We start from the raw sequence: 905,029 nt of genomic DNA, 5'->3' as shown, positions 1-905,029 counted from the left end.
GATTTTCCGCAGCACCAGCAACGCCTGCCGGGTCTCGTGAGCGACGCGCTGCCGGACGGCTGGGGCCTGCTGGTGATGGACCGGCTCTTCCGCAGGAACGGCATCGATATTGCCACGGTCTCGCCGCTCGACCGGCTCGCGTTCATCGGAGAGGATGCAATGGGCGCGCTTGCATTCGAGCCGCCGTCGCCGCGCGAGCTTGAAAAACGCGACGTCGATCTGCTCGAGGTCGCCAACAGCGTGCGCGGCGTCCTGTCCGGCGACAGCGAGGGCATGCTGCGCGATCTCGCGCTGATGGGCGGCTCGCCGCAGGGCGCCCGCCCGAAGGTCCGCGTGAACCTCGACTGGACCAGCGGCGTCGCCTCGCGATCGGAGGACGGGCCCGGCACGCCGTGGCTCGTCAAGTTCCCCGGGCAGAACGAGGACCCGGAGGTCTGCGCGATCGAACACGTCTATGCGGACATGGCCCGGCGGGCCGGCATCCCGATGCCGGCGACGCACTTCTTCGCCCTTGCCAAGGACCTGACCGCGTTCGGCATCGAACGCTTCGACCGCGAAGACGGAATGCGCGTCCCGGTGCATACGGTTTCCGGTCTGGCACATGCCGACTTCCGGCACCCGGCGCTCGACTACCTGTCCGTGCTCAGGCTCACGCGCCTGCTGACGGCCGACGAGCGCGAAGTCCTCGGCATGTACCGGCGCTGCGTGTTCAACGTGGTCTTTCACAACCGGGACGACCACGCGAAAAACCTGTCATTCCTGATGCGCCGCGATGGCAGGTGGCGTGTCGCGCCGGGATACGACCTCACGTTCAACGAGGGGCCGGGCGGCTACCACCAGATGGATGTCTGCGGCGAAGCACTGCGCATCGGGCGATCGCACCTGACCGACCTGGCGTCGAAGGCCGGTCTCAGGAAGAACGAAGCCGTGGCCGTCCTCGACCAGGTGTGCGAGGCCGCGGAACACTTCCCGCACGCCGCGCGGGACATGCCGATCAGGTCCTCGACCTGGAACCACATCGGCGCGAAGGTCGCGCACTCGCGCAAGCTGGTCGGCACGCAGGCATGAGCCTGCAAGCCTCGGCCGAGAGCTTGCCGGTACGCAACGCGAATGAAGCCGGGAAGAAAAACGGGGCGGCCGCGCCGCCCCGCGGCACGCCTCAGCGCGACAGCGCGGGCGTGAGCGCCTTGGGATTGGCGATGCTGTCGTGCTGGCCGGCCAGCACGTCGAGGATGTTCTGGAAGGCGATGCGGAAATACAGCTCGTAGCTCTCGCGCTCCACGTAGCCCAGGTGCGGCGTGCAGATGCAGTTTTCCATGCGCAGCAGCGCGTGGCCCTGCAGGATCGGCTCGGACTCGAACACGTCGACCGCCGCCATGCCGGGACGGCCGCGGTTGAGCGCGGTCAGCAGGGCGTTTTCCTCGACCAGCTCGGCGCGGCTGGTGTTGACGAACAGCGCGGTCGGCTTCATGCGGGTCAGATCGGCCAGCTTGACCAGCCCGCGGGTCTCGTCGTTCAGGCGCAGGTGCAACGACAGCACGTCGCTGTCGGCGAACAGTTGCTCCTGCGACCCGGCGACGGCCAGGCCGTCCTCGCGCGCGCTTTTCTGCGAGTTCTCGCGGCCCCACACCAGCACGTTCATGCCGAACGCGCGGCCGTAGCCGGCCAGCAGCTTGCCGATCTTGCCGTAGCCCCAGATGCCCAGGGTCTGCCCGCGCAGCACCTGGCCCAGGCCGAAGTTGGGCGGCATGGTGGTGGACTTGAGCCCGGACTGCTGCCAGGCGCCGTGCTTGAGGCTGGCCACGTACTGGGGAATGCGGCGCTGGGCCGCCATGATCAGCGCCCAGGTGAGCTCGGCCGGCGCCACCGGCGAGCCGGCGCCTTCGAGCACCGCCACGCCGCGCTCGGTGCACGCCTCGATGTCGATGTGCCCGCCGGCGCGCCCGGTCTGGCTGATGATCTTGAGCTTGGGCAGCTTCTCCAGCAGCTGGCGGGTGATGCGCGAGCGCTCGCGGATCAGCACCACGGCCTCCACGTCCGACAGCCGCGCCGCGAGCTGGCCGACGCCCTTGACGGTGTTGTTGAACACCTTGACGTCATGCCCGTCGAGCAGGCTGAAGCAGGACAGCTTGCGAACCGCATCCTGGTAATCGTCGAGTACGGCAATCTTCATCGGCAACTCTATTTTGGCAATGGCTAAGGTGCGCGCGCCCACAGACCGGCGCGCGCATCCACGGTATGGTTTTAGCACCTGCGGCGCGCCGCCGCAGCCGCCCCGGCGTGCGGCGCAGCCACTTTGGCGAGCGGCAAATGTGCGCTGCCGGACAGTCCGGCGGCGCGCCGCGGCAAGGCGCCGGCATTGCTGCGGAGCAAAAAACAGCAGCGCGGTGCAATGGTATCCTTGCCGGCTCCGATGCAGTGTGCGGATTGCCGGTCGAGCCCTGCTCCCGCCTTCCGGATCGCGCCGGACAAAGCCTGCCGCGGGCAAAGCGCAACTGTAGCGCAGCCGCGGGGCCTGCCGCGACCTTTCGCGGCCTTTTCCGCGGCCCGGACGGCCGTGGAGTTGTAACGGGATGTGACGGGTGCCGGCGCGCCGCCGATGCCGGCAATGCCGCCGCGGCGCGGAACCCGCGCCCGGACGCGGCGGTCTGCCCTGCATGGGCTGCCGCCGGCCATGTGGCATGGAAGGCGCGAGGGACGCGGAAGACACAAAGGGCGCCGCGAGGAGCGCGAGGAGCGCGGAAAGCGCGAGAGACGCGGAAGGCGCGCAGGCGGGGCCCGGGCTTTGCAAAGAATTCTTTTTTGCCTTGGAGCAAGCTGTATGAACCACCCCACCATGCAGGGCACGCCCGCACTCAACGTCCCGGCCTGGATCCGGCACCAGAAGCTGATCGCCTGGGTCGCCGAGATCGCCGCGCTGACCAAACCCGACCACATCCACTGGTGCGACGGCTCGCAGGAGGAATACGACCGCCTGTGCGAGCAGATGGTCGCCGCCGGCACCATGAAGCGCCTGAACCCGGCCAGGCGCAAGAATTCCTTCCTGGCGCTGTCCGACCCGTCGGACGTGGCGCGCGTGGAGGACCGCACCTTCATCTGCTCGCAGAAGCAGGAAGACGCCGGCGCCACCAACAACTGGACCGCCCCGGCCGAGATGCGCCAGACGCTGGGCGGCCTGTTCGACGGCTGCATGCGCGGGCGCACGCTGTACGTGGTGCCGTTCTCGATGGGCCCGCTGGGCTCGCCGATCGCCCACATCGGCGTGGAGCTGTCTGATTCGCCCTACGTGGTCGCCAACATGCGCATCATGACCCGCATGGGCCGCGCCGTGTACGACGTGCTCGGCGCCGACGGCGCGTTCGTGCCGTGCGTGCACAGCGTGGGCAAGCCGCTGGCCGCCGGCGAGAAGGACGTGCCGTGGCCCTGCAACGCCACCAAGTACATCGTCCATTTCCCGGAAACGCGCGAGATCTGGTCCTATGGCTCGGGCTACGGCGGCAACGCGCTGCTGGGCAAGAAGTGCTTCGCGCTGCGGATCGCCTCGACGATGGGCCGCGACGAAGGCTGGCTGGCCGAGCACATGCTGATCCTCGGCGTGACCTCGCCCGAGGGCAAGAAGTACCACGTCGCGGCGGCGTTCCCGTCGGCCTGCGGCAAGACCAACTTCGCCATGCTGATCCCGCCCAAGGGCTTCGAGGGCTGGAAGGTCACCACCATCGGCGACGACATCGCCTGGATCAAGCCGGGCCAGGACGGCCGCCTGTACGCCATCAACCCGGAAGCCGGCTACTTCGGCGTGGCCCCGGGCACGAGCGAGAAGACCAACTACAACGCGATGGCGACGCTCAAGGAAAACGTCATCTTCACCAACGTGGCGCTGACCGACGACGGCGACGTGTGGTGGGAAGGCATGAGCAAGGAAGCGCCGGCCCATCTGATCGACTGGCAGGGCAAGGACTGGACCCCGGAGATCGCCAGGGCCACCGGCGCCAAGGCGGCGCACCCGAACGCGCGCTTCACCGCGCCGGCCGTGCAGTGCCCGTCGATCGACGAGAACTGGGACAACCCCGCCGGCGTGGCCATCGACGCCTTCATCTTCGGCGGCCGCCGCTCGACCACGGTGCCGCTCGTGACCGAGGCGCGCAACTGGACCGAGGGCGTCTACATGGCCGCCACGATGGGCTCGGAAACCACCGCCGCGGCCGCCGGCCAGCAGGGCGTGGTGCGCCGCGACCCGTTCGCCATGCTGCCGTTCTGCGGCTACAACATGAGCGACTACTTCGGCCACTGGCTGGCGCTGGGCAAGAAGCTCGAGGCCGCCGGCGCCCGCCTGCCGAAGATCTACTGCGTGAACTGGTTCCGCAAGGACGCCGACGGCAACTTCGTGTGGCCGGGCTTCGGCGAGAACATGCGCGTGCTGTCGTGGATGATCGACCGCGTGGAAGGGCGCGGCCAGGGCGCCGAGCACGTGTTCGGCACCTCGCCGCGCTACGGCGACCTGAACTGGAACGGCCTCGCCTTCAGCGAGGCGCAGTTCGAGCAGGTCACGTCGATCGACCATGCCGCGTGGCAGCAGGAGCTGGCGCTGCACGACGCGCTGTTCACGCAACTGCGGCACCACCTGCCGCAGGCGCTGATCGAGGCCAAGGAGGCGCTGGCCAGGCGCCTCGCGGCCTGAGCGACGCAAACGGCAACATGAGCCGGCGGCCGGCACCGCGCCGGTCGTCTACGCCGGGTTGCCGCCGCCGGCGTCGAGCTGCTCCACCGCGTACTTGACCAGTTCGGCGCGGCCTTCGATGCCGAGCTTGCGGCGCAGGTTCAGGCGGTGCGTCTCGATGGTGCGCACCGACACGCCGAGCGCGGCGGCGATGTCCTTGTTGGCCTGCCCGCGGCCGATGCAGTTGAGGATGTCGCGCTCGCGCGGCGTGAGCGCGTCGAGCGGCCCGGCGGACGGCGACTCCTCGGCCATGCGGCGGGCGATGCGGGCGCTGTAGAAGACGCGCCCGGCCAGCACCGCGCCGATGGCCGCCATCAGCTCGTCGGCCGGCGCGTCCTTGAGCACGTAGCCGCGCGCGCCGGCGCGGATGGCCTGGCGCACGTATTCGAGGTTGTCGTGCATCGACACCATCAGCACGGCGATTTCCGGGTAGTCGTCGTGCAGCGCGGCGGCCAGCGCGATGCCGCCCATGCCGCGCATGCCGATGTCGGTGATGACCAGCTCGGGCATCTGCTCGGGTCCGGCCTGCGCCAGCCAGGCCAGCGCGGCCTCGCCGTCGTCGGCCTCGCCGACCACGGTCAGCTCGGGCTGCAGGCCGAGCCGCATGCGCATGCCGTCGCGCACCAGCGCGTGATCGTCGATCAGCAGGATGCGGGCGGGGGCTTGGCTCATGATGCGGTCTTTCCTGGTACGTCCCGGGGTGGCGGGGCCGAGCGTACCACCGGCACGGCGGCGCGCAAACGGGTGGCGCCCGCGCGGGACTCGATCTCGAACTCCCCGCCCAGCGCGGCCACGCGCTCGCCGAGGTTGCGCAGGCCGATGCCGCGCTTGGGGTCGTGCTGCATGCGCGCCACGTCGAAGCCGGCGCCGTCGTCCTGCACCGTGAGGCGGGTGGCGTCGGCGTCGAAGTCCAGCGCCAGCGCCACGTGACGCGCGTGCGCATGGCGCTCCACATTGGTCAGCGCCTCCTGGGCGATGCGGAACAGCGCGGTGGCCTGCTCGTCGGGCAGCTCGCGCGGCTTGCCGGTGCGCGTGACGGCGATGCGCAGGCCGCTGCCGTCCTGCATCTCGCGCGCGAGGTGCTCCAGTGCGGCATAGAGGCCGAGGTCGTCGAGCAGGGCCGGGCGCAGGTTGCGCGCCACGCGCCGCACTTCGTTGAACACGGTGTCCAGGCGCCCGAGCGCCGTGCCGAGCACGGGCGCCACGGTGGCGCCGTCGCCGGGCGCCAGGCGCAGGCGGTTGGCGGCGGTCTCCAGCAGCAGCTTGACCGACACCAGCAGCTGGCTGATGCCGTCGTGCAGCTCGCGCGACAGCCGCGCGCGCTCGTCTTCCTGCGACTGCACCACGCGCTGCGCGAGCTGGCGCAGCTTGGCATCGGCCTCGCGGTGCTCGCTCACGTTGAGGGCCAGCCCGCTGGCGGCCACCAGCAGGATGCTGATGCCGGCGATCACGCCGATCCACGCCATCGTCTCGCGGATGTCGGTCTCGGCGCGCGCGTCGAGCTGGCGCAGCGTGCGCTCGACGTCATCCAGGTAGATGCCGGTGCCGAGCATCCAGTTCCACTGCGGCACCCCGACCACGTAGCCGAGCTTGGGCGCCATCTGCTGCGAGGACGGCTTCTTCCACATGTAGCGCACCGAGCCGCCGCCGGCGCGCGCGGCGGCGATCAGCTGCTGGATGGTGGGCTCGCCCTTGGGGTCGCGCAGGCTCCACAGGTCCTGCCCGACCAGCTCGGGCTGGCGCGGGTGCATCAGGTTGCGGCCCTGCATGTCGTAGAGGAAGAAATAGCCGTCGGGGCCGTAGTCCAGGCGCGCCAGCGCCTGCATGGCGGCGTCGCGGGTGGCGGCGTCGTTGCGGCCCGAGCGCACCATCGGCGCGATCGCGCTCTGCGCCAGCTCGACGTAGTGGCGCAGCTCGGTTTCCTTGCTCTGCAGGTAGGCGGCCTCGACCAGCGCGCGCTCGTGGCGGGCCAGCTCGGTGGCCTGGTAGCGCACCGCCAGCGCGATGCCGAACATGGCGACGGCCAGCGGCGCGACGGCCAGCAGGAGGATCTTCTGACGGAGTTTCATCGGTGCCGGGGCAATGCTTGGGAGGTGCCTGGACGGCCTCGCGGCCATGTACCGGGGTAAACACGGATGCCGCGCAAGCGGCATCCGGCCGTGGATCTGCGTAGTACCACGCAGCCCCGCTGCGTAGTTCCGCGCTTGTGCCGCCAGTAACGGGTGTCAATACTACACGCCGGACGCGCGACGGCTGCCCCCAAGCCCCCACGCATGCGTCCTGCGCAGCGGGTGCGGCGGGCGATCGGAGGATCTGCCGGCGGCATCGCCCGCCTGCGACGACCAGATCCGGAGCTTGCGAGACTTGCCGGGCGCCGACGAAAAACCTGGCAGGAGACAACCGCGCCATCCATCGTCAGCCCGCCGTCCCCGGCGTGCCGTCCACCCGGACGCCTCAGCCGCGCCATGCATGCCGGGCCTGCCGCCGCCGGCATTCCTACAAATGGTCTGAGGAGACCCTCATCATGAATCGCATCGGGCAACACCTGGTGTGGCTGGCCGTCGCCGTGCTCGGCGCCTTCGCCTTCGCCACCGTTGCACTGTCTCGCGGCGAAGCCGTCAGTGCCCTGTGGATCGTGGTCGCCGCGATCTGCATCTACCTGATCGCCTACCGCTACTACAGCAAGTTCATCGCCGACAAGGTCATGCAGCTCGACCCGCGGCGCATGACGCCGGCCTGGCGCCACAACGACGGCCTGGACTACGTGCCGACCAACAAGGCGGTGCTGTTCGGCCATCATTTCGCCGCCATCGCCGGCGCCGGCCCGCTGGTCGGCCCGGTGCTGGCCGCGCAGATGGGCTACATGCCCGGCATGCTGTGGATCCTGGCCGGCGTGGTGTTCGCCGGCGCGGTGCAGGACTTCATGGTGCTGTTCATCTCCACGCGCCGCGACGGCCGCTCGCTGGGCGACCTGATCAAGTCCGAGATGGGCACGGTGCCCGGCATGATCGCGCTGTTCGGCTGCTTCATGATCATGATCATCATCCTGGCGGTGCTGGCGCTGATCGTGGTGAAGGCGCTGGCGGGCTCGCCGTGGGGCACCTTCACCGTGGGCGTGACGATTCCCATCGCCGTCTTCATGGGCCTGTACACGCGCTACATCCGCCCGGGCCGCATCGGCGAGGTGTCGGTGATCGGCTTCGTGCTGCTGATGCTGGCCATCATCGGCGGCCAGTACGTGCATGAAAGCGCCGTGCTCGCGCCGCTGTTCACCTACGACGGCAAGGCGCTGACGTGGATGCTGATCGTCTACGGCTTCATCGCCGCGGTGCTGCCGGTGTGGCTGCTGCTGGCGCCGCGCGACTACCTCTCGACCTTCCTCAAGATCGGCACCATCATCGCGCTGGCCATCGGCATCCTGATCGTGGCGCCGGAGCTGAAGATGCCGGCGTTCACGCAGTTCGCGCAGGGCGGCGGGCCGGTGTGGTCGGGCAACCTGTTCCCGTTCCTGTTCATCACCATCGCCTGCGGCTCGGTGTCGGGCTTCCACGCGCTGATCTCCTCGGGCACCACGCCCAAGCTGCTGGAGAACGAGTCGCACATGCGCTTCATCGGCTACGGCGCGATGCTGGCCGAGTCCTTCGTCGCCATCATGGCGCTGGTGGCCGCCTCGGTGATCGAGCCGGGCGTGTACTTCGCCATGAACAGCCCGGCGGCCGTGATCGGCACCTCGCCGGAAGCGGTGGCGTCGGTGGTGTCGAGCTGGGGCTTCGTCATCACGCCGGACGTGCTGATCCAGACCGCCAAGGACGTCGGCGAGAACTCCATCATCTCGCGCGCCGGCGGCGCGCCCACGCTGGCCGTGGGCATCGCCCACATCCTGCACCAGGTGGTGGGCGGCCAGGCCATGATGGCCTTCTGGTATCACTTCGCCATCCTGTTCGAGGCGCTGTTCATCCTGACCGCGGTCGACGCCGGCACGCGCGCCGGGCGCTTCATGCTGCAGGACCTGCTGGGCAGCTTCGTGCCGGCCTTCCGCCGCACCGACTCGCTGCCGGCCAACCTGATCGCCACCGCGCTGTGCGTGGCGGCGTGGGGCTACTTCCTGTACCAGGGCGTGGTCGATCCGCTCGGCGGCATCAACACGCTGTGGCCGCTGTTCGGCATCTCCAACCAGATGCTGGCCGCGGTGGCGCTGGTGCTGGGCACCTGCGTGCTGGTCAAGATGAAGCGCGGCCAGTACGCCTGGGTCACGCTGGTGCCGACCGTGTGGCTGCTGATCTGCACGCTGACCGCCGGCTGGCAGAAGCTGTTCGACGCCGATCCCAAGGTCAGCTTCCTGACCCACGCCGGCAAGTTCAGCGACGCCATCGCCGCGGGCAAGGTGCTGGCGCCGGCCAAGTCGATGGAGCAGATGCACCGCATCGTGTTCAACGACTACCTCGACGCCGGGCTGTGCGCGCTGTTCATGTTCGTGGTGCTGTCGATCGTGTTCTACGGCTTCAAGACCGCGCTGGCCGCGCGCGCCGCGAGCCGCCCGACCGACCGCGAGACGCCGTTCGAGCCGCTGCCGGCTTCCGCCTCGGCGCAGCACTGAGTACGCCGGCACCGCCCGCGCACCGCAAAGGAGAATCGCCATGCTCGAACAACTCGGCACCGTGGGCCGCTACCTGGGCCAGTCGCTGCGCCTGATGGTGGGGCTGCCGGACTACCAGACCTATGTGGCGCACATGGAAAGCATCCACCCGGACCGCGCGCCCATGAGCTACGAGGAATTCTTCCGCGAGCGCCAGGAAGCGCGCTACGGCGGGGGGCAGGGCAAGTGCTGCTGAAGTGCTGCTGAAGCGCCGCATCGTGCCCGCCGGGGCGGGCGGTGCGGGCTAGCCGAAGTGATGCCTGAGGAGGGCCGCCGCGAGGCGGCCCTTCTGCCTTTCTGCAGCGGTTACAGGGCCTTACACGTGGTTACAGCAAGCGCGGGGCGACCTCTCTACACTTGCGGCAAAGCAGACCGGAACCGGTCAAGAAAACGATCAACTCAAGGAAGAAGAACATGTCTCGGCACACCGTTCGTCATTTCACCCTGGCCATCGCCCTGGCGGCATCCGCGCTGCCGGTATTCGCGGGCGATATGAACAATGCCCTCGGCGGCGCGCTCGGCGGCGTGGCCGGCGCGGCCGTGGGCGGCGCGGTCGGCGGCTCGACCGGCGCGGTGATCGGCGGCGCGGTCGGCGGCGGCGCCGGCGGCGCCGTCACCTCCAACCGCCGCGAGCGCACCGGCGCCATCATCGGCGGCGCGCTGGGCGGCGGCGCCGGCACCGCGGCCGGCAACGCGATGGGCGGGCGCACCGGCGGCCTGCTGGGCGCGGCCGTGGGCGGCGGCGCCGGCGCGGCGCTGGGCGGCAACGTGTCGCGCAGCAACTCCTACGACGACGAGCGCGGCCGCGGCGGCTACAAGCGCAAGCACAACAAGCGCCATCACCACGACTGAGCGGCGGCGCGGCGGCGACAGGACGAAAAACGGGCCCCATCGGGGCCCGTTTTTTCATGGTGCGGAAGCGTCCGATGCCGGGCGCGGAAAAAACCGCCGGCAGGCGGCCGCGCGAAGGCTATCATTCATCACTTGGAGGCGGCGCGGCGGCCAGTGCGGAGCCCGAAAGCAAACATGCCCGTACCGGCGCGGTACGGGCATGTTTGCGGGAGAGGCGAGAGAGGCGGGGCCGGCGCGCTGCTGCGCGCCAACCCCGCCGGCCTGTGGAGACCAGCCGGGAACGACAACCGCCGCGGATGCCGCCAGATGCAGCACCGCCGGCGGGCAACCAGCCTCAGATGCCGTCGGTGAAGCTGTCGAACTTGCCGGCCTTGGCACCGTCGGTGAACGGGTCGAACTTGCCGGCCTTGGCACCGTCGGTGAACGGGTCGAACTTGCCGAGCTTGGCGCCATCGGTGAACGGATCGACCTTGCCGACGCGGGCGCCGTCGGTAAAGCTGTCGAATTTACCGGCCTTGGCGCCGTCGGTGAACGTATCGAACTTGCCGCTCTTGGCAAAGGCGGGGGCGGCCGAGAGAGCGGCGGCAAGCGCGGCGGCGGCAGCGAGCAGGGCGTAGCGTTGGGTTTTCATGACGATTCCTTTCCACAGGCAGGACGCCAAAGCCTCTTTCAGCAGCTTCGCTGCAATGCGGCATCCGATGACTCGATATTAGGCATTTCCCTCATATGAATAAATATCGTTGCGGGCAATGATTAGTTCTAGTTTTCACAATAAATATCCCACTATCCGTAAGAGTTCGCGGGCAAGACTGGAGACTATCTCATGGACCGGCTGCAATCGATGCGCGTCTTTTCCAAAGTGGTCGAGCTGGGCAGTTTTGCTCGTGCAGCGCAGCAACTGGAAATGTCCAATGCGGTGGTGACGCGCTACGTGGCCGACCTGGAAAGCCACCTGGGCACGCGGCTGCTCAACCGCACCACGCGCAGCCTGTCGCTGACCGATGCCGGCGAGACCTATCTCCAGCGCTGCCAGCAGATCCTCGAGGACGTGGAAGAAGCCGAGTCGGTGGTGACGGCGCGCAGCCAGTCGCTGTCCGGCACGCTGCGGCTGGTGACGCCGGTGATGTTCGGCCTGCATCTGCTGCCCGCGGCGATGATGCGTTTCCAGACCATGTACCCGGAGGTGGTGTTCGACGTGCAGCTCTCGGACCGCATCGTCGACATCGTGGAAGAGGGCCGCGACGTGGGCGTGGTGCTGTCGGACCTGGGACTGGGCTCGCACCTGGTGGCGCGGCCGATGCTGTCGGCGGAGATCATCCTGTGCGCGTCGCCGGCCTACCTGCGCCAGCACCCGCCGCTGCGCCACGCGCACGAGCTGACCAACCACCGCTGCATCGCGATGCGGATTCCCACGGTGGAGCACGAGTGGACGCTGTCGGGCCCGGAGGGCGAGGTGACGGTGCCGATCCGGCCCGGCCTGCTGTGCAGCAACGCCGAGCTGGCGCACCAGGCGGCGCTGGCCGACATGGGCGTGGCGATGCTGTCGTCGTACCTGGCGCGGCCCAATATCGAATCGGGGCGGCTGACCCACATCCTGCCGCAGTACCAGTTGCCGCGGCGCGACATCAGCGTGGTCTACCCGAGCCGCAAGTTCCTGCCGACCAAGGTGCGCGCGTTCATCGATTTCCTCCTCGAGGAGGGCATCGAGCGCAGCAAGGAACAGGGCTAGGGCTGACGACAAGGACTGAAACAGGACTGACACCGGCGTGAAGGCGGACCCGGGCGGGCGGCGCGCCGCCGCGCCGCCTGGTCCGCCTGTCGCCGGTCAGCCTGCCGCCGGCGCGCTTACTCCTCGGCGTCGGCCGTAGCCTCGTCGCCGGCGCGCGACTTGCCGGTGGCGCGCTTGGCCGCCGGCGCCTTGGCGGCGGCCTTCTTGGCGGCGGCCTTCTTGGCGGCGGGCGCCTTCTTGGCCGGCACCTTGGCGGCCGGCTTGGCGGTCTTCTCCGCGGCCTGCGCCTCGTCGTCGCCGGCGCGCGCGGCCGCGCTCTTCGCGGCGGCGCCCTTGGCGGCCGGCTTAGCCCCGGCCTTGGGCTCGCGCGCCTCGAACTCGAAGCCGATCTTGCCGTCCGGCTGCTTGACCAGGAAGGCCTTGAAGTTGCGCCCGGTGCGCGAGGACTTGAAGCCGGTCAGCAGGTCGGTGCGGCCGGCGCCGAGCAGCTTGCCGATCTGCTCGCGCGAGATCTCCTGCTGCAGGATGATCTTGCCGGTGGTGAAGTCGCAGGTCTTCGGGCTGGCCACGGCGTTCTCGCACACGTACTTCATGCCGTGCTCGTACACCGCGCCGGCGCACTTGGGACAGGCGCCGACCGATTCCTGGCCGCTGAAGTCGATCGGCTCGCCGTCGTTGTCGTCGTCGTTCTGGCCAAAGTCGAACTCCATCTTGTAGTGGCCTTCGTCGTCCTTGGACAGCTTGAGGATGGCGGCGAACGGGCGGCCCATCTTGCTGCGGAAACCCTGCAGCGGACCGATCTCCTTCTTGAGCAGCAGCTCTTCCACCTCGTCGATCTCGAACTGGCGCCCGCCCGGGATCTTGCTGATCGAGAAGTCGCACGCGGTGCAGGCAAAGCGGCGGTAGTTCTCCTTGACCTTGCTGCCGCACTGCGGGCACGGCGTGTGCAGCGTGGCGTAGTCGCCCGGGATGGTGTCGCTGTCGTATTCCTTGGCGCGCTTGACGATCTGCTGGGTCATCTGCGCGATCTCGCGCATGAACTCGTCGCGCTTGAGGCCGCCGCGCTCGATCTGCGACAGCTTGTGCTCCCACTCGCCGGTCAGCTCGGCCTGCGTGAGTTCCTGCACGCCCAGGCCGCGCAGCAGCGTCATGAGCTGGAAGGCCTTGGCGGTCGGGATCAGCTCGCGGCCTTCGCGCACCAGGTATTTTTCGGCCAGCAGGCCTTCGATGATGGCCGCGCGCGTGGCCGGCGTGCCCAGGCCCTTGCCGGCCATCGCCTCGCGCAGCGCGTCGTCGTCCACCAGCTTGCCGGCGCCTTCCATCGCGGACAGCAGCGTGGCTTCGTTGTAGCGCGCGGGCGGCTTGGTGGTCAGGCCGACGCTGTCGACCTTGTCGACCTTGACGCGCTCGTCCTTGGCCACCGCCACCAGGTTGGCCTCGGCGCCCTGGGCTTCGCGCCCGTAGACCACCAGCCAGCCCGGGTTGACCAGCACCTTGCCTTCGGTCTTGAAGTGATGGCCGGCGACCTCGGTCACGCGCGTCGTGACCAGGAACTCGGCCGCCGGGAAGAACACCGCCAGGAAGCGGCGCACCACCAGGTCGTACAGCTTCTGCTCGGGCTCCGACAGGTTCTTCGGCGCCTGCAGCGTGGGGATGATGGCGAAGTGGTCGCTGATCTTGCTGTTGTCGAAGATCTTCTTGTTGGGCTTGATCCAGCCGCTGGCCAGCACCTTCTTGGCGTGCGGCAGGTAGTTCGGCGAGCTCTCGGCGAGCATGTCCATGGTCTGCTTGACCGTGTCCATGTAGTCCTCGGGCAGCGCGCGCGCGTCGGTACGCGGATAGGTCAGCACCTTGTGCTTCTCGTACAGCGCCTGCGCCAGGCCGAGCGTATTCTTGGCCGAGAAGCCGAAGCGCGAGTTGGCCTCGCGCTGCAGCGTGGTCAGGTCGAACAGCGCCGGCGACTGCTGCGTGGAGGGCTTGGATTCCTCGGTGACGGTGCCGGTCTTGTCGCGGCAGGCCGCGACGATGCTCTTGGCCTCGGCCTCGCTCCACAGGCGCGAGTCGCGCGCCTCGGGATCGAACTCGTTCTTCTTGAACTTGGGATCGAACCAGCGGCCTTCGTACAGGCCCGCGGCGGCGATGAACTCGGCGCGCACTTCCCAGTAGTCGCGCGGCACGAACTTCTTGATCTTCTCCTCGCGCTCCACCACGATCGACAGCGTCGGCGTCTGCACGCGGCCCACGGTGGTCAGGAAGAAGCCACCGCCCTTGCTGTTGAAGGCGGTCATGGCGCGCGTGCCGTTGATGCCGACCAGCCAGTCGGCCTCCGAACGGCAGCGCGCGGCGTCGGCCAGCGGCAGCATGTCGGCGTCGTCGCGCAGGCGGGCGAAGCCGTCGCGGATGGCCTGCGGCGTCATCGACTGCAGCCACAGGCGCTGCACCGGCTGGCGGGCCTTGGCCTGCTGCTGGATCAGGCGGAAGATCAGCTCGCCCTCGCGCCCCGCGTCGCAGGCGTTGACCAGCGCGGTGACGTCCTTGCGCTTGATCAGGCGGTTGAGCACCTTGAGCCGAGACTCGGTCTTGGCGATCGGGCGCAGGTCGAAGTGCGGCGGGATCACCGGCAGGTTGGCGAAGCTCCACTTGCCGCGCTTGACCTCGTATTCGTCCGGGGCGGCGATTTCCACCAGGTGGCCGACGGCCGACGAAAGCACGTAATCGTCACTCTCGAAGTATTCGTCATGCTTGGTAAAGCCCCCGAGGGCACGGGCTATATCGGCCGCAACCGATGGCTTTTCCGCGATGATGAGGGCTTTTGACATGGATCGGTCCTTGCTGGCCGCTCGTCGGCGAGCCTGCGAATTGTTGCCACTGAAGGCTCTGCACTATATGTAAACAGCGAGCCGGGGGCTTTGAGGCGCCAATAATAAGCGCGGTTCCGACGGCGGTGCAAGCCGGCCACCGCCGCCGGCGCCTTCAAACGGTGCCGCCCCCGCCCCGCAGCCATGCCAGCACGTCCGGGATTTCGGCGCCCGCCGGCAGCGTCATGGCCGCGCCACGCGCCAGCATACGCTCGAGCACCTCGATGTGCGGCAGCAGCGTGCCGTAGAACTGCGGCGCGCCGCCGGCCGCCGGCTGCACCAGCACGGTCGGGAAATTCTCGATGTCGAGGTCGCCCAGCCGGTCGGCGTGGGTCTCGATGTCGATCCAGACGAAGCAGTCGTCCGGGAAACGCGCCGCCAGCGCCTGCAGCGCCTCCAGGTAGTCCCGGCAGGTGCCGCACCAGGCAGCGCACAGGCAGGCCACCAGGCGGCCCTGCGCACGCGCTGCCAGCGCCTGGGCGAGCTCGCCCGCATTGTGCTCCGGAAAGTAAACGGTCATGGCAGCCTAAACATGAGCCTTTTCAGGCACGGGAATCGCTTGATTGTAGCGGTCGGCGAAAAAAGCGTGCGCCACGCTCAGCCCAGCCGCCGGTAGACATTGCCGGGCAGGCGCTCCGCCGCCCCCTCCAGTTCCAGCGCCAGCAGCGCGGCCGCCACCTGCTCGGGCGGCAGCGCGGCGCGCGCGCACAGGGTGTCGAACGCGACCGGGCCGTGGGTGAGCGCCGCGCCGAGCGGGTCGGCGGGGCGCGGCGCCGGCGTGGAGGCGGCCGGCGCCGCGCCGCGGGCAGCCATGCCGAGCTCCTCCAGCACGTCCTGCGCGGTCTCCACCAGCTTGGCGCCCTGCCGGATCAGCAGGTGGCAGCCCTTGGACAGCGGCGCGTGGATCGAGCCGGGCATGGCGTAGACCTCGCGGCCGAGCTCGGCGGCCAGCCGCGCGGTGATCAGCGAGCCCGAGCGCGCCGCCGCCTCCACCACCAGCACGCCGCGCGCCAGCGCCGCGATGATGCGGTTGCGCTGCGGGAAATGCTGGCTGCGCGGCGCGGTGCCGAGCGGGAATTCGCTGACGATGGCGCCGGCGCCAGCGATGCGGTGCGCCAGCGCGCGGTGGCGCGCGGGGTAGACCACGTCGACGCCGGTGCCGATCACCGCCACGGTGCCGCCCGGGCCGGCCAGCGCGCCGTCATGGGCGGCGCCGTCGATGCCCAGCGCCAGGCCCGACACCACCGCCAGCCCAGCCCGCGACAGCGCGCCGGCGAAGCGCCGCGCGTCCTCCGCGCCCTGCACGGTGGCGTTGCGCGCGCCCACCATCGCCACGGCGGCGCGGGCCAGCAGGTCGAGCCGGCCCTTGACGTACAGCAGCGGGGGCGGGTCGGCCAGATCGAGCAGCGCGCGCGGGTAGGCCGCGTCGGCCAGCGTGAGCACGTGGTTGCCGGGTTCGGCCGCCCATGCCGCGGTGCGCCCGGCCAGCGCCAGCGTGGCGGCGTCCGGCGGCGCCAGCAGCGCGCGGACATGGCGGGCGGGCACGACCCGCGACAGGGTGGCGGCATCGAGCGCGAACAGCTGCTGCGGTAGCCCGAACGCGGCCAGCAACTGCCGCACGGCGGCCTTGCCGAGGCCGGGGACGCGCGTGAGCCGCAGCCAGGCCGCGATCTCGGCGGCGTCCGCCGTGGTGGCCGCCGCCGTCGAGGCCGCGCCCGCTGCCGTGCGTGCCGTCAACGCGGGGACGTGATGCGGTCGCCCACCTCGATCGAGTTCGAGGCATCGGTGACCAGGGCGTAGGCCACGCCCGGAAACACCCGGAACACGAAGGCCAGCCCGTAGCGCTCGTCGGGCAGCTGGACCTTGCGGTTGCCGTCGGTGGCGTCGCGCACCACCTGTCCGGCGCGCGACAGCGCCACCACGTGGCCGGGCTCCAGGCCCGCGGCGCCGCCGAGGTTAAGCACGATCACCTGCTTGGCGCCGCCAAACTGCACGCCGCCGTAGACCGCCGCGATGCGGCCGTCGACCAGCATGTCGGGCGCGTGCGGGATGTAGCGCACCGGCTCGCGCGCGGGCTGGGGCATCAGCAGCGTGCCGGTGCCCATTTCCTGCTGCGCCTGCGTGACCTGCACCGTGGTGACGGCCTCGAAGCCTTCGGGCGGGCGCGACACGCGCACGTTGCCCTGGTATTCGGCCTCGAACGCCAGCACGCGGCCGCTGGCCGGGTCGCGGATCGGCTTGACCGGCTTGAAGGCCTGCCAGTCGCTGCCGACCACGGCCTCGGGCGGGGAGATGCCGCGCACGTAGGCGGTGTCGCCCATGCCGAGGTAGACGCGTGGCTCGGGCAGGGCAATGATGCGCGCGGAGGTGGCCAGCGTGCCTTCGTCCACCACCTGCGGGCGGATCAGGAAGGGCTCGATGTCCTTGGCGGGAATGCTGGCGATGGCACCGTCGGGCCCGCCCTCGCCGCGCACCGCGGGCGTGAGGCGGACCGTGTCGCCGTCGGCGGGCGTGGTGGAGAGCCAGGCGCGGCCGTCGCGCTGAATCAGGTACAGCACCTGGCCCGGGTAGATCAGGTGCGGGTTGCGGATCTGCTGCCGGTTCATGCCCCACAGCTCGGGCCAGCGCCACGGCTGGCGCAGGAAGCGCCCGGAGATGCCCCACAGCGTGTCGCCGCCGCGCACCACGTACTGGGGAGGCGCGTCCGCGGCCAGGTCGGCGGCGGGGATGCCCTGCTGCGCGGTGGCCTGGGCCTGCGCCTGCTGGGCCGGCGTGACCGGAGTGATCGCGCGCCCGGTGGCCTGCGCCGCCGCGCCCGCGGCGGCAGTGATGCCAGCCGCACACAACATCCAACGGGCAAACGCGTACTGCCTGCGGCGGGGCGCCGCCTGGTGTTCTTTGGTAAGATCGCGCATTTTCTCGAACCGGCTGGCAGAACAGCCGGATTGACCCTGGAGAGCGTGCCTGCTGCGGCGCGCCTTGAATTTTTGTACTTGCGCCCCGATTCTGCATGTAAACACCCGTCGCCGCAACGCGGGCCACATGTGTGAGCAGTGGGCGTTGCGCCCCAGCATCATGGCCAAACTCGACATCCTGACCTACCCCGATCCCCGCCTGCATATCGTGGCAAAACCGGTTGCCGCGGTGGACGACCGCATCCGCCAGCTGGTGCAGGACATGGCCGAGACCATGTACGAAGCGCCCGGCATCGGCCTGGCCGCGACCCAGGTCAACGTGCACGAGCAGGTGGTGGTGATCGACATCTCCGAGACCCGCGACGAGCTGCGCGTGTTCATCAACCCGGAAATCGTCTGGGCCAGCGACAACCGCAAGGTGTGGGAAGAGGGCTGCCTGTCGGTGCCCGAGGTCTACGACCGCGTGGAGCGCCCGGACCGCGTGCGCGTGCGCGCGCTCAACGAGAAGGGCGAGACCTTCGAGCTGGACGCGGACGAGCTGCTGGCGGTGTGCATCCAGCACGAGATGGACCACCTCAAGGGCAAGGTGTTCGTGGAATACCTGTCGCCGCTCAAGATCCAGCGCATCAAGTCCAAGCTGCACAAGCGCGAGCGCGCGCGCATGTAGTTCGCATGCAGCGCCGGCACCGCGTGCCGCTCTGCTATCGTATTGCCTTCCCCATGATTCCCCCGCCGGCCGCTGATGCGGCCGGCGCCGCTTTACGCCGGAGCGCTCCATGACAGACGTGTCCCAACCCGCCAGCCCGTGCGCGGCGCTGCGCGTCGCCTTCGCCGGCACGCCCGAGTTCGCCCGCGTGGCGCTGGCCGCCATCCACGAGGCCGGCTTCCCGGTGGTGGCCGTGCTCAGCCAGCCGGACCGCCCGGCCGGGCGCGGCCTGCAACTGCAGGCCGGCCCGGTCAAGCAGTACGCGCTGGAGCAGGGTCTCGCGCCGGTGCTGCAGCCGCGCTCCCTGCGCCGCCACGGCAAGTACCCGGAAGAAGCCGGCGCCGCCGTCGACACGCTCGCGCGGATCGCGCCGGACGTGATGGTGGTGGCCGCCTACGGCCTGATCCTGCCGGCCGAGGTGCTGGCGCTGCCGCGCCTGGGCTGCCTCAACATCCACGGCTCGCTGCTGCCGCGCTGGCGCGGCGCGGCGCCGATCCACCGCGCCATCGAGGCCGGCGACGCCGAGACCGGCATCACGCTGATGCAGATGGACGAAGGCCTGGATACCGGCGCCATGCTGACCCGCGCAGCGGTGCCCATCGGCCCGCGCGACACCACCGCCACGCTGCACGATACGCTGGCCGCGCTGGGCGGGCGCATGGTGGTGGACGCGCTGCGCCGGCTGGCCGCGGGCGAGCGCCTGCCGGCCACGCCGCAACCGGCCGCGGGCGTCACCTACGCCGAGAAAATCGGCAAGGACGAAGCTCCGCTGGACCTGCGCCGCGCGGCCACCGCGCTGGCCGCGCAGGTGCGCGCGTTCAATCCCTTCCCGGGCGCCACGCTGCAGGTCGGCCCGACCGTCATCAAGTGCTGGCAGGCCGAGGCGCTGCCGGGCCACGCCACCGATCATGCCGGCCACGAGCCGGGCACGGTGCTGGCCGCCGATGCCGCCGGCGTGGTGATCGCCTGCGGCGACGGCGCGCTGCGCGTGACCGAGCTGCAGAAGCCGGGCGGGCGCCGCCTGCCGGCCCAGGCGTTCCTGCAGGGCATGCCGCTGCCGCCGGGCACGCGCTGCGCCTTGCCCGAAGCCGGCGCATGATGCCGCCGATGCCGTCCATGCCGCGCCGTCGTTTCGCGCGCTCCGTCGTTTCCGTTCCCGCCAGGAGGCCACGATGCGTCGGCGCGGTGTTCCTGCCCGATGTGACGCCGGACCCGGATACCGCCTGCATCGTCGGGCGCCGCGCAGAGTGGCCGGCGTGGTCTCGGCGCCGCGCCTGAAGTGCTGGCTGGACCGCTTCGCCGGCGTCGCCTTCACCGGGCCGGGCGCGCGCCCGGCGCCGATGCTGCGCTGGCCCCGCTGCCTGAAAAACAGGCAGCGGACGGTTGAATTCCGGCCGCGGGATACTATCTAAAGATCACCATGCCGGGTTTGCCGGACATGGCCGGCCCGGCCTTCCGCACCGTGCCGCGGAACCGCTTGCGGAACTGACTTCTTCGGAGCCAAGGCAATGTTCAACTGGGTCAAGACCTTCATGCTGATGGCCGCCATCACGGCGCTGTTCATCGTCATCGGCGGCATGATCGGTGGCCGCAGCGGCATGATGTTCGCGCTGGTCATGGCGCTGGGCATGAATTTCTTCTCGTACTGGTTCTCGGACAAGATGGTCCTGCGCATGTACAACGCGCAGGAGGTCGACGCCAGCACCGCGCCGCAGTTCTACCGCATGGTGCAGGAGCTGGCGCAGCGCGCCCAGCTGCCGATGCCGCGCGTGTACCTGATCAACGAGGACGCGCCCAACGCGTTCGCCACCGGCCGCAATCCGGAACATGCCGCGGTGGCGGCCACCACCGGCATCCTGCGCGTGCTGTCCGAGCGCGAGCTGCGCGGCGTGATGGCGCACGAGCTGGCCCACGTGCAGCACCGCGACATCCTGATCTCGACCATCGCCGCCACGATGGCCGGCGCCATCGCCGCGCTGGCCAACTTCGCCATGTTCTTCGGCGGGCGCGACGAGAACGGCAACCGCGCCAACCCGATCGCCAGCATCGCCGTGGCGATCCTGGCGCCGCTGGCGGCCTCGCTGATCCAGATGGCGATCTCGCGCGCGCGCGAATTCGAGGCCGACCGCGGCGGCGCCACCATCAGCGGCGACCCGCAGGCGCTGGCGATGGCGCTCGACAAGATCCACCGCTACGCGCAGGGCATCCCGTTCCAGACCGCGGAGGAACATCCCGCCACGGCGCAGATGATGATCATGAACCCGCTCTCGGGCGGCGGCATCGCCAACCTGTTCTCGACCCATCCGGCCACCGAGGAACGCATCGCGCGGCTGATGCAGATGGCGCAGACCGGCACCTATCCGACTTGAAGCGGCCTGATTCGGCTTGAAGCGGCGCGATGCATCGGAGCCATCCGATCCATCCGCTCCGTCCGATGGCGATCTGACCCGGCAGCCGGCAAAAAAGCCGGCCGCGGCCATACAAGGTAAACTGCCCGCCGTGCTTCCCCTGGAAACGGCGGGCAGTTCGTTTCCGGCCCCGCCCGGCCTGGCTGGCCCGCTGCCAGCGCCCGCGGCGCGGCTGCCTGCTTTTTTTCGCGCCACCGCGTCACCGCGCCATCGCCTTACCGCTTCACTGCCCACTGTCATGCGCCTGCCACACGAATCCCTCGCCTTCCAGATGCTCGCCGCCGCGACTGCCGTGCGCGGCGTCAACGAAGGCAGCGCGCTGCCGCTGGCCATCGACAACGCCGCCGCGCAGTTCCGCCTCGACCGCGTGCGCGACGCCGCCACGCGCGGCGCGCTGCAGGACCTGGCCTACCGCACCATGCGCCAGTTCGGCACGGCGCGCGCGCTGGTCACGAAGCTGGTGACGCGCCCGCCCGGCGCGCAGGTGGATTCGCTGCTGGCGGTGGCGCTGGCGCTGCTTGTCGAGGACGAGCAGGGCGAGGGCGGCTATACCGAGTTCACGGTGGTGGACCAGGCCGTCAGCGCCGCCGCGTCCGAGCCGAAGACCGCGCACGCGCGCGGGCTGGTCAATGCGGTGCTGCGCCGTTTCCTGCGCGAGCGCCGCGCGCTGCTCGAAGACGTGCGCCGCGACGACGAGGCGCGCTGGAACCTGCCCGCGTGGTGGCTGAAGATGCTGCGCGACGCCTATCCCGGCGAGTGGGCCGCGCTGGCCGAAAGCGCCAACGTGCGCCCGCCGATGACCCTGCGCGTCAACACCGCGCGCGTCCCGGTGCCCGACTACCTCACGCGCGTGGCCAATGCCGGCATGGCGGGCACGGCCATCGGCACGCAGGCGGTGCGGCTGGTGCGCGCGTTCCCGGTGTCGCAGATTCCCGGGTTTGCCCAGGGCGACGTCTCGGTACAGGACGCCGGCGCGCAGCTGGCCGCGCCGCTGCTGGAGCTGGCTGACGGCCAGCGCGTGCTCGACGCGTGCGCCGCGCCCGGCGGCAAGACCGGCCACATCCTGGAGCTGGCGCGCGTCGACGTGACCGCGCTCGAGAGCGATGCCCAGCGCGCCGCGCGCATCGACGAGAACCTCGCGCGCCTGGGCCAGCAGGCCAAGGTGGTGGTGGGCGACGCGAGCCGCCCGCAGGACTGGTGGGACGGCCAGCCGTTCGACCGCATCCTGGCCGACGTGCCATGCTCGGCCTCGGGCATCGTGCGCCGCCATCCGGACATCCGCTGGCTGCGCCGCGAGGTGGACATCGCGCGCCTGGTGACGGAGCAGCGGCGCATCGTTTCGCAGCTCTGGAACCTGCTCAAGCCGGGCGGCATCCTGGTCTACGTCACCTGTTCTATTTTCCCAACGGAGGGCGAGGAGCAGGCGCGCTGGTTTGGTGCACAGCTACCAGATGCGATACGATTGCAGGCGCCCGGCCAGATGCTGCCGGGCAGTAGAGAGCATGGCGCGCAGGCGGCCGGCGGCGGGAGTGCCGGCCGGGACAATCTGCCCTCCGATCACGATGGCTTCTTCTACGCGCGCTTCCAGAAACGACCCTGACCGCTCCCGACCGCTGCCAATGCCGAATCCGCTTCGCTTGTTCGTCCTTCGCGTCCCTGACGACAATGCGTGCGTATGCCTGGCGGCAGGCGGTCCCCGGCATGGTGCGCGCGGCGCGCGCGCCTGGCTCGCGTCGTGGTGGCTCGCCGCCATGTTCGCGCTGGCCGCGCTGCTGGCGCTGGCCGCGCTGCCGGGCACCGCGCGCGCCGACGTCATCGAGGTGACGGAAGCCCGCATCGAGTACCAGGACGGCGGCTTCGACCTCGCGGCCAGCTTCGACTTCGACCTGCCGCCGCCGCTCGAGGATGCGCTCAACAAAGGCATCTCGCTCTATTTCGTGGTCGACTTCCAGCTCACGCGCCCGCGCTGGTACTGGTTCGACGAAAAGCCCGTCAACGCCAGCCGCAGCGTGCGGCTGTCCTACCATCCGCTCACGCGCCAGTACCGCGTGTCCACCGGCGGGCTGCAACTGCCGTTCACGCGCCTGAAGGGCGCGCTGCAGTTCATCCAGCGCGTGCGCGGCTGGCGCGTGTTCGACCGCGGCATGGTCAAGGCCGGCGAGACCTACCAGGCCGAGGCGCGCATGCGCCTGGACCTGACGCAGTTGCCCAAGCCGTTCCAGATCAACGCGGTCAACACGCGCGAGTGGAACCTCGCCTCCGAGTGGCGCCACTTCAATTTCACGGTGCCGACCGAGTACCCGCCATCGCCGCCACCCGCGCCGCCGGTGGTACCGGTCGTGCCGGTCGTGCCGGTCGTGCCGGTCCCGGTGCCGCCGCCCGCGCCAGCGCCCGCCTCGGCCGCGTCCGCGCCGGTGGCCGGCGAGACCCGCGCGGTGCCGTTCGCGCAGACCGTGTCCACCGTGCTCTCGCCCACCACTCTGGTGCAGCCGGCCGCGAGCCAGCCATGATCGCCAGCACCAGCCTGTGGGACAGCCGCTTCCGGCGCGTGCTCTACCGCGTGGTGGCGGGCATCATCGTGTTCCTCGCGCTGGTGCTGGTGGCGCTGCTGGCCGGCGCCTCGGCCAACACGGAATTCTTCGACCGCTACTTCACGCTGCTGTTCAAGATCAACCTGGTGATCGGCGTGCTGCTGGTGCTGATCATCGGGGCGCTGGCGCTGACCCTGTGGCTGCGCTACCGGCGCGGCAAGTTCGGCACGCGCCTGATGACCAAGCTCGCCGTGTTCTTCGGCGTGGTCGGTGTGCTGCCCGGCGTGCTGATCTACCTGGTGTCGCTGCAGTTCGTCTCGCGCAGCATCGAGTCGTGGTTCGACGTGCGCGTGGAGACCGCGCTCGAGGCCGGCCTCAACCTCGGCCGCTCCACCATCGACAGCGCGCTGTCCGACCTGCAGGGCAAGGCGCGCCTGATGGCCGACCAGCTCACCAGTTCGTCGAGCGTGGCCACCTCGCTGCAGCTCAACCGCCTGCGCGAGCAGTACGGCGTGCAGGAAGCCGCCATCTTCACCGGCAGCGGGCGCGTGATCGCCACCGCCTCGAGCAACTACGCATCGCTGGTGCCGGACCTGCCCTCGGGCGTGCTGGCCGAGCAGGCGCGGCTGGCCGGCGGCTACGCGGCGGTGGAAGGCGGCACCGACCCGGCCGTCGACGGCCGCCAGCCCGAGCGCACCGACGTCAGCCACCTGTACCGCCTGCGCGTGATCGTGCCGCTCGGCCCCGCGCCGGCCGCGCAGGACAGCGCGCAGCATCCCCCCGGCGCCGAGGCCGCCGGCGCCGCCAGCCGGCCCGCGGCGAAGGCGCCGCCGGCCGCGGTGAGCCGCTGGGCGGGCTCGGGCCTGTCCATCGAGCGCCGCCCCGAGGACGCCGCCTCGTCCGGCTTCGGACTGGTCGGGGAAAGCGTGCGCGAGGAGCGCTACCTGCAGGTCGTGCACCCGGTGCCGGCGGCGCTCGCGCGCAATGCCGACGAAGTCCAGCGCGCGTACCAGGAGTACCAGGAAAAGGCGCTCGGCCGCACCGGCCTGCGCAAGATGTACATCGGCACGCTCACGCTCACGCTGTTCCTCGCCGTGTTCATCGCCGTGATGCTGGCGCTGCTGCTCGGCGGCCAGCTCGCGCGGCCGCTGCTGATGCTGCTGCAGGGAACCAAGGAAGTCGCCGAGGGCGACCTCTCGCCCAAGCGCGAGCTCAAGAGCCGCGACGAGCTCGGCATGCTCACGCAGCAGTTCAACATGATGACGCGCCAGCTGTCCGAGGCGCGCATCGCGGTGGAGCAGAACCGCAGCGCGCTGGAGAAATCCACCGCCTACCTGGAAAGCGTGCTGCAGAATCTCACCGCCGGCGTGTTCGTGTTCGACCGCCGCTTCGTGCTCATCACCGCCAACCCCGGCGCCGAGCGCATCTTCCGCCAGCCGTTCGGCGGCGCGCTGGGCCAGCCCATCGAGGCCATCCCGGTGCTGGGCGCCTTCGGCGACATCGTGCGGCAGGCCTTTTCCGAGCAGAGCACCAGCGAGATGCTGGGTGGCTCGCAGCACTGGCAGAAGCAGATCGAGCTGCCGCAGAGCGACGAGGAGCAGGCCCTCACGCTGCTGGTGCGCGGCGCGCGCCTGCCCGGCGGCGGCAGCGGCGAGCGCAGCGAGCGCGACGAGCCCGGCTACGTGGTGGTGTTCGACGACATCTCCGATGTGATTTCGGCTCAACGCTCGGTGGCGTGGGGCGAAGTGGCGCGGCGCCTCGCGCACGAGATCAAGAACCCGCTCACGCCGATCCAGCTCTCGGCCGAGCGCCTGCAGATGAAGCTCTCGCCTAAATTGGAGGGTCCGGACGCGGATGTGCTAAAGCGCGGGGCCACTACGATCGTTAACCAGGTAGCGGCGATGAAGCGCATGGTCGACGACTTCCGCGACTACGCGCGCACGCCGCCGGCGATGTTGCAGTCACTGCAGCTCAACGCGCTGGTGGCCGAGGTGCTGCATCTGTACGGCATCGACGACGCCGGCGTGCACGAGCATGCCGTGATTCATCCGTCGCTGGCGGCGGGCCTGCCCGAGATCAAGGGCGACCCGACGCAGTTGCGCCAGGTGATCCACAACCTGCTGCAGAATGCGCAGGATGCGGTCGCGGACAACGTCGCGGCGGCCCGTCCGGCGCCCCGTATCGCTCTGCACACCGAGACTGTAGAATACAAAGATTCTGCCGGCGAAGACCGGCAGGCCGTCAAGCTCACCATTGCGGATAACGGTCCCGGTTTCGCCCCGCGCATCCTCAGCCGCGCGTTCGAACCCTACGTGACCACCAAGGCCAAGGGGACCGGCCTGGGGCTCGCGATGGTGAAGAAGATCATTGACGAACACGGCGCCCGCATCGAACTGCGCAATCGCATGGAGGGCACCGAGCTCATCGGGGCGCAGATCTCCATCCTGTTCGTTAAACTGGCATAGTCACAATGTAGCGGCCCCGAACCCGGTGAGCCGCGGTGGGGTCAAGAGGGGAAGTATGGCAACCATCCTCGTAGTCGACGACGAAATGGGTATCCGGGAGCTGCTCTCGGAAATCCTCAGCGACGAAGGCCATGTGGTCGAAGTGGCAGAAAACGCGCAGAAGGCGCGCGAGTACCGTGCCGGCAATACGCCCGACCTGGTGCTGCTTGACATCTGGATGCCCGATACCGACGGCGTCACGCTGCTCAAGGAATGGTCGGCGCAAGGTCTGCTCTGCATGCCCGTCATCATGATGTCGGGGCACGCCACCATCGATACCGCGGTGGAAGCGACCAAGATCGGCGCACTCAATTTCCTCGAGAAACCGATCGCCCTGCAAAAACTGCTGTCGGCAGTCGAGCAGGGTCTGGCGCGCGGCATCGAGCGCCCGCGCGCGGGCGCCGCCGCGACCGGCGCCGCGCTGCCGGCCGCGGGCAACGGCGAGGCCGCCGCGCCGGCCGCCGCCGAAGCCGCCGCCGAGACCGCCAACGGCAGCCCGCAGCGCCTGCCCGAAGCCGAGATGCACTTCTCGTTCGACATGCCGCTGCGCGAGGCGCGCGACCTGTTCGAGCGCGCCTACTTCGAATACCACCTGGTGCGCGAACACGGCAGCATGACGCGCGTGGCCGAGAAAACCGGCCTCGAGCGTACCCACCTCTACCGCAAGCTCAAGCAGCTCGGCGTGGAGCTGGGCCGCAACAAACCCGAGCCCGCGGAGCAGTGAGGAATTTTGCCGGCGGCGCTTGACCGGGTCAAAAAGCGCTGCTATTATTTCGCTTCTTTGGCCCGGTAGCTCAGTCGGTAGAGCAGAGGATTGAAAATCCTTGTGTCGGCGGTTCGATTCCGTCCCAGGCCACCAGAACGTCAAGAAAGCCCAAGATCTAATCAGGTCTTGGGCTTTTTTATTTTCTGGTCTCTATCCGTTCTGGACCATTTCTGGACCGGGGCAGCCCAACGCAGGGCATCCGCACGTCAGGAGCATCGGGACTATCCCTTAGCCGCTCCACTGAGCGATATCTACGCGACGAGCCAAGCTGCTCACAAACGTCGCTCAACGGCGGCCGATAGGGGCTCACCACGACGCTGTCGGCACACATGCAATACCCCTTGGCCGACCGACCCCAAATCGCCACACCCTGGGTGTCCTCGCGCAGTTCAGGTCAATTCGCGTCGACGAATTCTGCACCCCACCCCTGTCACGCGGCTTACGCGGAGAGCGCGGCTTTCAGCCTTCTGCGACCTACCTACGTCGAGCAGGCCAGCCCACCATATTACGCACATCCATCAAACTACGAGGCAAGCCAGAGCGATAAAGCCCTCTTCGTCCACCTTGGAAAGCAATTCAAACCTAGTTCGGCTCGAGTTCTGCGGGTTCTTCACTTGTTCCCTTTCGCTCGGTTATGGGTCTGGCACAGCATCTCGCAGTTGTCGAGATCCGTCATTCCGCCGTTCGCCCACGCCGTCACATGGTCGGCGTCCATTTCGTTCAGCTTGTATGTGCGCTTGGAGTTGCTATTCCCACCGACCGCGCATAGCGGACAGTTGGACAGGCCGCTTGTCTCGGCGGCATTTGTTTGCCGTTCGTACGCGGCACGCTTAATCTTGTCGTCGAATAGCCGGATTGTTAGCAGTTGTGGATCTGACTTGCCACCGAGCAGGTATTCATAAATCCCCTTGGCGTTGTGGACGGCCGGGTCGCCGCGAAGCGCATTGACCTCGACGTCGAGGGCCGCTGCATTGTACGCAGTCGAGTGGTATTGCTCGTAGAGTCGCCCCCATTCAAGACCCTTCATCTCCTTGTCGGGCGAGCGAACAAAGACACTGCCGATCCAGTCGATCACCGAGGTGAAGTAGGCCTTTAGCTCAGCGATGTTGCCATCCTGCCGGTGCTGCGCGAGGTAGGCGTCGGTGCTCTTGTCTTGGGCGGACGCAATCCAGTCGAGTGCTACTTCGAGAACCTCTTGACGCTTCGGGTCCCCTTTGATATACGACAGCCACTTCTGCATGTTGGCGTTGTTCGAGTTGCTGTACTCGGTCTTCGCCTTCGTGATGAACGGGCCAGAATAGATAGCGTTCAACAACTCCTGCTTGTTGAGTGGGACGCCCGAGATGTTGATGGTCTGAAACCACTCCTTAATTTCCTTCTCGGTGCCTTGGCACTCGTAAACCAGCAACTCGCTCTTCTTGAGCAGCTCCTGATCCTCTGGCGGCAGAGACGAGAACGTCTGTTCCTTTCCATCAACGCGGATCGCAAATTTGCCGGTCATGAACCGGCCAATGCTTGTAACCCGTTGTTGCCCGTCGAGAATCTCAAGGACATCGCCATCAACGTTGAAGTAGATCAGGCCGAGCGGATATTTCTTCAGCAGAGAATCGATGACAGCTACATCCCTCTTGCCATCGTTGTAGATGTAATTGCGTTGATACTCGGGCTGAATGACGAGCTTGCCTGACAGGCCATAAAGGCCCTTAGCCTCAAGCTCGTTGTAGACAAATCCAGCAACGACGTCTTCGACGGTGTATTGCTTTAGGTCGGTCTTCACAAGGTGTCCTTTCGACGGATAAGGATGCGCTTGAAGGGAACGTAGTAGCGCGGCTTGGTCAATCCGAGTTTCCGGTGACCGGAGCTGACACTCCCGGTACCGCCCATCTTCTTGTAGATCTTCACGAATTCGTCTCCAAGCGGCGTAACGCCCAATTCACCCATTTGCTCCATGTCCTCGGAACTGCCGATGATCTCGAACTGGTCTGGGTTGTACTTGTCTAGAAAGGTGATGGGGACACCCATGATGCCGTTGAAGTCATCGGGGATAGCATCCACATAAGGCACCTCGATGGCATCGTAGTTGTAATAGCGGCGGTAGCCGATTCCCTTCACATCCTTGTGCCTGCTGAACTTGATGTTGTCGGCCTCGGTCATCATCTGTAAAGGCTCGTGACGCCGGCCGTGGTCGATGTTCGTGAACCAGCAGGAGTTGCCAAGACGCGTGTAGTCACGTTCATCGTCCGAAGGGTAGCCAAGCCTCTCGGCCTTGAGACGGTCAGATTCCTTGATCTCAACGCCCTTGGGAACGCCGAATACCATGTCCGTGTGATTCGCGGTCGCGCCCTTCCAAAGGCGGTTCGCTTGGATGAGCGGGAACGTATCCACGTAGGTCACGGCGTTGCTATTACCGATCATCGAGAACTCTTTGCCAGCCTCGACTACCCAGCCGAGAAACTCCCGGAACAAGCTGAATGGTGGGTTCGTGATGATCATGTCGGACTCGTCGCGGAGCGCGGTTACCTCAGGACTGCGGAAGTCTCCATCACCCTCCAAGTAATCCCATTGGAGATCTTCGATGTTGATGGCACCGTCACCGCTGATGTCCTTGGGCTCCAGAACGAATTTCTTACCGTTGGCCCGCGTCTTGGTCTCGTCGAACTTGGGGTCGCCGGTCTCGAACAAGCTCGGCTGGTAGTACTCACCAGCTGGGTTGCTGTTGGGCGCGTAGGAGGTGGAGATGAGCTTCTTCAGGCCGAAGTCGACAAAGTGCAGCGCAAAGAACTTGGCGAAGTTGGACCATTCTGGATCGTCGCACGGGAGCAAGATCGTCTTGCCCCGGAATACGTTCGGATCGTATTCAAGGTAGGCGTTCATCTCACGCTCGATGTCTGCCCACTGCGTGTAGAATTCATCGTTCTTTCTTGCCTTGGCCGCGTCGAGATTGCGTTTTTGTTTAAATCCGATCCCCATCTGGGTGCTCATAGTCTCTCTTTGGCACTGCCCTCGAACCGAGACAATTTTGTCCATGGCCGATTTTGGTATGTTGTCGCTTCAGCGGCTATGCGGAGCCGCCCCTTTGTTGTGCTGGTGAAGGCCGTGGCGCAGCAAATATCCGAAACCCTAGCGATACGCGCTGCTGCGATCGAAGCTGGATCCAGCGGCACGGAAACCACCGGCATTATCGCGCAGTTGGGCCCAACGGAAAATGGCGATGTTGTGCCGCTGCTGTACGGACGTCGCACCGGTCAGACCGACTGCTGGCGCTCGGTGGTCTCAGAAACCGTTCCGCCAAAGTCCGGCGCGTAGATCTGGGACAGGATCTCCGCGACCAGTTCAATGGTTTCCAGCGCTTGATTCGTCAGAATCGACGAGCCATGGGCCAACTCGTTCCGCAAACCGGGAAGGCTCCTTCGAAGGATCTGCACGAGATCCCAACTCTGATCTTCTGGAGTGATCTTGACGGGTTCGTCCTCGTCGATCTCCATGCTTTCGAGTTGCTGATCGATCATGGTTTGGAGGACTTCCATTGATCGACGCCGCCGCGCATGATCTTCTGTGGCCCGATGCCAGCGACGGAAGCCGTCGTTTCGGATGAGCCCCTGATCTATCGCATAGCCTAGCAGACCGGCGAGCATCGGTTGCGGATGCCTTGGATGCTGATATCGCTCAGGCAGTCTATCGGGAAATCGCACTCTGAGCCCAAACTCCAGTGCGAATAACGCCTGGCTCTGAGCCACTGGAAAGAAGCGGTACACGTACCATGCATAGAGGTATAGGTTACGAGCCGTTTCAAACTGAATGGCTACGGCCTCCGGCACGCCGACGGTGAGCTGAATTGCCTCGATATCACGGTGGTGAGGACGGCAGAGCTTCCCCGGCGAGCATCGTCGTGCGCGCGTCTGGTTCTGCCACGGTGTCAGGGCTGCGCAAGCTTTCGGCGGGATTCAAGATGATCGATTTCATGACGGTAATTGTGACGCTGACACTTATGATCTCATGCGCTCGCGATTGCTGGGCGAGCAACGTGGCGCCCTCGGACGTCGCTTGATGCTGGGGACACGAGGCAAGCACGTACACATGCAGACACTCGCGAGCGGCGAGTCATGGCCGTACTCCACGTGCCGCTGCCCGAAGATCCACGATCGCCCCAAACCGACCCATCGCGGAACGTTCATGCTCTAGCCCTTCTGGCTCCGGTATGAAATGACGGCGATGAACTATAAGAGAGCACCGAATCGGCACTCCATTCACGAATATATTATTTTTATGGCAATCCGCCATAAATTCATGGAGTGTACCTTGTGAATACGATCATATTCGCGCTCACGCTTGCACATGAAATTGTGTGTCATAAAGACACCCTCATGAGTGCTGACGTATCTATCCACGACAAGATTCAAACGAGCCTCGGCATCGCTACTAAGCTTCTGTAGTACCAGCTGACGCCCCTCTCAACACTGAGGCCCTGCAATCGCGCAGGGCCTTTTTATTTTGAGCCTCACAAATGAAAGCTAATCAAACCAGCGCCATTCCTGTCGTCGAACTCGTGCTGCTGAAGCAAGCCACCTGCAATAAACTCAGTGTTGGCGCTGCCGGCGATATCACCTATCAGATTGCGAGCACCCCGGACAAGAAGCACATCTATCTTTCTCTGCAGGACAGCGGTAGCAAAGGTTACTTCAGCCGCGAGTGGGTCGATGCGGAGAAGATCGCCACCATTCTTGATGAGGCTGCCGCTACGTTGTCCGGCGTTACCAGCAAAGTCTTTCGACCAGCCTTTTCCGGCCAGTCCAGTAACAACGCACCGTTCCTGGCTGCTGCCCTGCTTAGCGAAGGCTTGCTGAAGAAGGATGGGGTACATGGCCTGAGGCTGCATGCCACCGGTGATATTGACAACTGGCTCAAGAAGCAACTGAGCCAGAAAGGGAAGCCCATCCGTGTTCGCATGGATGGCAAGCCCATCGAAGCCGCTGCAGCGAGCGAAAACGAATCGACCCGTAAGGACACCACTCATGCTAATCGTCAGACAGCCTGAAGCGATAGCGCAAATTCCCCATGCAGCGATCCGGCGACGCATCGAATACCGCTTTCAGGAATTGTTCAAGGAGTACGGGCAAGACTGGAGCGCAGACGAGCTAGGCTGGTTCATTGTGTGGGGCATTGGCGACGATCCCTATGATCCGGTCCCCATTCGAGGCTTTCGACCTCTCCTGGTATCCAGCGATGGCCAGCGGCGTTACGGCGAGCCCGGATACCGTCACGGCTTCGAAGCGGTCGAAGATCACGGCGAGTGTTTCGAGCTTGTCATGGTCCTCACTGATCTCGTCTCGATCTGCATCTTCGTGCCGAAGGTTCAAGGGATTCACCCTGACGTCATTAGGGCGGCAACTGCGCTTAGCAACCAAGAGGAACAGCAATGATGGACTTAGCTTGCCCATTTAATACAGGGAACAGGCTCCACCGGCCCTTCAGTTGCTTCCTGCCATGCTGCCGCTGTGTATTGGGACGAAGGATCGATGATTGATCCGATCGACCCCGCGCTGCGCGAGAAAGTACGCAGATTGACCGGAAGCCAAAGGGAGTTCTTCGAGGAGCGCGCTGCAATTGCCGAGTTCTGCGGTGGCCTCTCCCGAGTCGAAGCCGAACGACAAGCCTGGCAATCAACCTGCCGGTTCTTCCAGCTGACCGGAAATGAACCGGAAGGGGAGGGCTAATCAGCTCGCTTCCTCCTACACCACCAATCTACCAACAATCCACTGCGTTAATGACTATCCCTGGTCGGCCTTACAAGCTGACCCAGGGATAGCTCAAACGCGTGCTGCTTTCGGAGGTCCAATGAGTAAAGCCTTCCGCTTCTCACGTCGCTTGATCGACGCGCTGCCGGCGCATCTGGCAGACACGAAGGCGCGGGAAGACGAGTATTCCGACATTGAAGTTTCTGGCCTGAAGTTGCTGGTGAACCGGCAGGGCCGCAAATTCTTCTATCTGCGTTACACCTTTCAAGGTCGGAAGCGCAGTATGAAGTTGGGTGACTACGGTGTTATCGACGTCGCAGAAGCTCGAACGATGGCACTGCAGCACAAGGCCATGTTGTCCAAAGGCGTCGATCCACAGGAGACGGACACCTCAGCCGGCATGACGTTCCGTCAGTTCGTTCACGGTCACTACCTGCCGCATGCCAAGGCCAGTAAGCGAAGCGCGAAGGATGATGAATCCAAATTTCGCATTCACCTTTTTCCCCGCTTCGGCAACGCGGTCATGACCAGCATCACACGACAGGAGATCCAGCGGTATCACGATGAGTTGCGTACGAGCAAAGCGCCGGCAACCGCCAACCGGCATCTAGCATTGCTTAAGCGTTGTTTCAACCTTGCCATTCTGTGGGGCTACATGGAGGCCAACCCTGCAAAAGGCATTCGCATGCACACGGAGAACAATCAATCCCAACGCTTCCTCAGCGTTGACGAAGCGCGAAGGCTTTGGGCTGCACTGGACTCGGAGCGCAACCAGACGGCAGCACATGCCATCAAGTTGATGCTGCTGACCGGCGTAAGACGCCAAGAAGCACTGGACGCTAAGTGGAGCGACGTAGATCTCGAAGCGAAGCTGTGGCGCCTTCCCATGACCAAGAGCGGGAAGCAGCGTTTTGTGATGCTCAACGACGCTGCTGTGAACCTGCTGTTGGCGCTTCCCCGATCGACTTCCGGATACATCTTTCCTGGCGAGAAGGAGGGTAAGCCGCTCAATAACCCGAGGAAAGCGTTTCGACGCGCGCTAACGGCAGCAGGGGTCGACACCATCCGTATCCACGACCTGCGTCACACGTTCGCGTCATTGGCAATCAACCATGGCGCCAGCCTGTACGAAGTGCAGCACCTCCTAGGCCATGCCAGCAGCCGCACCACGCAGCGTTATGCGCATCTCGCTTCCGACAACCTGCGACGGGCATCAGCACACGTTGCAGAACTTGTCACACGCTGACCAAGCCGCGCCATCCACAATCAACCATAGTTAGACAACCGATCCATGTCATCATCCGACGACCAGTGGCTGTTTCCACTCGGGCAAATCGTGGCTACACCTCGCGCTCTACATATCCTTCGCGTCCAGAAAATGCCGCTGGCCCGGCTTCTAGATCGACACCGCTCCGGCGACTGGGGCATCCTGCCCATCCCCGACGCCGCAGCTAACGAGGCCGCCGTTAGGAATGGGGGGATGATCCTATCCCGGTATCGGGTTTCCCCCATGGAAATGGTGTGGATCATCACGGAAGCGGATCGATCCACCACAGCTGTACTACTTCCTGCCGAATACTAAGGAAGTCTTTGGGCCAGCTTCGGCAGCCCTTTTTTTGGTTCATCGCCGATTTCCGGGGTAGGTCGCCCGGATCGGGAGCATCAGACCGAGATCGGCCAGAAGCCGCCACTCGTCAATACTGGCCTAGATTGCATGCAATCCGGAAACAATGTCCGCGAGCGCCGGGACCGCGCTGGCCAACGTCAGCCTCATGTAAAGAACGCCTCTTCTGGTGTCGATATAATTACGTTAAGTGACGGTCACGTTTAGCCGCCTTTCCAGGCTGATCGTCCGATTGAGATGACAGGCGTCATCCTTTCTTATAAATTATGCGCTGTAAAATCTAACATATATGAACGGGCTTTTTTATCATTACACTAACGTCGCGGGAGCATTCGCGATTCTTCAGTCCCGATCATTCTGGATGACCGACTATCGGTTCCTCAATGACAAGTACGAGCTTTTTCAGGGATATAAACTATTCCTCAACGGATTAGATGACCGCTCGCGAAAAGCCGTTGATTCGGCTTTTTTCTGGCATGGCCGCTTCACTCATCACTGCGTACTGAGTCTCTCGAAGTCTCCTAGGATTTTGAGTCAATGGCGCGCTTACGCTAGCGATGGCACTGGAATCGCCCTGGGGTTCAGCGAAGCGATGTTGAAATTTTCGTCGATCGAACTCAAGCCGTGCCATTATGAGTCACACGAAGACTACGCTGCCACACTGAACGAAAAACATAAAGTTTTAGTCGATAAAATATCGACTGCTCGCGAATTCAATATAGCAGAAAATGATTTTGCAGATTGGGTGAGAGAAAACGGCAATTTAATATGCCCGTTGATTGAAGATCTCATTGCACTGAAGAATCCTGCATTCGCAGAGGAACAGGAGGTCCGTGCAATTCGTTCTGTTAAACTCGGTGAAGCGTCAGTCCGGGTTTCAGGGTCGCTGCTTGTACCATACGTGGAGACAAAGTTTGTGCCTTCACACTCCGATGAAAAACCATCGACTACAGTTGTGGCCCCAGAAATTTGGCTTGGTCCAAAATGCAACCCTTTAAATCGTGACGCGATCTATGCAATGAGTATAGGCTTTCCTCAGGTTGAGAAGTACGATTGCGGCTACGTATAAGTACGGCGAACTTACACATCCTTTCGGTTTGATCATGTAACAACGTCGGTCTCACGGAATCCGCGATAGAGCAAGGTACCGGTGGCTCGCTTCGTATATCGCGATTCCCGAGCACGAGCAAATCGAAAATGCAGTACACGGCGCGCTCTTCCTCACGGCATGGCGGGCCGCGCCGGCGCACTCGCGAATGGACCAGATCAAAGTCGCTACGTCTGATCTCATCGAGCGCGCGCATCTTACCGTCGAGGATGCATCCCGGCTTTAGCGTGGCCACTTCAGCCGCGGCAAACTCCGGTCGCTGCAAGCACGGCGGTGTCCATCAAACTTTCTTAGGCACTTCCTGCAATGTTGCCTTTTTGGGCAGCAGCGGAGGACTCTGAACGGCCAGGAGCGGTCATCCGGCCGCAACGAAATTTGGACGTTCAGGTGCCGTTGTTCCTCGGAGACGGTCATTGAGCAGAGGTTAGCAAGCGGGCGCTGCCCGGCCTCATGCGGAATTTGGTAGGCTCGCAACCAGCTTGCGGACTGCCGCGAAGCGAAGCTACGCGCTGGCAGCGACCTCCTTCTTCGAACTGAACTAAACTAAACTGACCAACCTAATGACAATCGCCAAAAGGCTGATTACACATCCCTTCTCGCCGTCGATGCGGGGATTTCTGGATGATCGCGAGGACAAGTAAATTGCTTAACTTCGATAAATCGTGGCGTTTCAAAAGCCCGGGGCCTATCCCGCAAGGCGTTGTCCGTGATTTTTACGATCTGATCGAAAAAATTGCGGCGCAGGGTGATGTATGGCGCGTGATTGAGCTATGCAAAAGCCGCTTCGGCGGGAATGGTCGAAGCAGCAGTCTGGATTGGGCGTGGAGCGATCTATCTCGGTTCATGAATAACTCGGCTGAGAATGCGCCTGTGTTCATCGAGGCTTTTTGGAATTGCTGCGAAGATCTCGAACAGTCCGGCTTGGGCGTGCCAGACGTTCAAATTATCAACGCTATCCTGGCGGAACATGATGCAGGCTATGAAATTCAACCACCCGCTTTAATCGCGACGCGCGCCTATACGCCGATCACTGTTCCGCGTCAGGCGCCATCGCTGGATGAACAGGCCCGGGCGCTTATTGACGAGTGTTTGGCAGAATCCGAACGGCTGCTCGATGCTGGTCAGGGCCGGCGCGCGGTCCAAGAAATCCTCTTCCTTCTAGAATCGATCACGACAGCATTTCGGGGCTTGGGCGAGGACACAGTGACGATTCAGGGGAAGTATTTCGGGCCTATCATTAACGAGATGAAAAAGCGGGAGCGGGGCAAGGCGCAGGAAAATATTTTGACGTGGATGACGACCTTGCACGACTACCTTTCATCGCCGACGGGAGGCGGGGTCCGTCACGGGACCGATCTCAAAGAGGGCATCGCGATCCAGCCGCACGAGGCGCGTCTTTACTGCAACCTCGCGCGCAGCTATCTCACCTTTTTGCTGGAAGAGCACGACCAACAGACCAAGGGCGCGTTTTCGAAGCCGTGGGGCGTTTACTAGCCCCCAACGATGGCTTCCAAGCGTCGCTGGAGCGTTTGACCTAAGACCTGGCGGCCCTCTGCATTATTCAGGTACGGTACATAGCGAAGGTGGCGGAGATCAAACGGTATGTCGTTGGCGTTCTGGGTGATGAGAATTACTTCGCGGCCCAAGGTATGGGCTATGCCGATTTCATAGAAGACGTTCGGGTTACGGTTTGTGCAATCGCAGATGACAACGCGCGAACGGTCGATCAGAGAGACGATATCTTGAATAATCGCGGGGTTTTCCCAGATATCGTCAGCGCGACGGCAACGAAGCCCGACGTTTTCCGCAGTCTGCCGAAGGGTTTCATAGACAGGCGTGAAGGACGCGTCAAACGGCATCATGGCCGAAAGCAACCTGGGTTCGATCCGTTCATGCTCCGTGATATTGAATACGGTAGGGCGCTGCCGGCGTGACTGCGTATTTCGGATAAGAACCCTGTAAAGGTCTACGTCCTTTACGGCCCAATGGCTCCGAGAGAACTCGAAGTCATGAGGTATATCGAAATCGTTCCTGTTCGCGAAAATCGCGCTGTTCAGGAGGGGCGGGATATCCATATCGAAGGTGTATTCGATGGCAATTTCCCGCCCGGCAAGTCGAGCATGCGTAATCGTCCCGACCCGCGCCAGCTGATCGTCAGTACCTTCTTCCATGAAAACGCACGGCAGGCGGATAAGGCGGTCGAGGGCGATCCGATCACCATCGCGAAAGGATGCAGCGACGTCGTCGTCGGTGTATTCAAACAACCGACCAACCGGAACTGTGTCGCGCCCTGCGCCCCAAGGGTTGAACTGCACCAATAGATTAAACAAACCGATCTCCTTGCCACCGTCGCTTTTCTTGGCTGACGATTTTCTCAGATTTTATACGACGGGGCGGCCGGAAAGTTAATGCTCGTAATAGGGCGCAACTGTTCCTAACAGGAAGGCTTTACACCCGTCAGCAGGCTGACGGGACCAGGAAGGCGCGCCACTAGTCAACGTCCCGTCGCGCCTGCCACTGCGTATGCTCTCGTGAGAAGGCATTCTCAGCATCGCCCACGTACTTCGAGAACTTGTCAGCCGTCGGTGGATTCGGCAAGGCTATCCGCAGCAACCCGATCTCATGCGCCGTAAGCGTGTACGAGGCAGCCAGCTCTTGAAAGCGTTTTGTCTGTATCCACGCCATGACGGAAGCCGCAGCGGCCACGAGAATGTCTGTCGGCCAATAGTTGACGGTCGGGTGAGCGATCTTTGCTGCGGCGAACCCCAATGCCAGCAGGTTCATCAGAATCAAACCGCTAAACCATAGCGTAGATGAGCGTTGATTGAGTCTCGCTTTACGACTGTACCAGCCTTGCTGATCTTCAACCCGCTCCGCCTCGTACAAGTCGATGCGTTGCTGAAGCGGCAGATTCCGAACGCGCGTCATCTCTTGCGTGATTTGCGAGCCGGATGTCATCGTCACTGCGTGAGCCGAGATGTTAGTGTTTGTAGTAAAGATGTCGGTGAGCGAGTCCTTGAAGTGGTTGCGGTCAGAAGCCTCATCCCGGTTGAATGGCTCAGCGCGCATCATGTACCTCCACGAGACTGTCTTCACCGATTCCGCTAAGGCACGCGTGCCATACCAAATGCGCTGCGGTCGCATGACGGCAAGGTACAAGGTCAGCAGTAGCGTTCCAACAAGTGGACCCATTTGGAGAAGCGCAAAACGACTCGTCTGGACGTTCGCCACAGACATTGCGGCGGCGACCACAAGGAGCGTCAGGTTTCCACCCAACGCCCAGAGGAACTTCTTCTGCGCCTTCTTCGATGCATCATCAGCCGCCTGGTACAGCGGGGGAAAATCACCCTCCGTCATAGGCCAAGCGACGCATAGACGTGAGGCTTCAGATACAAGTCAGTGAAGCCCTGCCTCTTGTAGTTGGCGAATCCATCGCAGAAGTCGTCCAGCGCGAACTGGATAGCCTTCGCCTTGAACGGCACGTGAATCGTGCATGTACCGCGCAGGATCGGAGGGCACAAATCCGTGTCCATTGCCTTTAGGCCGTTCAGGTTCACGACCACAATCGGGATGCCCATCTCGATGCACGTCTCGATTTCCCACCGCACGAACTTGTACAGGTATCTGGTGCTATCTCCAACTATGACGATGGCTTGCTTGGTGTTTTGAAGGCGTTGCTTGAGGACGCTTTTAACGTACGCTTCGCTAGCGGTGCCTTCCATCGGCCGCAGGTCGTGTGCGTCATAGAAGCTGAACTCCATGTGCTCGTTCTTGTTCCAGCCGAGCATGAAGCCGTATGCCCACATGTCCTTGTCGCCGTCAAAAATGACGTACGTCTTATTCCGGTATCCCATGATCGTTCACCCGTGGTTTCTTCCCGAAGTAACGAGAAGTTTGCCATATTGCTGGAGTGATATCAGTCTTTAAATGTGCCTTTGATATCACACTGCCTCGGCCGATAACCTCAGCGGTCAATAGGACGTTGGTGCAGCAGGTCAGAATGTCGAGTTTCCGGGAAGGAGCCTCGATGAGTCCCGGAATGTCGAAGGCTGACGGCGACCGGATGTGAGCAGGGTAGCTACTCTGATCGCAGTTCCGCACTAGGGAGTCAATTCCCAGCCGATTCGCATGTGTGGATGGTCGCTTAACATCTCAAAGCGGACCTAGAGGTGAGGCAGGGCTTAAGGTCCGGAGAGGGTCGTTCTGAGACGGTCGCCGATGAATTTCGTCGCGTTCATGCCACGCCGAAACCATGTGATCATGTCCTTCAAGCTGCCGAAGCAGCAGGACATCGACGAACAACTTGAAGAAGCCAGCATCGAGATGCTGGCTTACGATACGCAGTTCCGGCAGTACCGACTTCGCGTGAATCCCATTTGCGACGAAAAGCAATGGCAAACGCTCGCAGAGCTGGCGAAATTGGCAAGAGAAGGCTACGGGAAGGCGTCCTGATTAGAAGGGATGCCGAGCCCATTCGCCTGGCATCCCTTCACGTTCATTTTGTCTTGTTGGGTCGCGGGGAAGAGTTACAGAAGATAGCCCTCCCGGGTGCACTTGAAAAGCTGCCGTGACAGGCGTGGCGCGCCGGTTTTCCCACACGTAGAGGGAACATACTTCATCGCCTGCTGGCAAAGGCTCGGACAACGCGCTGCAATCGCCTCCCCGATGAACCGGCGCTCCGTCTTACTTAACGGGCGGTACTAGTCGATCTCATAGCGGCCTGGATAGACGCGGATACCCACTTTGTACTTATCCTGAAAGGGCGAGGGAAAGCGGAGTTCAGCGAGTATGGAGCTTTTGATCTCGTCTCGGTACTCTTCGAGATCGATCGTCGGGATGAGCTTGGCTTGGACCAGTTTGTATTCATGACGGTATTTTTTTGACATTTTTGTAATTCCTGTGTGGGCGGGCAGCACGTGCGATGGCGCCACGCCCGGATACGGTTTGGAGCCCGGTCGACTTCGACGTTTGCATGCGCCGGGCTCCTCGGATAAGTGCCAGCCATCTCTGGCCAGCACCGGACGGGGCTTAGGCGACAGCGGCGTTTTCGAACGTGTCCAGGACGAAGGCGTCGTCTTGCGCGTCCCAGCGCACGCCAAGATCGCTCAACCAGTGCGTACGCAGGTGGTAGTACGGCGGGTTCTTGCCCACCGTATTGCGCCCGACATCGTTGCGATGCAGCAGCCCTTCGTCACGCAGACGTTTGCTGACGACGGTGGCATCAAGAGGCGCGACGAGTTGCTCGAACACTTCCTTCTCGATCATGACAGTCGGCCAAGCAGCGTGCATATCGCGATGCAGCTTCATCTCGACATCGTTCTCGGCAAATTCACCATGCGCCGGAAGGGCGGAGCGAAGTGCGACGAGATGTGACCACCGAAGACTTGCCCATGCCAACGTGCAGTCGAGGATGCCGTCCGTCAGCGCGTCCTCATCAACGATAGTGGCGTCAAACACCCCATTGCGCAAAGCGATGCGCCCAGCGAGCAGCCCAAGGGCGAAGCGGTCGAACACTCGCAGTGCACCGTCGCTCGGTACATGGAAGGCTTGGCCGGTCAGCGTGTTCCGAATCTCCAGGAGCTCCGCATCCAGCCCCCCTTTTGTTATCTCTTGCATGACAGCCGCCGCAAACGCAGGGGCCACCGACCCGTAGTGCTTGCCCAGACCCGCTGCCAGGGCGGGAATCGAAGACGGATCAAGGAGAGACGCACCGTCGTCCTCCCCGAACTGCAGGCCGTCCGGGAACGCGGTTGTTGCCCCCCCGACATAGATGTCGACCGTCCGATCCATCACGCCTTGCTTGGCATTGCGGCCCACCAGTTCGACCGACGCGCATTCACCTGAACTGAACAGGAAGATCGGCCGAGGTGTCTGGGCGATCAAGCCCCCCGTGTTCGTCGCCCTGGGTCTCGCAGCACCATTGCCGATCATGTAAACGAACTGGTCCAGCGCGCTGAAATTGTTCGAGCCCAACTCGTCGACGATGACCGGCGCGATGGTTGCCCGTTGGCTCATGGACTGGATCGCCATCATCGTTGCATTGAAGGTCGTGATCAGCTTCGGCGACGTATCCGTACTGGCTCGGCTTGGTCCTGCCGGGTTGCCGTACAGGCTGGCGAGAACCGACAGCAGCAACGTCTTGCCGCGTCCCGCGCCGCCAAAGAACGTGAACATGCCCCCCGTGACGTTCGGCATCCTAGGCAGGAGCATCCCCGCCAAGGCGAGCTGTAGTGCGCCGAGCATCAGCGGCGATCGCGACGCATGGCGAAGGACTTCATCGTTCCAGCCCGGCAGATGTCCCTTTACTGAAAGCAGAGGCGACTCGACCGACACGACAAGGTCATCGGTCTTGGCATCGGCGGCGGCAACCAAGGTGCGCCCGAGCACGCAGCCAATTAGTTTCCCATCCGGCCCCGACACGAAACCTTCCCGGCTAATGCCGCGCTTGAGGGGGAGCCGTGGAAATGCATGGGATAGCAGCTCATGCATGAATTTCCCGAACTTGGCCTGGTTCACGGCCGTGGGGATGCGGGTGATGATGTATTTCTTAAGGTCCGCAGGGGTCTGGGCGGTCGCGTTGTCGACCATGAGGATTTCGAGCCGCTCCTCGGTCGCCGTTTCTACGATGACGCCCAGCTTGAGGTAGCACGATTGATCTTCATCGTTCCGCTGCATGGCCAGGACCACGACAGGGGGACCGACACGTTGACGTGGCTTGTCTTCCTGGATGTGGTAGACCCCGTCGATCTCCTGCGCATACTGGTCCAGCCGCTCCACCATGAACAGATGGCTGCGTAACGCGATATCGGCACTGTCCACCAGCTCAAGTGCCTTTCTTAGCGTCAGGATACCGCTGGACTCCCCGCGAGTCTGCGCATGCCATGTGCCGGCACAGATGGTCTCGGAGAACGCATCAGAGTCCTGCAGTTCCCCGCCGACCGCAGCCAGTCCATCCCGATATACCTTCAGGAGTTCGGTGCACTTCACCTTGCCGGGGAGCAGTGGTACGTAGGCATCGCCAGCCGCCCTGAAGATGGGACCGTTGGCATTGAAACGCTGCACGAGCGCATCTTGATGCTTGCAGGTACGGGGGATACGCAGCACCCAGTTGCTGCTAGGCGAATCGATCGTGGTTTGTTCGTAGTCGTCCCCACATTGGACAGAAGCGGTAATGTCCTCCCCAGCATCGGACAGAACGGTGCAGCCGGCATGGGCGAGCTGCTTGGCAACAGCACCCGTGATCGAGGCCTTGGAAAAAAAACGGAAGGGCTGAATCTTCATAGCTGCGCTCCCGCTGCTGCAAACGCGGCAACGCTGCGCCGACTAGCCAGGGCAAGAGCCTCGTGGCTTGCTGCGGCGTATCGCTCGGTCATGCGCAGACTTGAGTGTCCCAAGAGCCCCTTCACCTCGAACGGGGATGCGCCTGCACCCACCGCCATCTTGCCGAAGAGATGTCGTAGTGAGTGGAAGCAGAAATCCGCAGGTAAGCCGGCGGCTTGGTAGGCGGCCTTCACGCGTCGATGTGGAATCGCCATGGGCTTCGTGCCATCTTTGCCGGGAAAAACAAAAGCAGATGCCGCGCCTTGCTGCTGCAGGCGATGCAGTAGCGCCTGTGCGTTCGGGTTCAGCGGCACAAATCGCGGTTTCGCCTTGGTGCGTTCCAGTCGAACCTGCCCTAGTGTGAAATCCACGTGCGGCCACTGCAGGGTACGAGCCTCGTTCAGCCGCATACCCGTCAACGTAAGCAGCTCGACGAGTGCGCCGGCTAAGGGTGCATCCTTCTGCAGAATCCAAATGGCCTTGGCAAAACGGCTAGGTACAGGAGCGGCGTCGCCTCTGGGATGGTGCGGGGCACCTCCCGCAACGGCTTGAAGGCATGTGCGGGATTTTTCGTCGCGTAGCCTCGCTGGACAGCGAAGTTGAAGAGCGCCTTAATTGAGCTGAGGACGCGGTTCCGTGTGGCATCCGCGACGGTCTGTGATGCCGCGACGAGGATGGCCGATACTTGCTCGGGAGTCACCCTGTCGACACCGACTGAGCCGATGTAGGGCTCCACATAACGCGCAAACCGAGTGCGGTCGAGCTTCTGGCTTCGCTTCCGGTTCGCGATGGCGATGTCTTGCCATTCGTTGAACAGCCTATTGACCGAGGGAGTGCGAGCGCCGTGCGGATCGCTCAGGATCCGGAACGCTTCCATGCGGGCTTGATCGAGTGTCAGTGCCCGAGAATCGCCTATAGATAGACGTTTGCGGCGATACCTACGAGGGAGACGCACGCTGTACGATTCAACGCCGCTTGGGTAGGCAATACGAATAAGTTGATCTACTACAGGGTCACGCCGTTCCTGTTGGCATGAGGAAGAGAGATTAGTTTTAGCCATGATGCCTTCCATGAGAAGAGCATCAACCGTGGTAAGTGCCTAATTGCTAGGGGTCGAGCCTTGCATATCGTGCAGGGCTGGCGTGCCGATCCTTAGAGCGTCAGGGGGGCTCCTTGGGTGCTGGCGTTCGTCGCCATCCTTGCGCCGATGGGCGAAGGGTCAATTTCCGGAATTCTGTTCATATGTTTCGTACTACCCTAGAAGACTACATTTTGCCGAGGAACGAGTTCGGCGCCGGATCACTACAACTTGGTTGATGTGGTTACTAGATCACACGACATGTGTGACGGATCAGCGTGTACCAGCCATTCATGCGACTGGCGGTTGCAAATTCCAACCGCCAGTACGCCTTAGACAGGCCTGGGCTCCGCGAAACCCTTCACATGTAGCTGAGAGGCAATCGGCCTTTGCAACTACCTGGCATCCAGCATGCGAGGGTTTCGCCTTTCTGAGATTAAGCAGTTACAGCGTTAGCCCACGATCCCACTTACTGACCGCGTCAAGCAAGCCAATGCATCAGTGCAGACAGGCCATTTGCGTCAGCCGCATGCACTAAATTACCTGCTGTTTTCATTATGGAAAGAAAGTTGGCATACGCAGTTTCATTTTTCTGCGTTCCCAGGTGTGCCTCAATTGCGCCTCTATCCCACAGCCAAATATCGTGATTAAGCAGTTGTGATTTCAGGAGCCCGATTTCGTTTGGCATATGTTGCGCCAGAATTTCATACCCGGTTGCGGCATTATTGACCCCCCCTTTTTGGGGCAAACCAGATGGATCGAGATTACATTGATGCGTGGCTTGGTTTGCTCGAAACCACTGCACACAAGCTGCGATCTCTGGATTATTCTGTGCCAACAGGCCACACAGGGGTGCCGTCTTGAAAGCATAGTCGAGGTCAACTACGGCTCTTGGCTCATACCCAATGCCACGAAGAACCTCCATTAGTGGCTTAATCGTTCCACTTCCCGCGGCCCCAACCATATATCCTCGATTACTCGCGAGCGACGCACCTTTTACGACTTTATACACTTCGGGAAGAACAATCTGCTCCGTCTTTCCCTCAACAAGAATTATTCTTTCCGAAAACAGAATGTAACTTGAATTCTGAAGGGAATAAATAACCGAAGCGGCATTTGCATTTTGCTGCATTGCCTGTGTTGCCGATGCCAGCGTTCTCCTTACAACTGTCCCATTTGGCGCCTCATTGTAGATAATTGACGTCGCCAAGACATCATCCCGATCAATAAGAAGTGGGGAATGAGTTGAGAAAATTACCTGAAATCCGTGACTTGAGAGGGACTTCAGTGAGTCCCTAAGAATTTCAATAGCCTGTGGGTGAAGATAAAGCTCAGGCTCATCAATAAGCAGTACAACGGTTCCATGTCCATTCTGGCCGGCTGCTGCTCTCGAAGCCAGCAGCTTGATCAAAGCCATTTGCACCGTTCTTTGCGCCCCATGCCCAAAAGAGGCGAATGATCGCGATACACCACCGGCGTGCGACAGGGAGACCTCCGCAGACTTCACAAGCTCTTCGAGCTTGGGAGTCTTGATATCGAGATGTAACGCCAATCCAGGAAAGAAACTTCGAATCGCTGCTGAGGCATCTAGCTCGAGTTGCGACAGCTCATTTAAGCGAGCAGGCCCATTCAAATGTTGCTCCACTTGAGCCAGCGCAGCCTGAACCGCATTTATTGCAACCTGATTTTCTACGATCTGGTCTATTACATACTTGAGCAACAACCCAATTGTGTTCTTTGCAGTGGCCTTTCCGACATCACTCTCGGCATCATCCATTGCTTGGACATATATGGGATCAGGGAAAAGTACCCCAATAGCATTATCTAGGCCAGTCGGATTTGCAACCCAGTTCCCTTGATCATCCTTTACTTCAATGCGAACATCACGCGCTGATCCGCCAGGTGTGTCTTGCTTTCTTCTGAAGGAAAGCTTGTCATCAATTACATATGGCGTAACTTGACGTTGCTGAAGTGGGGGCAGAAGATGCATTTTGGCTGCGACCCCGGAAACCACACCTTCAACGATGACAGGTTGATTTTGGTCAAAGAACTTCTCCGGCGACAGCACTGATTTTTTCAGCAACCAGTTAACAGCTCGTACAATATTTGATTTACCAGAGTTATTGTAACCAATAATCGGATTATATGCCCTAAGATCTAAATCCACATCCCGGCATGAGCAGAAATTGGTTATTTTCAATTTTTCTAACAACATCGAACCTTCCCCGAAAATTATCCGCGAGCAAAGATTCTAACGGCAATCGGCGTGACATGAACCCCACTTTGTAGGTAATGACTGAAGCCTATCATTTTCTACTCGTAATGCTCAGTTTTGAATTTTTACTCCGCCTCAATGACTTTTCGGATTTGTTTGTCCGTTTCTCACGGTCGTCACGCGGTATGCGCGGAAGTGGCTCCGGTCCAGGTCCGGTCGCTGACGAGTCGGGAAGGGGCATCTGGCCCGCGGCTGGCCCGGATTTTGACCTCACAGACATTGCAGAATCACAGAATTTGCAAGGAGATATAGGCAGAAGCCAAGTTTGGCGTCCCTTGTCACCTGTTTTGAAAATCCTTGTGTCGGCGGTTCGATTCCGTCCCAGGCCACCAGGTTTGAAAGAAAACGGAGACTTCGGTCTCCGTTTTTCGTCTGGGCCTCGTTTGGGGCACCATCTTCCAGCGCCCTGGCGCGCCGCCCACCGCTTTCCCTCCCCTCCAAAATACCGCCATACGCATCCCGTAGCCGTGGCATTCTCCGTCAGACGCGCGCCATCGCCAGCTAACTGCACTACCATCCGGGGAATCCGGCACATTGCGGGGCGTTGCGGGCGTCAGGGACGTGACAACGGCGCGGCATTTCCAGCGGGGGACAAGATGGCTGACTCGTGCAACACGATCCAGGAATTCGTCGACGGCATCGCTGCCAGCGTGGCGGTCATCGGCCACGACGAGTCGGGGCGGCTGATGGTGCCGGCCTGCAACGACGGCTTCATCCAGATGACGGGCGGCAAGCGCGTGGGCATGCGGGCGTTCCCGGTCCCGTTCGATACCCTGATCCCGAACTACGCCCGGCACGAGTTTCGCCAGAAGCTGCAGGAGTGCTTCACCTCGGGCATCGCGCAGGAGCTGGAGCAGGCCTACGACCTGCGCGACGGAACCCACTGGTGGCGGCTGTCGCTCAAGCCGTTCCGCCATGCCAACGGCGGCGCCACCGTGCTGGAGATCCTCGTCACCGGGCTGGACATCACCTCGCGCATGCAGCTCACGCGCGACCTGGAGGCGACGACGTCGCGCTTCCGCTCGGTCGTCGACGCGGCCTACGACGCGATCATCACGATCGACCAGCAGCACAACATCACGCTGTTCAACCGGGCCGCCGAGAACCTGTTCGGCTATTCGTCGGCCGAGATGGTCGGCCAGCCCATCGAGTGCCTGCTGCCGGACAAATACCGGACGCACCATGCGCAGTACGTGCAGCAGTTCGCGCGCTCCCCGGTGCGCTCGCGGCAGATGGACGAGCGCAACCGCGTCTACGGGCTGCACCGCGACGGCTCGATGCTGCCGGTGGAAATCGCGATCTCGAAGATCAACGTCGAAGGGCTGATCGAATTCACCGCGGTGATCCGCGACATCACCGACCGCGTCCGCCTGATCGACCTGCTGCAGAAGCAGGCCGTGACGGACGAGCTCACGGGCCTGCCCAATCGCCGTGAATTCCTCGATGTCGTCACCAATATCCTGGACACGGAGGAAGACCTCGCGGTGTTCATGCTCGACGTGGATTTCTTCAAGAAGATCAACGACGCCTACGGACACGACGTCGGCGACGAGGTCCTGCGCATCGTGGCCAAGGTGGGCATGGGGTCCAGCCGGAAGGTCGACGTGTTCGCCAGATGGGGCGGCGAGGAGTTCGTGGCCGCGTTGCCGGGGCTGGACGCCGAACAGGCGAGGGCGGCCGCGGAAGCGCTGAAATCGACGTTCGAGCAGCAGGACTTCACGCACAACTGGCGCATCGGCATCCCGATCCCGTTTACCGTCAGCATCGGCGTGGCGTCGCGCAAACCCGGCGAGCGCGATGCCCAGGCCATCCTCAAGCGCGCCGACCTGGCGCTGTACAAGGCCAAGGAAACGGGCAGGAACAGGGTCGAGGTCGGATAGCGGCGTGCGCGGGCCCGGCGACCGGCCCGGCCGCTTCGCCTGCCTTGCGCCGGCCTCGTTCACCGCCTACTCTTCAAGGGATTCGCCCTCGTCTTTCATGCCGTCGCGCCCGCGATTATCGGCATTGCCTGAAATTCCCCCGAAATCCGCATGCCGAATCTGCCCGGGATGCGCCTGCGCGCGTCGCGAGCATCGCCGCAAACTGCCCCGGCGCCTACCAGCGCCGATTCAGCTGCACGCCGAAGATCGAGCCCGAATTCTGCGACGCCCAGGTATCGGCCGGCGCGGTGAAGGCGATGCCGTCCACGTCGGTGGCGCGGCTGTAGGTGTAGAAGGCGCGCAGGTTGGCGTTGCCCGCGGCCTTGCCGAGCGTGAAGGTCGGCGCCACCGTCACCGCGGTGCGCTGGCCGCTGGTGCCGAAGCCGGAGGTGATCTGGTCGCGCGCGACTTCGAAGGTGAGCTTGAACTGGTCGCTGGCGATATAGGCCGGGCGCACGCGCGTGGTGGTCCATTGCAGCGTGCCGACCGGCGAGCGGTCGAACTGCATGCTCGATTCGACCGAGCCGGCCAGGCCCAGGCCGGAGGCCCGCTTCCATTCCATCGATTCGGCCACGCGCACGCGCGACAGCGACGGCCCCATGCCGGTGTAGCCGGTCAGCGCATTGCGGCTGCCTTCGCCGAACTGCATGCCCAGGCGGTTGGTGCCGGCCAGCACGCCTTTTTGCTCGTGCATCGCGGAGACCCACCACGCGCTGCCGGTCTGCTGGATCAGCGGCTCGGCCTCCACGCGCGTGTAGCCCAGTTGCACCGAGCCTTTGTCGTTGGTCGAGATGGGCGCGGTGCGCAGCGAGTGGTAGCTCGGCAGGTTGGCGCCGTTGAGATCGTTGCGCGCGGTGTACTGGTAGTTGAGCGCGATGTCGCCGAAGCGCGCATTGTCCACGCCGACGCGCATGGCCGGCGAGTTCGGCGGCAGCAGGCCGGACGACATCAGGAAGGACGAATCCTCGCGCCGGCCGGCCCACATGGTGGCGCCGTCCAGCACCGGCAGGCCGCTCACGGCGGTGTAGAACTGCGGCAGCAGCGCGTATTGGTCGACGGCGGCGGGGCGGCCGTTGACCGAAGTGGCGTCCGTGCCCTTGGCCTGCGCCACCAGTTGCACCTGCGTGCCGCCGTCGAGCGAGAACAGCGATTCCTTGACCTTGACCTCGCCGCTGCTGCGGCAGGCCACGCCGGAGAGGCCGGCGGACAGCGTGCCGCCGCCGGGGCAGGCCTGCGCGGCGAGGGTGCGGTCGTCGTAGGCGGCACGCCCGCTGTAGCCGAGGCGCAGGATCTGGTCGCCGGCGGGATCGTCGGGCGGCAGTTGCGAAGTGAGCGAGAAACCTTCGGCGGCGGGCGCCTCGGGGGCGTCGCTGGCCGGCAGCGGCGGCGCGTTCGCCACGAACTGGCCCAGGCGCGCGGGAAACAGCACCACCGGCGGCGGCGGGGCGACGTAAGGCTCGAGCGGGTATTCGGGATCGGGCGGGCCGGCCAGCTCGCTGCCGTCGTCGGCCAGCCCGGCGTTGACCCAGGTGGCGGGCGCGGGCGGTGGCGGCATGACGTAGGCTTCGGGCGCGGGCGCGTCGGGCGCCGCCTGGGCCTGCGCCGCCTCGGGCGCGGCCTGGGGTGTGGCCTCGGGCGGCGCTTGGGGTGGCGCCTCGGGTGCCGTGGACGCGGCGGCGCGGCCTGCGTCCTGCGTGCCCGAGATCAGCGCGCCGAGCGGATCGTCTCCAGCCTGCTGCGCAGGCTGCGCCACCGCGTGCGGCGCGGCCTGCACTGCCGGCGGGACCAGCTCCGTGCCGGCGGGCGCCTGCGCGCACGCGTCGAGACCCCAGGCGGCCAGGATGGCCAGGACGAGGCAGTGCGGGCGGCGGGCCGGCGGACGGCCGGAAACGGGCGGGACAGCGGACAACATAGGCTAGGCAGGCAAGGCGTGATTTTTTAACAGTCGAGCGATTGGACAGCAAGCGGGGTTACAAAATCCGCGGCGAAGCGGCCTTTCCACCATACGGAAAACGCGGCGGCGGCAAGCCGAAAAGCGCCGTGCGCGCCGCCTGCGGCATGCCCGCGCCGACCTCGCCGCGGCGTCGCGCCAGGCCTTGCCGCGCGGCCTCTCCTAGCGAAAACCCGGACCTTGCCGGCCCCCCGTGGCGAAAGGGCCACCGCTATAATCATCTGGCCAGCCCGACGGGTACGGGCCGGCCTTTCGAGCCTGTTGCGAAGGCATGCCAGCATACGTCATCACCGTGGCATGCCTTCGCAACAGGCTCATTGCTGCGCCCACGGCCGCATCGCCCGTATCCGGCTCCACGCGCGTCTCGGCACAAGAGCGGCGTTCCGCGCAAGACGCGGCCGCCGCGCCTGCTGCCGCATTACAAGAACCGATAAAAGAGGAGAACAAGTCATGGAACGTCGTTCCTTTCTGTTGAAGGCATCGGCCGTGGCGGCCACCGGCGCGCTGGCCGCTTGCGGCAAGGACGAAAAACCCGCGGCGCCTGCCGCGGCCGCCGCCAGCGCGCCCGCGGTGGTGGGCAGCAACCCGGCGGTGGAATGGCGCCTGGCTTCGAGCTTCCCGAAATCGCTCGACACCATCTACGGCGGCGGCGAGCTGCTGGCCACGCGCGTCAGGGAACTGACCGACGGCAAGTTCAACATCAAGGTCTTCGCCGCCGGCGAAATCGTGCCGGGCCTGCAGGTGCTGGACGCGGTGCAGAACAACACCGTGCAGATCGGCCACACCGCGGGCTACTACTACTTCGGCAAGAACCCGACGCTGTGCTTCGATACCACCGTGCCGTTCGGCCTGACCTCGCGCCAGCAGAACGCCTGGATGATGCAGGGCAACGGCATGAAGCTGATGCGCGAATTCTTCAAGGAATACAACGTCGTCAATTTCCTCGGCGGCAACACCAACGCCCAGATGGGCGGCTGGTTCCGCCGGGAGATCAAGACCGTGGCGGACCTGCAGGGCCTGAAGTACCGCATCGCCGGTTTTGCCGGCGTGGTGCTGTCGCGCCTGGGCGTGGTGCCGCAGCAGATCGCCGGCGGCGACATCTACCCGGCGCTGGAAAAGGGCACCATCGACGCGGCCGAATGGGTCGGCCCCTATGACGACGAGAAGCTCGGCTTCTACAAGGTGGCGCCGTACTACTACTACCCGGGCTGGTGGGAAGGCAGCGCGCAGTTGTCGTTCTACGCCTCGGCCACCGAATACGAGAAGCTGCCGTCGCAGTACAAGCGCGCGCTGGAGACCGCCACCATCGAGGCCCACACCAACATGATGGCCAAGTACGACGCGCTCAACCCGCAGGCGCTGGCCCGCCTGCTCGAGAACGGCGTCAAGCTGCGCCCGTTCTCCAAGGAAATCATGGAAGCCTGCTTCAAGGCCACCCAGGAAGCCTACGCCGACGAAACCGCCAAGAACCCGTCGTTCAAGAAGATCTACGACGACTGGCGCGTGTTCCGCAACAACGAGGCGGCCTGGTTCAACGTGGCCGAGCAGGCCTTCTCGCAATTCAGCTTCGCGCGCAAGCTGTAAGCGCCCCCCAGACCGAGCGCCCCCGCCGGAGCCCGTGCCCTGCACGGGCTTTTTTGCGCCGGTAAAATGCCCGATTCCTCCTGGACTTCTCATGCAAATCGGCATTCTCTACGCGCTGCTGGCCTACGTCATCTGGGGCCTGCTGCCGCTCTACATCAAATCCCTGCACGGCATCGCGCCGACCGAGATCCTGCTGCACCGGATGGTGTGGTCGCTGGTATTCCTCGGCCTGGTGCTGGCATGGCGCCGCCACTGGGGCTGGCTGCGCGCGGTGTGGTCGAACCCGCGCCTGCTGGCCGGCTTCGTGGCCAGCGCGCTGCTGCTGAGCGGCAACTGGTTCCTGTACATCTGGTCGGTCTCCAACGGGCGGGTGGTGGACGCCAGCCTGGGCTACTTCATCAACCCGCTGTTCAACGTGCTGCTGGGCGTGGTGTTCCTGCACGAGCGGCTGCGGCCCGGGCAATGGCTGTCGATCGCCATCGCCGCGGCCGGCGTGCTGTGGCTGACGGTGGCCGCGGGCCAGTTGCCGTGGATCGCGCTGGCGCTGGCCAGCAGCTTCGGCGGCTACGGCCTGCTGCGCAAGACCGCCACGCTGGGCGCGCTGGAGGGACTGTCGCTGGAAACGCTGCTGCTGTTCCCACTGGCAGCCGCCTCGCTGGCCTACCTGTTCGCCAGCGGCCAGGCCGGCTTCAGCCAGGCCGAAGGCGGCGTGCAGTTGCTGGCGCTGCTGGCCGGGCCGGTGACGGCGGTGCCGCTGCTGCTGTTCGCCGCCGGCGCGCGGCGCATCCCGCTGTCGCTGCTCGGGCTGCTGCAATACACCGGGCCGACGCTGCAACTGCTGCTGGGCGTGTGGCTGTGGCACGAGCCGTTCCCGGCCAGCAAGCAGGCCGGTTATGCGCTGATCTGGATCTCGCTGGCGATCTATGCCGCGGAAGGGCTGCTGGCGGGGCGCCGGCGCGCGGGAGCGTCGGCTGGAAGCTGATGGCACAGGCTCGGGATGGGCGCCATTGAATTCATGTCATTTATGAATCAAGTCACAACGATGACGATAGCATCCATCCCATCGATCAAAATCACCAACATGTGGCGGAGCAGGCTGGATGAGCAGGACCGCCCAGCCTGCTTTTCGGGTCAAAAAATTCACCACATCTATTGATACCAGCTCGCGAACCCGACTAAACATTCGTCGCCGGAATTATTCCACCGATATTCTGACCGAAGGCACCGCGGCATCCCGCGTACCCAGTGCTGCGGCACGGCCCGCCGGCCCCGGCCGGCCCGCGGCCTATGGCAGGGTGTTGCGCATGATCAGCAGCCACGGCATATGCGAATTGGTCACGCCGTCGATCATGCCGGAGTCGCCCAGCTCGATCTCCTCCATCGACACCGACTGCTGCACGTTGCCGCCGATGGCCTTGACCAGGCGCGCGGCCGGGTCCACCTCGACCACGATGTCGCAATGCATGGGCGTGGTGCCGAAGCCGATCTCCGCCGCGCTGGCCAGGTATTTGTCGCGCCCGCGGCCGGCGCAGACCATGTCGCCCGGGCGCGGCAGGGCGGGCAGCGGCTCGACGCGGAAGGCCGGCGCCGGCAGGATGCCGTCGCGCGCGTCCACCACGTACATCGAATGCGAGTCGCCGGTGAGGAACTGCCGCTCGTCCAGTCCGGCCTTGCGCATCACCCACGAGATGAAGACCGCCGACCAGGCCCAGTTGCCCTGCGTGATCTGGCGGCAGGTCACGGCCTTGCCGACGATGGCCCAGTAGCGCTGGGCCAGCTTGCAGCCTTCGGCGGTGGCTTCCATGCCGGTGCCGTCGGGGAAATGCAGGCAGTCCGCCGCCGCGCCCTCGTCATCCTCGCGGTCGGCGGTGCGGTCGGTGGCATCGGTCGGCTCGGCGTCGGCGGTGTCGGATGGCGGCGCGCCCGGCAGCAGCGGCGCCGGCAGCGGGCTGTCCGTCACGCAGGCGGTGTCGTCGCGGCCCAGGCGCACGGTCTGGCCACCCCAGCGCTGCCACTCCTGCCAGGCGATCTCGACGATGCGCTGGCGCGGGCTGGCGCCGGGCGTGGTGACGGGCCTTTCGGTGTCGGGCAGCGGCGCGGCTTCCGGACGCGCCGGCTGCGACGGCGTGGTGCAGCCGCACAGCAGCGCGAGCGCCGTCAGCAGGCTCAGCCCGACCAGGCGCGCCTGTGGAAAATTTTGTGGGAAACGCTGTGAATAAGACTGTGGAAATCTGCGACGCGGAGATCTGAGGTCCATGCTGGTCCGACTCGGCAGGACGCCGTAGACCCTTGTATTTATTGAGGGAAGGCGCCGACAAGGCTCAATCTTACCCGGCTGGCGGAGGGTGCCGCGTATACCGCGTGGCGTCAGGATAACCACCGCGCCGGCATTGTGGATAACGCTCCCCGCCTGGCGCTCGCCCGCGCCAGGCGGCTGGCGGCGACACGGCGGGGTTGTTCCTGCAAGGCTGGCGCGAAGGCCGCCCGCGGGACGTTGCTGCTTACTGGTTCACTGCGTCCTTGAACTTCTGGCCGGCCTTGAACTTGACGGTCTTGGCCGCTTCCACCTTGATTTCCTCGCCGGTGCGCGGGTTGCGCGCCATGCGTTCGCCGCGCTCGCCCTGGCTGAACGTGCCAAAGCCGATCAGGCTCAGGGTGTCGCCCTTGGCGACGGCGTCCATGATGGCGCCCAGCGTCACGTTCAACGCTTGTTCAGCCTTGGCCTTGGTCAGGCCGTCCACGCCGGCCGCGATGGCGTCGATCAGTTCGGTTTTCGTCATGCTTCACTCCGTCTCGAGTTGATAAAACAGGGACGCCTGCCCTGGCCGCCGCGCTGGGCACCGGCCTCGGCAAAGGCGCCGCGGGCCACATCATACCGTGTCGGGCAAGACCGACCGGGAACAGATTGTTACAGCGTATGGCGCGCCAGGCCGCGCCGGCTGGGGCTTTGAGGGAAAAAAACGGGCCGGCTCGGGATCGCGAAGCGGCCCCGGACGACCCGCGCGGTCCAGGAAAGCGCTCCAGGCGAAACGGGACCGCAGGTGTCCTCCCGGGCACGAAGCGGCAAAAAAACGCGCCTGGGCCCTCCTGGACGCTTCTGGACGCCTTGCGAGGCGCCTGGCGCCTTCCGGAGCGCGTATACGTGCCGAAGCGCCAGGCAAGCCTTCCCACGGGGTGTCAACCGGCCTCGGGACCGGCTGCCTGCGCAACGCCACAAACCTGCCGGCAGAAGATGCAACCCGCAGCGTACCCATTGCAGCGTTGCCGGGAAGGGCGGACCGGCCTGAAAAGCGGTGCGGCTGCACTATCGTGCAGGGGCGTGCCGGCGCTATTCGCGGCGCGAATGCTCGTCCAGGCAAGGCATTGCGCGGCGGTGCGCGGCGTATACGACAGGAAGTCGACGCGCGTATACCGCCCGTCGCCGCGTATACGCCGACGTCGTATACGCACGATTTCCCCTGCCTAAAAAAGTAGCCCCGCCAAAAAGCCGTTCCACCGCTCTGTTTTTCCTGCCTGCCGCGCTTTTCGACCGATGGCGGGCGTAGTCCTTTCGGTTTACTTCTTTCTTTCATGTATACAGATAGTAGTAGTAGGTAAACGCCGCTCCTTTCTGTGGATAACTGAATTTACTCCATATAAATCAATGGCTTGTGCGACATGAAAGTCCCGGGACCCGGTGTTGGCCGGCGTGGATGACTCGGTCGTTTGGCCGAGGGAGGTAAACCGGAGCCTCCGACTTATGCCCGAGGCATCCCCATGCCAACCCCAGGCGGCCCACATGATTCGCGCGTCCTTATCCACAGATTTTTGCGGGTTTATCCACATGCGCGGCAGTTGGGCCCTGTGCGCCGTACACGCGCCGTATACGTTTACGCAGGGGCCTCCTGCTGCGCTTTTGCGTATACGGCCACCTGCGGTCGTGCGTATACCGGACAAGGGGGATGCCGCCGCGATGGCGCGCGGGTATCATCGCCAGCGCGCAGCCACACTGGGTGGCAGGCCGGCGGATCACGACGGGATGGCAAATGGCGGAACAGGCAGGGCGCAGCGGCGCGGAACAGGAAACCAGCGACATGAAGAACGGCACGGGCGCCGCGGCTGACGCGGCGGCAGGCGAGAAGCAGGGCAAGCAGGAAGGCAGGCAGAAGGCGAAGGACGGCAAGCGCAAGACCGCGTCCGACCGCATCGAGGTGCGCCGCTCGGGCGTGCACGGCAAGGGCGTCTACGCGATCGCGCCGATCGCCGAAGGCGAGCGCATCATCGAGTACAAGGGCGAGCATATTTCCTGGAAGGAAGCGCTCAAGCGCCACCCGCACGATCCCGCCGATCCCAACCACACCTTCTATTTCAGCCTAGAAGACGGCGACGTGATCGACGCCAAGTTCGGCGGCAACCGCGCGCGCTGGATCAACCATGCCTGCGAGCCCAACTGCGAGGCGCGCGAGAAGAAGGGCCGCGTGTTCATCCACGCGCTGCGCGACATCGCCGGCGGCGAGGAGCTGTTCTACGACTATGGCCTCGTGATCGACGCGCGCTACACCAAGAAGCTCAAGAAGGAATTCGAGTGCCGCTGCGGCAACCCGCAGTGCCGCGGCACCATGCTGGCGCCGAAGGAAAAGAAGACGCGCTGAACGTGCCTGAACGCGCCTGAATGCGCGCCCGGCAGGCTCAGGCGGTGCCGGGCGCCTCGCACGGGATGCGGATCACGAAGCGCATGCCGCGCGCCTCGGTGCCGGGCGCGGGCGGCGGCACGTCCTCGATGCGGATGGAGCCCTGGTGCAGGCCGATGATCTCGTGCACGATGGCCAGTCCCAGGCCGGCGCCGCCGGGCGGCTGGGCCGGCGCGTTGCCGCCGGGCCCGCTCGGCGTGTGGTCGCCGCGGAAGAAGCGCTTGAAGACTTCCTCGCGGCGCGCCGGCGCGATGCCGGGGCCGTTGTCTTCCACCATCACCACTGCCATGCCGCGATGGCCGAGCGTCTCGCCGCCGGCGCGCACCGTGATGCGCCCGCCCGAGGGCACGTACTTCACTGCGTTGTCGATCAGGTTGCTGAGCGCCTCGCGCATCAGCAGCCGGTTGCCGCGCACCGTGGAAGGCGCCGCGCCGGTGAAGGTGGGGCCGGGCAGGGTCTCGAAGCCCAGGTCGATGTGGCGCGCCAGCGCCTGCGGCACCCACTCGGCGCCGGTCTCGAAGGCCAGCGTGGCCAGGTCGAAATGCTCGATCGGCCCGAGCCGCTCCAGCGACAGCCCCGGTTCGGCGCGCGCCAGCGACAGCAGCTGGTTGGACAGCCGCACCGCGCGGTCGGCGGCCGACTGCAGCTCGCGCAGCGCGTGGCCGGTCACTTGCGGGTCGTCCGACTGCACCGCGCGGTCGGCGTGCAGCTTGACCGCGGTCAGCGGCGTGCGCAACTGGTGCGCGGCGTCGGCGATGAACTTGCGCTGCGCGTCGAGCGCGTCGCGCAGCCGCGCCAGCAGCGCGTTGAGCGCGCGGATCAGCGGCTCCACCTCGGCCGGCACCTGGGTCTCGTCGAGCGGCGCCAGCGAGCGCGCGGTCTGGCGGTTGAGCTTGTCGGTCAGGATCTGCAGCGGCACCAGCTCTTCCTTGAGCACGTGCGAGAGGATCAGGCTGCCCACCACCAGCAGCAGGATCAGCGGCACCGACACCGACAGCAGGATCTCGTTGGCGGCGGTCTCGCGCCGGTCCAGCAGCTCCGCCACTTCCACCACCACCGGCCCGCGCGGCGCGCGCCCGGCCTCGCTGGTGGCCAGCTCGTCCGATGCCGGGCTGGGCAGGTTGACCGGCAGGCGCACCGCGCGCACCTGGCGCCCGCTGAACCACGCATAGAACAGCCGCGCGTCATGCAGCGAGGTCTGGCCGGTGCCGTAGCCCAGCCACGTGTCCATGCCGCCGATCAGCCCGTCGGGGCCGTGGATGCGCCAGTAGATGCGGTCGGTGCCCTCGGCCTCGACCAGCGTCTGCGCGATCATCGGGATGTCCTGCTCCAGGCGCGGGCCGGCGATGCGGATCTGCTGCGCGATGTTGTTGGCCACGCCGTACAGCGCGCGGTCGAACACCTGGGTGGTGTAGTGGGCCGCGAGCCAGTAGGACAGCGAGCCGCTGGTCAGCACCAGCGCGAACAGCGGCGTGGCCAGCGCGCGCAGCAGGTGCACGCGCAGGCTCTGCGTGGAAGCGGGGCGCACGGCCTGGGCGGCGGGGCGGTCGGGGGCCGCGGCGGGGCTGGCGATGGCCTGCGAAACCTTCGGGGGGCGGGGGCGCGGCCACATGGCGGGCTGGGCTGGACTGGGGCGGGCGGCTGGCTGGCCGGGCGCGCGGCGTCAGGCGCCGGCGCGGATCTGCAGCAGGTAGCCGAAGCCGCGCACGGTGACGATTTCCACGTCGCTTTCCTCGAGCTTCTTGCGCACGCGGTGCACGTAGACCTCGATGGCGGTGTCGCCCACGGTGTCGCCGCCTTCGCCGGCTGGATGCGCGAAGGTGGCGAGGTGGTCCTGCAGCTGCGCCTTGCTGACCACGCGGCCCTGGCGCTGCAGCAGCAGCTCCAGCACGGCGAACTCGCGCGGCGACAGCTCCAGCGGCTTGCCGTCGATGAACATGCGGCGGTCGTTGCCCGACAGCCGCAGCCGGCCCAGGCGCACGTCGCGCTCGGGCGCGGCCTCGCCGTGCTGGCTGCGGCGCAGCAGCACGCGCACGCGCGCTTCCAGCTCGGGCAGCGCGAAGGGCTTGACCAGGTAGTCGTCGGCGCCGGCGTTCAGGCCGGAGAGCTTGTCTTCGAGCTCGTCGCGCGCGGTGAGGATGATGACCGGCGTGGTGCGGTTGCGGGCGCGGTAGCGCGCCAGCAGCGTCATGCCGTCGATGCCGGGCAGGCCCAGGTCGAGTATCACCAGGTCGTGCTGTTCGCGCAGCAGGTGCTCGGTGGCGTAGACGCCATCGTGCACCACGCGCACCTGGTGGCCGGCCTGCGACAGGCCGGCTTCGACGCCACTGGCGATCTGGCGATCGTCCTCGATCAGAAGGATACGCATGGCAGCAGGGGGAATCCGGGAAAGAAACGGGTCAAGGGCGGATCAGGGCAGGAACGCGGAACGCGGCCGCCGCAATGGCGGCGGCGGGCGCTCAGGCGCCAATTGTACAGGCCGGCGCCTTTGCGGACCTTTCGGTTTCCCTACAGCGGGCGCCGGGCCTTACGGCCTGGCCAGCGTTGCGGCCGCGCGCTCGATGAACCCGGCCAGGTCGATGTCGCGCCGGGTCAGGCCGTTGGCGTCGTGCGTGGACAGGGTGATGTCGACGCGGTTGTAGACGTTGAACCACTCGGGATGGTGGTCGGCTTTCTCGGCGGCCAGCGCCACGCGCGTCATGAAGGCGAACGCGGCGTTGAAGTCGGCGAAGGTGAAGCGCTTGCGGATCGCGTCGCGGTCCTCGACGGGTTGCCAGCCGGGCAGGCCGGCCAGCAGCGGCGCGCGTTCTTCCGGCGAAAGTGGCACGAGGGGCGCAGGGGACATGATGGGCTCGATGGTGTGGATGGGAACGGGACGGGCGCAATGCCGGCCGCTGCCGCCACGGCGCCCGGTGGCGAGCGCTGCTGCGGGGCATGCGGGCATTGTTTCACAAAGCGCCCGGGGCGGGCGCGGGCGTGAGTGGCGGCGCGCTCAGATGTCGTCGCTGTCGGCCCAGCCTTCGCGGCTGCCGCGGTTGAGCACGAGGTCGCCGGGCGCCACGTCGCCGGCGCCCAGCGTGGGCAGCCCGCGCAGCGCCGCGTAGAGCGGCGCGAAATCCGGGCGCGTGCCGTCGAACAGCTGCGCGAAGTCGTCGATCACGAAGTAGGTCTTCTGGAAGGTGTCGATGCGGTAGCGCGTGCGCATGATGCGGCGCACGTCGAAGCCGATGCGGTTGGGGCTGGCCGAGTCCAGGCTGTAGACCGACTCGCCCTGGCTCGACAGGATGCCCGCGCCGTAGATGCGCAGCCCGGCCGGCGTGCGGATCAGGCCGAACTCCACCGTGTACCAGTACAGCCGCGCGAGCATGTCCAGCGCGCCCAGCGAGGCGGCCTTGAGCCCGCCCTTGCCGTAGGCTTCCATGTAGTTGGCGAAGACCGGGTTGATCAGCAGCGGCACGTGGCCGAACACGTCGTGGAAGCAGTCGGGCTCCTGCAGGTAGTCGAGCTGCTCGGGCTTGCGCATCCACCAGCTCGCGGGGAAGCGCCGGTTGGCCAGGTGTTCGAAGAAGACTTCGTCGGGCACCAGCCCGGGCACGGCCACCACCTGCCAGCCGGTGGCGCGCATCAGCGTTTCGTTGAGGCGGGCGAAGCTGGGCACGCGGTCGTGCGCCATGCCGAGCGCGGACAGGCCTGCGAGGAATTCGTCGCAGACGCGCCCGCGCAGCATCGAGGACTGGCGCTCGTAGAGCTGGCGCCACACCGCGTGGTCGGTCTCGGTATAGCGCTCCAGCGGCTGCTCGATGGTGAAGTCGTCGCGCAGCGCCTGGCCCGACAGCAGGCCGGCGTCGAACTGTTCCCTGAGCTTGTCGGTCAGCGTGCCGGCAAAGGCGGGCGGCGCGGCGGCATCTTCGGGCTGGCGGATCGCGGTGGCTTCCATGTGCGGTATCTCCTGCAGATTTACCGCACAGTTTAGCGAGCAGACGCTGCAAGCGGCCCGCGAAAACGGCCTCTTTTGGTTTTGTAATGCACATAAACCGCAGGAATTTGTTATTGTCTGCGGAAAACATGCGCGCGTGGCCGGGCCGCCCCCCATGCCCCCCGATACGCTGCCCGCGACACGATTCCCAAGGCGAACCCACCATGCTCAATCTCGATCCATTCGATCTCGCGCTGCTGGCGGCGCTGCAGACCGACGGCCGTTCCACCCACCAGCAACTGGCCGAGCGCATCCACCTGTCGCCCAGCCAGATCGGCCGGCGGCTGGCGCGGCTGGAGGCCGACGGCGTCATCACCGGCTACCGCGTGGTGCTGTCGCCGCCGCTGCTCGGCCTCGGCGTGCTGGTCTTCACCAGCGTCAAGCTGGCCCACCACGGCGACACCATCGTCGAACGCTTCCGCGAGGACATCCTGCTGCTCGAGGAAGTGCAGGAGTGCTACTCGGTGGCCGGCGAGGCCGACTACCTGCTGCGCATCATGGTGCCGGACCTGCCCACGCTGGCCGAGTTCACCATGAAGAAGCTGATGCGCGTGCCCGGCGTGGAGAGCGTGCGCTCCAACATCGTGCTGACCGCGCTCAAGCGCGACGGGCCGCTGCCGCTGTCGCACCTGCGCTAGCGCGCGCGGGCTGCCGCTGTCGCCTCAATGTCGCGCCAATGCCGCGTCGGTGCCGCGCCGACGTGCGCCTACTTGCACTTGCCATCGGCGCATGTCACCCTCGCCCGGTGCCGCAAACGGAAGGGGACAGGATGACGCAGATCGTCGCTCGGATTGGCAGGCGCGCGCAGCGCGGGCCCTGGCAGGCTGCCGCGCTGGCATTGGCGGGTGCCCTGGCGGCGCTGCTGCCCGGCGTGGCGCAGGCCGCGCAGGTGGTCCGCTTCTCGCCCGAGGGCGAGGCCGCGCGCGCGCGGCAGGTGGCGATCCGCTTCGACGAGGCGATGGTGCCGCTCGGCGACGCGCAGGCCGCCGCGCCCGCCGCCGTGTCGTGCAGCGGCGCGGCTGTCGAGGGCCACGCGCGCTGGGTCGATGCGCGCAACTGGGTGTTCGATTTCACGCGCGACCTGCCGCCCGGCGTCAAATGCGCGGTGCGCATGGCGGCCGGCCTCCGGAGCGAGGCCGGCAAGGCCTACGCCGGCAAGCCGGAATACCGTTTCGAGACCGGCGGACCGGCGGTGGTGTCGGCGCGCCCGGCCGGCGGCGAGATCGAGGAAGAGCAGGTCTTCGCGCTGCGCTTCAACGGCGCGGCCACGCCCGATTCGGTGCGCGCGGCCGCGTGGTGCCAGGCGCAGGGCCTGGGCGAGCGCATCCCGGTGCGGCTGCTCGGCGGCCAGGAGCGCGAGGCCGTGCTGGCCGCGTTGCGCTGGAAGCTCAAGGCGGAGCAGGCCGACACCGTGCACCTGCTGGCGTGCCAGCAGCGCCTGCCCGCCGGCGCGCGCATGCAGCTGGTGCTGGGCGGCGGCATCGCCGCGCCGTCCGGCGTGGCCGCGCGCGACGAGCGCCGCTTCGACTACACGGTGCGCGAGCCCTTCACCGCCAGCTTCTCGTGCGAGCGCGAGCGCGCGCAATCGCCGTGCACGCCGTTGCGGCCGGTGTCGCTGTCGTTCTCGGCGCCGATCTCGCGCAAGGACGCCGAGCACATCGTGCTGAACACCCCCAAGGGCCCGCGCGCGCCGCAGTTCGAGTCCGGCGCCGCGCGCGACGCGCCGGTCGGCAGCGTCACCTTCGCGCCGCCGTTTGCCGAGAAGACCGAATTCACGCTGTCGGTGCCCGCGGGCCTGAAGGACGACAGCGGCCGCGCGCTGGCCAACGCGGACCTGTTCCCGCTCAAGTTCGCCACCGCCGCCATGCCGCCGCTGGCGAAGTTTTCGGCCGCGCCGTTCGGCGTGCTGGAGCGCTTCGGCGAACTGCCCAAGGGCCGCGCGCCGGCCGACTATCCAGCGCTGCTGCCGGTCACGCTGCGCAACGTCGAGGCCGACCTGCCCGCGCTCGGCGTGCGCGCCCAGGCCGGCACCGTGCGCCGGCTCAAGGTGGACGACGACGGCGCGGTGCTGCGCTGGTACGCGCTGGTGCGCCGCCTGCACGAAAGCACCTGGACCCGCGGCGAGCTCGACGCCATCCTGGCCGGCCGCGCGCCTGGCGACGTCGTCAACCCGCGCAACGCGCCCGCCATCGAAACGCGCTCGGTGTCGCTGCTCGAGGGCGTGCCCGGCGCGCGCAAGCTCGCCATCCCGCAGTTGTCCGACCCGGGCGGCAAGGCGCCGCGCCCGTTCGAGGTGGTCGGCATTCCGCTGCCCGAGGCCGGCTTCCACGTGGTGGAGATCGCCTCGCCGATGCTGGGCGAGGCGCTGCTCGGCCGGCAGGCGCCGATGTACGTGCGCACCGCCGCGCTGGTGACCAACCTCGGCGTGCATTTCAAGCTCGCGCGCGGCCCCGGCAAGATGACCGCGCTGGCCTGGGTCACGACGCTCGACGACGGCAAGCCGGTGGCCAACGCCGCGGTGGCGCTGCGCGACTGCGGCGGCCGCCTGCTGGCCTCGGCGCGCACCGACGCCGCCGGGCTGGCCAGCTTCGGCGCGGTCGAGGACGCGCGCGAGCGCGACTGCGGCGATACCGGCCTGTCCGGCTATTTCGTCTCCGCGCGCATCGGCGCCGACCACCCGCAGGCGCGCGGCCAGGCCGACATGGCCTTCGTCATGTCCGGCTGGAACCAGGGCATCGAAAGCTGGCGCTTCAACGTGCCCACCGACACCAGCGCCACGCCCGACGTGCGCATCGCCACCGTGTTCGACCGCACGCTGCTGCGCGCCGGCGAGACCGTGTCGATGAAGCACCTGATCCGCACCGAGACCGCGAACGGTTTCGCGCTGCCGTCGGGCGATGAGGCCATGCCCGGCAAGATGGTGATCCGCCACGAGGGCAGCGGGCAGACCTACGAGCAGCCGGTGCGGTGGCGGACCACCGCCACCGGCGGGCGCAGCGCCGAGAGCGCCTTCGCGGTGCCGGCGGCGGCCAAGCTGGGCGCCTACACGGTGTCGTTCAGCGATGCGCGCGAGCGCACGTTCGACAGCGGCAGCTTCCGCGTCGAGGCGTTCCGCCTGCCGGTGCTGGCCGGCACGCTCAAGGCCGGTGGCGGCGGCGCGCTGGTGGCGCCGGCCGAGGTGCCGCTCGACCTGGAAGTGCACTACGTGTCGGGCGGCGGCGCGGCGGGCCTGCCGGTGCAGGTGTCGGCGCTGCTGCGCGGCAAGTCCGTGAGCTTTGCCGACTACGGCGACTACGCCTTCGCGCCGCCGCGCCCGCAGCGCAAGGGCGGCGAGCCGTCCTCCGGCGACGAGGACGAGAGCGAGGACGGCGCCGCGCGCGACGACGGCCAGAAGCTGGTCGCCGACAAGCTGCCGCTCAGGCTCGACAAGAACGGCGGCGGCGCGCTCACGCTCAAGAACCTGCCGCGCGTGGATGCGCCCAGGGACCTCGTGGTGGAAACCGGCTTCGCCGACCCCAACGGCGAGATCCAGACGCTGCGCCAGACCGTGCCGCTGTGGCCGGCGGCGGTGGTGGCGGGCATCCGCACCGAGAACTGGGTGTCGGTCAGGCAGAAGCTCAAGGTCAACGGCCTCGTGCTCGACACCCAGGGCCGCCCGCAGGCCGACGCGCCGGTCGCGGTGCGCGCGCTGCTGCGCACCACCACCTCGGTGCGCAAGCGCGTGGTGGGCGGCTTCTACCGCTACGACAACAGCAGCCAGACGCGCGACCTCGGCAGCGTCTGCGAAGGCCGCACCGACGCGCGGGGCCGCATGCAGTGCGAGGTGGCGCTGCCCGAGGCCGGCGAGGTCGAGCTGGTGGCGCAGGCGCGCGACAACGCCGGGCGCGTGTCGCAGGCCGCCACCAGCGTGTGGGTCACGCGCCAGGGCGAGCTGTGGTTCGGCGGCGAGAACAACGACCGCATCGACCTGCTGCCCGAGAAGAAGGCCTACGCGCCGGGCGAGACCGCCGTGTTCCAGGTGCGCATGCCGTTCCGCCATGCCACCGCGCTGGTGTCGGTGGAGCGCGAAGGCGTGCTGGAAGCCAGCGTGGTCGAGCTCGACGGGCGCGACCCGACCGTGCGCGTCAAGGTCAGGCCGGAGTGGGGGCCGAACGTGTACGTCTCGGTGCTGGCGCTGCGCGGGCGGCTGCGCGAGGTGCCGTGGTATTCGTTCTTCACCTGGGGCTGGCGCCAGCCGCTCGCATGGTGGCAGGCCTTCCGCAGCGAGGGCCGCGAATACGCCGCGCCGAGCGCGCTGGTCGACCTGTCCAAGCCGGCCTTCCGCCTCGGCCTGGCGGAGATCCGCGTCGGCGACGAAGGCTACCGCCTGGACGTCAAGGTGACGCCCGACAAGGCCAGCTATCCGGTGCGCGGCAAGGCCCAGGTGGCGGTGCAGGTCACGCTGCCCGACGGCAAGCCCGCGGCCAACGGCGAAGTCGCGCTGGCCGCGGTGGACGAGGCCCTGCTCGAGCTGATGCCCAACACCAGCTGGGACCTGCTCGGCGCCATGCTGCGGCGGCGCGCCTACGGCGTGGAGACCGCCACCGCGCAGATGGAGATCGTCGGCCGCCGGCACTATGGCCGCAAGGCGGTGCCGGCTGGCGGGGGCGGCGGCAAGAGCCCCACGCGCGAGCTGTTCGACACGCTGCTGCTGTGGAACCCGCGCGTGCCGCTCGACGGCGCCGGGCGCGCCACGCTGACGGTGCCGCTCAACGATTCGCTCACGCGCTTTCGCATCGTCGCCGTGGCCGACCTCGGCGTGAGCCGCTTCGGCAGCGGCAGCGCCACGGTGGCCGCCACGCAGGACCTGCAGCTGATCTCCGGCCTGCCGCCGCTGGTGCGCGAGGAAGACCGCTACCGCGCCATGTTCACGCTGCGCAATACCACGCAGCGGGCGATGACGGTGCAGGCGGTGGCGCGCATGGGCGGGCCTTCGCAGCCTGCGCAACAGGCGGCGCCGGCATTGCCGGCGCAGACGGTGGAGATCCCGGCCGGCGCGTCGCGCGAGATCGGCTGGGACGTGAGCGCGCCGCTGCTGCCCGCGGGCGCGTTCGCGCAGGAAGGCACGGTGCAGTGGGAGGTGGAGGCCGGCGAGCAGGGCAAGGGCGGCGCGGCCGACCGCGTCAGGCTCGCGCAGCAACTGGTGCCGGCGGTGCCGCTCGCGGTGCAGCAGGCCACGCTGGCGCAGCTCGCGCCCGCGCTGGCGGTGCCGGTGCGCGCGCCGCAGGGCGCGCTGGCCGACGCCGCGGGCCGGCCGCGCGGCGGCCTGCAGGTCGACCTGCAGGCGTCGCTCGCGGGCGGCATGCCCGGCGTGCGCGCGTGGTTCCGCGACTATCCGTTCTCGTGCCTGGAGCAGCGCGCCTCGCGCGCGGTGGGCCTCGGCGACGCCGCGCAGTGGAGCGCGCTCACGGCGCAGCTGCCGGGCTATCTCGACGATGACGGGCTGGCGGCGTATTTCCCGCTGCAGAACGACGCCGCCGGCAGCGAGGTGCTCACCGCCTACCTGCTCGCGCTGTCGGACGAGGCGGTGCGCGCGGGCCTGCCGCTGCGCCTGCCCGACGAGACCCGCGCGCGCATGGAGAGCGGCCTCGCGGCCTTCGTCGAGGGCCGCATCAAGCGCGAGCGCTGGGCGCCCACGCAGGACCTGGAAGTGCGCAAGCTGGCCGCGCTCGAGGCGCTCTCGCGCAGCGGCCACGCGCAGGCGCGCATGCTCGGCGCGATCCAGATCCTGCCGCAGCAGTGGCCCACCTCCGCCTTGCTCGACTGGATCGCGCTGCTGAGCCGCGTGCACGACATCCCGCAGCGCGAGGCGCGCCTCGCGCAGGCGCAGCAGATCCTGCGCGCGCGCCTGACCGTGCAGGGCACGCGCCTGGCGTTCTCCACCGAGCGCGAGGACAACTGGTGGTGGCTGATGAGCGGCGCCGATCTCAACGCCGCGCGGCTGCTGGCGCTGTCGCTCGACTTGCCCGGCTGGAAGGACGAGGCCGCGCAGCTTGCCGCCGGCCTGCTGGGCCGGCAGGTGCGCGGCGCGTGGGGCACCACCACCGCCAACGCGTGGGGCGCGCTGGCGGTGGCGCGCTTCGCGCAGGCCTTCGAGAAGACGCCGGTGGCCGGCGCCACGCGCGTGGCGCTGGAAGGCGTGGCGGGCGTGCCGGACGCCACGCGCGCGTTCGAGTGGGCGCGCGCGGCCAGCCGCGACGGCGTGGCCGCGGGCAGCGTGAGCCTGCCGTGGCCGCAGGACGGCACCGCCACCTTGCGCGCCGACCAGCAGGGCGCCGGGCGGCCGTGGGCCACGGTGCGCGCGCTGGCGGCGGTGCCGCTGGCCGCGCCGCTCGCGGCCGGCTACCGCATCACGCGCAGCGTGACGCCGGTGGAGCAGGCGGTGGCGGGCAAGTGGTCGCGCGGCGATACCTACCGCGTGACGCTGCAGGTCGACGCGCAGGCCGACATGACCTGGGTGGTGGTGAGCGACCCCGTTCCCGCCGGCGCCACCATTCTCGGCAGCGGCCTCGGGCGCGACTCGGACATCGCCACGCGCGGCCAGCGGCGCACAGGCGCGTGGCCGGCCTTCACCGAGCGCACGCAGCAGGCCTACCGCGAGTACTACGCCTACCTGCCGCGCGGCAGCGCCACCGTCGAATACACGGTGCGCCTGAACAACGCCGGCGAGTTCGCGCTGCCGCCCACGCGTGTGGAAGCGATGTACGCGCCGGACGTGTTCGGCGCCCAACCCAATGCAAGGCTGACCGTAGGAGCGCGCCCTTGAGCTGGCTTGCGATGATGATGCCCGCGCGCGTGCGCGAATGGTGGCTGGCCGGCACGCTGGCCGGCCTGGTCTACGGCGGCATGCTGGTCACGGTGGCGATGGACGCGCAGCCCGGCGCGCAGCTGAGCGGCCAGATCGCCTTCCAGCCGGTGTGGAAGACGGCGATGGCGCTGATGCTGGCGCGCGCGGCGCGCTACCACCCGGTGCCGCGCGAGCGGCGCTGGCTGATGGCGGCGCTGCTGTGCTCGGCGGTGGGCGACTTCCTGCTGGCGATGCCGTGGCTGTCGGTGTCGTTCATCGGCGGCCTGGGCGCGTTCCTGCTCGCGCACCTGGCCTACCTCGGCCTGTTCGTGCCGATGGCCGGCGACTGGCGGCCGCACCGCCTGGTCGGCTGCGGCGTGGTGATGGGCGCGGCGGGCGCCATGCTCGGGCGCTTCTGGCCCAACCTCGGGGCGCTGGCCGCGCCCGTCACCGTCTACGTGATCGCGCTCGCGGCAATGGCGTGCGCGGCGCTGGCGGCGAGGCTGCCCACGCCGCTGGCGGCCATCGGCGCGCTGTGCTTCGCGGTGTCCGACGCGCTGATCGGCAGCGCGCGCTTCCTGGTGCCGTTCGAGACCTTCGCGCTGGGCATCTGGTGGACCTACGCTGCGGCGCAGGTGCTGCTGGTGGCCGGCGTGGTGGCGGGGCGCGGGGAATGAGCCGCGCGGCGCGCGCCACGTTGGCCGCCGCCTGCATGGCGGCAAGCGCGGCAGCACACGCGCTGCCCTCGTACGACAGCGTGCGCGCCGGCTGGCGCAGCGCCGACGTGATCGTGCTCGACCGCCACGGCGCGCCGCTGTCGCGCGTGCGCGAGGATTTCGGCGCGCGCCGCGGGGACTGGGTCACGCTGGCGGAAATCTCGCCGGCGGTGCGCACCGCCATCGTGCTGTCGGAGGACCGGCGCTTCTATGCGCACAGCGGCGTGGACTGGCAGGGCGTGGCGGCGGCGGCGTGGGCCAACCTGTGGAACACGCGCACGCGCGGCGCCTCCACGCTGACCATGCAGCTTGCCGGCCTGCTCGACGACGACCTGCGCCGCGCGGGCGGGCGCAGCGTGGGGCAGAAGATGGCGCAGGCGCTGCGCGCCGCCGCGCTCGAGCGCGACTGGAGCAAGGACCAGATCCTCGAGGCCTATATCAACCTGGTGCCGTTCCGGGGCGAGCTGGTGGGCCTGTCGGCGCTGTCGCAGGCGCTGTTCGGCAAGTACCCGAGCGGGCTCGACGCGCGCGAGGCGGCGCTGGCGGTGGCGCTGGTGCGCGCGCCCAACGCGCGCGCGGCGCAGGTCGCGCAGCGCGCCTGCGGCATCCTGCGCGAGCAGGGCCTGCCGAAGGCCTGCGAAGGGCTGGACGGCTTCGCGCAACTGACGCTGCCGCGCGGCGGCGCCGCGGCGGGCGCGCCGGTTGCGGCGGCCGCGGTGTCCGGCCCCGACCTCGCGCCGCACCTGGCGCGCCTGCTGGTGGCGCAGGCGCGCGCGGCCGGCGCGGTGCCGGCATCGATCACCTCCACGCTCGACGCCGGCCTGCAGCGCCTCGCCGCCGACAGCCTCGGGCGGCACCTGCGCGAGCTGGCCGGGCGCAACGTCGAGGACGGCGCGGTGGTGGTGCTCGACAACGCCAGCGGCGAGGTGCTGGCCTACGTGGGCTCGTCCGGCGCGCTGTCCGGCGCGGCGCAGGTGGACCACGCCGCGGCGCCGCGCCAGGCCGGCTCCACGCTCAAGCCCTTCCTCTACGCGCAGGCGCTGGAGGCGCGGCGCCTGACGCCGGCCTCGCTGCTCGACGACCGCCCCGTCAACCTGCCCGCCGGCGGCGCGGGCGGGCTCTACGTGCCGCAGAACTACGACCATCGCTATGCCGGCTGGGTCAGCATGCGCGCGGCGCTGGCGTCGTCGCTCAACGTGCCGGCGGTGCGCACGCTGGTGATGGTCACGCCGCACCGCTTCCACCAGCGCCTGGTCGCGCTCGGGCTGCCGCTACCGCAGGCCGGCGACTACTACGGCTACAGCCTCGCGCTGGGCAGCGCCGACGTGCCGCTGCTGGCGCTGGCCAATGCGTACCGCGCGTTCGCCAACGGCGGCGCCTATGCGCCGGTGCGCATGCGCGCGGGGGCCGCCGCGCCGGCGGCGCGCGCGGTGATGTCGCCGGCGGCCAGCTACCTGATCGCCGACGTGCTGTCGGACCGCCACGCGCGGGCGCGCACCTTCGGCCTGGACAGCCCGCTCACCACGCGCTTCTGGACCGCGGTGAAGACCGGTACCTCGAAGGACATGCGCGACAACTGGTGCATCGGCTGGTCGCAGCGCTACACCGTGGGCGTGTGGGTCGGCAACGCCAGCGGCGCGAGCATGCACGAGGTGTCCGGCGTGGCGGGCGCCGCGCCGGTGTGGCACGACGTCATGGAAGCGCTGCACCGCGCGGTGCCGAGCGCGGCGCCGGCCATGCCGGCCGGCGTGGAGCGCGTGGCGCTGCGCTTTGCCGGCGACCTGGAGCCGGCGCGCGAGGAAGTGTTCCTCGCGGGCACGGCCATGCGCGTGGTCGATATGGTCGATGGGGTCGATGGGGTCGACGTGGCCGGCGTGGCGCCGGCGCGGGATGGCGTGCCCGCCATCGGCAGTCCCGCCGACGGCACCGTGTTCGCGCTCGACCCGGACATCCCGCCGGCGGCGCAGCGGGTCTGGTTCCGCGCCGAGGGCGCGGGCGGGCGGGCGGCGCAGGGCGTGCGCTGGCGCGTCGACGGCAAGCCGCTCGGGCGCGGAGCGCAGATGGCGTGGTTTCCGTGGCCGGGGCGGCACCGGGTGGAGCTGCTCGACGCCGGCGGCAAGGTGGTGGACCGCATCGGCATCGAGGTGCGCGGCGCGGTGGCGAAGGGCGCGCCGCGCGGCTGAGGCGCTTGAGCGGCACGGGGGCGGCCCGCCGGCAGGCCGGCACGCGGCGCCGATCCGGCCTATGCTGCCAGGGTTGCGCGCCCCCGCTGCCGTGCGGGCGCGCCATGCGCGGGCGGGCCGCCGCCCGCCGGTGTTCCGCCAACGTCTTTCCAGGAGTGGGCATGACCGCATTACGCAAGCTGGGCCGCCACGGCCCCGAAGTCTTTCCGCTCGGCCTCGGCTGCATGGGCATGAGCGAGTTCTACGGCGCGCACGACGACGCCGAATCGATCCGCACCATCCACCATGCGCTGGCGCGCGGGATCAACCTGATCGACACCGCCGACATCTACGGCCCGCACACCAACGAGCGCCTGGTCGGCCGCGCCATCGCCGACCGCCGCGACGGCGTGGTGCTGGCCACCAAGTTCGGCATCGTGCGCGATCCGGCCAACCCGGTGGCGCGCGGCGTCGACGGCCGCCCCGAGTACGTGCGCGCCGCCTGCGACGCCAGCCTGAAGCGGCTCGGCCTGGACCACATCGACCTGTACTACCAGCACCGCGTGGACCCGCAGGTGCCGATCGAGGAAACCGTGGGCGCGATGGCGGAGCTGGTGCGCGCGGGCAAGGTGCGCTGGCTGGGCCTGTCGGAGGCCGGCGCCGGCACGCTTGAGCGCGCGCACGCGGTGCACCCGATCGCCGCGCTGCAGAGCGAGTATTCGCTGTGGACGCGCGACGTGGAGGCGGGCGGCGCGCAGGGCATCCTGGCCACCTGCCGGCGGCTCGGCGTGGCCTTCGTGCCGTACAGCCCGCTCGGGCGCGGCTTTCTCACCGGCGCGATCCGCAGCCCGGACGATTTCGCCGCCGACGACTACCGCCGCACCAGCCCGCGCTTCGTCGGCGAGAACTTCGCGCGCAACCTGGCGCTGGCCGACAAGGTCAGGGACATCGCGCGCGGCAAGGGCTGCACGCCGGCGCAACTGGCGCTGGCCTGGGTGCTGGCGCGCGGCGAGGACGTGGTGCCGATTCCCGGCACGCGGCGCGTGGCCAACCTCGACGACAACCTCGGCGCGCTGGACGTGACGCTGGACGCGGCCGACCTGGCGGCGATCGACGCCGTGTTCCCGCCCGACGCAGCGGCGGGTACGCGCTATCCGGAACAGGTCATGCCGCTGCTGGCGCGCTGAACGGGCGAGCGGGGAAGGGCGGCAATCGCGGATAATCCCGCATCGCAAACCGCTTCCGGAGCCACCCGCCGTGTCCCTCGCCCCGCTCGACGCCGACCAGACCGCCGCCCGCCTGCCGTACCCGGAACTGGCGCGCGCCATCGCCGACATGCTGGCCGAGCTGCGCGCCGGCACCGCCACGGCGCCGCCGCGCATCGCCCTGCCGGTGGGCGACGCCGGGGGCGGCGCGGGCACGCTGCTGGTGATGCCGGCCTGCAACCGCGAGCTGGTGATGACCAAGAACATCACCGTGCACCCGGACAACCCGCGCCGCGGCCTGCCCAGCATCCTCGGCGAAGTGGTGGTGGCCGACGCCCACACCGGCCGGCGGCTGGCGCTGCTGGACGGGCCCACCGTGACCGGGCGGCGCACCGCGGCGGTCTCGCTGCTGGCCGCGCAGCGGTTCGCGCCGCGCCCGGACGGCGAGCTGCTGATCGTCGGTGCCGGGGTGCAGGCGCTGACCCATCTCGAAGCCTTCATCGCCGGGCTGGCGCCGCGCCGCGTGTGGCTGCACTCGCGCACCGCCGCCAAGGCCGGGGCGCTGGCCGCGCACGCACGCGCGCTCGGCACCGAGGCGCAGGCGGTGGACGACGTGCGCGCGGTGCTGCCGCGGGTGTCGATGGTGGTCACGGTGACTTCCAGCCTGGCGCCGGTGCTGCCCGACCTCGACAGCGGCCTGTGGCGCGACGACCACTTCATCGCCGCGGTGGGCGCCTTCCGCCCCGAGATGTGCGAGCTGCCGCCGGCGCTGTGCCGGGCCGCGTCGGCCAGCGGCCGGCTGCTGGCTGACACCCTGTTCGGCATCGAGGACGAGGCCGGCGACCTGTTGCAGGCCGGCATCGACTGGGCCACCGTGCAGCCGTTCGAGCAGGCCATCCTCGCGGCCGACGCGCTGCACGCGCGCGGCGGCAGCCCGCTGGTGTTCAAGAGCGTGGGCTACGCCTTGTGGGACCTGGCGGCCTGCGTGCTGGCCAGCGCCGCGCTTGCGCCGGGCGCGGCGGGTGCCGCCTGAGGCATCCCGAAGCGGCGCCCGCCGCCGCCGCGCCCGCCTGAATTCCCTTGTCCCCAGTAGGCCTTTACCGCGGAGTAGGTTTTGCGGCGGGCAGGCGTCGCAAATTCGGTACAGTTTTCGCGCGGTTTTCTGGCGTACTCCCCATTTTCTTAGTGGTTAACCCGCTCTTTAGGGGCCTCGCTCTATGAAAGCGTTGCACGTTTGAAACAGGCGGCACACCCCAGACGGGATAATGCACCCCTCAACTCGAGGAAGAGAGAAACGACAAGGAGCAGGCATGACCCATAAAAAGATCCTGGTGGCCAGCGTTGCCATGCTGATCGCAGGCGCCGCGCAGGCGCAGAGCGCCGGCAGCAACGTCGTCAGCCTGGGCTGGTTCCGGCTGATGCCGAACAGCTCGGCGGACCCGCTCACCGTGGACAGCATCAACGGCTTCCCGGTCGGCGTGCCCAAGGCCGGCACGGGTGCCGAGGTCAAGACGGCGGACACGGTGGGCATCTCGCTGGAGCACTATTTCACCGACAACATCGGCGTCGAGTTCGTGGTCGGCCTCCCGCCCAAGCATGACGTCGCGGGCGAGGGCGCCTTCGCCAAGTACGGCATGCTGGGCAACGTGAAGCAGTGGAGCCCGGCGATGCTGGTGAAGTACCACTTCCTGGAAGCCAAGTCCCGGTTCCGCCCGTATGTCGGCATCGGCGTGAACTACACGTGGTTTACCGACGAAACCATCAGCAACCAGACCTTCGTGAAATCCGAGTTCGGCCCGGGCGCGACCATGACGGCCAGCGCCAAGAGCTCGTGGAATCCGGTGTTCAACGTCGGCGCCAACTACGCCGTGACCGACAACTGGTTCGTCGGCCTCTCGGTGTCCTACCTGCCGCTGTCGACCACCGCCAGCTTCACGGCGCGCAACGCCGGCGCGGGCGCCAACCAGACCGTGCAGTCGCATACCAAGATCAAGATCGACCCGGTGGTGACGTTCCTGAGCGTGGGCTACCGCTTCTGAGCGCACGCCGCGCCACGCAAAAGGGCTTCCGTTTCCGGAAGCCCTTTTTTCTTCGCGGGGCGGGCAGAGGCGCGCGGTGCGCGCTTCAGCCCTTGACCGGATAACCGGCTTCCTCGATGGCCGCGCGCAGCGCCTCGGCGCTGGCCGTGGCTTCCACGGTCACGGCCTGCGCGGGGATGTCGGCCGAGACCTTGGCGGCCGGGTCGACGGCCTGCACGGCGCGGGTGATGGCGCCCACGCAGTGGCCGCACGACATGCCTTCAACCTGGAACTGGATCATCTGGGTTCTCCTGTTGGAACGGAAATGGGCGTAAACAAAAGCGCAATCGCCGGAGCGTACCAACCGCTGCGCGCGGCGGCCGGCCCTGCGATACGGTGTGAAGTGTGCACCTTCCCACTGTGGGAAGCGCAAGCGCTTTTCCGGCGAAACGCCGGGTGCGGCAAAGTGACCTGGGCATGGCTTGATTCCGGCCTTGACCTTCCCAAAATGGTAAGGTCCATGATGCGCTTGTCGTCACCGTGGAATCCTCTCCCTTCAAGCCATGTCCGCTTCATCCCAGACTCTTCCCCTGTCCGGCGCGCCGGATGCCGAATGGCGCCTGCCCATCGGCGGCATGACCTGCGCCTCGTGCGTGCGGCGCGTCGAGAACGCGCTGGCCAAGGTGCCCGGCGTGCGCCAGGTCGCCGTGAATCTCGCCACCGAGGAAGCCACGCTGCAGGCCGACAGCGCCGCCGTGCTGCCGGCTGCTGCGGCGGCGGTGAAGGCCGCCGGCTACGAAGTGCCGTACCAGGCCGTCGAGCTGTCGATCAGCGACATGACCTGCGCGTCCTGCGTGGCGCGCGTGGAGCGCGCGCTCAAGGCCGTGCCGGGCGTGGTCGACGCCCAGGTCAACCTGGCGACCGAGCGCGCGGCCGTGACCGTGCCGCGCGGCGCGGTGGACGCCGCCGCGCTGGTCGCCGCGGTGGCGCGCGCCGGTTATGGCGCGGTGCCGGTGAGCGAGGAGCAGCCGGCGGGCGCGGCGCCGCGCGAGAGCTTCTGGTCCGGGCCGTGGCCGGTGGCGCTCGCGGCCGCGTTGTCGCTGCCGCTGGTGGCGCCGATGGTGGCCGGGTGGTTCGGCGTGCACTGGATGCTGCCGGCGTGGGTGCAGTGGCTGCTGGCCACGCCGGTGCAGTTCGTGTTCGGCTGGCGCTTCTACAAGGCGGGCTGGAAGGCCGCGCGCGCCGGCGCCGGCAACATGGACCTGCTGGTCGCGCTCGGCACCTCGGCGGCCTACGGCCTGTCGCTGTGGCTGATGTGGCGCGGCGCGGACGGCATGCCGCACCTGTATTTCGAGAGCGCGGCGGTGGTCATCACGCTGGTGCGCCTGGGCAAGTGGATGGAGACGCGCGCCAAGCGCCAGACCGCGGAGGCGATCCGCGCGCTGGCGGCGCTGCGCCCGGACAGCGCCATCGTGCGCCGCGCCGGCGTGGAGGCCACGGTGCCGCTGGCGTCGGTGCGGGTGGGCGACGAGATCGTGGTGCTGCCGGGCGCGCGCGTGCCGGTGGACGCCGAAGTGACCGAGGGCACCAGCCACGCCGACGAATCGATGCTCACCGGCGAGAGCCTGCCGGTGCCCAAGGCGCCCGGCGACCGCCTCACCGGCGGCGCCATCAACTACGAAGGCCGGCTGGTGGCGCGCACCGTGGCGGTGGGCGCGGAAACGGTGCTGGCGCGCATCATCCGCATGGTGGAGCACGCGCAGGCGGTCAAGGCGCCGATCCAGCGCATGGTCGACAGCGTCAGCGCGGTGTTCGTGCCGGTGGTGCTGGGCATCGCGCTGCTCACGCTGCTGGGCTGGGGCGTGCTCGGCGGCGACTGGGAAGCGGCGCTGCTCAACGCGGTGGCGGTGCTGGTGATCGCCTGCCCGTGCGCGCTGGGGCTGGCCACGCCGACCGCCATCATGGCCGGCACCGGCGCCGGCGCGCGCGCCGGCATCCTGATCAAGGACGCCGAGGCGCTCGAAGTGGCGCACCGCGTCAAGGTGGTGGCCTTCGACAAGACCGGCACGCTCACGGTCGGCAAGCCGGAAGTGGTGGCGCTGGCGGTGCCGGAGGGCGCGGGCGAAGGCGAGGCACTGCGCGTGCTGGCGCTGCTGGCCGCGCTGCAGGCCGGTAGCGAGCATCCGCTCGCGCACGCGGTGCTGGCCGCGGCACGCGCGCGCGGCGTGACGGCGCCCGCCGCCGCCGAGGTGCGCGCGCTGCCGGGCGTGGGCCTGGCCGGCACGGTCGGGGGCATGGCGCTGCAGCTCGGCAGCGAGCGGCTGCGCGCCTCGCTGGGCGCGGCGGCGGGTACGCTGCAGGCGCGCGGGCAGGCGCTGCAGGACGAAGGGCGCACGGTGTCGTGGCTGATCGATGTCGGCGTGGCCGGCGCGCCGCGCGTGCTGGGGCTGGTGGCCTTCGGCGACGCCATCAAGCCCGGCGCGCGCCGCGCCATCGAGCGGCTGCGCGCGGCCGGCGTGCGCACCGTGATGCTGTCGGGCGACAACCGCGGCGCCGCCGCGCGTGTGGCCGAGGCGCTCGGCATCGACGAAGTGCAGGCCGAGGTGCTGCCCGCCGACAAGGCCGAGCGCGTGCTGGCGCTCAAGGCCGGCGGCGCGGTGGTGGCGATGGTCGGCGACGGCATCAACGACGCGCCGGCGCTGGCCGCGGCCGACGTGGGCATCGCCATGTCGACCGGCACCGACGTGGCCATGCATGCCGCCGGCATCACGCTGATGCGCGGCGACCCGGCGCTGGTGGCCGACGCGCTGGGCATCTCGCACCGCACCGTGCGCAAGATCCGCGAGAACCTGTTCTGGGCCTTCTTCTACAATGTGATCGGCATCCCGCTGGCGGCGGCCGGCCTGCTCAACCCGGTGGTGGCGGGCGCGGCGATGGCGTTCTCCAGCGTGAGCGTGGTCGGCAACGCGCTGCTGCTGCGGCGCTGGAAACCGGCGGGAGAACAAGCATGAATATCGGCGATGCGGCACAGGCCTCGGGCGTGTCCGCCAAGATGATCCGGCACTACGAAGCGATCGGCCTGGTGGCGCCGCCGCCGCGCAGCGAGGGCGGCTACCGCCGCTACGACGAGCGCGCGGTGCACACCTTGCGCTTCGTGCGGCGGGCCCGTAATCTCGGGTTTTCGCTGGACGAGATCCGCGGCCTGCTGTCGCTGTGGCACGACCGCGCGCGCGCCAGCGCCGACGTCAAGGCGCTGACCCTGCGCCACGTGGCGGACCTGGAGCAGCGCATCGCCGAGCTGGCCGCCATGCGCGACACGCTGCGCCAACTGGCCGAGGCGTGCAGCGGCGACCACCGGCCGGATTGCCCGATCCTGGCCGACATGGCGCGGCTCGGCGACGGCGAAGTCGACGGAAAAGCGGGCAGAGAAGCAGACAGAGAAGCGGACAGAGACGCGGATGGCGATGGCGGCGGCGATGGCGACATGGCGCTGCCGCCCTGCCACCGCCACGGCGCGGCGGCCTAGCCGCGCCCCGGCACAGGCGCGCCGGCGGGCGCAACGCGAGCGGAACGGACATGGAGACCAACCGGATGGACCAACCGAGTACCGCTGTCCCTGCTGTTCCCGCCGAGCCCGGCGGCGCGCCGCGGCCCGCGCCGGGCGCGGGTGGGTACGCCGGCCCGAATGAGGACCAGGGCGCGCCCGCGCGGCCGCTGGTGCCCGCCGAGAGCCGCCAGCGCATGCGCGACGGCACCGAGCTGCTGCTGCGCACCTGGCAGCCCGATCCCGCCCTGTTCCCCGAAGCCACCGGCTCGCTGCTGCTGGTGCACGGCCTGGCCGAGCACTGCGGGCGCTACCAGCACGTGGCCGAATTGCTGTGCGGCCTGGGCCTGCGCGTGCGCGCCTACGACCAGCGCGGCCACGGCGCCAGCGGCGGCGCGCGCATGGTGGCGCCGCATCCCGACATCTACGTCGAAGACCTTGCCGAGATCCATGACGCCGCCGTGGGCCAATGGCAGGAACTGCCGTTCCTGCTGGGCCACAGCATGGGCGGGCTGGTGGCGGCGCGCTTCGCCACCGCGCGCGTGCGGCCGGTGCGCGCGCTGGTGCTGTCGTCGCCGGCGCTGGCGCTGCGCCTGTCCGGCGCGATGCTGATGCTGCACCGCGCGCTGCTGACGCTGGCGCCGAACCTGCGCGTGCCCAATCCGATCGAGGCGCGCTACCTGTCGCACGACGCGGCGGTGGTGGCGCAGTACCGCGCCGACCCGCTGGTGCAGGGCACCATCAGCGCCGGCGTGCTGGAGACCTTCGTGCGCGGCATGGCGCAGGCGCAGGCCGACGCGCCGCTGCTCGAAGCCCCCGCGCTGCTGCTGGTGGCCGGCGCCGACCGCATCGTCGACGCGGCCGGCAGCCGCCGCTTCTTCGACGCCGCGCCGCCGGACCTGCGCGAGATGCGCTGGTTCGACGGCGGCTACCATGAGATCTTCAACGAAGCGCAGCCGCTGCGCGGCGAGGTGTTCGCCGCGCTGGCCGGCTGGCTGCGCCAGCACCTGCAACCGCAGGCATGACCGCGGGCGCGTGAACCATCGCGCGCCACGACGGCCCAAGACCGGCAGGCCGCGCCCCGGCGCAGGCCCATCTTCAACCATTGCAACCGCGGCGCAAGGCCAGACAAAGACAAAAGCATGGAGACTTACGACTACATCATCGTCGGCGCGGGATCGGCCGGCTGCGTGCTGGCCAACCGCCTGACCCAGGACCCCGACGTGAGCGTGCTGCTGCTCGAGGCGGGCGGGCGCGACGACTATCACTGGATTCACATCCCGGTGGGCTACCTGTACTGCATCGGCAACCCGCGCACCGACTGGATGTACCGCACCACCGCGCAGGCCGGGCTCAACGGCCGCGCGCTCGGTTATCCGCGCGGGCGCGTGCTGGGCGGCTCGTCGTCGATCAACGGCATGATCTACATGCGCGGCCAGCGCGAGGACTACGACGACTGGGCGCGCCTGACCGGCGACGACGGCTGGCGCTGGGACAACGTGCTGCCGCTGTTCACGCGCAGCGAGGACCATCACCGCGGCGCCAGCGCGTTCCACGGCGCCGGCGGCGAATGGCGCGTGGAGGGCCAGCGGCTGCGCTGGGACATCCTGGAGCGCTTCATCGACGCGGCCGGGCAGGCCGGCATCCCGCGCACCGACGACTTCAACTGCGGCGACAACTTCGGCGTGGGCTACTTCGAGGTCAACCAGCGCCGCGGTATCCGCTGGAACACCGCCAAGGCCTTCCTGCGGCGCGCGGCCGAGCGGCCCAACCTGACCATCATCACCGGCGCGCAGGTCAGCGCGCTGAACTTCGACGCCCGCCGCTGCAGCGGCGTGGCCTATCTGGGCGGCGGCGCCGCGCATGCGGCCGCGGCGCGCGAGGAAGTCATCCTCGCGGCCGGCGCGGTCAATTCGCCGCAGTTGCTGGAGCTGTCCGGCATCGGCCAGCCCGAGCGCCTGGGCGCGCTCGGCATCGCGGTGCGCCATGCGCTGCCGGGCGTGGGCGAGAACCTGCAGGACCACCTGCAGCTGCGCACCGTGGTCAAGGTGGAGGGCGTGCGCACGCTCAACACGCGCGCGGCAAGCTGGTGGGGCAAGCTCGGCATCGGCCTGCAGTACGCGATCAACCAGAGCGGGCCGATGAGCATGGCGCCGTCGCAGCTGGGCGCGTTCGCGCGCTCGGACGCCACGCAGGCGCGCGCCAACCTGGAGTACCACGTGCAGCCGCTGTCGCTCGACAAGTTCGGCGATCCGCTGCACCGCTTCAACGCGTTCACCGCGAGCGTGTGCAATCTGCGCCCGACCTCGCGCGGCAGCGTGCACATCGGCGACGCCGATTTCCGCAAGGCGCCGCTGATCGAGCCCAACTACCTCGCCACCGAAGAGGACCGCAAGGTGGCCGCGGACTCGCTGCGGCTGACGCGGCGCATCGTGGCCGCGCCGGCGCTGGCGCCGTACAAGCCGCAGGAATGGCTGCCGGGCCCGGCCTTCGAGACCGACGCGCAGCTGGCGCAGGCCGCCGGCGAGATCGGCACCACCATCTTCCACCCGGTCGGCACCTGCCGCATGGGGCGCGCGGACGATCCGGACGCGGTGGTGGATCAGCGCCTGCGCGTGATCGGCGTCGACGGGCTGCGCGTGGTGGATGCGTCGGTGATGCCGCTGATCACGTCGGGCAACACCAACTCGCCGACCATCATGATCGCCGAGCGCGCCAGCGACATGATCCGCGAGGACCGTCGCCGGCGCATCGGCGGCACGGCGGTGGCGGGCGCGGCGGCGGCCGGCGCCGTTGCCGCGGCCGGCGTGCCCGACGCGCTCCATGCGAAGGGCGGCGCGGCGGCACGGACCTGAGCACCGGACCTGATTGCCGGACCTGACATCTGGTTCATGTTTCATGATCAGTGCAAACCCGGATGTTTTGCGACGCAGCAGACGCACACAATAGACGCCCAGATGCCGTGCAGCAGCGCTCACATTGGCGCGCCCTACCCAGGGCGCGTCGCGCGTTGAAGGCCCGGCGCGTGGCGCGGGTGCATGACCGCATCGGCGGCAACGAAAAAAGACAAGCGGCGCATAAGCGGCAGACAAGCCGCGGCAAGCCGCGACAGCCACGGGGAGCGCGACTGGATTGGCGTGACTCGTGCGGTGGTGGCGCAAACAGCGCCACGGTTCTGACCATTTGGCGGTGCCGACCAGAAGCCGGCGCCGCGACAAGAGGGCGGGCAGGAGACCATGAGCGAGCAAGACACGATCCTCGAGACGCGGAACCTCACGAAGGAATTCAAGGGGTTCACCGCGGTGAGCGACGTCAACCTGAAGGTGCGGCGCGGCTCCATCCATGCCTTGATCGGCCCCAACGGCGCCGGCAAGACGACATGCTTCAACCTGCTGACGAAGTTCCTCGAGCCGACCACGGGGACCATTCTCTTCAACGGCATCGACATCACGCGCGAAGCGCCCGCGCAGATCGCGCGGCGCGGCGTGATCCGCTCGTTCCAGATCTCGGCGGTGTTCCCGCACCTGACGGTGCTGGAGAACGTGCGCATCGGCCTGCAGCGCCAGCTCGGCACGTCCTACCATTTCTGGCGCAGCGAGCGCACGCTCGACGTGCTCAACGAGCGCAGCATGGACCTGCTCGAGCAGGTCGGCCTGGCCGACGCCGCGCAGATCGTCACCGTCAACCTGCCGTACGGCCGCAAGCGCGCGCTCGAGATCGCCACCACGCTGGCGATGGAGCCGGAGCTGATGCTGCTGGACGAGCCCACGCAGGGCATGGGCCACGAGGACGTGGCGCGCGTCACCGAGCTGATCCGCCAGGTGGCGGCCGGGCGCACCATCCTGATGGTCGAGCACAACATGAACGTGGTGTCGTCGATCGCCGACAAGATCACCGTATTGCAGCGCGGCGCGATTCTCGCCGAGGGGCCCTACGCGGAGGTGTCGAAGGACCCGCGCGTGATGGAAGCCTACATGGGCACCGTCGAGGCCGAGCTGCAGGGCGCGCACTGAGGAATCCGCATGAGCACAACATCGGCGACGCCCGCACTCGAAATCAAGGACCTGCACGCCTGGTACGGCGAATCGCACATTCTGCACGGCGTGGACCTGACCGTGAACCGCGGCGAGGTGGTCACGCTGCTGGGCCGCAACGGCGCCGGGCGCACCACCACGCTGCGCGCCATCATGGGCCTGACCGGCCAGCGCAAGGGCTCGATCCGCGTCAACGGCACCGAGACCATCGGCATGCCCACGCACAAGATCGCGCATTGCGGCATCGGCTACTGCCCGGAGGAGCGCGGCATCTTCGCCAGCCTGTCGTGCGAGGAGAACCTGATGCTGCCGCCGCTGCTCAAGGGCAAGGGCGGCGGCAATGGCGGCGCCGGCATGAGCGAGGCCGAGATCTACGAGATGTTCCCCAACCTCAAGGAGCGCCGCCAGAGCCAGGGCACGCGCCTGTCGGGCGGCGAGCAGCAGATGCTGGCGGTGGGGCGCATCCTGCGCACCGGCGCCAACCTGCTGCTGCTCGACGAGATCTCCGAGGGCCTCGCGCCGGTGATCGTGCAGGCGCTGGCGCGCATGATCCTGATGCTCAAAAAGAAGGGCTACACGGTGGTGATGGTGGAGCAGAACTTCCGCTTCGCCGCGCCGCTGGCCGACCGCTTTTACGTGATGGAGCACGGCACCATCGTCGAGCGTTTCGCCGCGGCGGAACTGCAGGCCAAGATGCCGGTGCTCAACGAGCTGCTCGGGGTCTGATGCGGCGCGCGCCGCGCGCGGGCATCGCGGGCATTTGTTTCAGGGCAGGAACGGGTGGCGACAAGTGCCGCCGAAACTAAGGAGACAGGTAATGAAAATGACTCGGCTGGCGGCTGCTCTGGCGGCCATCGTAACGGGCGTGGCAACGGGCTCGGCCTCGGCACAGGTTTCGGGCGATACGGTCAAGATCGGCTACATCACCGACATGTCGGGCCTGTATGCTGACATCGACGGCCCGGCCGGCCTCGAAGCCATCAAGATGGCGATCGAGGACGCGGGCGGCAAGGCGCTGGGCAAGCCGATCGAGCTGGTCTCGGCCGATCACCAGAACAAGGCCGACATCGCCGCCTCGAAGGCGCGCGAATGGATGGACCAGCAGGGCCTGGACATGCTGCTCGGCGGCACCAACTCCGCCACCGGCCTGGCGATGGCCAAGGTGGCGGCGGAGAAGAAGAAGGTCTACTTCAACATCGGCGCCGGCTCGGCGCGCCTGACCAACGAGGAGTGCTCGCCGTACACGGTGCACTACGCATACGACACGGTGGCGCTGGCCAAGGGCACCGGCAGCGCGGTGGTCAAGCAGGGCGGCAAGTCGTGGTTCTTCCTGACCGCCGACTACGCGTTCGGCCACTCGCTCGAGCAGGACACCGCGGCGGTGGTGAAGGCCAACGGCGGCACCGTGGTGGGCCAGGTGCGCCATCCGCTCAACGCATCCGACTTCTCCTCGTTCCTGCTGCAGGCGCAGTCGTCCAAGGCGCAGATCCTGGGCCTGGCCAATGCCGGCGGCGACACCATCAACGCGATCAAGGCGGCCAAGGAATTCGGCATCACCAAGTCGATGAAGATCGCCGGGCTGCTGATGTTCATCAACGACGTGCACAGCCTGGGGCTGAAGAACACCGAAGGCCTGCTGATGACCGACAGCTGGTACTGGGACATGAACGACGAGACGCGCAAGTTCGCCACGCGCTTCTTCGGCAAGACCAAGAAGATGCCGAGCAGCCTGCAGGCCGCCGACTACTCCGCCATCCGCACCTACCTGAGGGCGGTGGAGACGGCCAAGACGGACGATCCGGACAAGGTCATGGCCGAGCTGAAGAAGGCCAAGATCGACGACTTCTACACCAAGGGCTACATCCGCCAGGACGGCCGCGCCATCCACGACATGTACCTGATGCAGGTGAAGTCGCCGGCGGAGTCGAAGAAGCCGTGGGACTACCTGAAGGTGGCCGCCACCATCCCGGGCGACCAGGCCTTCACCACGGTGGCGGAATCGAAGTGCGCGCTGCTGAAGAAGTGAGCGCCTGAGCTGCGAGTGCTGTCCCCGCCGCGGCGGCCCGGGTTGCGGGCGCCGCGGCTTCGCTTCATCTGACTGCGCCCGCGCGGGAGGCCATCGCGCCTCCCGGCCGGCGCGCGAACGGTAACGCCCGCGATGGACATCTTCGGTATTCCCTTGCCCGCCATGCTGTCCCAGTTGCTGCTGGGGCTGGTCAACGGTGCTTTCTACGCGATGCTGAGCCTTGGCCTGGCGGTGATCTTCGGCCTGCTCAACGTCATCAATTTCGCCCACGGGGCGCTGTTCATGCTGGGCGCGGTGCTGGCCTGGATGGGCATGAACTACTTCGAGCTCAACTACTGGGTGATGCTGGTGCTGTCGCCGCTGGTGGTGGCGCTGCTCGGGGTGGTGATCGAGCGCACCATGCTGCGCTGGATCTACAAGCTCGACCACATCTACGGCCTGCTGCTCACGCTGGGCATCACGCTGGTGATCGAAGGCATCTTCCGCTCGATCTACGGCGTGTCCGGCCTGCCGTACTCGACGCCGGAGCTGCTCTCCGGCGCCACCGACCTCGGCTTCATGATCCTGCCCAACTACCGCGCCTGGGTGGTGGTGGCGTCGCTGGCGGTGTGCTTCGCCACGTGGTTCCTGATCGAGAAGACCAAGCTTGGCGCCTACCTGCGCGCCGGCACCGAGAACCCCAAGCTGGTGGAGGCGTTCGGCGTCAACGTGCCGCTGATGGTGACGCTGACCTACGGCTTCGGCGTGGCGCTGGCGGCGTTCGCGGGCGTGCTGGCCGCGCCGGTGATCCAGATCTCGCCGCTGATGGGGCAGAACCTGATCATCATCGTGTTCGCCGTGGTGGTGATCGGCGGCATGGGCTCGATCATGGGCTCGATCCTCACCGGCCTGGGGCTGGGCGTGATCGAGGGGCTGACCAAGGTGTTCTACCCCGAGGCGTCGTCCACGGTGGTGTTCTTCATCATGGTGATCGTGCTGATGCTGCGCCCGGCCGGGCTGTTCGGGAGGGAGAAGTGATGAGCCAGACATCGGGCGCGGCCGCGGCCGCCGGGCAGACAAGACAGGGGCGGGGCGTGCAGAAGAAACTGTGGCTGGGGTACGGATTGCTGCTGGTGGCGCTGCTGGTGGCGCCGATGGCCGGGGCGTATCCGGTGTTCGTGCTCAAGGTGCTGTGCTTCGCGCTGTTCGCGTGCGCGTTCAACCTGCTGATCGGCTACACCGGGCTGCTGTCGTTCGGGCACGCGGCCTTCTTCGGCGGCGCCGCCTACATGGCCGGCCATGCCATGAAGGTGTGGGGCGTGACGCCGGAAGTGGGGCTGGTGCTGGGCACGCTGACCGGCGCGGTGATCGGCTACGTGGTGGGCTGGATCGCGATCCGCCGCCAGGGCATCTATTTCTCCATGATCACGCTGGCGCTGGCGCAGATGCTGTTCTTCTTCTGCCTGCAGGTGCCCTACACCGGCGGCGAGGACGGCCTGCAGGGCATTCCGCGCGGCAAGCTGTTCGGCGTGCTGCCGCTGGACAGCGACCTGACGCTGTACTACGTGGCGCTGCTGATCATCGTGCTGGCCTTCGCGCTGATCGTGCGCACCGTGCATTCGCCGTTCGGGCAGATCCTCAAGGCGATCAAGGAAAACGAGCCGCGCACCATCTCGCTGGGCTACGGCACCGACCGCTTCAAGCTGATGGTGTTCGTGCTGTCGGCGGCGCTGTCCGGGCTGGCCGGCTCGATCAAGGCGCTGGTGCTGGGCTTCGCCACGCTGACCGACGTGCACTGGTCGATGTCGGGTTCGGTGATCCTGATGACGCTGGTGGGCGGCCTGGGCACGCTGTCGGGCCCGCTGGTGGGCGCCTTCGTGGTGGTGGCGCTGGAGAACAAGCTCGGCGACATCGGCAATTTCCTGGCCTCGGCCACCGGCATCGAGTGGTTCGGCTCGCTGGGCGAGTCGGTGACGATGGTCACCGGCGTGATCTTCGTGATCTGCGTGCTGACCTTCCGGCGCGGCATCATGGGCGAGCTGCTGGCCCGCTTGGGCAGGGCCCGCGAGTGATCACGGGGAGACATGCCCGATTTTGGGGCTAGGGTTTCTTCTAGCTTGTCCAAAACGCACCGCTTCGTTACATTGCATATACGGTTTTCGCAGGTTAGATGGAGGCGGAAGCGAGGAGACGACAGGCGCGCGGTCACTAGGCTGCAGTGTCAATATAAGACGAGGGCGTTGCCGGGTGATCCCTGGCAACGCCTTTTTTCATGTCCGCGCGCACCGCTTTCGTGCCCGCTTTTGGTGCGCCGGAGCGCGCCATGCGGAATCTGCATAAGGACGGCCAGGGCCACATGAGACAATCCGTCTCCACCTTCCGTGCCCGCCATGTCTTCCGATTCTTCCCCTTTGCTGCCTCATGCGTCTCATGCATCTCATGAGCGGCAGGATGCGCCTGTTCCGTCGATGCCCGCCGTATCGCCCCGCGTGCGCCTCGCGGTTGCGGCCGATGCCAGGCGGCTGGACGCCTGGCTCCAGGCCGCGCAGCCGCTGCCGGTGGCCGCCGCGCGCGCGCGGCAGGCGCTGGTGGAGAGCCTGCTGGCGCGGCCCGAGCGCGGCGCCTGCGTAGTGGCCGAGGCTGCGGCCGAAGGCGCGGCCGACACGGTGGCCTCCGATGTGGCCGCGGCGGGCGAGGGCGGGGCGGCGCTGCTGGGCTGCCTGCCGGCCACGCTGGTGCCGCATCTCGGCCTTGGCGGCCTGGCGGCGTTCGCCGCGGAATGGTGGATGCCGCCAGTCGCCGGAGACGATGCACAATCCGCCGCGCGGGATGCGGCGCTGCTGCTGGCCTGCTGCGGCCTGCTGGCCGACTGGTGCCGGGCGCACGGCGTGCGCCACCTGCTGCTCGCGCCCGCGCTGCTGACGGCGCCGCAGGCGGCGGCCGCGGGTTTCGGGCCACATGCCGGCGGCTTGTGGCATCGCGGCCTGGCGCCCGCGCACAAGCATCTTGGCTGAGGCGGCGCCATCGGCGCGCCGTTTTCCGCGGCCGTCGCCATCGTCGCCATCACCGCTTCCGCTTCCGCTTTCGCCTTCCTCCTTCATCCCTTCTCCGTTTCCCGAGCGTTCATGGAATTCGCGTTTCTCGCTGTCGCCGCCTTTCTTGCCGGCCTGATCGATGCTGTCGCCGGCGGCGGCGGGCTGGTGCAGATCCCGGCCCTGTTCTCGGCCTATCCCGGCATGCCGCCGGCCACGCTGATCGGCACCAACAAGATCGCCTCGCTCTCGGGCACCGCCAACGCGGCGGTGCGCTACGGGCGCAGCGTGCGCATCTACTGGGGCGCGACCCTGCCGGCGATGCTGTCGGCGTTCGCCTTCTCGATGGCGGGCGCCTATGCGCTGACGCTGATTCCGGCCGGGCCGCTGCGCAAGTCGCTGCCATTCGTGCTGGTGATCCTGCTGGTCTACACGGTGGCCAAGAAGAACCTGGGCACCGAGCACGCGCCCACGCTCTCGGGCGGCCGGGAGCGCGCGGCGGCGCTGCTGGCCGGCGCGGCGATCGGCTTCTACGACGGCGTGTTCGGTCCCGGCACCGGCAGCTTCCTGATGATCGTGTTCGTGCGCGTGTTCGGCTACGACTTCCTGCACGCCTCGGCCTCGACCAAGGTGGTCAACCTCGCCACCAACCTCGCGGCCCTGCTGCTGCTGGCGGCCAAGGGGCACGTGTGGTGGCAGCTCGGCCTGGTGATGGCGGTGGCCAACGTGGCGGGCAGCCAGGTGGGTAGCCGGCTGGCGCTCAAGCATGGCAGCGGCTTCGTGCGGCGCGTGTTCATCGTGGTGGTGGCGGCGCTGATCGTGAAGACCGCGTGGGATGCGTTCGGGCATTGAGCGCGGCATCTGCGCGGCCGCGCGCGGTGTGTCGCGCGGGCGGCGCTCCGGGTTAATCCTGCTTTGCGCGTCATATCGCTGTTGCTAGACTCGCTACGCATTCCCGACCGTACGGTCGGCGAATCAGCGGCATCAGCGGCAACGTGCCGACGGGGTGGACGCGCAGGACGGGAGATAGGCGGTGCGCGGCGGACGGGTTCGGCGCGCGCCGGGCAGCAGGCAGGCGCCGGCGTTGCGCCTGGACACGGGTCCGCGAGGACGCCGGAACAAGACCAAGACAGGCAGGCACAAGGGCAGGCACGAGATCGGGCCCAAGAAGACCAGACCGGGGCATCCGACCGGCCGCAAGCCGGCGCGGATGCCCTTTTCGTTTGCCGCAACGGAGGAGACACGATGACATTCAAGCGCGCCAGCCTGCTGGCTTTCGCCGCCGCCGCCCTGTGCGCGGGCACCGCCAGCGCACAGGTCAAGGTAGGGGTGACGGTTTCGGCCACGGGCCCCGCGGCTTCGCTGGGCATCCCCGAGAAGAACACCATCTCGCTGCTGCCGAAGGAGATCGCCGGCAAGAAGATCGAGTACATCGTGCTCGACGACGCTTCCGACACCACCACCGCGGTCAAGAACACGCGCAAGCTGATCAGCGAGGACAAGGTCGACGTGGTGATCGGCTCCACCGTCACGCCGAACTCGCTGGCGATGGTCGACGTGGCGGCCGAGAACGAGACGCCGATGATCACGCTGGCCGCCTCGGCGCGCATCATCGAACCGATGGACGCCAAGCGCGCATGGGTCTTCAAGACGCCGCAGAACGACTCGCACATGGCGACCGCCATCGCCGAGCACATGACTGACCACAACGTGAAGACGGTGGCGTTCATTGGCTTCGCGGACGCCTACGGCGACAGTTGGGCGCAGGAGTTCGCCAAGGTCGGCGAGATGCGCAAGATCAAGGTGGTGGCCAACGAGCGCTTCGCGCGCACCGACACCTCGGTCACGGGCCAGGTGCTGAAGATGATGGCCGCCAACCCGGACGCGGTGCTGATCGCCGGCTCGGGCACGCCCGCCGCGCTGCCGGCCAAGGCGCTCAAGGAGCGCGGCTGGAAGGGCAGGATCTACCAGACGCACGGCGTGGCCAACGCGGACTTCCTGCGCGTCTGCGCCAAGGATTGCGAAGGCACCTTCCTGCCGGCCGGCCCGCTGCTGGTGGCCGAGCAACTGCCCGACGGCAACCCGGTGAAGAAGCCCGCGCTGGCCTACAAGACGGCCTACGAGAAAGCCTTCGGCGGACAGGTCTCCACGTTCGGCGGCCATGCCTGGGACGCGGGCCTGCTGCTGCAGCGCGCGATCCCGGAAGCGCTGAAGAAGGGCCAGCCCGGCACCAGGGAATTCCGCAAGGGACTGCGCGACGCGATGGAGCAGACCAGGGAGCTGCCGATCTCGCACGGCATCATGAACATGACGGCGAACGACCATCTCGGCCTCGACCAGCGCGCGCGCGTGATGGTGCTGATCGCCGACGGCAAGTGGAAGCTGCAGACCAAGTAGGCCGGCTTCGGGGCTGAAGCCAGGGCAGGGCGCATGGTCAGCCATGCGCCCTTTTTGTTTGTCTCGCCGCGCTGTCGCGGCGGCTCGTGCCGCGCAAGCTAGGGTTGGTCGGGATTTGCGCTATGCGTAACTTGTTTACTATTTCGTAATCCGTAATGCCAGCCCGCCGGCGCCCCCGCCGGCCGGGCATATCAAACAAATACGGGGAGACAATGGACCTCTCGATTGCCGCCATCCTGGCGCAGGACGGGATCACCTCGGGTGCCATCTACGCGCTGCTGGCGCTGGCCCTGGTGCTGGTGTTCTCGGTGACGCGCGTCATCTTCATTCCGCAAGGGGAGTTCGTCGCCTACGGCGCGCTCACGCTGGCGGCGATCCAGGCCGGCCACGCGCCGCAGAGCAGCTGGCTGCTGCTGGGCATGGGCGCGCTGACCTTCGTCTACGACACCGCGACGGTGCTGCGCAACGCCGAACTGCGCCGCACCGCGGGCACGCGGCTGGCGGTGCTGGCGGGCAAGTACCTCGCGTTTCCGCTCGCGGTGCACCTGCTGGCGCAGCAATACGGCGCGCAGCCGATGCCGATGGCCGCGCAGATCGCGCTCACGCTGCTGATCGTGATTCCGCTGGGTCCGATGCTGTACCGCCTGGCCTACCAGCCGCTGGCCGAGGCCAGCACGCTGGTGCTGCTGATCGTCTCGGTCGGCGTGCACTTCGCGCTGGTGGGGCTGGGGCTGGTGATGTTCGGCGCGGAGGGCTCGCGCACCACGGCGTTCTCCGAGGCGCGCTTCGAGGTGGGCAGCCTGACGGTGTCGGGGCAGAGCCTGTGGGTGGTGGGCGTGTCGGGCCTGCTGATCGCCGCGCTGTACTTCTACTTCGAGCGCACCCTCACCGGCAAGGCGCTGCGCGCCACCGCCGTCAACCGGCTCGGCGCGCGCCTGGTGGGCATCGGCACCACGCAGGCCGGGCGCCTGTCGTTCACGCTGGCCGCGGCGATGGGCGCGCTGTGCGGCATCCTGATCGCGCCGCTGACCACGGTCTATTACGAGTCCGGTTTCCTGATCGGCCTCAAGGGCTTCGTCGGCGCCATCGTCGGCGGGCTGGTGAGCTATCCGGTGGCGGCCGCGGGCGCCGTCCTCGTCGGGCTGCTCGAATCGTATTCGTCCTTCTGGGCCAGCGCGTTCAAGGAGGTCATCGTGTTCACCCTGATCCTGCCCGTGCTGCTGTGGCGCTCGCTCAACGGCAAGCACGTGGAAGACGAGGAATAAGGAGCAGGCCATGAGCAATGCAAACGTCAAGAACGCGGACGGCAAGGGCGCCGTGGCCGGCGGCGCGGACAAGGTGGACAGGGCGCACAAGGCGCACAGGCCGGGCAGCGTGGCGGGCCGCAACCGCCTCTGCCTGCTGGCCTTCGCCGTGGTGCTGGCGCTGCTGCCGGTGCTGCCCACGCCGGAGTTCTGGATCACGCTGGGCAACTACATCGGCCTGTACGGCATCGTCGCCATCGGGCTGGTGCTGCTCACCGGCGTGGGCGGCATGACCTCGTTCGGCCAAGCCGCGTTCGTCGGGCTGGGCGCCTACAGCACGGCGTACCTCACCACGCAGTTCGGGCTGTCGCCGTGGTTCGGCCTGCTGGTGGGGCTGGTCATCACGATGGCCTCGGCCTACGTGATCGGGCTCATCACCATGCGCATGTCCGGGCACTACCTGCCGCTGGCTACCATCGCGTGGGGCCTGTCGCTGTTCTTCCTGTTCGGCAACCTGGAGTTCCTCGGCAAGTACGACGGCCTCAACGGCATTCCGGTGCTGCGCGTGCTCGGCATCGAGCTGGCTTCGGGGCGCGCGATGTTCTACCTGATCTGGGCCGTGGTGCTGCTGGCGGCCATCGCCATGCACAACCTGCTCGACTCGCGCCCGGGCCGCGCCATCCGCGCGCTCAAGGGCGGCGGCACGATGGCCGAGGCGATGGGCGTGAACACGGCGTGGATGAAGGTGGTGGTGTTCGTGGTGGCGGCGGTGCTGGCCTGCATCTCGGGCTTTCTCTACGCGCACCTGCAGCGCGCGGTGAACCCGACGCCGTTCGGCCTGAACTACGGCATCGAGTACCTGTTCATGGCGGTGGTGGGCGGCGTCGGGCATGTGTGGGGCGCGGTGCTCGGCGCCGGCATCCTCACCATCCTCAAGGACGTGCTGCAGGGCGTGCTGCCGAAGCTGCTCGGCGCCAACGGCAACTTCGAGACCATCGTGTTCGGCGTGCTGATGGTGCTGCTGCTGCAGCATGCGCGCGACGGCATCTGGCCGTTTGTCCGCAAGCTGTTCCCGGGCGGCCCGCCGGCGCTCGCGCCACGGCACGCCGAGCCGCTGCCGCAGCGCGAGAAGCCGCGGGCCGGCGAGCTGATCCTCGACGTGCGCGCCGCGCGCAAGGAGTTTGGCGGGCTGGTGGCGGTCAACGATGTCAGCTTCCAGGTGCATGCCGGCGAGATCGTCGGGCTGATCGGCCCCAACGGCGCGGGCAAGTCCACCACCTTCAATCTCGTCACCGGCGTGCTGCCGGTGACGCGCGGCGAGGTGCGCTACCGCGGCGAGCCGGTCTCGGGGCTGCCGTCGCGCGAGATCGTCAAGCGCGGCATCGGCCGCACCTTCCAGCACGTGCATCTGCTGCCGGCCATGACGGTGCTCGAGAACGTGGCGATCGGCGCGCACCTGCGCGGCGACTTCGCGGCGCAGGGCGGCGTGGCCGCGGCGATCCTGCGCATGAACCGGGCCGAGGAAGGCAAGCTGCTGTTCGAGGCCGCGCGCCAGCTCGAGCGCGTGGGCCTGGCCGACTGCATGTACATGGAAGCGGGCAGCCTCGCGCTGGGCCAGCAGCGCATCCTGGAGATCGCGCGCGCGTTGTGCTGCGACCCGGCGCTGCTGCTGCTCGACGAACCCGCGGCGGGCCTGCGCTACAAGGAAAAGCAGGCGCTGGCCGAACTGCTCGGGAAGCTCAAGGGCGAAGGCATGAGCGTGCTGCTGGTCGAGCACGACATGGACTTCGTCATGAACCTCACCGACCGCCTGGTGGTGATGGAATTCGGCACGCGCATCGCGGAAGGCGTGCCGGAGGACGTGCAGAAGAACCCGGCGGTGCTGGAAGCCTATCTTGGCGGCGTGGAGTAAGGAGACAGCCATGAGCCTCGTCCTCGAAGTGAAGGACCTCCACGTGCGCTACGGCAAGGTCGAAGCCGTGCATGGCGCCAGCCTCAAGGTGGAGGCCGGCCGGATCGTCACCGTGATCGGTCCCAACGGCGCCGGCAAGTCCACCATGCTCAACGCCATCATGGGCGCGCTGCCGGCCGGCGGCTCGGCGTCGGGCACGGTCAGCTACTTCGGCCACGACATGGCCGGCCTGCCGGTGGAGGGGAGAGTCGCGCGCGGCATGTGCCTGGTGCCCGAGAAGCGCGAACTGTTCGCATCGATGAGCGTGGCCGACAACCTCGTGCTCGGCGCCTACCGCCGCAAGCGCGCCGGCGAGAAACACTTCCTCGACCAGATGGAGGTGGTCTACGGCCTGTTCCCCCGCCTCAAGGAACGCGCCCGCCAGGACGCCGGCACGCTCTCCGGTGGCGAGCGCCAGATGCTGGCGGTCGGCCGCGCGCTGATGGCCAAGCCGCAACTGCTGATGCTGGACGAACCCAGCCTCGGCCTCGCGCCGCTGATCGTCAGGGAGATCTTCCACATCATCAGCGACCTGCGCCGGACTGGCGTGGCCACGCTGCTGATCGAGCAGAACGCGCGCGCCGCACTGCAGGTGGCCGACTACGGCTACGTGATCGAGACCGGCGACATGGCGATGGAAGGGCCGGCGGCGGAACTGGCGGCGAATCCCAAGGTGATCGAGACGTATTTGGGGTTGGTGAGGAAGGCGGCTTGAGGGTGGAGGGCACTTCGATATACCGAACGAATAAGTGCGGTCGCCATCGTTCTCGCTGCATACATCCGCTGAATAATGTCCTCATCGCCGTTCAGCAGACCGCCCCGCCCATGCTCTTGCCCGAGGTCAGATCGAAGCCGAAGTGGCAGAAGTACTGGCCCTCGCGGTTTCGCAGGCAGGCGAACCTGCCATCGTCCAGATAGCGGCTTCTCGTGGCGGCGTCGGTGATGCAGGCGTCGCGCCGGTCGGGACCGATGGCATCGAAGATGTCCCGCGCGGCCTTGCCCGATACCTCGAAGGCGATTTTCCTGTCGCCACGGGCAGGGGCGATGGTGTCGCCGAGATGACCGCCATAGATGGAGTACAGAACCCTGGCCGCGCGATATTCGTTGAGCCATTCCGCGCCTGCCGCCGCGCCGCAGATGAGGAGGCCAGCCAACAACAAGGCTCTCTTTTTCGCATCTCTTTTCCGTGCTGCCTCATTCCCGGAGTCCGGATTCAACATTGCCTGCCTCGGATCGCTGTGGTGAAAACCACGATGATGTGATCGCGGGCGGATCATGCGCAAACATGGCGCTGGCCGCTGTTTATGCATGAGTTGGATGTGGAGGTGATTGCCGGGCCGGCGTCTTGGCTGGTTGGTGGCAGGTTTTATTTTTGTGATGAATATAACTCTGTTTAGTGTGACGATAATATCTATCTCTAGAATGATTGGCGTCATGGTGATTTGCATGTATCCACGGTATGGATAAATTGGATAATTCTTAGGATGGTTCTATTTATCCAGCCGATTTTTCCACGCCAACCAGATCCAGATCCTGCGCCGCCGTTTCCAGCAGCTATGGCCCGACGCAGGGCGCAGCGCAAATGCCGGATGGGTGCGCTGCTCACGCGGTGTGTACGGGAGATCGCCGCGCGGGGGAGATCGGCAGGTCGAGCGGCGCCGCCACCAAGCGGTCGGCTGTGATCTCGTTGCGTACCCGGCAGCGCCGTGGCACGGCTGCGTCCATGTCGGACTCGAAGCGCCTGCATCAAGATCGAGATCTGGCCGAAGCCGGTGGTGATTGCGGGCGCAGCACTGGGTACGCCTGCCGTCCACGGCCAGTGCTGCCCGTTGGTGGCCGCGAAGGTGTGGAACCGCAGCGGTTCGGCCGTTGGTTCTCGCGGTGCGGTTCATGGCGGCGTTCGGCGGGTGCAAGGCGTGGCAGCCGATCGTGATGAATAACAAGGGAGACGCGGGCGGCTCGGCGGGCATGGAGTCCGTTGCGCGAGTAGTGCCGGACAGTCACACCATCGGCATGGATCGACGCTGCTGCGTGGGTCGTACAAGAGTGCCGGGCTGGCACTCAATCAACGATGCGGCGGCAGGGCAGGGGACAACCTTTCGTCTGCGCTGCCTTGCGTGAAATCCGTTCGCCTGCTCGCGCTGGCGGTGCTGGGTACGAGTTGCCCGAGTTGCTTGAGGCATAGGCAACGATTTCGAGACATCCCGGCATCGCCGGTGTTCCCACTTTCCGGGCTGTGGTAGCGGCGTTGCCGCTGGTATGCGAATCGCCGCATGGCGGCACGCGATATCCGGTCGACCTCCGCGCGGCGCTGTCCGGGCCGAGGCTGTGCGGCGGCGAGGATAACCAGGCGAGGCGCTGTGGGATGTCGTGCCTCCGGCCGGCGGCACGCTGGTCGCCGGGTCTATATCGATTCGGATCGCCTGCCCGACGATCTCGATCCGGCGCTGCTCGACGGCATTTGGCCGGAGCCGCTGACATCGGACGAGAAGACTCGCCTCGGCTACGGGCTGATCTGGCGCGACCTCGATGCGGCCACACCACTCCATGATCGCAAGCCCTCGCTGCAAGAGGTACGCAGCCGGATCGACAGTTACTACCGCCCGGTCGGCCACGGTGAAGGTAACGCATGCCCACGCTTAGGCGCGGTTTGGCGCGGGAGCCTGCATTCGATGCCGAACGATGCCTACGAGCGCCTCCAGATTCGAGCGGCAGGCCACTGGCTGACTTCCTGCTCGGCGACAGTGAAGACATCACCTGCGAGTCGACCGTCGTGGCGCTGGTGGCAGACGAACTGCGGGCGATGGGCTACACGGTGGCCCGCAATGATCCATGCAAGGGCGTGCGACTGATCGCGCGAATCGGGCAGCCGGTCGTGCATCGCCACAGCCCGCGGATCGAGATCCGCCGTCCGCTGTACATGGAAGCGGCGACGTGCGAACGCAACGCTGGGTTCGGCCGGCGGCAAGCCGACCTCGGCAAGCGGGTCGAGCGGGATTGCCGCGTATCTGCGGGAGCAGGGGGGCGGTGACATTAGCCGGCAAAGCTGGAAAACGGAAAGCCGCGTCATGCACCCAACGCCGCACCCAACGCTTTTGTTTCACGTGGAACACAGCCAAGTTGTCGAAACAGCATGTTTCACGTGAAACATGCCGCTGCGCAAAAAAGCAGCAGCGATTGCCGCTATAATTCGGCATCCCGAATGATTCCCGCCAGCCTCCCGGAGGAGGTTCGTCCATGCTTTACCCAAAAGAATTCGATGTCATTGTCGTCGGTGGTGGCCACGCCGGCACTGAAGCCGCACTCGCCGCTGCGCGCATGGGCTGTCAGACGCTGCTGCTGAGCCACAACATCGAGACGCTTGGCCAGATGAGCTGCAATCCGTCCATCGGCGGCATCGGCAAGGGCCATCTCGTCAAGGAGGTGGATGCGATGGGTGGCGCGATGGCGGCGGCCACGGACGAGTCTGGTATCCAGTTCCGCATCCTCAATTCGAGCAAGGGGCCGGCCGTGCGCGCCACGCGCGCGCAGGCGGACCGCGTGCTGTACCGCAAGGCCATCCGCACGCGGCTCGAGAACCAGCCGAACCTGATGCTGTTCCAGCAGGCGGTGGACGACCTGATGGTGGAGGGCGACCGCGTGGTCGGTGCCGTTACCCAGGTCGGCATCGCGTTCCGCGCGCGCGCGGTGGTGCTGACCGCCGGTACGTTCCTGGACGGCAAGATCCACGTGGGGCTGGACAACTACACCGGTGGCCGCGCCGGCGATCCGGCTTCGGTCTCGCTGTCGGCGCGCCTGAAGGAACTGAAGCTGCCGCAGGGCCGCCTCAAGACCGGTACGCCGCCGCGCATCGACGGCCGCACCATCGACTTCTCGGTGATGGAGGAACAGCCGGGCGACCTGGACCCGGTGCCGGTGTTCTCGTTCCTCGGCCGCGCCGAGCAGCACCCGCAGCAACTGCCGTGCTGGATCACCCATACCAATACGCGCACGCATGACATCATCCGCGGCGGGCTCGACCGCTCGCCGATGTACACCGGCGTGATCGAGGGAGTGGGGCCGCGCTACTGCCCGAGCATCGAGGACAAGATCCATCGCTTTGCCAGCAAGGACAGCCACCAGATCTTCCTCGAACCCGAAGGGCTGACCACCAACGAGTTCTATCCCAACGGCATCTCGACCAGCCTGCCGTTCGACGTGCAGCTCGCGCTCGTGCATTCGATCCGCGGCATGGAGAACGCGCACATCCTGCGGCCCGGCTACGCCATCGAGTACGACTACTTCGATCCGCGCGCGCTGAAGGCCTCGCTGGAGTCCAAGGCGATCCAGGGTCTGTTCTTCGCCGGCCAGATCAACGGCACCACCGGCTACGAGGAAGCGGCGGCCCAGGGCCTGCTGGCCGGCATCAACGCCGGCTGCTTCGTGCGTGAGCGCGATGCCTGGACACCGCGCCGGGACCAGGCCTATCTTGGGGTTCTGGTCGATGACCTGATCACCCGCGGGGTGTCGGAACCGTACCGGATGTTCACCAGCCGCGCGGAATTCCGTTTGAGCCTGCGCGAAGATAATGCCGATATGCGCTTGACCGAGGTCGGCCGCGAGCTTGGTGTGGTGGACGATGTGCGCTGGGATGCATTCAATCGCAAGCGCGACGCGGTTTCACGTGAAACAGAGCGTCTGAAGAGCACCTGGGTCAATCCGGCGCTGCTGCCGGAGGCCGACGCCGTGCCGCTGCTGGGCAAGGCCATCGAGCGCGAGTACAACCTCGCCGACCTGCTGCGCCGCCCGGCGGTCGCCTACGACGCGCTGATGGCACTCCAGGGCGGCAAGTACGCGCCCGCGCAGCCGCTCGACGCCGATCCGCTGCTGGCCGCACAGATCCGCGAGCAGATCGAGATCGGCATCAAGTACCACGGTTATATCGCGCGCCAGGCCGCCGAGGTCGACAAGCTGGAAGCGAACGAGACCACGCGCCTACCCGAGGGTTTCGACTACACCGAAGTGCGCGGCCTCGGTTTCGAGGTCAGCCAGAAGCTGAACCAGCATCGCCCGGAAACGCTCGGACAGGCTTCGCGCATTTCGGGCGTGACGCCGGCCGCGATCTCGCTGCTGCTGGTGCACCTGAAGAAGAAGGGCATGGGCCGCGCCAAGCCCGGCACCACGCAAGAGGCGGCCTGAGTGCGGGGCCAACGCTACCCCGCGGTGGACGACGCCGACCAGCGCCGCCGGCTGGAAGCCGGCCTGTCCGCCATCGGCCTCGCGCTGACGGCGGCGCAGATCGACCAGCTTTTCGCCTACCTGGCGCTGCTGCGCAAGTGGAACGCCATCTACAACCTGACCGCCATCCGTCATCCCGACGAGATGCTGACGCACCATCTGCTCGATTCGCTGGCCGCCGTCCCGGCGCTGGCCGAGGCGGCGCGCAGCGCGGCGGTGGAAGAGGGTGCGCGCGGCCGGGTGCTCGACGTGGGCTCGGGCGGCGGCATGCCCGGCCTGCCGCTGGCGATCGCGTGCCCGGACCTGTCGGTGCTGATGGTCGACATCGTGCAGAAGAAGACCGCGTTCCTGACGCAGTGCCGCGCGCAACTCGGCCTGTCGAACGCCGCCGCCCACTGGGGTCCGGTGGAGAAGCTCGAAGACGACAAGGGCTACGCGGTCATCACCTCGCGCGCGTTCGCCGAGCTGAGCGATTTCGTCTCGCTCGCCGGCCACCTGCTCGCGCCGCGCGGCAAGCTGATCGCGATGAAGGGCGTGTATCCGCAGCCCGAGCTCGACCGCATGGAAGCGGCCGGCCTGATGGCCGCATGGCAGGTCGAGGCGGTGCCGCGCCTGACCGTGCCCGAACTGGACGCAGAACGTCACCTGGTGGTGCTGTCGCGCCGCTGACCCGGCCGGTGGTTGTCGCCGGTGTCCACCCCGGCAGGTTGAAATCAAGCAGGAGCAGCTAAGAGCTTATGGCCAAGGTATTCGTGATCGCCAACCAGAAGGGCGGCGTCGGCAAGACCACCACCACGGTGAACCTCGCCGCCGGACTGGCGGCGCAGGCGCAGCGCGTGCTGCTGATCGACCTCGATCCGCAGGGCAATGCCTCGATGGGCTCCGGCATCGACAAGCAGTCGCTCGAGCACAGCGTCTACCAGGTGCTGGTCGGCCTGTCGACGATCGCCCAGGCGCGCCAGCATTCCGAGTCGGGCAAGTACGACGTGCTGCCCGCCAACCGCGAACTGGCCGGCGCCGAGGTGGAGCTGGTCGAGCTCGACCAGCGCGAGCGCCGCCTGAAGAACGCCATCGCCGAGGTCGACGGCGAATACGATTTCGTGCTGATCGACTGCCCGCCGTCGCTGTCGCTGCTGACGCTCAACGGCCTGTGCGCCGCCAACGGCGTGATCGTGCCGATGCAGTGCGAGTACTTCGCGCTGGAAGGGTTGTCCGACCTCGTCAACACGATCAAGCAGGTGCACGCCAACCTCAACCGCGACCTGAAGGTGATCGGCCTGCTGCGTGTGATGTTTGATCCACGTGTGACCTTGCAGCAGCAGGTCTCGGCGCAGCTCGAATCGCACTTCGGCGAGAAGGTCTTCAAGACCGTGATCCCGCGCAACGTGCGGCTGGCGGAGGCGCCTTCCTATGGCGTGCCGGGCGTAGCTTTCGATCCGTCCTCCAAGGGGGCGCGCGCCTACCTGGACTTCGGCGCGGAAATGATCGCGCGGGTCAAGCTGCTCGACTGAGCGCCGCCCGCCACGCTACGCCGCGCCGCGTGCGCGGGAAGGATGCCGGGAGCCGGCAGGCAGCAACCGGCGGCGACGAGCCGCCACCAAGTCAGGATAACGAGATGAGCACCGCAAAGAAGAAAGGCCTGGGCCGCGGACTGGAAGCCTTGCTGGGCAGCCCGGCGGAGATCGTCGATGCCGTGAAGCAGGAGGGCGCGCCGTCGGTGCTGCGCCTGGACCAGTTGCAGCCCGGCAAGTACCAGCCGCGCACGCGCATGGACGAGGGCGCGCTGCAGGAGCTGGCCGCGAGCATCCGCGCGCAGGGCCTGATGCAGCCGATCCTGGTGCGCCGCGTGGCGGAACCGGGCCGCTACGAGATCATCGCCGGCGAGCGGCGCTTCCGCGCCTCGCGCATCGCCGGGCTCGAAGAAGTGCCGGTGCTGGTCAAGGACGTGGCGGACGACGCCGCGGCCGCGATGGCGCTGATCGAGAACATCCAGCGCGAGGACCTCAATCCGCTCGAGGAGGCGCAGGGCATCATGCGCCTGGTGCGCGAGTTCGATTTCACGCACGAGCAGGCGGCCGAGTCGGTGGGGCGCTCGCGCAGCGCGGTGTCCAACCTGCTGCGCCTGCTCAACCTGGCCCAGCCTGTGCAGACCATGCTGATGGCCGGCGATCTCGACATGGGGCACGCGCGCGCGCTGCTCGCCGTGGACGGCGCCAACCAGATCACGCTGGCCAACCAGATCGTCAACAAGCGCCTGTCGGTGCGCGAAACCGAGAAACTGGTCGCATCCACGCTCAAGCCCCACGATCTGCGCTCGGTGCGCCAGAACGGCGCCGCGCCGGCGCGCGACGTGGCCCGGCTCGAAGAGGAGCTGTCGGACGCGCTCGGCCTGCCGGTGCAGATCAAGCTCGGCGTGCGCGGCAAGGGCCAGCTCACCATCCACTTCACCAGCAACGACGCGCTCGACGGCGTGCTCACGCGGCTGCGCGAGCAGGGCGAGAGCCAGCCGACGACCTGAGCCGGCCTGAGTTGGCCTGAGCGGCCATCGCCGCGTTTTCCCGAAAATAGTGCGCGATTAGCGCACGCGACCACGGCCGCGGTGCGGCGCGCGCGGCCGCGCGGCGATGCTGCGTAAGGTTTGCGCAAGCGCGATCAACGATGATGATGCGCCGCCCGCGCCGATCGCCTCAATTACCTGCCGCGTCATTGGCTGGCGCTGGCCGCGCGGCCAGTATCGGCATGTGGGCGCGAGGTTGCGCACCGTTGCAAGGAGTCTGTAAGCAGATTGACTCGGATGGTGCATTCCTCGTAAAATCGTGCGGTTTGAAATCTGGCCGGTTCGGAAAAGTTCCGGATGGAGTCAACAACCAGCAGAGGCAATAAGCAGGTGGTTTCAGATCGTCGAGATGCCCGTCAGGAAAAGGACGGGCAGCCGCGCGATGCCTGGGATGACGAGGCGCAGCGCGAAGAAGAGGCGGTCGAACCGCTGTCACGCGCGGACGCGGAAACGCTGTTCGGCGCGCGCGCGCTGCGCCCTTCGCGCATGACGCCGGGCAGGGTCGTGCTGGCGCAGGTGGCGGTGACGATCTTGTCGGCCCTTGCCTGGCGACTGTTTGCCGGCGGCAATGCCGCGGCGGCAGGCTGGTCCGCGCTGTTTGGCGGCGTCGTGTGTTTCGTGCCGAGCGGCTTCTTCGCGCTGCGCCTGTGGATGTCGCGCGAGCGCACCTCGGTCGGCGGGCTGGTCGTCGGCGAGGCCATCAAGGTGTTTGCCACCGTCGCCCTGTTCGTGCTGGTGGTGGTGCTGTATCGCGAGTTGCGCTGGGTGCCGATGCTGGTCACGTTTCTGCTGACGCTCAAGGCCTACTGGGTGGCGCTGGCGATTCGCTGAGGCGCGCAGGCGCCGCGGGCCAGTCCGCGGGAGCGGCGAGGCGGCGTGGCGCGGAGGTTCGCAGGTAGTGCATTCCATCGAGGTGGGGCACGAAAACGGAATATCAAGAGTGTTTTGGCGTGGCGCGTCACAGCGGTGAAGCGCGGCGCAGATAAGGTTAAGGCGTCCTTGCCCGCGGTGACCAGCGACTCACGCTGAAGGCGGTGCAAGAAGCGTACCGGCAGCATGCCGGCAACTGGTTTCGCAATATTACGGTTCGTTTCGACATGTCAGCTGCTCAAGGCGCCGAACAGGCGCTCACTCCCTCCGGCTATATCGCCGAACACTTGCAGAACTTGAATTCCGTCGGCGGCAAGCAAGCCTCGGTGGTCGACTTCAGCGTGCTCAACTACGACACCGTGTTCTGGGCGGTGCTGTGCGGCCTGATCGCCGTGGTGTTCCTGTACGCCGCCGCGCGCCGCGTCACCGCCGGCGTGCCGGGCCGCTTCCAGGCCTTCGTCGAGATGATCGTCGAGATGGTCGACGACCAGGCCAAGGGCATCATCCACGGCGACCGCTCCTTCATCGCGCCGCTGGCGCTGATGGTGTTCTGCTGGATCACCGTGATGAACGCGGTCGACCTGATCCCGGTCGACTGGGTCACCGGCCTGAACCAGTTCCTGGGCATCTTCCACATCCACCTGCCGCACCACCGCGCCGTCGCCACGGCCGACCTGAACGGCACGCTGGGCATGTCGTGCTCGGTGCTGGTGCTGATGATCTACTACAGCTTCAAGATCAAGGGCGTCGGCGGCTTCGCGCACGAACTGCTCTCGGCCCCGTTCGGCGCCAAGTGGTACCTGGCCCCGTTCAACCTGATCCTGAACGTCATCGAATTCCTGGCCAAGGCCGTTTCGCTCGGCATGCGGCTGTTCGGCAACATGTACGCCGGCGAGCTCGTGTTCCTGCTGATCGCGCTGCTGGGCTCCATCTGGACGTTCGGCGCGGACCTGTCCGCGCTGGGCTTCGTCGGTCACGTGCTGGCCGGTGCCGTCTGGGCGATCTTCCACATCCTGATCGTCCTGCTGCAGGCCTTCATTTTCATGATGCTGACGCTGGTGTACATCGGCCAGGCACACGACCACCACTGATTTTCCGGTTTTTTGGTTTTTGGTTTTTTGGTTCTAAGTCTCTTCTCAATTTAAGGAGTCGTCATGCAAGCATATCTCGCCAACATCCAGGGTCTGACCGCCATCGGTATCGGCATCATCATCGGTCTGGGCGCAATCGGCGCCTGCCTGGGTATCGCCCTGATGGGCGGCAAGTACATCGAGGCATGCGCACGTCAGCCCGAGCTGATGAACCCGCTGCAAACCAAGATGTTCCTGCTGGCTGGCCTGATCGACGCGGCATTCCTGATCGGCGTGGGCGTTGCAATGCTGTTCGCATTCGCCAACCCGCTGCTGGCTGTCATCAAGTAATTTCTTTTCGGTCTGCATGATGCTGACGGGCGGCGCGGGCCACTTAGCCTGGCCGCCCTTGCGCATTTATCTGTAGTTTGATTACCGAAAGGAACACACCATGAATCTGAACGCAACGTTTCTTGCGCAGATGGTCGTGTTCTTCATCCTGTGGTGGGTTGTTGCCAAATTCATTTGGCCGCCGCTGGTGAAGGCGCTCGACGAACGCGCAAAGAAGATCGCCGATGGCCTCGCCGCTGCCGAAAAGGGCAAGGCTGAGCTCGAACTGGCCAACAAGCGCGTGGACCAGGCCCTGGCCGAAGCCCGCACCGAAGGCGCGCAGCGCGTCGCCGACGCCGAGAAGCGCGCCCAGCTGACGGCCGACGAGATCAAGCACAACGCCCAGGCGGAAGCCGCACGCATCATCGCCCAGGCCAAGGCCGAAGCCGAACAGCAGGTCACCCGCGCGCGCGAGCAGCTGCGCGACCAGGTTGCCGTGCTGGCCGTCAAGGGTGCCGAGCAGATCCTCAAGCGCGAAGTGAACGCGCAGGTCCACGCCGACCTGCTCAATCAACTCAAGGCTGAGCTCTAATCATGGCTGAAACCGCAACCATTGCCCGTCCCTACGCCGAGGCGCTGTTCCGCGTCGCGACCGAGTCGAGCGGCAATCTGGATGCATGGTCCGAGCTGGTGTCGGAGATGGGGCAGGTTGCCGCCAATCCCGACATGAAGGCGGTGGCTGGCGATCCGAACGTGCCCGGCGACAAGCTGGCCGCACTGTTCCTGTCGGCCCTGAAGTCTCCGGTCAACGACGAGGCCAAGCGCTTCGTCGGCCTGCTGGTGGAAAACCACCGCCTGGCAGTCCTGCCGGAGATCGCCGAGCAGTTCCATGCGCTCAAGAACGCCCGCGAAGGGTCGGCCGATGTCGAGATCACGAGTGCCTTCCCGATCGAAGGCGCGACCCTGACCGACCTCGTCGGCGCGCTCGAACGCAAGTTCGGCCGCAAGCTGCAGCCCACGGTTGCGGTAGACCCGTCGCTGATCGGCGGCGTGCGCGTCAAGGTTGGCGACGAAGTCCTCGACACCTCCGTGCGTGCCCGCCTGGCTGCGATGCAAGTCGCGCTGACCGCCTGAGGCGCGCAAGCGCCCAGCGGCCGACGGATTGAAGAATTAGGAGCATTGTGATGCAACTGAACCCCTCAGAAATCAGCGAGCTGATCAAGTCCCGCATCTCGGGTCTTGGCGCCGACGCTGAAGTGCGCAACACCGGCACGGTGATTTCCGTGACCGATGGTATCTGCCGCGTGCACGGCCTGTCCGGCGTGATGCAGGGCGAGATGCTGGAATTCCCCGGCAACACCTTCGGCCTCGCGCTGAACCTCGAGCGCGACTCCGTCGGCGCCGTGGTGCTGGGCGACTACGAACACATTTCGGAAGGCGACCCGGTCAAGTGCACCGGCCGCATTCTGGAAGTGCCGGTCGGCCGCGAACTGCTCGGCCGCGTGGTCAACACGCTCGGCCAGCCGATCGACGGCAAGGGCCCGATCAACGCCAAGGAAACGGACGTGATCGAGAAGGTCGCCCCTGGCGTGATCGCGCGCCAGTCGGTGAGCCAGCCGGTGCAGACCGGCCTGAAGTCGATCGACGCGATGGTGCCGATCGGCCGCGGCCAGCGCGAGCTGATCATCGGCGACCGCCAGACCGGCAAGACCGCCGTGGCCGTCGACGCCATCATCAACCAGAAGGGCAAGGGCGTCTTCTGCGTGTACGTGGCGATCGGCCAGAAGGCTTCGACGATCAACAACGTGGTGCGCAAGCTCGAGGAACTGGGCGCGATGGAATACACCATCGTGGTCGCCGCCTCGGCTTCGGATTCGGCCGCCATGCAGTACCTGGCCGCCTACGCCGGCTGCACGATGGGCGAATACTTCCGCGACCGCGGCGAAGACGCGCTGATCGTCTATGACGACCTGACCAAGCAGGCCTGGGCCTACCGCCAGGTGTCGCTGCTGCTGCGCCGCCCGCCGGGCCGCGAAGCCTACCCCGGCGACGTGTTCTACCTGCACTCGCGCCTGCTCGAGCGCGCCGCCCGCGTGAACGCCGACTACGTCGAGAAGTTCACCAAGGGCGCAGTGACCGGCAAGACCGGCTCGCTGACCGCGCTGCCCGTGATCGAAACGCAGGCCGGCGACGTGTCCGCGTTCGTGCCGACCAACGTGATCTCGATCACCGACGGCCAGATCTTCCTGGAAACCGACCTGTTCAACGCCGGTATCCGCCCCGCCATCAACGCCGGCATCTCGGTGTCGCGCGTCGGCGGTGCCGCCCAGACCAAGGTCGTCAAGAAGCTGTCCGGCGGTATCCGTACCGACCTGGCCCAGTACCGTGAGCTGGCCGCGTTCGCGCAGTTCGCCTCCGACCTGGACGACGCCACCCGCAAGCAGCTCGAGCGCGGCCGCCGCGTGACCGAACTGCTCAAGCAGCCGCAGTACCTGCCGCTGCAGGTGTGGCAGCTGGCCGCGTCGCTGTACGCAGCCAACAACGGCTTCCTCGACAACGTGGACGTGAAGGACATTCTCCCCTTCGAGAAGGGCCTGCACGACCATCTGAAGACCAAGTACGCCGACCTCGTCAACCGCATCGAAGAGACCAAGGATCTGTCGAAGGAAGACGAAGCCGCGCTGCGTGCCGCGATCGAGGATTTCAAGAAGTCCGCCGCGTTCTAACCGCGTAATTCCACGAATCTGCGCCGGGCCGCCGTTGCCATGACGGCCCCGGCGCGGCACGAATGGAGAGGAAGATATGGCCGGAACGAAAGAAATTCGAACCAAGATCAAGAGCGTGCAGAACACGCGCAAGATCACCAAGGCGATGGAGATGGTCGCCGCGTCCAAGATGCGCAAGGCGCAGGAACGGATGCGCAATGCCCGTCCCTACGCCGAGAAGGTGCGCAACATCGCGGCGCACCTGGCTGCGGCCAATCCCGAGTTCAAGCACCCCTTCATGGTGGCGCGCGAAGTCAAGCGCGCCGGCCTGATCGTGGTGACGACCGACAAGGGCCTGTGCGGCGGCCTGAACACGAACGTGCTGCGCGCGGTGACCAACGAACTGCGCGAGCTGCAGGCGCGCGGCGTGACGGTGCAGAGCACCGCCATCGGTTCCAAGGGCATGCAGTTCCTGGGCCGCATCGGCGGCAAGGTGGTTTCGCACGTGGTGCACCTCGGTGACACCCCGCATCTGGAAAAACTGATCGGCGCGATCAAGGTCCAGCTCGACGCTTTCACCAATGGTGAAGTCGATGCCGTGTACCTGGCTTACACCAAGTTCATCAACACGATGAAACAGGAGCCGATGGTGGAGCAGCTGCTGCCGCTCCCCGCCGACAAGTTTGCCCAGACCGAAGATGAAAAGCGCGCCTACTCGTGGGATTACATCTACGAGCCCGACGCCCAGACCGTGGTGGAAGAATTGCTGGTCCGCTACGTCGAGGCGCTGGTGTACCAGGCCGTGGCCGAGAACATGGCGTCCGAGCAGTCGGCGCGCATGGTGGCCATGAAGGCGGCATCCGACAACGCCAAGAACGTGATCGGCGAACTGCAACTGGTCTACAACAAGACCCGTCAGGCAGCGATCACCAAGGAACTGTCGGAAATCGTCAGCGGTGCCGCTGCCGTCTAAGGCGTCAAGTATTCAAGCTATCGGAGATACGAAATGAGTATCGGAAATATTGTGCAGTGCATTGGCGCCGTGGTGGACATCGAGTTCCCCCGCGACGCGCTGCCGAAGGTGTACGAGGCGCTCGTGCTGGAAGACAGCAACGAAGCCTCGTTCGCCGAGAAGGGCCTGACCTTCGAAGTGCAGCAACAGCTCGGTGACGGCGTGGTCCGTACCATCGCCCTGGGTTCGTCGGACGGCCTGCGCCGCGGCATGTCGGTCAAGAGCACCGGCGCCCCGATCTCGGTGCCGGTCGGCCACGGCACGCTGGGCCGCATCATGGACGTGCTCGGCCGCCCCATCGACGAAGCCGGCCCGATCGCTTCGGACGAGAAGCGCTCGATCCACCAGAAGGCGCCGAAGTTCGACGAGCTGTCGCCTTCCGTGGACCTGCTCGAAACCGGCATCAAGGTGATCGACCTGGTGTGCCCGTTCGCCAAGGGCGGCAAGGTGGGCCTGTTCGGTGGCGCCGGCGTCGGCAAGACCGTGAACATGATGGAGCTCATCAACAACATCGCCAAGCAGCACAGCGGTCTGTCGGTGTTCGCCGGCGTGGGCGAGCGTACCCGTGAAGGGAACGACTTCTACCACGAAATGAAGGACTCGAACGTGCTCGACAAGGTGGCCATGGTGTTCGGCCAGATGAACGAGCCGCCGGGCAACCGTCTGCGCGTGGCGCTCTCCGGCCTGACCATGGCCGAGAAGTTCCGCGACGAAGGCCGCGACATCCTGTTCTTCGTCGACAACATCTACCGCTACACGCTGGCCGGTACCGAAGTGTCGGCACTGCTGGGCCGCATGCCTTCCGCCGTGGGCTACCAGCCGACGCTGGCCGAGGAAATGGGCAAGCTGCAGGAGCGCATCACCTCGACCAAGACCGGCTCGATCACCTCGATCCAGGCCGTGTACGTCCCTGCGGACGACTTGACCGACCCGTCGCCTGCCACCACCTTCCTGCACCTGGACTCGACCGTCGTGCTGTCGCGTGACATCGCCGCGCTGGGTATCTACCCCGCCGTCGACCCGCTCGACTCGACCTCGCGCCAGCTCGACCCGCAGGTCGTCGGCCAGGAACACTACGACGTGGCCCGCCGCGTGCAGCAGACGCTGCAGCGCTACAAGGAACTGCGCGACATCATCGCGATTCTGGGCATGGACGAACTGTCGCCGGAAGACAAGCAGTCGGTGTCGCGCGCGCGGAAGATCCAGCGTTTCCTGTCGCAGCCCTTCCACGTCGCGGAAGTGTTCACGGGTTCGCCGGGCAAGTACGTGCCGCTCAAGGAAACCATCCGTGGTTTCAAGATGCTGGTGGACGGCGAATGCGATCACCTGCCCGAGCAGGCGTTCTACATGGTCGGTTCGATCGACGAAGCCTTCGAGAAGGCCAAGAAGCTCCAGTAAGCGGGGTCTTTCGCCTTCGCGCGGGCCCGCGCGCATGCCGTGGACGGGGATTGTCCGCGGCGCGCGCGCCGGCCGGAAGGTGGGAAACCTGCTTCCTGGCAACGGGAAGCCAACGCTTTCTGGAACAAAGGAATTCACATGGCAACCATTCTTGTAGACGTCGTCAGCGCCGAAGCGTCGATCTTCTCCGGCCAGGCGAAGTTCGTGGCGCTGCCGGGCGAGTCGGGCGAGCTGGGTATCCTGCCGGGCCATACGCCGCTGATCACGCGTATCCAGCCGGGCGCGGTGCGCATCGAGAAGGAAGACGGTAGCGAAGAGTTCGTGTTCGTGGCCGGCGGCATTCTCGAAGTGCAGCCCAAGCACGTGACCGTGCTGGCGGACACCGCCATTCGCGGCAGCGATCTCGACGAAGCCAAGGCGCAGGAAGCCAAGCGCGCGGCCGAGGAGCTGATGCAGAACCAGAGCAGCGACCTCGACCTGGCACGTGCCCAGAGCGAGCTGGCTGTTGCGGCCGCGCAACTGGCGGCCATCGCGCGCCTGCGCCGCAAGCGCTGAGCAACGCGGCACCGGGCGCAGTCCGCGACAGCTGTTGTTTTTTGGCTGTGGCGACAAAAAAAGGCAGCCGCGAGGCTGCCTTTTTCACGATGCTGCGACTATTCTGACGGCTCAGCACAAAAAAAAAGCGCGCGGGCCGGGGAGGCACCGCGCGGACGGGAAAATCCCTTCGAGGGGTCAATTCGAAGGAACGGGTAAGGTCCAGGTCATTCAACAGGCGCCGGCCACTTTCCAGTCGGATCATCGCATCCGGCAAGGTGGTTCAGCATCCGGTCAGGCGGCACCGATCGCAATCAGACGATCCAGCCAGCCGGAACCGAAACGCGCCAACAATCTTCACAACCTGGTACACCGACCGCGGGCATGGCTCGCGATCCGGTCAAACTGGGTGGGAATTGCTTCCAAAGGCTTTCTTCACGACGCCCTCCCTTTCTGTTTGGGGGAGGGAACGCCTTTCACAAAAACTGATTGTGTTAAAGCATTGTGGGGGAAACTTTTGGCAATGGCAGTAACAAAATGTATCGGTTTGCAATAAGTTGAAAGCGCCGTAACCGAAACGTCGTTCAAATAGGCTTCATCGTCCGCATATTTCCGCCTTTGCCGCAAGGCGGCGGGAACACCACCGGGCGCCGCCGGTCCCATAGCTTTCGCTTGCCAGCCATCCGCGCCGCGGTCTGGCCGCCGACCGCCATGCCGCTTCCTTCCGCCATTCCCCCGCTTCGCCGTGAATGCGTACAAGTCCGAAATGGCCTTGTCCAGCTTGGCCTCGCCGCCGTTCTCGGCGCCGCGCCGCCGGCCTGCGCGCTGGCGCTTGCGGACGGGCCGCCGGCCATCGCCGGCACCTTCTGGCAGGGCGAGCCCGGCGAGTCCGGGCAGGTTTCGCTGACGCTATTTCCGCGTCCCGGCACCGAGATGGTCGAAGGAACCCTTCGTTACGATTCAAGGCTCGCGGCCACCCCGCGTCAACTGGATGGCCAATTGACAGCCGACGGCCGCCTGAGCCTGCGCGAGCGCGACGCGCCGCCGACCGCCGCCAGCGATGCGCAGGCATCCGGCAACGTCCGCTTCGAGGGGGCCGTCGCCGCCGACGGGCGCACCGCCACCGGCGTGTGGACCGGCGCGGACGGCAGCGCCAGGCAGTTGATGCTCACGCGCACGGCGGTCTATCGCGAGCGCGTGGCGGAGGTGGGCGGCGCGCGCTTCGCCGAGCGCTACCCGGAAACCGGCAGCGCGGCCGTCGACGCGCTGATCGCCTCGCTGCGCGCCGGCGGCTGCGGCGAGGGCGGGCTCGAATGCCGCAGCGCCGTCGAGCTGGCGACGCTGGACGCCGGTGTGGTCAGCTTGTTGCGCACCACCTGGCGCTACAGCGGCGGCGCCCACGGCAGCCTGGACTACGCCGGCGGCACATGGCGCCGCGACGACGCCGCGGCGGCCTCCGCCGCCGAGGCCGCCTACGTGCCGGTGCGGCTCGCCGACCTGCTGGCGCCCGGCAAGGCCTGCCTGCAGAAGCTCAACGCGGAACTGGAGGCGTCGCTGCGGCAGCAGGGCGCCGCCGACCCGGAGCGCGGCCTGCTCGACGAGGCGGCCCTGCACGACGCGCGCACGCCCTTCACCCTGTACCGCGGCGGCGTGGTGCTGCACTATGCGCCCTATGCCGTGGGCCCGTTCGCCAAGGGCGCCTACCGGGCCGCGGTGCCGTTCGCGCGGCTGGGCGCCTGCGCCCGCCCGTCCGGCGAGAGCCGCGGCAGAATCCCCGAACCCGAACAGAAGGAAGCACGCACGTGAGCGAGATGCAGACCGCCATCCAGGGCATGCTGGCGATGAAGACCGTCGCCGTGGCAGGCCTGTCCGACAATCCCGGCCGCGCCAGCCACGAGGTGGCGGCCTTCATGCAGGCGCGCGGCTACCGCATCGTGCCGGTCAACCCGCGCCACGCCGGCACGCTGATCCTGGGCCAGCCCTGCCACGCCAGCCTGGCCGACGCGGCGCGCGCGCTGGCCGCCGAAGGGCAGCGCATCGACTGGGTCGACATCTTCCGCCGCGCCGAGGACGTGCCGCCGGTGGTCGCGGACGCCATCGCCATCGGCGCGCGCGGCGTCTGGCTGCAGCTCGGCATCGTCAACGACGAAGCGTTCGACCGCGCCCGCGCCGCCGGCCTGCTGGCGGTGCAGGACCGCTGCGTCAAGATCGAGCTGATGCGCGCGCCCGCCTGAACACCCCGGACACCCCGAGCGCCCCGGACACCCGAACCCGCGAACGCCGCTACACTGCGGGATTGCGCAGCGCCGCCGCGGCATGCGCAGTTCCGACCCGACCGAACCCGTCTCATCCCGACATGGCCATCGACCCCCAGATCCTCGACTACTACCGCCGCCTCGCCGAACGCTATGCCGGGCAGCCCGCGCCGGCCGACGCCGCCGCGCGCCGCGCGCGCTTCGCCGAGATCGCGGCGCTCTCGCTCGCGCCGGAGCCCGAGGGCATCGTCGCCACCGACCTCGCCATCCCGCTGGACGGGCGCACGCTGGCGGCCCGCCTGTTCCGGCCCGAGGGCGTGGCCGAGCCGCGCCTGATCGTCTACTTCCACGGCGGCGGCTGGGTGGTCGGCTCGCACGACACCCATCACAGCGTGGCCGCGCTGCTGGCCGCCGACACCGGCTGCGCCGTGGCCAGCGTCGACTACCGCCTCGCGCCCGAGCATCCGTTCCCCGCGCCGTGCGACGACGCGCTGCATTCCGTGCTGTGGTTCGCCGAGCAGCGCGCCCGCCTGCGCCTCGACACCCGCTTCCTGGCCGTGGCCGGCGACAGCGCCGGCGGCCACCTCGCGGCGCAGGCCGCGCGCTGGGCCAACGCGCACGGCCATCCCGGGCTGGTCAACGCGCAACTGCTGATCTACCCCGTCACCGCGCCCGCGCTCACCACCGAAAGCTATCGCGCGTTCGCCGACGGCCCGGGCCTCACGCGCGACGAGATGGCGTGGTTCTGGACCCAGTTCATCGGCGAGCAGCAGCTCGCCGCCGGCGCGGCCATCGAGGACACGCGCATCCACCTGATGGGCGCCGCGCCGCGCCACCTGCCGCCGGCCAGCGTGGTCCTGGTGGCCGCCCACGACGTGCTGCGCGACGACGGCCTGGCCTACGCCGACTACCTGGTGCGCTACGGCGCGCCGGTCATCACGCTCGAAGCCAGCGGCATGACGCACGGCTTCGCGCGGCTGCAGCCCGAGGCGCCGCGCGCGCGCGAATGGATGCGCCGCGCCGCGCAGGCCTTCAGGGAACTGGCCGACGACATTTGACGGCAGCGCGCCGACGGCACCGTGTTGACGCCGCCGCCTTGACGGCAGCGCGCCGGCGCCACCCGGCCATCCCTTAGAATGGCGGTCTTACGAGGATGACCATGACCGCACTGCAGAACGACACCTTCCTGCGCGCACTGCGCCGGCAGCCTACCGAGTACACCCCGCTGTGGCTGATGCGCCAGGCCGGCCGCTACCTGCCCGAGTACAACGCCACGCGCGCGCGCGCCGGCAGCTTCCTGGGCCTGGCCAAGAACCCGGCCTACGCCACCGAGGTCACTCTGCAGCCGCTCGAGCGCTACCCGCTCGACGCGGCCATCCTCTTCTCCGACATCCTCACCGTGCCCGACGCGATGGGCCTGGGCCTGTCGTTCGCGCAGGGCGAGGGCCCGCGCTTCGCCCATCCGCTGCGCACCGAGGGCGACGTGATGAAGCTGGCGGTGCCCGACATGGCCTCGCTGCGCTACGTGTTCGACGCGGTCGGCGAGATCCGCCGCGCGCTGGTGCAGGACGGCCGCCAGCGGGTGCCGCTGATCGGCTTCTCGGGCAGCCCCTGGACGCTGGCCTGCTACATGGTCGAAGGCGCCGGCTCGGCGGATTTCCGCACCGTCAAGAGCATGATGTACGGACGCCCGGACCTGATGCACCGCATCCTCGGCATCAACGCGCAGGCGGTGTCCGCCTACCTGAACGCGCAGATCGAGGCCGGCGCGCAGGCCGTGATGCTGTTCGACACCTGGGGCGGCACGCTCGCCGACGGCATGTACCAGGCCTTCTCGCTGGCCTACATGCGCCAGGTGGTGGCCGGCCTGAAGCGCGAGCACGACGGGCAGCAGGTGCCGGTGATCGTGTTCACCAAGGGCGGCGGCCTGTGGCTGGAAGAGCTGGCCGGCATCGGCGCCGACGCCCTCGGGCTGGACTGGACCGTCAACCTGCAGCAGGCGCGCCGCCGCACCGGCGGGCAGGTCGCCCTGCAGGGCAACATCGATCCCAATGTGCTGTTCGCGCCGGAAGCCGCCATCCGGGCGCAGGTGCGCGGCGTGCTCGACAGCTACGCCGCCGGCGGCGGCAGCGACGGCCACGTGTTCAACCTGGGCCACGGCATTTCGCAGTTCACGCCGCCGGAGAACGTGACGGTGCTGGTGGACGAGGTGCATCGCTACAGCCGCCACCTGCGCAGCGCCGCCAGGTGACGGGCCAGGTGGCACGCGGCGCATGCGCCCGCGCTGGCCGGCGCGCGCGGCCTGTGCGGCGCAGCGAGCGTGGCGGCTGCGCCGCACTGGTGAATCCGGGTGGCGCGGGAGGCTGGCACGAAGCGCTGTCAAGTAAACTATTTTGCAATATTTCGCCCTTTCGGTGCCGCTTCGCGCTTGTCAAGGCTTGACTTATGCACATCAATGGGTTTTCCGCAGTGCAAGAGGGGGTTAGTCCCTAACTCATCTGAGGGAGGTCCGCAAGTCCTTGATTTACAAGGCTTTGCATCTGGTCAAGTGCGCGGCCGAATGCCCGTGGGAGCCTTGATTTACGGGGCTTGGCGGGAACGCCGGACGAGTTTTCAACAAAGTTATCCACAGGCACTGTGCGCAAGCGGGAAAAGCGGCCATCTATCATCGACTTAGGGGCACATTTGAAGCGTTACTTTAAGTTGATGTTGCGCCGCACACTCAATTTGTCCGGCATGCGGCCCGGCCCTGTCCTGCACTTGCATTGGGCCGGCCCGTCCGCGCCGCTGCCCCATTCTGGGCCGTACCCAGTGCTGCGTGCCGGAGCGGCATCGTGAACGCGCCCGCGCATCCCGGCGCCGCCGCGCCGACGCCGACGCCGATGCCGGAGGACGCGGACGCCGCGCCGCTGGCCGTCGTGCGGGTGGCGCTAGATACACCCGCCGACGACGTCTTCGACTATCTCGCTCCGCCCGAGGTGCAGCCGGGCGACCTCGTCACCGTGCCGTTCGGCCGCCGCCTGCTGGTCGGCGTGGCCGTCATGCGCGCCACCCGGTCGGACGTGCCGCCGGAGCGCCTGCGCCCGGTCGCGCAGCGGCTGGACTGGCTGCCGCCGCTGGGCGCGCACTGGATCGCGCTGGCCCGCTTCGCCGCGCTCTACTACCACCGCTGCCTCGGCGAAGTCATGCTGCCGGCGCTGCCGCCAGGCCTGCGCGAGGCCGAGAGCTGGCCGCGCCTGGCGCTGCGCGCGCGCAGCGAGCATTACCGCGTGGTGCCGGGCCAGGCGGCGGCGCTGCTGGCCGCGGTGCCGGCGCGCGCGCGCACGGTGCTGGCGCTGGCCCAGGCGCTGGCGGCGGCCGGTGAGCAGGGCGGGGCGGTCTCCGCCGCCGCGGCGCGTACCCTTTGCAGCGCCGCGCCGGCCCGCCTGGCCGAGTGGCTGGCGGCCGGCTGGATCGGCGCGGAGGCTGCCGACCAGCCGCTGCTGGCGGTCGCGCCGGATGCCGCGCCCTCGGCCGCGCCGCCGCTGCACGAGGAGCAGCGCGCCGCCGTGGAGGCGATCGGCCAGGCGCGGGGTTTTGCCCCGTTCCTGCTGCACGGCGTGACCGGCAGCGGCAAGACCGAGGTCTACCTGCACGCGATGGCCGAGGTGCTGGCGCGCGACCCGCGCGCCCAGGTGCTGATGCTGGTGCCCGAAATCAACCTCACGCCGCAGCTGCAGGGCCGCATCGCCGCGCGCTTCCCGCACCTGCCGCTGGCGGTGCTGCACAGCGGCCTGGCCGACCAGGAGCGCACGCTGCAATGGCTGGCCGCCCACCGCGGCGAGGCGCGCATCGTGCTCGGCACGCGCATGGCGGTGATGGCCTCGCTGCCGCACCTCGCGCTGGTGGTGGTCGACGAGGAGCACGACACCTCCTACAAGCAGCAGGAAGGCCTGCGCTACTCCGCGCGCGACCTGTCGGTGTGGCGCGCCAAGCAGCTCGGCATCCCGGTGGTGCTGGGCTCGGCCACGCCGTCGATGGAATCGTGGTGGCGCGCCGAGCAGGGCGCCTACCGCAAGCTGGTGCTGCGCGAGCGCGCCCAGGCCGACGCGGCGCTGCCCACCGTGCGCCTGGTCGACCTGAACCAGGAGCGCCAGCGCCAGCGCGCGCTCTACGAAGGGCTCTCGGTGCCGCTGCTGAGCGCCATCGAGGCGCGCCTGGCGCGCGGCGAGCAGAGCCTGCTGTTCCTCAACCGGCGCGGCTACGCCCCGGTGCTGGCGTGCGGCAGCTGCGGCTGGCTGTCGGGCTGCCCGCGCTGCTCGGCCTACCTGGTGCTGCACCGGCCCGAGCGCCGGCTGCGCTGCCACCATTGCGGGCTGGAGGCGCCGGTGCCCCATCACTGCCCGGACTGCGGCGACGTGGACATCGCGCCGCTCGGACGCGGCACGCAGCGCATCGAGGAAGCGCTGGCGGCGCGCTTCCCGCAGGCCCGCATCGCCCGCATCGACGCCGACTCCACGCGCCGCAAGGGCAGCGCGCAGGCCATGTTCGACGAGGTCCACGCCGGCGAGGTCGACATCCTGGTCGGCACGCAGATGGTGGCCAAGGGCCACGACTTCCAGCGCGTCACGCTGGTCGGCATCGTCCACCCGGACGCCGCCATGTTCAGCCACGACTTCCGCGCCGCCGAGCACCTGTTCGCCTCGCTGATGCAGGTCGCCGGGCGCGCCGGGCGCGCCGGGCTGGCCGGCGAGGTGCTGATCCAGACCCGCTACCCGGACGCTTCGGCATTGCAGGCGCTGGTGCGCCATGACTATGATGGATTCGCGGCCGCGCAGCTGCGCGAGCGGCGCCAGGCCGGGTTGCCCCCGTTCGCCTACCAGGTGCTGGTCACGGCGGAACACGCCCAGCTGGAGCGCGCGCTGGCCTTCCTGCAGAGCGCGCGCGACCGCGCCGACGCCGGCCGCATGGCGCCCGAGGTGCAACTCCACGACCCGGTGCCGATGTCGATGGTGCGCGTGGCCAACCGCGAGCGCGCGCAGATGCTGGTGGAAAGCACCTCGCGCGCGGCGCTGCAACGGTTTGTCAGCGAGTGGGTACGGACTTTCGGCGACGCGCTGGCCGACGCCAAGGGCGTGAGGTGGCAACTGGAGATCGACCCGCTGCGGATCTGAACGGCACCGCGGCGGCGCTTGCGGCACGGAGTTGGTGCAACCCATGACCCGGTTTATGGCTGGTGGTTGTACTTAGTTGCACCTTTGCTTTCCCCGGGAGTATGATCGCGCCAACCCGCGGGCGTTCCGGGAGTTTCGGCGCCTTGCATCCGCATCCTTCGGAGAATCAAGCGCATGGCCACCACCACCCTCGGCGTCAAGCTCGACGACGCCGCCCGCGAGCGCCTCAAGCGCGTCGCCCAGTCGATCGACCGCACGCCGCACTGGCTCATCAAGCAAGCCATCTTCACCTACCTGGAGCAGGTCGAGCGTGGCCAGCAGCCCGCCGAAGCCGGCGCCGCCGGCAGCCCCGCCGAGGGCGCGGCCGACGGCGCGGACGGCTTCGACGCCGCCGCCACCGAAGGCGCGCCGCAGCCCTTCCTCGAGTTCGCCCAGAGCGTGCAGCCGCAGTCCGTGCTGCGCGCGGCCATCACCGCCGCCTACCGCCGCCCCGAGACCGAGTGCGTGCCGGTGCTGCTGGAGCAGGCCCGGCTGCCGCAGGCGCAGGCCGGGGCCGCGCTGGACATGGCCCGCACGCTGGCCACCCGGCTGCGCGAGCGCAAGGTCGGCACCGGCCGCGAAGGGCTGGTGCAGGGCCTGATCCAGGAGTTCTCGCTGTCGTCGCAGGAAGGCGTGGCGCTGATGTGCCTGGCCGAGGCGCTGCTGCGCATCCCGGACAAGGCCACGCGCGACGCGCTGATCCGTGACAAGATCAGCGGCGCCAACTGGCAGTCGCACCTGGGCCAGAGCCCGTCGCTGTTCGTCAACGCCGCCACCTGGGGCCTGCTGCTGACCGGCCGGCTGGTCGCCACCCACACCGAGGCCGGCCTCTCCAAGGCCCTGACCCGCATCATCGGCAAGGGCGGCGAGCCGCTCATCCGCAAGGGCGTGGACATGGCCATGCGCCTGATGGGCGAGCAGTTCGTCACCGGCGAGACCATCTCCGAGGCGCTCGCCAACGCGCGCAAGTACGAGGCCGAAGGCTTCCGCTACTCCTACGACATGCTCGGCGAAGCCGCCATGACCGAGGAAGATGCCGTGCGTTACCTGGCCTCCTACGAGCAGGCCATCCACGCCATCGGCCAGGCCTCGCGCGGGCGCGGCATCTACGAAGGCCCCGGCATCTCGATCAAGCTCTCGGCGCTGCACCCGCGCTACAGCCGCGCCCAGCACGAGCGCGTGGTCGGCGAGCTGTACGGCCGCCTCAAGTCGCTCACGCTGCTGGCGCGCCGCTACGACATCGGCATCAACATCGACGCCGAGGAAGCCGACCGCCTCGAGATCTCGCTGGACCTGCTCGAGCGCCTGTGCTTCGAGCCCGAGCTGGCCGGCTGGAACGGCGTCGGCTTCGTGGTGCAGGGCTACCAGAAGCGCTGCCCGTTCGTGATCGACTACCTGATCGACCTGGCCCGCCGCAGCCGCCACCGCCTGATGATCCGCCTGGTCAAGGGCGCCTACTGGGACAGCGAGATCAAGCGCGCCCAGGTCGACGGCCTGGAGGGCTACCCGGTCTACACGCGCAAGGTCTACACCGACGTGTCCTACGTGGCCTGCGCGCGCAAGCTGCTGTCGGTGCCGGACGCGATCTACCCGCAGTTCGCCACCCACAACGCGCACACGCTGGCGGCCATCTACCAGATCGCCGGCCACAACTACTATCCCGGCCAGTACGAGTTCCAGTGCCTGCACGGCATGGGCGAGCCGCTCTACGACCAGGTGGTCGGGCCGCTGGCCGACGGCAAGTACAACCGCCCGTGCCGCATCTACGCGCCGGTCGGCACGCACGAGACGCTGCTGGCCTACCTGGTGCGCCGCCTGCTGGAAAACGGCGCCAACACCTCGTTCGTCAACCGCATCGCCGACGACACCATCTCGCTCGACGAACTGGTGGCCGACCCGGTCGCCGTGGTCGAGCGCATGAACGCCGAGGAAGGCGCGCTCGGCCTGCCGCACCCGCGCATCCCGCAGCCGCGCACGCTGTACGGCGAGTCGCGCGCCAATTCCGCCGGCATCGACCTGTCCAACGAGCATCGCCTGGCCTCGCTGTCGTCGGCGCTGCTGGCCGGCACCAGCGAGAGCGTCGCCGCCGTGCCGCTGCTCGGCGCCGAGGTGGCGCCGGGCGCGCCGGCGAACCCGCCCGCGCCGGTGCGCAACCCGGCCGACCTGCGCGACATCGTCGGCTATGTCACCGAGGCCGGCATGGCCGAGGTGGAAGCCGCGCTGCAGGCCGCCGTCAACGCCGCGCCGATCTGGCAGGCCACGCCGGCCGACGTGCGCGCCGCCGCGCTCGAGCGCGCCGCCGAGCTGATGGAAGCGCAGATGCAGTCGCTGATAGGCATCATCGTGCGCGAAGCCGGCAAGACCTTCGCCAACGCCATCGCCGAGGTGCGCGAGGCGGTGGACTTCCTGCGCTACTACGCCGCCCAGGTGCGCGCGACCTTCTCCGGCGACACCCACCGCCCGCTCGGGCCGGTGGTCTGCATCAGCCCGTGGAATTTCCCGCTGGCCATCTTCACCGGCCAGGTCGCGGCCGCGCTGGCCGCCGGCAACACCGTGCTGGCCAAGCCCGCCGAGCAGACCCCGCTGATCGCCGCGCAGGCCGTGCGCCTGCTGCGCGAGGCCGGCGTGCCGGCCGGCGCGCTGCAACTGCTGCCGGGCCGCGGCGAGACCGTGGGCGCGGCGCTGGTCGGCGACGCCCGCGTCAAGGGCGTGATGTTCACCGGCTCCACCGAGGTGGCGCGCCTGCTGCAACGCAGCGTGGCCGGGCGCCTCGACGCCGCCGGCCGGCTGGTGCCGCTGATCGCCGAGACCGGCGGCCAGAACGCCATGATCGTCGACTCCTCGGCGCTGGCCGAGCAGGTGGTCGGCGACGTGGTCGGCTCGGCCTTCGACTCGGCCGGCCAGCGCTGCTCCGCGCTGCGCGTGCTGTGCCTGCAGGAAGACGTGGCCGACCGCGTGCTGGCCATGCTCAAGGGCGCCATGAACGAGCTCGGCATGGGCAACCCGGACCGCCTGTCCACCGACGTCGGCCCGGTCATCGACGAGGAAGCGCGCGGCAACATCGTGCGCCACATCGAAGCCATGCGCGCCAAGGGCCGCCGCATCCACCAGGCCGCGCGCGGCGAGGCCGGGGACGCCGCCACGCGCCACGGCACCTTCGTGCCGCCCACGCTGATCGAGCTCGACAGCATCGAGGAGCTGCAGCGCGAGGTGTTCGGCCCGGTGCTGCACGTGGTGCGCTACCAGCGCACCGCCCTGGGCGCGCTGCTGGACCAGATCAACGCCACCGGCTACGGCCTCACGATGGGCATCCACACGCGCATCGACGAGACCATCGCCGCCATCGTCGAGCGCGCCCACGTGGGCAACCTGTACGTCAACCGCAACATCGTCGGCGCGGTGGTCGGCGTGCAGCCGTTCGGCGGCGAGGGCCTGTCCGGCACCGGCCCCAAGGCCGGCGGCCCGCTCTACCTGCACCGCCTGCTGTCGGTCTGCCCGCAGGACGCGGTCACGCGCGTGGTGCGCGCCGCCGACGTGGCGGGCGGCACGGGCGAGGCCGGCCCGACGCGCGCCGCGGTGAGCGACGCGCTGGCGGCGCTGGGCGAATGGGCCGGGCGCGAAAGCGCCGCGCTGCCCGGCCTGGCCGCCGTGTGCGAGCGCTTCGCCGCGGCGTCGCCGGCGGGCCTGTCGGTGACGCTGCCGGGCCCCACCGGCGAGCGCAACACCTACACGCTGCTGCCGCGCGCCGCGGTGCTGTGCCTGGCCCGGCACGAGGCCGACCTGGCGGTGCAACTGGCGGCCGTGCTGGCCGCCGGCAGCCAGGCGGTGTGGCCGGACGAGCCGCACGCGCGCGCGCTGTCGGCGCGGCTGCCGAAGGCAGTACAATCGCGCGTCCGCCTGGTGCCCGACTGGGCCGCCGGCGACGCCGCGTTCGATGCCGTGCTGCACCACGGCGATTCCGACCAGCTGCGCGCGGTCAGCGAGCAGCTGGCCTCGCGCCCCGGCCCGATCGTCTCGGTCCAGGGCCTGGCGCACGGTGAGCCGAATGTGGCCATCGAGCGTTTGCTGATCGAGCGTTCGCTGTCCGTCAATACGGCGGCGGCGGGCGGCAATGCCAGTTTGATGACGATCGGCTGACCGGCCGGACGTCGTTCGAAGGGACGCGAGGCAGCGGTGATCCCGCAGGTCTCGCGTATGACAATAGGGGAGCGTTTCGCGCCGCACCCGGACGCATCCAGAAACGCTGCAAAAGGCTGAAGCCACCAAGGAGAACTGATGAACTCGACTTTCCACAAGACGGCCCTGACCGTTGCCCTGTCCATCGCCGGCGTCTGCGCCAGCTCGGCCGCCTTCGCCCAGGCCCAGGAAATCAAGCTCGGCTTCGCCGCGCCGATGACCGGCGGGCAGGCGCAATACGGCAAGGACATGCAGAACGGCGTGGTCCTCGCGATCGAGGAAATGAACGCCACCAAGCCGAAGATCGGCGGCAAGGAGGTCAAGTTCGTACTGCTTTCCGAGGACGACCAGGCCGATCCCAAGACCGGCTCGGTGGTGGCGCAGAAGCTGGTCGACGGCGGCATCCAGGGCATGCTCGGCCACTTCAACTCCGGCACCAGCATCCCGGCGTCGACGGTCTACAACCGCGCCGGCATCCCGCAGATCGCGATGGCGACGGCGCCCGAATACACCCGCCAGGGCTTCAAGACCACCTTCCGCATGATGACCTCCGACACCCAGCAGGGTTCGGTGATCGGCGCCTTCGTGGTGAAGAAGCTCGGCGCCAAGAACATCGCGATCGTCGACGACCGCACCGCCTACGGCCAGGGCCTGGCCGACGAGTTCGAGAAGGCCGCGCGCGCCGCCGGCGGCAAGATCGTGCGCCGCGAGTACACCAACGACAAGGCGGTGGACTTCAAGGCCGTGCTGACCAACATCAAGCGCAGCAGCCCGGACGTGATCTTCTACGGCGGCGCCGAGACCCAGTCCGCGCCGATGGCCAAGCAGGTCAAGGAACTCGGCATGAAGTCGCCGCTGGTGTCGGGCGAAATGTCGAAGACCGACAACTTCCTCAAGCTGGCCGGCCCGGCTGCCGAAGGCACCGTGGTGTCGCTGGCCGGCCTGCCGCTGGAGCAGATGCCCGGCGGCACCGCCTACGAGCAGAAGTACGAGAAGCGCTTCGGCGGCAAGGTGCAGACCTACTCGCCCTACGCCTACGACGGCGCCACCGCGATGATGACTGCCATGATCAAGGCCGGCTCGGCCGATCCGGCGCGCTACCTGCCGGTGCTGGCCGCCACCAGCATGCAGGGCGTCACCACCAAGACCCTGGCCTACGACGCGCGCGGCGACCTCAAGGACGGCGGCATCACCGTCTACAAGGTGGTCGGCGGCAAGTGGACCGTGCTGGAGACGGTCGGCGGCAAGTAAGCCAGCCTGCCCCGCCCGGCACGCAAGGCGCCACCTTCGGGTGGCGCTTTTTCTTGCGCGCCCGGCTCTTGCGCGCCCGCCACAATGTCTCGCAGGCACAACATGGCGTGCCGCCACCATTTCCATCCTGCCGGATTGCCGCTTAATGTTGCGTTTGCTGCGCACAGGAGCGCCGCCACCAGCAAGACCGGAACATGGAACCCAAGCACACCATCATCGGCATCGACCTCGGCACCACCAACAGCCTGGCCGCGGTCTGGCGCGACGGACACGCGCAGATCATTCCCAATTCGCTCGGCAAGCGCCTCACGCCGTCCTGCGTGAGCGTGCTCGAGGACGGCGCCATCGTGGTCGGCGAGCCCGCGCGCGACCGCCTGCTGACCCATCCCGCGCACAGCGCCGCGCTGTTCAAGCGCCATATGGGCACCGCGCGCGCCACCGCGCTGGGCGAGCGGCGCTACCGGCCGGAGGAACTGTCGTCGTTCCTGCTGCGTGCGCTCAAGGCCGACGCCGAGGCCTGGCTCGGCACGCCGGTGGACGAGGCGGTGATCACCGTGCCGGCCTATTTCAGCGACGCCCAGCGCCGCGCCACGCGCGTGGCCGGCGAGCTGGCCGGCCTGCGCGTGGAGCGCCTGCTTAACGAGCCGACCGCCGCGGCGCTGGCCTACGGCCTGCAGCAGAAGCAGGAAAGCCGCTTCCTGGTGTTCGACCTGGGCGGCGGCACCTTCGACGTCTCGGTGCTGGAACTGTTCGACAACGTGATGGAGGTGCGCGCCTCGGCCGGCGACAACTTCCTCGGCGGCGAGGACTTCGTCGGCGCGCTGATGCGCGCGTTCAGCCGCGACAGCGGCCTCGACGCCCACCTCGCGGCGCGCGGCGCCTTCGCCGGCGACGAGCAGCCCGAGCGCTGGCCCGCGGCACTGCGCGAGCGCGTGCGCAACGCCGCCGAGAGCGCCAAGCGGGCGCTCGGCGAGGCCGCCAGCGTGGCCATGTCGGTGGAGTGGGACGAGCGCGCGTTCGCCGCCGCCGTGACCCAGGAAGGCTTCGCCGAGCTCAGCGCGCCGCTGCTCGAGCGCCTGCGCAAGCCCATCGAGCAGGCCATGCGCGACGCGCGCATCCGCCCGGCCGAGCTCGACAGCGTGGTGCTGGCCGGCGGCGCCACCCGCATGCCGCTGGTGCGCCGGCTGGTGAGCCGCATGTTCGGCCGCTTTCCCGTCACCGAGCTGCATCCCGACGAAGTGGTGGCGCTCGGCGCGGCCGTGCAGGCCGGCCTGAAGGCGCGCGACGCGGCGCTCGACGAAGTCGTCATGACCGACGTCGCGCCGTACTCGCTGGGCATCGAGACCAGCCGGCGGGTCGGCCCGGAGGGGTTCACGCACGGCCATTACCAGCCCGTGATCGACCGCAACTCGGTGGTGCCGGTGAGCCGCGTCGAGCGCATCCACCCGCTTGCCGACAAGCAGGAAGTGCTGGCCCTGCGCGTGTTCCAGGGCGAGGGGCGGATGGTGGCCGAGAACGTCTTCCTCGGCGAGATCGCCGTGCCGCTGCCGCGCCTGAGCGCCGCCGAGTCCGGCGTGGACGTGCGCTTCACCTACGACGTCAACGGCATCCTCGAAGTGCAGGCCACCGTGGTGGCCACCAACACCGCGCACCGCATCGTGATCCAGGAAAACCCCGGCGTGCTGAGCGACGAGGAAGTGGCCGAGCGCCTGGCCGCGCTCGCCGAGATCAAGATCCACCCGCGCGACCAGGCCGAGAATGCGCAGCTGGTGGCGCGCGCCGACCGCCTCTACCAGCAGTGCCTGGGCCACGAGCGCGAGCAGATCAGCGGCGCGCTGGCGCAGTTCCAGGCCGCGCTGGAAGCGCAGGACGGCGAGCGCATCCGCGCGCTGCGCGCGCCCATCCGGCGCCTGCTCGACTCGCTCGACACCCAGCTCTGGGACTGACCGGCCCGCATATCCGTCCGCACATTCGCCCGCGTACCTTCTCCGCTCTCCGCTCCATGCACTGGCAAGTCCTGCAACTGGCGCCGACCACCGATGCGCGCCGCATCCGCTCCGCCTACGCCGCCCGCCTCAAGGTCACGCGCCCCGACGACGACGCCGAGGCCTTCCAGGCGCTGCGCGCCGCCTACGAGTTCGCGCTGGAATGGGCGCGCCATCACGCGCAGGACGAAGCAGCCGCGGACGCCGCCGGCACGCCCGATACCGCCGGCCCGGCGCCGGACGGCACGCCGGAGTCGCGCCCGCCGCAGGCCGGGGCCGCGCCGCCGTCGTCGCCATCATCGCCACCGTCGCCGCTGGTCAAGGCCGCCTCGCCGGTGCGCGGCAGCCTGCCGGCCATCGCTTTGCCGCCGCTGCCGGCGCCGCAGTCCGCGCTACCCGACCCCGCCGAACTCGCGCAGGCGATGTGGGCGCGCCTGGCCGCCAGTTTCCCGCCGCCGCCGCCGGACGCTCCCGCCGGCAGCCACGCCGGCCCCGACCGCGGCGAGCTGGCCGCGCAGTCGCTGCCGGTGGCCGAGGCGCTGCAACGCTGCCTGCGGGACGACGCCTTCGTCAGCATCGAGGCGCGCGACCGCTTCGAGTGGCTGGCGCTGCGCTACTGCGCGCGCGACGACGCCAGCCCGGCGGCGCGCGCGGCGCTGTTCGAGGGTTTCGGCTGGGAAGCGGAGTCGGCCCATCTGGCGCGGCGCGACGGCGCGCTGACCCGGCACGTCGTCGCCCGCGCGCTGGCCGACCGGCAGTTCAGCTTCTTCCGCACCTACGCCAGGGGCTCGGCGGCGGCGCGGGCGCTGCTGGCGCCGCCGCCGGCCCGCGCCGGCTGGCGCATGCTGATGAGCGGCGCCTTCGTCAGGGACATGCGCGCGCTGCTGGAGCAGTTGCGCTGGAAGACGCCCGAGACGCGCCATTTCCACTTCGACGGCGCGGTGCTGGCGGCGTGGGAGGCGGCGGTGTCGCGCCCGCTGCTGTCGTGGGGCCAGTTGTTCCACGCGCTGTGGATCGGCGCCATCGCGGCCAGCGTGGCGCTGATGATCCTGGTCATGCACGAGGAGCGCGCCGGGCGCGGCGCGGTGTCGCCGTGGCTGGCGCTGGGCACCTGCGGCGCCGTGCTGGCGGCGCCGATGCTGCTGTGGATCTGGTACGTGCGGTGCTGGCAGCAGGCCGTCACGCAGCGGCTGGCGCGCTGGCGCGCGCGGCCCGGCGTGCAGTGGAGCTGGTTCGGCCTCCATGCCGTGATCGGCGCGTTCGCCATGTTCGCGGGCACGCTGCCGCGGCTCTACGGCTGGTTCGTCGGCGCCGAGCTGTATGCGCTGCTGCTGGCCTTCGCGCTGCTCTACCTGCCGGCGCTGCAGCGCATCGGCGTGGGCGGCGCGCTGACCATCGGCGGCATGTACGTGGTGCTGGCGGTGCTGCTGTTCGCGCCGTTCGCGTACGCGCTGGCGTTTCCGCTCGGCCTGCTGCTGGCCTGCGCCAACCTGTCGCTGGTGCTGCCCACGCGCGCGTGGCTGCGCCAGCGCCACCGCGCGCGCCTGCTGCAGGGCCAGTGCGCGGCGCTGGCCGCGGGCGCCGCGCTGCTGGCCGCGCAGATGCGGTGGGACCTGTCGGCCGAGCCGTGGCTGGCGGCGGTCGCCTGGTTGTGGTTCAACGCCGCCGTGTTCGGCGCCGATCCCATTCTCGACGGCCGCCTCAAGGGCTGGTGGCTGGCGCTGCTGCTGGTCCTGTGCAGCGTGGCCGGCGCGCTGCCGGTGCACGCGGAAACCACGCCGCTGTTCCGCGCCGAGGCGGTGGCCTGCGTCTACCTGCTGCTGGCCTGCCTGTTCGAATGGTCGGACCTGCGCGGCGCCGGCCGGCCCATCAAGTCGGTCAAGTCGGCCAAGCCGGCCCGGCGCACCTGAATGGGGCAGGCGGCCGCGCCGGGCTCCCCGCGCCGGCCTGGCCGCCGCGAAAACAGGCCGGGAAGGCCCCCTTCCACTGCGGACCGGGAAACCCGCGCATGGCGCATAATCCCGCACTCGCCCATGCCACCCCAGAAGGAGCTGTCCGTGTCCGTGCAGGAAGTCAGTTACGACCACGCCATCGAGCTAGCCAATGCCGAGCGCTACGACGAGGCGCTGGTCATTCTCGACCAGCTCTCGCAGGCGCAGCCGCAGGTGGTGGATTTCGACTGCCTGCGGGCGCGCCTGCACTTCGACCGCGGCGACGCCCCGCAGGCCTTCGCCGTGCTCGACGCGGCGCTGGCCAGGCTGCCCGGGCTGGACCTGCATCCCGCGCACCGCTGGTCCTCGCGCGGCATGATCGCGCACCGCTACGGCATGCTGCTGATGAGCATGGAGCGCTTCCAGGAAGCGCAGCCGTGGCTGGACGAGGCCGCGCTGCGCAACGGCCTGTCCTCGGGCGAGTGGAGCGCGCGGCTGCATGCGGGGCTGGCGCATTACCGGCTCGGCGACTTCGCCGGCGCCGGCGCCTACTGGTACGACCTGCTGTACCGCGCGCCGGACCTCGGCGCCGAGGAAATCCTGGCGCAGGCCGCGGCCCACGTGAACGCCGCCGGCGAGCGGGCCGAGCCGATGCTGCGCCTGTGCCTGGCGCGCATCGGGCTGGACAACCCCGACCTGCTCGAGCTCGACGAAGCCGCCGGCGACGCGTTCGCCGCCGAGCAGGCCGGCATCGTGCTGGCCGCCCGCCCGGACCACCCGCACGCGCGCCGCATCCGCGCGCCGCTGCGCTACCGCGCCGGCGAGCTCGACGGCGCATGGGATGACCTCGCCACCTACCAGCGCCAGGCGCCGGACCCCAAGGCCCAGGTGCGCGAGCTGGAATGGCGCCACCAGGCCGGCGAGGACCAGCCGTGGACGCGCTTCGCCTTCGCGCAGAACGCCACCGACGCGGCCGGCTATTACCACGCCGGCGTGGCGCTGGCCGAGTTCATCGACGCCGTGCCGGCCGCCGAGGCGGCGCTGGCGCCGCACGTGGTCAATGCCTACCGGCTCGGCCTGGCGCGCTTCGAGCGGTATTTCGCCAGCGGCGAGGGCGGCTACGACGACGCCGACCCGCACCTGTACTCGATGCTGTGCCACAACCTCGCGCAGCGGCTCGACGGCGCCGACCAGCGCGCCGAGCGCATCGCGCTGCACGAGAAAGGCATCGCGGCGAGCGAGTTCATCGAGCACTGGATCGACCTGCTCGACGGCCTGGTGGCCGGCGGCCAGCACGCCAAGGCGGTGGAAGTGGCCGGCGACGTGCTCAACCGCTACCCGCTCGAGCGCGACCCGGCCAACGTGGGCTGGGTGTTCAGCCGCCTGATGGATGCCTGGAAGGGCATCGGCGGCATCGAGGTGACGTCGGCGGCGCGCGACGCGCTGGCCCACATGGATGCCCGCGCCGACGCGCTGCCGGTGGAAGAGCGCAGCCAGGCCGCCCACGCGCTGGCCCACGCGCGCGCGCATTTCGCCGGCCTGCTGCGCAACGGCACCGCCAGCATGGACCAGCACGACCGCACCGACGCGCTGGCCGAGATCGAAGCCCTGCAGCGGCGCGCGTTGCTGATCGAGGACGCCTGGCTGTACAACGCGTTCGGCCTGGTGTGGCGCGACCTCGGCACGCCCGAGCGCGCGCTGCCGCTGTTCGAGCAGGCCATCGTGCTGACCGAGGGCGATCCGTGGGACCAGGCCCTGCCGCGCGTGCAGCGCGCGCTGATCCGCAACGGCGACAAGCTGCACGCCGAGGCGCTGGCGGATTTCGAGGCGGCCTTCGCCGCGCGCGACCGCTGGGACGGCGAGGCCTGGCTCGGCGCGGTCGAGGCCGCGCTCGGGCTGGCGCAGCGCGAGACCGCGCTGGCCTATTTCGACAAGGCCCGCGCGGCCGGCGCGGCGCAGGGCCGCACGCGCGCGCAGTACGCGCGCATGGAAACCGGCCTGCGCGCCACGCGGCCGGCGTGGAAGTTCTGGGGGGTGTAGCGGGCTGCCCGCAGGACGCTCCAAAAAACGCCATCCCGCCAGATGGCGTTTTTTTATGCATGAACGCATCACGTTCCCTGCAACTTACGTGCCCTGTCGGACAAACTCTGACACGGAATGTCATGGCGCTCCGTTACCATGTCACCCATGAATGGACTGAGCCAATTGTTTCCAAGCCTGCCGCTGGCACCGGGCGGACTGTTCTGGGTCGGGCTGGCGCTGGTCGGGGCGGGCCTGGCGGGCGAGGTGTGCCGCGGCTACCTGCGGCTGCCGCGCATCGTCGGTTATGCCGCCACCGGGCTGCTCGCGGGCATGCTCGGGCGCGGCATCGTCACCGACGACATGATCGCCCAGACGCGCATCCTGATCGACATGGCGCTCGCGCTGGCGCTGTTCGAGCTGGGCCACCGCCTGTCGCTGACGTGGCTGCGCGCCAATCGCTGGCTGCTGTTTACCAGCGCCTTCGAGAGCCTGCTGACCTGGGGGCTGGTGGCGGCCGTGCTGCAATGGATGGGCGTGACGCCGGCGGTGGCCATCCTGGCCGGCGGCATCGCGGTCAGCACCTCGCCGACCATCGTGCTGCAGCTGAAGAACGAACTGCGCGCCGACGGGCAAGTGACCGAGCGGCTGCTGGCGATGGCCGCGCTCAACAGCATCTATGCCGCGGCCATCGTGCAGGTCGCCACCGGCTGGCTGCATTCGGAGTACGGCAACCTGGGGGCCGCGCTGCTGCATCCGCTCTACCTGCTGGTGGGTTCGTGCCTGCTGGCCTGGGCGGTGGGCAAGCTCGGCCACGCCATCTACGCGCGCATGGCCTCGGACGACCACTACAGCTTCCTGGTGCTGGTGGGGCTGGTGCTGTTCACGCTGGCGCTCACGCGCGTGCTCAAGCTGTCGATGCCGCTCACGCTGATGCTGGCCGGCGTGGTGTTCAAGCACCAGGACAGCCAGCCGCGCGTGTGGCCGGCGCACTTCGGCAGCGCCGGCAGCCTGCTCATCATCGTCATGGTGGTGTCGCTGGGCCTGCCGCTGACCGCGCACGACTGGGCCATCGGCGGCGGCGCCGCGGTGGCGCTGGTGCTGCTGCGCCACCTCGCCAAGCTGGCCGGCGTGGCCTCGCTGGGGTCGTTCTCGGGCCTGAGCCTGCGCCAGTGCGTGGCGCTGGGCCTGGCGCTGGCGCCGATGTCGGGCCTGGCCTACCTGCTGATGAGCGACGTGGCGCGGCTCTATCCCGCCACCGGCGAGCCGCTGGCCGCCATCATCCTGTGCACGCTGGCGATCGAGCAGTTGCTGGGGCCCGCCGTGGCCGCCTGGGCACTTCGCTATGCGGGCGAGGTCAGAGGCAATGGAGGAGGGCGCTGATGTCACTCGAACCGTTCAAGCACTCCGAGGCGCTGACCTTCGGCGTGGAGCTGGAGTTGCAACTGGTCAACCGCCACGACTATGACCTGGCGCCGTTCGCGCCGGACCTGCTGCGCGCGCTCAAGGGCGCCCAGCACGCCGGCGACATCAAGCCCGAGATCAGCCCGTCGATGATCGAGATCAGCACCGGCATCTGCCACAGCTACGCCCAGGCGCTGGACGAGCTCGGCACCATGCGCGACCTGATGGTGGACGCCTCGCGCTCGCTCAACCTCGGCATCTGCGGCGGCGGCACGCACCCGTTCCAGCAGTGGGCCGACCGCACCATCTCCGACTCGCCGCGCTACCAGTACATCTCCGAGCTGTACGGCTACCTCGCCAAGCAGTTCACCGTGTTCGGCCAGCACGTGCACATCGGCTGCCCGAGCGCCGACGAGTCGCTGTTCCTGCTGCACGCCATCGGCCGCTACGTGCCGCACTTCATCGCGCTGGCCGCGTCGTCGCCGTTCGTGCAGGGCGTGGACACCGGCTTCGCCTCGGCGCGGCTGAACTCGGTCGCGGCCTTCCCCATGAGCGGGCGCGCGCCGCACCTGCTGACCTGGGATGCGTTCACCGCCTACTTCGAGAAGATGCGCAAGACCGGCGTGATCGAAAGCATGAAGGACTTTTACTGGGACATCCGCCCCAAGCCGGAATTCGGCACCATCGAGGTCCGCGTGATGGACACGCCGCTGACCGTGCAGCGCGCCTGCGACGTGGCCGCCTACATCCAGGCGCTGGCGCGCTACCTGCTGCTGTCGCGCCCGTTCATGCCGCAGGAAGACGATTACCTGGTCTACACCTTCAACCGCTTCCAGGCGTGCCGCTTCGGCCTCGAAGGCGAGTACGTGCATCCCAACGAGCTCACGCGCATGCCCATCGCCGATCACATCGTGTCGATCTGCGACGCGCTGGTGCCGCACGCCGAGGCGCTCGGCTCGCTCGACGCGCTGGCCAATATCCGCGCGCTGGCGCGCAGCCGCGACGGCGACGCCGAGCGCGTGCGCCAGATCGACGCCGACACGCGCAGCCTGCGCGAGACCGTGCGCCAGACCTGCGACAGCTGGGCGGGCTGAGCCGCCGCGCGTTCTGCCCTCCGCCTTCCTTCTTCCGCCTTCCGGGCCTGGCCCGCGCCGCCTGCCGCTAGGCCCCGTGCGGCACCTGCTCGCCGTCGCGCAGCCCGAGCCGCTGGTTGGCGGGCACGGCCACGTCCATCAGCCTGGGCCTGGGCAGCATGAGCTGGCCCATGATCTCGATGAACTGGGCGCGCGTGCGGCCGGCCACGCGGCTGTTGTGCGCGCGCTCGTGGCCGATGGTGGATTCGGTGCGGCCCTTGTAGTCGTGGGCGGGATAGACCAGGGTGTCGTCCGGCAGCGTGAAGAGCTTGCGCGTAAGGCTGTCGTACAGCGTGCCGGCGTCGCCGGACTGGAAGTCGGTGCGGCCGCAGCCGTCGATCAGCAGCGCGTCGCCGGTGAAGACGCGGCGCACGGTGCCCGCCGGCGTGGGCTCTTCCCACAGGTAGCTCATGCTGCCGGCGGTGTGCCCGGGCGTGTGGATCGCGCGCAGCACCTGGGTGCCGAACCGCAGCGTGTCGCCGTCGATCAGCTGCATCTGCGCGGGGCGGATGTCGCAGCCCGAGGGCGCCGCGGTGCGCGCGCCGGTCTGCTGCGCGAGGTGGCCGGCCGAGGTGATGTGGTCGGCATGGGCATGGGTTTCCACCACCCATTCCAGCCTGGCGCCGCTGGCCTGCAGGCAGGCCAGGTCGCGCGCGAGCTGGCGGTCGACCGGGTCGATCAGCAGCGCCTCGCGCGTGGCGGCGTCGATCAGCAGGTAGGTGTAGGTCGACGAGGTCTCGTCGAACAACTGGTGGAAAGTCTGCATGGCGGCCCGCCCGGTCGGTGGTTTGCTCGCATGATAGCGCCGCGGCACGCGCGCGCGGCGCCATTCTTGCCGGTCGTCAGCCGATTTCCACCACTTCGCTGACCTGCACCACCGGCACCGCGTCGGTGTAGTTGGGGATGTCCTGCTGCAGTTCCTTGCCCGCCGCCCTGGAGGCCGCCGCGAACTCGGGCAGCGAATCGAACAGGATGTGGCACATCGCCGTGTAGGCCGGGTCGGAGCCCGGCGCGCCGCCACCCAGGCCGCGCTCCACCGCCACGCCGCGGTAGCCGGGCTGGGCGCCGTACAGCTCGGCCACGCGCGGCATGTGGCGCGCGCGGTAGTAGTCGAAATCGAACCTGCCGTCCTTGCGGTACGGATAGAGGATGCTGATCTTGATCATGCCGGGTCTCCGTTGTGGCGCGCGTGGCGCGTCGTGATGGTGTAGCCGGGCTAGCGTAGCAGAAAGCGCCGGTTCGGCTTGCCACGGGCGACGCGCGCGCCTCAGCACTCCACGATGTTCACCGCTAGCCCGCCGCGCGCCGTTTCCTTGTACTTGGTCTTCATGTCGGCGCCGGTCTCGCGCATGGTCTTGATGACCGAGTCGAGCGACACATAGTGCTCGCCGTCGCCGCGCAGCGCCATGCGCGCGGCGTTGACGGCCTTGACCGAGGCCATCGCGTTGCGCTCGATGCACGGGATCTGCACCAGCCCGCCGACCGGGTCGCAGGTCAGCCCGAGGTTGTGCTCCATGCCGATCTCGGCGGCGTTCTCCACCTGCCCGGGCGTGCCGCCCATCACCGCGGCCAGCGCCCCGGCGGCCATCGAGCAGGCCACGCCGACCTCGCCCTGGCAGCCGACCTCGGCGCCGGAAATGGAGGCGTTGAGCTTGTACAGCATGCCGATCGCGCCGGCGGTCAGCAGGAAATCGATCACGCCCTGCGGGCTGGCGCCCGGCACGAAGCGGTCGTAGTAGTGCAGCACCGCCGGGATGATGCCGGCCGCGCCGTTGGTGGGCGCCGTCACCACGCGCCCGCCGGCGGCGTTTTCCTCGTTGACGGCGATCGCGTACAGGTTGACCCAGTCCATCACCGAGAGCGGATCGGCCAGCGCGCGCTCGGCGTGCTCGGTCAGGTTGCGGAACAGCTCGGGCGCGCGCCGCCGGACCCTGAACGGGCCGGGCAGCTCGCCGTCGGTGCGGCAGCCGCGCGCCACGCACGCCTGCATCACCGCCCAGATGCGCAGCAGCCCGGCGTTGACCTCGGCTTCGCTGCGCCACGCGCATTCGTTCTCCATCATCAGGCGCGCGATGCTCTTGCCGCTGGCGGCGGCCATCTCCAGCATGGCGCGCCCGCTGCGAAACGGGTGCGGCAACTGCCGGTCGGCGTCGAGGATGTGCGTGTTGGCGGCGCCGGCCGTGACCACGAAGCCGCCGCCCACCGACAGGTAGCGCCCCTCGCGCAGCGGCTGCCCGGCCGCGTCGAAGGCATGGAACTTCATGCCGTTGGGATGCTCGGCCAGCGCCTCGCGCCGGTAGAAGACGATGTGCTCCTTCTCCACGAACGGCACCGGGTGCGTGCCCAGCAGCGCCAGCGTGCGCGCCGCGCGCAGCGCGGTCAGGCGCTGCTCGATGGTGTCGGGATCGACCCCGTCGGGCGTCTCGCCCAGCAGGCCGAGGATGACGCCGCGGTCGGTGCCGTGGCCGCGCCCGGTGGCGCCGAGCGAGCCGTACAGCTCGACGCGCACGCTGGCCACGCGCGGCAGCAGGCCGTCGCGCGCCAGCCCCTGGGCGAACATCAGCGCCGCGCGCATCGGGCCGACGGTGTGCGAACTGGACGGGCCGATGCCCACCTTGAACAGATCGAAGACGCTGACTGCCACGGCATGGCTCCTGGGGGCGGGACTGCTGGCGCCGGCTTCAGATCGGCGCGTCGCTATCGTTGTTGATGGGGGTGCGCCACAGCGAGGTGGCCGCGTCGCGCGGCGTGGCGGGCGCGTCCTTCCTCACCATCACGCTGATGGTGCCGTCGTTCTCGAGAATGGCGAAATGCACATCCGCCACGCGCTCGCAGCCGGCATGGCGCAGCGCCTTGTGCAGGTCGTCGCGGCTGATGAGGGCGTTCTTCATCACGTCGGGATAGATCTGCCCTTCGTGGATCAGCACCTGCGGGCGGCCCTCCACCACGTTCTCGAAGCGCCGGCTGCGCCAGCTCAGCCAGGCCAGCAGGAGGTTGGCGCCGATCAGCGTCACCGCCAGGATCAGGCCGGCGGTGACGGAGTTGTCGCCGGCGTTCATCGAATTCTGCACCGCGTTGGACAGCACCAGCAGCAGCACCAGGTCGAGCGAGGTCAGCTGCCCGATCTGGCGCTTGCCCGAGAGCCGCAGCAGCACCAGCAGGCTGCCGTAGACGATCAGTCCGCGCAGGACGAATTCCCACCAGGGGGCGCTGAGATTCCACATCGGCCAGACCTCCGCTCAGGCGCGCCGGCACGTGCCGGCGCCTGCCTGCCGCAGCATAGCGCGGCGGCGGCGTCCGCGTCTGCCGGACGCCGCCCGACCAGTTCGCGTTCAGTCCTGCTGCGCGTATTCGCTCATCGGCACGCACGAGCAGAACAGGTTGCGGTCGCCGTACACGTTGTCGGCGCGGCCCACCGGCGGCCAGTACTTCTGCGTGCGCAGCGAGGCCACCGGGTAGGCGGCTTCCTGGCGCGTGTACTTGTGCTCCCAGGCGTCGGCGGTGATGACCGCGGCGGTGTGCGGCGCGTGCTTCAGCGGGTTGTCCTCGCGGTCGAAGCTGCCGTCCTCCACGCGCGCGATCTCGCCGCGGATGGCGATCATGGCGTCGATGAAGCGGTCCAGCTCGTGCAGCGACTCGCTCTCGGTCGGCTCGATCATCAGCGTGCCCGGCACCGGGAAGCTCATGGTCGGCGCGTGGAAGCCGTAGTCCATCAGGCGCTTGGCCACGTCCTCGTTGGAGATGCCCGTGGCCTTCTGCAGCGGGCGCAGGTCGAGGATGCACTCGTGCGCGACCAGGCCGTGCTGGCCCGTGTACAGCACCGGGAAGTGCGGCGACAGGCGGCGCGCGACGTAGTTGGCGGCCAGGATGGCGTTCTCGGTGGCAGCGGTGAGGCCGGCCGAGCCCATCATGGCGATGTACATCCACGAGATCGGCAGGATGCTGGCCGAGCCGAACGGCGCGGCCGCGACGCCGCCGATGCCGTTGTCGTCGCGGCGGTAGCCCACGCTGTCCTGGTTGGGCAGGAAGTCCGCCAGGTGCGCGCCGACCGCCACCGGGCCCACGCCCGGTCCGCCGCCGCCGTGCGGGATGCAGAAGGTCTTGTGCAGGTTCAGGTGCGAGACGTCGCCGCCGAACTGGCCCGGCGCGGCGGTGCCGACCATCGCGTTCATGTTGGCGCCGTCGACGTAGACCTGGCCACCGTGCCTGTGCACGATCTCGCAGATCTGCTGCACGCCCTGCTCGAACACGCCGTGCGTGGACGGGTAGGTGATCATCACGGCGGCGAGGTTCTGGCTGTGCTGCTCGGCCTTCTTCGCCAGGTCGGCGAGGTCGACGTTGCCGTGCTCGTCGCAGGCCACCACCACCACCTTCATGCCGGCCATCTGCGCCGAGGCCGGGTTGGTGCCGTGCGCGGACGATGGGATCAGGCAGATGTCGCGGTGGCTTTCGCCGCGGCTGGCGTGGTAGGCGTGGATGATGAGCAGGCCCGAGTACTCGCCCTGCGAGCCGGCGTTGGGCTGCAGGCTCACGGCGGCGTAGCCGGTGGCCGCGCACAGCATGGCTTCGAGCTGGTCGATCATCTCGCGGTAGCCCACGGTCTGGTCGAGCGGCGCGAACGGGTGGATGTTGCTGAACTCGGGCCACGTCACCGGGATCATCTCGCTGGTGGCGTTGAGCTTCATGGTGCACGAGCCGAGCGGGATCATGGTGCGGTCCAGCGCGAGGTCCTTGTCGGCCAGCGCGCGCAGGTAGCGCAGCATCTCGTGCTCGGCGTGGTGCGTGTTGAACACCGGGTGCGTCAGGTAGGCGCTCTGGCGCGCCAGCGCGGCCGGGAAGGCGTCCTGCGCGGTGGCTTCGAGCGCGTCGAACGCGGGCACCGGCTTGCCCTGGGCGAAGATCTCCCACAGCGCGACCACGTCCGCGCGCGAGGCGGTCTCGTCCAGCGAGATGCCGATGCGGTTGGCGCCGGCATGGCGCAGGTTGATGCCGCGCGCGGTGGCGGCCGCGTGGATGGCCTCGGTGTGGAAGCCGCTCACCAGCGTGAGGGTGTCGAAGAAGGCCGCGTTGGCGCGGGTGTAGCCGAGCGCCTCCAGGCCGGCGGCCAGCGTGGCGGTCAGGCGGTGCACGCGCTGCGCGATGCGCTTGAGGCCGTGCGGGCCGTGGTACACCGCGTACATCGACGCCATCACCGCCAGCAGCACCTGCGCGGTGCAGATGTTGGAGGTGGCCTTCTCGCGGCGGATGTGCTGCTCGCGCGTCTGCAGGGCCAGGCGGTAGGCCTGGTTGCCCTGCGCGTCGATGGTCACGCCGACCAGCCGGCCCGGCATCGAGCGCTTGAACGCATCCTTGACCGCCATGTAGCCGGCGTGCGGGCCGCCGAAGCCCAGCGGCACGCCGAAGCGCTGCGAGTTGCCGATGGCCACGTCGGCGCCCCATTCGCCGGGCGCGGCGATCAGGGTCAGCGCCAGCAGGTCGGCGGCGGCCACCACCAGGCCGCCGGCGGCGTGCACGGCCTCGGCGATGGCGCGGTAGTCGGCCACGTCGCCGTTTACGCCCGGGTATTGCAGCAGCACGCCGAACGCATGCGCGCCGGCGGCGTCGGCCGCGGGCCCGACCTTGACCTCGATGCCCAGCGGCAGCGCGCGCGTGCGCACCACTTCCAGCGTCTGCGGCAGCACGTCGTCGGCGACGTAGAAGGTATTGCTGGCGTGCTTGTTGACCCGCTGCAGCAGCGTCATGGCCTCGGCCGCGGCGGTGCCTTCGTCGAGCATGGAGGCGTTGGCGATGTCCAGGCCGGTCAGGTCGGTCACCATCTGCTGGAAGTTCAGCATGGCTTCCAGGCGGCCCTGCGAGATCTCCGGCTGGTACGGCGTGTAGGCGGTGTACCAGGCCGGGTTCTCGAAGATGTTGCGCAGGATGACGCCCGGCGTGAGCGTGTTGTAGTAGCCCTGGCCGATGAAGCTCCTGAGCACCTGGTTCTTGCCGGCCAGCCCGCGCAGTTTCGCCAGCGCGGCTTCCTCGGTCAGCGGCTCGGTGAACTCGCCCAGCGGCATGCCGTCGCGGCGGCGGATGGCGGCGGGGATGACGGCGTCGATCAGCGCGGCGCGGCTGCCGTAGCCGAGCACCTCGAGCATGTGCTGCTGCTCGGCGGCGTCGGGGCCGATATGACGGGAAGCGAAGGCGTCGCGCGCCTCCAGTTCGGCCAGCGTGGGCCGGGCACCTTGGGCGGCGGTGGTGGGAAGCGGGGCGTTCATGGCAAGAACCTCGTTGGGCGCGCGGCGGCAGGTGGTCGGCCTGGCCGCCGCGCATCGGTATTCAGTCGCCGTTCCCGCGGCATGGCGGCCGCGCGGGAACGGCGGGAGTGTGGCGGGGCGTCAGGCGCCGACGCTGGCCTTGTAGGCGTCGGCCGACATCAGGCCGTTGACGTCGTCGCTGTTGGCCGGCTTGAGCTTGAACAGCCAGGCGTCGAAGGCGTCGGCATTGACGCTTTCCGGCGCGGCCACGGCGGCGTCGTTGATGGCGATCACTTCGCCGGCCACCGGGGCGTAGATGTCGGACGCGGCCTTGACCGATTCCACCACGGCCAGCGCGTCGCCCGCGCCCACCGACTTGCCCACTTCGGGCAGTTCCAGGAACACGATGTCGCCCAGCGCGTCCTGCGCGTGGTCGGTGATGCCGATGGTCAGCGTGCCGTCGGCTTCGACGCGCACCCATTCATGGGACTCGGTGTACTTCAGGTCGGCGGGGAAAGTCATGGAATTCTCCAGATGCGGTTTGTTGTTCAGCGCCAGCCGGGCGGGGGATCGCGTGGAGCGGGGGTGGCCGCCGGCGGGCGCGCTGTGACCGGGTGCGAGCGTTCAGCTCACGAGTGCCTTGCCATTGCGCACAAACGGCAGTTTAACCACAGTCGCGGCGAGTTTGCGGTCGCGGATCTCGACCTGCACCTCGGCGCCGGCGGCAACGCCGAGCGGCAGGCGGGCAAAAGCGATGGACAGGGACAGCGAGGGGCTGAAGGTGCCGCTGGTGATCTCGCCCTCGCCGGCCGCGGTGATCACTTTCTGGTGCGCGCGCAGCACGCCGCCCTTCTCGCGCAGGATCAGGCCGGTGAACTGGCGGGTCTGGCCGGCGGCGGCGAGCGCCGCCTTGCCGGTGAAGTCGCGCTCGCTCTGCAGGTCCACGGTCCAGGCCAGGCCGGCGTCGAGCGGCGAGGTGTGGATGTCCATGTCCTGGCCGTACAGGTTCATGCCGGCTTCCAGGCGCAGCGTGTCGCGCGCGCCCAGGCCGGCCGGGCGCACGCCGGCGGCGTTCAGCTTCTCCCACAGGCCGGCGACGTTCTCGGCCGGCACCACCAGCTCGAAGCCGTCCTCGCCGGTATAGCCGGTGCGCGCCACCATGACCTCGCCCAGCGCGGGGTCCTGCACCACGATGGCGTTGAACGGCTTGAGCGCCTCGCTCGGCTGGGTGGCCGGGAAGGCGCTCCACACCTTGGCGCGCGCGTTCGGGCCCTGCACCGCGACGATGGCCAGCGGCGCGGCGCCGGCCGGCGCGTTGTCGCCGCGGCGCGGGGTGATGGCCACGCCGCTGCCGGTGGCGGCATTGCGCGCGCGGATCCATTCGATGTCGCCGTTGGCGGTGCCGGCGTTGACCACCAGGCGGAAGCGGTCCTCGGCGAAGAAGTAGACGATCAGGTCGTCGATGACGCCGCCGCGCTCGTCGAGCATGCACGAGTAGAGCGCCTTGCCCGGCGTCTGCAGCTTGTCGACATTGTTGGCCAGCAGGCCGCGCAGGAACGCGCGCACGTTGGCGCCGGCCAGGTCGACCACGCACATGTGGGACACGTCGAACATGCCGGCGTCGGTGCGCACGGCGTTGTGTTCTTCGATCTGGGAGCCGTAGTTGACCGGCATGTCCCAGCCGCCGAAGTCGACCATGCGGGCGCCGAGCGCGCGGTGGATGGCATTGAGGGGCGTGGCCTGGAGCGTCATGTAGTCCTCGGGGGAAGCGGAAATCTCGGTTCGGAAACGAAAAAAGGGTCATCCGCCGCATGGCCGGCGCGCATGGCGCTGCCGGATCCGCTGCGGCGGATGACCCCTCTGTCCTCGATACCTGAGAGATTACAAGGCGGTCCCGCGGACCAGTGCCTTGCGCGCCCCTTCGGTGGGCACGCTCGCCATGCCTTGCGCTGCGCGCAGGCGGCGGGTGCCGCTCTCCAGAGTACGGCCTGCATCGTGTGCATGTTGCGGGCCGATCCGACCAGTCCTTGGTGCCTGAGAGTTTTCGGGTGATACCCCTTCGGCGGCGCAGGCTCTGCGCGCTCTCCCGGTCGGATGGCGCGACTCTACAGGCAGCCCCGGTGGCTTGTCAACGCGCGGCGCCGGGCCGGCGGGGGCGGACCCGCCGCCGTGTTAACATCTGCCGCTGCGGCCGCCCGCGGGATCGCCGTCCCGGTGCCGCGGTCTTCACAGGCAGCCCTGGCCGCTTTGTTCTTGCCGGTCCTTGCCGGGCCCGCGCCCGCCATTTCGCCATCCGCTTCCGCCACCACGCCCCGACGCATGACCCACGGACTCAATCCCGCCCAATCCGAAGCCGTCCGTTATCTCGACGGACCCTGCCTGGTGCTGGCCGGCGCCGGCTCCGGCAAGACGCGGGTGATCACGCAGAAGATCGCGCACCTGATCGAGGACAAGGGCTTCGAGCCGAAGCACATCGCCGCCGTGACCTTCACCAACAAGGCCGCCAAGGAGATGCAGGAGCGCATCGCCAAGCTGATGGAAGGCAAGACCACGCGCGAGGGCCGCCGCATCCCGCTCAAGCAGATGACGGTGAGCACCTTCCACTCGCTCGGCGTGCAGATCCTGCGCGCCGAGGCCGAGCACGTGGGACTCAAGCCGCGCTTTTCCATCATGGACTCGGACGACTGCTTCGGCCTGGTGCAGGAGCAGCTCGCCACCACCGACAAGAAGCTGATCCGCAGCGTGCAGAGCACGATCTCGCTGTGGAAGAACGGCATGGTCGATCCCGAGACCGCCATCGCCACCGCCGAGAGCGCCGACGACCACCAGGCCGCGCTGGTCTACCGCAACTACGTGGCCACGCTGCACGCCTACCAGGCGGTGGACTTCGACGACCTGATCCGCCTGCCGGCCGAGCTGTTCGCGCGCGACGAGGCGGTGCGCATGAAATGGCAGAACCGCCTGCGCTACTTCCTGGTGGACGAATACCAGGACACCAACGCCTGCCAGTACGCGCTGCTCAAGCAGCTCGCCGGCGGCTCGCACCTGCGCGCGCCGGCCTTCACCGCGGTCGGCGACGACGACCAGGCCATCTACGGCTGGCGCGGCGCCACGCTCGACAACCTGCGCCTGCTGCAGACCGATTTCCCCGGCCTCAAGGTGGTCAAGCTCGAGCAGAACTATCGCTCCACGGTGCGCATCCTGGAAGCGGCCAACGCGGTCATCGCCAACAATCCCAAGCTGTTCGACAAGAAGCTGTGGAGCGAGCACGGCATGGGCGACCCGATCGCCGTCAATCCGATGAACGACGAGGAGCACGAGGCCGAATCCGTGGTGTTCCGCCTGTCCGCGCACAAGTTCGAGCGGCGCGCGCAGTTCCGCGACTACGCCATCCTCTACCGCGGCAACCACCAGGCGCGCCTGTTCGAGCAGATCCTGCGGCGCGAGCGCATTCCCTACGTGCTGTCCGGCGGCCAGAGCTTCTTCGACCGCGCCGAGATCAAGGACATCTGCGCCTACCTGCGCCTGATCGCCAACGCCGACGACGATCCCGCCTTCATCCGCGCCATCACCACGCCGCGCCGCGGCGTCGGCAACGCCACGCTGGAAGTGCTCGGCACCTTCGCCGGGCAGGCCAAGGTGTCGCTGTTCGAGGCGGCCATGATGGGCGGCATCGAAGGCAAGCTGCAGCCGCGCCAGCTCGAGCCGCTGCGCGTGTTCTGCGAGTCGATGGTGCGCCTGGCCGGCCGCGCGGCCAGCGATCCGGCCAGCCAGGTGCTCGACGACCTGATGGAAGGCATCCACTACGAAGCCTACCTGTACGACACCTTCGACGAGCGCCAGGCCCAGTCGCGCTGGACCAACACGCTGGAGTTCCTCGACTGGCTCAAGCGCAAGGGCACCCGGCCCGAGGGCGCCGAGGGCGAGGCCACCGGCTTCGACACCGCCGACGGCTTCGGCGACGAAGGCAAGAACCTGCTCGAGCTGACCCAGACCGTGGCGCTGATGAGCATGCTCGAAGGCCGCGAGGAAGATCCCGACGCGGTGCGCCTGTCCACGCTGCATGCCTCCAAGGGGCTGGAATACCCGCACGTGTTCCTGGTCGGCGTGGAAGAGGGCATCCTGCCGCATTGCCGCGAGGACGAAGACCTCGGCGACGAGAAGATCGAGGAAGAGCGCCGCCTGATGTACGTGGGCATCACGCGCGCCCAGCGCAGCCTGCAGATCAGCTGGTGCAAGAAGCGCAAGCGCGCGCGCGACACCTACTCGTGCGAGCCCTCGCGCTTCATCGGCGAGATGAAGCTCGAGGAAGCGCCCGCGCCGGCCGACGCCACCCCCGCCATGAGCCCCAAGGACCGCCTCGCCGGGCTCAAGGCGCTGCTCGGCACGCCCGGCAAGACCACCGCGTCCTGACGCCCGCGCCGGCGGCGCGGCGTACAAAGTCAATACATTGGCCTACAAGCGGGACAAGATCGGCGCCCGCCGGCCTCCTAACATCGCGGGTGCCCGGACTGCTGCACAGGTCCGGGCGCCGCGCCGTTCCGTCCCTTCGGAGTCGGCGTGGCCGGGCGACATGCCCGACTTCTTCCCTGTTTCGACGCCCCCGCACCCTGCGTCCGGGGGCGTTTTTTTATGCGCCCGCGCGGCTCACGGGCGCGCCACCCCCACCAGGAATTCGCCCTCCAGCAAGCCGCTTTCGTTGGGGCGGTGGACCATCACGAAGCCCGGATGCGCGCCGGCGAGCGGGTCCTGCCGCACCGTCACCGGCGACGGGCCGCGCGCGCGGTAGGCGGGATGGCTGGTATGCACGAGCTGGCTGAGCCGGTCGTCGAAGAACATCTGGGTGGTCAGCACGCCGTGCTCGCCGAGATGGATCTTCAGGTGGATGTGCACCGCGCGCGGCGCGTACCAGCCCGGGTAGATGGTCAGGAACTGCGCGCTGCCGTCGCGCCGGGTGGCCTGCGCGCCGCGCAGGAAGCGCTGCGCGCCGGCGGGCGCGGCGGCCACCGGCGCGGAAGCCTCGCCCGCGGCCGGCGGCGGCTCGGCCCGCTCGAAGCCGCTGTAGTGCCCACCGGCATCGCAATGCCAGATGCTGGCCACGGCGCCGGCCACGCGCGCGCAGTTGCGCGCCGTATCCAGCACGATCACGCGCAGCCGCAGCGGCTGGCCGGGGCGGCGGTCGCGGATGTCGCTGCGCATCAGGGATTCGTCGATATAGAACGGGCCTTCGGCCCGCTCCGGCGTCAATGCGCACAGCGGCGCCACGGCGCCGGCCTCGCCCGCCAGCCCGAGCAGGCCCGCGCCCAGCGCGCCGCCCACGCCGCCGAGTCCGCCGATGAAGCGGCGCCGGCCCTGGTCCGGCAAGGGGCTATCGCGCATCTCGGCGGTCCTCCCGGCGGCGCGGCGCAGCACTGGGTACGCCTGCCGGCGCGCTGCCCGGCGATTCCGGCAGTTCAGTCGATTCCGGCGAGGCTTGCATGGGATTCATGGTGGTCTCCAGTGGCCGGCGCGGGGCGCCGGCTGCATGCCGATCGCTTCCAGCATAGCCCGGGGGCGGCCGAAACAAAGCGGTGCGGCGTGCACATGTTGATCTTAGGAGATGCGCGCGCCGCCCGGCGCGGGACAAGAGCGGAAAGCCGGGCGCCTGCGTGCGCCGCCGCGCATGCCGCTCGCTGCTCGCTGCTCGCCGCCGGCACGCGCGGTCTTGTGTCGATTCTGATACAAAGAGGCCACACCGCGCCCATCAGCGCGCGCCGCCATGCTGGTAGAGTGATCGCCTGGCGCAGGTCATGCGCCAGCCTGCCTTGGCGCGCCGCGCCGCGCGCGCGCCGATCCCGGGCGCCGCCGCGCCGCCAGCCATGCCGCCTACCGCCGCAACCTGCCACACCGATACCCCGATGGACCTGTCCCCCGCTTCGCCCCTGCACCTGCTGGTCGTCGACGACGATCCGCAGATCCGCGCCATGCTGGCCGAATATCTCGCCACCTTCGGCATCGAGGCCGACGGCGCCGAGGGCGGCGCCGCCATGCGCGCCGCGCTGGCCGCGCGCGACTACGACCTCGTGGTGCTGGACCTTTCGCTGCCCGGCGAGAACGGCCTGGCGCTGTGCCGCGAGATCCGCGAGCGCGGCGACCTGCCGGTCATCATGCTGACCGCGCGCACCGAGCTGGCCGACCGGGTGGTCGGCCTCGAAGTGGGCGCCGACGACTACGTCACCAAGCCGTTCGAGATGCGCGAGCTGGTGGCGCGCATCCACACCGTGCTGCGCCGCGCGCGCGCCGGCGCCGGCGCGGGCCTGAAGCGCCCGGCGACGGTGGCCGGCCACGAACTGCGCTTCGGCAGCTGGCGGCTCAACACCACGCTGCGCCAGCTCGTCGACGGCGAGGAAACCGTGGTGCCGCTGTCCAACGCCGAATTCCGCCTGCTGCTGGCCTTCATCGAGCATCCCAACCGCGTGCTGGACCGCGAGCTGCTGATCAACCAGGCGCGCGGCCGCGATCTGGACGTATTCGACCGCAGCATCGACCTGCTGGTCTCGCGCCTGCGCCAGAAGCTGCGCGACGACCCGCGCGACCCGGCGCTGATCCGCACCGTGCGAGGCGAGGGCTATGTCTTCACCGGCACCGTCGAAGGCTGAGCGCGCGGGCTGGGTGGCCCGCCATGACACGATGTTCGTGCGGCTGTTCCTGGTGATGATGGCCATCATGCTGGCCGTGCACGTGCTGGGCGTCACCGTGATCGAGAGCATCTTCCCGCGTCCGGGCGAGATCGGCATCGCGCTGGTGCCCGGCGACGAACCGCCGCCCGACGACGCGGGCCCGCCCCGCGCCGGTGGCCCCGGCCCCGGTCCTGCTGCTGGTTCCGATACCGGCCTCGCTGTCGGCGCCACCACCGGCCCCGCCGCCGCTGGCGGCGCGCCGCGCGCGGACGCGGGCGGCGCCATGCCCAGGCATCACCACCTGCATCCGCCGCGCGGCCTGGGCCCGCCGCGCCTGGGCCTGCTGTTCCAGTTCGCCGCCATCATCGCCGCCTCGTGGGCCGGCGCGCGGCTGCTGGCGCGCCCGGTGCAGAGCCTGGCCAGCGGCGCCGGCCGGCTGGCGCAGGACGTGCACGCGGCGCCGCTCGACGAGGACAGCGGCCCGGCCGAGGCGCGCGCCGCGGCCCGCGCCTTCAACCACATGCAGCGGCGCATCCGCACGCAACTCGCGCAGCAGTCGCGCTTCCTGGCCGCGGTGTCGCACGACCTGCGCACGCCGCTCACGCGCATGAGCCTGCGCATCGAAGGCGTGGACGACAACCGCGTGCGCTACCGCCTGCGCCAGGACCTGGCCGAGATGAACGGGCTGATCGACGCCACGCTCTACTACCTGCGCGAGCGCGACGGCAACGCCGGGCCGCGCCAGCGCGTGGACGTGCACGCGCTGCTGCAGGCCGTGGTGGACGACGCCACCGAGATCGGCCAGGACGTCACCCTGGCCGGCGCCGCCGCGCCGCTGCTGGCCTACCCGGCCGAGCTGCGCCGCGCGGTGGTCAACCTGGTGGAGAACGCGCACCGCTACGGCGGCAGCGCGCGCATCGAGCTGGCCGACAGCGCGGAGCGCGTGGTGATCGACGTGTGCGACAGCGGGCCCGGCATTCCGCCCGAAGACATGGCGCGCGTGCTGGAGCCGTTCTACCGGCTGGAGACCTCGCGCAGCCGCGCCACCGGCGGCGTCGGCATGGGTCTGTCGATCGCCTCGGACATCGTCGCGCGCCACGGCGGCGAGCTCAACCTCGCCAACCGCCCCGAAGGCGGCCTGCGCGTGCGCATCACGCTGCCGCGCGCCTGAGCGCGCCGGCGATGCGAGGTGACGCCGGCGCCCGCGGGGAAGATGCCGGGAAGCCGCCGGGGTGACGCCAAGGTGGCGTCCGGGTGGTGTCCGACCACGCCCGCCCGGCGCGGCGCGACGCCGCTTGATGTCGATCAACGCCCGCCGGGCCGCCCGCCTCTAGGATGAGCGATCGACATCCGACACGAAGGCCGCCCCATGTCCGCGCCAGCCCCCGCCCCGCACCCCGCCAGCAGTCCGTCCACCCGATCCATCGCGCTGTCCGCCGCCGGCCAGCCGCGCGCCTGCTCCGGCAACTGCGGCGCGGCCTGCACCGGCAAGCAGCCCGGCGGCCACGCGCTGGCGGATTTCCGCGCGCTGGCCGGGCGCATGGACATCAACGGGCCGCGCTACACCTCCTACCCCACCGCGGACCGCTTCCACGGCGGCTTCGGCGAGGCCGACTACCTGCAGGCGCTGGCCGACTGCGCCGCGCAGCCGGCGCCGCTCTCGCTCTACGTGCACATCCCGTTCTGCGAGAACATCTGCTACTACTGCGGCTGCAACAAGATCATCACGCGCGACCACGGCCGCAGCGGCCGCTACGTGCACTATCTCGTGCGCGAGATGGCGCTGGCCGCCGCGCGGCTCGGCGCGCGGCGCGAGGTGGTGCAGTCGCACTGGGGCGGCGGCACGCCGACCTTCCTCGACGCGGCCGAGATGCGCCGCGTGATGGACGCCATGCACGCGCACTTCGACCTGCTGCCCGAAGGCGAGCACTCCATCGAGATCGATCCGCGCCGCGTCGGCGACGCGCAGATGGCGCTGCTGGCCGAGCTCGGCTTCAACCGCGTCAGCCTCGGCGTGCAGGATTTCGACGCCGAGGTCCAGCAGGCCATCCACCGCGTGCAGTCGCAGGCCGAGACCCGCGCCGTGGTCGACGCCGCGCGCCGGCTCGGCTTCCGCTCGGTCAGCATGGACCTGATCTACGGCCTGCCGCACCAGACCGCGGCGCGCTTCGCCGCCACCGTGGAACAGGTGCTGGCAATGCGCCCGGACCGGCTCTCGGTGTACAGCTACGCGCACCTGCCGCACGTGTTCAAGCCGCAGCGCCGCATCGACGAGCGCGCGCTGCCCGCGGCCGCGGAGAAGCTCGACATCCTGGTCGGCACCATCGCGCAGCTGACCGCCGCCGGCTACGTCTACATCGGCATGGACCACTTCGCGCTGCCCGACGACGCGCTCGCCGTGGCCCAGCGCGAAGGCCGGCTGCAACGCAACTTCCAGGGCTACTCGACCCACGCCGGCCACGACCAGCTCGGCTTCGGCGTGTCCTCGATCGGCGCGGTCGCCGGGCGCTACGTGCAGAACGCGCGCACGCTCGACGAATACTACGGCGCGCTCGACCACGGCACGCTGCCGGTGATGCGCGGCTTCGCCACAGACGCGGAAGACCGCCTGCGCCGCGAAGTGATCGGCGCGCTCATGTGCAACGGCGTGCTCGACATCGCCGCGCTCGAGGCCCGCGCGGGCATCGACTTCGCCACGCATTTCGCGGCCGAGCTCGACGAGCTCGCCACGCTGGCCGGCGACGGCCTCGTGCGCATCGAACCCGCGCGCATCGAGGTCACGCCGCTGGGCCGCCTGCTCGTGCGCCGCGTGGCGATGGTGTTCGACAGCTACCTGCGCGCCGATGCCGGCCGGGCTGCCCAGGCGGCCCAGGCCGCCGCGCCGGCGCGCGACGCTGATGTGGGTACGCCGGTGAAGACGCCCGCGGAGGCGCCGCTGCGCTACTCGCGCGTGGTCTGAAACTGGCAAGTTCGCCGCGTCGGCATCGGCGCGGCATCGACGTGGTACCAACGCGGCACCAATGAAAAAGCCCGGCGCACGCGCCGGGCTTTTGCTTGGGACCGCCGGCGCCGCAACGGGCGCCGGGAGCATTACTTCGCGGCGTTCGCCATGTAGTCCACCGCGGCGAGCACGTCGGCATCCGGGCCGGCGTAGCCGCCCTTCGGCGGCATCACGCCCTTGCCCTTGAGCGCGAACGCGTGGACCGCGTCCATGCCTTCCTTCAGGCGCGGCGCCCAGGCCGCCTTGTCGCCGAACTTCGGCGCACCGGCGACACCGGCGGCGTGGCAGGCGGCGCAGACCTGCTCGTAGACCTTCTTGCCCACGTCGGCCGAAGCCGGCGCGGCGGCGGCCGGAGCCGCAGCGGCAGGCGCGGCCGCCGCTGCCGCCGCTACGCCTGCATCGGACGCGGCCGCCGTGGCGCCGCCGGCCGGTGCTGCCGGCTCGGGGAACTTGGCGCCGCCGGCGTCGGCCATGTAGACCACCGCGCGGCCGAGCTCGTAGTCGGAATAATCGTCCGGCGTGGTGCCGGCGCGCGGCTGCATGGCGCCCTTGCCGTGCAGCACGGAATTCAGCAGGCCCTCGAAACCCTGGCCGATGCGCGGCGCCCAGTCGCCCGCGTTGCTGTACTTCGGCGCGCCCGCGGCCCCGGTGGCGTGGCACGCGGCGCACACTTCCTTGTAGACCTGCTCGCCCGTCTTGAAGACGCGCGGCGCGTTGGGATCCTTCAGTTCGAGAGAAGCGACCGGCTTGATGCGGTCATTGACGGCTTCGACGGTGGTGGAAGCGCCCGCGCCTTCCTTGGAGCCATGTCCGACGAAATTGACCAGCAGGATGATCACGATGATCGGCACCAGGAAGGCTGCGATCACCACTGCGATCAACTGCTTGGGGGTCTTGATGGGAGACTCGTGTTCTTCGTGCTCGTTTTGGACGTCGCTCATGCTGAACTCTCGATTTTGCAGGAAACCCGTAGCAGCTCGCGATCGGCTGCCTTGTCAGGCCGCTTGCCCGGTGACCGAACCTCCCGGCCAGTGGCGCGCATCGGACCGTTATCCATTCCCTGTCAGCCCTGAAGCGCGCCGGCAGGCGGAGCCAGCCTGCGCCGTCCCTGACTCCATGTGGACGCCGCGTAGCCCCGTTTTTACACAAATAACTGGCGATTATATCCGCAAAGACCTGCAGAATCGAGGCAAAAGCGGCTTGAGAGAAACGTAGCTGCGCCACCGAAAAGGCGCCGGCAATGGACGCTGCGAGGCAAACGCTGTATGCTATGCGACTTTCCGGCGGCGCCATTCGCGCGCTGCCAGCGTCATACCCTCCGCGCCCGTAGCTCAATGGATAGAGTACTGCCCTCCGAAGGCAGGGGTTGCTGGTTCGATCCCAGCCGGGCGCACCAATTATCACAACGGTTTCCCGCATTTTCCCGTTCTGCCCTGGCGCTCGGCGGCGGCTGAATTTCGACCAGTTTCAGCGCTGCTTATTCACTGCGCCAAGTGACAGCTGCGCATGGCGTTGCGCCATCTCCATCGTTTTCCAGCCTCCTGATTCCCGGGGTACCTGCGGCGACTTGCCGCACCACACATGCGAGTTTGCGCAGATATGCCGCAGGTCATGCCAGCGCAACTTCGGCGATGCGGCGAAGGCGGTGGAGGTCTTCGCGCGCAGCGGGGTGAAACCGCCGCAGGACCGGCCGACATGCCCGGCATCAGCGATATTTTGCATAGGCAGAAAATCCTCGCGTGCTGGATTTAATGCCACTACAATAATTGCATGCGAATTGAATTCGACTCCGCCAAAGACGAGATCAACCGGGCCAAGCACGGCATGTCGCTGGCGGAGGCCGAATCATTCGAGATGGACACGGCCACGGTGCAGGACGATGATCGCTTCCCCTACGGCGAGGCGCGCTTTATCGCCACCGGCCTGATTGGCGAACGTGTTCATGTGCTGGTGTTCACGATGCGGGGCGAGGCGATGCGCGTCATCAGCCTGCGCAAAGCCAACTGCGGCGAGGTACTGAAATATGTCGACGAAGCGTAAGATCCACATCCCCGCCGATGACGAAGACCGCGCCCTGACCCGGGCCGCGGAGTCGGACCGGGACAACCCGCCGCTCACGGATGCGCAACTGGCGCGGATGCGCCCGGCGCGCGAGGCGCTGCCCGAGCTGGTCGGCGAGACGGCGGCCAAGGCGCTGCTCAAGCCACGCGGCCGGCCGGCATTGCCTGCGGACCAGCGCAAGGTGACGCTCAACATGCGGGCCGACCGCGATGTGGTGGAAGCCTTCAAGGCGACCGGCGACGGCTGGCAGACGCGCATCAACGATGCGCTGCGCGCCTACGCGAAGTCCCATCGGATGCTGCCGCGAGGCTGACTGGCCGCGTTCCTGCCGGCCGATTCCCGTAGCGGCGCCCCGGGCCGGCTGCATGCCTTCCCGGGCACCCGGGGGGGCGAACCGTACCGTGCCCGGACTGGGCTTCCCCCGGCGTGAGGTCAAGACTCCGCCTTTCGACGAGGTTCCCGGCGCGTTCCTGTTCCGCCCGCGAAGAACGCACCAACTCCGCCCGGCGCTCCACGCTACAACAACCCAGACAACCCCATCAGCGCCCGCCGCAGCGTTTCCTGATCCGGCGCCGCGTTGTGGCATACCCGCACCAGCGCGCCGCCCGTCATCGGCGTGCCTTCGAAGACGTCATACGGGGTCACGCCGATGCCCGCGCTTTCGGCCGCCCGCGCGAAGGTCTGGCCGGTCCAGTGCGTGCCGACGCGCAGCCCGAAGTAGAACGCGCCCGGCCGGGTCACTACCGCGGAGGCGGGCAGGCATGACGCGACGATGGCTTGCCGGGCGTGGGTTTCGCGCCGTATCTCGTCGACGATGCGGTCCATGTTGTCGGCGGCAAGGACGTTCATCGCCACGGCGGCGTTCAGCGGCGATGCCATGAGCGTCGTGGCGCGCAGCGCGACGCCAAGCGCGCGCACGTGCTCGGCGGGCGCCGCGACGAAGCCGATGCGCAGGCCGGGGCCGACCAGCTTGGACAGGCCGGTGACGTACACCGTGCGCTCGGGCGCGTAGCTGGCCAGCGGCAGCTCGGGGTCGTTGGGCATCCAGCCATAGACGTCGTCCTCGACGATGACGATATCGCGCCGGCGGCAGACCTCGGCGATGTCCCGGCGGCGCGCCGCGCTCATGGTGGCGGTGGTGGGGTTGTGCAGCGTCGGGCAGCAGAACAGGACCCTGGCGCCGGAGCGCTGGATGGCGGTGTCGAGCGCGTCGGGCAGCAGCCCTTCGGCATCCATGCGCACGCCGACGAGCGAGCGTCCCAGCATCGTCGCCGCGGACTTCAGCCCGTAGTAGGTCAGTTCCTCGGTGAGCACGATGTCGCCGGGGCGCGTGAGCGCGCCCAGCGAGAGCAGCAGTCCGTGCTGCGCGCCGCACGTGACGATGACGTTGTCCGCGGTCGCGAAGACGCCGCGCCTGTCGAGCCACGCGGCGGCGGCCGTCCGATGCTGCGCGTAACCCGCGTCGACCTGCGTGGCCAGCATGCGCTGCGCATCGTGCGGCAGCAGCGTCGACAGCACCGCATGCGCGCCGGCCATGCCGGGCGCGTGCTCGGGAAAGTTGTGCGAGAGATCGATGAAGCCGTGCGGCTGCGAATGATCCCACAGCGACGCGGGCGCGTCGGTGGAGGAGGGCAGCGTGAGATAGGTGCCGCGCCCGACTTCGCCCTTGATGAATCCCATGCTGCGCAGCTCGTCGAAGGCGCGCGTCACGGTGCCGAGGTTCAGTCCGAGCAGCCGCGCGAATTCGCGCTGCGGCGGCAGGCGGTCGCCGGCCTTGAGGGCGCCCGTCGTCAGGGCATTGCGCACGCCTTGCGCGATCGCGAGGTAGCGCGGGCCGCGCGCGATGCCGATGGCCACCATCCACGGCGGCCGGTGTCCGGGAGCCGGCTTCGAATTGTACCAATCATTGTTCTGATCCATGCGAATCCTCCCAAAAAATCAGCACAAATCGCACTGATCTTGTGCGCACATTTTTTGTGTCACACACAATTTGTACGACATCAAGCTGCGATTTTAATACAAATTGTACTGATCCCCGGCTGGCACACGCGTTGCGATACAGGCTGTCGTTTCCAATCACGAAGCATGCCGATGTCCGATAGCCGAATTACCTGTCACATGATCGCCGGCGGGCCGACGCCGGTCGCCCCCTTCAGCCACGCCACCGAGAGCGACGGCCTGGTCTTCGTGACCGGCCAGATGCCCGACCGGCCGGGCGCGCCCGGCGTCCTGCCCGAAGGCATCGAGGCGCAGACGCGCAACGTCATGGCCAACCTGCGCGTGGTGCTGGCCGGGCTGGGGCTGACCTTCGCGGACGTGCTCGTGGCGCGCGCCTACCTGACGCGCTTCAAGGAGGACTACGCGGCCTTCAACGAGACCTACCGGACCTTCTTCGAACCGGGGCGCCTGCCCGCGCGCACCTGTGTCGGCGTGACCGGGCTCGCATACGACGCCCTGGTGGAAATCGATTTCGTCTGCCGCCGCCCGGCGGCGGCGCTTTGACCCTGATCCCCGATCCCCGATCCCTGATGGCTGTTCAACTCTGATTGCAAGGAAAGACCATGACGTTCAAACATTGGCTCGCAGCGGCTGCCACGGCGTGCGCCGCACTGACTGTCGGCGCCGGCGCCGCGCACGCGGCCACGCTGGAGCAGATCCAGGCGAAGGGCGTGATGACCGTCGCCACCGAAGACGACTACCGGCCTTTCGAGTACGTGGAGGACGGCAAGCCGCTCGGGCTCGATCACGCGCTGCTCGAACAACTGCGCAAGTCCGCGGGATTCAAGATCGAGCAGAACATCATGCCGTGGTCGGGTCTGCTCCCCGGCGTGACGACCGGCAAGTACGACGTCGCGCTGACCGCGGTCGTCGTCACCCCGGAGCGCGCCAAGAGCCTCGACTTCGCCATGCCGATCGCCGAGGCGACGCAGTACTACGTGGTGCGCGCGCAGGAAACCCGCATCAAGTCCGTGGCCGACCTGGCCGGCAAGACCGTGGGCGTGCAGGCCGGCGGCGGCTCGTTCGCCGCGCTCGACAATCTGCGCAAGCTGCTGGCGGCCAGCGGCGGCAGCCTGGGCAAGGTCGTGCAGTACGCCTCGTTCCCCGAGGCCTACCAGGACCTGGCCAATGGCCGGGTCGACTACGTCATCAACGGCGCGCCGAACCTGGCCAGCCTGATCAAGGAGCATCCGGACCGCTTCAAGCTGGGCTCCGCGGTGGGCACGCCCACCTACGCCGCATGGGCGGTCACCAAGGGCAACACCACGCTGCTGAACTATCTCAACCAGTTCCTCGCCAAGGCGCGCGCGGACGGCTCCCTGTACGCGCTGCAGCGCAAATGGCTCGGCATGACCTTCGAGTCGCTGCCGGTCTCGCCGCTGGCCGGGCAATAACGCGACATGCGGGCGACATGCGGGCGACGTGCGGGCGGCATGCGAATGGCATGCCGGTGACTCGCGCGGCCGCCGGCCGCGCCGCCCGGGCATGCCGAGGACGCCATGACGACGACATCCCTACTCACCTTGCTGCAGGGCGCCGGCACCACGCTGCTGCTGGCGCTCATCGCAATCGCCGCCGGCATCCCGCTGGGACTGATGCTGGCGCTGCTGCGGTGGCGCCGGCTGCCCGTCATCGACGGGCTGATTGCCGGCTACGTCAGCCTGATGCGTCCCACGCCGGTGGTGACGCTCTGCCTGCTGGTGTTCTTCCTGCTTCCCGCGGTCGGGCTGGAGCTGCCGCCGATGGCCGCGGCGGCGCTGACGTTGAGCCTGAACACCACCGCGTTCAACTGCGAGATCTGGCGCGCGGCGCTGGCCACGATTCCCCGTGACCAGCTCGAGGCGGCGGCGGCCTTCGGCTTCTCGCGCGGGCAGAGCTTCAGGCGCATCGTGCTGCCGCAGCTGTGGCGCGTGAGCCTGGGGCCGCTGGTGAGCGAGATGACCTTGCTGCTGAAGATCACGCCGGCCGTGTCCGTCATCGGCATCGTGGACATCACGCGCGCGGCCAGCCGCATCGGCGCCCAGACCTACGATCCGCTGCCGCCGTTCCTGGCGGCCACCGTGCTCTACACCGTGATCATCGCGCTCCTGGTGCAACTGCAGCGCGTGCTGGAGCGCCGCGTGGACCAACGTTACGGATATGCCGGCTCATGAATAGCCTGAACGCCATCTGGGAGACGCGCGACGTCTTCCTGTCGGGAGCCGGCGTATCGCTGCTGCTCGTGGGGCTGTGCCTGGCCATCAGCCTGCCGCTGGCCACGCTGGCGCACGTCGCGCTGCAGGAGAGCGCGGCCGGCTTCGCGCGCGCCGCGCGGCTGCTGCTCGACGTCATGCGGTGCGTGCCGTTCCTGCTGCTTGCCTACGTGGTCTATTACGGGCTGCCCGCGGTCGGAATCCGCCCGGAAGCATTCTGGGCGGGGCTGTCTTCGCTGGTGGTCTACCACACCGCCTACTTCATCGAGATCCTGCGCTCGGCCGCGCTCTGCGTTCCACAAGACACGCTGGTCGCGGCGGACGCGTTCGGCTTCCCGCGCTACAAGCGCTACACGCGCATCGTCTTTCCGCAACTGTTCGCGATCGCCGCGCCGGTCCTGGTCAATCAGTCGGTGATGGTCATCAAGGACAGCGCGCTGCTGATGATCATCACGGTGCAGGAAATCACCTTCGCGGCCAACTTCGTCAGCGCCAACTATTTCTCGCCCTTCGCCCCGTTCCTGTTCGCGATGCTGCTGTACTGGCTGATGTCGCTGCTGACCGACCGGCTGGTGGGCCGGCTGGGCAAACTCCGTATGAGGTGATTCATGGAAGACAGCGTACCCGCGGCCATCGCGGTGCGAGGATTGTGCAAGGACTACGACGGGGTCGAGATCCTGCGCGACATCAGTTTCGATGTGCCCAAGGGCACGACGACCTGCCTGCTGGGCCCGAGCGGCTCGGGCAAGTCCACGCTGCTGCGTTGCGTCAACTGGCTGGAAGTGCCGGGGCGCGGCACGATCCGCGTGGGCGGCGCGCCGATGGGGCGCACCGGCGAGGGGGCGGCGTCGCGGCCGCTGTCCCGCAAGGAACTGGCTGCCGCCCGCGGCCGCATCGGCACCGTGTTCCAGAACTTCGCGCTGTGGCCGCACATGACCGTGCTCGGCAACGTGATGGAGGCCCCGGTCCACGTGCACGGCCGGCCGCGCGCCGAGGTGCGGGCCGAGGCGCTGGCCTTGCTGGAGACGGTCGGCCTGGCCAGCAAGGCGGAGGCCTATCCGCATCAACTGTCGGGCGGGCAGAAGCAGCGCGTCGCGATTGCCCGCGCGCTGGCCATTCGCCCCGAGGTGCTGCTGTTCGACGAGCCCACCAGCGCGCTCGATCCCGAAATGGTCGGCGAGGTGCTCGGCGTCATGCGCGACCTCGCCGCCCGGGGGCTGACCATGCTGGTGGTCACGCACGAAATGGGATTCGCGCGCGACGTGGCCAACGAGGTGATCTTTCTCGACGGCGGCAAGCTGGTGGAGACCGGGCGCCCCGAGGATTTCTTCGGGCATCCGAAAACCGAGCGCGCGCAGAAATTCCTCGCGCGGTTCAATCGTTGAGCCCGCGGCGGGAATGACACCGGCGGCCGGCGCGGCCGGGCGCGCTTTCCGCTTTCCCCGCTTTCAGCGCGGCCACCGCAGCGCCTCGAGCAGCGCCCGCGTTTGCTCGGGCACCGCCACCGGCCGGCCCGTTGCGCGATCCACGTAGACGTGGACGAAATGCCCCGCCGCGCAGACGCGCTCGTCCCCCTCGCGGAAGATGGCGACCTCGTAGCGCACGCTCGACGTGCCGATGCGGCTGACCCGGATCCCCACTTCCAGCGCGTCCGGAAACGCGATCGAGCGGAAGTACGCGCAGCCGGTCTCGGCCACCAGGCCGACGATCTTGTCCGCGTGGATGTCGAGCGCGCCGCCGTCGATCAGGTACTTGTTGACCGCCGTGTCGAAGTAGCTGTAGTAGGTCACGTTGTTGACGTGGCCGTAGGCGTCGTTGTCCATCCAGCGGGTGGTGACGGGGGTGAGGCGCGGGAAATTCTCCCGGACTTCGTCGCGCATGGCGGTCTCTTCAGAAGGCGGCTTCGTACAGGCGCAGCGCGTCGTCGTGCGTGACGTCGCGCGGGTTGTTGACCAGCAGGCGCTGCTGCTTCATCGCGTCGCCGGCGAGTCGGGGCAGGGCGTCCCGGGGGATGCCGGCGGCGCGCAGCGACTGCGCGTAGGGCATCCCGGCAGTGATGTCGGTGATGGCCTGCACGAAGCGTTCGGCGGCTTCGGCGTCGGGCGCGGTGGCCAGCGCCGGCAGGATGGCGCGGCCCAGCGCGGCGTACTCGGCGGTGGCGTGGGAGAGGTTGAAGCGCAGGACCGCGGTGAGCATCAGCGAATTGCTCAGGCCGTGCGGCAGGTGATAGTGGCCGCCGAGCGGATAGGCCAGCGCGTGCACGGCGGCCACCGGCGCGTTGGCGAAGGCCATGCCGGCGAGCATGGAGCCCAGCAGCATGCGTTCGCGCGCGTCCGCGCCGGCGGCCCCTCCCACCACCTCTCCCACCACCTCGCGCAGGTTGCCGTACAGCAGCTGCAGCGCCTTGACCGCGAGCGCGTCGGAGATGGCGTTCTTCTTGTGGCGGCTGGTGAACGCTTCGATCGCGTGCACCATCGCGTCGACGCCGGTCATGGCCGTGACCGCGGGCGGCACGCCGAGCGTGAGCAGGCTGTCGAGCACCGCGGCGTCGGGCAGCAGCAGCGGCGTGACCACGCCTTTCTTTTCCGAGGTGGGCGTGGTGACGATCGAGATCGGCGTGACTTCGGAGCCGGTGCCGGCCGTGGTCGGCACCTGGATCAGCGGCAGGCGCGGCCCGGCGGCGAGGCCGATGCCGTAGATCGCGCCGAGCTGCTGCGGCGTGCGCGCCAGCAGCGCCACCAGCTTGGCGGTGTCCATCGAGCTGCCGCCGCCGAAGCCGATCACCATGTCGGCGCCGGCGGCGCGCGCGGCCTCGGCCGCCTGCAGCACGACGGCCTCGGGCGGGTCGGCCTGCACGTCGGAGAAGACCGTGGCCTGGATGTCGGCGCGCCGCAGCGCGGCGAGCGGCCCGGTTGCGATGCCGGCGTCGAGCACGCCGCGGTCGGTGACGAAGAAGACGTGCTGCGCGCCGAACGATTGCGCGAGCTCGTGCAGGCGCAGGGCCGCGCCCTGCGCGCAGACGATCTGCGGCGCGGTCTGGAAGACAAAACTGCTCATGGGTCGACTCCGGATGCGGGATTGCGTGGCGTGGCGGCTCGGCTGCCCGTTCAGGCGCTCATGTACTGCGCGCCGCCGTCGGCATCGATGACGACGCCGCTCAGGTAGGAGGCGCGGTCCGAGGCCAGGTAGATCACCAGGTCGGCGATCTCCTCGGGCCGCGCGGCGCGCCCGAACGGCAGGTGCCCCAGCATTTCCTCCCAGCGCGATTCGTCGCCGAACTTCTGCAGCGCGCGCGCCTTGTAGAGCTTGACCAGCCGGTCGGTCTCGGTGGGCCCCGGGTTGACGCCGAGCACGCGCACGCCGCGCGTGGTGGCGTGCGCGCCGACCGCGCGCGTGAAGGTGGACAGCGCGGCATTGCCGGCCGCGCCGCACAGGTAGTCGTAGCGCGGCATTTCCGCCGCGATGCCGATCACGTTGACGATGACGCCCGCGCCGCGCGCCATCATTTCCGGCAGCGCCAGGCGCGTGGTGTCGATGTAGCCGTGCACCTTGAGGTCCCACGCGCTGCGCCACTGCTCGTCGCTCAGCGCGGTCAGCCCGCCGCCGGGAATGGCGCCGGCGTTGTTGACGAGGATGTCCAGGCCGCGCAGCCGTTCGGCCAGCGCCTGGCGCTCGTGCGCGCGCGACAGGTCGGCGCACACCGCCTGCACTTCGATGCCCTCGCCGCGCAGCAAGCGCTGCGCCTTGTCGGCGGAGGCCTGCGTGCTGCCCGCGATGGTGACGTGCGCGCCTTCGCCGGCGAAGGCCCTGGCGCAGGCCAGCCCGATGCCGCGCGTGCCGCCGGTGACGAGCACCGATTTTCCGTTGAGATGCAGGTCCATTTCCGTTACTCCTGGCGCTCGCGGTCGACCGCCGCGATGAAGTCGAACACCACCCGGTTGAAGGCCTCGGGCTCCTCGAGATTGACCGCGTGCGTGGTGCGCGGCACGATCCACAGGCGCGCGTCGGGAATCGTGCGCTTCATGAACAGGGACGGCGCGATGCACGGCTCGTCGTCGTCGCCGGTGACGATCAGCGTGGGGACGTCGAGCTGCGCCATGCGCTCGCCGAGCTCGTAGATGGTGGGCCGGCGCATCTGGCAGCCGCGCGTGGTCAGCGACGAGCCCAGCGCCGAATGCTCGGCGAACTGGCGGTTGAAGCTGGCGAAGCCGCGCGGGTCCTTCTCCTTGAAGCGGCGCCGGATGGTGCTGTTGGCGTAGTGCACGATGCCTTCTTCCATGCCCAGGCCGACCAGCCGCTCGGCCAGCTCGCCGCTGTCGCGCAGGAACTGCGCGTGGCGCTCGGGATCGGAGCCGTGGCCGGCGCCGACGATGGTGAGCGAGCGCGCCATGCCGGGATGGGTCAGGCCGAAATTGAGCGTCGCGTAGCCGCCCATCGACACGCCGACGATGTGCGCGTTCTCCACGCCGGCCCAGCGCAGCACGCTGGCGATGTCCTCGACCGCGAGCGCCTGGCTGTATTGCGCCACGTCGCCGGGCACCTCGGACGGCGGATAGCCGCGCGCGTTGAACGTGACGCAGCGGAAGTGCCGGCCGAAGAAGCGGACCTGGTCGTCCCAGTTGCGGTAGTCGCCGGCGAATTCGTGGACGAACACGATCGGCGTGCCGGTGCCGGTGGACTCGACGTAGAGCCTGGCGCCGCTGGATTGTGCAAACTGCATGATGGCCTCGATGTAAGGGCCGGCGTCAGCGCGCCGCGCGCTGCTCGCCCGCCGAATAGATGTTGACACCCTTGCTTTCCCGCACGAACACCGCGCAGATGACGAAGCATGCCACGGCCAGCGCAACCGGGTACCAGAGGCCCGCGTAGATGTCGCCGACCGCGGCGGAAATCGCGAAGGTGGTGGCCGGCAGGAAGCCGCCGAACCAGCCGATGCCGATGTGGTACGGCAGCGACATCGCGGTGTAGCGGATGCGCGACGGGAACAGCTCCACCAGCATCGCCGCGATCGGCCCGTAGGTCATGGTGCCGAACAGCATCAGCGTGATCAGCACCAGCACCGTCATCGGCTTGTTGATCTGGGCCGGGTCGGCCGGGCCGACGTGGTAGCCGTTCGCGCTGAGCGCCGCGCCGACCGCGGCGTTGAGCGCCTTGGTGCGGGCCGCGGCGTCCGGGCCGCCGCCCTCGAAGCTCTCGATGGTGGTGCGGCCCACCACGATGCGCGCGGGCTGCCCGGCCGGCAGCGTCTCGGACATGTAGTTGAGCCCGGCCTTGGCGATGGCGGCGCGGGCGATGTCGCACGAGCTCTTGAACTCCGAGGTGCCGGCCGGGTTGAACTGGAAGCTGCACTGCGCCGGGTCGGCCTGCACCGCGATCGGCGCCGACTGCTGCGAGCGCTCCAGCGCCGGGTTGGCGTAGTGGGTCAGCGCCTTGAACAGCGGGAAGAAGAACAGCGCCGCCAGCAGGCAGCCGGCCAGGAACACCGGCTTGCGCCCGATGTGGTCCGACAGCTTGCCGAAGATCACGTAGAACGGCGTGGTCACAATGGTGGCGACGATGATGAGCAGGTTGGCGGTGCCGCCGTCCACCTTCAGCGTCTGGGTGAGGAAGAACATGGTGTAGAACTGGCTGGCGTACCAGACCACCGCCTGCCCCATGACGATGCCGAACAGCGCCAGCAGCACCAGTCGCAGGTTGCGCCACTGCCCGAACGCCTCGGAGATCGGCGCCTTGGAGGTGGTGCCTTCGCGCTTCATGTGCTCGAACTCTGGCGACTCGTGCAGCTTCATGCGGATGCGCAGCGACACCAGCAACAGCAGCAGCGAGACCAGGAACGGCACGCGCCAGCCCCACGCCGTGAAGCTTTCCTCGCCGAGGAAATAGCGCGTGGGCAGGATGACGGCCAGCGACAGCAGCAGGCCCAGCGCGGCGGTGGCCTGGATCCACGCGGTCTTGCCGCCGCGCTCGTGGTTGCCCGCGTGCTCGGCCACGTACACCACGGCGCCGCCGTACTCGCCGCCGAGCGCCAGGCCCTGCAGCATGCGCATGGCGACGAACAGGATCGGCGCAGCGATGCCGATGCTGCCGTAGCCCGGCAGCAGCCCGATGGCAAAGGTGGCCACGCCCATCAGCGCGATGGTCATCATGAAGGTGTACTTGCGCCCGACGAGGTCGCCGACGCGCCCGAACACCAGCGCGCCGAACGGGCGCACCGCGAAGCCCGCGGCGAAGCTCAGCAGCGTGAAGATGAACGCCGCGGTCGGGTTGACGCCGGAAAAGATGTTGGCCGAGATCTGCACCGCGAGGGAGCCGGCCAGGAAGAAGTCGTACCACTCGAACATGGTCCCGAGGGACGAGGCCAGGATCACGCGCCGCTGCGAGCCTCCCGGGGCGAGCAGGGGCGGCGCCGCGGCGAGGGCGCTATCCAGTCTTGCAGTCATCGTTTGTCTCCGTCGAATATCGGCCGGCCGCGCGCTCGCGCCGGGCGTCGCCTCTTTGGCAAGGCTCCCTTTTTGTGGCATCAAGTATAGGGAGGACTTCAATCGAGTAAAAATATTGAATCGGTATTGCTCCATCGCTTATTCTTATCGAATGCCCCGCCGCCGGCGGGCGCGGCGGCGGATCGGGAGGGCAAGCGCGGGATGGAATTCAAGCAGTTGAAATACTTCGTCAAGATCGCCGAGCTGGGCAACATGACGCGCGCCTCCGAGGTGCTGTGCATCGCCCAGCCCGCGCTGAGCCAGCAGATCGCCAACCTGGAGGCGGAGTTCGGCACGCGGCTGCTCGACCGCGGCGTCTACGGCGCGCGCCTGACCAGCCCCGGCGAAGTGCTGTACGGCTACGCCAAGTCGCTGCTGCGGCAGCAGGAAGACGTGCGCCAGGCGGTGTCGCAGGAGGCGCTGCATCCGACCGGCCGCACCGCCATCGGCATTCCCGGCAGCACCGGCAAGATGCTGGCCGAGCCGCTGCTGCGCGAGATCCTCGCCGACGGCGCGATCCTGCTGGAGATCGTGGAGCGGCCCAGCGCGGAGCTGGTCGACCTCGTCGCCGCCGGCAAGCTGGACATCGCCGTCACCGTGGACGCCCAGCCCCGGCGCGGCGCGCAGATCACGCCGCTGTTCACCGAGGCGCTCTACGCCGTGCTGCCGCAGGCCGCCGCAGGCGAGCGGCAGGCGCTCAAGCTCCGGGAGCTCGCCGACAGCCCGCTGATCCTGCCGAGCGCGCCGAGCACGATCCGCCAGCGCGTGGACGCCGCGCTGCTGCAGAAGCGCCTGAAGTACCGCCTGGTCAGCGAGATCAGCGCCACCGACATGCTGATCCGCCTGGTCGCGGCCGACCTGGGCTGGACCGTGCTGCCGTGGTCGGCGCTCTCGGACGAGGTGTCGCGCCAGACGCGCATCGCCACGCTGCCGATCTCCGGCTACCGGCTGGACCGCGAGATCTCGCTGTGCGTGTCGGACGTGCTGCCGCTGAGCCGCGCGGCCGAGGTGGTGCGCGCCACCGTGATCGCCATCGTGGGCCGGCTGCTGGCCTCGGGCGCGTGGAAGGGCACGCAGGCGCTGCCGGGCTCGCCGCTGACGGTGCGTCCGCCGGCACCGCGCTCATCGGCGGCGGATGCGCCGGCAGCGGATTCGCCGTCGGCGCATCCATCGTAATTTCCTATCGACCCATCCACATTCCATATTTTTTTGCGAGCGACGGCGTTCTTATACTGGTGCGTACCAGAGGCCGCCGGCATCCGTGCCCGAGCCGGCCATCGCAAATGAACGAGGAAGGTGGAGATGAACGAAGCGAACCACGCGCACGCGGCGGACCACGCCGGCGAGGCGTTCGAGCAGCCGCTGCGGGGCGTCAAGGTCCTTGAGCTGTCCCAGATCATGGCGGGGCCGACCTGCGGGCTGATGCTGGCGGACATGGGCGCCGAGGTCTACAAGGTCGAGAAATTCCCGGGCGGCGACGACGCGCGCAACTACCGCCGCGAAGGCGACAGCGGCCTGCCGCCCTCGTTCATGATGCTCAACCGCGGCAAGCGCTCGATCGGCATCAACGTCAAGTCCGAGCAAGGCAAGGCCGCGCTGCTGCGCATGGTGGCGCAGGCCGACGTGCTCACCGAGAACTTCCGGCTGGGCGTGATGGAGCGCCTCGGGCTCGGCTACGAGGTGCTGCGCGAAGTGAATCCGGCGCTGATCTACTGCTCCATCACCGGCTACGGCCGCGAGGGCCCGCTCGCCAAGAAGGGCGGCTTCGACCTGATCCTGCAGGCGTTCAGCGGCCTCATCAGCGTCACCGGCGAGGACGGCGGCGAGCCGGTCAAGCCCGGCGTCTCCATCGCCGACGTCAACGCCGGCGTGCTGGCGGCGGTCGGCATCCTCGCCGCCTACATCCACCGCCTGCGCACCGGCAAGGGCCAGCGCGTGGACACCTCGCTGCTGCAGGCGTCGATGCAGCAGCTCTACTGGTACGCCGCCGGCTATTTCTCGCGCGGCATCGTCCCCAAGCCGTCGGGCACCGCGCATCCGCTGATCGCGCCGTACCAGGTCTACCGCTGCCAGGACGGGCGCGTGGCCATCGGCGGCGCCAACCAGGCCAACTGGGAGCGCATCGCCGACATCCTCGGCCACCCCGAATGGAAGGACGACGCGCGCTTCGACACGCCCGACCTGCGCCTGGCCAACCGCAAGACGCTCGCCACGCTGATCGAGGCCGTGCTCGCCACCGGGACGCTCGCCACCTGGCTCGAGCGCTTCGACGCCGCCGCCATTCCCGCCGGCCCGGTGCAGGACGTCGGGCAGGCGCTCGAGCACGAGCAGTCGCGCGCGGTGCGCATGGTGGTGGACGTGGACGCGCCCGATGGCGGCACCACGCGCGCGCTCGGCCTGCCGATCCTGTTCAACGGCACCACGAACATCGCCGCCGGCGCGCCGCCGCGCGTGGGCCAGGACACCGCGGCGGTGCTGCGCGACTTCCATTTCTCCGACGCGGAGATCGCGCGGCTGGTGGCCAGCGGCGCGGTGTTCCAGGCAGGCGAGCCCGCCCCCGCCGGCGCGCCCTCGCCGGCCGAGGCGGCAGCCCTTTGACGACGACGGAGACCAGCATGCACACCGCAACCGCAACCGCAACTGCCGCCCCGCGCGCCGCCGAACTGCCGCGGCCCCATCCGCACCTCCGGCTGACGATCGAGGACGGCCTCGCCATCGTCGCCATCGACCGCGCCGAGAAGCGCAACTCGCTCACGCTGGCGATGTGGCGCGCGCTCGGCCGCGCCATGACCGGACTCGACGCGCGCGACGACGTGCGCGTGATCGCGCTGACCGGCACCGGCGCCAGCTTCTGCGCCGGCGCCGACATCGCCGAGTTCGCCACCGTGCGCGCCAACGAGCATCAGGTGGCCGACTACGAGCAGGCCGTGGACGGCTGCTGCGACGCCATCGAGGCGGTATCGAAGCCGACCATCGCCGCCATCAACGGCTTCTGCATGGGCGGCGCCGTCAACGTGGCGATGGCGTGCGATTTCCGCCACGCGGTGCCCGCCGCGCAGTTCGCGATTCCCGCGGCGCGCCTGTCCATCGTCTACGGCATCAAGGGCACGCGCCGCCTGTTCCACCTGGTCGGGCTGGCCAACGCCAAGCACATCCTGTTCTCGGGCGGGCGGCTCGACGCCGCCGACGCCTACCGCATCGGCCTCGTCGACGCCATCGCCGGGGATGCTCTCGCCAGCACCCGGCAGGCCGCCGCGGTGCTGGCCGACAACGCGCCGCTGTCGATCAGCGGCGCCAAGGCGATCCTCAACAGCCTGGCCTCGGGCGACGGCCCGATGACGGATGCCGCTGTGCAGGCGCTGGTCGACGGCGCCGCGGCGAGCGAGGACTACGCGCAAGGGCGGCAGGCCTTTGCCGAGAAGCGGCGGCCCGCGTTCCGCGGGCGCTAGACGTGCCGCCTGCGTGGCGGCGCGCGGCGACATGCGGTGACGCGCGCGGGCATGAGCCGCCCGCGCGTTCGCGGTACGCGCTGCCCGAGGCGGCGCATCGCAAGACATAAAAAACCAAGAGGAGACATCATGCTTTGCCACACAAGCCGGCTGCTTGCCGCCGCCGCATTCAGCATCGCCGGCGTCGCCGGCACCGCGGCGGCCCAGGACGCCTATCCGTCCCGGCCGCTGCGCATCGTCATCGGCTTTCCGCCCGGCGGCGCGGCCGACACCATCGCGCGCATCTACGGCGACGCGCTCGCCAAGGAGCTGAAGCAGCCCGTGCTGATCGACAACCGCCCGGGCGCCGGCACCACCATCGCCGCCGACTTCGCCGCCAAGTCGCCACCCGACGGCTACACGCTGTACATCGGCGGCGCCAGCCTGATGGGCGGCGACAACGCGCTGTACAAGAAGCTGCGCTACACGCCGGCGGACTTCATCCCGGTCACGCAGCTGACCACCGCGCCGCTGCTGCTGGTGGCGGGCAAGACCGCGGGCATCCGCAACGTCGCCGAGCTCGTGCAGAAGGCGAAGCAGCAGCCGGGCTCGCTGAACTACTCGTCGTCCGGCAACGGCGTCATCACGCACCTCGCCGGCGTGCACTTCACCCGGCTCGCCGGCGTCACCATGACCCACGTCCCGTACAAGGGCGGCGCGCAGTCCGCGCAGGCGGTGGCCGCCGGCGACGCGCAGGTCAGCTTCGCCACGCCGGCCTCGGTGCAGCCGATGATCGATGCCGGCAAGGTGGTGCCGCTCGCCGTCACCTCGGCGAAGCGCTCGGCGGTGATGCCGAGCTACCCGACCATCGCCGAAGCCGGCGTGCCCGGCTACAGCCTCTCCAACTGGTACGGCCTGTTCGCGCCGGCCGGCACGCCGCAGGCCGTCGTCGACCGCCTGTTCGCCGCCTCGGCCAGGGTGCTGATCGAGCCCGCGCTGCAAAAGCAGCTGGCCGGCCGCGGCGAGGAAGCCGCGCCCTCGCGCTCCCCGGCCGAGTTCAAGGCGTTCGCCGCGCACGAAGGCAAGCTCGACGTCGAGCTGATCGCGCAGAGCGGGGCGAAGATCGACTGAGACCGGGTGCGGGCCGGGGCTGCGCCGTCAGCCCCGCTCGCCCTCCAGCCGCGCCACCGCGCGCCGCACCGCGGTGGCGAAGAACCGCACCGGCGTGGCGCGCTGCGCGCCGCGCTTCCACAGCAGGCCCGGCGTGCGGTGCGGCGTGGGGCTTTCCAGCGGGATGAAGCGCAGGCGCTCGTTGCCGGAGTCGGCGCTTTCGCCGATCACGGCGGCGAGGTCGGTCTGCCGCACCAGTTCCAGCATCGGCGCGATCGAGTTGAGCTCGGCGATGACCAGCGGCTCGGCCCCGGCCGCGCGAAAGCACTCGTCGAGCAGCTGCCGCGTGGCGAAATACGCCGGCAGCAGCACCATGCGCATGCCGTGCAGCTCCACCATGCGCGCGCGCCGGCGGCCCGCCAGCGGGTGGCGCTCGCCGACCACCAGCTTCAGTTCCTCGTTGTACAGCGGCTCGAACCATAGCGCCTCGCTCTGCTCGGGCCGGTACGACACGCCCAGGTCCAGCTCGCCGGCGACGATGCGCCGCGTGATGTCGGCGGCGCTGAGCTCCTCCACGATGACGCGCACGGCCGGATAGCGGTTCAGGAACGACGCCACGCACTGCGGGATGAGCTGGATGTTGAAGCTGTGCGTGGCGCCGATGCGGACCTCGCCCACCAGCGGCTCCTCGCCGCCGCGCACGGCGTGGATGGCATGGTCCACCTGCCGCAGCGCCGGGCCGATGTGGAGCAGCAGCGTCTCGCCGGCCTCGGTGATCGACACGCGCTTGCCGGCGCGGTCGAACAGCGGCTGGCCCACTTCCTCTTCCAGCTGCCGGATCTGGTGCGACAGCGTCGACTGCGTGACGTGCATGCGCTCGGCCGCGCGCGTGAAATTGAGCGTCTCGGCGAGCGCCTCGAAGTAGCGCAGGTGTCGGAGTTCCACGGCATTCCACCATCAGTGCGGGACATGCGCCGCATTTTACATAGATGCCATCGATCATTTGGATCGATATTCATCATTTCCATCTGTGACGCGCCGCCCATAGACTGCCCATACACGACACGAGGCCCGGCCACGCGCCCGGCCCATTCCAGCTACGGAGACAGCGCAACCATGAAGATCGGCAAGGAAACCATCCCGCAGACCGGCATCAGCACGTCCAACACCGAGACCATCGTGGTGCGCGGCGCGGACCTGTGCCAGGACCTGATCGGCAAGCTCAGCTTCACCGAATACTTCTACTTCCTCGTCACCGGCCGCCGGCCCGGCGCGGCCGCGCTCAAGGTGGTCGACGCCACGCTGGTGGCCATCGCCGAGCATGGCCTGGTGCCGAGCGTGCAGGCCAGCCGCATGACGCTGGCGGCCGCGCCCGACGCGCTGCAGGGCGCGGTGGCGGCGGGCATCCTCGGCTGCGGCTCGGTCATCCTCGGCGCGTCCGAGAGCGCCGGCCACCTGCTCGAGGAAGTGCGCGCGCGCATCGCCGGCGGGGAGGCGAAGGCGCAGGCCGCCGCCGCGGTGGTGTCGGCCTGGCGCGAGGCGCGCCGCGCGATTCCCGGCTACGGCCATCCGCTGCACAAGGCGCGCGATCCGCGCGTGGCGGCGCTGTTCGCGGTGGCGCGCGAGGCCGGCGCGGACCTGACCTACATCGACATCGCCGAGGCGGTCGAGGCGGCGATCCCGGGCATCGTCGGCAAGGACCTGAGCCTCAACGTCTCGGCGGCGATTCCCGCCGTGCTGCTTGGCGTGGGCTTTCCGCTCAACGCGCTCAAGGGCGTGCCGATCCTGGCGCGCACCGGCGGGCTGATCGCCCATCTCAGCGAGGAGCTGCGCCAGTCGATCGGCTTCGCGCTGTCGTACCAGGCCACGCGCGAGGTGGTCTACACGGGCGCCGCGCCGGCGGGTTTCGATCCGCGCGCGTGAACGCGCACATGCAGCGGCACATCAGCGTGAGCAAGGAGCATCCATGATCAAGGTTCTGCAGGGCGTGAAAGTCCTGGAGCAAGGCACGTTCATCACCGGGCCCGCCGCCGGCATGCTGCTGGGCGACCTCGGCGCCGACGTCATCAAGCTGGAGCAGCCGGACACGGGCGACCCGTTCCGCGCGTTCAAGGGCGGCCTGTACAGCCCGCATTTCCAGACCTACAACCGCAACAAGCGCAGCATCACGCTCAACACCAAGAACGCCGAGGACCTGGAGATCTTCGACGACCTCGTGCGCGAGGCCGACGTCTACATCCAGAACTTCCGCCCCGGCGCGGCCGAGCGCCTGGGCGCCGGCGAGGAACGGCTGCGCGCGCTCAACCCGCGCCTGATCTACTGCGCCATCAGCGGCTTCGGCGCGACCGGCCCGGCCGCCGCGCGCCCGAGCTACGACACCGTGGCGCAGGCGGCCAGCGGCTTCCTCAACCTGCTCATCAACCCGGAGAACCCGCGCGTGGTCGGCCCCGCCATCGCCGACGCGATGACCGGCTTCTACGCCGCCTACGGCATCCTCGGCGCGCTGCACGAGCGCAACCGCACCGGCGTTGGCCGCAAGGTCGAGGTGTCGATGCTGGAGGCGATGAGCCACTTCAACCTCGACGCCTTCACGCACTACTATGCGGCGGGCGAGGTGATGGGGCCGTACAGCCGGCCCAGCGTGTCGCAGTCCTACGTGCTGGCATGCGCGGACGGCAAATGGATCGCGCTGCATATGTCCTCGCCCGAGAAATTCTGGCAGGGGCTGGCCAACGCGATCGAGCGGCCCGCGCTGTTTACCGACGCGCGCTTCGCCACGCGCGAGCAGCGCATCGCCAACCAGCAGGCGCTGATCGACCTGCTCGGCGAGCTGTTCCGCCAGCGCACGCGCGCGCAATGGTGCGAGCGGCTGCAGGCCGAGGACGTGCCGCACGCGCCGATGTACGACACCAGCGAGGCGCTGGAAGACCCGCAGGCCAGGCACCTGCAATTGCTGATCACGGGCACCCATCCCACGCTGGGCGAGTTCAGGACCGTGCGCAGCCCGGTGTCGTTCGACGGCGAGCGCGCGCTCGACGTCATGGCGCCGCCGCTGCTGGGCGAGCACAACGAGGAAGTGCGCGCCGCGCTGGCGCGAACGCGCGGCGCGGCGCAGACCGGTTCCAGGTAAGCCGAAAAAAAACAGGAGGAGACATGAAAAAGACCATGATGGCCGCGATGCTGGCCATGAGCTGCGCAGCCGGCTTCATGCTGGTGCAAGCGCCGGCGCAAGCACAGGCGCAGGACTATCCGTCGCGGCCGGTGCGGCTGGTGGTGCCGTTCGGCGGCGGCACCTCGACCGACATCACCGCGCGCATCCTCGGCGAGGCGATGGCGAAGAAGCTCGGCCAGCCCTTCGTGGTGGAGAACAAGGCCGGCGCCGGCGGCGCCATCGGCACCGACTACGTGGCCAAGTCCAGAGGCGACGGCTACACGCTGACCTTCGGCACGGTCGGCACGCTGGCCATCAACAAGGCGCTCTACCGCAACCTGCCGTACGACCCGGGCAAGGACTTCGCGTACCTGGCCATGCCCGGCTACACGCCCACGCTGCTGGTGGTGCGCGCCGACGCGCCGTACAAGACGCTGGCCGAGCTGGTGGCCTACGCGCGCGCCAATCCGGACAAGCTGTCGTTCGGCTCGGCCGGCAGCGGCACCTCGGGCCATCTCGCCGGCGAGCTGCTCAAGTCGATGGCCGGCATCAGCATGACGCACGTGCCGTTCAAGGAAGGCGGGCAGGCGCTGACCGCGGTGCTGGGCGGGCAGGTCGACTTCATGTTCTACCACCCGGTCGCGGTGCTGCCTTACCTCAAGGCCCACAAGCTGCGCGCGCTGGCCGTCAGCAGCCAGCAGCGCTCGGTGAGCGCGCCCGAGGTGCCGACCGTGGCGGAATCGGGCTATCCCGGCTTCGACCTGACCGCGTGGTTCATGCTCGCCGGCCCGGCCGGGCTGGACGACGAGGTGCGCAGGCGGCTGGCCGGCGCGATGCAGGCGGTGATGCAGGAACCGGGCGTGCAGAAGAAGCTGGCGGAGCAGGGGCTGGAGATCGCCAGGCTCGACACCGCGCAGCTGCCGCGCTTCGTCAACGGCGAGATCCAGAAATGGACCGCGGTGGTGAAGCGCTCCAACGCGCAGGTCGACTAGCCGGCCGGGCAATCGGTGGCGGCGCCATTTGCGCCGGATTAGGGAAACTCTTTTGCGCGCCGGCGCATTCCCGGCCGGCGCGGATTGGGGGATGATCGGGGTTTTGCCTAACCGACAGGAGCCATCATGACCGAATCCCGCAAGCCGCCCGTGGCGGTGGTCGCCACCATCGTGCCGGAGCCGGCCCACCTGCAGCTGGTCGAAGCGGCGCTGCGCGAAGCCGTCGCGCAGGTGCGGCTGGAGCCCGGCTGCGAATACTACGAGCTGCACCGCGACCTCGACGACGCCGGCCGCTTCGTGATGCTGGAGCGCTGGCGCGACGAGGACGCGCTCGCGCAGCACGGCCGCGGCGCGGCCCTCGCCGCGCTGGGCAAGGTGCTTCAGGGCCGCGCCAGCCTGCACATCGTCAAGCTCGCGGCCATCGCCTGACCGGCCCCGGCAGCGCCGCCCGCCACGGCGGGCCGGCGCGCTTGCTATCATTGCCCGATGTCCAGCGAAACCGTCATCCCCCACACCGAGTACGAGATCACCGCGATCCGCGCGCAGGGCGCGGGCGGGCAGAACATCAACAAGGTCTCCAACGCGGTCCACCTGCGCTTCGACGTGCGCGCGTCGGCGTCGCTGGACGAGGACCACAAGGCGCGCCTGCTGCAATTGCACGACCACCGCATCACGCGCGACGGCGTGGTGGTGATCAAGGCGCAGCAGCACCGCAGCCTGGAGATGAACCGCGAGGAAGCCGTGCGGCGCCTGCACGAACTGGTGCGCAGCGTGGCCACGCCGCCGCGCGCGCGGCGCCCCACGCGGCCCACCTTCGGCTCGCGCATGCGGCGGCTCGAAGGCAAGAGCCAGCGCAGCCAGGTCAAGGCCATGCGCGGCAAGGTGCTCGACTGAGCCCGTGGCGCGCCCTCCGTGCGCCACCTGCGCCGCATGCGCAGGCCGCTTGCGGGCATGCATATCCATATCGGCTTTCCTTCGTTCCGTTTTGCGCCACGGCGCGTAAGCTGGACTGACGTTTCGTGCCGGCGCCGCCGGCCGCGACGCCCTGGGTGTCCGCATCGCCTCGATTGCCGTACAGCCCGCCACCGTTCCACGATGACGCAATGGCAATCTACCTGGACGACCTCCAGCGCGCGGACATCGCGCGCGCCAGCCGCGCCTGGCTCTGGCGCACCGAACTGCCCACCTGGCTGCTGATCGCGGCGGTCTACGCGCTGTGGTTCGGCGCGGCGCTCAACGCGGCCCGCCTGGGCCTGCCGCTCGCGCTGGCGCTGCTGGTACTCGCCTCCACCTGGTACATGTCGCTGCAGCACGAACTGCTGCACGGCCATCCCACGCGCCTGCCGTGGCTCAACGCGCTGTTCGGCATGGCGCCGCTGGCGGTGTGGTTTCCTTACGGGCTCTACCGCCGCGAGCACCTGCGGCATCACGCGCACGACGACCTGACCCATCCCGGCGCCGATCCGGAGAGCTACTTCCTGCTGCCGGGCGACTGGCAGGCCGCCGGTCCCCTGCGGCGCACGCTGCTGCGCTGGCGCAACACGATGGCGGGGCGCGTGCTGCTGGGCCCGGCCTTCGCCATCGCGCGCAGCGCGGCCGACGCCGCGCGCCGGTTGCGCGCCGGCGACCTGCGCGATCTGCCGATGTGGGCCGCGCACCTGCTCGCGCTGGCCGCGCTGCTGCTGTGGCTCGACCGCGCGTGCGGCATCGCGCCGTGGCTGATGCTGGCGGGCGTGGCCTATCCCGCGCTGGCGCTGTCGTCGGTGCGCTCGTTCCAGGAGCACCGCCCGCACGCGCTGCCGGCGCGGCGCAGCGTGCTCAACGAGGCGGCGTGGCCGTGGCGGCTGCTGTTCCTCAACAACAACTTCCACCTGGTCCACCACGACTTGCCGGCGCTGCCGTGGTTTGCCCTCGGGCGCGTCTATCGCGCGCGCGCGGCGGGCTACCGGCGGCGCAGCGGCGGCTTCGTGGTGAACGGGTACGGCGAATGGCTGGCGCGCTTCGCGCTGCGGCCCGCCGCGCCGGTGGTGCATCCGCTGTTCCGCGGCGCCGCCGTGGCCACGCCGGCCATGCCTGCCACACCCGCCACGGCAGACCGGCGGGCCGGCAACGACGCGCGCGCGCGCCTGACCGGGTGAGCGCGCATGGATGACCGCCGGCACTGGGTGGCCGCGCTGCCCATGTACAACGTATCGCCCGCGCTGCGCGAAGACTGGCTGGCCCTGATCGCGCGCGTGGCGGCGGTGCTCGCGCGCGGGCGCGATCCGCTGTTCCTGCGCGCCGTCGAGCCCGGCGCCACGCATGCGCAACTGCACGAATTCTGGCGCCGCCCCGACCTGCTGCTGTCGCAGACCTGCGGCTACCCGCTGGTGCAGGGCCTGCAGCGCCACGTGCGCGTGATCGGCACGCCGCTGTTCGACGCGCCGGGCTGCGACGGCGAGCGCTATCGCAGCGCGATCGTGGCGCGCGCCGACGGCCCCGACAGCCTGGCCGATTGCCGCGGGCTGCGCGTGGCGTACAACGACGAGGCCTCGCACAGCGGCATGAACGCGCTGCGCCACGCGGTGGCGCCGCTGGCGCGCGGCGGGCGCTTCTTCGCCGCGGCGCTGTGCACCGGCTCGCACCTGGCCTCGCTCGACGCCGTGGCGCGCGGCGACGCCGACGTGGCGGCCATCGACTGCGTCACGCTGGCCTTCGCGCGCGACCACCTGCCCGGACGGCTGGCGGCGCTGCGCCAGATCGCCGGCACCGCGTCGGCGCCCGGCCTGCCGCTGGTGTGCTCGCGCCATGCCAGCCCGGCGCAGAGCGCGCGCGTGGGCGACGTGCTGGCGCGCGTGATCGAGGCCGAGCCCGCGCTGGCGCGGCGGCTGCGGCTGCGCGGCATCGCCCGCACCGGCCTCGCGCACTACGCGCCGGTGACGCACATGGCGCGCGCCGCGGTGGCCGCCGGCTACGCGCGGCTGGCCTGAGCGCCGGCGCCCGCCGCGTTCAGTGCGGCTGCGCCTGCCGCGGCTTGCGTTTGCGCGCCGCGGCTGCCGATGGTGCTGGTGCTGCCGCTTGCGCGCGCCCGCCTTGCTGCGCGGCGGCGCCGCGCAGCAGCCAGCACACCAGTTGCCGCGACTGCTCGATGCGCCGGCGGCGGCCCGCCGCGTCGGCTTCGAGATAGTCGGTCGACAGGTGGAACAGGTAGGACACCACGTAGCCCGAGAGATCGTCGAGCGCCGCGCGCGGCAGGCCCGGGCACAGCCCCAGCCGCTCGATGTCCTCCGCCATCTCGGCGGCGATGTCCGCCAGCAGCTGGCGCACCGCGTCGCGCAGCGCCGGCTGCGGCCCGGTGCTGCCGCACACGCCGACGAAAAAGGCATCCCGGTGCGCCTCGGCGTAGGCGAAGAACGCCGCGCACGCGCGTGTGGCCACCTCGTCCGGGTTGTCGCGCGCGGCCGCCCAGCGCACCGCGCGCAGCATCGGGCGCAGCTCGGCGCCGACCTCGGCCACGGCGGTCAGCGCGAGGTCCTCCATGTCGCGGAAATGGCGGTAGAAGGTGTTGGGGTTGAGCCCCGCCTCGCGCGCGAGCTCGCGCAGGCCCAGGCCGGCGAAGCTGCGCCGCGCGGCGGCCAGGCGCAGCGCGGCGTCGATCAGTTTGCGTTTGCCGGCGGCAACGTCGTCCATTGGTTTCCGTCTGTCTGAATTGTCTGGCCGGATAAGCCGCTTCGTGCGCACCCGCCGTGAAATGCCGGTTTGGAATTGACACTCGGTCTACGTTCGTCTACTTTGCTGCAAAAGTAGACATTTGTCTACGCCTACAAGAACAACCAACGCGAGACAACCCCGGCGCCTTGCACGCCGATTTCGAACGGTGACCCGAACATGCAGCCAGTCTCCAACCCGGCATCCACCGCCGACGCCGCCTCCGCCGCGCCGGCCGCGCGCCAGCCCGAACCCATCCCGCAGGCGCCCGGCTGGCCCGTGGTCGGCAACCTGCTGCAGGTCACGCCCGGCATGGTCGCGCAGCACCTGCTGGCGCGCAGCCGCGAGTTCGACGGCATCTTCGAGCTGAACTTCGCCGGCCGGCGCGTGGCCTTCGTCAGCGATGCCGGGCTGGTGGCCGAGCTGGCCGACGGGCGCCGTTTCCGCAAGCTGATCGGCCCGCCGCTGTCCTACCTGCGCGACGTCGGCGGCGACGGCCTGTTTACCGCCGACCACGGCGAGGAGAACTGGGGCCGCGCGCACCGCATCCTGATGCCCGCGTTCAGCCAGCGCGCCATGAAGGGCTATTTCGACGTGATGCTGCGCGTGGCCAACCGGCTGGTCGGCAAGTGGGAGCGCCAGGGGCCCGACGCCGACATCGCGGTGGCCGACGACATGACGCGCCTCACGCTCGACACCATCGCGCTGTCGGGCTTCGGCTACGACTTCGACTCGTTCGCCAGCGCGCAGCTGCATCCGTTCATCGGCGCGATGGTCGGCGCGCTCGAGGAAGCGATGGGCAAGCTCACGCGCCTGGCCATCAAGGACAAGTTCATGCACGCGGCGCACCGCAAGTTCGCCGCCGACGTCGGCTTCATGCGCGAGCTGGTCGACGACGTGGTCAGGCAGCGCCGCGCGGCGGCCGCGCGCGGCCAGGCCCCCGAGCCCGACCTGCTCAACCTGATGCTCGACGCGCGCGACCCCGACAGCGGCGAGCGCCTGGACGACGTGAACATCCGCAACCAGGTCATCACCTTCCTGATCGCCGGGCACGAGACCACCAGCGGCATGCTGACCTTCGCGCTGTACGAGCTGATGCGCCATCCGGGCGTGCTGGCGCAGGCCTACACCGAGGTGGACGCCGTGCTGCCCGGCGACGCGCCGCCGGCCTACGCCGACCTCGCGCGCCTGCAGGTGATCGACCGCGTGCTCAAGGAAACGCTGCGGCTGTGGCCGACCGCGCCGGGCTTCTCGGTGGCGCCGTTCGAGGACACGCTGCTGGGCGGGCGCTACCTTATCCGGAAGGACCGCCGCCTGTCGGTGGTGCTCACCGGGCTGCACCGCGACCCCAAGGCGTGGGCCGACCCCGAGCGCTTCGACATCGACCGCTTCCTGCCCGAGAACGAGGCGCGCATCCATCCGCATGCCTACAAGCCGTTCGGCAACGGCGAGCGCGCCTGCATCGGCCGGCAGTTCGCGCTGACCGAGGCCAAGCTGGCGCTGGCGCTGATGCTGCGCAATTTCCAGTTCAGCGATCCGCACGACTACCAGTTCCGCATCAAGGAAACGCTCACGCTCAAGCCCGACGGCTTCACGCTGCGCGCGCGCCGGCGCCGCCCGCACGAGCGCATCGCCGCGGCGCAGGCCGGCGCGGCCGCGGCGCAGCCCGCGCGCCCGGCGGTGCACGGCGGCGGCCTGCCGCTGGCGGTGCTGTGCGGCTCCAGCCTGGGCACCGCGCGCGAGCTCGCCGAGCAGATCCACGCGGGCGCGCTGCAGGCCGGCTTCGCCGCCACGCTGCGCGATCTCGACGCCGCCGTGGACACGCTGCCGACCGATGGGCTGGCGGTGATCGTGGCGGCCACCTACAACGGCCGCGCGCCCGATTCGGCGCGCCGCTTCGAGGCCATGCTCGACGCGCAGGCGCAGGCGCCTGCCGGCTACCGCGCGCCCGGCCTGCGCTTCGCCGTGCTCGGCTGCGGCAACTCGCAATGGGCCACCTACCAGGCGTTTCCCAAGCGCGTGCAGGCGTTCTTCGACGCGGCCGGCGCCACCCCGCTGCTGGCGCGCGGCGAGGCCGACGGCAACGGCGACTTCGACCACGCCGCCGGGCAATGGCTGGCCGCGCTGTGGCAGGCGCTGCAAGCGCTGCGCGAGGCGCAGGGCGCCGGGCCGGACGCGCCCGCCGCCGCGGCCGGCGCGATCGCGGTGCGGCTGCGCGGCATCGCCGCCATCCGCGCCGGCACGCTGCCGCCGTCCACGCAGGCGTTCACGGTGCTGGCCAATACCGAGCTGGTCAGCGATCCCGCCGGCCTGTGGGACTTCGCGCGCGAGGCGCCGCGCACTTCCACGCGCGACATCCGCCTGCGCCTGCCCGAAGGCGTGCGCTACGCCACCGGCGACCACCTCGCGGTGTACCCGCAGAACCAGCCGGCCGTGGTGGACGACCTGTGCGCGCGGCTCGACCTCGATCCCGACGCGATGGCGACGCTGTCGGCCGCGCACGCCGGCGCCGCGCGCGGCCTGCCGCTGGAAGAGGCGCTGCCGGTACGCGAGCTGCTCACGCACTTCATCGAGCTGCAGGACGTGGTGTCGCGCCAGACCCTGCGCACGCTGCTGCAATACACGCGCTGCCCGCGCACGCGCGCCGCGCTGGAGCAGCTCGGCTCGGACGATCCCGCCGCCGGCTACGCCGCGCGGGTGGCGGCGCCGCGCCTCGCGCTGGCCGACGTGCTGGCGCGCCATCCCGCCATCGAGCTGACGCTGGCCGGCCTGCTGGCCTGCACCGTGGCGATGCGCCCGCGCCTCTATTCGATCGCCTCGTCGCCGGCGGTGTCGCCGGACGTGGCCGCGATCACGGTCGGCACGGTGTGGGCGCCCGCGCTGTCCGGGCGCGGCATGTTCCGCGGCGTGGCCTCGACCTGGCTGCAGGGACTGGCGCCCGGCGCGGTGGTGGCCGCCGGCATCCGCACGCCGAACCCGCCGTTCGCGCCCGACGCCGATCCCGCCCGGCCGATGATCCTGGTCGGCCCCGGCACCGGCATCGCGCCGTTCCGCGGCTTCCTGGAGGAGCGCGCGGCGCAGCGGGCCGCCGGCATGCGCGTCGCCGCCAGCCAGCTCTATTACGGCTGCCGCCATCCCGCGCACGACTGGCTGTACCGCGACGACATCGCGTGCTGGCAGGACGCGGGCGTGGTGCAGGCGCACGCCGCGTACTCGGCCACCGGCGCGCCGGACCAGCGCTTCGTGCAGCACCTGCTGTGGCGCGACCGCGCCGCGGTGTGGGCGCTGCTGCGCGACGGCGCCACCCTCTACGTGTGCGGCGACGGGCGGCAGATGGCGCCCGCGGTGCGCCGCACGCTGATCGAGATCGCCGCGCAGCAGGGCGGCATGCCCGAGGCGGCGGCGTCCGACTGGCTGGCCGGCATGGTCGCGCAGGGCCGCTACCGGCAGGACGTGTTCAACTGACTGACTGATTGTTCGCGGCCCGCCGCCGCCCGCCGCCCGCCGCATCCACATGGCAGGATTCCACGGATCATTGTCAGCCGGCGCGGCGGCGCTTTCCTTACGCTCGGTGTCATCCCCAACGCCCGTCCTTACCGGAGCGCCCCCGATGGCACGTCCCGCGATCCCGCAAGCCCGCCTGCTGGCGGTCTGCCAGGCTCTCTTCACCTCGGCCCTGTCGGTCGACCTCACGCTGACCGGGCTGGTCGGCTACACGCTGGCGCCGGACAAGGCGCTGGCCACGCTGCCGTTCGCGCTGATCACGGTGGCGTCCGCCGTCACCGCCATCGCGGCGGCGTTCCTGATCGAGCGCCTCGGCCGCCGCGCCGCGTTCTGCCTGGGCGGGCTGGCCTGCTGCGCGGGCGGGCTGGTGTCGGTGTGGGCCATCGCGCACCATGATTTCGCCGCGTTCTGCGTGGGCACCGCGCTGGTCGGCGTGTTCCAGGCCTTCGCGCGCTTCTACCGGCTGGCCGCCGCCGATGCCGCGCCGGCCGCCGACAAGCCGCGCGCGATTTCCACGGTGCTGACCGGCGGCGTGGTGGCCGCGGTGTGCGGCCCGGCCATCGCCGCGTGGAGCAGCGACCTGCTGGTGGCGCAGCCGTTCGCCGGCTCCTACGCGGTGGTGGCGGTGTTCGGGCTGGCCACCGTCCTGCTGCTGGCGTTCGGCTACCGCGACGCGCCCGCCCACGCCGCGGCGCGGGAGCATGGCGCCGCGCTGCCCGCGCGCCCGCTCGCGCAGATCGCGCGCCAGCCGGTGTTCCTGGCCGCGTTCGCCAACAACGGCATCGGCAACGCGGTGATGATGTTCGTCATGACCGCCACGCCGATCGCCGCGGTGGCGTGCGGCCACACCATCGGCCAGGGCGCGCAGATCATCGAGTGGCACCTGGTCGGCATGTACGCGCCGTCGTTCTTCTCGGGCTGGCTGTTGCAGCGCTTTGGCCGCGGGCCGATGCTGATGTGCGGCATCGCGCTCGCCGCAGTGGGTTCGCTGGTGGCGCTGGCGTCCACCGCGGTGCCGGCGTTCTACGTGGCGCTGCTGTGCCTGGGCGTGGGCTGGAATTTCATGTTCGTCGGCGGCACCACCTTGCTGGCGGAAAGCTACCGCCCGGCCGAGCGCACGCGCACCCAGGCGCTGGCCGAGTTCGCCGCCGCGGCGCTGACCGCGCTGGCCACGCTGGCGGCCGGGCAGGTGCTGTACCGCTACGGCTGGCAGGCGGTCAACCTCGCCGTGCTGCCGGCGCTGGCGGTGGCGCTGCTGGTCACGCTCGGATGGCAGCGCGGCGTGGCGCGCCGCGCGGTGCTGGCCGGATGACGGCGCGCGCCGGTATGATCGGCGGGCCGTCCCTCTCCACAGGTTTCCCACACACGCCATGCCAGCCAGCCTTCCCCTGCCGGACGATCCGCCGCGCATCGTCGTGATCGTCGCGCCGGACCCGGCGCAGGAACTCGACGTGACCGGGCCGAGCGCGGTGTTCGGCCACGCCAACCGCCTCGAAGGCCGCACCGCGCCGGCCTACGACATCCGCGTCGCCAGCGCGCGCGACGACGCCGTGGTGCGCACCGAGAGCGGCCTCCGGCTGCTGGCCGACGCGCCGTACCACCGCATCGGCGAGATGCTGCCCGGCCCGATCGACACCCTGCTGATCGCCGGCGGCGCGGGCCACCGCGCGGCGGCCGAGGACGCCCGCCTGGTCGACTGGATCCGCGCGCAGGCGCCGCGCGTGCGCCGGCTGGGCGCGGTGTGCACCGGCGCCTTCGTGCTGGCGCGCACGGGCCTGCTCGACGCGCGCCGCGCCACCACGCACTGGCGCCACGCCGCGCGGCTGGCCGCGCAGCATCCGCAGGTGGAGGTCGACCCCGACCCGATCTGGATCCGCGCCGGCGAGCTCTACACCTCGGCCGGCGTCACCGCCGGCATGGACCTGGCGCTGTCGCTGGTGCAGGAAGACCTCGGCCACGCCGCCTCGCTGGCGGTGGCGCGCGAGCTGGTGCTGTTCCTGCAGCGCCCCGGCAACCAGGCGCAGTTCTCCACGCTGCTGCAGGCGCAGAGCGCGCAGAACCCGGAGCTGCGGGAATTGCAGGGATGGATGGCGCAGCACCTGGCGCGCGACCTGTCGGTGCCGGTGCTGGCCGAGCGCGTGGCCATGAGCCCGCGCAACTTCGCGCGCGTGTTCGCGCGCCAGGTCGGCGAGACGCCCGCGCGCTACGTGGAGCGCCTGCGCGTGGAAGCGGCGCGGCGCCTGCTGGAGAAGGATGGCCGCCGCCTGGAAGGCATCGCCCGCGCCACCGGCTTCACCAATGCCGACGTGATGCGGCAAGCGTTCCAGCGGCACATGCAGACCACGCCCGAGCGCTACCGGGCGGCATTCCGCGCCTGAACGGGCAAGCCCACGGGAGCGGAAACCCGCTCAGCGCTGCCCCTGCAGCGCGGCGATGCGCTGCTCGATCGGCGGGTGGCTGGAGAACAGCGACAGCCACGACCTGCCGCCGGCGATGCCCATCGCCTGCATGTTCTGCGGCAGGCCGTCGGGCTCCAGGCCGCCGAGGCGGCGCAGCGCGGCGACCATCGGCGAGGGCGTGCCCATCAGCCTGGCCGCGCCGGCGTCGGCGCGGAACTCGCGGTGGCGCGAGAAGGCGGCCACGATGATGCTGGCCAGGATGCCGAACACGATCTCGCACACCACCACGGTGATCATGTAGCCGATGCCGGGGCCGCTCGACTCTTCGTCGTTCTTGCGCAGCATCGAGTCCACGAAGTAGCCGACCACGCGCGCGAGGAAGATCACGAAGGTGTTGACCACGCCCTGGATCAGCGTGAGCGTGACCATGTCGCCGTTGGCGATGTGGGCCACCTCGTGCGCCAGCACGGCTTCCACCTCGTCGTGCGACATGCTTTGCAGCAGGCCGGTGGAGACCGCCACCAGCGAGCTGTTCTTGCTGGCGCCGGTGGCGAAGGCGTTGGGCTCGCCTTCGTAGATGGCGACCTCGGGCATCGGCAGGCCGGCGCGCTGGGTCAGTTTCTGCACGGTCTGCACCAGCCACAGTTCGGTGCTGTTGCCCGGGTGCGTGATGACCTGGGCGCCGGTGGACCACTTGGCGATCATCCTGGACATCAGCAGCGAGATGAAGGAGCCGCCGAAACCCATCAGCGCGGCGAACGCCAGCAGCATGCCGAGGTTGAGCCCGTTGGCGGTGAGGAAGCGGTTCACGCCGAGCAGGCTGGCGGTGAAGCTGAGCACGAGCATGACGGCGAGGTTGGTCGCCAGGAAGAGCAGGACGCGTTTCATTTCTTGTCTGTGAGGAAGGTCAGTCTGGTCAAGGGAACAACGGCAAAGCGGCGCTGGCACCTTGCGCGCGCGTGCGCGCCGCGCGGACTGCGCGCACGCGGCGCCGCGGACGGCGCACGGGTGCCGGCGGCAAGGTGCGGGAAACGAGGTGCGCGCCGGGCCGGCGCGCGGGGAATCAGGCGCTGGGCGGGCGCTGCTGGAGGGGGAGGTCGGGATCGGGCAGCAGGCCCGCGCGGTGCGCGGGCGCGCTGCCGCGCGCGAGGCTGGCGGCGAAACGCGGCGGCGCGGCGGGCAGCAGGGATTCGGCGAGGTCGGCGCCGCCCTGGGCCGGGTCCTTCGCGTCGCCGGTGTCCTGGCCGGCGGGATCGGCGGCGGCGTCGGCATCGGCATCGAATGCCGAAAGCATCGCGGCAGCCTGGGCGGCACTTTCGCCGCCGCGTTCATCGGCCGCGGCGGCGAACGCCTGTTCGTGCGGCGCGCCGATGTTGCCGCCCGCGCACGTGGCCGCGCCTGCCCAGCTCTGGAAGGGCATGACGGCGAGCATCAGGAGCAGCAGCAACAGGCGGATGGGGCGCACGAAGGATGACGTCGGGTTCAGGTTCGCGGGATCGAAGGGTTCGACACGAAACCGTGCCGGGAATTCTACAGGATGCCGCAATACGCATGCGGCCGCGCGCCGGGGTGGGGCGGGCGTCACCCGGCCGGGCTCATCCGGTGATGCGCCGCGCCGCGCGCGTGCCCCACCACGCGGCTTCCTCGAACACGGACAGACCGGACAGGTCGGCATGCGCGAACAGGATGCGCCCGTCGGCGTCGCGCAGCGCGGCGGCGCCGGCATTGGCGAGGAAGCCGGGGCGCGGCGAGGCCATCGCGTGGCCGCGCACGGTGATCTCCGCCGCGTCGGCATGGCGCCAGAACGCGCGCCCGTAGGCGGCGCGCAGGTCGGTGGTGGCGTAGTCCATCAGTTCGGCCGGGGCGGCGGCGGCGAGCCAGCGGCGCGTGTCGGCCGGCGCGCGCGGCGCGGTGCCCGCCGCCATGTCCGGCGCCGCGGCGGCATCGAGCGGGCAGTAGGCGGTAAACACCGTGTCGGCCGGCATGGCCTGCCGGATCAGCTGGTGCGTGCTGACCACGTAGCCGAGGCCGCGCCCGCCGTGCACCACGTTGTCCCACGCCAGCGGCACGCCGGGCCGCTCGTCCGGGAAGCCGCGCAGGCGGAAGCTGGACACCAGCCACGGCGCGCTCGGCGGCAGGTGCCGCGCCGGGTCGAAGCCGAACGCGGCGAGCGGCGCCACGTGGGCGGCCACGTGCAGCGGCATGGCGCAGATCACGCGGCGCGCGCGGATGCGGAACAGGTGCGGCGCGCCGGCGGCCGTGCCGCCGGGCCATTGCGCGCACAGCACGCGGACCTCGCGGCCGTGCTCGCGCACCTGCACGGCCATGCCGGGCTGGCGCCACGGCCGCGTGCCGGTCTTGCCGGTCGGTGTGCCGCCGGCGCGGCGCGCGTCGATGCGCGCGGCCAGCCGCGCGACCAGCGTGTGCAGGCCGTCGGGCCACGTCAGCACGGCGCCGTCGGCGGCGTTGGCCGCGTGGCCGGCGCGGCTGGCGAAGTAATACACGCCGGCCCAGGCCGAGATCGCGTCGTGGCTGGCGCCGTAGTCGTCGCGGCAGCAGTAGTCGACATAGGCGTGCAGCGTGGGCGAGGTGAAGCCCTCGGCGGCCATCCACTGGCGCATGCTCTGCCGGTCCAGCGCGGTCCAGGCCGGGTCCTGCGACGCCAGCGCCAGTGGAATCGCGAACGCCTTGCGGCCGTCGCCGCCGCGCGCGTCCTTGAGCTGCGCCATGCGCGCGAGGAAACGCGCGTGCTGGGCCGCTTCCGCGCCGGCCACCGCCTCGCTGGGCAGCAGGCCGTCGTGCCACCTGCCGTCGAACAGCAGGCGCTCGTCGGGCGCGTGCACCAGCGCGCGCTCGTCGAACTCGGGCCGCGCGCCGAACGGGTCGCGCGCGATCACGCCGGTGTCGGCCAGCATCTCGCGGATGTGGGCGGATTCGAGCGAGGGCAGCGGCAGGTAGTGCGCGCCGCGCGGAAAGCCGAGCTCGCCGAAGCGGCCCGCCGCCGCGTTGCCGCCGAACTCGGGGCCTTCGACCAGCAGGAAGTCGCGCAGGCCGGCGCGCGCCAGTTGCCAGGCCGCGCTGAGGCCGGCCACGCCGCCGCCGAGGATGGCGACCTCGGTCACGATTTCGTCCTGCGGCGCCGGCCACGACGCGGCGTCGCGCAGCGCGTGGCCTTCGGCCATGCCCGGGCGCAGCACCGCGGGCCACGGCTCGCGCAGGCCGACGCCGGCCAGGAAGCGGCGCGCCTCGTCGCCGAGCCGGTCGCAGCCGGCCAGCAGGCCGGTGCCCGCCGTACCCGCCGCCGCGATCAGGAAGCGGCGGCGGTCCATGCCGGCTCCGTGCCCGTGTTCCTGCCGGTCGATGCCGCGGCGCTAGCGAATGACATTGCGCCAGTCCTGCTCGAAGTCATGCACCAGCGTCTGCTCGTTGAGCCGGTTCGCGCGCGCCTCGCGCGGCGCCATGTCGGCCGGGAAGCGGAACATCAGCGCGGTGCTGTCGGCGTCGAGGAATTTCATCGGCACGTCATAGTGCGTGGGCGGCGTGTAGTCGGCGCGCTTGCCGGCCAGGATGAAGCCCCATTCGCCGAACGACGGCACGTAGGCGTGATAGGGCCAGGTATGCAGGCCGGCCTCGCGCAGCGTGGCGTCGATGTCCCAGAACGAGCGCGGCGCGAAGTACGGCGAGGTGGACTGCACCACCGCGTAGCCCTTCTCGGCCAGATGGTGCGCGAGCAGCCTGTACATCGGCACCGAGTACAGCTTGCCGAGGCCGAAGTTGGACGGGTCGGGCAGGTCGACCACGATGGCGTCGAACATGTCGTCGTGCTGCTCCAGCCATTGCGCGGCGTCGGCGTTGACCACGCGCACGCGCGCGTCGGTGAGCGAGCCCCGGTTCAGCGCCACCAGCGGCGCGCTGCGCGAGAACAGCGTGGTCATGGCGGGGTCGAGGTCCACCAGCGTGACGTGCTCGATGTTGCGGTGCTTGAGGATCTCGCGCGCGGCCAGGCCGTCGCCGCCGCCGATCACCAGCACGCGGCGCGCCCACGGCAGCGCCTGCAGCAGCGGGTGCACCAGCGCCTCGTGGTAGCGGTGCTCGTCGCGCGAGGAGAACTGCAGGTTGCCGTTGATGTACAGGCGCAGGTCGTCCTTCCAGCGCGTGATCACCAGCCGCTGGTACGGCGTGCTTTGGCTGTGGATGATCTCGTCGCCGAACATGCCGCGCTCGGCCCAGTGCGTGAGTTGCCCCGAGCCGAGGAAGCCGCCGGCCAGCAGCGCGAGCACCAGCGAGGCACGCAGCAGGCGCGGCACCACCGCCTTGAGCTCGGCGCGGAAGATGTGGATCGTGACCAGCGCCACGCCGGCGTTGAGCATGCCGAACAGGAAGCCCGTGCGCGACAGCCCCAGGCGCGGCGCCAGCACCAGCGGGAACACCAGCGACACCGCCAGCGCGCCGAGGTAGTCGAACGTCAGCACGCGGCTGACCAGCTCGCTGAAGGCGTTGCGGCGCGCGTTGAGCACGCGCATCACCAGCGGGATCTCCATGCCGACCAGCACGCCGAGCACGAACACCAGCGCGTAGAGCGCGGTGCGGAACGGCGCCGACAGCCACGCGAACACCACGAACAGCAGCGCCGCCGAGACGCCGCCGAGCAGGCCGATCAGGATCTCGATGTCGATGAAGCGCGCCAGCACGTCCTCGTCCTTCACGTAGCGCGACAGCCACGAGCCCACGCCCATCGCGAACAGGTAGCAGCCGATGATCGAGGAGAACTGGAGGATGGAGTCGCCCAGCAGGTAGCTGGACAGGGCGCCGGCGATCAGCTCGTAGCCGAGCCCGCAGGACGCCACGATCAACACCGAAAGAACAAGGGTACGGTCGCGCATCGGTTCGGGTGCGTTGCGGGGGCGGGAAGCGGGCAAGAGGCGAGAAGAAGGACGGGAAGGGACGGGAGGGCCGGCGCGGCGGCCCGGCGCGGGCCGGCGGCATGGCGCCCGCCGGATTGCAAATTGTTGCGATGTACGTAAATGGACGACGATATACTTGAGCGCCACATACCTGAGCGCCGCATACCTGAGCACTACATGCCGCCGCGCGGCCGTCCCCATCATCCTGTACGGATCATGCGTGCTGAACGGACGGCTTGCCGCGGCGCCACGGAACCCGCCGGAGAACATCGATGATGCAAGGCATCTACGCTTACGTGCTGCACCTGCTGGCCGGCCTGGCGCTGCTGGCCGTGTTCGTCGGAGTCTACACCAGGATCACGCCGTTCCGCGAGTTCGCGCTGATCCGCCAGGGCAACCTCGCGGCGGCGCTGTCGCTGTCGGGCGCGATGATCGGCTTCTGCTTCACGCTGTCGTCCAGCATCCAGCACAACGACACCTTCCTGATGTTCGTGCTGTGGGCGGTCGGGGCCATGCTGGTGCAGGCGCTGGCCTATGCCGGGCTGGCGCGCGCGCTGCCCGACATGGACGCGGCCATCGAATCGAACAACGTCGGCATGGGCGGGCTGATGGGCGCCATCTCGGTCACGGTCGGCGCCATCAACGCCGCCTGCCTGTCCTGAAACATCGCGCAACCTGGGGATTGCCATGAGCATCGGATCGTTCATCAAGAAGCAGTTCATCGACATCATCCAGTGGACCGAGGACAGCGATGGCGTGCTGGCCTGGCGCCACCCGATGGAGGACATGGAAATCCAGTACGGCGGCAGCCTCACCGTGCGCGAGTCGCAGATGGCGGTGTTCGTCAACGAAGGCAAGATCGCCGACGTGTTCGGGCCCGGCATGTACAAGCTCACCACGCAGACGCTGCCGGTGCTGACCTACCTGAAGAACTGGGACAAGCTGTTCGAGTCGCCCTTCAAGTCGGACGTGTATTTCTTCAGCACGCGCCTGCAGATCGGCCGCAAGTGGGGCACGGCGCAGCCCGTCACCATCCGCGACGCCGATTTCGGCATGGTGCGGCTGCGCGCGTTCGGCCTGTACTCGTACAAGATCGCCGACGTGGCGAAGTTCTACACCGAGATCAGCGGCACGCGCGCCGAGTACACGCGCGACGAGGTGGAGGAGCAGCTGCGCAACCTGCTGGTCGCCACCATGACCGCCACGCTCGGCGGCGCCGCGTTGCCGTTCCTCGACATGGCCGCCAACCAGGCGCTGATGTCGCAGACCATCCGCGAGCGGCTCGCGCCCGAGTTCGAGCGCTACGGCGTGGCGCTGGACAATTTCGCGGTGACGAACGTGTCGCTGCCGGAAGAACTGCAGAAGGCCATCGACACGCGCATCTCGATGGGCATGATGGGCGATATGGCCAAGTACACGCAGTACCAGGTGGCCAGCTCGATCCCGCTGGCCGCGCAGAACGAAGGCGGCGTGGCGGGCCTGGGCGCGAGCCTCGCGGCCGGCGCCGTGATGGGCCAGGCGATGGCGGGCGGGCTCGGCGCCGCCGCGCCCGCGCCGGCCGTGCCTCCCGCCGCGCCGGCTGCTGCTGCGGCTGCTGCGCCGGCGGCCGACGACCCCGCCGCGCGCCTGCAGAAGCTCAAGGACCTGCTCGACAAGGGCCTGATCTCGCAGGCCGACTTCGACAACGCCAAGGCCGAGATCCTGAAGAAACTGGTCGGCTGACGCGCGGCGCATGCAAGAGATCAACTGCCCAAGCTGCGGCGCGCCGGCGGCGTTCCGCTCGTCGGCCGCCGTGATGGTGGTGTGCGAGTACTGCCACAGCACGCTGCTCAAGGATGCGGACACGGTCAGGGACATCGGCAAGATGTCCGCCGTGCTGGAGGACTACACGCCGCTGCAGCTCGGCACCGGCGGGCAATGGGACGGCCAGGGCTTCACGCTGGTCGGGCGTATCCAGTTGCGCTACGACGCCGGGCTGTGGAACGAGTGGTACCTGCTGTTCGACGACGGCAGCGACGGCTGGCTGGCCGACGCCTCCGGGCAGTACATGCTGACGCGGCGCCATGCCGCCGGCGCGCAGGCCGGCGCAGCCCAGCTCGATGCAGCCCAGCTCGACGGCGCGCCGCTGCCGCGGTACGAGCATCTCGCGCCGGGCGCGAGCCTGTTCTTCGACAAGCACCGCTACCTCGCCAGCGACGTGCGCAGCGCGCGCTGCACCGGCGGCCAGGGCGAGCTGCCGTTCGCGGTCGGCGCGGGCTGGACCGCGCAGGTGGCGGACTTCCGCGACGAGGGCCGCTTCGTCACGCTCGACTACGCCGACGGCTACCCGCCCGCGGTCTACACCGGCGCGGCGGTCACGCTGGACCTGCTCAAGTGCCAGTTGCTGCGCGACAAGGAGCAGATCGCCGGCAGCGCCGACCGCTACCGCGGCAAGGCCGTGCCGCTGGCCTGCCCGGGCTGCGGCGGCCCGATCGCCTACCGCGCCGGCGTGGCCAGCTTCGTGGTCTGCCCGAGCTGCCACAGCCAGATCGACTGCACCACCTCGACCGCGCTGGTGCTGGAAAAGCAGCGCGAACTCGACGCCCTCCAGACCAGCCTCGCGCCCGGCGACACCGGCACCATCGACGGCACGCCGTACACCGTGCTGGGCCTGATGCAGTGCACCGACCGCGACGAGGACGAAGCCTCCACCTGGGTCGAGTACCTGCTGTTCAGCGAGCAGCGCGGCCTGCTGTGGCTGGTCGAGCAGGCGGACGGCTGGGACCGCGTCGAGGTGCTGGACACGTGGCCGCGCACGGTGTCCGGCGATGCCGTGAGCTACCAGGGCCAGACCTTCCGGCAGGGCTACGACTACCAGAGCGAGGTGCTGTACGCGGCCGGCACCTTCAACTGGCGCGTGCAGGCCGGCGACACCACGCGCCTGACCGAGTACGGCAAGCGGGCGCGGCGCCTCACGCGCGAGACCTCGGCCACCGAGATCGTCTGGACCCTGTCGACCACCGTGGCGCGCGCGCAGGTGGCGCAGTGGTTCAAGTCCAGCCCGGGGCTGGCGCAGGCCGCGCGCGCGCTGCCGGCGGCGCGGCCCGCGGACAGCAGCGCGGACCTGGCCTTCTGCCGCAAGAGCGCCAAGGTCTACGCCATTCTTCTCGCCATCCTCAACGTGCCCGTGGCCCTGGTCACGGGCCGGGGCTGGTTCACCCTCGTGATCGGCTTCCTGCTGCTGTGGGCGCCGATCTGGCTGGTCCGGCGCTGGGCCGGAAAGGACTGAGTCAGCGTGCGTCTGCTTTACCTCGTCTACGGCATCATCGTGCTGTTCGGCACGACCTTCTTCAACCTCGGCGACACCGGCCGCGCGGGCTCCGGCTCCTCGGGCTCGTCCGGCTACTCGGGCGGGCGCGGCTGGGGCGGCGGCTCGTCCGGCTCGAGCGGCTGGTCCTCCGGCGGCGGCCACAAATGAGCCGGCGGAGCGCGCAGCCATGAACGCCCCGGCCCTGCCGTGCCCGGCCGTGCTCGGCCACCACCTGCTGGCCGACCTGCAAGGCGTGGCGGCCGAACTGCTGGCCGACGCCGCGCTGGTCGAGCGCGTGCTGTACCAGGCCGCGCAGGCCGCCGGCGCCACCGTGGTGGACGCGCGCTTCCGCCATTTCGGGCCGGGCCTGGGCGTGACCGGCGTGCTGCTGCTGCGCGAGTCGCACATCAGCATCCACACCTGGCCGGAATACGGCTTCGCCGCGGTGGACGTGTTCATGTGCGGCGCGGCCCGGCCGGCGCTGGCGGTGGAGGTGCTGCGCGCGGCCTTCGCGCCGCGCGCGCTGCACGTGCGCGACGAGGCGCGCGGCCCCGCCGTGGCGTGAGCCGCGCTGGCAGGACCGGGCGCGATGGACTAGACTCAAGGCAACCCTGTAACGACTACAGGGTCTTTTGCCTGATGCAGGCATCACCCGGAGTCGGCATGAGAATCGGTGAACTGTCCCGCCACAGCGGCTGCGACGTGGAAACCATCCGCTACTACGAGCGCGAGGGCCTGCTCGACGCGCCCCAGCGCGAAGACAACGGCTACCGCCGCTATGGCGACGGCCATCTGCTGCAGCTCAATTTCGTGCGGCACTGCCGCTCGCTGGGCATGAGCCTGTCGGACGTGCGGCGGCTGCGCGACTTCGAGCGCGATCCCACGCTCGCCTGCGACGACATCAACGCGCTGCTGGACCGCCAGATCGAGCAGATCCACGCCCAGCGCGTGGCGCTCGAGGCGCTGGAAGGCCAGTTGCGGGCGCTGCGCCATACCTGCGGCGGCCAACAGCATCCCGCCAGCGAATGCGGCATCCTGCAGAACCTCCAGCAGGCCGCGGCCGGCGCCGCCTGCGAATGCCATCCGCATCCCCAAGGCCATCATTGACGCCTGCCGGCGTCTCCGGCGCCTTCTTAAGAGACGGCGGCGCCTGTGCTACGATCCCCTTTGTCCGCCGCGCACCATGCTGGTGAAAAGCGGCGAATGCGGCGTGCCGGCGAGCCGGTCCGCGGCGGCCGAGTGAGCCATCGCTCTCGCCGCGCGCCACGCCGGTTCGGGGAAGCACGCTGTTTCGCGGTTGTTCTTGCCGCTGTTTCCCCCCGCCGTTTCGTCGTTGTTTCGCCGTTGTTTCGCCGCTCTCGCTCCGGACTGCCCACCCACTTTTGCCGCACGCATGATGCCCTGCCGCCTTGTCCCGACCGCCGCCACGCCTGCCCGTATCGGGCAGGCCGGCGCGCGCGCGTGGGCGGCGCCGGCACGGCGCGCGCAAGCCAAACAGGCCACCGCCTGCCGCCGGGTCAGCGCACCGCCTGATCCCGCCCGGTTCACCGCCTGACGTCTCCCCAGCACGCAGGTAAGCGCCGAACCGGGCCGAGCCACACCCTGTTCGCGGTTTTTCCGTCGCATCCGACGGCCCGACTTGTTCCCTGACCTGGCAGCGCCGGGCCGATCCCGCGCGGATCGCGCCCGCGGGCCGGGTCCACGCACCGACACCTAGCGAGGATCCACCATGACGGCTTCATCCAAGCAGCAACCGACCCTTTACCTGACAGAGCTCGACGTCACCCGCCTCGAGCGCATCGCCAGCCGCGCCGGCGCGGCGCCGCTGGCCGAGATGCTCGACAGCATCCTCGCGCGCGCCGCCATCGTGCCGGCCGAGGCCATTCCGAAGGACGTGGTGACGATGAACTCCAGCCTGATGTGCGCGCTGGAAGGCGAGGCGGCGCCGCGCCGCTGGACGCTGGCCTATCCGGACACCGCCGATTTCGACGCCGGCCGGCTCTCGGTGCTGTCGCCGGTGGGGCAGGCGCTGCTGGGCGCGCGCGCCGGCCAGACCGTGAGCTATCGCCTGCCGGACGGGCGCGAGCAGAGCGTGACGGTCATCGAACTGTCGTTCCAGCCCGAGGCCAACGGCCAGTTCACGCTGTAGTCCCGCGGGCGGCGCAACAGCCGCATTCCAGAGCCATTCCGCAGATACGGGAACGCCCCCGGCAGGGGTTCCCGGCCCGCGCCGCCCGCGTCGCGCCGGCGGCGCGGAGGTCCCTTCGCGCGCTTCCCCCGATCCCCGCCAGCCCGCCTCCGGCCTCGGCCGGCCACCATCGCGCGCCATTTTCGGGAGGCCCTTGCGCCACCCGCTCGCCGCCGCCGTTCGCTTCTCGCGCACGCCGTTCGCGCTGCAAAGGCGCCATTCGTCCGGACTTCCAGCGTTTCACGACTCGCAACGCACCATTCGTCGCAGCGGTATTTCTCGTTGCAGGCCGAACCACTAATCTTCAGTTCGTGCTCGCAGCGCAACATAGATTGCCGCGGCCGATGGCAAGGCAGACAAAAAAATACATAGATCAGTTGAAGGAGTCCCAAATGAATGCCAAACGTATCCTTGGCAGCGCCTTAGGCGTATTGATCCTGGCCTCGTCGGCCGCGGCGCTGGCCGCTCCCGCCGGCAGCAAGGTCGGCAAGTTCGAAGTCTATGCGGACGCGCTGCGCAAGTTCGACGTGTACACGGAAGGCGCCAAGAAAGACAAGTTCGACCCGTTCACCGACGGCCTGCGCCAAGGCAAGTTCGATCCGTTCACCGACGGCGCCCGCCAGGGCAAGTTCGATTCGTTCAGTGAAGGCGCGCGCGCGGCCGGTGGCGAAATCGCGGCGTCCTCGCTCGACAACGCGCGTTCCGGCGACGGCTCGCTCTACGGCTACCGGGTCTGACCCGATGCGCCGTGTCGCCTGGCGGTCACTTCGGTGACCGTCTTGCGTCAGGGGCCCGCCGCCCCGTCCTACCGTTTTATCTCCCACCCGCCCGGCTGACCTCCTCCTCCTTCTCTCTCCCGCCGGGCGGGTGATTTTTCCCCCGCTGTCCCGCTGTCCTGCTGTCCTGCTGTCCCGCCGTCCTCCGCGCCGTTCCCGGTTTCATCTCCCCGCAGCCTTGTCCCGTCCCGCCTGAACGCGGTCGATGCCGTTCGTGCGCGCATTCGCGCGCGCGCCATCAGAGCTGCTTGGCGGCGAAGGTGTCGCACTTGCGGATGTCGCCGCTGTCGAGGCCCTGGCGCAGCCAGCGCACGCGCTGGTCGCTGGTGCCGTGGGTGAAGGCTTCCGGTACCACGTAGCCCTGCGCCTGGCGCTGCAGGCGGTCGTCGCCGATGGCGGCGGCGGCTTTCAGGCCTTCCTCGATGTCGCCGGGTTCGAGCAGTTGCTGGTTCATGCGCTCGGCGGTGGCCGCCCACACGCCGGCCAGGCAGTCGGCCTGCAGCTCCACGCGCACCGAGAGCTGGTTGGCCTGCGCCTCGCCCATGCGGCGGCGCGCCGCGTCCACCTTGCCGGACACGCCCAGCAGGTTCTGCACGTGGTGGCCCACTTCGTGCGCGATCACGTAGGCCTGGGCGAAGTCGCCGCCGGCGCCGAAGCGCTTGCGCAGTTCGTCGTAGAACGCCAGGTCGATGTAGACCTTCTGGTCGCCGGGGCAGTAGAACGGCCCCATCGCCGACTGCCCGGTGCCGCACGCGGTGGGCGTGGCGCCGGTAAACAGCACCAGCGTGGGCGGCGCGTAGCGGCGGTTGAGGTCGGTCTCGAAGATGTGCGACCAGGTGCGCTCGGTGTTGCCGAGCACCTTGCGCACGAACACCGTCATCTGGTCATTGGCGGGCGCATGGCTGGGCACGTGCTGCTGGGTCTGCGGCTGCTGCCCCTGCAGCACCGAGGCGCCCTGCATGATCACGGTGGGGTCGATGCCGAAGAAATAGGAGGCCGCCAGCGCCACGATGATGGTGCCGATGCCGATCGTCCTCGGCCCCGCGCCGAAGCCCCCGAATCCGCCTCCGCCTCCGCGGCGGTCTTCTACGTTCTGGCTTTCGGCTTCGTCATCGAGACGCATGGTGGCTCCGCGTTGCTGGTGTGGCTTGTCTGGCTGTCCGGTGGCCGTGGCGCGCAGTGCGCCACGGCGTGCCGGTCAGTATAGCAACGGCGGTGCAGCCAGCGAACGGGAGTGATGTATCAGGCCGTAACCGCCGCCGCGGCCGCCAGCGGCGCGCGCGCCGGCGCGGCGCCCGTGACTTCGGCCACGCGCAGCAGGTTGGTGGTGCCGCCCTGGCCGAACGGCATGCCCGCCGCGATGGTGATCTGGTCGCCGGCCTGCGCGTAGCCCTCGGCCAGCGCCGCGCCGGTGGCGGCGTTCACCATCTCGTCCACGCTCTGCACGTCCGGGCTCACGGTGGAATGCACGCCCCACGCGATGGCCAGCCGGCGCGCGATCTCCAGGTTCGGCGTGATGCTGACGATCGGCGCGCATGGCCGCTCGCGCGCGGCGCGCAGCGCGGTGGCGCCGGACGACGTATAGGTGACGGTGGCCACCGCGCCGATGATCTGCGTGACCTCGCGCAGCGCCGCGCAGATCGCGTCCTGGCGCGTGGACAGCGGCGCCTCGTGCTGCGCGTCGAGCAGGTTGCGGTAGAGCGGGTCGCGTTCCACCTCGGCGATGATGCGGTCCATGATGGCCACCGCCGCCACCGGGTGGCGGCCGTTGGCCGACTCGGCCGACAGCATCACCGCGTCGGCGCCGTCGTAGATCGCGCTGGCCACGTCGGAGGCTTCGGCGCGCGTGGGCACCGGCGAGTCGATCATCGATTCCAGCATCTGCGTGGCGATGACGATGGGTTTGCCGTGCTGGCGGCACACGCGCAGGATGCGCTTCTGCACGCCCGGCACGCGCTCGGGCGGCAGCTCCACGCCGAGGTCGCCGCGCGCCACCATCACCGCGTCGGACACGCGCACGATCTCCTCCAGCTGCTGCAGCGCGGCCGGCTTCTCGATCTTGGACAGCACGCCGGCGCGCGTGCCGATGATCTCGCGCGCCTCGACGATGTCGGCCGGGCGCTGCACGAACGACAGCGCGATCCAGTCCGCGCCCAGCGCCAGCGCGAAGTCGAGGTCCTTGCGGTCCTTCTCGGTCAGCGCTGGGATCGGGATCACCGCGTCGGGCACGTTGACGCCCTTGCGGTCGGACAGCGTGCCGTGGTTGACCACGCGCGTGACGATGCTGCCGCTGGCCACCGACTCGATCTTCAGCTGCACCTTGCCGTCGTCGATCAGCAGCGACTGCCCCGGCGCGGCCGCGCGGAACAGTTCCGGGTGCGGCAGGTGCACGCGGGTGGCGTCGCCGGGGCTGGGGTCGCTGTCGAGCACGAACACGTCGCCGGCCCGCACCGCCACCTTGCCGGCGGCGAAGGTGCCGATGCGCAGCTTCGGTCCCTGCAGGTCCGCCAGCACGGCGATGGGCCGGCCGGTCTCGGCCTCCACCTGGCGCACCGCGTCGTAGCGGCGGCGGTGGTCCTCGTGCGAGCCGTGGCTGAAGTTCAGGCGGAACACGTCGGCCCCGGCCTCGAACAATTGCCGGATCACCTCGATGTCGGTGCTGGCCGGGCCGAGCGTGGCAACGATCTTGGCTTTGCGCTGGCGTCTCATGTGGTCTCCTCTTCCATTCTCGGGCGGCGCGCCGCGGCGGGCGCGCCTGGGTTCATGCGCGTTGCCTACACGATCAGGATCGCGCGGAAATCGTTCACGTTGGTGCGGGTCGGGCCGGTCACGATCAGGTCGCCGAGGCCGTCGAAGAAACCGTAGCCGTCGTTGTCGGCCAGGTGCGCGAGCGCCGACAGGCCGCGCGCCCCGGCGCGCGCCAGCGTGTCTGGCGACAGCAGCGCGCCGGCGTTGTCCTCGGAGCCGTCGATGCCGTCGGTGTCGCAGGCGATCGCGTGCACGCCGGGCTGGCCGTCGAGCGCCGCCGCCAGCGCCAGCAGGAATTCGGCATTGCGCCCGCCGCGGCCGCGGCCGCGCACGGTCACGGTGGTCTCGCCGCCGGACAGCAGCACGCACGGTTTGCGCAACGGCTGGCCGTGCTGCGCGATCTGCCGGGCGATCGCCGCGTGCACCAGCGCCACCTCGCGCGCCTCGCCCTCGACGCTGTCGGACAGGATGTGGGCCTCCACGCCAAGCGCGCGCGCGCGCGCCGCGGCCGCTTCCAGCGCCTGCTGCGCGGTGGCCAGCGTGACGGCGCGGTGGCCGGCGAAGCGGGTGTCGCCGGGCTTGGGGGTCTCGCCGGCGCCGCTTTCCAGGTGCGCGCGCACGCGGGCCGGCAGGTCGATGCCGTACCTGGCGATCACCGCCAGCGCGTCGGCGCAGGTGGTGGCGTCGGGCAGGGTCGGGCCGCTGGCGATCAGCGTGGGGTCGTCGCCGGGGATGTCGGAGATCAGCAGCGTCTCCACGCGCGCCGGCGCGCAGTGCAGCGCCAGCCGGCCGCCCTTGAGCGCCGACAGGTGCTTGCGCACGCAGTTGATCTCGCCGATGTCGGCGCCGCTCCTGAGCAGCGCGCGGTTCACCGCCTGCTTGTCGGCCAGCGTGATGCCGGGCGCGGGCGCGGCCAGCAGCGCCGAGCCGCCGCCCGAGATCAGGCACAGCACGAGGTCGTCGGCGCCCAGGCCGCCGACCAGTTCGACCATGCGCCGGGCCGCCTGCTGGCCGGCTTCGTCGGGCACCGGGTGCGCGGCTTCGACGACCTCGATCCTGCTGCACGGCGCGCCGTGGCCGTAGCGCGTGACCACCAGCCCGGACAGCTCGCCCTGCCAGTGCCGCTCCACCGCCTGCGCCATCGCGGCGGCGGCCTTGCCCGCGCCGATCACCACGGTGCGCCCCCTGGGCGGCGCCGGCAGCCGCGGCGGCAGGCAGTGGCTGGCGCTGACGGACGCCACGGCCGTGTCGAACAGGTCGCGCAGCAGCGCGCGGGGATCGCCGAGGCCGGCCGGGCGCGGCGCCGGCAGGGCGGAGTAGGAATCGGTGGCGTACATGGATGGGTCCGGAAATGCGGTCTCCCCGGCGCCGCCGGGGAGCGGTACTGGCCTGCCGGCGCGGCAGGCCGCGCTGGCGTGCTTACTTGCCGCCCTTGGCGATCTCGTGGTTCGACATGATCTCGATCGCGCGGCACAGCGCCGAGTGATCCTGCTTGCCCAGCCCGTTGGCCGCGCAGGTGTTGAACAGCTCCTGCGCGGTGGCGGTGTTGGGCAGCGCCACGCCGAGCGTCCTGGCGCCCTGCAGCGCGAGGTTCAGGTCCTTCTGGTGCAGCTCGATGCGGAAGCCCGGCTCGAAGGTGCGCTTGACCATGCGCTCGCCATGCACTTCCAGGATGCGCGAGCTGGCGAAGCCGCCCATCAGCGCCTGGCGCACGCGCGCCGGATCGGCGCCGGCCTTCGACGCGAACAGCAGCGCCTCCGACACCGCCTGGATGTTCAGCGCCACGATGATCTGGTTGGCCACCTTGGTGGTCTGGCCGTCGCCGTTGCCGCCCACCAGCGTGATGTTCTTGCCCATCAGCTCGAACAGCGGGCGCACCTCGTCGAACGCTTCCTGCGGGCCGCCCACCATGATGGTCAGCGAGGCCGCCTTGGCGCCCACTTCGCCGCCCGACACCGGCGCGTCCAGGTAGGCCGCGCCCAGCTTGTTGATGCGCGCGGCGAAGTCCTTGGTGGCGATCGGCGAGATCGAGCTCATGTCCACCACGATCTTGCCGTGCGCGGCTTCCTTGCCCGCGGCCTTGAGCGCGGCGGCCACGCCCTTGTCGGCGAACAGCACCGCTTCGACGTGCGGGGTGTCCGGCACCATGATGACGATGATGTCGGCGCGCTTGGCCACTTCCTCGGCGCTGGTGCAGACCGTGACGCCGGCCTCGACGAGCGCCTGCGGCGCGGGATTGACGTCATGCACGAACAGCGTGTGCCCGGCCGCGCGCAGGTGGCCCGCCATCGGCGCGCCCATGATGCCCAGGCCGATGAAGCCGACGTTGCGTTGGTTTGCCATGTGTTGTCTCCTTGGAGCGAAAAAATGAAATGAAGCCAGCGGTTTTTTTTGAGTGGGCCCAAGCCGCCAGAGCCAGCCCAAGCAAGGTGTTCGCCCTCTCCCCTCACGGGGAGAGGGCCGGGGAGAGGGGCGGTTTGACCAGGAGCCACATCAAGCGGGGCCAGCGGTTGTTTCCCGCACGGCGGCATTCGCAGGCGCCAGCCCTCTCCCCCGGCCCCTCTCCCGCTCGCGGGAGAGGGGAGCAAACAAGCGGCGGTCTTTACTGCACGCCAAGCTCCGCGCGCCACCCCAGCCCGTCGACCGTGGTCGTCTTCGGCTTGTACTCGCAGCCGACCCAGCCGTCGTAGCCGATCTGGTCGAGCCACTGGAACAGGAAGCGGTAGTTCAGCTCGCCGGTGCCCGGCTCGTTGCGGCCCGGGTTGTCGGCCAGCTGCACGTGCCTGATCTTCGGCAGGTTGGCCTTGAGCGTGGCGGCGATCTCGCCCTCCATGCGCTGCATGTGATAGATGTCGTACTGCACGTAGAGGTTGGGCGCGTTGACCTGCGCGATCAGGTCCAGCGCCTGGCGCGTGCCCGACAGGAAGAAGCCGGGAATGTCGAAGGTGTTGATCGGCTCGACCAGCAGGTCGATCTGCTCGGCCGCGAGCGCCTGCGCGGCGAAGCGCAGGTTTTCCACCAGCGTTTCCTGCGCCTGTTCCTGCCTGACGTTCTGCGGCTGGATGCCGACCAGGCAATTCAGCTGGCGCACGCCCAGCACCCTGGCGTACCGGAGCGCCTCGCCCACGCCGTCCTGGAACTCGCCGACGCGGTCGGGGTGGCAGGCAATGCCGCGCTCGCCCGCGTCCCACTTGCCGGCCGGCAGGTTGTGCAGCACGAGGTCGAGCTGGAAGCGGTTGAGCCGGTCCGCGATCTGGTCGGCGTGGAAGGCGTAGGGAAACAGGAACTCCACGCCGCGGAAGCCCGCGCGCGCGGCGGCTTCGAAGCGGTCGAGGAAGCCCGTTTCGGTAAACAGCATGGTCAGGTTGGCGGCCAGTCTTGGCATGTCTTCTCTCCGGAAAAATGGCATCCGCGCGCGCCCGCAAGCGCGCGCCGTGTACTTGCGTTGCGGGTCAGGCCGTCTCGGCCTCTTCGCCGAGGACGGCTTCCTCGATGTCTTCGACCGGCTCGAACTCGTTGATGTTGTCGATCTCGGTGCCCATCGCGATATTGGTCACGCGCTCGAGGATGACTTCCACCACCACCGGCACGGAGAACTCGGCCATCAGCTCGCGCGCCCGCGCGAAGGCCGGCGCGATGTCTTCCGGCCTGAACACGCGCAGCGCCTTGCAGCCCAGCCCTTCGACCACCTTCACGTGGTCCACGCCGTAGCCGTCGAGCTCGGGCGCGTTGACGTTGTCGAACGCGAGCTGCACGCAGTAGTCCATGTCGAAATTGCGCTGCGCCTGGCGGATCAGGCCGAGGTAGGAGTTGTTCACCACGAGGTGGATGTAGGGCACCTTGAACTGCGCGGCCACGGCCAGTTCCTCGATCATGAACTGGAAGTCGTAGTCGCCCGAGATGGCCACCACGTCGGATTCCGGCGCGGCCACCTTGACGCCGATGGCGGCGGGAATGGTCCAGCCCAGCGGGCCGGCCTGGCCGCAGTTGATCCAGTGGCGCGGCTGGTTGACCGAGAGGAACTGCGCCGCGGCGATCTGCGACAGGCCGATGGTGGAGACGTAGCGCACGTCGCGCGGGAAATACCGGTTCATCTCGCGGTACACGCGCTGCGGCTTGACCGGCACGTTGTCGAAATCGCTCTTGCGCAGCATGGTGCGGCGGCGCTTCTGCACGTCCGCCACCCAGCGCTTGCGGCACGGCAGGCGGCCGGCCATCTTCATCTCGCGCGCGATCTCGACGAACAGTGCCAGCGCGGCCTTCGCGTCGGACACGATGCCCAGGTCCGGGCCGAACACGCGGCCGATCTGCGTCGGCTCGATGTCCACGTGCACGAACTTGCGGCCCTTGGTGTAGACGTCGACGCTGCCGGTGTGGCGGTTGGCCCAGCGGTTGCCGATGCCGAGCACGAAGTCCGACGCCAGCAGGGTCGCGTTGCCGTAGCGGTGCGAGGTCTGCAGGCCCACCATGCCGGCCTGCAGCGGATGGTCGTCGGCCAGCACGCCCCAGCCCATCAGCGTCGGCACCACCGGCACGTTGACCAGCTCGGCGAAGTCGACCAGCAAATCGGCCGCGTCGGCGTTGATGACGCCGCCGCCGCACACGATCAACGGGCGCTCGGCCGCGTTGAGCATGGCGATGGCCTTTTCGATCTGCGCGCGCGAGGCGCTCGGCTTGTACGGCTGCAGCGGCTGGTAGGTGGCCGGGTCGAACTCGATCTCGGCGACCTGCACGTCGAACGGCAGGTCGATCAGCACCGGCCCCGGGCGGCCCGAGCGCATCAGGTGGAAGGCCTGCTGGAACACCTGCGGCACCAGCGCCGGCTCGCGCACGGTCACGGCCCACTTGGTCACGGGCTTGGCGATCGACTCGATGTCCACCGCCTGGAAGTCTTCCTTGTAGAGCCGCGCGCGCGGCGCCTGGCCGGTGATGCACAGGATGGGAATCGAGTCCGCCCACGCCGAGTACAGGCCGGTGATCATGTCGGTGCCGGCCGGGCCCGAGGTGCCGATGCACACGCCGATGTTGCCGGCCTCGGCGCGCGTGTAGCCTTCCGCCATGTGCGAGGCGCCCTCGACGTGGCGCGCCAGGAAGTGGTCGATGGTGCCGGCGCGGCGCATGGCCGAGTAGAACGGATTGATGGCGGCGCCGGGCACGCCGAACGCGGTGGTGATGCCTTCTTTTTCCAGTACGGCGATGGCCGCGTCGACTGCTCTCATCTTGGGCATGTCTGTCTCCAATGTGCCTGCAATGTGTTCCGGGCAATGCCGGGATGCTGGGAATGGCGGTGATTCACTGTTGGAGGCCATGCTATGCCCGCGGGCGGGGCGGGATAAAGGGAAGCGGGATCAGTTGATTCGATACTCCGAGTATGGAATCGCGCCGCGGGACGTGATTTGCGCTGCCGCGCAACGGGGGATTACCGCACGTTGTGTGACGGCAACGATACGTCCGAATTTGCGGGAAAAGCCCCGCGCCGCGCCACCGCGCATCCCTGCGCGCGCGCCAAATGGCGACAATGTGCGCACGCGCGCGCGCCACCGGCGCCGCGCGCGGAAATGACTCACCGCAAACCGAATTGCCATGCTGACCAGGCTCCCCACCACCCGCGAGCTGCTCGACTCGCTCAAGCGCAAGCCTTCATCCCCGTCCGACACTCCCGCCCCGCGCCACGCCGGCCTCGATCCGGCGCGGCTGCAGCGCGGCCTGTTCGGCCTGTTCTGGGGCTGCTCGCTGGCGGCGCTGCTGGTGGCCGGCGCGGTGCTCTACGCCCGCGCGCGGCACCAGGCACCCGCGCCGTGGCTGCTGCGCCTGCTCTACTGCCTGCTGGCCGGCAGCGTGGCCGGGCTCGGCGGCGTGCTGCTCAGCCACGCGCCCGCGCTGGCGCGCCGGCTGCGCGACCCGCTCGGGCCGCTGGCCGAGCAGATCGACCGCCCCGACGACGCGGAAAGCGCGCTGCTGCGCGCGCTCGCGCGCATCCCGGCGCAGGCGCTGCGCGCGCGCGGCCGCCGCGTCGAGCTGCATCTGCGCATGTGGGAAGGCATGGCGAAGATCGCGGCGCTGCTGGTGGCGGTAAGCCCGCTGGCGCTGATGCTCGTCACCGGCCTGCTGGAGCTGCCGCGCAAGGGCGCGAGCCTGGTGCCGCTGCTGTCGCTGTACGGCGTGGCCTTCGTGGCCGGCGCCGCGCTGGTGGTGTTCCTGCAGTTGCAGGTGGCGCGGCCGCTGCGGCGGCTGGCCTACGTGCTGGCGGAAGCCGCGGAGATCAGCGCGCAGCTCGGCCGCGCCGCGGTGCCGGCGGGGGCCGCGACGGCGCGCGGCGTACCCGTTGCAGCGGTCCGGACCGCCGTGCCGTCGCCGGCGCCGGTGCCGCCGGACAGCGTGGACGGTCTGGACAGTCTGGACCGCCAGGAGGAAGGCCTGGCGTCGCCGGATCAGGCCGCCAGCCAGGCCATCGATCACGTCGACGGACCGGCCATCGATCAGGCCACCGGGCAGGTCGACGATCAGGCCACCAGATAGGTCCGCGCCAACCGCATCCGGCAGCGGCCCCTGATCGTTGAAGTCGTAACCGGAGCTGCGCGCCATGCAGCCGCCGGACTCGCCTTCGCCGTTGCCGGCACGCGAGCAGAAGCGATAAGAGGCGAGACGACGCGCAAGATGGCGCGCAAGATGGCGCGCATTACGGAAATATCCGCAGCAGCGTTGGGAAAGGCCTGAGCAAGCGGGCGCGCGGTGCGCGCTAGCCTGATCCGCGGTGTCGACTTCACGGCACTTCCGGAGAATGAATGGCACGTTTTCTCAGGATGGACGGCAGCAGCCTGCCCGCCCGGATGACCCTGATCGGCGGCAATACCCTGTGGTTCAAGGTGTCGGGACTCGGACCCGACCGCAAGCACCTGCGCATCGCCAGCTCGTCGCCGGCGGCGCGCGTGTCGGTGGTGTCGGCGCGCGACAGCAACGTCGAGCAAAAGCTCAAGCTCGACATCGGCGACGTCCGCATCGCAACGCGCGCGACATTGACCGCGCATACGCAGGGCGGGGCGCCGGATCACGCCACGCAGGGCGTCGAGATCCAGCTCGAACCGGCGCTGGCCCTGCCGCCCGCCGGCGACGAAACCGGCATGCTGGCGCGCCTGCTGCTGGCCGAGGCCAAAGGCCCCGGCCAGCCGGGCTTCGTTTCCCAGTCGCGCACGTTGCTGTCGATGCAATGGATGCGGCATGTGCTGCTCAACCGGCTCAAGTTCGGGCCCAGGTTCTTCGGCGCTGGCAACGCGGGCACGCTGGCGGCGCTGATCGTGGCGCCGAAGCAGGTGGAGGGGTTTGAGCAATATCCCGCGCTGCGCGGCATTCAGGAAAAGAATCTTCGGGATTTTGTGAAGATTGCAAACGACGCCACGGACTCGCGCCATGCTGCCATGCGCGAGTTCATGACGAACGCGATCGCCGTTGCCAGAGGCAGCAATCCCGGCACAGATCCATGCCCTACCGGACTGTACGCGTGGCGGACGGCAGGCGAAGACTCCCCGGGAAAGCATTTCGTGAAATTCATCACGGAAGGCGGGAATGATTTCTACACCCTGAGCGAGGCATTCCGACGCGATCCGCTATTGAGAGGGCAATGACATGACACTTCGTTCTTCCGTCTCGCCGACTCTCTGCATCCTGCTTGCCTTGTGCTTCGCCGCGCCTGCACTGTCGAATGCCGCCGACGATCTTCCGGCGACATTCGGCAGTCCTCCCAAGGGGCGTTTCGTCGTGTCTAAGAGCCCATATTTTCTCCGTCCCGAGCGAGCGATGCGTCAACGCGTCGCGTTCGACAAGAAAAACCGCGTCACCAATCATTTTTGCGTCGTCGGTTACGAATGGCCCGATGGCAATCTTCAGGTGTGGGTGAACTGGAAAGAGGAGAAGACCAACATCCTCTGGGACGGAAGCGAATACCGGGACATGCGCGAGGCAGGACTGACCACCGCGCGCCGAAACCTCAAGCTCGGCCGGGACACCGTGGAAACGGTGGACGACATCAACGGCAGCACCTATCTGGTCACGCACGCGAGATGGCATTCCATCGCTGACGACTGCGCCGCGCACGGCGAAAAATACGTCATCAAGCCGTTCTCGATCCGGCACCGCTAGACGCGCTTCGTTACCAAGCGCCAACCGGTATCAACAGAGATAAGACTCATGGCACATTCTCTGCGACGCTATCTCGGTAGCGCGCTTCTCCTGCTCGCCGCGTTTCCCGTCGGGCCGAGCCTGGCCAGGGCACTGCCCGACGCATTTGGAGAGACTCCCGCGAGCCGTTTCGTGGTTTCGAGAAATCCCTATTTCCTCAATCCCGAGCGCGCGATCCGCAACCGCGTCGCTGTCGAAGGGAAGAACCGCGTGACCAACCACTTCTGCGTCGTCGGTTACGAATGGCCCGATGGCGTACTTCAGGTCTGGGTCAACTGGCGCGAGCAGAAGACCAACATCCTGTGGAACGGCAGTATCTACAAGGACACGCGCGAGAAGCAATTGACGATGGCACGCCGCAACCTGCGCCTGGGCAAAGACACGGTGGCGACGCGGGACGACATCAACGGCAGCACTTATCTGGAGACGCACGCATGGTGGCACGCGATCGCCGACGACTGCGCCGCGCACGGCGAAAAATACGTCATCAAGCCGTTCCGCTCCAAGCCGCGCTGACCCCTGCGCGCGCCGCCTGCGCCAAATGCGCCACAATGGCGGGCAGGAGACGGACGAGCATGGACAAACTCAAACAGATCGAGGCGTTCATCGCCGTGGTGGAACACGGCAGCATGGCCGCGGCGGCGCTCACGCAGGGCGTGACGCCGGTGATGATCGGGCGGCGCATCAATGCGCTGGAGGCGCGCATCGGCGTGAAGCTGCTGCACCGCTCGACGCGCCGCATCGTGGTGACGGAGCAGGGCGCGGCGTTCATGGAGCAGTGCAAGAAGGCGCTGGCGGACCTGGACCGCGCCGAGATGCTGATCGCCGAGGGCAAGCACAAGGCCACCGGCCACCTGATCGTGTCGGCGCCGGCGGCGTTCGGGCGCAAGCACGTGGCGCCGCATGCGCCGGCGTTCCTGGCGGCCAACCCGGAGGTGCAGATTTCCTTCAACCTGACCGACCGCGTGGTGGATCTGGTGCGCGAGGGATATGACGTGGGCATCCGCATCGGCGGCGCCATCGACCCGAACTTCGTCGCCATCAGGCTGGCCACCAACAAGCGCGTGGTGTGCGGCACGCCGGCCTACTTCGCGCGCCACGGCGTGCCGCACACGCTGGACGACCTCGCGCAGCACAACTGCCTGGCGTTCAACCTGCAGGGCGGCCAGCAGCGCGGCTGGTATTTCCAGCAGGACGGCAGGACGGTGACGGTGCGCGTGAACGGCAACCTGGACTGCAACGACGGCGAGCTGCTGCACCGCTGGACCGGCGAGGGCCTGGGGCTGGGCTGGCGCTCCACCTGGGAGATCCTGCCGCAGCTGGAGAGCGGCGAGCTGATCACGGTGCTGGACGACTACGCGCTGCCGGACTACGACATCCTCGCGGTGTACCCGCAGCAGCGCCCGGTGCCGGCCAAGATCCGTTTCTTCATCGAGCACCTCAAGGCCGCCTTCGCGGCGCCGGGCTACTGGACCGGACGGCACGCGCCATGATGGCGGCGTGGCTGGCCGACGCGGTGGTGCTGGCGCATCTGGCCTTCATCCTGTTCGTGACGTTCGGCGGCGTGCTGGTGCTGCGCTGGCCGCGGCTGGCGTGGCTGCACCTGCCGGCGGCGGCATGGGGCGTGGCGGTGGAGTGGAGCGGCTGGATCTGCCCGCTCACGCCGCTGGAGAATGCGCTGCGCGAGCGCGCCGGGCAGCAGGCCTACGGCGGCGATTTCGTGCAGCACTACGTCATGCCGCTGATCTATCCGGACGGCCTCACGCGCCACGCGCAGTTCGTGCTGGGCGCGCTGGTGCTGGTGCTCAACGCGGCGGTCTACGCGGTGCTGTGGCGCCGGCGGCGCGGCCGGCGCGCGTGAGCGCTAGGCGGCCGGCTTGAACACCGGCGCGCGTTTTTCCAGGTTGGCGAGCACCGCCTCGCGCTGGTTGGCGGTGCCGATCAGGCGGTCCTGCTCGACCGATTCCGCCCGCAGGATGGCGGCGCCGTCGTGGCCCTCGCCGTCCTCGCCGGCGCGCAGCAGCCGCTTGGCCGCGCGGATGGCGTCGGGGCTGCGGCCGGCGATCTCGCGCGCGGCGGCCAGCGCGGCGGCGCGCGGGTCGTCCACCAGCGCAGTGGCCAGGCCGAGCGCGCAGGCTTCCTCGGCGCCGACGATGCGGCCGCTGTAGACCAGCTCGCGCAGCCGGTCCGGGCGCACCAGGCCGCGCATCAGCAGCATGCCGGCCATGTCCGGCACCAGTCCCCACTTGATCTCCATCACCGACATGCGCGTGTCCGCGCCGACGTAGCGCAGGTCGGCGCCGAGCGCCACCTGCAGCCCGCCGCCGAAGGCCACGCCGTGCACCGCGGCGATCACCGGCACCGGCAGCTCGCGCCACACCATGCAGGCGTACTGCGGCCGGTTGGAGATGCCGTGCGTGCGCGCGGCCAGCCGGCCCGCGGCGATGCCGCCGCCGGCGCCATCGGCAATGCCGGCCATGCTCTGCATGTCGAGCCCCGCGCAGAACGCGCGGCCTTCGCCGGACAGCACCACCGCGCGCAGGTCCGGCTCGTTCATGAGGCGCTGGCCGGTCTCGATCAGCGCGTCGAACATGGCGGGGTCGAGCGCGTTCATCTTGTCGGGGCGGTTGAGCCGGACCTCGGCCACGCCGCGGTCGATGGTGAGGACGATGCGCTGCGCGCCGTGTGCGGGTTCGGTCATCGTTGTCGGTCTCCGTGTCTGGTTTGTGGCCTGTGCGTGTCTGTGCGCCGCCAGGAAGCCGGGCGGCTCATGCCAATGGCCGTGGCTACGGCGTAGTGGCTCATGCTGGCAGCTTGTTTTCTCCCCTCTCCCGCGCGCGGGAGAGGGGAGAAAACCGTCGGTGGCTCGATCCTGGCCGGCGATGTCCGAGCGCGGCGGCTCAACGCCCCTTGAACTGCGGCTTGCGCTTTTCCAGGAACGCCGCCACGCCCTCCTTGAAGTCCTGGCTGCCCGACGCGCGCGTCTGCAGCGAGGCTTCGCGCTCGAGCTGGTCGGGCAGGTTGCTGCCGAAGCTGGCGTTGAGCGCTTCCTTGATGAGGCCGTAGGCGAACGTGGGCATCTGCGCGAGGTGCGCGGCGAGCCTGGCGGTTTCGGCGGCCAGCGCGTCGTCCGCGTGGACCTTCCACACCAGGCCGATGCGGTGCGCTTCCTCGGCGTCGATCTTCTCGGCCAGGATGGCCAGCGCGCGGGCGCGCATCTCGCCGGCGTAGCGCGGCAGGAAGTAGGTGCTGCCGGCGTCGGGCACCAGGCCGATCTTGGAGAACGCCTGCAGGAACGAGGCCGAGCGGCCGGCCAGCACCACGTCGCCGGCCAGCGCCAGGCTCATGCCGGCGCCGGCGGCCACGCCGTTGACCGAGGTGACGACGGGCTTGGGCATGCTGCGCAGCGCCAGGATGATCGGGTGGTAGCGCTCGCGCAGCAGCGTGCCGGAATCCTTCATCTCGCCCTGGCGCCCGGCCAGGTCGGCGCCGGCGCAGAAGCCGCGGCCATTGCCGGTGAGCACCAGCGCGCGCACGGCGTCGTCCTGCGCGGCGCGCTCCACCGCGGCGCGCAGCTCGGCCAACAGTTCGGCGTTGAGCGCGTTGAGCACGTCGGGGCGATTCAGGGTGATGGTGGCGACGCCTTCGGCGGCGTGGTAGAGCACGGGAGAGGTCATGCTGGCATCCTTGTCGGTTGGAACGAAGAGAAACGGGTCGGGCCGGCCTGCCGGGCACGGCGGGCGGATGCCGCGCGCCGGCCGGGGCGGCGCCGGGCTTGCGGCCGCCGTCGCGGGTCGGACGGGTGGAAATCGGGTGAGGCCCGGCGCCGGATGGGCGGGCGGCCGCTTCAGCCGCGGCGGTGCGCGGCGGGCGAGGCTGAACGGGTCATGTCGGTCTCCTGTCTTCTGCTTTTTTCTGTGGTGCCGGGCGGGGCCGGCCGGCGCCTGGTCCGGGCCTCCGACATGCTACTCCGATGCCGCGATTCGATCACGCGCATCTCAGGCAACAGGGGGGCGCATGGCGCGCAACAAGCGGGCAGGGGTAAACCTGGGGAAAGAATGGAGAGCAGGGCAGGGAGCGGGACAGGGGGCGGGACGGGACGCGCCGCGCAAAACCGGCCGCGTAAACGAAAAAGCCCGCACCCAGGCCGGCGTGCGGGCGGGGGTCCACAGGGGGACCGCCCAGTGTCATGAAGCGCGCCCCCGCAGCTTCATGACGATTTGAATATTGGGGCAGTCCGGCCCCGCGCGCATTGACCTCGGTCAAAAGGCCGGCGCGCCGCTCAGGCCAGCAGCGCCGTGACCAGGTCCTTGCCGCGCGCGGCGGGCAGCTCCTCGAAATGCAGGGCCGCCTCGACGTGGTTCAGATGCGCCACCATCAGCGTCACCGCGCGCTCGGCGTCGCCGGCGCGCGCGGCCTCGATGAACTCGCGGTGCTCGTCGGACGAGCAGGCGGCATCGCGGCGCGACTGGTAAAGCATGGTGATCACGGCGCTGCGCATCGACAGCTCCTGCAGCATGCCGGTCAGCACGCCGTTGCCGACCACCTCGGCCAGCAGGATGTGGAAGTCGCCCAGCAGGCGCGTGCGCAGCTGCGCGTCGCTGCCGGCCAGCGCCTTTTTCTCGGCGGCCAGATGGCGGTCAATGCGCTTGTAGTCGGCCGCGCCCGCGCGCGCCACGAACTCGCGCGCCAGCGCCGCCTCCAGGATGCGGCGCACCGCGAAGACCTCGCGCGCTTCCTCCGCGCTGGGCTTGGCCACGAAGGCGCCCTTGTCCGGCACGATCTGGATGACCTTGTCCTTGGACAGCATCAGCAGCGCGGCGCGTACCTTGGTGCGGCTGACGCGGTAGACGCTGGCCAGCGCCTCCTCGCGCAGCTTGGTGCCGGGCGGCAGCCGGTGCGAAACGATGGCCGCGACGATGTCGTCGGCGATCGCTTCGGAGGTCATGGCAGGGTCGATGTGCTCGGGCATGGTGGCGCGCCGGGGCGGCCTCTCGTGATCAGGAATGCCGAGATTCTAGCGCCCCGCGGCCGCGCCGGGCAGCGGGGCCGTCCCGGGGGTGGCCTGGTCCGCTTCGTGCGGGGCCGGAGCGAGGCCGGCGTCGAGCTCGGCCGCATCGATGCGGCCGTCGAGCACGTCGTGCGCGCGCACGCGGTCGATGTCCTTCTCCCAGGCGGCCACCACCACGGTCGCCACGCAGTTGCCGATCAGGTTGCCGACCGCGCGCGCGATGCCGATGAACCAGTCCACCGACAGCACCAGCACCAGGCCGATGGCGGGAATCGCCGGGTGCGCCGACAGCGTGGCCGCCAGGATCACGATGGCCGAGCCGGGAATGCCGTGCGCGCCCTTGGACGTGACCAGCGCCACCGCCAGGATGCCGAGCAGGTCGCCCAGCGCCAGCGGCGTGTTGGTGGCCTGGGCGATGAACACCGCGGCCAGCGTCAGGTAGATCGAGAACGCGTCGAGGTTGAACGAGTAGCCGGTCGGGATCACCAGCCCCACCACCGACTTCTTGATGCCCAGGAATTCGAGCTTCTTCATCACCTGCGGCAGCACGCTGTCCGACGACGCGGTGCCCAGCACCACCACCAGCTCGGCGCGCAGGTAGCGGATCAGCTTGAGCACCGAGAAGCCGCACAGGCGCATCACCGTGCCCAGCACCACCAGCACGAACAGCGCCACCGCGCCGTAGAACACCACCACCAGGTAGCCGAGCTGCTTGAGCGAGCCGATGCCGTACTTGCCGACCGTGAACGCCACCGCGCCGAGCACGCCCAGCGGCGCGAGCTTGATGATGAAGCCCATCATCTTGAACAGCGTGTGCGAGAACGTGTCGATGATGCCCACCAGCGGGCGGCCGCGCTCGCCCACCAGCGACAGCGCGCAGCCGAACAGGATCGACACCAGCAGCACCTGCAGCACGTCGCCGCTGGCGAACGCGCCCATCACCGTGTTGGGGATCAGCTTGAGCAGGAAATCCGCCGTGCCCGCGCTCTTGATCTTACCGGCGCTGTCGACGTAGGCCGTCATCGCCGAGGCGTCGAGCGAGGCCGGGTTGACGTTCATGCCGGTGCCGGGATGGAACAGGTAGGCCAGCGCGATGCCCAGCGCCAGCGCGATGGTGGTGACCACCTCGAAATAGAACACCGCCTTGATGCCGACGCGGCCCACTTTCTTCAGTTCGCCCGCGCCGCAGATGCCGGCCACCACCACGCAGAACACGATCGGGCCGATCAGCATCTTGATCAGCTTGATGAAGGCGTCGCCGAGCGGCTTGAGCTGCGCGGCGAACTCGGGGAAGAACAGGCCGAGCAGCGTGCCCAGCAGCAGGGCGATCAGGACCTGGCCGAACAGCGAGCGCGCGAAGCGCGCGAGCGGGGATTGCGGAGCGGACTGCGGGCGGCCGGAAGCCTGCCCTGGCTGGACTGCTGGGTGCATCGTTGTCTCCATGCGGCGCGTCCATGCGAAGGCTGGCGCGACCTGTCGAAAGCAGCAGGAATGCCGGCGCGCGACGCCGGCCTGGCGTGCCGTGCGCCGCGCCGGGTGCGGGCGGCGGCGCGCGCGGGAGGCCCTCCTGTTGGAGCGGAACCCGCGCAATGCGTTGTCCGGACGGGATTGTCGGCGGTGCATTGTCGGAACGTGCCGGTCAATATAGTGCATATCATTTTTGTATGCAATTTTTGAATTCACTGTGCTACCATGCATCGCACAGAATAGCGCTCTCGCCGCGAGAGCCGCGGCGCCGGCGGGACCGGCCCGGCCAGCCCCCCCGGCGGCGCTGGCGCGGGGCTTGCATGTGGCGGCGCCACACCGCATTCGCGCACTTCCAGCAGGAGACACGCATGGCAGCAACCCTCACGCCCGCCCCCGGCAGCGCCGAGACCGGCGCGCGCATCATGGCCTGGGCCGACGACCTCGCCGTCCACACCGAGCAGCCCGGCCTGCTCACCCGCACCTACCTGACCGGCGCCCACCACGGCGCCGCGGCGCAGCTGGCCGCGTGGATGCGCGAGGCCGGTATGACGGTGCGGCGCGACGCCGCCGGCAACGTGATCGGCCGCTACGAGGGCGCCACGCCCGGCGCGCCGGCGCTGCTCACCGGCTCGCACTTCGACACCGTGCGCGACGCCGGCCGCTACGACGGCAACCTTGGCGTGATCCTGCCGATCGCCTGCGTGGCCGGGTGGCACCGGCAGGGCAGGCGCTTCCCGTTCGCCATCGAGGTGGTGGGCTTCGCCGAGGAAGAGGGCGTGCGCTTCAAGGCCACGCTGCTGGGCAGCCGCGCCATCGCCGGCACCTTCGACGCCAACGTGCTCGACAACGTGGACGAGGCCGGCAAGACCATGCGCGAGGCGATGCGCGAGGCCGGCTTCGACCCGGCCGGCCTGCCCGCCGCCGCGCATCCGCGCGCGCAGGTGCTGGCCTTCGTGGAAGTGCATATCGAGCAGGGTCCGGTGCTGCTCAACGAAGGGCTGCCGCTGGGCGTGGTGACGGCGATCTCGGGCGCCACCCGTTTCATCGTCGAGCTGGAAGGCCTCGCCGGCCACGCCGGCACGGTGCCGATGGACATGCGCCGCGACGCGGCGATGGCCGGCGCCGAGATCGGCCTGTTCATCGAGCGCCGCTGCGGCGGCCTGCCCGGGCTGGTCGGCACGGTGGGCCAGTTCGACGTGCCCAACGGCGCCACCAACGTGGTGCCGGGCCGCGCGGTGTTCTCGATCGACATCCGCGCCGGCGAGGACGCGGTGCGCCGGGCTGCGGTGGACGACGTGCTGGCCGAGATCGAGCGCGTGTGCGCGCGCCGCAACGTGCGCGCGCAGATCCGCAAGACGCACGAGGCCGCGAGCGTGCCGTGCGCGCCGTGGCTGCAGGCGCAGTGGGCCGATGCCATCGCGCGCCAGGGCCTGCCGGTGCGCCACCTGCCGTCCGGCGCCGGCCACGACGCGATGGCGATCTCCGCCATCGCCGACGTGGCGATGCTGTTCGTGCGCTGCGGCAACGGCGGCATCAGCCACCATCCCACCGAAACCATGACCGCCGCCGACGCGGCCAGCGCGGCGGCGGTGTTCAGCGACTTCGTCGAGCACTTCGCGCCGCAGCGATAAGGCACGCCGCATTCCCCCGCATTTCCCAGACACGCAAAGATCAGAGACCAGACATGACCGCACGAGACAACGTGAACCCGCTGCAGACCACCCTGACCGGCTACATCGACGCGCAGCGCCCCGCGCAGGAAGCCTTCCTGGCCGAACTGGTCAAGGTGCCGTCCGACAACCCGCCCGGCGACTGCGACGCGCACGGCCGGCGCGCCGCGGCGCTGCTCAAGGGACTGGGCTTCCAGGTCGAGGCGCACAAGGTACCCGACGCGCTGGTCAAGGCCGCCGGCATGATCAGCGCCACCAACCTGGTGGTGCGCAAGCGCTTCGGCAGCGGCGGCCCCACCGTCGCCCTGAACGCGCACGGCGACGTGGTGCCGCCGGGCCTGGGCTGGACCCGGGACCCCTACGGCGCCGAGACCGGCGACAGCGAGCACGGCCCGGTCATGTACGGCCGCGGCGTGGCGGTGTCCAAGTCCGACTTCGCCACCTACACTTACGCCCTGCTGGCGCTGATGGCGGCCGAGCAGCAGGGCGCGCAGCTCAACGGCACGGTCGAGCTGCAGTTCACCTACGACGAGGAAACCGGCGGCGACATCGGCCCGAAGTTCCTGCTCGACCAGGGCCTGAGCAAGCCCGACTACGCCATCTCGGCGGGCTTCTCCTACGGCATCACCTCGGCCCACAACGGCTGCCTGCACGTGGAAGTCACGGTCAAGGGCAAGCAGGGCCATGCCGCCATGCCGCACACCGGCGTGGACGCGATCGAGGCCGCCACCCACATCCTGCAGGCCATCTACGGCCTGCGCGCCGAGCTGGCCACGCGCAAGTCGAAGACGCCGGGCATCGACACCGCCACGCTCAACGTCGGCCTGATCAAAGGCGGCATCAACACCAACGTGGTGCCGGACCTGGTGACGTTCCGCGTCGACCGCCGCATGATCCCCGAGGAAATCGGCTTCGACGCCGAGGGCGAGATCCGCGCCGTGGTGGAGAAGGCCGCGGCCGGGCGCCCGGGCATCGAGGTCAAGGTCGAGCGCATCATCCTGGCCGAGCCGCTGTCGGAACTGCCCGGCGTGGAAAAGCTGATCGGCGCGCTCAAGTGCCGCGCCGAGGAAGTGTTCGGCGTGGAGATCCCCGTGCACGGCGTGCCGCTCTACACCGACGCGCGCCACTACACCGCGCGCGGCATCCCGACCGTGCTGTACGGCGCCGGCCCGCGCACGCTGATGGAAGCGCGCGGCCACAACTCGGACGAGAACCTGCGCCTGAACGACCTGAACCGCGCCACCAAGGTGGTGGCGCTGGCGCTGTCGGACCTGCTGGGCTGAAATCGTTTCAGGCGCGCAGCGGGTGGCGCCACGGCGCGCCGCCCGCTGCCGGCGAGGTGGTCCGCAAGGTTGCCCACGTTCCGGGCCGGCGCGCCGGGGCCCGCATGGCGCCGGCCCGGGACCCGGGCATTCCCGCCGGGTTTCCTTTCCCTGCTGCATGACGCGGATCATTCTCCGGACGAATGATCGGCATCAATAAAATCGCAGCATCAAATTCTCCCGCATATAGTTCCAGCCCGGAGCGATGTCTCCGCGGCGTCTGCCGCTTGCTCTTCGTATCAGTGCTCTTATATTATGTTCGAACCCTGATATAGCCGACCGCCATCCCGGCCACCGGACCGCAAAGGAGCAAGCCAGCATGCCGAACCATTCCCGCATGGAGTTCACCGATTTCACCGGCATCGCGCCCGGCGTGGCCGCCGCGCTGCGCGCGCTGACCAAGGCCGTCGACGACGCCGGACTGGAAAAGCCGCTGACCGAACTGCTCAAGCTGCGCGCCTCGCAGATCAACGGCTGCGCGTTCTGCCTGCAGTTCCACCTCAACCTGGCGCGCGCCGCCGGCGTGGACGCGCGCAAGCTGGACCTGCTCGCCGCCTGGCGCGACGCCGGCATCTACACCGAGCGCGAGCAGGCCGCGCTGGCGTGGACCGAGGCGCTGACGCTGCTGGGCCACGACAGCGCCTCCGACGCCGTCTACGCAGCGGTGAGTACGCAGTTCCAGCCCGCCGAGCTGGCCCATCTCACTGCGGCCATCGCCAACATCAACGCGTGGAACCGCATCGCCGTGAGCCTGCGCTTCTCGCCGCCGGCGCCGGCGCAGCCGCGCGCGGCCGCCTGAGGGCGGCGGCCGGCACTCCCCGGCGCGGGTCGCGTGCATGCTGGCCGTCGGGCTCGGCTGCGCGCTCGGGCACTGGTTCCCGGGCAAGCCAAGCGTGGTTCAGGCGCTGCGCGGCTGCTGAGCGGCGTTCACTCTGCCATCACGCCGCCGGCGCGCCGGGCAGGCGCTCGTCGCCGTCGCCGAGCGCGCGCTGCATCAGCACGGTGTCGATCCACTGGCCGTGCTTGAAGCCCACCGACTGCAGCCGGCCGATGGTGCGAAAGCCCACGCGCTCGTGCAGCGCCAGCGAGCCGGCGCCCTCGCCACTGGCGGTGCACGCCACCACCGCGATCATCTGCCGCCACGGGCCGTTCTCGCAGCGCGACACCAGCGCCGCCAGCAGCGCCAGGCCGAGGCCCTGGCCGCGGTGGCGGTCGTCGATATAGACCGAATCCTCGATGGCGAAGCGGTAGGCGCTGCGCGTGCGGTAGGCAGAAGCGTAGGCGTAGCCGAGCACCTCGCCGCCGCGCTCGGCCACCAGGTAGGGCAGGCCCTGGCGCCTGACCTCCGCGTGGCGCAGGCGCATGTCGTCCACGCCGGGTTCCACCTCCTCGAACGAGGCGCGGCCGTGGCGCACGTGGTGCGCGTAGATGGCCTGGATGGCGGGGATGTCGGCGGCGCCGGCGTCGCGCACGGCGAGGCCGGCGCTGCCCTGCACGGCGGCGGTGGCGTTGGCCACGGCCAGCGGGGTGGCGGAGGCGGCGGAGAGCGTGGCGAGCGGGGTCTTCATGGTGCGGGCTGGTCTGCGGGGCGGAGTCGGAACCCGGCGGGGCCGGGCGGCGTTGAGGTTGTCATATCGACGATGGCGCTACCTTACCCCGCCACGATGCTATAAAGGAAGCTTCGCCAACTTATGCCCGGCATAAGCATTTCTTTGCCATGCGCCAGCTCAATCCCGACTTCCTGCAAGCCTTCGCGCTGGTCTGCGAGCTCGGCAGCTTCTCGGCGGCGGCGCAGCGCCTCGGCCTGAGCCAGCCGGCGGTCAGCCTCCAGGTGCGCCAGCTCGAGCAGCGCTACGGCCTGCGCCTGCTGGAGCGCGTGGGCCGCCATGCCGTACCTACCGCTGCGGGAGAAGACCTGCTGGCCCACGCGCGCGGCGTGGCCGGCGCGCTGGCCGCGGCCGACGACAGCATGGCGCGCCACGCCGGCGGCGCGGTCGGGCGGGTGCGGCTGGGCACCGGCGCCACCGCCTGCATCTACCTGCTGCCGGCGGCGCTGCGCGAACTGCGCCGCGCCATGCCGGCGCTGGAGATCGTGGTCAGCACGCTCAACACCGGCGAAGCGCTCAAGGCGGTGGAAGACAACGCGCTCGACCTCGCCTTCGTCACGCTGCCGGCGGCGGGCCGCATGCTGGACATCACGCCGGTGCTGCCGGACGCCTTCGTCGCCATCGGCCCGGCCGACGGCGCGCCGCTGCCGGCCACGGTGGCGCCGGCCGACCTCGCCGGCCTGCCGCTGGTGCTGTTCTCGCCCGGCGGCAACACGCGCCGGCTGGTGGACGAGTGGTTCCTGCGCGCCGGCGTCGGCGCGCGCCCGGTGATGGAGCTCGACAGCGTGGAAGCCATCAAGGAGCTGGTCGGCGCCGGGCTCGGCTATTCGGTGCTGCCGGGCATGGCGTTGCCGCCGGGCCAGCCGCGCGCGCGCATCGCGGTGCGGCCGCTGGCACCGCCGCTGGCACGCACGCTGGCGCTGGTGCTGCGCCACGACAAGCCGCTGCGCGCCGGCCTGCGCGCCACCGTGGCGGCCCTGCGCGCGCTCGCGCCGGCGCCGGAGGGCGCGGCCTGACGCCGCCTGAAGCCGCCCGCGGCGGCCAGAAGTGGCCAGAAGCGGCTGCGCCGGCGCCGGCGCGCTTGTATAGTGCGGATTTGCGCGCCTGCGGGCGCGTCCGGACGAGGAGGACCGCCATGATCACCATCTATCACAATCCCCGCTGCTCGAAGTCGCGCGAAGCGCTGGCGCTGGTGGAGACCGCCGCGGCGCGGCTGGGCGAGCCGGTCGACATCGTGGAATACCTGAAGACGCCGCCCACGCTGTCCACCCTCAAGCAGCTTCACACCATGCTGGGCGTGCCGGTGCGCGAGATGGTGCGCGCCAACGAGGCGCCCTACAAGGAGCTGGGCCTCGACGATCCCGGCCTGACCGATGCCGAGGTGCTGGGCGCGGTGGCCGACAATCCGATCCTGCTGCAGCGTCCGGTGGTGGTGCGCAACCGCCGCGCCGTGATCGCGCGCCCGCCCGAGAACGTGGCGCCGCTGCTGGCCTGAGCCTGGCGCGGCCCCAAACAAAACCGGCCCCCGCGTGGCGGGGGCCGGCCCGGTCAGACAGACGCGGCTGCTTCAGGCGGGTCGTCTATTGAACACCCAGCCAGTGCATGGCCTCCTGACCGAAAGCGATTGCCGCCAGCACCACCAGCAGGATCACCAGCGTCACGGCGCTGACGTAGAGCGTGGCCTTGGCGACCTCGGCGTCTTCCTGCAGGGAATGCCAGTGGGCGTCGCCGCGCGTGTCGCGCGGCGCGGATGTCTCGCGGGTTGCCTCGCGGGCTCCGCTCGTTTCCCGCGGGGGATGCGGCGCGCGCGGCGAGTGCGATGAATGCGGCCAGTGCGGCCAGTGCAGCCGGCCGGCCATCTGCCTGAGGTGCAGGTCGGGATGGAAACGCATGGGCGACACCTCCTGGGCATGGCGCGCGCCGGCCGGGCATGCCGGAAGCCGCGCAGGGCGTGCACGATGGCGTGCATGACGGCATGCGTATATGGCTTGGCGGCGCGGCAGCCCTGAACTCGCGGGTTCGGGCCATATACGACTTAACTATAGGCCGCGCGGCGCAAGATGCGAGCTTCGCGTGACATGGCCCGCGGCGGCGATGTGGCGATGTGGCGCGCGCCGGCGGGCGCTTCAGGCCGCCGTGTCGCCCGGGGCCGCTTCCGCGGGTGTCGATGCCGCCGCCGCTGTTGCCGCCGCCGCCTCGCGCGCGCGCAGCTCGGCCAGCATGTTGCAGAACAGCGCGCCCTGCTCCAGCGCGTCGTCCAGCGCCACGTGGGTATGCGGCAGCGGGTCCTTCCAGGCGTCCGGCAGCGCCGGCTTGACCGTCTTGCGGTAGGGCAGGCCGGTCATGGCGAAGCCCAGCGTCTTGATGTCGAGCGCGGCCCAGCCGAACGGCGAGCGGCCGGCGAAGCGCATCATGTACCAGAACATCCAGGTGAAATCGAAGCCGGCCGGAAAGGCCACGAAGACCGGTTTGCCGGGCAGGCTTTCCACCCACTCCACGTAGCGCGTCATGGCCTGCGCCGGCGGCTCCAGGTCGCGGCGGCAGGCCGCCCAGGCCTCGGGCTGGGTCAGCCACCACTGCATCTGCGCCGGGTGGCCGGCGGCGCCCGGCAGCGTCTCCAGGTTGGCCGAGAACGTGCCGAGCACGGTCTTGTCGGCCAGCATCGCCGCCGAGGCGAACGACAGCATGGAGTGCGGCCCGGGGATCGGGCCGTCGGCCTCCACGTCGGTGCTCACGTAGATCTCGGGGCGGGTGTCGGGTGCCTGTTTCTTTGCCATGACTGGGAGAACGGGGGGCGGGGCGCGGGGAGCGGGGAGCGGGGCGTGGCGGCGCTCAGCCCACGTCGATCAGGTGGTCGGCCACGTAGGGATTGTTCCTGCGCTCGTCGCCGAAGGTCGAGACCGGGCCGTGGCCCGGCACGAAGGTGACGTCCTCGCCCAGCGGCCACAGGTGCGTGCGGATCGAGCGGATCAGGTCGGCATGGTTGCCGCGCGGGAAGTCGGTGCGGCCGATCGAGCCGGCGAACAGCACGTCGCCGACGATGGCCAGCCGGTGCGCGCGCGAGAAGAACACCACGTGGCCCGGCGTGTGGCCCGGGCAGTGGTAGACCTCCAGCGTCTCGCTGCCGAACTGCACGGTGTCGCCGGTATCGAGCCAGCGCTGCGGCTCGAACGCCTCGGCATGGCCGAAGCCGAAGCGGGTGGTCTGCTCCGGCAACTGGTCGATCCAGAAGCGCTCGTCCTCGTGCGGCCCCTCGATCGGGATGCCCAGCTCGCGCGCCAGCGCCGCCGCGCCCGCGCAGTGGTCGAGGTGGCCGTGGGTGAGGAAGATCTTCTCCAGCGTCACGCCGCGCTCCTTGACCGCCGCGTGGATGCGCTCGAGGTCGCCGCCGGGATCCGTCACCGCGGCCCGGCCGGTGGTCTCGTCGATCAGCAGCGCGCAGTTCTGCTGGAAGGGCGTCACGGGAATCAGGAGGACTTGCATGGGCGGGCGGGGAGGGACGTGGAATGTGGGTTCTGCGGGCGCGTGCCCCGGTGGCCGACATTCGTTGCCGGCTTCGTTGCCAATTTCCGTTGCCGGCCTTCGCCGCCGGCACGCGCGGTGCCGTGCATTGTAGCGTCTGGCGCGCGGCCGGATGCGCGGCGCGCCGGCGCCGGGCACGCGCGAAGCCGTGCCCGCGTCACACCGCAAAGCCTTGCCAGGCCTGGGCTGGCGCCGGCGCCACGCGGCCACGGGTACGCGCCGGTAGCCGGCGTTTTCGCCGTTTTTCAGCTTTGTTACAGACAATTCGTAACAAAATCAAGACCATACGCCCAACTGCCTGATGCTAGACTCGCGCGATGTTTCGGTTCCCCCCCTATCTTTCCCGCCCCGGGCGGATCGCCCGTCTGTGCGTGCACGCCACATGCGCGCTGGCGCTTGCCGCCTGCGCCCTGCCTCCGGCGGGCGACGAGCAGGAGAGCGCGCCGGTCGCCACCACCCCCAAACCGGCCAAACCGGCCAAGGCCGTCAAGCCCGCCGGCGCGAAGCCGGGCGCGCAGGAGCCGGTCCAGAAGGAGGCCGGCAAGGACGCCGCAAACGGCTGGGGCCTGTTCCGCTGGGGCAACAACGAAGGCCTGGCCGATACCGGCCCGGGCTCGTTCGAAGGCCTGCGTCCCGACCTCGGCTCGTTCGAGCAGCGCGGCATGGCCTCCTGGTACGGCAAGGGCTTTCACGGCCGCCGCACCGCCAACGGCGAGCGCTTCGACATGCGCGCCATGACCGCCGCCCATCCGTCGCTGCCGCTCGATAGCTGGGTGCTGGTGCGCAACCTGCGCAACGGCAAGGTGGCAGTGGTGCGCATCAACGACCGCGGCCCATACCACAGCAACCGCGTGCTCGATGTGTCATACGGCGCGGCCCGGCGCCTCGGCTTCACCAGCCACGGCTCGACCCAGGTCGAGATCCGCCGCCTGTCGCGCAGCGAGGTCGCCGCGCTGGGCCCGCAGACCACCGGGCCGGACGACGACAGCGGCGATGGCGGCGACGCCGGTGGCGGCGACCTTGCCGACGCGCTCGTCGCCGATCCGCCGCCGCGCGCGGCCCGCAAGGCGCGCAAGCCGGCCGTGCGGCGCAAGCAGCGCTGACGGCGCCGGCGGCGTGATGTGGACCCGGCACGCCCGCGCTGTCAGCCTCGCCGCCCGCGCGGCGGCCGGTATCCCGATTCCTGCTCCGGCCGGCGCCCGCGGCGGTCCGCCGCTAGTCTTCCCTGTCCTCGCCGTCGTCCCCGGCGCGCTGCGCCAGCGCCAGCCGGTACAGCGCGTCGGTCGGCGCGCCGGTGATGGCGGCGGCCAGCTTGGCCGCGCGCTTGGCCGGCAGCTCGGCCAGCAGCAGTGCCAGCACCTGCTGCGCGCGCGCGTCGGGCAGGCCGGCGTCCGGCGCGGCCGGCGCCGCGCCTTCCACCACCAGCACGAACTCGCCCTTGGCGCGCGACGGGTCGGCGGCCAGCCAGGCCGGCGCGTCGCCCACCGGCATCACCGGGATTTCCTCGAACAGCTTGGTCAGCTCGCGGCCGACCAGCAGGCGCCGTCCGGCCGGCAGCGCGGCGGCCAGCGCGGCCAGCGTGTCGGCGATGCGGTGCGGCGCCTCGTAGACCACCCAGGCGTGGTCGAGCGTGGCCAGCGCGGCGATGGCCTCGGCGCGCGCGCGCGCCTTGGGCGGCAGGAAGCCGGCAAAGGTGAAGCGCCCGCCGCCGCTGTCCAGCAGCTCGCCGGCCACCGACAGCGCCGCCACCGCCGCGCTCGGGCCCGGCAGCGGCACCACCTTGTGGCCGGCCGCGCGCGCCGCCTCGACCAGCCGCGCGCCGGGGTCGGAGATGCCGGGCGTGCCGGCGTCCGAGACGTAGGCGATGCGCTCGCCCGCGGCCAGGCGCGCGTTGATGCGCTGCGCCGCCTCGCGCTCGTTGTGCTCGTGCACGGCCAGCAGCGGCCGGTGCAGGCCCACGCGCGTGAGCAGCTGGCCGGTGTTGCGGGTGTCCTCGCAGGCGATGGCGTCGGCCAGGCCGAGCACGTGCAGGGCCCGCAGCGAGAGATCGGCCAGGTTGCCGATCGGCGTGGCCACCACGTACAGGGTGCCGGACGGGTAGGACTGGCCGGCCGCCAGGGAGATCCAGTCAGTCATGCTTGAGAACTTCCGTTGAATCCATCATTCAAATCCACCACGCAGGCGCGGGGAGCCCGGGCCGAGGCGCGCGCGCTGGCTTACCTGCAAGGGCGGGGCCTGGCGCTCGTGGTTCGCAATTATCGCTGCAAAGGCGGCGAGATCGACCTGGTCATGCGCGAGGCCGACGGCACGCTGGTGTTCGTCGAAGTGCGCGAGCGCGCCAGCCGCGCGTTCGGCGGCGCCGCGGCCAGCGTCACGCCGGCCAAGCAGCGCCGCATCCTGCTGGCGGCGGCGCACTTCCTGGCCGCGCGACAGGCCGGCGGCGCGCCGGCGGAGGCCTGCCGGCTCGACGTGGTGGCGCTGGAGCCGGGCCGGCTCGAATGGATCCGCGGCGCGTTCGACGCGGACGGCGGCTAGCGCGCCGGCGGGGTGCGGGCGGGCGCGGGCGCCTGCGTCATAATGCGCGGTATCGCGCGGCGCGCGCCGCGCGGCAACACAGGCAGGGATTCAGACAAGGCCGATCGAGCCATGCATATCGACAGCATCCAGCAACATTTCTTCGACAGCGCCGACACCAAGCGCGAGGCCGCGCAGGTGATGGCGCCCCACATCGCCGCGGCGATCGAGCGCATGGTGGTCGCGCTCACCAGCGGCAACAAGATCCTCGCCTGCGGCAACGGCGGCTCGGCGGCCGACGCCCAGCACTTCGCCGCCGAGCTGATCGGCCGCTTCGAGCGCGAGCGGCCCGGCCTGGCCGCGATCGCGCTGACCACCGACAGCTCCATCCTGAGCGCGGTCGGCAACGATTACGATTTCAGCGTGGTGTTCTCCCGCCAGGTGCAGGCGCTCGGCCAGCCCGGCGACGTGCTGCTGGCGATCTCCACCTCCGGCAACTCCGCCAACGTGGTGGCCGCGGTGGCCGCCGCCAAGCAGCGCGACATGTGCGTGGTGGCGCTGACCGGCAAGGGCGGCGGCGAGGTCGCCGGCCTGCTCGACGAATTCGACGTCAGCCTGTGCGTGCCCAGCGAGCGCACCGCGCGCATCCAGGAAGTCCACCTGCTGACCCTGCATTGCCTGTGCGACGGCATCGACGAGGCGCTGCTGGGCGAAGGCTGAGCCCGCCCGGCGCCGCCGCTTTTCCGCAACCGTGCTTCATGGCGCATTTCCGCCCCACCGCTTCCAGCAAGGACCGCATGACGACTCTGCCCAACCCGCGTGAATCCCGCACCGTCCGTCCCGCCGGACGCTTTTCCGGACGCCTCGGAGGTCTCTCCCGCCTGGCCCGCACCGCCACCACGGTGGCGGCGCTGACCGTGGCCGCCACCCAGCTTGCCGGCTGCTTCCCGGTGCTCGCCGGCGCGATGGCCGGCGGCGTGACCCTGGCCACCGACCGCCGGCCCACCGGCACCCAGGCCATCGACCGCGGCCTGCAGCTCGAGGCCGAGAACACCCTGAACTCGCGCTACAACGGCCAGGCGCGCGTCAGCGTCACGGTCTACAACCGCAAGGTGCTGCTGACCGGCGAGGCCAGGAACAACGAGGTCAGGCAGCAGGTGGAGCAATACGTGCGCGGCCTGCCCAATGCGCGCGAGGTGATCGACGAGCTGGAGATCGTGTCGTCGCCGTCGTTCGCCACGCAGAGCCAGGACACCTACATCACCAGCAAGGTCAAGACCCTGCTGATCACCACCGAGGGCATTCCGTCCAACTCGATCAAGGTCGTCACCGAGAAGGGCGTGGTCTACCTGATGGGCGTGGTCACGCCGGCCGAGGGCGACCGCGCCACCGACGTGGCGCGCAATGCCGGCGGCGTGGTCAAGGTGGTCAAGACCTTCGACTACATCAGCGAGGCCGAGCGCGCGCGGCTGGACGCCGCCGCGAGCTCGCAGAACCCGCCCCCGGGCGAGAGCGGCAGCAACGTGCCGGCCCAGCCCGCGCCGGCGCCGCTGTCGCCGCCCGACACCCCCGCGCCGGGCGCCACGGCCAGCCCCGTCACCGCGCCGGTCTCGTCGCCGGTGGCCTTGCCGCCGGGCCGCAACCTGCCCTGACGCAGCGGCGGGTACGCGCCGGCCGCCTTCGCCGCGGCCGGCGCGTACCCATTGCAGCGCCGGCCCCGGCATCCTCCGTGCCGCGCAGCCGGCGCAGATCGATCTGCGTATTACGCATCACATCCGCGCGCGCGATGTGATAGGGTTTGGCACGCCTCGCGGCGCCCCCGGAGCCCACCCATGACCACCACCGCACGAGCCATCTTCGCAGCGCTGGCGCTGCTCATCGCGGCCGGCGCCGCGCGCGCGCAGGCGCCCGCCGCTGCCGCTGCCGATACCGCCAGCGCCAGCGCGCTGCGGGCGCGCAACTGGGCCGCCGCCTGCGCCGGCTGCCACGGCCCCGCCGGGCGCGCGCCCGCGGGCAGCCCGGTGCCGGCGCTGGCCGGCCGCGGCCAGTCCGAGCTGGTCGGCCTGATGCAGGACTTCAAGCAGGGCAGGCGCGAGGCAACCGTCATGCAGCAGATCGCCAGGGGCTACAGCGACGCGCAGATCGAAGCCATCGCCGGCTGGTTCGCCGGCGTGCGCTGAGCCGCGCGCTCCCACCCCTTCCCGCCAGGAGAACAACCATGCAAAGACGCGAATTCCTCGGCGCGCTCGCCGGCACGGCGCTGCTCGGCGCGCAGGCCGCGCGGGCCGCGGCCGCCACGCGCGCGGCGAAAGTGGTGGTGGTCGGCGGCGGCTACGGCGGCGCCACCGCCGCGCGCTACCTGCGCGAATGGAGCGGGCACGGCATCGAGGTCACGCTGGTCGAGCCCGAGGCCAGCTTCGTCTCGTGCCCGCTGTCCAACCACGTGCTGGGCGGCGGCAAGGCCATCGGCGACATCACGCTGTCCTACGATGCGCTGGCCGCGCGCCACGGCGTGAAGGTGGTGCGCGACCACGTCGGCGCCATCGACGCGGCGCGCCGCGTGGTGCGGCTCGGCGGCGGCGCCACGCTGCCGTACGACCGGCTGGTGCTGTCGCCGGGCGTGGAAGTGCTGTCCGGCGAGATCCCGGGCCTCGCGCAGCCCGGCGGCGAGCACATCCTGCATGCCTGGAAGGCCGGCGCGCAGACCGTGGCGCTGCGCCGCCAGCTCGAGGCCATGCGCGACGGCGGCACCTTCGCCATCACCATCCCGCTGGCGCCGTACCGCTGCCCGCCGGGCCCCTACGAGCGCGCCTGCCTGGTGGCCGACTATTTCCTGCGCGCCAAGCCGCGCAGCAAGGTGCTGATCCTCGACGCCAACCCGGACATCACCTCCAAGGGCGCGCTGTTCAGGCAGGCCTGGGCCGCGCGCTACCCGGGCATGATCGAGTACCGGCCACAGTACAACACCGTCGACGTCGACCCCGCCACGCGCACGCTCAAGTTCGACGTGCAGGACGACGAGCGCGCCGACGTCATCAACCTGCTGCCGCCGCAGCGCGCCGGCGCGATCGCCGTGGCCAGCGGCCTGGCCACCGCCAACGGCAAATGGTGCGAAGTGGATTTCCTCACCTTCGAGGCCAAGGCCGCGGCCAACATCCACGTGCTCGGCGACGCCATCCAGATCGCGCCGCTGATGCCCAAGTCCGGCCACATGGCCAACCAGCACGGCAAGGTGGCCGCCGCCGCCATCGTCGCGCTGCTGGCCGGGCGCGAGCCCGACCCCGAGCCGCTCTACAACAACACCTGCTACAGCTTCACCTCGGCGCGCGAGGCCATCCACATCGCCAGCGTGCACCGCTACGACGCGGCGCAGCGCACCATGCTCACGGTGCCCGGCTCGGGCGGGCTGTCGCCGGCGCCCAGCGCGCTCGAAGGCAGCTACGCGCAGGCGTGGGCCGACGCCATCTGGCGCGACATGCTCGCCTGAGCGCATCCGCCGTCCCATCCGCGGCTTCATCCGCTACCCCACCCGCGCCGCGCCGCCCGCCGCCCCGCCCGCCGCGCCAGTTGCCGGCTCCGCGCCCGCCGGCCGGCGCGGCATCCCCCGTTGCGCGCCGCGCACCGTGGCCGACCGGATCTTGAGGCAAAATAGCGGGCTGGCCGCTTCCGTGCCCGGTGGGGCGGCCGGCATGCCCCCCGCGCCCCCGGGCGCGGCACATCGCCGTCCCCACGGCTCACATGGATTCGGAGCGAAAAACATGAAGCAGTTTGTCATTGCAGCCCTGATGCTGGCCTGCGCGGCCTCGGCCAACGCGGCCGTCGATGCCGCCAAGGCGCAGGAAATCGCCAACAAAAACGCCTGCATGGGTTGCCACCAGATCGACAAGAAGCTCGTCGGCCCGGCCTACAAGGACGTGGCCGCCAAGTACAAGGGCGACAAGAACGCCCTGGCGACGCTGACCAAGAAGGTCAAGGGCGGCGGCTCGGGCGTGTGGGGTCCGGTGCCGATGCCGGCCAACGCGGGCCTGAGCGACGCCGACCTGAAGACGGTCGTGGAGTGGGTGCTGGCCGGCGCCCCCTCGAAGTAAGGCATTGCCCGGACCGGCCGCGGGCGGGCAGGCGCCGCCCGCGGCCGCCGGCGCACCGGGCCGGAACGGAAAACGCAGGAAAAAGGTAGACAAATGAATCCGAAACGAAGAGATGTGCTGCGGCTCACCTCGGTGCTGGCCCTGATGGCCGCCACCGGCCTCATCAGCGAAGCCCAGGCTGCCGAGTGGAACAAGACCGCCTTCGACGGCAAGAGCGTGGCGGACGTGATCAAGGCGCTCGGCGGCAGCGGCACCGAGAAGAGCAGCGCCATCGTCTTCAATGCCCCCGACATCGCCGAGAACGGCGCCGTGGTGCCGGTCTCCGTGACCAGCAACATTCCCGGCACCGAGCAGATCGCCATCCTGGTGGAAAAGAACCCCTACACGCTGGCGGCCGACTTCACCATCCCGGCGGGCACCGAGCCCTTCGTCTCCACCCGCGTGAAGATGGGCCAGACCTCGGTGGTGCACGCCGCCGTCAAGGCCGGCGGCAAATGGTATGTGGCGTCCAAGGAAATCAAGGTGACGCTCGGCGGCTGCGGCGGCTGAAGCCCCGCCCCGCGATCGCCCACATCCCCCAGCCCCAACCTTACCGAGAGAGCACAGAACATGGCAGACCCGATGCGCGTACGAGCCGCCGAGAATGGCGGCGTGGTCGACGTCAAGATCCTGATGAAGCACGACATGGAAACCGGCCAGCGCAAGGACGCGAACGGCAAGACCATCCCGGCCTGGCACATCCAGAACGTGACCGTCGTGTGCAACGGCAAGGAAGTGTTCCAGGCCCAGTTCGGCACGGCGGTTTCCAAGGACCCGTTCCTGAATTTCAAGTTCAAGGGCGGCGCCAAGGGCGACAAGGTCACCGTGACCTGGGTCGACAACCGCGGCGACAAGCGCACCGACGAAGCCACCATTTCCTGACGCCGCCGGCCGGCCAAGCGGCCCGCGGCATCCTCTGCTATGGTTCAGGGCGAATGTCGGGCCCGGGCCGGCGCATGTGGCGCGCGGGGGCCAGACCGGAAGGATAAGCAATCATGCGGCGAGCATTTATTCGGGCAACGGCGGCGCTGGCCGCCATCGGCCTGTCGGCCAAGGCAGCGGCGCAGGCGGCTCCGGCCCCGGCGGCGGCCGGCGGCAAGAGCGGCAAGGGCGGGCGCGTCAAGGTGGTCTACCAGTTGTCCGAAGGCACGGACCAGGCGGTGCGCGCGATGGCCAACCTGCGCAACCACCTCAATGCCGCGCCCGACACCAAGATCGTGGTGGTGGCCTTCGGCTACGGCGTGGACTTCATCGTCGAAGGCGCGCGCGACGCGCGCGGCAATACCTTCGAGGCGGCCATCGCCTCGCTGGCCAGTTCCGGTGTGGAGTTCCGCGTATGCCGCAACACGCTGGCGGCGCGCAAGATTCCCGAATCCAGCCTGTCGATGGAAGCCAAGGTGGTGCAGGCCGGCGTGGTCGAGGTGGCCCGCCTGCAGTTCGAGGAAGACTACGCGTACATCAAGCCCTGACGGCGAGCAGGCCGGAGCCGCCGGCCCGGCGGGAAGACAAGCAATAAGACGGCCTCGGCCCGGCGTGCCAGCGCGCGGGGCTCGCCAGGCCCTGAGGAGAAGAGCCCCATGAAGACCATCAGACGCCGCCATGCCGGCGCCGCGCTGGCGTTGGCCGGCACCCTGGCGCTGGCCGGCGCGGCCGTGCATGCCCAGGGCAGCACCGCCGAGGAAATCGCCAAGTACCGGCAGATGCTGGCCGAGGGCAATCCCGCCGAACTGTGGGAAGCCGCCGGCGAGGAACTGTGGAAAAAACCGGCCGGCCCGAAGAACGTCTCGCTCGAGCAGTGCGACCTCGGCAAGGGTCCCGGCGTGACCAAGGGCGCGTACGCGGAATTGCCGCGCCTGTTCAAGGACACCGGCCGCGTGATGGACCTGGAGCAGCGCCTGGCCTACTGCCGCGTGACGCTGCAGGGCCTGACGCAGGAAGAGGCGACCAGGAACCCGTTCGCCTCCACCGGCAAGCCGTCCGACATCGAGCGCCTGGTCTCGTTCCTGGCCGGCGAGTCGCGCGGCGTGAAGATGAATGTGCAGCTCGACACCCCGGAGGAAAAGCGCGTCTACGCGCTCGGCCAGAAGATGTTCTTCTACCGCGGCGGCGCCTACGACTTCGCCTGCGCCACCTGCCACGCCGTGGACGGCCAGCGCATCCGCCTGCAGGACCTGCCCAACCTGCTGACGCAGCAGGGCGCGCAGGCGGCCTACACCACGTGGCCGGCCTACCGCGTCTCGCAGGGCGAGGTACGCACCATGCAGCACCGCCTCTACGACTGCCTGCGCCAGCAGCGCTTTCCCGAGCCCGCCTATGGTTCCGACGTGATCACCGCGCTGAGCCTGTTCCTGGCGAAGAACGCCAACGGCGGCACCTACGACGGTCCGGCGCTCAAGCGCTGAGCGGGAGAGAGCACAGATGAAACAGACCAATCAAGCGACACTCGCCACGCTCGCCGCCGCCTTCGCCATGCTGGCCGGCGCGGGCGCGGCCCATGCGCAGGACAGCGCGAAGCCCGCCAGGGGCAGACCGGCCACCTTGGCCGCCAAGGCGGCCGCCGGCGCCGACGCCGGCACCAGCGACGCCGACATGCGCAAGCTGATCGAGAGCTCCTTCTCGTCCAAGGGGCCCGCCACCCTGGCCGGCGTGCTCGAGCGCGACGCCATGCAGGAAGCGTGCAGCGACTACCCGGACCGCACCAAGGTGCCGGCGGCCGTGGCGAAGAAGATCGAGGCCGCCGAGCTCAAGCAGGTCAAGTACCCGGCCGACGGCCACTACCTCGGCGACTGGAAGGAAGGCGAGAAGACCGCGCAGAACGGGCGCGGCATGCAGTTCTCCGACCCCGTCGGCGGCGTCAACGGCGCCAACTGCTATGCCTGCCACCAGATGACCAAGGCCGAGATCTCGTTCGGCAACATCGGCCCCTCGCTGTACCAGTACGGCAAGCTGCGCGGCAACTCCGAAGCGGTGGTCAGGTACACCTGGGGCAAGATCTGGGATTCCAGCGCGTACACCGCCTGCTCCAACATGCCGCGCTTCGGCCACAAGGGCATCCTCACCGAGCAGCAGATCCGCGACGTGATGGCGCTGCTGCTCGACCCGGCCTCGCCGGTCAACCAGTAAAGGCGCGGCCATGACCGCCGCCCGCCTGGCGCGCCGCACCGGCGCCGCGCTGCTGCTCGCCGCGCTGGCCTGGAGCGGCGCGGCCGCCGCGCTCGAAGTCGGCGACACCGTGCACCTGCCGCCGGTGCAGCTGCTCGACGGCCGCACGGTGGCGCCGGCGCAGTGGGCCGGCAAGCCGCTGGTGCTGGAAGTGTGGGCGTCGTGGTGCCCGTTCTGTGCCTTGCAGAACCCGCGCCTGCAGAAGCTCTACGACAGCATCGGCGGCGCTCGGGGCGGCCTGCAGGTGCTGGCGGTCAGCATCGACAAGGACCCGAAGGAAGCCGGCGCCTACATGGCCAAGCATGGCTACACCTTCCCCGCCGCGATGGATACGCCCGCGCTGCGCGCCGTGCTCGGCAAGCGGCGCGGCCTGCCCGAGCTGTACGTGATCGACGCCGGCGGCAAAGTGGTGCAGAAGGAAGTCGGCGAGATGCTGGAGGAAGACGTCGCCGCGCTGGCCCGCTACGCGAACTAGCCGGCGATGACGCTGGCGATGAAGCGAGCACCCGACGCCGGGCCGCGGCCGGCACCGGCGCGCGCAGACCACAGGAAAAGACAATGAACCGACGCGAGTTCCTGCAGGTGCTGGCCATCGCCGGCGCCGGCGGCATGGCCTTTCCCGCCACCGACGCCCAGGCCGCCCAGGCCGCCGGCAAGCTCTACGACGTGCCGCGCTTCGGCAACGTGCACCTGCTGCATTTCACCGACTGCCACGCCCAGCTGCGCCCGCTCCATTTCCGCGAGCCCAGCGTCAACCTCGGCGTGGGCGACTACGCCGGCAAGCCGCCGCACTTGGTCGGCCAGGCGCTGCTGCGCCACTACGGCATCGCGCCCGGCAGCGCGCAGGCGCATGCGTTCACGTACCTCGACTTCATCGAGGCCGCGCGCCGCTACGGCAAGGTCGGCGGCTTCGCCCACCTCGCCACGTTGGTGCGGCAGCTCAAGGCCGGCCGGCCCGGTGCGCTGCTGCTCGACGGCGGCGACACCTGGCAAGGCTCCGCCACCGCGCTGTGGACGCGCGGCCAGGACATGGTCGATGCCGCGCTCGCGCTCGGCGTCGACGTGATGACGCCGCACTGGGAAATGACGCTCGGCGCCGAGCGCGTCACCGAGATCGTCGAGCGCGACTTCAAGGGCAAGGTCGCCTTCCTCGCCCAGAACATCAAGACCGCCGACTTCGGCGACCCCGTCTTCGACCCGTTCGTGATCCGCGAGATGAACGGCGTGCCGGTCGCCATCGTCGGCCAGGCCTTTCCCTACACGCCCATCGCCAACCCGCGCTACTTCGTGCCCGACTGGACCTTCGGCATCCAGGAGGAAAACCTCCAGCAGGTCATCGAGCAGGCGCGCGCCAGGGGCGCGCAGGTGGTCGTGCTGCTGTCGCACAACGGCATGGACGTCGACCTCAAGCTCGCCTCGCGCGTGCGCGGGCTTGACGCCATCCTAGGCGGCCACACCCACGACGGCATGCCCGCGCCGGTGGCCGTGAAGAACGCCGGCGGCACCACGCTCGTCACCAACGCCGGCTCCAACGGCAAGTTCCTCGGCGTGCTCGACTTCGACGTCAAGGACGGCAAGGCGCGCGACTTCCGCTACCGCCTGCTGCCCGTGTTCGCCAACTACCTCGCCGCCGACCCCGGCATGGACGCGCTCATCGCCCGCGTGCGCGCCCCCTACGAACAACAGCTCGGCGAAGTGCTCGCGCGCAACACCGGCCTGCTGTACCGCCGCGGCAACTTCAACGGCACCTTCGACCAGCTCATCCTCGACGGCCTGATGGACGTGCAGGGCGCCGAGATCGCCTTCTCGCCCGGCTTCCGCTGGGGCACCACGCTGCTGCCCGGCGAAGCCATCACGATGGAAAGCCTGATGGACCAGACCGCCATCACCTATCCGCACACCACCGTCGCCACGATGACGGGCGAAACCATCAAGACCATCCTGGAAGACGTGGCGGACAACCTGTTCAACCCCGATCCCTACTACCAGCAAGGCGGCGACATGGTGCGCGTGGGCGGCCTGCAATACACCATCGACCCCAACGCCGGCATGGGCCGCCGCATCACCGACATGCGCCTCAAGGGCCAGCCCGTCGACGCCGCCCGCACCTACAAGGTCGCCGGCTGGGCACCCGTCTCGGAAGAGGCCCGCCACGCCGGCAGCCCGCCAATCTGGGACCTGATGGCCCAGTGGCTGCGCGCGCGCGGCGAGATCACGGCCCGGCCGCTGAACCTGCCGACGGTGCGTGGCATGGAAGGCAACGCCGGCATGGCGGCGTGATGCACAGGTGATTGATGCGGCGGTGAAAACTACGCTACAATCTCCGCTTACGGGCCGATAGCTCAGCTGGGAGAGCGCTGCGTTCGCAATGCAGAGGTCGGGAGTTCGATCCTCCTTCGGTCCACCAGGATTCAAAGTCAAAGGCCAACCGCAAGCGGTTGGCCTTTTTCATTGTGCGCCCGCCATTGCGCACAAGCGCGTACCCACATTACCCGCCCTCACGCCCCTGCGCGCAGCGGCTGCGGTAATCCGCCTCCAGCGCATGCGCCGCCGACTCGCGGGCCGCGCTGGGGCTGGTTAGCCCGGGGATGGCCTCGATGGTGCGCCGGGTGCCGACCAGCGACTGCTGTGCCTGCGCGGCGCGCACTCTCTGCAGCAGCGCTTCGCACGCGGCGCGCACGGATTCGCTGTCTTCGCCGGCGGCGGCGGGTGGCATGCGATAGGGCGTCTCGCCGCGCTGCACCGCGCTGGAGATGGCGTCGCTCACCGCGGCGCTGGCTGCGGTGGGCATCGTCGGCTGGGCATGGACCGGGCCGGCCAGCCCCAGCAGGGGCAAGGCGAGCAGGGCGGAAATGCAAGGCACGCGCATCACATCGTTCTCCACCGGCAGCTTGGGCTCTTTCAGTGTAGGCGTTCGCGCACTTGGGCACAGGACAATTGTGTCCGCATGGACACGCACAGCCGTGCATCCGGCGCCTGACACGGAATGCAGACGTCTCGACCAGCCAGCATGCCGATTGTGGATAACTGCGCCGCCGCCTGGGGATAAGCGTGCCGGAAAGCTGTGTCCCGGCTGGGGGCGGGCTGTGGGACGTATACGTACAACTTCGCGGCGGCGGAAGCCGCCCAGGTATACGTTTCGAGATATCCCCGTGCCTAAGGGTATTCCCTAGTGACTTATCTTTTCCGCAAGTCACTGACTGGAAAGGGAAAAACCGGCTTATCCACGCGGGAAGGCCATGTTTACCTACTACTACTATCTATGTATACGTAAACAATACAGAAAGACATAAGGCGACCATTGCCGGGAACGGACGTAAACGAAGCGGCGCGGCACATATGCACCCCTTGCCCGCCTGTTTCTGTTTACGTCCGTTCAGCGCGGAACCTTGAATGCCTTGCGCGCCCGCAAGACTTCCTCGCGCGTGGTGCAGCCGTCCTGGTGGTCGTTGACGAGTCCCATCGCCTGCATCAGCGCGTACATGGTGGTGGGCCCGACGAAGCGCCAGCCGCGTTTCTTGAGGTCTTTGGACAGCGCCGTGGATTCGGGCGAGATCGCCATCGTGCGCAGGACTTCGGGCGTGAGCACCGTGGGCCGGCTGGCCGGGTCGGGCTCGAAGCGCCAGAAATAGGCGGCCAGCGAGGACTCGGTTTCCAGCAGCTCGCGGGCGCGCTGCGCGTTGTTGATGGCCGCCTCGATCTTGCCGCGGTGGCGCACGATGCCGGCGTCGCCAAGCAGGCGCTGGATGTCCTTCTCGCCGAAGCGCGCCATTTTCTCGATGTCGAAATTGGCGAAGGCGCGCCGGAACGCTTCGCGCTTGCGCAGGATGGTCAGCCAGCTCAGGCCGGCCTGGAAGCCCTCCAGGCAGAGCTTCTCGAACAGGCGGCGGTCGTCGTCGACGGGGAAGCCCCATTCGTGGTCGTGGTAGTGGCAGTAGTCTTCCAGCGTTCCGCACCAGCCGCAGCGCTGGCGTTCCGGCGGGGTGGCTTGCTTCCTGGCAGGCATCGTCGGGTTTCTCTTCTCGGCATGAATGCGCCATCTTAAGGCGGCGCGGCGGCGCTGTCGTGTGCGCGCCGCGGCACGGGCATTTTGATACGATGCGTGCCAGCGGCGTGCGCGCCCGACCCCTCAACTTGTGAACATCGACATGGAACCACGACTCGCCACCCTGGAAGACGACGGCTGGCAGCTCGACGACGGCGAAGCCATCGCCGAGGCCTATCCCGAGACCTTCTGGGTCCCGCCGCCCGAGGTGCGCCAGGCGCTGCAGCCGGGCCAGGCCGTCAAGCTGATCTTCCGCATCCTGACCACCGACGAGCAGGACCGCGACGAGCAGCACGTGGAGCGCATGTGGGTGGTCGTCACCGGCCGCGAGGGCGATCTCTACCGCGGCGAGCTCGACAACCAGCCCTATTGCACCGACGAGATGGCGCCCGGCATGCCGCTGTGGTTCGCGGCGCGGCACGTCATCAACATCCACGGCGACGACGAAGACGACAACGAGGCGTAGCCGGCAAAGGCGCGAGCGCCACGCCGCCGCGAAAGCAAAAAGGCCAACCGCGCGGTTGGCCTTTTTTGTGTCAGCGTGCGCCGGCGGACCTGCGTGCCGGCCCGCCGCGTCACTGCAGCGGCTTGCCGGTGCGGTCGTGCATGAACAGCAGCGCGATGAAGCTCACCGCGGCGGCGGCGATCACGTAGTAGGCCGGCGCCAGCTTGCTGCCGCTCGAGGTGATCAGCCAGGTCACGATCAGCGGGGCGAAGCCGCCGAAGATCGTCACCGCGAAGTTGTAGGCGAGCGACAGGCCGGTGGAGCGCACTTCGGTCGGGAACTGCTCGGCCAGCACCGCGGGCGCCGGGCCGGTGAAGGCCGCCAGCAGGATGCCCAGCACGATCTGCACCTCCAGCAGCGTCTGCGTGGTCGGCGAGACGTTGAGCCAGTGGAACAGCGGATAGGCCAGCACGCCGATGGCCAGCGCCACGGTGCCCAGCATGCGCTTGCGGCCGACGCGGTCGGACAGCATGCCCATCAGCGGGCACAGCACCAGGATGATGGCGCCGCAGATGGCGGTCGACTGGAACGTGGCGCCCAGCGGCAGGCCGAGCTGCTGCTTGGCGTAGGACGGCATGTAGAACACCAGCACGTAGGTGCAGACCGTCCACAGGATGGTCACGCCGAGGCCGGCCAGCACTTCGCGCGGGTGGTCGCGCAGCACCTGCGTCAGCGGCGAGAACTTGACCTTGCTGGCCTTGCGTTCGGCGCGGCGCGCCTCGAACGCGGGCGGCTCCTCGAGGTGGGAGCGGATGTACATGCCGACCGGGCCGATCAGCAGGCCGAACAGGAACGGGATGCGCCAGCCCCAGGCGTCGACCTGCTCGGGCGCCAGGCCGTTGATCACCAGCGCGCCCATCGCCGCGCCGAGCATGAAGGAGATGCCCTGGCTGGCCTGCTGCCAGCTCGCGTAGACGCCGCGCTCTTCGTCGGGCGCGTGCTCGATCAGGAACGCGGTGGCGCCGCCGACCTCGCCGCCGGCCGAGAAGCCCTGGATCAGGCGGGCCAGCACGATCAGCGCCGGCGCCCACAGGCCGATCGACGCGTAGGTGGGGGCCAGGCCGATGATGGCGGTGCCGAGCGCCATCATCAGGATGGTCAGCGTCAGCGCCGCCTTGCGGCCCACGCGGTCGGCGTAGACGCCGAGCACGATGGCGCCGACCGGGCGCATGAAGAAGCCCACGCCGAAGGTGGCGACGGTCAGCAGGAACGAGGTGAGGTCGTTGCCGGTGGGGAAGAACAGCTTGGCGATGATGAGCGCGAAGAAGCTGTAGACGGTGAAGTCGAACCACTCGAGGCCGTTGCCGATGGTGGCGGCCAGGATGGCCCTTCGTCGCTGGGCTTTGGAAATGTCCGGAATCCGGGAGGTGGCAGCGTTGGCTTGCATGATGCTTTTGGTGCGATGGGAAAGGATTGCGGTCCACGCCCGGCGCGGGCGCCGGGGCGGACGGAAAGGCAGCATGGTAAAGGATTCGCCGGCCATGCCCCGCGTGGGCGCCTTCGGGGAGACATCCAGGAGGCCTCCGGGTGGCGCGGCGTCCCCCGCTTGTGCCTGCCAGATTACACCCGTATGACACGGGCATGCAGCGGGGCAAAGCGGGCAGGCGGGCGCGCAGCAGCGCTGCCGGAGTGCCGGCGGGACGCCGGCGCGGCGCCTTCAGCCGGCGCGGTGCGGGGTGTGGTCGTGGGGCTCGGCGACGGCGTCCGCCTGCGATTGCCTCGGGTCCTGCGGCGCGGCGTTGCGCCGGCGCGTGAACCACAGCCACGCGGCGCTGGCCAGCCAGCCGGCCACGAATACCGTGTCGCCGCCGTGGTTGAGCAGCGCGGCGACGTTCGGCAGGTTGAACAGGTCGGCCAGCCACGGCGCCGGCAGGCGCGCCGCGATCCACAGGAGCACGGCCGGTCCGCTGGCATACACGCCGGGCCGCCACCAGTTCGCATGGGGCAGTCTCGGGCTGCGGGCGGTGCGCTTGACCACGATGTTCTCCGGACCGGACGCGCCGGGGCGCGCGTCGTCACCTTGGGTTGCGGGGCAGGCCGGTGCGGGACCGCGCCCCATGCCTGCCATCATAAGCCGATTGCCAGGGGCATGCCGGACTGTTTGAAGCGTTGTGTGGGCCACCCCACGCTCATGCGCCGGCACGGGGCGCGCCGGCTTCAAGATTTTTGACGGAGGTATCCGCAAATGGCCGCCGCCAGCGGCGCCGGGCTTTGCCACACTGGTGCGTATCCATGAATCAGAAGGCAGACATCATGCTTCCCGCCATCTATGTGTCCCACGGCTCGCCGATGCTCGCGCTCGAGCCCGGCCCCAGCGGCGCCGCGCTCGACGCGCTCGGCGAACAACTGCGCGCGCGCCGCCCGCGCGCGGTGCTGGTGATCTCGGCGCACTGGATCTACAGCACGCTGGTGGTCGGCACGCGCGAGCGGCAGGAGGCCTGGCACGACTTCGGCGGCTTCCCGCGCGCGCTCTATGAACTGCGCTACGACGCGCCCGGCTCGCCGGCGCTGGCCGGCCGCGTCAAGGCGCTGGTCGAGGCCGCGCGCGTGCCCGGCGCCGCGGTGGTGCTGGAGGACGAGGACCGCCCGCTGGATCACGGCGCGTGGATGCCGCTGCGGCGCCTGTTCCCGGCCGCCGACGTGCCGGTGGTGCAGCTCGCGCTCAACCCGTACCTGCCGCCGGCGGCGCAGATCGAGATCGGCCGCGCGCTCGCGCCGCTGCGCGGCGACGGCGTGCTGGTGATGGCTTCGGGCAGCTTCACCCACAACCTGCAGGAAGTGTTCGGCGCGGGCGGGCGGCGCGAGCAGCACGGCGGGCCGGCCGAGCCGTACGTGGACGCCTTCCGCGGCTGGATGGTCGATGCGCTCGGCGAGGCGCTCGCCAGCGGCGACACCAGCCGCATCGCCGACTACCGCGCGCAGGCGCCCTACGCGCGCCGCGCGCATCCGACCGACGAGCACCTGCTGCCGTTCTTCGTGGCGCTCGGCGCCGCGCTGGGGCCGTGCGATGCCGCGCCGGCGCCGCAGCCCGCCGCCGTGGAGCGCGTGGCCGACGACGTCACCTACGGCGTGCTGGCGATGGATACCTTCGTCTTCGAGGGGCTGGGCGCGCGCATGCCGGCGGCGCTCGGCGCCGCGGCCTGAACCGCGCCATCTGCGGCCCGGCGCGCTATTCGCCGGTGTCGCCGGTGTCGCGGGTATTGCGTGCGCCGAGGTAGGGCCGCGCCAGGCGCGCGCCCGCCAGCGCGATCCAGCCCATCGTGAGCGCCACCACCCCGAGCCCGTAGCGCAGGCTGCTGGCGTGGGCCACGCCGCCGATGATGACCGGGCCGAGCAGCAGGCCGATGTAGGCGAAGCGCGCCACCCGCGCGATCGCCTCGGCCGGCGCCACGCCCGGCAGGCGCGACGCCGCCACGAAGAACACCGGCACCATGTTGGCCGCGCCCAGCCCCATCAGCGTGAAGCCCGCCAGCGCCGCCAGCGGCACCGGCCACAGCAGCGCCAGCGCGATGCCGGCGAAGGCCACCCAGGCGCTGATCCTGAGCGTGCGCGCATCCGTCCAGCGCGCGCGCAGGCGGTCCCCGCCGAAGCGGCCGCAGGCCATGCCGGCCGAGAAGGCGGCGTAGCCGGCGCTGATCCACGCCGCCGGCGCCAGCGCCACGTCGCGCATGTAGACGCTGGTCCAGTCGTACATGGCGCCTTCACCGACCAGCCCGAGAAAGGCCATCACGCCCAGCAGCCAGAGCGCCTTCACGGCGTGGTCGCGGTGGTGCGCGGACGGCGGCTGCACCGGATGGTCGGCCAGCAGCCACGGCGCCACGCCGGCGGTGACGGCGGCGGTCAGCAGCGCCATGCCGGCGGCGTGCGCCAGCGGCGGCACGCCCAGCCCCATCAGCAGCCCGCCGGCGGCCGCGCCGGCCATGCCGCCCAGGCTGAACATGCCGTGCAGCGCCGACATCACCGGCCGCGCGCGGCTGTTCTCCACCGTGGCGGCCTGCGCGTTCATGCCGACGTCGAAGGCCGCGTTGGCCATGCCGAACGCGATCAGCGCCGGGATCAGCAGCGCGAACGACGGCATGGCGAGGATGGCGGTCGTGGCCACCGCGTACACCAGCCCGCTCAGGCGCGAGGCGCGGGCGCTGCCCACGCGCGCCACCCAGCGGCCCACCGGGCCCATCGCCGCGATGGCGCCGCCGGCCACCGCCAGCATGGCCAGCGACAGCACCGCGTCGGACAGCCCGAAGCGCGCCTTGATGGTCGGGATATGGACGCCCCAGGTGGCGAAGGTGGCGCCGTTGACGAAGAACAGCGCCATCGTGGCGCGCGCGGCGTGCTCCACGCGGCGCGCGCTGTGCGTGGCGGCGGAGGGAAGGGAAGCGGACGGGCGGGTCAGGCCGGCAGGGGAGGAATCAGGCATGTTGGCGAAGGGCGCGGACAGCCGCGCCGGTGTGGCGCGCCGTGCCCCGGGGAGCGCTGCGGAATGTTCGAGCCCCGCATCGTCGCACATCGGCCGGTCGCGCGCATGACGCGCGCATGACGCGCGCGGCCTGCCGGACTACGCCGGCATCGTTCCGGTTTCATCCCGGCGGCATGCGTGTTTCACGCCAGCACGTTACGCCAGCGCGGCATCGGCCGCGCGCAGCAGGCCGCGTTGCTGCAGCGCGAAGGCAAAGGCGCCCAGCGCGGCCAGCGCCAGCGCCACCATCACCCACAGCATCAGCCAGTAGCCGCCGGCGGCGCGCCACAGCAGCGCGCCCAGCCACGGCGCGGCGGCCTGCATCAGCAGCACCGGCGTCATCATCAGGCCGTTGAGCGTGGCGTAGTGGTGGCGCGAGATCAGCTCCGGCATGGCCATCGCGCGCAGCATGGTGTTGATGCCGTTGGCGCAGCCGTACAGCAGCGCCGCCGCCATCAGCCACTTGCCGTAGCCGAGCGCGAAGCACAGCAGGCCCACGCTCATCACCGTGTAGACCGGCAGCGACAGGCGCAGCGGATGGCGTACCGGGAAGCGCATCATCACCAGCCGCCCCAGCACCTGCGCCGGGCCGATCAGCGCCGCCACGATCAACTGCTCGCCCAGCGGCAGGCCCTTCTCGGTCAGCATCGGGATCAGGTGCGCGCCCAGCAGCGAGGCGATCACGGCCAGCGCCGTGAAGGCCAGCACCACCGCCCAGAACACCGGCTGGCGCAGCGCCACGCGCGCGATGCCGGGCGGCGCCGCGCCGGCCTGCGGCACCGGCGCCGGCGCGGCGGCGTAGCTGGCATGCGCCACGTAGCGCAGGCGCGCGTGCAGCGGCGCGCAGACCAGCAGGTTGAGCGCGGCGAAGCACACCAGCGTCTCGCGCCAGCCCAGGTGCAGCACCAGCCATTGCGCCAGCGGCACGAATACCGTGCTGGCGAAGCCGGCCATCAGCGTCACCGTCATGATGGACTTCTGGTAGCCGTCGCCGAAGGCCTGGCGCAGCACCACGAAGGCCGGCTCGTACAGCGTGGTGGACATGGCCAGCCCGAGCGGTATCCACATCAGCAGGAAGACCGCCGGGCCCGGGCTCCACGCCCACAGCAGCAGCCCGGCGCCGGCCAGCGCGGAGCCGCTGGCCATGACCACGCGCGCCGGCACGCGGTCCAGCAAGCGGCCCACCGCGAACGAGCACATCGCCCACACCAGCAGGCCCAGCGAGTAGCCGCCGGCGAGGAAGGGCTTGGAGTAGCCCAGCGCCGCGCTCATCGGCCCGATGAAGACGGTGAAGGCGAAATACAGCGTGCCCCAGGAGATGGTCTCGGTGACGCCGAGGGTCCAGACCAGCTGGCGCGGCGAGATGGGCGGGCGGCCCGAGGCAGCAGAGTCGGCAGCGGTGGGAGCCGGGCGGGGCGCCGGGCCGGGAGCAGCGTCTTGAGGTGTCATGGCGCGCCTGGCGCGGCGGCGGGGGAAGCGGGAATTGTAGGGGGAAGCGGGCCGCATGCCTAGTTCGCGTCACCCGTCATGCCTCCTCATGTATGGTCATGCCTGCGTTGGCGGCCCTTTCAGCTCGACCACGTTGCCGTCCGGATCGCGCACGTAGATCGACGGCCCCTTGCCCTCGGCGCCGAAGCGCATCTCCACCGGCCCCGGCGCCACGCCATGCGCGCGCAGGTGGGCGCCCAGGGCGTCGGCGTCGAACGGGTCGAGGCGCAGGCAGAAATGGTCGAGGTTGCGGCCTTCGGCGCCCGGCCCCGCGCCGCCGGCGCGCCCGAGCGGGCCGTCCAGCGTGACCAGGTCGATCAGGCCGCTGCCGGCGCGCAGCTGGGTCAGGCCGAAGGCGGGCTGCTCGCGCTCCACGCTGCAGCCCAGCACGTCCACGTAGAAGCGCCGCAGCGCGGGCACGTCGGCGCTGCGCAGGACCAGGTGATCGATGGCGAGGATGCGGAACATGATGGCCTGCCGATGGCGCGATGTGCCTACAGATCCGGGATCAGCCGCTTGCCGAGGCTGACCGCCTCGTCCTGCGCGTACCCGAGGCTGCGGTAGAAATCGATGACCTGACGGTTGCCGGTGCGTACCAGCAGGTTGATCTTGGGGCAGCCGCGCTCGATCAGCAACTGCTCGGCGCGCGCCATCAGGCGGCGGCCGTGGTCGCGGCGCTGGTGCTCGGGATGCACGGCCAGGTAGTAGACCCAGCCGCGGTGGCCGTCGAAGCCGATCATGGCCGAGGCCATCGGGCGGCCGTCCACCTCGCCGACCAGGAACAGCTCCGGCTGTTCGGTGAGCTTGCGGGCGATGTCCTTCTTCGGGTCGTTCCACGGCCGGGTCAGGCCGCAGGTTTGCCACAGGGAAACGATGTCGGCCTCGTCGGCGGGCCGGTAGGGGCGGATCTGCATGCTGCTGGCTGTGCCGCGCGCGGCGGCGGCAATGTTGGATCCTTGACAGTGTAGCCGCGAATCCTGTGCCAGAATCGGCTTCACCCATATCAAGACGACGGGACCAACCCGCAAAGGAGACAACCCCATGAGTGAAACCGCCGCGCCCGCCCGCGCCACCTTCAGCCATATGGAAAACGGCACGCGCGAGGACTGGGCCGCCATTTCCGCCGAGTTCATGCCGTTCGCGCAGAACCTGGCCGACCGCGTGCTCGCCCATCTCAAGCTGCTCGACGGCGATTGCGGCGGCTTCCCCATCGACCGCCTCGCCCACAGCCTGCAGACCGCCACGCTGGCGCACCGCGACGGCCGCGACGAGGAATACGTGGTGTGCGCGCTGTTGCACGACATCGGCGACACGCTCGGCAGCTTCAACCATCCCGACATCGCCGCGGCCATCCTCAAGCCCTTCGTCAGCCCCGAGAACCTGTGGATGGTGGAGAAGCACGGCGTGTTCCAGGGCTACTACTTCTTCCACCACCTGGGCCTGGACCGCAACCTGCGCGAGCAGTTCCGCGACCAGCCCGAGCTGTTCGCGCGCACCGCCGAGTTCTGCGCCAGATACGACGGCGCCGCCTTCATGCGCGACTACGACAACCTGCCGCTGTCGTTCTTCGAGCCGATGGTGCGGCGCGTGTTCGCGCGGCCGCGCAACTCGATGTACGTGAAGGAAAACGAGACGACGCTGGCGCAGCCGGCGTGAGGGCGTGACGATCGGGCTGGCGGGCGCCGGCCCTGTCCCCCCCCCCGGCCCCTCGCCCGCGGAGCGGGCGAGGGGAGAGGAGCATCGGCGTTTTTTCCCCCTACACCTCAAGCCACCCGCTGCGCCGTCTCCGGATGCCGGAACTGTCCCAGCAGCGCCGCCCAGCGCGCGCGCACCTTGGCGAGGTTGGCGTCCTTGACGTGGCCGAAGCCGCGGATGTCGTCGGGCAGGTTCGCCAGCGCGACCGCGGCCGCGTGGTTGGCCGCGCTCAGGTCGCGCGTCAGCTCGTCCAGCAGCGCGCGGTACTCGCCGATCAGCGCGCGCTCGGTGCGGCGCTCGGCGCTCTTGCCGAACACGTCGAGCGGGCCGCCGCGCAGGCCCTTGAGCTTCGCCAGCAGGCGGAACAGGGTCATGGTGGACGGGCCGAACGCGCGCTTGACCAGGTGGCCCTGTTCGTCGCGCCTGGCCAGCAGCGGCGGCGCCAGCCAGAACTTCAACTGGTAGTCGCGCCCGGGTTCGCCTTCGAACTGGCTGCGCAGCTTGTCGAGGAAGACCGGATCGGTGTAGAGGCGCGCGACCTCGTATTCGTCCTTGTAGGCCATCAGCCTGGACAGGTTGCGTGCCACCGCCTCGGTCAGCGGCAGGGGTTTGCCGCTGCCGGCGATCTCGCTCTCCTTCGCGCGCACGCGGTTCACGGCGTCGCGGAAGATCTGCGCGTAGGCGGCGTCCTGGTACGCGGCGAGATGGTCGGCGCGGCGCGCGATCAGCTTTTCCAGCAGCGCGCCCGACGACGTGGGCAGCCTGACCACGTCGGCGCCTTCGGCGGTGCTCTGCAGCTTGCCGGTGAGCGACAGCACGTGCTCGGGGTCGTGCGCCATGTGGCGGCCCCAGTCGAAGGCGGCCTTGTTCTTGTCCACCTGCACGCCGTTGAGCTCGATGGCGCGCACCAGCGCGTCCAGCGACAGCGGCAGCCAGCCTTTCTGCCAGGCGTAGCCGAGCACCAGCGGGTTGGTGTAGATGGTGTCGCCGAGCAGCGCCACGGCCAGGCCGCTGGCGTTGATGAAGTCGCAGGCGTCGCCCACTGCGTTGCGGATGTCCTGCTCGGCGGACAGGCCCGGGAACTGCCACTTCGGGTTCTTGATGAACTCGGCGGTGGGCGTCTGCGCGGTGTTGACGATGGCGCGCGTGCGGCCGGCCTGGGTCTTGGAGATGACATCGTCGGTGGCGCTGACGATGGCGTCGCAGCCGATCACCAGGTCCGCCTCGCCCATCGCGATGCGGGTGGCGTGCAGCTCCTCGGGGCGCGCGGCGATCTGCACGTGCGAGAGCACGGCGCCGCCTTTCTGCGCCAGGCCCGCCATGTCGAGCACGGTCACGCCCTTGTTCTCCAGGTGCGCGGCCATGCCGAGCAGGCCGCCGATCGTGACCACGCCGGTGCCGCCCACGCCCGTGACCAGCACGCCGTAGGGATGGCCGAGGCCGGGCAGCGCCGGCTGCGGCAGCGCCGGCAGGTTGTCCATCGACACGCCGTGGCGCTCGGGCTTCTTGACCTGCGCGCCCTCGGCCGTGACGAAGCTCGGGCAGAAGCCGTTGACGCAGGAGAAGTCCTTGTTGCACGACGACTGGTTGATCTGCCGCTTGGTGCCGAACTCCGTCTCCAGCGGCTCCACCGACAGGCAGTTGGACTTGACCGAGCAGTCGCCGCAGCCTTCGCACACCGCGTCGTTGATGAAGGCGCGCTTCGCCGGGTCGGGATAGGTGCCGCGCTTGCGGCGGCGGCGCTTCTCGGTGGCGCAGGTCTGGTCGTAGATCAGGATCGTGCAGCCGGGCACTTCGCGCAGCTCGCGCTGGATCTTGTCGAGCGCGTCGCGGTGGTGCACTTCCACGCCTTGCGGCAGCCGGATGGCGCCGGTGTATTTTTCCGGCTCGTCGGTGACGATGACGATCTTCCTGGCGCCTTCGGCCGCGACCTGGTTGGCCACGTCCTGCACCGACAGCTTGCCGTCGATGGGCTGGCCGCCGGTCATGGCGACCGCGTCGTTGTAGAGGATCTTGTAGGTGATGTTGACGTTGGCCGCGATCGCCGCGCGGATCGCCAGCAGGCCGGAGTGGAAGTAGGTGCCGTCGCCGAGGTTGGCGAACACGTGCTTGTCGCCGGCGAACGGCATCTGCCCGATCCACGCCGCGCCCTCGCCGCCCATCTGGCTGAAGGTGCTGGTGTTGCGGTCCATCCACACCGTCATGTAGTGGCAGCCGATGCCGGCCATCGCGCGCGAGCCTTCCGGCACGCGCGTCGAGGTGTTGTGCGGGCAGCCCGAGCAGAACCACGGCTTGCGCTCGGCCGCCACGCGCGGCACCGCCAGGCTCTTTTCCTTGGCGTCGATCACCGCGATGCGCGCGGCGATGCGCGCGCGCACGTCGGACGGCAGCTCGAACTTGTCGAGCCGCGTGGCGATCGCGCGCGCGATGATGGCCGGCGACAGCTCGTAGTGCGCCGGCAGCAGCCAGTTGCTCTGCGGGATCGACCATTCGCCGCCGGCGTTGTCCTTCTCGTCGAACTTGCCGTAGACCTTGGGGCGCACGTCGTCGCGCCAGTTGTACAGCTCTTCCTTGAGCGCGTACTCCATGATCTGGCGCTTTTCCTCGACCACCAGGATTTCCTGCAGCCCCTCGGCGAACGCGCGCGCGCCGTGCGCCTCGAGCGGCCACACGCAGCCCACCTTGTACAGGCGGATGCCGATGCGCGCGCAGGTCTGCTCGTCCAGGCCCAGGTCGCACAGCGCCTGGCGCGTGTCGAGGTAGGCCTTGCCGGCGGTCATGATGCCGAAGCGCGCGCGCGGCGAATCGATCTCGATGCGGTCGATCCGGTTGGCGCGCACGTAGGCCAGCCCGGCGTACCATTTGTAGTCGAGCAGGCGCGCTTCCTGTTCCAGCGGCGGGTCCGGCCAGCGGATGTTGAGGCCGCCCGGCGGCAGCGCGAAATCCTCGGGCAGCACGATGCGCACGCGGTGCGGGTCGAGCGCCACCGAGGCCGACGATTCCACCACGTCGGTCACGCATTTCATGGCCACCCATAGCCCCGAGTAGCGGCTCATGGCCCAGCCGTGCAGGCCGTAGTCGAGGTATTCCTGCACGTTGGACGGATACAGCACCGGCAGGCCGCAGGCCTTGAAGATGTGCTCGGACTGGTGCGCCAGCGTGGAGGACTTGGCGGCGTGGTCGTCGCCCGCCAGCACCAGCACGCCGCCGTGCTTCGAGGAGCCGGCCGAGTTGGCGTGCTTGAACACGTCGCCGGTGCGGTCCACGCCCGGCCCCTTGCCGTACCACATGCCGAACACGCCGTCGAACTTCGCGTCCGGGTACATGTTGACCTGCTGCGAGCCCCACACCGAGGTGGCCGCGAGGTCTTCGTTCAGGCCGGCCTGGAACACGATGTCGTGCGCGGCCAGGTGCGCCTTGGCCTTCCACAGCGACTGGTCCAGCGCGCCCAGCGGCGAGCCGCGGTAGCCCGAGATGAAGCCGGCGGTATTGAGGCCGGCGGCGCGGTCGCGCTCGCGCTGGAGCATCGGCAGGCGCACCAGCGCCTGCGTGCCGCTGATGTAGATGCGGCCGCTTTCCAGCGTGTATTTGTCGTCCAGGGAAACGTTCTCGAGCGCGCGGCGGATGGCGTCGCTGACCGGCGGAGTCAAGGGGGCATTCATGGGTGCTCCTCTATGGGGAATGCAGTCGGGATCGCCGACTCACTTCAGTTGTGGGCGGCCGCCCGCCGCCTCTTGTGAAGGCGTGGAACGACCGTGTCTCTTCGCAGCATGGTAGCACCGGCCCAAAAGGCGCGGCACCTTGCGTCGCAGCAAAAAATGCGCCCGTCGCCGGCGCGCTTTGCGGTGCCGTCACGGCTTCGCGTGTACACTGCGCTGCAAACAGCTTGCACAACGAACGGGCAGATGCGGATCGTGCGCCATATCCTGCGGGAGCGCGCCGCGGTGCAGCCGCCCCACCCGAGGCCGACCGGCCTCCAGGACCCTAAATGACCATTTCCTCCCGCCAGGGCACCGCGACCCTGGCCGTGCTGATCGACGCCGACAACGCGGCGCCCGCCATCGTAGAAGGCCTGCTGGCCGAAGTCGCCAAGTACGGCGTGGCCGCCGTCAAGCGCATCTACGGCGACTGGACCAAGCCCAACCTCGCCGGCTGGAAGGAGCGCCTGCTCTCGCACTCGATCCAGCCGATCCAGCAGTTCCGCTACACGGTGGGCAAGAACGCCACCGACAGCGCGATGATCATCGACGCGATGGACCTGCTGTACACGGGCCGCTTCGACGGCTTCTGCATCGTCTCCAGCGACAGCGACTTCACCCGCCTGGCCTCGCGCATCCGCGAGCAGGGCCTGACCGTGTACGGCTTCGGCGAGCGCAAGACGCCCAAGCCCTTCGTCACCGCGTGCGACAAGTTCATCTTCGCCGACGTGCTGCGCGCCGCCGACAGCGATGCCGACACCGACGCGGAAGCCGACGGCGTGGCCGCGCCCGCGCGCAAGCGCAACAGCGGCGAGCTGCGCCAGGACTCGCGCCTGGTGCGTCTGCTGCAGAACGCCGCGCAGGCCGTGTCCGACGAAGAAGGCTGGTCCACGCTGGGCAGCATGGGCACCCACATCGCCAAGCAGGCGCCGGAATTCGACTCGCGCAACTACGGCTACGGCAAGCTCTCCGAGCTGGTGGCGGCCACCGGCCTGTTCGAGGTCGAGACGCGCAACGGCGGCAACAACAAGACGCTGTGGGTGCGCCTCAAGCGCCGCGCGAAGGCGGGCGAGGGCGAGAACCGCCCCGCCGAGAACCGCCCGGCGGAGGCGCGCCAGCCGGAGAACCGCCAGGACGGCCGCCCGGCCGAAGGGCGTGACAATCGGGAGCACCGCGACAACCGGGATAGCCGGGACAATCGCGAAAGCCGTGAAGGCCGGGACAACCGCCAGGGCGAGAACCGCCAGCCGGAAAATCGCCAGCCGGAAAGCCGCCCGGTGGAAAACCGGGAGAACCGAGAAAACCGGGACAATCGCGACAACCGTGAAAACCGCGGCGAAGCGCGCCAGGGCGAGAACCGCGACCATCGCGAGAATCGCGAGAATCGTGAAAACCGCGAGGGCCGCCAGGGCGAGGGCCGCGACAATCGCGATAACCGTGACAACCGCGAAGCGCGCGACAACCGCGACGGACGCGAAGGCCGCCGTGGCGACAACCGGCGCGGCGAAGGCCGCCAGGGTGCCCAGCAGCCGCACGGCGCCCGGCCGGCGCAGGCGCAGCAGCAGCCCGCGCTGCCGATCCAGCCCGCGCCGCGGCCCGGCTTCGCCGCCGAGGAGCACGAGGAAGACGAAGTCCCGTCGTTCGTGGTCGATCCGCTGGACGCGCTCGGCATGGCGGATGACGATTTCGACGATGCCGACCCGCAGGCGGACGCCGACGCGGACGGCGACGCCGCTGCCGACGGCGCGCGCCGCCGCAAGCCGCCCCGTCCCGAGGTCACGCTGAGCGAAACCCCGTGGCCGATGGACCGCTCGATCTTCGTCGCGCCCGCCGCCACGGTGATCGCGCCCGTGGTCGAGGAGCCGGTCGCGGTGATCGAGCCGGTCCGGTCGGCCGAACCCGTCGAAGTGAGCCGCGAGGCCGAGGCAGCCGCGCCGGCGCCGCAGGCCGAGGCGGTCGAGGAGGTCGAAGAGGTGGCGGCCGTGGCAGCAGCGCCGGTGGCGCAACCCGCCGCCGTGGCACAGGTTGCCGAGGCCGGGGAAGCCGCCGGGGAGGCCGTCGAAGAAGCCGCCGAAGAAGCGCCGGCGGCCGAACCGAAGGCCAAGCCCAAGGCCAAAGCCAAGCCCAAGGCACCGGCCAAGAAGGTCGCCGCGCCCGCCAAGAAGGCGCCGGCTGCGAAGAAGGCCGCGCCCGCCAAGACGGCCGCGCCTGCCAAGACGGCCGCCAAGAAAGCCGCCGAACCGGCAGCCAAGAAGGCCCCGGCCAAGCGCGCACCGAAGAAGACCGCCAAGGCCGCCGAATAAGCGGTCCCGCACCACCCCTGTCGGAAAAACGGCGCCGCAAGGCGCCGTTTTACGTTGTGGGCAAAGCCGGCCCGCTACCGCACCAGCTGGTTGATCTCGATGATCGGCATCAGCACCGCCAGCACGATCAGCAGCACCACCACGCCCATGCTCAGGATCAGCAGCGGCTCCAGCAGGCTGGTGAGGAACATCGTGCGCCGCTCCAGTTCCTGGCCTTCGCCCTCGGCCGCGCGCTCGAGCATGATCGGCAGGTTGCCGGTGGCCTCGCCCGAGCGGATCAGGTGCACCAGCACCGGCGGGAACTGGTTCTGCGCGGCCAGCGCGCGCGCCAGCGAGGCGCCTTCGCGCACGCGCGTGGTGGCGTCGTCCACGTTGTCCTTGAGCGCCACGTTGGTCAGCGTCTCGCCGGCGGCCTGCAGGCTGCGCAGGATGGGCACGCCGGCCGACACCAGGATGGCCAGCGTGCTGGCGAAGCGCGCGGTGTCGTAGCCGCGGATCAGCTTGCCCACCAGCGGCGCGGTCAGCAGCCAGCGGTGCCACGACAGCCGCACGCCGGGCTGGCGCAGCAGGCTGCGGATGCCGAGCGACACCGCGACGATGAAGGCCAGCGCGGCCCACCACCAGTTGCGCACGAAATCCGACAGCGCCAGCATGATGATGGTCAGCGTGGGCAGCTTCTGCTTGGTGTTGGCGAACACGCTCACCACCTGCGGCACCACGTAGGAGAGCAGGAAGATCACGATGGCGAAGGCCACCACGGTGACGATGGCCGGGTAGGTGAAGGCCAGCCGGATCTTGGAGGTCAGCGTGTTGCGCGTCTCGATGTAGTCGGCCAGCTTTTCCAGCACCAGGCCGAGGTGGCCGGAGTGCTCGCCGGCCGAGACCAGCGCGCGGTAGATGTCGGGGAAGTCGCGCGGATGCTGCTGCAGCGCCAGCGACAGCGAGCTGCCGCCCATCACCTCGGCGCGGATGCCGGCCAGCAGCTCGTGCACGTAGCGGCGCTCGGCCTGGTCGGCCAGCGCGGCCAGCGCCTCGTCCAGCGGCAGGCCGGCCACGATCAGGCTGGCGAGCTGGCGCGTGAACAGCGCCTGCTCCTGGGTGGACAGGCGCCGCACGAAGGACGCCGTGCTGCTCTTCTGCACGCCGCCCGCGCCGGCCAGCGGATCCACGTTGAGCGGCGTGAGGCCGCGCGCGCGCAACTGGCCGCGCGCCTGCTTGGGGCTGTCGGCCTCGATCACGCCGCGGTCGGTCTTGCCGGCGGCGTCGACGGCCTCGTAACGGTAGGCGGGCATGGCTGGTTTCCGTGTCCGGGCTAGTCGCGCGTCACGCGCAGGACTTCTTCCAGCGCGGTGGCGCCGCTGTCGATCCAGCGCTGCGCGTCGCCGCGCATGGTGTGCATGCCGCGCGCCAGCGCCGCCTGCTTGATCTCGGATTCGGGCGACTGGCGGTGGATCATGGTGCGGATCTCGTCGTCGACGGTGAGCAGCTCGTACACGCCCATGCGGCCCTGGTAGCCGGAGTGGCCGCACTTGTCGCAGCCCACCGCGTGCCACACGCGCTGCAGCGGCTTGCCCTGCGCGAGCAGGGCGCCGGCTTCCTCGGGTGTGACTTCGATCACTTCCTCGCGCTTGCAGTGCGCGCACAGGCGGCGTACCAGCCGCTGCGCCAGCACGCCGAGCAGCGACGACGACAGCAGGAACGGCTCGATGCCCATGTCGACCAGCCGCGTCACCGCGGAAGCCGAATCGTTGGTGTGCAGCGTGGCCAGCACGAGGTGGCCGGTGAGCGAGGCCTGCACCGCGATCTGCGCGGTCTCGAGGTCGCGGATCTCGCCGATCATCACCACGTCCGGGTCCTGGCGCAGGATGGCCCGCAGCGCCTTGCCGAAGGTCATGTCGATGCGCGGGTTGACCTGGGTCTGGCCGATGCCGTCGAGGTCGTACTCGATCGGGTCCTCCACCGTCATGATGTTGGTGGTGCGCGAATCGAGCCGCGACAGCGCGGCGTACAGCGTGGTGGTCTTGCCCGAGCCGGTCGGGCCCGTGACCAGCACGATGCCGTGCGGCTGGCGGATCAGGTCGTCGAAGCCGCGCAGCGTGCCCGGCGCCATGCCGAGCTTGGCCAGGTCGAGGCGGCCCGCTTCCTTGTCCAGCAGGCGCAGCACCGCGCGCTCGCCGTGGCCGGTGGGCAGCGTGGAGACGCGCACGTCCACCGGGCGGCCGCCCACGCGCAGCGTGATGCGGCCGTCCTGCGGCAGGCGCTTCTCGGCGATGTCGAGCTGGGCCATGATCTTGATGCGCGAGATCAGCGCGCCGTGCAGCGCCTTCTTCGGGCGCACCACGTCGCGCAGCGTGCCGTCCACGCGGAAGCGCACCACCGAGGACGACTCGAACGGCTCGATGTGGATGTCGGAGGCGCCTTCGCGCGCGGCCTGCGTGAGCAGCGCGTTGATCATGCGGATGATGGGCGCGTCGTCCTCGGACTCGAGCAGGTCCTCCACGGCCGGGATGTCCTGCATCAGGCGCGACAGGTCGACCTCGCCTTCCACCTCGCCCACCACCTGCGCGGCGCTGCCGCTGTCCTGGCGGTTGTAGGCCTCGGACATGGCCAGTTCGAGCGCCTCGGGCGTCAGCACGCGCAGGCGCAGCGGCCCGTGCACGCGCGTGAGCTCGGCCAGCGCCGCCGGCGAGGTGCCGCTGCTGACCCACACTTCCAGCCCGTCGGCGCGCTGGTGCGCGATCAGCAGGCGCGCCTCGCGCGCGAAGCCGTAGGGCACCAGGCGCGCGGCCAGGGTCGAGGGCGGCTCCGGCGGCGCGGCAGGGGCGGTGCTAGTTGGCATGGCGTGTCTCAGTTCGCCCCGCGCGCGGCGTCCACCGTCGCGTTGCCGAGATGGATGCCCGGCGGCAGCGGGGTAGCGTCGGGCGCGCCACCGGCCGCGCCGGCGGCGCTGGCCTGGCCCCGCGCGCCGGCATTGTCGGACGCGCCCGGCACGGGCTGCTGGCGCGTGAGCGGCAGCGTCTGCTCCAGCGGCAGCGGGCCCGGCACCGGGCCGCGCGAACGCGGGTCGACGAACGGCGCGGCCGGCGCGTCGGCCGGCGGCAGCACCGGCGTGTTGGTGTCGCGCGTCATGGTGTTGGGCGAGACGTAGCCCTGCTGCAGCCCGCGGATGTAGTCGTAGCGGTCCTGCGTGAGGCGGTCGGTGGCGCCGGCGGTGCGCATCACGTAGGGGCGCAGGAACACCAGCAGGTTGGTCTTGCCGCGGTTCTTGTTCTCGTAGCGGAACAGGCCGCCGATCCACGGCAGGTCGCCCAGGCCGGGCACCTTCTGCACGCCGTCGCCGTAGGTGTCCTCGATCAGGCCGCCGAGCACGATGATCTGGCCGTCGTCCACCAGCACGTTGGTCTCGATCGAGCGCACGTTGGTGGTCGGGCCCTGCGTCAGGGTGGCGGTGCCCGCCACCACCGAGGACGACTCCTGGTAGATCTGCATCTTGACCAGCCCGCCGTCGGTGATCTGCGGCTTGACCCGCAGCGTGATGCCGACGTCCTTGCGGTCGAAGGTCTGGAACGGCGTGACCGAGGCCGAGCTGCCGGTCTGCGCGTAGGAGCCGGTAGTGATCGGGATGTTCTGGCCGATCAGGATCTTGGCTTCCTCGTTCTCCAGCGTGATCAGGTTCGGCGTGGACAGCAGGTTGACGCTGCCGTCGGTGCCCAGCGCGCGCAGCAGCGCGCCCAGGCCGACGGCCTTGTTGACGATGCCGAGATTCAGGCCGGCCAGGTCCGGCACCAGCCCCGACGCCGAGGCGATCGCCGAGGTGCCGTTGGCGGCGATGCCGGCCACGGCGCCGGTCAGGTTGATGATGTTCTGGCCGCCGGTGCCGAAGTTGGTGCCGGCGAACACGTTGGTGTTGTTGCCGCTGGAGCTGAGCAGGCCCTGCCACTGGATGCCGAGCTGCCCGGTCTGGGTGGACGACACCTCCACGATCATCGATTCGATGTAGACCTGCGCGCGGCGCAGGTCGAGGTCGTCGATCACGGCGCGCAGGTTGCGGTAGACCGGCTCGCTGGCGGTGATGATGAGCGAGTTGGTGGACGGGTCGGCCTGGATGATGCCGCCGGTGGTCGGCAGGTTGTTGGTGGCGAACGAGGCCGAGAAGGCCGAGCCGCCGCCCGAGCCGAAGCCCGATCCCGAGCCGGACCCGTAGCTGCTGCTGCCGCTGCTGCGCGAGCCCGTGGTGCCGCCGCTGTACTGGCCGCTGGTGGACGTGGAGGTATTGAGCAGGCCGCCGGCGCCCGTGCTGCCCGTGCCGCCCGCGCCCTGCTGGCTGGTGCTGAACGAGCTGTCGGCGGCGACGATGGCGCGCAGCGTCTGCGCCAGCTTGGTGGCGTCGGCGTTCTTGAGCGGCACCACCCAGATGTTGCCGGGCCGCGCATAGGGCTGGTCGAGCCTCTCGATGAGCTGGCGCGCCTGCTGCAGGCGCGCGCGGCTGGGCGCGCGGACCATCAGCGAGTTGCTGCGCGGCTCGGCCACCACGGTGGTGCGCAGGCTGGCGTCCACGCCCGGCGCGCCGCCCGCGGTGCCGCCCGCGGCGGCCGGGTCCATCAGCTTCTGCAGCACCAGCGCGGTGTCGCTGGCGATGGCGTTCTTGAGCGGCACCAGCTCGACCTCGCCCGAGGCCGGCGCGTCGATGGCGGCGATGATGCGGGCCAGGCGCTGCAGGTTCTCGGCGTAGTCGGTGATGACCAGCGTGTTGTTGCCCGGATAGGCGGTGATGGTGTTGTTGGGCGCGATCATCGGCCGCAGCACCGGCACCAGGTTGTTGGCCGACTCGTAGTTGAGGCGGAACACCTGGGTCACCACCTGGTCGCCGCGCGAGCGGCCGCCGCTGACCACGATCGGCGAGCCCTGCAGCTTGGCGTCGGCTTCCGGCACCACCTTGGTGAAGCCGTTGCTCTCGACCATCGCGTAGCCCTGCATGCGCAGCACCGAGCCGAGCGTCTCCAGCGCCTGCGAGCGCGACACCGGCTGCTCCGTCACCAGGTTCACCGAGCCCTTCACGCGCGGGTCGATCACGAAGTTCTTGCCGGTGGCCTGCCCGACCGCCTTCACCACCGATTCGAGATCGGCGTTGACGAAGTTGAGCACGACCTGGTCGCGGTTGCGCGGGGTCAGGTCCGGCGGCTGGCCGGGCTGGGCCGGCTGCGCGGACGCGGGGACCGGTTGCTGGGCCCACAGCGGCGCCGGCGCCAGCAGGGAGAGGCCGCACAGCAGCGCGGTCGCGCGGGCGCAGCAGGTCTTGAACGAAGGTCGTAGGGCTTGGGTTTTCATAATCGGTTCCGGGCTGCGGGGGCGGTGCGCACGGGCGCACCGGCCGCCTGGGTCAGAAGCGCAGCCGTGTCACATTGTCCTCACGTCGTCCCAGCAGGCTCAACAGGCCCACCAATTGCGCGGCGGCGTCGGGGTCGGCATTGGCCGTGCCCTCGAAGCGCGCCTGGCGGCCCAGGGTGCCGCTGCCTCGCAGGTGCAGCGGCCCGGCAAGGGTTGTCAGTTCCAGCTTGCCGGCGGCGCCGGCCCAGTCGATCTCGGCCCGGTAGCTGCCCAGCGGGCGCACCCGGCTGACGGCCGATGATACTTGCTCGAGGCGCAGCGTCAGGTGGCCGTTCAGGCCGCCGCCGCCCTGGCCCGCGCCGCGGAAGAAGCGGCCCTGCAGCATGGACCAGTCGAGCCGCATCCGGCCGTCCGGGCGCAGCGTGTTGAACGGCGCGCCCACGCCTTCGAGCAGCGACGCCGGCAGCCGGATGGCGCCGGCCTGCGCGCTCCAGCCCAGCGGCGTGACGGCCACGCCGACCGGGCTGCTCATCGCCTCCGAGTGCGTCACCGCCAGGCGCAGGGTGCCGCCGAGCAGCGGCCAGAACGCCACCGACCATTGCAGCCGCCCGGGCAGCACGGTGGCGGTCTCGCTGCCGGCGCCGGCGGACAGCGCCAGCGTGGCGCTGCCGTGCCACAGCGAGCCCTCGGCGTCGGCCAGCAGCACGCGGCGCTGGCTCCGGCTGGCGATGCCGTCGGCGATCCAGGCCGCCGGAAACGCCGCCAGCACGGTCAGCGCGACCGTGGCCAGGCCCAGCGCGAGCCAGCCCACGCTGCGCCAGCCGCGCGGGCGGCGCACGCCGCGGCGGGCCAGCCGGAGGGCCTCGAGGCGCGCCATCAGCCGCGCCCGCCGGGGCTGGCGGCCGGACCTTGCAGGGTGGCCGTGACGTTCACCAGCGCGGTGGCGCCTACGTAGACGATGCGGGTTTCGGTGATCTTGAGCCGCTGCTGCTGGCGCACGTCCTGCAACCAGCCCGCCACCGCGCCGAACGGCACCTTGTCGAGCTGGAGCTGCACGCCGCTGTCGCCGGTGCTGGCCAGCCGCGTGGCCTTGAGGCCGTGCTGGGCCAGGCTGTCCTGCAGCGCCTGCGAGAGCGCCTCGCCGCGCAGCGACGGCGCCGGGCTGGCGGACAGGCTGCGCGCTTCCTGCGCCAGCGTCTCCATCTCGGCGAGGTCGGTGCGCAGCTGCGGCAGGCTGCGCTGCAGCCGGGCGCGGCCGTCGGCGGCGGGCTCCCACAGCACGGTGTAGCCGATCACCAGCGCCAGCACGGCGCTGCCGGCGGCGAGGATGGCCTGCTCGCGCGGATTGCGCGCCGACCAGAACGCCTGGAAGCGCTCCTGCCAGCGCTGCGGCACGCGCGGGCGCAGGCGCGCCAGCCGTTCGGCGGTGCGGCGGCGGGCGGCGGCGGGCTGGGATGCGGTCTGTTTCATCGGGTTCACTTGGCGGGGCGCGCTCACAGGCTGGGCTTGATCGACCAGCGCGTGCCGGCCGGCGCGTTGCCGCGCGCGGCGTCGGGCTGGCTGTCGTCCGGCTCCATCGCCAGCCCGGACTGGCGCGCCGCGCTGCGCAGCGCCTCGGTGTTGGTGCCGGGCTTGAGGGTGGCGAACAGGGTGCGGCCGCGGTATTCGAGCGCCAGCAGGGCGTCCGGCGCGAGCTGGCGGGCGGCCTGGCCGAAGCGGTCGGCCAGCGGCAGGAAGTCGTCGGGCGTGCTGCGGCCGCTGGCCAGGCGCAGCTGGTCGACCTGGCGGCGCATCTGCAGCGGCGGGTCGATCACCACCGGGATCTGCGGGAAGGCGCTGCGCAGCGCCTGTTCCTGGCCTGCCAGCAGGCGCTTTTCTTCCTGGCCGAGCATCAGCCACTGCGCGTTCATGCCGACCAGCTGCACCAGCAGCAGGCCGGCGGCCAGCGCCAGCGGCAGGCGCCAGGCCAGCAGGTTCCAGCGGTCGGCGCGGCCCTGGGCGAATTCGAACTGGGCCAGGTCGAGCGTGGGGTCGAGCAGGCTGGCCTGCGCGCCCGCGATCCACACCGGCCAGCCGAGCGCGCGCGCGCCCGGCGGCGCGGCCTGGGCGAGCGCTTCCGGCGCGGCGTACCAGTCGCCCGCCGGCGCCAGCGCCTGCCAGGCGCCGAGCGCGTCGTCGCCGAGCAGCAGGCCGTAGCCGGCGTGCTCGCCGCTGCGCACGGTCAGTTGCCAGAAGCGGGAGGCTGGCGCGGGCGCGGGCACGGCCGGCGCGCCTTCGGCTTCGAACAGGGGCGAGGCGCTGGTCAGGGTGGCGGCTTCGAGCGCCAGCGCGGCCATCGGCGCGGCGGCGGCGCTTTCGGCGTCGTCTTCGTCCTGCGGCAGCGGCGCCGGCAGCGGCAGGCACAACTGCGCCGGCAGCACGTGGCGGCGGCGGTGGCGGTGCCCGGCGAAGGCGTCCATCACCGCGCGCAGCCAGGCGCGGTCGGCCACCATCAGCAGGCGCTTGCGGGCGCCTGCGGCGGCCTTGGCGACGGGCGCGTCCAGCGCCGGGCCGACCGCGATGTGGCTGAGCTGGGCGTCGGCGGCCAGCACGTCTTCCACCAGGTTGGGCAGCGCCAGCTTGAGGCGCGCCGGCGCCAGCGGCGGCACCGTGGCCGGGGTGAGCAATACGTCGCTGGCGGCCATGATCAGGACCAGGCGCTCGGCGGCGGGCAATTCGGCGATGGGAGCGTGGCCTTCGCGCAACAACTGCGGCGCCGCCTGGACGCCCTGGCGGCGGCCACGGCCGGTGGCGGCCGCGCGCACCAGCGCGAACGGCAGCGAGCCGAAGTGCCAGGGTTGCGGCTGATCGTGCGGCCTGTGCGGCAGGCGGACGTACAGGGTGGTGCTCAAGATTTCCTTGCTACAGCGCCAGCAACGGCGTCAATGAACGATGGCGGGGGAACAGGCGGCCCGCGCGGCGGAGCGCTCCGCTGCGCGAAAGACGCCGGCTGCGATGCTGCCGGCGGCACTGGACAGGCGAAGAAGCGCAAGACCTTGGACTACCGCTTCCGCCGGGCCGGAGCATACCTTGCCTGTGTGACGAATTGGCGTCAATACGTATCTGTATGACGGCCGCTCTCAAACGCCCGCCAGCCCCGGCTGCAGGCGCCTTTGGCGGCAGTTGGCGGGCCTCCCTGCGGGGCCTTTCCGGTTCCCTTTCTGGCCCCCTTTCCTGCCGTTTCTCAGTACCCCTCCGGCACCCTCCCGCGGCGGACTCAGCGCTGCTCCGGCATGCGGTCGAGGTCGCGCACCCACACCACCCGCGTGGTGTTGGCATTGCCCATTACTTCGCCGCGGTAGACCAGCGACACCTGCATGCGGGTGGCGCGCTCGTGGCGGATCAGGCCGTAGACCAGGAAATAGTGGGTGCGCACGTCGAGCGTGCTGGTGGCGCTGTTGGGGTCGGCCTGTGGCGCCAGCGTGCGCAACTGCGATTGCAGGTCGGTGATGTTGTTGAAATAGGCGCGGTCGCGCTGGCGCACCAGTTCACGCGCGCGGTCCAGCGGCAGCTTGTCGATCACCGCGGACAGCACCTCGGCCTCGGCGGTGTTGCCGTTGACCAGCGTGCGTTCGGGCAGCAGGTCGACGAAGGGCTCGAGCGCGGCCACGATGTTCGGCGTGTAGCCCGGGATGGCGAGCAGGTCGTCGATGCCGTCGGGCGCGCGCAGGCCCGGCCGGCCGCCGCCGTCACCATCGCCGCCGCTGCTGCCGCTGCCCATCGCCGCGCTGGCCAGGTAGCGCGCGGTGGGATCGGCCAGCGCGGCGTTCAGGCCGAGCGTCTGCAGCAGGCGGCGGTAGACCGCCACGCCGGAGGGGTCGATGGTGGCGATGCGGCCCTGCGACTCGCTGGTGCTCCACAGCACCAGGTTGCTGAGGTTGAAGCGGGCCTGGGCGTCCTGGATGCGGCCCGAGAGGAAGGAGGTCTCGCCTTCCTGGTCGGTGCGCAGCGCGGCACCGAGGAAATCCGACAGCCGGGTCTCGGCGATGGGCACGGCCCAGGGCTCGCCGAGCTGGTCCACGCTGGTGCGGCGCTGGTCGTCGCGCAGGATCAGGCGGGCCCAGTCGACCGCGGCGCGCTCGATCCAGGTGGCCTGGGCTAGCAGGCGCTGGTTCTCGATCGAGCGGATCTGCACCTGCTGGCGCCACAGCATGCCGGACACGATCACCACCGCCAGCGTCACCACCAGCAGCGCCGTGACCACGGCCGCGCCGCGCTGGCGGCGCGGCGCGCGGCGGCGGACGGGAAAGGGCGGGCGCTTGCTCATAGGCCGGTCATGCAGATCTTCTGGAAATAGCGCGGCGCGTCGCCGTCGCCCATGCGCGCCGAGAGGCTCAGCTCGATGGCGCGCACCGCCGTGGCGGCCACGCCGAGGCTGGCGCCGGCAGCGGAGGCGGCCGCCGCGCTGGCGCTGGCATTGCCGCTGAGCAGGGCCGCGGCGATGCGGCCGTTCTCCGACTGCCAGCCGCCCGGCTCGACCCACGCGCGCGCGGTCAGGCCGTCGGCGTCGCCGACCAGCGGGCGCATCAGGTTGCCGCCGCCGCCGGGCTGGCGCAGCGCCTGCAGCGCGGCCTGCACCGCGCCGCGGCTGTCCGCCGGCGGGCTGGCCGCGCGCACCACGGTGTCGCCGTCGAGGCGGTAGGCCACCACCTGCCACTCGGTGGGGCGGCCTTCGTCGCGGCGGTCGCGCACCATCAGCAACTGGCCGGTGCCGATCTCGACCGGGCTGCGCTGCAGCAGCACCGGGCTGGAGAGGTGCTCGCAGTCGGACTGGAACTGCCCGTACAGCAGCTTGAGCGTGTTGAGGCGCTGGTCGTGGTCGGTCAGGCGCTCGCGGCTGCGCGTCATGGCGTCCAGGCCGCGCCAGGCGATGACGGCGATCACCGCCAGCAGGGTGATGGCCACCAGCATTTCCAGCAGCGTGAAGCCGCGCGTGCCCGCGCGCGGGCACGGCCGGGGCCGCCGTTCAGAGCAGGTTGCGCGTTTCATTGGGGACGATGGTGACGAGCCAGGCCAGGCGCACGGATTTGTCGGCGTCCGACGGATAGACCGCGATCTCGACGCGGCGGAACGACGGGTTGGGCGTGCCCGAGACGGTTTCCTCGCAGTACAGCAGCACGCCGCCCTGCGGGCAGGCGTAGCCGCGCGTGCCCGGTTCGGGCCAGGTCTTGGACAGGCGCAGCGTGGCGAGGTGGTTCTCGGCGCTCCACTCGGCCAGCATGCGCGTCTGCAGCGCGCTGCCGGCCTCGATCATCGAGCCCATCGCGCGCATGGCGGCGGTCAGCGCCACGGCCAGGATAGTCAGCGCGACCAGCACTTCGATCAGGGTGAAGCCGCGCCGGGCGCGGCGCGGGCGGCGGGTGGAGCGGGGCGTCATGGCATGCTGGCGAAATAGCGGCCGGTGCCGTCGCCGGCCACGTCCACGCGGGTGTCGCCGCGCACCAGCACCACATGCTGGGGACCGTCGATCAGCTCGCGCCCGAACACCAGTCGCGTGCCGTTGTTGCCGCGGCCGCCTTCGGTCACGGCCACGTTGTCCAGGCGCAGGCGCCAGCTGGTGGGGGCGAACACATCGGTGGCGAGCGGCGTCCAGCCGGCCGGCGTGGCCTGCAGGAAGTGCCAGCCGGTGACGTCGGCCTCCCAGGCGATCGGGCGCGCGCGCAGTTGCGCTTCCTCCTGCGCCAGCTCGAACAGGCGCGCGATGCGCTGGCCGTCGTCGAGCACGCGGCCGCGCTCGTTGGGCGAGGCGTTGACGGCCACCAGCGAGATCACGATGCCGGCGATCACCATCACCACCAGCAATTCCAGCAGCGTGAAGCCGTGGCTGCCGGGCTGGCGCCGGCGGCCTTGCGGCCTGGGGGTCATGGCTGCACGCCTGCCGCGTTCATGGACGATGCGTCCTTATTCCCAGTTGCCGATGTCGGCGTCGTTGGCGCTGCCGCCGGCCTGGCCGTCGGCGCCGAAGCTGAACACGTCGATCTCGCCGCGCACGCCCGGGTTCAGGTACTGGTAGGGATGGCCCCAGGGATCCTTGGGCAGCTTTTCCAGGTAGCCGCCGCCCTTCCAGTTGTTGGGGATGGGCTCGGTGGTGGGGCGGGCCACCAGCGCGGCCAGGCCCTGCTCGGTGGTGGGATAGCGGCTGTTGTCGAGGCGGTACAGCTTGAGCGCCTGCATGATCGAGGAGATGTCCTGGCGCGCGGCGACGATGCGGGCCTCGTCGGGGCGGCTCATGATCTTCGGCACCACCAGCGCGGCCAGCACGCCGAGGATCACGATCACGACCATGATTTCGATCAGGGTGAAGCCGCGCGCCTGGCGGCGGGAAGGGCAACGGGACGGGCGGCGGAAAGAATCAGAGAAACTGGCAGCGAACCTACGCATCATGGATAGCCTATTTGGAATATCTGGTGCAGCGTCCCGGACCTCGAACGCGGGGGCGCTGCGGCTGGCCGGACAGTATAACCGCCACTTGATGACGGCTTTGTGAGCGCATGCTCGCACGGACGGCCCGGTGCGGGCATGCGCGGGCCGGCCGCCGCCAGGGCGCCGCGCGGGCGAGGGGCAGACAGTTGTCATGCGGCTCTGGTAGGCTTGGCGCTTTCCCGTCCTTGCAGCCCCATCCCGTGCAACTTTCCATGCGGCCCGCCTTTCGTTTCGACCCGGCCGGACTCTGGCTGCCGCGCCTGGCGGCGCTCGTGCTGTTCGTCGCGCTGTGCGCGCTGGCCACGCGCTGGGTCCTGACCTTCAGCGCGATGAAGACCATCGCCGTGCCGCGCACCGCGCGCGTGGCGCAGACCGAGGCGGTGGAGACCGGCGCCGCCGGCACGCTGTTCGGCGGCGCGGCGCAGTCGGGCGTGCGCGACGTGCAGCTGATCGGCGTGGTCGCCGAGATCGGCGGCGGCAGTGCCAACGTCGGCAACGGCGGCGCGGCGATCCTCTCGCTCGACGGCGGCCCGCCCAAGGCCGTGCGCGCGGGCACCGCGCTGTCGCCGCAACTGCGGCTGGTGGAGATCCGCGACCGCGGCGTGGTGATCGAGCGCAACGGCGTGCGCCAGGAGATCGCGCTGCCGGTGCCGGCCATCGTCACGCGCGGCCCGGCGGCGCCCGCCCAGCCGGCGCTGCCGGCCGGCGCCGCGGCACCGCTGTCCACGCCGATGCCGGTGCCGGCGATGCCCGCGCCGATGCCGGCTCCCGCGCCGCCGCCGCAGTCCGCCCAGCCCGCCGGCGTGCCGGGCGAGCCGGCTTCCGCCAAGGACTGAGCCGCGGCCGATTATTTACCAATGCTTTCAGCGGTTTACGGGAACGCCACCCAACTGTGAGCCGCGTAACAACGTATTAGAGGATCCAACTTTCGCCCCCGTCATGCGTTCTAATCGTTACCAGTCCACCTGAGACGAAAAAGGAGCAAAGACATGCAAGGCAATCTCAAGACGCGTTCGATCCGGAATTTCATGGCCGCTTCGGCGGTGTTCCTGGCGATGGGCGGCACGGCTTTCGCCCAGACCGCGGCACCCGCGCCGGCGGCGCCGGCCCCGGGCGCGCCGGCCATGCAAGGCGGCATGCGCCACCACATGGAGCACGGCGGCATGTGGATGAAGTCGATCGACACCGACGGCGACGGCGCCATCTCCAAGGCGGAGGCCGACGCGCTGTTCGACAAGATCGACACCAACCACGACGGCAAGCTCGACAAGAGCGAGCTGGCGGCCTACCACAAGGCCGGGATGGAACAGCGCCGCGCGGCGATGCAGGCCGACTTCGAGGCCCGCTTCAAGGCGGCCGACAAGAACGGCGACGGCGCGCTGACCAAGGCCGAGGTCCAGGCCGGCTTCCCGCGCCTGGCGCGGCGCTTCGACCAGCTCGACGCCAATCACGACGGCAAGCTGACGATGGACGAGATCCGCGCCGCCATGCAGAAGATGCACGACCAATGGCGCCAGCACGGCAACCGCGGCGGCGCCTCGGCCCCGTCGAGCCGCGGCGGCTGATCCGGCCCCGGCGGCGATCCCGCGGCGCTCCGGCGCCGCGGGCACGGGAAAGCGCGACCCTTCGGGGCCGCGCTTTTTTTCGTGGTGCCGGCCCCGGCGCTGGTGGCCTTGGCACCATCCTTGCCTTCCCAACGCTCGCGCCCCGGGCGCCCAGTTCCAGTGCACGGCGGCGCGCCGCGGCGGCATCTTGCACCCGGAAGGCCACCGCGCCGGTGCCGGGAGGCGGGGCGCCAGCGATCGGAATGGAGGGTTGTGGCCGCCGCGCGGGAGGGGCGCGGCGCGGCGAGGGGGGAGAATGACGGCAGGCACAAGGTCCGGAAGCACACAAAAAATTGCATACTTGTGCACAGCTTGCTAAATTTGCGCAAAAAAATTGCCGTCAAACATATTGCGGAGCAACAATATCGTGAGCAAGGTGGAACTGGACAAGATCGACAGGAAGATCCTGGAGGTATTGCAGACCAACGGGAGACTGACCAACCTGGAAGTGGCCGAGCGCGTGAACCTGTCGCCGAGCCCTTGCCTGAGGCGCATCCGGCGGCTGGAGGAGATCGGCGTGATCCGCCAGTACGCGGCGCTGCTGGAGCCGGGCAGGATCGGGCTGGGGCTGCTGGCCTACATCAACGTGCGGCTGGAGAAGCACGGCGGCGCGCCCAAGGGCAAGGCGCCGCTGGACCTGTTCCGCGCCGCCATCGCGATCTGGCCGGAGGTGGCCGCGTGCCACGCGATGACCGGGGAGATGGACCTGCTGCTGAAGGTCTACGTGGAAGACATGGAGCACTTCGCGCGCTTCATGAAGGACCACCTGCTGGCGCATCCGGCGGTGATCGACGTGCGCTCGAGCTTTGCGCTGGAATGCATCAAGGACACCACCGCGCTGCCGGTGGCGGGCAACTGAGCGCAATCGGGCGCCGCGGCGCGGTTGGTGCGGTTGATGCGATCGGCGCGGCACCAATGAAAATGGCGCGCCGGGCGGGCGCGCCATCGGGGCCGGGGCGGCAGCGGCGTCAGGCCGTGCGTTTTTGCGGCAGCATCGAGCGCCAGAAGCGCAGGCCGAAGCGGCGCGCGTCGCGCAGGTTGCGGCGGACCATGTAGTCGAGGTCGGCCACCTGCTCGTCGAGCGCCTCGGTCAGGCGGCTGACGGTGTCGGCGGGCGGCAGTTCCAGGTAGGCATCGGCCTCGCCGTAGGCGTACTGCACCTTCATGCCGGCCTTCTTGGCGATGTGCATCATGGCGGCGTTGCGCGACAGGCAGTGCATGTACAGCGTGCGCACGTTGCTGTTGCGGCCGTGCATGGCGGCGCGCTCGAACAGCGCGCTGCCGATGCCGCGCCCGCGCGCGCTCTGCGACACCGACACGCCGAACTCGGCCACGCGGCCCTGGCTGTTGTCGCGCAGGTTGGCGAAGTGGCCCACGCCGATCAGTTCGAGGTGCTCGTCGTAGACGCCGAACACGGTGTCGTGGTCGAAGTCGATGCTGTCGACATAGGCCTCGATCACATGGTCGCCAACCGACTGGCCAAAACGGAGCAGGCGATCCTCCTCGCCCAGGGCGAGGAAATGCTTGAGCAGACGCGAGCGGTGATGCGCAGCCAGCTCGCGCACCAGCGTGGTGGGGCGATGCGAGGCGTGCGCGGCTGCGGATGCGCGGCGGAGATCTTCGTCGGATACGGCCCCGACGGCCTTGCTCAGTTCGAGCGGATTCACTTTGTTTTCCTTGCGACGTATTCAGGTATAAAAATAGCACTCAGCAGGTGTCAGGCCACGCACTTTCGGCGCCGGGCCGGGCAAGGCGGGCAAAAAAGCCCGAAAAGCCTGGCCCAAGGGCAAACACTATCTTGCTGCATTGCAAAAAGTATTGTAGTGGAATTGTCAGCCTGACGTAAGGTTCGGGGGCGATCCAATTGGTTGTATTTTGTAATTTTTGTGTATCTCCAATGAAATCAAAGACTTGACGTGTGCTTCATGATGCCGCAGGGTGCCGGGCATGTGGATTTGTTGCAACGCCGCATAATGCTATGCCCGCATCGCCGCCCGGCGGCGGCGCCGATGCCGCGGCCCGGGGAGGGTCCCGGGCGCGGCCGCATGTGAGTCTCTGTTCTCTTCAATGCCGGCGATGCCGCGGTTCCGGACCGCGCGCCGCACGTTTTCCAGGATTTTTCGTGGACCCAAAGGCCGAGCCCCCGATTCTCGTCATCTATGCCCATCCCAGGCCGCGCCTGTCGCGCGTCAACCGGCCGCTGGCCTCGGCCTTGCAGGCCCTGCCCGCCGTCACCGTGCACGATCTCTACCTCCGCTATACCGATTACGACATCGACGTGGTCGCGGAGCAGCGCGCGCTGGCGCGCGCCGCCACGCTGGTGCTGCAGTTCCCGGTGCAGTGGTACAGCATGCCGGCGCTGCTCAAGCTCTGGATGGACGAGGTGCTGGAGAGCGGCTGGGCCTACGGACCGGGCGGCACCGCGCTGCGCGGCAAGTCCCTGCTGGTGGTGGCCAGCACCGGCGGCCACGCCGATTCCTACGGGCCCGAGGGCACGCACGGCCACGGCATCGACGAATACATGCTGCCGCTGGCGCAGACCGCCGTGCTGTGCGGCATGAACTGGCTGGCGCCGCTGGTGCTGCATGACGCCAACCAGGTGGACCAGGACGCGCTGGCCGGGCATATCGCCCGCGTGTCCGGCGTGCTCGGCGCCGCCGGCGCCGTCGCCGGCTGAGGGGGCGCCGTGGAACAACACGATTTCCTGGTGGCCCTGGTGGTCTTCCTGGTCGCCGCGGTGGTGGCGGTGCCGCTGGCCCGCCGCTTCGGGCTGGGCGCGGTGCTGGGCTACCTGCTGGCCGGCGTGGCGATCGGCCCGTGGGCGCTGCGCCTCGTCACCAACGTCGAGGCCATCCTGCATTTCTCCGAGTTCGGCGTGGTGCTGATGATGTTCGTGATCGGCCTGGAGCTGGAGCCGAAGAAGCTGTGGGAACTGCGCCGCGTGATCTTCGGTTACGGCGGCGCGCAGATGGCGGCCTGCGCGGTGCTGATCGGCGGCGCCGCGACGCTGGTGGGCGCGCCGTGGCAGGTGGCGCTGGTGGCGGGGCTCGGGCTGGCGCTGTCGTCCACCGCCATCGCGCTGGCCACGCTGACCGAGCGCAACCTGTTCGGCACCCCGGCCGGCGCCGCCGGCTTCGGCATCCTGCTGTTCCAGGACATCGCCGCGATCCCGATGATCGCGCTGCTGCCGCTGCTCGCGGCGCAGGGCGCGCAGGCCGGCACCGCCGCGGCGGCGGGCGCGGCGGGCTGGCTCGGCGCGGCCAAGGCGGTCGGCGTGATCGGCGCCGTGGTGGTGGGCGGGCGCTACCTGGTGCGCCCGGCGCTGAACTTCATCGCGCGCACCGACATGCGCGAGATGTTCACCGCCTTCGCGCTGCTGCTGGTGGTGGGCATCGCGCTGATGATGGACGCGGTGGGCCTGTCGATGGCGCTGGGCACCTTCCTGGCCGGCGTGCTGCTGGCGGACTCCGAGTACCGGCACGCGCTCGAGGCCGACCTGGAGCCGTTCAAGGGCCTGCTGCTGGGGCTGTTCTTCATGGCGGTCGGCATGTCGATCGATTTCGGCGTGCTGATGCAGGCGCCGGTCATGGTGGCGGCGCTGGTGGCCGGGCTGGTGGTGCTCAAGACCGCCATGCTGACCTTGCTGGCGCCGCGCTTCGGCATTGCGCGCGGCCAGCGGCTGCTGTTCGCGCTGCTGATCTCGCAGGGCGGCGAGTTCGCCTTCGTGGTGTTCGGCGTGGCCGGCGGCGCCGGCCTGCTGCCGCCGCGCACCGAGGCGCTGCTGGTGCTGGTGGTGGCGCTGTCGATGGTGGCCACGCCGCTGCTGCTGCTGGGCTACGACCGGCTGGTGGCGCCGCACCTGGCGCGCCTGGCGCGGCGCCCGGACGACGTGATCGAGCCGCAGGACAACCCGGTGCTGATCGCCGGCTTCGGCCGCTTCGGCCAGATCATCGGCCGCCTGCTCTACGCGCAGGGCATCGGCGTCACCGTGCTGGACCACGATCCCGACCAGATCGAGTTCCTGCGCCGCTACGACTTCAAGGTGTTCTACGGCGACGCCACGCGCATGGACCTGCTCGAGTCCGCCGGCGCCGAGCGCGCGCGCATCCTGGTGGTGGCCATCGACGGCATGGAGGACAGCCTGGCGCTGATCGACAACGTGCGCAAGCGCTTCCCGCACCTGCGCATCTACGCGCGGGCGCGCCACGTCTCGCACGTCTACCAGCTCAAGGATCGCGGCGTGGAGCTGTTCGAGCGCGAGATGTTCGAGGGATCGCTGCGGCTCGGCCGCAGCGTGCTGGAGGGGCTGGGCTACGACCCGGTCGAGGCGCGCTCGGTGGCGCTCCGCTTCCGCCGCCACAACATCGCCGCCATCGAACGCTTCTACCCGCACTACACCGACCAGAAGAAGCTGGTCTCGCTGGCGCGCCAGGCGCGCGACGAGCTCGAGGAAATGTTCCGCCAGGACCGCGACCAGCGCCGGCGCCGGGAGGAAGAGGACTGGTCCTGACTGGTGACGGGCCGGCGGGCGCGCCGCGCGCTAGGCGGCCTCCCGCGGCGCGCCCGGCAGGCCGCCCGCGAGCAGGTCGATCACCATCTCGGCGAAGTCGGCGTAGGACAGCTTGCCGCCCGGCTTGAGCCAGGTGAAGGTCCAGTTGATCATGCCGAACACCGTCATGGTCAGCGCCGCCTGGTTGTCGCGGTTGACGCGCTCCGGGTAGGCGCGGCGCAACTGGCGCGAGAAGGCGGCCACCACGTCGCGCTCGCGCTTGAGGATCTGGTCGCGCTGCTCGTCGGCCAGGAACTTGACGTCGTTGACGAGCGCGACGTGGCGGGTTTGCGAGGTCTCGTACTCGGCCAGGAACGCGCGGATCAGGCTGGCGAAGGTTTCCTGCTCGCTGCTGCCGCGGCGTCCGGCCTCGGCTTCCACCTCGGCCACGATCAGCATCAGCCGGCGCGTGTAGCGGTCGAGCAGGTCGAACAGGATCGCTTCCTTGCTCTCGTAGTAGTGGTACAGGCGCGCCTTGGAGGTGCCGCAGGCGGCGGCGAGGTCGGCCATCGAGGTGCTGGGGTAGCTGCTGGCGGCAAACGCGGCGGCGGCCAGGTCCAGTATCTGCTCGCGCTGCGCCTCGAAATCGGGTGCCTTGGTACGGGCCATGTAACGTCCGCTTGTATCCGCTTGTCTTGGGCTTGTGGTCGGCTTGGGGTCGGCTCGGGGGCTTGCGGCCTTATTCGCCGCCGGCGGACGGATTGCGGCGCAGCTCGCAGGTCTGCAGCGAATCGGCATTGCCGCGCAGCACCAGCTGCCCGGCGCCGATCAGCTCGCGGCAGCGCCAGAACACGAACCAGTCGCTGGCCAGCAGGCCTTCGATGGCGCCCATCACGGCGTCCACCACCTGCGCGGCCGGCGCCCATTCCTGCGGGGCGCGCTCCAGGATCACGTCGTCCACCGAGTGGTAGGCGGCGGGCACCAGCGTGTTGCCCTTCCACAGCCGCACGTCGGCGTTTTCCTTGACGTTCTGCTGCCACTCGTAGCCCAGCCGGCCCAGGCGCAGCACCGAGACCGGCGCGATGGTGGAAAAGCGCCGCGCCAGGCGGGCCGCGGGATACATGCCGATGGAGGCCAGGTTGCCGTGCGCGGGCGTCTCGAGCTCGCGCAGGTCCATCGCCACCTCGTTGATGCGCTGCGGCGACTGGTACAGATGGAACACCACCCGGCGCAGCATCAACTGGTCCGAGGCGCTCTGGCCATGCCAGATGGCGATCTCGGTCTCTTCCTTGCGCAGGGCATGCAATTGGTCCAGCGCCTGCTGCATCTCGGCGGCGAAGTCGATGTCGCTGCGCGGCGCCACGCGCTGCCAGAAGCCGGAGCGGATGAGGCCGCTGCCGTCGACGTCGGCGATCGGGCCGACGGCGAGGTCGTCGCGCAGCACGACGACCGGGTCGGGCCGGGCGGCCTGGGCCAGAGCTTGCCGCAGCGTATTGCCCGCTACGTCACCGTTGACGACATGGATATATTGCATGGCGTGATTGTATATGGATGCGCGGCGCGGCTGCTTCCATTTTAATCACGCGTGCGTGTGCGCCCGCACGGCCGGGCGTTCCCGCGCGGGCCGCCGCCGCGCGTCCGGCGAGGACGTGGCGGGCACGGGAGGCGCACGTTGTTCTCGTCCTCGCCCGCCTAGCCGCGCGGCGCGTCCCGCAGCAGGGCCGCGAGCGCCGCGCCGAGCTCGGCCAGCGCGCCGCCCCAGTCGCGCATCGCGGGCTGGCGGAACAGGCGCATGCCCGGATACCACGGCGAGTCCGCGCGCCCGAGCAGCCAGCGCCAGTCGGGCGAGTACGGCAGCAGCAGCCAGACCGGCTTGCCGAGCGCGCCGGCCAGGTGGGCGACGGCGGTGTCGACGCTGATGACCAGGTCGAGGTTGTCGATGAGGGCGGCGGTGTCGGCGAAGCTGGCGAGTTCGCCCGAGACGTCCAGCAGTTGCGGCAGCGCCGCGAGCGCGGCGCGGTCGGCCTCGCGCAGGTCTTTCTGCAGGCAGACGAAGCTGGCGTCGCCGGCCAGCAGCGGCCCCAGCTGCTCCAGTTTCAGCGAGCGGTTGCGGTCGTTGCGGTGCCAGGTGCTGCCCGACCAGGCCACGCCGATGCGCGGCCGGCGGCCGCCGGCGGGGCTGGCATCCAGCCGCGCGCGCCACGCCGCGCTGCGTTCCGGGTCCGCGCGCAGGTAGGGCGCCGGCGGAATGGTCGCGAGGCTGGTGCGGAAGGCGAGCGGCAGGCTCATCAGCGGGCAATGGCAGTCGAACGCCGGCAGCGGATCGCCCTCGGCGACCAGCTCGGCGACGCCTGGAAAGCCCTGCAGCAGCGGCACCAGCGCCGGCTGCACCTGCAGGATCACGCGCGCGCCCAGGGCCGCCACGGCCGGCACGTAGCGGACGAACTGGATGGTGTCGCCGAAGCCCTGCTCGTTGTGCAGCACGATGGTCTTGCCCGCCAGGCTGCCTTCGCCCAGCCACGGCTTGCCGGGCAGGCGGTGCACGGGGCTGCCGTCCAGCCAGCGCCATTCGTACTCGCGCCAGCCGTGCTCGAAGACGCCCGTCAGCAGGTTGGTCTGGGCGCGGTTGCAGCGCGCCAGCGCGTCGTTGGCGTTCAGCGTGACGGCCTTCTTGAAGTGGCGCATGGCTTCGTCGAAGCGGTGCAGGTCGCGCAGCGCCACGCCCAGGTTGACGTAGCCGCCGGAGAAATCGGGGCGCAGCTGGATGGCGCGCTGGTAGCACGCGATCTCTTCCTCGAAGCGGTCGATCTCGCCGAGCGCCTTGCCCTTGTTGTACAGCGCCTCGAAGCTGTCCGGGCGCAGCTTCAGGGCCGCGTCGAAGGCGGCCACGGCGGCCGTTCCGTCGCCGCGCGCGGCCAGGGACAGGCCGAGATCGTGATGGGCCTCGAAAAAGTACGGCCGCAACGCCAGCGCCTGCGAGAAGGCGGCGATGGCCGCGTCGTGCTCGCCCAGTTTCTGGCGCGCCACCGCCAGGTTGTAGTGCAGCTCGGGCGACGCCGCGCCGGCCTGCGCGGCGCTTTCGAGATGCGCCGCCGCGGCGCGGAAGTCGCCCTGGTTGCCCGCGGCCAGCCCCAGCAGCTCGAGGGCGCCGCCGTGGCCGGGCTGGTGCGCCAGCAGCGCTTCGAGCCCCGCGCGGGCGCCGGCGAAATCCCCCGCGGCGAGGGAACGGCGGGCTTGGTTGATGACTTGAGTCTGGTCCATTGGCAAACGCTTTGGCCGGGCGGCGTCGGGAAATCACGGCCGCGGCGGCAGTCTAAACATGGAAGGCCGCTGCGCCACGCCGGCCCTACCGCGCCCGCGCCGCCGATGCCCTGGAGGGAAACAGGGCCGGGCGCGGGCAGCGGACGGAGGGCGGCCGCGGCGGCGGCATCTTGAGCAAGGAGGCAATTATGCAATGCGCTTTCCCTGACAGGTACTGCGGCGCCAGGCTGTGCCGCCGCCTCGCCTGGCTCGCGGTGTGGCTCGTGCTGGCCGCGCTGGCGTTCCTGCCCCGGCCCGCCGGCGCCAGCAACGAGTTCGGCGTCCGCGGCGATGGCGTGCGCGGCATGCGGGTCTAAGATCCGCCGATTACCTCGACGCCGTGAACCGCGGCGACTCGCTGTGGGTGCGCGCGCCGGATGCGCAGACAAGTGCACTGCGAGGCGAGTAGTATCGATGGCGGCCGGCGCACTGGCGCCGGCATCACTTCCAGCGAATTCCCAAGGAGCGAACGGCAATGACGAATGCGGCATACAAGAAGATCGTGGTGGCGGTGGACGGCAGCGCCACCTCGGACCTGGCGCTGACCGAAGCGATCCGCCTGGCGGTCAGCGGCGAGGCGGAGGTGCTTGCCTTGTACGCGGTGGACAACAGCCAGATGCTGTTCGATGCCGCCTACTACGATCCGGCGCCCATCCAGCAGGCGCTGACCGAGAGCGGCGAACGCGCGCTCGCCGCGGCCGCCAAGCGGCTCGAAGCGCAAAAGGTGAAGCACGAAGTGCGTCTGGTGGAGCCGCAGACCTCGCTCGGCGACATCGCCGGGTCCATCAACGAAGCCGCGGCCCAGTGGGGCGCGGACGTGATCGTGATCGGCACTCACGGCCGGCGCGGCGTGCGCCGGCTGGTGCTGGGCAGCGTGGCGGAGTCGGTGATCCGCCAGGCCACCGTGCCGGTCCTGCTGGTGCGGGGCCAGGCGGCGGAAGGCTAGCAGCGGCGGCACGCGGGCAGGCTGCCCGCGCCGCCGTGCCTGCCCAGCGTATCTCGCCTGTCCGGCTTATCCGGCGAAGCGGATATGGCCGCTGCGCAGCACGATCTCCCTGGCCTGGGTCAGTTCGAACAGGCCCTGGGCAATGTGCTCGATGCGCTGCCGGTTGCTGGTGAAGGCGTGCACGAGATCCTCCTCGCGCGGCGAGCGCGCGCCGAAGTGCGTCTCGAGCGCTTCGGCCGTGATCGAGTAGAGCGTGGGCTTGCCGTTTACCGTGGCGGGGCAGGAAAGCGTCAGGCTGGCCGCGCAATAGGCGGGAACGCTGCGGGGAAACGAGATCTCGGGCATGGCGCGCCTCACAACGGTCGCTGAAGGATGCCACCATTCTAGGAGATCGCGCCGCCGGGCGATGCCGTGCCGGGGCGGGCGTGCTTGATTGCCGTCAATCCTGCCGCCAACCGCGCCGTCAGCCAGGATGGGGCACGCGCCGGCCGCCTGCCGCGGCAATGCCGGCCGCCAGCCGGCCCGCCGTGGCGACCGCCGCGTCGGCCGCGTCCGCCTGGGTGGCGGCGAAGGCGGCCTGCTCGAGCAGGAAGCGGTCCAGCGCCGGCACCGCCGCGCCGCCGGCCGGCTGCGCCGCGGCCGCGCGCGCCGGCCCGCCTTGGCCGGGATGCGCGGCCAGCGCCGAGAGCCGGCCCGCCAGCGTCTGCAACACCCCCTGCGTGGCGGGCAGCGGCGCGCCCGCGCCGGCTTCCGCTTCCAGCCCCGCGCGCACCACGCCGGCCAGCGCGGCCATGCGCCGCGCGGTCAGGTGCAGCCCGGCATAAGCCGCCGCCAGTTCGGGAAGGAGTTCGCCCTCAGCCTGTTGCAACGTGAGCTCGGCCCGCGCCGAGGTGCGGCCCGCGGCGATGCGCAGGCTTTCCAGGCGGGCGGGCGTGGGCGCGGGCGAGCGCGTGGGCGAGGTGGTGAAGGCCACGGCGCCGGCAAATGCCGCGCGCAGGTACGTCGCGTTGGCGGCGAGCGCCTCGAGGCCGTGCCGGCGCACCCGCGACAACTCGGCGCGCGGCGCCAGCACGTAGTAGCTGGCCAGCGCGATCAGGCAGCCGAGCGCCGTGTCGATGCCGCGCAGCGCCGCGAAGTGGCTGCTGTCTTCCGCCGGCGCCCCCACCCACGAGAACAGGATGACCGCCGGCGTCAGGAAGAAGGCGAACAGCGCCGGGCTGCCGGCGAGCCGGAAGATGTAGGCGGCGGCCAGGCACGCCGCGCTGATCGCCAGCGCCAGCGGTGCCGCCGGATGGGCCAGGCCGATCGCGCAGGCCATCAGCGCGCCCGCCAGCGAGCCCGCGAAGCGCAGGAACGAAATCCGGCGCGTGGTCTGCAACTGCGGGCTCAGCACCATGATGACGGTGACGGCCACCCAGTAGCCATGATCCACGCGCAGCAGTTGCGCGGGCAGCAGGCTCAGGCTGCCGGCCAGCGCTAGCCGCACGGCGTGGCGCGCCACGCGCGCGTCGCGCGCGGTGTGCTCGGCCAGGGTGGCGCGCCAGCGCTGCCAGCGCTGGCGGAAGGCCCGGCGCGGCCGCCGGTGCGCGCCGTGCCAGGCGGCAAAGGCCGGGTAGCGGGCCAGGGCGGCCAGCGCCGACTGGTAGAGGGCCGGCGCGGCGGCGTTGACCAGCGGCGCGTGCAGGCGCCGCAGCTCGTGGGCCAGCGCCGCGCACAGCGCAAGCAGGTCGGGCGTGCTGCGGGCCAGCGCTTCCTCCACCTGCAGGCGCAGGTCGGCGACGCAGCGCTGCAGGTGCTGCAGCGGCAGGGCGGTGGCGCCGACCTTGCCGGCGAGGGCCGGGAGCGCGGTGTCCATGCGGCCGCGCAGTTCGGCGGCGACGATCAGCAGCGCGAAGATCGCGTCGGCCAGGCTGACGACGTAGGCATAGCGCATCCGCGCAAGCGGGTCGCCCAGGCCGCGGCGCGCGCCGATCGCGAGATGCGCCGCCTCGATCCTTTCCCGGATGTCGCGCTTGCAGGCCGCCGCGTCGCCGACCGGGCCGGCGCCGGCAAGCTCGGTGGCAAAGCGCAGCAGCGCGTCGAAGACCGCCATCACCTCCGCGCGCGGGCGCCGGTCGGGCGCGGAACGGATCAACACCAGGCACATCAGGCAGGCGAATACGCCGCCGAGCAGGAATTCCTGGCTGCGCTCGAACACGCGCACGGCCAGTGTGGCATCGTCGACCGGCTGCAGGCAGGCGGCGATCAGGATCACGTAGAGCAGCTTGGCCGACAGGGCCGGCCCGGGCCCGCGGGTTTCCGCCAGGCCCGCGGCCAGCCCGGCGGCGGCAACCACGGCCAGCGCGGCCAGCGGGGAAGCGGCCACCGCCGCGCCCAGGGCACATGCGGCCGTGCCGCCCACGCCGACCGAGCCGAGGGCCGAGAGGCGGTCGCTGGCGGTGCCGGTGCGGTCCGCGAGGCAGGTCCAGAGCGAGGCCGTGGCCGCCCACAGGTAGCCCGGCTGGCCGGTCAGCCAGCCGATGCCGGCCAGGGCCAGGAACGAGAAGGCGTAGACCAGCCCCCGTTGCAGCATCGGGGTGTCGGGGCGGGGCAGGTGCAGCGCGGAAAACATGTCGACGAAAGCGGGGCGGGGGCGCCGGTGGGGTACGAACGATGGATCGACTCTAAGGCACGGGCATGTTGCGACGCAACATATCGCGCCCCCCGTCATGTTTCGCACCGCCTTGGTGCGAGCCTGCCTTGCTGCGGTGCGCAAAATACGCGCGCCGCGCCCGCATGGGGCAGGCTGGCCTCCAGACGCCGGTACATCGGCGTTTGAGCGCGAATTGCCGCCGCAGGGCCGAATTTCGGGCAAAAAAAACCCGCGCAGTTCATGCGCGGGTTGGAATCCACCGAGGTGGTGGAGGAGACAGACTCCACTATATACGATTTGTTGCGACGCACCAAGCGCGACGTTATTCAAGCGTGTATTGCTCCACAAACATGTTGCTTTTTCACAACGAAGCAGGGGCTGGCAATACAGAGGCTGGATTTTTCGTTCGATGCCTGCGGCCTTCGCCCGCTGGGAGTCGGGCACTCAGGTGAAGAACAGGTAGGCAATGGCCACCGCCGCGCAGAGGCCGGCAAAGTCGGCGAACAGGGCGCAGGCGAGCGCGTGCCGCGTATTGCGGATGTTGACGCTGCCGAAATAGACGGCCAGCACATAGAAGGTGGTTTCGGTCGAACCTTGGATGATGGCGGCGAGCTTGCCCTGGAACGAGGCCACGCCATAGGTATTCATCACATCGATCATCAGGCCGCGCGCGCCCGCGCCCGACAGGATCTTCATCAGGCCGACCGGCAGCGCGGGCACGAACGCGGTGTCCAGCCCCAGCCAGGCGACGCCGGCGGCGAGCCCTTTCATCAGCACGTCCATGCAGCCGGTCACGCGGAACAGGCCGATCGCCACCAGGATCGCCACCAGGTAGGGAATGATCTGCACGGCCACGCCGAAGCCGTCCTTGGCGCCGTCGACGAACGCATCGTAGACGTTGACGCGGCGCACGGCCCCGCAGACCAGGAACACCACGATCAGGGTGACGATGAATCCGCTGCCGGCCAGCGCCGTGATCGTGCTGACCTGCTCGGGCGGAGCATGGCGCAGCCACAGGAACAGTCCGCCCACGGCGGCGGCCAGCAGGCCGAAGGCGGCCAGCACGGCGGGCTTGAGCAGGTTGAGCCGCTGCGCCCAGGCCACGGCCAGCAGGCCGGCCACGCACGAGACGCAGGTGGCCAGCAAGGTGGGCAGGAAGATGTCGGCCGCGTTGAAGCCAGGCAGGCCCTGCTTGATGGCGATGGCCTGCCGCATGGCGATCACCGAGGTCGGGATCAGGGTCAGTCCGGCCGTGTTCAGCACGATGAACATGATCTGCGCGTTGCTGGCCGTATCCGGGCGCGTGTTCAGCGACTGCAGTTCCCGCATGGCGTTCAGGCCGAGCGGGGTGGCCGCGTTGTCCAGCCCGAGCATGTTCGCCGAGACGTTCATCATCATGGCGCCCTGTGCCGGATGGCCCTGCGGCACGCCGGGGAAGAAATGGCGCAGCAGGGGGCTGACGGCGCGCGCGAAGACGTCCACCACGCCGGCCCGCTCCCCGATCCGCATGATGCCGAGCCACAGGCTCATCATGCCGGCCAGCCCCAGCGAGATCTCGAACGCGGTGCGGGCGTTGTCGAACAGGCTGGCCAGCATCGCGGGGAACACCGTGGTGTCGCCGAGCGCCAGGCGCACGCAGGCGACGATGAAGGCAAGCAGGAAAAAAGACAGCCAGACGATATTCAGTGCCATCGATGCGCCGGGGTTTGGAGAGATTCAGCTTCGCGCATCATAGCGTGCCGGATGGGGCGCCCGGGCCGCGCGCGCGCCGGCCGCGCGGCGCTTGACCCCGCGCAAGGGCCGGGTGCATGGCGGCGCGCAAAAATGGCCTCGCGCCGGTATACAATGCGAACAATATCGCCGTCGCGGCATTGCCCTTCGGGGCAGCGCGGCGGTCCCAGATCCCTTTGACTACCGTCCGCGACGGCGTGCCTGCGCGGCTCGCCCGGCGACGGTGTCTTGCCGACCGAAGCCAGAACCTATGTCCGACGCCCCTGGTACCGAACGCGCTCACGCAGCTTCGGATTCCGCCGGCACCAGCCTTGGCGCCCAGCATTCCCCCCTGTTCGCGCTCGTGACCGACACCCTGCGGCAGCGCATCCTGGCGGGCGAGTACAACCAGGGAGACCGCCTGGTGGAGAACAAGCTTTCCACCGAGCTCGGCGTGTCGCGGATTCCGGTGCGGGAAGCGCTGCGCGCGCTGGCCGCGGAAGGCCTGGTGCGCATCGAGCCGCGGCGCGGCGCGTCGGTGGCGACGCTGTCGCCGAACATCGCCAAGGAAATGGTCGAGGTGCGGGCCACCCTGGAAGGGCTCAACGCCAAGCTGGCCGCGCAGCGGCGCGATCCGCGCCTGCTCTCCGAGCTCGACGACGTCCTGCGCCAGGGTACCGAGGCGGCCGCCAGCGGCCGGACCGAGCGCTTTGTCGAGCTCAACTCCCGCTTCCATGAAGTGCTGGGCAACATCGCCGCCAACAGCGTGCTGCAGGACATGGTGCGGACGCTGCGGGAGCGCACCGGCTTGCTGTTCGCGCCGGCCAACGTGCCGCGCGCGCGGCAGAACTGGGAAGAGCACGCGCAGATCCTGCAGGCGGTCATTGCCGGCGATGCCGATCTGGCCGCGCTGCTGGCGACCCGCCATGTCTACAGTGCGGCCAAGGCGGCCGAGGAACTGGCGGAGACGACCCCGAGCGGCGGAGAAGCCCCCCGCACTGGCAGCCCGGCCAAGCGAGGCGGCCGCACTGCCGCGAGCGCCGGCTAGCGCGGAGCCGCAGGCAGGCGTCGGGGCGACTGGAAGGTATTCGGTATACGATGTGCTGAAAGCGGCACGATCAAAGGCCGGGACGTGAGTAACGTCCCGGCCTTTGATTTTATTGGGCATTTCCGCAACGGAAATGCACCGTTGCGAGGCATGGGCGTGCCCTGTTATGACGCGACGCACCAAAATTTGGTATACTATCGTTTCCGATGAACCACAATAGGGAATGACCATGAACCACCCGACGCCTTCCTATTTCCGGCAGTCGGTCGGCGAGCAACTGCTGGCCCACTACGCCCGGCGCGACGCCGTGCGCCACAGCACGCCGCTCCTGCCCATCCAGTGGAGCGCACTGCGCGCGCTGTTCCACCGCTCCGGATCCGGCACGCAAAAGACCGTCTGACGGGAGTCTCCCGTCTGCGCGGCGGTCAAGCCATCGCGGCGCCTCTTTTCTCCAGCAGGGACCGCAGGATGGAGCGGTGGCAGCGCCGCTCCTGCTCGCAATAGCAGCCAAGCGAAAAGTTCGTCTGCCGCGACAGGGCGGCCAGCAGGTCCAGCGTGCGGCTGGCTTCGGGGCGCGCCATTTCCGCGCGGAAGTGACGCTCGAACTCGCGCCAGCCTTTCTCGTCGTCGTCTTCCTGTATCGCCAGCGCTTGCGCGACGAGATCCGCCGAAGGCGAGAGCTCCGGGTACCAGACGTCGTAATAGTCGCGCGAAGCGAACTCCGCCTTGGGTACGCCGCGCGGCGGCCGGCGCACGGTGCCGATGCGAAGCCCCTCGTCGGGCGCGCGCGGTGAACCCAGCCTCACGATCCGGATCGCCATTGCCGTGTCTCCTCTATATATGGATGTGATGGATGAGAAAGTATGTGGCATCTGCGCGCGAATGGGAGTGAGACGGGTCTGATTTGCGGAGCCTTCGCGCCGGCGCGAATTTGTATCCTTCGAGTCTCTTTTTTGGCCGCAGAGAAATCCTCGCAGAAAACGCTTGCCAAGGCTCGATTGGGGCCTTAATATTCGCTCCCTCGCAACACGAAGCTTGTCTGCAAAGGCAGACGGGACAAGGGCTGCGGGGGAATGGGTGAGGTTGGTGGCGCGGATGGCGCGGCTGATCGAAGCAAAAAAAGATTGCGAAACCTGTTGACGAAACGTAGAAAGTTCTTCATAATCTCGTTTCTCTGCTGCTGACAACGAAGCAGCGACGCGGTAAGCAAAGCGAACCGCGGCAAGTTCTTTAACAAACAAACAACCGATAAGTGTGGGCGCTTGATAGCGGACGCGGGAGACTTCGGTCTTCTAGCTTACAAGTTATAAAGTGCTCGCACAGTAAACATGTTCGGTTCTTCTTCGGAGGGATCGAGTCAGTTTTCTGAGAGTGAGCGACCGCTCGAAAGAGCGAGACCCTTTTGGGTCACACAGGTATTGAACTGAAGAGTTTGATCCTGGCTCAGATTGAACGCTGGCGGCATGCCTTACACATGCAAGTCGAACGGCAGCACGGGAGCAATCCTGGTGGCGAGTGGCGAACGGGTGAGTAATACATCGGAACGTGCCCTGTCGTGGGGGATAACTAGTCGAAAGATTAGCTAATACCGCATACGACCTGAGGGTGAAAGCGGGGGACCGCAAGGCCTCGCGCGATAGGAGCGGCCGATGTCTGATTAGCTAGTTGGTGAGGTAAGAGCTCACCAAGGCGACGATCAGTAGCTGGTCTGAGAGGACGATCAGCCACACTGGGACTGAGACACGGCCCAGACTCCTACGGGAGGCAGCAGTGGGGAATTTTGGACAATGGGGGCAACCCTGATCCAGCAATGCCGCGTGTGTGAAGAAGGCCTTCGGGTTGTAAAGCACTTTTGTCCGGAAAGAAATCCCCTGGGATAATACCTCGGGGGGATGACGGTACCGGAAGAATAAGCACCGGCTAACTACGTGCCAGCAGCCGCGGTAATACGTAGGGTGCGAGCGTTAATCGGAATTACTGGGCGTAAAGCGTGCGCAGGCGGTTTTGTAAGACAGGCGTGAAATCCCCGAGCTCAACTTGGGAATGGCGCTTGTGACTGCAAGGCTAGAGTATGTCAGAGGGGGGTAGAATTCCACGTGTAGCAGTGAAATGCGTAGAGATGTGGAGGAATACCGATGGCGAAGGCAGCCCCCTGGGACGTCACTGACGCTCATGCACGAAAGCGTGGGGAGCAAACAGGATTAGATACCCTGGTAGTCCACGCCCTAAACGATGTCAACTAGTTGTTGGGGATTCATTTCTTCAGTAACGTAGCTAACGCGTGAAGTTGACCGCCTGGGGAGTACGGTCGCAAGATTAAAACTCAAAGGAATTGACGGGGACCCGCACAAGCGGTGGATGATGTGGATTAATTCGATGCAACGCGAAAAACCTTACCTACCCTTGACATGCCACTAACGAAGCAGAGATGCATTAGGTGCTCGAAAGAGAAAGTGGACACAGGTGCTGCATGGCTGTCGTCAGCTCGTGTCGTGAGATGTTGGGTTAAGTCCCGCAACGAGCGCAACCCTTGTCTCTAGTTGCTACGAAAGGGCACTCTAGAGAGACTGCCGGTGACAAACCGGAGGAAGGTGGGGATGACGTCAAGTCCTCATGGCCCTTATGGGTAGGGCTTCACACGTCATACAATGGTGCGTACAGAGGGTTGCCAACCCGCGAGGGGGAGCTAATCCCAGAAAACGCATCGTAGTCCGGATCGTAGTCTGCAACTCGACTACGTGAAGCTGGAATCGCTAGTAATCGCGGATCAGCATGCCGCGGTGAATACGTTCCCGGGTCTTGTACACACCGCCCGTCACACCATGGGAGTGGGTTTTGCCAGAAGTAGTTAGCCTAACCGCAAGGAGGGCGATTACCACGGCAGGGTTCATGACTGGGGTGAAGTCGTAACAAGGTAGCCGTATCGGAAGGTGCGGCTGGATCACCTCCTTTCAAGAGCGTGCAGAAGTTGTTGAGCGTTCACACTTATCGGTTTGTTTGGTGTTACAGCCAAGGGTCTGTAGCTCAGGTGGTTAGAGCACCGTCTTGATAAGGCGGGGGTCGTAGGTTCAAGTCCTACCAGACCCACCAAGTTATCGGGGGATTAGCTCAGCTGGGAGAGCACCTGCTTTGCAAGCAGGGGGTCGTCGGTTCGATCCCGTCATCCTCCACCACTACCTTGGATTGGTCAGTCCAAAGGCAAGCGCTTTGAGAGAAAAGCGTTTGCCTTTGGCTTTGCCAAGACGATGGAAACATCGGCTGTTCTTTAACAATATGGGATGTAGTAAAGGTGTCGTGAGCGTTGATGAGACGCTGCAGTAAAACACGATACCGGGTTGTGATTGTATCAACCAAATGTATTTTAAAGTGATCGAAAGATGACTTGGAATACGGCACAAATGCGAGAACTCAACCTGTAGGAAGCGTGACTCGAAAGAGACACACTTGTTATAGGGTCAAGCGAACAAGTGCATGTGGTGGATGCCTTGGCGATCACAGGCGATGAAGGACGCGGTAGCCTGCGAAAAGCTTCGGGGAGCTGGCAAACAAGCTTTGATCCGGAGATGTCCGAATGGGGAAACCCGGCCCTTATGGGTCATCCCTGACTGAATACATAGGTCAGGGAAGCGAACGCGGCGAACTGAAACATCTAAGTAGCTGCAGGAACAGAAATCAACCGAGATTCCCAAAGTAGTGGCGAACGAAATGGGAAGAGCCTTGTACTCTTTAGCAGTGTTGTTAGCAGAACGGTCTGGAAAGGCCGGCCATAGCAGGTGATAGCCCTGTATGCGAAAACAGCGTTGTGGAACTAGGTGTACGACAAGTAGGGCGGGACACGTGAAATCCTGTCTGAAGATGGGGGGACCATCCTCCAAGGCTAAATACTCGTGATCGACCGATAGTGAACCAGTACCGTGAGGGAAAGGCGAAAAGAACCCCGGGAGGGGAGTGAAATAGATCCTGAAACCGCATGCATACAAACAGTCGGAGCCTGGAAACGGGTGACGGCGTACCTTTTGTATAATGGGTCAGCGACTTACATTCAGTGGCAAGCTTAACCGATTAGGGAAGGCGTAGCGAAAGCGAGTCCGAATAGGGCGTTCAGTCGCTGGGTGTAGACCCGAAACCAGACGATCTATCCATGGCCAGGTTGAAGGTGCGGTAACACGTACTGGAGGACCGAACCCACTAACGTTGAAAAGTTAGGGGATGAGCTGTGGATAGGGGTGAAAGGCTAAACAAGTCTGGAAATAGCTGGTTCTCTCCGAAAACTATTTAGGTAGTGCCTCGTGTCTCACCTTCGGGGGTAGAGCACTGTCATGGTTGGGGGGTCTATTGCTGATTACCCCGCCATAGCAAACTCCGAATACCGAAGAGTGCAATCACGGGAGACAGACATCGGGTGCTAACGTCCGGTGTCAAGAGGGAAACAACCCAGACCGCCAGCTAAGGTCCCAAAGATTGGCTAAGTGGGAAACGAAGTGGGAAGGCTAAAACAGTCAGGAGGTTGGCTTAGAAGCAGCCACCCTTTAAAGAAAGCGTAATAGCTCACTGATCGAGTCGTCCTGCGCGGAAGATGTAACGGGGCTAAGCCAGTCACCGAAGCTGCGGACGCACGTAAGTGCGTGGTAGGAGAGCGTTCTGTAAGCCTGTGAAGGTGTCTTGTAAAGGATGCTGGAGGTATCAGAAGTGCGAATGCTGACATGAGTAGCGATAAAGGGGGTGAAAAGCCCCCTCGCCGTAAGCCCAAGGTTTCCTACGCAACGTTCATCGGCGTAGGGTGAGTCGGCCCCTAAGGCGAGGCAGAGATGCGTAGCTGATGGGAAGCAGGTTAATATTCCTGCACCGTCGTATGATGCGATGGGGGGACGGATCGCGGAAGGTTGTCCGGGTGTTGGAAGTCCCGGTCCCTGTATTGGAGAAGGCGCTTAGGCAAATCCGGGCGCGGAATTCAAGGATATGGGGCGAGCGGCCTAGTGCTGCGAAGCAATTGGAAGTGGTTCCAAGAAAAGCCTCTAAGCTTCAGTCATACGAGACCGTACCGCAAACCGACACAGGTGGGCGAGATGAGTATTCTAAGGCGCTTGAGAGAACTCGGGAGAAGGAACTCGGCAAATTGGTACCGTAACTTCGGGATAAGGTACGCCCTTGTAGCTTGACTGGCCTGCGCCAGGAGGGTGAAGGGGTTGCAATAAAATGGTGGCTGCGACTGTTTAATAAAAACACAGCACTCTGCAAACACGAAAGTGGACGTATAGGGTGTGACGCCTGCCCGGTGCCGGAAGATTAAATGATGGGGTGCAAGCTCTTGATTGAAGTCCCGGTAAACGGCGGCCGTAACTATAACGGTCCTAAGGTAGCGAAATTCCTTGTCGGGTAAGTTCCGACCTGCACGAATGGCGTAACGATGGCCACACTGTCTCCTCCCGAGACTCAGCGAAGTTGAAGTGTTTGTGATGATGCAATCTCCCCGCGGCTAGACGGAAAGACCCCATGAACCTTTACTGTAGCTTTGCATTGGACTTTGAACCGATCTGTGTAGGATAGGTGGGAGGCTTTGAAGCGTGGACGCTAGTCTGCGTGGAGCCGACCTTGAAATACCACCCTGGTTTGTTTGAGGTTCTAACCTTGGCCCGTGAATCCGGGTCGGGGACAGTGCATGGTAGGCAGTTTGACTGGGGCGGTCTCCTCCCAAAGTGTAACGGAGGAGTTCGAAGGTACGCTTGGTACGGTCGGACATCGTACCTAAAGTGCAATGGCAAAAGCGTGCTTAACTGCGAGACCGACAAGTCGAGCAGGTGCGAAAGCAGGACATAGTGATCCGGTGGTTCTGAATGGAAGGGCCATCGCTCAACGGATAAAAGGTACTCTGGGGATAACAGGCTGATACCGCCCAAGAGTTCATATCGACGGCGGTGTTTGGCACCTCGATGTCGGCTCATCTCATCCTGGGGCTGTAGCCGGTCCCAAGGGTATGGCTGTTCGCCATTTAAAGAGGTACGTGAGCTGGGTTTAAAACGTCGTGAGACAGTTTGGTCCCTATCTGCCGTGGGCGTTGGAATCTTGACGGGGGCTGCTCCTAGTACGAGAGGACCGGAGTGGACGTACCGCTGGTGTACCTGTTGTCTCGCCAGAGGCATCGCAGGGTAGCTATGTACGGAAGAGATAACCGCTGAAAGCATCTAAGCGGGAAACTCGCCTGAAGATGAGGATTCCCTGGAGGCTTGACCTCCTTGAAGGGTCGTTCGAGACCAGGACGTTGATAGGCTGGGTGTGGAAGCGCAGTAATGCGTTAAGCTAACCAGTACTAATTGCCCGTAAGGCTTGATCCTATAACCAGTGTGTTTCTGCCTGGTTGACGTATCGCGTGCCGCTGCTCAGCAGCCTGGCCGATACAAGACACAACCTGACTACATCCCTATTCGTTGCGTTGGCCGACAAGCCCAGCGCAACACACCGCTCATGCCTGGTGACCATAGCGAGTTGGAACCACCCCTTCCCATCCCGAACAGGACCGTGAAACGACTCCACGCCGATGATAGTGCGGATTACCCGTGTGAAAGTAGGTAATCGCCAGGCTCTCTCTTAAAACCCCTCAGTACGTACGTACTGGGGGGTTTTGCTTTTGGGGCGACCGATTGCGGCTCAGCGCTTCCGACCTGGCCGCCAAAAATCACCTCGGTCGACCGCGCAAGGGGCCCGGGAAGGCCCGCCGGAAGCCATTTCCGGGCTGCCGGCGACACCCTATAGGGTGAGAGCGTGTTCTTTTCGAACGCCGGTGGTTGTGGAATGGCCAGGCAGCCTGGATGGTGCCCGGTCGCGAGCTCGTCACTGTCCCCATGCTTTGCATAGTATGGAAAAAGCTTGACAGGCCTGATGAGTTACACCATAATCACAAGTTCTCTGCGGAGAGGTGCCCGAGTGGCTAAAGGGGGCAGACTGTAAATCTGTTGGCTTACGCCTACGCTGGTTCGAATCCAGCCCTCTCCACCAGAATTAAGCAAGACAGTAACCCGGCGGTAGTCGGTGAAGCAGAAAGCGTGGTAACCCGGCGGGTGTAGCTCAATGGTAGAGCAGAAGCCTTCCAAGCTTACGACGAGGGTTCGATTCCCTTCACCCGCTCCAGATTGCCCGGGTTGCAGTCAAGAAAGCAGCAGTCAAGTTTCGCCCATGTGGCTCAGTGGTAGAGCACTCCCTTGGTAAGGGAGAGGTCGGCAGTTCGATCCTGCCCATGGGCACCAAATACCGTACTGGCAATATCGCAGCCGACACAGGAGTCGCGAAATGGCAAAGGAAAAGTTCGAGCGGACCAAGCCGCACGTGAACGTTGGTACGATCGGTCACGTTGACCACGGCAAGACCACGCTGACGGCAGCGATCGCCACGGTGCTGGCAGCGAAGTTTGGCGGTTCGGCCAAGAAGTACGACGAAATCGACGCAGCGCCGGAAGAAAAGGCACGCGGTATCACCATCAATACCGCCCACGTCGAGTACGAAACGGCCAATCGCCACTACGCGCACGTCGACTGCCCGGGCCACGCCGACTATGTGAAGAACATGATCACGGGTGCCGCCCAGATGGACGGCGCGATCCTGGTGTGCTCGGCCGCCGACGGCCCCATGCCCCAGACCCGCGAGCACATCCTGCTGGCCCGCCAGGTCGGCGTGCCTTACATCATCGTGTTCCTGAACAAGTGCGACATGGTCGACGACGCCGAGCTGCTCGAGCTGGTCGAAATGGAAGTGCGCGAACTGCTCTCGAAGTACGAGTTCCCCGGCGACGACACCCCGATCATCAAGGGTTCGGCCAAGCTGGCGCTCGAAGGCGACAAGGGCGAGCTGGGCGAAGTGGCCATCCTGAACCTGGCCGACGCGCTGGACACCTACATCCCGACGCCGGAACGTGCCGTTGACGGTACCTTCCTGATGCCGGTGGAAGACGTGTTCTCGATCTCGGGCCGCGGCACCGTGGTGACCGGCCGTATCGAACGCGGCATCATCAAGGTCGGCGAGGAAATCGAAATCGTCGGTATCAAGCCGACGGTCAAGACCACCTGCACCGGCGTGGAAATGTTCCGCAAGCTGCTGGACCAGGGTCAGGCCGGCGACAACGTGGGCCTGCTGCTGCGCGGCACGAAGCGCGAAGACGTGGAGCGCGGCCAGGTGCTGTGCAAGCCGGGTTCGATCAAGCCGCACACGCACTTCACCGGCGAGGTCTACATTCTGTCGAAGGACGAAGGCGGCCGTCACACCCCGTTCTTCAACAACTACCGCCCGCAGTTCTATTTCCGCACGACCGACGTGACCGGCTCGATCGAGCTGCCGAAGGACAAGGAAATGGTCATGCCCGGCGACAACGTGTCGATCACGGTCAAGCTGATCGCCCCGATCGCGATGGAAGAAGGTCTGCGCTTCGCCATCCGTGAAGGCGGCCGTACCGTCGGCGCCGGCGTCGTGGCCAAGATCCTCGACTGATAAGGTCGATCAGCGGGTACGGCACCAACCAGCCGTATCCGTTGCCAGAGGGGTTGGCGTCAGCGCCGACCCCAAAGTTGTTTTAGGGGTATAGCTCAACTGGCAGAGCGTCGGTCTCCAAAACCGAAGGTTGGGGGTTCGATTCCCTCTGCCCCTGCCAATTCAATCAGCCGCGTCGCGATACAGTATCGTGACGCGGCTTAGTCTCGTTTGCGAAACATGGCCAATCCCAACGTCGAAACCGTCAATGCCTCCAGCGGCAAGTGGTTGCTGGGCGTAGCGGTGCTATTGGTGGTTGCCGGCGTCATCGGTTTCTATGCCCTGGCACAGCAGCCTTCCTATGTGCGCGGCGCCGCGCTGTTCGGCGGCATCGCACTGGGCGTGGTGGTCGCGCTGGTCTCGGCGCCGGGCAAGGACTTCATCGGATTCGCCAAGGAATCCTATCGCGAAGTCCGCAAGGTCGTCTGGCCTACCCGCAAGGAAGCCGGTCAGATGACGGGCTTGGTGTTTGTCTTCGTCGTGATCATGGCCGTGTTCCTGTGGTCTGCGGACAAGCTCATCGAGTGGGTCATCTTTTCGCTCGTGCTTGGCTGGAAATGAAGGATAGAACATGACGGATAACGCACAACAGGAAGTCCCCGCAGCGGAATCGCCTTCGTCGAAGAAGCGCTGGTATGTGGTGCACGCTTATTCCGGCATGGAAAAGAGCGTGCAGCGCGCGCTGCAGGAGCGCATCGACCGCGCGGAAATGCAGGACAAGTTCGGCCGCATCCTGGTGCCGTCGGAAGAAGTGATCGAGATCAAGGGCGGCCAGAAGTCCGTCACCGAGCGCCGTTTCTTCCCCGGCTACGTGCTGGTCGAGATGGAAATGACCGACGAGACCTGGCACCTGGTGAAGAACACCAGCAAGGTCACGGGTTTCGTGGGCGGCGCGCGCAACCGCCCGAGCCCGATTTCCCAGCGGGAAGTCGACAAGATCATGACCCAGATGCAGGAAGGGGTCGAGAAGCCGCGTCCCAAGACGCTGTTCGAAGTGGGCGAAATGGTGCGCGTCAAGGACGGCCCGTTCACCGACTTCAACGGCAACGTCGAGGAAGTGAACTACGAGAAATCGCGCCTGCGCGTCTCGGTCACGATCTTCGGTCGCGCCACCCCGGTCGAGCTCGAGTTCGGCCAGGTCGAGAAGGTTTAAGGATTTTGCCCGCCGCCGGCCCGCAAGGGCGGCGGCGGACGAATAGGGCGGGGTCCTCGCGACCGCGCCCAAAGAGGAGCGTGAGGTCGTGCCAGCGGCACGGCGACAGCGCGTTACGACTCAACAGGATCCGTTCGACAAGCGAAGGATCCGGATTGGAGTAAAGATGGCCAAGAAGATCATTGGCTTTATCAAGCTGCAGATTCCGGCTGGTAAGGCAAATCCCTCCCCGCCCGTGGGCCCGGCACTGGGTCAGCGCGGCCTGAACATCATGGAGTTCTGCAAGGCGTTCAACGCGCAGACCCAGGGCATGGAACCCGGCCTGCCGGTGCCGGTGGTGATTACCGCCTTCGCCGACAAGAGCTTCACGTTCGTGATGAAGTCGCCCCCGGCGACCGTGCTGATCAAGAAGGCCGCCGGCCTGACCAAGGGTTCGGCCAAGCCGCACACCGACAAGGTCGGCAAGATCACCCGCGCCCAGGCTGAAGAAATCGCCAAGGCAAAGAACGCTGACCTGACCGCCGCCGACCTGGACGCCGCCGTGCGTACCATTGCCGGCTCGGCGCGTTCGATGGGCATCACCGTGGAGGGTCTGTAAATGGCTAAGCTTTCGAAGCGCGCAGCCGCCAACAAGGCGAAGATCGAGCGCACCAAGTTCTACCCGATCGACGAGGCCCTGGGCCTGGTGAAGGAATGCGCATCGGCCAAGTTCGACGAATCGATCGACGTGGCCGTGCAGCTCGGCATCGATGCGAAGAAGTCGGACCAGGTGGTCCGCGGCTCCGTGGTGCTGCCCGCCGGTACCGGCAAGTCGGTGCGCGTGGCTGTGTTCGCGCAAGGCGAAAAGGCTGAAGCTGCCAAGGCAGCCGGCGCCGACATCGTCGGCATGGAAGACCTGGCCGAGCAGGTCAAGGCCGGCAACCTGAACTTCGACGTGGTGATCGCCTCGCCGGACACCATGCGTGTCGTCGGTACGCTGGGCCAGATCCTGGGCCCGCGCGGCCTGATGCCGAACCCGAAGGTCGGCACCGTGACGCCCGACGTGGCCCAGGCCGTGAAGAACGCCAAGGCCGGTCAGGTGCAGTACCGCGTCGACAAGGCCGGTATCATCCACGCCACCATCGGCCGCCGCTCGTTCGACGACGCCGCGCTGAAGAGCAACCTGAACGCGCTGATCGAAGCGCTGGTGAAGTCGAAGCCGGCCACGAGCAAGGGCGTGTACCTGCGCAAGATCGCCGTGTCGTCCACGATGGGCGTTGGCGTGCGCGTGGAACAGGGCTCGCTGTCGGCCTGAGGCTGACAGACACCGGGCGGACCCGATAACGTCGCCCGGGGTAAAGAATCGAAGATCCCGGCCCAGGCCGGGGTCGTCTCCCGGCCGCAGCGGCGCCCCAACAGGCGCGGCAGCCGCGGGGAGCAAGGCTTTGGGCAGTGGTGCCCGCCGGCGCAAGCAGGCAGGCACCGCTGGTTATCAAAGACCGCTGGTGGCGGGCGCGGCCGAAGTCTGGCCGGCTTGCCTTAATCGGGCGGAGCGTGTGTGGCGGGGTGTTTGACCCGGCTGCGGCGCCTCCCGCCCCACCAGCGCAGATGGCGCACCCGAGGGATTGATGAATCCGGGCAACGACCCGGGTGATTCGGGCCAATCGGACGCCGTTCGTTTGGACTGATGTGCGTGCCCCGGACGATCCGGGGGACAAGCATCGTTTTGGAGCTTAACCGTGCCACTCAATATTGAAGATAAGAAGGCCGTCGTTGCTGAGGTTTCGGCGCAAGTCGCCAAAGCCCAGACCATCGTCGTGGCCGAATATCGCGGCATTGCGGTTGGCGATCTGACCAAGCTGCGCGCCAAGGCCCGCGAGCAAGGCGTGTACCTGCGCGTTCTGAAGAACACGCTGGCCCGCCGCGCCGTGGAAGGCACGCCGTTTGCAGGCCTCGCAGAGCAAATGACCGGCCCGCTGATCTACGGTATTTCCGAAGATGCAGTGTCGTCGGCCAAGGTTCTGAACGACTTTGCCAAGACCAACGACAAGCTGGTTCTGCGCGCAGCGTCGTACGACGGCAACGTGCTCGATGCTGCTGCCGTCAAGGCACTGGCCTCGATCCCGAGCCGTGACGAACTGATTGCTCAGCTGCTTGGCGTGATGCAGGCACCGGTGTCGGGCTTCGCCCGTCTGCTGGCTGCACTGGCCGCCAAGAAGGGCGAGGGCGAAGCCGCCCCCGCCGAGAGCGAAGGCGCGGCTGCTTAAGGCGCAAGCCCGCAGCCCGGCTTAAAAGATCGCATTACCGATACCGAATCAAATCTAGCAGGAGTAACAAATGGCAATCAGCAAAGACGACATCCTCGAAGCCGTAGGCGCGATGTCCGTGATGGAACTGAACGACCTGGTCAAGGCGTTCGAAGAAAAGTTCGGCGTGTCCGCCGCTGCAATGGCCGTGGCTGCTGCCCCGGGCGCCGGCGGTGCTGCCGCTGCCGAAGAGCAGACCGAGTTCAACGTGATCCTGGCCGAAATCGGCGCCAACAAGGTTGGCGTGATCAAGGCCGTGCGCGAAATCACCGGCCTGGGCCTGAAGGAAGCCAAGGACCTGGTCGATGGCGCACCGAAGCCCGTCAAGGAAGGCGTGGACAAGGCTGCTGCAGCCGAAGCCAAGAAGAAGCTGGAAGACGCAGGCGCAAAGGCCGAAATCAAGTAAGCTGTGCTCGCGTGCCATTTCGCGGCACGCGGATGGGGCTGGCAAAGGGAGTTTCCCGGCGCCAGCCTTTTTGCGCTTCTGCGAAGTGTGTTTTATACGGCACCTGGAGCGCGGATAAATCGGACAAGTCGCCAGAGTATGGCGCAAGAAGTGGCGTAAACGATGCTTGAAAGCTAGGTAATTTCCTAAGCTTCAGCAGAGGCCAAACATCAGTGGCACACTAAACGGTTGCTGATGTTTGTCTTCTGAACCGACTGCAGAAGACAAGTTTGGTCGGGTGTCCCCCGAGCCGGCATGGCGCATCGCGTCGTAGCTGCCGGCTCGCAGCGTGCGGGCACCGTCAGCCAGAGGTTGGTAGCGGCCAACCGCCAAATCCCCTCCCAGTCGCTGAACACCTCAGGTGCTGCGCCAGGTCCAGCCAGCCCTGCGATGATTCGGAGATCCCATGGCGTACAGCTTCACCGAAAAGAAGCGCATTCGCAAAAGTTTTGCGAAGCGCGCGACGGTTCACCAGGTTCCTTTCCTGCTTGCCACTCAGATTGAATCCTACACTCAGTTTCTGCAAGAGGATACGCCACCCTCGCGTCGCAAAACAGAGGGCCTGCAAGCGGCATTCAGCGCAATCTTCCCGATTGTGTCGCACAACGGGCTCGCCCGTATGGAGTTCGTCTCCTACCACCTCTCCAACCCGCCGTTCGACGTCAAGGAATGTCAACAGCGTGGCCTGACCTTCCACTCGGCCCTGCGCGCCAAGGTGCGCCTGATCATCAACGATCGGGAAAATCCGGGCAAGGTCAAGGAAGTCAAGGAACAGGAAGTCTACATGGGCGAAATTCCGCTCATGACGTCGACCGGTTCGTTCGTGATCAACGGTACCGAGCGCGTGATCGTCTCGCAGCTCCACCGTTCCCCCGGCGTGTTCTTCGAGCACGACAAGGGCAAGACCCACAGCTCGGGCAAGCTGCTGTTCTCGGCCCGGATCATCCCCTACCGCGGTTCGTGGCTCGATTTCGAGTTCGACCCGAAGGACATCCTGTACTTCCGCGTCGACCGCCGCCGCAAGATGCCGGTGACGATCCTGCTCAAGTCGATCGGCCTGACGCCCGAACAGATCCTGGCGCACTTCTTCGTGTTCGACAACTTCACGCTGCAGGCCGAAGGCGCGCAGATGGAGTTCGTGCCCGAGCGCCTGCGCGGTGAAGTCGCGCGCTTCGACATCGCCGACAAGAACGGCCGCGTCGTGGTGGAGAAGGACAAGCGCATCAACGCCAAGCACATCCGCGACCTGGACTCGGCCGGCACCAAGCTCATCAGCGTGCCGGAAGACTACCTGCTGGGCCGCGTGCTGGCCAAGAACATCATCGACCCGGACACCGGCGAGGTGATCGCCAACGCCAACGACGAGCTCACCGAGACCGTCCTGGAGAACCTGCGCGAAGCCGGCGTCAAGCAGATCCAGACGCTGTACACCAACGACCTGGACCAGGGTCCGTACATGTCGCAGACCCTGCGCGTGGACGACACCGCCGACCAGACCGCCGCGCGTATCGCCATCTACCGCATGATGCGTCCCGGCGAGCCGCCGACCGAAGACGCGGTGGAAGCGCTGTTCCAGCGCCTGTTCTACAGCGAAGAGTCGTACGACCTGTCGCGCGTCGGCCGCATGAAGGTCAACAGCCGCCTGGGCCGCCCGAGCGGCGAAGGCAGCATGGTGCTGCAGGACGAGGACATCCTCGAGACCATCAAGATCCTGGTCAACCTGCGCAACGGCAAGGGCGAGGTCGATGACATCGACCACCTGGGCAACCGCCGTGTGCGTTGCGTCGGCGAACTGGCCGAGAACCAGTTCCGCGCCGGCCTGTCGCGCGTGGAGCGCGCCGTCAAGGAACGTCTGGGCCAGGCCGAGACCGAGAACCTGATGCCGCACGACCTGATCAACTCGAAGCCGATCTCCTCGGCCATCCGCGAGTTCTTCGGTTCGTCGCAGCTGTCGCAGTTCATGGACCAGACCAACCCGCTGTCCGAGATCACGCACAAGCGCCGCGTCTCCGCACTGGGCCCGGGCGGCCTGACCCGCGAGCGCGCGGGCTTCGAAGTGCGCGACGTGCACCCGACCCACTATGGCCGCGTGTGCCCGATCGAAACGCCGGAAGGCCCGAACATCGGCCTGATCAACTCGCTGGCGCTGTATGCGCGCCTGAACGAGTACGGCTTCCTGGAAACGCCGTACCGCAAGGTCGTCGACAGCAAGCTGACCGACCAGGTCGACTACCTGTCCGCGATCGAGGAAGGCAAGTACGTGGTGGCGCAGGCCAACGCGACGGTCGACGCCGACGGCACCCTCATCGACGAACTGGTGTCGTCGCGTGAAGGCAGCGAGCGTGAAACCCGCATGGTCACGCCGGACCGCGTGCAGTACATCGACGTGGCGCCGTCGCAGATCGTGTCGGCGGCAGCCTCGCTGGTGCCGTTCCTCGAGCACGATGACGCGAACCGCGCACTGATGGGCGCGAACATGCAGCGCCAGGCCGTGCCTTGCCTGCGTCCGGACAAGCCGCTGGTGGGCACCGGCATCGAGCGCACCGTCGCGGTCGACTCGGGCACCGCCGTGCAGGCGACCCGTGGCGGCGTGGTGGACTACGTCGATGCGATGCGTATCGTGATCCGCGTAAACGACGACGAAGCCGTGGCCGGCGAAGTCGGCGTGGACATCTACAACCTGATCAAGTACACGCGCTCGAACCAGAACACCAACATCAACCAGCGTCCGATGGTCAAGGTCGGCGACTTCGTCGCCCGCGGCGACGTGATCGCCGACGGCGCCTCGACCGACCTGGGCGAGCTCGCGCTCGGCCAGAACATGCTGGTGGCGTTCATGCCGTGGAACGGCTACAACTTCGAAGACTCGATCCTGATCTCCGAACGCGTGGTCGCCGAAGACCGCTACACCTCGATCCACATCGAGGAACTGTCGGTCGTCGCCCGCGACACCAAGCTGGGACCGGAAGAAATCACGCGCGACATCTCCAACCTCGCCGAAGCGCAGCTGGCGCGCCTGGACGAGTCCGGCATCACCTACATCGGTGCCGAAGTGGAAGCCGGCGACGTGCTGGTGGGCAAGGTCACGCCGAAGGGCGAGACCCAGCTCACGCCGGAAGAAAAGCTGCTGCGCGCGATCTTCGGCGAGAAGGCTTCGGACGTGAAGGACACCTCGCTGCGCGTGCCCTCGGGCATGAGCGGCATCGTGATCGACGTCCAGGTCTTCACCCGCGAAGGCGTGACGCGCGACAAGCGCGCCCAGTCGATCATCGACGACGAGCTCAAGCGCTACCGCCTGGACCTGAACGACCAGCTGCGCATCGTCGAAGGCGACGCCTTCCAGCGTCTGGAACGCCTGCTGCTCGACAAGACCGTCAACGGCGGCCCGAAGAAGCTGGCCAAGGGCGCCAAGCTGACCCGCGAGTACCTGGCCGACCTGGACAAGTACCACTGGTTCGACATCCGCCCGGCCGACGAGGAAGTCGCCGCCCAGCTCGAAGCCGTCAAGGAAGCCATCGAGCAGAAGCGCCACGAGTTCGACCTGGCCTTCGAAGAGAAGCGCAAGAAGCTCACGCAGGGCGACGAACTGCCGCCGGGCGTGATCAAGATGGTCAAGGTGTACCTGGCCGTCAAGCGCCGCCTGCAGCCTGGCGACAAGATGGCAGGCCGTCACGGCAACAAGGGTGTCGTGTCCAAGATCACCCCGATCGAAGACATGCCCTACATGGCCGACGGCACGCCCGCCGACATCGTGCTCAACCCGCTGGGCGTGCCTTCGCGGATGAACGTGGGCCAGATTCTGGAAACCCACCTGGGCTGGGCCGCGCGCGGCCTGGGCGAGCGCATCGGCAACATGCTGAAGGCGCAGGCCAAGGCAGCCGAAGTGCGCAAGCTGCTCACGCAGATCTACAACGAGAGCGGCAAGGTCGAAGACCTCGACAGCCTGTCGGATTCGGAAATCCTGGAACTGGCCGAGAACCTGAAGAAGGGCGTGCCATTCGCGACGCCGGTGTTCGATGGTGCGCATGAGGACGAAATCCGCCGCATGCTGGACCTCGCCTATCCGGAAGAGATCGCGAAGGAGAAGGGCCTGACCGCTTCCAAGCAGCAGGTCACGCTGTTCGACGGCCGCACCGGCGAAGCGTTCGAGCGTCCGGTCACGCTGGGCGTGATGCACATGCTGAAGCTGCACCACTTGGTCGACGACAAGATGCACGCCCGTTCGACCGGCCCGTACTCGCTGGTGACGCAGCAGCCGCTGGGCGGCAAGGCGCAGTTCGGTGGCCAGCGTTTCGGTGAAATGGAAGTGTGGGCGCTGGAAGCATACGGCGCCTCCTACGTGCTGCAGGAAATGCTGACGGTCAAGTCCGACGACGTGAACGGCCGGACCAAGGTCTACGAGAACATCGTCAAGGGCGAGCACTCGATCGATGCCGGCATGCCGGAATCGTTCAACGTGCTGGTGAAGGAAATCCGCTCGCTGGGTATCGACATCGACCTCGATCGCTACTGATCGAGAGCGCGCGGGAGGCCGGTCGCGGCCAGCCTCCCGCCGGTTGCCAGCTACGGTTTTCCCACAGGATGAATGCCGTGGCCCCGAAGGGATTTCGGGGTTGCGGCGAAACAAGGAGTTGCAATGAAAGCATTGCTCGATCTCTTTAAGCAGGTTCAGCAGGAAGAGCAGTTCGACGCGATCAAGATCGGCCTGGCCTCGCCGGAGAAGATCCGTTCGTGGTCGTACGGTGAAGTCAAGAAGCCGGAAACGATCAACTACCGCACGTTCAAGCCCGAGCGCGATGGCCTGTTCTGCGCCAAGATCTTTGGCCCGATCAAGGACTACGAGTGCCTGTGCGGCAAGTACAAGCGCCTCAAGCACCGCGGCGTGATCTGCGAGAAGTGCGGCGTCGAAGTGACGCTGGCCAAGGTGCGCCGCGAGCGCATGGGCCACATCGAACTGGCCGCGCCGACCGCGCACATCTGGTTCCTGAAGTCGCTGCCGTCGCGTCTGGGCATGGTGCTCGACATGACGCTGCGCGACATCGAGCGCGTGCTGTACTTCGAGGCATTCGTGGTGCTCGAGCCCGGCATGACCCCGCTCAAGAAGAGCCAGATCATGTCCGAGGACGACTACCTGGCCAAGTGCGACGAGTACGGCGAGGGCGAGTTCGTCGCCATGATGGGTGCCGAAGGCATCCGTGAGCTGCTGCGCGGCATCGACATCGAGAAGCAGATCGAACAGATCCGCGCCGAGCTGCAGGCCACCGGCTCCGAAGCCAAGATCAAGAAGTTCGCCAAGCGCCTGAAGGTGCTCGAGGCGTTCCAGCGCTCGGGCATCAAGCCCGAGTGGATGATCCTGGAAGTGCTGCCGGTGCTGCCGCCCGAGCTGCGTCCGCTGGTGCCGCTGGACGGCGGCCGCTTCGCGACCTCGGACCTGAACGACCTGTACCGCCGCGTCATCAACCGCAACAACCGCCTCAAGCGCCTGCTGGAGCTGAAGGCGCCTGAAATCATCGTGCGCAACGAAAAGCGCATGCTGCAGGAAGCGGTCGACTCGCTGCTGGACAACGGCCGTCGCGGCAAGGCGATGACCGGCGCCAACAAGCGTCCGCTGAAGTCCCTGGCCGAAATGATCAAGGGCAAGGGCGGCCGTTTCCGTCAGAACCTGCTGGGCAAGCGCGTCGACTACTCGGGCCGTTCGGTCATTGTGGTGGGCCCGACACTCAAGCTGCACCAGTGCGGCCTGCCCAAGCTGATGGCGCTCGAGCTGTTCAAGCCCTTCATCTTCCACAAGCTGGAAACGATGGGCATCGCCACCACCATCAAGGCGGCGAAGAAAGAAGTGGAAAGCCAGACCGCGGTGGTGTGGGACATCCTCGAAGAGGTGATCCGCGAGCATCCGGTCATGCTCAACCGCGCGCCGACGCTGCACCGCCTGGGCATCCAGGCGTTCGAGCCGGTGCTGATCGAAGGCAAGGCCATCCAGCTGCACCCGCTCGTCTGCGCGGCGTTCAACGCCGACTTCGACGGCGACCAGATGGCCGTGCACGTCCCGCTGTCGCTGGAAGCGCAGATGGAAGCCCGCACGCTGATGCTGGCCTCCAACAACGTGCTGTTCCCGGCCAACGGCGACCCCTCGATCGTGCCGTCGCAGGACGTGGTGCTGGGTCTGTACTACACGACCCGCGACAAGATCAACGGCCGCGGCGAAGGCCTGACCTTCGCCGACATCAGCGAAGTGATCCGCGCCTACGAGAACAAGGAAGTCGAGCTGGCTTCCCGCGTGAACGTGCGCATCACCGAGTATGAGCTGGTGGACAAGGACGCCGTGGGCGACGCCCGCTTCGCGCCCAAGATCACGCTGCAGGCCACCACGGTCGGCCGCGCGATCCTGTCCGAGATCCTGCCGAAGGGCCTGCCGTTCTCGGTGCTGAACAAGCCGCTGAAGAAGAAGGAAATCTCGCGCCTGATCAACACCGCGTTCCGCAAGTGCGGCCTGCGCGAGACCGTGATCTTCGCCGACAAGCTGCTGCAGTCGGGCTTCCGCTTGGCCACGCGCGCCGGCATCTCGATCGCCATCGACGACATGCTGGTGCCGCCGCAGAAGGAAAAGATCATTGGCGACGCGGCCGCGAAGGTCAAGGAATACGACAAGCAGTACATGTCGGGCCTGGTGACCGACCAGGAACGCTACAACAACGTCGTGGACATCTGGGGCGCCGCCGGCGACCAGGTGGGCAAGGCGATGATGGAGCAGCTCCAGCACGAAGACGTGGTCGACCGCAACGGCAACACCGTCAAGCAGGAATCGTTCAACTCGATCTACATGATGGCCGACTCGGGCGCGCGCGGTTCCGCCGCGCAGATCCGTCAGCTGGCCGGCATGCGGGGCCTGATGGCCAAGCCTGACGGCTCGATCATCGAGACGCCGATCACGGCGAACTTCCGTGAAGGCCTGAACGTTCTGCAGTACTTCATCTCCACCCACGGCGCCCGTAAGGGCCTGGCCGACACGGCACTGAAGACCGCCAACTCGGGTTACCTGACCCGCCGTCTGGTCGACGTGACGCAGGATCTGGTGGTGGTGGAAGACGATTGCGGCACCACCAACGGCGTGGCCATGAAGGCCCTGGTCGAAGGCGGTGAAGTGATCGAAGCCCTGCGCGACCGTATCCTCGGCCGCGTGACGGTGACCGACGTGGTGAACCCGGAAACCCAGGAAACCGCGATCGAAGCCGGCACCCTGCTGGACGAAGACCTGGTCGACCTGATCGACGCCCTCGGCGTGGACGAAGTCAAGGTGCGCACCCCGCTGTCGTGCGACACGCGCTACGGCCTGTGCGGCAAGTGCTATGGCCGCGACCTCGGCCGCGGCGTGCTGGTGAACTCCGGCGAAGCGGTCGGCGTGATCGCCGCCCAGTCGATCGGCGAGCCGGGCACGCAGCTGACCATGCGTACCTTCCACATCGGCGGCGCGGCATCGCGCGCGGCAGTGGCATCGAGCGTGGAAGCGAAGGCAACCGGTACCGTGCGTTTCACGGCGACCATGCGCTACGTCACCAATGCGAAGGGCGAGCTGATCGTCATCTCGCGTTCGGGCGAAGCGCTGATCACCGACGACCACGGCCGCGAGCGCGAGCGCCACAAGATCCCGTACGGCGCGACGCTGCTGGTGCAGGATGGCCAGGCCATCAAGGCCGGCACGCAGCTCGCAACGTGGGACGCGCTGACGCGCCCGATCGTGTCGGAGTACACCGGCACGACCAAGTTCGAGAACGTCGAAGAAGGCGTGACCGTCGCCAAGCAGATGGACGAAGTCACCGGCCTGTCGACCCTCGTGGTGATCGACGCCAAGCGCCGCACGGCCGCCACCAAGGGCCTGCGCCCGCAGGTGAAGCTGCTCGACGCGAATGGCCAGGAAGTCAAGATTCCGGGCACGGACCACTCCGTGACCATCGGCTTCCAGGTCGGCGCGCTGATCACCGTGAAGGACGGCCAGCAGGTGCACGTGGGTGAAGTGCTCGCGCGTATCCCGACCGAATCGCAGAAGACCCGCGACATTACCGGGGGTCTGCCGCGCGTGGCCGAGCTGTTCGAAGCCCGTTCGCCGAAGGACGCCGCCGTGCTGGCGGAAGTCACCGGCACGACTTCGTTCGGCAAGGACACCAAGGGCAAGCAACGCCTGGTGATCACGGATCTGGACGGCAACGCCCACGAGTTCCTGATCGCCAAGGAAAAGCAGGTCCTGGTCCACGACGGTCAGGTGGTGAACAAGGGCGAAATGATCGTGGAAGGTCCGGCGGACCCGCACGACATCCTGCGCCTGAAGGGCATCGAGGAACTGGCGCACTACATCGTCGACGAAGTGCAGGACGTGTACCGTCTGCAGGGCGTGAAGATCAACGACAAGCACATCGAAGTGATCGTGCGCCAGATGCTGCGCCGCGTGCAGATCTCGGATGTGGGCGACACCAAGTTCATCCCGGGTGAACAGGTGGAGCGCTCGGAACTGCTCGACGAGAACGACCGCGTGATCGCCGAAGGCAAGCGTCCGGCCACGTACGAGAACCTGCTGCTCGGTATCACCAAGGCGTCGCTGTCGACCGACAGCTTCATCTCGGCGGCATCGTTCCAGGAAACCACGCGCGTGCTGACCGAAGCCGCGATCATGGGCAAGACCGACGACCTGCGCGGTCTGAAGGAAAACGTGATCGTCGGCCGTCTGATCCCGGCCGGTACCGGCCTGGCCTACCACCGCGCCCGCAAGGCGCGCGAGGCGGCCGAGCGCGAACGCGCCCAGGCGATCTCCGACGAAGAGCAGTCGCTCTTCATCGAGCCGCCGGTGGTGCCGGCGACGACGGAAGGCGAGGGCGACGCGGTCTGATCGCATTGACCGTGTTTTCCTGACGCCTGCCCAAGTCAGCGCGAAAGGCAATAGCAGCAGAAGTGGAAAAGCCCGGCTTTCGAGCCGGGCTTTTTTTCGTCCGGCGCTTGCGCAGCGCCTGCCGCTGGCCTTGCCCGGTCTTTCGGTTGCCTTTCATGGCGCTTTCGCCGGGCTTTCAGCCGCGCGGCGCGGGCAGCGCGCCGTTTTTTCGCGAATTCGGCCGGATGCCGCGGGATGCCGAGGGATACGGTCAGAAGCCGTCGACTTGAACGTACTTATGGAAAATGCCGCTGAATTATTGCTGAATAAGAAATGAAATAGCGTGCTCATTGACTTGACCCCCCGCATCGTTGCTCCTAGCATCCACGCAAATCGCCGATTTGTTCGAGAGAAGAACGCAAGTTCTACAGGCGACAAAAATCATCATTTGTGGGGACACGCAGTGAGCAAGATCGCAGGTTTCTTTACCGAACTGATGCGCCGGTATTTGCCGGATCCTTTCGTTTTCGCCATCGCGCTGACGTTGCTGACGATGGTCATGGCGATCCTGCTGGAGGGCCAGCCCGCCCCGGCGGTGATCCTGAGCTGGGGCAAGGGCTTCTGGAACCTGCTGGCGTTCACCACGCAGATGGCGGTGATCCTGGCGATGGGCTACGTGCTCGCCGCCGCGCCGCTGACCGACCGCCTGCTCGACCGCATCGTCGGCGCCGTGCACACGCCGCGCGGCGCGGTGATCGTCGCCACGCTGGTGGGCGCCATCGGCAGCTACCTGAACTGGGGCTTCGGTCTGGTGATCGGCGGCATCATCGCCAAGAAGCTCGCCACCAAGGTGCGCGGCGTGCATTACCCGCTCATCATCGCCGCCGCGTACAGCGGCTTCACCATGTACGGGCTGGGCCTGTCGGCCAGCATCCCGGTGCTGATCTCCACCCCGGGCCACCCGCTCGAGAAGTCGATGGGCGTGGTGCCGCTGTCCGAGACCATCTTCTCGCTGCCGATGCTGCTGACCAGCCTGGTGGTCCTCGTGACCCTGCCGCTGCTCAATGCCTGGCTGCACCCGCGCAACCCGGCCGACGTGGTCGAGATCAAGCCCGAGGCCAGCGCTGCCGACACCGCGCAGGGTTCCGGCCACAGCCTCGGCGGCGACGGCACCGTGGCCGCCCGGCTGAACCACAGCCGCCTGCTGAGCCTGGCCATCGGCCTGTGCGGCGTGGGCTACGCCGTGCTGTACTTCCGCGCGGGCGGCTCGCTCGACCTGAACCTGATCAACTTCATGATCCTGTTCCTGGGCGTGCTGCTGCTGGGCACGCCGGTCAACTACGTGGCCAAGCTCAACGAAGGCATCAAGACCATCTCGGGCATCATCCTGCAGTATCCGTTCTACGCTGGCATCATGGCGATCATGGCCGGCTCGGGCCTGGTCGACAGCATCTCGCGCGTGTTCGTGGACATCGCCACGCCGCAGACGCTGCCGTTCTGGGGCCTGATCAGCTCCTTCGTCATCAACTTCTTCGCGCCGTCGGGCGGCGGCCACTGGGTGATCCAGGGCCCGTTCATGATCGATGCGGCCAAGGCCATCGGCAGCTCGATCAGCCAGACCTCGATGTCGGTGATGCTGGGCAACGCCTGGAACGACCTGGTGCAGCCGTTCTGGATCCTGCCCGCGCTGGCGCTGTCCAAGCTCAGCTTGAAGGACGTGATGGGCTACACCGTGATCATGATGTTCTGGGTCGGCCTGGTGTATATCGGCGCGCTGCTGCTGTGGGGCGCGCAGATCGGCTGAAGCCGGCCCGCCTCGCACTGCCAGCCAACCCGTCCAAACCGAATCGCGCAGAGGAGACCACCATGCCGTTCCTGATCGAAACCTGGGACAAGCCCGCGCACCAGCCGGTGCGCCAGGCCAGCCGGGCCGCCCATCTCGCCTACCTCGAGGCCAACAAGGCGCTGCTGCTGGCCTGCGGCGCCAAGCTCAACGATGACGGCAGCGATGCCGGCGGCGGCTTCTACATCGTCGACCTGGACACGCGCGAAGCCACGCAGGCCTTTATCGACGCCGATCCGTTCGCCCTGGCCGGCCTGTTCGGCGAAGTGCGCATCACGCGCTGGCGCAAGGCCTACCTCGGCGGCGCATGCTACCTGTGAGCCTGTCCCGCACCTGAGCGGCCACCGCGCCGCCCGCCTGCCGGCCCGCGGCGCCCTGCCCGCGCTGGCGCCCGCCGGCGCAACGACCCGAGACCAACATGCGATGGAAGAACCGGCCGGATGGCTCCAACTGGGGCGAGTTCGGCCCTGACGACCAGCTCGGTCGCCTCAACCTGATCACGCCGGACAAGGTGCGCGACGCCGCGCGCGAGATCCGCACCGGCAACACCTTCTGCCTCTCGCTGCCGCTCGACCTGCCGGGCGGCAACGCGCTCAACGTGCGGCGCCATCCGCCGCAGCTGCGTCCGACCTTCCGCGACGGCATCGCCTACGTCAATTTCCCGCTGGCCAAGGTCGACGCCAACGCGCTCGACGTGCTCAGCGACGACCAGGTCCTGCTGTCGCTGCAGTACTCGACGCAGTGGGATTCGCTGGCCCACGTCGGCGCGCTGTTCGATGCCGACGGCGACGGCGTGGCCGAGCGCGTCTACTACAACGGCTTCCGCCCCAACCAGGACATCGTCGGCCCGGTCGACTACGCCGAGGCCGACGGGTTTGCCGCCCATCCGTGCGGCCACGACCACAGCCACGCCGCGGCGCTGGGCATCGAGCATTTCGCCGCGCACGGCATCCAGGGCCGCGGCGTGCTGCTGGACGTCGCCGAATACCACGGCCGCGGGTTCGCCACGCTCGGCTACGACGACCTGATGCGCGTGATCGAGGCCGACCGCGTGGAGATCGGGGAGGGCGACATCCTGGTGCTGCGCACGGGTTTTGCCGAGATGGTGCTGGAGATGAACGGCACGCCCGACGCCGAGCGCCTGCACCATAGCTGCGCCGCGCTCGACGGCCGCGACGAGCGCCTGCTGCAATGGATCACCGACAGCGGCATCGCCGCGCTGGCGGCCGACAACTACGCGGTCGAGCGCTTTCCCGCGCGCCCGGCCAGCGGCGCCGCGCCGGCCCTGCCGCTGCATCACCACTGCCTGTTCAAGCTCGGCCTGCCGCTGGGCGAGCTGTGGTACCTGCGCGAGCTGGCCGGCTGGCTGCGCGCCAACGGCCGCACGCGCTTCTTCCTCAGCGCGCCGCCGCTGCGGCTGCCCGGCGCGCTCGGCTCGCCGCTGACGCCGGTCGCCACGGTGTGACCTTTCATTCAACGCACGAAATACGACGTACCGCCAAGCCCAGGAGATATTCATGTTGTTCATGGCAGAAATGACCGTCCGCATCCCGCATTCGCTCGATACGCAGTTCGTCGAGAAGCTCAAGGCCGATGAAAAGGCGCTGTCGCAGAAGCTGCAGCGCGAAGGCAAGTGGCGCCACCTGTGGCGCGTGGCCGGCCAGTACGCCAATGTCAGCATCTTCGACGTCAAGGACAACGACGAGCTGCACACGCTGCTGACCTCGCTGCCGCTCTATCCGTACATGGACATCACCGTGACCGCGCTGGCGCAGCACGGCTCGGCCATCGCGCAGAACTGAGCCGCGCCGCCAACCCACCGATCCACCGGAGTCCCGCACACCATGCCTTACGCAGACCTACCCGACGTCCGCCTGCACTATCGCCTCGACGGCGACGCCAGCCTGCCGGTGCTCGTGCTGTCCAACTCGCTCGGCACCAATCTCGACATGTGGCAGCCGCAGGTGGCCGCGTTCTCGCAGCGCTTCCGGCTGCTGCGCTACGACACGCGCGGCCACGGCGCGTCCTCGGTCACGCCGGGCCCGTACACCATCGCGCAGCTGGGCCAGGACGTGATCGGCCTGCTCGACCACCTGCAGATCGCGCGCGCGCATTTCTGCGGCCTGTCGATGGGCGGCATCACCGGCATGTGGCTCGCCGTGCATCATCCGCAGCGCATCGACCGCCTGGTGCTGAGCAATACCGCGGCCTACATCGGCCCGCCCGAGAACTGGACCAACCGCGCCGCGGCGGTCGAGCGCGACGGCGTGGCGTCGATCGCCGCGGCCGTGGTCGAGCGCTGGCTCACGCCCGGGTTTGCCGCGCAGCAGCCGGCGCTGGTGGCATCGCTGCTGGCCATGCTGGGCGCCACCGACGCGGCCGGTTATGCGGCCAACTGCCGCGCGGTGCGCGACTCGGACCTGCGCGAGGCCGTGGCGGCCATCACGCGTCCGACGCTGGTGATCGCCGGCGCCAACGACCTGCCCACGCCGCCGCGCGACGGCGCTTTCCTGGCGCAGGCCATTCCCGGCGCGCGCTACGTGGAGCTGGCGCCGGCCGCGCATCTCTCGAACCTGGAGCAGGCCGAGCCGTTCGCCCGGGCGGTGCTGGACTTCCTGCAGGGCTGAAGCGGGCGCCGCGGCGCCGGCGGGATGGCCGGCGCCGCGCGGGCGCGCAACGGTTGGAAACGTCCGTGCCGGGCCCTTAGTGGTATGGTTACGCCTTTCCGGCTTGCCGGGGCTTTTCCGGCTTCACCGCTATCGTTTCCCTATGTCGCGCGCGCTGGCGATTCTCAAGGATGTTTTCGGGTACCACGCCTTCCGCGGCCGCCAGGCCGAGATCATCGACCATGTGGCCGACGGCGGCGATTGCCTGGTACTGATGCCCACCGGCGGCGGCAAGTCGCTGTGCTACCAGATTCCGGCGCTGCTGCGCCAGCGCGCGGGGCAGGGCACCGGCATCGTGGTGTCGCCGCTGATCGCGCTGATGCAGGACCAGGTGGCGGCCCTGACCGAGGCCGGCGTGCACGCCGCCGTGCTGAACTCGACGCTCAGCGGCGCCGAGGCCGCGGCGGTCGAGCGCGACCTGCTCGCCGGCCGGCTCGAGATTCTCTACGTGGCGCCCGAGCGGCTGATGACGCCGCGCTTCCAGGACCTGCTCGAGCGTACCCGCATCGGCGTGTTCGCCATCGACGAGGCGCACTGCGTGTCGCAGTGGGGGCACGATTTCCGCCCGGAATACATCCAGCTGTCGGTGCTGCACGAGCGCTTCCCCTACGTGCCGCGCATCGCGCTCACCGCCACCGCGGACTCGGTCACGCGCGAGGAGATCGTCGAGCGCCTGTCGCTGCATGACGCGCGCGTCTTCGTCTCCAGCTTCGACCGCCCCAACATCCGCTACCGCATCGTCGAGAAGGACAATGCGCGCCAGCAGCTGCTGTCCTTCATCAAGGCCGAGCACCTCGCCGCGGACGGCACCCACGACAGCGGCATCGTCTACTGCCTGTCGCGCAAGAAGGTGGAGGAAACCGCGAGCTGGCTCAACAGCCAGGGACTCAACGCGCTGGCCTACCACGCCGGCATGGACGCCGGCGTGCGCCAGCACCACCAGGCGCGGTTCCGCGAGGAAGAGGGCGTCATCATGGTGGCCACCATCGCCTTCGGCATGGGCATCGACAAGCCCGACGTGCGCTTCGTCGCCCACATGGACCTGCCCAAGAGCATGGAAGGCTATTACCAGGAAACCGGCCGCGCCGGCCGCGACGGCCTGCCCGCCAACGCCTGGATGGCCTACGGCCTGGGCGACGTGGTGCAGCAGAAGCGCATGATCGACGAGTCGGAGGCGGACGAGGTCCACAAGCGCGTGTCGTCCGCCAAGCTCGACGCGCTGCTCGGGCTGTGCGAGACCGCCGGCTGCCGCCGCGTGCGCATCCTGGCCTACTTCGACGAAGCCAGCGAGCCGTGCGGCAACTGCGACACCTGCCTGGAGCCGCCCGCCACCTGGGACGGCACGCGCGAGGCGCAGATGGCGCTGTCCTGCGTCTACCGCACCGCGCAGGCCAGCCGCGTGCACTTCGGCGCCACGCACCTGGTCGACGTGCTGCGCGGCAACGCCTCGGAGAAAGTGCGCCAGTGGGGGCACGACAAGGTTTCCACGTTCGGCATCGGCGCCGAGCGCTCGGTGTCCGAGTGGCACGCGGTGTTCCGCCAGCTGATCGCGCACGGCCTGCTGGTGATCGACCACGGCGGCCACGGCTCGCTGCTGCTGGGCGAGTCCGCGCGCGCGGTGCTCAAGGGCGAGATGCCGATCACGCTGCGGCGGCAGGCCAGCAAGCCCGGGCGCAGCGGCGAGCGCGCCGCGCGCGGCGGCAGCGGCACGCGCACCGACCACACCGCCGGCATGGACGCCGACGCGCTGGCCAACTGGGAAGCGCTGCGCAAGTGGCGCACCGACACCGCGCGCGAGCATGGCGTGCCGGCCTACGTGATCTTCCACGACGCCACGCTGGCCGAGCTGGCGCGCAGCGCGCCGGACTCGCTGGCGGCGCTGGCCGAGGTGCCCGGCATCGGCGCGGCCAAGCTCGAGCGCTACGGCGACGCGATCCTCGAGACGCTCGGCGCGGTGTAGCGGCCGGCCGGCAACGGCGCATGTCGACGGCATGGTCGGCATAGGGGAACGTATACGTATACCCGCTTGACCGTTTGCGATTGCCCTGCTAGCATGTCAGATTCGAGTTTTTGGCTTTGGATTTCGCTCGCCTGTCGGATTTGTGGCCTCCGGTCCGCAATCGGCAAGCCTGCCGGGGGATCGACGATGTCTCCGGTGGTGTGGTCGCAGCGGGATCCCCGGCGAGCTCGCGCTCTTTGGCCGTCTGTACTTCCACAGGTCCCGTCTCAAGAGCGCCCGCTCACCTTTCCCGCCCAAAACCCGTCGTTGCCCTTCCGGCCCATTGCTTGTGGCGGAGGGGTGTTTTTCGTAAAACCAAGCTGGATTGAACAATGCCAACTATCAACCAACTGGTTCGCAAGCCGCGCGTCTCTGAAGTCGTCAAGAGCAAGAGCCCGGCGCTTGAGAACTGCCCCCAGCGTCGCGGCGTGTGCACCCGTGTGTACACCACGACGCCGAAGAAGCCGAACTCGGCACTGCGTAAGGTCGCCAAGGTGCGCCTGACCAACGGTTTCGAGGTCATCTCGTACATCGGCGGTGAAGGCCACAACCTGCAGGAACACTCGGTCGTGCTGATCCGCGGCGGCCGTGTGAAGGACTTGCCGGGTGTGCGCTACCACATCGTCCGTGGCTCGCTCGACCTGCAAGGCGTGAAGGATCGCCGCCAGGCTCGTTCGAAGTACGGCGCGAAGCGTCCGAAGGCTGCCTAAGTCAAGGCTTGCAGCCTGGGCCGAGGCCCGAAGCCATAACCGATGGCCTGTGGCGGTTGCGTCATGGTGCTGTCACCAGGCGGCGGTACAACGGAGCGTTTTTCGCGCCGTGCCGTCGAGTAAGTGGTCACCCGGCGAATTTGCCTGAATGGAAGGCAAGCTAGTTGGTGGCCGGAGAGCGGGAAATCTGTGCCGCGCTCTCAACTGAATCTAAAGGAAAGAAGATGCCACGTCGTCGTGAAGTCCCCAAGCGGGAAATTCTGCCTGATCCGAAGTTCGGTAACGTCGAAGTTGCCAAGTTCATGAACGTGCTGATGCTGGACGGCAAGAAGTCGGTTGCCGAACGCATCGTCTACGGCGCGTTCGACCAGATCGAAAAGAAGGCAGGCAAGGCCCCCGTCGAAGTGTTTTCCGTTGCCATCAACAACGTGAAGCCGGTGGTCGAAGTGAAGAGCCGTCGCGTGGGCGGCGCCAACTATCAGGTTCCGGTCGAAGTCCGTCCGTCGCGTCGTTTGGCATTGGCGATGCGTTGGCTGCGCGAGGCCGCGAAAAAACGCAGCGAGAAGTCGATGGCGCTGCGCCTGGCAGGTGAGCTGCTGGAAGCATCGGAAGGCCGCGGCGGCGCGATGAAGAAGCGCGACGAAGTGCACCGCATGGCCGAAGCCAACAAGGCGTTCTCGCACTTCCGCTTCTAAGGCGCGCGGGTTACGTCGTTGGTTGCCGGGCGGGCTGTGTCGCGACACGCTCGCCCGTTTGTGTTACGGGCGCTGGCAATGAGATGCCGGCGCCTCACGGACGAATAGAGGATTAAAGTGGCTCGTAAGACTCCCATTGAGCGCTACCGCAATATCGGTATCTCGGCTCACATTGACGCGGGTAAAACCACCACGACCGAGCGCATCCTGTTCTACACCGGTGTGAACCACAAGATCGGTGAAGTGCATGATGGCGCCGCCACGATGGACTGGATGGAGCAGGAGCAGGAGCGTGGCATCACGATCACCTCCGCTGCGACCACCGCCTTCTGGAAGGGCATGGCCGGCAACTATCCCGAACACCGCTTCAACATCATCGACACCCCGGGCCACGTGGACTTCACCATCGAGGTGGAGCGTTCCATGCGCGTGCTGGACGGCGCGTGCATGGTGTACTGCGCAGTGGGTGGCGTGCAGCCGCAGTCGGAAACCGTCTGGCGCCAGGCCAACAAGTACGGCGTGCCGCGCCTGGCCTTCGTCAACAAGATGGACCGTACCGGCGCGAACTTCTTCAAGGTCTACGACCAGCTGAAGACCCGCCTGAAGGCCAACCCGGTGCCCGTCGTGGTGCCGATCGGCGCTGAAGACGGCTTCCAGGGCGTGGTCGATCTGCTGGAAATGAAGGCGATCATCTGGGACGAAGCCAGCCAGGGCGTGAAGTTCGAATACCAGGACATCCCGGCCGAGCTGCAGGCTACCGCTGAAGAATGGCGCGAGAAGATGGTCGAGTCCGCCGCCGAAGCCAGCGAAGAGCTGATGGAAAAGTACCTGGGCGGCGAAGAGCTGACCCGCGCCGAGATCGTCAAGGCGCTGCGTGACCGTACCATCGCCTGCGAAATCCAGCCGATGCTGTGCGGCACCGCGTTCAAGAACAAGGGCGTGCAGCGCATGCTCGACGCCGTGATCGACTTCCTGCCGTCGCCGGTCGACATCCCGCCGGTCAAGGGCGTGGACGAAAGCGACGACGAGAAGAAGCTCGAGCGCAAGGCCGACGACAGCGAGAAGTTCTCGGCGCTGGCGTTCAAGATCATGACCGACCCGTTCGTCGGCCAGCTGATCTTCTTCCGCGTGTACTCGGGCAAGATCAACTCGGGCGACACCGTGTACAACCCGGTGAAGCAGAAGAAGGAGCGTCTGGGCCGTATTCTGCAGATGCACGCCAACCAGCGCGAAGAAATCAAGGAAGTGCTGGCCGGCGACATCGCCGCCGCGGTGGGCCTGAAGGACGCCACCACGGGCGATACGCTGTGCGATCCGGCTGCCCCGATCGTGCTCGAGCGCATGATCTTCCCGGAGCCGGTGATCTCGCAGGCCGTCGAGCCGAAGACCAAGGCCGACCAGGAAAAGATGGGCATCGCCCTGAACCGCCTGGCCGCCGAAGATCCGTCGTTCCGCGTGCGTACCGATGAAGAATCGGGTCAGACCATCATTTCGGGCATGGGCGAGCTCCACCTCGAAATTCTGGTCGACCGCATGAAGCGCGAATTCGGCGTGGAAGCCAACATCGGCGCGCCGCAGGTGGCCTACCGCGAAACCATTCGCAAGAAGGCCGAGGACGTCGAAGGCAAGTTCGTCAAGCAGTCGGGCGGCCGCGGCCAGTATGGTCACGCCGTGATCACGCTGGAACCGCAAGAGCCGGGCAAGGGCTTCGAATTCATCGACGCCATCAAGGGCGGCGTGATTCCTCGCGAATACATCCCGGCGGTCGAAAAGGGCATCGTCGACACGCTGCCGGCCGGTATCCTGGCTGGCTTCCCCGTGGTGGACGTGAAGGTCACGCTGACGTTCGGTTCGTACCACGACGTGGACTCGAACGAAAACGCGTTCCGCATGGCCGGCTCGATGGCGTTCAAGGACGCCATGCGCAAGGCCAGCCCGGTTCTGCTCGAGCCGATGATGGCCGTGGAAGTGGAAACGCCGGAAGACTACACGGGTACCGTGATGGGCGATCTGTCGTCCCGCCGCGGCATCGTGCAGGGCATGGACGACATGGTGGGCGGCAGCAAGATCATCAAGGCTGAAGTCCCGCTGTCGGAAATGTTCGGTTATTCGACGTCGCTGCGCTCGGCCACGCAAGGCCGCGCCACGTACACCATGGAATTCAAGCACTACGCCGAGGCGCCGAAGAACATCGCCGAAGCGGTGATGGCGGCCAAGGGCAAGTAAGTAAAGCTTAACCGCCGCGCGCGACCCGCGCGGCGGTGCAATGAACTGTATAAAAGACTGCATTCCATTAGGAGCTGAAAAATGGCAAAGGAAAAGTTCGAGCGGACCAAGCCGCACGTGAACGTTGGTACGATCGGTCACGTTGACCACGGCAAGACCACGCTGACGGCAGCGATCGCCACGGTGCTGGCAGCGAAGTTTGGCGGTTCGGCCAAGAAGTACGACGAAATCGACGCAGCGCCGGAAGAAAAGGCACGCGGTATCACCATCAATACCGCCCACGTCGAGTACGAAACGGCCAATCGCCACTACGCGCACGTCGACTGCCCGGGCCACGCCGACTATGTGAAGAACATGATCACGGGTGCCGCCCAGATGGACGGCGCGATCCTGGTGTGCTCGGCCGCCGACGGCCCCATGCCCCAGACCCGCGAGCACATCCTGCTGGCCCGCCAGGTCGGCGTGCCTTACATCATCGTGTTCCTGAACAAGTGCGACATGGTCGACGACGCCGAGCTGCTCGAGCTGGTCGAAATGGAAGTGCGCGAACTGCTCTCGAAGTACGAGTTCCCCGGCGACGACACCCCGATCATCAAGGGTTCGGCCAAGCTGGCGCTCGAAGGCGACAAGGGCGAGCTGGGCGAAGTGGCCATCCTGAACCTGGCCGACGCGCTGGACACCTACATCCCGACGCCGGAACGTGCCGTTGACGGTACCTTCCTGATGCCGGTGGAAGACGTGTTCTCGATCTCGGGCCGCGGCACCGTGGTGACCGGCCGTATCGAACGCGGCATCATCAAGGTCGGCGAGGAAATCGAAATCGTCGGTATCAAGCCGACGGTCAAGACCACCTGCACCGGCGTGGAAATGTTCCGCAAGCTGCTGGACCAGGGTCAGGCCGGCGACAACGTGGGCCTGCTGCTGCGCGGCACGAAGCGCGAAGACGTGGAGCGCGGCCAGGTGCTGTGCAAGCCGGGTTCGATCAAGCCGCACACGCACTTCACCGGCGAGGTCTACATTCTGTCGAAGGACGAAGGCGGCCGTCACACCCCGTTCTTCAACAACTACCGCCCGCAGTTCTATTTCCGCACGACCGACGTGACCGGCTCGATCGAGCTGCCGAAGGACAAGGAAATGGTCATGCCCGGCGACAACGTGTCGATCACGGTCAAGCTGATCGCCCCGATCGCGATGGAAGAAGGTCTGCGCTTCGCCATCCGTGAAGGCGGCCGTACCGTCGGCGCCGGCGTCGTGGCCAAGATCCTCGACTGATAAAAAACTTCCTGGAACTGGCTGGCGGTACAATGCCGCTGGCCTTTTCCCATGTTCCAGGGCGCATGCGCCCATCGCTCTTTTAAGGAAATATCATGCAGAACCAGAAGATCCGTATCCGCCTGAAGGCTTTCGACTATCGCCTGATCGACCAGTCGGCAGCCGAAATCGTGGATACCGCCAAGCGTACCGGCGCGATCGTCAAGGGCCCGGTGCCCCTGCCGACCCGCATCCAGCGCTTCGATATCCTGCGTTCGCCGCACGTCAACAAGACCAGCCGCGATCAGTTCGAGATCCGCACTCACCAGCGCCTGATGGACATCGTCGATCCTACCGACAAGACCGTTGACGCACTGATGAAGCTCGACCTGCCGGCAGGCGTCGACGTCGAAATCAAGGTGTAAAGCCATTCCGCGCAAGGCCGCCCCAGGCGGCCTCGGGCAACGAAAACGGCGAACTTCGGTTCGCCGTTTTTGTTTTTGCGCGCCTCCTCCTCGTACCGCCCCGGCGCGGCCCCTTCCTCATGCCGGCCCGCGCCGCCGCAGCGTCTGTCCCGGCGCTTCGCCGAAGCGCTTGCGGTATTCCATGCTGAACCGTCCCAGGTGGCTGAAGCCCCAGCGCAAGGCCGCCGCCGTGACCGAATCGATGGTCTTGTCGCCGAGCAGGTCGTGCCGCACGCGCTCGAGCCGGACCGCGCGCAGGTAGGCCATCGGGCTGATGCCGCGATGCTCGCGGAAGCCCGCGTACAGCCCGCGCAGGCTGACCCCGGCCACCTCCGCCAGCACGGCGGGCGTGAGCGGTGCGTGGGCATGCGCGTGGATGTATTCCTCGACCCGCCTGACGTGGCGCGGCGCCAGCGGCTTGCCGCGCGCCTGCAGTGCCTCGCTGAGATTGTGCGGCTGCACCGTCAGCAGCGTGCCGATCACCAGCTGCTCGAGCTGGCAGGCGGTCAGCGGATGGCGCGCCGTGTCCGGCGCCTGCGCCAGCAGGTCCGCCAGGTAGTGCATCAACTGGTACCACGCCGCCGCGCGCCGCCACGCCATGCCGAGCTGGAAGCGCAGCGCCTGCCGCGGGGGGTGTCCGAGGTGGGCCGCGCAGACCCGCTCCAGTGCGCTGCGCTCCACGCGCACGATCAACTGGTCGCTGTCGTGGCTCCAGCGCATCCGCACCGGATCGGCGGGCGTGAGCACCGAGGCCGTGTCGCGGTCGGAAACGATCCGCTGCGCGCCGCAGTGGATCTCGGCGCTGCCGCCGACCGGCATCTGCACCAGCAGGAAATCCTCGAGCGGCCCCGGCTCGATGCGCACCTCGGCCCCGTAGGCCAGCCGGTTGAACGACACCGCGCCGAGCGGCGCGTGATGCATGCGCGCGGCCAGCGTCGTGCCGGCAATGGCGAGCCGGTGCGGCTTGAAGACGGCGCCGACCGCGGCGCGCGTGCGGGCGTGGTCAGCCGAGGCGAACACCAGCCTGCTTGGGTCTGACAGCAAGGCACCGGCCAGCGGCTCGGCGGCCGTGGCGGCGGGGGGCTGCGGCATGGTCTCGCTCCTCGGCGTCATGGCGCGCCGTTGCTGAAGGGGCCGCATGGTCGGCGTGGCGCCGCCGCGCAGCGCGCGGCCCGGCGCCCGCGCGGGCCGGCGGACGGATTCCTTCGCACCACTATAGTGGATTGCCGCGCAGCGGCGGCGGCGCGGCGCTTGCCCGGCCCGGCATTTTCCTGCACTAATCGGATAGCCGCTGCAGCCGGCGGCTAGTTTGCTGCGGTGCGGATCGCCCATCATGCAATCCGGCACCGCAGCCCCGCCCCCCCAACCAGACAAGAAGGAGCGCCATTCATGGGCCAGACCATCCAGATCCACGCCGCCGACGGCGGCGGCACGTTCAGCGCCTACCTGGCCACCCCCGCCGCGGGCAAGGGCCCGGGCATCGTGCTGTGCCAGGAAATCTTCGGCGTCAACGCCACCATGCGGGCGGTGGCGGACTACTACGCCGAGGAGGGCTACACGGTGCTGGTGCCGGACCTGTTCTGGCGCATCGCTCCCGGCATCGAGCTGGGCGACCGCGGCGCGGACTTCCAGCGCGCGCTCGGCCTCTACCAGCAGTTCGACGAAGCCGCGGGCGTGCGGGACGTGGGCGCCGCGCTGGCCGCGCTGCGCGCGCGCCCGGAATGCGCGGGACAGACCGGCGTGCTGGGCTTCTGCCTGGGCGGCAAGCTGGCCTATCTCGCCGCCTGCCGCCTGGACGGCGTGGCCTGCGCGGTGGCGTACTACGGCGTGGGCATCGAGCGCGCGCTCGACGAAGCCCGCCATGTGCGCGGCCGCCTGGTGCTGCACGTGGCCGGCAGCGACGGCTTCTGCCCGCCCGAGGCGCAGGCGCGGATCCGCGACGCGCTGGGCGCCCGCGAGAACGTCGAGCTGTACGTCTATCCCGGCGCCGACCATGCGTTCGCGCGCGCCGGCGGCGAGCACTACGACCGCCCCGCCGCGCTGATGGCGCACCAGCGCTCGATCACCGCGCTGCGCGCCGAGATGGGCCCGCACTACGATTTCTCGGCGCTGTGGGACAAGCATTGCGAATACGAATTCGCCACGCGCGACGTCGACGCCACGATGGCGACGATGGTGGCCCAGCCCTACGTCAATCACATCCCGACCATGACCGGCGGCGTGGGCCACGGCCAGCTCAGGCGCTTCTACGCCAACCACTTCGTCCACAGCAACCCGCCCGACACCACGCTGATCCCGCTGTCGCGCACGGTGGGCGCCAGCCAGATCGTCGACGAGCTGCTGTTCTGCTTCACCCATACCTGCGAGATCGACTGGATGCTGCCCGGCGTGCCGCCCACCGGCAAGCGCGTGGAGATCCCGCTGATCGCCATCGTCAAGTTCCGCGGCGACAAGCTCTACCACGAGCACATCTACTGGGACCAGGCCAGCGTGCTGGTGCAGATCGGCAAGCTCGATCCCGCCGGGCTGCCGGTGGCCGGCGTGGAAACGGCGCGCAAGCTGCTCGACGAGACGCTGCCGTCGAACACGCTGATGGCGCGCTGGCGGGAGAGCGAGGGCAAGTAGCCCGCGCGCGCCCGGCATCCCGCCGCGACGCATCCGACGCATCCGGCGTATCCATCGCATAGCAAAGAAAAGGGCGTGCCCGCGCGGCGCGGGCAACGCCTCACATCAGGAGACAACGTCATGAAAGGACTGCAGGACAAGGTCGCCATCGTCAGCGGCGGCGCCACCCTGATCGGGGCCGGCGTGGCCAGGGCCTTCGTACGGGCCGGCACGCGCGTGGCCATTCTCGACATCGACGCGGCCGGCGGCGCGCGCATCGCCGCCGAGCTCGGCGAGCGGGCGCTGTTCGTGCGCACCGACATCACCGACGACGCCCAGGTCGCAGCGGCCGTGGCCGAGGTGTCGCGGCATTTCGGCGGCATCGACTACCTGGTCAACCTCGCCTGCACCTACCTCGACGACGGCTTGCGCTCGACGCGCCGCGACTGGCTTGCCGCGCTCGACGTCAACGTGGTGTCCGGCGCGATGCTGGCGCAGGCCGTGCACGGCGCCATGCGCGCGCGCGGCGGCGGCGCCATCGTCAACTTCACCAGCATCTCGGCCGGCGTGGCGCAGACCGGGCGCTGGCTCTATCCCGCCTCCAAGGCCGCGATCCGCCAGCTCACGCGCAGCATGGCGATGGACCTGGCGCCCGACCGCATCCGCGTCAACGCGGTCTCGCCGGGCTGGACCTGGTGCCGGCTGATGGATGAAGTCAGCGGCGGCGACCGCGCGCGCACCGACCGCGTGGCGGCGGATTTCCACCTGCTCGGCCGCGCCGGCGAGCCGGACGAGGTGGCGCAGGTGGTGCTGTTCCTGTGCTCCGACCACGCCAGCTTCGTCACCGGCGCCGACTACGCCGTGGACGGCGGTTATGGCGCGATGGGGCCGGAGCAGAACGTTCCCGCCATTCCCCGCCTGGCCGGCTGAAGCGACTTGTCCACATCGAGGAGATCGTCATGAGCCAACGCATTGCCATCGTCGGCGCCGGCCAGTCCGGCCTGCAGATGGCCCTCGGCCTGCAGGCCCGGGGCTACCGGGTCACGCTGATGACCAACCGCACGCCGGAGCAGGTGCGCGCGGGCAAGGTCATGTCCAGCCAGTGCATGTTCGACCGCGCGCTGCAGTGCGAGCGCGAACTCGCGCTCGACTGGTGGGGTGATACCTGTCCGCCGGTCGAAGGCATCGGCCTGGCGGTGCCGCATCCCGAGCAGCCCGGCGCGAAGCTGATCGACTGGGCCGCGCGCCTCGAGCGGCCGGCGCAGGCCGTGGACCAGCGCCTGAAGATGCCGGCCTGGATGGAGGCCTTCGCGCAGCGCGGCGGCGACCTGCGCATCGCCGATGCGGGTATCGCCGAACTCGAGGCGCTGGCCGCGGAGCACGACCTGGTGCTGCTTGCCGCCGGCAAGGGCGAGATCGTCAACCGCTTCGAGCGCGACGCCGCGCGCAGCCCGTTCACCGCGCCGCAGCGCGCGCTGGCGCTGACCTACGTGAACGGCATGCGCCCGGGCAGCCCGTTCTCGCGCGTGGCCTTCAACCTGATCCCGGGCGTCGGCGAGTACTTCGTCTTCCCGGCGCTGACGCTGGGCGGGCCCTGCGAGATCATGGTGTTCGAAGGCGTGCCGGGCGGCCCGATGGACCGCTGGGCCGAGGCGCGCACGCCGGAGCAGCACCTCGCCGAGAGCCTGCGCATCCTGCGCACCTGGCTGCCGTGGGAAGCCGAGCGCTGCGAAGCCGTGACGCTGACCGACGAGCAGGGCATCCTGGCCGGGCGCTTCACGCCGACCGTGCGCCGCCCGGTCATGACGCTGCCGTCCGGGCGGCTGGTGTTCGGCATGGCCGACGCGGTGGTCGTCAACGACCCCATCACCGGCCAGGGCTCGAACAATGCCGCCAAATGCTGCAAGGTCTATCTCGACGCCATCGTCGCCCACGGCGAGCGCGCCTTCGACGCCGGCTGGATGGCGCGGACCTTCGCGCGCTACTGGCAATACGCCGGCGACGTGGTCAACTGGACCAACTCGCTGCTCACGCCGCCGCCGCCCCACATCCTGGCCCTGCTCGGCGCGGCCGGGCAGGCGCCGGCACTGGCCGCGCGCATCGCCAACGGCTTCGACAACCCGCCGGACTTCTTCCCGTGGTGGGCCGACGCCGCGGCGTGCCAGCAGATGATCGAGCGGCACCTGCCGCGGGCGGCCTGAGATGGCGGCGGCCGCCACCGGCGACGCGCGCGCGCTGCGGCGCGCCTGCGGGCGCTATGCCACGGGCGTGGCGGTCATCGGCGCGTGCGGCGCCGGCGGCCGTCCGCTCGGCCTGACCGTCAACTCGTTCGCCTCGCTGTCGCTGGCGCCGCCGCTGATCCTGTGGAGCCTGGCCCTGCATTCGCCGAGCGCCGCGCACTTCGCGCCGGGCGCCGCCTTCGGCATCAGCATCCTGCGCGCGGAGCAGGGCGAGCTCGCGCGCCGCTTCGCCACGCCCGCGGCGGACAAGTTCGCCGGCGTCGCGCACCGGCGCTGCCCGCGCGGTGTGCCCTACCTGGCGGACGCGCTGGCCACGCTGGCGTGCCGGGTCGAGCGCGCCGACCCGGTCGGCGACCATCTGCTGATCGTGGGCGCGGTCGAGGGGTTTGAAGCCGGGGAGGGCGAGCCGCTGGTGTTCTATGGCGGCGAATTCGTCCGCATCGGCGACGCCGCGGGCCGCTGAAGCCCCGCATGACGCCGCCATCGGCCGGCAAAAGTAGCGGAAAACGTCACAAAGCAACACGCGGCGCCGCGACGTGCGGCGTCATTCCACGCCGTGCTTGCTCTTTCCAAACCAGTGCGATATAGTGTAAGGCTACCCGTTTGTCTATGGGTAGTGGGCTGGCCGTTTTGGCCGCGCGCCGTCTTCTTTAGCGCAAGCCCGCGCACTGCAAACGCAGTTTGCACACACAGTTTCGTGTATCAATCAGCCCCGGCCAATCGCAGCTGGGAATGGAGCAAACCATGAGCCTTGGCCTTGTAGGTCGCAAGGTTGGCATGACCCGTATTTTCACGGACGACGGTGATTCGATTCCCGTTACCGTGGTCGAGGTCGGCGACAACCGCGTGACGCAAATCAAGACGGACGAGACCGACGGTTATACCGCGGTTCAAGTCACTTTCGGCGCACGCCGCGCCAGTCGCGTCACCAAGCCGCTGGCGGGTCATCTCGCCAAAGCTGGTGTCGAAGCCGGCGAAATCATCCGCGAATTCCGTATCGATGCCGCCAAGGCGGGCGAACTGCAAGCTGGCGGTTCGCTGTCGGTCGACCTGTTCGAAGTCGGTCAGAAGATCGACGTGCAGGGCGTCAGCATCGGTAAGGGCTACGCCGGTACCATCAAGCGCCACCACTTCGCATCCGGTCGTGCCACCCACGGTAACTCGCGTTCGCACAACGTGCCGGGTTCCATCGGTATGGCGCAGGATCCGGGCCGTGTGTTCCCCGGCAAGCGCATGACGGGCCACCTGGGTGACGTCACCCGCACCGTCCAGAACCTGGAAATCGCCAAGATCGACGCAGAGCGCAAGCTGCTGCTGGTCAAGGGCGCGATCCCCGGTTCCAAGGGCGGCAAGGTCATCGTGACCCCGGCCGTCAAGGCCAAAGCCAAAGCTTAAGGAGCGAATCAATGGAACTCAAGCTCCTCCAGGACAATGGCCAAGTCGGCGCGGGCGTTGACGCCTCGCCCGAAGTCTTCGGCCGTGACTACAACGAAGCCCTCGTTCACCAGATCGTCGTCGCTTACCAGGCCAACGCTCGCAGCGGCAACCGTAAGCAGAAGGATCGTGAAGAGGTCAAGCACACGACCAAGAAGCCGTGGCGCCAGAAGGGTACGGGCCGTGCCCGTGCCGGTATGTCTTCCTCGCCGCTGTGGCGCGGGGGCGGCCGCATCTTCCCGAATTCGCCGGAAGAGAACTTCAGCCAGAAGGTCAACAAGAAGATGTTCCGTGCCGGCATGCGCTCGATCTACTCGCAGCTCGCACGTGAAGGTCGTATCAACGTGGTGGACGGTTTCACCGTCGATGCGCCCAAGACCAAGCTCTTGGCCGACAAGTTCAAGGCCATGGGCCTGGACTCGGTGCTGATCATCACCGACAGCCTCGACGAAAACCTCTACCTGGCTTCGCGCAACCTGCCGCACGTGGCAGTTGTCGAGCCGCGCCAGGCTGACCCGCTGTCGCTCGTGCACTACAAGAAGGTGCTGGTGACCAAGGCAGCCGTCGCGCAGATCGAGGAGTTGCTGAAATGACGCAAGTAGCCAAGAACGATCATCGTTTGATGCAGGTGCTGCTCGCGCCGGTGGTTTCCGAAAAGGCAACCCTGGTCGCCGACAAGAACGAACAAGTCGTGTTCGAAGTCGCTCGCGATGCCAACAAGGCAGACGTGAAGGCGGCGGTCGAGCTGCTGTTCAAGGTCGAGGTGCAGTCCGTTCAGATCCTGAACCAAAAGGGCAAGCAAAAGCGCTTTGGCCGCTTCATGGGGCGTCGCAACCACGTGAAGAAGGCTTACGTTTCGCTGAAGCCGGGTCAGGAAATCAATTTTGAAGCGGAGGCCAAGTAATCATGGCACTCGTCAAGACCAAGCCGACGTCCCCGGGCCGTCGCTCGATGGTGAAGGTTGTCAATCCCAACCTGCACAAGGGCGAGCCCCACGCTCCGCTGCTGGAAAAGCAATTCCAGAAGTCGGGCCGCAACAACAACGGTCACATCACCACCCGCCACAAGGGCGGTGGTCATAAGCACCACTACCGCGTGGTCGACTTCAAGCGCAACGACAAGGACGGCATCCCCGCCAAGGTCGAGCGCCTGGAATACGATCCGAACCGCAGCGCCAACATCGCGCTGGTGCTGTTCGCCGATGGCGAGCGCCGCTACATCATCGCCACGAAGGGCATGGTGGCCGGCCAGGCCGTGCTGAACGGCTCGGAAGCGCCGATCAAGGCCGGCAACAACCTGCCGATCCGCAACATTCCGGTCGGCACCACGATCAACAACGTGGAAATGCTGCCCGGCAAGGGTGCCCAGATCGCGCGCGCCGCCGGCGGTTCCGCCGTGCTGCTGGCTCGCGAAGGCATCTACGCCCAGGTGCGCCTGCGCTCCGGCGAAGTGCGCCGCGTGCACATCGAATGCCGCGCCACCATCGGTGAAGTCGGTAACGAAGAGCACAGCCTGCGCGTCATCGGCAAGGCCGGTGCCACCCGCTGGCGCGGTATCCGCCCGACGGTGCGTGGTGTCGTGATGAACCCGGTGGATCACCCGCACGGTGGTGGTGAAGGCAAGACCGCCGCTGGTCGCGATCCGGTTTCGCCGTGGGGTACCCCGGCCAAGGGTTACCGTACCCGCAGCAACAAGCGCACTGCCAGCATGATCGTGCAGAAGCGCCACAAGCGTTAATCGGTAGGTAGGAGCCTAGACATGACACGTTCCGCAAAAAAGGGTCCGTTCTGTGACGCCCACCTGCTGAAAAAGGTGGAAGCGGCTGCAGGCGGCAAGGACAAGAAGCCCATCAAGACTTGGTCGCGTCGCTCGACCATTCTGCCGGAATTCATCGGCCTGACGATCGCCGTTCACAACGGCCGTCAACACGTGCCGGTGTACGTTTCGGAAAACATGGTCGGCCACAAGCTCGGCGAATTTGCGCTCACCCGCACGTTCAAGGGCCACGCGGCTGACAAGAAAGCGAAGAGGTAAGGTGCCATCATGGAAGTGAAAGCGATTCATCGCGGTGCCCGCATCTCCGCCCAGAAAACTCGCCTGGTCGCCGACCAGATCCGCGGTCTGCCGATCGAGCGCGCGCTCAACGTCCTGACGTTCAGCCCGAAAAAGGCTGCCGGGATCGTGAAGAAGGTGGTCGAATCGGCCATCGCCAACGCCGAGCACAACGAAGGCGCCGACATCGACGAACTGAAGGTCAAGACCATCTTCGTCGACAAGGCAACCTCGCTCAAGCGCTTCACGGCACGAGCCAAGGGCCGCGGCAACCGCATCGAGAAACAAACCTGTCACATCACTGTGACGCTCGGCAACTAAGGAGTCACGATGGGACAGAAGATTCATCCGACTGGCTTCCGTCTGGCCGTCAGCCGTAACTGGGCTTCGCGTTGGTACGCCAACAACACGAAGTTCGCCGGCATGCTGAAGGAAGACATCGAAGTTCGCGAGTTTCTGAAGAAGAAGCTCAAGAACGCTTCGGTTGGCCGCGTCGTCATCGAGCGCCCCGCCCGCAACGCACGTCTGACCATTTACAGCTCGCGTCCGGGCGTGGTCATCGGCAAGAAGGGCGAGGACATCGAACTGCTCAAGGCCGAGCTGCAACGCCGCATGGGTGTGCCCGTGCACGTGAACATCGAGGAAATCCGCAAGCCGGAAACCGATGCGCAGCTGATCGCCGACTCGATCACCCAGCAGCTCGAGCGCCGCATCATGTTCCGCCGCGCCATGAAGCGCGCGATGCAGAACGCGATGCGCCTCGGTGCCCAGGGCATCAAGATCATGAGCGCCGGTCGCCTGAACGGCATCGAAATCGCACGTACCGAATGGTACCGCGAAGGCCGTGTGCCCCTGCACACCCTGCGCGCCGACATCGACTACGGCTTCTCCGAAGCAGAAACCACCTACGGCATCATCGGTGTCAAGGTGTGGGTCTACAAGGGTGATCACCTCGGCCGCAACGACGCGCCGGTGGTGGAAGAGCCGCAAGACGAACGTCGCCGCCGTCCGGGCCGTCCCGAAGGCCGCCGCCGCGAAGGCGAAGGCCGTCCGGGTGGCAACCGCCGCGGTGGTGCTGGTGGCGCCGGTGCCGGTCGCCGCGCTGCGCCTGGCGCAGATGCGAAGAGTGGAGAATAACGATGCTGCAACCTAAGCGCAGAAAATACCGCAAGGAGCAGAAAGGCCGCAACACGGGTAAGGCTACCCGTGGCAACGCCGTGTCTTTCGGTGAATTCGGCCTGAAGGCAATGGGCCGTGGCCGTCTGACGGCCCGCCAGATCGAGTCGGCGCGTCGTGCGATGACCCGTCACATCAAGCGTGGCGGCCGCATCTGGATCCGGATTTTCCCGGACAAGCCGATCTCGAAGAAGCCCGCCGAAGTCCGTATGGGTAACGGTAAGGGTAATCCGGAATACTACGTGGCAGAAATCCAGCCGGGCAAGATGCTGTACGAAATGGATGGCGTGACCGAAGAGCTGGCACGTGAGGCGTTCCGCCTCGCGGCTGCCAAGCTGCCGATCGCCACCAATTTCGTGGTGCGCCAGGTCGGGACGTAAGGAGAGCAGGGATGAAAGCATCCGAACTTCGCGGCAAGGACGCCGCCGGGCTGAACCAGGAGCTCTCCGAGCTGCTGAAGGCCCAATTTAGCCTGCGCATGCAAAAGGCCACCCAACAGCTGCAGAACACCAGCCAGCTGAAGAAGGTGCGCAAGGACATCGCGCGGGTGCAAACCGTGCTGAACGAGAAGGCGACCACGAAATGACTGAAACTGCACAAACGGAATCGTCGCTTCGCCGCACTCTGGTCGGCCGTGTAGTCAGCGACAAGATGGACAAGACCGTCACGGTCCTGATCGAAAACCGCGTCAAGCATCCTCTGTACGGCAAGTACGTGCTGCGTTCGAAGAAGTATCACGCGCACGACGAAGCCAACCAGTACAAGGAAGGCGACAAGGTCGAGATCCAGGAATCGCGTCCGCTGTCGCGGACCAAGTCCTGGGTGGTTTCCCGTCTGGTCGAAGCTGCGCGCGTCATCTAAAAAACCACACGGTTTTCGGTTGACTTGCGAGTCCAGGGTTATGTGCTATAATCCTGGACTTCCGCTTTGTTGCATTCGCCTTAGCACCATCACCACGGCGAATCGACTGGGCGAACCTAGGCCGAGCGGCTCCTGATTAACCATGTTCAGGCCGCCTGGTAACTACCGACTTCAAAGTTGATCAACCCAAACGGTTGCTGGCGCAAAGCCGGAGGCCGACGGGACCAAGACTGACCGGCGGGCGTTGCCCGGTGGATTAAGTTGGGAAGATAACACCATGATTCAGACAGAAAGCCGGCTCGAAGTGGCCGATAACACTGGTGCGCGCGAAGTTCTGTGCATCAAAGTGCTGGGTGGGTCCAAGCGCCGCTATGCGAGCGTGGGCGACATCATCAAGGTGACCGTCAAGGACGCAGCGCCGCGCGGTCGCGTGAAGAAGGGCGATATTTACAATGCCGTCGTCGTTCGCACCGCCAAGGGCGTGCGCCGTGCCGATGGTTCGCTCGTCAAGTTCGACAGCAATGCCGCTGTCCTGCTGAACACCAAGCTCGAGCCGATCGGCACCCGTATCTTCGGGCCGGTGACTCGTGAACTCCGTACCGAGCGCTTCATGAAGATCGTGTCGCTCGCGCCGGAAGTGCTGTAAGGAGCCGCCATGAACAAGATTCGCAAAGGCGACGAAGTCATCGTCCTGACCGGCAAAGACAAGGGCAAGCGCGGTACCGTGCAAGCCATGCTCGGCGACAAGGTCGTGGTTGAAGGCGTGAACGTTGCCAAGAAGCATGCACGTCCGAACCCGATGCTGGGCACCACCGGTGGTGTGGTCGACAAGGTCATGCCGCTGCATATTTCCAACGTTGCGCTCGTGGATGCCAATGGCAAGCCGTCGCGCGTCGGCATCAAGGTGGAAGACGGCAAGCGCGTGCGCGTGCTGAAGACCACCGGCGCCGTCGTGGCAGCTTGATTCTGGGCAAGGATAGGAGTTGAGCATGACAGCACGTCTGCAAGAGTTTTACAAAGAACAGGTCGTACCGAAGCTGATCGAACAGTTCGGCTACAAGTCGGTCATGGAAGTGCCGCGCATCACCAAGATCACCCTGAACATGGGCCTTGGCGAAGCCATCAATGACAAGAAGGTCATTGAGCTGGCCGTGGGCGACCTGACCAAGATCGCCGGCCAGAAGCCGGTGGTGACGAAGGCCAAGAAGGCAATCGCAGGCTTCAAGATCCGCCAGGGTTATCCCATCGGCGCGATGGTGACGCTGCGCGGCGAACGCATGTTCGAATTCCTGGATCGTTTCGTGACCGTGGCGCTGCCGCGCGTGCGCGACTTCCGTGGTGTGTCGGGCCGCTCGTTCGATGGTCGTGGCAACTACAACATCGGTGTGAAAGAGCAGATCATTTTCCCCGAAATCGAGTACGACAAGATCGACGCGCTGCGCGGTCTGAACATCAGCATCACGACGACGGCTAAGAATGACGAGGAAGCCAAGGCGCTCCTCGGTGCATTCAAGTTCCCGTTCCGTAATTAAGGGGTTACCGTGGCTAAATTGGCTCTGATTGAACGTGAGAAGAAGCGCGCAAGGCTCGTGGCGAAGTATGCCGGGAAGCGCGCATCCCTCAAGGCCATTATCGACGACCAGGAAAAGTCGGAAGAAGAGCGTTATGGCGCTCGTCTGGAGCTGCAGCAGCTCCCGCGCAACGCGAACCCGACCCGTCAGCGCAATCGCTGCGCGATCACCGGTCGTCCCCGCGGTACCTTCCGCAAGTTTGGCCTGGCGCGTAACAAGATCCGTGAAATCGCCTTCCGTGGCGAAATCCCGGGTCTGACGAAAGCCAGCTGGTAATTACGCACAGGCTACAGGAGAAACAGTATGAGCATGAGCGATCCTATCGCCGATATGCTGACGCGCATCCGCAACGCCCAGGGCGTGCAGAAGGCGTCGGTTGTCATGCCGTCGTCGAAGCTGAAAGTGGCAATCGCCAAGGTCCTGAAGGACGAAGGCTACATCGACGACTACGCCGTGCAGGAAGATGGCGGCAAGGCACAACTGAGCATCGGTCTGAAGTACTACGCCGGCCGTCCGGTCATCGAGCGCATCGAACGCGTCTCGAAGCCCGGCCTGCGCGTGTACAAGGGCCGCAGCGACATCCCCCAAGTGATGAACGGCCTGGGCGTCGCGATCATCTCGACCCCGCAGGGTCTGATGACCGATCGCAAGGCACGTGCCACTGGCGTGGGCGGCGAAGTTCTCTGCTACGTCGCGTAAGGAGTAACCATGTCCCGTGTAGGTAAGGCTCCCATCGCGCTGCCCAAAGGCGCAGAAGTCAATGTGGCGGCCGGCGTGCTCTCCGTTAAGGGCCCGCTCGGCACGCTGACGCAGCCGATTCACAGCCTGGTGCAGGTCAAGGTCGAAAACGACACGCTGACCTTCGTCCCGGCCGACGAATCGCGCGAAGCAAACGCACTGCAGGGCACCATGCGCGCCCTGGTGGCCAATATGGTCAAGGGTGTGACCACCGGTTTCGAGCGCAAGCTGAACCTGGTCGGCGTGGGCTACCGTGCCCAGCTGCAAGGTACCGCGCTCAAGCTCCAGCTTGGTTTCTCGCACGACGTGATCCATGCGATGCCGGAAGGCGTGACGGCGACAACGCCCACGCAGACCGAGATCATCATCAAGGGTGCGGACAAGCAGAAAGTCGGTCAGGTTGCCGCGGAAGTTCGCGCGTACCGTCCGCCTGAGCCCTACAAGGGCAAGGGCGTTCGCTACTCGGACGAGCGCGTCATCCTGAAGGAAACCAAGAAGAAGTAAGGGGTGCAATCATGAACAAGAAAGACGCTCGTTTGCGCCGTGCACGTCAGACCCGCGCCAAGATCGCGGAACTGAAAGTCAATCGTCTGACCGTGTTCCGTACGAATTCGCATATTTACGCCCAGGTCTACTCGCCGTGCGGCACGCAAGTGCTGGCTTCGGCTTCGACCGTCGAGGCAGAAGTGCGCAAGGAACTGACCGGCAGCGGTGCTACCGCCGCCGCTGCGAGCCTGATCGGCAAGCGCATCGCCGAGAAGGCGAAGGCTGCCGGCGTGGAGACCGTTGCGTTCGATCGCGGCGGCTTCCGCTTCCACGGTCGCGTGAAGGCCCTGGCCGACGCTGCGCGTGAAGCCGGCCTCAAGTTCTAAGCGCACAAAGAGAGATACGTCATGGCAAAGATGCAAGCAAAAGTCCAGCAGGACGAACGCGACGACGGCCTCCGCGAGAAGATGATCTCGGTCAACCGCGTCACCAAGGTGGTGAAGGGCGGCCGGATTCTCGGTTTCGCTGCGCTGACCGTGGTCGGTGACGGCGATGGCCGCATCGGCATGGGCAAGGGCAAGGCCAAGGAAGTGCCGGTGGCAGTTCAGAAGGCAATGGACGAAGCCCGTCGCAAGATGGTCAAGGTCTCGCTCAAGAACGGCACGCTGCAACACGAAGTCGTGGGCAAGCACGGCGCCGCCAAGGTGCTGATGATGCCGGCCAAGGAAGGTACCGGCGTGATCGCCGGCGGCCCGATGCGCGCGATTTTCGAAGTGATGGGCGTCACCAACGTGGTGACCAAGTCGCACGGCTCGACCAATCCGTACAACATGGTTCGCGCCACGCTGGACGGTCTTCAGAAGATGAGCACGCCGGGCGAGATCGCCGCGAAGCGCGGCAAGTCGGTCGAAGACATCCTCGGTTAAGGAGTCGGACGAAATGTCGCAACAAACCGTAAAAGTGCAACTCGTGCGCAGCCTGATCGGCACGCGCGAGGATCATCGCGCCACCGTCCGTGGCCTGGGCCTGCGCCGCATCAACTCGGTGTCGGAGCTGCAGGACACGCCCGCCGTGCGCGGCATGATCAACAAGGTGTCGTACCTGGTCAAGGTTCTGGCCTGATACCGGACACGGAGAGCAAGATGCAACTGAACAACCTGAAACCGGCCGCCGGTTCGAAGCACGCCAAGCGTCGCGTCGGCCGCGGTATCGGCTCCGGCCTGGGCAAGACTGCCGGTCGTGGCCACAAGGGTCAGAAGTCGCGTTCGGGCGGCTTCCACAAGGTCGGCTTCGAAGGCGGTCAAATGCCGCTGTATCGTCGCCTGCCGAAGCGCGGCTTCACCTCGCTGACGAAGGAATTCACCGCCGAGGTGAGCCTGCGCGACATCGAGCGTCTGGAAGCGGCCGAAGTGGACCTGCTGGTTCTGAAGCAGGCTGGCCTGGTGGCTGATCTGGTCAAGAGCGCCAAGGTCATCAAGGCCGGTGAGCTGACCCGCAAGGTGACGATCAAGGGTCTGGGTGCCACCGCTGGCGCCAAGGCTGCGATCGAAGCCGCCGGCGGTCAGATCGCGGCGTAATTTAGCAGCTGATTTCGCAGCATAGGCGAGTCACAGTCGGAGCATCGTTTGGCCACGGCGAAACCCAATGCAAGCACGCAAGCCAAGAACACGGCGAAGTACGGCGACCTCAAGCGCCGGCTGATGTTCCTGGTGCTGGCCTTGATCGTGTACCGCATCGGAGCGCATATTCCGGTGCCGGGCATCGATCCTGAACAGCTCGCGAAGCTTTTCCAGAGTCAGTCGGGTGGCATCCTCGGGATGTTCAACCTGTTCTCGGGCGGTGCGCTGTCGCGCTTTACCGTCTTCGCGCTCGGCATCATGCCGTACATCTCGGCGTCGATCATCATGCAGTTGCTGACGATCGTGCTGCCGCAGCTGGAGTCGCTGAAGAAGGAAGGGCAGGCGGGTCAACGCAAGATCACGCAGTACACGCGCTACGGCACGGTGGTCCTGGCCACCTTCCAGGCGCTGTCGATCGCGGTCGCGCTGGAATCCCAGCCCGGCCTGGTGATCGACCCGGGGCTGATGTTCCGGGCCACGGCGGTGATCACGCTGGTGACCGGCACGATGTTCCTGATGTGGCTGGGTGAGCAGATCACCGAGCGGGGTCTGGGCAACGGCATCTCGATCATCATCTTCGGCGGTATCGCGGCGGGCCTGCCCAACGCGATCGGCGGTCTCTTCGAGCTGGTTCGCACCGGTTCGATGAGCATCATCGCGTCGATCCTGATCGTGGCGATCATCGCCGGCGTGACTTTCGCCGTGGTGTTCGTCGAGCGCGGCCAGCGCAAGATCCTGGTGAACTATGCCAAGCGTCAGGTCGGCAACAAGGTGTACGGCGGCCAGTCGTCGCACCTGCCGCTGAAGCTGAACATGGCCGGGGTGATTCCGCCGATCTTCGCATCGTCGATCATCCTGTTCCCGGCGACCATCGCGGGCTGGTTCACCTCTGACTCGACGGGCGCTGCGGGCCGGTTCATCAAGGACCTGGCGGCAACGCTGTCGCCGGGCCAGCCGGTCTACATCCTGCTGTACGCTGCTGCGATTGTATTTTTCTGCTTCTTCTATACGGCCCTGGTGTACAACAGCCGTGAAGTGGCGGACAACCTGAAGAAAAGCGGTGCCTTCATTCCGGGCATTCGTCCGGGCGAGCAGACGACGCGCTACATCGACAAGATCCTTGTGCGTCTGACGCTGGCTGGTGCGATCTACATCACACTGGTCTGCCTGTTGCCGGAATTCCTGGTACTGCGCTGGAACGTTCCGTTCTATTTTGGCGGAACCTCGCTGCTGATCATCGTGGTCGTCACGATGGATTTCATGGCCCAGGTCCAGTCCTATGTCATGTCGCAGCAATATGAGTCCCTGCTGAAGAAAGCGAATTTCAAGGGTAATTTGACCTTGCGCTGAAGCCGGGTCGGTACGGGCTAGGTATGGCAAAAGACGACGTCATCCAGATGCAGGGGGAGGTCCTGGAAAACCTTCCCAATGCGACGTTCCGAGTCAAACTGGAGAATGGCCACGTAGTGCTGGGCCACATCTCCGGGAAGATGAGAATGAACTACATCCGGATTCTTCCGGGTGACAAGGTGACGGTTGAGCTGACTCCATATGATCTGTCACGCGCGCGTATCGTCTTTCGGACGAAGTGAAGCGAACAGGAATTGAAGGAAGAGGAAAATCATGAAAGTGCTGGCTTCTGTTAAGCGCATTTGCCGCAACTGCAAAATCATCAAGCGCAACGGTGTCGTGCGCGTGATCTGCTCGTCGGATCCCCGCCACAAGCAACGCCAAGGCTAATCGTAAAGAGGATTGACGAATGGCACGTATCGCAGGGGTTAACATCCCGAACCACAAGCATACCGAGATCGGCCTGACGGCTATTTACGGTATCGGCCGCTCGCGCGCCCGCAAGATTTGCGAGGCCACCGGCGTTCCGTTTGACAAGAAGGTCAAGGACCTGACCGACGCCGACCTGGAAAAGCTTCGTGACGAAGTCGGCAAGGCCACGGTCGAGGGTGACCTGCGTCGTGAAACCACGATGAACATCAAGCGTCTGATGGACCTTGGTTGCTATCGTGGCGTCCGTCACCGCAGGGGCCTCCCGATGCGCGGTCAGCGCACCCGCACCAACGCCCGTACCCGCAAGGGTCCGCGTAAGGCCGGCGTGGCTCTGAAGAAGTAAAGCCGAAGGCAGAGGAAGAAACTAATGGCAAAAGGTCCGAACAACGCCGCCCAGCGCGCGCGTAAGAAGGTCAAGAAGAACGTTGCCGACGGCATTGCGCACGTCCACGCTTCGTTCAACAACACCATCATCACGATCACCGACCGTCAGGGCAACGCCCTGGCGTGGGCGACCTCGGGTGGCCAGGGCTTCAAGGGTTCGCGCAAGTCGACCCCGTTCGCAGCCCAGGTCGCAGCCGAGAACGCCGGCCGCGTGGCGCAAGACCAGGGCATCAAGAACCTGGACGTGCGCATCAAGGGCCCCGGCCCTGGCCGTGAGTCCGCTGTCCGCGCGCTGAACGCGCTGGGCATCAAGATCTCGGTGATCGAAGACGTGACGCCGGTGCCGCACAACGGCTGCCGTCCGCCGAAGCGCCGCCGCATCTGAGCGACGCCGTCGTACCCGGATAGCCGGCGGGGTTTTCCTGCCGGTGTTCCGGTGTGGTACTATCGCACGTTCACCTGCTGCATCAGCTTTGCGGCAGGTTTTCGTTTTGCGCCTTGCGTTTGTCGGATCGAAGCCTTGTTCCGCGGCCCGGCGCAGCCAGTCATGCTTTTGCGCGCACCCTGCGGGGCGTGCGCTGGATAAGCCCACCGTCCGCCACTCGGCGCCCCGCAAGGGCGGAGCAGGCGGACTCGCGGCGCGTACAGAAGGCGCCGCGATCGATCAGGAAGGAAGATAAAGTGGCACGTTATATCGGCCCGAAGGCCAAACTCTCCCGCCGTGAAGGTACCGACCTGTTCCTGAAGAGCGCACGCCGCTCGCTTGCCGACAAGTGCAAGCTGGACAGCAAGCCGGGCCAGCACGGCCGCACCTCCGGTGCACGCACCTCCGACTACGGCAACCAGCTGCGTGAAAAGCAGAAGGTCAAGCGCATCTACGGCGTGCTCGAGCGCCAGTTCCGCCGCTACTTCGCCGAAGCCGACCGCCGCAAGGGCAACACCGGCGAGAAGCTGCTGCAACTGCTGGAATCGCGCCTGGACAACGTCGTCTACCGCATGGGCTTCGGCTCGACCCGCGCCGAAGCGCGCCAGCTGGTCTCGCACAAGGCGATCCTGCTGAACGGCCAGGCCCTGAACGTGCCGTCGGCACAGGTCAAGGCCGGTGACGTCATCACCATCCGCGAGCAGTCGAAGAAGCAAGTCCGCATCGCCGAGGCCCTGTCGCTGGCCGAGCAGTCGGGTTTCCCGCAATGGGTCAGCGTTGACGCGAAGAAGTTCGAAGGCACGTTCAAGCAAGTGCCGGACCGCGCCGATATCTCGGGTGACATCAACGAAAGCCTGATCGTCGAATTGTATTCGCGCTAATCGCTCGAATCTGTCCGACACCATCGAACGGTCAGGGGCTTGCGTTTCCCGTCAAGCTTCACTTTCAGCCCGACGCGCTGCCGCGCGCCGGGCTTATTGCCCATCGTACGATGGGATTTTCAGGTTCCATACGTCAGCCTTATCGGTGTAACGAGCCGAGGGTATTGAAAAGGACAACCTAATGCAAACAGCACTCCTCAAGCCTAAAATCATCGCCGTAGAGCCGCTGGGCGACCACCACGCCAAGGTCGTGATGGAGCCGTTCGAGCGTGGCTACGGCCATACGCTCGGTAACGCCCTGCGTCGCGTGCTGCTGTCGTCGATGGTCGGCTACGCCCCGACCGAAGTCACGATCGCTGGGGTGGTCCACGAGTACTCCACCATCGATGGCGTGCAGGAAGACGTGGTCAACCTGCTGCTCAATCTGAAGGGCGTGGTCTTCAAGCTGCACAACCGCGACGAAGTCACGGTGTCGCTGCGCAAGGAAGGCGAAGGCGTGGTCACGGCTGCCGACATCGAGCTGCCGCACGACGTCGAGATCATCAACCCCGGCCACGTGATCGCTCACCTGTCGGCCGGCGGCAAGCTCGACATGCAGATCAAGGTCGAGCAGGGCCGCGGCTACGTGCCGGGCAACGTGCGCAAGTTCGGCGACGAATCGGGCAAGGTCATCGGCCGCATCGTGCTGGACGCCTCGTTCTCGCCGGTGCGCCGCGTGTCGTACGCGGTGGAATCGGCCCGCGTCGAGCAGCGTACCGACCTCGACAAGCTGGTCATGAACATCGAGACCGACGGCGTGATCTCGCCCGAGGAAGCGATCCGCCAGTCGGCCCGCATCCTGGTCGACCAGCTGTCCGTGTTCGCCGCGCTGGAAGGCACCGAGTCGTCGGCGGAAGCCGCCTCGAGCCGCACGCCGCAGATCGACCCGATCCTGCTGCGCCCGGTCGACGACCTGGAGCTGACGGTGCGCTCGGCCAACTGCCTGAAGGCCGAGAACATCTACTACATCGGCGATCTGATCCAGCGTACCGAGAACGAGCTGCTGAAGACCCCGAACCTGGGTCGCAAGTCGCTCAACGAAATCAAGGAAGTGCTGGCTTCGCGCGGCCTGACCCTTGGCATGAAGCTCGAGAACTGGCCGCCCGCAGGCCTCGAGAAGTAATGTCGCTGCGTGCCGCGCGGGGCTGGTCCCCGCGCGGCGCGCGGCGATTCCGGCAGCCGGCATGTGCCGGCCGCTTCAACCGACTACCGGCCCGCGCCGAACCGGGGAATGTCCCGGCCAAGCGATAGAAGAGCTGGTCAAACATTGCAATAAAGGAATCATCATGCGTCACCGTCATGGTTTGCGGAAACTGAACCGCACCTCGTCGCACCGTCTCGCGATGCTGCGCAACATGTCCAACTCGCTGTTCCAGCACGAGCTGATCAAGACCACCCTGCCCAAGGCCAAGGAACTGCGCAAGGTCGTCGAGCCCCTCATCACGCTGGCCAAGAAGGACACCGTTGCCAACCGCCGCCTGGCCTTCGCCCGCCTGCGCGACCGCGACATCGTCACCAAGCTGTTCACCGAACTGGGCCCGCGCTACAACGCCCGTCCGGGTGGCTACACGCGTATCCTGAAGTTCGGCTTCCGCCAGGGCGACAATGCGCCGATGGCGCTGGTCGAGCTGGTCGACCGTCCGGAAATCACCGAAGCCCCGGCCGAAGAAGCCGCGGAATAAGGTCGATGCCGTCCCGCCGCCGCGACCATCGGTCCCGGCGGCAGGCGCGGACACCGCTTACAATCGAGCCAGGCTGATGCCTGGCTCTTTTGTTTTGCGGAGCCGCGTGGCGAGTGAGAGACGAGCGATGAGCGACGGAGAGATGGGTGGAACGGGCGGAACGGGCGATCCGGGCGCGGCGGACGATCCGGGCCGGACGATGCTGCTGGTGATGACGGCGCTGCCCGATGCCGAGGCCGCCGCGCGCGTGGCGCGCGCCGTGCTCGCCTCGCGCCTGGCGGCCTGCGTGAACCGGCTCGCGCCGTGCGAGTCGGAATACTGGTGGCGCGGCCAGCTCGAGACCGCCCGCGAATGGCCGCTGCTGATCAAGACCACGCGCGACCGCTACGCCGCGCTGGAAGCGGCGATCCGCCAGGCCCATCCCTACGAGGTGCCGGAGATCGTCGCGCTGCCCGTGGCGGCGGGCTTCGCGCCCTACCTCGCCTGGGTGGCCGCGGAAACGCGCCCGGCCGCAGGCGGGGACACACAGGCGTAGCAACGGCCGGCCGCGGCGGCGATGCCCGCGGCGGTCGGATGAACCAACGATTTTCAAGGACAGAGCATGGGTTTCGCAGTGGCGTCGGGCGCGTTTGGCCGCCGGTTCGCGGTGGTGCGGCAAAGTGCCGCGGCGCGTTTCCTGGTTGCGCTGTCGGCGGCGCTGCTGGCCGTGCTTTGCCTTTGCCTCGGCGGCACCGCGCATGCCGCGAGCGAGGACGATTTCCTGCCGCCCGAGCAGGCCTTCCGCTTTGCCGCGCGCCAGCTGGACCCGCAGACCGTCGAGGTCCGCTTCGACGTGGCCGACGGCTACTACCTCTACCGCGACCGCTTCGCGTTCGCCGCGCAGCCGGCCTCGGTCAGGCTCGGCACGCCGGTCTTTCCGCCCGGCAAGGTCAAGTTCGACGAGACCTTCGGCAAGGAGATGGAGACCTATCACGGCGGCGTGACCATCCGCGTGCCGGTCGCGTCGCTGCCCGCCGACGGCAAGTGGTCGCTGGCGGTGACCTCGCAGGGCTGCGCCGACAAGGGCCTGTGCTACCCGCCGCAGGCGCACGTCTTCAAGGTCGGCGGCGGCATGCTGGACGGCCTGTTCGGCAAGCGCGCCAGGCCCGAGTCCAGCCCCGCGGGTGGCGCCGCCCAGGCGGAGGGCGCGGGTAGCGTCGGCAGTGCCGACAGTGTCGGCGCCGCGCCGGCCGCTCCGGCTCCCGCCGCGCGCCTGCCGGCCGCGGTGGACGAGAACGACCGCATCGCCGGCGCGCTGGCCAGCCGCAACCTCGGCCTGGTCGCCGCGCTGTTCTTCGGCCTCGGCCTGCTGCTGACCTTCACGCCGTGCGTGCTGCCGATGGTGCCCATCCTGTCTTCCATCGTGGTGGGCGAGCACGTCACGCGCGGCCGCGCGCTGCTGGTGTCGCTGTCCTACGTGCTCGGCATGGCGGTGGTCTACACCGGCGTCGGCGTGGCCGCCGGCCTGCTCGGCGAAGGCCTGTCGGCGGCGTTGCAGGCGCCCTGGGTGCTGGCGCTGTTCGCCGCGTTGATGGTAGCCCTGTCGCTCTCCATGTTCGGCCTGTACGAGCTGCAGTTGCCGCAGCACTGGCAGGCCCGCCTGACCGAATCGTCCAACCGCCGCCAGGGCGGGCAACTGGTGGGCGCCGCGGTCATGGGCGCGATCTCCGCGCTGATCGTCGGCCCCTGCGTGACGGCGCCGCTGGCGGGCGCGCTGGCCTATATCGCGCGCACCGGCGACGCCGTCACCGGCGGCGGCGCGCTGTTCGCGATGGCGCTCGGCATGGGCGTGCCGCTGGTGCTGGTGGGCGTGGGCGCGGGCAACCTGCTGCCGCGCGCCGGCCGCTGGATGGAGATGACCAAGCGCTTCTTCGGTTTCCTGCTGCTGGGCGTGGCGCTGTGGATGGTCAGCCCGGTGCTGCCGGCCTGGGCCCTGATGACGGGCTGGGCCGCGCTGCTGCTGGTGGGCGCGGTGTTCCTGAGCGCCTTCGACGCGCTCGGCCCGGACCCGCACGGGCTGGCCCGCGTGGGCAAGGGCCTCGGCCTGCTGGCCGCGCTGGCCGCCGCCATCCTGCTGCTGGGGCTGGCCTCGGGCGGCCGCGATCCGCTGCAGCCGCTGGCGCACCTGGCGGCGCTGCGGGCGGTTCCGGAGGCCACCGCAGGCCGGCTGCCCGAGGTGCGCTTCGAGCGCGTGCGCTCGCTGGCCGAACTCGACGCGCGCGTGGCGCGGGCCGCCGCCGCCGGCCAGCCGGTGCTGCTGGATTTCTATGCGGACTGGTGCGTGAGCTGCAAGGAGATGGAGCGCTTCACGTTCAGCGACGAGCGCGTGCGCGCGCGCCTGTCCGGCGTGGTGATGCTGCAGGCCGACGTCACCCGCAACAATGCCGACGATCGCGCGCTGCTCAAGCGCTTCGGCCTGTTCGGCCCGCCCGGCATCATCCTGTACGGCGCCGACGGGCGCGAGCGGCCGGTGCGCGTGATCGGCTACCAGCCGGCCGCGCGCTTTCTCGACAGCCTGTCGCGCGCGTTCGGCGCCAACGCCAGCGCCTGAGCCGGCGCGGATCCGGATCCGGTACGGGCCGGGAGCGGTTCAGTTCTGCTCCAGCCGCCGCCCCAGCGCCCACACCACGCCCAGCACCACCACCACCGCGCCCATCAGCCCCAGCGACCACCAGAAGCCCTGCGGCTCGCGCAGCCACGGCATGCGCTCGAAGTTCATGCCGAAGATGCCGGTGATCAGGGTCAGCGGCATGAACAGCGCGGTGATCAGCGTCAGCGTGCGCATGGTGCGGTTGGTGCGGTGCGCCACCGCCGAGAAATGGATCTGCACCGCGGATTCGATCGAGTCCTCGAGCCGGCGCGCGTGCGCGAGCACGCGCGAGATGTGCTCCATCACGTCGTTGATGCGCACCAGCAGCGCATCGTCGCGGCCGGCCGGGCCGGACTGTCCCTCGCTTTCGATGCTGTAGCTGTTGTCGAGCAGGCTGTCGCGGAATTCCTGCAGCGCGTCGTGCTGCTCCTCGCACAGGTGCTCGAGCCGGCGCAGCTCGATGCGCGCGTCGAGCAGTCCTTCCCAGCTGGAGAAACTGCGGCGCGTGCTGAGCAGCGCGCGCTGCCAGCGGTCGAGCTGGCGCGTGAGCGGCGCGCGCAGCTCCAGGTAGCGGTCCACCATCGCGTTGAGCAGCCGCAGCATCAGGTCCTCGGGGCGCGTCGGCGGGCGGATGCCGTGCACCAGCGCGGCCTGCCCGTTGGCGCGCGCCTTGCCGGCCGGCTGCGGGCGCGGCTCGCGGCATAGCTCGAGCAGCCGCTGGCGCACCTGGTCGAGCGTGCGCGACTGCGCCGGCCGCACCGTCAGCAGCACGTTGTCGAACACGAAGCAGGTGACCGGCTGGGTATCGATGCGCGCCAGCGCGGGCAGGAAGCCCGGCGGGTAGCGGCGCGGCTTGGCCGCGGCCGGCCGGGCGGCCGTGGTGGTGGCCGTGGTGGCGGGCGTTGTCGCCGCGTTGGCCGCCGGCGCTACCGGCGGCGGCGGTGCATTTGGCGCGGCCGGAGCCGCCGCGTTCGCCGGCGCCGGCTCGCCGCCGGCCTCGGCGATCAGCCGGCTGGTCTCGAAGGTGAGCTTGCGGAAGACCACCATGTCGTAGGCATGGGTCGTGTCGAAATACGACGGATGCGACGGGTTGGTGGCGTCGAGCAGATGCAGGTCCAGCACCGGCGCGCCGGTCAGCACCTGCACGCTGTCGCGCCACGCGGCCGGCGCCGCGCCGACTTCCTCGATCGGCGTGTCGACCCACACGAAGCGCGCGGCCGCGTTGCCGGCGAGGAAGTCGCGCGCCTCGTCGAGCGAGGCGAGCTGGTGGACCTGGCTGGCGGAGAAGCCTAGCAGTTGCATCCGTGCCGGTTCAGCGCGTGAGCAGGCGGGCCGCGTCGCGCGCGAAGTAGGTCAGGATGCCGTCGGCGCCGGCGCGGCGGAAGGCCAGCAGCGACTCCATCATGACCTTGTCGTGGTCCAGCCAGCCGTTCTGCGCGGCGGCCTTGAGCATCGCGTACTCGCCGCTGACCTGGTAGACGTAGGTCGGGAAGCGGAATTCGTCCTTCACGCGGCGCACGATGTCCAGGTACGGCATGCCGGGCTTGACCATCACCATGTCGGCGCCTTCCATGATGTCCTGCGCCACTTCGCGCAGGGCCTCGTCGGTATTGGCCGGGTCCATCTGGTAGGTCATCTTGTTGCCCTTGCCCAGGTTGGCCGCCGAGCCCACCGCGTCGCGGAAGGGGCCGTAGAACGCCGACGCGTACTTGGCCGAGTAGGCCATGATGCGGGTGTGGATGTGGGCGTCGTTCTCGAGCGCGGCGCGTACCGCGCCGATGCGGCCGTCCATCATGTCGGACGGCGCCACGATGTCCACGCCGGCCTCGGCCTGCGTGAGCGCCTGCCTGACCAGGATCTCGACGGTGATGTCGTTGATCACGTAGCCGTTGTCGTCGAGCACGCCGTCCTGGCCGTGGCTGGTGTACGGGTCCAGCGCCACGTCGGTGAGCACGCCCAGTTCGGGGAAGCGGTCCTTGAGCGCGCGCACGGCGCGCGGGATCAGGCCTTCGGCATTGGTGGCCTCGATGCCGTCCGGCGTCTTGAGCGACGGGTCGATCACCGGGAACAGCGCGATCACCGGAATGCCCAGCTTCACGCAATCCTCCGCCACCGGCAGCAGCAGGTCCACCGAGACGCGCTCCACGCCCGGCATGGACGCCACGCTCTGGCGCTGGTTGTGGCCGTCGAGGATGAACACCGGGTAGATCAGGTTGTCCGGCGACAGGCGGTTTTCGCGCATCAGCCGGCGCGAGAAATCATCGCGGCGCATGCGGCGCGGACGGTACTCGGGGAAAGTGGACATGGCTTGAGGTGAGGGAGTCGGGAGAAAAAATCGGGACCGGTCGGCAGGAGATGGGCGGAGATGGCGCAGAGGCTGGACATGGCCGCCGCCGGCCGCGATGTGGCGCGCGCGTGATCGGGCAGGCTGCCGGGCAAGAAAAACTAAACTTTTGATCGTGCCCGCTATCATACTCGCGGACACCCTGTGTTGCGCTTGCGCGATGCAGCGTCCCCCGCTACTCCTCCCTGAGCGGGTACCCGCCCTCAACCGGCGGGAAAGTTCGCCCCCGTTGCTTGCAACGGGGTTTTTTTTGCGCAGCGCCGGGTACGCGGCGGCGGCTATTCCGTGGCTATTCCGCGGCCGGGTCCGGCGCGCCTTCGGCCGGCGCCGGTTCGGTTCCCGGCCCGGTCTCCGGCTCCGTTCCCGGCGCCGCCGCCGGCTGCGCCTCGGGCAGCCCCATCCAGCCGGCCACCACGCGCTGCGCTTCCTCGATGCCGCGCCGCTTGAGGCTGGAGAACAACTGCGCCGTCAGCGCCACCGGCGTGTCGAGCTGCCCGGCGTAGCCGGCCAGGATCTTGCGCGTCTCGCGCAGGGCCAGGGCGTTCTCGCTGTTGGTCAGCTTGTCGGCCTTGGTCAGCAGCACGTGGATGGGCCGGCCGGTCGGCAGGAACCACTCCACCATCTGGCAATCGAGGTCGGTAAACGGGCGGCGCGCGTCCATCATCAGCACCAGCCCGGCGAGCTGCGTGCGGGTCTGCACGTAGTCGCTGAGCAGCCCCTGCCAGTGGAACTTGGCCGAGCCCGAGACCTGCGCGTAGCCGTAGCCGGGCAGGTCGACCAGGAAGGCCAGCGGGTCCGGCGCCTTGACCGGCGCCACCGCGAAATAGTTGATGTGCTGGGTGCGGCCCGGCGTGCGCGAGGAGAAGGCCAGCCGCTTCTGGTTGCACAGCACGTTGATGGCGGTCGATTTGCCGGCGTTGGAGCGGCCGGCGAAGGCCACTTCCGGCACCGCCGTGGCGGGCAGGTCGCGCAGGTGGTTGACGGTGACGAAGAAGCGGGCCTGGTGTAGGAGGGACATGCGCGTGGGCAATGAGGCGGGGCGGCGGCGGCGCGCGCGAGATTGGCGCTGCCGGCGCGGTCGCGCCGAAGTGAGTAAGGCGGGCGGCACTTGGGCCACCGGGTTGGCCGGGGGTGGCGTCGGGCCGCGTCGCAGCGCGCACATCCTCTATCCGGCACACGATTTATTGTACAATAACGCGGTTAACGGCCTCCCGATTGCGTGACGCGTGACATCCTTGGCACGCTTCATTGCGCATGAGGGAAGCCTTGCGTGTCCGTTCCATCGTGGTAGCGCGGCCTGCGGTTCCGGCCTCGTTGCGGCGGCGCCAAGAACCCGGTGCCGGCACAGCGGGGCAAGTCGGCACCGGAAGTCCGCTACCTGGATATTCGCACGGTCCGCCGCATCCGCACGATTCGTTTCGATGTCATTTCGATTCCGTTCTGCGTGGGCGCGGCGCCATCCGGGTTGCGTCTGGGCGTTGTCGGTTCAGGCGGCCGGGTGGCCGTCGTGATGAATTTCCGATGTCAAAGTCCCGGCCCTGCGCGTCCTCACCGCAGGCAAGAGGCTGAGCGGCGTGCTCCGTGGAATTCAAAACAATCAGAGAAGGTGTGCGAATGAACCGCATTGCGAAACTTCTGGCTGTCATGGCGCTGGGCCTGCCTGCAACCGCCATGACGGGTCTGGCATCTGCAGCCGAGCAGCCCGCCGCGAAGGCCGATCCGGCCAAGGGCGAGACGCTGTACACGCAAGGTGCGCCCGATCGCAATGTGCCCGCCTGCCTGAGCTGCCACGGCGACGGCGGCAACAGCGGCGCCGCCGTCAATCCCAAGCTGGCCGCCCAGCATCCCGAATACGTCCACAAGCAGCTCGACGACTTCAAGGCCAAGACCCGCAGCAACGCCATCATGTCGCCGTACGCGGCGGCGCTGTCCGAGCAGGAAATGAAGGACGTCGGCGCCTACCTGGCCAAGCAGTCGCTGAAGCCGGCCACCGCCAAGAACAAGGACACCATCGAGGCCGGCCAGAAGATCTACCGCGGCGGCATCGCGGCCAAGGGCGTGCCGGCCTGCGCGGCCTGCCACGGCCCCACCGGCGCCGGCATTCCCGCGCAGTACCCGCGCATCGGCGGCCAGTGGTCCGAGTACACCGAGGCACAGCTGGTCGCATTCCGCCAGGGCACCCGCAAGAACAACACCGTGATGACCACGATCGCCGCCAAGATGTCGGACGCCGAGATCAAGGCCGTCGCCGACTACGTCGCCGGTGTGCGTTGAGGGGTAGAGGCGGAAACCCTGGCGTCGTTGCGCGGCGTGCCGCGCCTGATGTACTGTCGCCAGGCTTCTGCCTGAAACCACCTCCCAAAGTCGTTCCGCGCCGGCGCAACCAAGCAGCCCGGCGGCAATCGAAGAGGGTGGCCTGCGCGAGCATGCCCACCCTCTTTTTATTTGATGGCCCCGGGCCACACCGCACATGTCGACCGCTTCCACGTCAGGACTGCACCTGAAGACCTCCCACCGCCTGCTGCGCGACACGGTGGAGCTGCTGTCCTCGATGCGTTTCGCCATCACGCTGCTGACCGTGATCGCCATCGCCAGCGTGATCGGCACGGTCCTCAAGCAGAACGAGCCGTACCCCAACTACGTCAACCAGTTCGGGCCGTTCTGGGCCGAACTGTTCCACACGCTGTCGCTGCAGAAGGTCTACGGCTCCTGGTGGTTCCTGCTGATCCTGGCCTTCCTGGTGGTCTCCACCTCGCTGTGCCTGACGCGCAACGCGCCCCGCATGATCACCGACATGCGCTCGTGGAAGGACCACGTGCGCGAGCGCAGCCTGCGCGCCTTCCACCACCGCGCCGAGTTCGACGCCGGCCGGCCGCGCGCCGATGCGGTGGCGCGCCTCGCCGCGCTGCTGTCCAACCGCGGCTACCGCGTCAAGGCGGTGCCGCACGAGGGCGCCACGCTGCTGGCGGCCAAGGCCGGCTCGGCCAACAAGCTCGGCTACATCCTCGCGCACACCGCCATCGTGGTGATCTGCATCGGCGGCCTGCTCGACGGCGACATGCTGATCCGCGCGCAGATGTGGTTCGGCGGCAAGACGCCGATCAGCGGCAACGCCGTGATCACCGACATTCCGCCGCAGCACCGCCTGTCGGCCGGCAATCCGGGCTTCCGCGGCAACGCCTTCGTGCCGGAAGGCGCGACCGTGTCCACCGCCATCCTCAACATCGCCGACGGCGCGCTGGTGCAGGACCTGCCGTTTACCATCACGCTCAAGAAGTTCACCGTCGAGCACTACTCGACCGGCATGCCCAAGCTGTTCGCCTCCGACGTGATCATCACCGACCGCGCCACCGGCCGCCGCACCGAGGCCACCGTCAAGGTCAACGAGCCGCTGGTGGTGGACGGCGTGGCGATCTACCAGTCGAGCTTCGAGGACGGCGGCTCCCGGCTGAAATTCGTCGGCTACCCGATGCAGGGCGGCAGCGGCAAGACCTTCGCCTTCGCCGGCACGGTGGGCGCCAACACGCCGCTGGCCGGCACCGGCAGCGCTGCCGGTGCCGACGGCCTGACGGTGGAGTTCAGCGATTTCCGCCCGATGAACATCGAGAACGTCACCGACGCCTCCGGCAAGCCCGACGCGCGCGGCGTGGCGCACAAGTCGTTCAACGAGAAGCTCGAGTCGCACCTCGGCTCGGCGGTCAACCCGGACCGCGCCAAGGAACTGCGCAACGTGGGCCCGTCGGTGCAGTACAAGCTGCGCGACCGCAACGGCCAGGCGCGCGAATTCAACAACTACATGGTGCCGGTGCAGCTCGACGGCCAGACCGTGTTCCTGGCCGGCATGCGCGATTCGCCCAGCGAGCCGTTCCGCTACCTGCGCATTCCCGCCGACGAGCAGAACAGCGTGGCGGACTGGATGCGCCTGCGCGCCGCGCTGCAGGACCGCGCGCTGCGCGGCGAGGCGGCGCGCCGCTTCGCGCTGGTGTCGATGCCCGGCGCCGAGCGCGAGATCCTGCGCGGCCAGCTTGCCGAAAGCGCGCTGCGCGCGCTCGATCTGTTCGCCGGCGCCACGCGCAGCAGCCCGCAGGCGCCGCCGGGCGGTTTCACCGCGATCGCCGCGTTCCTCGAGAAATCGGTGCCGCAGGCCGAGCAGCAGAAGGCGGCCGACGTCCTGCTGAAGATCCTCAACGGCTCGATGTGGGAACTGTGGCAACTGGCGCGCGCGCGCGACAACCTGCCGGTGGTGCCGAATAGTGCGCAGAGCGGCGCTTTCATCCAGCAGGCCGTCAACGCGCTGTCCGACAGTTTTTTCTACACGGCGCCGGTTTTCCTGCAACTGGATGACTTCACCGAGGTCAAGGCCAGCGTGTTCCAGATGACTCGTGCGCCTGGAAAGAACATCGTGTATCTTGGCTGTCTGCTGCTGGTGCTGGGCGTGTTTTCCATGTTCTACATCCGCGAGCGCCGCGTCTGGCTGTGGGTCAAGGACCCGGCGGGCGATGGCGCCGATGGCGCCGATAGCACCGATGGTGGCGGGAATGTGCAGGGCGCCGCCAGCCACGTGCTGATGGCCATGTCCACGCAGCGCCGCACGCTGGACTTCGAGAAGGAGTTTGCCGCGCTGCGCGACGATGTCGGCCGCGCCGCCGGCATCGTCGCGCTGCGCGGCACGGACGGCGAAAGCAGCAACAGCGACAACAACGGCAACAACGGCAGCAACGGCAACAAGCGCGACACAAGCGAAGAGAACAATAAGAGCGACGACAACGGTACGAGCGATGCAGGCAGCGCGGGCGGCACCACCGATGCCTCCCCGGGCACGCCGGCCGCGCATTGAACGAGGCCGCCCCCGCAATCAAGCAGGAACCACTATGTCTTCGAATGTGAATCAGGCCAGGACGGCCATGCCGCCGAGCACGGCCGCCCGCGCCAGCGCCGGCATCCCCGCCGGCGACCAGGCTTACCTGGAGCCGTCGTTTCTGCGCCGCCTGGGCTGGACCGACTGGCTGTTCGCGCTGCTGCTGGCGCTGGGCGCGGGCTTCGCGCTCGCGCGCTACGGCGAGTGGATGAACGTCTACGACAAGGGCGTGCTGATCGCCGCGGTGCCGACCTTCGCGCTGCTGGGCTGGCACTGGAAGCCGCTGCGGCTGCTGATGGTGGCGCTGGCGGTGCTGGCGCTGTTCGCCATCCAGCTCTACCACGGCCAGCTGGCGCGCGCCGAGCAGGCTTTCTTCCTCAAGTATTTCCTGTCGAGCCAGTCGGCCATCCTGTGGATGAGCGCGCTGGTGTTCCTGTCCACGCTGTTCTACTGGGGTGGCCTGCTGGCGCGCGCCGAGACCGGCATGCAGATCGGCAGCAAGATGGTGTGGGCGGCGGTGGTGCTGGGCTTCACCGGCATGCTGGTGCGCTGGTACGAGTCGTACCTGATCGGCGCCGACATCGGCCACATTCCCATCTCCAACCTGTACGAAGTGTTCGTGCTGTTCACGCTGATCACCTCGCTGTTTTACCTGTACTACGAAAGCCACTACGGCACGCGCGCGCTCGGGCCGTTCGTGATGCTGGTGGTGTCGGCCGCGGTCGGCTTCCTGCTCTGGTACACGGTCAGCCGCGACGCCAGCGAGATCCAGCCGCTGGTGCCCGCGCTGCAAAGCTGGTGGATGAAGATCCACGTGCCGGCCAACTTCATCGGCTACGGCACCTTCGCGCTGGCCGCGATGGTGTCGTCGGCCTACCTGCTCAAGCAGCGCGGCATCCTGGCCGACCGCCTGCCCTCGCTCGAGGTGCTCGACGATGTGATGTACAAGGCGATCGCGGTCGGTTTCGCCTTCTTCACCATCGCCACCATCCTCGGCGCGCTGTGGGCAGCCGAGGCCTGGGGCGGCTACTGGAGCTGGGACCCGAAGGAAACCTGGGCGCTGATCGTCTGGCTCAACTACGCGGCGTGGCTGCACATGCGCCTGATGAAGGGCCTGCGCGGCACCGTGGCGGCCTGGTGGGCGCTGGTCGGGCTGCTCGTGACCACCTTCGCGTTCCTCGGCGTGAACATGTTCCTGTCCGGCCTGCACAGCTACGGCGAACTCTGATGCCGGGGGCCGCCGCCGCGGCGCCGCCAGGAAGACCCGCCGTCCGACCGGCGGGTTTTTTTTCGCCCGCATGGAATAAACACGTCACATCCGGTGTTTACTGGAGGGACGGCGCCGGCTGGCGGCGCCGACCCGCATGGAGACACCCATCATGGTCCGTTCCCGCCTTTTTGCAGTACCTGCCCTGACTTCGCTGTCGCGTCCCGCCGCGCTCGCCTTCGCCTGCTCCGCCGTGCTGCTGTCCGCCTGCTCGGGCATGGGTGGCATTGGCGGGGCCGGCAACATGCCGCCCACGGTGAAGGTCGCCAACGGCGCGCTGACCGATCCGCAAGGCCTGACGCTCTACACCTTCGACCGCGACAGCGGCGACAAGAGCGCGTGCAACGGCGGCTGCGCCACCAACTGGCCGCCGCTGCTGGCGTCGCCGGGCACCAGCGCGATGGGCAGCTACACCATCATCACGCGCGACGACGGCGCCAAGCAGTGGGCCTACCGCGGCAAGCCGCTGTACCGCTTCGCCAAGGACGCCAAGCCGGGCGACCGCGCCGGCGACAACATCAACAACGTCTGGCACGTCGCCACGCCCTGAGCGCGGCGCGCGCAGCCCGGGGCCGTGGACGGCTTCGACCGCCAGCTGGTGGCGCTGGCGCCGCGTCTGCGGCGCCATGCGCGTGGCCTGACCGGCGATGCGGCATCGGCCGACGACCTGGTGCAGGACACGCTCGAGCGCGCCCTGCGCTACCGCTGGCGCTTCCGCCTGCGCGCGGGTGCCTGGTGGGGTGACGGCGCCGACGGGCTGCTGTCCTGGCTGCTGACCATGATGCACAGGCTGCGCATCAATGCCTACCGGCGAGCCGACCTCGTGACCTTTGCCGACACCCTGCCCGACGTACCCAGCGCTGCGCCCGGCCCGGCCCTCCGGCTCGACCTGGCGCGCGCGCTGGCCCAGTTGCCCGAGGCCCAGCGCGCGGTGCTGCTGCTGGTCGGCCTGGAGCAGTTCACCTATGCCGAGGCGGCGCAGGTGCTGGGCGTGCCGGCCGGCACCGTGATGTCGCGGCTGGCGCGCGCGCGCGAACGGATGCGCGAACTGATGGACGGCGCCGCGCCGGCCGCCGGCATCGCCGCAGGCAGTGGCCCCGGCACCGGGGCAGGCGGCCCCGGACTGCAGCGAGTCAAATGATGATGCCGCCGATCAGCGAATCCGATCTCCATGCCTACGCCGACGGCCGGCTCGATCCGTCCCGCCGCGCCGAGGTGGAGGCGTTCCTGGCGGCCCACCCGGAGGCTGCCAGGCGCGTCGGCGCCTGGCGCCGCCAGGCGCAAGAACTGCACGCCGCGCTCGACGGCGTGCTCAACGAGGCGGTGCCGCTGCGCGCGCTGCCGCCGCGCCTGCAAGGCCGCGCCGCCGGGCCGGCCGCGCGCGCGGCCGGCTGGCGCATGGCGCTGGCCGCCAGCATGGCCTCGCTGGTGGCCGGCGGCGCGGCCGGCTGGCTCGCCCACGGCCACGCGGACGACCTCGCCGCGCGCGCGCCGTCGGCCGAGCGCTTCGCGCGCGAGGCGCTGGCCAGCCACGTGGTCTACGCGCCGGAAGTGCGCCATCCGGTGGAAGTGGCGGCCTCGGACGAGGCGCACCTGGTGGCCTGGCTGTCCAAGCGCCTGGGCGCGCCGCTGCGCGTGCCCGACCTGCGGGCCGAGGGCTACCGCCTGATCGGAGGGCGCCTGGGCGTGGCCGAGGGCGGCCCGTCGGCCATGCTCATGTACGAGGCCGACAACGGCAGCCGCGTCTCGCTGCAACTGCGGCACATGGCGCCCGGCACGGCGGACGCGGCTTTCCGGCTCGAGCGCCTGCCCGGCAATGCCGGCGGTGCCGGCGCCGCCGCGGCCTTCTACTGGGTGGACCGCGACCTCGGCTTCGCGCTGGCCGGGCCGCTCGAGCGCGCGGCGCTGCTGGCGCTGGCGCAGGCGGTCTACCGCCAGTACCAGGACGGCTGAGACGGTGGCGGGGCCGCCGCCGCGATGCCGAAAAAGATGTCACGATTCGCCGGCACCAGGCGAGCGCGCGCGCGGTCCAACCGGACAGGCGCGCCGGGCGCCGGCCGGCGCGCGCGAACCTGCATGCAACAAGGAATGCCAACGATGCTGATCCCTTCTCCCAAATGGCTGCGCGGCGGCGACATCGCCGCCAGCGAGATCACGCCGCGCAGTGTCTTCGAATCGCGCCGCCGCCTGATGGCGCTGGCCGCGGCCGGCGCCGCCGGGAGCACCCTGGCGCCCTGGTTCGCGCGCAGCGCGCTGGCGCAGGCGCCGCGCGGCCGGAAGCTCGCGGCCGCGCCCAACAACGCCTACGTGGTGCCGGAAAAGCGCACGCCCTACGAGGACGTCACCACCTACAACAACTTCTACGAGTTCGGCACCGACAAGTCCGACCCGGCGCACAACGCCGGCACGCTGCGCACGCGGCCGTGGCAGGTCGCCGTCGAGGGGCTGGTGAAGAAGCCCAGGGTCTACGACATCGACGAGCTGCTGCGCCTGATGCCGCTGGAGGAGCGCGTCTACCGCATGCGCTGCGTGGAAGGCTGGTCGATGGTGATCCCGTGGAGCGGCTATTCGCTGGCCGAGCTGATCCGCCGCGTCGAGCCGCAGTCCGGCGCCAAATACGTGGAATTCGTCACCCTCGCCGACAAGAAGCAGATGCCGGGGCTGGGCAGCCGCGTGCTGGACTGGCCGTACACCGAGGGCCTGCGCATGGACGAGGCCATGCATCCGCTGACCCTGCTGGCCTTCGGCCTGTACGGCGAGGTGCTGCCCAACCAGAACGGCGCGCCGGTGCGCGTGGTGGTGCCGTGGAAGTACGGCTTCAAGAGCGCCAAGTCCATCGTCAGGATCCGCTTCGTCGACCAGCAGCCCAGCACCAGCTGGAACCTGGCCGCGGCGCAGGAATACGGCTTCTATTCCAACGTCAACCCGGACGTGGACCACCCGCGCTGGAGCCAGGCCACCGAGCGCCGCATCGGCGAGGACAAGAGCGGCGGCGGCTTCAGCGCGCTGTTCGCGCCCAAGCGCAAGACGCTGCCGTTCAACGGCTATGCGCCGCAGGTGGCGTCGCTGTACCAGGGCATGGACCTGAGGAAGTTCTTCTGATGGCGCGGCCGGACCTGTCGCCGCCGCGCGCCGGGGCGGGCAGCGGGCGCGCCGCGCGGCCCGCGCCGGCGGGCCTGGCCACGCTGGCGCCGGGGCGCGTGCGCATCGTCAAGGCGCTGGTGTGGGTGCTGGCGCTGCTGCCGTTCCTGCGGCTGCTCGCGCTGGGCTTCGCCGGCGAGTTCGGCGCCAACCCGCTGGAGTTCGTCACGCGCTCGACCGGCACCTGGACGCTGGTGATGCTGTGCGCCACGCTGGCGGTGACGCCGCTGCGCCGGCTCACCGGATGGCACTGGCTCGCGCGCCTGCGGCGCATGCTGGGCCTGTTCGCCTTCTTCTATGCGTTGCAGCACTTCCTGCTGTGGCTCGCGGTGGACCGCGGCTTCGACGTGGCCTACATGGTCAAGGACATCGCCAAGCGGCCGTTCATCACGGTGGGGTTTGCCGCGTTCGCGCTGATGGTGCCGCTGGCGGCGACCTCGACCAGCGCGATGGTCCGCCGGCTGGGCGGCCGGCGCTGGCAATGGCTGCATCGCGCCATCTACGCCATCGCCGTGCTGGGGATCCTGCACTACTGGTGGCACAAGGCGGGCAAGCACGATTTCGGCACGGTCTCGGCCTATGCCGCGGTGGTGTTCGTGCTGCTGGCGGCGCGCGCGTGGTGGTGGTGGCGCAAGCCCGCGCCGCAGGCGGCGCGGCGCTGAGCTTTTCTTCGGGATTGCGGCAATGCCGATCTCGCGGTGCGCGCCGCGCGGCGCGCACGCGCGCTTCAGCCTTGCAGCAGGCGCTCGTCGCGGAACAGGTCTTCCACGCGCTCGCGGCCGCGCACCAGGTGCACGTCGTCGCCGTCGACCATCACTTCGGCCGCGCGCGGGCGGGTGTTGTAGTTGGAGCTCATGACGAAGCCGTAGGCGCCGGCCGACATCACGGCCAGCAGGTCGCCCGGCTGCACCGACAGCGCGCGGTCGCGGCCGAGCCAGTCGCCCGATTCGCACACCGGGCCGACCACGTCGTAGGTCAGCGGCGCGGCCTCGCCGGCCTCGCGCAGCTGCACCGGCTCGATGCGGTGGTAGGCCTCGTACATGGCGGGGCGCGCCAGGTCGTTCATGGCCGCGTCGACGATGCAGAAATTCTTGGCCGCGCCGGGCTTGAGGAATTCCACCTGCGTGAGCAGCACGCCGGCGTTGCCCACCAGCGAGCGGCCCGGCTCGAACAGCACCTCGCGGTGGCCGTGGCCGCGCTCGGCCACGCGGTCGAGCAGCGTGCGCGCGAAGCCGGTGATGTCCGGCGGGGTCTCGTCGTCGTAGGTGATGCCCAGGCCGCCGCCCACGTCGATGTGCTCGAGCTTGATGCCTTCGCGCTCGAGCGCTTCCACCACGTCCAGCACCTTGTCCAGCGCTTCCAGGTAGGGCGCGACCTCGGTGATCTGCGAGCCGATGTGGCAGTCGATGCCGGCCACTTCCAGATGCGGCAGCGCGGCCGCGGCGCGGTAGGTCGGCAGCACGTCCTCGAAGGCCACGCCGAACTTGTTGCCCTTCAGGCCGGTGGAGATGTACGGATGGGTCTTGGCGTCCACGTCCGGGTTGATGCGCAGCGACACGCGCGCGCGCTTGCCCAGGCGGCCGGCCACCGCGTTCAGGCGGTCCAGCTCGGGGATCGACTCGACGTTGAACGACAGCACGTCGTGCGCCAGCGCCAGCTCCATCTCGGCGACGGTCTTGCCCACGCCCGAGAACACCACCTTGCGCGGATCGCCGCCCACGGCCAGCACGCGCTGCAGCTCGCCGCCGGAGACGATGTCGAAGCCCGCGCCGAGCTGCGCGAAGACCTGTAGCACGGCCAGGTTGGAATTGGCCTTCATGGCGTACTGCACGCGCGCGCGGCGGCCCTGGCACGCCGCGGCGTAGGCCTGGTAGGCGGCGCTCAGCGCGGCGCGCGAGTAGACGTAGGTGGGGGTGCCGTATTCGGCGGCGATGCGCGCCAGCGGCACGTGCTCGACGGCGAGCGCGCCGTCGTGGCGATGGAAAAAGGCGGTCATGATGACTTGGCGGTGGGGGTGGCGGCCGGGGCGGCTTCGTCCGCGGGGGCGGCCGGAGCCGTCCTGGCGGCGGGATTCGGCACGTTCGGGTTGCCCAGGCCGGGGTCCGGCACGGCCGGCCTGGCCGGCGCGGCCGGCGGCCGGGGCATCGTCAGCGGGCCGCGGATGCCGCATCCCGACAGCAGGGGTATCGCAAGGCTGGCGGCAATCGCCGATACAATCGCAACACGACGCAACATCGGGTCGTCCTAGAAGAGTTGTCCGGCCCGTTTCCGCGGCAAGGCGGCGGAACGGCGGGACCAACGAAAAACGAAACTGGATCGAAACTGGATTCAACACGCCGCGGCCGGCGCGCGATGCGCCGCTGCCCGGGCGGTCTCGGAGTTTAACATGCCCCCCATGAGTGAAAGCGAGTTCCTGGCCCTGGCCCAGCAAGAGCTGGACCGGCTCGAGAGCGCGGTGGAAACGGCCGCCGACGCGGCCGACGCCGACATCGAAATCAACCGCGCAGGCAACCTGATCGAGCTGGAATTCGAGGACGGCTCCAAGATCATCGTCAACAGCCAGGCGCCGATGCAGGAGCTGTGGGTGGCGGCGCGCGCGGGCGGCTTCCATTTCCGCCACGACGGCCGGCAGTGGCTGGATACGCGCGGCGGCGGCGAGCTGTACGCGGCGCTGTCGGGCTACATGAGCCAGCAGGCCGGGGTGGCGCTGAAGCTGGGCTGAACCGAACCGGGGCCGGGCGCGCTTTCGCGCGGCCGGCATCGCGCCGAACGCCGGCGCGCGCGACGAATCGCGCGCGGGCGGCGCTCAGGCCCCGCCGCCGAACATCTCCAGGATCCGCTTCTTCTCGCCTTCGATGTCGGCCGGCGACTGCGTGCTCTCGTCCGGCTTGCCCGGCCACGGGTCGCCCAGCCCCACCGAGGCCACGCCGGCGCCGCCGGCATTCTCCTCGAAGGTCCAGTCGCCGGCCACCATCACCACGCCCTCGGGCGCCTGGCGCTCCGGTATCTCGGGCACGCCCTTGAGCATCTTGCTCATGTAGCCGACCCAGATCGGCAGGGCCAGGCCGCCGCCGGTCTCGCGCACGCCCAGGCTCTTGGGCTGGTCGTAGCCCATCCAGGCGATCGCCACCAGCTTGGGCGTATAGCCGGCGAACCAGGCGTCCACGGCGTCGTTGGTGGTGCCGGTCTTGCCGGCCAGGTCGTTGCGGCCCAGGCGCTGCTTGGCGCTGTTGGCGGTGCCGGTGCGCACCACGTCGCGCAGCATGCTGTCGGCGATGAACGCGGTGCGCGCGTCGAGCACGCGCACGGCGTCCTCGCCGGCGCGCTGCGGCCGGGTTTCCGAGATCACGTTGCCGCGCGCGTCCACCACCTTCTCGATCAGGTAGGGATTGATGCGGTAGCCGCCGTTGGCGAACACCGAGTACGCGCCGGCCATCTGCAGCGGCGTCACGCTGCCCGCGCCCAGCGCCATCGGCAGGTAGGCGGGGTGCTTGTCGGCGTCGAAGCCGAAGCGCGTGATGTAGTCCTGGGCGTACTGCGTGCCGATCGCGCGCAGGATGCGCACCGACACCAGGTTCTTGGACTTGGCCAGCGCGCGGCGCATGGTCATCGGGCCTTCGAACTTGCCGTCGTAGTTCTTCGGCTCCCACACCTGGCCGCCGTTGTCGGCGATCGAGATCGGCGCGTCGTTGATCACCGTGGCGGGCGAGAAGCCTTTCTCCAGCGCCGCCGAGTAGATGAACGGCTTGAAGCTCGAGCCGGGCTGGCGCCACGCCTGCGTCACGTGGTTGAACTTGTTGCGGTTGAAGTCGAAGCCGCCCACCATCGAGCGGATCTCGCCGTTCTCGGGGCTCAGCGAGATGAAGGCCGCCGACACTTCCGGCAGCTGCGTGACCGACCACGCGCCCTTTTCGTCCTGCGTCACGCGGATGATCGCGCCGGGCCGGATCCTGGCCTTGGGCTGCGCGTTGGCCGCCAGCGACGGCGCGATGAAGCGCAGCGCCTGGCCCTCGATGCTGGCGACCTCGCCCGACAGCAGCGTGGCCGTGACCTGCTTGGCCGACACGCTGGTGACGACCGCCGAGCGCAGGTCGTCGCTGCCCGGGTGCTCGAGCAGCGCGTCGTCGATGGCCTGCTCGCGCTCGTCGGGGTTGGCCGGCAGGTCGATGAAGGCCTCGGGGCCGCGGTAGCCGTGGCGGCGCTCGTAGTTCATGATGCCCGAGCGCACCGCCTCGTAGGCGGCGTCCTGGTCGGTCTTGTTGAGCGTGGTGTAGACGGTCAGGCCGCGCGTGTAGGTTTCCTCGCGGTATTGCGCGTACATCAGCTGCCGCACGATCTCGGCGACGTACTCGGCGTGCGTGGAGAACTCGTTGCCCTCGCCGCGCACCTTCAGTTCTTCGTGGATGGCCTGCTCGTACTGTTCCGGCGTCAGGTAGCGCAGGTCGCGCATGCGCTGCAGGATGTATTCCTGGCGCACCTTGGCGCGCTTGGGGTTGACCACCGGGTTGTAGGCCGACGGCGCCTTGGGCAGGCCGGCCAGCATGGCGGCCTCGGCCGGCGTCACGTCCTTGATCGACTTGCCGAAGTACACGCGCGCCGCGCTGGCGAAGCCGTAGGCGCGCTGCCCCAGGTAGATCTGGTTCATGTACAGCTCGAGGATCTGGTCCTTCGAGAGGTTGGCCTCGATCTTGTAGGCCAGCAGCATTTCGTACAGCTTGCGGGTGTAGGTCTTCTCGCTCGAGAGGAAGAAGTTGCGCGCCACCTGCATGGTGATGGTGGACGCGCCCTGCGACAGGCCGCCGCGCAGGTTGGCCATGCCGGCGCGCAGCACGCCGACGAAGTCCACGCCGCCGTGCTCGTAGAAGCGGTCGTCCTCGATGGCCAGCACCGCTTTCTTCATCACGTCCGGGATCTCGGCGATCGGCACGAAGTTGCGGCGCTCCTCGCCGAACTCGCCGATCAGCACGTTGTCGGCGGTGTAGATGCGCAGCGGGATCTTGGGCCGGTAGTCGGTGATGGTGTCGAGCGAAGGCAGGTTCGGGGCAGCCACCAGCAGCGCGTACCCGACCAGCAGCGCCACCGCCACGATGCCGGCCGCCAGCAGGCCCAGCGCCCAGAAAGTCAGCCGCATCCAGAGCGGGCGGCGGGCGGGCAGGGACGGCTTCGGTTGTGCTGTGGCCATATGGGAACTACCGAGTTAGGGGTGCCCGGATTATATCTCCCGGGATCGGGCGCTCCGGCCGCCTTGTGGCGTGAACGCCGCTATCTGGCTGTTACAAGATGTAATCATGTTGAGATCTGCATGAAACGGAAAGAGGGGTCCGGCGCGGCGGCCGCTGGTGTACCGTGGGATTTTGACAACGCTTTGAGTAAGGCGTCTGCGAAAAGCAACCGTGGTCAAACCGGCACATTGCCAGCACACCACGTTTTTGTGAGAATCCACCAACTAAAAGAGCAAAACGTTTCATCCAAGAAACAAACAGACTCGCCAGATTAGAGCTACCAAGCCAGGGGCGAGTTCAAACGGTCAGGGGGTCACCTTGCGGCGAGGTATCTTGTCGGGGTTGTTGCGCCGTACGACGGTCGGCGTCGACATCGGGTCGTCCAGCGTGAAGGTAGTCGAGCTGTCCGTGGGCAGTGGCAAGAACGACTACCGGCTGGAAAAGTGCGCCAGCGAACTGCTGGATCGCAATGCCGTTGCCGATGGCAACGTGGTCAATATCGAAGCGGTGGGCGTGGCCCTCAAGCGCGCGCTCGGCAAGGCCGGCATCCGCAGCAAGGAGGTCGTGCTCGGCGTGCCGTCGATGCTGACCGAATCGCAGACCGTCAGCCTGCCGGACAACCTGTCCGAGGACGAACTCTACGTGCAGGTGGAATCCGAGGCGCACCGCCTCTATCCGCCGTCGCAGGCCGTCAATTTCGACTTCGCCGTGATCGGCCCCAGCGAGACCGAGGGCGGCATCGGCGTGCGCGTGACCGCCGCCAACAGCGACCGCGTGCAGGAGCGCGTGACCGCCGCCGAGATGGCCGGGCTCAAGCCGCACGTGATGGACGTCGAGGAATACGCGGTGCAGCGCTCGGTGGTGCAGATGCTGGGCGTGTCGCCCGACCTCAGCGAGACCGAGGCCAAGGAGCTGCCCGTGGTGGTGGTGGTCCATCTCGGCGGCAGCCGCTCCAAGGCGATCTTCTACCAAGGCTGGAAAGAGCTCTACGAGCAGCCCCTCAACAGCTACGGCGACCAGCTCACGCAGAGCGCGGCGCGCATGTTCACGCTGGACGCGCTCAAGGCCGAGATCAAGAAGCGCAAGAACACGCTGCCGGAAGCCTGGCGCACCCAGTTGCTCAAGCCGTCGCTGGAAGCGCTGGCGGTCGAGGTGCAAGGCGCCGTGCGCAATTTCCTGTCGTCGTCCAGCATCGGCCGGGTCGACGAGATCCTGCTGTCCGGCGGGCATGCCTCGCTGGTCGGCGTGCAGGCCGCGATCGAGCAGCAGACCGAGATCACCACCACGCTGGCCAACCCGTTCGCCAACATGATGACCGCCGGCAAGGTCAACGAGCGCTATCTCCAGCGCGACCTGCCGGCCTACATCGTGAGCGCCGGGCTCGCGCTGCGCGGCCTGCAGTAAGCCAGCAAGGGAAGCCGCATGCCTACCAACACGATCCCGACCGTCAACCTGCTGCCGTACCACGAGGCCCGCAAGGCTTCGCGCCGCAAGAAGGTCTACGCCATGCTCGGCGGCGCGGCGGGAGCCGGCGCGCTGGTGGTGCTGATCGGCGGCTGGTACATCGACAGCCGCGTCGACGCCGAGACGGGGCTGAACCAGGTGCTGGCCACCGAGAACAGCCGCCTCGACGTGCAGATCCGCGAAGTCAACACGCTGCGCAAGGACATCGACGGGCTGCTGCAGCGGCAGAAGGCCATCGAGGGCCTGCAGAACGAGCGCAACCGCCCGGTGCAGCTGCTCGAGGAACTGGTGCGCCAAGTGCCCGAGGGCGTCTACCTGACCACGCTCAAGCAGGCCGGCGACGTCTTCACCGTGACCGGCATCGCGCAGTCGAACGAGCGCGTCTCGGAACTGCTGCGCAACCTCGGCCAGGTGAGCTGGCTGGACAAGGCCGAGCTGGTCGAATCGAAGGCCGTGATGATGACCAACAACCTGCGCGAGCAGCGGCGCCTGTTCGACTTCTCCATGCGCTTCGCCTACCGCGCGCCCGAGGTGCCGGACGACGGCAAGAAGGGCCGCGCGGGCGCCGCCAGCGGCGCCGCGGCGCAGGGCGCACGCACGGGCAAGGGCTGATATGGCACTCAATTCCGAAATCTCGCTGGCCGCGCTCAACGACCTCGGCGCGCAGTTCCGCGGCATCAACCTCAACGAGCCCGAAACCTGGCCGGCCGCGCCGCGCGTGCTGTTCGCGGTGCTGGCGGCGCTGCTGGTGCTGGTGCTGGGCTGGCAGTTCTACTGGAGCGGCAAGCTCGACGAGCTCGACCGCAAGCATCTCGAGCAGGAAAGCCTGAAGCAGGCCTACCAGTCCAAGGTGGCGCAGGTTGCCAACCTGGACGCGCTGCGCAAGCAGAAGGCCGAGGTGGAGCAGCGCGTGGCGCTGGTCGAGCGCCAGTTGCCCAACAAGACCGAGATGGACGCGCTGCTGGCCGACGTCAACCACGCCGGCGTGGCGCGCGGCCTGCAGTTCGAACTGTTCAAGCCGCAGGCTGCCGTGATCAAGCCCTACTTCGCCGAGATCCCGGTCAACCTGAAGGTGACGGGCCGCTACCACGACGTGGCGCAGTTCAACGCCGACGTGGCCGCACTGTCGCGCATCGTGTCGATGCAGGGGATGCAGTTCACCACCGGCAAGGATGGCGGGCTGGCGATGGAGGCCGTGGCGATGGCCTACCGCGCGCTCGACCCCGACGAACAGGCGGCGCAGCGCAAGGCGGAAGCCGCGGCGGCCAAGACGGCCGCGGGAGCGAAGAAATGATGCCAGCGATCCGGGCCTCCGGCCTGCGCGCGTGCGCGTGCGCGCTGCTCGGCGCCGCGCTGCTGGCGGCCTGCGGGGCCAGCGAGGAAGACGGCCTGCGCCAGTGGATGGCCCAGGCGCGCGCGGCCAAGGCGCCGCCGCCGGCGCCGCTGCCCGAGCCCAAGCCCTACGTGCCGCGCGAGTACGCCGGGCGCAGCGCGCCCGAGCCGTTCGCCCAGAACAAGATCGGCGACCTCAACCGGGTCCTGTCCGAGTCGCCGGAGTCCGGCCGGCAGCACGAGCCGCTGGAGGACTACCCGCTGGAGAATTTCAAGATGCTGGGCGCGATGCGCAACCACGGGGAAACCTATGGCGTCGTGCTGGTAGACAACAAGATCCACCACGTCAAGGTGGGTCAGTATCTCGGCCAGAACTACGGCCGGGTGGTCCGCATCAGCGATCAGGAGATCGTGTTGCGCGAATTGGTCCGGGAAGGGGTAGCCGAGTGGAAAGAGAAAATGACCAGCCTGAAGCTGGAGGGGTCGGCATGATCATGGGTCGCTGGTACCGGGCGCTTGCGGGCGCCGCGGTCATGATGCTCGCGCTGGCTGTGCCGGCCGCGATGGCGCAATCGACGGCGGGCAATACCGTCAAGCGCGTGGATGCCACCACCGCGGGCGAGCAGACCATATTCACGGTCGAGCTCGCCGGGGTGCCGGCGCAGAAGCCGGCGGACTTCACCACGCAGAATCCGCCCCGGATCGCCATCGACTTCCTCGATACCGGCTTCGCCCAGGGCCGCGCGCAGTACGATTTCGGCGGCAAGCTGCTCAAGGGTGCCAACGTGGTGCAGATCGGCGACCGCACGCGCGTGGTCCTCGATCTCACGCGCGTCGCCAGCTACCGCACCGAGGTGCGCGGCAGCCAGTTCGTGGTGCTGCTCGACAACGTGGCGCCGAGCGCGCGCACGGCGGTGCCGACCTTCGCCCCGACCGCGGCGCTGGTGCCGCAGGCGGCGGCCAGCCGGCCGGCGATCCGCAACATCGACTTCCGCCGCGGCGCGGACGGCGCCGGGCGCATCGTGGTGGACCTGTCCGCGCGCGACTCCGGCATCAACATTGCCCAGCAGGGCCAGAACGTGGTGGTGGACTTCCTCAACACCGCGCTGCCCGACGGCCTGCGCCGGCGCTACGACGTGAGCGACTTCGGCACCCCGGTGCAGGGCATGCGCGCCGGCGACAACAACGGCAGCACGCGCCTGACCATCGAGCCGCGCGGCAACTGGGAATACAGCTCCTACCAGACCGACACGCAGTTCGTGGTCGAGGTGCGCCCGGTCAAGGAAGACCCGGCCAAGCTGATCAGCGGCGCGGGCTTCCGCGGCGAACGGCTCTCGCTGAACTTCCAGAGCATCGACATCCGCTCGCTGCTGCAGGTATTCGCCGACTTCACCAACCTCAACATCATCACCAGCGAAAGCGTGCAGGGCAACCTGACGCTGCGCCTGAAGGACGTGCCCTGGGACCAGGCCCTGCAGATCGTGCTGGACGCCAAGGGGCTGGCCTCGCGCCGCAACGGCAATGTGCTGTGGGTGGCACCCAAGGCCGAGCTGGCCACCAAGGAAAAGCTCGAGCTCGAGTCGCAGCAGCAGATCAACGACCTCGAGCCGATCCGCAGCCAGGTGTTCCAGCTGAACTACCAGCGCGCCGAGGACGTGCGGCGCATGCTGCTCGGCCTGGCCGCGGTGGGCAGCACCGGCGGCGCGGGCGGCGCCGGCGCGCTCGGCAGCACGGGCGCCATCGGTAGCGTGGGCGGCGTGGGCGGCGCGGCGGCCAGCAACACCCGCATGCTGTCCAAGCGCGGCTCGCTGACGGCCGATCCGCGCACCAACCAGCTGTTCGTGTCGGACATCGGCAGCAAGCTCGAAGAGGTGCAGAGCTTCCTCGGCAAGATCGACATCCCGGTGCGCCAGGTCATCATCGAGGCGCGCATCGTCGAGGCCAACGACAGCTTCAGCCGCAACCTCGGCGTCAGGCTCGGCTTTGCCTCCAAGACCGCCGGCGCCGGCTACGGCAACAACTACACCAACGTGGTGAGCCCGGTGACGCAGAACGCCACCTGGGACAACAGCCCCGCGCTGAGTCTGCCGGCGGCGGCGATCAACGGCGTCAACCCGGGGTCGGTGGCGGTGAGCCTGTTCAGCAATACGGCCGGCCGCTTCCTCGCGCTCGAACTCTCCGCGCTGGAAGCGGACGGGCGCGGCAAGATTATCTCCAGCCCGCGCGTGGTCACCGCCAACAACATCAAGGCGCTGATCGAGCAGGGCACCGAGCTGCCCTACCAGGCCGCCACCTCCAGCGGCGCCACCTCGGTGCAGTTCCGCAAGGCCAACCTGAAGCTCGAGGTGACGCCGCAGATCACGCCGGAAGGCAACGTGCTGCTGGACGTGGACGTCAACAAGGACAGCGTGGGCATCCAGACCAGCTCGGGCTTCGCCATCGACACCAAGCACGTGCAGACCCAGGTGCTGGTGGAGAACGGCGGCACGGTGGTGATCGGCGGCATCTACAGCCAGACCGAGTCCACCAACATCAACAAGGTGCCGTGGCTCGGCGACATCCCGGTGCTCGGCAACCTGTTCAAGGACAACGCCAAGGTCAACAACCGCACCGAACTGCTGGTATTCCTGACGCCGCGCGTGCTCAACGAGAGCGTCTCGCTGAAATAAGTCCGCCAATAAGTTCGCCAATAAGCCCGCCGGCGGCTCCGGCGGCGGCGCTGCCGGGCCCGCCCGGCCCGCCGGATGCAGTAGACTGGGAGGCCGCATCGTGCGCGATGCGGCCTTTTTCATTGCCGGGCCGGCGGCGCGGAGGGCAGGGCGGACACGGGGCGGGCCGCCGCCCGCGCGCTCCGTGCCACTTGCCCGGATCGCCCCGACATAAGAAGATGACGCAGTTTCCCACTGCGGCGGCCGGCCAGAGACCCGGCAGCCGCCCGACATGCCAGTGACAGCCACCCGCCCGAACCTCTTTTTTGTCGGCCTGATGGGTGCCGGCAAGACCACCGTCGGCCGAACCGTGGCCCGGCGCCTGAACTATCCCTTCTTCGATTCGGACCACGAACTCGAGGCGCGTTGCGGCGTGCGGATCCCGATCATCTTCGAGCACGAAGGCGAAGCGGGCTTCCGCGAGCGCGAGGCGCACATGATCGACGAGCTGAGCCAGCGCAGCGGCATCGTGCTGGCCACCGGCGGCGGCGCGGTGCTGCGCCCGGAGAACCGGGCGCACCTGAAGGCGCGCGGCACCGTGGTCTACCTGCGCGCCAGCCCGCACGACCTGTGGCTGCGCACGCGCCACGACCGCAACCGCCCGCTGCTGCAGACCGCGGACCCGAAGGGCAGGCTCGAGGCGCTCTATGCCGAGCGCGACCCGCTTTACCGCGAGGTGGCGGACTTCATCATCGAAACCGGCAAGCCCTCGGTGGCCCAGCTTGCTAATATGGTGTTGATGCAACTTGAAATGGCCGGTTTCAGCGTGGCCGCCGAAGAGCCGGGCGAGCCCGGGCAGGACGACGGCGACGGCGCGGAAGCACCGCCGGCGCAGGACCGGAATCACGATGATCACCCTTGAAGTCGACCTCGGGGAGCGCAGCTACCCCATCCATATCGGCACCGGCCTGCTCGACCAGGCCGAGCTGCTGCGTCCCCACGTGCGCGGCACCCATGCCGTCATCGTCACCAACGAGACCGTCGGCCCGCTCTACGCGGCGCGCGTGGAGGCCACGCTGGCCGCGCTCGGCAAGACCGTGCGCACCGTGACCCTGCCCGACGGCGAAGCGTTCAAGCAGTGGGAAACGCTCAACCTGATCTTCGACGCGCTGCTCCGGGCCGGCGCCGACCGCAAGACCACGCTGGTCGCGCTCGGCGGCGGCGTGGTCGGCGACATGACCGGGTTTGCCGCCGCCAGCTACATGCGCGGCGTGCCGTTCGTGCAGATGCCCACCACGCTGCTGGCGCAGGTGGATTCCTCGGTGGGCGGCAAGACCGGCATCAACCACCCGCTCGGCAAGAACATGATCGGCGCGTTCCACCAGCCCAACGCGGTGATCGCCGACATCGACACGCTGCGCACGCTGCCGGCGCGCGAACTGGCCGCCGGCCTGGCCGAGGTGATCAAGCACGGCGCCATCGCCGACGCCGAGTACTTCGGCTGGATCGAGCGCAACATCCGCGCGCTCAACGACTGCGACCCGGACATGATGGCGCTGGCGGTGCAGCGCTCGTGCGAGATCAAGGCCGCGGTGGTGGCCCAGGACGAGCGCGAGGGCGGCCTGCGCGCCATTCTCAATTTCGGCCACACCTTCGGCCATGCCATCGAGGCCGGCATGGGCTACGGCGAATGGCTGCACGGCGAGGCCGTCGGCTGCGGCATGGTGATGGCGGCCGACCTGTCGCACCGGCTCGGCTTCATCGACACCGAGACGCGCGCGCGCGTGACGCAGCTCACGCGCGCGGCCATGCTGCCCGTGGTGGCGCCGGATCTCGGCACCGACCGCTACATCGAACTGATGAAAGTGGACAAGAAGGCGGAAGCCGGCAGCGTCAAGTTCATCCTGCTCAGGAAGCTGGGCGAGGCCTTCATCACCACCGTGCCGGACGCCGACCTGCGCGCTACGCTGCAGCACGCGGTGCTCAGGCCGCCCACCGAGGCGCCGGTCGCCTGACGCGATCGGTTGTGCCTCGCAACCCCGGCCGGCGGCGCGAGCCCCGGCCGGCTGCCGACCGGATTGCCGCATGACCGACCTCGAAAGCCATCTCGCTCCGTATGCCGCCCGCTCCGCGCTGTCGCGCGGGCGCGTGCACGTCGAACCGCCGTCGTCCTCGCGCAGCGAGTTCCAGCGCGACCGCGACCGCGTGATCCACAGCACGGCCTTCCGCCGGCTCGAATACAAGACCCAGGTCTTCGTCAACCATGAGGGCGACCTGTTCCGCACCCGGCTCACGCACAGCCTGGAAGTGGCGCAGATCGCGCGCTCGATCGCCCGCAACCTGCGCCTGAACGAAGACCTCGTGGAGGCCATCTCGCTGGCCCACGACCTCGGGCACACGCCGTTCGGCCACGCCGGGCAGGACGCGCTGAACACCTGCATGAAGAACCACGGCGGCTTCGAGCACAACCTGCAGAGCCTGCTGGTGGTGGACGAGCTGGAGGAGCGCTATGGCGGCTTCGACGGCCTCAACCTGACCTTCGAGACGCGCGAGGGCGTGCTCAAGCACTGCTCGCGCGTCAATGCCTCGGCGCTGGGCGAGCTGGGCCGGCGCTTCCTGGAAGGCACCCAGCCCTCGCTGGAAGCCCAGCTGGCCAACCTGGCCGACGAGATCGCCTACAACAACCACGACATCGACGACGGCCTGCGCTCCGGCCTGCTCACGCTCGAGCAGATGGACGAAGTGCCGATGTGGCGCCGCCACCGCGCCGAGGCGATGACCGCGTTCCCGGGCATCAACGGCCGGCGCGTCATCAACGAGACCGTCCGGCGCATGATCAACACGCTGATCGTCGACCTGATCGAGACCACCAGCCGCAATATCGCCGCGGCCGGCCCGCGCAACATCGAGGCGGTGCGCGCCGCCGGCCCGCTGGTCGCCTTCAGCACCGCCGTGCGCGAGGAAGCCGCCGAACTCAAGCGCTTCCTGTTCCGCCACCTGTACCGGCACTACCTCGTGATGCGCATGTCGGCCAAGGCGCAGCGCATCATCACCGACCTGTTCGACGTCTTCATGGCCGATCCGCGCCTGCTGCCGCCGCAGTACCAGGCCGGGCAGGGGCGCGATCAGGCGCGGCTGGTCGCCCACTACATCGCCGGCATGACGGACCGCTACGCGATCCGCGAGCACCGCCGCATCTTCTCGGTCCACGAGGGCGGCAACTAGGCGCCGCATGCGGGGAGCGGGACGCCCCCGACAAATTGGGGACGGATCAGCGCGCGCCTGCGCTATCATCGGGTTTTGCCGGCGCGCCGCAAGGCGCCGGCGCCGATTCCCGCGTTTGCCCTCATGGCCCGACTTCCCCGCTTTTCGCCGACCGGCCTGCCCGCCCTCGTACTGCAGCGCGGCAACAACCGCCAGCCGGTCTTCCTCGGCCCCGACGACTACGTCCACTACCTGGACTGCCTGCGCATGGCCGCGCGCGAGCACGATCTCGCCATCCACGCCTACGCGCTGCGGCCCAACCACGTGCATCTGGTCGCCACGCCGCGCCAGGCCGACTCGCTCAGCCTGACCATGCAGGCGGTCGGGCGCCGCTACGCGCGCTACTTCAACCGCGCCGCGGGACGCACCGGCACGCTGTGGGACGGGCGCTTCCGCTCCGCGGTGTTCGACCCGGCACAGTGGCTGCTGCCGGCCATGCTGTACGTGGAAGGCAACGCCATGCGCGCCGGCGAGGTCGCGCAGCCCGAGGCGGACCGCTGGAGCAGCTACCGCCACCACGCCGGCATCGAGGCCAGCCCCTTTGTGAGCGATCACTCCGTCTACTGGGCGCTCGGCAATACGCCGTTCGAGCGCCAGTCCAACTACCGCGCGGTGGCGGCCGAGGGCCTGTCGCCGGCGGCGCTGGCCACGCTGCGCAGCCACGCGCACAGCGGCTGGCCGCTCGGCGACGCCGCTTTCCTGGCGCAGCTGGAGCGGCAGGGCACGCGCCGCGTGCAGCCGTTGCCGAAGGGCCGGCCGCCGGGGCGCAGCGCGGGCGGCATGGACCCCGAACCCGGTGCCGCGTAGGCGGCGGCGCGGCTTGAACCGTCGCGGTGCCCGATGTGCGCGGGACGGCGCGCGATGCACCAAAAAGTAATGTGTCCCCAAATAAAGACCATCCCGTTTGTGGTACGAGATTTAATATGTTCTGACCCCATTTAAATTTTTTGCGAGACGTGGATGATTCTTTTATAGTTCCTCCACCCACATTCATTGTGCGGCGCGTCACGCTTGCGTACGCCGCTGCGGCCCCGCTGTCCCTCTCGTCATCCCGCTCCCGGCCCCGGCCGGCCCAGGTGGCAGAGTGCGGTCCCCGTTCCGGTCTGCCCTGCTGGCTGCGCAGCCCTCACCGGAATCAAGCCCGTGGACCAATCGCAATCCCAATCGAAGCCAACGCTGGCGCAGGCCGCCGAGTCCGCCTCTGCCGCCGCCACGCACGCGCCCGCCTCGCTGCCGCAGGCCCAGGGCATGTACGACCCCGCCAATGAGAAAGACGCATGCGGCGTCGGCATGGTCGCCCACATCAAGGGCAAGAAGAGCCACGAGATCGTCCAGCAGGGCCTGAAGATCCTGGAAAACCTCGATCACCGCGGCGCGGTCGGCGCCGATGCGCTGATGGGCGACGGCGCGGGCATCCTGATCCAGATCCCGGACCAGTTCTACCGCGAGGAAATGGCCAGGCAGGGCGTGACCCTGCCGCCGTCGGGCGAGTACGGCGTGGGCATGATCTTCCTGCCCAAGGAACACGCCTCGCGCCTGGCCTGCGAGCAGGAGCTCGAGCGCACCGTGCGCCTGGAAGGCCAGGTCGTGCTGGGCTGGCGCGACGTGCCGGTGGACTGCAACATGCCGATGTCGCCGACCGTGCGCAAGACCGAGCCGGTGATCCGCCAGATCTTCATCGGGCGCGGCCGCGACATCATGACCACGGACGCGCTCGAACGTAAGCTCTACGTGATCCGCAAGACCGCCAGCCACGCCATCCAGGCGCTCAAGCTCAAGCACGGCAAGGAATACTTCGTGCCGTCGATGTCGGCGCGCACGGTGGTGTACAAGGGCCTGCTGCTGGCCAACCAGGTCGGCGAGTACTACCTCGACCTGCAGGACCCGCGCGCCGTGTCGGCGCTGGCCCTGGTGCACCAGCGCTTCTCCACCAACACCTTCCCGGCCTGGGAGCTGGCCCACCCGTACCGCATGGTCGCCCACAACGGCGAAATCAACACGGTCAAGGGCAACGTGAACTGGGTCAACGCGCGCACCGGCGCGATCTCCTCGCCGGTGCTCGGCGACGACCTGCCCAAGCTGTGGCCGCTGATTTACCCCGGCCAGTCCGACACCGCCTCGTTCGACAACTGCCTCGAGCTGCTGACGATGGCGGGCTACCCGCTCGTCCACGCGATGATGATGATGATCCCGGAAGCCTGGGAACAGCACACGCTGATGGACGACAACCGCCGCGCGTTCTACGAGTACCACGCCGCCATGATGGAGCCGTGGGACGGCCCCGCCGCGATCTGCTTCACCGACGGCCGCCAGATCGGCGCCACGCTGGACCGCAACGGCCTGCGCCCGGCGCGCTTCTACGTGACCGAGGACGACGTCGTGGTGCTGGCCTCGGAAGCCGGCGTGCTGCCGTTCCCCGAGTCGCGCATCGTGCAGAAGTGGCGCCTGCAGCCGGGCAAGATGTTCCTGATCGACATGGAGCAGGGCCGCATCATCGACGACAAGGAGCTCAAGGACAACCTGGCCAACGCCAAGCCGTACAAGAGCTGGATCGACGCCGTGCGCATCAAGCTCGACGAGCTCGAAGCCAAGCCCGAGGACGTGGCCGCCGAGAAGAAGCCCGACGCGCGCCTGCTGGACCGCCAGCAAGCGTTCGGCTACACCCAGGAAGACGTCAAGTTCCTGATGGCGCCGATGGCGCTGTCCGGCGAGGAAGCCACCGGCTCGATGGGCAACGACAGCCCGCTGGCCGTGCTCTCGTCCAAGAACAAGACGCTGTACCACTACTTCAAGCAGCTGTTCGCCCAGGTCACCAACCCGCCGATCGACCCGATCCGCGAGAACATGGTGATGTCGCTGGTGTCGTTCATCGGCCCGAAGCCGAACCTGCTCGAGCTCAACAACATCAACCCGCCGATGCGCCTCGAAGTGTCCCAGCCCGTGCTGGACTTCAAGGACATCGCCAAGATCCGCAACATCGAGCACTACACCGGCGGCAAGTTCCGTTCGTACGAGCTGAACATCTGCTATCCGAAGGCGTGGGGCAAGGAAGGCATCGAAGCGCGCCTGGCCTCGCTGTGCGCCGAAGCCGTTGACGCGGTGCGCTCGGGCTACAACATCCTGATCGTGTCGGACCGCCGCGTCGACGCCGAGCACGTCGCCATTCCCGCGCTGCTGGCCACCTCGGCGATCCACCACCACCTGGTGGACAAGGGCCTGCGCACCTCGGCCGGCCTCGTGGTGGAAACCGGCACCGCGCGCGAAGTGCACCACTTCGCGCTGCTGGCCGGCTACGGCGCCGAAGCCGTGCACCCGTACCTGGCGATGGAAACGCTGTCCGACATGGCGCAGGGCCTGTCCGGCGACCTCTCGTCCGAGAAGGCGGTCAAGAACTTCGTCAAGGCGATCGGCAAGGGCCTGCAGAAGGTGATGTCCAAGATGGGCATCTCCACCTACATGTCGTACACCGGCGCGCAGATCTTCGAAGCGATCGGCCTGTCGCGCGAGCTGGTGCAGAAGTATTTCCACGGCACCGCCTCGAACGTCGAAGGCATCGGCATCTTCGAGGTGGCCGAGGAAGCGCTGCGTCTGCACCGCGACGCGTTCGGCGACAACCCGGTGCTCGAGGGCATGCTCGAGACCGGCGGCGAGTACGCGTTCCGCATCCGCGGCGAAGAGCACATGTGGACGCCGGACTCGGTGGCCAAGCTGCAGCACGCCGTGCGCGCCGACGAAGGCCGCGGCGCGTACCAGACCTACAAGGAATACGCCAACATCATCAACGACCAGAGCCGCCGCCACATGACGCTGCGCGGCCTGTTCGAGTTCAAGGTCGACCCGGCGCGCGCGATCCCGCTCGAGGAAGTCGAGTCGGCCAAGGACATCGTCCGGCGTTTCGCCACCGGCGCCATGTCGCTGGGCTCGATCTCGACCGAGGCCCACGCCACGCTGGCCGTGGCGATGAACCGCATCGGCGGCAAGTCCAACACCGGCGAAGGCGGCGAGGACGAGAAGCGCTACCGCAACGAGTTGCGCGGCATTCCCATCAAGCAGGGCGACACCATGCAGGGCCTGCTGGGCCCGGATGCCGTGGTGCGCGACCTGGAACTGCAGGCCGGCGACTCGCTGCGCTCGAAGATCAAGCAGGTGGCCTCGGGCCGGTTCGGCGTGACCGCCGAATACCTGGCCTCGGCCGACCAGATCCAGATCAAGATGGCGCAGGGCGCCAAGCCCGGCGAAGGCGGCCAGCTGCCCGGCCACAAGGTGTCGGACTACATCGGCAAGCTGCGCTACTCGGTGCCGGGCGTCGGCCTGATCTCGCCGCCGCCGCACCACGACATCTACTCGATCGAGGATCTGGCGCAACTGATCCACGACCTGAAGAACGTCAACCCGGTCTCCGACATCTCGGTCAAGCTGGTGTCCGAAGTGGGCGTGGGCACCGTGGCCGCGGGCGTGGCCAAGGCCAAGGCCGACCACGTGGTGATCGCCGGCCATGACGGCGGCACCGGCGCCTCGCCGCTGTCGTCGATCAAGCATGCCGGCACGCCGTGGGAACTGGGCCTCGCCGAGACCCAGCAGACCCTGATGCTCAACGGCCTGCGCAACCGCATCCGCGTGCAGGCCGACGGCCAGATGAAGACCGGCCGCGACGTGGTCATCGGCGCGCTGCTGGGCGCCGACGAGTTCGGCTTCGCCACCGCGCCGCTGGTGGCCGAAGGCTGCATCATGATGCGCAAGTGCCACCTGAACACCTGCCCGGTGGGCGTGGCCACGCAGGACCCGGTGCTGCGCAAGAAATTCCAGGGCAAGCCCGAGCACGTGGTGAACTTCTTCTTCTTCATCGCCGAAGAAGCGCGCGAGATCATGGCGCAGTTGGGCATCCGCACGTTCAACGAGCTGATCGGCCGCGCCGACCTGCTCGACACCCGTGCCGGCATCGAGCACTGGAAGGCGCGCGGCCTCGATTTCTCGCGCGTGTTCTACCAGGCGCCGATCGCCGCCGAAGTGCCGCGCTACCACACCGACACGCAGGATCACGGCCTGTCGGTCGAAGCCGGCAAGGCGCTCGACCACGTGCTGATCGCCAAGGCGCGCCCGGCCATCGACAAGGGCGAGCGCGTGTCGTTCATCCAGCCGGTCAAGAACGTCAACCGCACGGTCGGCGCGATGCTGTCCGGCGTGGTGGCCAAGCAGTACGGCCATGAAGGCCTGCCCGACGACACCATCCACATCCAGTTGCAGGGCACCGCCGGCCAGTCCTTCGGCGCGTTCCTCGCGCACGGCGTCACGCTGGACCTGGTGGGCGACGGCAACGACTACGTCGGCAAGGGCCTGTCGGGCGGGCGCGTGATCGTGCGCGCGCCGCACGAGTTCCGCGGCGATCCGACCCGCAACATCATCGTCGGCAACACGGTGCTGTACGGCGCCATCGCCGGCGAGGCGTTCTTCAACGGCGTGGCCGGCGAGCGCTTCGCGGTGCGCAACTCGGGTGCCTCCGCCGTGGTGGAAGGCACCGGCGACCACGGTTGCGAGTACATGACCGGCGGCACGGTGGTGGTGCTGGGCGGCACCGGGCGCAATTTCGCGGCCGGCATGTCGGGCGGCGTGGCCTACGTCTACGACGAGGACGGCCTGTTCGACAAGCGCTGCAACACCTCGATGGTCGCGCTCGAAACGGTGCTGGCGTCGGCGGATCAGGAAAAGGGTCAGTCGCCCGCTTCCTGGCACAAGGTCGGCGGCAAGCGCCAGCTCGACGAGGCCATCCTCAAGGGCCTGATCGAGCAGCACTTCCGCTTCACCGGCTCCGAGCGCGCCAAGGCGCTGCTGGCCGACTGGGCCACGGCGCGCCGCAAGTTCGTCAAGGTCTTCCCGACCGAGTACAAGCGCGCCCTGGGCGAGATGTACGCGAAGGAACAGGAAGCGAAGGACAGCGACCGGGAAGCCATCGCCGCCTGAGTTCGCAGGCAGGGCCCGCGGGCCCGACCAAGCAGGAGCGGCGGCGCGGCCCGCGCCGCCGGCTCACAAGATACTGACCTCACAGCGGGGCCGGCGCATGCGCCGGTGCCGCCCAGCAAGACCAAGGACGCAACATGGGTAAGGCGACTGGCTTTCTCGAATTTCCGCGCCAGAACGAAGGTTACGAGCCCGTAACCAAGCGCGTGAAGCACTACAAGGAATTCGTCTTCGCGCTGTCCGACAGCGAAGCGAAGATCCAGGGCGCGCGCTGTATGGACTGCGGCATCCCGTTCTGCAACAACGGCTGCCCGGTCAACAACATCATCCCCGACTTCAACGACCTGGTGTACCGCCAGGACTGGAAGTCGGCGATCCAGGTGCTGCACCAGACCAACAACTTCCCCGAGTTCACCGGCCGCATCTGCCCGGCGCCGTGCGAGGCCGCCTGCACGCTCGGCATCAACGAGCTGCCGGTCGGCATCAAGTCGATCGAGCACGCCATCATCGACAAGGCCTGGGAAGAAGGCTGGGTCGCGCCGCAGCCGGCGAAGCACAAGACCGGCAAGACCGTGGCCGTGGTCGGCTCCGGCCCCGCCGGCATGGCCGCCGCGCAGCAACTGGCGCGCGCCGGCCACGACGTGACCGTGTTCGAGAAGAACGACCGCATCGGCGGCCTGCTGCGCTACGGCATCCCCGACTTCAAGATGGAGAAGACGCTGATCGACCGCCGCATCGAGCAGATGCAGTCCGAAGGCGTGACCTTCCGCCCCGGCGTGATGGTGACCGATGGCGAACTGCCGGCCGGCATCAAGAACTACGCGCGCGAAACCATCTCGGCGCAGGCGCTGCAGGACCAGTTCGACGCCGTCGTGCTGGCCGGCGGCTCGGAAGTGCCGCGCGACCTGCCCGTGCCCGGCCGCGAGCTGGCCGGCGTGCACTACGCGCTGGAATTCCTGATCCCGCAGAACAAGGAAGTCGCCGGCGACGGCCCCAACGAGATCCGCGCCGAAGGCAAGCACGTGATCGTGATCGGCGGCGGCGACACGGGTTCCGACTGCGTTGGCACCTCCAACCGCCACGGCGCCGAGTCGATCGTCCAGTTCGAGCTGCTGCCGCAGCCGCCGGAAGAAGAAAACAAGCCGCTGGTGTGGCCGTACTGGCCGATCAAGCTGCGCACCTCGTCGTCGCACGACGAAGGCTGCGAGCGCGACTGGTCGGTGGCGACCAAGGAATTCATCGGCGGGGAAGGCAAGGACAGCGGCAAGATCACCGCGCTCAAGGCCTGCCGCGTGGAGTGGAAGGACGGCAAGATGCAGGAAGTGCCGGACAGCGAGTTCATCCTCAAGGCCGACCTCGTGCTGCTGGCGATGGGCTTCACCAACCCGGTCGGCTCGCTGCTCTCGGCGTTCGGCGTGGATACCGATGCGCGCAAGAACGCGCGTGCCGCCACCGAAGGCGAGCGGGCGTATCAGACCAATGTGCCCAAGGTGTTTGCCGCCGGCGACGTGCGTCGCGGGCAGTCACTGGTGGTGTGGGCGATTCGTGAGGGGCGCCAGGCGGCACGGTCGGTGGATGCGTTCCTGATGGGGCATTCTGAATTGCCGAGGTAAGTTTTTTTTTGTGCCTTGCCGGCTGTGGGTTGGCTGGTGGACCCGCCTTGGGGCTGTGAGCCTGGGGCGGGTTTTTTGTTTTTTTGCTGGGGGTTTTGAGTTTGGTGTCAACTGGTTGATTTTGAAGTCGGTGTCTTAACGTTGGCTGCTGAACGTCAAAGTCAACTTCTTAACGTCAACGGCTGAACGTCAACATCAAAGTCAAAGGCTTTCGCTCCCCCGGAGCGACCTACTTTCTTTTCCCCGAAAAGAAAGTAGGCAAAGAAAGCGGGCTGCCTGGCCGGCAGGGGCAGAGCCGAACAGGGATGCTGGTTGTTGGTGGTTTCGTGGTGGGGGTGGTGGTTCTGCTGGGGTTCTGCCGGTACCGGTTTTGGCGGCCACTGTCTCTCGGGTGGTGTTCGATTCGTGGTGGCGCTGCATGATGGCGGTGGCCCAGGCCCTTCGGGCTGCTGCCGCGACCGGGGCGGAGGGGATCGTCGTAGGGGCGGTGCTGGTTTCGTGGTGGGCGTGGTGGCCCCCATTCGATCTCAGTGCCAAACGGTTTTGACTTGAGAGGCAATCCGATTCAAAGCAACCCAGCACACCCGCGCTGGGTCCACCGCGCCCACCATGAAACCAGTGCCGGTGCTACGCCGTGACCGCCAAAACCGGTAACGGCAGATGCCCGAACCAGCAGTGTGCCGGCCATCATAGGTCTGACCCCGCAACCCATACCGCCAGCCAGATCGTGGCCAGCCGAACCGGTAACGGCAGGATGCCAGCAGAACCACAGGCCCCACCACGAAACCACCAACAAGAGAAATCCCAACGTTTCTGCCCCTGCCGGCCAGGCAGCCCGCTTTCTTTGCCTACTTTCTTTTCGGGGAAAAGAAAGTAGGTCGCTCCGGGGGAGCGAAAGCCTTTGACTTTGACTTTGATGTTGACTTTGACGTTCAGCCGTTGACGTTCAACCCTTGAATTCGATATTAAGTAATTGATTTAAAATAAAAAAATTTCCTCATCGAAGTCAGGCAGATCCGCAACTAAACTTCTCTCTCCATCAACACCGCATCGTCCCCATAGGCCGCCAGTTTGGCGGACAACGCCGCTCCCGCCGGCGCAATCTGCTGATAGCCCAGCCGGCCCCACCAGCCGGCCGCCGACTGCACCGCGACCAGCCGCGACGAGCGCATCCCTGCGTCGAGCGCCGCCGCCCGCGCTGCCTGCCAGAGCCGCAAGGCCAGGCCTTGCCCCTGCCCGGCGGGCGCCACCGCCATGTCGTGCACGAACCAGGTGAGTTCGCCGCCGTCCCAGTGCCTGGCCAGCAGGCCGTCGAACGGCGGCAGGCTGTCCTGCGGCCACATGTGGGTGAACAGGTAGGCGGCCAGCGCCTCGGGCCGGCCCGCCGGCGCGGCGACCCAGCAGGTGGCGGGCGAGAGCGCCAGCCGGCTGGCCAGCGCCGCGCCGGATTCGTGCAGCGTGCCGCGGTAGCACTGCGCCTGGATGCCGAGCACGGCGGGCAGGTCGGCGGGCGTCATCGGACGGAGGATGGATTCGCGCATGGATTGGCTCATGGCCGGCGATTATAGACGGCGGCCCGGCGCGGGTTTGCGGGGTGCCGCGCATCGGCCCGGCGGCCCGCACAGGGTTGTCCCGGCTATGGTTAACGTGGTCTGTGCGGCTCTGGCCATTGTTCGTAGAATGAACCGCACAATCAGAACAAAGACTGCCTCGCTCATCCCCTTTTCAGCCGACCCATATGTCACCGGCAACGCCCGTGGCTCGGAGGAGTTGATGTCCGAAGTGCGCATGTTTTCGCGGCTTTGGCGAGGTAAGGCGAAGTTGCTTCACCCCGCGGCAGAGCCGTCCCGTTGGTTGCCACCGCCGCGCGCCGGTCGTCGGCCCGGCTTGTTGCCTGCCCCGCGCCGTCTTGCGGCGCGCGCCCTGGCGCTTTGCCTCGGCGGCGTGCTGTCCGCCGCCGGCGGGGCCTGCCTGGCCCGGCCCGCGGCGCCATCGTCTGCCTCGGCCTCGGCCACGACCTCGGCCGCCACTCCGGCCAGCTACGCCCGTCCGATCTCGTTTCCCGCGCGCCCGGTGCGCCTGATCGTGCCGTTCCCGGCCGGCGGCGTGCCGGACGCGGTGGCGCGCATGCTGGCCGAGCGGCTGGCGGCGCGCCTGGGCGTGTCGGTGGACGTGGACAACCGGCCCGGCGCGGGCGGCACCACGGCCGGCGACGTGGTGGCCAAGGCCAGCTCGGACGGCCATACGCTGCTGTTCCACCAGGCCACCATGCTGATCCAGCCCGGCCTGGAGCCGGTGCCCTACGACGTGGTGCGCGACTTCACGCCGGTGGCGCGGGTCGCCACCATGCCGCTGTTCCTGGTGATCGACGCGCGCCTGCCGATGCGCACGCCGCAGCAGTGGCTGACCGCGGTCAAGGCCAGCCCGGCTTCGTACAGCTACGGCTCCGGGCAGGCCGGCAGCCCTTCGCACCTGTATGCGGAATACGCGGTGCACGGCGTGCCCAACGGCGTGCCGCTGGTGACGGCCAAGGGGGAGGGCGCGGTGGTGCAGGAGATGCTCGCGGGCCGCATCAGTGCCTGTTTCTGCTCTTATGCCGCGGTGCAGGGCCACGTCCGCAACGGCAACCTGCGGCTGCTGGGCGTAACCGGCACGGCGCGCTCGCCGCTTGCGCCGGCGGTGCCCACGCTGCAGGAGTCGGGGCTGGACGGCTACGGCGCGGGCGCCTGGTTCGGCGTGATCGCGCCGGCCAAGACGCCGCACGCGATCGTCGCGCGGCTGGCCGGCGAGCTCGATGCCGTCATGGGCGAGCGCGAGGTGCGCGACCGCCTGCTGGCGGCGGGGCTGACGCCGCTGCGCGACTCGCCGGAAGCGTTCGCCACCGCGATCCGCTCCGAGTCGATCCAGTGGCAGGTGATCCTGCGGCAGGCGGGCGGGCCGACGGAGCCATAGCCGGATCTGAAATATGTGTTTCGAACGGCACGTCAGCCGCAAAAAGTGATGAAACAATTATTTGCAGCCGATGGATGTGGATTGCGCCACACTGCTCCGGGCATGGCTAGGTACTAGCCCTTATAATGGCGGACTGCCAAAACGGTGCAAACGTGACGGAATCCGCCTCAAACCTCGTCGAGCTCAACGCTGTCGACTTCGCCTACACGGCGGGCGGCAAGCCTATCCTGTCGGGCCTCAGCATGCGTTTCCCGCGCGGCAAGGTGGTCGCCGTCATGGGCGGCTCGGGCTGCGGCAAGACTACCGTGATGCGCCTGATCGGCGGCCAGGTCCGGCCGCAGCAGGGCGAAATCCTGTTCAACGGCGCCAACATCCCCGCGCTGGACCGCGACGGCCTGTACGCCGTGCGGCGCCAGATGGGCATGCTGTTCCAGTTCGGCGCGCTGTTCACCGATCTCTCGGTGTTCGACAACGTTGCCTTCCCCTTGCGTGAACATACCGACCTGCCCGAGTCGATGATCCGCGACCTGGTGCTGATGAAGCTCAACGCGGTCGGCCTGCGCGGCGCGCGCGACCTGATGCCCTCGGAGATCTCCGGCGGCATGGCGCGCCGGGTGGCGCTGGCCCGCGCGATCGCGCTGGACCCGGCGCTGCTGATGTACGACGAGCCGTTCGCCGGGCTGGACCCGATCTCGCTGGGCCTGACCGCGCGCCTGATCCGCAGCCTCAACGAGGCGCTCGGCGCCACCACCATCATCGTCTCGCACGACGTCAACGAGACCTTCCAGATCGCCGACTACGTCTATTTCATCGCCGACGGCCGCATCGTCGCCGAGGGCGAGCCCGAGGCGCTGCGCGCCTCGGCCGACCCCTTTGTGCACCAGTTCGTCCATGCCGAGGCCGACGGCCCGGTGCCGTTCCACTATCCTGGGCCGTCGCTGGCCGACGACTTCACCGGCGAGGCCGCCCGATGATGGGATTCTTCACCAATATCGGTGCCGCGGTGCGGCGCTCCGTGAACGGCCTGGGCCACGCCACGCGCATGTTCTTCACGGTGCTGGCGATGTCGCCGGCGCTGCTGCGGCGCTTCCGGCTGGTGAGCGACCAGATCTTCTTCGTCGGCAACCTGTCGCTGGTGATCATCGCCGTATCGGGGCTGTTCGTCGGCTTCGTGCTCGGTTTGCAGGGCTATTACACGCTCAACCGCTACGGCTCGGAGCAGGCGCTCGGCCTGCTGGTGGCGCTGTCGCTGGTGCGCGAGCTGGGGCCGGTCGTGACCGCGCTGCTGTTCGCCGGGCGCGCCGGCACCTCGCTGACCGCCGAAATCGGCTTGATGAAGGCCGGCGAACAACTCACCGCAATGGAGATGATGGCGGTGAACCCGCTGCAGCGCGTGATCGCGCCGCGCTTCTGGGCGGGCGTGGTGGCCATGCCGGTGCTGGCCGCGATCTTCAGCGCGGTCGGCATCCTCGGCGGCTACGTGGTCGGCGTGCAGATGATCGGCGTGGACGCGGGCGCGTTCTGGTCGCAGATGCAGGGCGGCGTGGACGTGCGCGCCGACGTGCTCAACGGTGTCATCAAGAGCTTTATCTTCGGCGTCGCGGTGACGTTCATCGCCCTGTACCAGGGTTATGAGGCCAAGCCCACGCCCGAAGGCGTATCGCGCGCCACCACGCGGACCGTGGTGATCGCCTCGCTGGCGGTGCTGGCGCTGGATTTCCTGCTGACGGCGCTGATGTTCAGCTGAGCCGGCAGGGCCGTTGTCCCCATCCGGCCCGTTGCCGCGGTGCAGTATTTGAAAAAGAGACGAGAGATGAAAAGAAATACCCTCGATTTCTGGGTTGGCCTGTTCGTGGTGGCGGGCTTCGTCGCGCTGCTGTTCCTGGCCCTGAAGGCCGGCAACATGAGCTCGCTGTCGTTCCAGCAGACCTATGCCGTGCAGGCGCGCTTCGACAACATCGGCGGCCTCAAGCCGCGCGCGCCGGTCAAGAGCGCCGGGGTGGTGGTGGGCCGCGTGGCGGACATCCGCTTCGACGACAAGACCTACCAGGCCACCGTGTCGCTGAACCTGGAGACGCGCTACCAGTTTCCCAAGGACACCTCGGCCAAGATCCTCACCTCGGGCCTGCTCGGCGAGCAGTACATCGGCCTCGAGGCGGGCGGCGACACCGCCATGCTGGCCGACGGCGGGCGCATCACCATGACGCAGTCGGCCGTGGTGCTGGAAAACCTGATCGGGCAGTTCCTCTATAACAAAGCCGCGGACGCGGGTGCCGGCGGCAACAACGCGGGCGGGAGCGCGGCCAGCGCCCCCGCAGGGGGAGTGAAATGATGCGCAAACGGGTCGCCGCGTCATGGCGCGGGGGGCAGAAGTGGCTGGCCGCGGCCGCGGCCGCCTTGTTGATGGCGGGTTGCGCGACGGGGCCCACGGCGAATCCGCAGGACCCGATCGAGCCGTTCAACCGGCAGGTCCAGCGCGTCAACGACGGCGTCGACAAGGTCGTGCTCAAGCCGGTCGCGCAGCTCTATACCGACTACGTGCCCTCGCCGATCCGCACCGCGATCGACAACGCGTTCTCCAACGTCAGCGATGTCTACTCGGCCATCAACAACCTGCTGCAGGGCAAGCCCACGCGCGCGGCGGAAGACACCATGCGCGTGGCGATCAACAGCGTGCTGGGCATCGGCGGCCTGATCGACATCGCCACCCCGGCCGGGCTGCCCAAGTACAAGGAAGACTTCGGCCAGACCCTCGGCGTGTGGGGCGTGCCGGCTGGCCCGTACCTGGTGCTGCCGCTGTTCGGGCCGAGCACGGTGCGCGATACCGCCGGCATGCTGGTGGACCGCCAGATGGACCCGCTGGCGTACGTGGACCCGATCTGGGTCCGCAATACGCTGACCGGGGTGCGCGTCGTCAGCACGCGTGCCTCGCTGCTGAGCGCGTCCAACCTGATCGAGGAAGCCGCGCTGGACAAATACAGCTTCCTGCGCGATGCCTACCTGCAGCGCCGCCAGTACCAGATCTATGATGGCAATCCACCGCAGAGCGAGGATGACGGCGAGCCGTCCGCGCCGCCGGCCGATGCCCAGCAGGAAAACCAGGCGCTGCCCACGCCGCCGGTGCAGATGCCGCCCGGCATCCGTTTTCCGCGCTGAGCGCGCCCGCCGCGCCGCGCCATGCGTGACGCGGTTGTGAGCGTTGCAACAAAACGTATGGATGTGGCGCCGGAAGCCTCGGCGCCGCGAACTCCCCGGGTGCGCCCGACTCCAACCGGGCGTGACCACCAACCGGCCGGAGGCCGGGATACGCGAGGACGCCGCACCGCGGCATACCCTGCGTCAGATTGACAAGGAAGAAGATGATGATGAAGCGACTGTTGCTGCCTTTTCTTGCCGTGGCTGCCTTTGCCGGCGCCGCCCATGCCCAGGCGCAGGATGCCAGCACGCCCGATGGCCTGGTCAAGGCCGTGGTCGGCGACGTGATGGCCACCGTGCGGGCCGACAAGGACATGCAGGCCGGCAATATCGGCAAGATCTCGGCGCTGGTCGAGCAGAAGATCCTGCCCAACGCGGACTTCCAGCGCACTACCCAGATCGCGATGGGCCGCAACTGGTCCAAGGCCTCGCCGGAACAGCAGAAGCAGATCACCGACGAATTCAAGACCCTGCTGATCCGCACCTATTCGGGCGCGATCGCGCAGATCCGCGACCAGCAGGTGCAGTTCCGCCCGTACCGCGGCGCGCCGGACGACACCGACGCCACCATCCGCACCCAGGTCATCAACAAGGGCGACCCGATCCAGCTGGACTACCGCCTCGAGAAGACCCCGCAGGGCTGGAAGGTCTATGACATCAACGTGCTGGGCGCCTGGCTGACCGAGGCGTACAAGGGCAGCTTCAACACCATCGTCGGCCAGCAGGGCGTGGAAGGCGTGGTCAAGACGCTGCAGGACCGCAATCGCCAGCTCGCCAACGCCAAGAACTGAGGCATGCCGCGCCGGTTGCGGCGCAGCATGCGCGGCCGAAGTGTTCTACAATGGGCGCACCCGCCCCGACTGGCGGGTGCGCCGTTCAGTTCCTGAAGTCCCTTATCCGCAAAGTCCTGGCTCCCTTCGATGCTCTCGCTCGACACTTCGCTGACCAACCGCAACGCCGCCGCCGTGCTGCGTGACGGGCTGGCTCGCCTGGCTCAGGGCGAAGACCGGGTGGACTGCAGCGCGCTGGCCCAGGTGGATTCCGCCGCGGTCGCCGTGCTGCTGGCCTGGCAGCGCGATGCCGCCGGCCGCGGGCAGGTCCTGTCCTTCGTCGGCGTGCCGGCGCAACTGGCCCAGCTGGCCACGCTGTACGGCGTCGACTCCCTGCTGCAACTGACGCCCGCCGCGGACGCCGGCGCGCCGTCCGACGCTTCTCACCGGGCTTCCCACCGACATTGAACCGGCATCCGTGGCAGGCCGCCGTGCTGGCGCCTGCTACCGCGATGCCCGGGCGATGGCACGCGCCACGCCTCGCGCACACAGCGGGACTGCTCCCGCATCCCCTATAATTCCGGGTTGTTCGACCGTTCCGGCACAAAAAGGCACGGACCAGACGCAAGACCCGGTCGAAGCACCCAAGGCGGTCCCCGCCATTTCAAGGAGGCCGGCGCGCGAGCCCGCAGCCCGCAGCGCCTGCCAAACAGTATCCGGCCATGAAAGCCATCGAACTCACCGATGTTCGCAAGCGCTACCGCAACCTGCAGGCGCTCAAGGGCGTCAGCTTCACCGTCGAGCGCGGCGAATTCTTCGGCCTGCTCGGCCCCAACGGTGCCGGCAAGACCACGCTGATCTCCATTCTCGCGGGCCTGAACCGCGCCGATTCCGGCAGCGTGCGCGTGCTCGGCCACGATGTCGTGTCCGATTACCGGCTGGCGCGCCGCATGCTGGGCGTGGTGCCGCAGGAGCTGGTCTTCGATCCGTTCTTCACCGTGCGCGAGACGCTGCGCCTGCAGTCGGGCTACTTCGGCCTGACCCGCAACGACGACTGGATCGACGAGATCATGGCCAACCTCGATCTCACCAACAAGGCCGACAGCAACATGCGCCAGCTCTCCGGCGGCATGAAGCGCCGCGTGCTGGTGGCGCAGGCGCTGGTGCACCGCCCGCCCGTGATCGTGCTCGACGAGCCGACCGCCGGCGTGGACGTGGAGCTGCGCCAGACGCTGTGGAAGTTCATCTCGCGCCTGAACCGCGAAGGCCACACCATCATCCTCACCACGCACTACCTGGAAGAGGCCGAGGCGCTGTGCGACCGCATCGCCATGCTCAAGTTCGGCGAGGTGGTGGCGCTGGACCGCACCAGCAACCTGCTGAGCCAGTTCGCCGGCCTGCAGCTTGCGCTGACATTTTCGCGTGGTACCTTGCCGCCCGCGCTGGAGCCGCTGCGCATGCCCGCCAACCCGGGCGAGCGCGCGGTGCGCCTGCGCCTGTCCGGCTACCCGGCGGTCGAGCCGATCCTGGCCGCCTGCCGCGAAGCCGGCTGCGAGATCGAGGACATGGAAATCAACAAGGCGGACCTGGAGGACGTGTTCGTGCAGATCATGCGCCGCGAAGGCCATATGCCCGGCGCGCTGCCGGATACGGCGGTGGAGGCCGCAGCATGAAGATGCCGACCGAATTCGACCGCGCGACGGATGTCCCGGACGCTCTCAACGCGCACCTGGCGCCGATGGCGGTGGGCGGCCTGGTGGGCTTCCGCACGCTGCTCTACAAGGAAGTGCTGCGTTTCTGGAAGGTCAGCTTCCAGACCGTGGCCGCGCCCGTGCTCACGGCGATCCTCTACCTGCTGATCTTCGGCCACGTGCTCGAAGACCGCGTGAAGGTGTACGACCAGATCAGCTACACCGCCTTCCTGGTGCCCGGCCTGGTGATGATGAGCGTGCTGCAGAATGCGTTCGCCAACAGCTCGTCGTCGCTGATCCAGTCCAAGATCACCGGCAACCTGGTGTTCATCATGCTGCCGCCGCTGTCGCACTGGGAGATGTTCGGCGCCTACGTGGTGGCCTCCGTGGTGCGCGGGCTGGCCGTGGGCCTGGGCGTGCTGCTGGTGACTGCGTGGTTCGCGCACCTGCATTTCGCCTACATCGGCTGGATCCTGGCGTTCGCGCTGCTGGGCGCGGCCATCCTCGGCACGCTGGGGCTGATCGCCGGCATCTGGGCGGAGAAGTTCGACCAGCTCGCCGCGTTCCAGAATTTCCTGATCATGCCGGCCACGTTCCTGTCCGGCGTGTTCTACTCGATCCACTCGCTGCCCCCGTTCTGGCAGGCGGTGTCGCACGCCAACCCGTTCTTCTACATGATCGACGGCTTCCGCTACGGCTTCTTCGGCGTCTCCGACGTGGCGCCGGCCTACAGCCTGGCGGTGGTGGGCACGGCCTTCGTGGTGCTCGCGGCCGTCGCGCTGCGCATGCTCAAGAGCGGCTACAAGCTGCGCCACTGAACGCCGCCCGCCGACGCCAACCCGACGCCAATCCGCCGCCACCGGCCCGCACGCGAACCAACGCCAATACTCATCATGCTGCCTACACCGCAACAAGTCAGGGACTACATCGCCCAGGGCCTGCCCTGCGAACACCTCGAAGTGGAGGGCGACGGCCAGCACTTCTTCGCCACCATCGTGAGCGCCCAGTTCGACGGCAAGCGCCTGATCCAGCGCCACCAGCAGGTCTACGCCGCGCTGGGCGAGCGCATGCGCGCCGAGATCCACGCGCTGTCGATGAAGACGCTGACGCCGGCCGAATGGCAGGCGCAGGCCAAGTAAGCCACAGCAAGCCACGCCGCTCGGAACATCAAGCTGGCCGCCCGACAGGCCGGACGTGACAAACAGGGCCGCCCGGCGCGGCCCGCGGGTACCAGACACCGCGGACGGGCACGCCGATGCGCCGGCCGCGGAATGTGACGAACGATGCCGGGCGCGCACCATGCGCACCGGCCGGAAAAGACAGAAGATGGACAAACTCGAGATCCAGGGCAATGGCCCGCTGCGCGGCGAGATCCGCGTCTCGGGCGCCAAGAATGCCGCGCTGCCGATCCTGTGCGCGGGGCTGCTGGCGGCCGATACCGTATCGCTCGACAACGTGCCCAACCTGCAGGACGTCAGCACCACGCTCAAGCTGCTGCGCCAGATGGGCATGCAGGCCGTGCAGGACGGCGCGCGCGTCACGCTCGACGGCACCGGCGTCAACCTGCCCGAGGCGCCCTACGAACTGGTGAAGACCATGCGCGCCTCGATCCTGGTGCTCGGCCCGCTGGTGGCGCGCTTCGGCGAGGCGCGCGTGTCGCTGCCCGGCGGCTGCGCCATCGGCGCGCGCCCGGTCGACCAGCACATCAAGGGCCTGCAGGCGATGGGCGCCGAGATCGCCATCGAGCACGGCTTCATCCACGCCCGCGCCAGGCGCCTGAAGGGCACGCGCGTGGTGACGGACATGATCACCGTGACCGGCACCGAGAACCTGCTGATGGCCGCCACGCTGGCCGAGGGCGAGACCGTGCTGGAGAACGCCGCGCGCGAGCCGGAAGTGACCGACCTGGCCAACCTGCTGGTCAAGATGGGCGCGCGCATCGACGGCATCGGCACCGACCGCCTGGTGGTGCAGGGCGTGGCGCGCCTGCACGGCGCCAGCCACACCGTGATCGGCGACCGCATCGAGGCCGGCACCTTCCTGTGCGCGGCCGCGGCCACGCTGGGCGACGTGGTGCTGCGCGGCATCCCGCCGGGCATCCTGGACGCGGTGCTCGACAAGCTGCGCGAGACCGGCGCGGCGATCGAGACCGGCGAGGACTGGATCCGCCTGAGCATGGCCCGCCGCCCGCAGCCGGTCGGCTTCCGCACCTCGGAATACCCCGCCTTCCCCACCGACATGCAGGCGCAGTTCATGGCGCTCGACAGCATCGCTGGCGGCGTGGCGCGCATCACCGAGACCATTTTCGAGAACCGCTTCATGCACGTGCAGGAGCTCAACCGGCTCGGCGCGGACATCGCGGTCGAAGGCAACACCGCGGTCGTGACCGGCGTGCCCCGGCTGTCGGGCGCCAGGGTGATGGCCACCGACCTGCGCGCCTCGGCCAGCCTGGTGATCGCCGGCCTGGTGGCCGAGGGCGAGACCGTGATCGACCGCATCTATCACCTCGACCGCGGCTACGACCGCATGGAAGACAAGCTGTCGGCAGTCGGCGCGAAGATTCGCCGCATCGCCTGAGCGAGACGACAGCAGACAGAACAAGGACGCAGATGAGCCCCTCCCCGAACCAGTTGACGCTGGCCCTCTCCAAAGGCCGGATCTTCACCGAAACCATGCCGCTGCTCGAGGCGGCCGGCATCCACGTGACCGAGGATCCCGAAACCTCGCGCAAGCTGATCCTGCCCACCTCCGACCCGGACGTGCGCGTCATCATCGTGCGCGCCTCGGACGTGCCGACCTACGTGCAGTACGGCGCGGCCGACTTCGGCGTGGCGGGCAAGGACGTGCTGATGGAGCACGGCATGGCCGGGCTCTACGCGCCGATCGACCTGAACATCGCCCGCTGCCGCATGTCGGTGGCGACCTCGGCCGGCTTCGACTACGCCAGCGCCGTGCGCCAGGGCGCGCGCCTGGCGGTGGCCACCAAGTATGTGCAGACCGCGCGCGAGCACTTCGCCAAGAAGGGCGTGCACGTGGACCTGATCAAGCTGTATGGCTCGATGGAACTCGGGCCGCTGGTGGGGCTGGCCGACGCCATCGTCGACCTGGTCAGCACCGGCGGGACCTTGCGCGCCAACAACCTGGTCGAAGTGGAGGAGATCGCGCAGATCTCGTCGCGCCTGGTGGTCAACCAGGCTGCCCTCAAGCTCAAGCGCGAGCGGCTGGCCCCGATTCTCGAGGCGTTCGAACGCGCTTCGGCCGCGCTGGCCTGAAGCCGCGTGCGATGAAGAGGGTGCGATGGAGACGGACAAGGGCATGGACCCGGAGACTGGAGTCATGAACGAATACGCTATGGAAAATCTCGCAATCCGCCGGCTGGATTCGACCGAACCGGATTTCGCGGCCGCGCTGCGCCACGTGCTGGCCTTCGAGGCCGGCGAGGATGAGGCCATCGACCGCGCCGCGGCGCAGATCCTGGCCGACGTGAAGGCCCGCGGCGACGCCGCGGTGCTGGAATACACCGAGCGCTTCGACCGCGTGAAGGCCGGCTCGATGGCCGCGCTGGAACTGTCGCAGGCCGAGCTCGAAGCCGCGCTCGAGGAGCTCGAGCCCAAGCGCCGCGCGGCGCTGGAAGCGGCCGCGGCGCGCGTGCGCGCCTACCACGAGAAGCAGAAGATCGAGTGCGGCAGCCACAGTTGGGAGTACACCGAGTCCGACGGCACCGTGCTGGGCCAGAAGGTGACGCCGCTGGACCGCGTCGGCATCTACGTGCCGGGCGGCAAGGCCGCCTATCCGTCCTCGGTGCTGATGAACGCGATTCCGGCGCGCGTGGCCGGCGTCAAGGAAGTCATCATGGTCGTGCCCACGCCGGGCGGCGTGCGCAACGAGCTGGTGCTGGCCGCGGCGCAGATCGCCGGCGTGGACCGGGTGTTTACCATCGGCGGCGCGCAGGCGGTGGGGGCGCTGGCCTACGGCACCGCCACGCTGCCGCAGGTCGACAAGATCGTCGGCCCCGGCAACGCCTACGTGGCCGCGGCCAAGCGCCGCGTGTTCGGCACGGTGGGCATCGACATGATCGCCGGCCCGTCCGAGATTCTCGTCATCTGCGACGGCACCACCGACCCCGACTGGGTGGCGATGGACCTGTTCTCGCAGGCCGAGCATGACGAGCTGGCGCAGTCGATCCTGCTGTGCCCGGACTCCAACTACCTCGCGGAAGTGGAGCAGAGCATACATCGCCAGATCAAGGCCATGCCGCGCCGCGACGTGATCCGCGCCTCGCTGTCCGGCCGCGGCGCGCTGGTGCGCGTGCGCGACATGGACGAGGCCTGCGAGATCGCCAACGCGATCGCGCCCGAGCACCTGGAGATTTCCGCCGAGAACCCGCGCCACTGGGCCGAGAAGATCCGCCACGCCGGCGCGATCTTCCTGGGCCGCTACACCAGCGAGTCGCTGGGCGACTACTGCGCCGGCCCCAACCACGTGCTGCCCACCTCGCGCACCGCGCGCTTCTCGTCGCCGCTGGGCGTGTACGACTTCCAGAAGCGCTCGAGCCTGATCGAGGTGAGCGAGCAGGGCGCGCAGATGCTCGGCCAGATCGCCGCCGAGCTGGCCTACGGCGAGGGCCTGCAGGCCCACGCGCGCAGCGCGGAGTACCGCCTGCGGCGCAATTGAGGCAACCACCGGTTTCACCACCACCCAGACCATCCAAGAGGTAACGTCAATGTCAGCAGTCCAGCCTTCCCTGATCGAACGCATCATCCGTGACGACGTGCGCGCCATGGGCGCCTATCATGTGGCGGAGTCGCACGGTCTGGTGAAGCTGGACGCGATGGAGAACCCCTACCGCCTGCCCGACGCGCTGCGCGACCAGCTCGCCGCGCGCCTGGCCGAGGTGGCGCTCAACCGCTACCCGGTGCCCAGCAGCGAAGCGCTGCGCGCGCGCCTGAAGACGGTGATGCAGGTGCCGGCGGGCATGGACGTGCTGCTCGGCAACGGCTCCGACGAGCTCATCAGCATCCTGGCGCTGGCCGTGGCCAGGCCCGGCGCCAAGGTGCTGGCCCCGGTGCCGGGCTTCGTCATGTACGCCATCTCGGCGCAGTTCGCCGGCGTGGGGTTCGTCGGCGTGCCGCTCAAGGCGGATTTCACGCTCGACCGCGCCGCCATGCTCGCGGCGATGGCCGAGCACCAGCCCGCCGTGGTCTATCTGGCCTACCCGAACAATCCGACCGGCAACGCGTTCGACGCGGCCGACATGGAAGCCATCGTGCGCGCGGCGCAGGGCGAGGTCAGCCACAGCCTGGTGGTGGTGGACGAGGCCTACCAGCCGTTCGCGCACGACACCTGGATGCCGCGCCTGGCCGAGTTCGGCAACCTGCTGGTGATGCGCACGGTGTCCAAGCTGGGGCTGGCCGGCATCCGCCTGGGCTACCTCGCCGGCGCGCCCGAGTGGCTGTCGCAGCTCGACAAGGTGCGCCCGCCGTACAACGTCAACGTGCTGACCGAGGCCACCGCGCTGTTCGTGCTCGAACACGTCGACGTGCTCGACCAGCAGGCCGCGCTGCTGCGCGCCGAGCGCACCGCCGTGGCGGCGGCGCTGGCGGCCATGCCGGGGGTGACGGTATTCCCCAGCGACGCCAATTTTCTGCTGGCGCGCGTGCCCGACGCCGCGCGCGTGTTCGACGGCGTGCTCGCGCGCAAGGTATTGATCAAGAACGTGAGTAAAATGCACCCGTTGCTGGCCAATTGTCTGCGCGTTACGGTCAGCACTCCCGAAGAGAACGCGCAATTTCTCGCCGCCTTTGCCGCGGCGTTGCAGGATTAACACCATGCGTGTTGCAGAGGTCACCCGCAATACATCGGAGACGCAGATCCGCGTTTCCCTGAATCTCGACGGCACCGGCCGCCAGAAGCTGGCGTCGGGCGTGCCGTTCCTCGACCACATGCTGGACCAGATCGCCCGCCACGGCATGTTCGACCTCGAGGTCGAAGCCACCGGCGACACGCACATCGACGACCACCACACGGTGGAGGACATCGGCATCGCCTTCGGCCAGGCCGTTGCCAAGGCCATCGGCGACAAGAAGGGCATCACCCGCTACGGCCACAGCTACGTGCCGCTGGACGAATGCCTGTCGCGCGTCGTCATCGATTTCTCCGGCCGGCCCGGCCTGGAATTCCACGTGCCGTTCACGCGCGCGCGCGTCGGCAGCTTCGACGTGGACCTCACCATCGAGTTCTTCCGCGGCTTCGTCAACCATGCCGCGGTCACGCTGCATGTCGACAACCTGCGCGGCATCAATGCCCACCACCAGTGCGAGACCGTGTTCAAGGCCTTCGGCCGCGCGCTGCGCATGGCGGTGGAGATGGACCCGCGCGCGGGCAACACGATTCCCTCGACCAAGGGCACCCTGGTAGGCTGAGTCGCGCCGGCGCGCGGCGATCCGCGCGGCCGGCCAGGCGCCTGCGGCAACCTCCGATCAACGCGGTACCGATGCAGACCCGACGCGGGACCCGCGCGCAGCCGTGCCACGGCGCGCGCGGGCGCCGCGCCAGACCAACCGACCAGGCCCGACCCGATGGATACGCTCAAGTCGTTCATCTCGCTGCTGGCGCTGATCAATCCGATCGGGGCGATCCCGTTCTTCATCAGCCTGACCACCCAGCAGACCGAGGAGGAAAAGCTGCGCACCATCCGGATCGCGTCGGTCTCGGTGGCGATCGTGGTCGGCATCTCGGCCTTGCTCGGCCAGCAGATCATCGAGTTCTTCAATATCTCGGTGGCCTCGCTGCAGGTGGGCGGGGGCCTCATCATGATCATGATGGCCATGAACATGCTGAACGCCCAGACCAGCCGCACCCGGGCCACGCCGGAGGAGGAGGACGAGGCCGAAGCCAAGGCCAGCGTCGCGGTGGTGCCGCTGGCGCTGCCGCTGCTGACCGGGCCCGGCTCGATCAGCACGGTGATCGTCTATGCCGGCAAGACGCAGCACTGGTACCAGTTGCTGATCCTGGTCGGGATCGGGGTGGTGCTTGGCGCAGTGGTATATATGACGTTCCGCGCCGCTGACCCGATCGCCCGCGTGATCGGGCGCACCGGCATCAATATCGGCACGCGGCTGATGGGGCTGATCCTGTCGGCGCTGGCCGTAGAATTCATTGTGGACGGGCTGAAGACATTGTTGCCTGTTTTGAAATCATGACTACCATAGCAATTGTGGATTACGGCATGGGCAACCTGCGCTCCGTGGCGCAGGCACTGCGTGCCGCGGCGCCGGAGGCGGATGTTCAGGTGGTGGACCGCCCCGAGGCGATCCGCGCGGCGGACCGCGTGGTGCTGCCGGGCCAGGGCGCGATGCCGGACTGCATGGCGGCGCTCGGCGCGTCGGGCCTGCAGGAGGCCGTGATCGAGGCCGCCGCCAGCAAGCCGCTGCTCGGCGTGTGCGTTGGCGAACAGATGCTGTTCGACCTGAGCAAGGAAAGCAGGATCGCGGGCGGCAGCACGCCGTGCCTGGGCCTGCTGCCGGGCGAGGTCATCCGCTTCGAGCTCGACGGGCTGACCCAGCCGGACGGCTCGCGCTACAAGGTGCCGCAGATGGGCTGGAACCGCGTGAGGCAGGTCCGCAGCCATCCGCTGTGGGCAGGCATTCCCGACAATAGCTGGTTCTATTTCGTGCACAGCTACTTCGTGCATGCGCAGGATCCGGCGCATATTGCCGGCGAGACCGACTATGGCGTCGTATTTACGAGCGCGGTGGCGCGCGATAATATTTTTGCCACGCAGTTCCACCCGGAGAAGAGCGCCGCCATGGGCTTGCAGATCTACCGGAACTTCGTGCACTGGCATCCCTGACCCTGAGGTAACGGCTTTACCGGGACCGGGCCGGACGGCCATGCTGGCCTAGGCTCATCTTTCTTCTCTTTCAATCAAACACGCTCTTCACGCTTATGTTGCTCATTCCGGCCATCGACCTGAAGGACGGTCAATGTGTACGCCTCAAACAAGGCGACATGGACCAGGCCACCGTCTTTTCCGAAGATCCCGCCGCCATGGCACGTCACTGGGTGGAACAGGGCGCGCGGCGCCTGCACCTGGTCGACCTCAATGGGGCGTTCGTGGGCAAGCCCCGCAATGAGGCCGCCATCAAGGCCATCATCGCCGAGGTCGGCGACGAGATCCCCGTGCAGCTCGGCGGCGGCATCCGCGACCTCAACACCATCGAGCGCTGGCTCGACGGTGGCCTGTCCTACGTGATCATCGGCACGGCCGCGGTCAAGAACCCGGGTTTCCTCAAGGACGCGTGCTCGGCGTTCGGCGGCCACATCATCGTCGGCCTCGACGCCCGCGAGGGCAAGGTCGCCACCGACGGCTGGAGCAAGCTGACCGGCCACGAGGTCGCCGACCTCGCGCGCAAGTACGAAGACTATGGCGTCGAAGCCATCATCTACACCGACATCGGCCGCGACGGCATGCTGCAAGGCATCAACATCGATGCCACCGTCAAGCTGGCGCAGTCCGCGGCCATTCCCGTGATTGCCAGCGGCGGGCTGTCGAACCTGGCCGACATCGAACGCCTGTGCGGCGTGCAGAAGGATGGCGTCGAAGGCGTCATCTGCGGCCGCGCCATCTACTCCGGCGACCTGAACTTCGCCGAAGCCCAGACGCTGGCCGACAAGCTCGGCGCCGAGCAGTAAGACCCCGCGCGTTGCCGCGCGACAGTTGCAGCCGCCAGCGCCCGCGAGAGCCAGGCGCCGGCGGCGGGCAAGGAACCTCATGCTAGCCAAACGTATCATCCCCTGCCTCGACGTGACCAACGGGCGGGTGGTCAAGGGTGTCAACTTCGTCGAATTGCGCGACGCGGGGGACCCGGTCGAGATCGCCCGCCGCTACGATGAGCAGGGCGCCGATGAAATCACTTTCCTGGACATCACCGCGACCAGCGACGGCCGCGACCTGATCCTGCACATCATCGAGGCGGTCGCCTCGCAGGTCTTCATCCCGCTCACGGTGGGCGGCGGCGTGCGCGCCGTGGAAGACGTGCGGCGCCTGCTCAATGCCGGCGCGGACAAGATCAGCGTCAACTCCTCGGCCATCGCCAACCCGCAGCTGGTGTCCGATGCCACCGCGCGCTACGGTTCGCAGTGCATCGTGGTGGCGATCGACGCCAAGCGCAGCTCCGCGCCGGGCGAGCCGGCGCGCTGGGAAGTCTTCACCCACGGCGGGCGCAAGGCGACCGGGCTCGACGCGGTCGAATGGGCGCGCGAGATGACCGCGCGCGGCGCCGGCGAACTGCTTCTCACCAGCATGGACCGCGACGGCACCCGCAGCGGCTTCGACCTCGAGCTCACGCGCGCGGTCAGCGACGCGGTATCGGTGCCGGTGATCGCCTCGGGCGGGGTGGGCGGGCTGCAGGACCTGGCCGACGGCATCAAGCTCGGCCGCGCCGACGCGGTGCTGGCCGCCAGCATCTTCCACTACGGCGAGCACACCGTGGGCGAGGCGAAGGCATTCATGGCCCGCGAGGGCATCCCGGTGCGGATCTGAACTCTGGAACACGGCGAACCGACATGGCAAAGAAGTGGCTCAACAAGGTGAAGTGGGACGACAACGGCCTGGTGCCGGTGATCGTCCAGGAAGTCGGCTCGAACGACGTACTCATGTTTGCGTTCATGAACCGCGAAGCGCTCCAGCGCACCGCGGAGATCGGCGAGGCCGTGTTCTGGTCGCGCTCGCGCAAGCGCCTGTGGCACAAGGGCGAGGAATCCGGCCACGTGCAGAAGGTGCATGAGATGCGCCTGGACTGCGACGAGGACGTGGTGCTGCTCAAGGTCACGCAGGACGGCGGCATCGCCTGCCACACCGGGCGGCACTCCTGCTTCTTCCAGAAATTCGAGGGCGACGGCGAGAACGGCGACTGGCAGACCGTGGAGCCGGTGCTCAAGGACCCGTCCACCATCTACGCGGCCAAGCCATGAGCCAGGGCGACATGCAAGACGAAACCCGGACAAGCAGCGCCGACGTGCTGGCCCGCCTGGCCGCGGTGCTGGAATCGCGCAAGCCCGAGAACGGCGGCGATCCCGACAAATCCTACGTGGCGCGCCTGTTCCACAAGGGCGACGACGCCATCCTGAAGAAGATCGGCGAGGAAGCCACCGAGACCGTGATGGCCGCCAAGGATGCGCGCGCCGCCGGGCTCGGCGCGGAAGCCGTCGGCAAGGTGGTCTACGAGGTGGCCGATCTCTGGTTCCACAGCATGGTGCTGCTGGCCCGCTTCGGACTGGAGCCGGCCGACGTGGTCAACGAGCTGGCCCGCCGCGAGGGCCTGTCCGGCCTCGAGGAAAAGGCGCGGCGCGGGCCCGGCGCCTGACGGTTTGCCGCAGGCGCCGGTGATCCGGCATCCGCGGCGGGCCACAACCAGGAGGAGCATGACGAGATGGGAGAGGTGATCACCGCCGACGGCGACCGGCTCGCCGGCCTGCGCAAGCTCACGCATATCCTGTATGCGCTGTACGCCATTTTCTGGCTGACCGGTGGCGTTACCGCGCTGATCGCCATCATCGTCGGCTACGTCAAGCGCGACGACACGCAAGGCACGCTCTACGCCTCGCATTTCGCCTGGCAGATCCGCTCCTTCTGGTGGTCGGTGGGTTGGGCGGTCCTCGGCGGCGTGCTGTTCGCCACCGTGATCCTGATTCCGCTGGCCTTTGCCCTGTGGAGCGTCTTGTCCTTGTGGATGCTGTATCGTATCGTCAAGGGCTGGCTCTACCTGAACGACGGCAAGCCGATGTATCCGGGCCAGGCGTTCTGAAAAGCCGCTCCGGTGCCGGCCGGGAGGGGTGGCCGGGAAGGGCGGCCGGGAAGGGCGCCTCGCGGCGGCGGTCCGGCTCAATTTGCGGCGCGCAATGAAATTTTCATGAATCCACAGCAAAATTGCATCTTCTGCCGGATCGTGGCGGGCGAGCTTGCGTCGAACAAGGTCTACGAAGACGACGACATGCTGGCTTTCCATGATATTCACCCGAAAGCCCCGGTACACTTCCTGCTCATTCCCAAGGCGCATGTCGATTCGCTGGCCGATTGCGGACCCGGCGACGGCGCCGTGCTTGCTAAAATGATGTTGAAGGTGCCTGAGCTGGCGCGTGCGGCAGGCTGTGGGAACGGTTTCCGGACGGTGATCAATACCGGCCCGGATGGCGGACAGGAGGTCTACCACCTCCATCTGCATGTGCTCGGCGGCCCGCGCAACCAGTGGAAGGTGGCGCTGCCCTGAACGCGGTGCCCGGCGCTGGCCGGCCGGCCCCGGCCAGGCCGGCAGCCAACCCATGCAGGACCGCGGGCCGGCTGGCCCACGGTCAGACGCCGTGCCGGCAACCGTCGCCCGGCATGGCATTCAGTGACGGAACAACGAGCCGGGGTGGCAAGGTGCCGCCCCCGGCTTCATCAGGAGCAGAAAATGGGTTCGTTTAGCATTTGGCACTGGCTCATCGTGCTGGTGATCGTCATGCTGGTCTTTGGCACCAAGAAGCTGCGCAACATCGGCCAGGACCTGGGCGGCGCAGTAAAGGGCTTCAAGGACGGCATGAAGGACGCCAACGGCGAGGACGCCGCGGCGACCGCGCCGGCCAAGGAGCTGCGCGACAGCACCACGATCGACGTCGAAGCCAAGGAAAAGTCGCGCCAGCAGTAAGCGCGACACGATCCTTGCCGGCTTTCCCGATGTTCCTTCTCCCGCCAGCCATGCCCTGCGTGCCGGCCCCGCCGCGGCAGGCTTGCCCGCGTGGGGCCCCGCGTGCCGCGGCGGCTGGCGGCGGCCCCTTCTTCCCGACGCTCGCATGATCGATCTCGGCATTTCCAAGCTTGCACTGATCGGCGCCGTGGCGCTGGTGGTGATCGGTCCCGAGCGGCTGCCGAAGGTGGCGCGTACGGTCGGCGCGCTGGTTGGCCGCGCGCAACGCTATATCAATGACGTCAAGGCGGAAGTCAGCCGCGAGGTCGAGCTCGACGAACTGCGCAAGATGCGCACGGAGTTCGAGGATGCCGCGCGCGACGTGGAGCGCACCGTCCACAAGGAGGTGCACGAGCACGCGCAGTCCTTCAGCGACGCGCTGTCCGGCAACGATGCCGGCGCCGCGGCGCCGGGGCCGGCCGCCGACAGCGGCCACGTGCCCTCGTGGGATACGGCGCACAAGCTCCACAACGGCCGCAAGAGCTGGCGCGTCAAGCAGGGCGCGCAGCCGCTGTGGTACAAGCGCCAGCACAATGTCCGCGTGTGGGCGCAGTCGGGCGCCGCGCGCGTCAAGCGCCACCGTCCCGCCACCGGTCCCGCACGCTCTTTCTTCGATTGAGCATGACGGGGTTTGCCATCACGCCGGTACCCGGCCGGCTGTCGCTGTCGTGCGCTCCGACCAGCGCACCGTGCCGCCGTCCCGTGTCCGGTTCCGCCACCGATTTCTCCATGCCAGCCCGCCCGGCTGAGCGGTCCACGCCATGAGCGACTCCCGTTCCCAAGATCCCCACGACCCGCAGGACGAAGGCCAGCAGGAAACCTTCATCTCTCACCTGGTGGAGCTGCGCTCGCGTATCGTCAAGGCTGCCTCGGGCGTGATCCTGGTGTTCGTCAGCCTGATCTACTGGGCGCCCAACATCTTCAACCTGTTCGCCCGGCCGCTGATGGAGAACCTGCCCAAGGGCGGCAAGATGATCGTCACCGACGTGACCGGCTCGTTCTTCGTGCCGATGAAGGTCACGCTGCTGGTGGCCTTCCTGATCGCGCTGCCCTGGGTGCTGTACCAGGTCTGGCAGTTCGTCGCGCCCGGTCTCTACCAGCATGAGAAACGGCTGATTGTGCCGCTGGTCAGCAGCAGCTACGTGCTGTTCATCTGCGGCGTGGCCTTCGCCTACTTCCTGGTGTTCCCCACGGTGTTCCATTTCATGGCGCACTACAACGCGCCGCTCGGGGCCGAGATGTCGACCGACATCGACAAATACCTGAGCTTCGCCATGACCATGTTCCTGGCGTTCGGCATCACGTTCGAAGTCCCCGTGGTGGTGATCGTGCTGGTGCGTTTCGGCGTGGTCGAGCTGGACAAGCTCAAGCAGATCCGGCCCTACGTGATCGTCGGCGCCTTCGTGATCGCGGCCGTGGTGACGCCGCCGGACGTGCTGTCGCAACTGCTGCTGGCGGTGCCGCTGGTGGCGCTGTACGAGCTCGGCCTGATCATGGCGCGCTTCACCGCCAAGCCCGTCGCGGCGAACCCCGCGGGCAGCGAAGCGCAGCCGGACTGACCGTTGCGCCGCCGCAGCGCAGCAAAGCTGCGGCGGGATACTTTTGCACCAAGTTGGGGAATATGCCTCTGCGTGCTGTTGCGACATCACAACAAAATCCCCCGCCATCCACGGTTTACGACGAAAAAGCCTTCTGGCGGCTGGGGGGGCTGACCCATAATACGCAGCAGACGTGAGGTAAATGCGTCGCCCAAGCACTTGGGCAAGCCAAGATTTCCCAATCAGTTGACAAGGAAAGTGTCGATATGAAGATGAAACTGTTTGCAGCCGCTGTCGCTGCCCTGGCCGCCGGCGGTGCGTATGCCCAGTCGAGCGTGACCCTGTACGGCGTGGCCGACGCTGGTATTGAATACACCAACCACGCTACCGTGGGTAAGACCGGCAACAACAACGCCTTCCGCCTGACCTCGGGCAACCAGTCCGGTTCGCGTTGGGGCCTGCGTGGCATCGAAGATCTGGGTGGCGGTCTGAAGGGCATCTTCGTCCTGGAAAGCGGCTTCAGCATCGATACCGGCACGTCGGGCCAAGGCAGCCGCCTGTTCGGCCGTCAAGCCTTCGTCGGTCTGCAAAGCCAGTACGGTCAGCTGACCTTGGGTCGTCATCAGACCCCGTTCTACGACTTCGGCCTGATCTATGATCCGATGGCCATTTCGACCCGTTACAGCATCGGTGCACAAGACAACTACATCGGCGCTTCGCGTGCCGACAACAGCGTCAAGTACATCGGCACGTTCTCGGGCCTGACGGTGCAAGCTCTGTACTCGTTCCAACGTGACGGCCAGGAAGTTCCGGGCGTGTTCACGGCTGGCCGCGAGTACGCGTTCATGGCTAGCTACGCTGCTGGTCCGTTCTCGGTTGGTGCTGCATACGACGAATCGAACGGCACCAACGGTACGACCACTCCGACGACCAACGCCCAGATGATCCGTCGTGCTACCGTTGCCGGTACGTACGCGATCGGACCGGCAAAGGTCTACGCCGGCTACCGTTACGCTCACTCGTTCAACGGCGCAACGCTGCCGGGCGCAATCGTTGCCAACACGGCTACGGCTCTGAGCAACAGCGTTTCGAACCTGTACTGGCTCGGCGTTGGTTACCAGCTGACCCCGGCGTTCTCGCTGACGGGCGCGGCTTACTACCAAGACTTCAAGAGCACCAGCGCAGATCCGTGGAACTTCGTTGCTACGGCTGACTACGCTCTGTCGAAGCGCACCGACCTGTACACCTCGCTGTCGTACGTCAAGAACAAGAGCAACTCGGCTCTGGGCGTGAACGGCTTCAACGGCGTCGGCACCGACAGCGCTGTTGTGACCCCGGGTCAGAACCAGTTCGGCGCTACCGTTGGTATCCGCCACAAGTTCTAATTTAACGCGGGCGTAAGCTCGTTTTAGATTGGCTTGATGCAAAACGCCGGCATCCGCAAGGATGCCGGCGTTTTGTCGTTCTGGCGGTCCATGTGCTGTATTTGCCCACATTCGCCGTGGCGTGTACCCACGCCCGCTGTGGCACGCTGGTGGCTTGTGTCGGCTGTCCGGTGTGATGCCAGTCCCCGGCAGACCGGCTAACAATGGTCGATTGCCTGCCATCCGCATGTGCACGGTGCAGCTAGCGCCTATCTATCGTGCATCCGGCCGCTTGCCCACCGCGCCACGAATGGGCGCCGTCAGTTGCGGGCGCGGCGGGTCGTCGCGTGACCGCATCGGCATGGGCATGCCGGACCATGCGCATGCGCAGGGCGATTCCGCGAGCGCAGCACTGGGTACGCGCCGGCGGTCCTGACGAACCTCGTTCGCGGTGCCGCGACGCACTGCGCGCGCGGCATCAGGAAGCCGCCATCGGAAACAAAAAACCCCGCCACAAGGGCGGGGTTCATCGGGCAAGGCCCGCATCGGGCGGGGCGGCGCCGGCGCACAAGGTCGTAGGCGTTGGTGTCGCGCGCGGACCTGTTATTCCTCTTCGTCCAGCGGCAGCGCACGGCGTGGCGGCGGCGGGCGCTTGCCGATCATCACCGTCAGCTCCGCCGGCTTGCCACGGCGCACCACCTTCATCTTCGCTTCCGCGCCGGGCTTGAGCTGCGCAATCGCGTTGAGCAGCGCCGTGGTGTCGGAAATGGCCTGCCCGTCGACCGAGACCAGCACGTCGCCCGGCTTCACGCCGGCCTTGTCCGCGGGGCCGCCCTGGACCACGGCGGCGATCAGCGCGCCTTCCTTGGCCTCCAGGCCGAACGACTCGGCGATCTCCGGCGTCATGTCCTGCGGCTCCACGCCGATCCAGCCGCGCGTCACGCTGCCGGTGGAGATGATCGACTCCATCACCTGCTTGGCGGTCGACACCGGAATGGCGAAGCCGATGCCCAGCGAGCCGCCCGAGCGCGAATAGATGGCCGTGTTGATGCCCAGCAGGTTGCCCTGCGCATCGACCAGCGCGCCGCCCGAATTGCCCGGGTTGATGGCCGCGTCGGTCTGGATGAAGTTCTCGAAGGTGTTGATGCCCAGGTGGCTGCGGCCGAGCGCCGACACGATGCCCATCGTCACGGTCTGGCCGACGCCGAACGGGTTGCCGATCGCCAGCACCACGTCGCCCACCTTGACGTTCTCGATGCGCCCCAGCGTGATCGCGGGCAGGTCCTTCAGCGTGATCTTGAGGACGGCGAGGTCGGTCTCCGGGTCCGAGCCCACCACCTTGGCGTTCGCCTTGCGCCCGTCGGTCAGCGCGACCTCGATCTCGTCGGCGCCGTCCACCACGTGGTGGTTGGTTAGAATGTAACCTTCCGCGCTGACAATCACGCCCGAGCCCAGGCTGGACACCGGTTCCTGGCGCTCCGGCAGGCGGTCGCCGAAGAAGAAGCGGAACCACGGATCTTCCGCCTGCGGGTTGTTGGGCGTGCGCTTGGGGCCGTTCTTGCTGGTGAAGATGTTCACCACCGCCGGCATCGCCTGCTGGGCCGCGTCACTGTAGGAGCCCTGCGCCGAAGAGCCCGCCACGCTGGGGACGACTTCCTTCAGCGCGACGATGGGCGATCCGGACTGCACGGCCACCCGGCCGCGCTGCAGCCATTCCGGTTTGAGCGTGGCCACGACGAACCACACTGCCAGCACGACGGTGACAGCCTGGGCAAAGAACAGCCAGAAACGGCGCAACATATTTGAGTTTGGGCAAAAAATGAAAACAAAAGATCTTGAATTGTACTTGAACGACCTGCTCCAGGTGCCTCGATACAAAGACTATTGCCCGAACGGATGGCAAGTGCAAGGCCGTCCGGAGGTCGAAAATATCGTCACCGGGGTGACGGCGAGCCTCGCCCTGGTCGATGCCGCCATCGAGGCGGGCGCCGATGCCATTTTGGTTCACCACGGATATTTCTGGAAAAACGAAGACGCGCGGGTAATCGGACAAAAACACGCCCGCCTGAAACGCCTGCTTGGCGCGGATGTGAACCTGCTGGCTTATCACCTGCCGCTCGATAATCACCCGGAATTCGGCAATAACGCCCAGCTGGGGCAGCAATTGGGATTTACACCCACCGGCCGATTTGGCGACGACCAGCTCGGCTGGACCGGCACCCTGCCGCAGCCCATGCCGCTCGCGGCGCTGGCCGCGCACGTCGGCGGCGTGCTCGCGCGCGAGCCGCTGGCCATCGGCGACCCGGCGCAGATGATCCGCACCGTGGGCTGGTGCACCGGCGGTGCCCAGGGCTACTTCGACGGCGCCGTGGCCGCCGGCGTGGACTGCTACCTGAGCGGCGAGATTTCCGAGCAGACCACGCACCTCGCGCGCGAGAGCGGCGTCGCCTACCTCGCCGCCGGACACCACGCCACCGAGCGCTATGGCATCCGCTCGCTCGGCGAGCACCTCGCGCAGCAGTTCGGCCTGCGCCACACCTTCATCGACATTCCGAATCCGGTCTGACCGCGCCGGGAGCCGCCCTGGGAGCCGCCACGGGCGCGGCTTATTGTCGCAGCGGGCCCTCGCGGCAGGCCTTGCGCGCGTGGTTGATCAAGCCTGGCGCGCCTTCAGGCTGTCGCGGATTTCGCGCAGCAGCACCACGTCTTCGGGTGTCGGTGCAGGCACTTCCGCGGCCGCCGGCTCCTCGGCGCGCAGCTTGTTGATGGCCCGCACCATCATGAAAATGATGAAGGCGAGGATCAGGAAGTTGACCAGGATGGTCAGGAAATTGCCGTAGGCAAACACCGGCACGCCGGCCTTCTTCAAGGCATCCAGCGTGCGCGGCACGCCTTCGGGCGGCTCCGCCAGCAGCACGAACATGTTGGAGAAATCGAGCTTGCCGATGATGCGGCCCACCACCGGCATGATCAGGTCGTTGACCACCGAATCGACAATCTTGCCGAACGCCGCGCCGATAATGACACCCACGGCGAGGTCGACCACATTGCCTCGCATTGCAAAGGTCTTGAACTCTGACATCATCCCCATGCTATTTCTCCCACTGTTGCTTGTGTTGAACGGTTGTTAGGATAAAAGCCTGCCGCATCACTGCCTGTAACGCAAGCCTGCAGGCCACATCGGTGTTTTCTGTCCGATTATCGCGCGAACGTGAGCAAATCTGCGCCTTTCAATGCCACATGTGCGTAAGGTACAATTTTAGGTTGACGCAAAATCTAATTTGACATCCCCTGGGGTTTGGAATGAGTGACCAGCAAAACGTGAAGAACGTGGATAAGGGTCGCCGCAATTGGTTGATTGCGACGTCAGTCGCTGGCGGCATCGGAGGCGTGGCGGTCGCAGTGCCGTTCGTCAGCACGTTCGCGCCGTCAGAGAAAGCCAAGGCAGCCGGAGCACCAGTCGAGGCCGACATCAGCGCCCTGAAACCGGGCGAGATGATGACGGTCGAGTGGCGTGGCAAGCCCGTCTGGATCCTGAAGCGCACCGAGGAAATGCTCGCGTCGCTCAAGAAGACCGATTCCGAAGTCGCCGACCCCAACTCGGACGTGCCCTTCACCATGAAGACGCCCGAGTACTGCAAGAACGAAACGCGCTCGCGCGCCGATCACAAGGATCTCCTGGTCGTGGTCGGCATCTGCTCCCACCTGGGCTGCTCGCCCTCCGGCCCGTTCGGCGCCGGCGCCAATCCCCAGCTCGGTTCCGACCCCGGATTCCTCTGCCCCTGCCACGGTTCGACCTTCGACCTGGCAGGCCGCGTATTCAAGAACAAGCCCGCCCCGCAAAACCTCGACGTACCCCCCTACCAATTCCTGTCCGACACGAGGATCGTGATCGGCAAGGATGAAAAAGGAGACGCTTGATCATGGCGGCAGAAAAACAAGTCAAGACGACCGGCCTGCTCGGCTGGATCGACGCCCGTTTCCCCGCGACCCAGCTCTGGGAAGACCACCTCTCCAAGTACTACGCGCCGAAGAACTTCAACTTCTGGTACTTCTTCGGTTCGCTGGCGCTGCTGGTGCTGGTCATCCAGATCGTCACCGGCATCTTCCTGGTGATGAACTACAAGCCCGACGGCACGCTCAACCCCGCCGGCGTGCCCGTGGCCTACGCCAGCGTCGAGTACATCATGCGCGAAGTGCCCTGGGGCTGGCTGGTGCGCTACATGCATTCCACCGGCGCCTCGGCCTTCTTCGTGGTGGTGTACCTGCACATGTTCCGCGGCCTGCTGTACGGCTCGTACCGCAAGCCGCGCGAGCTGGTCTGGATCTTCGGCTGCCTGATCTTCCTGTGCCTGATGGCCGAAGCCTTCATGGGCTACCTGCTGCCGTGGGGCCAGATGTCGTACTGGGGCGCCCAGGTGATCGTGAACCTGTTCTCGGCGATTCCCGTGATCGGCCAGGACCTGTCGCTGTTCATCCGCGGTGACTACGTCGTCAGCGACGCCACCCTGAACCGCTTCTTCTCGTTCCACGTCATCGCCGTGCCGCTGGTGCTGCTGGGCCTGGTCGTCGCGCACATCATCGCGCTGCACGAAGTGGGCTCCAACAACCCGGACGGCGTCGAGATCAAGGCCAAGAAGGACGAGAACGGCATCCCGCTGGACGGCATCCCGTTCCACCCGTACTACTCGGTGCACGACCTGCTGGGCGTGGGCGGCTTCCTGATGATCTTCTCCGCGGTGATCTTCTTCTTCCCGGAGATGGGCGGCTACTTCCTGGAGTCCAACAACTTCATCCCGGCCGATCCGCTCAAGACCCCGCCGCACATCGCGCCGGTGTGGTACTTCACGCCGTTCTACTCGATGCTGCGCGCCACCACCTCGAACTTCCTGCCGATCCTGTGGGTGTTCTTCGCGGTGCTGCTCGGCCTGGTGTTCCTGCGCAGCAAGGACGCCCGCATCAAGATCGGCGCGCTCGCCATTGCCCTGATCCTGGCGGTGGGCTTCTACTTCATCGACGCCAAGTTCTGGGGCGTGCTGGTGATGGGCGGCTCGGTGGTGATCCTGTTCTTCATGCCGTGGCTGGACCAGTCGCCGGTGAAGTCCATCCGCTACCGCCCGGCCTTCCACAAGAGCATCCTGGTGGTCTTCGTGGTCGTGTTCGTCGTGCTCGGCTACCTGGGCGTGCAGCCCCCGTCGCCGGTGGGTGAGAAGGTGTCGCAGCTTGGCACCCTGCTGTACTTCGCCTTCTTCCTGACCATGCCGCTGTGGAGCCGTGTCGGCCAGTTCAAGCCGGTGCCGGAACGCGTGACGTTCCACCCGCACTGAGCCCGGACGAACCCCGACAAGAGCACAAGGACACACGATGAAAAAGCTGCTTTCGATTCTCGCGCTGGCCGGCGCCTTCTTTGCCGCCGCGCCCGCCACGGCCAGCGAAGGGGGCTACCCCCTCGAGCCGGCTCCCGTGCAGACCAGCGACCTCTCCTCGCTGCAGCGCGGCGCCAAGCTGTTCGTGAACTACTGCCTGAACTGCCACGGCGCGTCGATGATGCGCTACAACCGGCTCAAGGACATCGGCCTGACCGACGACCAGATCCGCCAGAACCTGCTGTTCAGCGGCGACAAGGTCGGCGACATGATGACCATCGCCATGCAGCCCAAGGACGCCAAGGCCTTCTTCGGCGTCACCCCGCCGGACCTGTCGGTGATCGCGCGCGCGCGCGGCGACGACTGGCTCTACACCTACCTGCGCACCTTCTACCGCGACGACCAACGCGCCACGGGCTGGAACAACCTCGTGTTCCCCAGCGTCGGCATGCCGCACGTGCTGTGGGAACTGCAAGGCCAGCGCGCCGCCAAGTTCGTCGAGTCCGAGGAGCATGGCGAGAAGGTCCACAAGTTCGCCGGCTTCGAGCAGCTCACCCCCGGCAAGTTGAGCCCGCTCGAATACGACCAGGCCGTCAGCGACCTCGTCGGCTACCTCGACTGGATGGCCGAACCCGCCCAGAACCAGCGCAAGCGCCTCGGCGTCTGGGTGCTGCTGTTCCTCGGCATGTTCACCATCTTCGCGTGGCGCCTGAACGCCGCGTTCTGGAAGGACATCAAGTAACACGCGGCAAGGCTTGCGAGGCGGAAGCCTCGTGGGGCAGGGGGCCGGAGCGGACGTTGCGAAAGCGGCGCCGCCCCGGCCCTTTTCGTTTGGCGGCCTCGCCAGACCGCTGGTAGCTCAAGTGCCCGGCACACCGCTCCATACCGCCAAGATCAGGCATAAATGTGCTTTAAGCGCATCTAATTTGCTTTCTGCATCGCGCTTCTGCCAGAATACCGATCCAGTCAATCGACCCCGCATCAAAGGAATCCAACCATGATGGTGTTGTATTCGGGCACCACCTGCCCGTTCTCCCAGCGTTGCCGCCTCGTCCTGTTCGAAAAGGGCATGGATTTCGAGATCCGAGACGTCGACCTGTTCAACAAGCCGGAAGACATTTCGGTGATGAACCCCTACGGCCAGGTGCCCATCCTGGTCGAGCGCGACCTGATCCTGTACGAGTCGAACATCATCAACGAGTACATCGACGAGCGCTTCCCGCACCCGCAGCTGATGCCGGCCGACCCGGTGCAGCGCGCCCGCGCCCGCCTGTTCCTGTTCAACTTCGAAAAGGAACTCTTCACGCACGTCTACGCCCTCGAAAACGAAAAGGGCAAGGCCGCCGAGAAGAGCCACGAGCGCGCCCGCGCCGCCATCCGCGACCGCCTGACCCAGCTCGCGCCGATCTTCGTCAAGAACAAGTACATGCTCGGCGAAGAGTTCTCCATGCTCGACGTCGCCATCGCCCCGCTGCTCTGGCGCCTAGACCACTACGGCATCGAACTCTCCAAGAACGCCGCGCCGCTGCTCAAGTACGCCGAACGCATCTTCAGCCGCCCGGCCTACATCGAAGCGCTCACCCCGTCGGAAAAGGTGATGCGCCGCTAAACCGGCCCCCCGGCCCGAAGCCCCCCGTTTCGGGCCACCCGGAACGCGCCCCGCGCCACTGGAAGCACAATGCCTGAAACCTCCACCAAGCCCTACCTGATCCGCGCCATCTACGAATGGTGCACGGACAACGGCTTCACGCCATACATCGCCGTCTTCGTCGACGCCAACACCAGCGTGCCGCGCGAGTTCGTCAAGAACAACGAAATCGTGCTCAACGTCAGCTTCGACGCCACCAGCGGGCTGGACATGGGCAACGAGTGGATCGGCTTCAGCGCCCGCTTCGGCGGCGTCTCGCGCAAGATCGACGTGCCCGTGGAAAACGTGCTCGCCATCTACGCCCGCGAAAACGGCCAGGGCATGGCCTTCCCGGTGGAGCGCAGCGTGCCCGAAACCCAGGCCGCCACCGAACGCGAGAACAACCCCCCGCCCAAGCTCTCCTCCGTGGAAAGCGAAGCCCCCCAGGCCACGGCCGACGCCACCACCGACAACGGCGACGACGAACCCACGCCACCGCCGCCGGTCTCGCGCATCGGCGCCAAGAAGCCCTCCCTGAAGGTGGTGAAGTAAGTACCGCCCACGCCGCGCCCGGCCATCGTCATTTCACGCCGCATGCAGTAGAATCGCGGTCTGCACCAAACATGCCGGCTTAGCTCATCAGGTAGAGCAGTTGATTTGTAATCATCAGGTGGCGGGTTCGAGTCCTGCAGCCGGCACCAGAATTTGAGAACGGCCCCCCAGAAGAAAATGGGGGCCGTTTTCGTTTTGAGGTCCGCGCTTACTTTGGGTGTATGCGGTCGTCGGGCATGGTGTGCATATTGACGAATCGCCTCAGAACATCTCCTGGACGCTGTTCACCGCACGATCCAACTTGTCCTTGAGCGCGGCAAGCAGGCAGTGCAATCCATCGTCCTCGACGGAGGCGTCGCCGCGCTGTTGAAGCACGGCCAGCATCGTGCCAAGGCCAGCGCTCACCCCAAGCAGCTCCGCACATCCGTCTACGGTTGTTTCACGAATGCGCTCGCCAACACCGTGAAGTTCGCCTGCCAGGCGCCTTACATGCTTGCGGTTCATCCTCGTTCCATCGGCCGCCAAGTGAGCTAACTCCGCAACCAGATCCTGATGTTTGCGTGCCGCGAGGAGACGCCCATGAGTCGTGGCCTTATCCATGCGCCACCTCCAGATGGGAAAGCCCTGACGCTACGACCCCAATGCGATGTAGTTGATGCGCGACCTGACCAGCATCGCGTCGAAGACCAATGGCAATAGCAAAAGCCATGACAACCTCCTTGGGTAGGTTGAAGGCTCGCCGCTCATTCTCACGTGAGGGGTGGCGGGCCTGACAGCGGGGGTGAGAACCGGTACCCAAGGATCCCGGCCAGCCCGGAGGCTGCCCCGCCCGGCCCGCCGTTGAACTAGTGGCGTGCGCGTGCGCGCGAACAAAAGCCGCGTGGCGCGGCTGTTCGCCCTTGGGATCTCTCAGGTTCTCACGCCCGATCACCGTTGTTTCGGTGATGGCCCATTCTTGGTGACCGTCCGCTCTATGTCAACCCAACCGACGACCACGGATACCATATTTAACACCTTGTGTAATATCTATCAAATCCAGCCGTAAAGTCCTATCCGGCCAGCAACACAAACGAAAGAAAGGCGGGTGAAAAATGGGCCGTCGCAAGAGGCAGCCGAAGCTTTCCGACATCCTGCTGGAGTCGCCATGGTGGGTTTCCGTCGCCCTGGGCTTTTGCGCTTACATTGCATTCCACGCGATCGTTCCCGCATTGCTGGGAGCCAATCGCTATCTCGCTGGCCTCACCACGGCCAGCCGCGAGTTCGCCTGGGTGCCAGCCATCGCGTTCTGCTTTCTGGGTCTGCTGTCTTTCATCAAGGCTCGCTTTGGTGGGCAACCGGTAGCCGAAACTGCGCGTGCGCCACGCCACCGCCCGGTTGCTTCCGCTAAGGCCGGGCCAGCCGCGTCACCCACTATCAAGGAGGCGCCCGATGGTGCTGCGCCCTGGGGGGCCGCATCCGCTCCCCAGCCGCGCCCACAAAGCTGGTCCCTCGAAGCCCTCGCCCTGCTCGAATGGAAACGCTTCGAGCTGCTCTGTGTTGCCTACTACGAGCAACTTGGCTTTACGGTTGAGACCGTGCCGCATGGCGCGGATGGCGGGATCGATGCCACGCTGTACAGGCAGGGCATGGCGCAGCCGATGGCGCTCGTGCAATGCAAGGCGTGGCGGTCGCCGGTGAAGGTGGAGCCGGTGCGCGCGCTCGGTGGCGTCATGCATCAGCACAAGATCCGGCGTGGGGTGTTCTGGTCGTTGAGCGGATATTCGGGCGAGGCGAAGAAGTACGCTGCGGCAGCGGATATCCAATTGCTCGACGGCGCGGGCATCGTCGAGCGCATCCGGAAACTGGAGCCGTCGCAGCAAACCGCGTTACTGGCCAAGGCGTTCGAAGGTGACTACAGAACGCCCACTTGCGCGGCATGCGGGGTGAAGCTCGTCAAGCGTACTGGCCGACGCGGCTCGTTCTGGGGATGCAGTAACTATCCTGCGGGGTGCACAGTGACAATGGAGCTTTCCGCGTAAGACCTCGGTCTTTGCTCTGGAATTCTTCCCCTCTTTTCAGTGGCATAGGGCAAACGACACTGCATGCCAGAGGCATCGCCGGGCAGCGTCTGTCGGTCGGGCGCTATCGCATCGAAGTGACGCTGCCGCCCCGCCGACGCAAGCCCATTCCGCAATCCCGCGAATCTTCATGCTGCAGTGCAGCCAAAACGCGCAACCTGACGGTAAGCTCTTGTCTTTAGTCGGGAGAAATTCCACGGGGAGGGCAAATGCGGCGCGTCGTATTCAACCAGAAGGGCGGTGTCGGGAAGTCGACCATTGTGTGCAACCTGGCGGCGATCAGCGCCAGCGAGGGCTTGCGTACCCTGGTCATCGACCTGGATGTGCAGGGAAATTCCACGCAGTATCTGCTGGGTGAGCGGGCCGGCGAGGCTACCCCGACGGTGGCGGATTTCTTCGAGACCGCGCTGACCTACAGCTTCAAGCCGGTCGAGTTCTCCTCGTTCGTGCACGCGACGCCGTTCGAGAATCTGGACGTGATGCCGGCACACCCCGATCTCGATGCGCTGCACGGCAAGCTCGAGTCGCGCTACAAGATCTACAAGTTGCGCGACGCATTGAACGAGCTGGATACCTACGATGCCATCTATATCGATACGCCGCCGGCGCTGAACTTCTATACGCGCTCGGCCTTGATCGCCGTCGAGCGCTGCCTGATTCCATTCGACTGCGACGATTTCTCCCGTCGCGCCCTGTATGCGCTGCTGGACAACGTGAAGGAGATCCAGCAGGACCACAATGCGGGGCTGGAGGTCGAGGGCATCGTGATCAATCAGTTTCAGCCTCGCGCCAGCCTGCCTCAGCAACTGGTCGATGAACTGGTGAGCGAAGGGCTGCCGGTGCTGGGCTCGCGGCTGTCCTCGTCCGTGAAGATCCGCGAATCCCATCAGCATGCCAGGCCGATGATCTATCTGGACCCGCGGCACAAGCTTGCCCAGGAATACGTGGCATTGCACCGCGAACTGGTCGGGTCTGTTGAAGATTGATGGCCGTCAGGTGGCAGGGTTCGAGTCCTGCCATTGCGCTGCAATGTGACAACGGCCCCAAGCGATTGGGGCCGTTTTTTGCATTTGCGGGGGCGGTCTTGTACCGAACGCCTCTCAGACATCTTCTGCAAACTACCCGCGATGCCGCATGAAAATGACGCTCGCCGCGTAACGCTTCAGTCTTGCCTCTGGACGCTGCACGAGAGCGTTCTGGACTGCGCGGCGCTGTCGGCGGTTTTCCTGCCATCATAGTCGGCGCGAGACGCATAGCCCCTGGCGAGCCAGTAGTCCGGATAGGCGGGATCAAATGCGAGTTGAACAATCTCGTACCGGCACGACCGGCTCTTGCGCTGGAGCACGAAAGCGATGCTGGGCGCGGATGCGTCCATGTCTTTGTCGATCACGGTGTAGGGCGTCTTCGCGCAGACGCTGTAGGGCGTGTTCCATGCAAGGGTTTTGGTTTTGACATATAGCTTGCCCCAGCATCCGCGGCCCTGACCGTGGAACACACCGGTAAAGGGTTCTGCCTGTATTGTTGTCGAGCCCAATGTCAGCGCTAGCGCTAAGAGGCGGCAGAAAATGACCGGCTTGGCTATTATTGGACGCATGTCACGATATTCCGTTGGCGGATCAATGGCAATACGTAGTTGAGCTTTTCCGCGTAGTGGGCATCACCGCCGCCGTTGTAATAGCGCGCGATGTTTGATGTCGTCCTGGGCTTCCAACCGACGATGACCTTCCGCATCGACGCCTTGCGATACACGAGAACCTGCCCAGGTCGAAGAACATATGCTCCGGAATTCAACGCTTTCATCATCTCTATCGTAGTGCCCTGCGCTCTTGCGATCCTATCGAGGCTATCGCCGGGTCTGACCTTTACCTCATAAGTCTTTTCATCAGAGTCCGGGATGCTCTTGATCGCGAAGTCAGCCAGTCGCATCAGCAGATAACCCACGCCAGCACGAATATTGTTCTTCGCCGAGGTGCCTACGCTACCTCGATTCAACACGCTTCGCAGGGAGCGCGGAAGGATCAGGTCGCCGCCCTCCCTGCCATCAAGCAGCGCGTTTAGGCCGGGATCCCCGGGGTTGCCCATCTGGATTGGATTTTGCTCCCAAAGCGGGCTGCCAGCTCCCGTTTCCACCCATATCATGGCCTTTATCAAATGCCAGTCAAGGGGGAGGTAGTGTGGTTGATCTGCAAGGTGAGTGTTGAACTCGTCGACCACCGATCTGATGCAGCAATCGTGCATGTCCCATCTGTCATTACCTTTAGCGTTGTCGATGCCTTCTCGCCATCTGTCGCGACCAGCGCCAAGTTGCGTTGCTGCTGCCATACCTTTTTCCCCTCAGAATGGGCGACCAAAGGGTCGTATTTCCAATGAGCCGCGCTTGTTGCCACCGTGTAGGTTGCACGCGAGGGGGAGTATCGCGATGTTCGTTCTCGCGGTAAATCTGATGTGTACTAATTCGAGGGGATTCGCGACAGCGATTCATCATTGTGCGGCGAGGTTGGGTGCTGACCTGGGTCCGTGCCAGGTCAGCCAGCGAGTCCGAACGAATATCAATCGGCCATGATCGCAAAGGCCAGCATCGGGCGTCAGCGTATGCACAGGGTTCAGGCCAAGATGAGATTGTCGTGATTACGAATGCCGTGCTTGTGTAAAACCTCGTCGAGGAAATCTTTAGGATTGTGGCGGCTCGCTGTTGCCGCTGTGTCCGCGGAGCGGCACACGCCGGCAGCAGCGGTTTGTCCCTACCTCAAGGCCTCTGACGCTTCCCGCAACCTGTCAAGCAACCGCGATTCCTGACCGTACGTCATCACGAGCTGTCGCGTAGCGCGGGTCATCGCCACGTAAAGTAGCCGGGCTTCGTCCTCTTCCGACTCGTCCTTCGTGTGGATGGCACCCGTTGCCGGTATGCATACCAGCGGAAACTCCAGCCCCTTGCTGCTATGCATGGTCACTACCTTCACGGTGTCTGCATTGGGCTTGAAGCGCTTGTCGCCGTGCGTCGGGATCTCGAACGGAATGCCTTTGCGCGAGAAGGTGGCGGCAATGGTGTTCCCCGCGTCGTTCCAATGGCGGTACAGCACCGCCATCTCAGCCCAGGGTGTGCCGGTACGGTTCTCGTCGACCAGGATCTGGGCGATGCGGTCGGCTTCGGCCTGCAGGCTCGGCAGTTCAATCACCAGCGGCTTGGGTCCGCTGCGGCCGGCGCCGACCGGCTGGACTGTCGGTGCTTCGTCCTCGTCGGCGTCCAGCGGGCGCAGCAGTTCGTTGGCGAAGGCGCGCGCCACCGACAGGATTTCCTGCGTGTTGCGGTAGTTGACCTTGAGGATCGTGGTGCGGCCCTTGGCCTGCACCCCTACGCTGGCGAAGCTGAACTTGCGTTTCTTCGCGTGCCCGTAGATGGATTGTGCATCGTCATAGAGCACCAGCAGCGCGTTGCTTTCCGGGTTGACCATCTGCACGACGAGCTTGAACCATTCGGGCCGGAAGTCATGGCCTTCGTCGATCAGGATGGCGTCATACTGGCCGCCGGGAATGGCCTTGCGCTCGACGCCCTGGATGACCCGCTCGACCATCGACTCGAAGAGCGCGTCCGATGACCGACCCGAAGGACGCTCGATGTGATAAGCGGCAAGCTGGCGCGAGCACCACGCATGGAAGTTGTAGACGTGGACCTTGTCCTCGATGCCTTTCTCGGCCATCGTGGCGGCGAGCTTGGCCGCCAGCGTCTTGTTGTAGCAGAGCACGAGCACCGGCCGCGTCGCCACCTTGGCGAGATGCTCGGCGCGATAGCCCAGGATCAGCGTCTTGCCGGAGCCGGCCACGCCGTGGATGACGCGGTGCCCGTCGCCGAGGCTGCGGGCCAGTTGCTCCTGCTGCAAGTCCATGACGCGCAGGATGTCGGGAATATCCTGCGGTGACAGCGCGTCTTCGGCAAACAGTCCGCGCTGCTCCGGCATGCGGATCTGGGGGAACAGATGCCACCGGATCCGCTCGATCTGCGGGAGCGAGAGCTTGAAGTTGAACTTGATCGGGAACATGTCCCAGAGTCGCTTCTGGAAGGCTTCCGCGTCCACGCTCTCGGTCATCTCGTCGCTGCAGATGACGAGGTGCGACGGCAGCACGTCGCCGAGGTTCGTCTGTTCGAACTGCGAGCGCCTGATATTGGACAGCACCACGCCACAGCCATACGGGAAGAACGGCTTGCCCTTGAGCGATCCGCTTGGCCACACCAGTTGCGGGTCGCGCTGCAGCAGATGCAGCACGTAGAACATGAACTGGCGGGCCGTTTCCAGCGGATTCATCTCGCGGACGAGGCCCCGCTCGGTGAGCAGCGAGACGTCGCGCTGGTCGATCTCCTGAATTGTGTCCAGCCGCCAGTCCTTGACCTCCAGCACCAGAAGGCCGCGATTCGGGTGGAACACGATGAAATCCGGGTGCCTGGTCTTCTCGCCGATGGCGACGTCATACCAGCACAGATAATCGTCTTCGAGTTTCGCCCCGAGCCGTTCGGCGAAGCGTCTTTCCCCGGTGGTCATGCGCGATGTGACCGATCCAAGCGCGGGAATCAGTGTGGCCATCTTTTTCTCGATTGTTCTTGTCGAAGCTGCATGCGCTGCCTGTGGCGGCCGAGGACCCAGTCCGGCCAGGACGCACTGCGGAGCGTCGGGTGTGTCATTGTAGTAATAACGTGAATGAAGCGCTTACTGATTTGCGAGACTGTGATTTAAGTCATTCGGTATATCTGATTTCAATCGCAGCGAGATTCGGCGTGCGAATCCGCTGTCTTATCCCCGTCACCCGTTCCCTCTAACTTATTGCTCACCAATTCACTTAAGCTCTGCCCCAAATCCGCCGACAATCCTGATGCACGGGCGCAAGCCCCATCCCTCCCACCGCCATCCCAAAAAGGAACCCCTCCGTGACGAAAAAACTCGCAAGCCTGGCATGGTTGCTCCCGCTCGCTTTCCTCGCGGCCTGTGGCGGGGATGGCGGCACGGGGGATTCGGGTGCCGCGGTCCAGTCGGTATCGTCGGCCAACGCGATTGCCGATACCGCTTCGCTGTCGACGCAGGCGCTGGCTACCACCCACTGGATGCCGGCCGCCGCCGATACCTGGCAGTTGCAGTTGACCGGCACGATCAATACGAGCTACCCGGCACAGGTCTATGACATCGACCTCTTCGACACGCCGCAGGCCACCATCAACGCATTGAAGGCGCAGGGCAAGCGCGTGGTCTGCTATTTCTCGGCGGGCAGCTCGGAGAACTGGCGGCCGGACTTCAAGCAGTTCGTGGCGGCGGACATGGGCAAGGCGTTGTCGGGCTGGGCCGGCGAGAAGTGGCTCGATACGCGGTCGGCCAACGTGCGCAGGATCATGCAGGCGCGCATGGACCTGGCGCGCTCGAAGAGTTGCGATGGCGTGGACCCGGACAACGTGGATGGCTATACCAACAAGCCGGGCTTTCCGCTGACGGCGGCGACGCAGCTGGACTACAACCGTTTCCTGGCCACGGAGGCGCACGCGCGTGGGCTGGCCGTGGGGCTGAAGAACGACGTGGATCAGGTGGCGTCGCTGGCCACCGATTTCGATTTCGCCGTGAACGAGCAGTGCTTCCAGTACAAGGAGTGCGCGAGCTATACGCCGTTGACCGCGCAGGGCAAGGCGGTGTTCAACGTGGAGTACGCGACGAAGTACAGGGACGCGGCGACGCGCGCCACGCTGTGCGCCTCGGCCAAGGCGGCGCATCTGCGCACGCTGGTGCTGCCGCTGGACCTGAACGATGCGTTCCGTTACGCCTGCGATTGAGCGGCTGCCGGGCGGCGTCGCCGCCAATCCTCAGGCCGGCGTGAGATAGCCGCCCGCCGCGGCGGCGCCGATGACCTCGCCCAGCGCTGCGATGAACGCCGTGGCGGCGGCGCTGTCGGGCCGGCCGCGGCGCCGGTGCAGCGCGGCCGTGCGGGTGAAGCCGGGGTGCGCCACCGGTGCGTGCGCGAGCCCGGCCAGCCCGGCGTTGCGGCGCGTGCCGGCGATATGCAGCGCCAGCGGGCTGGCGATGGTGAACAGGCGCCCGCCCGGCACGGCGCGCAGCAGCGCTTCCACGCTCGGGCCTTCCAGCCGTGGCCGCAGGCTGTAGCCGCCGGCCTGCGCCGCCGCGTCGATCTGGCGGCGCATGGCGAAGCGCTCGGGCAGCAGCGCCAGCGGCAGCGTGGCGAGCTGCGCCAGCGTGATGCCGCCGGGCGCCTCGGGCAGCTTGCCGGCCGCGGCGATCAGGGCCAGCGTCTCGGAGAACAGCGGCACCAGCGCGATGCGCTTGGGCGCCTCGCGCGCGAAGGCCAGGCCCAGGTCGATTTGGCCGTCGAGCAGGGCGCGGTCGACCTCGCCGGCGGCGAACTCGAAGACCTGCACGTCGAGCGCGGGATGCGCGTCGAGCAGCGCCTGCGCGGCCGGCATCACCAGCGCCGAGAGATAGGTGTGAATGGCACCCACGCGCAGCGTGCCCTCGACCGCGCCGCGCGGCGAGGCGGCCGCGGCAATCACCTGTTCCAGCTGGTCCAGCACCGGCTCCAGCGACAGCACCAGTTGCCGGCCCGCGTCGGTGAGTTCGAGCCGGCGGCCCACGCGCCCGAACAGCGGCACGCCCAGGCTGTGCGCGAACGCGCGCAGATGCTGCGACAGCGCCGGCTGCGTCAGCCCCAGCGAGTCGGCCGCCGCGGTAACGCTGCCGTGGCGGGCCACCGCCATGAAGCTGCGTACCAGGCGCAGGTCCAGCGCGGCGGGCGTGGCGGTCAGTCGCATAAGTTGTCGTGATGAATGGAAAATCGATTCATCATTTTACAGAGCATGCCGCGGCTGGTGGAATGACGGCAAACATGGAAAACAGAGAGGAGACCGCCATGCTTGCCCGCTTTCCCGTTCGCTTCCGCCTGCCCGCGCTGGCCGCCATCGCGCTGGCTGCGCTGTCGTTCACGTCCGCCGCGCGCGCCGACTGGCCCGAGCGCCCGATCAAGCTGGTGGTGCCCTACGCGCCCGGCGCCACCACAGATTCGCTGGCCCGCCTGGTCGGCAAGGAGCTGCAACTGCGCCTGAAGCAATCGGTGGTGGTGGAGAACCGCCCGGGCGCCGGCGGCACCATCGGCAGTGACTACGTGAGCAAGGCGCCGGCCGATGGTTACACGCTGCTGCTCGGCGCGGTCGGGCCGATCTCGGTGGGCAAGGCGCTGTATCCGACGCTGCCCTATGACCCGGCCAGGGACCTCGCCGGCGTGGGCCTGATCGGCACGGTGCCGTTCATCCTGGTGGCCGGCACGCGCGGGCAGCGCTTCGACTCGGTGCCGGCGCTGGTGCGCGCGGCCAATGCCGCGCCCGACACCATCGCCTACGGCTCGGCCGGCAACGGCACGCCGCAGCACATCATCGGCGCGATGTTCTCGCAGGCCACCGGCGCGAAGCTGCTGCACTCGCCGTACAAGGGTTCGGGCCCGGCCATCAACGACCTGCTCGGCGGCCAGATCGCGCTGATGTTCGACAGCCCGGTTCTGCTGCTGCCGCACATCAAGGCCGGCACCGTGGTGCCGCTGGCGCAGACCGGCGCGCAGCGCTCGGCGCTGCTGCCCGGCGTGCCGACCATGCGCGAGCAGGGCGTGCGCGGTTTCGACGCGGCGCCGTGGTACGGCATCATGGCGCCGGCCAGGGTGCCCGCCGACGTCCTCGCGCGGCTGAACCGCGAGCTGAACGCCGTGCTGGCCGACAAGCCGGTGCAGGAGCACCTGCTCGCGCTCGGCGTGGAGGCCCGCCCGCTCGACGCGGCCGGTTTCCGCCAGTTCCTGGCGCAGGCCCAGGCAAGCTGGACGCGCACCGTCACCGCCGCCGCGGTCAAGGCGGACTGACCATGCCGCACCTGATCGTGGAGACCACGCGGCAACTGGCCGGCCGCATCGATTTCCCCGGCGTCTTTGCCGGCCTGCACCGCGAGATGGCGGCGCTGGGCTACGCGCGCCTGGAGGACTTCAAGAGCCGCGTGCTGGTGGCGGAGGCCGCGCTGGTCGGCGGCGATGCCGCCACCGGCTTCCTGGTGGCGCATCTCGTGATGACCAACGCGCGCCCCGAGGCGATGCAGGCCGCGATGGCGGACCTGATACTGGCGCGTCTGGTGGCTTGCGTGGAGAAGGCCGCGCCCGCGGGCGAGGTGCAGGTGTGCGTGCTGCACCGGCAGGCGGCGCCGGGCAGCTACCGCAAGACCGTGGTCGCGGGCAGCCGCTAGTCCTGCGCGGCGTCGAGCTCGCGCCACGCCAGGTACAGCCGCGTGTCGAACTCGAGCTGGTGGTAGGCCGGCTCCATGTGCTCGCAGAGCCGGTAGAACGCCTTGTTGTGATCGCTTTCCTTCAGGTGCGCGAGCTCGTGCACGACGATCATGCGCAGGAATTCCGGCGGCGCTTCCTTGAACACCGAGGCCACGCGGATTTCCTTCTTGGCCTTGAGCTTGCCGCCCTGCACGCGCGAGATCGCGGTGTGCAGGCCGAGCGCACGATGCACGGTGTCGATCTTGGCGTCGAAGGCCACCTTGTGCAGCGGCGGCGCGCTGCGCAGGAATGCCTGTTTCAGCTCGCCGGCGTATTCATACAGGGCACGATCGGTCTGCACGGCGTGCCGCGCGGGGTACTTCCTGGCCAGATGCTCGCCGAGCCGGTTGGCGGCGACCAGTTGGCGCACCTGCTCGAGCACGTCGGGCGGATAGCCGCCGAGAAAGCGCAGCGGGTCCTTGGCGCCGGGGCGCCAGGTGTTGCCGGCGAAAGTGCTGGCGAAAGCGGGGCTGCTGGCCTGGCTCACCGCGGCTCAGTGATGGTGATGATGATGATGGTGAGCGATCTCGCCGGTGCTGACGAAGGTCTGCACGGCATCCTGCTCGCCGGTGGCGTGGCGCATCAATTCGCCGCACTTGCACCAGCCCTGGTAAGGCTGGATGTGCGCGCACGCCGAAGCCTTCTGCAGAAACAGCGTGACGGGCTTGGTGCACTTGTGGCACTTGAAAGTGAGGGTGCGGGCGGGTTTGCTCATGCTGCGGCTGGATTCCTGGCTTGTGGCGGATGGCGGCGCGGGGGCAAAAACGGCCCGCGCCGGCAAAGGCAAGATGATACATGGCGTGCCGGCCGCCGTTTGCAAGGGCGCGGCCGCCAGCCGCATGCAGGCATGCATCCGAGGGGCGCGGGCGGGCAGGGCGTTTTGCTACACTGCCGCCATTCCCATACACACTTCCCGGACTCGCATGGCACAGTACGTTTTCACGATGAACCGCGTGGGCAAGATCGTTCCGCCCAAGCGCCACATCCTCAAGGACATCTCGCTGTCCTTCTTCCCGGGCGCCAAGATCGGCGTGCTGGGCCTGAACGGCTCCGGCAAGTCGACGCTGCTCAAGATCATGGCCGGCATCGACAAAGAAATCGAGGGCGAAGCCACGCCCATGCCGAACCTGAACATCGGCTACCTGCCGCAGGAGCCGCAGCTCGATCCCGAGCAGACCGTGCGCGAATCGGTGGAGGCGGCGCTGGGCGGCGTGTTCGAGGCGCGCAAGAAGCTCGACGAGATCTACGCCGCGTATGCCGAGCCCGATGCCGACTTCGACGCGCTGGCCGCCGAGCAGGCCAAGTACGAAGCGATCCTCGCCGCCAGCGACGGCAACAACGCCGAGCTGCAACTGGAGATCGCCGCCGACGCGCTGCGCCTGCCGGCGTGGGACGCCAAGGTCGGCAACCTGTCCGGCGGCGAGAAGCGCCGCGTGGCGCTGTGCCGCCTGTTGCTGTCGCGCCCCGACATGCTGCTGCTCGACGAACCGACCAACCACCTCGACGCCGAATCGGTGGACTGGCTCGAACAGTTCCTCACGCGCTTCCCGGGCACCGTGGTGGCCGTGACCCACGACCGCTACTTCCTCGACAACGCCGCCGAATGGATCCTGGAACTGGACCGCGGCCACGGCATTCCGTGGAAGGGCAACTACAGCTCCTGGCTGGACCAGAAGGAAGCGCGCCTGAAGCAGGAAGAGTCGACCGAGTCGGCGCGCCAGAAGGCGCTGAACAAGGAACTGGAGTGGGTGCGCCAGAACCCCAAGGGCCGCCAGGCCAAGTCCAAGGCGCGCCTGGCCCGCTTCGACGAGCTGAACAGCCAGGAATACCAGAAGCGCAACGAAACCCAGGAAATCTTCATCCCGGTGGGTGAGCGCCTGGGCAACGAGGTCATCGAGTTCGACGGCGTGAGCAAGGGCTACGGCGACCGCCTGCTGATCGACAACCTCAGCTTCAAGGTGCCGCCTGGCGCCATCGTCGGCATCATCGGCCCGAACGGCGCCGGCAAGTCGACCTTCTTCCGCATGCTGACCGGCAAGGAAACGCCGGACAGCGGCGAGATCAAGGTCGGCCCGACCGTCAAGCTGGCCTACGTGGACCAGAGCCGCGACGCGCTCGACGCCGGCAAGACCGTGTTCGAGGAAATCTCCGGCGGCGCCGACATGCTGACCGTGGGCCGCTACGAAACGCCGTCGCGCGCCTACATCGGCCGCTTCAACTTCAAGGGCTCGGACCAGCAGAAGCACGTGGGCACGCTCTCGGGCGGCGAACGCGGCCGCCTGCACCTGGCCAAGACGCTGATCGCCGGCGGCAACGTGCTGCTGCTGGATGAGCCGTCCAACGACCTCGACGTGGAAACGCTGCGCGCGCTCGAAGACGCGCTGCTGGAATTCGCCGGCTGCGTGATGGTGATCTCCCACGACCGCTGGTTCCTGGACCGCATCGCCACCCACATCCTGGCCTTCGAAGGCGAGTCGCACGTGGAGTTCTTCCCGGGCAACTACCAGGAATACGAGGCGGACAAGAAGCGCCGCCTGGGCGAGGAAGGCGCCAAGCCCAAGCGCATCCGCTACAAGCCGATCGCGCGCTGAAGCCGGCGTCTCGCAGGGAACGGTTTGCTCCCCTCTCCCATGCAATGGGAGAGGGGAGAACACAAGCGACAAGCCGGCGTTGCCGGCAGCAAAAGGCCTCGCATTGCGCGAGGCCTTTTTTCGTCCGGGCCGCCTACTTCCTCACCAGCCGCAGCCGCGTGATCTCCGACGGCGCGCCGAAGCGCTTCGGCGGTCCCCAGTAGCCGGTGCCGCGGCTCACGTAGACCCACATCGCCTCATGGCGCTTGAGTCCGGCGACATACGGCTGCTGCATCGGCACGAACAGGGTCCACGGCCAGAACTGGCCGCCGTGCGTGTGCCCGGACAGTTGCAGGTCAAAGCCGGCGGCGGAGGCAGCCGGCGCGGTGCGCGGCTGGTGCGCCAGCAGCACGCGCGCCGCGGCCACCGGCGGGGCGCCTTCGAGCGCGCGCGCGGGGTCGCTGCGGTGGCTTTCGTCGAAGCGGTGCGCGGTGTAGTCGGTCACGCCGGCCAGCACCAGCGCGTCCTCGTCCTGCCCGATCACCACGTGCTCGTTCATCAGCACGCGCAGGCCCAGCCTGCGCAGCTCGGCGATCCACGGATCGGCGCCGGCGTAATACTCGTGGTTGCCGGTGACGAAGTAGGTGCCGTGGCGCGCCTGCAGGCTGCCCAGCGGCGCGGTGTGGTGCGCCAGCTCGCGCACGGTGCCGTCCACCAGGTCGCCGGTGATGGCGATGGCGTCCGGCTTGAGCCCGTTGACGCGCGCCACGATGCGCTCCAGGTAGGGGCGCTTGATGGTGGGGCCGACGTGGATGTCGCTGATCTGCACGATGGTGAAGTCGTGCAGCGCGTCGGGCAGGCCGGCGATGGGCACTTCCACCTCCACCACGCGCGCCAGCCCACGCGCGTTGAAGAAGCCCAGCGCCGTGACCACCAGCGCCAGCAGCGGCACCGCGGCGGCCGTGCGCGGCAGCAGCCAGCCTGGGTGCCAGCCCGCGATGGCGCTGCCGAGCAGCGCCACGTCGCGCGCCAGCGTCAGCACCAGCAGCGACGAGAAGAAGCCCATCGCCAGCATGCCGACCCAGGTGAGCGCGTCGGACCAGGGCTGGTCCAGGCGCCGCGCCAGCAGGCCGGCCGGGATCAGCGGCCACGACAGCGCCAGCCACGCCACGGCGAGCGCCTTGACGGCGAAGGCGACCGGCAGGTCGGGCAGCAGGCGCACGCCGATATAGATGTGGAGCAGGCCGACCACGAGGGCGGCCACGAAAACGGTGGTGCGAGGGGGCATGCCACCTCCAGGGAGTTTGAGGCGGATCCGGCGCATGCCGGGTCCGGCGGGCGCGCGGCGGCGCCGTCTTGCCGCGCCGCGCGCGAATCCCGTAGCTGAGGCTGGCTGCGCGCGGATTCAAGAGCGCGCAGCGAATTGTTCACATGGTCTTTGCGTGGCCTTTGTGTGGCCTTCGCTTGGCGCGCGGCGCGCGGCGTCACGCGGCGGGCCCGCCGCCCTGGCCGGCGAACACGTCCAGCGCCGGGATGCGCTCGCGCAGGAAGTCGATCAGCGCGCGCGTGGCCATCGACGGATGCAGGTTGGGCGTGGTGATGATGTACAGCCGGTCGCCCAGGCCTTCGGCGTGCCATTCGGGCAGCACGCGCACCATGCGGCCGGCGCGCACGTCGTCCCAGCCGGCATAGGCCGGCAGCAGGCCCACGCCGTGGCCTTCGCGCACCGCGCGCATCAGGAACGGGAAATGCTCGGACTGCAGGTAGGGCGCCAGCGCCACCTGCTCGCGCTGCTCGCCGCGGTCCAGCGTGAGCACGAAGCGCCGCGCCGGGTAGGGCGGGCACAGGAACTGGCAGCGCGCCAGGTCGGCCGGCGCGTGCAGCGGCCCGGTGCGCGCCAGGTAGGCGGGCGAGGCGAACAGTTGCCACTCGATCGCGCAGATGTCGCGCGCGACGTAATCCTGCTGCGCCCGCGACGTGACCCTGAGCGCCACGTCGATCTCGGCGGCGATCAGGTCCACCACGCGGTTGGCGAAGAACACGCGCAGCGTGATGCCGGGATGCTCGCCGGCGAACTCCAGCAGCAGCGGCGCGATGAAGGTGTCGCCGAGCCCGGACGGCACGCTCAGGCGCACGTGCCCGCGCAGTGTCTTGCCCAGGCTGTCGATCTCGGCCTGGGCCAGCGCCACCTCCTGCAGGATGCGCAGGCCGTGCTGGTAGAGCGAGCGGCCCGGCTCGGTCAGCTCCAGCCGGCGCGTGGTCCGGCGCAGCAGCTGGGCGCCGGCCTGCTGCTCCAGCTCGCGCAACTGGCGGCTGACCTGCGAGCGCGTGACGTCGCGCCGGCGGCCCGCCTCGGACAAGTTGCCGGCCTCGACGATGTCGACGAAAGCCTGGATCAGGTTGAGGTCCATCCGGGATTCCCTGGGGGATTGTCACTTGTGGCGCAACATTGTGAGTCAGCCGTTGGGAATTGTCGATGCCGCGTGCCAGGACTACAGTGAGTGCTCCCCCGCCGGACTGGCATGCGCGGGGCCAGACAGGAGACAACGATGTTCAAGGACGATCTTTTCGCCGGCCGGCGCGTGCTGGTCACGGGCGGCGGCACCGGGCTGGGCCTGGCGATGGCCGACCGCCTGGCCGGGCTGGGCGCCGAGCTGCACCTGTGCGGGCGCCGCCTGCCGGTGCTCGACGAGGCCGCGGCAATGCTGCGCGGCCGCCACGGCGCCAAGGTGGCGACGCACGCGGTGGACATCCGCGACGCCGCCGCCGTGGACGCCATGATCGAGACCATCTGGCACGCCCACGGCCCGCTCGACTGCCTCGTCAACAACGCCGCCGGCAACTTCATCAGCCGCACCGAGGACCTCTCGCCCAACGGCTTCCACGCGATCTCCGACATCGTCTTCCGCGGCACCTTCTACACGACCCAGGCGGTCGGCAAGCGCTGGATCCGCGACGGCCACCCGGGCGCGGTGCTGTCGATCGTGGTGACGTGGGTCTGGACCGGCTCGCCGTTCGTGGTGCCGTCGGCCATGTCCAAGGCCGGCGTGGACGCCATGACCAAGTCGCTGGCGGTGGAGTGGGGCCGCCACGGCATCCGCTGCAACGCCATCGCGCCGGGCGTGATCCCGACCGAAGGCGCCGGCTCGCGGCTGCGCCCGCGGGATTCGCAGCAGGACCAGCTTGCCGCGCAGAATCCCACCGGCCGCCTCGGCCAGCCGCAGGACATCGGCAACCTGGCCGCCTTCCTGCTGGCGCCGGACAACACCTGGATCAACGGGCAGACCATCGCGCTGGACGGCGGCGACCATTTCGCCAACGGCGCGTATTTCACGCAGTACCTGGACTGGGGCGACGCCGAGTGGCAGGCCGCGCGCGAACGCATCGCCGCGAAGAACGCCGCCGACCGCGCCGCCCGCACGGTCGGCGCGCCCGCCGCCGCCGGAGCCGACTGATGGCCGCCGATCTCTGGTTCGAGGACCTCCACCGCGGCGGCGACGCGCTGCTCGCGCGCGGCGCGCGCCTGGCCGGCGGCCTGCGCGCGCTGGGCGTGGGCGAGGGCGACGTGGTTGGCGTGCTGCTGCGCAACGACCCCGCCTTTGCCGACATCGTGCACGCCTGCCGCATCGCCGGCGCCTACTACTGCCCGATCAACTGGCACTTCACCGCCGAGGAAGTCCGCTTCCTGCTGGCCGACAGCGGCGCGCGCGCGCTGATCGTCCATGCCGGCCTGCTCGACGGCGTGCGCGCCGTGGTGCCCGCCGGCGTGCCGGTGCTGGCGCTGGCCGAGGCCGGCGCGCCGGTGCCGGCGGATGCCATCGACTACGACCACTGGCTTGCCGCGCAGCCGCCCTACGACGGTCCGCGCGTGGCGCCGCGCGGCCACATGGCCTACACCTCCGGCACCACCGGCCGGCCCAAGGGCGTGCTGCGCGCGCCGATCCCGCTGGAACGACTCGACGCGCAGCTCGAGCGCATGCGTTCGGTGGTGGCGCAGACGATGGGCATCGTGCCGGGCTGCCGCGCGCTGATGGCCGCGCCGCTGTACCACAGCGCGCCCGGCGTGTTCATCCAGAACGCGCTGCAGATGGGCGAGCGCCTGGTGCTGTGCGCGCGCTTCGATCCGGAGCAGGTGCTGGCGCTGGTGGAGCGGCACCGCATCGACGTGCTGTACCTGGTGCCCATCATGTACGTGCGCATGCTCAAGGTGCCGCCCGAGGTGCGCGCGCGCTACGACCTGTCCTCGCTGCGCTTCGTCGCCTCCACCGGCGCGCCGTGCGCGCCCGAGGTCAAGCGCGCCATGCTCGACTGGTTCGGCCCGGTCATCCACGAAACCTACGCCTCCAGCGAAGCCGGCATGATCACCGTGGCCACGCCCGCCGACGCCGCCGCGAAGCCCGGCACCGCCGGCCGCGCGGTCGACGACGGCGAGGTGCGCATCCTCGACGAGCGCGGCTCGCCCTGCGCGCCCGGCGAGATCGGCCTGGTCTACGTGCGCCAGCCGGCCTACCCCGACTTCACCTACCGCAACAACGAAGCGGCGCGCCAGGCCATCGACCGCGGCGGCCTGGTCAGCCTCGGCGACATGGGCTACCTGGACGCGGACGGCTACCTGTTCATCTGCGACCGCGCCTCCGACATGGTGATCTCCGGCGGCGTGAACATCTACCCGGCCGAGATCGAGCACGAGCTGGTGCGTTATCCCGGCGTGGCCGACTGCGTGGTGTTCGGCGTGCCCGACGACGAATACGGCGAGCGCCTGCTGGCGATGGTGCAGCCGGTGCCCGGCGCCGGGCTGGAAGAGGGCGCCATCATCGAATGGCTGCGCCAGCGCCTGTCCGGCTTCAAGGTGCCGCGCACCATCGTGGTGGAGGCGCAACTGCCGCGCGACGACACCGGCAAGCTGGCCAAGCGCCGCCTGCGCGACAAATATTGGGAGGGCCGCGCGCGCCGCGTGTGAGCGGCGGCGGCACGCCTGCCGGCGGCGCAAGCCGGCAAACCGCAAGGCAGATCATAAAAAAGAAGGAGACAACCAAATGCAACGCTGGATTTCCACATGGCGCGCCATGCTCGGCGCGGGCGCGCTGGCCTGCGCGCAACTCGCCGCGGCGGGCGCCTTTCCCGACCGGCCGGTCAAGCTGGTGGTGCCGTACACGCCCGGCGGCTCGGCCGACCAGCTGGCGCGCGCGCTGGCCGACGGCATGGGCCGCGAGCTCAGGCAGCCGGTGGTGGTGGAGAACCGCCCCGGCGCCAACACCATGATCGCCGCCACCAGCGTGGCGCGCGCGCCCGCCGACGGCTACACCGTGCTGCTGGCCAGCAACGCCAGCATGGTGCTCAACCCGATGCTCTACAAGAAGGTCGGCTACGACGCCCGGCGCGACTTCAAGGTGATCTCGGTCGCCGCCGAGATCCCGCTGGTGGTGGTGACCAACACCCAGGTGCCGGCCGCCAACGTGCGCGAGTTCGCCGGCTACGCCAAGGCCAACGCGGGCAAGCTGAACTACGCCTCGGTCGGCCTCGGCAACCCGCTGCAACTGGCTACCGAGATGCTCAAGACCGAGCTCGGCATCGACCTCACCCACGTGCCCTACAACGGCAGCGCGCCCGCGCTGGCGGCGCTGCTGGCCAACGACGTGCAGCTGATGATCGACGTGGTCAGCACCTCGCTGCCGCACATCAAGGCCGGCAAGCTCAAGGCGCTGGCGGTCACCAGCAAGGAACGCCTGGAAGTGCTGCCCGAGGTGCCCACCGTGGCCGAGAGCGGCCATCCCGGTTTCCAGGCCGCCACGTGGTTCGGCCTGGCGGTGCCGGCGCAGACCCCGCCCGAGGCCGTCGCGCGCCTGCAGGCCGCCGCCGCCAGGGCCACCGGCGACGCGCCGTTCCGCCAGACCTTCGCCGCGCTCGGGCTGGTGATCCAGCGCCCGCGCGACGGCGCCGAGGTGCAGCGCTACGTGGACGCGGACCGCGCGCGCTGGGGTTCGGTGATCCAGGCCAACCACATCGCGCTGGACTGAGCGCGCCGGCGGCAGGGGCGCCGGCGGCGGACCCGGCGCGGCGATCGGCGTATAGTGCCGTGACGCCGTGGCGTGTCCGGCCCACCGGGCCGCCCGCCGCATTTCTCCGCCCCTGCCGCTCCATGAAAGACGCCGAGACCGACTCCCGTCCCGAACCAGAACCGCCATCGCCCTCGGGTCCCGAGCCGGAGGCCGGCGCCGGCCCGGACGCGCCGCGGGACATCGGGCGCGAGGCCGGCGCCGAAGCCCGCGCGCAGGCGCGCGCCGCCGCCGAGCATGCCCACCTGCGCGCGCTGCGCCGCCGCGCGCGCCTGGCCGCCGGGCGCAAGTCGCGCCAGATGTGGCGCATCTCCCGCACCACGCTGCGCTACGCCGTGTTCATGTGCGGCGCCGGCGGCGTGGCGCTGTTTTCGCTGCTGTTCGCGTGGATCGCCGAACTGGCGCTGAACTGGAACCAGCGGGCCACCGCCGCCACGCCGTGGCTGGCCTTCGTGCTGTTGCCGCCGGGCCTGGCCGCGCTGCGCTGGCTGACGCTGCGGCTGGCGCCGCAGGCGCGCGGCAGCGGCATTCCGCAGGTGATCGCCTCGTTCGGGCTGCCGCCGGCCGGCCCGGCGCAAACATTGCTGGTGTCGTTCCGCCAATCGATGTGGAAGGTGCTGCTGACCACGGGCGGCCTGCTCGCGGGTGCGTCCATCGGCCGCGAAGGGCCGTCGGTGCAGGTCGGCGCGGCGGCCATGCTCAGTTGGGGGCGCTGGTGCCAGGAGCGGCTGCATTTCCGCATCGGCTTCCATCCCAACGCGCTGATCGCCGCGGGCGCGGCCGGCGGCCTCGCGGCGGCGTTCAATACGCCGCTGGCCGGCGTGGTCTTCGCCATCGAAGAGCTGGGCCGCGGCACCACCGTGCGCTGGGACCGGCTGGTGCTGTCGGGCGTGCTGACGGCGGGTTTCCTGTCGCTGGCGATTTTCGGCAACAACCCGTATTTCGCCGTCAAGACGCCGATCCTCGCGCTGCACGATGCGTGGGGCCCGGTGCTGCTGGCCGCGCTGTTCAACGGCGTGCTCGGCGGCCTGTTCGCCAAGGCGCTGATCGGCGGCCTGCCGGCGCTGCTGCCGGCCCGCCTGCGGGCGTGGCCGCTCGACCACCCGGTGCTGGCCGCCCTGCTGTGCGGGCTGGTGGCGGCGGCGATCGGCTGGGCCAGCGGCGGCGCCACCTTCGGCACCGGCTACGACCAGGCCAGCCGCCTCATCAACGGCGAGTCGGCGCCGACGCTGTGGTTCGGCATGGCCAAGCTGGCGGCGACGGTGGTGTCGTATTTCGCCGGCATTCCCGGCGGCATCTTCACGCCCAGCCTGGCCATCGGAGCGGGCATCGGCGCGGCGCTCGAGCACGTGGTGGCCTACCTGTCCATTCCGCTTACCGAGCCGCGCGTGCTGGCGCTGGTGTCGATGGCCGCCTTCCTGGCCGGCGCCACCCAGGCGCCGATCACCGCCAGCGTGATCGTGATGGAGATGACGCGCTCGCAGGACCTGACCGTGTTCCTGCTGGCCGCGGCGCTGTTGTCTTCCTTCGTGGCGCGCCAGTTCTGCCCGAGCCCGTTCTACCACCACGTCGCCCATGCCTTCCGCCGCGAAGCGCTGGCCGCCACGCGGAAAGTGGCGCCGGCCACATAAGCGGCGTTCAGGACGTGGTGCCCGCCGCTGCTTTGCCTTACCATTGGCGGCGCCCGGGCCACCGCACCGGCGCTGTGTACCGGCGGCACATGACGATCCGCGCCGGCATCATGAACCGGGGAGCACAGATGGCCACGCAACGACCGTCCGGCAACGGCGGCGCCCAGCGCGCATCGGGTACGTCACGCGCATCGCGCACGCAGCAGCCCAGGCCGCCGGCCAAGGAGAGCACCGCCGTGCGCGATCTCGGGCCGGACACGGTCTGGCACACGCGCGGCCTGCACGGCCACACCCGGCTGCGCGCGCCGCTGCCGCGCGGCGCGCGCTCCCCGCAGCGGCAACTGCCGCCCAGCCGCGTGCCGCGCCTGCTGCTATGGGGCCTGCTGCTGGTGCTGCTGGCGGTGCTGGCCAACGCGGTGTCGCGTATGACGCAATAGCCCCCGGCGGAACCACGCGCGCGGGGGGCGCTCCAATCCGCAGCTTTTCTCAGGAGTCTGGATGAAATACCCCCTCGCCGGGCTGGCCGCCGCCAGCCTGCTGCTGCTCTCGCCGCTGGCCGGCGCCGCGGCCAAGGACGGCGCCGACAAGTTCGCGCCGATGCTGGACAGCCTGGAAATCGGCGGCCCGCTGCCGGACCTGCCCGATTGCGCCGACAAGCGCACCCCCGATGGCCGCGACGTGACCGCCCTGTGCGTGGAACTGCGCGGCGACGGCGTGATGCGCCAGGTCGGCGTGCCGCGCGACAAGCGCCCCGCGTTCATGGACGGCCCGCACGTGGTGGCCTTCGTCGACCGCAGCGCGCTGGTCGGGCTGATCGTGCCCACCGACGGCATCCGCTCCGAGCAGGCCGCCGTCGACAGCCTCACCGCGCGCTACGGCAAGCCGTTCCGCGCCGAGCAGGTGGACATGAAGGACAAGGCCGGCAAGCCGGTCAAGAGCGTGCACGCCGGCTGGAACAAGCGGCCGCTGACGGTGGAGCTGTACGCCATCCCCGAAGACCCGAACACCGGCACGGTGGAACTGCTGCTGCCGCAGGCGCGCCTGCTGATGGCGAACCAGGACGCGGCGATGGCGCAGCAGCTCAAGCCGCAGGAAGCCGCCTCCGCGGCGAAGGCCGCGCCGGCCGGGAAGGCGGGGGACAAGAAGGGCTGGTAGGCCGTCGGGCGGCCCTGCGGCCCCGGGGTTTGTGCCTCAAAGCCCCTCCATCACCTTGTCCAGCCCGCGCACCACGCCCCGCAGCCCGCTGACCTTGCGGATCGCCAGCAGCGCGCCCGAGACGTAGGGCTTGGAGCCGTCGCCGGCTTCGTGCCTGAGGTGCAGGCGCTGGCCGTCCGAGCCGAAGATCACTTCCACGCCGAGCTGGTAGCCGGGCAGGCGCACTGCGTGCACCTGGCTGCCGGACAGCGTGGCGCCGCGCGCTTCCTTCGGGCCTTTCACCTGATCGACCGGCACCACCTGCCTGGCCTCGCGGATCTGGCCGAGGCGGTAGGCCAGTTCGCGCACGGTGCCGGAGGGCACGTCGATCTTGCCGGCCTTGGCGTAGTCGATGATCTCCCAGTGCTCGAGGTGGCGCGCGGCCATCTCGGCGAACTTCTGCAGCAGCACCACGGTGATGGCGAAGTTGCCGCAGGCCAGCACGCCGCGGCCGGCCTGGCGCGCGGCGGCGTCGATCTCTTCATAGTCCTGGTCGGACAGCCCCGAGGTGCCCACCACCACGTGCGCGCCGCGGGCCAGCGCCTGCAGGATGTTGCGCTTGGCCACGTCGGGCTTGGTGTATTCGACGTAGACGTCGAAGCTGCCCGCGGCCAGTTCGTCGATGCTGGCCACCGCCACGCCGGGCGTGCCCTTGTGCGCCGTCAGTTCGGCCAGGGTCTGGCCGGCCGCGCCGCGCGACAGGCCGGCCACCAGCGTCATGTCGTCGGCGTGCGCCACGCCGCGCGCCAGTTCGCCGCCGGCCCAGCCGGTCACGCCGCCCACGGCGACTCGGATGCGATTGCTCATCGTGCTGTTCTCCTGAAGTGAGTCTGCGGATGCGTTCAGCCCGCCGCGCGGCGGCGGTCGATCTTGCGCGCCAGCACGATCGACGTGGTGGTGTGGTTGACGCCGTCGAGCGCGCCGATCTCGTCGAGCAGCTTGTCGAGCCGCGCGTGCGTGTCGCAGCGGATCACCGCCATGTAGTCCACCGGCCCGCTCACGGAATTCAGCTCCTCGATTTCCGGGAAGCGCCGCAGCGCCTTGACCACCGCGGGCGCGGCCTTGGGCATGACCGACAGGCCGCAGAACGCCAGGATGGCATTGTCTTCCATCTGCTGCCCGAGCCGCACGCCGTAGCCAGCGATCACGCCGTCGCGCTCGAGCCGCGCGATGCGCGCCACCACGGTGGTGCGGGCGATGCCCAGCCTGCGCGCGAGGTTGGCGGCGTTCTCACGCGCGTTGGCCTGCAGCAGCGCGAGCAGGTGGCGGTCGGTCTGGTCGAGTTCGGTCATGGCGCGGCGTCGCAGGGAGGGGGATGACGATTCGACGATTGATCTTGTCGAATCGTTCGATTATGGGGTGTTTTCGTCAATCTTGCCTGTTCATTCCGACTGTGCCCGACACCATACTTCAGTCAGCAAGTGAATGAACACAGGCCATACCGACAGGAGAACCTCATGAGCAAGCTCGATCCGCCCAGCCTGCTGGCCCCGGCCGCCAATGCGCCGGCGGCATCCCCCGCGGGCATTTCCCCGTTCCCGCTGCGCGTGGTGGTGCTCGGCGCCGGCAAGATCGGCCGCACCATCGCCGCCATGCTGCACGACAGCGGCGACTACCGCGTCACGCTGGTGGACCGCGACCCGGCGCAGCTCCAGGGCCTGCCCGAAGGCATCGCGGTCGGCGCCCGCACGCTGGACCGGGCGCAGGACTGCGCGGCGCTGCTGCGCGGCGCCGATGCCGTGCTCAACGCGCTGCCGTTCCATGCCGCGGTGGGCGTGGCCACGGTGGCGGCCAGCCTCGGCGTGCATTACTTCGACCTGACCGAAGACGTGGCCGCCACCCACGCCATCCGCGCGCTGGCGGTGGGCGCGCGCTCGGTGCTGATGCCGCAGTGCGGGCTGGCGCCGGGTTTCATCGGCGTGGTCGGCAACGAGCTCGCGCAGCGCTTCCTGCGCGGCGGCGGCGAACTGCTGGCGCTGAAGATGCGCGTGGGCGCGCTGCCGCGCTTTCCGAGCAACGCGCTCAAGTACAACCTGACGTGGAGCACCGAAGGGCTCATCAACGAATACTGCAATCCGTGCGAGGCCATCGTCGACGGGCGCCGCGTCGAGGTGCCCGCGCTCGAAGGGCTGGAAAGCTTCGCGCTGGACGGCATCGCATACGAGGCCTTCAACACTTCCGGCGGGCTGGGCACGCTGCCCGAGACGCTGGCCGGGCGCGCGCGCGACGTGGACTACAAGTCAATCCGCTATCCGGGCCACTGCGCGGTGATGAAACTGCTGCTCAACGACCTGCGCCTGCGCGAGCGGCGCGACTGGATGCGCGAGATCTTCGACAGCGCGATTCCCGCCACGCAGCAGGACGTGGTGATCGTGTTCGCCAGCGCCACCGGCCATGCCGCCGGCAGCGGCGGCGCGCGCGGGCGCCTGATGCAGGAGTCGTTCTCGGCGCGCATCGGCGGGGCCGACACCGCCGCCGGCCACCTCAACGCGATCCAGCTCACCACCGCCGCCGGCATCTGCGCCGCGCTCGACCTCGTGGCCACCGGCGTGCTGCCGCGGCAGGGCTTCGTGCCGCAGGAGGCGATGCCGCTGGACGCTTTCCTCGCCAACCGTTTCGGCCGACACTACACCTGTCACCCGCTCCAGGAGGCAACGGTATGAAAGCCAGGGAATTCGCGGCCTGCTGGCAGGCCATCGGTCTGCCCGCGCCGTGGCGCGAAGGCGAGGGGCCCGCCGGCGCGCTGCCGGTGCGCTCGCCCATCGATGGCGAGGCATTCGGCCACCTGCCCGCCTGCACGCCGGCCGAGGCCGACGCGCGCATCGAACGCGCGCGCGCGGCGCAGGCCAGCTGGGCGCTGGTGCCGGCGCCGGTGCGCGGCGAGGTGGTGCGCCGCTTCGGCGAGGTGCTGCGCGAGCACAAGAAGCATCTCGGCCAACTGGTCTCGCTGGAGTCCGGCAAGATCCTGCAGGAAGGGCTGGGCGAGGTGCAGGAGATGATCGACATCTGCGACTTCGCGGTCGGCCTGTCGCGCCAGTTGCATGGCCTGACCATCGCCTCGGAGCGGCCGCAGCACGCCATGCGCGAGACCTGGCATCCGTATGGCCTGTGCGGCGTGATCTCGGCGTTCAACTTCCCGGTCGCGGTGTGGGCCTGGAACGCGGCGCTGGCGCTGGTGTGCGGCAACGGCGTGGTGTGGAAGCCGTCCGAGAAGACGCCGCTGTGCGCGCTCGCCGTGCAGGGCCTGCTGGACGGCGTGCTCGACATCGCCGCGCCCCATCACGCCGGCATCGCCACGGTGCTGGCCGGCACGCAGGCGCTCGGGCAGCATCTGGTCGCGCACGCCGACGTGCGGCTGGTCAGCGCCACCGGCTCCACGCGCATGGGCCGCGAGGTCGGCATCGCCTGCGCCGGGCAGTTCAAGCGCGCGATCCTGGAGCTGGGCGGCAACAACGCGGCGATCGTCGCGCCGTCGGCCAATATCGAGCTGGCCATCCGCGCCATCACGTTCTCCGCCGCCGGCACCGCCGGGCAGCGCTGCACCACGCTGCGCCGCGCCTTCGTTCATGCCGACCTGTTCGACGCCGTGACCACGCGGCTGATGCATGTGTTCAGCACCTTGCCGGTGGGCGACCCGCTCGCGGAAGCGACGCTGGTCGGCCCGCTGATCGACGGCGCCGCCGGGGCCGCGATGGCCGGCGCGCTGCTGCGCTGCCGCGGCCACGGCAACGTGGTGCACGGTGGCGAGCGCGTGCTGGCGGAGCGCTATCCGAATGCCGAATACGTGCGCCCGGCGCTGGTGCTGACCGACCGCCAGCACGAGACCATGCTGACCGAGACCTTCGCGCCGATCCTGTACGTGATGCCCTACGACACGCTGGATGAAGCCATCGCGCTGAACAACGCCGCGGCGCACGGCCTGTCGTCGTGCATCTTCACCGAGTCGCTGCGCGAGGCCGAGCGCTTTCTGTCCGCCGCGGGCAGCGACTGCGGCATCGCCAACGTCAACATCGGCACCAGCGGTGCCGAGATCGGCGGCGCGTTCGGCGGCGAGAAGGCCACCGGCGGCGGGCGCGAGTCCGGCTCGGACGCGTGGAAGGGCTATATGCGGCGCGCCACCAACACCATCAACTACGGCGACGCGCTGCCGCTGGCGCAGGGCATACGGTTCGAGGTGTGAGGCGCGGGCGTGGCGCGTGCATGGCGCGGACATGGCGGAAGCACGGCGCTTCCGTCTTCCCCTTTTTCCCGTTCTTCCCGATTGGCCCATACAAACGCCATCCCGTTTCCATTCGTAACAACGGTTACAGCACATTGACCCTGTATTACCGACCCGCCCCGTATAACGTTCTTATGGGCAGGCAACAACCTGCCCGCAAAGGACAACGAAAATGAAAACGTGGATGATTGGGATCGCGGTGGCCGGCGCCGCCCTGCTCGGGGGCTGCGCGGTCTATCCGGCTTATCCGGCCTATGGCTACGGCGGCGGCGGGGAAGTGGCCGTGGCGCCGGCGCCGGTGTATGCCGCGCCCGCGGTGGTGGTGACGCCGGGGGTCTACGGCGGCTACTACGGCTATCGCGGCGGCTACTACGGCGGCGGCCGCCGCTACCGCTACTGGCATTGAGGCGGACGGGGCCGCGCCCGCCGCGGCCTCAGGCCTGGCCGTTGAGCCCGCCCCAGCTCGGCGCCAGCGTCTGCGGCACGTCGATCAGGTCGAGCACGCGGCCGACGGTGTGGTCCACCAGTTGGGCCACGCTCTGCGGCTTCTGGTAGAAGCCCGGCACGGGCGGGAAGATGATGCCGCCCATCTCGGTGACGGCGGTCATGTTGCGCAGGTGGGCCAGGTTCAGCGGCGTCTCGCGCACCATCAGCACCAGCTTGCGGCGCTCCTTGAGCGTGACGTCGGCCGCGCGCGTGATGAGGTTGTCGGACAGGCCGTGCGCCACCGCGGCCAGCGTGCGCATCGAGCACGGCGCCACCACCATCGCGTGGGACGCGAACGAGCCGCTGGCGATGGTGGCGCCGATGTCGCGCACGTTGTGCACGACGTGCGCGAACGCTTCGACCTCGGCCTTGCCCATGTCGAGCTCGTGCTGGAGGTTCATCACGCCCGCGGGCGAAATCAGCAGGTGGGTCTCGACGCCGGGCACGGCGCGCAGGATCTGCACCAAGCGCACGCCGTAGACCGCGCCGGTGGCGCCGGTGATGGCGACGGTCAGGCGCCGCGGCTTGCCGGCGCCCCGGCCTGCATCACCGGCTGCGCTCATCGCGTGCTCAGGCCTTGAGCAGCGATTGCAGTTCGCCGTTCTGGTACATCTCCATCATGATGTCCGAGCCGCCGACGAATTCGCCGTTGACGTAGAGCTGGGGAATGGTCGGCCAGCTCGCGTATTCCTTGATGCCCTGGCGGATGCCTTCGTCTTCCAGCACGTTGACCGTGGTCGGCGCGTCCACGCCGCAGGCCTTCAGGATCTGGATGGCGCGGCCGGAGAAGCCGCACATCGGGAACTGGGCGGTGCCCTTCATGAACAGGACCACCGGGTTGCCCTTGACGATCTGGTCGATCTTTTGTTGCACGTCACTCATGATGTCTCTTTCGGTTGCGCGGGGCCGGTCGTGCCGGCGGCCGCAGGCGGGGGAAATCGGCAGGCGCGCGGAGTGCACGCCATGAAGGAAACGATTTTACCGGAATCGGCCGTTCCCGTTCAGGCGCCGCCGCCGGATGCCGGCGGCGCCACAAAGCGCCGCGCGCCGCTGCAGCGCTCGTGGCCGGCGAGGTCGCGCGCGGTGAAGATGTCGGCCAGGCCCGCCGCCGCCAGCAGCCCGCGCGCGGCCTCGCCCTGGTCGTAGCCGTGCTCCATCAGCAGCCAGCCGCCGGCGCGCAGGTGCGCAGCGGCGCCGGCGACGATGGCGGCGAGGTCGGACAGGCCGTCGCCGTGGTCGGTGAGCGCGTCGACCGGCTCGAAGCGCAGGTCGCCCTGCGCGAGGTGCGGGTCGCCTGCCGGGATGTACGGCGGGTTGCTGACGATCAGGTCGAAGCGCAGGCCGTCCGGCAGCGCGGCATACCAGTCCGACGCCAGGAAGCGCACGTTGGCCGCGCCGAGCGCGCGCGCGTTGTCCTGCGCCACCCGCAATGCGCCTGCCGAGACATCGGTGGCCCAGACTTCCGCGTCCGGCCGCTCGCAGGCCAGCGTGACGGCGAGCGCACCCGAGCCGGTGCCCATGTCGAGCAGGCGCGGCGCGGCCAGCGGCGCGATCAGCCTGAGCGCGGTCTCCACCGCGATCTCGGTGTCGGGCCGCGGAATCAGCACGTCCGGCGTGACGCGGAACGGGCGCCCGAAGAACTCGCGCTCGCCGAGCAGGTAGGCCACCGGCTCGCCGGCGAGCCGGCGCGCGAGCAGGGCGCCGAAGCGGTCGCGCTCGGTGGCGGCCAGCGTGTCGCCGTCGCGCGTGATCAGTTGCGTGCGGGTCAGCCCGGTGACGTGCGTGAGCAGCATGCGCGCCTCCAGCGCCGGCAGGCCGGCCGCCGTGGCCAGCGCCAGGGCATGGCGCACCGTGACGGTTTCAGGCAGGACGGTGGGCTGGGCGGGGGCGGGGCTGGACATGGGTGAAAGTCAGGCGGCGGACGGGTAACAAGCGAATGACAAGCGGGTGACAGGCGGGTGCCGGAAAAACGACGGGACGGGCGCGGGAAAGGCGCCGGGAAGGGCGCCGGAAAAAAGGAAAACCCCGCCTGGCGCGTGCCTCGGCGGGGTTCGCAGTGTAGCGCGCTTGTCCGCGCGGCGGCATTACTTGTTGACGGCGTCCTTGGCCTTGTCGGCGCCGGCGTTCACGGCATCCTTGGCGGCATCCTTGGCGCGCTGCATCGCGTTGCCGGCGTCCGTCTTGGCCTGCTCGGCGGCGGCGGAGACGTCGGCTGCGGCACCGCTGGCGGCGGCCTTGGCGGCGTCGGCGGCATTGCTGGCTGCGGCTGCGGCATCGCTGGCGGCGGCCTTGGCGGAATCGGCGGCGTTCTGCATGGCGCTGTCGGCGCTAGGCGTGGCGGGCGCTTCTTCCTTCTTGCCGCAGGCGGTCAGGGCAGCGGTGATCATCAACAGCGCGAGCAATTTCTTCATGATTTCGTCCTTTTGTCCATTAGGAGGGTCGACACGCCGCCCTCTGTGTGGCGACTCGGTCGAAATCGATTATAGACAGCGGCATATGTCACGCCAGTGCTGTTTCAAGCATTTACAACAGATACAAAGGTTTTCGTTAAGAGCCGATTTATAGGTCGCGAGATGGGTTATCGCGGCCCCGGCCGCCATAACCGGCGCCCGATAATGGCGGCGCCGCGCGGCCATTCATGCGATTAATGGTCCTCGCCGAGCGCCGCGAGCTGGTCGGCCTGGTGTTCCGCCGCCAGCGCGGACAGCAGTTCGTCGAGGTCGCCGTCCATGATCGCCTCGATCTTGTACAGCGTCAGGTTGATGCGGTGGTCCGTGACCCGGCCCTGCGGGAAGTTGTACGTGCGGATGCGGTCGCTGCGGTCGCCCGAGCCGATCAGGTTGCGGCGGGTGCTGGCCTCCTTGGCCTGCGCGGCGCGCAGCTGCGCGTCCATCAGGCGCGCGGCCAGCACCTTCATGGCCTTGTCCTTGTTGCGGTGCTGGCTGCGGTCGTCCTGGCACTCCACCACGATGCCGGTGGGGATGTGGGTCAGGCGCACCGCCGAGTCGGTCTTGTTCACGTGCTGGCCGCCGGCGCCGGAGGCGCGGAAGGTGTCGACGCGCAGGTCGGCGGGATTGATCTGCACCTCGGCCACTTCGTCGGCCTCGGGCATCACCGCCACCGTGCAGGCCGAGGTGTGGATGCGGCCCTGCGCCTCGGTGGCCGGCACGCGCTGCACGCGGTGGCCGCCGGACTCGAACTTCAGGCGCGAGAATGCCGCGTCGCCGGCGATGCGGATGATGACTTCCTTGTAGCCGCCGAGGTCGGAGGGCGATTCGCTCATCACCTCCACCTGCCAGCGCTGGCGCTCGGCGTAGCGCGTGTACATGCGCAGCAGGTTGGCGGCGAACAGCGCGCTTTCCTCGCCGCCGGCGCCGGCGCGGATTTCCAGCAGCAGGTTGCGGTCGTCGTTGGGGTCCTTGGGCAGCAGCAGCTTCTGCAGGCTGATCTCCAGCGCCTCCAGGCGCGCGCGCGCGGCGCCGATCTCGTCGGTGGCGAACTCCTTCATCTCGGGGTCGTCCAGCAGCGCCTGCGCGGTGGCCAGGTCTTCCTGCGCCTGGCGGTACTGCGCGTACTGCTCGGCCACCGGCGACAGTTCCGCGTGCTCGCGCGTGAGCTTGCGGTAGACGTCGATCTTGGCGGTGGCGTCCTCGCGGGCGAGCAGGGCGTTGACTTCGTCGAGTCGCTCGGACAACTGGTCGAGCTTGGCTAGCATGCTGGCTTTCATGGGTATCCGGGCAGGGTCGCGCTGAAGCGGAGGTCGTACTGGGTTGGGGCGGATGCCGGCAGGCGGCGTCGGGATTGCATGTCCGGGCAAGATGCCGCGGCAGGCAAGGGCTGGTGGCGCGCAGGACGCGCGCCGCCGGTGGCAGAGCGCTGCTAGCGCTCGGAGTGGCTGCTGTGGCGGAACAGGCCCGGCACCAGGCGCAGCAGGGTTTCGCGGTCGTCGCCCTGGGTGTGGTTGAGCGCGTGGGTGGGGCCGTGCAGGAACTTGCGGGTGAGCGCGCCGGAGAGCGCTTCGAGCACCGCTTCGGGGTCGTCGCCGCGCGCCAGCATGCGGCGCGCGCGGTCCAGCTCGGCCTGGCGCATGGCCTCGCCCTGCGCCTGCAGGTCGCGGATGACGGGCACCACGCTGCGGGTTTCCAGCCAGTGCATGAAGTTCTGCACGCGGCTTTCGATGATGGCCTCGGCCTGCGCCACGGCGGCCTGGCGCATGGCGTTGCCTTCGCGCACGATGGCGCCGAGGTCGTCCACGGTGTACAGGAACACGTCGTCCAGGCGCGCGACTTCGGGCTCCACGTCGCGCGGCACGGCCAGGTCCACCATCATGATCGGGCGGTGGCGGCGCAGCTTGACCGCGCGCTCCACCGCGCCGAGGCCGATGATGGGCAGCGAGCTGGCGGTGCAGGACACCACGATGTCGAATTCATGCAGGCGCGCGCCCAGGTCCGACAGGCGGATCGCCTCGGTGGTCAGGCCCTGCTCGGCCAGTTGCTCGGCCAGCTTCTCGCCGCGCTCCACGGTGCGGTTGGCCACCACGATCTGGCGCGGCGTCTGCGCGGCGAAGTGCGTGGCGCACAGCTCGATCATCTCGCCCGCGCCGATGAACAGCACGCGCTGGGTCGAGACGCTTTCGAAGATCCGCTGCGCCAGGCGCACCGCGGCGGCGGCCATCGACACCGAATGCGCGCCGATCTCGGTCTGGCCGCGCACTTCCTTGGCCACCGCGAAGGTGCGCTGGAACAACTGGTTCAGGTAGGTGCCGAGCGCCCCGGCCTCGCCGGCGGTGCGCACCGCGTCCTTCAACTGGCCCAGGATCTGGGTTTCGCCCAGCACCATCGAGTCCAGCCCGCTGGCCACGCGGAACGCATGGCGCACGGCTTCGGACTGCGGCAGGGAATACAGGTGGGGCGCCAGTTCGCCGGCCGGCACGTTGTGGTGCTGCGCCAGCCAGCGCAGCGTGTGCTCGAAGCCGGCGTCGCCGTTGACCAGCACGTCGGTGGCGCAATAGATCTCGGTGCGGTTGCAGGTGGACAGGATGGCGGCTTCGGTGCCGTTCCTGCCCGCCAGGTGCGTGCGCAGCGCCCCCAGCGCCGGCTTGATCTGCTCAAGCGGAAACGCCACCCGTTCGCGCAGCGAGACGGGCGCCGTGGTGTGATTGATACCGATCGCAAGCAGTTGCATGGTGGGGGACACGTCTTTGGGTCCGGGCCCCGCGGGGTGCCATGCTCCAGGCTGGCTGCCGCGCGGGCTTCAAAAGGCAAATCCGCGGCGCGGTTTCCACGCGGCGGATTCCGGCGCATTGCGCCGCCGAACCGGGCTACATTATAACGCCCGATGCAGAATTTGCTTCGGAAGGGCGGGGTCGGGAACGGTTTACCGTATCCTCGGAGCCACGTGGCGCCGGCGCTCGTGCCGCAAACGCCGCGTCATGGCACGGATTCTTGGGAAAAGTGATGCTTGGGACGCTGATTGTGGGCGTATTGGTCGGACTCGCCGCGCGCTCGCTCCACCCCTCGGGGCGGGTCAGCGTGCCGGCGGCCGTGGTGTTCGGCGCGCTTGGCGCGATGGCGGCCTTCTATGGCGGCCGCGCGCTGCACTGGTTCACGGACGGGCAGATGGCGGGCTGGTTTGCCGGCGTCGCCGGCGCCGGCGTGCTGGTCGGAGTCTGGGGGCTGGCGCGGCGGCGCTGACCGGCATTCTTGTCCGGGTTATCGTAGTGGCCCGTGGCGAATCGGTTTATTTGCGGTTGCGCAAGAATCGCCCCAATACCCCTTCCGAATAATGGCTGGCCACCTCGGTCAGGAACGCGGAAAAATCCACGTGCGCGGTATCGTCGGCGCGGTCCGACAGGGTCCGCATCACCGCATGGCGCACGCCATATTCGTGGCAGACCTGCGCCACCGCGGCGCCTTCCATTTCCACCGCCAGCACGCCCGGCAGGCGCTCGCGCAATTCCGCCGCGGCCGCGGGCGAGCCGATGAACTGGTCGCCGCTGGCGATCATGCCCACGTGCAGCGCGGGCGCGCCGACGCCGAAGCGGGCCAGCACATCGGCGGGAATCGCCGTGGGCAGCTCCTCGCGCAGATAGCCGTCCACGGCCGCGCGCAATTCGGCGGTCAGCGCCGGGTCGGCGGGGAATTCGGCGCGGTCGAGCAGCGGCACCTCGTGGCGGGCGAAGAACGGGCGCGCGTCCAGGTCGTGCTGCAGCGTGCGGTCGGCCACCACCACGTCGCCCACGCGCGTGCGCGCGCCGATGCCGCCGGCCAGGCCGGTGAAGACGATCTCGTCCACGCCGAACTCGCGCACCAGCGTCACCGTGGTGGCCGCGGCCGCCACCTTGCCCATGCGCGCCAGCACCAGTACGCAAGGCTGGCCGTACAGGTGGCCGACGTGATAGTCGCGCATGCCGATGCGCCGCACGGTGGCGCGCGCGTCGTCGTGGCGCATGGCGGCCACGAGGCCGTCGACTTCATCGTGGATGGCGGCGAGGATACCGAGGGTCATGGCGGGCGCAGGTAGAGAAACGCACAGCATACCGGCCCGCCGGGCGGGCGCAAAGCGGTGGCGGCGCCGGCAAGGAAAGCTGCGCGGCCGCGCGCGCGTTTGCTACAGTGCACAGGCGTATCCATCACACGGGACACCCATGCAGCCATCCTCGATGCAAAGCATGCAAGACCGGCGCGCCGTGCGCCAGGCGCTGGCGGACTGGCGCGAGCAGCATGCCATCGCCGCCGACGGCGTGGCCGCCGCCTGGCCGCGCGCCGAGCCCGACGCCGCCGCGTGGCGCCACTGGCTGGACCGTGCGCTGCTGGCGCTCGGCGCGGCGCTGCTGTGCGCCGGCGTGATCGTCTTCTTCGCCTTCAACTGGCAGGACCTGCACAAGTTCGCCAGATTCGGCCTGCTGGCCGGTGCGTTGAGCCTGCTGGCCGCCTTTGCGTGGCTGCGCCCGGCCGGCGGCATGGCGGCCCGCGCTGCGCTGTGCGGCGCGCAGGTGGTGGCCGGCGTGCTGCTGGCCGTGATCGGGCAGGTCTACCAGAGCGGCGCCGACGCCTGGCAACTGTTCGCGCTGTGGGCGCTGCTGGCGGCGCCGTGGGCGCTGGCCGCGCGCGCCGCGCCGCACTGGTGGCTGGTGCTCGTGCTGGCCAACGTGGCGCTGCTGCGCTACTGCAGCGTGCGGCTGGGCGTGGGCGGCATGTTCGACCTGCTGTTCGGCGCGGCGGGCGAGCGCGGCACCACGCTGTTCCTGCTGGCCGCCGCGCTGGCGCAGCTCGCGCTGTGGTTCGCGCTGCGCGCCGCGCTGCCCGCGCTCGGCTTTCGCGGCCTGGCCGGCGCGCGCATGCTGGCCGCGCTGGCGTGCGCGTATGCCGGCTGGCTCGGCATCGGCAGCCTGCTGGACAGCCGCTTCGACATCGCCATGTTCGGCCTTGCGCTGCTGGCGCTGGGCGCACTGCTGGCCTGGTTCCGGCTGCGCGCGTTCGACGTGGTGGCGCTCAGCCTCGCCAGCTTCGCCCTCATCGTGATGGTGGTGACGGCCGCCGCGCGCGTGCTGCTGGACGGCAGCCACGCGGGCTTTGGCGCGTTCCTGCTGCTGGGGCTGCTGACCATCGGCCTGTCCGCCACGGCCGCCGCGTGGCTGCTGCGCGCCCAGCGCCGGCACGACGCGGCCTTCGCGCAAGGAGAGCCGGCATGAGCAACCAGCGCGAAGTGGCACAAGTGGTGCAGCGGCTGTGGCAAGACCTGGTCGCGCGCGGACTGGTGCACGCGCAGCCTGCGCCGGCGCAGGCGCGCGCGCCGTGGGCGGTGCGGCTGCTGATGGGCGCGGCCGGCTGGCTGGGCGCGATCTTCTTCCTGGCCTTCCTGCTCGGCTCGGTCTTCGTGGCCGCGCGCGACAGCGGCGTGGCGATGGCCCTGTGCGGCGCCGCCATGATCGCGCTGGCGGCGGTGCTGTACCGGAGCCGCACCGGCATCGCGCTCGAACAGTTCGCGCTCGCCGTGAGCCTCAGCGGGCAGAACTTGCTGGCGTTCGGCGCGGGCCAGGCCTACGGCGGCACCCGCCTGCTGGAAACCGCCGCGTTCTGGATCGCGCTGGCCTTGCTCGAAGCCGTGCTCTACGCGCTGGTGCGCAACCGGCTGCATCGCTTCCTGTGCGCGCTCGGCGTGTGGAGCGGGGTGGCGGTGGCGCTGCAACTGGCGATGATGCCGGACCTGCGCCATGCCTGGGAATGGACGGCGCTGTCGCTGGTCTGGCTGGCACCGTTCGCGCTGGCCCTGCTGGCCGGATTCACGTGGGCCGAAGGCCGGCTCTGCGCCGCGGGCCGGCACGGCTGGCTCGAGCCGGCCGCGGATGCCACGCTGCTGTTCGCGCTCGGCGCCGCGCTGGTGGTGACTGGCCTGGGCACGCCCTACACTTTCCTGTTCGATGCCGAGACCGCACACCGCGTCACGCCATACTGGATGGCCGGCGTGCTGTGCGGCGCGGTGCTGGCCGCCTTCGTGCTCGCCGAGAGCGGCCGCCTGCGCCTGGCCGGTCGGATACGCGCCGCGACCGTGGCGGGCGCGGTGCTGTTCGGCGCGCTGCTGGCCGGCGCGCCCGCAGTCGTTGCCGCCGCGCTCGCGCTCGGCCTCGCGCTGCGCCGCGGCTCGCTGCCGTGGCTCGGGCTGGCCGTGGCCGCGCTGGCCGGCGGCTTCATCTGGTACTACGGCGCGCTGCACTGGACGCTGCTGATCAAGTCCGCCACGCTGGCCGGCGCCGGCCTCGCCGTCCTGGCATTGCGCGCCGGGCTGCAACGCGCCGGCGCAAGGAGCTCGTCATGAAACGCTGGATCCTGATCGCCTGGGTGCTCACGCTCGGGCTGGCCGCCGCCGCCGTCGGCACCAAGGAGCACCTGCTCGCGCGCGGCGACACCGTCTATCTGCGGCTGGCGCCCGTCGATCCGCGCTCGCTGATGCAGGGCGACTACATGGCGCTGAACTTCGCCATTGCCGACGCCATCCGCGCGGCGCGCCAGCGGCAGGATCTGCCCGCCGAGCGCGAGCAGGTGGCCGTGGTCCGCCGCGACGCGCGCGGCGAAGCCAGCCTCGTGCGCCTGCATGCCGGCGAGCCGCTCGCCGCGGGCGAGCAACTGCTGCGCTTCCAGACCGTGCCGTCGCGCTGGGGCGGCGTGCAGGTGCAGGTATCGACCGACGCGTATTTCTTCCAGGAAGGGCAGGGCGCGCGCTTCGAGAAAGCGCGCTTCGGCGAGTTCCGTGTGGGGGCTGAAGGGCAGGCACTGCTGGTAGGGCTGCGGGACGAAAACCTGCAGCCCCTCTGAAACTGACATTCACATACGATTCACGGCCACGCACCCGGCGATACCCCGTTTCGTTTTATTTCGAGATGGCTATATAAGACCGCTCTGATTGCGTGTCGCGGCATTGCCACAACGCGCAATGATTCGCGCAGGTCCTGCTTGGTATCGTCTTCAAGACATGGGGCAACGCTACGCGCGCGATGCGCAAAGCCGCGCCTCGCGCCTCGATCCCTGCGTGCCTTGACGGCACGTTCAGCCCAGGCGATCGCCGCACGGATTTCGTCATTTCCCGCAAGCCGCCGGCACCATCCATTCGCCCTGTACACCCGACGATGGAAGGGTGCGGGCATGGCCGCGCGCTGCCGTTACTCTTATCGGTTGTCCGGATTTCCGCGACCGCCCCGCGCGGCGGAGTCCGATGTTTGATGGGGCAATGAAGAGGAGAAATCTTAGTGAACAAGAAATCCAGCGCAATGCACCTGCTCGGGGCCGTGGCCTTGGCCGGGCTGCTCGGCGGCTGCGCGACGGAGACGTCGACCGCGCTGCCGGTGCAGAAAGTGGAAAGCGCGAGCCGCCCATACGCCGGCGTGCGCACGCCGATCGCCGTGGGCAAGTTCGACAACCGCTCGAGCTACATGCGCGGCGTGTTCTCGGACGGCATCGACCGCCTCGGCGGCCAGGCCAAGACCGTGCTGATCACGCATCTGCAGCAGAGCAACCGCTTCAACGTGCTCGACCGCGACAACATGGCCGAGATCAAGCGCGAGGCGGAGATCAAGAGCCAGGCGCAGCGCCTGAAGGGCGCCGACTACGTGATCACCGGCGACGTGACCGAATTCGGCCGCAAGGAAGTCGGCGACCAGCAGCTGTTCGGCATTCTCGGCCGCGGCAAGTCGCAGGTGGCCTACGCCAAGGTCGCGCTCAACGTGGTCAACATCGCCACCTCGGAAGTCGTGTTCTCCAGCCAGGGCGCCGGGGAATACGCGCTGTCCAGCCGCGAGGTGATCGGCTTCGGCGGTACGCAGAGCTACGACTCCACGCTCAACGGCAAGGTGCTCGACCTGGCCATGCGCGAAGCGGTTACCAACCTGATCAGCGGCATCGAAAGCGGAGCGTGGAAGCCGGGCAATCCGTAAAGCCGGTGAGACCGGCCAGGCCGGTTCGTTTGTCGAAGAGGAGAAGAAGTGAAAGAAGTCAAAAAGCAAAAGCAGTACCGGCCGTGGCGCCCCGTGGCGCTGGCCTTGACGGGAAGCGTTCTGCTGGCCGGGTGCGCGGCACCCAAGACCCTGTACCAATGGGAAAGCTACCAGCCCCAGGTCTATGAATACTTCAAGGGCGAGCCCAAGCAGGCGCAGATCGAAGCGCTCGAGCGCGACATGCAGAAGATCGCGGCCGCCGGCGCCACGCCGCCGCCGGGCTACCACGCCCACCTGGGCATGCTCTACGCCGAGATCGGCAAGGACGACCAGATGGTGCAGGAATTCCAGACCGAGAAGACCCTGTTCCCCGAGTCGACCACCTATGTCGATTTCCTGATGAAGAACGTCAAGCGGGGTGAAGACAAGAAATGAAGCCCATGTTCAAACGCCTTTTCGCCGCCGCCGCGATCACCGTGCTCGCCGCCGGCTGCGCCGCGCCGCGCAAGAACGTCGACTACACCGCGTTCAAGTCCAGCCGCCCGCGCTCCATCGTGGTCCTGCCGCCGCTCAACGAATCGCCCGAGGTGAAGGCGACCTACAGCATGCTGTCCCAGGTCACCTACCCGCTGGCGGAGTCCGGCTACTACGTGCTGCCCGTGGCGCTGGTGGACGAGACCTTCAAGCAGAACGGCCTCACCACCCCCGGCGACATCCACCAGGTCGCCCCGGCCAAGCTGCGCGAGATCTTCGGCGCCGACGCCGCGCTCTACATCACGGTATCGAAGTACGGCACCTCGTACATGGTCATCAACAGCGTCACGGCCGTGACCGCCAGCGCCAAGCTGGTCGACCTGAAGACCGGCGCCACGCTGTGGAGCGGCAGCGCCTCGGCCACCGACGACCAGGGCAACAGCGGCGGCGGGCTGATCGGCGCGCTGGTGGCCGCGGCGGTCAAGCAGGTGCTCAACAACGTCACCGAAGCCGGGCACAAGGTGGCCGGCGTGACGAGCACGCGGCTGCTGTCGGCCGGGCATCCGGGCAGCATCCTGTTCGGGCCCCGGTCGCCTCGGTATGAGACGGATTGAGGTTGGCCGTGATTGGGTTTGAGCGGCTGGTTTGAAGGGCTGCTTGGACTTGGGAGCCCCGCGGGTTGATGGACTTGCGGGGCTTTTTGTTGGCGTGATGTCGGTGTCTGTCGCCGCGGTTCTAGAGCTTGACCTGCTCGAACTGTCCCTTGCCCGAGAAATTGAAGGGAACCTTGAAGGCTGCTCCGCCTTTGATGCCTTCGGATTGCTCGATGATCCGTGGCCACCACCGCACGAGATTGTGCGCAATGCTCCAGAACTGATGGTTTGACCAACTCTTGTCCAGGAAGAAGACGATCAGTCCTGCGCGGCGCAATGCTTCCCGCTCAAGGCCTTTGTTCAGTTTGTCGTGCGTGACGACGGCCCAGCCACCTTCTTGCGAGAGCACGCTGATCCAGGTCTCATCTGCCGTGTTTTGGGGGAAGCGGTCCCGTAAAGGGATAACCATGTGCCCGTGCGCTTCGGATAGTGCATGCAGTGCCCGCGCCAGGGGCGGAGGAAGATTGTTGTCTGCGAAGAACTTCACGCGGCCAGGCGCTCTTCGAAGGCGACTGCCGCCTCCACCGAGGCAACGGGCACTTCGAATAATCTTGCAACAAGCTGCTTATTGCCTTCAGCCTGGAAGGCCTCGGCGAGGATCGAAGTCCTGATGGCGCCATCGGTCACGACGGGCTTGCCGAAGGCAATTCCCGGGTCCAGGACCACGGCCTTGCTGCGTGGCGTCGGGTACCAGCGTGCAGCGGCATCATCCGCGCCGAACTCGATGCCGCGATACAAAGACGGCTCGATGATCTTCTGGAACGCATACTGGCTTTTCACCAGATCCAGCAGTTCAGTCTCGCCTGACTCCTGCATGGTCGAAGCGAAGATCGTGCGGCCGTCCGTCTGAAAGCGGCGGGATGTAAAGGGATGCGGCAGGGAATAAAGCTCGCGGGCCTTGCGGCTGGCCAGCCGTATCGTCTGCAGGCTGACGCCGTGTTGGCGAAATGCCCGGACGAACCGGACTTCCAGCAGATCATGGAAACTGATGCCATCCATGTCGGCCTGCGCCAACCCGGTCTCCCAAAGCGGGGCAACCGGAACGGCATGCCGGGTCGCCTTGTCCCGGTAGGCATAACCATCCAGCCAGCGCCGCAGGTCACGCACGGGGATGCCGGTAAGCCTCGCCGCTTCATGGAAGGTGTACAGGCCAATGCCAGTCAATTTCATGATTGCCCTCCTTCCACGGTTGGGGTTGTCCCGCCGGCAGAATGCCAGCGGAGAATCTGGATATATCTGGATATTCTAGCGGCTTCCCGGGTAGGCAGTTGTCACGTTTTCGGTAACACTTGCGGGCACCGTGTGAGACGAATCTCAAATTTACGTTGGTGCTGCGATTGGGTGCAGTCGTCGTCGTGGGCAACGCTATACTGGGCATGTCGCTGCGAATGTGGCGATCGGGATTGGCGTCCCGGGAACGTAGGAGGACCACCGTCAGGTGGGGGCTGACCGTTCCAGGAGGCAATTCCATGTCCATATCTTCGCCCGCCTATCGCGGGCAACTTTTGAGTCCGAAAGATCCTGCCGTTCCTCCATGCGCGTGCTCGACGCGGAGGAGGGCTTCCAATGCATAAGCACACCCGCTTCAGCATCACTGCTGAACACGCAGGCGCGGAAACATTCGTGACGGCCCATGCTCCAGCAGAAAGCCCGCTCAGTCTTGCGGCCGAGAAGGCGGCCCAGCTTCATGCGCTGCTTTCGATGGCGAGCGATTGCGCTGCCGCGGGTACGCTCGAAAGGCAGTTGGACGACATGCAGGGCCGGCTGCTTTCGTTGGCGGCGGGGCTGGCGAACGAGACGTTGGTGTTGAGTGAGTTGGCCGCGCTGAATGGGCCGGCAAACGATAGATAAGAGGCCGGCTTAGTAGAGGGAGTCTGGCAGGCGTTACGTCTGCCAGACTTCATGCATCTTGTGACCTCTTTGGCTTCGTGCATTGCCTCCCATCACTGGTTGGCAGGGTTGAGGTCGATCTTGACGCCAAGCCATAGGGCCATGAGGAACCACGAGTTGGCATTCCGGGAATGCCGCAAGAAACCGCAGCTCAATGTTTTTTCACACCGCCGCCAGCCGTTCCACCGTATCGGGAAACTTCTCGACCAGGCGGATCAGCAGGGCGGCCTGGGCATTTGGCTTGGCCCGGCCCTGCTCCCAATTTTCCAGCGTGCGGGGGTTGGTGCGCAGGTAGCTGGCGAACACCGGCCGCGACAGGTGCAAGCGCTCCCGCAGCGCGAGCAGTTCGCCGGCGGTGATCTCGGGCGCCGGCTTCATCTCCACCTCGTGCGTGCGCAGCGTCTGCTTGCCGGTGCGCGCATCGGACAGGGCATCAAGACCCTCGGTAATTTCCGCAAACAGGTTCCGTTTTTTCATCGCCTGACTTCCAGTTCTGCTTTCAACATACGCTTGAGCGCTTTCTTCTCGTCGGCGCTCAAGTCCTTCAACTCATTCTTGTCGTACAGGGTGAATAGTCAGAATTGCCGGCCACCGTCCCACCAGTGGTAGATCACCCGCAGGCCACCGCGCTTACCCTTGCCCCTGCGCGGATCACCATGCCGCAGTTTGCGCAGGCCGCCGGTGCCTTCGATCACATCGCCGGCCTCCGGATTGATCATCATGGCCGATTGCAATCCACGGAACGCATCATCATCCAGGTACGCGGTCCGGTATCGGGCGAATGCGGGCAATTCGACACGGATACAAATCGTACGCAAATTGCGTATAGGTGGCAATCTATACGCCGAGTTGCTGGCTCTCGACTGGCATGGGCTGCAGGGTGCTCGCCAGCAACATCCCAAATGAAAAAGCCCCGCCGGCTTCACGCCTTGCGGGGCTTTTCCCTTGCGAGCCGGTCAGAGACGGCCGCTGAGGATGCTCAAACGCAGATCAAACGTTGAACAAGAAATTCATCACATCCCCATCCTTCACCACATACTCCTTCCCTTCCGCCCGCATCTTCCCGGCCTCCTTCGCCCCCTGTTCGCCCTTGTAGGTAATGAAGTCCTCATAGGCGATGGTCTGCGCGCGGATGAAGCCGCGTTCGAAGTCGGTGTGGATCACGCCGGCGGCCTGCGGGGCGGTGTCGCCCACGTGGATGGTCCAGGCGCGGACTTCCTTCACGCCGGCGGTGAAGTAGGTCTGCAGGCCGAGCAGGGTGAAGCCGGCGCGGATCACGCGGTCCAGGCCCGGTTCTTCCATGCCGAGGTCGGCCAGGAATTCGGCCTTGTCGGCGTCGTCGAGGTCGGCGATCTCGGCTTCGATGGCGGCGCACACGGCGACCACCGGCGACTTGGTCTTGGCGGCGTGGGCGCGCACGGCGTCCAGGTGCGGGTTGTTCTCGAAGCCGTCTTCACGCACGTTGGCCACGTACATGGTGGGCTTGGCGGTGATCAGGCAGAGCGGCTTGATGGCGGCCCATTCTTCGTCGGACAGGTCGAGCGTGCGCACGGCCCTGGCTTCGTTGAGCACGGCCTGGGCCTTTTCCAGCACGGCGACCAGGCGCAGCGCTTCCTTGTCGCCGGCGCGCGCGGGCTTGATGTAGCGGGCGTGGGCCTTTTCGACGGTGGCGAGGTCGGCCAGCGCCAGTTCGGTATTGATCACTTCGATGTCGGACAGCGGATCGACCTTGCCGGCCACGTGAATCACGTTGTCGTCTTCGAAGCAGCGCACCACGTGGGTGATGGCGTCGGTTTCGCGGATGTTGGCGAGGAACTGGTTGCCCAGGCCTTCACCCTTGGAGGCGCCCGCCACCAGGCCGGCGATGTCGACGAACTCGACCACGGCCGGCAGCACGCGCTCGGGCTTGACGACCTCGGCGAGCTTGGCAAGCCTCGGATCCGGCACTTCCACCACGCCCACATTGGGCTCGATGGTGCAGAACGGATAGTTCTCGGCGGCGATGCCGGCCTTGGTCAGGGCGTTGAACAGCGTGGACTTGCCGACGTTGGGCAGGCCGACGATGCCGCATTTGAGGCTCATGGTAGAAGGCTTGAAATAGCAAAACCCCTATTCTAGCGGATGGGCGTGTGCGCACCGTGCCCGGGGTGGCCGGCGTCGGCGGTCCGGCGCGGCGCTGGCCGGCGCACGGGACGGGCGCGGGCGAAGTGCCGGGATGGCTATAATCCAGCCATGACTCGTCCATCCCCCTCCCGTTTCCAGGTTGCCGTGGTCGGCGGCGGTATCGTCGGCAAGGCTTGCGCGTTGTTGCTGGCCCAGCAGGGCATGCAGGTGGCGCTGGTCGCGCCGCGTCCGCAGGCGAGCGCGCCGGCGGCGGACCAGTGGGACAGCCGCATCTATGCGTTCTCGGCCAGCTCGCAGGCGCTGCTGGCGCAGTTGCGCGTGTGGGAGGCGCTGGACCCGGCGCGGGTGCAGCCGGTGTGCGACATGCGGGTGTCCGGCGACGCCAGCGCGGCGCGCGAGGATGCCCCGGCCGCGGGCGACCTGCATTTCTCGGCGTATGCGGCCACGGTGCCGCAACTGGCGTGGATCATCGAGTCGGGCCAGGTGGAGCGCGTGCTGGATACGGCGTTGCGGTTCCAGCACCAGGTGCACTGGTTCGACGATACCGCCGCGGCGTTCCAGCGCGACCACGATGGCGCCACGCTGACGCTGGCCGGCGGCGACAAGGTGCGCGCGGCGCTGGTGGTGGGCGCGGACGGCGCGCGCTCGTGGCTGCGCGACCAGTGTCATATCCCGGTCTCCAAGCGGCGCTACCGTCAGCTTGGCGTGGTGGCCAATTTCGAATGCGAGCAGCCGCACCAGGACACGGCCTGGCAGTGGTTCCTGGGCGCGCCGGCCAAGCTCATGGCGGACGAGGAGCCGGCCAACGGCGAGATCCTGGCGCTGCTGCCGTTGCCGGGGCGGCGCGTGTCGATGGTGTGGTCGGCCGACGAGGCGCACGCGGCGGAGCTGCTGGCCTTGTCGCCGGAGGCGCTCTCGGCCACCGTGATGCAGGCCGCCAGCGGCGCGGTGGGCCGGCAGTTCGGCGCGCTGCGCTGCGTGACGCCGGCGCAGGGTTTCCCGCTGGTGCTGCAGCGCGCGGAGCAGTTCGCGCAGCCGCACGTGGCGCTGGTGGGCGACGCGGCCCACGTGGTGCATCCGCTGGCCGGGCAGGGCATGAACCTGGGCCTGCGCGACGTGGCGGAACTTGGCCGCGTGATGGCCGCCAAAGAGTCGTTCCGCGGCGAAGGGGACCTGCGCCTGCTGCGCCGCTACGAGCGCGCGCGCGCCACGGACCTGCTGTCGCTGACGGCGGCCACCGACGGCCTGCACCGGCTGTTTTCGCTGCCGGGCGGCATGGCGCGCACGGTGCGCAATGCCGGCATGCGGGCGGTGGGCGGCCAGCCGCTGCTCAAACGTTTTCTCATCGGCCGCGCGCTGGGCTGAGGCCCGAAGCGCGCGCCGGATCACCGGATACCTGGAGTCATCATGTTGCAATTCCTGCGCCGCCGTCCCGCCCTGTCGGCGACCGTCGCCACTCTCGCCGGCGGCCTGGCGGCGGCCGGTTTCGCGCTGCACGCCGTGGCGGCGAGCGAGCCGGGCACCGACCGCATCAAGGAGTCGATCCAGAAGATGCTGGGCGGGCGCGCCGAGGTCAAGAGCGTGGGCAAGACGCCGGTGCCGGGCCTGTTCGAGGTCAATATCGGCGGGCAGGTGGTCTACACCGACGCCACCGGGCGCTACGTCATCAACGGCGAGATGGTCGACACCAAGACCGGCACCAACCTGACCGAGGAGCGCGTGGCGGACCTGAACCGCATCAAGTGGTCGGACCTGCCGCTGGCGCGCGCCATCAAGTGGACCAAGGGCGACGGCAGCCGCCAGGTGGCGGTGTTCTCGGACCCGAACTGCGGTTACTGCAAGCGCATCGAGCAGACCTTCCAGCAGATGGACAACATCACGGTCTACACCTTCCTCTACCCGGTGCTGTCGCCGGACTCGGAGGTCAAGGCCAAGCAGGTCTGGTGCGCGACCGACCGCACCAAGGCCTGGCGCGACTGGATGCTCAACCGCGTGGCGCTGACCGGCAACGGCAGCTGCAAGACGCCCGTGGACGACAACCTGACGCTGGGCCAGAGCCTCAACATCACCGGCACCCCGGCCGTGTTCTTCATGGACGGCACGCGCATCCCCGGCGCGGCCGACGCCGCCACGCTGGAGCGCAAGCTCGCCGGCCTCAAGAAGTAAGCTCTCGCGCCGGCGGCCATGCCCGGCGCGCCGCGCCGGGTCGGCCGGCGCCTCGTTCATCTGACCTTCGCTATCCGCTGACGCGGAAGGAGACATCATGACGTTCCAGGCATTGCTGCTGACCCAGGACGGCGGCGCCACCCAGGCCGCCGTCACCGCGCTCGAGGAATCCGCCCTGCCGGCGGACGGCGACGTGCTGGTCGCGGTCGACTATTCCACCATCAACTACAAGGACGGCCTGGCCATCACGGGCCGCGCGCCGGTGGTGCGCAAGTGGCCGATGGTGGCGGGCATCGACGGCGCCGGCACGGTGCTGGAATCCGCGCACCCGCGCTGGCGGGCGGGCGACCGCGTGGTGCTCAACGGCTTCGGCGTGGGCGAGACGCACTGGGGCTGCCTGGCGCAGCGCGCGCGCCTGAAGGGCGACTGGCTGGTGAAGCTGCCGGACGCCTTCACCGCGCAGCAGGCGATGGCCATCGGCACGGCCGGCTACACCGCCATGCTGTCGGTGCTGGCGCTGGAGCGCGCGGGCGTCGCGCCGGGCGATGGCGAGGTGCTGGTGACCGGCGCCTCGGGCGGCGTGGGCACGGTGGCGATCGCGCTGCTGTCCAAGCTCGGCTATCGCGTGGCGGCGTCCACCGGCAAGACCGCCGAGGCGGATTTCCTCAAGGCGCTGGGCGCGGCCGAGGTGATCGACCGCACCGAGCTGGGCAAGCCCGGCAAGCCGATGCAGAAGGAGCGCTGGGCCGCGGTGGTGGACTCGGTGGGCTCGCACACGCTGGTCAACGCCTGCGCCCAGGTGCGCTACGGCGGCGCGGTGACGTGCTGCGGGCTGGCGCAGGGGCTGGACTTCCCGGCCTCGGTGGCGCCGTTCATCCTGCGCGGCATCACGCTGTACGGCATCGACAGCGTGATGGCGCCGATGGCCAGGCGCGAGCAGGCCTGGCAGCGGCTGGCCACGGATCTGGCGCCGGACCGCCTGCGCGCCATCACCAGCGAGATCGGCTTGTCCGGCGCCATCGAGGCGGGCCGCAGGATCGTCGAGGGCGGCATGCGCGGGCGCGTGGTCGTGAACGTCAACGCCTGACGGCCCGGCCGGCCGCCAGCGCAGCGCGGCACACGGTGCGGCACGGCGCGGCATGGCGGAAGCGCGCGCGGGCATGGCGCTACAATCACGCTCATGAAGCCGATCCACTACGCCATCGCCCCGCTTCAACCGGAAGCGCACCTGTTCGCCGTCACCGTCACGGTGGACGCCCCTGATCCCGCCGGCCAGCAGTTCTACCTGCCGGCGTGGATTCCCGGCAGCTACATGATCCGCGACTTCGCCCGCAACATCGTGCGCATCCGCGCCGACGCGGGCGGCCGGCAGGTCGCGCTGGCCAAGCGCGACAAGCAGAGCTGGCAGGCCGCGCCGGTGGACGGGCCGCTGACGCTGAGCTACGAGGTGTACGCGTGGGACCTGTCGGTGCGCGCCGCGCACCTCGACGCCACGCACGGCTTCTTCAACGGCAGTTCCGTGTTCCTGTGCGCCGAGGGGCGCGAGCACCAGCCCTGCACGGTGGACATCCTGCCGCCCGCGGGCGAGGCCTACGCCGGCTGGCGCGTCGCCACCGCCATGCGCGAGGCGCCGGGCCGCGGCGGCGCGAAGCGCTACGGCTTCGGCCGCTACCTGGTGGCCGACTACGACGAGCTGGTCGACCACCCGGTCGAGATGGGCACCTTCGCGCTGGGCAGCTTCGTCGCCTGCGGCGCCCGGCACGACGTGGTCTTCACCGGCCGCGTGCCGCAACTGGACCTCGAGCGCGTGTGCCGCGACCTCAAGCAGATCTGCGAAGCGCAGATCCGCCTGTTCGAGCCGAAGACCGAACGCGCGCCGTTCCTCGACAGCAACCGCCGCTACGTCTTCATGACGATGGTCACCACCGACGGCTACGGCGGGCTGGAGCATCGCGCCAGCACCGCGCTGATGTGCGCGCGCGCGGACCTGCCGGCGCGCGGCAAGGCGGAGGCCACCGAGGGCTACCGCACCTTCCTCGGCCTGTGCAGCCACGAGTATTTCCACACCTGGAACGTCAAGCGCATCAAGCCCGCGGCGTTCGTGCCGTACCGGCTGCGCGAGGAAACCCACACGCCGCTGCTGTGGCTGTTCGAGGGCTTCACCAGCTATTACGACGACCTGATGCTGGTGCGCAGCGGCGCCATCACCGAGGCGCAGTACGTCGAGCTGCTGGCCAAGACCTGGAACGGCGTGCTGCGCGGCAACGGCCGCACCAAGCAAAGCGTGGCCGAAAGCTCGTTCGACGCCTGGACCAAGTATTACCGCCAGGACGAGAACGCGCCCAATGCCATCGTCAGCTATTACACCAAGGGTTCGCTGGTGGCGCTGGCGCTGGACCTCACCATCCGCGCCCGGACCCGCAACCGCCGCTCGCTCGACGACATCATGCGCGCGCTGTGGCAGCGCTACGGCAGCGATTTCTACGCGCCGGGCGCGCAGCAGCGCGGCGTGACCGAGGCCGAGGTCCATGCCCTCATCGATGAAGTCACTGGCCTGCGCCTGGGCACGCTGCTGCGCGCGCTGACCGAAGGCACCGGCGAGCTGCCGCTGGCGGCGCTGTTCAAGCCGTTCGGCATCAAGGCGGTGCCCACGAAGCCGGAGCGCAATGCCGCGCTCGGCATCAAGACCAAGACCGAGGACGGCTGGGTGCGCGTCACCCAGGTGCTCGACGGCGGCGCCGGCCAGGCGGCCGGGCTGTCGGCGGGCGACCTGCTGGCCGCGCTGGACGGCCTGCGCGTGGCGCCCGGGCAACTGGACAAGCTGCTGGCGCGCTACCGCGCCGGCGACCGCGCCGAGTGCCACGTGTTCCGCCGCGACGAGCTGCACGTGCTGCCGCTGACCTTCGCCCGCGAGCCGGCCGCGCAGTACACGGTGACGGCCGAGGGCGGCCGCCAGCCCATGCGGGCCCGCTGGCTGGGCCAGTAAGACCGGCCGCGCCCCGCCCCGAGGCCAGCCCCAAGCCGCCACATGGAATACGCGCACGATCCCCGCACCTTCATCTACTCGCACTACGTCTACCGGGGCCTGCGCTCGGCCACCGGGGTGATCGGCGCCACGCTGGTGGCCATGCAGTTCACCGACCTGCCCACCGCGATGGTGGTGTCGATCGGCGCGCTGTGCACCAGCCTGATGGACCTGCCCAACCCGCTGAACCACAAGTTCAACGAGATGCTGGCCAGCGTGCTGCTGTGCACGGCGGTCACGCTGGCGGTGGCGATGGCCACGCCGTTCCCGCGCGTGATGCCGCTGGTGCTGGTGCTGGTGACGTTCATGGCCGGCATGATGACGGCCTACGGCAACAAGACCTTGCCGCTGCAGTTCTCGGCCTTGTTCGTCATGACGCTGACCGTCAACGAGGATTTCGTGGTGCGGCGCGCGCTGGAGCACGCGCTGCTGTTCGGCGCGGGCGCGGTGGCCTACATGGGCTACGCGATGGCGGTGAGCTGGGCCACGCAGCGGCGCACCAAGCAGCAGGTGTTGGCCGAGGCGCTGTACGAGATGGCGGGCTACCTGGAGATCAAGGCCGGCTTCTACGATGCCGGCAACGACTACGAGGCGCAGTTCAACCAGCTCGTGCGCCAGCAGATCGTGGTGGCCGAGCGCCAGCAGGCCGCGCGCGACCTGGTGCTGCGCGGCAACCGCACCACGCATGACGGGCTGCTGGTGCAGGCGCACCTGCGCATGCTGGACCTGTACGAGTACATCCTCTCCACCAACACCGATTACCCGCTGCTGCGCCAGACCTTCGCCGGCACGCCGGTGCTGGACCACCTGCGCCGGCTGGTGCAGCTGATGTGCCAGGACGTGGAGTCGATCGCCTACGACATCACGCGCGGGCGCTACTCCTATGCCGAGGTGGACTACCGCCAGGAGCTGCGCGCGGTCGAGGCCGAGATCGCGCAGCTGCGCCATCACCACATCCCGCCCGCGGCGATGACCGCGCTGGCCGAGACGCTCGACATGATCAAGGGCGCCATCGCGCTGGTGGCGCAGCTGCACGAGGCCTCGCGCACGCCGGTGGAGCCCAGCAAGGTGCTGCCCGGCCCGGACATGACGCCGTTCCTGACGCGCCAGCGCTACGAGCTCAAGGTGCTGCGCGACAACCTGAACTGGAAGTCGCCGGCGTTCCGCTTCGCGCTGCGCATCACGCTGGCGGTGGGCGCGGGGCTGTGGATCGCCGACCACCTGCCTTACGTCTCGCACAGCTACTGGATCCTGCTGACCATCATCGTCATCCTGAAGCCCAACTTCAGCATGACCAAGCAGCGCTACAACGACCGCCTGATCGGCACGCTGATCGGCTGCGCGATCTCGGTGGCGGTGCTGCGCGTGGTGCACCAGCCGCTGGTGCTGCTCGGCGTGCTGTTCGTGGCGCTGGTGGCGGGCACGGCGTTCTCCACCATCAAGTACCGCTACACCGCGGTGGCCGCCTGCGTGCAGGTGCTCATCCAGATCAACCTGCTGCTGCCGGGCAGCACCACGGTGGCCGGCGAGCGGCTGATCGACACGGTGATCGGCGGGGTGATCGCCTCGGTGTTCAGCTTCGTGCTGCCGAGCTGGGAGTACCGCGCGCTGCCCGCGCTGGTGGAGAACGTGCTGCAGGCCAACCGCCGCTACATCGCCGCCACGCGCGACCTGCTGCTGCGCGTGGCCAAGGACGACTTCGCCTACCGCGTGCAGCGCAAGCAGTTCATGGACAGCCTGTCGGCGCTGATCGGCTCGTTCCAGCGCATGCTCGACGAGCCCAAGAGCCGGCACCGCGCGGTGGACAACCTGAGCCGCTTCATCGTGCAGAACTACCTGGTGGCCGCGCACGTGGCGGCGGCGCGCATCCAGGTGCGCGAGCACTACGGCGAGCTCGACGTGCCGGCGGCCGAGGCCGCCATCCGCCAGGCCATCGACGCCGCCACGAACAGCCTCGCGCTGGCGAGCGAGCGGCTGGTGGAGGACGACCGCGCGGGCGGGCGCGGCGTGGGATTCGTGCGCCCCGGAGAGCCGGCCACCGCGGCGGCGGCCGCGGTCGGGGCCGGGCCCGCCATGCCCAGGGCCGGCGCCGAAGCGGGGCCGGGCCATGTGTCCGCGGCGGGCGCCGCGCCGCTGGCGGCGGCCGCGCTCAACGCGGCGGTGGATGCCACTTCCACCGCCGACGAGGCCAGCGCGCGCCGCGCGCGCCTGGCCGATTCCGCCGACCGCCGCCGCGCCGACGTGCTGGTGCAGGCTGCGGCCTCGGGCGAGCTGGCCAAGGCCACCGCGGCCCGGCGCGAGCCGGGCGGCGGCAGCACGGCAAGCTCCACCGGGCGCAGCGCCAACGCCATCCTCGAGCGCCGCCTGCGCGCGCTGCGCGAGGACGCCGCCAAGATCGCGCTGCGCACCGGCGCCATCGGCCGCGCCATGCGGCAGCGCCAGCGCTAGCGCCGCCGCTTCATCGCTGCTTCAGCGCAGCTTCGCCGCCGTCAGGGCTGCGCGCCGGCGCTGGGCGCCTGCGGCGGCTCCTCGCGCGGCAGCGTCAGCATGCCGCTGTTGTAGCTGTACTCGTACACCTCGCCGTAGCGGCCCCATTCGATGCCGATGGTCAGCACGCGCTCGGCTTCTTCCGGCTTGAGGAAGTCTTCCAGTTCGCGCAGCACGTGTTCCTCGCGGATCTCGCCGTCCTCGGACTGCTGCAGCTCGCGGCGGATGTGCGCGGCCAGCGCCACGTGCAGCAGCAGCTGCTTGCCGAACAGCACCTTGCGCTCGGGCGGCTCGGTCTCGTAGTAGGCGCGGCCCAGGCCGGTGGCGGTGATGTCGCCGCGCTCGATGGTGGCCAGCTGCAGCAGGTGCAGCGCCTCGCAGGCGGGCAGCAGGTCGTCGTCGGTGAGGCCGGCTTCCTCGGCCAGGTGCGGCAGGTCGGCGCGGCCGTGGAAGGGCGCCTCGCACAGCAGGTCGAGGATGGCCTCCATCTGGCTGATGTCGGCGTCCGGCAGGCGGTAGCCGATGTTGCTGGCGGCCGCCAGCGCGGTGACGCGCGGCCCCAGCGCGGCGGGCGAGGTCATCAGTGTGTAGACCTCGTCGATCAGGCCGCGCACCTGCGCGGAGTCGCGGTTGCGCGGGCGCGGGAACGGCACCTTGACCTCGGCGCGGATGCGGCCCGGGTCGCTCGACAGGATGACGATGCGGTCGGCCATCATGACCGCCTCTTCGATATTGTGCGAGACGATCAGGATGCACTTGATGTTGGTGCGGCCGTCTTCCCACAGGTCCAGCATCTCGTCGCGCAGGGTCTCGCCGGTGAGCACGTCGAGCGCGGAGAAGGCTTCGTCCATCAGCAGCAGGTCGGGCTCGGTCACGAGCGCGCGCGCGATGCCCACGCGCTGGCGCATGCCGCCGGACAGCTCGCGCGGCAGCGCGCTGTTGAAGCCGGACAGGCCGATCATGTCGATGGCCGCCTCGGCGCGGCGCGCGCGCTCTTCCTTCTGCACGCCCTGCGCTTCCAGGCCCAGCTCCACGTTCTGCTGCACGGTCAGCCACGGGAACAGCGCGAACGACTGGAACACCATCGCGATGCCCTCGGCGGTGCCGCGCAGCGGCTGGCCGCGGAAATGCACCTCGCCGCGGTCGGCACCCACCAGCCCGGCCATGATGCGCAGCAGGGTGGATTTGCCGGAGCCCGACTTGCCCAGCATGGCGACGATCTCGCCGCGGCGCAGCGTGAGGTCCACGCCTTCGAGCACGGCGCGGTCGGTGTGGTCGGCGGTGCGGAACATCTTGGAGACGCCGCGCAGTTCGACCACGGGTTCGGCTACGGTTGCGGCGGTGGTGGCGGGGGTGCTTGCCATGATGGAATTCCGGTGCGGGTGCTGAAAGATCGGGTCAAAGCGCAATCAAAGACGGGTGCGTTCCTGCGCCAGCAGGTAGAGGCGGTTCCACAGCAGGCGGTTGAAGCCCACCACGAACACCGCCATCACGCCGATGCCCAGCGCGATGCGGGGAAAGTCGCCCTTGGCGGTCATCTCCGCGATGTAGCTGCCCAGGCCCGTGGCCACCAGCGTGCGGTCGCCCCAGGTCACGTATTCGGACACGATGCTGGCGTTCCACGAGCCGCCGGCCGCCGTCACCAGCCCGGTCAGCAGGCTGGGGAACACCGCCGGCACCAGGAAGCGCTTCCACATCAGCCAGCCGCGCAGGCCGAAGTTGCGCGCGGCCAGCTTGAGCTCGGTGGGAATGCCCGAGGCGCCGGCGATCACATTGAACAGGATGTACCACTGCGTGCCGAAAATCATCAGCGGGCTGAGCCAGATCTCCGGGTTCAGGCCGAAGCGCACGATCAGCATGACCACCAGCGGGAACATCAGGTTGGCCGGGAAGGCCGCCAGGAACTGCGCCACCGGCTGGGCGATGCGCGCCGCCGCCGGGTTGAGCCCGATGCGGATGCCGATCGGCACCCAGATCAGCGCGGCCAGGAAGATCAGCACGACCACGCGCACCATCGTCAGCAGGCCGAGCCACAGCACGTGGCCCACTTCGGCCCAGCCCACCTCGGTGCGCACGAAGTGCATCACGCGGTACAGCGCCGCCACCGCGACGAGCGTGATCACGATGGTGCCGGCGCGCTCGATCCACAGCGCGCGCCGGGCGTCGCCGCCGCGCGACGCGGTGGCCTTGCGCCCCGAGCCCCAGGCCAGCGTGCGCTCGGCCAGCGCGGCGGTGCGCGCCAGCAGCAGGCTGACCCACTCCGAGCGGCGCAGCAGGTTGAGCAGCCACGATTGCGGCTCGTTCTCCTGCGCCAGGGTCTCGAAGCGGAAGCGGTCGGCCCAGGCGATCAGCGGGCGGAACAGCAGCTGGTCATAGAGCACGATGCCGACCAGCATGGCCAGGATGGCCCAGCCGATCGCGGCGAGGTTCTGCTGCTGGATGGCCAGCGAGATGTAGGAGCCGATGCCGGGCAGCTTGATGTCGTTGCCGGACACCGAGATCGCCTCGGACGCCACCACGAAGAACCAGCCGCCGGACATCGACATCATCATGTTCCACAGCAGCCCCGGCATGGCGAACGGCACTTCGAGGCGCCAGAACTTCTGCCACGCGGACAGCCGGAACATGGCCGCGGCCTCCACCAGGTCGCTGGGGATGGTGCGGATCGACTGGTACAGGCTGAACGCCATGTTCCACGCCTGCGAGGTGAAGATGGCGAAGATGGCCGCGCATTCCACCCCGACCAGGCTGCCCGGGAACAGCGCGATGAAGCCGGTCACGGTGATCGACAGGAAACCCAGCACGGGGATCGACTGCAGGATGTCCAGCGCCGGTACCATGACCTTCTCGGCCGTGCGGTTCTTCGAGGCCAGCGCGGCGAAGGCGAACGAGAACAGCAGCGACGCCGCCAGCGCCAGCAGCATGCGGATGCTGGTGCGCAGCAGGTAGTACGGCAGGTAGGCGATGTCCAGATGCACGTCCAGCGGCTCGCCGGGCCGGTAGGGCACGTCCATCTGCCGCGCGGCGAAGGCCACCAGCACGATCGCCGCCAGGATGATCGGCAGCAACGCCAGGTCGAAGCGGTTCGGCGGCGCGGTCAGCAACTGGCTGACGTAGCCAGGGGAGGTGCGCGCGCTGGCCTTGTCGTGTTCGGCTTGCTGCATTGTCTTGGCTGAAGTTCGGTGGCTGCGGTTGCCCGGCGGGACCGGGTGGCCCGGGACCTGGATGGATCGGCGTGCGGGGTGGGGGCCGTGCGTGGATTCCGGAGGGGCGCCGGCCGGGTGCCGGCGCGTCGCTGTGCTGTCGGCGTTACCTCAAGCGGCCTGCCCATACTGGTAACGCTTAGGGTAGCCACCTAGTTTACTTATATCGCATGGCAAAGCCGTTTCATGCGGCGGCGTGGAGAAAGCAGATGGAACAGCAGACGGGACCCCAGTGGGCGCATCGGCCGACAACGTGGCACCTCGTGGTCACGGGGCGCGTGCAGGGCGTGGGCTACCGCGCCGCGTGCGAGGACCGGGCGCGCGCGCTGGGGCTGGGCGGCTGGGTGCGCAACCGGCGCGACGGCTCGGTGGAGGTGATGGCCTACGGCCCGCCCGAGCGGCTCGCGGCGCTGCGCGAGTGGATGCGCGGCGGGCCGCCGGCCGCGCAGGTCGATGGCCTGCGGGTGGAAGCCGGCGCGGGCGTGTTCGACAGCTTCGACTGCCTGCCGACGGTCTAGCGCGCGGGGGCCTGATGAGCGTGGCTGGCGCGCCAGTCGACCGGCGCCATGCCGTGCCGCGCCAGCCACGCGTTGGCCAGCTTGAAGTGGCCGCAGCCGAGAAAGCCGCGATGCGCGGACAGCGGCGACGGATGCGGCGCTTCCAGCACGTAGTGCGTGCCCGCCAGCAGCGGCTTCTTGGCCTGCGCGTGGCTGCCCCACAGCAGGAAGACCAGGTTGGGGCGGGCCGCGGACAGGGCCCGGATCAGGCAGTCCGTCACCGCTTCCCAGCCGCGCCGGGCGTGGCTGGCGGCCTGGCCTTGCTCCACCGTCAGCACGGTGTTGAGCAGCAGCACGCCCTGGCGCGCCCAGCCTTCCAGGTTGCCGGAGGCGGGCGGCGCCGCGTTGTCGCCGTACTCGGCGGCGATTTCCTTGAAGATGTTGCGCAGGCTCGGCGGCACGCGCACGCCGTCCGGCACCGAGAAGGCCAGGCCGTGCGCCTGCGGGATCTCGTGGCCGCCGACCGTGCCGGTGCCGTGGTACGGGTCCTGGCCGAGGATCACCACCTTGACCGTTTCGGGCGGGGTGAGGTGCAGCGCGTGGAAGACGTCGCGCGGGAACACCGGCTTGCCGGCGGCGCGCTCGCCGTCGACGAAGGCGGCGAGTTCCCGCCAGCCTTCGCCGTGCATGCAGGGCGCGAGCAGCTCGCGCCAGGCGGCGGGCAGCGCGGCGGCCTGGGCGTCCAGGCCGTCGGCGGGCGGGGGTGCCTTGGCGGCGGCCGGGGCGAACAGGTCGGCCTGCGCGCTCGTGGGTTTGCTCATGCGGATGCCTGCGGGAAAGGGATCAGGAATGGGGTCGAGAAAGGGATCAGGGAAAGGTTCGGCGAGGGCGCGTCAGGCGTCGGCCGTGCCCGCGAGCCGGTAGCCGCGCGCGGCCTTGCTCTGGTCGGAGGGCCTGAGCGGCGCCACGTTCTGCAGGCGCCGCGCCAGCGCGCGCAGCGCGGCTTCGGCGGCGGCCTGCGCCGGGCCCTGGCCGTCCTTGCCGGGCAGCCATTCCAGCTCGAGTTCGTGGATGGCGTCGCGCGCGCCGGCGCCGGGCACCGTGATCTCGCCCACGTCGAGCGCGGCCTCGATGCGCGCGCCGTCCTGCTCGATCAGCCAGGTGCGGCGCGTGAAGTCGGTGCGGAACACCGGCGCCAGCGCGGCGGCCAGCGGCGCGAGCAACTCGCGCGCCTCGGGCGGGAAGGCGCCGAGTTCGATGGCCTCGGCGGCGGTCGCGGTTTCCCACTCGTTGCGGGCGGCGAGCCCCGCCTCGCTCCTGCCGGCGGTCTTGAGCGTCTGCAGCCACTGCGCGCCGCGGCGGCGCAGCCGCAGCGCGGCGCGCGCGCGGGCCAGGTCGCGCGCGGGGGTGTCGAGGTAGACGTTGAGCAGCGTGTGCTCGCCGCGCGCCTCGCCGTGCGCGTCCAGCCATGCCACCAGCGCGGGCATGGCGCCGTCGGGCACCGCCAGCTTGAGTTCGATTTCCTGGGCCATGTCGGTGTGCGGCTCCGGTGGGTGTGCGGGTGTGCGTGCGATTGGGCGTGCGGACGTGCGGTCGGGCGACGCGATTGGACGATGCCGGCCGGGTCAGGCGAACAGGCGCGCCAGTTCCACGCCCGGCTCGGGCGCGCGCATGAACGCCTCGCCGACCAGGAACGCGTGCACATCGGCATCGCGCATGCGCTGCACGTCGGCCGGGCCGAGGATGCCGGACTCGGTCACCACCAGCCGTTCGGCCGGGATGCGCGGCAGCAGGTCCAGCGTGTTGTCGAGCGAGACCTCGAAGGTGCGCAGGTTGCGGTTGTTCACGCCGAGCAGCGGCGTCTTCAGGCGCAGCGCGGCGTCGAGCTCCTCGCCGCCGTGCACTTCCACCAGCACGTCCATGCCGAGCTCGTGGGCGCAGGCTTCGAGCTCGGCCATCAGGCCGGGGTCGAGCGCGGAGACGATCAGCAGAATGGCGTCGGCGCCCCAGGTGCGCGCTTCATAGACCTGGTACAGGTCGATCATGAAGTCCTTGCGCAGCGCGGGCAGCGGGCAGGCGCCGCGCGCGCGCTTGAGGAAGTCGGGATGGCCCTGGAAGAAATTCACGTCGGTCAGCACCGACAGGCAGGCCGCGCCGTGGCTGGCGTAGCTCTCGGCGATCGCCTCGGGCACGAAGTGCTCGCGCAGCACGCCCTTGGACGGAGAGGCCTTCTTCACCTCGGCGATCACGCCGGCGTGGCCGGCGGCGATCTTCTCGCGCAGCGCGCGCTCGAAGCCGCGCGGCGCCAGGCCGGGCTCGGCGCGCAGGCTCTCGGCCTCGGCGCGCAGGCTGGGCAGGTCGCGCTTCTTGCGCGCGGCGCTGACCTCGTCGGCCTTGACGGCCAGGATCTTGTTCAGGATGTCGGACATGCGGGTTTCTCTTGCGGTGCGCGGCGCGCGGTGCGGATTACTTGAACTGCTGCGTGGCGCGCACGAACTGGTCGAGCTTCCCGCGCGCGGCGCCGCTGGCGATGGCCTCGCGCGCGCGGCGGATGCCGTCCTCGATCGAGCCGGCCACGTTGGCGGCGTATAGCGCGGTGCCGGCATTGAGCGCGACGATCTCGCGCGGCGTGCCGGGCACGTCGGTCAGCGCTTCGAGCAGCATTGCCTTCGATTCGATGGCGTCGGCCACCTTGAGGCCGCGGTTGGAGATCATCGACAGGCCGAAGTCCTCGGGGTGGATCTCGTACTCGCGCACCTCGCCGTCCTTGAGCTCGCCGACCAGCGTGGCGGCGCCGAGCGAGACCTCGTCCATGCCGTCCTTGCCGTACACCACCAGCGCGTGCTTGGCGCCCAGGCGCTGCATCACGCGCACCTGGATGCCGACCAGGTCGGGGTGGAACACGCCCATCAGGATGTTGGGCGCGTCGGCCGGGTTGGTGAGCGGGCCGAGGATGTTGAAAATGGTGCGCACGCCCATTTCCTTGCGGATCGGCGCCACGTTCTTCATGGCCGGGTGGTGGGTGGGCGCGAACATGAAGCCGATGCCGGTCTGCTCGATGCACTGGCCGACCTGCTCGGGCGTGAGCATGATGTTGACGCCGAGCGCCTCGAGCACGTCGGCGCTGCCCGACTTGGAGCTCACGCCGCGGTTGCCGTGCTTGGCGATGCGCGCGCCGGCCGCGGCCGCGACGAACATCGAGGCGGTGCTGATGTTGAAGGTGTGCGAGCCGTCGCCGCCGGTGCCGACGATGTCGACGAAGTTCTCGCGGTCCTTGATTGAACCCAGCGGCACCTTGTTGGCGAACTCGCGCATCACCTGCGCCGCGGCCGAGATCTCGCCGATGGTTTCCTTCTTCACGCGCAGCCCGGTCAGGATGGCCGCGGCCATCACCGGGGAGATCTGCGCCTGCATGATCTGCCGCATCAGGTGCAGCATTTCGTCATGGAAGATCTCGCGGTGTTCGATGCAGCGGGTGAGGGCTTCCTGTGGCGTGATGGACATGGCGGTCTCGTTCGTGTCGTGGGCAGGCGCGGGCGCGGTGGCGATGGGGGTGTCGAGCCGCCTCATCGGCGCGCCTTGAGGAAGTTGGCCAGCAGCGCGTGGCCGTGCTCGGACAGGATCGACTCGGGGTGGAACTGCACGCCCTCGATGTCGAACTCCTTGTGGCGCACGCCCATGATCTCGCCGTCCGGCGTCCACGCCGTCACTTCCAGGCAGGCCGGCAGCGTCTCGCGCTCGATCGCCAGTGAATGATAGCGCGTCACGTCGAAGTGCCGGGGCAGGCCGGCGAACACGCCTTCCTGCGTGGTCTCGATGCGGCTGACCTTGCCGTGCATGACCTGCTTGGCGCGGATCACCTCGCCGCCGAAGGCCTCGCCGATGGCCTGGTGGCCCAGGCACACGCCCAGCAGCGGCACCTTGCCCGCGAAGTGCTGCAGCACCGCCACCGAGATGCCGGCTTCCTTGGGGCTGCACGGCCCGGGCGAGACGCAGATGTGGTCGGGCTTGAGGGCCTCGATCTCCTCGATGGTGATCTCGTCGTTGCGGTAGGTGCGCACGTCGGCGCCGAGTTCGCCGAAGTATTGGACGAGGTTGTAGGTAAACGAATCGTAGTTGTCGATCATCAGCAGCATGGCGGTTCCCTGTTCCCTGGCGTTCAGATGTCCGAGTCCAGGCCGTCCTGGACCTGCTCGGCGGCGCGGATCACGGCGCGCGCCTTGGCTTCGGTTTCCCTCCATTCGGCTTCGGGGTCGGAGTCGGCGACGATGCCGGCGGCGGCCTGCACGTACAGATTGCCGTCCTTGACGATGCCGGTGCGGATGGCGATGGCCAGGTCCATCTCGCCGCCGAACGACAGGTAGCCCACCGCGCCGCCGTAGATGCCGCGCTTGCGCGGCTCGAGCTCGTCGATGATCTCCATCGCGTGCACCTTGGGCGCGCCCGACAGCGTGCCGGCCGGGAAGGTGGCGCGCAGCACGTCGAGGTTGCTCATGCCGGGCTTGAGCGTGCCTTCGACCGAGCTGACGATGTGCTGCACGTGCGAGTATTTCTCGATCACCATCTGGTCCGTGACCTTGACCGAGCCGATCTCGGCGATGCGGCCGATGTCGTTGCGCGCGAGGTCGATCAGCATCACGTGCTCGGCGATCTCCTTCGGGTCGCCGAGCAGCTCGGTGGCGAGCTGCGCGTCCTTCTCCGGCGTGTTGCCGCGCGGGCGCGTGCCGGCCAGCGGGCGGATGGTGACGATGTGGTCTTCGCGCTGGTCGCCGTTGCTGCCGCTGCGGCGGGTTTCCTGGCGCACCAGGATCTCGGGCGAGGCGCCCACGATCTGGAAGTCGCCGAAGTTGTAGAAGTACATGTACGGCGACGGATTGAGCGAGCGCAGCGCGCGGTACAGCGACAGCGGCGCGTCGCGGTACGGCTTGACCAGGCGCTGGCCGATCTGCACCTGCATCATGTCGCCGGCCATGATGTATTCCTTGGCCTTGTGCACGGCGGCGAGGTAGTCGGCCTTGTCGAACTCGCGGAACACCTCGGTCTGCACCGACGGGCTCGTGACCGGCACGTCCACCGGCTGGCGCAGCTTCATGCGCAGCTCGCGCAGGCGCTGGCGCGCGCGGGCGTAGGCCTCGGGCGTGGTCGGGTCGGCGTAGACGATCAGGTAGAGCTTGCCGGACAGGTTGTCGATCACGGCCAGCTCCTCGCACAGCAGCAACTGGATGTCGGGCAGGTTGAGGTCGTCCGGCTTCTGCGTGGCGGCCAGCTTTTTCTCGATGTAGCGCACCGCGTCGTAGCCGAAGTAGCCGGCCAGGCCGCCGCAGAAGCGCGGCAGGCCGGGGCGCAGCGCCACCTTGAAGCGCTGCTCGAAGGCGGCGATGAAGTCGAGCGGGTTGCCTTCGTGGGTTTCCACCACGCGGCCGTCGGTCACGACTTCGGTGCGCATGCCGTGCGCGCGCAGCAGCGTGCGCGCGTGCAGGCCGATGAAGGAGTAGCGGCCGAAGCGCTCGCCGCCCACCACCGATTCGAGCAGGAAGGTGTTGACCCCGCGCGTCTGCGACTGCGCCAGCTTGAGGTAGAGCGAGAGCGGCGTTTCCAGGTCGGCGAACGCCTCCGCGATCAGCGGGATGCGGTTGTAGCCCTGCTCGGCCAGCGATTTGAATTCCAGTTCGGTCATGTCGATCCTCTTGTGCGGCGGCGCGGTGCCCTGGGCTGTGCGCTCGCCGCGATGTCGGCAACTTGGGGCTGGAAGGTCGTCAGACCCGCCCCGGGGAAGGACCTGGCGCGGAACAAGCGTCCGCGCACGGCCGGGGTGGGCGTGCAGCGCGTTCGGGGGACAGCAGGCGCGGGGCCTGGGATGTCGGGCGGCTGGGAATACTGTGAAGGTCCGGCAACCTGCCGGTCTGGCCGGCCCCGTTCCATGTTAGTGCATCGTCGATGCAGCAGATCCGGGAAGACGGGGGCGGTCAGGAGACTCGCGAACGCACTTTACGCCTGTTGGAAGGCACGCCAGCGACGCCAGGGCCAGGCCTGCCGATCACTGCCAGAAGAGATGCGCTTGCGGTTCAGAAACATGAAATCGTGTTCAGCGATTTACGGTTTGGATGCGGCGGTCCGGAGAAAACCGTTGGGTCGTGTCCGGCGCCGCTGGAGGCTTGCCTGGCTTGCCGCCGGTGCCCGATTCGCCAATCGCTTTATCTGCAATGTGACGCAAGCACCTCAGCCGCCTGGGCAATGGAATCGACTATACCATCGGCGTCGACGCCTTGTACAGGGTTGCCGTGGTTGTAGCCGTAAGGCACCAGCAGCACGCCCATGCCGGCCGCGCGCGCGGCGCGGGCGTCGTTTTCCGAGTCGCCGATGGCGGCCATCTCGGCCGCTTCCAGCCGGAACGCCTCGGCCACCTTGAGCAGCGGCAGCGGATCGGGCTTGCGCAGGGCGAAGGCGTCGCCGCCGTAGACCAGCTCGAAGAAGCGCGCCAGGCCGGTCCTGGCGAGCAGCGGCTCGGTGAAGTTGTGCGGCTTGTTGGTGACGCAGGCCAGGCGCAGGCCGGCGCCCTTGAGCGCGGCCAGCCCCTCGGCCACGCCGGGGTAGACGTGCGAGAACTGGCCGTTGATGTGGATGTACTCGCGGTCGTACAGCGCCAGCGCGTCGGCGAACATGCCGTTGGCGTGGGCCGGCGAGAGGCGCGCGTCGAGCACGCGCCGGATCAGGTTTTCCGAGCCCTTGCCGACGAAGCTGACGATCTGCTCGCGCGCCAGCGGCGCCAGCGGCCCGAGATGCGGGTGCAGATGCGCCAGCGCGGCCAGCATGGCGTTGACCGCGGCGTGGAAGTCGCCGGCGGTGTCGACCATCGTGCCGTCCAGGTCGACGATGACGCCGCGGATGCCGCGCCAGTCGGTGCGCTTGAGCCGGGCCGTGCTCATTGCCGGCCCGCCTTGGCTGCCTTGGCCAGCTCGGCGCGCAGCGCCGCCAGCACGCCCTTGTAGCCGCCGTCGGCATCCGGCTTGCCGAACACGGCCGAGCCGGCCACGAAGGTGTCGGCGCCGGCCGCGGCGATCTCGGCGATGTTGTCCACCTTCACGCCGCCGTCCACCTCCAGCAGGATGCGCCGGCCGGTGCGCTCGGCGTAGGCGTCGATGCGCTGGCGCGCGGCGCGCAGCTTGTTGAGCGTCTCGGGGATGAAGGACTGGCCGCCGAAGCCCGGGTTGACCGACATCAGCAGGATCACGTCGAGGCGGTCCATGACGTGGTCGAGGTGGTTCAGCGGCGTGGCCGGGTTGAACACCAGCCCGGCCTGGCAGCCGTGGTCGCGGATCAGCGCGAGCGTGCGGTCGACGTGCTCGCTGGCTTCCGGGTGGAAGGTGATGATGTTGGCGCCGGCCTTGGCGAAGTCCGGCACGATGCGGTCCACCGGGCGCACCATCAGGTGCACGTCGATCGGCGCCGTCACGTGCGGGCGGATCGCCTCGCACACCAGCGGGCCCACGGTCAGGTTCGGCACGTAATGGTTGTCCATCACGTCGAAGTGGATCCAGTCGGCGCCGTCCGCGGTCACGCGCTTGACTTCTTCGCCCAGGCGGGCGAAGTCGGCGGACAGGATGGAGGGGGCGATGCGGTAGTCGGCGGTGCTCATGGCGGCGGGCTCGTGGGGGTGCGTTCAGCGCAAATCCAGCGCGAAGTCCGGTATTTTACCCTTCCCGGGCGGGGCAAGGCCGCCATGCCGGACGCGCCGCGCCCGGGCGCGCGGCTTGCCGCACCCCCGGCGTTGCCGCACAATGCGGCTACCCTATCCTGCCGCGATGTGCCGACAATGAGCGAATACGCGTTTTCCGTGGCCGTGCGTACCCAGTACCTGGCCGACCAGTCCGACCCCGAGCGCGGGCGCCATGCCTTCGCCTACACCATCACCATCCACAATACCGGCGAGGTGGCCGCGCAGCTCATCTCGCGCCACTGGGTCATCACCGACAGCGACAACGGCACGCAGGAGGTGGCCGGCCTCGGCGTGGTGGGCCACCAGCCGCTGCTCAAGCCGGGCGAGCACTTCGAATACACCAGCTGGGCCACCATCTCGACGCCGATCGGCTCGATGAAGGGCGAATATTTCTGCGTGGCCGAGGACGGCCACCGCTTCGAGGTGCCGATTCCGGAGTTCGCGCTGGTGCTGCCGCGCATGCTCCACTGATGGCCGGTGCCGGCGCGGTGCCGATGTGATGCCGATGTGATACGAATGTGGCGAGGAACCTAGTGCCCCGGCGCGCTGTCCTGATCCTGGCGGGCGGCGCTGCCGTCCTGGCCCGCGCGCGAGGGATGATCGTCGGGCGCGCGGGTGGGGCGCGGGTTCTTTTTCGCCGTGCCCATCGTCCAGACCACGATGAAGATCAGCAGGAAGAGCGCCACGCCGGCCTCGAGGGCGAACAGCAGCATGGGATGGGCTTCGAAAAACTGGCTCATGGCAGGATCACTTGGAGGCGACGCTGGGCATTGTAGGGCATCGGCAGATGCGGCCGTCCTCGCGGTTCCGAGTTCTTACCCAATCAAGATGGCTTATCCGGATTCCTTTCCCCGTTTCTCCTTTTTCCTGCCGGCGCCCGTGTCCGGCGCCGCGCGCGCGCGGCGCGCCGGCTGGCTCGCGCTGGCCGCGGCGGCGACGCTGCTGGCCGGCTGCATGAGCGGGCCGCCGCCGCGCGTCGAGGGGCCCGGCGGCGCGCGCCCCGGGGTGCCGCCGGCCGCCTCCGGCCAGAAGGGTCAGTTGCAGGCCGCCAGTTGGGCCGAGATCGGCGGCTGGAGCCAGGACGACGTGCGCGCCGCGTGGCCGGCGCTGCAGGCCAGCTGCCAGGCGCTCAAGAAGCGCGCCGAATGGAACCGCGTCTGCGCGATCGGCCTGATGGTCGACGCCGGCGACCTGGGCGCCATGCGCGCCTACTTCGAATCCAACTTCCAGCCGTACCGCGTGGTCAACGGCGACGGCACCGACAGCGGCCTGATCACCGGCTACTACGAGCCGATCCTGCACGGCTCGCGCACGCGCCAGGGCCAGTACCAGATTCCGCTCTACCGCAAGCCGGCCCAGTGGGGCAGCCGGCCGCTGCCGGCGCGCGGCGAGCTGCTGCAGAACCCGGCGCTGCGCGGCCACGAGCTGGTGTGGGTGGACGACGCCGTGGAAGCCGCGTTCCTGCAGATCCAGGGCTCGGGCCGCATCCGCCTGCAGGACGGCACCACGATGCGGGTGGGCTTCGGCGGCACCAACGACCAGCCGTTCCGCTCGTTCGGCAAGTGGCTGCTGGACCGCGGCGAGATCACGCCGGCGCAGGCCACCATGCAGGGCATCAAGGGCTGGGCGCGCTCCAATCCGGGCCGCGTGGACGAGATGCTCAACGTCAATCCGCGCTTCGTGTTCTTCCGCGAGCTGCCGCCGACCAACGAAGGCCCGGTCGGCGCGCTCGGCGTGCCGCTGACCGCGGAGCGCTCGATCGCGGTCGATCCGGCCACCATTCCGCTCGGCGTGCCGGTGTTCCTGTCCACCACGCGGCCGCTGTCGGCCGAGCCGATCCAGCGCCTGATGTTCGCGCAGGACACCGGCTCGGCCATCAAGGGCGGGGTGCGCGCCGACTTCTTCTGGGGCGCCGGCGACGCGGCCGGCGAGGCCGCCGGCCGCATGAAGCAAGGCGGCCGCATGTGGGTGCTGATGCCGCGCAGCTAGGCCGGAGCAATGGCGCCGGCGGTGCGTCCGCTCAGCGCGGGCGCTGGTCGACGATGCGGCGCGCCTTGCCGACCGAGCGCTCGACGCCGCCGGCGGGCAGGATCTCGATGCCGACGGTCACGCCGATGTAGGCCTTGATGTCGTAGGTCAGCTGCGCGCTGGCCTGCCGCGTGCCGGCCGGGTCCGCGCCGTGCGCGCACTCCACGCGCACGGTCAGCACGTCGAGATGGCCATCCTTGGTCAGCACGCACTGGTAGTGCGGCGCCAGCTCGGCGTGCCTGAGGATCAGCTCCTCGATCTGCGAGGGGAACACGTTGACGCCGCGGATGATCATCATGTCGTCCGAGCGGCCCGTGACCTTCTCCATGCGGCGGAACGCGGCGCGCGCGCTGCCGGGCAGCAGGCGGGTCAGGTCGCGCGTGCGGTAGCGCACGATGGGCAGCGCTTCCTTGCTCAGCGTGGTGAAGACCAGCTCGCCGAATTCGCCGTCGGGCAGCACCTCGCCGGTGTCCGGGTCGATCACCTCCGGGTAGAAATGATCCTCCCAGATGGTCGGGCCGTCCTTGGTCTCGGCGCATTCGCTGGCCACGCCCGGCCCCATCACTTCCGACAGCCCGTAGATGTCCACCGCCGAGATGCCCAGGCGCTTCTCGATGGCCACGCGCATCTCGGGCGTCCACGGCTCGGCGCCGAAGATGCCCACGCGCAGCGAGGTGGAGGCCGGGTCGATGCCCTGGCGCTCGAACTCGTCGGCGATCGCCAGCATGTAGCTCGGCGTGACCATGATGACCTCGGGTTTGAAGTCCTGGATCAGCTGCACCTGGCGCTCGGTCTGGCCGCCGCCGAACGGGATCGCGGTGAGGCCGGCCTTCTCCACGCCGTAGTGCGCGCCGAGGCCGCCGGTAAACAGGCCGTAGCCGTAGCTGATGTGCACCTTGTCGCCGCGCCGCGCGCCGGCCGCGCGTACCGAGCGCGCCACCACGGTGGCCCAGTTGTCGATGTCGTTGAGGGTGTAGCCCACCACCGTGGGCTTGCCGGTGGTGCCCGACGAGGCGTGGATGCGCGCGATGCGGTCCTGCGGCACGGCGAACATGCCGAACGGGTAGTTGTCGCGCAGGTCCTGCTTGGCCGTGAACGGAAAGCGGGCGAGGTCGGCCAGCGAGCGCAGCTGGTCCGGGTGCACGCCGGCGGCGTCGAACTTGCGGCGGTAGACCGGCGAGTTCCGGTAGGCGTGGTCGAGCGACCATTTCAGGCGTTCGAGCTGCAAGGCCTGCAATGCGTCGCGGCTGGCGGTCTCGATCGGCTCTAGCGGCAGATCTGTGAGGCGCGTGCTCATGGTGTCTCCTGCGCGTGGGGGCTTGTGTTTCCGGCTGGCGTGTTGCGGGGGGGTATGGCGGCGAAGCCTACCGCGCCGGCTCGGTCGGGGCGACCACGTGGCCCTTGATCTGCGCGGACTTGCCGCGGAACATCGCCACGGTCTCGCCGGCGCGGTTGGTGACGCGGATGTCGTAGATGCCGTGCCGCCCGGACAGGACCTGCTCGGTGGCCTCGGCCGTGAGCAGGTCGCCGCCGTGCACGGGCTTGAGGAACTCGATGCTGCAGCCGGCCGCCACCGTGTTGATGTTGTGGCTGTTGCAGGCGAAGGCGAAGGTGGAATCGGCCAGCGTGAACATCAGCCCGCCGTGGCAGATGCCGTGGCCGTTGAGGAATTCGGGCCGCACCGGCATCGACAGGCGCGCGTAGCCGGGGCGCACGGCCTCGAGGGTGATGCCGAGCCAGCGGCTGCAGGCATCGGCTTCGTACATGCTGGCGGCGGCCGCTTCGGCGAGGGCCTGGGGAGTCTGGGTCAAGCTGGTCTCCTGGTGGGGCGGGGAGGCGTGGGGAGGCGTGCAATAGCCGGGCGTTGAAGCGGGCGTTGAGGCGGGCGGCCTAGCGCCCGGTAAAGCGGGGCGCGCGCTTTTCCAGGAAGGCGTTCACGCCCTCCGCGTAGTCATGCGAGGCGCCGAGCTCGCGCTGCAGGTCGCGCTCGAGATCGAGCTGGGCGTCGAGCCCCTGGCTCGCGCCGGCATGCATGGCGTGCTTGATGGCCGCCAGCGCGCGCGTGGGCTGCGCCGCCAGGTGCGTGGCCAGCGCCAGCGCCTGCTCGGGCAGCAGCGGGTCGTCCATGACTTCCCAGATCAGGCCCCATTTCTCGGCCTCGTCGGCGCCGAGCTTGTCGCCGGTCATTGCCAGTCCGAGCGCGCGCGCCATGCCGACGCGCCTGGGCAGCAGCCAGGTGCCGCCCGAATCCGGGACCAGGCCGATCTTGACGAAGGCCTGGATGAAGCTGGCCGAGCGCGCCGCCAGCACCATGTCGCAGGCCAGCGCCAGATTGGCGCCGGCGCCCGCGGCGGTGCCGTTGACGGCGGCCACCACCGGCAGGGGCAGCTTCTGCAGGCGGCGGACCAGCCGGTTGAACCAGACGTCGATCAGCTCGCCCAGATCGGTCATGGCGCCCGGCGTGAAGTCCAGGTCGGCCAGGTCCTGCCCGGCGCAGAAGCCGCGGCCCGCGCCGGTCAGCAGCAGCGCGCGGGCGCCGCCGGCCTCGACGTGGTCGAGCGCCTGCTGGAGCACGGCGTGCATCTCGCGCGTGAAGGCATTGAGCTTGTCGGGGCGGTTGAGCGTGATGACCGCGACCTGGCCGTGCCAGGCGAGCAGTACCGGGCCGGAAGTCAGGCTGGCCTGAGGGGGCGTGTCTGGCATCGTTGTCTCCTGCCTTGGGTGGTGGCTGGTGGTCCTGGCCGGCGCGCGGCCTCTCTTCTATATGGGAGGCGTTGTGGCCCGACAAAAAGGCTCAACAAAAAGGCCCGATAAAATTAACCGACCAGTCGGTCGGCAAATAATAGCAATTTATCCGGCGGTGCGGAAGCGGGTCGCGCGCCATTTTGAGCGCGCGCTCCGGTCCGGACCCGCCGCTGGCCCCGGCGCGCATTGCCGACCCGGCTGCCGGCGGGCGTGGCTCGTTTACCCCACTACGGGACCGGTCGCCGCCGGCCTGCCGATTGGGCGGGGCCGGTTATGCAACAATGGCCCTCACGATACTTGAATTGGCAAGTTCACGGTGCCCGTGAAGGGTTTCCGCACAGCAGGCTCCCGCAAAGCAACATATGTCCGATCGGCTCAACCAATCGCAGGACTTCGAGGACGGCATCGCGGTTGCCGTTGCCATCGTCGGGCGCGATGCACGCGGCGAGCTTGCCGTCACCGCCTGCAACGACCACTTCTTCAGGATCACCGGCGGCGCGCGCGCGGAGATGCCGGTTTTTCCCGCCGCGTTCGACGCGCTGTTTCCCGGCGGCGCGCAGCCCGGGTTCCGCGCGAAACTCCAGGAATGCTTCCGGTCCGGCGCCTCGCAGGAATTCGAGCAGGCATTTTCTCAGGCACCCGGGCAGGCATCCGAGCAGGCATGCGGCCGCCCCGAAGGCGCGCGGCGCTGGCGCCTCACGCTGAAACCCTTCCGGCATGCGGACGGCGGCGCGGCCGTGTCCGAGATTCTCGTGACCGGCGTCGACATCACCGCGAAGCTGCATCTCGCGCACGAGCTGGAAGTCAGCACCTCGCGCTTTCGCGCGGTGGTCGACTCGGCCTACGACGCGATCGTCACGATCGACGAGCAGCGCAACATCACGCTGTTCAACCGCGCGGCGGAGAACCTGTTCGGCTACGCCTCGGCCGAGGTGATCGGGCAGCCGATCGAAACCCTGCTGCCGGAAAAATTCCGCGCGCGCCATCCGCAGCACGTGCGGCAGTTCGCGGACTCGGTGCAGATGAGCCTGCGCTCGCTGAGCCCGCCGCGCATGGACGAGAGCAACAGCGTGTACGGGCGGCATCGCGACGGCACCATCATCCCGGTCGAAATCTCGATCTCCAAGATCAACGTGGACGGCGTGACCGAGTTCACCGCGGTCATCCGCGACATCACCGACCGCGCCCGGCTGATCGACCTGCTGAAGAAGCAGGCCGTGACCGATGCCCTGACCGGCCTGCCGAACCGCCGCGAGTTCCTGGACTTCGTCGACAAGGTGCTCGGCACCGACGACATCGTGTCGGTGTTCATTCTCGACATCGATTTCTTCAAGAAGATCAACGACGGCTTCGGCCACGACGTCGGCGACGAGGTGCTGCGCGTGCTGGCGAAGGCCGGCATGTCGATCGCGCACGAGTCCAAGCTGTTCGCGCGCTGGGGCGGCGAGGAGTTCGTCGCGGCCCTGCCCGGCGCGGACGCCGGGCTCGCGCGCAGCATCGCGGAGCGGCTGCGCCAGCGCGTGGCGCAGCAGGACTTCGAGCACGCGTGGCGCGTGGAGCCGGTTCCGTTCACCGTCAGCATCGGCGTGGTCACGCGCGAGTCCGGCGAGTCCGACGTCGACGCGCTGATGCGGCGCGCGGACCGCGCGCTCTACCGGGCCAAGGCATCCGGGCGCAATCGCGTCGAGGTCGGATAGGCGCGGTGCCTCGCCGCCGCCGCCATCAGGGCCGGCGGCGGCGCCGGATCATGCGGCCGCTGCCCGCGATGCCTCCAGCGTATCGCGCTTGATCTTCCTGGCGAGCGACCACTTGTGGACCTCGGTCGGGCCGTCGTAGATGCGGAACGCGCGCAGCTCGCGGAACGCCTGCTCGACGATGGTGTCGCGCGACACGCCGTTGCCGCCCAGGACCTGCACGCAGCGGTCGGCCACCCGGTAGAGCGCCTCGGACACCGCCACCTTCGTCATGGAGCTTTCGGCGGTGCCGGACGAGCCGGCGTCGAGCACGCCGGCGCACCAGTCGATCATCAGCGCGGCCTGCTGCAGGTCGATCAGGTTCTCCGCGAGCATGAAGCCCACGCCCTCGTGGTCGATCAGCAGCTTGCCGAACGCCTTGCGCGTGGTGGCATACGCGCGCGCGATCTCGTCGGCGCGCGTCACGGTGCCGAACCAGCGCATGCAGTGCGACAGCCGCGCCGGCGACAGGCGCACCTGCGCATAGCGGAAGCCTTCGTCGGCCTCGCCCAGGACCTGGCCGGCGGGCACGCGCAGGTCGTCGATCACGACCTGCGCATGGCCGCCGGGCATCGAGCTGTCGATGGTGTCGAGCACGCGCTCGAGCCGGATCGCCGGGTGCGGCAGGTCAACCAGGAACATGGTGGCGCGCGCGTGCTCGCCCTCGCCGGTGCGCGCCATCACGATGCCGACCGCCGCGCCTTCGGCGCCGGTGATGAACTTCTTGCGGCCGCGGATGATCCAGTCATCGCCGTCGCGCACCGCGGTGGTCTGCAGCATCGACGGGTCCGACCCGGCGCCGCCGTCCTCGGCGGGCTCGGTCATGAAGAACGCCGAGCGTGCTTCGCCGCTGACCAGCGGCGCCAGGAAGCGCGCCTTCTGCGCCGCGGTGCCCACCTTGCCGAGCAGGTACATGTTGCCCTCATCGGGCGCCATCGTGTTGACCGCGACCGGCCCGAGCGGCGACAGGCCCGAGCGCTTGAGCACGGCCGCGGTCTCGCGCTGGCTCAGGTGCGACCCGTCGGGCAGGATGTGCGGCGTCATCACGCCGGCGGCGCGCGCCAGGCCGCGCAGTTCCGCGACGAGCGCGGCCGACGGGCCGTGCGCGGCGCAGCGCGGATCCTGCTCGTAGGGCACGACCACGTCGCGCACGAAGCGCTCGACGCGCTCGGCGATCTCGCGGCTTCTTTCGGTGGGACAGGCGGTGAACATGGCTGGCATCTCCTTGTGGCGTATCGGGCGGGCGGCCGTACAGGTCGGGCGGCGCATCCGCCGTTCGTGGCTGGTTTTCCACGGGATTGTAGGACAATCTTGTAGGATTGCGCCATCCCTCGCCAATGAAGGCGACCGGCCCGGCCCGCCCGCCGGATCCGCTAGAATTGCGCCCGTGACCACCGCACCCACATCCTTCTCCTCTCCCGCCGGCGCCGGCGCGCCGGACGACGCCGGCCAGAGCGCCTCCGACACGGTGTTCTTCGGCATCATGGGCGGCCTCGAGCTCGGCAGCTTCGTGCCGGGCCAGCGACTCGTGGAAGCGGATCTCGCCACGCAGTTCGGCGTGGGCCGCAACTCCGTGCGCGAGGCGCTGCAGCGGCTGGCCGCCGAGGGCATCGTCGAACTGCCGCGCCATCGCGGCGCGGTGATCCGGCGCCTGAGCCTGCAGGACACGCTCGACGTGCTCGACGTGGCCGAGCGCATGACCGGCCTGCTCGCGCGCGCCGCCGCGCGCGGCAGCGGCGACCGCGCGCACGCGCAGGCCCTGCGCGCCGCGGTGCAGGCGCTGGCGGGCGCGGGCAAGGCGGAGAAGGCGGAGAAGGCGGAGAAGGCGGAGAAGGCGGAACGGGCGGAGCGGACGCGCCCGGGCGAGGCGTTCTCGGGCGCGCGCCGGCATTTCTATCGCACGCTGCTGGAGATGGGCGGCAACCGCGAGCTGCGCCGGCTGTTCCCGACCATCCACATGCCGGTCGTGCATGCGCAGCACCGGCTCGCGTCGCTGCAGCAGATGCGGCTGGCCGACTACCGGCGCATCGCCGCGGCGGTGCTCGCGGGCGATCCCGACGAGGCCGAAGCCGCCGGCGCCGCGCACGTGCAGAACGTGCGCGCGGCGATTCTCGCCGGCCAGCCCGGCTAGTCCCGCATCGGGGCGCCGCGCCGCGCGCTTTCGCCGTGTCCGCGGCGAGATCACATGGCGTGCCTGGCCACTTCCTCGCGCAGCGCGGCGACGTCGCGCCGCGGCGGCGAGCCGAACATGCGCGCGTATTCGCGGCTGAACTGCGACGGGCTTTCGTAGCCGACCTGGAACGCCGCGGTCTCGACATTGGCGGCGTCGGCCGCCATCAGGCGGCGCGCTTCCAGCAGGCGCAACTGCTTCTGGTATTGCAGCGGCGTCATCGAGGTCAGCGCCTTGAACTGCCGGTGGAACGCCGAAGGGCTCATCTGCGCGGTCAGCGCCAGCTCCTCGATGCGCACCGGCTGCGCGAAGCGCTCGCGCAAGGCGTGGATGGCGCCGATGACGCGCTGCGCGTGGCTGTTGGCCAGCGCCAGCCGCGCGATCTCGCCGCCGTGCGGGCCGGTCAGCAGCCAGTAGCTGATCTCGCGCATGAGCAGCGGGTGGAGCATCGGGATGGCGCGCGGCGTAGCGAGCAGGCGCACCATGCGCAGCGCGCAGTCGGCCAGCGGCCCGTCGAAGTCGGTGACGAACACGCCGGAGCGGGCCTCGCCGCTGGCCTGCGGCGGCGCATCCAGCGCTTCCATCACGTCGCGCATGATGGCCAGGTCGAACTCGATGGCCACGCCGAGATACGGCTTGTCCGGGCTGGCCTCGACGACGCGGCCGAACGCCGGCGCTTCGACGCTGACGATCAGCGCCTGCCCCGCGCGGTAGTCGAACCGCTTGTCGCCGAAGGTCGTCCATTTCGCGCCCTGCACGACGATGCACAGCGCGGGCTTGAAGATCAGGAGGCTGGGCGGCTTCTCGCGGTTCGAGCGCAGGATCGTGAGGCCGTCGATGGCCGTGGCGAACGGGCTCGCGCCGGTCTGCGCGTCGGTGTAGCGGGTGACGGCATCCAGCAGGGCATTCGGCAGGGCGTCTGGCGGGGTATCTGGCATGTGCGGGTCTCGCTGCGTCTGGCATTCCCGGCCGTTATAGTCACCTCGGCAGGATTAGGCAAGAAACAGGCGAGTTTCGGCATTCAACGCGGACGCGCGCGGGACTACCTTGTCACCACGCCAAACCACTTGCAGGAGCCAGCCATGCCCAACCACACCAGCAGCACCGATGCGCGCGCCCCGATCGCCATCGTCACCGGCGGCAGCCGCGGCATCGGCCGCAATACCGTGCTCAGCCTCGCCCGGCGCGGGGTCGATTCGATCTTCACCTACCACGCCAACCGCGCCGAAGCCGCGCAGGTGAGCGCAGCGGCCGAAGCAATGGGGCGCCGCGCCGTCGCGCTGCAGCTCGACGCCGGCGACAGCGCATCGTTCGACCGTTTCGTGCAGGCGGTCCGGCAGGCGCTGGCCGGCCTGGGCGCCGCGCGCTTCGACTACCTCGTCAACAATGCGGGCACCTCGCTGCACAACGCCTTCGCGCAGACGACCGAGGACGAGGTGGACAGCATCTACCGCATTCACTTCAAGGGGGTGTTCTTCCTGACGCAGAAGCTGCTGCCGCTCATCGACGACGGCGGGCGCATCGTGAACATTTCCTCGGGGCTGACGCGCGTGGCGCTCCCCGGCGTGGCGGCCTACGCGGCCATGAAGGGCGCGGTCGAGGTGCTGACGCGCTGCATGGCCAAGGAGCTCGGCCCGCGCGGGATCGCCGTCAACACCGTCGCCCCGGGTGCGATCGCCACCGACTTCAGCGGCGGCATCGTGCGCGACAACCCGGAGATGAACAAGCGCGTGGCGGACATGACGGCGCTCGGCCGCGTCGGCGAGCCGGACGACGTCGGCCCGATGATCGCCGCGCTGCTCTCTGGCGACAACCGCTGGGTCAACGCGCAGCGCATCGAGGTCTCGGGCGGCATGGCGATCTAGCGCTCACCGGTGCCAGTAGCCGACGCCGTAGTGCCACGCCCCGTAGGGCGGATACTTTCGCATGGCATTCATGATCCTCTCCTTGCTGGTCGACGCCGCGCGCTGGCGGCATCGGGACGACTGCATTGTGGCCGCGCAGAGTGAGGAGAGAATGAGGCGCCGGTCCGGGCGCCTGCCGGCGGGCCGCGCTCATTTTCGGCTCATTGTGGCTGCTTAGCATGGGTTGCACGGACCCCGGCGGCGCAGAACGAACGCCGGCGGGGTCCGGTTCGAAACCCACCGGAGACCACCATGTTCGACACCCTGATGCTCAAGCTGAACCACTGGATGGAACGCAGCGCGCAGCGCCGCACCGAAGCCTGGCTGGCTTCGTCCAACGATGCCGACGAACTCGACCGCCGTCTGCGCGAGATGGATAGCCGCGGGCGCATCTACTGACGCCCGCCAGCCGCCAGGCCGGCGCCCTGGCCGGCGCGGCGGCGCCGCGCTACGTGGCCGGGATGCTCCAGCCCAGCCCGCGCACGTTGCGGATGACGGTGCTGCCGAACTTGCGGCGGATGCTGTAGATGATGGCGTCGACGGCGTTGCTCTCGACCTCCTCGCCCCAGCCGTACAGCCGCTCCTCCAGCTGCTCGCGCGACAGGATGGCGTTGGGCCGCTCGAGCAGCGCCAGCAGCAGCGCGTACTCGCGCGCGGACACGTTTTCCGTGCGGCCGTCGAAGCTCAACTGGCGCGCGTTGATGTCGAGCACGACCCGGCCGTGGCCGATGGTCGCGCTCGCGTAGCCCGACTTGCGCCGCACCACGGCGCGGATGCGGGCCAGCAGTTCCTTGCTCTCGAAGGGCTTGACGACGTAGTCGTCGGCGCCCAGGTCGAGCCCGGCGACGCGCGTGTCGACGTCGTCGCGCGCGGTGATGATGAGGACCGGCGTGGGGTTGTTGTCGCCGCGCAGCCATTGCAGCAGCGCCATGCCGTCCATGCCGGGCAGGCCGAGGTCGAGCAGGATGGCGGTGTAGGAGCCGTCCGCGATGGCGGAGCGGCCGAGATCGCCGTTGCGCACCCAGTCGACGCTGCACGACGCATCCTTCAGCGCATGCACCAGGCTCTGGCCGATCTGCGGATCGTCCTCGATCAGCAGGATTCTCATGGCAACGATCCTCCCTCGGGCGGCGCCGCGGCTAACGCGGCTATTGTATGGGCAGCACGATGCGCGCCACAACGCCCGAGGCGCCGTCCGGGCGCGCCGCCAGCGTCACGCGGCCGCCGTGGTTGGCCGCCAGCGTCTGCGCGATGGCCAGGCCCAGGCCGCTGCCTTCCTCGTCGGAGGCGCTGCCGCGGAAAAAGCGGTCGAACACGCGCGCGCGGTCGGCCGGCGGGATGCCGGGGCCGTTGTCCGCCACCTCGATCACGGCGCTGGCGCCCTCGCGCAGCACGCTGACGTCGACGCGGCAGTCCGCACCCGCGCCCGCGCCGCCGTAGCGGATCGCGTTGTCGATCAGGTTCTTGACCAGCACGCGCAGGTCGGCCTCGGCGCACACCAGCGAGATGTCGTCGAGGCGCTCGGCGCCAAGGTCGACGCCGCGGTCGATGGCCAGCGGCAGCAGGTCGGCGATGACATCGGTCACGACCTGCGGCAGCGACACCGCCTGCGGGGCGTTCTGTGCGCCGCCCATCTCGGCGCGCGCCAGGCCCAGCAACTGCGCGATCAGCGAAGCGGTGCGGCGGATGCCGCGCTGCAGCTCGTCGAGCCGCCCGTCGCGGTCGGCCGGCGTGGCCTGGCGCAGGTTGTCCACCTGCAACTGCATCGCGGTGATCGGCGTGCGCAGCTCGTGCGCGGCATTGGCGATGAAGCGGCGCTCCGCCTCGATCAGCGTCGACAGCCGGTCCATCATGCGGTTGATCGAATCGAGGAAGGGGCGCAGCTCGTCGGGCGCCTCCTTGTCTTCCAGCGGCTGCAGGTGGTTCAGGTCCGCGCGCGCCGCGCGCTGGCCAAGCCGCTCCAGCGGGCGCAGCGACAGCCGCACGGTGACGTGCACGATCAGCACCAGCAGCGGCAGCAACGCCACCACCGGCAGCGCCGCCCACAGCGCGACGCGCCAGGCGTTGGCGCTGCGCACGCGGCGCTGCTCGGCGATCTGCAGGTAGGCATCGCCGGCCTGCAGGGCGAACGCATCCCAGAGCTGGCCGCCGGCCTCCAGCGACGAGAAGCCGGGCCGGGCGCGCGGCAGCGTCACGCCGGGATCGCTGGTGTGGCCGGGGCGCGCGCCGTCGCCGGGGCCCCACACCTGCACCACCACGTTCTTGGCCGGCAGCGGCGCGCCGCCCGGCAGCGTCGGCGGGGTGGCCGGGGTGGGGCGGACGGCGGCGGCGGCCTCCTGCAGGTTGTCGTTGAACTGGTTGCCGAGGCTGCGCACGACCAGGTAGGCGCCGAGCGCCCCCAGCAGGCCGACCAGCAACGCGAGACTGCCGAGCGCCACGCTGAGGCGGCGGTGCAGCGATCTGGCGACAAACGGGTTGGCCATCGCGGGCTCCGGTCGGTGCGATGGGGCGAGTGTGCCTCAGCCGCCGGCGGGTGCCAACCTGGCCGCATGGCGGTCCCGCGCCATATAGCCAGCGCCTGCCAGAGCGGGTATCGTCTCGCGGACGACTGACACCGGTCCACCATCGATCCACTTCCAAGGAGGAGAAGACATGCCGTATGACAACATCCTGGTCGAAACCCGCGGGCGCGTCGGCCTGGTGACGCTGAACCGTCCCAAGGCGCTCAATGCGCTCAACGACGCGCTGATGGACGAGCTGGGCGCCGCGCTGGCGGCTTTCGACGCCGACGAAGCCATCGGCAGCATCGTGATCACCGGCAGCGAGCGCGCCTTTGCCGCCGGCGCCGACATCGGCATGATGGCCAAGTACTCCTATATGGATGCGTACAAGGGCGACTACATCACGCGCAACTGGGAAACCATCCGCCGCATCCGCAAGCCGGTGATCGCCGCGGTGGCCGGCTACGCGCTCGGCGGCGGCTGCGAGCTGGCGATGATGTGCGACATCATCATCGCGGCGGACAGCGCCCGCTTCGGCCAGCCGGAAGTGAAGCTGGGCACCATGCCCGGCGCCGGCGGCACCCAGCGCCTGCCGCGCGCGGTGTCCAAGGCCAAGGCGATGGATCTGTGCCTGACCGCGCGCATGATGGACTCGGCCGAGGCCGAGCGCGCCGGCCTGGTGTCGCGCGTGGTGCCCGCCGACAAGCTGATCGAGGAAGCGCTGGGCGCGGCCGAGACCATCGCCGGCTTCTCGCTGCCGGTGGTCATGATGATCAAGGAATCGGTCAACGCCGCCTACGAGACCAGCCTGTCCGAGGGCGTGCACCTGGAGCGGCGCCTGTTCCATTCGACCTTCGCGACCGAGGACCAGAAGGAAGGCATGGCGGCATTTGTGGAGAAACGCGCACCCGCGTTCAAGCATCGCTGAATCTTGATAGGGGAATACCCGAGTAACTCCATCGGGTATTCCTGCCGTTCCGTTTTTCGGAAATACGGTATTTCCCTTAAAGATCAATGGCTTGATCTTGTCCGTTCGGGCTTGTCTTCATATTCGCGTAACAAATCGATTGCCAAGGCTCGATTGGGGCCTTAATATTCGCTCCCTCGCAACACGAAGCTTGTCTGCAAAGGCAGACGGGACAAGGGCTGCGGGGGAATGGGTGAGGTTGGTGGCGCGGATGGCGCGGCTGATCGAAGCAAAAAAAGATTGCGAAACCTGTTGACGAAACGTAGAAAGTTCTTCATAATCTCGTTTCTCTGCTGCTGACAACGAAGCAGCGACGCGGTAAGCAAAGCGAACCGCGGCAAGTTCTTTAACAAACAAACAACCGATAAGTGTGGGCGCTTGATAGCGGACGCGGGAGACTTCGGTCTTCTAGCTTACAAGTTATAAAGTGCTCGCACAGTAAACATGTTCGGTTCTTCTTCGGAGGGATCGAGTCAGTTTTCTGAGAGTGAGCGACCGCTCGAAAGAGCGAGACCCTTTTGGGTCACACAGGTATTGAACTGAAGAGTTTGATCCTGGCTCAGATTGAACGCTGGCGGCATGCCTTACACATGCAAGTCGAACGGCAGCACGGGAGCAATCCTGGTGGCGAGTGGCGAACGGGTGAGTAATACATCGGAACGTGCCCTGTCGTGGGGGATAACTAGTCGAAAGATTAGCTAATACCGCATACGACCTGAGGGTGAAAGCGGGGGACCGCAAGGCCTCGCGCGATAGGAGCGGCCGATGTCTGATTAGCTAGTTGGTGAGGTAAGAGCTCACCAAGGCGACGATCAGTAGCTGGTCTGAGAGGACGATCAGCCACACTGGGACTGAGACACGGCCCAGACTCCTACGGGAGGCAGCAGTGGGGAATTTTGGACAATGGGGGCAACCCTGATCCAGCAATGCCGCGTGTGTGAAGAAGGCCTTCGGGTTGTAAAGCACTTTTGTCCGGAAAGAAATCCCCTGGGATAATACCTCGGGGGGATGACGGTACCGGAAGAATAAGCACCGGCTAACTACGTGCCAGCAGCCGCGGTAATACGTAGGGTGCGAGCGTTAATCGGAATTACTGGGCGTAAAGCGTGCGCAGGCGGTTTTGTAAGACAGGCGTGAAATCCCCGAGCTCAACTTGGGAATGGCGCTTGTGACTGCAAGGCTAGAGTATGTCAGAGGGGGGTAGAATTCCACGTGTAGCAGTGAAATGCGTAGAGATGTGGAGGAATACCGATGGCGAAGGCAGCCCCCTGGGACGTCACTGACGCTCATGCACGAAAGCGTGGGGAGCAAACAGGATTAGATACCCTGGTAGTCCACGCCCTAAACGATGTCAACTAGTTGTTGGGGATTCATTTCTTCAGTAACGTAGCTAACGCGTGAAGTTGACCGCCTGGGGAGTACGGTCGCAAGATTAAAACTCAAAGGAATTGACGGGGACCCGCACAAGCGGTGGATGATGTGGATTAATTCGATGCAACGCGAAAAACCTTACCTACCCTTGACATGCCACTAACGAAGCAGAGATGCATTAGGTGCTCGAAAGAGAAAGTGGACACAGGTGCTGCATGGCTGTCGTCAGCTCGTGTCGTGAGATGTTGGGTTAAGTCCCGCAACGAGCGCAACCCTTGTCTCTAGTTGCTACGAAAGGGCACTCTAGAGAGACTGCCGGTGACAAACCGGAGGAAGGTGGGGATGACGTCAAGTCCTCATGGCCCTTATGGGTAGGGCTTCACACGTCATACAATGGTGCGTACAGAGGGTTGCCAACCCGCGAGGGGGAGCTAATCCCAGAAAACGCATCGTAGTCCGGATCGTAGTCTGCAACTCGACTACGTGAAGCTGGAATCGCTAGTAATCGCGGATCAGCATGCCGCGGTGAATACGTTCCCGGGTCTTGTACACACCGCCCGTCACACCATGGGAGTGGGTTTTGCCAGAAGTAGTTAGCCTAACCGCAAGGAGGGCGATTACCACGGCAGGGTTCATGACTGGGGTGAAGTCGTAACAAGGTAGCCGTATCGGAAGGTGCGGCTGGATCACCTCCTTTCAAGAGCGTGCAGAAGTTGTTGAGCGTTCACACTTATCGGTTTGTTTGGTGTTACAGCCAAGGGTCTGTAGCTCAGGTGGTTAGAGCACCGTCTTGATAAGGCGGGGGTCGTAGGTTCAAGTCCTACCAGACCCACCAAGTTATCGGGGGATTAGCTCAGCTGGGAGAGCACCTGCTTTGCAAGCAGGGGGTCGTCGGTTCGATCCCGTCATCCTCCACCACTACCTTGGATTGGTCAGTCCAAAGGCAAGCGCTTTGAGAGAAAAGCGTTTGCCTTTGGCTTTGCCAAGACGATGGAAACATCGGCTGTTCTTTAACAATATGGGATGTAGTAAAGGTGTCGTGAGCGTTGATGAGACGCTGCAGTAAAACACGATACCGGGTTGTGATTGTATCAACCAAATGTATTTTAAAGTGATCGAAAGATGACTTGGAATACGGCACAAATGCGAGAACTCAACCTGTAGGAAGCGTGACTCGAAAGAGACACACTTGTTATAGGGTCAAGCGAACAAGTGCATGTGGTGGATGCCTTGGCGATCACAGGCGATGAAGGACGCGGTAGCCTGCGAAAAGCTTCGGGGAGCTGGCAAACAAGCTTTGATCCGGAGATGTCCGAATGGGGAAACCCGGCCCTTATGGGTCATCCCTGACTGAATACATAGGTCAGGGAAGCGAACGCGGCGAACTGAAACATCTAAGTAGCTGCAGGAACAGAAATCAACCGAGATTCCCAAAGTAGTGGCGAACGAAATGGGAAGAGCCTTGTACTCTTTAGCAGTGTTGTTAGCAGAACGGTCTGGAAAGGCCGGCCATAGCAGGTGATAGCCCTGTATGCGAAAACAGCGTTGTGGAACTAGGTGTACGACAAGTAGGGCGGGACACGTGAAATCCTGTCTGAAGATGGGGGGACCATCCTCCAAGGCTAAATACTCGTGATCGACCGATAGTGAACCAGTACCGTGAGGGAAAGGCGAAAAGAACCCCGGGAGGGGAGTGAAATAGATCCTGAAACCGCATGCATACAAACAGTCGGAGCCTGGAAACGGGTGACGGCGTACCTTTTGTATAATGGGTCAGCGACTTACATTCAGTGGCAAGCTTAACCGATTAGGGAAGGCGTAGCGAAAGCGAGTCCGAATAGGGCGTTCAGTCGCTGGGTGTAGACCCGAAACCAGACGATCTATCCATGGCCAGGTTGAAGGTGCGGTAACACGTACTGGAGGACCGAACCCACTAACGTTGAAAAGTTAGGGGATGAGCTGTGGATAGGGGTGAAAGGCTAAACAAGTCTGGAAATAGCTGGTTCTCTCCGAAAACTATTTAGGTAGTGCCTCGTGTCTCACCTTCGGGGGTAGAGCACTGTCATGGTTGGGGGGTCTATTGCTGATTACCCCGCCATAGCAAACTCCGAATACCGAAGAGTGCAATCACGGGAGACAGACATCGGGTGCTAACGTCCGGTGTCAAGAGGGAAACAACCCAGACCGCCAGCTAAGGTCCCAAAGATTGGCTAAGTGGGAAACGAAGTGGGAAGGCTAAAACAGTCAGGAGGTTGGCTTAGAAGCAGCCACCCTTTAAAGAAAGCGTAATAGCTCACTGATCGAGTCGTCCTGCGCGGAAGATGTAACGGGGCTAAGCCAGTCACCGAAGCTGCGGACGCACGTAAGTGCGTGGTAGGAGAGCGTTCTGTAAGCCTGTGAAGGTGTCTTGTAAAGGATGCTGGAGGTATCAGAAGTGCGAATGCTGACATGAGTAGCGATAAAGGGGGTGAAAAGCCCCCTCGCCGTAAGCCCAAGGTTTCCTACGCAACGTTCATCGGCGTAGGGTGAGTCGGCCCCTAAGGCGAGGCAGAGATGCGTAGCTGATGGGAAGCAGGTTAATATTCCTGCACCGTCGTATGATGCGATGGGGGGACGGATCGCGGAAGGTTGTCCGGGTGTTGGAAGTCCCGGTCCCTGTATTGGAGAAGGCGCTTAGGCAAATCCGGGCGCGGAATTCAAGGATATGGGGCGAGCGGCCTAGTGCTGCGAAGCAATTGGAAGTGGTTCCAAGAAAAGCCTCTAAGCTTCAGTCATACGAGACCGTACCGCAAACCGACACAGGTGGGCGAGATGAGTATTCTAAGGCGCTTGAGAGAACTCGGGAGAAGGAACTCGGCAAATTGGTACCGTAACTTCGGGATAAGGTACGCCCTTGTAGCTTGACTGGCCTGCGCCAGGAGGGTGAAGGGGTTGCAATAAAATGGTGGCTGCGACTGTTTAATAAAAACACAGCACTCTGCAAACACGAAAGTGGACGTATAGGGTGTGACGCCTGCCCGGTGCCGGAAGATTAAATGATGGGGTGCAAGCTCTTGATTGAAGTCCCGGTAAACGGCGGCCGTAACTATAACGGTCCTAAGGTAGCGAAATTCCTTGTCGGGTAAGTTCCGACCTGCACGAATGGCGTAACGATGGCCACACTGTCTCCTCCCGAGACTCAGCGAAGTTGAAGTGTTTGTGATGATGCAATCTCCCCGCGGCTAGACGGAAAGACCCCATGAACCTTTACTGTAGCTTTGCATTGGACTTTGAACCGATCTGTGTAGGATAGGTGGGAGGCTTTGAAGCGTGGACGCTAGTCTGCGTGGAGCCGACCTTGAAATACCACCCTGGTTTGTTTGAGGTTCTAACCTTGGCCCGTGAATCCGGGTCGGGGACAGTGCATGGTAGGCAGTTTGACTGGGGCGGTCTCCTCCCAAAGTGTAACGGAGGAGTTCGAAGGTACGCTTGGTACGGTCGGACATCGTACCTAAAGTGCAATGGCAAAAGCGTGCTTAACTGCGAGACCGACAAGTCGAGCAGGTGCGAAAGCAGGACATAGTGATCCGGTGGTTCTGAATGGAAGGGCCATCGCTCAACGGATAAAAGGTACTCTGGGGATAACAGGCTGATACCGCCCAAGAGTTCATATCGACGGCGGTGTTTGGCACCTCGATGTCGGCTCATCTCATCCTGGGGCTGTAGCCGGTCCCAAGGGTATGGCTGTTCGCCATTTAAAGAGGTACGTGAGCTGGGTTTAAAACGTCGTGAGACAGTTTGGTCCCTATCTGCCGTGGGCGTTGGAATCTTGACGGGGGCTGCTCCTAGTACGAGAGGACCGGAGTGGACGTACCGCTGGTGTACCTGTTGTCTCGCCAGAGGCATCGCAGGGTAGCTATGTACGGAAGAGATAACCGCTGAAAGCATCTAAGCGGGAAACTCGCCTGAAGATGAGGATTCCCTGGAGGCTTGACCTCCTTGAAGGGTCGTTCGAGACCAGGACGTTGATAGGCTGGGTGTGGAAGCGCAGTAATGCGTTAAGCTAACCAGTACTAATTGCCCGTAAGGCTTGATCCTATAACCAGTGTGTTTCTGCCTGGTTGACGTATCGCGTGCCGCTGCTCAGCAGCCTGGCCGATACAAGACACAACCTGACTACATCCCTATTCGTTGCGTTGGCCGACAAGCCCAGCGCAACACACCGCTCATGCCTGGTGACCATAGCGAGTTGGAACCACCCCTTCCCATCCCGAACAGGACCGTGAAACGACTCCACGCCGATGATAGTGCGGATTACCCGTGTGAAAGTAGGTAATCGCCAGGCTCTCTCTTAAAACCCCTCAGTACGTACGTACTGGGGGGTTTTGCTTTTTAGGGCGACCAAATTGGCTTCCGCCTCAATCACGTCGGCAGCGCGACTCCGATGACCGCGTAAGAGACCCGCGCCGCGGCCCCACTGTCGCGTCCGCCCGTCAAAACCCCCGCATTGGCATGCATCAGGGTACTGGAGCCTTCCTTCCCCCATATCGTTCTGTTACCGTAGCTCCAAGCGCGGCTCGGGAAGCTGCGTGAAGCGGTTCGATGCATTGCGCAGTTCGAAAGATTTTCCAGAAAACCAAGGTCAGGCGGCGCCGTCGCGCGCCGCGACAGGCCGCGGGATCCAGGTTTGGGGGAACGATGGCGGCCAGATTTTGCCTGCCGGCGCTGACCGGCATGGTTGGCGCGCTGATTTTGGCGGGTTGCGGCACATTGGGAACGCCTCCCCAGGAGCAGGTCTCGGCCGTGCAGTCGGGACCGGGCGCCATCGCCGCGCCGTCGGCGATCGACTGCGGCCGCTTCGCGGCGCATATCGAGGCGCTCAAGCAGGCCAGCCTGTCCGAGACAGGCGCTTCGGCCGACCGTCCCGCTGAGAAACTGATGGCCGCCAACGCGGCCGAAGCCGAATCGCTCACCGATGCGGTCGAGCCGCCGCCCCTGCTGGCGCGGCTGCCGCTGTTTTCCTCAGCTCCCGCCGGGAGTGCCGAACCACCCGGCTGGCAGCCCTGGAAGGTCAATCGCAACAAGACGCCCACGCGCTATACGCTGACGGAAGTCGGGCATCGCACGGTGTTGCATGCAGAAGCCGACAGTTCGGCCTCCGGCCTGTACGTGCCGCTGATCAGCCGCGACCCCGGCATGCTCAACTGGACCTGGAAGACGCGCGACGTGATCCGCAGCGCCGACAACGCCCAGGCGCCGCGCGAGGATTCGCCGCTGCGCATCTTCGTGGCATTCGATGGCGACAAGGGCAGCCTGTCGCTCAAGGACCAGTTGATGTACGAAATGGCGCGGCTGACCACCGGGCGCGAGATGCCCTATGCCACGCTGATGTACGTCTGGGGCAGCCGCAAGCCGGAAGGCTCGGTGGTCTCCAACCCCCACACGGACCGCGTGCGCATGATCGTGGTGGACTCCGGCACCGCCCACGCCAACGAATGGCGCTGCCATCGCCGCGACCTGAGCGAGGACTACCGCAAGGCCTTTGGCGCCGATCCCGGCAAGGTGCTGGCGATCGGCATCATGACCGACACCGACAACACCAGGAGCCACGCGGAAAGCTGGTACGGCGACATCGCGTTCGACTGAAACCCGCGCCGCGCGAACCCCGCATCGCAAGGCAATCCCAAAACAAAAAAGCGCCGGAAGTCCTCCGGCGCTTTTTGTTTTGCGAACGGGACCGCGGCAGCGCGCTCAGGCAGGCGCCAGCCACTTCTCCACCAGCTTGACGAAGAACGTGGAGCCTACCGGCAGGATCTCGTCGTTGAAGTCATAGCTGGGGTTGTGCAGCATGCACGGGCCGAGGCCGTGGCCGGCTTCGCGATGCACGCCTTCGCCATTGCCGATGAACAGGTAGCAGCCCGGCCTTTCCTGCAGCATGAAGGAAAAGTCCTCGGCGCCCATCGTCGGCTCGTACTTGCCGTCGACATTGCCCGCGCCCACCAGATCGGCGGCGACCTCCACGGCGAACGCGGTTTCCGCCTCGCTGTTGACCGTGGGCGGATAGTTGCGGCGAAACTCGAAATCGACGGTGCAATCGAACGCGCTGGCGACGGCACGGGACACCTCTTCCATGCGGCGCTCGATCAGGTCGAGCACCGGCAGCGTGAAGGTGCGCACCGTGCCGCCGATCCAGGCCTGGTCGGGCACGATGTTGGTGGCGTCGCCGGCATGGAACTGCGTGACCGAGATCACCGCGGCGTCGATCGGGCGCTTGTTGCGCGTGATGATGCCCTGCAGCGCGGAGACGATCTGCGCGCTGGTGAAGACCGGGTCGTTGCCGTTGTGCGGCAGCGCGGCGTGCGCGCCCTTGCCGCGCACGACGATGCGGAATTCGTTGCTGGACGCCATGAACGGTCCCGGCGTGGTGCCGAACGAGCCGGCCGGCATGCCGGGCCAGTTGTGCATGCCGAACACGCCGTCGCACGGGAAGCGCTCGAACAGGCCGTCCTTGATCATCTCGCGCGCGCCGCCGCCGCCTTCCTCGGCCGGCTGGAAGATCAGGTTGACGGTGCCGTCGAAATTGCGGTGCTCGGCCAGGTAGCGGGCCGCGCCCAGCAGCATGGTGGTGTGGCCGTCGTGGCCGCACGCATGCATGCGGCCGTCGTGCTGCGAACGATGGCCGAAGGTGTTGGCTTCCTGCAGCGGCAGCGCGTCCATGTCCGCGCGCAGGCCGATGCTGCGCCCGCTGCTGCCGTTGCGGATGACGCCGACCAGCCCCGTGGTGCCGAGCCCGCGATGGACCTCGATGCCCCACGCGGCGAGTTTCTGCGCCACCACGTCGGAGGTGCGCTGCTCATGGAAGCACAGTTCGGGATGGGCGTGGATGTCGCGTCGGATGGCGCGCATCTCGGTTTGCGCCTGAAGGATTTCGGGGAGAAGAGTCATGATGCCGGTTTGCCGGTGTCGGGCGTTGGATACCCGGATCATACGATGCCTGCGGATAAAGCGCCAAAGCGGCCCGGCGCGCCGGCGGCCCGCGCGGAGCGCCGCAGCGGCCGCGCCGGGTTGCATCCAGGAGGCATCCAGGCGGCACGCGGATCGCGTCCAGGCGCGCGTCCGCGCGCGGGGGTTTCCCCGCATTGCCCCGCTTGGTCCACTGCTGGAACAGTTCATGCTTGATGTGCCTGCCCGGCAACGCTGCCGCATCCGGCCGTCCAGCCGCCGCACCAAAATGCGGCGCGGGGGACGATGCGCCGCGCTGTCCCAACTGTCGTTTGCTACATTACTTTCCTGGAGAGTCGCGCGATGTCCCTTCGCACATGCAAGAAGGCATTTGGTGCCGTGGTAGTGACCGCAGCCATGAGCTTCGGCCTTGCCGGACAGGCCCAGGCAGTCGATTTCAAGCTGGCCATGAGCTCGCCGCCGACCTCGATGGATCCGCACTTCTACAACCTGTTCTCCAACATCAACGTCTCCGAGCACGTCTTCGAGTGCCTGGTGAAGATGGACGCGGACAGCAAGATCATCCCGGGCCTGGCCGAGTCCTGGAAGCTGGTCAACAACCTGACCTGGGAATTCAAGATCCGCAAGGGCGTGAAGTTCCACGACGGCTCGGAGCTGACCACCGACGACATCGTCTGGTCGCTCGACCGCCCGTCCACCATCCAGAACAGCCCCGGCAAGTTCGACGTCTACACCAAGGCGATCATCAACAAGAAGGTGATCGACAAGTACACCATCCAGCTCACCACCAACGCGCCGTATCCGCTGATGCTGAACGACCTCACGTCGATCTTCGTCGTGCAGAAGAAGGCCACCCAGGGCCTGACCTCGGACGACTTCGCGCAAGGCAAGGGCATGGTCGGCACCGGCCCGTTCAGGTTCGTCAGCTACGCGCGCGACGACCGGGTCGAGCTGGTCAGGAACCCCGACTACTGGGGCCCGAAGCCGGCCTGGGACAAGGTCACGCTGCGCTTCATCCCGAACCCCGCCACGCGCATGGCGGCGCTGCTGTCGGGCGACGTGCAGGCCATCGAGAACGTGCCCACGCCGGACCTGCCGCAGGTGCGCAAGGATCCCAAGCTGAACTTCTTCTCCAAGATCTCGCACCGCGTGATCTACCTGTACACGGATGACAAGCACGACAAGTCGCCGTTCGTCACCACCAAGGACGGCGCGCCGATGGACAAGAATCCGCTCAAGGACACGCGCGTGCGCACCGCCATCAGCATGGCCATCAACCGCCAGGGCATCAAGGACCGCCTGATGGAGGGCCTGTCCGAGCCGACCAACAACCTGGTGCCGCCCACGCTGTTCGGCTACAACCCCAACCTGAAGACGGTCAAGTACGACCCCGACGGCGCCAGGAAGCTGCTGGCCGAGGCCGGCTACCCGAACGGCTTCGGCATCACGCTGCACACGCCCAACAACCGCTACGTCAACGACGAGAAGATCGCCCAGACCATCGCGCAGAACCTGACCCGCATCGGCATCGCCACCAAGGTCGAAGGCATGCCGATGGCGACCTACTCGGCCAAGGGCATCAAGCACGAGTTCTCGTTCGGCCTGCTGGGCTGGGGCGCGCAGACCGGCGAGGTGAGCTCGCCGCTGCGCGCGCTGCTGGCGTGCGAGGATGCCAAGAAGGGCTTCGGCACCGTGAACTGGGGCGAATACTGCAATCCGAAGATGGACGTGGTGCTGGAAAAGGCCCTGTCCACCGTGGACGACGGCGAGCGCTCCAAGCTGCTGCAGGAAGCCACCGCGATCGCCATCAACGATGGCGGTATCATCCCGATCCATCAACAGGTGACGACCTGGGCCACGCAGAAGGGCATCACCTACGTGCCGCGTACCGACGAACGGACCTACGCGCACAATTTCCGGCCGCAGTGAAGTGACGGCGGGGCGCGGCCACGAGGGCGCGCCCTTGCTGCATGACAATGTCGGCTTTTGCCGGCAGGCGCCCGCGGTCTGGGCGGGCGCCTGCCGCAGAATCACCCCCGGACGGTAGCCGGGCCTAGCCACAAGCCGACTGCCGGTGCAGCCGCGCGGCGCCCGACCGGCGCCGCGGCGGCCACCGGCGAAGGAAAGCTTCCGAACATGCTGGTCTTCATCATCCGGCGCCTGATGCAGAGCGTGGTCGTGCTCTTCGTCATGTCGCTGCTCGTTTTTCTCGGCGTCTTCGCCATCGGCAACCCGGTCGACATCCTGATCAATCCGCAGGCCGACCAGGAAGACATCAAGCGCACCATCGCCGCGCTCGGGCTCGACAAGCCGCTCTGGGAACAATACTGGATCTTCCTGCGCAACGCGCTGCACGGCGACCTGGGCATCTCGTTCGCGCACGGCACGCCGGCGCTCAAGCTGATCTTCGAGCGCATGCCGGCCACGATGGAGCTGGCCATCTGCGCGATCCTGCTGGCGGTGCTGCTCGGCATCCCGCTCGGCCTGTGGGCCGGCCTGCGCCCGAACGGCGTGGCGGGCAAGACCATCATGGGCGTGTCGATCCTCGGCTTCTCGCTGCCCACCTTCTGGGTCGGGCTGATGCTGATCATGGTGTTCGCGGTGCAGCTCGGCTGGCTGCCGTCCAACGGCCGCGGCGAGACCGTGCCGCTGCTCGGCGTGCCGGTCAGCTTCCTCACCGTGGACGGGCTGCGCCACCTGCTGCTGCCCGCGGTGACGCTGTCGCTGCTCAACATCGCGATGGTGATCCGCCTCACGCGCGCCGGCACGCAGGAAGCCATGCTGCAGGACTACGTCAAGTTCGCGCGCGCCAAGGGGCTGTCCAACACCCGCATCGTCGGCGTGCACGTGCTCAAGAACATCATGATCCCGATCGTCACCGTGATCGCGCTGCAGTTCGGCTCGATCATCGCGTTCGCCATCGTGACCGAATCCATCTTCGCCTGGCCCGGCATGGGCAAGCTGATCATCGACTCGATCCAGCTGCTGGACCGGCCCGTCATCGTCGCCTACCTGATGGTGATCGTGACGCTGTTCATCCTGATCAACCTGTTCGTGGACATCATCTACAGCGTGCTCGATCCGCGCGTGCGCATCGCCGACAACAAGGGCTGAGCCATGACAACCGCAACCGAAACCACCGCGGCGCCGGCGCCGCGCGCCGAGCAGACCCCGCTGCGGCGCTTCGCCAGCCAGTTCTTCTCCAGCAAGATCGCCGTCACCGGGCTGGTGCTGCTGGTCATCATCGTGCTGATCGCGCTGTTCGCGCCGTGGCTGTCGCCGCAGAACCCGTACGACCTGGCCACGCTCGACGTGCTCGACGCGCGGCTGCCGCCCGGCGAGCAGTCCGCCGCCGGCATGACCTTCCTGCTTGGCTCGGACGAGCAGGGCCGCGACATCCTCTCGGCGGTCATGTACGGCCTGCGCATCAGCATCGGCGTGGGCGTGGTCAGCACCGTGATCGCGCTGCTGCTGGGCGCCACGCTGGGGCTGATCGCCGGTTTCCTCGGCGGCCGCGTCGAGGCGATCATCATGCGCGTGGCCGACCTGCAGCTGTCGTTCCCGCCGATCCTGCTGGCGCTGATCCTGCTGGCCTTCCTGCGCCCCGGCATCGGCAACATCGTGATCGCGCTGGTGGCGGTGCAGTGGGCCTACTACGCGCGCACCACGCGCAGCGCCGCGCTGGTCGAGCGCCGCAAGGAATACATCGAGGCCGCCACCTGCCTGGGCCTGCCGCCGGGCCGGATCATGTTCCGCCACCTGCTGCCCAACTGCCTGCCGCCGCTGATCGTGATCGCGGCGCTGCAGGTGGCCTCGGCCATCACGCTGGAGGCCACGCTGTCCTTCCTCGGCCTGGGCGTGCCCATCACCGAGCCGTCGCTGGGCTCGCTGATCGCCAACGGCCAGCAGTACATGCTGTCGGGCAAGTACTGGATCAGCTTCTTCCCCGGCATCGCGCTGGTGGTCACCATCGTGGCCATGAATCTGGTCGCCGACCAGCTGCGCGACGTCCTCAATCCGCGCCTGCAGACGCAGTAACGCAGCACGACAGGAGCGAACATGAGCAAACCTACCCTGGTGGTGGAAGGCCTCAAGACCCAGTTCTTCACGCGCGCCGGCGTGGCGCGCGCCGTCGACGACGTCTCGTTCTCGGTCAACCGCGGCGAGATCATGGGGCTGGTGGGCGAGTCCGGCTCGGGCAAGTCGATGACCGGCTATTCGATCATGGGCCTGATCGACCCGCCCGGCAAGGTCGTGGACGGCCGCATCGAGCTGACCAGCCGCGACGGCGTCACGCGCGACCTGCGCCGCCTCACGCCCGCGCAGCAGCGCGACGTGCGCGGCAACCGCATCGCCATGATCTTCCAGGACCCGATGATGACGCTCAACCCGGTCCTGCGCATCGACACGCAGATGATCGAGGCGGTGCTGGCGCACGAGAAGGTCGACAAGGCGGTGGCGCGCGAGCGCTCGCGCAACGCGCTGGCGCGCGTCGGCATTCCCTCGCCGGACGAGCGCCTGCGGGCCTATCCGCACCAGTTCTCGGGCGGCATGCGCCAGCGCGTGGCGATCGCCATCGCGCTGCTCAACAAGCCCGACCTGATCATCGCCGACGAGCCCACCACCGCGCTGGACGTGACCATCCAGGGCCAGATCCTCTACGAGATGCAGAAGCTGTGCCGCGAGTCCGGCACCGCGCTGATCTGGATCACGCACGACCTGTCGGTGGTCGCCGGGCTGGCCGACACGGTGTGCGTGATGTACGCCGGCAAGATCGTCGAGGCCGGCGACGTGCGCCAGGTGCTGGAGCGGCCCGAGCATCCCTACACCCACGGCCTGATCGGCTCGGCGCCGTCGCGCAATCCGCGCGGCGCGCCGCTGCGGCAGATTCCCGGCATGACGCCGTCGCTGCTGAACCTGCCCGCGGGCTGCGCCTTCCGCGAGCGCTGCGCCTACGCCACCGACGTGTGCAAGACGCCGCCCCCGCTCGACACCGCGGCCGACGGGCGCCGCCTGCGCTGCTTCCATCCGGTTCTGTCCCAGCAGGAGGCCGCATGAGCGCAGCCGTGATCGATCCCGCCCTCGCCTCGCGCATGCCGGAAGCCGCCGCCGAGCCCACGCCCGGCGCGCCGATCCTCCAGCTCGAAGGCGTCTCCAAGCGCTTCGTCAAGTCGCTCGACGCCGCCGCCCGCATCGCCAACGTGTTCGGGGCCGGCGCGCGCGAGGAAGTCGTGCACGCGGTCGACCGCGTCGACCTGTCCATCCGCACCGGCGAGGTGGTCGGGCTGGTCGGCGAGTCCGGCTGCGGCAAGTCCACGCTGGGCCGCATGGCGGTCGGGCTGCATTCGCTGACCGAAGGCGCGCGCCGCTGGAAGGGCGTGGACCTGGACCGCCTGCCGCCCGAAAAGAAGCGCGAGAAGCAACTGGCGATCCAGATGATCTTCCAGGACCCCTACGCTTCGCTCAACCCGCGCCTGCGCGTGATGGACATCGTCGGCGAGGCGCCGGTGGTGCACGGCATGGTGCCGCGCGGCGAGCAGAAGCGCTATGTGGAAGACATGCTGGTGCGCGTGGGCATGGATCCCACCGTGCTGCGCCGCTTCCCGCACCAGTTCTCGGGCGGGCAGCGCGCCCGCATCGGCATCGCGCGGGCGCTGGCGGTCAAGCCGGAATTCCTGGTGTGCGACGAATCGGTCGCCGCGCTCGACGTGTCGATCCAGGCCCAGGTGCTGAACCTGTTCATGCGCCTGCGCGAGGACCTCGGCCTGACCTACCTGTTCATCAGCCATGACCTCGGCGTGGTCAAGCACATCAGCGACCGCGTGGTGATCATGTACCTGGGGCGGGTGGTGGAGTCGGCGCCGGCCGAGGACGTGTTCGCCAGCCCCAACCATCCCTACACCCAGGCGCTGCTGGCCGAGGCGCCCAAGCTCGAGGTCGGCAAGAAGACCTTCGTGGCGATCAAGGGCGAGATTCCCTCGCCGCTGCATCCGCCGTCCGGCTGCCACTTCCATCCGCGCTGCCCGCACGCGATGCCGCGCTGCCGCGAGGCGCAGCCGCTGCTCAGGGAAATCGCGCCGCAGCGGTTCTCGGCCTGCCATCTGAACGACATGGCGTGACCCGGCGGCCCGCCGCGCGGGCCGCCGTCTGTCGTGTCTGCAGTCCTAGCGAATCACCTGCCCGCGCGAGTTGATGATGGTCATCTCGACGAATTTCGAGCCGATGTGGCTGTCCGGGCCGAAGTTGATGATGTAGCCGCCCAGGTCGTAGTTCTTCATGGTTTCCAGCGCGGCGATCAGCTTGTCGCGCGTGAGGTCCTTGCCGGCGCGGCGCAGGCCCTCGACGAAGGCCTTGGCGGCGATGAAGCCCTCGATGCTGGCGTAGTCGAAGTCGTTGTGCTTGCCGGCCGCCTGCAGCAGGCGCAGGTATTCGCGCACCACCGGCAGCGTGGCGTTGCCCGGATGCGGCATGACCTGCGAGATGATCACGCCGCTGCCCTTGGGACCCACTTCCTTGGCCAGCGCCTGCGTGCCGACGAAGGACACGTTGTAGAACTGGCCGTTGTAGCCGCGCCGCAGCGCTTCCTTGACGAAGGCGCCAGCGGTCCGGTACGCGCTGATCATGACCACCGCGTCCGGCGTGGCCTTCATCGCGCCCTGCATGGCGTCGCCGATTTCCGCGGTGTTGCGCACCACGCCCTCGCGCGCGACGATCTGCACGCCGCTGTCCGGCGCCGCCTTGAGCGCGCGCTCGAGGCCGTCCAGCCCGGCCTTGCCGTAGGCGTCGTCGTTGTAGACCACGGCCACGCGCTTGAGGCCGGTGGTCTGGATCTGGCGCAGGATCGCGGCGGTTTCCTCGTTGTAGCCGGCGCGCACGTGGAAGGCGTAGCGGTTGAACGGCTGGCGCAGCGACTGCGCGCCCGTGAACGGCGCGAAGAACGGCACCCGCGCCTGCGTCGCCAGCGGCAGCGAGGCCTCGCTGGTGGCGGTGCCGACGTAGCCGAACAGCGCGAAGACGTGGGCGTCGTCGATCAGCGCGCGGGTGTTCTTGGCCGCGGCCTCCGGCTCGTAGTAGTCGTCGAGCGCCTTGAGCTCGATCTTGCGGCCGTACACGCCGCCTTGCTGGTTGATGAAATCGAAATAGAGCTGCGCGCCGGCGTTCATCTGCTTGCCGAGCACCGCGGTGGGCCCGGTGAGCGCCGCCGACTGGCCCAGCACGATGCTGTCCGCGCTGACGCCGGGCTGCGCGCTGCCCTGCGCGCCGGCATTGGCAATGAACGAGCCGATGGCGCATGCCACCAGCAGGCTGGCGATGCGCCGGCCCCTGACCCCAGAATGCACTTGCATGGTTCCCCCGCGAAAACGGTCTGTTTTTCTTACCCGTGGATGCCTGCCGGTCTGCGCCGGCGCTGCCGTGCCGCCCGCCGTGGCATGGTTCCCCGGCGCAGCGCCGGGCTATCATAATCGAATACAATCGGAGCCTGATAATTTCTCCCAGCGGCGCCCGCCGGGACGACGCCGGCGTACAACACGCGAGGCAACCCGCGAGGCCCGGCCCGCGTGCCAGGCATCGGCTGGCGGCCGGCCGGAGCGGCACGGCCAGGCCCGCGGCGCGGTGTGACCGCCCGGCCGCCCGGCTCCCCGGCAATGGCAGCGCCGCCGCCCCCACTCGCTCGCCAGGAGATTTCATGGCTTCCCGCATCGTCCGTGCCGCCTGTCCGCACGATTGTCCCGACACCTGCGCCTTGCTCGTCACCGTCGAGGACGGGCGCGCCGTCAAGGTGGCCGGCGACCCCGACCATCCCGGCACCCAGGGCGTGCTGTGCACCAAGGTCTCGCGCTACCCGGACCGCACCTACCACCGCGACCGCCTGCTCACGCCGATGAAGCGCGTGGGCGCCAAGGGCGAAGGCCGGTTCGAACCGGTTTCCTGGGACGAGGCGCTCGACACCGTGGCCGCGCGCCTGTCCGCCATCGCCGCGCGCGACGCCCAGGCGATCGTGCCCTACAGCTATGCCGGCACGATGGGGCTGGTGCAGGGCGAAAGCATGGCGGCGCGCTTCTTCCACAAGCTCGGCGCCTCGCTGCTGGACCGCACCATCTGCGCCAGCGCCGGCGCCACCGCGCTGCGCTACACCTACGGCGCCAGCCTCGGCATGGACATCGAGCACGTGCCCGACGCCCGTCTCATCATCATCTGGGGCGGCAACCCGATCGCCTCCAACCTGCATTTCTGGACGCGCGTGCAGGAAGCCAAGCGGCGCGGCGCCACGCTGGTGGCGATCGACCCGTACCGCTCGCTGACCGCCGAGAAGTGCCACCGCCACATCGCGCCGATGCCCGGCACCGACGGCGCGCTGGCGCTGGCCATCATGCACGTGCTGATGCGCGACGACCTGCTCGACCACGAGTACATCGCCAGCCACACACTGGGCTTCGAGGCGCTGCGCGAGCGCGCGCAGGCCTTCACGCCGGCGCGCGCGGCCGCGCTGTGCGGCATCGACGCGGCCGACATCGAATGGCTGGCCGGGCTGTACGGCAACCTCGCCGTGCGCGAGCGCCAGCCGGTGGCGATCCGCCTCAACTACGGCATGCAGCGCGCCCACGGCGGCGGCCAGGCGGTGCGCGCGGTGGCCTGCCTGCCGTCGCTGGTGGGCGCCTGGCGCCATGCCGCGGGCGGCCTGCAACTGTCCACCTCCGGTTTCTTCCCGGTCGACACGCAGCGGCTGCAGCGCCCGGACCTGCTGCCCACGTTGCCGGCGCTGCCGCGCACGGTCAACATGAGCACCATCGGCGACGCCCTGCTCGACGCCGGCAACGGCGCCGGCGGCCCGAAGATCGAGGCGCTGGTGGTCTACAACAGCAACCCGGTGGCGGTCGCGCCCGATTCGAGCAAGGTCGCCGCCGGCTTTGGCCGCGAAGACCTGTTTACCGTGGTGCTGGATCACTTCCGCACCGACACCGCCGACTACGCCGACATCCTGCTGCCGGCCACCACCCAGCTCGAGCACGTCGACGTGCACAAGGCCTACGGCCACACCTACTTCCTGGCCAACAACCAGGCCATCGCCCCGCTCGGCGAGGCGCTGCCCAACACCGAGATTTTCCGCCGGCTGGCGCGGCGCATGGGCTTCACCGAGCCGTGCTTCGCCGACAGCGACGAGGACATCGCCGCCCAGGCCATCGTCGCGGCCGACCCGCGCGCGGCCGGCATCAGCTGGGCGTCGCTCAAGGAAAAGGGCTGGCAGAAGCTCAACCTGCCGGCCGCGCCGCTGGCCGAGGGCGGCTTCGCCACGGCCTCGGGCAAGTGCGAGTTCTACTCCGAGGCCATGCGCCGCGACGGCCTCGATCCGCTGCCCGGCTACGTGGCGCCCTACGAGACGCCGGCCACCGCGCCGGAGCTCGCCGCGCGCTACCCGCTGGCGATGATCTCGCCGCCGGCGCGCAACTTCCTCAACAGCTCCTTCGTCAACGTCGACAGCCTGCGCGCCACCGAAGGCGAGCCGCACCTCGACATCCACCCGGAAGACGCCGCCGCGCGCGGCATCGCCAACGGCGGCATGGTGCGCGCCTTCAACGACCGCGGCAGCCTGCTGGCGCGCGCGCGCGTGACCGACCGCGCCCGGCGCGGGCTGGTGGTGGGGCTGTCGATCTGGTGGAAGAAGCTCGCGCCCGACGGCAAGAACGCCAACGAGCTGACCAGCCAGCGCCTGACCGACCTGGGCCGCGCGCCGGTGTTCTACGACTGCCTGGTGCAGGTGGAAGCCGCGCCGGCCGCGGCCGCGGCCACGCCGGAGCCGGCCGCGTCATGAGCCGCTGGCCGGCCCGCGTGCTGCTGGCCCTGGCCTTGCCGGGGCTGGCCGCCATGCTGGCCGGCTGCGACACGGTCGGCTACTACGCCCAGTCGATCGGCGGCCACCTCGGCCTGATGGCCGAATCCCGGCCGCTGCCGGACGCCATCGCCGCCGCGCGGGAGGCCAAGGACACGCGGCTGGCGCAGCGCCTGGCGCTGGCCGGCACCATCCGCGACTTCGCCTCGAAGGAGCTCAAGCTGCCCGACAACGGCAGCTACCGGCGCTACGCCAACCTGCACCGGCCCTACGTGGTGTGGAGCGTGTTCGCCACGCCCGAGCTGTCGATGGAGCTGCACAAGTGGTGCTTCCTGGTGGTGGGCTGCATCAGCTACCGCGGCTACTACGACCAGGCCGACGCCGACCGCTACGCCGAAGGCCTGCGCAAGGACGGGCTCGAACCCTATGTGGCCGGCATCCCGGCCTATTCCACGCTGGGCTATTTCGACGACCCGCTGCTTAACACCTTCGTCTACCAGCCCGAGGGCGAGCTGGCCCGGCTGATCTTCCACGAGCTGGCGCACCAGGTGGTGTACGTGCGCAACGACACCACCTTCAACGAGTCCTTCGCCACCGCGGTGGAGACCGCCGGCGTGGAGCGCTGGCTGGCGCTGGCGGCGTCGCCCGAGGCGCGCGCCAGCTACCGCCAGTACGACCTGCGCCGCCAGCAGTTCCGCGCCATGCTGCTCGAGACGCGCGACCGCCTCGACGCGCTCTACCGCTCGGCGCTGCCGGACGACGCCAAGCGCGCCGGCAAGGCCGCGATCTTCGCCGGGCTGCGCGCGCAATACGCGCGGCTCAAGGTGGAGTGGGGCGGCTACAGCGGCTACGACCGCTGGTTCGAGAAGCCGCTGACCAACGCGCAACTGGCCGCGGTGGCGACCTACCAGCAATGGGTGCCGGCCTTCACCGCGCTGCTGGCGCGCAACGGCGGCGACTGGACCGCCTTCTATGCGGCCGCCAGGCGCATCGGCGACCTGCCGCGCGCCGAGCGCGACGCGCGCCTGCGCGAGCTGGCGCCGCCGGCCACCAGGGGCGAACCGATCCAGGCAGGCGAGGGCGGCGGCGGCGCGGCGGGCGGGGCCGTGCCGGGTGCGGCGCGCGCCAGCGGCGCGCCGGACATGCCTACCGCGCAGAATGCGCCGGCGGCGCCGGCCACTTCGGCCACTTCAGCCATAACGAGCGCGCCGGCGCCTGCCGCCCGGCCCTGATCCGGCACGTCAGGCACGTGCGCGCATCGGGCGCATCAGGCGCCCGCGGGCCGCTTCATCCGGCACAGCGACGGCAGGTTCAGGTCCCGCGCCGGCGTCATGCCGTCGAAGCGGAAACCGTACTGCGTGCCTTCCACGCCGACCTTGACCGTCTTGCCGTCCACCGGCGCGATGGTCGACACCACCTGCGGCATCAGCAGCTGGTGGTCGCCCTTGCGCATCAGCACCTCGCCGACGGCGGAGCGGTACTGCATGCCTTCGAGCGCCAGCGCGACGCTGGCCGCCTCGTCGGACTGCGCGCGGCGCATGGCCTCGCCGAGCATCTGCACGGCGATCAGCACGCGCGGCGCGAAATACTCGCCGGCCGGGGTCTGCCGCACGCGCGCGGCGAGCGCGTTGAGCGCCGCGTCGTCGCCGTTGGGCATGTACTCGGCGACCCAGGTCAGGCGCGCGTTCCTGGCCTGCGCCACGGCCGCCACCGTGCCGGGCGCGCCGCCGCCGCTGTTGTTCAGGTAGTTCAGCGCATAGCCGGTGTCGCCGGCGGCCTTGACCAGCAGGCTCAGGTCCTGGCCCCAGTTGCCCGTGACCACGGTATCGGCGCCGCTGGCCTTGATCATGCCGACGTAGGGCGCGAAGTCCTTGACCCGGGCCAGCGGATGCAGCGCCTCGCCGACGAACTCCACGTCGGGCCGCGCGTTGGCGATCATCTGCCGGCCCAGCGCCGCCCACACGCGCCCCTGGGTGTAGTCCTGGTTCAGCAGGAAGACCTTGCGCATGCCGCGGTCGCCGCGCGCGAACTCGGCCAGCGCGCGCATCTTCATGGCCGCGTTGGCCTCGGTGGAGAACAGCCAGAAGCTGCAGCGCATGCCGGTCAGGTCCGGGTCGAGCGAGGCGTAGTTGACGACCAGGATGCGCTGGCCCGGGTTGCGCTCGTTGTGGCGGTTGACTGCCTCGACCAGCGCGCTCACCACCGGCGAGCCGGAGGCGCCCGTGAACACGATGCGCACGCCGGCGTCGATGGCGCCCTGCAGCGCGGTCAGGCTGGCCTGCGGCGAGAGCTTGTTGTCATAGCTGAGCAGCTCGTACTTGCGCCCCAGCACGCCGCCCTGGGCGTTGGCGTCGTCGAGCGCGAACTTCAGGTTGGCCAGGAAGATCTCGCCGACGTTGGCCAGCGGCCCGGAAAGCTGGTCGATGAACGCGACCCTGATCGGCCCGGCCGCCGGCGGCGCGTCCTGCGCGCGGGCCGGCAGCGACAGCGCCGCGGCCAGCGTGAGTGCCGCCGCCACCGCCATCGTCGCCAGCCGTCCGGCCATGCCGGCCGGGCGCATCCACTGTCCAAGCATTGCTAACCCCCTTGCGTCGGTTTTCCGGCTGGTCCCGCGTGTCCCGCAGGTGTCGATGCGGCGGCGCGCCGGGGTCGCCCGGGTGGCGCGGGGCGCCGGCGATGCGGCCGAAGGCCCGCCCTTCGATGCGGACCAGCGCGGTGATCATGCCGCCCCCGCAGGCGGCGCGCAACTCCGGCGCCCGCATGCGCTCCGGTTTCCCGTGGCCGTGGAAGCCCTGCGTCCGGGCGCGGGAAGAGCGGATTCGCTCCCGTACGTGTCCGGGGAAATCTACTCTTTGGTACGTTCATATACCATTGGGTATGATGCTATGGACAATGCCGGGTCAGGTCAAGCGCAGTGCCTTTGCCCGCCCGTCCCGCCCCCGCTGCATGCGAGAATCGCATCATGCCGACTGCACAGAAAACCGTTCCCGCCGAGGTGGTTCCGGAGGTCGCTCCCGACGCCGCGCGCGCGCGTTCGCACATCGCCGAGCGCCAGGAGGCGCGCCGCCGCCAGATCCTCGATACCGCCGCGCAGTTGTTCTACACCAAGGGCTATCCCGGCATGACCATGAACGACCTGTGCCGGGCGCTGGGCGTGACCAAGCCCGCGGTCTACTATTACTTCACCGACAAGTACGAGATCTTCGACATCCTGTGCCGCGAGTCGGCGCAGACCTGCCTGCCGGTCATCCGCGAGACCGCGGACCCGGCGCTGCCGGTGCGCGAGCGCCTGCATGCCTGCCTGCTGGAAATGGCGCGCCGCTGCATCGACTGCTACGTGCCGGCCACGCTGAGCTTCCGCGACAACCAGTACCTGCGGCCCGAGACCGTGGCATGGCTGGGCAGCATGGCGCGCGCGTTCTACCGCGATCTCTACGCGCTGCTCGAGGAAGGCCGGCGCGCCGGCGTGTTCCGCTACGGCGACGCGCGCGTGACCGCGCACGCGATCGGCAGCGTGGTCGGTTTCATGTACACCTGGCACGAGCCGGGCCGCCTGCCGCCGCGCGCGCTGGCCGAGGAACTGGCGACCAACATGATGAAGATGGTGCTGCCGGTGGAAGCCTGACTAGGGAATTCCCGCGGGCCGCCTGAACTGTGCGCTAGACTTCACGTCAAACCACGGAGTTTGCCCAGAGGACTTCATCTAACGTGTTGTCTTAACAGGGTGTCGCGTTTAGCATCTGTCGAAAATCGAACGACCATTCAGAAAATCAGGAGACGGTGCATGGAAAGACTATGGCTTAAGCACTACCCGGCGGGCGTGCCCGCCGAGATCGACGGCAGCCAGTACCGTTCGCTGGCCGCCCTGCTTGAGGAATCCTTCCGCACCTACGCCGACCGCCGCGCCTTCGTCTGCATGGACAAGGCCATCACCTACGGCGAACTCGACCGGCTTTCGCGGCAGTTCGCGGCCTGGCTGCAGACGCGCGGCCTCAAGCCCGGCGCGCGCGTGGCCATCATGATGCCGAACGTGCTGCAGTACCCGGTGGTGCTGGCCGCGGTGCTGCGCGCCGGCTACGTGGTGGTCAACGTCAATCCGCTCTACACCCCGCGCGAGCTCGAGCACCAGCTCAAGGACAGCGGCGCCGAGGCCATCGTCATCCTGGAGAACTTCGCCACCACGCTGCAGCAGGTGCTGCCGGTCACGCCGGTCAAGCACGTGGTGGTGGCCAGCATGGGCGACCTGCTGGGCGGCCTGAAGGGCGCCATCGTCAATTTCGTGGTGCGCAACGTCAAGAAGATGGTGCCGGCGTGGGAGCTGCCCAACTGCGTGCGCTTCAACACCGTGCTGCAGGAAGGCAGCCGGCTGGAACTGAAGCCGGCCAATACCGGCCCGGACGACATCGCCTTCCTGCAGTACACGGGCGGCACCACGGGCGTGTCGAAGGGCGCCGTGCTGCTGCACCGGAACATCGTCGCCAACGTGCTGCAGTCCGAGGCGTGGATGCAGCCGGCGCTGGCCAAGGGCGCGCCGATGGAACAGTTGATCACCATCACCGCGCTGCCGCTCTATCACATCTTCGCGCTCACGGTGTGCTGCCTGCTGGGCATGCGCGGCGGCGGCCTGGGCGTGCTGATCCCCAATCCGCGCGACATTCCCGGCTTCATCAAGGAGCTGCAGAAGTACAGGTTCAACACGTTCCCGGCGGTCAACACGCTCTACAACGCGCTGATCAACAGCCCGGACATCGGCAAGGTCGATTTCTCCGGCCTGCGCGTGGCCAACGGCGGCGGCATGGCGGTGCAGGAGGCGGTCGCCAAGAAGTGGCTGGAGAAGACCGGCTGCCCGATCATCGAGGGCTATGGCCTGTCGGAGACCTCGCCTTCGGCCACCTGCAACCCGACCGACACCGATGCCTTCTCCGGCACCATCGGCCTGCCGCTGCCGTCGACCGAGATCGCCATCCGCGACGACGACGGCCGCGACGTGCCGCTCGGCCAGCCCGGCGAGATCTGCATCCGCGGCCCGCAGGTGATGGCCGGCTACTGGAACCGCCCCGACGAGACCGCCAAGGTCATGACGCCGGACGGCTTCTTCAAGACCGGCGACATCGGCGTGATGGACGCGCGCGGCTACACCAAGATCGTCGACCGCAAGAAGGACATGATCCTGGTGTCCGGCTTCAACGTGTACCCCAACGAAATCGAGGGCGTGGTCGCCGAATGCCCGGGCGTGCTGGAGGTCGCCGCCGTGGGCGTGCCCGACGAGCACTCGGGCGAGGTGGTCAAGCTGTTCGTGGTCAAGCGCGACCCGGCGCTGACCGAGGCCGAGCTGATCGCCTTCTGCAAGGAGCGCCTGACCGGCTACAAGCGGCCCAAGTACATCGAATTCCGCGGCGAGCTGCCCAAGACCAACGTGGGCAAGATCCTGCGCCGCGAACTGCGCGACAGCCGCAAGGCGGCATAGGCCGCGGCAGCTGGATTGCCGACAGGACTTCCATAGCCCGAAGGTTTGCTCCCCTCTCCCATGAAATGGGAGAGGGGCCGGGGGGAGAGGGCAGGTGCGCGCGAACGGCGCAGGCCCTCACTTCGTGGAGCCGCCGGCCCTTTCCCCCGCCTCTCCCGCATGCGGGAGAGGAGCGACCAAGAAGCGGCAAAGCCGGCCCCGTCGGCAACGCATCGGCCTCCCGCCAGGGAGGCCGTTTTCATCGGGTCGTCGCCGACGCCATCGTCAGTTCAGCATTCGGCCGACGGCACGATGCGCGGCGCCGTCCCGTCGTCGGGATAGATCATGCGCACGCAGGCGCCGGCGTCGAGTCCCGGCGCCGCCGGGCCGCTGACGGTGGCGAGCGGGCTGCCGTCCAGCGCCGTCACCTTGTACTGGTAGAGCTCGATCTGCGGCCGCGGCTGCGGGTTGAGCAACTGGTTCAGGTTCACGGCGAAACCCATGCTCATGCCGCCGCCGCCCCAGCCGTTGCCGCCGGCCGCGCCCACGCCCACGGCGGAGCCGAAGGCGCCGGTGCCGGGCGCGTCCACGGCGCCGGCCGCGGTCTTCTCGCTGATGTGGCCGAGCCTGACGGTGTAGTCGAGCGGCGTGACCTTCGGCTGCGGCGGGCCGCTCTGGCAGGCGGCCGCCAGCAGCAGCGGCGCCAGGCAGGCGGCCAGCCGCAGCGGGCGCGCGTGGGGTGTTGCGTTCATGTGCTGGCCAGCCCGCTCTTGAGCCGGCCCAGCAGGCGGAACAGCGCGCGGCGGTCGGTCTGCGGCAGGCCGCCGAACAATTGCTCGATCCAGTCTTCGTGCGCGCGCGCCATCTTCGAGAACGCCGTGCGCCCGGCCGGCGTGAGGCGGATCAGGTAGGCGCGGCGGTCGCTCGGCAGCGCCTCGCGCGATACCAGGCCTTCTTCCTGGAGCTGGTCGGTGATGCCGGTGACGTTGCCGCCAGTGACCATCATGCGGCGCGACAGCTCGCCCATCTTGAGGCCCTCGGGGTGGCGGTCCAGCTGCGCCATCAGGTCGAAGCGCGGCAGCGTGCAGGCGAATTCCTGCCGCAGCCGCGAGCGGATGTCGGCTTCCACCAGGTTGGTGCAGGTCAGCAGGCGCAGCCACAGGCGCAGGCCGTCGTGGCTGGCATCGTCGGCGCGGGTTTCGAGATCGACCGGCGGTTCGTCGGCGCCGGCCTTGACGGGGATCTCGGCGGCAGTCGTGGTGGGCATCGCGGCAGGCAGGTTGTTTGATGCCTCAAGTATATGCCCTCCCGCGCCGGGCGGCGCGGGGATCGGCGGGTGCTCAGTCCACCTTGGCGCCCGAGTCCTTGACGACCTTGGCCCACTTGGTGTGTTCGGCGCGGATGAACACGACGAACTGTTCCGGCGTGTTGCCGACCGGTTCGGCGCCCTGGGCCTGCAGTTTCTCGCGCACGGCCGGCGTGGCCAGCGAGCGCGTGACTTCCTGCTGGATGCGCGCGACGATCTCGTGCGGCGTGCCGGCCGGCGCCAGCAGCCCGAACCAGGAGCTGGCCTCGAAGCCCGGCAGCTTGCCGGCCTCGGCCACCGTGGGCACGCCCGGCAGCGCGGGCGAGGGCCTGGCGCTGGTCACGGCCAGCGCCTTGAGCTTGCCGGCCTTGATCAGCGCCATCGAGGACGGCAGGTTGTCGAACATGAGCTGCATGGTGCCGCCGGCAAGGTCGGTCAGCGCCGGGCCGCTGCCCTTGTACGGAAAATGCACCATGAAGGTATGCGTCTGCGTCTTGAACAGTTCGCCGGCGAGGTGGATCGAGGTGCCGTTGCCGCTCGATGCCATGTTGAGCTTGCCGGGATTGGCGCGCGCGTAGGCGATCAGGTCCGGCACGCTGTTGATGCGGTTCTGCTGCGCGAAGGCGGGGTTGACCACCAGCACGTTGGGCACCGACGCCACCTCGGTGATCGGCGCGAAATCCTTGATCGGGTCGAACGGCAGCTTGCCGTACAGAGACTGGTTGATGCCGTGCGTGCCCACCGTGCCCATCAGCAGCGTATAGCCGTCGGGCGCCGACTTGGCGACCATGTCGGCGCCGATGTTGCCGCCGGCGCCGGGCCGGTTGTCCACCACCACGTTCCAGCCCGGCAGCTTGGACAGCTCCGCCGCCACCGCGCGCGCCAGGATGTCGGTGGTGCCGCCGGCCGGGAACGGCACCACCAGGCGGATCGGCTTGTTCGGGTAGGGATCGGCGGCCAGCGCCGGCGCGGCGCCGGCAAGCAGGCCGAGGCAGGCGCTGGCTGCGCTGGCAAGCAGCATGAGGGTCGCGCGGCGGCGGTGGCGGTGCATGGTGTCTCCTGGCTGGTCTGGCCGCGCCGCACGGTTGCGGCTGCGGGTTTGCTGCATTCTAGGGCTCGCCGCCGGAGGTGCCGATGAGGTGATGCCCTAGGCCGCCGGCCCCGCCAACGGCAAAAAGGCACCCGAAGGTGCCGTTGCCAGGTCGCGCGGACGCGCTCAGAACTTGTGGCGGATGCCGAGGCCCACGCCGAGCATGGTCGTCTTGCCCGGGCCCAGCGGGTAGCCGTTGGCGAAAGCGATGGCCGAGGTGTCGAGGTTCACCCCCGCGTACTTCGAGAACGCGGTGGTCAGGTAGAGGTCGGTGCGCTTGGACAGGTTGTAGTCGGCGATGAACGAGATTTCCCACGGATTCGGGACATTGACGCCGCCCTGGTTCTTCACGTTGTCGTAGTTATATTGCAGCGTCAGGCCCAGTGCCGCGGTGACCTGGTAGTTGGCGCCGATCCAGTAGTAGTCGTCGCGCAGCACCGTCGTGCCGTTCTGCGCCTTGCTCTGGCCCCAGCGGTAGCCGCCCATGAGCTTGGCCGGGCCCCAGGCGTAGCTGGCGGCGACGGCGGCCTTCTTGACCGTGCCGGTGCCGGCGAAGGTGGTGCCGGCCATCACGCTCGGGTTGTACTGGTCGTAGGCGATGGTCGCGCCGACCGGGCCGGCGAAATAGGACACGCCCGCGCCGTAGCCGGTGTCGCGGCGGAACTGGCCGGGGGCTTCGCCGCCGCCGGACACGCCGTTGCCGAACGACCAGTGCGCGATCGCCGTCACCGGGCCGAACACGCCGGTGTACTTGGCGGTGTTGTCCGAGCGGAAGTTCAGGCCGAGCTGGGCCACCACCGGCTCGTACTGGGTCGCGTAGCCGCTGGGCGAGAAATTGGCGAGCAGGTCGAACAGCGTGGTGTACTGGCGGCCGAAGGTGAAGCGGCCGACCTGGGCGCTTTCCAGGCCCACGTAAGCCTGGCGGCCGAACAGGCGGCTGCCCTGCTGCGCCTTGCCGTCATCGAGGCCAAAACCGTTTTCGAGCACGAACAACCCCTTCAGGCCGCTGCCCAGGTCTTCGACGCCGCGCAGACCCCAGCGCGAGCCGGACAGGCCGCCTGACGTCAGGCGGTATGCGTTGTCGCCGGTGGGGCCGAGATGGCTGACGTATTCGACGTTCATGTCGACGACGCCATACAGCGTCACGCTGGACTGGGCTTGCGCAGCACCGGCGAAAAGGCCAAGCGCCGCCAACGCAAGAAGCGATTTTTTCATGCTCGATGATCTCCATGTAAGAATTATTGGTGGTCAGCGGGGAAACCTCCTGAGTCTCCATCGCCCGCTTACCCAACTTCGTCAGAAGTTGCCAACCACTGTAACAAACCGCCTCCGTTTCACAATCCGGGGTGCTGCCCTTGTCAGCTTTTCACAACTCAGGGTTTTGGAGTATCGGAAGCGCGGCAGGCAAGGCGAGCGCTGGCGCCGCCGCGGCAAGGCCGCCACGGCGGGCACGGTACAATGCGGGAAATCCCGAGGCCGGATCCGCGCGGGTCCGCGCAGGTCCCGTTTCCTTGCCGGCCGCGCCGCGGAGCGCGCGCGCGGGCAATCACGAGTGCAAGCATTGATGGATACCTTGATTCGAGAATTCGATGTGGCCCTGCGCGCGATCGCGGGCGTGACGCGGGCCGAGCGGGCCAATCCGGCCGCGGCGCTGGCGCCGGACGACGGCCGCCTCGACGAGCGGGAACGCCACCACGTGGCCGGGCTGATGCGCATCAACCATGTCGGCGAGGTCTGCGCGCAGGCCCTCTACCAGGCGCAGAAGCTCACCGCGCACACGCCGCAGGTGCGCGCGCAGATGGACCAGGCCGCGCGCGAGGAAGAAGACCACCTGGGCTGGTGCGCCGAGCGCCTGCGCGAGCTTGGTTCGCGCACCAGCCTGCTCAACCCGCTCTGGTACGCGGGCGCGTTCGCCATCGGCTGGGCCGCCGGCCGCGCCGGCGACCGCGTCAGCCTCGGCTTCGTGTCCGAGACCGAGAGCCAGGTCGAGCAGCATCTCAACGGCCATCTCGAACAGCTCCCCGCCGCGGACCAGCGCTCGCGCGCGATCCTGGAGCAGATGCGCGACGACGAGGTGCGCCACGGCGCCACCGCCCGCGAGGCCGGCGGCATCCCGCTGCCGGCGCCGGTGCGCGCGATGATGCGGGCCGCGTCGCGCGTCATGACCACGGCTGCCTATCGGATCTAAGGGATCCGAGGGATTCGAGAGGCCCGGCCGCCGGGCCGGCGCGGGTCCCCGCGCGGGCGGGGTAGACAACAAAACGTTGTATCCTTCCATCGGTCTCGCGAGACGGATTTTCGTGCGGCAGGCAGTTCCTTCCCCGGTCGTTCTCAGGTGGTTTCTCTGCTTTCCTCCATAAGATCTTCATTTCATTAGGGATTCACTTTTTCGGTGCGTGAAGAGTGCGCGCTAAGTCATTGTTCTGATTAAAAAAACCCGGTTTGTTGCCCCGCGGCGAGCCTTGACCCGCCAAATCGCTTCCTCTAAAGTGGGAAATAGTGTGAGGAAGTGTATTTTTGTGTGAAAAAGCGGGCTGGCTGTGGGATCATCCCCCAACGTCGGCTTTACTGGGTTTACCGTGCCAACCGACGGCAGAGCGGGCGGACACGGATCGGGAGCGAGCTTGTTTCAGGGCGCATCGGCGCTGTCACTGGATGCCAAGGGCCGGATGTCGATTCCGGCGCGGCACCGTGAAGCGCTGCAACAGCAGGCCGAGGGCCGGGTAACGCTGACAAAGCACCCGGATGGCTGCCTGCTGCTGTTTCCGCGGCCCGAATGGGAAAGCTTCCGGGCCCGCATCGCCGCTTTGCCAATGGACGCGCACTGGTGGAAGCGCATCTTCCTCGGCAACGCGGCGGACGTCGACATGGACGGCGCGGGCCGCGTGCTGATCGCGCCCGAGCTGCGCAGCGCCGCGCAGCTCGACAAGGAAGTCATGCTGCTCGGCATGGGCAGCCATTTCGAAGTCTGGGATGCCGCGACCTACGCCGCCAAGGAACAGCAGGCAATGGCGCAGGGCATGCCGGAAGCATTGAAGAACTTCTCTTTCTGACGAGGTCATGAGCTCAACTCAAACGCCGGGGACCACCGCCCTGCGCCATCGCACCGTGTTGCTGGACGAGGCTGTCGAAGCGCTCGTCTGGCGGCCCGATGGCGTCTATGTGGACGGCACCTTCGGCAGAGGGGGGCACAGCCGGGCCATATTGGCCCGGCTGGGGCCGGCCGGGGCACTGGTGGCCTTCGACAAGGATCCGGCAGCAATCGCAGAGGCGGGCACCATCGAGGATGCCCGCTTCTCCATTGAGCACACCAGCTTCGCCGACATGGCCGGCCGTCTGGCGGCCCGCGGCCCGGTGGCCGGAATACTGCTCGACCTGGGCATCAGCTCGCCCCAGATCGACGATGCGCAGCGGGGGTTCTCCTTCCGCTTCGAGGGCCCGCTGGACATGCGCATGGACACCACGCGCGGCGTCACCGCCGCCGAGTGGCTGGCGCAGGCGGAAGAGCAAGACATCGCGAGGGTGATACGGGACTATGGGGAAGAACGGTTTGCTGTACAGATTGCAAAGGCGGTTGTTGCTCGCCGGAGCGAACCCGGCCTTGGCGGGCCACTCGCCACTACGGCCGAGCTTGCCGCACTCGTGGCGAAAGCCGTCAAGACTCGCGAGAAGGGCCAGGACCCTGCGACCCGCACCTTTCAGGCTCTACGGATTCACGTCAATCAAGAGCTTGCGGACCTCGAAAGAGGACTGAGCGCGGCATACGATCTGCTGCAGGCAGGAGGGCGGCTGGTGGTGATCAGCTTTCATTCGCTCGAGGACCGCATCGTCAAGCGGTTCATGCAGGCGCACGCCCGTCCGCAGCAGGATGCCGACCCGGCCCTGCGCCGCGCGCCGCTGCGCGCCGACCAGTTGCCGCAGCCGACGCTCAAGCTGCTCGGCCGCGTCAAGCCGGGCGCCGACGAAGTGGCCGCCAACCCGCGCGCGCGCTCGGCCGTGATGCGGGTGGCCGAGAAACTGCCGGCGCGCGCGCCGGCACAGGCTGGCCACGCATGAACCGCCTGACTTTCTTCCTGCTTGCCGCGCTGATCTTCTGCGCGCTCTCCCTGGTGAGCGCGCAGCACCAGGCGCGCACGCTGTTCGTCGCCCTCGAGCGTGCCCAGGCGGAAGAAAAGCAGTTGGACATCGACTGGTCGCGCCTGCAGTACCAGCAGAGCGCGCTCGGCAAGAGCGCGCGCATCGCCGACGCGGCCCGCACCCAGCTCAAGATGACGCCGGTCATTCCCGGCCGTACCCAATACCTGGCCGGCGTGGTGCTCGACACTCCGCCGGCTACCGTGGCGACTGCGGCTTCCGCTGCGGCGGCGGCCTCGGCGCCCGCGGGGAGCAAGCCATGACCATCGCCCATCCCTCGCAGCGCGGCCAGCAGCGCGGCAGCCCCTCGCGCCCGCGCACCGGCCAGTTCGCGGCCAGCCCGGTGCTGGGCCTGCGCCTGCCGATGTGGCGCTCCAAGCTGGTGGTGTTCATGATGTTCTCCGCCTTCGTGGCGCTGGCCGGGCGCGCGCTGTGGATCCAGGGCCCCGGCAACCAGTTCTACGAGGCCGAGGGCAAGAAGCGCTTCCAGCGCACGCTCGACCTGCCGGCCACGCGCGGCAAGATCCTGGACCGCAACGGCCTGGTGCTGGCCACCAGCCTGCCGGTCAAGGCCATCTGGGCGGTGCCCGAGGACGTGCCCGATCAGATCGACGCGGACAAGATCCGCCAGCTCGGCAAGCTGCTCGACATGAGCGACAAGGAGCTGCGCCGCAAGTTTACGGAAGACAAGAGCTTCGTCTACCTGAAGCGCCAGGTGCTGCCCGACGCCGCGGACAAGATCGCCGCGCTCAAGATCGAGGGCATCCACCAGACCCGCGAATACAAGCGCTTCTACCCCGAAGGCGAGGCGATGGCGCACATCGTCGGCTTCACCAACGTCGAAGACCGCGGCCAGGAAGGCATGGAGCTCGCGCGCGAGCCGGTGCTGGCCGGCAGGTCCGGCGCGCGTCAGGTCATCAAGGACCGCCTCGGCCGCGTGGTGGAGGACGTCGGCATCCTCAAGACGCCGCGCGACGGCGAGGACCAGCAGCTTTCCATCGACGCCAAGATCCAGTACCTGGCCTTCAACGAGGTCAAGGCCATCGTCGAGCGCAGCAAGGCCAAGGCCGCCAGCGCGGTGGTGCTGGACGCCCAGACCGGCGAGGTGCTGGCGCTGGCCAACTGGCCGACCTACAACCCCAACGACCGCACCCGCCTGTCGGGCGAGCAGCTGCGCAACCGCGTGCTGACCGACACCTTCGAGCCCGGCTCGATGATGAAGCCGATCACCATCGGCCTGGCGCTGCAGCTCAAGCGGGTCACGCCGTCGACGGTGTTCGCCACCACCGGCAAGTTCACCTACGAAGGCGCCACCATCAGCGACACCCACAACTACGGGGCGCTGACCGTGGCCGGCATCATCCAGAAGTCCAGCAACATCGGCACTACCAAGATCTCGATGCTGCTCAAGCCGCAGGAGATGTGGGACATGTTCACCAGCGTGGGCCTGGGCCAGGCGCCCAAGCTCGGCTTCCCCGGCGCGGTCGCCGGCCGCGTGCGCCCGTACAAGAGCTGGCGCCCGATCGAGCAGGCCACCATGTCGTATGGCTACGGCCTGTCGGTGTCGCTGTTCCAGATCGCGCATGCCTACACCATCTTCGCCCACGACGGCGAGCTGATTCCCGTCACCATGTTCCGCCGCGACGGCCCGGTCAGCGGCGAGCGCGTGCTGTCGCCCGAAGTGGCGCGCCAGGTGCGCGGCATGCTGGAAACCGTGACGGCGCCCGGCGGCACCGCGCCCGAAGCCCAGGTGATGGGCTACCGCGTCGGCGGCAAGACCGGCACCGCGTACAAGCACGTCGGCCGCGGCTACGACCGCAGCAAGTACCGCGCCTCGTTCATCGGCCTGGCGCCGATGTCCAACCCGCGCGTCATCGTGGCGGTCAGCGTGGACGAGCCCACTTCCGGCAGCCACTACGGCGGCGCGGCGGCGGGCCCGGCCTTTGCCGCCATCACCGGCGGCACGCTGCGCGCGCTCAACGTGCAGCCCGATTCGCCGATCCGCCAGCTGGTGGTCAGCGACAAGGTGCAGGAAAGCGAGCCGTGGAGCGCATCCCAATGAGCCGCCAGCTGCTGCCCCTCGAAATCGCCGCCCAGGCCGCCGACGCGCTGGCCTGGCTGCGCCAGCGCGCGCCCGCCGGCGCCCGCCTCACCGGCGACACGCGCCGCCTGACCCAGGGCGACGTGTTTTTCGCCTACGTGCTGGGCAACCAGCGCCTGTCGACCGACGCGCGCCCGCACATCGCCCAGGCCATCGCGCGCGGCGTCAGCGCCATCCTTTATGAAGCGGACGGCTTCGCCTGGCCGCACGGCGAGGCGGTGCCGCATCTCGGCATCGCCGGCCTGCACCAGCTGGCCGGCCCGATCGCGGCCGGCTGGTACGGCAACGACGCGCGCGGCCTGGCCGTGACCGGCATCACCGGCACCAACGGCAAGACCTCGTGCGCGCAATGGCTGGCGCGGCTGCTGCAGGCCGCGGGCAAGCCCTGCGCCACCATCGGCACGCTCGGCACCGGCTTTCCCGGCGCGCTGGCCGCCACCGGCTTCACCACGCCCGACGCGGTGCAGCTGCAGGACAGCCTGGCCGCGCTGCACGACGCCGGCGCCCGCGCGGTCGCGATGGAAGTGTCCTCGCACGGCCTGGAGCAGGGCCGCGTGGCCGGCACGCATTTCGACGTGGCGGTGCTGACCAACCTGACCCAGGACCACCTCGACTACCACGGCACGATGGCCGAGTACGAGGCGGCCAAGGCGCTGCTGTTCCAGTGGCCCGGCCTGCGCGCCGCGGTGGTCAACCGCGACGACGGCATGGGCGCCCGCCTGCTGGCCGGCAAGCTGGCCGCCGCGCAGGTCATCGAATACGGCCTCGACGGCCCGGCCGCGGCCACCCGCAAGGGCGGCCAGTGGCTGCGCGCCAGCGGCGTGCGCGCCACCGCCGCCGGCACCGCCTTCCGCGTGGACGGCAGCTTCGGCAGCGCCGACGTCGCCACGCCGATGATCGGCGGCTTCAACGTCAGCAACCTGCTCGCCGTGCTCGGCGCGGCGCTGGCCAACGGCATCGCCTGGGACGCCGCCGTCGACGCGCTGCGCGCGCTCAGGCCGGTCGACGGCCGCATGGAACTGTTCGGCGGCGGCCAGGACGGCCCGCTGGCGGTGGTCGACTACGCCCACACGCCCGACGCGCTGGACAAGACCCTGGCCGCGCTGCGCCCGGTGGCGCAGGCCCGCAACGGCCGCCTGTGGTGCGTGTTCGGCTGCGGCGGCGACCGCGACCCGACCAAGCGCCCGCTGATGGGCGCGGTGGCCGAGCGCCTGGCCGACGAAGTCGTGCTGACCAGCGACAACCCGCGCAGCGAAGATCCGCTCGACATCCTCGACGCCATCGCCGACGGCATGGACGAGCGTGGCCGCGCCCACCTGATCGAGGACCGCGCCGCCGCCATCCTCTACGCCATCAAGCACGCCGCCGCGGCGGACGTGGTGCTGGTGGCCGGCAAGGGCCACGAGGCCACCCAGGAAGTGCAGGGCCGCAAGCGGCCGTTCTCCGATCGCGAACACGTCCGGCTGACGCTGGGCACGCGCGGGGTGGCCGCATGAACCGGAACATGATGACCAATCTGCAGCAAGCCGCCGGCTGGATCGCCGGCGCGCGCCTTTCCATGCCCGCCGCCGCCGATGCGGCCGCCCTGGGCTTTGCGCGCGTGCTGACCGACAGCCGCGCCGTGCAGCCCGGCGACCTGTTCGTCGCGCTCAAGGGCGAGCGCTTCGACGCCCACGATTTCCTCGCCGACGTGGCCGCGCGCGGCGCCGCCGCGGTGCTGGTGGCGCGCGCGCCCGACGCCGCGCTCGGCCTGCCCGCCATCGTGGTGCCCGACACGCGCCTGGCGCTGGGCGAACTGGCCGCCGGCTGGCGCCGCCGCTTCAGCCTGCCGGTGGTGGCCGTGACCGGCAGCAACGGCAAGACCACGGTCAAGGAAATGATCGCCGCGATCTTCGCCGCGGCGGTAGGGGAGGGCGCCCGCCTGGCCACCGGCGGCAACCTGAACAACGACATCGGCCTGCCGCTGACGGTGCTGCGCCTGGACGCCGCGCACCGGCTGGCCGTGCTCGAGCTCGGCATGAACCACCCGGGCGAGACCATTTACCTGGCCGGCATCGCCCAGCCGACGGTCGCCGTCGTCACCAACGCCCAGCGCGAGCACCAGGAATTCATGGTGAGCGTGGAGGCGGTGGCGCGCGAACACGCGGCGGCCATCGCGGCGCTGCCCGCCGACGGCGTGGCGGTGTTCCCGCTCGACGCCGAGGGCGGCGGCGCGCATGCCGGCATCTGGCGCGAGGCCGCCGGCCAGCGCCGCGTGCTGTCGTTCGGCCTGGCTGCCGGCGCCGACGTGCGCGCCGACGTGCATCTCGCCGACGGCGTGCAGGTGATGCGGGTCACGGCGCCCGGCGGCGCCTTCGAGGTGCGCCTGTCGGTGCTGGGCACGCACAACGTGCGCAACGCGCTGGCGGCGGCGGCCTGCGCGCTGGCGGCCGGCGTCGGCCACGAGGCCATCCGCGCCGGGCTGGCCGGGTTCGCCGCGGTCAAGGGGCGCCTGCAGGTCAAGCACGCCGCCGCCGGCACGCTGGTGATCGACGACACCTACAACGCCAATCCGGACTCGGTGCGCGCCGCCATCGACGTGCTCGCCGGGTTTGCCGCGCCGCGCCTGCTGGTGCTGGGCGACATGGGCGAAGTGGGCGACCAGGGCCCGGCCTTCCACGCGGAGATCGGCGCCTACGCCGCCGCGCGCGGCATCGAGGCCCTGTGGGGCACCGGCGCGGCCATGACCGACGCGGTGCGCGCGTTCGGCGCGCAGGGCGGCGGGCAGGCGCGCCATTTCGACAGCGCCGAGGCGCTGGCCGGCGCGCTGGCGCGGGACGAGGACGGCATCGTGGCCCGCGCGGGCGCGGTGCTGGTGAAGGGATCGCGCTTCATGCGCATGGAACGGATGGTGGATGCGCTGGTCGCAGACACGTCCGCGCCGAAAGCGTGAGGGGCGTGACAGGCATGAGGGGCATGAAGGATGCGGCCGGTGGCCGGCAACGCCCGATCAGGTAATCGCAAGCAAACGAGAAGCCCGGCGCCGCCGGGCGGTTGTCGAAAGGAATACGGAACACGATGTTATTGGCTCTGGCCCAGTGGCTGCAAAACGACTACAGCTTCCTGCGGGTCTTCAACTACCTGACCTTCCGCGCGGTGATGGCCAACCTCACCGCGCTGTTGATCGGCCTGTGCCTGGGCCCGTGGGTGATCCGCAAGCTGACCGAACTGAAGATCGGCCAGGCGGTGCGCACCATCGGTCCGCAGTCGCATCTGGTCAAGGCCGGCACGCCCACCATGGGCGGCGTGCTGGTGCTGGTGTCGATCGGCATCTCCACGCTGCTGTGGTGCGACTGGGGCAACCGCTTCATCTGGGTGGTGATGCTGGTGACGCTGGGATACGGCGCGATCGGCTGGGTGGACGACTACCGCAAGGTGGTCTACCGCGACCCGCGCGGCATGTCGAGCCGCGAGAAGTTCTTCTGGCAGACCCTGATCGGCCTGGTGGCCGCGGTCTACCTGGCGTTCTCGGTGTCGGAAAGCAGCAATGTGCGGGTGTGGGACCTGTTCCTGGGCTGGGTCGAGAGCGGCATGTCGCTGGACATGCCCTACAAGTCCAACCTGATCGTGCCCTTCTTCAAGGAAGTGAGCTACCCGCTGGGCGTGGCCGGCTTCATCGTGCTGACCTACCTGGTGATCGTCGGCTCGAGCAACGCGGTGAACCTGACCGACGGCCTCGACGGGCTGGTGATCATGCCGGTGGTGCTGGTCGGCAGCGGGCTGGGCGTGTTCGCCTACGTGATGGGCAGCGCGGTCTACAGCAAATACCTGCTGTTCCCGCACATCCCGGGGGCGGGCGAGCTGCTGATCTTCTGCTCGGCGCTGACCGGGGCGGGCCTGGCCTTCCTCTGGTTCAACGCCCACCCGGCCCAGGTCTTCATGGGCGACGTGGGCGCGCTGGCGCTGGGCGGCGCGCTCGGCACGGTGGCGGTGATCGTGCGCCAGGAGATCGTGCTGTTCGTGATGGGCGGCATCTTCGTGGTGGAAACGCTGTCGGTGATGCTGCAGGTGACGTGGTTCAAGATCACCAAGCGGCGCTACGGCGAGGGCCGGCGGCTGTTCAGGATGGCGCCGCTGCATCACCACTTCGAATTGTCGGGCTGGAAGGAAACGCAGGTCACGGTGCGCTTCTGGATCATCACCATGCTGCTGGTGCTGATTGGGCTGTCGTCGCTGAAGCTGCGCTGAGCGCGCGGCCGGCATCGGTGTAACAACGTAACGAAAAGGGCGGAAAACGAAGTGTTTGGCGAGTTGCAGAAACCTCATGTGCTGGTGCTGGGCCTCGGTGAATCGGGGCTGGCGATGGCGCGCTGGTGCGGCCAGTACGGCGCGCCCGTGCGCGTCGCCGACACGCGCGAGGCTCCCGCCAACCTGGTCTTCCTGCAGGCCGAGCTGCCCTCGGCGCAATTCATCGGCGGCGCGTTCGACGTGGCGCTGCTCGACGGCATCGGCCTGGTGGCGATCAGCCCCGGCCTGCCGCCGGGCGAGCCCGCCACCGCCGCGCTGCTGGCGGCGGCGCGCGAGCGCGGCATCCCGGTGTGGGGCGAGATCGAGCTGTTCGCGCGGGCGCTGGCCCATCTGCGGGCCGAATCCGGCTACGCGCCCAAGGTGCTGGCGATCACCGGCACCAACGGCAAGACCACCACCACCGCGCTGACCGGCCGCCTGGTCGAGCGCGCCGGCAAGACCGTGGCGGTGGCCGGCAACATCAGCCCGTCGGCGCTCGACAAACTGGCCGCCTGCATCGCTGCGGCCACGCTGCCCGAGGTCTGGGTGCTGGAACTGTCCAGCTTCCAGCTCGAGACCACCTATACGCTGGCGCCGCACGCGGCCACCGTGCTCAACGTCACGCAGGACCACCTCGACTGGCACGGCGGCATGGAAGCCTACGCCGCCGCCAAGGCGCGCGTGTTCGGCCCGGCGCCCGCGCCGGGCGAGCCCGGCTGCCTGCAGGTGCTCAACCGCAACGACCGCCTGAGCCTGGAGATGGCGCGCGCGGGCACCGTGCCCGTCACCTTCGGCACCGACCTGCCGGAGACGCCCGGCAGCTTCGGCGTGCTGCGCGAGGGCGGCATGCCGTGGCTGGTGATCGCCGAGGCCGACAGCGAGGCCGAGGGCGAGAACAAGCCGCGCCGCCGCAAGGCCGCCGCCGAGGCCGAGCCGGCCGTGCCGGTGCGCCACAAGCGCCTGATGCCGGCCGACGCGCTGCATATCCGCGGCATGCACAACGCCACCAACGCGATGGCCGCGCTGGCGCTGTGCCGCGCCATCGACCTGCCGCTCAACGCCCTGCTGCACGGCCTGCGCGAATACCGCGGCGAGCCGCACCGCGTGGAGTGGGTCGCCACGGTGGACGACGTGGAGTATTTCGACGACAGCAAGGGCACCAACGTGGGCGCCACCGTGGCCGCGCTGTCGGGCCTGGACAAGCGCGTGGTGCTGATCGCCGGCGGCGAAGGCAAGGGCCAGGATTTCTCGCCGCTGGCCGCGCCCGTGGCGCAGTACGCGCGCGCCGTGGTGCTGATCGGCAAGGACGCCGGCGAATTGCGCCGCGCGCTGGCCGGCACCGGCGTGACGCTGGCCGACGCCGCCACGCTGGAGCAGGCGGTCACGCTGGCCGCCGGCGCCGCGCAGGGCGGCGACGCCGTGCTGCTGTCGCCGGCCTGCGCCAGCCTCGATATGTTCCGCAACTACGTGCACCGCGCGGAAGTGTTCCGTGCCGCGGTGGAAGAACTGGCGATGTCCCGGGGGATCGTGCCATGAGCGACGCACAGGTCAAGCGCAGCGGTTTCATCGGCGCCACCATCGGCAATGCCTGGGGTGGCCTGCGCGACGCGGTGTCCGGCGTCAAGCCGACCCGCTCGCGCATGATGGAGTACGACCAGCCGCTGCTGTGGGTGTCGATCGTGCTGCTCGCGCTCGGCCTGGTGATGGTGTACTCGGCCTCGATCGCGCTGCCCGACTCGCCGCGCTACGCCAACTACCGCGAGAGCCACTTCCTCGCGCGGCATGCGTTCGCGCTGTTCGTCGGCCTGTCCGGCGGGCTGCTGGCGTTCCAGATCCCGGTCAAGTTCTGGGACCGCTACGCGCCCAAGCTGTTCGTGATCGCGCTGCTGCTGCTGGTGGTCGTGCTGGTGCCCTTCGTCGGCAAGGGCGTCAACGGCGCGCGGCGCTGGATTCCGCTGGGCATCATGAACTTCCAGCCGTCCGAGCTGATGAAGCTGGCGGTGGTGCTCTACGCCGCCAACTACACCGTGCGCAAGCAGGAGTGGATGCAGAACGTGGGCAAGGGCTTCCTGCCGATGGGCGTGGCGGTGGTGGTGGTGGGCATGCTGCTGCTGCTGGAGCCCGACATGGGCGCCTTCCTGGTGGTGGCCACCGTGGCGATGGGCATCCTGTTCCTGGGCGGCATCAACGGCAAGCTGTTCGCCGGGCTGGTCGGCGTGGCGGTGGGCGCGTTCGCGCTGCTGATCACGGCCTCGCCGTGGCGGCGCGAGCGGATCTTTGCCTACCTCAACCCGTGGGAAGAAGCCAACGCGCTCGGCAAGGCCTACCAGCTCACGCACTCGCTGATCGCCTTCGGGCGCGGCGAATGGACCGGCGTGGGGCTGGGCGGCAGCATCGAGAAGCTGCACTACCTGCCCGAAGCGCACACCGACTTCATCCTCGCCGTGATCGGCGAGGAATTCGGCTTCGTGGGCGTGTTGGTGGTGATCGTGCTGTTCTACTGGCTGGTGCGCCGCGCCTTCGAGATCGGCCGTACCGCGCTGCAGCTCGACCGCACCTTCGCCGGCCTGGTGGCCAAGGGCATCGGCGTGTGGGTCGGCTGGCAGACCTTCATCAACATGGGCGTGAACCTGGGCCTGCTGCCGACCAAGGGGCTGACCCTGCCGCTGGTGAGCTACGGCGGCTCGGGCATCCTGATGAACTGCGTCGCGCTGGCGATCCTGCTGCGGGTCGACTACGAGAACCGGGTGATGATGCGTGGAGGCAAAGTATGAGCGCTGCGCGCACCTTGCTCGTGATGGCCGGCGGCACCGGGGGGCATGTGTTCCCCGGGCTGGCGGTCGCGCGCGCGTTGCGCGAGCAGGGCTGGCGCGTGGTGTGGCTGGGCAACCGCAGCGGCATGGAAGCCACGCTGGTGCCCAAGTACGACATCCCGATGGAGTTCATCCAGTTCGGCGGCCTGCGCGGCAAGGGGCCGCTGACCAAGCTGCTGCTGCCGCTGAACCTGCTGCGCGCGTTCTGGCAGAGCCTGCGGGCGCTGCGCCGCGTGCGGCCCGACGTGGTGCTCGGCATGGGCGGCTACATCACCTTCCCGGCCGGCATGATGGCCTCGCTGCTGGGGCGCCCGCTGGTGCTGCACGAGCAGAACTCCATCGCCGGACTGGCCAACAAGGTGCTGGCCAGAGTGGCGGACCGCGTGCTCTGCGCGTTCCCCAACGCGCTGCCGGACAGCGAGTGGACCGGCAACCCGGTGCGCGAGGAGCTGGCCCGCATGCCCGCGCCGGACCAGCGCTACGACCAGCGCAGCGGCCCGCTGCGCCTGCTGGTGGTGGGCGGCAGCCTTGGCGCGGCGGCGCTCAACGAGATCGTGCCCAAGGCGCTGGCGCTGCTGCCGGAAGCTGCGCGCCCGCTGGTGAAGCACCAGGCCGGCGCCAGGCAGATCGACACGCTGCGCGCCAACTACCAGGCGGCCGGCGTGCAGGCGGAAGCCGTGCCCTTTATCGACGACATGGCCGGCGCCTACGCCGAGGCGGATCTGGTGATCTGCCGCGCGGGCGCCATGACCGTGTCGGAGGTGGCGGCGGCGGGCGTGGCGGCGCTGTTCGTGCCGTTTCCCCATGCCGTGGACGACCACCAGACCACCAACGCGGAATTCCTGTCGCGGCAGGACGCGGCCTTGCTGGTCCAGCAGAACGAACTGACCGCGCAGGGGCTGGCGCGCACGCTGGCCTCGCTCACGCGGACCCGACTCAAAGAGATGGCGCACCAGGCGCGCGGTCTCGCCAAGCCGGAAGCGACCCGGCGCGTGGCGGAGATCTGCAGCCAGATGGCCAGGGATTGAAACAAACGGATTCATGAAGCACATCGTCAAGAACATCCACTTCGTAGGCATCGGCGGCGCCGGCATGAGCGGCATCGCGGAGGTCCTGTTGAACCTGGGCTACAAGGTCTCGGGCTCCGACGTGGGCAGCAACGCCGCCACGCGGCGCCTGGCCTCGCTGGGCGCGACCGTGATGCACGGCCATGACGCCGCCAACATCAACGGCGCCAACGCCGTGGTGGTGTCCACCGCCGTGACCGGCGACAACCCCGAGGTGCTGGCCGCGCGCGCCAGGCGCATCCCGGTGGTGCCGCGCGCGGTCATGCTGGCCGAGCTGATGCGCCTCAAGCAGGGCGTGGCCATCGCCGGCACCCACGGCAAGACCACCACCACCAGCCTGGTGGCCTCGGTGCTGGCCGAAGGCGGGCTCGACCCGACCTTCGTGATCGGCGGCCGGCTCAACTCGGCCGGCGCCAACGCGCGCCTGGGCACGGGCGACTTCATCGTGGCCGAGGCCGACGAGTCGGATGCGTCGTTCCTCAACCTGTTCCCGGTGATCGAGGTCATCACCAACATCGACGCCGACCACATGGACACCTACGGGCACGATTTCGCCCGGCTCAAGCAGGCGTTCGTGGAGTTCACCCAGCGCCTGCCGTTCTACGGCATCGCGGTGCTGTGCGCGGACGATCCCAGCGTGCGCGAGATCATGCCGTTCGTGTCCAAGCCGATCGTGCGCTACGGTTTCGCCGAGGACGCCCAGATCCGCGCGGTCAACGCGCGCGCGGTCGACGGCCAGATGCACTTCACCGTGCTGCGCCAGCTCAACGGCCACGCCGAGCCGCCGCTGGACGTGGTGCTGAACCTGCCCGGCATGCACAACGTGCAGAACGCGCTGGCCGCCATCGCCATCGCCACCGAGCTGGAGGTGCCCGACGCCGCCATCGTCAAGGCGCTGCGCGAGTTCCACGGCGTGGGCCGGCGCTTCCAGCGCTACGGCGAAGTGGCCTGCACCGGCGCGGACGGGGCCGAAGGCACCTTCACGCTGGTCGACGACTACGGCCACCACCCGGTCGAGATGGCCGCCACGCTGGCCGCGGCGCGCGGCGCGTTCCCGGGCCGCCGGCTGGTGCTGGCGTTCCAGCCGCACCGCTTTACCCGCACGCGCGACTGCTTCGAGGACTTCGTCAAGGTGCTCGGCACCGTGGACGCGCTGCTGCTGACCGAGGTCTATGCCGCCGGCGAGACCCCCATCGTGGCCGCCGACGGCCGCGCGCTGACGCGCGCGCTGCGCGTGGCGGGCAAGGTTGAACCCGTTTTCGTGGAGCAGATCGAGGAAATGCCGCAGGCCATCCTGAACGCCGTCCGGCCCGGCGATGTCGTGGTGACGATGGGCGCCGGCACCATCGGCGGCGTGCCGGGGCAACTGGTTTCGCAACAAGCATCGCAACAGGCATCGGGAGGCCACGCATGAGCTTCGTCGCCCATCCCAATATCGACCCGAAATCGCTCGGCAAGGTCGGCGTGCTGCTGGGCGGCCGCTCGGCCGAGCGCGAGATCTCGCTGATGTCCGGCAACGGCGTGCTGGCCGCGCTGCGCGCGCGCGGCGTCGATGCGCACGCCTTCGACCCGGGCCTGCAGCCGGTGGCCGAGCTGGCCGCGGCCGGCTTCGACCGCGTCTTCATCGCGCTGCACGGCCGCTACGGCGAGGACGGCACTATGCAGGGCCTGCTGGAGCAGCTCGGCGTGCCCTACACCGGCAGCGGCGTGCTGCCCTCCGCGCTGGCGATGGACAAGCAGGCCACCAAGCGCCTGTGGCTGACGCACGGGCTGCCCACGCCGCGCTTCGCCATGCTCGATGCCGGCACCGACTTCGCCGCCGTGGTGGCCGACCTGGGCCTGCCGCTGATCGTCAAGCCGGCGCGCGAGGGCTCGTCGATCGGCCTGAGCAAAGTCACCGACGCCGGCCAGATGCGGGCCGCCTTCGAGAAGGCCGCGGCGCTGGACAACGACGTCATCGCCGAGGCATTCATCGACGGCGCCGAGCTGACCTGCCCGATCGTGGGGGAGGGCGCCGGCGCCGAGGCGCTGCCGGTGGTGCGCATCGTCGCGCCCGGCGCCAACTACGACTATCAAAACAAGTACTTTACTGACGTTACCCAATACTTGTGCCCGTCGGGCCTGCCGGACGACGTCGAGGCCGAGGTCCGGCGCCTGGCGGTGCAGTCGTTCCGCGTGCTGGGCTGCCGCGGCTGGGCGCGCGCCGACGTGATGCTGCGCGCCGACGGCAAGCCGTTCCTGCTCGAGATGAACACCTCGCCCGGCATGACCGGCCACTCGCTGGTGCCGATGGCGGCGCGCGCGGCCGGCATCAGCTACGAGGATTTCGTGCTGCAGGTGACGGCCGCCGCCACGCTGGACCTGCACCCGAACGACGCCTGGAAACCCGACTGAGCAACAGAAGCCGACCGAACCTGAACCGACCGAACGGAAACGCCCCAAGCCATGTGGCACAACACCCGCCTGCTCAACCTGATCGCCTCCACGCTGTACGCGCTGGTGGCGCTGATGGCGTTCGCCGCCGGCCTGCTGTGGCTGGCGCAGCGGCCGGTGTTCGCCATCACGCACGTGGAGCTGTCGGCGATGGCGGGCGGCACGCTGCGCCACGTCAACGCGCCGGGCGTGCGCGCCAACGCGCTGGGCAAGCTGAGCGGCAACTTCTTCACGCTCGACCTCAACGAGGCGCGCCAGAGCTTCGAGTCCGTGCCCTGGGTGCGGCGCGCCAGCGTGCGGCGCGAATGGCCCAACGGCCTGGCGGTCGAGGTCGAGGAGCACGAGGCGCTCGGCACCTGGGGCAATGCCGACGGCGGGCGCCTGATCAACACCTACGGCGAGATCTTCGTGGCCAACCCGGCCGAGGCCGAGGAAGACGCGCAGCTGCTCGCGCTGGACGGCCCGCCCGACAGCGAGTCCGACGTGGTGGACAAGCTCGAGGTCATGCGCGAATGGTTCAAGCCGCTCAAGGTCGAGCCGCTGGCGGTCACGCTGTCGCAGCGCTACGCCTGGCGCACGCGGCTGTCCAACGGCATGGTGATCGAGCTCGGGCGCGAGCAGAACGATGAAGAGCGCGATGCGATGGCGCAGCGCGTGAAGCGGTTCGTGGTGGCCTGGCCCCAGGTCACGGAGCAGTGGGGCAAGCAGATCGAATACGCGGACCTGCGTTATCCGAACGGATTTGCCATCCGCGCGGCCAACGTGCGGTTCCTGACCGATGCGCAGGCCGCGGCGGCCGCCAAGGCCCGCGCGCCCGCGGCAAGCAATCCGACAAACAATCCGACGCGACTCAAGAGCAAGAACGCGGAGAAAACCCGATGAGCAAGGAATACAAGGACCTGTTGGTCGGTCTCGATATCGGCACTTCCAAGGTGGCCGCGGTGGTGGCGGAACTGCGCCCCGACGGCAGCTATGAAGTGATCGGGATGGGCCAGTCGGAGTCCAAGGGTCTGAAGAAGGGGGTCGTGGTCAATATCGAGGCCACCGTGCAGTCCATCCAGCGCGCGCTGGAGGAGGCCGAGCTGATGGCCGACTGCAAGATTTCCGAGGTCTTCACCGGCATCGCCGGCAGCCACATCCGCAGCTTCAACTCCAGCGGCATGGTGGCGATCAAGGACAAGGAGGTCACGCAGACCGACGTGGCGCGCGTGATCGAGACCGCCAAGGCGGTCAACATCCCGACCGACCAGCAGATCCTGCACATCCTGACGCAGGAATTCATCATCGACGGCCAGGAAGACGTGCGCGAGCCGATCGGCATGAGCGGCATCCGGCTGGAGGTGAAGGTGCATATCGTCACCGGCGCGGTCAGCGCGGCGCAGAACATCGTCAAGTGCGTGCGCCGCTGCGGGCTGGAGGTGCACGACCTGATCCTGCAGCCGCTGGCCTCGAGCCTGGCGGTGCTGACCGAGGACGAGAAGGAGCTCGGCGTGGTGCTGGTCGACATCGGCGGCGGCACCACCGACATCGCCATCTTCAGCGAAGGCGCGATCCGGCACACCGCCGTGATCCCCATCGCCGGCGACCAGATCACCAACGACATCGCGATGGCGCTGCGCACGCCCACGCCCGATGCCGAGGACATCAAGATCCAGTACGGCATCGCCAAGCAGGCCATCGCCGACCCGGAGGACATGATCGAGGTCCCCGGCGTGGGCGACCGCGGCACCCGCACGCTGAGCCGGCAGGCGCTGGCCGCGGTGATCGAGCCGCGCATCGAGGAGCTTTACTCGCTGGTGCACCAAGTGGTGCGCGAATCGGGCTACGAGGAACTGCTGTCCTCGGGCGTGGTGATCACCGGCGGCACGGCGATGATGCCGGGCATGGTGGAACTGGGCGAGGACATTTTCCTCAAACCGGTTCGGGTCGGCGTGCCGGAATATCGCGGAAATTTGCACGAAGTGGTAAAGAGTCCGCGCTATTCGACCGTAATGGGACTACTGCTCGAAGGCCGCGTGCAGCGCATGCGCGGGCGCCGGGTGGCGGTGCAGAGCGGCTCCGTCAAGCATGTGTGGGGCCGCATGAAGGAATGGTTCGTCGGCAATTTCTGATATTGCCGGCGCGCGGGATGTTGAAAGATTGACGGCGCTGTCCACCGGATCGGGGGCGGGCCGTTGAAACAGGCAGTTCTTTTTGATGGTTTCTTGTTCAGTAGCCAAGGGTTGCGGCGGGGAGGCCGCAGCGTTTGGCAGCTGATTCTTCTTGGAGGCAGTGATGGACTTTGACATGATCGAAACGGAAATGCAGGACGGCACCATCATCAAGGTGGTGGGCGTGGGCGGCGCGGGCGGCAACGCCGTGCAGCACATGATCAGCCGCGGCGTGCAAGGCGTCGAATTCATCTGCATGAACACCGACGCCCAGGCGCTCAAGCGCTCTTCCGCCTCGCGCGTGCTGCAGCTCGGCAACACCGGCCTGGGCGCCGGCGCCAAGCCGGAAGTGGGCCGCAACTGCGCCGAGCAGGCGCGCGAGCAGATCGCCGACTCGCTGCGCGGCGCGCACATGGTCTTCATCACTGCCGGCATGGGCGGCGGCACCGGCACCGGCGCCGCTCCGATCGTGGCGCAGGTGGCCAAGGAAATGGGCATCCTGACCGTGGGCGTGGTCAGCAAGCCGTTCGAGTTCGAAGGCGCGCGCCGCGCCAAGGTGGCGGAGTCCGGCTCGAGCGAGCTGGAGTCCAGCGTCGACTCGCTGATCGTGGTGCTCAACGAGAAGCTGTTCGAGGTGATGGGCGACGACGCCGAGATGGACAAGTGCTTCCAGTGCGCCGACGACGTGCTGCACAACGCCGTGGCCGGCATCGCCGAGATCATCAACGTCGATGGCCTGGTGAACGTCGACTTCGAAGACGTGAAGACGGTCATGGGCGAGCAGGGCAAGGCCATGATGGGCACGGCCACCGTGTCGGGCGTGGACCGCGCCCGCCTGGCCGCCGAGCAGGCCGTGGCCAGCCCGCTGCTCGAAGGCGTGGACCTGTCCGGCGCGCGCGGCGTGCTGGTCAACATCACCGCCAGCCGCTCGCTCAAGCTGTCCGAGACCAAGGAAGTCATGAACACCATCCGCAGCTACGCCGCGGAAGATGCCACGGTGATCTTCGGCACGGTGTACGACGACTCGATGGGCGACGCGCTGCGCGTGACCGTGGTGGCCACGGGCCTGGGCCGCTCGGCCAAGAAGCAGCAGCCGATGACCCTGCTCAAGACCGGCACCGACAACATGCCGGTGCAGATGATGGGCAACATGACCAACACCGTGAACGCGGGCCACAGCAACGCGCCGGACTACAGCAACCTGGACACGCCGGCGGTGTGGCGCAGCTCGCGCGAATCGGCGTCCGCCCACGTCGCCGCGCTGCAGGAGAAGGGTGTGGATACCTACGATATCCCCGCCTTTCTGCGCAAGCAGGCGGACTGAGTCGGCACGGCAAGGTGCAGGCCTCCAGGCCGGCTGCCCGCCGGGGCGCGGCCACGGAACAGCAAGACACGCAGGCGCTCCCTATCCGCCCGTGTCGCGCCCCGTGGCTGCGCCCGGCTCGGCAGCCAGCCGGCCCGCGCCCGCGCTGACGCCCTCAGCTCGCATCCCGTCGCCGGGACAGGCGTGCCACCGGCCGCCTCCCCGGACTGGTCTCCCGCCCTCCCGGCCGGGATGTGCCGTCGTCCGCGCGGCGATCGCAAGATCGCCGCGCGCGTTGCATTTTTCAGCCCCGCTGCGGCACCGCGCCCGCGGCGCCGTTTCAAGCACGCGCCGGGGTTAAGGTTTAGAGTCGCACTGGAATCGCATCGGGCCCCCGCCCAAGCGCGCCGGCACCGCGGCGCACAGGCTTCGCCTTGGGCGCGGCAGGTGCGCGCACTATGATGCTAGACAGGGTTTTTACCGAGACAGGAAGAGAGACAGCATGATCGAAACAGGAGCGCGTGTGCCCGACGCCACGCTGAACGAATTCTTCGACACCGAGACCGGCGGCTGCAGCCTCGGGCCCAACGCCTTTTCGGTGGCGGAACTGGCGCGCGGCCGCAAGATCGTGGTGTTCGGGCTGCCCGGCGCCTTCACGCCGACCTGCTCGGCCAGGCACGTGCCGGGCTACGTCGCCCAGGCCGAGGCGCTGCGCGCCGCCGGCGTGGACGAGGTGTGGTGCGTCTCGGTCAACGACGCCTTCGTGATGGGCGCCTGGGGCCGCGAGCAGAACACCGCCGGCAAGGTGCGCATGATGGGCGACGGCAGCGCCGAATGGACGCGCAAGCTGGGGCTGGATATGGACCTGACCGCGCGCGGCATGGGCGTGCGCTCCAAGCGCTACGCGATGGTGATGGAAGACGGCGTGGTGACTGGCCTGTGGGTCGAGGCGCCCGGCGAATTCAAGGTCAGCAGCGCCGAAGCGGTGCTGGCGGCGTTGCGCGCTTAATACGCGATTGTGACAATTCGACCCTCGCGAGTGACGCAAGTTAGACTTGCGGGGGTGAATTCTTACGCCGCTAACAGGCCGAAACAAAGTGGCGCAGCGCAGCAAACGAAGCGATGGTAAAATCGCTGTATCAGTAAGTTCAGTCAATAGATTTTAATAATAGCTGAGAACGTCATGCTCAAACAGCGCACCATCAAATCCCTGGTCAAGACCGTAGGCATTGGCTTGCACTCGGGCCGTAAAGTGACGCTGACGCTGCGCCCCGCCCCGGCAGACACCGGCATCGTGTTCACCCGCGTGGACCTGCCCGAGGCCGTCGAGATCCCCGCGAGCGCCGGCGCCATCGGCGACACCCGCCTGGCTTCGGTCCTGCAGAAGGACGGCGCGCGGGTTTCCACCGTGGAGCACCTGATGTCCGCCTGCGCGGGCCTCGGCATCGACAACCTGTACGTGGACGTCGACGCGGAAGAAATCCCCATCATGGACGGCAGCGCCGCGTCCTTCGTGTTCCTGCTGCAATCCGCCGAGATCGAGCAGCAGTCCGCTCCCAAGCGCTTCATCCGCGTGAAGAAGGCCGTGGAAGTGCGCGAGGGCGACAAGCTGGCCCGCCTCGAGCCGTTCTTCGGCTTCAAGCTGGCCTTCACCATCGATTTCCGCCACCCGGCGGTGGACAAGACCGGCCAGACTTTCGCCATCGACTTCGCCGACACCAGCTACGTGCGCGAGATCGCGCGCGCGCGCACCTTCGGCTTCGCCCATGAGGTCGAGGCGCTGCGCGAGATGGGACTGGCGCGCGGCGGCAGCCTCGACAACGCCATCGTGCTCGACGAGCACCGCATGCTGAACAACGAGGAACTGCGCTACGGCGACGAGTTCGTGCGCCACAAGATCCTGGACGCGATCGGCGACCTCTACGTGATCGGCCACCCGCTGATCGGCGCGTACATCGCCAACAAGTCCGGCCACGGCCTCAACAACCAGCTGCTGCGCGCCCTGCTGGCCGATCAGGAAGCCTACGAGATGGTCACGTTCGAGCGCGTCGAGGACGCGCCGCCGGCCTTCCTGCCGCAGTTGCAGCCGGCATTCGCGTAAGCCGCGGGCGTCCTGGCGCCGCAAAGAGAAAGCCGGTCGCTCGACCGGCTTTTTTTCATGCTGGGGATACCGTCTTTCAGCCCTTCGGCCCCGGACCGTGATGCGACAGCAGCGTCTTCAGCGCGTCGCGCAGCGGCGAATCGGGCAGGTCGCGCGTGAGCTGGTCCAGGCTCGCCAGCCCGGTGGCCGACATCCTGCCGTTCCTCGGCCGCTCCACCGGCCCGGTGTCCCAGTCCCCCTGGCGGCCCACGTCCGGTTGAACGCGCACCCGGATTGCGGTAATCTGCGAGCCCCGCTGTTGCAGTCTTCCAAGTAGCGTCGGCACCACCTGTCTTACCCGTGCCGCGGCGGCGCCATGCGCCGCCAGCAACAGCAGTGTCCGCTCCCCCTGGCCTTGCCCGATGGCGCGGGCGTCCTGCTTGACGCCTGCCACGGCGATGCCGTCCTGCAGTCCGCGAGGCAGGAGCGACAGCACCTCAGTTTCCAGCACAGCCAGTTCCCGCGCCGTCTGCATCAGGGCGGAAACCGGGCCGGCCTTGGCCAGCCAGTCGTTGAGCGGCTTGGCGGCGGGCGTCTGGAGGGCGTGGTGGGTGAACATGCGCATGCGCGCATTCTAGCGTGCCGCCGCTTGCGTGCGGCGCCGGGCCTCGCATTGGGAGAAGGGAGCCGCCTCATGCAGATCATCGTGCTTCATCCGCGCCTGCCGCAGGTGCGCCATTTCACGCTGTCGCGCGGGCGGCTGGCCGCCGCCGTGCTGCTGCTGTGCCTGCTGGTCGCGCTGGCCTCGTCGGCGCTGACCTGGTTCGCCGCGCGCGCGGGGCTGGCCGGGTCCGGCGCGCCGGCGCGCGCGCCCGGCGACGACGCCTACCTGCGCGCCAACCTCAATGTGCTGGCCGCCCGCGTGGGCGAGATCCAGGCCCGCATGGTGCGGCTGGACGCGCTGGGCGAGCGGGTCTCGGGCCTGGCCGGCATCGCGCCGAAGGAGTTCGACTTCCGCCAGCCGCCCGGGCGCGGCGGCCTCGCGCCCACGGCCCAGTCGCGCGCGCCCAGCCTGACGGAGCTGCAGCTGGCGCTGGCGCGCCTGTCCGACCAGGCCGAGCAGCATGCCGACTATCTCGACGTGGTGGCGACCACGCTGCTGGACCGCCAGAGCGAGGACCGCCGCGTGCCGCGCGTGCTGCCGGTGGCGTCCGGCTACGACGCCTCGGGCTTCGGCTGGCGCTTCGACCCGTTCACGGGGCGCCGCACCCCGCACGACGGCGTGGACTTCTCCGCGCCGGCCGGCACGCCGATCGTGGCGGCCGCCGGCGGCGTGGTGGTGGCTGCCGAATGGCACCCGGAATACGGCAACCTGATCGACATCGACCACGGCAACGGCCTCAAGACCCGCTACGCGCACAGCGCCAAGATGCTGGTCAAGCCCGGCGACCTGGTCAAGCCGGGCCAGCAGATCGCGCTGGTCGGCTCGACCGGGCGTTCCACCGGCGCGCACCTGCACTTCGAGGTGCACGTCAACGGCGTGCCGCAGAACCCCAGTCGCTTCCTCGCGGTGGCGAAACCGGCACCCGCGCAGCTGGCCCAGGCGCCCGAGCCGACCGACCGCACCGCCATCCGATGAAGCGGCGCCGGCGCGCCGTTGAAGAACCGCGGGGCCGCCCCGATGTCCGAAGGGAACTGGGTGCGCGGGGCGCGTCCGGGCCAGGGGGCGCAAGGGCGGGGTGAACGGCCGGCGCGGCGTCGGCGGGCGGGCGCGCGATCGGCGCGCCATCGCCGCTGCATCGCCGCCACGGCGTCAAGTCCCGGCTGCCGCGGGGTGTGGTTTGCGCATCGCGCGGACCGCCGCGCGCTTCCGGCCGTGACACCCGCGCGTGATAAACTCGGCGTTTTGCGCCAATCTTCCTATTTCCTCGCGCGGTTCGCCCTGGGCTGCCGGCCTGACCGGCGGCCAGGCCGCCGGTGCATGGCACAGCGGCGTACCACGGCAGACCTCTCGCGTAGGTGAAAGCAATCGATGATCACGGGCCTTCTCAAGAAAGTCTTCGGCAGCCGCAATGAACGGCTGGTCAAACAATATGGCAGGACCGTCGCGCAGATCAATGCGCTGGAACCGAAGTTCGCGGCGCTGTCGGACGACGACCTGCGCGCCATGACCGAGACCTTCCGGCAGCGCCACGCCGCGGGCGAGTCGCTCGAGGCCATGCTGCCCGAGGCGTTCGCGGTGTGCCGCGAGGCCAGCAAGCGGGTCATGAAGATGCGCCACTTCGACGTGCAGCTGATCGGCGGCATGGTCCTGAACGACAACAAGATCGCCGAAATGCGCACCGGCGAGGGCAAGACCCTGACCGCCACGCTGGCGGTGTACCTGAACGCCATCACCGGCAAGGGCGTGCACGTGGTCACGGTCAACGACTACCTGGCCCAGCGCGACGCCGAGTGGATGGGGCGCCTGTACAACTTCCTGGGCCTGTCGGTGGGCGTGAACCTGTCGCAGATGCCGCACGACCAGAAGGCGGCGGCCTACGCGGCCGACATCACCTACGGCACCAACAACGAGTTCGGCTTCGACTACCTGCGCGACAACATGGTCTACGATCCGGGCCAGCGCGTGCAGCGTCCGCTGCACTACGCGATCGTCGACGAGGTGGACTCGATCCTGATCGACGAGGCGCGCACCCCGCTGATCATCTCGGGCCAGGCGGAGAACCACACCGACCTGTACCAGCGCATGAACGGCATCCCCAAGCTGCTCGAGCGCCAGATCGGCGAGGAAAAGGCCGACGGCACCGGCGTCGAGAAGCCCGGCGACTACTACGTCGACGAGAAGGGCCACCAGGTCTACCTGACCGAGGCCGGCCACGAGAAGGCCGAGGAAATCCTCGCGCAGCAGGGCCTGATCGGCGAGGGCGAGTCGCTCTACGCGCCGCAGAACATCACGCTGATGCACCACCTGTACGCCGCCCTGCGCGCGCACAGCCTGTTCCACCGCGACCAGCACTACGTGGTGCAGAACGACGAAGTCGTGATCGTCGACGAATTCACGGGCCGCCTGATGACGGGCCGGCGCTGGTCCGACGGCCTGCACCAGGCCGTGGAAGCCAAGGAAGGCGTGACCATCCAGCAGGAAAACCAGACGCTGGCCACGATCACCTTCCAGAACTACTTCCGCATGTACGAAAAGCTGTCCGGCATGACCGGCACGGCCGACACGGAAGCCTACGAGTTCCAGGAAATCTACGGCCTCGAAGTGGTGGTGATCCCGACCAACCGGGCTGCCCAGCGCAAGGACTTCCAGGACCAGATCTACAAGACCTCGAACGAGCGCTACGACGCCGTGGTGCGCGACATCCGCGACTGCTACGAGCGCGGCCAGCCGGTGCTGGTCGGCACCACCTCGATCGAGACCTCGGAATACCTCTCGGGCCTGCTCAACAAGGCCAAGCTGCCGCACCAGGTGCTCAACGCCAAGCAGCACGAGCGCGAAGCCGAGATCGTGGCGCAGGCCGGCCGGCCCAAGATGATCACCATCGCCACCAACATGGCGGGCCGCGGCACCGACATCGTGCTGGGCGGCAACGTGGAAAAGCAGGCCGGCTTCATCGAGGCCGACGACAGCCTGCCCGAAGCCGAGAAGGCCACGCGCATCGCCAAGTTCAAGGACGAGTGGCAATCGCTGCACGAGCAGGTCAAGACCGCCGGCGGCCTGCACATCGTCGGCACCGAGCGCCACGAGTCGCGCCGCATCGACAACCAGCTGCGCGGCCGCGCCGGGCGCCAGGGCGACCCGGGCTCGTCGCGCTTCTACCTGTCGCTCGACGACCAGCTGCTGCGCATCTTCGCCGGCGACCGCGTGCGCGCGATCATGGAGCGCCTGAAGATGCCCGAGGGCGAGCCGATCGAGGCCGGCATCGTCACGCGCTCGATCGAGTCCGCGCAGCGCAAGGTCGAGGGCCGCAACTTCGACATCCGCAAGCAGCTGCTGCAGTACGACGACGTCGCCAACGACCAGCGCAAGGAAATCTACAAGCTGCGCAACGAGGTCCTGGAATCCCAGGACGTCGGCGAGATGGTGAAGAACCTGCGCGAGAGCGTGCTGGTCGAGATGTTCCGCGACCACGTGCCGGCCGACACGATGGAAGAGCAGTGGGACATCGCCGGCCTGGAAACCAAGCTGCGCGAGGAATGGTCGCTCAACGTGCCGCTCGCCGCCACGGTCGAGGCCGCGCAGAGCATCGAGGACGAGGAACTGCTGAACCTGATCGTGCGCGCCGCCGACGAGCGCTACGAAGGCAAGGTCGCCCAGGTCGGCCGCGAGTCGTTCGCCGGCTTCGAGCGCTCGGTCATGCTGCAGAGCATCGACACGCACTGGCGCGAGCATCTGGCCGCGCTGGACCACCTGCGCCAGGGCATCCACCTGCGCGGGTATGCGCAGAAGGACCCCAAGCAGGAATACAAGCGCGAGTCGTTCGAACTGTTCGCGCGGCTGCTGGACCTGATCAAGGTCGAGGTCACGCGCGTGATCTTCAACGTGCAGATCCAGTCGCCGGAGCAGCTCGAGCAGGCCTCGGAGCAGATCGAGGAAGGCCTTTCGCACCTCGGCAACGTGCAGTACCAGCATGAGGAGTTCGACGAGGCCAGCCAGGCCGCGGAGGCGGCCACCGCGCCCGAGCGCGCCGGCATCGCCTACGCCGCCGCGGCGGCGGCCGAGACCGCCGGCATGGCCAAGGTGGGGCGCAACGATCCGTGCCCCTGCGGCTCCGGCAAGAAGTTCAAGCAGTGCCACGGCAAGCTCAGCTAGGCCGCGCACGGTGAAGTCAGCAAACATGCCCGCGCAAGCGGGCATGTTCGTCAGGGCGGTGCGGAATCCGCAGGCAACAAGCGCGGAATCCGCGATGCGCGGGCTGCGCATGGGCGCTCCGCTCCGGCCTGGCGCCCGCCAACCAGCAACGAAGAACGCATAGAGGAACGCACATGGCCGTCAACCTGCCCCTGCCGCTGGCAGAGAACCTGAAACCTGTCGCCGGCGTCGAGCTCGGCTGGGCCGAAGCGGGCGTCCGCAAGGCCAACCGCAAGGACGTGCTGGTGGTGCGCGTGGCCGCGGGCAGCACCGTGGCCGGCGTGTTCACCCGCAACCGCTTCTGCGCCGCGCCGGTGCAGGTCTGCCGCGAGCACCTGGCCGCCGGCAAGGGCATCCGCGCGCTCGTGGTCAACACCGGCAACGCCAACGCCGGCACCGGCGAGCCCGGCCTGGCCGCGGCCCGCGCCACCTGCGACGCGCTCGCCGCGCAGCTCGGCATCGCCGCGGAGCAGGTGCTGCCGTTCTCGACCGGCGTGATCCTGGAGCCGCTGCCGGTGGACCGCATCGTCGCCGCGCTGCCGGCCGCCATCGCCAGCGCGAAGCCGGACAACTGGCTGGCCGCGGCCGAGTCGATCATGACCACCGACACCCAGCCCAAGGCCGCCTCGCGCACCGTGCAGATCGGCGGCAAGACCGTCACGCTGTCGGGCATCAGCAAGGGCGCCGGCATGATCCGCCCGAACATGGCGACCATGCTCGGCTTCATCGCCACCGACGCCACCGTGGCGCAGCCCGTGGTGCAGGCGCTGGTGTCCTACGCGGCCGACCAGTCGTTCAACAGCATCACCATCGACGGCGACACCTCGACCAACGACTCGTTCGTGCTGATCGCCAGCGGCCAGGCCGGCGCGCCGGCCATCGAGCGCGCCGAGGGTGCCGACTTCGAGGCGCTGCGCGCCGCCGTGACGGACCTCGCGCAGGAACTGGCGCAGATGATCGTGCGCGACGGCGAAGGCGCCACCAAGCTGATGACCATCCGCGTGGAAGGCGGCAAGGACGTCGCCGAATGCCGCCAGATCGCCTATGCGGTGGCGCACTCGCCGCTGGTCAAGACCGCGTTCTACGCCTCCGACCCCAACCTCGGCCGCATCCTGGCCGCGATCGGCTACGCCGGCGTGGACGACCTCGACGTCGGGCGCGTCAACCTGTGGCTCGACGACGTGCTGGTCGCGCGCGACGGCGGGCGCAATCCCGACTACCGCGAGGAAGACGGCCAGCGCGTGATGAAGCAGGCCGAGATCACCGTGCGCGTCGCGCTCGGCCGCGGCGATGCCGCCGCCACGGTGTGGACCTGCGACCTCTCGCACGACTACGTTTCGATCAACGCGGACTACCGCTCGTAAGCTCTGCCCCGGGGAGCGGCGCCCGCGCGGGCGCCGCTCCCGGCTTCCCGCCAAGATCCGCTTTCCCGTTTTTCCCCGCCTCTCCTGCCCAGCCGCCATGTCCGACCTCGCCTCCCGCCTCGACAGTTTCCTCGCCCGCCTCGAACAATGGTTGCCGCCGCAGTTGAGCGACGCCGACTGGGAGCAGGCCGTCGCATTCCGCTGGCGCAAGCGGCAGAGCCTGTTCGGCAACATCGGCTACCTGCAGGCGATCCGCCAGCTGCCGCCGATCCACCTCGACGACCTCAAGAACATCGAGCGCCAGAAGGACGCCATCGTCGCCAACACGCGCCAGTTCGTGCGGTGCCTGCCGGCCAACAACGTGCTGCTGACCGGCGCGCGCGGCACCGGCAAGTCCTCGCTGATCAAGGCCTGCCTCAACGCCTTCGTCAAGGACGGCCTGCGCCTGGTGGAAGTGGACAAGGACGATCTGGGCGACCTCGGCGACATCGTCGAGCAGCTGGCGGCGCGCCCGGAGCGCTTCGCCATCTTCTGCGACGACCTGTCGTTCGAGGACGGCGAGTCGGGCTACAAGTCGCTCAAGTCGGCGCTGGACGGCTCGGTGGCCGCGCAGTCGGACAACGTGCTGATCTACGCCACCTCCAACCGCCGCCACCTGCTGCCCGAGTACATGAAGGACAACGAGACCTACCGCCACACCGACGACGGCGAGATCCATCCCGGCGAAGTGGTGGAGGAAAAGATCTCGCTGTCCGAGCGCTTCGGCCTGTGGCTGTCGTTCTACCCGCCCAAGCAGGACGAGTACCTGGCCATCGTCGGCCACTGGCTCCAGCATTTCGGCTGCTCGGACGAGGACGTGGCCGCCGCGCGCGGCGACGCGCTGGTGTGGGCGCTGGAGCGCGGCTCGCGCTCGGGCCGCGTGGCCTGGCAGTTCGCGCGCGACTGGGGCGGCAAGCATGGCAAGCCGTTCGTCGCCTCGGCCGAAGGCCAGGCATGAGCGAGGCCCCGCAAAGCGCCGCCGGCACCGCGCGCAAGGTGACGGAGGTCGCCGTGGGCGTGCTGGTGCAGCCCGACGGCCGCTTCCTGCTGGCGCAGCGCCCGGCCGGCAAGCCCTACGAAGGCTATTGGGAATTCCCGGGCGGCAAGCTCGAGCCGGGCGAATCGGTGGAGGAAGCGCTGGCGCGCGAACTGCACGAGGAGCTCGGCATCGCGGTGTCGCAATCGGTGCGCTGGCAGGTGCTCGAGCACGATTACCCGCACGCCTACGTGCGCCTGCATTTCTGCAAGGTCACGGCATGGTCGGGCGAGCTGGTGGGGCGCGAAGGGCAGGCGTTCTCATGGCAGTCGGCGCCGGTCGAAGTGGGACCGCTGCTGCCGGCCACGGTGCCGGTGGTGGCGTGGCTGGCTGACGAGGGCAAGCGCTAAGGCTGCGCTTCGTCGGGCAAACCGGTGGCATGCGGGGCGCAGCGACTGTGACCACAGGCGCGGGCCGGCGATGCGCGATGGCGGTATGAACCGCTGCAGACGCCGGCCAACGCCGCGCCTCAGTCCTCGTCGTCCTGCTCCGCCGACGGATCCTCGCCGGGTTTGCCGCCGATCACGTATTTTTCCGAGGCCCACGCGCCGAGGTCGATCTGCTTGCAGCGCTCGGAACAGAACGGGCGGAACTTGTTCTCCGGCACCCAGGCCACATCCTTGCCGCAGGTGGGGCACTTGACTACGGTTGTCATCGCTTCAGAAATTGCAGAGCTTGAGCAGGAAGGGAATGTCGGCATCCACCGAGCGCGGGCGCAGGTCGCCGTCCTGCTGCGTGAAACGGACCCACAGCATGTACTTGTTGGCGCTCATCTCGGGGATGAAGGCCAGCAGCGAGTCGTCGAGCATCACCTGCATGAGCTGGTAGCTGCGGCCCGACAGCATCTGCTGGTAGCTGCCGCCGGTGGCGATGACCTTGCCGCTCTGGCCGGACTCGCGCAGCAGCCGCAGCACGGTGTTGGTGCCCATGCGCAGCGCCACCAGCGGGCGCGCCCACTTGAGGATGTCGGCGCGGCGGTCCTCGGCCGGGCGATGCTGCCATGCGTAGTAGGCCGGCAGGTCGAATTCGCAGGTGCCGCCGGGAATGATGGCGCGGCTGCGGATGCTGGTGAGCCACTCGTTGTCGGTCAGCAGCTGGCCGGCCTTGCCCACCACCTGGTTGAGCTGCGACATGGCCTGCTCGATCTCGCCGATGACCGCGTCGAGCGCGCCCTGGTCGATCTGCGGGCTGGCGCGCAGCGCGGCCAGCGCCTGGCGCTGGCGCTCCAGTTCCTTGAGCAGGTCGGTCTTGAGGTCCGCGCGGCCGGCCACGTCGATGATCTCGAACAGTGTCGTCAGCGCCACGTGGTGCTGCAGGGCATGATCCTGGCCGAGGAAATAATCCAGGCGATCGAACAGGTCTTCCAGGCGCAGGAGAGTCCTGATGCGTTCGTTGAAAGGATATTCGTACAGAATCAAGTGATTGTCCGGGCGGCAGGGCGGTTTGGCGGGCGGCGTTGCTGGCGGCGTTGCTGGCAGTACGGGGCCCAGTATGGGACCATTTCCCGCTTGTATCCAGCGCATTCTATGCGAGTCCGCGTGGCAGGACAACGAAAGCGCCGACTAAAGGTGCATCCCGCGCCACCGGTTCCCGCCGGCCGTATCAGCGCCATCGGCGCCATCGGCTGCATCGGCTTCCCGGGCGGCCCCATCGGTTCCTTCGGCGCTCAGCCGGCGGCGAGCGCGCGGTAGAGCCGGTCGAGCCGCTCCACCTGCGGCGCCAGCGCCTCGGGCGGGCCGTCGTTGTCGACCACGTCGTCGGCGCGGGCCAGCCGTTCGGCGCGGCGGGCCTGCTTCGCCATGATGGCCTCGACCTGCGCGCGCGTGAAGCCGTTGCGCGCCATCACGCGCGCCACCTGCGTGGCCTCGCTGCAATCGACCACCAGCACGCGGTCCACGCGGCTGGCCCAGGTGCCGGACTCGACCAGCAGCGGCACCACGTAGATCAGGTAGGGGTGCCGGCCCGCCGCGCGGATCTCGGCGGCGCGGGCCTCGGTCAGCTGGCGGATCAGCGGATGGGTGATGGCTTCGAGCCGGGCCTTGGCCGCGGGGTCGGCAAACACCAGCGCGCGCATGGCGTCGCGGTCCATCGCGCCGTCGGCGCGCAGGCAGCCGGGGCCGAAGGCCGCCACCAGCGCGGCAATGGCCAGCCCGCCCGGCGCGGTGATCTCGTGCGCCAGCAGGTCGGTGTCGATCAGGGCGGCGCCGCGCGCGGCGAACAGGTCCGCCACGCGGGTCTTGCCGGAGCCGATGCCTCCGGTCAGTCCGATTTGCAGCATGTCCGTATCCAGGCTATGCAGGCTTGCATGGGTGGGCGGCGCGCCGTCAGCCCGCCAGGCCCAGCGGCAGCACGTTGGCGCCGAAGAACAGCACCAGCAGGCCGGCGCCGGCGATATAGGGGCCGAAGGCGAAATGCGTATCGCGATCCTGACGGCGCAGCGCGATATTGGCAAGCGCGAACACCAGCCCCACCACCGACGACAGCAGCACCAGCGCCGGCAGCGCCTGCCAGCCGAACCAGCCGCCCAGCGCCGCCATCAGCTTGAAGTCGCCGTAGCCCATGCCTTCCTTGCCGCGCACCAGCTTGAACGCCCAGTACACCGTCCACAGCAGCAGGTAGCCCGCCGCCGCGCCGGTCACGGCGTCGGCCAGCGGCGCGAACAGCCCGCCGAGGTTGAGCAGCAGGCCCAGCCACAGCAGCGGCAGCGTGATCTGGTCGGGCAGCAGCTGCGTGTCCGCGTCGATCAGGGTGAGCGCGATCAGCGCCCAGATCAGGGCGATGGCCGCCAGCGCCTGCCAGGTCGGGCCGAAGTGGGCCGCGGCCAGCGCGGTGAGCAGCGCGGTGCCGGCTTCGACCAGCGGGTAGCGCTTGCCGATCGGCGCCTTGCAGGCCGAACAGCGCCCGCGCAGCGCCAGGTAGCTCAGCACCGGGATGTTCTCCAGCGCGCCGATCGCGTGGCCGCAATGCGGGCAGGCCGAGCGCGGCACCATCAGGTTGTAGGTCTCGGGGTGGGGCAGCGGGTCGTCGCGCAGCGAGGCGATGTAGTTGGCCTCGTCGTGCTCCATCATGCGCGGCAGCCGGTGCACCACCACGTTGAGGAAGCTGCCGACCACCAGGCCGAGCAGCGCCGCCGCCGTCACCAGGAACCAGGGCGGCAGCAGCGCCAGCGACGCGATGGCCTGCGCGGGCGCCGCCGGTGCGGAAAACGCGGAAAACGCGGAGAGCGCGCCGGCGGCGCCGTGCGCGGAAAACAGCCACTGCATGCGTTACACCACCTGTCCCAGTTTGAAGATCGGCAGGTACATTGCCACCACCATGCCGCCGATGAGCACGCCCAGCACCACGATGATGAGCGGCTCGATCAGGCTGGAGATGGCGGCCACGGCGTCGTCCACCTCGCGCTCGTAGAACTCCGCCACCTTCAGCAGCATGTTGTCCAGCGCGCCCGACTCCTCGCCGATCTGCGTCATCTGCAGCACCATGTTGTCGAACACATGGGTGGCCTGCATGGCGTTGGTCAGGCTGGTGCCGATGCGCACCGACTGCTCGATCTCCCGGGTGGCGTCGTAGTAGACCCAGTTGCCGGCGGCGCCGGCCACCGATTCCATCGACTCCACCAGCGGCGTGCCGGCGGCGAACATGGTGGCCAGCGTGCGCGTCCAGCGCGCGATCACGGCCTTGCGGAACAGCGAGCCGAAGATCGGCAGCCGCAGCAGCATCCGGTCGCTGGCGCGCTGCACCTTCTCCGAGCGCTTGAGGCTGCGCAGGTAGAAGGCGATGCCGAACACCGGCACGCCGATCACGATGTACCAGTTGTTGACGAAGAAGTCCGACATGGCGATCACGGCCAGCGTCGGCGCCGGCAGGTTGGCGCCGAAGCTCGAGAACACGCCCTTGAAGGCTGGGATCACGAAGATCATCAGGATCACCGTCACGGCGAAGGCCACCGTCAGCACCGCGATCGGGTAGATCATGGCCGACTTGATCTGGCTCTTCAGCGCGATGGTCTTTTCCATGTAGAGCGACAGGCGCTCCAGCAGGGCGTCCAGGATGCCGCCCTGCTCGCCGGCGTCGATCAGGTTGCAGTAGAGCGTGTCGAAGTAGCGCGGCTGGCGGCGGAAGGCCTGCGCCATGCTGCTGCCCGATTCGATGTCGAAGCGGATCTCGGCCAGCAGCTGCGTGAAGTTCGGGTTGGCGTGGCCGCGCGCGATGATGTCGATCGACTGCAGCAGCGGGATGCCCGCCTTGAGCATGGTCGAGAGCTGGCGCGTGAAGTACGCGATGTCCTTCTCGGTGATCTTGCGCCCGCGCGCGGCGCGCCGCTTCTTGAGCTTGACCACGGTGAGGCCCTGCTTGCGCAGGGTGGCGTTGACCTCGGCCTGGCTCTCGGCGCGCAGCTCGCCCGTGAACACCTTGCCCTTGCGGTCCTTGCCCTCCCACTCGAAGATGTACTGCGTGGGCGCCTTACGCCCAGATTTCCCCTTGGGCGCAGCCGCCTTGCGAGCGGCGGCGGCTGGTGCGCGTGTCGCCATGATTGACCCCAAATGACATGCTTTGTTGTTTTACATATTGGTTGTTGCCAGCACTTCTTCCAGCGAGGTGACGCCCTGCTTCACCTTGGCCAGGCCGGCTTCGCGCAACGATAGCACGCCGTCGCGGCGCGCCTGCTCGGCGATCTGCAGCGCGGTGCCGTGCGCGAGGATGATCTGCTGCATCGCCTCGGTGATCGGCATCACCTGGTAGATGCCGCAGCGGCCCTTGTAGCCGGTGCCGTTGCAGCGCTCGCAGCCGACCGGGTGGTAGGGCTGCCAGCTGCCGTCGAGGTCGGCCTCCTGGAAGCCGGCGTCGACCAGCACCTCGCGCGCCAGCTCGCCGGGCCGCTTGCACGTGCACAGGCGGCGCGCCAGCCGCTGCGCGGTGATCATCAGCACGCTCGAGGCGATGTTGAACGGCGCCACGCCCATGTTCATCAGGCGCGTGAGCGTGGTCGGCGCGTCGTTGGTGTGCAAGGTGGAGAACACCAGGTGGCCGGTCTGGGCCGCCTTGATCGAGATGTCGGCGGTTTCCAGGTCGCGGATTTCGCCGACCATGATGATGTCCGGATCCTGCCGCAGGAACGAGCGCAGCGCCGCGGCGAAGGTCAGGCCGGCCTTCTCGTTGACGTTGACCTGGTTGATGCCGGGCAGCTGGATTTCGGCCGGGTCCTCGGCCGTGGAGATGTTGATGTCGCCCTGGTTGAGCCGGTTCAGGAAGGTGTACAGCGACACCGTCTTGCCGCTGCCGGTGGGGCCCGTCACCAGCACCATGCCGTAGGGGCGCTTGATGACGTCGAGCAGCAGCGCCTTCTGCGCCGGCTCGTAGCCGAGCTGGTCGATGTCCAGCTTGTCGGAGGACGACTCCAGGATCCGGATCACGATCTTCTCGCCGAACAGCGTCGGCAGCGTGGAGACGCGGAAGTCGATCGCCTTCTCGACGACCTCCTTGGGCTCCTTGCCGTCCTTGTCCTTCTCGGCGTTCTTGTCCTTGGGCAGCGCGATTAGCAGCTTCATGCGGCCGTCCTGCGGCACGCGCTTTTCCGAGATGTCCAGGCGCGACAGCACCTTGATGCGGGTGGCGATCTTGTCGCGGATGTCGACCGGCGGGCGCGCCACCTCCTGCAGCACGCCGTCGACGCGGAAGCGGATGCGGTAGAAGGTCTCGAACGGCTCGAAGTGCAGGTCGGAGGCGCCGCGGTGGAAGGCTTCGGTCAGCAGCTTGTGCAGGAAGCGCACCACCGGCGCGTCGTCGATGTCGCCGGCGGTCTTGTTGCGCTGGGCGGCGGCGGAGGCGACCGGGTCGTACTCGATCATCTTGCGCTCGGCCTGCACCGGCGCGATCGACTTGAGCGTGCCGCCGCCGTCCTCGCTGGCGGAGCGCACGTACTGCATCAGCTTGTCGTGCTCGACGACGACGGTATCGACCGGCAGGTTGTACTTCTGCTTGATGGCGTCGAGCCCGGCCTGGTTGCCCGGGTCGGACAGGGCCAGCACCAGGCGGTTCTCGCGCCGGCCCAGCGGCAGCAGCCGGTGCGCGTGGAACTCGCGGTTGCCGGCCAGCGCCGGCGGCACCTTGTTCAGGTTGTACTGGCCCAGATCGACCAGGGGCAACTGATATCTATCAGCCGCGAAGATCGCCACATCGTGCGCAGTCATGGTGCCGCTGGCGATGATCTCGTCGATCAGCTGCGACTTTTTTTCTCGTGCCGACTGTTCAAGCTGGGCGAGCAGGGCAGGCGCGATGCGCCGGCTCTGTGCAAGAGCTAGACCAAGTGTCATGGCAAAAAAGCTGGTGGCCGGCAAGCGGCCGAAAGACCCCGAATCGGCGCAGTTTGCAGGCGGGGTCACTTTTTGTAAAGGCGAGGCGCGCCCGGCGTTGGCGTTTGCGCGACAGGTGCGCAACCCTACTGGCGCGGGGGGATGGGCGTGGCGGCCGGCGGCGGGGCGGCCAGGGGGGCGTCAGGCGGCGGTCCGGCCGCAGCATGTCCGGGGACACGGACCGGAGACGCGGACGAAAAAAATCGCGCGGACGAACGCGGACGAAAAAAAGCCGCACATCGCTGTGCGGCTTTTCTTGTACGGTCTTGCCGACCGTGAAAACTGGTCGGGGTGAGAGGATTCGAACCTCCGGCCTCTACGTCCCGAACGTAGCGCTCTACCAGGCTAAGCTACACCCCGTTTTTCTTGCTTTTCTCTATCGCTGCGCCAGAAATATTGTTGCAGCGAGAAAGCACACAAGTGTAGCAGCCTTTTTTTCGGATGGGAAGAGGCAACCGCATGTTCCTTGTGTTTTTGCTGTCAGGCCCGCTTGCCGGGGCCGCCCGATTTCACGACTGGCGCTGCAGCGAAAACGCGCACAGGTCGATCAGCGTCTGCTTGAGCGGCGACTCGGGGAATTGCCGCGCGGCCTTCTCCGCCGCCTCGGCTTCGCGCCGCGCGGCTTCGAAGGTGACTTCGAGCGCGCCGCTGTCGTGGATCGCCGCGAACACCGCGTCGAAGTGCTCGGTGCCGCCTTGCACGATGGCGTCGCGCGCGAGCGCGCGCTGCGCGTCGGTGCCGTGCTCGAGCAGGTGCAGCAGCGGCAGCGTGGGCTTGCCCTCGCGCAGGTCGTCGCCGGCGTTCTTGCCCATCTGCTCGGCGCTGGCGGTGTAGTCCAGCATGTCGTCGATGAGCTGGAAGGCGGTGCCGATGCGCCGCCCGTATTCGGCCGCGGCTTCCTCGGCGGTGGCGTCCGCGCCGGCCAGCACGGCGCCGAGCTGGGCCGAGGCCTCGAACAGCTTGGCGGTCTTGTAGCGGATCACCTGCAGGTAGCGCTCCACGGTGACATCGGGGTCGTGCATGTTGAGCAGCTGCAGCACTTCGCCCTCGGCGATCACGTTGGTGGCGTTGGAGAGGATCTCCATGATGCGCATGCTGCCGGCGTCCACCATCATCTGGAACGCGCGCGAATAGAGGAAGTCGCCCACCAGCACGCTGGCGGCGTTGCCGAACACCGCGTTGGCGGTCTGGCGGCCGCGCCGCAGCTCGGACTCGTCGACCACGTCGTCGTGCAGCAGGGTGGCGGTGTGGATGAACTCCACCACGGCGGCCAGTTCGTGGTGGCGGTGGCCGTCGTAGCCGAAGGCCCGCGCGGACAGCAGCAGGATCACGGGACGCAGGCGTTTGCCGCCGGCGCTGATGATGTATTCGCCGATCTGCTCGATCAGCGGCACTTCGGAGGCGAGCCGCTGGCGGATCACCGAATCGACGGCGCGCATGTCGGCAGCGACCGGGGCAAGCAAGGCAGTGGCGGAAGACTGGGACAAGATGTTCACCGTTACGCAAAACCCGCCGATTATAAGCGATGCGGGTGTATGTATGTCCCCTGAACGGGGGGTGCCGGGGTCGCGGGCCGGGGCATGCGCGTGGCGCCGGCGCCACGCACGCGCGGCCTATAATGTCCGCATGACCGAAAGACATTCCTCTTCGCGTCGCCGGCTGCGCCGCACCGCCTGGTGGGCTGCCTTCGCCGCCCTGGCGGGCTTCCTGCTGGCGGACCTGATCTGAGCCGGGCCCGCGCCGGACCCCGTCCGTGCGCCGCGCAATGTGCGCGAGGCGCCGCCGGACAGGCTATGTACCTGTTTTCTTTGTACTTTTACCGGATCTGGTATAGAATCACGGGTTTCCTCCGGCCGCTTTGCATTGTTTACGGCTGCGCCGGCGGGAGATAACCGGCGCCAATTGGGCTGTCCGGGCCATCCGGACCCTCCTGCCCAAGCAGGGCGGACGGAGCGCCAGGGCAGGCCGGCATTGGCTTTCGGCGTTTTATTTCACATCGAGAGGTTCGACAATGTACGCGGTCGTAAAAACCGGCGGCAAGCAATACAAGGTTGCTGCTGGCGAAAAACTTAAAGTAGAACAGATACCGGCAGACATTGGCGCAGAAATCACGCTCGACCAGGTGCTCGCAGTGGGCGCCGGCGACCAACTCAAGTTTGGTACGCCGCTGGTGAGCGGGGCTTCCGTCAAGGCTACCGTTATCTCCCAAGGTCGTCACGACAAGGTGAAGATCTTCAAGATGCGCCGTCGCAAGCACTACCAGAAGCGTCAAGGCCATCGTCAAAACTACACCGAGCTGCGCATCGAATCGATCGTCGCCTGAGCTGCCGCTCAGTCCACATCGAAATCGAATTCAAGCGTAACCAGGTAAAGTCAAGCGACAGGAGTTAGTCATGGCACAGAAAAAGGGCGGCGGTTCCACACGGAACGGCCGCGATTCCGAATCGAAGCGTCTGGGCGTCAAGGTGTACGGTGGCCAGGCCATCAACGCCGGCAGCATCATCGTGCGTCAGCGCGGTACGCGCGTGCACCCGGGCGAGAACGTCGGCATTGGCAAGGATCACACCCTCTTTGCCCTGATCGACGGTCACGTGCAGTTCGCCGTCAAGGGCGCTGCCAAGAAGCAGCAGGTCAGCGTCGTTCCGGCAGCCTGATCACCGCCTTTGCAGCACGAAGGCCCCGCAGCACTTGCGGGGCTTTTTCATTTCTGGCGACAATCCCGTTGTCGCCATCCGCCACGCCCGCGCTCCCCGCCCTTCCGGCCGGGCGCGCGGCGCGGCCGCTCCACCACGGAAGGTCATCATGAAGTTCATCGACGAAGCCAGAATTGAAGTCATTGCCGGCAATGGCGGCAATGGCAGCGCATCGATGCGGCGCGAGAAATTCGTCCCCTTCGGCGGACCGGACGGTGGCGACGGCGGCCGCGGCGGCAGCGTGTTCGCGGTGGCGGACCGCAACATCAACACCCTGATCGATTTCCGCTACGCCAAGAAGCACGTGGCGCGCAACGGCGAGAACGGCCGCGGTGCGGACTGCTACGGCGCCGGCGGCGAGGACGTGACGCTGCGCATGCCGGTCGGCACGCAGATCCTGGACATGGACACCGGCGACCTGATCGCCGACCTGACCGAGCACGGCCAGACCGTGTGCCTGGCCGAGGGCGGCATGGGCGGCTGGGGCAACCTGCACTTCAAGTCCAGCACCAACCGCGCGCCGCGCCAGCAGGTCGACGGCAAGCCCGGCGAGCGCCGCATGATCAAGCTCGAACTCAAGGTGCTGGCCGACGTGGGCCTGCTGGGCATGCCCAATGCCGGCAAGTCCACGCTGATCTCGCACATCTCCAACGCGCGCCCCAAGGTGGCGGACTATCCGTTCACCACGCTGCACCCGAACCTGGGCGTGGTGCGCGTCGACCACGAGCAGTCCTTCGTGGTGGCCGACATCCCCGGCCTGATCGAAGGCGCGGCCGAGGGCGCCGGGCTGGGCCACCAGTTCCTGCGCCACCTGCAGCGCACCGGCCTGCTGCTGCATATCGTGGACCTGGCGCCGTTCGACGAGAACGTGGACCCGGTGGCGGAGGCGCGCGCCATCGTCAACGAGCTGAAGAAATACGACGAGAGCCTCTACGACAAGCCGCGCTGGCTGGTGCTCAACAAGCTGGACGTGGTGCCGGAGGACGAGCGCGAGAAGCGCGTCAAGGATTTCGTCAAGCGCTACAAGTGGAAGGGCCCGGTGTTCCGCATCTCCGCCCTGACCGGCGAAGGCTGCCGCGAACTGATCTACGCGATCAAGGACCACCTCGCCGCGATCAAGGCCGAGGAGGCCGCCGCGCTGGCCGAGCCGGACATCCGCTTCGACGAGCGCCTGCACAATATCGACCATTCCGGCACGGAGCAGGACTGATCCGCTCCGCGCCAGCCAGCAAGCAACGACAGCCGCAGTACCCAGGAGACAGGATCCCGCCATGCAATCGGTCATCGCCCAGGCAAAACGTATCGTCGTGAAGGTCGGGTCCAGCCTGGTGACCAACGACGGCAAGGGGCTCGATCACGACGCCATCGCCCGCTGGGCGGCCCAGATCGCCAAGCTGCGCATGGCCGGCAAGGAAGTCGTGCTGGTCAGCTCGGGCGCCATCGCCGAGGGCATGCAGCGCCTGGGCTGGGTGCGCCGCCCGAAGGAAATCCACGAATTGCAGGCCGCCGCCGCGGTGGGCCAGATGGGGCTGGCGCAGGTCTACGAAAGCCAGTTCGGCCGCTACGGCATCCGCACCGCCCAGGTGCTGCTGACCCACGCCGACCTGGCCGACCGCGAGCGCTACCTGAACGCGCGCTCGACCCTGCTGACGCTGCTCTCGCTCGGCGTGGTGCCGATCATCAACGAGAACGACACGGTCGTCACCGACGAAATCAAGTTCGGCGACAACGACACCCTCGGCGCGCTGGTCACCAACCTGATCGAAGGCGACGCGCTGGTGATCCTGACCGACCAGCGCGGCCTCTACACCGCCGACCCGCGCCGCGACCCGCAGGCCGTCTTCGTCGAGGAAGCGCTGGCCGGCGCGCCCGAGCTCGAGGCGATGGCCGGCGGCGCCGGCAGCTCGATCGGCCGCGGCGGCATGCTGACCAAGATCCTGGCCGCCAAGCGCGCGGCCAAGTCGGGCGCCCACACCGTGATCGCCTCGGGGCGCGAAGCCAACGTGCTGGAGCGGCTGGCCGGCGGCGAAGGCATCGGCACCCAGCTGCTGGCGCCGACCGGGCGCCTGAACGCGCGCAAGCAATGGATGGCCGACCACCTGCAGATGCGTGGGCGCGTGGTGATCGACGCCGGCGCGTGCGAAAAGCTCACCAGCGGCGGCAAGTCGCTGCTGCCGATCGGCGTGGTGGAAGTGGAGGGCGAGTTCGCGCGCGGCGAGGTCATCGCCTGCGTCGACGCAGGCGGGCACGAGGTGGCGCGCGGCATCACCAACTATTCCAGCGCCGAGGCGCGCCTGATCGCGCGCAAGCCGTCGTCCGAGATCGAGCGCGTGCTGGGCCACCAGAACGAGCACGAGCTGATTCATCGCGACAATCTCGTGCTGGTCTGACGGGCCGGGGAAGGCAAACAAGAAAGGCTGCACATCGTGCAGCCTTTCTTGTTTGCCCACAAACCTTCAATTGCCGCTTGTGTTCTCCCCTCTCCCGCGCGCGGGAGAGGGGAGAACACAAGCGGCAAGCCGATGCTGTCTGTCAGTAGCTCACTTGCCTCATCGCCGCCCGCTGCCGCTCAGCGCGAGAACAGGCTCTTGCGCGGCGCGTCCCCGCGCATCTGCCGGACGATCTCCTCCGCCGTGCCGGCCGCCCCGCGGCCCTCGCAGAGGAAGTCGGTGGCGAGCGCGTTGGCGTAGTTGTTGCGCGTGCCCTTGACCACGCGGATCCAGCCGTCGCGGTCGTCGCTGCCGTTGCGCACCCATTCCTTGGCGTCCTTGGGCAGCGTGGCGAACAGCTTGCGCTCGTAGGAATCGCAGCGGAAGCCTTCGAAGCTGCTGGTGCGCGTGCCGCCCGGGCCGCGGATCACCACCGTGTAGCGCACCGCGCCGTCCTTGCCGACCACGACCGACCTGGCGTCCACGGCGAAGTCGAAGTTGCCGGTGGGGCTGACCTCGAACGGGATCAGGTCGGCGTCCTGCGGCAGCGCCGGCAGCGGCGTCGCCGCCTCGTTGAACTCGCGCGGCCCGAACAGCGGCGCGAACAGGCTCGATTCCTTCTTGGGCGTGTAGTCCTCGGCGTCTTCGTCCGGGGTGTCGACCTGGGTGTAGTTCGGCTTGGTGCTGCCGCAGCCGGCCAGGCCCAGGGAAAGGGTTGCCGCCAGCAGGCAGGCGGCGGTCAGCCGGGAGCGAAAGCCCCGGCCGGCGGATTCAATCATCGGTACTCCGTTCTGTGGACGCCGGCATGGCCGGCGGTGTTGGGCCGTGATCGCCGGCCTGCTCGTCGCACGGGCCCTGCGGCTCGTGCGCGAGGCGGCCGTCGGCCCCGGCGTGTTCGTCCGGCGCGCCACGGCCCGCGGGGCGTGGCGCGGCGTGCCTGCCGTGCGCGCCGTGGGTCCCGTAGGGGCTCAGCGGCGCGCGCGCATTGCGCTGCAGGAAGCGCGACAGCTCGTTCAGCGCGAGCTGGTACACCTCGCGCTTGAACTCGATGACGGCATCGAGCGGTACCCAGTAGTGGCTCCAGCGCCAGGCATCGAACTCCGGATGGTCGGTGGCGCGCAGGCGGATGTCGCAATCGCGGCCCGCCATGCGCAACAGGAACCAGATCTGCTTCTGCCCCCGGTAATGGCCGCGGATCTCGCGGCGGATGAACTTGTCCGGCACCTCGTAACGCAGCCAGTCGCGCGTGCGACCGACGATCCTGACGTGCTCGGGCAGCAGACCGACTTCTTCATGTAGCTCGCGGTACATCGCCTGTTCCGGCGTTTCGCCGTATTTGATGCCGCCCTGTGGAAACTGCCATGAATGCTCGCCGATGCGCTTGCCCCAGAACACCTCGTTCCGTGCGTTGATGAGGATGATGCCGACGTTCGGGCGAAAGCCTTCACGATCGAGCATGACTGCACCTCGAATCCTTTAGAATTACGTCGATTATAAAGGAAGCGCGTAATGCGGCTTGCGCAACGGGATGCTGGTTTTCCCCGAGCGAAAAGCGCTGTTTCAGGCACGCGCGCGCCACGAATTCGCGCCAGTCCCCGCCCGCGCTCCGCGGGACGGGCATGGCCTTACGAGAAAGCAACGGATGAAAGCCTCGCAATTCTTCATTTCCACCCTCAAGGAAGCCCCTTCCGACGCGGAAATCGTCTCGCACAAGCTGATGACGCGCGCCGGCATGATCAAGAAGCTCGGCGCCGGCATCTACAACTACATGCCGGTGGGCCTGCGGGTCATCCGCAAGGTGGAAAACATCGTGCGCGAGGAAATGAACCGTGCCGGCGCGGTCGAGCTGTCGATGCCGGTGATCCAGCCCGCCGAGCTGTGGCAGGAAACCGGCCGCTGGGACAAGATGGGCCCCGAGCTGCTGCGCCTGAAGGACCGCCACGAGCGCGACTTCGCCGTGCAGCCGACCTCCGAGGAGGTCGTCACCGACATCGCCCGCAGCGAAATCCGCAGCTACAAGCAGCTGCCGGTCAATTTCTACCAGATCCAGACCAAGTTCCGCGACGAGCGCCGGCCGCGCTTCGGCATCATGCGCGGGCGCGAGTTCACCATGAAGGACGCCTACTCGTTCGACCGCGACGTGGCCGGCCTCAAGGTGTCCTACGACAAGATGTTCAACGCCTACGTGCGCATCTTCGAGCGTTTCGGCCTGGAATTCCGCGCCGTGGCGGCGGACAACGGCGCCATCGGCGGCTCGGGTTCGCACGAGTTCCACGTGATCGCCGATACCGGCGAGGACGCCATCGTCTATTGCCCGACCTCGGACTACGCCGCCAACATGGAGGCGGCCGAAGCCCTGCCGCTGCTGGCCGGGCGCGCCGCGCCGGCCGAGGCGCTGGTGAACACGCCCACGCCGGGCAAGGCCAAGTGCGAGCAGGTCGCCGAGCTGCTGGGCATCCCGCTGGCGCGCACGGTCAAGTCGATCGTGCTGGCCACCGACGGCGAGGCCGGCGCGCAGATCTGGCTGCTGCTGCTGCGCGGCGACCACGAGCTCAACGAGGTCAAGGCCTCCAAGGTGCCCGGCCTGGCCGAGTTCCGCTTCGCCAGCGAGGCCGAGATCGTCGAGACCTTCGGCACGCCGCCCGGCTACCTGGGCCCGATCGGCACGAAGAAGCCCGTCAAGGTGGTGGCCGACCGCACCGTGGCCAACATGAGTGACTTCGTCTGCGGCGCCAACCAGAAGGACTACCACCTGACCGGCGTGAACTGGGGCCGCGACCTGCCCGAGCCGGCCGTGGCCGACCTGCGCAACGTGGTGGCGGGCGACGCCTCGCCGGACGGCAAGGGCGTGCTGGAAATCTGCCGCGGCATCGAGGTGGGCCACGTGTTCATGCTCGGCACGCGCTATTCGGAGTCGATGGGCGCCACCTTCCTCGACGAGAACGGCAAGACCCAGCCCATGCAGATGGGCTGCTACGGCATCGGCGTCACGCGCATCCTGGGCGCCGCCATCGAGCAGAACTTCGACGAGCGCGGCATCATCTGGCCGGCGGCCATCGCCCCGTTCGCGGTGGTGATCTGCCCGGTCGGCTACGACCGCTCGGAAGCGGTCAAGGCCGAGGCCGACCGCATCCACGCCGAGCTGCTGGCGGCCGGCGTCGACGTGATCCTGGACGACCGCGGCGAGCGCCCCGGCGCGATGTTCGCCGACTGGGAGCTGATCGGCGTGCCGCATCGCGTGGTGGTGGGCGACCGCGGCCTCAAGGAAGGCCGCGTGGAGTACCAGGGCCGGCGCGATGCCGAGGCCACGCAACTGCCGGTGGCCGACGTGGTCGGCCATGTGCGCGGCCTGCTGACCGCCTGAGCCCATGCGCGCCGCGGGCAGACGCGCCGGTGCAAGCCGCCACCGCCTGAGCCTGGGCGCGCGCCTGGCGCGCGCCGGCGCTGGCCTGCTGCTGGCGCTGAGCGCGGCCGCGCACGCGGGCGCGCAGAAGGAAGAAGACCTCGCCGATTCCGTGCGCGGTGCGCTGGCCGCCGCCATCGCGGACAGCCGGCCGCTGCGCCCGGCCTTCGCCACCGGCGGCGAGCAGCTCGCCTACGTGAAATGGCTGGAGGAGATGTCGCACCGGCTGGCCGCGCGCATCCCCGAGCCGCAGGTGCGCATCGAGCTGATCGAGACCGCCTACTACGAGGCCAAGCGCGCCGGCCTGGAGCCCGCGCTGGTGCTCGGGCTGGTGCAGGTCGAGAGCAATTTCCGCAAGTACGCCATCAGCGGCGCCGGCGCGCGCGGCCTGATGCAGGTGATGCCGTTCTGGTCGCGCAGCATCGGCGACGGCGACGCGCGCAAGCTGTTCCACCTGCAGAGCAACCTGCGCTACGGCTGCACCATCCTGCGCTACTACCTGGACCGCGAGCAGGGCGACCTGTTCCTGGCGCTGGGGCGCTACAACGGCAGCCGCGGCCGGCCCGAGTATCCCAACGCGGTGCTGGCGGCGTGGAAGCGCTGGCAGTATTCCGAGGCCAGCGTCACGGTGGCCGGCGACCCCGATCCCGCCGCCGCGCGCGCGCGCGTGCTGCCGCCCGAGGCGCCGTCGCGCAACCCGTTCTCGCCGCAGCGGCTGGCCAATCCCTCATGAGCACGCCCGGCGGCCCCGCAGGCGGCGGTTCCGGCAAGGCCGGCTACGCCAGTTCCTCGCCGGACCTGGAGCGCTGGCTGCGGCGCCATATCGGGCAGGGCTTCAACGCCGAGGCGCTGGTGCAGTCGATGTGCCAGTCGGGCTACGACGCCGGCTTCGCGCGCGCCACGGTCGGCGCGGCGCTGGCCGCCATGCGCGGCCCGGCCGAGGGCGATGAGGCCGACGCGGGCGGCGGCGGTGCCGCGAACCCTGCCGGTGCCGCCAACATCGGAGATGCCGGCGGCCCGGCGTCGCCCGCCACGGCGCGCGGCCACGCCACCGGCTTCCCGGCGCGCAACGCCGCGCACCATGCCGGGCGCGACATCCCCATCCTGTTCGCGCTGGCCGCGCCGCGCGTGGTGCTGTTCCAGCAACTGCTGACCGGCGACGAGTGCGACGCCCTGGTGGCGCTCGCGCGCGGCCGCCTGGCGCGCTCGCCGGTCATCAACCCGGACACCGGCGACGAGAACCTGATCGACGCGCGCACCAGCATGGGCGCGATGTTCCAGGTCGGCGAGCATCCGCTGATCGAGCGCATCGAGGACTGCATCGCCAGCGTCACCGGCATCGCCGCCGACCGCGGCGAGGGCCTGCAGATCCTCAACTACAAGCCCGGCGGCGAATACCAGCCGCACTACGATTTCTTCAATCCGCTGCGCCCCGGCGAGGCGCGCCAGCTCCGCGTGGGCGGGCAGCGCGTGGCCACCGTGGTGATCTACCTCAACAGCCCGCCGGCCGGCGGCGCCACCGCCTTTCCCAAGCTCGGCCTCGAAGTGGCGCCGGTCAAGGGCAACGCGGTCTATTTCAGCTACCGCAAGTCCGACGGCACGCTCGACGAACGCACGCTGCACGCCGGCCTGCCGGTCGAGCAGGGCGAGAAATGGATCGCCACCAAGTGGCTGCGCGAGCGGCCCTACCGCACCGGATGACGCCCGTCCAGCCGGGCCGGCCCGGTCGCTATTGGTTCGACCCGGCCATGCCCTTCGTCGAGAGCCGCTGCGCCAGCGACAGCGGCGCGGCCTATCTGCCGCACACCCATCCCACGCTGTCGGTGGGCGCGGTCGACGGCGGCCACAGCCTGTTCAGCACCGAAGCCGGCGCGGTGCGGCTGTCGCCCGGCGACGTGGTGGTGATCCCCGCCGGGCAGGTGCACGCATGCAACCCGGAGCCGGACCGGCGCTGGAGCTACCAGATGCTGCATGTCGACGCGGCGTGGGCGGCCGCGGCGCTGGCCGCGCGCGGCGCGGCGGCGCCGGCCGCGCTCGCGCGCGTGCGCATCACCAGCGCGGCCGACACCTACGCTGCGCTGTGCGCGCTCAACCGCCTGCTGTTCTCGGCGGCGCCGTGCGCGCGCAAGGCGGCCGCGCTGGCCGCCTTCCTCGCCGCGCTGCTGGGCGGCGCGGACCCGCGCCAGACCGTGCGCGCGCCGCGCCCGCCGGCCGGCCGCGCGCGGCTCGCCCGCGTCGTGGCGACGCTGCGCGAGCGCCATGCCGAGCCGCTGCCGCTGGCCGAGATGGCGCGCGCCGCCGGCATGAGCCGCTACCAGCTGATCCGCGCGTTCCGCGCCGAGACCGGCATGACGCCGCACGCCTACCAGCTCGACCTGCGCATCAACCATGCGCGCCATCTGCTGCGCGCGGGCGGCGCCCCGGCCGACGTCGCCCAGGACCTGGGCTTCTCCGACCAGAGCCATTTCCAGCGCGCCTTCAAGCAGCGCGTCGCGCTCACGCCGCGCGGGTTCCAGCGCCGCGCCGGCTGAGCCGCGCGGCCGTGCGCCGCAATTTTCTCCAATACCGCCGCCCGCCGCGCCGGCCAGACTTCGTGCTCGACACGAAAGGACTGGCATGGACTCATTCGCGGCATCCGGCTTCGGCCAATTCGCCATGGTGGCGGGCGCGCATTTCCTCGCGCTGCTCAGCCCGGGGCCCGACTTCTTCCTGGTGGTGCGCAGCTCGCTGGTGCTCGGCGCGCGCCGCGCCGCCGCCGTCTGCCTGGGCATCGCGCTCGGCAACGGGGTGTTCATCGGCGCCGCGCTGGCCGGGCTGGCCGCCACGCGCGCCAGCCACGGCGTGCTGGCGCTGCTGCAGTGGGGCGGCTGCCTGTACCTGGCGTGGCTGGGCTGGCGCCTGCTGTCGGCCAGCGGGGAAACCGCGCTGCCCGGCGAGAGCGACGAGAGCGACAACGACGGCGGCGGCGGCGGCGGCGGCTGCGCGGCGCAGCTCGTCGCCGGCTTCCTGTCGGCCGTGCTCAACCCGAAGAACGCGCTGTTCTACGCCAGCCTGTTCTCGGTGCTGGCCGGCCGCCGCACGCCGGCCGCGGCGCAGCTCGGCTACGGCCTGTGGATGTTTGCCGTGGTCTTCGGCTGGGACCTGCTGGTGGCCTGGGGCGTGCGCCTGCCGCCGGTGCGCGCGCGCTTCGCGCGTTCGGTGCGCGGCGTGGAGCGCGTCACCGGGCTGGTGTTGTGGGGCATCGCGCTGTGGGTGGCGGCAACCGCGTTGCAGGCAGGGCGATCCTAGGCGGCGCGTCGCGGGTGCCGGCCCGCCGCGCGGGCCGCGACTGGCGAAGGCCGTACCGCCAGTTTTCCGGCTGACCGTACCGGTACTGTACTGGCGTGCTCGGCTAGACTGGGCCGCCTCGTTGTCCGCCCCCGATGGAGTCAGTCATGGCAGTTCCCCAGCTCGTTGCCGGATCCGGCGTGTTCGCCGCGTTCTCTGCGTTCGCCCTCGTGTCGTCGATCACGCCCGGCCCCAACAACACGATGGTGCTCGCCTCGGGCGTCAATTTCGGCTTTGCGCGCACGGTGCCGCACATCCTCGGCATCAGCCTGGGCTTCGCCGTGATGGTGGCGGTGGTCGGGCTCGGGCTGGGCTCGCTGTTCGCCGCGCTGCCGTGGACCTGGACGGTGCTGCGCGTGGTGGCGGCGCTTTATCTCGCCTGGCTGGCGTGGCAGCTGGCCAGCTCGGGCGGCGTGCAGGAGCGCCAGGTGGCGCAGCCGATGGGCTTCCTGCCGGCCGCGGCGTTCCAGTGGGTCAACCCGAAGGCGTGGGTGATGGCGGTGGGCGCGTGCAGCACCTACGTGCTGCACGGCAACGTGTGGTTCAACGTGCTGCTGCTGGCCGGGGTGTTCGCGGTGATCAACCTGCCCAGCGTGGCGATGTGGGCGGTGTTCGGCGCGGCGCTGCGGCGCTGGCTGGCGCAGCCGCGCGTGCTGCGCGTGTTCAACGTGGCGATGGCGCTGCTGCTGCTGGCCTCGCTGTGGCCGATCCTCAGCGCAAGGCCCTGATCGCGGGCAGGTTGCGCCAGTAGCCGTGCGCGTCCATGCCGCAGCCGAAGACGTAGCGCTCCGGCACCGTGAAGCCGCAGAAGTCCGGGTGCATGGGCTTGGGCTTTTGCAGCACCTTCTCGCACAGCACCGCGGCGTAGACGCCGGTGGCGCCCATGTCCAGGATGCGCTGGCGGATCGCCGCCATCGTCTCGCCTTCGTCGAGGATGTCGTCGAGCACCAGCACCGTGCGGTCCTTGACGGACTCGCGCGGCGCCACGCGCCACTGCATCTCGCCGCCCACGGTCTTGTTGTTGTAGCGCGAGAGGTGGATGTAGTCGAATTCCAGCGGGAACGCCAGCTTGGGCAGCAGCATGCCGGTGAAGACCACCGCGCCGCCCATCACGGACAGCACCAGCGGGAAGGTGTCGCCCATCTTGGCCGTGATCTCGGCGGCCATGCGGTCCAGCGAGTCCTGCACCGCCTGCGCGCTGACGATTTCCTCGGAGTTGGCCCACAGCTCGCGGGCCTGTTCGGCGCTCATCATGATGTCGATCCTGTCTCAGACTGTCTTTGTCGGTGGCCGCGCGGGGGCCTTGCGATGGTCCCGGCGGTCGGCCCGGGTTTGGCTCAGCGGTTGAAGAGGCCTTTCATGCCGCCCTTCATGGCGCCCATCGAGCGCATCATCTTCATCATGCCGCCGCCCTTGAGCTTCTTCATCATGCCCTGCATCTGGTCGAACTGGTTGAGCAGGCGGTTGACCTCCTGCACCGGCACGCCGGCGCCGGCCGCGATGCGGCGCTTGCGGCTGGCCTTGATCAGCTCGGGCTTGGCGCGCTCGGCGGCGGTCATGCTGTTGATGATGCCTTCCATGCGGCGCACCTGCTTTTCCGCCACGTCCATGTTGGCGCCCTGGGCCTGCTGGGCGAACTGCGCCGGCAGCTTGTCCACCAGGCTGCCCAGGCCGCCCATCTTCTTCATCTGGCCGATCTGGGTCTTGAAGTCCTCGAGGTCGAAGCCGCCGGTCTTCTTGATCTTCTTGGCCAGCTTCTCGGCCGCTTCCATGTCCACGCCGCGCTGGGCTTCCTCGACCAGCGCGAGGATGTCGCCCATGCCCAGGATGCGCTGGGCCATGCGCTCGGGGTAGAACGGCTCGAGGCCGTCGAGCTTCTCGCCCACGCCGACGAACTTGATCGGCCGGCCGGTGATGTGGCGCACCGACAGCGCCGCGCCGCCGCGCGCATCGCCGTCGAGCTTGGTCAGCACCACGCCGGTCAGCGGCAGCGCGTCGTGGAACGCGCGCGCGGTGTTGACCGCGTCCTGGCCCAGCATGGCGTCGACCACGAACAGGGTCTCGGCGGGCTTGAGCTCGGCGTGCAGCGCGGCGATCTCCTGCATCATCGCCTCGTCGATGCCCAGGCGCCCGGCCGTGTCGACGATCAGCACGTCGTGGTAGTGCTTGCGCGCCCAGTCCACCGCCGCGCGGGCGATGTCCACCGGCTTCTGGTCCGGCTGGGAGGGGAAGAAGTCGGCGCCGACCTGCTCGGACACGGTCTTGAGCTGGGCGATGGCGGCGGGGCGGTACACGTCGCACGACACCGTCAGCACTTTCTTCTTCTTGTTTTCCTTGAGCCACTTGGCCAGCTTGCCCACGGTGGTGGTCTTGCCGGCGCCCTGCAGGCCGGCCATCAGGATGATGGCGGGCGGCTGCACGGCCAGGTTCAGCTCGCCGCTCTTGTCGCCGGCGGTGAGGCTTTCCTCGCCGCCGATGACGGCGGTCAGCTCGCGCTGCACCACGCCCACCAGCGCCTGGCCGGGGGTGAGGCTGGACACCACGTCCTCGCCCAGCGCCTTTTCCTTCACGCGGGCGATGAATTCGCGCACCACCGGCAGGGCCACGTCGGCCTCGAGCATGGCCAGGCGCACCTCGCGCAGCATTTCGGCGGTATTGGCTTCGGTCAGGCGAGCCTCGCCGCGCATGGTCTTGACGACCCGCGCCAGGCGTTGAGTGAGATTGTCCAGCATGGCAGAGAAGTCCGGGGGTAGGGCTTGTTTGGGGGCCCGGGCGGCACCGGGCCGGCGTCTCGCGAGGCCGGGCGCAGGTTCCGGGGCCAGGCTCACGCGCGGCTCGGGGGCGGCTCGAGCGCGGCGCCACCGGGGCGGGGGCGCTAGGGTAAACTGTGCAAATGGCCATTGTACTGTATGCCTTGACGGCACTTCTCTACTGCGGCCTGGCCTTTCACGGCTGGGCGACGCGCAATCCGCAGCTCGCGGCTGCCGGTGCCGCCGGCGCCGGCGCCGGCGGCACCACCGCCACCGTGCTGCTGCAGGGCGGCGGCGGCACGCGCGGCGAGGGGCGCCCGGCCTGGTGGCATGTGCTGATGCTGGCCGCGCTGGCCAGCCACGGCCTGCTGCTGCACGAGACCATCTTCCCGGCCGACCGCATGATGTTCGGCTTCGCCTTCGCGCTGTCGGCCATGCTGTGGCTGGGCGTGGGCATCTACTGGATCGAGAGCTTCTTCTTCTCGCTGGCCGGGCTCGGGCTGATCGTGTTCCCGGTGGCGCTGCTGGCCAGCCTGATCCCGCTGGCCTTCCCCGGCGCGCAGATCCTCGGCTACGCCGCCGCGCCGCTGTTCAAGCTGCACTTCGTCATCGCCAACGTGGCCTACGGGCTGTTCACGCTGGCCGCCTTCCACGCCTTCCTGATGCTGCTGGCCGAGCGCCGCCTGCACGGCTTCAACCGCTCGCCGCAGGCCGGCGCCAGCGCGGCGCCGGCGCAGTGGGTGGGCCGCTGGCTGGACCTGCTGCCGCCGCTGCTGACGCTGGAGAAGCTGCTGTTCCGCCTGATCGGCGCGGGGTTCGTGCTGCTGACCCTGACCATCCTGTCGGGCCTGCTGTTCTCCGAGCAGCTGTTCGGGCGCGCGTTCCGGCTGGACCACAAGACCGTGTTCGCGCTGCTGTCGTGGCTGATGTTCGCCGGCATCCTGGCCGGGCGCAGCTTCTACGGCTGGCGCGGGCGCACGGCCTTGCGCTGGGTGATCGCGTCGTTCGGCATCCTGCTGCTGGCCTACGTGGGCAGCCGCTTCGTCATCGAAGTCATCCTGCACCGGTTCTGAGTCCCGCATGGCACGCATCGTCCTCGTCCTGGCCGTGTTGCTGGGCTTCTTCTGGTGGCTGCGCCAGCGCGCCGAGGCGCGCCAGGCCGGCGAGCGCGACGCGCGCCCGCCCCGGCCCCGCCCCCAATCCCAACCGCAGCCCGCGCCGCAGGAGCCGATGGTGCAATGCGCGCGCTGCGCCGTGCACCTGCCGCGCGGCGAGGCCATCGCCTACCGCGGCCTGCACTATTGCCGGCGCGCGCATCTGCCGCCGGACAGCGATGCGGACAATCCCGCCACATGAAGGGGGCCGCGCCACCGCCCGCGCCGTCGCGCCCGCCGGCCCGCTCCGGCGCCTGGGGCGCCGTCGCCGCGCTGTGGCGGCGGCCCGAGCCGCCTGAATTCCACTGGCGCCTGCTGCGCTATTTCTGCTGGGCGCGCCTGGCCGTGGCCGCGCTGCTGCTCGGCTACGCCTGGCTGCCGGCGCAGCGCGGCGAGACCGAGCGGCTGGCGCAGGCGCTCGGCCAGGCCCAGGCCGCGCTGCCGCTGGCGGTGCCCTATGCGCTGATGGCGCTCGCCATGACCGCCGCCGCGCTGTGGTGGCGGCGCGGCTTCCACCTGCGCGTGCACATGCAGGTGCTGGCCGACCTGCTGCTGCTGGGCCTGATCTTCCACGCCCACGGCTACCGCAGCGAAGGCATGGCCATGATCTTCCTGCTGCCGGCGCTGCAGGCCGGCGCGCTCACCAGCCTGCTGTTCGCGCTGTCCACCGCCGCGGTCTCGGCGCTGGTGGTGATGAGCAGCCCGTTCGCGCAGACCCTGCTGCTGCACCGGGCCGATGCCGGCCTGCTCGGCTCCGGGCTGTACGGCCTGGTGTTCATGATCGCGGCCTCGCTGATGTACCTGCTGGCCAACCGCCAGCTCGCGCAGGAGCGCCTGGCGCTGGCGCGCGAGCAGGAGCTGCGCCTGCAGCAGCTGGTCAACCGGCTGATGGTCAACGACATGCAGGACGGCGTCATGCTGCTGCGCGCCAACGGCGCCGTGGTGGCCGCCAACCCGGCCGCGGTGGTGCTGCTCGGCGTGCAGCCGGCTGAGCGCGGCAAGGCCGTCACCACGCCCGGCACCGGGCGCGATGCGCTGTTCGACCTGCGCCAGATCCCGCGCCTGCAGCCGCTCATGGAGATGCTGCGCGACTGGGTGCGCAGCAAGGACGACGCGCCGCGCATCCTGCAGTTGCTGCCGCTGCCGTCGCGGCCGTCGTCGGGGCGCGGCCCGATCCTGCACACGCGCCTGCGCCTGCGCTTCCTGCTGCCGGGCCTGGCCAGCCTGCGCTCGACCTTCGCCTCGTCGCTGTCGGTGTCGCTGAGCGCGCAGCAGGCGATGGACACCGCCACCTGGAACGAGCTCACGCCCGAGGCGGCCGCGCGCCTGCGCCTGGCCATCGCCCAGAACGAGGCGATGGCCTGGCGGCCCGAGGACGAAGCCCTGCTGCGCAGCGAGATGCGCGACACCGTGCTGGTCCACATCGAAAGCTGGGAGCGCATCGCCGAGCAGGTGCAGCAGGAAAAGCTGGCGGCGATGGGCCGGCTGGTCGCCAGCGTGGCGCACCAGATCCGCAATCCGCTGGCGGCCATCAGCCAGGCCAGCGAGCTGCTGTCCGAGACCGGGCGCGGGCGCCCCGACGGCGACATCGACGCGCGCCTGCTGCGCATCATCCACGACAACGTGCAGCGGCTCGACCAGGTGGTGTCGGACGTGCTGCAGATGTCGCGCCGCCCGCGCACCGAGCGCACCGTGGTGGACCTGAACCAGGCGCTGCCCGAGATCGTCGACCGCTGGCGGCTGGAGATGCGCGCGCGCTCCGCCACCCACGACCCGATGGGCGCGAGCCGCATGCCGCGCCCGGCCGAGATCAACGCCAACGCGGTGCGGCTCACGGTGGACGTGGCGCGCCCGGTCATCTTCGACTCGTCGCAGCTGCAGCAGGTGCTGGGCAACCTGCTCGACAACGCATGGCGCTACTGCAGCCGCCTGCCCGGCGCGATCCGCCTGCTGGCCCACGCGCTGGACCAGCACCATGCCGAGCTGATCGTGTGGAACGACGGCGTGGAGGTCTCGCGCGAGCACCAGCGCACGCTGTTCGAGCCGTTCTTCACCAGCAACGCGCAGGGCACCGGCCTGGGCCTGTTCATGGCGCGCGAGCTGTGCGGCGCCAACGATGCCCAGGTGCGCTACGGCACCATCTCGCTCGACGCGCTGCTGGCGCGCACCGGCATGCTGGCCCCGGCGTCACGCGATACACTGCCGGCCAAGGCCTTCGTGCTGACCCTGCGCATCCATGCGCCGGACCAAGCCGGCGGCTGACCGCTTCCCGCCCGCCTCACCACCGCGCCAGACCCATGTCCCTCAAGACGCCAGGCCCAGATCCGATCCTCGTCATCGACGACGAGGCCGACCTGCGAGAACTGCTCGACATCTCGATCCGCCGCATGGGCCACGACGTGGTGCTGGCGGGCTCGCTGGCCGAGGCGCGCGCGCAGCTCGCGGCGCGCCGCTATAGCCTGGTGCTGACCGACATGCGCCTCGGCGACGGCCAGGGCATCGACATCGTGCGCCAGCTCTCGAGCGCGCCCGAGCGCGTGCCGGTGGCGGTGATCACCGCCTACGGCAGCGCCGACAACGCGGTCGAGGCGCTCAAGGCCGGCGCCTTCGACTACATCGCCAAGCCGGTCTCGCTGGACCAGCTGCGCAGCCTGATCCTCAACGCGCTGGGGCGCCAGCAGCGCGACCCGGCCGAGGGCGGTGACGGCAGCGAGGGCGGTGAGGGCGGCGCCGCGGCCGGCACCGCGGACCGCGCCTTCAACCTGCTGCCCGGGCATTCGGCGGCCATGCACGAGGTGCGCCGCTCGCTGTCGCGGCTGGCGCGCAGCATGGCGCCGATCGTCATCAGCGGCGAATCGGGCAGCGGCAAGGAGCGCGCGGCGCGCGCCATCCACGCCATCAGCACGCGCGCGTCGCACCCGTTCGTGGCGGTCAACTGCGGCGCCATTCCCGAGACGCTGATGGAGTCCGAGTTCTTCGGCTACGTCAAGGGCGCCTTCACCGGCGCCGACGCCGAGCGCGGCGGCTTCTTCCAGGCCGCCCACGGCGGCACGCTGCTGCTCGACGAGGTGGCCGACCTGCCGCTGGCCATGCAGGTCAAGCTGCTGCGCGTGCTGCAGGAGCGGCGCGTGCGCAAGATCGGCGCGAGCCGCGAGGAAAACGTCGACGTGCGCGTGCTGTGCGCCAGCCACAAGGACCTGGCCGCGATGGTGGCCGCCGGCCAGTTCCGCCAGGACCTGTTCTACCGGCTCAACGTGCTGGCGCTGCGCATGCCCACGCTGCGCGAGCGGCGCGAGGACCTGCCGGTGCTGGCCGGCGCCATCCTGGAGCACCTCGCGGTGCGCTACGGCGACCGCCACCCCAAGCGGCTGTCGACGGCGGCGCAGCAGCGCCTGGCGGAATATCCGTTCCCGGGCAACGTGCGCGAACTGGAGAACCTGCTCGAGCGCGCCTACGCCTTCGCCGAGGGCGACGCCATCGAGGTGGACGACCTCGGCCCGCTGGAGCCCGGCGCGGCGCCGCCCGGCGGCGCCTACGCCGGCGCGCCCGCGGGCAGCCCGCCGCCGGCCGCCGCCGCGCCCGGCGTCCCGTCGGACGCCCGCTACGCCGGCCGCGCCGAGGCGCCCGACGCACACGGCGGGTACGGTGAACCGGCGCCGGGCGACGCCGCCGGCGAGGCCGGCCGCGTCACCTTCCCGATCGACCTGCCCGGCCGCCTGGAAGCGCTCGAGCGCGACCTCATCCTGCAGGCCCTGCAGCAGACCGGCTTCAACCGCACCGCGGCGGCGCCGCTGCTGGGCCTGAGCTTCCGCCAGCTGCGCTACCGCATCCAGCAGCTGGGCATCCGCGAAGGCCGCGAGGATGCCGCCGACGACGCCGGCGGCGAGGGCCTGGATGCCGCCGCCCACGGAGGGCGCGATGCCTGAGCACGTCCACGGCGGCGCCGTGCCTTCCGCCCCGGCCGCCTTCCGCCCCGACCCCGCGGGCTGGGTGCCGGCCGCGCGCCGCGTGCCGTCGCCCAACTTCGACGCGCGCCCGGCCGGCCTGCCGGTGGACCTGGTGGTGATCCACAACATCAGCCTGCCGCCCGGCCAGTTCGGCAGCGGCGACATCGAGGCCTTCTTCCAGAACCGGCTCGACCCGTCGCGCCATCCGTTCTTCGCCACCATCCACGAGGTGCGTGTCTCGGCGCATTTCCTGGTGACGCGCACCGGCGAGCTGGTGCAGTTCGTGTCCTGCCTGGACCGCGCGTGGCACGCGGGGCAGTCCGAGTTCCTCGGCCGGCCGCGCTGCAACGACTTTTCCATCGGCATCGAGATCGAAGGCAGCGACGACCAGCCGTTCACGTTGGCGCAATACCACACCGCCGCGGCGCTGGTGCGTGCGCTGCTCGCCGCCTACCCGGTGCGCGCGCTGGCCGGGCACAGCGACATCGCCCCGGGGCGCAAGACCGATCCGGGCCCGCATTTCGACTGGGCGGCCTTCGCGGCGGCCGCCGGCCTGGCTTCCGGGATGCTGCCCTACCGCAAAGGGCGGCCCTGAGGCAAGCCCGCGCCGCGCGTTCTGGGGGGATCGAGCGGGCAAGGGAAAACCCTGATAAAGTCCGGCCCCTATCGAAGCGGCCCGGGCAATCGAAAAAATTTCTTTTCATGGTGCGGTAACGTACCGCCGGGCGGGATCCCTTGCGTCTCTTGGGCTGGCGGGTTTGGTGCGGGACCGCATGCCCCCGCCGCCACCGGCTCCGCTTCAAAAAGGCGCTTGTCAAGACTGGTCAAGCCGCTTCATTTCACTATACTTAGTCCAGTTTTTCGCATCGACCACTATATCTAGTGGTGCTTTTCGGGGAGCCAGCCTAGGTGTGCAGTTACCGCCGCGGCGCGACAGCGCGTAGCGTGCGGTCCGCCCGAGGACTGGCGCGTCACAAGAGTCCCAGCAGAATCCAGCAATGCAGTTCGCCCCGGCCGGTCAGGGCCGGGCGAGCCGTTCCATCTTGCGGTTTTTTGCTCGGGACTCTTTGTCACTCATAAAACACGGGTAAGAACAGGAGTTCCTCATGCAGACAGCCCAGAACGAATTTTCCACCGGCGCCGTCGCCGCCGGTGTCGCAGCCAACCCGCAGTCGAGCCCCGCTGCTGCCGGCGCTGGCAACTACCAGGACTACAAGATCATCCGCCGCAACGGCGCCGTGGTGGCGTTCGAGCCGAGCAAGATCTCGGTGGCCGTGACCAAGGCCTTCCTGGCCGTCAACGGCGGGCAGGGCGCCGCTTCCGCGCGCGTGCGCGAAGTGGTCGAGCTCGTCACCCAGAACGTGGTGCGCGCGCTGCTGCGCAGCCGCCCGAGCGGCGGCACCTTCCATATCGAGGACGTGCAGGACCACGTCGAGCTGGCGCTGATGCGCTCGGGCGAGCATGAAGTGGCCCGCTCCTACGTGCTGTACCGCGAGAAGCGCACCCAGGAACGCGCCCAGGCCAATGCCCAGGCGGTTGCCCGCGTGCAGGAAGGCGGCGCCACCTTCAACGTGAGCGACGGCGGCGTGGCCCGCGTGCTCGACGTGAGCTCGCTGCACGCGCTGATCGACAACGCCTGCTCGGGCCTCGGCGACGCCGTCAGCGCCGAGCCGATCCTCCGGGAAACGCTGAAGAACCTGTACGACGGCGTGCCCATGACCCAGGTCTACGACTCGGCCATCCTGGCCGCGCGTACCCTGATCGAGAAGGACCCGGCCTACAGCCAGGTCACCGCGCGCATCCTGCTGCACACCATCCGCAAGGAAATCCTGGGCACCGAAGTGACCCAGACCGAGATGGTGTCGCGCTACGCCGACTACTTCCCCAAGTTCATCGCGCGCGGCATCGAAGCCGAGCTGCTCGACGAAAAGCTGGCCACCTTCGACCTGGCCCGCCTGGGCGCCGCGCTGGACGCCCAGCGCGACTTCCAGTTCAACTACCTCGGCCTGCAGACCCTGTACGACCGCTATTTCCTGCACATCGACGAGACGCGCATCGAAATGCCGCAGGCCTTCTTCATGCGCGTGGCGATGGGCCTGGCGCTGGGCGAGAAGGACCGCGAAGGCCGCGCCATCGAGTTCTACCAGCTGCTGTCGTCGTTCGACTTCATGTCGTCCACGCCGACCCTGTTCAACGCGGGCACGCGCCGCTCGCAGCTGTCGTCGTGCTACCTGACCACCGTGTCGGACGACCTCGAAGGCATCTACGAGGCGCTCAAGGAAAACGCGCTGCTGTCCAAGTTCGCCGGCGGCCTGGGCAACGACTGGACCAACGTGCGCGCGCTCGGCTCGCACATCAAGGGCACCAACGGCAAGTCGCAGGGCGTGGTGCCGTTCCTCAAGGTGGTCAACGACACCGCCGTGGCGGTCAACCAGGGCGGCAAGCGCAAGGGCGCGGTGTGCGCGTACCTGGAAACCTGGCACCTGGACATCGAGGAATTCCTCGAGCTGCGCAAGAACACCGGCGACGACCGCCGCCGCACCCACGACATGAACACGGCGAACTGGATTCCCGACCTGTTCATGAAGCGCGTGATGGAAAACGGCGAATGGACACTGTTCTCGCCGGCCACCTGCCCGGACCTGCACGACAAGGTCGGCCGCGCCTTCGAGGCCGCCTACCTCGGCTACGAAGCCAAGGCCGCCAGCGGCGAGCTCAAGCTGTTCAAGAAGATCCCCGCCATGCAGCTGTGGCGCAAGATGCTGGGCATGCTGTTCGAGACCGGCCACCCGTGGATCACCTTCAAGGACCCGTGCAACATCCGCAGCCCGCAGCAGCACGTGGGCGTGGTGCACAGCTCCAACCTGTGCACGGAAATCACGCTCAACACCAACGAGAGCGAGATCGCCGTGTGCAACCTGGGTTCGGTGAACCTGGTGGCGCACCTGAAGCAGCAGGCCGACGGCACCCAGGTGCTCGACCACGCCAAGCTCGAGAAGACCATCCGCACCGCCATGCGCATGCTCGACAACGTGATCGACATCAACTACTACGCGGTCGACAAGGCCAAGAATTCCAACCTGCGCCACCGTCCGGTCGGCATGGGCATCATGGGCTTCCAGGACTGCCTGCACGTGCTGCGCCTGCCGTACGCCAGCGACGCGGCCGTCAAGTTCGCCGACACCTCGATGGAAGCGGTGTGCTACTACGCCTACCTGGCCTCGACCGAGCTGGCCGAGGAGCGCGGCCGCTACAGCAGCTATGACGGCTCGCTGTGGGACCGCGGCATCCTGCCGCAGGACTCGCTCAAGCTGCTGGCCGAGGAGCGCGGCGGCTACCTGGAAGTCGACATGTCCTCGTCGATGGACTGGACCGGCCTGCGCGCGCGCATCAAGCAGCACGGCATGCGCAACTCGAACTGCATCGCGATCGCCCCGACCGCGACCATCTCGAACATCATCGGCGTGTCGGCCTGCATCGAGCCGACCTTCCAGAACCTGTACGTGAAGTCCAACCTGTCGGGCGAGTTCACCGTGGTCAACGACTACCTGGTGCGCGACCTCAAGGCGCGCGGCCTGTGGGACGAGGTCATGGTCGCCGACCTGAAGTACTTCGACGGCTCGCTGTCGCGCATCGACCGCATCCCGCAGGACCTGCGCGACATCTACGCCACCGCGTTCGAAGTCGAGCCGAGCTGGCTGGTGGAAGCGGCCAGCCGCCGCCAGAAGTGGATCGACCAGGCCCAGTCGCTGAACATCTACATGGCCGGCGCCTCGGGCAAGAAGCTGGACGACACCTACAAGCAAGCCTGGCTGCGCGGCCTGAAGACCACGTACTACCTGCGCACGATGGCGGCCACGCACGTGGAGAAATCCACCGTGTCGCGCGGCTCGCTCAACGCCGTGTCGTCGGGCAGCGACGGCGGCCTGGCCGCCTCCGGCCTGGACCGCGCGGCGGCCTCGGCGCCGGCCATGCCGGAAGCCGAAGGCGCGGTCTGCACGATGCGCCCGGGCGACCCCGGCTTCGAAGAGTGCGAAGCCTGCCAGTAAGCTGAAAGCCGCCCCCGTAAGCCCAGAGTGGGCCGCGGGTGCGGCCCACTGAAGAATTTCACGGAGAACCACATCATGCTGAGCTGGGACGACGACGTTCAAGCCACTCCGCAGGCCGCACCGCAGCCTGCTCCCCAACCCGCTTCCCAACCCGCCCTGCAAGCCGGCCTCGGCGCCGACCAGCAAGGCGTGCTGCCGCCCGCCGCCACCCAGCCGGCCGGCGCGGGCATCCTCGGCAACCATGCGAACGCCGCCGCCGTGCAGAGCGACCGCCGCGTCAACGTGGCCGACAAGCGCGTGATCAACGGCTCGACCGACGTCAACCAGCTGGTGCCGTTCAAGTACAAGTGGGCCTGGGAAAAATACCTGGCCGGCTGCGCCAACCACTGGATGCCGCAGGAAATCAACATGTCGCGCGACATCGCGCTGTGGAAGGACCCGAACGGCCTGACCGAGGACGAGCGCCGCATCATCAAGCGCAACCTCGGCTTCTTCGTCACCGCCGACTCGCTGGCCGCCAACAACATCGTGCTGGGCACCTACCGCCAGATCACCGCGCCGGAATGCCGCCAGTACCTGCTGCGCCAGGCCTTCGAGGAAGCGATCCACACGCACGCCTACCAGTACATCGTGGAGTCGCTCGGCCTCAACGAAGCCGAGATCTTCAATGCGTACCACGAGGTGCAGTCGATCCGCGACAAGGACGAGTTCCTGATCCCGTTCATCGACACGCTGACCGATCCGTCGTTCAAGACCGGCACGCCCGAGAACGACCAGAAGCTGCTCAAGTCGCTGATCGTGTTCGCCTGCATCATGGAAGGCCTGTTCTTCTACGTCGGCTTCACGCAGATCCTGGCGATGGGCCGCCAGAACAAGATGACCGGCGCCGCCGAGCAGTACCAGTACATCCTGCGCGACGAGTCGCTGCACTGCAATTTCGGCATCGACCTGATCAACCAGATCAAGCTCGAGAACCCGCACCTGTGGACCGCCGAGTTCAAGGCCGAGCTCACCGAACTGTTCAAGAAGGCCGTGGACCTGGAATACCGCTACGCCGAGGACACCATGCCGCGCGGCGTGCTGGGCCTGAACGCGCCGATGTTCAAGGGCTACCTGCGCTTCATCTGCAACCGCCGCTGCCAGCAGATCGGCCTGGAGCAGATGTTCCCGAACGAGGAAAACCCGTTCCCGTGGATGAGCGAGATGATCGACCTGAAGAAGGAACGCAACTTCTTCGAGACGCGCGTGATCGAGTACCAGACCGGCGGCGCGCTGAGCTGGGACTGAGGCGCTGCCGGGCCGTCGCCCGGCAACTGCCGACAAGCCCCGCATGCCTGTGGCATGCGGGGTTTTTTTGTCCGCGCCGGCCGCGCGCGGCCGTCAGCCGCCGATCTGCCGCAGCGCCTTCTCGATGGCCTCGGCGCCGTCCGGGCGCACCAGCCGCGCCACTTCCGCGCCGTCGCGCAGGAACACCAGCGTGGGCCACAGCCTGACGCGGAACGAGCGCCCCAGCGGCCGGCCGCTGCCGTCCTCGATCTTGACGTGGCGCACGCCGGGGTAGGCCTGCAGCGCGCGCGCCAGGTGCGGCTGGGCGCGCAGGCAGTAGCCGCACCAGGGCGCGCCGAACTCGATCAGCGCGGGGCCGCGGAGGGCGTCGATCTCGGCGCGCGCGGGTTCGTGCGCGGCATATTGCTCGGTCATCGTCATGCTGGCGTCTCCTGGCCGGTGGTAGCGGCAAGCTTAGCCGATGGCGCTCAGGCCTGTGCCGGCGGCGCGGCGAGCGCGGGCTCCGCCTTGCCGAACCGCACCGTCGCCAGCAGCGACGCCGCCACGATCAGGCCGCCGCCGGCCCAGGCCGTGGCGGAAATCCGCTCGCCCAGCCAGAGGCTGGCGAACAGCGCGCCGAAGGCCGGCTCGCTGCCCATCAGCAGCGCCACGCGCGTGGGGCTGCTGCGCCGGATGGCGTAGTTCTGCGCGAAGAAGGCGAACAGCGTGCAGGCCAGCACCAGGTAGATCACGCTGCCCCAGAACGCGCCGTGGCCGGCCAGCGCGGGCAGCGGCTGCCACTGCGCCGGCATCAGCGCCAGCGCCACCGCGGCGCTGCCGCCGGCCACCACGCCGGACTGCACCGCGGTCACCGTCAGCGCCGGCAGCGGCGCGGCGCGCATGACGCGCTTGGTCGCGCAGACGATCAGCGCGCGCAGCGCCGCGGCGGCCAGGATCAGCGCGTCGCCGGGATTGAAGGCGAGCGCGCCGTCGCCGGCCAGCAGCCAGGCGCCCGCCAGCGAGAGCGCCACCGCGGCCCATTCGAGGCGCGCCGGGCGGCGCTTGAGCAGCAGCCATTCCACCAGCGGCGTGAGCACCACGCACAGGCTGATGAGGAAGGCCGCGTTGGCCGCGCGCGTGAGCAGCACGCCGAAGGTCTCGCACAGGAAGATGCCGAGCAGCAGCACGCCGGTGCCGAGCACGCCGCGCAGGGCGGCGCGGTCGGCGTGGCGCAGCGCGGCCAGCGCCGGGCTGAGCAGCACGAAGGTGATGCCGAAGCGCAGGGCCAGCAGCCCCAGCACCGGGTAGAAGGCCAGCGCGCCCTTGACCACGCCGTAGCTGCTGCCCCACACGATGGCGACGGCGAGCAGCATGAGGTCGGACAGCATCAGCAGGCGTCTGGAGGAGGTCGGGGTGGGCATGGTCGGTTCCGGGATGGCGGGAAGGGCGGAAGAGACATTGTCCGGTTTTGCGCGGGCGCTGATAATTGGGTCCACGTGCACAGCTTTCATGTCGCCGATGCACAGATCCGGGCGCTACCCGCCCGCCACCGCCGCCGCGCCGGAGTGCCGATGAACCCGACCGATTTCCTTGCCCTGCTGCCCGACATGGCGGTGTTCGCGCGCGTGGTGGACGCCGGCAATTTCTCGCTCGCCGCGCGCCAGCTGGGCAGCACGCCGTCGACGGTGAGCCGCCAGATCAAGCGGCTGGAGGAGGCGCTGGCCACGCGCCTGCTGGAGCGCTCCACGCGCAAGCTGCGCATGACGGAGTCGGGCGCGCAGGTGTACCGCCATTGCCGCGACATGGTGAGCGCGGCCTCCGGCGCCGTGGATGCCGCCGGCCAGCTGGCGGCGCGGCCGCAGGGCACGGTCAGCGTGAGCGCGCCGACCGCGTTCGCCAAGACGGTGATCCATCCGCTCGTGCCGGGTTTCCTGCGCGCGCACGACGGCATCGACCTGCGGCTGGTGTTCACCGACCACGAGGTCGATCCGCTCGAGCACGACCTCGATCTGGTGATCCGGCTGACCGGGCAGCCGCCTCCCGGGCTGGCGGGGCGGCGGCTCGGCGCGGTGCGCTGGGTGCTGTGCGCGTCGCCGGCCTACCTGCGCGCGCGCGGCACGCCCGCGCATCCGCGCGAGCTGGCGCGGCACGACTGCCTCTATCTCGGCGAGACCGCCGACGACAACCGCTGGCGCCTGCGCCGCGACGGGCAGGTCCATGCGGTGGAGGTGAGGGGGCGCTATATCGCCAACCATGCCGGCGCGCGGCTGGAGGCCGCCCAGCAGGACCTGGGCATCGCCGCGCTGCCGGAGTTCGCCGCCGCCGGGGCGCTGCGCGATGGCACGCTGGTGCGCGTGCTGGCCGACTGGGAGTTGCAGGCGCGCGCCTACGTCGGGCCGGTGTGGCTGCTGTATCCGCCCAACCGCTTCCTGCCGCCCAAGGTGCGCGTGCTGATCGACTACCTGGCCGCGCACCTCGGGGCCGGCTGAGCCGCGCTTTCCCGAGCTTTCCCGCGCCGCGCTTCCCCGCGGTTTCCCGGCCGGCCGCGCGTGCGGCGTTGCCGCGCCGCGCGCCGGCGGATCGTCGCCTCAGGCGGCCTTGCGCTCGCTGCCGGCGGCCTCGGCGGTCTTGCGCTCGCCGCCGAGCGCCGCGGTCAGGTCGGCCAGCAGGCCGGCCAGCTCGCCCGCCATCATGGCGAAGTCGCCGTCGAAGCGCTCGTCCTCGTCGCGCGCGCTCGGATCGGCCTGCTCCTTGATGACGTCCAGCGGGGCCACGCGCTTGACCGCCAGCGATTCGGTCAGCACGAAGGAGACGCGGTCGTTCCAGGTCATCGCCAGGCGCGTGCAGCGCTTGCCGGCGGCGATGTGGCGGCGCAGGTCCTCGGGGTCGAGCGGGTGGCGCACGTAGCGCACGGTGGCCTTGCTCTCGGCGCTGGACTGCAGCTCGATCTCCTGGTCCACGGTGAAGCCGGCCGGCGCCGTGTCGCTGGACAGCCACTCGGTCATGGCGGCCACCGGCGACAGGTTGACCTGCAGCGTTTCCAGCGGCAGCGGGTCGATCGACTTGAACAGCAGGCTGCGCACTTCGTCGGCCTTGGCCGGGGCGGCGGCGTCGATGGCCAGCCAGCCGTTGACCGGGTCGATCCACACGCGCGTGTCGCGGCGGATGCTGAAGGCGCGCGGCAGCAGTTCCTCGGTGATTTGTTCCTTGAGCTCGCGCATCTGCTTGCGGCCGGGCTTGAAGCCCTGCTGCTCCTCGATCTCGGCGGCGCGCGCCTTGGTGACCTGGTTGACCACGGTGGTGGGCAGGAGCTTCTTCTCGGTGCGCAGGGTCAGCAGCATCTGCTTGCCGACCAGGTGGACCAGCGCGCCGTTTTCACGCGGCGAGGCCCAGCCCTGGGTCTGCATTTCCAGGCTGGTGCCCGGGAAGAAGGCGTGGCGCGCGAGGCCGGCCTCGACTTCGTCGGCGGCAAGGGTCCACGGCGCGGACAGGCGGTGCAACTGGAGGTTTTTGAACCACATGGGAATTCGGCCAAAGGGACCGATTCTAGCCGGTTAGCGTGACCGATGCGGTAACAATGCGTGAAGCGCCCGCGCGGGACGCCGCGGGGCAACGCGGAAGCGGCGCGCAGGAAAGCAAAGGGGCCGGACTGCCCTGTGGCAGCCCGGCCCCGTCCGCGCCGCTGGCTCAGATGTCGAGCTTGCTGATCTTCGAGCCTTCCAGCGACAGGCCCGCCATCAGGCCGGCGTTGGTCACGACGAAGCCGACGATCGGCTGCTGGGCGGTGTTGGTGTCGATGGTGCCGTTGGCGCCGATGGTGGCCAGCGCCACGGTGGCGTCGCCGCCCACGGTCCAGCCGCTGCTGTTGACGAACTTGTCGAGCGCGTCCTGGGTCATGAACATCAGGATGATGGCCTTGGACTGCGCGCCGATCTGCCAGCCCACCGAACCCGAGATGATGCGGTAGTAGCCGCGCGTGGCGCCGCCGGTGCGCAGCGCGCCGTCGCCGTACTCGCCGCCGATCACGAAGCCGGCCGACAGCGTGTTGGGGAACACCAGGATGCCGCGCGCGCGGTTGGCGAGCTGGCGCGAGCTGCCCGCCGTGGCGTACAGCTTGTTGAGGGCGCCATCCACGCCGCCATCGATCTCGCGGCGCTTGGCCGCCTTGTCGGTGGGCGCGCTCGGCGTGGTGGTGCAGGCGCCCAGCAAGCCCGAAGAAGCCACTATCAGTCCTGCCCCTGCCGTCAGAAACGATCTGCGTTCCATACTCACTCTCCTGATTGTTTTACCTCACACTGCGTCCATACCCCGGAGCGAACCGCGCACTCCCCGTGCTCAAGGATAGGCGTAATCGGCACTTGTAGAAATGTGAATCGCGCACGAACATGCGGCGTTGGCTTTTCCCGGCGTGCCGTCCAAACCTCTGCGTTTCTGGAGAAATATACAAGGCAAGCGGCGCAAGCGGTGTAGGACGAAACTGCAATTTGCGGCGGGACCGTCCTACAAAGCGGCGGCAGTTTGCGGCCCGTTCGCCGCCTGCCCGCCATCCATCCGCCGCCTGTCCGCGCGGGCAGGAACCCCGCGGCGCCGCGCCGGTCCATGAAGCATGAAATCCGTTCTCGCCCTCATCCCCGTCACCCTGCTGGCCGCCGCCTGCGCTTCGCGCCCGCCCGCAGCCGATCCCCAGGCCCAGGAGCAGGCCAATGCGCAGTGGCAGTCACTGCGCGCGGACTACACCAACTGCGCGCGGGAACAGGCCGACGCCGGCCTGCCCGGCCGCGGCTCGCCGCAGGACCTCGCCGGCGCCGCGCTCAAGGCGTGCCAGTCCAGGCTCGACGCCATGCGCGGCGCGTTCCGCGACTACCTCGATGCGCAGATGGTGTCCTCGCACGGCCACGACAGCGCGCGCCAGGCCGCCGACCGCCTCTCCCGCGACACCGAGGCCAAGACCCGCACCTACCTGGTCCGCTATGTCGAGCGGGAGCGCTACAACGCCGGCCTGCGCTAGCCGCGGCCGGCGCGCCGCCGCTGTGGTGTAATGCGCGGGCATGCCTTCCTCACTCCATTGCGGCCATTGCGGCCATTGCCGATGACTCTCTCTCCCGAACGCCTCCAGCTTGCCCACGAGCGCTTCCTCGCCGACAACCCGGAGGTGGTGTCGCTGCTCAAGGCCATCACCGAGCGCCACGCGCGCGCGGCCGGCATGAGCGTGGAGGCCTTCCAGCGCGACGAGCTCGAGCGCGCCATCGGCCGCGAGGCGCGGCAGCGGCGCATGACCGCCGCCGAGCTGCTGCTGGTCTACCTGGGCGAGCGCGCGGCGCCGGCGCCGCGCCGCTGAGCCGCCGCCGGCGCCTGTCCGGCATCACCACTCGCCAGCGACAGGTTAGCCTTGGTCCACCGCCTTCAGGCCGCCGGCGCCAGCGGGCGCAGCTCGCCGAGCATGGTCGGCACCAGCTCGGACACCGTGGGATGGACATGCACGGCGCGCTGCAGCACGGTATAGGGCGCGCGCGCGTACATGGTGTCGAGCACGCCGTGGATGACCTCGTCGCCACCCACGCCCAGCACCGCCGCGCCCAGGATTTCGCGGCTGTCGGCATCGACCAGGATCTTCATGAAGCCCTGCGTCTCGCCTTTCTCCACGGCGCGGGCCACGCGCGTCATCGGGCGCATGCCCACCAGCACGCGGCGGCCGGACGCGCGCGCCTGCTGCTCGGTCATGCCGGCGCGGCCCAGCGGCGGGTCGGTGTAGAGCGCGTAGCACGCAATGCGCTCGCCCACGGTGCGCGGCGCCGCGCCGGGCGCCGCGTCCAGCAGGTTGGCGGCGACGATCTCGAAGTCGTTGTAGGCGGTATGGGTGAAGGCGCCGCGCCCGTTGCAGTCGCCCAGCGCCCAGATGCCCGGCACGCTGGTGCGCAACTGGTCGTCCACCTCGATATAGCCGTGCGCGTCGGTGGCCACGCCGGCGCGCTCCAGGCCCAGGTCGTCGGTGTTGGGGCGGCGGCCCACGGCCAGCAGCACGTGGGAGCCCACCACCTCCGGCGCGCCGTCCGCGCAGGCCATTGTCACCGCCACCTGCTCGCCGCGCCGCGCCAGCGCGATGCATTCGGCGTCCAGGCGCAGGCCGATGCCCTCGGCGGCGAGGATGCCGCGCACCGCCTCCGACACGTCCGCGTCCTCGCGCGGGATCAGGCGCGGGCCGCGCTCCACGATGGTGACTTCGCTGCCGAAACGGCGGAACATCTGGCCGAACTCCAGCCCGATATAGCTGCCGCCCACCACCAGCAGGTGCGCGGGCAGTTCGTCCAGCCGCATCATGCCGGTGTTGGTGAGGTAGTCCACCTGGTCCAGCCCCGGCATCGGCGGGGCCGAGGCGCGCCCGCCCACGTTGATGAAGATCTGCCCCGCGCGCAGCACGGCTTCGCCCACGCGCACGGTGTCGGGACCCTCGAAGCGCGCGTGGCCGAGATGGACGGCGACGTTTTCCAGGCCGCGCATCCAGGCCTCCACGCCGTGGCTGGAGCGGGCGACGATGCCGTCCTTGCGCGCCTTGACGCGCGCCATGTCGACCGTGACCGGGCCGCCCACGGCCACGCCGAAATCGGCGCCGCGCCGCGCCAGGTGGGCGGCATATGCGCTGGCCACCATCGCCTTGGTCGGGGTGCAGCCGTCGTTGACGCAGGTGCCGCCGAAGGCCCGGCGCTCGATCACGGCCACCTTGCGCCCGGCCGCGGCCAGGCGCGCGGCGAGCGAGGGGCCGGCCTGGCCGGAGCCGATGATGATGGCGTCGTAGTCGATGGGCATGGCGGCTTCCTTGGCTGGCGCGAAGGCGGCGCGGGCCGCCGCGCCGGGGATCAGAGCATTTCCAGCGGGCGCGGGCCGCGCGGCGGCGGGAAGGCGGCGTCGAGCTCGGCCAGCTGCGCCGGCGAGAGCCGCCGCGCCAGCGCGCCGTGGTTCTCGCGCAGGCGTTCGCGGTGGCTGGTCTTGGGGATGGCGATGACGTCGTCGCGCGCCAGCAGCCAGGCCAGCGCGGCCTGGGCCGGGCTCATGCCGTGCTGCTCGGCGAAGCGGGCCAGGCGCGGGTTGCGCAGCAGCGCCGCCTGCTCGACCGGCGAGTAGGCCATCAGCGGCACGTGGTGGCGCCGCAGCCAGGGCAGCAGGTCCCACTCGATGCCGCGCCGCGTGAGGTTGTAGAGCAGTTGGTTGACCGCCGTCTGCTCGCCGCCGGGCACGCGCCACAGCGCTTCCATGTCGCCGAGGTCGAGGTTGCTGACGCCGAAATGGCGGATCTTGCCGGCCTGCCGCAGCGCCTGGAAGGCGGCCACGGTCTCCGCCAGCGGCACGCCGCCGCGCCAGTGCAGCAGGTAGAGGTCGATGCGGTCGGTGCCGAGCCGGCGCAGGCTGCGCTCGCAGGCCGCCACCGCGTCCTTGCGGCCGGCGTTGTGCGGATAGACCTTGCTGACCAGGAAGACCTCGTCGCGGCGCCCGGCGATGGCCTCGCCGACCAGCGCTTCCGAGCGGCCTTCGCCATACATCTCGGCGGTGTCGATCAGGCGCAGGCCCAGGTCCAGCCCGAGCCGCAGGGTGGCGAGCTCCTCCGCGCGCGCGGCCGGCTTCTCGCCCATGTTCCAGGTGCCCATGCCCAGCGCGGGAACGGTTTCGCCGCCGGGCAGATTCACGGTTTTCATGCGGTGTCTCGGGTCGTGTGTGACGGTCGGTGGACAGCGGTCGGCGGCGCCGGCGGCGACGACAGGGCAGGCAGGCACGCGCCGCCGCCCGGCCTACCCACCCACACTAGCCAAGGACGGCGCGATGCACAAGGCGCGCCGCCCGGGCCTGGCCGGGTCAACCGGGCTCAACCGGGCTCAACCGTGATGGTAGCGGTATTCCTGGGTCAGGCCGCCGTAGCCGTAGGTGGCCGCGCGCGCGTCGATCACGTGGATGTACGAGACCGGGTGCACGTTGCCGACCAGCTCGGCCAGGGCCTCGAACGCCTCGCGCAGGAACTGCGCCTTCTCCGCCTTGGTGTTGGTCTCGTCGGTCACGCTGATGTCGAGGTGGAAGGCGTTGCGCCCCTGCTCCGACAGCGGCGCGCCGCCGATGATCCAGGCGTCGTGGTCCACGTACTGCACGGCCACGGCGATCACCTCGGGTTTCTTGCCGAGCACGCGGCGGGTGACGTCGGCCACGGCGGCGGCGGCGCGGCGGGTGAGGGCGGCATCGGGCTTGCCGGAGATCTGCAGGTTGATGTGGGGCATGGCTGGCTCCTTGGGTCTGGGAGGCGGCCCCGGGACGGGGCTGCCGGAGATGCCAGTCTAGGGTTTGGCGTGCCATCGGAAAAACGGGAATTTGCGATACCATCCATCGTCAATACCGAAACATGCGAAACCCGCGGGAGGCCGCCATGCGCGCGCTGGAACTCGATCAACTACGCACCTTCGTCACGGTGGCGGACGCCGGCAGCCTGTCCGCCGCGGCGCCGCGGCTGTTCCTGTCGCAGTCGTCGGTCAGCGAGCAGTTGCGCAAGCTCGAGGAGCGCGCCGGCGTGCCGCTGCTGGTGCGCGGCAAGCAGGGCGCGGCGCCGACGCCGGCCGGCCTGCGCCTGCTGGCGCACGCGCGCCGCATCCTGGCGCTGTCCGAGCTGGCCTTGCAGGACCTGCGCGGCCATACGCTCGACGGCGAGCTGCGGCTGGCCGTGACCGACTACTTCCGGCCCGGCGAGATCGCCGGCATGCTGCGCCGGCTGCGCGAGCGCTATCCCCGCCTGCGGCTGCACGTGACCGTGATGAAGAGCGGCATGATCGAGGCCGGCGCGCAGAGCGATGCGTTCGACATCGGTTTGTCGATGCGGCTGCCGGGCGCGCGCAAGGCGGCGGCCAGCCGCGGCGAGCGCGGCGCGGTGCTGCGCCGCGAGGCGCTGGCCTGGGTGGCGGCGCCGGGCGAGAGCGGGGCGCTGGACGCGCCGCTGCCGCTGGTGCTGCTGCCCGATACCTGTTCGCTGCACCAGTACGTGGTGCAGATGCTGCGGCGGCGCCGGCTCGACTACGTGGTGGCGCATTCCGCCTCCGGCGTGGCCGGGCTGCAACTGGCGCTGGCGGCGGGCCTGGGCCTGTCGTGCCTGAACGAGTCCACCATCGGCCCCGGCGTGGCGCGCATCGACGCCGCCACCGCCGCCCGGCTGCGGCTGCCGGCGCTGCCGGCGGCCGAATTCTTCCTGCTGCCCGCGCGCGCCGGCGAGGCGCCGCTGGTGGGGCAGGTGCGCGCCGCGCTGGCCGAGCAGTTCGCCTGAGTGGTGGTGGTGCGGCGCTACCCGCGCGCGGTCAGGTCTCGGACCACTGGCGCAGCAGGTTGTGGTAGCAGCCCACCAGCGAGCGCCGCGCGCCTTCGTCGGCGCCGGTCTGGTTCAGCTTCTGGATCGCGTTGTCGAGGTCGAACAGCAGCGCGCGCTGCGCGTCGTCGCGGATCAGGCTCTGGATCCAGAAGAAGCTGGCCACGCGCACGCCGCGCGTGATGGGCGTGACCTGGTGCAGGCTGGTGGCCGGGTAGACCACCATGTCGCCGGCCTCGAGCTTGACGCTGTGCACGCCGTAGGTGTCCTCGACCTGCAGCTCGCCGCCGTCGTAGCTGGCCGGGTCGCTCAGGAACAGCGTGGCGGAGATGTCGGTGCGCAGCTTGCGGCCGTTGTGCGGGTGGATGCGCACGCTGCCGTCCACGTGGGCGCCGAACGTCATGCCCTCGCCGTAGCGGTTGAACATCGGCGGGTAGACGATATTGGGCAGCGCCGCGCTGATGAACAGCGGGTTGCGCTCCAGCATGGCGAGGATCAGCTGCTGGCACTGCGCGGCCGTCTCGGAGCGCTCGTCGATCTGCTGGTTGAACTTGACGGGAGCGCCGGAGTAGCCGGCGGTGACGCGGCCGTCGACCCAGGCCTCGCCGGCCGAATCGAGCTGCTGGCGCAGCATGGCGAGCTGCTCCGCGTTGAGGACCTTGGGAATGCAGACAAGCATGGCGATCTCGGCAGGGTGGTGCGCGGGCGCCGCCGGAGAAGGCGGCGCCGCGTGGCGTGACTGGACGTCACGCCACTTTACCTCAGCGCATGGCTGCGCTTACATGCGATAGGTGAACGACAGCATGGCGGTGCGGCCGGTGCCCGGCACCGAGCGGCCGCCGTCGGACTGGATCAGCGCGTCGTAGTACTTCTTGTCGAAGATGTTGAACAGGTTCAGGCGCACGTCGTACTTGGGCTGATGGTAGGCCACCATGCCGTCCCAGCGCACGAAGCCGCCGACCTGGGTGGTGTCGGTGTTGTTGGCGTAGCGCTGCGACATATAGAAGGCGCCGCCGCCGACTTCCCAGCTCGGCAGGATGTTGTAGCTGGTCCACGCCGTGGCGGTGTGCTTGGGCGTGTTGCCCGGGATCTTGCCCTGCGTGCCCGAGGCGATGCCGTTCTCGATCACCGCGTTGAGGTAGGTGTAGCCGGCGAAGACCTGCCACTTCGGCGTGATGCGGCCGGTGGCGCCGAAGCGCACGCCGTCGACCTGGATCTTGCCGGTCAGCGCGTAGGTGGTGGCGTCGATCTGGCTGCGCGCGTTGTCCTTGGTGATGCGGAAGATGGCCGAGGTCAGCGACAGGTCGCCGCCGGCCAGGTCCCACTTGCCGCCGGCCTCGTACGACTTGTTCTTTTCCGGGTCGAGGTTGGTCTGGCCGACGGTGCCGGTCAGTTGCTCCAGCGACGGGTTGAACGAGGTGCCGTACGACACATAGTAGGACTGCGCCTCGGTCGGCTGCCAGATGCCGCCCAGCCGCACGCTGGTGAAGTTGACGGTCTGCTGGGCATTGGCCAGCGCGGTGTTGCCGGCGGTGTTCTGCGAGTTGATGGAGTTGCTGATGCTGGCGATGTAGCGGTCATAGCGCAGGCCGGCCACCAGCTTCCATTGCTTGGTGAACTCGATCGAGTCGTTGGCGTAGACGGCGATGGTGTTGGCCGAGGCGCCCTGCAGGTTGCCCGGCGTGGTGATCGCGCTCGACGGCGAGTCCTGGTAGACCGGGTCGATCACCGGCACGCACGCGACGAAGCCCTTGCACGGGCCGGCGGGGTTGCCGCGCGCGTAGGCCTGGTTGTCGTAGCCGTCGTGGCCGATTTCCACGCCGGTCAGCAGCGTGTGCTTGATGAAGCCGGTCTCGAACTTGGCGGTCAGCTCGGTCTGGTTGAAGATCGAGTAGTCGCGGATGTTGCGGTCGTGGCTCTGCTGGCGCACGAACAGCGCCGACAGCGGCAGGTTGGTGGTGGTCAGCGGCGTGTAGACGCCGTTGGCGATCGAGCCGACCGACTGCGGCGCGGTCTCGCGCGCGTCGGTCTCCACGTAGTTGAACTGGGTCTGGTTGCGCAGGCGCAGGTTCGGCGAGAACTTGTGGTCGACGCCGGCGGACAGCGCCACGATGTCCTGGCGCGTGTAGTCGTTGTTGTTGCCGTAGTAGGTGTTGCGGTTGACGTTGACCGGGTGGCCGTTGATGGCCGGCAGGCCGTAATCGGGCATGTCCTCGTTGTGCTGCAGCAGCGCGGACAGGGTGATCTCGGTGGAGGTGCCGATACCGTACTTCCACGACGGCGCGATGCCGAAGTCCATCGCGCGCATCTCGTCGCGCGTGCTGGGCTTGCCGTCCTGCGCCATCGCCGAGATGCGGAACGCGGAGGTGTCGCCGGTCGGCGTGTTGACGTCGGCGGTGGCGCGCACCATGCCGTTGGTCGTGACCGAGCCGGTCACGGTGGTCGCGGCCTTGAGCGACGGCTTCTTGGTGACCTGGTTGATCACGCCGCCGGTCGAGCCGCGGCCGAACAGCATCGACGACGGGCCCATCAGCACTTCGACCGAATCCAGCGCGAAGACGTCGCGGTAGTACTGGCCGCGGTCGCGGAAGCCGTCGAGGTAGATGTCGGTGCGCGCGGAGAAGCCGTTGAGGTTGATGTTGTTGCCGATCTGGCCGCCCTCGGCGCCGCCGATGGTGATGCCCGGCACGTTGCGCAGCGCGTCGGCCAGCGAGGTGGCGCCCTGCGCGTCGATCAGCGCCTTGTTCACCACCGTCACCGATTGCGGGACGTCGCGCAGGTCTTCGGGCAGCTTGCTGACCGAGTTCTTCACCGCGCCGTAGTCATCGGTGGCGCGGCCGCCCTGTATCACCACTTCCCTGAGCGTTGCCGGAGGCTGGCCGGTGGCGGGAGCGGGCGGGGCCGTCTGGGCCAGGGTGACAACGGGAGTGGCAAAGAGCGCGAGCAGCGCGGTCGCGATCGGAGTGCGGCGGGTCATGTCGTTTCTCGGTTCCGGTACGGCCATTGGGGGCGAGCTGGCTGGCAGCGGACGGAAGTTGCATGCCTGTGGTTCGGCCAACGGCGGGGGCAAAAAGGTTGGGCGAGCCGGAATATAAATGCGAATGATTAGCGTTGCAATTCAGCTTTGCTTTTTCATCACAGACATTAGTCGCCATGCCTCAATGTCTTTATCCAAGGACAAAGCCATTACATGAAGTTACACAAGCTCACAAATGCCTTACAAAGCGGCGCCTGCGTCTCAATCCGTAAACAAAAAAAGGCCTGCATGTAGCAGGCCTGGTACAGACATTTGCCGCCGCCCCGGGTGGCGGCAAAAAAATTTTTCTTAATCCGCCGTCATATTGGCGGCCTTGGCGATCCGTCCGAGCCGTTCGCGCTCGGACTTGATGAAGGCGACGAAGCTCTCCTGCGAGCCGCCGGCCGGCTCGATGCCGTTGGGGATCAGGCGGTCGCGCGTCTCCTGCGTCTGCATGGCGGCGCTCATCTCGGTGTTCATCTTCTTCAGGATGGCCGGGTCGGTGCCCTTGGGCGCGAAGATGCCGGCCCAGTGTCCGATGCGCACTTCCGGCATGCCCTGCTCGGCGGTGGTCGGGATGTTGGGCGCCGCGCTCATGCGCTTGTCCCAGGTCGCGCCCAGCGCCTTGAGCTTGCCGGCCTTGATGTTGGGCAGCACCACCACGCTCGCTTCCGAGGTGGCCGCGACCTGGCCGCCGATCACGGCGGTGATGCTCTCCGAGCCGCTCTTGTACGGCACCACGGTCAGCACCGCGCCTTTCTCCTTGAGCATCTCCTCGACGAAGTGCGGCGTGCTGCCGCTGCCCGCGGTGGCGAAGTTGGCGCCGGCCGCGCCCTGCTTCTTCGAGTACTCCACCAGCTCCTTGAGGTTGTTCACCGGCAGCGAGGGCGAGGCCACGATCACCGAGGGGCTCACCGCGACCAGCGACACGGGGATCAGGTCGTCCGGCGCGTAGGGCATCTTGGTGCGGATCAGGCTGTTGGTGACGGTGCCCACGGCGCCCACCAGGAAGGTGTAGCCGTCCGGCTTGGCCTTGGCCACGTAGTCCGCGCCGACCACGCCGCCGGCGCCGGGACGGTTCTCGATCACCACGGTCTGGCCGAGCCGCTTGCCGACCGCGTCGGCGGCGGCGCGCGCCACGAGATCGTTGGCGCCGCCCGCGGTGAACGGCACCACGAACTTGATGACGTGCGTGGGCCAGGCATCGGCGGCGCGCGCGGGCGCGGCGAGGCTCGCGGCGAACAGTGCGGGCGCGGCGAGGGCCAGCGCGCGGCTGGCGGTGGAAATGCGCATGGTTGTCTCCAATGGTCTTGGTCTTGGTACCGATCCTGGTACCGGCTCTGGCATGGGTGCCGGCGCTCGGCCGCGCCGGATGCCGGATGTCGTGGCCCGGCTTTTTTTCTCGCGGGCAAGCTCCGGCCTGCGAGCGATGATAAACAGCAAAGCTGTCAATTTGCTGAACCCGCCGGCGGACCCGCGGCGGTGTCTCCGCGATTGTCGGCGATGCGCGCGCGGTGCGTGGTGTGGTGTGTCGCGGCGGTGCGCAGCCTGCCGTTCGCGGCGGCGGCGTCGACGCGCTTCGCGCGGTGCGATGCGCAGAGCGAAGCGCGAGGCGCGAGGCGCGAAGCGGGGGGGAGATACGACGGGTGCGGGAAGTGCCGCAAGTGCGGCGCGGGAAAGGCGGCGTGGATGCCGGCCGCCGGCGGCGATGGCGCGCGCGGGCGGCGCGCTAGTGCTCGCGCTCCCAGGTCTGGGTGCGGCCCAGCAGGCTGATGCCGATGAAGCCGCGCACGTTGAGCTTGTTGCCGTCGTCCGCGAGCGACATGCGGGTCTTGTAGACCTTGCCGTTCTCGGGGTCGAGGATCTCGCCGCCGCCCCATTCGTTGTCGCCGGTCTTGCGCACGCCGGTGATGATGGTCAGGCCGATGATGGGCTGGTCGCGGCGCGCGTCGGTGCACTTGTCGCACACCTTGGACTTGCCTTCCGCGTCGACGAAGCTCTTGACCAGCCTGCCGCTGTAGACGCCGTTGCTCTCGGTGATCTCCACCAGGCCGCGCGGCTTGCCGGTGTTGTCGTCGATGGTCTTCCACGAGCCGGCGGGCGAGGCCTGGGCCAGTGCCGCGGCGCTGGCCAGCAGCGCGCCGGCGAGCACGGCGAGCCGGGCCGCCGTGACGGCGGCGCGCGCGGTGCGTCGGGGGGCAGAAAAGTGCATCGGGTTCTCCTCTCTCAGGTTGGTGCGCGCGACCGCGCGGCACGGTCACGCCAATCTACTGGCGAAGGGCGCCAGCCGCAATGCGAGGGCGCCGTTTGCGCACGCACCAGGCGGACCTTTGCCGCTGCCCGGAAACCGGCGCGGTTGCTGGCGCCCGGGGTCTTTTGTCGTGCAGCAAAACCGGCCCTTTCCGGGTCTCCGAAGCAATCCTCTAGGCGTTCGTTTCAAGTGCGGGCAGCGTGCCGCGCGCCGGCATCGCGGGCGCGTTCGCGGGCGCTCGTCGCACCATGCGCCCGCATCGCTCGCCGCGCGTCGCGGACGACGCCGGAGAACATCGCGCCGGACCGCGCGCAGTCGGACCGTCGCCGGACCGTTGCCGGCACGCATGCCGATGGATGCGGAGCGGCGCCCGCCGGCCGCATCGATGCGACGGCGCTCGCGTCGCGAGAGCGCATGCGTTCATCGGCGGGCGCGCATCGACGGCACGGCGGATGCGAGGCGAGCGGAAGACGGCGGCAAGACGAACACGAAGCGATGCACGCCGACGCGGACCGACACCAATCGCGTTGCGCATGACGATGTGCGAAGCCGGTTCGTCGTGCTCGCGTCGCGAGGAAGACGGGCAGACCGTTGCGTCGACGCATCACTGCGCGCGCTGTGCGAGCGAGCGCGCGGCGTGCCCGCGCGGCGCGTGCGCCGACGCTGCGCCGAGACGCGATGGCGAGGCGCAGCGCATGGTGCCGCGGCATGCTTCGTCGCGCGCCGTCGCGACGTTGCGTGGCACGCGCGCGCCACCGATGCGCTCGCGCGCCGCGCTTGCGCGAGCGTATTGCCGCTTCCCGCAAAGCCTTTGCCGGCGCGGCTTTCCGGGATGACGTCAGCGGCGGTGAAGAGGCCGCGCATGCGCGCCGGCAGCGCGCGCGGCGACGTGCGCGAGGAAAAATCCGAAGCATCGCGGCAAGGGTTCCGCGCTCTCGCGATGCCGCTTTTCTTGTCGCGTCAGCGGGCTCGCGCGAGGCGATTTCGCATGCGATGGAACGCGTCGAGAGCGCGTCGCGCGCAGGTGAAGCGCAGGCCGGCGAAGCGCTGCGATGGCGACGAAGAAGTTGTCATGCGCGCGCGCGTGTTTTTTTGCACTTTTTTCTTAACATCGCCGAACAAACGAATTATGATTCGCCTTGACAAGAGTCTCACTTCATTGCATGGCCGTGGTCGTAGTCGTAGTTGGCAGGATCGAAGCAAGCTCGAACGATGATGTCGGACGCGATGCTTCACGATGAGCGATGCGCTCCGCCACGATAAGCGCCCCCCGCTTCGATGCAATGAGACAGGTAGCTCAGGAGCACCAGAACTTTGACGCAGACCAAGCCGTACTGGTTTTCTAAAACGCGTGCAGTCTCCTTTGGCCCAGTAGCGGGATGGGCGAACTACCCCCAGACGAATGCAGACCGTGGTGCGCGTGGCCTAGCCCGCATCGCGGCAATGCCGGCCGATATCTCTTCTATTGATGCTGCGCGCCGATCCGGCGGATGGCGCGGGCAGACCGAATATTCCAGGGCGCGGCAAGCGTCAGAAGCCCGGTTGCGGGCTCCGCTTGGCCACATTCGCACCGCGCGCCGCGGTGCCCCTGCCACCGAATTCATTAGCGTGCGGACGCAGTGTTGCCGTGCGCCGATGAATCGCTCGCTCGATTGGGGTCGCAGCGCTGTATCGCGCCTCGGGTCGGTCGGGTCGCCAACTTAGGTCATTCGATATTCACTCTCTAGTGAAGGAGTTATCCATGGCAACGACTGCAAAGAAGAAACCGGCGGCCAAGAAAGCCGCCAAGCCTGCTGCCAAGAAGGCAGCAGCCCCGGCCAAGAAGGCCGCAGTGAAGAAGGTCGCCGCCAAGAAGGTCGTGGCGAAGAAGGCCGCACCGGCCAAGAAGGCTGCGCCGGCGAAGAAGGCTGCTGCCAAGAAGGTCGTAGCGAAGAAGGCAGCGCCGGCCAAGAAGGTCGCCGCCAAGAAGGTCGTAGCCAAGAAGGCCGCACCGGCCAAGAAGGCTGCTGCCAAGAAGGTCGTGGCGAAGAAGGCCGCACCGGCCAAGAAGGTTGCCGCCAAGAAGGCTGCGCCGGCCAAGAAGGTTGCTGCCGCCAAGAAGGCCGCACCGGCCAAGAAGGCTGCTGCCAAGAAGGCCCCGGCCAAGAAGGCTGCCGCCAAGAAGGCTGCGCCTGCTGCCAAGCCTGCCGCTGCGCCTGCTGCCGCGCCCGCAACGACCTCGAAGACCGTGCTGAACCCGGCCGCTGCATGGCCGTTCCCGACGGGCACCCGTCCGTAAGCCGTGCCGCTGACGGATTCCTGCGGGAATCCCCAAGGCACGCAGCGCGTGCCGCACTGACCGGATACGCGGTATCCGGTCTGCAAGACGCCAGTCTTGCCAACCCGCCGACGGCGCAAGCCCGGCGGGTTTTTTCATGCCCGCGCGGACCGGCGCAGCGCGGCGCAGGGCCAATGAAAAAGGCGCCGCTCCGTGTGGGAGCCGGCGCCTCGGCGAGCGGCCTGGCGGGCCTGCGGGTGAACCCGCAGAGGACCCGCTGGTGGACCCGTAGGTGGACCGCTGGTGGATCTCCGTATGCCGCCGCGGCAGGGCCCCGCAACGGCGTCAGGATCGTCCTAGGGTAACTTCCTAGTGGGTAACGCGGGTGGTGCCGCCCGAGGACAGCAGGCGCACGCGCTCGCCCGGGCGGAAGGCTTCGTCGGCGTCCTGCACGATCGCGCGCATCTCGCCGTTGTCGAGCTTGACGGTGATCTCCAGGCCACGGCGCTGGTTGATCCGGTTTTCCGCCGCGCTGCCGGCGATGCCGCCGAGCACGGCGCCGAGCACGCCGGCCGCGACCGAGCCGCCGCCGCTGCCGATGGTGCTGCCCGCGGCGATGCCGCCGATCGCGCCGCCGGCGATGGTGCCGGCGCCGGTCTGCTCACCCTGGATCAGCACTTCGCGCACGCTCTCGACCACGCCAAAGCGCAGGATCTGCTCGCGCTGCGCCTGGCCCGGCGTGTAGATGCTGGCGGAGTTCGATTGCGAGGCGCAGCCGGCCACGAGGGTGGCGGCTGCGGCGAGCGCGAGGGCGCTGGTGCGAATCAGGGTATGCATGAGATCGATCCCGGAAAAGTTACTCGTAGCGATAGCCGAACGCCGACTGGAAGCGTTGGCCGATTTCGTCGCGCGACGGCTTGTGGTTCTGCGGACCCTGGTGCGCGATCTTGATGGAGCCCATCAGGCTGGCGAGGCGCCCGGTGGTTTCCCAGTCGAGGCCCTGCTCGATGCCGTACAGCAGTCCGCCGCGGAAGGCATCGCCGCAGCCGGTCGGATCGACCACGCGCTCCGCCTGCACGGCCGGAATATTGTACTGCCGCTGGTCGGCGTGGACGCTCGCGCCTTTCTCGCCGTGGGTCACGATGAAGGCGCGCACCTGGGCGGCGACCTGCTCGCTGGTCCAGCCGGTACGCGAGAGCAGCACCTGGGCTTCGTAGTCATTGACCGTGACGTAGCTGGCGAGTTCAACGAACTGGCGCAGGTCCTCGCCGTTGAACAGCGGCATGGCCTGGCCCAGGTCGAAGATGAACGGCACGCCGGCGTCGGCGAACTGGCGCGCATGGTGCAGCATGCCCTCGCGGCTGTCCGGCGCGACGATGCCCAGCGCCGGCGGGTTGGCGCCCTTGAGCGCGTCCTGCACGTGCGAGAGCTGCGACTGGTTCATCGCGCCCGGGTGGAAGGCGGTGATCTGGTTGTTGTCCAGGTCGGTGGTGATCATCGCCTGCGCGGTGAAGGTGTCGGGCAGGGTGCGGATGTGCTCGGTGCCGATGCCGAGTTCGCGCAGGTATTGCAGGTAGGGCTCGGCGTCCACGCCCACGGTGGCCATGACCACCGGGTCGCCGCCCAGCAGCTTGAGCGTGTAGGCGATGTTGCCGGCGCAGCCGCCGTACTCGCGGCGCATGCCCGGCACCAGGAAGGACACGTTCAGCATGTGGATCTGGTCGGGCAGGATGTGTTCGCGGAAGCGCCCCTCGAACGTCATGATGGTGTCGTAGGCGACGGAGCCACAGATCAGGCTGGACATGCTCTCTCCAAATGCAGGTAATCGGGTGATCGGGTGATGGCCGGCGGCGCGCGCTGGCCGGCGGCCGCCGAAAAAAAGGCCACCCATGATACCGGGTGGCCGGACCGCGGGGCGCGGCGCTTACTTCAGCGCGGCCAGGGCGGCGTCGTAGTTCGGCTCGTTCTTGATCTCGGGCACCAGCTCGCTGTACTTGACGGTGTCGTTCTCGTCGAGCACCACCACCGCGCGCGCGGTCGCGCCGGCCAGCGGGCCGGTCTTGATGTCCACGCCGTAGCTGTCCTTGAAGCCGGCGCCGCGCATCAGCGACAGCGGCACCACGTTGGCCAGGCCTTCGGTGGTGCAGAAGCGGCTCATCGCGAACGGCAGGTCGGCCGAGATGGTCAGCACCACGGTGTTGGCCAGGCCGCTGGCGGCCTCGTTGAACTTGCGCGCCGAGGTCTGGCAGACCGGGGTGTCCAGGCTCGGGACGATGTTGAGCACCTTGCGCTTGCCGGCGAAGTCGGCCAGCGCGACGTCCTTCAGGTCCTTGCCGACCAGCGAGAAGGCGGGGGCCTTGTCGCCGGCTTGCGGAAACTTGCCGCCGACTTCGATGGGGTTGCCGCCGAGGGTGACGCTGCTCATATGTGCTCCTGTGTGAATGGTGGGCCCGCACGCGCGGTGCGGGTCCCGGGGGCGCGACGGGAACGCCCGGGGCGGGCGTCGGACCCGTCTGGAATTCAGGGGTAGAAGATCAGCACGCGGTAGTTGGCCGCCGCCTGCTGCGTGCGGAATCGTACCCGAACCGGCAGCTCCGTGCCGGCGCGCAGGCCCAGCGTGGCGAACGCCTTCTGCGCGGGCTCGAGATAGTCGGCCGGCTGCAGCACCTTGCGCAGCAGGAGCTGGTCCTGCAGGTCGGTCATGACCAGCTCGATGGCGGGCAGCGCCACCGTGGCGCGGCTCTGGTTGCGCATGGTGACGGCCAGCAGGTAGGCGTCGGATTCCTCGTCCTGCTTCTGCAACTGCGAGCTTTCGATGCGCAGCGCGTCGATGTCGCGCCACGGCGCCACCTCGCAGCGCAGCGGCGCGCACAGCGCCTCGAAGGCCGGGCGCAGCACCGGGAACTGGCCGGCGAGCTGGCTGCGCGCGAGGAAGGCGAGCTGCGCCAGCGCCGCCACCGCCAGCACGCCGATGGCCGCCTTCTGCAGGCGCCGCCTGCGCCGCGCGGGGCCGGGATCGCGCTCGCGCGCGTGGCGCAGGAAGTCCGGCGCGAACACCGGCGCGTCGGGCGCGTTCTGGCTGGTCCACTGGCGCACCGCCTGCTCGCGCGCGATGGCGGCGGGAATCTCGGGGAAATCATCCTGCGCTTCGGCGCGCAGGTAGCCGCCCGCGCTCGGGATGGCGGCGGTTTCGGCGGGCGCGGCGGGCGCGGGCGGCGCCGCGGCCTCAGGCGCGGGCGCCATGCCGGACGTGGCGCTCGCGGTGATGCTGGACGTGACGCCGAGCGCGGTGTCGGACGTGATGTCGGCGGCGATGCCGGCCGCGTGCGTGGCGTCGTCGCTGCCGGTTTCCGGCGGCAGCGATGCGCTGGCTTGCGCAGCCGCTGCCGTGTCCGCCTGCGCCGCGCGGGCAATGCCGGCGGCCTCGGGCGCGGCGGCGGGCGCGAACGGCGGCAGGTCGTCGGACAGCGTCCTCGGGTCCAGCGTGGGCCACGGCGTGGCGGCGGGCGCCGGAGCGGCTTCGGCGGTGTCCGTGGTCTCGGCCGCTTCCGTCGCTGCCGTCGCATTCACCGCTTCCACCGCTTCCACCGCTTCCGTCTCCCGGGGCGGTTCGGCCGCGGACCCGGCTGCCGTGGTCTCGGCCTGCGCCGGCGCATCGCCATCTTCGCGCGTGGCGGCTTCGTCCGGCTCCGGCTCGATCACGCCGGGCACGAAGACCGCGGACGGTTCGTCGTCTTCCGCGGCGGCGCTGCCTGCATGCTGTTCCTGCTGCCGGGCGGCCTCGGCCGCCTGCACGGCCTGGTCGGCCTCGGCCTGCGTCTGGTACAGCATGACGGTGGGCGCGTCGAGCGCCGGCACGTCGTAGCCGGGGTCGAAGGGCGGGATAAAGGGCGAGGTAAAGGGCGGAACGGCGGCCGGCGCGTCGTGCCCGGCCTCGGCGGGCGCATCCGGCGCGGGATGTGGATCGGCATGCGGCCCGGCATGCGCGCGCTTGCGCGGGGCGCGTGTCGCGCGCGCATGCGCGGCTTCGTGGGTGTCTTCATGGGCGCCTTCGTGGCCGCCGTCGTGGGCGTCCTCGAAGGTCTTCTCGTGCGTGGCGCGCGTGGCGCGATGGCGTGGCTCGCCGTGCGCGGGCGCCGCCGGCGCGTCCGGTGCGGGCGCGGGGGTGGTCTCGGGGGCCGCCTCGGGCGCGGGCAGCTCGATCAGGTGCTCGCGCGCGTCGAACACGGTGTCGCACTGGCCGCAGCGCACCAGCCCCTGGCGCAGGCGCAACTGGTCGGCTACCAGCCGGAAGGCGGTGCGGCAGGCCGGGCAACGTGTGACGAGCTTGGCTGCGGCCATCGGCGGGGGCTCAGTGCGGGACGCCGGCGCCTTCGCCGCGGGTGCCGTGCAGGCACACCCAGCCTTCCTCGCTGCGCCATACCGACATGGCGAGCCAGGGCGCATAGGCGGCGGCGACGTCGTCGGCCTGCCGCTCGAGCACGCCGGACAGCACCAGCCGGCCGCCCGGGCGCACGCGCGCGCTCAGCATGGCGGCCATCACCTTGAGCGGGTTGGACAGGATGTTGGCCACGACCAGGTCGTAGCTGGCCTCGGACACGCTTTCCGGCAGCGCGAAGGTGGCTTCGACGCGGTTGCGCTCAGCGTTGTGGCGCGAGGCTTCCACCGCGTTGGGGTCGATGTCGATGCCGAGCGTGGCGCCGGCGCCGAGCTTCTTCGCCACGATGGCGAGGATGCCCGAGCCGCAGCCGTAGTCGAGCACCGACTCGCCCGGCCCGAGGTTCTGCTCGAGCCACTGCATGCACAGCCGCGTGGTCGGGTGGCTGCCGGTGCCGAAGGCCAGGCCCGGGTCGAGCTCCAGCACCACGGCGTCGGGCTCGGGCGCCTCGTGCCACGACGGCACCACCCAGATGCGCTCGCCGATGCGGATCGGCGCGAACTGGGATTGCGTCAGGCGCACCCAGTCCTGGTCCTCGACCGGGCGCAGCGCGTAGGCCGGCACCTCGGCGGCGCCGAGCGCGTTGGCCGCGGCGGCCACCGCCAGCGCGGGGTCGGTGGCGTCGTCGAACAGCGCCACCACGCGCGAGCGGTTCCACGCCAGGCGGGTGGGTTCCAGCCCGGGCTCGCCGAACAGCGGCTGCTCGTCGGGCGTGTCGGCATCGGCGTCTTCCACCGAGACCGACAGCGCGCCGAGGTCGAACAGCGCGTCGGACCAGGCTTCGGCCTGGTCCTGTGCGATTTCAATCACACATTCCTGAAATGCCACTGGCGATCCTTGTCGATCCGTTGTTGTCAGTCCACTGCGTCATTCCCAAAGCCCCCCCGTTCGACTGCGCCTCAAGGCCGCATGCGTCGTTGCAGATGCTCGCAATAGCGAGCTATTGCTGCGCTTTGCGCCTGGCCTGCGGCCTCGATGCACAGCCGACCCGGGGCGTTTTCCCTGACGCAGTGGACTAGGCCGCGCCGGGCTTCAGATCTTGCCGCCCTTGGCCACGGTCTTCTGGGCCAGGCGATGCTCGAGATAGTGGATGCTGGTGCCGCCTTCGACGAAGTTGGCATCGAGCATCAGCTCGCGGTGCAGCGGTACGTTGGTCTGGATGCCGTCCACCACCATTTCCGACAGCGCGATCCGCATGCGGGCGATGGCCTGCTCGCGGGTGGCGCCGTAGGTGATGATCTTGCCGATCATCGAATCATAGTTGGGCGGCACGAAGTAGCCATCATACGCGTGCGAGTCCACCCGCACGCCGGGGCCGCCCGGCATGTGCCAGGCGGTGATGCGGCCCGGCGACGGAATGAACTTGAACGGATCCTCGGCGTTGATGCGGCACTCGATGGCGTGGCCGCGCAGCTGGATGTCCTTCTGGCGCCAGCGTAGCTTCTCGCCGAAGGCGATGCGGATCTGCTCCTGCACGATGTCGATGCCGGTGATCATCTCGGTGACGGGGTGCTCGACCTGCACGCGCGTGTTCATCTCGATGAAGTAGAACTCGCCGTTCTCGTACAGGAACTCGAAGGTGCCGGCGCCGCGGTAGCCCATCTTCTTGCAGGCCTCGGCGCAGCGGTCGCCGATGCGCTCGATCAGGCGGCGCGGGATGTGCGGCGCGGGTGCTTCCTCGATGACCTTCTGGTGGCGGCGCTGCATGGAGCAGTCGCGCTCGCCCAGCCAGACCGCCTGGCGGTGCTGGTCGGCCAGGATCTGGATCTCGACGTGGCGGGGGTTCTCCAGGAATTTCTCCATGTAGACCTCCGGGTTGCCGAAGGCGCGGCCGGCTTCCTCGCGCGTCATGTTGACCGCGTTGACCAGCGCCGCCTCGGTGTGCACCACGCGCATGCCGCGCCCGCCGCCGCCGCCGGCGGCCTTGATGATGACCGGATAGCCGACGTTGCGGGCCGTCGCCAGGATTTCCTTGGGATCTTCCGGCAGCGCGCCTTCCGAGCCCGGCACGCACGGCACGCCGGCCTTGATCATGGCCTGCTTGGCCGAGACCTTGTCGCCCATCAGGCGGATGCTCTCGGGGCTCGGGCCGATGAAGACGAAGCCCGATTTTTCCACGCGCTCGGCGAAGTCGGCGTTTTCCGACAGGAAGCCGTAGCCCGGGTGGATGGCCTGCGCGTCGGTCACTTCGGCGGCCGAGATGATGGCCGGCATGTTCAGGTACGACAGCGGCGACGGCGCCGGGCCGATACAGACGGCTTCGTCGGCCAGCTTGACGTATTTGGCTTCCTTGTCGGCCTCCGAATACACCACGACGGTCTTGATGCCGAGTTCGCGGCAGGCGCGCTGGATGCGAAGGGCGATTTCACCGCGGTTCGCGATCAGAATTTTTTCAAACATAGTCACTCTCTGCGAGGAGAAGGGCAGTCCCGCCGCGGTGGCTCGTGGCGCCCCCGGCGGCGCGGCCGGAGTGCGGGCGGAGGAACTGGCAGCCGGACGGGGAGCGTCCGGTCCGCCGGCGCCGGCGCGGCCGTCCGGATCTTCCGGCGCGGGCTGCGGGCGGCGCGGCATGCCGATCAGTATCAGCCGATGATGAAGAGCGGCTGGCCGTATTCGACCGCCTGGCCGTTCTCGACCAGGATTTCCTTGATCACGCCGGCCTTGTCGGATTCGATTTCGTTGAGCAGCTTCATCGCTTCGATGATGCAGACCGTCTGGCCTTCCTTGACGGTGTCGCCCACGTTGACGAAGGCGGCCGCGCCCGGCGACGGCGCGCGGTAGAAGGTGCCGACCATCGGCGAGGTCACGACATGGCCGGACGGCAGCTGCGGCGCCGCGGGCTCGGCGCTGGCGACCGCGGCGGCGGGAGCGGCGGCCGCGGGCGGCAGCGCCTGCATCGGCTGCATGGCCATCGGCGCGGCCACGACCTGGGGCGGCGCCTTGACGATACGCACCTTGCCTTCGCCTTCGGTGACTTCCAGCTCGGAGATGCCGGACTCGGCCACCAGGTCGATCAGCGTCTTCAGCTTGCGCAGGTCCATCTTCTATCCTCCTGAATCGGGTTGTCCGGCGCGCTGCGCTGGGGCGGCTGCGTCCGGGTAAATTGCATGCGTCCGGCGTATTGCCTCCGTCCACCGCGAGCAGCGGGCAGGGCAGGCGCCGGGGGCGCGGTCATCGTCTATGAAATCGAAATCAGCGGGCGGGTCAGGCCGCGGGGGGCGCCGGTTCAGGCGCCTGCCCGAGGACATAGTCCAGCGCCAGCAGGTAGCCTTGCCAGCCAAGTCCGCAGATCACTCCGACCGCGATATCGGAGAAGAAGGAGTGATGACGGAAGTTCTCGCGGCGATGCACGTTCGACAAATGGACTTCGACGAACGGAATCGCCACCCCGGCCAGCGCGTCGCGCAAGGCTACGCTGGTGTGCGTGTAGGCGGCCGGGTTGATGATGATGAAGTCGACCCCCTCGTCGCGCGCCGCATGGATGCGGTCCACCAGCGCACCCTCGTGGTTGGACTGGAACGTCGCCAGGGCGAGGCCGGTTTCGCGCGCACGCTGCGCCAGGGCCAGGTCGATGTCGACGAGCTTCGTATGCCCGTAGGTTTGCGGCTCGCGCGTGCCCAGCAGGTTCAGGTTGGGCCCGTGCAGGACCAGCACCTTGCGGTAGCGGGCGGAGCGGCTTTCTGGCGGCGTATCGATCACGGCGACTCGACCATTTCAACGAAATTGCGCGGAGATTACCGTAGCTTAGAGTGATTTGTCTAGCAGCGCAGACATAGGGCAGCCTCGATTTCCGGTCTTCCGGCGGCATTTCCGGGCCGGTGCCGGCCTGTTTTGCGGTTTCGAGGCTAATTCGCAAAAATTACGGGACAATCGAACAAGGTTAGTTGAAATTCACCGCAAATCAAGCGTCTCGCCGTCATCCGCGCGGCAGTGCAGCACGCAGGTCATTGGGGGAAACCCTACCCATCTTGCGGTAGGTGACGGTGCCGTCCGGCGCGATCACCACCGTATAAGGCAGGCCGCCGGCCGCGTTGCCGAAGTTGCGCGACAGCTCGGTGCCGGCGAAGCCGGCCACCGCCAGCGGATACGCGACCGGCACTTTCTTGATGAACTGCTGGATGTTGCTGGCGGAATCGATGCCGATGCCGACAAATTCCACCTTGCGGCCCGAATACTCCTGGTACAGCGCGGTCAGGTCGGGCATTTCCTCCACGCACGGGCCGCACCACGGCGCCCAGAAGTTCACCACCACCGTCTTACCGCGGAAATCGGCCAGCCGCAGCTTGCCGCCCTGCGGGTCGGGCAGCTCGGTGCTCAGGAAGGTCTCCACGGCGGCGTCGGACGCCGGCCGGGGCGAGAACACGTAGTGGCCGGCAAGGGCGCCCGCCACGGCGGCGGCGATGGCGACGAGCCAGATCCAGAGGCGGCTGCGGCGGGCGGGTCGGGTGGTGGCAGTGGTCATGGCGGTGGCAGGAGTCGGAAACCAGGCGCAAGGCGCGGCGGTGGCGGGAAGCTCTTCTATATATGACTATGACGGCGCCAGCGCGGGTCAGGCGGCGTCCGGCGTGCCGGGCGCATCCGGCGCGTCCGCCACCAGCGCCTGCACGGCGGCGAGGTCGGCCCGCGCCACGCGGCCGCCGGCGTCGGCGCGCACCGCGCCGCGTTCGTCGTCCGCATCATACAGCGCGATGTGGATGCCCACCGGCTGGCCCAGTTCGGCCCGCACCTCGCCGGCCAGCAGGCGCGCCTCGCGCTGGGCCGGCCACTGGCCTTTCCACAGGAAGCTCAGCGTCTCCACGTCGCCGCGGCCGGCGAAATGCCGCGACTCGCTGGTGTCGAAATCGACGCCCGCGTTGAGCAGGTGCAGCGTCAGGTCCTTGGGGCTGTCGCAGAAGCATTGCAGATAGATGTCCGAATGCTCGGTGGCGGTGCCGTTGAGCACCGCGCCCGCCAGGTAGGGCCGGAAGCCGGCCAGGTCGCGCATGGCCAGCAGCGCCAGCCGGCGCAGCAGGGCCAGGATGCGGGGCTGGCTGTCGGCGTGGAACAGCGCCTGGTAGGCGCGCACTTCGGCTTCCACGGTCTCGTTGTCGGGCAGCCACTCGCCGGCCACGCGCACGTCGCCCAGCAACTGGCGCGCGGCCTTGCGCTTGGCGGTGGCGTAGTCGGCACCGTCTTCCGCGATCATGCGGGCGGCGGCCTGGGCGATTTCCTCGCGCAGGCGGATGGGGTCGAGGGGGGTGCGACGGGACATGGAGGGATGATACCGGAGGGGGAGGAGGCTGGACTCTTAGAGTCTACGCGGCGGGGCGGGTTCGCGCGTGCCGGCGAGATACCGGCAATTGCCGCCATACCCCTCGGGTACAATCCCTTTCCATCCCGTAGCAACAGGGGCCCGGCCCGCCAGGCCCGCCCCGCGACCCGAACTCCCATGCATATTCACATCCTCGGCATCTGCGGCACGTTCATGGGCGGCCTGGCCGTGCTGGCCAAGCAGGCCGGCCACCGCGTGACCGGCTGCGACGCCAACGTCTATCCCCCCATGAGCACCCAGCTCGAGGCGCAGGGCATCGAGCTGATCGAGGGCTTCGACCCGGCGCAACTGGCGCTGGAGCCGGACCTGTTCGTGGTCGGCAACGTGGTGTCGCGCGGCAATCCGCTGATGGAGGCCATCCTCAACCGCAACCTGCCCTACACCTCGGGCCCGCAGTGGCTGGGCGAGCACGTGCTGCGCGGCAAGTGGACGCTGGCGGTGGCCGGCACGCACGGCAAGACCACCACCACCTCCATGCTGGCCTGGATCCTGGAAGATGCCGGCTACCAGCCGGGCTTCCTGGTGGGCGGCGTGCCGCAGAACTTCGGCGTGTCGGCGCGGGTGACGGCATCGGACTTCTTCGTCATCGAAGCCGACGAGTACGACACCGCTTTCTTCGACAAGCGCAGCAAGTTCGTCCACTACCGCCCGCGCACGGCCATCCTGAACAACCTCGAATACGATCACGCTGACATCTTCCCCGATCTTGCCGCGATCGAAACCCAGTTCCACCACCTGGTGCGCACCGTGCCCGAGCAGGGCCGGCTGATCGTCAACGGCATGGAGGAAAGCCTGGCGCGCGTGCTGGAGCGCGGCTGCTGGAGCGAGACCGAGCAGTTCGGCCTGGGCGAGTGGCGCGCCGGCGAACCGGCGGAGCTGGCCGGCGCGGACACGGAGCGGGACCGCTTCGACGTGTGGTTCGGCGACGCCGTGCAAGGTCGCGTCGACTGGACCCTGCAGGGCACCCACAACCGCATGAACGCGCTGGCCGCGATCGCCGCGGCGCGCCACGTGGGCGTGCCGCCGGCGCAGGCCATCGACTCGCTGGCGCGCTTCGCCAACGTGAAGCGCCGCATGGAGGTGCGCGGCGAGGCCGGCGGCATCACCGTCTACGACGATTTCGCCCATCACCCCACCGCCATCCAGACCACGCTCGCGGGGCTGCGCCGGCGTGTCGGCGCGGCGCGCATCCTGGCCGTGCTGGAGCCGCGCTCCAACACCATGAAGCTGGGCGTGATGAAGGCGCAGCTGCCGGCCAGCCTGGAAGCGGCCGACCTCGTGTTCGGCTACGGCGCGGCCAGCGGCAAGGACGCGCTCGGCTGGGACCTGGGCGAGGCGCTGGCGCCGCTGGGCGAGCGCGCCGCCGCCTTCAGCGACCTCGCCGCGCTGGTGCGGGCGGTGCGCGCCGCGGCGCGCCCGGGCGACCACGTGCTGGTGATGAGCAACGGCGGCTTCGGCGGCGTGCACCAGAAGCTGCTGGATGCCTTCGCCGCCGGCGCGGCGGCCTGAGCGGGGCGCGGCATGCTGCTGTACCTGCATGGTTTCCGTTCCTCGCCGCAGTCGTTCAAGGCGCGCATGGTGCAGGAGCGCATGCGCGCCTGGGGCGCCGCGCGCTACTACGCCTGTCCGGTGCTGAACGTGTCGCCGGCGGCGGCCATCGCCCAGGCGGAGGCCGCCATCGCCGCCTCGCAGGCCGGCGGCGCGCAGCCGCTGGCCATCATCGGCTCGTCGCTGGGCGGCTTCTACGCGCGCTGGCTGGCCGAGCGCCACGGCTGCCGCGCGGTGCTGCTCAACCCGGCCGTGCATCCGTGGACCGACCTCGAGCGCTACCTGGGCGACCAGCCGCTGTGGCACGGCGGCGGCTCGGTGCGCGTGGAGCGCCATCATCTGGACGAACTGCTGGCCCTGCGCGTCGAGACGATCACGCGGCCCGAGCGCTATTTCCTGCTGGCCGCGACCGGCGACGAGGTGCTCGACCACCGCGAGATGCTGGCGGCGTTTCCCGGCGCGCGCACGCGCGTGATCGAGGGCAGCGACCACGGCATCAGCGAATTCGCCGACTATGTCGACGAAGTGCTGGCTTTCTGCGGCTATGGCCCCGGCGGCCCGGTGCCGCAGGACGGGCCGGAGATGCCGGCATGAGCGCGGCATGAAGGCGGCGCACCTGCGCCGCGGCGCCTGGCACGCCCATTTGCCCGAGGACCGCGCCATCGGCGCCAACCTGCGGCGCTGGGTGTGCGGCGAGGGCTCGCTGACCGCCCGGCTGGTGGCCGCCTCGGCGCGCTTTCGCGTGCGCCGCCTGGCGCAGCGCATGGAAGTGGCGCTGGCCGACGAATGGCAGGCGCTGGGGCTGCCGGCGCGCCGCCGCGCGCTGGCGCGCGAGGTGCTGCTGGTGTGCGACGGCACGCCGGCCATCTTCGCCCACACCGTGGTGGTGGCCGCGCACGCCCGGCGCGACTGGCCCTTCCTGCGCGGCCTGGGCGAGCGCCCGCTCGGCGGCGCGCTGTTCGTCGATCCGCGCGTGCGGCGCGAGCCGTTCGCGTTTGCCCGCCTGCCGGCGCACCACCCGCTGCGCCGGCGCCTGGCGCTGGCCGTGCCGGCCATGCGCGAACTGGCCCCCAACGTGACGCTGCCGGCACGCCGCTCGCTGTTCCGCCGCGGCGGCGGCGCCATGCTCGTGACCGAGGTCTTCCTGCCCGACCTGCGCGCGCGCCGCGCGCCGGAGCTCGCCGGCGGCCAGTGAAGCCACGGTCACGACATCGACACGAACACAGGTAAACCTACCAACACCAACCGCGCCCCCACCACCACCAACGCCACCAGGAACTAGGGACCGACATCATGAAATTGCAGGGACGGGTTGCCATCATTACCGGCGCGGCTGCCGGCATCGGCTTTGCCACCGCGCAGCGCTTCGCCGCCGAAGGCGCGATCGTGGTGCTGTGCGACGTGCAGGAAGAGCGCGTGCACGCCGCCGCGGCGCAGATCGCGCAGACCGGCGCCACCGCGCTGGCCTTCAAGGTCGACGTGACGCACCGCGACGAAGTCGACGCCGCCGTGGCCGCCACGCTGGCCGCGCACGGCCGCATCGACATCCTGATCAACAACGCCGGCATCACCAAGGACGCGCGCCTGGTCAAGATGAGCGAGGCCCAGTTCGACGCCGTGATCGACGTCAACCTCAAGGGCGTGTTCAACTGCGCGCAGGCGGTGGCCGAGATCATGGTCGAGCAGGGCCGCGGCGTGATTCTCAATGCATCCAGCGTGGTCGGCCTGTACGGCAACTTCGGCCAGACCAACTACGCCGCCACCAAGTTCGGCGTGATCGGCTTCACCAAGACCTGGGCGCGCGAGCTGGGCCCCAAGGGCGTGCGCGTCAACGCGGTGTGCCCGGGCTTCGTCGCCACCGACATCCTGCGCACCGTGCCGGAGAAGGTGCTCGACGGCATGAAGTCCGCGTGCTGGCTGCGCCGCCTGGCCGAGCCGGCCGAGATCGCCAGCATCTACGCCTTCCTCGCCAGCGACGACGCCAGCTACGTCAACGGCGTGGCGATCGAGGCCAGCGGCGGCATGTCGCTGTAGCACGGCGGGCCGCGCCCGGCTGGCGGCCGGCGCGGTGCGGTATCATCTCGGGTCCGGTCGCCGCCTCGCCTGAAGGCGGCTCCTTGCTTCATTTCTCTCACCGGGCCGTTCCGAGCGGCGTTGCCCGACGCCAGGCGCCGGCTTCGCCGGGCGGCTCCCGGCATTTCTGAAAGTACCGATCCATGCAGTTGCTGTTCGAAGAAGGCGGCGAGATTCGCGCCGGCACCGTGCTGACCCAGCAGGGCGAGGCCTACCAGGTGGAATTGCCCGCGGGCAAGCGCACCAAGGTCAAGTCGCGCGACGTGCTGCTGCAGTTTGCGCAGCCCTCGGCGATCGAGCTGGTGCGCCAGACCGCCGAGCTGGTCGGCGAGATCGACCTGGACTTCCTGTGGGAATGCGCGGCCGAGGAAGAGTTCGGCTTTGCCGACCTGGCCGCCGAATACTACGGCGCGGGCGCGGGCGTGGTGCAGCAGGCCGCGCTGGCGCAGGCGCTGCACGGCAACCCGGTCTATTTCCGCCGCAAGGGGCGGGGCCGCTACCAGCGCGCGCCGGAAGACCAGTTGAAGGCCGCGCTGGCCGCGCTCGAGCGCAAGAAGCAGCAGGCCCAGGTGCAGGCCGAGTACGAAGCCCAGCTCAAGGCGCTGGCGCTGCCCGATGCGTTCCGCGGCAAGGCGCTGCAACTGCTGTTCAAGCCCGACAAGAACAGCCTCGAATACAAGGCGATGGACGCCGCCTGCACCGCGCTGGGCATGTCGCCGATGCGGCTGATGGTGGCGGTGGGCGGCATCGCCAGCCCGCGCGCGCTGCACGAGGCCAAGTTCCTCTCCGAATGCTTCCCCAAGGGCACCGGCTTTCCCGAGGTGGCCGTGCCCGAGCCGGCCGGCGAGCTGCCGCGCGCGGCGGTGCAGGCGTTCTCGATCGACGACGTCACCACCACCGAGATCGACGACGCGCTGTCGGTCACGCCGCTGGACGGCGGCAAGATCCGCGTCGGCGTGCACATCGCCGCGCCGGGCCTGGGCATCCGCCGCGGCGAGCCGCTCGACGCGGTGGCGCGCCAGCGCCTGTCCACGGTCTATTTCCCCGGCGACAAGATCACCATGCTGCCCGACGCCGTGGTGGAGCGCTACACGCTGCAGGAAGGGCGCGAATGCCCGGCGCTGTCGCTCTACGTCGACTACGACCCGGCCCTGCAGATGATCCTCGGCAGCGAGACCCGCGCCGAGATGGTCATGATCGCCGCCAACCTGCGCCACAACCTGCTCGATGACGTAGTGACCGAGGCCGCGCTGGCTGCCGGCACCGGCGACTATCCGTTCCGCCCCGAGCTGACCCAGCTCTGGCATTTCGCCGGCTGGCTGCACGACGAGCGCCAGAAGGCGCGCCTGGCCAGCGGCCTGCGCCCGGAATCGCACAACCGCGCGGACTACAACTTCTACCTCGACGCGCTGCCGGACGGCGGCGAGCGCGTGCGCATCGAGCAGCGCCGGCGCGGCTCGCCGCTGGACAAGATCGTGGCCGAGCTGATGATCCTGGCCAACAGCACCTGGGGCAAGCTGCTGGCCGACCACGGCGTGCCGGGCATCTACCGCACGCAGAAGGCCTGGGGCATGCACCGCACCCGCATGCAGACCTACCCGGCGCCGCACGAGGGGCTGGGCGTGGCGCAATATGCGTGGAGCACCTCGCCGCTGCGCCGCTACGTCGACCTGGTCAACCAGTGGCAGATCCTGGCGGTGGCCCAGCACGGCGTCACCGCCAAGCTGGTGGCGCCGTTCAAGCCCAAGGACGCCGACCTGCTGGCCGCCGTGGCCGACTTCGAAGGCACCTACGCGGCCTACGCCGACCACCAGTCCACGATGGAGCGCTACTGGTGCCTGCGCTGGCTGGCCCAGGAAAAGCGCGAGCGCATGATGGCCTCGGTGCTCAAGGAAGGCGCGGTGCGCTTTGCCGAGATCCCGCTGGTCACGCGCGTGCCCGAGCTGGCCCAGGCCGCGCGCGGCACCCAGGTGCTGCTGGAGATCGGCGCCACCGACGAGATCTCGCTCGAGGTGTCGTGCCGCGTGCTGGAAGTGTTCGCCGGCGAGGGCGAGCTGCCCTCGGAAGAACTGGAAGGCGACGACGAGGCCGCCGAGGTGTCGGCCGAGGCCGCCGCCGAAGCCGCCGCCGAGGAGGCCGCGCAGGCGGCTGCCGAGGGCGGCGCGGACGGCGCTGCCGTGGAGGCACCGGCGCAGGACGGCGACGCCGCCGATGCCGCCGGCGCGCCGGGCGACGCCGGCGACGCTTCGTCGGGCGCACGCGACACCGGCGCCGGCGGCGGCGCCTGACGCCCTCGGAAAAAACGGGGCGCTCCCTTACAATCGCAGTCTGAACCGGGCCGGGTCCGACAGGCACGTGCCCGGTCCCGCCGCCGCCCCGATCCCTCTACGCCAGCAACCACGCCAGCCATCGTGAAAGCCGCCTTTTCTCCCCGCCAGTGGTGGAATGCCAGCAGCACGATGAGCAAGGCGCTGGCCGTGTCGGTGCTGGCCCACGCGCTGCTGCTCACGGTGCGCGTGGTCGCGCCCGAGGCCTTCGAGATCAAGCGCACCGATGCCGCGCTCGACGTGGTGCTGGTCAACTCCAAGTCCGCGCAGCGCCCGCAGAACCCGACCGTGCTGGCGCAGGCCAATCTCGACGGCGGCGGCGAGCAGGACCGGCAGCGCGCCACCACGCCGCTGCCGGCCCAGACCGCCACCAAGGACGGCGACCTGGTGCGCCAGATGCAGCGCCGCGTGGAGCAGCTCGAGCAGGAGCAGCAGCGGCTCATGACGCAGGCGCGCGAAGCCGCGCCGGCGGTCAGCAGCCAGCCGCTCAAGCCCGGCCAGCTGCGCACCGAGATGCCGCTGCGCGGCCAGGACGAGCGCACCTCGCTCGACGAGATGGCCAAGCTCGAAGCCGAGATCGGGCGCAGCCTGGAGCAGTACGCCAAGCGGCCCAAGCGCTTCCAGCTCACCGCCACCAGCGCGCAGGAAGTCGAGTACGCGCAGTACTACGACCGCCTGCGCCAGAAGATCGAGGCGCGCGGCACCGCCGATTTTCCCCAGCGCAACGGCAAGCCGCTGTACGGCCAGCTGATCCTGGTGATCAACGTCAACCGCCAGGGCCGGCTCGGCTATAACCGCGACGGCTACAACGTCGACGCCATCGACGTGGTCAAGAGCTCGGGCGACCCGGCGCTGGACCGCCAGGCGGTGGCGATCGTGCGCGCGGCCGCGCCGTTCGGCGGCTTCACGCCGCAGATGCAGGCGCGCCAGGATATTCTCGAAGTGATCTCCACCTTCAGGTTTTCGCGCAGCGGCCTGGAAACCCGCCTACAGGCCAGATGATGTCAACAGAAACCACGCAGACCCCCGCCACCGCCGACCGCTACGTGGTGGTCGGCAACCCGATCGCGCACAGCCGCTCGCCCGCCATCCACGCCGCCTTCGCGCGGCAGACCGGCGAGGCCGTTTCCTATGAGCGCCTGCTGGCGCCGCTGGACGGGTTTGCCGACACCGTGCGCGCGTTCTTCGCCGGCGGCGGCCACGGCCTGAACGTGACCGTGCCGTTCAAGCTCGAGGCCTACGACCTGGCCGACCGCCTCACGCCGCGCGCCGAGAGCGCCGGCGCGGTCAACACCATGTGGATCGAGGACGGCCTGATCCACGGCGACAACACCGACGGCATCGGCCTCGTGCGCGACATCGAGATCAACCTCGACACGCTGCTCGAAGGACGCCGCATCCTGCTGCTCGGCGCCGGCGGCGCAGCCAGGGGCGCGATGCTGCCGCTGGTGATGTGCCGCCCCGACCGGATCGTGGTGGCCAACCGCACCGCCGAGCGCGCCAGCTTCATCCTCGAGGACGTGGCGCAGCAGGCCGACGAATACGGCGTGGAACTGTGGGGCGGCGGCTTCGACGCGCTCGCCGCGCTGACCGGCGACGACGCCTGCGACGTGGTCATCAACGCCACCAGCAGCAGCCTGCAGGGCGAACTGCCGCCGCTGCCGGCCGAACTGCTGGGCAAGGACGTGCTGGCCTACGACATGATGTACGGCGCCGAGCCGACCGTGTTCCTGAAGTTCGCCGCGCAAAGCGGCGCGCGCACCAGCGACGGGCTGGGCATGCTGGTCGAGCAGGCCGCCGAGGCCTTCTACAACTGGCGCGGCGTGCGGCCCGCCACCGCGCCGGTGCTGGCGCAACTGCGCGCCGAGCTGCAGGCGGAGCCGGCGGGCAAGCCAGCCCGCTGAGCGACCGGCCGGCCGCGCGCATCCGTCATGGCAGAACGCAGGCGCACCGCCCGCTCCGCCGCCGCCACGTCCGCGCGCGGCCCCGGCGCGCTGCGCTGGCTGGCCTACCTGATCGGCGTCGCGGTGGCCGGCGTGCTGGCCATGCAGGTGTATTTCTTCCTGCAGATCGCCGCGTGGCAATACGTGAACCCGTCTTCCACCGCGTTCATGCGCGCCGAGCGCTGGCGGTTGTGCGGCTTCAACGTCTGGAACTGCCAGGTGGACCGGCGCTGGGTCGGCTACGACGACATCTCGCGCAACCTCAAGCGCGCGGTGATCGCCAGCGAGGACGCCGACTTCGTCAACCATCCCGGCTACGAGCTCGACGCCATGCTCGATGCCTGGGAGCGCAACAAGAAGCGCGGCCACATCGTGCGCGGCGGCTCCACCATCACCCAGCAGCTGGCCAAGAACCTGTTCCTCTCGCCCGAGCAGCACTACCTGCGTAAGGGGCAGGAGCTGGCCATCACGTGGATGCTGGAGTTCTGGCTCGACAAGCAGCGCATCTTCGAGATCTACCTGAACTCGGTGGAGTGGGGCGAGGGCGTGTTCGGCGCCGAGGCCGCCGCCCAGCACTACTTCAAGACCAGCGCGGCGAAGCTCAACGTGGGCCAGGCGGCGCGCCTGGCCGCGGCGCTGCCGGCGCCGAAGTGCTTCGACAAGAAGCCGTACTGCGCCAGCGTGCGCGTCAACTTCAAGGTCAAGGCCGGCATCATCGCGCGCCGCATGGGTGCGGCCACGCTGCCGGATTGAGCGGCGCCCCGGGTCCGCTCAGCTCAGCCAGCCCTTGCGGCGGAAGTAGATCAGCGGCACCGCCGCCGACACCGCCATCAGCGCGATCGCCCACGGATAGCCCGCGGCCCAGTCCAGCTCCGGCATCAGCTTGAAGTTCATGCCGTAGATGCTGGCGATCAGCGTGGGCGGCATCAGCGCCACCGACACCACCGAGAACAGCTTGATGATCTTGTTCTGGTTGATGTTGATGAAGCCGACCGTGGCGTCCATCAGGAAGTTGATCTTGTCGAACAGGAACGCGGTGTGGTTCTCGATCGAGTCGATGTCGCGCAGGATCTGGCGCGCCTCGTCCTGCTGCTCGGCCGACAGCAGCTGGCTGCGCATCAGGAACGAGACCGCGCGGCGCGTGTCCATGACGTTGCGGCGGATGCGGCCGTTCAGGTCTTCCTCGCGGGCGATGGTTTCCAGCACGTCGGCCGCGGCGGCGTCGGTCACGTTCTCGGCCAGCACGCGCTTGCTGGCCTCTTCCAGCCGCTCGTAGACTTCCTCGATGGAGTCCGCCGAGTATTCCGCGTCGGTGGCGTACAGGTCCATCAGCACGTCCTTGGCGTTGCGCACCGAGCCGGGCCGCACGCGCGCGCGCAGGCGCACCAGGCGGAACACCGGCAGGTCTTCGTCGTGGATGGAGAACAGCACGTCGCGCGCGAGCACGAAGGCCACGCGCACGTTGCGCGAGATGTCTTCCTCGTCGAGCAGGAAGTCGGTGCGGATGTGGATGTTCTCGTCCTCGCCCTCGAAGTAGCGGGCCGAGGCTTCCAGGTCGCCCAGGTCCTCGAGCTCGGGCAGGGCTACGCCGTAGGCTTCCTTGATCCAGGCGAGTTCTTCGTCGTCGGGGCTGATGACGTCGATCCAGATCGGCTTGTGCTGCAGCAGTTCATTGCGGTCATCGACCTGCTCCTGTGCGAGCCGGCCTTTCTGCAGGACGAACAGGTTGATCATCCCAGGGCTTCCTTGTTGCGTTTGGCGAAGAAACGCGCAGGCGCGGCTTGCCGGGCATGGAAGCGAACCCGTCCCTGGCCGCGTGGCGCAAGGGCGGGAAGCCGCTGGCAAGCGTGATCGCGCTGCGCGCCGGCGAGAAAGCGCGCGCAAGGCGATGGCGTTTGCCGTTCATGGCTGGCAAGCCGGGGGAGGGAAGATCCGGAACGAAGCGGCGCGCACTGGCGGTGCGCCGGCAAGGGACACGGAAAAACGCTCACCCGCAGTATGGTTCTGCGGGCAAGTCCGACGAGGCGGTGGAAGCGGCCTGGGCCGGTTCCGGCGGTCGTCGTTACGCAGCCCGCAGTGACATGGCATTCGGTGTGGTCGCGGCTTTGCCGCGGCAACTCGAACACCCGATGCTACTGCCCACGTAGTTTCTCCGGGATTATGATGGCCGCGAGTGTAGCCCAACGCAGGGGGCTTGTTAAGTGAAATATGGGTGAATGGCGCCGCCGCCGCACCCTGCGCGCAACGGTGCCGCGCTCAGCGCGCGCGGGCCGCCAGCAGGCGCCGCCGCAGCAGCGGCACGAGCAGCACCGAGGCCAGCGCCGCGAACATCAGCACGATGGCCGCGTAGTCCTGCCAGTGCGGCTGCTCGCCCAGCATCCACATGCCCGAGAACACGCCCACCACCGGGATGAACATCACCGACAGGCTCGACACCACCGGCGGCAGGCTGCGCGCCAGCACGAACCACACCAGGTGGCAGTAGGCGAACACCACCACCGCGTTGTAGGCGATGGCGCCCCATTCCACCGCGTCGGGCAGGCGCCAGCCGCTCTCGAAGGCCAGCGTGCCGGCCAGCAGGAAGGGCAGCGTCACCACCAGCATCCAGAAGGTCAGCGCGCCGACCGGCATCTCGATGCGGCTGCGCTTCATCATCTGCGTGCCCAGGCCCCAGCCCGCCGCGGCGCCCAGCATCAGCAGCGTGCCGGCCGGGCTGCCGGTGAGCGCGGCGAGTTCGCCCGAGAGCAGCAGCACCGTGCCCGCCAGCGCGCAGCCGATGCCGGCCCAGGCCGCGGCGCCGATGCGCTCGCGGTACAGCACCAGGCCCCACACCACGGCCCAGATCGGCATGGTGTAGCCGAGGATGGCGGCGCGGCCCGAGGACAGCATCTTGACCGCGCAGATCGCCAGCAGGTGCCACACCACCATGTTGAACAGGGCGAGCTTGACGATCGTCGGCCACTGGCCGGGCGGCACCCGCAGCGGCTCGCCGCGCACGCGCAGGGCCAGGCCCAGCGCCAGCACGCCGCCGGCCATGCACAGCAGGCGGAATCCCATTGCCGGGAAGTGCGCCACGCCGAGTTTCATGATGGGCCAGTTGACGCCCCAGGCGATGGTGAGGACGACGAGCAGGACGAGGCTGCGGCGGTCAAGGGACATGGCGGGCGGGCGGCTGTGTGCGATGCCGCTCTTTGTATCGGGGAGGAACGGCAGAAGATAGCATGCAGCGGGTAAAATCGCTGGCAACCACCGTCGCCGCACGCAGCGCGGGCCCGGCCCCGCCCGGGCCGCTCCGCCGCGGCCGACCCAGACCAGCGAGCATTCCATGAACTTCACCGAACAACTGGCCGAGGCCTGGCAGCGCAACGACTCGCTGCTGTGCGTCGGGCTCGACCCCGATCCCGCCAAGCTGCCGCTGTCCATGACGGGCGCCGGCGGCGCCATCTTCTCGTTCTGCCGCGAAATCGTCGACGCCACCGCCGACCTGGTGTGCGCCTTCAAGCCGCAGATCGCGTATTTCGCCGCGCAGCGCGCCGAGGACCAGCTCGAGCAGCTGGTGGCCTATATTCACGACGCCCATCCCGGCATCCCCGTGATCCTGGACGCCAAGCGCGGCGACATCGGCTCGACCGCGCAGCAGTACGCCATCGAGGCCTTCGAGCGCTACCAGGCCGATGCCGTCACCGTGAACCCGTACATGGGCCTGGACTCGCTCGAGCCCTACCTGGCCTATCCCGACCGCGGCGTGATCGTGCTGTGCCGCACCTCCAATCCGGGCGGCTCGGACGTGCAGTTCCTGAACGTGGACGGCAAGCCGGTCTACCAGGTGGTGGCCGAGGCCGCCGCCACGCGCTGGAACACCAGCGGGCAGATGGCGCTGGTGGTGGGCGCGACCTTCCCGGCCGAGATCGCCAGGGTGCGCGAGATCGTCGGCGAGATGCCGCTGCTGATCCCGGGCATCGGCGCCCAGGGCGGCGACATCGAGGCCACCGTGCGCGCCGGGCGCACGGCCGGCGGCACCGGCATGATGATCAACTCGTCGCGCGCCATCCTCTACGCCAGCCGCGAGAAGGACTTCGCCGCGGCCGCGCGCAACGTCGCGCTGCAGACGCGCGAGGCCATCAACCGCTTCCGCGCGGGCTGACGGCGGCGCGCCGGCCCGGTTCGGCGCAGCGGAATCCGCGGGGATCCGCGGAAATCCTCGGAAATCCGCAGGAGGCTTCAGGACTCGTTGCGGACCAGCTCGAGCAGGCCGCGGATGGCGTGCTCGGCCGCCTGGCGGCGGATCTGCTGGCGGTCGCCGCGAAAACGCTGGGTTTCCACGCGCGTGGTGATGCGGTTGCTCCAGCCGAAGCAGACCATGCCGACCGGCTTGTCGGGCGTGCCGCCGGTGGGGCCGGCCACGCCGGTGATCGACAGCGCGACCTGGGCGCGGCTGTTGAGCAGCGCGCCCTCGGCCATCGCGTGGGCCACTTCCTCGCTGACCGCGCCGTGGTCGCGGATCAGCTTGGCCGGCACGCCCAGCATGGTGGTCTTGGCTTCGTTCGAGTAGGTGACGAAGCCGCGCTCGAACCAGCCCGACGACCCCGATACATCAGTGATTGCCGCGGCCACCAGGCCGCCGGTGCAGGATTCCGCCGTGGCGAGCAGCAGCGATTTCTCGTTCAGGGAGATGCCGGCCTGGATGGCGAGTTGATCGAGCAAGCGGCTGACGGACATGATGGCGGATTCGGTGGGGAGGGTGGCAGGGAGAGCGGCAGGGCCGGCCTACAGCGAGCGCCAGAGCGCGAACACCAGCAGCGTGTAGAAGGCGGCCATCACGTCGTCGAACATCACGCCGAAGCCGCCGCGCAGGCCGGGACCCTTGAGCGTGCGGTCGAGGTGCCCGATCGGCGCCGGCTTGACGATGTCGAACAGGCGGAACCACAGGAAGGCGGCGAGCTGGCCCCAGAAGCCGGTCGGCATGACGAACAGCAGCACCAGCCAGAACGCCACGATCTCGTCCCACACCATGCTGCCGTGGTCGTGCACGCCCATGTCGCGCGCGGTGCGCGCGCACGCCCACAGCCCGAGCAGGAAGCCGCCGGCGATGATCCACAGCCAGGCCTCCGGCCGCACCCACATCGAGATCACCAGGTAGGACAGCCAGGCGTAGAGCGTGCCGACCGTGCCGGGGCCGGCCGGCGACAGGCCCGAGCCGAAGCCCAGCGCGATCAGGTGGGCCGGATGCGACAGCATGAAGCGCGCGGTGGGGCGCAGCACCTTGGCGGCCTGGCCGGCTTCCAGGGTCAGGGCGGGATCGTGCGCGGCGGGCCCGGGCGGGTAGGCGGACATCAAGGATTGGCTCGTCTGGTTTGGATGGGATTGTCCCGGGCGGCTGCGCCCGGGCGGGATCTGGCGCCCCGCACGGCAGCATCATGACACGGCCGGGCGCCGCTTGTCAGGGGGAGGCGAAGTGGTCGAAGCTGCTGCCGCCGTAGGTGCACGGGTTGCCCTCGCGGTCGACCAGGCGCAGGCCTGGCTCGGGGGTGATGTTGCCGACGCGCGTGAGCGGCAGTCCCAGGCGCGCGCCGATGGCGGCGATTTCCTCGCGGGCGCCGGCCGGCGCGGTGAAGCACAGCTCGTAGTCGTCGCCGCCGGCCAGCGTGCATTCGCGCTGGCGCGCCTCGGGCTGCTCGGCCAGCACGGCCGAGCGCGGCAGCGCGTCGACGTCGAGCAGGGCGCCGGCCTGGGAGCGCTCGAGGATGTGGCCGAGGTCGCCGAGCAGGCCGTCGGAGATGTCGAGTGCGGCATGCGCCACGCTGCGCAGCGCCATGCCCAGCGCGACGCGCGGCAGCGGCGTGTCCATGCGCGGGCGCACCTGCGTGAAGTCCGGCTCGGGCAGCAGCCATTCGCCGCGGCAGTCGCCTAGCGCCAGGCGCGCGTCGCCGAGCGTGCCGGAAATCCAGATGTCGTCGCCGGGGCGTGCGGCATCGCGCCGCAGGGCCATGCCGGCGGGCACGTCGCCGAGCACCGTCAGGCTCAGCGTGAGCGGGCCGCGCGTGGTGTCGCCGCCGATCAGCTCGCAGCCGTGGGCATCGGCCAGCGCCAGCATGCCGGCGGCCAGCTCGCCGAGCCAGTCCGGGTCCGCCTCGGGCAGCGCCAGCGCCAGCGTGAACGCGCGCGGCTCGGCGCCCATCGCGGCCAGGTCCGACAGGTTCACGGCCAGCGCCTTGTGGCCCAGCGCGCGCGGCGCCACGTCGGGGAAGAAATGGCGGCCGCTGACCAGCATGTCGGTGCTGATGGCGAGGTGGTGGCCGGGGCGGCCTTCGATCAGCGCGCAGTCGTCGCCCACGCCGAGCACCGCCTTGCGCGCGGGGCGGGTGAAGAAGCGGCGGATCAGGTCGAATTCGGAGAGCGGGGCGCCGGGCGCACCGGCGGCGCGGGAAGAAGATGGCATGGGACGGTTGGCGGCGGGATTCCGCCCGGGGCGGCGCCCGGCGCCGCGGGTTACGCCCCGCTGGTCAGCGCTGGCGGCATGCGGCATATTGTACCGAAACGCAAAGCTGCCCCGCGCAAAACGCTTATTGTGAAATAATATTTCACAATATAAAATGTCAGGTTCAGAAGGAAGAGACCGCGGGTATGTGGAACCGGCCCGCCTTTTCGTTTCCCATAACGTCTACAACGGTTCCACCGACCGGAAGATGCGCCGATGACCAGTCCCCAGCAGCCCACGCCCCAAGACGAACTGAAGCAGCAGCAGCGTGAGGCGCTGCGCAAAGCCGCCCTGGAATATCACGAGTTTCCGACCCCCGGGAAGATCTCGGTCACGCCGACCAAGCCGCTGTCGAACCAGCGCGACCTGGCGCTGGCCTACTCCCCCGGCGTGGCCGCGGCCTGCGAGGAGATCGTGGTCGATCCGGCCAACTCGTTCCGCTACACCGCGCGCGGCAACCTGGTCGGCGTCATCACCAACGGCACCGCCGTGCTGGGCCTGGGCGACATCGGCCCGGCGGCCTCCAAGCCCGTCATGGAAGGCAAGGCCGGCCTGTTCAAGAAGTTCGCCGGCATCGACGTCTTCGACATCGAGATCGACGAGAAGGACCCCGAGAAGCTGGTCGAGATCATCGCCTCGCTCGAACCCACCTTCGGCGGCATCAACCTCGAGGACATCAAGGCCCCCGAGTGCTTCTACGTCGAGCGCAAGCTGCGCGAGCGCATGAAGATCCCCGTCTTCCACGACGACCAGCACGGCACCGCCATCGTGGTCGGCGCGGCCGTCATCAACGGCCTCAAGGTGGTCGGCAAGGACATCGGCGAGGTCAAGCTGGTGGCCTCCGGCGCCGGCGCCGCCGCGCTGGCCTGCCTGGACCTGCTGCTCGACCTGGGCATGAAGCTCGAGAACATCTGGGTGACGGACCTGGCCGGCGTGGTCTACGAGGGCCGCACCGAACTGATGGACCCGGAGAAGTCCCGCTTCGCGCAGAAGACCGACAAGCGCAAGCTGGGCGAGGTCATCGACGGCGCCGACATCTTCCTGGGCGTGTCCGCCGCCGGCGTGCTCAAGCAGGACATGGTGCAGCGCATGGCCGAGCGCCCGCTGGTGCTGGCGCTGGCCAACCCCAACCCGGAAATCATGCCGGAGCTGGTCAAGGAAGTGCGCCCGGACGCGGTCATCGCCACCGGCCGCACCGACTACCCGAACCAGGTCAACAACGTCCTGTGCTTCCCGTTCATCTTCCGCGGCGCGCTGGACTGCGGCGCGACCACCATCACGCGCGAGATGGAAGTCGCCGCCGCCCACGCCGTGGCGGAACTGGCCCGCCAGGAGCAGAGCGACATCGTCGCCACCGCCTACGGCATCCAGGACCTGTCGTTCGGCCCCGAATACCTGATCCCCAAGCCGTTCGACCCGCGCCTGATCGTCAAGATCGCCCCGGCCGTGGCCGAGGCCGCGATGCGGTCCGGCGTGGCCGCGCGCCCGATCGCCGACATGGACGCGTACCGCCTGCAGCTGCAGCAGTTCGTCTACCACTCGGGCACGCTGATGAAGCCGATCTACGCGGCGGCGCGCCAGGTGGACATGGAGAAGAAGCGCATCGTCTTCGCCGAGGGCGAGGAAGAGCGCGTGCTGCGCGCGGTGCAGGTGATCGTCGACGAGAAGCTGGCCAACCCGATCCTGATCGGCCGCCCGGCGGTGATCGAGCACCGCATCGAGCGCTTCGGCCTGCGCCTGCGCGGCGGCGTGGACTTCACCGTGGTCAACCCGGAGAACGACCCGCGCTTCCGCGACTACTCCGAGACCTACTTCAAGATGATGGCGCGCCAGGGCATCACGCCGCAGTACGCCAAGCTGGAGATGCGCCGGCGCACCACGCTGATCGGCGCGATGCTGCTCAGCAAGGGCGAGGCCGACGGCATGGTGTGCGGCACGGTCAGCACCACGGCGGCGCACCTGCGCTACATCGACCAGGTGCTGGGCGGCACCAACGAGGTGTACGCGGCGATGAACGGGCTGGTGCTGCCGGGCCGGCAGATCTTCCTGGTGGACACGCACGTCAACGTCGATCCGACCGCGTGCCAGCTGGCGGAGATCACCATCATGGCGGCCGAGGAGCTCAAGCGCTTCGGCATCGAGCCGAAGGTGGCGCTGGTGTCGCACTCGAACTTCGGCACCTCGGAGGCGCCTTCGGCGCGCAAGATGCGCGACACGCTGGCGATCCTGCGCGAACGGGCGCCGGAGCTGGAGGTGGACGGCGAGATGCACGGCGACAGCGCGCTGGACCCGAAGCTGCGCGAGCAGCTGGTGCCGGACGGCACGCTGATCGGGGAGGCGAACCTGCTGGTGTGCCCGAACATCGACGCGGCGAACATCGCGTACAACCTGCTGAAGGTGGCGGCGGGCAACAACGTGGCGATCGGGCCGATCCTGCTGGGGGTCAAGGCGCCGGTGCACATCCTCACGCCGTCGGCCACGGTGCGCCGCATCGTCAATATGACGGCGCTGGTGGTGGTCGATGCCGCTGCCAAGCGCTAAGCTGGCAGCCGCACGGAAAAGCCGGGCTTGCCCGGCTTTTTTTATGCCTGGCGCGCGCGCCGCGGCGCGGAGCAAAGCGCAGGGTAAGTGCGCGCACACATGTTAATAACACCTTGAAACAATTGGAGTTTTCCGCGGTTAGCAGGCGCAGGGGATTGATTATTTGGCGGCATGCGCGTAACCTTATGCCCTTAAAGCGCGCGTTGGGTACACCTGCGCGACGATGCCACCGTTTTTGATGCCACCGTTTTTCGCGCACGCTGTCCGGGGCGCAGGCAGGAAGGCAGCCGCGGGGCGGCGCGGGAATCGCGCTGCCGCGCCGGAATCTTCCTGTGGGCGCCTCCAAACAAGACTAGCAACGTGGGTTCCCAGATTCCTTTGACGCAGCGCGCATCGCAATGGATTTCAGCCGCAGGTTCCGCCGCGGGACTGGCACGGGCCGCAGGCCGGGTGCTGGCGGGCGTGGCGGTGTCGTGCGCACTGCTGCAGCCGGTGCAGGCGCGCGAGGCGCCCGCGGCCGGCATGGCGGATGCGGGAACCATCCCGCTGCAGCAGTTGCCCAACGAAGCGCAATTGACGATGGAGCGCATCGAGGCGGGCGGCCCGTTTCCGTATGCGAAGGACGGCTCGAGATTCGGCAACTACGAGCGTGCCCTGCCGCGGAAGCCGCGCGACTATTACCGCGAATATACGGTGAAAACAAACAGCCGGAACCGGGGAGCCAGACGGATCGTATGTGGCGGTGATCGACGCGCCACCAACGACTGCTATTACACGGACGACCACTACAACAGTTTCAAACGGATAGCCAAATGATGACTGACATTTTCGGACTGGGCGACGCCCTTGCCGCCCGCGAAGAGCGCGGCGCCGGAGATGGCTGGCAGCGGGCGCAGACCCAGGCCCGGAATCTTTACGACAATGTGTTGATGATGCCTCGCAACGAGCTCTCGCACCAACCGCCGCTCGCACCTGTTCCCGCAGCCGGCACCGACGGTAGCAAAGAGGGAGCCATGAACCTGTTCAAGACGGTGCGTCCGAACATCGTCCAGTCGATCCGCGCGTTCCGCGTGCCTGAGCTTGCCCAGGCAGCGGCCGAGCTGGGTCAGCATTTCCTGTACGCCAACTGCGCGCATTGCCAGAGCAAGGCCGAGGTGCTGGACACCATCGCCACCAGCTTCCTGTTCCCGAAGCATTTCGGCAAGAACTTCGACGCGCTGGCCGACTGCCTCACCGACCTGATCCACAAGGCCGGCGCGCAGCCCGGTTTCGTGATCGTGCTCGAAGGCCTGCCGATCGCGCAGAAGTTCGACAAGGAAGGGCGCGAGGTCCTGCTCGACGTATTCCGCGACGCCGCCGAGTTCTGGGCCGAGCGCAAGGTGCAGTTCCGCGTGTTCTACTCGTTTGCGTGAATCTCGCGTGAATCATCCCGCGTGAATCGCGCGCAAGTGCCCGCCTGAGGCCGCGCCGGCCGGAAGCCGGCATGCCATGACAAAGGCCCGCCTGAGCGGGCCTTTTGCTTTTGCCTTGGCCGGCCGGTCTGCCGGCCGGCGGTGCGGCAGCCGCCTATGCCGCCGGCGGTACCTGGCCTCCCGGGGTGAGCTTGTCGATCAGTTCCGGCAGGCCCTCGCTCAGGTGCGCGGCCACGTCGTCGGCCGACAGGCCGGTGGAGCTGGCCAGCGATTCGAGCGCGCCGGTGCCGCCGAGCGCGCCGGCCAGTTGCGACGGCGAGACCGGCTGGTTGTCGCCGGTGCCGATCCACGAGCTGACCTGCTCGCCCAGGCCGGCCTGCGCCAGCACTTCCTGCAGGGCGCCGATGCCGCCGGCCGCGGCGCCGAGCGCGGGCGCGCCGCCCTGCTGGCCCTGGCCGCCGAGCAGCCCGCCCAGCAGGCCGCCGAGGTCGATCCCGCCGGACGGGGCGCCGGCGGCAGCGCCACCGCCGCCGAGCAGCCCGCCGAGGAGTCCGCCCAGCCCGCCCAATCCGCCGAGCCCGCCGGCGGCCGCGGGGTCCTGCGGCGCGGCCGCGTCGGCCTCGCCGCCCTTGTGGCGCATCGCCAGCATGGCCAGCAGGCCGAGCGCCATCATCATCTTCGGACTCAGCCCGCCGCCCGCGCCCGCTTCGCCGCTGCCGCGCTGCCCGAGCACACCGCCCAGCACGCTATCGAGTAGTCCCATGATCGACTCCTTCGGTGAAATGCGGCGCGGGGCCCGGATGGCCCGTTGCCGTCAGAATCCGCCCAGCACCGCGTTGAGCGCGGCCAGGCAGGCAAGCCCCGCGGTTTCGGTACGCAAGATGCGCGGCCCGAGTGACACCGCTGTGAAACCGGCGCGCAGCGCCGCCGCCTCTTCCTCCGGCGACAGCCCGCCCTCGGGCCCGATCAGCAGCGTCACGCCGCCGTCCAGCAGGCCCTGCCGGTGCTCCGTGGCAAACGATACCAGCGACTGGCCGGCGCGTGGCGAGACCAGCAGGCGCGCGCCTGGCGCCGCCTCCGGCCCGGCCTGCGCCGCCAGCCAGGCGTCCGGCGTGGCCACCGGCGCCACCGCGGGCAGCCGGTTGCGCCCGCATTGCTCGCAGGCCGCCTCCACCAGCGCCTGCCAGTGCGCCTGGCGCTTGTGCGCGCGCTCGCCCGCCAGGCGCACCACCGAGCGGGCCGCCTGCAGCGGCTGGATCGCGCTCACGCCGAGCTCCACCGCCTTCTCGATCAGCCAGTCCATTTTGTCGCCGCCGGCCAGGCCCTGCGCCAGCGTGACGCGGAACGGCAGTTCGGCCTCGGCCGGGTCGTGGCCGCCGATGCGCGCCAGCGCATGGCGCTTGCCGAGTTCCAGCAGCGTGGCGGCGTGGCTGCCGCCGCGGCCGTCGAACAGCGTGATGTCGTCGCCGGGGTTCAGGCGCAGCACCTGCGCGTGGCGCACCACCGCTTCCGGCAGCGCCATCTCGGTCTGCGCGGCCAGCGCCGCGTCGATGAAGAAACGAGGCGGCATCAGGCGGTTCCGTCCTTCTTTTCCAGCGGCTTGCCGAAGCCCCAGCGGTAGCCGTCGGGGTCCTCCACCATGCAATAGCGGTCGCCCCAGAACTGGTCGGCGGGCGCCATCAGGCTGACCGCGCCGGCGGCCACGGCGCGCGCGTGCATGGCGTCCACGTCGTCGCAGTAGACATAGAAGGTCTGCGGGCACTCGACGCCGAGCGAGCGCGGCGTGCGCGCCGTGCTGCCCCAGGCGCCCTCGGGCGCGAACATCACGACCAGCTCGCCGCGGTAGTGCATTTCGGCGTGCGTCGGCACGCCGTTCTCGTCGACCACGTTGCCGGCGCTGAAGCCGAACGCGCGGTGGTAGAAGTCGAGCGCGCCGCGCCCGCTGGCCACCGTCAGGTAGGGGGTGAGCCAGGGCGTGTTGGCCGGTCTCGTCATGATCGTCTCCTGTCGTTTCCTGGTTGCGGGAAACCGCGCTGCGCCGGCCTCGGCGGCGCGGCGCGCGGTGCGAACGAGCATCTTACGCGGGTGCGCCGGCGCTGTCGAAAAGCGCCCGCGCGCGGGGGCGGGGCGGGCGGACTCCCCGTTTCGTTCTGGTAAAATTGCGCTTTTCCCGCCGCCAGGTCCCCGCCGCATGTCTCACCTCGCTCATCCCGCCGCCAGTCCGCACGCTTCGCAGCCCGTCCAACTCATGGCCAACGCCATCCGCGTCCTGGCGATGGACGCCGTCCAGCAGGCCAATTCAGGCCATCCCGGCATGCCGATGGGCATGGCGGACATCGCGGTGGCGCTGTGGGGCCGTCATCTGAAGCATAATCCGGCCAACCCCAAGTGGGCCGACCGCGACCGCTTCGTGCTGTCCAACGGCCACGGCTCGATGCTGCTCTACGCGCTGCTGCACCTGACCGGCTACGACCTGCCGATCAGCGAGCTGAAGAACTTCCGCCAGCTGCACAGCAAGACCGCGGGCCATCCCGAATACGGCATCACGCCCGGCGTGGAAACCACCACCGGCCCGCTGGGCCAGGGCCTGACCAACGCGGTCGGCATGGCGCTGGCCGAGCGTCTGCTGGGCGAGGAATTCAACCGCCCCGGCTTCGACATCGTCAACCACCACACCTACGTGTTCCTCGGCGACGGCTGCCTGATGGAAGGCGTCAGCCACGAGGCCTGCTCGCTGGCCGGCACGCTGCGCCTGAACAAGCTGGTGGCGCTGTGGGACGACAACGGCATTTCCATCGACGGCGACGTCGAGCACTGGTTCGCCGACGACACGCCCAAGCGCTTCGAAGCCTACGGCTGGAACGTGATCCGCGCGGTGGACGGCCATGACGCCGCCGCCGTCGACGCCGCCATCGCCGAGGCCAAGTCCAGCGACCGCCCGACCCTGATCTGCTGCCGCACGCTGATCGGCAAGGGCGCGCCGAACAAGGAAGGCGGCCACGATGTGCACGGCGCGCCGCTCGGCGGCGCCGAGATCCTGGCCACGCGCGAAGCGCTGGGCTGGACCCATTCCCCGTTCGAGGTGCCCGCCGAAGTCTATGCGGCGTGGGACGCCAAGGCCCGCGGCGGCTCGCTGGAGAAGGCCTGGACCGCGCTGTTCGAGGCTTATGCCGAGCGTTTCCCTTATGAAGCCGGCGAATTCCAGCGCCGCATGCGCGGCGAGCTGCCCGGCGCGTTCGACGCTGCCGTCGACGCCTTCCTCGCCAAGTGCGAGGAAAAGGCCGAGACCATCGCCACGCGCAAGGCCAGCCAGAACACCATCGAGGCGTTCGGCCCGGTGCTGCCCGAGTTCCTCGGCGGCTCGGCCGACCTGACCGGCTCCAACCTGACCAACTGGTCGGGCAGCAAGGCCGTGCGCGTGGATGCCTGGGGCAACCACATCAACTACGGCGTGCGCGAGTTCGGCATGAGCGCGGTGATGAACGGCATCACGCTGCACGGCGGCTACATCCCCTACGGCGGCACCTTCCTGACCTTCTCGGACTACAGCCGCAACGCGCTGCGCATGGCCGCGCTGATGAAGATCCGCACGCTGTTCGTGTTCACCCACGACTCCATCGGCCTGGGCGAGGACGGCCCGACCCACCAGTCGATCGAGCACGTCGCCAGCCTGCGCCTGATCCCCAACATGGACGTCTGGCGCACCGCCGACACCACCGAGACCGCGGTCGCGTGGGCCCAGGCCGTGCGCCGCGAGAACGGCCCGAGCTGCCTGATCTTCAGCCGCCAGAACCTGCCGTTCCAGAAGCGCAGCGACGCCACCCGCGCCAACATCGCGCGCGGCGGCTACGTGCTGCGCGAAGGCAACAATCCCAAGACCGGCCTGCCCGACGCCGTGATCGTCGCCACCGGCTCGGAAGTCGGCCTGGCCGTGGGCGCGGCCGAGCAGCTGGCCGTCGACGGCGTGCACGTGCGCGTGGTCTCGGTGCCGGCGACCACCGTGTTCGACAAGCAGGACGCCGCCTACAAGGCCTCGGTGCTGCCGGCCGGCGTGCCGCGCGTGGCGGTCGAGGCGGGCGTCACCGATTTCTGGTGGAAGTACCAGGTCCAGGCCGTGGTCGGCATCGACACCTTCGGCGAGTCGGCGCCGGCCGGCGTATTGTTCAAGCATTTCGGCTTCACGGTGGAGAACGTCGTGCGCACGGTGCGCGACACGCTGGCACAGTGATCCGCCCGCCGGACCCGCGCGGCCGGCATGGCCGCCCCGGTCCGGCAAACGCTTTCTTGCATTCATCGATCGTCAGGCTACCCAGGAGATAAACATGACCATCAAGATCGGCATCAACGGCTTCGGCCGCATCGGGCGCATGGTGTTCCGCGCCGCCATCGCCAACTTCAAGGACCTCGAAGTGGTCGCCATCAACGACCTGCTCGAGCCCGACTACCTGGCGTACATGCTGAAGTACGACTCGGTGCACGGCCGCTTCGACGGTGAAGTGTCGGTCGACGGCAACACGCTGGTGGTCAACGGCAAGAAGATCCGCCTGACCGCCGTCAAGGACCCGGCCGAGCTCAAGTGGGGCGAGGTCGGCGCCGACGTGGTGGTCGAGTCCACCGGCATCTTCCTGACCAAGGAAGGCGCGCAGAAGCACATCGACGCGGGCGCGAAGAAGGTCATCATGTCGGCCCCGTCCAAGGACGACACCCCGATGTTCGTGTACGGCGTGAACCACGAGACGTACAAGGGCGAGGCGATCATCTCCAACGCCAGCTGCACCACCAACTGCCTGGCCCCGGTGGCCAAGGTGCTCAACGACAAGTGGGGCATCAAGCGCGGCCTGATGACCACCGTGCACGCCGCCACCGCCACGCAGAAGACCGTCGACGGCCCGTCCAACAAGGACTGGCGCGGCGGCCGCGGCATCCTGGAAAACATCATCCCGTCGTCGACCGGCGCCGCCAAGGCCGTGGGCGTGGTGATCCCCGAACTGAACAAGAAGTTGACCGGCATGTCGTTCCGCGTGCCGACCTCCGACGTGTCGGTGGTCGACCTGACCGTCGAGCTGGACAAGCCCGCCAGCTACGCCGAGATCTGCGCCGAGATGAAGGCGCAAAGCCAGGGCGCGCTCAAGGGCGTGCTGGGCTACACCGAGGACAAGGTCGTCGCCACGGACTTCCGCGGCGATGCGCGCACCTCGATCTTCGACGCCGAAGCCGGCATCGCGCTGGACTCGACCTTCATCAAGGTCGTGAGCTGGTACGACAACGAATGGGGCTATTCCAACAAGGTGCTGGAAATGGCGCGCGTGGTGGCCAGGTAAGGCCGTCCAGGCTGTCCGCGCCGGCCGGGGCGCGCCGGGGGTCCCGTTGGCGGGATCTCGCGCCATCCCGCCGGCAATTCCAGCGATCGGCCGCCTGCCGGCGGGGCCGGGCCCGTGGAAATCCTGTTCCACGCCCGGCTTTGCTCTTACACTGATAAAGTGCTGGAAATACTGATGTGCAGCCTATGCAAGTGACGCCAATGTCATTCGCAACCTCCAATCTAACCTGGGCGAGATCATGGTGAACGTGGATACCAAGCTTCTCGTGATTTTTACCGAGTTGCTTAGCAAGCGGAACGCGACCTACGTCGCGGAAAAGATGCACATGACCGCGCCCGCGGTATCGCATTCGCTGGGCCGCCTGCGCGAGATCTTCGACGACCCGCTCTTCATCCGCGTGCCGCACGGCCTCACGCCGACGCCGCGAGCCCTGGAACTGGGCCCCAAGATCCGCGACATGCTCGACCTGTGGTCCTCGATCAACGAGGGCGACGCCGACAATTTCGATCCCGCCACCGCCACCGGCACGCTCAACATCGGCTTCGCCGCCGAACTCGGCGATACGGTGTTCAACCGCTTCATCCTGCGCATCAAGCAACTGGCGCCGGAGCTGCACATCAAGCTGGTCGAGTCGCACTCGTGGGAGTCCGACGTGGCCGCCATGCGCGGCAACGAGCTGGACCTGGCGTTCTCGCCGTTCCCGACCCGGCACCCCGAGATCGTGGAGGAGATGGTCACTTCGCTGAACCTCTGGGTGTGCGCGCGCAAGAACCATCCGGTGCTCAAGGGCACCTGCACGCTCGAGCAGTATCTCGACTGCGGCCACATCTTCATGGCGCACTCGGGCGGCACCAGCCGCCCGGCGCCGTCGCTGATCCCGCTGGACTACGCGCTGCAGCAGCGCGGGCTCAAGCGCAACGCCACGCTGACCGTGCATTCGTGGCGCGCGCAGTCCGAGCTGGCGGCGCAGACCGACCTGATCTTCACGGTCAACGCGCTGACCAAGGACATGGCCTGCGAGACCTACGGCCTCAACGCGTTCCCGCTGCCGGCCGAGATCAACACCACGCTGGGCCTGAACATGTTCTGGCACCGCAGCCGCAACACCCACCCGATGCTGGTGTGGGCGCGCGGGCTGTTCCGCCAGGTGGTGGGCGAATTCGTCGGCGTGCCGGCCGCCGCGCGCGGCCTGCACATCGTCGCCGAGCAGGACGAGCGGCAGTCCTGAGCGCCGTCGCGGCGCGGCTCGCCCAGAAGAAGAAACCGGCGCATCGCGCCGGTTTTTTTTCGTGGTCGCCGAGAGGATCCCGCCTGCCGCGGGCGGGGCGGTCAGCGCTTGGGGCGGAACTGGCAGTCCTGCTTGATGCAGTTGCCGTACAGCGACAGCGCATGCTCCTGCAGCGCGAAGCCGCGTTCGCTGGCGATGCTCTGCTGGCGCCGCTCGATCTCGGAATCGTAGAATTCCTCGACGCGGCCGCAGTCGATGCAGACCAGGTGGTCGTGGTGCCTGCCTTCGTTGAGCTCGAAGATGGCCTTGCCGGATTCGAAGTTGTTGCGCGAGAGCAGGCCCGCCTGCTCGAACTGGGTCAGCACGCGATAGACGGTTGCAAGGCCGATGTCCATCTGTTCGTTGAGCAGGATGCGATAAACGTCCTCCGCGCTCAGGTGGCGCTGCTCGCTGGTCTGGAAGATCTCGAGGATCTTCAGACGGGGTACGGTCGCTTTGAGACCGATATTTTTGAGGTCCGCCGGACTCGGCATGGGCGTGACTCCCTAGAGTACAATGTCTGGATTATTGAATCATAAGGGTTTTGGCGGCAAAAGTCGCCTCGGCGGTTGCCTGGGCGCCGCCGGCTGCCCCAGGCTGCGCCCGCGATGATGCATCGCCCCAGCCGTCCCGTGGCAATGGCCGCGGGGGCCGGAACCGGCACTTTCCTCTCCCTTCTAGAAGCGAGATACATGCGTTCATTTCGTTCGTCCGCCATGCGTCCGACGCTGGTTACTTCTGTGCTGGCCGCTGCCGTGCTGATGGCAGCGTGCTCCACTTATGACAATACGTCGCGCAAGCTCGCCAACGCGATCACGCCGTACCGTATCAACATCGTGCAAGGCAACTTCGTCTCGCGCGAGGCCGCGTCCCAGCTGCGCGAAGGGATGACGCGCGACCAGGTCAAGTTCCTGCTCGGCACGCCGCTGCTGACCGACGTCTTCCACGGCAACCGCTGGGACTACTTCTTCTCGTTCCGCCGCGGCAACACCCCGGTGGTGCAGCAGCGCCACTACACGGTCTTCTTTGACGGCGACAAGCTGGTCAAGTTCGGCGGCGACGAGCTGCCGTCCGAATACGAGCTGATCGCCGAGATCGACGGCATGAAGGCCCTGCAGGCCAACCAGCGTCCGCTGCGCCGGGAGATCGACGCGGCCGCGGCGGCTTCGGCGGTCGGCGCGACGCCGCCCGCGCAGCCCGCCGCCACCGCGGCGGCCGATGCCGCCGCGCCGGCTGCTCCGGCCGCCCCAACGGATGCAGCGGCGTCCAGCCCCGCCGGCAGCGCCGCCCCGGCCCCCGCCGCCAGCCCGATCTCCGGCAAGCTGACCGAGGATTCCGCCTCGGCGCCGGTCGGCGGCCAGCCGCCCGCGAACTGAACGTCCCGCCGGGCCGCCGCGCCCGGACACCGGCCGGCCGCGTGGCCGGCCTTTTTTTCCGCTAGCTGACACGCCATGAATATCGCCATCGCAGGTGCCTCCGGCCGCATGGGCCGCATGCTGATCGAACACGTTTTCGCCACCGCAGGCGTGACCCTGACCGGCGCGCTGGACGTGCCGGGCGCGCCGGCCCTGGGCCAGGACGCCGGGCTGGTGCTGGGCCGCGCCACCGGCGTGACGATCACGTCCGACATCGAGGCGGCGCTGGCCGGCGCCGACTGCCTGATCGACTTCACCCGCCCCGAAGGCACGCTGGCGCACCTCGCCGTGGCCGAGCGCCTCGGCGTCAAGATGGTGATCGGCACCACCGGCTTCGACGACGCCGGCCGCGCCGCGCTGACCGCGGCCGCCGGGCGCATCGGCGTGGTCTTCGCCGCCAACATGAGCGTGGGCGTGAACGCCACCTTCAAGCTGCTGGAGATGGCGGCGAAGCTGCTGTCCTCGGGCTACGACATCGAGGTGATCGAGGCCCACCACCGCCACAAGGTGGACGCGCCGTCCGGCACCGCGCTGGCGATGGGCGAGGTGGTGGCCAAGGCGCTCGGCCGCGACCTCAAGACCTGCGGCGTGTTCGCGCGCGAAGGCCACACCGGCCCGCGCGACCCGCAGTCGATCGGCTTCGCCACCGTGCGCGGCGGCGACATCGTGGGCGACCACACCGTGATGTTCGCCGGCATCGGCGAGCGCATCGAGATCACGCACAAGTCGTCGAGCCGCCAGTCCTACGCCGACGGCGCGGTGCGCGCGGCGCTGTTCCTGGCCGACAAGCCCGCCGGCCTGTTCGACATGCAGGACGTGCTGGGCCTCAAGTAAGGGGGCCGTGCCGCGCCGTCTGTCCCGACGGTTATAATCGGCACTTTCGGCATTCCAGCGCAGGCGGGCGCCGCAAGGCAGCCCGCCGCTTTTCTTTTCCACGCTTTTCCGCCCGTCAACGCGCCTCGCCGTTGTCCTGAACATGCAAGACAAATACCTTCCCTCCGCCGTTGAACAAGCCGCCCAGCAACACTGGCAAGCCATCGATGCCTACCGCGTGACGGAACAGGCAACGCTGGCCGACGGCAGCGAGAAGCCGAAGTTCTATGCCTGCTCGATGCTGCCGTACCCGTCGGGCAAGCTGCACATGGGACACGTGCGCAACTACACCATCAACGACGTGATGGCGCGCCACCTGCGCATGACGGGGCACAACGTGCTGATGCCGATGGGCTGGGACGCGTTCGGCATGCCCGCCGAGAACGCCGCGCTCAACAACGGCGTGGCGCCGGCGGCCTGGACCTACGACAACATCGCTTACATGAAGAAGCAGATGCAGTCGATGGGCCTGGCCATCGACTGGTCGCGCGAGGTCGCCACCTGCAGCCCGGACTACTACCGCTGGAACCAGTGGCTGTTCCTCAAGATGCTGGAAAAGGGCATCGCCTACCGCAAGACCGGCACCGTGAACTGGGACCCGGTCGACCAGACCGTGCTGGCCAACGAGCAGGTCATCGACGGGCGCGGCTGGCGCTCGGGCGCGCTGGTGGAAAAGCGCGAGATCCCGATGTACTACCTGCGCATCACCGAGTACGCCGAGGAACTGCTGGGCGACCTTGACGGCCTCGGCTGGCCCGAGCGCGTCAAGATCATGCAGCAGAACTGGATCGGCAAGAGCGTGGGCGTGCGCTTCGCGTTCCCGCACGACATCGCCGGCGACGACGGCAAGCCGATCGGCGACGGCAAGCTGTACGTGTTCACCACGCGCGCCGACACCATCATGGGCGTGACCTTCTGCGCGGTCGCCGCCGAGCACCCGCTGGCCGCGCACGCGGCCGCCGCCAACCCGGCGCTGGCCGCCTTCATCGACGAGTGCAAGCACGGCTCGGTGATGGAAGCCGACATGGCCACGATGGAAAAGAAGGGCATGCCCACCGGCCTGAAGGTGACGCATCCGCTCACCGGCGAGCAGGTCGAGGTGTGGGTCGGCAACTACGTGCTGATGAGCTACGGCGACGGCGCCGTGATGGGCGTGCCCGCGCACGACGAGCGCGACTTCGCCTTCGCCAACAAGTACGGCCTGCCGATCCGGCAGGTGGTCGACGTGAAGGGCCAGCCGTTCTCCACCGAAGCGTGGCAGGAATGGTACGGCGACAAGGAGCACGGCACCTGCATCCACAGCGGCAGGTATGACGGCCTCGGCTACCAGGCGGCGGTCGAGGCGATTGCCGCCGACCTCGGCGCGAAGGGCCTCGGCGAGAAGAAGACCACCTGGCGCCTGCGCGACTGGGGCATCTCGCGCCAGCGCTACTGGGGCACGCCGATCCCGCTGATCCACTGCGAGGACTGCGGCGTGGTGCCGGTGCCCGAGCAGGACCTGCCGGTGGTGCTGCCCGAAGACCTGGTGCCGGACGGCACCGGCAACCCGCTGGCCAAGGACGCGCGCTTCCTCGCGTGCGCGTGCCCGTCGTGCGGCAAGCCGGCGCGGCGCGAGACCGACACGATGGACACCTTCATCGACTCGTGCTGGTACTACATGCGCTACACCAGCCCGGACGCCGCCGCGATGGTCGACGGCCGCAACGATTACTGGATGCCGATGGACCAGTACATTGGCGGCATCGAGCACGCCATCCTGCACCTGCTGTACGCGCGCTTCTGGACCAAGGTCATGCGCGACATGGGCCTGGTCGGGTTCGGCGAGCCGTTCACCAACCTGCTCACCCAGGGCATGGTGCTCAACGACACCTACTACCGCGAGGACGCGGCCGGCAAGAAGACCTGGTACAACCCGGCCGAGGTCGAGGTCAGCACCGACGAGCGCGGCCGCCCGCTGGGCGCCGTGCTCAAGGCCGACGGCCAGCCGGTGGTGATCGGCGGCGTGGAGAAGATGTCGAAGTCCAAGAACAACGGCATCGACCCGCAGGCCCTGATCGACCAGTACGGCGCCGACACCGCGCGCCTGTTCGTCATGTTCGCCGCGCCGCCCGAGCAGCAGCTCGAATGGAGCGGCTCCGGCGTCGAAGGCGCGTCGCGCTTCCTGCGCCGCGTGTGGAACTACGGCCATGCCAACGCCGGGGCGATCGCCACGGCCGGCGCCGGCGCGCAGTACGGCGACGGCGACGCGGCGCTGCGCCGCGAGCTGCACGGCGTGCTCAAGCAGGCCAACTACGACTACCAGCGCATCCAGTACAACACCGTGGTGTCCGCCACCATGAAGATGCTCAACGCGCTCGAAGGCGCCAAGGCCGCCACCCCGGCCGCGCGCCGCGAGGGCTTCGGCATCCTGCTGCGCGTGCTGTACCCGGTGGTGCCGCACATCACCCACGGCCTGTGGCAGGAACTCGGCTACGCCACGCAGTACGGCGACCTGCTCGACGCGCCGTGGCCGCAGGTGGACGAATCCGCGCTGGTGCAGAGCGAGCTCGAACTGGTGCTGCAGATCAACGGCAAGGTGCGCGGCAGCCTGACGGTGCCGGCCGATGCCGACCGCGCCGCCATCGAGGCCGTGGCCGCCGCCAGCGAGACCGTCGCCAAGTTCGCCAACGGCGCCGCGCCCAAGAAGGTCGTGGTGGTGCCGGGGCGCCTCGTCAACGTGGTGCTGTAAAGCGCCGACGCCCAGCGCCAATAAGCCAAGCCCGTGACCAAGCCAAGGAGGGAGTTGCCCGGTATGGATCGACAGACCGACCGACACGCGGACCGACCAGCGCAGGACCGCCCCGCGCGGGGCCGGCGCATGGTCCTGGCGGCGCTGCTGGCGGCCGGCCTGGTGGCCGGCTGCGGCTTTCACATGCGCGGCAACGCGGACTTCGCGTTCAAGAAGCTGTACCTGAGCATCCCCGCCAACTCGCTGATGGGCTCGGACCTGCGCCGCGCCATCCGCAACGGCTCGGATACCGTGATCGTGGCCGACCCCAAGGAAGCCGACGCGCTGCTCGACGTGCTGCAGGACACGCGGACCAAGACCATCCTGTCGCTGACCACCACCGGCGTGGTGCGCGAATACCGGCTGACCCAGCGCTTCACCTTCCGCCTGCGCGATGCCGGCGGCCAGGAACTGATCGCGCCGTCGCAACTGGTGCTCACGCGCGACCTGACCTACAACGAAGCCAACACGCTGGCCAAGGACTACGAAGAGCAGCAGCTCTACCGCGACATGCAGCGCGACATCGTGCAGCAGCTGATCCGCCGGCTGGCCTCGGTCAAGGCGATCTGAGCCGCGCCGGCATGCAGCTCAAGCTCGACGGACTCGACGCCCACCTGCGCCAGGCCAAGGCACGCGGGCTGGCCCCGCTCTACGTGGTGCACGGCGACGAGCACCTGCTGGTGCTGGAGGCGGTCGACCGGCTGCGCCAGGCCGCGCGCGAGGCCGGCTTCAGCGAGCGCGAGGTGCTCTCCGCCGAGCGCGGCTTCAACTGGGGCCAGGTGGTCCAGGCGCAGCAGTCCATGTCGCTGTTCGGCGACCGCAAGATCGTCGAGCTGCGCATTCCCTCCGGCAAGCCCGGCAAGGACGGCGGCGAGGCGCTGCGCGCGGTGGCGGCCCAGCCCTCGCCCGACGTGCTGATGCTGGTCACGCTGCCGCGCCTGGATTTCGCCACGGCCAAGTCGGCGTGGTTCCAGGCGCTCGAAGGCGCCGGCGTCTCGCTCAAGATCGACGCGGTCGACCGCACCCGCCTGCCGGCCTGGGTGGGCGAGCGCCTCGCGCTGCAGCAGCAGCGCGTGGAGCCCGGCGAGCCGGGCCGGCGCGCGCTGCAGTTCGTCGCCGACAAGGTCGAGGGCAACCTGCTCGCCGCCCACCAGGAAATCCAGAAGCTCGGCCTGCTCTACCCGGCCGGCGTGCTGACCTTCGAGCAGGTGCACGACGCCGTGCTCAACGTGGCCCGCTACGACGTCTTCAAGCTCTCCGAAGCCATGCTCGGCGGCGACGTGCCGCGGCTGGTGCGCATGCTCGAAGGGCTGCGCGGCGAGGGCCAGGCCACGGTGCTGGTGCTGTGGGCGCTGACCGAGGAAATTCGCGTATTATCCAAGGTCCGGCAAGGGCTGGCCGCCGGCAAGCCGGCCGGCGTCCTGACGCGCGAGCTGCGCATCTGGGGGCCGCGCGAGAAGCTGGTGCCGCAGGCCGCGCAGCGCCTCTCGCTGGCGCAGCTCGAAGCCGCGCTGGCGATGGCCGCGAAGCTGGACCGGCAGGTCAAGGGCCTGCGCGCCGAGGGCATGCCGGCCGAGCCGTGGGACGGCCTGCTGCAACTGGCGCTGCTTGTTGCCAGGTAGACCCGGCCAGGCAGACCCGGCCCGCCGCGGGCCTGCCACGATCCCTTCACGCCGCGCCGGCAAGATACACGCATTGAGGGCCGCGCTTTGCCGGCCAGGACTATGAACGAGCTCGATCTCAAGCAATACATGGAACGCGTCGGCCAGCAGGCCCGCGCCGCCTCGCGCGCGATGGCGCGCGCCTCCACCGCCGACAAGAACCGCGCGCTGCTGACCATCGCCGCGGCGATCCGCCGCGACGCCGCGCGCCTCAAGGCGGTCAACGCGCGCGACGTCGAGCGCGCCCGCGCCAACGGCCAGGACGCCGCCTTCATCGACCGCCTGACGCTGTCGGACAAGGCCATCGACGTGATGGCCGCCGGCCTCGAGCAGATCGCCGCGCTGGCCGACCCGATCGGCGAGATCAGCAACATGAAATACCGCCCGACCGGCATCCAGGTCGGCCAGATGCGCGTGCCGCTGGGCGTGATCGGCATCATCTACGAGTCGCGCCCCAACGTGACCATCGACGCGGCGGCGCTGTGCCTGAAGTCCGGCAACGCCACCATCCTGCGCGGCGGCTCCGAGGCGATCGAGTCCAACACCGCGCTGGCCGCGCTGGTGGCCGAGGGCCTGGCCGCGGCCGGCCTGCCGCAGCAGGCCGTGCAGGTGATCGAGACCACCGACCGCGCCGCCGTCGGCCGGCTCGTCACCATGACCGAATACGTCGACGTGATCGTGCCGCGCGGCGGCAAGAGCCTGATCGCGCGCCTGATGGAAGAGGCGCGCGTGCCGATGATCAAGCACCTCGACGGCATCTGCCACGTCTATATCGACGACGGCGCCGATCTCGACAAGGCCGTGCGCGTCTGCGACAACGCCAAGACCCAGCGCTACGCGCCGTGCAACACGATGGAGACGCTGCTGGTCGCCGCCGGCGTCGCCGCCGCGGCGCTGCCGCCGCTGTGCCGCATCTACCAGGAAAAGGGCGTGGAGCTGCGCGTGTGCGCCGCCACCCGCGCCACGCTGGAAGCCGCCGGCTTCACCGGCCTGGTCGACGCCACCGAGCAGGACTGGCGCCTGGAATACCTGGCGCCGGTGCTGGCGATCCGCACCGTGGCCGGGCTCGACGAAGCCATCGCGCACATCAACACCTACGGCTCCGCGCACACCGATTCCATCATCACCGAGAACTACACCGCCGGCATGCGCTTCCTGCGCGAGGTGGATTCGGCCAGCGTGATGATCAACGCCTCGACGCGCTTCGCCGACGGCTTCGAGTACGGCCTGGGCGCCGAGATCGGCATCTCCAACGACAAGCTCCACGCGCGCGGCCCGGTCGGGCTGGAAGGCCTGACCTCGCTCAAGTACGTGGTGTTCGGGCACGGCGAGATCCGCACCTGAGCCGGGGCGGGGCGGGGCGCCGCCACCGCGTTTGCCGCAGGCCAACCAGTCCACCAGTCCACCACCACAAAAGAAGCCAGATGCTCTGGGTCAAAGCGCTGCACATCGTCTTCGTCGTTTCCTGGTTCGCCGGCCTGTTCTACCTGCCGCGCATCTTCGTCAACCTCGCGCTCGAGACCGATCCGGCCGGGGTGCGGCGGCTGCTGCTGATGGCGCGCAAGCTGTACCGCTTCATGACCATGCTGGCGGTGCCGGCGCTGGCGTTCGGCCTGTGGCTCTATCTCGGCTACGGCATCGGGCGCGGCCCGGGGCAGGGCTGGATGCACGCCAAGCTGGCGCTGGTGCTGGTGCTGATCGGCTATCACCACGGCTGCGGCGTGCTGCTCAGGAAGTTCGAGGGCGGGCACAACGCGCGCTCGCACACCTTCTACCGCTGGTTCAACGAGTTGCCGGTGCTGGTGCTGCTGGCGGTGGTGATCCTGGTGGTGGTCAAGCCGTTCTGAGGCCCGCGGCGGCCGCGTGGCGGCGCCAGCGCGCCGCGGCGTTTTCCCGTATCGTTTCCGGCTGGTTCCGTTTTCCCGTTTCCCCACCGTCCCAAGCGCCGTTGTCTCGCGCCACCCCCGTCCAGAGGACATGATGAGCAAGCAGGTCGACTACTATCTTTCCCCGCAATCGCCTTTCGTCTACCTAGGGCATGCACGCTTTGCCGCGCTGGCGGCGAAGCACGGCGTGCAGGTCAACCTCAAGCCCTGCGACCTGGGCAAGGTGTTCTCGGTGTCCGGCGGCCTGCCGCTGGCGCAGCGCCCGCCGCAGCGCCAGGCCTACCGGCTGGTGGAGCTGGCGCGCTGGAGCGAGTTCCTGGGCGTGCCGCTCAATCCGCACCCGACCTACTTCCCGGTCTCCGGCGACCCCGCCGCCCGGCTGATCATCGCCGTGCAGCTGGCCCAGGGCACCGCCCGCGCGATGGAGCTGGTCGGAGTGATCGGCCGCGCGCTGTGGGCCGAGCAGCGCAACATCGCCGACGCCGCCACGCTGGTCCAGCTCGCCGACGGCATCGGCCTGGACGGCGCCGCCATGCTCAAGGCCAGCGAGGCCCAGGCGGTGCAGGCGGACTACGCCCGCCACACCCAGGACGCGATCTCCGCCGGCGCCTTCGGCGCGCCGTGGTTCGTCTACGAGGGCCAGCCTTACTGGGGCCAGGACCGGCTGGACTTCCTCGAGCGTGCCTTCGCGGCCGGCTGACGCCCCGCGGCGCGGTACACTGCGCGCTATCCGACCCCGTCCGCCGCGGCGGACGTTTTTGTTTGCAGGAAACCCCAAGCCATGTCCCAAGCCTTCTTTGCCCCTTGCCCGCGCGGCCTCGAAAGCGCGCTCGCCGAAGAGCTGCGTGAAATCGCGGCCCGGCCCGGCATGGCCACGCTCGCGCCGTTCCAGGTCCATCGCGAGATGCCGGGCGGCGTCACGTTCTCGGGCGAGATGGTGGCGGCCTACGCGGTCAACCTGCATTCGCGCATCGCCAGCCGCGTGCTGATGCGCGTGGCCGCGCGCGGCTACCGCCGCGAGGACGATATCTACGACCTCGCGCGCGGCCAGCGCTGGGAACAGTGGTTCTCGCCGGACGAAACGCTGCGGGTGGACGTGACGGCACACCGCTCGCCGCTGCAGAGCCTGAATTTCATCGGCCTGCGTGTGAAGGACGGCGTCTGCGACGCCATGCGCGAGCGCCTCGGCGCGCGGCCCAGCGTGGACACCGTCAGTCCCGACGTGCGCATTTATGCGCACCTGACCGAGCATGACGTCACGCTCTACCTCGACACCTCGGGCGAGCCGCTGTTCAAGCGCGGCTGGCGCATGGAGAAGGGCGAGGCGCCGCTCAAGGAAAACCTGGCCGCCGGCATCCTGCGCCTGGCCGGCTGGGTGCCGGGCCAGACCGAGCAGCCGTTCTACGACCCGATGTGCGGCAGCGGCACCTTCCTGGTGGAAGCCACCCAGGTGGCGCTGGGCCTGGCGCCGGGCGCGGGCCGCAGCTTCGCCTTCGAATGGCTCAAGGGCGCCGACACGCGCGGCTGGCAGGCACTCAAGGCCGCCGCCCAGGCCGACGCCGACGCCGCGCGCAAGCGCGCCGCGGCCGATCTGCTGGAAATCGCCGGCAGCGACATTTCCACCGACCTGCTGTCGATGACCGAGGCCAACTGGCAGCGCGCCGGCCTGCCCGGCGAGCCGCGCCTGAAGCAGGTGGACGCGCGCTTCGCGCAGCCGCCGTTCGCCGCGCCCGGCATGCTGCTGATGAACCCGCCCTACGGCGAGCGCATCGCGGTGCGCGGCGAGCGCCGCCGCCCGCTCGACGAGGCGCCCGACGATGGCGTCGAGGACGAGGCCGCCAACCAGTTCGCCAGCGCCTTCGCCACCACGCTGAAGCAGAACTTCGCCGGCTGGCAGGTCTGGATCTTCACCGGCGACCTCGGCCTGCCGCGCCGGCTGCGCCTCAAGGAGTCGCGCCGTACGCCGCTCTACAACGGCAACATCGAGTGCCGGCTGTTCCGTTTCGACATGGTGCGCGGCGGCAATCGCGGCAATGGCGGTAGCGCCGGCAACGGCGACGGCGCCGCGGCGCCGGCCTGACGCCGGGCGGGAAGCAAGGGCGGAAGGCAAGGGCGGAAGGCAAGGGCAGGCAGGCCGGCTCTTGGCCGCGCGCCGCCGGCCGGCTAGCGGCGGCCGGTGATGCGCTCGGGCTGGCGCCCGAAGTCCTGCAGGAAGTCGTGGAAGCTGACGATGGGCTCCTGCAGCAGGTGGCGCGGCAGGTCGAACAGCGCGTAGAAATAATCCTCGCGGCCCGCGCAGTGCTCGGCGGGCAGGCAATATTGCTCCCAGTCGACGCAGGCCGGCGTGTACATGCCGTTGCCCGGCCAGAAGAAGGGCACGATGCGGCCCTCGCGCAGGCCTTCGATCAATGCCGCCGGCGCATCGTAGGCCTCGGCGGACTCCACCTGGCTCATCAGCCCGGCGCGCGTCTCGATCACCATCAGCGTGGCGTGGCCCTGCGCGGTCAGCATCAGGATGCCGGCCGGGTTGGGGAACAGGTAATACTCGACGAAGCCGTAGCGCGCGGTGATCTGGCGCACCCGGTCGCAGATCACCGGGTCCGACAGGAAGGAAAACGAGTGGCGCGTGAGCAGCTCGCGCAGCGTGCGCGACAGCGTGGTGAAGTATTGCTGCTGGAGCGCGTCGATCTCCTGGTCCAGCCGCTCCACCATGTTGCTGTCGTGCTTCTTGACGTAGCGGTCGATCAGGCCGTGGTTGAAGCCCTGCACGGCGATGCCTTCGTCGGCGGTGCCGGTCAGCAGGATGGTCTTGCACGGCAGGTCCTGCAGCGCCTGGCAGAATTCCAGCCCGTTCATCTGCGGCATCGAATAGTCCACCACGATCACGCCCGGCTGCACATAGCGGTTGATGTCGTGGATCTGCCGGTAGATGCGGTCGATGTCGAGCTGCACCGTGCGCCGCTCGGTCAGGAAGGTCAGGTCGTCGTGCGTCACGCGCACCGGCAGGAAGCCGGTGAAGCGCGTGTAGGTGTCGCGCACCCATTGCAGCGCCTCGCGCGGGTCGGTGAACGTCACCACCGGGCGCGCCGGGTCCATCTGGAACGCCAGGCTGTCGATGAACGATTTGCTGTCGTCGACGAGCACCGTCAGGATCGGGTGATGGAAGACCGACAGATTCCTGTCCTGGGGGTTGAATGTCATGTTGCGTTCGGCTTGGGCGTCTCTCGGACACCTCGGACGGGTGGATCGGCGTGGCCGGGACCGATGCGGCAGAGCGCTGGCGGCGGATCGGAGTCGGGGCGGGTCCGCCGCGCCGGCCGCACGCGGCACGGGTCGGACCGGTCCGCGGGCACACCGTGGCCGAAGACCGGAACCAGTATAGCGCGCCCGCGCCCCCGCGCAACCGGCGCGCGGCGGGGTCGAAGTAGGGGGTGGCCAGACCCGGAGCGGGGCCCGGCAATGGCGGCGGACACGGGAATACGGGCGCGCCCGGCGCCGGCCGCCCCGCGGCGTGCCTAGTCGATGGCCTTGCCCATGTCCTCGACCACCTTCTTGGCGTCGCCGAACACCATCATGGTCTTGTCCATGTAGAACAGCTCGTTGTCCAGCCCGGCATAACCGGCCGCCATCGAGCGCTTGTTCACGATGATGGTCTTGGCCTTGTAGGCCTCCAGGATCGGCATGCCGGCGATCGGCGAGCCGGGGTCGGTCTTGGCGGCCGGGTTGACCACGTCGTTGGCGCCCAGCACCAGCACCACGTCGGCCTGGCCGAACTCGCTGTTGATGTCCTCCATCTCGAAGACCTGGTCGTAGGGCACCTCGGCCTCGGCCAGCAGCACGTTCATGTGGCCCGGCATGCGGCCGGCCACCGGGTGGATGGCGTATTTCACCGTCACGCCCTTCTCGGTCAGCTTCTCGGTCAGTTCCTTGAGCGCGTGCTGCGCGCGCGCCACCGCCAGGCCGTAGCCGGGCACGATGATCACGGTCTCGGCATTGCCCATCAGGAAGGCCGCGTCGTCGGCCGAGCCGGACTTGACGTTGCGCTGCTGCTGCGCGCCCCCCGCGCTGCTCGCGGCCGCGCCGCCGAAGCCGCCCAGCAGCACGTTGAAGAACGAGCGGTTCATGGCGCGGCACATGATGTACGAGAGGATCGCGCCGCTCGAGCCCACCAGCGAGCCGGCGATGATCAGCATCGGGTTGTTCAGCGAGAAGCCGATGCCCGCCGCCGCCCAGCCCGAGTACGAGTTCAGCATCGACACCACCACCGGCATGTCGGCGCCGCCGATCGGGATGATGATGAGCACGCCCAGCACGAAGGCGAGCGCCAGCATCACCAGGAACGGCAGCCAGCTCTGCGACAGGAAGAAGATCACGCCGAAGCCGATCATCGCCACCGCCAGCAGCAGGTTCAGCCAGTGCTGGCCGGCGAACGACACCGGCGCGCCCTGGAACAGGCGGAACTTGTAGCGCCCGGCCAGCTTGCCGAACGCGATCACCGAGCCGGAGAACGTGATGGCGCCGACGAAGCAGCCGATGAACAGCTCGATGCGGTTGCCCAGCGGGATCTCGTGCGAGCCGGCCGGCGTGATGCCGAAGGCGGCCGGCTCGGCCACCGCCGCCACCGCGATGAACACCGCCGCGAGGCCGATCAGCGAGTGCATCGCCGCGACCAGCTCGGGCATCTTGGTCATCTCGACCTTCCTGGCCACGTAGGCGCCGATGCCGCCGCCCACCACCAGCGCGCCGAGGATCAGCGCCAGCCCTTCGCCCACCGGCGACTGGCCCGCGCCGAGCGCGAGGAATTCGTTCTTGAGCTTGACGATGAGCGCCAGCGTGGTCAGCGCCGCGATCAGCATGCCGGCCATGCCGAAGGCATTGCCGCGGCGCGCGCTGCTCGGGTGCGACAGGCCCTTGAGCGCCTGGATGAAGCACACCGAGGCGACCAGGTAGAGCAGGGTGACGAGGTTCATGCTCATTTGCCGTGCTCCTTGTCCGCGCCGCCGTCCTTCGCGCCGTTCTTCGCCCTGGGTTCCTTCTTCTTGAACATCTCCAGCATGCGCTGGGTCACCAGGAAGCCCCCGAACACGTTGACCGCGGCCAGCGCCACCGCCAGCGTGCCCATGGTGCGGCCGACCAGACCCTCGGTCAGGCCGGCGGCCAGCATGGCGCCGACGATGATGATGGCCGAGATCGCGTTGGTCACGGCCATCAGCGGGGTGTGCAGGGCCGGCGTCACCGTCCAGACCACGTGGTAGCCCACGTAGATCGCCAGCACGAAGATGATCAGGTTGATCACCGTGTGGTTCACCATTTCCATCGTCTTCTCCTCCGTTGCCTGAATGCCTTGCCTGCCTGCGATGCCGCGCGCGCGGTTGTCCGCGTTCTCGTGCGCGGCCCGGCGCGGCGCCCGGCTGGCTCGCCGGGCGCCGCGTGCCGCCTACACCTTCTTGATTCCCTTGATGCCGTTGTGGTCGTCCACCAGGATGACCTTCGGCTTGTAGGTGGCGATTTCCTCGTCGCTCATCGGCGCGTAGGTGCAGATGATCAGGTGGTCGCCCAGGTGCGCGCGCCGCGCGGCCGCGCCGTTGAGCGAAATCTCGCCGGTGCCGCGCGCGCCCTTGATGATGTAGGTGGAGAAACGCTCGCCGTTGTTGACGTTGTACAGCTCGATCTTCTCGAACTCCTTCATGTCGGCCGCGTCGAGCAGGTCCTCGTCGATGCCGCACGAGCCCTCGTAGTGGAGATCCGCCTGTGTCACGGTGACACGATGGAGCTTGGCGCGGAGCATGATGCGTTGCATGGGTGATACGTCCTTGGTTTGTTGCCGTGTGAGCCCGCGGGCAAGCCCGGCGGGCCGCTGGGAAAGGTTCCGGCGCGCGTGCGCCGGCCGTGCCGGCGGATGCCGCGGCGGCGCGAAGGCGCCCGGCCGCAACCGCCTGGCGCCATTCTAAGGCGCGCGGGGCCGCGGCGGGCCCGCGCGCGCCTTCAGCTGGCGCCGCGGATCACCTGGCCGTCCTTGCACATCAGGCAGGCCGCCACGATGTCGTCTTCCAGGTTCAGCACGAACTGGCCGTCCTTGTCGATGATGAGCTTGAGGAAGTCGAGCACGTTGCGCGCGTAGAGCGCCGAGGCGTCGGCCGCCACCATGCTGGCCAGGTTGGTGTGGCCGACCAGCGTGACGCCGTGGCGCTCCACCACTTCGTCGGCCACTGTGAGCGGGCAGTTGCCGCCTTGCGCCGCGGCCAGGTCGACCACCACCGAGCCCGGCTTCATGGCTTGCACGGTTTCTTCCCTGAGCAGCACCGGCGCCTGGCGGCCCGGGATCAGCGCGGTGGTGATGACGATGTCGGCCTGCCTGGCGCGCTCGTGCACCAGCTCGGCCTGGCGGCGCATCCAGTCCGGCGGCATGGGCCGCGCGTAGCCGCCCACGCCCTGCGCGATCTCGCGCTCCTCGTCGGTGACGAACGGCACGTCGAGGAACTTGGCGCCCAGCGATTCGATCTGCTCCTTCACCGCGGGCCGCACGTCGGAGGCCTCGATCACGGCGCCGAGCCGCCTGGCGGTGGCGATGGCCTGCAGCCCGGCCACGCCCGCGCCGAGGATCAGCACGCGCGCGGCCTTGACGGTGCCGGCGGCGGTCATCAGCATCGGCATGAAGCGCTGGTAGTGGTAGGCGGCGACCAGCACGGCCTTGTAGCCGGCGATATTGGCCTGCGAGGACAGCACGTCCATGCTCTGCGCGCGCGTGGTGCGCGGCGCGGCTTCGAGCGCGAAGGCGGTGAGCGTGGCGCGCGCCATGCGCGCGTTGTTGTCGGCATCGAACGGGTTGAGCATGCCGACCAGCGCGGCGCCCGGCGTCATCAGCGCGAGTTCGGCATCGTCCGGCGCGCGCACCTTGAGCACCAGCTGCGCGCCCAGCGCCTGGGCCGCGGTGCCGATGGTGGCGCCGGCCGCCTCGTAGGCCGCGTCGGGCTGGCTGGCGCGCACGCCGGCGCCCGACTGCACGATGACCTGATGGCCCTGCGCGACGTACTTCTTGACCGTCTCGGGGGTGGCGGCGACGCGGGTCTCACCTGCCCGCGTCTCCTGCGGGATGCCGATGTGCATCGTCAATTTCTCCTTTTGATGGCGTCTTCGAGGCGCTGTCAAAACGAACCTGGCGATGCGGCGCGGCAAGGCGGTGCGCCCGACCAGAACCGCTTCGCTTCATTCTGACAATGCCGCTGCTCTGCTTTGCGGGCGGACGTCCCGGACCCTGTGCCGGGTCCTCGTATTTCTGCGCCGCGTGCTCGCGCCGCATGTCTGCGCCGCGGTTCGCGCCGCATGTTCGCACCGCGGTTCGCACACGCGGCCGGAGCCGGGCCCGGCGCACAATTTTTCCGCAGCTTACAGGAAACTGACGATCAATGGTGACTGGCCGTTCGGCTTTTGCGCAACAGGGCCGCGGCCGCGTCTTTATGCGCCCGCTCGGCGCGCCGCCGCTTTCTTGACACCGATTTGAGATGCGCTCCCGTACTGTGGCGCTCGCCGTGCGGCCGGTGCCGCGCGGCAGCGCCGACGGCGCTTTCCCGTCGATGTCCCTGTTTTCCGCAAGCCATCCAATGACTGTCTTTCGCTTCGCTGCTCCGCGCGCCTGCGCCGCTTTCCTGTCCGGCGCCGCGCTCCTGTTCGCCATGTCCGGCGCCCATGCCGACACCGCTCCCGATGCCGCCGCAGAAGCCTCGCCGCATACGTTCTCGGCCAACGTGACGCTGGCCAGCGAATACCGCTACCGCGGCCTGATGCAGACCAACCGCCGCCCGGCCATCCAGGGCGGGTTCGACTACGCGCATTCGAGCGGCTTCTACATCGGCAACTGGAACTCGAGCATCAGCTGGCTCGACGACAGCAACCCGGACGTGTCGGCGCCGATCGAGATGGATTTCTACGCCGGCTTCAAGAATACCGTGACCATCGCCGGACTGGAGTGGAACTACGACGCCGGCGTGCTGCAGTACTACTACCCGGGCGACTACCCGGCCGGCTTGACGAGCCCGAACACCACGGAGCTCTATGTTGGCGCCGGCTACGGCCCGGTGTTCCTGAAGTACTCGCAGTCGATGACCAACCTGTTCGGCTTCGCCGACAGCCGCTACAGCTACTACGTGGACCTGAGCGCGAACGTGCCACTGGATTTCTGGGGCCTGACGGCCAACGCGCACGTCGGCTACCAGGGCGTGAAGCACGTCGACAACGCCTCGTACACGGACTGGAAGCTGGGCCTGACCAAGGACCTGGGCAAGGGTTTCGCGCTGGCGGTCGCGTATATCGACACCAATGCGCACCGCTCGGTCTACACCAATGCGCCGGGCCGCTACATCGGGCGCGCGACCGCGTTCGCGTCGCTGACCAAGACCTTCTGAGCGCGGCCGTTTTGATGCCTTCTTGATGGCGCCGGCGGCAATCCTTGCATCAACTTGAGGCGGCCCTGCATAGCATGATTCCATCTACCACAGACGATCCGCCGCGCGCGGATCCCGTCCTCATGCGACAGTCGAGTCTTGCCCTGGCCTTCGTTTCCGTGCCGCGCCGCCGTGCCGGCGCCAGTGCCCGCACAGTCCGTGCCGCCCACGCCGCCCACGCCGCCCATGCCGAAGCGGCGCGTGGCGCCGCGCCTTCCATCTTGCCCACGCGGCCCGCCGCCGACACGGCGTGCGCCTGGATCCGCCTGCGCCTGGCGGTGGCGTCCAGCCAGGTCTTCGCGCTGCGCCAGTCGCTGCATGCCGCGATCGGCAAGCTGGCGCGCATCTACGTGGTCGAGGTGGACCACCGCCACGGCGAGACCACGGTGCACGTGGAAGTCGAGCGCGGCGGCCGCGACGCCGCCATGCACGCCATCATGACGGCGCTGCCGGCCGCCGAGTTCGGCGTGACCACGCCGCTGGGGCAAGACCATGCCGCGCACTGAGCCCGCGGCGCCGGCGAGCGGCCTGCGCCGGCCGGGCGGCAGCGGGCTGTGGCTGCCGATGGTGACGCCGCTCAAGGGCGGCGAGCCGGACCTGGCGTGCGCCCAGCGCCTGGCCGCGCACTACGCGGCCAGCGGCATGGACGGCCTCGTCATCCTCGGCACCACGGGCGAGGGCGGCCTGCTCTCGCCGGCGGAGCGGCTGATGTTTACCGCCGCGGTGCTGGAGGCGGTCAACGGCGCGCTGCCGGTGATGGCCGGCGTGGGCGGCGTGGATACCCGCGCGGTGTGCGCGCAGGTGCGCCAGCTCGACCGCTTCGACCTGGCCGGCTACCTGGTGCCGCCGCCGTACTACCTGCGCCCCGGCGACGACGGCATCGCCTGGCATTTCGAATGCGTGGCGCAGGCCACCTGGCGCCCGCTGATGCTCTACAACGTGCCGCGCCGCACCGGCTGCGCGCTGTCGCCGGCGCTGGTGCGGCGCCTGGCCGCCCATCCGCGCATCGTGGCGGTCAAGGAGTGCGACGCGGCCGGGCTGCGCGCGCTGGCCGGCTGCGAGGCGCTGTCGGTGTTCTGCGGCGAGGACGAGGCGATGCTCGGCCACCTGCTGGCCGGCGGCGACGGCGTGGTGCCGGCCAGCGCGCACATCCGCCCCGACCTGTTCGTGCGGCTGGCGCGGCTGGCCGAGGCGGGCCGGCACGAGGCCGCGCGCGCGCTGTTCGCGCACCTGGCGCCCTTGATCGCGCTGCTGTTCTCCGAGCCCAATCCGGGCCCGGTCAAGGCGGCGCTGGCCCTGTGCGGGCTGGCCGACGCCGAGGTGCGCCGGCCGCTGATGCCGGCCAGCCGGGCGCTGTGCGCGCGGCTCGAGCAGGTGATCGGCCTGCTGCCGTCGGCGCGGGACCTGGAAGGCACTTTGCTGCCGGCCTGAAGCGCGGCCGGGCGCGCCGGACGCGCCCGGCGCCGGTGCACGAAAGGGCGGCAACCGGTAGAATGCCGGATTGCCTAAATTTTGTGCATCATGTCACACGACTGGAAAGCCAGCGTCACCGTCGCCGCGGTCATCGAACGCGGCGGCCGTTTCCTGCTGGTGGAAGAAGAAACGCCCGCCGGCCTGCGGCTGAACCAGCCCGCCGGCCACCTCGATCCCGGCGAGAGCCTGGTGCACGCGGTCATCCGCGAAACGCTGGAAGAGACCGCGCACACCTTCGAGCCGCGCGCGCTGCTGGGCTGCTACATGGCCCGCGCCGCGTCGGCCGGCAGCGCCACGCGGCCCGGCGGCGACATCACCTACGTGCGCTTCGCCTTCACCGGCGAGCTGGGCGCGCTCGACGCCGGGCGCCAGCTCGACGTGGGCATCGTGCGCACCGTGTGGATGAGCGCGGACGAGATCCGCGCGTGCCCGGAGCGCCACCGCACGCCGCTGCTGCTGGCGTGCATCGAGGACTACCTGGCGGGCAAGCGCTTCGCGCTCGACGCGCTCTACACCCATGTCTCGGTGCAGGGCGGCGGGAGCCTGGCATGAGCGGCGGCACAAGCGGCAAGCGCGTGGTGGTCGGCATGTCGGGCGGGGTGGATTCCTCCGTGACCGCGTGGCTGCTCAAGCAGCAGGGCTACGAGGTGATCGGCCTGTTCATGAAGAACTGGGAGGACGACGACGACGGCGAATACTGCTCGACCCGGCAGGACTGGCTCGACGTGGTCTCGGTGGCCGACCTGATCGGCGTGGACGTGGAGGCGGTCAACTTCGCCGCCGAGTACAAGGACCGCGTGTTCGCCGATTTCCTGCGCGAGTATTCGGCCGGCCGCACCCCCAATCCCGACGTGCTGTGCAACGCCGAGATCAAGTTCAAGGCCTTCCTCGACCATGCCATGTCGCTGGGCGCGGACACCATCGCCACCGGCCACTATGCGCGCGTGCGGCAGGCGCAGAGCGGCCGCTTCGAGCTGCTCAAGGCGTTCGACCACACCAAGGACCAGAGCTACTTCCTGCACCGGCTGAACCAGGCGCAGCTGTCGCGCACGCTGTTCCCGCTCGGCGAGATGCCCAAGACGCGCGTGCGCGAGATCGCCGCCGAGATCGGCCTGCCCAACGCGAAGAAGAAGGATTCCACCGGCATCTGCTTCATCGGCGAGCGGCCGTTCCGCGATTTCCTCAACCGCTACCTGCCGACCAGCCCGGGGCCGATGAAGACGCCCGACGGCAGGGAGGTCGGCCAGCACATCGGCCTGGCGTTCTACACGCTGGGCCAGCGCAAGGGCATCGGCCTGGGCGGCAGCCGCGAAGGCAGCGGCGACGCCTGGTACGTGGCGCGCAAGGACATGGCGAGCAATACGCTGTACGTGGTGCAGGGCCACGACCATCCGTGGCTGCTGACGCCGGTGCTCGACGCCGCCGACCTGTCGTGGGTGGCGGGCGAGGGCCCGGCGGCGGGCACGGCGCTGTCGGCCAAGACGCGCTACCGGCAGAGCGACGCGCCCTGCGTGGTGGCCGCGCTGGCCGGCGACGCGCTGCGGCTGGCGTTCGCCGAGCCGCAGTGGGCGGTGACGCCGGGCCAGTCGGCCGTGCTGTACCAGGGCGATGTCTGCCTGGGCGGCGGCATCATCCGGTAGCGCGGCGCGCGGTCCGGGGCACCGTGCATGCCCCGGCGGCTCGCGCGCCTAGGCGCGCGGCGGCTCGGTGTCGATGAACGACTGGCGCTTGGCCAGCTTGTCCTGGTAGGCCGCCAGGCGCGGGTGGCGCTCGCGCCAGGGGATGTCCGCGAAGCGGAAGTCCAGGTACGACAGCGCGCAGCCCACCGCCACGTCGGCCAGCGAGTAGTGGTTGTCGCAGCACCACGGGCGGTCGGCCAGGCCGTCGGCGATGGCCGTCACCGCCGAGTCGATCTTGCCGAGCTGGCGCCTGACCCAGCGCTCGCTGCGCTGGGCGGGCTCGCGCTGGGTGTGCTCCAGGCGCGCCAGCAGCGCGGCGTCGAGCAGGCCGTCGGCGAGCGCTTCCCAGCAGCGCACTTCCACGCGCTCGCGGGCGCCCTGCGGGATCAGCCGGCTGACCGGCGTGAGCGTGTCGACGTACTCGACGATCACGCGCGAGTCGAAGATCGCGCCGCCGTCTTCCATCACCAGGCACGGCACCTTGCCGAGCGGGTTGAACTGGCTGATGGTGGTGTCGGGCGACCACACATCCACTTCCACCATCTGGTAGTCGATCTTCTTTTCCGCCATCACCACGCGCACCTTGCGCGCGTAAGGACTGGTCTGCGATGCATACAGCTTCATGGACTCCCCTCGAGCTTGTTATGAAGTGCATCGGCGCTCTCTGGCACGACGGGCCGCGCGCGGGGGCGTCCGGCCGGCATGCCCGATGCACTTCATAACAGGCTAGTGGATTGGCGAGCGGGAGTATACCCGTGCCACGTGCCCGGCACGTGGCGGCGGCGCGCCAACGCCGCGCCGGTGTCGTGGTGCCGATACGCGCGGGCGCGCCATGCCCGCGGCGGCGGTCACAGAACGGCTGCCACGATGGTAAAATGCCCGCTTTCCACCGCGCCGCCGGTCGGTTGGCGCGCCTGATTGGTCTCTTTCGATCTGTTGACGGGCGCTCTCGACGCCAGATCGCGGCAGGCCGCCGTCCTTTCCCTTCCTTCCGGTCTTCCAGCATGTCCACGTCCTCGCTCTCCCCGCTCACCGCCCTGTCTCCCATCGACGGCCGCTATGCCTCCAAGGCCGACGCGCTGCGCGAGTGGCTCTCGGAAGCCGCCTTCATGCGCAACCGCGTCAAGGTGGAGGTGCACTGGCTGATCGCGCTGTCGCAGGCCGGCCTGCCCGACATGCCGAAGTTCTCGCCGGCGTCCGAGGCCGCGCTGCTGGCGCTGGTGGACAACTTCACCGAGGCGCACGCCGCGCGCATCAAGGAAATCGAGGCCGTCACCAACCATGACGTCAAGGCCGTCGAGTACTGGCTCAAGGAGCAGGTCAAGGGCAACGCCGAGCTGGAAGCCGCCAGCGAGTTCATCCACTTCGCCTGCACCTCGGAAGACATCAACAACACCTCGCACGGCATGATGCTCAAGGGCGCGCGCGACGTGGTGGTGGTGCCGGCGCTGCAGCGCGTGCACGCGCGCCTGGTGGAGCTGGCGCGCGCCAACGCGCGCCAGCCGATGCTGTCGCGCACGCACGGCCAGCCGGCCAGCCCGACCACGCTGGGCAAGGAAATGGCCAACGTGGCGGCGCGCCTGGGCCGCGCCATCGAGCGCATCCAGCGCGTGGAGCTGCTGGGCAAGATGAACGGCGCGGTGGGCAACTACAACGCGCACCTGTCGGCCTACCCGTCGTTCGACTGGGAGGCGTTCTCGAAGCAGGTGATCGAGTCGCGCCTGGGCCTGACCTTCAACCCGTACACCATCCAGATCGAGCCGCACGACTACATGGCCGAGCTGTTCGACGCCATCGCGCGCGCCAACACCATCCTGATCGACCTGAACCGCGACGTGTGGGGCTACATCTCGGTGGGCTACTTCAAGCAGAAGACCAAGGCCGGCGAGATCGGCTCGTCGACCATGCCGCACAAGGTCAACCCGATCGACTTCGAGAACTCGGAGGGCAACCTGGGCCTGGGCAACGCGGTGCTGCGCCACCTGTCGGAGAAGCTGCCGCTGTCGCGCTGGCAGCGCGACCTGACCGACTCCACCGTGCTGCGCAACATGGGCGTGGCGCTGGGCTACAGCCTGCTGGCCTACGAGGCCTGCCTGCGCGGCCTGGGCAAGCTCGAAACCAACCCCGAGCGCCTGCACGAAGACCTCGACAACTGCTGGGAAGTGCTGGCCGAGCCGGTGCAGACCGTGATGCGCCGCTTCGGCGTGCCCAATCCGTACGAACAGCTCAAGGAGCTCACGCGCGGCAAGGGCATCTCGCGCGAGGCGCTGCGCACCTTCATCGGCGGCCTGGCGATTCCCGACGACGCCAAGCAGCTGCTGCTGGAAATGACCCCGGCCAGCTACATCGGGCGCGCCATCAGCCTGGCCGAGTCGGTTTCGGCTTCCTGACGCGGCCCGGCGCCACGAAAAACCACCCCGCGGGGTGGTTTTTTTTCGTCCGGCGGCGGGCGCGGCGGAATGTCACTTCAAATGGTTTGAATGAATCCATGAATTTCAGACCGTTCGCTGGGCTGCCCGCCGCACAATAATGCGAGAATTCAACGGCGGGCGGCCCGTCCGCCGCCGTTGTCTTTTTGCAGAAGTCGATGAAACGCCCGTCACGGGCAGGGGTCTCCCATGCATTCGCAAGTCAAGACCGGCGCGCGCGCCGGGGCTGCCTCGCCACAATCGTCCGCCGCCGGCTACGGCGCGACCGCGATCGGCCTGCACTGGATCATCGCGCTGATGATCTTCGCCGCCTTCGCGCTCGGCCTCTACATGACCGGCATTCCGGGCCTGTCGATGCTCAAGCTCAAGCTGTTCTCGTGGCACAAGTGGCTGGGCGTGACGGTGTTCGCCGTCGCCGTGCTGCGCGTGCTGTGGCGCGCCACCCACCGCGCGCCGGCGCCGGCCGCCGGCACGCCGGCCTGGCAGGCCGCCGCCGCGCACAGCGCCCACATGCTGCTGTACGTGCTGATCCTGGTGGTGCCCGTGACCGGCTACCTGTATAGCTGCGCCGCCGGCGTGCCGGTGGTCTACCTGGGCATCGTGCCGCTGCCGTCGCTGATCGGGCCGGACGACGCGCTCAAGGAGATCCTCAAGCAGACGCACATCTGGCTGAACTACCTGATGGCCGCCATCGTCGTAATCCATGCGGCCGCGGCGATCAAGCACCAGTTCATCGAGCGCGACGGCACGCTGGCCCGCATGCTGCCGTTCCTGAAGTAATCCGCAACCGCCGGAATCAGCGGAATATCCGACCCCGAGGGCGCAGGCCCTCTCAGCGACAGGAGTTTTTGATGAAACGCATTCCCCGCCCGAGCGCGCTCCTGATGGCCGCTACGCTGGCCAGCGCCGGTATCGCCGCCAATCTCGCCTGGGCCCAGGTCGACGCCGGCAAGAGCTCGGTCACCGCCACCGCCCGCCAGATCGGCGTGCCGATGGAAGGCAAGTTCAAGAAGTTCGACGCCGCCGTCTCGTTCGACCCGGCCAAGCTGGCCACCTCCTCGGCCAAGGTCGAGATCGACGTCGCCAGCTTCGAGATCGGCGACGCCGAGACCACCAAGGAGGTCAAGGGCGGCGAGTGGTTCGACGCGGCCAAGTACCCCAAGGCGGTGTTCCAGTCCACCAGCATCAAGGCCGGCGCCGCCGGCAAGTTCGAGGTGGCGGGCAAGCTCACCATCAAGGGCAAGACCGTGGACGTGGTGGTGCCCGCGACCTACCGCCAGGACGCCGCCAGCCAGGTGTTCGACGGCGTGCTGCCGATCAAGCGCACCGCGTTCAACATCGGCGACGGCGAATGGAAGGACACTTCCGTGGTCGCCGACGACGTCCAGATCAAGTTCCACATCGTGACCTTGGCCAGGAAGTGAGCGCGCCGCGCCCGCTGCCATTCTCGTTTTATCGCTGTCCGTTCCATTTTTCCGCCGGAGAACTCATGAAACTGCGTACCATCCTCGCCGCCGCCGCGGCCATCACCGCCAGCGCCGCGTTCGGCGTGGCCTCCGCCAACTCGGTGACCTACAACCTCGATCCGACCCATACCTACCCGAGCTTCGAGGCCGACCACCTGGGCGGCCTGTCCGTCTGGCGCGGCAAGTTCGAGAAGTCGAGCGGCACGGTGACGCTGGATCGTGCGGCCAAGACCGGCTCGCTCGACGTCAAGATCGATCCCGCCTCGGTCGACTTCGGCAACGCCAAGCTGAACCAGCACGTCAAGGGCCCGGACATGTTCGACGTCGATGCCTTCCCGGACGCCTCCTACAAGGGCAAGTTCTCCAAGTTCAACGGCGACGTGCCGACCGAGGTCGACGGCGTGCTGACGCTGCACGGCGTGTCCAAGCCGGTCAAGCTGGAGATCCGCGAGTTCAAGTGCATCCAGCACCCGATGCTCAAGCGCGAAGCCTGCGGCGCCGACGCCGTCGGCACTCTCAACCGCGCCGACTTCGGCATCGACTACGGCGTGAAGATGGGCTTCAAGCCCCAGGTCAAGCTGGCCATCCAGGTCGAAGGCGTGAAGGTGGACTGAACGCGCGGCATGCCGGGGCGGCGCCCCCGGCACGCGGCACGGCAAGGGCCGGGGAGCGATCCCCGGCCCTTTTTTCGTTGGCGCGGCCCGGCGCGGCGGACACCGCGCGCGGCGCCGCCGCGTTATGTTGTCCGCACCTGGCGGCCACAGTACAATGAATCGTTAGGAATCAGTTACAGTCTCATCCAGTCGACGATTCCGCTCGGTTCAGCCATTTCCCGCTCACAGTCACCAGGGTGTAGTCGCGTGCGTGCCTGCCATCAGACGAGGACGCCCATGCCCGCAACCGATTACCGACATGTATCCCAGCAGTACCCCTTGATGCCGGCCTAGCATAGCGATCGCAGCGATCCCCTCGCCGTACGAGCTGTACCCGGCCAAGTCAGGCAAGGACTGGCCGGCCGGCAGCGTTTCTCGGATTTCTCTGGCGCCATACCGTGTACTCCCAAACGCAAATCGATCCGGTGGTCAGCTTCCGCAACTCGCAGGGCGAGCAGGTGCGGGGCACAATTATCAATCTCCAGAGAAAATCTCTGGTGATGGAAATCTACAACCCGTACTCGATCGTTCAGGTCAGCGAGGTGCTGAGCGAGCTGAGTGTGCGCATGGGCAGCAAGAACGCCTACCTGGGCAAGGCGGTGGTGATGAGCCTGGTGAACACCGGCCTCACCGCGGTGGTCTCCCTCACGCTCATCGACGAATGGCGCGAGCTGAGCGACCTCACCAACGAGCCCAAGTCGGTCGGCCGCGAAGCGCAGTTGTTCATCAACGACTGGGACGCGCGCTTCAACATCCGGCGCGACTACCAGATCGTGGTCAACGAAATGCGCGCCTTTCTCTCCGAAGTCTCGCGCTGGGTCGAGCAGGTGGACCTGACCGAGAACCTGCCCAAGGTCGACGGGCGGCTGCGCGAGGACGTGTTCTACGAGCTGGCCACGCCGATCATGCTCAAGACCAAGACCTACCTGGACCGCCTGGAAGGCGAGGCCGAGCAGGTCGACGCGGAGATCGCGCCGGTGCACCGCACCTACGCGCAGTCCGCGCTGCACCCGCTGCTGCTGCGCGCGCCGTTCGTCTACCGCACCTTCACCAAGCCGCTCGGCTATGCCGGCGACTACGAGATGGTCAACCAGATCCTGAGCGATCCGCAGCAGGGCCCGACCACCTACTTCCAGATCGTCAACACGGCCTTCCTCAAGGCCGCCGTGGCCACCGCCCACCGCAACCGCATCGACCTGCTGGTCGATTTCCTGTCGCGCCAGGCCGACGCCGCGCGCGCGGCCGGGCGCCCGTTCCGCGTGCTCAACGTGGGCTGCGGGCCGGCCTTCGAGATCCAGCGCTTCGTGCGCGAGTATCCGCAGCCCGAGCTGCTGTCGTTCCAGCTGGTCGACTTCAGCGAGGAGACGCTGGCCTATACCAAGGCCTCGATCGAGCGCTCGGCCGCCGCGGCCGGCCACAAGGACAAGGTGGCGGTGGAGATGGTGCACCAGTCGGTGCACGAGCTGCTCAAGCGCAAGATCGCGCCCGACGACGCCAGCCTGCGCGAGTTCGACGCGGTGTACTGCGCCGGCCTGTTCGACTATCTCTCGGACAAGGTGTGCGCGCGCCTGCTCAGCTATTTCGCCGCGCGCACGCGGCCCGGCGGACAGTTGCTGGTGACCAACGTCCATTCGGCCAATCCCGAGAAATTCGGCATGGAACACCTGCTGGAGTGGTACCTGATCTACCGCGACGAGGCCAGGATGAGTATGCTGCTGCCCGAACAGTCGAGCGGGCACAGACTCTACGTCGACCAGACCGGCGTCAACGTGTTCGCGGAAGCGACCATATCCTGAACCCCCGTTCCGCCATACCAGCGACACACCAGCAGCCGGCCCAGCCATGAGCACCAATCAACTTTACGCGGGTTACCAGACCGAGCTGGCGGACTTCCGCCTGGCCTTCAGCCGCGGCGGCGCCTATACCGCCATCGTGCTGGTGCTGCTCGGCGTGGGACTGGACTACGGCCAGTACCCGCAGCTGCAGGCGCCGTTCGCGGTGGCGCGGGTGCTGGTGTCGCTGCTGATCGCCGGCATCGTCGTGGTGCTGTACAGCTCGGCCGGGCGGCGCTTCGCGCCGTGGCTGACGCTGTCGTGGCTGCTGCTGCCGCAGATCATGATCTCGTGGATGATCTGGCACACCGACGGGGTGGAGTCGCCGTACTACGTGGGGCTGAACCTGGCCATCTTCGCCTCCGGCATCGCGCTGCCGTTCGGCCTGTGGCAGAACCTGGTGTTCGGCCTGCTCTCCTACCTGTTCTACCTGCTGGCCTGCCTGTTCCATCCCGGCGGGATCGAGCCGGTCGGCACCTTCATCGTCAATTCGCTGTTCCTGCTGTTCGCCGCGGCGGCCAGCGCGGTCTACACCTTCTTCAACGAGCGCGCGCGCTTCATGCTGTTCCGCCTCAAGGCCGAGGTGGCGCAGAAGAACGCCGAGCTGGAAGTCATCAACCGCAAGCTGGTCGACATCAAGGGCCAGATGCTGCAGCAGGAAAAGATGGCCGCCATCGGCACGCTGGCCGCGGGCCTGCTGCACGAGGTCAACAACCCGGTGAACTTCTGCCTGATGGCGATCGAGGTGGCGATGGAGGAGCCGGTGGCCAAGAACGAGCCGATGCTGCAGGAATGCCTGGTCGATGCCAAGCAGGGCATGCAGCGCATCCAGCATATCGTCTCGGACCTCAAGACCTTCGCCTACCGCAAGCCGGGCGCCGAGGCCGAGGGCACGCCGTTCCTGTTCGAGAAGGCGCTGGACTCGTCCATCCGCCTCACCGCGCACGAACTGCGCGGCGTCGCGGTCACGCGCGAGCTGCCCGCCGACACGCTGGTGCTGGGCGACGAGGCCGCCGTGATCGGCGTGCTGATCAACCTGTTCTCCAACGCCGCGCTGGCCATGCGCAAGGCCGGCACGCAGAACCCGGCGATCCACACCACCGTGAAGTGGGTCGAGCGCCGCCTGCACGTGACCGTGAAGGACAACGGCCCCGGCATCGCGCCCGAGAACCTCGCGCGCGTGTTCGAGCCGTTCTTCACCACGCGCGAAGTCGGCCAGGGCCTCGGCCTCGGCCTGTCCATCAGCTATGCGGTGATCGAGCGCCACGGCGGCGTGCTGTTCGCCGAGAGCGAGCAGGGCCAGTGGGCCTCGTTCAGCTTCGACCTGCCGCGCGCCGACTGAGGACGCCATGAGCGACGCCAGGCAACCCCGGCTTACCGTGCTCTACGTCGACGACGAGGAGATGGCATGCAAGTACTTCGCCCGCGCGGTCGGCGCGGAGTACGAGGTGCTGGTGGCCGGCGGCGCGGACGAGGCGGTCGGCATCCTGCGCCGCGAGGGCGCGCGCGTGGCGGTGCTGGTGACGGACTTCCGCATGCCGGGCCGCGACGGCGGCGACCTGCTGCGCCAGATCGCGCTCGAGTACCCGCAGATCGTGCGCGTGCTGGTGACGGCCTACGCCGACAAGGACATGTTGCTGCAGACGGTCAACACCGGCGAGGTGTTCCGCATCCTGGAAAAGCCGCTCGGGCTCGGCCAGGTGCGCGACGCGCTGCGCATGGCGGCGGAGCGCTACCGCGAGCGCTCGATGCGCCACCAGCGCCTGATGGCCATCGACGAGACGCTGGCCTTCCTCGCGCACGAGCTCAACACGCCGCTGGCCGCGATCGCCAATTTCGCGCGCGGCATCGAAAGCCGGATCGCGGCGGAATACAATCCGCAGCGCCAGGGCGAAATCGGCCAGGCGGCCAGCGCGATGCACGACAACGCGCAGTATTGCCTGGCGGTGATCTCGTCGTTCCTGCAGTCGGTGCGCAGCACCGGCAGCCGGCCCGGCACGCAGGCCGGCGCCAGCCGCGAAGTGACCGCCGGCGGGCTGATCGCCGCGCTGCTCGACACCTACCCGTTCGCGGGGCAGCAGCGCGGCTGGGTGGCGGTCGAGATGCAGGGCGATTTCGCCGTGCGCACGCTGCCCAACTGCGTGGCGCTGGTGCTGTCGTCGTTGCTGTCCAACGCGCTGCGCGCGCTCGACGGCGTGGCCGCCCCCTCGCTGCGCTTCGTGGTGGCGACCGAGCCCGAGGCGGCGATCCGCATCTGCGACAACGGCCCGGGCATTCCGCCGGAAGTGATGGGACGCCTGCTGGTGGACCCGGTCACGACTCACGCCAGCACCGGCGGCAACGGCCTGGGCATGATTTTCTGCAACCGTGTGATGCAGTCTTTCGGTGGCGGCATCCGGATCGAGTCAATGGCCGGCGCGGGCACCACCGTCACGCTGGATTTCCCCAATACCAAGAGTCGAATGCATAGGAGTGATCGATGAACGAACCGAATGCCACGCAGGCACTTTCACCGGCGATTCTGTTCGTCGATGACGAAGCCACGGCGGTCAAGTATTTCCAGCGTGCCATCGGCGCCCTGGCGCCAGTGGTGACAGGCGGCTCGGTCGAAGAGGGCAAGGCGCTGCTCGATGCCCACGCCGACAGCCTCGCCGTGCTGGTTTCCGACCAGCGCATGCCGGGCGAGTACGGCAACGAGCTGCTGCGCTACGCGCGCGAGCGCTACCCGCACATCGTGCGCATCCTGACCACCGCCTACTCGGAGATCGAGCATACCGTCGCGGCTGTCAACGAAGGCCAGATCCACCGCTACATCAAGAAGCCGTGGGACATCACCGCGCTGCGCATGGAGCTCAAGCAGGCGCTGGAGATGGCCGGCCTGCGCAAGGAGCGCGATCAGCTCGTGCGCGAGAAGCTGAGCGTGCTGCAGAAGCAGACCATCGCCACGCGCGTCGGGCTGGTGCGCGCGCTGGCCGCCAGCCTGAGCGCGCCGGAGCGCTTCCAGCCGGTGGAGACCTACCTGGCCTCGGCCGCGCTGGCCGGCGTGCAGAACCCCGAGCCGGACTGGCTGCTGATGGACTACGCCGACCTCGTGGCGGCGGAGAGCAAGCGCGGCGGCGGCTTCGGCCACGCGGTGGCGGCGCAGCTCGCCGCGCTGCGCGCGCGCTACGCGGGCCGCGGCGCGGGCGACGCGGTGGCGGTGCTGGCCGAGGTGCTGGCCGAAGGCGAGGGCGCGGCCACGGTGCGCCGCGACGGCGACGCGCTGGTCTGGACCCGCCCCGCGGCGCTGGCCGAGTACCTCGGCGAGCCGGTCAAGCAGGACGTCTCGGCGCAGCACGCGGCCTGGCTGGCCGGCCTGCTGTGGCTCGACGAGGCCGGCGGCGCGCTCAAGGCCACGCGCGAAGGCGATGTCATCGTCTTCCGCGCGGCCGAGCGCACCGTGGAATTCCCGGCGGACCGCCTGGCGGTGTGGATCGAGCAGTTCTGATCGGCAACCCCGGGGCAATGAACGAAGCCGCCAGAACGGGCCCACGCCACCAGAGCTAGCCCAGGTAAGGTGTCCTCCCTCTCCCGCTGCGCGGGAGAGGGGCGCAAACCTTCGGCAAGCGGCGGCGCGCAGCGCATCGGCAAGACAAATGAAAATGGGCACCCGGAGGTGCCCATTTTCATTGCGGCGTCAGCCCGGTCAGGCCTGCGCGCCGTAGTTCGGGTCGTTGCGGTCGATCTCGCCCGGCTTCTTGTCGCCCTTGACGAGGTCCTCGCGCTTGACGCCCAGCCACATGGCCAGCGCCGCGGCGACGAACACCGACGAGTAGATGCCGAACAGGATGCCGACGGTCAGCGCCAGCGCGAAGTAGTGCAGCGTGGGGCCGCCGAAGAAGAACATCGACAGCACCATCATTTCGGTCGAGCCGTGGGTGATGATGGTGCGCGAGATGGTGCTGGTGATCGCGTTGTCGATGATCTCGTGCGTGGTCATCTTGCGGTACTTGCGGAAGTTCTCGCGGATCCGGTCGAAGATCACCACCGATTCGTTGACCGAGTAGCCGAGCACCGCCAGGATCGCCGCCAGCACCGACAGCGAGAATTCCCACTGGAAGAAGGCGAAGAAGCCGAGGATGATCACCACGTCGTGCAGGTTGGCGATCACGCCGGCCACCGCGAACTTCCATTCGAAGCGGAACGACAGGTAGATCACGATGCCGGCCACCACGCACAGCAGCGCCAGCAGGCCGTCGGTGGCCAGCTCCTTGCCCACCTGCGGGCCGACGAACTCGACGCGCTGGAGTTTGACGTCGGGCGTGGCGGCCTGCAGCGCGCCCATGACCTGCTCGCTCTGCTGGGCCGAGGTGACGGGCTTGCCGTCCGCGCCCTTCTGGATCGGCAGGCGGATCATCACGTCGCGCGAGGTGCCGAAGTTCTGCACCTGCACGTCGCTGTAGCCGAGCTTGCCGACCTGGCCGCGGATCTTCTCGAGATCGGCGGTCTGCTGGTAGTTGACCTCCATCACCGTGCCGCCGGTGAACTCGATCGACAGGTGCAGGCCCTTGTGCCAGAGGAAGAATACGGCCGCGGCAAACGTCAGGAAGGAAATCACGTTGAAGACCAACGCGTGCTTCATGAACGGAATGTCGCGCCGGATGCGGAAGAATTCCATGTTGAATCCTGTTCTGTACGGCGGCCCTTGCCGCCGTGCTTATGCTGTTTGGCCGCCGCGCCCGGCGCGGCGGCCTTGTGCCGTCCCGATGCCTACTTGGCGACGGTGCCCTGGTTGTCCGAACCCGGCTTCCAGATCTGGCCGATCGCCACGCCCTGCAGCTTCTTCTTGCGGCCGTACCAGAGGTTGACCAGGCCGCGGTTGAAGAACACCGCCGAGAACATCGAGGTCAGGATGCCCAGGCAGTGCACCACCGCGAAGCCGCGCACCGGGCCCGAGCCGAAGGCCAGCAGCGCCAGGCCGGCGATCAGCGTGGTCACGTTGGAGTCGAGGATGGTGGCCCAGGCGCGGTCGAAGCCGGTGGCGATGGCCATCTGCGGCGAGGCGCCCGCGCGCAGTTCCTCGCGGATGCGCTCGTTGATCAGCACGTTGGCGTCGATGGCCATGCCCAGCACCAGCGCGATGGCGGCGATGCCCGGCAGCGTCAGCGTGGCCTGCAGCATCGACAGCACCGCCACCAGCAGCAGCAGGTTGATGGCCAGCGCGGCCACCGAGAACACGCCGAACAGCATGTAGTACAGCACCATGAAGACGGCGATGGCGCTGAAGCCGTAGGCCACCGAGTCGAAGCCCTTCTGGATGTTGTCGGCGCCCAGCGACGGGCCGATGGTGCGTTCCTCGATGATTTCCATCGGCGCGGCCAGCGAGCCGGCGCGCAGCAGCAGCGCCAGGTCGTTGGCGGCCTCGGTGGAGTACGAGCCGGTGATCTGGAAGCTCGAGCCCAGCTCGGACTGGATGGTCGCCACCGTCAGCACTTCGCCCTTGCCCTTCTCGAACAGCACGATGCCCATCGGCTTGCCGATGTTCTCGCGCGAGACGTCGCGCAGCACGCGCCCGCCCTGGGCGTCGAGCTTGATGTTGACCGAGGGGCGCTGGTTCTGGTCGAAGCCGGCCGAGGCGCTTTCGATGCGGTCGCCGGTGAAGATGACCTGCTTCTTGAGCACCACCGGGGCGCCGTTGCCCTGCGTGAACAGTTCGCTGCCGAACGGGATCGGGTCGCCCGGGCGCGGGTTGCGCGGCGCTTCCGGATCGGCCAGGCGCGCCTCCAGCGTGGCGGTGCGACCGATGATGTCCTTGGCCTTGGCGGTGTCCTGCACGCCCGGCAACTGGACCACGATGCGGTCCGAGCCCTGCTGCTGGATCACCGGCTCGGCCACGCCGAGCTCGTTCACGCGGTTGTGCAGCGTGGTGATGTTCTGCTTGACCGCCGCGTCCTGCACCGCCCGGCGGGCGGCGTCGGTGAACACGCCGGTGAGGTTGTTGCCGTCGGCCGCGAAGGCCAGCTCGCGCAGGCTGTCGGCGAGGATGCCGCGCGCCTTGCCGGCGTCCTCGGCGTTGTTGAAGCGCACCGTCAGGCGCTCGCCGTCGCGGTCGATGCCGCCGTGGCGGATGCCCTTGTCGCGCAGCAGCGTGCGCGCGTCGCCGGCCAGGCTGTCGAGCTTCTTGTCGACCGCGCCCTTCATGTCCACCTGCAGCAGGAAGTGCACGCCGCCGCGCAGGTCCAGGCCCAGGTACATCGGCAGCGCGTGCAGCGCGGTCAGCCAGCGCGGCGAGCCCGACAGCAGGTTGAGCGCGACCACGTAGGTGGCGTCATTGGGGTCGGGGTTGAGCGCGCGCGTCAGCACGTCCTTGGCCTTGAGCTGCTCGTCGGTGGTGCGAAAGCGCGCCTTGACCGAGCCGGTCTGGCCGTTGACGTCGAAGAACATGCCGTCGGGCTGCAGGCTGTTCTGCGCCAGCACCTGCTCGACCTGCTTCTGCGTGGCCAGGTCGACCTTGACCGTGGCCTTGGCCGAGGAGACCTGCACGGCGGGCGCCTCGCCGAAGAAGTTCGGCAGCGTGTAGATGATGCCGATGGCCAGCGCCACCAGGATCACGAGGTATTTCCAAAGCGGATAACGATTCATCTTTGGCCAGTCGTTCTGCGGTTGGCGGGGCCGGGCATACCGTCGGACGGTGTGGTCGGCGGGAGGTCGGGCACCCGCACCGGTTGGCAAACAGCCGCCTGGCATCCACGGACAACCCGGGCTGGATCAGGCGGCTGCAGGGGCACGCGCGCTAATGGCGTGCCGGGAAGGGCGAAAAAGCCGGCGAAAAAACAGTAAAAGCGGCAGCAAGAGCAGTGGCTGCAGCGGACCGCGGGACGTCGCGCATGCGGCGCGCCACCCGCGGCGCCATGCTCAGAGGGCCTTCAGCGAGCCCTTGGGCAGCACCGTGGTCACGGCGTTCTTCTGCACCGTGATTTCGGTGCCGGCTGCGATCTCGAGGGTCACGTACTGCTCGTTCACCTTGGTCACGCGGCCCAGGATGCCGCCGGCGGTGACGACTTCGTCGTTCTTGGCCAGCGCTTCCAGCATTGCCTTCGATTCCTTCTGGCGCTTCATCTGCGGGCGGATCATGATGAACCACAATACCGCGAACATCAGGATGATGGGCAGGAAACTCATCAGGCCACCCGCCGCGCCGCCGGTGATGCCGGCGGTCTGGGCAAATGCGTTAGAAATCAGCACGTCGCTTCTCCGTCACAAAGTCAGTCAGTTAGTCGATCATTCTACCACCCGCTTGCAATCGCCTTCCATGTCCGATCCGGGCATTTGCGGGGATTTACGGGTTTGTTCGGGGCCCCTTGCGCGCCGCCCCGGGGGCGCGCCGGACCCGGCTGTTCGACCGGCGTGTGGCGGAAAGTTCCGGCGGCCGCGCCGGCGCGCCGGCCGGCGTGGAAAGTGGTGTTTATTGCACCCCGCGCGCACGGTCCGCGGCGAAGCGCGCGCGGAACGCCGTGAAGCGGTGCTGTCCGATGGCCTCGCGCATCTCGGCCATCAACTGCAGGTAGTAGTGCAGGTTGTGGATGGTGTTCAGGCGCGCGCCGAGGATCTCGCCGACGCGGTGCAGGTGGTGCAGGTAGGCGCGCGAGAAGTTGCGGCAGGTATAGCAGCCGCAGCTCTCGTCCAGGGGGCGCGTGTCGTTGCGGTGCACGGCGTTCTTGATCTTGACGTCGCCGAAGCGCGTGAACAGCCAGCCGTTGCGCGCGTTGCGGGTCGGCATCACGCAGTCGAACATGTCCACGCCGGCGGCCACGCCGGCCACCAGGTCCTCGGGCGTGCCCACGCCCATCAGGTAATGCGGCTTGTGCGCGGGCAGGCGCGGCGCCACGTGCTCGAGCACCCGCATCATGTCTTCCTTGGGCTCGCCCACCGACAGCCCGCCGATGGCGTAGCCGTGGAAGTCGAGCTCGGACAGGCCCGCCAGCGACTCGTCGCGCAGATCCTCGAACATGCCGCCCTGGACGATGCCGAACAGCGCGTTGGGGTTGGCCAGGCGGTTGAACTCGTCGATCGAGCGCCGGGCCCAGCGCAGGCTCATGCGCATCGACGCGGCCGCCTCCTCGCGAGTGGCCGGGCGGCCCTCGATCTCGTAGGGCGTGCATTCGTCGAACTGCATCACGATGTCGGAGTTCAGCGTGCGCTGGATCTGCATCGAGATCTCGGGCGAGAGGAACAGCTTGTCGCCGTTGACCGGCGAGGCGAAGGTCACGCCGTCCTCGGTGATCTTGCGCAGCGCGCCCAGCGAAAACACCTGGAAGCCGCCCGAATCGGTCAGGATCGGCTTGTCCCAGCCCATGAAGCGGTGCAGGCCGCCGTGGCTCTCCACCACCTCCAGCCCCGGGCGCAGCCACAGGTGGAAGGTATTGCCGAGGATGATCTGCGAGCCGATTTCGTTGAGTTCGAGCGGCGACATCGCCTTGACCGAGCCGTAGGTGCCGACCGGCATGAAGATCGGGGTCTCGACCACGCCGTGGTTGAGGGTGACGCGGCCGCGGCGGGCGTTGCCGTCGGTGGTGAGCAGTTCGAAGTCGAGCATGGCGAATATCCTGGATGCGGGGTCGGGCTGGCGCGGCGCGCTCAGGGCTGCGGCTGGCGGGTCAGGAGCATGGCGTCGCCGTAGCTGAAGAAGCGGTAGCGCTGCGCCACCGCGTGGCGGTAGGCGGCGCGGATGGGCTCCACGCCGGCCAGCGCCGAGACCAGCATCAGCAGCGTCGACTTGGGCAGGTGGAAGTTGGTGATGAGCGCGTCGACCACGCGGAAACGGTAGCCGGGCGTGATGAAGATGTCGGTGTCGCCCCGGCCCGCGGCCAGCGTGCCGTCGGCCGCGCCGGCCGATTCCAGCGCGCGCAGCGAGGTGGTGCCGACCGCGATCACGCGCCCGCCGGCGGCGCGGGTCTCGCGCACGGCCCGGGCCAGGTCTGCGGAGATCTCGTACCACTCGGCGTGCATCTTGTGCTCGGCCAGGTTCTCGGTGCGCACCGGCTGGAAGGTGCCGGCGCCCACGTGCAGGGTCAGGAAGCCGCGCCGCACGCCGAGCGCGTCGAGCCGCGCGAACAGCGCTTCGTCGAAATGCAGGCCGGCGGTGGGCGCGGCCACCGCGCCGGGCGCGCGCGCGTAGACGGTCTGGTAGCGCGTCTCGTCGTAGGCGTCCGGGTCGTGGGTGATGTAGGGCGGCAGCGGCAGGCGGCCGTGCTGCTCGATCAGGTCCAGCGCCGGCGCGGGGAAGCGCAGCGTGAAGAACTGGTCCACGCGCGGGCCCACGGTGACGTCGAAGGCATCCGCGAGGCGCAGCCGGCTGCCCTCGGGCGGGGTCTTGGACGCGCGCACCTGGGCCAGCACGGTATGCGTGTCCAGCACGCGCTCGACCAGCACCTCGACCTTGCCGCCGCTGCCCTTGTGGCCAAAGAAGCGCGCCTTGATCACGCGCGTGTCGTTGAACACCAGCAGGTCCGACGGGCGCAGGTAGTCCACCACGTCGGCGAAACCGCGGTCCGCCATGCGCGTGGCGCCGGTCTGCGCGTCGGTTTCCACCACCAGCAGCCGGCTGGCGCCGCGGTCGGGCAGGGCGGTCTGCGCGATCAGTTCGGGCGGCAGCGGGAAATCGAAATCGGACAACGTCAGCGTCATGGGGGCAAAAGCGGGCAAAAACGGCGGCGGGCCGCGCAGTGGCGCGGCCGGCATAGGTACAATCGGCGAATCCGATATTGTAAGGCTTGGGGCGGCAGCGCCGCCCGGGCGCGCATGATATCGCCTATTTGCCGGCCGGTTGCGGCGCCTTGCGCGCCCGACGCCGCCGGCGCCAACCCGGACCGGCCTGCCGCCGCCTTCCTTTCGCCACCCCCAAGCCCGCCCGATGCCAGGAACCGCTCCCGACCCGACCCAGGAAACCACCGACAGCCCCGCGCCCGCCGCGGGCAAGCCGGGGCGGCCGGGCAAGGCCGGGGCGGCCAAGGGCGCGGCCGGCAAGCCGTCCTCGGCGATGGCGCGCCTGCACAAGCTCGGCCTGCGGCGCGACGTCGACCTCGTGCTGCACCTGCCGATGCGCTACGAGGACGAGACCACGCTGCTGCCGATCGCCCAGGCGATCCGGCGCGCCGGGCTGGGCCTGACGGCGCAGGTCGAGGGCGTGGTCACGTCCAACGAGGTCACGTTCCGCCCGCGCCGCCAGATGGTGGTGAAGATCGCCGACGACAGCGGCGAGCTGACGCTGCGCTTCCTCAATTTCTACGGCAACCAGGCCCAGCAGATGGCCGAAGGCGCCAGCCTGCGCGTGCGCGGCGAGGTGCGCGGCGGTTTCTTCGGCGCCGAGATGGTCCATCCCACGGTGCGCGCGGTGGCGCCCGGCGAGGCGCTGCCGGACCGCCTCACGCCGGTCTACCCGAGCACCGCCGGCATCCCGCAGGCCTACCTGCGCAAGGCCATCGGCGGCGCGCTGGGGCGCACGCCGCTGCCCGAGACGCTGCCGCAGCCGGTGCTGCAGGGCCCGCTGGCGCCGCTCAGGCTGCGGCCGCTGCCGGAATGCCTGCGCCTGCTGCACGCGCCACCGCAGGAGGTGGACGAGCACGCGCTGACTGAGCGCTCGCACCCGGCCTGGCAGCGCATCAAGTTCGACGAGCTGCTGGCCCAGCAGCTTTCGCTCAAGCGCTCGCAGGCCGCGCGCCGCGACAAGAGCGCGCCGCCCATGCCGCGCCGCGCCGGCGGCCTGCTCGGCGCCTTCCTCGACGCGCTGCCGTTCCGGCTCACCGGCGCGCAGCAGCGCGTGGTGGAGGAGATCGCCGCCGACATGGGCGCGCCGCACCCGATGCACCGCCTGCTGCAGGGCGACGTCGGCAGCGGCAAGACCATCGTCGCCGCGCTGGCCGCCTGCCAGGCCATCGACGCCGGCTACCAGGCCGCGCTGATGGCGCCCACCGAGATCCTGGCCGAGCAGCACTTCCGCAAGCTCTCGGCGTGGCTGGAGCCGCTCGGCGTGACGGTGGTGTGGCTGGCCGGCAGCCTCAAGGCGCGCGCCAAGCGCGAGGCCGCGGCGCGGGTGGAGTCGGGCGAGGCCCGGCTGGTCATCGGCACCCACGCGCTGATCCAGGACAGCGTGAAGTTCGCCCGGCTGGGCCTGTCGGTGGTGGACGAGCAGCACCGCTTCGGCGTGGCCCAGCGCCTGGCGCTGCGCGGCAAGGCCGAGGCGGACGCCGGCGAGGCCGCGCCGCCCGCGCGCGCCGAGACCGTGCCGCACCAGTTGATGATGTCGGCCACGCCGATCCCGCGCACGCTGGCCATGACCTACTACGCCGATCTCGACGTCTCCGTGATCGACGAGCTGCCGCCCGGGCGCAGCCCGGTGGTGACGCGGCTGGTCAACGACGCGCGCCGCGACGAGGTGATCGAGCGCGTGCACCACGCCGCCGCCGACGGCCGCCAGATCTACTGGGTTTGCCCGCTGATCGAGGAAAGCGAGGCGCTGCAGCTGCAGACCGCGGTGGAAACCTACGAAACCCTGGTGGCGGCGCTGCCCGAGCTCAAGGTGGGCCTCGTGCACGGCCGCCTGCCGCCGGCCGAGAAGGCCGCGGTGATGGGCGACTTCATCGCCAACCGCCTGCAGGTGCTGGTCGCCACCACGGTGATCGAGGTCGGCGTGGACGTGCCCAATGCCTCGCTGATGGTGATCGAGCATGCCGAGCGCTTCGGCCTGGCCCAGCTGCACCAGCTGCGCGGCCGGGTCGGGCGCGGCAGCGCCGAGTCGGTCTGCCTGCTGATGTACCAGGCGCCGCTGTCGCCCACCGCGAAGGAGCGCCTGGCCACCATGCGCGAGACCACCGACGGCTTCGAGATCGCCCGGCGCGACCTGCAGATCCGCGGCCCCGGCGAATTCCTCGGCGCGCGCCAGTCCGGCGAGGCGATGCTGCGCTTCGCCGACCTGGAAACCGACGCCTGGCTGGTCGACTACGCCCAGGAAGCCGCCGAGCTGATGCTGGCGCATTACCCCGAGGCGGTGGACGCGCACCTGCTGCGCTGGCTCGGCGGGCGCGAGCATTTCCTCAAGGCCTGACCCCGGGGCCCGGGGCGTCCGGCGGCACCGAAGACGACCAATGGTCACATATGACGGCGTTGGGGCGGCCATGAAGCACCGCATGCGCCGCATCGACGGCGACCTCTGACAGAACCGTGATTCGAAGGTAAAATCTATCGCATAACGGGAATTGATAAGTCATGACGCTCACCGAACTCAAGTACATCGTCGCCGTGGCGCGCGAGCGCCATTTCGGCCGGGCCGCCGAAGCCTGCTTCGTGTCGCAGCCGACCCTGTCGGTTGCCATCAAGAAGCTGGAAGACGAGCTCAATGTGCAGATTTTCGAGCGCGGCACCTCCGAGGTGTCGGTGACGCCGATCGGCGAGCAGATCGTGGCGCAGGCCCAGCGCGTGCTGGAGCAGACGATGGCCATCCGCGAGATCGCCAAGCAGGGCAAGGATCCGCTGGCCGGGCCGCTGCGCCTGGGGGTGATCTACACCATCGGGCCCTACCTGCTGCCCTCGCTGGTCAAGGAGATGATCCAGACCGTGCCGCAGATGCCGCTGATGCTGCAGGAGAACTACACGGTCAAGCTGATCGAACTGCTCAAGCAGGGCGAGATCGACTGCGCCATCATGGCCGAGCCGTTCGCCGACTCCGGCCTCACGGTGCAGCCGCTCTACGACGAGCCCTTCGTGGTGGCGGTGCCGCGCGGCCACCAGCTCGAGAAGGCCAGCCACGTCGATCCCGACGAGCTCAAGCAGCAGACCATGCTGCTGCTGGGCAGCGGCCACTGCTTCCGCGACCAGGTGCTGGGCGTGTGCCCGGAACTGTCGCGCTTCTCGCAGGCCGCCGACGGCATCCAGAAGACCTTCGAAGGCTCCTCGCTGGAAACCATCCGCCACATGGTGGCCAGCGGCGTCGGCATCACGGTGCTGCCGCGCACCTCGGTGCCCGATCTCAAGCCGAACAAGAACGACCTGCTGGCCTACGTGCCGTTCACCGACCCGGTGCCCGACCGGCGCGTGGTGCTGGCCTGGCGCAAGAGCTTCACCCGCCTGCCGGCGATGGAAGCGCTGCGCCGCGCGGTGGCCGCGTGCGACCTGCCCGGCGTGAGCAAGCTGGCCGCCAAGGAACTGGCCGAGGCCGCCTGAGCGGGGCCCTGCATTGCCTGTTCCGGGACGGACTTCCCGCCCGTCCCGCCGCGCTCTCCCGTCCCCCGTTTTCCGCCGATTTTTTGCTGATTTTTTGCCGATTCCGCGGCTCCGCCCGGAGGACATAGGTGACGTCTATTTCATAGTTAGAAATTATTGAATTTCAAATTCAATAGATTGTCCGTAGACTGCCTCCATCGACACATTGCGTGCCGATCATCCAGGAGAGCCACAGATGAACAGCATCGAATCCACCGACCGGGGCAACCTCCTGCGCACGCTGGCGGGCGCGGTGGCCGATTGCCTTGCCTGTTACGCCCGGGTGTACTGAAATTACCCGGCGGCTTGCCAAACCGGCTCCCCCAGCCAGAACTTCCCGATCACCCACAAAAAGAGGTCATGATGAGCAAGGACAAGGACATTCTCACCACCGGCGCGGGCGCGCCGGTCGCCGACAACCAGAATTCCCAGACCGCCGGCCCGCGCGGCCCCATGCTGCTGCAGGACGTGTGGTTCCTCGAAAAGCTCGCTCACTTCGACCGCGAGGTGATTCCCGAGCGGCGCGTGCACGCCAAGGGCTCCGGCGCCCACGGCACCTTCACCGTCACGCATGACATCAGCAAGTACAGCAAGGCCTCGGTGTTCGGCCAGGTCGGCAAGCAGACGCCGATCTTCATGCGCTTCTCCACCGTGGCCGGCGAGCGCGGCGCGGCCGATGCCGAGCGCGACGTGCGCGGCTTCTCGATCAAGTTCTACACCGACGAAGGCAACTGGGACGTGGTCGGCAACAACACGCCGGTGTTCTTCGTGCGCGACCCGCTCAAGTTCCCCGACTTCATCCACACCCAGAAGCGCAACCCGCGCACCAACCTGCGCGACGCCGTCGCCGTGTGGGATTTCTGGTCGCGCCATCCCGAGTCGCTGCACCAGGTCACCATCCTGATGAGCGACCGCGGCCTGCCGCAGAACTACCGCCAGATCCACGGCTTCGGCTCGCACACGTATTCGCTCATCAACGCGGCCAACGAGCGCTTCTGGGTCAAGTTCCACTTCAAGTCGGCGCAGGGCATCGCCAACTGGACCAACGAGGAAGCCGCCAAGGTGGTGGCAGGCGACCGCGAGAGCGCCCAGCGCGACCTGTTCGAGAATATCGAGAAAGGCAACTTCCCGCGCTGGAACGTGCGCGTGCAGATCATGCCCGAGGCCGAGGCGGCCAGGTACCACATCAACCCGTTCGACCTCACCAAGGTGTGGCCGCACAAGGACTACCCGCTGATCGACGTGGGCGTGCTGGAGCTCAACCGCAACCCGGACAACTACTTCGCCGAGGTCGAGCAGGTGGCGATGAACCCGGCCAACGTGGTGCCCGGCATCGGCTTCTCGCCCGACAAGATGCTGCAGGGCCGGCTGTTCTCGTATGGCGACACGCAGCGCTACCGCCTGGGCGTGAACCACAACCAGATCCCGGTGAACGCGCCCAAGGTGCCGGTGCCCAACAGCTACCACCGCGACGGCGCGATGCGGGTGGACGGCAACCAGGGCGGCAAGCTGAACTACGAGCCCAACCGCCTGGGCGCCTACGCCGCCAGCGAGCGCGCCGCGGAACCGCCGCTGGCGCTGGACGGGCAGGCCGCCGACCACTGGGACCACCGCGTCGACGGCGACTACTACAGCCAGCCCGGCGCGCTGTTCCGCCTGTTCGACGAGGCGCAGCGCCAGCGCCTGTACGCGAACATCGCGGCGGCCATGCAGGGCGTGCCCGAAGACATCGTGCGCGTGCAGATCGAGCACTTCACCAAGGCCGACCCGGCCTACGGCGAGGGCGTCAAGCGCGCGCTCAACCTGAAGTAACCGAAGTCACACCCCGACCCGTGCCGGCGCCCCGGGGGGGCGCCGGCCGGACGGCAACGCAAGGAGAACCATCATGGCCATGATCGACCTGTTCGTCAGCGAGTTGCAGCAACTGCGCCACGACGCGCACGACCGCGCCCGCCATGCCGATGCGGCGCGCCTGCAGCGCAAGCTGTGGCGCAAGGAAATCGGCATGGCGGTGATCGCGCTGGGCGCCGCCGCGATGTTCCTGGATGCCGCGCGGACTTTCACCGGCGGTTTGTCCGTCTTCGGTGGGTGATGCCATAATGTGCGGGTTGTGCCGCGTCTGAGTCGCGCGGCAGTTTTCGTGGCCACCCCCAGATCTGGAGCGTACCTATCATGGCAAAGAAAAATGAGATGAGCGTCAACATCGGTATTTCCGACAAAGAACGCAAGAAGATCGCAGAAGGTCTCTCGAAGCTGCTGGCGGATACCTACACGCTCTATCTCAAGACCCACAACTTCCACTGGAACGTCACGGGTCCGATGTTCAACACGCTGCACCTGATGTTCGAGACCCAGTACAACGAGCTGGCGCTGGCGGTGGACTCCATCGCCGAGCGCATCCGCGCGCTGGGCTACCCGGCGCCGGGCACCTACAAGGAATACGCCCGCCTGTCGTCGATCGCCGAGGAAGAGGGCGTGCCCGAAGCCACCGAGATGATCCGCAAGCTGGTCGAAGGCCAGGAAGCCGTGGTGCGCACCGCGCGCTCGCTGTTCCCGGTGATCGACGCCGCCGGCGACGAACCCTCGGCCGACCTGCTGACCCAGCGCATGCAGACGCACGAAAAGACCGCGTGGATGCTGCGCTCGATGCTGGCCTGAGTTGCCGGTCGGCGCCTTCCGGCGCCGCTGACGGGGGCGCCGGAAGGCCGGCCGCCCCTCCGCCGACTGCCGGCGGGCGTCAATCGCGTGTCACGCGCCTGTCATCCGGGCGCGTTCCCCGCGCCGCCTGACCGCCTGACCGCCTGACCATCAGCCGCCTCGCGCGCCGCGCCTCGACCGGGCCGCGGCGCGTTTTTCGTTCAACGTCCCAGCTTTTCCGTCCGCCCTCCGCATCGCGGACCCCTGCCATGCTCGAACGTCTCGCCCTGTACGCGCGCCTGGTGCGCATCGACAAGCCCATCGGCACGCTGCTGCTGCTGTGGCCCACGCTGTGGGCGCTGTGGATGGCCGCCGGCGGGCCGCCCGCGTGGGGCCTGTTCTGGATCTTCTTCGCCGGCACCTTCCTGATGCGCTCGGCCGGCTGCGCCATGAACGACTGGGCCGACCGCGACTTCGACAAGCACGTCAAGCGCACGAAGGAACGCCCGCTCACGGCCGGCAAGATCGCCGCGTGGGAAGCCATCGCGGTGGCGGCGGTGCTGGCGCTGCTGGCCTTCGTGCTGATCCTGCCGCTCAACGCGCTGACCAGATGGCTGGCGGTGGCGGCGGCTATCATCGCGGCCACCTATCCGTTCTTCAAGCGCTTCTTCGCCATTCCGCAGGCCTATCTCGGCATCGCCTTCGGCTTCGGCATCCCGATGGCCTTCGCCGCCGTGCGCGGCGAGGTGCCCGCGGTGGCGTGGATCATGCTGCTGGCCAACGTGTTCTGGGCGGTGGCCTACGACACCGCCTACGCGATGGTCGACCGCGACGACGACCTGCTGATCGGCATGAAGACCTCGGCCATCACCTTCGGCCGCTTCGACGTGGCGGCCATCATGCTGTGCTACGCCGCCTTCCTCGGCCTGATGGCGTGGGCCGGCGCCCGGCTCGGGCTGGGCTGGCCCTACTGGGCCGGGCTGGCGGCCGCGGCCGTCTGCGTGGCCTATCACTACACGCTGATCCGCGGCCGCGACCGCATGCAATGCTTCGCCGCGTTCCGCCACAACAACTGGCTCGGCGCGTTCGTGTTCGCGGGGACGGCGGCGGCCTACGCGCTGCGCTGATTCCTGGGGAGGACACCTTGCCTGGGCCCGCCCGCGCGGTGCTGGCCCATCCGCCGGCTTCGGCTGGTGCCCTGGAATCGCGGGTTTGCGCCGCGTCTTCCTGCGCTTTGCTTTCCCGGCTCAGTCCTTGCCGAATTCCGCGCCCATCTCCGCCGCGCGCGCGGCGGCCGCGTGCATGGCTTTCACGAAAGCGTCACCGATGCCCGAGGCCTGCATCGACGTCAGCGCCGCGTAAGTGGTGCCGCCCTTCGACGTCACGCGCTCGCGCAGCACGCTGACCGGCTCCGCCGACTGCGCGGCCAGCGCCGCGGCGCCGCGAAAGGTCTCCACCGCCAGCGCGCGTCCCTGCGCGGCGCTCAGGCCGAGTTCGGCGGCGGCCTTTTCCATCGCCTCGACAAAGTAGAAGACATAGGCCGGGCCGCTGCCGGAGATCGCGGTGACGGCGTCGATCTGCGCGTCGCCTTCCACCCATTCGCACTTGCCGACCGCTTCGGCCAGCGCGCCGGCGATCGCGCGGTCGCGCTCGCCGAGGCCGGGCGCGGCGGCCAGGCCCGTCATGCCGATGCCGGCCAGCGCCGGGGTGTTGGGCATGGCGCGCACCAGGCGCGCGTGGCCGCCGAACCAGCGCTGCATGTCGGACAGGCGGATGCCGGCGGCCACGCTGACGATCAGGTTGTCGGCGAGATACGGCGCCAGCGACGCGGCGGCGTCGCGGAACTGCTGCGGCTTGACCGCCAGCACCAGCACGTCGCTGGCGCCGAAGGCGGCGTCGGGCGCGGCGGCGGCATGCACGCCGTGGTCGCGCCGCAGGCGCGCCCGGGCGTCCTCGAACGGGTCGACCACGCGGATCGAGGTGGCGGGCACGCCGCGGGCGATCAGGCCGCCGATCAGGGCGGTGGCCATGTTGCCGCCGCCGAGGAAGCCGAAGGTGAGGGTGTCGAGCATCGCTTGTCTTTGTCTCTGGCTGGAATTCGGAAAGGGGCCGCCGGCGGGCGGGTGGCAATCAGCCGTGCGTGGCGCTGGCCTGGGGCGCGCGGCCGTGGTCGCGGCCGCCGAAGATCGCGGTGCCGATGCGCACCAGGGTGGCGCCTTCGGCGATGGCGGCCTCCATGTCCGCGGACATGCCCATCGACAGCGTGTCCACGTCCAGGCCCTGCGCGCGCAGGGTTTCGAGCAGCGCGCGCATGGCCGCGAACGGCCGGCGCTGCGCGGCGGCATCGGCGGCCGGCTCGGGAATCGCCATCAGCCCGCGCAGCCGCAGCCCGGGCAGCGCCGCCACGGCGCGCGCCAGCGCGGGCACTTCCGCCGGGGTCACGCCGCTCTTGCTGGCTTCGCCGCTGATATTGACCTGGAGGCAGACCTGCAGCGGCGGCAGTCCCGCCGGGCGCTGCGCCGACAGCCGCTCGGCGATGCGCAGGCGGTCCACCGCGTGGACCCAGTCGAAGCGCTCGGCCACCACGCGCGTCTTGTTGCTTTGCAGGGGGCCGATGAAATGCCAGCTGATGGCATCGCGCAGGTCGGCCAGTTGCCCGATCTTGTCGGCGCCTTCCTGCACGTAGTTTTCGCCGAAGGCGCGCTGGCCGGCGTCGAAGGCGGCCCGCACGGCATCCGCCGGGAAGGTCTTGGAAACCGCCAGCAGGGTGACGTCGGCGGCCACCCGTCCGGCCTGTTGTGCGGCTGCCGCGATGCGCCGGTGCACGGCTTGCAAGTTGGCGACGATTACAGACATAATCCGGCGAACATATCAAGAAGTACAACAAAGTACGACAAAAAAGGGTGGGGTCATTATAGATGGACATCGCGCAGCTATTGGCTTTCGCCGTCAAGAACAAGGCGTCCGATCTTCATCTGTCCGCGGACATGCCGCCGATGGTCCGCATCCACGGCGACATGCGCCGCATCAACGTGGCCGCGATGGCGCACAAGGACGTCCACGCCATGGTGTACGACATCATGAGCGACACCCAGCGCAAACAGTATGAAGAACGCCTGGAGATCGACTTCTCGTTCGAGATCGCCGGGCTTTCGCGCTTCCGCGTCAACGCATTCAACACGCAGCGCGGCGCGGCCGCGGTGTTCCGGACCATTCCCTCCAAGGTGCTGACGCTGGAAGACCTGCGCGCGCCGGCGGTGTTCGCCGACCTGTGCATGAAGCCGCGCGGCCTGGTGCTGGTGACGGGGCCCACCGGCTCGGGCAAGTCGACCACGCTGGCGGCGATGGTGGATCACCGCAACGACCACGACATGGGCCACATCCTGACCGTGGAAGACCCGATCGAGTTCGTGCACACCTCGAAGAAGAGCCTGATCAACCAGCGCGAGCTGGGGCCGCACACGCATTCGTTCGCCAACGCGCTGCGCTCGGCGCTGCGCGAGGACCCCGACGTGGTGCTGGTGGGCGAGCTGCGCGACCTGGAAACCATCCGCCTGGCGCTGACCGCCGCGGAAACCGGCCACCTGGTGTTCGCCACGCTGCACACCAGCTCGGCGGCCAAGACCATCGACCGGATCGTCGACGTGTTCCCGCCCGAGGAAAAGGACATGGTGCGCACCATGCTGTCCGAATCGCTCGAGGCGGTGATCTCGCAGACGCTGCTCAAGACGCGCGACGGCAACGGCCGCACCGCGGCGCATGAGATCATGATCGCCACGCCGGCCATCCGCCACCTGATCCGCGAGAACAAGATCGCGCAGATGTACTCGATGATGCAGACCAGCAGCGGCATGGGCATGCAGACGCTGGACCAGTGCCTGTCGGACCTGATCAAGCGCGGGCTGATCGGCTACACCGACGCGCGCGCCATCGCCAAGAACCCAGACTCCTTCACGGGCTGAGGCGCGGCCGCGCCGCCGATCCCACACCCGACCGCCGTACCCGAAACAGGTAACTGCCATGCTGGACCGCGAATCCGCCGCCAAGTACATCAACGACCTGCTCGAGCTGATGGTGAACAACCGCGGCTCGGACCTGTTCATCACCGCCGAATTCCCGCCCGCGATCAAGGTCGACGGCAAGATCACGCCGGTCTCGCAGCAGCCGCTGATTCCAGCGCAGGCGCTCGACCTGGTGCATTCCATCATGAATGAGCGCCAGATCGCGGAGTTCGACCACAGCCACGAATGCAACTTCGCGATCTCGGTGCAGGGCGCCGGGCGCTTCCGCGTCTCCGCCTTCATCCAGCAGGGCAAGGCCGGCATGGTGGTGCGGACCATCAACACGCGCATCCCGTCGGTCGACGAGCTCGACCTGCCGCCGACGCTGCACGACATCGTGATGGCCAAGCGCGGCCTGGTGATCGTCACCGGCGCCACCGGCTCGGGCAAGTCCACCTCGCTGGCGGCCATGCTCGACCACCGCAACGCGCATTCCTACGGGCACATCATCACCATCGAGGACCCGATCGAATACGTGCACGCGCACCAGAACTGCATCGTCACGCAGCGCGAGGTGGGCATCGACACCGAGTCCTGGCACATCGCGCTGAAGAACACGCTGCGCCAGGCGCCCGACGTGATCCTGATCGGCGAAATCCGCGACCGCGAGACCATGGAATACGCGATGCAGTACGCCGAGACCGGCCACCTGTGCCTGGCCACGCTGCACGCCAACAACGCCAACCAGGCCATCGACCGCATCGTCAACTTCTTCCCCGAGGAAAAGCGCCAGCAACTGCTGATCGACCTGTCGCTCAACCTCAAGGCGATGATTTCGCAGCGGCTGCTGCCGCGCAAGGGGCAGAAGGGCCGCGTGCCGGCGGTGGAGATCATGATCGGCACGCCGCTGGTGGCCGACCTGATCTTCAAGGGCGAGATCCACGCGCTCAAGGAAGTCATCAAGAAATCGCGCGAGCAGGGCATGGTGTCGTTCGACCAGGCGCTGTTCGACCTCTACGAGTCCGGCAAGATCAGCTATGAAGACGCGCTGAAGAACGCCGACTCGCTCAACGACCTGCGCCTGATGATCAAGCTGCATGGTTCGCGCGACCGCGAGAGCGATCTCGGCGCCGGCACCGAGCACCTCAACGTCATCTGAAGCCGGCGCGCCGCGCGGGCCAACCAAGGAGTGCCGCCATGAGCAACGTCTACCAGTTCGAAGCCAGTTCGCTTGCCGGCGATGCGGTGCCGCTGTCGCGCTTCGCCGGCAAGGTGCTGCTGGTCGTCAACACCGCCAGCGAATGCGGTTTCACGCCGCAGTACGCGGGCCTGCAGGCGCTGCAGGAGCAATACGGCGCGGGCGGCCTGGAAGTGCTGGGTTTCCCGTGCAACCAGTTCGGCAAGCAGGAGCCCGGCGACGCCGCGCAGATCGGCCAGTTCTGCGAGGCGCGCTTCCACGTCACCTTCCCGATGTTCGCCAAGATCGACGTCAACGGCGCCAACGCGCATCCGCTGTACCGCTGGCTGACCTCGGAGAAGCCCGGCGTGCTCGGCATCGAGGCGATCAAGTGGAATTTCACCAAGTTCCTGCTGCGCCGCGACGGCACGGTGTTCAAGCGCTACGCGCCGACCACCAAGCCCGAGGACATCAAGGCCGACATCGAGACGCTGCTGGCCGAGCCGGCGTAAGCCGCATCGCCGGCACCATCGACGCTACGCGCGCGCGGGGTTGTCGCCGCCCGCGCCGCTGGCCTGCACCGCGCGCAGGAAGCCGTTGAGCGAGCGGTCCGGCGTTTCGTGGAAGCGGTCGTCGAGCATGATGATGCTGCGGCAGCGGTCCAGGCGGAAGCTGCGGTAGTCGGTGCGCGTGGTGCACCACGCCGCCAGCAGCCAGTTGTTGCCCCAGAAGAACAGGCCGAGCGGCTGCACCACGCGGTCGGTGGCGCGCTGCTGCGCGTCGGTATAGTCCAGGCGCAGCAGGCGCTGGGCGTTCATGGCGCCGTGCACCACGTCGAAGGCGTCGCGCACCTGGGGATGGTTGACGAACTCGGGCGCGAACACGCGGCTTTGCTGCGCCGCGAGGCGCCGCGCCGGCGGCAGCGCGGCCACCAGCTTCTCCAGCGCGGGATCGGCCGCGGCGGCCAGCGCGCCGCCGCCCCAGGCCTTGAGCAGGCGCAGCCCGGCCACCAGTGCCTCGACTTCCAGGGCGGTGAACATCAGCGGGGGAACGTCGTAGTCCGCGCGCAGCCGGTAGCCGATGCCCGCCTCGCCCTCGACCGGCACGCCCGACAGCGACAGCGCCTGGATGTCCCGGTACACCGTGCGCTCGGACACGCCGAGCCGCTGCGCCAGCAGCGCCGCCGTGGTCAGGCGGCGCCCGCGCAGCACCTGGACGATCTGGAAAAGGCGGTCGGCGCGGCGGCTCATCGGACTCGGTTCATGTCTCGGGCGGAAAGGTTGGCAATGGCGCGCCTGTTGGCGGCGCTTCCGGCCGGCCTGTTCAGCCGGCCAGCGGCTGGTGCAGGCCGATGCGGTTGCCTTCGGTATCGATGATATGCGCGATGTGGCCGATGTCGCCAGGCAGCTGCAGCGGGCCGAACACGGTCTTGCCGCCCGCGGCCTGCGCGCGCGCCAGCAGCGCCACCAGCCCCGGCGCGTGCAGGTAGGGCACGCAGCCGTCGGCCGAGGGCCGGAATGACTCGCCCGCCACCAGCGCGCCGCCGGGCTCCATGTTGTCGAATATCGCCATGTCCATCTGCTCCATCATTTCGCGCTTGAGGCGGGTCTGGAATACCTGCTCGTAGAAACGGATGGCGCGCGGCATGTCGGCGACGGGGATTTCAAGCCAGTTGATCAGTCCACTCATGATGACCTCCTTGCGGTCGGGTTGGAGAGGCCGATCATGCGCGGGGGCTCCTGACAACGTGCTGTCAGCAGCGATTTGTGCGGCCGCCGCCGCCCTGTGCGCGACCGCGCTCAGCGCGGCATCCATGCCGCCAGCACCGGCACCATCACCGCCGTCAGCACGCCGTTCAGGCCCATGCCGAGCGCGGCGAAGGCGCCCGCTTCCTGGTTGACCTGGAACGCGCGCGCGGTGCCGATGCCGTGCGCCGCCAGCCCGGTGGCGAAGCCGCGCACGGTGTAGTCGGTGATGCGCAGCAGGTTCAGCAGCCGCGTCGCGCTGACCGCGCCGATGATGCCGGTCAGCATCACCAGCACCGCGGTGAGCGAGGGCAGCCCGCCGATCTTCTCGGCCACGCCCATCGCGATCGGGATGGTGACCGACTTGGGCGCGAGCGAGCGGATCGTCTCCGGCGACGCGCCCAGCAGCCAGGCGATGCCCACCGCCGAGACCACCGCCACCAGCGAGCCCGCCAGCAGCCCGCCCAGCAGCGGCAGCACGTGGCGGCGCAGCTTGGGCAGCTGCAGGTAGAGCGGCACCGCCAGCGCCACCGTGGCCGGCCCGAGCAGGAAGTGCACGAACTGCGCGCCGTCGAAGTAGGTTTTGTACGGCGTGCCGGTCACGGTCAGCAGCGTGACCAGGATCGCCACCGCGATCATCACCGGGTTGGCCAGCGGCGAGAAGCGCGCGCGCTCGTAGATGCGGAACGCGAACACGTAGGCCAGCAGCGTGGCGGTCAGGCCCAGCAGCGGGCTGGCCGCCAGGTAGACCCAGATCTCGTTGAGGCGCGGCGTCATCATGCGCGCTCTCCGTTGCCGCCGTGCGCGCGGCGCATCAGCGCGCGCGCCACCAGCGCGGTGGTGGCGATGGCCAGCCAGGTCGACAGCACCAGCGCCACCACGATCGGCAGCCACTCGCCGCCGATGCGGTGCGCATGCACCATGATGCCGACGCCGGCCGGCACGAACAGCAGCGACAGGTGCTTGAGCAGCTCGGAGGTGGTGCCCTGGATCACCGGCAGGATGCGGTCGTCGATGGCGAGCCAGCAGAACAGCAGGATCATGCCGATCACCGGGCCGGGCACGGGCAGGCTCAGGGCATAGCTGAGGGCTTCCCCGACGGACTGGAAGACGAGGAGGATGGCGAAGGTCTGGAGCATGGCGAAGGGCACGCCGGAGCGTGCGGATCTGGGGCAGCCGCATGGTAACCCGGCGCGGCCTTGCCGGCGGGCCGCGCCGGCAAGGCCGCAAGCGCCCGGGTGGTCATAGCCGGCCCGCCGCGCGGCGGGCCGCGGGCTAGATGGAGTCCTGCGGCCGCGAGGCCTCGCTCACGCTCCAGACGGTATCGAAGAGGCCGCGCTGCATGGTGGCGAACTCCTCGCTCTCGATGATCAGCCCGTAGTTCTCGTGGCGCGACGAGATCAGCGACACGCGGTTGTCGAAGATGAAGGTGGTCATCGATATCTCCATCTCCGGCGGCGCGTAGCGCAGCTCGCGGCGCTCGGCGCGGCTCGTGGGCCAGATCGGCTGGATGTCGCGATGGCGCGAGCGGATGACCTTGAGCTCGATGCCGCGCTGCACACGCTCGTTCAGGAAGCGCTCCACCTCGCCCAGGCCGGGCGTCTGCTCCAGCTCGTGCATCGACAGGTAGCCGCGCAGCACCCTGGGCGCGCCCGTCAGCGTCAGCGATTCCCACAGGACCGTGCGGATGCCTTCCTCGCCTTCGAAGAAGCGGATCTGCGGCTTGCCCTTGATGCGGTTGTAGACCGATCGCATCTGCGGCACCAGCGCCTCGATCGCCTGCAGCCGCGCCTTGCCGCGCTCGAGCAGCTTGCGCGGATCTTCCGCCACCACGATGCGCTTGCCGTCGCGGTCAGCGATCGTCACCAGGCCCTCTTCCTCGAGCCGCTGCAGCGCATGGTACGCGGTCGTGCGGACCATGCCGGCCCGCGCCGCCACCTCGGCGATGGTCGCCTCGCCGAGCTCGGCGGCGGCCATGTAAAGGTTGAACAACGATTTCGTGATGCCCAGTTGGGCGAGTTCAGCTTCCACCGCGGCGGACTCCACATCGGGTCGAGAGATACCGCAGTGTAGCCGAGTGTCGAAATCCATCGACAAGCCCACCTTGTGATGTGTCCATATCCTTCGACAGATCGCCGGAATTTTGCACCATTTGGTGGCTTGCGCACCAAGATGGATCCTGATAAATTCGCTTTTAGTGCCGATATTTGTGCGTAAATATACTAATAAGCGTTGATATTGCCGTCTGCGATGGCACGGCAATTGCTAACGTACCAATGTGTCGAAAGTGTTCGACAGATTTTCAGGAAATAGAGAAACGGAGCCAGACAGATGTCAGCAGAAGCCATCATCAGCCACGATTCGTCAGCGGAGCTGACGCGCAAGGAGGAGCGGCAGATCGTCGCCGCCTCGACGCTGGGCACGCTCTTCGAGTGGTACGACTTTTTCATCTATGGCTCGCTCGCCGTCTTCATGAGCCGCGTGCTGTTCCCGGCCGACAATCCGACCGTATCGCTGCTGGCCGCGCTCGGCGCGCTGGCGGTCGGCTTCGTCATCCGGCCGCTCGGCTCGATCTTCTTCGGCTACCTCGGCGACAAGCTCGGGCGCAAGTACACGTTCCTGATGACCGTGGTCATGATGGGCGGCTCGACCGTGCTGATCGGGCTGCTGCCGTCCTACGAGAGCGCCGGGCACCTGTCGTGGATCCTGCTTCTGGCGCTGCGCGTGGTGCAGGGCCTGGCGGTCGGCGGGGAATACGGCGGCGCGGTCATCTACGTCTCCGAGCACTGCGTGCCGAAGCGGCGGGGCCTGCTGACCGGCTGGATCCAGATCACGTCGTCGGCCGGCCTGATCCTCTCGCTGCTCGTCATCATGGCGACGCAGGCGTCGATGAGCACCGAGGCGTTCCGCGCCTGGGGCTGGCGCGTGCCGTTCCTGCTGTCGCTGGTCATGCTGGTGATCTCGGTGTACGTGCGCGCCAGGCTCCACGAGTCGCCGGTGTTCGCGCGCATGAAGCGCGAGCGCCGCCTCTCGCCCAATCCGTTCAAGGAGACCTTCGGCCAGTGGCGCAACCTGAAGCTCGTCGTGCTCGCGCTGCTGGGCGTGACCGCGGGCCAGGGCGCCACCTATTTCACGGGCCAGTTCTACGTGATGATCTTCCTGCAGCAGGCCGTGCTGATCGACCAGGAGAGCGCATACCGGCTCGTCGCGCTGGGCTTCCTGATCGGCGCGCCCAGCTTCGTGCTGATGAGCTGGCTGTCCGACCGGATCGGGCGCAAGTGGATCATGGTCGCCGGCCTGCTGCTCGCCGCGCTGTCCTATCACGCGATGTTCGGCGCGCTGATGCGGGCCGGGAATCCCGCGCTGGTCCACGCCACCGAGGCGGCTCCCGTGCAGCTGCACGTCGACAACGCGCACGGCCAGTGCGACTTCAGCCTCCAGGCCGCGCTGATCGGCACCCACCCCGACCACCGCAAGCTGTGCGTCCAGGTGAAGAAATACCTGGTCGCGCGCGGCGTCAGCTTCACGTTCGCGCCGGCCGTCGCCGGCCAGGAGGTGGCGCTCGGCATCGGCGCATCCCCGCTGATCCCCGGCTTCGACAAGGCGGCCTATGCCAGGGCGCTTGCCGCGGCGGGCTATCCGGCCAGCGCCGACCCTGCGCAGATCGACAGCGCCATGATCGTGTTCATCCTCGTGCTGATGACCGCGATGGTGGCGATGGTCTACGGCCCGGTGGCGGCCTATCTGGTCGAGCTGTTTCCGGCGCGCATCCGCTACACGGCGCTGTCGTTCCCGTATCACATCGGCGCCGGGATCTTCGGCGGCATCCTGCCGTTCGTCGCCACCTTCCTGTCCCAGTCGACCGGCAACGTCTTCGGCGGCCTGATGTATCCGGTCGTCATCACCGGCGTCGTCGGCGTGATCGGCGCGGCCCTGCTTCCCAACCTCCGCGCCACCGCCATCGACCCGGATCTCGAACACTGAACCACACACCGGCAATCATCATGAACCCATTCAAAGTGGCCGTCGTCCAGGCCGAATCGATTCCCACCGACAGCATGGCCTGCGCGGAGAAAGCCGCGCGCCTGGTGCGCGAGGCCATCGGGCAGGACGCCAAGGTCATCGTCTTTCCCGAAGCCTTCCTGGGCGGCTATCCGAAAGGAAACAGCTTCGGCGCGCCGGTGGGCATGCGCACGCCCGCGGGCCGCGACGCCTACGCGGCCTACCACGAACAGGCCATCGCGCTCGATGGCAAGGAAGTGGCGCTGATCGCGGAGGCGGTCGCGCACAGCGACGCGTTCGTCGTGATCGGGTGCATCGAGGCGGACGGCGGCACGCTGTACTGCACCGCGCTGTTCTTCCACGGCAGCAGCGGGCTGGTCGCCAAGCACCGGAAACTGATGCCGACCGCCGGCGAGCGGCTGGTGTGGGGGTTCGGCGACGGCTCGACGATGCCCGTCGTCGACACGCCCTACGGCCGCATCGGCGCCGTCATCTGCTGGGAAAACTACATGCCGATGCTGCGCATGTATATGTACGGCAAGGGCGTCGCGCTGTATTGCGCGCCGACCGCCGACGACCGCGACACCTGGCTGCCGAGCATGCGGCATATCGCGCTCGAGGGCCGCTGCTACGTGCTGAGCGCCTGCCAGTACCTGCGCCGCGGCGCCTATCCCGAGGACATGGAGTGCGCGCTCGGCGATGCCCCGGAAACGGTCCTGCTGCGCGGCGGCAGCGCCATCGTCGATCCGCTCGGCCAGGTCCTGGCCGGCCCCGAGTTCAACCGGGAAGCCGTGCTGTACGCCACCGTCGATCCGCGGCAGATCATCCGCGGCAAGTTCGACTTCGACGTCGCCGGGCACTATGCCCGCCCGGACGTCTTCCGCCTCGCCGTGGATACCCGCCCGAAGGCGGCGCTCACCTGCATTTCCGGCGCGGGCGACGAGGAGGCGTGAGGTGGATCTGGACTTCGGATCGTTGCCGGCGCGCACGGTGTACAACCTGCTGACCTCGGCGGTCACCCCGCGGCCCATCGCATGGGTCACGACCGTCTCGAAGGAGGGCGTCGTCAATGCCGCGCCCTACAGCTTCTTCAACGTGATGGGGCATGAGCCGCCCACGGTCGCGCTGGGACTGCTCCGGCACCAGAGCCGCGGCACCAAGGACACGGCGGCGAACATCCTCGACACGGGGGAGTTCGTGGTGAACCTCGTGCCCGCGGCGCTTGCCGGGCCGATGAACATGACGGCCGCCGACTACGCGCCGGGCGAGGACGAGATCGCGCTTGCCGGCCTGGCGCCGCTCGCGTCGAGGGTCGTGCGTCCGCCGCGGATCGACGGCTGCCCGGTGGCGCTCGAGTGCGCCAGCCACACCAGCATCATGACCGGCCCCGGCCAGTTCGTGGTCATCGGCAGGGTGTTGTCGATGCACGTGCGGGACGACGTGCTGCTCGATCCCGCGCGGGGCTACATCGACGCGCCGGCGCTGGACCTGATCAGCCGCATGCACGGCAGCGGCTGGTATGCGCGCTCCACCGATCTGTTCCAGCTGGAGCGGCCGGGCTAGCCGCGGCCGCTCACCCCAGCAGCCGGTCCACCAGTTCGATCCAGTGCTGCACCGGCGTGTCGGTGCCGCTCTGCAGGTGCGTGATGCAGCCGATGTTGGCCGACACGATGGCGTCCGGCTTCGAGGCCTGCAGGTTGGCGAGCTTGTCGTCGCGCAGGCGCTGGGACAGCGCCGGCTGCAGCACCGAGTAGGTACCGGCCGAGCCGCAGCACAGGTGGCTGTCGGCGCAGAGCTTGACCTCCACGCCCAGCGCGGTCAGCAGCGCCTCCACGCGGCCGCGGATCTGCTGGCCGTGCTGCAGGGTGCAGGGCGGGTGGTAGGCCACGCGCTGGCCGTCGCCGGCGCGCGGCGCGGCGCTGGCCATGTCCTGCAGGTTGTCGGCGAAGTCCGGCAGCAGCTCGCACAGGTCGCGCGTGAGCGCCGAGATGCGGTGCGCGCGTTCGGCGTAGCGCGCGTCGTTGCGCAGCAGGTGGCCGTATTCCTTGACCATCACGCCGCAGCCCGAGGAGGTCATCACGATGGCCTCGGCGCCGGCTTCCACCAGCGGCCACCAGGCGTCGATGTTGCGGCGCGCATTGTCGAGGCCGCCGTCGTGGTCGCCGGTGTGGTGGCGCACCGCGCCGCAGCAGCCGGCCTCGCGCGCCACCAGCAGCTGCACGCCGAGGCGGTCGAACACGCGCGCGGTGGCGGCGTTGATGTTGGGCGACATCGAAGGCTGCACGCAGCCGTCGAGCAGCACCATCTTGCGCGCGTGGGCGTTGCGCGGCCACGCGCCGGCGGCGGTCGGCTTCGGCACCTTGTTGCGCAGCGCCTGCGGCAGCAGCGGGCGCACGCGCTGGCCCAGGCGCATGGCCGGGCCGAACAGCGCCGGGCGCGTGATGCCTTCGCGCAGGGCCCAGCGCGCGAAGCGCTCGCCGGCCGGGCGCTGCACGCCCTGGGCCGCCAGGCGCTCGTCCACCACCTTGCGGCCGATGTCCACCAGGCGGCCGTAGCGCACGCCCGAGGGACAGGTCGATTCGCAGTTGCGGCAGGTCAGGCAGCGGTCCAGGTGCAGGCGCGTGCTTTCGGTGACGGGCTGGCCTTCGAACACCTGCTTCATCAGGTAGATGCGCCCGCGCGGGCCGTCCAGCTCGTCGCCGAGCAACTGGTAGGTGGGGCAGGTGGCGGTGCAGAAGCCGCAGTGCACGCACTTGCCGACGATGGACTTGGCCTCTTCGCCTTCGGGCGTGCCGCGCAGGAACTCGGCCAGGGTGGTTTGCATGGTGGGGGACTCTCCGGTGCCTTTGCTCGGGATGCTGGGGAATGGGTTGCCTGGCGCGCGGCTCAGAAGCCGGCGTACATGCGCCGCGGGTTGAAGATGCCGGCGGGGTCGAAGCTGGCCTTGAGGCGCTGGTGGATCGCCTCCAGCGGCGCGGCCAGCGGCGTGAACACGCCGGCGGCCTTGTCGCCGTTGCGGAACAGCGTGGCGTGGCCGCCCGCGGCGGCGGCGGCCGCGCGCACGGCGGCGGCATCGGCGGCGCTGTCGGCGCTGCCCAGCCACCAGCGCTGGCCGCCGCCCCATTCGATCAACTGGCCGCCCGGCAGCGCCAGCGGCGCGGCGGTGGTGGGCACGGCGACGCGCCACAGCGCGCGGCCCGCCTGCACCGGGGCGAAGAACGGATGCTGCTGCTCGCGCAGCGCCTGCCACAGCGCGCCGGCCTGGTCCGGCGCCACGGCCTCGCCGCCCAGGCGCTCGCGCGCGGCGCGCACCGCGGCGGCCGCGCCCGACAGGCGCAGGTGCAGCGTGCCGTCGTGCCAGGCCGAGGCGGCCACCGGCAGCGGCTGGCCGCCCCACTGGTTGAGGCGCTCGAGCGCCTCGGCCTCGCCCAGCGCGAAGCGCAGCGTGGCCTCGTCGAACGGCACCGGCAGCACCTTGAGCGAGACTTCCAGGATCAGCCCCAGCGTGCCCAGCGAGCCGGCCATCAGGCGCGAGACGTCGTAGCCCGCCACGTTCTTCATGACCTGGCCGCCGAAGCCGAGGATGTCGCCGCGGCCGTCCATCACCTGCACGCCGAGCACGAAGTCGCGCAGCGCGCCCACGGCCTGCCGGCGCGGGCCGGACAGGCCCGCCGCGACCGCGCCGCCGAGCGTGGCGCCGGCGCCGAAATGCGGCGGCTCGAAGGCCAGCATCTGGCGGCGCTCGGCCAGCGCCGCCTCGATCTCGGCCAGCGGCGTGCCGCAGCGCGCGGTGATCACCAGCTCGGGCGGGTCGTAGTCGACGATGCCGCTGTAGCCGCGCGTGTCGAGCACCTCGCCCTGCAATTGCTGGCCGTAGAAATCCTTGCTGCCGCCGCCGCGCAGGCGCAGCGGCGTGCGCGCGTCCGTGGCGCGCCGGATGGTGTCGCGGAAGGCGTCGAGGGTGGCTTGCTGGTCGGCTGGCATGGGTGCTGGCTGGTTCTGGTTGTGTGGGTTTTGTGGGCGAGGGCGGGTCAGCCTGGCGGTGTCCTGGCGCCGGGCGCGGGTTTGCCGCCGCCCGCGTTTTCGTCTTGCCTGTCGCGCTCGTCGTGGTCTTCCCGGTACGGCGGCAGCGCGCTGCCGCAGTGCTTGCAGTAGGCCGCGTCGGGGTCGTGCCCCTCGCTCAGGCAGTGCGTGCAGGTGCGCGTGGTCAGCGGCCGCTTCAGGATGCTGGCGGCCAGCTCGGCGCCGACGATGCCGGTCGGGAAGGCGATGATGCCGTAGCCCAGCAGGATGGTCAGCGAGGTGATGAACTGCCCCAGCGGCGTCTTCGGCACCATGTCGCCGAAGCCGGTCGTGGTCAGCGTCACCACCGCCCAGTACATGCTCACCGGGATGCTGGTGAAGCCGTGCTGCGGGCCTTCCACCACGTACATCACGGTGCCCAGGATCACGGTGATGATGAACACCGTGGCCAGGAACACGAAGATCTTGCGCCGGCTGTTGGCCAGCGCGCGGTACAGGATCTGCGCCTCCTCGAAGTACACCGTCAGCTTGAGGATCCGGAACACGCGCAGCAGCCGCAGCAGGCGCACGTCGATCAGGAAGGCCAGTTCCGGCACGAAGAAGGCCAGCCAGGTCGGGATGATCGACAGGAAGTCCACCACGCCGAAGAAGCTGAACACATAGCGCAGCGGGCGGCGCACCACCAGGATGCGCATCACGTACTCGGCCGTGAACACCAGCGTGAACAGCCACTCCGCCGCCGTGAACGCGGTGCCCAGGCGCTGGCTGACCGCCGGCAGGCTGTCGAACACCACCACCAGCACGCTGGCCACGATGCACAGCAGCAGCGCGATGTCGAACAGCCGCCCGGCGTGCGTGTCGGCCTCGAAGATGATGGTGTACCAGCGCTCGCGCCAGCCCGACTCGGGCTTGCCCAGGCGCTGGCGCACCTGCGCGGTGAGTCGCTGCTGGCCGCGCGCGGCGGCTTTGTGGCCCGCCATGTTCAGAAGCGCGGCAGGTCGGGATGCGGCAGCAGGCCGCGCTTGACGTGCATGCGGCCGTATTCCGCGCAGCGTGCCAGCGTGGGGATGGCCTTGTCCGGGTTGAGCAGGCGCGCCGGGTCGAAGGCCGCCTTGACGGCGAAGAACATCTCGCGCTCCTCGGGCGAGAACTGCACGCACATCGAGTTGAGCTTCTCCACGCCCACGCCGTGCTCGCCGGTGACGGTGCCGCCCAGCTCCACGCAGCTCTCGAGGATGTCCGAGCCGAACAGCTCGGCGCGGTGCCACTGGTCCTGGTCGGCGCCGTCGAACAGGATCAGCGGGTGCATGTTGCCGTCGCCGGCGTGGAACACGTTCATGCAGCGCAGCCCGTACTTGCGCTCCATTTCCTCGATGCGCGTGAGCAGCGTGCCGATGTGCTTGCGCGGAATGGTGCCGTCCATGCAGTAGTAGTCCGGCGAGATGCGGCCGGCCGCGGGGAAGGCGTTCTTGCGCCCGCTCCAGAAGCGCAGCCGCTCCGACTCGCTCTGCGACACGGCGATGCGCGTGGCGCCCGAGGCGCGCAGCACCTCGCTCATGCGCTCGATCTCCTCGGCCACTTCCTCGGTGGTGCCGTCGGACTCGCACAGCAGGATGGCGGCGGCGTCGAGGTCGTAGCCGGCGCGCACGAATTCCTCCACGGCCGCGGTGGCGGGCTTGTCCATCATCTCCAGCCCGGCCGGGATGATGCCCGCGCCGATCACGTCGGCCACCGCGTTGCCGCCCTTGGCCACGTCGTCGAAGCTGGCCATGATGACCTGCGCCAGTTGCGGCTTGGGGATCAGCTTGACGGTCACTTCGGTGACGACCGCCAGCATGCCCTCCGAGCCGATCATCGCGGCCAGCAGGTCCAGCCCGGGCGCGTCGGGCGCCTCGGAGCCGAACTCCACCACCTCGCCGGCCATCGTGACCGCGCGCACGCGCAGCACGTTGTGCACCGTGAGGCCGTACTTGAGGCAGTGCACGCCGCCCGAGTTCTCGCTGACGTTGCCGCCGATGGTGCAGGCGATCTGCGAGGACGGGTCGGGTGCGTAATAGAGGCCGTGGGGCGCGGCGGCCTCGGAGATGGCCAGGTTGCGCACGCCCGGCTGGACCACCGCCGTGCGCGCGCGCGCATCCACGCCGACGATGCGCTTGAACTTGGCCAGCGACAGCACCAGCCCGGTGGCGATCGGCATGGCGCCGCCGGACAGGCTGGTGCCCGCGCCGCGCGGCACCACCGGCACCTGCAGCGCATGGCACAGGCGCAGGATGGCGCAGACCTGTTCTTCGCTGTCGGGCAGCACCACGGCCACCGGCAACTGGCGGTAGGCGGCCAGGCCATCGCATTCGTAGGGCGCGGTGTCCTCGGGCTTCCACAACAGGGCCGCATCGGGCAGGATTTTCGCCAGGCCTTCGAGCAGCGCCGCGCGGCGGCTGTCGTCGGTGACCAGGGAGACTTCGTGCGGGGCGTTCATGACAACTCCTGTAGTGGCCGCGGGCGCGGCGCGGGGCGCGGCGCGAGCGGGTGGGGAGCAAGGACTATAGCGCAGCCGCGCCGCCGCGCAGCATGGCGGCGACGTGAATTCCGCATGGCAGGCCGATCAAAATCGCTCATGCCGGCGGCGGACCGGAACATGGCAGGGCCCGGCCGGACCCGCGCGCGGGCGCCGCGCGATTCCAGCTTAGCACCGGCAGCGGGCGCCGGCTGCCATGCCGGCGGCCATGTCGGTGGCCACCGCCGGCGGCTCTCCGGCGCCACATCCCGGCGCCACGCCCCGGCATGGCCGGCTACGCCGCTACCACTCCAGCCCCAGCAGCCAGTCGACGAAATAGCGCGCCTCGGGCTTGAGCGGCGCCTGCTCGCGCTCGACGATGTAGTAGCCGTGCGGCGAGACCGATTCGATGTCGAGCAGGCGCACCATCTGGCCCAGCGCCAGCCAGTGGCGGGCCATGCGCTGGCGCACCAGCGCCACGCCCTGGTTGGAGGCGATGGCCTCCAGCATCAGGCCGATGTCGTTGAACTGCGGGCCGGTCTGCGGCTCGGGCCAGTCCAGCCCGGCGGTCTCGAACCACGGCTTCCACGGCTCCAGCGGGCTGCGCAGCAGCACCAGGTTGTGCAGGTGCTCGGGCCGCGTGAGCGAGCGGCCGTCGATGTGCTCGTAGTATTCGCGCCCGCAGGCCGGGAACACCGGCTCGACCAGCAGCCTGGTGGTCTTCAGGTCCGGGTAGCGGCCGGTGCCGTAGCGGATCTCCACGTCGGTGTCCTCGGCCTTCACGTCGAGGAACGGGATGGCCAGGTGCAGCTCGGTGTCGATGTGCGGGTACAGCGCGGTGAACTCGGGCAGGCGCGGCACCAGGTGCTGGCGGCCGAAGGTGGGCGGGATCGCCACGCGCAGGCGCGTGCGCTGCTTGTTGTACTCGGGCCGCGCCAGCTCGTTGAGGGACTTGAGCGCGTCCTGCACGTTGCGCAGGTAGCGCGTGCCGGCGGCGGTCAGCCGCAGCGCGGCGTTGGAGCGCACGAACAGGTCCTCGCCCCACAGCTCCTCGAGGTTCTTGATGCGGTGCGACACGGCGCTGGGCGTGACCGACAGCTCCTCCGCCGCGCGCGCGAAGCTGCCCAGGCGGGCGGCGGCCTCGAACGCGATCAGCAGGTGCAGCGGCGGGACGCGGTTGAACACGGCGGCCATGCGCGGCCCCTAGCGCGTCGCGCGGAAGATCTTGCCCGGGTTGAGGATGTGGTTGGGATCGAGCGCGTTCTTGATGGCGCGCATCAGGTCCAGCGCATCCTCGCCGTGCTCGCTGACCAGGAAGTCCATCTTGTGCAGGCCCACGCCGTGCTCGCCGGTGCAGGTGCCGCCCAGGGCCAGCGCGCGCTCGACGATGCGCCGGTTGATGGTCTCGGCCTCGGCCAGCTCCTCGGGCCTGGCCGGGTCGGTCAGGATCGCCACGTGGAAGTTGCCGTCGCCGACGTGGCCGACGATCGGGCAGGGCAGCGTGGAGGCGGCGAGGTCGCGCTCGGTCTCGCTCACGCACTCGGCCAGCCGCGAGATCGGCACGCACACGTCGGTGGTGACGGCGCGGCAGCCCGGCTTGAGCTGGAGCATGGCGAAGTAGGCGGTATGGCGCGCGTTCCACAGGCGGCTGCGGTCTTCCGGCCGGGTGGCCCACTCGAAGCCCTGGCCGCCGTGCTCGGCGGCGATCTGCTGCACGGTCTCGGCCTGCTCCCTGACGCCGGCCTCGGTGCCGTGGAACTCGAAGAACAGGTGCGGCATCTCCGGCATGGACAGGTTGTCGTGCCGGTTGATGGCGCGGATGGCCAGCGCGTCGACGAACTCCACGCGCGCCACCGGCACGCCGAGCTGGATGGTGTCGATCACCGCCCGCACCGCGCTGCCCATGCTGGGGAACGCGCAGATGGCGGCGGAGATGGCCTCGGGCTGCGGGTAGAGCCGCACCGTGACCTCGGTGATGATGCCCAGCGTGCCTTCGCTGCCGATCATCAGGCGGGTCAGGTCGTAGCCGGCGGACGACTTGCGCGCGTGCGTGCCGGTCTTGACGATGCGGCCGTCGGCCATGACCACGGTCAGCGCCAGCACGTTCTCGCGCATGGTGCCGTAGCGCACCGCGTTGGTCCCGGAGGCGCGCGTGGCGCACATGCCGCCCAGCGAGGCGTCGGCGCCCGGGTCGATCGGGAAGAACAGGCCGCTGTCCTTGATTTCCTGGTTGAGCTGCTTGCGGGTCACGCCCGGCTGCACGGTCACGTTCAGGTCCTCGGCCTGCACCGACAGCACGCGGTTCATCTGCGACAGGTCGAGGCTGATGCCGCCGGCCACCGCCAGCAGGTGGCCCTCGAGCGAGGAGCCGGCGCCGTAGGGGATCAGCGGCACGCGGTGCGCGTTGCACAGGCGCGCCACCTCGGCCACTTCCTCGGTGCTGTGGGCGAACACCACGCCGTCCGGCGCGGCCGGCGGGAACGGCGACTCGTCGCGCCCGTGGTGCTCGCACACGCCGGCGGAGGTGGAGAAGCGCTCGCCGAAACGGGCCTGCAGGGCCTCGCGCACGGCGGCCGGCAGCGGCTGGCGCGCCAGCGCCGCGTGGGGGGTGGGATGGTTCATGGTGTCTCCGGCGGGACTGCGGCGGCAGGCTGCCGCGCGGCGCTGCCCGGGAGCGGGCGGCGCGCGTCGGTGCCGGCACTGGTGCCCGCTGGCGTCGCGGGCGAATCCCGCTATTCTACGCCGCGCCTGTCCGCCACAGCACATCGGGCGCCGGCGCCCGGCATGCGCGCGACCGCCGCCGCCGCGGCGCCGATGGGCGCCATAATGCGGGATTGCCACCGCAGGAGACCCGCATGGGCAACCGCCTGACCAAGATCGCCACCCGCACCGGGGACGGCGGCACCACCGGCCTCGGCGACGGCAGCCGCACCGGCAAGGACAGCCTGCGCATCGCCGCCATCGGCGACGTCGACGAGCTCAATTCCCATCTCGGCGTGCTGCTGGCCGAAACGCTGCCCGACGAGGTGCGCGCGGCGCTGCTGCACATCCAGCACGACCTGTTCGACCTCGGCGGCGAGCTGTCCATCCCCGGCTACGTGCTGGTCAGGCCGGAACAGGTGCTGCAACTGGACGACTGGCTGGCGCACTACAACGCCGGCCTGCCGCGCCTGGCCGAGTTCATCCTGCCCGGCGGCAGCCGCGCCGCGGCGGTGGCGCACGTCTGCCGCACGGTGTGCCGGCGCGCCGAGCGGGCGCTGGTGGCGCTGGGCGGGCAGGAGGCGCTCAACGAGGCGCCGCGCCAGTACCTGAACCGGCTCTCCGACCTGCTGTTCGTGCTGGCGCGCGTGCTGAACCGCGCCGGCGGCGGCGGCGACGTGCTGTGGCAGCGCGGCCGTGCCGCGGAAAGTGACAAATAAGGCATAAAAAACGGGCCGGCGCCCGCCGGCGCCCGCCGGCGCGCGGGCCGCCCCGCCGGCCGGCCGCCGTCCTGCCGCGATGCGCCCGGAAAAACCGAGAAAATTACTCGGAATTGCGCGTCCGGCCCTTGAAATGGCCCCGGACGGCCACATTTCCGACTCCAGGACGAATTGCAGCGCCCGCGGATAGCGGGGCTCAAGAGGAGAGAATAAATGGGTAAGATCATCGGTATCGACCTCGGTACCACCAATAGCTGTGTCGCGATCATGGAAGGCAATACGCCCAAGGTGATCGAAAACGCCGAAGGCACCCGCACCACCCCGTCGATCATCGCCTACATGGAAGATGGCGAGATCCTGGTGGGCGCGCCGGCCAAGCGCCAGGCGGTGACCAATCCGCGCAACACCCTGTACGCGGTGAAGCGCCTGATCGGCCGCAAGTTCGAAGAAAAGGAAGTGCAGAAGGACATCGGCCTGATGCCGTACTCCATCGTCAAGGCTGACAACGGCGACGCATGGGTGTCGGTGCGCGACCAGAAGCTGGCGCCGCCGCAGGTGTCCGCCGAAGTGCTGCGCAAGATGAAGAAGACGGCCGAGGACTACCTCGGCGAGCCGGTGACCGAAGCCGTGATCACCGTGCCGGCCTACTTCAACGACTCGCAGCGCCAGGCCACCAAGGATGCCGGCCGCATCGCCGGCCTCGACGTCAAGCGCATCATCAACGAGCCGACCGCGGCCGCGCTGGCGTTCGGCCTCGACAAGAACGAGAAGGGCGACCGCAAGATCGCCGTGTATGACCTCGGCGGCGGCACCTTCGACATCTCGATCATCGAGATCGCGGACGTGGACGGCGAGAAGCAGTTCGAAGTGCTGTCGACCAACGGCGACACCTTCCTGGGCGGCGAAGACTTCGACCAGCGCATCATCGACTACATCATCAGCGAGTTCAAGAAGGACCAGGGCGTCGACCTGTCCAAGGACGTGCTCGCGCTGCAGCGCCTGAAGGAAGCCGCGGAAAAGGCTAAGATCGAACTGTCGAGCTCGCAGCAGACCGAGATCAACCTGCCGTACATCACGGCGGACGCCTCGGGCCCGAAGCACTTGAACCTGAAGATGACGCGCGCCAAGCTCGAAGCGCTGGTGGAAGAGCTGATCACCCGCACCATCGAGCCGTGCCGCATCGCGATCAAGGACGCCGGCGTCAAGGTCAGCGAGATCGACGACGTGATCCTGGTCGGCGGCATGACCCGCATGCCCAAGGTGCAGGAGCAGGTCAAGGAGTTCTTCGGCAAGGAAGCGCGCAAGGACGTGAACCCTGACGAAGCCGTGGCCGTGGGCGCCGCGATCCAGGGCTCGGTGCTGTCGGGCGACCGCAAGGACGTGCTGCTGCTGGACGTGACGCCGCTGTCGCTGGGCATCGAGACGCTGGGCGGCGTGATGACCAAGATGATCACCAAGAACACCACCATCCCGACCAAGCATGCGCAGGTGTTCTCGACCGCCGACGACAACCAGCCGGCCGTGACCATCAAGGTGTTCCAGGGCGAGCGCGAAATGGCCACCGGCAACAAGCTGCTGGGCGAGTTCAACCTCGAGGGCATCGCCCCGGCGCCGCGCGGCCTGCCGCAGATCGAAGTGTCGTTCGACATCGACGCCAACGGCATCCTGCACGTGGGCGCCAAGGACAAGGCGACCGGCAAGGAAAACCGCATCACCATCAAGGCGAACTCGGGCCTGTCGGAAGACGAGATCCAGCGCATGGTGAAGGACGCCGAGGCCAACGCCGAGGAAGACAAGAAGGCCCGCGAGCTGGCTGACGCCCGCAACCAGGCCGACGCGCTGATCCACTCGACCAAGAAGGCGGTCGCCGAATACGGCGACAAGCTCGAGGCGGGCGAGAAGGAAAAGATCGAAGCCGCGATCAAGGAACTGGAAGACGCCGCGCGCGGCGGCGACAAGGCCGAGATCGACGCCAAGGTCAATGCGCTGTCCGAGGCCAGCCAGAAGCTGGGCGAGCGCGTCTACGCCGACATGCAGGCCAAGTCCGGCGAAGCGGGCGGCGCGGGCGCGGCCGGCGCCGCGGGCGCGGGTGCCGGCCAGCACCAGCAGGCCCAGCCGCAGGACGACAACGTCGTGGACGCCGAATTCAAGGAAGTCAACGACAAGAAGTAATGGATGAGCTGGGGAGGGGCGCGGTGCGCGGCACCGCCGCCAGCCCCTGTCCCCACGCCGGGCGACGGACATCGGACCAAGCGGATTACCGCCGTCGGATGCCGCGCTCGGCTTTTTTGCTATTTTCTTTGCTATTTGCCCGGGCGGGTCTCACACGCGCCGCAGGGCCAATCAGGTAATCAGCCACCATGGCAAAACGTGACTACTACGAAGTGCTCGGGGTGGGCAAGAACGCCAGCGACGACGATATCAAGAAGGCATATCGCAAGCTGGCGATGAAGCACCACCCGGACCGCAATCCGGACAGCAAGGATTCGGAGGAGAAATTCAAGGAGGTCAAGGAGGCCTACGAGATGCTCTCCGACCCCGAGAAGAAGGCGGCCTACGACCAGTACGGCCACGCCGGCGTCGACCCCAACATGGCGGGCGGCTTCGGCGGCGGCGGCCAGGGCTACGGCGGTTTCGCCGAGGCCTTCGGCGACATCTTCGGCGACATCTTCGGCCAGCAGGGCCAGGGCGCCGGGCGCCGCAGCGGCGGCGGCCCGCAGGTGTACCGCGGCGCCGACCTGCGCTACAGCATGGAGATCTCGCTCGAGCAGGCCGCGCACGGCCACGAGGCGCAGATCCGCGTGCCGCACTGGGACGAGTGCGAGCACTGCCACGGCAACGGCGCCGAGCCCGGCACCAACGTCGAGACCTGCCCGACCTGCCACGGCGCGGGCCAGGTGCGCGTGTCGCAGGGCTTCTTCTCGATGCAGCAGACCTGCCCGAAGTGCCACGGCACCGGCAAGCACATCCCCAAGCCGTGCACCAAGTGCCACGGCCAGGGCAAGATCAAGTCGCAGAAGACGCTGGAAGTGAAGATCCCCGCCGGCATCGACGAGGGCATGCGCATCCGCTCCTCGGGCAACGGCGAGCCGGGCATCAACGGCGGCCCCCCGGGCGACCTGTACGTGGAAGTGCACATCCGCCCGCACGCGGTGTTCGAGCGCGACGGCGACGACCTGCACTGCCAGATGCCGATCTCGTTCGCCACCGCGGCGCTGGGCGGCGACCTGGAAGTGCCCACGCTGGGCGGCAAGGCCAGCTTCCCGGTGCCCGAAGGCACCCAGGCCGGCAAGACCTTCCGCCTGCGCGGCAAGGGCATCAAGGGCGTGCGCTCGGGTTATCCGGGCGACCTCTACGTGCACGTGAACGTGGAAACGCCGGTCAAGCTGACCGAGGCGCAGAAGGACATCCTGCGCCAGTTCGACCGCTCGGTGCACGAAGGCGGCTCGCGCCACAGCCCGCAGGAGCAATCCTGGCTGGACAAGGTGAAGAGCTTCTTCAGCTGAGCCGGTTCGGCTCGCGGCGAGTGGCCGGCCACGCTTGACGGCGTGGCCGGCTTTCTTTTTTTTGGGGGGCTGGTGGCGGGTTTTGCCGCTGGCGGTTCCTGCGTGCGCAGCGCGCGATAATGCGATATCGCCGCGTTTCGCGGCCGCCCCAACCGACGCTGGTGATTTCCCCGTGGCAGTTCTTCCCGCTTCCCCCTCCGCTTCCCCCGAACCGTTCGTCCTGCTCGACGACGCCACCGCCGCGCCCGGCGAGGCGGTCTCGCGCCTGTACACCGGCTTCGTGCGCGAGGACGTGCTGCCCGGCGGCGCCGCGCTCGATGTGCTCGACGCCATGCTGGCCGAGGGCTGGCGCCAGGGCTGGCATGCCACGCTGTTCGCGCCCTACGAATTCGGCGGCCCGCTGCTCGGCGTGGCGGTGGTCGCGGACCAGGCGCTGCCGTTCCACGACGGCGCGCTGCGGCTGCTGTGGTTCCGGCGGATGCGCAGGCTGGACACGCGGGCGGTCGCGTCGTGGCTGGCCGGCGAACAGGGCGACACGCCGGCTGGCGTGATGGAGATCGCTTCCGATACCACGGAGGCGGCCTTTCACGCGGCCATCGCCCGCATCCATGCGTGGATCGAGGCCGGCGACACCTACCAGGTCAATTTCACCCAGCGCCTGCGCTTCGGCGCGTTCGGCGCGCCGGCGGCGCTCTATGCGGCGCTGCGCGCGGCGCAGCCGGTGCCCTACGCCGTGCTGGCGCGCCTGCCCGGCGACGGCTGGGTGCTGTCGCTGTCGCCGGAGCTGTTCGTGCGCCATGACGGGCAAGGCCATCTGCTCACGCGGCCGATGAAGGGCACCGCGCCGCGCAGCGGCGACCCCGCGCGCGATGCCGCCGCCGCCGCGGCGCTGGCCGCCGACGCCAAGAACCGCGCCGAGAACGTGATGATCGTGGACCTGCTGCGCAACGACCTGGGCCGCGTGGCGGTGCCGGGCACGGTGGCGGTGCCGGCGCGCTTCGTGGTCGAGCCGTTCGGGCAGGTGCTGCAGATGACGTCCACCGTGACCGCCACCGCGCGCCCCGGCACGAGCCTGGCCGGGCTGCTGCGCGCGCTGTTCCCGTGCGGCTCGATCACCGGCGCGCCCAAGCGGCGCACGATGCAGATCATCGGCGAGCTGGAGCCGTCGCCGCGCGGGCTCTATACCGGCGCGATCGGCTGGATCGACGCGCCTGCGCCGGCGCCGGTGGCGTTCCCGGGCGCCTTCGCGCTGTCGGTGGCGATCCGCACGCTGGTGCTGGGCGCGCCGCGCGCCGACGGCCTGCGCGCGGGCGAGATGGGCGTGGGCGGCGGCATCGTCCACGACAGCGACGCGGCCGGCGAGTACGCCGAATGCGGCTGGAAAGCCCGCTTCCTGACCGCGCACGATCCGGGCTTCACGCTGTTCGAGACCCTGCGCGTGGAGGACGGCACGTGCCCGCGGCTGGACGCGCACCTGGCGCGGCTGGCCGCGTCGGCCGCCTGCCTCGGTTTCGCTTTCGACGCCGCGCGCGCGCGCGCGGCGGCGCGCGCGGCCGCGGCCGGCCTGGGCGCCGGCGCGTGGCGCTTGCGGCTGGCGCTCGGCAAGGCCGGCGGCCTCGCCGTGACGCACGGCGCGCTGGCACCGCTGGCCGCCGCGCCGGTCGCGGCGCTGCTGGCGCCGCAGCCGCTGCCGGACGCGGACCCGCTGCGCCGCCACAAGACCAGCGCGCGCGCCGTGTTCGACGCCGGCTGGCAGGCCGCCGAGCGCGCCGGCGCGTTCGACAGCCTGTTCTTCAACACGCGCGGCGAACTGCTCGAAGGCGGGCGCAGCTCAGTGTTCGTCAAGGTGGATGGCGAGTGGCTGACGCCGCCGCTGGCGGCGCACGTCCTGCCCGGCGTGATGCGCGCGGCGGTGCTGGCCGACGGCGCGCGCTACCTGGGCGGGCCGGCGCGCGAGGCCGTGGTCACGCGCGCCATGCTGGCGCGCCGCGAGGCGCTGGCGCTGGCCAACGCGCTGCGCGGCGTGCTGCCGGCGGTGCTGGCCGCCGGCTGAGGCAGGGTCAGGCGGGTCAGGCGGAGAAGGTGTGCTCCGCCGCCGGGAAGCTGCCGTCCTTCACGGCCGCCACGTAGGCGCGCACGGCGGCCTCGATCGACGCGGCGCCTTCCATGAAGTTGCGCACGAACTTGGCCTTGCGGCCCGGGTAGACGTTGATCATGTCCTGCAGCACCAGCACCTGGCCCGAGCAGTCCACGCCCGCGCCGATGCCGATGGTGGGAATCGTCAGCAGGCCCGTGACCACGCCCGCCAGCGCCGCCGGCACCGCTTCCATCACGATCAGCTGCGCGCCCGCGGCCTGCAGCGCGAGGGCGTCGCGCTTGAGCTGCGCGGCGCTCTCGTCGGTCTTGCCCTGCACCTTGAAGCCGCCCAGCGCATGCACCGACTGCGGCGTCAGGCCGATGTGCGCGCACACCGGGACGCTGCGCTCGACCAGGAACTGCACGGTCGGCGCGAGCCAGTCGCCGCCTTCGAGCTTGACCATCTGCGCGCCCGCGCGCATCAGCGTGGCGGCGCTGGCGAAGGCGGTCTCGGGCGTGGGGTAGGTGCCGAACGGCAGGTCCGCCACCAGCAGCGCGCTCTGGTTGCCGCGCGCCACGCATTCGGTGTGGTAGGCCATCTGTTCCAGCGTCACGGGCAGCGTGGTCTGCTGGCCCTGCATGACGTTGCCGAGGGAGTCGCCGACCAGCAGCACTTCGACGCCGCAGTAGTCGAGCAGCGCGGCGAAGCTGGAGTCGTAGGCGGTCAGCATGGCGATCTTTTCGCCGGCGGCGCGCATCGCCTGCAGCTTGGGAATGGTGACGGTCTTGCGGGAGGGATCGAGGAGGTAGCTCATGACGTTGGGCCGGTAGAGAGACGGGAGGCGGGCGGGCCGCTTCAGGCCATGCGGCGGGCCGTTGTCCCCTGCAATCCGCTTTGCCGCGGTGCGCGGCAGCGGCTGCTGTCGTTATGGTCGGGCTGGCAGGCGGGAACCTGTCAGGGCGCAGCGAGATTGAGAAAGGCCTTGCGGCCGCGCATGTCTTCGATGCGCGACAGTAGTGTACGGAAATCGCCGTCGTTGTCCACCGGGTTGAAGTGGGCGGTGTCGACGATCATCACCGGCGCCTCGTCGTAGCGGTGGAACAGCTCGCCGTAGGCGCCGCACAGGCGCTCCAGGTAGGTGTCGTCGATGCTGGATTCGCCGGGCGCGTTGCGCCGCGCGATGCGCTCGCGCAGCAGCGCGGGCGAGGCCTGCAGCACGATCACCAGGTCCGTGCGCTGGCTCTGCGCGGGCAGGCGCGCGGCGAGGGCGTCGTACAGCGCCAGCTCGTCCTCGGGCAGCGTCAGGCCCGCGTAGAGCCGGTCGCGGGCATGGAGGAAATTGCCCACCATGCGCTGGCCGGCCAGCAGCGCCGCCTGCCACGCCTGCAACTGCTGCGCGCGCTGGTTCAGCAGCGACAGCTGCAGCGGCAGCGCGTAGCGCGCCGGCTCGCGGTAATAGCGGTCGAGGAAGGGATTGCCGCGGGCGCCGTCGAGCAGCTCGCCGGCGCGCAGGGTTTGCGCCAGGCGCTGCGCCAGCGCCGTCTTGCCGGCGCCGATGGGGCCTTCCACCACGATCCTGCGCAGATGTTCGAGCATGGGCGGGTCCGGTCGGCTAGGGGAGGCGGGCCGGGGAGCGCGACGTTTCCTGACGGCGCGCCCCGGGATGCCGCGTCGTCAGGAAGCGTCGCGCGCTTCCGTTTTCTGCCGCGTGCACTGGCAGAACGAGAATTTCTCGATGCGCTGCGTATTGACCGCCGGCAGGAAGTCGGCGGCCGGGCCGCGGCCCGGGATCACCAGCGCGGGGTCCAGCTCCAGCAGCGGCACCAGCGTGAAGGCGCGCTCGGCCACGCGCGCATGCGGCACCGTGAGATGTTCGTCGCCGTGGATCTCGTCGCCGAACAGCAGCAGGTCGAGGTCGAGCGTGCGCGGCGCGTTGCGGAACGGGCGCTCGCGGCCGAACTGGTCCTCGATGTGGTGGCAGATGCGCAATAGCTGGGCCGCGGTGAACGGGGTTTCCACCTTCACCACCGCGTTGAAGTAGTCGTCGCCGCCCGCGTCGACCGGGGCCGTGCGGTAAAGCGACGATCTCGCCAGCACCGTGATGCCGACCTGCTGGGCCAGGCACACGATGGCATCCTTGAGGGCCTGCCGGGCATCGCCCAGGTTGGCCCCGATGCCGATAAAGGCAACTGTCATTACGATTCCTCCGGCTGGACGCGCACCTTGCCGGCGTTCCGGTCTTCAGCCGAGCCGGCATCCTGGCTCGCGTCCATATCACTCCGGGAGGAAACTTTATCCGATTTCCGCGGACTGCGCCGGCGGCGCTTCTTGCGTGCCGGGCCGCCGCTCTCGCTGCCGTCGCCGCCATCGCCGCCGTCCCAGTCGCCGGACGGTTCGCCGCCGTCGGGGCTGCCGCCACCGCTGCCGCCGCCACCGCCCTGCTTGCCGCCGCGCGGCGGGCGCACGGCGTCGATCAGGGCCTCGCGGCGCTCGCCGTCGGCGTTCTGGAAGTCCTGCCACCAGCGCGCCAGCTCGGCCGGCTGCTCGCCGGAGTCGCAGCGCAGCTGCAGGAAGTCGAAGCCGGCGCGAAAGCGCGGCGACTCGATCAGGCGGTGCGGCATGCGGCCCACGCGCTTCTCGAAGCGCGGCTGCATGCCCCAGATGTCGCGCATGTCGGTGACGAAGCGGCGCTGGATGGCGAGCTGGCCGGTCTGGCGCTCGAGCACGTCGTCCATCGCCGTGTTGAGCGCGGCGATGGCGTGCTCGCCCTGCTCGCGCAGCGCGGTCCAGCGCTGCAGCACGTGGTGCCACAGCAGCGCGGCGAACAGGAAGCCTGGCGAGACCGGCTTGCCGACCTGCACGCGCTGGTCGGTGTTGTCGAGCGCGAGCTGCACGAAGCGCTGGCCCATCGGCTGCTCGATCGCCACGTCCAGCAGCGGCAGCAGGCCCTTGTGCAGGCCGGCCTTGCGCAGCTCCTGCAGTGAGGCCCAGGCGTGGCCGGACATCAGCAGCTTGAGCATCTCGTCGAACAGGCGCGCGCTGGGCACGTTGTGGATCAGCGAGGCCAGGTCGGCGATCGGCTGGCGCGTGTCCTCGTCGATGCCGAAGCCGGTCTTGGCGGCGAAGCGCACCACGCGCAGCATGCGGATCGGGTCCTCGCGGTAGCGCGTGACCGGGTCGCCGATCATGCGCAGCGTGCGCGCGCGGATGTCTTCCATGCCGTGATGGTAGTCATACACCGTCTGCTCGGCCGGGTCGTAGTACATCGCGTTGATGGTGAAGTCGCGGCGTTCCGCGTCCTCCGCCTGCGAGCCCCACACGTTGTCGCGCAGCACGCGGCCCGAGGCGTCGATCGCGTGGGTCTTGCTGTCGAGCTCGGCGCGCTTGAGGCGGCGCCCCTCGGGCAGGGTCTCGCTGGCCACCGCGTCGACCAGCGCGCGGAAGGTGGAGACCTCGATGATCTCCTGCTCGCGCCCGCCGTAGAAGGTCACGTGCACGATCTGGAAGCGCCGGCCGATGATGCGCGAGCGGCGGAACAGCGCCTGCACCTGGTCGGGCGTGGCGTTGGTGGCGACGTCGAAGTCCTTGGGCTTGATGCCCAGCAGCAGGTCGCGCACCGCGCCGCCCACGATGAAGGCCTGGTAGCCGGCCTGCTGCAGCGTGGAGGTGACCTTGATGGCGTTGCGCGAGATCAGCGACTGGTCGATCTGGTGCTCGTCGTGCGGCACGATGTGCGGCGTGCCGGCGCGGCCACGGCGTTTGACGGGGCGCTGCTGGGGGCCCGGCTTGCCGAGCAGCCGGTTGATTAGCTTCTTGATCACGTCAGAACAGATCCATGATGCGCCAGCCGGCCGCGGCGGCGTGGTGACGCAGGCGATCGTCCGGGTTGGCGGCGATCGGTTCGCTGACCTTTTCCAGTAGCGGCAGGTCGTTGGCCGAATCGCTGTAGAAGGTGGTGGTTTCGAAGGCATCCCACTGGGTGCCCATGCTCTTGAGCCAGGCTTCGACGCGGGCGATCTTGCCCTCGCGGAAACTCGGCAGGCCCGCCACCTCGCCGGTGAAGGCGCCGTCCGGCTGCCCGTTGGCGGTGGCCGGCTCGGTGGCGATCAGGTGCTTGATGCCGAAGGCGGCGGTGATCGGCGCGGTGACGAAGCTGTTGGTGGCGGTGACCACCGCGCACAGGTCGCCGGCGTCGAGGTGCTTGTAGACCAGCGCGCGCGCCTGCGGCGTGATGACCGGATCGATCACTTCGCGCATGAACTGCTTGCGCCAGGTTTCGAGGCGGTCGCGCGGATTGGCCGCCAGCGGCGCCAGCGCGAAGCGCAGGAAGGCTTGTATATCCAGGGTGCCTGCCTTGTACTGCCCGTAGAACTCCTCGTTCTTGCGGCGGTAGGTTTCCTCGTCGACGACGCCCAGGCGCACGAGGAAGCGCCCCCATTCGTGGTCGCTGTCGGTCGGGAGCAGGGTATGGTCGAGGTCGAACAATGCCAGATTCATGGGCGGCGATTTTACATTAACGTGATTGTTGCCGGTTTCTTGGCGTCGCTGCGCCCCAACGCAGGCAAGCACGCGGCATGCCAGGGGCTGCGGGGGCGGTGCCGGCTGCGTGCGCTCACTCGCGCAGCTCCGCGAACATTTCCCGCAGCAGCGGCAGCGTGACGGCGCGCTTGCGCTCGAGCGAATAGGTGTCGAGCGCGTCCAGCAGCGCCATCAGGCTGGGCATGTCGCGGTAGTGGCGCGTGACCAGCCAGTGCGGGATCTCGGGCGAAAGCTGCAGGCCGCGCTCGCGCGCGGCCTGCACCAGCGCGGTCATCTTGTCTTCGTCCGACAGCGGCGCGAGCTGGTAGACCAGGCCCCAGCCCAGCCGCGTGCGCAGGTCCTCGCGCACCGGCATGGCCAGCGGCGCCACGCTGCCGGCCACCACCAGCGCGGTGCGCACGTGGGCGCGTACTTCGTTGTAGAGCGAGAACACGGCGATCTGGCGCGCTTCGTCGAGCAGTTCCACGTCGTCGACCGTGTAGAGCTGGCAGCTCGGATCGAAGATGAAGTCCGACAGCGCGTGGTGCGGGCTCAGGTAGCGGCAGCGGATGCCGGCCTGGTAGCCGCTCTCGCACACCGCGTGCAGCAGGTGGGTGCGGCCCGAGCCGGTCTCGCCCCACAGGTAGATCAGGCGGTCGGGCGCGCGCTCCTGCGCCACCGCCGGGGCCAGGTCGCGCAGGCGCTGCACCGGCTCGCGGTTGGCGGCCACGAAGAAATTCTCGAAGGTCGACGGCGGCGGGCTGCCAAGTTCAAGCGAAAGCTGCTTGGGGCGCGGATACATGGCTTTTCGGTTACCTGGGGTGAAGGCCTGCTGCCCTGTAAACGCGCCGCCCCGCGCCCGCGCCGACCGCGGCCGGCACGTGGGGGCGCCGGCCGCGGTCGGCAGCGGTGGCGTGCATCGGCAGTGAATGGGGGCAAGACTTCATGACGCGAAGAACCGGAAACTGGAAGGCGGCAGCCTGTATCCGTTAAAATTGCGATTCTACTGGACTCGCGGCCGCAAATCGCCGTCGTGAGCGCCGCATTCCTCACTTCATACCCCCAGGACGAGCAGGTTCTATGAGCGCATCCCCCACTTCCGGCCAGGCAGGCCTTTCCTACCGCGATGCCGGCGTCGATATCGATGCGGGCGACGCGCTTGTCGACCGCATCAAGCCGTTCGCCAAGCGCACCATGCGCGAGGGCGTGATGGCCGGCATCGGGGGCTTCGGCGCGCTGTTCGAATTGTCGAAGAAATACCAGGAGCCGGTGCTGGTGTCCGGCACCGACGGCGTGGGCACCAAGCTCAAGCTGGCCTTCCAGCTCAACCGCCACGACACCGTGGGCCAGGACCTGGTGGCCATGAGCGTCAACGACATCCTGGTGCAGGGCGCCGAGCCGCTGTTCTTCCTCGACTACTTCGCCTGCGGCAAGCTCGACGTGGAGACCGCCGCCACCGTGATCCAGGGCATCGCCCACGGCTGCGAACTGGCCGGCTGCGCGCTGATCGGCGGCGAGACCGCCGAGATGCCGAGCATGTACCCGGACGGCGAATACGACCTGGCCGGCTTCGCCGTCGGCGCGGTCGAGAAAAGCCGCATCATCGACGGCAGCACCATCGTGCCGGGCGACGTGGTGCTGGGCCTGGCCTCGTCGGGCGCGCACTCCAACGGCTACTCGCTGGTGCGCAAGATCATCGAGGTGGCCCGGCCCGACCTGAACGCCGATTTCCACGGCCAGCGCCTGCAGGACGCCATCATGGCGCCCACGCGCATCTACGTGAAGCCGCTGCTGTCGCTGATCGAGACCCTGCCGGTCAAGGGCATGGCCCACATCACCGGCGGCGGCCTGACCGAGAACGTGCCGCGCGTGCTGGCGCAGAACGTGACCGCCGTGCTCCAGCGCGACGCCTGGACCCTGCCGCCGCTGTTCCAGTGGCTGCAGGCCCAGGGCAACGTGGCCGACGACGAAATGCACCGCGTGTTCAACTGCGGCATCGGCATGGTGGTGATCGTGGCGAAGGAAGATGCCGCGCGCGCCATCACCCATCTGCAGGCCGCCGGCGAAGCCGTGTGGCAGATCGGCGAGATCCGCGAGCGCGCCGAAGGCCAGGCGCAGACCGTGGTGGTCTGAGCGAAGGGTTTTCGGCAAGGAAAAACGGCACATGCCTGGCGCATGTGCCGTTTTTTTTCGGCGGTCCCGGCATGTTTGCCGAAGCCCGCGAATGCGCCTACACCGCCCGAGCTAGCCCAAGCAACGTGCAAACCGGCGGTGGCCTTGCAACTGCGCCAGTTCAGCCAGCCGCCCCCATCTTCGCCAGCGCGTCGCCGGTCACGCGGCAGATGCGCCAGTCCGGCAGCACGTCGGCGCCCATCGCGCGGTAGAAGTCGATCGACGGCGTGTTCCAGTCCAGCACGGTCCATTCGAAACGGCCGCAGCCGCGCTCGACCGCCAGCGCCGCGAGGTGCCGGAGCAGCGCCTTGCCCATGCCGTGGCCGCGCCAGGCCGGGTCTACGTAGAGGTCTTCCAGGTAGAGCCCGCGCCTTGACAGGAAGGTCGAGAAATTGTGGAAGAACAGGGCGAAGCCGACCGCCTGCGGGCCTTGCGCGCCGGGCACTTCCACCAGCACCGCCTCGGCCAGCGGGCGCGCGCCGAACAGCGCTTCCTCCAGCTTGCGCGGCGTGGCTTCGACCAGATGGGTCAGCTTTTCGTATTCGGCCAGCGCGGAGATCAGCGTGAACAGGGTTTCGCAGTCGGCGGCGGTGGCGGGGCGCAGGGTGAAGGCGGGAGCGGAGGCGGGCATGGCGGGTCGCGGGATCGTCAGTCGATAAGCGGCGATTATCGCGTATCCATCACTTCGGCTTCGATTCGGTCCCGATTGCGATGCCGCTGCGGCATTCAGGCGGCGCGCCGCCTCGTCATGCCTGCCCGATGCTTGCCAGCCGCGCCACCTGCGCCGCGTAGTCGGGCGCGAGGCAGTCCACCACCTCGCGCTCGGGCGTGCTGCGCAGCCAGGTCAGCTGGCGCTTGCAGAGCTGCCGCGTGGCGGCGATGCCGCGCTCGCGCATGGTGGCGTAGTCGGTTTCGCCGTCGAGGTATTCCCACACCTGGCGGTAGCCCACGCAGCGGATCGAGGGCAGCGTCGGCTGCAGGTCGCCGCGCGCGCGCAGGCGCTCCACTTCCTCGATGAAGCCGCCGGCCAGCATGGCGTCGTAGCGCGCCGCGATGCGCGCGTGCAGCGCGGCGCGGTCGGACGGCTCGAGTGCGATCACGCGGTAGCGCCGGTCGGCGGCGCCGGCGAAGGTGCGCTCGTCGGCCTGGCGCGCCAGCAGCGCGGACATGGGCTGGCCGGTGAGGCGGTGGATCTCCAGCGCGCGCTGGATGCGCTGGGCGTCGTTGGGCGCCAGCCGCGCGGCGGTGACGGGATCGACCTGGGCCAGCATCGCGTGCAGCGCCGGCCAGCCGCGCGCGGCGGCGAGCGCGTCGAGTTCGGCGCGCACCGCGGCGTCGGCCTGCGGCAGGTCGTTCAGGCCCTGCGTGAGCGCCTTGTAGTAGAGCATGGTGCCGCCCACGATCAGCGGCGCGCGGCCGCGCGCGCGGATCTCGCCGATCAGGCGCTCGGCGTCGGCCACGAACTGCGCGGCCGAATAGCTCTCGGCCGGGTCGATGATGTCGATCAGGTGGTGCGGCACCGCGGCCAGTTCGGCGGCGGACGGCTTGGCGGTGCCGATGTCCATCCCGCGGTAGACCAGCGCCGAGTCGAGGCTGATGATCTCGACCGGCGCGCGCGCGGCCAGCGCCAGCGCGGCGGCGGTCTTGCCCGACGCGGTGGGGCCGAGCAGGCAGACGACGGGCGCGGCGTGGCCGGCGGAGGCGGGGGCTGTCACGGCGGGCGCGGCGGGCTTACTGGCCGCGCAGGAACAGCCGGTCCAGCTCGGCCACCGACAACTGCACCCAGGTGGGCCGGCCGTGGTTGCACTGGTCGGCGCGCTCGGTCTGCTCCATCTGGCGCAGCAGCGCGTTCATCTCTTCCACGGTGAGCTTGCGGTTGGCGCGCACGGCGCTGTGGCAGGCCAGCGTGGCGAGCAGCTCGTTCTGCCGCTCGGCCAGCACGCGCGAGCCGCCGAACGACTGCAGGTCGCGCAGCACGTCGCGCGCCAGCGCCTCGGTGTCGGCCTGCTTGAGCAGCGCCGGGATGGCGCGCACCGCGAGCGTGGTGGGCGACACCGGCGCGATGTCGAAGCCCAGCAGCGCGAGCGTGTCCTGGTGTTCCTCGGCGGCGCCGATCTCCACCGGGCTGGCGGTCAGCGTGACCGGGATCAGCAGCGGCTGCACGGCGAGCTCGCGCGCGTCGAGCGCGGTCTTGATCTGCTCGTAGAGGATGCGTTCGTGGGCGGCGTGCATGTCGACCAGCACCAGCCCGCGCGCGTTCTGCGCGAGCACGTAGATGCCGTGCAGCTGGGCGATGGCGAAGCCGAGCGGGTGGGCGTCGTCGGCCGCGGATTCTTCCCGCGGCGGCGCCGTTTCGAGCAGGCCGGGCGGGTCGTTCTCGCGGGCGGCACGGGCATCGGCCAGCCAGGCCGGCGGCGTGCCGGCGCCATCCGCATGGCCGCCGGGCGCCGGCGCGGCCGGGCGCGCGAAGCCGCCGCCGGGCTGGATCGCGTCGCGCACCATGCCGAGGTAGGCCTGGCGCGGCTGCATGACGCCGAGCTCGGTCTGGCGCGCGGCGGCGGTGTAGTCGACCCAGGGCCGCACGCCGGCACCGCTGCCGGCACTCATGCCGCCGCCGGGCGCGCCGCCCCTTGCCGGCAGCGCGCCGCCGAAGCCGCCGCCGAGGCCGCCACCGCGCGGCGGCGGGGGCGCCTCGGCATCGCCGGTCGTGCTGTGCAGGCTGTCGCCCTGCGCGCCGGCCTGGCGGGCCAGGCAGCGCTGCACGGCGTGGTAGACGAACTGGTGCACCGCGCGCGATTCGCGGAAGCGCACCTCGATCTTGGACGGGTGCACGTTCACGTCCACCATTTCCGGCGGCAGGTCCATGCACAGCACGTAGGACGGGAAGCGGTCGCCGTGCAGCACGTCCTGGTAGGCGCTGCGCACCGCGTGGGTGAGCAGCTTGTCGCGCACGTAGCGGCCGTTGACGAAGAAGAACTGCTGGTCTGGGCGGCCGCGCGAGGCGGTCGGCAGGCCGGCGAAGCCGTACAGGTGCAGGGTGTCGGCTTCCTCGTCGAGCGGCAGGCGGGCGCGCGCGAAATCGGCGCCGAGCACCTGCGCCGTGCGCGTGGCCACGTCGCCGGCGTTCCAGTGCTCCATCGGGCGGCCGTTGTGATGGACCGTGATGGCGACGTCCGGGCGCGCCAGCGCCACGCGCCGCACCATCTCCAGGCAATGCCCGAACTCGGTCTGCTCGGACTTCAGGAACTTTCTGCGCGCCGGCGTGTTGAAGTACAGGTGCTGCACGTCGACGGTGGTGCCGACGCCGCCGGAGGCCGGCTGCACCTTGCCGCTGTCGGCGGCGACCAGCGTGGCATGCGCGTCGTCGGCGGTGCGGCTGGTCAGGGTCAGCTCGGAGACCGAGGCGATCGAGGCCAGCGCCTCGCCGCGAAAGCCCAGCGTCAGCACGGATTCGAGCTCGTCGAGCGAGGCGATCTTGCTGGTGGCGTGGCGCATCAGCGCGACCGGCAGCTCGGCCGCGGGGATGCCGCAGCCGTTGTCGGCGATCACGATGCGGCGCACGCCGCCTTCCTCCAGGCGGATGTTGAGCTGGGTGGCGCCGGCGTCCAGCGCGTTCTCCAGCAGCTCCTTGACCACGGAGGCGGGGCGCTCGACCACCTCGCCGGCCGCGATCTGGCTGATCAACTGGTCGGGCAGCGGGCGGATGGGACGCAGGGGCTGGGCAGGGCGGATGGCTTCGGCGGGCATGGCGGAATTATACGTGCGCGTGCCCCTCGCCCGCAGGGCGCCGCAGGTGGCTTTGGCGCCGGTGCGGTCTTGTATGATGTCGGCTAGATCTAGAACGGGGATTCAATTGGACATCGCTTTGCAGTTCATCGACATGCTGCTGCACGTCGACAAATACCTTGGCACGGTCATCCAGAACTATGGCGGATGGGTCTATGCGATCCTCTTCGCCATCGTCTTTGCCGAGACCGGCCTGGTGGTGCTGCCGTTCCTGCCGGGCGATTCCCTGCTCTTCATCGCCGGCGCCTTCTGCGCCACGGGCGCCATGAACGAATGGGCGCTGGTCGGGCTGCTGCTGGTGGCGGCCGTGGGCGGCAATACCGTCAACTACCTGGTGGGCAGCTGGGTGGGCCCCAAGGTGTTCGACGGGCACTGGCGCTTCCTCGACCAGACGGCACTGCGCAAGACGCACAATTTCTACGAGCGCCACGGCGGCAAGACGCTGGTGATGGCCCGCTTCCTGCCGATCGTGCGCACCTTCGCGCCGTTCGTCGCGGGCGTGTCGCAGATGACCTTCGCCAAGTTCCAGTTGTTCAACGTGCTGGGCGCGGCCGCCTGGGTGCTGGGCCTGGTGTTCGCCGGCTACTTCTTCGGCAACCTGCCGTTCATCAAGCAGTACCTGAACCTGATCGTGCTGGCCGGCATCGGCGCGGCCATCGTGCCGCTGGTGCTGGGCGGGCTGTGGAAGCTGGTGCGCGGCGGCAAGCGCCGCACGTCCTGAGGCGCCGCGGCGCTCAACCGAAGCTCAGCTGACGCTGCGGCTCATCAGGCGCAGCGCCGGCATGCGGTCGCGGATCTGGGTGGTGTCGGCCGCGTCGGGCCGCGCCATCACGTAGGCTTCCAGGTCTTCGAGCGCCGGGCGGAAGCACTCCAGGTTGGCGTAGGCCAGGCCGCGGTCGCGCACTTCCTCGATCGAGCCCGGCAGCAGGATCACCAGCCGGTTCTGCACCGCCAGCAGGCGCTGCCAGCGCGATTCCTGCAGGTAGATCGACTTGAGGTTGCGCAGCACGCGCGCCACGATCTCGCGGTGGCTGGCCACCTGCAGGAACAGTCCCAGCGGCACCTCGTTGGGATCGGCGATGCCCTCGCGCTCCAGGTGCGGGTCCAGCATGTCCTGCAGCTGTTCCTTGGACAGCGTCTCGCCCGTGAGCGGGTCCACCACCACTTCGCCGGCCGGGATCGACATCCGCACCAGGAAATGGTTGGGAAAGGACACGCCCTTGAGCGGCAGGCCGATCTGCTGCCCCAGCTCCATGTAGAGCACCGCCAGCGAGATGGGAATGCCGCGGCGCTGCTTGAGCACCACGTTCAGGTAGGAATTGTCCGGGTCGTAGTAGTCGTTCGCGTTGGCGCCGAAGCCCAGGTCGCGGTAGAAGAAATGATTGAGCAGGCGCAGGCGCTGGATGGCCGGCGTGCCCTCGGCGACGCGGCGCTTGAGCCGGACCGCGAGCATGTCGAGCGCGGCCAGTTCCGACTGCAGGTCAAGGTCAGGATAGGCATCCTGGGCGATCGAGAGCACCGTCTCGGTCAGCGGGATGCCGTGCTCGTCTGCCACGAGGCTGGCGAAGTAGTCCAGGACTTTCGTGGTTGTCATCGCGGCATTCCCGAAGACGGCAGGGCGGCGGTCGCGCGGCCGCCCGCCCTGGCGCGGCCGCCTTGTCTCATTCTGGCACTCATTGTGGCACCACCTCGCTTGCCTTGACCCTGCACCGCACATGGCCATCCGGCTCTGCGCCGCGCACTCCTGGGCGCGGCATCCGGCGGATTGGCTGGCGGGGCTTCCTAGCCGGCTCTCCGCTTGAACGCGGAGTATCTCAGCCCCATGAGCCACAGTGTACCGAAGTAGACGACCGCCGCAAGTACCAGGCACGAGCCGAGCAGGGCGATGCGCAGCAGCGGCGTGGCGCCCAGGCCCACCCAGTCGAAGGTGCGGGCGAACCACAGCAGCATGCCGGCCAGCAGCAGCACGGCGGTCAGCAACTGGGCCAGGAACAGCAGCCAGCCCCGGGCCGGCGTGTAGAAACCGCGCCGGCGCAGGCCCAGGAACAGCAGCAGCGCATTGACCGTGGCGCCGAAGCTGATCGACAGCGCCAGCCCGGCATGGCCCATGCGCGGCACGAACACGTAGTTGGACAGCTGCGTGATCACCAGCACCAGCAGCGCGATCTTGACCGGCGTGCGGATGTCCTGGCGCGCGTAGAAGCCCGGCGCCAGGATCTTGATGAGGATCAGGCCGAGCAGGCCGGTGCCGTACGACACCAGCGCCTGGCGCGTCATTTCCACCGCGTGGGCGTCGAACTTGCCGTAGTTGAACAGCACCGCAGTCAGCGGCGTGCCGAACACGAACAGCCCCACCGCGCACGGCACCGCCAGCAGGAAGGTCAGGCGCAGGCCCCAGTCGAGCAGGCCGGAGTATTCGTCGCGGTTGCCCTCGGCGCTGGCCTTCGACAGGCTCGGCAGCAGGATGGTCCCGAGCGCCACGCCCAGCAGCGCGGTGGGGAACTCCATCAGGCGGTCGGCGTAGGTCAGGTAGGACACGCTGCCGGCGGCCAGCCGCGAGGCGATGTTGGTATTGATGATGAGGCTGATCTGCGCCACCGAGACCGCCAGCAGGGCCGGCGCCATCTGCCGCATGACGCGGCGCACGCCCGGGTCCGACCAGGCCGCGCGCAGGTTGAAGCCCAGCCGCGGCATCACGCCGAGCCGCCGCAGCGCGGGGATCTGCACCGCCAGCTGCAGCACGCCGCCGACCAGCACGCCCCACGCCTGCGCGTAGATCGGCTGCGCCATGCGCGGCCCGACGAACAGCGCGGCCGCGATCAGGCACAGGTTGAGCAGCACCGGCGTGAAGGCCGGCATGGCGAAGCGGCGCCAGGTGTTGAGGATGCCCGAGGCCAGCGCCACCAGCGAGATCAGGCCGATGTAGGGGAACATCACGCGCGTCATGAAGACCGCGGCGTCGTAGGTCTCGCCGCCCTGCTGGTGAAAGCCGGTGGCCACCACCAGCATCACCAGCGGCGCGCCGACCACGCCCAGCAGCGACACGCCCATCAGCACCCAGGTCATGACCGTGGCCACGGCGTCGATCAGCGCGCGCGTCTCGTCCTCGCCGCGCTTGCTGTGGTATTCGCCGAGGATCGGCACGAAGGCCTGCGAGAACGCGCCCTCGCCGAAGATGCGGCGCAGCAGGTTGGGGATGCGGAAGGCCACGTTGAAGGCGTCGGTCATGTCCGAGGCCCCGAAGGCGCGGGCGATCAGGATCTCGCGCATGAGGCCGGTGATGCGCGACAGCATCGTCAGGCTGCTGATGGTGGCGAGCGCTTTGAGCAGGTTCAAGGTGGTCGGCGGCAAGGGGGAGAGGCTGCGGCGGCATGCTGCCAGCCGTCGGGCGGACCGGCTTGAGACGCCGGGCGCGCGCCGAAGTTGCATCGGGGCCACGCCGGGCGCGCCGGTGTGGCGCGTATTATACGGTCCGGCCCGGCGGCTTCCCGCGCGCGGCCCCATGCGTCACCCGCACGTCACCCACCTGTCCGCCGATGCGGGCGAGCTTGCCAGTGGCTTTTTCTTGTGTGTATAATTGCCGATTCACAAGGATAGTTGCGTTCCGGATTCGTGTGCCAGTGCATCCCGGGTCGCTTGATGTGCACTTAATTGTGCCTGCGGTTACGTCCCAGTACGTCCGTGGAGCACGCATCTGAATTCAGGAAATCTACTTAAATGGCAAATTCCGCACAAGCCCGCAAGCGCGCTCGCCAGGCCGTCGCCCAAAACGCTCACAACTCCAGCCTGCGCTCGCGTCTGCGCACCGCCGTGAAGGCCGTCCGCAAGGCCATCGAAGCCGGCGACAAGGCCGCCGCCGCCGAGATCTTCAAGAACTCGCAAGCGATCATCGACTCCATCGCCGACAAGAAGATCGTGCACAAGAACAAGGCTGCACGCCACAAGTCGCGCCTGTCGTCGGCCATCAAGTCGATGGCTGCCTGATAGCGGCCGCGGCGCCGGGCTGACGCCGGGCGCCTCCGGCCTCGTGCCGACCAGCATGGGTCGCGCCGGATAACCGGCGCGGAGCATGGCGGCACGGTGGATGGCCGGAACGCGGGATCGCCACGGCGCGGTTTCGCACAATGCAAGAAGCTCGTCATTCGACGAGCTTTTTTGTTTTGCGCTTTCCTTGCGCGCTGTCTTTTTCCTGGCCCCGGCGCCGGCCGCCCGGCAATCCCGCCGGCACCGCCGCGGCGATGCCGGTCCCGCGCGCTCCGCTCAGTCGAGCGAGCAGGCTTCGACCAGTTGCAGGTTGTTGTCGCGCGCGAAGTTGAGCACGAAGTCGAGCGCCTTGGGTTCGATGTCGCGCAGCCGCACGTCGACCACCACGGTCTTGACGTTGCCCGTCATCACGGGCCGCACGTAAGGCGAGTAGGTGATGCGGGGGTCCCCGGTGTCTCCCTCGGGGCGGAATTGCGCCATCACGCCGCACAGCCGCTCTGCCCAGTCGCTCGGACGGAAGGTCTTGCCTTCCCTGGTGATGCCTTGGATGAAATATTCGCGAACGATGGGCTTCATTGGACTGCGGGGATAAGACGGGTGACTCGACGGTAAACCCGCCAGACTTCGTCCAGACGCAAAGCCCGTTTGACGCGGCCGGGAAACGTTTGGTTCGTTTCTTTTCCAGGCCTGGACAGCGGGGCGTCGGTGTCGGCGGGGGCACTTTTGATGCCGGCGGCGGGCAGCGGCATCGGTATGCCTGGCCCCGCGTGAATCAGCCAGTATTATATCTTATATAAGACCTGAGCATAAGCTCCGGGGCCACCTTCGCGCGCCCCGCAGGCTCGCCAAAGCAGGAATAATCCCTTATGATTCTTGCAGTTAAATTGCGCAAGCGACGCGAAAGGCGGCTCCGCGGCATGCTCAGGCCATGAAACCCTTCATGGCGGCGTGCCCCCACCGAGCCGCCTTCTTTGTTTTATGAGCCCAACTTCGATCAAGCATTACCTCCAGTTCAGCGACCTGACTCCCGACGAGTACGAGTACCTGCTGGACCGCGCGCGGATTCTGAAGGCCAAGTTCAAGAATTACGAGACATGGCACCCGCTGCACGACCGCACGCTGTCCATGATCTTCGAGAAGAATTCGACCCGCACGCGCCTGTCGTTCGAGGCCGGCATCCACCAGCTCGGCGGCCACGCGGTGTTCCTCAACACGCGCGATTCCCAGCTCGGGCGCGGCGAGCCGATCGAGGATGCGGCGCAGGTGATCTCGCGCATGGTCGACATCATCATGATCCGCACCTTCGGCCAGGAGATCATCGAGCGCTTCGCCGCGCATTCGCGCGTGCCGGTGATCAACGGGCTGACCAACGAATACCATCCCTGCCAGGTGCTGGCGGACGTGTTCACCTACATCGAGCAGCGCGGCAGCATCCGCGGCAAGACCGTGGCGTGGATCGGCGACGCCAACAACATGGCCTACACCTGGATCCAGGCGGCCGAGCGGCTCGGCTTCAACTTCCATTTCTCGGCGCCGCCGGGCTACCAGCTCGACCCGGCGATGGTGCCGGCCTCGGCCGCGCACCTGGTCAACGTGTTCGCCGATCCGCTGGCCGCGTGCCAGGGCGCGGACCTCGTCACCACCGACGTGTGGACCAGCATGGGCTTCGAGGCCGAGAACGACGCGCGCAAGCGCGCGTTCCAGGACTGGATGGTGACCACGGTCATGATGGACCGCGCCAATCCCGACGCGCTGTTCATGCACTGCCTGCCCGCCCACCGCGGCGAGGAGGTCGAGGCGGCGGTGATCGACGGTCCCAAGAGCGTGGTGTGGGAAGAGGCCGAGAACCGCCTGCACGTGCAGAAGGCCCTGATGGAATACCTGCTCTGCGGCCGCTACTGAGCGGGGCGCCGGCCGGGAACGCCGCGCGCAGCGCATGGCGCACATCCGGCGCGCCGGCGCCGCGGCCCCGCGCGGCCTGAGGGCAGGAAGTGCCGCCCAAGCCCGGGCGGACGTGTCAAAATAGCGGTTTTCCGCATCAATTTCTCGCGTGTCCGGCAACCATGCTGGCCGCGCTTACTTTGCGCATCGAGTCGAACATGAGCGATATCAAGAAAGTCGTGCTTGCCTACTCCGGCGGGCTGGACACTTCGGTGATCCTGAAGTGGCTGCAGGACACCTATCAATGCGAGGTGGTCACCTTTACCGCCGACATCGGCCAGGGCGAGGAACTCGAGCCGGCCCGCCAGAAGGCGCTCAAGTTCGGCATCAAGCCCGAGAACATCTTCATCGACGACCTGCGCGAGGAATTCGTGCGCGACTTCGTCTTCCCGATGTTCCGCGCCAACGCGGTCTACGAAGGCGAATACCTGCTCGGCACCTCGATCGCGCGCCCGCTGATCGCCAAGCGCCAGATCGAGATCCTGCGCAGCACCGGCGCGGATGCCGTGTCGCACGGCGCCACCGGCAAGGGCAACGACCAGGTCCGCTTCGAGCTGGGCTACTACGGCCTCGAGCCGGGCGTGAAGGTCATCGCGCCGTGGCGCGAGTGGGACCTGCTGTCGCGCGAGAAGCTGCTGGCCTACGCCGAGAAGGCCGGCATCGACATCGACATGAAGCACAAGAAGGGCGGCGCGCCGTACTCGATGGACGCCAACCTGCTGCACATCTCGTTCGAAGGCCGCCACCTCGAAGACCCCAAGGCCGAGGCCGAGGAAGACATGTGGCGCTGGACCGTGTCGCCCGAGAATGCGCCTGACGCGGCCGAGTACCTCGACATCGAATTCGACGGCGGCGACATCGTCGGCCTGAACGGCAAGCGCCTGTCGCCGGCCGAAGTGCTGACCGAGCTGAACCGCCTCGGCGGCAAGCACGGCATCGGCCGCCTGGACCTGGTGGAAAACCGCTACGTCGGCATGAAGAGCCGCGGCTGCTACGAAACCCCCGGCGGCACCATCATCCTCAAGGCCCACCGCGCCATCGAGTCGATCACGCTCGACCGCGAGGTCGCGCACCTGAAGGACGACCTGATGCCGCGCTACGCCAGCCTGATCTACAACGGCTACTGGTGGAGCCCGGAACGCCGCGCGCTGCAGGTCCTGATCGACCACACCCAGGCCAAGGTCAACGGCTGGGTCCGCGTCAAGCTGTACAAGGGCAACGTCATCGTGGTCGCGCGCGACTCGAAGGACACGCTGTTCGACAAGACCATCGCGACCTTCGACGACGACGGCGGCGCCTACAACCAGGCCGACGCCGGCGGCTTCATCAAGCTCAACGCGCTGCGCATGCGCATCGCCGAGAACGCGCGCCGCCAGCGCGGCGAGTAACGCCCGCAGACGGCTACCGGCCTGGCACGGGCCGGCAGCAGATGGCAGCAGGGAAGAGGGGCCGCCACGGCCCCTTTTTTTTGCGCCGCGCCGCTGCCGCCGCTATCGCCGGCACCGCCCCCGAGACACCCAGAACCGCATCAAAGGAGAAAAAGCATGAGCCAGTTCGACAACGTTTCCGTCGTCAAGAAAGCCAACCTCTACTTCGACGGCAAGTGCGTCAGCCACACCGTGCTGTTCCCGGACGGCACCCGCAAGACGCTGGGCGTGATCTTCCCCGCCGCGCTGACCTTCAATACGGGCGCGCCGGAAATCATGGAAATCAACGCGGGCAGCTGCCGCGTGCGCCTGGCCGGCGAGGCGCAGTGGAACACCTACGGCGCGGGCCAACGGTTCGACGTGCCGGGCAACAGCAGCTTCGACATCGAAGTGCTGGAAACCCTGGACTACGTCTGCCACTTTGCCTGAAGCACGCGCCTGAAAAGCGCGCTCGAAGGACGCACCGGAAGAGCGCACCCGAAGCACGGCGCCGCGCCCGCCCGGGCGCGGCCTAGAGGATGACCGGCTCGGGCTCGATGCGCACGCCGAAGCGCGCCGCCACCGTCTCGACGATGCGCTGCGCCAGCGCCAGCAGTTCCTGCCCGTTGCCGCCGCCGTGGTGCACCAGCACCAGGGCCTGCTTGCCGTACACGCCGACCGCGCCGTCGCGCAGGCCCTTGAGGCCGCACTGGTCGATCAGCCAGCCGGCCGCCAGCTTGTAGCTGCCGTCGGGCTGGGCATGGCTGACCAGCCCGGGATGCCGGGCCAGCAGCGCGTCGCGCTGCGCCGCGCTCACCACCGGATTCTTGAAGAAGCTGCCCGCGTTGCCGATCTCGGCCGGGTCGGGCAGCTTGCGCGAGCGGATCGCGATGATGGCGTCGCGGATGCGCGCGGCGCCGACCGGCGCGTTTGACGCATCCGACGTATCTGGCGCATCCGGCCTCTGGGCGATTTCCCGCGCCAGTTCCGCGTAGCCGAGCACCGGCTGCCACGGCCGCGGCAGCCGCAGCGTGACCGCGGTGATGATGTAGCGGTCGCGGCCCTCGGCCTTGAACAGGCTGTCGCGGTAGGCGAAGCGGCACTGCTCGCGCGTGAGCGTGACGAATGCGCCGGCCTGGCGGTCCCAGGCGCGCAGGCTGTCGAAGCGCTCGCGCAGCTCCACGCCGTAGGCGCCGATGTTCTGGATCGGCGCGGCGCCGGCGGTGCCGGGGATCAGCGCCAGGTTTTCCAGGCCGGGCATGCCGTCGGCGATGGTGCGGCAGACCAGCGCGTGCCAGTTCTCGCCGGCGCCGGCCGTCACCAGGAAGGCGTCGTCGGCCGCGCGGGCCGCGTAGCCGGGAATTTCCATCAGCAGCACCAGCGCGTCGAGATCGCGCGTGAGCACCACGTTGCTGCCGCCGCCCAGCACCACCAGCGGCAGCCCCTGCGCGCGCGGGTCGGCCAGCGCCTGCCGCAAGTCGGCCTCGCTGCGCACATGCGCGGCGAAGCGCGCGCGCACGTCGAATCCCAATGTATTGTGGCGGCGCAGGGGATAAAATTCGTGGAAATCTGCCATGCAAGGGAAAGGTGAAGCGGCGGCCGCGCGGCGGCGCCGGACTGCAGGGTAGGCTGGATTATACGTAAGCGCCGCCGCCGGCCCGCCGCGGGCGGGCGGCGCTACACCGCAACATCAGCAACATCAGCAACAGGTAAGACAAGGAGAGTGCAAATGCCGTCGTTTGACGTAGTGTGCGAAGCGAACATGGTCGAGGTGAAGAACTCGGTCGAGCAGGCCAACAAGGAAATCACCACCCGTTTCGACTTCAAGGGATCGGACGCGCGGGTCGAGCACAAGGAAAACGAGCTGACCGCGTTCGCCGACGACGATTTCAAGCTCGGCCAGGTCAAGGACGTGCTGATCAACAAGATGGCCAAGCGCAACGTGGACGTGCGCTTCCTCGACTACGGCAAGACCGAGAAGATCAGCGGCGACAAGGTCAAGCAGGTCATCACCATCAAGAAGGGCGTCACCGGCGACCTGGCCAAGAAGATCGTGCGCCTGATCAAGGACAGCAAGATCAAGGTGCAGGCCAGCATCCAGGGCGACGCGGTGCGCGTGTCCGGCACCAAGCGCGACGACCTGCAGAACGTGATCGCGCTGCTGCGCAAGGACGTTCCCGAGGCGCCGCTGGACTTCAACAACTTCCGCGACTGATCCGGTCGCCGCGCGCGGCGGGCATGCCGCCGCGCCGTCCCGCTAGCGCGGCTGCGGCAGGCCGCCGATCTTCGCGCCGGCCTTCAGGCCCTTCTGCGCGAACCATCCCTTGTTCATCTCCAGCGCGTAGCGCACGGCCGCGCGCGGGCAATGGTTGTCTTCCGTCTGCGGCGCCATGTCCTCGATGTTGACGATGGCGCCGTCGTCGGCGAGGAAGGCGATCGACAGCGGCAGGTCGGTGTTCTTCATCCAGAAGCAGTGCCCGGCCTTGTCCTCGAAGACGAACAGCATGCCTTCGTTGGCAGGCATGTTCTTGCGGTACATCAGGCCCAGCTCGCGGGATTCCGGCGTGGCGGCGATTGCCGCCTTGATCGCGTACATGCCCGCGGTAAGCTGCCTGACCGGCAGGCCGCTGGCCGGCGCCTGGGCCAGCGCGGAAGTCAGGAAGGCAACGGCGCAGCCGCCGGCGAGAAGGAACGGGAAGACAGGACGCATGGAAGGGAAGCGGCGGATGACGGGTTCAGGACAGCCGCCAGCATAACGCAGCTATCGCGCGCGCGGCGCGCGCGATGGTTTCGCCGCGCTGCCCGGCCGGGCCGGCCGCGCGGCGGCCAACAAAAAAGGCAGGCGGCCCCGCGGGCAGCCTGCCTTTCGCATGCCGGACGCAAGGTCCGGCGCGCCAGCAGTGAACTTACTGGGCGGCCGGCGCGTCAGCCTTGGCAGCCGCAGCAGCCTTGGCCTTGCGAGCGTGCTTGGCGTGGCTCTTCTTGGCGCTCTTGGCCGGCTTGGCAGCCGGAGCTTCCGCTGCGGGCGCCGCGGCGGCCGGAGCAGCCGGTGCGGGAGCGGCGGCTTGAGCGAAAGCGCCGGTGGCGAACAGGCCGGCGACCAGAGCAGCGATCAGTTTGTTCATGCTATCTACCTCGGAAGGTTGAATCGATTCGAAAGAGTGACTCGTGTGCGACGTGTCACTGTCAAAAACGAAGCGCGGCGGCGGGCCGTTGACCCGCGATCTGTTAATTTTTGTAACTTTATCGCCGCGGGCGCCCCGGACTCCGGGTTTGCCGCCCGGCCGGCGCGCGTGCCGTGTCCGCGCGCGGGGAGGGATGCGGGCGCGGCGCGGCGGCGGCGGGCAGGCCCAGATCCGCGGCCGAGACCTCGCACCACTGCCCGGGCGCCAGCCCGAGCGCGCGCAGGTCGAGCGCGCCGATCTTCACGCGCACCAGGCGCAGGGTGGGAAAGCCGACCGCCGCCGTCATGCGCCGCACCTGCCGGTTCTTGCCCTCGCGGATCTCCATTTCCAGCCATTGCGTCGGGATGGCGGCGCGGAACCGCACCGGCGGCTGGCGCGGCCACAGGAAGCCGGGCTCCCCGATCAGGCGCGCCTGCGCGGGCCGGGTGCGGAAGTCGCCGAGGTCCACGCCCGCGCGCAGGCGCGCGAGCGCATCCGCGCCGGGCATGTTTTCCACCTGCACCAGGTAGGTCTTCGCCAGCTTGTGGTGCGGATCGGCGATGCGCGCCTGCAGGGCGCCGTCGTCGGTCAGCAGCAGCAGGCCCTCGCTGTCGGCATCGAGCCGGCCGGCCGGGTACACGCCGGGCAGCGCCACGCAGTCGGCCAGCGTCGGGCGCGACGGGTGCGCGGAAAACTGGCTCATGGTGCCGAAGGGTTTGTTCAGGGCGATCAGGGTCATGCGGAGGCTGGAAGACGATGCCGGCAACGCGCCGACGGGCGCCAGTATGCCGCAGCCGCGCGCCCGGCCGGCGGCCCGGCGCTGCGGCAGGGCGCCGTGGCGATGGCGGATCGCGGGATTTTGTTGCATAATGAAAGACAGTCTTATGTCTTATATAAGACTGGAACGCATTTGGCGTGCCACCGGCCGGCGGCTGTGTGCAACGCACCATCGCAGCTTCGGCGATCCCGCTAAAATGCCCCCGCGCTTCCCCACATCCCGCCGCCCGGCCCGCGCGCCTGGCGGCCTGTCCCATCCCCCCGTTCCGTACTGGAGACGTCATGTACCAACACATCAAGGTTCCGGCCGGTGACAAGATCACGGTCAACCAGGATTTCTCGCTGAATGTTCCGGACAATCCGATCATCCCCTTCATCGAGGGCGACGGAACGGGCCTGGACATCACCCCGGTGATGATCAAGGTGGTCGACGCCGCGGTGGCCAAGGCCTACGCCGGCAAGCGCAAGATCTCGTGGATGGAGATCTACGCCGGCGAGAAGTCGACCAAGGTCTACGGCCCCGACGTGTGGCTGCCCGAGGAGACGCTGCAGGTCCTGAAGGAATACGTGGTGTCGATCAAGGGCCCGCTGACCACGCCGGTCGGCGGCGGCATCCGCTCGCTGAACGTGGCGCTGCGCCAGCAACTCGACCTCTACGTCTGCCTGCGCCCGGTGGCCTACTTCAAGGGCGTGCCTTCGCCGGTGCGCGAGCCGCAGAAGATCGACATGGTGATCTTCCGCGAGAACTCGGAAGACATCTACGCCGGCATCGAGTGGGAAGCGGAAAGCGAGCAGGCCAAGAAGCTGATCGCCTTCCTGCAGAACGAGATGGGCGTCAAGAAGATCCGCTTCCCGGAAACCTCGGGCATCGGCGTCAAGCCGGTCTCCCGCCAGGGCACCCAGCGCCTGGTGCGCAAGGCCATCCAGTACGCGATCGACAATGACAAGCCCTCCGTGACCATCGTGCACAAGGGCAACATCATGAAGTTCACCGAAGGCGGCTTCCGCGACTGGGCCTACGAGCTGGCGCAGAAGGAATTCGGTGCCGAGCCGATCGACGGCGGCCCGTGGTGCAAGTTCAAGAATCCCAAGACCGGCCGCGAGATCGTCATCAAGGACGCCATCGCCGACGCCTTCCTGCAGCAGATCCTGCTGCGCCCGGCCGAATACTCGGTGATCGCCACGCTGAACCTGAACGGCGACTACATCTCGGACGCGCTGGCGGCCCAGGTCGGCGGCATCGGCATCGCCCCCGGCGCCAACCTGTCCGACTCGGTGGCCATGTTCGAAGCCACCCACGGCACCGCGCCGAAGTACGCCGGCAAGGACTACGTGAACCCGGGCTCCGAGATCCTGTCCGCCGAAATGATGCTGCGCCACATGGGCTGGACCGAGGCCGCTGACCTGATCATCTCGTCGATGGAGAAGTCGATCCTGTCGAAGAAGGTCACCTACGACTTTGCCCGCCTGCTCGAAGGCGCCACGCAGGTGTCGTGCTCGGGCTTTGGCCAGGTGATGATCGACAATATGTAAGCGCTAGCTGCCAGCCGCCCCTTCTGGCTTGGAGGCGCGAGCCGGCCGGCCCCCGGGCTTCCGCGAGGAGGTGCCGGGGGGATTTCATTGGTGCGCAGTCAGGATGAAACCGGATGGGATCGTGGCAGGCGGGGCTGTCGGCGGCGCTGCCGCGATGTGGCAGCCAAACAAAAAGCCCGGCATTGACCTGACCGGGCTTTTTGAGGGATGCGTCGCGTACTGCTGTTCAGCCTGTCTTTCCGGACACGGCACGCCGGCAGCCAGGGCCGGGCGGTATCCGGGGGGCTACAGGCCGATCCCGTTCCGGGGAGGACTCCCCCGCATCCTTTCGTGGCCGCCGCGCGCTCTGCCGGCGGGTGCGGCCATGCACAGCGTCTTCAGGCAGCAGCGTCCTGGATATTGGTGGCTTGCTTGCCCTTGGGACCCTGGATGATTTCGAAGGATACGCGCTGACCCTCTTTCAGGGTCTTGAAGCCACTCATCTGGATGGCCGAAAAGTGCGCAAACAGTTCTTCTTCGCCGTCGTCCGGCTTGATGAACCCAAAGCCCTTGGCGTCATTGAACCATTTGACGATACCGCTTGCCATAAACTCCCCCAACAAAAAAAGCAGGATACGAGCGGGGGAAAGCGCCGCGGCCAGCCGGCGCCCGGCATGTGGCTTCGCGCCGGGCCGGTCAGACCGGGCCGGGCGCTGTGGCACGACTTGCGGGGCACCGCGTGGCGGCCAGTTTCTCGATGCTGACTCGCCGCCGCCGGATTCGTGGGCCTCCCTGCTCACGGATCACCCAGGTCCGGCATATTGCTTGGCTCGCGTAACCAGACTGAATGTGTGAACGATTCTTCTGGCAAACATGGTCACTGTCAAGCTGGCAGATTCCCCACTCTCCGTAGGGTGTGGCGGGAAAGGAACGGCGGTCGGTGGTATTTTGGAGGGGTTTGGGTCCTGGCGGCGCGCCCGCGCTTCCGGGTGTCCCCGGATGCATTCGGCATCTCCGGAATTTCGATGGCCGCTGCATCGGCCTCTTGAATCCCGTGTCTTTTCCCCAAATTGCAGAGTTGTGCGTAAGGGTTAGAATAAAGCCATGGCTACACGGCTGGCAAATGTCCCACAACGCGAAGCAGGCACCGTACTGGAGCGGAAAGAGCAGGCGCTCAAACCGCCCGCCATGTACAAGGTCCTGCTGCTGAATGACGACTTCACCCCGATGGAGTTCGTCGTGATGATCCTGCAGCAGTATTTCAGCAGGGACCGGGAGACGGCGACGCAGATCATGCTCACCGTCCACCGGGAAGGCAAGGGGGTCTGCGGTATCTATACCAGGGATATCGCGGCGACGAAGGTCGAGCTGGTGTCAACGCACGCACGGCAGGCGGGTCATCCGTTGCAGTGCGTGATGGAGGAAGCATGATTGCGCAAGAATTGGAAGTCAGCCTGCACATGGCGTTTGTTGAAGCGCGGCAGGCACGCCACGAGTTCATCACCGTGGAGCACCTGCTACTGGCGTTGCTTGACAACCCCACGGCAGCGGAAGTCTTGCGCGCCTGCGCAGCCAATATCGAGGACCTGCGCACCAGCCTGAAGAATTTCATCGCGGACAATACCCCGGTGGTGCCCGGCACCGACGAGGTGGATACCCAGCCCACGCTGGGCTTCCAGCGCGTGATCCAGCGCGCCATCATGCACGTGCAGTCCACTTCCAACGGCAAGAAGGAAGTGACGGGCGCCAACGTGCTGGTGGCGATCTTCGGCGAAAAGGACTCGCACGCGGTGTACTACCTCCAGCAGCAGGGCGTGACCCGGCTGGACGTGGTTAATTTCATCAGCCACGGCATCCGCAAGGACCAGGCCGAGCCCGCCAAGCATGGCGAGGGCGCGGCCGAGGGCGAAGGCGGCGACGGCAAGGAAAGCCCGCTCGAGCAGTTCACCCAGAACCTGAACGTGCTGGCCAAGGCCGGCAAGATCGATCCGCTGATCGGCCGCGAGAGCGAAGTCGAGCGCGTGGTCCAGGTGCTGTGCCGCCGGCGCAAGAACAACCCGCTGCTGGTGGGCGAGGCCGGCGTCGGCAAGACCGCCATCGCGGAGGGCCTGGCTTGGCGCATCACCAAGAACGAAGTGCCCGACATCCTCGAAAAGGCGGTCGTGTACTCGCTCGACATGGGCGCGCTGCTGGCCGGCACCAAGTATCGCGGCGATTTCGAGCAGCGCCTCAAGGGCGTGCTCAAGTCGCTCAAGGACAATCCGAACGCGATCCTGTTCATCGACGAGATCCACACGCTGATCGGCGCGGGCGCTGCCTCGGGCGGCACGCTGGACGCCAGCAACCTGCTCAAGCCGGCGCTGTCGTCGGGCCAGCTCAAGTGCATCGGCGCGACCACCTTCACCGAGTACCGCGGCATCTTCGAGAAGGACGCGGCGCTGTCGCGCCGGTTCCAGAAGATCGACGTGGTGGAGCCGTCGGTCGACCAGACCGTGCAGATCCTGCGCGGCCTGAAGTCGCGCTTCGAGGAGCACCACGGCGTCAAGTACGCGGCGGCGGCGCTGACTGCCGCGGCCGAGCTGTCGGCGCGCTTCATCACCGACCGCCACCTGCCGGACAAGGCCATCGATGTGATCGACGAGGCAGGCGCCGCGCAGCGCATCCTGCCGAAGTCCAAGCAGAAGAAGACCATCGGCAAGGGCGAGATCGAGGACATCGTCTCGCGCATCGCCCGCATCCCGCCGCAGAGCGTCAACCAGGACGACCGCAGCAAGCTGCAGACGCTGGACCGCGACCTGAAGTCGGTGGTGTTCGGCCAGGACCCGGCCATCGAGGCGCTGGCCTCGGCCATCAAGATGTCGCGCGCGGGCCTGGGCAAGACCGACAAGCCGATCGGCTCGTTCCTGTTCTCCGGCCCGACCGGCGTGGGCAAGACCGAGGTCGCCAAGCAGCTCGCCTTCATCATGGGCATCGAGCTGCTGCGCTTCGACATGTCCGAATACATGGAGCGCCACGCGGTGAGCCGGCTGATCGGCGCGCCTCCGGGCTACGTGGGCTTCGACCAGGGCGGCCTGCTGACCGAGGCCGTCACCAAGAAGCCGCACTGCGTGCTGCTGCTCGACGAAATCGAGAAGGCGCACCCGGACATCTTCAACATCCTGCTGCAGGTGATGGACCACGGCGCGCTGACCGACAACAACGGCCGCCGCGCCGACTTCCGCAACGTGATCATCATCATGACCACCAATGCGGGAGCGGAGACCATGAACCGCGCCACCATCGGCTTCACCTCGGCGCGCGAGCAGGGCGACGAGATGGCCGACATCAAGCGCATGTTCACGCCGGAGTTCCGCAACCGGCTGGACGCCATCATCAGCTTCCGCTCGCTGGACGAGGAAATCATCCTGCGCGTGGTGGACAAGTTCCTCATGCAGCTCGAGGAGCAGCTCCACGAGAAGAAGGTGGAAGCCAGCTTCAGCGAGAAACTGCGCAAGTTCCTCGCCAAGAAGGGCTTCGATCCGCTGATGGGCGCGCGGCCGATGCAGCGCCTGATCCAGGACCTGATCCGCAAGGCGCTGGCCGACGAACTGCTGTTCGGCAAGCTGGTCTCGGGCGGCAAGGTCGTGGTCGACCTCGACGAGCAGGACCAGATCAAGCTGGACTTCACCGAAGCCGCCGCGGAGCCGCCGGAACCCCCGGAGGCGCCCGAGAACGAGAAGGCGGAGGTGTAAGGCGCCCGCCGGGCGGGAAGGCTGGCGGCAGTCCTGCCGCCAGCAATTCGTGCTATCCTCGGGCAAAATACAGGGCGGCAGCAATGCCGCCCTTTTTTGTTGTGGCCGGGTGCGGCTGCCACGGTAGCTGCGTCGAGCCCGCCATTTGCCTGAGTACCCGATGTCCCTGACCGAACGCTCGCGGCTGCGCCGCCTGCTGCTCAAATCGCTGCCGCTGGGCGCGATGCCCCTGATTCCCGCGCCCGGCCATGCCGCCCAGGGCGGCGATGCCCCCGTCGGCGGCGCCGGCCGGCCCATTTCGATGGTGCTGCCGTTCCCGCCCGGCGGCAGCGTCGACATCGTCGCGCGCCAGTTGCAGCCCGGCCTCAAGAGCGGCCTCGGCCAGACCGTGGTGATCGACAACAAGCCGGGCGCCGGCGGGCTGATCGCCTCCAGCATGGTGGCGCGCGCCAGGCCCGACGGCACCACCCTGCTGATGGCGTTCGACACCCACGCCATCAACCCGTTTGCCTACAAGCACCTGCCTTACGACACCTTCCGCGATTTCACGCCGATCTCGCAGCTGGTACGCTTCCCGCTGGTGATCGCCGCCAATCCCTCGCTGCCGGCTTCCAACGTGAAGGAACTGGTGGCGATGGCGCGCGAGAAGCCGGAGAGCATCCACTACGCCTCGTCGGGCGTGGGCAGCCTCAACCAGCTGGCGGCCGAGGCGCTGGCGACCGAGGCCGGGGTGCGCTTTCTCCATGTTCCATACAAAGGCGGCGGCCCGGCGGTGCAGGCCGTGCTGTCCAACGAAGTCGACGTCTTTTTCTCGAGCTACGCGGCCGTGCAGGCGCACGTGGCGGCCAAGACGGTCAAGCTGCTGGGCGTGACCGGCAGCGCGCGGCTACCCCAGTTCCCGCAACTGCCGACCGTGAGCGAGCAGGGCTATCGCGGCTTCGAGGCGTATTCCTGGATCGGCGTGTTCGGCCCGGCCGGCCTGCCCGAGCCGCTGGTGGGCCGCCTGCACGACGCGCTGGTGCGCGCGCTGCGGCAGCCGCGCGTGATGGACGCGCTGGCCATGCAGGGTTTCGAGGTCGTCGGCGGCAGCCCGGCCGAACTCGCCAGCCTGGTCCGCCATGAGCACGACAAGTGGCAGGCGGTGGCGCGCAAGGCCAACATCCAGTTCGACTGACCGGCCGATTGCGGCCGGTCGACCGATTCGATTGATTGCAGGACTTGCAGAGGTAGCGATGACGACGGAACCGCTAGACCATGCCGTGATGGTGTGCCCCGATCTCGACGCCGCCGCGCAGGCGTGGCGCGGGTTCGGCTTCACCCTGACGCCGCGCGGCTACCACACGCTCGGCTCGCAGAACCATTGCGTGATGCTGGAGCGCGACTACCTGGAGCTGCTGCACGTCACCGCGCCGAGCCCCGCGCGCCAGTATTACTGGGACGCCCAGCTAGCCGGCGGCGGCTGCGCGGCGCTGTCCTGCAAGAGCGCCGACAGCGCCGCGGCCGCGACGCAGCTGCGCGCGGACGGATGGCATGCCTCGGAGGCGGTCAGGTTCTCGCGCCCGGTGCGGCTGGACGACGGCAGCGAGCATCCCGCCACGTTCTGCGTCACCGCCATCGACGATGCGCCCGGCGCGCGCTTCTTCCTCTGCGAGCACGTCACGCCGGAGCTGCTGTGGCGCCCCGAGTGGACCGCGCACGCCAACGGCGCCACCGGCATCGCCACCATGTTCCTGGTGGTGGCGCCGGCGCTGGTCGACGCCGCCGGCCGGGCCTATGCCGAGCTCACCGGCGGCGAGATGACGCAAATCAACGAGCACATCTGCAGCCTGGCGCTGGACGGCGCGGCGCTGGTCGTGACCACGCCGCAGGCGCTGGCCGCGGCCACCGGCACCGAGCAGGTGCGGCGCGCGGTGCCTGGTTATGCCGCCATCCGGCTGCGCACCGCGGACCTCGCCGCGGCCCGCGCGCACTGGCGCGCCGCCGGCGTGGACGCGTTCGACCTGGGCCCGGCGCAGAGCCTGATCCCGGCCGCGCTGGCCGGTGGCGTGGCGCTGCTGTTCGAGCAGGCGCACTAACAGGCTCGCCAGGAGGCGCGCCGGGCGCGCCTGCTTTCCCGGCCCGCGGCGCTCAGGCGCCCTTGCCGGCGTGGTGCACGCCGGTCGAGCCGAACCCGCCCGCGCCGCGCGCGCTGTCCGCGGAAAAATCCTCCACCGTCCTGAACACGGGTCGCAGCACCGGCACGAACATCATCTGCGCGATGCGCTCGCCCGGCTCGATCACGATCGGCGCGGTGCCGGGCGCGTTGCGGTTCCACACGCTGACCATGATCGGGCCCTGGTAGTCGGCATCGATCACGCCGATCGAATTGCCCAGCACCAGCCCCTTCTTGTGGCCCAGGCCCGAGCGCGGCGCGATGGTGGCCGCCATGTACGGATTGGCCATGTGCACGGCGATGCCGGCCGGCACCAGTTGCGCCGGCGTGCCGGGCGCGATCGTGAGCGGCGCGTCCAGGCAGGCGTGCAGGTCGATCGCCGCCGCCATGTCGCTCTGGTAGGCGGGCAGGCCCCATTCGTGCAGGCGTGCGTCGAGCACCTTGATTTCGACGGTCGGATTGGCTTCGATGGTCATGGCTGTCGGTCCCGGAAAACGAAAAACGTTGGCAACCCGGGATGATAGCCGAACGGGCCGCCGCGCCGGCCCGCCTCAGTCCGCGGAGAGATCGAAGGCCTGCGCCAGCAGTTCGTAGGTGCGCAGCCGCGCCGCGTAGCTGGCGGCCACGCTCAGCACCACCAGTTCGTCGGCCTGGAAGCGCTCGCGCAGGTCCAGCATGCGCTGCGCCACCTGCTCCGGCGTGCCGCAGATGGTGCGCGGGCGCTCGCGCTCGACGATCAGGCGGTCGCGCTCGGTGGGCTCGTGCTGCGCGGCCTGCTCCAGCGACGGGATCGGCGCGTTGACGCCATAGGCCATCTGCAGCCGGCGCAGGTCCACGGCGCGCTCCAGCGCCGCCGCCTCGGCCTCGGTATCGGCGCAGATCACGAAGATCGCCGCGGCGCTGTACGGGCGCGCGTCATACGCGGGCGCGAAGTCCTCGCGGTAGTGGCGCGCCACGGCGTGGCCCATGTGCGGGTTGATGAAGTGGGCGAAGGCGAAGCGCAGGCCGAGCCGGGCCGCCAGCGCGCCGCCGTAGTCGCTCGAGCCCAGCACCCACAGCTCGGGCCGGGTATCGATCTCCGGCTGCAGCACCACGCCCTCGGCGATGTGCCCGGGCGGCACCTCGCCGCGCAGCAGCCAGGACAGGTCCTGCACCTGCTCGGCGAAATGGTCGCCGCGGTTGTAGTCGCCCATCGCCACCGCCTGCGCGGTGCGCAGGTCGCCGCCCGGCGCGCGGCCCACGCCGAGGTCGATGCGGCCCGGGAACAGGCCTTCGAGCATGCGGAACTGCTCGGCCACCTTGAACGGGCTGTAGTAGGGCAGCATCACGCCGCCCGAGCCCAGCCGGATGCGCCGCGTGACGCTGCCCAGGCGCGCCAGCATGACTTCCGGCGCCGGGTTGCATACGCCGCGCAGGCCGTGGTGCTCGGCGCACCAGTAGCGCGTGTAGCCGAGCGCGTCGGCGGCCTGCGCCAGCTCCACCGTGGCGGCCAGCGCGTCGCGCGCGCTGTGGCCGGCGATGACCGGGCTCTGGTCCAGCACCGAGAGGCGCAGCTTGGGTTTGCTTTCAGGCATGTGGGGTTCGTGCCAAGGGGAGGGGGTCGTGTGAAAGGGACGCGGGCGCGGGCTTCAGCGCGCCGGCAGGCGCTGGCCGATGGCGGCCACCAGGTGGCGCGCCAGCGTGAGCTTGTCCGCGCGCGGCAGGCGCGTCACGCCCCTGGCGTCGAACAGCACGATCTCGTTGTCGTCGAGGCCGAAGGTCTGGTGGCCGATATTGCCGACCAGCAGCGGCACGTTCTTGCGCTGGCGCTTCTGCTCGCCGTATTGCTCGAGCTTCTCGCTCTCGGCGGCGAAGCCCACGCAGTAGGGCGCGTTCGCGCGCGCCGCCACGGCGGCGAGGATGTCCGGGTTCTGCACGAACCGCAGCGTCGGCGTGTCGGTGTCGTTGGCCTTCTTGAGCTTCTGCGTGGCCACCTCGGCCGGGCGCCAGTCGGCCACCGCCGCCACGGCGATGAACACGTCGGCGCCGGTCAGGTTCGCCAACACCGCATCGAACATCTGCTGCGCGCTTTCCACGTCGGCGCGCGCCACGCCGCGCGGCGTCGGCTGCGCGGTCGGTCCCGCCACCAGGATCACGTCGGCGCCGGCCTCGCGCGCCGCGCGCGCGATGGCGAAGCCCATCTTGCCCGAGGAGCGGTTGGTGATGCCGCGCACCGGGTCGATCGCCTCGAAGGTCGGCCCGGCCGTGATCACCACGCGGCGGCCCACCAGCGGCTTGGGCTGGAAGAAGGCGACGAGGTCCTCGACGATCTCCTCCGGCTCCAGCATGCGGCCGTCGCCGATCTCGCCGCAGGCCTGGTCGCCGCTGCCGGGGCCGAGGATCGCCACGCCGTCGGCGCGCAGTTGCGTGGCATTGCGCTGCGTGGCCGGCGCGCCCCACATCTGGCGGTTCATGGCGGGCACCACCAGCAGCGGGCAGTCGCGCGCGATGCACAGCGTGGAGAGCAGGTCGTCGCACAGGCCGTTGGCCAGCCGCGCGAGGAAATCGGTGGAGGCGGGCGCGATGACGATGGCGTCGGCCTCGCGCGACAGGTCGATGTGGGCCATGTTGTTGCCCACGCGCGCATCCCACTGGGACGTGAATACCGGCCGGCCCGACAGCGCCTGCATCGTGACCGGGGTGATGAAGTGGGTCGCGGCCTCGGTCATGACCACCTGCACGGTCGCGCCGGCCTTGGCCAGCAGGCGGACCAGCTCGGCCGACTTGTAGCAGGCGATGCCGCCGGTCAGGCCAAGGACGAGATGCTTGCCTCGCAGATCCATGATGCTCTTTGCTCGAAGGTGTGGTCCGGGTGCCGGGGCTGGGTTGCCTTGCGATTGTCCCGCAATGGCATGCCGCTGCGCCGGAGAAACGTCAATAATACCGGCTTGCCCGCGCGCGCGTTTGCCGCGCCGCCGCTCGCGGCCGCGCCGGCCTCCGCGGCCTCCCCATCCCGCTCATCCTCTCACCTTTGCCCGCCACCCTCATGTCGCCACGTCCCTTGTTTCGCCAGCACCGCACGCCGCGCCCGCTGCGCCCGCAGAACCTGATCCTGCTGTTGCTGGCGGGCGTGTTCGCGCTGGCCCTGCTGCTGCTGGCCTTCGCCAAGGTCTGGCTGCCGCGCGAGGACGTGCCGGCGCGGGCGGACTGGATCGTGGTGCTGGGCGGGGAATCGGGCGAGCGCGTGATCGGCGCGGCGGAGCTGTATCACGCCGGCGTGGCGCCGTTCGTGTTCGTCACCGGCGCCGGCGACTGCCTGCTCAACGTGCGGCGCCTGGTCATGGCCGGCGTGCCGCGCGGGCGCATCGGCTACGAATGCACTTCGCGCAGCACCTGGGAAAACGCCCGCGTGACGCGGGCGCAGCTGGAGCGGTTCGCGCCGCGCCGGGCGGTGCTGGTGACCAGCTGGTACCACACCGGCCGGGCCCTGCAATCGTTCCGCCAGGCCTGGGGCGAGGTCGAGTGGGGCGCCCACGGCGTCCATCCCGGCGTGAGCCTGGACAGGTCGCTGGTGGTCTACGAAGCGGGCGCGGTGCTTGCCGAATATCTCAAGCACGCCTGGTACGCCGTGCGCCACTGAGCGCGCGGCGCGCCCGGCGCCGTTCAGTGCCGGCGCACGCGCCGCAGCTCGTCCACGATCAGCAGCACCGCGCCGACCGTGATGGCGCAGTCCGCCACGTTGAACGCGGGCCAGTGGTAGTTGCGCGCGTGGAAGTCGAGGAAGTCGATCACGTGGCCGTAGATCACGCGGTCCACCACGTTGCCGATGGCGCCGCCCAGGATCAGCGAGATGGCGAAGCAGAACAGGCGCTGGCCGGTATGGCGGTACAGCATCCACACGATGAACAGGCCCACCACCACGCCCAGCGCGGTGAAGAACCAGCGCTGCCAGCCGCCGGCGTCGGCCAGGAAGCTGAAGGCGGCGCCCTTGTTGTAGACCAGCACCAGGTTGAAGAAGCCGGTCACGGGGCGCGATTCGCCGTAGGCGAAGGTCCTGACGATGACGATCTTGAAGAACTGGTCGAGCACGATCACCAGCAGGGCGAACGCCAGCCACAGCAGCGGCGTGGTGTGGCTGGCCTTGCTGGCGCGCTTGCCGGCGCGCGCGCCGCGTGTGGTGGTGGCGGCCATCAGGCGTGGCTCCTGTGTTCGCCGGCGCCGAACAGGTTGCTGTCGCAGCGCCCGCAGAGGGTGGGATGGGCCGGGTCGCGGCCGACGTCGGCGCGGTAGTGCCAGCAGCGCTCGCACTTGGCGTGGGCCGACGGCGTCACCGTGACCATCAGGTCGCCGCCTTCCGGCGCCGGCGCCACCTTGGCTGCCGAGGTCAGCAGCACGAAGCGCAGGTCGTCGGCCAGGCTTTGCAGCGCGGCCAGCACCGGGCCGCCGGCCTGGATGGTGACTTCGGCCTGCAGCGACGAGCCGATCTCGCCGTCCACGCGCACCGCTTCGAGCTGCCTGGTGACTTCCGCGCGCACGTCGCGGATGGTCTGCCACTTCTGCAGCAGGTCGTCGGCGTCGTCGACCGCCGGCACCTCGTAGTAGGTGCTGGTGAAGATGGTGTCGCGGTGCTCGGTGCCGTGGCCGAAGATCTGCCACGCTTCCTCGGCGGTAAACGAGAGGAACGGCGCCATCCAGTGCAGCATGGCCTGGGTGACGTGGTAGACCGCGTTCTGCGCGGCGCGGCGCGCCTGCGAGCCGGGCGCCGTGGTGTAGAGGCGGTCCTTGAGCACGTCGAGGTAGAAGCCGCCGAGGTCTTCCGAGCAGAAGGTCTGCAGCTTGGCGACCACCGGGTGGAATTCGTAGGCCTCGTAGTGCGACAGGATCTCGCGCTGCAGGCGGCCGGTCAGCGCCACCGCGTAGCGGTCGATCTCCAGCCATTCCGACACCGGCAGCGCGTGCTGCGCGTGGTCGTAGTCGGCCAGGTTGGCCAGCAGGAAGCGCAGCGTGTTGCGGATGCGGCGGTAGCCTTCCACCACGCGCTTGAGGATCTCGTCGGAGATCGACAGCTCGCCCGAGTAGTCGGTCGAGGCCACCCACAGGCGGATGATCTCGGCGCCCATCTTGTTCGACACGTCCTGCGGCGACACCGTGTTGCCGACCGACTTGGACATCTTGCGGCCTTCGCCGTCGACGGTGAAGCCGTGCGTGAGCAGCGCCTTGTAGGGCGGCTTGCCGTACAGCATCGAGGCGGTCAGCAGCGAGGAATGGAACCAGCCGCGGTGCTGGTCCGAGCCTTCCAGGTACAGGTCCGCCAGGCGGCCCTCGGGCAGGTCGGCCGACGGGTCGTACAGGTCCGCGCGGTGCGAGCCGCGGATCACGGTCCAGTGCGTGGTGCCGGAGTCGAACCAGACGTCGAGCGTGTCGCGGTTCTTCTCGTAGAGCGCGGCCTCGTCGCCGAGCAGTTCCTGCGGGTCCAGCGTCTGCCAGGCCTCGATGCCGTGCTGCTCCACGCGCCTGGCCACTTCCTCGAGCAGCGCCGGCGTGCGCGGATGCAGCGCGCCGGTTTCCTTGTGCACGAAGAACGCCATCGGCACGCCCCACTGGCGCTGGCGCGACAGGGTCCAGTCGGGCCGGTTGGCGATCATGTTGTGCAGGCGCTGCTTGCCCCAGGCGGGGTAGAACTCGGTGGCCTCGATGCCGGCCAGCGCGGTCTCGCGCAGGGTCGGGCCGTCGTCGACCGGGTCCACGTCCATGCCCGCGAACCACTGCGAGGTGGCGCGGTAGATGATCGGCGTCTTGTGGCGCCAGCAGTGCATGTAGCTGTGGGTGTACCTGTGCGAGTTGAACAGGTTGCCCGAGGCTTCCAGCACCGCGACGATCTTCGGGTTGGCGTCCCAGATCTTCTCGCCGCCGAACAGCGGCAGCGTGCTGGCGTAGACGCCGTCGCCCATCACCGGGCTGATGATGTCGGCGTCGCTCATGCCGTGCGCCTTGCACGACTGGAAGTCCTCCACGCCGTAGGCCGGCGCCGAGTGCACGATGCCGGTGCCGGTATCGGTGGTGACGTACTCGCCCAGGTAGACCGGCGAGAGGCGGTCGTAGCCCGCGTCGGTCTTCGCCAGCGGATGGTGGAAGCGGATCTCCGACAGCGCCGCGCCCGTGGCGGTGGCCAGCACGCTGCCTTCGAGGCCGTAGACCTTGAGCTGCTCCTCGACGCGCTCGGTGGCCAGGATCAGGTGGCCGCGCGGCGTGTCGACCAGCGCGTATTCCACTTCCGGGTGCACGTTGAGCGCCTGGTTGGACGGGATGGTCCACGGCGTGGTGGTCCAGATCACGACCCAGCCCGGCCTGGCCGCCAGTTGCGCGGCCGGCAGCTTGAACGCATGGGCCAGCTTGTCGGTCTCGGCGAACGGGAAGCCCACGTCGATGGAGAGGTCGGTCTTGTCCTTGTACTCGACCTCGGCCTCGGCCAGCGCCGAGCCGCAGTCGAAGCACCAGTTCACCGGCTTGAGGCCGCGGAACACGTAGCCCTTTTCCATGATCTTGCCCAGCGCGCGCAGCTCGTCGGCTTCGTTGCTGTGGTTCATGGTCAGGTAGGGATGGTCCCAGTCGCCGAGCACGCCCAGGCGCTCGAAGTCCAGCTTCTGGCGGGCGATCTGCTCGGTGGCGTAGGCGCGCGCCTTCGACTGGACTTCCTGCACCGGCAGGCCCTTGCCGAACTGCTTCTCGATCTGGATCTCGATCGGCATGCCGTGGCAGTCCCAGCCCGGCACGTAGACGGCGTCCAGGCCCGACAGGCCGCGCGCCTTGATGATCATGTCCTTGAGGATCTTGTTCACCGCGTGGCCGATGTGGATGTCGCCGTTGGCGTACGGCGGGCCGTCATGCAGGATGAACTTCTTCGCGCCCTTGCGGGCGGCCCGGATCTTCTTGTAGATCTGCTTGTCCTGCCACTGCTTGACCCACAGCGGCTCGCGCTTGGGCAGGTCGCCGCGCATCGGGAACGGGGTGTCGAGCAGGTTGACCGGGTACTTGCTTTTTTCGGGCTTGGCGCGTTTGTCGTTGGACATGTCGATTCTCGGGGCAATTCGGTTGGCGCGCGGGGCGCCAGCTCGGCTGGCTGCGGGCGCGCGGTACGGCGTGGGCTGGCTGCGGGGAAGCCTCGGGTTTGAAGGGGTAGCGACCCGGGTCCCGCTGCGCGGGAACGGGGCGCTAGCTAATTCGGTCGGTGGCGGAGGTGGCGAAGTCGCGGCTGCCCGCGGCCGGGGGCGTGCCCGCGGGCGAGCCCGGCACGGTCAGGCCGAAGAACGCGCGCGCATCCGCGCAGTCCTTGGCGATGGCCGCGGTCAGCGCTTCCAGGCCGTCGAAGCGGGCCTCGTCGCGCAGCTTCTTCATGAACTCGACGCGCACCAGCTTGCCGTAGATGCTCTGGTTGAAGTCGAACAGATGCACCTCCAGCAATACCCGGCCGGCGTCCTCGATGGTCGGGCGCACGCCGATGCTGGCCACGCCGGGCACCGGATGCTCGCCCAGGCCGTGCACCTGCACCACGAAGATGCCGCTGACCGCCGGCCGCTTGTGCGAGATGCGCAGGTTGATGGTGGGGAAACCGAGGTCGCGCCCCAGCTTGCGCCCGTGCACCACGTGCCCGCTGATGGCGTAGCCGTGGCCGAGCAGGCGGCGCGCATGCTCGAGGTCGCCGCCGACCAGCGCCTGGCGCACCGCGGAGCTGGAGATGCGCACGCCGCCCTCGGAGACCGAGCCCATCTGCTCGACGTCGAAGCCGAACTGGGCGCCGGCCTGCTGCAGGTAGGCGAAGTCGCCGGCGCGGCGCGCGCCGAAGCGGAAATCGTCGCCGACCAGCAGCCAGCGCGTGTGCAGGCCGTGCCATAGCACGTTCTCGACGAAGGCCTGCGGCGACTGGGCGGCGAAATGGGCGTTGAAATGCTCGACCACCACGCGGTCGACCCCGTTGCGGCGCAGGCTCTCGAGCTTGTCGCGCAGTAGCGCGATGCGCGCGGGCGCCTTGTCCGGGGTGAAGAACTCGCGCGGGTGCGGCTCGAAGGTCATCACGCACAGCGGCAGGCCGCGCGCGTCGGCCGCTGCGCGCGCGCGCGCGAGCAGCGACTGGTGGCCGCGGTGGACACCGTCGAAATTGCCGATGGTCAGGGCGCAGGGCGCCCGGCTCTCGGCATTGGGCAGGCCACGGAAGACTTTCACGAGGACGGCGTCGAGCGTTTGGGTAAAGCGGGCATTATAAGGCGAATGGGGGACGAGTTTCGCCCGGCGGTACCGGGCCCGGCGCGCGGGCTGGCGTTTTTGTGCACGGATCGGCCCATCGGCGTGGCGCCACTCCCCAAAAGGCGGCATGATACGGCGGATCGCATCCGACGTCCCAGCCCTTCCTTTGAACGCGCTGCTCAACCGAATCCTGCCGCCGCCAGGGCCTCCGCTCGATACCGAAACGCGGGCCAAGCTGCTGGCGACCATCCATCGCGTCTCTCCCACCGCCACCGTGGCCTCGCTGGTGCTGCCGGCGCTGACCGCGGTCGCCTTCTGGTCCGCCGCCGACCATGCCGCGCTGCTGGGCTGGTGCGGCGTGATGCTGGTGCTGGCCACCGCGTCGACGTGGTTCTACTACGGCTACCTGCGCGACGGCGCCACCATGAGCCGCTCGGCCCATACGCGCAAGTGGTGGGCCAACATGCGCGCGCTCGCCTTCCTGACCGGGCTGACCTGGGGCAGCTCCGCGCTGCTGCACCTGTTCACCGGCTCCGCCGTGTTCTCCAGCGTGCTGTACCTGCTCGCGGTGGGCGTGCTGGCCGGCGGCGTCACCGCGCAGTCGCCGGTGCCGTCGAACCTGGTCTACGCCGGCATTCCGATCCTGGTGCCCAACATTTTGTTGGCCGACTACGCCTTTCCGGGCCACGGCACCTACGTGCAGTTGCTGCTGGTGGTCTACGCCATCATGCTCACGCGCCACGCGCTGAACCTGCAGCGCACGCTGGTGCGGGCCATCCAGCTCGAGAGCGACAGCCGCCGCCTGGCCAAGCAGTTCCAGGAGGAGAAGGAGCGCGCGCTGCATGCCAGCGAGGAGAAGTCGCGCTTTCTCGCCGCCGCCAGCCACGACCTGCGCCAGCCCGTGCATGCGCTGGTGATGCTGGTCGAGGCGCTGCGCGCGCGCAACAAGTCGTCCTCGCTCCATCCGCTGGTCGAGCAGGTGGCCGCCGGCACCCAGACCATCGACCTGCTGTTCCGCTCGCTGCTGGACCTGTCCAAGCTCGAGGGCCGCAAGGTGCTGCCGACGCTGGAGCCGTGCGAGCTCGGCCACCTGATCAACGAGGTGATGAGCCAGTTCGCCGCCGACGCGCGCGAAAGCGGCCTGACCCTGACCCCGCGCGTGCCCGAGGAACTGTTCGCGATGGCCGAGCCGGTGCTGCTGCGCCGCGCGTTGTTCAACCTCGTGCAGAACGCGCTGCGCTACACCCGCCGCGGCGGCGTGCTGGTGACGGCGCGCGAGCGCCGCAAGCATATCCGCGTGGAGGTGTGGGACACCGGCGCCGGCATTACGCCGGAGCACCTGCCCGACATCTTTTCGCCGTACTACCAGGTGCACAACCCCCAGCGCGACCCGTCCCAGGGCCTGGGGCTGGGGCTGGCCATCTTCAAGGAATGCGTGCGCCTGATGCGCGGTACCTACGGCGTGCGCTCGGTGCCGGGGCGCGGCTCGGTGTTCTGGTTCTCGCTGGCGCCGGTGGAGGCCGAGACCGTGGCCACCATCCGCGCGGTACGCGCCTCGGCGGCGGCCGAGGACACCAAGCCGGACCACCTGCGCGGCACGGTGCTGGTGGTGGACGACGACACGCAGATCCGCAAGGCCTGGATCGCGCTGATGGAAGCCTGGGGCATCCAGGTCGCGTGCGCCGCGCACGGCGCCGATGCCGACCGCCTGTTCATGCAGGGCCTCAGGCCGGACATCATCTTCTGCGACCTGCGCCTGCCCGGCAGCGAGAACGGGCTGGACCTGCTCGAGCGCTGGCAGAACACCCAGCCGCAGGCGCGCAGCGCGCTGCTGTCGGGCGATCTCAAGTCCGACGCGCTGGCGGCGGCCGAGGAAGCGGGCTATTTCGTGCTGCCCAAGCCGGTCGATCCGGCGGCGCTGCGGCTGCTGCTGCGGCGCTGGCTGCGTCCCGCCTGAAGGCAGGCAGGCAGGCGGGCGGGCGGCAGGCGGCGGGCGGGGCCCGGCCGCGCCTTACTGGCGCAGGCGGAAACGCTCCATGCGCGACATCACCTGCATGCGCGTGCGCACGCCGAGCCGCTGCAGGATCGCCGAGACGTGTTCCTTGACGGTGTTCTCGGTCAGCCCCAGGCGCCGCGCGATGACCTTGTTCGGCAGCCCTTCGAGCACCAGCGCCAGCACCGAGCCCTGGCGCGGCGTCAGCCCCAGCTCCGCCGGCGTGACCGGGATGCCGTGGGCCGGCCCGAACGACTGCGCGCGGCCGTTGAGGGCCTCGTCGGAAGGAAACGAGGTGTCGCCCGCCAGCACCTTGCGCACGGCCGCGGTGAACGCGTTGGCGTCGAGGTGCTTGCCGACGAAGCCGTAGGCGGCGAGCGCGCGCGCGCGGCCCACGATCTCCGGCGTGGCCTCGGCGGACATGAAGATGAAGCGCGCCGCGGGCACCAGCGTCTTGAGCGCCTGCATGGCGTCGAAGCCGGTGCCGTCGGTGAGCCAGATGTCCAGCAGCACGATATCGGGCCTCAGCCCCTGCTGCAAGGTGTTGAGCGCCTCTTTGGCGCTGCCGGCGGCATGGACCGCAACGTCGGGCATCACTTCCGCCAGGAAGGCGGTGGTGCCGGACAGGGCCATGGGATGATCATCGACCACCAGCAAGGTCGGTGCAGCGTTCGACATGCGATTTCCCGTCTAATTTTCCACTTCGTCCTTGTTGTCACTTGAAGCCGCGTAAACGGTCTGCGCGTGGACGATAGCAGCCACTCTAGCAGAGCGGGCGAGGCGTCACAATCCGTGAACAAGCTAAGCACGTTGCGCGCAGGCCATGCCATTCGGCCTGCCGGCGGGGGTTTCGCGTGTTTTAAGTGCCTAATGCGCTCGCTTTGGCCGTGTACTGGCCCTGCCTTGGTAGAATTGCGCGATGAAAAATATCGTTATCCTGATTTCAGGGCGTGGCTCCAACATGGAAGCCATCGTCCGCGCGTGTGCCGCCGAGGGCTGGCCGGCGCGCGTGGCGGCCGTCCTGTCCAACCGGCCCGATGCCGAGGGCCTGCAGTTCGCCGCCGACCACGGCGTGCCCACGGGCGTGGTGGACCACACCCGGTATGCCGACCGCGCCACCTTTGACGCGGCCCTGGCCGCCGCCATCGACGCCCACGCCCCCGACGTGGTCGTGCTGGCCGGCTTCATGCGCATCCTGACGCCGGCCTTCGTCGACAAATACGCCGGGCGCATGCTCAATATCCATCCGTCGCTGCTGCCGTGTTTCCCTGGCATGTACACCCATCGCCAGGCCATCGAGGCCGGCGTCAAGGTGCATGGCGCGAGCGTCCATTTCGTCACACCCGAACTCGATCACGGCCCGGTCATCGTCCAGGCCGCGCTCGACGTGCTGCCGGGCGACACGCCCGAAAGCCTGGCCGAGCGCCTGTTGCCGGCCGAACACGCGATCTACCCGCGCGCTGTGCGCTGGTTCGTCGAGGACCGCCTGCGCGTGCATGCCGGCGTGGTCCGCGTCGAACCCCACGAATCCCAGTTGTTTACGGCCTTTGCTGCCGCTACGGAGGTGCAGTCATGAGCCGGAATACCGCAGGGGCGCGCCAGCCCGTCCGCGACAAGCGCAAGGCCACGCCGATCCGCCAGTCCGCGCGCAGCGGCGATCACCGCGACAGCCGCGACGGCCAGGCGCCGCAGCAGGGCCGCGCCGCGCACGGCGGGCTGCATGCCGTGCATATCCAGCACATCGACCGCCTGCTGGGCAAGGTGCTGATGTTCACGCGTCCGTCCGACGTGGTGGTGAGCTACTACTTCCGCGAGAACCCCAAGCTGGGCCACCGCGAGCGCGGCATCATCGCCGAGGCGGTGTTCGCGGTGTTGCGCCGGCGCGTCGAATTCTCGCAGTTCGCCGCCAGCGGCACGGGCACTTCGCAGCGCCGCCTGGCCCTGCTGGGCCTGGCCGCCACGCTCGGCCGCGATGTCCTCACGCCGTTCCTGCTGCCCGAGGAAGGCGAATGGCTGGACCGCCTGACCACCATCGAGCGCTCGAGCCTGGCGCCGCGCGTGCGCGCCAACCTGCCCGAATGGCTGTTCGACGAACTCGCCGCCCGCCACGACCAGGCCTTCGTCGAAGCGCTCGGCGACGCCTGGCTGCGCCCGGCCCCGCTGGACCTGCGCGCCAACCTGGCCAAGACCTCGCGCGAGGCCGCGCTGGCCGAGCTGGAAGCCGCCGGCCTCAAGGCCGAGCCCACGCCGATGGCGCCCGCCGGCATCCGCCTGGCCGGCAAGCCCGCGCTCAACCAGCTGCCGCTGTTCGTCAACGGCCTGGTCGAGGTGCAGGACGAAGGCAGCCAGCTGCTGTGCAACCTGGTCGCGCCCAAGCGCGGCGAGATGGTGGTCGACTTCTGCGCGGGCGCCGGCGGCAAGACGCTGGCGCTGGGCGCGCTGATGCGCTCCACCGGCCGCCTCTATGCGTTCGACGTGTCCGAGAAGCGCCTGGCCAACCTCAAGCCGCGCCTGGCGCGCAGCGGGCTGTCCAACGTGCATCCGGTGCAGATCGATTCCGAGCACGACGCCAAGATCAAGCGCCTGGCCGGCAAGATCGACCGCGTGCTGGTGGACGCGCCATGCAGCGGCCTCGGTACGCTGCGGCGCAACCCGGACTTGAAGTGGCGCCAGACGCCGCAGTCGGTGCTGGAACTGACCGCCAAGCAGGCCTCGATCCTCGAGTCCGCCGCGCGCCTGGTCAAGGTCGGCGGGCGCGTGGTCTATGCCACCTGCAGCGTGCTGGAAGCCGAGAACGAAGGCATCGTGCGCGGGTTCCTGTCCACGCATGCGGGCTTCCGCCTGGTGCCGGCCGCGCAGGTGCTGGCCGAGCAGAAGATCGTGGTGCCGGGCTTGCCGGAAGACGCCGAGATGCTGGCGCTCTATCCGCACCTGCATCAGACCGACGGCTTCTTCGCCGCGGTGCTGGAGCGCGTCAGCTAAGACCGCCGCGGTAAAGCAAGGGGCGCTGCCGGTCAGCGCCCTTTTTTTTGCGCCCGCTTTCTCGCGGTCGGCGCCGCCGCCGCGCCGCGCGACATCCTGCCCGGACTTCTGCGTCGCCGGCGCAGATGGCGGAAGGCGGCCGGATCCTCCGGCCCGATCCGGTTGCGCGCTTCGATGCGCTGCGCAGCCGACACGGCAATTGTCTGCGCGCGCGCGCCATCCCGGTGGACTAGGCCTTCTGGCCGACGGGCGGGGATGCGCGGCGCGCCTGCCTTGTGCCGGCGCGGGCTCGCCGCCGCCAGCGTGCGCCGGAACACATCGCCGTCCGCCATTCGCACGGGCTGGCGGACGGCCGGAGTTCAATACATTGAGGCCGCCCCAACTTGTCTTGACATGCGAAGCAACCTACCTTGACAGGACAACGCAGCGTCGGCGAAGGCATCGGCGCGCGGCGGGCGCGGCCCATTCATTCTGGCCGGCGCGATTTCGATGGGAAGCCGCCGTTCCGGCTCGCGCCGCAGCGGCGCGCGGTGATGGGAGGGGAGGATGCTGCATTCATTTTTCTTCGCGTCCGCGGACAGGCGGCCCGGCGACCACGCCTTGTGGGCCGACGGCCGCTACTACACCTACGAGGAAGTCCGCGCGCGCGCACGCGGCATCAGCATGGCGCTGGCGCCGTTCGCCGGCGGTCCCAATCGCAACTGCATCCTGTTCGCGCACCGCAGCGCGTGCGCCTACGCCGGCCTGCTCGGCGTGCTGGCCGCCGGCATGGCTTACGTGCCGATCCATGCGCGCTTCCCGCCGGCGCGCAACGCCGCCATCATCGCGCGCTCGGGCGCGCGCGTGATGCTGGTCGACCATGTCTGCGCGCCGCAGCTCGCGGCGCTGCTGCCGCTGCTGCCGCCGGACCTGCGCATCGTCATGCTCGACGCGCGGGCGTGGGACGCCGCCGGCGGCAATGCGCGGCCGCCGCCGTCCGCGCCCTTCGTGCACGATGCGCCGGCGGCGTGGCCCGCCGCCGTCGGGCCGGACGACCTCGCCTACCTGATCTTCACCTCGGGCACCAGCGGGCCGCCCAAGGGCGTGATGATCCCGCACGGCAGCGCGGTGGCCTACGTCAATGCGCAGATGCGGCGCTATCCCTGCGAGCCCGGCGCGCGCTTCAGCCAGTTCGCCGACCTCACCTTCGATTTCTCGGTGCACGACGTGCACGTCTGCTGGGCCAACGGCGCGTGCCTCTACGTGCCGACGCTGCAGGACCCGCTCTACCTGGCCGGCTTCATCCGCGAGCACCACATCACCCACTGGGCCAGCGTGCCGTCCGTGCTGGCGCTGCTGCAGCAGTTCCGCAAGCTGGCGCCCGGCGCCTTTCCCAGCGTGAAGATGACCCTGATGGGCGGCGAGGCGCTGCCCAAGGGCCTGGCCGAGGCCTGGTCGCGGGCCGCGCCGAACACGCACATCGTCAACGGCTACGGCCCCACGGAAACCACGGTGATCGTGCTGACCTTCGAGCTCACGCCCGCCTTTCTTGCCGATGCGTCGCGCCCGGCGGTGCCGCTGGGCCGGCCCTACCCGGGCACCGAGGTGGTGGTGGTGGACGAGCATCTCGCGCCGGTGGCGGCCGGCGCGCAGGGCGAACTGCTGATCGGCGGCGCGCAGCTCGCGCGCGGTTATCTGTCGGCGAACCCGCTCGACGGCGAGCGCTTCTTCGCGCGCGCCTATCCGGGGCGCGCCTGCCGCCGCTGGTACCGCACCGGCGACGCGGTGAGCGAATCGCCCGACGGCCTGCTGTACCACGGGCGCATCGACACGCAGGTCAAGATCCGCGGCAACCGCATCGAGCTGCAGGAGATCGAGCAGGTGGTGCAGGCCGCCAGCGGCAGCGCCCAGTGCGCGGTGCTGGCGTGGCCGCTGGACGAGGCCGGCAAGCCGATCGGCCTGGTGGCGTTCGTGCTGGCGCCGGCCGACGAGTCGCTGGGCGAGATGGGCGCGCGCGCGGCGCGCATCCGCCACGCCTGCAAGCAGAGCCTGCCGGTCTACGCGCGGCCCGACCGCATCGTCTGCCTCGACGGCTTTCCCATCAACGTGAACGGCAAGATCGACCGCAATCAGCTGCTGGCGCGCTGCGCGCATCTCGAGGCCGATGCCGACGGCGCGGCGCGCTGCCGCAGCGGCACGGCCGCGGCTTGAGCGCGGCTTGAGCGCGGCGCGCGATGCGCGCAGGCCGCGCGGCATGGGGCCGCGGGCATGCACGGAGTTCGCCCATGAGGCCTTTGCACTTCGACGGATGTTTCGGCTGGTACCACGCGGCCACGGGCGCGCGCGCGGTCGTGCTGTGCAACGCGGTCGGCCATGAAGCCCTGTGGACCCACGCCGGCCTGGCGCGGCTGGCGGAGCGGCTCGCGGCGCAAGGCGTGCCGGTGCTGCGGTTCGACTATCCCGGCACGGGGGATTCGGCGGATGCGGTGGCCGCGGCGGACCGCGTGGAGGACGGCGCCGGGGCGCCGGCCAACTGCGTCGATGCCTGCGTGGCATCGATCGGCCAGGCCGGCAACCTGCTGCGGCGCTTGTCCGGCGCGCGCGAGATCGTGCTGCTGGGCGTGCGCGGCGGCGCCGCGCTGGCCGCGCTGGCGGCCGCGCGCCGCGCCGGCGGGCTCGACGTCGCCGGGCTGGCGCTGCTCGCGCCGGTGGCGAGCGGGCGCATGCTGATGCGCGAGATGCGCATGATCGCCCAGACCTGGCGCTCGCTGGCGGGGCGCGCGGTGACGGCGGCGGCCGATGCTGCGCCGGCTTCCGCGCCGGCGGGCGCCGACATCCTGGGCATCCACTTCACCGCGGCCGACCTCGAGGCGTTCTCCCGCATCGACCTGTGCGCCGCCGCGAGCGCGCCGGCGCCGCGCGTGTTCATCGCCGGGGCCGGGCCCGATGAGGCGCTGCCCCGGCACTATGCCGCGCTGGGCGCGCAGGTCAGCACCGTGCCGTTTCCCGAGGTGGTCGGCTGGCTGCAGGACCCGCTGCACGGCACGCCGCCCGACGCCACCTTCGCCGCCGTCGCCGGCTGGCTCGCCGGCATGGCGCCGGCCGCCGGCAGGGCCGAAGCGCGGGCGGGGGAGGGCATTGGCGCGGCGGGCGTGGCGCCGTGCCTGCGCGCGGCGGCCTGGGTGGAAACGCCGGTGCGCTTCGGCCAGGGGCTGTTCGGCATGCTGTGCGAGCCGCGCGGCGAATGGCCCGGGCGGCCGGCCGTGCTGATCAACAACGCGGGCGGCACGCACCACGTCGGCGCCGGCCGCGGCGGCGTCATGCTGGCGCGGCGGCTGGCCGAACGCGGCGTGGCGTCGTTGCGCATCGACGTGCGCGGCATCGGCGACGCCAGCATCGGCGCGCGGGCCATCAAGGACGCGGTGCCGGCCGACCCGGAAGGCTATCTCGACGCGATTGCCGCCTGCGACTGGCTGCAGGCCCGCGGCTACGGCGAGGTGGTGGTGTTCGGCGTGAGCTACGGCGCCAACGTCGGCCTGCATGCGGCCGGCGCGCATCCCGGCGTGGTGGGCGCGGTGCTGGTCAACCTGCAGCGGCTGCTGCGCCGGGAGACCTTCACCCGCCCGCGCTGGCTGATCCACGGCCGCAGCGCGCCCACGGCGGAAGAGGGCGTGCCCGGCACGGACGCGGCCTCGGTGCTGCCCCGGCCGGCCCCGGCCGAGCAGCAGGAGATCGAGACCCTGCTGCGCAAGCTCGAGGCGCGCGGCACCGTGCTGCGCCTGCTGTTCGGGCCGGAAGATCCCGGGCCGTACGAGCTGGCGCGTTTCTTCGGGCCGCGGCTCGAAGGCCTGGCCGGGTTCGGCATGCTGCAGATCGAGACCATCGAAGGGCTCGACCACGGCATGCTGAACCCGCCGGGGCGCGCGCGCGTGATCGGCTATTGCGTCGATCTGCTGAGCGGCGCGCTGCATCCCGGCGCGGACCTGCCGGCCCGGTTGCGCCGCGCAGCGCAGCCGTGGCGCGGCATGCCCGGCTGCCGCGGACGGTGCGGCTGAGGCCGGCCGCGCCACGGAGGTGGGTCCAGGAAGTGGGCCCAGGAAGTGGGCCGCCGCGCCGCGGGCGGCTAGAATGGCTGACCTTTCGCGGGTCGGGCGCCGGGCGCCCGTGCCGCCCGCCGGCCGCGCCGCTTGCCGCGCGTGCCTGGCCAGCCACATCCAAGCATGAACCCGAATTCCCTGACCGAACTCCATGTATCGCATCCCGCCTTTGGCCGCATGCTCAACGACCTGATCCTCGATGCCGGCGGCCCCGGCTTCATCTGGCAACTGGCGGTGCTGGCCGGCTGCCTGGCGGTGGCGTGGCCGCTGGCGCGGCTGGTGGTCAAGCGGCTCGAGGCCCGCTACGACGGCTCCAGCTTCGCGCTGCGCTTCGCCGCGGCCAGCCTCGAGCGCGCCATGTTCCCGCTGTTCGGCTGGCTGCTGGTGACGGTCGGGCGCTTCGGGCTGGAGCAGCTGATGTCGGTCAGCGTGCTGCGGCTGGCGCTGGTGCCGCTGTCCGGCATCACGTTCCTGTATTTCGCCTTCTACATCCTGCGGCGCGTGCTGTCCGGCAATGGCCAGCTGCAGGGCATGCTGCTGCTGGTGGAGAAGGTGCTGACCACGCTGGTGTGGGCCGGCATGGCGCTGTACGTGCTGGGCCTGCTGTGGGACGTGGTCGGCTGGATGGAGTCGGTGCGCTTTTCCATCGGCGGCAAGCAGAAGATCAACCTCGCCGACACGCTGGCGGGGGTGGTGTGGATCCTGCTCACGGTGCTAGTGGCGATGTGGTTCGGCTCGTGGCTGGAAGAGCGCCTGATGCGCTCGGCCGGGCTGGACAGCAACCTGAAAGTGGTCCTGACCAGACTCTCGAAGGCGCTGCTGCTGCTGGTGTCGCTGCTGCTGAGCCTGTCGCTGGTCGGCATCGACCTGACCGTGCTGTCGGTCTTCGGCGGCGCGCTCGGCGTGGGCCTCGGCCTGGGCTTGCAAAAGATCGCCAGCAACTACATCTCGGGTTTCATCATCCTGCTCGACCACTCGGTCAAGCTCGGCGACCAGATCACGGTGGACAAGTACACCGGCACCGTCTCGCAGATCCGCACGCGCTACACCGTGGTGCGCAACGGCGACGGCGAAACCCTGGTGCCGAACGAGCAACTGGTGGCGCAGGCGGTGCAGAACCATTCGTTCTCGAATACCAATGTGCGCGTGGCCACACGCGTGCAGGCCGACTACGCCGCCGACCCGGAAACGGTGCTGGCGCTGCTGGCAGAAGCGGCGCAGGGCGTGCCGCGCCTGCTGGCCGAGCCGGCGCCGGCGGCATTTCTGGTGGCGTTCGCCGACAATGGCATCGAATACGAGCTGGCCGGCTACATTGCCGACCCGCAGAACGGCAAGCTGGGCGTGCAATCGGCGCTGAACCGGGCGATATGGCGCACGTTCCGCGAACATGGCATCTCGATCCCCTATCCGCAGCGCGAGGTGCGGATGCTCCGCCAGGCGGCGCCGGCGGTCGGCGGGGAGAGTAAAGAAGTATTTGATAAGACGCTTTTGGCGGCCTCCGCCGCGCGCGAGGGCGGTGCAACATAGGCATTCGCGGGACGTTTGGCGCACCTTGCGGAACGTTCCGCGTTGCTTACCATCAAATTCGGGGAAAAACGGATGTTCCGTTGATGACGTTCCGGTAGAATTGTCATAGTTGCGGGTTCCGAATTTTCGACCTCCCGCCCCCACACCAGACAGCCGCCAGATTGCAGCGGCTCGTGCCCAGTCCCGCCGGCGGCAGAATCTGCCCAAGGCGCCAGGCGCGCATGCCGGGGGCTCCGGCGAGCGCCGGGGTTTCCGGCAGGCGCCCTACGACGCAATCACTGATTTTGCAGTCCTTTTTCTGCACCTGTTTGCGGTCCGCCCTGTCGTGCCGCAATAGCGCAATAGCACCTGTTTAATCGACGGAGAACAGTTTGTTCGACACTATTCTTGACTGGGCCTCGAACGGCCTTGCCAACTGGTCCTGGTGGGAGATCGTCATCTACACGCTGGTGGTGACGCACATCACCATCGCGGGCGTCACCATCTACCTGCACCGCTGCATGGCGCACCGGTCGCTGGATCTGCACCCGATCGCCGCGCATTTCTTCCGCTTCTGGCTGTGGCTGACCACCGGCATGGTCACGAAGGAGTGGACCGCCATCCACCGCAAGCACCATGCCAAGTGCGAGACCGAGGAAGATCCGCACAGCCCGCAGACCCGCGGCATCCGCAAGGTGCTGCTGGAAGGCGCCGAGCTGTACCGCGCCGAGGCCAAGAACCGCGAAACCGTCACCAAGTTCGGTCACGGCACGCCGGACGACTGGGTCGAGCGCAATGTGTACTCGCGCTTCGGCTGGCAGGGCGTGGGCCTGATGCTGATCATCGACGTCGCGCTGTTCGGCGTGATCGGCCTGAGCGTGTGGGCCGTGCAGATGCTGTGGATCCCGATCCACGCCGCCGGCATCATCAACGGCCTGGGCCACTGGTGGGGTTATCGCAACTACGATTGCGAGGACGCCTCGACCAACGTGTTGCCGTGGGGCCTGATCATCGGCGGCGAAGAACTGCACAACAACCACCATACCTACCCGACCTCGGCCAAGTTCTCGATCAAGTGGTACGAGTTCGACGTGGGCTGGGGCTACATCCGCGCCATGCAGGCGGTCGGCCTGGCCAAGGTCAAGAAGACCCCGCCCAAGGCGCGCCTGGTGGAAGCCCGCCCGGTGGACCACAACACGCTGGAAGCCATCATCGCCAACCGCTACGACGTGATGGCGCGCTACGCCAAGGCCGTCAAGAGCGCGTACAAGCAGGAACTGGAAAAGCTCAAGGAAGCCCGCGTGGCCGAGTACAGCAGCTTCAAGCCGGCGCGCAAGTGGTTCCACCGCGAGGAAGGCAAGCTGGCCGACCCGCAACGCAAGCAGCTCGCGAACATCGTCGAGCAGAACAAGTCGCTGCATACCTTCGTGGAAATGCGCCGCGAGCTGGCCGCGATCTGGGGCCGCTCCAACCTGACGCGCGAGCAGTTGCTGCAGCAGCTGCAGGCCTGGTGCCACCGCGCCGAGGCCAGCGGCATCCAGGCCCTGCACGATTTCTCGCTGCGCCTGCGCCGCTACGCGTAAGGCCAGGCCCGTGGCGGGCCGCGGCCCGATCCGGCGCGGCCTGTTACAATGCACTGCGCCCGAAAGCCCCGCCCCTGGCGGGGCTTTTGTTTTCGCTAAACTCCCCCATGTCAGGGCCAGCAGCGAGGCACGCGGCGGCCAAGAGGAGTATCGGAGATGACCCCACAAACGATCAAGACCGTCGAGTTCGAGAAACCGAACCTCTCGGCGGTGTCCCCCGAAGGTGTGAGCTGCGTCGCCCACGCCTGGGCCAAAGTGCCGCCGGTGCTGTCCGCGCCGGAGCGCGACGCGCTCAAGGAGCGCATCAGGGCACTGCTCAAGGCCCGCGACGCGGTGCTGGTCGCCCACTATTACGTGGATGCCGACCTGCAGGACCTGGCCGAGGAAACCGGCGGCTGCGTGTCCGACTCGCTCGAGATGGCGCGCTTCGGCCGCGATCACCCGGCCAAGACGCTGGTGGTCGCCGGCGTGCGCTTCATGGGCGAGACCGCCAAGATCCTGAGTCCCGAGAAGACCGTGCTGATGCCGGACCTCGACGCGACCTGCTCGCTCGACCTGGGCTGCCCGGCCGACGAATTCACCGCGTTCTGCGACGCGCACCCCGACCGCACCGTGGTGGTCTACGCCAACACCAGCGCCGCCGTGAAGGCGCGCGCGGACTGGATGGTGACGTCCAGCATCGGTCTGAAGATCGTCGAGCACCTGCATGCCCAGGGCAAGAAGATCCTGTGGGCGCCCGACAAGCATCTCGGCAGCTACATCCAGAAGCAGACCGGCGCCGACATGCTGCTGTGGCAGGGCTCGTGCCTGGTGCACGACGAGTTCAAGGGCATCGAACTGGACCTGCTGCGCCGCGAATTCCCCAAGGCCAAGATCCTGGTGCACCCGGAATCGCCGGCCCACGTGGTCGAGCAGGCCGACGTGGTCGGCTCCACCTCGCAACTGATCGCGGCGGCGGTGGCGCTGGACGCCGACGAGTTCATCGTCGCCACCGACAACGGCATCCTGCACAAGATGCGCATGGCCGCGCCGGGCAAGCGCTTCATCGAGGCGCCCACGGCCGGCAACAGCGCCACCTGCAAGAGCTGCGCGCACTGCCCGTGGATGGCCATGAACGCGCTGACCAACCTGGCCGAGGTGCTCGAGCGCGGCCACAACGAAATCCACGTCGATGCGCAGATCGGCCGCCAGGCCGTGACCTGCATCGACCGCATGCTCGATTTCGCCGCGCAGCAGAAGGCCAATGTGCGCCCGCGCGGGGATCTCGCCGCGGAGCAGGCGCTGTTCAAGGGCATCGGCCCGGCATGAGTGACAGGAGCAAGGCAGGCAGCATGAGCATCAACAACCCGATTTTCGACAGTTTCGGCCCCGCGCTCGCCGAGGCGCTGCAGGCCAACGTGCGCGCGGCCATCGCCGAGGACGTCGGCAGCGGCGACCTCACCGGCCTGCTGGTGCCGGCGGACAAGCGCGCGCAGGCGCGCGTGATCGTGCGCGAAGAGGCCGTGCTGTGCGGCCAGCCGTGGTTCGAGGCGTGCATGCGCGCCGTCGACCCGGCGCTGGAAGTGCGCTGGCTGCAGGCCGAGGGCGCGCGCATGGCGCCCGATTCCGCGGTGTGCGAGATCGCCGGCCCGGCGCGCACGCTGCTGACCGCGGAGCGCCCGTCGCTGAATTTCCTGCAGCTGCTGTCCGGCGTGGCCACCGCCACGCGGCGCTACGCCGACCTCATCGCAGGCACGCGCGCGCGCGTGCTGGACACGCGCAAGACCCTGCCCGGGTTGCGCCTGGCACAGAAGTACGCGGTGCGCGTCGGCGGCGGCGAGAACCAGCGCCTCGCGCTCTACGACGGCATCCTGATCAAGGAAAACCACATCGCGGCGGCCGGCAGCATCACCGCGGCGATGCGGGCCGCGCAGGCGCTCGAGACCGGCGTGTCGGTGCAGGTGGAAGTGGAGACCCTGGCCGAGCTCGAAGAAGCGCTGGCCGCCGGCGCGAAGTCGATCCTGATCGACAACTTCACCGTGCCGATGATGCACGATGCCGTGCGCATCAACGCGGGGCGCGCGCTGCTGGAAGTGTCGGGCGGGGTCAACGCGGACACCATCCGCGTGTTCGCCGAGACCGGCGTGGACCGGATCTCGGTGGGCGCGCTGACCAAGGATGTGCGCGCCACCGATTACTCGCTGAGGATCTCAGCCTAGCGCGGCGCAGCCGCGCTCCGTTCTCACTCTCTCCCCCGGCCCCTCTCCCGCAAGCGGGAGAGGGGAGCAAATCCCAAGATCCTACTTCCCCGCTTCCCGCTTGAACACCGGCTGCATGACGGTCGGCAGTGCCTTGGGCAGCGTGTCGGGATAGTCCCGGCTGTAGTGCAGGCCGCGGCTTTCGTGCCGCGAGTAGGCGCTGTCCACGATCAGCGACGCCACCTCGACGAGGTTGCGCAGCTCCAGCAGGTCGCGCGTGACGCGGAAATTGGCGTAGTACTCGGCGATCTCCTCGCGCAGCAGGCTGATGCGGTGCTGCGCGCGTTCGAGCCGCTTGCTGGTGCGCACGATGCCGACGTAGTTCCACATCATGCGGCGCAGCTCGTCCCAGTTGTGCGAGACCACGACTTCCTCGTCGGCGTCCGCCACGCGGCTCTCGTCCCATACCGGCAGGGCGATGTCGGGCTGGCCGGCCTTGTCCTGCGATGCAATGTCGAGCGCCGCGGCGCGGCCGATCACCATGCATTCCAGCAGCGAGTTCGATGCCAGCCGGTTGGCGCCGTGCAGGCCGGTGCAGGCGGTTTCGCCCACGGCGTAGAGGTTCGCCAGGTCGGTGCGCCCGGCGGTGTCCGTCACCACGCCGCCGCAGGTGTAGTGCGCCGCGGGCACCACGGGGATCGGCTCGCGCGCGATGTCGATGCCCAGCTCCAGGCAGCGCGCGTGGATGGTGGGGAAGTGCTCGCGCAGGAACGACTCGGGCTGGTGGCTGATGTCGAGGTGCACGTAGTCCAGGCCGCGCTTCTTCATTTCGAAGTCGATCGCGCGCGCCACCACGTCGCGCGGCGCCAGCTCGGCGCGCGCGTCGTGCTCGGGCATGAAGCGCGTGCCGTCGGGCAGCTTGAGCAGGCCGCCTTCGCCGCGCACCGCCTCGGAGATCAGGAAGGACTTGGCGTAGGGGTGGTACAGGCAGGTCGGGTGGAACTGGATGAATTCCATGTTCGAGACCCGGCAGCCCGCGCGCCATGCCATCGCGATGCCGTCGCCGGTGGCCGTGTCGGGGTTGGTGGTGTACAGGTAGACCTTGCCCGCGCCGCCGGTGGCCAGCACCGTGTGGGTGGCGGTGAGGGTGCGCACCTCGCCGCTGGCGTCGTCCAGCACGTAGAGGCCGTAGCAGCGGTTGCCCGGCAGGCCGAGCTTGCGCGAGGTGATGAGATCCACGGCGAAGTGGTCCTCGATCACGGTGATGTTCGGGTGGTTGCGCGCCTGCTCGGTCAGCGTGGTCACGACCGCGTGGCCGGTGGCATCGGCGGCGTGGATGATGCGCCGGCGGCTGTGGCCGCCTTCGCGCGTGAGGTGGAAGCCGAGTTCGGCCTGCTCGTCGCGCGTGAACGGCACGCCGCGGTCGATCAGCCACTGGATCGCTTCGCGCCCGTGCTCCACGATGAAGCGCGTGGCGCCGTCGTCGCACAGCCCCGCGCCGGCGACCAGCGTGTCCTGGGTGTGCTCGTCGTGACTGTCGCCGGAGTCGAGCACGGCCGCGATGCCGCCCTGGGCCCAGTCGCTGGCGCCCTGCGTCATGGCGCGTTTGCAGATAATGACAACCCGATGGGTGTCGGCCAGTTGCAGCGCGACCGTCAGACCGGCCAGTCCGCTGCCGACAATGGCGACATCGAAGTTCATGATGCGAAGGGGCGCGCGCGGCGCGCGGCCGGGTGGCAGGAAAGCTGGAAAGTGTACACCCGGCGCGCCGTCACGTGGGCATGCGGGTGCGCGCGGGCGCAGGCGGGATGCGGGTACGGAACGCAGCGACGGCCGGCCCGGAAAAGCAAAAACCCCGCATGAGCGGGGTTTTCACGGACATGCCGCGCGAATCGGCATGCGGAACGCAACGATCAATTACTTGATCTTGGTTTCCTTGTACGACACGTGCTTGCGCACGACGGGATCGAACTTCATGATCTCCATCTTTTCCGGCATGGTGCGCTTGTTCTTCGTGGTCGTGTAGAAGTGACCCGTACCTGCAGTCGACTCCAGCTTGATTTTGTCGCGTCCGCCTTTGCTGGCCATGATGTACTCCTAATTAGACTTCGCCGCGTGCGCGCAGGTCGGCGAGCACGGAGTCGATGCCTTTCTTGTCGATCAGGCGCAGGCCGGCGTTCGAGACGCGCAGGCTCACCCAGCGGTTTTCCGATTCAACAAAGAAACGACGATTCTGCAGGTTGGGCAGAAAACGGCGCTTGGTCTTGTTGTTTGCGTGGGAAACGTTGTTGCCGACCATCGGCGCTTTCCCGGTCACTTGACAGACGCGTGCCATGAAGCACTCCTAAATCTTCTATTCGTGGACAATGTTCGCAACAGATCAACAAAAGGCGCGCGGCCCGGACTGCAGCGGTTAAGACTTCAGCAAAACGGGCATTATAGACCGGAAAGCTCCGGCGGATCAATGCCTTCCGCAGTTTACCGTGCACAGGCGGGCCGTTCGTGCCGTTTCACGCACTATTGCACGGCTTCCGGTCCGGTCCGTGTGCGCCATGTACCGCATGTGACGGCATGTGGCTCACAGTTCGCCATGCTCCGCGAACGAGTGGATCGTGGTGCCCGCCACGATGAAATGGTCGAGCACCCTGACGTCGATCAGCGCCAGCGAGCGCGTCAGCGAGCGGGTCATCGACAGGTCCGCGCTGCTGGGCATGGCGTTGCCCGACGGATGGTTGTGCGCCACGATCACGGAGGCCGCATTATGCAGCAAGGCCTGGCGCGCCACCTCGCGCGGATAGACGCTGGTCTGCGTCAGGCTGCCGCGGAACAGTTCCTCGCTGGCCAGCAGGCGGTTGCGCGCGTCGAGGAACAGGCACATGAAGACCTCGTGCTCGTAGGCCGACAGTGTCAGGCGCAGGTAATCGCGCACCGCGGCCGGCGAATCGAGCCCGCCGGGCAGCGTCAGGCGCTCGGCCAGCCCGCGCCGGGTCAGTTCCTGGGCCGCCTGCAGCTGGGCGTACTTGGCGGTACCCATGCCGCGGACGCGGGCAAATTCCTCCGCCTTGGCGGAAAACAGGCAACTGAGCGTGCCGAAGTCGTTGAGCAGCTCGCGCGCGAGGTCGACCGCGCTCTTGCCGGCCACGCCCACGCGCAGGAACACGGCGAGCAGCTCGGCGTCCGACAGCGCGGCGGCGCCCTCGCGCAGCAGTTTTTCGCGCGGCCGCTCGCTGCTGGGCCAGTCGGTAATGCGCATGACACGATCCCCCCGGAACAATGGCACTGCGTGGCGGCGCGCGCCGGCATGGACAAGGCGGCGCGCGGTCGAGTCGCTTACAATACGGGTTGTCGACTGGTTGAGCACCCATGAATCTGCAAACTTTTGCGTCAGGGCCGCAGGGCGGCGCCGCTGACGGTCGCAAGACCGTGCAGCCGGATTCCTTCCTGACCCTGCACTACAGCATCTCCCTCGAGAACGGCACGGAGATCATCAGCACGTTCGAAGAAAAACCCGCCACGCTGCTGCTGGGCCAGGGCCAGTTCGCGCCCACCCTGGAGCAGGCCCTGCTGGGCATGCCCGAGGGCGAGCGCATGACCTACCGGCTGGCGCCGGAGCATGCCTTCGGCCCGCGCAATCCGGAACTGCTGCAGCGGGTGTCGCTCGCCACGCTGCGCGAAAACAGTTCGTTCGAAGAGAACTACACGCCGGGCGACCTGGTCGAGTTCAATGCGCCCGGCGGCGGCAAGTACGCCGGTGTGCTCAAGGAGATCGGCGAGACCGCCGCGCTGTTCGATTTCAATCATCCGCTGGCCGGGCAGACCATCCTGTTCGATGTCCAGCTGATCGGCATTCTCTAGGCTGAACCAGGCCGGTCCCGCGCCGGCCGCATTGCACTGAATTTCCGCATGTCCGAACTCACCACAGCCGCCGAAGCCGAGATCCTGATGGCGCAGCCCCGCGGCTTCTGCGCCGGCGTGGATCGCGCCATCGAGATCGTCGAGCGTGCCCTCGCGCGCTACGGCGCGCCGATCTACGTGCGCCACGAGATTGTCCACAATGCCTACGTGGTCGAGGACCTGCGCCGCAAGGGCGCGATCTTCGTGCAGGAGCTGGAGGAAGTGCCGTCCGGCTCCACCGTCATCTTCAGCGCGCACGGGGTGTCCAAGGAAGTGCGCGCCGACGCGACCGTGCGCGGCCTCAACGTGTTCGACGCCACCTGCCCGCTGGTGACGAAGGTCCACGTCGAGGTGGGCAAGATGCGCGCCGAGGGCTGCGAGATCATCATGATCGGCCACGCCGGCCACCCGGAGGTCGAGGGCACGATGGGCCAGACCGAGGGCGGCATGCTGCTGGTGGAATCGGCCGAGGACGTGGCGAGGCTCGCCGTGTCCGACCCGAGCCGGCTGGCCTTCGTGACCCAGACCACGCTGTCGGTGGACGAGACGCTGGAGATCGTCGCCGCGCTGAAGGCGCGCTTCCCGCAGATCCGCGAGCCCAAGAAGCAGGACATCTGCTACGCCACGCAGAACCGCCAGGACGCCGTGAAGTTCATGGCGCCGCAGGTGGAAGTGGTGATCGTGGTGGGCAGCCCCAACAGCTCGAACTCCAACCGCCTGCGCGAGCTGGCCGAGCGCCTGGGCGTGCCGGCCTACATGATCGACTCGCCCGACCAGCTCCGCCCGGAATGGGTCGCGGGCAAGCGCCGCATCGGCCTGACCGCCGGCGCGTCCGCGCCGGAGGCGCTCGCGCAGTCCATCGTCGAGCGCCTGCGCCTGCTCGGCGTGCGCCACGTGCGCGCGCTCGACGGCATCGAGGAGAAGATGTCGTTCCCGCTGCCGCGCGGACTGGTGCCCTCGGCCTGATCCACGCGCGCCCGGCACCGGCCCGTTCCCCCGGCCGTGCCGCCGTGCCGGCGGCATGCGCCGGCCGCTGCCTTCCTTTCCGCTTTCCCGCCTGATTACCTGCGCCGGCGCCGCATGCCGACGTTGCGCGTCGGCTCCACGTGTCCCCGCTCGTCCGTCCTTCCGTGCCCGCCCTTCGGCGGTGCGCCGCGCACCCGCATGCGGCCGTCCCGGGCCGGCCGCGGCCATGCACCAGGATGCGGCATGAATATGCCGCGACCCCCCGCCGATAATGCACGGCGGCGGTGCCTATTCGCCTTTACGTGTCTGTCGCAGCAGACAAATAAGGGAATTCCCTAGAATTAGGAGTTTCCCTATTATGGTGCCGGGCTATTAGGCTCTTGTATTAGAAGGGACACGCTCCTATTAAATGAAACGCCTATTTAATACGGTCCCTTCGCGAGTGATGCAAGCGCAGCAAAAGCCGGGTCTGGATGGGGGTAGGCACGATTCTTGTTAGTAACGAAGGCTAGCCCGCGAGTAGGCGGGAATTGCCCCAATGTGTGCATTGGGGAAATTCCCTAGCTCACTTTGTGGGTTAATCCTTCAGGTTGTTGCGTCGCATATTGCATCCGCAAAAAAAGGGGATACAATTCGCGCGTTTCAAATTGAAACTAAACAAAGGCGGTTCAGGGGAAACGTCCGGGGGGCGTTGGTTTACCCTGATCATGTGAATCCTAGGAGATCACTCATGCAAATCACGTTTGCCAAGATTCTGCCGATCGCAGCCGCAGTGGCGCTGGTTACTGCTTGCGGCAAGAAGGAAGAAAAGCCGGCCGATGCGGCAGCGTCGGCACCTGCTGCCGCAGCCGCTCCCGCAGCCGGCAGCGGTGACACCGTAGTCAAGATCGGCCACGCGGCTCCGCTCACCGGCGGCATCGCTCACCTTGGCAAGGACAACGAAAACGGCGCCCGCCTGGCCGTGGAAGAAGTCAACAAGGCCGGCCTCGAAATCAACGGCAAGAAGATCACGCTCGAACTGGTCGGCGAAGACGACGCGGGCGATCCGAAGACCGGCACCGCCGTGGCGCAGAAGCTGGTCGACGAGAAGGTCGTGGCCGTGGTCGGCCACCTGAACTCGGGCGTATCGATCCCGGCCTCCAAGATCTACAGCGATGCCGGCATCGCGCAGATCTCGCCGTCGTCGACCAACCCCGACTACACCAAGCAAGGCTTCAAGACCACCTTCCGCGTGGTGGCCACCGACGCCCAGCAGGGCCCGGCGCTGGCCAACTACGCCACCAAGAGCCTGCATGCCAAGTCCGTGGCCATCGTCGACGATGCCACTGCCTACGGCAAGGGCCTGGCCGACGAGTTCGAGAAGACCGTCAAGGCTTCGGGCGTGAACGTGGTGGCGCGTGAAGCCACCAACGACAAGGCCACCGACTTCAAGGCCATCCTGACCAAGATCAAGGGCAAGAAGCCCGACGTGATTATGTACGGCGGCATGGACGCCACCGGCGGCCCGTTCGCCAAGCAGGCCAAGGAACTCGGCATCGGCTCCAAGATCGTCGGCGGCGACGGCGTGTGTACCGACAAGGTGGCCGAGCTGGCCGGCGACGCGGTGTCCAACATCATCTGCTCGGAAGCCGGCCTGGCCCTGTCCAAGATGGAGCAGGGCGCGGACTTCGACAAGCGCTACCAGGCTCGCTTCAACGCCCCGGTGCAGATCTACGCGCCGTTCACGTATGACGCCGTGATGGTCATCGTCGACGCCATGAAGCGCGCCAACTCGACCGAACCGGCAGCCATCCTGGCCGAAATGCCCAAGACGAACTACAAGGGCCTGATCGGCAACATCGCCTTCGACGACAAGGGCGACATGAAGGAAGGCACGATCACGCTTTACGAATACAAGGACAAGAAGAAGACCGTCCTCGACGTCGTGAAGATGTAATCCGGGCTTACCGGCCCATCCGAACGGCACCGCGAGCACTTTGCGGTGCCGTTTTTTTAGCCTCGCCGAACATACGGCATCCTTACCAGGGGTGCACCAGGCAGGCCGCTTACCAGCACATAACACACTACCAAACCACTCACACATTACCGTCTGCCCGGCAACCACTCCACGCCGCGGAGCCTCGGACGGAGCAAGGAGTTTTCATGGATATCTTTATCCAGCAGATCGTGAATGGTCTGGTGCTCGGCAGCATCTATGCGCTGATCGCACTTGGCTACACCATGGTCTACGGCATTCTCGGGATCATCAACTTCGCCCACGGCGACGTGCTGATGATCGGCGCACTGACTGCCCTCTCGGCGATCCTCGGATTGCAGAAATTCGCCCCGGGCCTGCCCGAATGGCTCACGCTGGTCATCGCGACGCTGATCGCCATGCCCGTGTGCGCGGTCCTGGCCTACACCATCGAGCGGGTCGCCTACCGGCCGCTGCGCAACGCGCCGCGCCTGGCGCCGCTGATCACCGCCATCGGCGTGTCCATCATCCTCCAGACGATGGGCATGCTGATCTGGTCGCGCAATCCGCTGACCTTCCCGCAACTGCTGCCGTCCAGCCCGATCGACATCGGCTCGACCGGCGCCACCATCACCGGCAAGGAAATCGTCATCATCGGCATGGCGCTGATGGTCATGGCGGGCCTGCTGACGCTGGTCAACCGCACCAAGCTCGGCCGCGCCATGCGCGCCACCGCCGAGAACCAGAAGGTGGCCGGCCTGATGGGCGTGAACCCGAACTTCGTGATCTCCGCCACATTCATGATCGGCGCCGCGCTGGCCGCGCTGGCCGGCGTGATGATGGCCACCAACTACGGCAACGCCCACTTCTACATGGGCTTCATCCCCGGCCTGAAGGCGTTCACCGCCGCGGTGCTGGGCGGCATCGGCAACCTCGCCGGCGCGATGGTCGGCGGCATGCTGCTGGGCCTGATCGAAGCGCTGGGCGCCGGCTACATCGGCGACCTCACCGGCGGTGTCTTCGGCTCCAACTACCAGGACGTGTTCGCCTTCATCGTGCTGATCATCGTCCTTGTGTTCCGTCCGTCCGGCATCATGGGCGAGCGGGTTTCCGAACGCGCCTGAGGAGAGAATCCATGAGTGCCCCGATTCCATCCACGGCGCAACCCGCGCCGCTGACCAAGACCCCGGCCAAGACCCTGGCCGCGCTGCTTGCCTTCCTGGTGGTCGCCCTGTGTGCGCCGTTCCTCGTGCAGACGCTGGGCGGCAACTACTGGGTGCGCGTGCTCGACTTCGCGCTGATCTACATCATGCTGGCCCTGGGCCTGAACATCGTGGTGGGCTTCGCCGGCCTGCTCGACCTCGGCTACATCGCCTTCTACGCGGTCGGCGCCTACCTGATGGCGCTGCTCGGCTCGCCCCACCTGGCGAACCAGTTCGAGTGGATCCACAACCTGTTCCCCAACGGCCTGCACCTGTCGATGTGGTTCGTGCTGCCGATCGCGGTGGCGGTGGCGGCCACGTTCGGCGTGCTGCTCGGCGCGCCGACGCTCAAGCTGCGCGGCGACTACCTGGCCATCGTGACGCTGGGCTTCGGCGAGATCATCCGCATCTTCATGAACAACCTCGACCGCCCGATCAACATCACGAACGGGCCGAAGGGCATCACCGCGGTGGACCCGGTCCATATCTTCGGCTTCGATTTCTCGAAGTCGCACGAGATCTTCGGGCTCAAGTTCACGCCGGTGTTCATGTATTACTACCTGCTGGTGTTCCTGGTCATCGTGATCGTGTTCATCTGCCTGCGCCTGCAGAACTCGCGCATCGGCCGCGCCTTCGTCGCCATCCGCGAGGACGAGATCGCCGCCAAGGCGATGGGCATCAACACCCGCAACGTCAAGCTGCTGGCCTTCGCGATGGGCGCCTCGTTCGGCGGCGCCTCGGGCGCGGTGTTCGGCGCGTTCCAGGGCTTCGTGTCGCCGGAATCGTTCGTGCTGTGGGAGTCCATCTACATCCTCGCCATCGTGGTGCTGGGCGGCATGGGCCACATCCCGGGCGTGATCCTCGGCGGCATCCTGCTGGTGGGCTTCCAGGAACTGCTGCGCGTGGTCGCCGAGCCGGCCCAGCGCATGGTCTTCGGCCACGCCATCGTCGACGCGGAAGTGCTGCGCCAACTGCTGTTCGGCCTGGCCCTCGTGATCGTGATGCTGTACCGCCCGGCCGGCCTGTGGCCGTCGCCGCGCAAGGAAGACCGCCCGGTCGTGCGCCGCCCCGGCAGCGTCGGCCGTTTCTGACCAGGAGGACAAGATGAGCAACGAGAACTTCCTCCTGTCGGTACAGGGGGTCAACAAGCGCTTCGGCGGGCTGCAGGCCCTGTCCGACGTGGGCCTGCAGATCCGTCCGGGCCAGATCTACGGCCTGATCGGCCCCAACGGCGCCGGCAAGACCACCTTCTTCAACGTGATCACCGGCCTCTACACGCCGGACTCGGGCGAGTTCGTGCTGGGCGGCCAGGCCTACCAGCCGACCGCCGTGCACGAAGTGGCCAAGGCCGGCATCGCCCGCACGTTCCAGAACATCCGCCTGTTCGGCGAGATGACCGCGCTGGAAAACGTCATGGTGGGGCGCCACGTGCGCACCAAGGCCGGCATCTTCGGCGCCATCTTCCGCCCGCCGCACGTGCGGCACGAGGAAGAGGGCATCGAGGACATGGCGCATGACCTGCTCGAGTACGTGGGCATCGGCAAGTACGCCAACTTCACCTCGCGCAACCTCTCCTACGGCCATCAGCGCCGCCTCGAGATCGCCCGGGCGCTGGCCACCGAGCCCAAGCTGCTGGCCCTGGACGAGCCCGCCGCCGGCATGAACGCCACCGAGAAGGTGGAACTGCGCGGCCTGCTCGACAAGATCCGCAGCGACGGCAAGACCATCCTGCTGATCGAGCACGACGTGAAGCTGGTGATGGGCCTGTGCAACAGCCTGACCGTGCTCGACTACGGCAAGGTCATCGCGCAGGGCCTGCCGCAAGACGTCCAGAACAATCCAGCGGTGATCGAGGCTTACCTCGGTACCCCGACGCACTGACGGGGAAAGAGACGATGAAAGATACGCTACTGAAGATTTCCGGCCTGAAGGTCGCCTACGGCGGCATCCAGGCCGTCAAGGGCATCGACCTCGAGATCCGCGACGGCGAGCTGGTGACGCTGATCGGCGCCAACGGCGCCGGCAAGACCACCACCATGAAGGCCATCACCGGCCTGCAGGGCTGGGCCGGCGGCGACGTCGAGTACATGGGCAAGTCCATCAAGGGCGTGCCCAGCTACGTGCTGCTCAAGCAGGGCCTGGCGATGGTGCCGGAAGGCCGCGGCGTGTTCGCGCGCATGACCATCACCGAGAACCTGCAGATGGGCGCCTACACGCGCAGCGACGAGGCCGGCATCAAGGACGACATCGACCGCATGTTCGGCATCTTCCCGCGCCTGAAGGAACGCGCCAACCAGCTCGCCGGCACCATGTCCGGCGGCGAGCAGCAGATGCTGGCGATGGCGCGCGCGCTGATGAGCCAGCCCAAGCTGCTGCTGCTCGACGAACCCTCGATGGGCCTGTCGCCGATCATGGTGGCGAAGATCTTCGAGGTGGTGCGCGACATCTCGGCGCAGGGCGTGACCGTGCTGCTGGTCGAGCAGAACGCGCGCCTGGCCTTGCAGGCCGCGCACCGCGGCTACGTCATGGAGTCCGGCCTCGTCACCATGAGCGGCGACGCCAAGCAGATGCTGGACGACCCGAAGGTGAGGGCGGCCTACCTGGGCGAGTGACCGCCGCCTCCGCGCATCATGAAAAAGCCCCGCTCGCGCGGGGCTTTTTCTTTTCGTGCCGGCTCGCAGCCGGCGGGCGCCGGGAATCAGGCCAGCTTCTTGAGCAGCGTGCGCAGCATGCCGATCATCTGGTCGATCTCTTCCCGCGTGACGTTCAGCGCCGGCATGAAGCGCAGCAGGCTCGGGCGCGGCGCGTTGAGCAGCAGGCCTTCGGGCTGCATCTCGCGCGCTTCCTCGACCAGCTGCGGGCCGATGTCCTTGTTGAGCACCAGCGCGCGCAGCAGGCCTTCGCCGCGCTCGCCGCCGAGGCCGAACTCGGCCGACAGCGCCAGCAGTTGCTCGCTCAGGTAGGCGGCCTTTTCCTGCACGCCCTGCAGGAAGCCCGGCTTGGTCAGCTCGCCGATCACGGCGCTGCCCACCGCGGTCATCAGCGGGTTGCCGTTGTAGGTGCCGCCCTGGTCGCCGGCCTCGAAGCTGGCCACCTCGGCCTTGCACAGCAGCGCGGCCAGCGGCACGCCGCCGCCGATGCCCTTGCCCAGCGTCATGATGTCCGGCTCCACGCCCGACAGCTCATACGCGAACAGCGTGCCGCAGCGCCCGCAGCCGGTCTGCACTTCGTCGACGATGAACAGCAGCTTGTGCTGGTCGGCCAGCTTGCGCAGGCCCTGCATGAATTCGCGCGTGGCGGGGATCACGCCGCCTTCGCCCTGCACCGGCTCGAGCATGATGGCCACGGTCTTGTCGGTGATGAGCTTTTCCACCGAGGCCAGGTCGTTCAGGTCGGCCTTGGGGAAGCCCGGCACCTGCGGCGCGAACAGCGTGTCCCAGCCGGCCTTGCCCGACGCGCTCATGGTGGCGAGCGTGCGGCCGTGGAAGCTGTGGTCCATCGTGATGATCTCATAGGCGCCGCCCTTGTGCTTGCGGCCCCATTTGCGCGCCAGCTTGATCGCGCCTTCGTTGGCCTCGGCGCCGCTGTTGGCGAAGAAGACCTTGTCGAAGCAGCTATGGTCGGTGAGCTGCCTGGCCAGCCTCAGCATGGGTTCGTTGTAGAACGCCGGGCTCGGGTTGAGCAGCTTGCCGGCCTGCGCCGTCAGCGCGTCGATCATGACCTGGCTGGAGTGGCCCAGGCAGTTGACCGCCCAGCCCTGCACGAAGTCCAGGTAGCGCTTGCCGTTATGGTCCGTGAGCCACGAGCCCTTGCCTTCGGTGAAGACCAGTTCAGGCCGGTTGGTGATGTACATCAGGGATTGGACGGGATACTCAGCAAATGCCATGGCGGACTCCAGGGGTCGGCGTGAAACGGGGGAGAGGAGAGCGGTTGGTCGCGCGCAAGGGGGGCGCGCAAAAAAAGGGACTGCAAAAAAGGGACTGCAAAAACAAAAAGCCACGGGGGTTGCCCGTGGCTCGTCGACCTGAACAAAAGCGATGGACGGTCAGCCGCGCGGCACCCCGGTGGGGAGCATCGTACGGTAGCTGCGTCGGATCATTGCGTAGTTCATGGCGGCAAATATAAGGCGCACGCGCCCGGCTGTCAAAACGAATTTTGGACGGGCCGGGCATTGTTGCGGCAACAGGACGGTCCGCGCGGCGCTCAGGCCGCCGGGGCCGCGTGCATGTCGGCCTCGGAGGTGAACGAGTCGGCGAAGAAGGCGTCTTCGTGCAGGTCGCAGCGCAGCGTGAAGTCCTTGCGCGCGGCGTTGACCATCACCGGCGCGCCGCAGGCGTAGACCTCGAAGCCGGCCAGGTCGGGATGGTCTTCCATCACCGCCTCGTGGACGAAGCCGGTGCGGCCGTCCCAGTCGTCGGCGGGCTGCGCGTTGGAGATCACCGGCACGTAGCGGAAGTTGGGCAGCTCGCGCGCCCACTGCTCGCACAGCGCGTGCATGTACAGGTCGGCCGGGCGGCGGCCGCCCCAGTACAGCGTCATCGGGCGCGTGATGCCGGTGTAGGCGGCATGCTCGACGATGGCCTTGATCGGCGCGAAGCCGGTGCCGGAGGCCAGCAGGATGATCGGCTTGTCGGAGTCCTCGCGCAGGAAGAAGCTGCCGAGCGGGCCTTCGAAGCGCAGGATGTCGCGCTCCTTCATGGCGGGCTGGCCTTCCCTGGCGCCGAACACGTAGTCGGTGAAGGTGCCGCCGGGCATATGGCGGAAGTGCAGCTCGATCGGGCCTTCCTGGTGCGGCGGCGTGGCGATCGAGTAGCTGCGGCGCTTGCCGTCGCGCAGCAGGAATTCCACGTACTGGCCGGCCAGGTACTGCAGGCGCTCGGTGGCCGGCAGCTGCAGGCGGGCCACGATGACGTCGTCGGCCACGCGCTCCAGGCTGGCCACGCGGCACGGCACCTTCTTGATCGGGATGTCGCCGGCGCCCTGCACCTCGCGGCATTCGATGGTGATGTCCGAGGCGGCCCGGGCGCAGCAGAACAGCGCGCGGCCCTCGGTTTCCTCCTGCGCGGACAGCGCGGAGGCGGCGCGGTCGCCCTGTACGATGCTGCCGGCGGTGACGCGGCCCTTGCAGGAACCGCACGCGCCGTTCTTGCAGCCGTAGGGCAGGCCGATGCTGTGGCGCAGCGCCGCGGCGAGGATGGTCTCGTCGTCGGCGGCTTCGAACTGGCGCCCGCTGGGCATGACGGTAACTTGGTAAGCCATAATCACTCTATGAGCAAAAAACTGTCGCGACGCCGCCTGGGTCGGCCGCGCCTGCTGATCGTAGGCTGCGGGGACGTGGGCACGCGCTGCCTTCGTATTCTGTCGACGCGCTGGCGCGTCTTTGCCACCACTTCGCAGCCATCGCGCCGCCGTGAGCTGCGCGACGGCGGCGCCGTGCCGCTGCTGGCCGACCTGGACCGCCCGGCCACGCTCGCGCGCCTGGCCGGACTGGCCAGCCGCGTGCTGCACCTGGCGCCGCCGCCGGCCGCCGGCGAGGGCGACCCGCGCACGCTGGCGCTGCTGCGCGCGCTGCGGCGAGGCGCCCAGCGGCGCTCGCCAGCCCGTGCCGCCGGCTGGTCTGCCAAGCCCGCCATTCTACCCGAGCAGGACGACAAACGGCCCGGGCGCCGGCCCGCGCGCCCGGCCCTGGTCTACGCCAGCACCTCGGGCGTGTACGGCGACCGCGCCGGCGCGCGCCTGCGGGAGTCGCACCCGGTGCGCCCGCAGACCGCGCGCGCGCGCCGCCGCGTGGCCGCCGAGCGCGCCGTGCGCGGCTTCGGGCGCGACAGCGGCTGGCGCGCCTCGATCGTGCGCATCCCCGGCATCTACGCCGAGAACCGCCTGCCGCTGGCCCGCCTGGCCAAGGGCACGCCGGCGCTGGCGCCGCAGGACGACGTCTACACCAACCACATCCATGCGCTGGACCTGGCGCGCACGATGGTGGCCGCGCTGTTCCGCGGGCGCGCCCAGCGCGTGGTGCACGCCAGCGACGACACCGAGATGCGCATGGCCGACTATTTCGACCTCGTGGCCGACCGCCGCGGCCTGCCGCGCCCGCCGCGCCTGAGCCGCGCGCAACTGCGCGAGGCGGTCGCGCCCAACCTGCTCAGCTTCATGAGCGAATCGCGCCGGCTGGAAAACACCCGTCTCAAGCGGGAGCTGCGCCTGCGCCTGCGCTATCCCACGGTGGCGTCCTTCTTCGACGCCTGATCCTGACCTTGCCCCTGACAGCCTGAACCGGCCGTCCCGCCGCGCGCCATGTGCCGGCGGCGCCGGTTTTCCCCGCCGCCCCGGGTTAACCGCGCGTTGACTTGTATATACAGGATTGCTAAATTGCCGGGAAACAACCGGCGACCGGCGACCGGCGACCGGCGACCGGCGACCGGCGACCGGCGACCGGCGACCGGCGACCGGCGACCGGCGACCGGCGACCGGCGCCGCCATCGTTCGCCTCGCACCAAGGGAGCCAGGGAAGATGGGATTTCGCATGCGGGGACGTGGATTGCCCGCCTCCGCGCCACGGCACCGGCGGGACCGCGCCCGCGTTTTCCGGGCGCAAGGCCGTGCCGGCGGCGGCGATCCGCGCCGGGCACCGACGCCATGAAACCCGCCATCGCCGCCACGCCCGAGCAGGCCGCGCAACTGGAAATGCCCGGCAGCCAGCCCTGCCTGCTGCTGACGCGCCGCACCTGGACCGGCGGCACGCCCGTCATCTTCGTGCGCTGCCTGCATCCGGGCAGCCGCTACCGCCTCGGCAGCTGCTTCCGCGCCGACGGCAGCCCGGCCTTCGGCTGATCCGCCGGACGCCGGCTTTTTCGCAGGTCCAACCGGACGACGCTTGCCGAACATGGCTGTATAGACAGGGAAAGACAAATGACCGATACCAGCACCCAGCCCGCCACCGCCCGCCCGCTGCTGATCCTGCGGCCCGGCGCCGTGGCGCTGGCCGACCTGCGCCGCATCCACCGCGGCGAAGTGCGCCTGGCGATGGACGATGCCGCGTGGGCCGGCGTGCGCGCCGCGCAGGCCACCGTGCAGGACATCATCGACGCCGACGCCGTGGTCTACGGCATCAACACCGGCTTCGGCAAGCTGGCGCAGACGCGCATCGCGCACGACAAGCTGGCCGAGCTGCAGCGCAACCTGGTGCTGTCGCACAGCGTCGGCACCGGCGCCGACCTCGCGCCCGACACGGTGCGCCTGATCCTCGCGATCAAGGCCGTGAGCCTGGCGCGCGGCCATTCCGGCATCCGTCCCGAGATCATCGCGGCGCTGCTGGCGCTGGCCAACCACGGCGTCACGCCGTGCATTCCGGCCAAGGGCTCGGTCGGCGCCTCGGGCGATCTCGCGCCGCTCGCGCATCTGTCGTGCACGCTGATCGGCGTGGGCGAGGTGATGATCGGCGGCCGGCGCCGCCCCGCCGTCGAAGGGCTGGCCCATGCCGGGCTGGCGCCGTTCACGCTGGGTCCCAAGGAAGGGCTGGCGCTGCTCAACGGCACGCAGGTCTCCACCGCGCTGGCGCTGGCCGGGCTGTTCGCCGCCGAGGACCTGCTCGCCGCCGGCCTGGTGGCGGGCGCGCTCTCGCTCGAGGCCATCAAGGGCTCGGTCAAGCCGTTCGACGCGCGCATCCACGCCGCGCGCGGCCAGCCCGGCCAGATCGCCGTGGCCGGCGCGGCGCGCGCGCTGCTCGACGGCAGCCGCATCGTCGATTCGCACCGGCAGTGCGGCCGCGTGCAGGACCCGTACTCGATCCGCTGCCAGCCGCAGGTGATGGGCGCGTGCCTGGACAACCTGCGGCACGCCGCGCGCGTGCTCGGCATCGAGGCCAACGCCGCCTCCGACAACCCGCTGGTGTTCCCCGAGCAGGGCGACGTGATCTCCGGCGGCAACTTCCACGCCGAGCCGGTGGCCTTCGCCGCCGACATCATCGCGCTGGCGATCGCCGAGATCGGCGCCATCTCCGAGCGCCGCCTCGCGCTGCTGCTCGACACCGGGCTGTCCGGCCTGCCGCCGTTCCTGGTGCGCGACGGCGGCCTGAACTCCGGCTTCATGATCGCGCAAGTCACCGCCGCCGCGCTGGCCTCCGAGAACAAGTCGCTGGCGCATCCGGCCAGCGTCGACAGCCTGCCCACCTCGGCCAACCAGGAGGACCACGTGTCGATGGCCACCTACGGCGCGCGCCGCCTCGGCGAGATGGCCGAGAACACCGCGGTGGTGGTCGGCATCGAAGCGATGGCCGCCGCGCAGGGCATCGAGTTCCACCGCCCGCTGCAGTCGTCGCCGCTGCTCGAAGGCGAGATCGCGCGCATCCGCGCGCGCGTGGCCTTCGTGGAGAGCGACCGCTATCTCGCGCCCGACATCGAGGCGATGAAGCAGTGGGTCAGGCAGGGCGACGCGGGCGCGGGCTGGCCGGAGGCGGTGCGGATGGTGCTGCCTTCGCATGCCTTGTAGAACCCCTGGCGTCGGCGCATCCGGCGGCCCCGTTCGATGCCCCCGGTTTGCTCCCCTCTCCCGCGCGCGGGAGAGGGGCCGGGGGAGAGGGCCGGCGCCCCCGCAGGCGACACGCGCCAAATCACCGCTGCCCGGCCCGAGGCCCGAGACCCGACCAACAGGAGAACCAGAGATGAACGCCAACGAACACCAACTCACCAAGGCAGCTCGCGCGATGCCGAAGGCGCGGCACGCATGAACGGCGCGCAACGCTTCTCGCTCGCCGCGCTGGCGCCGCGGCCGTGGAAGAACGGCGGTGGCGTCACGCGCGAGATCGCGGCCTTTCCGCCCGGCGCCGGCATGGATGCCTTCCAGTGGCGCGTGAGCGTGGCGGACATCGGCGCCGACGGCCCGTTCTCGGCCTTCCCCGGCATCGACCGCCAGATCGCGCTGCTCGGCGGCGCGGGCGTGCGCCTGCTGGCCGACGACGGCAGCTTCGACCACCGGCTCGACAAGATCGGCGCACCGTTCGCGTTCGCCGGCGAGCGCGGCGTGCAGGCCACGCTGATCGACGGCGCCACGCGCGATTTCAACGTGATGACGCGCCGCGGCCAGTGCCGCGCCAGCGTACTGGCGCAGCGCGGCGGTTTCACGCTCGCCGCCGGCACGGATGCCGTGCTGCTGTTTGCCGTCGAAGGCGCGTGGCACGTCGGCGACCAGACTCTTGCCGCCGGCGACGGCCTGCTGTTCGCCGCCGGCGTGCCCGCCACGCCGGCGCGCGCCGCGGCCGGCCCCGCGCTCTGCCTGACCGTCACCCTCGTCATGGAGAATCCCCGATGAATCAGAATCCGGCGCAGGCCACCTCGGCCGACGGCGTCTGGCACCGCTGCCACCTGCTGCCCGATGCCGATCCCGCCAACGCCATCCGCGACGCGGCGCTGGCCGTGCAGGATGGCCGCATCGCCTGGCTCGGCCCGCTCGCCGGTTTGCCGGCGGACTACGCCGGCCTGCCGCGCCACGACGCCGGCAATGCGTGGATCACGCCCGGGCTGGTCGACTGCCACACGCACCTCGTCTACGGCGGCCAGCGCGCCGACGAATTCGCCATGCGCCTGGCCGGCGCCGGTTATGAAGAGATCGCGCGCGCCGGCGGCGGCATCGTCTCCACCGTGCGCGCCACGCGCGCGGCCGACGAAGACACGCTGTTCGCGCTTGCCGCCGCGCGCCTGGCGCCGCTGCTGGCCGAAGGCGTGACCGCCATCGAGATCAAGTCCGGCTACGGCCTCGACCTCGCCACCGAGCGCAAGCAACTGCGCGTGGCGCGCCGCCTCGGCGCGGCCTTCGGCGTCACGGTGCACACCACCTTCCTCGGCGCGCACGCGCTGCCGCCCGAATACGCCGGCCGCGCCGACGACTACATCGCGCTGGTGTGCGACACCATGCTGCCCGCGCTGGCCGGCGAAGGGCTGGTCGACGCGGTGGACGCGTTCTGCGAATCGGTCGGCTTCAGCCTCGCGCAGACCGCGCGCGTGTTCGAGGCCGCCGCGCGCCACGGCCTGCGCGTCAAGCTCCATGCCGAGCAGCTCAGCAACCTCGGCGGCAGCGTGCTGGCCGCGCGCCACCGCGCGCTGTCCGCCGACCACCTCGAGCACCTCGACGAAGCGGGCGTGGCCGCGCTGGCCGCGTCCGGCACGGTGGCGGTCCTGCTGCCCGGCGCCTATTATTTCCTGCGTGACACCAGCCTGCCGCCGCTGGCGCTGCTGCGCCGGCACGGCGTGCCGATGGCGATCGCCACCGACCACAATCCCGGTACCTCGCCGGTCACTTCGCTGCTGCTGATGATGAATATGGCTTGCACCCTGTTCCGGATGACCGTGCCGGAAGTGCTGGCCGGCGTCACCCGCCACGCCGCGCGCGCGCTCGGCGCGGCCGACCGGCACGGCCTGCTGGCGGCCGGGCGCGGCGCCGACTTCGTGCTGTGGCAGGTCGATTCCCCCGCCGAACTGGCCTACTGGTTCGGCCGCAATCCGGCCGCGGCGGTGGTGCGGCAAGGCCGCGTGTACGGGGCGGCGGGAGCGCGCGCATGAACGCCGGAACCCTGTTCGCCACCGCAGCGCTGCTGCCCGATGGCTGGGCGCGCAACGTCCTGTTCCGGTGGGATGGCGCGGGCACGCTCGTGACCGTACGGCCCGATGCCGGCGCGGTCGATGCCGCCGGCGTGCCGCATGCCGCCGGCCCGCTGCTGCCGGGCATGCCCAACCTGCATTCGCACGCGTTCCAGCGCGGCTTCGCCGGCCTGACCGAATACCGCAGCGACGGCGGCGGCGAGGCCGACTCGTTCTGGAGCTGGCGCAGGCTGATGTACCGCTTCGCGCTGCGGCTGTCGCCCGACACGCTCGAAGCCATCGCCACCCAGCTCTACGTGGAGATGCTGCGCGCCGGCTACACCAGCGTGTGCGAGTTCCACTACGTGCACCACGGCGAAGACGGCAAGCCCTACGCCGAGCCGGCCGAGATGTCGCTGCGCCTGCTGCGCGCCGCGCGCAACGCCGGCATCGGCATCACGCTGCTGCCGGTGCTGTACCAGACCGCCGGCTTTGGCGGCAAGCCCGCGCTGGCCGACCAGCGCCGCTTCCTGCACCAGACCGGCGCCATGCTCGACCTGCTCGCGCGGCTGGCGCCGCACTGCCACGGCCAGGCGCGCCTCGGCCTCGCCCCGCACTCGCTGCGCGCGGTGCCGCCGGAAAGCCTGGCCGAGGCGGTGGCCGGCCTGCACGCGATGGACGCGCTGGCGCCGGTGCACATCCACATCGCCGAGCAGCAGCGCGAGGTGGACGAATGCATCACGCTCACCGGCACGCGCCCGGTGGCGTGGCTGCTCGACCATGCCGAGGTGGACGGGCGCTGGTGCCTCGTGCATGCCACCCATATGGACTGGGACGAGCGCCGCCGCCTCGCGCACAGCGGCGCGGTGGCCGGCATCTGCCCGACCACCGAGGCCAACCTCGGCGACGGCGTGTTCGACGCCACGCCCTATCTCGCGCAGGGCGGCGTGTGGGGCATCGGCTCGGACAGCCACGCCAGCGTCAGCGTGGCGGAGGAGCTGCGGCTGTTCGAATACGGCCAGCGCCTCGGCCTGCAGCGCCGCAACGTGCTGGCCTCCGATACCCATCGCCAGGTGGCAGACCGCCTGTACCTCGACGCCGCGGCCGGCGGCGCGCGCGCTTCCGGCCGCGCCATCGGCGCGCTGGCGGTCGGGCAGCAGGCCGATTTCGCCGTGCTCGACGGTGCCCACCCGGCGCTGGCGGGCCTGTCCGGCAGCCAGGCGCTGGCCGTCCACGTGTTTGCCAACCACGGGCATGAGACACTAGCGGAAGTCCGCACCGCCGGCCGCGTGCGCGTGCAGCACGGCGTTCACCCGCTGCAGCCGCAGGCGGGCGAACGCTTCGCCGCCGCCCGCGCCAGCCTGCTGACCGACTGAATCCCGGCGCCGCCATGCGCCGCGATGCTTGACATGGCAAGCATCGGGCGCGGCGGCGCAAGGATGGCAGCGTCGCGGTGGCCGCGCGCTGCCGTCGCGTTACCACTGCATCACCGCATCACCGCATCACCACCGCGCCATCGCCGCAATACCGTGGCTACCGCCGTACCCCGTCGCAAACAGAACGATATGTCCTTCTCTACCGATACCCCCGCCTTCACGCTCCATCGCGGCACGCGCCCGCTGCTGGTGTCGATGCCGCACGTCGGCACCTACCTGCCGGCCTCCGTCTCCGGCCGCCTCACCGCCGAGGCGCGCACCGTGCCCGACACCGACTGGCACCTCGCGCGCCTCTACGATTTCGCGCGCGAGCTTGGCGCCTCCATCCTGGTGGCCACGCACTCGCGCTACGTGGTGGACCTGAACCGCCCGCCCGACAACGCCAACCTCTATCCCGGCCAGGACACCACCGGCCTGTGCCCGGTCGACACCTTCGACAAGACCCCGGTCTACGCCGACGGCAGCCTGCCCGCCGACGACGAGATCGCCGCGCGCCGCGACGCGGTCTGGCGCCCGTACCACGCCGCGCTGGCCGAGGAACTCGCGCGCCTGCGCGCCGCGCACGGCACCATCGCGCTGTGGGACGCGCACTCGATCCGCTCGGTGCTGCCGCGCTTCTTCGAGGGCAAGCTGACCGACTTCAACCTCGGCACCGCCAACGGCGCCAGTTGCGACGCGGCGCTGGCCGACCAGTTGCTGGACATCGCCAGCGCGGTGCCGGATCACACCGCGATCCTGAACGGGCGCTTCAAGGGTGGCTACATCACGCGCCAGTACGGCGCGCCGGCGCAGGGCGTGCATGCCGTGCAGCTCGAGCTGACGCAGTGCGCGTACATGAGCGAGGTCTATCCGTTCGCCTACGACGAGGCGCGGGCCACCCGCATCCAGCCCGCGTTGCGGGCGATGCTGGAGACGGTGCTGGGGTTTGTCGAAGCGCGTTGAGTCTCGCCGCCGCCCACGGTTGCCTGGCCAGGGGACCGTGCCCTGACCGGGGACGGCAGCGGGCGGCCTGCCGGCGGGCTTCGCGCCGCCGGCGGCATCCGCTCAGGCGGTCTTTGTCTTTGCCGGCCTGGCGCGCGCGGCCCGTGCCGGCTTCGCGCCGTCCCGCGGCCATGCGTCGATGCCGTCCAGCAGCAGGCGCAGCCCCTTCTCGAACGTCGTCGGCGTGTCGATGGCGGCGAAATCGTCGAGCATGAAGGCGCAGCCGGGATAGTCCCCGGCGGGGAACTGCCCGACATGGCCGCGCAGGTATTCCCGCTTCGCGCTCGGCTCCTGCTGGAAGACCTGCGCGCTGGCGACCGAGACCAGGAACAGCATCAGCAGGTGATGGGCGCTTGCCGCCTGCGTGCCGCTGAAGCCGCCGCTCTGCAGGATGCGGCCCATGCGGTCGAAGAACACCAGCCCGTAGTCCTTGCCATCCAGTAGCTGGTGCTGGAACAGCCGGTACCGGCTGGAGGTGGCGATCTGCGCGGTGATGCCCTTCCAGCGCGACTGCATCTGCTGCACTTCGCGCAGCAGCGCCTCCGCATCGGCGCGCCATTGCCCGGTGAGCGGCGGCGCGCGGTCGCAGACTTCCTTCAGCGCATAGTTGAGCATCAGGCTCAGGATGTCGTCGCGGCTTCCCAGGAAATAATGGATCAGCGAAGTCGCGACCCCGAGCTCGTTCGCCAGCCGGGCGATCGTGATCTCGGCGAACGGCTCCTTCTGCGCGAGCTGGATCACGTGCTGGACGATGGCATCGCGCGACAGCCCGCCCGGGCTTGCGCCGGTCGCGTTTCTCGGCCTGCGCCCCGGCCGGCGCGCCTGCGCCGCATTGGCCTTCTCCGACAAGATTTTCCCCGCCACTAAGTCATTCATCTTCGTTGTCAGCGCGCGCGGCGCACTGCCGGCGTCCTCTCGCGGCACGCAATTCCGCGCCAGTATAGCGTCTCTGCCTGCGCCCCATCGCCGCTGACGGCGGCCGTGCGGCCCGCGCCGGGGCGCCGCGGCCGGGCAATCGCGACAGATCGCCGGCCGCGCCCGGCAGGCCCGGCCGCGGCTCCCGGCGGCGTCCGCGCCTGATCTATTTGACTATACGTCAATTCAAAGATAGAGTAATTGGCGTTACGTCAAAAAAGGGGCGCGGCAGCACGCGGCGCACCCGGACATCAGCCACCCTCGCCATCTCATCCGAAAGGCAACCATGTCGATCCACCTTGACCAGGATGTCGCCGCGCCCCCGCCGGCAGCCGCCTTTGCCGCGCCGCCGGCCGGCGGGCTTTCCGCCCCGCATCGGGCCCTGATCGTGTTCGGCGCGGCGCTGGGCCTTTGCGCCGGCTTCGCGCCGCTCTACTTCGGCACGATCTCGGTTTTCCTCCAGCCCATCGCCCACGAGTTCGGCTGGGGCCGCGCGCAGACCTCGGCGGCGGGCGTGCTCTCGATGCTGGGGCTGGCCGCGGGCTCGATCGTGGTCGGCCAGTTGATCGACCGCTTTGGCGAGACCAGGGTCATCGGCGGCTCGGCCTCGGTGATGGCGGTCTTCATGGCGATTCAGTCGCTCTGCGGGAATTCGCCCTGGCTGTTCGCCGCGCTCAGCTTCGGCATCGGCGTGGCGGGCGCCGGCACCACGCCGCCGGGCTATCTCACGGTATTGGCAAGATGCCTGCGCGACAGGCTCGGCGTCGCGCTGGGGCTGGCGGGAATCGGCATGGGCGTCGGCACGATCTCCATGCCGGTCATCGCGCAAACGCTGATCGCGCACTACGGCTGGCGCAGCGCCTACGCCGGGCTCGCGGCCGGGGCGCTGCTGCTCGGCTGGCTGGCCTGCGCCATCATCTCGCGCGGCGCGCGCGGCCTGCGCGGGCATGCGCGGCAGCGCCGCCTGCCCGCGGGCAGCATGCCGGTGCCCGGATACACCGTGCGCGAAGCGCTTGCCGACCGGCGCCTGTGGCTGATCCTCGCCGTCACGCTGCTGGTATCGATGGCCACGCTCGGCATGTCGGTGCATTTCGTGTCGCTGCTCGTCGACGGCGGCATCACGCCGCAGCTGGCGGCGCGGGCCGTGGCGGTGAGCGGGGCGGGGGTGGTGCTGGGGCGGGTCGTCAGCGGTTATCTGATCGACCGGTTCGCGGCCAGGAAGGTGGCGGCGGCCGCGTTCTGCCTGGCCACCGCGGGCGCGGTGCTGATGGCGTCGGAGCTGTCGCGCGCGATCCAGTTCTCCGCCTTCGCCGGCCTGCTGCTCGGCTTCGCGCTCGGCGCGGAAGGCGATTTCCTGCCGTTCTTCGTCAAGAAATATTTCGGCCTCAAGTCCTTCGGGCGGATCTACGGGGTCCTCTTTTTCGTGCATGGCCTGGGCGGCATCGCCGGGCCGGTCCTGTTCGGCCTCTCGTTCGATCACTTCGCCACCTACAAGTACGCGCTGCTGTGCGCGTCCGGTGCCCTGTGCGCCGCGATGCTGCTGGTGCTGCGCCTGGGTTCCTACAGGTTTTCCTCGTAAGGGCGGACCGGCGGTCCGCGCCCGAGCGATGCATCGATCCGCAAGCGGTCATCGGAATATCGACCGAGTTTTCTGAAAGAATGGAAATGAGCACCAACCAAGAACACAGCGCAGCCAGCCTGCAAACGACCCATACCCCGGCCAGCCTCGCCGCGCAGGCGGTGGCAGCGCAGTACGCGCTGTACGACGCGCATCGCGCGCTCAACCAATGCAGTCCGGCCGACGCGCACGCGGTGAAGGCGCGCGCGGCCCTCGATGCCGCGACGCTGATGATCGCCAAGGCGAAATGGTATGCGGGCCGTTTTACCGGCAGCAATATGTATTTCGCGGCGTTCACGCAGAGCGCGCAGGACGCCGCGGAGGCCGCGCGGCATTTCGACGGCGCCGTCGAGGCGTGCCGGCGGGTGGAAGCCCTGCTCGATGGCACGGAACCGGACCCGGCCGCGCTGGCCGGAGAGGGCCTGCCGGCGATCGAGCTGTCGCGGCGCGGCACGGAGATCGAGTTCGCCGGCGACGTGCCCATCGTTCCCGCGATCTGCCCGATCGTGGTGCTGCGCGGGTCGTCGCACGAGATGGGGCGGCAATACATCCAGCAGATCATCGACATCTTCGGCAAGTGGCCCGTGGAACGGCTCGCCGCGCGCCGGTTCCGCGCGCACGAGATCGAGATCGTCAAGAACTGGCACGTCCACATGCAGGAGAACACGCCGGAGATCGGCGAGATGGTGCGCGGCTGGATCGATGCCGCCAAAGAGCACGGCATCGAACTCAACTACTGGACGGCCATTCAGCTCTGGACCGGGCACTTCGAGCCGATCTGGAGCGGCATCCGCGGCCACGGCGTGCGCGACCTCACCGCCGACAGCCTGGACGAAGGCGAAGGCCAGGCCGACTCCTCCTACCTGGGCGGCCAGAGCATGAGCTCGGCGCACGCGGACCGTTCCGTCGACCTGTGCAGCGGCGCCTGCGCCTGGGGCGAGGCAACGTCGGACGGCGCGCTGGTCTCGGGCTCGACCACCGACCACGACTGCACGTTCCAGGTGACGATCGCCGCGTTCCCCGACGACGGGCACGCGTTCATCTACACGCCGTTTTCCATCAACGGCTTCATCCCGGGCCTGGGGCAGTATTTCTTCGCCGGGCATCCGGGCATGAACAGCAAGGGCGTGGCCTACATCCACCACGGCGGCGGGCTGCACGGCATCGAGGAAACGAGCGACCGCGGCTACGGCCTGCGGCGCGGCGCGTCGGTGTTCCACAACCTGCGCTTCGCCGATACGGCCGCGGACGCGCTCGGCAACGAGATGGGATGGCCGATCGGCGACGTGGGCACCATCCTCGGTTCGGTGGGGGGCTTCTACGCGGACGGGCGCTATGCATACGTGTGCGAGGCGAGGCCGTCGAACGCCGTGGGCAGCGACCCCATCCTGCGCGAACTCTCGTTCGACGAGCAGGGCCGGTCCTACGAGTTCCTGTATGCGAACAACAATTCCATGCACCCGCGTTCCGCCGCCGGGTTCCTGGCCCCGGACCAGGGATATGCCTTCAACCCGGTCGAAGGCTGGGTCCAGAACCGGCCGGCGGACCTCGCCTATCTCGGCGACCGGCAGCTCGCGCCCGCGCTCTCGACCAAGAGCTCGCAAGGACGCAACCGCTACCTGTTCGAGTCGCTCAAGGCGGCGCATGGCCGCATCGACGTCGACGTGATGGCGCGCATCTATTCGACCAGCGCGCCCGAGCGCTACCGCGAGGACGGCCAGCGCATGTCCCACGCGGAGCGCGAGCAGGCCTGGCTTGGCGGCAGCCCGTGGCCCAGCTCGATCTGCCATCGCGTCAATGCGTTCACCGCCGTCATGCGCCCGGACGACGGCGATCAGGGCCTGTACATGGGATGTGTGGGGCCGGCCAACCGGCGCGCGCTCATGCATATTCCCGGCCACGGCTACTACTACCACGACGAAGCCAACGAGTTCTGGGAGATCCGGTTGCGCCGCACCCCCGGGGAGATGCTCGAGGACGCAAAGCTCCGCGCTTCCCAACTGCTCGACGACGCCCGGCGGCGGCTCGACGGCGCGCGCAGGGTCACGCCCGGCGTGGCCGGCTCGGCCTACCTTGCCGGACTGATCCAGCGCGCGGACAACGCCCTGCAGGAAGGCATGGAGTGCGAGTCGTCGATGAACGAGGGAGACGGCGAGGGCCAGGGCCAGGGCAACGGCGGGGACGCCGCGCGCCGGCTGTCCAGGGCGCTGCGCCGCTACACGACCTGCCAGGTCCGCGCGAAGCAGGCGATCACGGAGCTCGAACTGAGCCTGTCGATGTAATCGACCCGCCGGCGCCGCGCTCCTGGCGGCGCCGGCATCGCCGCGGCCGGGCCGGTGCCAATGCCGCGGGCAATCCCGCCTGAAAAGAGCGGCCGATGCCATGCCACGCAAGCCGCGGCGCGGCCCGGCCGATCACGTCTGCCGCCGTACCTTCGCAGCCCGTTCGCGGCTGCGATTCATTCCGTTCCGGTTCTTCCCGCGCGACCCCGCTTGCGCGCCGGTCATGAGCACAGCCAGTCCTCATGCCAGCAGTGGACACGCCTTTCTTGCAGCAGGAAATCCCCAGATTGGGGAAATAGATGTGGCATCAATATTGCATCTGGCATCGTGTAATTGACGATTGGTCAATTAGTGGTGCCAGACGGTTCTGGCTGCCGCAACGTCATCACGACTTCATCAGATCGGAGAGGTGCATATGCTTGGAAAGCGCGTCGGTTTGCTTTGTGTTGCCACGGTAGTGTCCTGCGGTTCCGCCAGTTCATGGGCGGAGGCCGACTCGATGGTCGATATTCAGCGCCTGGTCCTGCAGGGGGTGGGCCCGGGCGCGCTGGGCGTCATGCCGGGCAGGAGCATGCTGTCGCTGTACGGCACCGTCGACGTCGGGCTGGACTACACGCACGGGCCCAGCGGCAACATGAAGCGGGTGGAGAGCAACAACGCCTGGACCTCGAAGTTCGGCATCTACGGGCAGGAGAGCCTCGGCCGCGGGCTGACGGCGTTCTTCCGCCTGGAGAGCGGTTTCAACCCGGATTCCGGCACGCAGCAGAGCAAGACCTCCTTCTTCAACCGGGGCTCGTTCGTCGGGCTGTCGAGCACCGACTGGGGCACCGTCTCGCTCGGCAAGCAGCTCAGCGGCGCCTCGTCGCTGGCGATCGGCGCCGACCCGTTCCTGGCCACCGGGCACCAGTCCATCTACTCGTACCTGGCCGCCTTCAGCGACCTGGGCTACGGCTCGAGCCTCGACATCAACCGCATCAACAACTCGATCAGCTACACCACGCCGCTGCTGTGGGAGCACGTCGGCATCAACGCGTTCTACGCGCTGAAGGGAAACCAGGACGTCGGCCCGAGGACGCACAACCAGTCGCTGTCGATCTACTATGCGAGCCAGGAAAACTTCATGTCGGCGTCCTACTCCCAGAACTGGTGCGACCCGAGCCCGGCGGCAACGTCGCAATGCAGCCACGACGCCACCCGGGAGCCGTCGATCCGCACCGACAACGTCCTGCTCAACGTCTCGCACGATTTCGGCTTCCTGACCGGCACGGCGGTGCTGTCGTGGATCAACCCGAGGAATACCGGCGGCGCCAATGCCATGCTCTACTTCGCCGGGGTGCAGAAGAAGATCGGGGCGCACCTGCTGCGCGTCACGGCGGGGTTCCGCGACACCACGCAAAAGGCGAACCATGCCTGGGGCATGACGTTCGGCGACGACTATTTCCTGTCGAAGAGAACCTCGCTCTACGCCCGCTTCGGTTTCATCAGGAACAGCTCGGCCTCGGCCCTGACCTACAACTACGAGCCGGAGAACGGCTTTCCGCTGCCCAAGCCGGGCGGCTCGGTGCACAGCCTCACCGTCGGCATCGCGCACCATTTCTGAGCGGGCGCATGGCGGCCCGGTCCGCGCGCGGCAATTCCTACAGCAGCGAATCGGCCAGCCGGCAGAGGTTCTGCCAGGTGCGCCGGCGCAGCGGCCGCCGCTGCCAGGCGGCGCGGTCGACCTGCGCGCTGTCGCGGAAGTAGCGCGCCTGGATCTCGCGCATGCGCGCCACCACCGCGTGGTCGTAGATGACCAGCGCGGCCTCCGCGTTGAGCGCGAACGAGCGGATGTCCATGTTGGTCGATCCCACCATCGCCACTTCGTCGTCGATGGTCACGTGCTTGGCGTGCAGGAAGGCCGGCTTGTACAGGTGGATGTGCACGCCCGCGTCGAGCAGCACGCCGAAATAGGCTTCCTGCGCGGCCTGCGTGAAGCGCTGGTCGATCCGCCGCGACAGCACCAGGTGCACGGCCACGCCGCGGTAGCAGGCCAGTTGCAGCGCCTGCAGGAAGGCTTCGTCGGGAACGAAGTAGGGCGTGGTGATGACCACCCGCGCGCGTGCGCGGTGGATCATGCTGACCAGCGCCATCTGCGCGTTCTGCGTGCCGTAGCCGGGGCCGCTGGGCAGCATCTGCGCGGTGTGCGCGCCGGCGGCTTGCGGCGGCGGGAAGTTCCCGGCGACGAAGCCGCCACGTTCGGTCTGCGCGGCCTGCCCGGCCTCGCCGGTCTCGCCGGTTTCCAGGTAGCGGTCGGCCAGGAACACCGCCTGCAGCTGCGTCACCACCGGGCCGGTCACGCGCGCCACCAGTTCCTCGTTGGGCAGGCCGGGCGTGGATTCGGCGTCGATCACGTTCTGCGAGCCGATGTAGCCGATGCTGCCGTCCACCACCAGGATCTTGCGGTGGTTGCGCAGGTCGAAGCGCGCGCTCTTGCCCTTGAGCACGGCCGAGAGCGAGCGCATCGGCAGCGCCTGCACCACTTCCACGCCGCCGTGGCGCAGCGTTTGCGCGAACGCGCGCCATCCGGCGCGGGCACCCAGCGCATCCACCAGCAGGCGGCATTGCACGCCGCGCGCGGCGGCGCGCAGTAGCGCGTCGGTGAACGCGCGCGCGGTGGCGTCGGCCGCGTAGATGTAGACCAGCAGGTGGACCTGGCGCGCGGCGCCGTCGATGTCGGCGATCATGCGCGCGACCACCGCGCCGTAGTCGTCCATCAATTCCACGGCGTTGCCGCGCATTGGCCAGTACGAGCCGAGCCGCTCGATCAGCCCGGCGGCGTCGGCGGACACGCCGGCGGGCAGCGGCTGCACTGGCGCGAAGCGCTCGAGCGGGCCGCGCACGCGCTCGATGCCCTGGTTGATGCGCGCGAGCTTGAGGCGGCGCGACTTCGGATAGTAGATGCGGCCGAACAGCGCGTACAGCAGCAGGCCCAGCCACGGCAGGAAGAAGATCAGCAGCAGCCAGGTGCGCGCCGCCGCCGGCGCGCGGCGCTGCGGCACGTAGACCAGCATGACCAGCCGGATCAGCCATTCGGCCAGCGTGAACAGCCACGGCCATCCAGAGGACAGGCCGGCCGCCACCACGTCCGGCAGCGCGGCCAGCCAGGCGGCGGGCACGGTCGGGGAGAGCAGGGCGGGCAGGGAGGAAGGCGGTGGCAAGGATGGCGGCATGCGGCTCGGAGCGCCCGGCGGGCGACGTTCGGCGGAGCGCCAACCATACCAGAGCCGCGCGGCGGCGGGATGCGGACATTTCCGCCGTGCCGCCGCCGCTGGTGTCTCCGTCGCTGCCGGGCCGGCGCCGTCAGGCCGCGCCGAGCAGCCCGCGCTGCGCGAGGTTGCGGTACAGCGCGCGCACGCCGAAGGTCCACGGCGCGATCTCGGTGCACAGCCCCACCGTGTTGACCAGCGCGCCGAGCGCGGGCGCCGAGATGGTCACGACGTCGCCGAGGTGATGGGTGAAGCCGGCGCCCGGCGCGTCGCGGTCCTTGATCGGCGAGAACATGGTGCCGAGGAACAGCATGAAGCCGTCCGGGTACTGGTGGTGCGCGCCGCAGGTCTGGGCGACGAGGTCGGCCGGGTCGCGGCTGATCTCGCTCATGTGGCTGACGCCTTCGAGCACGAAGCCGTCGCCGGCGCCCTCGACGCGCAGCGACACGCTTTCCCGGCGCACCGAGTCGAGCGTGAAGCGCGCGTCGAACAGCCGCACGAACGGGCCGATCGCGCATGAGCCGTTGTTGTCCTTGCACTTGCCGAGCAGCAGCGCGGAGCGGCCTTCGATGTCGCGCAGGTTGACGTCGTTGCCGAGCGTGGCGCCGACCACCCTGCCGGCGCTGCTGACCGCCAGCACGATCTCCGGCTCGGGGTTGTTCCACACCGAGGCCGGATGCAGGCCGATGTCGGCGCCGAAGCCGACCGCCGACATCGGCTGCGATTTCGAGAACACCTCGGCGTCGGGGCCGATGCCGACTTCCATGTACTGCGACCACGCGCCGCGCCGCTCGAGCTCCGCCTTGAGCCGCTGCGCGGCCTCGGAGCCGGGCTCGATCTGCGACAGGTCGGTGCCGATCAGCGCGGTGATGGTCTCGCGCACGTCCTTGGCGCGGGCCGGATCGCCGCCGGCCTGCTCCTCGATCACGCGCTCGATCAGGCTCACGGCGAAGGTCACGCCGCACGCCTTGATGGCCTGCACGTCGCACGGCGCGAGCAGGCGCACCGGCGCGCCGGCGTCGCCCGCCAGCGCCGGGGCCAGCAGCGCCTGCACGCTGCCGAGCGCCTCGCCGGGCGCGTGGCGGGCGAGCTCCAGCGCGTCGGCGCGCTCGAACAGGTCGGCGGTGGTCGGCACGGTGGCCGTGATGTCGAAGACGTGGCCGTCGCGCACGGCGACCACGCAGGGGCCTTCATGGTCGCCGGCGCGGCGCCACACGCGCCCGACCAGCAGCGCTTGTTCGAGATCGGCCGGCAGGCAGGCGGAGGGAGAGAGGGTTCGCATGGGTTGGCGGGAGAGTCGGTTGTCGGGGGCGCGTGCGTTCAGTGCGCGTTCAGTGCGAGTGGCGCGGCTCGCCGCGTTCCTCGATCACCTTCAGGTACAGCGTGGCCGGTTCCAGGCAGCCGCCGGTGGACAACTGGCCCACCAGCTTGCGGTACAGCTCCTGCCACGGCGTCTGCGACGGCGGCGCGGTGAAGCTGGCGTGCTCGCGGCGGCGCGCCAGCTCGTCCTCGGGCACCAGCAGGTTGACGCTGCGCGCGTTGAGGTCCACGCGGATGCGGTCGTCGGTGCGCAGCAGCGCCAGGCCGCCGCCCACCGCCGCCTCGGGCGACATGTTGAGGATCGACGGGCTGGCCGAGGTGCCGCTCTGGCGGCCATCGCCCAGGCACGGCAGCGAGGTGATGCCGCGCTTGACCATCTCGTCGGGCGGCGCCATGTTGACGACCTCCGAGCTGCCCGGGTAGCCCACCGTGCCGCAGCCGCGGATCACCAGGATGCAGCGCTCGTCGATCTCCAGCGCCGGATCGTTGATGCGCGCGTGATAGTCCTCCGGCCCCTCGAACACGATCGCGCGCGCCTCGAAGGTGTTCTCCGCGCCGGGCTCGCTCAGATAGGTCTGGCGGAAGGCGTCGCCCACCACCGACATCTTCATGATGGCGCTGTCGAAGAAATTGCCCGACAGCACGATGAAGCCGGCGCCGTGCTTGAGCGGGTCCCCGGCAGTGCGGATCACGTCGCGGTCGGCGTCCGGCGCGGCGTTGGCGATGTCGCCGATCAGGCGGCCCGACACCGTCAGGCACTCGCGGCGCAGCAGCCCGGCCGCGTCGATCTGGCGCAGCACGGCCGGCACGCCGCCGGCGCGGTGGAAGCTCTCGCCGAGGTATTCGCCGGCCGGCATGCAGTTCACCAGCAGCGGCACCTGCTCGCCCACGCGCTGCCAGTCATCCAGGCTCAGCGCGAGGCCCATGTGGCGCGCGATCGCGATCAAGTGCGGCGGGCAGTTGCTGGACGCGCCCAGCGCCGACGCCACCACGATGGCGTTCTCGAACGCCGCGCGCGTCATGATGCGCGACGGCCGCACGTCCTCGCGCACCAGGTCGACGATGCGCTTGCCGGTGGCGTAGGCCATCTGCCCGCGCTCGCGGTAGGCCGCGGGGATGCTGGCGCAGCCCGGCAGCGACATGCCGAGCGCCTCGGCCAGGCTGTTCATCGACAGCGCGGTGCCCATCGTGTTGCAGTGGCCGATCGACGGCGACGAGGCCGTGGTCAGTTCCATGAAGCCTTCGTAGTCGATCTCGCCCGCGGCCAGCAGGTTGCGCGCGTGCCAGATCACAGTGCCCGAGCCGACCCGCTTGCCCTGGTGCCAGCCGTCGAGCATCGGCCCGCCCGACAGCACGATGGCCGGAAGGTCGACCGTGGCCGCGGCCATCAGGCACGCGGGCGTGGTCTTGTCGCAGCCGGTGGTCAGCACCACGCCGTCGAGCGGAAAGCCGTGCAGGATCTCCACCAGCCCGAGATAGGCGAGATTGCGGTCCAGCGCGGCGGTGGGGCGGCGGCTCTGCTCGGCCAGCGGATGCACCGGGAATTCCATCGGGATGCCGCCGGCGTCGCGGATGCCGGCCTTGGTGCGCTGCGCCAGCTCGATGTGGTGGCGGTTGCACGGCGCGAGGTCGCTGCCGGTCTGCGCGATGCCGATGATGGGCCGGCCCGATTGCAGCTCTTCGCGGGTCAAGCCGTAGTTCATGAAGCGCTCGACGTACAGCGCGGTCATGTCCGCGTGGGAAGGGTCGTCGAACCAGTTCTGGCTGCGCAGCCGGCGCGGCGTGGATTGGGACATCTTGCTTGTCTCCGTGAGGATCTGTTTGTGGTGCGTACCGGTGCCGGCGCGGCGGCGCGCATCGCTTCGCGCGCGCTGGCCAGGCCGGGCAGGCGGTGCTCCGCGCGTTTAAGTTACCGGTAACAATTTCGGATGTTAGCACGCATGCGCGGACCTGCACAGCGGTGCCCGGGCCGTGTGGCGAAGCGGGCGGATGGTGTTGCCGCAGGGGTGTCTAGGCGCTTTCGCGGGCCAGCACGGCGTAGTCGATCTTCACGCTCTTGGGCGGCGCCTTGGCCGCGCCGGCGCCTTCGCGCGCGTCCAGCGCGGCCAGCAGCGCCTCGCCGGTGCGCAGGCCGATGCCATACGCGTCGACCGAGATGGTGGTGATGCCGGGATGGCAGCAGGCGGCCACCTCGAAGTTGCCGAAGCCCGCCACGGCGATGTCGCCGGGCACCGACAGGCCGCGGCGCAGGCATTCCATGACGGCGCCGAACGCGGACATGTCGCTCACGCACATGACGGCGTCGGTGTCGGGCCATTGCGCCAGCAGCGCGGCGATGGCCGGCGCGCCGTGGCTCATGGTGATGGGGGATTCGCCCAGGCGGATGATGCGCGGCTCGCCCAGCCCGAGCGCCTTGATCTCGGCCTGGTAGCCCTTCATGCGGTCCAGCCCGCGCCGGTCCAACTCGCTGGCGCCGCCGAGAAAGCCGATGCGCCGGTAGCCGCGCCCGGCGAGGTAGCGCACCATCGCGCGCGCGGCCTTCACGTTGGAGAAGCCCACCGCGGTGTCGATCGGCGTGGTCGGCAGGTCCCACATTTCCACCACGGGGATGTTCGAGCGCTGCAGCAGCGCGCGCGTGGTCTCGGTGTGCTGCGAGCCGGTCAGCGCCACGCAGCGCGGCTGGTGGCGCAGCATGGAGCGCACCAGCCGTTCCTCGCGCTCGAGGTGGTAGTCGGTGTCGCCGATCAGCAGTTGCAGCCCGTGCGGCTCCAGCGCGTCGCTCAGGCCGCGCACGGTGTCGGAGAAGTTCGAGCTCGACAGCGAAGGCACCAGCACCGCGACGAACTCCGAGCGCCCCGAGGACAGCGCGCCGGCCGCCGCGTCGGCCACGTAGCCGAGCTCGTCGATGGCCTGCTGCACGCGCTCGCGCGTGGCCGGCGCCACGCTGTGCCCCGCCAGCACGCGGGAGACCGTCATCTTGGACACGCCGGCCAGCCGGGCGACATCCGACATGCGGGGCGGTCCGGACTGGCGCGTCGCGGTGCTGCGGGTGGCGGGGGGAGTGGCCATCGGTCGGCGCTGTGAGGGAGTGGAAGGTGCGCATATGATACCGGGCACATCGGCGCGGTCCCCGGCGCGCGCTTGCGGGGGACCGCTGCTAAGGGAATACCCTTGTTGCGGCGGGCTTGAAGCCGCGATTGTCTCTGTGCTATTTTTCGTTACCGGTATCAGGACGTTTGTTGGGAGACTATTCCGCACCGAAATGTTACCGGTAACAAATGGAATGGCCGGCATCGCCGCGGGCTTCCTGCCTCACCCTGCGCTTCGCGCCGCGGCTGGTGCCCGATCGATGTCCTGACCGACCCGCGGCGAACGGATTCGCCGCCTGAACCTCTTCCGGCCCGCCGCGAACGCATTCCCGCGCGGCAGCAAGGTACCCCTGCCATCAGCGTGGGGCCGGAAGCCATCATAAGAAACGGGAGACAAATTCATGCCCTCCATCACGCAGGCCGCCGCCATTCCCGCGGCCGCCGATACGTCCGAAGACCGCCTGTACCGCAAGGTCATGCTGCGGATCCTGCCGCTGCTGCTGCTGTGCTACGTGGTGGCCTACCTCGACCGCGTCAACGTCGGCTTCGCCAAGCTGCAGATGCTCGACGACCTCGGCATGAGCGACACCGTCTACGCCATCGGCGCCAGCGTGTTCTTCTGGGGCTATTTCCTCTTCGAGATGCCCAGCAACCTGCTGCTGCACCGCTTCGGCGCGCGCTTCTGGATCGCGCGCATCATGGTCACGTGGGGCATCGTGTCGTCCTCGCTGGCGTTCGTGGTGCCGCTGGCGGAGCTGTTCCACGTGCAGACCACCACCATGTTCTACTCGCTGCGCTTCCTGCTGGGGCTGTGCGAGGCCGGCTTCTTCCCCGGCGTCATCCTGTACATGAACTACTGGTTCCCGGCCAGGCGCCAGAGCGTGGCGATGTCCGGCTTCCTGGTGGCGATCCCGCTGAGCCTCACCGTGGGCGGCGTGATCTCGGGCTGGCTGATGGAGAGCACGCACGGCCTGGCCGGCATGCAGGGCTGGCAGTGGATGCTGCTGCTCGAAGGCATCCCGTCCGTGCTGGTGGCATTCCTGGTGCTGTTCGCGCTCGGCGACGGCATCCGCTCGGCGAAGTGGCTGAGCAACGAGGAAAAGGCCGTGCTCGAGCGCAACCTCGCGCGCGAGAACGGCAACAAGTCGCACCGCGTCGGCGCCGCGCTCAAGAACCCGCGCGTCTGGCTGCTGACCTTCATCCTGCTGACCTTCAACACCGGCTTCTACGGTCTCGCGTTCTGGCTGCCGTCGATCATCCGCGCCTCCGGCGTGACCAACACCTTCCACATCGGCCTGCTCACCGCGATCCCCTACCTGAGCGCCATCGTCGCGATGGTCTGGAACGCCCGCCATTCGCGCAAGACCGGCGAGCGCCGCTTCCACGCCGCGGTGCCCGCGCTGATCGGCGGCGTGGGCCTGATCCTGAGCGCCGCGTTCGCGCGGCACGTGGAACTGTCGATCGTCCTGCTGACCATCTCCACGTGCGGCATTCTCGCGCTGATGCCGATCTACTGGACCTTCCCCGGCCAGATCCTGTCCGGCCCCGCCGCCGCGGCCGGCATCGCGCTGATCAACTCCATCGGCAACCTGTCCGGCTTCACCGGCTCGATGATCACCGGCATGGCCAAGGAACTGACCGGCAACATCAACAACGGCACCTACGCGCTCGGCGCGTGCCTGCTGGTGAGCTGCGTGCTGATCGTGCTGATTCCGCGCAGCCTGCTCAACGGGGAAGGGGAGGCGGCGCGCTGAGCCGCCGCCGCGCGAGGCGGGTCATGCGCTCCACGTCTGCAGCAGCATGGCCGGCACCCGCTCGGCGGGGATCGCCGGGCTGAACAGGAATCCCTGGCCCATGTTGCAGCCGCAGCGCCGCAGGAAGTCGTACTGGCCGGCGTGCTCGATGCCCTCGGCGACGGTTTCCATGCCCAGCTTGCGGCTGAGCGTGACCACCGCCTCGACGATGGCGGCGTTGCCGGTCCGCTCGTCGAGATCCGCCATGAAACTGCGGTCTATCTTGATGACGTGGACGGGGAGCGCCTGGAGGTGGGTCAGCGAGGCGTAGCCGGTGCCGAAATCGTCGAGCGCGATGCGCACGCCCTCGGCGCTGAGCATGCGCAGCGCGCGGCCGACGCCCTCCGCGCTGCGCCCGAGGAAGACCGTCTCCGTCACCTCGACCTCGAAGCGGTCGGCCGGGATGCGCTCGGCCGCCAGCCGGGACAGGAACTGCTCGGCGAAGTCGTCGTGGACGAACTGCGCCGCGGCGGCATTGATGGCGATGCGGCCGAAGCGCAGGCCGGCGTCGAGCCAGCGGTGCATGTCGGCGAGGATGCTGCGGAACATGCGCTCGTGCAGCTCGTCCGCGAGCTCCATGTTCTCGAAGGCGGCGGCGATGCTGGCCGGCGGCAGCATCAGCTCGTCGCCCGCGTGCCAGCGCAGCAGCGCCTCGAAGCCGGTCACGCGGCCGGAGCGCAGATCGACCTTCGGCTGGTAGTACGGGCGGATGCGGTTCTCGTCGACGGCGCGCCGCGCGCACTTGATCATCTCCGTGCGGCAGCGCGCCTTGCGGCGCATGTCGGGATGGAAGAAGGCCAGGTGGCCGCGGTTGCCGGTCTTGGCCGCGTACAGCGCCGTGTCGGCCGCCTTGAGCAGGTCGGCCGCGCCGGTGCCGTGTTCCGGGTGGCAGGCCACGCCGATGCTGGCGCGGCAGTCGAGGATGCGCTGCGCGTAGCTGAGCGGCTGCCGCAGGCGCGTGCCGATGGCGGCGCCCAGGCTGGCGATGTCGGCGCGGGTGGCGAACGGCAGCGCGATGCCGAACTCGTCGCCGCCGAGCCGCGCGATGAAGGCGCGGGCGGGCAGCACCTCGCGCAGGCGGTCCGCCAGCGCGCGCAGCAGGGCGTCGCCGGCGTCGTGGCCGATCTGGTCGTTGGTTTCCTTGAGATCGTCGACGTCCACGATCAGGATGGCGGGGCCGGCATCGGGATCGCTGCCGCTGCGCTTGATCAGGCGCTCCATCTCGTGCTGGAACGCCGCGCGATTGGGCAGCCGGGTCAGGGCGTCGTGGGTTGCCATCCAGCGGATGCGCTCGTCGGCGGTCTGCTCGTCGGTCACGTCGCGGAACGTCACGAGCGCGCGCGCCATCTCGCCGCAGGGGCGGAACGTCTTCCATCCCTTGGTTCGCAGCCAGCGCTCGCGGCCGTCGTCGGCACGGCGGATGCGCAGCTGCGCATCGAACTCCTGCTGCCGGCTGCCGTCGTCGGGCGCGGCCAGCGCGGACTTGAGCAGCTCCCGGTCGTCGGGATGGATGAGCCTGCATGCGGTATCGGCCTGCGGCTGTTCGTGCTTCGCGATGCCGAAGATCGCCTTCAGCTCGTCGGACCAGACCTGGCGGCCGGTGCGCTTGTCGTAGTCCCACACGCCGAGCTCGGCCGCCTGGATGGCCAGGCGGAAGCGCTGCTCGTTCTCGCGCAGCGCGTTCTCGGTTTCCTTGCGGTCGTCGATGTCCTCGAGCGTGCCGTACCAGCGCACGATCTCGCCGGCGCCGTCGCGGCGCGGCTGCGCGCGCGCCCGCACCCAGCGGTAGGCGCCGTCGCGCGTCTCGATGCGGTATTCGATGTCCACCGGGTCGCCGGTGCGCAGCGCGGCCTGCCATGCGGCGACGACGGCGGCGATGTCGTCGGCGTGGAGCGAGTCCGCCCATCCGTTGCCGCGCGTGGCCTCCGCGCTCTGTCCCGTCACCTCGACCCACTTCGGGCTGATTTCCTCGACGAGGCCGTCGGGCGACGCGGTCCAGGGCATGCCGGGATTGAGCTGCACGGTGTAGCGGTGGTGTTCCTCGCTGGCCCGCAATGCCGCTTCCGCCAGCATCCGCTCGTGGATGCATTCGCTGCGGCCGTGCCAGCTCGCGATGCGGCCGGCGTTGTCACGGCGCGCGATCGCGCGCGTGCGGTACCACAGCGCTTCGCCGTCGCCGAGAACCACGCGGCAGCGCACCTCGAACGGGCGCCCGTTCGCCAGGGCCTGCCGGATCGCGCGCCCGATGATGGGATGGTCTTCGCGCGGGACCAGGTCGCGCCAGCGCCGCCCGATCAGCCGTTGGCGCGGCGAGCCGGCCGCTTCGTCGCCGCTTTCGTCATCGCTTTCATTGCCCGCTTCGCTGCCCATCCCGTCGCCCGGGTCCAGCAACAGGCTGAGCGCGCCGCGCCGGTCCGCGGCCCACCGGACCGACGGGTCGAGGGCATCCCAGTCCTGCCGCGCGAAACCGGCAAGCGTGGGTTCGGGCGCGCCGGGCGGGACCAGGCTCTCCCGGCTGTTGCGAAGCGCGGCCGAGCCGGCGCGGGCGGTAGTGTGCTCGCCGGGCCAATCCGGTGGCGGCCCGGCCTTGTGGGCCGGGGAGCAATGCTGGCATGGTTCCATCGTCTGTCGGTACTTTGGTGTTTACCGCTGGTGGTGCGATACATCGTCGCGATGCCGTTTCGGATAGAAGCGGATCGCACGTTACCGGCTGCTTGTGGCAGGCGCGGTGACGGGATGCGGGAAATCGGTTCCGGGCCCGGGCCGGCGCGTTCGCGCGCGGACCTAGGCCGTCATGCTTTGCGCGGGCCACGCGGCCGCCGCCGGCGCCGCCCGCCGCGATGCGCGCTTGTGGGCATACATCGCGGCGTCGGCCGCGGCAAGCAGGTCGGTGACGGAGACGTGCCGCCTGTCGTCGAACTCGATGTGCCCGACGCTGTATTGCAGCCGGTATCCGCGGCACATGGCGCCCTGGTTCTCCACCGCGATGCGGTGCTCGATGCGCCGGGCGATCTTGTCGGACTGCTCGCGGTTCGCGCCGGCTAGCAGCATGACGAACTCGTCGCCGCCGAGGCGGCCGATGATGTCGCCTTCGCGCAGGCTGCCGCGCAGTACGTCCGCGAATTGCGACAGCGCCTGGTCGCCGACCGCGTGGCCGAAGGTGTCGTTGATCTGCTTGAAATTGTCCAGGTCGAAGAAAAACAGCGACGCCGGCTTGCGCAGGCGCCTGCACGTCGTCAGCATGTTCTCGGCAAGCGCCACGAAGCCGAGCCGGTTGGCGAGATCGGTGAGCGGATCGTGCGTGGCCAGCTCCACCGCCAGCAGTTCCTGCTCCGCCATCCGTCCCAGGTCGCGCAGCAGGGAGCGGTCCTCCTCGCCGAAATCGCGCGGCCGGTCGTCGAGCACGCTCAAGGTGCCCAGCTTGCTGCCATTGGAGGCCGACAGCGGGTAGCCGGCATAGAAGCGCACGTGCGGCTTGCCGGTCACGAACGGATTGTCCTTGAAGCGGTCGTCGCGCAGCGTGTCGGGTACGACCAGGATGTCGTTGCCGAGGATCGCGTGGGCGCAGATCGACGAACTGCGCGGCGTTTCCCGGAACGCGATGCCCGAGATGGACTTGTACCACTGCCGCTCGGCGTCGACGAAGCTCACCAGCGCGATCGGCACGTCGAACAGCCGCAGCGCGAGCCGGGTCAGGCGGTCGAACCGCTCGTCGGGCGGCGTGTCGAGGATCCGCAGCGCCCGCAGCGTATTGATGCGGACCTGCTCGGTGTCTGGCGTGGCGGCGGCTGGCATGGTGGCGATGATGTTCTTGTCCTGGCCGCGTCGGCCAGAAAAAACGCAGCCATGTCATGTTGGGACGGGGCTGCGGCAAGGGCATTCGGGCCGCGGCGCGGGTCGCGCGCGGCGTGGCTGGCGGCGGCAGTCGCCGTGGCCAGCAAAGCCGTCCATTATATAAGGGTTTACCCTTTATTCATCGTTGTTGCGCGATTTCCCACCCCGACGAAAGAGGGGTGGCATGCGCGGCAACGCGCTCCGTGCCCGTTTCCGGTGCGCGCAGGCCGGCTCGCCGTTCCCGAAACGCCAAAGCGCAGCCGGCCAGGCTGCGCTTTGGCGCTTGTTGCTTGTTGCCTGTGTCGCCTGTTGCCGGGGCGTGCCGGTCAGCGAGCCAGGCTCGAGCGCAATGTCTCGCTGGCCTGATGCAGCGCCGAGCGCACCGCCGGCACGTCGGCCAGCGCGTTGAGCAGGCCGTAGTCATGGATCATGCCGTTGTAGCGCACCGACACCACCGGCACGCCGGCCTGGTCGAGGTGGCGCGCATAGGCTTCGCCTTCGTCGCGCAGCACGTCGTTCTCGGCGGTCTGGATCAGCGCCGGCGGCAGGCCCTTCAACTGCTCGGGCGAGGCCAGCAGCGGCGAGGCGTAGATTTCCGCGCGCTGCTTCGGGTCGGTGGTGTAGGCGTCCCAGAACCACTTCATCATGCCTTTGCTGAGAAAGAAGCCGTTGGCGTACTGGTCATACGAGGCGTTCTCGAAGCTGGCGTTCGTCACCGGCCAGAACAGGATCTGCGAGCGCAGCTTGGGGCCGTTTTCCAGCTTGGCCTTCAGCGCGACCACGGCCGCGGCATTGCCGCCGACGCTGTTGCCGACCACGGCCAGTTCGTGATCGTCCAGGCCCAGTTCCTTGCGGTGCGTGTCCACGTACTGGGTGGCGGCGTATTCCTGGTTGATCGCGGTCGGGTAGTGCGCTTCCGGCGAACTGGTGTAGTTCACGAAGATCGCCTCCTGCCCGGAATCGACGACGAGGTCGCGGACGAAGCGCTCGTGGTCCTGATAGCTGCCGAGGATCCAGCCGCCGCCGTGGAAGAACATGAAGCCCGGCAGCGCGCCTTTGGCGCCGCGCGGGCGCACGATGGTCAGCTTCAGCGGCTGGCCGTTGTAGCTGATGGTCTTTTCGCTCACGTCGGCCGGCGGCAGCTTGGCGCCTTTCTGCGCGCCGAGCAGCACCTGGCGCGCATCGGCCGGCGCGAGGGTCTCGATCGGCTGGCCACCGCCCTTGGCGAGGGCGTCGAGGAAGCCCTGCACATGGCTTTCGACCAGCGGGCCGCCGGCGTTGCCGGCCAGGGCGGCGGATGCGGCGGCCATCAGCACGGCGGCTGCGGCGATGCGGGTCACGCGGGTTTTCTTGAGGATGTTCATTGTCATTCTCCTGGTGCGGTGAGAGGTGGCTTGCTCGGCGGCCGTCAGGGGCGCGCCGACGTTGCGGTGGACACCGGCACGCTCCGAAGCATTGGGGAGTGCTGGTTGGCAGGTACCACTTTGCCCGCGTTCTTGGTACGATACGTGCCATAAAGTACGGATAAATTGACTTGGAGTACGGATATGGTCGACCGCCTCGAAGCGCTGTTCGCGCGTTTCAGCGTCACCGCGCAGGTGTTCAATACCGGCGCGCTGTGCGGCATCAGCGACCTCACCGCCGAGGACACCGGCCAGCTGCATCTGGTGCGCTGGGGCGAGGTGGAAGTCGTGAACGACGGCAAGGTCGCCGCGCGCGTGCGCGAGCCGAGCCTCTTGCTGTATCCGCGCCCGCTGTCGCACCGCTTCATCACCGAGGAGACGCGCGGCGCGGATTTCGCCTGCGCCAACCTGAAGTTCGAGGGAGGCGTTTCACATCCGATCTGCGCCGCGCTGCCGGCATTCGTGTGCCTGCCGTTGAACCGGATCGAAGGGGCGAAGGACGTGCTGGCGCTGCTGTTCGACGAAGCCTTCGCCGAGCGCTGCGGCCGGCAGGCGCTGCTGGATCGTCTGTTCGAGGTGGTGCTGATCCAGATCCTTCGCCACCTGATGGAGCATGGCCATGCCAGGGCCGGACTGCTCGCGGGCCTGTCGCATCCGCGGCTGCGCCATGCCTTGGTGGCGATGCACGAAAAACCCGCGCAGGAATGGACGCTGGAAGGGCTGGCCGGCGCCGCGGGCATGTCGCGCACGGTGTTCGCCAATACGTTCCATGAAGTCGTCGGCTTGACGCCGGGCCAATACCTGCAGGGCTGGCGCATCAGCCTCGCACAACTGGCCCTGCATCGCGGCCATGCGCTGCGGCTGATTGCCGACGAGGTGGGTTATGGCAGCGAAGCGGCGCTGTCGCGCGCGTTCAAGGCGCAGACGGGAAGCTCGCCGCGCGAGTGGAAGCGGATGCAGTCCGCGTTGACGGGCGCCGGCCAGCCGGCCGGGAAATGAAAAAAGCGAAAAAGCCGCCTCTGCGTGAACAGAGGCGGCTTCCGAATTGGTGCCCGAGGCCGGAATCGAACCGGCACGCCTTGCGGCGGGGGATTTTCTTCCCACTTCGGCTTTCGCCGCCGACCTGCGCGGGGCAGGGCGTTCGTGGTCTGGAGCACGCCTTCACCATAGTCTTGCGACCGTAGGTGCCCGCCGTCTGCTCTCTACACCTTCCCTTGAACCTTTCGGTTCGAGGGCTTGGCTCGGCATTAGCTCGGACCTGAGTCCAGGGCCTTCACCGAGTTTGACGGGCTTCACCTCTGGAGTTTCCCCCGGAGGGCTCAAATTTGGTCTGAGTCCCCTGCGTCTACCAATTTCACCACTCGGGCGGAGTGGGTGCCGGCGGCTCGTGCCGGGAAACCCGGCTGGCCAGCACTGCGCTAAGCCGGCGATTATGCCGTAAATCCGGGTCGCCCACAACCTGAGCGCCGGGCCGCGCCGGCTCCCGGATTCCGCGAAGGAAGACTGTGGCATTTGATACATATCAGATATGTATCGGAGGGTTTTCCCTAGAATGAGGCAATCCCCTACAGGGGGATGCCACCCGTCCCGGGGGCGCATCGCATACCGCGGCGCGCCCCGCGCGGACCCAACGGAACCGATGCCACCAGCCCCCGCCCTGACATCAGCCCGCCTGCCCGCCCCCAGGCCAATCCTGGCTTGCGCCGGGGCGTTGGCGCTCGCCGCCTTGCTGGGCGGCTGCATCTCGATGGCGCCGCCCGACACGCGGCCACCGTTGCCGGTGCGCGCGTCGTGGGAGCCCGACGCCGCCGCGCAGCCGGCCGCCGCCAGTGCCGCCGCGCTGGACTGGCGCGACTATTTCGCCGATCCCACCTTGCGCGAGCTGATCGCGCAGGCGCTCGACAACAACCGCGACCTGCGCGTTGCCGCCGCGCGCGTGGCGCAGGCCTACGCGGCCTACGGCATCCAGCGGGCCGATCTGTTCCCGTCGCTTGCCGGCGTGGCCGGGGACACGCGCCAGCGCGTGCCCGGCGACCTCAACCTCACCGGCCGCCCGGTCATCAGCAGCCAGTACCAGGTCGGCCTGGCGCTGAGCCCGTGGGAACTCGATTTCTGGGGCCGCGTGCGCAACCTCAAGGACGCCGCGCTGGACAGCTATCTCGCCAGCGAGGCCTCGCAGCGCGCGGTCGGGCAAGGGCTGATCACCCAGGTCGCGCAGACCTACCTGGCGCTGCGCGAGCTGGACGAGCGCATCATGCTGGCCCGGCGCACCATCGACAGCCGCGCCGAGTCGCTGCGCATCTTCCGCCGGCGCGAGCAGGTCGGCTCCGCCTCCCGGCTGGAGCTGACCGAAGTCACCACGCTGTGGCAGCAGGCGCGCACGCTGGCCGCGCAGCTCGAGCAGGAGCGCGCCGCGCAGGCGCACGCGCTCGAGTTGCTGGTGGGCCGGCCCGTGGACATGGCGCCCGCCACCGGCCTGATCGACGACGCCGAGCTGATGCGCGAGCTGGCGCCGGGCCTGCCGTCCGCGCTGCTGGAGAACCGGCCCGACATCGTCGCCGCCGAGCACCAGCTGCGCGCGGCCAATGCCAACATCGGCGCGGCGCGCGCGGCCTTCTTTCCGCAGATCACGCTGACCGGCTCGCTCGCCACCGCCAGCGCGGACCTCAGCGGCCTGTTCCGCGGCGGCAGCCTGGCGTGGAATTTCGCGCCGAGCATCACGCTGCCGATCTTCCAGGGCGGCCGCCTGCGCGCCAACCTCGCGCTGACCGAGGCACAGCGCGCCGAGGCCGTGGCGCAGTACGAGCGCACCATCCAGGGCGCCTTCCGCGACGTGGCCGATGCGCTGTCCGCGCGCCGCTGGCTGGCCGAGCAGGTGGACATCCTGCAGGCCACCCAGGCCGCGCAGGCCGAGCGCGCGCGCCTGGCCAAGCTGCGCTACGACCACGGCGCCGCCGCTTTCCTCGAAGTGCTGGACGCCGAGCGCGACCTGCTCGCCGTCGAGCAGCAGGCCGTGCAGTCGCGCCGCGCGCTGCTGGCCAGCCGCGTCAGCCTCTATGCGGCGCTGGGCGGCGGCGGCACCGCCGTCGACGCCGCCCGGTCCGCGCCCGCGCCCGCGCCTCCCCCGCAATGAGCCAAGGTCATTCCCGATGAAATTTCCCGCCAAGAAGCTGGTTCCCGTCCTGATCGCGCTGGCCGCCGCCGCCGGCGGCTGGTACGCCTGGACCTCGCTCCGGGACACCGGCCCAGGCCCCGGCTTCACCAGCGGCAACGGCCGCATCGAGGCCACCGAGGTCGACGTGGCCACCAAGCTGGCCGGCCGCGTGGACGACATCCTGGTCTTCGAGGGCGATTTCGTCAAAGCCGGCCAGCCGCTGGCGCGCATGCAGGTGCAGGTGCTGCAGGCCCAGCGCGACGAAGCGCGCGCGCAGCACCAGCAGGCCATCAACAGCGTGGCCGCGGCCGAGGCGCAGGCCGCCGCGCGCCTGAGCGACAAGGCCACCTCGGAAGCGCTGCTGGCGCAGCGCGAGGCCGAGCTGGACGCGGCCGAGCGCCGGCTGTCGCGCTCGGAGACGCTGTCGAAGGAAGGCGCCTCCTCGATCCAGGAGCTCGACGACGACCGCGCCCGCGCCCGCAGCGCGCGCGCCGCGGTGGCGGCGGCCCGCGCGCAGGTGGCGGCGGCGCAGTCCGCGGTGGAAGCGGCCCGCGCCCAGGTGGTCGGCGCGCGCTCCACGGTGGAAGCCACCCAGGCCACCATCAACCGCATCGAGGCCGACATCACCGACAGCGAACTCAAGGCGCCGCGCGACGGCCGCGTGCAATACCGCGTGGCGCAGCCCGGCGAAGTGCTGGCCGCCGGCGGCAAGGTGCTCAACCTGGTCGACCTGTCCGACGTCTACATGACGCTGTTCCTGCCCGAGGCGCAGGCCGGCAGGCTGGCGATGGGCTCGGAGGCGCGCATCGTGCTGGACGCCGCGCCGCAGTACGTGATCCCGGCCACCATCTCGTTCGTCTCCAGCACCGCGCAGTTCACGCCCAAGACCGTGGAGACCGCCAGCGAGCGCCAGAAGCTGATGTTCCGCGTCAAGGCGCAGATCAGCCGCGAGCTGCTGCAGAAGCATCTCAAGCTGGTCAAGACCGGCCTGCCCGGCGTGGCCTGGGTACGCGTGGACCCGAAGGTGGCCTGGCCGGCCAGCCTCGCGGTCACGGTGCCGGAGTAGGCGATGGCCGACGGGCGCGTTCCCGCCGTCGTGCGCCTGGCCGGCGTCTCGTTGCGCTATGGACGCAAGACCGTGGCGCTCGACCGCGTCGACCTCGACATTCCGGCCGACCGCATGATCGGCCTGATCGGGCCGGACGGCGTGGGCAAGTCGAGCCTGCTGGCGCTGGTGGCCGGCGCGCGCGCCGTGCAGGACGGCACCGTGCACGCGCTCGGCGGCGACATGGCCAGCCGCGCGCACCGCGACGCGGTCTGCCCGCGCATCGCCTACATGCCGCAGGGGCTGGGCAAGAACCTGTATCCCACCTTGTCGGTGGAAGAGAACCTGCAGTTCTTCGCGCGCCTGTTCGGCCATGACGCCGCCGAGCGCCGCCGCCGCATCGACGACCTCACCCGCAGCACCGGCCTGCACGCGTTCCTGGCGCGGCCCGCGGGCAAGCTCTCGGGCGGCATGAAGCAGAAGCTCGGCCTGTGCTGCGCGCTGATCCACGACCCCGACCTGCTGATCCTCGACGAGCCCACCACCGGCGTGGACCCGCTCGCGCGCGCGCAGTTCTGGGACCTGATCGCGCGCATCCGCCGCGAGCGGCCCGGCATGAGCGTGCTGGTGGCCACCGCCTACATGGACGAGGCGCAGCGCTTCGACTGGCTGGTGGCGATGGACGCCGGCAAGGTGCTCGCCACTGGCACGCCGGCGGAGCTGCTCGCGCGCACCGGCGCGGCGGACCTGGAATCCGCCTTCGTCGGCCTGCTGCCGGACGACAAGAAGCGCGGCTACCAGCCGGTGGAGATCGCGCCGCTGCGCATCGGCGACGACACGCCCGTGGCCATCGAGGCCAGGGGCCTGACCATGCGCTTCGGCGATTTCGTCGCGGTGGACCACGTCGACTTCCGCATCCGCCGCGGCGAGATCTTCGGCTTCCTCGGCTCCAACGGCTGCGGCAAGTCCACCACCATGAAGATGCTCACCGGCCTGCTGCCGGCCAGCGAAGGGCAGGCCTGGCTGTTCGGCAACGAGGTGGACCCGCGCGACATCGACACGCGCCGCCGCGTGGGCTACATGTCGCAGGCGTTCTCGCTCTACAGCGAGCTCACCGTGCAGCAGAACCTGGTGCTGCACGCGCGCCTGTTCCACGTGCCCGAGGAGGAGGTGCCCGCGCGCGTGGACGAGATGGTGGCGCGCTTCGCGCTCGGCGACGTGCTCGGCAGCCTGCCGGACAGCCTGCCGCTGGGCATGCGCCAGCGCCTTTCGCTGGCCGTGGCGATGGTGCACAAGCCGGAGCTGCTGATCCTCGACGAGCCGACCTCGGGCGTGGACCCGGTGGCGCGCGACAGCTTCTGGCGCCTGCTGATCGCGCTGTCGCGGCAGGACCACGTCACCATCTTCATCTCCACCCACTTCATGAACGAGGCCGCGCGCTGCGACCGCATCTCGCTCATGCACGCCGGCAAGGTGCTGGTCAGCAACCCGCCCGCGCGCATCGTCAGCGACCGCGGCGCGGCCACGCTGGAAGACGCCTTCATCGACTACCTGGTGGAAGCCGGCGGCGGCGCGCCGGCCGAGGCGCAGGCTGCCGCGCCGGTACTCGATTCGGCGGCCGACTCCGTGACCGCACAGGCCTCGCCCGCCGCGGCGCCGGCCCGGCGCCTCTGGTTCTCGCCGGCCCGCATGATCAGCTACCTGTGGCGCGAAACGCTGGAGCTGCGCCGCGACCCGGTGCGCGCCACGCTGGCGCTGGTGGGCTCGGTGGTGCTGATGTTCGTGATGGGCTACGGCATCAGCATGGATGTGGAAGACCTGCGCTACGCCGTGCTCGACCGCGACCAGACCACGCTGAGCCAGAACTACGCGCTCAACATCGCCGGCTCGCGCTACTTCATCGAGCACGCGCCCATCACCGACTACGACGACCTGGACCGCCGCATGCGCAGCGGCGAGCTGTCGCTGGCCATCGAGATCCCGCCCGGCTTCGCGCGCGACGCGGCGCGCGGCAAGGCGGTGCAGGTGGGCGCGTGGATCGACGGCGCCATGCCCTCGCGCGCGGAGACCGTGCAGGGCTACGTGCAGGGCATGCACCAGAACTGGCTCGAGACGCAGGCGCGCGAGCGGCTCGGCCAGCGCGCCGCGCCGGGTTTCTCGATCGAGACGCGCTACCGCTACAACCCCGACGTCAAGAGCCTGCCCGCGATGGTGCCGGCGGTGGTCCCGCTGCTGCTGCTGATGCTGCCGGCCATGCTCACCGCGCTGTCGGTGGTGCGCGAGAAGGAGCTCGGCTCCATCCTCAACCTGTACGTCACGCCGGTCACGCGCGCCGAGTTCCTGATCGGCAAGCAGTTGCCCTACGTGCTGCTGGCCATGCTCAACTTCCTGCTCATGGCGCTGCTGGCCGTGACCGTGTTCGGCGTGCCGGTCAAGGGCAACTTCCTCGCGCTGCTGGCGGCCGTGCTGATATTCAACGTGGTGGCCACCGGCATCGGGCTGCTGGCCTCGACCTTCACGCGCAGCCAGATCGCGGCGATGTTCTTCGCCATCATCGGCACCATGATCCCCGCGATCCAGTTCGCCGGCATGCTCACGCCGGTGTCCTCGATGGAGGGCAGCGCGCGCCTGATCGGCGAGCTCTATCCCGCCACCTACATGCTCATCATCAGCCGCGGCGTGTTCAACAAGGCGCTGGGCTTCGCCGACCTGCACGCCGCCTTCTGGCCGCTGCTGGTGTCGGTGCCGGTGATCCTCGGCGCCACGATCATGCTGCTCGACAAGCAGGAGAAGTGATGGCGCCGACGCCGAACGCATCCGCCACGGGTACCCGGGCCGCAGCGCTGGCGGCCGGGCCGGCCGGCATGCGCGGGCAGCGGTGGCTGCGCATGCTGGTCAACGTCTACCGGCTCGGCTGCAAGGAGCTGTGGAGCCTGGCGCGCGACCTGACGATGCTGGTGCTGATCGTCTACACTTTCACCGCCTCGGTCTACTCCGCCGCCACCGCGCAGCCCGACACGCTGCACCTGGCGCCGATCGCCATCGTCGACGAGGACCACTCGCCGCTGTCGGCGCGCATCGCCTCGGCGTTCTTCCCGCCGCAGTTCACGCCGCCGCGCATGATCACCTCGTCGGCCGAGGACGCCGGCATGGACGCCGGCGACTACACCTTCGCGCTCAACATCCCGCCCAACTTCCAGCGCGACCTGCTGGGCGGGCGCGCGGCCGTGGTGCAGCTCAACGTGGACGCCACCCGCATGAGCCAGGCGTTCACCGGCAACGGCTACGTGCAGCAGATCGTCTCGGGCGAGGTGCGCGAGTTCCTGCAGCGCTACCGCGACACGGCGGTGCTGCCGGTGGACCTGGCCGTGCGTGTGCGCTTCAACCCCACGCTGACGCAGGCGTGGTTCGGCGCGCTGATGCAGGTGGTCAACAACATCACCATGCTGTCGATCATCCTGACCGGCGCCGCGCTGATCCGCGAGCGCGAGCACGGCACCATCGAGCACCTGCTGGTGATGCCGGTCACGCCCGCGCAGATCATGCTGGCCAAGGTGTGGTCGATGGGGCTGGTGGTGCTGGTCGCGGCGGCGCTGTCGCTGCTGCTGATCGTGCACGGCGCGCTGCACGTGCCGATCGGCGGCTCGGTGGCGCTGTTCCTCGCCGGCGCCGCGCTGCACCTGTTCGCCACCACCGCGATGGGCATCTTCCTCGCCACGCTGGCGCGCAGCATGCCGCAGTTCGGCATGCTGCTGATCCTGGTGCTGCTGCCGCTGCAGATGCTCTCGGGCGGCAACACCCCGCGCGAGAGCATGCCGGTGCTGGTGCAGAACCTGATGCTGGCCGCGCCCACCACGCATTTCGTCGAGCTCAGCCAGGCCATCCTGTTCCGCGGCGCGGGGCCCGGCGTGGTGTGGCCGCAGTTCCTCGCGCTGCTGGCCATCGGCGCCGTGCTGTTCGTGATTTCATTGCGGCGGTTCCGCAGGACCATCAGCCAGATGGCCTGAACCCGGCATCCGCCATATCCGTCGCCTTCACCGCTTTCACCGCATTCGCGCAGGTCCCCGGCGCGTTGCCTTCCAGGAGCCAGACCGCCATGTCATCCAAGGAATACGCCAGCCAGCAACCCGCATCGCGCTATCCCGGCTTCGGCTGGGGCGCGGCCGCCGCCTACGTCACCGATGCCCTGCAGCGCGGCGTGCTGTACGCCGACGTGATGCGCCAGCGCGGCAACCAGTACCAGGCCCACCTGGCCGAGGCCGTGCCCAACGTGCTGGACTTCGCCGCCGAGATCATCATGGATGGCCGCGAGCTGCCGCGCCCTGTCAACTACGGCCTGGTGCGCATCGCCGCGCCCGAGGACGTGCCCACCGTGCCCGGCAAGCGCCCGTTCGTGGTGGTGGACCCGCGCGCGGGGCATGGCCCCGGCATCGGCGGCTTCAAGCGCGACAGCGAGATCGGCGCCGCGCTGCGCACCGGCCACCCGTGCTACTTCATCGGCTTCCTGCCGGACCCGGTGCCGGGCCAGACCGTGGAAGACGTGATGCTGGCCGAAGCCGCCTTCCTGGAGAAGGTGATCGCGCTGCATCCGGGCAGCATCGGCAAGCCGGCCGTGATCGGCAACTGCCAGGCCGGCTGGCAGGTGATGATGACCGCCGCCATGCGCCCGGAACTGTTCGGCCCCATCATCCTGGCCGGCGCGCCGCTGTCGTACTGGGCCGGCTGGCGCGGCAGGAATCCCATGCGCTACTCCGGCGGGCTGCTCGGCGGGAGCTGGCTCACCGCGCTGACCGGCGACCTCGGCAACGGCCGCTTCGACGGCGCCTGGCTGGTGCAGAATTTCGAGAACCTCAACCCGGCCAACACGCTGTGGGGCAAGTCGTACCAGCTCTACGCCAACGTCGACACCGAGGCGCCGCGCTACCTGGGCTTCGAGAAATACTGGGGCGGCCACGTCTTCCTCAACGCGGTGGAGATGCAGTACATCGTCGACAACCTGTTCGTCGGCAACAAGCTTGCCACCGCGGAGCTGATCACCTCGGACGGCACGCGGCTGGACCTGCGCCACATCCGCTCGCCGATCGTGGTGTTCTGCTCCTACGGCGACAACATCACGCCGCCGCCGCAGGCGCTGGGCTGGATCACCGATCTGTACCGCGACGACGGCGACGTGCTCGGCCACGACCAGACCATCGTCTACGCCACGCACGACAGCATCGGCCATCTCGGCATCTTCGTCTCGGGCAGCACCGGGCGCAAGGAACACCGCGAGTTCGTCAGCAACATCGACCTGATCGACGTGCTGCCCGCCGGCCTCTACCAGGCGCAGATCAACGACAAGACCGCCGACACGCCGGGCGGCGGCCTGGTCGACGGCCCGTACATGCTCTCCATCGCGGTGCGCGGCATCGAGGACGTGCGCAAGATCGTGCAGCCCGACGCCGAGAGCGACTGGCGCTTCGCCACTGCCGCGCGCGTGTCCGAGGTCAACCTCGGCCTGTACCGCAGCGTGCTGCAGCCGCTGGTGCGCGCCTGCGTGACGCCGCAGTCGGCATGGTGGACGCAGGCGCTGCAGCCGCTGCGCGTGTCCTACCAGCTGTGGTCGGACCGCAGCCCGCTGGCCAGCGGCATCGCGCAGATGGCCGAACAGGTGCGCGAGCAGCGCGAGCCGGTGCCGGAAGACAACCCGCTGCTGCTGATGCAGAACGTCTGGTCCGACGCCATCGTGGCCGCGCTCGACCAGTGGCGCGACGTGCGCGACGACGCCTGCGAGAAGACCTTCGAAGCCATCTACGGCAACCCGTGGGTGCAGGCGCTGGCCGGCCTGAACCACGCCGACGGCGCGGCCGCGCGGCAGCATCCCGGCACCACGCCGGAACACCGCGCCTTCGTCGCCGCGGAGATGGAAAAGCTGCGCGGCGAGATCGGCAAGGGCGGCCTGCTCGAAGCCGGCGTGCGCGCCATGCTGTACATCCTCCACTCGCAGGGCGAGGCGGACGAGCGCCGCTTCAACCTCGCGCGCTCGCTGCACGCCGCGCACGACGCCCAGCACGGCAAGGCCCGGCCCGGCCTGCACAACGCCGAAGGCCTGGCCGCCTTCAAGCAGATGGTGCGGCGCCAGGCCAGCCTGCTCCGGCTCGCGCCGGAAGCGGCCATCGACGCCGTGCCGGCGATGCTCGCGGGCGCGCCCGCCGCCAGCATCCGCGAGATGACGCACACCATCGAGACCATCTCCACCGCCGTGCCGCTCGAAGCGGACGAGCAGCGCGACCTCGCGCGGCTGCTCGGCATGTTCCGCGCGGCGGCGGACGCCGGCGCGCCGCGCGCGCTCGCCGGGCCGGTCCCGGCCCCGGCCCCGGCCCCGGCCCCCGCCAAGCGCCGCGTGGCGCGGCGGCCCGCGCCGGTGGTCGCGGGGACCAAGGGGCGGCGCACGTAGCGCTGGCTGGTCGCGCGCATCGTGCTCGCGGCCGGCTTTGCTTCCGGCGCGGTTAGCGGTATCTTCCTCGCACGCGGGCTGGCGATGTGGCGCGCGGCGCCGGCCGGCGCCGTCGGCTGAGCCAGCCCCGCATTCCGCATTCACGCTGCCGCCCCGATGCAAGCTGCCACCACCCGCCCCAAGCACTGGCTCCTGCGCGAACTGCGCATCGGCGTGCCGGTGGCGTTGGGCGTCGCGCTGTTCTTCAGCGCGCTGTACCGCGAGCCGTTCGGCATCAACCTGGTCTATTCGGCCTGCATCACCGCCACGGTTCAGGCGCTGATCCAGGCCGGCCGGCACGGCCTGCTGCGCCTCGGCTTCCGGCAGGACGCGCCGGCGCCGGGCGGCCGGCCCTGGCCGGGCTGGCGGCTGATGTTCCCGTGGGTGCTGGTGTCGGGCATCCTGGGCTATTTCGGCGGCAGCGCGCTGGCGGCGTGGCTCACCGGCACCGGCGGCAGCCCCGCCGAGCTGGCGCGCAATCCGCGCGCGCTGATGGTCAGCACGATCGTGGTGGCGGCGCTGTCGCTCGGCATCAGCTATGTGTTCTACACGCGCGGGCGCCTGGCCGCGATGGCCGCGCGCGAGCAGGCCGCCATGCGCAGCGCGGCCGAGAACCAGTTGCGCCTGCTGGAATCCCAGCTCGAGCCGCACATGCTGTTCAACACGCTGGGCAACCTGCGCGTGCTGATCGGCCAGGACCCGCAGCGCGCCCAGCTCATGCTCAACCAGTTGATCGCCTTCCTGCGCGCCACGCTGGAGGCGTCGCGCTCCGGCCCGCATCCGCTGTCGTCGGAGTTCGCGCGCATCGCGGACTATCTCGGCCTGATGCAGGTGCGCATGGGCGCGCGCCTGCGCATCGCGCTGGACCTGCCGCCCGAGCTCGCCGGCCTGCCGGTGCCGCCGCTGCTGCTCCAGCCGCTGGTGGAGAACGCCATCAGGCACGGCCTCGAGCCCAAGCTCGACGGCGGCGAGATCCGCCTCGCCGCGCGCCGGGACGGCAGCGCGCTGGTGCTCACCGTGCGCGACACCGGCATCGGGCTGCGCGTGACGCCGCTCGCGCCGGCGCCGGGCGCATCGTGCTTCGGCACCGCGCAGGTGCGCGAGCGCCTGGTCCAGCTGTACGGCAGCCGCGCCGGCTTCACGCTCGACAATGCCGCCGACGGCGCCGGCGGCACGCTCGCCACCGTGCGCCTGCCGCTTCCCTGAACTCTCCACCGCGTGTCCCATGCAAGCCACCGCCCTCATCGCCGAAGACGAAGCCCTGCTCGCCGCCGACCTGCGGGCCGAACTCGCCCGCCTGTGGCCGGGCCTGCGCATCGTGGCGACCGTGGGCGACGGCGCGGCCGCGCTCGCGCAGGCGCTCGAGCTGCAGCCGGACCTGCTGTTCCTCGACATCCGCATGCCCGGCATGTCCGGGCTGGAAGCCGCGCAGGCGCTGGCCGAGGACTGGCCCGCCGACGGCAAGCCGTTCCCGCTGCTGGTGTTCGTCACCGCCTTCGACAACTACGCGCTGCACGCCTTCGAGCAGGCCGCCGCCGACTACATCCTCAAGCCCGTGCAGCCCGAGCGCCTGGCCAAGGCCTGCATCCGCCTGCAAGCCGCGCTCGCGCAGCGCGCGCAGGCGCCCGCGTTCGACGCCACGCTGGCCCGGCTGCGCGCGCTGCTCGGCGCCGGCGCGCCGCTGCGGCCCGCGCCCGCCGCCGAGCCGCTCAAGCTGATCCAGGCCAGCGCCGGCAGCACCATCACGATGATCCCGGTGGCCGAGGTGATCTACTTCGAAGCCGACGACAAATACGTGCGCGTAGTCACCGCCACCGGCCAGCACTGGATCCGGATGTCGCTGCGCGAACTGCAGGCGCGGCTGGACCCGCAGGTCTTCTGGCAGGTCCACCGCGGCACCATCGTGCGCGCCGACGCCATCGCCACCGCCACGCGCGACGATGCCGGCAGGCTCACGCTGGCGCTGCGCGGGTGCGCGGACAAGGTCGGGGTCAGCCGGCTTTACGCGGAGCTGTTCAGGGGCATGTGAGGCGCGCGGCGTTGCCGGCGTACCGCCGGCGCGGCGCTCATTCCTGCCGGCGCGCTTTCGCTTCCATCTCGCGGATCAGCGCCCGCGCCTCGTCGCCTTCCGGAATCGGCTGGCCGCCGTCGCGCCAGCGCACCGCCGCCTTGAAACCCTCCGCCTGCGCATAGCGGCGGAACCACAGCCCCTCCGGGTTGTGGCGCGTGATGCCGTCGAACACCGTCGCCATCATCTGCGTCTGCTCTAGGCCCATCGTCAGCATCACCTGGTTCACCACCATCTTGTGCATCGCCAGGTGCGCGCGCGGCACGCCCGCGATGCGCCGCGCCAGCCGCATCGCCGCCGCATCGAGTTCGGCCGCCGGCGCGGTCTCGTTGGCCAGCCCCCACGCCAGCGCCTGCCGCCCGTCGATGGTGTCGCCGGTGAACATCATCTGCTTGGCGCGCGTCGGGCCCAGCCGGAACGTCCACATCGCCGTGGTCGGGCAGCCCCACACGCGCGTGGGCATGTAGCCGATGCGCGCATCCTCGGCCATCACCAGCAAGTCGCAGCTCAGCGCGATGTCGCTGCCGCCCGCCGCCGCATAGCCATGCACCTTGGCGATGGTCGGCTTGCTGCAACGCCACAGGCTCATGAAGTCCTCGGTGTTCCGCTTCATGCAGGCATAGTCCACCATCGGGTCCCACGGATACTGCTCCTGCTGGCACGGATGCTCGATCGACTGCTGCGCCGTGTCGGCCAGGTCATAGCCGCCGCAGAAACCCTTACCCGCGCCTTCCACCACGATGACGTGCACCTCGTCGTTGGCCTGCGCCCATTCCACCGCCGCGCGGATCTCGCGCGGGGTGTCGTCGTTGATCGCGTTCAGGCGCTCGGGGCGGTTCAGCAGCAGGCGGGCGATGCGGGGGGATTGCGGGTCCTGGTCGATGCGCAAGGTGGTGAACGTGGGCATGGCGGTTTCCTCGGTGGGAGCGGCAGGGGGCAGGGGCAGGCTAGCACCGGGGTGGTTCGACGGTAAATAGTGGTTGTCGTGGAGAGGCGGGCCGCTGCTGCCCGGGGCGAAATGCCGGCGCGCAGGGTGTGCACTGCGTGGCTGCATCCGCTGCGTGGTGTTGCGCTTGCTGGACGCGGACGGCGCCTGGCCTCTGTCCCGCACGCGGCAGAAAGAGGCGCGCCGAGGGCGCGCCCGCTATCCCGTCATCCGCCCGGGCACGCGCCGCCGCGCGCGATGCCCGGCCACGCCGCCCTTACTGCTTGACCACCACCGGCAGCCGGTTGCGCTCGGTCAGCGAGCGCAGCAGGCCTTCCACGCCGCCTTGCTGGATGATCTCGTTGAACTGCTGGCGGTAGGTCTGCACCAGCCAGGCGCCCATCACGTTGAGGTCGTACACGCGCCAGCCCTGCGGGGTCTTGTGCAGGCGGTAGTCGATCTGCACGGGCTGGCCGCTGGCGGTGTCGAGCGCGACGGTGCGGACCACCACGTCGGTTTCGGTGGGCTCGAAGCGCGAGGGCGGGTAGGCGATCTGCTGGTCGGGGCGGAGCTGGGCGATGGCGCCGGCGTAGGTGTGGATCAGCAGTATCTTGAACTGTTCGATGATCTGGTCCTGCTGCTCGGGCGTCGCCGTGCGCCAGTAGCGACCCATCGCCAGCTGGGTGGTGCGGCGCAGGTCGGTGTAGGGCAGGATGTCGCGGTTGACGATGGCGGTGATGCGCGGGATGTCGTCGGGCGCCACGGCGCGGCTGCGCACTTCGTTGAGCACCTGCTGCGTGGCGGTCTGGATCAGGGCCTGGGGTTTCGACTGGTCGTCGATCTGCGCGAAGGCCGGGCTGGCGAAGGCAGGCAATGCCGACAATAGGGCAATCAGGAACAGTTTCTTCATGCTGGGACCCCGCGTGGAAGGCGTCATGCTGCATTGCATTGTGCGCGATTTTGCCGCGTTCGGCCATTGGCGGCGGCAGCAGCGGGGCATGTGGCGGGATCGTGCGGGGCGCGCGCGGCGGCGGGTCCGGCGCGCGAAGGCGGCGTGCGCGGCCGGGGCATGGTGCTTCGCCGTGCCCCCGGCACGGCATGGACGCGCAGGCCGCGCAGGCCGCGCGGGTGGCGGCGGCGGCCAAAACGCGCTCCCGCGCACGGAAGCGCGCGTTGCCTCAGGCGTCCACCAGCACCTCGAATCCGCCAAAGATCATGCGCTTGCCGTCGAACGGCATCTCGCCGTGGTCCTTCAGGCGCGGGTCTTCCATCGCGGCTTTCATGCCGGCGTCGCGGGTCTTGCGGTCGGGCCATGTGATCCACGAGAAGACCACGGCTTCGTCGTCCTTGCGCTGGACGGCCATCGTGAACGAGGTGAGCTTGCCTTCGGGCACGTCGTCGCCCCAGCACTCGACGAGGGCGAGGGCGCCGTGGTCCTTGAACACGGCGGCGGCGGTTTGGGCCATCTTCTTGTAGGTTTCGCGGTTGGCGATGGGAACGGGAACGACAAATCCATCGATGTATGCCATGTCGGATCTCCTTTGCTTGTCGACGTACGGGTGATTGGCGGACGCGATGCGGCCCGCTGCCCGGACGACGATTCAGTGTGGGCGAAATCGACAGGCGGGGCGCAACTTTTCTGCGGGGTGACGCCGCGGGCGGTTTTCAGCCGAGCGGCAGCAGGTCCCGGAACGAGGCTTCGATGTGCGCCACCAGCGACGGGCTGGCGGTGTCGTTGAGCAGGACCTGGAAGGCGTCGAACACCAGTTCCACCGCGGCGCGGTCGGTGGCTTCGACGAGCCGCGCGCGCAGCGGGTGGTCCGCGGTGCCGAAGGTGCGCGCCATCACGTCCATCAGGTACATGCGCGCGGCGGCGAGGGAGCGTTTCCTGGCGGCTTCGGCGGGCGCGGGCGCGGGCGCCGGCGTTGCTGCCGGCGCGTGCTCGCGCGGTTGGGGCGGCGTGGCCTCGGCCCGGTCGCCCGCCGCGCGCGCCGCGAGCTGGACGAGGCCGCCTTCGATCAGCTGCGCGACGGCGCTGGCGTCAAGGCCGAGCTGCCCGGCGCGGCTGACCATGTCGGCCATGCTGGTGCGGCCGTCGACCATGATCAGCAGCGCGCGGCTGCGCCGGTCGAGCGCGCCGGTCCGCTGCCCGAGTATCTCGCGACCGGCTGCCGTTTTCTCCAGCAATCCAGCGTGATCTTGCATGGCTCGTCCTCCCCAGGATGGCGCCGAGGCTAGTGGCCGGAGGTGACAGCGGCATGACAGCGCGGCGCCGCGCCGGCGGGCGCTGCCGGGTGCGCGCGGGCCTTGTCCGGCGCGCCGCGGCGGGTTGCGGGGCGGATGCGCGCGGCGCGGCGGCCGGGCGTGGACGTATCCCCCCACTTGTGGGGGGGCGGCCGGGATGGGGCCCGCGCAACGGCGCGTCATCGCTCGGTCACACTCGTTTAGCAATAATCACTGCGCACGACTATACGTTCCGTTTAAAACGGGCAATTTTCCCTTTATATAGGGCTTGAAACGCTTGCAGACAGGGGCTTGAGCATGACCATCCGTCATCGCATTACGTTATTGGTTGTCCTGATGTTCGTGGCACTGGCGGCGATAGGCGGCTACGCCGTCTACCAGACCCGGGCCGGGGCTTCGGAGGTGAGGCAGGTGACGGAGGGCGTGGTGCCCAGCGCGCTGGCGTCCGCCGACGTGGTATCGCTGGTGAAGGATGTGCAGCTGGCCACGATGGCGCTGGTCTACGCGCCGGACGGCAACCTGGTGGCGCAGGCGCAGGACGAGCTCAAGGCCAAGGAAGCCGCGCTGCGCGAGGCGCTCGCGCGCCAGGCCAGGGGCGCCAACGGGCAGGCGCAGAAGGGCCTGCTGACACAGGCCGGCGAGAGCCTGGACAACTACTTCGGCGCGATCAACGAGACCGCCGAGATGAAGGCGGCGGGCCGCAACGAGATCGCGCAGGCCTTTCTGTTCGCCAACGTGGCGCGCTATCGCGACGAGATGGAGAAGATCGTCGACACGCTGCGCGTGGAGAAGAACCGCGAGAAGGACGAGGCCATCAGCGGCCTGAACGGCAAGCTGGCGACCACCGCCACCGCCATCGGCGTGGTCAGCGGCGTGGCCATCGTCCTGCTGACGGCGATCGGCGCGCTGCTGTACCGGCAGATCACGCGCCCGCTCACGCGCATGCAGGCGATGATGAGCGAGATCGCCACCAGCCAGGACTTCACGCGGCGCGTGCCGGTGGGCCGCATGGACGAGATCGGCCATTCCATCGTGGCGTTCAACCAGATGATCGAGAAGATCCAGGAGAACGCCGCGCTGCTGCGCCAGAAGACCGCCGACATCCAGGCCATCCTGCAGAACATGCAGCAGGGCATCCTGACGGTGGTGGAGGGCGGCACGGTGCATCCCGAGTATTCGGTGTACCTGGAGCAGATCTTCGAGACGCCGGACATCGCCGGGCGCGACTTCATGCAACTGGTGTTCGCCGGCACCGACCTGGGCGCGGACGCGCTGTCGCAGATCGACGCGGCGGTGGGCGCCTGCCTGGGGCAGGACGCCATCAACTTCGTGTTCAACCAGCACCTGCTGGCGGGCGAGGTGGCGCGGCGCATGCCGGACGGCCGCGTGAAGATGCTGGACCTGAGCTGGTCGGCCATCACCGACGACGCCGACACGGTGACGCGGCTGATGTTGTGCGTGCGCGACGTGACGCAGTTGCGCCAGCTCGCGGCCGAGGCCAGCGAGCAGCGCCGCAGCCTGGAGATCATCGGCGAGATCCTCGCGGTGAGCCAGGAGAAGTTCCACCAGTTCATCGAGAGCTCGACCACCTTCATCCACGAGAACGAGCGCATCATCCGCCAGTACTCGGAGGCGGACAGCGCCGCCATCGCCGCGCTGTTCCGCAACATGCACACCATCAAGGGCAACGCGCGCACCTACAACCTGCAGCACCTGACCGACGTGGTGCACGAGACCGAGCAGCGCTACGAATCGCTGCGCCAGTCCGACGAGGACAGCGCCTGGGACCAGGACAGCCTGATGCAGGAACTGGCGCGCGTGCGCGAGACGGTGGAGCGCTACGCCAGCATCAACGCGGTGAGCCTGGGCCGGCGCGGCCCGGGCCAGGGCGCCGGCCAGGGCGCGGCGCCGCTGCTGGCGGCCAGCAAGGAGCGCATCCGCGAAAGCCTGCGCCTGCTCGAGGCCGCGAATCCGGACAACCTGCACGACCTGGTGTCGATGCGCGCCGCGGTGCTGCGCACGCTGCGCCTGCTCGAGACCCAGAGCTTCGGCGAGGCGCTGGCCGGCGTGCTCGATTCGCTGCCGTCGCTGGCGGCCGAGCTGGGCAAGGAGGCGCCGGTGGTGCGCATCCAGGACAACGGCTACCGCGTGCACGAGGAGGCTGGCGCGCTGCTGGAGAACGTCTTCACGCACCTGCTGCGCAATGCCATCGACCACGGCATCGAGGCGGCCGAGGCGCGCCGCGCGCACGGCAAGCCGGGCGCGGGCCACATCGACATCGAGGTCGGCGTGGACCAGGACGTGCTGCAGATCACGCTGAGCGACGACGGCCGCGGCCTCGCGCTCGACCGCATCCGCCGCATCGCCGCCGAGCGCGGCTGGATCGGCGCCGGCGACGAGCTGGCCGACACGGCGCTCGCGCAGTTCATCTTCCGCCCGGGCTTTTCCACCGCGGCGGCCGTCACCGCGGTATCGGGGCGCGGGGTTGGCATGGATGCCGTGCACGACTTCCTGGCGCGCGCGCGGGGCAGCATCGAGCTGCGCTTCACCGACGATCGCGAGGGCGCCGCGTTCCGCCAGTTCCAGACCATCGTCTGCCTGCCGGACCGGCTCGCCGTGGACAGCGTCGCCATGCTGGCGGACGCCGCCGCGGGGCAAGCCGAGGCCTCGGCCGCCAACGCCATCTGACGCTGCTCAACGAGAGGAATTGCTTGTGATCGGACTGTATCTGTTGGCCGCCCTCGCGGGCGGCGTGGCAACCGCGGTGCCGGCGCTGCTGGCGCACCGCTTGTGCAAGGCGCGCGCGCTGGCGCGGCTGCGCGCCGACACCGAGGCGCGGCTCGACGCGCTGACCCGGGACGGCGCCGGGCAGCGCGAGCACGCCGCGCGCGCCGCGCAGGAAACCCAGGCGCTGCAGGCGCAGCTGCAGCAGCTGCGCGAGGAAGCGGCCCGCCGGGCCGAGGCCGCCGACGGCCAGCGCGCCGCGCTCAAGGCCGCGCAGGACGAGCGCGACCAGTGGGCCGGCCAGGCCCGCCGCATCGCCGACGAGGCCGGGCGCCTGCGCGGGCTGGCCGCCACCTTCGAGCGCTGGCACGAGCAGATGATCTCGCTGATGGCGCGCAACCAGGCCATGCACGAGCAGAACCAGGAACTGTCGTCGATCGTCAGGCACGTGGTGATCGTCTCGCTCAACGCCTCGATCGAGGCGGCGCGCGCGGGGCAGGTGGGACGCGGCTTCGCCGTGGTGGCCGGCGAGGTTCGGGAGCTGGCCGCGCGCTCGGAGGCGCTGTCCAAGAGCTACAGCGACAGCCTGCACCAGAACGACCTCACCACCACCGCCACGTTCCAGGACATCCAGGCCGGCGGCAAGATGATCACGGCGTCGCTGAGCAGCGTCGAGGCGCTGGCCAGCCAGTTCCATGCGCGGCTGCACTGAGCATGGACGGACGGGATCGGGCAATCGTCATCGGGCAATCGGCATCGGACAGCGGGCATCGACGTGATCAGTTCCAGCGCACAGCATAGTTTCGAACGCATTTTCCACCGCGCGGCGCGGTCGCGGCTGCCCGCGCAGGCCGGCGACGCCTGCGTCGTCACGCCCGTGCCGAAGGGCTCGGCCGGCGAGCGCGCGCATGGCCGGGCCGACGCGGAGGTGGTCGTGCTGACCATCTCGTCGGTGGTGTTCCGGCTGATGCTGGTCCTGCATTTCGAGGACGACGAGGCGACCCGCGCGTATTTCATGCCCGACGGCGCGCAGGGCGCGCTGCGCGAGGCCTTCGTGGAAACCGGCAACCTCTGCTGCGGGGCCATCAACCAGGACCTGCTGCGCCATTTCCCGGACCTGGGCATGTCGACGCCGTACGTGCTGAGCGCGCACTGCGTGCCGCACCTCGACGGCCTGAAGCCGGACTATCGCGCCGCGTACAACGTCTCGATCAACGGCACCGTGCAGCTTGGCGCGACGGTGTGCGTGTTTACGAGCGCGCCGCTCGACTTCGTGGCGGACGAAGACGCCGTCGAGGAAAGCGGCGGGGAACTAGAACTGTTCTGACCAAACAAGACAGGGGAAAAAAGTGGCAAAGATTCTCGTGGTGGATGACTCCGGCACCGTGCGCGACGAAGTGGCGGGCTTCCTGAGAAAGAACGGGCTGGAGGTCGACACCGCCGTGGACGGCAAGGACGGCCTGGCCAAGATGAAGGCGGGCTCCGGCATCCGGCTGGTGATCAGCGACGTCAACATGCCCAATATGGACGGCCTGACGATGGTGGAGAAGATCCGCGGCGAACTCGGCAACAAGACCGTGAACATCGTCATGCTGACCACCGAAAGCAGCCCGGCCATGAAGGACCGCGGCAAGGCCGCCGGCGTCAAGGGCTGGATCGTCAAGCCGTTCAAGGGCGACGCGGTGCTGGACGCGTTCCGGAAACTGGCGGGCTAGGCACCCGGCCTGGGGCCGCCGGCGCGCGGCGACGCGCCCGGCGGCCTGCCGCGCTCAAGCGCTTACTTCACTCCCAGCCGCCACAGCGAAGTCACTTCCGCCGCGCGCGCCGCGTGCAGCGGATCGGCCGGATCGGCGGCCTTCGGGTGGTGCGGCTTGACTTCCAGGCGCCCCAGCACCTTGAGGCCGGCGGCGTCGATCCAGCCCAGCAGCGCCTCGCGCGTGCGCAGGCCAAGGTGCTCGGCCAGGTCCGACAGCAGCAGCCAGCCTTCGCCGCCGGGTTCGAGGTGATCGGCCAGCCCCGCCAGGAAACCCTTGAGCATCTGGCTGTCCGGGTCGTACACGGCGTGCTCGATCGGGGAGTTGGCGCGCGCCGGCACCCACGGCGGGTTGCAGACCACCAGCGCGGCGCGGCCTTGCGGGAACAGGTCGGCCTCGATGACCTCGACCTGGCCGTCCGCGCGCAGGCGCTTGATGTTGTCGCGCGCGCAGGCCAGCGCGCGCGGGTCCTGGTCGGTGGCGATCACGCGCTTGACGCCGCGCTGGGCCAGCAGGGCCGCCAGCACGCCGGTGCCGGTGCCGATGTCGAAGGCCAGCTCGGCGGCCCCGGCGGGCAGCTGGGCCTTGGCCACGAGGTCGATGTATTCGCCGCGCACCGGCGAGAACACGCCGTAATAGGGATGGATGCGCTCGCCCAGCGCGGGGATCTCCACGCCCTTCTTGCGCCATTCGTGCGCGCCGATCAGGCCGAGCAGTTCGCGCATGGTGGCCACGTAGGGCGCGTCGGCCTCACCGTGGGCTTCCAGGCAGGCTTCGCGCACGTCGGGCGCGCGGCGCAGCGGCACGCTGTGGTCGGCCTCGAACGGCAGCAGCAGCATGCCGAGCGTGCGGGCGCGCTGGGACTGGGCCTGGCGGTGCAGGTGGAACGCCTCGGTGGCGGTGGGCTTGGCCTGGCCCTTGTTGCGGTGCGCCTTCTTGGGCTTGTCGGCGCGCCGGGCCAGCGCCTGCAGTAGCTGGCGGGCGTTCTGGAAGTCGCCGCGCCAGAGCAGGCCGGTGCCTTCGCAGGCCAGCCGGTAGGCGGTGTCGGCGCTGGTGGTGTCGTCGGCGACGACCACGCGCCTGGGCGGCGGCATATTGGATTCGGAGCGCCAGTTGGCGCTGCGTTCTTCGCCGTCTTCGGTCCAGTGGATGGTGCTTTGTACTTGATTCGTCATATCGGGTTCAGGCCAGGTTCGGTAAGCCGGCCCCGCGCGGGGAGCAGGAGCGGAGGCGGGGATCGGCAGGGCGCGCCAGGCCGGGGCGCGCCGCCAGCACCGGGCGGGCCGGTGCCGTTGGGGAAATCAGAGTTCGTAGGCTTCGTGGTCGCCGGACATGGCCTGCTCCACCAGCTTGCGGTTCAGCGTGGGCGAGAACAGCTCGATGAAGGTATACACGAAGCTGCGCAGGTAGGCGCCCTGCTTGACTGCCAGGTGCGTCACGTTGGTGCCGAACAGGTGGCCGGCGGGAATGCCGCGCAGGTTGCGGTCGCGTTCGGCGTCGTAGGCCAGCCCGGCCACGATGCCGATGCCCAGGCCGATCTCCACGTAGGTCTTGATGACGTCCGCGTCGATGGCCTCGAGGATGATGTCCGGCTCCAGGTGGCGCAGCTCGAAGGCCTTGTTGATCTTGGGCCGGCCGGCGAAGTTGAGGTCGTAGGTGATGATGGGGTAGGCCATCAGGTCTTCCAGCGCCAGGTGCTTCTTTTCCAGCAGCGGGTGGTCGGGTGGCGTGACCACCACATGCTGCCACTGGTAGCCGGGCAGCGAGACCAGGTTCTTGTCCGCCGAGATGCCCTCGGTGGCGATGGCGAGGTCGGCCTGGTCGTGCAGCACCATGTCGGCGATCTGGCTCGGGTTGCCCTGCTGTATCGAAAGGCGCACCTTGGGGTAGCGCTTGGTGAACTCGGCGATCACGCGCGGCAGCGCGTAGCGCGCCTGCGTGTGGGTGGTGGCGATGGTGAAGTTGCCCTGGTCCTGCGCGGCGTAGTCCTTGCCCACGCGCTTGAGGCTCTCCACTTCCTGCAGGATCTTCTCCACCGACACCAGGATGCGCCGGCCCGGCTCGGTCAGGCTGCGGATGCGCTTGCCGTGGCGCGTGAAGATGTCCACGCCGAGCTCTTCCTCGAGCTCGATGATGGCCTTGGATACGCCCGGCTGTGATGTGTAGAGCGCTTTTGCGGCTTCGGTCAGGTTGTAGTTCTGACGTACTGCCTCACGCACAAAGCGGAACTGGTGCAGATTCATATAACTGGCGTCGTATAAACAAACAACTTCTTATTAGTTTGAGATATGAGGCCAGTTTATTACGATTCTCGGACTTTGTTAACGAATGGTCGGATTCTCCGCGCGCGCCTGGCTTCCCGGCGGCCTGCGGCGCTCACCGGCCCGGCGCGCGCCCCATGTCCCTTGCCTATACCGTTTCCGGTCTGCTAGTAGGCGTCCTCGTCGGTCTGACCGGGGTGGGAGGGGGCTCGCTCATGACGCCGCTGCTCACGCTGATGTTCGGCTTCTCGCCGGCCACCGCGGTGGGCACCGACCTCGCTTTCGCCTCCATCACCAAGGGTTTCGGCACGCTCGCGCACCGCGCGCACGGCCACGTGCAGTGGCAGGTGGTGCGCCGCCTGTGCATCGGCAGCCTGCCCGCGGCGGCGGCGGCCATCCTGGTGCTCAAGAGCGCCGGCGAGCTGAATGCGCAGTGGCTGTACGCAATCCGCATGGCCATCGGCGTGTCCGTGATCCTGACCGTGCTGTCGCTGCTGTTCCGCAGGCAGATGCTGGACTGGCTGGCCCGCAATCCGCGCTTCCACCTCCAGGGCCGCGCCCAGGCCGTGGCCACCGTGCTGGTCGGCGCCGTGATCGGCGTGCTGGTGACGGTGTCCTCGATCGGCGCCGGTGCCGTGGGCGCCACCCTGATCCTGCTGCTCTACCCGAAGATGAAGCCGGCCGAAGTGGCCGGCACCGACATTGCCTACGCCGTGCCGCTCACGGCGCTGGCCGGGCTGGGCCACGTGTGGCTCGGCACCGTGGACTGGAGTCTGTTGCTGTCGCTGCTGGTGGGCTCGATCCCCGGCATCTGGCTGGGCGCGCAATTGTCGCGGGCGCTGCCCGAGCGGCTGGTGCGCGCCGCGCTGGCGACCACGCTGACGCTGGTCGCCATCAAGCTCGTCTCCTGAATTCAACGCCTTACCGCATACACCGAATACTGAACGGACCCACACCATGTATCAGTACGACCAATACGACCAGCGCATCGTCAACGAGCGCGTGGCCCAGTTCCGCGACCAGGTGCGCCGCCGCGTCTCCGGCGAGCTGAGCGAGGAAGAGTTCCTGCCGCTGCGGCTGCAGAACGGCCTGTACATGCAGCGCCATGCCTACATGCTGCGCGTGGCGATTCCGTACGGCCTGCTGTCGAGCCGGCAGATGCGCATGCTGGCCCACATCGCGCGCACCTACGACCGCGGCTACGGCCATTTCTCCACCCGCCAGAACATCCAGTACAACTGGATGGACCTGGAGCGCGTGCCCGACGTGCTGGCCGACCTCGCCAGCGTGGAAATGCACGGCATCCAGACCTCGGGCAACTGCGTGCGCAACATCACCACCGACCAGTTCGCCGGCGTCGCGCCGGACGAGTCGCTGGACCCGCGCGTGCTGGCCGAACTGCTGCGCCAGTGGAGCACGTTCCAGCCGGAATTCGCCTTCCTGCCGCGCAAGTTCAAGATCGCCATCACCGCCGCGGCCGACGACCGCGCGGTGGTGCAGATGCACGACATCGGCATCCACGCCTACCGGAACGCCGACGGCGAGACGCGCCTGCGCATCCTGGCCGGCGGCGGCCTGGGCCGCACCCCGATCCTCGGTTCGGTGATCAAGGAAGACCTGCCGTGGCAGCACCTGCTGTCGTATGTGGAATCGGCCATCCGCGTGTACAACCGCTATGGCCGCCGCGACAACAAGTACAAGGCGCGCATCAAGATCCTGGTCAAGGCCATCGGCGTGGAGAAGTTCGCGCAGGAAGTCGAGGAAGAATGGCAGTTCAGCAAGGACGGCCCGGCCACCATCACGCAGGCCGAGTTCGACCGCGTGGCGCAGTACTTCGCGCCGCCCGCCTACGACAAGCTGGCCGACACCGACGCTTCCTATGAAAAGCACCTGCTGGACGACAAGGCCTTCGCCCGCTGGGTGAGCCGCAGCGTGCATCCGCACAAGGTGCCGGGCTACGCGGCGGTGACGCTGTCGACCAAGCCGGGCGTAGTCTCGCCCCCGGGCGACGCCACCGACGCGCAGATCGAGCTGGTGGCCGACCTCGCCGACCGCTACGGCTACGGCGAGTTGCGCGTGGCGCACGAACAGAACCTGGTGCTGCCGGACGTGAAGAAGCGCGACCTGCACGCGCTGTGGCAGGAAGCCAGGAAGGCCGGCCTGGCCACCGCCAACGTGGGCCTGCTGACCGACATCATCGCCTGCCCGGGCGGCGACTTCTGCTCGCTGGCCAACGCCAAGTCGATCCCCATCGCGCTGGCCATCCAGCAGCGCTTCGACGACCTCGACTACGTGCACGATCTCGGCGAGATCTCGCTGAACATCTCGGGCTGCATCAACGCCTGCGGCCACCACCACGTCGGCAACATCGGCGTGCTGGGCGTCGACAAGGACGGCGAGGAGTGGTACCAGGTCACGCTCGGCGGCGCGCAGGGCAACGCCAGCGCCATCGGCAAGGTGATCGGCCCGTCGTTCAAGGCCGAGGAAATGCCCGACGTGGTGTCGCGCATCATCGACACCTTCGTGGCCAACCGCCACGAGGACGAACGCTTCATCGACGTGCTGGGCCGCGTCGGCATCGCGCCGTTCAAGGAACGCGTCTATGCGGACAAGCAGCGCGAACGCGCCGAAGCCTGAGCACCGGAGAAACACGACATGGCAAAGATCATTCAACTGCAACGCGGCGCGCAAGGCACCAACCCCGTGCCGGTCATCCTCGACGATGCCTGGACCGTGCTGCGCGGCGCCGAAGGCCAGCCGCTGACCGACGAGCAGATCGCCGCCGCGGCGCAGGGCAAGGACCAGGTGCTGTTCCCGCTCGCCGCGTGGCTCGCGCACAAGGACGGCGTGCTGGCCGGCCGCGCGGCCGACATCACCGGCGTGTGGCTGGCGCCCGAGGACGAGCCCGCCGACGCGCAGGCCGCGTTCGCCAGCGTGTCCGTGGTGGCGGTGGACTTCCCGGTGTTCCGCGACGGCCGCGGCTTCTCCACCGCCTACCTGCTGCGCACGCGCTACCACTGGGCCGGGCAGCTGCGCGCCATCGGCGACGTGCTGCGCGACCAGCTCAACTTCATGAAGCGCTGCGGCTTCGACACCTTCGCCGTGCGCGCCGACAAGAACATCGAGGACGCCATCAAGGGCTTCACGGAATTCACCGTGGCCTACCAGGCGTCGGTGGACGAACCGCTGCCGCTGTTCCGCCGCAACCGCGCCGAAGCGCTGGGCAGGGAAACGGCATGAACGGGATCTCCATCGTGGAGGTGCCGGTGAGCGTGCTGTCGCCGCGCGCCGATGCGCCCGAGGCCGAGGCTTCGCTGTCGTCGCTGCGCCCGCCCGTGCTGTGGACGGCGCCCGAATACACCGGCAGCATCGCCGACCTCGAAGCCAAGGAGCGCGAGCTGGGCCAGCGCCTGGCCGGCATCGCCGGGCGCTTCTTCCGCGCGCGCTTCGCCTCCAGCCTGGCCGCCGAGGACATGGTCGTGACCGACGCCATCCTGCGCGGCGGCGAAGCCGTGCGCGCCGGCATCCGCGTGTTCACGCTGCAGACCGGCCGCCTGCACGCCGAGACGCTGGCCGTGCTGGACGCGGTCAAGGCGCACTACGGCTACGACATCGAGCAGTTCACGCCGGACGCCGAGGCCATCGAGAACTACCTGAAGAAGAACGGCCTGAACGCCATCTACGACAGCGTGGACCTGCGCAAGAGCTGCTGCGGCATCCGCAAGGTGGAGCCGCTGAACCGCGCGCTGTCGCACGCCGACGCCTGGCTGACCGGCCAGCGCCGCGAGCAGGCGGTCACGCGCGCCGAGCTGCCGCTCGAGGAAATCGACGAGGCGCGCGGCATCCCCAAGTTCAACCCGCTGGCCGACTGGACCGAGGCCGAGGTGTGGGCCTACCTGAAGCGCCACGGCGTGCCAGTCAACGCGCTGCATGCCAAGGGCTATCCCAGCATCGGCTGCGAGCCGTGTACGCGCGCGGTGCGCGCCGGCGAGGATGTGCGCGCCGGGCGGTGGTGGTGGGAAAGCCGCGACTCGAAAGAGTGCGGGCTACACGAACAGAACATCAAGCATTGAGGCCGAGAACGACATGGGCATCATGAACGAACTGAAGGGCGCGCCGGACGTGGCGCACCTGCTGCAGGTACAGAACGACCATCTCGACAAGCTCGAGGCGGAATCCATCTACATCATCCGCGAGGTGGTGGCGGAGTGCCGCAACCCGGCCCTGCTGTTCTCGGGCGGCAAGGATTCCATCGTCATGCTGCACCTGGCGCTCAAGGCCTTCCGCCTCGGCGAGCGCAAGACCGAGCTGCCGTTCCCGCTAGTGCACATCGACACCGGCCACAACTATCCGGAAGTGATCGCCTTCCGCGACCAGCGCGTGGCCGAGCTCGGCGCGCGCCTGGTGGTGGGCCACGTGGAAGACTCGATCAAGCGCGGCACCGTGCGCCTGCGCAAGGAAACCGACTCGCGCAACGCGGCCCAGGCCGTGACGCTGCTGGAAACCATCGAGGCGCACAAGTACGACGCGCTGATGGGCGGCGCCCGCCGCGACGAGGAAAAGGCGCGCGCCAAGGAACGCATCTTCTCGTTCCGCGACGAGTTCGGCCAGTGGGACCCCAAGGCCCAGCGCCCCGAGCTGTGGAGCCTGTACAACGCCCGCATGGCGCCCGGCGAGCAGATGCGCGTGTTCCCGATCTCCAACTGGACCGAGCTGGACGTGTGGCAGTACATCGCCCGCGAGGAGCTGGCGCTGCCGCCGATCTACTACGCGCACGAGCGCGAAGTGGTGCGCAAGAACGGCCTGCTGGTGCCGGTCACGCCGATCACACCCAAGCAGGACGGCGACGTGAGCGAAGTGCTGTCGGTGCGCTTCCGCACCGTGGGCGACATCAGCTGCACCTGCCCGGTGGCCAGCGTGGCGGCTTCGCCGATCGAGATCATCGCCGAGACGGCCGTGACCGAGATCACCGAGCGCGGCGCCACGCGCATGGACGACCAGACCAGCGAAGCGTCGATGGAACGCCGCAAGAAAGAAGGCTACTTCTGACACCGGACGCATACGCGGGCACATCGCGCCGTTGCGCGGGTGCCCGTGCACCGATGCACACGTCGCCCCCGCGCGCCTGACGCCGCCTCCCGCATCTGCGCCGGAGCGAGCGCCCCGGGGGAAACAAAGGATCTGAACATGAGCACCCAAGCATCACACCAAGGCCTGCTGCGCTTCATCACCGCCGGCTCGGTCGACGACGGCAAGAGCACGCTGATCGGCCGCCTGCTGTACGACAGCAAGGCCGTATTGTCGGACCAGCTGACCGCGCTGACCAATGCCAAGAACAAGCGCACCGCCGGCGAGCAGATCGATTTCTCGCTGCTGACCGACGGCCTCGAGGCCGAGCGCGAGCAGGGCATCACCATCGACGTGGCCTACCGCTACTTCTCCACCGCGCGCCGCAAGTTCATCATCGCGGACACGCCGGGGCACGAGCAGTACACCCGCAACATGGTGACGGGCGCGTCCACCGCGCATGCCGCCATCGTGCTGGTCGACGCCACCCGCGTGAGCGTCAACGACGGCCGCGCCGAGCTGCTGGCCCAGACCAAGCGCCATTCGGCCATCCTCAAGCTGCTGGAGATCCAGCACGTGATCGTGGCCATCAACAAGATGGACCTGATCGAGTACAGCGAGGAGCGCTTCGACCAGATCCGCAACGCCTACACCGAGCTGGCCGGCCAGCTTGGCCTCAAGGACGTGCGCTACGTGCCGGTCTCGGCGCTGCGCGGCGACAACATCGTGCATGCCAGCCAGGCCATGCCGTGGTACGCCGGCGAGCCGCTGCTGCCGCTGCTCGAAGCGCTGCCGGTGGAAGAGCCCGCGCCCGAGGGCGACGCCGCGCTGCGTTTCCCGGTGCAGCTGGTGATCCGCCAGGACGGCGCCCAGGCCGACGATTTCCGCGGCTACGCCGGCCGCGTCGAGGCCGGTACCGTGCGCGTGGGCCAGAAGCTGCGCGTGCTGCCTGCCAACCGCGACGCGGTGGTGGCCGAGGTGCTCACGCCCAACGGCGTGGCGGAAGCGGCCAGCGTGGGCGAGACCGTCACGGTGCGCCTGTCCGAGGACGTGGATGTATCACGCGGTGACATGTTCGTCGCCGCCGGCGCGGACAGCGTCTCGGCCAAGAAGCTGACCGCCGACCTGTGCTGGTTCGACGACGAATCGCTCAACCCGGCGCGCAAGTACGTGCTCAAGCACACCACGGCCACCGTGTTCGCGCGCGTGGCGTCGGTGGACCGCGTGCTGGACGTGCACACGCTGTCGCACGAGACCGGCCGCCGCGACATCCGCCTCAACGACATCGGCTCGGTGCAGCTCTCGCTGCAGAAGCCCATCGTGTGCGATGCCTACGGCGACAACCCGGCCACCGGCGCGTTCGTGCTGATCGACGAAGCCACCAACCATACGGTGGCGGCGGGCATGATCCGTGCATTCGCCTGAGCGGGTATCGGACAAGCAGGCGAAGGTCAAGGAGCAAGTCATGGGCAAGGTCTATCTGATCGGCGCGGGTCCCGGCGCCGCGGACCTCATTACGGTGCGCGGTGCACGGCTTTTGGGCGAAGCCCAGGTGGTGCTGCACGACGCGCTGGTGTCGCCCGAGATGCTGGCGTGGTGCCCGCAGGCGCAACTGGTGGAAGTCGGCAAACGCTGCGGCCAGCGCTCCACCGCGCAGTTGTTCATCAACCGCCAGATCGTCGACATGGCCGGCAAGCATGAGCGCGTGGTCCGCCTCAAGGGCGGCGACCCGATGCTGTTCGGCCGCGCCGACGAGGAGCTGCAGGCGCTGGAGGCAGCCGGCATCGAGTACGAGATCGTGCCCGGCATCACCGCCGCGCTGGCGGCCGCGTCCGCCATCCGCAAGCCGCTGACCAAGCGCGGCGTGGCGCGCAGCGTCGCCTTCGCCACGCAGAGCAAGGCCGCCGACACCATCGACGTGGAAGCCGACGTGAAGGCCGATACGCTGGTGTACTACATGGGGCGCGACCAGGCGGCGGCCATCGCCGCGCAGCTCATTGCCCACGGCAAGCCGGCCTCCACCCCCGCGTGGGTGGTCGAGGCGGCCACCTCGCCGCGCCAGCGCAGCCGGGAGTTCACGCTGCGGCAGATGGCGGCGGGCGAGGCGGCAGCGTGGATTGATCCGGCGCAGCCCAGTTTGTTGATGATCGGGGAGGCGTTGGGGAGGAGGGGGACAGAGGGGGTGCGGGTGGAGGGGGTTACGCGGGCGGCATAGGGGGAGTTGGGGTTTTTGCTTCAACTTCAACTGCTTAACGTCGAAGTCAAAAGCTTAAATTCAAAGGCTTAAATTCAAAGGCTTTCGCTCCCCCGGAGCGACCTACTTTCTTTTCCCCGAAAAGAAAGTAGGCAAAGAAAGCGGGCTGCCTGGCCGGCAGGGGCAGAAACGTTGGGGTTTCTAGTGTTTCTGGTTTCGTGGTGGGGCCGGTGGTTCTGCGTGCATCTGCCGTTACCAGTGCGAGCGGCCACGACACTGCTGGCTGTAGTGGTTTCGTGGTCAGACCTATGATGGCGGGCGCACCGCTGGTTCGGGCATCTGCCGTTACCGGTGCTGGCGGTCACGGCGTAGCACCGGCGCTGGTTTCGTGGTGGGCGCGGTGGACCCCACGCGGGTGTGCTGGGTTGCTGGAACGGGGCCACTGCGCCCACCACGAAACCAGCACCGTCCCTATGCCGTGTGCATCCGCCCCGGTCGCGGCAGCAGCCTGAAGGGCCTGGGCCGACGCCATCATGCAGCGCCACCACGAATCGAACACCACTCGCGATGTCGCAGGCGAGCGAACCGGTAGCGTCAGCAGTCTCATCGAAGCCAACGCCCGCACCACGAAACCACCACCAGACATAAGGTCTGAGCGCCCAGCCCCCCTGCAAGGGGTCTGCTTTCTTTGGTTACTTTCTTTTCAGACAAAAGAAAGTGACTGGCAGCCCCGCGCAGCGGGGATGTCATACGGCCTTTGGGTTCAAGCACCAACAACCGCCCGAGCCGCCAGGCCCACAATAGCCCGAACAAGGACTCAACCGGCTCCTTACCCGCCTACCCCCACACAATAAGCAACAACCGCATCCAACACCCCCTCAACCTCCCCCACAGCCGTCGCGCAGCGAATCTCCACACCGGGATGGCGCCGCCGGCAATCATCCAGCAGCACCGGCAAGTCGCGCCGCAGATGGCCGCCCTGGCCGAAGAACACCGGCACCACGGTGATGTCCGCCACGCCGCTGCCGGCCAGTTCGGCCAGCGCGTCGGGCAGGGATGGGGTCATCAGTTCGAGGAAGGCCAGGCGTACCGCGCTGCCGGGCAGCGCCGCCGCCAGCTTGGCGTGGAGGCGGTCGAACGGTTCGCGCCAGCGCGCGTCGCGCGCGCCGTGGCCGAACAGGACCAGGGCCTTGGCGGGAGTGGCTGGGGTGTTCATGGCGCGTCTAGTGCCGGTCGACCCAGCGCAATGCGCCGAGCGCCACCAGCAGGTACAGCGTACCGGGGATCAGCGCCGAGACGATCGGCGGCCAGGTGTGCAGCAGGCCCACGTGCGAGAACAGCGTGTTGGACAGGTGGAAGGACAGCCCCAGCATGATGCCGCCGAACACCTTCACGCCCACCGCGCCGGCGCGCGCGTGCAGGTAGGCGAAGGGCAGGGCCAGCGCCACCATCACGAACAGCGTGAGCGGGTACACCACCTTTTTCCAGAAGGCGATCTCGTAGCGCTGCGTGTCCTGCTTGTTGTCGCGCAGGTGGCGGATGTAGCGGAACAGGTCGAGCGTGGACATGCGTTCCGGCTCCACCAGCAGCACCGACAGGATCTGCGGCGTGAGCTCCGAGCGCATGGTCATGCTGGGCACGGTCTTCTGCTCGCCGCGGAACACCGGGGCCAGCGTGTCGGCCTTGCCGGGCTCGCCGCGCGGCAGTTCCAGGAAGTGGGTCTCGGTGACGCCGCTGAGCTGCCACGACTGGCCGCCCTGGTAGCGGCCTTCCCTGGCCACGCGGATCACGCTCAGGCGGTACTGCTCGTCGAATTCGTAGATGGTGACGCCGGTGATGCTCTGGTCGGGGCGCAGGCCGACCACGTTGACGAAGCGCGTGACCTCGTGGCCGCGGGCGGCGTCGCGGTCGCGGTCCTTGACCCACACGCCCGAGCGGAAGCCGGCCGACACCGTGGCGCCGAGCGCCTCCAGCTTGACCTTCTGCGCGTACTGCTCGGCCTGCGGGCCGATGAACTCGCCGAAGATGAAGGTGGCGATGGCCAGCGGGATCGCCAGCTTGAACAGCGAGAACAGCGCCTGCCGGGTGTTGAGGCCGGCCACGCGGAAGATGGTGTACTCGGACTGGCTGGCCAGTTGCGAGAACACGTAGATCGCGCTGATCAGCACCGCGATCGGCAGCACCTCGTAGATGCGCGTGGGCGCCTGCAGGATGACGTGGAAGAACGCCACCAGCGAGGTGTAGCTGCCGGCCACGCTCTCCAGCTCGCTGAGCATGTCGAAGAACACGAACAGCGCCAGCACGGCGAACAGGATGAAGGCGAAGACGCCGTAGATCAGGCGGCCGAAGTAGCGCTCGTAGACGCGCAGGAACCTCATGCCCGGCCTCCCTTCGGCGCCTTGCGCGGCAGGCCGAGCACGGCGCGCCAGCCGCCCAGGCTGATGTTCTGGCGGTAGCGGAACAGCATCACCGCGCCCAGCAGCGCGATCAGGTGGAACGGCCACCAGGCCAGCGCGAACGGGATCGAGCCCGAGCGCACCCAGGCCTGCGAGAGATTGATCAGGTTGCTGTAGGTCAGGTAGATCAGCACCGCGAACACCAGCGGCGTATAGCGGCCCAGGCGCGGGTTGACGTAGGCCAGCGGAATGGCGATCAGCACGAAGTTGAAGGCCAGCAGCGGCAGCGACAGGCGCCACAGCAGCTCGCCCAGGTTCTCGTTGCTGCGGTTGCGCAGCAGGTCGATGGTGTCACGGCTCTTGGTGGGCAGGTCGGCCTCGCTCGCGGGGGGTTTGTTGTCCACCTTCACCGCGTACTGGTCGAACTCGACGATGCGGTAGTCCAGCTTGCCGGGCAGGCCGGTGTAGCGGCGGCCGTTCTCCATCACCACCAGGCGGTCGCCGTTGGGCATGGTGCGGAACTGGCCCTGGTGGGCCAGCGACACGCCGATCTTGCCCGCTTCCGCGCTGGCCACGAAGACGTTGCGCGCGTGGGTCATGTCGGCGTCGATGCTTTCGATGAACAGCACGTAGTTGGCCTTGGCCGGCTCGATGAAGCGCCCCGCGGCGATCATCGACAGCACGCCGCGCTGCTCGAAGCGGTCGCGGAACAGCGCGCTCTGCTGGTTGGCCCACGGCCACGCGAACATGCCCAGCAGCAGCGACATGACGATGAACGGCGCGGCGAACTGCAGCACCGGCTTGACCAGGTCGCGCAGCGAGATGCCGGCCGAGAACCACACCACCATCTCCGAATCCTTGTACCAGCGCGTGAGCACGATCAGGGTGGAGATGAACAGCGTGGCCGACAGCAGGATGGACAGGTAGCCGATGGTGGCCAGGCCGATCAGCATCAGGACGTCGTTCGGGCTGGCCTGCCCGTTGGCGGCCATGCCAAGGATGCGGATCACGAGCGAGGTCAGCATGAAGGTCAGCATGACCAGGAACACCGCGCCGGCGGTGTAGGCGAGCTCGCGACGCAGGGCTTGTTGAAAGATCATGCGTTGTCGGTTCCGGACTGCCGGCCGGCGCGGGCGATGGTGCGCCGGTTGGCTTGCTAGTCAGGATAGCGGACCGGCGGCAGCAAATCGCGGATAATAGGGGCTTTCTTTGGACGAGCCCCTGGAAGGAAGCGCGATGGAATTTAGCACAAAAGCCCTGGATTGGAGCAAAGCTGGCCAAAATGGTTTCCTGGCGACCAAGACCGACTGCCTGGTGGTCGGCCTGTTTGAAGGCCAGAGCCTGGCCGGCGTGGCCAAGGCGCTGGACGTCGCGACCAAGGGCCTGGTGGCGCGGCTCGTCAAGCTCGGCGATTTCGAGGGCAAGCGCGGCACCCAGCTGATGCTGCACGAGGTCGCCGGCGTGGGCGCGGCGCGCGTGCTGCTGGTGGGCCTGGGCAAGGAGGGCGAGTTCAACGAGAAGGCGTTCGCCGAAGCCGTGCGCACCGCCTTGCGTGCCTTGTCCGGCACGCGCGCGGCCAGCGTGCTGTGGTGCCTGGCGCAGCAGCAGGCTTCCCAGCAGGCCGGCAACGCCGCCGACCTGTCGTGGCGCCTGATCACCACCGTCACGCTGATCCGCGAGGCGGGCTACCGCCTGCTCGAGCGCCATCCCGGCCTCAAGCGCGCCGGCAACGGCGCCAACGCCAAGGACAAGAGCGGCCTGCGCAAGGTGGTGCTGACCGTGGACGCGGCCGACGCCAAGGCCGCGGCCCAGGCCGTGCTGCGCGGCGTGGCCATCGCCGGCGGCATGGAGCTGACCAAGGACCTCGGCAACCTGCCTTCCAACATCTGCACGCCGACCTACCTGGCCGACACCGCGCGCGCCATCGCCAAGCGCCACAAGCTCAAGGTGGAAGTGCTGGGCCGCAAGCAGATCGAGGCGCTCAAGATGGGCGCGTTCCTGGCCGTGACCAAGGGCGCGGTCGAGCCGCCGCAGTTCATCGTGCTGCGCTATGACGGCGCATCCGCCAAGCAGGCCCCGGTGGTGCTGGTGGGCAAGGGCATCACCTTCGACACCGGCGGCATCTCGCTCAAGCCGGGCGAGGGCATGGACGAGATGAAGTACGACATGTGCGGCGCGGCCTCGGTGCTGGGCACGCTGCAGGCGGTGGCCGAGATGGGCCTCAAGCTCAACGTGATCGCGGTGGTGCCCACCTGCGAGAACATGCCCAGCGGCACCGCCACCAAGCCCGGCGACGTCGTCACCAGCATGTCCGGCCAGACCATCGAGATCCTCAACACCGACGCCGAAGGCCGCCTGGTGCTGTGCGACGCGCTGACCTACGTGGAGCGCTTCAAGCCCGCCGCGGTGATCGACGTGGCCACGCTGACCGGCGCCTGCATCATCGCGCTGGGCCACGTGAACAGCGGCCTGTATGCGCGCAACGACGGGCTCGCCGACCAGTTGCTGCAGGCCGGGCGCAAGGCGATGGACAGCGCCTGGCGCATGCCGCTGGACGACGACTACCAGGACCAGCTCAAGTCCAACTTCGCCGACATGGCCAACATCGGCGGCCGCCCGGCCGGCAGCGTGACCGCGGCCTGCTTCCTGGCGCGCTACACCGAGAAGTACGACTGGGCCCACCTGGACATCGCCGGCACGGCCTGGAAGAGCGGAGCGGCCAAGGGCGCCACCGGCCGCCCGGTGCCGCTGCTGGCGCAGTTCCTGATGGACCGCGCCGGCTGAAGCCAGGCGCGGGCCGGCGCCCGAGGGCGCCGGCTTGTGCAGAGGATCGTCCTTGACCATGACGCGCATCGATTTCCACAGCAACGTGCCCGACAAGCTCGGCTACGCCTGCCGCCTGATCCGCAAGGCCTACGGCGCCGGCCAGAAGCTGGTGGTGCATGGCGCGCCGGAGCAGCTGGCGCAGCTCGATGCGCGGCTGTGGACGTTTTCCCCGCTCGATTTCCTGCCCCACTGCGGCATCGACAGCCCGCACGCCGCGGTCACGCCGATCGTGCTGGCCGTCACGCTGGAACAGGCCCCGCATCACCAGTTGCTGATCAACCTGGACACGCAGCCGCCCGCGCAGTTCGCCAGCTTCGAGCGCATGATCGAAGTGGTCGGCAGCGACGCCGCCGACCGCGACGCCGGGCGCGAGCGCTTCCGCCTCTACCGCGAGCGCGGTTATCCGCTGGCGCACCACGACATCGCGCAGGCAGCCCAGGGCAAGGGAGGCGACGCATGACCGAACGCACCACCTCGCGCGTGATCCCGCGCATCGGGCCCAACGACAGCATTCCGCTGCTGACCGAAGTCATCGACCTGCCCGCCGATGCCGCCAGGCAGGGCGCGGAGCAGGCCGCCAGCGCCGCGGCGCCCGCGGCCGGCGGCCCGGCCCAGCCTCACGTCGCCCACGTTCCCCTCGAGCCGGCCTGGCCCGGCTCCCCGACCCACGTGGTCGTGCCGCGCGAAGCGGCCACGCCCGTGCCCGAGGTGCCGGCGCTGGCGCAGCCGAACCCGTCCACACAGGACGGCGCCTATTCCGCCTCGCACGCCGCCGTCCATCCCGTGCCGCCGCCCAGCGACGAAGAACTGCGGGCGGTTCGCAGCGAACTGCTCACGCGCGTGATGATGCGGTTTCGCACCGAGTGGCCGCAGGTGGTGGAGGCTCATACCGAGGCCACGCTGCAATCGCGTCTGGCGCCGTTGACTGCGCAGCTGGCGGCGGAGTTGACGCAGGCGCTGGAGGCGCGGTTGGTGGAGTGGTTGGATGCTACTCTGGAGGAGATTGAGAGGGATCCGGGTGGGGTTTGATTTTGGGGGTTGGTTTTAAAGGCAAAGGCTTTAACTTCAAAGTCAACTGATTAACGTCAAAGTCAAAAGCTTAAAGTCAAAGGCTTTCGCTCCCCCGGAGCGACCTACTTTCTTTTCCCCGAAAAGAAAGTAGGCAAAGAAAGCGGGCTGCCTGGCCGGCAGGGGCAGAAACGTTGGGGTTTCTTGTTGTTGGTGGTTTCGTCGTGGGGCCTGCGGTTCTGCTGGCATCCTGCCGTTACCGGTTCGGCTGGCCACGATCTGGCTGGCGGTATGGGTTTCGGGGTCAGACTTATGATGGCGGGCGCACTGCCTGTTCGGCCATCTGCCGTTACCGGTTTTGGCGGTCACGGCGTAGCACCGGCACTGGTTTCGTGGTGGGCGTGGTGGACCCCACGCGGGTGTGTTGGGTTGCTTTGAACCGGATTGCCTCTCAAGTCAAAACCGTTTGGCACTGAGATCGAATGGGGGCCACCACGCCCACCACGAAACCAGCACCGTTCCTATGTCGTATGCATTTGTCCCGGTCGCGGCAGCAGCCCGAAGGGCCTGGGCCATCGCCATCATGCAGCACCACCCCGAATCGAACACCACCCGAGAGAACGTGGCCGCCAAAACCGGTACCGGCAGAATCCCAGCAGAACCACAGGCCCCACCACGAAACCAGCAACACCAGAAACCCCAACGTTTCTGCCCCTGCCGGCCAGGCAGCCCGCTTTCTTTGCCTACTTTCTTTTCGGGGAAAAGAAAGTAGGTCGCTCCGGGGGAGCGAAAGCCTTTGACTTTAGGCTTTTGACTTTGAAGTTAAGCAGTTAATCAGTTGACCTTGAATTTAAGAAATTGACATTAAAAAATTCCCGCAAAGGAAAAAATCCCCAAGAAAAAACCCGCGAGAAATCGCGGGTTTTTTCTTGAGGGCCCAGTTCCAGACCGAATCCCCAAAAACCTTAATCCGTCACCGCCCCCTTGCTCGCCGTCGATGCCAGCTTGGAGAACTTGGCCAGCACGCCGCGCGTGTAGCGCGGTGCCGGCTGCTTCCATTCGGCGCGGCGCTTGGCCAGTTCTTCATCGCTCACGTTGAGCTGCAGCAGCAGCTTGTGCGCGTCGATGGTGACGGAGTCGCCTTCGCGCACCAGCGCGATGTTGCCGCCCACGTGCGCTTCGGGCGCGACGTGGCCGACCACCATGCCCCAGGTGCCGCCGGAGAAGCGGCCGTCGGTGATGAAGCCGACCGACTCACCCAGGCCCTTGCCGATGATGGCGGAGGTGGGGGCCAGCATCTCGGGCATGCCCGGGCCGCCCTTGGGGCCGAGGTAGCGCAGCACCAGGATGTCGCCGGCGTTGATCTTGTCGGCCAGGATGGCGTCCATCGCGCTTTGCTCGTCCTCGAACACGCGCGCCGGGCCGGTGATGACCGGGTTCTTCAGGCCGGTGATCTTGGCGACCGCGCCTTCCTCGGCCAGGTTGCCCTTGAGGATGGCGAGGTGGCCTTCCTTGTACAGCGCCTTCTCGATCGGCAGGATCACGTCCTGGTCGGCGCGCGGGGTGTCGGGCACGTTTTCCAGTTCCTCGGCCAGGGTGCGGCCGGTGATGGTCAGGCAGTCGCCATGCAGCAGGCCGGCCTTGAGCAGGATCTTCATCACTTGCGGGATGCCGCCGGCGCGGTGCAGGTCGGTCGCCACGTACTGGCCCGAGGGCTTGAGGTTGCAGATCACCGGGACCTTGCGGCGGACGCGCTCGAAGTCGTCGATGGTCCATTCCACCTCGGCCGAGTGGGCGATCGCCAGGTAGTGCAGCACGGCGTTGGTGGAGCCGCCGGTGGCCATGATCAGCGAGACCGCGTTCTCGATCGACTTGCGCGTGATGATGTCGCGCGGCTTGATGTCCTTCTTGATGGCCTCGACCAGCACGCGCGCCGATTCGGCGGCGCTGTCGACCTTTTCCTGGTCGGGGTTGGCCATCGTCGACGAGTACAGCAGCGACATGCCCAGCGCTTCGAACGAGGAGCTCATGGTGTTGGCGGTGTACATGCCGCCGCACGAGCCCGAGGTCGGGCAGGCGTTCTTTTCCACGCCCTCGAAGTCTTCCTGGCTCAGGCGCCCGGCGGTGAATTCGCCCACGGCCTCGAACGACGACACGATGGTCAGGTCCTTGCCTTTCCAGTTGCCCGGCTTGATGGTGCCGCCGTAGACGTAGATGCCCGGCACGTTGGTGCGCGCCAGCGCGATCATGCCGCCCGGCATGTTCTTGTCGCAGCCGCCGATCACCACCACGCCGTCCATCCACTGGCCCTGCGCCGCGGTCTCGATGCAGTCGGCGATGACTTCGCGCGAGATCAGCGAGTACTTCATGCCCTCGGTGCCCATCGACATGCCGTCCGAGATGGTCGGCGTGCCGAAGATCTGCGGGTTGGCGCCGGCGTCCTTGATGGCGGCCACGGCCGCGTCGGCCAGGCGCTGCAGGCCCGAGTTGCACGGCGTGATGGTCGAGTGGCCGTTGGCGATGCCCACCATCGGCTTGTCGAAGTCTTCCTTCTTGTAGCCGAGCGCGTAGTACATCGAGCGGTTGGGGGAGCGCGCCACGCCTTGCGTGATGTGCTGCGAGCGTTTGTTGAACGTCATGGGGAATCTCCGGGGGAATGGGTGCTGGCCGGCGCGGTGGTTCGGGGTGGCCTGAACACCGCGCGGGCGTCTGCCGTGTTGTGGGCGAAAGCATGCCGCTTGCGTTTTATCGTGTCAAATATATTATTCAACCTCTATTGAGTCGAAAAACATATCAGGAGCCCGATTGGACCTGCGCCAGCTACGCTACTTCGTCACGGTGGCGGAAGAGCTCCATTTCGGCCGCGCGGCGCGCCGCCTGGCCATGACCCAGCCGCCGCTGTCGCAGCAGATCCAGGCGCTGGAGGAGGAGATCGGCGTGCCGCTGTTCCTGCGCACGCGCCGCTCGGTGGCGCTGACGCCGGCCGGCCAGCAATGGCTGCCCGAGGTGCGCCGCGTGCTGGCCGACGCCGCCGCGCTGCCCGGGCTGGCCCAGCGGCTGGCGCGCGGCGAGGCGGGCACCCTGTCGCTGGCCTTCGTCAGCACCGCCGACTACGGCATCCTGCCCGACCTGCTGCGGCGCTTCCGCGCGCACCACCCCAACGTGCACCTGCAACTGCGCGAGGCCACCAGCGACATCCAGCTCGAGGCGCTGATGGAAGGCGCCATCGACGCCGGGCTGGTGATCCGCCCGCAACTGCCGGCCATGCCGCACGGCGTGTCCTACCTGCCGCTGGTGCGCGAGCCGCTGGTGCTGGCCGTGCCGCAGGGCTGGCGGCCGCGCGGCGCGCCGCAGGACAGCGGGGACAGTGAGGACAGTGGGGACGGCGGCGATGCGCAGGCCGGCATCGCGCTGCGCGACGTGGCCCACGAGCCGCTCATCATCTTCCCGCGGCGAAGCGCGCCGGCGTTTTATGACATCATTACGGGCTGTTATGCGCGCGAAGGGCTGACGCCGGCGATCGCCCAGGAGGCCATCCAGATGCAGACCATCGTCAGCCTGGTGTCGGCTGGCATGGGCGTGGCGCTGGTGCCGGCCTCGCTGTGCAACCTTCGCCGCACCGGGGTGTCCTACCTGCCGCTGCGCGATGCCGGGCCCGACATCGAGACCGGGCTGGTGTGGCGCGAGGCGGGCGCCGGCAGCGTCAGCCCGGTGCTGCGTTCCTTCATCGAGATCGCCGGCGCGCTGGCGTCTGCCATGACCGTGACGCAAAACGCTGGCATAAAGCCGGACGCGGCCGCCGGCTGATTTCCCGCCCGCCGGCTTTTTTCCTGGCCTGCCGTGCGCGGCGCGGCCCCACAACCTACTTCACGGCAAACATGCTGATTCACCCGCAATTCGATCCGGTCGCCATCCACCTCGGTCCGCTGGCCATCCGCTGGTACGGGCTGATGTACCTGGCCGGCTTCATCATGTTCCTGTGGTTCGGCCGGCTGCGCATCCGCCAGCCGCATATGGCCGCGCAGGGCTGGACCGCCCGGGACCTGGACGACATGCTGTTCTTCGGCGTGCTGGGCGTGATCCTGGGCGGGCGCCTGGGCTACGTGCTGTTCTACAAGGCCGACTACTACCTCAGCCACCCGCTCGAGATCCTCAAGGTGTGGGAGGGCGGCATGGCCTTCCACGGCGGCTTCCTCGGCGTGATCGTGGCGATGTGGCTGTTCGGCAAGATGCGCGGGCGCCACTGGATGGAAGTGACCGACTTCATCGCGCCGCTGGTGCCGTGCGGCCTGGCGGCCGGGCGCATCGGCAACTTCATCAACGGCGAGCTGTGGGGCCGCCCGACCGACCTGCCGTGGGGCATGATCTTCCCGCAGGCCGGCGACAACATCCCGCGCCATCCGTCGCAGCTCTACCAGTTCGCCGGCGAGGGCGTGGCGCTGTTCATCATCCTGTGGCTGTTCGCGCGCAGGCCCCGCCCGATGGGCGCGGTCTCCGGCGTGTTCCTGATCGGCTACGGCGGCTTCCGCTTCCTGGTCGAGTTCGCGCGCGAGCCCGACAACTTCCTCGGCCTGCTGGCGCTGAACTTCTCGATGGGCCAGTGGCTCAGCCTGCCGATGATCCTGGCCGGCATCGCCATGCTGGTGTGGGCCTACCGGCACGGCGAGGCGGTGCGGGCGTCGATGCGCTGACGCGCGGCGCTTGCCCCCGGTTTGCTCCCCTCTCCCGCGTGCGGGAGAGGGGCAGGGGGAGAGGGCGGGCGCTTGCGAATGCCACCGTGCTGGAAAAACCGGCGGCTTTCTTCGACGCTTCCACAAATCCCGCTTGCCGCTGCGCAACATCGATTCTTGTTGTGTTAATGCCGCCGTTATTCATAATTATGAATTATTGAGTTGGCGGAAGTGCCGCTGCGGCCACCTCGATGCCATTGCCCCGTTCCCGCCGGAGAACTCCATGCGCATCATCCAGCAGGCCCTGTATCTCGAAGTCGCGGAGCGCCTGCGCACGCTGATCGACGAGCACGCGCTGATGCCCGGCGCGTGGATCGACGAGGCCAGCGTGGCCGAATCGATGGGCATTTCGCGCACGCCGCTGCGCGAGGCGCTCAAGGTGCTGGCGGCCGAGGGGCTGGTGCGGCTGGAGCCGCGCCGCGGCTGCTTCGTCAACGCGCTGTCCGAGCAGGACCTCGACGAGATCTTCCCGCTGATGGCGCTGCTCGAAGGGCGCTGCGCCTTCGAGGCCGCGCGCAAGTCCAGCGCCGTCGATCTCGATGCGCTCGAAAGCCTGCATGCCGAGCTCGCGCGCTACGCGCGGGACGGCAATATCGACGCCTATTACGAAACCAACTACCAGATCCACGAAGCGATCCAGCGGCTGGCCGGCAACCGCTGGCTGTCCGGCCTGATCAGCGACCTGCGCAAGGTGCTGCGGCTGTCGCGCCACAAGAGCCTGAAGCTGCCGGGCCGCATCCGCGAATCGTGCGCGGAGCATCTGTCGGTGTTCTCCGCGCTCAAGGCGCACGATTCCGAGGGCGCCGAGGCGCTGATGAAGACGCACCTGATGCGCCAGCGCGGCGCGCTCAGGGCGCTCGACGCCGCCGAGGCGCAGGCCGCGGCGCCGCCCGCCGCCGAGGTCGCCGCGGCGCCGCGGCGCGGGCGGCTGCGCCTCGCGGACAAGGCGGGCGGCGGCGATGCCGGGCCGGCCCGCGCGCGCCGGCTGGCGGCGCCTTCGTCCGATGCCTGACCGTTTTGATCGTCCGACCGTTCGATAGCAGTTCGATAGCAGGTACGTCATGGACTCCTTCAACAGCGAACAGAAAGTCAGCGCGCCGCTGGCCGGCCCCGAGCCCGCGGGCGGCACCCTGTGGTCGCGCTTCGGCCGCTGGTGGGGCCGCAAGGGCGAGCGCGATGCCGACGGCACGGGCAAGCCCGCGGCCCGGGCCGACGGCAAGGTGGACGCCGCGCCGGCGCCGCTGCCGGCGCGCGTGCTGCGTCGCCAGCGCGAGCAGTTGCGCCAGTGCTTCGACGCGCGCCTGACCGATGGCGCCGCCAACGCCGCCGCGCAGTCGTGGCGCGCCGAATACGAGGCGGCCGGCGACGACGCGCGCCAGGCCATGCTCGGCGTGCTGGCCGAGGTCGCCGCCAATGGCGAGGCCGCCGAAGCGGCTGGCAGCGGCGCAGGCAACGGCGCCGGGACCGGCGCAGGGACTGGCGCAGCGACCGGCACAGACAAGGCGGCCGCCGCCCCGAACCTGTCGCAGGCGCTGTCCAACGCCCGCATCCGCTTCTTCAGGCGGCTCGCCGCGCTGCACGGCCAGCAGGGCGACAGCGTGTGCGGCCTGCATTTCCTGATCGGCCTGCGCGCCGACATGCTGCGCTGGCAAAAGCGTATGCCGGGCCTGCGCCCGCTCGACGACGATCTCGAGGCGCTGTTCTCCAACTGGTTCGACGTCGGCCTGCTGGAGCTGCAGCCGATCACCTGGGACTCGCCCGCCTCGCTGCTGGAAAAGCTGATCCGCTACGAGGCCGTGCACGAGATCGCCTCGTGGGCGGACCTGCGCAACCGGCTCGACTCCGACCGCCGCTGCTACGCCTTCTTCCACCCGCGCATGCCGCGCGAGCCGCTGATCTTCGTCGAGGTGGCCTTCGTGCCGGAGATGGCCGCCAACGTGCATGCGCTGCTCGACGAGGCGGCGCCGCTGGAAGACCTGCGCCGCGTCAAGTGGGCCATCTTCTATTCCATCTCCAACACGCAGGCCGGGCTGCGCGGCGTGAGCTTCGGCAACTTCCTGCTCAAGCGCGTGATCGAGGAACTGCAGCGCGAGTTTCCCAAGCTCAAGCAGTTCGCCACGCTGTCGCCGATTCCCGGCTTCGCCGACTGGCTGCGCAAGCGCGACGGCGCCGCGGTGGCCGCGCTGCTCGGCGACAAGCGCCTGGCGCGCTGGCGCGAGCAGCATGGCGAGCCGCCCGCCGACGGCGCGGCCTGGCTGGCGGCGCTGGCCGCCGGCGCGGACGCGGCGCACGGCGAGCACGAAAAGGGCGCCCGGGAAGACGCCGTGATGCGCGACACCGCGCTGGCGCTGGCCGCGCATTTCCTCGTGCGCGAGCGCCACCACGGCATGCCGGCCGACCCGGTGGCGCGTTTCCACCTCGGCAACGGCGCCTGCGTGGAGCGGCTGAACTGGGCCGCCGACCTGTCGCGCAAGGGCCGCGCGCAGTCGTGCGGCATGATGGTGAATTACCTGTACGTGCCCGAGGCGCTCGATGACAACCTGGCCCGCCTCGGCAACGGCAACCCGCGCATCAGCCGCGCCGTGGGCAAGTTCTTGTGATCGTGGCCGGGTCCCGGGGGCAGGCCCCTCGCCGGGCCGGCGCCTTGTTGTGGTGGCAGTTCCGTCGTTTGACTTTCCGCAGAGAAAAGACACAGGAGACAGAGCAATGAAACGTCGTCAGTTCCAACTGGCCGGGCTGGCCTGCGCGCTCGGCGCGGCCCTCGGCATGGCAGCCCCGGCAGTCCGGGCCGATGCCTGGCCGTCCAAGCCCATCACCGTGATCGTGCCGTTCCCGGCCGGCGGCGGCACCGATGCCTTCGCCCGCCCGCTGACCGCGCAGCTTTCCAGGCAGCTCGGCAAGCAGTTCGTGATCGACAACCGCGGCGGCGCCGGCGGCACGGTGGGCGCGAGCATCGCCGCCAAGGCCGCGCCCGACGGCTACACGGTGTTCATCGGCGGCGCGCACCACGCCATCGCGCCGTCGTTCTACAAGAAGCTCGACTACGACATCGAGAAGGACTTCATTCCCGTCACCGTGATCGCGCAGCCGCCGCAGGTGGTGGTGGTCAACCCGGCCAAGGTCTCCGCCAACACGCTCGGCGAGCTGATCGACTACGCCCGCAAGAACCCGGGCAAGCTCAACTACGGCTCGGCCGGCAACGGCTCGTCGCACCACCTCGCGGGCGAGCTGTTCAAGCTGCAGACCAAGACCTTCATCACGCACATCCCGTACAAGGGCGCGGGGCCGGCGCTGTCGGACCTGATCGCCGGGCAGGTCGACATGGTGTTCGACGGGCTCGGCTCGTCGGCCCAGCACATCCGCGCCGGGCGCATCAAGGCGCTGGCGGTGGCATCGACCAAGCGCTCGGCCGCCTTCCCCAACGTGCCGACCGCGGCCGAGGCCGGCGTGGCCAACTACGACGTCTCCACCTGGTACGCGATGTGGGTGCCCAAGGGCACGCCGAAGGACATCGTCGACAAGCTCTACGCCGAAGTGGAGAAGGCGCTCAACACGCCCGAGATGAAGCAGGTCTGGCTGGCCAACGGCTCCGACACGCCGGCCTTCACGCAGGAACAGTTCGCCCAGTTCCAGCGCGCCGAGATCAAGCGCTGGGCGCAGGTGGTGCAGCAGTCCGGCGCCAAGATAGACTGATTCGGCCGGTTCGGCTGGTTCGACTGGTTTGACGCGAGGAGGATGGTGATGACGGCAGGAGCAAGGGCATGAGCGGCACGGTGGAATTCACGCGCGACGGCGGCATCGCCACGGTCACGCTGGCCAACGCGGGCAGGCTCAACGCGATCTCGGTGGCGATGTGGCGCGCGCTGGCGCAGGGTTTCGCGCGGCTGTCGGCGGACGACTCGCTGCGCTGCGTGGTGGTGCGCGGCGCCGGCGGCAACTTCGCCGCCGGCGCCGACATCGCCGAATTCCCGCAGGAGCGCGGCGACGACGCCGCGCTGCGCCGCTACCACATGGAGATCATCGCGCCGGCGCTGGCCGCGGTGGCGGACTGCGTCCATCCCACGGTGGCGATGATCGAAGGGGTCTGCGTGGGCGGCGGGCTGGAGATCGCCTGCCATTGCGACCTGCGCATCGCCGCCGCCGACAGCCGCTTCGGCGTGCCCATCAACCGGCTCGGCTTCCCGATGGCGCCGGGCGAGCTGGGCGGGCTGCTGGCGCTGGCCGGCCGCGCGGTGGCGCTGGAGATCCTGCTCGAAGGCCGTGTGTTCGACGCCGCCGAGGCGCACGCGAAAGGGCTGCTCACGCGCGTGGTGCCGGCCGCCGCGCTGGCCGGCGAGGTGGCCGCCACCACCGCGCGCATCGCCGCCGGCGCGCCGCTGGCCGCGCGCATCAACAAGGAGACCATCCGCCGCCTGGCGCCCGCGCCCGAGCCGCTCGGCGCGCACGAGCTGGAAGCGCATTTCCGCTACGCCGGCAGCGCCGACCACGCCGAAGGCGTGGCTGCCTTCCTGGCCCGGCGCGCGCCGCACTTTACCGGGCACTAGCCGCGGGCCTATCATGGCCGGCTGTCGGCCCGCCCGAAAGTCCGGGCCTGATGAAGTCCGCTAAACCGCACTCGTACCGCCTCATTGACCTCTCGGGCCGATCTCCCGGGCTCCCGGCCCCCGATTGCCAATGTTACTGACGATCCCGTTCCATATCTTCCGCAACATGAACGCCAACCTGTTCGCCCTGTTCGAATCCCGCTTCCCGGCAGACCGCAGCGCCTGCTGCATCGAAACCCACGACGGCCTCTACTACAGCTGGGACGACCTCGACCGCGCCACCGCCAGGCTGGCCAGCCTGCTGGCCGCGCTCAAGCTGCCCGAAGGCGCGCGCGTGGCCGTGCAGGTGGAGAAGTCGCCCGAGGCGCTGTTCCTCTACCTCGCCACGCTGCGCGCCGGCTACGTCTACCTGCCGCTCAACACCGCGTACCAGGAAGCCGAGATCGACTACTTCATCGGCAATGCCGAGCCCGACGTGGTGGTGTGCAGCAGCGCCAACTTCCCGTGGGTCTCCAAGGTGGCCTTCCGCCACGGCACCCGGCACGTGTTCACGCTCGACGACGACCGCTCCGGCTCGCTGCTGGCGCGCGCGGCCGGCAAGCCGGATACCTTCGCCACGGTGGCGCGCGGCGCCGACGACCTCGCCGCCATCCTGTACACCTCCGGCACCACGGGCCGCAGCAAGGGCGCCATGCTCACGCACGGCAACCTCGCCTCCAACGCCAAGACGCTGCACGCATACTGGGGCTGGCGCAGCGACGACGTGCTGCTGCACATGCTGCCGATCTTCCACGTGCACGGCCTGTTCGTGGCCTCGCACGGCGCGCTGCTGGCCGGCGCCAAGATGATCTGGGCGCCCCGCCTCGACATGGCCCAGATCCTGAAATTCCTGCCGCGCTCCACCGTGATGATGGGCGTGCCCACGTACTACGTGCGCATGCTGCAGGAACCGCGCCTCGACGACGACACCTGCCGCCGCATGCGCCTGTTCGTGTCCGGCTCCGCGCCGCTGCTGATGGAAACCTTCGACGCCTTCCGCGCGCGCACCGGCCACACCATCCTCGAGCGCTACGGCATGAGCGAGACCGTGATGCTGGTCTCCAACCCGTATGACGCCGCCGACGGCGAACGCATCGGCGGCACCGTCGGCAAGCCGCTGCCCGGCGTCTCGGTGCGCGTGGTCGACGGCGATGGCAAGCCCTGCGCGCCCGGCGAGATCGGCAACGTGGAAGTGCGCGGCCCGAACGTGTTCAAGGGCTACTGGCGCATGCCCGAGAAGACGCAGGAAGAATTCACCGCCGACGGCTGGTTCAAGACCGGCGACGTCGGCCGCTTCGGCGGCGCCATCGTCAGCCAGTCCGGCGAGCGCAAGGTGCCCGACGACTACCTGACCATCGTCGGCCGCAGCAAGGACCTCATCATTTCGGGCGGCTACAACGTCTACCCGAAGGAGATCGAAAGCTTCATCGACGAAATGCCCGGCGTGGCGGAGAGCGCGGTGATCGGCGTGCCGCACGCCGACTTCGGCGAAGCCGTGGTGGCGGTGGTGGTGGGCAAGCCCGGCTCGGCGCTGGAGGAGGCCAGCCTGATCGGCTTGCTGAAGGGGCGGATTGCGAATTTCAAGGTGCCGAAGCGGGTGCATCTGGTGGATGAGCTGCCGCGGAATACGATGGGGAAGGTGCAGAAGAATTTGTTGAGGGTGCAGTTTGGGGGGGATTAAGGGGGGGCTTTGGCTTAACGTTAAAGTCAACTGCTGAACGTCAAAGTCAAGAGCTTAAAGTCAAAGGCTTAAAGTCAAAGGCTTTCGCTCCCCCGGAGCGACCTACTTTCTTTTCCCCGAAAAGAAAGTAGGCAAAGAAAGCGGGCTGCCTGGCCGGCAGGGGCAGAGCCGAACAGTGTTGCTGGTGTTGGTGGTTTCGTGGTGGGGGCGGTGGTTCTGCAGGGATTCTGCCGGTACCGGTTTTGGCGGCCACTATCTCTCGGGTGGTGTTCGATTCGTGGTGGCGCTGCATGATGGCGGTGGCCCAGGCCCTTCAGGCTGCTGCCGCGACCGGGGCGGATAGGCTCGTCATAGAGACGGTGTTAGTTTCGTGGTGGGCGCGGTGGCCACCGTTTGAGCGCAGTGCCGAACAATCTTGGCGCGGTGGCCCCCATTCGATCTCACTGCCAAACGGTTTTGACTTGAGAGGCAATCCGGTTCAAAGCAACCCAGCACACCCGCGCGGGGTCCACCGCGCCCACCACGAAACCAGTGCCGGTGCTACGCCGTGACCGCCAAAACCGGTAACGGCAGATGCCCGAACCAGCAGTGCGCTTGCCATCATAGGTCTGACCCCGCAACCCATACCGCCAGCCAGATCGTGGCCAGCCGAACCGGTAACGGCAGGATGCCAGCAGAACCACAGGCCCCACCACGAAACCACCAACAAGAGAAATCCCAACGTTTCTGCCCCTGCCGGCCAGGCAGCCCGCTTTCTTTGCCTACTTTCTTTTCGGGGAAAAGAAAGTAGGTCGCTCCGGGGGAGCGAAAGCCTTTGACTTTGACTTTGATGTTGACTTTGACTTTGACTTTGACGTTCAGCCGCTGGCTTTGAAGTTGACTTTGAAGTTGACTTCGATCTTGACGTTAAAGCTCTTAAAGCCGTTGACCTTGAACCTGAATAAAATTCCAAAAAAAAATCACGCCACCCCCAACCTCTCCCTCAACTCCGCGATCTTCGCCCGGCTGACCGGCACCAGCGTGCGCTGCGCATCATCCATGACCAGTTGCACGCGTTCCTCGTTCCTCACTACCTCCACCGCGTAAGCCAGGCTGACGATATGGCTGCGGTGCACCCGCAGATAAACACTGTCGTCGAGCCGCATCTCCAGGTCGGTCAGCGACAGGTTGGAGAGATAGTGCTCGTCCCTGGTGACGATGGTCGTGTAGTGCCCGTCGCCCTGGAAGCGCACGATGTCCTTGAGGTCCACCAGGATCACGCGGTTCTTGCGGTACACGGGGATCTTGAACAGCCGGCGCGGCAGCGGCGCGCTGCCTGACGCGGGCGCGTGGTGCGGCTCGGTGGTGACGTCGGTCACGTCGTAGAAGATCATGCAGGTGCCGCATGCACCGCCGCTGTCCGCCATCTTGGACACCTTGATGAGCAGCACGCGGTCCGGGATGTTGATCATCATCGCCAGCGGCGGCGGCGACTTGACCGGGCAGCCGCTGGCGTCCTCGGACTGCAGCAGGAAGCGTAGTTTCTCGCGGCTTTTTTCCGGGTGCAGCTGCACCACGTCGATGCCGATCAGCCGGTCCTGGCTGACGCCGAGCGACTGCTCGCTGGCGGGGCCGAGGATTTGCAGTGCAACATCGTTGAAGGCGGTGACGCGGCCTTGCGCGTCGAGCCAGACGATGCCCGGGTTGAACTGTTCCAGCTTGTGCTGGAAGGTCTCGTTGCGGCGCACCTCGGGGGCCGGCGGGGTGAACGGCGCGAGGCGGTCCATTGTGCAATCTCCTGGTTTCGATGTCGGCCTGTCGTTGTTCTTGTCTTCGCGCCCGCGGTTGCCCGGTTGCTGCCCATCGCGCGCCTGCGCGGCAATTCTGTTGTACGTCCCTGCCGTAGTTCGTGCAAGTTTCCCGGCGGTTGACGCAGCCTTGCCGGGCGTTCGGGAAGTCACATTGCTTTGCTGCGCTGCATTATGAAATGCTCCTGAAAACACAGCGATGCGCGCAAGGCCGCCGGCACGGACCGCAGGCGCGGGCGCGCGAGCGAGACAAGGAGACCAGCGTGATCCCCCGCCCGTTTGAATATCATGCGCCCAGGACGCTGCCCGAAGCGGTGGCCATGCTTGAGGAATACGGCGACGGCGCCAAGCTGCTGGCGGGCGGGCACAGCCTGCTGCCGATGATGAAGCTGCGCTTCGCCGAGCCGGCCCACCTGATCGACCTCGGCAAGGTCGAGGGCCTGAAGGGCATCCGCGAGGAAGGCGGCGAGCTGCGCATCGGCGCCATGACCACCGAGAACGAGCTGATCTGGTCGGCGCTGCTGCAGCAGAAGTGCCCGCTGCTGGTGGAGGGCGCGCGCCTGATCTCGGACCCGCAGGTGCGCTACCGCGGCACCATTGGCGGCGACATCTCGCACGGCGATCCGGGCAACGACCATCCGGCGCTGATGATCGCGCTGGACGCTTCCTTCGTGCTGGCCGGCAGGCTGGCCGAGCGCGTGGTGCCGGCCGACGGCTTCTTCCTCGGCACTTACATGACGCTGCTGGAGCCGGGCGAGATCCTCACGGAAATCCGCATCCCGGCGCCGGCGCCGGGCAGCGGACACTGCTACGCCAAGCTCAAGCGCAAGTCCGGCGACTTCGCCACCGCGGCGGCGGCCGTGATGCTGCGCCGGCGCGGCGAGACGGTGGAGGACGTGCGCATCGCGCTGACCAACGTCGCGCCCGCGGCGATCCGCGCCGCCGACGCCGAGCAGAGCCTGCGCGGCAAGCCGCTCGACGACGCGGCCATCGCCGAGGCGGCGCGGCTGGCGATGGCCATCTGCGACCCGGCCGAGGACCTGCGCGGCGACGCCGAATACAAGACCGCGATGGCGGGCGAGATGACCCAGCGGGCGCTGCGCACCGCGTGGTCGCGCGCCGTGCCGTAGCCGGGCGCCAGCCGCGCGGCGGGTTGCACGGCAAAACAGCACGGCAAGCAGCACAGCAAACAGCACCGCAGGCCGCGCACGCGCGCGGCGACCATCGCAAGCCCCAGCGGAGACCGCACATGATCAAGAAAGTGATGGTGTCGTTCAAGCTCAACGGCAAGGACACCGACGTGGTGGCCGAGCCGCGCGAATTGCTGATCCACACCCTGCGCGAGCGCTGCCTGCACACCGGCCCGCACATCGGCTGCGAGACCTCGCACTGCGGGGCCTGCACGGTGGACCTGGACGGCATGTCGGTCAAGTCCTGCACGGTGCTCACGGTGCAGGCCGAGGGCGCCGAGGTGCTGACCGTGGAGGGCCTGGCGCAGGGCGGCGAGCTGCATGCGCTGCAGGAGGCCTTCATGCAGGAGCACGCGCTGCAGTGCGGCTTCTGTACGCCCGGCATGCTGATGCGCGCGTACCGCCTCCTGCAGGAAAACCCCGACCCGTCCGAAGAAGAGATCCGCTACTGGATGGCCGGCAACCTGTGCCGCTGCACGGGCTACCAGAACATCGTCAAAGCGGTGCAGTATGCCGCCCGCAAGCTGCGCGGCGAAGCGGTGCAGACCTCGCATCCGCTGATGGACGAGGCAACGCACTGACGCGGCCGGATGGACCATGCCGGGCGCGCGATGGCCGTGCCCGGCGTCTGAAGCAGACGCACGGAGACGCACCATGGGAACGATGAACGCCGAAGCCGAGCGCCTCGCCGCGCTGGAGGGCATGGGCTGCTCGCGCAAGCGCCGCGAAGACCCGCGCTTCCTGCAGGGCAAGGGCACCTATGTCGATGACATCAAGATGCCGGGCATGCTGTTCGGCGCGATGGTGCGCAGCCCGTACGCGCACGCCCGCGTGAAGAAGATCGATAAGTCGCGCGCGCTGGCGCACCCCGGCGTGCACGCGGTGCTGACCGCCGACGACCTCAAGCCGCTCAAGCTGCACTGGATGCCGACGCTGGCCGGCGACGTGCAGGCGGTGCTGGCCGACGAGAAGGTCTGCTTCCAGAACCAGGAGGTGGCCTTCGTGGTGGCCGACGACCGCTACGTGGCGGCCGACGCCGCCGAGCTGGTCGAGGTGGAATACGAGGAGCTGCCCGCGCTGGTGGACCCGCACCTGGCGCTGGCGCCGGACGCGCCGGTGATCCGCGAGGACATCCGCGACAAGCAGGTGGGCGCGCACGGCGCGCGCCGGCATCCCAACCACATCTTCAACTGGAAGATCGGCGACAAGGACAAGACCGACCGCGCCTTCGACAATGCCGAGGTCACGGTCACGCAGGAGATGCTGTATCCGCGCGTGCATCCGTGCCCGCTGGAGACCTGCGGCTGCGTCGCGTCCTACGACAAGGCGCGCGGCGACCTGACCGTGTACATCACCTCGCAGGCGCCGCACGTGGTGCGCACCGTGGTGGGCATGCTGTCGGCGATCCCGGAGTCCAAGATCCGCATCGTCTCGCCCGACATCGGCGGCGGCTTCGGCAACAAGGTCGGCGTGTATCCGGGCTACGTGGTGTCGATCGTGGCGTCGATCGTGCTGGGCCGGCCGGTCAAGTGGATCGAGTCGCGCGCCGAGAACCTGAGCAGCACCGCGTTCGCGCGCGACTATCACATGAAGGGCGAGCTGGCCGCCGACCGCGACGGGCGCATCAAGGCGCTGCGCGTGAACGTCGTCGCCGACCACGGCGCGTTCGATGCGTGCGCCGACCCGAGCAAGTGGCCGGCCGGCATGTTCCACGTCTGCACCGGCTCGTATGCGATTCCCAACGCCTTCGTCTCGGTCGATGGCGTCTACACCAACAAATTCCCGGGCGGCGTGGCCTACCGCTGCTCGTTCCGCGTGACCGAGGCGGTCTACCTGATCGAGCGCATGATCGACGTGCTGGCGCTCAAGCTCGGCATCGACAAGACCGAGCTGCGGCTGCGCAACTTCATCCGCAAGGACCAGTTCCCGTATCTCACGCCGCTCGGGCTGGAGTACGACTCGGGCGACTACGAGCCGGCGCTGCGCAAGGTGCTGGCCGCGGTGGACTATCGCGCGCTGCGCGCCGAGCAGGACGCGCGCCGCGCCGACCCCAAGGCCGAGTGGCTGATGGGCATCGGCGTGTGCACCTTCACCGAGATCGTCGGCGCGGGGCCGTCCAAGGCGTGCGACATCCTCGGCATCGGCATGTTCGACTCGTGCGAGATCCGCGTGCATCCGGACGGCTCGGCCATCGCGCGCATGGGCACCATCACGCAGGGACAGGGCCACCAGACCACCTACGCGCAGATCATCGCGTCGGAGGCCGGCATCCCGGCCTCGGTGATCCAGGTGGAGGAGGGCGACACGTCCACCGCGCCCTACGGGCTGGGCACCTACGGCTCGCGCTCCACGCCGGTGGCGGGCGCGGCGGTGGCGCGCGCGGCGCGCAAGATCCGCGAGAAGGCCCGGCTGATCGCCGCGCACCTGTTCGAGGCCGGCCCCGACGACGTGGAGTTCGACCTCGACCGCTTCGTGCTCAAGGGCTCGCCGGGCAAGTTCAAGACCTTGAAGGAAGTGGCCTGGGCCGCCTACAACAACGTGCCCGAAGGCATGGAGATGGGGCTGGAGGCGGTGGACTACTACGACCCGCCCAACTTCACGTTCCCGTTCGGCGCCTACCTGTGCGTGCTCGACATCAACCGCCATTCGGGCGAGACGCGCGTGCGGCGCTTCTACGCGCTCGACGACTGCGGCACGCGCATCAACCCGATGATCATCGAAGGGCAGATCCACGGCGGCCTGACCGAAGGCTTCGCGGTGGCGATGGGGCAGGAGCTGCCCTACGACGAAGCCGGCAACCTGCTGGGCGGCACGCTGATGGACTACTTCGTGCCGACCGCGCTGGAGACGCCGCACTGGGACACCGACTTCACCATCACGCCGTCGCCGCACCATCCGATCGGCGCCAAGGGCGTGGCCGAGTCGCCGCACGTGGGCTCGATCCCGTGCTTCACCTCGGCGGTGGTCGATGCGTTCGCCCATCTCGGCATCACGCACATGAACATGCCGCACAACGCCTACCGCGTCTGGCAGCAATGCCGCGCGCTCGGCCTGGCGCAGCGCTGACGCCGGGCCCGACCACGCGCGCCGCGCCGCGGCGCGCAAGCCTGCGAGGACAAGCTGATGAAAGTCGTGCTCGAAAAGGTCTTCCCGCTCGCCGCCGGTGCCGACGCGGCCTGGCAGTCGCTGCAGGACATCGCCGCGGTGGCCGGCTGCATGCCGGGCGCCGCCATCACCGAGCGCGTGGACGACACGCACTACAAGGGCACCATCGTCGTGCGGCTCGGGCCGGCCACGATGTCGTTCAAGGGCGAGATCGAGGTGCTCGGCCTGGACCCGGCCGCGCGCAGCCTGCACCTGGCGGGCAAGGGCGCGGACTCGACCGGCACCTCGGGCGCGTCGATGGACCTGCTGGCGACCGTGCAGGGCAGCGAGGGCAGCGGCGGCGCCTGCGCGCTGTCCGGCAGGAGCGAGGTGACGATGAGCGGCAAGGCGGCTGCGTTCGGCGGCCGCATGATGAACACCGTGGCCGACCAGATCCTCAAGCAGTTCGCGGCCAACTTCGACGCGCTGGCGCAGTCGCGGCAGGCGCCCGCGCGGGATGCGGCGGCGCCGGACGGCGACACCGCGCCGGCCACGGTGGCCCAGGCCGCGCCGCCGCGCACCGAACTCAACGGCCTCGCGCTGGCGTGGGCGGTGCTGCGCGACTGGCTGCGCGGGATCTTCTCGCGCAAGGCCACCTGACGCAGGCACGCCGCCATGCCAGCCGACCGCATGCCCGACGTGGCGGCGCTGCAGCAGCGCCTGGCGCAGCATGGCTACATCGCCGAGCGCAGCTTCGCCGCCACCTTGCTGCTGACGCTGGAGATGCGCCGCCCGCTGCTGCTCGAGGGCGAGGCCGGCGTGGGCAAGACCGAGGTCGCCAAGGCGCTGGCGCGGCTGCTCGGCACGCGCCTGATCCGCCTGCAATGCTACGAAGGGCTGGACGCGCACGCGGCGCTCTACGAATGGAACTACCAGCACCAGTTGCTGGCGATCAAGCTGCTGGAGCAGGACCCGCGCTCGGTGGCCGACAAGGAGCAGGACATCTTCTCCGAGCGCTACCTGCTCAAGCGCCCGCTGCTCGACGCGATCACCGCCACGCCGGCGCCGGTGCTGCTGATCGACGAGATCGACCGCACCGACGAAGCGTTCGAGGCCTACCTGCTGGAGCTGCTGTCGGACTTCCAGATGTCGATCCCCGAGCTGGGCGTGGTGCGCGCAACCGAGCGGCCCTACGTGGTGCTGACCTCCAACGGCACGCGCGAGATCTCCGACGCGCTGCGCCGCCGCTGCCTCTACCAGTACGTGGACTACCCGGGCTTCGACAAGGAACTGCTGATCGTGCGCATGCAGGTGCCGGACGTGCCCGAGGCGCTGGCGCGGCAGATCGTGGAGTTCGTGCAGGCGGTGCGGCAGATGGACATGCAGAAGCGCCCCGGCCTGGCCGAGACGCTGGACTGGGCCTCGGCGCTGCTGCGCCTGGGCGTGAGCGCGCTCGACCCCGGCGGCGCCGAGCGCATCATGGATTCGCTGGCCGCGCTGGTGAAGACGCGCGCGGACCTGGCCGGGCTCACGCGCCCGGTCGTCGAAAAACTGGCGGCGGCATGCTGAACGCGCTGCCCGGCGCCGCGCAGCGCGCTCCCGAGACGGACCTGGCGGCGCGGCTGGTGTCGCGCTACACCGGCTTCGCGGGCTGGCTGCGCGCCAACGGCTTCCGCGTGGCGAGCGAGGACATGGCGGCCTCGATGGAAGTGGCGCGGCGCATGGGCCAGCTCGACAGCGAGCTGCTGCGCTGGAGCCTGCGCGCGCTGCTGTGCTCGCGCGCCGAGGAATGGCGCCGCTTCGACGCCCTGTTCGATGCCTACTTCCAGCGGCCCAACCGGCGCGCGCTGGCGCCGGCGCAGGCCAGCGGCGCCGGGCGCCTGGAGCCGCGCCGCGACGCCGGGCCGGGTGACGACAGCGAAGGCACCGCGCTGGCTTGCGCCGGCCCCGAGGCGGAGACGCTGGCGGCGGAGGGCAGCGCGGCCGCGCGTGGCGCCAGCGCGGCGGAGTCGCTCGCGCACGCGGATTTCCGCCATCTCAACCAGCCCGACGCGCTGTTCGCCATCGACGACGCGATCCGGCGCTTCGCGCAGCGGCTGCGCGGCGTGCAGACGCGGCGCGAGCGCAGCGCGGCGTCGGGCCGCATGATCGACATGGCCGCCACCATCCGGCGCAGCGTGTCGCGCGGCGGCCTGCCGCTGGAGCTGGCGTGGCGGCAGCGCCGGCGGCAACGCCCGCGCATCGTGCTGCTGCTGGACGTGAGCCGCTCGATGAGCCTGTACAGCTTTTTCTTCCTGCGCCTGGCGCGCGTGCTGAGCGCGCGGCTGGCCGACGTGCATTGCTTCATCTTCCACACCGCGCTGGCGAACGTGGGGCAGGCGCTGCGCGACCCCGACCCGTGGCGCTCGCAGGAGCGCCTGGCGCTGCTGTCGGCGGGCTGGGCCGGCGGCACGCGCATCGGCGAAAGCCTGGCGGCGTTCAACCGCCGCCACGGCGCGGCGCTGCTGCATTCGCGCACGGCGGTGGTGATCGTCAGCGACGGCTACGACGCGGGCGAGCCCGGCCTGCTGCAGGAAGCCCTGCACAAGATGCGGCGGCGCTGCCGCCGGCTGGTCTGGCTCAACCCGCTGATGGGCCAGCCCGGCTTCACGCCGGCCAGCGCCGGCATGTCGGCGGCGCTGCCGTATCTCGACCTGCTGGCCGGCGCGCGCGACCTGGCGAGCCTGCGGCAGGTGCTGCCGCAAGTCCTGTCGGTATTGCAGTAAACGACGTTCCGGACCCTGCCATGAACCACGCCACCATAGACCCCGCCACGGACACCGCCACGGACACCGCCACGGACGCCATCGATGGCGAAGCGCTGCTGCTGCGCGAGCAGCGGCTGATCGACGCGCTGCGCCCGTTCGCGGTGATCACCGTGATCCGCGCGCAGCCGCCCACCTCGGCCTGGGTGGGCGCGCAGGCGCTGCTGGAAGAGGACGGCGCGCTGCACGGCTGGGTCGGCGGCGGCTGTTCGCGCGCCATCGTGATCCAGGCCGCGCTGGAGGCGATCCGCACCGGCGCCCCCAAGCTGCTGCGCATCAGCAACGCGCCCGCGGCGGCGGAGGCCGGCATCGAGATGCACGCCATGCCGTGCGCGAGCAACGGCACGCTGGAGCTGTTCATCCAGCCGACCCTGCCGCCGCCGGTGGCGCTGGTGCTGGGCGCCACGCCGACCGCGCTGGAAGCCTGCGTGCTGGCGCAGCGCATGGGCTTCGCCGTGGTGGCCGCGGCCGGCATGACGGTGCCGCTGGCGGCGCTGGGCCTGCGCCAGGTGGTGGCGGGCTACGACCCGGCCGCGCTCGCCGCGCTGGCGCCGCGGCTGGCGCTGGTGGCCACCCAGGGCGACGGCGACGAGGACGCGCTGGAAGCGGCGCTGCGCGGCCCGGCCGCGGCGGTGCTGCTGGTGGCGAGCCAGCGCAAGGCGCAGACGCTGCGCGAGGCCATGCAGCGGCGCGGCATCGCGCCGCAGCGGCTGGCCGCGCTGCATGCGCCGGCCGGCCCGCACATCCACGCGCGCACGCCGCAGGAGATCGCGCTCGGCGCGGTGGCCGGGCTGGTGGCGCTGCGCCGGCAGATGGAGGAAGAACAGGCCGCGCAGGCGCCCGCGCAGAGCGGCGAGGCGCTGCCGGCGATGCTGCCGTGCGAATCGATGGCACCGGCTCCCGCCGCCACCGCCGCGCGCTACGTCAATCCGGTGTGCGGCATGGCGGTCGACATCGCGTCGGCCAGGCACGTGGTCGAGCATGGCGGGCAGCGCGTGTATTTCTGCTGCGACGGCTGCAAGGTGGAGTTCGAGCGCGACCCGGACAAATACCTGCCGGCCGCGCGCGGCGCGCGCAAGGCCACATGAGCGCGCCGGCGGACGCGGCGTTGCCGGCCTTCTCGGCGGTGGTGCTGGCCGCGGGCATGTCGTCGCGCATGGGCGGGCCGCACAAGCTGCTGCTGCCGCTGGACGGCGAGCCGGCGGTGCGGCGCACGGTGCGCGCGCTGCTGGCGGCGCGGCCGCGGGAGATCGTGGTGGTGACGGGGTACAAGGGCCGCGAGGTGATCGGCGCGCTCGACGGCCTGCCGGTCGCTTTCCAGCCGAACCCGCGCTACGAGGAGGGGCAGATGACTTCGGTGGCCGCCGGCGTGGCGGCGCTGCGCATGCCGTGCAGCGTGGTGCTGGTGTGCCTGGCCGATCAGGTCCTGCTGGAGGCGGCCGACTACCTGGAGCTGGTGCGCGCGTTCGCGGCGATGCCGCGCGGCGCGATCGTGGTGCCCATGCACGCGGGGCAGCGCGGCAACCCGGTGGCGTTCTCGGCGAGCTACGCCGCGGAGGTCGTGGCCGGGCACGTGAATCCGGGCTGCCGCAGGCTGATCGCCGAGCACCCGGACGAGGTCTTCGTCCACGAGGCCGGCCACGACCGCTTCACCACCGACATGGATACGCCGGAAGACTACGCGCGCATCGCCGCGCGCGTGGCGCGGCTCACTTCAGCATCTGCACCGAGCCGTTCACCGTCACCGTGACCTGGGCCTTGCCGCCCTCGACCGGCACTGGCGCCGCGTCCGACATCATGGCCTTGGCCGCGTACATGCGCGGCATCGGCTGCACCGCGCCGATCTCGCTGACCTGCACTTCGCGGATCGCGTAGCTGCTGTAGCCGAACAGCTTGGTGGTGGTGTCGGCCTTGGCGCGGAACGAGGCCACGGCCTGCTCGGCCAGCCTGGCCTCGGTGGCCTGGCGCGTTTCGCGCGAGAGCGAGAAGGCGATGTTCTGCACCTGCATCTGGCTGGCAAGCTGGCCGGCGAGCTTCGAGACCGCGGCGAAGTCGCGCGATTGCAGGATCACCTCGGCGCGCCCGCGCCAGGTGCTGATGCGGCCGTTGCGGTCGGTGGACGGGTTGATCGTGAAGCCGCCCGATTCCGCCTGCACGCCGGCCGTGCGCCGGGCCTGCGCGATGACCTGCTGCGCCTTGGCGGACAGCGCGGACGAGATCGCGCCGGGCTCGGCGCCTTCCTGCTCGGCGGCCAGGGTCAGGTGGACCACGTCGGTGGGCACGTCGGTGGCGGCCTGGGCCGACAGCGACAGCACGCCGGCGGGCGCGGGATCGCGGGCCGGGGCGCCGCCCTGGGCCGAGGCGATCATGGCGGTGGTGCCGAGCAGCGTGGCGGCAAGCAGTTTTTTCATGGTGTTCTCCCGTTTCTGGCAATGCGTATTCTGACGCACCCGCGGCGCGATCGTTCCACGATGCGGGATCGACCTTGTATCCACTTGTATCCGCCCGCTAGAGCGCCTGGAGCGCGAACGCGTGCCACGCCTTCCACAGCATGTAGGCCGACAGGCAGAACAGCAGGCAGGCGAAGACCTTCTTCAGCTGCGCCACGTCCAGGCGGTGCGCGGTGCGCGCGCCCAGCGGCGCGGTCAGCACGCTGGCCAGCGCGATCACCGCCAGCGCGGGCAGGTAGATGTAGCCGAGCGAGCCGGCCGGCAGCCCCGCCACGCCGAAGCCGCTCCACACGTAGCCGATCACGCTGGCTACCGCGATCGGGAAGCCGAGCGCGGCCGAGGTGGCCACGGCGTTGTGGATCGGCACGTTGCACCAGGTCATGAACGGCACCGAGACGAAGCCGCCGCCGGCGCCCACCAGGCTGGACAGGAAGCCGATCACGCCGCCCGCGCCGAGCATGCCCGGCGTGGCCGGCAGCTGGCGGTGCGGCGCGGGCTTGCGGTTGCGCAGCATCTGCCAGGCCGAGAAGCCGACGAACACCGAGAACAGCAGCGACAGCCAGCCGGTCTTGAGCGCGGCGAAGACCTTGCCGCCGCCGAGCAGGCCGCCGGCCAGGATGCCGGGCGCCAGCGCGAGCACCAGCTTCCAGCGCACCATGCCGTGCAGGTGGTGGGCGCGCACCGAGGACAGCGAGGTAAACAGGATGGTCGCCATCGAGGTGGCGATCGCCATGTGGACGATGGCCTCGTGCGGGAAATCCAGGTAGGTGAACAGCAGCGTGAGGAAGGGCACCATCAGCATGCCGCCGCCCACGCCGAGCAGGCCGGCGCAGAAGCCGGTAAAGGCGCCGAGCAGCAACAGCCCGGGAATCAGGGAGACATGCATGGAACGAGGCCGGCCTTGTGGATGTCGTTGGCGCCGATGCGCCGGGAAGGGCGGGCGCGCCGCGCGCCGCGCGGGGCAGCCGACCGGCCGATCAGCCGGTCAGCCGATCAAGCGGTCAGCCCATCAGCCGCGTGGTGATGAAGCGCCATTCGGCTGGCGTCACCGGCGTGATGGACAGGCGGTTGCCCCGCCGCAGCACCACCATGTCGGCCAGTTCCGCGTGCGCGCGCAGGTCGGCCAGCGAGATCAGCGGGCCCTTGCCGACGTAGCGCACGTCGACCAGCACCCAGCGCGGCGCGTCGGGCCTGGAGGCGTCGTCGTAATACCCGCTCTCGGGATCGAACTGGGTGGGATCGGGGTAGGGCTGCGAGCCGACCTCGGCCAGGCCGGCGATGCCGGGCTGCGGGCACGACGAGTGATAGAACAGCACGCCGTCGCCGATGCGCATGGCGTCGCGCATGAAGTTGCGCGCCTGGTAGTTGCGCACGCCGGTCCAGGGCAGCGTGCCGCGCCTGGCGAGGTCGTCGATGCTGGCCTCGTTCGGCTCCGATTTCATCAGCCAGTACTGGCGGGCCCGGTCGGCGGCATTGGCTTGCGAGGAGCGGCTCATTGGCGGGTTGGCTCACGGCGGAGTGGCGTTGGCGACAGCGCTATGGTGCAGCAAGCCCGGCCAAAAGAAAACCGTGTATGCCAATCGTGCGGCAGTCGCGCAGCAGCCGTGCGCGGCTCGCGCGGCCGGGTGCGCCGCGCGGGCGCGAAGCGTGAAAAATGCGAAAAACGCGAGGAAATGCGGGGAGGCGCGAGGAACCGGCAGGCATCGCCAGGGCCGCGCAAAAAGAGGCCGCGCAAAAAAAACGAGCGCAAAAAAAAGGCGGTGGTTTCAAACCACCGCCTTCTCTCGTTGGGGTCCCCGCCTCGGCCGCTGGATCGGCATCCTGAACCCAAGTGAGGTTCAGAGTGGCTGCGGAAGCCGCATTTTGGGTACATCACTGACTCAGGGAGTCCCGACTGCGAACTTTGAATCAAGCGACGCGCTCGCCCACACGGCATTGTCCCGCACCAACAAATGCTTATCGGTTCAAGGAATATGATCCTGACGAACCAGGCAGGGAAACTGTCAAACGTCTGACTTTGTTGCCGTAGGACCAATCGCTTCCGCAGGCTGTCAGACGTTTGCCGTTTCTAACTTGGATGGGATGAAAACGGCGGTCAGGCACGATAACCCGACCTTTGGTGTCGCGACTATGTGGCTTGGCGCGACTTGGCTCCACTATACACCGCCGGGCATTTCATACCAAGCCCGCCGTGCCGGGCCGTTACATTTTGCCGACGCGCGCGGCACCTCGGGCACATCGCGGTCATCGCGGCGTCACAACTGTGCCGTGCGGGGCACCGCGCCGCGGCCGGCCGGGTGCGGTCCTGCCCGGTCCGCGCCCGGCCCCGTTCAGCCGCGGGAAATGGGCGCGCCGGTGCCGACGTGGGCATACTGGCGCAGCGCCTCGTCGGCGCGCTCGTTGAGCTCGCGGATGCGCGCGCGCACGGCGTCCACCGGAATCGCGCCGTCTTCCTGCTGCTTGCGCTTGAGCGAGAGCAGGTCCGAGGCGATGCTGATGGCCGCCATCACCGCCACGCGCTCCACGCCCTTGGCGGAGACGCCGCTCTTGAGGCGGGTCATCTGGTCGTCTACCAGGGCCACTGCTTCCAGCAGCGCGGCTTCGTTGTCCGGCGCGATGGCGAAGCGGTAGGACTGGCCGGCGATGCTGACTTCGACTTGCTTGTTGCTCATGCGTTTTCTCCGGGTGCCTTGGTGAGGGCGCTGTCCGCGGCCTGCGCGGCGCCGTCGCCGAGCAGGTCGAGCTGGCGGGCGTCGCTGGCGGTGGGGAGCTTGTCGAGGATCGACTGGATGCGCAACTGCGCTTCCTCGATCTTGATATTGAGCAGCTCCCGGTCGGCGGCCATCGCCTCGCGGTCGCCGCGCAACTGGCTGGCCTCGGCCTGCAGGCGTTCGATCTCCTCGCGCAGGCGCTGGTTCTCCGCTGCCAGGGTGTCGGCGTGATGCAGCACGCGCCCGATCTTGGCGGCGAGTTGTTCGAGTTCGGTGAGCATAGAGCCTGTCATATCCGGGTTTCGGGTTCTGGGATTTTAGCCCAAGCGCTCCGCGCGCAGCCGTGGAAAGCAGCCCGGTGTGACCGGGCCAGCGCGCCAAAGTTGCATGCAACGTCGCCCAACGGGCGCCGCGGCGGCATTTCCTGCCTGCTTCCATGCGTTTTCGCGCGGCCCGGGGCGGTGCGCGGGGCGTCATTGACGCTCGCGGTGAAACTGCCTACACTCGCGCACGTTCCAGGTGCTCGCAATCCTGTTCACTACAGGGTTGCAGTTCAACGGGAAACAGGGAGCCAGCCGCCGCCGCCAGGGCGCGTGCCGGGCCAACCTGTGCTGCCCCCGCAACGGTAAGCGACCGCGATCGGAAATATCGCAAGGCCGACCCATCAGCCACTGAACCGCAAGGTCCGGGAAGGCGGTCGGACTGGTGTCGCCAGCCCGGATACCGGCCTGAACGAGAGTGCGCCGCCTTCCGCAGGATGCGTGGCGCGCTTCGTCGCCAGACGGTCCGCGGGGGAACGGACCAGGCTGCTCTCTCCCTCTTCGCACCATGCGTTCATCGTCTTCCCGGCATCGCCGGCCGGCATCGCCGGCGCTTCGCCAGTCTGTTCCCGTTCTCGTTGCCGCGCGCGCGCGCCGGCCCCTGTCGGCCGGCCTGCTTGCCGTGCTCGCCGCCGGCGCGCACGGCCTGGCCCAGGCCCAGCCGGTGCCCGACAGCGAACCCGCGCCGCAGCCGGCCGCGCAGCCTGCCGTCGCACAACCGGTCGCACAACCCGCCGCGCAATCTGCCACGCAACCGGCCACGCAACCCGCCGCCACGCCGCTGGCCCCGGTGGTGGTGACGGCCACGCGCACCGCGCAGGCGCTGACCGAGGCGCTGCCGCACACCACCGTGGTCACGCAGCAGGACATCGTCAACTCGCAGGCGCCCGACCTGCGCACGCTGCTGCGCTCGCAGGCCGGCGTGGAATTCGCCGCCAACGGCGGCATGGGCGCCAACACCACGCTGTTCATGCGCGGCGCCAACGGCAACCAGACCCTGATCCTGATCGACGGCGTGCGCGTGTCGTCGGCCAGCAGCGGCACGGCGCAGCTGGCCAACATCCTGCCCGACCAGATCGACCACATCGAGGTGGTGCGCGGCAACGTGTCGGCGCTGTACGGCTCGGACGCCATCGGCGGCGTGGTGCAGATCTTCACCAAGACCGGCGCGGGCAAGCCGCCCGCGGCCAACGCGCAGATCGAGTACGGCAGCAACAACACGCGCCAGGCCACGGTGGGCTACGGCGGCCAGGTCGGCGACACCTCGTTCAACCTCACCGGTTCGATCTTCAAGACCGACGGTTTCTCCGCCGTCAACCCGCAGCAGCAGCCCAAGGCCAATCCCAACGACAACCCCTACGACAACAAGAGCGTGTCGGGCCAGGTCAAGCACCGCTTCACCAGCGACTGGGACGCGGGCGTCACGGCCTACTACTCCAAGAGCAAGCTGTCCTACGACAGCACCTCGGGCAAGCCCACCGACGTCTGGTGGATGGACAGCGAGCTCTACACCGTATCGGGTTTCGTCAACGGCAAGCTGGGCCGGGACTGGAGCACGCATTTCAAGGTGGCGCAGAGCGAGGACCGCAGCACCACGACCAGGAACGGCCTGTTCGACAGCCGCTTCAACACGCGCAACCGCCAGTACACCTGGCAGAACGAATACGCGCTGGCGCCCACGCACACGCTGCTGTTCGGCGCCGAGTACGCGCAGCAGGAGCTCGATTCGAGCTCCTACGCCACGCCGGTGCGCAATATCGCCTCGGTGTTCGCCGGCTACGACGGCCGCCTGGGCAAGCACCAGTTGCAGCTCAACGTGCGCAACGACCACTACTCGGACTTCGGCAGCCAGGCCAGCTACTTCGCCGGCTACGGCTACAACCTGACCGAGGCCTTCAAGCTGATCGCCAATGCCAGCAACGCCTTCCGCGCGCCCACCTTCAACGAGCTGTACTACCCCGGCTACGGCCAGCCCGGCATCCAGCCCGAGCGCGCCCGCTCGGTCGAGCTCGGCGCACAGTACAGCACCGACGGCGCCGGCCTGCTGCGCGTGACCGCGTTCGAGACCCGCTACGACAACCTGATCGTCTCGGCGCTGCAGCCCAATGGCCTGTACCTGGCGCAGAATGTCGCCGAAGCCAAGGTGCAGGGCGTCGAGGCCTCGTGGCGCGCGCGCCTGCTGGGCACCGACGTGGGCGCCAGCGTGACCTTCCAGAACCCGCTCGACGAGCAGAACAACACCCAGTTGCTGCGCCGCGCGCGCCGCCACGCCGCCTTCGACGTGGGCCGCCAGTTCGGCGACTTCCGCCTCGGCGGCGAGTGGGTCATTTCGTCGGCGCGCCTGGACAGCGGCTCGCGCACGCTGGGCGGATACGGTATCGTCAACCTCAACGCCCGCTACAACATCGACAAGCAATGGTTCATCGCCGCCCGCGTGGAAAACCTGTTCGACAAGAACTACCAGCTCGCCTATCCCTACAACACGCAGGGGCGCGCCGGCTTTGTCACGCTGGGCTGGCGCCAGCGTTGACGGCGGCCTGAGATGCGCCGCGCGCTGGCCGTCTGGCTGATGCTCGCCGCCGCCGGCGCGGCGGTGTTCCTGCTGTCGCTGGCGGTGGGCAGCGTGCCGCTGAGCGCCGCGCAGGTGTGGCACGCGCTGGCCGGCGGCGGCGCCGACACCGCCGACACCGCCAGCGCCATCGTGCGCGAGCTGCGCCTGCCGCGCGCGGCCGCGGCCTTCGCCTGCGGCGGCCTGCTGGCGCTGACCGGCGCGCTGATGCAGGTGCTGCTGCGCAACCCGCTGGCCGAGCCCTACGTGCTGGGCGTCTCGGGCGGCGCGGCCACCGGCGCGCTCGGCGCCATGCTGATGATGTGGCCGCTGTGGACCGTGCAGGCCGGCGCCGCCGGCGGCGCGCTGTTCTCGATGCTGCTGGTGGCCACGCTGGCGCGGCGCGACCTGCTGCATCCGCAGGTGCAGGGCGGCCACCACGAGGCCGGCTCGCGCCTGCTGCTGACCGGCGTGATCCTGGCCGCGGGCTGGGGCGCGCTGATCACGCTGATCCTGAGCGTGGCGCCCGAGGCGCGCCTGCGCGGCATGCTGTTCTGGCTGACCGGCGACCTCGGCGGCACCGCCAGCTACGGTCTCGCGCTCGGCGCGCTGGCGCTGGCCGTGCTGCTGGCCATGCCGCTGGCGCGCGCGCTCAACGCCATGCTGATGGGCGAGACCGTGGCGCAGGCGCTTGGCGTGCGCGTGGGCGCGGTGCGCATGTCGGTGTTCGTGCTGGCCTCGGTGGCGATCGCGGTGGCCATCACCTCGGCCGGCTCGATCGGCTTCGTCGGGCTGGTGGTGCCGCACCTGGTGCGGCTGGCGTGGGGCAACGACCAGCGCCTGCTGCTGCCGGCCTCGGCGCTGCTGGGCGGCGCGCTGCTGATGGCGGCCGACCTGGTGGCGCGCACCGTGATCGCGCCGGCGCAGTTGCCGGTGGGCGTCATCACCGCGCTGCTGGGCGTGCCGACCTTCCTCTTCCTGTTGCTGCGCAGGCCGCGCTGATGCCGATGCCAAGCTGGAACGAACCCGTCTCGAACTGTCCCGTGCTGGAATTGCAGGCCCTGCAGTTGCGCGCCGGCGCGCGCGTGCTGCTCGACGGCCTGAGCTTGTCGGTGCGGGCCGGCGAGCTGTGGTGCGTGGTCGGCCCCAACGGCGTGGGCAAGTCCACGCTGATGTCGGTGCTGGCCGGGCTGCGCAAGCCGGACGGCGGCGCGGTGCTGCTCGACGGCCGCGCGCCGCTGGAGATCGCGCCGGCCGCGCTCGCGTTGCAGCGCGCGTATCTGCCGCAGGCGGTCAGCGACACCTTCTCGATGCGCGTGCGCGACGCGGTGGCGGTCGGCCGCCATCCGCACCTGTCGGGCTGGGGCTGGGCGCGCCGCGAGGACGATGCCGTCGTCGCCGCGGTGATGCGCGAGCTCGATCTCGACGCGCTCGCCGCGCGCGACGTGCTGACCCTGTCCGGCGGCGAGCGCCAGCGCGTCTCGCTGGCCGCCACGCTGGCGCAGCAGGCGCCGCTGCTGCTGCTCGACGAACCCGCCGCGCATCTCGACCTGCGCCACCAGATCATGGTGCTGGACACGATGGCGGGCCTGGCGCGCGCCGGCCGCCATGCCGTGATCGTGATCCTGCACGACCTCAACCTCGCGCGCCGCTACGCCACCCACGCGCTGCTGCTGGCCGAGGACGGCCTGTGCCTGCACGGCGCGGCCGCCGACGTCCTCACGCCGGCGCACTGCTCGCACGCGCTGCGCACGCCGATCGTCAGCGTCAGCGACGGCTGGCATACCGCGCTGATCGCGCACGGCGCCTTCCACCCGCACCCGGGCGGGCCAGACGAACAAGACGGAATTTCATCATGACCGAACCCAACGCCAATACCACCCCCACGCCGGAAGACGCCGCGCGCGACGAGCGCCACAACGCGCGCATGGCGCGCAAGAAGGACGTGGTCGACGCCAAGATCGCCGCCGCGCAGGACGAGCGCGGCGTGATCGTCATCACTACCGGCAACGGCAAGGGCAAGTCCAGCTCCGGCTTCGGCATGGTGGTGCGCGCGCTCGGCCACGGCATGCAGGCCGCCGTGGTGCAGTTCATCAAGGGCGCGATCCCGAGCGGCGAGGAAATGTTCCTGCGCCGCTTCCCGGACCAGTGCGCGTTCCACGTGATGGGCGAGGGCTACACCTGGGAGACCCAGGACCGCGCGCGCGACGTGGCCAAGGCCGAAGCCGCGTGGGAAGTCGCGCGCGGCCTGCTGCGCGACCCGGCCATCGGCCTGGTGCTGCTGGACGAGCTCAACATCGCGCTCAAGCTGCACTACCTCGACGTGGACACCGTGATCGCCGACCTGCGCGCGCGCCCGCCGATGCAGCACGTGGTGATCACCGGCCGCGGCGCGCCGCAGGCGCTGATCGACGCCGCCGACACGGTGACGGAGATGACGCCGGTCAAGCACGCGTTCAAGCAAGGCATCAAGGCCCAGCGCGGCATCGAGATGTAAGCTCGCGCTACGCGATTCCAGAACGACTACGAGTATTCGAACATCATGCAGTTTCCCGCCATCGTCCCGCTCGATGCTTCTCTCCGCCCGGCGCTGCAGGCCGCCATCGACGCCAAGACCAAGCCGCTCGGCGCGCTGGGCCGGCTCGAATCGCTGGCCCTGCGGATCGGCCTCATCACCGGCAGCACCACGCCCGAGCTCCGGCGCCCGGCGGTGATCGTGTTCGCCGCCGACCACGGCATCGCCGATGCCGGCGTGAGCGCCTATCCGGCCGAGGTGACGGCGCAGATGGTGCTCAACTTCCTCGGCGGCGGCGCCGCCATCAACGTGTTCGCGCGCCAGCACGGGCTGGCGCTGGAGGTGGTGGACGCCGGCGTGCGCGCGCCGCTGCCGGCGGCGCCGGGGCTGGTCAACTGCCGCATCGCCGCCGGCACGCGCAACTTCGCGCGGGAGCGCGCGATGAGCGCGGAGCAGGCCGAGGCGGCGCTCACCGCCGGCATGGCGCGCGTGCTGCGCCACGCGCAGCTGGGCACCAACGTGATCGCCTTCGGCGAGATGGGCATTGCCAATACCTCGTCGGCCGCCTGCCTGATGAGCCGGCTCGCCGGCACGCCGCTCGACGCCTGCATCGGCCGTGGCACCGGGCTGGATGATGCCGGCCTCGCGCGCAAGCGCGCGGTGCTGGCGCAGGCGCTGGAGCTGCATGCCGATGCGGTCGAGCCGCTCGACGCGCTGGCCGCGTTCGGCGGCTTCGAGGTCGCCATGATGGCCGGCGCCTTCCTGGCCGCCGCCGCCAGCCGCATGGTGATCGTGGTGGACGGCTTCATCGCCTCGGCCGCGCTGCTGGTGGCGCAGCGCCTCGATCCCGCGGTGCTGGACTACTGCGTGTTCTCGCACTGCTCGCACGAGCACGGCCACCGCGAGCTGCTCGCGCGCTTCGGCGCCGAGCCGCTGCTGGCGCTGGACCTGCGCCTGGGCGAGGGCACCGGCGCGGCGCTGGCCTATCCGCTGCTGGTGTCGGCCACCGCGTTCCTGCGCGAGATGGCCACCTTCGGCGGCGCCGGCGTCAGCACGGCGTCGGCGTAGACTGCGCGGATCGCTCCCAGGCACCGGCCCATGCTCGACGAACTTCGCTACTTCCTCACCGCGGTCGGCTATTTCACGCGCGTGCCGGTGCCGCGCTGGGTCGGCTTCGCGCCGCACTACCTGAACGCGGCGGCGCGCTATTTCCCGCTGGTGGGGCTGCTGGTGGGCGCGCTCGGCGCGCTGGCGAGCTGGGGCGCGCTGCAATGGTGGCCGCCCGGCGTGGCGCTGCTGCTCGGCATGGCGGTGACGCTGCTGGCCACCGGCGCCTTCCACGAAGACGGGCTGGCCGATTGCGTGGATGCCTTCGGCGGCGGCTACCGGGCCGAGGACGTGCTGCGCATCATGCACGACTCGCGCATCGGCGCGTTCGGCGCCATCGCGCTGGTGGTGGCGCTGCTGCTCAAGTGGCAGCTGCTGCTGGCCATCGCCATGCGCGGCGGCACCGCGGACCTGCTGCTGGTGCTGGTGGCCGCGCACGGCGCCAGCCGCGCGCTCGCGGCGAGCTATCTCGCCACGCTCGACTACGTGCGTCCCGAAGGCAAGGCCAAGCCGGTGGCGCAGCGCCTGTCCGGCTTCGGCCTGGCCTTCGCGCTGCTGTGCGGCGCGCTGCCGCTGCTGCTGGTGTCGCCCGCGTTCGCCGGCGCCGCGCTGGCCGCGCTGGCGCTGCTGCGCTGGCTGCTGGGCCGCTACTTCGTGCGGCGCATCGGCGGTTATACCGGCGACTGCCTCGGCATGGCGCAGCAACTGGCCGAACTGCTGATCTACCTCGTGGCGGCGGCATGGACCTGGTCCTGATCCGCCACGCGCAGCCGCAGGTGGCGCCGGGCCTGTGCTACGGCGCGCTCGACCTCGCGCTGGCCGAGCCGGTCGCGCCCGCGCCGGCGCGCATGCTGGCCGCGCTCGATGGGCTGGCCCCGCGGCGCATCCTGTGCAGCACGCAGCAGCGCGCGCGGGCGACCGCGGCGCTGCTGGCCGCGGGCCATGCGCTCGTGCCCGAGCCCGACGCGCGCCTGCGCGAGCTGGATTTCGGCAGCTGGGAAGGGCTGGCCTGGGACGCGGTGCCGCGCGCGGAACTGGACGCCTGGGCCGCCGACCTGCTGCACGCGGCGCCGCACGGCGGCGAGAGCGCGGCCGCGGCGCTGGCGCGCGTGGTGGCCTGGGCCGATGCGCTGCCGGCGGATTCGGGCGATTGCCTGTGGGTGGTCACGCACGCCGGGCCGATGCGCATGCTGGCCGCGCACTGGCTCGGCGTGCCGCTGGCCACCACGCTGGGCTGGGATCTGGCGTTCGGCGCCAGTTGCCGCTTCGCGCTGGGCGGCGGCGCGGCGCGGCTGCGCTGGTGGAACCGGATCTGACGATCCGTCTCGGCGCTACTGCGCGGGCCGCCTGGCGCGCGCTTCGTCGAGGTCCTTGCAGATGATCTCCGCCCCGCGCGCCAGGCGCGGCCCGGCGCGGTTGACGAGGTCGCCGTCGATCGCGTACAGGTTGCCGCGCGCCACCGCCGTGACCTGCTTCCAGCGCTCCCACATGGCGAAGTCCGGCAACGGGCGGTCGGCGCGCGTGGCGCCCATGCTGGCGGTCATCATGACTTCGGGATTGCCGGCCACCACCGACTCCACCGAGACCGTCGGCACCAGCAGCGATTCGCTGGCGAACAGGTTGCGCCCGCCGCACAGCGCCAGCACGTCGCTGATCAGGTGCTGGCCGTTGAGCGTCATCAGTGGCTGCTGCCAGACCTGGTAGAACACCGTCACCGGCGCGCGCGCGGCGTAGGTCTGGCGCAGCTTGTCGATCTGCTGGCGGAAGCTGGCCGCGGCGGCGCCGGCGGCGGGTTCGGTGCCCATCAGCGTGCCGAGCCGCTCGATATTGCCGGGGATGCCGTCGAGCCTGCGCGGCTCGCTGAAGAACAGCGGCAGGCCGAGCGCGCGCAGGCGGTCGGTCTGCTTCTGCGCACTGCCGTGGCGCCACACCACGATCAGGTCCGGCTTGAGCGCCGCGATGCGTTCGAGGTCGAGCGCCTTGTTGTCGCCCACGCGCGGGATCTCGCGCGCCTGCGGCGGATAGTCGCTGTAGCTCACCGTGCCGACGATGCGCGCGCCGCCGCCGGCGGCGAACAGCAGCTCGGTGACGTGCGGCGCCAGCGAGATCACGCGCTGCGCGGGCCGCGCCAGCGTGACGGTCTGGCCGGCGTCGTCGACCACCGAGACGGTGGCGTGGGCGCTGGCGCACAGCGCGCTGGCCAGCAGCGCAGGGAGGGAAAGCAGGGCGCGGGTCATCGGCGGGCGGCTCATGTGCGGCTCATGCATGGGTGGGATTGGAGGCGTGGCCGCAAGCACTGGCCAGGGCGGCGTCGAGCCGCTGCCAGGCGTCGTCGCGCGCCGGCGGCAAACCCAGGCGCAGGCTCGGCGGCGCGCCGTTGCCGGGCGCGTCGAACAAGCGCGTCCACACGCCTTGCCGCGCCAGCGCGTCGTGCAGCCGCGCGGCATCGGCGTGCGGCACCCAGCTGAACAGCGCATGGCTCGCGGGCGCCAGCCCGTGCGCGCGCAGCAGCGCCGCCAGGCGCTCGCCGGACTGGCGCAGCCGCGCGCGCGTGGCGTCCTGCCAGGCCGTGTCGGCCAGCGCCAGGCGCGCCACCGCGCGCGCCGGGCCGGCCACGGTCCAGTGGCCGAGATGCGCCGACAGCGCGGCCAGCAGCGCGGGTTCGGCCAGCACGAAGCCGCAGCGCACGCCGGCCAGCCCGTAGAACTTGCCGAGCGAGCGCAGCACCGCCAGCCCGGACCGGTGCGCGTGCGCCGCCAGCGACAGCGCGGGCGTGCAGTCCATGAACGCTTCGTCGAGCAGCAGCGTGCCGCCGCGCGCGGCCAGCTGCGCGTGCCAGCGCAGCAGCGTGTCCGGCGCCAGCGTGCGCGCGGTCGGGTTGTTGGGGTTGACCACCACGAGGTGGTCGAGCCGCGCGGGCAGGTCCGGCCGCGCGAAGTCCGCCTCGGCCAGCGCCACCACCTCGTGGCCGGCGCGCGCGAAGGCGGGCGCGTATTCGCTGTAGCCCTGCGCGGCCACGCCCGTGCGGCCCGGCCGCAGCAGCAGCGGCAGCGCGCGGATGGCGGCCTGCGAGCCGGCCACCGGCAGCGCGTGCGCGGCGCCGCAGGCCCGCGCGGCCAGCGCGGCGAGGCCGTCGTCGTCCTGCGGCAGGCGCTGCCAGGCGTCGGCGGGCAGCGCCGGCACCGGATAGCCGTCGGGGTTGATGCCGGTGGAGAGGTCGAGCCAGCCGGCGGCGGGCCGGCCGTAGCGGCGCTCGGCGGCGAGCAGGTCGCCGCCGTGGCGGATGGGCATGGTCATGCGGGCAAGAAATGAAGGAGGATGGCGCTGGCGGCGGCAAGGGCCAGCCACAGCCACAAGGTGCGCCGGACCAGCCGCAGGCAGGCCCGCACTTCGGCGCTGCCGGGGGCCGCGCCCGCGCCCAGCGGCGGGCGGTCTTCCCATTCGCCGTGGTAGCGCGCGGGGCCGCCGAGGGCCACGCCGACCGCGCCGGCACCGGCCGCCATGACCGGCCCGGCGTTGGGGCTGGACCAGGCCGGTGCCTGCGCGCGCCAGCAGCGCAGCGCCTGCGCGGTGTGGCCGAGCAGCGCGTAGGACAGCGCGGTCAGGCGCGCGGGAATCAGGTTGAGCAGGTCGTCGAGCCGCGCCGCGGCCCAGCCGAAATACACGAGGCGCGGGGTGCGGTAGCCCCACATCGCGTCGAGCGTGTTGGCCAGGCGGAAGGCGACCACGGCTGGCGCGCCGCCGAGCAGGAACCAGAACAGCGCGCCGAACACGGCGTCGTTGCCGTTTTCCAGCGCGGACTCGCAGGCGGCGCGCGCCACCGCCTCGGCATCCGCGTCGGCGGTGTCGCGCGAGACGATGCGCGCGGTCAGGCGGCGCGCCTCGGCAAGGTCGCCGCGCGCGAGCGCGGTGGCGATCGGCGCGATGTGCTGGTGCAGGCTGCGCGCGCCGAGCGCGGCGTACAGCGCCAGCGCCTGCAGCAGCCAGGCCAGCGCCACGCTCAGTTGCGCGGCGGCCTGCACCAGCAGGGCGGTGAGCGCGGCGGGCACCAGCACCATCAGCAGCCACGCGCCGATGCCGGAGATGCGCTGGCGCAGCGGCGCACCGCCGCGGTTGACGCGCCGCTCGAGCGCGGCGGCGAGGTTGCCGAAACCGACCAGCGGGTGCCAGCGGCGCGGCTCGCCCAGCCACTGGTCCAGCAGCACGCCGGCCACGGCCGCCGCCACGCAGGCGGGCCAGGTGGAAAGCGCGGACAGTATCAGCACGCCGGATCGGCGCCCTTGACGCTCACGGGAATGCCGGCCACCACCAGCCGCACGCGGTCCGCGGCGGCGGCCAGCTTCTGGTTGAGGCGGCCCAGTTCGTCGACGTAGAAGCGCGTGATGGCGCCCATCGGCACCACGCCGAAACCGATCTCGTTGGAGACCAGGATCACGTGGCCGGGCAGCGTGGGCAGCGCGGCCAGCAGCGCGTCGATTTCCTCGGTGAACGCGGGCGGCGGCGTCACCAGGCCGTGTTCGGGATAGCTGCGCGCGTCGAGGAACAGCAGGTTGTTGAGCCACAGCGTGACGCAGTCGACCAGGATGCAGCCGTCGCGGGTGGCGTTGGCGTAGAGCGCGTCGGCCAGGTGCAGCGGCGCTTCCACCAGGCCCCAGTCGACCGGGCGGCGCGCGCGGTGCAGCGCGATGCGCAGCTGCATTTCCTCGTCGGCGCTGTCGTCGTCGTGGCGTGCGGTGGCGATGTAGGTGACGGGGCCGCCGCAGGCGGCGGCGTGGTCGGTGGCCAGCTGCTCGGCGAAATGGCTTTTGCCGGAGCGCGCGCCGCCGAGCACCAGCGTGAGCTGGCGCGCGGGTCCGGCGGCAGCGGTGGCAGCGGCGGCGGCATGCGGCGCCGCGGCGGCGCGGGGCGCACGCTCGCCTTGCGGCACGGCGGTGGCCGTGGCGGCGGGCTCGGTGGCGGTAGCGGAAGCGTTGGCCGGCGTCATCCGGGTATTGTAGCGGGCGCATCCGGGCTCCGCACGCTCGGCGAGGCCGCCGCCGGCGCGCAGGCGGGTGCGATAATCCCGCGATGCAAAATCCTCTCTCCGAAGCCGGTCCCGGCGCGCTGCCGGGTGGCTTGCGCGGTACCTTGATGGTGCAGGGCACGACCTCCGACGCGGGCAAGAGCACGCTGGTGGCGGGCCTGTGCCGCCTGCTGGCGCGCGCCGGCGTGCGCGTGGCGCCGTTCAAGCCGCAGAACATGGCGCTCAACAGCGCCGTCACCGCCGACGGCGGCGAGATCGGCCGCGCCCAGGCGCTGCAGGCGCAGGCCGCCGGGCTGGCGCCGCACACCGATATGAATCCGGTGCTGCTCAAGCCCAGCAGCGATACCGGCGCGCAGGTCATCATCCACGGCCAGGCGCGCATGGACCTGAGCGCGCGCGACTACCACGCCTACAAGCCGGTGGCGATGCAGGCGGTGCTGGCGTCGCACCGGCGCCTGTCGGATGCCTACGAGGTGGTGCTGGTGGAAGGCGCCGGCAGCCCGGCCGAGATCAACCTGCGCGAGCGCGACATCGCCAACATGGGTTTTGCCGAGGCGGTCGACTGCCCGGTGGTGCTGGTGGCCGACATCGACCGCGGCGGCGTGTTCGCGCACCTGGTGGGCACGCTCGACTGCCTGTCGGACTCGGAGCGCGCGCGCGTGAAGGGTTTCGTCATCAACCGCTTCCGCGGCGACATCGCGCTGCTCGAGCCGGGCCTGGACTGGCTCGAGGCGCGCACCGGCAAGCCGGTGCTGGGCGTGCTGCCTTACCTGCACGGCCTGCACCTGGATGCCGAGGACGCCATCATCGGCGCGCAGGCGGCCAAGCACGGCGAGCTGCTGCGCGTGATCGTGCCGGTGCTGCCGCGCATTTCCAACCACACCGATTTCGACGCGCTGCGCGCCCATCCGCAGGTGGACCTGCGCTTCGTCGGCCCCGGCATGCCGGTTCCGCCAGCGGACCTGATCGTGCTGCCCGGCAGCAAGAGCGTGCGCGCCGACCTCGCCTTCCTGCGCGCCAACGGCTGGGAAGCGGCGCTGCGGCGGCACCTGCGCTACGGCGGCAAGGTGATCGGCATCTGCGGCGGCATGCAGATGCTGGGCCGGCGCGTGGAAGACCCGGCCGGCCACGAAGGCCCGGCCGGCGGCAGCGACGGCTTCGGCCTGCTCGACTACGCCACCGAGCTGGCGCCGCACAAGCAATTGCGCGTGGTGGCCGGGCGCCTGGCGCTGGAGAGCGGGGACGCGGCGGTGCAGGGCTACGAGATCCACATGGGCGTGAGCACCGGCCCGGCGCTGGCGCGGCCGGCGCTGTGGCTCGACGGCGCGCGCCCGGACGGCGCGCTGTCGGAGGACGGGCAGGTGCTGGCGTCCTACGTGCACGGCCTGTTCGACCAGCCCGCCGCGTGCGGCGCGCTGCTGCGCTGGGCCGGGCTGGCGCGGGCCGAGGGCGTGGACCTGGCGGCGCTGCGCGAGGCCTCGCTGGCGCGGCTGGCCGACACGCTGGCCGCCCATCTGGACCTGGCCGCGCTGTTTGCCCCGCTGCAAACGCCCGCCGGCGGCTGTCACGAAGCCGCCGCCAACTGCTAAACTCGCACGCGGGCCCGCGCCGCCAGGGCCGGCGGCATCGGCGTCGCGGGCGGCAGGAGCCGATGCGGCGCCCGATGGCGGCCGCCCTGGAAATCGCTTGCGGAGAGCCCGGAAATGCCCGTAGTCGTGATCGCCAATCCCAAGGGCGGCGTAGGCAAGACCACGCTGGCCACCAACCTGGCCGGCTATTTTGCCCGCGCCGGCCACGCGGTGATGCTGGGCGACACCGACCGCCAGCAGTCCTCGCGCGCGTGGCTGGGCCTGCGCCCGCCCACGGCGCCCGCGATCCGCACCTGGGAAATCAGCTCCGACCACATCGCCCGGCCGCCCAAGGGCACCACGCACGTGGTGCTGGACACGCCGGCCGGCCTGCACGGCTGGCGCTTCAACGAGGTGATGAAGCTGGCCCACCGCGTGGTGGTGCCGCTGCAGCCATCCATGTTCGACATCCTCGCCACCCAGGACTTCCTCGCGCGCCTGGCCGACGACAAGCGCGTGCGCCACGGCGACGTGGCGGTGGGCGTGATCGGCATGCGGGTGGATCTGCGCACGCGCGCGGCCGAGCAGCTGCAGCGCTTCGTGGCGGGGCTCGGGCTGCCGGTGCTCGGCTTCTTGCGCGACACGCAGAACTACGTGCAACTGGCCGCGCACGGCCTGACGCTGTGGGACGTGGCGCCGTCGCGCGTGGCGCGCGACTGGGAGCAGTGGCAGCCGATCATCGGCTGGCTCGATCCCGCCGCCGCCAGGACCAACGGGGCCACCGGGGCCGGCGCGCCGCGGACGCCGGGCGCGCCGGCGCTGCCCGAGGCCGCGCCCGAGGCGGCCAACGATGCCTCGGCGGCCTAGCCGCCCAGCCGCGCGAGCAGCGCGCCCACGTCGCCCCAGCTGACGCGGCGCACGGTCACGACGAGGCCGGCGCCCGGGAACGGGTCCTCGAACGGCTCGCTCTCGGCGCCGCCCAGCCGCCGGTAGAACTCGCGCGCCTGCGCGTTGGCGTCCAGCACGTAGAGAAACAGCGGCTGCCCGGGCCAGCCGGTGGCGACGCGGCGCGCGCAGGCGGCCAGCAGGCGCTTGCCCACGCCGGTGCCGTGCCACTGCGGCATCACATGCAGGTTGTCCAGGTAGATGCCGAAGGCCGGCTCGGCCTGCGGCTGCAGGCAGGAAAAGCCCGCCGGCTCGCCGTCCACGCGCGCCAGCGTGACCTCCAGCGGCGCCTCGGCGCCTTCCACCAGCCGCGCGTGCCAGGTGCGCAGGCGCTGCGCCGGGGCTTCGTGCTCCAGGTAGCCGTCCGGCAGGATGCCGCGGTAGGCGTGCTGCCAGCTGCGCGCGTGGAGCGAGGCGACCAGCGCCGCGTCGTGCGGGCCGGCCGGGGTCAGTTCGATGGTCCTGTTCATGTCGGTCATGGTTTGGCCGGTCCGGTCCAGGGGACCGGCGGTTCCTGGGGCCGCGCCGGCCCCGGACCGACATTCTGCGCCAACTCGCGCGTCCGCCGGCACCGCTGACGTCGCTGACACATGGCCGCTACACAGCCAATGCACAGCCGCGCGGCCGTCCTGATAGAATCGCGAATCCTTCGCATTCTCATTGTTGCCGGCGGCCTGCCAGGTACTCTTGCCTGCTGTCGCCGCATGCTGTGCGCCTTACCCACCCCACACACGGATTCCCGTCCTCATGGTCACCGGCCGCCTGCGCGTCGTCATCGTCAAGACCCACCTGTACATCGGCCTGTCGCTGGGGCTGCTGTTCATCATGCTGGGGCTGACCGGCACCACCATCGCCTGGCGCGACGAGCTCGACGCGCTGATCAATCCCGAACTGCTGACCGCCACGGCGGATGTGCCGATGCCGCTGGCGCAGGCCACCATCAAGGCCGTCGCCGGACGCCTCGAAGCCGACCCGCGCTATGGCCGGCCGCGCATGCTGATGCTGCCGTCCTCGCCGCGCGAGGTCTTCGTCGCCTGGTATCCGCTCAAGGGGCCGGGCGGCGAGGGCCGCTCGCGCCAGGTCATGGTCGACCCGGTCACGCTGGCGGTGAAGGGCGAGCGCATCTGGGGCCAGCCGGGCCTGTCGCGCCCGCTGCTGATGCCCACGCTGTTCCAGTTGCACCACTACCTGCTGTCCGGCGAGACCGGGCGCACCATCCTCGGCGTGACCGGCATGCTGGTGCTGGTGCTGGTCGTGGCCGGCGTGCTGCTGTGGCTGCCCAAGCCCCGGCCGCGCGCGCTGCTGCGCGCGTTCCGCATCAGCCACGGCGGCTCGTGGTCGCGCTTCAACTACTCGCTGCACCGCACCGCCGGCATCTTCGCCGCGCCGGTGCTGGCCACGATGGCGTTCTCCGGCTGGTACCTGAACCTGCCCAAGTGGGTGACGCCGATCGTGGCCAGCGTGATGACGGTGACGCCGCCGGGCAAGCCGGTCTCGGCGCCGGCGCCGGCCGGCACGCCGCTGCTGGACATCACGCAGGCGGTCGCCGCCGCGCGCGGCCTGTATCCGGCGGCCGAAGTCACCCGCGTGAGCTTCCCGCGCAAGCCCGGCGATCCGTTCGAAGTGCGCCTGCGCCAGCCCGGCGAGGTGCGCCGCGACACCGGCGCCACCCGGCTCTGGCTCGACGCCCATACCGGCCAGCGCGTGGCGGTGCGCGATCCGCTCAAGGCGCCCGCCGGCGACACCTTCCTCAACTGGATGTACCCGCTGCACACCGGCGAGGCCTTCGGGCTGCCCGGGCGGATCTTCATCTCGGTGTTCGGCCTGGCGCCGCTGGCGTTCGGCCTGACCGGCTTCCTGATCTGGTGGAAGCGGCGGCGCGGCCACCGCAGGCATGTCGCGCGCACGATGGCGCGGGCGCAGGTCGGCGGGGTCAGGGGCGCCTGAGGCGGGATACCGACAAAGAAATCCAGGGAATTTCGGCGTTCCTGAATAAAATCCGGTCTCGCTGAATAAAATCCATGTGTGCGATGCACATGGGCCCTCCCCGAGGGCGTGTTGTTCGGCGCACTACTGAACAAAATCCTGTCCTACACTGCGATTCTGAGAGAAATCATTGTCCGGTGAGGAAAAACATGGCCGTGGTGGGATACGAGTTCTTGCGCCGCGCGGACGGGCTATCTGCTTTTCCTCTCAAGCGCCAGGCGGAGGTCCGGCCGGTCACGCGCGTGCTCGTCGAGCACGGTTTCATCGCGGTGCCGGCTTCGGTTGCGCCCCGGACCGAAGACAGGCTTGAACACCTCCTGTTCGCGCTCAAACACGAAGGCGTGAATCTCCAGGTGCTTGCACAGGCACTGCCGCTGATTCCCGCGCAGCGCGTGCTGCGGGCGGTCTGCGAAACGCCGAATGGCCAGTACGTGCGAGTGGCAGCCTACCTCTGGGAGCATTTCACGGGGCAACGGCTGGCAGGGCATCCGGAAACCACGGCCGCCTACGTTGACGTGTTCGACCCGGCCCGCTACGTGACGGGGCTGGCGCGGCGCGACCCACGATGGCGGGTCAATTTCAACGGCCTGGGCACGCTTGCCTACTGCGCCACGGTGGAACGCACGCCGGCGATCATGGCCGGCATCCAAAGCCGGGTCCTGGAGCGTACCGCCGAATTCCTGGACGGCCTGGGGCCCGAAATGCGCGACCGCGCGCTGGCGTGGGCGTACCTCCATGAGACCGAGGACTCCTACGCCATTGAGCGCGAAACGCCCAGCGAGGACAAAGCCGAGCTCTTCGTGCAGTTGCTCCACCAGGCTCACGACGGCCGCCGGCTCAACGAGGACTACCTCTGCGAGCTCCAGTCGTCGACGGTGAGCAATCCCCATCTGCAGGCCGACCAGTTCAGGACCGGGCAGAACTGGCTGCGCGGCCCTGGCCGTGGCGCCAGCGGCGTTACCTACGTGCCGCCGCGGCCCGAGCTCGTCGAGCCGCTCATGGCCGAGTGGATGGCATTCGCCAATGATGTGCCGGGCCAGATCGACCCGATCGTCGCGGCAGGCATTGCCTCATTCGGGTTCGTATTCATCCACCCGTTCTGGGATGGCAATGGCCGCTTGTCCCGCTTCATGTTTCACAAGGCCCTGTGCAGCTCGGGCAAGCTGGCCAAAGGCCTGCTTCTGCCGGTGTCGGTGGCGATGAAGCACCATGAGGACGAGTACCTGGCTGCGCTGCAATCGTATTCGCGCCCGGCCAGGGAGCGGGTGAAAGTCAACTGGATCGGTGAAGGCGAATACACGTTCGACTTCAAGGCCGATGACGCCATCTTTCGCTTCTGGGATGCCACCCCGTGCGTGGAGTTCGGTTTCAGGATGGCCGCGCTGGCGCTGGATGTGGAACTGCGCCAGGAGACCGTTTTCCTCCAGCGGTACGACAAGGTGCTGCGCCGGGTGAACGATCAGGTGGACATGATCGGAAGCGACCTCAGCACCTTGGTCGTCATCTGCCTGGACGCGGGCGGAACCCTCTCCAACAAGAAACGAAAGCGGTATGCGAACAAAGTGCCGGAGGCGTATTTCGGCCTCATCGAGGACGCCGTGCGCGAGGTGCTCGAAGACGACGAGGATGGCGGCGAGCCGGCCTGACACCCAGGGCGCCGCCGCGACCGGCCGGCCTTCGCCCGCGGCTCAGATCTCGAGGTTGTCGATCAGGCGGGTGGCGCCGAGCTTGGCGGCGGTCAGCACCACCAGCGGCTCGCCGGCGACGAACTCCTCGCGGCTGGGCGGCTGCAGGTCGGCGCGCTTGCGCACCGCGACGTAGTCCGGCTTCCAGCCGCGCGCGGCCAGCGCGGACACGGCGCCGGCCTCGATCGCGGCCAGGTCTGCGCTGGCGCTGTTGGCGGCCAGCACGGTGTCGCGCACCTGGTGCAGGGTCTGGTAGAGCACGGGCGCCTCGGCGCGCTCGCCGGGGGTCAGGTAGCGGTTGCGCGAGGACAGCGCGAGGCCGTCCTCGGCGCGCACGGTCTCGGCCGGCACGATGTCGATCGGCAGCGCGAACTGGTTGGCCATGCGGCGCACGATCATGAGCTGCTGGTAGTCCTTCTTGCCGAACACGGCCACGCGCGGCTGCGCGCACGAGAACAGCTTCATCACCACGGTGCACACGCCCTTGAAGAAGCCGGGGCGGAACTCGCCTTCGAGGATGTCGCCGAGGTCGTGCGGCGGCTCGACGCGGTATTCCTGCGGCTCGGGGTACATGTCGCGCTCGGTCGGCGCGAACAGGACATAGACGCCTTCCTTCTGCAGCTTCTCGATGTCATCCTGCAGCGTGCGCGGGTACTTGTCGAAGTCTTCGTTGGGCCCGAACTGGAGCCGGTTGACGAAGATCGAGGCGACCACCGGGTCGCCGTGCTGGCGCGCCAGGCGCATCAGCGACAGGTGCCCTTCGTGCAGGTTGCCCATCGTCGGCACGAAGGCCACCCGGTTCTGCCCGCGCAACTGGTCCCGCAACTCGTGAATGGAGGAAATGACTTTCATGAAGTTGGTGTGCTGGTCGTGGTAGGAGTATGCCCGGCGTGGTCCCGCGCGGATGGCGGCGGGTGGGGAACCGGGCTGGCGCTCTTGTCGGCGCCGGCTGTCGGCGGATTGTAGAGCAAGTCGCGCCGTTCGGACGGCGCCGGGGAATGCGGACTAGTTGGGAATGTACGCCAATCGCACATAAATCGGCGCGAAGGGCTCGGCCTGGGTGATCTCGACCAGCGACTCGCGCGACAGCTCGAGCATGGCGATGAAGTTGACCACCACCACCGGCACGCCCTTGCCGGAGCGCACCGCTTCGTCGAAGAGCTGGGTGAACTCCATGAAGCGCGCATGCTGCAGGCGGCGCAGGATGTTGCTCATGTGCTCGCGCACCGACAATTCCTCGCGCGAGATCTTGTGGTGCTGGTTGAGCCGGGCGCGCTTGAGCACGTCGGCCCAGGCGGCCTGCAGGTCCGTCAGCTCCACGTCGGGGAAGCGCGGCGCCAGGCTCTGCTCGATGTACACCTGCGAGTGCAGGAAGTCGCGGCCGAGCTGCGGCACCTGGTCGATGCGCATCGCGGCGAGCTTCATCTGCTCGTATTCCAGCAGGCGGCGCACCAGTTCGGCGCGCGGGTCCTCGGCTTCCTCGTCGCTGTCGGTCTTCCTGACCGGCAGCAGCATGCGCGACTTGATCTCGATGAGCATGGCCGCCATCAGCAGGTACTCGGCGGCCAGTTCCAGGTTGCTCTTGCGGATCTGCTCGATATACGCGAGGTACTGGCGCGTCACTTGCGCCATCGGGATGTCGAGGACGTTGAAGTTCTGCTTGCGGATCAGGTACAGCAGCAGGTCGAGCGGGCCTTCGAACGCTTCCAGGAAGACCTCGAGCGCGTCCGGCGGGATGTAGAGATCCTGCGGCAGCTTGAACAGCGGCTCGCCGTACAGGCGCGCGAAGGCCATGCCGTCCACCGCCGCGGGCGTGGAGTCCTGGCCGGGCGCGACGCTCGGCAGCTCGATCGCCAGCGACAGCTTGTCCTGCTCGCTCTGGTTCATCGGGGGCGGGGGCGGCGCGGCGGCTGCCTCAGTCCAGCGCGTAGACGTAGGGCTTCTGCGCCACGCGCGAGGCGATGGCGCGATCGCGTTCCTCGAGGTTGATCGGCGCCTTGTCCCACAGCAGGGCGCGGCCCTGGCGCTGTTCCGTCTCGAGCGACGGGCGCTCTTCCTTGAGCGACTTCAGGAACTGGGTGATGTCCGATTCGTAGGCAGCCATGACGGGGAAATTGGTGAAATTGAAGGGGCAGCCGGGATTTTACCGTATCGGCAGGCGCCGGCAGGGGTTTGCGCGCGGGTCTGCCTGCGGACCCGCCCGGGGCGGCCCGGCCGGAGCCGCCGGCGGGCGCTCTTTTTCGCCCGCATCGGCAGGCTGGGCACGCGGTGTGGTCAAATGTCGACTTCGCATGAAGTGCACCGATCGATGAGGATGGATCCAGGGAACGAGCGCCTGCCGCCTGCCGCGCCCTCCGGCCCGCCGCCGGGGAATGCGTCCGTCCGGCGCCGCTCGCGGCGGCTGCCGCCGGCGGTCACGCCGGCCGGCTGGGTTGTCTGGGCCGTCCTGGCGCTGTGCGCGCCGCCGGCCGCGGCCACCTACAAGGTCGAGGTGGACGCGCCCAAGGCGATCAAGGACATGCTCGAGGAGCACCTCGACCTGTCGCGCTACCGCACGCGCGACGACATCTCGCCGGACCAGTTCAACTACATGGTCGAGACCGTGGGCGAGCAGGTGCGCCAGTTCACCTCCACCGAAGGCTATTTCGACCCGGCCACCACCACGCGGGTGGAAGGCAGCGGCGACCAGCGCACCGTGTACCTCACCGTGGAGCCCGGCGCGCGCACGCTGATCCGCAACGTGGACGTCGACGTGACCGGCCCGGCCGCCACCCAGTCGCCGGCGCAGGTGGCCGAGCTGCGCGCCAAGTGGGGCCTGCCGGCGGGCGAGCCGTTCCGCCAGGCGGACTGGGACAAGGCCAAGGACGACGCGCTGGCCGAATTGCAGAGCCATACCTATTACGGCGCGCGGCTGGCCGGCTCGCAGGCGCGCGTCGACCCCGACGAGCGCGCCGCCGACCTGAGCGCGCGTTACGCCAGCGGGCCGGCCTACAGCCTCGGGCCGCTGCGGATCAGCGGGCTGCGCCGCTATCCCGAGCAGATCATCCGCAACGTCAACCCGTTGTCGCAGGGCGAGCCCTACCGCGTGGAGCGGCTGCTCGAGTTCCAGCGCGCGATCCAGAACCAGCCGTACTTCTCCAACGTGGAGATCGACCTGGGCCCGCAGGGCGACGCCCGGAGCACCGACGACCAGAGCGCCGACGACCAGCCGTCCGGCGCGCCGGCCGACCCGCCGCCGGACCAGAACGCCGAGCGCGTGACCGCGCCGGTCCACGTGCGCGTGCGCGAATACCCGGCCAACCGGCTCACCTCGGGCGTGGGCTACACCACCGACACCGGGGCCCAGGTGGAGGGGCGCTATTCGTACTACAACCTGTTCAACCGCGCCTGGGTGTTCGACTCGCAGGCCCGCATCGAGCAGAAGCGCCAGTACGCCTTCGCCGAGGTGGCCATGCCGCCCGACACCCGGACCTACCGCAACAGCGTCTATGGCAGCTACGAGCGCACCATCGACCTGGAAAGCACCGACCTGACCAGCCTGCGCACGGGCCTCAAGCGCTCGCGCTCGCGCGAGAAGTACGACACCACGCTGTCGCTGGACTACTACTACGACAGCCTGCAGCCCTACGGCGAGGAGGCGCAGCTCAGCCGCGCGCTGGTGCCGGCCTTCGCCTGGACCCGGCGCGACGTCGACAACCCGGTCTTCCCCCGGCGCGGCAACGTCATCAACACGCAGCTCGGGGTGGCGGCCAAGCACGTGCTCAGCGACGAGACCTTCTTCCGCCTCTATGGCCGCATCCGCCAGTACATCCCGGTGGGCAAGCGCGACCTCGTGGTGGCCCGGCTGGAGCTGGGCGCCGACATCACCCGCGGCGACGTGACCGGCGTGCCGGCCTCGCTGCGCTTTCGCGCCGGCGGCACCGATTCGATCCGCGGCTACGGCTACCAGTCCATCGGCACGCGCAGCGGCGCCAGCGTGCTGCCCGCCAAGTACCTGGGCACGGCCAGCCTGGAATACCAATACTGGTTCCTGTACGACTGGGGCGTGGCGGTCTTCTGGGATACCGGCACCGCCACCGACAACCTGACCGGCGTGCGGCTCTACAACGGCGTGGGCATCGGCGCGCGCTGGCGCAGCCCGGTCGGGCCGGTGCAGCTCGACGTGGGCTACGGCATCCAGGAGAAGCAGTTCCGCCCGCATATCTCGCTGGGAGTCGCATTCTGATGACGTTGCGCGCGCCCGCCCGCGGAGGACCCGCCGCATGAGCATTCCCGACATGCCCCCGGTGCCGGCCGGCGCCGGCGCGCCGCCGCCGCGGCCGGGCCGCCGTCGCCTGGGACGCTGGCTGGCCTGGCTGGCCGCGCTCGTGCTGCTGGCGCTGGTGGCCACGGTGCTGGCGGTGGTGCTGGCGCTGCGCACGGAAGCCGGCACGCGCCATTTGTGGTCGCTGGCGACGCGGCTTTCCGCCGGCGCCCTGTCGGGCACGCTGGAAGGCGGCACGGTGGCGCACGGGCTGCGCCTGCGCGACGTGGTCTTCGCCAGCGGCCAGACCCGCGTCACGGTGGACCGCGCCGAGGGCGACTGGGCGCTGGGCTGGTCGCCGGCGCGGCTGCACGTGAACTGGCTGCGCATCGGCAAGGTCACGCTGCGCCTGCCGCCCGCCGCGCCGGCCGCGCCCGGCAGCGCGCCGGCCACGCTGCCGGCGTCGCTCGAGCTGCCGCTCGCGGTGGACGTGGACTCGCTCACGCTGGAGCGCCTGGCGCTGCTGCAGGGGCCGCCGGCCACGCCCGACGAGCTGGTGTTCTCCGGGCTGGCGGGCTCGCTCCATTCGGACGGGCTGCGCCACCGCGTCAGCATCGACCAGCTGCTCACGCCCTACGGCAAGCTGGCCGCCAACGCGCAGCTCGCCGGCCAGGCGCCGTTCGCGCTCAACGGCGGGGCGCTGCTCGAAGGCGACTGGCAGAAGGAATCGTTCAGCATCAGCGCCGGCGTGAGCGGCACGCTGGCCGCGCTGCACGCGCAGGCCGAGGCCAGCGGCGACCGCCTGCGCGGCCGCGCCGCGGCGGACCTGACGCCGTTCGGCAAGGTGCCGTTCACCCACGTGGGCATCGACGCCGAGCAGATCAACCCGCAACTGTTCAGCCCGTCGGCGCCGCGCGCCAACCTGTCCGTGCATGCCGAGCTGCGGCCGGTGGACGGGGCCGCGGCATCGGCTCCGGCATCGGCATCGGCCCCGGCCGCCGCGGGGGCGTCGGCCGCCGGGGCTTCCGCGCCGGCGCCGCTGCGCGTGGCCGGCGAGGTGCGCGTGGTCAACCACGAGGCCGGCCCGATCGACGCGCAGCGCCTGCCGGTGGCGTCCGCGCAGGCGCGCATCGAGGTGAGCGATGCCTCGCAGGTGGTGCGCGACCTGCGCGTGGTGCTGCCGGGCGGCGGCGAGATCCGCGGCAGCGGCGCGCTGCGCGACGGCCGCGGCGGCTTCGACCTCGACGTGCGCGAGCTCGACCCCAAGGCGCTGCACGGCAGCCTGAACCGCGTGCGCCTGTCCGGGCCGGTGATCGTGCGGCTGGAGCCGGGCCGCCAGAGCCTGGCGGTGGACCTGTCCGGCGGCGAGCTCAAGCTGTTCGCCGACGCGCGCCTCGACGCCGACGCGGTGACGCTGACCGCGCTGCGCGCCGGCATCGGCCGCGGCACGCTCAGCGCCGAGGGCACGCTCTCGCTCAAGGACGCGCAGCCCTTCAGCTTCAAGGGCAAGCTGGCCAACTTCGACCCCGCGCGGCTGGCCGCGGTGGCGCCCGGCAACATCAACGCGGAGTTCGCCGCCAGCGGCACGCTCGCGCCCGAGCGGCGCGTGGCGCTCGATTTCACGGTGGGCGACAGCGTCTACGCGGGCCTGCCGATGCGCGGCGAGGGCAAGCTGCGGCTGGCCGGCGAGCGCCTGCTGCCGAGCCAGGCCACGCTCGACATGGCCGGCAACCAGGCCCGCCTCGACGGCAGCTTCGGCGCGCGCGGCGACCGCCTCAGGCTGCACGTGGACGCGCCCCAGCTCGAGCGGCTCAAGTTCGGCGTGGCCGGCCTGCTCAAGCTCGACGCCGACATCACCGGCACGCTGGCCCGGCCCGAGGTGGCCGGCAGCTACAGCGCGCAGGCGCTGGCGGTGGGCCCGCACAAGGTGGCCAGCGCCAGCGGCAAGGCCGATCTGCGCGGCGGCCTGGACGGCACGCTGGCGCTGCAGCTCAACGTGCGCGACTACCGCGGCCCGTTCGCCGCGCTGCGCACGCTCGACGCCTCCATCAGCGGCACCCAGGCCAGCCACGTGTTCGACCTCAAGGCGGCCGGCGCGATGCACGGCAAGCCGCTCGACCTGGCCCTGGCCGGGCAGGGCGCGTGGCAGGGCGCGGCGGGCTGGAGCGGCACCATCCGCACGCTCGAGGAGCGCGGCACCGCCAACGTGCGCCTGCTGGCGCCGGCGTCGCTGCAGGTGGCGGACCAGCGCGTGAAGCTGGGCGCGGCCGGCCTGCAGTTCGAGCACGCCCGCGTCGACGTGGACGGCTTCGAGTTCGACCACGGGCGCATCCGCACGCAGGGCAAGCTCGACGGCCTGGAGGTGGCGAACCTGCTGCGCCTCGCCGAGGCGTTCACCGGCGAGGCGCCGCCGCTGCGCTCGGACCTGGTGCTGGACGGGCGCTGGAACGTCACGCTGGCCGAGAGCGCGGCCGGCTTCGCCGAGCTGCGCCGGCGCAGCGGCGACCTCTCGGTCAACGCGGGGCGCGGCTTCACCACGCTGGGTTTGGGCGAGAGCGCGCTGCGCGCCGACCTGGCCGGCAACCGCGTCAACCTGCGCGGTGGCATCGAGGCTTCGCGGCTGGGCCGGGTGACGGTGGACGCCTCGGCCGGGCTGCTGCAGGAACAGGGCCTGATGACGGTGACGCCGGCCTCGGCGCTGGCGGGCAAGGTGACGGCGGACATCCCCCGGCTCAAGACGCTCGAGGCGCTGAGCGGCCCGCAATATGCGTTCGAGGGCCGGCTGGCGGCCGTGCTGCAACTGGCGGGCACGGTGGGCAAGCCGCTGCTGACCGGCAACATCGACGGCGAGGACATCGCGCTGACGCTGTACGACGAAGGCATCCGCCTGACCGGCGGCGTGGTGCGCGTGGCGCTGGACCAGGACACGATCGAGCTCAGGCAGGTGGAGTTCCACGGCGGCGACGGCAAGATCGTCGCCACCGGCAACATCAAGCTGGGCGACACCGACCCCAACCTGACCGGCCGGATCGTGGCCGACAAGCTGCAGATCTTCGCCAGCCCGGAGCGCACCCTGATCGTTTCCGGCGACGCCAGCATCCTCAACGAGAACCGCCAGATCGTGATCCGCGGCAAGTTCCGCGTGGACCGCGGGCTGTTCGACCTGCCCAAGGCCGGCGCCCCGGTGCTCGGCGACGACGTGGTGGTGGTGCGCCGGCGCGACCAGCGCGAGCTGAAGACCGCCGCCACGCCGGTGCCGGAAACCAAGCCGGCCGGCCGCTTCAGCCCGCTGATCGACCTCACGCTGGACCTCGGCGACAACTTCCGCTTCCGCGGCGCCGGCGCCGACCTGCGGCTCGGCGGCCAGCTCGGCGTGCGCAGCGCGCCGCTCACGCCGCTGCGCGCCACCGGCACCATCCGCGTGACCGACGGCACCTACGAGGCGTTCGGGCGCAAGCTGGACATCGAGCGCGGCATCGTCAATTTCAACGGGCCGGTGGACAATCCCAACCTGAACATCCGCGCCATGCGCCGCAACCAGGAAGTGGCGGCCGGCGTGGAAGTGACCGGCACGGTGCGCCTGCCGCGCGTGCGGCTGGTGTCCGAGCCCAACGTGCCGGACGAGGACAAGCTGTCGTGGCTGATGTTCGGCTACGGCGCCGAGAGCAATACCAGCGGCCAGCAGCGGCAGCTCAGCGCCGGCGCGCTGGGCGGCGCGGCGCTGGGCATGCTGGGCGGGCGCGCGGGCAAGGGCGTGGTGCAGCAGCTCGGCATCGACGAATTCTCGATCGGCCCCAGCACCGCGGGCCTGAACGACCAGCAGGTGGTGAGCGTGGGCAAGGCCGTGACCGAGAAGATCTCGGTCGGCTACGAGCAGAGCCTGACCAGCGCCTCCAACGTGGTCAAGCTGACCTGGGCCTTCTCGCGGCGCTGGTCGCTGATTGCCAAGGGCGGCTCGATCAACGGGCTGTCCGTGCTGTTCAACCGCCGCTTCGACAGCTGGGGCAACCTGTTCAGCGGCACTTCCCGCCGCGCCGCGGGCGCAAGGAGCCAGACCGATGCCAGCCAGGACACCACTACCGACAACGCCACAGCGCCGGCCGGCGCCGCCTCGGATGCCCGCGCGCGCTGAGCCCGGCGGGCGCGTTTTCGCCATGTTCTCCACTCACGCGCCGTACCGGCGCCTTGCCGCCATGGGACTGATTTCCTCCGTGCTTGCGCTGTTCGGCTGCGACCAGCAGAAGGTCGACGAAGCCATGAAGAAGGCGGGCGAGGGCGCGCGCTCGGTATGGAACGCCGTCAAGCCCGACAGCGAGCTGTTCAAGGGCATCGTGGTCGGCCAGTCGGGCGAGGACGACGTGCGGCGCCAGGCCGGGCGCCCGGAAATCGTGTGGGAGGAGGACAACGGCGCGCGCCGGCTCGAATACCCGCGCGGGCCCGAGGGCGCCACCACGTGGATGGTGACCATCGGCGCGGACGGCAAGGTCGGCGCCATCGAGCAGGTGCTGACCGCGGAGAATTTCGCGCGCGTGCATGCCGGCATGAGCCGCGACGACATCCGCCGCCTGCTCGGCAAGCCGACCAAGGTGGAAGCGTTCGCGCTCAAGAAGGAAGAGGTGTGGGGCTACCGCTGGTGGGAGAGCTCGCAGGACAAGGCCTTCTTCAACGTGCACTTCGACGCCGCCGGCAAGGTGACGCACACCTCGCGCAGCGACGATCCGTCGAAGATGCAGGGCGGCTAGCTAGGCCGGCGGCGCGGCGGGGGCGGCCTGCGTCGCCTGGGCGGCATCGCGGGCAGCGCGCCCGGCCAGCAGCACGCCCGCGCGGGCGCAGGCCGCGGCCAGCGTGTCGCAGCAGTTCTCGGGGCCCATGCGCTCCAGGAAGCCGGCGCGCCGCATCAGCGAGAACACCTGCGCGGCGGCGTTGCACACCACCAGCGTGCCGCCGCGGCGCGCCAGCGTGCGGCGCAGCGCGTCGAGCGTGTCCAGCCCGGTGGTGTCCAGCGCCACCAGCTTGCCCACTTCCAGGATCAGCACCGCCGGCGCCGGCTGGCTGCGGTCGCGCGGGTCGATCAGCGCTTCCACCTTGTTGACCGCGCCGAAGAACAGCGCGCCGGTCATGCGGTAGGCCTGCACCTCGCCCGCCGGCAGCGCGCCGCCGGGCGCCGGCGGCAGCTCGGCCGGCGCGATCGGCTCGATCTGCGTCAGCGAGGCCATGCGGTAGATGAAGAACAGGCAGGCCAGCACCAGCCCCACCTGCACCGCCACGGTGAGGTCGAACACCACCGTCAGCACGAAGGTGCCGAGCATGATGATGCGGTAGTTGTTGCTGAAGCGCTTGAGGTGCGCCAGCCCGAACACGTGCCATTCGCCCATGTTCCACGCCACGTAGAGCAGGATGGCGGCCAGCGTGGCCAGCGGGATGGCGCTGGCCAGCGGTGCCGCCGCCAGCATGATCACCAGCAGCGTGGCGGCGTGGATGATGCCGGCCACCGGCGTGCGTCCGCCGCTGCGCACGTTGGTGACGGTGCGGGCGATGGTGCCGGTGGCCGGCAGCCCGCCGAAGAACGGCGTGACGATGTTGGCGATGCCCTGCGCCATCAGTTCCTGGTTGGGGTCGTGGCGGTCGTCGATGAGGCTGTCGGCCACGCGCGCGCACAGCAGCGACTCGATCGCGCCGAGCAGCGCGATGGTCAGCGTGGGCGCCAGCAGCTGCTGCGCCAGCTGCCAGCTCAGGTGCGGCAGCGCGAACGGCGGCAGGCCCTGCGGGATGCCGCCGAAGCGCGTGCCGATGGTCTCCACCGGCAACTCCAGCAGCGCGTTGGCCGCGGTGGCCAGCACCAGCGCCACCACCGTGCCGGGCACCATCGACAGGACCCGGCTCCAGCGCCCGGGCGCTGCCGGCGGCTGCGCCGGCGCGGCATGCCGGCGCCGGTCCGCCAGCCGCGCGAGGCGCGACCAGCCCGCCACCACCGCCAGCGAGCCCAGCGCGAGCGCCACCGTGGGCCACGATATGGTCGGCAGCGCCTGGCCCAGCACGCGCATCTGCGAGAGGAAGTCGCCCGGCAGCTTGCCGGTGCGCAGGCCGAGGAAGTCGCCGATCTGCGACACCATGATCAGCACCGCGATGCCGTTGGTGAAGCCGATCACGATGGCCACCGGAATGAAGCGCACCAGCGTGCCGAGCCGGAACAGCCCCATCGCGAACAGCAGCATCCCCGCCAGGATGGTGGCGATCAGCAGGTTGGCCACGCCGTAGCGCGCCACGATGCCGTAGACGATGACGATGAAGGCGCCGGCGGGGCCGCCGATCTGCACCGGCGAGCCGCCCAGCGCGGCGATCAGGAAGCCGGCGATGATGGCGGTAAACAGGCCGGCCTGGGGCGGCAGGCCCGAGGCGATGGCGAAGGCCATCGCCAGCGGCAGCGCCACCACGCCCACGGTCAGGCCGGCGGCGAGGTCCTTGGCGAAGGTGGCGCGGTCGTAGTCCCGCAGGCTGTCGCGCAGGCGCGGGTGGAAGGCGGCGAGGGGAAAGGGCTGGCGCAGGCGTGGGCCGCTGCGCGGGGTACCGGCGACGGGAGCGTGGCCGGGAACGCTGTCGGGCATGCCAGGGACTCCATCAACGCCCTTGTGGGGCAGGAATGCAGTATGGGCTTGCCGGCGCGGTGTCGTCAATCGCCGGTGCCGGCCGCCGCGCGGCGGCCGGCCCGCGTGGCGCGCGGGCGCGCTCGCCTGCGCACCGGCGCGCGCTCAGCGGATGCGCATGCCGGGCACGGCGCCGTCGTGCGGCTCCAGGATCCACAGGCCCGGCGTGGCCTTCTCGTCGGCGGCCGAGGCGGCCAGCACCATGCCTTCGGACAGGCCGAACTTCATCTTGCGCGGCGCCAGGTTGGCCACCATCACGGTCAGCTTGCCGACCAGCTGCTCGGGCGCGTAGGCCGACTGGATGCCGGAGAAGACGTTGCGGGTCTTGCCTTCGCCCGCGTCCAGCGTGAGCTGCAGCAGCTTGTTCGAGCCTTCCACCTTCTGGCAGGCCACGATCTTCGCCACGCGCAGGTCCACCTTGGCGAAGTCGTCGATGGTGATGGTCTCGGCGACCGGCTCGATCGCGGCGGCGCCGGCATCGGCGCCGGCCGGCGCGGCGGCCTGCAGCGAGTCGCGGTTGGCGGCCAGCAGCGCGTCGACCTGCTTGGCGTCCACGCGCGTCATCAGGTGCGAGTACGGCTGCACCGGGCGCGCGGCGCTCAGCTGCTTGTCGATCGCGCGCCAGTCGAGCGGCTCGACGTTGAGGAAGCGCTCCACGCCGGCGGCCATCTGCGGCACCACCGGCTTGAGGTAGACGGTGAGCAGGCGGAACGCCTCGAGCGAGACCGAGCAGGCCGCGTGCAGCGCGGCGCGCCTGGCGTCGTCGCGCGCCAGTTCCCACGGCTTCTCGGTGTCGACGAAGGCGTTGACCGCGTCGGTCAGCTCCATCACCAGGCGCAGCGCCTTGCTGTACTCGCGGCTTTCATAGAGCTGCGCGACCTGCGGCGCGGCCTCGCGCAGCTGCTTGAGCAGCGGGTGCGCGAGCGCGGCCTCGTCCACCGCGCCGTCGAAGCGCTTGACCAGGAAGCCGGCGGCGCGGCTGGCGATGTTGACGTACTTGCCGATCAGGTCGCTGTTGACGCGCGCGATGAAGTCCTCGAGGTTCAGGTCGAGGTCTTCCATGCTGGCGTTGAGCTTGGCGGCGAAGTAGTAGCGCAGCCATTCCGGGTTCATGCCGGTGTCGATGTAGCTCTGCGCGGTGATGAAGGTGCCGCGCGACTTGCTCATCTTGGCGCCGTCCACGGTCAGGAAGCCGTGGGCGAACACGTTGGTCGGCGTGCGGTGGCCCGAGAAGCGCAGCATGGCCGGCCAGAACAGCGTGTGGAAGTAGAGGATGTCCTTGCCGATGAAGTGGTACTGCTCGGCGGTGGAGTGCGGGCCGACCCAGGCGTCGAAGTCGATGCCTTTCTTTTCGGCCAGGTTCTTGAAGCTGGCGTAGTAGCCGATCGGCGCGTCCAGCCACACGTAGAAGTACTTGCCGGGCGCGCCCGGGATCTCGAAGCCGAAGTAGGGCGCGTCGCGCGAGATGTCCCAGTCCGACAGCGTGGAGGCCTCGCCCTCGGCGCCGAGCCATTCCTGCATCTTGTTGGCGGCTTCCGGCTGGGCCAGGTCGGCCACCCACTCGCGCAGGAAGGTCTCGCAGCGCGGGTCGGACAGCTTGAAGAAATAGTGGGCCGACGACTTGCGCACCGGCGTGGCGCCCGACACCACCGAGTACGGGTTCTTCAGGTCGGTGGGCGCGTAGGTGGTGCCGCACACCTCGCAGGAATCGCCGTACTGGTCCTTGGCGCCGCATTTCGGGCACTCGCCCTTGATGAAGCGGTCCGGCAGGAACATGTTCTTGACCGGGTCGTAGAACTGCTCGACCTCGCGCTCGGCGATCAGGTCTTCGGCCTTCAGCGCCAGGTAGATCTTCTCGGAAAGCTGCTTGTTCTCGTCCGAGTCGGTGCTGTAGTAGTTGTCGAACGACACCAGGAAGCTGTCGAAATCGCGCTTGTGCTCGCTCCAGACGCGGTCGATCAGCTGCTTGGGGGTGATGCCTTCCTTCTCGGCGCGCAGCATCACGGGCGTGCCGTGCGTGTCGTCGGCGCCCACGTAGTAGACCTCGTTGCCCATCATGCGCTGGAAGCGCACCCAGATGTCGGTCTGGATGTACTCCACCAGGTGGCCGATGTGGATCTGGCCGTTGGCGTATGGCAGGGCAGAGGTGACGAGGATGCGACGTGCGGTCATGGATGGTGCCGGTCAGGGGTAAACGGGGAAAGCGGGCACGCGCGGCGGGAGGCCGGCGCGCACCGTGAGACGGCTATTCTAGCAAGCGGGGCCGCAGGCGCGGGTGGCGCGCGGCGGACCGGTGGCGGACAGGACGGTGGCGGGGAGGGCCGGCGCGGCTTTGTAGTGACTTATATGCCACTTGTAGAGCTGCGGGCAAAAAAAGCGCCGGTCAGAACCGGCGCAGCTTTCCACAACGGAAAAGGAGGAGAAATCAGGTACCGCCCGGGAGGTCAGTCACCCATCGCGAGCCAGCAACGGTGACAAGCGGTACCTGTTTCTATGACTGCATCACCCTTGAATTGGTTTCAAAAAAATTTCCACGCGGCGATTCTGCGCGCGTCCCGCCTCGGTCGCGTTGTCCGCGATCGGCTGCGTCTGCCCGCGGCCCTCGGCCGCCAGGCGGTTGCGCGCGACGCCGCGGTCACCCAGGTAGCCGGCCACGCTCTGCGCGCGGCGCTGCGACAACTGCATGTTGTAGCTCGGGTTGCCGGTGCTGTCGGTATGGCCGACCACGGTGGCGGCCACGTCCGGATGCTGGTTGAGGGTCTGGGAGACCTGGTCGAGCACCGCGCGGAACGACGGCTTGATGGTCGAGCTGTCCGTGTCGAACGTCACCTGGCTCGGGATGTTCACCTTCAGCGAGCCGTCCGGCTGCTCGGTGATCTGCGTGCCGGTGCCGGCGGTGTCCTTGTTCAGCTTGCCGCGGATCGCGTTCCAGTTGTAGCCGGTGGCGCCGCCCAGGGCGCCGCCCACCGCCGCGCCGACCAGCGTGCCGGTGGTGTTGCCGCCGATCAGGTTGCCCAGCCCGGCGCCGACCGCGGCACCCACGCCGGTGCCGACCGCGGTCTGGGTGCCTTGTTCGGTGGCGCAGCCGGCAGCGAGCACGGCGACGGTGGCGAGGCTGACGAGCTTGAGTTTCATGCTTTCTCCTTCAGGACGAATCGTTGTTGGCTGGTTTTTTGACACGGTGCGCACCACAACGCTAGAAATAACGCGGAAGGCACGTGAATACAAGTATCCGGTGGTCCGCGCCGGGCGGCGTTTCTGGCGCACTACAATAAGGACATGAAGCCGGGCGCACAAGCGCAAGCCTGTGACAGTTGTAAGTGCGTGTAATTCCATGCGCGGCGCATGGGCTTGTCGGCCGCGCGCCACCCTCGGCGGGCGCGTGGTCCATACTTTGATACAGTACGCGCCTTCCCCCACATCCAGCAGCGGAGATTGTCTTGAGCCTCACCATCGACCAGGTTACCGAAGTCCTGCGCACCGTGATCGACCCGAACACGGGCCGGGATCTGGTGTCCACCCGCTCGGCGCGCAACGTGCGCGTCGATGGCGGCGACGTGTCGCTGGAAGTGGAACTGGGTTATCCCGGCAAGAGCCAGCTCGAGCCGATCCGCCAGGCGGTGCTTGCTGCGTTGCAGCAAATCCCGGGCCTGGCCAATGCCAGCGTGACCGTGACCAGCAAGATCGTGTCGCACGCGGTGCAGCGCGGCGTCAAGCTGCTGCCCGGCGTCAAGAACGTGATCGCCGTGGCTTCCGGCAAGGGCGGCGTGGGCAAGTCCACCACCGCCGTCAACCTGGCGCTGGCGCTGTCCGCCGAGGGCGCGCGCGTGGGCATGCTCGACGCCGACATCTACGGCCCCAGCCTGCCGATGATGCTCGGCATCACCGGCCGGCCCGAGTCGTCGGACGGCCAGACGATGGAGCCGCTCGAAGGCCACGGCCTGCAGGCCAACTCGATCGGCTTCCTGATCGAGCAGGACAACCCGATGGTGTGGCGCGGCCCGATGGTGACCTCGGCGCTGGAGCAACTGCTGCGCCAGACCAACTGGCACGACCTCGACTACCTGATCGTCGACATGCCGCCGGGCACCGGCGACATCCAGCTCACGCTGTCGCAGAAGGTGCCCGTCACCGGCGCGGTGATCGTCACCACGCCGCAGGACATTGCGCTGCTGGACGCCAAGAAGGGCCTCAAGATGTTCGAGAAGGTGGGCATTCCCATCCTCGGCATCGTCGAGAACATGGCGGTCTACTGCTGCCCGAACTGCGGCCACGTCGAACATATCTTCGGCGAGGGCGGCGGCGAGAAGATGTGCGAGGACTACCACGTGGACCTGCTCGGCAGCATGCCGCTGAACCGCTCGATCCGCGAGCAGGCCGACACCGGCCGCCCGACCGTGGTGGCCGATCCCGACAGCCCGGTGGCGGAGCTGTACCGGGCGATGGCGCGCAAGGTGGCGGTCAAGGTGGCCGACCGCGCGCGCGACATGAGCAGCAAGTTCCCCAGCATCGTGGTGCAGAACACCTGAGCGGCGTCCGGCGGGCCGGCCCGGGCGGGCGTCCGCCGCCTGTCCGCCACCTGCCCGCCGGCGCGCGCCATCGGGCGGCAAACTCTCGCCGGCACGTCACATTGCGGCGGTACAATCGGCCGCACAACACCGTGAGAGGAGGTTCTGCATGAAGCATGTACGCGTACTTTTCTGCCTGGCGGCAGTGGGCGCCCTGGCCGGCTGCGGCAGCATGGACATCGGCGGCGACAGCGCCGTGGCCAAGCTCGACGCCAAGAGCGGCACCGCCACGCAAGGCACCGTGACCTTCACCCAGCGCGGCGACCGCGTGCTGGTCAAGGCCGACGTGAGCGGCCTGCCGCCCAACACCGAACACGGCTTCCACGTGCACGAGAAGGGCGATTGCTCGAGCCCCGATGCCATGAGCGCCGGCGGCCATTTCAACCCGACCGGCAAGCCGCACGGCTCGATGTCGATGCCCGACCACCATGCCGGCGACATCAACAACCTGCGGGCGGACGCCAGCGGGCGCGCCCAGGCCAGCTTCGAGCTGACCGGCGTGACCGTGGCCCCCGGCCCCACCAGCGTGGTCGGCCGCGCCGTGGTGGTGCACAAGGACCCGGACGACTACCGCACCCAGCCGACCGGCAACTCCGGCGGGCGCGTCGCCTGCGGCGTCATCGCCAAGTCCTGACGGGCGGGCGCGGGAAGCGGGGCGCGCCGTCCCGGCTTCCCGCGCCGCTCCCCGCGCCGGCCACAGTCGCTCACGGCCGCTCCCGGCTGGCCTTCCGGTCCGGTCCTGGCCTGGTTCCGGCCCGATCCGAGCCCGATTGGCGCCTGATTCCACTCCGGCTCACTTCCCCGATGCCCGCGCGCCGGAAGCGCTTCCGATTGGTTGTACAATGCGGGCCATCGCGAGGCCCCGGCAGGTCCGGCGTGCCGTGAGCAAATGCGAGCAGCGTTCCCGGCTGCCCGGCGCGGCAACGCCGCCGGCCGCGCCCGAGCCTGCCCGCATTTGTTCATCCCGGTACCCATATGAGCATCAAATCCGACAAGTGGATCCGCCGCATGGCGGAGCAGCACGCCATGATCGAGCCGTTCGAGCCCGGCCAGGTACGGGAGTCCGACGGCCGCAAGATCGTTTCCTACGGCACCTCGAGCTACGGCTACGACATCCGCTGCGCCGACGAATTCAAGATCTTCACCAACATCAACAGCACCATCGTCGATCCCAAGAACTTCGACGAGAAGTCCTTCGTCGACTTCAAGGGCGACGTCTGCATCATCCCGCCCAACTCGTTCGCGCTGGCGCGCACGATGGAGTATTTCCGCATCCCGCGCAGCGTGTTGACCATCTGCCTGGGCAAGAGCACCTACGCGCGCTGCGGCATCATCGTCAACGTGACCCCGTTCGAGCCGGAATGGGAAGGCTATGTCACGCTGGAGTTCTCCAACACCACGCCGCTGCCCGCCAAGATCTACGCCGGCGAGGGCTGCGCCCAGGTGCTGTTCTTCGAAAGCGACGAGATCTGCGAGACTTCCTACGCCGACCGCGGCGGGAAGTACCAGGGCCAGCACGGTGTCACACTGCCGAAGACCTGATCGCTTTACAATGCGCGCGTCGCGGCATGCGCCGGCTCCCGAGTGAGCGCCGGCGGGCCGCGCGCCAAGCCCGAACGTCGAGCCACATGCCGCCCAGGGGAGAGCGTCCCCGGGCCATGTGGCTCAAGTCCTTCCTGCCGTCCAAGGATGCCCTATGAAATTCCGCTTTCCCGTCATCATCATCGATGAAGACTTCCGCTCCGAGAACATTTCCGGCTCGGGCATCCGTGCGCTAGCGCAGGCCATCGAGCAGGAAGGCATGGAGGTCATGGGCCTGACCAGCTACGGCGACCTGACCTCGTTCGCGCAGCAGTCCAGCCGCGCTTCGTCGTTCATCGTGTCGATCGACGACGACGAATTCGTCAGCGAGGACGACCGCCCCGAAGCCGCCGCCATCGAGAAGCTGCGCGCCTTCGTCAACGAAGTGCGCCGCCGCAACACCGACCTGCCGATCTTCCTGTACGGCGAGACCCGCACCTCGCGCCATATCCCCAACGACATCCTGCGCGAGCTGCACGGCTTCATCCACATGTTCGAGGACACGCCGGAGTTCGTGGCGCGCCACATCATCCGCGAGGCGCGGGTCTACCTGGATTCGCTGGCGCCGCCGTTCTTCAAGGCGCTGATCGCCTACGCGCAGGACAGCTCGTACTCGTGGCACTGCCCGGGCCACTCGGGCGGCGTGGCGTTCCTCAAGAGCCCGGTCGGCCAGGTGTTCCACCAGTTCTTCGGCGAGAACATGCTGCGCGCCGACGTCTGCAACGCGGTGGACGAGCTCGGCCAGCTGCTCGACCACACCGGCCCGGTGGCGGCCTCGGAGCGCAATGCCGCGCGCATCTTCAACTCCGACCACATGTATTTCGTCACCAACGGCACCTCCACCTCGAACAAGATGGTGTGGCATGCCAACGTGGCGCCGGGCGACATCGTGGTGGTGGACCGCAACTGCCACAAGTCGATCCTGCACGCGATCATGATGACCGGCGCGATCCCGGTGTTCCTGATGCCCACGCGCAACCACTACGGCATCATCGGCCCGATCCCGAAGAGCGAGTTCGACCCCGAGACCATCCGCCGCAAGATCGCCGCGCACCCGTTCGCCAGCCTGGCGAAGAACCAGAAGCCGCGCATCCTGACCATCACCCAGGGCACCTACGACGGCGTGCTGTACAACGCCGAGCAGATCAAGGAAATGCTGGCGACCGAGATCGACACGCTGCATTTCGACGAAGCCTGGCTGCCGCACGCGGCGTTCCACGAGTTCTACCGCGACATGCACGCGATCGGCCGCGACCGCCCGCGCAGCAAGGACGCGCTGGTGTTCGCCACGCAGTCCACGCACAAGCTGCTGGCCGGCCTGTCGCAGGCCTCGCAGATCCTCGTGCAGGACTCCGAGACGCGCAAGCTGGACCGCTACCGCTTCAACGAGGCGTACCTGATGCACACCTCGACCAGCCCGCAGTACTCGATCATCGCCTCGTGCGACGTGGCCGCGGCGATGATGGAAGCGCCGGGCGGCACCGCGCTGGTGGAGGAAAGCATCCAGGAAGCGATCGACTTCCGCCGCGCCATGCGCAAGGTCGAGGGTGACTACGAAGCCGGCAACAACGGCGACTGGTGGTTCAAGGTGTGGGGCCCCGACGCGCTGGTCGAGGACGGCATCGGCGACCGCGAGGAATGGATGCTCAAGTCCAACGAGCGCTGGCACGGCTTCGGCGACCTCGCCGACGGCTTCAACCTGCTCGACCCGATCAAGGCCACCATCATCACCCCGGGCCTGGACGTGGACGGCGAGTTCAGCGAGCGCGGCATCCCGGCGGCCATCGTCACCAAGTACCTGGCCGAGCACGGCATCATCATCGAGAAGACCGGGCTGTACTCGTTCTTCATCATGTTCACCATCGGCATCACCAAGGGCCGCTGGAACTCGCTGGTGACCGAGCTGCAGCAGTTCAAGGACGACTACGACCAGAACCAGCCGCTGTGGCGCGTGCTGCCCGAGTTCGTGGCCAAGCATCCGCAGTACGAGCGCATGGGCCTGCGCGACCTGTGCGACGCCATCCACAGCGTCTACAAGGCCAACGACGTGGCGCGCGTGACCACCGAGATGTACCTGTCGGACATGGAGCCGGCGATGAAGCCGTCCGACGCCTGGGCCATGATGGCCCACCGCGAGATCGAGCGCGTGGCCGTGGACGAGCTCGAAGGCCGCGTCACCGCCATCCTGCTCACGCCGTACCCGCCGGGCATCCCGCTGCTGATCCCGGGCGAGCGCTTCAACCACATCATCGTGCAGTACCTGAAGTTCGCGCGCGACTTCAACAAGCTGTTCCCCGGCTTCGAGACCGACATCCACGGCCTGGTGGAGGAAGAGACCGACGGCGGCGGCAGGGCGTATTTCGTCGACTGCGTGAAGCAGGTTCGCTGAGGCTGGCCGGCAGCAGGAGCCTCCCCGGCATCCCAAGGGCCTCGCGCGAGCGAGGCCCTTTCCATTGGCAATCCGCCCGCCGGCAAGCCGCGCGGGAATGCGCTAGAGTGGCGCCTGAATCGCCGCGGCCCGGCGGCATGTGGAAATCCCATCGGACGGAGTGAGCATGGCTTCAGCGCGTAGAGTGGAATTGACTGAGTTCGGCGGCGTCGAGGTGATGCGGCTGGTGACGGCCGACCTGCCGGCGCCGGCGGCGGGCGAGGTGCAGTTGCGCCAGACCGCCGTCGGCTTCAACTACATCGACGTGTACCAGCGCGCGGGCAAGTATCCGCTGCCCAACCCGACCGGCCTCGGCCACGAGGCCGCCGGCGTGATCGAGGCGGTGGGCGAGGGCGTGGCGGACCTGCGCGCGGGCGACCGCGTGGTCTACATGAACGCCGGCATCGGCGCCTACGCCGGGCGCCGCAACGTCGCCGCCGACAAGGTAGTGAAGCTGCCCGACGGCATCGACGACGTGGCCGCCGCGGCAGTCTTCTTCAAGGCCATGACCGCGCAGTACCTGGTGAAGAAGACCCATCGCGTGCAGTCCGGCGACATCGTGGTCGTGCATGCCGCCGCCGGCGGCGTGGGCCAGATCCTCGCCAGCTGGGCCAAGGCGCTCGGCGCCACGGTGATCGGCACGGCCGGCTCGCCAGCCAAGTGCGAGGTCGCGCGGGCGGCCGGCTGCGATGCCGCCATCGACTATTCGCAGGCGGACTGGGTGCGGCAGGTGATCGACGCCACCGGCGGGCGCAAGGCGCGCGTGGTCTACGACTCGGTTGGCCAGCACACCTTCATGGGCTCGCTCGACTGCACCGCGCCGTTCGGGCTGGTGGCGCTGTACGGCGCGGCATCGGGCCCGGTCGCGGCGTTCGAGCCGGAGCTGCTCAACAAGAAGGGCTGCCTGTTCCTGACGCGGCCCTCGGTGTTCCCGCACAACGCCGACACCCAGACCTTCCGCGCCAACGCGGCGGACGTATTCCAGGCCATCGAACAGGGCGCGATCCGCGCCACCATCGGCGCGCGCTATCCGCTGGAGCAGGTCGCCGAGGCGCACCGTGCGGCCGAGGCGCGCGCCACCACCGGCGCGATCGTGCTGCTGCCCTGAGCGGCCGGGCGCGGCGGGTAAAGAAAAAGGTCCCGCGTGCGGGACCTTCGGATTGCCGGCAAAGCCAGCATGCCGCCTGTGTTCTCCCCTCGCCCATTTCATGGGAGAGGGGAGCAAACCTCCGACAGCCTGAAAGCCACGCCGCGCGACCCTTGTCCGCGCAGGACACCCATCCCGCTCACTTCTTCTTGTCGAACTCGAACTGCGGCGCGGCCGGCTCGTCCTGCGCCGGGGCCGAGGGCAGCTCGAGCGTGCCGGCGCCGCCGGCCGCGCCCGAGGGCGGCGCCGAGGCTCCGCCGCTGTCGCCGCCGAGCGGGATCGACACCTCCGCCGCGTTGCTATGGTGCAGCGAGCCCTTGTCGAGGAACATCGTGACCATGCCCGGCCAGAACATCACCATCACCACCATGATGAGCTGCAGGCCGACCCAGGGCAGCGCGCCCCAGTAGATGTCCGCGCTTTTCACTTCCTTGGGGGCGATGCCGCGCAGGTAGAACAGCGCGAAGCCGAACGGCGGGTGCATGAACGAGGTCTGCATGTTCACGCACAGCATCACGCCGAACCACACCAGCGCCGCGGTGGCGGCCGCCTCCGGGTTGCCGCCCATCGAGTCGGCCACCACCGGCGCCAGCACCTTGACCGCGACCGGGGCCAGCATCGGCACCACGATGAAGGCGATCTCGAAGAAGTCGAGGAAGAACGCCAGGAAGAAGATGAACAGGTTGACCACCAGCAGGAAGCCGATCCAGCCGCCCGGCAGCGAGGTGAACATGTGCTCCACCCACGCGCCGCCGTCCACGCCCTGGAACACCACCGAGAAGCAGGTCGAGCCGATCAGGATGAACACCACCATCGCCGTGATGCGCGCGGTGGACTGGTAGGCGTCGACGATCAGCACGCGCAGGTCGGTCAGCTGCCCGGCGCGCAGCAGCAGCCAGGCGATGACGAGGTAGACCACCGCCAGCGGAATGCGGAACAGGTGCGAGCCGAAGGCGAAGAAGCCGGCCACGATGGCGATGCCGGTGGCGGCGATGGCGGTGCGGTAGAGCGCGCGGTCGAGCTTGCCGAAGCCGGGGTTGCGCAGCACCGCCAGCACCAGCGCGCCGACCGCGCCCATCGCGCCGGACTCGGTGGGCGTGGCGATGCCCAGCATGATGGTGCCCAGCACCAGGAAGATCAGCACCGCGCACGGCACGATGCCGCGCAGGCACTTGCGCCACAGCGCCCAGCCGCGCAGCGTGCGTTCTTCCGCCGGCACCGGCGGCAGCCAGTCCGGCTTTATGCGCGCGAGCACGAAGGTGTAGAGCGCGAACAGCGCGATCTGCACCACCGACGGGCCCCACGCGCCCAGGTACATGCTGCCCACGTCGGCGCTGCCCATCGGCGTCTTGAGCTGGTCGGCCAGCACCACCAGCACCAGCGACGGCGGCACCAGCTGCGTGATGGTGCCCGACGCCGCCAGCACCCCGGTGGCGTACTTCATGTTGTAGCGGTAGCGCATCATCACCGGCAGCGAGATCATCGCCATCGCGATCACCTGGGCCGCCACCGTGCCGGTGATGGCGCCGAGGATGAAGCCGACGATGATGACCGAGTAGCCCAGGCCGCCGCGCACCGGGCCGAACAGCTGGCCCATCGAGTCGAGCATGTCCTCGGCCAGCCCGCACTTCTCGAGGATCGCACCCATGAAGGTGAAGAACGGGATCGCCAGCAGCAGCTCGTTGGCCAGCACGCTGCCGAACACGCGGCTCGGCACCGCCTGCAGGAAGCTGACCGGGAAATAGCCCCACTCGATGGCGAGGAAGCCGAACGCGAGGCCGACCGCCGACAACGAGAATGCGACCGGGAAGCCGATCAGCATGAATACCACCAGGCCGCCGAACATGAGCGGCGGCATATATTCCAACGGAATCATCATTGCACCGGCCTCTCGTATTTCGATTCGATGCGCACCAGCCCCTTGAGGGCGGCAATGCGCTTGATCAGTTCGGACACGCCTTGCAGGCCGAGCAGGGCGAAGCCGAGCGGCACCACCAGCTTGATCGGGTAGCGCGGCAGGCCGCCGGAGTTGCCGGATTGCTCGAGGATGCGCCACGAGGGCAGGAACAGGGACTCCCACGACAGCCACGCGAACAGCGCGCACGAAGGCAGCAGGAAGACGACGATGCCGAAGATGTCGATCCAGTGCTGCGCGCGCTCGGACACGTTGCCGTAGATCAGGTCCACGCGCACGTGCTCGTTGCGCTGGAACGTGTACGACGCGCCGAACATCACGGCGATGGCGAACATGTACCACTGCAGTTCGAGCGGCCAGTTGTCGCTGAGGTTGAAGCCGTAACGCAGCAGGGCGTTGCCCGCGCTGATCAGGCACGACAGCAGGATCATGATGTTTGCAAGCCTGCCCGTGTGCTGATTCAACCTGTCGATCTGCCGTGACAGACCAAGCAAGTAGTACATGGGTTGTCTCCCCCTGTTTTTGCGCCGATTAGTTTATCTGTAACAAAATGCATCGGCGCTTGGGGCTAATACCTACCGCATTGCGCAAAGATCGGCGGCGCGAACCGGCGGCACAAATGAAAAAGCCGCCGAGGGCATGCGCCCTGGCGGCTCTTGCGCGATGCGCGGCTTACGTGGAACCTACATCGGCGGACGGCGTTTCGCTCAAAGCGCCGCGCGCGCGGCGGCGATCGCCGCGCGCACCTGCGCCGGCGCGGTGCCGCCGACATGGTCGCGCGCCGCGACCGAGCCTTCCAGCGTCAGCACCGCGTGCACGTCGTCGCCGATCAGCGCGGCCTTGTCGCCCAGGCCGGTGGCCTCGCGCAGCTCGGCCACGGTGAGGTCGGCCAGGTCGCAGCGGCGGTCGTCGCAGGCGCGCACGGCGTGGGCCACGGCTTCGTGCGCGTCGCGGAACGGCAGGCCGCGCTTGACCAGGTAGTCGGCCAGGTCGGTGGCGGTGGCGTAGCCCTGCAGCGCGGCGGCGCGCATGTTGTCGGGCTTGACCGAGATGCCCGGCACCATGTCGGCGAAGATGCGCAGCGTGTCGGCCACGGTGTCGACCGTGTCGAACAGCGGTTCCTTGTCTTCCTGGTTGTCCTTGTTGTACGCCAGCGGCTGGCCCTTCATCAGCGTCAGCAGGCCGACCAGGTGGCCGTTGACGCGGCCGGTCTTGCCGCGCGCCAGCTCGGGCACGTCCGGGTTCTTCTTCTGCGGCATGATCGAGCTGCCGGTGCAGAAGCGGTCGGCGATGTCGATGAAGCCCACGCGCGGGCTCATCCAGATCACCAGTTCCTCGGAGAAGCGCGAGACGTGGGTCATCACCAGCGCCGAGGCGGCGCAGAATTCGATGGCGAAGTCGCGGTCGGACACGGCGTCGAGCGAGTTGCGGCACACGCCGTCGAAGCCAAGCTGCTGCGCCACGAACTCGCGGTCGATCGGGTAGCTGGTGCCGGCCAGCGCGGCGGCGCCCAGCGGCAGGCGGTTGACGCGGCGGCGGCAGTCGGCCATGCGCTCGGCGTCGCGCGTGAACATCTCCACGTAGGCCAGCAGGTGGTGGCCGAAGGTGACCGGCTGCGCCACCTGCAGGTGGGTGAAGCCGGGCAGGATGGTGTCGGCGTTCTTCTCGGCCAGGTCCAGCAGCGCGCCGCGCAGCGCGCCCAGCAGGCCGATGATGGCGTCGATCTCGCTGCGCAGCCACAGGCGGATGTCGGTGGCGACCTGGTCGTTGCGCGAGCGGCCGGTGTGCAGGCGCTTGCCGGCGTCGCCGACCAGCGCGGTCAGGCGCGCCTCGATGTTGAGGTGGACGTCTTCCAGGTCGAGCTTCCACTCGAAGCCGCCGGCCTCGATCTCGGCACGGATCTGCGCCATGCCGCGCTCGATCTCGGCGCGGTCGGCCTCGGCGATGATTCCCTGCTTGGCCAGCATGGCGGCGTGCGCGAGCGAGCCCTGGATGTCGAACAGCGCCAGGCGCTTGTCGAAGAACACCGAAGCGGTGTAGCGCTTCACCAGGTCGGACATCGGTTCGGAGAAGCGGGCGGACCAGGCTTCGCCTTTCTTGGCAAGTTGGGAGGTCATGGGCGGGTAAGGCTGGGTTGGCTCGCAGGCCGGCGGCGGCACCGCGGCGCGAGCGGGAAAATCGGGGAAACAGCGATTATATCGCTGCCGCCGCCTTCCCAGCCCGGCTTGTGGCTGGTGCCGGCGGCGCACCGGGGCCGGCCGGGCGGGCGCGCCGCGGCGCCGATGGCCGGCGGCGGGTGATGCCGGCGGCACAGGGCCGGCGCGGGCCGGCGCGCGCGCGCCTGCCGCGGCCCGAACGGAAACCCGGGCCGGGCGGACTGGCGCCGCCGCGGCCCCGGCGGGGTCGGCGGAATCGGCGGAATCGGCGGAACCCGCGGGATCAGCCGCTATTGCGCAGCCCCGCTGCCACCCCGTTGATGGTGAGGTGGATGCCGCGCCGCACGCGGATGTCGTCGCCGTCCTTGCCCGAGCGATAGCGCTTGAGCAGCTCCACCTGCAAGTGGTTGAGCGGGTCGAGGTAGGCGAAGCGGTTCTTGATCGAGCGCGCCAGCAGCGGGTTGTCGGCCAGGCGCTCCTGGCGCCCGGTGATCAGCGCCAGCATGTCGCAGGTCAGGTGCCACTCGGCGCTGATGCGCGCGAACACGGTCTTGCGCAGCGCCGCGTCCTCGCACAGCGCGGCGTAGCGCGAGGCCACCGCGAGGTCGGTCTTGGCCAGCACCATGTCCATGTTGGACAGCAGCGTGGAGAAGAACGGCCACGACTTGACCATGCGCCGCAGCGTGGCCTGCGCCGCCTTGCGCGCCTTGTCGTCGGGCGCCGCGTCCAGCACCGCCCGGACCGCGCTGCCGAAGCCGAACCAGCCCGGCAGCAGCAGCCGGCACTGGCCCCACGAGAAGCCCCACGGAATCGCGCGCAGGTCCTCGATGCGGCGGTGCTTCTTGTCCATCAGCTTGCGCGAGGCCGGGCGCGAGCCGAGGTTCAGGTCGGCGATCTCGGTGATCGGCGTGGTGGCGAAGAAATAGTCCTTGAAGCCCGGCGTGTCGTAGACCAGGTCGCGGTAGGACGCGAAGGCGCGGTCCGAGAGCTGCTGCATCATCGCCTCGAACGCGGCCAGCTCCTTCGGCGCGTTCTGCGTGGGCAGCAGCGACGCTTCCAGCGTGGCGGCGATCACCGTCTCCAGGTTGCGCCGGCCGATCTCGGCGTTGGCGAACTTGCTGTTGATGATCTCGCCCTGCTCGGTCAGGCGGATCTGCCCGTTGACCGTGCCCGGCGGCTGCGACAGGATGGCCTGGTAGGTCGGGCCGCCGCCGCGGCCGACCGTGCCGCCGCGGCCGTGGAACAGGCGCAGCTTGACTTTGCGCTGCTCGAACAATTGCACCAGCGCCAGCTCGGCCTTGTACAGCTCCCAGTTCGAGGTCAGGAAGCCGCCGTCCTTGTTGGAGTCCGAATAGCCCAGCATCACTTCCTGCTCGCCGCCGTGGTGGGCGATCACCGGGGCGAAGCCCGGCAGCTCCAGCAGCGACTGCATGATGCCGGCGGCGTTGCGCAAATCCTCGATGGTCTCGAACAGCGGGATCACCATCAGCTCCATGCGGGCCGGGTCGGTCTTGCTGCCGAGCGTGCCGCGCAGCATGCCGGCTTCCTTCTGCAGCAGCATCACTTCCACCAGGTCGGACAGCGTCTCGGTGTGCGAGATGATGTAGTTGCGCGCCACGCGCGCGCCGTAGCGGGCGCGCAGCTGGCGCGCGGTGTCCAGGATGGCGAGTTCGCTGCGGGTCTGCTCGGAGTAGGTGTGCCACGGCAGCGTCAGCAGGCGCGGCTGGCGCAGCTCGGCCAGCAGCAGCTCGAGCTTGCGCGCCTCGGGCAGGCCGGCGTAGTCGGCCTCCACGCCGGCGGCGGCGAACAGCTCGGCGATCACGGCTTCGTGCACGTCGGAGACCTGGCGCATGTCGATCGACGCCAGGTGGAAGCCGAACACGGCGATGGCCTTGGCCAGCGCGTCGATGCGCGTGCGCGCCAGCGCCGCGCCGTGGTGGGCGCGCAGCGAGTCGGTCACCACCTGCACGTCGGCGGCGAACGACTGCGCGTCGGCGTAGGGCGCGGCGTCGGCCACCGGGTGGCGCGGCGCGGCCTGGCCGTTGATGGCCAGGCAGGTGGCCGCCAGGCGCGCGTAGATGCCGATCAGCGCGCGGCGGTAGGGCTCGTCGGCGCGATGGTCGGAATGGTCGGGCGAGATGTCGGCCAGCGCCAGCAGCTCGGGGCTGGCCTCCACCATCAGGCTGGACATCGACAGCTCGGCGCCGAGCGCGTGCACCTCGTCCAGGTACCACTCCAGGATCAGCGACGACTGCTTGGTCGCGGCCTGCTCCAGCGTGGCCGCGGTGACGTTGGGGTTGCCGTCGCGGTCGCCGCCGATCCACGAGCCCATCTGGAAGAACGGCGCGAGCTGCGCCGGGCCGGCCGCGGCCGGCGCGCCCTTGTGGCGGCGCGAGGCCGGGAACACCGCGGCGATGTCCTCCTCCAGCTCGCTCATCAGTTGCGGGATGCCGCGCAGGAAGCAGGTGCGGTAGTAGGACAGCGCGTTCTCGATCTCGTCCACCACCATCAGGCGCGTGTTGCGCAGCATGCGGGTCTGCCACAGCGTGGTCACGCGCGCGCGCAGCAGCGCGGTGTTGTGCTCGCGCTCGCGCGCGGTCATGGGCAGGTCGCGCTCGGCCAGCAGGCGCGCGATCTCGCGCTCGGCGTCGAGGATGCTCTTGCGCTGCACCTCGGTCGGGTGGGCGGTGAGCACCGGCACGATCAGCGCCTCGTCGAAGAACTGGCGCAGGGTCTTGCCCGACACGCCGGCCGCGTCGATGGCCTGCAGCGCGCGCGCCAGGCTGCCCGGCTGCGCCGGCGAGCCGGCCAGCGCGTGCACGCGGCGGCGGCGGTTGTGGTGCTGGTCCTCGGCGATGTTGGCCAGGTGCGAGAAATAGCTGAACGCGCGCACCACCCAGTTGGTCTGGTCGCGCGACAGGCGCTTGAGCAGGCGGTCCAGCTCGGCGCCGGCGGCGCGGTCGTTCTCGCGGCGAAAGCGCACCGCCATCTGGCGGATGGTCTCGACCAGCTCGAAGGCGGCCTCGCCTTCCTGCTCGCGCACGCAGTCGCCCAGCAGGCGGCCCAGGAAGCGGATGTCCTCGCGCAGCGGCACGTCCTTGTCGCTGGCGCGGCGGGCCGGCGCCGGCGCGGCGGTGGCGTTCGCGGCACTGGCGGCCTTGGTGGGCTTGATGGGCCTGGTGGCCTTGACGGGCTTGGCGGCGTCGGCGGATCGGGGGAGCCGGGCCGGTCTGGCGCCGGCGGCGGGCGGGGCGGGGGGGCTTGCGGGAACCGTGGCCAGGGCCAGGGCGGCATCGGGGGCGTCGGCCCGGCTGGCGGCGGTCTGGCGCCGGCCGGCAGGGCGCGCGGCTTGCTGCGTCATGCAATCTCCTGTTGTCTCGTCTCTCTTATTCGTCGCCTGGAGCGGCTTGGGGTGCGTGCTAACATGCGCGGATGCAAGCATCCGTTCCCCAGTCTTCCTCCGGCGCCGCGCCGCGCAAGCTTGTCATCGCCTCCCGCGAAAGCCGTCTGGCGATGTGGCAGGCCGAGCATGTGCGTGCTGCGTTGCAACAATACTATCCCGCGTGCGATGTGTCCATCCTGGGCATGACGACCCGCGGAGACCAGATTCTAGACCGCACGCTGTCGAAAGTCGGCGGCAAGGGGCTCTTCGTCAAGGAGCTGGAGATCGCGATGGCCGACGGCCGCGCCGATCTCGCCGTGCACTCGCTCAAGGATGTGCCGATGGAGCTACCCGCCGGGTTTGCGCTGGCCGCCATCATGGAGCGCGAGGACCCGCACGACGCGCTGGTGTCGGCGCGCTTCGGCTCGCTCGACGAGATGCCCGCCGGCACCGTGGTGGGCACCTCCAGCCTGCGCCGCGAGGCCGCGCTGCGCGCGCGCTACCCGCACCTGGAGATCCGCCCGCTGCGCGGCAACCTCGACACGCGCCTGGCCAAGCTCGACCGCGGCGACTACGCCGCCATCATCCTGGCCGCCGCCGGGCTCAAGCGCCTCGGACTGGCCGGCCGCATCCGCGCCGTGCTCGATCCGGTCAGCTCGCTGCCGGCCGCGGGCCAGGGCGCGCTGGGCATCGAGATTCCCGCCGGCCGCCCCGAGCTGGCCGCCTGGCTCGCCCCGCTCAACCACGCGCCGAGCGCGCTGGCCGTGACCGCCGAGCGCGCCGTGTCGCGCCTGCTGGGCGGCTCCTGCCAGGTGCCGCTGGCCGCCCACGCGCGCTGGGACGGCGCGCAGCTGCGCATCGACGCCTTCGTGGCGCTGCCCGACGGCAGCCGCAGCGTGCGCGCCAGCGCCGCGGCGCTGGTCGCGGGCGACGACGCGGTGGCCCGCGCCGAGGCGCTCGGCAGCGCCGTCGCCCGCGACCTGCTCGACCAGGGCGCCGCCGGCATCCTGGCCGCGCTGGCGGATCCGGCTTCGCCGCAAGCTCCCGCCTGAGGCCGGCCCATGCCCCGCCCGACCGTCGTTGTGACACGACCCGCCGGGCAGTCCCGGCAACTGACCGAGGCGCTCTCGGCAGCCGGCCTGGACGTGCTCGGCTTTCCCCTGCTGGCGATCGGCCCCGCCGCCGACGAAGGCCCGCTGCGCGCCGCGCTGGCGCAACTGGCGGACTTCGCGCTGGTGGTCTTCGTCAGCCCCAATGCCGTGGCCTTCGCGCTCGACGCGCTGGCCCAGGTGCAGGACAAGCCCGCGCCGCGCTGGCCCGAGGCCGTGCCGCTCGCGGTGGTCGGCCCGGCCAGCGTGGCCGCGCTGGCCGAACGCGGCATCGCCGCGCCCGCCTGCCGCGTGATCGCGCCGGCGGGCAGCCATGCGCATGAGGCGGACGGCGCCGGCCTGGCCGACAACGGCGACGGCGCCGACAACGAAAACGGCAATGGCAATGGCAACGGCGGCGACAGCAGCAACGGCAACGACGGCGGCGACACCCGCTTCGACTCCGAAGCCCTGTGGCAGCAGATCGACAGCCAGCTCGGCGCGGCGGCGCTGGCCGGGCGCCAGGTCCTGATCGTGCGCGGCAACGGCGGGCGCGACTGGCTGGCCGAGCGCCTGCGCGGCGCCGGCGCCGAGGTGCGCGCCGTCGAGGCCTACCGGCGCTCGGTGCCCGCGCCCGGCAGCATGCAGTGGCAGGCCGTGCGCGACGGGCTCAAGCCGGGCGCGCCGCCGCAGGCGTGGCTGCTGACCAGTTCCGAGGCCGTGCGCAATCTCGACGGCATGGCCCGCGAAGCGCTCAGCCCGCAGGAGCTGGCGGGCCTGCGCCAGGTGCAGTGCATCGCGCCGCATGCGAGAATCGCCGAGCAGGCCGCCGCGCTGGGCTTCGCGCACGTGCTGCGCGCCGCGCCGGGCGACGAAGGCCTGCTCGCCGCGTGCCGCCAGTGGGCCCAGGCCCACGCCGGCCCGCCCGCGCCGATGCCGGCGCCGGCATCGGCACCGTCCGCCGTGGCAACGGTGGCGCCGCCGCCGCCGGCCTTGCCGGACAACGCTTCCTCCGCCATATCGTCAACAACGCCAACGAAGGCCGATCGCGTGACGCAAGAACATACCGCTACCGCTCCTCCCGCCACCAGCCCGCCGCCCGCGGCGCCGTCCGCCCGCGGCGCGGCGCGCGTCAGTCCGTGGTGGCTGCTGCTGGTCCTGCTGATCCTCGCCATCGGCGGCGGCTTCTGGTGGCTGCAGAACCGCGTCGAGCACCTCACGCAGGAACTGGCGCGGCGCCAGCAGAGCAACGACGCGCTGGTGCAGGAAACGCGCGTGCTGTCGCGCAACGCGCAGGACACGGTCAAGGAGCTGCAGGCCAAGGTCGGCGCGCTCGACGGCCAGCTCGGCGAGGCGCGCGACAAGCAGTCCGCGCTCGAACAGGTCTACCAGGACCTGATGCGCAACCGCGACGACTGGGAAATCGCCGAGATCCAGCAACTGCTGACCAACGCCGGCCAGCAGCTCCAGCTGACCGGCAACGTGCAGGTGGCGCTGGCCGCGCTGCAAAGCGCCGACACCCGCCTGGCGCGCACCGACAAGCCGCAGTACAACCTGCTGCGCCGGGCCATCGCGCGCGATGTCGCGCGCATGAAGGCGGTGCCGGACACCGACCTGACCGGCGCCGCCATCAAGCTCGACGAAGCCATCAACCAGGTCGACACGCTGCCGCTGCTGTCGAGCGAGCGCATGCTCGAGCGCAGCGAGGCCGACGCGCGCAAGGCGGAGGCGACCACCAGGGCCGAGGCGAAGCCCGACAAGGGCAATACGAAGAACGTGGCGCGCAGCGCCGCCGCGCCGTCGGTGGGCAACGCCGTGGCCGGCTGGTTCGGCGGCCTGTGGGACAGCGTGCGCGACGAGCTGACGCAGGTCATCCGCATCCGCCGCGTGGACGACGCCCAGGCGCTGCTGCTGACCGGCGACCAGGGCTGGTTCCTGCGCGAGAACGTCAAGCTGCGCCTGCTCAACGCGCGGCTGGCGCTGCTGTCGCGCAACGAGCCGGTGTTCCGCAACGACCTCGCCGCCGCGCAGGCCATGATCGGCCGCTATTTCGACACCAAGTCGCGCCGCGTGCAGGCCGCGCTGACGCTGCTCAAGCAGGCCCAGGCCGGCGCGGTGTCGGTGCAGCTGCCGACGATGGCGGAAAGCCTCGGCGCGCTGCAGGCGCTCAAGAAGGAGTAGCGCATGCGGCTTCTGTTCTGGGTGGCGATCCTCTTTGGCGGCGCGGTCGGGCTGGCGCTGTTTACGCAATTCAACCAAAGCAACGTGGTGCTGTTCTACCCGCCGTACCGGGTCGAACTCTCGCTCAACCTCGCGCTGGCCCTGCTGCTGCTGGCGTTCTTCGTGGTCTGGACCATCCTCACCACGGTGCGGCACCTGTCGGAGATGCCCGGGCGCGCCGCCGCCTACCGCGAGCGCAGCCGCATGAACCGCGCGCAGGCCGCGCTGCGCGAGTCGATCGAGAACCTGTTCGCCGGCCGCTTCGCGCGCGCCGAGCGCACCGCGCGCGAAGCCCAGGCCTGGCCCGAGCAGGCCCAGACCGCGGCGCTGATCGGCGCGCGCGCCGCGCACCGCATGCAGGAAATGGAGCGGCGCGACGCCTGGATGGCGCAAGTCACCGACCCCGAGCGCGAGCAGGCGCGGCTGGTGTCGATGGCCGAGCTGCTGGTCGACGCGCGCGACGCCGAAGGCGCGCTCGAGACCATCGCGCAACTGCAGTCGCAGGGCGCGCGCCAGATCCACGTGCAGCGCATCGCGCTGCGCGCGCACCAGCACCTGAAGAACTGGTCCGAGGTGCTGCGCCTGGCGCGCTCGCTGGAAAAGCGCAACGCCATCCACCCGGTGCTGGCGCTGCGCCTCAAGCAACTGGCCTGCGAAGCGCTGCTCGAAGAGCGCCGCCACGACGCCGAGGCGCTGCAGGACCTGTGGCGCTCGCTGTCGGCCGACGAGCGCCGCGCCGCGCGCATCGCCGAGCCCGCCGCGCGCTACTTCGCCGTGCTGGGCCGCCAGGACGAGGCGCGCAAGATCGTGGAAGACGCGCTCAAGGTGAACTGGGACAGCCGGCTGGTGCTGCGCTATGCCGAATGCGCCGAGCCGGGCCACGCGCTGCCGCAGATCCAGCAGGCCGAGAAATGGCTGGCGCAGCATCCGGTCGATGCCGACCTGTATTTCGCGCTGGGCATGCTGTGCCTGGGCGAGAAGCTGTGGGGCAAGGCCCAGTCGAGCTTCGAGCGCGCGCTGCGGTACGCCGACGACGAATCGCAGCGCCGGCTGCGCGTGCGCGCGCACCTGGCGCTGGGCCGGCTGTACGAAGAGACCGAGCGGCCCGAGGAAGCGCAGAAGCACTATCGCGAAAGCGCCATGCTGGCGGCGTAGCGAGGTAGCGGCCGCCGCGCCGGGCGCTCATCCGGCCGGCTTGCCGCCCGCGTCGTCGGGAATCGCCTCCGCCTCCGACTTTGTATCCGCCTCGCCCGGACCGCCGTCCGGGCGTTTTTCCTTCACCACCGCGTAACGCGCCAGCGTCTCCCTGCGCGCCACGTCGTGCTGCACGAGCGGGCGCGGGTAGTCCTTGCCGAGCTTCACGCCGGCGGCGGCCAGCACGTCGTCGGGCGCGGTCCACGGGGCGTGGACGTACTTGTCCGGCAGCCGCGCCAGTTGCGGCAGGTACTTGCGGATGAAGCGCCCCTGCGGATCGAACTTCTGCGATTGCGTGACCGGGTTGAAGATGCGGAAGTAGGGCTGCGCGTCGCAGCCGGTCGAGGCTGCCCACTGCCAGCCGCCGTTGTTGGCGGCCAGGTCGAAATCGTTGAGCTGGTCGGCGAAATACTGCTCGCCGCGCCGCCAGTCCACGCCGAGGTCCTTGACCAGGAAGCTGGCCGCCACCATGCGCAGGCGGTTGTGCATGTAGCCGCTCTGCCGGATCTGCAGCATGGCCGCGTCCACCAGCGGGTAGCCGGTGCGGGCGTCGCGCCAGGCCTGGAAATAGCGCTCGCCGGTGTCGCCGTCCACCCAGCGGATGGCGTCGTAGGCCGCATGGAACGCCTGCCCGGCGGCCACGCGCGGATGGTGGTGCAGGATCATGAAATAGAAGTCGCGCCAGATCAGCTCCGACAGCCACGTCGCCGCGCCCGCGCTGTCGGCGCCGCCGCGCAGCACCGCCTCGTGGGCTGCGCGCGCCAGCGTGCGGATCGAGAGCGTGCCGAAGCGCAGGTGCACCGACAGGTAGCTCGGCCCGCGCAGCGCGGGAAAGTCGCGCCGCCGGGCGTAGTCGCCCATGCGCGCGAGGAAGTCGCCGAGCAGCGCGTGGGCGCCGGCGCTGCCCGCCGGCATGGCGATCTCGGCCAGGTTGGATGGCGCGAAACCCAGCGCGCGCAGCGTGGGCAGCGCCCGCGCGTGGGCCCTGGGGACCGGGGCGAGCGCCGGCAGGTAAGGCTCGACCGGGTAGGGCTTGAGGTCGAACGGCAGCAGCGCCTTGAGCCAGGCGTTCTTGTACGGCGTGAACACCGAGAACGGCGCGCCCTGGCCGGTCAGGATCTCGTCGCGCTCGAAGACCGCCTGGTCCTTGAAGGTGAAGAAGGCGCGCGACGCTGCCGCCAGCGCCTGGCCGACGTCGGCATCGCGCGCCTGCGCGGCGGGCTCGTAGTCGTGGTTGGCGAAGACCGCCTCCGCGTCCAGTTCGGCGGCCAGCGCGGGGATGGCCGCGCGCGCCGCGGCGTCGAGCACGATCAGGCCGCCGCCGGCCGCCCTGAGGGCGGCGTCCAGCGGCGCCAGCGAGGCGAGGATGAACTCCACGCGGCGGTCGGCGGCAAGGCCGCGCGCGCGCAGCGCGGCGAGGATCTCGCGGTCGAACACGAACGCGCACCACACCCGGCGGCAGTGCTTGAGGGCATAATGCAGCGCCGCGTGATCGTCGGCGCGCAGGTCGCGCCGGAACCAGACCAGGCCGCGTTCGAAGCGCCGGTCGATCCGGTAGGGCTGGCGCGTGCCGGCGGGCGGGGTGGGCAAGATCGGCGTTCCTCGGGATTGAAGCCTGCTACCCTAGCACACGGGCGGCCGGAGGCCGCGCCGCGGCGCCGGTTTTGCATGCCGGTGCATATACTTCCCGATTTTTCCAGCATTCCAGACAGCAAGAAGCAAGACATGGCCACCACACTCGACCGCATCCTCCAATCGCAAGGCTTCGGCACCCGCCGCTACTGCGGCGACCTGATCGGCGCCGGCCTGGTCGAGGTCGACGGCGTGCTGTGCGAGGACCCGCGCGCGCAGTTCGAGATCGACGGGCTGCGCCTGACCGTGGACGGCGAGGAATGGATCGGCCACACCAAGGCCTACCTGATGCTCAACAAGCCGGTCGGCTACGAGTGCTCGCAGCGCCCGCGCCACCATCCCAGCGTGTACAACCTGCTGCCGGTGCCGCTGCGCCAGCGCGAGGTGCAGGCGGTGGGCCGGCTCGACCAGGACACCACCGGGCTGCTGCTGCTGTCGGACGACGGCCAGTTCATCCACGCCCAGACCTCGCCCAAGAAGAAGGTGCCCAAGGTCTACGAGGTGACGACCGCCGAGCCCGTCACGCAGGCCCAGGTCGACGCGCTGGTGGCCGGCGTGCAACTGGAGGACGAGCCGGCGCCGCTTGCCGCCGTGGCCTGCGAGGCCACCGGCGAGCGCGGCCTGCGCCTGACCCTGTCGGAGGGCAAGTACCATCAGGTCAAGCGCATGGTGGCGGCGGCCGGCAACCACGTGGAGGCGCTGCACCGCAGCGCCATCGGCGGGCTGGTGCTGGAGCCGGCACTGGCGCCGGGCGAATGGCGCTGGCTCACGCCGGACGACCTCGCCGCGCTGACGCGCAAGGAGTAGGGCGCGCGGCAACGCGCGCCGGGGCCGGAAGGGTGTTCATGTTGCAGTGCGGCATGAGCGAATCTTTTCCGGACGGACGGCTTTGATTTGATAAAATGCAGGGATGGCGACGCTGGAAGCCCCAATCAATCTCACCAATCAGTTCCTGATTGCCATGCCCGGCATGGCAGACCCGACCTTTTCGGGTTCCGTCGTCTATTTGTGCGAGCACAACGACCGCGGCGCGCTGGGCCTGGTGATCAACCGGCCTATCGACATCGACATGGCCACGCTGTTCGACAAGATCGACCTCAAGCTGGAGATCCAGCCGGTGGCGCAGCAGCCCGTGTATTTCGGCGGTCCGGTGCAGACCGAGCGCGGTTTCGTGCTGCATGATCCGGTCGGCATCTACGTCTCGTCGCTGGCGGTGCCCGGCGGGCTCGAGATGACCACCTCCAAGGACGTGCTCGAAGCCGTCGCCAACGGCAGCGGCCCGCACCGCTTCCTGCTCACGCTCGGCTACGCCGGCTGGGGCGCCGGGCAGCTCGAGGACGAGCTCAGCCGCAACGGCTGGCTGACGGTCCAGGCCGATCCCGAGATCATCTTCAGCGTGCCGCCCGAAGAACGCTTCGCCGCCGCCATCCGCCTGCTGGGCATCGACTTCACCATGCTCTCGGGCGAGGCCGGGCATGCCTGAGGGCGCAGCGGCGTCCACGCCGCCAGGCCCGCTGCCCGCCGACGGCACCGTCCTCGCCTTCGACTACGGCGAGAAGAAGATCGGCGTGGCGCTCGGCAACTTCATCACGCGCGAGGCGCGCCCGCTCGTCATCCTGCCCAATCCCACCGTGGCAGCCCGCTTCGAAGCGGTGGCCGCGCTCGTCAGGGAATGGGCGCCGGTGCGGTTCGTGGTGGGCATGCCGGTCAACCCGGACGGCGGCGAGCAGCCTTCCATGCGCCTCGCCCGCCGCTTCGGCAACCAGCTCAACGGCCGCTTCGGCCTGCCGGTGGAGTGGGTCGACGAACGCTACACCTCGCGCCTGGCCCAGATGGCCGGCTACCGGCCCGGCGAGCTCGATGCCGAGGCCGCCCGCCTTATCCTGCAACAGTACTTCGACCAGCATCCCCTATGACCCAGACTTCCTCTCCAGACGCCGAGGCGCTCTATCGCACGCTGCGCGACCAGGTGCAGGCCGCGCTGCCTGACGCCGAGCGCGCGCAATGGTCGGTGGCCGGCATCCATTCCGGTGGCGCCTGGATCGCCGAGCGGCTGGCCGCCGACCTGCATCTGGCCGGCCACGGGGTCATCAACGTCGCCTTCCACCGCGACGACTACGCCAAGAAGGGCCTGCACAGCCAGGCCCAGCCCACCACGCTGCCGTTCGACGTGCAGGACCGCAAGATCCTGCTGATCGACGACGTGCTCGCCACCGGCCGCACCATCCGCGCCGCCGTCAACGAACTGTTCGACTACGGCCGCCCGGCCCGCGTGGCGCTGGCCGTGCTGGCCGACCGCGGCGGGCGCGAGCTGCCGGCCGCGGCCGACTTCGTCGCCGCGCATGTCGAGCTGCCGCCCGGCACCACGCTGGTGCTGTCGCACGAGGGCAGCGGCGCCGGCATGCGTTTCGCCTTCGCCGTCGAGGCCACCGGCAACTGAGGCCGGCGCATGGCCGGGCCAGGCGCGCGCGGGCGGATGCCCGCCACGCCGGGCCGGCCTGCAAGCTCAGCAACGAACCAGACCGCTCCAGACCAGCCAATCGCCGCCGCCCGGCTCTCTTCCACTGCCATGATCAAGACGTTCCGCAACCCGCAACTGACCAAGAACGGCGAGCTCAAGCACCTGCTGTCGATCGAAGGCCTGTCGCGCGAGATGATCGCGCACATCCTCGACACGGCCAGCCAGTTCGTCTCGCTGTCCGATTCCGACCGCGACGTCAAAAAGGTGCCCTTGCTGCGCGGCAAGAGCGTGTTCAACCTGTTCTTCGAGAACTCCACACGCACCCGCACCACCTTCGAGATCGCCGCCAAGCGGCTCTCGGCCGACGTGCTCAACCTGAACATCAACGCGTCCTCGACCAGCAAGGGCGAGTCGCTGCTCGACACCATCAACAACCTGTCGGCGATGTCGGCCGACATGTTCGTGGTGCGCCACGCCAGCTCCGGCGCGCCCTACCTGATCGCCGAGCACGTCGCGCCGCACGTGCACGTGATCAACGCCGGCGACGGCCGCCACGCGCACCCCACCCAGGGGCTGCTCGACATGTACACGATCCGCCATTACAAGCAGGACTTCACCAAGCTCACGGTGGCCATCGTGGGCGACATCCTGCACTCGCGCGTGGCGCGCTCCGACATCCACGCGCTGACCACGCTGGGCGTGCCCGAAGTGCGCGCGATCGGCCCGCGCACGCTGCTGCCGTCCGGCCTGGAGCAGATGGGCGTGCGCGTGTTCCACAACATGGAAGAAGGGCTCAAGGGCGTCGACGTGGTCATCATGCTGCGCCTGCAGAACGAACGCATGAGCGGCGCGCTGCTGCCGTCGGCGCAGGAATACTTCAAGGCCTACGGCCTCACGCCCGAGCGGCTGGCGCTGGCCAGGCCCGACGCCATCGTGATGCACCCCGGCCCGATGAACCGCGGCGTGGAGATCGACTCCGCCGTGGCCGACGGGCCGCAGTCCGTGATCCTCAACCAGGTGACCTTCGGCATCGCCGTGCGCATGGCGGTGATGGGGATCGTGGCCGGGAACCACGACTGACCGCGACCGCACTCCAGCGCCACAGCCAGAACAACCGCAACAAGCCAAGCGACACGATATGAAGATCCACATCAAAGGCGGCCGCCTGATCGACCCGGCCGCGAACGTCGATGCGCAGCAAGACCTCTACATTGCCGCCGGCAAGGTCGTCGGCGTCGGCAGCGCGCCGGCGGACTTCCACGCCAACAAGACCATCGACGCCAGCGGGCTGGTCGTCTGCCCCGGCCTGGTCGACCTCTCCGCGCGCCTGCGCGAGCCCGGCTACGAATACAAGGCCACGCTTGAATCCGAGGTGGCCGCCGCCACCGCCGGCGGCGTCACCAGCCTGGTCTGCCCGCCCGACACCGATCCGGTGCTCGACGAGCCCGGCCTGGTGGAAATGCTCAAGTTCCGCGCCCGCACGCTCAACCAGACCCACGTCTATCCGCTCGGCGCGCTCACGCTGGGCCTCAAGGGCGAAACGCTGACCGAGATGTCGCAGCTCACCGAGGCCGGCTGCATCGGTTTCTCGCAGGCCGAAGCCCCGATCCGCGACACCCGCGTGCTGCTGCGCGCGCTGCAATACGCGCAGACCTTCGGTTTCACCGTGTGGCTGCGCCCCGAGGATCCCTACCTCGGCGGCGGCGTGGCCGCCAGTGGCGCGGTGGCCTCGCGCCTCGGCTTGTCCGGCGTGTCCGTGATCGCCGAGACCGTGCGCCTGCACACCATCTTCGAACTCATGCGCAGCACCGGCGCGCGCGTGCACCTGTGCCGCCTGTCCTCCGCCGCCGGCATCGAGCTGGTGCGCCAGGCCAAGCGCGAAGGCCTGGCCGTGACCTGCGACGTCAACATCCATCACGTCTCGCTGACCGACATGGACATCGGCTACTTCAACTCGCAGATGCGCTTCTCGCCGCCGCTGCGCGGCAGCCGCGACCGCGACGCCATCATCGCCGGGCTGATCGACGGCACCATCGACGCGCTGTGCTCCGACCACACCCCGGTGGACGACGACGAAAAGCTGCTGCCCTTCGCCGAAGCCTCGCCCGGCGCCACCGGGCTCGAACTGCTGCTGCCGCTGACGCTGCGCTGGGCCGAGCAGCACAAGGTCCCACTCGCCAGCGCGCTCGCCCGCATCACCTCCGAGCCCGCGCGTGTGCTGGGCCTGCCCGCCGGCACGCTGGCCAGCGGCAGCACCGCCGACATCTGCATCTTCCACCCCGCACAGGAATGGAAGGTCGAGCGGCGCGCGCTCAAGAGCCAGGGCAAGAACTCGCCGTGGCTCGGCTACGACATGCGCGGCCGCGTGCGCGCCACGCTCGTCAGCGGCCACGTCGTCCACGAACTGCACTGACACCGTGCCGGGGAGCCACGCATGACCTGGCTGCGCAAGACCGCGCTGATCCTCCACCTGCTGCGCGGCATCGTCACCTGCGCGCTGCTGTTCCCGTGGCTGGGCGCCGAGTCCCGGCGCTGGCACATCCGGCGCTGGTCGCGCCGGCTGCTGCGCATCTGCGGCATCACGCTCGAAGTCCAGGGGCTGGAGCCGGGCGAACTGCCGCCGCGCGGCGCGATGGTGGTGTCCAACCATATCTCCTGGCTGGACATCTACGTCATCAATAGCTGGTACCCGCCGCGTTTTGTCGCCAAGTCGGAGATCCGCGACTGGCCCGTGATCGGCTGGCTGTGCGGCCACACCGGCACCATCTTCATCGAACGCGCGCGCAAGCGCGACGCGCACCGCGTGCTGCACGCCATCACCGACGTGATGCTGCAGGGCGACCTCGTCTGCGTGTTCCCCGAAGGCACCACCACCGACGGCACCAGCGTGCTGCCGTTTCACGCCAACCTGATGCAGGCGCCGGTTTCCGGCGGCCTGCCGGTGCAGCCGGTCGGGCTGTCCTACCTCGACGCCGCCACCGGACAGCCGACCACCGCGCCCGCGTACATCGGCGACCTGAGCCTGCTCGATACGCTCAACGCCGTGCTGCGCTCCGGCCCGATCACCGCCCGCCTGAGCTTCGCCCCCGCGCTGCACGCAACGTCGGCCAGCCGCCGCGAACTGGCCGAAGCCGCGCGCGAAGTGGTCAGCCACCTGAGCCAGGGCGCCCGGCAGCACGCCGTGGACGCGGTCGTGCGGGTCAACAGCGCCAGCGCCGCCGGCCGCGCGGCCGCACCCGCCGACGACCTGCCCGGCCTCGCGGACGACGGCTCGCCCGCGCCGGCTACGTCGCAATAAACCGGCTGCGCTAGGCCAGCGGGTCGCAGTACTGCGGGCACTCGACCTGCACCAGCGTTCGCCCGGCCGGATCCGCGGCCAGCCGCGCGGCGGTCAGCCTGCCGCCCCAGACGCAGCCGGTATCCAGCGCCATCAGGTTCGGCCGCATCACCAGCCCGAGCGTGGACCAGTGGCCGCACACCACGGTGGTGTCGGCCGTGCGGCGGCCCGGGACGTCGAACCACGGCATGACCCCGGCCGGCGCATCGGCAAGCCCCTCCTTGGTTTTCAGGTCCATCACGCCATCCGCGCTGCAAAAGCGCAGCCGCGTGAGCGCGTTGACGACGACGCGGTGACGCTCGATGCCGCGCAGGCCGTCGCTCCAGCGGTCGGCGCCGTTGCCGAAGATGTCGGCGAGAAAACCCTGCCAGTTGGCGCCCCGGAGCTGTTCCTCGATCTCCTGGGCAAGCTCCACCGTCTGCGCGGCGGTCCACTGGGGCAATACACCGGCATGGACCAGCAGGAATCCCCCCTCGCGGATGGCCAGCGGCCGGTGCCGCAGCCATGTGATCAATTCATCGCAATCCGGCGCGCCAAGCATCTCGTCCAGCGTATCGCTGCGCCCGCGCTTGCGCACGCCCGCGGCCACCGCCAGGAAATGGATGTCGTGGTTGCCCAGCACCGATTCGGCGCGCGCGCCGAGGGCGCGCACGGTACGCAGCGTCCGCAGGGAAGCGGGGCCGCGGTTGATGAGGTCGCCGACGAAGCGCAGGGCGCTGTCGGTGGGAAGGCGGGAGAGCAGTTCGTCGAACGAACCGGCGCAGCCTTGGAGGTCGCCGATGGCGAAAAATGCATTAAAGATCACTAAAAATCCATGACAGAGAAATTGCAGGCATAATTTGGCTCAGAACTCTTTCTTTGTGCTAACAATCCGACTGGACGTTACAACAGGCTACAAAAAGATGCGGGGCGGCGGCAAAGCCTCGCCTTCGGTCGGATAGAATACCGCCACTTCTGCAGGTACTTAAGATCCCGCCATCTCCCCACGATGGAACAAGGCGGGCGCTCGGCGTCCGCCGGGTCCTCGAAATATATCGATAGGCAGGGAGCACAACTTTTGTCTTATATTCTCGTCACTGGTGGTGCGGGGTTTATCGGCGCCAATTTCGTCCTGAACTGGCTGGGTACGAAGGGCGCCGATGGCATCGTCAACGTCGACAAGCTTACCTACGCCGGCAACCGCAAGACGCTTGCCCCGCTAGAGAGTGACGACCGCCACGTCTTCTCCCGGACCGACATCTGCGACCGTGCCGCGCTGGATCGGCTGCTGGCGACCCACAAGCCGCGCGCCGTGGTGCATTTCGCCGCGGAAAGCCACGTCGACCGGTCCATCCACGGGCCGGGAGAGTTCATTCAGACGAACATCGTCGGCACTTTCACCCTGCTGGAGGCGACGCGTGCCTACTGGGGCGCGCTTGGCGACGAAGCCCGCCAGGCCTTCCGCTTCCTGCACGTTTCCACCGACGAGGTCTTCGGCTCCCTGGAGGCCGGCGATCCGCAGTTCTCCGAAACCACGGCCTACGCTCCCAACAGCCCCTATTCGGCGTCCAAGGCCGCATCCGATCATCTGGTGCGCGCCTACCATCATACCTATGGCCTGCCGGTCCTCACCACGAACTGTTCCAACAACTACGGTCCATATCATTTCCCGGAAAAGCTCATCCCGCTGATGATCGCTAATGCGCTGGGCGGGAAACCGCTGCCGGTATACGGGGACGGGCTGAACGTGCGCGACTGGCTGTATGTCGGCGATCACTGCGCCGCCATTCGCGAGGTGCTGGCGCGTGGCCGCGTGGGCGAGACCTACAACGTCGGCGGCTGGAATGAGAAGACCAACCTCGATGTCGTGCATACGCTGTGCGATCTGCTTGACGAACTGAAGCCCAAGGCGGCGGGTTCGTACCGTGATCAGATTTCGTTCGTGAAGGACAGGCCCGGTCATGATCGCCGGTACGCCATCGATGCACGCAAGCTGGAGCGGGAACTCGGCTGGAAGCCCGCCGAGACGTTTGAGAGCGGGTTGCGCAAGACCGTCCGATGGTACCTGGACAACCAGGCCTGGGTTCAGGACGTGATGTCGGGCGAATACCGGAACTGGGTTGCGAAGCAATATGCTGCGTAAGGCGCTTGATACTCCCACTCTTCTGGTAACAGGAAGCAACGGCCAGGTTGGGTTTGAACTGCGCCGCAGTCTGGCACCGCTCGGTAACGTCATCGCGCTCGACCGTGCCGGTTGTGACCTCACGCGCACCGACGACCTGCGCCGGCTGGTTCGCCAGTATCGGCCCGATGTCATTGTCAATCCCGCGGCTTACACCGCTGTCGACAAGGCCGAGACCGATGTGGAGACTGCGTTTGCGGTCAATGGCACCGCGGCCGGCGTGCTCGCCGAGGAGGCGCGGGTGCTGGGCAGCCTGTTGGTGCACTACTCGACCGACTATGTGTTCGATGGACGGAAGGAGGGAGCTTACGTCGAGTGGGACGCGGCCAGTCCGCAATCCATCTATGGCAAGAGCAAGCTTGCCGGGGAGACGGCCATCGCGGCATCCGGCGCGCAGGCGCTCGTGCTGCGCACCTGCTGGGTAGCCGGCGCCCACGGCGGCAACTTTGCCAAGACGATGCTCAAGCTCGGCCGTGAGCGCGACAGCCTGCGCGTGATTGCGGACCAGTTCGGCGCGCCGACCACGGCTGCGCTGATCGCGGACGTGACTGCGCAGATCATCGCGCGGCATTGGCTGGAAAAGGATCGCGGGGCCTTCGCATCCGGCATCTATCACTTGGCCGCCGGCGGCGAGACCAGTTGGCACGGCTACGCTACCGAAGTGCTGCGCTATGCGGCTTCGTGCGGCGTGGCACTGAAAGTGGATCCTGTGGACATCGCGCCGATTCCCGCAAGCGAATATCCGCTACCGGCGCCTCGGCCGGCGAACTCGCGACTGAACACAAGCAAGCTGCGCGAGACCTTCGACATTCATCTTCCGGATTGGCGGCAGGGCGTTCATTACCTGCTCGACCAGATTCTTTCCTGATCTCAGCACCATGCGTAAAGGCATCATCCTGGCCGGCGGCTCCGGCACGCGGCTTTATCCGATTACCCGCTCGGTATCCAAGCAATTGCTCCCAGTTTATGACAAGCCGATGATCTACTATCCGCTGTCGACGCTGATGCTGGCGGGGATTCGTGACATCCTGGTGATTTCCACGCCGGAAGACACGCCGCGTTTCGCCGAGATGCTCGGCGACGGCAGCCGGTGGGGCATCAATCTGCAATATGCGGTACAGCCGTCGCCGGACGGGCTCGCGCAGGCCTTCATCATCGGCCGCGACTTCATCGGCGGTGATCCGTCGACGTTGATTCTGGGCGACAACATTTTCCACGGTCACGATCTCGTGCGGCAACTCGAGCACGCGGCCGCGCGGAGAACTGGCGCGAGCGTGTTTGCCTACCACGTGCATGATCCCGAGCGATATGGCGTGGTGGAATTCGACGATAGCTTCCGGGCAATCTCGCTCGAAGAAAAGCCTACCAAGCCGAGCTCGAATTATGCGGTCACGGGGCTGTATTTCTACGACTCGCAAGTCTGCGATATCGCGGCGGATATCAAGCCATCGGCACGCGGTGAGCTCGAGATCACCGATGTTAACAAACGCTATCTTGAAATGGGGCAGCTCGACGTGGAGATCATGGGCCGCGGCTATGCCTGGTTGGACACGGGAACCCATGACTCGCTGCTGGAGGCGGCCAGCTTCATCGCCACGCTGCAGAAGCGGCAAGGGCTGATGGTGGCATGCCCCGAGGAGATCGCCTACCGCAGCAAGTGGATCGATGCCGAGCAGGTGGAGAAGCTGGCGAAGCCGCTGTTGAAGAACGGCTATGGTCAATATTTGCAGCGGATCGTTTCGGAATCGATCAAATGAGCTTGAATATCGTTCGCACGGCTATTCCGGACGTAATCGTCATCGCCCCAAAGGTGTTCGGCGATTCACGTGGATTCTTTTTCGAGAGCTTCAACCAGCGTGCTTTCAGCGACGCGACCGGGGTAGATCTCGATTTTGTGCAGGACAATCATAGCCGCAGCAGGAAGGGTGTCCTGCGTGGCTTGCATTATCAGGTCCAGCAGCCGCAAGGCAAACTGGTGCGCGTGGTGCGGGGCGCCGTATTTGATGTCGCCGTGGATATTCGCAACGGGTCCGATACGTTCGGCAAATGGGTCGGTGTCCAGCTGACCGAGGACGACCACAAGCAACTATGGGTGCCGCCGGGTTTCGCGCACGGCTTTGTCGTTCTCAGCGAATCCGCAGATTTTCTGTACAAGACCACCGATTACTACGCCCCCGAGCACGAGCGCTGCATTGCCTGGAATGATCCGGAGATCGGTATCGACTGGCCTCTGACTCGCAATGGCATTTCCGAACCGCAATTGTCTGCCAAGGATCAGCGCGGCGCGCGATTGCGTGATGTCTGAGGGCTGATCGCATGTCGTTGCGGCGAAATACTCTCTGGAATCTTGCCGGGACCGGGCTACCGTTGCTCGTCGGGGCAGTGACGATCCCGTACCTGATAAAACAAGTCGGCATCGAGGCCTTCGGTGTGCTCACCCTCATATGGGCGCTGATCGGCTATTTCAGCCTCTTCGACTTCGGCCTGGGACGCGCTCTCACACAGCAGGTCGCCACCTCGAGATCGTCGGGTGGCCATGCGATGCTGCCGAGCCTCGTCAAGACGGGGTTGGGATTCACTGCCGTCACCGGACTAGGCGGGGGACTGCTGCTTGCCGCGCTCGCCAGCCCCCTGGCTTCGCATTGGCTCAAGGTCAGTGCTGCCTTGCAGCACGACACTATGCTGGCGCTCTTGGCTTCGGCTGTCGGCATCCCATTTACCACGGTGACTACCGGCCTGCGAGGTGTGCTGGAGGCATACGAAGATTTTCGCAACGTGAATCTGCTTCGCATGGGCCTGGGCACGGCCAATTTCGGCTTGCCAGCCTTGAGCGCGCTCGTGCTGGGCAAATCGCTCGTGTGGATGGTGGTCAGCCTGATACTGGCACGGGCGGTCGTGCTTGTCGCTCATGCCTGGTTGGTCCACCGGAAACTCCCGAGCGGCTGGCTCCGCGCTAGGTTCAGTCGCGATAATATGCGCCGATTGCTGTCATTCGGCGCGTGGATGGCGCTGTCTAACGTCGTCAGTCCCTTGATGGTGACGGCGGACAGGTTCGTGATCTCGGCCGTGCTCGGGGCCAGCGTGGTCGCTTATTACACCGTTCCATCGGAGGCGCTGGTCAGGGTCCTAGTGGTGCCGGGGGCGTTGACGGCCGCATTGTTTCCGCGTCTTGCGGCAACCATTTCGACGGATCTGACGCGGGCGAAGGCGCTATATCGAAGATGCCTGACGATCGTTGCCTTGTTCCTGTTTCCTATCTGTCTGCTGATTGCTCTTGGCTCCTGGTGGGGCCTGAATCTCTGGATCGGGGAGACTTTCGCGGACAAGTCATGGCAGATTGTCTGCATTCTCGCCCTCGGGCTGTTGTTCAATGGCGTGGCATTTGTGCCGTTCGCGGCAATCCAGGCCACCGGAGATGCGCGTACAACAGCCTATCTCCATCTCTTCGAACTGGCGCTTTATATTCCAGTGTTGTTTTTTGGATTAAAGATCTTTGGACTGATCGGCGCCGCGGTGGCATGGACGGTCCGTGTGGGAATCGATCTGGTGGCGTTGCTGATTTGTGCGCGGGAAAAAGGCCTCTGACCTCTTGGCTGCGGGGGCTCATGGCTATGGTATGCCGCAGTGGATGACATGGGAAGACTGAGTCGGAAATTGTGGCCCGATGAGATGATCTACATCATCCCATCGGTGGGTTGATATGCCGGACCTGCACGTGTTTGGAGTCCATCCGTCTGCGAAGATGGAAGATGAATACTGAATGATCCCTTTTTATGCCGCCTTCTCTTTGATTTTTGTGTTGGCTTCCGTGGAGGAGCACATCAAGCCGAGGAAAGAGCTCTTCATCTTCCTTGCGCTGTTGCTCGTTCTGTTTGCCGGCCTGCGGTCGAGTGGTGTCGATCTCGACTATGAGGGCTACCAGAACTGGTTCGATGAAGTGTTCTCGCTGGGGGAGTATGTGGCCGATCCGGTCGCTCTCTTTCAGCGGGATCCTTCGTATCAACTGATTTCCTCGGTATTCAAGTCGATCGGGCTGCCTTTCGTGACGCTGGTCCTGGCGATGGCATGTGTCACCGTCGTGCTGAAAATGCGGATGATCTGGAGATTATCGCCGGCACCATTGTTTTCCGTCTTTTTTTATTTTTCGTATCTGTATCTGCTGCAGGAAATGACACAGATTCGCGCGGGCCTGGCGGCGGCGATTTTTCTCTATGCCATTCCCTGGCTTGCGCAGCGCCGACACGTCGTATATGTGGGCCTGATATTGCTGGCGGCTTCATTTCACTATTCGGCACTGATTCTGTTGATATTTCTGCCGCTCAAGGAGACATCCGGGAATGGCCGCGGGTACCTGATTGTGTTGATCGGGTCGGTAGTTCTGGCTCTGTTGGGCTGGACCATCGATTCCGCTTTCCTGAAAATAGCGGAGCTGGGCGTCGATAGCCGGCTGAGTTTCTATGCGGCGGCATCGGTTGATTCACTGGGCACTACGAATCTGTTCAACAGCATATCGATTCCCAATTTGTTTCTAAGCCTGATGCTGCTACTGAATTTCGAGAAGGTACGAGATGCCGCGCCATATGCTTCGTTCATGGTTCGCATCCATGCGATCTCCGTGATCATGTTCTTCCTGCTCAGTGGCTATCCGGTCATGGCGTTCAGGCTGAGCGAGATGATCGGGGTCGTCGGGATCGTGGCCTGGCCGCTGCTCATTCCAATTTTTCGTTCGCCGTGGTGGAGGAATACCTTTTTCTTGCTGATTGGGCTTAATTATCTGATTTCGACTCTCAGGCTGATGCAGGACTACTCGATGCTTGGACTGAACTGATGATTGGATTCGTGGCGGGGATGCTGGTGCTGAATATCCAGGTCGATTGTTATGGAAAATAAACACATATACGCAATCATCATCAGCTATAACGGCGGGTCGGAGGTGTCTGCGACTGCTAGATCGATTTGTGGTCAAGTCGACAAGGTCGTGGTGGTCGATAATGGATCGGATGAGCCGACGCTGACCGTGCTCAAGGGTCTGGAGGCAGCGGGTATCATTGAGCTGGTCTGCCTTGGCGAGAATCGCGGGATTGCCCACGCACAGAATGTCGGTATCGAGGTGGCTCACCAGCAAGGGGCGGAGTGGGTGCTGACGCTGGACCAGGATAGCTTCTGCACCGGGCGAATGGTCGAGCGGCTGCTCGCCGCGGCCACAAAGTCGACGGAAAAACTGGGCTTTTGTTGTCCCGTCATAAAATATGAAACGTCTGTCGATGAGATGGCGCAGGAGCAGGGAGTTGAGCACGTCGACTACGCCATCAGCTCCGGTTGCCTGTTTCCAATGGCGACGCTGCAGACGGTGGGGCAGCAGGTTGATGAGTATTTTATCGATTCAGTGGATTTTGAATATTGCTTGCGACTGGCGGTCAATGGCTACCGCATGCTCAGAGTCAAGGATGCGATTCTTCGGCATAAGCTGGGGGTAAGGAAGAAGGTTGATTTCCTGGGGCGAAGTTTCTTCGTCTCCGTGCATGCGCCGTTTCGCCGTTATTATGTGGTAAGAAATCATATATTCCTGGTCAGGGAATATTGGCGCCGAAAGCCGGCGTTTCTGGTCAAGAAAACGATTTTCCTGTTTCTGCTGTTCCTGCAGATATTGTTCCTGGAGGACAGGAAAATGGAAAATATCAGGCAATGTGGGCGAGGCGTGATTGATGGAATCATGGGGCACGGTGGGAAAAATATGGTCAACGTCCACTCATGATTTCGAGTGGCTGTCGTTCTGGGCAGCCCCTACAACTTCGGCTGAATCCTGTTTGGGGTTTGTGTGATGCATAGAATTGCATTTGTTTGTGTTGACTACAACGGGTGGGAGTACACCCGAAAATTTCTTGCGTCACTCGAGCACCAGAGGGGGCGGGGCGTCGAATTCATGCTGGGCTGCGTTGTCGTGGACAACTCCACGGATGCCGCGTGTTCCGACAATCTGCGCGCCAGCGTCGCGGGGCTGGACTGGGTAACCTATCGGCATGCGCAAAAAAATGCCGGGTATTTTGGTGGGCTGAATCTGGGTTTGGTGGATCTGAGGCTCGATGAATGGGATTATGTTGTCGTCTGCAATAATGATCTCGAATTCGAAGAGGACTTCTGCCGGAAACTTATTTCGAGGCAGTACGGGAGCGAAGTGTTCTCGATCTGCCCGGATGTCGTGACGGCGGATGGCTATCATCAAAATCCTCATGTGCTGAAGCCGATCAGTTGGCTGCGCCGGCTGCAGTTCGATTTCTATTTCTCCCATTACTACGTCGCGCGCGCGCTGACGGCGGTGCTGCGGATCGTCCGGCCGGGTAAGTCGTCCCCGCTCCAGCCGCCAGAGAGTTGCGAAATTCACATGGGGATTGGTGCGTGCTACATCCTGACCCGTGAGTTCCTGCAGCGCTTCGGGGCGCTGGACTATCCTCATTTTCTCTACGGAGAAGAGGCGTTCATCTCCCATCAGATCCACACCGCGGGTGGTATTCTTTTATATGATCCGGACTTGCTCGTTCATCACGCGGAGAGTGCTGCAACCTCGAAGGTACCAAAGCGGGCCACGTATGAATTTGCTCGTCAAGGTTATTCGGAATACAGGAAAATGCTGTGAAACAAGATAAATTCAATGATATGACCGGGACGCTGCTGATCACTGGCGGAACTGGTTCGTTCGGAAATGCCGTCCTGCGCCGGTTCCTAGATTCCGATATCGACGAGATTCGTGTGTTCAGCCGGGATGAGAAAAAGCAGGACGACATGCGCAAGCGGTATGCGCACCCCAAGCTCAAGTTCTACATCGGCGACGTGCGCGACCGGCAGAGCGTGGCTTCGGCCATGCGAGGCGTCGACTACGTGTATCACGCCGCGGCGCTGAAGCAGGTGCCCTCGTGCGAGTTCCACCCGATGCAGGCGGTGCGTACCAATGTGCTTGGCACGGAGAACGTGTTGGAGACCGCGATCGAGGCCGGCGTGAAACGCGTCGTCTGCCTGAGCACCGACAAGGCGGTCTACCCCATCAACGCCATGGGCATCAGCAAGGCCATGATGGAAAAGGTGATGGTTGCGGCCAGCCGGAACCTTGAAGGCACGAACACTGTCATCTGCGGTACCCGCTACGGGAACGTGATGGCGTCGCGCGGCTCGGTCATTCCCCTCTTCGTCGAGCAGGTTTTCGCCGGCAAGCCGATTACCATTACCGATCCCACCATGACCCGCTTCATGATGACGCTTGGCGATGCCGTGGATCTGGTGATGTATGCGTTCGAACATGGCAACAATGGCGACATCTTCGTGCAGAAAGCCCCCGCGGCCACGGTCGAAGTTCTTGCCAGGGCCATTCTGGAAGTGATGGGAAAGGTGGACCACCCGATCAACGTCATTGGCACCCGCCACGGCGAAAAGCTCTACGAAGCGCTGCTCAGCCGCGAGGAGATGGCTTGCGCCGAGGACATGGGAGACTATTTCCGGGTGCCGCCCGACGGCCGCGACCTCAATTATGCGAAGTTCGTCGAAGAGGGGGAGCAGCGCATCACCCAGAGCACGCACGGCGAGGACTACAACTCCCACAACACCACCCGCCTCGACGTCGAAGGGATGAAAGTGTTGCTGTTCAAGCTGGACTTCATGCAGCGCATTGCACGCGGTGAACATGCAATGGCGGAGGAATGAAGCCATGAAGGTATTGATCACCGGGGCCGATGGCTTCGTCGGAAAGAACCTGCGACTGCATCTTGCCGAGCGTAAGGATGTGCAGACCGTCTGCTTCACCCGGCAGGACGATGCGGCAACCTTGCCGGCGCTGGTGCGCGAAGTGGATTTCGTATTTCATCTGGCGGGTGTGAATCGTCCGAAAAATCCGCAGGAGTTCACCGTGGGGAACGCGGATCTGAGCGAAGCGCTGGCTCGGGCCGCGTGTGCCGTGGCGGAAGCCACGGGCAAGCGCGTTCCGATTGTCTACGCTTCCTCGATTCAGGCGCGCCAGGACAACGCATATGGCAGGAGCAAGAAGGCAGCCGAGGATGCCCTGTTGCGGGTAGCGAGTACGCACCAGGTGCCGGTGCATGTCGCCCGCCTGCCGAACGTCTTCGGCAAGTGGTGCAAGCCGAATTACAATTCCGCCGTCGCCACGTTCTGCCACAATATCGCGCGCGGCCTGCCCATTCAGGTGAACGACCACGCGGCCGCCGTCACGCTCGTCTACGTGGATGACGTGATCGAGCGCTTCGTGCAATTGATGGACGGCGCTGATGCCCAGGCCGACGCGGACGGATTTGTCACCGTGGTACCTCAGTACACGACGACCGTGGGTGAACTGGCGCACCTGATCGAGTCCTTCCGTGCCAGCCGGGAAACCCTGACTACGGAGCGCGTGGGTACCGGGCTTACGCGCGCGCTTTACTCGACCTATGTGAGCTACCTGCCGGTCGAGGACTTTACCTATCGCGTGCCGCAGCATGGAGACGCGCGAGGCGTCTTCGTCGAAATGCTCAAGACACCCGACTGCGGCCAGTTCTCATTTTTCTCGGCTCACCCGGGCGTTACCCGGGGGGGTCACTATCATCATTCGAAGACGGAGAAGTTCCTTGTCATCCGGGGGCAGGCGCGATTCAAGTTTCGCCATATGCAGACTGGCCAGACACATGAACTCGTGACGTCGGGCGATCAGTCGGAGATCGTCGAGACGGTGCCAGGCTGGACGCACGACATCACCAATATCGGACAGGAAGAGATGATGGTTATGCTGTGGGCCAACGAGATATTCGATCGGTCCAAGCCCGACACCTTTGCCTGCCCGCTTTAGCCCGTTGCAGTAGAAAAAATACTCCCCCTAGCCATGAAGAAACTCCGAGTCATGACCGTGGTCGGCACCCGGCCAGAGATCATCCGCCTGTCGCGAGTGCTTGCTCGTCTGGACGAACATTGCGAGCACGTCCTGGTTCACACCGGCCAGAACTACGACTATGAACTCAACCAGATCTTCTTCGACGATCTCGGTATCCGCAAGCCGGATCATTTCCTGAATGCCGCGGGGGGTAGCGCGGCGGAAACCATCGGCAAGATCATCATCTCGATGGATGAGGTCCTTGCCAAAGCCGAGCCGGAAGCCTTGCTGGTGCTGGGTGACACCAACAGCTGCCTGTCGGTCATTCCCGCCAAACGGCGCAAGATTCCCATTTTCCATATGGAAGCGGGAAACCGCTGCTTCGATCTGCGCGTTCCGGAGGAGACGAATCGCCGTATCGTGGACCACACGGCGGACATCAATCTGACCTACAGCTCGATCGCACGGGAATACCTGCTGCGCGAGGGCCTCCCGCCCGATATGGTCATCAAGACCGGGAGCCCGATGGCAGAAGTGTTGGCGCATTACCGTACCGGTATCGAGAAATCCGATGTGCTGACACGGCTTGGGCTGATCGAAGGTCAGTTTTTCGTCGTCAGCGCTCATCGTGAAGAGAACATCGATTCGGACGCGAATTTCGGCAAGCTGGTGCACGTGCTCAATTCAGTGGCGGAGCACTATCAGTTGCCAGTTGTCGTTTCAACACATCCGCGTACGCAGAAGCGCGTGGATTCGGTGGGCGCGAAGTTCCACGCCAATGTCCAGTTGCTCAAGCCATTGGGTTTCACCGACTACAACAAGCTCCAGGTCACGGCCAGGGCGGTGCTGTCGGATAGCGGTACCATCAATGAGGAGTCTTCCATCATGAATTTTCCTGCATTGAATCTGCGGGAGGCGCATGAGCGCCCGGAGGGCATGGAGGAGGCCGCCGTGATGATGGTTGGGCTGGAGACGACGCGCGTGATGCAAGGGCTTGCAATCCTGCAGGATCAGGCGCGTGGTGGCACGCGTCTGCTGCGCCAGGTCGCGGACTACAGCATGCCGAATGTGTCGGACAAGGTCCTGCGCATCATTCACAGCTACACCGACTACGTGAACCGCGTGGTGTGGAAGAAGTACTGACGCATGGCGATCCGCGTATTGTTGCTGACTCAATGGTTCGATCCTGAACCGACCTTCAAGGGCATGGTGTTTGCCAGGGAACTGGTTCGCCAGGGATTTGAGGTCGAAGTGCTGACGGGTTTTCCGAACTATCCCGGCGGCAAGGTCTATCCAGGCTATCGCATCAAGCTGCTGCAGCGCGAAGTGATCGATGGCGTGCAGATCACGCGTGTGCCACTGTACCCAAGCCATGATCAGTCGGCCATCAAGCGTGTCCTGAACTACCTTAGTTTCGGCGCGTCATCGCTTCTCTATGGGCTTTTCGCGGTGAAGCGACCGGATGTGGTTTATGCATATCATCCACCGCTGACGATCGGGATCGCCGCCAGCCTGATCCGCATGTTTCGCCGCGTCCCAGTTGTGTATGACGTTCAGGACATGTGGCCCGACACGCTGCGCGCTACCGGGATGCTGAGCAACCCATGTGCCTTGCGGGTGGTGGCCGCTGTATGCAAGTGGGTGTATCGTCGCGTGGACCGGATTGTGGTGCTGTCTCCTGGCTTCAGGCGTCTGCTGGTGCAACGCGGCGTCCCCGAGGCAAAGGTCGACGTCATCTACAATTGGGCGGACGAGGTGGCCCTGGCGGCGCCGAAGGGGGCTTTGCCACCGGCCTTTCCCGATGCAGGTCGGTTTCGCATCGTTTTTGCCGGAAACATGGGAAAGGCTCAGGCACTCGACACGATACTCGACGCGGCGGCACTGCTGCAGGCGCGCCAGTCACGGGTGTGTTTCGTGATGCTCGGCGGCGGGATCGAGGTGGAGCGGCTGAAGGAGCGGGCGAGCCGGGAGCAATTGCGGAACATCGTTTTTCTTCCGCCGGTGCCCATGACCGAGGTGGGCACGGTGTTGACGGCCGCGGACGCCTTGCTGGTGCATCTGCGCAAGGATCCGTTGTTCGAGATCACGATTCCGTCCAAGACTCAGGCCTACATGACGATTGGCAAGCCGCTGCTCGTGGCCGTCGATGGCGATGCGGCCGATCTCGTGACGAGGTCGGGCGGCGGCATGGTGGCCGGGTCGGAGAATGCAGAAGCCCTGGTTGCCGCATCCGAGTCGCTCGCCGCGCTCGACCCGGCCAGCCTGCTCGAGATGGGGGAGAAGGCGCAGCGCTTTTACCGCGAGCACCTTGCACTGGGCGTTGGCGTCGCAAGGTTCGGTGCGATTTTTTCGAGCTTGGCTTCCGGTATTCATTGAAGATGAAGCGTCTTTTCGACATTGTCATGGCCTTGGCCGCCTTGCTGCTGCTGGGCATCCCCCTGCTGCTGCTGATCTGGGTTGTCCGGCGCAAGTTGGGCAAACCGGTGTTCTTTCGCCAGACTCGCCCCGGCCTGAACGGGCGGCCATTCGAAATGGTGAAGTTCCGCACTATGACGGACGCCCGAGGAGCCGATGGACAGCTACTGCCCGATGCGGAGCGCCTGACTTCGTTCGGGCGCTTTCTGCGCGCAACCAGCCTGGATGAGCTGCCCGAGTTGTGGAACGTGCTCAAGGGCGATATGAGTCTGGTAGGCCCACGTCCCTTGCTGATGGAGTATCTGCCGCTGTATTCACCCGAGCAGGCGCGGCGCCACGCCGTTCGCCCAGGTGTCACGGGCTGGGCGCAGGTGAACGGTCGCAATGCCCTGAGCTGGGAAGACAAGTTCCTGCTTGATGTCTGGTATGTCGATCACCAGTCGGTGTGGCTGGACATCCGGATACTCTGGCTGACGGTCCGCAAGGTCCTGGTGCGCGAGGGGATCAGCGCAGCCGGAGAAGCGACAATGCACAAGTTTACCGGCAGCAAATGATTGCGGTGAAAAGAACAAACGATCACGGAAACAAGTGAACGATATGAAACGATATGCGATTTTCGGCGCCAGCGGTTTTGGTCGGGAGGTACTCCCGCTGGCACGCCAGCAATTGCGGCAGACTGAGAGCGAACCTTGGGACCTGGTGTTCGTCGATGACCATCCGCCGGCCGCCGAACTCAACGGCCATCGCGTGCTGACCTACAGCCAGTGGCTGGCCGAGCCGGCTTCGTCGCGGCATATGAACGTCGCGATTGCCAACAGTGTCGTCCGGGAGAAGCTGGCGCGTGCGTGCGTCGCCGACAACGTGCAGTTCTATTCGGTGAGCGCGGGCAATACGGTGGTTCTCGACTCAGTGGAGGTCGGCCCGGGGGCTGTCTTGTGCTCGTTCGTTACGCTGACCAGCAATATCCGCATTGGCGAGCATTTCCACTGCAACATCTACAGCTACGTGGCGCATGACTGCGTGATCGGCGATTTCGTCACCTTTGCGCCGGGTGTCCATTGCAATGGCAATGTCGTGGTGGAGGACCACGCTTACATCGGCACGGGAGCCATCCTTCGCCAGGGAACGCCGGCAGCGCCCCTGATGATCGGGCGGGGTGCCGTGGTCGGGATGGGTGCGGTCGTGACGAAGAGCGTCGCTCCCGGGAGCACCGTGGTGGGCAATCCTGCACGTCCAATGCCGCCTCGCGCCAACTAAAGTTCTTGGGAATCGTGCAATGTTGAATACCCCTTTCTCGCCTTGGCCCAGTTTCACTCAAGAAGAGGCCCGAGCTGTGCAGCAAGTCTTGCTGTCGAACAAGGTTAATTACTGGACAGGTGCGGAGTGCCGTGAATTCGAGAAGGAATTCGCGAACTGGTGTGGCACGCACCATGCCGTGGCGCTCGCCAACGGCACGCTGGCGCTGGATGTCGCCCTTCACGCGTTGGGCATCGGTCCCGGCGACGAGGTGGTGGTGACGCCCAGGACGTTCATCGCGAGCGTGTCATGCGTCGTGAACGTTGGCGCCACTCCCGTGTTTGCCGATGTCGAGCCGGACAGCGGCAATATTTCGGCGGCCACGATCGCGCGCGTGCTCACGCCGCGCACGAAGGCTGTGATCTGCGTGCATCTGGGTGGTTGGCCGTGCGACATGGACCCGATCATGGATCTGGCGAGCAGGCATGGCCTGAAGGTGATCGAGGACTGCGCGCAAGCGCATGGTGCCCGCTACAAAGGCCGTAGCGTCGGGTCGATCGGGCACATTGGCGCATGGTCTTTCTGCCAGGACAAGATCATGAGCACCGGTGGCGAGGGCGGAATGGTCACGACCGGCGACGAGGTATTGTGGCGGGCCATGTGGGCGTACAAGGATCATGGCAAGAGCTACGAGGCGGTGTACGAGCGTGAACATCCGCCGGGTTTTCGCTGGTTGCACGAGAGTTTCGGTACCAACTGGCGCATGCTGGAGATGCAGGCGGCCATTGGCCGGATACAGCTGCGCCGCATGTCCGACTGGACCAAACTGCGAACCGCCAATGCCGAATCGGTCTGGTCGGCATGCCGGCCGTTTGCCGCCGTCACCGTGCCGGACGTGCCGGAGCACAGCCAGCATGCGCACTACAAGTGCTATGTCTATGTCGACGCCAGTCGCCTGGCCGATGGCTGGACGCGCGACCGTATCGTCGAGGCCATCAATGCGGCCGGCGTGCCTTGCTATCAAGGCTCTTGCTCGGAGGTCTATCTGGAGAAGGCTTTCGACAAGACGGGGTGGCGTCCTTCCGAGCGTCTGCCCGTTGCGCGCGGCCTAGGTGAGTCCAGCCTGATGTTCCTGGTGCATCCCACGCTGACCGAGGCGGAGATTACCAGGACTTGCGCCGTGCTGACCGACGTATTGGGACGGGCCAGCCGGTGAGCCAGTTTACCGTTCCCCTGCTGGCGCTGCCACGCTCGGCCAAGCGGCTGGTGGTGGTGGCCCTGGATCTGGTGCTGTCGCTGGTCTCCGTCTGGGTGGCCTTCTATCTGCGCATCGACCAGACTGGCTTGCCGATCCAGCAGCAGAAGTATGTCTACCTGCTGGCTCCCCTCCTGGCCTTCCCGCTGTTCGTGCGACTGGGCCTGTACCGTGCGATCTTCCGGTACACGGGCCTTGCGGCGCTGGCAAGCACGGCCAAGGCCGTGGGGCTGTATGGCGTGCTGTTCTTCGGCACGCTCGTACTCCTGACGCTGGAGGGCGTGCCACGCAGCGTGGGCCTCATCCAGCCAATGCTGTTCTTGTTGCTGGTGGGGGCCAGCCGCGCCCTGGCGCGTTTCTGGCTGGTCGGTACGTATGGCAAGTTCAATCATCACGTGGGTCGGCTCCTGATCTACGGGGCGGGAGAGGCGGGCGTGCAGACGGCCTCCGCGCTGGCGGTAACGCGCCAGTTTGTGCTGCTGGGCTTCATCGACGACGATCCGGCAAAAATCGGCCGCACCATCAACGGCATGGACATCATGGGTCCTGACGGCGTGCCCGATGCCGTCGAGACGATGGGCATTACCGACATCCTGCTGGCCATGCCTTCGCTGGGGCGGGTGCGGCGCAATACCATCATCGCCGGGCTGCGGGAATTGCCTGTTCACGTGCGCACGCTGCCGGGCATGGTCGACCTTGCCTCCGGCCGCGTGACCATTCGAGACTTTCAGGAGCTGGACCTGGAAGACTTGCTCGGCCGGGCGCCGGTCCCTCCCGACGCGGCGCTGCTTGCGCGCAATCTGTCCGGCAAGACGGTATTGGTGACTGGCGCGGGCGGCAGCATCGGCAGCGAGCTGTGCCGCCAGATCCTGATGGAAAGGCCGCGCCGACTTGTGCTGGTTGAGCACAACGAATTCGGTCTCTACACCATTCACAACGAGCTGGAAGGCTTGCGTGTAGAGCATTGCCTGCACGTCGAAGTGATTCCTTTGCTGGCCAGCGTGGCCAATCTGGGGCGCCTGCGTGAAATCTGTCAGCTATACCGGCCGGCGACGGTCTACCATGCGGCTGCGTACAAGCACGTGCCGCTGGTGGAGTGCAATCCGTCGGAAGGCGTGCTCAACAACGTATTCGGTACGCTCAACATGGCGCGCGCTGCCATGGAGAGCGGGGCATCGCATTTTGTCTTGGTGTCGACGGACAAGGCTGTGCGGCCGACCAATGTCATGGGCGCCACCAAGCGCATGGCTGAGCTGGTACTGCAGGCCTTGTCGGCCACCGAAGTCGTGCCCTTCCATCTGGTGGATGGCACGCGCATCCAGGAGGTCCGGAACAGCACGGTATTCGCCATGGTGCGCTTTGGCAACGTGCTGGGGAGCAGCGGCAGCGTGGTGCCGCTGTTCCGGAAGCAGTTGCGCGAAGGTGGCCCGCTGACGGTGACCCACGAGGATGTCACCCGCTATTTCATGACCATTCCCGAGGCAGCCCAGCTGGTGTTGCAGGCGGGCGCAATGGCCCACGGTGGCGACGTATTTGTGCTCGATATGGGCTCGCCGGTGAAAATCATGGACCTTGCCCTGCGCATGATCAAGCTGTCCGGGCTGACGGTGCGGAACGAGCAGAATCCCGGCGGCGACATCGACATCAAGGTTACTGGCCTGCGCCCGGGGGAAAAGCTCTATGAGGAACTGCTGATTGGCGACAATCCCGAGGGTACGGCGCATGAGCGGATCATGAAGGCTCGCGAGGATTTCGTCCCATGGGCAGAGCTGGCGCCGATGCTTGGAGACATTGCGCAGGCTGCCGCCCTGAACGACGAGGTGACGATAAAACGCATCTTGACGCAGTTGGTGCACGGATACAAACCGCAGGTGGCCGCCGCGCTGAGCAGTGAGATCGTGGTCTAGCTACACGACGAAAATTGTGGGATAGAGATTGGAATGATTAAGCAAAAGAAGGTATTGGTGCTGTTGGTCGTTGCCCTGGCAGGTGCGGGTGCGGGTGCGGCACTAGGCTATGGACCGTTGCTTCACTACAAGTCCGAAGGGGTGTTGAAGGTCGAGATGAGCACGTCGGAGTACAAGCGCATCAGTGAGTTGGCCGACGATGTCAGCACCGTGCAGAATTTCGTGTCGAAGTCAGCCCCGCCCGGTCTGGACGACGCTGGCGTCGACCGGCTGGTGAGGTATGTGCAGAATGCCGAATGGCAGAAGCCTGTCCCGAGAATAAGCAAGACCGACGCCAGGGAACTGCCCGATCTTCTGATTCAGTTGGAGCAGGAGCGCGAGAAGGCCAAGGAGCGCGACCGGGCCAGCGAACGCGACAGGACCGAGGAGGCAAACCAGGACAACAGGCTGGCACCCATCGTCTATCTGGGGGTCAAGCTGACCGCCGTGGCGTCGACGCCGAAGGCTGCCGCCGACATTGCGACCTGGATGGGCGACTATTTCAAGGACATGGCGACACAGGAGGCCGTCCGTCAGATGGTGTCCGGCTGGGTGGCAGAAAGCCGGCAGTTCTCCGATCGTGCCGATGAGCGCAAGCGGAAGTACCAGTTCGACATCGAGCAGGCGCAACTCAAGGTAACGGCCCTCAAGAAGATCATCGCGGACTATCCGGACGCTGCTCGGCGCGATACGTCACAAGTGGTCGACGTACGCAGGGACAATGAGAAATTCATGTCCCCGATGGCCCAGCTTGTGGGTGCCGAGTCCGAGATCATCGGAATTCGCGAGAAGATCCAGCGGCTCGACCGCGAGATCGATCAACAAGCACTGATGAAGCCATTGGCGGTTGATGCGGAGGCAGCCGTGGCGCAGTCCCATAGCGGCAGCGATAGTGTCATCAAGATATCAAAGATACTCTCTGCACTCAGCAAGAAGACCCAGAGCGAAGCACAGCAGGAAAAGCTCTCGTCGCTGGCCGCGGATCTGTCCGCGACCACCGTACGGTTCCTGTCGCAGCCGCGTTTTATTGCGCAGCCTTCGGTGCCGAGCATGCCGGAGCGTCCGCGTCCGCCCATGGTGATCGTGCTGATGGCAGCGCTGTCGGCGCTGGCGAGCGCGGCAATTCTGTGGCGCGAGACGCTGATCAAAGCGATCTGGCTGCCGAATGCGAAGAAGTAGGAGGGGCTCGGACGCTGGATCCTTGCCGTTCAGCGCGGTCCCGTTCCCATGCCGGAGAATGTGCGTGGCCGCCTATGGATTCGAAATAGTCGCTCGTGATACGATCCGACTCGCCTTGCGAGGCGGCGTTACCCCAAACCTCGTAAAGCTCGGCGGGTGCCCCGTCCGTGCCACCGGGTCAGTTCCGTTGGCATGGGGCGTGGGCGGCATGTGAATGTCGCTCACGTCGCGCCCGTCTCCCGTAGTTTCCTGTCTGACTGGCATCCACGATGCTGTCGGAACTGGCCCGCTTGTGGTCCGATCGCATGCACCTATGTATGCTCATTGTCGCGGAGTCCCCTGCTTCCGCTGGCCGGTAGTTTTCTTTCGCTAGTCCTGTGTACCACAGGGTCCGAACAATTGTGACGTAGGTATCGCTTCTGGTCCGGTTGCTCTTCTGGCTTGAGGACGGCCAGGCTGCTATGCGAATCAATCCTGTCTCTTGCTGACAACCTGTAGTTGCAGGCCCAATATTCGAAATCCAAATGGCCCGCAAATTTCTCATATTTTCCTGTTCAAAACAGGCATGTCGGGTTTGATCAGCGCTTGGCAGATTTTGCTTTGTCAGTTGTCTTTTTTCTGTATTCGTGAAGTTGATCTGGCCGTGCCAGCGGATTTCTCACGCGCCAATGCGAAATGCTGGATCCAATAGCAGGCCTATTTCCCTGTTTAATTGCAGGGGAAAATGTGCTACGATCCCAAGGTTTCCCCCGAGATGGGGGGTACTGTTCATGCCGGCAGCGTTTGCCACGCTGCGCTCGTTTTCCGTTGGGGCGAGACGGCCAATGGAATTTTAAAGTAAATAAAACAAATAAAATCAGTAGTCGGCCGGTGACGCGCGAGATGCCGTATCGGCTGTCTATCTGCTGTGAAGAAGAGGGTAAAATTGACATCTGCAAAGCATGTTGTCGCGATCGTTCAGTCATGCTATATCCCATGGAAGGGGTATTTTGATCTGATCGGATCGGTCGACGAATTTATTATTTACGACGACATGCAGTACACTCGTCGGGATTGGCGCAACAGAAATCTGATCAAGACTCCGCAGGGGCTGTCTTGGCTGACGCTGCCCGTCAAGGTCAAGGGAAAATATTTCCAGTCGATTCGGGAGACTGAACTGGATGGCCAGCGGTGGCGCGTGGATCACTGGAAGGCACTGCAACAGAATTATCGCCGGGCACCTCATTTTGCTTCTATTGCGGAGGTGCTGGAACCTTATTACACATCACACGAATATACACGACTGTCGGAGCTTAACCGCGCATTGCTCGAGGCGATCTGCTCGCTGCTTGGCATAACGACCAAATTGAAATGGTCGTGGGACTACGACCTAGTGGATGGAAAGACGGAGCGTCTGGTGAGTTTGTGTGAACAGGCTGGCGCAACGAAATACATATCGGGTCCTGCGGCGCGGGATTACATGGAGCCGCATTATTTCTCTGATGTCGGCATCGAGCTGAGTTATTTCGATTACTCAGGCTACCCGGAATACCCTCAACTCTGGGGCGGTTTCGAGCATGGGGTGTCGGTCCTCGATCTCCTGTTTAATTGCGGGCCCGAGGCCAGGAATTATATGAAATTCCCGGCTCGCGGCGATGGCCATCTCTGACGTGGAAAAAACCATGATAAATGACCTGCTTTCTCCGGTTGCCAGCTACTATACGGAGAAAATCAAGGAATTTGGCCCTCAGCCGCGCGGTGTCGACTGGAACGGGGTTGATGGGCAAGTACTGCGGTTTACTCAGTTGAGCCGCCTGCTGGACGTCGAGCGACCATTTTCGCTGGCCGACATCGGCTGTGGCTACGGTGCGCTGCTGGACTTCCTCACCGAACGTTATCGTGATTTTCAGTACATTGGCCTTGATATTGCGGAAGCCATGATCGAGGCTGCCGGCAAGCTGCATGAAAATAAGCCGCAAGCACGGTTCATTTCCGGCACCGAGCCGCCTGAAGTGATCGATTTCGCCGTGGCCAGCGGTATCTTCAACGTTAGGTTGAGCGGTAGCGACGAGGACTGGCGTTCCTATATTCTGCAAACGCTGGAGCGCATGCATCAATTCAGCACGCGCGGTTTTGCGTTCAATTGTCTGACCTCATATTCGGATGCTGATAGGATGCGGTCGGATTTGTACTATGCGGATCCCTGTGAGTTCTTCGACCTGTGCAAGCGGAAGTTTTCGCGCAACGTCGCCTTGCTTCATGACTATGGTCTTTATGAATTCACGATTATCGTAAGGAAGTGAAGCATGTCAACCGTAGCCAAACCATTGGTCATCTTCGGGACCGGGCAGATTGCGGAACTCGCTTGGTTCTACTTTACCCATGACTCCGACTATCAGCCGGTCGCGTTCACAGTAGACCGAACCTACATGGACAAGGAGTCCTTCCTGGGGCTCCCGGTTGTTCCTTTCGAGGAACTGCGACAACATTTTTCCCCGGCCGATACGGATGCTTTCGTTGCGCTGAGCTATGCAAAGCTGAATATGGTTCGTGCCAAGAAGGTCGAGGAGATTCGCAATGCCGGCTATCGTACCGCCAGTTATGTGAGCAGCCGGGCCACGGTGTTTCCTGGATTCGAGCCTGCCGGGAATTGCTTCATCCTGGAAGACAACACGATACAACCGTTCGTTCAGATCGGCGACAATGTGACGTTTTGGAGTGGAAACCATATCGGCCATCATTCCGTTATCGAGGATAACTGCTTCATCAGTTCGCACGTGGTGATCTCCGGCGGGGTGAGGGTTGGGAATGGCACTTTCATCGGTGTGAACTCCACGATTCGCGACCATGTCTCCATTGGCGCACGTTGCGTGATCGGGGCGGGATCGCTGATCACTAGCGATGCTGAGGCGGAAGGTGTCTATACCTCGCCGTCGTCGGAACGCTCCCGCGTGCCTAGTACGCGGCTTCGCGGTCTGTGAGGGGGTGGATATGAAGTGGCGAAAACTTGGGAAGGTGTTTTGCGCAAATGGCGAGCATCCTTGGATGATGACTCACGCCGCAAATCCAGTGGCCGAATTCCGGCATGACAACGTATTCCGCGTCTATTTCAGTGCGCGCGATGCGCAAAGGCGCGCGCACATCGCTTATGTAGAATTCGATCTTGCCGATCCGCAAAAGATTCTTGCGATCTCGGACAAGCCGGTGCTGGGCCCGGGGGAGATCGGCACGTTCGACGACAGCGGGACTTCCATGGGGTGTCTCGTCAATCACAAGGGAAAGCGGCATCTGTACTACCTGGGATGGAATCTCGGGGTGACAGTGCCCTGGCGCAATACGATCGGGCTTGCTGTCAGCGACGGGCCGGACGCACCGTTCGTCAAGGTTTCCAAGGCGCCGACGATGGACCGCCACCACGTGGATCCCTATTCCATTTCCTATCCCTGGGTGCTGGTCGAGGATGAATTGTGGCGCATGTGGTATGGCTCCAATCTGACCTGGGGCGAAGGCGTCAGGCAGGAGGAAATGGCCCATCTGTTCAAGTATGCCGAATCCGACGACGGCAGGGTCTGGCGGCGCGATGGACATATTGCGCTGCATTTCAAGGACGAGAGCGAATACGCCATGTCGAAGCCCTCCGTGATACATGATCAGGGGTTGTACCGCATGTGGTATTCCTATCGCGGACAGGCATATCGCATTGGTTACGCGGAATCTCCCGACGGGAAGAACTGGACGCGGCGCGATGAGCTTGTCGGCATTAGTCCATCGGCCAGTGGCTGGGATGCCGACACAGTCTGTTATCCCTGCGTCTTCGATCACGATGGTCGGCGCTATATGCTTTATAACGGCAGCCGGTATGGTGACTCGGGATTTGGTATTGCAATACTCGAAAAATAATTTCCAGATATGAGCGAAGAACAGTACTACGGCGGTATCGGGCCGTCGCTTTCGCTGGATGCGATTGATCGTCACCACGAAGAATTGGTGGCGGTAGGCTACACGGTGCTCGATTCCGTTCTTGCCGAGAGTAGCCTGCAGGACTGGCGTGACCGTATCGATGCCGTCTATCGGGCGCAGGAGTTGGAATTCGGCGGGCGCGAGGCCCTGGCGGCGATCGGTGAGCAGGATCTGTGCCGCGCGCCGCTACTGTATGACAAGTCGTTCATCTCGATGGCAACCGAGACCAGGGTTCTCGGGGTAGTACGTCGGACATTGGGCGACTGGTACATCCTGAACCTGCAGAATGCGATCATCAACAGGTCGCAGGAGCGCCACCATCAAAGCGCGTGGCATCGTGATCTGCCGTACCAGACGTGGACCAGTTCGCGACCGCTCGCGCTCGGTGCCCTGTTTGCCATCGATCCGTTCTCGCCCGAAACCGGCGGTACCGTGGTCCTGCCGCATTCCCATCGCCGCGATCGCATGCCGTCCGAGGATTTCATCAAGAGGCATGCGATTTCGGTATCCATGCCGGCGGGCTCCGTGCTGATTTTCGACGCGATGCTTTTTCACCGTGCCGGAGTCAATAGTTCTGGCCGGGTAAGGCGTGGCGTAAATCATCTCTATACCATCCCGCTGTTGAAGCAGCAGTACGACTTTCCCAAGGCATTGGGCCAAGGCTTCCCGGCCGACCCTGTAATTGCCCGCCTGCTGGGGTACGAGTCGCAAGTACCGGTAGATGCCTTGGCGTGGCGGCGCGAGCGTGCGCGCCGCAAATTCGGCACGGTGCCGACCCAATGACAGCGAACATAATGCCTCCCGAGCTGAGCGTCGTGGTACCGTCCTATGGCTGTCTGGGATGTCTCACGGAGCTTTGCGATCGCCTGCATGCCGTGCTGACCGGCCTGGGTTCTTCTTTCGAGATCCTGCTAGTCGACGATCGCAGCCCGGATAATTCCTGGCCCCTGATCGAGTCGCTCGCCGGCAGCTATCCGGCCGTGCGCGGTATTCGCCTGAGCCGGAATTTCGGGCAGCATGTCGCGATCACGGCCGGCCTTGCCGCCGCACGAGGCCAGTATGTCGTGGTGATGGATTGCGATCTGCAGGATCCGCCGGAGCGGATTCCCGATCTTCTCGCGGAGTTGCGTAAGGGCTATGACTTCGTGCTTGCACGTCGTGCAACCCGCTCGCACTCCGCATTCCGACAGGTTTCGGCGAAGCTCTACTTCCGGCTGATAAACGCCTTGACCGGCGAGTCCGTGGACGGAAGCTATGGCACCTTCAGCATTCTGACGCGCAAGGTGGTCGATGCCTTTCTGCTGTTCGGCGAACGTGAACGGCACTACCTGTTCATACTCCGATGGCTGGGATTCCGGAGCGGAACCGTCGAATACGCACATGCTGAGCGGCATGCGGGCGAGAGTTCATATAACGTGTTGCGCTTGCTCAAGCACGCCTTGAGCGGGATCTTCTTTCAGACCAGCGTTTTCCTGACCTGGATCATCTATGCGGGATTGTTTTTCACGGCACTGAGTTTCCTGGGGGGATGCTTCTTCATCTATCGCCACTTCACGGCGGATTCGCTCCCCGGCTGGACGAGCCTCGTGGTGGCGATCCTGTTCTCCACGGGCATGATTCTCG

The 905,029-nt window shown here is 68.7% G+C and carries 814 protein-coding genes, 13 tRNA genes, 6 rRNA genes, 1 other RNA gene, 2 pseudogenes and 3 riboswitches (2 of these 839 only partly in view); of the genes and pseudogenes, 545 read left to right on the top strand and 291 right to left on the bottom strand.

The window, feature by feature from the left end; all coding sequences use genetic code 11:
- Positions 1-1,068, top strand: the 3' portion of a protein-coding gene (locus ACWTPI_RS19715) for a type II toxin-antitoxin system HipA family toxin (RefSeq protein WP_454732404.1). 165 nt of this gene lie to the left of the window's left edge; only the last 1,068 of its 1,233 coding nucleotides appear in the window; the start codon falls outside the window, past its left edge; its stop codon occupies positions 1,066-1,068.
- 91 nt (positions 1,069-1,159) lie between these two features.
- On the opposite strand, the gene ACWTPI_RS19710 is transcribed toward ACWTPI_RS19715, so the two are convergent.
- Positions 1,160-2,173: a D-2-hydroxyacid dehydrogenase family protein gene (locus ACWTPI_RS19710; RefSeq protein WP_020206275.1), complete on the bottom strand. Its 1,014-nt coding sequence runs from the start codon at positions 2,171-2,173 to the stop codon at positions 1,160-1,162.
- A 648-nt stretch (positions 2,174-2,821) separates the two neighbouring features.
- On the opposite strand from ACWTPI_RS19710, the gene ACWTPI_RS19705 reads away from it, so the two are divergent.
- The gene (locus ACWTPI_RS19705; protein WP_454732403.1) at positions 2,822-4,678 is read left to right on the top strand and encodes a phosphoenolpyruvate carboxykinase (GTP); all 1,857 of its coding nucleotides are present in this window, start codon (positions 2,822-2,824) and stop codon (positions 4,676-4,678) included.
- 48 nt (positions 4,679-4,726) lie between these two features.
- Here the strand turns inward: ACWTPI_RS19705 and ACWTPI_RS19700 are convergent, their stop codons facing one another.
- Positions 4,727-5,389 (bottom strand): response regulator, encoded by a 663-nt coding sequence (locus ACWTPI_RS19700; RefSeq protein ID WP_020206273.1) that lies wholly within the window; start codon positions 5,387-5,389, stop codon positions 4,727-4,729.
- Positions 5,386-6,786, bottom strand: coding sequence for a cache domain-containing protein (locus tag ACWTPI_RS19695; protein WP_020206272.1), 1,401 nt, complete (start codon positions 6,784-6,786; stop codon positions 5,386-5,388). The genes ACWTPI_RS19700 and ACWTPI_RS19695 overlap by 4 nt, the downstream gene beginning before the upstream one ends.
- Before the next feature lie 455 nt (positions 6,787-7,241).
- Between ACWTPI_RS19695 and ACWTPI_RS19690 the strand changes: the two genes are divergently transcribed.
- The 3 genes from ACWTPI_RS19690 to ACWTPI_RS19680 all read left to right on the top strand — a co-directional run bounded on the left by ACWTPI_RS19690 (position 7,242) and on the right by ACWTPI_RS19680 (position 10,205).
- Positions 7,242-9,314 carry a carbon starvation CstA family protein gene (locus ACWTPI_RS19690; protein ID WP_020206271.1) on the top strand — a complete coding sequence of 691 codons (2,073 nt, stop codon included), beginning with the start codon at positions 7,242-7,244 and terminating at the stop codon, positions 9,312-9,314.
- Positions 9,315-9,354: 40 nt separating this feature from the next.
- Positions 9,355-9,549 carry a YbdD/YjiX family protein gene (locus ACWTPI_RS19685; protein WP_020206270.1) on the top strand — a complete coding sequence of 65 codons (195 nt, stop codon included), beginning with the start codon at positions 9,355-9,357 and terminating at the stop codon, positions 9,547-9,549.
- 218 nt (positions 9,550-9,767) lie between these two features.
- The gene (locus tag ACWTPI_RS19680) at positions 9,768-10,205 is read left to right on the top strand and encodes a hypothetical protein (protein WP_059410947.1); all 438 of its coding nucleotides are present in this window, start codon (positions 9,768-9,770) and stop codon (positions 10,203-10,205) included.
- Positions 10,206-10,539: 334 nt separating this feature from the next.
- Here ACWTPI_RS19680 and ACWTPI_RS19675 read toward each other — a convergent pair whose 3' ends face one another.
- Complete coding sequence (locus ACWTPI_RS19675) at positions 10,540-10,836, bottom strand: hypothetical protein (protein WP_454732402.1); 297 nt, start codon at positions 10,834-10,836, stop codon at positions 10,540-10,542.
- Between the two features lie 192 nt (positions 10,837-11,028).
- Between ACWTPI_RS19675 and ACWTPI_RS19670 the strand changes: the two genes are divergently transcribed.
- Complete coding sequence (locus ACWTPI_RS19670; protein WP_454732401.1) at positions 11,029-11,934, top strand: LysR family transcriptional regulator; 906 nt, start codon at positions 11,029-11,031, stop codon at positions 11,932-11,934.
- A gap of 116 nt (positions 11,935-12,050) precedes the next feature.
- Here ACWTPI_RS19670 and ACWTPI_RS19665 read toward each other — a convergent pair whose 3' ends face one another.
- The 4 genes from ACWTPI_RS19665 to ACWTPI_RS19650 all read right to left on the bottom strand — a co-directional run bounded on the left by ACWTPI_RS19665 (position 12,051) and on the right by ACWTPI_RS19650 (position 17,707).
- On the bottom strand, positions 12,051-14,753 hold the full coding sequence (locus ACWTPI_RS19665) for a DNA topoisomerase III (protein WP_454732400.1): 2,703 nt from the start codon (positions 14,751-14,753) through the stop codon (positions 12,051-12,053).
- Between the two features lie 154 nt (positions 14,754-14,907).
- On the bottom strand, positions 14,908-15,312 hold the full coding sequence (locus ACWTPI_RS19660; protein ID WP_020206584.1) for a thioredoxin family protein: 405 nt from the start codon (positions 15,310-15,312) through the stop codon (positions 14,908-14,910).
- A gap of 77 nt (positions 15,313-15,389) precedes the next feature.
- The gene (dprA, locus tag ACWTPI_RS19655; protein WP_059410945.1) at positions 15,390-16,529 is read right to left on the bottom strand and encodes a DNA-processing protein DprA; all 1,140 of its coding nucleotides are present in this window, start codon (positions 16,527-16,529) and stop codon (positions 15,390-15,392) included.
- The gene (locus ACWTPI_RS19650; protein ID WP_029044369.1) at positions 16,526-17,707 is read right to left on the bottom strand and encodes a LysM peptidoglycan-binding domain-containing protein; all 1,182 of its coding nucleotides are present in this window, start codon (positions 17,705-17,707) and stop codon (positions 16,526-16,528) included. Before ACWTPI_RS19650 ends, dprA begins: the two co-directional genes overlap by 4 nt.
- 160 nt (positions 17,708-17,867) lie before the next feature.
- Between ACWTPI_RS19650 and def the strand changes: the two genes are divergently transcribed.
- From def to ACWTPI_RS19610, 8 genes are all read left to right on the top strand, one after another.
- Entirely contained in the window at positions 17,868-18,374 is a 507-nt protein-coding gene (def, locus tag ACWTPI_RS19645) for a peptide deformylase (RefSeq protein ID WP_029044370.1), read from the top strand.
- A 109-nt stretch (positions 18,375-18,483) separates the two neighbouring features.
- Complete coding sequence (fmt, locus tag ACWTPI_RS19640) at positions 18,484-19,512, top strand: methionyl-tRNA formyltransferase (RefSeq protein WP_454732399.1); 1,029 nt, start codon at positions 18,484-18,486, stop codon at positions 19,510-19,512.
- A gap of 409 nt (positions 19,513-19,921) precedes the next feature.
- Positions 19,922-20,782: a zinc metalloprotease HtpX gene (gene htpX / locus ACWTPI_RS19635; RefSeq protein ID WP_454732398.1), complete on the top strand. Its 861-nt coding sequence runs from the start codon at positions 19,922-19,924 to the stop codon at positions 20,780-20,782.
- 277 nt (positions 20,783-21,059) lie between these two features.
- Positions 21,060-22,421, top strand: coding sequence for a 16S rRNA (cytosine(967)-C(5))-methyltransferase RsmB (rsmB, locus tag ACWTPI_RS19630; RefSeq protein WP_454732397.1), 1,362 nt, complete (start codon positions 21,060-21,062; stop codon positions 22,419-22,421).
- A 151-nt stretch (positions 22,422-22,572) separates the two neighbouring features.
- Positions 22,573-23,331, top strand: a complete 759-nt coding sequence (locus ACWTPI_RS19625; RefSeq protein ID WP_020206592.1) for a DUF4390 domain-containing protein — start codon at positions 22,573-22,575, stop codon at positions 23,329-23,331.
- Positions 23,328-25,817: a sensor histidine kinase gene (locus ACWTPI_RS19620; RefSeq protein WP_059410941.1), complete on the top strand. Its 2,490-nt coding sequence runs from the start codon at positions 23,328-23,330 to the stop codon at positions 25,815-25,817. The genes ACWTPI_RS19625 and ACWTPI_RS19620 overlap by 4 nt, the downstream gene beginning before the upstream one ends.
- 55 nt (positions 25,818-25,872) lie before the next feature.
- Positions 25,873-26,580 carry a response regulator gene (locus ACWTPI_RS19615; protein WP_059410940.1) on the top strand — a complete coding sequence of 236 codons (708 nt, stop codon included), beginning with the start codon at positions 25,873-25,875 and terminating at the stop codon, positions 26,578-26,580.
- Between the two features lie 59 nt (positions 26,581-26,639).
- Positions 26,640-26,715 (top strand) — tRNA-Phe (locus ACWTPI_RS19610).
- A 517-nt stretch (positions 26,716-27,232) separates the two neighbouring features.
- Here the strand turns inward: ACWTPI_RS19610 and ACWTPI_RS19605 are convergent.
- From ACWTPI_RS19605 to ACWTPI_RS19595, 3 genes are all read right to left on the bottom strand, one after another.
- The gene (locus tag ACWTPI_RS19605) at positions 27,233-28,399 is read right to left on the bottom strand and encodes an HNH endonuclease family protein (protein ID WP_454732396.1); all 1,167 of its coding nucleotides are present in this window, start codon (positions 28,397-28,399) and stop codon (positions 27,233-27,235) included.
- Complete coding sequence (locus tag ACWTPI_RS19600; protein WP_454732395.1) at positions 28,396-29,604, bottom strand: adenine-specific methyltransferase EcoRI family protein; 1,209 nt, start codon at positions 29,602-29,604, stop codon at positions 28,396-28,398. The genes ACWTPI_RS19605 and ACWTPI_RS19600 overlap by 4 nt, the downstream gene beginning before the upstream one ends.
- 263 nt (positions 29,605-29,867) lie before the next feature.
- Complete coding sequence (locus ACWTPI_RS19595; RefSeq protein WP_454732394.1) at positions 29,868-30,257, bottom strand: hypothetical protein; 390 nt, start codon at positions 30,255-30,257, stop codon at positions 29,868-29,870.
- A gap of 869 nt (positions 30,258-31,126) precedes the next feature.
- On the opposite strand from ACWTPI_RS19595, the gene ACWTPI_RS19590 reads away from it, so the two are divergent.
- The 6 genes from ACWTPI_RS19590 to ACWTPI_RS19565 all read left to right on the top strand — a co-directional run bounded on the left by ACWTPI_RS19590 (position 31,127) and on the right by ACWTPI_RS19565 (position 36,583).
- Positions 31,127-31,657, top strand: coding sequence for a hypothetical protein (locus ACWTPI_RS19590; protein ID WP_454732393.1), 531 nt, complete (start codon positions 31,127-31,129; stop codon positions 31,655-31,657).
- Complete coding sequence (locus ACWTPI_RS19585; protein WP_454732392.1) at positions 31,635-32,042, top strand: hypothetical protein; 408 nt, start codon at positions 31,635-31,637, stop codon at positions 32,040-32,042. Before ACWTPI_RS19590 ends, ACWTPI_RS19585 begins: the two co-directional genes overlap by 23 nt.
- Positions 32,043-32,138: 96 nt before the next feature.
- Positions 32,139-32,336, top strand: coding sequence for a hypothetical protein (locus ACWTPI_RS19580; protein WP_454732391.1), 198 nt, complete (start codon positions 32,139-32,141; stop codon positions 32,334-32,336).
- Between the two features lie 121 nt (positions 32,337-32,457).
- Positions 32,458-33,603, top strand: coding sequence for a tyrosine-type recombinase/integrase (locus tag ACWTPI_RS19575; protein WP_454732390.1), 1,146 nt, complete (start codon positions 32,458-32,460; stop codon positions 33,601-33,603).
- Positions 33,604-34,342: 739 nt separating this feature from the next.
- A complete protein-coding gene (locus ACWTPI_RS19570; protein WP_454732389.1) occupies positions 34,343-35,050 on the top strand; it encodes a DUF2971 domain-containing protein in 708 nt (235 codons plus the stop codon).
- A gap of 660 nt (positions 35,051-35,710) precedes the next feature.
- Positions 35,711-36,583, top strand: a complete 873-nt coding sequence (locus tag ACWTPI_RS19565; protein WP_454732388.1) for a hypothetical protein — start codon at positions 35,711-35,713, stop codon at positions 36,581-36,583.
- Here the strand turns inward: ACWTPI_RS19565 and ACWTPI_RS19560 are convergent.
- The 3 genes from ACWTPI_RS19560 to ACWTPI_RS19550 all read right to left on the bottom strand — a co-directional run bounded on the left by ACWTPI_RS19560 (position 36,580) and on the right by ACWTPI_RS19550 (position 38,943).
- Positions 36,580-37,419: a hypothetical protein gene (locus tag ACWTPI_RS19560; RefSeq protein WP_454732387.1), complete on the bottom strand. Its 840-nt coding sequence runs from the start codon at positions 37,417-37,419 to the stop codon at positions 36,580-36,582. The genes ACWTPI_RS19565 and ACWTPI_RS19560 overlap by 4 nt on opposite strands.
- Before the next feature lie 160 nt (positions 37,420-37,579).
- Entirely contained in the window at positions 37,580-38,446 is an 867-nt protein-coding gene (locus ACWTPI_RS19555; protein ID WP_454732386.1) for a DUF4231 domain-containing protein, read from the bottom strand.
- Positions 38,443-38,943, bottom strand: coding sequence for a TIR domain-containing protein (locus tag ACWTPI_RS19550; RefSeq protein WP_454732385.1), 501 nt, complete (start codon positions 38,941-38,943; stop codon positions 38,443-38,445). The genes ACWTPI_RS19555 and ACWTPI_RS19550 overlap by 4 nt, the downstream gene beginning before the upstream one ends.
- Positions 38,944-39,349: 406 nt before the next feature.
- Here ACWTPI_RS19550 and ACWTPI_RS19545 point away from each other — a divergent pair, with 406 nt between their 5' ends.
- Positions 39,350-39,541 carry a hypothetical protein gene (locus ACWTPI_RS19545; RefSeq protein WP_454732384.1) on the top strand — a complete coding sequence of 64 codons (192 nt, stop codon included), beginning with the start codon at positions 39,350-39,352 and terminating at the stop codon, positions 39,539-39,541.
- Between the two features lie 248 nt (positions 39,542-39,789).
- Here the strand turns inward: ACWTPI_RS19545 and ACWTPI_RS19540 are convergent, their stop codons facing one another.
- From ACWTPI_RS19540 to ACWTPI_RS19520, 5 genes are all read right to left on the bottom strand, one after another.
- Complete coding sequence (locus tag ACWTPI_RS19540; protein ID WP_454732383.1) at positions 39,790-39,975, bottom strand: hypothetical protein; 186 nt, start codon at positions 39,973-39,975, stop codon at positions 39,790-39,792.
- A 142-nt stretch (positions 39,976-40,117) separates the two neighbouring features.
- Positions 40,118-42,370, bottom strand: coding sequence for a DUF927 domain-containing protein (locus ACWTPI_RS19535; protein ID WP_454732382.1), 2,253 nt, complete (start codon positions 42,368-42,370; stop codon positions 40,118-40,120).
- Positions 42,367-42,837: a site-specific integrase gene (locus ACWTPI_RS19530; RefSeq protein ID WP_454732506.1), complete on the bottom strand. Its 471-nt coding sequence runs from the start codon at positions 42,835-42,837 to the stop codon at positions 42,367-42,369. The genes ACWTPI_RS19535 and ACWTPI_RS19530 overlap by 4 nt, the downstream gene beginning before the upstream one ends.
- Before the next feature lie 17 nt (positions 42,838-42,854).
- Positions 42,855-43,481 (bottom strand): phage integrase central domain-containing protein, encoded by a 627-nt coding sequence (locus ACWTPI_RS19525; protein WP_454732381.1) that lies wholly within the window; start codon positions 43,479-43,481, stop codon positions 42,855-42,857.
- Between the two features lie 487 nt (positions 43,482-43,968).
- Complete coding sequence (locus tag ACWTPI_RS19520) at positions 43,969-45,702, bottom strand: ATP-dependent nuclease (protein WP_454732380.1); 1,734 nt, start codon at positions 45,700-45,702, stop codon at positions 43,969-43,971.
- Positions 45,703-46,358: 656 nt separating this feature from the next.
- Here ACWTPI_RS19520 and ACWTPI_RS19515 point away from each other — a divergent pair.
- Positions 46,359-47,642, top strand: a complete 1,284-nt coding sequence (locus ACWTPI_RS19515; protein ID WP_020200498.1) for a sensor domain-containing diguanylate cyclase — start codon at positions 46,359-46,361, stop codon at positions 47,640-47,642.
- 214 nt (positions 47,643-47,856) lie between these two features.
- On the opposite strand, the gene ACWTPI_RS19510 is transcribed toward ACWTPI_RS19515, so the two are convergent.
- On the bottom strand, positions 47,857-49,593 hold the full coding sequence (locus ACWTPI_RS19510; protein ID WP_454732379.1) for a carbohydrate porin: 1,737 nt from the start codon (positions 49,591-49,593) through the stop codon (positions 47,857-47,859).
- 489 nt (positions 49,594-50,082) lie between these two features.
- Between ACWTPI_RS19510 and ACWTPI_RS19505 the strand changes: the two genes are divergently transcribed.
- Complete coding sequence (locus tag ACWTPI_RS19505) at positions 50,083-51,216, top strand: TRAP transporter substrate-binding protein (RefSeq protein WP_029043066.1); 1,134 nt, start codon at positions 50,083-50,085, stop codon at positions 51,214-51,216.
- Between the two features lie 91 nt (positions 51,217-51,307).
- The gene (gene rarD, locus ACWTPI_RS19500; RefSeq protein ID WP_020200495.1) at positions 51,308-52,198 is read left to right on the top strand and encodes an EamA family transporter RarD; all 891 of its coding nucleotides are present in this window, start codon (positions 51,308-51,310) and stop codon (positions 52,196-52,198) included.
- Positions 52,199-52,501: 303 nt separating this feature from the next.
- Here rarD and ACWTPI_RS19495 read toward each other — a convergent pair whose 3' ends face one another.
- The gene (locus ACWTPI_RS19495; RefSeq protein ID WP_454732378.1) at positions 52,502-53,473 is read right to left on the bottom strand and encodes a DUF2272 domain-containing protein; all 972 of its coding nucleotides are present in this window, start codon (positions 53,471-53,473) and stop codon (positions 52,502-52,504) included.
- A gap of 244 nt (positions 53,474-53,717) precedes the next feature.
- Positions 53,718-53,996 carry an HU family DNA-binding protein gene (locus ACWTPI_RS19490; RefSeq protein ID WP_017227089.1) on the bottom strand — a complete coding sequence of 93 codons (279 nt, stop codon included), beginning with the start codon at positions 53,994-53,996 and terminating at the stop codon, positions 53,718-53,720.
- 1,293 nt (positions 53,997-55,289) lie between these two features.
- Here ACWTPI_RS19490 and ACWTPI_RS19485 point away from each other — a divergent pair.
- A complete protein-coding gene (locus ACWTPI_RS19485) occupies positions 55,290-55,847 on the top strand; it encodes an SET domain-containing protein (protein ID WP_082079436.1) in 558 nt (185 codons plus the stop codon).
- Positions 55,848-55,884: 37 nt separating this feature from the next.
- On the opposite strand, the gene ACWTPI_RS19480 is transcribed toward ACWTPI_RS19485, so the two are convergent.
- From ACWTPI_RS19480 to phhA, 4 genes are all read right to left on the bottom strand, one after another.
- Positions 55,885-57,498, bottom strand: a complete 1,614-nt coding sequence (locus ACWTPI_RS19480) for a sensor histidine kinase (RefSeq protein ID WP_020200492.1) — start codon at positions 57,496-57,498, stop codon at positions 55,885-55,887.
- Between the two features lie 51 nt (positions 57,499-57,549).
- On the bottom strand, positions 57,550-58,254 hold the full coding sequence (locus ACWTPI_RS19475) for a response regulator transcription factor (protein ID WP_020200491.1): 705 nt from the start codon (positions 58,252-58,254) through the stop codon (positions 57,550-57,552).
- 159 nt (positions 58,255-58,413) lie between these two features.
- Complete coding sequence (locus ACWTPI_RS19470; RefSeq protein ID WP_043364969.1) at positions 58,414-58,731, bottom strand: 4a-hydroxytetrahydrobiopterin dehydratase; 318 nt, start codon at positions 58,729-58,731, stop codon at positions 58,414-58,416.
- Between the two features lie 147 nt (positions 58,732-58,878).
- A complete protein-coding gene (phhA, locus tag ACWTPI_RS19465) occupies positions 58,879-59,823 on the bottom strand; it encodes a phenylalanine 4-monooxygenase (RefSeq protein ID WP_020200489.1) in 945 nt (314 codons plus the stop codon).
- Between the two features lie 203 nt (positions 59,824-60,026).
- Here phhA and ACWTPI_RS19460 point away from each other — a divergent pair, with 203 nt between their 5' ends.
- From ACWTPI_RS19460 to ACWTPI_RS19430, 7 genes are all read left to right on the top strand, one after another.
- Positions 60,027-60,500 carry an Lrp/AsnC family transcriptional regulator gene (locus ACWTPI_RS19460; protein WP_020200488.1) on the top strand — a complete coding sequence of 158 codons (474 nt, stop codon included), beginning with the start codon at positions 60,027-60,029 and terminating at the stop codon, positions 60,498-60,500.
- A 131-nt stretch (positions 60,501-60,631) separates the two neighbouring features.
- Positions 60,632-66,667 carry an alpha-2-macroglobulin family protein gene (locus ACWTPI_RS19455; RefSeq protein ID WP_454732377.1) on the top strand — a complete coding sequence of 2,012 codons (6,036 nt, stop codon included), beginning with the start codon at positions 60,632-60,634 and terminating at the stop codon, positions 66,665-66,667.
- Positions 66,664-67,365, top strand: a complete 702-nt coding sequence (locus ACWTPI_RS19450; protein ID WP_020423607.1) for a lysoplasmalogenase — start codon at positions 66,664-66,666, stop codon at positions 67,363-67,365. The genes ACWTPI_RS19455 and ACWTPI_RS19450 overlap by 4 nt, the downstream gene beginning before the upstream one ends.
- Entirely contained in the window at positions 67,362-69,587 is a 2,226-nt protein-coding gene (gene pbpC / locus ACWTPI_RS19445; RefSeq protein WP_454732376.1) for a penicillin-binding protein 1C, read from the top strand. The genes ACWTPI_RS19450 and pbpC overlap by 4 nt, the downstream gene beginning before the upstream one ends.
- Before the next feature lie 161 nt (positions 69,588-69,748).
- A complete protein-coding gene (locus tag ACWTPI_RS19440; RefSeq protein WP_454732375.1) occupies positions 69,749-70,753 on the top strand; it encodes an aldo/keto reductase in 1,005 nt (334 codons plus the stop codon).
- 70 nt (positions 70,754-70,823) lie between these two features.
- On the top strand, positions 70,824-71,804 hold the full coding sequence (locus tag ACWTPI_RS19435; RefSeq protein WP_454732374.1) for a delta(1)-pyrroline-2-carboxylate reductase family protein: 981 nt from the start codon (positions 70,824-70,826) through the stop codon (positions 71,802-71,804).
- Between the two features lie 277 nt (positions 71,805-72,081).
- A complete protein-coding gene (locus ACWTPI_RS19430) occupies positions 72,082-72,810 on the top strand; it encodes an OmpW/AlkL family protein (protein WP_020200482.1) in 729 nt (242 codons plus the stop codon).
- Positions 72,811-72,895: 85 nt separating this feature from the next.
- Here ACWTPI_RS19430 and ACWTPI_RS19425 read toward each other — a convergent pair whose 3' ends face one another.
- Entirely contained in the window at positions 72,896-73,090 is a 195-nt protein-coding gene (locus ACWTPI_RS19425) for a heavy-metal-associated domain-containing protein (protein ID WP_020200481.1), read from the bottom strand.
- 262 nt (positions 73,091-73,352) lie between these two features.
- On the opposite strand from ACWTPI_RS19425, the gene ACWTPI_RS19420 reads away from it, so the two are divergent.
- The 15 genes from ACWTPI_RS19420 to ACWTPI_RS19350 all read left to right on the top strand — a co-directional run bounded on the left by ACWTPI_RS19420 (position 73,353) and on the right by ACWTPI_RS19350 (position 91,711).
- Entirely contained in the window at positions 73,353-75,800 is a 2,448-nt protein-coding gene (locus ACWTPI_RS19420; RefSeq protein ID WP_454732373.1) for a heavy metal translocating P-type ATPase, read from the top strand.
- Entirely contained in the window at positions 75,797-76,315 is a 519-nt protein-coding gene (gene cueR / locus ACWTPI_RS19415; RefSeq protein WP_454732372.1) for a Cu(I)-responsive transcriptional regulator, read from the top strand. Before ACWTPI_RS19420 ends, cueR begins: the two co-directional genes overlap by 4 nt.
- A gap of 65 nt (positions 76,316-76,380) precedes the next feature.
- Positions 76,381-77,358: an alpha/beta hydrolase gene (locus ACWTPI_RS19410; RefSeq protein ID WP_454732371.1), complete on the top strand. Its 978-nt coding sequence runs from the start codon at positions 76,381-76,383 to the stop codon at positions 77,356-77,358.
- A 117-nt stretch (positions 77,359-77,475) separates the two neighbouring features.
- Complete coding sequence (locus ACWTPI_RS19405) at positions 77,476-79,188, top strand: GMC family oxidoreductase (RefSeq protein ID WP_454732370.1); 1,713 nt, start codon at positions 77,476-77,478, stop codon at positions 79,186-79,188.
- Between the two features lie 381 nt (positions 79,189-79,569).
- Positions 79,570-80,346 (top strand): ABC transporter ATP-binding protein, encoded by a 777-nt coding sequence (locus tag ACWTPI_RS19400; protein WP_020200476.1) that lies wholly within the window; start codon positions 79,570-79,572, stop codon positions 80,344-80,346.
- A 9-nt stretch (positions 80,347-80,355) separates the two neighbouring features.
- Complete coding sequence (locus ACWTPI_RS19395) at positions 80,356-81,093, top strand: ABC transporter ATP-binding protein (RefSeq protein WP_020200475.1); 738 nt, start codon at positions 80,356-80,358, stop codon at positions 81,091-81,093.
- A 91-nt stretch (positions 81,094-81,184) separates the two neighbouring features.
- The gene (locus tag ACWTPI_RS19390) at positions 81,185-82,393 is read left to right on the top strand and encodes an ABC transporter substrate-binding protein (protein ID WP_020200474.1); all 1,209 of its coding nucleotides are present in this window, start codon (positions 81,185-81,187) and stop codon (positions 82,391-82,393) included.
- A gap of 132 nt (positions 82,394-82,525) precedes the next feature.
- Positions 82,526-83,410 carry a branched-chain amino acid ABC transporter permease gene (locus tag ACWTPI_RS19385; RefSeq protein ID WP_020200473.1) on the top strand — a complete coding sequence of 295 codons (885 nt, stop codon included), beginning with the start codon at positions 82,526-82,528 and terminating at the stop codon, positions 83,408-83,410.
- Entirely contained in the window at positions 83,410-84,444 is a 1,035-nt protein-coding gene (locus tag ACWTPI_RS19380) for a branched-chain amino acid ABC transporter permease (protein ID WP_059410927.1), read from the top strand. Before ACWTPI_RS19385 ends, ACWTPI_RS19380 begins: the two co-directional genes overlap by 1 nt.
- 396 nt (positions 84,445-84,840) lie before the next feature.
- Positions 84,841-85,386: a hypothetical protein gene (locus ACWTPI_RS19375; RefSeq protein WP_454732369.1), complete on the top strand. Its 546-nt coding sequence runs from the start codon at positions 84,841-84,843 to the stop codon at positions 85,384-85,386.
- 111 nt (positions 85,387-85,497) lie between these two features.
- The gene (locus ACWTPI_RS19370; protein ID WP_020200470.1) at positions 85,498-86,256 is read left to right on the top strand and encodes a sulfite exporter TauE/SafE family protein; all 759 of its coding nucleotides are present in this window, start codon (positions 85,498-85,500) and stop codon (positions 86,254-86,256) included.
- A gap of 393 nt (positions 86,257-86,649) precedes the next feature.
- Positions 86,650-87,801 (top strand): ABC transporter substrate-binding protein, encoded by a 1,152-nt coding sequence (locus ACWTPI_RS19365; protein WP_020200469.1) that lies wholly within the window; start codon positions 86,650-86,652, stop codon positions 87,799-87,801.
- A 212-nt stretch (positions 87,802-88,013) separates the two neighbouring features.
- Complete coding sequence (locus tag ACWTPI_RS19360) at positions 88,014-89,066, top strand: branched-chain amino acid ABC transporter permease (protein ID WP_020200468.1); 1,053 nt, start codon at positions 88,014-88,016, stop codon at positions 89,064-89,066.
- A 10-nt stretch (positions 89,067-89,076) separates the two neighbouring features.
- Positions 89,077-90,957, top strand: a complete 1,881-nt coding sequence (locus tag ACWTPI_RS19355; protein ID WP_454732368.1) for a branched-chain amino acid ABC transporter ATP-binding protein/permease — start codon at positions 89,077-89,079, stop codon at positions 90,955-90,957.
- 10 nt (positions 90,958-90,967) lie between these two features.
- Positions 90,968-91,711: an ABC transporter ATP-binding protein gene (locus tag ACWTPI_RS19350; protein WP_454732367.1), complete on the top strand. Its 744-nt coding sequence runs from the start codon at positions 90,968-90,970 to the stop codon at positions 91,709-91,711.
- A gap of 91 nt (positions 91,712-91,802) precedes the next feature.
- Here the strand turns inward: ACWTPI_RS19350 and ACWTPI_RS19345 are convergent, their stop codons facing one another.
- Positions 91,803-92,444, bottom strand: a complete 642-nt coding sequence (locus ACWTPI_RS19345; RefSeq protein ID WP_454732366.1) for a hypothetical protein — start codon at positions 92,442-92,444, stop codon at positions 91,803-91,805.
- Positions 92,445-93,269: 825 nt separating this feature from the next.
- Between ACWTPI_RS19345 and ACWTPI_RS19340 the strand changes: the two genes are divergently transcribed.
- The 27 genes from ACWTPI_RS19340 to ACWTPI_RS19210 all read left to right on the top strand — a co-directional run bounded on the left by ACWTPI_RS19340 (position 93,270) and on the right by ACWTPI_RS19210 (position 127,996).
- Positions 93,270-93,848 (top strand): N-formylglutamate amidohydrolase, encoded by a 579-nt coding sequence (locus ACWTPI_RS19340; RefSeq protein ID WP_454732365.1) that lies wholly within the window; start codon positions 93,270-93,272, stop codon positions 93,846-93,848.
- The gene (locus ACWTPI_RS19335) at positions 93,770-94,027 is read left to right on the top strand and encodes a hypothetical protein (RefSeq protein ID WP_454732364.1); all 258 of its coding nucleotides are present in this window, start codon (positions 93,770-93,772) and stop codon (positions 94,025-94,027) included. The genes ACWTPI_RS19340 and ACWTPI_RS19335 overlap by 79 nt, the downstream gene beginning before the upstream one ends.
- Positions 94,028-94,233: 206 nt before the next feature.
- Positions 94,234-96,174, top strand: coding sequence for a tRNA uridine-5-carboxymethylaminomethyl(34) synthesis enzyme MnmG (gene mnmG, locus ACWTPI_RS19330; RefSeq protein ID WP_029043062.1), 1,941 nt, complete (start codon positions 94,234-94,236; stop codon positions 96,172-96,174).
- Positions 96,175-96,882 (top strand): 16S rRNA (guanine(527)-N(7))-methyltransferase RsmG, encoded by a 708-nt coding sequence (gene rsmG / locus ACWTPI_RS19325; RefSeq protein WP_020200463.1) that lies wholly within the window; start codon positions 96,175-96,177, stop codon positions 96,880-96,882. It abuts the gene before it with no gap.
- A 68-nt stretch (positions 96,883-96,950) separates the two neighbouring features.
- The gene (locus ACWTPI_RS19320; RefSeq protein WP_020200462.1) at positions 96,951-97,724 is read left to right on the top strand and encodes a ParA family protein; all 774 of its coding nucleotides are present in this window, start codon (positions 96,951-96,953) and stop codon (positions 97,722-97,724) included.
- A gap of 104 nt (positions 97,725-97,828) precedes the next feature.
- Positions 97,829-98,731, top strand: coding sequence for a ParB/RepB/Spo0J family partition protein (locus ACWTPI_RS19315; RefSeq protein ID WP_020200461.1), 903 nt, complete (start codon positions 97,829-97,831; stop codon positions 98,729-98,731).
- A 336-nt stretch (positions 98,732-99,067) separates the two neighbouring features.
- Positions 99,068-99,601 carry an ATP synthase subunit I gene (locus tag ACWTPI_RS19310; protein ID WP_059410917.1) on the top strand — a complete coding sequence of 178 codons (534 nt, stop codon included), beginning with the start codon at positions 99,068-99,070 and terminating at the stop codon, positions 99,599-99,601.
- 266 nt (positions 99,602-99,867) lie between these two features.
- The gene (gene atpB, locus ACWTPI_RS19305; protein WP_029043061.1) at positions 99,868-100,731 is read left to right on the top strand and encodes a F0F1 ATP synthase subunit A; all 864 of its coding nucleotides are present in this window, start codon (positions 99,868-99,870) and stop codon (positions 100,729-100,731) included.
- A 63-nt stretch (positions 100,732-100,794) separates the two neighbouring features.
- The gene (gene atpE, locus ACWTPI_RS19300) at positions 100,795-101,061 is read left to right on the top strand and encodes a F0F1 ATP synthase subunit C (protein ID WP_006157246.1); all 267 of its coding nucleotides are present in this window, start codon (positions 100,795-100,797) and stop codon (positions 101,059-101,061) included.
- 100 nt (positions 101,062-101,161) lie between these two features.
- Positions 101,162-101,632 (top strand): F0F1 ATP synthase subunit B, encoded by a 471-nt coding sequence (locus tag ACWTPI_RS19295; protein WP_020200458.1) that lies wholly within the window; start codon positions 101,162-101,164, stop codon positions 101,630-101,632.
- Positions 101,633-101,634: 2 nt separating this feature from the next.
- Positions 101,635-102,174 (top strand): F0F1 ATP synthase subunit delta, encoded by a 540-nt coding sequence (locus ACWTPI_RS19290; RefSeq protein ID WP_020200457.1) that lies wholly within the window; start codon positions 101,635-101,637, stop codon positions 102,172-102,174.
- A gap of 50 nt (positions 102,175-102,224) precedes the next feature.
- Complete coding sequence (gene atpA, locus ACWTPI_RS19285) at positions 102,225-103,766, top strand: F0F1 ATP synthase subunit alpha (RefSeq protein ID WP_020200456.1); 1,542 nt, start codon at positions 102,225-102,227, stop codon at positions 103,764-103,766.
- A gap of 76 nt (positions 103,767-103,842) precedes the next feature.
- Complete coding sequence (gene atpG / locus ACWTPI_RS19280) at positions 103,843-104,718, top strand: F0F1 ATP synthase subunit gamma (RefSeq protein WP_020200455.1); 876 nt, start codon at positions 103,843-103,845, stop codon at positions 104,716-104,718.
- 33 nt (positions 104,719-104,751) lie between these two features.
- Positions 104,752-106,155: a F0F1 ATP synthase subunit beta gene (atpD, locus tag ACWTPI_RS19275; protein ID WP_029043060.1), complete on the top strand. Its 1,404-nt coding sequence runs from the start codon at positions 104,752-104,754 to the stop codon at positions 106,153-106,155.
- 138 nt (positions 106,156-106,293) lie between these two features.
- Positions 106,294-106,710 carry a F0F1 ATP synthase subunit epsilon gene (locus ACWTPI_RS19270; protein WP_020200453.1) on the top strand — a complete coding sequence of 139 codons (417 nt, stop codon included), beginning with the start codon at positions 106,294-106,296 and terminating at the stop codon, positions 106,708-106,710.
- Between the two features lie 978 nt (positions 106,711-107,688).
- Entirely contained in the window at positions 107,689-108,495 is an 807-nt protein-coding gene (locus tag ACWTPI_RS19265; protein ID WP_454732363.1) for an RsiV family protein, read from the top strand.
- A 5-nt stretch (positions 108,496-108,500) separates the two neighbouring features.
- Complete coding sequence (locus tag ACWTPI_RS19260; protein WP_454732505.1) at positions 108,501-108,923, top strand: CoA-binding protein; 423 nt, start codon at positions 108,501-108,503, stop codon at positions 108,921-108,923.
- Positions 108,924-109,045: 122 nt separating this feature from the next.
- Positions 109,046-110,002, top strand: coding sequence for an alpha/beta hydrolase (locus ACWTPI_RS19255; RefSeq protein ID WP_020200450.1), 957 nt, complete (start codon positions 109,046-109,048; stop codon positions 110,000-110,002).
- 95 nt (positions 110,003-110,097) lie between these two features.
- Complete coding sequence (gene hemE / locus ACWTPI_RS19250) at positions 110,098-111,195, top strand: uroporphyrinogen decarboxylase (protein WP_020200449.1); 1,098 nt, start codon at positions 110,098-110,100, stop codon at positions 111,193-111,195.
- A gap of 631 nt (positions 111,196-111,826) precedes the next feature.
- The gene (locus tag ACWTPI_RS19245; RefSeq protein WP_454732504.1) at positions 111,827-114,097 is read left to right on the top strand and encodes a primosomal protein N'; all 2,271 of its coding nucleotides are present in this window, start codon (positions 111,827-111,829) and stop codon (positions 114,095-114,097) included.
- Positions 114,098-114,271: 174 nt separating this feature from the next.
- Positions 114,272-118,273: a trifunctional transcriptional regulator/proline dehydrogenase/L-glutamate gamma-semialdehyde dehydrogenase gene (gene putA, locus ACWTPI_RS19240; protein WP_454732362.1), complete on the top strand. Its 4,002-nt coding sequence runs from the start codon at positions 114,272-114,274 to the stop codon at positions 118,271-118,273.
- Positions 118,274-118,411: 138 nt separating this feature from the next.
- Entirely contained in the window at positions 118,412-119,563 is a 1,152-nt protein-coding gene (locus ACWTPI_RS19235) for a branched-chain amino acid ABC transporter substrate-binding protein (protein ID WP_020200446.1), read from the top strand.
- 194 nt (positions 119,564-119,757) lie between these two features.
- Positions 119,758-121,509 carry an Hsp70 family protein gene (locus ACWTPI_RS19230; RefSeq protein ID WP_059410912.1) on the top strand — a complete coding sequence of 584 codons (1,752 nt, stop codon included), beginning with the start codon at positions 119,758-119,760 and terminating at the stop codon, positions 121,507-121,509.
- Positions 121,510-121,565: 56 nt separating this feature from the next.
- Positions 121,566-123,458, top strand: coding sequence for a hypothetical protein (locus ACWTPI_RS19225; protein ID WP_454732361.1), 1,893 nt, complete (start codon positions 121,566-121,568; stop codon positions 123,456-123,458).
- Between the two features lie 147 nt (positions 123,459-123,605).
- A complete protein-coding gene (locus ACWTPI_RS19220; protein WP_454732503.1) occupies positions 123,606-125,519 on the top strand; it encodes a tetratricopeptide repeat protein in 1,914 nt (637 codons plus the stop codon).
- A 138-nt stretch (positions 125,520-125,657) separates the two neighbouring features.
- Positions 125,658-126,881, top strand: a complete 1,224-nt coding sequence (locus ACWTPI_RS19215) for a cation:proton antiporter (RefSeq protein ID WP_454732360.1) — start codon at positions 125,658-125,660, stop codon at positions 126,879-126,881.
- Complete coding sequence (locus ACWTPI_RS19210; RefSeq protein ID WP_020200440.1) at positions 126,881-127,996, top strand: YbdK family carboxylate-amine ligase; 1,116 nt, start codon at positions 126,881-126,883, stop codon at positions 127,994-127,996. Before ACWTPI_RS19215 ends, ACWTPI_RS19210 begins: the two co-directional genes overlap by 1 nt.
- A 67-nt stretch (positions 127,997-128,063) precedes the next feature.
- On the opposite strand, the gene ACWTPI_RS19205 is transcribed toward ACWTPI_RS19210, so the two are convergent.
- The 7 genes from ACWTPI_RS19205 to gcvT all read right to left on the bottom strand — a co-directional run bounded on the left by ACWTPI_RS19205 (position 128,064) and on the right by gcvT (position 136,023).
- Positions 128,064-128,801: an MBL fold metallo-hydrolase gene (locus tag ACWTPI_RS19205; RefSeq protein WP_020200439.1), complete on the bottom strand. Its 738-nt coding sequence runs from the start codon at positions 128,799-128,801 to the stop codon at positions 128,064-128,066.
- A 76-nt stretch (positions 128,802-128,877) separates the two neighbouring features.
- Positions 128,878-129,201, bottom strand: a complete 324-nt coding sequence (locus tag ACWTPI_RS19200) for an EthD family reductase (protein ID WP_020200438.1) — start codon at positions 129,199-129,201, stop codon at positions 128,878-128,880.
- Positions 129,202-129,302: 101 nt separating this feature from the next.
- Positions 129,303-130,679 carry an L-serine ammonia-lyase gene (locus ACWTPI_RS19195; protein ID WP_454732359.1) on the bottom strand — a complete coding sequence of 459 codons (1,377 nt, stop codon included), beginning with the start codon at positions 130,677-130,679 and terminating at the stop codon, positions 129,303-129,305.
- 37 nt (positions 130,680-130,716) lie between these two features.
- Entirely contained in the window at positions 130,717-131,259 is a 543-nt protein-coding gene (locus tag ACWTPI_RS19190; protein ID WP_020200436.1) for a DUF421 domain-containing protein, read from the bottom strand.
- 108 nt (positions 131,260-131,367) lie between these two features.
- Positions 131,368-134,292: an aminomethyl-transferring glycine dehydrogenase gene (gene gcvP / locus ACWTPI_RS19185; protein WP_454732358.1), complete on the bottom strand. Its 2,925-nt coding sequence runs from the start codon at positions 134,290-134,292 to the stop codon at positions 131,368-131,370.
- 120 nt (positions 134,293-134,412) lie between these two features.
- On the bottom strand, positions 134,413-134,793 hold the full coding sequence (gcvH, locus tag ACWTPI_RS19180; protein WP_020200434.1) for a glycine cleavage system protein GcvH: 381 nt from the start codon (positions 134,791-134,793) through the stop codon (positions 134,413-134,415).
- Between the two features lie 102 nt (positions 134,794-134,895).
- Positions 134,896-136,023, bottom strand: coding sequence for a glycine cleavage system aminomethyltransferase GcvT (gene gcvT / locus ACWTPI_RS19175; RefSeq protein WP_020200433.1), 1,128 nt, complete (start codon positions 136,021-136,023; stop codon positions 134,896-134,898).
- Between the two features lie 98 nt (positions 136,024-136,121).
- A riboswitch (glycine riboswitch) is annotated at positions 136,122-136,261 on the bottom strand.
- Positions 136,262-136,282: 21 nt separating this feature from the next.
- A riboswitch (glycine riboswitch) is annotated at positions 136,283-136,370 on the bottom strand.
- Between the two features lie 220 nt (positions 136,371-136,590).
- Between gcvT and ACWTPI_RS19170 the strand changes: the two genes are divergently transcribed.
- Entirely contained in the window at positions 136,591-138,684 is a 2,094-nt protein-coding gene (locus ACWTPI_RS19170; RefSeq protein ID WP_029043057.1) for a UvrD-helicase domain-containing protein, read from the top strand.
- Between the two features lie 234 nt (positions 138,685-138,918).
- On the opposite strand, the gene ACWTPI_RS19165 is transcribed toward ACWTPI_RS19170, so the two are convergent.
- On the bottom strand, positions 138,919-139,650 hold the full coding sequence (locus ACWTPI_RS19165) for a dioxygenase family protein (RefSeq protein ID WP_454732357.1): 732 nt from the start codon (positions 139,648-139,650) through the stop codon (positions 138,919-138,921).
- Positions 139,651-140,168: 518 nt separating this feature from the next.
- On the opposite strand from ACWTPI_RS19165, the gene ACWTPI_RS19160 reads away from it, so the two are divergent.
- From ACWTPI_RS19160 to hemN, 3 genes are all read left to right on the top strand, one after another.
- Complete coding sequence (locus ACWTPI_RS19160) at positions 140,169-140,909, top strand: response regulator (RefSeq protein ID WP_029043056.1); 741 nt, start codon at positions 140,169-140,171, stop codon at positions 140,907-140,909.
- On the top strand, positions 140,881-142,101 hold the full coding sequence (locus ACWTPI_RS19155) for an ATP-binding protein (RefSeq protein WP_454732356.1): 1,221 nt from the start codon (positions 140,881-140,883) through the stop codon (positions 142,099-142,101). Before ACWTPI_RS19160 ends, ACWTPI_RS19155 begins: the two co-directional genes overlap by 29 nt.
- A gap of 369 nt (positions 142,102-142,470) precedes the next feature.
- Positions 142,471-143,889, top strand: coding sequence for an oxygen-independent coproporphyrinogen III oxidase (gene hemN, locus ACWTPI_RS19150; protein WP_231401516.1), 1,419 nt, complete (start codon positions 142,471-142,473; stop codon positions 143,887-143,889).
- A 131-nt stretch (positions 143,890-144,020) separates the two neighbouring features.
- Here the strand turns inward: hemN and ACWTPI_RS19145 are convergent, their stop codons facing one another.
- A complete protein-coding gene (locus ACWTPI_RS19145) occupies positions 144,021-144,872 on the bottom strand; it encodes a c-type cytochrome (protein WP_454732355.1) in 852 nt (283 codons plus the stop codon).
- Positions 144,873-145,251: 379 nt separating this feature from the next.
- Here ACWTPI_RS19145 and ACWTPI_RS19140 point away from each other — a divergent pair.
- Positions 145,252-145,327 (top strand) — tRNA-Arg (locus ACWTPI_RS19140).
- A 71-nt stretch (positions 145,328-145,398) separates the two neighbouring features.
- Here the strand turns inward: ACWTPI_RS19140 and ACWTPI_RS19135 are convergent.
- Positions 145,399-145,653 (bottom strand): site-specific integrase, encoded by a 255-nt coding sequence (locus ACWTPI_RS19135; RefSeq protein ID WP_155887892.1) that lies wholly within the window; start codon positions 145,651-145,653, stop codon positions 145,399-145,401.
- Positions 145,654-145,701: 48 nt separating this feature from the next.
- On the opposite strand from ACWTPI_RS19135, the gene ACWTPI_RS19130 reads away from it, so the two are divergent.
- Together ACWTPI_RS19130 and ACWTPI_RS19125 are read left to right on the top strand one after the other, a co-directional pair.
- Entirely contained in the window at positions 145,702-145,971 is a 270-nt protein-coding gene (locus ACWTPI_RS19130) for a BrnT family toxin (RefSeq protein ID WP_454732354.1), read from the top strand.
- Entirely contained in the window at positions 145,955-146,305 is a 351-nt protein-coding gene (locus tag ACWTPI_RS19125) for a BrnA antitoxin family protein (RefSeq protein ID WP_020200424.1), read from the top strand. Before ACWTPI_RS19130 ends, ACWTPI_RS19125 begins: the two co-directional genes overlap by 17 nt.
- Positions 146,306-146,508: 203 nt before the next feature.
- Here the strand turns inward: ACWTPI_RS19125 and ACWTPI_RS19120 are convergent, their stop codons facing one another.
- Complete coding sequence (locus ACWTPI_RS19120; RefSeq protein WP_454732353.1) at positions 146,509-147,912, bottom strand: aminotransferase-like domain-containing protein; 1,404 nt, start codon at positions 147,910-147,912, stop codon at positions 146,509-146,511.
- 171 nt (positions 147,913-148,083) lie between these two features.
- Between ACWTPI_RS19120 and ACWTPI_RS19115 the strand changes: the two genes are divergently transcribed.
- The 5 genes from ACWTPI_RS19115 to ACWTPI_RS19095 all read left to right on the top strand — a co-directional run bounded on the left by ACWTPI_RS19115 (position 148,084) and on the right by ACWTPI_RS19095 (position 151,567).
- The gene (locus tag ACWTPI_RS19115) at positions 148,084-148,494 is read left to right on the top strand and encodes a RidA family protein (protein ID WP_059410956.1); all 411 of its coding nucleotides are present in this window, start codon (positions 148,084-148,086) and stop codon (positions 148,492-148,494) included.
- Between the two features lie 59 nt (positions 148,495-148,553).
- Positions 148,554-149,384 carry a transporter substrate-binding domain-containing protein gene (locus tag ACWTPI_RS19110; protein ID WP_454732352.1) on the top strand — a complete coding sequence of 277 codons (831 nt, stop codon included), beginning with the start codon at positions 148,554-148,556 and terminating at the stop codon, positions 149,382-149,384.
- A 105-nt stretch (positions 149,385-149,489) separates the two neighbouring features.
- Positions 149,490-150,143, top strand: a complete 654-nt coding sequence (locus ACWTPI_RS19105; RefSeq protein ID WP_029043054.1) for an amino acid ABC transporter permease — start codon at positions 149,490-149,492, stop codon at positions 150,141-150,143.
- Positions 150,140-150,787, top strand: a complete 648-nt coding sequence (locus ACWTPI_RS19100; protein ID WP_020200420.1) for an amino acid ABC transporter permease — start codon at positions 150,140-150,142, stop codon at positions 150,785-150,787. Before ACWTPI_RS19105 ends, ACWTPI_RS19100 begins: the two co-directional genes overlap by 4 nt.
- 3 nt (positions 150,788-150,790) lie before the next feature.
- Positions 150,791-151,567, top strand: coding sequence for an amino acid ABC transporter ATP-binding protein (locus ACWTPI_RS19095; RefSeq protein WP_059410898.1), 777 nt, complete (start codon positions 150,791-150,793; stop codon positions 151,565-151,567).
- Between the two features lie 63 nt (positions 151,568-151,630).
- On the opposite strand, the gene ACWTPI_RS19090 is transcribed toward ACWTPI_RS19095, so the two are convergent.
- The 5 genes from ACWTPI_RS19090 to ACWTPI_RS19070 are packed head-to-tail and all read right to left on the bottom strand — an operon-like array spanning position 151,631 to position 156,622.
- A complete protein-coding gene (locus ACWTPI_RS19090; protein WP_020200418.1) occupies positions 151,631-152,062 on the bottom strand; it encodes an acyl-CoA thioesterase in 432 nt (143 codons plus the stop codon).
- Positions 152,063-152,072: 10 nt separating this feature from the next.
- Complete coding sequence (locus ACWTPI_RS19085; protein ID WP_454732351.1) at positions 152,073-153,239, bottom strand: iron-containing alcohol dehydrogenase; 1,167 nt, start codon at positions 153,237-153,239, stop codon at positions 152,073-152,075.
- Between the two features lie 50 nt (positions 153,240-153,289).
- Positions 153,290-154,063, bottom strand: a complete 774-nt coding sequence (locus ACWTPI_RS19080) for a short-chain dehydrogenase/reductase (RefSeq protein ID WP_059410895.1) — start codon at positions 154,061-154,063, stop codon at positions 153,290-153,292.
- 5 nt (positions 154,064-154,068) lie between these two features.
- On the bottom strand, positions 154,069-154,902 hold the full coding sequence (locus tag ACWTPI_RS19075; protein WP_020200415.1) for an alpha/beta fold hydrolase: 834 nt from the start codon (positions 154,900-154,902) through the stop codon (positions 154,069-154,071).
- Positions 154,903-154,927: 25 nt separating this feature from the next.
- A complete protein-coding gene (locus tag ACWTPI_RS19070) occupies positions 154,928-156,622 on the bottom strand; it encodes an MFS transporter (protein ID WP_052165761.1) in 1,695 nt (564 codons plus the stop codon).
- A 201-nt stretch (positions 156,623-156,823) separates the two neighbouring features.
- Between ACWTPI_RS19070 and ACWTPI_RS19065 the strand changes: the two genes are divergently transcribed.
- The 4 genes from ACWTPI_RS19065 to ACWTPI_RS19050 all read left to right on the top strand — a co-directional run bounded on the left by ACWTPI_RS19065 (position 156,824) and on the right by ACWTPI_RS19050 (position 161,220).
- Positions 156,824-157,837 carry a LysR substrate-binding domain-containing protein gene (locus ACWTPI_RS19065; RefSeq protein ID WP_454732350.1) on the top strand — a complete coding sequence of 338 codons (1,014 nt, stop codon included), beginning with the start codon at positions 156,824-156,826 and terminating at the stop codon, positions 157,835-157,837.
- 126 nt (positions 157,838-157,963) lie between these two features.
- Positions 157,964-159,259, top strand: a complete 1,296-nt coding sequence (locus ACWTPI_RS19060) for a CaiB/BaiF CoA transferase family protein (protein WP_020200412.1) — start codon at positions 157,964-157,966, stop codon at positions 159,257-159,259.
- A gap of 17 nt (positions 159,260-159,276) precedes the next feature.
- The gene (locus tag ACWTPI_RS19055) at positions 159,277-160,110 is read left to right on the top strand and encodes an enoyl-CoA hydratase-related protein (protein ID WP_454732349.1); all 834 of its coding nucleotides are present in this window, start codon (positions 159,277-159,279) and stop codon (positions 160,108-160,110) included.
- 129 nt (positions 160,111-160,239) lie between these two features.
- Positions 160,240-161,220: a Bug family tripartite tricarboxylate transporter substrate binding protein gene (locus ACWTPI_RS19050; protein WP_020200410.1), complete on the top strand. Its 981-nt coding sequence runs from the start codon at positions 160,240-160,242 to the stop codon at positions 161,218-161,220.
- A 27-nt stretch (positions 161,221-161,247) separates the two neighbouring features.
- On the opposite strand, the gene ACWTPI_RS19045 is transcribed toward ACWTPI_RS19050, so the two are convergent.
- On the bottom strand, positions 161,248-162,144 hold the full coding sequence (locus ACWTPI_RS19045; protein ID WP_020200409.1) for a LysR substrate-binding domain-containing protein: 897 nt from the start codon (positions 162,142-162,144) through the stop codon (positions 161,248-161,250).
- 171 nt (positions 162,145-162,315) lie between these two features.
- Between ACWTPI_RS19045 and ACWTPI_RS19040 the strand changes: the two genes are divergently transcribed.
- The 7 genes from ACWTPI_RS19040 to ACWTPI_RS19010 all read left to right on the top strand — a co-directional run bounded on the left by ACWTPI_RS19040 (position 162,316) and on the right by ACWTPI_RS19010 (position 168,311).
- The gene (locus ACWTPI_RS19040) at positions 162,316-163,122 is read left to right on the top strand and encodes a citryl-CoA lyase (RefSeq protein WP_020200408.1); all 807 of its coding nucleotides are present in this window, start codon (positions 162,316-162,318) and stop codon (positions 163,120-163,122) included.
- A 43-nt stretch (positions 163,123-163,165) separates the two neighbouring features.
- Positions 163,166-164,329 carry a CaiB/BaiF CoA transferase family protein gene (locus ACWTPI_RS19035; protein ID WP_454732348.1) on the top strand — a complete coding sequence of 388 codons (1,164 nt, stop codon included), beginning with the start codon at positions 163,166-163,168 and terminating at the stop codon, positions 164,327-164,329.
- A gap of 23 nt (positions 164,330-164,352) precedes the next feature.
- Complete coding sequence (locus ACWTPI_RS19030; protein ID WP_020200405.1) at positions 164,353-165,342, top strand: Bug family tripartite tricarboxylate transporter substrate binding protein; 990 nt, start codon at positions 164,353-164,355, stop codon at positions 165,340-165,342.
- A 126-nt stretch (positions 165,343-165,468) separates the two neighbouring features.
- Positions 165,469-165,771: a putative quinol monooxygenase gene (locus ACWTPI_RS19025; protein ID WP_454732347.1), complete on the top strand. Its 303-nt coding sequence runs from the start codon at positions 165,469-165,471 to the stop codon at positions 165,769-165,771.
- Between the two features lie 57 nt (positions 165,772-165,828).
- Entirely contained in the window at positions 165,829-166,236 is a 408-nt protein-coding gene (gene arfB, locus ACWTPI_RS19020; protein ID WP_020200403.1) for an alternative ribosome rescue aminoacyl-tRNA hydrolase ArfB, read from the top strand.
- A 209-nt stretch (positions 166,237-166,445) separates the two neighbouring features.
- Positions 166,446-167,480: a fatty acid desaturase gene (locus ACWTPI_RS19015; protein ID WP_454732346.1), complete on the top strand. Its 1,035-nt coding sequence runs from the start codon at positions 166,446-166,448 to the stop codon at positions 167,478-167,480.
- A gap of 6 nt (positions 167,481-167,486) precedes the next feature.
- Positions 167,487-168,311, top strand: coding sequence for a phosphate/phosphite/phosphonate ABC transporter substrate-binding protein (locus ACWTPI_RS19010; RefSeq protein WP_454732345.1), 825 nt, complete (start codon positions 167,487-167,489; stop codon positions 168,309-168,311).
- Positions 168,312-168,330: 19 nt separating this feature from the next.
- On the opposite strand, the gene ACWTPI_RS19005 is transcribed toward ACWTPI_RS19010, so the two are convergent.
- Positions 168,331-169,011, bottom strand: a complete 681-nt coding sequence (locus tag ACWTPI_RS19005; protein WP_059410887.1) for a TetR family transcriptional regulator — start codon at positions 169,009-169,011, stop codon at positions 168,331-168,333.
- Positions 169,012-169,209: 198 nt separating this feature from the next.
- Between ACWTPI_RS19005 and ACWTPI_RS19000 the strand changes: the two genes are divergently transcribed.
- The 3 genes from ACWTPI_RS19000 to ACWTPI_RS18990 all read left to right on the top strand — a co-directional run bounded on the left by ACWTPI_RS19000 (position 169,210) and on the right by ACWTPI_RS18990 (position 174,911).
- Entirely contained in the window at positions 169,210-172,494 is a 3,285-nt protein-coding gene (locus ACWTPI_RS19000; RefSeq protein WP_454732344.1) for a bifunctional cytochrome P450/NADPH--P450 reductase, read from the top strand.
- Positions 172,495-172,639: 145 nt separating this feature from the next.
- Positions 172,640-173,845: an MFS transporter gene (locus ACWTPI_RS18995; RefSeq protein ID WP_454732343.1), complete on the top strand. Its 1,206-nt coding sequence runs from the start codon at positions 172,640-172,642 to the stop codon at positions 173,843-173,845.
- A 58-nt stretch (positions 173,846-173,903) separates the two neighbouring features.
- Entirely contained in the window at positions 173,904-174,911 is a 1,008-nt protein-coding gene (locus ACWTPI_RS18990) for a GlxA family transcriptional regulator (protein ID WP_454732342.1), read from the top strand.
- Positions 174,912-174,941: 30 nt separating this feature from the next.
- Here ACWTPI_RS18990 and htpX (ACWTPI_RS18985) read toward each other — a convergent pair whose 3' ends face one another.
- From htpX (ACWTPI_RS18985) to ACWTPI_RS18970, 4 genes are all read right to left on the bottom strand, one after another.
- A complete protein-coding gene (gene htpX, locus ACWTPI_RS18985) occupies positions 174,942-175,820 on the bottom strand; it encodes a protease HtpX (protein WP_454732341.1) in 879 nt (292 codons plus the stop codon).
- Positions 175,821-175,995: 175 nt separating this feature from the next.
- Complete coding sequence (locus ACWTPI_RS18980) at positions 175,996-176,517, bottom strand: hypothetical protein (RefSeq protein ID WP_454732340.1); 522 nt, start codon at positions 176,515-176,517, stop codon at positions 175,996-175,998.
- 10 nt (positions 176,518-176,527) lie between these two features.
- The gene (locus ACWTPI_RS18975) at positions 176,528-178,261 is read right to left on the bottom strand and encodes an NAD(P)-binding protein (protein ID WP_454732339.1); all 1,734 of its coding nucleotides are present in this window, start codon (positions 178,259-178,261) and stop codon (positions 176,528-176,530) included.
- Positions 178,262-178,303: 42 nt separating this feature from the next.
- Positions 178,304-179,815 (bottom strand): polyamine aminopropyltransferase, encoded by a 1,512-nt coding sequence (locus ACWTPI_RS18970; protein WP_059410881.1) that lies wholly within the window; start codon positions 179,813-179,815, stop codon positions 178,304-178,306.
- Between the two features lie 296 nt (positions 179,816-180,111).
- Between ACWTPI_RS18970 and ACWTPI_RS18965 the strand changes: the two genes are divergently transcribed.
- The 8 genes from ACWTPI_RS18965 (at position 180,112) to ACWTPI_RS18930 (ending at position 186,050) form a co-directional block, all read left to right on the top strand.
- The gene (locus tag ACWTPI_RS18965; protein ID WP_029043048.1) at positions 180,112-180,498 is read left to right on the top strand and encodes a DUF350 domain-containing protein; all 387 of its coding nucleotides are present in this window, start codon (positions 180,112-180,114) and stop codon (positions 180,496-180,498) included.
- A 25-nt stretch (positions 180,499-180,523) separates the two neighbouring features.
- A complete protein-coding gene (locus tag ACWTPI_RS18960) occupies positions 180,524-181,558 on the top strand; it encodes an SPFH domain-containing protein (RefSeq protein WP_454732338.1) in 1,035 nt (344 codons plus the stop codon).
- 10 nt (positions 181,559-181,568) lie between these two features.
- A complete protein-coding gene (locus ACWTPI_RS18955; protein WP_454732337.1) occupies positions 181,569-183,104 on the top strand; it encodes a DUF4178 domain-containing protein in 1,536 nt (511 codons plus the stop codon).
- Positions 183,105-183,110: 6 nt separating this feature from the next.
- Positions 183,111-183,293 carry a hypothetical protein gene (locus tag ACWTPI_RS18950; RefSeq protein ID WP_020200389.1) on the top strand — a complete coding sequence of 61 codons (183 nt, stop codon included), beginning with the start codon at positions 183,111-183,113 and terminating at the stop codon, positions 183,291-183,293.
- A gap of 19 nt (positions 183,294-183,312) precedes the next feature.
- Positions 183,313-183,690, top strand: coding sequence for an adenosylmethionine decarboxylase (gene speD / locus ACWTPI_RS18945; protein WP_020200388.1), 378 nt, complete (start codon positions 183,313-183,315; stop codon positions 183,688-183,690).
- Positions 183,691-183,788: 98 nt separating this feature from the next.
- Entirely contained in the window at positions 183,789-184,232 is a 444-nt protein-coding gene (locus ACWTPI_RS18940) for a Cd(II)/Pb(II)-responsive transcriptional regulator (RefSeq protein WP_020200387.1), read from the top strand.
- Between the two features lie 622 nt (positions 184,233-184,854).
- A complete protein-coding gene (rnk, locus tag ACWTPI_RS18935) occupies positions 184,855-185,274 on the top strand; it encodes a nucleoside diphosphate kinase regulator (protein ID WP_020200386.1) in 420 nt (139 codons plus the stop codon).
- Positions 185,275-185,705: 431 nt separating this feature from the next.
- Complete coding sequence (locus ACWTPI_RS18930) at positions 185,706-186,050, top strand: hypothetical protein (protein WP_029043047.1); 345 nt, start codon at positions 185,706-185,708, stop codon at positions 186,048-186,050.
- A 277-nt stretch (positions 186,051-186,327) separates the two neighbouring features.
- Here the strand turns inward: ACWTPI_RS18930 and ypfJ are convergent, their stop codons facing one another.
- The 6 genes from ypfJ to gcl form a co-directional block, all read right to left on the bottom strand.
- Positions 186,328-187,212: a KPN_02809 family neutral zinc metallopeptidase gene (ypfJ, locus tag ACWTPI_RS18925; protein WP_020200384.1), complete on the bottom strand. Its 885-nt coding sequence runs from the start codon at positions 187,210-187,212 to the stop codon at positions 186,328-186,330.
- Positions 187,213-187,331: 119 nt separating this feature from the next.
- Positions 187,332-188,798: a pyruvate kinase gene (gene pyk / locus ACWTPI_RS18920; RefSeq protein WP_454732336.1), complete on the bottom strand. Its 1,467-nt coding sequence runs from the start codon at positions 188,796-188,798 to the stop codon at positions 187,332-187,334.
- Between the two features lie 65 nt (positions 188,799-188,863).
- Positions 188,864-190,174 (bottom strand): glycerate kinase type-2 family protein, encoded by a 1,311-nt coding sequence (locus ACWTPI_RS18915; RefSeq protein ID WP_454732335.1) that lies wholly within the window; start codon positions 190,172-190,174, stop codon positions 188,864-188,866.
- Between the two features lie 82 nt (positions 190,175-190,256).
- On the bottom strand, positions 190,257-191,180 hold the full coding sequence (gene glxR / locus ACWTPI_RS18910) for a 2-hydroxy-3-oxopropionate reductase (RefSeq protein WP_454732334.1): 924 nt from the start codon (positions 191,178-191,180) through the stop codon (positions 190,257-190,259).
- A gap of 259 nt (positions 191,181-191,439) precedes the next feature.
- A complete protein-coding gene (hyi, locus tag ACWTPI_RS18905; protein ID WP_020200380.1) occupies positions 191,440-192,222 on the bottom strand; it encodes a hydroxypyruvate isomerase in 783 nt (260 codons plus the stop codon).
- Between the two features lie 67 nt (positions 192,223-192,289).
- The gene (gene gcl / locus ACWTPI_RS18900) at positions 192,290-194,065 is read right to left on the bottom strand and encodes a glyoxylate carboligase (protein WP_454732333.1); all 1,776 of its coding nucleotides are present in this window, start codon (positions 194,063-194,065) and stop codon (positions 192,290-192,292) included.
- A gap of 355 nt (positions 194,066-194,420) precedes the next feature.
- Between gcl and ACWTPI_RS18895 the strand changes: the two genes are divergently transcribed.
- The 6 genes from ACWTPI_RS18895 to ACWTPI_RS18870 all read left to right on the top strand — a co-directional run bounded on the left by ACWTPI_RS18895 (position 194,421) and on the right by ACWTPI_RS18870 (position 198,873).
- Entirely contained in the window at positions 194,421-195,356 is a 936-nt protein-coding gene (locus ACWTPI_RS18895; protein ID WP_454732332.1) for a hypothetical protein, read from the top strand.
- A 266-nt stretch (positions 195,357-195,622) separates the two neighbouring features.
- Positions 195,623-196,459: a hypothetical protein gene (locus ACWTPI_RS18890; RefSeq protein ID WP_454732331.1), complete on the top strand. Its 837-nt coding sequence runs from the start codon at positions 195,623-195,625 to the stop codon at positions 196,457-196,459.
- A 1-nt stretch (position 196,460) separates the two neighbouring features.
- The gene (locus tag ACWTPI_RS18885) at positions 196,461-196,973 is read left to right on the top strand and encodes a hypothetical protein (protein ID WP_454732330.1); all 513 of its coding nucleotides are present in this window, start codon (positions 196,461-196,463) and stop codon (positions 196,971-196,973) included.
- Between the two features lie 48 nt (positions 196,974-197,021).
- The gene (locus ACWTPI_RS18880) at positions 197,022-197,528 is read left to right on the top strand and encodes a hypothetical protein (RefSeq protein WP_454732329.1); all 507 of its coding nucleotides are present in this window, start codon (positions 197,022-197,024) and stop codon (positions 197,526-197,528) included.
- Between the two features lie 59 nt (positions 197,529-197,587).
- Positions 197,588-198,505 carry a LysR family transcriptional regulator gene (locus ACWTPI_RS18875; RefSeq protein WP_020200374.1) on the top strand — a complete coding sequence of 306 codons (918 nt, stop codon included), beginning with the start codon at positions 197,588-197,590 and terminating at the stop codon, positions 198,503-198,505.
- Positions 198,502-198,873 (top strand): DUF2784 domain-containing protein, encoded by a 372-nt coding sequence (locus ACWTPI_RS18870; protein ID WP_454732328.1) that lies wholly within the window; start codon positions 198,502-198,504, stop codon positions 198,871-198,873. Before ACWTPI_RS18875 ends, ACWTPI_RS18870 begins: the two co-directional genes overlap by 4 nt.
- Positions 198,874-198,876: 3 nt before the next feature.
- On the opposite strand, the gene ACWTPI_RS18865 is transcribed toward ACWTPI_RS18870, so the two are convergent.
- The 4 genes from ACWTPI_RS18865 to ACWTPI_RS18850 form a co-directional block, all read right to left on the bottom strand.
- Positions 198,877-199,713, bottom strand: coding sequence for a crotonase/enoyl-CoA hydratase family protein (locus ACWTPI_RS18865; RefSeq protein ID WP_454732327.1), 837 nt, complete (start codon positions 199,711-199,713; stop codon positions 198,877-198,879).
- 199 nt (positions 199,714-199,912) lie between these two features.
- Complete coding sequence (locus ACWTPI_RS18860) at positions 199,913-200,689, bottom strand: enoyl-CoA hydratase-related protein (RefSeq protein WP_454732326.1); 777 nt, start codon at positions 200,687-200,689, stop codon at positions 199,913-199,915.
- A 605-nt stretch (positions 200,690-201,294) separates the two neighbouring features.
- Complete coding sequence (locus ACWTPI_RS18855) at positions 201,295-201,984, bottom strand: GntR family transcriptional regulator (protein ID WP_020200370.1); 690 nt, start codon at positions 201,982-201,984, stop codon at positions 201,295-201,297.
- A 45-nt stretch (positions 201,985-202,029) separates the two neighbouring features.
- Positions 202,030-203,454, bottom strand: coding sequence for a C4-dicarboxylate transporter DctA (locus tag ACWTPI_RS18850; RefSeq protein ID WP_454732325.1), 1,425 nt, complete (start codon positions 203,452-203,454; stop codon positions 202,030-202,032).
- 404 nt (positions 203,455-203,858) lie between these two features.
- On the opposite strand from ACWTPI_RS18850, the gene ACWTPI_RS18845 reads away from it, so the two are divergent.
- The 3 genes from ACWTPI_RS18845 (at position 203,859) to ACWTPI_RS18835 (ending at position 207,281) form a co-directional block, all read left to right on the top strand.
- The gene (locus tag ACWTPI_RS18845; RefSeq protein ID WP_454732324.1) at positions 203,859-205,121 is read left to right on the top strand and encodes an allantoate amidohydrolase; all 1,263 of its coding nucleotides are present in this window, start codon (positions 203,859-203,861) and stop codon (positions 205,119-205,121) included.
- A 53-nt stretch (positions 205,122-205,174) separates the two neighbouring features.
- Complete coding sequence (locus ACWTPI_RS18840; protein WP_454732323.1) at positions 205,175-206,443, top strand: M20/M25/M40 family metallo-hydrolase; 1,269 nt, start codon at positions 205,175-205,177, stop codon at positions 206,441-206,443.
- Positions 206,444-206,801: 358 nt separating this feature from the next.
- On the top strand, positions 206,802-207,281 hold the full coding sequence (locus tag ACWTPI_RS18835) for a carboxymuconolactone decarboxylase family protein (protein ID WP_454732322.1): 480 nt from the start codon (positions 206,802-206,804) through the stop codon (positions 207,279-207,281).
- Positions 207,282-207,420: 139 nt separating this feature from the next.
- Here ACWTPI_RS18835 and ACWTPI_RS18830 read toward each other — a convergent pair whose 3' ends face one another.
- A complete protein-coding gene (locus tag ACWTPI_RS18830) occupies positions 207,421-208,050 on the bottom strand; it encodes a GNAT family N-acetyltransferase (protein WP_020200365.1) in 630 nt (209 codons plus the stop codon).
- A 149-nt stretch (positions 208,051-208,199) separates the two neighbouring features.
- On the opposite strand from ACWTPI_RS18830, the gene ACWTPI_RS18825 reads away from it, so the two are divergent.
- Both ACWTPI_RS18825 and arsC read left to right on the top strand, forming a co-directional pair.
- Positions 208,200-209,105: a LysR family transcriptional regulator gene (locus ACWTPI_RS18825; RefSeq protein ID WP_454732321.1), complete on the top strand. Its 906-nt coding sequence runs from the start codon at positions 208,200-208,202 to the stop codon at positions 209,103-209,105.
- A gap of 119 nt (positions 209,106-209,224) precedes the next feature.
- Complete coding sequence (gene arsC, locus ACWTPI_RS18820) at positions 209,225-209,584, top strand: arsenate reductase (glutaredoxin) (RefSeq protein ID WP_020200363.1); 360 nt, start codon at positions 209,225-209,227, stop codon at positions 209,582-209,584.
- An 85-nt stretch (positions 209,585-209,669) separates the two neighbouring features.
- Here the strand turns inward: arsC and ACWTPI_RS18815 are convergent, their stop codons facing one another.
- The 3 genes from ACWTPI_RS18815 to ACWTPI_RS18805 all read right to left on the bottom strand — a co-directional run bounded on the left by ACWTPI_RS18815 (position 209,670) and on the right by ACWTPI_RS18805 (position 211,572).
- Positions 209,670-209,981: a hypothetical protein gene (locus ACWTPI_RS18815; RefSeq protein ID WP_454732320.1), complete on the bottom strand. Its 312-nt coding sequence runs from the start codon at positions 209,979-209,981 to the stop codon at positions 209,670-209,672.
- Between the two features lie 234 nt (positions 209,982-210,215).
- Positions 210,216-210,866 (bottom strand): exonuclease, encoded by a 651-nt coding sequence (locus ACWTPI_RS18810; RefSeq protein WP_454732319.1) that lies wholly within the window; start codon positions 210,864-210,866, stop codon positions 210,216-210,218.
- Positions 210,867-210,921: 55 nt separating this feature from the next.
- A complete protein-coding gene (locus tag ACWTPI_RS18805) occupies positions 210,922-211,572 on the bottom strand; it encodes an MBL fold metallo-hydrolase (RefSeq protein WP_059410861.1) in 651 nt (216 codons plus the stop codon).
- A gap of 356 nt (positions 211,573-211,928) precedes the next feature.
- On the opposite strand from ACWTPI_RS18805, the gene ACWTPI_RS18800 reads away from it, so the two are divergent.
- Positions 211,929-212,714 (top strand): septal ring lytic transglycosylase RlpA family protein, encoded by a 786-nt coding sequence (locus tag ACWTPI_RS18800; RefSeq protein ID WP_454732318.1) that lies wholly within the window; start codon positions 211,929-211,931, stop codon positions 212,712-212,714.
- Between the two features lie 112 nt (positions 212,715-212,826).
- On the opposite strand, the gene rsmI is transcribed toward ACWTPI_RS18800, so the two are convergent.
- Complete coding sequence (gene rsmI, locus ACWTPI_RS18795; RefSeq protein ID WP_059410859.1) at positions 212,827-213,747, bottom strand: 16S rRNA (cytidine(1402)-2'-O)-methyltransferase; 921 nt, start codon at positions 213,745-213,747, stop codon at positions 212,827-212,829.
- Between the two features lie 15 nt (positions 213,748-213,762).
- On the opposite strand from rsmI, the gene ACWTPI_RS18790 reads away from it, so the two are divergent.
- From ACWTPI_RS18790 to ACWTPI_RS18725, 14 genes are all read left to right on the top strand, one after another.
- Positions 213,763-214,146 carry a YraN family protein gene (locus ACWTPI_RS18790; RefSeq protein ID WP_029043042.1) on the top strand — a complete coding sequence of 128 codons (384 nt, stop codon included), beginning with the start codon at positions 213,763-213,765 and terminating at the stop codon, positions 214,144-214,146.
- A 111-nt stretch (positions 214,147-214,257) separates the two neighbouring features.
- Positions 214,258-214,845 (top strand): phosphoheptose isomerase, encoded by a 588-nt coding sequence (locus ACWTPI_RS18785; RefSeq protein WP_020200356.1) that lies wholly within the window; start codon positions 214,258-214,260, stop codon positions 214,843-214,845.
- A gap of 77 nt (positions 214,846-214,922) precedes the next feature.
- The gene (locus ACWTPI_RS18780) at positions 214,923-215,777 is read left to right on the top strand and encodes a BON domain-containing protein (RefSeq protein WP_454732317.1); all 855 of its coding nucleotides are present in this window, start codon (positions 214,923-214,925) and stop codon (positions 215,775-215,777) included.
- Positions 215,778-215,957: 180 nt separating this feature from the next.
- On the top strand, positions 215,958-216,305 hold the full coding sequence (locus ACWTPI_RS18775; RefSeq protein WP_454732316.1) for a c-type cytochrome: 348 nt from the start codon (positions 215,958-215,960) through the stop codon (positions 216,303-216,305).
- Positions 216,306-216,343: 38 nt separating this feature from the next.
- Positions 216,344-217,612 carry an NAD(P)/FAD-dependent oxidoreductase gene (locus ACWTPI_RS18770; protein WP_059410854.1) on the top strand — a complete coding sequence of 423 codons (1,269 nt, stop codon included), beginning with the start codon at positions 216,344-216,346 and terminating at the stop codon, positions 217,610-217,612.
- 271 nt (positions 217,613-217,883) lie between these two features.
- Positions 217,884-218,213, top strand: a complete 330-nt coding sequence (locus ACWTPI_RS18765) for a c-type cytochrome (RefSeq protein WP_454723602.1) — start codon at positions 217,884-217,886, stop codon at positions 218,211-218,213.
- A gap of 93 nt (positions 218,214-218,306) precedes the next feature.
- A complete protein-coding gene (soxY, locus tag ACWTPI_RS18760; protein WP_029044342.1) occupies positions 218,307-218,762 on the top strand; it encodes a thiosulfate oxidation carrier protein SoxY in 456 nt (151 codons plus the stop codon).
- Positions 218,763-218,822: 60 nt separating this feature from the next.
- Entirely contained in the window at positions 218,823-219,134 is a 312-nt protein-coding gene (gene soxZ, locus ACWTPI_RS18755) for a thiosulfate oxidation carrier complex protein SoxZ (protein WP_029044341.1), read from the top strand.
- Positions 219,135-219,247: 113 nt separating this feature from the next.
- Positions 219,248-219,721: a DsrE family protein gene (locus tag ACWTPI_RS18750; RefSeq protein ID WP_059410852.1), complete on the top strand. Its 474-nt coding sequence runs from the start codon at positions 219,248-219,250 to the stop codon at positions 219,719-219,721.
- A 108-nt stretch (positions 219,722-219,829) separates the two neighbouring features.
- Positions 219,830-220,654 carry a sulfur oxidation c-type cytochrome SoxA gene (gene soxA / locus ACWTPI_RS18745; protein WP_059410851.1) on the top strand — a complete coding sequence of 275 codons (825 nt, stop codon included), beginning with the start codon at positions 219,830-219,832 and terminating at the stop codon, positions 220,652-220,654.
- A 16-nt stretch (positions 220,655-220,670) separates the two neighbouring features.
- Positions 220,671-221,375 carry a sulfur oxidation c-type cytochrome SoxX gene (gene soxX / locus ACWTPI_RS18740; RefSeq protein WP_454732315.1) on the top strand — a complete coding sequence of 235 codons (705 nt, stop codon included), beginning with the start codon at positions 220,671-220,673 and terminating at the stop codon, positions 221,373-221,375.
- Positions 221,376-221,385: 10 nt separating this feature from the next.
- Positions 221,386-221,889: a TlpA family protein disulfide reductase gene (locus tag ACWTPI_RS18735; protein WP_454732314.1), complete on the top strand. Its 504-nt coding sequence runs from the start codon at positions 221,386-221,388 to the stop codon at positions 221,887-221,889.
- 83 nt (positions 221,890-221,972) lie between these two features.
- Positions 221,973-223,694, top strand: coding sequence for a thiosulfohydrolase SoxB (soxB, locus tag ACWTPI_RS18730; RefSeq protein ID WP_454732313.1), 1,722 nt, complete (start codon positions 221,973-221,975; stop codon positions 223,692-223,694).
- 51 nt (positions 223,695-223,745) lie between these two features.
- Positions 223,746-223,821: transfer RNA gene (locus ACWTPI_RS18725), tRNA-Ala, on the top strand.
- Between the two features lie 81 nt (positions 223,822-223,902).
- Here ACWTPI_RS18725 and ACWTPI_RS18720 read toward each other — a convergent pair.
- Positions 223,903-224,277, bottom strand: coding sequence for a hypothetical protein (locus ACWTPI_RS18720; protein ID WP_156173721.1), 375 nt, complete (start codon positions 224,275-224,277; stop codon positions 223,903-223,905).
- Between the two features lie 513 nt (positions 224,278-224,790).
- Positions 224,791-225,420, bottom strand: coding sequence for a DNA-3-methyladenine glycosylase I (locus tag ACWTPI_RS18715; protein ID WP_059410842.1), 630 nt, complete (start codon positions 225,418-225,420; stop codon positions 224,791-224,793).
- Between the two features lie 142 nt (positions 225,421-225,562).
- Here ACWTPI_RS18715 and ACWTPI_RS18710 point away from each other — a divergent pair, with 142 nt between their 5' ends.
- A complete protein-coding gene (locus ACWTPI_RS18710; protein ID WP_029044339.1) occupies positions 225,563-225,925 on the top strand; it encodes a hypothetical protein in 363 nt (120 codons plus the stop codon).
- A gap of 109 nt (positions 225,926-226,034) precedes the next feature.
- Here the strand turns inward: ACWTPI_RS18710 and ACWTPI_RS18705 are convergent, their stop codons facing one another.
- The gene (locus ACWTPI_RS18705) at positions 226,035-227,351 is read right to left on the bottom strand and encodes an MFS transporter (RefSeq protein ID WP_454732312.1); all 1,317 of its coding nucleotides are present in this window, start codon (positions 227,349-227,351) and stop codon (positions 226,035-226,037) included.
- A 270-nt stretch (positions 227,352-227,621) separates the two neighbouring features.
- Positions 227,622-227,942, bottom strand: coding sequence for a hypothetical protein (locus tag ACWTPI_RS18700; protein WP_454732311.1), 321 nt, complete (start codon positions 227,940-227,942; stop codon positions 227,622-227,624).
- 275 nt (positions 227,943-228,217) lie between these two features.
- Between ACWTPI_RS18700 and ACWTPI_RS18695 the strand changes: the two genes are divergently transcribed.
- The gene (locus tag ACWTPI_RS18695; protein WP_454732502.1) at positions 228,218-229,108 is read left to right on the top strand and encodes a DODA-type extradiol aromatic ring-opening family dioxygenase; all 891 of its coding nucleotides are present in this window, start codon (positions 228,218-228,220) and stop codon (positions 229,106-229,108) included.
- Positions 229,109-229,133: 25 nt separating this feature from the next.
- On the opposite strand, the gene ACWTPI_RS18690 is transcribed toward ACWTPI_RS18695, so the two are convergent.
- From ACWTPI_RS18690 to ACWTPI_RS18675, 4 genes are all read right to left on the bottom strand, one after another.
- Positions 229,134-230,381 (bottom strand): MFS transporter, encoded by a 1,248-nt coding sequence (locus ACWTPI_RS18690; protein ID WP_454732310.1) that lies wholly within the window; start codon positions 230,379-230,381, stop codon positions 229,134-229,136.
- A 195-nt stretch (positions 230,382-230,576) separates the two neighbouring features.
- Positions 230,577-231,869, bottom strand: a complete 1,293-nt coding sequence (locus tag ACWTPI_RS18685) for an MFS transporter (protein ID WP_454732309.1) — start codon at positions 231,867-231,869, stop codon at positions 230,577-230,579.
- Positions 231,870-231,965: 96 nt separating this feature from the next.
- Positions 231,966-232,376, bottom strand: coding sequence for a VOC family protein (locus ACWTPI_RS18680; RefSeq protein ID WP_020206461.1), 411 nt, complete (start codon positions 232,374-232,376; stop codon positions 231,966-231,968).
- A 26-nt stretch (positions 232,377-232,402) separates the two neighbouring features.
- Positions 232,403-232,822 carry a GNAT family acetyltransferase gene (locus ACWTPI_RS18675; RefSeq protein WP_454732308.1) on the bottom strand — a complete coding sequence of 140 codons (420 nt, stop codon included), beginning with the start codon at positions 232,820-232,822 and terminating at the stop codon, positions 232,403-232,405.
- A gap of 127 nt (positions 232,823-232,949) precedes the next feature.
- Between ACWTPI_RS18675 and ACWTPI_RS18670 the strand changes: the two genes are divergently transcribed.
- Positions 232,950-233,564, top strand: a complete 615-nt coding sequence (locus ACWTPI_RS18670; RefSeq protein WP_059410839.1) for an HD domain-containing protein — start codon at positions 232,950-232,952, stop codon at positions 233,562-233,564.
- A gap of 107 nt (positions 233,565-233,671) precedes the next feature.
- Here the strand turns inward: ACWTPI_RS18670 and ACWTPI_RS18665 are convergent, their stop codons facing one another.
- The gene (locus ACWTPI_RS18665; RefSeq protein WP_454732307.1) at positions 233,672-237,265 is read right to left on the bottom strand and encodes an indolepyruvate ferredoxin oxidoreductase family protein; all 3,594 of its coding nucleotides are present in this window, start codon (positions 237,263-237,265) and stop codon (positions 233,672-233,674) included.
- Between the two features lie 326 nt (positions 237,266-237,591).
- Between ACWTPI_RS18665 and ACWTPI_RS18660 the strand changes: the two are divergent.
- Positions 237,592-238,434: pseudogene (locus ACWTPI_RS18660) on the top strand (NYN domain-containing protein); the annotation flags it as partial.
- A 1,244-nt stretch (positions 238,435-239,678) separates the two neighbouring features.
- On the opposite strand, the gene gspF reads toward ACWTPI_RS18660, so the two are convergent.
- From gspF to gspG, 11 genes are all read right to left on the bottom strand, one after another.
- Positions 239,679-240,896, bottom strand: coding sequence for a type II secretion system inner membrane protein GspF (gene gspF, locus ACWTPI_RS18655; RefSeq protein WP_059410836.1), 1,218 nt, complete (start codon positions 240,894-240,896; stop codon positions 239,679-239,681).
- 20 nt (positions 240,897-240,916) lie between these two features.
- Positions 240,917-242,443, bottom strand: coding sequence for a type II secretion system ATPase GspE (gspE, locus tag ACWTPI_RS18650; protein ID WP_059410835.1), 1,527 nt, complete (start codon positions 242,441-242,443; stop codon positions 240,917-240,919).
- Positions 242,444-242,451: 8 nt separating this feature from the next.
- Positions 242,452-244,932, bottom strand: coding sequence for a type II secretion system secretin GspD (gspD, locus tag ACWTPI_RS18645; protein WP_454732306.1), 2,481 nt, complete (start codon positions 244,930-244,932; stop codon positions 242,452-242,454).
- Between the two features lie 52 nt (positions 244,933-244,984).
- Entirely contained in the window at positions 244,985-245,809 is an 825-nt protein-coding gene (locus tag ACWTPI_RS18640) for a type II secretion system protein N (protein WP_020205831.1), read from the bottom strand.
- On the bottom strand, positions 245,809-246,402 hold the full coding sequence (locus tag ACWTPI_RS18635; RefSeq protein ID WP_020205832.1) for a type II secretion system protein M: 594 nt from the start codon (positions 246,400-246,402) through the stop codon (positions 245,809-245,811). The genes ACWTPI_RS18640 and ACWTPI_RS18635 overlap by 1 nt, the downstream gene beginning before the upstream one ends.
- Before the next feature lie 23 nt (positions 246,403-246,425).
- Entirely contained in the window at positions 246,426-247,823 is a 1,398-nt protein-coding gene (gspL, locus tag ACWTPI_RS18630) for a type II secretion system protein GspL (RefSeq protein ID WP_454732305.1), read from the bottom strand.
- A 365-nt stretch (positions 247,824-248,188) separates the two neighbouring features.
- The gene (gene gspK / locus ACWTPI_RS18625; RefSeq protein ID WP_059410833.1) at positions 248,189-249,238 is read right to left on the bottom strand and encodes a type II secretion system minor pseudopilin GspK; all 1,050 of its coding nucleotides are present in this window, start codon (positions 249,236-249,238) and stop codon (positions 248,189-248,191) included.
- Positions 249,235-249,960 carry a PulJ/GspJ family protein gene (locus tag ACWTPI_RS18620; RefSeq protein ID WP_059410832.1) on the bottom strand — a complete coding sequence of 242 codons (726 nt, stop codon included), beginning with the start codon at positions 249,958-249,960 and terminating at the stop codon, positions 249,235-249,237. The genes gspK and ACWTPI_RS18620 overlap by 4 nt, the downstream gene beginning before the upstream one ends.
- Positions 249,938-250,348, bottom strand: a complete 411-nt coding sequence (gene gspI, locus ACWTPI_RS18615) for a type II secretion system minor pseudopilin GspI (protein WP_020205836.1) — start codon at positions 250,346-250,348, stop codon at positions 249,938-249,940. Before gspI ends, ACWTPI_RS18620 begins: the two co-directional genes overlap by 23 nt.
- Complete coding sequence (locus ACWTPI_RS18610; RefSeq protein ID WP_454732304.1) at positions 250,345-250,836, bottom strand: GspH/FimT family pseudopilin; 492 nt, start codon at positions 250,834-250,836, stop codon at positions 250,345-250,347. Before ACWTPI_RS18610 ends, gspI begins: the two co-directional genes overlap by 4 nt.
- A gap of 36 nt (positions 250,837-250,872) precedes the next feature.
- Positions 250,873-251,352, bottom strand: coding sequence for a type II secretion system major pseudopilin GspG (gspG, locus tag ACWTPI_RS18605; protein ID WP_029044209.1), 480 nt, complete (start codon positions 251,350-251,352; stop codon positions 250,873-250,875).
- A gap of 254 nt (positions 251,353-251,606) precedes the next feature.
- Here gspG and ACWTPI_RS18600 point away from each other — a divergent pair, with 254 nt between their 5' ends.
- The 3 genes from ACWTPI_RS18600 (at position 251,607) to ACWTPI_RS18590 (ending at position 253,857) form a co-directional block, all read left to right on the top strand.
- Positions 251,607-252,230, top strand: coding sequence for a hypothetical protein (locus tag ACWTPI_RS18600; protein ID WP_020205839.1), 624 nt, complete (start codon positions 251,607-251,609; stop codon positions 252,228-252,230).
- 153 nt (positions 252,231-252,383) lie between these two features.
- Positions 252,384-252,959: an EF-hand domain-containing protein gene (locus ACWTPI_RS18595; protein ID WP_020205840.1), complete on the top strand. Its 576-nt coding sequence runs from the start codon at positions 252,384-252,386 to the stop codon at positions 252,957-252,959.
- Positions 252,960-253,365: 406 nt separating this feature from the next.
- Complete coding sequence (locus ACWTPI_RS18590; RefSeq protein ID WP_059410856.1) at positions 253,366-253,857, top strand: Lrp/AsnC family transcriptional regulator; 492 nt, start codon at positions 253,366-253,368, stop codon at positions 253,855-253,857.
- A 109-nt stretch (positions 253,858-253,966) separates the two neighbouring features.
- On the opposite strand, the gene ACWTPI_RS18585 is transcribed toward ACWTPI_RS18590, so the two are convergent.
- On the bottom strand, positions 253,967-254,665 hold the full coding sequence (locus ACWTPI_RS18585) for a GNAT family N-acetyltransferase (RefSeq protein ID WP_020205842.1): 699 nt from the start codon (positions 254,663-254,665) through the stop codon (positions 253,967-253,969).
- Positions 254,666-255,120: 455 nt separating this feature from the next.
- Here ACWTPI_RS18585 and kefF point away from each other — a divergent pair, with 455 nt between their 5' ends.
- Both kefF and kefC read left to right on the top strand, forming a co-directional pair.
- Positions 255,121-255,675: a glutathione-regulated potassium-efflux system oxidoreductase KefF gene (gene kefF, locus ACWTPI_RS18580; RefSeq protein ID WP_020205843.1), complete on the top strand. Its 555-nt coding sequence runs from the start codon at positions 255,121-255,123 to the stop codon at positions 255,673-255,675.
- A gap of 9 nt (positions 255,676-255,684) precedes the next feature.
- Positions 255,685-257,508, top strand: a complete 1,824-nt coding sequence (gene kefC, locus ACWTPI_RS18575; protein WP_059410831.1) for a glutathione-regulated potassium-efflux system protein KefC — start codon at positions 255,685-255,687, stop codon at positions 257,506-257,508.
- A gap of 30 nt (positions 257,509-257,538) precedes the next feature.
- Here kefC and ACWTPI_RS18570 read toward each other — a convergent pair whose 3' ends face one another.
- The 3 genes from ACWTPI_RS18570 to ACWTPI_RS18560 form a co-directional block, all read right to left on the bottom strand.
- On the bottom strand, positions 257,539-258,156 hold the full coding sequence (locus tag ACWTPI_RS18570; RefSeq protein WP_059410830.1) for a TetR/AcrR family transcriptional regulator: 618 nt from the start codon (positions 258,154-258,156) through the stop codon (positions 257,539-257,541).
- Between the two features lie 70 nt (positions 258,157-258,226).
- Entirely contained in the window at positions 258,227-259,021 is a 795-nt protein-coding gene (locus ACWTPI_RS18565; protein ID WP_020205846.1) for a DUF1835 domain-containing protein, read from the bottom strand.
- A 158-nt stretch (positions 259,022-259,179) separates the two neighbouring features.
- Positions 259,180-260,748: a tetratricopeptide repeat protein gene (locus tag ACWTPI_RS18560; RefSeq protein WP_059410829.1), complete on the bottom strand. Its 1,569-nt coding sequence runs from the start codon at positions 260,746-260,748 to the stop codon at positions 259,180-259,182.
- 188 nt (positions 260,749-260,936) lie between these two features.
- On the opposite strand from ACWTPI_RS18560, the gene ACWTPI_RS18555 reads away from it, so the two are divergent.
- Both ACWTPI_RS18555 and ACWTPI_RS18550 read left to right on the top strand, forming a co-directional pair.
- Positions 260,937-261,104 carry a hypothetical protein gene (locus ACWTPI_RS18555; RefSeq protein WP_020205848.1) on the top strand — a complete coding sequence of 56 codons (168 nt, stop codon included), beginning with the start codon at positions 260,937-260,939 and terminating at the stop codon, positions 261,102-261,104.
- Between the two features lie 158 nt (positions 261,105-261,262).
- Positions 261,263-261,733, top strand: a complete 471-nt coding sequence (locus ACWTPI_RS18550; protein WP_020205849.1) for a universal stress protein — start codon at positions 261,263-261,265, stop codon at positions 261,731-261,733.
- Between the two features lie 66 nt (positions 261,734-261,799).
- Here ACWTPI_RS18550 and ACWTPI_RS18545 read toward each other — a convergent pair whose 3' ends face one another.
- The 3 genes from ACWTPI_RS18545 to ACWTPI_RS18535 form a co-directional block, all read right to left on the bottom strand.
- The gene (locus tag ACWTPI_RS18545; protein ID WP_020205850.1) at positions 261,800-262,078 is read right to left on the bottom strand and encodes a DUF1488 family protein; all 279 of its coding nucleotides are present in this window, start codon (positions 262,076-262,078) and stop codon (positions 261,800-261,802) included.
- 118 nt (positions 262,079-262,196) lie between these two features.
- Positions 262,197-264,344, bottom strand: a complete 2,148-nt coding sequence (locus ACWTPI_RS18540) for an FUSC family protein (protein ID WP_454732303.1) — start codon at positions 264,342-264,344, stop codon at positions 262,197-262,199.
- Positions 264,345-264,809: 465 nt separating this feature from the next.
- Positions 264,810-266,057: a nucleoside recognition domain-containing protein gene (locus ACWTPI_RS18535; protein ID WP_454732302.1), complete on the bottom strand. Its 1,248-nt coding sequence runs from the start codon at positions 266,055-266,057 to the stop codon at positions 264,810-264,812.
- Positions 266,058-266,346: 289 nt separating this feature from the next.
- On the opposite strand from ACWTPI_RS18535, the gene ACWTPI_RS18530 reads away from it, so the two are divergent.
- Entirely contained in the window at positions 266,347-267,123 is a 777-nt protein-coding gene (locus ACWTPI_RS18530) for a GntR family transcriptional regulator (protein WP_059410825.1), read from the top strand.
- Positions 267,124-267,352: 229 nt separating this feature from the next.
- Positions 267,353-267,523, top strand: a complete 171-nt coding sequence (locus tag ACWTPI_RS18525) for a hypothetical protein (protein ID WP_454732509.1) — start codon at positions 267,353-267,355, stop codon at positions 267,521-267,523.
- A gap of 25 nt (positions 267,524-267,548) precedes the next feature.
- Here ACWTPI_RS18525 and ACWTPI_RS18520 read toward each other — a convergent pair whose 3' ends face one another.
- On the bottom strand, positions 267,549-267,944 hold the full coding sequence (locus ACWTPI_RS18520) for a DUF488 domain-containing protein (RefSeq protein ID WP_454732301.1): 396 nt from the start codon (positions 267,942-267,944) through the stop codon (positions 267,549-267,551).
- A gap of 599 nt (positions 267,945-268,543) precedes the next feature.
- Here ACWTPI_RS18520 and ACWTPI_RS18515 point away from each other — a divergent pair.
- From ACWTPI_RS18515 to rpsJ, 29 genes are all read left to right on the top strand, one after another.
- Positions 268,544-270,075: ribosomal RNA gene (locus ACWTPI_RS18515) — 16S ribosomal RNA — on the top strand.
- A gap of 61 nt (positions 270,076-270,136) precedes the next feature.
- Positions 270,137-270,213 (top strand) — tRNA-Ile (locus ACWTPI_RS18510).
- A 7-nt stretch (positions 270,214-270,220) separates the two neighbouring features.
- A tRNA-Ala gene (locus tag ACWTPI_RS18505) sits at positions 270,221-270,296 on the top strand.
- 280 nt (positions 270,297-270,576) lie between these two features.
- Positions 270,577-273,455, top strand: a 23S ribosomal RNA gene (locus tag ACWTPI_RS18500).
- Between the two features lie 133 nt (positions 273,456-273,588).
- Positions 273,589-273,702 (top strand): 5S ribosomal RNA (gene rrf, locus ACWTPI_RS18495).
- Together the 16S, 23S and 5S rRNA genes with 5 tRNA genes alongside form the textbook arrangement of a ribosomal RNA operon.
- Before the next feature lie 328 nt (positions 273,703-274,030).
- A tRNA-Tyr gene (locus ACWTPI_RS18490) sits at positions 274,031-274,116 on the top strand.
- A gap of 58 nt (positions 274,117-274,174) precedes the next feature.
- Positions 274,175-274,248 (top strand) — tRNA-Gly (locus ACWTPI_RS18485).
- A 41-nt stretch (positions 274,249-274,289) separates the two neighbouring features.
- A tRNA-Thr gene (locus tag ACWTPI_RS18480) sits at positions 274,290-274,364 on the top strand.
- 43 nt (positions 274,365-274,407) lie between these two features.
- Positions 274,408-275,598, top strand: a complete 1,191-nt coding sequence (tuf, locus tag ACWTPI_RS18475; RefSeq protein ID WP_020207180.1) for an elongation factor Tu — start codon at positions 274,408-274,410, stop codon at positions 275,596-275,598.
- An 84-nt stretch (positions 275,599-275,682) separates the two neighbouring features.
- Positions 275,683-275,758, top strand: a tRNA-Trp gene (locus ACWTPI_RS18470).
- 59 nt (positions 275,759-275,817) lie between these two features.
- Positions 275,818-276,198 carry a preprotein translocase subunit SecE gene (secE, locus tag ACWTPI_RS18465; RefSeq protein WP_020206065.1) on the top strand — a complete coding sequence of 127 codons (381 nt, stop codon included), beginning with the start codon at positions 275,818-275,820 and terminating at the stop codon, positions 276,196-276,198.
- 10 nt (positions 276,199-276,208) lie between these two features.
- Complete coding sequence (gene nusG, locus ACWTPI_RS18460; RefSeq protein WP_029044254.1) at positions 276,209-276,790, top strand: transcription termination/antitermination protein NusG; 582 nt, start codon at positions 276,209-276,211, stop codon at positions 276,788-276,790.
- A gap of 166 nt (positions 276,791-276,956) precedes the next feature.
- Positions 276,957-277,388, top strand: coding sequence for a 50S ribosomal protein L11 (rplK, locus tag ACWTPI_RS18455; RefSeq protein ID WP_006162338.1), 432 nt, complete (start codon positions 276,957-276,959; stop codon positions 277,386-277,388).
- Positions 277,389-278,084, top strand: coding sequence for a 50S ribosomal protein L1 (rplA, locus tag ACWTPI_RS18450; RefSeq protein ID WP_020206067.1), 696 nt, complete (start codon positions 277,389-277,391; stop codon positions 278,082-278,084). It begins immediately after the preceding gene.
- A 424-nt stretch (positions 278,085-278,508) separates the two neighbouring features.
- Positions 278,509-279,036 carry a 50S ribosomal protein L10 gene (gene rplJ / locus ACWTPI_RS18445; protein WP_029044255.1) on the top strand — a complete coding sequence of 176 codons (528 nt, stop codon included), beginning with the start codon at positions 278,509-278,511 and terminating at the stop codon, positions 279,034-279,036.
- 70 nt (positions 279,037-279,106) lie between these two features.
- Complete coding sequence (rplL, locus tag ACWTPI_RS18440) at positions 279,107-279,481, top strand: 50S ribosomal protein L7/L12 (protein ID WP_020206069.1); 375 nt, start codon at positions 279,107-279,109, stop codon at positions 279,479-279,481.
- Positions 279,482-279,926: 445 nt separating this feature from the next.
- Positions 279,927-284,033 carry a DNA-directed RNA polymerase subunit beta gene (gene rpoB, locus ACWTPI_RS18435; protein WP_029044256.1) on the top strand — a complete coding sequence of 1,369 codons (4,107 nt, stop codon included), beginning with the start codon at positions 279,927-279,929 and terminating at the stop codon, positions 284,031-284,033.
- Between the two features lie 123 nt (positions 284,034-284,156).
- Positions 284,157-288,401, top strand: a complete 4,245-nt coding sequence (rpoC, locus tag ACWTPI_RS18430) for a DNA-directed RNA polymerase subunit beta' (RefSeq protein WP_020206071.1) — start codon at positions 284,157-284,159, stop codon at positions 288,399-288,401.
- Between the two features lie 442 nt (positions 288,402-288,843).
- The gene (locus ACWTPI_RS18425; protein ID WP_020206072.1) at positions 288,844-290,184 is read left to right on the top strand and encodes a short-chain fatty acid transporter; all 1,341 of its coding nucleotides are present in this window, start codon (positions 288,844-288,846) and stop codon (positions 290,182-290,184) included.
- 62 nt (positions 290,185-290,246) lie between these two features.
- On the top strand, positions 290,247-290,543 hold the full coding sequence (locus ACWTPI_RS18420) for a YciI family protein (protein ID WP_020206073.1): 297 nt from the start codon (positions 290,247-290,249) through the stop codon (positions 290,541-290,543).
- Between the two features lie 98 nt (positions 290,544-290,641).
- A complete protein-coding gene (locus ACWTPI_RS18415) occupies positions 290,642-291,688 on the top strand; it encodes a cyclase family protein (protein WP_059416027.1) in 1,047 nt (348 codons plus the stop codon).
- 52 nt (positions 291,689-291,740) lie between these two features.
- Positions 291,741-292,025, top strand: a complete 285-nt coding sequence (gene catC / locus ACWTPI_RS18410) for a muconolactone Delta-isomerase (protein WP_020206075.1) — start codon at positions 291,741-291,743, stop codon at positions 292,023-292,025.
- A 42-nt stretch (positions 292,026-292,067) separates the two neighbouring features.
- The gene (pcaD, locus tag ACWTPI_RS18405) at positions 292,068-292,850 is read left to right on the top strand and encodes a 3-oxoadipate enol-lactonase (RefSeq protein WP_059416025.1); all 783 of its coding nucleotides are present in this window, start codon (positions 292,068-292,070) and stop codon (positions 292,848-292,850) included.
- Between the two features lie 142 nt (positions 292,851-292,992).
- Positions 292,993-294,849, top strand: a complete 1,857-nt coding sequence (recQ, locus tag ACWTPI_RS18400; protein WP_454732300.1) for a DNA helicase RecQ — start codon at positions 292,993-292,995, stop codon at positions 294,847-294,849.
- Between the two features lie 371 nt (positions 294,850-295,220).
- Entirely contained in the window at positions 295,221-295,598 is a 378-nt protein-coding gene (rpsL, locus tag ACWTPI_RS18395) for a 30S ribosomal protein S12 (RefSeq protein ID WP_006162330.1), read from the top strand.
- Between the two features lie 224 nt (positions 295,599-295,822).
- A complete protein-coding gene (gene rpsG / locus ACWTPI_RS18390) occupies positions 295,823-296,293 on the top strand; it encodes a 30S ribosomal protein S7 (protein WP_017224519.1) in 471 nt (156 codons plus the stop codon).
- A 117-nt stretch (positions 296,294-296,410) separates the two neighbouring features.
- A complete protein-coding gene (fusA, locus tag ACWTPI_RS18385) occupies positions 296,411-298,519 on the top strand; it encodes an elongation factor G (protein ID WP_059416023.1) in 2,109 nt (702 codons plus the stop codon).
- Positions 298,520-298,600: 81 nt separating this feature from the next.
- The gene (gene tuf, locus ACWTPI_RS18380; protein ID WP_020207180.1) at positions 298,601-299,791 is read left to right on the top strand and encodes an elongation factor Tu; all 1,191 of its coding nucleotides are present in this window, start codon (positions 298,601-298,603) and stop codon (positions 299,789-299,791) included.
- 95 nt (positions 299,792-299,886) lie between these two features.
- Positions 299,887-300,195 carry a 30S ribosomal protein S10 gene (gene rpsJ, locus ACWTPI_RS18375; protein ID WP_006160488.1) on the top strand — a complete coding sequence of 103 codons (309 nt, stop codon included), beginning with the start codon at positions 299,887-299,889 and terminating at the stop codon, positions 300,193-300,195.
- Positions 300,196-300,312: 117 nt separating this feature from the next.
- On the opposite strand, the gene ACWTPI_RS18370 is transcribed toward rpsJ, so the two are convergent.
- On the bottom strand, positions 300,313-301,326 hold the full coding sequence (locus ACWTPI_RS18370; protein WP_454732299.1) for an AraC family transcriptional regulator: 1,014 nt from the start codon (positions 301,324-301,326) through the stop codon (positions 300,313-300,315).
- 297 nt (positions 301,327-301,623) lie between these two features.
- Here ACWTPI_RS18370 and ACWTPI_RS18365 point away from each other — a divergent pair, with 297 nt between their 5' ends.
- The 34 genes from ACWTPI_RS18365 to dsbD all read left to right on the top strand — a co-directional run bounded on the left by ACWTPI_RS18365 (position 301,624) and on the right by dsbD (position 322,797).
- Complete coding sequence (locus ACWTPI_RS18365) at positions 301,624-302,859, top strand: dienelactone hydrolase family protein (RefSeq protein ID WP_454732298.1); 1,236 nt, start codon at positions 301,624-301,626, stop codon at positions 302,857-302,859.
- Positions 302,860-302,979: 120 nt separating this feature from the next.
- Positions 302,980-303,768, top strand: coding sequence for an SDR family oxidoreductase (locus tag ACWTPI_RS18360; protein WP_059416017.1), 789 nt, complete (start codon positions 302,980-302,982; stop codon positions 303,766-303,768).
- A 29-nt stretch (positions 303,769-303,797) separates the two neighbouring features.
- Positions 303,798-305,039, top strand: coding sequence for a styrene monooxygenase/indole monooxygenase family protein (locus ACWTPI_RS18355; protein ID WP_454732297.1), 1,242 nt, complete (start codon positions 303,798-303,800; stop codon positions 305,037-305,039).
- 1 nt (position 305,040) lies between these two features.
- Positions 305,041-305,541, top strand: coding sequence for a flavin reductase family protein (locus ACWTPI_RS18350; RefSeq protein ID WP_454732296.1), 501 nt, complete (start codon positions 305,041-305,043; stop codon positions 305,539-305,541).
- A 281-nt stretch (positions 305,542-305,822) separates the two neighbouring features.
- Positions 305,823-306,473: a 50S ribosomal protein L3 gene (rplC, locus tag ACWTPI_RS18345; protein WP_020203858.1), complete on the top strand. Its 651-nt coding sequence runs from the start codon at positions 305,823-305,825 to the stop codon at positions 306,471-306,473.
- A gap of 11 nt (positions 306,474-306,484) precedes the next feature.
- A complete protein-coding gene (gene rplD / locus ACWTPI_RS18340; RefSeq protein ID WP_029043793.1) occupies positions 306,485-307,105 on the top strand; it encodes a 50S ribosomal protein L4 in 621 nt (206 codons plus the stop codon).
- Positions 307,102-307,416, top strand: coding sequence for a 50S ribosomal protein L23 (gene rplW / locus ACWTPI_RS18335; protein ID WP_006160473.1), 315 nt, complete (start codon positions 307,102-307,104; stop codon positions 307,414-307,416). The genes rplD and rplW overlap by 4 nt, the downstream gene beginning before the upstream one ends.
- 2 nt (positions 307,417-307,418) lie before the next feature.
- Positions 307,419-308,249 (top strand): 50S ribosomal protein L2, encoded by an 831-nt coding sequence (rplB, locus tag ACWTPI_RS18330; protein ID WP_020203854.1) that lies wholly within the window; start codon positions 307,419-307,421, stop codon positions 308,247-308,249.
- A 21-nt stretch (positions 308,250-308,270) separates the two neighbouring features.
- Positions 308,271-308,546, top strand: a complete 276-nt coding sequence (gene rpsS, locus ACWTPI_RS18325; RefSeq protein ID WP_029043792.1) for a 30S ribosomal protein S19 — start codon at positions 308,271-308,273, stop codon at positions 308,544-308,546.
- Between the two features lie 9 nt (positions 308,547-308,555).
- Complete coding sequence (gene rplV / locus ACWTPI_RS18320; protein ID WP_020203852.1) at positions 308,556-308,885, top strand: 50S ribosomal protein L22; 330 nt, start codon at positions 308,556-308,558, stop codon at positions 308,883-308,885.
- A 9-nt stretch (positions 308,886-308,894) separates the two neighbouring features.
- On the top strand, positions 308,895-309,701 hold the full coding sequence (gene rpsC, locus ACWTPI_RS18315) for a 30S ribosomal protein S3 (protein WP_020203851.1): 807 nt from the start codon (positions 308,895-308,897) through the stop codon (positions 309,699-309,701).
- A gap of 2 nt (positions 309,702-309,703) precedes the next feature.
- Complete coding sequence (gene rplP / locus ACWTPI_RS18310) at positions 309,704-310,120, top strand: 50S ribosomal protein L16 (protein WP_006160465.1); 417 nt, start codon at positions 309,704-309,706, stop codon at positions 310,118-310,120.
- 11 nt (positions 310,121-310,131) lie between these two features.
- Positions 310,132-310,326, top strand: a complete 195-nt coding sequence (rpmC, locus tag ACWTPI_RS18305; protein ID WP_020203850.1) for a 50S ribosomal protein L29 — start codon at positions 310,132-310,134, stop codon at positions 310,324-310,326.
- Positions 310,323-310,601, top strand: coding sequence for a 30S ribosomal protein S17 (gene rpsQ / locus ACWTPI_RS18300; protein WP_020203849.1), 279 nt, complete (start codon positions 310,323-310,325; stop codon positions 310,599-310,601). The genes rpmC and rpsQ overlap by 4 nt, the downstream gene beginning before the upstream one ends.
- Positions 310,602-310,878: 277 nt before the next feature.
- The gene (rplN, locus tag ACWTPI_RS18295; protein ID WP_017225233.1) at positions 310,879-311,247 is read left to right on the top strand and encodes a 50S ribosomal protein L14; all 369 of its coding nucleotides are present in this window, start codon (positions 310,879-310,881) and stop codon (positions 311,245-311,247) included.
- 9 nt (positions 311,248-311,256) lie between these two features.
- Positions 311,257-311,565 carry a 50S ribosomal protein L24 gene (gene rplX / locus ACWTPI_RS18290; protein WP_017225232.1) on the top strand — a complete coding sequence of 103 codons (309 nt, stop codon included), beginning with the start codon at positions 311,257-311,259 and terminating at the stop codon, positions 311,563-311,565.
- A gap of 25 nt (positions 311,566-311,590) precedes the next feature.
- Positions 311,591-312,133, top strand: coding sequence for a 50S ribosomal protein L5 (gene rplE, locus ACWTPI_RS18285; protein WP_020203848.1), 543 nt, complete (start codon positions 311,591-311,593; stop codon positions 312,131-312,133).
- A 9-nt stretch (positions 312,134-312,142) separates the two neighbouring features.
- Positions 312,143-312,448, top strand: a complete 306-nt coding sequence (rpsN, locus tag ACWTPI_RS18280) for a 30S ribosomal protein S14 (RefSeq protein WP_081651439.1) — start codon at positions 312,143-312,145, stop codon at positions 312,446-312,448.
- Between the two features lie 27 nt (positions 312,449-312,475).
- Complete coding sequence (gene rpsH / locus ACWTPI_RS18275; protein WP_010812384.1) at positions 312,476-312,871, top strand: 30S ribosomal protein S8; 396 nt, start codon at positions 312,476-312,478, stop codon at positions 312,869-312,871.
- A 9-nt stretch (positions 312,872-312,880) separates the two neighbouring features.
- A complete protein-coding gene (rplF, locus tag ACWTPI_RS18270; protein ID WP_020203847.1) occupies positions 312,881-313,414 on the top strand; it encodes a 50S ribosomal protein L6 in 534 nt (177 codons plus the stop codon).
- A gap of 11 nt (positions 313,415-313,425) precedes the next feature.
- The gene (gene rplR / locus ACWTPI_RS18265; RefSeq protein ID WP_020203846.1) at positions 313,426-313,782 is read left to right on the top strand and encodes a 50S ribosomal protein L18; all 357 of its coding nucleotides are present in this window, start codon (positions 313,426-313,428) and stop codon (positions 313,780-313,782) included.
- 21 nt (positions 313,783-313,803) lie between these two features.
- The gene (rpsE, locus tag ACWTPI_RS18260; RefSeq protein WP_006160449.1) at positions 313,804-314,322 is read left to right on the top strand and encodes a 30S ribosomal protein S5; all 519 of its coding nucleotides are present in this window, start codon (positions 313,804-313,806) and stop codon (positions 314,320-314,322) included.
- Positions 314,323-314,335: 13 nt separating this feature from the next.
- Positions 314,336-314,518, top strand: coding sequence for a 50S ribosomal protein L30 (rpmD, locus tag ACWTPI_RS18255; RefSeq protein ID WP_006160440.1), 183 nt, complete (start codon positions 314,336-314,338; stop codon positions 314,516-314,518).
- A gap of 20 nt (positions 314,519-314,538) precedes the next feature.
- Positions 314,539-314,973, top strand: coding sequence for a 50S ribosomal protein L15 (gene rplO / locus ACWTPI_RS18250; RefSeq protein WP_020203844.1), 435 nt, complete (start codon positions 314,539-314,541; stop codon positions 314,971-314,973).
- A 48-nt stretch (positions 314,974-315,021) separates the two neighbouring features.
- Positions 315,022-316,365, top strand: coding sequence for a preprotein translocase subunit SecY (gene secY, locus ACWTPI_RS18245; protein WP_020203843.1), 1,344 nt, complete (start codon positions 315,022-315,024; stop codon positions 316,363-316,365).
- 23 nt (positions 316,366-316,388) lie between these two features.
- Positions 316,389-316,607 (top strand): translation initiation factor IF-1, encoded by a 219-nt coding sequence (gene infA, locus ACWTPI_RS18240; RefSeq protein ID WP_010812378.1) that lies wholly within the window; start codon positions 316,389-316,391, stop codon positions 316,605-316,607.
- A 31-nt stretch (positions 316,608-316,638) separates the two neighbouring features.
- A complete protein-coding gene (rpmJ, locus tag ACWTPI_RS18235; RefSeq protein ID WP_008642959.1) occupies positions 316,639-316,755 on the top strand; it encodes a 50S ribosomal protein L36 in 117 nt (38 codons plus the stop codon).
- Between the two features lie 19 nt (positions 316,756-316,774).
- Positions 316,775-317,140: a 30S ribosomal protein S13 gene (gene rpsM, locus ACWTPI_RS18230; protein WP_020203842.1), complete on the top strand. Its 366-nt coding sequence runs from the start codon at positions 316,775-316,777 to the stop codon at positions 317,138-317,140.
- A 24-nt stretch (positions 317,141-317,164) separates the two neighbouring features.
- The gene (gene rpsK / locus ACWTPI_RS18225) at positions 317,165-317,566 is read left to right on the top strand and encodes a 30S ribosomal protein S11 (RefSeq protein WP_017225223.1); all 402 of its coding nucleotides are present in this window, start codon (positions 317,165-317,167) and stop codon (positions 317,564-317,566) included.
- A gap of 296 nt (positions 317,567-317,862) precedes the next feature.
- On the top strand, positions 317,863-318,486 hold the full coding sequence (gene rpsD / locus ACWTPI_RS18220) for a 30S ribosomal protein S4 (RefSeq protein WP_020203841.1): 624 nt from the start codon (positions 317,863-317,865) through the stop codon (positions 318,484-318,486).
- Positions 318,487-318,667: 181 nt separating this feature from the next.
- Positions 318,668-319,648 carry a DNA-directed RNA polymerase subunit alpha gene (locus ACWTPI_RS18215; RefSeq protein WP_017225222.1) on the top strand — a complete coding sequence of 327 codons (981 nt, stop codon included), beginning with the start codon at positions 318,668-318,670 and terminating at the stop codon, positions 319,646-319,648.
- Between the two features lie 163 nt (positions 319,649-319,811).
- The gene (rplQ, locus tag ACWTPI_RS18210) at positions 319,812-320,207 is read left to right on the top strand and encodes a 50S ribosomal protein L17 (RefSeq protein WP_029043791.1); all 396 of its coding nucleotides are present in this window, start codon (positions 319,812-319,814) and stop codon (positions 320,205-320,207) included.
- A gap of 142 nt (positions 320,208-320,349) precedes the next feature.
- Positions 320,350-320,742 (top strand): divalent-cation tolerance protein CutA, encoded by a 393-nt coding sequence (cutA, locus tag ACWTPI_RS18205; RefSeq protein WP_454732501.1) that lies wholly within the window; start codon positions 320,350-320,352, stop codon positions 320,740-320,742.
- A gap of 66 nt (positions 320,743-320,808) precedes the next feature.
- Entirely contained in the window at positions 320,809-322,797 is a 1,989-nt protein-coding gene (gene dsbD, locus ACWTPI_RS18200) for a protein-disulfide reductase DsbD (protein ID WP_454732295.1), read from the top strand.
- Between the two features lie 39 nt (positions 322,798-322,836).
- On the opposite strand, the gene ACWTPI_RS18195 is transcribed toward dsbD, so the two are convergent.
- The 3 genes from ACWTPI_RS18195 to yihA form a co-directional block, all read right to left on the bottom strand.
- Complete coding sequence (locus ACWTPI_RS18195; protein ID WP_454732294.1) at positions 322,837-324,138, bottom strand: magnesium transporter CorA family protein; 1,302 nt, start codon at positions 324,136-324,138, stop codon at positions 322,837-322,839.
- 10 nt (positions 324,139-324,148) lie between these two features.
- Positions 324,149-325,141 carry a porphobilinogen synthase gene (gene hemB, locus ACWTPI_RS18190; RefSeq protein ID WP_029043789.1) on the bottom strand — a complete coding sequence of 331 codons (993 nt, stop codon included), beginning with the start codon at positions 325,139-325,141 and terminating at the stop codon, positions 324,149-324,151.
- A 328-nt stretch (positions 325,142-325,469) separates the two neighbouring features.
- Positions 325,470-326,198 (bottom strand): ribosome biogenesis GTP-binding protein YihA/YsxC, encoded by a 729-nt coding sequence (gene yihA / locus ACWTPI_RS18185; protein WP_020203834.1) that lies wholly within the window; start codon positions 326,196-326,198, stop codon positions 325,470-325,472.
- A gap of 596 nt (positions 326,199-326,794) precedes the next feature.
- Here yihA and ACWTPI_RS18180 point away from each other — a divergent pair.
- The 8 genes from ACWTPI_RS18180 (at position 326,795) to msrQ (ending at position 335,108) form a co-directional block, all read left to right on the top strand.
- Positions 326,795-327,454 carry a c-type cytochrome gene (locus ACWTPI_RS18180; RefSeq protein ID WP_029043788.1) on the top strand — a complete coding sequence of 220 codons (660 nt, stop codon included), beginning with the start codon at positions 326,795-326,797 and terminating at the stop codon, positions 327,452-327,454.
- Positions 327,455-327,650: 196 nt separating this feature from the next.
- On the top strand, positions 327,651-330,017 hold the full coding sequence (locus tag ACWTPI_RS18175; protein ID WP_454732293.1) for a cytochrome c biogenesis protein ResB: 2,367 nt from the start codon (positions 327,651-327,653) through the stop codon (positions 330,015-330,017).
- A 34-nt stretch (positions 330,018-330,051) separates the two neighbouring features.
- Positions 330,052-331,266 (top strand): c-type cytochrome biogenesis protein CcsB, encoded by a 1,215-nt coding sequence (gene ccsB / locus ACWTPI_RS18170; RefSeq protein ID WP_454732292.1) that lies wholly within the window; start codon positions 330,052-330,054, stop codon positions 331,264-331,266.
- A gap of 151 nt (positions 331,267-331,417) precedes the next feature.
- A complete protein-coding gene (locus tag ACWTPI_RS18165) occupies positions 331,418-331,855 on the top strand; it encodes a COG4315 family predicted lipoprotein (protein WP_020203830.1) in 438 nt (145 codons plus the stop codon).
- Between the two features lie 24 nt (positions 331,856-331,879).
- Positions 331,880-332,446, top strand: coding sequence for an RNA polymerase sigma factor (locus ACWTPI_RS18160; RefSeq protein ID WP_059416010.1), 567 nt, complete (start codon positions 331,880-331,882; stop codon positions 332,444-332,446).
- Positions 332,446-333,258: an anti-sigma factor family protein gene (locus ACWTPI_RS18155; protein WP_454732500.1), complete on the top strand. Its 813-nt coding sequence runs from the start codon at positions 332,446-332,448 to the stop codon at positions 333,256-333,258. Before ACWTPI_RS18160 ends, ACWTPI_RS18155 begins: the two co-directional genes overlap by 1 nt.
- A 144-nt stretch (positions 333,259-333,402) precedes the next feature.
- Positions 333,403-334,407, top strand: coding sequence for a protein-methionine-sulfoxide reductase catalytic subunit MsrP (gene msrP, locus ACWTPI_RS18150; protein ID WP_454732291.1), 1,005 nt, complete (start codon positions 333,403-333,405; stop codon positions 334,405-334,407).
- Entirely contained in the window at positions 334,407-335,108 is a 702-nt protein-coding gene (gene msrQ / locus ACWTPI_RS18145) for a protein-methionine-sulfoxide reductase heme-binding subunit MsrQ (protein ID WP_454732290.1), read from the top strand. The genes msrP and msrQ overlap by 1 nt, the downstream gene beginning before the upstream one ends.
- A gap of 65 nt (positions 335,109-335,173) precedes the next feature.
- Here msrQ and lysA read toward each other — a convergent pair whose 3' ends face one another.
- Positions 335,174-336,442 carry a diaminopimelate decarboxylase gene (gene lysA / locus ACWTPI_RS18140; protein WP_059416004.1) on the bottom strand — a complete coding sequence of 423 codons (1,269 nt, stop codon included), beginning with the start codon at positions 336,440-336,442 and terminating at the stop codon, positions 335,174-335,176.
- Positions 336,439-336,681 carry an LPS translocon maturation chaperone LptM gene (gene lptM, locus ACWTPI_RS18135; RefSeq protein WP_081651438.1) on the bottom strand — a complete coding sequence of 81 codons (243 nt, stop codon included), beginning with the start codon at positions 336,679-336,681 and terminating at the stop codon, positions 336,439-336,441. The genes lysA and lptM overlap by 4 nt, the downstream gene beginning before the upstream one ends.
- A 151-nt stretch (positions 336,682-336,832) precedes the next feature.
- Here lptM and cyaY point away from each other — a divergent pair, with 151 nt between their 5' ends.
- A complete protein-coding gene (cyaY, locus tag ACWTPI_RS18130; RefSeq protein WP_029043786.1) occupies positions 336,833-337,168 on the top strand; it encodes an iron donor protein CyaY in 336 nt (111 codons plus the stop codon).
- Between the two features lie 84 nt (positions 337,169-337,252).
- Here the strand turns inward: cyaY and ACWTPI_RS18125 are convergent, their stop codons facing one another.
- Positions 337,253-339,628, bottom strand: a complete 2,376-nt coding sequence (locus ACWTPI_RS18125; RefSeq protein WP_029043785.1) for a penicillin-binding protein 1A — start codon at positions 339,626-339,628, stop codon at positions 337,253-337,255.
- A 373-nt stretch (positions 339,629-340,001) separates the two neighbouring features.
- Between ACWTPI_RS18125 and pilM the strand changes: the two genes are divergently transcribed.
- From pilM to ACWTPI_RS18070, 11 genes are all read left to right on the top strand, one after another.
- Positions 340,002-341,072 (top strand): type IV pilus assembly protein PilM, encoded by a 1,071-nt coding sequence (pilM, locus tag ACWTPI_RS18120; RefSeq protein ID WP_029043784.1) that lies wholly within the window; start codon positions 340,002-340,004, stop codon positions 341,070-341,072.
- 18 nt (positions 341,073-341,090) lie between these two features.
- Positions 341,091-341,744 carry a PilN domain-containing protein gene (locus ACWTPI_RS18115; RefSeq protein WP_020203821.1) on the top strand — a complete coding sequence of 218 codons (654 nt, stop codon included), beginning with the start codon at positions 341,091-341,093 and terminating at the stop codon, positions 341,742-341,744.
- A gap of 1 nt (position 341,745) precedes the next feature.
- The gene (gene pilO, locus ACWTPI_RS18110) at positions 341,746-342,426 is read left to right on the top strand and encodes a type IV pilus inner membrane component PilO (protein WP_020203820.1); all 681 of its coding nucleotides are present in this window, start codon (positions 341,746-341,748) and stop codon (positions 342,424-342,426) included.
- A complete protein-coding gene (locus ACWTPI_RS18105) occupies positions 342,423-342,956 on the top strand; it encodes a pilus assembly protein PilP (protein WP_020423829.1) in 534 nt (177 codons plus the stop codon). Before pilO ends, ACWTPI_RS18105 begins: the two co-directional genes overlap by 4 nt.
- Entirely contained in the window at positions 342,953-345,133 is a 2,181-nt protein-coding gene (gene pilQ, locus ACWTPI_RS18100) for a type IV pilus secretin PilQ (RefSeq protein ID WP_454732289.1), read from the top strand. Before ACWTPI_RS18105 ends, pilQ begins: the two co-directional genes overlap by 4 nt.
- A 271-nt stretch (positions 345,134-345,404) precedes the next feature.
- Positions 345,405-346,034: a shikimate kinase gene (locus ACWTPI_RS18095; protein ID WP_231401626.1), complete on the top strand. Its 630-nt coding sequence runs from the start codon at positions 345,405-345,407 to the stop codon at positions 346,032-346,034.
- Positions 346,021-347,127 (top strand): 3-dehydroquinate synthase, encoded by a 1,107-nt coding sequence (aroB, locus tag ACWTPI_RS18090; protein ID WP_020203816.1) that lies wholly within the window; start codon positions 346,021-346,023, stop codon positions 347,125-347,127. The genes ACWTPI_RS18095 and aroB overlap by 14 nt, the downstream gene beginning before the upstream one ends.
- Before the next feature lie 70 nt (positions 347,128-347,197).
- Positions 347,198-348,337, top strand: coding sequence for a deoxyguanosinetriphosphate triphosphohydrolase (locus ACWTPI_RS18085; protein WP_020203815.1), 1,140 nt, complete (start codon positions 347,198-347,200; stop codon positions 348,335-348,337).
- 123 nt (positions 348,338-348,460) lie between these two features.
- Positions 348,461-349,183 (top strand): transposase, encoded by a 723-nt coding sequence (locus ACWTPI_RS18080; protein ID WP_043366864.1) that lies wholly within the window; start codon positions 348,461-348,463, stop codon positions 349,181-349,183.
- A 423-nt stretch (positions 349,184-349,606) separates the two neighbouring features.
- Positions 349,607-354,334: a glutamate synthase-related protein gene (locus ACWTPI_RS18075; RefSeq protein ID WP_454732499.1), complete on the top strand. Its 4,728-nt coding sequence runs from the start codon at positions 349,607-349,609 to the stop codon at positions 354,332-354,334.
- Between the two features lie 134 nt (positions 354,335-354,468).
- Complete coding sequence (locus ACWTPI_RS18070; protein ID WP_454732288.1) at positions 354,469-355,944, top strand: glutamate synthase subunit beta; 1,476 nt, start codon at positions 354,469-354,471, stop codon at positions 355,942-355,944.
- A gap of 1,022 nt (positions 355,945-356,966) precedes the next feature.
- Here ACWTPI_RS18070 and ACWTPI_RS18065 read toward each other — a convergent pair.
- Positions 356,967-357,485, bottom strand: a complete 519-nt coding sequence (locus ACWTPI_RS18065; protein ID WP_454732287.1) for a GNAT family N-acetyltransferase — start codon at positions 357,483-357,485, stop codon at positions 356,967-356,969.
- A gap of 232 nt (positions 357,486-357,717) precedes the next feature.
- Between ACWTPI_RS18065 and ACWTPI_RS18060 the strand changes: the two genes are divergently transcribed.
- The 27 genes from ACWTPI_RS18060 (at position 357,718) to ACWTPI_RS17930 (ending at position 379,201) form a co-directional block, all read left to right on the top strand.
- Positions 357,718-358,896, top strand: coding sequence for a Bug family tripartite tricarboxylate transporter substrate binding protein (locus ACWTPI_RS18060; protein ID WP_454732286.1), 1,179 nt, complete (start codon positions 357,718-357,720; stop codon positions 358,894-358,896).
- Between the two features lie 152 nt (positions 358,897-359,048).
- Positions 359,049-359,870: an ABC transporter ATP-binding protein gene (locus ACWTPI_RS18055; RefSeq protein ID WP_059415979.1), complete on the top strand. Its 822-nt coding sequence runs from the start codon at positions 359,049-359,051 to the stop codon at positions 359,868-359,870.
- Entirely contained in the window at positions 359,867-360,643 is a 777-nt protein-coding gene (gene mlaE, locus ACWTPI_RS18050; protein ID WP_020202057.1) for a lipid asymmetry maintenance ABC transporter permease subunit MlaE, read from the top strand. The genes ACWTPI_RS18055 and mlaE overlap by 4 nt, the downstream gene beginning before the upstream one ends.
- Positions 360,644-360,709: 66 nt before the next feature.
- Complete coding sequence (gene mlaD / locus ACWTPI_RS18045) at positions 360,710-361,228, top strand: outer membrane lipid asymmetry maintenance protein MlaD (RefSeq protein ID WP_020202056.1); 519 nt, start codon at positions 360,710-360,712, stop codon at positions 361,226-361,228.
- Positions 361,228-362,052 (top strand): MlaA family lipoprotein, encoded by an 825-nt coding sequence (locus ACWTPI_RS18040; protein ID WP_020423719.1) that lies wholly within the window; start codon positions 361,228-361,230, stop codon positions 362,050-362,052. Before mlaD ends, ACWTPI_RS18040 begins: the two co-directional genes overlap by 1 nt.
- A 206-nt stretch (positions 362,053-362,258) precedes the next feature.
- Positions 362,259-362,882 carry an MlaC/ttg2D family ABC transporter substrate-binding protein gene (locus tag ACWTPI_RS18035; protein WP_029043394.1) on the top strand — a complete coding sequence of 208 codons (624 nt, stop codon included), beginning with the start codon at positions 362,259-362,261 and terminating at the stop codon, positions 362,880-362,882.
- 129 nt (positions 362,883-363,011) lie between these two features.
- Positions 363,012-363,329, top strand: a complete 318-nt coding sequence (locus tag ACWTPI_RS18030; protein ID WP_454732285.1) for an STAS domain-containing protein — start codon at positions 363,012-363,014, stop codon at positions 363,327-363,329.
- Between the two features lie 254 nt (positions 363,330-363,583).
- The gene (locus tag ACWTPI_RS18025) at positions 363,584-364,534 is read left to right on the top strand and encodes an ABC transporter ATP-binding protein (protein WP_020202052.1); all 951 of its coding nucleotides are present in this window, start codon (positions 363,584-363,586) and stop codon (positions 364,532-364,534) included.
- A 65-nt stretch (positions 364,535-364,599) separates the two neighbouring features.
- Entirely contained in the window at positions 364,600-365,370 is a 771-nt protein-coding gene (locus ACWTPI_RS18020) for an ABC transporter permease (RefSeq protein WP_043365920.1), read from the top strand.
- 75 nt (positions 365,371-365,445) lie between these two features.
- Positions 365,446-365,691 carry a BolA family protein gene (locus ACWTPI_RS18015; RefSeq protein WP_020202050.1) on the top strand — a complete coding sequence of 82 codons (246 nt, stop codon included), beginning with the start codon at positions 365,446-365,448 and terminating at the stop codon, positions 365,689-365,691.
- A 187-nt stretch (positions 365,692-365,878) separates the two neighbouring features.
- On the top strand, positions 365,879-367,129 hold the full coding sequence (murA, locus tag ACWTPI_RS18010) for a UDP-N-acetylglucosamine 1-carboxyvinyltransferase (protein ID WP_020202049.1): 1,251 nt from the start codon (positions 365,879-365,881) through the stop codon (positions 367,127-367,129).
- A gap of 32 nt (positions 367,130-367,161) precedes the next feature.
- Entirely contained in the window at positions 367,162-367,824 is a 663-nt protein-coding gene (gene hisG / locus ACWTPI_RS18005; protein ID WP_029043393.1) for an ATP phosphoribosyltransferase, read from the top strand.
- 64 nt (positions 367,825-367,888) lie between these two features.
- Positions 367,889-369,226: a histidinol dehydrogenase gene (gene hisD, locus ACWTPI_RS18000; RefSeq protein ID WP_020202047.1), complete on the top strand. Its 1,338-nt coding sequence runs from the start codon at positions 367,889-367,891 to the stop codon at positions 369,224-369,226.
- A 49-nt stretch (positions 369,227-369,275) separates the two neighbouring features.
- Positions 369,276-370,376, top strand: coding sequence for a histidinol-phosphate transaminase (hisC, locus tag ACWTPI_RS17995; protein WP_020202046.1), 1,101 nt, complete (start codon positions 369,276-369,278; stop codon positions 370,374-370,376).
- 4 nt (positions 370,377-370,380) lie between these two features.
- Positions 370,381-370,974, top strand: a complete 594-nt coding sequence (gene hisB, locus ACWTPI_RS17990; RefSeq protein WP_020202045.1) for an imidazoleglycerol-phosphate dehydratase HisB — start codon at positions 370,381-370,383, stop codon at positions 370,972-370,974.
- Between the two features lie 156 nt (positions 370,975-371,130).
- Positions 371,131-371,754 carry a MarC family protein gene (locus ACWTPI_RS17985; RefSeq protein ID WP_020202044.1) on the top strand — a complete coding sequence of 208 codons (624 nt, stop codon included), beginning with the start codon at positions 371,131-371,133 and terminating at the stop codon, positions 371,752-371,754.
- Positions 371,751-372,404, top strand: a complete 654-nt coding sequence (gene hisH / locus ACWTPI_RS17980) for an imidazole glycerol phosphate synthase subunit HisH (protein WP_043365917.1) — start codon at positions 371,751-371,753, stop codon at positions 372,402-372,404. The genes ACWTPI_RS17985 and hisH overlap by 4 nt, the downstream gene beginning before the upstream one ends.
- 95 nt (positions 372,405-372,499) lie before the next feature.
- A complete protein-coding gene (gene hisA / locus ACWTPI_RS17975) occupies positions 372,500-373,246 on the top strand; it encodes a 1-(5-phosphoribosyl)-5-[(5-phosphoribosylamino)methylideneamino]imidazole-4-carboxamide isomerase (protein WP_029043391.1) in 747 nt (248 codons plus the stop codon).
- A 79-nt stretch (positions 373,247-373,325) separates the two neighbouring features.
- Positions 373,326-374,096: an imidazole glycerol phosphate synthase subunit HisF gene (gene hisF / locus ACWTPI_RS17970; RefSeq protein WP_020202041.1), complete on the top strand. Its 771-nt coding sequence runs from the start codon at positions 373,326-373,328 to the stop codon at positions 374,094-374,096.
- A 23-nt stretch (positions 374,097-374,119) separates the two neighbouring features.
- A complete protein-coding gene (gene hisI / locus ACWTPI_RS17965; protein WP_454732284.1) occupies positions 374,120-374,527 on the top strand; it encodes a phosphoribosyl-AMP cyclohydrolase in 408 nt (135 codons plus the stop codon).
- An 11-nt stretch (positions 374,528-374,538) separates the two neighbouring features.
- Complete coding sequence (locus ACWTPI_RS17960) at positions 374,539-374,919, top strand: phosphoribosyl-ATP diphosphatase (RefSeq protein WP_020202039.1); 381 nt, start codon at positions 374,539-374,541, stop codon at positions 374,917-374,919.
- Positions 374,920-374,985: 66 nt separating this feature from the next.
- Entirely contained in the window at positions 374,986-375,360 is a 375-nt protein-coding gene (locus tag ACWTPI_RS17955) for a DUF4870 family protein (protein ID WP_059415973.1), read from the top strand.
- 105 nt (positions 375,361-375,465) lie between these two features.
- The gene (locus ACWTPI_RS17950; protein WP_020202037.1) at positions 375,466-375,822 is read left to right on the top strand and encodes a histidine triad nucleotide-binding protein; all 357 of its coding nucleotides are present in this window, start codon (positions 375,466-375,468) and stop codon (positions 375,820-375,822) included.
- A gap of 183 nt (positions 375,823-376,005) precedes the next feature.
- A complete protein-coding gene (gene tatA / locus ACWTPI_RS17945) occupies positions 376,006-376,239 on the top strand; it encodes a Sec-independent protein translocase subunit TatA (RefSeq protein ID WP_020202036.1) in 234 nt (77 codons plus the stop codon).
- Between the two features lie 145 nt (positions 376,240-376,384).
- A complete protein-coding gene (gene tatB / locus ACWTPI_RS17940) occupies positions 376,385-376,897 on the top strand; it encodes a Sec-independent protein translocase protein TatB (RefSeq protein WP_059415972.1) in 513 nt (170 codons plus the stop codon).
- Between the two features lie 142 nt (positions 376,898-377,039).
- On the top strand, positions 377,040-377,837 hold the full coding sequence (gene tatC, locus ACWTPI_RS17935; RefSeq protein WP_020202034.1) for a twin-arginine translocase subunit TatC: 798 nt from the start codon (positions 377,040-377,042) through the stop codon (positions 377,835-377,837).
- 245 nt (positions 377,838-378,082) lie between these two features.
- On the top strand, positions 378,083-379,201 hold the full coding sequence (locus ACWTPI_RS17930) for a porin (RefSeq protein ID WP_059415970.1): 1,119 nt from the start codon (positions 378,083-378,085) through the stop codon (positions 379,199-379,201).
- A 582-nt stretch (positions 379,202-379,783) separates the two neighbouring features.
- Here ACWTPI_RS17930 and ACWTPI_RS17925 read toward each other — a convergent pair.
- Entirely contained in the window at positions 379,784-380,980 is a 1,197-nt protein-coding gene (locus ACWTPI_RS17925; RefSeq protein ID WP_020202032.1) for a Do family serine endopeptidase, read from the bottom strand.
- A gap of 19 nt (positions 380,981-380,999) precedes the next feature.
- Here ACWTPI_RS17925 and ACWTPI_RS17920 point away from each other — a divergent pair, with 19 nt between their 5' ends.
- Positions 381,000-381,746: a Nif3-like dinuclear metal center hexameric protein gene (locus tag ACWTPI_RS17920; protein ID WP_059415968.1), complete on the top strand. Its 747-nt coding sequence runs from the start codon at positions 381,000-381,002 to the stop codon at positions 381,744-381,746.
- Positions 381,747-381,833: 87 nt separating this feature from the next.
- Here ACWTPI_RS17920 and mscL read toward each other — a convergent pair whose 3' ends face one another.
- A complete protein-coding gene (gene mscL, locus ACWTPI_RS17915; protein ID WP_059415967.1) occupies positions 381,834-382,271 on the bottom strand; it encodes a large conductance mechanosensitive channel protein MscL in 438 nt (145 codons plus the stop codon).
- Positions 382,272-382,483: 212 nt separating this feature from the next.
- On the opposite strand from mscL, the gene petA reads away from it, so the two are divergent.
- From petA to ACWTPI_RS17885, 6 genes are all read left to right on the top strand, one after another.
- On the top strand, positions 382,484-383,101 hold the full coding sequence (gene petA / locus ACWTPI_RS17910; RefSeq protein ID WP_029043388.1) for a ubiquinol-cytochrome c reductase iron-sulfur subunit: 618 nt from the start codon (positions 382,484-382,486) through the stop codon (positions 383,099-383,101).
- Positions 383,102-383,103: 2 nt separating this feature from the next.
- Positions 383,104-384,507 (top strand): cytochrome b, encoded by a 1,404-nt coding sequence (locus tag ACWTPI_RS17905; protein WP_059415964.1) that lies wholly within the window; start codon positions 383,104-383,106, stop codon positions 384,505-384,507.
- 37 nt (positions 384,508-384,544) lie between these two features.
- On the top strand, positions 384,545-385,288 hold the full coding sequence (locus ACWTPI_RS17900) for a cytochrome c1 (protein WP_059415962.1): 744 nt from the start codon (positions 384,545-384,547) through the stop codon (positions 385,286-385,288).
- 255 nt (positions 385,289-385,543) lie between these two features.
- Positions 385,544-386,155, top strand: a complete 612-nt coding sequence (locus tag ACWTPI_RS17895) for a glutathione S-transferase N-terminal domain-containing protein (RefSeq protein WP_020202026.1) — start codon at positions 385,544-385,546, stop codon at positions 386,153-386,155.
- A gap of 69 nt (positions 386,156-386,224) precedes the next feature.
- On the top strand, positions 386,225-386,725 hold the full coding sequence (locus tag ACWTPI_RS17890; protein ID WP_020202025.1) for a ClpXP protease specificity-enhancing factor: 501 nt from the start codon (positions 386,225-386,227) through the stop codon (positions 386,723-386,725).
- 73 nt (positions 386,726-386,798) lie between these two features.
- Positions 386,799-386,874: transfer RNA gene (locus tag ACWTPI_RS17885), tRNA-Thr, on the top strand.
- Positions 386,875-386,986: 112 nt separating this feature from the next.
- Here the strand turns inward: ACWTPI_RS17885 and ACWTPI_RS17880 are convergent.
- Positions 386,987-387,325 (bottom strand): DUF1484 family protein, encoded by a 339-nt coding sequence (locus tag ACWTPI_RS17880; RefSeq protein WP_063923104.1) that lies wholly within the window; start codon positions 387,323-387,325, stop codon positions 386,987-386,989.
- A 491-nt stretch (positions 387,326-387,816) separates the two neighbouring features.
- Here ACWTPI_RS17880 and ACWTPI_RS17875 point away from each other — a divergent pair, with 491 nt between their 5' ends.
- The gene (locus tag ACWTPI_RS17875) at positions 387,817-388,743 is read left to right on the top strand and encodes a restriction endonuclease (RefSeq protein WP_454732283.1); all 927 of its coding nucleotides are present in this window, start codon (positions 387,817-387,819) and stop codon (positions 388,741-388,743) included.
- A gap of 248 nt (positions 388,744-388,991) precedes the next feature.
- Positions 388,992-389,768 carry a ParA family protein gene (locus tag ACWTPI_RS17870; RefSeq protein ID WP_454732282.1) on the top strand — a complete coding sequence of 259 codons (777 nt, stop codon included), beginning with the start codon at positions 388,992-388,994 and terminating at the stop codon, positions 389,766-389,768.
- Positions 389,769-389,944: 176 nt separating this feature from the next.
- Here ACWTPI_RS17870 and ACWTPI_RS17865 read toward each other — a convergent pair whose 3' ends face one another.
- The 3 genes from ACWTPI_RS17865 to ACWTPI_RS17855 form a co-directional block, all read right to left on the bottom strand.
- Positions 389,945-390,376: a hypothetical protein gene (locus ACWTPI_RS17865; protein WP_454732281.1), complete on the bottom strand. Its 432-nt coding sequence runs from the start codon at positions 390,374-390,376 to the stop codon at positions 389,945-389,947.
- Positions 390,364-391,104 (bottom strand): LysM peptidoglycan-binding domain-containing protein, encoded by a 741-nt coding sequence (locus ACWTPI_RS17860; protein WP_454732280.1) that lies wholly within the window; start codon positions 391,102-391,104, stop codon positions 390,364-390,366. Before ACWTPI_RS17860 ends, ACWTPI_RS17865 begins: the two co-directional genes overlap by 13 nt.
- A 419-nt stretch (positions 391,105-391,523) precedes the next feature.
- Positions 391,524-393,359 carry a DEAD/DEAH box helicase gene (locus ACWTPI_RS17855; RefSeq protein ID WP_454732279.1) on the bottom strand — a complete coding sequence of 612 codons (1,836 nt, stop codon included), beginning with the start codon at positions 393,357-393,359 and terminating at the stop codon, positions 391,524-391,526.
- Positions 393,360-393,700: 341 nt separating this feature from the next.
- On the opposite strand from ACWTPI_RS17855, the gene ACWTPI_RS17850 reads away from it, so the two are divergent.
- The gene (locus ACWTPI_RS17850; RefSeq protein WP_454732278.1) at positions 393,701-394,588 is read left to right on the top strand and encodes an endo alpha-1,4 polygalactosaminidase; all 888 of its coding nucleotides are present in this window, start codon (positions 393,701-393,703) and stop codon (positions 394,586-394,588) included.
- A 30-nt stretch (positions 394,589-394,618) separates the two neighbouring features.
- On the opposite strand, the gene ACWTPI_RS17845 is transcribed toward ACWTPI_RS17850, so the two are convergent.
- Complete coding sequence (locus tag ACWTPI_RS17845) at positions 394,619-395,578, bottom strand: LysR family transcriptional regulator (protein WP_454732277.1); 960 nt, start codon at positions 395,576-395,578, stop codon at positions 394,619-394,621.
- A gap of 98 nt (positions 395,579-395,676) precedes the next feature.
- Here ACWTPI_RS17845 and ACWTPI_RS17840 point away from each other — a divergent pair, with 98 nt between their 5' ends.
- Together ACWTPI_RS17840 and ACWTPI_RS17835 are read left to right on the top strand one after the other, a co-directional pair.
- Positions 395,677-396,669, top strand: a complete 993-nt coding sequence (locus ACWTPI_RS17840) for a tripartite tricarboxylate transporter substrate binding protein (RefSeq protein WP_454732276.1) — start codon at positions 395,677-395,679, stop codon at positions 396,667-396,669.
- Between the two features lie 2 nt (positions 396,670-396,671).
- Positions 396,672-397,043 (top strand): hypothetical protein, encoded by a 372-nt coding sequence (locus tag ACWTPI_RS17835; protein ID WP_454732275.1) that lies wholly within the window; start codon positions 396,672-396,674, stop codon positions 397,041-397,043.
- Here the strand turns inward: ACWTPI_RS17835 and ACWTPI_RS17830 are convergent.
- Together ACWTPI_RS17830 and ACWTPI_RS17825 are read right to left on the bottom strand one after the other, a co-directional pair.
- Positions 397,040-397,534 (bottom strand): M48 metallopeptidase family protein, encoded by a 495-nt coding sequence (locus ACWTPI_RS17830; protein ID WP_454732498.1) that lies wholly within the window; start codon positions 397,532-397,534, stop codon positions 397,040-397,042. The genes ACWTPI_RS17835 and ACWTPI_RS17830 overlap by 4 nt on opposite strands.
- 81 nt (positions 397,535-397,615) lie before the next feature.
- Positions 397,616-397,837 (bottom strand): hypothetical protein, encoded by a 222-nt coding sequence (locus ACWTPI_RS17825; RefSeq protein ID WP_020202015.1) that lies wholly within the window; start codon positions 397,835-397,837, stop codon positions 397,616-397,618.
- 208 nt (positions 397,838-398,045) lie between these two features.
- On the opposite strand from ACWTPI_RS17825, the gene ettA reads away from it, so the two are divergent.
- A complete protein-coding gene (gene ettA, locus ACWTPI_RS17820; RefSeq protein WP_029043385.1) occupies positions 398,046-399,713 on the top strand; it encodes an energy-dependent translational throttle protein EttA in 1,668 nt (555 codons plus the stop codon).
- 133 nt (positions 399,714-399,846) lie between these two features.
- Here the strand turns inward: ettA and ACWTPI_RS17815 are convergent, their stop codons facing one another.
- Together ACWTPI_RS17815 and ACWTPI_RS17810 are read right to left on the bottom strand one after the other, a co-directional pair.
- Complete coding sequence (locus ACWTPI_RS17815) at positions 399,847-400,980, bottom strand: metallophosphoesterase (protein WP_454732274.1); 1,134 nt, start codon at positions 400,978-400,980, stop codon at positions 399,847-399,849.
- A 196-nt stretch (positions 400,981-401,176) separates the two neighbouring features.
- The gene (locus ACWTPI_RS17810) at positions 401,177-402,103 is read right to left on the bottom strand and encodes a LysR family transcriptional regulator (RefSeq protein ID WP_020202012.1); all 927 of its coding nucleotides are present in this window, start codon (positions 402,101-402,103) and stop codon (positions 401,177-401,179) included.
- A gap of 138 nt (positions 402,104-402,241) precedes the next feature.
- On the opposite strand from ACWTPI_RS17810, the gene ACWTPI_RS17805 reads away from it, so the two are divergent.
- The 6 genes from ACWTPI_RS17805 to ACWTPI_RS17780 all read left to right on the top strand — a co-directional run bounded on the left by ACWTPI_RS17805 (position 402,242) and on the right by ACWTPI_RS17780 (position 408,534).
- Entirely contained in the window at positions 402,242-403,147 is a 906-nt protein-coding gene (locus tag ACWTPI_RS17805) for an SDR family oxidoreductase (protein ID WP_454732273.1), read from the top strand.
- Positions 403,147-404,652 carry an acyl-CoA synthetase gene (locus ACWTPI_RS17800; RefSeq protein ID WP_020202010.1) on the top strand — a complete coding sequence of 502 codons (1,506 nt, stop codon included), beginning with the start codon at positions 403,147-403,149 and terminating at the stop codon, positions 404,650-404,652. The genes ACWTPI_RS17805 and ACWTPI_RS17800 overlap by 1 nt, the downstream gene beginning before the upstream one ends.
- A 76-nt stretch (positions 404,653-404,728) precedes the next feature.
- Entirely contained in the window at positions 404,729-405,709 is a 981-nt protein-coding gene (locus tag ACWTPI_RS17795) for a Bug family tripartite tricarboxylate transporter substrate binding protein (protein WP_454732272.1), read from the top strand.
- A 122-nt stretch (positions 405,710-405,831) separates the two neighbouring features.
- Positions 405,832-407,379, top strand: a complete 1,548-nt coding sequence (locus tag ACWTPI_RS17790) for a chloride channel protein (protein WP_454732271.1) — start codon at positions 405,832-405,834, stop codon at positions 407,377-407,379.
- 128 nt (positions 407,380-407,507) lie between these two features.
- Positions 407,508-407,816 carry a hypothetical protein gene (locus ACWTPI_RS17785; RefSeq protein WP_020202007.1) on the top strand — a complete coding sequence of 103 codons (309 nt, stop codon included), beginning with the start codon at positions 407,508-407,510 and terminating at the stop codon, positions 407,814-407,816.
- Positions 407,817-407,877: 61 nt separating this feature from the next.
- The gene (locus tag ACWTPI_RS17780; protein ID WP_020202006.1) at positions 407,878-408,534 is read left to right on the top strand and encodes a hypothetical protein; all 657 of its coding nucleotides are present in this window, start codon (positions 407,878-407,880) and stop codon (positions 408,532-408,534) included.
- A gap of 36 nt (positions 408,535-408,570) precedes the next feature.
- On the opposite strand, the gene dapB (ACWTPI_RS17775) is transcribed toward ACWTPI_RS17780, so the two are convergent.
- Both dapB (ACWTPI_RS17775) and ACWTPI_RS17770 read right to left on the bottom strand, forming a co-directional pair.
- A complete protein-coding gene (dapB, locus tag ACWTPI_RS17775) occupies positions 408,571-409,380 on the bottom strand; it encodes a 4-hydroxy-tetrahydrodipicolinate reductase (RefSeq protein ID WP_020202005.1) in 810 nt (269 codons plus the stop codon).
- Between the two features lie 35 nt (positions 409,381-409,415).
- Positions 409,416-409,865: an Lrp/AsnC family transcriptional regulator gene (locus tag ACWTPI_RS17770; RefSeq protein ID WP_020202004.1), complete on the bottom strand. Its 450-nt coding sequence runs from the start codon at positions 409,863-409,865 to the stop codon at positions 409,416-409,418.
- 165 nt (positions 409,866-410,030) lie between these two features.
- Between ACWTPI_RS17770 and ACWTPI_RS17765 the strand changes: the two genes are divergently transcribed.
- The 3 genes from ACWTPI_RS17765 (at position 410,031) to ACWTPI_RS17755 (ending at position 413,198) form a co-directional block, all read left to right on the top strand.
- Positions 410,031-411,236 carry a saccharopine dehydrogenase C-terminal domain-containing protein gene (locus ACWTPI_RS17765; protein ID WP_454732270.1) on the top strand — a complete coding sequence of 402 codons (1,206 nt, stop codon included), beginning with the start codon at positions 410,031-410,033 and terminating at the stop codon, positions 411,234-411,236.
- Positions 411,233-412,753: an L-piperidine-6-carboxylate dehydrogenase gene (amaB, locus tag ACWTPI_RS17760; RefSeq protein WP_020202002.1), complete on the top strand. Its 1,521-nt coding sequence runs from the start codon at positions 411,233-411,235 to the stop codon at positions 412,751-412,753. Before ACWTPI_RS17765 ends, amaB begins: the two co-directional genes overlap by 4 nt.
- Positions 412,754-412,964: 211 nt before the next feature.
- Positions 412,965-413,198, top strand: a complete 234-nt coding sequence (locus ACWTPI_RS17755) for a hypothetical protein (protein ID WP_059415924.1) — start codon at positions 412,965-412,967, stop codon at positions 413,196-413,198.
- A gap of 28 nt (positions 413,199-413,226) precedes the next feature.
- Here ACWTPI_RS17755 and ACWTPI_RS17750 read toward each other — a convergent pair whose 3' ends face one another.
- The 6 genes from ACWTPI_RS17750 to hemA all read right to left on the bottom strand — a co-directional run bounded on the left by ACWTPI_RS17750 (position 413,227) and on the right by hemA (position 418,462).
- Positions 413,227-413,841: a UbiX family flavin prenyltransferase gene (locus ACWTPI_RS17750; RefSeq protein ID WP_454732269.1), complete on the bottom strand. Its 615-nt coding sequence runs from the start codon at positions 413,839-413,841 to the stop codon at positions 413,227-413,229.
- A gap of 7 nt (positions 413,842-413,848) precedes the next feature.
- Positions 413,849-414,160: a Grx4 family monothiol glutaredoxin gene (grxD, locus tag ACWTPI_RS17745; RefSeq protein WP_020423715.1), complete on the bottom strand. Its 312-nt coding sequence runs from the start codon at positions 414,158-414,160 to the stop codon at positions 413,849-413,851.
- A gap of 119 nt (positions 414,161-414,279) precedes the next feature.
- Positions 414,280-415,179: a peptide chain release factor N(5)-glutamine methyltransferase gene (gene prmC, locus ACWTPI_RS17740; RefSeq protein ID WP_454732268.1), complete on the bottom strand. Its 900-nt coding sequence runs from the start codon at positions 415,177-415,179 to the stop codon at positions 414,280-414,282.
- Between the two features lie 183 nt (positions 415,180-415,362).
- Positions 415,363-415,689 carry a hypothetical protein gene (locus ACWTPI_RS17735; protein ID WP_020201997.1) on the bottom strand — a complete coding sequence of 109 codons (327 nt, stop codon included), beginning with the start codon at positions 415,687-415,689 and terminating at the stop codon, positions 415,363-415,365.
- A 233-nt stretch (positions 415,690-415,922) separates the two neighbouring features.
- Complete coding sequence (gene prfA / locus ACWTPI_RS17730) at positions 415,923-417,005, bottom strand: peptide chain release factor 1 (protein WP_020201996.1); 1,083 nt, start codon at positions 417,003-417,005, stop codon at positions 415,923-415,925.
- Between the two features lie 152 nt (positions 417,006-417,157).
- On the bottom strand, positions 417,158-418,462 hold the full coding sequence (hemA, locus tag ACWTPI_RS17725) for a glutamyl-tRNA reductase (RefSeq protein ID WP_020201995.1): 1,305 nt from the start codon (positions 418,460-418,462) through the stop codon (positions 417,158-417,160).
- 272 nt (positions 418,463-418,734) lie between these two features.
- On the opposite strand from hemA, the gene ACWTPI_RS17720 reads away from it, so the two are divergent.
- Positions 418,735-418,971, top strand: coding sequence for a hypothetical protein (locus ACWTPI_RS17720; protein ID WP_020201994.1), 237 nt, complete (start codon positions 418,735-418,737; stop codon positions 418,969-418,971).
- Between the two features lie 46 nt (positions 418,972-419,017).
- On the opposite strand, the gene ACWTPI_RS17715 is transcribed toward ACWTPI_RS17720, so the two are convergent.
- Positions 419,018-419,785 carry a 5'-methylthioadenosine/adenosylhomocysteine nucleosidase gene (locus ACWTPI_RS17715; RefSeq protein ID WP_059415920.1) on the bottom strand — a complete coding sequence of 256 codons (768 nt, stop codon included), beginning with the start codon at positions 419,783-419,785 and terminating at the stop codon, positions 419,018-419,020.
- Positions 419,786-419,939: 154 nt separating this feature from the next.
- Between ACWTPI_RS17715 and ACWTPI_RS17710 the strand changes: the two genes are divergently transcribed.
- The 6 genes from ACWTPI_RS17710 to ACWTPI_RS17685 all read left to right on the top strand — a co-directional run bounded on the left by ACWTPI_RS17710 (position 419,940) and on the right by ACWTPI_RS17685 (position 424,795).
- The gene (locus ACWTPI_RS17710; protein ID WP_454732267.1) at positions 419,940-420,971 is read left to right on the top strand and encodes a DUF2157 domain-containing protein; all 1,032 of its coding nucleotides are present in this window, start codon (positions 419,940-419,942) and stop codon (positions 420,969-420,971) included.
- The gene (locus tag ACWTPI_RS17705) at positions 420,968-422,095 is read left to right on the top strand and encodes a DUF4401 domain-containing protein (protein ID WP_454732266.1); all 1,128 of its coding nucleotides are present in this window, start codon (positions 420,968-420,970) and stop codon (positions 422,093-422,095) included. The genes ACWTPI_RS17710 and ACWTPI_RS17705 overlap by 4 nt, the downstream gene beginning before the upstream one ends.
- The gene (locus ACWTPI_RS17700) at positions 422,092-422,592 is read left to right on the top strand and encodes a GDYXXLXY domain-containing protein (RefSeq protein WP_020201990.1); all 501 of its coding nucleotides are present in this window, start codon (positions 422,092-422,094) and stop codon (positions 422,590-422,592) included. The genes ACWTPI_RS17705 and ACWTPI_RS17700 overlap by 4 nt, the downstream gene beginning before the upstream one ends.
- Positions 422,593-423,044: 452 nt before the next feature.
- Complete coding sequence (locus ACWTPI_RS17695; RefSeq protein WP_020201989.1) at positions 423,045-423,707, top strand: CsgG/HfaB family protein; 663 nt, start codon at positions 423,045-423,047, stop codon at positions 423,705-423,707.
- Positions 423,708-423,755: 48 nt separating this feature from the next.
- Positions 423,756-424,142: a DUF4810 domain-containing protein gene (locus ACWTPI_RS17690; RefSeq protein ID WP_454732265.1), complete on the top strand. Its 387-nt coding sequence runs from the start codon at positions 423,756-423,758 to the stop codon at positions 424,140-424,142.
- A complete protein-coding gene (locus ACWTPI_RS17685) occupies positions 424,139-424,795 on the top strand; it encodes a DUF799 domain-containing protein (RefSeq protein WP_020423711.1) in 657 nt (218 codons plus the stop codon). Before ACWTPI_RS17690 ends, ACWTPI_RS17685 begins: the two co-directional genes overlap by 4 nt.
- Positions 424,796-424,916: 121 nt before the next feature.
- Here the strand turns inward: ACWTPI_RS17685 and ACWTPI_RS17680 are convergent, their stop codons facing one another.
- Both ACWTPI_RS17680 and ACWTPI_RS17675 read right to left on the bottom strand, forming a co-directional pair.
- The gene (locus ACWTPI_RS17680) at positions 424,917-425,321 is read right to left on the bottom strand and encodes a PIN-like domain-containing protein (protein WP_454732264.1); all 405 of its coding nucleotides are present in this window, start codon (positions 425,319-425,321) and stop codon (positions 424,917-424,919) included.
- Positions 425,318-426,004: a DUF433 domain-containing protein gene (locus tag ACWTPI_RS17675; protein WP_454732263.1), complete on the bottom strand. Its 687-nt coding sequence runs from the start codon at positions 426,002-426,004 to the stop codon at positions 425,318-425,320. Before ACWTPI_RS17675 ends, ACWTPI_RS17680 begins: the two co-directional genes overlap by 4 nt.
- 396 nt (positions 426,005-426,400) lie before the next feature.
- On the opposite strand from ACWTPI_RS17675, the gene ACWTPI_RS17670 reads away from it, so the two are divergent.
- Positions 426,401-426,685 carry a hypothetical protein gene (locus tag ACWTPI_RS17670; RefSeq protein ID WP_454732262.1) on the top strand — a complete coding sequence of 95 codons (285 nt, stop codon included), beginning with the start codon at positions 426,401-426,403 and terminating at the stop codon, positions 426,683-426,685.
- A gap of 201 nt (positions 426,686-426,886) precedes the next feature.
- Here the strand turns inward: ACWTPI_RS17670 and ACWTPI_RS17665 are convergent, their stop codons facing one another.
- The 3 genes from ACWTPI_RS17665 to ychF form a co-directional block, all read right to left on the bottom strand.
- A complete protein-coding gene (locus tag ACWTPI_RS17665) occupies positions 426,887-427,201 on the bottom strand; it encodes a helix-turn-helix domain-containing protein (protein WP_454732261.1) in 315 nt (104 codons plus the stop codon).
- 98 nt (positions 427,202-427,299) lie between these two features.
- Positions 427,300-427,446: a hypothetical protein gene (locus tag ACWTPI_RS17660; protein ID WP_454732260.1), complete on the bottom strand. Its 147-nt coding sequence runs from the start codon at positions 427,444-427,446 to the stop codon at positions 427,300-427,302.
- Positions 427,447-427,714: 268 nt separating this feature from the next.
- Entirely contained in the window at positions 427,715-428,806 is a 1,092-nt protein-coding gene (gene ychF, locus ACWTPI_RS17655; protein WP_454732259.1) for a redox-regulated ATPase YchF, read from the bottom strand.
- Between the two features lie 150 nt (positions 428,807-428,956).
- On the opposite strand from ychF, the gene ACWTPI_RS17650 reads away from it, so the two are divergent.
- The 5 genes from ACWTPI_RS17650 to ACWTPI_RS17630 all read left to right on the top strand — a co-directional run bounded on the left by ACWTPI_RS17650 (position 428,957) and on the right by ACWTPI_RS17630 (position 436,487).
- Entirely contained in the window at positions 428,957-430,213 is a 1,257-nt protein-coding gene (locus tag ACWTPI_RS17650; RefSeq protein ID WP_059415900.1) for a UbiH/UbiF family hydroxylase, read from the top strand.
- A 42-nt stretch (positions 430,214-430,255) separates the two neighbouring features.
- Entirely contained in the window at positions 430,256-431,014 is a 759-nt protein-coding gene (locus tag ACWTPI_RS17645; RefSeq protein WP_020201980.1) for a DsbC family protein, read from the top strand.
- A gap of 97 nt (positions 431,015-431,111) precedes the next feature.
- Positions 431,112-432,101 carry an acrylyl-CoA reductase (NADPH) gene (gene acuI / locus ACWTPI_RS17640; RefSeq protein ID WP_020201979.1) on the top strand — a complete coding sequence of 330 codons (990 nt, stop codon included), beginning with the start codon at positions 431,112-431,114 and terminating at the stop codon, positions 432,099-432,101.
- Between the two features lie 93 nt (positions 432,102-432,194).
- Complete coding sequence (locus ACWTPI_RS17635) at positions 432,195-434,000, top strand: M61 family metallopeptidase (protein WP_454732258.1); 1,806 nt, start codon at positions 432,195-432,197, stop codon at positions 433,998-434,000.
- A 42-nt stretch (positions 434,001-434,042) separates the two neighbouring features.
- Positions 434,043-436,487: an FUSC family protein gene (locus tag ACWTPI_RS17630; RefSeq protein WP_059415888.1), complete on the top strand. Its 2,445-nt coding sequence runs from the start codon at positions 434,043-434,045 to the stop codon at positions 436,485-436,487.
- A gap of 41 nt (positions 436,488-436,528) precedes the next feature.
- On the opposite strand, the gene ACWTPI_RS17625 is transcribed toward ACWTPI_RS17630, so the two are convergent.
- Entirely contained in the window at positions 436,529-437,890 is a 1,362-nt protein-coding gene (locus ACWTPI_RS17625; RefSeq protein WP_454732257.1) for an ABC transporter ATP-binding protein, read from the bottom strand.
- A 45-nt stretch (positions 437,891-437,935) separates the two neighbouring features.
- Positions 437,936-439,690 carry an ABC transporter permease gene (locus ACWTPI_RS17620; RefSeq protein ID WP_020201975.1) on the bottom strand — a complete coding sequence of 585 codons (1,755 nt, stop codon included), beginning with the start codon at positions 439,688-439,690 and terminating at the stop codon, positions 437,936-437,938.
- A gap of 248 nt (positions 439,691-439,938) precedes the next feature.
- On the opposite strand from ACWTPI_RS17620, the gene ACWTPI_RS17615 reads away from it, so the two are divergent.
- Positions 439,939-440,247, top strand: a complete 309-nt coding sequence (locus ACWTPI_RS17615; RefSeq protein WP_020423708.1) for an acylphosphatase — start codon at positions 439,939-439,941, stop codon at positions 440,245-440,247.
- Here ACWTPI_RS17615 and ACWTPI_RS17610 read toward each other — a convergent pair.
- The 8 genes from ACWTPI_RS17610 to rpe all read right to left on the bottom strand — a co-directional run bounded on the left by ACWTPI_RS17610 (position 440,244) and on the right by rpe (position 447,862).
- Positions 440,244-441,047 (bottom strand): uracil-DNA glycosylase, encoded by an 804-nt coding sequence (locus tag ACWTPI_RS17610; RefSeq protein ID WP_454732256.1) that lies wholly within the window; start codon positions 441,045-441,047, stop codon positions 440,244-440,246. The two genes, ACWTPI_RS17615 and ACWTPI_RS17610, sit on opposite strands and share 4 nt — an antisense overlap.
- A gap of 72 nt (positions 441,048-441,119) precedes the next feature.
- Positions 441,120-441,758 (bottom strand): CYTH domain-containing protein, encoded by a 639-nt coding sequence (locus ACWTPI_RS17605; protein ID WP_454732255.1) that lies wholly within the window; start codon positions 441,756-441,758, stop codon positions 441,120-441,122.
- Between the two features lie 93 nt (positions 441,759-441,851).
- Positions 441,852-442,655, bottom strand: a complete 804-nt coding sequence (gene trpC, locus ACWTPI_RS17600; protein ID WP_020201971.1) for an indole-3-glycerol phosphate synthase TrpC — start codon at positions 442,653-442,655, stop codon at positions 441,852-441,854.
- Positions 442,656-442,692: 37 nt separating this feature from the next.
- Positions 442,693-443,730, bottom strand: coding sequence for an anthranilate phosphoribosyltransferase (gene trpD / locus ACWTPI_RS17595; RefSeq protein WP_043365885.1), 1,038 nt, complete (start codon positions 443,728-443,730; stop codon positions 442,693-442,695).
- 62 nt (positions 443,731-443,792) lie between these two features.
- Positions 443,793-444,362, bottom strand: coding sequence for an anthranilate synthase component II (locus tag ACWTPI_RS17590; protein WP_020201969.1), 570 nt, complete (start codon positions 444,360-444,362; stop codon positions 443,793-443,795).
- 23 nt (positions 444,363-444,385) lie between these two features.
- Positions 444,386-445,903: an anthranilate synthase component I gene (gene trpE, locus ACWTPI_RS17585; protein ID WP_020201968.1), complete on the bottom strand. Its 1,518-nt coding sequence runs from the start codon at positions 445,901-445,903 to the stop codon at positions 444,386-444,388.
- 517 nt (positions 445,904-446,420) lie between these two features.
- Positions 446,421-447,152: a phosphoglycolate phosphatase gene (gph, locus tag ACWTPI_RS17580; RefSeq protein ID WP_020201967.1), complete on the bottom strand. Its 732-nt coding sequence runs from the start codon at positions 447,150-447,152 to the stop codon at positions 446,421-446,423.
- A complete protein-coding gene (gene rpe / locus ACWTPI_RS17575) occupies positions 447,149-447,862 on the bottom strand; it encodes a ribulose-phosphate 3-epimerase (protein ID WP_020201966.1) in 714 nt (237 codons plus the stop codon). The genes gph and rpe overlap by 4 nt, the downstream gene beginning before the upstream one ends.
- Before the next feature lie 177 nt (positions 447,863-448,039).
- Between rpe and apaG the strand changes: the two genes are divergently transcribed.
- Positions 448,040-448,414 carry a Co2+/Mg2+ efflux protein ApaG gene (gene apaG / locus ACWTPI_RS17570; protein ID WP_020201965.1) on the top strand — a complete coding sequence of 125 codons (375 nt, stop codon included), beginning with the start codon at positions 448,040-448,042 and terminating at the stop codon, positions 448,412-448,414.
- 59 nt (positions 448,415-448,473) lie between these two features.
- Here apaG and ACWTPI_RS17565 read toward each other — a convergent pair whose 3' ends face one another.
- Positions 448,474-448,683 carry a hypothetical protein gene (locus ACWTPI_RS17565; protein WP_020201964.1) on the bottom strand — a complete coding sequence of 70 codons (210 nt, stop codon included), beginning with the start codon at positions 448,681-448,683 and terminating at the stop codon, positions 448,474-448,476.
- A gap of 88 nt (positions 448,684-448,771) precedes the next feature.
- On the opposite strand from ACWTPI_RS17565, the gene mltA reads away from it, so the two are divergent.
- Positions 448,772-449,932, top strand: a complete 1,161-nt coding sequence (gene mltA, locus ACWTPI_RS17560; protein WP_020201963.1) for a murein transglycosylase A — start codon at positions 448,772-448,774, stop codon at positions 449,930-449,932.
- Between the two features lie 31 nt (positions 449,933-449,963).
- On the opposite strand, the gene paaK is transcribed toward mltA, so the two are convergent.
- From paaK to paaG, 3 genes are all read right to left on the bottom strand, one after another.
- Complete coding sequence (paaK, locus tag ACWTPI_RS17555; RefSeq protein ID WP_454732254.1) at positions 449,964-451,268, bottom strand: phenylacetate--CoA ligase PaaK; 1,305 nt, start codon at positions 451,266-451,268, stop codon at positions 449,964-449,966.
- Between the two features lie 67 nt (positions 451,269-451,335).
- Positions 451,336-451,782 (bottom strand): hydroxyphenylacetyl-CoA thioesterase PaaI, encoded by a 447-nt coding sequence (paaI, locus tag ACWTPI_RS17550; protein ID WP_020201961.1) that lies wholly within the window; start codon positions 451,780-451,782, stop codon positions 451,336-451,338.
- 79 nt (positions 451,783-451,861) lie between these two features.
- Positions 451,862-452,674 carry a 2-(1,2-epoxy-1,2-dihydrophenyl)acetyl-CoA isomerase PaaG gene (paaG, locus tag ACWTPI_RS17545; RefSeq protein ID WP_020201960.1) on the bottom strand — a complete coding sequence of 271 codons (813 nt, stop codon included), beginning with the start codon at positions 452,672-452,674 and terminating at the stop codon, positions 451,862-451,864.
- Between the two features lie 404 nt (positions 452,675-453,078).
- Between paaG and ACWTPI_RS17540 the strand changes: the two genes are divergently transcribed.
- On the top strand, positions 453,079-454,413 hold the full coding sequence (locus ACWTPI_RS17540; RefSeq protein ID WP_454732253.1) for a sensor domain-containing diguanylate cyclase: 1,335 nt from the start codon (positions 453,079-453,081) through the stop codon (positions 454,411-454,413).
- A gap of 48 nt (positions 454,414-454,461) precedes the next feature.
- Here ACWTPI_RS17540 and ACWTPI_RS17535 read toward each other — a convergent pair whose 3' ends face one another.
- Positions 454,462-455,661, bottom strand: coding sequence for an acyl-CoA dehydrogenase family protein (locus ACWTPI_RS17535; protein ID WP_059415858.1), 1,200 nt, complete (start codon positions 455,659-455,661; stop codon positions 454,462-454,464).
- 271 nt (positions 455,662-455,932) lie between these two features.
- Between ACWTPI_RS17535 and ACWTPI_RS17530 the strand changes: the two genes are divergently transcribed.
- Positions 455,933-456,580, top strand: coding sequence for a GntR family transcriptional regulator (locus tag ACWTPI_RS17530; protein ID WP_454732497.1), 648 nt, complete (start codon positions 455,933-455,935; stop codon positions 456,578-456,580).
- A 50-nt stretch (positions 456,581-456,630) separates the two neighbouring features.
- On the opposite strand, the gene ACWTPI_RS17525 is transcribed toward ACWTPI_RS17530, so the two are convergent.
- A complete protein-coding gene (locus ACWTPI_RS17525) occupies positions 456,631-457,557 on the bottom strand; it encodes an AraC family transcriptional regulator N-terminal domain-containing protein (protein WP_454732252.1) in 927 nt (308 codons plus the stop codon).
- Between the two features lie 144 nt (positions 457,558-457,701).
- On the opposite strand from ACWTPI_RS17525, the gene ACWTPI_RS17520 reads away from it, so the two are divergent.
- On the top strand, positions 457,702-458,484 hold the full coding sequence (locus ACWTPI_RS17520; RefSeq protein ID WP_454732251.1) for an SDR family NAD(P)-dependent oxidoreductase: 783 nt from the start codon (positions 457,702-457,704) through the stop codon (positions 458,482-458,484).
- A 291-nt stretch (positions 458,485-458,775) separates the two neighbouring features.
- Complete coding sequence (locus ACWTPI_RS17515) at positions 458,776-458,922, top strand: DUF3563 family protein (protein WP_020201953.1); 147 nt, start codon at positions 458,776-458,778, stop codon at positions 458,920-458,922.
- A gap of 49 nt (positions 458,923-458,971) precedes the next feature.
- On the opposite strand, the gene ACWTPI_RS17510 is transcribed toward ACWTPI_RS17515, so the two are convergent.
- On the bottom strand, positions 458,972-459,631 hold the full coding sequence (locus tag ACWTPI_RS17510; protein ID WP_020201952.1) for a response regulator transcription factor: 660 nt from the start codon (positions 459,629-459,631) through the stop codon (positions 458,972-458,974).
- A 40-nt stretch (positions 459,632-459,671) separates the two neighbouring features.
- Positions 459,672-461,006 carry a sensor histidine kinase gene (locus ACWTPI_RS17505; RefSeq protein ID WP_454732250.1) on the bottom strand — a complete coding sequence of 445 codons (1,335 nt, stop codon included), beginning with the start codon at positions 461,004-461,006 and terminating at the stop codon, positions 459,672-459,674.
- 169 nt (positions 461,007-461,175) lie between these two features.
- On the opposite strand from ACWTPI_RS17505, the gene ACWTPI_RS17500 reads away from it, so the two are divergent.
- The 7 genes from ACWTPI_RS17500 (at position 461,176) to ACWTPI_RS17470 (ending at position 468,987) form a co-directional block, all read left to right on the top strand.
- Entirely contained in the window at positions 461,176-461,952 is a 777-nt protein-coding gene (locus ACWTPI_RS17500) for an enoyl-CoA hydratase (protein WP_454732249.1), read from the top strand.
- 575 nt (positions 461,953-462,527) lie between these two features.
- Positions 462,528-464,059: ribosomal RNA gene (locus tag ACWTPI_RS17495) — 16S ribosomal RNA — on the top strand.
- 61 nt (positions 464,060-464,120) lie between these two features.
- Positions 464,121-464,197: transfer RNA gene (locus ACWTPI_RS17490), tRNA-Ile, on the top strand.
- Positions 464,198-464,204: 7 nt separating this feature from the next.
- Positions 464,205-464,280 (top strand) — tRNA-Ala (locus ACWTPI_RS17485).
- A 280-nt stretch (positions 464,281-464,560) separates the two neighbouring features.
- A 23S ribosomal RNA gene (locus ACWTPI_RS17480) occupies positions 464,561-467,439 on the top strand.
- A gap of 133 nt (positions 467,440-467,572) precedes the next feature.
- Positions 467,573-467,686 (top strand): 5S ribosomal RNA (gene rrf / locus ACWTPI_RS17475).
- Between the two features lie 353 nt (positions 467,687-468,039).
- Positions 468,040-468,987 (top strand): DUF3047 domain-containing protein, encoded by a 948-nt coding sequence (locus ACWTPI_RS17470; protein WP_454732248.1) that lies wholly within the window; start codon positions 468,040-468,042, stop codon positions 468,985-468,987.
- 105 nt (positions 468,988-469,092) lie between these two features.
- On the opposite strand, the gene ACWTPI_RS17465 is transcribed toward ACWTPI_RS17470, so the two are convergent.
- Positions 469,093-470,286: a M20 aminoacylase family protein gene (locus ACWTPI_RS17465; RefSeq protein WP_029043952.1), complete on the bottom strand. Its 1,194-nt coding sequence runs from the start codon at positions 470,284-470,286 to the stop codon at positions 469,093-469,095.
- 360 nt (positions 470,287-470,646) lie between these two features.
- On the opposite strand from ACWTPI_RS17465, the gene ACWTPI_RS17460 reads away from it, so the two are divergent.
- The 5 genes from ACWTPI_RS17460 (at position 470,647) to ACWTPI_RS17440 (ending at position 476,423) form a co-directional block, all read left to right on the top strand.
- A complete protein-coding gene (locus ACWTPI_RS17460; RefSeq protein ID WP_454732247.1) occupies positions 470,647-472,233 on the top strand; it encodes an ABC transporter substrate-binding protein in 1,587 nt (528 codons plus the stop codon).
- Between the two features lie 207 nt (positions 472,234-472,440).
- Positions 472,441-473,418 carry an ABC transporter permease gene (locus ACWTPI_RS17455; RefSeq protein WP_020204699.1) on the top strand — a complete coding sequence of 326 codons (978 nt, stop codon included), beginning with the start codon at positions 472,441-472,443 and terminating at the stop codon, positions 473,416-473,418.
- A 3-nt stretch (positions 473,419-473,421) separates the two neighbouring features.
- Positions 473,422-474,342 (top strand): ABC transporter permease, encoded by a 921-nt coding sequence (locus tag ACWTPI_RS17450; protein ID WP_059413461.1) that lies wholly within the window; start codon positions 473,422-473,424, stop codon positions 474,340-474,342.
- Between the two features lie 21 nt (positions 474,343-474,363).
- A complete protein-coding gene (locus ACWTPI_RS17445; protein WP_020204701.1) occupies positions 474,364-475,362 on the top strand; it encodes an ABC transporter ATP-binding protein in 999 nt (332 codons plus the stop codon).
- Positions 475,359-476,423 (top strand): ABC transporter ATP-binding protein, encoded by a 1,065-nt coding sequence (locus ACWTPI_RS17440; protein WP_454732246.1) that lies wholly within the window; start codon positions 475,359-475,361, stop codon positions 476,421-476,423. Before ACWTPI_RS17445 ends, ACWTPI_RS17440 begins: the two co-directional genes overlap by 4 nt.
- Before the next feature lie 45 nt (positions 476,424-476,468).
- On the opposite strand, the gene ACWTPI_RS17435 is transcribed toward ACWTPI_RS17440, so the two are convergent.
- Positions 476,469-477,650: an ABC transporter substrate-binding protein gene (locus ACWTPI_RS17435; protein WP_020204703.1), complete on the bottom strand. Its 1,182-nt coding sequence runs from the start codon at positions 477,648-477,650 to the stop codon at positions 476,469-476,471.
- 341 nt (positions 477,651-477,991) lie between these two features.
- Between ACWTPI_RS17435 and ACWTPI_RS17430 the strand changes: the two genes are divergently transcribed.
- Together ACWTPI_RS17430 and ACWTPI_RS17425 are read left to right on the top strand one after the other, a co-directional pair.
- Complete coding sequence (locus tag ACWTPI_RS17430; protein ID WP_454732245.1) at positions 477,992-480,115, top strand: molybdopterin-containing oxidoreductase family protein; 2,124 nt, start codon at positions 477,992-477,994, stop codon at positions 480,113-480,115.
- Positions 480,112-481,365 carry an aminopeptidase gene (locus ACWTPI_RS17425; RefSeq protein ID WP_454732244.1) on the top strand — a complete coding sequence of 418 codons (1,254 nt, stop codon included), beginning with the start codon at positions 480,112-480,114 and terminating at the stop codon, positions 481,363-481,365. Before ACWTPI_RS17430 ends, ACWTPI_RS17425 begins: the two co-directional genes overlap by 4 nt.
- A 35-nt stretch (positions 481,366-481,400) precedes the next feature.
- On the opposite strand, the gene ACWTPI_RS17420 is transcribed toward ACWTPI_RS17425, so the two are convergent.
- Positions 481,401-482,678, bottom strand: a complete 1,278-nt coding sequence (locus ACWTPI_RS17420) for a branched-chain amino acid ABC transporter substrate-binding protein (protein WP_454732496.1) — start codon at positions 482,676-482,678, stop codon at positions 481,401-481,403.
- 417 nt (positions 482,679-483,095) lie between these two features.
- Here ACWTPI_RS17420 and ACWTPI_RS17415 point away from each other — a divergent pair, with 417 nt between their 5' ends.
- Both ACWTPI_RS17415 and ACWTPI_RS17410 read left to right on the top strand, forming a co-directional pair.
- Positions 483,096-483,758 (top strand): TetR/AcrR family transcriptional regulator, encoded by a 663-nt coding sequence (locus tag ACWTPI_RS17415; protein ID WP_454732243.1) that lies wholly within the window; start codon positions 483,096-483,098, stop codon positions 483,756-483,758.
- Between the two features lie 159 nt (positions 483,759-483,917).
- Positions 483,918-485,600 (top strand): long-chain fatty acid--CoA ligase, encoded by a 1,683-nt coding sequence (locus ACWTPI_RS17410; protein WP_029043955.1) that lies wholly within the window; start codon positions 483,918-483,920, stop codon positions 485,598-485,600.
- Positions 485,601-485,869: 269 nt separating this feature from the next.
- Here the strand turns inward: ACWTPI_RS17410 and ACWTPI_RS17405 are convergent, their stop codons facing one another.
- From ACWTPI_RS17405 to ACWTPI_RS17390, 4 genes are all read right to left on the bottom strand, one after another.
- A complete protein-coding gene (locus ACWTPI_RS17405) occupies positions 485,870-486,331 on the bottom strand; it encodes a hypothetical protein (protein ID WP_454732242.1) in 462 nt (153 codons plus the stop codon).
- Entirely contained in the window at positions 486,328-486,846 is a 519-nt protein-coding gene (locus ACWTPI_RS17400; protein WP_454732241.1) for a MarR family winged helix-turn-helix transcriptional regulator, read from the bottom strand. The genes ACWTPI_RS17405 and ACWTPI_RS17400 overlap by 4 nt, the downstream gene beginning before the upstream one ends.
- A gap of 73 nt (positions 486,847-486,919) precedes the next feature.
- Positions 486,920-487,936: a Bug family tripartite tricarboxylate transporter substrate binding protein gene (locus tag ACWTPI_RS17395; protein WP_020204711.1), complete on the bottom strand. Its 1,017-nt coding sequence runs from the start codon at positions 487,934-487,936 to the stop codon at positions 486,920-486,922.
- Between the two features lie 165 nt (positions 487,937-488,101).
- Positions 488,102-489,190: a porin gene (locus ACWTPI_RS17390; RefSeq protein WP_029043957.1), complete on the bottom strand. Its 1,089-nt coding sequence runs from the start codon at positions 489,188-489,190 to the stop codon at positions 488,102-488,104.
- A 349-nt stretch (positions 489,191-489,539) separates the two neighbouring features.
- Between ACWTPI_RS17390 and coq7 the strand changes: the two genes are divergently transcribed.
- The 18 genes from coq7 to lpxC all read left to right on the top strand — a co-directional run bounded on the left by coq7 (position 489,540) and on the right by lpxC (position 510,343).
- A complete protein-coding gene (coq7, locus tag ACWTPI_RS17385; protein ID WP_059413469.1) occupies positions 489,540-490,163 on the top strand; it encodes a 2-polyprenyl-3-methyl-6-methoxy-1,4-benzoquinone monooxygenase in 624 nt (207 codons plus the stop codon).
- Between the two features lie 436 nt (positions 490,164-490,599).
- The gene (gene mraZ / locus ACWTPI_RS17380) at positions 490,600-491,028 is read left to right on the top strand and encodes a division/cell wall cluster transcriptional repressor MraZ (RefSeq protein ID WP_029043959.1); all 429 of its coding nucleotides are present in this window, start codon (positions 490,600-490,602) and stop codon (positions 491,026-491,028) included.
- Between the two features lie 7 nt (positions 491,029-491,035).
- Complete coding sequence (gene rsmH, locus ACWTPI_RS17375) at positions 491,036-492,031, top strand: 16S rRNA (cytosine(1402)-N(4))-methyltransferase RsmH (protein WP_020204715.1); 996 nt, start codon at positions 491,036-491,038, stop codon at positions 492,029-492,031.
- Entirely contained in the window at positions 492,028-492,372 is a 345-nt protein-coding gene (gene ftsL / locus ACWTPI_RS17370; RefSeq protein WP_020204716.1) for a cell division protein FtsL, read from the top strand. The genes rsmH and ftsL overlap by 4 nt, the downstream gene beginning before the upstream one ends.
- Positions 492,369-494,171, top strand: a complete 1,803-nt coding sequence (locus tag ACWTPI_RS17365) for a peptidoglycan D,D-transpeptidase FtsI family protein (RefSeq protein ID WP_020204717.1) — start codon at positions 492,369-492,371, stop codon at positions 494,169-494,171. Before ftsL ends, ACWTPI_RS17365 begins: the two co-directional genes overlap by 4 nt.
- Entirely contained in the window at positions 494,168-495,706 is a 1,539-nt protein-coding gene (locus ACWTPI_RS17360; RefSeq protein ID WP_454732495.1) for a UDP-N-acetylmuramoyl-L-alanyl-D-glutamate--2,6-diaminopimelate ligase, read from the top strand. Before ACWTPI_RS17365 ends, ACWTPI_RS17360 begins: the two co-directional genes overlap by 4 nt.
- Positions 495,703-497,142, top strand: a complete 1,440-nt coding sequence (locus ACWTPI_RS17355) for a UDP-N-acetylmuramoyl-tripeptide--D-alanyl-D-alanine ligase (protein ID WP_454732240.1) — start codon at positions 495,703-495,705, stop codon at positions 497,140-497,142. The genes ACWTPI_RS17360 and ACWTPI_RS17355 overlap by 4 nt, the downstream gene beginning before the upstream one ends.
- A 125-nt stretch (positions 497,143-497,267) precedes the next feature.
- A complete protein-coding gene (mraY, locus tag ACWTPI_RS17350) occupies positions 497,268-498,437 on the top strand; it encodes a phospho-N-acetylmuramoyl-pentapeptide-transferase (protein ID WP_029043962.1) in 1,170 nt (389 codons plus the stop codon).
- Between the two features lie 51 nt (positions 498,438-498,488).
- Positions 498,489-500,012, top strand: coding sequence for a UDP-N-acetylmuramoyl-L-alanine--D-glutamate ligase (gene murD, locus ACWTPI_RS17345; RefSeq protein WP_454732239.1), 1,524 nt, complete (start codon positions 498,489-498,491; stop codon positions 500,010-500,012).
- Positions 500,009-501,250, top strand: coding sequence for a putative lipid II flippase FtsW (gene ftsW / locus ACWTPI_RS17340; protein ID WP_020204722.1), 1,242 nt, complete (start codon positions 500,009-500,011; stop codon positions 501,248-501,250). The genes murD and ftsW overlap by 4 nt, the downstream gene beginning before the upstream one ends.
- On the top strand, positions 501,247-502,317 hold the full coding sequence (gene murG, locus ACWTPI_RS17335) for an undecaprenyldiphospho-muramoylpentapeptide beta-N-acetylglucosaminyltransferase (protein WP_059413473.1): 1,071 nt from the start codon (positions 501,247-501,249) through the stop codon (positions 502,315-502,317). Before ftsW ends, murG begins: the two co-directional genes overlap by 4 nt.
- 13 nt (positions 502,318-502,330) lie before the next feature.
- A complete protein-coding gene (gene murC, locus ACWTPI_RS17330; RefSeq protein WP_454732238.1) occupies positions 502,331-503,770 on the top strand; it encodes a UDP-N-acetylmuramate--L-alanine ligase in 1,440 nt (479 codons plus the stop codon).
- Entirely contained in the window at positions 503,767-504,750 is a 984-nt protein-coding gene (locus ACWTPI_RS17325) for a D-alanine--D-alanine ligase (protein ID WP_020204725.1), read from the top strand. Before murC ends, ACWTPI_RS17325 begins: the two co-directional genes overlap by 4 nt.
- A 51-nt stretch (positions 504,751-504,801) precedes the next feature.
- Entirely contained in the window at positions 504,802-505,671 is an 870-nt protein-coding gene (locus ACWTPI_RS17320; protein ID WP_020204726.1) for a cell division protein FtsQ/DivIB, read from the top strand.
- Positions 505,668-506,900, top strand: a complete 1,233-nt coding sequence (gene ftsA, locus ACWTPI_RS17315) for a cell division protein FtsA (protein WP_020204727.1) — start codon at positions 505,668-505,670, stop codon at positions 506,898-506,900. The genes ACWTPI_RS17320 and ftsA overlap by 4 nt, the downstream gene beginning before the upstream one ends.
- Before the next feature lie 163 nt (positions 506,901-507,063).
- A complete protein-coding gene (gene ftsZ / locus ACWTPI_RS17310; protein WP_020204728.1) occupies positions 507,064-508,263 on the top strand; it encodes a cell division protein FtsZ in 1,200 nt (399 codons plus the stop codon).
- Positions 508,264-508,744: 481 nt separating this feature from the next.
- Positions 508,745-509,251, top strand: coding sequence for a redoxin family protein (locus ACWTPI_RS17305; RefSeq protein WP_454732237.1), 507 nt, complete (start codon positions 508,745-508,747; stop codon positions 509,249-509,251).
- Between the two features lie 174 nt (positions 509,252-509,425).
- A complete protein-coding gene (gene lpxC / locus ACWTPI_RS17300; protein ID WP_020206687.1) occupies positions 509,426-510,343 on the top strand; it encodes a UDP-3-O-acyl-N-acetylglucosamine deacetylase in 918 nt (305 codons plus the stop codon).
- Between the two features lie 76 nt (positions 510,344-510,419).
- Here lpxC and ACWTPI_RS17295 read toward each other — a convergent pair whose 3' ends face one another.
- Positions 510,420-510,947 (bottom strand): hypothetical protein, encoded by a 528-nt coding sequence (locus tag ACWTPI_RS17295; protein WP_020206688.1) that lies wholly within the window; start codon positions 510,945-510,947, stop codon positions 510,420-510,422.
- A gap of 69 nt (positions 510,948-511,016) precedes the next feature.
- On the opposite strand from ACWTPI_RS17295, the gene ACWTPI_RS17290 reads away from it, so the two are divergent.
- The 5 genes from ACWTPI_RS17290 to ACWTPI_RS17270 all read left to right on the top strand — a co-directional run bounded on the left by ACWTPI_RS17290 (position 511,017) and on the right by ACWTPI_RS17270 (position 517,966).
- On the top strand, positions 511,017-511,961 hold the full coding sequence (locus tag ACWTPI_RS17290; RefSeq protein ID WP_059413476.1) for a M23 family metallopeptidase: 945 nt from the start codon (positions 511,017-511,019) through the stop codon (positions 511,959-511,961).
- 393 nt (positions 511,962-512,354) lie between these two features.
- A complete protein-coding gene (gene secA / locus ACWTPI_RS17285; protein WP_454732236.1) occupies positions 512,355-515,138 on the top strand; it encodes a preprotein translocase subunit SecA in 2,784 nt (927 codons plus the stop codon).
- Between the two features lie 173 nt (positions 515,139-515,311).
- Positions 515,312-516,541 (top strand): bifunctional glutamate N-acetyltransferase/amino-acid acetyltransferase ArgJ, encoded by a 1,230-nt coding sequence (argJ, locus tag ACWTPI_RS17280; RefSeq protein ID WP_020206691.1) that lies wholly within the window; start codon positions 515,312-515,314, stop codon positions 516,539-516,541.
- A gap of 97 nt (positions 516,542-516,638) precedes the next feature.
- Positions 516,639-517,538 carry an ATP-binding protein gene (locus ACWTPI_RS17275; RefSeq protein WP_020205780.1) on the top strand — a complete coding sequence of 300 codons (900 nt, stop codon included), beginning with the start codon at positions 516,639-516,641 and terminating at the stop codon, positions 517,536-517,538.
- Positions 517,535-517,966 carry an NUDIX domain-containing protein gene (locus ACWTPI_RS17270; RefSeq protein WP_020205781.1) on the top strand — a complete coding sequence of 144 codons (432 nt, stop codon included), beginning with the start codon at positions 517,535-517,537 and terminating at the stop codon, positions 517,964-517,966. The genes ACWTPI_RS17275 and ACWTPI_RS17270 overlap by 4 nt, the downstream gene beginning before the upstream one ends.
- A gap of 119 nt (positions 517,967-518,085) precedes the next feature.
- Here ACWTPI_RS17270 and ACWTPI_RS17265 read toward each other — a convergent pair whose 3' ends face one another.
- The 6 genes from ACWTPI_RS17265 to pilB all read right to left on the bottom strand — a co-directional run bounded on the left by ACWTPI_RS17265 (position 518,086) and on the right by pilB (position 523,930).
- Positions 518,086-518,271 (bottom strand): DNA gyrase inhibitor YacG, encoded by a 186-nt coding sequence (locus ACWTPI_RS17265; RefSeq protein WP_029044199.1) that lies wholly within the window; start codon positions 518,269-518,271, stop codon positions 518,086-518,088.
- A gap of 4 nt (positions 518,272-518,275) precedes the next feature.
- Positions 518,276-519,034 (bottom strand): cell division protein ZapD, encoded by a 759-nt coding sequence (zapD, locus tag ACWTPI_RS17260; protein WP_454732235.1) that lies wholly within the window; start codon positions 519,032-519,034, stop codon positions 518,276-518,278.
- Between the two features lie 248 nt (positions 519,035-519,282).
- Entirely contained in the window at positions 519,283-519,894 is a 612-nt protein-coding gene (gene coaE / locus ACWTPI_RS17255; protein ID WP_020205784.1) for a dephospho-CoA kinase, read from the bottom strand.
- Positions 519,895-519,940: 46 nt separating this feature from the next.
- Complete coding sequence (locus ACWTPI_RS17250) at positions 519,941-520,879, bottom strand: prepilin peptidase (protein WP_454732234.1); 939 nt, start codon at positions 520,877-520,879, stop codon at positions 519,941-519,943.
- Positions 520,880-520,882: 3 nt separating this feature from the next.
- The gene (locus ACWTPI_RS17245) at positions 520,883-522,148 is read right to left on the bottom strand and encodes a type II secretion system F family protein (protein ID WP_029044200.1); all 1,266 of its coding nucleotides are present in this window, start codon (positions 522,146-522,148) and stop codon (positions 520,883-520,885) included.
- Positions 522,149-522,178: 30 nt separating this feature from the next.
- Entirely contained in the window at positions 522,179-523,930 is a 1,752-nt protein-coding gene (gene pilB, locus ACWTPI_RS17240) for a type IV-A pilus assembly ATPase PilB (RefSeq protein ID WP_029044201.1), read from the bottom strand.
- Between pilB and ACWTPI_RS17235 the strand changes: the two genes are divergently transcribed.
- Entirely contained in the window at positions 523,929-524,264 is a 336-nt protein-coding gene (locus tag ACWTPI_RS17235) for a hypothetical protein (RefSeq protein WP_454732233.1), read from the top strand. The two genes, pilB and ACWTPI_RS17235, sit on opposite strands and share 2 nt — an antisense overlap.
- Here the strand turns inward: ACWTPI_RS17235 and ACWTPI_RS17230 are convergent.
- A tRNA-Pro gene (locus tag ACWTPI_RS17230) sits at positions 524,253-524,329 on the bottom strand. The two genes, ACWTPI_RS17235 and ACWTPI_RS17230, sit on opposite strands and share 12 nt — an antisense overlap.
- Before the next feature lie 149 nt (positions 524,330-524,478).
- Positions 524,479-525,408 (bottom strand): octaprenyl diphosphate synthase, encoded by a 930-nt coding sequence (gene ispB / locus ACWTPI_RS17225; protein ID WP_020205788.1) that lies wholly within the window; start codon positions 525,406-525,408, stop codon positions 524,479-524,481.
- 572 nt (positions 525,409-525,980) lie between these two features.
- Here ispB and rplU point away from each other — a divergent pair.
- From rplU to proB, 4 genes are all read left to right on the top strand, one after another.
- On the top strand, positions 525,981-526,292 hold the full coding sequence (gene rplU / locus ACWTPI_RS17220; protein WP_020423953.1) for a 50S ribosomal protein L21: 312 nt from the start codon (positions 525,981-525,983) through the stop codon (positions 526,290-526,292).
- Positions 526,293-526,362: 70 nt separating this feature from the next.
- Entirely contained in the window at positions 526,363-526,623 is a 261-nt protein-coding gene (gene rpmA / locus ACWTPI_RS17215; protein WP_020205791.1) for a 50S ribosomal protein L27, read from the top strand.
- 148 nt (positions 526,624-526,771) lie between these two features.
- The gene (gene cgtA / locus ACWTPI_RS17210) at positions 526,772-527,872 is read left to right on the top strand and encodes an Obg family GTPase CgtA (protein WP_020205792.1); all 1,101 of its coding nucleotides are present in this window, start codon (positions 526,772-526,774) and stop codon (positions 527,870-527,872) included.
- A 61-nt stretch (positions 527,873-527,933) separates the two neighbouring features.
- Positions 527,934-529,052 (top strand): glutamate 5-kinase, encoded by a 1,119-nt coding sequence (gene proB / locus ACWTPI_RS17205; protein ID WP_020205793.1) that lies wholly within the window; start codon positions 527,934-527,936, stop codon positions 529,050-529,052.
- A 179-nt stretch (positions 529,053-529,231) separates the two neighbouring features.
- Here the strand turns inward: proB and ACWTPI_RS17200 are convergent, their stop codons facing one another.
- Positions 529,232-529,870 carry a CNP1-like family protein gene (locus ACWTPI_RS17200; protein ID WP_454732232.1) on the bottom strand — a complete coding sequence of 213 codons (639 nt, stop codon included), beginning with the start codon at positions 529,868-529,870 and terminating at the stop codon, positions 529,232-529,234.
- Positions 529,863-530,549: an RNA pyrophosphohydrolase gene (locus tag ACWTPI_RS17195; RefSeq protein ID WP_454732231.1), complete on the bottom strand. Its 687-nt coding sequence runs from the start codon at positions 530,547-530,549 to the stop codon at positions 529,863-529,865. Before ACWTPI_RS17195 ends, ACWTPI_RS17200 begins: the two co-directional genes overlap by 8 nt.
- A gap of 184 nt (positions 530,550-530,733) precedes the next feature.
- On the opposite strand from ACWTPI_RS17195, the gene ACWTPI_RS17190 reads away from it, so the two are divergent.
- The 6 genes from ACWTPI_RS17190 (at position 530,734) to ACWTPI_RS17165 (ending at position 536,549) form a co-directional block, all read left to right on the top strand.
- Positions 530,734-532,455 (top strand): proline--tRNA ligase, encoded by a 1,722-nt coding sequence (locus ACWTPI_RS17190; RefSeq protein WP_020205796.1) that lies wholly within the window; start codon positions 530,734-530,736, stop codon positions 532,453-532,455.
- A gap of 4 nt (positions 532,456-532,459) precedes the next feature.
- A complete protein-coding gene (locus ACWTPI_RS17185) occupies positions 532,460-533,227 on the top strand; it encodes a lytic transglycosylase domain-containing protein (RefSeq protein ID WP_020205797.1) in 768 nt (255 codons plus the stop codon).
- Positions 533,224-534,195: a 2OG-Fe(II) oxygenase gene (locus ACWTPI_RS17180; RefSeq protein WP_454732230.1), complete on the top strand. Its 972-nt coding sequence runs from the start codon at positions 533,224-533,226 to the stop codon at positions 534,193-534,195. The genes ACWTPI_RS17185 and ACWTPI_RS17180 overlap by 4 nt, the downstream gene beginning before the upstream one ends.
- A gap of 47 nt (positions 534,196-534,242) precedes the next feature.
- Positions 534,243-535,025, top strand: coding sequence for a helix-turn-helix transcriptional regulator (locus tag ACWTPI_RS17175; RefSeq protein WP_020205799.1), 783 nt, complete (start codon positions 534,243-534,245; stop codon positions 535,023-535,025).
- 85 nt (positions 535,026-535,110) lie between these two features.
- Complete coding sequence (locus tag ACWTPI_RS17170) at positions 535,111-535,782, top strand: LysE family translocator (protein ID WP_454732229.1); 672 nt, start codon at positions 535,111-535,113, stop codon at positions 535,780-535,782.
- Positions 535,783-535,928: 146 nt separating this feature from the next.
- Entirely contained in the window at positions 535,929-536,549 is a 621-nt protein-coding gene (locus ACWTPI_RS17165) for a LysE family translocator (RefSeq protein ID WP_454732228.1), read from the top strand.
- On the opposite strand, the gene ACWTPI_RS17160 is transcribed toward ACWTPI_RS17165, so the two are convergent.
- Positions 536,533-537,075, bottom strand: coding sequence for a hypoxanthine-guanine phosphoribosyltransferase (locus ACWTPI_RS17160; RefSeq protein WP_020205802.1), 543 nt, complete (start codon positions 537,073-537,075; stop codon positions 536,533-536,535). The two genes, ACWTPI_RS17165 and ACWTPI_RS17160, sit on opposite strands and share 17 nt — an antisense overlap.
- 83 nt (positions 537,076-537,158) lie before the next feature.
- Entirely contained in the window at positions 537,159-538,553 is a 1,395-nt protein-coding gene (gene ffh / locus ACWTPI_RS17155; protein WP_020205803.1) for a signal recognition particle protein, read from the bottom strand.
- A 161-nt stretch (positions 538,554-538,714) separates the two neighbouring features.
- On the opposite strand from ffh, the gene ACWTPI_RS17150 reads away from it, so the two are divergent.
- The 7 genes from ACWTPI_RS17150 (at position 538,715) to ACWTPI_RS17120 (ending at position 549,008) form a co-directional block, all read left to right on the top strand.
- Positions 538,715-539,644, top strand: coding sequence for a cytochrome C assembly family protein (locus ACWTPI_RS17150; protein WP_454732227.1), 930 nt, complete (start codon positions 538,715-538,717; stop codon positions 539,642-539,644).
- A gap of 7 nt (positions 539,645-539,651) precedes the next feature.
- Complete coding sequence (locus tag ACWTPI_RS17145) at positions 539,652-539,927, top strand: PP0621 family protein (protein WP_454732226.1); 276 nt, start codon at positions 539,652-539,654, stop codon at positions 539,925-539,927.
- Entirely contained in the window at positions 539,924-541,987 is a 2,064-nt protein-coding gene (locus tag ACWTPI_RS17140; RefSeq protein WP_059413490.1) for a sensor histidine kinase, read from the top strand. Before ACWTPI_RS17145 ends, ACWTPI_RS17140 begins: the two co-directional genes overlap by 4 nt.
- A 35-nt stretch (positions 541,988-542,022) precedes the next feature.
- Entirely contained in the window at positions 542,023-543,651 is a 1,629-nt protein-coding gene (locus ACWTPI_RS17135; protein ID WP_454732225.1) for a sigma-54-dependent transcriptional regulator, read from the top strand.
- Positions 543,644-544,267, top strand: a complete 624-nt coding sequence (ampD, locus tag ACWTPI_RS17130) for a 1,6-anhydro-N-acetylmuramyl-L-alanine amidase AmpD (protein ID WP_454732224.1) — start codon at positions 543,644-543,646, stop codon at positions 544,265-544,267. The genes ACWTPI_RS17135 and ampD overlap by 8 nt, the downstream gene beginning before the upstream one ends.
- A 511-nt stretch (positions 544,268-544,778) precedes the next feature.
- Entirely contained in the window at positions 544,779-547,721 is a 2,943-nt protein-coding gene (locus tag ACWTPI_RS17125; RefSeq protein WP_454732223.1) for a ribonucleoside-diphosphate reductase subunit alpha, read from the top strand.
- A 75-nt stretch (positions 547,722-547,796) separates the two neighbouring features.
- Positions 547,797-549,008: a ribonucleotide-diphosphate reductase subunit beta gene (locus tag ACWTPI_RS17120; protein WP_029043871.1), complete on the top strand. Its 1,212-nt coding sequence runs from the start codon at positions 547,797-547,799 to the stop codon at positions 549,006-549,008.
- A gap of 93 nt (positions 549,009-549,101) precedes the next feature.
- Here the strand turns inward: ACWTPI_RS17120 and ACWTPI_RS17115 are convergent, their stop codons facing one another.
- Together ACWTPI_RS17115 and ACWTPI_RS17110 are read right to left on the bottom strand one after the other, a co-directional pair.
- On the bottom strand, positions 549,102-549,428 hold the full coding sequence (locus ACWTPI_RS17115) for a thioredoxin family protein (protein WP_020204268.1): 327 nt from the start codon (positions 549,426-549,428) through the stop codon (positions 549,102-549,104).
- A 47-nt stretch (positions 549,429-549,475) separates the two neighbouring features.
- On the bottom strand, positions 549,476-550,408 hold the full coding sequence (locus ACWTPI_RS17110) for a DMT family transporter (RefSeq protein WP_020204269.1): 933 nt from the start codon (positions 550,406-550,408) through the stop codon (positions 549,476-549,478).
- 150 nt (positions 550,409-550,558) lie between these two features.
- Between ACWTPI_RS17110 and ACWTPI_RS17105 the strand changes: the two genes are divergently transcribed.
- The gene (locus tag ACWTPI_RS17105) at positions 550,559-551,476 is read left to right on the top strand and encodes a LysR family transcriptional regulator (RefSeq protein WP_059413493.1); all 918 of its coding nucleotides are present in this window, start codon (positions 550,559-550,561) and stop codon (positions 551,474-551,476) included.
- Positions 551,477-551,575: 99 nt separating this feature from the next.
- Here the strand turns inward: ACWTPI_RS17105 and ACWTPI_RS17100 are convergent, their stop codons facing one another.
- Both ACWTPI_RS17100 and ACWTPI_RS17095 read right to left on the bottom strand, forming a co-directional pair.
- Positions 551,576-552,508, bottom strand: coding sequence for a recombination-associated protein RdgC (locus tag ACWTPI_RS17100; protein ID WP_454732222.1), 933 nt, complete (start codon positions 552,506-552,508; stop codon positions 551,576-551,578).
- Positions 552,509-552,674: 166 nt separating this feature from the next.
- Entirely contained in the window at positions 552,675-553,253 is a 579-nt protein-coding gene (locus ACWTPI_RS17095) for a BPSL1445 family SYLF domain-containing lipoprotein (protein WP_029043872.1), read from the bottom strand.
- Positions 553,254-553,593: 340 nt separating this feature from the next.
- On the opposite strand from ACWTPI_RS17095, the gene ACWTPI_RS17090 reads away from it, so the two are divergent.
- Positions 553,594-553,995 carry a hypothetical protein gene (locus ACWTPI_RS17090; RefSeq protein ID WP_020204273.1) on the top strand — a complete coding sequence of 134 codons (402 nt, stop codon included), beginning with the start codon at positions 553,594-553,596 and terminating at the stop codon, positions 553,993-553,995.
- Between the two features lie 81 nt (positions 553,996-554,076).
- Positions 554,077-554,325, top strand: a complete 249-nt coding sequence (locus ACWTPI_RS17085; RefSeq protein ID WP_020204274.1) for a DUF6388 family protein — start codon at positions 554,077-554,079, stop codon at positions 554,323-554,325.
- Positions 554,326-554,390: 65 nt separating this feature from the next.
- Here ACWTPI_RS17085 and ACWTPI_RS17080 read toward each other — a convergent pair whose 3' ends face one another.
- From ACWTPI_RS17080 to ACWTPI_RS17070, 3 genes are all read right to left on the bottom strand, one after another.
- Complete coding sequence (locus ACWTPI_RS17080; RefSeq protein WP_454732221.1) at positions 554,391-555,791, bottom strand: FAD-containing oxidoreductase; 1,401 nt, start codon at positions 555,789-555,791, stop codon at positions 554,391-554,393.
- Positions 555,792-555,841: 50 nt separating this feature from the next.
- Positions 555,842-556,675, bottom strand: a complete 834-nt coding sequence (locus ACWTPI_RS17075; protein ID WP_020204276.1) for an aldo/keto reductase — start codon at positions 556,673-556,675, stop codon at positions 555,842-555,844.
- A 177-nt stretch (positions 556,676-556,852) separates the two neighbouring features.
- A complete protein-coding gene (locus ACWTPI_RS17070; RefSeq protein ID WP_020204277.1) occupies positions 556,853-557,245 on the bottom strand; it encodes a tautomerase family protein in 393 nt (130 codons plus the stop codon).
- Between the two features lie 146 nt (positions 557,246-557,391).
- Between ACWTPI_RS17070 and ACWTPI_RS17065 the strand changes: the two genes are divergently transcribed.
- Positions 557,392-558,276: a LysR family transcriptional regulator gene (locus ACWTPI_RS17065; protein WP_454732220.1), complete on the top strand. Its 885-nt coding sequence runs from the start codon at positions 557,392-557,394 to the stop codon at positions 558,274-558,276.
- A 31-nt stretch (positions 558,277-558,307) separates the two neighbouring features.
- Here ACWTPI_RS17065 and ACWTPI_RS17060 read toward each other — a convergent pair whose 3' ends face one another.
- From ACWTPI_RS17060 to ACWTPI_RS17045, 4 genes are all read right to left on the bottom strand, one after another.
- Entirely contained in the window at positions 558,308-558,994 is a 687-nt protein-coding gene (locus ACWTPI_RS17060; RefSeq protein WP_020204279.1) for a Fe2+-dependent dioxygenase, read from the bottom strand.
- 99 nt (positions 558,995-559,093) lie between these two features.
- Positions 559,094-561,292, bottom strand: a complete 2,199-nt coding sequence (locus ACWTPI_RS17055; protein ID WP_029043873.1) for a TonB-dependent receptor — start codon at positions 561,290-561,292, stop codon at positions 559,094-559,096.
- Between the two features lie 348 nt (positions 561,293-561,640).
- Positions 561,641-562,624 carry a Bug family tripartite tricarboxylate transporter substrate binding protein gene (locus ACWTPI_RS17050; RefSeq protein WP_454732219.1) on the bottom strand — a complete coding sequence of 328 codons (984 nt, stop codon included), beginning with the start codon at positions 562,622-562,624 and terminating at the stop codon, positions 561,641-561,643.
- Positions 562,625-563,060: 436 nt separating this feature from the next.
- Positions 563,061-563,543: a DUF2147 domain-containing protein gene (locus ACWTPI_RS17045; protein WP_020204282.1), complete on the bottom strand. Its 483-nt coding sequence runs from the start codon at positions 563,541-563,543 to the stop codon at positions 563,061-563,063.
- An 816-nt stretch (positions 563,544-564,359) separates the two neighbouring features.
- Between ACWTPI_RS17045 and ACWTPI_RS17040 the strand changes: the two genes are divergently transcribed.
- Together ACWTPI_RS17040 and ACWTPI_RS17035 are read left to right on the top strand one after the other, a co-directional pair.
- On the top strand, positions 564,360-564,725 hold the full coding sequence (locus tag ACWTPI_RS17040) for a hypothetical protein (protein ID WP_156173934.1): 366 nt from the start codon (positions 564,360-564,362) through the stop codon (positions 564,723-564,725).
- A 598-nt stretch (positions 564,726-565,323) separates the two neighbouring features.
- Positions 565,324-565,860 carry a histone H1-like DNA-binding protein gene (locus tag ACWTPI_RS17035; RefSeq protein ID WP_081651466.1) on the top strand — a complete coding sequence of 179 codons (537 nt, stop codon included), beginning with the start codon at positions 565,324-565,326 and terminating at the stop codon, positions 565,858-565,860.
- A 348-nt stretch (positions 565,861-566,208) separates the two neighbouring features.
- Here the strand turns inward: ACWTPI_RS17035 and ACWTPI_RS17030 are convergent, their stop codons facing one another.
- The 10 genes from ACWTPI_RS17030 to ACWTPI_RS16985 all read right to left on the bottom strand — a co-directional run bounded on the left by ACWTPI_RS17030 (position 566,209) and on the right by ACWTPI_RS16985 (position 575,528).
- Positions 566,209-566,676, bottom strand: a complete 468-nt coding sequence (locus tag ACWTPI_RS17030) for an outer membrane lipoprotein (RefSeq protein ID WP_020204285.1) — start codon at positions 566,674-566,676, stop codon at positions 566,209-566,211.
- 19 nt (positions 566,677-566,695) lie between these two features.
- The gene (locus tag ACWTPI_RS17025) at positions 566,696-567,643 is read right to left on the bottom strand and encodes a carbohydrate kinase family protein (protein ID WP_020204286.1); all 948 of its coding nucleotides are present in this window, start codon (positions 567,641-567,643) and stop codon (positions 566,696-566,698) included.
- Between the two features lie 120 nt (positions 567,644-567,763).
- Positions 567,764-568,264 carry a thiol peroxidase gene (tpx, locus tag ACWTPI_RS17020; RefSeq protein WP_020204287.1) on the bottom strand — a complete coding sequence of 167 codons (501 nt, stop codon included), beginning with the start codon at positions 568,262-568,264 and terminating at the stop codon, positions 567,764-567,766.
- Between the two features lie 95 nt (positions 568,265-568,359).
- Positions 568,360-570,180, bottom strand: a complete 1,821-nt coding sequence (locus tag ACWTPI_RS17015) for a DUF3426 domain-containing protein (RefSeq protein WP_454732218.1) — start codon at positions 570,178-570,180, stop codon at positions 568,360-568,362.
- A gap of 10 nt (positions 570,181-570,190) precedes the next feature.
- Entirely contained in the window at positions 570,191-571,105 is a 915-nt protein-coding gene (gene prmA / locus ACWTPI_RS17010; RefSeq protein ID WP_029043874.1) for a 50S ribosomal protein L11 methyltransferase, read from the bottom strand.
- A gap of 204 nt (positions 571,106-571,309) precedes the next feature.
- Positions 571,310-572,677, bottom strand: coding sequence for an acetyl-CoA carboxylase biotin carboxylase subunit (gene accC / locus ACWTPI_RS17005; RefSeq protein ID WP_020204290.1), 1,368 nt, complete (start codon positions 572,675-572,677; stop codon positions 571,310-571,312).
- 182 nt (positions 572,678-572,859) lie between these two features.
- Complete coding sequence (gene accB / locus ACWTPI_RS17000; RefSeq protein WP_020204291.1) at positions 572,860-573,318, bottom strand: acetyl-CoA carboxylase biotin carboxyl carrier protein; 459 nt, start codon at positions 573,316-573,318, stop codon at positions 572,860-572,862.
- A gap of 163 nt (positions 573,319-573,481) precedes the next feature.
- Positions 573,482-573,976, bottom strand: coding sequence for a type II 3-dehydroquinate dehydratase (gene aroQ, locus ACWTPI_RS16995; RefSeq protein ID WP_020204292.1), 495 nt, complete (start codon positions 573,974-573,976; stop codon positions 573,482-573,484).
- A gap of 217 nt (positions 573,977-574,193) precedes the next feature.
- Positions 574,194-574,739 (bottom strand): TlpA family protein disulfide reductase, encoded by a 546-nt coding sequence (locus ACWTPI_RS16990; RefSeq protein WP_020204293.1) that lies wholly within the window; start codon positions 574,737-574,739, stop codon positions 574,194-574,196.
- A gap of 87 nt (positions 574,740-574,826) precedes the next feature.
- A complete protein-coding gene (locus ACWTPI_RS16985) occupies positions 574,827-575,528 on the bottom strand; it encodes a UDP-N-acetylmuramate--alanine ligase (protein WP_454732217.1) in 702 nt (233 codons plus the stop codon).
- Positions 575,529-575,705: 177 nt separating this feature from the next.
- Here ACWTPI_RS16985 and mpl point away from each other — a divergent pair, with 177 nt between their 5' ends.
- The 8 genes from mpl to mtgA all read left to right on the top strand — a co-directional run bounded on the left by mpl (position 575,706) and on the right by mtgA (position 584,232).
- Positions 575,706-577,097 carry a UDP-N-acetylmuramate:L-alanyl-gamma-D-glutamyl-meso-diaminopimelate ligase gene (mpl, locus tag ACWTPI_RS16980; protein ID WP_020204295.1) on the top strand — a complete coding sequence of 464 codons (1,392 nt, stop codon included), beginning with the start codon at positions 575,706-575,708 and terminating at the stop codon, positions 577,095-577,097.
- Between the two features lie 12 nt (positions 577,098-577,109).
- Complete coding sequence (locus tag ACWTPI_RS16975) at positions 577,110-577,730, top strand: YqiA/YcfP family alpha/beta fold hydrolase (protein ID WP_454732216.1); 621 nt, start codon at positions 577,110-577,112, stop codon at positions 577,728-577,730.
- A gap of 7 nt (positions 577,731-577,737) precedes the next feature.
- Positions 577,738-578,331, top strand: a complete 594-nt coding sequence (locus ACWTPI_RS16970; protein WP_020204297.1) for a chorismate--pyruvate lyase family protein — start codon at positions 577,738-577,740, stop codon at positions 578,329-578,331.
- Between the two features lie 98 nt (positions 578,332-578,429).
- Complete coding sequence (fabG, locus tag ACWTPI_RS16965) at positions 578,430-579,170, top strand: 3-oxoacyl-ACP reductase FabG (protein ID WP_020204298.1); 741 nt, start codon at positions 578,430-578,432, stop codon at positions 579,168-579,170.
- Between the two features lie 182 nt (positions 579,171-579,352).
- Positions 579,353-581,497, top strand: a complete 2,145-nt coding sequence (locus ACWTPI_RS16960) for a ribonuclease catalytic domain-containing protein (RefSeq protein ID WP_059413501.1) — start codon at positions 579,353-579,355, stop codon at positions 581,495-581,497.
- Positions 581,498-581,668: 171 nt separating this feature from the next.
- Positions 581,669-582,538, top strand: a complete 870-nt coding sequence (locus ACWTPI_RS16955; RefSeq protein ID WP_454732494.1) for an energy transducer TonB — start codon at positions 581,669-581,671, stop codon at positions 582,536-582,538.
- Positions 582,535-583,440 (top strand): shikimate dehydrogenase, encoded by a 906-nt coding sequence (gene aroE, locus ACWTPI_RS16950; protein ID WP_020204301.1) that lies wholly within the window; start codon positions 582,535-582,537, stop codon positions 583,438-583,440. Before ACWTPI_RS16955 ends, aroE begins: the two co-directional genes overlap by 4 nt.
- 27 nt (positions 583,441-583,467) lie before the next feature.
- The gene (gene mtgA, locus ACWTPI_RS16945; protein ID WP_059413503.1) at positions 583,468-584,232 is read left to right on the top strand and encodes a monofunctional biosynthetic peptidoglycan transglycosylase; all 765 of its coding nucleotides are present in this window, start codon (positions 583,468-583,470) and stop codon (positions 584,230-584,232) included.
- Positions 584,233-584,250: 18 nt separating this feature from the next.
- Here the strand turns inward: mtgA and corA are convergent, their stop codons facing one another.
- Positions 584,251-585,213 (bottom strand): magnesium/cobalt transporter CorA, encoded by a 963-nt coding sequence (corA, locus tag ACWTPI_RS16940; protein WP_020204303.1) that lies wholly within the window; start codon positions 585,211-585,213, stop codon positions 584,251-584,253.
- A 56-nt stretch (positions 585,214-585,269) separates the two neighbouring features.
- On the opposite strand from corA, the gene ACWTPI_RS16935 reads away from it, so the two are divergent.
- Positions 585,270-585,626, top strand: a complete 357-nt coding sequence (locus ACWTPI_RS16935; RefSeq protein ID WP_155888161.1) for a hypothetical protein — start codon at positions 585,270-585,272, stop codon at positions 585,624-585,626.
- Positions 585,627-585,735: 109 nt separating this feature from the next.
- Here ACWTPI_RS16935 and ACWTPI_RS16930 read toward each other — a convergent pair whose 3' ends face one another.
- Positions 585,736-586,638: a DMT family transporter gene (locus ACWTPI_RS16930; RefSeq protein ID WP_020204304.1), complete on the bottom strand. Its 903-nt coding sequence runs from the start codon at positions 586,636-586,638 to the stop codon at positions 585,736-585,738.
- 166 nt (positions 586,639-586,804) lie between these two features.
- Between ACWTPI_RS16930 and pyrF the strand changes: the two genes are divergently transcribed.
- Positions 586,805-587,623, top strand: a complete 819-nt coding sequence (pyrF, locus tag ACWTPI_RS16925; protein ID WP_020204305.1) for an orotidine-5'-phosphate decarboxylase — start codon at positions 586,805-586,807, stop codon at positions 587,621-587,623.
- A gap of 77 nt (positions 587,624-587,700) precedes the next feature.
- On the opposite strand, the gene ACWTPI_RS16920 is transcribed toward pyrF, so the two are convergent.
- The 3 genes from ACWTPI_RS16920 to thiL form a co-directional block, all read right to left on the bottom strand.
- The gene (locus ACWTPI_RS16920) at positions 587,701-588,198 is read right to left on the bottom strand and encodes a CinA family protein (protein ID WP_020204306.1); all 498 of its coding nucleotides are present in this window, start codon (positions 588,196-588,198) and stop codon (positions 587,701-587,703) included.
- A gap of 48 nt (positions 588,199-588,246) precedes the next feature.
- Positions 588,247-588,813 (bottom strand): phosphatidylglycerophosphatase A family protein, encoded by a 567-nt coding sequence (locus ACWTPI_RS16915; protein ID WP_020204307.1) that lies wholly within the window; start codon positions 588,811-588,813, stop codon positions 588,247-588,249.
- A gap of 106 nt (positions 588,814-588,919) precedes the next feature.
- A complete protein-coding gene (gene thiL, locus ACWTPI_RS16910; protein ID WP_454732215.1) occupies positions 588,920-589,918 on the bottom strand; it encodes a thiamine-phosphate kinase in 999 nt (332 codons plus the stop codon).
- Positions 589,919-590,173: 255 nt separating this feature from the next.
- Between thiL and ACWTPI_RS16905 the strand changes: the two genes are divergently transcribed.
- The 3 genes from ACWTPI_RS16905 (at position 590,174) to ACWTPI_RS16895 (ending at position 593,910) form a co-directional block, all read left to right on the top strand.
- Positions 590,174-592,498, top strand: a complete 2,325-nt coding sequence (locus ACWTPI_RS16905; RefSeq protein ID WP_454732214.1) for an NADP-dependent malic enzyme — start codon at positions 590,174-590,176, stop codon at positions 592,496-592,498.
- A 429-nt stretch (positions 592,499-592,927) separates the two neighbouring features.
- Positions 592,928-593,314, top strand: coding sequence for a ribonuclease domain-containing protein (locus ACWTPI_RS16900; RefSeq protein WP_369796944.1), 387 nt, complete (start codon positions 592,928-592,930; stop codon positions 593,312-593,314).
- Entirely contained in the window at positions 593,311-593,910 is a 600-nt protein-coding gene (locus ACWTPI_RS16895) for a barstar family protein (RefSeq protein ID WP_029044427.1), read from the top strand. The genes ACWTPI_RS16900 and ACWTPI_RS16895 overlap by 4 nt, the downstream gene beginning before the upstream one ends.
- Positions 593,911-594,064: 154 nt before the next feature.
- Here ACWTPI_RS16895 and ACWTPI_RS16890 read toward each other — a convergent pair whose 3' ends face one another.
- From ACWTPI_RS16890 to ACWTPI_RS16880, 3 genes are read right to left on the bottom strand one after another with little or no spacing between them, the layout of a single operon-like run.
- Positions 594,065-594,673: a YidB family protein gene (locus ACWTPI_RS16890; RefSeq protein ID WP_029044426.1), complete on the bottom strand. Its 609-nt coding sequence runs from the start codon at positions 594,671-594,673 to the stop codon at positions 594,065-594,067.
- Positions 594,674-594,724: 51 nt separating this feature from the next.
- Complete coding sequence (locus ACWTPI_RS16885; RefSeq protein WP_454732213.1) at positions 594,725-595,480, bottom strand: 16S rRNA (uracil(1498)-N(3))-methyltransferase; 756 nt, start codon at positions 595,478-595,480, stop codon at positions 594,725-594,727.
- On the bottom strand, positions 595,480-595,905 hold the full coding sequence (locus ACWTPI_RS16880; protein ID WP_454732212.1) for a VOC family protein: 426 nt from the start codon (positions 595,903-595,905) through the stop codon (positions 595,480-595,482). Before ACWTPI_RS16880 ends, ACWTPI_RS16885 begins: the two co-directional genes overlap by 1 nt.
- A 196-nt stretch (positions 595,906-596,101) precedes the next feature.
- Here ACWTPI_RS16880 and tkt point away from each other — a divergent pair, with 196 nt between their 5' ends.
- The 3 genes from tkt to ACWTPI_RS16865 all read left to right on the top strand — a co-directional run bounded on the left by tkt (position 596,102) and on the right by ACWTPI_RS16865 (position 600,459).
- The gene (tkt, locus tag ACWTPI_RS16875; RefSeq protein WP_082079767.1) at positions 596,102-598,138 is read left to right on the top strand and encodes a transketolase; all 2,037 of its coding nucleotides are present in this window, start codon (positions 596,102-596,104) and stop codon (positions 598,136-598,138) included.
- 94 nt (positions 598,139-598,232) lie between these two features.
- Positions 598,233-599,231 carry a type I glyceraldehyde-3-phosphate dehydrogenase gene (gap, locus tag ACWTPI_RS16870; protein ID WP_020206871.1) on the top strand — a complete coding sequence of 333 codons (999 nt, stop codon included), beginning with the start codon at positions 598,233-598,235 and terminating at the stop codon, positions 599,229-599,231.
- Positions 599,232-599,469: 238 nt separating this feature from the next.
- Positions 599,470-600,459: a LysR family transcriptional regulator gene (locus ACWTPI_RS16865; RefSeq protein WP_020206870.1), complete on the top strand. Its 990-nt coding sequence runs from the start codon at positions 599,470-599,472 to the stop codon at positions 600,457-600,459.
- Between the two features lie 101 nt (positions 600,460-600,560).
- Here ACWTPI_RS16865 and fur read toward each other — a convergent pair whose 3' ends face one another.
- Positions 600,561-600,992, bottom strand: a complete 432-nt coding sequence (gene fur, locus ACWTPI_RS16860) for a ferric iron uptake transcriptional regulator (protein ID WP_020206869.1) — start codon at positions 600,990-600,992, stop codon at positions 600,561-600,563.
- Between the two features lie 198 nt (positions 600,993-601,190).
- On the opposite strand from fur, the gene ACWTPI_RS16855 reads away from it, so the two are divergent.
- From ACWTPI_RS16855 to ACWTPI_RS16815, 9 genes are all read left to right on the top strand, one after another.
- Positions 601,191-601,874, top strand: a complete 684-nt coding sequence (locus ACWTPI_RS16855) for an outer membrane protein assembly factor BamE (protein ID WP_454732211.1) — start codon at positions 601,191-601,193, stop codon at positions 601,872-601,874.
- A gap of 75 nt (positions 601,875-601,949) precedes the next feature.
- Positions 601,950-602,747 carry a 4-hydroxy-tetrahydrodipicolinate reductase gene (gene dapB, locus ACWTPI_RS16850; protein ID WP_454732210.1) on the top strand — a complete coding sequence of 266 codons (798 nt, stop codon included), beginning with the start codon at positions 601,950-601,952 and terminating at the stop codon, positions 602,745-602,747.
- Positions 602,748-602,889: 142 nt separating this feature from the next.
- Positions 602,890-605,514 carry a leucine--tRNA ligase gene (leuS, locus tag ACWTPI_RS16845; RefSeq protein WP_454732209.1) on the top strand — a complete coding sequence of 875 codons (2,625 nt, stop codon included), beginning with the start codon at positions 602,890-602,892 and terminating at the stop codon, positions 605,512-605,514.
- 63 nt (positions 605,515-605,577) lie between these two features.
- The gene (locus ACWTPI_RS16840) at positions 605,578-606,123 is read left to right on the top strand and encodes an LPS-assembly lipoprotein LptE (protein WP_052166044.1); all 546 of its coding nucleotides are present in this window, start codon (positions 605,578-605,580) and stop codon (positions 606,121-606,123) included.
- 11 nt (positions 606,124-606,134) lie between these two features.
- On the top strand, positions 606,135-607,175 hold the full coding sequence (gene holA, locus ACWTPI_RS16835; protein ID WP_020206659.1) for a DNA polymerase III subunit delta: 1,041 nt from the start codon (positions 606,135-606,137) through the stop codon (positions 607,173-607,175).
- A 102-nt stretch (positions 607,176-607,277) separates the two neighbouring features.
- Positions 607,278-608,558 (top strand): glutamate-5-semialdehyde dehydrogenase, encoded by a 1,281-nt coding sequence (locus ACWTPI_RS16830; RefSeq protein ID WP_020206660.1) that lies wholly within the window; start codon positions 607,278-607,280, stop codon positions 608,556-608,558.
- An 80-nt stretch (positions 608,559-608,638) separates the two neighbouring features.
- On the top strand, positions 608,639-609,061 hold the full coding sequence (locus ACWTPI_RS16825; RefSeq protein WP_454732208.1) for a CopD family protein: 423 nt from the start codon (positions 608,639-608,641) through the stop codon (positions 609,059-609,061).
- Between the two features lie 133 nt (positions 609,062-609,194).
- A complete protein-coding gene (locus ACWTPI_RS16820) occupies positions 609,195-609,800 on the top strand; it encodes a DsbA family protein (RefSeq protein WP_454732493.1) in 606 nt (201 codons plus the stop codon).
- Between the two features lie 81 nt (positions 609,801-609,881).
- Complete coding sequence (locus tag ACWTPI_RS16815; protein ID WP_454732207.1) at positions 609,882-611,180, top strand: THUMP domain-containing class I SAM-dependent RNA methyltransferase; 1,299 nt, start codon at positions 609,882-609,884, stop codon at positions 611,178-611,180.
- A gap of 83 nt (positions 611,181-611,263) precedes the next feature.
- On the opposite strand, the gene ACWTPI_RS16810 is transcribed toward ACWTPI_RS16815, so the two are convergent.
- From ACWTPI_RS16810 to ACWTPI_RS16790, 5 genes are all read right to left on the bottom strand, one after another.
- Positions 611,264-612,301: a response regulator gene (locus ACWTPI_RS16810; RefSeq protein WP_020206664.1), complete on the bottom strand. Its 1,038-nt coding sequence runs from the start codon at positions 612,299-612,301 to the stop codon at positions 611,264-611,266.
- Positions 612,302-612,615: 314 nt separating this feature from the next.
- On the bottom strand, positions 612,616-614,076 hold the full coding sequence (locus ACWTPI_RS16805) for an NAD(P)(+) transhydrogenase (Re/Si-specific) subunit beta (protein WP_059413516.1): 1,461 nt from the start codon (positions 614,074-614,076) through the stop codon (positions 612,616-612,618).
- Positions 614,073-614,417, bottom strand: coding sequence for an NAD(P) transhydrogenase subunit alpha (locus ACWTPI_RS16800; RefSeq protein ID WP_020206666.1), 345 nt, complete (start codon positions 614,415-614,417; stop codon positions 614,073-614,075). The genes ACWTPI_RS16805 and ACWTPI_RS16800 overlap by 4 nt, the downstream gene beginning before the upstream one ends.
- 120 nt (positions 614,418-614,537) lie before the next feature.
- A complete protein-coding gene (gene panD, locus ACWTPI_RS16795; RefSeq protein WP_454732206.1) occupies positions 614,538-614,900 on the bottom strand; it encodes an aspartate 1-decarboxylase in 363 nt (120 codons plus the stop codon).
- Between the two features lie 185 nt (positions 614,901-615,085).
- The gene (locus ACWTPI_RS16790) at positions 615,086-616,207 is read right to left on the bottom strand and encodes a Re/Si-specific NAD(P)(+) transhydrogenase subunit alpha (protein WP_059413517.1); all 1,122 of its coding nucleotides are present in this window, start codon (positions 616,205-616,207) and stop codon (positions 615,086-615,088) included.
- A 494-nt stretch (positions 616,208-616,701) separates the two neighbouring features.
- Between ACWTPI_RS16790 and ACWTPI_RS16785 the strand changes: the two genes are divergently transcribed.
- The 5 genes from ACWTPI_RS16785 (at position 616,702) to mnmA (ending at position 620,654) form a co-directional block, all read left to right on the top strand.
- Positions 616,702-617,502 carry a TorF family putative porin gene (locus tag ACWTPI_RS16785; RefSeq protein WP_454732205.1) on the top strand — a complete coding sequence of 267 codons (801 nt, stop codon included), beginning with the start codon at positions 616,702-616,704 and terminating at the stop codon, positions 617,500-617,502.
- A gap of 122 nt (positions 617,503-617,624) precedes the next feature.
- Positions 617,625-618,047, top strand: a complete 423-nt coding sequence (locus ACWTPI_RS16780) for a hypothetical protein (RefSeq protein ID WP_454732204.1) — start codon at positions 617,625-617,627, stop codon at positions 618,045-618,047.
- Complete coding sequence (locus ACWTPI_RS16775) at positions 618,034-618,972, top strand: 4-hydroxy-tetrahydrodipicolinate synthase family protein (protein WP_454732203.1); 939 nt, start codon at positions 618,034-618,036, stop codon at positions 618,970-618,972. The genes ACWTPI_RS16780 and ACWTPI_RS16775 overlap by 14 nt, the downstream gene beginning before the upstream one ends.
- Before the next feature lie 90 nt (positions 618,973-619,062).
- Positions 619,063-619,566, top strand: a complete 504-nt coding sequence (locus tag ACWTPI_RS16770) for an NUDIX hydrolase (protein ID WP_052165935.1) — start codon at positions 619,063-619,065, stop codon at positions 619,564-619,566.
- A complete protein-coding gene (gene mnmA / locus ACWTPI_RS16765) occupies positions 619,563-620,654 on the top strand; it encodes a tRNA 2-thiouridine(34) synthase MnmA (RefSeq protein ID WP_059413519.1) in 1,092 nt (363 codons plus the stop codon). Before ACWTPI_RS16770 ends, mnmA begins: the two co-directional genes overlap by 4 nt.
- A gap of 48 nt (positions 620,655-620,702) precedes the next feature.
- Here mnmA and ACWTPI_RS16760 read toward each other — a convergent pair whose 3' ends face one another.
- A complete protein-coding gene (locus ACWTPI_RS16760; RefSeq protein WP_020204131.1) occupies positions 620,703-621,317 on the bottom strand; it encodes a glutathione S-transferase family protein in 615 nt (204 codons plus the stop codon).
- Between the two features lie 380 nt (positions 621,318-621,697).
- Between ACWTPI_RS16760 and purB the strand changes: the two genes are divergently transcribed.
- The 8 genes from purB to ACWTPI_RS16720 all read left to right on the top strand — a co-directional run bounded on the left by purB (position 621,698) and on the right by ACWTPI_RS16720 (position 630,560).
- Positions 621,698-623,083 carry an adenylosuccinate lyase gene (gene purB, locus ACWTPI_RS16755; protein ID WP_020204132.1) on the top strand — a complete coding sequence of 462 codons (1,386 nt, stop codon included), beginning with the start codon at positions 621,698-621,700 and terminating at the stop codon, positions 623,081-623,083.
- A 228-nt stretch (positions 623,084-623,311) separates the two neighbouring features.
- Positions 623,312-623,902, top strand: coding sequence for a cytochrome b (locus ACWTPI_RS16750; protein ID WP_454732202.1), 591 nt, complete (start codon positions 623,312-623,314; stop codon positions 623,900-623,902).
- Positions 623,903-623,973: 71 nt separating this feature from the next.
- Entirely contained in the window at positions 623,974-624,546 is a 573-nt protein-coding gene (locus ACWTPI_RS16745) for a YceI family protein (protein WP_020204134.1), read from the top strand.
- A 65-nt stretch (positions 624,547-624,611) separates the two neighbouring features.
- A complete protein-coding gene (locus ACWTPI_RS16740) occupies positions 624,612-625,202 on the top strand; it encodes a YceI family protein (RefSeq protein WP_020204135.1) in 591 nt (196 codons plus the stop codon).
- A 437-nt stretch (positions 625,203-625,639) separates the two neighbouring features.
- A complete protein-coding gene (locus ACWTPI_RS16735; protein WP_029043845.1) occupies positions 625,640-627,037 on the top strand; it encodes a class I SAM-dependent methyltransferase in 1,398 nt (465 codons plus the stop codon).
- Between the two features lie 46 nt (positions 627,038-627,083).
- Entirely contained in the window at positions 627,084-628,415 is a 1,332-nt protein-coding gene (locus tag ACWTPI_RS16730; RefSeq protein ID WP_020204137.1) for a sensor histidine kinase, read from the top strand.
- Between the two features lie 7 nt (positions 628,416-628,422).
- Positions 628,423-629,556, top strand: a complete 1,134-nt coding sequence (locus ACWTPI_RS16725; RefSeq protein WP_454732201.1) for a hybrid sensor histidine kinase/response regulator — start codon at positions 628,423-628,425, stop codon at positions 629,554-629,556.
- The gene (locus tag ACWTPI_RS16720) at positions 629,553-630,560 is read left to right on the top strand and encodes a response regulator (RefSeq protein ID WP_454732200.1); all 1,008 of its coding nucleotides are present in this window, start codon (positions 629,553-629,555) and stop codon (positions 630,558-630,560) included. The genes ACWTPI_RS16725 and ACWTPI_RS16720 overlap by 4 nt, the downstream gene beginning before the upstream one ends.
- Before the next feature lie 198 nt (positions 630,561-630,758).
- On the opposite strand, the gene secF is transcribed toward ACWTPI_RS16720, so the two are convergent.
- The 5 genes from secF to queA all read right to left on the bottom strand — a co-directional run bounded on the left by secF (position 630,759) and on the right by queA (position 636,739).
- Positions 630,759-631,730 carry a protein translocase subunit SecF gene (gene secF, locus ACWTPI_RS16715; protein WP_020204140.1) on the bottom strand — a complete coding sequence of 324 codons (972 nt, stop codon included), beginning with the start codon at positions 631,728-631,730 and terminating at the stop codon, positions 630,759-630,761.
- A 92-nt stretch (positions 631,731-631,822) separates the two neighbouring features.
- Entirely contained in the window at positions 631,823-633,694 is a 1,872-nt protein-coding gene (gene secD / locus ACWTPI_RS16710) for a protein translocase subunit SecD (protein WP_059413523.1), read from the bottom strand.
- Between the two features lie 273 nt (positions 633,695-633,967).
- On the bottom strand, positions 633,968-634,297 hold the full coding sequence (gene yajC, locus ACWTPI_RS16705) for a preprotein translocase subunit YajC (protein WP_020204142.1): 330 nt from the start codon (positions 634,295-634,297) through the stop codon (positions 633,968-633,970).
- 220 nt (positions 634,298-634,517) lie between these two features.
- Complete coding sequence (tgt, locus tag ACWTPI_RS16700; protein ID WP_020204143.1) at positions 634,518-635,648, bottom strand: tRNA guanosine(34) transglycosylase Tgt; 1,131 nt, start codon at positions 635,646-635,648, stop codon at positions 634,518-634,520.
- A 41-nt stretch (positions 635,649-635,689) separates the two neighbouring features.
- A complete protein-coding gene (queA, locus tag ACWTPI_RS16695) occupies positions 635,690-636,739 on the bottom strand; it encodes a tRNA preQ1(34) S-adenosylmethionine ribosyltransferase-isomerase QueA (protein ID WP_454732199.1) in 1,050 nt (349 codons plus the stop codon).
- Positions 636,740-636,965: 226 nt separating this feature from the next.
- Here queA and recG point away from each other — a divergent pair, with 226 nt between their 5' ends.
- The 6 genes from recG to ubiA all read left to right on the top strand — a co-directional run bounded on the left by recG (position 636,966) and on the right by ubiA (position 644,073).
- Positions 636,966-639,155 carry an ATP-dependent DNA helicase RecG gene (gene recG, locus ACWTPI_RS16690; RefSeq protein ID WP_454732198.1) on the top strand — a complete coding sequence of 730 codons (2,190 nt, stop codon included), beginning with the start codon at positions 636,966-636,968 and terminating at the stop codon, positions 639,153-639,155.
- 161 nt (positions 639,156-639,316) lie between these two features.
- The gene (locus ACWTPI_RS16685; protein WP_020204146.1) at positions 639,317-640,270 is read left to right on the top strand and encodes a LysR substrate-binding domain-containing protein; all 954 of its coding nucleotides are present in this window, start codon (positions 639,317-639,319) and stop codon (positions 640,268-640,270) included.
- Positions 640,271-640,672: 402 nt separating this feature from the next.
- Entirely contained in the window at positions 640,673-642,121 is a 1,449-nt protein-coding gene (locus tag ACWTPI_RS16680; protein ID WP_020204147.1) for a catalase, read from the top strand.
- 73 nt (positions 642,122-642,194) lie between these two features.
- Complete coding sequence (locus tag ACWTPI_RS16675) at positions 642,195-642,401, top strand: hypothetical protein (RefSeq protein ID WP_454732197.1); 207 nt, start codon at positions 642,195-642,197, stop codon at positions 642,399-642,401.
- Between the two features lie 80 nt (positions 642,402-642,481).
- Positions 642,482-642,967 carry a Dps family protein gene (locus ACWTPI_RS16670; RefSeq protein WP_029043847.1) on the top strand — a complete coding sequence of 162 codons (486 nt, stop codon included), beginning with the start codon at positions 642,482-642,484 and terminating at the stop codon, positions 642,965-642,967.
- Positions 642,968-643,215: 248 nt separating this feature from the next.
- Entirely contained in the window at positions 643,216-644,073 is an 858-nt protein-coding gene (gene ubiA / locus ACWTPI_RS16665) for a 4-hydroxybenzoate octaprenyltransferase (RefSeq protein WP_454732196.1), read from the top strand.
- Positions 644,074-644,193: 120 nt separating this feature from the next.
- On the opposite strand, the gene proC is transcribed toward ubiA, so the two are convergent.
- Together proC and ACWTPI_RS16655 are read right to left on the bottom strand one after the other, a co-directional pair.
- A complete protein-coding gene (gene proC, locus ACWTPI_RS16660) occupies positions 644,194-645,018 on the bottom strand; it encodes a pyrroline-5-carboxylate reductase (protein ID WP_059413526.1) in 825 nt (274 codons plus the stop codon).
- Between the two features lie 58 nt (positions 645,019-645,076).
- On the bottom strand, positions 645,077-645,802 hold the full coding sequence (locus tag ACWTPI_RS16655) for a YggS family pyridoxal phosphate-dependent enzyme (RefSeq protein WP_454732195.1): 726 nt from the start codon (positions 645,800-645,802) through the stop codon (positions 645,077-645,079).
- 62 nt (positions 645,803-645,864) lie between these two features.
- Between ACWTPI_RS16655 and ACWTPI_RS16650 the strand changes: the two genes are divergently transcribed.
- From ACWTPI_RS16650 to ACWTPI_RS16640, 3 genes are read left to right on the top strand one after another with little or no spacing between them, the layout of a single operon-like run.
- On the top strand, positions 645,865-646,908 hold the full coding sequence (locus tag ACWTPI_RS16650) for a type IV pilus twitching motility protein PilT (protein WP_020204153.1): 1,044 nt from the start codon (positions 645,865-645,867) through the stop codon (positions 646,906-646,908).
- A 58-nt stretch (positions 646,909-646,966) separates the two neighbouring features.
- Positions 646,967-648,106, top strand: coding sequence for a PilT/PilU family type 4a pilus ATPase (locus tag ACWTPI_RS16645; RefSeq protein ID WP_059413529.1), 1,140 nt, complete (start codon positions 646,967-646,969; stop codon positions 648,104-648,106).
- A 38-nt stretch (positions 648,107-648,144) separates the two neighbouring features.
- Complete coding sequence (locus tag ACWTPI_RS16640) at positions 648,145-648,636, top strand: glutathione peroxidase (RefSeq protein ID WP_020204155.1); 492 nt, start codon at positions 648,145-648,147, stop codon at positions 648,634-648,636.
- A 24-nt stretch (positions 648,637-648,660) separates the two neighbouring features.
- On the opposite strand, the gene ACWTPI_RS16635 is transcribed toward ACWTPI_RS16640, so the two are convergent.
- From ACWTPI_RS16635 to ACWTPI_RS16615, 5 genes are all read right to left on the bottom strand, one after another.
- Positions 648,661-649,374: a helix-turn-helix transcriptional regulator gene (locus tag ACWTPI_RS16635; protein ID WP_020204156.1), complete on the bottom strand. Its 714-nt coding sequence runs from the start codon at positions 649,372-649,374 to the stop codon at positions 648,661-648,663.
- 73 nt (positions 649,375-649,447) lie between these two features.
- Positions 649,448-649,813 (bottom strand): VOC family protein, encoded by a 366-nt coding sequence (locus ACWTPI_RS16630; RefSeq protein ID WP_020204157.1) that lies wholly within the window; start codon positions 649,811-649,813, stop codon positions 649,448-649,450.
- 110 nt (positions 649,814-649,923) lie between these two features.
- Positions 649,924-650,649 carry an LrgB family protein gene (locus tag ACWTPI_RS16625; RefSeq protein ID WP_020204158.1) on the bottom strand — a complete coding sequence of 242 codons (726 nt, stop codon included), beginning with the start codon at positions 650,647-650,649 and terminating at the stop codon, positions 649,924-649,926.
- Positions 650,646-651,008 carry a CidA/LrgA family protein gene (locus tag ACWTPI_RS16620; protein WP_020423849.1) on the bottom strand — a complete coding sequence of 121 codons (363 nt, stop codon included), beginning with the start codon at positions 651,006-651,008 and terminating at the stop codon, positions 650,646-650,648. Before ACWTPI_RS16620 ends, ACWTPI_RS16625 begins: the two co-directional genes overlap by 4 nt.
- A gap of 136 nt (positions 651,009-651,144) precedes the next feature.
- Positions 651,145-651,900: a TrmB family transcriptional regulator gene (locus tag ACWTPI_RS16615; RefSeq protein ID WP_454732194.1), complete on the bottom strand. Its 756-nt coding sequence runs from the start codon at positions 651,898-651,900 to the stop codon at positions 651,145-651,147.
- Positions 651,901-652,200: 300 nt separating this feature from the next.
- Between ACWTPI_RS16615 and ACWTPI_RS16610 the strand changes: the two genes are divergently transcribed.
- From ACWTPI_RS16610 to ACWTPI_RS16600, 3 genes are read left to right on the top strand one after another with little or no spacing between them, the layout of a single operon-like run.
- Entirely contained in the window at positions 652,201-653,853 is a 1,653-nt protein-coding gene (locus ACWTPI_RS16610; RefSeq protein ID WP_020204161.1) for an MFS transporter, read from the top strand.
- A gap of 20 nt (positions 653,854-653,873) precedes the next feature.
- The gene (locus ACWTPI_RS16605) at positions 653,874-654,824 is read left to right on the top strand and encodes a carbon-nitrogen hydrolase family protein (RefSeq protein ID WP_059413532.1); all 951 of its coding nucleotides are present in this window, start codon (positions 653,874-653,876) and stop codon (positions 654,822-654,824) included.
- A 1-nt stretch (position 654,825) separates the two neighbouring features.
- A complete protein-coding gene (locus ACWTPI_RS16600) occupies positions 654,826-655,434 on the top strand; it encodes a flavin reductase family protein (protein ID WP_454732193.1) in 609 nt (202 codons plus the stop codon).
- 10 nt (positions 655,435-655,444) lie between these two features.
- Here the strand turns inward: ACWTPI_RS16600 and glcF are convergent, their stop codons facing one another.
- The 6 genes from glcF to ACWTPI_RS16570 form a co-directional block, all read right to left on the bottom strand.
- Positions 655,445-656,695 carry a glycolate oxidase subunit GlcF gene (gene glcF, locus ACWTPI_RS16595; RefSeq protein ID WP_059413534.1) on the bottom strand — a complete coding sequence of 417 codons (1,251 nt, stop codon included), beginning with the start codon at positions 656,693-656,695 and terminating at the stop codon, positions 655,445-655,447.
- 62 nt (positions 656,696-656,757) lie between these two features.
- Positions 656,758-657,855, bottom strand: a complete 1,098-nt coding sequence (gene glcE / locus ACWTPI_RS16590; protein ID WP_454732192.1) for a glycolate oxidase subunit GlcE — start codon at positions 657,853-657,855, stop codon at positions 656,758-656,760.
- A gap of 47 nt (positions 657,856-657,902) precedes the next feature.
- Positions 657,903-658,874: an ion transporter gene (locus ACWTPI_RS16585; protein WP_454732191.1), complete on the bottom strand. Its 972-nt coding sequence runs from the start codon at positions 658,872-658,874 to the stop codon at positions 657,903-657,905.
- Between the two features lie 2 nt (positions 658,875-658,876).
- On the bottom strand, positions 658,877-660,370 hold the full coding sequence (locus ACWTPI_RS16580; RefSeq protein WP_020204167.1) for an FAD-linked oxidase C-terminal domain-containing protein: 1,494 nt from the start codon (positions 660,368-660,370) through the stop codon (positions 658,877-658,879).
- A gap of 321 nt (positions 660,371-660,691) precedes the next feature.
- Positions 660,692-661,582, bottom strand: a complete 891-nt coding sequence (locus ACWTPI_RS16575; protein WP_454732190.1) for a LysR substrate-binding domain-containing protein — start codon at positions 661,580-661,582, stop codon at positions 660,692-660,694.
- 9 nt (positions 661,583-661,591) lie between these two features.
- Positions 661,592-663,010: an FAD-binding oxidoreductase gene (locus ACWTPI_RS16570; RefSeq protein ID WP_059413537.1), complete on the bottom strand. Its 1,419-nt coding sequence runs from the start codon at positions 663,008-663,010 to the stop codon at positions 661,592-661,594.
- A gap of 233 nt (positions 663,011-663,243) precedes the next feature.
- Between ACWTPI_RS16570 and ACWTPI_RS16565 the strand changes: the two genes are divergently transcribed.
- The 4 genes from ACWTPI_RS16565 (at position 663,244) to ACWTPI_RS16550 (ending at position 669,366) form a co-directional block, all read left to right on the top strand.
- Positions 663,244-663,807 carry a cob(I)yrinic acid a,c-diamide adenosyltransferase gene (locus ACWTPI_RS16565; RefSeq protein ID WP_454732189.1) on the top strand — a complete coding sequence of 188 codons (564 nt, stop codon included), beginning with the start codon at positions 663,244-663,246 and terminating at the stop codon, positions 663,805-663,807.
- Between the two features lie 213 nt (positions 663,808-664,020).
- Positions 664,021-665,979, top strand: coding sequence for a molecular chaperone DnaK (gene dnaK, locus ACWTPI_RS16560; protein ID WP_059413539.1), 1,959 nt, complete (start codon positions 664,021-664,023; stop codon positions 665,977-665,979).
- A 188-nt stretch (positions 665,980-666,167) separates the two neighbouring features.
- Positions 666,168-667,313: a molecular chaperone DnaJ gene (gene dnaJ / locus ACWTPI_RS16555; protein ID WP_020204173.1), complete on the top strand. Its 1,146-nt coding sequence runs from the start codon at positions 666,168-666,170 to the stop codon at positions 667,311-667,313.
- Positions 667,314-667,644: 331 nt separating this feature from the next.
- The gene (locus ACWTPI_RS16550; protein WP_454732492.1) at positions 667,645-669,366 is read left to right on the top strand and encodes a chorismate-binding protein; all 1,722 of its coding nucleotides are present in this window, start codon (positions 667,645-667,647) and stop codon (positions 669,364-669,366) included.
- A gap of 16 nt (positions 669,367-669,382) precedes the next feature.
- Here the strand turns inward: ACWTPI_RS16550 and panB are convergent, their stop codons facing one another.
- The 6 genes from panB to hda form a co-directional block, all read right to left on the bottom strand.
- Complete coding sequence (gene panB, locus ACWTPI_RS16545) at positions 669,383-670,204, bottom strand: 3-methyl-2-oxobutanoate hydroxymethyltransferase (RefSeq protein WP_059413541.1); 822 nt, start codon at positions 670,202-670,204, stop codon at positions 669,383-669,385.
- A gap of 140 nt (positions 670,205-670,344) precedes the next feature.
- Positions 670,345-670,986, bottom strand: coding sequence for a deoxynucleoside kinase (locus ACWTPI_RS16540; protein ID WP_020201752.1), 642 nt, complete (start codon positions 670,984-670,986; stop codon positions 670,345-670,347).
- A 78-nt stretch (positions 670,987-671,064) separates the two neighbouring features.
- On the bottom strand, positions 671,065-671,586 hold the full coding sequence (folK, locus tag ACWTPI_RS16535; protein WP_020201751.1) for a 2-amino-4-hydroxy-6-hydroxymethyldihydropteridine diphosphokinase: 522 nt from the start codon (positions 671,584-671,586) through the stop codon (positions 671,065-671,067).
- Complete coding sequence (gene pcnB, locus ACWTPI_RS16530; RefSeq protein ID WP_020201750.1) at positions 671,586-673,211, bottom strand: polynucleotide adenylyltransferase PcnB; 1,626 nt, start codon at positions 673,209-673,211, stop codon at positions 671,586-671,588. The genes folK and pcnB overlap by 1 nt, the downstream gene beginning before the upstream one ends.
- A gap of 1 nt (position 673,212) precedes the next feature.
- Entirely contained in the window at positions 673,213-673,887 is a 675-nt protein-coding gene (locus ACWTPI_RS16525) for a histidinol-phosphatase (RefSeq protein ID WP_029043330.1), read from the bottom strand.
- Positions 673,888-674,002: 115 nt separating this feature from the next.
- The gene (gene hda / locus ACWTPI_RS16520) at positions 674,003-674,710 is read right to left on the bottom strand and encodes a DnaA regulatory inactivator Hda (protein ID WP_020201748.1); all 708 of its coding nucleotides are present in this window, start codon (positions 674,708-674,710) and stop codon (positions 674,003-674,005) included.
- Positions 674,711-674,988: 278 nt separating this feature from the next.
- On the opposite strand from hda, the gene purM reads away from it, so the two are divergent.
- Positions 674,989-676,041 carry a phosphoribosylformylglycinamidine cyclo-ligase gene (gene purM / locus ACWTPI_RS16515; RefSeq protein ID WP_454732188.1) on the top strand — a complete coding sequence of 351 codons (1,053 nt, stop codon included), beginning with the start codon at positions 674,989-674,991 and terminating at the stop codon, positions 676,039-676,041.
- Between the two features lie 160 nt (positions 676,042-676,201).
- On the opposite strand, the gene ACWTPI_RS16510 is transcribed toward purM, so the two are convergent.
- From ACWTPI_RS16510 to mutL, 3 genes are all read right to left on the bottom strand, one after another.
- Entirely contained in the window at positions 676,202-676,711 is a 510-nt protein-coding gene (locus tag ACWTPI_RS16510) for a GNAT family N-acetyltransferase (protein ID WP_020201746.1), read from the bottom strand.
- 115 nt (positions 676,712-676,826) lie between these two features.
- Positions 676,827-677,795, bottom strand: coding sequence for a tRNA (adenosine(37)-N6)-dimethylallyltransferase MiaA (miaA, locus tag ACWTPI_RS16505; RefSeq protein ID WP_454732187.1), 969 nt, complete (start codon positions 677,793-677,795; stop codon positions 676,827-676,829).
- 16 nt (positions 677,796-677,811) lie between these two features.
- Positions 677,812-679,827, bottom strand: a complete 2,016-nt coding sequence (gene mutL / locus ACWTPI_RS16500; protein ID WP_454732186.1) for a DNA mismatch repair endonuclease MutL — start codon at positions 679,825-679,827, stop codon at positions 677,812-677,814.
- A 133-nt stretch (positions 679,828-679,960) separates the two neighbouring features.
- On the opposite strand from mutL, the gene ACWTPI_RS16495 reads away from it, so the two are divergent.
- Positions 679,961-680,587 carry a VTT domain-containing protein gene (locus ACWTPI_RS16495; protein ID WP_369796869.1) on the top strand — a complete coding sequence of 209 codons (627 nt, stop codon included), beginning with the start codon at positions 679,961-679,963 and terminating at the stop codon, positions 680,585-680,587.
- A 24-nt stretch (positions 680,588-680,611) separates the two neighbouring features.
- Here ACWTPI_RS16495 and ACWTPI_RS16490 read toward each other — a convergent pair whose 3' ends face one another.
- Both ACWTPI_RS16490 and murJ read right to left on the bottom strand, forming a co-directional pair.
- Positions 680,612-681,460 carry a SirB1 family protein gene (locus ACWTPI_RS16490; protein WP_020201742.1) on the bottom strand — a complete coding sequence of 283 codons (849 nt, stop codon included), beginning with the start codon at positions 681,458-681,460 and terminating at the stop codon, positions 680,612-680,614.
- Positions 681,461-681,648: 188 nt separating this feature from the next.
- Positions 681,649-683,202, bottom strand: a complete 1,554-nt coding sequence (gene murJ, locus ACWTPI_RS16485) for a murein biosynthesis integral membrane protein MurJ (RefSeq protein WP_454732185.1) — start codon at positions 683,200-683,202, stop codon at positions 681,649-681,651.
- A 381-nt stretch (positions 683,203-683,583) separates the two neighbouring features.
- On the opposite strand from murJ, the gene rpsT reads away from it, so the two are divergent.
- Entirely contained in the window at positions 683,584-683,850 is a 267-nt protein-coding gene (rpsT, locus tag ACWTPI_RS16480; RefSeq protein WP_020201740.1) for a 30S ribosomal protein S20, read from the top strand.
- Between the two features lie 276 nt (positions 683,851-684,126).
- On the opposite strand, the gene ACWTPI_RS16475 is transcribed toward rpsT, so the two are convergent.
- Entirely contained in the window at positions 684,127-684,426 is a 300-nt protein-coding gene (locus ACWTPI_RS16475; RefSeq protein WP_020201739.1) for a DUF3579 domain-containing protein, read from the bottom strand.
- 402 nt (positions 684,427-684,828) lie between these two features.
- Between ACWTPI_RS16475 and argF the strand changes: the two genes are divergently transcribed.
- The 3 genes from argF (at position 684,829) to ppnP (ending at position 687,647) form a co-directional block, all read left to right on the top strand.
- Positions 684,829-685,752, top strand: coding sequence for an ornithine carbamoyltransferase (gene argF / locus ACWTPI_RS16470; protein ID WP_020201738.1), 924 nt, complete (start codon positions 684,829-684,831; stop codon positions 685,750-685,752).
- A gap of 197 nt (positions 685,753-685,949) precedes the next feature.
- The gene (locus ACWTPI_RS16465) at positions 685,950-687,179 is read left to right on the top strand and encodes an argininosuccinate synthase (protein WP_029043329.1); all 1,230 of its coding nucleotides are present in this window, start codon (positions 685,950-685,952) and stop codon (positions 687,177-687,179) included.
- Between the two features lie 156 nt (positions 687,180-687,335).
- Positions 687,336-687,647 (top strand): pyrimidine/purine nucleoside phosphorylase, encoded by a 312-nt coding sequence (gene ppnP / locus ACWTPI_RS16460; RefSeq protein WP_020201736.1) that lies wholly within the window; start codon positions 687,336-687,338, stop codon positions 687,645-687,647.
- Between the two features lie 82 nt (positions 687,648-687,729).
- On the opposite strand, the gene murB is transcribed toward ppnP, so the two are convergent.
- Positions 687,730-688,773: a UDP-N-acetylmuramate dehydrogenase gene (gene murB, locus ACWTPI_RS16455; protein WP_454732184.1), complete on the bottom strand. Its 1,044-nt coding sequence runs from the start codon at positions 688,771-688,773 to the stop codon at positions 687,730-687,732.
- A 153-nt stretch (positions 688,774-688,926) separates the two neighbouring features.
- Between murB and ACWTPI_RS16450 the strand changes: the two genes are divergently transcribed.
- Positions 688,927-689,412 carry a YajQ family cyclic di-GMP-binding protein gene (locus ACWTPI_RS16450; protein ID WP_020201734.1) on the top strand — a complete coding sequence of 162 codons (486 nt, stop codon included), beginning with the start codon at positions 688,927-688,929 and terminating at the stop codon, positions 689,410-689,412.
- A 42-nt stretch (positions 689,413-689,454) separates the two neighbouring features.
- On the opposite strand, the gene ACWTPI_RS16445 is transcribed toward ACWTPI_RS16450, so the two are convergent.
- From ACWTPI_RS16445 to ACWTPI_RS16435, 3 genes are all read right to left on the bottom strand, one after another.
- Positions 689,455-689,907 (bottom strand): DUF192 domain-containing protein, encoded by a 453-nt coding sequence (locus ACWTPI_RS16445; RefSeq protein WP_454732183.1) that lies wholly within the window; start codon positions 689,905-689,907, stop codon positions 689,455-689,457.
- A gap of 196 nt (positions 689,908-690,103) precedes the next feature.
- Complete coding sequence (locus ACWTPI_RS16440; protein WP_020201732.1) at positions 690,104-690,322, bottom strand: hypothetical protein; 219 nt, start codon at positions 690,320-690,322, stop codon at positions 690,104-690,106.
- 118 nt (positions 690,323-690,440) lie between these two features.
- Positions 690,441-691,100, bottom strand: coding sequence for a pseudouridine synthase (locus ACWTPI_RS16435; RefSeq protein WP_454732182.1), 660 nt, complete (start codon positions 691,098-691,100; stop codon positions 690,441-690,443).
- Positions 691,101-691,420: 320 nt separating this feature from the next.
- On the opposite strand from ACWTPI_RS16435, the gene icd reads away from it, so the two are divergent.
- The gene (gene icd, locus ACWTPI_RS16430) at positions 691,421-692,671 is read left to right on the top strand and encodes an NADP-dependent isocitrate dehydrogenase (RefSeq protein ID WP_454732181.1); all 1,251 of its coding nucleotides are present in this window, start codon (positions 691,421-691,423) and stop codon (positions 692,669-692,671) included.
- Between the two features lie 377 nt (positions 692,672-693,048).
- On the opposite strand, the gene ACWTPI_RS16425 is transcribed toward icd, so the two are convergent.
- Positions 693,049-693,258, bottom strand: a complete 210-nt coding sequence (locus tag ACWTPI_RS16425; RefSeq protein ID WP_020201726.1) for a cold-shock protein — start codon at positions 693,256-693,258, stop codon at positions 693,049-693,051.
- Positions 693,259-693,754: 496 nt separating this feature from the next.
- Here ACWTPI_RS16425 and clpS point away from each other — a divergent pair, with 496 nt between their 5' ends.
- The 4 genes from clpS (at position 693,755) to ACWTPI_RS16405 (ending at position 698,456) form a co-directional block, all read left to right on the top strand.
- Positions 693,755-694,081, top strand: a complete 327-nt coding sequence (clpS, locus tag ACWTPI_RS16420; RefSeq protein WP_006157525.1) for an ATP-dependent Clp protease adapter ClpS — start codon at positions 693,755-693,757, stop codon at positions 694,079-694,081.
- A complete protein-coding gene (gene clpA, locus ACWTPI_RS16415) occupies positions 694,078-696,381 on the top strand; it encodes an ATP-dependent Clp protease ATP-binding subunit ClpA (RefSeq protein WP_059413550.1) in 2,304 nt (767 codons plus the stop codon). The genes clpS and clpA overlap by 4 nt, the downstream gene beginning before the upstream one ends.
- Before the next feature lie 160 nt (positions 696,382-696,541).
- Positions 696,542-697,555, top strand: a complete 1,014-nt coding sequence (locus ACWTPI_RS16410) for a tripartite tricarboxylate transporter substrate binding protein (RefSeq protein ID WP_454732180.1) — start codon at positions 696,542-696,544, stop codon at positions 697,553-697,555.
- Positions 697,556-697,613: 58 nt separating this feature from the next.
- Complete coding sequence (locus tag ACWTPI_RS16405; RefSeq protein WP_454732179.1) at positions 697,614-698,456, top strand: VOC family protein; 843 nt, start codon at positions 697,614-697,616, stop codon at positions 698,454-698,456.
- A gap of 52 nt (positions 698,457-698,508) precedes the next feature.
- Here the strand turns inward: ACWTPI_RS16405 and dut are convergent, their stop codons facing one another.
- From dut to coaBC, 3 genes are all read right to left on the bottom strand, one after another.
- On the bottom strand, positions 698,509-699,009 hold the full coding sequence (dut, locus tag ACWTPI_RS16400) for a dUTP diphosphatase (protein WP_020201722.1): 501 nt from the start codon (positions 699,007-699,009) through the stop codon (positions 698,509-698,511).
- A gap of 75 nt (positions 699,010-699,084) precedes the next feature.
- Positions 699,085-700,107 (bottom strand): LLM class flavin-dependent oxidoreductase, encoded by a 1,023-nt coding sequence (locus tag ACWTPI_RS16395; protein WP_020201721.1) that lies wholly within the window; start codon positions 700,105-700,107, stop codon positions 699,085-699,087.
- Positions 700,108-700,161: 54 nt separating this feature from the next.
- On the bottom strand, positions 700,162-701,355 hold the full coding sequence (coaBC, locus tag ACWTPI_RS16390; RefSeq protein WP_454732178.1) for a bifunctional phosphopantothenoylcysteine decarboxylase/phosphopantothenate--cysteine ligase CoaBC: 1,194 nt from the start codon (positions 701,353-701,355) through the stop codon (positions 700,162-700,164).
- Between the two features lie 203 nt (positions 701,356-701,558).
- Between coaBC and ACWTPI_RS16385 the strand changes: the two genes are divergently transcribed.
- Positions 701,559-702,152, top strand: a complete 594-nt coding sequence (locus tag ACWTPI_RS16385) for a YdcF family protein (protein ID WP_454732177.1) — start codon at positions 701,559-701,561, stop codon at positions 702,150-702,152.
- A 23-nt stretch (positions 702,153-702,175) separates the two neighbouring features.
- On the opposite strand, the gene lspA is transcribed toward ACWTPI_RS16385, so the two are convergent.
- From lspA to ACWTPI_RS16370, 3 genes are all read right to left on the bottom strand, one after another.
- Complete coding sequence (gene lspA / locus ACWTPI_RS16380) at positions 702,176-702,703, bottom strand: signal peptidase II (RefSeq protein ID WP_020201718.1); 528 nt, start codon at positions 702,701-702,703, stop codon at positions 702,176-702,178.
- Positions 702,703-705,582, bottom strand: coding sequence for an isoleucine--tRNA ligase (gene ileS, locus ACWTPI_RS16375; protein ID WP_454732176.1), 2,880 nt, complete (start codon positions 705,580-705,582; stop codon positions 702,703-702,705). Before ileS ends, lspA begins: the two co-directional genes overlap by 1 nt.
- A gap of 142 nt (positions 705,583-705,724) precedes the next feature.
- A complete protein-coding gene (locus ACWTPI_RS16370; protein ID WP_059413554.1) occupies positions 705,725-706,732 on the bottom strand; it encodes a bifunctional riboflavin kinase/FAD synthetase in 1,008 nt (335 codons plus the stop codon).
- A gap of 148 nt (positions 706,733-706,880) precedes the next feature.
- Between ACWTPI_RS16370 and ACWTPI_RS16365 the strand changes: the two genes are divergently transcribed.
- Positions 706,881-708,710: a hybrid sensor histidine kinase/response regulator gene (locus tag ACWTPI_RS16365; protein ID WP_059413555.1), complete on the top strand. Its 1,830-nt coding sequence runs from the start codon at positions 706,881-706,883 to the stop codon at positions 708,708-708,710.
- A gap of 54 nt (positions 708,711-708,764) precedes the next feature.
- Here ACWTPI_RS16365 and ACWTPI_RS16360 read toward each other — a convergent pair whose 3' ends face one another.
- A complete protein-coding gene (locus ACWTPI_RS16360; RefSeq protein WP_020423701.1) occupies positions 708,765-709,424 on the bottom strand; it encodes a response regulator in 660 nt (219 codons plus the stop codon).
- Between the two features lie 241 nt (positions 709,425-709,665).
- Between ACWTPI_RS16360 and purN the strand changes: the two genes are divergently transcribed.
- Together purN and ACWTPI_RS16350 are read left to right on the top strand one after the other, a co-directional pair.
- Positions 709,666-710,322, top strand: coding sequence for a phosphoribosylglycinamide formyltransferase (gene purN, locus ACWTPI_RS16355; protein WP_029043323.1), 657 nt, complete (start codon positions 709,666-709,668; stop codon positions 710,320-710,322).
- Positions 710,319-711,728: an RsmB/NOP family class I SAM-dependent RNA methyltransferase gene (locus tag ACWTPI_RS16350; protein ID WP_454732175.1), complete on the top strand. Its 1,410-nt coding sequence runs from the start codon at positions 710,319-710,321 to the stop codon at positions 711,726-711,728. Before purN ends, ACWTPI_RS16350 begins: the two co-directional genes overlap by 4 nt.
- Before the next feature lie 32 nt (positions 711,729-711,760).
- Here the strand turns inward: ACWTPI_RS16350 and ACWTPI_RS16345 are convergent, their stop codons facing one another.
- Positions 711,761-712,060 carry a hypothetical protein gene (locus tag ACWTPI_RS16345; protein ID WP_454732174.1) on the bottom strand — a complete coding sequence of 100 codons (300 nt, stop codon included), beginning with the start codon at positions 712,058-712,060 and terminating at the stop codon, positions 711,761-711,763.
- 214 nt (positions 712,061-712,274) lie between these two features.
- Between ACWTPI_RS16345 and ACWTPI_RS16340 the strand changes: the two genes are divergently transcribed.
- The 6 genes from ACWTPI_RS16340 (at position 712,275) to nadC (ending at position 721,091) form a co-directional block, all read left to right on the top strand.
- Positions 712,275-713,918: an amino acid adenylation domain-containing protein gene (locus ACWTPI_RS16340; RefSeq protein WP_454732173.1), complete on the top strand. Its 1,644-nt coding sequence runs from the start codon at positions 712,275-712,277 to the stop codon at positions 713,916-713,918.
- Positions 713,919-713,992: 74 nt separating this feature from the next.
- The gene (locus ACWTPI_RS16335) at positions 713,993-715,762 is read left to right on the top strand and encodes a serine aminopeptidase domain-containing protein (protein ID WP_454732172.1); all 1,770 of its coding nucleotides are present in this window, start codon (positions 713,993-713,995) and stop codon (positions 715,760-715,762) included.
- Positions 715,763-715,927: 165 nt separating this feature from the next.
- Complete coding sequence (locus ACWTPI_RS16330; protein WP_454732171.1) at positions 715,928-717,331, top strand: mechanosensitive ion channel family protein; 1,404 nt, start codon at positions 715,928-715,930, stop codon at positions 717,329-717,331.
- Positions 717,332-717,702: 371 nt separating this feature from the next.
- Positions 717,703-718,893, top strand: coding sequence for a DesA family fatty acid desaturase (locus tag ACWTPI_RS16325; protein WP_454732170.1), 1,191 nt, complete (start codon positions 717,703-717,705; stop codon positions 718,891-718,893).
- Between the two features lie 156 nt (positions 718,894-719,049).
- A complete protein-coding gene (nadA, locus tag ACWTPI_RS16320) occupies positions 719,050-720,201 on the top strand; it encodes a quinolinate synthase NadA (RefSeq protein WP_020201707.1) in 1,152 nt (383 codons plus the stop codon).
- Positions 720,202-720,224: 23 nt separating this feature from the next.
- Positions 720,225-721,091, top strand: coding sequence for a carboxylating nicotinate-nucleotide diphosphorylase (nadC, locus tag ACWTPI_RS16315; RefSeq protein WP_020201706.1), 867 nt, complete (start codon positions 720,225-720,227; stop codon positions 721,089-721,091).
- Positions 721,092-721,172: 81 nt separating this feature from the next.
- Here the strand turns inward: nadC and nadB are convergent, their stop codons facing one another.
- From nadB to radC, 4 genes are all read right to left on the bottom strand, one after another.
- On the bottom strand, positions 721,173-722,771 hold the full coding sequence (gene nadB / locus ACWTPI_RS16310; protein WP_059413561.1) for an L-aspartate oxidase: 1,599 nt from the start codon (positions 722,769-722,771) through the stop codon (positions 721,173-721,175).
- 216 nt (positions 722,772-722,987) lie between these two features.
- Entirely contained in the window at positions 722,988-723,158 is a 171-nt protein-coding gene (rpmG, locus tag ACWTPI_RS16305) for a 50S ribosomal protein L33 (RefSeq protein ID WP_017227115.1), read from the bottom strand.
- Positions 723,159-723,171: 13 nt separating this feature from the next.
- Positions 723,172-723,405: a 50S ribosomal protein L28 gene (gene rpmB, locus ACWTPI_RS16300; RefSeq protein ID WP_006575661.1), complete on the bottom strand. Its 234-nt coding sequence runs from the start codon at positions 723,403-723,405 to the stop codon at positions 723,172-723,174.
- A gap of 243 nt (positions 723,406-723,648) precedes the next feature.
- On the bottom strand, positions 723,649-724,323 hold the full coding sequence (gene radC, locus ACWTPI_RS16295; RefSeq protein WP_020201704.1) for a RadC family protein: 675 nt from the start codon (positions 724,321-724,323) through the stop codon (positions 723,649-723,651).
- 110 nt (positions 724,324-724,433) lie between these two features.
- On the opposite strand from radC, the gene ACWTPI_RS16290 reads away from it, so the two are divergent.
- The 7 genes from ACWTPI_RS16290 to ACWTPI_RS16260 all read left to right on the top strand — a co-directional run bounded on the left by ACWTPI_RS16290 (position 724,434) and on the right by ACWTPI_RS16260 (position 731,698).
- A complete protein-coding gene (locus ACWTPI_RS16290; protein WP_020201703.1) occupies positions 724,434-724,925 on the top strand; it encodes an FKBP-type peptidyl-prolyl cis-trans isomerase in 492 nt (163 codons plus the stop codon).
- 48 nt (positions 724,926-724,973) lie between these two features.
- Positions 724,974-725,930: a 4-hydroxy-3-methylbut-2-enyl diphosphate reductase gene (gene ispH, locus ACWTPI_RS16285; RefSeq protein ID WP_059413562.1), complete on the top strand. Its 957-nt coding sequence runs from the start codon at positions 724,974-724,976 to the stop codon at positions 725,928-725,930.
- A 730-nt stretch (positions 725,931-726,660) separates the two neighbouring features.
- Positions 726,661-727,866, top strand: coding sequence for a branched-chain amino acid ABC transporter substrate-binding protein (locus tag ACWTPI_RS16280; protein ID WP_020201701.1), 1,206 nt, complete (start codon positions 726,661-726,663; stop codon positions 727,864-727,866).
- A 206-nt stretch (positions 727,867-728,072) separates the two neighbouring features.
- The gene (locus tag ACWTPI_RS16275) at positions 728,073-729,008 is read left to right on the top strand and encodes a branched-chain amino acid ABC transporter permease (protein ID WP_020201700.1); all 936 of its coding nucleotides are present in this window, start codon (positions 728,073-728,075) and stop codon (positions 729,006-729,008) included.
- A gap of 11 nt (positions 729,009-729,019) precedes the next feature.
- A complete protein-coding gene (locus ACWTPI_RS16270) occupies positions 729,020-730,177 on the top strand; it encodes an ABC transporter permease subunit (RefSeq protein WP_020201699.1) in 1,158 nt (385 codons plus the stop codon).
- Positions 730,178-730,190: 13 nt separating this feature from the next.
- Positions 730,191-730,967, top strand: coding sequence for an ABC transporter ATP-binding protein (locus tag ACWTPI_RS16265; protein WP_020201698.1), 777 nt, complete (start codon positions 730,191-730,193; stop codon positions 730,965-730,967).
- 14 nt (positions 730,968-730,981) lie between these two features.
- A complete protein-coding gene (locus ACWTPI_RS16260) occupies positions 730,982-731,698 on the top strand; it encodes an ABC transporter ATP-binding protein (RefSeq protein ID WP_020201697.1) in 717 nt (238 codons plus the stop codon).
- An 86-nt stretch (positions 731,699-731,784) separates the two neighbouring features.
- Here ACWTPI_RS16260 and ACWTPI_RS16255 read toward each other — a convergent pair whose 3' ends face one another.
- Together ACWTPI_RS16255 and ACWTPI_RS16250 are read right to left on the bottom strand one after the other, a co-directional pair.
- Entirely contained in the window at positions 731,785-732,972 is a 1,188-nt protein-coding gene (locus ACWTPI_RS16255; protein WP_029043321.1) for an acetylornithine transaminase, read from the bottom strand.
- A gap of 317 nt (positions 732,973-733,289) precedes the next feature.
- The gene (locus ACWTPI_RS16250; RefSeq protein ID WP_454732169.1) at positions 733,290-734,345 is read right to left on the bottom strand and encodes a CDP-6-deoxy-delta-3,4-glucoseen reductase; all 1,056 of its coding nucleotides are present in this window, start codon (positions 734,343-734,345) and stop codon (positions 733,290-733,292) included.
- Between the two features lie 9 nt (positions 734,346-734,354).
- Here ACWTPI_RS16250 and ACWTPI_RS16245 point away from each other — a divergent pair, with 9 nt between their 5' ends.
- The 7 genes and pseudogenes from ACWTPI_RS16245 to hutG all read left to right on the top strand — a co-directional run bounded on the left by ACWTPI_RS16245 (position 734,355) and on the right by hutG (position 742,038).
- Complete coding sequence (locus tag ACWTPI_RS16245; RefSeq protein ID WP_454732168.1) at positions 734,355-735,335, top strand: NAD-dependent epimerase/dehydratase family protein; 981 nt, start codon at positions 734,355-734,357, stop codon at positions 735,333-735,335.
- A gap of 399 nt (positions 735,336-735,734) precedes the next feature.
- A pseudogene (locus ACWTPI_RS16240) lies at positions 735,735-735,920 on the top strand (UTRA domain-containing protein); the annotation flags it as partial.
- 78 nt (positions 735,921-735,998) lie between these two features.
- The gene (hutH, locus tag ACWTPI_RS16235; protein ID WP_454732167.1) at positions 735,999-737,576 is read left to right on the top strand and encodes a histidine ammonia-lyase; all 1,578 of its coding nucleotides are present in this window, start codon (positions 735,999-736,001) and stop codon (positions 737,574-737,576) included.
- Between the two features lie 234 nt (positions 737,577-737,810).
- On the top strand, positions 737,811-738,395 hold the full coding sequence (locus tag ACWTPI_RS16230) for a HutD/Ves family protein (RefSeq protein WP_454732166.1): 585 nt from the start codon (positions 737,811-737,813) through the stop codon (positions 738,393-738,395).
- Positions 738,392-739,642: an imidazolonepropionase gene (gene hutI / locus ACWTPI_RS16225; RefSeq protein ID WP_454732165.1), complete on the top strand. Its 1,251-nt coding sequence runs from the start codon at positions 738,392-738,394 to the stop codon at positions 739,640-739,642. The genes ACWTPI_RS16230 and hutI overlap by 4 nt, the downstream gene beginning before the upstream one ends.
- Positions 739,639-741,036 (top strand): formimidoylglutamate deiminase, encoded by a 1,398-nt coding sequence (locus ACWTPI_RS16220; RefSeq protein WP_454732164.1) that lies wholly within the window; start codon positions 739,639-739,641, stop codon positions 741,034-741,036. Before hutI ends, ACWTPI_RS16220 begins: the two co-directional genes overlap by 4 nt.
- A 189-nt stretch (positions 741,037-741,225) precedes the next feature.
- Positions 741,226-742,038, top strand: a complete 813-nt coding sequence (gene hutG, locus ACWTPI_RS16215) for an N-formylglutamate deformylase (RefSeq protein WP_454732163.1) — start codon at positions 741,226-741,228, stop codon at positions 742,036-742,038.
- A 102-nt stretch (positions 742,039-742,140) separates the two neighbouring features.
- Here the strand turns inward: hutG and ACWTPI_RS16210 are convergent, their stop codons facing one another.
- On the bottom strand, positions 742,141-742,926 hold the full coding sequence (locus ACWTPI_RS16210; protein ID WP_454732162.1) for a TetR/AcrR family transcriptional regulator: 786 nt from the start codon (positions 742,924-742,926) through the stop codon (positions 742,141-742,143).
- A 352-nt stretch (positions 742,927-743,278) separates the two neighbouring features.
- On the opposite strand from ACWTPI_RS16210, the gene ACWTPI_RS16205 reads away from it, so the two are divergent.
- The 3 genes from ACWTPI_RS16205 to ACWTPI_RS16195 all read left to right on the top strand — a co-directional run bounded on the left by ACWTPI_RS16205 (position 743,279) and on the right by ACWTPI_RS16195 (position 748,492).
- Entirely contained in the window at positions 743,279-744,571 is a 1,293-nt protein-coding gene (locus tag ACWTPI_RS16205) for an MFS transporter (protein ID WP_454732161.1), read from the top strand.
- Positions 744,572-744,657: 86 nt separating this feature from the next.
- The gene (locus ACWTPI_RS16200; protein WP_454732160.1) at positions 744,658-746,892 is read left to right on the top strand and encodes a hypothetical protein; all 2,235 of its coding nucleotides are present in this window, start codon (positions 744,658-744,660) and stop codon (positions 746,890-746,892) included.
- Positions 746,893-747,307: 415 nt separating this feature from the next.
- Complete coding sequence (locus ACWTPI_RS16195) at positions 747,308-748,492, top strand: porin (RefSeq protein WP_081651339.1); 1,185 nt, start codon at positions 747,308-747,310, stop codon at positions 748,490-748,492.
- Between the two features lie 37 nt (positions 748,493-748,529).
- Here the strand turns inward: ACWTPI_RS16195 and cls are convergent, their stop codons facing one another.
- The 4 genes from cls to ACWTPI_RS16175 form a co-directional block, all read right to left on the bottom strand.
- The gene (cls, locus tag ACWTPI_RS16190) at positions 748,530-750,101 is read right to left on the bottom strand and encodes a cardiolipin synthase (protein ID WP_231586567.1); all 1,572 of its coding nucleotides are present in this window, start codon (positions 750,099-750,101) and stop codon (positions 748,530-748,532) included.
- A 130-nt stretch (positions 750,102-750,231) separates the two neighbouring features.
- Positions 750,232-751,419, bottom strand: coding sequence for a fumarylacetoacetate hydrolase family protein (locus ACWTPI_RS16185; protein ID WP_454732159.1), 1,188 nt, complete (start codon positions 751,417-751,419; stop codon positions 750,232-750,234).
- Positions 751,420-751,468: 49 nt separating this feature from the next.
- A complete protein-coding gene (locus tag ACWTPI_RS16180) occupies positions 751,469-753,253 on the bottom strand; it encodes an IlvD/Edd family dehydratase (RefSeq protein WP_454732158.1) in 1,785 nt (594 codons plus the stop codon).
- A gap of 214 nt (positions 753,254-753,467) precedes the next feature.
- Positions 753,468-754,469: a LacI family DNA-binding transcriptional regulator gene (locus ACWTPI_RS16175; protein WP_020201680.1), complete on the bottom strand. Its 1,002-nt coding sequence runs from the start codon at positions 754,467-754,469 to the stop codon at positions 753,468-753,470.
- A gap of 478 nt (positions 754,470-754,947) precedes the next feature.
- On the opposite strand from ACWTPI_RS16175, the gene ACWTPI_RS16170 reads away from it, so the two are divergent.
- Positions 754,948-756,300, top strand: coding sequence for an MFS transporter (locus ACWTPI_RS16170; RefSeq protein WP_454732157.1), 1,353 nt, complete (start codon positions 754,948-754,950; stop codon positions 756,298-756,300).
- A gap of 21 nt (positions 756,301-756,321) precedes the next feature.
- On the opposite strand, the gene ACWTPI_RS16165 is transcribed toward ACWTPI_RS16170, so the two are convergent.
- The 3 genes from ACWTPI_RS16165 to ACWTPI_RS16155 all read right to left on the bottom strand — a co-directional run bounded on the left by ACWTPI_RS16165 (position 756,322) and on the right by ACWTPI_RS16155 (position 761,537).
- Complete coding sequence (locus ACWTPI_RS16165; RefSeq protein ID WP_454732156.1) at positions 756,322-758,961, bottom strand: sensor domain-containing protein; 2,640 nt, start codon at positions 758,959-758,961, stop codon at positions 756,322-756,324.
- 162 nt (positions 758,962-759,123) lie between these two features.
- A complete protein-coding gene (locus tag ACWTPI_RS16160; RefSeq protein ID WP_454732155.1) occupies positions 759,124-760,134 on the bottom strand; it encodes a sensor domain-containing diguanylate cyclase in 1,011 nt (336 codons plus the stop codon).
- A 365-nt stretch (positions 760,135-760,499) separates the two neighbouring features.
- Positions 760,500-761,537, bottom strand: a complete 1,038-nt coding sequence (locus ACWTPI_RS16155; RefSeq protein ID WP_059413577.1) for an alpha/beta hydrolase — start codon at positions 761,535-761,537, stop codon at positions 760,500-760,502.
- Between the two features lie 183 nt (positions 761,538-761,720).
- On the opposite strand from ACWTPI_RS16155, the gene ACWTPI_RS16150 reads away from it, so the two are divergent.
- From ACWTPI_RS16150 to ACWTPI_RS16115, 8 genes are all read left to right on the top strand, one after another.
- Entirely contained in the window at positions 761,721-762,575 is an 855-nt protein-coding gene (locus ACWTPI_RS16150; protein ID WP_454732154.1) for a cupin domain-containing protein, read from the top strand.
- A 640-nt stretch (positions 762,576-763,215) separates the two neighbouring features.
- Positions 763,216-764,709: an efflux transporter outer membrane subunit gene (locus ACWTPI_RS16145; protein ID WP_052165800.1), complete on the top strand. Its 1,494-nt coding sequence runs from the start codon at positions 763,216-763,218 to the stop codon at positions 764,707-764,709.
- A 16-nt stretch (positions 764,710-764,725) separates the two neighbouring features.
- A complete protein-coding gene (locus ACWTPI_RS16140) occupies positions 764,726-765,796 on the top strand; it encodes an HlyD family secretion protein (protein WP_020201673.1) in 1,071 nt (356 codons plus the stop codon).
- A gap of 3 nt (positions 765,797-765,799) precedes the next feature.
- On the top strand, positions 765,800-768,571 hold the full coding sequence (gene rbbA, locus ACWTPI_RS16135) for a ribosome-associated ATPase/putative transporter RbbA (protein WP_059413580.1): 2,772 nt from the start codon (positions 765,800-765,802) through the stop codon (positions 768,569-768,571).
- Between the two features lie 86 nt (positions 768,572-768,657).
- Positions 768,658-769,782: an ABC transporter permease gene (locus ACWTPI_RS16130; RefSeq protein WP_029043316.1), complete on the top strand. Its 1,125-nt coding sequence runs from the start codon at positions 768,658-768,660 to the stop codon at positions 769,780-769,782.
- Between the two features lie 89 nt (positions 769,783-769,871).
- Complete coding sequence (locus tag ACWTPI_RS16125; RefSeq protein ID WP_454732153.1) at positions 769,872-772,211, top strand: DUF3141 domain-containing protein; 2,340 nt, start codon at positions 769,872-769,874, stop codon at positions 772,209-772,211.
- 156 nt (positions 772,212-772,367) lie between these two features.
- Complete coding sequence (locus ACWTPI_RS16120) at positions 772,368-773,456, top strand: sensor histidine kinase (RefSeq protein WP_454732152.1); 1,089 nt, start codon at positions 772,368-772,370, stop codon at positions 773,454-773,456.
- Between the two features lie 19 nt (positions 773,457-773,475).
- Entirely contained in the window at positions 773,476-774,279 is an 804-nt protein-coding gene (locus ACWTPI_RS16115; protein ID WP_454732151.1) for a LytR/AlgR family response regulator transcription factor, read from the top strand.
- Between the two features lie 37 nt (positions 774,280-774,316).
- Here ACWTPI_RS16115 and ACWTPI_RS16110 read toward each other — a convergent pair whose 3' ends face one another.
- The 4 genes from ACWTPI_RS16110 to ACWTPI_RS16095 all read right to left on the bottom strand — a co-directional run bounded on the left by ACWTPI_RS16110 (position 774,317) and on the right by ACWTPI_RS16095 (position 777,448).
- Positions 774,317-775,225, bottom strand: coding sequence for a crotonase/enoyl-CoA hydratase family protein (locus ACWTPI_RS16110; protein ID WP_059413583.1), 909 nt, complete (start codon positions 775,223-775,225; stop codon positions 774,317-774,319).
- Between the two features lie 295 nt (positions 775,226-775,520).
- The gene (locus tag ACWTPI_RS16105) at positions 775,521-776,153 is read right to left on the bottom strand and encodes an MlaC/ttg2D family ABC transporter substrate-binding protein (RefSeq protein WP_059413584.1); all 633 of its coding nucleotides are present in this window, start codon (positions 776,151-776,153) and stop codon (positions 775,521-775,523) included.
- A gap of 268 nt (positions 776,154-776,421) precedes the next feature.
- Complete coding sequence (locus ACWTPI_RS16100; RefSeq protein WP_020206363.1) at positions 776,422-776,772, bottom strand: DUF1428 domain-containing protein; 351 nt, start codon at positions 776,770-776,772, stop codon at positions 776,422-776,424.
- A 136-nt stretch (positions 776,773-776,908) separates the two neighbouring features.
- Positions 776,909-777,448 (bottom strand): hypothetical protein, encoded by a 540-nt coding sequence (locus ACWTPI_RS16095; RefSeq protein WP_454732150.1) that lies wholly within the window; start codon positions 777,446-777,448, stop codon positions 776,909-776,911.
- Positions 777,449-777,784: 336 nt separating this feature from the next.
- Here ACWTPI_RS16095 and ACWTPI_RS16090 point away from each other — a divergent pair, with 336 nt between their 5' ends.
- The 4 genes from ACWTPI_RS16090 (at position 777,785) to ACWTPI_RS16075 (ending at position 781,926) form a co-directional block, all read left to right on the top strand.
- Entirely contained in the window at positions 777,785-780,175 is a 2,391-nt protein-coding gene (locus tag ACWTPI_RS16090) for an ATP-binding protein (protein ID WP_059413586.1), read from the top strand.
- A gap of 25 nt (positions 780,176-780,200) precedes the next feature.
- Positions 780,201-780,923: a methyl-accepting chemotaxis protein gene (locus ACWTPI_RS16085; RefSeq protein WP_020206366.1), complete on the top strand. Its 723-nt coding sequence runs from the start codon at positions 780,201-780,203 to the stop codon at positions 780,921-780,923.
- Positions 780,924-780,986: 63 nt separating this feature from the next.
- Entirely contained in the window at positions 780,987-781,538 is a 552-nt protein-coding gene (locus ACWTPI_RS16080) for a hypothetical protein (protein ID WP_454732149.1), read from the top strand.
- Positions 781,539-781,560: 22 nt separating this feature from the next.
- Positions 781,561-781,926, top strand: a complete 366-nt coding sequence (locus ACWTPI_RS16075) for a response regulator (protein ID WP_029044314.1) — start codon at positions 781,561-781,563, stop codon at positions 781,924-781,926.
- A 62-nt stretch (positions 781,927-781,988) separates the two neighbouring features.
- Here the strand turns inward: ACWTPI_RS16075 and ACWTPI_RS16070 are convergent, their stop codons facing one another.
- A complete protein-coding gene (locus ACWTPI_RS16070) occupies positions 781,989-783,140 on the bottom strand; it encodes a methyltransferase (RefSeq protein ID WP_454732148.1) in 1,152 nt (383 codons plus the stop codon).
- Positions 783,141-783,266: 126 nt separating this feature from the next.
- Positions 783,267-784,208: a CysB family HTH-type transcriptional regulator gene (locus ACWTPI_RS16065; RefSeq protein ID WP_020206370.1), complete on the bottom strand. Its 942-nt coding sequence runs from the start codon at positions 784,206-784,208 to the stop codon at positions 783,267-783,269.
- 155 nt (positions 784,209-784,363) lie between these two features.
- Here ACWTPI_RS16065 and ACWTPI_RS16060 point away from each other — a divergent pair, with 155 nt between their 5' ends.
- The 7 genes from ACWTPI_RS16060 to cobA all read left to right on the top strand — a co-directional run bounded on the left by ACWTPI_RS16060 (position 784,364) and on the right by cobA (position 791,508).
- Positions 784,364-785,137 carry a sulfite exporter TauE/SafE family protein gene (locus ACWTPI_RS16060; protein WP_454732147.1) on the top strand — a complete coding sequence of 258 codons (774 nt, stop codon included), beginning with the start codon at positions 784,364-784,366 and terminating at the stop codon, positions 785,135-785,137.
- Between the two features lie 46 nt (positions 785,138-785,183).
- On the top strand, positions 785,184-786,863 hold the full coding sequence (locus tag ACWTPI_RS16055; RefSeq protein ID WP_454732146.1) for a nitrite/sulfite reductase: 1,680 nt from the start codon (positions 785,184-785,186) through the stop codon (positions 786,861-786,863).
- 18 nt (positions 786,864-786,881) lie between these two features.
- Positions 786,882-787,466, top strand: coding sequence for a DUF934 domain-containing protein (locus ACWTPI_RS16050; protein ID WP_454732145.1), 585 nt, complete (start codon positions 786,882-786,884; stop codon positions 787,464-787,466).
- Positions 787,463-788,299 carry a phosphoadenylyl-sulfate reductase gene (locus ACWTPI_RS16045; RefSeq protein ID WP_020206374.1) on the top strand — a complete coding sequence of 279 codons (837 nt, stop codon included), beginning with the start codon at positions 787,463-787,465 and terminating at the stop codon, positions 788,297-788,299. Before ACWTPI_RS16050 ends, ACWTPI_RS16045 begins: the two co-directional genes overlap by 4 nt.
- A 13-nt stretch (positions 788,300-788,312) precedes the next feature.
- Complete coding sequence (cysD, locus tag ACWTPI_RS16040; protein WP_020206375.1) at positions 788,313-789,275, top strand: sulfate adenylyltransferase subunit CysD; 963 nt, start codon at positions 788,313-788,315, stop codon at positions 789,273-789,275.
- Between the two features lie 138 nt (positions 789,276-789,413).
- On the top strand, positions 789,414-790,718 hold the full coding sequence (locus ACWTPI_RS16035; RefSeq protein WP_020206376.1) for a sulfate adenylyltransferase subunit 1: 1,305 nt from the start codon (positions 789,414-789,416) through the stop codon (positions 790,716-790,718).
- Between the two features lie 40 nt (positions 790,719-790,758).
- Positions 790,759-791,508: a uroporphyrinogen-III C-methyltransferase gene (gene cobA / locus ACWTPI_RS16030; protein ID WP_454732144.1), complete on the top strand. Its 750-nt coding sequence runs from the start codon at positions 790,759-790,761 to the stop codon at positions 791,506-791,508.
- A gap of 808 nt (positions 791,509-792,316) precedes the next feature.
- Here the strand turns inward: cobA and ACWTPI_RS16025 are convergent.
- Genes ACWTPI_RS16025 through lptF form a run of 3 tightly spaced genes read right to left on the bottom strand, consistent with a single transcriptional unit; the run spans position 792,317 to position 794,983 of the window.
- Positions 792,317-792,703, bottom strand: a complete 387-nt coding sequence (locus ACWTPI_RS16025; RefSeq protein WP_454732143.1) for a sirohydrochlorin chelatase — start codon at positions 792,701-792,703, stop codon at positions 792,317-792,319.
- A gap of 7 nt (positions 792,704-792,710) precedes the next feature.
- Positions 792,711-793,865, bottom strand: a complete 1,155-nt coding sequence (gene lptG, locus ACWTPI_RS16020; protein ID WP_020206993.1) for an LPS export ABC transporter permease LptG — start codon at positions 793,863-793,865, stop codon at positions 792,711-792,713.
- A complete protein-coding gene (gene lptF / locus ACWTPI_RS16015) occupies positions 793,862-794,983 on the bottom strand; it encodes an LPS export ABC transporter permease LptF (protein WP_020206992.1) in 1,122 nt (373 codons plus the stop codon). The genes lptG and lptF overlap by 4 nt, the downstream gene beginning before the upstream one ends.
- Before the next feature lie 136 nt (positions 794,984-795,119).
- Between lptF and ACWTPI_RS16010 the strand changes: the two genes are divergently transcribed.
- Genes ACWTPI_RS16010 through ACWTPI_RS16000 form a run of 3 tightly spaced genes read left to right on the top strand, consistent with a single transcriptional unit; the run spans position 795,120 to position 797,738 of the window.
- A complete protein-coding gene (locus ACWTPI_RS16010; protein ID WP_059416263.1) occupies positions 795,120-796,667 on the top strand; it encodes a leucyl aminopeptidase in 1,548 nt (515 codons plus the stop codon).
- 58 nt (positions 796,668-796,725) lie between these two features.
- Complete coding sequence (locus ACWTPI_RS16005) at positions 796,726-797,169, top strand: DNA polymerase III subunit chi (RefSeq protein ID WP_454732142.1); 444 nt, start codon at positions 796,726-796,728, stop codon at positions 797,167-797,169.
- Positions 797,166-797,738 (top strand): hypothetical protein, encoded by a 573-nt coding sequence (locus ACWTPI_RS16000; protein ID WP_454732141.1) that lies wholly within the window; start codon positions 797,166-797,168, stop codon positions 797,736-797,738. The genes ACWTPI_RS16005 and ACWTPI_RS16000 overlap by 4 nt, the downstream gene beginning before the upstream one ends.
- A gap of 944 nt (positions 797,739-798,682) precedes the next feature.
- On the opposite strand, the gene ilvD is transcribed toward ACWTPI_RS16000, so the two are convergent.
- Positions 798,683-800,356 carry a dihydroxy-acid dehydratase gene (ilvD, locus tag ACWTPI_RS15995; RefSeq protein WP_059416188.1) on the bottom strand — a complete coding sequence of 558 codons (1,674 nt, stop codon included), beginning with the start codon at positions 800,354-800,356 and terminating at the stop codon, positions 798,683-798,685.
- Between the two features lie 166 nt (positions 800,357-800,522).
- Between ilvD and ACWTPI_RS15990 the strand changes: the two genes are divergently transcribed.
- The 7 genes from ACWTPI_RS15990 (at position 800,523) to ACWTPI_RS15960 (ending at position 808,711) form a co-directional block, all read left to right on the top strand.
- Positions 800,523-801,524 (top strand): LysR family transcriptional regulator, encoded by a 1,002-nt coding sequence (locus ACWTPI_RS15990; RefSeq protein ID WP_454732140.1) that lies wholly within the window; start codon positions 800,523-800,525, stop codon positions 801,522-801,524.
- Between the two features lie 71 nt (positions 801,525-801,595).
- Positions 801,596-802,408 (top strand): prolipoprotein diacylglyceryl transferase, encoded by an 813-nt coding sequence (gene lgt / locus ACWTPI_RS15985; RefSeq protein ID WP_020206826.1) that lies wholly within the window; start codon positions 801,596-801,598, stop codon positions 802,406-802,408.
- A 262-nt stretch (positions 802,409-802,670) separates the two neighbouring features.
- The gene (locus tag ACWTPI_RS15980) at positions 802,671-803,459 is read left to right on the top strand and encodes a GntR family transcriptional regulator (RefSeq protein WP_082080230.1); all 789 of its coding nucleotides are present in this window, start codon (positions 802,671-802,673) and stop codon (positions 803,457-803,459) included.
- A gap of 49 nt (positions 803,460-803,508) precedes the next feature.
- The gene (locus tag ACWTPI_RS15975) at positions 803,509-805,047 is read left to right on the top strand and encodes a malonyl-CoA decarboxylase domain-containing protein (RefSeq protein ID WP_454732139.1); all 1,539 of its coding nucleotides are present in this window, start codon (positions 803,509-803,511) and stop codon (positions 805,045-805,047) included.
- 106 nt (positions 805,048-805,153) lie between these two features.
- Positions 805,154-806,140, top strand: coding sequence for a Bug family tripartite tricarboxylate transporter substrate binding protein (locus tag ACWTPI_RS15970; RefSeq protein WP_020206823.1), 987 nt, complete (start codon positions 805,154-805,156; stop codon positions 806,138-806,140).
- A 68-nt stretch (positions 806,141-806,208) separates the two neighbouring features.
- Complete coding sequence (locus ACWTPI_RS15965; RefSeq protein ID WP_454732138.1) at positions 806,209-806,991, top strand: enoyl-CoA hydratase/isomerase family protein; 783 nt, start codon at positions 806,209-806,211, stop codon at positions 806,989-806,991.
- 166 nt (positions 806,992-807,157) lie between these two features.
- Complete coding sequence (locus tag ACWTPI_RS15960; RefSeq protein ID WP_454732491.1) at positions 807,158-808,711, top strand: malonate--CoA ligase; 1,554 nt, start codon at positions 807,158-807,160, stop codon at positions 808,709-808,711.
- Positions 808,712-809,670: 959 nt separating this feature from the next.
- On the opposite strand, the gene ACWTPI_RS15955 is transcribed toward ACWTPI_RS15960, so the two are convergent.
- Complete coding sequence (locus ACWTPI_RS15955; RefSeq protein ID WP_454732137.1) at positions 809,671-810,477, bottom strand: LytTR family transcriptional regulator DNA-binding domain-containing protein; 807 nt, start codon at positions 810,475-810,477, stop codon at positions 809,671-809,673.
- Positions 810,478-810,761: 284 nt separating this feature from the next.
- On the opposite strand from ACWTPI_RS15955, the gene ACWTPI_RS15950 reads away from it, so the two are divergent.
- From ACWTPI_RS15950 to ACWTPI_RS15915, 8 genes are all read left to right on the top strand, one after another.
- Positions 810,762-811,628 (top strand): FAD binding domain-containing protein, encoded by an 867-nt coding sequence (locus tag ACWTPI_RS15950; protein ID WP_454732136.1) that lies wholly within the window; start codon positions 810,762-810,764, stop codon positions 811,626-811,628.
- Between the two features lie 119 nt (positions 811,629-811,747).
- Positions 811,748-812,269: a (2Fe-2S)-binding protein gene (locus tag ACWTPI_RS15945; RefSeq protein WP_020206939.1), complete on the top strand. Its 522-nt coding sequence runs from the start codon at positions 811,748-811,750 to the stop codon at positions 812,267-812,269.
- A 73-nt stretch (positions 812,270-812,342) separates the two neighbouring features.
- The gene (locus ACWTPI_RS15940; RefSeq protein ID WP_454732135.1) at positions 812,343-814,754 is read left to right on the top strand and encodes an aerobic carbon-monoxide dehydrogenase large subunit; all 2,412 of its coding nucleotides are present in this window, start codon (positions 812,343-812,345) and stop codon (positions 814,752-814,754) included.
- Positions 814,755-814,811: 57 nt separating this feature from the next.
- Positions 814,812-815,432, top strand: a complete 621-nt coding sequence (locus ACWTPI_RS15935; protein ID WP_059411063.1) for an SRPBCC family protein — start codon at positions 814,812-814,814, stop codon at positions 815,430-815,432.
- Between the two features lie 15 nt (positions 815,433-815,447).
- Positions 815,448-816,341, top strand: coding sequence for an AAA family ATPase (locus ACWTPI_RS15930; RefSeq protein ID WP_020206936.1), 894 nt, complete (start codon positions 815,448-815,450; stop codon positions 816,339-816,341).
- On the top strand, positions 816,335-817,537 hold the full coding sequence (locus ACWTPI_RS15925) for a vWA domain-containing protein (RefSeq protein ID WP_454732134.1): 1,203 nt from the start codon (positions 816,335-816,337) through the stop codon (positions 817,535-817,537). The genes ACWTPI_RS15930 and ACWTPI_RS15925 overlap by 7 nt, the downstream gene beginning before the upstream one ends.
- Positions 817,538-817,557: 20 nt before the next feature.
- On the top strand, positions 817,558-818,664 hold the full coding sequence (locus ACWTPI_RS15920) for an XdhC family protein (protein WP_454732133.1): 1,107 nt from the start codon (positions 817,558-817,560) through the stop codon (positions 818,662-818,664).
- A complete protein-coding gene (locus tag ACWTPI_RS15915; RefSeq protein ID WP_059411069.1) occupies positions 818,661-819,326 on the top strand; it encodes a nucleotidyltransferase family protein in 666 nt (221 codons plus the stop codon). Before ACWTPI_RS15920 ends, ACWTPI_RS15915 begins: the two co-directional genes overlap by 4 nt.
- Here ACWTPI_RS15915 and ACWTPI_RS15910 read toward each other — a convergent pair.
- The 6 genes from ACWTPI_RS15910 to ACWTPI_RS15885 all read right to left on the bottom strand — a co-directional run bounded on the left by ACWTPI_RS15910 (position 819,286) and on the right by ACWTPI_RS15885 (position 823,018).
- Positions 819,286-819,987 carry an SIMPL domain-containing protein gene (locus ACWTPI_RS15910; RefSeq protein ID WP_020204313.1) on the bottom strand — a complete coding sequence of 234 codons (702 nt, stop codon included), beginning with the start codon at positions 819,985-819,987 and terminating at the stop codon, positions 819,286-819,288. The genes ACWTPI_RS15915 and ACWTPI_RS15910 overlap by 41 nt on opposite strands.
- A 97-nt stretch (positions 819,988-820,084) precedes the next feature.
- Positions 820,085-820,912: a sulfite exporter TauE/SafE family protein gene (locus ACWTPI_RS15905; RefSeq protein ID WP_020423855.1), complete on the bottom strand. Its 828-nt coding sequence runs from the start codon at positions 820,910-820,912 to the stop codon at positions 820,085-820,087.
- Between the two features lie 115 nt (positions 820,913-821,027).
- Positions 821,028-821,522, bottom strand: a complete 495-nt coding sequence (locus ACWTPI_RS15900; RefSeq protein ID WP_454732132.1) for an EVE domain-containing protein — start codon at positions 821,520-821,522, stop codon at positions 821,028-821,030.
- 293 nt (positions 821,523-821,815) lie between these two features.
- Positions 821,816-822,027: non-coding RNA, 6S RNA (gene ssrS, locus ACWTPI_RS15895), on the bottom strand.
- A gap of 329 nt (positions 822,028-822,356) precedes the next feature.
- The gene (locus tag ACWTPI_RS15890; protein WP_020204316.1) at positions 822,357-822,698 is read right to left on the bottom strand and encodes a cell division protein ZapA; all 342 of its coding nucleotides are present in this window, start codon (positions 822,696-822,698) and stop codon (positions 822,357-822,359) included.
- Entirely contained in the window at positions 822,695-823,018 is a 324-nt protein-coding gene (locus tag ACWTPI_RS15885; RefSeq protein ID WP_020204317.1) for a hypothetical protein, read from the bottom strand. Before ACWTPI_RS15885 ends, ACWTPI_RS15890 begins: the two co-directional genes overlap by 4 nt.
- 218 nt (positions 823,019-823,236) lie before the next feature.
- Positions 823,237-823,483, top strand: a riboswitch (cobalamin riboswitch).
- Positions 823,484-823,565: 82 nt separating this feature from the next.
- On the opposite strand from ACWTPI_RS15885, the gene ACWTPI_RS15880 reads away from it, so the two are divergent.
- From ACWTPI_RS15880 to ACWTPI_RS15850, 7 genes are read left to right on the top strand one after another with little or no spacing between them, the layout of a single operon-like run.
- Entirely contained in the window at positions 823,566-825,587 is a 2,022-nt protein-coding gene (locus ACWTPI_RS15880; RefSeq protein ID WP_454732131.1) for a TonB-dependent receptor plug domain-containing protein, read from the top strand.
- Positions 825,588-825,599: 12 nt separating this feature from the next.
- On the top strand, positions 825,600-826,607 hold the full coding sequence (locus ACWTPI_RS15875) for a FecCD family ABC transporter permease (RefSeq protein WP_454732130.1): 1,008 nt from the start codon (positions 825,600-825,602) through the stop codon (positions 826,605-826,607).
- A 5-nt stretch (positions 826,608-826,612) separates the two neighbouring features.
- Positions 826,613-827,464, top strand: coding sequence for an ABC transporter ATP-binding protein (locus ACWTPI_RS15870; RefSeq protein WP_454732129.1), 852 nt, complete (start codon positions 826,613-826,615; stop codon positions 827,462-827,464).
- Positions 827,461-828,102 carry a cob(I)yrinic acid a,c-diamide adenosyltransferase gene (cobO, locus tag ACWTPI_RS15865; RefSeq protein WP_454732128.1) on the top strand — a complete coding sequence of 214 codons (642 nt, stop codon included), beginning with the start codon at positions 827,461-827,463 and terminating at the stop codon, positions 828,100-828,102. The genes ACWTPI_RS15870 and cobO overlap by 4 nt, the downstream gene beginning before the upstream one ends.
- Positions 828,103-828,147: 45 nt before the next feature.
- Positions 828,148-829,188 (top strand): nicotinate-nucleotide--dimethylbenzimidazole phosphoribosyltransferase, encoded by a 1,041-nt coding sequence (cobT, locus tag ACWTPI_RS15860; RefSeq protein ID WP_454732127.1) that lies wholly within the window; start codon positions 828,148-828,150, stop codon positions 829,186-829,188.
- A 30-nt stretch (positions 829,189-829,218) separates the two neighbouring features.
- Entirely contained in the window at positions 829,219-829,983 is a 765-nt protein-coding gene (locus ACWTPI_RS15855; RefSeq protein ID WP_454732126.1) for an adenosylcobinamide-GDP ribazoletransferase, read from the top strand.
- Positions 829,968-830,543, top strand: a complete 576-nt coding sequence (locus ACWTPI_RS15850; RefSeq protein ID WP_454732125.1) for a histidine phosphatase family protein — start codon at positions 829,968-829,970, stop codon at positions 830,541-830,543. The genes ACWTPI_RS15855 and ACWTPI_RS15850 overlap by 16 nt, the downstream gene beginning before the upstream one ends.
- A gap of 15 nt (positions 830,544-830,558) precedes the next feature.
- Here the strand turns inward: ACWTPI_RS15850 and ACWTPI_RS15845 are convergent, their stop codons facing one another.
- The 4 genes from ACWTPI_RS15845 to cobU are packed head-to-tail and all read right to left on the bottom strand — an operon-like array spanning position 830,559 to position 834,211.
- Positions 830,559-831,464 carry a cobalamin-binding protein gene (locus ACWTPI_RS15845; RefSeq protein WP_454732490.1) on the bottom strand — a complete coding sequence of 302 codons (906 nt, stop codon included), beginning with the start codon at positions 831,462-831,464 and terminating at the stop codon, positions 830,559-830,561.
- A 22-nt stretch (positions 831,465-831,486) separates the two neighbouring features.
- On the bottom strand, positions 831,487-832,524 hold the full coding sequence (gene cobD, locus ACWTPI_RS15840) for a threonine-phosphate decarboxylase CobD (protein WP_454732124.1): 1,038 nt from the start codon (positions 832,522-832,524) through the stop codon (positions 831,487-831,489).
- Positions 832,521-833,492 carry an adenosylcobinamide-phosphate synthase CbiB gene (gene cbiB / locus ACWTPI_RS15835; protein ID WP_454732123.1) on the bottom strand — a complete coding sequence of 324 codons (972 nt, stop codon included), beginning with the start codon at positions 833,490-833,492 and terminating at the stop codon, positions 832,521-832,523. The genes cobD and cbiB overlap by 4 nt, the downstream gene beginning before the upstream one ends.
- Positions 833,486-834,211, bottom strand: a complete 726-nt coding sequence (gene cobU / locus ACWTPI_RS15830) for a bifunctional adenosylcobinamide kinase/adenosylcobinamide-phosphate guanylyltransferase (protein WP_454732122.1) — start codon at positions 834,209-834,211, stop codon at positions 833,486-833,488. The genes cbiB and cobU overlap by 7 nt, the downstream gene beginning before the upstream one ends.
- A gap of 83 nt (positions 834,212-834,294) precedes the next feature.
- On the opposite strand from cobU, the gene ACWTPI_RS15825 reads away from it, so the two are divergent.
- On the top strand, positions 834,295-835,839 hold the full coding sequence (locus ACWTPI_RS15825; protein ID WP_454732121.1) for a cobyric acid synthase: 1,545 nt from the start codon (positions 834,295-834,297) through the stop codon (positions 835,837-835,839).
- A 114-nt stretch (positions 835,840-835,953) separates the two neighbouring features.
- Positions 835,954-836,685 (top strand): nucleotide-binding protein, encoded by a 732-nt coding sequence (locus ACWTPI_RS15820; protein WP_454732120.1) that lies wholly within the window; start codon positions 835,954-835,956, stop codon positions 836,683-836,685.
- Here the strand turns inward: ACWTPI_RS15820 and ACWTPI_RS15815 are convergent.
- The gene (locus ACWTPI_RS15815) at positions 836,682-837,242 is read right to left on the bottom strand and encodes an N-acetyltransferase family protein (protein WP_454732119.1); all 561 of its coding nucleotides are present in this window, start codon (positions 837,240-837,242) and stop codon (positions 836,682-836,684) included. The two genes, ACWTPI_RS15820 and ACWTPI_RS15815, sit on opposite strands and share 4 nt — an antisense overlap.
- Positions 837,243-837,510: 268 nt before the next feature.
- Between ACWTPI_RS15815 and ACWTPI_RS15810 the strand changes: the two genes are divergently transcribed.
- A complete protein-coding gene (locus ACWTPI_RS15810; RefSeq protein WP_454732118.1) occupies positions 837,511-838,710 on the top strand; it encodes a PepSY-associated TM helix domain-containing protein in 1,200 nt (399 codons plus the stop codon).
- A 188-nt stretch (positions 838,711-838,898) separates the two neighbouring features.
- The gene (locus tag ACWTPI_RS15805) at positions 838,899-840,395 is read left to right on the top strand and encodes a Fic family protein (protein ID WP_454732117.1); all 1,497 of its coding nucleotides are present in this window, start codon (positions 838,899-838,901) and stop codon (positions 840,393-840,395) included.
- A gap of 42 nt (positions 840,396-840,437) precedes the next feature.
- Here the strand turns inward: ACWTPI_RS15805 and panC are convergent, their stop codons facing one another.
- The 3 genes from panC to ACWTPI_RS15790 form a co-directional block, all read right to left on the bottom strand.
- Complete coding sequence (panC, locus tag ACWTPI_RS15800; protein ID WP_029043881.1) at positions 840,438-841,286, bottom strand: pantoate--beta-alanine ligase; 849 nt, start codon at positions 841,284-841,286, stop codon at positions 840,438-840,440.
- Between the two features lie 153 nt (positions 841,287-841,439).
- The gene (locus ACWTPI_RS15795; RefSeq protein WP_020204334.1) at positions 841,440-842,321 is read right to left on the bottom strand and encodes a segregation and condensation protein A; all 882 of its coding nucleotides are present in this window, start codon (positions 842,319-842,321) and stop codon (positions 841,440-841,442) included.
- A 28-nt stretch (positions 842,322-842,349) separates the two neighbouring features.
- A complete protein-coding gene (locus tag ACWTPI_RS15790) occupies positions 842,350-842,538 on the bottom strand; it encodes a DUF3460 family protein (RefSeq protein ID WP_059411089.1) in 189 nt (62 codons plus the stop codon).
- A gap of 210 nt (positions 842,539-842,748) precedes the next feature.
- Between ACWTPI_RS15790 and ACWTPI_RS15785 the strand changes: the two genes are divergently transcribed.
- The 3 genes from ACWTPI_RS15785 (at position 842,749) to bamE (ending at position 849,419) form a co-directional block, all read left to right on the top strand.
- Positions 842,749-844,659 (top strand): autotransporter assembly complex protein TamA, encoded by a 1,911-nt coding sequence (locus ACWTPI_RS15785; RefSeq protein WP_454732116.1) that lies wholly within the window; start codon positions 842,749-842,751, stop codon positions 844,657-844,659.
- Between the two features lie 37 nt (positions 844,660-844,696).
- Positions 844,697-848,809 (top strand): translocation/assembly module TamB domain-containing protein, encoded by a 4,113-nt coding sequence (locus ACWTPI_RS15780; RefSeq protein WP_454732115.1) that lies wholly within the window; start codon positions 844,697-844,699, stop codon positions 848,807-848,809.
- A gap of 61 nt (positions 848,810-848,870) precedes the next feature.
- The gene (gene bamE / locus ACWTPI_RS15775) at positions 848,871-849,419 is read left to right on the top strand and encodes an outer membrane protein assembly factor BamE domain-containing protein (protein WP_029043882.1); all 549 of its coding nucleotides are present in this window, start codon (positions 848,871-848,873) and stop codon (positions 849,417-849,419) included.
- Here the strand turns inward: bamE and ACWTPI_RS15770 are convergent, their stop codons facing one another.
- From ACWTPI_RS15770 to ACWTPI_RS15760, 3 genes are all read right to left on the bottom strand, one after another.
- Positions 849,420-851,282: a SulP family inorganic anion transporter gene (locus ACWTPI_RS15770; protein WP_020204339.1), complete on the bottom strand. Its 1,863-nt coding sequence runs from the start codon at positions 851,280-851,282 to the stop codon at positions 849,420-849,422.
- A 144-nt stretch (positions 851,283-851,426) separates the two neighbouring features.
- The gene (gene metG / locus ACWTPI_RS15765) at positions 851,427-853,493 is read right to left on the bottom strand and encodes a methionine--tRNA ligase (RefSeq protein WP_020204340.1); all 2,067 of its coding nucleotides are present in this window, start codon (positions 853,491-853,493) and stop codon (positions 851,427-851,429) included.
- Between the two features lie 330 nt (positions 853,494-853,823).
- A complete protein-coding gene (locus ACWTPI_RS15760; RefSeq protein WP_020204341.1) occupies positions 853,824-854,456 on the bottom strand; it encodes an OmpA family protein in 633 nt (210 codons plus the stop codon).
- A gap of 305 nt (positions 854,457-854,761) precedes the next feature.
- Here ACWTPI_RS15760 and apbC point away from each other — a divergent pair, with 305 nt between their 5' ends.
- The 5 genes from apbC to ACWTPI_RS15735 all read left to right on the top strand — a co-directional run bounded on the left by apbC (position 854,762) and on the right by ACWTPI_RS15735 (position 861,006).
- Positions 854,762-855,850, top strand: coding sequence for an iron-sulfur cluster carrier protein ApbC (gene apbC, locus ACWTPI_RS15755; protein ID WP_020204342.1), 1,089 nt, complete (start codon positions 854,762-854,764; stop codon positions 855,848-855,850).
- 148 nt (positions 855,851-855,998) lie between these two features.
- Positions 855,999-856,523 (top strand): superoxide dismutase family protein, encoded by a 525-nt coding sequence (locus tag ACWTPI_RS15750; RefSeq protein WP_059411096.1) that lies wholly within the window; start codon positions 855,999-856,001, stop codon positions 856,521-856,523.
- Between the two features lie 341 nt (positions 856,524-856,864).
- Positions 856,865-857,431: a dCTP deaminase gene (dcd, locus tag ACWTPI_RS15745; RefSeq protein ID WP_020204344.1), complete on the top strand. Its 567-nt coding sequence runs from the start codon at positions 856,865-856,867 to the stop codon at positions 857,429-857,431.
- A gap of 154 nt (positions 857,432-857,585) precedes the next feature.
- Positions 857,586-859,859, top strand: a complete 2,274-nt coding sequence (locus ACWTPI_RS15740; protein WP_020204345.1) for an arginine/lysine/ornithine decarboxylase — start codon at positions 857,586-857,588, stop codon at positions 859,857-859,859.
- 166 nt (positions 859,860-860,025) lie between these two features.
- Positions 860,026-861,006: a quinone oxidoreductase family protein gene (locus ACWTPI_RS15735; RefSeq protein WP_454732114.1), complete on the top strand. Its 981-nt coding sequence runs from the start codon at positions 860,026-860,028 to the stop codon at positions 861,004-861,006.
- Between the two features lie 178 nt (positions 861,007-861,184).
- Here ACWTPI_RS15735 and ACWTPI_RS15730 read toward each other — a convergent pair whose 3' ends face one another.
- The 4 genes from ACWTPI_RS15730 to ppc all read right to left on the bottom strand — a co-directional run bounded on the left by ACWTPI_RS15730 (position 861,185) and on the right by ppc (position 868,477).
- Entirely contained in the window at positions 861,185-862,921 is a 1,737-nt protein-coding gene (locus tag ACWTPI_RS15730; RefSeq protein ID WP_029043885.1) for a TRAP transporter large permease, read from the bottom strand.
- Entirely contained in the window at positions 862,921-863,463 is a 543-nt protein-coding gene (locus ACWTPI_RS15725; RefSeq protein ID WP_029043886.1) for a TRAP transporter small permease subunit, read from the bottom strand. Before ACWTPI_RS15725 ends, ACWTPI_RS15730 begins: the two co-directional genes overlap by 1 nt.
- 204 nt (positions 863,464-863,667) lie before the next feature.
- Positions 863,668-865,077: an argininosuccinate lyase gene (gene argH / locus ACWTPI_RS15720; protein WP_029043887.1), complete on the bottom strand. Its 1,410-nt coding sequence runs from the start codon at positions 865,075-865,077 to the stop codon at positions 863,668-863,670.
- A 322-nt stretch (positions 865,078-865,399) separates the two neighbouring features.
- The gene (gene ppc / locus ACWTPI_RS15715; protein WP_020206180.1) at positions 865,400-868,477 is read right to left on the bottom strand and encodes a phosphoenolpyruvate carboxylase; all 3,078 of its coding nucleotides are present in this window, start codon (positions 868,475-868,477) and stop codon (positions 865,400-865,402) included.
- Positions 868,478-868,548: 71 nt separating this feature from the next.
- On the opposite strand from ppc, the gene hemC reads away from it, so the two are divergent.
- From hemC to ACWTPI_RS15700, 3 genes are read left to right on the top strand one after another with little or no spacing between them, the layout of a single operon-like run.
- On the top strand, positions 868,549-869,550 hold the full coding sequence (gene hemC / locus ACWTPI_RS15710; protein ID WP_059411100.1) for a hydroxymethylbilane synthase: 1,002 nt from the start codon (positions 868,549-868,551) through the stop codon (positions 869,548-869,550).
- A gap of 9 nt (positions 869,551-869,559) precedes the next feature.
- A complete protein-coding gene (hemDX, locus tag ACWTPI_RS15705; RefSeq protein WP_454732113.1) occupies positions 869,560-871,767 on the top strand; it encodes a fused uroporphyrinogen-III synthase HemD/membrane protein HemX in 2,208 nt (735 codons plus the stop codon).
- A gap of 3 nt (positions 871,768-871,770) precedes the next feature.
- Positions 871,771-872,961 carry a heme biosynthesis HemY N-terminal domain-containing protein gene (locus ACWTPI_RS15700; protein WP_454732112.1) on the top strand — a complete coding sequence of 397 codons (1,191 nt, stop codon included), beginning with the start codon at positions 871,771-871,773 and terminating at the stop codon, positions 872,959-872,961.
- Between the two features lie 27 nt (positions 872,962-872,988).
- Here ACWTPI_RS15700 and ACWTPI_RS15695 read toward each other — a convergent pair whose 3' ends face one another.
- Positions 872,989-874,590: a cryptochrome/photolyase family protein gene (locus ACWTPI_RS15695; RefSeq protein ID WP_454732111.1), complete on the bottom strand. Its 1,602-nt coding sequence runs from the start codon at positions 874,588-874,590 to the stop codon at positions 872,989-872,991.
- A gap of 135 nt (positions 874,591-874,725) precedes the next feature.
- Between ACWTPI_RS15695 and ACWTPI_RS15690 the strand changes: the two genes are divergently transcribed.
- The 7 genes from ACWTPI_RS15690 (at position 874,726) to ACWTPI_RS15660 (ending at position 880,391) form a co-directional block, all read left to right on the top strand.
- On the top strand, positions 874,726-875,439 hold the full coding sequence (locus ACWTPI_RS15690) for a 16S rRNA pseudouridine(516) synthase (protein WP_454732110.1): 714 nt from the start codon (positions 874,726-874,728) through the stop codon (positions 875,437-875,439).
- Positions 875,440-875,542: 103 nt separating this feature from the next.
- A complete protein-coding gene (locus tag ACWTPI_RS15685; protein ID WP_020206186.1) occupies positions 875,543-876,115 on the top strand; it encodes a YqgE/AlgH family protein in 573 nt (190 codons plus the stop codon).
- A complete protein-coding gene (ruvX, locus tag ACWTPI_RS15680; RefSeq protein ID WP_020206187.1) occupies positions 876,108-876,548 on the top strand; it encodes a Holliday junction resolvase RuvX in 441 nt (146 codons plus the stop codon). Before ACWTPI_RS15685 ends, ruvX begins: the two co-directional genes overlap by 8 nt.
- Entirely contained in the window at positions 876,545-877,072 is a 528-nt protein-coding gene (gene pyrR, locus ACWTPI_RS15675; protein ID WP_020206188.1) for a bifunctional pyr operon transcriptional regulator/uracil phosphoribosyltransferase PyrR, read from the top strand. The genes ruvX and pyrR overlap by 4 nt, the downstream gene beginning before the upstream one ends.
- Positions 877,073-877,201: 129 nt before the next feature.
- The gene (locus tag ACWTPI_RS15670; protein ID WP_020206189.1) at positions 877,202-878,173 is read left to right on the top strand and encodes an aspartate carbamoyltransferase catalytic subunit; all 972 of its coding nucleotides are present in this window, start codon (positions 877,202-877,204) and stop codon (positions 878,171-878,173) included.
- Positions 878,174-878,231: 58 nt separating this feature from the next.
- A complete protein-coding gene (locus tag ACWTPI_RS15665; protein ID WP_020206190.1) occupies positions 878,232-879,506 on the top strand; it encodes a dihydroorotase in 1,275 nt (424 codons plus the stop codon).
- Positions 879,507-879,527: 21 nt separating this feature from the next.
- Positions 879,528-880,391 carry a lysophospholipid acyltransferase family protein gene (locus ACWTPI_RS15660; RefSeq protein WP_454732109.1) on the top strand — a complete coding sequence of 288 codons (864 nt, stop codon included), beginning with the start codon at positions 879,528-879,530 and terminating at the stop codon, positions 880,389-880,391.
- A 10-nt stretch (positions 880,392-880,401) separates the two neighbouring features.
- On the opposite strand, the gene ACWTPI_RS15655 is transcribed toward ACWTPI_RS15660, so the two are convergent.
- The gene (locus ACWTPI_RS15655; RefSeq protein ID WP_454732108.1) at positions 880,402-881,235 is read right to left on the bottom strand and encodes a symmetrical bis(5'-nucleosyl)-tetraphosphatase; all 834 of its coding nucleotides are present in this window, start codon (positions 881,233-881,235) and stop codon (positions 880,402-880,404) included.
- Between the two features lie 252 nt (positions 881,236-881,487).
- On the opposite strand from ACWTPI_RS15655, the gene rfbB reads away from it, so the two are divergent.
- The 23 genes from rfbB to ACWTPI_RS15540 form a co-directional block, all read left to right on the top strand.
- Positions 881,488-882,552 carry a dTDP-glucose 4,6-dehydratase gene (rfbB, locus tag ACWTPI_RS15650; protein ID WP_454732107.1) on the top strand — a complete coding sequence of 355 codons (1,065 nt, stop codon included), beginning with the start codon at positions 881,488-881,490 and terminating at the stop codon, positions 882,550-882,552.
- Complete coding sequence (rfbD, locus tag ACWTPI_RS15645) at positions 882,542-883,459, top strand: dTDP-4-dehydrorhamnose reductase (protein ID WP_454732106.1); 918 nt, start codon at positions 882,542-882,544, stop codon at positions 883,457-883,459. Before rfbB ends, rfbD begins: the two co-directional genes overlap by 11 nt.
- 10 nt (positions 883,460-883,469) lie before the next feature.
- Positions 883,470-884,348 carry a glucose-1-phosphate thymidylyltransferase RfbA gene (rfbA, locus tag ACWTPI_RS15640; RefSeq protein ID WP_454732105.1) on the top strand — a complete coding sequence of 293 codons (879 nt, stop codon included), beginning with the start codon at positions 883,470-883,472 and terminating at the stop codon, positions 884,346-884,348.
- Positions 884,345-884,896 carry a dTDP-4-dehydrorhamnose 3,5-epimerase gene (gene rfbC, locus ACWTPI_RS15635; RefSeq protein ID WP_454732104.1) on the top strand — a complete coding sequence of 184 codons (552 nt, stop codon included), beginning with the start codon at positions 884,345-884,347 and terminating at the stop codon, positions 884,894-884,896. Before rfbA ends, rfbC begins: the two co-directional genes overlap by 4 nt.
- 11 nt (positions 884,897-884,907) lie before the next feature.
- Positions 884,908-886,176 (top strand): flippase, encoded by a 1,269-nt coding sequence (locus tag ACWTPI_RS15630; RefSeq protein ID WP_454732103.1) that lies wholly within the window; start codon positions 884,908-884,910, stop codon positions 886,174-886,176.
- A 175-nt stretch (positions 886,177-886,351) separates the two neighbouring features.
- A complete protein-coding gene (locus tag ACWTPI_RS15625; RefSeq protein WP_454732102.1) occupies positions 886,352-887,419 on the top strand; it encodes an EpsG family protein in 1,068 nt (355 codons plus the stop codon).
- A 51-nt stretch (positions 887,420-887,470) separates the two neighbouring features.
- Positions 887,471-888,346: a glycosyltransferase family 2 protein gene (locus ACWTPI_RS15620; RefSeq protein WP_454732101.1), complete on the top strand. Its 876-nt coding sequence runs from the start codon at positions 887,471-887,473 to the stop codon at positions 888,344-888,346.
- A 66-nt stretch (positions 888,347-888,412) separates the two neighbouring features.
- On the top strand, positions 888,413-889,225 hold the full coding sequence (locus tag ACWTPI_RS15615; protein ID WP_454732100.1) for a glycosyltransferase family 2 protein: 813 nt from the start codon (positions 888,413-888,415) through the stop codon (positions 889,223-889,225).
- Positions 889,226-889,245: 20 nt separating this feature from the next.
- Positions 889,246-890,283 carry a polysaccharide biosynthesis protein gene (locus ACWTPI_RS15610; RefSeq protein WP_454732489.1) on the top strand — a complete coding sequence of 346 codons (1,038 nt, stop codon included), beginning with the start codon at positions 889,246-889,248 and terminating at the stop codon, positions 890,281-890,283.
- Positions 890,284-890,287: 4 nt separating this feature from the next.
- On the top strand, positions 890,288-891,415 hold the full coding sequence (gene wbjC, locus ACWTPI_RS15605) for a UDP-2-acetamido-2,6-beta-L-arabino-hexul-4-ose reductase (RefSeq protein ID WP_454732099.1): 1,128 nt from the start codon (positions 890,288-890,290) through the stop codon (positions 891,413-891,415).
- Positions 891,416-891,448: 33 nt separating this feature from the next.
- Positions 891,449-892,579 carry a non-hydrolyzing UDP-N-acetylglucosamine 2-epimerase gene (gene wecB / locus ACWTPI_RS15600; protein ID WP_454732098.1) on the top strand — a complete coding sequence of 377 codons (1,131 nt, stop codon included), beginning with the start codon at positions 891,449-891,451 and terminating at the stop codon, positions 892,577-892,579.
- Positions 892,580-892,582: 3 nt separating this feature from the next.
- Complete coding sequence (locus ACWTPI_RS15595; RefSeq protein ID WP_454732097.1) at positions 892,583-893,812, top strand: glycosyltransferase family 4 protein; 1,230 nt, start codon at positions 892,583-892,585, stop codon at positions 893,810-893,812.
- A 2-nt stretch (positions 893,813-893,814) separates the two neighbouring features.
- Positions 893,815-894,405, top strand: coding sequence for a sugar transferase (locus ACWTPI_RS15590; protein ID WP_454732096.1), 591 nt, complete (start codon positions 893,815-893,817; stop codon positions 894,403-894,405).
- A gap of 43 nt (positions 894,406-894,448) precedes the next feature.
- Entirely contained in the window at positions 894,449-895,108 is a 660-nt protein-coding gene (locus ACWTPI_RS15585; protein WP_454732488.1) for an acetyltransferase, read from the top strand.
- Between the two features lie 19 nt (positions 895,109-895,127).
- Positions 895,128-896,303: a DegT/DnrJ/EryC1/StrS family aminotransferase gene (locus ACWTPI_RS15580; protein WP_454732095.1), complete on the top strand. Its 1,176-nt coding sequence runs from the start codon at positions 895,128-895,130 to the stop codon at positions 896,301-896,303.
- Complete coding sequence (locus ACWTPI_RS15575; RefSeq protein ID WP_454732094.1) at positions 896,300-898,249, top strand: polysaccharide biosynthesis protein; 1,950 nt, start codon at positions 896,300-896,302, stop codon at positions 898,247-898,249. The genes ACWTPI_RS15580 and ACWTPI_RS15575 overlap by 4 nt, the downstream gene beginning before the upstream one ends.
- Positions 898,250-898,282: 33 nt before the next feature.
- Complete coding sequence (locus tag ACWTPI_RS15570) at positions 898,283-899,467, top strand: hypothetical protein (protein WP_454732093.1); 1,185 nt, start codon at positions 898,283-898,285, stop codon at positions 899,465-899,467.
- A gap of 925 nt (positions 899,468-900,392) precedes the next feature.
- A complete protein-coding gene (locus ACWTPI_RS15565; protein ID WP_454732092.1) occupies positions 900,393-901,115 on the top strand; it encodes a WbqC family protein in 723 nt (240 codons plus the stop codon).
- A gap of 13 nt (positions 901,116-901,128) precedes the next feature.
- Complete coding sequence (locus tag ACWTPI_RS15560) at positions 901,129-901,749, top strand: class I SAM-dependent methyltransferase (RefSeq protein WP_454732091.1); 621 nt, start codon at positions 901,129-901,131, stop codon at positions 901,747-901,749.
- Between the two features lie 3 nt (positions 901,750-901,752).
- Entirely contained in the window at positions 901,753-902,427 is a 675-nt protein-coding gene (locus ACWTPI_RS15555; protein ID WP_454732090.1) for an acetyltransferase, read from the top strand.
- Positions 902,428-902,491: 64 nt separating this feature from the next.
- Positions 902,492-903,346: a hypothetical protein gene (locus ACWTPI_RS15550; RefSeq protein WP_454732089.1), complete on the top strand. Its 855-nt coding sequence runs from the start codon at positions 902,492-902,494 to the stop codon at positions 903,344-903,346.
- 9 nt (positions 903,347-903,355) lie between these two features.
- Positions 903,356-904,189, top strand: coding sequence for a phytanoyl-CoA dioxygenase family protein (locus ACWTPI_RS15545; RefSeq protein ID WP_454732088.1), 834 nt, complete (start codon positions 903,356-903,358; stop codon positions 904,187-904,189).
- 11 nt (positions 904,190-904,200) lie between these two features.
- Positions 904,201-905,029: the 5' portion of a glycosyltransferase family 2 protein gene (locus tag ACWTPI_RS15540; RefSeq protein WP_454732087.1), read on the top strand. The gene runs 134 nt beyond the window's last position; the window shows 829 of its 963 coding nt (coding positions 1-829); it begins with the start codon at positions 904,201-904,203; its stop codon lies beyond the right edge, outside the window.

The sequence above is a fragment of the Cupriavidus ulmosensis genome (genome assembly GCF_977008105.1).
The sequence above is the reverse complement of the archived record's forward strand: the minus strand, read 5'-3'. Positions and strand labels throughout refer to the sequence as shown.

Coding starts and splice junctions, on each gene's coding strand:
- ubiA (WP_454732196.1), top strand. CDS start 643,216: ATGCTCGAACGTCTCGCCCTGTACGCGCGCCTGGTGCGCATCGACAAG.
- ACWTPI_RS18815 (WP_454732320.1), bottom strand. CDS start 209,981: ATGCGTTTCCATCCCGACCTGCACCTCAGGCAGATGGCCGGCCGGCTG.
- lgt (WP_020206826.1), top strand. CDS start 801,596: ATGCTGATTCACCCGCAATTCGATCCGGTCGCCATCCACCTCGGTCCG.
- mutL (WP_454732186.1), bottom strand. CDS start 679,827: ATGCCCGCCGAAGCCATCCGCCCTGCCCAGCCCCTGCGTCCCATCCGC.
- ACWTPI_RS16165 (WP_454732156.1), bottom strand. CDS start 758,961: ATGGAACCATGCCAGCATTGCTCCCCGGCCCACAAGGCCGGGCCGCCA.
- rpmG (WP_017227115.1), bottom strand. CDS start 723,158: ATGGCCAGCAAAGGCGGACGCGACAAAATCAAGCTGGAGTCGACTGCA.
- ACWTPI_RS16630 (WP_020204157.1), bottom strand. CDS start 649,813: ATGAGTGGACTGATCAACTGGCTTGAAATCCCCGTCGCCGACATGCCG.
- ACWTPI_RS19615 (WP_059410940.1), top strand. CDS start 25,873: ATGGCAACCATCCTCGTAGTCGACGACGAAATGGGTATCCGGGAGCTG.
- ACWTPI_RS17250 (WP_454732234.1), bottom strand. CDS start 520,879: ATGCAGTGGCTGTTTTCCGCGCACGGCGCCGCCGGCGCGCTCTCCGCG.
- ACWTPI_RS17390 (WP_029043957.1), bottom strand. CDS start 489,190: ATGAAAAAATCGCTTCTTGCGTTGGCGGCGCTTGGCCTTTTCGCCGGT.
- ACWTPI_RS19565 (WP_454732388.1), top strand. CDS start 35,711: ATGATCGCGAGGACAAGTAAATTGCTTAACTTCGATAAATCGTGGCGT.
- gspG (WP_029044209.1), bottom strand. CDS start 251,352: ATGCGTAGGTTCGCTGCCAGTTTCTCTGATTCTTTCCGCCGCCCGTCC.
- rpsG (WP_017224519.1), top strand. CDS start 295,823: ATGCCACGTCGTCGTGAAGTCCCCAAGCGGGAAATTCTGCCTGATCCG.
- ACWTPI_RS17860 (WP_454732280.1), bottom strand. CDS start 391,104: ATGGCAGCAGCAACGCAACTTGGCGCTGGTCGCGACAGATGGCGAGAA.
- ACWTPI_RS18890 (WP_454732331.1), top strand. CDS start 195,623: ATGGCACGTTTTCTCAGGATGGACGGCAGCAGCCTGCCCGCCCGGATG.
- tatC (WP_020202034.1), top strand. CDS start 377,040: ATGAGCGACTCCCGTTCCCAAGATCCCCACGACCCGCAGGACGAAGGC.
- ACWTPI_RS17355 (WP_454732240.1), top strand. CDS start 495,703: ATGAACCGGAACATGATGACCAATCTGCAGCAAGCCGCCGGCTGGATC.
- ACWTPI_RS17865 (WP_454732281.1), bottom strand. CDS start 390,376: ATGCGTCCAATAATAGCCAAGCCGGTCATTTTCTGCCGCCTCTTAGCG.
- ACWTPI_RS16435 (WP_454732182.1), bottom strand. CDS start 691,100: ATGACCCTGATCGCCCTGAACAAACCCTTCGGCACCATGAGCCAGTTT.
- rsmI (WP_059410859.1), bottom strand. CDS start 213,747: ATGACTGACTGGATCTCCCTGGCGGCCGGCCAGTCCTACCCGTCCGGC.
- ACWTPI_RS19380 (WP_059410927.1), top strand. CDS start 83,410: ATGAGCCAGACATCGGGCGCGGCCGCGGCCGCCGGGCAGACAAGACAG.
- ACWTPI_RS19135 (WP_155887892.1), bottom strand. CDS start 145,653: ATGCAAAATATCGCTGATGCCGGGCATGTCGGCCGGTCCTGCGGCGGT.
- ACWTPI_RS15560 (WP_454732091.1), top strand. CDS start 901,129: ATGATAAATGACCTGCTTTCTCCGGTTGCCAGCTACTATACGGAGAAA.
- ACWTPI_RS16475 (WP_020201739.1), bottom strand. CDS start 684,426: ATGAAGCCCATCGTTCGCGAATATTTCATCCAAGGCATCACCAGGGAA.
- ACWTPI_RS18705 (WP_454732312.1), bottom strand. CDS start 227,351: ATGCAAGCCAACGCTGCCACCTCCCGGATTCCGGACATTTCCAAAGCC.
- ACWTPI_RS15900 (WP_454732132.1), bottom strand. CDS start 821,522: ATGAGCCGCTCCTCGCAAGCCAATGCCGCCGACCGGGCCCGCCAGTAC.
- ACWTPI_RS19025 (WP_454732347.1), top strand. CDS start 165,469: ATGACCGAATCCCGCAAGCCGCCCGTGGCGGTGGTCGCCACCATCGTG.
- rfbA (WP_454732105.1), top strand. CDS start 883,470: ATGCGTAAAGGCATCATCCTGGCCGGCGGCTCCGGCACGCGGCTTTAT.
- ACWTPI_RS17840 (WP_454732276.1), top strand. CDS start 395,677: ATGCTTGCCCGCTTTCCCGTTCGCTTCCGCCTGCCCGCGCTGGCCGCC.
- ACWTPI_RS15740 (WP_020204345.1), top strand. CDS start 857,586: ATGAAATTCCGCTTTCCCGTCATCATCATCGATGAAGACTTCCGCTCC.
- ACWTPI_RS15845 (WP_454732490.1), bottom strand. CDS start 831,464: ATGACCCGCGCCCTGCTTTCCCTCCCTGCGCTGCTGGCCAGCGCGCTG.
- yihA (WP_020203834.1), bottom strand. CDS start 326,198: ATGTCCCTCCTACACCAGGCCCGCTTCTTCGTCACCGTCAACCACCTG.
- ACWTPI_RS18865 (WP_454732327.1), bottom strand. CDS start 199,713: ATGACCGAACCCGCACACGGCGCGCAGCGCATCGTCCTCACCATCGAC.
- ACWTPI_RS18040 (WP_020423719.1), top strand. CDS start 361,228: ATGCGCAAACGGGTCGCCGCGTCATGGCGCGGGGGGCAGAAGTGGCTG.
- ACWTPI_RS16055 (WP_454732146.1), top strand. CDS start 785,184: ATGTATCAGTACGACCAATACGACCAGCGCATCGTCAACGAGCGCGTG.
- clpA (WP_059413550.1), top strand. CDS start 694,078: ATGATTGCGCAAGAATTGGAAGTCAGCCTGCACATGGCGTTTGTTGAA.
- ACWTPI_RS18710 (WP_029044339.1), top strand. CDS start 225,563: ATGGAACCACGACTCGCCACCCTGGAAGACGACGGCTGGCAGCTCGAC.
- ACWTPI_RS17120 (WP_029043871.1), top strand. CDS start 547,797: ATGCTGAGCTGGGACGACGACGTTCAAGCCACTCCGCAGGCCGCACCG.
- ACWTPI_RS16790 (WP_059413517.1), bottom strand. CDS start 616,207: ATGCACATCGGCATCCCGCAGGAGACGCGGGCAGGTGAGACCCGCGTC.
- ACWTPI_RS17895 (WP_020202026.1), top strand. CDS start 385,544: ATGATGGTGTTGTATTCGGGCACCACCTGCCCGTTCTCCCAGCGTTGC.
- ACWTPI_RS16025 (WP_454732143.1), bottom strand. CDS start 792,703: ATGAACACCCCAGCCACTCCCGCCAAGGCCCTGGTCCTGTTCGGCCAC.
- ruvX (WP_020206187.1), top strand. CDS start 876,108: ATGCCTGAGGGCGCAGCGGCGTCCACGCCGCCAGGCCCGCTGCCCGCC.
- soxB (WP_454732313.1), top strand. CDS start 221,973: ATGAACCGACGCGAGTTCCTGCAGGTGCTGGCCATCGCCGGCGCCGGC.
- ACWTPI_RS17460 (WP_454732247.1), top strand. CDS start 470,647: ATGTCCCTTCGCACATGCAAGAAGGCATTTGGTGCCGTGGTAGTGACC.
- clpS (WP_006157525.1), top strand. CDS start 693,755: ATGGCTACACGGCTGGCAAATGTCCCACAACGCGAAGCAGGCACCGTA.
- pilQ (WP_454732289.1), top strand. CDS start 342,953: ATGATCATGGGTCGCTGGTACCGGGCGCTTGCGGGCGCCGCGGTCATG.
- ACWTPI_RS18025 (WP_020202052.1), top strand. CDS start 363,584: ATGAAAGCCATCGAACTCACCGATGTTCGCAAGCGCTACCGCAACCTG.
- ACWTPI_RS17100 (WP_454732222.1), bottom strand. CDS start 552,508: ATGTGGTTCAAAAACCTCCAGTTGCACCGCCTGTCCGCGCCGTGGACC.
- ACWTPI_RS16495 (WP_369796869.1), top strand. CDS start 679,961: ATGCTGCTGCACGTCGACAAATACCTTGGCACGGTCATCCAGAACTAT.
- ACWTPI_RS17960 (WP_020202039.1), top strand. CDS start 374,539: ATGCAAGACGAAACCCGGACAAGCAGCGCCGACGTGCTGGCCCGCCTG.
- ACWTPI_RS17140 (WP_059413490.1), top strand. CDS start 539,924: ATGAAGGGGGCCGCGCCACCGCCCGCGCCGTCGCGCCCGCCGGCCCGC.
- ACWTPI_RS16650 (WP_020204153.1), top strand. CDS start 645,865: ATGGACATCGCGCAGCTATTGGCTTTCGCCGTCAAGAACAAGGCGTCC.
- ACWTPI_RS17015 (WP_454732218.1), bottom strand. CDS start 570,180: ATGGCCGCAGCCAAGCTCGTCACACGTTGCCCGGCCTGCCGCACCGCC.
- ACWTPI_RS16770 (WP_052165935.1), top strand. CDS start 619,063: ATGTCACACGACTGGAAAGCCAGCGTCACCGTCGCCGCGGTCATCGAA.
- ACWTPI_RS15805 (WP_454732117.1), top strand. CDS start 838,899: ATGGCCGTGGTGGGATACGAGTTCTTGCGCCGCGCGGACGGGCTATCT.
- ACWTPI_RS15910 (WP_020204313.1), bottom strand. CDS start 819,987: ATGAAAAAACTGCTTGCCGCCACGCTGCTCGGCACCACCGCCATGATC.
- ACWTPI_RS18550 (WP_020205849.1), top strand. CDS start 261,263: ATGACGAATGCGGCATACAAGAAGATCGTGGTGGCGGTGGACGGCAGC.
- ACWTPI_RS17715 (WP_059415920.1), bottom strand. CDS start 419,785: ATGACCCTCGGTATCCTCGCCGCCATCCACGATGAAGTCGACGGCCTC.
- mltA (WP_020201963.1), top strand. CDS start 448,772: ATGGCTTATCCGGATTCCTTTCCCCGTTTCTCCTTTTTCCTGCCGGCG.
- paaK (WP_454732254.1), bottom strand. CDS start 451,268: ATGAGCACGCGCCTCACAGATCTGCCGCTAGAGCCGATCGAGACCGCC.
- ACWTPI_RS15960 (WP_454732491.1), top strand. CDS start 807,158: ATGAACGCCAACCTGTTCGCCCTGTTCGAATCCCGCTTCCCGGCAGAC.
- ACWTPI_RS19105 (WP_029043054.1), top strand. CDS start 149,490: ATGACGACGACATCCCTACTCACCTTGCTGCAGGGCGCCGGCACCACG.
- ACWTPI_RS18620 (WP_059410832.1), bottom strand. CDS start 249,960: ATGAAACGCGCAACCTGCTCTGAACGGCGGCCCCGGCCGTGCCCGCGC.
- ACWTPI_RS16490 (WP_020201742.1), bottom strand. CDS start 681,460: ATGACAACCACGAAAGTCCTGGACTACTTCGCCAGCCTCGTGGCAGAC.
- ACWTPI_RS16620 (WP_020423849.1), bottom strand. CDS start 651,008: ATGCTCCAGACCTTCGCCATCCTCCTCGTCTTCCAGTCCGTCGGGGAA.
- ACWTPI_RS16445 (WP_454732183.1), bottom strand. CDS start 689,907: ATGCGTCCTGTCTTCCCGTTCCTTCTCGCCGGCGGCTGCGCCGTTGCC.
- ACWTPI_RS17590 (WP_020201969.1), bottom strand. CDS start 444,362: ATGCTGCTGATGATCGACAACTACGATTCGTTTACCTACAACCTCGTC.
- ACWTPI_RS17890 (WP_020202025.1), top strand. CDS start 386,225: ATGCCTGAAACCTCCACCAAGCCCTACCTGATCCGCGCCATCTACGAA.
- nadA (WP_020201707.1), top strand. CDS start 719,050: ATGACCCCACAAACGATCAAGACCGTCGAGTTCGAGAAACCGAACCTC.
- ACWTPI_RS17770 (WP_020202004.1), bottom strand. CDS start 409,865: ATGACCGAACTCGACCAGACCGACCGCCACCTGCTCGCGCTGCTGCAG.
- ACWTPI_RS17530 (WP_454732497.1), top strand. CDS start 455,933: ATGGGCGGCCTCGAGCTCGGCAGCTTCGTGCCGGGCCAGCGACTCGTG.
- ACWTPI_RS19190 (WP_020200436.1), bottom strand. CDS start 131,259: ATGTGGAATCTCAGCGCCCCCTGGTGGGAATTCGTCCTGCGCGGACTG.
- ACWTPI_RS17810 (WP_020202012.1), bottom strand. CDS start 402,103: ATGGACCTCAACCTGATCCAGGCTTTCGTCGACATCGTCGAGGCCGGC.
- soxX (WP_454732315.1), top strand. CDS start 220,671: ATGAAACAGACCAATCAAGCGACACTCGCCACGCTCGCCGCCGCCTTC.
- ACWTPI_RS19320 (WP_020200462.1), top strand. CDS start 96,951: ATGGCCAAGGTATTCGTGATCGCCAACCAGAAGGGCGGCGTCGGCAAG.
- ACWTPI_RS19125 (WP_020200424.1), top strand. CDS start 145,955: ATGTCGACGAAGCGTAAGATCCACATCCCCGCCGATGACGAAGACCGC.
- ACWTPI_RS16525 (WP_029043330.1), bottom strand. CDS start 673,887: ATGAATCTGGCATTGTTCGACCTCGACCATACCCTGCTCCCGACCGAC.
- rplX (WP_017225232.1), top strand. CDS start 311,257: ATGAACAAGATTCGCAAAGGCGACGAAGTCATCGTCCTGACCGGCAAA.
- speD (WP_020200388.1), top strand. CDS start 183,313: ATGAACGCCCCGGCCCTGCCGTGCCCGGCCGTGCTCGGCCACCACCTG.
- ACWTPI_RS15905 (WP_020423855.1), bottom strand. CDS start 820,912: ATGCATGTCTCCCTGATTCCCGGGCTGTTGCTGCTCGGCGCCTTTACC.
- glcE (WP_454732192.1), bottom strand. CDS start 657,855: ATGCCAGCCGACCAGCAAGCCACCCTCGACGCCTTCCGCGACACCATC.
- cgtA (WP_020205792.1), top strand. CDS start 526,772: ATGAAGTTCATCGACGAAGCCAGAATTGAAGTCATTGCCGGCAATGGC.
- ACWTPI_RS15545 (WP_454732088.1), top strand. CDS start 903,356: ATGAGCGAAGAACAGTACTACGGCGGTATCGGGCCGTCGCTTTCGCTG.
- ACWTPI_RS17105 (WP_059413493.1), top strand. CDS start 550,559: ATGAACCCGACCGATTTCCTTGCCCTGCTGCCCGACATGGCGGTGTTC.
- ACWTPI_RS16920 (WP_020204306.1), bottom strand. CDS start 588,198: ATGTCCGTCAGCCGCTTGCTCGATCAACTCGCCATCCAGGCCGGCATC.
- infA (WP_010812378.1), top strand. CDS start 316,389: ATGGCAAAAGACGACGTCATCCAGATGCAGGGGGAGGTCCTGGAAAAC.
- ACWTPI_RS17845 (WP_454732277.1), bottom strand. CDS start 395,578: ATGCGACTGACCGCCACGCCCGCCGCGCTGGACCTGCGCCTGGTACGC.
- icd (WP_454732181.1), top strand. CDS start 691,421: ATGTACCAACACATCAAGGTTCCGGCCGGTGACAAGATCACGGTCAAC.
- ACWTPI_RS16440 (WP_020201732.1), bottom strand. CDS start 690,322: ATGAACAAACTGATCGCTGCTCTGGTCGCCGGCCTGTTCGCCACCGGC.
- rbbA (WP_059413580.1), top strand. CDS start 765,800: ATGGCCGACGGGCGCGTTCCCGCCGTCGTGCGCCTGGCCGGCGTCTCG.
- ACWTPI_RS18065 (WP_454732287.1), bottom strand. CDS start 357,485: ATGCGCGAATCCATCCTCCGTCCGATGACGCCCGCCGACCTGCCCGCC.
- ACWTPI_RS16720 (WP_454732200.1), top strand. CDS start 629,553: ATGAACGAACCGAATGCCACGCAGGCACTTTCACCGGCGATTCTGTTC.
- ACWTPI_RS17620 (WP_020201975.1), bottom strand. CDS start 439,690: ATGCAGCAAGCCGAACACGACAAGGCCAGCGCGCGCACCTCCCCTGGC.
- ACWTPI_RS15880 (WP_454732131.1), top strand. CDS start 823,566: ATGCGTTCATCGTCTTCCCGGCATCGCCGGCCGGCATCGCCGGCGCTT.
- cobO (WP_454732128.1), top strand. CDS start 827,461: ATGACCGAACCCAACGCCAATACCACCCCCACGCCGGAAGACGCCGCG.
- ACWTPI_RS19510 (WP_454732379.1), bottom strand. CDS start 49,593: ATGTTGTCCGCTGTCCCGCCCGTTTCCGGCCGTCCGCCGGCCCGCCGC.
- cueR (WP_454732372.1), top strand. CDS start 75,797: ATGAATATCGGCGATGCGGCACAGGCCTCGGGCGTGTCCGCCAAGATG.
- ACWTPI_RS16145 (WP_052165800.1), top strand. CDS start 763,216: ATGCCACCAGCCCCCGCCCTGACATCAGCCCGCCTGCCCGCCCCCAGG.
- ACWTPI_RS15735 (WP_454732114.1), top strand. CDS start 860,026: ATGGCTTCAGCGCGTAGAGTGGAATTGACTGAGTTCGGCGGCGTCGAG.
- rpmJ (WP_008642959.1), top strand. CDS start 316,639: ATGAAAGTGCTGGCTTCTGTTAAGCGCATTTGCCGCAACTGCAAAATC.
- ACWTPI_RS16340 (WP_454732173.1), top strand. CDS start 712,275: ATGCTGCATTCATTTTTCTTCGCGTCCGCGGACAGGCGGCCCGGCGAC.
- ACWTPI_RS18665 (WP_454732307.1), bottom strand. CDS start 237,265: ATGAATGCCCCCTTGACTCCGCCGGTCAGCGACGCCATCCGCCGCGCG.
- ACWTPI_RS15785 (WP_454732116.1), top strand. CDS start 842,749: ATGGATCCAGGGAACGAGCGCCTGCCGCCTGCCGCGCCCTCCGGCCCG.
- ACWTPI_RS17180 (WP_454732230.1), top strand. CDS start 533,224: ATGAGCACGCCCGGCGGCCCCGCAGGCGGCGGTTCCGGCAAGGCCGGC.
- ACWTPI_RS17525 (WP_454732252.1), bottom strand. CDS start 457,557: ATGCCAGATACCCCGCCAGACGCCCTGCCGAATGCCCTGCTGGATGCC.
- ACWTPI_RS16895 (WP_029044427.1), top strand. CDS start 593,311: ATGATGACTGACATTTTCGGACTGGGCGACGCCCTTGCCGCCCGCGAA.
- ACWTPI_RS16200 (WP_454732160.1), top strand. CDS start 744,658: ATGAGCACCAACCAAGAACACAGCGCAGCCAGCCTGCAAACGACCCAT.
- rplN (WP_017225233.1), top strand. CDS start 310,879: ATGATTCAGACAGAAAGCCGGCTCGAAGTGGCCGATAACACTGGTGCG.
- ACWTPI_RS17685 (WP_020423711.1), top strand. CDS start 424,139: ATGAAGCCCATGTTCAAACGCCTTTTCGCCGCCGCCGCGATCACCGTG.
- ACWTPI_RS17075 (WP_020204276.1), bottom strand. CDS start 556,675: ATGAAAACCGTGAATCTGCCCGGCGGCGAAACCGTTCCCGCGCTGGGC.
- atpE (WP_006157246.1), top strand. CDS start 100,795: ATGCAAGCATATCTCGCCAACATCCAGGGTCTGACCGCCATCGGTATC.
- ACWTPI_RS16105 (WP_059413584.1), bottom strand. CDS start 776,153: ATGAAGAAACTGTTCCTGATTGCCCTATTGTCGGCATTGCCTGCCTTC.
- ACWTPI_RS19255 (WP_020200450.1), top strand. CDS start 109,046: ATGGCCATCGACCCCCAGATCCTCGACTACTACCGCCGCCTCGCCGAA.
- ACWTPI_RS19010 (WP_454732345.1), top strand. CDS start 167,487: ATGGATGACCGCCGGCACTGGGTGGCCGCGCTGCCCATGTACAACGTA.
- ACWTPI_RS19090 (WP_020200418.1), bottom strand. CDS start 152,062: ATGCGCGACGAAGTCCGGGAGAATTTCCCGCGCCTCACCCCCGTCACC.
- ACWTPI_RS17455 (WP_020204699.1), top strand. CDS start 472,441: ATGCTGGTCTTCATCATCCGGCGCCTGATGCAGAGCGTGGTCGTGCTC.
- ACWTPI_RS19550 (WP_454732385.1), bottom strand. CDS start 38,943: ATGGGATACCGGAATAAGACGTACGTCATTTTTGACGGCGACAAGGAC.
- ACWTPI_RS18965 (WP_029043048.1), top strand. CDS start 180,112: ATGCAAGGCATCTACGCTTACGTGCTGCACCTGCTGGCCGGCCTGGCG.
- ACWTPI_RS19060 (WP_020200412.1), top strand. CDS start 157,964: ATGAACGAAGCGAACCACGCGCACGCGGCGGACCACGCCGGCGAGGCG.
- lysA (WP_059416004.1), bottom strand. CDS start 336,442: ATGACCGCCTTTTTCCATCGCCACGACGGCGCGCTCGCCGTCGAGCAC.
- msrP (WP_454732291.1), top strand. CDS start 333,403: ATGCTGATCCCTTCTCCCAAATGGCTGCGCGGCGGCGACATCGCCGCC.
- ACWTPI_RS19410 (WP_454732371.1), top strand. CDS start 76,381: ATGGACCAACCGAGTACCGCTGTCCCTGCTGTTCCCGCCGAGCCCGGC.
- ACWTPI_RS16010 (WP_059416263.1), top strand. CDS start 795,120: ATGGAATTTAGCACAAAAGCCCTGGATTGGAGCAAAGCTGGCCAAAAT.
- ACWTPI_RS16290 (WP_020201703.1), top strand. CDS start 724,434: ATGAATCTGCAAACTTTTGCGTCAGGGCCGCAGGGCGGCGCCGCTGAC.
- ACWTPI_RS18915 (WP_454732335.1), bottom strand. CDS start 190,174: ATGTACGCCACCGATTCCTACTCCGCCCTGCCGGCGCCGCGCCCGGCC.
- ACWTPI_RS16155 (WP_059413577.1), bottom strand. CDS start 761,537: ATGAACATCCTCAAGAAAACCCGCGTGACCCGCATCGCCGCAGCCGCC.
- ACWTPI_RS17670 (WP_454732262.1), top strand. CDS start 426,401: ATGCATAAGCACACCCGCTTCAGCATCACTGCTGAACACGCAGGCGCG.
- mpl (WP_020204295.1), top strand. CDS start 575,706: ATGCATATTCACATCCTCGGCATCTGCGGCACGTTCATGGGCGGCCTG.
- ACWTPI_RS18350 (WP_454732296.1), top strand. CDS start 305,041: ATGGCGGCGGCCGCCACCGGCGACGCGCGCGCGCTGCGGCGCGCCTGC.
- ACWTPI_RS15970 (WP_020206823.1), top strand. CDS start 805,154: ATGAAACGTCGTCAGTTCCAACTGGCCGGGCTGGCCTGCGCGCTCGGC.
- ACWTPI_RS17195 (WP_454732231.1), bottom strand. CDS start 530,549: ATGCTCGATCGTGAAGGCTTTCGCCCGAACGTCGGCATCATCCTCATC.
- ACWTPI_RS16810 (WP_020206664.1), bottom strand. CDS start 612,301: ATGACATTCAACCCCCAGGACAGGAATCTGTCGGTCTTCCATCACCCG.
- ACWTPI_RS16230 (WP_454732166.1), top strand. CDS start 737,811: ATGAACGGCGCGCAACGCTTCTCGCTCGCCGCGCTGGCGCCGCGGCCG.
- lpxC (WP_020206687.1), top strand. CDS start 509,426: ATGCTCAAACAGCGCACCATCAAATCCCTGGTCAAGACCGTAGGCATT.
- ACWTPI_RS19520 (WP_454732380.1), bottom strand. CDS start 45,702: ATGTTGTTAGAAAAATTGAAAATAACCAATTTCTGCTCATGCCGGGAT.
- ACWTPI_RS16550 (WP_454732492.1), top strand. CDS start 667,645: ATGCTGGCCGAGGGCTGGCGCCAGGGCTGGCATGCCACGCTGTTCGCG.
- ACWTPI_RS15550 (WP_454732089.1), top strand. CDS start 902,492: ATGATGACTCACGCCGCAAATCCAGTGGCCGAATTCCGGCATGACAAC.
- hemE (WP_020200449.1), top strand. CDS start 110,098: ATGACCATGACCGCACTGCAGAACGACACCTTCCTGCGCGCACTGCGC.
- ftsL (WP_020204716.1), top strand. CDS start 492,028: ATGAACCGCCTGACTTTCTTCCTGCTTGCCGCGCTGATCTTCTGCGCG.
- ACWTPI_RS15580 (WP_454732095.1), top strand. CDS start 895,128: ATGTTGAATACCCCTTTCTCGCCTTGGCCCAGTTTCACTCAAGAAGAG.
- cobU (WP_454732122.1), bottom strand. CDS start 834,211: ATGACGCCGGCCAACGCTTCCGCTACCGCCACCGAGCCCGCCGCCACG.
- ACWTPI_RS16625 (WP_020204158.1), bottom strand. CDS start 650,649: ATGATGACGCCGCGCCTCAACGAGATCTGGGTCTACCTGGCGGCCAGC.
- ACWTPI_RS16890 (WP_029044426.1), bottom strand. CDS start 594,673: ATGGGACTACTCGATAGCGTGCTGGGCGGTGTGCTCGGGCAGCGCGGC.
- atpG (WP_020200455.1), top strand. CDS start 103,843: ATGGCCGGAACGAAAGAAATTCGAACCAAGATCAAGAGCGTGCAGAAC.
- nusG (WP_029044254.1), top strand. CDS start 276,209: ATGACGGATAACGCACAACAGGAAGTCCCCGCAGCGGAATCGCCTTCG.
- cutA (WP_454732501.1), top strand. CDS start 320,350: ATGGGTGGAACGGGCGGAACGGGCGATCCGGGCGCGGCGGACGATCCG.
- ACWTPI_RS17070 (WP_020204277.1), bottom strand. CDS start 557,245: ATGCCCCACATCAACCTGCAGATCTCCGGCAAGCCCGATGCCGCCCTC.
- trpE (WP_020201968.1), bottom strand. CDS start 445,903: ATGACCGAACTGGAATTCAAATCGCTGGCCGAGCAGGGCTACAACCGC.
- ACWTPI_RS15890 (WP_020204316.1), bottom strand. CDS start 822,698: ATGAGCAACAAGCAAGTCGAAGTCAGCATCGCCGGCCAGTCCTACCGC.
- ACWTPI_RS17295 (WP_020206688.1), bottom strand. CDS start 510,947: ATGCGCATGTTCACCCACCACGCCCTCCAGACGCCCGCCGCCAAGCCG.
- argF (WP_020201738.1), top strand. CDS start 684,829: ATGAGCCCAACTTCGATCAAGCATTACCTCCAGTTCAGCGACCTGACT.
- ACWTPI_RS18870 (WP_454732328.1), top strand. CDS start 198,502: ATGATGGCGGCGTGGCTGGCCGACGCGGTGGTGCTGGCGCATCTGGCC.
- ACWTPI_RS15730 (WP_029043885.1), bottom strand. CDS start 862,921: ATGATTCCGTTGGAATATATGCCGCCGCTCATGTTCGGCGGCCTGGTG.
- ACWTPI_RS19095 (WP_059410898.1), top strand. CDS start 150,791: ATGGAAGACAGCGTACCCGCGGCCATCGCGGTGCGAGGATTGTGCAAG.
- pyrF (WP_020204305.1), top strand. CDS start 586,805: ATGAACTTCACCGAACAACTGGCCGAGGCCTGGCAGCGCAACGACTCG.
- rpsM (WP_020203842.1), top strand. CDS start 316,775: ATGGCACGTATCGCAGGGGTTAACATCCCGAACCACAAGCATACCGAG.
- ACWTPI_RS19585 (WP_454732392.1), top strand. CDS start 31,635: ATGCTAATCGTCAGACAGCCTGAAGCGATAGCGCAAATTCCCCATGCA.
- ACWTPI_RS18780 (WP_454732317.1), top strand. CDS start 214,923: ATGACGACTCTGCCCAACCCGCGTGAATCCCGCACCGTCCGTCCCGCC.
- ACWTPI_RS18775 (WP_454732316.1), top strand. CDS start 215,958: ATGACCACCACCGCACGAGCCATCTTCGCAGCGCTGGCGCTGCTCATC.
- ACWTPI_RS18695 (WP_454732502.1), top strand. CDS start 228,218: ATGCTTCCCGCCATCTATGTGTCCCACGGCTCGCCGATGCTCGCGCTC.
- ACWTPI_RS16205 (WP_454732161.1), top strand. CDS start 743,279: ATGTCGATCCACCTTGACCAGGATGTCGCCGCGCCCCCGCCGGCAGCC.
- murB (WP_454732184.1), bottom strand. CDS start 688,773: ATGGCAGATTTCCACGAATTTTATCCCCTGCGCCGCCACAATACATTG.
- gph (WP_020201967.1), bottom strand. CDS start 447,152: ATGAGCACGGCCCGGCTCAAGCGCACCGACTGGCGCGGCATCCGCGGC.
- ACWTPI_RS16675 (WP_454732197.1), top strand. CDS start 642,195: ATGGCCATGATCGACCTGTTCGTCAGCGAGTTGCAGCAACTGCGCCAC.
- ACWTPI_RS17780 (WP_020202006.1), top strand. CDS start 407,878: ATGAAATACCCCCTCGCCGGGCTGGCCGCCGCCAGCCTGCTGCTGCTC.
- ACWTPI_RS17605 (WP_454732255.1), bottom strand. CDS start 441,758: ATGGCCCAGGAAATCGAACTCAAGCTGGCGGTGCCCGACGGCGCCATG.
- ACWTPI_RS18930 (WP_029043047.1), top strand. CDS start 185,706: ATGAATGCCAAACGTATCCTTGGCAGCGCCTTAGGCGTATTGATCCTG.
- ACWTPI_RS18115 (WP_020203821.1), top strand. CDS start 341,091: ATGCCTACCAACACGATCCCGACCGTCAACCTGCTGCCGTACCACGAG.
- rplQ (WP_029043791.1), top strand. CDS start 319,812: ATGCGTCACCGTCATGGTTTGCGGAAACTGAACCGCACCTCGTCGCAC.
- ACWTPI_RS15590 (WP_454732096.1), top strand. CDS start 893,815: ATGAAGCGTCTTTTCGACATTGTCATGGCCTTGGCCGCCTTGCTGCTG.
- ACWTPI_RS16090 (WP_059413586.1), top strand. CDS start 777,785: ATGACCATCCGTCATCGCATTACGTTATTGGTTGTCCTGATGTTCGTG.
- ACWTPI_RS18765 (WP_454723602.1), top strand. CDS start 217,884: ATGAAGCAGTTTGTCATTGCAGCCCTGATGCTGGCCTGCGCGGCCTCG.
- ACWTPI_RS15615 (WP_454732100.1), top strand. CDS start 888,413: ATGCATAGAATTGCATTTGTTTGTGTTGACTACAACGGGTGGGAGTAC.
- ACWTPI_RS15925 (WP_454732134.1), top strand. CDS start 816,335: ATGCTGAACGCGCTGCCCGGCGCCGCGCAGCGCGCTCCCGAGACGGAC.
- ACWTPI_RS16125 (WP_454732153.1), top strand. CDS start 769,872: ATGTCATCCAAGGAATACGCCAGCCAGCAACCCGCATCGCGCTATCCC.
- ACWTPI_RS18640 (WP_020205831.1), bottom strand. CDS start 245,809: ATGGCGCGCCTCGAGGCCCTCCGGCTGGCCCGCCGCGGCGTGCGCCGC.
- ACWTPI_RS18885 (WP_454732330.1), top strand. CDS start 196,461: ATGACACTTCGTTCTTCCGTCTCGCCGACTCTCTGCATCCTGCTTGCC.
- fur (WP_020206869.1), bottom strand. CDS start 600,992: ATGCCGAGTCCGGCGGACCTCAAAAATATCGGTCTCAAAGCGACCGTA.
- ACWTPI_RS17645 (WP_020201980.1), top strand. CDS start 430,256: ATGTTGCAATTCCTGCGCCGCCGTCCCGCCCTGTCGGCGACCGTCGCC.
- ACWTPI_RS18555 (WP_020205848.1), top strand. CDS start 260,937: ATGCAATGCGCTTTCCCTGACAGGTACTGCGGCGCCAGGCTGTGCCGC.
- ACWTPI_RS19005 (WP_059410887.1), bottom strand. CDS start 169,011: ATGGACGACGTTGCCGCCGGCAAACGCAAACTGATCGACGCCGCGCTG.
- ACWTPI_RS19675 (WP_454732402.1), bottom strand. CDS start 10,836: ATGAAAACCCAACGCTACGCCCTGCTCGCTGCCGCCGCCGCGCTTGCC.
- ACWTPI_RS16725 (WP_454732201.1), top strand. CDS start 628,423: ATGAGCGACGCCAGGCAACCCCGGCTTACCGTGCTCTACGTCGACGAC.
- ACWTPI_RS16775 (WP_454732203.1), top strand. CDS start 618,034: ATGCCGCGCACTGAGCCCGCGGCGCCGGCGAGCGGCCTGCGCCGGCCG.
- ACWTPI_RS19430 (WP_020200482.1), top strand. CDS start 72,082: ATGACCCATAAAAAGATCCTGGTGGCCAGCGTTGCCATGCTGATCGCA.
- ACWTPI_RS17410 (WP_029043955.1), top strand. CDS start 483,918: ATGGAAAGACTATGGCTTAAGCACTACCCGGCGGGCGTGCCCGCCGAG.
- ACWTPI_RS16245 (WP_454732168.1), top strand. CDS start 734,355: ATGAGCAAAAAACTGTCGCGACGCCGCCTGGGTCGGCCGCGCCTGCTG.
- ACWTPI_RS19000 (WP_454732344.1), top strand. CDS start 169,210: ATGCAGCCAGTCTCCAACCCGGCATCCACCGCCGACGCCGCCTCCGCC.
- ACWTPI_RS18970 (WP_059410881.1), bottom strand. CDS start 179,815: ATGCGCGACCGTACCCTTGTTCTTTCGGTGTTGATCGTGGCGTCCTGC.
- rfbD (WP_454732106.1), top strand. CDS start 882,542: ATGCTGCGTAAGGCGCTTGATACTCCCACTCTTCTGGTAACAGGAAGC.
- ACWTPI_RS19295 (WP_020200458.1), top strand. CDS start 101,162: ATGAATCTGAACGCAACGTTTCTTGCGCAGATGGTCGTGTTCTTCATC.
- rarD (WP_020200495.1), top strand. CDS start 51,308: ATGCAAATCGGCATTCTCTACGCGCTGCTGGCCTACGTCATCTGGGGC.
- ACWTPI_RS18715 (WP_059410842.1), bottom strand. CDS start 225,420: ATGCCTGCCAGGAAGCAAGCCACCCCGCCGGAACGCCAGCGCTGCGGC.
- purN (WP_029043323.1), top strand. CDS start 709,666: ATGAAAAATATCGTTATCCTGATTTCAGGGCGTGGCTCCAACATGGAA.
- ACWTPI_RS17610 (WP_454732256.1), bottom strand. CDS start 441,047: ATGAGCAAACCCACGAGCGCGCAGGCCGACCTGTTCGCCCCGGCCGCC.
- folK (WP_020201751.1), bottom strand. CDS start 671,586: ATGACAGTTGCCTTTATCGGCATCGGGGCCAACCTGGGCGATGCCCGG.
- ACWTPI_RS19200 (WP_020200438.1), bottom strand. CDS start 129,201: ATGATCAAGATCAGCATCCTCTATCCGTACCGCAAGGACGGCAGGTTC.
- ampD (WP_454732224.1), top strand. CDS start 543,644: ATGCCTGAGCACGTCCACGGCGGCGCCGTGCCTTCCGCCCCGGCCGCC.
- ACWTPI_RS18990 (WP_454732342.1), top strand. CDS start 173,904: ATGCCAGCCAGCCTTCCCCTGCCGGACGATCCGCCGCGCATCGTCGTG.
- pyrR (WP_020206188.1), top strand. CDS start 876,545: ATGACCCAGACTTCCTCTCCAGACGCCGAGGCGCTCTATCGCACGCTG.
- putA (WP_454732362.1), top strand. CDS start 114,272: ATGGCCACCACCACCCTCGGCGTCAAGCTCGACGACGCCGCCCGCGAG.
- dnaJ (WP_020204173.1), top strand. CDS start 666,168: ATGGCAAAACGTGACTACTACGAAGTGCTCGGGGTGGGCAAGAACGCC.
- panD (WP_454732206.1), bottom strand. CDS start 614,900: ATGCAACGCATCATGCTCCGCGCCAAGCTCCATCGTGTCACCGTGACA.
- ACWTPI_RS19080 (WP_059410895.1), bottom strand. CDS start 154,063: ATGGACCTGCATCTCAACGGAAAATCGGTGCTCGTCACCGGCGGCACG.
- ACWTPI_RS17540 (WP_454732253.1), top strand. CDS start 453,079: ATGTCCGATCGGCTCAACCAATCGCAGGACTTCGAGGACGGCATCGCG.
- radC (WP_020201704.1), bottom strand. CDS start 724,323: ATGCGCATTACCGACTGGCCCAGCAGCGAGCGGCCGCGCGAAAAACTG.
- ACWTPI_RS17805 (WP_454732273.1), top strand. CDS start 402,242: ATGTTCAAGGACGATCTTTTCGCCGGCCGGCGCGTGCTGGTCACGGGC.
- ACWTPI_RS16680 (WP_020204147.1), top strand. CDS start 640,673: ATGAGCAAGGACAAGGACATTCTCACCACCGGCGCGGGCGCGCCGGTC.
- gcvP (WP_454732358.1), bottom strand. CDS start 134,292: ATGAACGCCCCGCTTCCCACCACCGCCGCCCAAGGTGCCCGGCCCACG.
- ACWTPI_RS18610 (WP_454732304.1), bottom strand. CDS start 250,836: ATGACCCCCAGGCCGCAAGGCCGCCGGCGCCAGCCCGGCAGCCACGGC.
- ACWTPI_RS19620 (WP_059410941.1), top strand. CDS start 23,328: ATGATCGCCAGCACCAGCCTGTGGGACAGCCGCTTCCGGCGCGTGCTC.
- panB (WP_059413541.1), bottom strand. CDS start 670,204: ATGAGCTACCTCCTCGATCCCTCCCGCAAGACCGTCACCATTCCCAAG.
- lspA (WP_020201718.1), bottom strand. CDS start 702,703: ATGGCCGCCACCACCACACGCGGCGCGCGCGCCGGCAAGCGCGCCAGC.
- corA (WP_020204303.1), bottom strand. CDS start 585,213: ATGATCAACCTGTTCGTCCTGCAGAAAGGCCGGCTCGCACAGGAGCAG.
- ACWTPI_RS16405 (WP_454732179.1), top strand. CDS start 697,614: ATGACGACGGAACCGCTAGACCATGCCGTGATGGTGTGCCCCGATCTC.
- ACWTPI_RS18960 (WP_454732338.1), top strand. CDS start 180,524: ATGAGCATCGGATCGTTCATCAAGAAGCAGTTCATCGACATCATCCAG.
- rnk (WP_020200386.1), top strand. CDS start 184,855: ATGACGGCTTCATCCAAGCAGCAACCGACCCTTTACCTGACAGAGCTC.
- ACWTPI_RS19700 (WP_020206273.1), bottom strand. CDS start 5,389: ATGAGCCAAGCCCCCGCCCGCATCCTGCTGATCGACGATCACGCGCTG.
- ACWTPI_RS17415 (WP_454732243.1), top strand. CDS start 483,096: ATGCCGACTGCACAGAAAACCGTTCCCGCCGAGGTGGTTCCGGAGGTC.
- mnmG (WP_029043062.1), top strand. CDS start 94,234: ATGCTTTACCCAAAAGAATTCGATGTCATTGTCGTCGGTGGTGGCCAC.
- secE (WP_020206065.1), top strand. CDS start 275,818: ATGGCCAATCCCAACGTCGAAACCGTCAATGCCTCCAGCGGCAAGTGG.
- rplW (WP_006160473.1), top strand. CDS start 307,102: ATGACGCAAGTAGCCAAGAACGATCATCGTTTGATGCAGGTGCTGCTC.
- ACWTPI_RS19065 (WP_454732350.1), top strand. CDS start 156,824: ATGGAATTCAAGCAGTTGAAATACTTCGTCAAGATCGCCGAGCTGGGC.
- ACWTPI_RS16450 (WP_020201734.1), top strand. CDS start 688,927: ATGCCGTCGTTTGACGTAGTGTGCGAAGCGAACATGGTCGAGGTGAAG.
- ACWTPI_RS17095 (WP_029043872.1), bottom strand. CDS start 553,253: ATGGAACGCAGATCGTTTCTGACGGCAGGGGCAGGACTGATAGTGGCT.
- ACWTPI_RS18015 (WP_020202050.1), top strand. CDS start 365,446: ATGCTGCCTACACCGCAACAAGTCAGGGACTACATCGCCCAGGGCCTG.
- purM (WP_454732188.1), top strand. CDS start 674,989: ATGAGCGCATCCCCCACTTCCGGCCAGGCAGGCCTTTCCTACCGCGAT.
- ACWTPI_RS19085 (WP_454732351.1), bottom strand. CDS start 153,239: ATGAGCAGTTTTGTCTTCCAGACCGCGCCGCAGATCGTCTGCGCGCAG.
- ACWTPI_RS17405 (WP_454732242.1), bottom strand. CDS start 486,331: ATGAACGCAACACCCCACGCGCGCCCGCTGCGGCTGGCCGCCTGCCTG.
- ACWTPI_RS18530 (WP_059410825.1), top strand. CDS start 266,347: ATGTCCGACGCCCCTGGTACCGAACGCGCTCACGCAGCTTCGGATTCC.
- ACWTPI_RS18840 (WP_454732323.1), top strand. CDS start 205,175: ATGACCGCACGAGACAACGTGAACCCGCTGCAGACCACCCTGACCGGC.
- nadB (WP_059413561.1), bottom strand. CDS start 722,771: ATGAACTTCGATGTCGCCATTGTCGGCAGCGGACTGGCCGGTCTGACG.
- ACWTPI_RS17735 (WP_020201997.1), bottom strand. CDS start 415,689: ATGAAGAAATTGCTCGCGCTGTTGATGATCACCGCTGCCCTGACCGCC.
- ACWTPI_RS16005 (WP_454732142.1), top strand. CDS start 796,726: ATGACGCGCATCGATTTCCACAGCAACGTGCCCGACAAGCTCGGCTAC.
- ACWTPI_RS16750 (WP_454732202.1), top strand. CDS start 623,312: ATGCATTCGCAAGTCAAGACCGGCGCGCGCGCCGGGGCTGCCTCGCCA.
- ACWTPI_RS18535 (WP_454732302.1), bottom strand. CDS start 266,057: ATGGCACTGAATATCGTCTGGCTGTCTTTTTTCCTGCTTGCCTTCATC.
- mscL (WP_059415967.1), bottom strand. CDS start 382,271: ATGGGGATGATGTCAGAGTTCAAGACCTTTGCAATGCGAGGCAATGTG.
- ACWTPI_RS16745 (WP_020204134.1), top strand. CDS start 623,974: ATGAAACGCATTCCCCGCCCGAGCGCGCTCCTGATGGCCGCTACGCTG.
- paaG (WP_020201960.1), bottom strand. CDS start 452,674: ATGCCAGACACGCCCCCTCAGGCCAGCCTGACTTCCGGCCCGGTACTG.
- ACWTPI_RS16195 (WP_081651339.1), top strand. CDS start 747,308: ATGCTTGGAAAGCGCGTCGGTTTGCTTTGTGTTGCCACGGTAGTGTCC.
- mnmA (WP_059413519.1), top strand. CDS start 619,563: ATGAGCGGCGGCACAAGCGGCAAGCGCGTGGTGGTCGGCATGTCGGGC.
- purB (WP_020204132.1), top strand. CDS start 621,698: ATGTCCACGTCCTCGCTCTCCCCGCTCACCGCCCTGTCTCCCATCGAC.
- ACWTPI_RS15955 (WP_454732137.1), bottom strand. CDS start 810,477: ATGGACCGCCTCGCGCCGTTCACCCCGCCGGCCCCCGAGGTGCGCCGC.
- ACWTPI_RS15870 (WP_454732129.1), top strand. CDS start 826,613: ATGCCAAGCTGGAACGAACCCGTCTCGAACTGTCCCGTGCTGGAATTG.
- ACWTPI_RS15625 (WP_454732102.1), top strand. CDS start 886,352: ATGATCCCTTTTTATGCCGCCTTCTCTTTGATTTTTGTGTTGGCTTCC.
- ACWTPI_RS16170 (WP_454732157.1), top strand. CDS start 754,948: ATGCCCTCCATCACGCAGGCCGCCGCCATTCCCGCGGCCGCCGATACG.
- ACWTPI_RS18875 (WP_020200374.1), top strand. CDS start 197,588: ATGGACAAACTCAAACAGATCGAGGCGTTCATCGCCGTGGTGGAACAC.
- ACWTPI_RS18860 (WP_454732326.1), bottom strand. CDS start 200,689: ATGACCTCTCCCGTGCTCTACCACGCCGCCGAAGGCGTCGCCACCATC.
- rplB (WP_020203854.1), top strand. CDS start 307,419: ATGGCACTCGTCAAGACCAAGCCGACGTCCCCGGGCCGTCGCTCGATG.
- ACWTPI_RS15595 (WP_454732097.1), top strand. CDS start 892,583: ATGGCGATCCGCGTATTGTTGCTGACTCAATGGTTCGATCCTGAACCG.
- ACWTPI_RS17875 (WP_454732283.1), top strand. CDS start 387,817: ATGGGCCGTCGCAAGAGGCAGCCGAAGCTTTCCGACATCCTGCTGGAG.
- ACWTPI_RS16685 (WP_020204146.1), top strand. CDS start 639,317: ATGACGCTCACCGAACTCAAGTACATCGTCGCCGTGGCGCGCGAGCGC.
- ACWTPI_RS16045 (WP_020206374.1), top strand. CDS start 787,463: ATGAACGGGATCTCCATCGTGGAGGTGCCGGTGAGCGTGCTGTCGCCG.
- ACWTPI_RS16385 (WP_454732177.1), top strand. CDS start 701,559: ATGTCGCCACGTCCCTTGTTTCGCCAGCACCGCACGCCGCGCCCGCTG.
- ACWTPI_RS16800 (WP_020206666.1), bottom strand. CDS start 614,417: ATGGAAATGGTGAACCACACGGTGATCAACCTGATCATCTTCGTGCTG.
- ACWTPI_RS17720 (WP_020201994.1), top strand. CDS start 418,735: ATGCTTGGGACGCTGATTGTGGGCGTATTGGTCGGACTCGCCGCGCGC.
- ACWTPI_RS15795 (WP_020204334.1), bottom strand. CDS start 842,321: ATGAACCAGAGCGAGCAGGACAAGCTGTCGCTGGCGATCGAGCTGCCG.
- ACWTPI_RS16160 (WP_454732155.1), bottom strand. CDS start 760,134: ATGCCAGCCGCCGCCACGCCAGACACCGAGCAGGTCCGCATCAATACG.
- argJ (WP_020206691.1), top strand. CDS start 515,312: ATGGCCGTCAACCTGCCCCTGCCGCTGGCAGAGAACCTGAAACCTGTC.
- ACWTPI_RS19355 (WP_454732368.1), top strand. CDS start 89,077: ATGAGCAATGCAAACGTCAAGAACGCGGACGGCAAGGGCGCCGTGGCC.
- proB (WP_020205793.1), top strand. CDS start 527,934: ATGCAATCGGTCATCGCCCAGGCAAAACGTATCGTCGTGAAGGTCGGG.
- ACWTPI_RS17705 (WP_454732266.1), top strand. CDS start 420,968: ATGAGCAACCAGCGCGAAGTGGCACAAGTGGTGCAGCGGCTGTGGCAA.
- mraY (WP_029043962.1), top strand. CDS start 497,268: ATGTTATTGGCTCTGGCCCAGTGGCTGCAAAACGACTACAGCTTCCTG.
- ACWTPI_RS19100 (WP_020200420.1), top strand. CDS start 150,140: ATGAATAGCCTGAACGCCATCTGGGAGACGCGCGACGTCTTCCTGTCG.
- ACWTPI_RS17270 (WP_020205781.1), top strand. CDS start 517,535: ATGAGCGAGGCCCCGCAAAGCGCCGCCGGCACCGCGCGCAAGGTGACG.
- ypfJ (WP_020200384.1), bottom strand. CDS start 187,212: ATGCGTCTCGATGACGAAGCCGAAAGCCAGAACGTAGAAGACCGCCGC.
- ACWTPI_RS17235 (WP_454732233.1), top strand. CDS start 523,929: ATGGCAAAAAAGCTGGTGGCCGGCAAGCGGCCGAAAGACCCCGAATCG.
- hutG (WP_454732163.1), top strand. CDS start 741,226: ATGTCCTTCTCTACCGATACCCCCGCCTTCACGCTCCATCGCGGCACG.
- ACWTPI_RS19545 (WP_454732384.1), top strand. CDS start 39,350: ATGTCCTTCAAGCTGCCGAAGCAGCAGGACATCGACGAACAACTTGAA.
- ACWTPI_RS15630 (WP_454732103.1), top strand. CDS start 884,908: ATGTCGTTGCGGCGAAATACTCTCTGGAATCTTGCCGGGACCGGGCTA.
- hemC (WP_059411100.1), top strand. CDS start 868,549: ATGCAAGCATCCGTTCCCCAGTCTTCCTCCGGCGCCGCGCCGCGCAAG.
- ACWTPI_RS18895 (WP_454732332.1), top strand. CDS start 194,421: ATGCTGACCAGGCTCCCCACCACCCGCGAGCTGCTCGACTCGCTCAAG.
- ACWTPI_RS19165 (WP_454732357.1), bottom strand. CDS start 139,650: ATGCGCGATAGCCCCTTGCCGGACCAGGGCCGGCGCCGCTTCATCGGC.
- fabG (WP_020204298.1), top strand. CDS start 578,430: ATGAAATTGCAGGGACGGGTTGCCATCATTACCGGCGCGGCTGCCGGC.
- rpoC (WP_020206071.1), top strand. CDS start 284,157: ATGAAAGCATTGCTCGATCTCTTTAAGCAGGTTCAGCAGGAAGAGCAG.
- ACWTPI_RS17365 (WP_020204717.1), top strand. CDS start 492,369: ATGACCATCGCCCATCCCTCGCAGCGCGGCCAGCAGCGCGGCAGCCCC.
- catC (WP_020206075.1), top strand. CDS start 291,741: ATGTTGTTCATGGCAGAAATGACCGTCCGCATCCCGCATTCGCTCGAT.
- ACWTPI_RS15620 (WP_454732101.1), top strand. CDS start 887,471: ATGGAAAATAAACACATATACGCAATCATCATCAGCTATAACGGCGGG.
- ACWTPI_RS17565 (WP_020201964.1), bottom strand. CDS start 448,683: ATGAGCCAGTTTTTCGAAGCCCATCCCATGCTGCTGTTCGCCCTCGAG.
- ACWTPI_RS17955 (WP_059415973.1), top strand. CDS start 374,986: ATGGGAGAGGTGATCACCGCCGACGGCGACCGGCTCGCCGGCCTGCGC.
- ACWTPI_RS16830 (WP_020206660.1), top strand. CDS start 607,278: ATGAACGAGCTCGATCTCAAGCAATACATGGAACGCGTCGGCCAGCAG.
- ACWTPI_RS19475 (WP_020200491.1), bottom strand. CDS start 58,254: ATGCGTATCCTTCTGATCGAGGACGATCGCCAGATCGCCAGTGGCGTC.
- ACWTPI_RS19480 (WP_020200492.1), bottom strand. CDS start 57,498: ATGTGGCCGCGCCCCCGCCCCCCGAAGGTTTCGCAGGCCATCGCCAGC.
- ACWTPI_RS19115 (WP_059410956.1), top strand. CDS start 148,084: ATGTCCGATAGCCGAATTACCTGTCACATGATCGCCGGCGGGCCGACG.
- ACWTPI_RS17800 (WP_020202010.1), top strand. CDS start 403,147: ATGGCCGCCGATCTCTGGTTCGAGGACCTCCACCGCGGCGGCGACGCG.
- ACWTPI_RS18940 (WP_020200387.1), top strand. CDS start 183,789: ATGAGAATCGGTGAACTGTCCCGCCACAGCGGCTGCGACGTGGAAACC.
- cls (WP_231586567.1), bottom strand. CDS start 750,101: ATGCCGCCATCCTTGCCACCGCCTTCCTCCCTGCCCGCCCTGCTCTCC.
- trpC (WP_020201971.1), bottom strand. CDS start 442,655: ATGTCCGACATCCTGAACAAGATCCTGGCCGTCAAGGCCGACGAGGTC.
- ACWTPI_RS19505 (WP_029043066.1), top strand. CDS start 50,083: ATGGAACGTCGTTCCTTTCTGTTGAAGGCATCGGCCGTGGCGGCCACC.
- ACWTPI_RS16985 (WP_454732217.1), bottom strand. CDS start 575,528: ATGTCCCGTCGCACCCCCCTCGACCCCATCCGCCTGCGCGAGGAAATC.
- ACWTPI_RS16140 (WP_020201673.1), top strand. CDS start 764,726: ATGAAATTTCCCGCCAAGAAGCTGGTTCCCGTCCTGATCGCGCTGGCC.
- ACWTPI_RS17025 (WP_020204286.1), bottom strand. CDS start 567,643: ATGTCCAGCCTGATCTGTGGCTCCGTCGCCTACGACACCATCATGACG.
- ACWTPI_RS19685 (WP_020206270.1), top strand. CDS start 9,355: ATGCTCGAACAACTCGGCACCGTGGGCCGCTACCTGGGCCAGTCGCTG.
- gcl (WP_454732333.1), bottom strand. CDS start 194,065: ATGCCCAAGATGAGAGCAGTCGACGCGGCCATCGCCGTACTGGAAAAA.
- ACWTPI_RS15915 (WP_059411069.1), top strand. CDS start 818,661: ATGAGCGCGCCGGCGGACGCGGCGTTGCCGGCCTTCTCGGCGGTGGTG.
- ACWTPI_RS17790 (WP_454732271.1), top strand. CDS start 405,832: ATGAAAGACGCCGAGACCGACTCCCGTCCCGAACCAGAACCGCCATCG.
- ACWTPI_RS17090 (WP_020204273.1), top strand. CDS start 553,594: ATGAAATCCGTTCTCGCCCTCATCCCCGTCACCCTGCTGGCCGCCGCC.
- ACWTPI_RS19705 (WP_454732403.1), top strand. CDS start 2,822: ATGAACCACCCCACCATGCAGGGCACGCCCGCACTCAACGTCCCGGCC.
- ACWTPI_RS17125 (WP_454732223.1), top strand. CDS start 544,779: ATGCAGACAGCCCAGAACGAATTTTCCACCGGCGCCGTCGCCGCCGGT.
- pilO (WP_020203820.1), top strand. CDS start 341,746: ATGGCACTCAATTCCGAAATCTCGCTGGCCGCGCTCAACGACCTCGGC.
- ACWTPI_RS16975 (WP_454732216.1), top strand. CDS start 577,110: ATGCTGCTGTACCTGCATGGTTTCCGTTCCTCGCCGCAGTCGTTCAAG.
- ACWTPI_RS16050 (WP_454732145.1), top strand. CDS start 786,882: ATGGCAAAGATCATTCAACTGCAACGCGGCGCGCAAGGCACCAACCCC.
- ACWTPI_RS15875 (WP_454732130.1), top strand. CDS start 825,600: ATGCGCCGCGCGCTGGCCGTCTGGCTGATGCTCGCCGCCGCCGGCGCG.
- gspI (WP_020205836.1), bottom strand. CDS start 250,348: ATGACGCCCCGCTCCACCCGCCGCCCGCGCCGCGCCCGGCGCGGCTTC.
- lptF (WP_020206992.1), bottom strand. CDS start 794,983: ATGATCTTTCAACAAGCCCTGCGTCGCGAGCTCGCCTACACCGCCGGC.
- ACWTPI_RS15825 (WP_454732121.1), top strand. CDS start 834,295: ATGCAAAATCCTCTCTCCGAAGCCGGTCCCGGCGCGCTGCCGGGTGGC.
- msrQ (WP_454732290.1), top strand. CDS start 334,407: ATGGCGCGGCCGGACCTGTCGCCGCCGCGCGCCGGGGCGGGCAGCGGG.
- ACWTPI_RS16855 (WP_454732211.1), top strand. CDS start 601,191: ATGCGTTCATTTCGTTCGTCCGCCATGCGTCCGACGCTGGTTACTTCT.
- ACWTPI_RS16670 (WP_029043847.1), top strand. CDS start 642,482: ATGGCAAAGAAAAATGAGATGAGCGTCAACATCGGTATTTCCGACAAA.
- ACWTPI_RS17520 (WP_454732251.1), top strand. CDS start 457,702: ATGCCCAACCACACCAGCAGCACCGATGCGCGCGCCCCGATCGCCATC.
- ACWTPI_RS18690 (WP_454732310.1), bottom strand. CDS start 230,381: ATGCCTGATTCCTCCCCTGCCGGCCTGACCCGCCCGTCCGCTTCCCTT.
- cobT (WP_454732127.1), top strand. CDS start 828,148: ATGCAGTTTCCCGCCATCGTCCCGCTCGATGCTTCTCTCCGCCCGGCG.
- ACWTPI_RS18825 (WP_454732321.1), top strand. CDS start 208,200: ATGCGCCAGCTCAATCCCGACTTCCTGCAAGCCTTCGCGCTGGTCTGC.
- ACWTPI_RS15980 (WP_082080230.1), top strand. CDS start 802,671: ATGCGCATCATCCAGCAGGCCCTGTATCTCGAAGTCGCGGAGCGCCTG.
- hisI (WP_454732284.1), top strand. CDS start 374,120: ATGGCAAAGAAGTGGCTCAACAAGGTGAAGTGGGACGACAACGGCCTG.
- ACWTPI_RS18415 (WP_059416027.1), top strand. CDS start 290,642: ATGCGATGGAAGAACCGGCCGGATGGCTCCAACTGGGGCGAGTTCGGC.
- ACWTPI_RS15975 (WP_454732139.1), top strand. CDS start 803,509: ATGGACTCCTTCAACAGCGAACAGAAAGTCAGCGCGCCGCTGGCCGGC.
- soxZ (WP_029044341.1), top strand. CDS start 218,823: ATGGCAGACCCGATGCGCGTACGAGCCGCCGAGAATGGCGGCGTGGTC.
- ACWTPI_RS19580 (WP_454732391.1), top strand. CDS start 32,139: ATGATTGATCCGATCGACCCCGCGCTGCGCGAGAAAGTACGCAGATTG.
- ACWTPI_RS15770 (WP_020204339.1), bottom strand. CDS start 851,282: ATGCCCGACAGCGTTCCCGGCCACGCTCCCGTCGCCGGTACCCCGCGC.
- ACWTPI_RS18600 (WP_020205839.1), top strand. CDS start 251,607: ATGCGGCCCGCCTTTCGTTTCGACCCGGCCGGACTCTGGCTGCCGCGC.
- ACWTPI_RS18685 (WP_454732309.1), bottom strand. CDS start 231,869: ATGACACCTCAAGACGCTGCTCCCGGCCCGGCGCCCCGCCCGGCTCCC.
- metG (WP_020204340.1), bottom strand. CDS start 853,493: ATGACCGCACGTCGCATCCTCGTCACCTCTGCCCTGCCATACGCCAAC.
- ACWTPI_RS19670 (WP_454732401.1), top strand. CDS start 11,029: ATGGACCGGCTGCAATCGATGCGCGTCTTTTCCAAAGTGGTCGAGCTG.
- ACWTPI_RS17795 (WP_454732272.1), top strand. CDS start 404,729: ATGCAACGCTGGATTTCCACATGGCGCGCCATGCTCGGCGCGGGCGCG.
- ACWTPI_RS17500 (WP_454732249.1), top strand. CDS start 461,176: ATGCCGTATGACAACATCCTGGTCGAAACCCGCGGGCGCGTCGGCCTG.
- ACWTPI_RS19225 (WP_454732361.1), top strand. CDS start 121,566: ATGCACTGGCAAGTCCTGCAACTGGCGCCGACCACCGATGCGCGCCGC.
- ACWTPI_RS17700 (WP_020201990.1), top strand. CDS start 422,092: ATGAAACGCTGGATCCTGATCGCCTGGGTGCTCACGCTCGGGCTGGCC.
- ACWTPI_RS16645 (WP_059413529.1), top strand. CDS start 646,967: ATGCTGGACCGCGAATCCGCCGCCAAGTACATCAACGACCTGCTCGAG.
- ACWTPI_RS16095 (WP_454732150.1), bottom strand. CDS start 777,448: ATGCAAGATCACGCTGGATTGCTGGAGAAAACGGCAGCCGGTCGCGAG.
- ACWTPI_RS16780 (WP_454732204.1), top strand. CDS start 617,625: ATGCGACAGTCGAGTCTTGCCCTGGCCTTCGTTTCCGTGCCGCGCCGC.
- ACWTPI_RS19665 (WP_454732400.1), bottom strand. CDS start 14,753: ATGTCAAAAGCCCTCATCATCGCGGAAAAGCCATCGGTTGCGGCCGAT.
- ACWTPI_RS15820 (WP_454732120.1), top strand. CDS start 835,954: ATGCCCGTAGTCGTGATCGCCAATCCCAAGGGCGGCGTAGGCAAGACC.
- ACWTPI_RS18750 (WP_059410852.1), top strand. CDS start 219,248: ATGCGGCGAGCATTTATTCGGGCAACGGCGGCGCTGGCCGCCATCGGC.
- ACWTPI_RS17855 (WP_454732279.1), bottom strand. CDS start 393,359: ATGGCCACACTGATTCCCGCGCTTGGATCGGTCACATCGCGCATGACC.
- pbpC (WP_454732376.1), top strand. CDS start 67,362: ATGAGCCGCGCGGCGCGCGCCACGTTGGCCGCCGCCTGCATGGCGGCA.
- ACWTPI_RS17050 (WP_454732219.1), bottom strand. CDS start 562,624: ATGCGCATTTCCACCGCCAGCCGCGCGCTGGCCCTCGCCGCGCCCGCA.
- ACWTPI_RS18830 (WP_020200365.1), bottom strand. CDS start 208,050: ATGAAGACCCCGCTCGCCACGCTCTCCGCCGCCTCCGCCACCCCGCTG.
- ACWTPI_RS18880 (WP_454732329.1), top strand. CDS start 197,022: ATGGCACATTCTCTGCGACGCTATCTCGGTAGCGCGCTTCTCCTGCTC.
- ACWTPI_RS19260 (WP_454732505.1), top strand. CDS start 108,501: ATGCAGACCGCCATCCAGGGCATGCTGGCGATGAAGACCGTCGCCGTG.
- atpA (WP_020200456.1), top strand. CDS start 102,225: ATGCAACTGAACCCCTCAGAAATCAGCGAGCTGATCAAGTCCCGCATC.
- hisG (WP_029043393.1), top strand. CDS start 367,162: ATGAGCCCCTCCCCGAACCAGTTGACGCTGGCCCTCTCCAAAGGCCGG.
- ACWTPI_RS19470 (WP_043364969.1), bottom strand. CDS start 58,731: ATGTCCCCTGCGCCCCTCGTGCCACTTTCGCCGGAAGAACGCGCGCCG.
- rsmB (WP_454732397.1), top strand. CDS start 21,060: ATGCGCCTGCCACACGAATCCCTCGCCTTCCAGATGCTCGCCGCCGCG.
- ACWTPI_RS15945 (WP_020206939.1), top strand. CDS start 811,748: ATGATCAAGAAAGTGATGGTGTCGTTCAAGCTCAACGGCAAGGACACC.
- wbjC (WP_454732099.1), top strand. CDS start 890,288: ATGAAGGTATTGATCACCGGGGCCGATGGCTTCGTCGGAAAGAACCTG.
- ACWTPI_RS15610 (WP_454732489.1), top strand. CDS start 889,246: ATGACCGGGACGCTGCTGATCACTGGCGGAACTGGTTCGTTCGGAAAT.
- rpe (WP_020201966.1), bottom strand. CDS start 447,862: ATGAGCACCGCCGACTACCGCATCGCCCCCTCCATCCTGTCCGCCGAC.
- accB (WP_020204291.1), bottom strand. CDS start 573,318: ATGGACCTGCGCAAGCTGAAGACGCTGATCGACCTGGTGGCCGAGTCC.
- ACWTPI_RS16115 (WP_454732151.1), top strand. CDS start 773,476: ATGCAAGCCACCGCCCTCATCGCCGAAGACGAAGCCCTGCTCGCCGCC.
- ACWTPI_RS18785 (WP_020200356.1), top strand. CDS start 214,258: ATGCATATCGACAGCATCCAGCAACATTTCTTCGACAGCGCCGACACC.
- hisB (WP_020202045.1), top strand. CDS start 370,381: ATGCGTGTTGCAGAGGTCACCCGCAATACATCGGAGACGCAGATCCGC.
- ACWTPI_RS17650 (WP_059415900.1), top strand. CDS start 428,957: ATGACTCGTCCATCCCCCTCCCGTTTCCAGGTTGCCGTGGTCGGCGGC.
- ACWTPI_RS17400 (WP_454732241.1), bottom strand. CDS start 486,846: ATGCCCACCACGACTGCCGCCGAGATCCCCGTCAAGGCCGGCGCCGAC.
- ACWTPI_RS16570 (WP_059413537.1), bottom strand. CDS start 663,010: ATGAACCATCCCACCCCCCACGCGGCGCTGGCGCGCCAGCCGCTGCCG.
- ACWTPI_RS15750 (WP_059411096.1), top strand. CDS start 855,999: ATGAAGCATGTACGCGTACTTTTCTGCCTGGCGGCAGTGGGCGCCCTG.
- tpx (WP_020204287.1), bottom strand. CDS start 568,264: ATGAGCAGCGTCACCCTCGGCGGCAACCCCATCGAAGTCGGCGGCAAG.
- ACWTPI_RS18060 (WP_454732286.1), top strand. CDS start 357,718: ATGTCCGAAGTGCGCATGTTTTCGCGGCTTTGGCGAGGTAAGGCGAAG.
- ACWTPI_RS16840 (WP_052166044.1), top strand. CDS start 605,578: ATGGATCGACAGACCGACCGACACGCGGACCGACCAGCGCAGGACCGC.
- ACWTPI_RS19155 (WP_454732356.1), top strand. CDS start 140,881: ATGTCTTCACCGGCACCGTCGAAGGCTGAGCGCGCGGGCTGGGTGGCC.
- ACWTPI_RS15940 (WP_454732135.1), top strand. CDS start 812,343: ATGGGAACGATGAACGCCGAAGCCGAGCGCCTCGCCGCGCTGGAGGGC.
- ACWTPI_RS19270 (WP_020200453.1), top strand. CDS start 106,294: ATGGCAACCATTCTTGTAGACGTCGTCAGCGCCGAAGCGTCGATCTTC.
- ACWTPI_RS16120 (WP_454732152.1), top strand. CDS start 772,368: ATGCAAGCTGCCACCACCCGCCCCAAGCACTGGCTCCTGCGCGAACTG.
- ACWTPI_RS16760 (WP_020204131.1), bottom strand. CDS start 621,317: ATGAAGCTGTATGCATCGCAGACCAGTCCTTACGCGCGCAAGGTGCGC.
- recG (WP_454732198.1), top strand. CDS start 636,966: ATGCCAGGAACCGCTCCCGACCCGACCCAGGAAACCACCGACAGCCCC.
- mlaE (WP_020202057.1), top strand. CDS start 359,867: ATGATGGGATTCTTCACCAATATCGGTGCCGCGGTGCGGCGCTCCGTG.
- hemB (WP_029043789.1), bottom strand. CDS start 325,141: ATGTCCACTTTCCCCGAGTACCGTCCGCGCCGCATGCGCCGCGATGAT.
- ACWTPI_RS15725 (WP_029043886.1), bottom strand. CDS start 863,463: ATGTACTACTTGCTTGGTCTGTCACGGCAGATCGACAGGTTGAATCAG.
- ACWTPI_RS16350 (WP_454732175.1), top strand. CDS start 710,319: ATGAGCCGGAATACCGCAGGGGCGCGCCAGCCCGTCCGCGACAAGCGC.
- ACWTPI_RS15935 (WP_059411063.1), top strand. CDS start 814,812: ATGAAAGTCGTGCTCGAAAAGGTCTTCCCGCTCGCCGCCGGTGCCGAC.
- ACWTPI_RS17675 (WP_454732263.1), bottom strand. CDS start 426,004: ATGAAATTGACTGGCATTGGCCTGTACACCTTCCATGAAGCGGCGAGG.
- ACWTPI_RS19540 (WP_454732383.1), bottom strand. CDS start 39,975: ATGTCAAAAAAATACCGTCATGAATACAAACTGGTCCAAGCCAAGCTC.
- ACWTPI_RS19425 (WP_020200481.1), bottom strand. CDS start 73,090: ATGATCCAGTTCCAGGTTGAAGGCATGTCGTGCGGCCACTGCGTGGGC.
- ACWTPI_RS16465 (WP_029043329.1), top strand. CDS start 685,950: ATGAGCGATATCAAGAAAGTCGTGCTTGCCTACTCCGGCGGGCTGGAC.
- ACWTPI_RS15855 (WP_454732126.1), top strand. CDS start 829,219: ATGCTCGACGAACTTCGCTACTTCCTCACCGCGGTCGGCTATTTCACG.
- ACWTPI_RS19690 (WP_020206271.1), top strand. CDS start 7,242: ATGAATCGCATCGGGCAACACCTGGTGTGGCTGGCCGTCGCCGTGCTC.
- hisD (WP_020202047.1), top strand. CDS start 367,889: ATGAACGAATACGCTATGGAAAATCTCGCAATCCGCCGGCTGGATTCG.
- ACWTPI_RS19110 (WP_454732352.1), top strand. CDS start 148,554: ATGACGTTCAAACATTGGCTCGCAGCGGCTGCCACGGCGTGCGCCGCA.
- ACWTPI_RS16960 (WP_059413501.1), top strand. CDS start 579,353: ATGCAGTTGCTGTTCGAAGAAGGCGGCGAGATTCGCGCCGGCACCGTG.
- ACWTPI_RS17470 (WP_454732248.1), top strand. CDS start 468,040: ATGGCGGCCAGATTTTGCCTGCCGGCGCTGACCGGCATGGTTGGCGCG.
- ACWTPI_RS15555 (WP_454732090.1), top strand. CDS start 901,753: ATGTCAACCGTAGCCAAACCATTGGTCATCTTCGGGACCGGGCAGATT.
- hemA (WP_020201995.1), bottom strand. CDS start 418,462: ATGCAACTGCTTGCGATCGGTATCAATCACACCACGGCGCCCGTCTCG.
- ACWTPI_RS18215 (WP_017225222.1), top strand. CDS start 318,668: ATGCAAACAGCACTCCTCAAGCCTAAAATCATCGCCGTAGAGCCGCTG.
- ACWTPI_RS17465 (WP_029043952.1), bottom strand. CDS start 470,286: ATGACTCTTCTCCCCGAAATCCTTCAGGCGCAAACCGAGATGCGCGCC.
- ACWTPI_RS16180 (WP_454732158.1), bottom strand. CDS start 753,253: ATGTCCCAATCCACGCCGCGCCGGCTGCGCAGCCAGAACTGGTTCGAC.
- ppc (WP_020206180.1), bottom strand. CDS start 868,477: ATGACGCAGCAAGCCGCGCGCCCTGCCGGCCGGCGCCAGACCGCCGCC.
- mlaD (WP_020202056.1), top strand. CDS start 360,710: ATGAAAAGAAATACCCTCGATTTCTGGGTTGGCCTGTTCGTGGTGGCG.
- ACWTPI_RS18995 (WP_454732343.1), top strand. CDS start 172,640: ATGGCACGTCCCGCGATCCCGCAAGCCCGCCTGCTGGCGGTCTGCCAG.
- ACWTPI_RS17445 (WP_020204701.1), top strand. CDS start 474,364: ATGAGCAAACCTACCCTGGTGGTGGAAGGCCTCAAGACCCAGTTCTTC.
- ACWTPI_RS19420 (WP_454732373.1), top strand. CDS start 73,353: ATGTCCGCTTCATCCCAGACTCTTCCCCTGTCCGGCGCGCCGGATGCC.
- grxD (WP_020423715.1), bottom strand. CDS start 414,160: ATGAGTGACGTGCAACAAAAGATCGACCAGATCGTCAAGGGCAACCCG.
- ACWTPI_RS19230 (WP_059410912.1), top strand. CDS start 119,758: ATGGAACCCAAGCACACCATCATCGGCATCGACCTCGGCACCACCAAC.
- ACWTPI_RS19710 (WP_020206275.1), bottom strand. CDS start 2,173: ATGAAGATTGCCGTACTCGACGATTACCAGGATGCGGTTCGCAAGCTG.
- dapB (WP_454732210.1), top strand. CDS start 601,950: ATGAATATCGCCATCGCAGGTGCCTCCGGCCGCATGGGCCGCATGCTG.
- ACWTPI_RS17440 (WP_454732246.1), top strand. CDS start 475,359: ATGAGCGCAGCCGTGATCGATCCCGCCCTCGCCTCGCGCATGCCGGAA.
- ACWTPI_RS16610 (WP_020204161.1), top strand. CDS start 652,201: ATGTCAGCAGAAGCCATCATCAGCCACGATTCGTCAGCGGAGCTGACG.
- ACWTPI_RS15780 (WP_454732115.1), top strand. CDS start 844,697: ATGAGCATTCCCGACATGCCCCCGGTGCCGGCCGGCGCCGGCGCGCCG.
- ACWTPI_RS16915 (WP_020204307.1), bottom strand. CDS start 588,813: ATGTCCGCCTACCCGCCCGGGCCCGCCGCGCACGATCCCGCCCTGACC.
- lptG (WP_020206993.1), bottom strand. CDS start 793,865: ATGAGGTTCCTGCGCGTCTACGAGCGCTACTTCGGCCGCCTGATCTAC.
- ACWTPI_RS18165 (WP_020203830.1), top strand. CDS start 331,418: ATGGTCCGTTCCCGCCTTTTTGCAGTACCTGCCCTGACTTCGCTGTCG.
- recQ (WP_454732300.1), top strand. CDS start 292,993: ATGTCGCGCGCGCTGGCGATTCTCAAGGATGTTTTCGGGTACCACGCC.
- ACWTPI_RS16605 (WP_059413532.1), top strand. CDS start 653,874: ATGAACCCATTCAAAGTGGCCGTCGTCCAGGCCGAATCGATTCCCACC.
- cobD (WP_454732124.1), bottom strand. CDS start 832,524: ATGACCATGCCCATCCGCCACGGCGGCGACCTGCTCGCCGCCGAGCGC.
- ACWTPI_RS19170 (WP_029043057.1), top strand. CDS start 136,591: ATGACCCACGGACTCAATCCCGCCCAATCCGAAGCCGTCCGTTATCTC.
- ACWTPI_RS18180 (WP_029043788.1), top strand. CDS start 326,795: ATGAACCGCATTGCGAAACTTCTGGCTGTCATGGCGCTGGGCCTGCCT.
- rpoB (WP_029044256.1), top strand. CDS start 279,927: ATGGCGTACAGCTTCACCGAAAAGAAGCGCATTCGCAAAAGTTTTGCG.
- ACWTPI_RS17630 (WP_059415888.1), top strand. CDS start 434,043: ATGGAATACGCGCACGATCCCCGCACCTTCATCTACTCGCACTACGTC.
- ACWTPI_RS16360 (WP_020423701.1), bottom strand. CDS start 709,424: ATGTCGAACGCTGCACCGACCTTGCTGGTGGTCGATGATCATCCCATG.
- wecB (WP_454732098.1), top strand. CDS start 891,449: ATGAAGAAACTCCGAGTCATGACCGTGGTCGGCACCCGGCCAGAGATC.
- ACWTPI_RS17515 (WP_020201953.1), top strand. CDS start 458,776: ATGTTCGACACCCTGATGCTCAAGCTGAACCACTGGATGGAACGCAGC.
- cyaY (WP_029043786.1), top strand. CDS start 336,833: ATGCCCCCCATGAGTGAAAGCGAGTTCCTGGCCCTGGCCCAGCAAGAG.
- tgt (WP_020204143.1), bottom strand. CDS start 635,648: ATGCTCGACTTCGAACTGCTCACCACCGACGGCAACGCCCGCCGCGGC.
- rplC (WP_020203858.1), top strand. CDS start 305,823: ATGAGCCTTGGCCTTGTAGGTCGCAAGGTTGGCATGACCCGTATTTTC.
- ACWTPI_RS17635 (WP_454732258.1), top strand. CDS start 432,195: ATGAAGCCGATCCACTACGCCATCGCCCCGCTTCAACCGGAAGCGCAC.
- ACWTPI_RS16250 (WP_454732169.1), bottom strand. CDS start 734,345: ATGGCTTACCAAGTTACCGTCATGCCCAGCGGGCGCCAGTTCGAAGCC.
- ACWTPI_RS16335 (WP_454732172.1), top strand. CDS start 713,993: ATGAGGCCTTTGCACTTCGACGGATGTTTCGGCTGGTACCACGCGGCC.
- ACWTPI_RS17450 (WP_059413461.1), top strand. CDS start 473,422: ATGACAACCGCAACCGAAACCACCGCGGCGCCGGCGCCGCGCGCCGAG.
- rplD (WP_029043793.1), top strand. CDS start 306,485: ATGGAACTCAAGCTCCTCCAGGACAATGGCCAAGTCGGCGCGGGCGTT.
- ACWTPI_RS17785 (WP_020202007.1), top strand. CDS start 407,508: ATGGCCACGCAACGACCGTCCGGCAACGGCGGCGCCCAGCGCGCATCG.
- apaG (WP_020201965.1), top strand. CDS start 448,040: ATGAGCGAATACGCGTTTTCCGTGGCCGTGCGTACCCAGTACCTGGCC.
- ACWTPI_RS19625 (WP_020206592.1), top strand. CDS start 22,573: ATGTTCGCGCTGGCCGCGCTGCTGGCGCTGGCCGCGCTGCCGGGCACC.
- ACWTPI_RS15685 (WP_020206186.1), top strand. CDS start 875,543: ATGGCGACGCTGGAAGCCCCAATCAATCTCACCAATCAGTTCCTGATT.
- ACWTPI_RS17200 (WP_454732232.1), bottom strand. CDS start 529,870: ATGATTGAATCCGCCGGCCGGGGCTTTCGCTCCCGGCTGACCGCCGCC.
- ACWTPI_RS17080 (WP_454732221.1), bottom strand. CDS start 555,791: ATGCCCATCGACTACGACGCCATCATCATCGGCTCCGGCCAGGCCGGC.
- ACWTPI_RS16280 (WP_020201701.1), top strand. CDS start 726,661: ATGCAAATCACGTTTGCCAAGATTCTGCCGATCGCAGCCGCAGTGGCG.
- ACWTPI_RS17435 (WP_020204703.1), bottom strand. CDS start 477,650: ATGCAAGTGCATTCTGGGGTCAGGGGCCGGCGCATCGCCAGCCTGCTG.
- dut (WP_020201722.1), bottom strand. CDS start 699,009: ATGACCATCGAAGCCAATCCGACCGTCGAAATCAAGGTGCTCGACGCA.
- rpsQ (WP_020203849.1), top strand. CDS start 310,323: ATGACTGAAACTGCACAAACGGAATCGTCGCTTCGCCGCACTCTGGTC.
- ftsW (WP_020204722.1), top strand. CDS start 500,009: ATGAGCGACGCACAGGTCAAGCGCAGCGGTTTCATCGGCGCCACCATC.
- rplR (WP_020203846.1), top strand. CDS start 313,426: ATGAACAAGAAAGACGCTCGTTTGCGCCGTGCACGTCAGACCCGCGCC.
- ACWTPI_RS18635 (WP_020205832.1), bottom strand. CDS start 246,402: ATGAAACAGACCGCATCCCAGCCCGCCGCCGCCCGCCGCCGCACCGCC.
- ACWTPI_RS17060 (WP_020204279.1), bottom strand. CDS start 558,994: ATGCTTGTCTGCATTCCCAAGGTCCTCAACGCGGAGCAGCTCGCCATG.
- ACWTPI_RS17055 (WP_029043873.1), bottom strand. CDS start 561,292: ATGACCCGCCGCACTCCGATCGCGACCGCGCTGCTCGCGCTCTTTGCC.
- hisF (WP_020202041.1), top strand. CDS start 373,326: ATGCTAGCCAAACGTATCATCCCCTGCCTCGACGTGACCAACGGGCGG.
- murG (WP_059413473.1), top strand. CDS start 501,247: ATGAGCGCTGCGCGCACCTTGCTCGTGATGGCCGGCGGCACCGGGGGG.
- rplK (WP_006162338.1), top strand. CDS start 276,957: ATGGCCAAGAAGATCATTGGCTTTATCAAGCTGCAGATTCCGGCTGGT.
- ACWTPI_RS19130 (WP_454732354.1), top strand. CDS start 145,702: ATGCGAATTGAATTCGACTCCGCCAAAGACGAGATCAACCGGGCCAAG.
- ACWTPI_RS19145 (WP_454732355.1), bottom strand. CDS start 144,872: ATGAGCGACGTCCAAAACGAGCACGAAGAACACGAGTCTCCCATCAAG.
- rfbC (WP_454732104.1), top strand. CDS start 884,345: ATGAGCTTGAATATCGTTCGCACGGCTATTCCGGACGTAATCGTCATC.
- ACWTPI_RS17505 (WP_454732250.1), bottom strand. CDS start 461,006: ATGGCCAACCCGTTTGTCGCCAGATCGCTGCACCGCCGCCTCAGCGTG.
- ftsA (WP_020204727.1), top strand. CDS start 505,668: ATGAGCAAGGAATACAAGGACCTGTTGGTCGGTCTCGATATCGGCACT.
- ACWTPI_RS18070 (WP_454732288.1), top strand. CDS start 354,469: ATGGGTAAGGCGACTGGCTTTCTCGAATTTCCGCGCCAGAACGAAGGT.
- ACWTPI_RS15920 (WP_454732133.1), top strand. CDS start 817,558: ATGAACCACGCCACCATAGACCCCGCCACGGACACCGCCACGGACACC.
- ACWTPI_RS16065 (WP_020206370.1), bottom strand. CDS start 784,208: ATGAATCTGCACCAGTTCCGCTTTGTGCGTGAGGCAGTACGTCAGAAC.
- ACWTPI_RS19515 (WP_020200498.1), top strand. CDS start 46,359: ATGGCTGACTCGTGCAACACGATCCAGGAATTCGTCGACGGCATCGCT.
- ACWTPI_RS19070 (WP_052165761.1), bottom strand. CDS start 156,622: ATGACTGCAAGACTGGATAGCGCCCTCGCCGCGGCGCCGCCCCTGCTC.
- ACWTPI_RS17880 (WP_063923104.1), bottom strand. CDS start 387,325: ATGGATAAGGCCACGACTCATGGGCGTCTCCTCGCGGCACGCAAACAT.
- ACWTPI_RS18080 (WP_043366864.1), top strand. CDS start 348,461: ATGGCCCGACTTCCCCGCTTTTCGCCGACCGGCCTGCCCGCCCTCGTA.
- ispB (WP_020205788.1), bottom strand. CDS start 525,408: ATGCGCGCCGTCGATTCGGTGATCCGCCAGCGGCTCGCCTCCGAAGTG.
- ACWTPI_RS18175 (WP_454732293.1), top strand. CDS start 327,651: ATGTCGACCGCTTCCACGTCAGGACTGCACCTGAAGACCTCCCACCGC.
- ACWTPI_RS18810 (WP_454732319.1), bottom strand. CDS start 210,866: ATGGCAAAGAAACAGGCACCCGACACCCGCCCCGAGATCTACGTGAGC.
- ACWTPI_RS16990 (WP_020204293.1), bottom strand. CDS start 574,739: ATGACCACTGCCACCACCCGACCCGCCCGCCGCAGCCGCCTCTGGATC.
- rpsC (WP_020203851.1), top strand. CDS start 308,895: ATGGGACAGAAGATTCATCCGACTGGCTTCCGTCTGGCCGTCAGCCGT.
- murC (WP_454732238.1), top strand. CDS start 502,331: ATGAAGCACATCGTCAAGAACATCCACTTCGTAGGCATCGGCGGCGCC.
- ACWTPI_RS17065 (WP_454732220.1), top strand. CDS start 557,392: ATGCGCGCGCTGGAACTCGATCAACTACGCACCTTCGTCACGGTGGCG.
- rpsS (WP_029043792.1), top strand. CDS start 308,271: ATGACACGTTCCGCAAAAAAGGGTCCGTTCTGTGACGCCCACCTGCTG.
- ACWTPI_RS19485 (WP_082079436.1), top strand. CDS start 55,290: ATGAAGAACGGCACGGGCGCCGCGGCTGACGCGGCGGCAGGCGAGAAG.
- ACWTPI_RS17925 (WP_020202032.1), bottom strand. CDS start 380,980: ATGTTGCGCCGTTTCTGGCTGTTCTTTGCCCAGGCTGTCACCGTCGTG.
- ACWTPI_RS17030 (WP_020204285.1), bottom strand. CDS start 566,676: ATGCATACCCTGATTCGCACCAGCGCCCTCGCGCTCGCCGCAGCCGCC.
- ACWTPI_RS18835 (WP_454732322.1), top strand. CDS start 206,802: ATGCCGAACCATTCCCGCATGGAGTTCACCGATTTCACCGGCATCGCG.
- ACWTPI_RS16640 (WP_020204155.1), top strand. CDS start 648,145: ATGAGCAACGTCTACCAGTTCGAAGCCAGTTCGCTTGCCGGCGATGCG.
- ACWTPI_RS17665 (WP_454732261.1), bottom strand. CDS start 427,201: ATGAAAAAACGGAACCTGTTTGCGGAAATTACCGAGGGTCTTGATGCC.
- ACWTPI_RS18030 (WP_454732285.1), top strand. CDS start 363,012: ATGCTCTCGCTCGACACTTCGCTGACCAACCGCAACGCCGCCGCCGTG.
- ACWTPI_RS16070 (WP_454732148.1), bottom strand. CDS start 783,140: ATGACGAATCAAGTACAAAGCACCATCCACTGGACCGAAGACGGCGAA.
- ACWTPI_RS19570 (WP_454732389.1), top strand. CDS start 34,343: ATGACCGACTATCGGTTCCTCAATGACAAGTACGAGCTTTTTCAGGGA.
- ACWTPI_RS18095 (WP_231401626.1), top strand. CDS start 345,405: ATGCCAGTGACAGCCACCCGCCCGAACCTCTTTTTTGTCGGCCTGATG.
- ACWTPI_RS16175 (WP_020201680.1), bottom strand. CDS start 754,469: ATGTCGGATGTCGCCCGGCTGGCCGGCGTGTCCAAGATGACGGTCTCC.
- ACWTPI_RS15790 (WP_059411089.1), bottom strand. CDS start 842,538: ATGGCTGCCTACGAATCGGACATCACCCAGTTCCTGAAGTCGCTCAAG.
- ACWTPI_RS19440 (WP_454732375.1), top strand. CDS start 69,749: ATGACCGCATTACGCAAGCTGGGCCGCCACGGCCCCGAAGTCTTTCCG.
- ACWTPI_RS17920 (WP_059415968.1), top strand. CDS start 381,000: ATGAAAACAAAAGATCTTGAATTGTACTTGAACGACCTGCTCCAGGTG.
- ACWTPI_RS16585 (WP_454732191.1), bottom strand. CDS start 658,874: ATGGCGGGCCACAAAGCCGCCGCGCGCGGCCAGCAGCGACTCACCGCG.
- ACWTPI_RS19495 (WP_454732378.1), bottom strand. CDS start 53,473: ATGGACCTCAGATCTCCGCGTCGCAGATTTCCACAGTCTTATTCACAG.
- ACWTPI_RS18360 (WP_059416017.1), top strand. CDS start 302,980: ATGAAAGGACTGCAGGACAAGGTCGCCATCGTCAGCGGCGGCGCCACC.
- ACWTPI_RS17710 (WP_454732267.1), top strand. CDS start 419,940: ATGCAAAGCATGCAAGACCGGCGCGCCGTGCGCCAGGCGCTGGCGGAC.
- ACWTPI_RS17265 (WP_029044199.1), bottom strand. CDS start 518,271: ATGACAACCGTAGTCAAGTGCCCCACCTGCGGCAAGGATGTGGCCTGG.
- ACWTPI_RS16580 (WP_020204167.1), bottom strand. CDS start 660,370: ATGAACGCCCCGCACGAAGTCTCCCTGGTCACCGACGACAGCCGCCGC.
- ACWTPI_RS18855 (WP_020200370.1), bottom strand. CDS start 201,984: ATGCCCGAGCACATCGACCCTGCCATGACCTCCGAAGCGATCGCCGAC.
- tuf (WP_020207180.1), top strand. CDS start 298,601: ATGGCAAAGGAAAAGTTCGAGCGGACCAAGCCGCACGTGAACGTTGGT.
- ACWTPI_RS19030 (WP_020200405.1), top strand. CDS start 164,353: ATGAAAAAGACCATGATGGCCGCGATGCTGGCCATGAGCTGCGCAGCC.
- ACWTPI_RS16540 (WP_020201752.1), bottom strand. CDS start 670,986: ATGCTCGAACATCTGCGCAGGATCGTGGTGGAAGGCCCCATCGGCGCC.
- ACWTPI_RS18155 (WP_454732500.1), top strand. CDS start 332,446: ATGATGCCGCCGATCAGCGAATCCGATCTCCATGCCTACGCCGACGGC.
- ACWTPI_RS18850 (WP_454732325.1), bottom strand. CDS start 203,454: ATGCACCCAGCAGTCCAGCCAGGGCAGGCTTCCGGCCGCCCGCAGTCC.
- ilvD (WP_059416188.1), bottom strand. CDS start 800,356: ATGACGTTCAACAAACGCTCGCAGCACATCACGCAAGGCGTGGCGCGC.
- ACWTPI_RS19210 (WP_020200440.1), top strand. CDS start 126,881: ATGTCACTCGAACCGTTCAAGCACTCCGAGGCGCTGACCTTCGGCGTG.
- ACWTPI_RS17305 (WP_454732237.1), top strand. CDS start 508,745: ATGATCGAAACAGGAGCGCGTGTGCCCGACGCCACGCTGAACGAATTC.
- ACWTPI_RS19460 (WP_020200488.1), top strand. CDS start 60,027: ATGCTCAATCTCGATCCATTCGATCTCGCGCTGCTGGCGGCGCTGCAG.
- ACWTPI_RS16330 (WP_454732171.1), top strand. CDS start 715,928: ATGAACCCGAATTCCCTGACCGAACTCCATGTATCGCATCCCGCCTTT.
- rplE (WP_020203848.1), top strand. CDS start 311,591: ATGACAGCACGTCTGCAAGAGTTTTACAAAGAACAGGTCGTACCGAAG.
- ACWTPI_RS19405 (WP_454732370.1), top strand. CDS start 77,476: ATGGAGACTTACGACTACATCATCGTCGGCGCGGGATCGGCCGGCTGC.
- ACWTPI_RS17430 (WP_454732245.1), top strand. CDS start 477,992: ATGGCTTCCCGCATCGTCCGTGCCGCCTGTCCGCACGATTGTCCCGAC.
- ACWTPI_RS19595 (WP_454732394.1), bottom strand. CDS start 30,257: ATGCTCGCCGGTCTGCTAGGCTATGCGATAGATCAGGGGCTCATCCGA.
- ileS (WP_454732176.1), bottom strand. CDS start 705,582: ATGTCCAACGACAAACGCGCCAAGCCCGAAAAAAGCAAGTACCCGGTC.
- ACWTPI_RS16035 (WP_020206376.1), top strand. CDS start 789,414: ATGAGCACCCAAGCATCACACCAAGGCCTGCTGCGCTTCATCACCGCC.
- ACWTPI_RS17325 (WP_020204725.1), top strand. CDS start 503,767: ATGAGCTTCGTCGCCCATCCCAATATCGACCCGAAATCGCTCGGCAAG.
- lptM (WP_081651438.1), bottom strand. CDS start 336,681: ATGTTGCGTCGTGTTGCGATTGTATCGGCGATTGCCGCCAGCCTTGCG.
- ACWTPI_RS16880 (WP_454732212.1), bottom strand. CDS start 595,905: ATGACGAGACCGGCCAACACGCCCTGGCTCACCCCCTACCTGACGGTG.
- rplL (WP_020206069.1), top strand. CDS start 279,107: ATGGCAATCAGCAAAGACGACATCCTCGAAGCCGTAGGCGCGATGTCC.
- hda (WP_020201748.1), bottom strand. CDS start 674,710: ATGTATCCGCGCCCCAAGCAGCTTTCGCTTGAACTTGGCAGCCCGCCG.
- ACWTPI_RS18975 (WP_454732339.1), bottom strand. CDS start 178,261: ATGGACCGCCGCCGCTTCCTGATCGCGGCGGCGGGTACGGCGGGCACC.
- ACWTPI_RS18125 (WP_029043785.1), bottom strand. CDS start 339,628: ATGGCCACAGCACAACCGAAGCCGTCCCTGCCCGCCCGCCGCCCGCTC.
- ACWTPI_RS19390 (WP_020200474.1), top strand. CDS start 81,185: ATGAAAATGACTCGGCTGGCGGCTGCTCTGGCGGCCATCGTAACGGGC.
- ACWTPI_RS19215 (WP_454732360.1), top strand. CDS start 125,658: ATGTCACCCATGAATGGACTGAGCCAATTGTTTCCAAGCCTGCCGCTG.
- ACWTPI_RS18565 (WP_020205846.1), bottom strand. CDS start 259,021: ATGCAATATATCCATGTCGTCAACGGTGACGTAGCGGGCAATACGCTG.
- ACWTPI_RS19535 (WP_454732382.1), bottom strand. CDS start 42,370: ATGAAGATTCAGCCCTTCCGTTTTTTTTCCAAGGCCTCGATCACGGGT.
- hisH (WP_043365917.1), top strand. CDS start 371,751: ATGACTACCATAGCAATTGTGGATTACGGCATGGGCAACCTGCGCTCC.
- ACWTPI_RS15815 (WP_454732119.1), bottom strand. CDS start 837,242: ATGACCGACATGAACAGGACCATCGAACTGACCCCGGCCGGCCCGCAC.
- fmt (WP_454732399.1), top strand. CDS start 18,484: ATGACAGACGTGTCCCAACCCGCCAGCCCGTGCGCGGCGCTGCGCGTC.
- gap (WP_020206871.1), top strand. CDS start 598,233: ATGACCATCAAGATCGGCATCAACGGCTTCGGCCGCATCGGGCGCATG.
- ACWTPI_RS16110 (WP_059413583.1), bottom strand. CDS start 775,225: ATGCCCACGTTCACCACCTTGCGCATCGACCAGGACCCGCAATCCCCC.
- ACWTPI_RS17035 (WP_081651466.1), top strand. CDS start 565,324: ATGGCAACGACTGCAAAGAAGAAACCGGCGGCCAAGAAAGCCGCCAAG.
- ACWTPI_RS19525 (WP_454732381.1), bottom strand. CDS start 43,481: ATGGAAGGCATCATGGCTAAAACTAATCTCTCTTCCTCATGCCAACAG.
- htpX (WP_454732398.1), top strand. CDS start 19,922: ATGTTCAACTGGGTCAAGACCTTCATGCTGATGGCCGCCATCACGGCG.
- ACWTPI_RS19035 (WP_454732348.1), top strand. CDS start 163,166: ATGATCAAGGTTCTGCAGGGCGTGAAAGTCCTGGAGCAAGGCACGTTC.
- aroE (WP_020204301.1), top strand. CDS start 582,535: ATGATGTCAACAGAAACCACGCAGACCCCCGCCACCGCCGACCGCTAC.
- ACWTPI_RS16655 (WP_454732195.1), bottom strand. CDS start 645,802: ATGTCTGTAATCGTCGCCAACTTGCAAGCCGTGCACCGGCGCATCGCG.
- def (WP_029044370.1), top strand. CDS start 17,868: ATGGCCAAACTCGACATCCTGACCTACCCCGATCCCCGCCTGCATATC.
- rplV (WP_020203852.1), top strand. CDS start 308,556: ATGGAAGTGAAAGCGATTCATCGCGGTGCCCGCATCTCCGCCCAGAAA.
- ACWTPI_RS16565 (WP_454732189.1), top strand. CDS start 663,244: ATGGGCAACCGCCTGACCAAGATCGCCACCCGCACCGGGGACGGCGGC.
- hutI (WP_454732165.1), top strand. CDS start 738,392: ATGAATCAGAATCCGGCGCAGGCCACCTCGGCCGACGGCGTCTGGCAC.
- ACWTPI_RS19235 (WP_020200446.1), top strand. CDS start 118,412: ATGAACTCGACTTTCCACAAGACGGCCCTGACCGTTGCCCTGTCCATC.
- ACWTPI_RS19290 (WP_020200457.1), top strand. CDS start 101,635: ATGGCTGAAACCGCAACCATTGCCCGTCCCTACGCCGAGGCGCTGTTC.
- ACWTPI_RS16345 (WP_454732174.1), bottom strand. CDS start 712,060: ATGGCGGACGGCGATGTGTTCCGGCGCACGCTGGCGGCGGCGAGCCCG.
- ACWTPI_RS17175 (WP_020205799.1), top strand. CDS start 534,243: ATGCCCTTCGTCGAGAGCCGCTGCGCCAGCGACAGCGGCGCGGCCTAT.
- hisA (WP_029043391.1), top strand. CDS start 372,500: ATGTTGCTCATTCCGGCCATCGACCTGAAGGACGGTCAATGTGTACGC.
- secA (WP_454732236.1), top strand. CDS start 512,355: ATGATCACGGGCCTTCTCAAGAAAGTCTTCGGCAGCCGCAATGAACGG.
- ACWTPI_RS17045 (WP_020204282.1), bottom strand. CDS start 563,543: ATGCACTTTTCTGCCCCCCGACGCACCGCGCGCGCCGCCGTCACGGCG.
- ACWTPI_RS17320 (WP_020204726.1), top strand. CDS start 504,802: ATGTGGCACAACACCCGCCTGCTCAACCTGATCGCCTCCACGCTGTAC.
- pyk (WP_454732336.1), bottom strand. CDS start 188,798: ATGAGACGCCAGCGCAAAGCCAAGATCGTTGCCACGCTCGGCCCGGCC.
- ACWTPI_RS16930 (WP_020204304.1), bottom strand. CDS start 586,638: ATGTCCCTTGACCGCCGCAGCCTCGTCCTGCTCGTCGTCCTCACCATC.
- rpsK (WP_017225223.1), top strand. CDS start 317,165: ATGGCAAAAGGTCCGAACAACGCCGCCCAGCGCGCGCGTAAGAAGGTC.
- rpsE (WP_006160449.1), top strand. CDS start 313,804: ATGGCAAAGATGCAAGCAAAAGTCCAGCAGGACGAACGCGACGACGGC.
- ACWTPI_RS16410 (WP_454732180.1), top strand. CDS start 696,542: ATGTCCCTGACCGAACGCTCGCGGCTGCGCCGCCTGCTGCTCAAATCG.
- hisC (WP_020202046.1), top strand. CDS start 369,276: ATGTCAGCAGTCCAGCCTTCCCTGATCGAACGCATCATCCGTGACGAC.
- ACWTPI_RS17145 (WP_454732226.1), top strand. CDS start 539,652: ATGGCACGCATCGTCCTCGTCCTGGCCGTGTTGCTGGGCTTCTTCTGG.
- ACWTPI_RS17110 (WP_020204269.1), bottom strand. CDS start 550,408: ATGCCCACCCCGACCTCCTCCAGACGCCTGCTGATGCTGTCCGACCTC.
- ACWTPI_RS15760 (WP_020204341.1), bottom strand. CDS start 854,456: ATGAAACTCAAGCTCGTCAGCCTCGCCACCGTCGCCGTGCTCGCTGCC.
- thiL (WP_454732215.1), bottom strand. CDS start 589,918: ATGCCATCTTCTTCCCGCGCCGCCGGTGCGCCCGGCGCCCCGCTCTCC.
- ACWTPI_RS17835 (WP_454732275.1), top strand. CDS start 396,672: ATGCCGCACCTGATCGTGGAGACCACGCGGCAACTGGCCGGCCGCATC.
- ACWTPI_RS15665 (WP_020206190.1), top strand. CDS start 878,232: ATGAAGATCCACATCAAAGGCGGCCGCCTGATCGACCCGGCCGCGAAC.
- ACWTPI_RS15700 (WP_454732112.1), top strand. CDS start 871,771: ATGCGGCTTCTGTTCTGGGTGGCGATCCTCTTTGGCGGCGCGGTCGGG.
- ACWTPI_RS15570 (WP_454732093.1), top strand. CDS start 898,283: ATGATTAAGCAAAAGAAGGTATTGGTGCTGTTGGTCGTTGCCCTGGCA.
- ACWTPI_RS16865 (WP_020206870.1), top strand. CDS start 599,470: ATGGTGAACGTGGATACCAAGCTTCTCGTGATTTTTACCGAGTTGCTT.
- ACWTPI_RS16885 (WP_454732213.1), bottom strand. CDS start 595,480: ATGCCGCCTCGTTTCTTCATCGACGCGGCGCTGGCCGCGCAGACCGAG.
- ACWTPI_RS16270 (WP_020201699.1), top strand. CDS start 729,020: ATGAGTGCCCCGATTCCATCCACGGCGCAACCCGCGCCGCTGACCAAG.
- ACWTPI_RS17115 (WP_020204268.1), bottom strand. CDS start 549,428: ATGACGATGACCGAGCAATATGCCGCGCACGAACCCGCGCGCGCCGAG.
- glxR (WP_454732334.1), bottom strand. CDS start 191,180: ATGGCAAACCAACGCAACGTCGGCTTCATCGGCCTGGGCATCATGGGC.
- argH (WP_029043887.1), bottom strand. CDS start 865,077: ATGACCTCCCAACTTGCCAAGAAAGGCGAAGCCTGGTCCGCCCGCTTC.
- ACWTPI_RS17190 (WP_020205796.1), top strand. CDS start 530,734: ATGAAAGCCTCGCAATTCTTCATTTCCACCCTCAAGGAAGCCCCTTCC.
- ACWTPI_RS16905 (WP_454732214.1), top strand. CDS start 590,174: ATGACCAGTCCCCAGCAGCCCACGCCCCAAGACGAACTGAAGCAGCAG.
- rpmD (WP_006160440.1), top strand. CDS start 314,336: ATGTCGCAACAAACCGTAAAAGTGCAACTCGTGCGCAGCCTGATCGGC.
- ACWTPI_RS17535 (WP_059415858.1), bottom strand. CDS start 455,661: ATGTTCACCGCCTGTCCCACCGAAAGAAGCCGCGAGATCGCCGAGCGC.
- amaB (WP_020202002.1), top strand. CDS start 411,233: ATGAAAGCCAGGGAATTCGCGGCCTGCTGGCAGGCCATCGGTCTGCCC.
- ACWTPI_RS19490 (WP_017227089.1), bottom strand. CDS start 53,996: ATGACGAAAACCGAACTGATCGACGCCATCGCGGCCGGCGTGGACGGC.
- ACWTPI_RS17815 (WP_454732274.1), bottom strand. CDS start 400,980: ATGCCCCCTCGCACCACCGTTTTCGTGGCCGCCCTCGTGGTCGGCCTG.
- ACWTPI_RS19205 (WP_020200439.1), bottom strand. CDS start 128,801: ATGCAGACTTTCCACCAGTTGTTCGACGAGACCTCGTCGACCTACACC.
- mtgA (WP_059413503.1), top strand. CDS start 583,468: ATGGCAGAACGCAGGCGCACCGCCCGCTCCGCCGCCGCCACGTCCGCG.
- ACWTPI_RS17870 (WP_454732282.1), top strand. CDS start 388,992: ATGCGGCGCGTCGTATTCAACCAGAAGGGCGGTGTCGGGAAGTCGACC.
- ACWTPI_RS19600 (WP_454732395.1), bottom strand. CDS start 29,604: ATGAGCACCCAGATGGGGATCGGATTTAAACAAAAACGCAATCTCGAC.
- ACWTPI_RS17425 (WP_454732244.1), top strand. CDS start 480,112: ATGAGCCGCTGGCCGGCCCGCGTGCTGCTGGCCCTGGCCTTGCCGGGG.
- dapB (WP_020202005.1), bottom strand. CDS start 409,380: ATGAGCAATCGCATCCGAGTCGCCGTGGGCGGCGTGACCGGCTGGGCC.
- ACWTPI_RS18020 (WP_043365920.1), top strand. CDS start 364,600: ATGGCGGTGGGCGGCCTGGTGGGCTTCCGCACGCTGCTCTACAAGGAA.
- rpmB (WP_006575661.1), bottom strand. CDS start 723,405: ATGGCACGCGTCTGTCAAGTGACCGGGAAAGCGCCGATGGTCGGCAAC.
- prfA (WP_020201996.1), bottom strand. CDS start 417,005: ATGAAAGCCAGCATGCTAGCCAAGCTCGACCAGTTGTCCGAGCGACTC.
- soxY (WP_029044342.1), top strand. CDS start 218,307: ATGAATCCGAAACGAAGAGATGTGCTGCGGCTCACCTCGGTGCTGGCC.
- hemN (WP_231401516.1), top strand. CDS start 142,471: ATGGACATCAACGGGCCGCGCTACACCTCCTACCCCACCGCGGACCGC.
- ACWTPI_RS16275 (WP_020201700.1), top strand. CDS start 728,073: ATGGATATCTTTATCCAGCAGATCGTGAATGGTCTGGTGCTCGGCAGC.
- ACWTPI_RS18195 (WP_454732294.1), bottom strand. CDS start 324,138: ATGCAACTGCTAGGCTTCTCCGCCAGCCAGGTCCACCAGCTCGCCTCG.
- ACWTPI_RS16395 (WP_020201721.1), bottom strand. CDS start 700,107: ATGCCTGAAAGCAAACCCAAGCTGCGCCTCTCGGTGCTGGACCAGAGC.
- ettA (WP_029043385.1), top strand. CDS start 398,046: ATGGCACAGTACGTTTTCACGATGAACCGCGTGGGCAAGATCGTTCCG.
- ACWTPI_RS19350 (WP_454732367.1), top strand. CDS start 90,968: ATGAGCCTCGTCCTCGAAGTGAAGGACCTCCACGTGCGCTACGGCAAG.
- ACWTPI_RS16825 (WP_454732208.1), top strand. CDS start 608,639: ATGCTCTGGGTCAAAGCGCTGCACATCGTCTTCGTCGTTTCCTGGTTC.
- ACWTPI_RS17930 (WP_059415970.1), top strand. CDS start 378,083: ATGAAGATGAAACTGTTTGCAGCCGCTGTCGCTGCCCTGGCCGCCGGC.
- rplA (WP_020206067.1), top strand. CDS start 277,389: ATGGCTAAGCTTTCGAAGCGCGCAGCCGCCAACAAGGCGAAGATCGAG.
- ACWTPI_RS18800 (WP_454732318.1), top strand. CDS start 211,929: ATGTTTCGGTTCCCCCCCTATCTTTCCCGCCCCGGGCGGATCGCCCGT.
- glcF (WP_059413534.1), bottom strand. CDS start 656,695: ATGCAAACCACCCTGGCCGAGTTCCTGCGCGGCACGCCCGAAGGCGAA.
- hutH (WP_454732167.1), top strand. CDS start 735,999: ATGACCGATACCAGCACCCAGCCCGCCACCGCCCGCCCGCTGCTGATC.
- ACWTPI_RS18085 (WP_020203815.1), top strand. CDS start 347,198: ATGACCGACCTCGAAAGCCATCTCGCTCCGTATGCCGCCCGCTCCGCG.
- ACWTPI_RS15885 (WP_020204317.1), bottom strand. CDS start 823,018: ATGCTCACCGAACTCGAACAACTCGCCGCCAAGATCGGGCGCGTGCTG.
- gspF (WP_059410836.1), bottom strand. CDS start 240,896: ATGCCCGCCTACCGTTACGAGGCCGTCGACGCCGCCGGCAAGACCGAC.
- ACWTPI_RS15850 (WP_454732125.1), top strand. CDS start 829,968: ATGGACCTGGTCCTGATCCGCCACGCGCAGCCGCAGGTGGCGCCGGGC.
- pcaD (WP_059416025.1), top strand. CDS start 292,068: ATGCCTTACGCAGACCTACCCGACGTCCGCCTGCACTATCGCCTCGAC.
- ACWTPI_RS19040 (WP_020200408.1), top strand. CDS start 162,316: ATGAAGATCGGCAAGGAAACCATCCCGCAGACCGGCATCAGCACGTCC.
- rpsT (WP_020201740.1), top strand. CDS start 683,584: ATGGCAAATTCCGCACAAGCCCGCAAGCGCGCTCGCCAGGCCGTCGCC.
- ACWTPI_RS19120 (WP_454732353.1), bottom strand. CDS start 147,912: ATGGATCAGAACAATGATTGGTACAATTCGAAGCCGGCTCCCGGACAC.
- ACWTPI_RS15690 (WP_454732110.1), top strand. CDS start 874,726: ATGGCCACCACACTCGACCGCATCCTCCAATCGCAAGGCTTCGGCACC.
- ACWTPI_RS18735 (WP_454732314.1), top strand. CDS start 221,386: ATGACCGCCGCCCGCCTGGCGCGCCGCACCGGCGCCGCGCTGCTGCTC.
- hemDX (WP_454732113.1), top strand. CDS start 869,560: ATGCCCCGCCCGACCGTCGTTGTGACACGACCCGCCGGGCAGTCCCGG.
- aroB (WP_020203816.1), top strand. CDS start 346,021: ATGATCACCCTTGAAGTCGACCTCGGGGAGCGCAGCTACCCCATCCAT.
- ACWTPI_RS17085 (WP_020204274.1), top strand. CDS start 554,077: ATGACTCTCTCTCCCGAACGCCTCCAGCTTGCCCACGAGCGCTTCCTC.
- ACWTPI_RS17165 (WP_454732228.1), top strand. CDS start 535,929: ATGGCAGTTCCCCAGCTCGTTGCCGGATCCGGCGTGTTCGCCGCGTTC.
- ACWTPI_RS17395 (WP_020204711.1), bottom strand. CDS start 487,936: ATGCACCGCCACCGCCGCCGCGCGACCCTCATGCTGCTTGCCAGCGCA.
- ACWTPI_RS16150 (WP_454732154.1), top strand. CDS start 761,721: ATGGTCGACCGCCTCGAAGCGCTGTTCGCGCGTTTCAGCGTCACCGCG.
- ACWTPI_RS16740 (WP_020204135.1), top strand. CDS start 624,612: ATGAAACTGCGTACCATCCTCGCCGCCGCCGCGGCCATCACCGCCAGC.
- secD (WP_059413523.1), bottom strand. CDS start 633,694: ATGAATCGTTATCCGCTTTGGAAATACCTCGTGATCCTGGTGGCGCTG.
- ACWTPI_RS18525 (WP_454732509.1), top strand. CDS start 267,353: ATGAACCACCCGACGCCTTCCTATTTCCGGCAGTCGGTCGGCGAGCAA.
- coaE (WP_020205784.1), bottom strand. CDS start 519,894: ATGCTGCAAATCGGACTGACCGGAGGCATCGGCTCCGGCAAGACCCGC.
- ACWTPI_RS19385 (WP_020200473.1), top strand. CDS start 82,526: ATGGACATCTTCGGTATTCCCTTGCCCGCCATGCTGTCCCAGTTGCTG.
- ACWTPI_RS15660 (WP_454732109.1), top strand. CDS start 879,528: ATGACCTGGCTGCGCAAGACCGCGCTGATCCTCCACCTGCTGCGCGGC.
- ACWTPI_RS17905 (WP_059415964.1), top strand. CDS start 383,104: ATGGCGGCAGAAAAACAAGTCAAGACGACCGGCCTGCTCGGCTGGATC.
- rpmC (WP_020203850.1), top strand. CDS start 310,132: ATGAAAGCATCCGAACTTCGCGGCAAGGACGCCGCCGGGCTGAACCAG.
- ACWTPI_RS18570 (WP_059410830.1), bottom strand. CDS start 258,156: ATGGCCCGTACCAAGGCACCCGATTTCGAGGCGCAGCGCGAGCAGATA.
- ACWTPI_RS19075 (WP_020200415.1), bottom strand. CDS start 154,902: ATGCAGTTTGCACAATCCAGCGGCGCCAGGCTCTACGTCGAGTCCACC.
- ispH (WP_059413562.1), top strand. CDS start 724,974: ATGTCCGAACTCACCACAGCCGCCGAAGCCGAGATCCTGATGGCGCAG.
- ccsB (WP_454732292.1), top strand. CDS start 330,052: ATGTCTTCGAATGTGAATCAGGCCAGGACGGCCATGCCGCCGAGCACG.
- acuI (WP_020201979.1), top strand. CDS start 431,112: ATGACGTTCCAGGCATTGCTGCTGACCCAGGACGGCGGCGCCACCCAG.
- rpsH (WP_010812384.1), top strand. CDS start 312,476: ATGAGCATGAGCGATCCTATCGCCGATATGCTGACGCGCATCCGCAAC.
- dnaK (WP_059413539.1), top strand. CDS start 664,021: ATGGGTAAGATCATCGGTATCGACCTCGGTACCACCAATAGCTGTGTC.
- ACWTPI_RS18545 (WP_020205850.1), bottom strand. CDS start 262,078: ATGCCCGAGATCTCGTTTCCCCGCAGCGTTCCCGCCTATTGCGCGGCC.
- ACWTPI_RS16815 (WP_454732207.1), top strand. CDS start 609,882: ATGTCCCAAGCCTTCTTTGCCCCTTGCCCGCGCGGCCTCGAAAGCGCG.
- coaBC (WP_454732178.1), bottom strand. CDS start 701,355: ATGGATCTGCGAGGCAAGCATCTCGTCCTTGGCCTGACCGGCGGCATC.
- ACWTPI_RS16255 (WP_029043321.1), bottom strand. CDS start 732,972: ATGGCATTTGCTGAGTATCCCGTCCAATCCCTGATGTACATCACCAAC.
- rplO (WP_020203844.1), top strand. CDS start 314,539: ATGCAACTGAACAACCTGAAACCGGCCGCCGGTTCGAAGCACGCCAAG.
- ACWTPI_RS16730 (WP_020204137.1), top strand. CDS start 627,084: ATGAGCACCAATCAACTTTACGCGGGTTACCAGACCGAGCTGGCGGAC.
- ACWTPI_RS18540 (WP_454732303.1), bottom strand. CDS start 264,344: ATGTTTTCCGCGCTGCACCTGCCCCGCCCCGACACCCCGATGCTGCAA.
- ACWTPI_RS15930 (WP_020206936.1), top strand. CDS start 815,448: ATGCCAGCCGACCGCATGCCCGACGTGGCGGCGCTGCAGCAGCGCCTG.
- ACWTPI_RS16510 (WP_020201746.1), bottom strand. CDS start 676,711: ATGCCCGCCTCCGCTCCCGCCTTCACCCTGCGCCCCGCCACCGCCGCC.
- coq7 (WP_059413469.1), top strand. CDS start 489,540: ATGGATACCTTGATTCGAGAATTCGATGTGGCCCTGCGCGCGATCGCG.
- ACWTPI_RS17695 (WP_020201989.1), top strand. CDS start 423,045: ATGCACCTGCTCGGGGCCGTGGCCTTGGCCGGGCTGCTCGGCGGCTGC.
- cobA (WP_454732144.1), top strand. CDS start 790,759: ATGGGCAAGGTCTATCTGATCGGCGCGGGTCCCGGCGCCGCGGACCTC.
- ACWTPI_RS16220 (WP_454732164.1), top strand. CDS start 739,639: ATGAACGCCGGAACCCTGTTCGCCACCGCAGCGCTGCTGCCCGATGGC.
- gcvT (WP_020200433.1), bottom strand. CDS start 136,023: ATGACGCTCCAGGCCACGCCCCTCAATGCCATCCACCGCGCGCTCGGC.
- rpsL (WP_006162330.1), top strand. CDS start 295,221: ATGCCAACTATCAACCAACTGGTTCGCAAGCCGCGCGTCTCTGAAGTC.
- ACWTPI_RS17185 (WP_020205797.1), top strand. CDS start 532,460: ATGCGCGCCGCGGGCAGACGCGCCGGTGCAAGCCGCCACCGCCTGAGC.
- ACWTPI_RS18770 (WP_059410854.1), top strand. CDS start 216,344: ATGCAAAGACGCGAATTCCTCGGCGCGCTCGCCGGCACGGCGCTGCTC.
- ACWTPI_RS16100 (WP_020206363.1), bottom strand. CDS start 776,772: ATGGCATACATCGATGGATTTGTCGTTCCCGTTCCCATCGCCAACCGC.
- ACWTPI_RS16425 (WP_020201726.1), bottom strand. CDS start 693,258: ATGGCAAGCGGTATCGTCAAATGGTTCAATGACGCCAAGGGCTTTGGG.
- ychF (WP_454732259.1), bottom strand. CDS start 428,806: ATGAGCCTCAAATGCGGCATCGTCGGCCTGCCCAACGTCGGCAAGTCC.
- rsmH (WP_020204715.1), top strand. CDS start 491,036: ATGAGCTCAACTCAAACGCCGGGGACCACCGCCCTGCGCCATCGCACC.
- ACWTPI_RS17290 (WP_059413476.1), top strand. CDS start 511,017: ATGCAGATCATCGTGCTTCATCCGCGCCTGCCGCAGGTGCGCCATTTC.
- dcd (WP_020204344.1), top strand. CDS start 856,865: ATGAGCATCAAATCCGACAAGTGGATCCGCCGCATGGCGGAGCAGCAC.
- ACWTPI_RS18560 (WP_059410829.1), bottom strand. CDS start 260,748: ATGGACCAGACTCAAGTCATCAACCAAGCCCGCCGTTCCCTCGCCGCG.
- ACWTPI_RS18845 (WP_454732324.1), top strand. CDS start 203,859: ATGGCAGCAACCCTCACGCCCGCCCCCGGCAGCGCCGAGACCGGCGCG.
- rplP (WP_006160465.1), top strand. CDS start 309,704: ATGCTGCAACCTAAGCGCAGAAAATACCGCAAGGAGCAGAAAGGCCGC.
- ACWTPI_RS15965 (WP_454732138.1), top strand. CDS start 806,209: ATGAGCGGCACGGTGGAATTCACGCGCGACGGCGGCATCGCCACGGTC.
- phhA (WP_020200489.1), bottom strand. CDS start 59,823: ATGGAAGCCACCGCGATCCGCCAGCCCGAAGATGCCGCCGCGCCGCCC.
- ACWTPI_RS19345 (WP_454732366.1), bottom strand. CDS start 92,444: ATGCAAATCACCATGACGCCAATCATTCTAGAGATAGATATTATCGTC.
- ACWTPI_RS18595 (WP_020205840.1), top strand. CDS start 252,384: ATGCAAGGCAATCTCAAGACGCGTTCGATCCGGAATTTCATGGCCGCT.
- ACWTPI_RS18035 (WP_029043394.1), top strand. CDS start 362,259: ATGATGAAGCGACTGTTGCTGCCTTTTCTTGCCGTGGCTGCCTTTGCC.
- ACWTPI_RS17765 (WP_454732270.1), top strand. CDS start 410,031: ATGAGCAAGCTCGATCCGCCCAGCCTGCTGGCCCCGGCCGCCAATGCG.
- ACWTPI_RS19455 (WP_454732377.1), top strand. CDS start 60,632: ATGACGCAGATCGTCGCTCGGATTGGCAGGCGCGCGCAGCGCGGGCCC.
- pilB (WP_029044201.1), bottom strand. CDS start 523,930: ATGACACTTGGTCTAGCTCTTGCACAGAGCCGGCGCATCGCGCCTGCC.
- ACWTPI_RS19160 (WP_029043056.1), top strand. CDS start 140,169: ATGGACCTGTCCCCCGCTTCGCCCCTGCACCTGCTGGTCGTCGACGAC.
- ACWTPI_RS17135 (WP_454732225.1), top strand. CDS start 542,023: ATGTCCCTCAAGACGCCAGGCCCAGATCCGATCCTCGTCATCGACGAC.
- ACWTPI_RS18370 (WP_454732299.1), bottom strand. CDS start 301,326: ATGCCGCAGCCCCCCGCCGCCACGGCCGCCGAGCCGCTGGCCGGTGCC.
- htpX (WP_454732341.1), bottom strand. CDS start 175,820: ATGAAACGCGTCCTGCTCTTCCTGGCGACCAACCTCGCCGTCATGCTC.
- holA (WP_020206659.1), top strand. CDS start 606,135: ATGCAGCTCAAGCTCGACGGACTCGACGCCCACCTGCGCCAGGCCAAG.
- ACWTPI_RS19055 (WP_454732349.1), top strand. CDS start 159,277: ATGCACACCGCAACCGCAACCGCAACTGCCGCCCCGCGCGCCGCCGAA.
- ACWTPI_RS19365 (WP_020200469.1), top strand. CDS start 86,650: ATGACATTCAAGCGCGCCAGCCTGCTGGCTTTCGCCGCCGCCGCCCTG.
- rplF (WP_020203847.1), top strand. CDS start 312,881: ATGTCCCGTGTAGGTAAGGCTCCCATCGCGCTGCCCAAAGGCGCAGAA.
- gspD (WP_454732306.1), bottom strand. CDS start 244,932: ATGAAAACCCAAGCCCTACGACCTTCGTTCAAGACCTGCTGCGCCCGC.
- ACWTPI_RS19590 (WP_454732393.1), top strand. CDS start 31,127: ATGAAAGCTAATCAAACCAGCGCCATTCCTGTCGTCGAACTCGTGCTG.
- ACWTPI_RS19015 (WP_454732346.1), top strand. CDS start 166,446: ATGGCAATCTACCTGGACGACCTCCAGCGCGCGGACATCGCGCGCGCC.
- ACWTPI_RS19695 (WP_020206272.1), bottom strand. CDS start 6,786: ATGAAACTCCGTCAGAAGATCCTCCTGCTGGCCGTCGCGCCGCTGGCC.
- ACWTPI_RS17150 (WP_454732227.1), top strand. CDS start 538,715: ATGGCCATTGTACTGTATGCCTTGACGGCACTTCTCTACTGCGGCCTG.
- trpD (WP_043365885.1), bottom strand. CDS start 443,730: ATGTCCATCACGCCACAGGAAGCCCTCACCCGCTGCATCGAACACCGC.
- arsC (WP_020200363.1), top strand. CDS start 209,225: ATGATCACCATCTATCACAATCCCCGCTGCTCGAAGTCGCGCGAAGCG.
- atpB (WP_029043061.1), top strand. CDS start 99,868: ATGTCAGCTGCTCAAGGCGCCGAACAGGCGCTCACTCCCTCCGGCTAT.
- gcvH (WP_020200434.1), bottom strand. CDS start 134,793: ATGACTTTCCCCGCCGACCTGAAGTACACCGAGTCCCATGAATGGGTG.
- ACWTPI_RS16785 (WP_454732205.1), top strand. CDS start 616,702: ATGACTGTCTTTCGCTTCGCTGCTCCGCGCGCCTGCGCCGCTTTCCTG.
- ACWTPI_RS17275 (WP_020205780.1), top strand. CDS start 516,639: ATGTCCGACCTCGCCTCCCGCCTCGACAGTTTCCTCGCCCGCCTCGAA.
- ACWTPI_RS18680 (WP_020206461.1), bottom strand. CDS start 232,376: ATGTTCCGCATCCTCGCCATCGATCACCTGGTCCTGCGCAGCGCCGAC.
- ACWTPI_RS17950 (WP_020202037.1), top strand. CDS start 375,466: ATGAATCCACAGCAAAATTGCATCTTCTGCCGGATCGTGGCGGGCGAG.
- ACWTPI_RS16635 (WP_020204156.1), bottom strand. CDS start 649,374: ATGAGCCGCCGCGCCGACCGCCTTTTCCAGATCGTCCAGGTGCTGCGC.
- ACWTPI_RS18955 (WP_454732337.1), top strand. CDS start 181,569: ATGCAAGAGATCAACTGCCCAAGCTGCGGCGCGCCGGCGGCGTTCCGC.
- ACWTPI_RS19360 (WP_020200468.1), top strand. CDS start 88,014: ATGGACCTCTCGATTGCCGCCATCCTGGCGCAGGACGGGATCACCTCG.
- ACWTPI_RS19555 (WP_454732386.1), bottom strand. CDS start 38,446: ATGACGGAGGGTGATTTTCCCCCGCTGTACCAGGCGGCTGATGATGCA.
- gspE (WP_059410835.1), bottom strand. CDS start 242,443: ATGCCAACTAGCACCGCCCCTGCCGCGCCGCCGGAGCCGCCCTCGACC.
- ACWTPI_RS19340 (WP_454732365.1), top strand. CDS start 93,270: ATGGCGGCACGCGATATCCGGTCGACCTCCGCGCGGCGCTGTCCGGGC.
- ACWTPI_RS18670 (WP_059410839.1), top strand. CDS start 232,950: ATGAGTGAAACCGCCGCGCCCGCCCGCGCCACCTTCAGCCATATGGAA.
- tatB (WP_059415972.1), top strand. CDS start 376,385: ATGATCGATCTCGGCATTTCCAAGCTTGCACTGATCGGCGCCGTGGCG.
- ACWTPI_RS16265 (WP_020201698.1), top strand. CDS start 730,191: ATGAGCAACGAGAACTTCCTCCTGTCGGTACAGGGGGTCAACAAGCGC.
- ACWTPI_RS19680 (WP_059410947.1), top strand. CDS start 9,768: ATGTCTCGGCACACCGTTCGTCATTTCACCCTGGCCATCGCCCTGGCG.
- ACWTPI_RS17755 (WP_059415924.1), top strand. CDS start 412,965: ATGAAAACGTGGATGATTGGGATCGCGGTGGCCGGCGCCGCCCTGCTC.
- ACWTPI_RS19245 (WP_454732504.1), top strand. CDS start 111,827: ATGCCGGAGGACGCGGACGCCGCGCCGCTGGCCGTCGTGCGGGTGGCG.
- ACWTPI_RS16260 (WP_020201697.1), top strand. CDS start 730,982: ATGAAAGATACGCTACTGAAGATTTCCGGCCTGAAGGTCGCCTACGGC.
- rpmA (WP_020205791.1), top strand. CDS start 526,363: ATGGCACAGAAAAAGGGCGGCGGTTCCACACGGAACGGCCGCGATTCC.
- ACWTPI_RS17360 (WP_454732495.1), top strand. CDS start 494,168: ATGAGCCGCCAGCTGCTGCCCCTCGAAATCGCCGCCCAGGCCGCCGAC.
- ACWTPI_RS17170 (WP_454732229.1), top strand. CDS start 535,111: ATGGACTCATTCGCGGCATCCGGCTTCGGCCAATTCGCCATGGTGGCG.
- ACWTPI_RS17625 (WP_454732257.1), bottom strand. CDS start 437,890: ATGGCAAGCACCCCCGCCACCACCGCCGCAACCGTAGCCGAACCCGTG.
- ACWTPI_RS18105 (WP_020423829.1), top strand. CDS start 342,423: ATGATGCCAGCGATCCGGGCCTCCGGCCTGCGCGCGTGCGCGTGCGCG.
- ACWTPI_RS19575 (WP_454732390.1), top strand. CDS start 32,458: ATGAGTAAAGCCTTCCGCTTCTCACGTCGCTTGATCGACGCGCTGCCG.
- tkt (WP_082079767.1), top strand. CDS start 596,102: ATGTCTCACCTCGCTCATCCCGCCGCCAGTCCGCACGCTTCGCAGCCC.
- hyi (WP_020200380.1), bottom strand. CDS start 192,222: ATGCCAAGACTGGCCGCCAACCTGACCATGCTGTTTACCGAAACGGGC.
- ACWTPI_RS16060 (WP_454732147.1), top strand. CDS start 784,364: ATGTCCCTTGCCTATACCGTTTCCGGTCTGCTAGTAGGCGTCCTCGTC.
- nadC (WP_020201706.1), top strand. CDS start 720,225: ATGAGCATCAACAACCCGATTTTCGACAGTTTCGGCCCCGCGCTCGCC.
- dsbD (WP_454732295.1), top strand. CDS start 320,809: ATGGGTTTCGCAGTGGCGTCGGGCGCGTTTGGCCGCCGGTTCGCGGTG.
- ACWTPI_RS18355 (WP_454732297.1), top strand. CDS start 303,798: ATGAGCCAACGCATTGCCATCGTCGGCGCCGGCCAGTCCGGCCTGCAG.
- ACWTPI_RS19650 (WP_029044369.1), bottom strand. CDS start 17,707: ATGCGCGATCTTACCAAAGAACACCAGGCGGCGCCCCGCCGCAGGCAG.
- ACWTPI_RS19370 (WP_020200470.1), top strand. CDS start 85,498: ATGGAATTCGCGTTTCTCGCTGTCGCCGCCTTTCTTGCCGGCCTGATC.
- ACWTPI_RS16805 (WP_059413516.1), bottom strand. CDS start 614,076: ATGAGCATGAACCTCGTCACCCTGCTCTACCTGGTCGCCTCGGTGTGC.
- ACWTPI_RS17245 (WP_029044200.1), bottom strand. CDS start 522,148: ATGGCGACACGCGCACCAGCCGCCGCCGCTCGCAAGGCGGCTGCGCCC.
- ACWTPI_RS16955 (WP_454732494.1), top strand. CDS start 581,669: ATGAGCAAGGCGCTGGCCGTGTCGGTGCTGGCCCACGCGCTGCTGCTC.
- ffh (WP_020205803.1), bottom strand. CDS start 538,553: ATGCTGGACAATCTCACTCAACGCCTGGCGCGGGTCGTCAAGACCATG.
- ACWTPI_RS18805 (WP_059410861.1), bottom strand. CDS start 211,572: ATGCAAGTCCTCCTGATTCCCGTGACGCCCTTCCAGCAGAACTGCGCG.
- ACWTPI_RS19050 (WP_020200410.1), top strand. CDS start 160,240: ATGCTTTGCCACACAAGCCGGCTGCTTGCCGCCGCCGCATTCAGCATC.
- rplU (WP_020423953.1), top strand. CDS start 525,981: ATGTACGCGGTCGTAAAAACCGGCGGCAAGCAATACAAGGTTGCTGCT.
- ACWTPI_RS16000 (WP_454732141.1), top strand. CDS start 797,166: ATGACCGAACGCACCACCTCGCGCGTGATCCCGCGCATCGGGCCCAAC.
- ACWTPI_RS17750 (WP_454732269.1), bottom strand. CDS start 413,841: ATGAGCGCAGCCGGTGATGCAGGCCGGGGCGCCGGCAAGCCGCGGCGC.
- ACWTPI_RS17660 (WP_454732260.1), bottom strand. CDS start 427,446: ATGATGATCAATCCGGAGGCCGGCGATGTGATCGAAGGCACCGGCGGC.
- ACWTPI_RS17510 (WP_020201952.1), bottom strand. CDS start 459,631: ATGAGAATCCTGCTGATCGAGGACGATCCGCAGATCGGCCAGAGCCTG.
- gspK (WP_059410833.1), bottom strand. CDS start 249,238: ATGAGCAAGCGCCCGCCCTTTCCCGTCCGCCGCCGCGCGCCGCGCCGC.
- ACWTPI_RS19310 (WP_059410917.1), top strand. CDS start 99,068: ATGGAGTCAACAACCAGCAGAGGCAATAAGCAGGTGGTTTCAGATCGT.
- ftsZ (WP_020204728.1), top strand. CDS start 507,064: ATGGACTTTGACATGATCGAAACGGAAATGCAGGACGGCACCATCATC.
- ACWTPI_RS19395 (WP_020200475.1), top strand. CDS start 80,356: ATGAGCACAACATCGGCGACGCCCGCACTCGAAATCAAGGACCTGCAC.
- accC (WP_020204290.1), bottom strand. CDS start 572,677: ATGTTTGAAAAAATTCTGATCGCGAACCGCGGTGAAATCGCCCTTCGC.
- bamE (WP_029043882.1), top strand. CDS start 848,871: ATGGGACTGATTTCCTCCGTGCTTGCGCTGTTCGGCTGCGACCAGCAG.
- ACWTPI_RS16365 (WP_059413555.1), top strand. CDS start 706,881: ATGATACGGCGGATCGCATCCGACGTCCCAGCCCTTCCTTTGAACGCG.
- tuf (WP_020207180.1), top strand. CDS start 274,408: ATGGCAAAGGAAAAGTTCGAGCGGACCAAGCCGCACGTGAACGTTGGT.
- ACWTPI_RS17615 (WP_020423708.1), top strand. CDS start 439,939: ATGGAACAGCAGACGGGACCCCAGTGGGCGCATCGGCCGACAACGTGG.
- ACWTPI_RS17985 (WP_020202044.1), top strand. CDS start 371,131: ATGGATACGCTCAAGTCGTTCATCTCGCTGCTGGCGCTGATCAATCCG.
- ACWTPI_RS17420 (WP_454732496.1), bottom strand. CDS start 482,678: ATGGCCGGACGGCTGGCGACGATGGCGGTGGCGGCGGCACTCACGCTG.
- ACWTPI_RS18675 (WP_454732308.1), bottom strand. CDS start 232,822: ATGCAGATCCGCCCCTACCGGCCCGCCGACGAGGCCGACATCGTTTCC.
- panC (WP_029043881.1), bottom strand. CDS start 841,286: ATGAAAGTCATTTCCTCCATTCACGAGTTGCGGGACCAGTTGCGCGGG.
- ACWTPI_RS15585 (WP_454732488.1), top strand. CDS start 894,449: ATGAAACGATATGCGATTTTCGGCGCCAGCGGTTTTGGTCGGGAGGTA.
- cysD (WP_020206375.1), top strand. CDS start 788,313: ATGGGCATCATGAACGAACTGAAGGGCGCGCCGGACGTGGCGCACCTG.
- secF (WP_020204140.1), bottom strand. CDS start 631,730: ATGGAATTCTTCCGCATCCGGCGCGACATTCCGTTCATGAAGCACGCG.
- ACWTPI_RS16935 (WP_155888161.1), top strand. CDS start 585,270: ATGGAAGCGAACCCGTCCCTGGCCGCGTGGCGCAAGGGCGGGAAGCCG.
- ACWTPI_RS19660 (WP_020206584.1), bottom strand. CDS start 15,312: ATGACCGTTTACTTTCCGGAGCACAATGCGGGCGAGCTCGCCCAGGCG.
- ACWTPI_RS17900 (WP_059415962.1), top strand. CDS start 384,545: ATGAAAAAGCTGCTTTCGATTCTCGCGCTGGCCGGCGCCTTCTTTGCC.
- ACWTPI_RS16185 (WP_454732159.1), bottom strand. CDS start 751,419: ATGCGAACCCTCTCTCCCTCCGCCTGCCTGCCGGCCGATCTCGAACAA.
- petA (WP_029043388.1), top strand. CDS start 382,484: ATGAGTGACCAGCAAAACGTGAAGAACGTGGATAAGGGTCGCCGCAAT.
- soxA (WP_059410851.1), top strand. CDS start 219,830: ATGAAGACCATCAGACGCCGCCATGCCGGCGCCGCGCTGGCGTTGGCC.
- ACWTPI_RS18520 (WP_454732301.1), bottom strand. CDS start 267,944: ATGGCGATCCGGATCGTGAGGCTGGGTTCACCGCGCGCGCCCGACGAG.
- ACWTPI_RS15670 (WP_020206189.1), top strand. CDS start 877,202: ATGATCAAGACGTTCCGCAACCCGCAACTGACCAAGAACGGCGAGCTC.
- ppnP (WP_020201736.1), top strand. CDS start 687,336: ATGAGCCAGTTCGACAACGTTTCCGTCGTCAAGAAAGCCAACCTCTAC.
- ACWTPI_RS16820 (WP_454732493.1), top strand. CDS start 609,195: ATGAGCAAGCAGGTCGACTACTATCTTTCCCCGCAATCGCCTTTCGTC.
- prmC (WP_454732268.1), bottom strand. CDS start 415,179: ATGTCCAGCCCCGCCCCCGCCCAGCCCACCGTCCTGCCTGAAACCGTC.
- ACWTPI_RS19315 (WP_020200461.1), top strand. CDS start 97,829: ATGAGCACCGCAAAGAAGAAAGGCCTGGGCCGCGGACTGGAAGCCTTG.
- ACWTPI_RS19375 (WP_454732369.1), top strand. CDS start 84,841: ATGCCCGCCGTATCGCCCCGCGTGCGCCTCGCGGTTGCGGCCGATGCC.
- ACWTPI_RS17160 (WP_020205802.1), bottom strand. CDS start 537,075: ATGATGAGCGCCGAACAGGCCCGCGAGCTGTGGGCCAACTCCGAGGAA.
- ACWTPI_RS19400 (WP_020200476.1), top strand. CDS start 79,570: ATGAGCGAGCAAGACACGATCCTCGAGACGCGGAACCTCACGAAGGAA.
- ACWTPI_RS15810 (WP_454732118.1), top strand. CDS start 837,511: ATGGTCACCGGCCGCCTGCGCGTCGTCATCGTCAAGACCCACCTGTAC.
- murA (WP_020202049.1), top strand. CDS start 365,879: ATGGACAAACTCGAGATCCAGGGCAATGGCCCGCTGCGCGGCGAGATC.
- proC (WP_059413526.1), bottom strand. CDS start 645,018: ATGCTCGACACCCTCACCTTCGGCTTCCTCGGCGGCGGCAACATGGCC.
- atpD (WP_029043060.1), top strand. CDS start 104,752: ATGAGTATCGGAAATATTGTGCAGTGCATTGGCGCCGTGGTGGACATC.
- queA (WP_454732199.1), bottom strand. CDS start 636,739: ATGACGCTGACGTTGTCCGATTTCGATTTCCCGCTGCCGCCCGAACTG.
- ACWTPI_RS18420 (WP_020206073.1), top strand. CDS start 290,247: ATGCCGTTCCTGATCGAAACCTGGGACAAGCCCGCGCACCAGCCGGTG.
- leuS (WP_454732209.1), top strand. CDS start 602,890: ATGCAAGACAAATACCTTCCCTCCGCCGTTGAACAAGCCGCCCAGCAA.
- ACWTPI_RS16575 (WP_454732190.1), bottom strand. CDS start 661,582: ATGGCCGCCGTGTTCAACCGCGTCCCGCCGCTGCACCTGCTGATCGCG.
- arfB (WP_020200403.1), top strand. CDS start 165,829: ATGTCCAGCGAAACCGTCATCCCCCACACCGAGTACGAGATCACCGCG.
- tatA (WP_020202036.1), top strand. CDS start 376,006: ATGGGTTCGTTTAGCATTTGGCACTGGCTCATCGTGCTGGTGATCGTC.
- ACWTPI_RS18365 (WP_454732298.1), top strand. CDS start 301,624: ATGGGCCAGACCATCCAGATCCACGCCGCCGACGGCGGCGGCACGTTC.
- ACWTPI_RS17825 (WP_020202015.1), bottom strand. CDS start 397,837: ATGAGCAAACCCGCCCGCACCCTCACTTTCAAGTGCCACAAGTGCACC.
- rpsJ (WP_006160488.1), top strand. CDS start 299,887: ATGCAGAACCAGAAGATCCGTATCCGCCTGAAGGCTTTCGACTATCGC.
- ACWTPI_RS16970 (WP_020204297.1), top strand. CDS start 577,738: ATGAAGGCGGCGCACCTGCGCCGCGGCGCCTGGCACGCCCATTTGCCC.